At 65.7% G+C, this 905660-nt stretch carries 794 protein-coding genes, 1 tRNA gene, 20 pseudogenes and 2 riboswitches (2 of these 817 only partly in view); of the genes and pseudogenes, 395 read left to right on the top strand and 420 right to left on the bottom strand.

The window, feature by feature from the left end:
* The 4 genes from DFLDMN_RS25890 to DFLDMN_RS25875 all read left to right on the top strand — a co-directional run.
* Window positions 1-261, top strand: partial view of a response regulator transcription factor gene (locus DFLDMN_RS25890; protein ID WP_423198609.1) — the 3' portion only. It extends 126 nt beyond the left edge of the window; only the last 261 of its 387 coding nucleotides appear in the window; the start codon falls outside the window, past its left edge; the stop codon is at window positions 259-261.
* Window positions 262-495: 234 nt separating this feature from the next.
* Window positions 496-2289, top strand: a complete 1794-nt coding sequence (locus DFLDMN_RS25885) for a PAS domain-containing sensor histidine kinase (protein ID WP_423198608.1) — start codon at window positions 496-498, stop codon at window positions 2287-2289.
* Complete coding sequence (locus tag DFLDMN_RS25880) at window positions 2286-2927, top strand: response regulator transcription factor (RefSeq protein WP_423198607.1); 642 nt, start codon at window positions 2286-2288, stop codon at window positions 2925-2927. The genes DFLDMN_RS25885 and DFLDMN_RS25880 overlap by 4 nt, the downstream gene beginning before the upstream one ends.
* A gap of 201 nt (window positions 2928-3128) precedes the next feature.
* On the top strand, window positions 3129-4088 hold the full coding sequence (locus DFLDMN_RS25875) for a helix-turn-helix domain-containing protein (protein WP_423198606.1): 960 nt from the start codon (window positions 3129-3131) through the stop codon (window positions 4086-4088).
* A gap of 168 nt (window positions 4089-4256) precedes the next feature.
* Here the strand turns inward: DFLDMN_RS25875 and DFLDMN_RS25870 are convergent, their stop codons facing one another.
* The 4 genes from DFLDMN_RS25870 to DFLDMN_RS25855 form a co-directional block, all read right to left on the bottom strand.
* Window positions 4257-5609, bottom strand: a complete 1353-nt coding sequence (locus tag DFLDMN_RS25870; protein WP_423198605.1) for a GntP family permease — start codon at window positions 5607-5609, stop codon at window positions 4257-4259.
* Between the two features lie 126 nt (window positions 5610-5735).
* Complete coding sequence (locus DFLDMN_RS25865) at window positions 5736-6122, bottom strand: RidA family protein (protein ID WP_423198604.1); 387 nt, start codon at window positions 6120-6122, stop codon at window positions 5736-5738.
* A 52-nt stretch (window positions 6123-6174) separates the two neighbouring features.
* A complete protein-coding gene (locus DFLDMN_RS25860) occupies window positions 6175-7644 on the bottom strand; it encodes an N-acyl-D-amino-acid deacylase family protein (protein WP_423198603.1) in 1470 nt (489 codons plus the stop codon).
* Window position 7645: 1 nt separating this feature from the next.
* A complete protein-coding gene (locus DFLDMN_RS25855) occupies window positions 7646-8533 on the bottom strand; it encodes a MurR/RpiR family transcriptional regulator (protein ID WP_423198602.1) in 888 nt (295 codons plus the stop codon).
* Window positions 8534-8745: 212 nt separating this feature from the next.
* On the opposite strand from DFLDMN_RS25855, the gene DFLDMN_RS25850 reads away from it, so the two are divergent.
* From DFLDMN_RS25850 to DFLDMN_RS25840, 3 genes are all read left to right on the top strand, one after another.
* Window positions 8746-10050, top strand: coding sequence for an amino acid deaminase (locus DFLDMN_RS25850; protein ID WP_423198601.1), 1305 nt, complete (start codon window positions 8746-8748; stop codon window positions 10048-10050).
* Window positions 10051-10064: 14 nt separating this feature from the next.
* Window positions 10065-11000 carry a sugar kinase gene (locus DFLDMN_RS25845; RefSeq protein WP_423198600.1) on the top strand — a complete coding sequence of 312 codons (936 nt, stop codon included), beginning with the start codon at window positions 10065-10067 and terminating at the stop codon, window positions 10998-11000.
* A 95-nt stretch (window positions 11001-11095) separates the two neighbouring features.
* Entirely contained in the window at window positions 11096-11779 is a 684-nt protein-coding gene (locus DFLDMN_RS25840) for a bifunctional 4-hydroxy-2-oxoglutarate aldolase/2-dehydro-3-deoxy-phosphogluconate aldolase (protein ID WP_423198599.1), read from the top strand.
* Window positions 11780-11954: 175 nt separating this feature from the next.
* On the opposite strand, the gene DFLDMN_RS25835 is transcribed toward DFLDMN_RS25840, so the two are convergent.
* From DFLDMN_RS25835 to DFLDMN_RS25825, 3 genes are all read right to left on the bottom strand, one after another.
* The gene (locus DFLDMN_RS25835) at window positions 11955-12086 is read right to left on the bottom strand and encodes an entericidin A/B family lipoprotein (RefSeq protein ID WP_423198598.1); all 132 of its coding nucleotides are present in this window, start codon (window positions 12084-12086) and stop codon (window positions 11955-11957) included.
* Between the two features lie 112 nt (window positions 12087-12198).
* On the bottom strand, window positions 12199-13530 hold the full coding sequence (locus DFLDMN_RS25830; RefSeq protein WP_423198597.1) for an EAL domain-containing protein: 1332 nt from the start codon (window positions 13528-13530) through the stop codon (window positions 12199-12201).
* Window positions 13531-13921: 391 nt separating this feature from the next.
* The gene (locus DFLDMN_RS25825) at window positions 13922-15238 is read right to left on the bottom strand and encodes a hemolysin family protein (protein ID WP_423198596.1); all 1317 of its coding nucleotides are present in this window, start codon (window positions 15236-15238) and stop codon (window positions 13922-13924) included.
* 157 nt (window positions 15239-15395) lie between these two features.
* On the opposite strand from DFLDMN_RS25825, the gene DFLDMN_RS25820 reads away from it, so the two are divergent.
* The 3 genes from DFLDMN_RS25820 (at window position 15396) to DFLDMN_RS25810 (ending at window position 18351) form a co-directional block, all read left to right on the top strand.
* The gene (locus tag DFLDMN_RS25820) at window positions 15396-16433 is read left to right on the top strand and encodes a helix-turn-helix domain-containing protein (protein ID WP_423198595.1); all 1038 of its coding nucleotides are present in this window, start codon (window positions 15396-15398) and stop codon (window positions 16431-16433) included.
* Between the two features lie 73 nt (window positions 16434-16506).
* Window positions 16507-16692, top strand: a riboswitch (FMN riboswitch).
* 236 nt (window positions 16693-16928) lie between these two features.
* A complete protein-coding gene (gene ribB, locus DFLDMN_RS25815; protein WP_423198594.1) occupies window positions 16929-17639 on the top strand; it encodes a 3,4-dihydroxy-2-butanone-4-phosphate synthase in 711 nt (236 codons plus the stop codon).
* A 133-nt stretch (window positions 17640-17772) separates the two neighbouring features.
* Window positions 17773-18351 (top strand): surface-adhesin E family protein, encoded by a 579-nt coding sequence (locus DFLDMN_RS25810; protein ID WP_423198593.1) that lies wholly within the window; start codon window positions 17773-17775, stop codon window positions 18349-18351.
* A gap of 25 nt (window positions 18352-18376) precedes the next feature.
* Here DFLDMN_RS25810 and DFLDMN_RS25805 read toward each other — a convergent pair whose 3' ends face one another.
* Window positions 18377-18778 (bottom strand): RT0821/Lpp0805 family surface protein, encoded by a 402-nt coding sequence (locus DFLDMN_RS25805; RefSeq protein ID WP_423198592.1) that lies wholly within the window; start codon window positions 18776-18778, stop codon window positions 18377-18379.
* A 611-nt stretch (window positions 18779-19389) separates the two neighbouring features.
* Here DFLDMN_RS25805 and DFLDMN_RS25800 point away from each other — a divergent pair.
* Window positions 19390-21060 (top strand): glucan biosynthesis protein G, encoded by a 1671-nt coding sequence (locus DFLDMN_RS25800; RefSeq protein ID WP_423200574.1) that lies wholly within the window; start codon window positions 19390-19392, stop codon window positions 21058-21060.
* Window positions 21033-23666 (top strand): glucans biosynthesis glucosyltransferase MdoH, encoded by a 2634-nt coding sequence (gene mdoH / locus DFLDMN_RS25795; protein ID WP_423198591.1) that lies wholly within the window; start codon window positions 21033-21035, stop codon window positions 23664-23666. The genes DFLDMN_RS25800 and mdoH overlap by 28 nt, the downstream gene beginning before the upstream one ends.
* Window positions 23667-23872: 206 nt before the next feature.
* Here mdoH and DFLDMN_RS25790 read toward each other — a convergent pair whose 3' ends face one another.
* Window positions 23873-24466 carry a hypothetical protein gene (locus tag DFLDMN_RS25790; RefSeq protein WP_423198590.1) on the bottom strand — a complete coding sequence of 198 codons (594 nt, stop codon included), beginning with the start codon at window positions 24464-24466 and terminating at the stop codon, window positions 23873-23875.
* Between the two features lie 321 nt (window positions 24467-24787).
* On the opposite strand from DFLDMN_RS25790, the gene DFLDMN_RS25785 reads away from it, so the two are divergent.
* Window positions 24788-26014, top strand: coding sequence for a Bcr/CflA family multidrug efflux MFS transporter (locus tag DFLDMN_RS25785; protein WP_423198589.1), 1227 nt, complete (start codon window positions 24788-24790; stop codon window positions 26012-26014).
* 89 nt (window positions 26015-26103) lie between these two features.
* On the opposite strand, the gene DFLDMN_RS25780 is transcribed toward DFLDMN_RS25785, so the two are convergent.
* Entirely contained in the window at window positions 26104-26970 is an 867-nt protein-coding gene (locus DFLDMN_RS25780) for a mechanosensitive ion channel family protein (protein WP_423198588.1), read from the bottom strand.
* A gap of 226 nt (window positions 26971-27196) precedes the next feature.
* Window positions 27197-28399, bottom strand: a complete 1203-nt coding sequence (locus tag DFLDMN_RS25775; protein ID WP_423200573.1) for an ammonium transporter — start codon at window positions 28397-28399, stop codon at window positions 27197-27199.
* 506 nt (window positions 28400-28905) lie between these two features.
* Here DFLDMN_RS25775 and DFLDMN_RS25770 point away from each other — a divergent pair.
* From DFLDMN_RS25770 to DFLDMN_RS25760, 3 genes are all read left to right on the top strand, one after another.
* Complete coding sequence (locus DFLDMN_RS25770) at window positions 28906-29187, top strand: HU family DNA-binding protein (RefSeq protein ID WP_109583182.1); 282 nt, start codon at window positions 28906-28908, stop codon at window positions 29185-29187.
* Between the two features lie 179 nt (window positions 29188-29366).
* Complete coding sequence (locus DFLDMN_RS25765; RefSeq protein ID WP_423198587.1) at window positions 29367-29852, top strand: acyl-CoA thioesterase; 486 nt, start codon at window positions 29367-29369, stop codon at window positions 29850-29852.
* 30 nt (window positions 29853-29882) lie between these two features.
* Window positions 29883-30368, top strand: coding sequence for a CreA family protein (locus DFLDMN_RS25760; protein WP_423198586.1), 486 nt, complete (start codon window positions 29883-29885; stop codon window positions 30366-30368).
* 7 nt (window positions 30369-30375) lie between these two features.
* Here DFLDMN_RS25760 and DFLDMN_RS25755 read toward each other — a convergent pair whose 3' ends face one another.
* From DFLDMN_RS25755 to DFLDMN_RS25745, 3 genes are all read right to left on the bottom strand, one after another.
* A complete protein-coding gene (locus DFLDMN_RS25755) occupies window positions 30376-32118 on the bottom strand; it encodes a class I adenylate-forming enzyme family protein (RefSeq protein ID WP_423198585.1) in 1743 nt (580 codons plus the stop codon).
* Window positions 32119-32264: 146 nt separating this feature from the next.
* Complete coding sequence (locus DFLDMN_RS25750; RefSeq protein WP_423198584.1) at window positions 32265-33029, bottom strand: SDR family oxidoreductase; 765 nt, start codon at window positions 33027-33029, stop codon at window positions 32265-32267.
* 151 nt (window positions 33030-33180) lie between these two features.
* Window positions 33181-34032, bottom strand: coding sequence for an arylamine N-acetyltransferase family protein (locus tag DFLDMN_RS25745; protein ID WP_423198583.1), 852 nt, complete (start codon window positions 34030-34032; stop codon window positions 33181-33183).
* Between the two features lie 296 nt (window positions 34033-34328).
* On the opposite strand from DFLDMN_RS25745, the gene DFLDMN_RS25740 reads away from it, so the two are divergent.
* Together DFLDMN_RS25740 and DFLDMN_RS25735 are read left to right on the top strand one after the other, a co-directional pair.
* Window positions 34329-34826, top strand: coding sequence for a DUF962 domain-containing protein (locus tag DFLDMN_RS25740; RefSeq protein WP_423198582.1), 498 nt, complete (start codon window positions 34329-34331; stop codon window positions 34824-34826).
* Window positions 34827-35113: 287 nt separating this feature from the next.
* On the top strand, window positions 35114-35563 hold the full coding sequence (locus tag DFLDMN_RS25735) for an HU family DNA-binding protein (protein WP_423198581.1): 450 nt from the start codon (window positions 35114-35116) through the stop codon (window positions 35561-35563).
* A 105-nt stretch (window positions 35564-35668) separates the two neighbouring features.
* Here the strand turns inward: DFLDMN_RS25735 and DFLDMN_RS25730 are convergent, their stop codons facing one another.
* Window positions 35669-36634: a GlxA family transcriptional regulator gene (locus DFLDMN_RS25730; RefSeq protein WP_423200572.1), complete on the bottom strand. Its 966-nt coding sequence runs from the start codon at window positions 36632-36634 to the stop codon at window positions 35669-35671.
* A gap of 250 nt (window positions 36635-36884) precedes the next feature.
* Here DFLDMN_RS25730 and DFLDMN_RS25725 point away from each other — a divergent pair, with 250 nt between their 5' ends.
* Window positions 36885-37691, top strand: a complete 807-nt coding sequence (locus DFLDMN_RS25725) for an SDR family NAD(P)-dependent oxidoreductase (protein WP_423198580.1) — start codon at window positions 36885-36887, stop codon at window positions 37689-37691.
* A gap of 140 nt (window positions 37692-37831) precedes the next feature.
* Here DFLDMN_RS25725 and kdgD read toward each other — a convergent pair whose 3' ends face one another.
* Complete coding sequence (gene kdgD / locus DFLDMN_RS25720; RefSeq protein ID WP_423198579.1) at window positions 37832-38746, bottom strand: 5-dehydro-4-deoxyglucarate dehydratase; 915 nt, start codon at window positions 38744-38746, stop codon at window positions 37832-37834.
* A gap of 350 nt (window positions 38747-39096) precedes the next feature.
* Between kdgD and DFLDMN_RS25715 the strand changes: the two genes are divergently transcribed.
* Together DFLDMN_RS25715 and garD are read left to right on the top strand one after the other, a co-directional pair.
* Complete coding sequence (locus tag DFLDMN_RS25715) at window positions 39097-40464, top strand: MFS transporter (RefSeq protein ID WP_423198578.1); 1368 nt, start codon at window positions 39097-39099, stop codon at window positions 40462-40464.
* A gap of 17 nt (window positions 40465-40481) precedes the next feature.
* Window positions 40482-42074: a galactarate dehydratase gene (gene garD / locus DFLDMN_RS25710; protein WP_423198577.1), complete on the top strand. Its 1593-nt coding sequence runs from the start codon at window positions 40482-40484 to the stop codon at window positions 42072-42074.
* A 60-nt stretch (window positions 42075-42134) separates the two neighbouring features.
* Here garD and DFLDMN_RS25705 read toward each other — a convergent pair whose 3' ends face one another.
* From DFLDMN_RS25705 to DFLDMN_RS25690, 4 genes are all read right to left on the bottom strand, one after another.
* Window positions 42135-43652, bottom strand: a complete 1518-nt coding sequence (locus DFLDMN_RS25705; protein ID WP_423198576.1) for a PLP-dependent aminotransferase family protein — start codon at window positions 43650-43652, stop codon at window positions 42135-42137.
* Between the two features lie 120 nt (window positions 43653-43772).
* The gene (gene ggt, locus DFLDMN_RS25700; protein WP_423198575.1) at window positions 43773-45368 is read right to left on the bottom strand and encodes a gamma-glutamyltransferase; all 1596 of its coding nucleotides are present in this window, start codon (window positions 45366-45368) and stop codon (window positions 43773-43775) included.
* 45 nt (window positions 45369-45413) lie between these two features.
* Window positions 45414-46787 carry an aspartate aminotransferase family protein gene (locus tag DFLDMN_RS25695; RefSeq protein ID WP_423198574.1) on the bottom strand — a complete coding sequence of 458 codons (1374 nt, stop codon included), beginning with the start codon at window positions 46785-46787 and terminating at the stop codon, window positions 45414-45416.
* A gap of 38 nt (window positions 46788-46825) precedes the next feature.
* Window positions 46826-47803: a Bug family tripartite tricarboxylate transporter substrate binding protein gene (locus tag DFLDMN_RS25690; protein ID WP_423198573.1), complete on the bottom strand. Its 978-nt coding sequence runs from the start codon at window positions 47801-47803 to the stop codon at window positions 46826-46828.
* A 358-nt stretch (window positions 47804-48161) separates the two neighbouring features.
* Between DFLDMN_RS25690 and DFLDMN_RS25685 the strand changes: the two genes are divergently transcribed.
* Window positions 48162-48842, top strand: a complete 681-nt coding sequence (locus DFLDMN_RS25685; protein ID WP_423198572.1) for a GntR family transcriptional regulator — start codon at window positions 48162-48164, stop codon at window positions 48840-48842.
* A gap of 7 nt (window positions 48843-48849) precedes the next feature.
* Here DFLDMN_RS25685 and DFLDMN_RS25680 read toward each other — a convergent pair whose 3' ends face one another.
* Together DFLDMN_RS25680 and DFLDMN_RS25675 are read right to left on the bottom strand one after the other, a co-directional pair.
* Entirely contained in the window at window positions 48850-49908 is a 1059-nt protein-coding gene (locus DFLDMN_RS25680; RefSeq protein WP_423198571.1) for a bifunctional UDP-4-keto-pentose/UDP-xylose synthase, read from the bottom strand.
* Window positions 49909-50084: 176 nt separating this feature from the next.
* Window positions 50085-50468, bottom strand: coding sequence for a 5-carboxymethyl-2-hydroxymuconate Delta-isomerase (locus DFLDMN_RS25675; protein ID WP_423198570.1), 384 nt, complete (start codon window positions 50466-50468; stop codon window positions 50085-50087).
* Window positions 50469-50635: 167 nt separating this feature from the next.
* Between DFLDMN_RS25675 and DFLDMN_RS25670 the strand changes: the two genes are divergently transcribed.
* Window positions 50636-51229: an MgtC/SapB family protein gene (locus DFLDMN_RS25670; RefSeq protein ID WP_423198569.1), complete on the top strand. Its 594-nt coding sequence runs from the start codon at window positions 50636-50638 to the stop codon at window positions 51227-51229.
* Between the two features lie 14 nt (window positions 51230-51243).
* Here the strand turns inward: DFLDMN_RS25670 and DFLDMN_RS25665 are convergent, their stop codons facing one another.
* The 4 genes from DFLDMN_RS25665 to DFLDMN_RS25650 all read right to left on the bottom strand — a co-directional run bounded on the left by DFLDMN_RS25665 (window position 51244) and on the right by DFLDMN_RS25650 (window position 56932).
* On the bottom strand, window positions 51244-52116 hold the full coding sequence (locus DFLDMN_RS25665; RefSeq protein ID WP_423198568.1) for an IclR family transcriptional regulator: 873 nt from the start codon (window positions 52114-52116) through the stop codon (window positions 51244-51246).
* 21 nt (window positions 52117-52137) lie between these two features.
* On the bottom strand, window positions 52138-53625 hold the full coding sequence (locus tag DFLDMN_RS25660) for a class I adenylate-forming enzyme family protein (protein ID WP_423198567.1): 1488 nt from the start codon (window positions 53623-53625) through the stop codon (window positions 52138-52140).
* 477 nt (window positions 53626-54102) lie between these two features.
* Window positions 54103-54777: an HAD domain-containing protein gene (locus DFLDMN_RS25655; RefSeq protein ID WP_423198566.1), complete on the bottom strand. Its 675-nt coding sequence runs from the start codon at window positions 54775-54777 to the stop codon at window positions 54103-54105.
* Between the two features lie 550 nt (window positions 54778-55327).
* Complete coding sequence (locus DFLDMN_RS25650) at window positions 55328-56932, bottom strand: methyl-accepting chemotaxis protein (RefSeq protein WP_423200571.1); 1605 nt, start codon at window positions 56930-56932, stop codon at window positions 55328-55330.
* A gap of 355 nt (window positions 56933-57287) precedes the next feature.
* On the opposite strand from DFLDMN_RS25650, the gene DFLDMN_RS25645 reads away from it, so the two are divergent.
* Window positions 57288-59096 carry an EAL domain-containing protein gene (locus DFLDMN_RS25645; protein WP_423200570.1) on the top strand — a complete coding sequence of 603 codons (1809 nt, stop codon included), beginning with the start codon at window positions 57288-57290 and terminating at the stop codon, window positions 59094-59096.
* A 289-nt stretch (window positions 59097-59385) separates the two neighbouring features.
* Here DFLDMN_RS25645 and DFLDMN_RS25640 read toward each other — a convergent pair whose 3' ends face one another.
* Window positions 59386-60207, bottom strand: coding sequence for a response regulator transcription factor (locus tag DFLDMN_RS25640; protein WP_423198565.1), 822 nt, complete (start codon window positions 60205-60207; stop codon window positions 59386-59388).
* A gap of 349 nt (window positions 60208-60556) precedes the next feature.
* On the opposite strand from DFLDMN_RS25640, the gene cls reads away from it, so the two are divergent.
* From cls to DFLDMN_RS25625, 3 genes are all read left to right on the top strand, one after another.
* Window positions 60557-61990 carry a cardiolipin synthase gene (cls, locus tag DFLDMN_RS25635; RefSeq protein ID WP_423198564.1) on the top strand — a complete coding sequence of 478 codons (1434 nt, stop codon included), beginning with the start codon at window positions 60557-60559 and terminating at the stop codon, window positions 61988-61990.
* A 161-nt stretch (window positions 61991-62151) separates the two neighbouring features.
* Window positions 62152-62880 carry a TetR/AcrR family transcriptional regulator gene (locus DFLDMN_RS25630; protein WP_423198563.1) on the top strand — a complete coding sequence of 243 codons (729 nt, stop codon included), beginning with the start codon at window positions 62152-62154 and terminating at the stop codon, window positions 62878-62880.
* Window positions 62881-63168: 288 nt separating this feature from the next.
* Complete coding sequence (locus tag DFLDMN_RS25625) at window positions 63169-63768, top strand: hypothetical protein (protein ID WP_423198562.1); 600 nt, start codon at window positions 63169-63171, stop codon at window positions 63766-63768.
* Between the two features lie 83 nt (window positions 63769-63851).
* Here DFLDMN_RS25625 and DFLDMN_RS25620 read toward each other — a convergent pair whose 3' ends face one another.
* The 8 genes from DFLDMN_RS25620 to DFLDMN_RS25585 form a co-directional block, all read right to left on the bottom strand.
* Window positions 63852-64271: a hypothetical protein gene (locus DFLDMN_RS25620; protein WP_423198561.1), complete on the bottom strand. Its 420-nt coding sequence runs from the start codon at window positions 64269-64271 to the stop codon at window positions 63852-63854.
* Window positions 64272-64570: 299 nt separating this feature from the next.
* Window positions 64571-65455: a TlpA family protein disulfide reductase gene (locus DFLDMN_RS25615; RefSeq protein ID WP_423198560.1), complete on the bottom strand. Its 885-nt coding sequence runs from the start codon at window positions 65453-65455 to the stop codon at window positions 64571-64573.
* Window positions 65456-65563: 108 nt separating this feature from the next.
* A complete protein-coding gene (locus DFLDMN_RS25610; RefSeq protein ID WP_423198559.1) occupies window positions 65564-66205 on the bottom strand; it encodes a DUF1109 domain-containing protein in 642 nt (213 codons plus the stop codon).
* Window positions 66202-66753: a sigma-70 family RNA polymerase sigma factor gene (locus DFLDMN_RS25605; RefSeq protein WP_423200569.1), complete on the bottom strand. Its 552-nt coding sequence runs from the start codon at window positions 66751-66753 to the stop codon at window positions 66202-66204. The genes DFLDMN_RS25610 and DFLDMN_RS25605 overlap by 4 nt, the downstream gene beginning before the upstream one ends.
* Before the next feature lie 142 nt (window positions 66754-66895).
* Entirely contained in the window at window positions 66896-67738 is an 843-nt protein-coding gene (locus tag DFLDMN_RS25600) for an endonuclease/exonuclease/phosphatase family protein (RefSeq protein ID WP_423198558.1), read from the bottom strand.
* Window positions 67739-67749: 11 nt separating this feature from the next.
* Window positions 67750-70161, bottom strand: coding sequence for a VTT domain-containing protein (locus DFLDMN_RS25595; protein WP_423198557.1), 2412 nt, complete (start codon window positions 70159-70161; stop codon window positions 67750-67752).
* Window positions 70162-70813: 652 nt separating this feature from the next.
* Window positions 70814-73267: a DUF3772 domain-containing protein gene (locus DFLDMN_RS25590; protein ID WP_423198556.1), complete on the bottom strand. Its 2454-nt coding sequence runs from the start codon at window positions 73265-73267 to the stop codon at window positions 70814-70816.
* A 445-nt stretch (window positions 73268-73712) separates the two neighbouring features.
* Complete coding sequence (locus tag DFLDMN_RS25585; protein ID WP_423198555.1) at window positions 73713-74606, bottom strand: helix-turn-helix transcriptional regulator; 894 nt, start codon at window positions 74604-74606, stop codon at window positions 73713-73715.
* A gap of 276 nt (window positions 74607-74882) precedes the next feature.
* Here DFLDMN_RS25585 and DFLDMN_RS25580 point away from each other — a divergent pair, with 276 nt between their 5' ends.
* Both DFLDMN_RS25580 and DFLDMN_RS25575 read left to right on the top strand, forming a co-directional pair.
* Window positions 74883-75218, top strand: a complete 336-nt coding sequence (locus tag DFLDMN_RS25580; protein WP_423198554.1) for a hypothetical protein — start codon at window positions 74883-74885, stop codon at window positions 75216-75218.
* 11 nt (window positions 75219-75229) lie between these two features.
* Window positions 75230-77380, top strand: coding sequence for a putative bifunctional diguanylate cyclase/phosphodiesterase (locus tag DFLDMN_RS25575; RefSeq protein WP_423198553.1), 2151 nt, complete (start codon window positions 75230-75232; stop codon window positions 77378-77380).
* A 99-nt stretch (window positions 77381-77479) separates the two neighbouring features.
* Here DFLDMN_RS25575 and DFLDMN_RS25570 read toward each other — a convergent pair whose 3' ends face one another.
* Window positions 77480-79525: an alkaline phosphatase D family protein gene (locus DFLDMN_RS25570; RefSeq protein WP_423198552.1), complete on the bottom strand. Its 2046-nt coding sequence runs from the start codon at window positions 79523-79525 to the stop codon at window positions 77480-77482.
* A 239-nt stretch (window positions 79526-79764) separates the two neighbouring features.
* Here DFLDMN_RS25570 and DFLDMN_RS25565 point away from each other — a divergent pair, with 239 nt between their 5' ends.
* A complete protein-coding gene (locus DFLDMN_RS25565; RefSeq protein WP_423198551.1) occupies window positions 79765-80298 on the top strand; it encodes a cupin domain-containing protein in 534 nt (177 codons plus the stop codon).
* On the opposite strand, the gene DFLDMN_RS25560 is transcribed toward DFLDMN_RS25565, so the two are convergent.
* Window positions 80295-81059, bottom strand: a complete 765-nt coding sequence (locus DFLDMN_RS25560) for a GntR family transcriptional regulator (protein WP_423198550.1) — start codon at window positions 81057-81059, stop codon at window positions 80295-80297. The two genes, DFLDMN_RS25565 and DFLDMN_RS25560, sit on opposite strands and share 4 nt — an antisense overlap.
* A 280-nt stretch (window positions 81060-81339) precedes the next feature.
* Here DFLDMN_RS25560 and DFLDMN_RS25555 point away from each other — a divergent pair, with 280 nt between their 5' ends.
* The 7 genes from DFLDMN_RS25555 to DFLDMN_RS25525 all read left to right on the top strand — a co-directional run bounded on the left by DFLDMN_RS25555 (window position 81340) and on the right by DFLDMN_RS25525 (window position 89251).
* Window positions 81340-82320: a Bug family tripartite tricarboxylate transporter substrate binding protein gene (locus tag DFLDMN_RS25555; protein ID WP_423198549.1), complete on the top strand. Its 981-nt coding sequence runs from the start codon at window positions 81340-81342 to the stop codon at window positions 82318-82320.
* A gap of 285 nt (window positions 82321-82605) precedes the next feature.
* Entirely contained in the window at window positions 82606-83778 is a 1173-nt protein-coding gene (locus DFLDMN_RS25550) for an aromatic ring-hydroxylating oxygenase subunit alpha (protein WP_423198548.1), read from the top strand.
* 68 nt (window positions 83779-83846) lie between these two features.
* A complete protein-coding gene (locus DFLDMN_RS25545; protein ID WP_423198547.1) occupies window positions 83847-84863 on the top strand; it encodes an NAD(P)-dependent oxidoreductase in 1017 nt (338 codons plus the stop codon).
* Window positions 84864-84882: 19 nt separating this feature from the next.
* Complete coding sequence (locus DFLDMN_RS25540) at window positions 84883-85866, top strand: PDR/VanB family oxidoreductase (RefSeq protein ID WP_423198546.1); 984 nt, start codon at window positions 84883-84885, stop codon at window positions 85864-85866.
* 22 nt (window positions 85867-85888) lie between these two features.
* Window positions 85889-87055, top strand: coding sequence for a RidA family protein (locus tag DFLDMN_RS25535; protein ID WP_423198545.1), 1167 nt, complete (start codon window positions 85889-85891; stop codon window positions 87053-87055).
* A complete protein-coding gene (locus DFLDMN_RS25530; RefSeq protein ID WP_423198544.1) occupies window positions 87052-88173 on the top strand; it encodes a M20 family metallopeptidase in 1122 nt (373 codons plus the stop codon). The genes DFLDMN_RS25535 and DFLDMN_RS25530 overlap by 4 nt, the downstream gene beginning before the upstream one ends.
* Before the next feature lie 370 nt (window positions 88174-88543).
* A complete protein-coding gene (locus tag DFLDMN_RS25525; RefSeq protein WP_423198543.1) occupies window positions 88544-89251 on the top strand; it encodes a hydrolase in 708 nt (235 codons plus the stop codon).
* A 310-nt stretch (window positions 89252-89561) separates the two neighbouring features.
* Here the strand turns inward: DFLDMN_RS25525 and DFLDMN_RS25520 are convergent, their stop codons facing one another.
* The 4 genes from DFLDMN_RS25520 to DFLDMN_RS25505 form a co-directional block, all read right to left on the bottom strand.
* Window positions 89562-90590, bottom strand: coding sequence for an alpha/beta fold hydrolase (locus tag DFLDMN_RS25520; RefSeq protein ID WP_423198542.1), 1029 nt, complete (start codon window positions 90588-90590; stop codon window positions 89562-89564).
* Window positions 90591-90634: 44 nt separating this feature from the next.
* On the bottom strand, window positions 90635-91516 hold the full coding sequence (locus DFLDMN_RS25515) for an alpha/beta fold hydrolase (protein WP_423198541.1): 882 nt from the start codon (window positions 91514-91516) through the stop codon (window positions 90635-90637).
* A 136-nt stretch (window positions 91517-91652) separates the two neighbouring features.
* Window positions 91653-92633: a cation diffusion facilitator family transporter gene (locus DFLDMN_RS25510; protein WP_423198540.1), complete on the bottom strand. Its 981-nt coding sequence runs from the start codon at window positions 92631-92633 to the stop codon at window positions 91653-91655.
* 104 nt (window positions 92634-92737) lie between these two features.
* Window positions 92738-95161 (bottom strand): membrane-bound PQQ-dependent dehydrogenase, glucose/quinate/shikimate family, encoded by a 2424-nt coding sequence (locus DFLDMN_RS25505; protein WP_423198539.1) that lies wholly within the window; start codon window positions 95159-95161, stop codon window positions 92738-92740.
* 493 nt (window positions 95162-95654) lie between these two features.
* Here DFLDMN_RS25505 and DFLDMN_RS25500 point away from each other — a divergent pair, with 493 nt between their 5' ends.
* The 12 genes from DFLDMN_RS25500 (at window position 95655) to DFLDMN_RS25445 (ending at window position 107930) form a co-directional block, all read left to right on the top strand.
* Window positions 95655-96305: a cytochrome c3 family protein gene (locus tag DFLDMN_RS25500; protein ID WP_423198538.1), complete on the top strand. Its 651-nt coding sequence runs from the start codon at window positions 95655-95657 to the stop codon at window positions 96303-96305.
* Complete coding sequence (locus DFLDMN_RS25495; RefSeq protein ID WP_423198537.1) at window positions 96305-99277, top strand: 4Fe-4S dicluster domain-containing protein; 2973 nt, start codon at window positions 96305-96307, stop codon at window positions 99275-99277. Before DFLDMN_RS25500 ends, DFLDMN_RS25495 begins: the two co-directional genes overlap by 1 nt.
* Window positions 99270-100655, top strand: a complete 1386-nt coding sequence (gene nrfD / locus DFLDMN_RS25490) for an NrfD/PsrC family molybdoenzyme membrane anchor subunit (protein ID WP_423198536.1) — start codon at window positions 99270-99272, stop codon at window positions 100653-100655. Before DFLDMN_RS25495 ends, nrfD begins: the two co-directional genes overlap by 8 nt.
* Window positions 100652-101191 (top strand): DUF3341 domain-containing protein, encoded by a 540-nt coding sequence (locus DFLDMN_RS25485; protein WP_423198535.1) that lies wholly within the window; start codon window positions 100652-100654, stop codon window positions 101189-101191. Before nrfD ends, DFLDMN_RS25485 begins: the two co-directional genes overlap by 4 nt.
* Window positions 101188-101841 carry a c-type cytochrome gene (locus DFLDMN_RS25480; RefSeq protein WP_423198534.1) on the top strand — a complete coding sequence of 218 codons (654 nt, stop codon included), beginning with the start codon at window positions 101188-101190 and terminating at the stop codon, window positions 101839-101841. Before DFLDMN_RS25485 ends, DFLDMN_RS25480 begins: the two co-directional genes overlap by 4 nt.
* Window positions 101838-102941, top strand: a complete 1104-nt coding sequence (locus DFLDMN_RS25475; RefSeq protein ID WP_423198533.1) for a hypothetical protein — start codon at window positions 101838-101840, stop codon at window positions 102939-102941. The genes DFLDMN_RS25480 and DFLDMN_RS25475 overlap by 4 nt, the downstream gene beginning before the upstream one ends.
* Window positions 102934-103524, top strand: a complete 591-nt coding sequence (locus tag DFLDMN_RS25470) for a hypothetical protein (protein WP_423198532.1) — start codon at window positions 102934-102936, stop codon at window positions 103522-103524. The genes DFLDMN_RS25475 and DFLDMN_RS25470 overlap by 8 nt, the downstream gene beginning before the upstream one ends.
* A gap of 7 nt (window positions 103525-103531) precedes the next feature.
* Window positions 103532-104356: an SCO family protein gene (locus DFLDMN_RS25465; protein ID WP_423198531.1), complete on the top strand. Its 825-nt coding sequence runs from the start codon at window positions 103532-103534 to the stop codon at window positions 104354-104356.
* A complete protein-coding gene (gene coxB / locus DFLDMN_RS25460; RefSeq protein WP_423198530.1) occupies window positions 104320-105300 on the top strand; it encodes a cytochrome c oxidase subunit II in 981 nt (326 codons plus the stop codon). Before DFLDMN_RS25465 ends, coxB begins: the two co-directional genes overlap by 37 nt.
* Window positions 105284-106906, top strand: coding sequence for a cytochrome c oxidase subunit I (gene ctaD / locus DFLDMN_RS25455; protein WP_423198529.1), 1623 nt, complete (start codon window positions 105284-105286; stop codon window positions 106904-106906). The genes coxB and ctaD overlap by 17 nt, the downstream gene beginning before the upstream one ends.
* 65 nt (window positions 106907-106971) lie before the next feature.
* Window positions 106972-107622 (top strand): cytochrome c oxidase subunit 3, encoded by a 651-nt coding sequence (locus DFLDMN_RS25450; RefSeq protein ID WP_423198528.1) that lies wholly within the window; start codon window positions 106972-106974, stop codon window positions 107620-107622.
* A complete protein-coding gene (locus tag DFLDMN_RS25445; RefSeq protein ID WP_423198527.1) occupies window positions 107619-107930 on the top strand; it encodes a Caa(3)-type oxidase subunit IV in 312 nt (103 codons plus the stop codon). The genes DFLDMN_RS25450 and DFLDMN_RS25445 overlap by 4 nt, the downstream gene beginning before the upstream one ends.
* 111 nt (window positions 107931-108041) lie before the next feature.
* Here DFLDMN_RS25445 and mctP read toward each other — a convergent pair whose 3' ends face one another.
* From mctP to fdnG, 11 genes are all read right to left on the bottom strand, one after another.
* Window positions 108042-109541 carry a monocarboxylate uptake permease MctP gene (mctP, locus tag DFLDMN_RS25440; protein WP_423198526.1) on the bottom strand — a complete coding sequence of 500 codons (1500 nt, stop codon included), beginning with the start codon at window positions 109539-109541 and terminating at the stop codon, window positions 108042-108044.
* Window positions 109538-109735 carry a DUF3311 domain-containing protein gene (locus DFLDMN_RS25435; RefSeq protein ID WP_423200568.1) on the bottom strand — a complete coding sequence of 66 codons (198 nt, stop codon included), beginning with the start codon at window positions 109733-109735 and terminating at the stop codon, window positions 109538-109540. The genes mctP and DFLDMN_RS25435 overlap by 4 nt, the downstream gene beginning before the upstream one ends.
* Window positions 109736-109954: 219 nt before the next feature.
* Window positions 109955-111016: a selenide, water dikinase SelD gene (selD, locus tag DFLDMN_RS25430; RefSeq protein ID WP_423198525.1), complete on the bottom strand. Its 1062-nt coding sequence runs from the start codon at window positions 111014-111016 to the stop codon at window positions 109955-109957.
* Entirely contained in the window at window positions 111016-112149 is a 1134-nt protein-coding gene (locus DFLDMN_RS25425; RefSeq protein ID WP_423198524.1) for a transglutaminase-like domain-containing protein, read from the bottom strand. The genes selD and DFLDMN_RS25425 overlap by 1 nt, the downstream gene beginning before the upstream one ends.
* Before the next feature lie 120 nt (window positions 112150-112269).
* Window positions 112270-112365 (bottom strand) — tRNA-Sec (locus DFLDMN_RS25420).
* On the bottom strand, window positions 112365-114389 hold the full coding sequence (selB, locus tag DFLDMN_RS25415; RefSeq protein ID WP_423198523.1) for a selenocysteine-specific translation elongation factor: 2025 nt from the start codon (window positions 114387-114389) through the stop codon (window positions 112365-112367). The genes DFLDMN_RS25420 and selB overlap by 1 nt, the downstream gene beginning before the upstream one ends.
* Complete coding sequence (gene selA, locus DFLDMN_RS25410) at window positions 114386-115867, bottom strand: L-seryl-tRNA(Sec) selenium transferase (protein ID WP_423200567.1); 1482 nt, start codon at window positions 115865-115867, stop codon at window positions 114386-114388. The genes selB and selA overlap by 4 nt, the downstream gene beginning before the upstream one ends.
* Window positions 115836-116930: a formate dehydrogenase accessory protein FdhE gene (gene fdhE / locus DFLDMN_RS25405; protein WP_423198522.1), complete on the bottom strand. Its 1095-nt coding sequence runs from the start codon at window positions 116928-116930 to the stop codon at window positions 115836-115838. The genes selA and fdhE overlap by 32 nt, the downstream gene beginning before the upstream one ends.
* Before the next feature lie 174 nt (window positions 116931-117104).
* Complete coding sequence (locus DFLDMN_RS25400; protein WP_423198521.1) at window positions 117105-117755, bottom strand: formate dehydrogenase subunit gamma; 651 nt, start codon at window positions 117753-117755, stop codon at window positions 117105-117107.
* The gene (fdxH, locus tag DFLDMN_RS25395; protein ID WP_423198520.1) at window positions 117739-118716 is read right to left on the bottom strand and encodes a formate dehydrogenase subunit beta; all 978 of its coding nucleotides are present in this window, start codon (window positions 118714-118716) and stop codon (window positions 117739-117741) included. The genes DFLDMN_RS25400 and fdxH overlap by 17 nt, the downstream gene beginning before the upstream one ends.
* Before the next feature lie 10 nt (window positions 118717-118726).
* Window positions 118727-121795 carry a formate dehydrogenase-N subunit alpha gene (gene fdnG, locus DFLDMN_RS25390; RefSeq protein ID WP_423198519.1) on the bottom strand — a complete coding sequence of 1023 codons (3069 nt, stop codon included), beginning with the start codon at window positions 121793-121795 and terminating at the stop codon, window positions 118727-118729.
* Between the two features lie 217 nt (window positions 121796-122012).
* On the opposite strand from fdnG, the gene DFLDMN_RS25385 reads away from it, so the two are divergent.
* Window positions 122013-122468, top strand: a complete 456-nt coding sequence (locus DFLDMN_RS25385) for a group III truncated hemoglobin (protein WP_423198518.1) — start codon at window positions 122013-122015, stop codon at window positions 122466-122468.
* Window positions 122469-122479: 11 nt separating this feature from the next.
* Window positions 122480-123103, top strand: a complete 624-nt coding sequence (locus DFLDMN_RS25380; protein WP_423198517.1) for an AAA family ATPase — start codon at window positions 122480-122482, stop codon at window positions 123101-123103.
* Here DFLDMN_RS25380 and DFLDMN_RS25375 read toward each other — a convergent pair.
* Window positions 123086-124153: an SGNH/GDSL hydrolase family protein gene (locus DFLDMN_RS25375; RefSeq protein WP_423198516.1), complete on the bottom strand. Its 1068-nt coding sequence runs from the start codon at window positions 124151-124153 to the stop codon at window positions 123086-123088. The genes DFLDMN_RS25380 and DFLDMN_RS25375 overlap by 18 nt on opposite strands.
* A gap of 301 nt (window positions 124154-124454) precedes the next feature.
* Between DFLDMN_RS25375 and DFLDMN_RS25370 the strand changes: the two genes are divergently transcribed.
* Entirely contained in the window at window positions 124455-126980 is a 2526-nt protein-coding gene (locus tag DFLDMN_RS25370) for an ATP-binding protein (RefSeq protein WP_423198515.1), read from the top strand.
* Complete coding sequence (locus DFLDMN_RS25365; RefSeq protein WP_423198514.1) at window positions 126940-127377, top strand: response regulator; 438 nt, start codon at window positions 126940-126942, stop codon at window positions 127375-127377. The genes DFLDMN_RS25370 and DFLDMN_RS25365 overlap by 41 nt, the downstream gene beginning before the upstream one ends.
* A gap of 53 nt (window positions 127378-127430) precedes the next feature.
* Here the strand turns inward: DFLDMN_RS25365 and DFLDMN_RS25360 are convergent, their stop codons facing one another.
* From DFLDMN_RS25360 to DFLDMN_RS25345, 4 genes are all read right to left on the bottom strand, one after another.
* Window positions 127431-129083, bottom strand: a complete 1653-nt coding sequence (locus DFLDMN_RS25360; protein ID WP_423198513.1) for a PAS domain-containing sensor histidine kinase — start codon at window positions 129081-129083, stop codon at window positions 127431-127433.
* Window positions 129080-129667: a biliverdin-producing heme oxygenase gene (locus tag DFLDMN_RS25355; RefSeq protein ID WP_423198512.1), complete on the bottom strand. Its 588-nt coding sequence runs from the start codon at window positions 129665-129667 to the stop codon at window positions 129080-129082. Before DFLDMN_RS25355 ends, DFLDMN_RS25360 begins: the two co-directional genes overlap by 4 nt.
* A gap of 297 nt (window positions 129668-129964) precedes the next feature.
* The gene (locus tag DFLDMN_RS25350) at window positions 129965-130603 is read right to left on the bottom strand and encodes a cytochrome P460 family protein (RefSeq protein ID WP_423198511.1); all 639 of its coding nucleotides are present in this window, start codon (window positions 130601-130603) and stop codon (window positions 129965-129967) included.
* 152 nt (window positions 130604-130755) lie between these two features.
* On the bottom strand, window positions 130756-131112 hold the full coding sequence (locus DFLDMN_RS25345; protein ID WP_423198510.1) for a mechanosensitive ion channel protein MscS: 357 nt from the start codon (window positions 131110-131112) through the stop codon (window positions 130756-130758).
* 229 nt (window positions 131113-131341) lie between these two features.
* On the opposite strand from DFLDMN_RS25345, the gene pip reads away from it, so the two are divergent.
* Window positions 131342-132295 (top strand): prolyl aminopeptidase, encoded by a 954-nt coding sequence (gene pip / locus DFLDMN_RS25340; RefSeq protein WP_423198509.1) that lies wholly within the window; start codon window positions 131342-131344, stop codon window positions 132293-132295.
* Here the strand turns inward: pip and DFLDMN_RS25335 are convergent.
* Window positions 132256-133278 carry a LysR substrate-binding domain-containing protein gene (locus tag DFLDMN_RS25335; protein ID WP_423198508.1) on the bottom strand — a complete coding sequence of 341 codons (1023 nt, stop codon included), beginning with the start codon at window positions 133276-133278 and terminating at the stop codon, window positions 132256-132258. The two genes, pip and DFLDMN_RS25335, sit on opposite strands and share 40 nt — an antisense overlap.
* Window positions 133279-133406: 128 nt before the next feature.
* Between DFLDMN_RS25335 and DFLDMN_RS25330 the strand changes: the two genes are divergently transcribed.
* Window positions 133407-133823 carry a tautomerase family protein gene (locus DFLDMN_RS25330; RefSeq protein ID WP_423198507.1) on the top strand — a complete coding sequence of 139 codons (417 nt, stop codon included), beginning with the start codon at window positions 133407-133409 and terminating at the stop codon, window positions 133821-133823.
* 52 nt (window positions 133824-133875) lie between these two features.
* Window positions 133876-134631, top strand: a complete 756-nt coding sequence (locus DFLDMN_RS25325) for an SDR family NAD(P)-dependent oxidoreductase (RefSeq protein WP_423198506.1) — start codon at window positions 133876-133878, stop codon at window positions 134629-134631.
* Window positions 134632-134717: 86 nt separating this feature from the next.
* Here the strand turns inward: DFLDMN_RS25325 and DFLDMN_RS25320 are convergent, their stop codons facing one another.
* The gene (locus DFLDMN_RS25320; protein ID WP_423198505.1) at window positions 134718-135650 is read right to left on the bottom strand and encodes a Bug family tripartite tricarboxylate transporter substrate binding protein; all 933 of its coding nucleotides are present in this window, start codon (window positions 135648-135650) and stop codon (window positions 134718-134720) included.
* Between the two features lie 371 nt (window positions 135651-136021).
* Here DFLDMN_RS25320 and DFLDMN_RS25315 point away from each other — a divergent pair, with 371 nt between their 5' ends.
* The 4 genes from DFLDMN_RS25315 (at window position 136022) to paoC (ending at window position 141341) form a co-directional block, all read left to right on the top strand.
* On the top strand, window positions 136022-137251 hold the full coding sequence (locus DFLDMN_RS25315) for an amidohydrolase family protein (protein ID WP_423198504.1): 1230 nt from the start codon (window positions 136022-136024) through the stop codon (window positions 137249-137251).
* Between the two features lie 269 nt (window positions 137252-137520).
* The gene (gene paoA, locus DFLDMN_RS25310) at window positions 137521-138192 is read left to right on the top strand and encodes an aldehyde dehydrogenase iron-sulfur subunit PaoA (RefSeq protein ID WP_423200566.1); all 672 of its coding nucleotides are present in this window, start codon (window positions 137521-137523) and stop codon (window positions 138190-138192) included.
* On the top strand, window positions 138189-139139 hold the full coding sequence (locus tag DFLDMN_RS25305) for an FAD binding domain-containing protein (RefSeq protein ID WP_423198503.1): 951 nt from the start codon (window positions 138189-138191) through the stop codon (window positions 139137-139139). Before paoA ends, DFLDMN_RS25305 begins: the two co-directional genes overlap by 4 nt.
* 3 nt (window positions 139140-139142) lie before the next feature.
* The gene (gene paoC, locus DFLDMN_RS25300; RefSeq protein WP_423200514.1) at window positions 139143-141341 is read left to right on the top strand and encodes an aldehyde oxidoreductase molybdenum-binding subunit PaoC; all 2199 of its coding nucleotides are present in this window, start codon (window positions 139143-139145) and stop codon (window positions 141339-141341) included.
* A gap of 56 nt (window positions 141342-141397) precedes the next feature.
* Here paoC and DFLDMN_RS25295 read toward each other — a convergent pair whose 3' ends face one another.
* Complete coding sequence (locus DFLDMN_RS25295) at window positions 141398-141910, bottom strand: Lrp/AsnC family transcriptional regulator (protein ID WP_423200513.1); 513 nt, start codon at window positions 141908-141910, stop codon at window positions 141398-141400.
* A 134-nt stretch (window positions 141911-142044) separates the two neighbouring features.
* On the opposite strand from DFLDMN_RS25295, the gene DFLDMN_RS25290 reads away from it, so the two are divergent.
* The gene (locus DFLDMN_RS25290; protein ID WP_423200512.1) at window positions 142045-143061 is read left to right on the top strand and encodes a 1-aminocyclopropane-1-carboxylate deaminase; all 1017 of its coding nucleotides are present in this window, start codon (window positions 142045-142047) and stop codon (window positions 143059-143061) included.
* Between the two features lie 66 nt (window positions 143062-143127).
* Here the strand turns inward: DFLDMN_RS25290 and DFLDMN_RS25285 are convergent, their stop codons facing one another.
* On the bottom strand, window positions 143128-143808 hold the full coding sequence (locus tag DFLDMN_RS25285) for a Crp/Fnr family transcriptional regulator (protein ID WP_423200511.1): 681 nt from the start codon (window positions 143806-143808) through the stop codon (window positions 143128-143130).
* Window positions 143809-144079: 271 nt separating this feature from the next.
* Here DFLDMN_RS25285 and DFLDMN_RS25280 point away from each other — a divergent pair, with 271 nt between their 5' ends.
* Window positions 144080-145717 carry an acyl-CoA synthetase gene (locus DFLDMN_RS25280; RefSeq protein WP_423200510.1) on the top strand — a complete coding sequence of 546 codons (1638 nt, stop codon included), beginning with the start codon at window positions 144080-144082 and terminating at the stop codon, window positions 145715-145717.
* Between the two features lie 101 nt (window positions 145718-145818).
* On the opposite strand, the gene DFLDMN_RS25275 is transcribed toward DFLDMN_RS25280, so the two are convergent.
* Both DFLDMN_RS25275 and DFLDMN_RS25270 read right to left on the bottom strand, forming a co-directional pair.
* The gene (locus tag DFLDMN_RS25275; RefSeq protein WP_423200509.1) at window positions 145819-146787 is read right to left on the bottom strand and encodes a Bug family tripartite tricarboxylate transporter substrate binding protein; all 969 of its coding nucleotides are present in this window, start codon (window positions 146785-146787) and stop codon (window positions 145819-145821) included.
* 54 nt (window positions 146788-146841) lie between these two features.
* Complete coding sequence (locus DFLDMN_RS25270; RefSeq protein WP_423200565.1) at window positions 146842-147984, bottom strand: L-talarate/galactarate dehydratase; 1143 nt, start codon at window positions 147982-147984, stop codon at window positions 146842-146844.
* Between the two features lie 246 nt (window positions 147985-148230).
* On the opposite strand from DFLDMN_RS25270, the gene DFLDMN_RS25265 reads away from it, so the two are divergent.
* Window positions 148231-149226: a LacI family DNA-binding transcriptional regulator gene (locus tag DFLDMN_RS25265; protein WP_423200508.1), complete on the top strand. Its 996-nt coding sequence runs from the start codon at window positions 148231-148233 to the stop codon at window positions 149224-149226.
* A gap of 140 nt (window positions 149227-149366) precedes the next feature.
* Here the strand turns inward: DFLDMN_RS25265 and DFLDMN_RS25260 are convergent, their stop codons facing one another.
* Genes DFLDMN_RS25260 through DFLDMN_RS25250 form a run of 3 tightly spaced genes read right to left on the bottom strand, consistent with a single transcriptional unit; the run spans window position 149367 to window position 151773 of the window.
* Window positions 149367-150047, bottom strand: a complete 681-nt coding sequence (locus DFLDMN_RS25260) for a glycosyltransferase (RefSeq protein ID WP_423200507.1) — start codon at window positions 150045-150047, stop codon at window positions 149367-149369.
* Window positions 150044-150646, bottom strand: coding sequence for a class I SAM-dependent DNA methyltransferase (locus DFLDMN_RS25255; RefSeq protein WP_423200506.1), 603 nt, complete (start codon window positions 150644-150646; stop codon window positions 150044-150046). The genes DFLDMN_RS25260 and DFLDMN_RS25255 overlap by 4 nt, the downstream gene beginning before the upstream one ends.
* Window positions 150643-151773, bottom strand: coding sequence for an acyl-CoA dehydrogenase family protein (locus tag DFLDMN_RS25250; protein ID WP_423200505.1), 1131 nt, complete (start codon window positions 151771-151773; stop codon window positions 150643-150645). Before DFLDMN_RS25250 ends, DFLDMN_RS25255 begins: the two co-directional genes overlap by 4 nt.
* 270 nt (window positions 151774-152043) lie before the next feature.
* On the opposite strand from DFLDMN_RS25250, the gene ampC reads away from it, so the two are divergent.
* The 6 genes from ampC (at window position 152044) to DFLDMN_RS25220 (ending at window position 157730) form a co-directional block, all read left to right on the top strand.
* Complete coding sequence (gene ampC, locus DFLDMN_RS25245; RefSeq protein WP_423200564.1) at window positions 152044-153249, top strand: class C beta-lactamase; 1206 nt, start codon at window positions 152044-152046, stop codon at window positions 153247-153249.
* Between the two features lie 218 nt (window positions 153250-153467).
* Window positions 153468-154019 (top strand): type 1 glutamine amidotransferase domain-containing protein, encoded by a 552-nt coding sequence (locus DFLDMN_RS25240; protein WP_423200504.1) that lies wholly within the window; start codon window positions 153468-153470, stop codon window positions 154017-154019.
* A 204-nt stretch (window positions 154020-154223) separates the two neighbouring features.
* Window positions 154224-154565 (top strand): DUF4148 domain-containing protein, encoded by a 342-nt coding sequence (locus DFLDMN_RS25235; protein ID WP_423200503.1) that lies wholly within the window; start codon window positions 154224-154226, stop codon window positions 154563-154565.
* Window positions 154566-154914: 349 nt separating this feature from the next.
* Window positions 154915-155310, top strand: coding sequence for a hypothetical protein (locus DFLDMN_RS25230; protein WP_423200502.1), 396 nt, complete (start codon window positions 154915-154917; stop codon window positions 155308-155310).
* A gap of 495 nt (window positions 155311-155805) precedes the next feature.
* The gene (locus DFLDMN_RS25225) at window positions 155806-156063 is read left to right on the top strand and encodes a hypothetical protein (RefSeq protein WP_423200501.1); all 258 of its coding nucleotides are present in this window, start codon (window positions 155806-155808) and stop codon (window positions 156061-156063) included.
* 104 nt (window positions 156064-156167) lie between these two features.
* Window positions 156168-157730: a hypothetical protein gene (locus DFLDMN_RS25220; RefSeq protein ID WP_423200500.1), complete on the top strand. Its 1563-nt coding sequence runs from the start codon at window positions 156168-156170 to the stop codon at window positions 157728-157730.
* 17 nt (window positions 157731-157747) lie between these two features.
* Here the strand turns inward: DFLDMN_RS25220 and DFLDMN_RS25215 are convergent, their stop codons facing one another.
* From DFLDMN_RS25215 to catA, 6 genes are all read right to left on the bottom strand, one after another.
* Window positions 157748-158146 carry a cupin domain-containing protein gene (locus DFLDMN_RS25215; protein ID WP_423200499.1) on the bottom strand — a complete coding sequence of 133 codons (399 nt, stop codon included), beginning with the start codon at window positions 158144-158146 and terminating at the stop codon, window positions 157748-157750.
* Window positions 158147-158322: 176 nt separating this feature from the next.
* Window positions 158323-159108 (bottom strand): 1,6-dihydroxycyclohexa-2,4-diene-1-carboxylate dehydrogenase, encoded by a 786-nt coding sequence (locus tag DFLDMN_RS25210; protein WP_423200563.1) that lies wholly within the window; start codon window positions 159106-159108, stop codon window positions 158323-158325.
* Window positions 159108-160127 (bottom strand): benzoate 1,2-dioxygenase electron transfer component BenC, encoded by a 1020-nt coding sequence (gene benC, locus DFLDMN_RS25205; protein ID WP_423200498.1) that lies wholly within the window; start codon window positions 160125-160127, stop codon window positions 159108-159110. The genes DFLDMN_RS25210 and benC overlap by 1 nt, the downstream gene beginning before the upstream one ends.
* A gap of 22 nt (window positions 160128-160149) precedes the next feature.
* Window positions 160150-160665 (bottom strand): benzoate 1,2-dioxygenase small subunit, encoded by a 516-nt coding sequence (gene benB / locus DFLDMN_RS25200; RefSeq protein ID WP_423200562.1) that lies wholly within the window; start codon window positions 160663-160665, stop codon window positions 160150-160152.
* Between the two features lie 8 nt (window positions 160666-160673).
* On the bottom strand, window positions 160674-162137 hold the full coding sequence (gene benA / locus DFLDMN_RS25195; protein WP_423200497.1) for a benzoate 1,2-dioxygenase large subunit: 1464 nt from the start codon (window positions 162135-162137) through the stop codon (window positions 160674-160676).
* 95 nt (window positions 162138-162232) lie between these two features.
* Window positions 162233-163162, bottom strand: a complete 930-nt coding sequence (catA, locus tag DFLDMN_RS25190) for a catechol 1,2-dioxygenase (RefSeq protein WP_423200496.1) — start codon at window positions 163160-163162, stop codon at window positions 162233-162235.
* A gap of 161 nt (window positions 163163-163323) precedes the next feature.
* On the opposite strand from catA, the gene DFLDMN_RS25185 reads away from it, so the two are divergent.
* From DFLDMN_RS25185 to DFLDMN_RS25175, 3 genes are all read left to right on the top strand, one after another.
* Window positions 163324-164241 carry a LysR family transcriptional regulator gene (locus DFLDMN_RS25185; RefSeq protein ID WP_423200495.1) on the top strand — a complete coding sequence of 306 codons (918 nt, stop codon included), beginning with the start codon at window positions 163324-163326 and terminating at the stop codon, window positions 164239-164241.
* A 151-nt stretch (window positions 164242-164392) separates the two neighbouring features.
* Entirely contained in the window at window positions 164393-164854 is a 462-nt protein-coding gene (locus DFLDMN_RS25180) for a tripartite tricarboxylate transporter TctB family protein (protein ID WP_423200494.1), read from the top strand.
* 16 nt (window positions 164855-164870) lie between these two features.
* The gene (locus DFLDMN_RS25175) at window positions 164871-166373 is read left to right on the top strand and encodes a tripartite tricarboxylate transporter permease (RefSeq protein WP_423200493.1); all 1503 of its coding nucleotides are present in this window, start codon (window positions 164871-164873) and stop codon (window positions 166371-166373) included.
* Between the two features lie 93 nt (window positions 166374-166466).
* Here the strand turns inward: DFLDMN_RS25175 and DFLDMN_RS25170 are convergent, their stop codons facing one another.
* The 5 genes from DFLDMN_RS25170 to DFLDMN_RS25150 form a co-directional block, all read right to left on the bottom strand.
* Entirely contained in the window at window positions 166467-167093 is a 627-nt protein-coding gene (locus tag DFLDMN_RS25170; RefSeq protein ID WP_423200492.1) for a glutathione S-transferase family protein, read from the bottom strand.
* A complete protein-coding gene (locus DFLDMN_RS25165; protein WP_423200491.1) occupies window positions 167090-168049 on the bottom strand; it encodes a histone deacetylase family protein in 960 nt (319 codons plus the stop codon). The genes DFLDMN_RS25170 and DFLDMN_RS25165 overlap by 4 nt, the downstream gene beginning before the upstream one ends.
* Window positions 168050-168317: 268 nt before the next feature.
* A complete protein-coding gene (locus DFLDMN_RS25160; RefSeq protein WP_423200490.1) occupies window positions 168318-170012 on the bottom strand; it encodes an FAD-dependent oxidoreductase in 1695 nt (564 codons plus the stop codon).
* Between the two features lie 189 nt (window positions 170013-170201).
* On the bottom strand, window positions 170202-170600 hold the full coding sequence (locus DFLDMN_RS25155; RefSeq protein WP_423200489.1) for a PaaI family thioesterase: 399 nt from the start codon (window positions 170598-170600) through the stop codon (window positions 170202-170204).
* Between the two features lie 109 nt (window positions 170601-170709).
* A complete protein-coding gene (locus DFLDMN_RS25150; RefSeq protein ID WP_423200488.1) occupies window positions 170710-171366 on the bottom strand; it encodes an FMN-dependent NADH-azoreductase in 657 nt (218 codons plus the stop codon).
* Between the two features lie 253 nt (window positions 171367-171619).
* Between DFLDMN_RS25150 and DFLDMN_RS25145 the strand changes: the two genes are divergently transcribed.
* Window positions 171620-172021 carry a DUF1801 domain-containing protein gene (locus DFLDMN_RS25145; protein ID WP_423200561.1) on the top strand — a complete coding sequence of 134 codons (402 nt, stop codon included), beginning with the start codon at window positions 171620-171622 and terminating at the stop codon, window positions 172019-172021.
* Between the two features lie 120 nt (window positions 172022-172141).
* Here the strand turns inward: DFLDMN_RS25145 and DFLDMN_RS25140 are convergent, their stop codons facing one another.
* Window positions 172142-173194, bottom strand: a complete 1053-nt coding sequence (locus DFLDMN_RS25140; protein ID WP_423200487.1) for an alpha/beta fold hydrolase — start codon at window positions 173192-173194, stop codon at window positions 172142-172144.
* 382 nt (window positions 173195-173576) lie between these two features.
* Between DFLDMN_RS25140 and DFLDMN_RS25135 the strand changes: the two genes are divergently transcribed.
* Window positions 173577-175034, top strand: coding sequence for a PQQ-dependent sugar dehydrogenase (locus DFLDMN_RS25135; protein WP_423200486.1), 1458 nt, complete (start codon window positions 173577-173579; stop codon window positions 175032-175034).
* Between the two features lie 120 nt (window positions 175035-175154).
* On the opposite strand, the gene DFLDMN_RS25130 is transcribed toward DFLDMN_RS25135, so the two are convergent.
* The 7 genes from DFLDMN_RS25130 to DFLDMN_RS25100 all read right to left on the bottom strand — a co-directional run bounded on the left by DFLDMN_RS25130 (window position 175155) and on the right by DFLDMN_RS25100 (window position 184173).
* Window positions 175155-178277 (bottom strand): efflux RND transporter permease subunit, encoded by a 3123-nt coding sequence (locus tag DFLDMN_RS25130; RefSeq protein WP_423200485.1) that lies wholly within the window; start codon window positions 178275-178277, stop codon window positions 175155-175157.
* Window positions 178274-179641, bottom strand: coding sequence for an efflux RND transporter periplasmic adaptor subunit (locus DFLDMN_RS25125; protein WP_423200484.1), 1368 nt, complete (start codon window positions 179639-179641; stop codon window positions 178274-178276). Before DFLDMN_RS25125 ends, DFLDMN_RS25130 begins: the two co-directional genes overlap by 4 nt.
* Window positions 179638-180939: a TolC family protein gene (locus DFLDMN_RS25120; protein ID WP_423200483.1), complete on the bottom strand. Its 1302-nt coding sequence runs from the start codon at window positions 180937-180939 to the stop codon at window positions 179638-179640. Before DFLDMN_RS25120 ends, DFLDMN_RS25125 begins: the two co-directional genes overlap by 4 nt.
* Window positions 180940-181013: 74 nt before the next feature.
* The gene (locus DFLDMN_RS25115; protein ID WP_423200482.1) at window positions 181014-181352 is read right to left on the bottom strand and encodes a hypothetical protein; all 339 of its coding nucleotides are present in this window, start codon (window positions 181350-181352) and stop codon (window positions 181014-181016) included.
* A gap of 307 nt (window positions 181353-181659) precedes the next feature.
* On the bottom strand, window positions 181660-182238 hold the full coding sequence (locus DFLDMN_RS25110; protein WP_423200481.1) for a BON domain-containing protein: 579 nt from the start codon (window positions 182236-182238) through the stop codon (window positions 181660-181662).
* 182 nt (window positions 182239-182420) lie between these two features.
* A complete protein-coding gene (gene tehA, locus DFLDMN_RS25105; RefSeq protein ID WP_423200480.1) occupies window positions 182421-183515 on the bottom strand; it encodes a dicarboxylate transporter/tellurite-resistance protein TehA in 1095 nt (364 codons plus the stop codon).
* Between the two features lie 40 nt (window positions 183516-183555).
* Window positions 183556-184173: an isochorismatase family protein gene (locus DFLDMN_RS25100; RefSeq protein WP_423200479.1), complete on the bottom strand. Its 618-nt coding sequence runs from the start codon at window positions 184171-184173 to the stop codon at window positions 183556-183558.
* 155 nt (window positions 184174-184328) lie between these two features.
* On the opposite strand from DFLDMN_RS25100, the gene DFLDMN_RS25095 reads away from it, so the two are divergent.
* The 5 genes from DFLDMN_RS25095 (at window position 184329) to DFLDMN_RS25075 (ending at window position 190530) form a co-directional block, all read left to right on the top strand.
* The gene (locus DFLDMN_RS25095) at window positions 184329-185264 is read left to right on the top strand and encodes a LysR substrate-binding domain-containing protein (protein WP_423200478.1); all 936 of its coding nucleotides are present in this window, start codon (window positions 184329-184331) and stop codon (window positions 185262-185264) included.
* 116 nt (window positions 185265-185380) lie between these two features.
* Window positions 185381-186322, top strand: coding sequence for a pirin family protein (locus DFLDMN_RS25090; protein WP_423200477.1), 942 nt, complete (start codon window positions 185381-185383; stop codon window positions 186320-186322).
* Between the two features lie 144 nt (window positions 186323-186466).
* On the top strand, window positions 186467-187462 hold the full coding sequence (locus tag DFLDMN_RS25085; protein ID WP_423200476.1) for an alpha/beta hydrolase fold domain-containing protein: 996 nt from the start codon (window positions 186467-186469) through the stop codon (window positions 187460-187462).
* Between the two features lie 38 nt (window positions 187463-187500).
* Window positions 187501-189042, top strand: coding sequence for a GMC family oxidoreductase (locus DFLDMN_RS25080; RefSeq protein WP_423200475.1), 1542 nt, complete (start codon window positions 187501-187503; stop codon window positions 189040-189042).
* 264 nt (window positions 189043-189306) lie between these two features.
* Entirely contained in the window at window positions 189307-190530 is a 1224-nt protein-coding gene (locus DFLDMN_RS25075) for an MFS transporter (RefSeq protein ID WP_423200474.1), read from the top strand.
* Between the two features lie 78 nt (window positions 190531-190608).
* On the opposite strand, the gene DFLDMN_RS25070 is transcribed toward DFLDMN_RS25075, so the two are convergent.
* Window positions 190609-191397: an IclR family transcriptional regulator domain-containing protein gene (locus DFLDMN_RS25070; protein WP_423200473.1), complete on the bottom strand. Its 789-nt coding sequence runs from the start codon at window positions 191395-191397 to the stop codon at window positions 190609-190611.
* 216 nt (window positions 191398-191613) lie between these two features.
* Between DFLDMN_RS25070 and DFLDMN_RS25065 the strand changes: the two genes are divergently transcribed.
* The 4 genes from DFLDMN_RS25065 to DFLDMN_RS25050 all read left to right on the top strand — a co-directional run bounded on the left by DFLDMN_RS25065 (window position 191614) and on the right by DFLDMN_RS25050 (window position 195454).
* Window positions 191614-193257, top strand: a complete 1644-nt coding sequence (locus DFLDMN_RS25065) for an acyl CoA:acetate/3-ketoacid CoA transferase (RefSeq protein WP_423200472.1) — start codon at window positions 191614-191616, stop codon at window positions 193255-193257.
* Between the two features lie 66 nt (window positions 193258-193323).
* Window positions 193324-194319 carry a Bug family tripartite tricarboxylate transporter substrate binding protein gene (locus DFLDMN_RS25060; RefSeq protein ID WP_423200471.1) on the top strand — a complete coding sequence of 332 codons (996 nt, stop codon included), beginning with the start codon at window positions 193324-193326 and terminating at the stop codon, window positions 194317-194319.
* Window positions 194320-194548: 229 nt separating this feature from the next.
* Window positions 194549-194992: an Hsp20/alpha crystallin family protein gene (locus DFLDMN_RS25055; protein ID WP_423200470.1), complete on the top strand. Its 444-nt coding sequence runs from the start codon at window positions 194549-194551 to the stop codon at window positions 194990-194992.
* A 51-nt stretch (window positions 194993-195043) separates the two neighbouring features.
* Window positions 195044-195454 carry an Hsp20/alpha crystallin family protein gene (locus DFLDMN_RS25050; protein WP_423200469.1) on the top strand — a complete coding sequence of 137 codons (411 nt, stop codon included), beginning with the start codon at window positions 195044-195046 and terminating at the stop codon, window positions 195452-195454.
* A 28-nt stretch (window positions 195455-195482) separates the two neighbouring features.
* Here DFLDMN_RS25050 and DFLDMN_RS25045 read toward each other — a convergent pair whose 3' ends face one another.
* Both DFLDMN_RS25045 and DFLDMN_RS25040 read right to left on the bottom strand, forming a co-directional pair.
* Entirely contained in the window at window positions 195483-196640 is a 1158-nt protein-coding gene (locus tag DFLDMN_RS25045; protein ID WP_423200468.1) for an alanine racemase, read from the bottom strand.
* 69 nt (window positions 196641-196709) lie between these two features.
* Entirely contained in the window at window positions 196710-197483 is a 774-nt protein-coding gene (locus DFLDMN_RS25040) for an HAD family hydrolase (RefSeq protein WP_423200467.1), read from the bottom strand.
* A gap of 96 nt (window positions 197484-197579) precedes the next feature.
* Between DFLDMN_RS25040 and DFLDMN_RS25035 the strand changes: the two genes are divergently transcribed.
* The 3 genes from DFLDMN_RS25035 (at window position 197580) to DFLDMN_RS25025 (ending at window position 199520) form a co-directional block, all read left to right on the top strand.
* A complete protein-coding gene (locus DFLDMN_RS25035; RefSeq protein ID WP_423200466.1) occupies window positions 197580-198545 on the top strand; it encodes a LysR family transcriptional regulator in 966 nt (321 codons plus the stop codon).
* 149 nt (window positions 198546-198694) lie between these two features.
* The gene (locus DFLDMN_RS25030; RefSeq protein ID WP_423200465.1) at window positions 198695-199117 is read left to right on the top strand and encodes a hypothetical protein; all 423 of its coding nucleotides are present in this window, start codon (window positions 198695-198697) and stop codon (window positions 199115-199117) included.
* The gene (locus DFLDMN_RS25025) at window positions 199077-199520 is read left to right on the top strand and encodes a hypothetical protein (protein ID WP_423200464.1); all 444 of its coding nucleotides are present in this window, start codon (window positions 199077-199079) and stop codon (window positions 199518-199520) included. The genes DFLDMN_RS25030 and DFLDMN_RS25025 overlap by 41 nt, the downstream gene beginning before the upstream one ends.
* A 186-nt stretch (window positions 199521-199706) precedes the next feature.
* Here DFLDMN_RS25025 and DFLDMN_RS25020 read toward each other — a convergent pair whose 3' ends face one another.
* On the bottom strand, window positions 199707-201662 hold the full coding sequence (locus DFLDMN_RS25020; RefSeq protein WP_423200463.1) for a kelch repeat-containing protein: 1956 nt from the start codon (window positions 201660-201662) through the stop codon (window positions 199707-199709).
* A gap of 355 nt (window positions 201663-202017) precedes the next feature.
* Here DFLDMN_RS25020 and DFLDMN_RS25015 point away from each other — a divergent pair, with 355 nt between their 5' ends.
* From DFLDMN_RS25015 to DFLDMN_RS25005, 3 genes are all read left to right on the top strand, one after another.
* Complete coding sequence (locus DFLDMN_RS25015) at window positions 202018-203331, top strand: phospholipase D-like domain-containing protein (protein ID WP_423200462.1); 1314 nt, start codon at window positions 202018-202020, stop codon at window positions 203329-203331.
* A gap of 67 nt (window positions 203332-203398) precedes the next feature.
* Window positions 203399-203968, top strand: a complete 570-nt coding sequence (locus tag DFLDMN_RS25010; protein ID WP_423200461.1) for a lipocalin family protein — start codon at window positions 203399-203401, stop codon at window positions 203966-203968.
* A 178-nt stretch (window positions 203969-204146) separates the two neighbouring features.
* The gene (locus DFLDMN_RS25005) at window positions 204147-206309 is read left to right on the top strand and encodes an FUSC family protein (protein WP_423200460.1); all 2163 of its coding nucleotides are present in this window, start codon (window positions 204147-204149) and stop codon (window positions 206307-206309) included.
* Window positions 206310-206325: 16 nt separating this feature from the next.
* On the opposite strand, the gene DFLDMN_RS25000 is transcribed toward DFLDMN_RS25005, so the two are convergent.
* The 4 genes from DFLDMN_RS25000 to DFLDMN_RS24985 all read right to left on the bottom strand — a co-directional run bounded on the left by DFLDMN_RS25000 (window position 206326) and on the right by DFLDMN_RS24985 (window position 212142).
* The gene (locus DFLDMN_RS25000; RefSeq protein ID WP_423200459.1) at window positions 206326-207003 is read right to left on the bottom strand and encodes a type 1 glutamine amidotransferase domain-containing protein; all 678 of its coding nucleotides are present in this window, start codon (window positions 207001-207003) and stop codon (window positions 206326-206328) included.
* A gap of 233 nt (window positions 207004-207236) precedes the next feature.
* Window positions 207237-208460 (bottom strand): ABC transporter substrate-binding protein, encoded by a 1224-nt coding sequence (locus DFLDMN_RS24995; protein WP_423200458.1) that lies wholly within the window; start codon window positions 208458-208460, stop codon window positions 207237-207239.
* A 23-nt stretch (window positions 208461-208483) separates the two neighbouring features.
* Window positions 208484-210115 carry a hydantoinase B/oxoprolinase family protein gene (locus DFLDMN_RS24990; protein ID WP_423200457.1) on the bottom strand — a complete coding sequence of 544 codons (1632 nt, stop codon included), beginning with the start codon at window positions 210113-210115 and terminating at the stop codon, window positions 208484-208486.
* Window positions 210116-210117: 2 nt separating this feature from the next.
* Window positions 210118-212142 carry a hydantoinase/oxoprolinase family protein gene (locus DFLDMN_RS24985; RefSeq protein ID WP_423200456.1) on the bottom strand — a complete coding sequence of 675 codons (2025 nt, stop codon included), beginning with the start codon at window positions 212140-212142 and terminating at the stop codon, window positions 210118-210120.
* 175 nt (window positions 212143-212317) lie between these two features.
* Here DFLDMN_RS24985 and DFLDMN_RS24980 point away from each other — a divergent pair, with 175 nt between their 5' ends.
* From DFLDMN_RS24980 to DFLDMN_RS24955, 6 genes are all read left to right on the top strand, one after another.
* Window positions 212318-213100 (top strand): IclR family transcriptional regulator, encoded by a 783-nt coding sequence (locus DFLDMN_RS24980; protein ID WP_423200455.1) that lies wholly within the window; start codon window positions 212318-212320, stop codon window positions 213098-213100.
* Between the two features lie 43 nt (window positions 213101-213143).
* On the top strand, window positions 213144-214067 hold the full coding sequence (locus DFLDMN_RS24975) for a LysR family transcriptional regulator (RefSeq protein ID WP_423200454.1): 924 nt from the start codon (window positions 213144-213146) through the stop codon (window positions 214065-214067).
* A gap of 215 nt (window positions 214068-214282) precedes the next feature.
* The gene (locus DFLDMN_RS24970) at window positions 214283-216340 is read left to right on the top strand and encodes a hydantoinase/oxoprolinase family protein (protein WP_423200453.1); all 2058 of its coding nucleotides are present in this window, start codon (window positions 214283-214285) and stop codon (window positions 216338-216340) included.
* A 3-nt stretch (window positions 216341-216343) separates the two neighbouring features.
* Window positions 216344-218329: a hydantoinase B/oxoprolinase family protein gene (locus tag DFLDMN_RS24965; RefSeq protein WP_423200452.1), complete on the top strand. Its 1986-nt coding sequence runs from the start codon at window positions 216344-216346 to the stop codon at window positions 218327-218329.
* A gap of 9 nt (window positions 218330-218338) precedes the next feature.
* Window positions 218339-219331, top strand: coding sequence for a Bug family tripartite tricarboxylate transporter substrate binding protein (locus DFLDMN_RS24960; protein WP_423200451.1), 993 nt, complete (start codon window positions 218339-218341; stop codon window positions 219329-219331).
* A 151-nt stretch (window positions 219332-219482) separates the two neighbouring features.
* Window positions 219483-220466 carry a Bug family tripartite tricarboxylate transporter substrate binding protein gene (locus DFLDMN_RS24955; RefSeq protein ID WP_423200450.1) on the top strand — a complete coding sequence of 328 codons (984 nt, stop codon included), beginning with the start codon at window positions 219483-219485 and terminating at the stop codon, window positions 220464-220466.
* Window positions 220467-220484: 18 nt separating this feature from the next.
* Here DFLDMN_RS24955 and DFLDMN_RS24950 read toward each other — a convergent pair whose 3' ends face one another.
* Window positions 220485-221411, bottom strand: a complete 927-nt coding sequence (locus tag DFLDMN_RS24950) for a LysR family transcriptional regulator (RefSeq protein WP_423200449.1) — start codon at window positions 221409-221411, stop codon at window positions 220485-220487.
* Between the two features lie 103 nt (window positions 221412-221514).
* On the opposite strand from DFLDMN_RS24950, the gene DFLDMN_RS24945 reads away from it, so the two are divergent.
* On the top strand, window positions 221515-222504 hold the full coding sequence (locus DFLDMN_RS24945) for a 3-hydroxyacyl-CoA dehydrogenase family protein (protein ID WP_423200448.1): 990 nt from the start codon (window positions 221515-221517) through the stop codon (window positions 222502-222504).
* A 22-nt stretch (window positions 222505-222526) separates the two neighbouring features.
* A complete protein-coding gene (locus DFLDMN_RS24940) occupies window positions 222527-223366 on the top strand; it encodes a 3-keto-5-aminohexanoate cleavage protein (RefSeq protein ID WP_423200447.1) in 840 nt (279 codons plus the stop codon).
* Between the two features lie 4 nt (window positions 223367-223370).
* On the opposite strand, the gene DFLDMN_RS24935 is transcribed toward DFLDMN_RS24940, so the two are convergent.
* The 3 genes from DFLDMN_RS24935 to DFLDMN_RS24925 all read right to left on the bottom strand — a co-directional run bounded on the left by DFLDMN_RS24935 (window position 223371) and on the right by DFLDMN_RS24925 (window position 227692).
* Window positions 223371-224867, bottom strand: coding sequence for a PepSY-associated TM helix domain-containing protein (locus DFLDMN_RS24935; RefSeq protein WP_423200446.1), 1497 nt, complete (start codon window positions 224865-224867; stop codon window positions 223371-223373).
* 142 nt (window positions 224868-225009) lie between these two features.
* A complete protein-coding gene (locus DFLDMN_RS24930; protein ID WP_423200445.1) occupies window positions 225010-226476 on the bottom strand; it encodes a DUF2252 domain-containing protein in 1467 nt (488 codons plus the stop codon).
* Window positions 226477-226759: 283 nt separating this feature from the next.
* Entirely contained in the window at window positions 226760-227692 is a 933-nt protein-coding gene (locus tag DFLDMN_RS24925; protein WP_423200444.1) for an MBL fold metallo-hydrolase, read from the bottom strand.
* Between the two features lie 458 nt (window positions 227693-228150).
* Between DFLDMN_RS24925 and DFLDMN_RS24920 the strand changes: the two genes are divergently transcribed.
* Window positions 228151-229389: a PKD domain-containing protein gene (locus DFLDMN_RS24920; RefSeq protein WP_423200443.1), complete on the top strand. Its 1239-nt coding sequence runs from the start codon at window positions 228151-228153 to the stop codon at window positions 229387-229389.
* A gap of 52 nt (window positions 229390-229441) precedes the next feature.
* Here DFLDMN_RS24920 and DFLDMN_RS24915 read toward each other — a convergent pair whose 3' ends face one another.
* Entirely contained in the window at window positions 229442-230380 is a 939-nt protein-coding gene (locus tag DFLDMN_RS24915) for a sterol desaturase family protein (protein ID WP_423200442.1), read from the bottom strand.
* A gap of 249 nt (window positions 230381-230629) precedes the next feature.
* Here DFLDMN_RS24915 and DFLDMN_RS24910 point away from each other — a divergent pair, with 249 nt between their 5' ends.
* Window positions 230630-231394: a DUF4410 domain-containing protein gene (locus DFLDMN_RS24910; RefSeq protein ID WP_423200441.1), complete on the top strand. Its 765-nt coding sequence runs from the start codon at window positions 230630-230632 to the stop codon at window positions 231392-231394.
* Between the two features lie 107 nt (window positions 231395-231501).
* Here DFLDMN_RS24910 and DFLDMN_RS24905 read toward each other — a convergent pair whose 3' ends face one another.
* From DFLDMN_RS24905 to DFLDMN_RS24875, 7 genes are all read right to left on the bottom strand, one after another.
* A complete protein-coding gene (locus DFLDMN_RS24905; RefSeq protein ID WP_423200440.1) occupies window positions 231502-232335 on the bottom strand; it encodes a hypothetical protein in 834 nt (277 codons plus the stop codon).
* Window positions 232336-232386: 51 nt separating this feature from the next.
* Window positions 232387-232986, bottom strand: a complete 600-nt coding sequence (locus tag DFLDMN_RS24900; protein ID WP_423200439.1) for a tetratricopeptide repeat protein — start codon at window positions 232984-232986, stop codon at window positions 232387-232389.
* 359 nt (window positions 232987-233345) lie between these two features.
* Window positions 233346-234323 carry a Bug family tripartite tricarboxylate transporter substrate binding protein gene (locus DFLDMN_RS24895; RefSeq protein ID WP_423200438.1) on the bottom strand — a complete coding sequence of 326 codons (978 nt, stop codon included), beginning with the start codon at window positions 234321-234323 and terminating at the stop codon, window positions 233346-233348.
* 137 nt (window positions 234324-234460) lie between these two features.
* Window positions 234461-235933: an FAD-dependent oxidoreductase gene (locus tag DFLDMN_RS24890; RefSeq protein WP_423200437.1), complete on the bottom strand. Its 1473-nt coding sequence runs from the start codon at window positions 235931-235933 to the stop codon at window positions 234461-234463.
* Window positions 235930-236238 (bottom strand): (2Fe-2S)-binding protein, encoded by a 309-nt coding sequence (locus tag DFLDMN_RS24885; protein WP_423200436.1) that lies wholly within the window; start codon window positions 236236-236238, stop codon window positions 235930-235932. Before DFLDMN_RS24885 ends, DFLDMN_RS24890 begins: the two co-directional genes overlap by 4 nt.
* Window positions 236222-237361, bottom strand: coding sequence for an NAD(P)/FAD-dependent oxidoreductase (locus tag DFLDMN_RS24880; RefSeq protein ID WP_423200435.1), 1140 nt, complete (start codon window positions 237359-237361; stop codon window positions 236222-236224). The genes DFLDMN_RS24885 and DFLDMN_RS24880 overlap by 17 nt, the downstream gene beginning before the upstream one ends.
* Window positions 237362-237505: 144 nt before the next feature.
* Window positions 237506-238453: a LysR substrate-binding domain-containing protein gene (locus DFLDMN_RS24875; RefSeq protein ID WP_423200434.1), complete on the bottom strand. Its 948-nt coding sequence runs from the start codon at window positions 238451-238453 to the stop codon at window positions 237506-237508.
* 231 nt (window positions 238454-238684) lie between these two features.
* On the opposite strand from DFLDMN_RS24875, the gene argH reads away from it, so the two are divergent.
* Window positions 238685-240175, top strand: coding sequence for an argininosuccinate lyase (gene argH / locus DFLDMN_RS24870; RefSeq protein WP_423200560.1), 1491 nt, complete (start codon window positions 238685-238687; stop codon window positions 240173-240175).
* A 149-nt stretch (window positions 240176-240324) separates the two neighbouring features.
* On the opposite strand, the gene DFLDMN_RS24865 is transcribed toward argH, so the two are convergent.
* The gene (locus DFLDMN_RS24865; protein WP_423200433.1) at window positions 240325-241191 is read right to left on the bottom strand and encodes a LysR substrate-binding domain-containing protein; all 867 of its coding nucleotides are present in this window, start codon (window positions 241189-241191) and stop codon (window positions 240325-240327) included.
* A 125-nt stretch (window positions 241192-241316) separates the two neighbouring features.
* On the opposite strand from DFLDMN_RS24865, the gene DFLDMN_RS24860 reads away from it, so the two are divergent.
* From DFLDMN_RS24860 to DFLDMN_RS24830, 7 genes are all read left to right on the top strand, one after another.
* Window positions 241317-241904 (top strand): hypothetical protein, encoded by a 588-nt coding sequence (locus DFLDMN_RS24860; protein ID WP_423200432.1) that lies wholly within the window; start codon window positions 241317-241319, stop codon window positions 241902-241904.
* Window positions 241905-242036: 132 nt separating this feature from the next.
* On the top strand, window positions 242037-243674 hold the full coding sequence (locus DFLDMN_RS24855; protein WP_423200431.1) for a rhodanese-like domain-containing protein: 1638 nt from the start codon (window positions 242037-242039) through the stop codon (window positions 243672-243674).
* 71 nt (window positions 243675-243745) lie between these two features.
* Window positions 243746-244768: a Bug family tripartite tricarboxylate transporter substrate binding protein gene (locus DFLDMN_RS24850; protein ID WP_423200430.1), complete on the top strand. Its 1023-nt coding sequence runs from the start codon at window positions 243746-243748 to the stop codon at window positions 244766-244768.
* Window positions 244769-244862: 94 nt separating this feature from the next.
* Window positions 244863-246077 (top strand): trans-sulfuration enzyme family protein, encoded by a 1215-nt coding sequence (gene metC, locus DFLDMN_RS24845; RefSeq protein WP_423200429.1) that lies wholly within the window; start codon window positions 244863-244865, stop codon window positions 246075-246077.
* Window positions 246061-247077 (top strand): M14 family metallopeptidase, encoded by a 1017-nt coding sequence (locus DFLDMN_RS24840; RefSeq protein WP_423200428.1) that lies wholly within the window; start codon window positions 246061-246063, stop codon window positions 247075-247077. Before metC ends, DFLDMN_RS24840 begins: the two co-directional genes overlap by 17 nt.
* Before the next feature lie 146 nt (window positions 247078-247223).
* Window positions 247224-248204: a Bug family tripartite tricarboxylate transporter substrate binding protein gene (locus DFLDMN_RS24835; RefSeq protein WP_423200427.1), complete on the top strand. Its 981-nt coding sequence runs from the start codon at window positions 247224-247226 to the stop codon at window positions 248202-248204.
* A 10-nt stretch (window positions 248205-248214) separates the two neighbouring features.
* On the top strand, window positions 248215-250494 hold the full coding sequence (locus tag DFLDMN_RS24830) for a molybdopterin-dependent oxidoreductase (RefSeq protein ID WP_423200426.1): 2280 nt from the start codon (window positions 248215-248217) through the stop codon (window positions 250492-250494).
* Window positions 250495-250560: 66 nt separating this feature from the next.
* On the opposite strand, the gene DFLDMN_RS24825 is transcribed toward DFLDMN_RS24830, so the two are convergent.
* The 4 genes from DFLDMN_RS24825 to DFLDMN_RS24810 form a co-directional block, all read right to left on the bottom strand.
* The gene (locus tag DFLDMN_RS24825; RefSeq protein WP_423200559.1) at window positions 250561-251511 is read right to left on the bottom strand and encodes a Bug family tripartite tricarboxylate transporter substrate binding protein; all 951 of its coding nucleotides are present in this window, start codon (window positions 251509-251511) and stop codon (window positions 250561-250563) included.
* Window positions 251512-251653: 142 nt separating this feature from the next.
* Window positions 251654-252412 (bottom strand): SDR family oxidoreductase, encoded by a 759-nt coding sequence (locus DFLDMN_RS24820; RefSeq protein ID WP_423200425.1) that lies wholly within the window; start codon window positions 252410-252412, stop codon window positions 251654-251656.
* A 55-nt stretch (window positions 252413-252467) separates the two neighbouring features.
* A complete protein-coding gene (locus DFLDMN_RS24815; protein WP_423200558.1) occupies window positions 252468-253151 on the bottom strand; it encodes a fumarylacetoacetate hydrolase family protein in 684 nt (227 codons plus the stop codon).
* A gap of 76 nt (window positions 253152-253227) precedes the next feature.
* Window positions 253228-254181: a 2-hydroxyacid dehydrogenase gene (locus tag DFLDMN_RS24810; protein ID WP_423200424.1), complete on the bottom strand. Its 954-nt coding sequence runs from the start codon at window positions 254179-254181 to the stop codon at window positions 253228-253230.
* A gap of 148 nt (window positions 254182-254329) precedes the next feature.
* On the opposite strand from DFLDMN_RS24810, the gene DFLDMN_RS24805 reads away from it, so the two are divergent.
* Window positions 254330-255475 (top strand): citrate synthase family protein, encoded by a 1146-nt coding sequence (locus DFLDMN_RS24805; protein WP_423200423.1) that lies wholly within the window; start codon window positions 254330-254332, stop codon window positions 255473-255475.
* 36 nt (window positions 255476-255511) lie between these two features.
* On the opposite strand, the gene DFLDMN_RS24800 is transcribed toward DFLDMN_RS24805, so the two are convergent.
* Window positions 255512-256057: a cytochrome b gene (locus DFLDMN_RS24800; protein ID WP_423200422.1), complete on the bottom strand. Its 546-nt coding sequence runs from the start codon at window positions 256055-256057 to the stop codon at window positions 255512-255514.
* Complete coding sequence (locus DFLDMN_RS24795; RefSeq protein ID WP_423200421.1) at window positions 256054-257118, bottom strand: catalase family peroxidase; 1065 nt, start codon at window positions 257116-257118, stop codon at window positions 256054-256056. Before DFLDMN_RS24795 ends, DFLDMN_RS24800 begins: the two co-directional genes overlap by 4 nt.
* Before the next feature lie 390 nt (window positions 257119-257508).
* Here DFLDMN_RS24795 and DFLDMN_RS24790 point away from each other — a divergent pair, with 390 nt between their 5' ends.
* Complete coding sequence (locus DFLDMN_RS24790) at window positions 257509-258939, top strand: alpha/beta hydrolase family protein (RefSeq protein WP_423200420.1); 1431 nt, start codon at window positions 257509-257511, stop codon at window positions 258937-258939.
* A 201-nt stretch (window positions 258940-259140) separates the two neighbouring features.
* Here the strand turns inward: DFLDMN_RS24790 and DFLDMN_RS24785 are convergent, their stop codons facing one another.
* From DFLDMN_RS24785 to rnk, 5 genes are all read right to left on the bottom strand, one after another.
* On the bottom strand, window positions 259141-259953 hold the full coding sequence (locus DFLDMN_RS24785) for an enoyl-CoA hydratase/isomerase family protein (RefSeq protein WP_423200419.1): 813 nt from the start codon (window positions 259951-259953) through the stop codon (window positions 259141-259143).
* Window positions 259950-261185, bottom strand: a complete 1236-nt coding sequence (locus tag DFLDMN_RS24780; protein ID WP_423200418.1) for a CaiB/BaiF CoA transferase family protein — start codon at window positions 261183-261185, stop codon at window positions 259950-259952. Before DFLDMN_RS24780 ends, DFLDMN_RS24785 begins: the two co-directional genes overlap by 4 nt.
* 76 nt (window positions 261186-261261) lie before the next feature.
* Window positions 261262-262227, bottom strand: a complete 966-nt coding sequence (locus DFLDMN_RS24775) for a Bug family tripartite tricarboxylate transporter substrate binding protein (protein ID WP_423200557.1) — start codon at window positions 262225-262227, stop codon at window positions 261262-261264.
* Window positions 262228-262284: 57 nt separating this feature from the next.
* The gene (locus tag DFLDMN_RS24770) at window positions 262285-263223 is read right to left on the bottom strand and encodes a LysR family transcriptional regulator (RefSeq protein WP_423200417.1); all 939 of its coding nucleotides are present in this window, start codon (window positions 263221-263223) and stop codon (window positions 262285-262287) included.
* A gap of 137 nt (window positions 263224-263360) precedes the next feature.
* Window positions 263361-263777, bottom strand: coding sequence for a nucleoside diphosphate kinase regulator (rnk, locus tag DFLDMN_RS24765; RefSeq protein WP_423200416.1), 417 nt, complete (start codon window positions 263775-263777; stop codon window positions 263361-263363).
* A 527-nt stretch (window positions 263778-264304) separates the two neighbouring features.
* Between rnk and DFLDMN_RS24760 the strand changes: the two genes are divergently transcribed.
* Both DFLDMN_RS24760 and DFLDMN_RS24755 read left to right on the top strand, forming a co-directional pair.
* Complete coding sequence (locus DFLDMN_RS24760; protein WP_423200415.1) at window positions 264305-264706, top strand: cupin domain-containing protein; 402 nt, start codon at window positions 264305-264307, stop codon at window positions 264704-264706.
* Window positions 264707-264793: 87 nt separating this feature from the next.
* Window positions 264794-265693 carry an N-acyl homoserine lactonase family protein gene (locus DFLDMN_RS24755; RefSeq protein ID WP_423200414.1) on the top strand — a complete coding sequence of 300 codons (900 nt, stop codon included), beginning with the start codon at window positions 264794-264796 and terminating at the stop codon, window positions 265691-265693.
* Window positions 265694-265801: 108 nt separating this feature from the next.
* Here DFLDMN_RS24755 and DFLDMN_RS24750 read toward each other — a convergent pair whose 3' ends face one another.
* From DFLDMN_RS24750 to DFLDMN_RS24730, 5 genes are all read right to left on the bottom strand, one after another.
* A complete protein-coding gene (locus tag DFLDMN_RS24750) occupies window positions 265802-266482 on the bottom strand; it encodes a GntR family transcriptional regulator (RefSeq protein WP_423200413.1) in 681 nt (226 codons plus the stop codon).
* A gap of 240 nt (window positions 266483-266722) precedes the next feature.
* Window positions 266723-267652: a 2-dehydropantoate 2-reductase gene (locus tag DFLDMN_RS24745; protein WP_423200412.1), complete on the bottom strand. Its 930-nt coding sequence runs from the start codon at window positions 267650-267652 to the stop codon at window positions 266723-266725.
* Between the two features lie 66 nt (window positions 267653-267718).
* Window positions 267719-269056, bottom strand: coding sequence for an MFS transporter (locus DFLDMN_RS24740; RefSeq protein WP_423200411.1), 1338 nt, complete (start codon window positions 269054-269056; stop codon window positions 267719-267721).
* A gap of 136 nt (window positions 269057-269192) precedes the next feature.
* Window positions 269193-270566 carry a mandelate racemase/muconate lactonizing enzyme family protein gene (locus DFLDMN_RS24735; protein WP_423200410.1) on the bottom strand — a complete coding sequence of 458 codons (1374 nt, stop codon included), beginning with the start codon at window positions 270564-270566 and terminating at the stop codon, window positions 269193-269195.
* A gap of 48 nt (window positions 270567-270614) precedes the next feature.
* Window positions 270615-271268: a nitroreductase gene (locus DFLDMN_RS24730; RefSeq protein ID WP_423200556.1), complete on the bottom strand. Its 654-nt coding sequence runs from the start codon at window positions 271266-271268 to the stop codon at window positions 270615-270617.
* 380 nt (window positions 271269-271648) lie between these two features.
* Between DFLDMN_RS24730 and DFLDMN_RS24725 the strand changes: the two genes are divergently transcribed.
* Genes DFLDMN_RS24725 through DFLDMN_RS24710 form a run of 4 tightly spaced genes read left to right on the top strand, consistent with a single transcriptional unit; the run spans window position 271649 to window position 276135 of the window.
* Window positions 271649-272767, top strand: coding sequence for an iron-containing alcohol dehydrogenase (locus DFLDMN_RS24725; RefSeq protein WP_423200409.1), 1119 nt, complete (start codon window positions 271649-271651; stop codon window positions 272765-272767).
* Window positions 272768-272778: 11 nt separating this feature from the next.
* A complete protein-coding gene (locus tag DFLDMN_RS24720; protein ID WP_423200408.1) occupies window positions 272779-274146 on the top strand; it encodes an amidase in 1368 nt (455 codons plus the stop codon).
* A 25-nt stretch (window positions 274147-274171) separates the two neighbouring features.
* The gene (locus DFLDMN_RS24715; protein WP_423200407.1) at window positions 274172-275092 is read left to right on the top strand and encodes a tryptophan 2,3-dioxygenase; all 921 of its coding nucleotides are present in this window, start codon (window positions 274172-274174) and stop codon (window positions 275090-275092) included.
* Complete coding sequence (locus DFLDMN_RS24710) at window positions 275089-276135, top strand: glutathione S-transferase family protein (RefSeq protein WP_423200406.1); 1047 nt, start codon at window positions 275089-275091, stop codon at window positions 276133-276135. The genes DFLDMN_RS24715 and DFLDMN_RS24710 overlap by 4 nt, the downstream gene beginning before the upstream one ends.
* Window positions 276136-276229: 94 nt before the next feature.
* Here DFLDMN_RS24710 and wrbA read toward each other — a convergent pair whose 3' ends face one another.
* Together wrbA and DFLDMN_RS24700 are read right to left on the bottom strand one after the other, a co-directional pair.
* A complete protein-coding gene (wrbA, locus tag DFLDMN_RS24705; protein ID WP_423200405.1) occupies window positions 276230-276856 on the bottom strand; it encodes an NAD(P)H:quinone oxidoreductase in 627 nt (208 codons plus the stop codon).
* A gap of 92 nt (window positions 276857-276948) precedes the next feature.
* On the bottom strand, window positions 276949-277899 hold the full coding sequence (locus tag DFLDMN_RS24700) for a ring-cleaving dioxygenase (RefSeq protein WP_423200404.1): 951 nt from the start codon (window positions 277897-277899) through the stop codon (window positions 276949-276951).
* Between the two features lie 201 nt (window positions 277900-278100).
* Between DFLDMN_RS24700 and DFLDMN_RS24695 the strand changes: the two genes are divergently transcribed.
* Window positions 278101-279012 (top strand): LysR substrate-binding domain-containing protein, encoded by a 912-nt coding sequence (locus DFLDMN_RS24695; protein WP_423200403.1) that lies wholly within the window; start codon window positions 278101-278103, stop codon window positions 279010-279012.
* Between the two features lie 51 nt (window positions 279013-279063).
* On the opposite strand, the gene DFLDMN_RS24690 is transcribed toward DFLDMN_RS24695, so the two are convergent.
* Window positions 279064-280044 (bottom strand): Bug family tripartite tricarboxylate transporter substrate binding protein, encoded by a 981-nt coding sequence (locus DFLDMN_RS24690; protein WP_423200402.1) that lies wholly within the window; start codon window positions 280042-280044, stop codon window positions 279064-279066.
* 354 nt (window positions 280045-280398) lie between these two features.
* Between DFLDMN_RS24690 and DFLDMN_RS24685 the strand changes: the two genes are divergently transcribed.
* Window positions 280399-281331 carry a LysR family transcriptional regulator gene (locus tag DFLDMN_RS24685; protein WP_423200401.1) on the top strand — a complete coding sequence of 311 codons (933 nt, stop codon included), beginning with the start codon at window positions 280399-280401 and terminating at the stop codon, window positions 281329-281331.
* A gap of 48 nt (window positions 281332-281379) precedes the next feature.
* Here DFLDMN_RS24685 and DFLDMN_RS24680 read toward each other — a convergent pair whose 3' ends face one another.
* The 5 genes from DFLDMN_RS24680 to DFLDMN_RS24660 form a co-directional block, all read right to left on the bottom strand.
* The gene (locus tag DFLDMN_RS24680) at window positions 281380-282051 is read right to left on the bottom strand and encodes a TetR/AcrR family transcriptional regulator (RefSeq protein ID WP_423200400.1); all 672 of its coding nucleotides are present in this window, start codon (window positions 282049-282051) and stop codon (window positions 281380-281382) included.
* A gap of 129 nt (window positions 282052-282180) precedes the next feature.
* Window positions 282181-283818 carry a cation acetate symporter gene (locus DFLDMN_RS24675; RefSeq protein WP_423200399.1) on the bottom strand — a complete coding sequence of 546 codons (1638 nt, stop codon included), beginning with the start codon at window positions 283816-283818 and terminating at the stop codon, window positions 282181-282183.
* On the bottom strand, window positions 283815-284216 hold the full coding sequence (locus DFLDMN_RS24670; protein ID WP_423200398.1) for a DUF485 domain-containing protein: 402 nt from the start codon (window positions 284214-284216) through the stop codon (window positions 283815-283817). The genes DFLDMN_RS24675 and DFLDMN_RS24670 overlap by 4 nt, the downstream gene beginning before the upstream one ends.
* A gap of 36 nt (window positions 284217-284252) precedes the next feature.
* Window positions 284253-285476 (bottom strand): FAD binding domain-containing protein, encoded by a 1224-nt coding sequence (locus DFLDMN_RS24665; protein ID WP_423200397.1) that lies wholly within the window; start codon window positions 285474-285476, stop codon window positions 284253-284255.
* A gap of 13 nt (window positions 285477-285489) precedes the next feature.
* Window positions 285490-285951 carry a VOC family protein gene (locus DFLDMN_RS24660; protein WP_423200396.1) on the bottom strand — a complete coding sequence of 154 codons (462 nt, stop codon included), beginning with the start codon at window positions 285949-285951 and terminating at the stop codon, window positions 285490-285492.
* Between the two features lie 203 nt (window positions 285952-286154).
* Between DFLDMN_RS24660 and DFLDMN_RS24655 the strand changes: the two genes are divergently transcribed.
* Window positions 286155-287069, top strand: a complete 915-nt coding sequence (locus tag DFLDMN_RS24655) for a LysR family transcriptional regulator (RefSeq protein WP_423200395.1) — start codon at window positions 286155-286157, stop codon at window positions 287067-287069.
* A 51-nt stretch (window positions 287070-287120) separates the two neighbouring features.
* Here the strand turns inward: DFLDMN_RS24655 and DFLDMN_RS24650 are convergent, their stop codons facing one another.
* The gene (locus DFLDMN_RS24650; RefSeq protein WP_423200394.1) at window positions 287121-288251 is read right to left on the bottom strand and encodes an alkene reductase; all 1131 of its coding nucleotides are present in this window, start codon (window positions 288249-288251) and stop codon (window positions 287121-287123) included.
* A 144-nt stretch (window positions 288252-288395) separates the two neighbouring features.
* On the bottom strand, window positions 288396-289598 hold the full coding sequence (locus DFLDMN_RS24645; RefSeq protein WP_423200393.1) for an MFS transporter: 1203 nt from the start codon (window positions 289596-289598) through the stop codon (window positions 288396-288398).
* Between the two features lie 340 nt (window positions 289599-289938).
* Here DFLDMN_RS24645 and DFLDMN_RS24640 point away from each other — a divergent pair, with 340 nt between their 5' ends.
* A complete protein-coding gene (locus DFLDMN_RS24640) occupies window positions 289939-290574 on the top strand; it encodes a DUF4397 domain-containing protein (protein ID WP_423200392.1) in 636 nt (211 codons plus the stop codon).
* Window positions 290575-290856: 282 nt separating this feature from the next.
* Complete coding sequence (locus DFLDMN_RS24635; protein WP_423200391.1) at window positions 290857-291912, top strand: aldo/keto reductase; 1056 nt, start codon at window positions 290857-290859, stop codon at window positions 291910-291912.
* 73 nt (window positions 291913-291985) lie between these two features.
* On the opposite strand, the gene DFLDMN_RS24630 is transcribed toward DFLDMN_RS24635, so the two are convergent.
* Window positions 291986-292774 carry a LysR substrate-binding domain-containing protein gene (locus tag DFLDMN_RS24630; RefSeq protein WP_423200390.1) on the bottom strand — a complete coding sequence of 263 codons (789 nt, stop codon included), beginning with the start codon at window positions 292772-292774 and terminating at the stop codon, window positions 291986-291988.
* A gap of 129 nt (window positions 292775-292903) precedes the next feature.
* Here DFLDMN_RS24630 and DFLDMN_RS24625 point away from each other — a divergent pair, with 129 nt between their 5' ends.
* Together DFLDMN_RS24625 and tnpC are read left to right on the top strand one after the other, a co-directional pair.
* Window positions 292904-295903, top strand: a complete 3000-nt coding sequence (locus DFLDMN_RS24625; RefSeq protein ID WP_205182481.1) for a Tn3 family transposase — start codon at window positions 292904-292906, stop codon at window positions 295901-295903.
* Window positions 295896-296240, top strand: a complete 345-nt coding sequence (tnpC, locus tag DFLDMN_RS24620; RefSeq protein WP_205182479.1) for a Tn3 family transposase post-transcriptional regulator TnpC — start codon at window positions 295896-295898, stop codon at window positions 296238-296240. Before DFLDMN_RS24625 ends, tnpC begins: the two co-directional genes overlap by 8 nt.
* Before the next feature lie 103 nt (window positions 296241-296343).
* On the opposite strand, the gene merR is transcribed toward tnpC, so the two are convergent.
* On the bottom strand, window positions 296344-296769 hold the full coding sequence (merR, locus tag DFLDMN_RS24615) for an Hg(II)-responsive transcriptional regulator (RefSeq protein WP_205182477.1): 426 nt from the start codon (window positions 296767-296769) through the stop codon (window positions 296344-296346).
* A gap of 71 nt (window positions 296770-296840) precedes the next feature.
* Here merR and merT point away from each other — a divergent pair, with 71 nt between their 5' ends.
* From merT to merA, 4 genes are read left to right on the top strand one after another with little or no spacing between them, the layout of a single operon-like run.
* Window positions 296841-297191: a mercuric ion transporter MerT gene (merT, locus tag DFLDMN_RS24610; RefSeq protein ID WP_205182475.1), complete on the top strand. Its 351-nt coding sequence runs from the start codon at window positions 296841-296843 to the stop codon at window positions 297189-297191.
* 13 nt (window positions 297192-297204) lie between these two features.
* Entirely contained in the window at window positions 297205-297477 is a 273-nt protein-coding gene (gene merP, locus DFLDMN_RS24605) for a mercury resistance system periplasmic binding protein MerP (RefSeq protein ID WP_205182473.1), read from the top strand.
* A 28-nt stretch (window positions 297478-297505) separates the two neighbouring features.
* Window positions 297506-297925: an organomercurial transporter MerC gene (gene merC, locus DFLDMN_RS24600; RefSeq protein ID WP_205182471.1), complete on the top strand. Its 420-nt coding sequence runs from the start codon at window positions 297506-297508 to the stop codon at window positions 297923-297925.
* Window positions 297926-297965: 40 nt separating this feature from the next.
* Window positions 297966-299651: a mercury(II) reductase gene (merA, locus tag DFLDMN_RS24595; RefSeq protein ID WP_205182463.1), complete on the top strand. Its 1686-nt coding sequence runs from the start codon at window positions 297966-297968 to the stop codon at window positions 299649-299651.
* A gap of 751 nt (window positions 299652-300402) precedes the next feature.
* Here the strand turns inward: merA and DFLDMN_RS24590 are convergent.
* The 6 genes and pseudogenes from DFLDMN_RS24590 to DFLDMN_RS24565 form a co-directional block, all read right to left on the bottom strand.
* The gene (locus DFLDMN_RS24590; protein WP_205182461.1) at window positions 300403-300741 is read right to left on the bottom strand and encodes a copper-binding protein; all 339 of its coding nucleotides are present in this window, start codon (window positions 300739-300741) and stop codon (window positions 300403-300405) included.
* Window positions 300738-303908: an efflux RND transporter permease subunit gene (locus tag DFLDMN_RS24585; protein ID WP_205182459.1), complete on the bottom strand. Its 3171-nt coding sequence runs from the start codon at window positions 303906-303908 to the stop codon at window positions 300738-300740. Before DFLDMN_RS24585 ends, DFLDMN_RS24590 begins: the two co-directional genes overlap by 4 nt.
* A pseudogene (locus tag DFLDMN_RS24580) lies at window positions 303905-305472 on the bottom strand (efflux RND transporter periplasmic adaptor subunit). Before DFLDMN_RS24580 ends, DFLDMN_RS24585 begins: the two are co-directional and overlap by 4 nt.
* Window positions 305469-306488 (bottom strand): TolC family protein, encoded by a 1020-nt coding sequence (locus tag DFLDMN_RS24575; protein ID WP_374105060.1) that lies wholly within the window; start codon window positions 306486-306488, stop codon window positions 305469-305471. Before DFLDMN_RS24575 ends, DFLDMN_RS24580 begins: the two are co-directional and overlap by 4 nt.
* A 139-nt stretch (window positions 306489-306627) precedes the next feature.
* Entirely contained in the window at window positions 306628-306816 is a 189-nt protein-coding gene (locus DFLDMN_RS24570; protein WP_205182457.1) for a hypothetical protein, read from the bottom strand.
* 118 nt (window positions 306817-306934) lie between these two features.
* The gene (locus DFLDMN_RS24565) at window positions 306935-307300 is read right to left on the bottom strand and encodes a hypothetical protein (RefSeq protein WP_205182455.1); all 366 of its coding nucleotides are present in this window, start codon (window positions 307298-307300) and stop codon (window positions 306935-306937) included.
* A gap of 612 nt (window positions 307301-307912) precedes the next feature.
* Between DFLDMN_RS24565 and DFLDMN_RS24560 the strand changes: the two genes are divergently transcribed.
* The 6 genes from DFLDMN_RS24560 to DFLDMN_RS24535 all read left to right on the top strand — a co-directional run bounded on the left by DFLDMN_RS24560 (window position 307913) and on the right by DFLDMN_RS24535 (window position 312882).
* Window positions 307913-308356, top strand: coding sequence for a CzcE family metal-binding protein (locus DFLDMN_RS24560; RefSeq protein ID WP_205182453.1), 444 nt, complete (start codon window positions 307913-307915; stop codon window positions 308354-308356).
* Between the two features lie 162 nt (window positions 308357-308518).
* Window positions 308519-308749: a hypothetical protein gene (locus DFLDMN_RS24555; RefSeq protein ID WP_240202917.1), complete on the top strand. Its 231-nt coding sequence runs from the start codon at window positions 308519-308521 to the stop codon at window positions 308747-308749.
* A gap of 378 nt (window positions 308750-309127) precedes the next feature.
* Window positions 309128-309397 carry a DUF2933 domain-containing protein gene (locus DFLDMN_RS24550; RefSeq protein ID WP_205182442.1) on the top strand — a complete coding sequence of 90 codons (270 nt, stop codon included), beginning with the start codon at window positions 309128-309130 and terminating at the stop codon, window positions 309395-309397.
* 10 nt (window positions 309398-309407) lie between these two features.
* Window positions 309408-311846 carry a heavy metal translocating P-type ATPase gene (locus DFLDMN_RS24545; protein ID WP_275892072.1) on the top strand — a complete coding sequence of 813 codons (2439 nt, stop codon included), beginning with the start codon at window positions 309408-309410 and terminating at the stop codon, window positions 311844-311846.
* A 55-nt stretch (window positions 311847-311901) separates the two neighbouring features.
* Window positions 311902-312318, top strand: coding sequence for a DUF411 domain-containing protein (locus DFLDMN_RS24540; protein ID WP_205182440.1), 417 nt, complete (start codon window positions 311902-311904; stop codon window positions 312316-312318).
* A gap of 36 nt (window positions 312319-312354) precedes the next feature.
* Window positions 312355-312882, top strand: coding sequence for a c-type cytochrome (locus tag DFLDMN_RS24535; protein WP_205182438.1), 528 nt, complete (start codon window positions 312355-312357; stop codon window positions 312880-312882).
* Between the two features lie 33 nt (window positions 312883-312915).
* On the opposite strand, the gene DFLDMN_RS24530 is transcribed toward DFLDMN_RS24535, so the two are convergent.
* From DFLDMN_RS24530 to DFLDMN_RS24510, 5 genes are all read right to left on the bottom strand, one after another.
* A complete protein-coding gene (locus DFLDMN_RS24530; RefSeq protein ID WP_205182436.1) occupies window positions 312916-313392 on the bottom strand; it encodes a cupredoxin domain-containing protein in 477 nt (158 codons plus the stop codon).
* Between the two features lie 68 nt (window positions 313393-313460).
* Entirely contained in the window at window positions 313461-314378 is a 918-nt protein-coding gene (gene copD / locus DFLDMN_RS24525) for a copper homeostasis membrane protein CopD (RefSeq protein ID WP_205182434.1), read from the bottom strand.
* Between the two features lie 7 nt (window positions 314379-314385).
* The gene (copC, locus tag DFLDMN_RS24520; RefSeq protein ID WP_205182432.1) at window positions 314386-314772 is read right to left on the bottom strand and encodes a copper homeostasis periplasmic binding protein CopC; all 387 of its coding nucleotides are present in this window, start codon (window positions 314770-314772) and stop codon (window positions 314386-314388) included.
* 35 nt (window positions 314773-314807) lie between these two features.
* Entirely contained in the window at window positions 314808-315977 is a 1170-nt protein-coding gene (locus tag DFLDMN_RS24515) for a copper resistance protein B (protein ID WP_205182421.1), read from the bottom strand.
* Window positions 315978-316001: 24 nt separating this feature from the next.
* Complete coding sequence (locus tag DFLDMN_RS24510; RefSeq protein ID WP_205182419.1) at window positions 316002-317885, bottom strand: copper resistance system multicopper oxidase; 1884 nt, start codon at window positions 317883-317885, stop codon at window positions 316002-316004.
* A 198-nt stretch (window positions 317886-318083) separates the two neighbouring features.
* Here DFLDMN_RS24510 and DFLDMN_RS24505 point away from each other — a divergent pair, with 198 nt between their 5' ends.
* The 3 genes from DFLDMN_RS24505 to DFLDMN_RS24495 all read left to right on the top strand — a co-directional run bounded on the left by DFLDMN_RS24505 (window position 318084) and on the right by DFLDMN_RS24495 (window position 321487).
* Window positions 318084-318770 carry a heavy metal response regulator transcription factor gene (locus DFLDMN_RS24505; RefSeq protein ID WP_423200389.1) on the top strand — a complete coding sequence of 229 codons (687 nt, stop codon included), beginning with the start codon at window positions 318084-318086 and terminating at the stop codon, window positions 318768-318770.
* Window positions 318767-320149, top strand: coding sequence for a heavy metal sensor histidine kinase (locus DFLDMN_RS24500; RefSeq protein ID WP_205182408.1), 1383 nt, complete (start codon window positions 318767-318769; stop codon window positions 320147-320149). The genes DFLDMN_RS24505 and DFLDMN_RS24500 overlap by 4 nt, the downstream gene beginning before the upstream one ends.
* Before the next feature lie 237 nt (window positions 320150-320386).
* The gene (locus tag DFLDMN_RS24495) at window positions 320387-321487 is read left to right on the top strand and encodes an IS5-like element ISRme1 family transposase (RefSeq protein ID WP_205182406.1); all 1101 of its coding nucleotides are present in this window, start codon (window positions 320387-320389) and stop codon (window positions 321485-321487) included.
* Between the two features lie 147 nt (window positions 321488-321634).
* Here the strand turns inward: DFLDMN_RS24495 and copK are convergent, their stop codons facing one another.
* Complete coding sequence (copK, locus tag DFLDMN_RS24490) at window positions 321635-321919, bottom strand: periplasmic Cu(I)/Cu(II)-binding protein CopK (protein ID WP_205182404.1); 285 nt, start codon at window positions 321917-321919, stop codon at window positions 321635-321637.
* Between the two features lie 274 nt (window positions 321920-322193).
* Window positions 322194-322535 (bottom strand): copper resistance protein B, encoded by a 342-nt coding sequence (locus DFLDMN_RS24485; protein WP_374105059.1) that lies wholly within the window; start codon window positions 322533-322535, stop codon window positions 322194-322196.
* 151 nt (window positions 322536-322686) lie between these two features.
* Here DFLDMN_RS24485 and DFLDMN_RS24480 point away from each other — a divergent pair.
* The 4 genes and pseudogenes from DFLDMN_RS24480 to DFLDMN_RS24465 all read left to right on the top strand — a co-directional run.
* Window positions 322687-322773, top strand: a pseudogene (locus DFLDMN_RS24480) (DNA-binding response regulator); the annotation flags it as partial.
* Between the two features lie 174 nt (window positions 322774-322947).
* Window positions 322948-323091, top strand: a pseudogene (locus DFLDMN_RS24475) (arsenical resistance protein ArsH); the annotation flags it as partial.
* A 21-nt stretch (window positions 323092-323112) separates the two neighbouring features.
* Window positions 323113-324312, top strand: coding sequence for an MFS transporter (locus DFLDMN_RS24470; RefSeq protein ID WP_205182402.1), 1200 nt, complete (start codon window positions 323113-323115; stop codon window positions 324310-324312).
* A 182-nt stretch (window positions 324313-324494) separates the two neighbouring features.
* A complete protein-coding gene (locus DFLDMN_RS24465; protein ID WP_354681679.1) occupies window positions 324495-326186 on the top strand; it encodes a phage integrase family protein in 1692 nt (563 codons plus the stop codon).
* Window positions 326187-326277: 91 nt separating this feature from the next.
* Here the strand turns inward: DFLDMN_RS24465 and DFLDMN_RS24460 are convergent, their stop codons facing one another.
* A complete protein-coding gene (locus DFLDMN_RS24460) occupies window positions 326278-326439 on the bottom strand; it encodes a helix-turn-helix domain-containing protein (RefSeq protein WP_423200388.1) in 162 nt (53 codons plus the stop codon).
* A gap of 164 nt (window positions 326440-326603) precedes the next feature.
* Here DFLDMN_RS24460 and DFLDMN_RS24455 point away from each other — a divergent pair, with 164 nt between their 5' ends.
* Window positions 326604-327323, top strand: coding sequence for an alpha/beta fold hydrolase (locus DFLDMN_RS24455; RefSeq protein WP_423200387.1), 720 nt, complete (start codon window positions 326604-326606; stop codon window positions 327321-327323).
* Between the two features lie 51 nt (window positions 327324-327374).
* Here the strand turns inward: DFLDMN_RS24455 and DFLDMN_RS24450 are convergent, their stop codons facing one another.
* The 9 genes from DFLDMN_RS24450 to DFLDMN_RS24410 form a co-directional block, all read right to left on the bottom strand.
* Window positions 327375-328340, bottom strand: a complete 966-nt coding sequence (locus DFLDMN_RS24450; RefSeq protein ID WP_423200386.1) for a Bug family tripartite tricarboxylate transporter substrate binding protein — start codon at window positions 328338-328340, stop codon at window positions 327375-327377.
* A gap of 173 nt (window positions 328341-328513) precedes the next feature.
* The gene (locus tag DFLDMN_RS24445) at window positions 328514-329416 is read right to left on the bottom strand and encodes a LysR family transcriptional regulator (protein WP_423200385.1); all 903 of its coding nucleotides are present in this window, start codon (window positions 329414-329416) and stop codon (window positions 328514-328516) included.
* Window positions 329417-329482: 66 nt separating this feature from the next.
* Entirely contained in the window at window positions 329483-331150 is a 1668-nt protein-coding gene (locus tag DFLDMN_RS24440) for an MFS transporter (RefSeq protein WP_423200384.1), read from the bottom strand.
* Between the two features lie 195 nt (window positions 331151-331345).
* Window positions 331346-332047, bottom strand: coding sequence for a haloacid dehalogenase type II (locus DFLDMN_RS24435; RefSeq protein ID WP_423200383.1), 702 nt, complete (start codon window positions 332045-332047; stop codon window positions 331346-331348).
* Between the two features lie 165 nt (window positions 332048-332212).
* Window positions 332213-332638 carry a PaaI family thioesterase gene (locus DFLDMN_RS24430; protein ID WP_423200382.1) on the bottom strand — a complete coding sequence of 142 codons (426 nt, stop codon included), beginning with the start codon at window positions 332636-332638 and terminating at the stop codon, window positions 332213-332215.
* A complete protein-coding gene (locus DFLDMN_RS24425; RefSeq protein WP_423200381.1) occupies window positions 332631-333863 on the bottom strand; it encodes a CaiB/BaiF CoA transferase family protein in 1233 nt (410 codons plus the stop codon). Before DFLDMN_RS24425 ends, DFLDMN_RS24430 begins: the two co-directional genes overlap by 8 nt.
* A gap of 159 nt (window positions 333864-334022) precedes the next feature.
* Entirely contained in the window at window positions 334023-334943 is a 921-nt protein-coding gene (locus DFLDMN_RS24420; RefSeq protein ID WP_423200380.1) for a LysR family transcriptional regulator, read from the bottom strand.
* Window positions 334944-334970: 27 nt separating this feature from the next.
* On the bottom strand, window positions 334971-335501 hold the full coding sequence (locus DFLDMN_RS24415; RefSeq protein ID WP_423200379.1) for a hypothetical protein: 531 nt from the start codon (window positions 335499-335501) through the stop codon (window positions 334971-334973).
* A 1-nt stretch (window position 335502) separates the two neighbouring features.
* Window positions 335503-336930 (bottom strand): FAD-binding oxidoreductase, encoded by a 1428-nt coding sequence (locus DFLDMN_RS24410; protein ID WP_423200378.1) that lies wholly within the window; start codon window positions 336928-336930, stop codon window positions 335503-335505.
* Between the two features lie 298 nt (window positions 336931-337228).
* Between DFLDMN_RS24410 and DFLDMN_RS24405 the strand changes: the two genes are divergently transcribed.
* From DFLDMN_RS24405 to DFLDMN_RS24395, 3 genes are read left to right on the top strand one after another with little or no spacing between them, the layout of a single operon-like run.
* The gene (locus DFLDMN_RS24405) at window positions 337229-338710 is read left to right on the top strand and encodes an aldehyde dehydrogenase (protein ID WP_423200377.1); all 1482 of its coding nucleotides are present in this window, start codon (window positions 337229-337231) and stop codon (window positions 338708-338710) included.
* Window positions 338711-338730: 20 nt separating this feature from the next.
* Window positions 338731-339300 (top strand): phosphonopyruvate decarboxylase, encoded by a 570-nt coding sequence (locus tag DFLDMN_RS24400; RefSeq protein ID WP_423200376.1) that lies wholly within the window; start codon window positions 338731-338733, stop codon window positions 339298-339300.
* A 20-nt stretch (window positions 339301-339320) separates the two neighbouring features.
* Window positions 339321-339932, top strand: coding sequence for a thiamine pyrophosphate-dependent enzyme (locus DFLDMN_RS24395; RefSeq protein WP_423200375.1), 612 nt, complete (start codon window positions 339321-339323; stop codon window positions 339930-339932).
* Here the strand turns inward: DFLDMN_RS24395 and hglS are convergent.
* Window positions 339929-341290, bottom strand: a complete 1362-nt coding sequence (gene hglS, locus DFLDMN_RS24390) for a 2-oxoadipate dioxygenase/decarboxylase HglS (RefSeq protein ID WP_423200374.1) — start codon at window positions 341288-341290, stop codon at window positions 339929-339931. The two genes, DFLDMN_RS24395 and hglS, sit on opposite strands and share 4 nt — an antisense overlap.
* 138 nt (window positions 341291-341428) lie before the next feature.
* Here hglS and DFLDMN_RS24385 point away from each other — a divergent pair, with 138 nt between their 5' ends.
* The 4 genes from DFLDMN_RS24385 to DFLDMN_RS24370 all read left to right on the top strand — a co-directional run bounded on the left by DFLDMN_RS24385 (window position 341429) and on the right by DFLDMN_RS24370 (window position 345780).
* Window positions 341429-342328, top strand: coding sequence for a LysR family transcriptional regulator (locus DFLDMN_RS24385; RefSeq protein WP_423200373.1), 900 nt, complete (start codon window positions 341429-341431; stop codon window positions 342326-342328).
* A gap of 200 nt (window positions 342329-342528) precedes the next feature.
* Complete coding sequence (locus DFLDMN_RS24380) at window positions 342529-343293, top strand: SDR family NAD(P)-dependent oxidoreductase (protein ID WP_423200372.1); 765 nt, start codon at window positions 342529-342531, stop codon at window positions 343291-343293.
* A 111-nt stretch (window positions 343294-343404) separates the two neighbouring features.
* On the top strand, window positions 343405-344079 hold the full coding sequence (locus tag DFLDMN_RS24375) for an alpha/beta hydrolase (protein ID WP_423200371.1): 675 nt from the start codon (window positions 343405-343407) through the stop codon (window positions 344077-344079).
* 48 nt (window positions 344080-344127) lie between these two features.
* The gene (locus DFLDMN_RS24370; protein WP_423200370.1) at window positions 344128-345780 is read left to right on the top strand and encodes an AAA family ATPase; all 1653 of its coding nucleotides are present in this window, start codon (window positions 344128-344130) and stop codon (window positions 345778-345780) included.
* Window positions 345781-345794: 14 nt separating this feature from the next.
* Here the strand turns inward: DFLDMN_RS24370 and DFLDMN_RS24365 are convergent, their stop codons facing one another.
* Window positions 345795-346193, bottom strand: a complete 399-nt coding sequence (locus DFLDMN_RS24365) for a hypothetical protein (RefSeq protein WP_423200369.1) — start codon at window positions 346191-346193, stop codon at window positions 345795-345797.
* 229 nt (window positions 346194-346422) lie between these two features.
* On the opposite strand from DFLDMN_RS24365, the gene DFLDMN_RS24360 reads away from it, so the two are divergent.
* From DFLDMN_RS24360 to DFLDMN_RS24350, 3 genes are all read left to right on the top strand, one after another.
* Window positions 346423-346848 (top strand): rubredoxin, encoded by a 426-nt coding sequence (locus tag DFLDMN_RS24360; RefSeq protein WP_423200368.1) that lies wholly within the window; start codon window positions 346423-346425, stop codon window positions 346846-346848.
* 214 nt (window positions 346849-347062) lie between these two features.
* A complete protein-coding gene (locus tag DFLDMN_RS24355) occupies window positions 347063-347857 on the top strand; it encodes a DUF4239 domain-containing protein (protein WP_423200367.1) in 795 nt (264 codons plus the stop codon).
* A gap of 164 nt (window positions 347858-348021) precedes the next feature.
* The gene (locus DFLDMN_RS24350; RefSeq protein WP_423200366.1) at window positions 348022-349566 is read left to right on the top strand and encodes a methyl-accepting chemotaxis protein; all 1545 of its coding nucleotides are present in this window, start codon (window positions 348022-348024) and stop codon (window positions 349564-349566) included.
* Between the two features lie 56 nt (window positions 349567-349622).
* On the opposite strand, the gene DFLDMN_RS24345 is transcribed toward DFLDMN_RS24350, so the two are convergent.
* A complete protein-coding gene (locus DFLDMN_RS24345) occupies window positions 349623-350561 on the bottom strand; it encodes an AraC family transcriptional regulator N-terminal domain-containing protein (RefSeq protein WP_423200555.1) in 939 nt (312 codons plus the stop codon).
* 208 nt (window positions 350562-350769) lie between these two features.
* Between DFLDMN_RS24345 and DFLDMN_RS24340 the strand changes: the two genes are divergently transcribed.
* Complete coding sequence (locus tag DFLDMN_RS24340; protein ID WP_423200365.1) at window positions 350770-351123, top strand: YybH family protein; 354 nt, start codon at window positions 350770-350772, stop codon at window positions 351121-351123.
* Window positions 351124-351147: 24 nt separating this feature from the next.
* On the opposite strand, the gene DFLDMN_RS24335 is transcribed toward DFLDMN_RS24340, so the two are convergent.
* Window positions 351148-352482: a sensor histidine kinase N-terminal domain-containing protein gene (locus DFLDMN_RS24335; protein ID WP_423200364.1), complete on the bottom strand. Its 1335-nt coding sequence runs from the start codon at window positions 352480-352482 to the stop codon at window positions 351148-351150.
* 70 nt (window positions 352483-352552) lie between these two features.
* Entirely contained in the window at window positions 352553-353224 is a 672-nt protein-coding gene (locus DFLDMN_RS24330; RefSeq protein WP_423200363.1) for a response regulator, read from the bottom strand.
* Between the two features lie 95 nt (window positions 353225-353319).
* Between DFLDMN_RS24330 and DFLDMN_RS24325 the strand changes: the two genes are divergently transcribed.
* Both DFLDMN_RS24325 and DFLDMN_RS24320 read left to right on the top strand, forming a co-directional pair.
* Window positions 353320-354345, top strand: coding sequence for a Bug family tripartite tricarboxylate transporter substrate binding protein (locus DFLDMN_RS24325; RefSeq protein ID WP_423200362.1), 1026 nt, complete (start codon window positions 353320-353322; stop codon window positions 354343-354345).
* 84 nt (window positions 354346-354429) lie between these two features.
* On the top strand, window positions 354430-355416 hold the full coding sequence (locus DFLDMN_RS24320; protein WP_423200361.1) for a Bug family tripartite tricarboxylate transporter substrate binding protein: 987 nt from the start codon (window positions 354430-354432) through the stop codon (window positions 355414-355416).
* 86 nt (window positions 355417-355502) lie between these two features.
* On the opposite strand, the gene DFLDMN_RS24315 is transcribed toward DFLDMN_RS24320, so the two are convergent.
* Entirely contained in the window at window positions 355503-356612 is a 1110-nt protein-coding gene (locus DFLDMN_RS24315) for an ATP-binding protein (protein WP_423200360.1), read from the bottom strand.
* A gap of 61 nt (window positions 356613-356673) precedes the next feature.
* The gene (locus DFLDMN_RS24310) at window positions 356674-358548 is read right to left on the bottom strand and encodes a PAS domain-containing hybrid sensor histidine kinase/response regulator (RefSeq protein ID WP_423200359.1); all 1875 of its coding nucleotides are present in this window, start codon (window positions 358546-358548) and stop codon (window positions 356674-356676) included.
* 316 nt (window positions 358549-358864) lie between these two features.
* Between DFLDMN_RS24310 and DFLDMN_RS24305 the strand changes: the two genes are divergently transcribed.
* Window positions 358865-359068 carry a cold-shock protein gene (locus DFLDMN_RS24305; RefSeq protein ID WP_423200358.1) on the top strand — a complete coding sequence of 68 codons (204 nt, stop codon included), beginning with the start codon at window positions 358865-358867 and terminating at the stop codon, window positions 359066-359068.
* Window positions 359069-359208: 140 nt separating this feature from the next.
* Here the strand turns inward: DFLDMN_RS24305 and DFLDMN_RS24300 are convergent, their stop codons facing one another.
* From DFLDMN_RS24300 to DFLDMN_RS24290, 3 genes are all read right to left on the bottom strand, one after another.
* Window positions 359209-359463 carry a translation initiation factor 1 gene (locus tag DFLDMN_RS24300; protein ID WP_423200357.1) on the bottom strand — a complete coding sequence of 85 codons (255 nt, stop codon included), beginning with the start codon at window positions 359461-359463 and terminating at the stop codon, window positions 359209-359211.
* Between the two features lie 81 nt (window positions 359464-359544).
* Window positions 359545-359766 (bottom strand): translation initiation factor IF-1, encoded by a 222-nt coding sequence (gene infA / locus DFLDMN_RS24295; RefSeq protein WP_423200356.1) that lies wholly within the window; start codon window positions 359764-359766, stop codon window positions 359545-359547.
* The gene (locus DFLDMN_RS24290; protein WP_423200355.1) at window positions 359759-359938 is read right to left on the bottom strand and encodes a hypothetical protein; all 180 of its coding nucleotides are present in this window, start codon (window positions 359936-359938) and stop codon (window positions 359759-359761) included. Before DFLDMN_RS24290 ends, infA begins: the two co-directional genes overlap by 8 nt.
* A gap of 585 nt (window positions 359939-360523) precedes the next feature.
* Here DFLDMN_RS24290 and DFLDMN_RS24285 point away from each other — a divergent pair.
* Window positions 360524-360808 carry a hypothetical protein gene (locus DFLDMN_RS24285; RefSeq protein ID WP_423200354.1) on the top strand — a complete coding sequence of 95 codons (285 nt, stop codon included), beginning with the start codon at window positions 360524-360526 and terminating at the stop codon, window positions 360806-360808.
* A 119-nt stretch (window positions 360809-360927) separates the two neighbouring features.
* Here DFLDMN_RS24285 and DFLDMN_RS24280 read toward each other — a convergent pair whose 3' ends face one another.
* On the bottom strand, window positions 360928-361635 hold the full coding sequence (locus tag DFLDMN_RS24280) for a VIT1/CCC1 transporter family protein (protein WP_423200353.1): 708 nt from the start codon (window positions 361633-361635) through the stop codon (window positions 360928-360930).
* Window positions 361636-361943: 308 nt separating this feature from the next.
* Between DFLDMN_RS24280 and DFLDMN_RS24275 the strand changes: the two genes are divergently transcribed.
* The 5 genes from DFLDMN_RS24275 (at window position 361944) to DFLDMN_RS24255 (ending at window position 367219) form a co-directional block, all read left to right on the top strand.
* Window positions 361944-362651, top strand: a complete 708-nt coding sequence (locus DFLDMN_RS24275) for a hydrolase (RefSeq protein WP_423198543.1) — start codon at window positions 361944-361946, stop codon at window positions 362649-362651.
* A gap of 233 nt (window positions 362652-362884) precedes the next feature.
* A complete protein-coding gene (locus tag DFLDMN_RS24270) occupies window positions 362885-364765 on the top strand; it encodes an amidohydrolase (protein WP_423200352.1) in 1881 nt (626 codons plus the stop codon).
* Between the two features lie 100 nt (window positions 364766-364865).
* A complete protein-coding gene (locus DFLDMN_RS24265) occupies window positions 364866-365309 on the top strand; it encodes a DoxX family protein (protein WP_423200351.1) in 444 nt (147 codons plus the stop codon).
* Window positions 365306-366916 (top strand): MFS transporter, encoded by a 1611-nt coding sequence (locus DFLDMN_RS24260; protein WP_423200350.1) that lies wholly within the window; start codon window positions 365306-365308, stop codon window positions 366914-366916. The genes DFLDMN_RS24265 and DFLDMN_RS24260 overlap by 4 nt, the downstream gene beginning before the upstream one ends.
* A gap of 27 nt (window positions 366917-366943) precedes the next feature.
* The gene (locus tag DFLDMN_RS24255) at window positions 366944-367219 is read left to right on the top strand and encodes a XapX domain-containing protein (RefSeq protein ID WP_423200349.1); all 276 of its coding nucleotides are present in this window, start codon (window positions 366944-366946) and stop codon (window positions 367217-367219) included.
* 42 nt (window positions 367220-367261) lie between these two features.
* On the opposite strand, the gene DFLDMN_RS24250 is transcribed toward DFLDMN_RS24255, so the two are convergent.
* Window positions 367262-368239 (bottom strand): LysR family transcriptional regulator, encoded by a 978-nt coding sequence (locus DFLDMN_RS24250; protein ID WP_423200348.1) that lies wholly within the window; start codon window positions 368237-368239, stop codon window positions 367262-367264.
* A gap of 24 nt (window positions 368240-368263) precedes the next feature.
* Here DFLDMN_RS24250 and DFLDMN_RS24245 point away from each other — a divergent pair, with 24 nt between their 5' ends.
* Together DFLDMN_RS24245 and DFLDMN_RS24240 are read left to right on the top strand one after the other, a co-directional pair.
* Window positions 368264-369277 carry an aldo/keto reductase gene (locus DFLDMN_RS24245; RefSeq protein WP_423200347.1) on the top strand — a complete coding sequence of 338 codons (1014 nt, stop codon included), beginning with the start codon at window positions 368264-368266 and terminating at the stop codon, window positions 369275-369277.
* Window positions 369278-369305: 28 nt separating this feature from the next.
* Window positions 369306-370553, top strand: a complete 1248-nt coding sequence (locus DFLDMN_RS24240) for an MFS transporter (RefSeq protein WP_423200346.1) — start codon at window positions 369306-369308, stop codon at window positions 370551-370553.
* 71 nt (window positions 370554-370624) lie between these two features.
* Here the strand turns inward: DFLDMN_RS24240 and DFLDMN_RS24235 are convergent, their stop codons facing one another.
* Window positions 370625-371122 carry a hypothetical protein gene (locus tag DFLDMN_RS24235; RefSeq protein WP_423200345.1) on the bottom strand — a complete coding sequence of 166 codons (498 nt, stop codon included), beginning with the start codon at window positions 371120-371122 and terminating at the stop codon, window positions 370625-370627.
* A 148-nt stretch (window positions 371123-371270) separates the two neighbouring features.
* A complete protein-coding gene (locus tag DFLDMN_RS24230; RefSeq protein WP_423200344.1) occupies window positions 371271-372203 on the bottom strand; it encodes an AraC family transcriptional regulator in 933 nt (310 codons plus the stop codon).
* A gap of 98 nt (window positions 372204-372301) precedes the next feature.
* Here DFLDMN_RS24230 and DFLDMN_RS24225 point away from each other — a divergent pair, with 98 nt between their 5' ends.
* Complete coding sequence (locus tag DFLDMN_RS24225; protein ID WP_423200343.1) at window positions 372302-373045, top strand: SDR family oxidoreductase; 744 nt, start codon at window positions 372302-372304, stop codon at window positions 373043-373045.
* A gap of 306 nt (window positions 373046-373351) precedes the next feature.
* Window positions 373352-374959 carry a DUF2957 domain-containing protein gene (locus DFLDMN_RS24220; RefSeq protein WP_423200554.1) on the top strand — a complete coding sequence of 536 codons (1608 nt, stop codon included), beginning with the start codon at window positions 373352-373354 and terminating at the stop codon, window positions 374957-374959.
* A gap of 25 nt (window positions 374960-374984) precedes the next feature.
* Here the strand turns inward: DFLDMN_RS24220 and DFLDMN_RS24215 are convergent, their stop codons facing one another.
* On the bottom strand, window positions 374985-376073 hold the full coding sequence (locus tag DFLDMN_RS24215; protein WP_423200342.1) for a Gfo/Idh/MocA family protein: 1089 nt from the start codon (window positions 376071-376073) through the stop codon (window positions 374985-374987).
* Window positions 376074-376239: 166 nt separating this feature from the next.
* Here DFLDMN_RS24215 and DFLDMN_RS24210 point away from each other — a divergent pair, with 166 nt between their 5' ends.
* Together DFLDMN_RS24210 and gcvA are read left to right on the top strand one after the other, a co-directional pair.
* Window positions 376240-377229: an AraC family transcriptional regulator gene (locus DFLDMN_RS24210; RefSeq protein WP_423200341.1), complete on the top strand. Its 990-nt coding sequence runs from the start codon at window positions 376240-376242 to the stop codon at window positions 377227-377229.
* 315 nt (window positions 377230-377544) lie between these two features.
* Window positions 377545-378438 (top strand): transcriptional regulator GcvA, encoded by an 894-nt coding sequence (gcvA, locus tag DFLDMN_RS24205; RefSeq protein WP_423200340.1) that lies wholly within the window; start codon window positions 377545-377547, stop codon window positions 378436-378438.
* A gap of 31 nt (window positions 378439-378469) precedes the next feature.
* Here gcvA and DFLDMN_RS24200 read toward each other — a convergent pair whose 3' ends face one another.
* The 10 genes and pseudogenes from DFLDMN_RS24200 to DFLDMN_RS24155 form a co-directional block, all read right to left on the bottom strand.
* Complete coding sequence (locus DFLDMN_RS24200; protein WP_423200339.1) at window positions 378470-379675, bottom strand: CaiB/BaiF CoA transferase family protein; 1206 nt, start codon at window positions 379673-379675, stop codon at window positions 378470-378472.
* The gene (locus DFLDMN_RS24195; RefSeq protein ID WP_423200338.1) at window positions 379669-380067 is read right to left on the bottom strand and encodes a PaaI family thioesterase; all 399 of its coding nucleotides are present in this window, start codon (window positions 380065-380067) and stop codon (window positions 379669-379671) included. Before DFLDMN_RS24195 ends, DFLDMN_RS24200 begins: the two co-directional genes overlap by 7 nt.
* Complete coding sequence (locus tag DFLDMN_RS24190) at window positions 380064-381056, bottom strand: tripartite tricarboxylate transporter substrate binding protein (RefSeq protein WP_423200337.1); 993 nt, start codon at window positions 381054-381056, stop codon at window positions 380064-380066. The genes DFLDMN_RS24195 and DFLDMN_RS24190 overlap by 4 nt, the downstream gene beginning before the upstream one ends.
* A gap of 38 nt (window positions 381057-381094) precedes the next feature.
* On the bottom strand, window positions 381095-381898 hold the full coding sequence (locus DFLDMN_RS24185) for an enoyl-CoA hydratase/isomerase family protein (RefSeq protein WP_423200336.1): 804 nt from the start codon (window positions 381896-381898) through the stop codon (window positions 381095-381097).
* An 8-nt stretch (window positions 381899-381906) separates the two neighbouring features.
* Complete coding sequence (locus tag DFLDMN_RS24180; protein WP_423200335.1) at window positions 381907-382671, bottom strand: SDR family NAD(P)-dependent oxidoreductase; 765 nt, start codon at window positions 382669-382671, stop codon at window positions 381907-381909.
* 1 nt (window position 382672) lies between these two features.
* The gene (locus tag DFLDMN_RS24175; RefSeq protein WP_423200334.1) at window positions 382673-383818 is read right to left on the bottom strand and encodes a thiolase family protein; all 1146 of its coding nucleotides are present in this window, start codon (window positions 383816-383818) and stop codon (window positions 382673-382675) included.
* A gap of 12 nt (window positions 383819-383830) precedes the next feature.
* A complete protein-coding gene (locus DFLDMN_RS24170) occupies window positions 383831-384184 on the bottom strand; it encodes a Zn-ribbon domain-containing OB-fold protein (RefSeq protein WP_423200333.1) in 354 nt (117 codons plus the stop codon).
* A 235-nt stretch (window positions 384185-384419) separates the two neighbouring features.
* Complete coding sequence (locus DFLDMN_RS24165) at window positions 384420-384863, bottom strand: DUF6714 family protein (RefSeq protein WP_423200332.1); 444 nt, start codon at window positions 384861-384863, stop codon at window positions 384420-384422.
* 156 nt (window positions 384864-385019) lie between these two features.
* A pseudogene (locus DFLDMN_RS24160) lies at window positions 385020-386216 on the bottom strand (IS3 family transposase).
* Between the two features lie 227 nt (window positions 386217-386443).
* The gene (locus DFLDMN_RS24155; RefSeq protein ID WP_423200331.1) at window positions 386444-386842 is read right to left on the bottom strand and encodes a hypothetical protein; all 399 of its coding nucleotides are present in this window, start codon (window positions 386840-386842) and stop codon (window positions 386444-386446) included.
* 321 nt (window positions 386843-387163) lie between these two features.
* On the opposite strand from DFLDMN_RS24155, the gene DFLDMN_RS24150 reads away from it, so the two are divergent.
* Window positions 387164-387961 (top strand): restriction endonuclease, encoded by a 798-nt coding sequence (locus tag DFLDMN_RS24150; protein ID WP_423200330.1) that lies wholly within the window; start codon window positions 387164-387166, stop codon window positions 387959-387961.
* 440 nt (window positions 387962-388401) lie between these two features.
* Here the strand turns inward: DFLDMN_RS24150 and DFLDMN_RS24145 are convergent, their stop codons facing one another.
* The gene (locus DFLDMN_RS24145) at window positions 388402-388914 is read right to left on the bottom strand and encodes a DUF2199 domain-containing protein (protein ID WP_423200329.1); all 513 of its coding nucleotides are present in this window, start codon (window positions 388912-388914) and stop codon (window positions 388402-388404) included.
* Between the two features lie 311 nt (window positions 388915-389225).
* Between DFLDMN_RS24145 and DFLDMN_RS24140 the strand changes: the two genes are divergently transcribed.
* Window positions 389226-389714: an HNH endonuclease gene (locus DFLDMN_RS24140; protein WP_423200328.1), complete on the top strand. Its 489-nt coding sequence runs from the start codon at window positions 389226-389228 to the stop codon at window positions 389712-389714.
* A gap of 263 nt (window positions 389715-389977) precedes the next feature.
* Here DFLDMN_RS24140 and DFLDMN_RS24135 read toward each other — a convergent pair whose 3' ends face one another.
* The 4 genes from DFLDMN_RS24135 to ligD all read right to left on the bottom strand — a co-directional run bounded on the left by DFLDMN_RS24135 (window position 389978) and on the right by ligD (window position 393930).
* The gene (locus tag DFLDMN_RS24135; RefSeq protein WP_423200327.1) at window positions 389978-390931 is read right to left on the bottom strand and encodes a DUF4238 domain-containing protein; all 954 of its coding nucleotides are present in this window, start codon (window positions 390929-390931) and stop codon (window positions 389978-389980) included.
* Between the two features lie 115 nt (window positions 390932-391046).
* Window positions 391047-392000: a hypothetical protein gene (locus DFLDMN_RS24130; RefSeq protein ID WP_423200326.1), complete on the bottom strand. Its 954-nt coding sequence runs from the start codon at window positions 391998-392000 to the stop codon at window positions 391047-391049.
* Between the two features lie 240 nt (window positions 392001-392240).
* A complete protein-coding gene (locus tag DFLDMN_RS24125; protein WP_423200325.1) occupies window positions 392241-393020 on the bottom strand; it encodes a GIY-YIG nuclease family protein in 780 nt (259 codons plus the stop codon).
* A 118-nt stretch (window positions 393021-393138) separates the two neighbouring features.
* Window positions 393139-393930 (bottom strand): non-homologous end-joining DNA ligase, encoded by a 792-nt coding sequence (gene ligD / locus DFLDMN_RS24120; RefSeq protein WP_423200553.1) that lies wholly within the window; start codon window positions 393928-393930, stop codon window positions 393139-393141.
* 25 nt (window positions 393931-393955) lie between these two features.
* Between ligD and DFLDMN_RS24115 the strand changes: the two are divergent.
* Window positions 393956-395152: pseudogene (locus DFLDMN_RS24115) on the top strand (IS3 family transposase).
* Here the strand turns inward: DFLDMN_RS24115 and DFLDMN_RS24110 are convergent.
* From DFLDMN_RS24110 to DFLDMN_RS24090, 5 genes and pseudogenes are all read right to left on the bottom strand, one after another.
* The gene (locus tag DFLDMN_RS24110; protein ID WP_423200324.1) at window positions 395144-395941 is read right to left on the bottom strand and encodes a hypothetical protein; all 798 of its coding nucleotides are present in this window, start codon (window positions 395939-395941) and stop codon (window positions 395144-395146) included. The pseudogene DFLDMN_RS24115 and the gene DFLDMN_RS24110 sit on opposite strands and share 9 nt — an antisense overlap.
* A gap of 39 nt (window positions 395942-395980) precedes the next feature.
* The gene (gene istB / locus DFLDMN_RS24105) at window positions 395981-396754 is read right to left on the bottom strand and encodes an IS21-like element ISOcsp1 family helper ATPase IstB (protein ID WP_144817098.1); all 774 of its coding nucleotides are present in this window, start codon (window positions 396752-396754) and stop codon (window positions 395981-395983) included.
* Window positions 396751-397776 carry an IS21-like element ISOcsp1 family transposase gene (gene istA, locus DFLDMN_RS24100; protein ID WP_423195247.1) on the bottom strand — a complete coding sequence of 342 codons (1026 nt, stop codon included), beginning with the start codon at window positions 397774-397776 and terminating at the stop codon, window positions 396751-396753. Before istA ends, istB begins: the two co-directional genes overlap by 4 nt.
* Before the next feature lie 103 nt (window positions 397777-397879).
* Window positions 397880-398917: pseudogene (locus DFLDMN_RS24095) on the bottom strand (DNA polymerase ligase N-terminal domain-containing protein); the annotation flags it as partial.
* 7 nt (window positions 398918-398924) lie between these two features.
* Entirely contained in the window at window positions 398925-399143 is a 219-nt protein-coding gene (locus DFLDMN_RS24090) for a tetratricopeptide repeat protein (RefSeq protein ID WP_423200552.1), read from the bottom strand.
* A gap of 188 nt (window positions 399144-399331) precedes the next feature.
* On the opposite strand from DFLDMN_RS24090, the gene DFLDMN_RS24085 reads away from it, so the two are divergent.
* From DFLDMN_RS24085 to DFLDMN_RS24075, 3 genes are all read left to right on the top strand, one after another.
* Window positions 399332-399730, top strand: a complete 399-nt coding sequence (locus DFLDMN_RS24085) for a hypothetical protein (protein ID WP_423200323.1) — start codon at window positions 399332-399334, stop codon at window positions 399728-399730.
* Between the two features lie 429 nt (window positions 399731-400159).
* Window positions 400160-401248, top strand: coding sequence for a hypothetical protein (locus DFLDMN_RS24080; protein WP_423200322.1), 1089 nt, complete (start codon window positions 400160-400162; stop codon window positions 401246-401248).
* A gap of 285 nt (window positions 401249-401533) precedes the next feature.
* Window positions 401534-402364 carry a hypothetical protein gene (locus tag DFLDMN_RS24075; protein WP_423200321.1) on the top strand — a complete coding sequence of 277 codons (831 nt, stop codon included), beginning with the start codon at window positions 401534-401536 and terminating at the stop codon, window positions 402362-402364.
* A gap of 232 nt (window positions 402365-402596) precedes the next feature.
* On the opposite strand, the pseudogene DFLDMN_RS24070 reads toward DFLDMN_RS24075, so the two are convergent.
* The 3 genes and pseudogenes from DFLDMN_RS24070 to DFLDMN_RS24060 all read right to left on the bottom strand — a co-directional run bounded on the left by DFLDMN_RS24070 (window position 402597) and on the right by DFLDMN_RS24060 (window position 410765).
* Window positions 402597-403664 (bottom strand): annotated as a pseudogene (locus DFLDMN_RS24070) (ISNCY family transposase).
* Window positions 403665-405714: 2050 nt separating this feature from the next.
* Entirely contained in the window at window positions 405715-409713 is a 3999-nt protein-coding gene (locus DFLDMN_RS24065) for a PIN domain-containing protein (protein ID WP_043355224.1), read from the bottom strand.
* Window positions 409714-409829: 116 nt separating this feature from the next.
* Window positions 409830-410765 carry a LysR substrate-binding domain-containing protein gene (locus tag DFLDMN_RS24060; RefSeq protein WP_052495059.1) on the bottom strand — a complete coding sequence of 312 codons (936 nt, stop codon included), beginning with the start codon at window positions 410763-410765 and terminating at the stop codon, window positions 409830-409832.
* A gap of 410 nt (window positions 410766-411175) precedes the next feature.
* Between DFLDMN_RS24060 and DFLDMN_RS24055 the strand changes: the two are divergent.
* Window positions 411176-411802 (top strand): annotated as a pseudogene (locus tag DFLDMN_RS24055) (aspartate/glutamate racemase family protein); the annotation flags it as partial.
* 63 nt (window positions 411803-411865) lie between these two features.
* Window positions 411866-412705: a D-alanyl-D-alanine carboxypeptidase family protein gene (locus DFLDMN_RS24050; RefSeq protein WP_052495066.1), complete on the top strand. Its 840-nt coding sequence runs from the start codon at window positions 411866-411868 to the stop codon at window positions 412703-412705.
* A 72-nt stretch (window positions 412706-412777) separates the two neighbouring features.
* Here the strand turns inward: DFLDMN_RS24050 and DFLDMN_RS24045 are convergent, their stop codons facing one another.
* Together DFLDMN_RS24045 and DFLDMN_RS24040 are read right to left on the bottom strand one after the other, a co-directional pair.
* A complete protein-coding gene (locus DFLDMN_RS24045) occupies window positions 412778-414046 on the bottom strand; it encodes an IS256 family transposase (protein WP_025647994.1) in 1269 nt (422 codons plus the stop codon).
* Between the two features lie 298 nt (window positions 414047-414344).
* Window positions 414345-414725, bottom strand: coding sequence for a winged helix-turn-helix transcriptional regulator (locus tag DFLDMN_RS24040; protein ID WP_043355288.1), 381 nt, complete (start codon window positions 414723-414725; stop codon window positions 414345-414347).
* A gap of 93 nt (window positions 414726-414818) precedes the next feature.
* Between DFLDMN_RS24040 and DFLDMN_RS24035 the strand changes: the two genes are divergently transcribed.
* The 3 genes from DFLDMN_RS24035 to DFLDMN_RS24025 all read left to right on the top strand — a co-directional run bounded on the left by DFLDMN_RS24035 (window position 414819) and on the right by DFLDMN_RS24025 (window position 416704).
* The gene (locus DFLDMN_RS24035; RefSeq protein WP_043355290.1) at window positions 414819-415223 is read left to right on the top strand and encodes a DoxX family protein; all 405 of its coding nucleotides are present in this window, start codon (window positions 414819-414821) and stop codon (window positions 415221-415223) included.
* A gap of 12 nt (window positions 415224-415235) precedes the next feature.
* A complete protein-coding gene (locus tag DFLDMN_RS24030) occupies window positions 415236-415967 on the top strand; it encodes an SDR family NAD(P)-dependent oxidoreductase (RefSeq protein ID WP_043355291.1) in 732 nt (243 codons plus the stop codon).
* A 98-nt stretch (window positions 415968-416065) separates the two neighbouring features.
* On the top strand, window positions 416066-416704 hold the full coding sequence (locus DFLDMN_RS24025; RefSeq protein ID WP_043355292.1) for an NAD(P)-dependent oxidoreductase: 639 nt from the start codon (window positions 416066-416068) through the stop codon (window positions 416702-416704).
* A gap of 258 nt (window positions 416705-416962) precedes the next feature.
* Here the strand turns inward: DFLDMN_RS24025 and DFLDMN_RS24020 are convergent, their stop codons facing one another.
* From DFLDMN_RS24020 to DFLDMN_RS24005, 4 genes are read right to left on the bottom strand one after another with little or no spacing between them, the layout of a single operon-like run.
* Window positions 416963-417694 carry a hypothetical protein gene (locus DFLDMN_RS24020; RefSeq protein ID WP_066735637.1) on the bottom strand — a complete coding sequence of 244 codons (732 nt, stop codon included), beginning with the start codon at window positions 417692-417694 and terminating at the stop codon, window positions 416963-416965.
* Between the two features lie 47 nt (window positions 417695-417741).
* Complete coding sequence (locus DFLDMN_RS24015) at window positions 417742-418377, bottom strand: hypothetical protein (protein WP_043355296.1); 636 nt, start codon at window positions 418375-418377, stop codon at window positions 417742-417744.
* A 29-nt stretch (window positions 418378-418406) separates the two neighbouring features.
* Window positions 418407-418730 (bottom strand): hypothetical protein, encoded by a 324-nt coding sequence (locus DFLDMN_RS24010; protein WP_066735635.1) that lies wholly within the window; start codon window positions 418728-418730, stop codon window positions 418407-418409.
* A gap of 5 nt (window positions 418731-418735) precedes the next feature.
* Entirely contained in the window at window positions 418736-419266 is a 531-nt protein-coding gene (locus DFLDMN_RS24005; protein ID WP_043355300.1) for an HAD domain-containing protein, read from the bottom strand.
* A 330-nt stretch (window positions 419267-419596) separates the two neighbouring features.
* Between DFLDMN_RS24005 and DFLDMN_RS24000 the strand changes: the two genes are divergently transcribed.
* Window positions 419597-419860, top strand: coding sequence for a helix-turn-helix domain-containing protein (locus tag DFLDMN_RS24000; RefSeq protein ID WP_043355301.1), 264 nt, complete (start codon window positions 419597-419599; stop codon window positions 419858-419860).
* A 25-nt stretch (window positions 419861-419885) separates the two neighbouring features.
* Here the strand turns inward: DFLDMN_RS24000 and DFLDMN_RS23995 are convergent, their stop codons facing one another.
* Window positions 419886-420026 (bottom strand): H-NS family nucleoid-associated regulatory protein, encoded by a 141-nt coding sequence (locus tag DFLDMN_RS23995; protein WP_370459387.1) that lies wholly within the window; start codon window positions 420024-420026, stop codon window positions 419886-419888.
* A gap of 120 nt (window positions 420027-420146) precedes the next feature.
* Window positions 420147-421178 carry a DNA-binding protein gene (locus tag DFLDMN_RS23990; RefSeq protein WP_043358190.1) on the bottom strand — a complete coding sequence of 344 codons (1032 nt, stop codon included), beginning with the start codon at window positions 421176-421178 and terminating at the stop codon, window positions 420147-420149.
* 526 nt (window positions 421179-421704) lie between these two features.
* On the opposite strand from DFLDMN_RS23990, the gene DFLDMN_RS23985 reads away from it, so the two are divergent.
* A complete protein-coding gene (locus DFLDMN_RS23985; RefSeq protein ID WP_043355303.1) occupies window positions 421705-422931 on the top strand; it encodes a tyrosine-type recombinase/integrase in 1227 nt (408 codons plus the stop codon).
* Between the two features lie 88 nt (window positions 422932-423019).
* On the opposite strand, the gene DFLDMN_RS23980 is transcribed toward DFLDMN_RS23985, so the two are convergent.
* The 3 genes from DFLDMN_RS23980 to DFLDMN_RS23970 form a co-directional block, all read right to left on the bottom strand.
* Entirely contained in the window at window positions 423020-423355 is a 336-nt protein-coding gene (locus DFLDMN_RS23980; RefSeq protein WP_043355318.1) for a helix-turn-helix domain-containing protein, read from the bottom strand.
* A 461-nt stretch (window positions 423356-423816) separates the two neighbouring features.
* Complete coding sequence (locus tag DFLDMN_RS23975; RefSeq protein WP_043355321.1) at window positions 423817-424224, bottom strand: DUF4345 domain-containing protein; 408 nt, start codon at window positions 424222-424224, stop codon at window positions 423817-423819.
* Window positions 424225-424234: 10 nt separating this feature from the next.
* Window positions 424235-425299, bottom strand: coding sequence for a sterol desaturase family protein (locus tag DFLDMN_RS23970; protein WP_306418434.1), 1065 nt, complete (start codon window positions 425297-425299; stop codon window positions 424235-424237).
* Window positions 425300-425315: 16 nt separating this feature from the next.
* Between DFLDMN_RS23970 and DFLDMN_RS23965 the strand changes: the two genes are divergently transcribed.
* Window positions 425316-426314: an AraC family transcriptional regulator gene (locus DFLDMN_RS23965; protein WP_043355323.1), complete on the top strand. Its 999-nt coding sequence runs from the start codon at window positions 425316-425318 to the stop codon at window positions 426312-426314.
* 230 nt (window positions 426315-426544) lie between these two features.
* Here the strand turns inward: DFLDMN_RS23965 and DFLDMN_RS23960 are convergent, their stop codons facing one another.
* The 3 genes from DFLDMN_RS23960 to DFLDMN_RS23950 form a co-directional block, all read right to left on the bottom strand.
* The gene (locus tag DFLDMN_RS23960) at window positions 426545-426883 is read right to left on the bottom strand and encodes a DUF4286 family protein (protein WP_052495067.1); all 339 of its coding nucleotides are present in this window, start codon (window positions 426881-426883) and stop codon (window positions 426545-426547) included.
* 327 nt (window positions 426884-427210) lie between these two features.
* Window positions 427211-428818, bottom strand: coding sequence for a GMC family oxidoreductase (locus DFLDMN_RS23955; protein ID WP_043358193.1), 1608 nt, complete (start codon window positions 428816-428818; stop codon window positions 427211-427213).
* Between the two features lie 10 nt (window positions 428819-428828).
* Window positions 428829-430205 carry an MFS transporter gene (locus tag DFLDMN_RS23950; protein WP_063778466.1) on the bottom strand — a complete coding sequence of 459 codons (1377 nt, stop codon included), beginning with the start codon at window positions 430203-430205 and terminating at the stop codon, window positions 428829-428831.
* Between the two features lie 1022 nt (window positions 430206-431227).
* Between DFLDMN_RS23950 and DFLDMN_RS23945 the strand changes: the two genes are divergently transcribed.
* From DFLDMN_RS23945 to DFLDMN_RS23925, 5 genes are all read left to right on the top strand, one after another.
* The gene (locus tag DFLDMN_RS23945; RefSeq protein WP_222205867.1) at window positions 431228-432517 is read left to right on the top strand and encodes a cytochrome P450; all 1290 of its coding nucleotides are present in this window, start codon (window positions 431228-431230) and stop codon (window positions 432515-432517) included.
* A gap of 24 nt (window positions 432518-432541) precedes the next feature.
* Window positions 432542-432739, top strand: coding sequence for a ferredoxin (locus DFLDMN_RS23940; protein WP_062802147.1), 198 nt, complete (start codon window positions 432542-432544; stop codon window positions 432737-432739).
* On the top strand, window positions 432736-433935 hold the full coding sequence (locus DFLDMN_RS23935; RefSeq protein WP_082818913.1) for an NAD(P)/FAD-dependent oxidoreductase: 1200 nt from the start codon (window positions 432736-432738) through the stop codon (window positions 433933-433935). Before DFLDMN_RS23940 ends, DFLDMN_RS23935 begins: the two co-directional genes overlap by 4 nt.
* A 31-nt stretch (window positions 433936-433966) precedes the next feature.
* Window positions 433967-434935, top strand: a complete 969-nt coding sequence (locus DFLDMN_RS23930; protein WP_222205864.1) for a Bug family tripartite tricarboxylate transporter substrate binding protein — start codon at window positions 433967-433969, stop codon at window positions 434933-434935.
* Between the two features lie 62 nt (window positions 434936-434997).
* The gene (locus tag DFLDMN_RS23925) at window positions 434998-436425 is read left to right on the top strand and encodes an NAD-dependent succinate-semialdehyde dehydrogenase (RefSeq protein WP_062794397.1); all 1428 of its coding nucleotides are present in this window, start codon (window positions 434998-435000) and stop codon (window positions 436423-436425) included.
* Window positions 436426-436682: 257 nt separating this feature from the next.
* Here the strand turns inward: DFLDMN_RS23925 and DFLDMN_RS23920 are convergent, their stop codons facing one another.
* The 6 genes from DFLDMN_RS23920 to DFLDMN_RS23895 form a co-directional block, all read right to left on the bottom strand.
* Window positions 436683-437048, bottom strand: a complete 366-nt coding sequence (locus DFLDMN_RS23920; RefSeq protein WP_224040759.1) for a MarR family transcriptional regulator — start codon at window positions 437046-437048, stop codon at window positions 436683-436685.
* 387 nt (window positions 437049-437435) lie between these two features.
* On the bottom strand, window positions 437436-437960 hold the full coding sequence (locus DFLDMN_RS23915; RefSeq protein WP_043355330.1) for a gamma carbonic anhydrase family protein: 525 nt from the start codon (window positions 437958-437960) through the stop codon (window positions 437436-437438).
* Window positions 437961-438087: 127 nt separating this feature from the next.
* Complete coding sequence (gene glcF, locus DFLDMN_RS23910; RefSeq protein WP_043358198.1) at window positions 438088-439347, bottom strand: glycolate oxidase subunit GlcF; 1260 nt, start codon at window positions 439345-439347, stop codon at window positions 438088-438090.
* Between the two features lie 10 nt (window positions 439348-439357).
* Window positions 439358-440431: a glycolate oxidase subunit GlcE gene (gene glcE, locus DFLDMN_RS23905; protein WP_062794395.1), complete on the bottom strand. Its 1074-nt coding sequence runs from the start codon at window positions 440429-440431 to the stop codon at window positions 439358-439360.
* Window position 440432: 1 nt separating this feature from the next.
* Window positions 440433-441944, bottom strand: a complete 1512-nt coding sequence (locus DFLDMN_RS23900; RefSeq protein WP_043355338.1) for an FAD-linked oxidase C-terminal domain-containing protein — start codon at window positions 441942-441944, stop codon at window positions 440433-440435.
* A 332-nt stretch (window positions 441945-442276) separates the two neighbouring features.
* Window positions 442277-443158 (bottom strand): LysR substrate-binding domain-containing protein, encoded by an 882-nt coding sequence (locus tag DFLDMN_RS23895; RefSeq protein WP_043355340.1) that lies wholly within the window; start codon window positions 443156-443158, stop codon window positions 442277-442279.
* Window positions 443159-443630: 472 nt separating this feature from the next.
* On the opposite strand from DFLDMN_RS23895, the gene DFLDMN_RS23890 reads away from it, so the two are divergent.
* The 4 genes from DFLDMN_RS23890 to DFLDMN_RS23875 all read left to right on the top strand — a co-directional run bounded on the left by DFLDMN_RS23890 (window position 443631) and on the right by DFLDMN_RS23875 (window position 448687).
* Entirely contained in the window at window positions 443631-445235 is a 1605-nt protein-coding gene (locus tag DFLDMN_RS23890) for an FAD-binding oxidoreductase (protein WP_043355342.1), read from the top strand.
* Between the two features lie 34 nt (window positions 445236-445269).
* A complete protein-coding gene (locus DFLDMN_RS23885) occupies window positions 445270-446493 on the top strand; it encodes a CaiB/BaiF CoA transferase family protein (RefSeq protein WP_043355344.1) in 1224 nt (407 codons plus the stop codon).
* A gap of 58 nt (window positions 446494-446551) precedes the next feature.
* The gene (locus tag DFLDMN_RS23880) at window positions 446552-447538 is read left to right on the top strand and encodes a Bug family tripartite tricarboxylate transporter substrate binding protein (RefSeq protein ID WP_043355346.1); all 987 of its coding nucleotides are present in this window, start codon (window positions 446552-446554) and stop codon (window positions 447536-447538) included.
* A gap of 129 nt (window positions 447539-447667) precedes the next feature.
* Window positions 447668-448687, top strand: a complete 1020-nt coding sequence (locus DFLDMN_RS23875; RefSeq protein WP_043355348.1) for a LacI family DNA-binding transcriptional regulator — start codon at window positions 447668-447670, stop codon at window positions 448685-448687.
* A 357-nt stretch (window positions 448688-449044) separates the two neighbouring features.
* On the opposite strand, the gene DFLDMN_RS23870 is transcribed toward DFLDMN_RS23875, so the two are convergent.
* Complete coding sequence (locus DFLDMN_RS23870; RefSeq protein WP_043355349.1) at window positions 449045-449488, bottom strand: MarR family winged helix-turn-helix transcriptional regulator; 444 nt, start codon at window positions 449486-449488, stop codon at window positions 449045-449047.
* Between the two features lie 151 nt (window positions 449489-449639).
* Between DFLDMN_RS23870 and aceE the strand changes: the two are divergent.
* From aceE to DFLDMN_RS23855, 3 genes and pseudogenes are all read left to right on the top strand, one after another.
* A pseudogene (gene aceE / locus DFLDMN_RS23865) lies at window positions 449640-450002 on the top strand (pyruvate dehydrogenase (acetyl-transferring), homodimeric type); the annotation flags it as partial.
* A gap of 109 nt (window positions 450003-450111) precedes the next feature.
* Window positions 450112-451428 carry a cytochrome P450 gene (locus tag DFLDMN_RS23860; protein ID WP_081201625.1) on the top strand — a complete coding sequence of 439 codons (1317 nt, stop codon included), beginning with the start codon at window positions 450112-450114 and terminating at the stop codon, window positions 451426-451428.
* Between the two features lie 20 nt (window positions 451429-451448).
* A complete protein-coding gene (locus DFLDMN_RS23855; protein WP_196765233.1) occupies window positions 451449-451670 on the top strand; it encodes a ferredoxin in 222 nt (73 codons plus the stop codon).
* A 173-nt stretch (window positions 451671-451843) separates the two neighbouring features.
* Here DFLDMN_RS23855 and DFLDMN_RS23850 read toward each other — a convergent pair whose 3' ends face one another.
* The 9 genes from DFLDMN_RS23850 to DFLDMN_RS23810 form a co-directional block, all read right to left on the bottom strand.
* Window positions 451844-452446 carry a hypothetical protein gene (locus tag DFLDMN_RS23850; RefSeq protein ID WP_124684263.1) on the bottom strand — a complete coding sequence of 201 codons (603 nt, stop codon included), beginning with the start codon at window positions 452444-452446 and terminating at the stop codon, window positions 451844-451846.
* Window positions 452447-452567: 121 nt separating this feature from the next.
* Window positions 452568-453683 carry an acyl-CoA dehydrogenase family protein gene (locus tag DFLDMN_RS23845; protein ID WP_043355352.1) on the bottom strand — a complete coding sequence of 372 codons (1116 nt, stop codon included), beginning with the start codon at window positions 453681-453683 and terminating at the stop codon, window positions 452568-452570.
* Between the two features lie 11 nt (window positions 453684-453694).
* Window positions 453695-454876, bottom strand: coding sequence for an acyl-CoA dehydrogenase family protein (locus tag DFLDMN_RS23840; protein WP_043355354.1), 1182 nt, complete (start codon window positions 454874-454876; stop codon window positions 453695-453697).
* A gap of 29 nt (window positions 454877-454905) precedes the next feature.
* The gene (locus DFLDMN_RS23835; protein ID WP_222205859.1) at window positions 454906-455643 is read right to left on the bottom strand and encodes an enoyl-CoA hydratase/isomerase family protein; all 738 of its coding nucleotides are present in this window, start codon (window positions 455641-455643) and stop codon (window positions 454906-454908) included.
* Between the two features lie 7 nt (window positions 455644-455650).
* Window positions 455651-456391 carry an enoyl-CoA hydratase/isomerase family protein gene (locus DFLDMN_RS23830; protein ID WP_043355358.1) on the bottom strand — a complete coding sequence of 247 codons (741 nt, stop codon included), beginning with the start codon at window positions 456389-456391 and terminating at the stop codon, window positions 455651-455653.
* Window positions 456388-457656: a CaiB/BaiF CoA transferase family protein gene (locus tag DFLDMN_RS23825; RefSeq protein WP_043358200.1), complete on the bottom strand. Its 1269-nt coding sequence runs from the start codon at window positions 457654-457656 to the stop codon at window positions 456388-456390. Before DFLDMN_RS23825 ends, DFLDMN_RS23830 begins: the two co-directional genes overlap by 4 nt.
* Window positions 457657-457669: 13 nt before the next feature.
* Window positions 457670-459085, bottom strand: a complete 1416-nt coding sequence (locus DFLDMN_RS23820) for an aldehyde dehydrogenase family protein (protein ID WP_043355360.1) — start codon at window positions 459083-459085, stop codon at window positions 457670-457672.
* Complete coding sequence (locus tag DFLDMN_RS23815) at window positions 459085-459954, bottom strand: VOC family protein (protein WP_052495072.1); 870 nt, start codon at window positions 459952-459954, stop codon at window positions 459085-459087. Before DFLDMN_RS23815 ends, DFLDMN_RS23820 begins: the two co-directional genes overlap by 1 nt.
* Before the next feature lie 24 nt (window positions 459955-459978).
* Window positions 459979-460962: a Bug family tripartite tricarboxylate transporter substrate binding protein gene (locus tag DFLDMN_RS23810; protein WP_043355363.1), complete on the bottom strand. Its 984-nt coding sequence runs from the start codon at window positions 460960-460962 to the stop codon at window positions 459979-459981.
* A gap of 94 nt (window positions 460963-461056) precedes the next feature.
* On the opposite strand from DFLDMN_RS23810, the gene DFLDMN_RS23805 reads away from it, so the two are divergent.
* The gene (locus tag DFLDMN_RS23805) at window positions 461057-461704 is read left to right on the top strand and encodes an IclR family transcriptional regulator (RefSeq protein WP_043355366.1); all 648 of its coding nucleotides are present in this window, start codon (window positions 461057-461059) and stop codon (window positions 461702-461704) included.
* 259 nt (window positions 461705-461963) lie between these two features.
* Window positions 461964-462302 (top strand): DUF5615 family PIN-like protein, encoded by a 339-nt coding sequence (locus DFLDMN_RS23800; protein ID WP_423200320.1) that lies wholly within the window; start codon window positions 461964-461966, stop codon window positions 462300-462302.
* A 582-nt stretch (window positions 462303-462884) separates the two neighbouring features.
* Here the strand turns inward: DFLDMN_RS23800 and DFLDMN_RS23795 are convergent.
* Window positions 462885-463895: pseudogene (locus tag DFLDMN_RS23795) on the bottom strand (IS110 family transposase).
* 215 nt (window positions 463896-464110) lie between these two features.
* On the opposite strand from DFLDMN_RS23795, the pseudogene DFLDMN_RS23790 reads away from it, so the two are divergent.
* The 5 genes and pseudogenes from DFLDMN_RS23790 to DFLDMN_RS23770 form a co-directional block, all read left to right on the top strand.
* Window positions 464111-464473, top strand: a pseudogene (locus DFLDMN_RS23790) (IS5/IS1182 family transposase); the annotation flags it as partial.
* 28 nt (window positions 464474-464501) lie between these two features.
* The gene (locus DFLDMN_RS23785) at window positions 464502-464963 is read left to right on the top strand and encodes a group II intron maturase-specific domain-containing protein (protein WP_224039293.1); all 462 of its coding nucleotides are present in this window, start codon (window positions 464502-464504) and stop codon (window positions 464961-464963) included.
* A 221-nt stretch (window positions 464964-465184) separates the two neighbouring features.
* Window positions 465185-465627: pseudogene (locus tag DFLDMN_RS23780) on the top strand (transposase); the annotation flags it as partial.
* Between the two features lie 121 nt (window positions 465628-465748).
* Window positions 465749-466381 carry a tripartite tricarboxylate transporter substrate-binding protein gene (locus DFLDMN_RS23775; RefSeq protein WP_231108945.1) on the top strand — a complete coding sequence of 211 codons (633 nt, stop codon included), beginning with the start codon at window positions 465749-465751 and terminating at the stop codon, window positions 466379-466381.
* Between the two features lie 124 nt (window positions 466382-466505).
* Complete coding sequence (locus tag DFLDMN_RS23770; protein WP_043355368.1) at window positions 466506-467528, top strand: LacI family DNA-binding transcriptional regulator; 1023 nt, start codon at window positions 466506-466508, stop codon at window positions 467526-467528.
* 586 nt (window positions 467529-468114) lie between these two features.
* On the opposite strand, the gene DFLDMN_RS23765 is transcribed toward DFLDMN_RS23770, so the two are convergent.
* Window positions 468115-469029, bottom strand: coding sequence for a LysR family transcriptional regulator (locus DFLDMN_RS23765; RefSeq protein WP_043355370.1), 915 nt, complete (start codon window positions 469027-469029; stop codon window positions 468115-468117).
* A gap of 165 nt (window positions 469030-469194) precedes the next feature.
* On the opposite strand from DFLDMN_RS23765, the gene DFLDMN_RS23760 reads away from it, so the two are divergent.
* The 3 genes and pseudogenes from DFLDMN_RS23760 to DFLDMN_RS23750 all read left to right on the top strand — a co-directional run bounded on the left by DFLDMN_RS23760 (window position 469195) and on the right by DFLDMN_RS23750 (window position 472054).
* Window positions 469195-470340 (top strand): sterol desaturase/SRPBCC family protein, encoded by a 1146-nt coding sequence (locus tag DFLDMN_RS23760; protein ID WP_043355372.1) that lies wholly within the window; start codon window positions 469195-469197, stop codon window positions 470338-470340.
* A 42-nt stretch (window positions 470341-470382) separates the two neighbouring features.
* A pseudogene (locus DFLDMN_RS23755) lies at window positions 470383-470505 on the top strand (hypothetical protein); the annotation flags it as partial.
* A gap of 322 nt (window positions 470506-470827) precedes the next feature.
* Window positions 470828-472054, top strand: a complete 1227-nt coding sequence (locus DFLDMN_RS23750) for a hypothetical protein (RefSeq protein WP_043355374.1) — start codon at window positions 470828-470830, stop codon at window positions 472052-472054.
* A 15-nt stretch (window positions 472055-472069) separates the two neighbouring features.
* On the opposite strand, the pseudogene DFLDMN_RS23745 reads toward DFLDMN_RS23750, so the two are convergent.
* Window positions 472070-472288 (bottom strand): annotated as a pseudogene (locus tag DFLDMN_RS23745) (transposase domain-containing protein); the annotation flags it as partial.
* Here DFLDMN_RS23745 and DFLDMN_RS23740 point away from each other — a divergent pair.
* The gene (locus DFLDMN_RS23740) at window positions 472236-473969 is read left to right on the top strand and encodes an SAVED domain-containing protein (protein WP_224039289.1); all 1734 of its coding nucleotides are present in this window, start codon (window positions 472236-472238) and stop codon (window positions 473967-473969) included. The pseudogene DFLDMN_RS23745 and the gene DFLDMN_RS23740 sit on opposite strands and share 53 nt — an antisense overlap.
* Window positions 473970-474876: 907 nt before the next feature.
* On the opposite strand, the gene DFLDMN_RS23735 is transcribed toward DFLDMN_RS23740, so the two are convergent.
* From DFLDMN_RS23735 to DFLDMN_RS23680, 12 genes are all read right to left on the bottom strand, one after another.
* Complete coding sequence (locus tag DFLDMN_RS23735) at window positions 474877-475629, bottom strand: hypothetical protein (protein ID WP_137924358.1); 753 nt, start codon at window positions 475627-475629, stop codon at window positions 474877-474879.
* Between the two features lie 578 nt (window positions 475630-476207).
* A complete protein-coding gene (locus DFLDMN_RS23730) occupies window positions 476208-477215 on the bottom strand; it encodes an ATP-binding protein (RefSeq protein ID WP_124684262.1) in 1008 nt (335 codons plus the stop codon).
* A 24-nt stretch (window positions 477216-477239) separates the two neighbouring features.
* Complete coding sequence (locus tag DFLDMN_RS23725) at window positions 477240-479261, bottom strand: hypothetical protein (protein WP_124684261.1); 2022 nt, start codon at window positions 479259-479261, stop codon at window positions 477240-477242.
* Window positions 479262-480367: 1106 nt separating this feature from the next.
* The gene (locus tag DFLDMN_RS23720; RefSeq protein WP_423200319.1) at window positions 480368-480640 is read right to left on the bottom strand and encodes a hypothetical protein; all 273 of its coding nucleotides are present in this window, start codon (window positions 480638-480640) and stop codon (window positions 480368-480370) included.
* A gap of 235 nt (window positions 480641-480875) precedes the next feature.
* Complete coding sequence (locus tag DFLDMN_RS23715) at window positions 480876-481958, bottom strand: zonular occludens toxin domain-containing protein (protein WP_423200318.1); 1083 nt, start codon at window positions 481956-481958, stop codon at window positions 480876-480878.
* The gene (locus DFLDMN_RS23710) at window positions 481955-482221 is read right to left on the bottom strand and encodes a DUF2523 family protein (protein WP_423200317.1); all 267 of its coding nucleotides are present in this window, start codon (window positions 482219-482221) and stop codon (window positions 481955-481957) included. Before DFLDMN_RS23710 ends, DFLDMN_RS23715 begins: the two co-directional genes overlap by 4 nt.
* Window positions 482221-483549 (bottom strand): virulence factor TspB C-terminal domain-related protein, encoded by a 1329-nt coding sequence (locus DFLDMN_RS23705; RefSeq protein ID WP_423200316.1) that lies wholly within the window; start codon window positions 483547-483549, stop codon window positions 482221-482223. The genes DFLDMN_RS23710 and DFLDMN_RS23705 overlap by 1 nt, the downstream gene beginning before the upstream one ends.
* A 79-nt stretch (window positions 483550-483628) precedes the next feature.
* On the bottom strand, window positions 483629-483958 hold the full coding sequence (locus DFLDMN_RS23700; RefSeq protein WP_423200315.1) for a hypothetical protein: 330 nt from the start codon (window positions 483956-483958) through the stop codon (window positions 483629-483631).
* Between the two features lie 3 nt (window positions 483959-483961).
* A complete protein-coding gene (locus DFLDMN_RS23695) occupies window positions 483962-484150 on the bottom strand; it encodes a major capsid protein (RefSeq protein ID WP_423200314.1) in 189 nt (62 codons plus the stop codon).
* Window positions 484151-484306: 156 nt separating this feature from the next.
* Window positions 484307-484588 (bottom strand): hypothetical protein, encoded by a 282-nt coding sequence (locus DFLDMN_RS23690; RefSeq protein WP_423200313.1) that lies wholly within the window; start codon window positions 484586-484588, stop codon window positions 484307-484309.
* Complete coding sequence (locus tag DFLDMN_RS23685; RefSeq protein ID WP_423200312.1) at window positions 484581-485681, bottom strand: replication initiation factor domain-containing protein; 1101 nt, start codon at window positions 485679-485681, stop codon at window positions 484581-484583. The genes DFLDMN_RS23690 and DFLDMN_RS23685 overlap by 8 nt, the downstream gene beginning before the upstream one ends.
* Window positions 485682-485838: 157 nt before the next feature.
* A complete protein-coding gene (locus DFLDMN_RS23680) occupies window positions 485839-485961 on the bottom strand; it encodes a hypothetical protein (RefSeq protein ID WP_423200311.1) in 123 nt (40 codons plus the stop codon).
* Between the two features lie 118 nt (window positions 485962-486079).
* Here DFLDMN_RS23680 and DFLDMN_RS23675 point away from each other — a divergent pair, with 118 nt between their 5' ends.
* Together DFLDMN_RS23675 and DFLDMN_RS23670 are read left to right on the top strand one after the other, a co-directional pair.
* A complete protein-coding gene (locus tag DFLDMN_RS23675) occupies window positions 486080-486469 on the top strand; it encodes a Cro/Cl family transcriptional regulator (RefSeq protein ID WP_423200310.1) in 390 nt (129 codons plus the stop codon).
* A gap of 85 nt (window positions 486470-486554) precedes the next feature.
* Entirely contained in the window at window positions 486555-487577 is a 1023-nt protein-coding gene (locus DFLDMN_RS23670) for a sensor domain-containing diguanylate cyclase (RefSeq protein WP_423200309.1), read from the top strand.
* 90 nt (window positions 487578-487667) lie between these two features.
* Here the strand turns inward: DFLDMN_RS23670 and DFLDMN_RS23665 are convergent, their stop codons facing one another.
* Window positions 487668-488543, bottom strand: a complete 876-nt coding sequence (locus DFLDMN_RS23665) for a LysR family transcriptional regulator (RefSeq protein WP_423200308.1) — start codon at window positions 488541-488543, stop codon at window positions 487668-487670.
* Window positions 488544-488583: 40 nt separating this feature from the next.
* A complete protein-coding gene (locus tag DFLDMN_RS23660) occupies window positions 488584-488850 on the bottom strand; it encodes a hypothetical protein (protein WP_423200307.1) in 267 nt (88 codons plus the stop codon).
* 189 nt (window positions 488851-489039) lie between these two features.
* On the opposite strand from DFLDMN_RS23660, the gene DFLDMN_RS23655 reads away from it, so the two are divergent.
* Both DFLDMN_RS23655 and DFLDMN_RS23650 read left to right on the top strand, forming a co-directional pair.
* The gene (locus DFLDMN_RS23655; protein ID WP_423200306.1) at window positions 489040-489705 is read left to right on the top strand and encodes a SagB/ThcOx family dehydrogenase; all 666 of its coding nucleotides are present in this window, start codon (window positions 489040-489042) and stop codon (window positions 489703-489705) included.
* 86 nt (window positions 489706-489791) lie between these two features.
* Window positions 489792-490034 (top strand): hypothetical protein, encoded by a 243-nt coding sequence (locus DFLDMN_RS23650; protein WP_423200305.1) that lies wholly within the window; start codon window positions 489792-489794, stop codon window positions 490032-490034.
* Window positions 490035-490159: 125 nt separating this feature from the next.
* Here DFLDMN_RS23650 and DFLDMN_RS23645 read toward each other — a convergent pair whose 3' ends face one another.
* The gene (locus DFLDMN_RS23645) at window positions 490160-490855 is read right to left on the bottom strand and encodes a dienelactone hydrolase family protein (RefSeq protein WP_423200304.1); all 696 of its coding nucleotides are present in this window, start codon (window positions 490853-490855) and stop codon (window positions 490160-490162) included.
* Between the two features lie 133 nt (window positions 490856-490988).
* Window positions 490989-491495 carry a BCAM0308 family protein gene (locus DFLDMN_RS23640; protein ID WP_423200303.1) on the bottom strand — a complete coding sequence of 169 codons (507 nt, stop codon included), beginning with the start codon at window positions 491493-491495 and terminating at the stop codon, window positions 490989-490991.
* 384 nt (window positions 491496-491879) lie between these two features.
* Here DFLDMN_RS23640 and DFLDMN_RS23635 point away from each other — a divergent pair, with 384 nt between their 5' ends.
* The 5 genes from DFLDMN_RS23635 (at window position 491880) to DFLDMN_RS23615 (ending at window position 495905) form a co-directional block, all read left to right on the top strand.
* Window positions 491880-492467: a cytochrome b/b6 domain-containing protein gene (locus DFLDMN_RS23635; RefSeq protein ID WP_423200551.1), complete on the top strand. Its 588-nt coding sequence runs from the start codon at window positions 491880-491882 to the stop codon at window positions 492465-492467.
* A complete protein-coding gene (locus DFLDMN_RS23630) occupies window positions 492464-493237 on the top strand; it encodes a molybdopterin-dependent oxidoreductase (protein WP_423200302.1) in 774 nt (257 codons plus the stop codon). The genes DFLDMN_RS23635 and DFLDMN_RS23630 overlap by 4 nt, the downstream gene beginning before the upstream one ends.
* A 108-nt stretch (window positions 493238-493345) precedes the next feature.
* Window positions 493346-493960 (top strand): hypothetical protein, encoded by a 615-nt coding sequence (locus tag DFLDMN_RS23625; RefSeq protein WP_423200301.1) that lies wholly within the window; start codon window positions 493346-493348, stop codon window positions 493958-493960.
* Window positions 493961-494038: 78 nt separating this feature from the next.
* Window positions 494039-495523 carry an HD domain-containing phosphohydrolase gene (locus DFLDMN_RS23620; RefSeq protein WP_423200300.1) on the top strand — a complete coding sequence of 495 codons (1485 nt, stop codon included), beginning with the start codon at window positions 494039-494041 and terminating at the stop codon, window positions 495521-495523.
* Between the two features lie 52 nt (window positions 495524-495575).
* Window positions 495576-495905, top strand: coding sequence for a cupin domain-containing protein (locus DFLDMN_RS23615; RefSeq protein WP_423200299.1), 330 nt, complete (start codon window positions 495576-495578; stop codon window positions 495903-495905).
* Between the two features lie 15 nt (window positions 495906-495920).
* Here the strand turns inward: DFLDMN_RS23615 and DFLDMN_RS23610 are convergent, their stop codons facing one another.
* The 10 genes from DFLDMN_RS23610 to urtA all read right to left on the bottom strand — a co-directional run bounded on the left by DFLDMN_RS23610 (window position 495921) and on the right by urtA (window position 506136).
* Window positions 495921-496550: an ANTAR domain-containing response regulator gene (locus DFLDMN_RS23610; protein ID WP_423200298.1), complete on the bottom strand. Its 630-nt coding sequence runs from the start codon at window positions 496548-496550 to the stop codon at window positions 495921-495923.
* Window positions 496551-497705 carry a transporter substrate-binding domain-containing protein gene (locus DFLDMN_RS23605; RefSeq protein WP_423200297.1) on the bottom strand — a complete coding sequence of 385 codons (1155 nt, stop codon included), beginning with the start codon at window positions 497703-497705 and terminating at the stop codon, window positions 496551-496553.
* Between the two features lie 75 nt (window positions 497706-497780).
* The gene (locus DFLDMN_RS23600; protein ID WP_423200296.1) at window positions 497781-499469 is read right to left on the bottom strand and encodes a nitric oxide reductase activation protein NorD; all 1689 of its coding nucleotides are present in this window, start codon (window positions 499467-499469) and stop codon (window positions 497781-497783) included.
* Entirely contained in the window at window positions 499466-500272 is an 807-nt protein-coding gene (locus tag DFLDMN_RS23595; protein WP_423200295.1) for a CbbQ/NirQ/NorQ/GpvN family protein, read from the bottom strand. The genes DFLDMN_RS23600 and DFLDMN_RS23595 overlap by 4 nt, the downstream gene beginning before the upstream one ends.
* 87 nt (window positions 500273-500359) lie before the next feature.
* A complete protein-coding gene (locus DFLDMN_RS23590) occupies window positions 500360-501397 on the bottom strand; it encodes an aliphatic amidase (RefSeq protein WP_423200294.1) in 1038 nt (345 codons plus the stop codon).
* A gap of 45 nt (window positions 501398-501442) precedes the next feature.
* Entirely contained in the window at window positions 501443-502132 is a 690-nt protein-coding gene (urtE, locus tag DFLDMN_RS23585; protein ID WP_423200293.1) for an ABC transporter ATP-binding protein, read from the bottom strand.
* Window positions 502133-502140: 8 nt separating this feature from the next.
* Window positions 502141-502875 carry an urea ABC transporter ATP-binding protein UrtD gene (gene urtD / locus DFLDMN_RS23580; RefSeq protein ID WP_423200550.1) on the bottom strand — a complete coding sequence of 245 codons (735 nt, stop codon included), beginning with the start codon at window positions 502873-502875 and terminating at the stop codon, window positions 502141-502143.
* A gap of 89 nt (window positions 502876-502964) precedes the next feature.
* On the bottom strand, window positions 502965-504011 hold the full coding sequence (gene urtC, locus DFLDMN_RS23575) for an urea ABC transporter permease subunit UrtC (RefSeq protein WP_423200292.1): 1047 nt from the start codon (window positions 504009-504011) through the stop codon (window positions 502965-502967).
* A gap of 5 nt (window positions 504012-504016) precedes the next feature.
* A complete protein-coding gene (gene urtB, locus DFLDMN_RS23570) occupies window positions 504017-504919 on the bottom strand; it encodes an urea ABC transporter permease subunit UrtB (protein ID WP_423200291.1) in 903 nt (300 codons plus the stop codon).
* 23 nt (window positions 504920-504942) lie between these two features.
* Window positions 504943-506136 carry an urea ABC transporter substrate-binding protein gene (urtA, locus tag DFLDMN_RS23565; RefSeq protein ID WP_423200290.1) on the bottom strand — a complete coding sequence of 398 codons (1194 nt, stop codon included), beginning with the start codon at window positions 506134-506136 and terminating at the stop codon, window positions 504943-504945.
* Between the two features lie 208 nt (window positions 506137-506344).
* On the opposite strand from urtA, the gene DFLDMN_RS23560 reads away from it, so the two are divergent.
* Window positions 506345-507711, top strand: a protein-coding gene (locus tag DFLDMN_RS23560) for an IS3 family transposase (protein ID WP_423196806.1) whose coding sequence is annotated in 2 segments (ribosomal slippage) — window positions 506345-506822 and window positions 506822-507711 — 1368 coding nt in all. Because the reading frame shifts where the segments join, the coding sequence is not laid out codon by codon here.
* A gap of 347 nt (window positions 507712-508058) precedes the next feature.
* Here DFLDMN_RS23560 and DFLDMN_RS23555 read toward each other — a convergent pair.
* Window positions 508059-508400, bottom strand: a complete 342-nt coding sequence (locus tag DFLDMN_RS23555; RefSeq protein ID WP_423200289.1) for a DUF4148 domain-containing protein — start codon at window positions 508398-508400, stop codon at window positions 508059-508061.
* 132 nt (window positions 508401-508532) lie between these two features.
* On the opposite strand from DFLDMN_RS23555, the gene DFLDMN_RS23550 reads away from it, so the two are divergent.
* Window positions 508533-509219, top strand: a complete 687-nt coding sequence (locus DFLDMN_RS23550) for a uracil-DNA glycosylase family protein (RefSeq protein WP_423200288.1) — start codon at window positions 508533-508535, stop codon at window positions 509217-509219.
* 117 nt (window positions 509220-509336) lie between these two features.
* Here the strand turns inward: DFLDMN_RS23550 and DFLDMN_RS23545 are convergent, their stop codons facing one another.
* Window positions 509337-510113 carry an IclR family transcriptional regulator gene (locus DFLDMN_RS23545; protein ID WP_423200287.1) on the bottom strand — a complete coding sequence of 259 codons (777 nt, stop codon included), beginning with the start codon at window positions 510111-510113 and terminating at the stop codon, window positions 509337-509339.
* Between the two features lie 204 nt (window positions 510114-510317).
* Between DFLDMN_RS23545 and DFLDMN_RS23540 the strand changes: the two genes are divergently transcribed.
* Entirely contained in the window at window positions 510318-511286 is a 969-nt protein-coding gene (locus tag DFLDMN_RS23540) for a Bug family tripartite tricarboxylate transporter substrate binding protein (protein ID WP_423200286.1), read from the top strand.
* A gap of 28 nt (window positions 511287-511314) precedes the next feature.
* Here the strand turns inward: DFLDMN_RS23540 and DFLDMN_RS23535 are convergent, their stop codons facing one another.
* Window positions 511315-511968, bottom strand: a complete 654-nt coding sequence (locus DFLDMN_RS23535) for a hypothetical protein (RefSeq protein ID WP_423200285.1) — start codon at window positions 511966-511968, stop codon at window positions 511315-511317.
* On the opposite strand from DFLDMN_RS23535, the gene DFLDMN_RS23530 reads away from it, so the two are divergent.
* From DFLDMN_RS23530 to DFLDMN_RS23455, 16 genes are all read left to right on the top strand, one after another.
* A complete protein-coding gene (locus DFLDMN_RS23530) occupies window positions 511937-513409 on the top strand; it encodes a flavin-containing monooxygenase (protein ID WP_423200284.1) in 1473 nt (490 codons plus the stop codon). The genes DFLDMN_RS23535 and DFLDMN_RS23530 overlap by 32 nt on opposite strands.
* The gene (locus DFLDMN_RS23525) at window positions 513406-514626 is read left to right on the top strand and encodes a CaiB/BaiF CoA transferase family protein (protein WP_423200283.1); all 1221 of its coding nucleotides are present in this window, start codon (window positions 513406-513408) and stop codon (window positions 514624-514626) included. The genes DFLDMN_RS23530 and DFLDMN_RS23525 overlap by 4 nt, the downstream gene beginning before the upstream one ends.
* On the top strand, window positions 514623-515474 hold the full coding sequence (locus DFLDMN_RS23520; protein WP_423200282.1) for a patatin-like phospholipase family protein: 852 nt from the start codon (window positions 514623-514625) through the stop codon (window positions 515472-515474). Before DFLDMN_RS23525 ends, DFLDMN_RS23520 begins: the two co-directional genes overlap by 4 nt.
* 55 nt (window positions 515475-515529) lie before the next feature.
* A complete protein-coding gene (locus DFLDMN_RS23515) occupies window positions 515530-516504 on the top strand; it encodes a Bug family tripartite tricarboxylate transporter substrate binding protein (protein ID WP_423200281.1) in 975 nt (324 codons plus the stop codon).
* Window positions 516505-516508: 4 nt separating this feature from the next.
* Window positions 516509-517087 carry a nuclear transport factor 2 family protein gene (locus DFLDMN_RS23510; RefSeq protein ID WP_423200280.1) on the top strand — a complete coding sequence of 193 codons (579 nt, stop codon included), beginning with the start codon at window positions 516509-516511 and terminating at the stop codon, window positions 517085-517087.
* Window positions 517088-517594: 507 nt separating this feature from the next.
* Window positions 517595-518773: a methyl-accepting chemotaxis protein gene (locus DFLDMN_RS23505; protein ID WP_423200279.1), complete on the top strand. Its 1179-nt coding sequence runs from the start codon at window positions 517595-517597 to the stop codon at window positions 518771-518773.
* A 13-nt stretch (window positions 518774-518786) separates the two neighbouring features.
* Window positions 518787-519155 carry a response regulator gene (locus tag DFLDMN_RS23500; RefSeq protein ID WP_423200278.1) on the top strand — a complete coding sequence of 123 codons (369 nt, stop codon included), beginning with the start codon at window positions 518787-518789 and terminating at the stop codon, window positions 519153-519155.
* Window positions 519152-519457, top strand: a complete 306-nt coding sequence (locus DFLDMN_RS23495; RefSeq protein WP_423200277.1) for an STAS domain-containing protein — start codon at window positions 519152-519154, stop codon at window positions 519455-519457. The genes DFLDMN_RS23500 and DFLDMN_RS23495 overlap by 4 nt, the downstream gene beginning before the upstream one ends.
* On the top strand, window positions 519454-521475 hold the full coding sequence (locus DFLDMN_RS23490; RefSeq protein WP_423200276.1) for a chemotaxis protein CheA: 2022 nt from the start codon (window positions 519454-519456) through the stop codon (window positions 521473-521475). Before DFLDMN_RS23495 ends, DFLDMN_RS23490 begins: the two co-directional genes overlap by 4 nt.
* A gap of 40 nt (window positions 521476-521515) precedes the next feature.
* Window positions 521516-523153 (top strand): methyl-accepting chemotaxis protein, encoded by a 1638-nt coding sequence (locus DFLDMN_RS23485; RefSeq protein WP_423200275.1) that lies wholly within the window; start codon window positions 521516-521518, stop codon window positions 523151-523153.
* Between the two features lie 18 nt (window positions 523154-523171).
* Window positions 523172-523708, top strand: a complete 537-nt coding sequence (locus DFLDMN_RS23480) for a chemotaxis protein CheW (protein ID WP_423200274.1) — start codon at window positions 523172-523174, stop codon at window positions 523706-523708.
* Between the two features lie 16 nt (window positions 523709-523724).
* Window positions 523725-524531 (top strand): CheR family methyltransferase, encoded by an 807-nt coding sequence (locus tag DFLDMN_RS23475; protein WP_423200273.1) that lies wholly within the window; start codon window positions 523725-523727, stop codon window positions 524529-524531.
* A complete protein-coding gene (locus DFLDMN_RS23470) occupies window positions 524528-525595 on the top strand; it encodes a protein-glutamate methylesterase/protein-glutamine glutaminase (protein ID WP_423200272.1) in 1068 nt (355 codons plus the stop codon). Before DFLDMN_RS23475 ends, DFLDMN_RS23470 begins: the two co-directional genes overlap by 4 nt.
* Window positions 525596-525762: 167 nt before the next feature.
* On the top strand, window positions 525763-527037 hold the full coding sequence (locus DFLDMN_RS23465) for a putative DNA modification/repair radical SAM protein (RefSeq protein WP_423200271.1): 1275 nt from the start codon (window positions 525763-525765) through the stop codon (window positions 527035-527037).
* Window positions 527034-528671, top strand: coding sequence for a UdgX family uracil-DNA binding protein (locus DFLDMN_RS23460; RefSeq protein WP_423200270.1), 1638 nt, complete (start codon window positions 527034-527036; stop codon window positions 528669-528671). Before DFLDMN_RS23465 ends, DFLDMN_RS23460 begins: the two co-directional genes overlap by 4 nt.
* A 253-nt stretch (window positions 528672-528924) precedes the next feature.
* The gene (locus DFLDMN_RS23455; RefSeq protein WP_423200269.1) at window positions 528925-529761 is read left to right on the top strand and encodes a lysostaphin resistance A-like protein; all 837 of its coding nucleotides are present in this window, start codon (window positions 528925-528927) and stop codon (window positions 529759-529761) included.
* A gap of 17 nt (window positions 529762-529778) precedes the next feature.
* Here the strand turns inward: DFLDMN_RS23455 and DFLDMN_RS23450 are convergent, their stop codons facing one another.
* Window positions 529779-530753 (bottom strand): LysR family transcriptional regulator, encoded by a 975-nt coding sequence (locus DFLDMN_RS23450; RefSeq protein ID WP_423200268.1) that lies wholly within the window; start codon window positions 530751-530753, stop codon window positions 529779-529781.
* 104 nt (window positions 530754-530857) lie between these two features.
* On the opposite strand from DFLDMN_RS23450, the gene DFLDMN_RS23445 reads away from it, so the two are divergent.
* From DFLDMN_RS23445 to DFLDMN_RS23420, 6 genes are all read left to right on the top strand, one after another.
* A complete protein-coding gene (locus DFLDMN_RS23445) occupies window positions 530858-531652 on the top strand; it encodes an SDR family NAD(P)-dependent oxidoreductase (protein WP_423200267.1) in 795 nt (264 codons plus the stop codon).
* Between the two features lie 76 nt (window positions 531653-531728).
* Complete coding sequence (locus tag DFLDMN_RS23440; RefSeq protein ID WP_423200266.1) at window positions 531729-532706, top strand: Bug family tripartite tricarboxylate transporter substrate binding protein; 978 nt, start codon at window positions 531729-531731, stop codon at window positions 532704-532706.
* A gap of 55 nt (window positions 532707-532761) precedes the next feature.
* Window positions 532762-533286 (top strand): carboxymuconolactone decarboxylase family protein, encoded by a 525-nt coding sequence (locus tag DFLDMN_RS23435; RefSeq protein WP_423200265.1) that lies wholly within the window; start codon window positions 532762-532764, stop codon window positions 533284-533286.
* 248 nt (window positions 533287-533534) lie between these two features.
* Window positions 533535-533978, top strand: a complete 444-nt coding sequence (locus DFLDMN_RS23430) for a PRC-barrel domain-containing protein (RefSeq protein ID WP_423200264.1) — start codon at window positions 533535-533537, stop codon at window positions 533976-533978.
* A 149-nt stretch (window positions 533979-534127) separates the two neighbouring features.
* Window positions 534128-535645 (top strand): CoA-acylating methylmalonate-semialdehyde dehydrogenase, encoded by a 1518-nt coding sequence (locus DFLDMN_RS23425; RefSeq protein WP_423200263.1) that lies wholly within the window; start codon window positions 534128-534130, stop codon window positions 535643-535645.
* 85 nt (window positions 535646-535730) lie between these two features.
* Window positions 535731-536684: a LysR family transcriptional regulator gene (locus tag DFLDMN_RS23420; protein ID WP_423200262.1), complete on the top strand. Its 954-nt coding sequence runs from the start codon at window positions 535731-535733 to the stop codon at window positions 536682-536684.
* A gap of 18 nt (window positions 536685-536702) precedes the next feature.
* Here DFLDMN_RS23420 and DFLDMN_RS23415 read toward each other — a convergent pair whose 3' ends face one another.
* On the bottom strand, window positions 536703-537248 hold the full coding sequence (locus tag DFLDMN_RS23415; protein ID WP_423200261.1) for a DUF4863 family protein: 546 nt from the start codon (window positions 537246-537248) through the stop codon (window positions 536703-536705).
* Window positions 537249-537425: 177 nt separating this feature from the next.
* Between DFLDMN_RS23415 and DFLDMN_RS23410 the strand changes: the two genes are divergently transcribed.
* Window positions 537426-538340 carry an oxygenase MpaB family protein gene (locus DFLDMN_RS23410; RefSeq protein ID WP_423200260.1) on the top strand — a complete coding sequence of 305 codons (915 nt, stop codon included), beginning with the start codon at window positions 537426-537428 and terminating at the stop codon, window positions 538338-538340.
* A 136-nt stretch (window positions 538341-538476) separates the two neighbouring features.
* Window positions 538477-540180, top strand: coding sequence for an amidohydrolase (locus DFLDMN_RS23405; RefSeq protein ID WP_423200259.1), 1704 nt, complete (start codon window positions 538477-538479; stop codon window positions 540178-540180).
* Window positions 540181-540348: 168 nt separating this feature from the next.
* Here the strand turns inward: DFLDMN_RS23405 and DFLDMN_RS23400 are convergent, their stop codons facing one another.
* The 5 genes from DFLDMN_RS23400 to DFLDMN_RS23380 form a co-directional block, all read right to left on the bottom strand.
* Window positions 540349-541077, bottom strand: coding sequence for a GntR family transcriptional regulator (locus DFLDMN_RS23400; RefSeq protein WP_423200258.1), 729 nt, complete (start codon window positions 541075-541077; stop codon window positions 540349-540351).
* A gap of 92 nt (window positions 541078-541169) precedes the next feature.
* Window positions 541170-542426: an NAD(P)/FAD-dependent oxidoreductase gene (locus tag DFLDMN_RS23395; RefSeq protein WP_423200257.1), complete on the bottom strand. Its 1257-nt coding sequence runs from the start codon at window positions 542424-542426 to the stop codon at window positions 541170-541172.
* 3 nt (window positions 542427-542429) lie between these two features.
* Window positions 542430-542753 (bottom strand): 2Fe-2S iron-sulfur cluster-binding protein, encoded by a 324-nt coding sequence (locus DFLDMN_RS23390; RefSeq protein ID WP_423200256.1) that lies wholly within the window; start codon window positions 542751-542753, stop codon window positions 542430-542432.
* A gap of 35 nt (window positions 542754-542788) precedes the next feature.
* Entirely contained in the window at window positions 542789-544225 is a 1437-nt protein-coding gene (locus DFLDMN_RS23385; protein WP_423200255.1) for a glutamine synthetase family protein, read from the bottom strand.
* Between the two features lie 79 nt (window positions 544226-544304).
* The gene (locus tag DFLDMN_RS23380) at window positions 544305-545621 is read right to left on the bottom strand and encodes a Rieske 2Fe-2S domain-containing protein (RefSeq protein WP_423200254.1); all 1317 of its coding nucleotides are present in this window, start codon (window positions 545619-545621) and stop codon (window positions 544305-544307) included.
* 368 nt (window positions 545622-545989) lie between these two features.
* On the opposite strand from DFLDMN_RS23380, the gene DFLDMN_RS23375 reads away from it, so the two are divergent.
* Window positions 545990-546847: a helix-turn-helix domain-containing protein gene (locus DFLDMN_RS23375; protein ID WP_423200253.1), complete on the top strand. Its 858-nt coding sequence runs from the start codon at window positions 545990-545992 to the stop codon at window positions 546845-546847.
* Between the two features lie 23 nt (window positions 546848-546870).
* Here DFLDMN_RS23375 and DFLDMN_RS23370 read toward each other — a convergent pair whose 3' ends face one another.
* Window positions 546871-547497 (bottom strand): FMN-dependent NADH-azoreductase, encoded by a 627-nt coding sequence (locus tag DFLDMN_RS23370; protein WP_423200252.1) that lies wholly within the window; start codon window positions 547495-547497, stop codon window positions 546871-546873.
* A 142-nt stretch (window positions 547498-547639) separates the two neighbouring features.
* Window positions 547640-549319: a pyridoxamine 5'-phosphate oxidase family protein gene (locus tag DFLDMN_RS23365; RefSeq protein WP_423200251.1), complete on the bottom strand. Its 1680-nt coding sequence runs from the start codon at window positions 549317-549319 to the stop codon at window positions 547640-547642.
* A gap of 333 nt (window positions 549320-549652) precedes the next feature.
* On the opposite strand from DFLDMN_RS23365, the gene DFLDMN_RS23360 reads away from it, so the two are divergent.
* The 4 genes from DFLDMN_RS23360 (at window position 549653) to DFLDMN_RS23345 (ending at window position 554212) form a co-directional block, all read left to right on the top strand.
* Entirely contained in the window at window positions 549653-550876 is a 1224-nt protein-coding gene (locus DFLDMN_RS23360) for a Rieske 2Fe-2S domain-containing protein (protein WP_423200250.1), read from the top strand.
* A gap of 79 nt (window positions 550877-550955) precedes the next feature.
* Window positions 550956-551300, top strand: a complete 345-nt coding sequence (locus DFLDMN_RS23355) for a non-heme iron oxygenase ferredoxin subunit (RefSeq protein WP_423200249.1) — start codon at window positions 550956-550958, stop codon at window positions 551298-551300.
* Window positions 551297-552580, top strand: coding sequence for an NAD(P)/FAD-dependent oxidoreductase (locus DFLDMN_RS23350; RefSeq protein WP_423200248.1), 1284 nt, complete (start codon window positions 551297-551299; stop codon window positions 552578-552580). The genes DFLDMN_RS23355 and DFLDMN_RS23350 overlap by 4 nt, the downstream gene beginning before the upstream one ends.
* Window positions 552581-552598: 18 nt before the next feature.
* A complete protein-coding gene (locus DFLDMN_RS23345) occupies window positions 552599-554212 on the top strand; it encodes a PLP-dependent aminotransferase family protein (protein WP_423200247.1) in 1614 nt (537 codons plus the stop codon).
* Here DFLDMN_RS23345 and DFLDMN_RS23340 read toward each other — a convergent pair.
* From DFLDMN_RS23340 to DFLDMN_RS23310, 7 genes are all read right to left on the bottom strand, one after another.
* Complete coding sequence (locus tag DFLDMN_RS23340) at window positions 554201-555043, bottom strand: SDR family NAD(P)-dependent oxidoreductase (RefSeq protein ID WP_423200246.1); 843 nt, start codon at window positions 555041-555043, stop codon at window positions 554201-554203. The genes DFLDMN_RS23345 and DFLDMN_RS23340 overlap by 12 nt on opposite strands.
* An 89-nt stretch (window positions 555044-555132) precedes the next feature.
* Window positions 555133-556149: a branched-chain amino acid ABC transporter permease gene (locus DFLDMN_RS23335; RefSeq protein WP_423200245.1), complete on the bottom strand. Its 1017-nt coding sequence runs from the start codon at window positions 556147-556149 to the stop codon at window positions 555133-555135.
* A gap of 42 nt (window positions 556150-556191) precedes the next feature.
* A complete protein-coding gene (locus tag DFLDMN_RS23330; RefSeq protein WP_423200244.1) occupies window positions 556192-557064 on the bottom strand; it encodes a branched-chain amino acid ABC transporter permease in 873 nt (290 codons plus the stop codon).
* Window positions 557057-557803, bottom strand: a complete 747-nt coding sequence (locus DFLDMN_RS23325) for an ABC transporter ATP-binding protein (protein ID WP_423200243.1) — start codon at window positions 557801-557803, stop codon at window positions 557057-557059. The genes DFLDMN_RS23330 and DFLDMN_RS23325 overlap by 8 nt, the downstream gene beginning before the upstream one ends.
* Entirely contained in the window at window positions 557800-558690 is an 891-nt protein-coding gene (locus DFLDMN_RS23320; RefSeq protein ID WP_423200242.1) for an ABC transporter ATP-binding protein, read from the bottom strand. The genes DFLDMN_RS23325 and DFLDMN_RS23320 overlap by 4 nt, the downstream gene beginning before the upstream one ends.
* Before the next feature lie 81 nt (window positions 558691-558771).
* Window positions 558772-559950: an ABC transporter substrate-binding protein gene (locus DFLDMN_RS23315; RefSeq protein ID WP_423200241.1), complete on the bottom strand. Its 1179-nt coding sequence runs from the start codon at window positions 559948-559950 to the stop codon at window positions 558772-558774.
* Window positions 559951-560079: 129 nt separating this feature from the next.
* Window positions 560080-560919, bottom strand: coding sequence for a MarR family winged helix-turn-helix transcriptional regulator (locus DFLDMN_RS23310; protein ID WP_423200240.1), 840 nt, complete (start codon window positions 560917-560919; stop codon window positions 560080-560082).
* Between the two features lie 197 nt (window positions 560920-561116).
* Here DFLDMN_RS23310 and DFLDMN_RS23305 point away from each other — a divergent pair, with 197 nt between their 5' ends.
* The 8 genes from DFLDMN_RS23305 to DFLDMN_RS23270 all read left to right on the top strand — a co-directional run bounded on the left by DFLDMN_RS23305 (window position 561117) and on the right by DFLDMN_RS23270 (window position 569425).
* Window positions 561117-562196 carry a porin gene (locus DFLDMN_RS23305; RefSeq protein ID WP_423200239.1) on the top strand — a complete coding sequence of 360 codons (1080 nt, stop codon included), beginning with the start codon at window positions 561117-561119 and terminating at the stop codon, window positions 562194-562196.
* A 281-nt stretch (window positions 562197-562477) separates the two neighbouring features.
* Window positions 562478-563257, top strand: a complete 780-nt coding sequence (locus DFLDMN_RS23300; protein WP_423200238.1) for a gamma-glutamyl-gamma-aminobutyrate hydrolase family protein — start codon at window positions 562478-562480, stop codon at window positions 563255-563257.
* Window positions 563258-563390: 133 nt separating this feature from the next.
* On the top strand, window positions 563391-564338 hold the full coding sequence (locus DFLDMN_RS23295) for a LysR family transcriptional regulator (RefSeq protein ID WP_423200237.1): 948 nt from the start codon (window positions 563391-563393) through the stop codon (window positions 564336-564338).
* Between the two features lie 141 nt (window positions 564339-564479).
* Window positions 564480-565265 carry an alpha/beta hydrolase gene (locus DFLDMN_RS23290; RefSeq protein WP_423200236.1) on the top strand — a complete coding sequence of 262 codons (786 nt, stop codon included), beginning with the start codon at window positions 564480-564482 and terminating at the stop codon, window positions 565263-565265.
* 201 nt (window positions 565266-565466) lie between these two features.
* Window positions 565467-565943: a (2Fe-2S)-binding protein gene (locus DFLDMN_RS23285; RefSeq protein WP_423200235.1), complete on the top strand. Its 477-nt coding sequence runs from the start codon at window positions 565467-565469 to the stop codon at window positions 565941-565943.
* Window positions 565940-568297 carry a molybdopterin cofactor-binding domain-containing protein gene (locus DFLDMN_RS23280; protein WP_423200234.1) on the top strand — a complete coding sequence of 786 codons (2358 nt, stop codon included), beginning with the start codon at window positions 565940-565942 and terminating at the stop codon, window positions 568295-568297. The genes DFLDMN_RS23285 and DFLDMN_RS23280 overlap by 4 nt, the downstream gene beginning before the upstream one ends.
* A gap of 285 nt (window positions 568298-568582) precedes the next feature.
* The gene (locus DFLDMN_RS23275) at window positions 568583-568735 is read left to right on the top strand and encodes a hypothetical protein (protein ID WP_423200233.1); all 153 of its coding nucleotides are present in this window, start codon (window positions 568583-568585) and stop codon (window positions 568733-568735) included.
* A gap of 147 nt (window positions 568736-568882) precedes the next feature.
* Window positions 568883-569425: a thioredoxin family protein gene (locus DFLDMN_RS23270; RefSeq protein ID WP_423200232.1), complete on the top strand. Its 543-nt coding sequence runs from the start codon at window positions 568883-568885 to the stop codon at window positions 569423-569425.
* Here DFLDMN_RS23270 and DFLDMN_RS23265 read toward each other — a convergent pair.
* Together DFLDMN_RS23265 and DFLDMN_RS23260 are read right to left on the bottom strand one after the other, a co-directional pair.
* Window positions 569422-570318, bottom strand: a complete 897-nt coding sequence (locus DFLDMN_RS23265; RefSeq protein ID WP_423200231.1) for a LysR family transcriptional regulator — start codon at window positions 570316-570318, stop codon at window positions 569422-569424. The genes DFLDMN_RS23270 and DFLDMN_RS23265 overlap by 4 nt on opposite strands.
* Window positions 570319-570430: 112 nt before the next feature.
* Window positions 570431-571303, bottom strand: coding sequence for a flagellar brake domain-containing protein (locus tag DFLDMN_RS23260; RefSeq protein ID WP_423200230.1), 873 nt, complete (start codon window positions 571301-571303; stop codon window positions 570431-570433).
* A gap of 301 nt (window positions 571304-571604) precedes the next feature.
* On the opposite strand from DFLDMN_RS23260, the gene DFLDMN_RS23255 reads away from it, so the two are divergent.
* Window positions 571605-572834, top strand: a complete 1230-nt coding sequence (locus DFLDMN_RS23255; RefSeq protein ID WP_423200229.1) for an MFS transporter — start codon at window positions 571605-571607, stop codon at window positions 572832-572834.
* Window positions 572835-572912: 78 nt separating this feature from the next.
* On the opposite strand, the gene DFLDMN_RS23250 is transcribed toward DFLDMN_RS23255, so the two are convergent.
* The 3 genes from DFLDMN_RS23250 to DFLDMN_RS23240 all read right to left on the bottom strand — a co-directional run bounded on the left by DFLDMN_RS23250 (window position 572913) and on the right by DFLDMN_RS23240 (window position 577344).
* Complete coding sequence (locus DFLDMN_RS23250) at window positions 572913-574415, bottom strand: TAXI family TRAP transporter solute-binding subunit (protein WP_423200228.1); 1503 nt, start codon at window positions 574413-574415, stop codon at window positions 572913-572915.
* 2 nt (window positions 574416-574417) lie between these two features.
* The gene (gltS, locus tag DFLDMN_RS23245) at window positions 574418-575605 is read right to left on the bottom strand and encodes a sodium/glutamate symporter (RefSeq protein ID WP_423200227.1); all 1188 of its coding nucleotides are present in this window, start codon (window positions 575603-575605) and stop codon (window positions 574418-574420) included.
* A 173-nt stretch (window positions 575606-575778) separates the two neighbouring features.
* Window positions 575779-577344, bottom strand: coding sequence for a methyl-accepting chemotaxis protein (locus tag DFLDMN_RS23240; RefSeq protein WP_423200226.1), 1566 nt, complete (start codon window positions 577342-577344; stop codon window positions 575779-575781).
* Window positions 577345-577570: 226 nt separating this feature from the next.
* On the opposite strand from DFLDMN_RS23240, the gene DFLDMN_RS23235 reads away from it, so the two are divergent.
* On the top strand, window positions 577571-578482 hold the full coding sequence (locus DFLDMN_RS23235; protein ID WP_423200225.1) for a LysR substrate-binding domain-containing protein: 912 nt from the start codon (window positions 577571-577573) through the stop codon (window positions 578480-578482).
* A gap of 44 nt (window positions 578483-578526) precedes the next feature.
* Here DFLDMN_RS23235 and DFLDMN_RS23230 read toward each other — a convergent pair whose 3' ends face one another.
* Window positions 578527-578985 carry a RidA family protein gene (locus DFLDMN_RS23230; RefSeq protein ID WP_423200224.1) on the bottom strand — a complete coding sequence of 153 codons (459 nt, stop codon included), beginning with the start codon at window positions 578983-578985 and terminating at the stop codon, window positions 578527-578529.
* Between the two features lie 193 nt (window positions 578986-579178).
* On the opposite strand from DFLDMN_RS23230, the gene DFLDMN_RS23225 reads away from it, so the two are divergent.
* The 3 genes from DFLDMN_RS23225 to DFLDMN_RS23215 all read left to right on the top strand — a co-directional run bounded on the left by DFLDMN_RS23225 (window position 579179) and on the right by DFLDMN_RS23215 (window position 582457).
* Window positions 579179-580075, top strand: a complete 897-nt coding sequence (locus DFLDMN_RS23225) for a LysR family transcriptional regulator (protein WP_423200223.1) — start codon at window positions 579179-579181, stop codon at window positions 580073-580075.
* Between the two features lies 1 nt (window position 580076).
* On the top strand, window positions 580077-581255 hold the full coding sequence (locus DFLDMN_RS23220) for a YbfB/YjiJ family MFS transporter (RefSeq protein ID WP_423200549.1): 1179 nt from the start codon (window positions 580077-580079) through the stop codon (window positions 581253-581255).
* A gap of 113 nt (window positions 581256-581368) precedes the next feature.
* A complete protein-coding gene (locus DFLDMN_RS23215; protein WP_423200222.1) occupies window positions 581369-582457 on the top strand; it encodes an NAD(P)H-dependent flavin oxidoreductase in 1089 nt (362 codons plus the stop codon).
* 118 nt (window positions 582458-582575) lie between these two features.
* Here the strand turns inward: DFLDMN_RS23215 and DFLDMN_RS23210 are convergent, their stop codons facing one another.
* Both DFLDMN_RS23210 and DFLDMN_RS23205 read right to left on the bottom strand, forming a co-directional pair.
* The gene (locus tag DFLDMN_RS23210; RefSeq protein WP_423200221.1) at window positions 582576-583553 is read right to left on the bottom strand and encodes a TIGR03571 family LLM class oxidoreductase; all 978 of its coding nucleotides are present in this window, start codon (window positions 583551-583553) and stop codon (window positions 582576-582578) included.
* A gap of 127 nt (window positions 583554-583680) precedes the next feature.
* A complete protein-coding gene (locus DFLDMN_RS23205; protein WP_423200220.1) occupies window positions 583681-585108 on the bottom strand; it encodes a hypothetical protein in 1428 nt (475 codons plus the stop codon).
* Between the two features lie 376 nt (window positions 585109-585484).
* On the opposite strand from DFLDMN_RS23205, the gene DFLDMN_RS23200 reads away from it, so the two are divergent.
* Both DFLDMN_RS23200 and DFLDMN_RS23195 read left to right on the top strand, forming a co-directional pair.
* The gene (locus tag DFLDMN_RS23200; RefSeq protein WP_423200219.1) at window positions 585485-586603 is read left to right on the top strand and encodes a GGDEF domain-containing protein; all 1119 of its coding nucleotides are present in this window, start codon (window positions 585485-585487) and stop codon (window positions 586601-586603) included.
* A 326-nt stretch (window positions 586604-586929) separates the two neighbouring features.
* Window positions 586930-588699 carry an EAL domain-containing protein gene (locus DFLDMN_RS23195; protein ID WP_423200218.1) on the top strand — a complete coding sequence of 590 codons (1770 nt, stop codon included), beginning with the start codon at window positions 586930-586932 and terminating at the stop codon, window positions 588697-588699.
* Between the two features lie 116 nt (window positions 588700-588815).
* On the opposite strand, the gene DFLDMN_RS23190 is transcribed toward DFLDMN_RS23195, so the two are convergent.
* The 8 genes from DFLDMN_RS23190 to DFLDMN_RS23155 form a co-directional block, all read right to left on the bottom strand.
* Complete coding sequence (locus DFLDMN_RS23190) at window positions 588816-591854, bottom strand: HD domain-containing phosphohydrolase (protein ID WP_423200217.1); 3039 nt, start codon at window positions 591852-591854, stop codon at window positions 588816-588818.
* A gap of 430 nt (window positions 591855-592284) precedes the next feature.
* Window positions 592285-593568 carry an MSMEG_0569 family flavin-dependent oxidoreductase gene (locus tag DFLDMN_RS23185; RefSeq protein ID WP_423200216.1) on the bottom strand — a complete coding sequence of 428 codons (1284 nt, stop codon included), beginning with the start codon at window positions 593566-593568 and terminating at the stop codon, window positions 592285-592287.
* Between the two features lie 83 nt (window positions 593569-593651).
* Window positions 593652-593939, bottom strand: coding sequence for an MSMEG_0570 family nitrogen starvation response protein (locus tag DFLDMN_RS23180; protein ID WP_423200215.1), 288 nt, complete (start codon window positions 593937-593939; stop codon window positions 593652-593654).
* A complete protein-coding gene (locus tag DFLDMN_RS23175; protein ID WP_423200214.1) occupies window positions 593930-594949 on the bottom strand; it encodes a sll0787 family AIR synthase-like protein in 1020 nt (339 codons plus the stop codon). Before DFLDMN_RS23175 ends, DFLDMN_RS23180 begins: the two co-directional genes overlap by 10 nt.
* Entirely contained in the window at window positions 594946-595491 is a 546-nt protein-coding gene (locus DFLDMN_RS23170) for an MSMEG_0567/Sll0786 family nitrogen starvation N-acetyltransferase (protein WP_423200213.1), read from the bottom strand. Before DFLDMN_RS23170 ends, DFLDMN_RS23175 begins: the two co-directional genes overlap by 4 nt.
* On the bottom strand, window positions 595488-596609 hold the full coding sequence (locus DFLDMN_RS23165) for an MSMEG_0568 family radical SAM protein (protein ID WP_423200212.1): 1122 nt from the start codon (window positions 596607-596609) through the stop codon (window positions 595488-595490). Before DFLDMN_RS23165 ends, DFLDMN_RS23170 begins: the two co-directional genes overlap by 4 nt.
* Window positions 596560-597576 (bottom strand): Nit6803 family nitrilase, encoded by a 1017-nt coding sequence (locus DFLDMN_RS23160; RefSeq protein ID WP_423200211.1) that lies wholly within the window; start codon window positions 597574-597576, stop codon window positions 596560-596562. Before DFLDMN_RS23160 ends, DFLDMN_RS23165 begins: the two co-directional genes overlap by 50 nt.
* 24 nt (window positions 597577-597600) lie before the next feature.
* Window positions 597601-598083 (bottom strand): MSMEG_0572/Sll0783 family nitrogen starvation response protein, encoded by a 483-nt coding sequence (locus DFLDMN_RS23155; RefSeq protein WP_423200210.1) that lies wholly within the window; start codon window positions 598081-598083, stop codon window positions 597601-597603.
* A gap of 383 nt (window positions 598084-598466) precedes the next feature.
* On the opposite strand from DFLDMN_RS23155, the gene DFLDMN_RS23150 reads away from it, so the two are divergent.
* Together DFLDMN_RS23150 and serA are read left to right on the top strand one after the other, a co-directional pair.
* On the top strand, window positions 598467-599858 hold the full coding sequence (locus DFLDMN_RS23150; protein WP_423200209.1) for a PLP-dependent aminotransferase family protein: 1392 nt from the start codon (window positions 598467-598469) through the stop codon (window positions 599856-599858).
* 146 nt (window positions 599859-600004) lie between these two features.
* Window positions 600005-601207: a phosphoglycerate dehydrogenase gene (serA, locus tag DFLDMN_RS23145; RefSeq protein ID WP_423200208.1), complete on the top strand. Its 1203-nt coding sequence runs from the start codon at window positions 600005-600007 to the stop codon at window positions 601205-601207.
* A gap of 123 nt (window positions 601208-601330) precedes the next feature.
* Here serA and soxR read toward each other — a convergent pair whose 3' ends face one another.
* Window positions 601331-601861 (bottom strand): redox-sensitive transcriptional activator SoxR, encoded by a 531-nt coding sequence (gene soxR / locus DFLDMN_RS23140; RefSeq protein ID WP_423200207.1) that lies wholly within the window; start codon window positions 601859-601861, stop codon window positions 601331-601333.
* 129 nt (window positions 601862-601990) lie between these two features.
* Between soxR and DFLDMN_RS23135 the strand changes: the two genes are divergently transcribed.
* The gene (locus DFLDMN_RS23135) at window positions 601991-602428 is read left to right on the top strand and encodes a RidA family protein (protein ID WP_423200206.1); all 438 of its coding nucleotides are present in this window, start codon (window positions 601991-601993) and stop codon (window positions 602426-602428) included.
* A 113-nt stretch (window positions 602429-602541) separates the two neighbouring features.
* Window positions 602542-605214 carry an alpha-ketoglutarate dehydrogenase gene (gene mdeB / locus DFLDMN_RS23130; protein WP_423200205.1) on the top strand — a complete coding sequence of 891 codons (2673 nt, stop codon included), beginning with the start codon at window positions 602542-602544 and terminating at the stop codon, window positions 605212-605214.
* Here mdeB and DFLDMN_RS23125 read toward each other — a convergent pair whose 3' ends face one another.
* From DFLDMN_RS23125 to DFLDMN_RS23105, 5 genes are all read right to left on the bottom strand, one after another.
* Complete coding sequence (locus DFLDMN_RS23125) at window positions 605215-605913, bottom strand: RraA family protein (protein ID WP_423200204.1); 699 nt, start codon at window positions 605911-605913, stop codon at window positions 605215-605217.
* A 50-nt stretch (window positions 605914-605963) separates the two neighbouring features.
* A complete protein-coding gene (locus DFLDMN_RS23120) occupies window positions 605964-607166 on the bottom strand; it encodes an aminotransferase class I/II-fold pyridoxal phosphate-dependent enzyme (protein ID WP_423200203.1) in 1203 nt (400 codons plus the stop codon).
* A 19-nt stretch (window positions 607167-607185) separates the two neighbouring features.
* Window positions 607186-607761: an alpha-IPM isomerase gene (locus DFLDMN_RS23115; RefSeq protein ID WP_423200202.1), complete on the bottom strand. Its 576-nt coding sequence runs from the start codon at window positions 607759-607761 to the stop codon at window positions 607186-607188.
* A 2-nt stretch (window positions 607762-607763) separates the two neighbouring features.
* Window positions 607764-609074, bottom strand: a complete 1311-nt coding sequence (locus tag DFLDMN_RS23110) for an aconitase/3-isopropylmalate dehydratase large subunit family protein (protein ID WP_423200201.1) — start codon at window positions 609072-609074, stop codon at window positions 607764-607766.
* Between the two features lie 63 nt (window positions 609075-609137).
* The gene (locus tag DFLDMN_RS23105; protein ID WP_423200200.1) at window positions 609138-610112 is read right to left on the bottom strand and encodes a Bug family tripartite tricarboxylate transporter substrate binding protein; all 975 of its coding nucleotides are present in this window, start codon (window positions 610110-610112) and stop codon (window positions 609138-609140) included.
* 174 nt (window positions 610113-610286) lie between these two features.
* Here DFLDMN_RS23105 and DFLDMN_RS23100 point away from each other — a divergent pair, with 174 nt between their 5' ends.
* The 3 genes and pseudogenes from DFLDMN_RS23100 to DFLDMN_RS23090 all read left to right on the top strand — a co-directional run.
* Entirely contained in the window at window positions 610287-611264 is a 978-nt protein-coding gene (locus tag DFLDMN_RS23100; RefSeq protein ID WP_423200199.1) for a LysR family transcriptional regulator, read from the top strand.
* Between the two features lie 88 nt (window positions 611265-611352).
* The gene (locus DFLDMN_RS23095; RefSeq protein WP_423200548.1) at window positions 611353-611778 is read left to right on the top strand and encodes an antitoxin Xre/MbcA/ParS toxin-binding domain-containing protein; all 426 of its coding nucleotides are present in this window, start codon (window positions 611353-611355) and stop codon (window positions 611776-611778) included.
* Window positions 611778-612227 (top strand): annotated as a pseudogene (locus DFLDMN_RS23090) (RES family NAD+ phosphorylase); the annotation flags it as partial. The gene DFLDMN_RS23095 and the pseudogene DFLDMN_RS23090, both read left to right, overlap by 1 nt.
* A gap of 254 nt (window positions 612228-612481) precedes the next feature.
* Here the strand turns inward: DFLDMN_RS23090 and DFLDMN_RS23085 are convergent.
* From DFLDMN_RS23085 to DFLDMN_RS23075, 3 genes are all read right to left on the bottom strand, one after another.
* Window positions 612482-613657 (bottom strand): type IV toxin-antitoxin system AbiEi family antitoxin, encoded by a 1176-nt coding sequence (locus DFLDMN_RS23085; RefSeq protein WP_423200198.1) that lies wholly within the window; start codon window positions 613655-613657, stop codon window positions 612482-612484.
* A 300-nt stretch (window positions 613658-613957) separates the two neighbouring features.
* On the bottom strand, window positions 613958-614416 hold the full coding sequence (locus DFLDMN_RS23080; RefSeq protein WP_423200197.1) for an MEKHLA domain-containing protein: 459 nt from the start codon (window positions 614414-614416) through the stop codon (window positions 613958-613960).
* A gap of 303 nt (window positions 614417-614719) precedes the next feature.
* Complete coding sequence (locus tag DFLDMN_RS23075; protein ID WP_423200196.1) at window positions 614720-616522, bottom strand: pyruvate oxidase; 1803 nt, start codon at window positions 616520-616522, stop codon at window positions 614720-614722.
* A 372-nt stretch (window positions 616523-616894) separates the two neighbouring features.
* Here DFLDMN_RS23075 and DFLDMN_RS23070 point away from each other — a divergent pair, with 372 nt between their 5' ends.
* On the top strand, window positions 616895-617659 hold the full coding sequence (locus tag DFLDMN_RS23070) for an SDR family NAD(P)-dependent oxidoreductase (RefSeq protein ID WP_423200547.1): 765 nt from the start codon (window positions 616895-616897) through the stop codon (window positions 617657-617659).
* A gap of 272 nt (window positions 617660-617931) precedes the next feature.
* Entirely contained in the window at window positions 617932-618141 is a 210-nt protein-coding gene (locus tag DFLDMN_RS23065; RefSeq protein WP_423200195.1) for a DUF2188 domain-containing protein, read from the top strand.
* A 475-nt stretch (window positions 618142-618616) separates the two neighbouring features.
* On the opposite strand, the gene DFLDMN_RS23060 is transcribed toward DFLDMN_RS23065, so the two are convergent.
* Together DFLDMN_RS23060 and DFLDMN_RS23055 are read right to left on the bottom strand one after the other, a co-directional pair.
* Entirely contained in the window at window positions 618617-618877 is a 261-nt protein-coding gene (locus tag DFLDMN_RS23060) for a BON domain-containing protein (RefSeq protein WP_423200194.1), read from the bottom strand.
* Window positions 618878-619029: 152 nt separating this feature from the next.
* Entirely contained in the window at window positions 619030-621000 is a 1971-nt protein-coding gene (locus DFLDMN_RS23055) for a BON domain-containing protein (protein ID WP_423200193.1), read from the bottom strand.
* 378 nt (window positions 621001-621378) lie between these two features.
* Between DFLDMN_RS23055 and DFLDMN_RS23050 the strand changes: the two genes are divergently transcribed.
* The 3 genes from DFLDMN_RS23050 to DFLDMN_RS23040 all read left to right on the top strand — a co-directional run bounded on the left by DFLDMN_RS23050 (window position 621379) and on the right by DFLDMN_RS23040 (window position 622967).
* Window positions 621379-621726 carry a hypothetical protein gene (locus DFLDMN_RS23050; protein WP_423200192.1) on the top strand — a complete coding sequence of 116 codons (348 nt, stop codon included), beginning with the start codon at window positions 621379-621381 and terminating at the stop codon, window positions 621724-621726.
* A 191-nt stretch (window positions 621727-621917) separates the two neighbouring features.
* On the top strand, window positions 621918-622367 hold the full coding sequence (locus DFLDMN_RS23045; protein WP_423200191.1) for a host attachment protein: 450 nt from the start codon (window positions 621918-621920) through the stop codon (window positions 622365-622367).
* Between the two features lie 87 nt (window positions 622368-622454).
* Window positions 622455-622967 (top strand): hypothetical protein, encoded by a 513-nt coding sequence (locus DFLDMN_RS23040; RefSeq protein ID WP_423200190.1) that lies wholly within the window; start codon window positions 622455-622457, stop codon window positions 622965-622967.
* A gap of 153 nt (window positions 622968-623120) precedes the next feature.
* Here DFLDMN_RS23040 and DFLDMN_RS23035 read toward each other — a convergent pair whose 3' ends face one another.
* Window positions 623121-623726 carry a diguanylate cyclase gene (locus DFLDMN_RS23035; protein WP_423200189.1) on the bottom strand — a complete coding sequence of 202 codons (606 nt, stop codon included), beginning with the start codon at window positions 623724-623726 and terminating at the stop codon, window positions 623121-623123.
* A gap of 11 nt (window positions 623727-623737) precedes the next feature.
* Window positions 623738-624289, bottom strand: a complete 552-nt coding sequence (locus tag DFLDMN_RS23030) for a malto-oligosyltrehalose synthase (protein ID WP_423200188.1) — start codon at window positions 624287-624289, stop codon at window positions 623738-623740.
* A 443-nt stretch (window positions 624290-624732) separates the two neighbouring features.
* On the opposite strand from DFLDMN_RS23030, the gene DFLDMN_RS23025 reads away from it, so the two are divergent.
* The gene (locus tag DFLDMN_RS23025; RefSeq protein ID WP_423200187.1) at window positions 624733-625041 is read left to right on the top strand and encodes a hypothetical protein; all 309 of its coding nucleotides are present in this window, start codon (window positions 624733-624735) and stop codon (window positions 625039-625041) included.
* A gap of 188 nt (window positions 625042-625229) precedes the next feature.
* Here the strand turns inward: DFLDMN_RS23025 and DFLDMN_RS23020 are convergent, their stop codons facing one another.
* The 7 genes from DFLDMN_RS23020 to DFLDMN_RS22990 form a co-directional block, all read right to left on the bottom strand.
* Window positions 625230-626102 carry a BON domain-containing protein gene (locus tag DFLDMN_RS23020; protein ID WP_423200186.1) on the bottom strand — a complete coding sequence of 291 codons (873 nt, stop codon included), beginning with the start codon at window positions 626100-626102 and terminating at the stop codon, window positions 625230-625232.
* 314 nt (window positions 626103-626416) lie between these two features.
* Entirely contained in the window at window positions 626417-627781 is a 1365-nt protein-coding gene (locus DFLDMN_RS23015; RefSeq protein WP_423200546.1) for an MFS transporter, read from the bottom strand.
* Between the two features lie 324 nt (window positions 627782-628105).
* Window positions 628106-629032 carry a LysR substrate-binding domain-containing protein gene (locus DFLDMN_RS23010; protein ID WP_423200185.1) on the bottom strand — a complete coding sequence of 309 codons (927 nt, stop codon included), beginning with the start codon at window positions 629030-629032 and terminating at the stop codon, window positions 628106-628108.
* A gap of 119 nt (window positions 629033-629151) precedes the next feature.
* Window positions 629152-629598 (bottom strand): short-chain fatty acid transporter, encoded by a 447-nt coding sequence (locus DFLDMN_RS23005; RefSeq protein WP_423200184.1) that lies wholly within the window; start codon window positions 629596-629598, stop codon window positions 629152-629154.
* Between the two features lie 89 nt (window positions 629599-629687).
* Complete coding sequence (locus DFLDMN_RS23000; protein WP_423200183.1) at window positions 629688-630203, bottom strand: winged helix-turn-helix transcriptional regulator; 516 nt, start codon at window positions 630201-630203, stop codon at window positions 629688-629690.
* A 72-nt stretch (window positions 630204-630275) separates the two neighbouring features.
* A complete protein-coding gene (locus tag DFLDMN_RS22995) occupies window positions 630276-631922 on the bottom strand; it encodes a DHA2 family efflux MFS transporter permease subunit (RefSeq protein ID WP_423200182.1) in 1647 nt (548 codons plus the stop codon).
* On the bottom strand, window positions 631919-633016 hold the full coding sequence (locus DFLDMN_RS22990) for an HlyD family secretion protein (protein WP_423200181.1): 1098 nt from the start codon (window positions 633014-633016) through the stop codon (window positions 631919-631921). The genes DFLDMN_RS22995 and DFLDMN_RS22990 overlap by 4 nt, the downstream gene beginning before the upstream one ends.
* 123 nt (window positions 633017-633139) lie before the next feature.
* Between DFLDMN_RS22990 and DFLDMN_RS22985 the strand changes: the two genes are divergently transcribed.
* Window positions 633140-634666 (top strand): efflux transporter outer membrane subunit, encoded by a 1527-nt coding sequence (locus DFLDMN_RS22985; protein ID WP_423200180.1) that lies wholly within the window; start codon window positions 633140-633142, stop codon window positions 634664-634666.
* Between the two features lie 62 nt (window positions 634667-634728).
* Here the strand turns inward: DFLDMN_RS22985 and uvrA are convergent, their stop codons facing one another.
* Entirely contained in the window at window positions 634729-640605 is a 5877-nt protein-coding gene (uvrA, locus tag DFLDMN_RS22980; RefSeq protein ID WP_423200545.1) for an excinuclease ABC subunit UvrA, read from the bottom strand.
* A 373-nt stretch (window positions 640606-640978) separates the two neighbouring features.
* On the opposite strand from uvrA, the gene DFLDMN_RS22975 reads away from it, so the two are divergent.
* The 4 genes from DFLDMN_RS22975 (at window position 640979) to DFLDMN_RS22960 (ending at window position 648174) form a co-directional block, all read left to right on the top strand.
* A complete protein-coding gene (locus DFLDMN_RS22975) occupies window positions 640979-643462 on the top strand; it encodes a hypothetical protein (RefSeq protein WP_423200179.1) in 2484 nt (827 codons plus the stop codon).
* Window positions 643463-643561: 99 nt separating this feature from the next.
* Window positions 643562-644578 (top strand): Bug family tripartite tricarboxylate transporter substrate binding protein, encoded by a 1017-nt coding sequence (locus DFLDMN_RS22970; RefSeq protein ID WP_423200178.1) that lies wholly within the window; start codon window positions 643562-643564, stop codon window positions 644576-644578.
* A gap of 204 nt (window positions 644579-644782) precedes the next feature.
* The gene (locus DFLDMN_RS22965; protein WP_423200177.1) at window positions 644783-646384 is read left to right on the top strand and encodes a gamma-glutamyltransferase family protein; all 1602 of its coding nucleotides are present in this window, start codon (window positions 644783-644785) and stop codon (window positions 646382-646384) included.
* A gap of 332 nt (window positions 646385-646716) precedes the next feature.
* On the top strand, window positions 646717-648174 hold the full coding sequence (locus DFLDMN_RS22960; RefSeq protein ID WP_423200176.1) for an MFS transporter: 1458 nt from the start codon (window positions 646717-646719) through the stop codon (window positions 648172-648174).
* Between the two features lie 177 nt (window positions 648175-648351).
* Here DFLDMN_RS22960 and DFLDMN_RS22955 read toward each other — a convergent pair whose 3' ends face one another.
* From DFLDMN_RS22955 to DFLDMN_RS22930, 6 genes are all read right to left on the bottom strand, one after another.
* Entirely contained in the window at window positions 648352-649038 is a 687-nt protein-coding gene (locus tag DFLDMN_RS22955) for a hypothetical protein (RefSeq protein ID WP_423200175.1), read from the bottom strand.
* Window positions 649039-649052: 14 nt separating this feature from the next.
* Window positions 649053-651062 carry a hypothetical protein gene (locus DFLDMN_RS22950; protein WP_423200174.1) on the bottom strand — a complete coding sequence of 670 codons (2010 nt, stop codon included), beginning with the start codon at window positions 651060-651062 and terminating at the stop codon, window positions 649053-649055.
* Between the two features lies 1 nt (window position 651063).
* The gene (locus tag DFLDMN_RS22945) at window positions 651064-652704 is read right to left on the bottom strand and encodes a hypothetical protein (protein ID WP_423200173.1); all 1641 of its coding nucleotides are present in this window, start codon (window positions 652702-652704) and stop codon (window positions 651064-651066) included.
* 130 nt (window positions 652705-652834) lie between these two features.
* Complete coding sequence (locus DFLDMN_RS22940) at window positions 652835-653134, bottom strand: hypothetical protein (RefSeq protein WP_423200172.1); 300 nt, start codon at window positions 653132-653134, stop codon at window positions 652835-652837.
* 132 nt (window positions 653135-653266) lie between these two features.
* Window positions 653267-654178 carry an aspartyl/asparaginyl beta-hydroxylase domain-containing protein gene (locus DFLDMN_RS22935; protein ID WP_423200171.1) on the bottom strand — a complete coding sequence of 304 codons (912 nt, stop codon included), beginning with the start codon at window positions 654176-654178 and terminating at the stop codon, window positions 653267-653269.
* A 264-nt stretch (window positions 654179-654442) separates the two neighbouring features.
* Complete coding sequence (locus tag DFLDMN_RS22930) at window positions 654443-654913, bottom strand: Lrp/AsnC family transcriptional regulator (RefSeq protein WP_423200170.1); 471 nt, start codon at window positions 654911-654913, stop codon at window positions 654443-654445.
* A gap of 149 nt (window positions 654914-655062) precedes the next feature.
* Here DFLDMN_RS22930 and DFLDMN_RS22925 point away from each other — a divergent pair, with 149 nt between their 5' ends.
* On the top strand, window positions 655063-655977 hold the full coding sequence (locus tag DFLDMN_RS22925) for a DMT family transporter (RefSeq protein WP_423200169.1): 915 nt from the start codon (window positions 655063-655065) through the stop codon (window positions 655975-655977).
* Window positions 655978-656106: 129 nt separating this feature from the next.
* Here the strand turns inward: DFLDMN_RS22925 and DFLDMN_RS22920 are convergent, their stop codons facing one another.
* The 8 genes from DFLDMN_RS22920 to DFLDMN_RS22885 form a co-directional block, all read right to left on the bottom strand.
* Window positions 656107-657267 carry a thiolase gene (locus tag DFLDMN_RS22920; RefSeq protein ID WP_423200168.1) on the bottom strand — a complete coding sequence of 387 codons (1161 nt, stop codon included), beginning with the start codon at window positions 657265-657267 and terminating at the stop codon, window positions 656107-656109.
* Window positions 657264-657653 carry a Zn-ribbon domain-containing OB-fold protein gene (locus DFLDMN_RS22915; RefSeq protein ID WP_423200167.1) on the bottom strand — a complete coding sequence of 130 codons (390 nt, stop codon included), beginning with the start codon at window positions 657651-657653 and terminating at the stop codon, window positions 657264-657266. The genes DFLDMN_RS22920 and DFLDMN_RS22915 overlap by 4 nt, the downstream gene beginning before the upstream one ends.
* The gene (locus tag DFLDMN_RS22910; RefSeq protein ID WP_423200166.1) at window positions 657650-658111 is read right to left on the bottom strand and encodes a MaoC family dehydratase; all 462 of its coding nucleotides are present in this window, start codon (window positions 658109-658111) and stop codon (window positions 657650-657652) included. Before DFLDMN_RS22910 ends, DFLDMN_RS22915 begins: the two co-directional genes overlap by 4 nt.
* A gap of 29 nt (window positions 658112-658140) precedes the next feature.
* On the bottom strand, window positions 658141-659160 hold the full coding sequence (locus tag DFLDMN_RS22905; protein ID WP_423200165.1) for an NAD(P)H-dependent flavin oxidoreductase: 1020 nt from the start codon (window positions 659158-659160) through the stop codon (window positions 658141-658143).
* A gap of 3 nt (window positions 659161-659163) precedes the next feature.
* Window positions 659164-659850 (bottom strand): 3-oxoacid CoA-transferase subunit B, encoded by a 687-nt coding sequence (locus DFLDMN_RS22900; RefSeq protein ID WP_423200164.1) that lies wholly within the window; start codon window positions 659848-659850, stop codon window positions 659164-659166.
* Window positions 659847-660512, bottom strand: coding sequence for a 3-oxoacid CoA-transferase subunit A (locus DFLDMN_RS22895; RefSeq protein ID WP_423200163.1), 666 nt, complete (start codon window positions 660510-660512; stop codon window positions 659847-659849). The genes DFLDMN_RS22900 and DFLDMN_RS22895 overlap by 4 nt, the downstream gene beginning before the upstream one ends.
* Window positions 660513-660531: 19 nt before the next feature.
* Window positions 660532-661431, bottom strand: coding sequence for an SDR family oxidoreductase (locus tag DFLDMN_RS22890; protein ID WP_423200162.1), 900 nt, complete (start codon window positions 661429-661431; stop codon window positions 660532-660534).
* 83 nt (window positions 661432-661514) lie between these two features.
* Window positions 661515-662354 carry an enoyl-CoA hydratase-related protein gene (locus tag DFLDMN_RS22885; protein ID WP_423200161.1) on the bottom strand — a complete coding sequence of 280 codons (840 nt, stop codon included), beginning with the start codon at window positions 662352-662354 and terminating at the stop codon, window positions 661515-661517.
* A 296-nt stretch (window positions 662355-662650) separates the two neighbouring features.
* Here DFLDMN_RS22885 and DFLDMN_RS22880 point away from each other — a divergent pair, with 296 nt between their 5' ends.
* Entirely contained in the window at window positions 662651-663556 is a 906-nt protein-coding gene (locus tag DFLDMN_RS22880; protein WP_423200160.1) for an IclR family transcriptional regulator, read from the top strand.
* 185 nt (window positions 663557-663741) lie between these two features.
* Window positions 663742-664782, top strand: a complete 1041-nt coding sequence (locus tag DFLDMN_RS22875) for a Bug family tripartite tricarboxylate transporter substrate binding protein (protein ID WP_423200159.1) — start codon at window positions 663742-663744, stop codon at window positions 664780-664782.
* A 59-nt stretch (window positions 664783-664841) separates the two neighbouring features.
* Here DFLDMN_RS22875 and DFLDMN_RS22870 read toward each other — a convergent pair whose 3' ends face one another.
* Entirely contained in the window at window positions 664842-666632 is a 1791-nt protein-coding gene (locus tag DFLDMN_RS22870; protein ID WP_423200158.1) for a phospholipid carrier-dependent glycosyltransferase, read from the bottom strand.
* A 201-nt stretch (window positions 666633-666833) separates the two neighbouring features.
* Between DFLDMN_RS22870 and DFLDMN_RS22865 the strand changes: the two genes are divergently transcribed.
* The 4 genes from DFLDMN_RS22865 to DFLDMN_RS22850 are packed head-to-tail and all read left to right on the top strand — an operon-like array spanning window position 666834 to window position 670786.
* Window positions 666834-667514: a response regulator gene (locus DFLDMN_RS22865; RefSeq protein WP_423200157.1), complete on the top strand. Its 681-nt coding sequence runs from the start codon at window positions 666834-666836 to the stop codon at window positions 667512-667514.
* Window positions 667511-668902 (top strand): ATP-binding protein, encoded by a 1392-nt coding sequence (locus tag DFLDMN_RS22860; protein WP_423200156.1) that lies wholly within the window; start codon window positions 667511-667513, stop codon window positions 668900-668902. Before DFLDMN_RS22865 ends, DFLDMN_RS22860 begins: the two co-directional genes overlap by 4 nt.
* A complete protein-coding gene (gene chrA, locus DFLDMN_RS22855; protein WP_423200155.1) occupies window positions 668899-670101 on the top strand; it encodes a chromate efflux transporter in 1203 nt (400 codons plus the stop codon). The genes DFLDMN_RS22860 and chrA overlap by 4 nt, the downstream gene beginning before the upstream one ends.
* A 10-nt stretch (window positions 670102-670111) precedes the next feature.
* Window positions 670112-670786, top strand: a complete 675-nt coding sequence (locus DFLDMN_RS22850) for a DUF2459 domain-containing protein (protein WP_423200154.1) — start codon at window positions 670112-670114, stop codon at window positions 670784-670786.
* Here DFLDMN_RS22850 and DFLDMN_RS22845 read toward each other — a convergent pair.
* From DFLDMN_RS22845 to DFLDMN_RS22835, 3 genes are all read right to left on the bottom strand, one after another.
* The gene (locus DFLDMN_RS22845) at window positions 670783-670935 is read right to left on the bottom strand and encodes a hypothetical protein (protein WP_423200153.1); all 153 of its coding nucleotides are present in this window, start codon (window positions 670933-670935) and stop codon (window positions 670783-670785) included. The two genes, DFLDMN_RS22850 and DFLDMN_RS22845, sit on opposite strands and share 4 nt — an antisense overlap.
* A gap of 176 nt (window positions 670936-671111) precedes the next feature.
* Entirely contained in the window at window positions 671112-672650 is a 1539-nt protein-coding gene (locus DFLDMN_RS22840; protein ID WP_423200152.1) for a catalase, read from the bottom strand.
* A 452-nt stretch (window positions 672651-673102) separates the two neighbouring features.
* Complete coding sequence (locus tag DFLDMN_RS22835; protein WP_423200151.1) at window positions 673103-674167, bottom strand: porin; 1065 nt, start codon at window positions 674165-674167, stop codon at window positions 673103-673105.
* Window positions 674168-674471: 304 nt separating this feature from the next.
* On the opposite strand from DFLDMN_RS22835, the gene DFLDMN_RS22830 reads away from it, so the two are divergent.
* Entirely contained in the window at window positions 674472-676991 is a 2520-nt protein-coding gene (locus DFLDMN_RS22830) for a penicillin-binding protein 1A (RefSeq protein WP_423200150.1), read from the top strand.
* A 152-nt stretch (window positions 676992-677143) separates the two neighbouring features.
* On the opposite strand, the pseudogene DFLDMN_RS22825 reads toward DFLDMN_RS22830, so the two are convergent.
* The 6 genes and pseudogenes from DFLDMN_RS22825 to DFLDMN_RS22800 form a co-directional block, all read right to left on the bottom strand.
* Window positions 677144-678010: pseudogene (locus tag DFLDMN_RS22825) on the bottom strand (LysR family transcriptional regulator); the annotation flags it as partial.
* 62 nt (window positions 678011-678072) lie between these two features.
* On the bottom strand, window positions 678073-678915 hold the full coding sequence (locus DFLDMN_RS22820; protein ID WP_423200149.1) for an EAL domain-containing protein: 843 nt from the start codon (window positions 678913-678915) through the stop codon (window positions 678073-678075).
* Window positions 678916-679054: 139 nt separating this feature from the next.
* A complete protein-coding gene (locus tag DFLDMN_RS22815) occupies window positions 679055-680389 on the bottom strand; it encodes a hypothetical protein (RefSeq protein WP_423200148.1) in 1335 nt (444 codons plus the stop codon).
* A 1-nt stretch (window position 680390) separates the two neighbouring features.
* Complete coding sequence (locus DFLDMN_RS22810; RefSeq protein WP_423200147.1) at window positions 680391-682130, bottom strand: hypothetical protein; 1740 nt, start codon at window positions 682128-682130, stop codon at window positions 680391-680393.
* Between the two features lie 217 nt (window positions 682131-682347).
* Window positions 682348-683700 carry a DUF1501 domain-containing protein gene (locus tag DFLDMN_RS22805; protein WP_423200146.1) on the bottom strand — a complete coding sequence of 451 codons (1353 nt, stop codon included), beginning with the start codon at window positions 683698-683700 and terminating at the stop codon, window positions 682348-682350.
* 112 nt (window positions 683701-683812) lie between these two features.
* Window positions 683813-685414: a DUF1800 domain-containing protein gene (locus tag DFLDMN_RS22800; protein ID WP_423200544.1), complete on the bottom strand. Its 1602-nt coding sequence runs from the start codon at window positions 685412-685414 to the stop codon at window positions 683813-683815.
* A gap of 403 nt (window positions 685415-685817) precedes the next feature.
* On the opposite strand from DFLDMN_RS22800, the gene DFLDMN_RS22795 reads away from it, so the two are divergent.
* The 10 genes from DFLDMN_RS22795 (at window position 685818) to DFLDMN_RS22750 (ending at window position 696807) form a co-directional block, all read left to right on the top strand.
* Window positions 685818-686912 carry a substrate-binding domain-containing protein gene (locus DFLDMN_RS22795; RefSeq protein WP_423200543.1) on the top strand — a complete coding sequence of 365 codons (1095 nt, stop codon included), beginning with the start codon at window positions 685818-685820 and terminating at the stop codon, window positions 686910-686912.
* A 23-nt stretch (window positions 686913-686935) separates the two neighbouring features.
* Entirely contained in the window at window positions 686936-687961 is a 1026-nt protein-coding gene (locus DFLDMN_RS22790; protein WP_423200145.1) for an ABC transporter substrate-binding protein, read from the top strand.
* Window positions 687962-688102: 141 nt separating this feature from the next.
* The gene (locus tag DFLDMN_RS22785) at window positions 688103-688921 is read left to right on the top strand and encodes an ABC transporter permease (RefSeq protein ID WP_423200144.1); all 819 of its coding nucleotides are present in this window, start codon (window positions 688103-688105) and stop codon (window positions 688919-688921) included.
* 9 nt (window positions 688922-688930) lie between these two features.
* On the top strand, window positions 688931-689827 hold the full coding sequence (locus DFLDMN_RS22780; RefSeq protein ID WP_423200143.1) for an ABC transporter permease: 897 nt from the start codon (window positions 688931-688933) through the stop codon (window positions 689825-689827).
* Window positions 689820-690908 carry an ABC transporter ATP-binding protein gene (locus DFLDMN_RS22775; protein ID WP_423200142.1) on the top strand — a complete coding sequence of 363 codons (1089 nt, stop codon included), beginning with the start codon at window positions 689820-689822 and terminating at the stop codon, window positions 690906-690908. The genes DFLDMN_RS22780 and DFLDMN_RS22775 overlap by 8 nt, the downstream gene beginning before the upstream one ends.
* Entirely contained in the window at window positions 690905-691786 is an 882-nt protein-coding gene (locus DFLDMN_RS22770; protein ID WP_423200141.1) for a phosphodiesterase, read from the top strand. Before DFLDMN_RS22775 ends, DFLDMN_RS22770 begins: the two co-directional genes overlap by 4 nt.
* Before the next feature lie 91 nt (window positions 691787-691877).
* Window positions 691878-692573, top strand: coding sequence for a dipeptidase PepE (gene pepE / locus DFLDMN_RS22765; RefSeq protein WP_423200140.1), 696 nt, complete (start codon window positions 691878-691880; stop codon window positions 692571-692573).
* A 213-nt stretch (window positions 692574-692786) separates the two neighbouring features.
* Complete coding sequence (locus DFLDMN_RS22760; RefSeq protein ID WP_423200139.1) at window positions 692787-693416, top strand: response regulator; 630 nt, start codon at window positions 692787-692789, stop codon at window positions 693414-693416.
* A 26-nt stretch (window positions 693417-693442) separates the two neighbouring features.
* Window positions 693443-695218, top strand: coding sequence for a hybrid sensor histidine kinase/response regulator (locus DFLDMN_RS22755; RefSeq protein ID WP_423200138.1), 1776 nt, complete (start codon window positions 693443-693445; stop codon window positions 695216-695218).
* Window positions 695219-695370: 152 nt separating this feature from the next.
* Entirely contained in the window at window positions 695371-696807 is a 1437-nt protein-coding gene (locus DFLDMN_RS22750) for an aldehyde dehydrogenase family protein (RefSeq protein WP_423200137.1), read from the top strand.
* Window positions 696808-696966: 159 nt separating this feature from the next.
* Here DFLDMN_RS22750 and DFLDMN_RS22745 read toward each other — a convergent pair whose 3' ends face one another.
* The 6 genes from DFLDMN_RS22745 to DFLDMN_RS22720 all read right to left on the bottom strand — a co-directional run bounded on the left by DFLDMN_RS22745 (window position 696967) and on the right by DFLDMN_RS22720 (window position 701841).
* Entirely contained in the window at window positions 696967-697134 is a 168-nt protein-coding gene (locus tag DFLDMN_RS22745) for a hypothetical protein (RefSeq protein WP_423200136.1), read from the bottom strand.
* Window positions 697135-697488: 354 nt separating this feature from the next.
* Window positions 697489-697911, bottom strand: a complete 423-nt coding sequence (locus DFLDMN_RS22740; protein ID WP_423200135.1) for a VOC family protein — start codon at window positions 697909-697911, stop codon at window positions 697489-697491.
* A gap of 52 nt (window positions 697912-697963) precedes the next feature.
* Complete coding sequence (locus DFLDMN_RS22735) at window positions 697964-699079, bottom strand: NADH:flavin oxidoreductase/NADH oxidase (RefSeq protein ID WP_423200134.1); 1116 nt, start codon at window positions 699077-699079, stop codon at window positions 697964-697966.
* Window positions 699080-699266: 187 nt separating this feature from the next.
* On the bottom strand, window positions 699267-700496 hold the full coding sequence (locus DFLDMN_RS22730) for a YbfB/YjiJ family MFS transporter (RefSeq protein ID WP_423200133.1): 1230 nt from the start codon (window positions 700494-700496) through the stop codon (window positions 699267-699269).
* 84 nt (window positions 700497-700580) lie between these two features.
* On the bottom strand, window positions 700581-701180 hold the full coding sequence (locus DFLDMN_RS22725; RefSeq protein WP_423200132.1) for a TetR/AcrR family transcriptional regulator: 600 nt from the start codon (window positions 701178-701180) through the stop codon (window positions 700581-700583).
* A 94-nt stretch (window positions 701181-701274) separates the two neighbouring features.
* Window positions 701275-701841, bottom strand: coding sequence for a cupin domain-containing protein (locus tag DFLDMN_RS22720; RefSeq protein ID WP_423200131.1), 567 nt, complete (start codon window positions 701839-701841; stop codon window positions 701275-701277).
* 246 nt (window positions 701842-702087) lie between these two features.
* On the opposite strand from DFLDMN_RS22720, the gene DFLDMN_RS22715 reads away from it, so the two are divergent.
* Window positions 702088-703440 (top strand): MFS transporter, encoded by a 1353-nt coding sequence (locus DFLDMN_RS22715; protein WP_423200542.1) that lies wholly within the window; start codon window positions 702088-702090, stop codon window positions 703438-703440.
* A 65-nt stretch (window positions 703441-703505) separates the two neighbouring features.
* On the opposite strand, the gene DFLDMN_RS22710 is transcribed toward DFLDMN_RS22715, so the two are convergent.
* From DFLDMN_RS22710 to DFLDMN_RS22675, 8 genes are all read right to left on the bottom strand, one after another.
* Window positions 703506-704138 carry a CDP-alcohol phosphatidyltransferase family protein gene (locus tag DFLDMN_RS22710; RefSeq protein ID WP_423200130.1) on the bottom strand — a complete coding sequence of 211 codons (633 nt, stop codon included), beginning with the start codon at window positions 704136-704138 and terminating at the stop codon, window positions 703506-703508.
* A gap of 9 nt (window positions 704139-704147) precedes the next feature.
* On the bottom strand, window positions 704148-704438 hold the full coding sequence (locus DFLDMN_RS22705; protein WP_423200129.1) for an antibiotic biosynthesis monooxygenase family protein: 291 nt from the start codon (window positions 704436-704438) through the stop codon (window positions 704148-704150).
* A 111-nt stretch (window positions 704439-704549) separates the two neighbouring features.
* Window positions 704550-705011 carry a DUF2127 domain-containing protein gene (locus tag DFLDMN_RS22700; RefSeq protein ID WP_423200128.1) on the bottom strand — a complete coding sequence of 154 codons (462 nt, stop codon included), beginning with the start codon at window positions 705009-705011 and terminating at the stop codon, window positions 704550-704552.
* Between the two features lie 86 nt (window positions 705012-705097).
* Complete coding sequence (locus tag DFLDMN_RS22695) at window positions 705098-705484, bottom strand: hypothetical protein (RefSeq protein WP_423200127.1); 387 nt, start codon at window positions 705482-705484, stop codon at window positions 705098-705100.
* Window positions 705485-705593: 109 nt separating this feature from the next.
* Window positions 705594-707111 carry an efflux transporter outer membrane subunit gene (locus DFLDMN_RS22690; protein WP_423200126.1) on the bottom strand — a complete coding sequence of 506 codons (1518 nt, stop codon included), beginning with the start codon at window positions 707109-707111 and terminating at the stop codon, window positions 705594-705596.
* Window positions 707112-707140: 29 nt separating this feature from the next.
* The gene (locus DFLDMN_RS22685; protein WP_423200125.1) at window positions 707141-710323 is read right to left on the bottom strand and encodes an efflux RND transporter permease subunit; all 3183 of its coding nucleotides are present in this window, start codon (window positions 710321-710323) and stop codon (window positions 707141-707143) included.
* A gap of 102 nt (window positions 710324-710425) precedes the next feature.
* Complete coding sequence (locus DFLDMN_RS22680; protein ID WP_423200124.1) at window positions 710426-711697, bottom strand: efflux RND transporter periplasmic adaptor subunit; 1272 nt, start codon at window positions 711695-711697, stop codon at window positions 710426-710428.
* 187 nt (window positions 711698-711884) lie between these two features.
* Window positions 711885-712799 (bottom strand): alpha/beta hydrolase, encoded by a 915-nt coding sequence (locus DFLDMN_RS22675; protein ID WP_423200123.1) that lies wholly within the window; start codon window positions 712797-712799, stop codon window positions 711885-711887.
* A gap of 461 nt (window positions 712800-713260) precedes the next feature.
* Here DFLDMN_RS22675 and DFLDMN_RS22670 point away from each other — a divergent pair, with 461 nt between their 5' ends.
* Window positions 713261-714220, top strand: a complete 960-nt coding sequence (locus DFLDMN_RS22670; RefSeq protein WP_423200122.1) for a LysR family transcriptional regulator — start codon at window positions 713261-713263, stop codon at window positions 714218-714220.
* A 528-nt stretch (window positions 714221-714748) separates the two neighbouring features.
* On the opposite strand, the gene DFLDMN_RS22665 is transcribed toward DFLDMN_RS22670, so the two are convergent.
* Window positions 714749-715480: a BON domain-containing protein gene (locus tag DFLDMN_RS22665; protein WP_423200121.1), complete on the bottom strand. Its 732-nt coding sequence runs from the start codon at window positions 715478-715480 to the stop codon at window positions 714749-714751.
* Window positions 715481-715818: 338 nt separating this feature from the next.
* On the opposite strand from DFLDMN_RS22665, the gene DFLDMN_RS22660 reads away from it, so the two are divergent.
* The gene (locus tag DFLDMN_RS22660; RefSeq protein ID WP_423200541.1) at window positions 715819-716490 is read left to right on the top strand and encodes an SOS response-associated peptidase; all 672 of its coding nucleotides are present in this window, start codon (window positions 715819-715821) and stop codon (window positions 716488-716490) included.
* A gap of 98 nt (window positions 716491-716588) precedes the next feature.
* Entirely contained in the window at window positions 716589-717671 is a 1083-nt protein-coding gene (locus tag DFLDMN_RS22655; protein WP_423200120.1) for a calcium:proton antiporter, read from the top strand.
* 33 nt (window positions 717672-717704) lie between these two features.
* On the opposite strand, the gene DFLDMN_RS22650 is transcribed toward DFLDMN_RS22655, so the two are convergent.
* The 6 genes from DFLDMN_RS22650 to DFLDMN_RS22625 form a co-directional block, all read right to left on the bottom strand.
* The gene (locus DFLDMN_RS22650; RefSeq protein ID WP_423200119.1) at window positions 717705-718289 is read right to left on the bottom strand and encodes a TetR/AcrR family transcriptional regulator; all 585 of its coding nucleotides are present in this window, start codon (window positions 718287-718289) and stop codon (window positions 717705-717707) included.
* 138 nt (window positions 718290-718427) lie between these two features.
* A complete protein-coding gene (locus tag DFLDMN_RS22645; RefSeq protein WP_423200118.1) occupies window positions 718428-719342 on the bottom strand; it encodes a LysR family transcriptional regulator in 915 nt (304 codons plus the stop codon).
* A gap of 227 nt (window positions 719343-719569) precedes the next feature.
* The gene (locus DFLDMN_RS22640; protein WP_423200117.1) at window positions 719570-721003 is read right to left on the bottom strand and encodes a dihydrolipoyl dehydrogenase; all 1434 of its coding nucleotides are present in this window, start codon (window positions 721001-721003) and stop codon (window positions 719570-719572) included.
* A gap of 107 nt (window positions 721004-721110) precedes the next feature.
* Window positions 721111-721845, bottom strand: a complete 735-nt coding sequence (locus DFLDMN_RS22635; protein ID WP_423200116.1) for a glutathione peroxidase — start codon at window positions 721843-721845, stop codon at window positions 721111-721113.
* Window positions 721846-722132: 287 nt separating this feature from the next.
* The gene (locus tag DFLDMN_RS22630; protein WP_423200115.1) at window positions 722133-722612 is read right to left on the bottom strand and encodes a DUF1348 family protein; all 480 of its coding nucleotides are present in this window, start codon (window positions 722610-722612) and stop codon (window positions 722133-722135) included.
* Window positions 722613-722848: 236 nt separating this feature from the next.
* Window positions 722849-723691, bottom strand: a complete 843-nt coding sequence (locus tag DFLDMN_RS22625; RefSeq protein ID WP_423200114.1) for a class I SAM-dependent methyltransferase — start codon at window positions 723689-723691, stop codon at window positions 722849-722851.
* A gap of 293 nt (window positions 723692-723984) precedes the next feature.
* Window positions 723985-724148, top strand: a riboswitch (glycine riboswitch).
* Between the two features lie 48 nt (window positions 724149-724196).
* On the opposite strand from DFLDMN_RS22625, the gene DFLDMN_RS22620 reads away from it, so the two are divergent.
* On the top strand, window positions 724197-725495 hold the full coding sequence (locus DFLDMN_RS22620; protein ID WP_423200113.1) for a D-amino acid dehydrogenase: 1299 nt from the start codon (window positions 724197-724199) through the stop codon (window positions 725493-725495).
* 45 nt (window positions 725496-725540) lie between these two features.
* Here the strand turns inward: DFLDMN_RS22620 and DFLDMN_RS22615 are convergent, their stop codons facing one another.
* Window positions 725541-726617 (bottom strand): alpha/beta fold hydrolase, encoded by a 1077-nt coding sequence (locus DFLDMN_RS22615; protein ID WP_423200112.1) that lies wholly within the window; start codon window positions 726615-726617, stop codon window positions 725541-725543.
* 243 nt (window positions 726618-726860) lie between these two features.
* Window positions 726861-727238 carry a hypothetical protein gene (locus DFLDMN_RS22610; RefSeq protein ID WP_423200111.1) on the bottom strand — a complete coding sequence of 126 codons (378 nt, stop codon included), beginning with the start codon at window positions 727236-727238 and terminating at the stop codon, window positions 726861-726863.
* A 680-nt stretch (window positions 727239-727918) separates the two neighbouring features.
* Here DFLDMN_RS22610 and DFLDMN_RS22605 point away from each other — a divergent pair.
* Both DFLDMN_RS22605 and DFLDMN_RS22600 read left to right on the top strand, forming a co-directional pair.
* Window positions 727919-728893: a hypothetical protein gene (locus tag DFLDMN_RS22605; RefSeq protein WP_423200110.1), complete on the top strand. Its 975-nt coding sequence runs from the start codon at window positions 727919-727921 to the stop codon at window positions 728891-728893.
* Between the two features lie 210 nt (window positions 728894-729103).
* Window positions 729104-729655: a ferritin-like domain-containing protein gene (locus DFLDMN_RS22600; RefSeq protein ID WP_423200109.1), complete on the top strand. Its 552-nt coding sequence runs from the start codon at window positions 729104-729106 to the stop codon at window positions 729653-729655.
* A 44-nt stretch (window positions 729656-729699) separates the two neighbouring features.
* Here DFLDMN_RS22600 and DFLDMN_RS22595 read toward each other — a convergent pair whose 3' ends face one another.
* From DFLDMN_RS22595 to DFLDMN_RS22585, 3 genes are all read right to left on the bottom strand, one after another.
* Window positions 729700-730680 (bottom strand): tripartite tricarboxylate transporter substrate binding protein, encoded by a 981-nt coding sequence (locus tag DFLDMN_RS22595; protein ID WP_423200108.1) that lies wholly within the window; start codon window positions 730678-730680, stop codon window positions 729700-729702.
* 164 nt (window positions 730681-730844) lie between these two features.
* A complete protein-coding gene (locus DFLDMN_RS22590; RefSeq protein WP_423200107.1) occupies window positions 730845-732641 on the bottom strand; it encodes an FAD-dependent oxidoreductase in 1797 nt (598 codons plus the stop codon).
* Window positions 732642-733428: 787 nt separating this feature from the next.
* Window positions 733429-735123: a methyl-accepting chemotaxis protein gene (locus DFLDMN_RS22585; RefSeq protein ID WP_423200106.1), complete on the bottom strand. Its 1695-nt coding sequence runs from the start codon at window positions 735121-735123 to the stop codon at window positions 733429-733431.
* A gap of 244 nt (window positions 735124-735367) precedes the next feature.
* Between DFLDMN_RS22585 and DFLDMN_RS22580 the strand changes: the two genes are divergently transcribed.
* The 6 genes from DFLDMN_RS22580 to DFLDMN_RS22555 all read left to right on the top strand — a co-directional run bounded on the left by DFLDMN_RS22580 (window position 735368) and on the right by DFLDMN_RS22555 (window position 744083).
* Window positions 735368-735997 (top strand): response regulator, encoded by a 630-nt coding sequence (locus DFLDMN_RS22580; protein WP_423200105.1) that lies wholly within the window; start codon window positions 735368-735370, stop codon window positions 735995-735997.
* A 78-nt stretch (window positions 735998-736075) separates the two neighbouring features.
* Window positions 736076-737974, top strand: a complete 1899-nt coding sequence (locus tag DFLDMN_RS22575) for a PAS domain-containing sensor histidine kinase (RefSeq protein WP_423200104.1) — start codon at window positions 736076-736078, stop codon at window positions 737972-737974.
* Window positions 737975-738142: 168 nt separating this feature from the next.
* Complete coding sequence (locus tag DFLDMN_RS22570) at window positions 738143-739729, top strand: putative bifunctional diguanylate cyclase/phosphodiesterase (RefSeq protein WP_423200103.1); 1587 nt, start codon at window positions 738143-738145, stop codon at window positions 739727-739729.
* Window positions 739730-740111: 382 nt separating this feature from the next.
* Window positions 740112-741317, top strand: a complete 1206-nt coding sequence (gene cfa, locus DFLDMN_RS22565; RefSeq protein WP_423200102.1) for a cyclopropane fatty acyl phospholipid synthase — start codon at window positions 740112-740114, stop codon at window positions 741315-741317.
* Window positions 741318-741497: 180 nt separating this feature from the next.
* Window positions 741498-742475: a patatin-like phospholipase family protein gene (locus DFLDMN_RS22560; RefSeq protein WP_423200101.1), complete on the top strand. Its 978-nt coding sequence runs from the start codon at window positions 741498-741500 to the stop codon at window positions 742473-742475.
* A 255-nt stretch (window positions 742476-742730) separates the two neighbouring features.
* The gene (locus tag DFLDMN_RS22555; protein WP_423200100.1) at window positions 742731-744083 is read left to right on the top strand and encodes a BON domain-containing protein; all 1353 of its coding nucleotides are present in this window, start codon (window positions 742731-742733) and stop codon (window positions 744081-744083) included.
* Window positions 744084-744183: 100 nt separating this feature from the next.
* Here the strand turns inward: DFLDMN_RS22555 and DFLDMN_RS22550 are convergent, their stop codons facing one another.
* Window positions 744184-746160, bottom strand: coding sequence for a methyl-accepting chemotaxis protein (locus DFLDMN_RS22550; protein WP_423200099.1), 1977 nt, complete (start codon window positions 746158-746160; stop codon window positions 744184-744186).
* A gap of 242 nt (window positions 746161-746402) precedes the next feature.
* The gene (locus DFLDMN_RS22545; protein ID WP_423200098.1) at window positions 746403-747167 is read right to left on the bottom strand and encodes an SDR family NAD(P)-dependent oxidoreductase; all 765 of its coding nucleotides are present in this window, start codon (window positions 747165-747167) and stop codon (window positions 746403-746405) included.
* Window positions 747168-747331: 164 nt separating this feature from the next.
* Between DFLDMN_RS22545 and DFLDMN_RS22540 the strand changes: the two genes are divergently transcribed.
* Together DFLDMN_RS22540 and DFLDMN_RS22535 are read left to right on the top strand one after the other, a co-directional pair.
* Window positions 747332-747955 (top strand): TetR/AcrR family transcriptional regulator, encoded by a 624-nt coding sequence (locus tag DFLDMN_RS22540; protein ID WP_423200096.1) that lies wholly within the window; start codon window positions 747332-747334, stop codon window positions 747953-747955.
* Window positions 747956-748106: 151 nt separating this feature from the next.
* The gene (locus DFLDMN_RS22535) at window positions 748107-749408 is read left to right on the top strand and encodes an MFS transporter (RefSeq protein WP_423200095.1); all 1302 of its coding nucleotides are present in this window, start codon (window positions 748107-748109) and stop codon (window positions 749406-749408) included.
* A gap of 6 nt (window positions 749409-749414) precedes the next feature.
* Here DFLDMN_RS22535 and DFLDMN_RS22530 read toward each other — a convergent pair whose 3' ends face one another.
* Window positions 749415-750317, bottom strand: coding sequence for a LysR family transcriptional regulator (locus DFLDMN_RS22530; RefSeq protein ID WP_423200540.1), 903 nt, complete (start codon window positions 750315-750317; stop codon window positions 749415-749417).
* A gap of 113 nt (window positions 750318-750430) precedes the next feature.
* Here DFLDMN_RS22530 and DFLDMN_RS22525 point away from each other — a divergent pair, with 113 nt between their 5' ends.
* From DFLDMN_RS22525 to DFLDMN_RS22510, 4 genes are all read left to right on the top strand, one after another.
* Entirely contained in the window at window positions 750431-750853 is a 423-nt protein-coding gene (locus DFLDMN_RS22525; RefSeq protein WP_423200094.1) for a VOC family protein, read from the top strand.
* A gap of 109 nt (window positions 750854-750962) precedes the next feature.
* On the top strand, window positions 750963-751661 hold the full coding sequence (locus DFLDMN_RS22520) for a fumarylacetoacetate hydrolase family protein (RefSeq protein ID WP_423200093.1): 699 nt from the start codon (window positions 750963-750965) through the stop codon (window positions 751659-751661).
* A 436-nt stretch (window positions 751662-752097) separates the two neighbouring features.
* Window positions 752098-752556: a copper resistance protein CopQ gene (locus tag DFLDMN_RS22515; protein ID WP_423200091.1), complete on the top strand. Its 459-nt coding sequence runs from the start codon at window positions 752098-752100 to the stop codon at window positions 752554-752556.
* A gap of 255 nt (window positions 752557-752811) precedes the next feature.
* On the top strand, window positions 752812-753420 hold the full coding sequence (locus DFLDMN_RS22510; RefSeq protein WP_423200090.1) for a TetR/AcrR family transcriptional regulator: 609 nt from the start codon (window positions 752812-752814) through the stop codon (window positions 753418-753420).
* Between the two features lie 325 nt (window positions 753421-753745).
* On the opposite strand, the pseudogene xth reads toward DFLDMN_RS22510, so the two are convergent.
* Window positions 753746-754534: pseudogene (gene xth, locus DFLDMN_RS22505) on the bottom strand (exodeoxyribonuclease III); the annotation flags it as partial.
* A 139-nt stretch (window positions 754535-754673) separates the two neighbouring features.
* On the opposite strand from xth, the gene DFLDMN_RS22500 reads away from it, so the two are divergent.
* Window positions 754674-757064 (top strand): ATP-dependent DNA helicase, encoded by a 2391-nt coding sequence (locus DFLDMN_RS22500; RefSeq protein ID WP_423200089.1) that lies wholly within the window; start codon window positions 754674-754676, stop codon window positions 757062-757064.
* A 226-nt stretch (window positions 757065-757290) separates the two neighbouring features.
* Window positions 757291-757623, top strand: coding sequence for a thioredoxin family protein (locus tag DFLDMN_RS22495; RefSeq protein ID WP_423200088.1), 333 nt, complete (start codon window positions 757291-757293; stop codon window positions 757621-757623).
* Window positions 757624-757703: 80 nt separating this feature from the next.
* Here the strand turns inward: DFLDMN_RS22495 and DFLDMN_RS22490 are convergent, their stop codons facing one another.
* Entirely contained in the window at window positions 757704-758591 is an 888-nt protein-coding gene (locus DFLDMN_RS22490; RefSeq protein ID WP_423200087.1) for a LysR family transcriptional regulator, read from the bottom strand.
* 119 nt (window positions 758592-758710) lie between these two features.
* Here DFLDMN_RS22490 and DFLDMN_RS22485 point away from each other — a divergent pair, with 119 nt between their 5' ends.
* Entirely contained in the window at window positions 758711-760141 is a 1431-nt protein-coding gene (locus tag DFLDMN_RS22485; protein WP_423200086.1) for an aldehyde dehydrogenase family protein, read from the top strand.
* Window positions 760142-760147: 6 nt separating this feature from the next.
* Here DFLDMN_RS22485 and DFLDMN_RS22480 read toward each other — a convergent pair whose 3' ends face one another.
* Window positions 760148-760621, bottom strand: a complete 474-nt coding sequence (locus tag DFLDMN_RS22480) for an Lrp/AsnC family transcriptional regulator (protein ID WP_423200085.1) — start codon at window positions 760619-760621, stop codon at window positions 760148-760150.
* A gap of 255 nt (window positions 760622-760876) precedes the next feature.
* Between DFLDMN_RS22480 and hppD the strand changes: the two genes are divergently transcribed.
* From hppD to DFLDMN_RS22465, 3 genes are all read left to right on the top strand, one after another.
* Window positions 760877-761974 (top strand): 4-hydroxyphenylpyruvate dioxygenase, encoded by a 1098-nt coding sequence (gene hppD / locus DFLDMN_RS22475; protein WP_423200084.1) that lies wholly within the window; start codon window positions 760877-760879, stop codon window positions 761972-761974.
* 216 nt (window positions 761975-762190) lie between these two features.
* A complete protein-coding gene (locus tag DFLDMN_RS22470) occupies window positions 762191-763582 on the top strand; it encodes an amino acid permease (RefSeq protein ID WP_423200082.1) in 1392 nt (463 codons plus the stop codon).
* Window positions 763583-763672: 90 nt separating this feature from the next.
* The gene (locus tag DFLDMN_RS22465; RefSeq protein WP_423200081.1) at window positions 763673-764869 is read left to right on the top strand and encodes an amino acid aminotransferase; all 1197 of its coding nucleotides are present in this window, start codon (window positions 763673-763675) and stop codon (window positions 764867-764869) included.
* Window positions 764870-764918: 49 nt separating this feature from the next.
* On the opposite strand, the gene DFLDMN_RS22460 is transcribed toward DFLDMN_RS22465, so the two are convergent.
* From DFLDMN_RS22460 to DFLDMN_RS22450, 3 genes are all read right to left on the bottom strand, one after another.
* Window positions 764919-765707, bottom strand: a complete 789-nt coding sequence (locus DFLDMN_RS22460; RefSeq protein ID WP_423200080.1) for a molybdopterin-dependent oxidoreductase — start codon at window positions 765705-765707, stop codon at window positions 764919-764921.
* Entirely contained in the window at window positions 765704-766324 is a 621-nt protein-coding gene (locus tag DFLDMN_RS22455; protein ID WP_423200078.1) for a cytochrome b/b6 domain-containing protein, read from the bottom strand. The genes DFLDMN_RS22460 and DFLDMN_RS22455 overlap by 4 nt, the downstream gene beginning before the upstream one ends.
* Before the next feature lie 72 nt (window positions 766325-766396).
* Entirely contained in the window at window positions 766397-767029 is a 633-nt protein-coding gene (locus DFLDMN_RS22450; RefSeq protein WP_423200077.1) for a DUF5666 domain-containing protein, read from the bottom strand.
* A gap of 217 nt (window positions 767030-767246) precedes the next feature.
* Between DFLDMN_RS22450 and DFLDMN_RS22445 the strand changes: the two genes are divergently transcribed.
* The 3 genes from DFLDMN_RS22445 to DFLDMN_RS22435 all read left to right on the top strand — a co-directional run bounded on the left by DFLDMN_RS22445 (window position 767247) and on the right by DFLDMN_RS22435 (window position 769456).
* Window positions 767247-767954 (top strand): glutathione S-transferase N-terminal domain-containing protein, encoded by a 708-nt coding sequence (locus DFLDMN_RS22445; protein ID WP_423200076.1) that lies wholly within the window; start codon window positions 767247-767249, stop codon window positions 767952-767954.
* Between the two features lie 262 nt (window positions 767955-768216).
* Window positions 768217-769164 carry a Bug family tripartite tricarboxylate transporter substrate binding protein gene (locus DFLDMN_RS22440; RefSeq protein WP_423200539.1) on the top strand — a complete coding sequence of 316 codons (948 nt, stop codon included), beginning with the start codon at window positions 768217-768219 and terminating at the stop codon, window positions 769162-769164.
* Window positions 769165-769318: 154 nt separating this feature from the next.
* On the top strand, window positions 769319-769456 hold the full coding sequence (locus tag DFLDMN_RS22435) for a hypothetical protein (RefSeq protein ID WP_423200075.1): 138 nt from the start codon (window positions 769319-769321) through the stop codon (window positions 769454-769456).
* A 95-nt stretch (window positions 769457-769551) separates the two neighbouring features.
* Here DFLDMN_RS22435 and DFLDMN_RS22430 read toward each other — a convergent pair whose 3' ends face one another.
* The 3 genes and pseudogenes from DFLDMN_RS22430 to imuA all read right to left on the bottom strand — a co-directional run.
* Window positions 769552-772959 (bottom strand): error-prone DNA polymerase, encoded by a 3408-nt coding sequence (locus DFLDMN_RS22430; protein ID WP_423200074.1) that lies wholly within the window; start codon window positions 772957-772959, stop codon window positions 769552-769554.
* Window positions 772959-774555, bottom strand: a pseudogene (locus tag DFLDMN_RS22425) (Y-family DNA polymerase). Before DFLDMN_RS22425 ends, DFLDMN_RS22430 begins: the two are co-directional and overlap by 1 nt.
* Window positions 774461-775456, bottom strand: a pseudogene (gene imuA, locus DFLDMN_RS22420) (translesion DNA synthesis-associated protein ImuA); the annotation flags it as partial. The pseudogenes imuA and DFLDMN_RS22425, both read right to left, overlap by 95 nt.
* A 232-nt stretch (window positions 775457-775688) precedes the next feature.
* On the opposite strand from imuA, the gene DFLDMN_RS22415 reads away from it, so the two are divergent.
* Window positions 775689-776009, top strand: a complete 321-nt coding sequence (locus DFLDMN_RS22415) for a hypothetical protein (protein WP_423200073.1) — start codon at window positions 775689-775691, stop codon at window positions 776007-776009.
* 132 nt (window positions 776010-776141) lie between these two features.
* Here DFLDMN_RS22415 and DFLDMN_RS22410 read toward each other — a convergent pair whose 3' ends face one another.
* Window positions 776142-776636, bottom strand: coding sequence for a DUF1579 domain-containing protein (locus DFLDMN_RS22410; RefSeq protein WP_423200071.1), 495 nt, complete (start codon window positions 776634-776636; stop codon window positions 776142-776144).
* A 319-nt stretch (window positions 776637-776955) separates the two neighbouring features.
* On the opposite strand from DFLDMN_RS22410, the gene DFLDMN_RS22405 reads away from it, so the two are divergent.
* Entirely contained in the window at window positions 776956-778377 is a 1422-nt protein-coding gene (locus DFLDMN_RS22405) for a glycerophosphodiester phosphodiesterase family protein (RefSeq protein WP_423200070.1), read from the top strand.
* Window positions 778378-778476: 99 nt separating this feature from the next.
* On the opposite strand, the gene DFLDMN_RS22400 is transcribed toward DFLDMN_RS22405, so the two are convergent.
* The 9 genes and pseudogenes from DFLDMN_RS22400 to DFLDMN_RS22360 form a co-directional block, all read right to left on the bottom strand.
* Complete coding sequence (locus DFLDMN_RS22400) at window positions 778477-779823, bottom strand: MFS transporter (protein WP_423200069.1); 1347 nt, start codon at window positions 779821-779823, stop codon at window positions 778477-778479.
* Between the two features lie 192 nt (window positions 779824-780015).
* Window positions 780016-781008, bottom strand: a complete 993-nt coding sequence (locus DFLDMN_RS22395) for a hydroxymethylglutaryl-CoA lyase (RefSeq protein ID WP_423200068.1) — start codon at window positions 781006-781008, stop codon at window positions 780016-780018.
* Window positions 781005-782228 (bottom strand): CaiB/BaiF CoA transferase family protein, encoded by a 1224-nt coding sequence (locus tag DFLDMN_RS22390; RefSeq protein ID WP_423200067.1) that lies wholly within the window; start codon window positions 782226-782228, stop codon window positions 781005-781007. Before DFLDMN_RS22390 ends, DFLDMN_RS22395 begins: the two co-directional genes overlap by 4 nt.
* Window positions 782229-782560: 332 nt before the next feature.
* Window positions 782561-783481, bottom strand: a pseudogene (locus tag DFLDMN_RS22385) (LysR substrate-binding domain-containing protein); the annotation flags it as partial.
* Window positions 783478-783840, bottom strand: a complete 363-nt coding sequence (locus DFLDMN_RS22380; RefSeq protein ID WP_423200065.1) for a DUF2880 domain-containing protein — start codon at window positions 783838-783840, stop codon at window positions 783478-783480. The pseudogene DFLDMN_RS22385 and the gene DFLDMN_RS22380, both read right to left, overlap by 4 nt.
* A 135-nt stretch (window positions 783841-783975) precedes the next feature.
* Entirely contained in the window at window positions 783976-787092 is a 3117-nt protein-coding gene (locus DFLDMN_RS22375; protein WP_423200063.1) for an efflux RND transporter permease subunit, read from the bottom strand.
* A gap of 6 nt (window positions 787093-787098) precedes the next feature.
* Window positions 787099-788259, bottom strand: a complete 1161-nt coding sequence (locus DFLDMN_RS22370; RefSeq protein WP_423200062.1) for an efflux RND transporter periplasmic adaptor subunit — start codon at window positions 788257-788259, stop codon at window positions 787099-787101.
* A 2-nt stretch (window positions 788260-788261) separates the two neighbouring features.
* Window positions 788262-789617, bottom strand: coding sequence for a TolC family protein (locus DFLDMN_RS22365; RefSeq protein ID WP_423200061.1), 1356 nt, complete (start codon window positions 789615-789617; stop codon window positions 788262-788264).
* Window positions 789618-789783: 166 nt separating this feature from the next.
* Window positions 789784-790206: an auxiliary protein of the heavy metal cation-transporting efflux system HmyCBA gene (locus DFLDMN_RS22360; protein ID WP_423200060.1), complete on the bottom strand. Its 423-nt coding sequence runs from the start codon at window positions 790204-790206 to the stop codon at window positions 789784-789786.
* 385 nt (window positions 790207-790591) lie between these two features.
* On the opposite strand from DFLDMN_RS22360, the gene DFLDMN_RS22355 reads away from it, so the two are divergent.
* Window positions 790592-790921, top strand: coding sequence for a hypothetical protein (locus DFLDMN_RS22355; RefSeq protein ID WP_423200059.1), 330 nt, complete (start codon window positions 790592-790594; stop codon window positions 790919-790921).
* Window positions 790922-791207: 286 nt separating this feature from the next.
* On the top strand, window positions 791208-791402 hold the full coding sequence (locus DFLDMN_RS22350; protein ID WP_423200058.1) for a hypothetical protein: 195 nt from the start codon (window positions 791208-791210) through the stop codon (window positions 791400-791402).
* Window positions 791403-791423: 21 nt separating this feature from the next.
* Here DFLDMN_RS22350 and DFLDMN_RS22345 read toward each other — a convergent pair whose 3' ends face one another.
* Both DFLDMN_RS22345 and DFLDMN_RS22340 read right to left on the bottom strand, forming a co-directional pair.
* A complete protein-coding gene (locus tag DFLDMN_RS22345; protein ID WP_423200057.1) occupies window positions 791424-792296 on the bottom strand; it encodes a sensor histidine kinase in 873 nt (290 codons plus the stop codon).
* Window positions 792297-792394: 98 nt separating this feature from the next.
* Window positions 792395-793060, bottom strand: a complete 666-nt coding sequence (locus DFLDMN_RS22340) for a response regulator transcription factor (RefSeq protein WP_423200055.1) — start codon at window positions 793058-793060, stop codon at window positions 792395-792397.
* A 204-nt stretch (window positions 793061-793264) separates the two neighbouring features.
* Here DFLDMN_RS22340 and DFLDMN_RS22335 point away from each other — a divergent pair, with 204 nt between their 5' ends.
* The 4 genes from DFLDMN_RS22335 to DFLDMN_RS22320 all read left to right on the top strand — a co-directional run bounded on the left by DFLDMN_RS22335 (window position 793265) and on the right by DFLDMN_RS22320 (window position 796836).
* Complete coding sequence (locus DFLDMN_RS22335) at window positions 793265-793639, top strand: response regulator transcription factor (RefSeq protein ID WP_423200054.1); 375 nt, start codon at window positions 793265-793267, stop codon at window positions 793637-793639.
* A 130-nt stretch (window positions 793640-793769) separates the two neighbouring features.
* Window positions 793770-794249, top strand: a complete 480-nt coding sequence (locus tag DFLDMN_RS22330) for a (2Fe-2S)-binding protein (RefSeq protein ID WP_423200053.1) — start codon at window positions 793770-793772, stop codon at window positions 794247-794249.
* Window positions 794246-796498 (top strand): molybdopterin cofactor-binding domain-containing protein, encoded by a 2253-nt coding sequence (locus DFLDMN_RS22325; RefSeq protein ID WP_423200052.1) that lies wholly within the window; start codon window positions 794246-794248, stop codon window positions 796496-796498. The genes DFLDMN_RS22330 and DFLDMN_RS22325 overlap by 4 nt, the downstream gene beginning before the upstream one ends.
* A 17-nt stretch (window positions 796499-796515) precedes the next feature.
* Window positions 796516-796836: a c-type cytochrome gene (locus tag DFLDMN_RS22320; RefSeq protein WP_423200051.1), complete on the top strand. Its 321-nt coding sequence runs from the start codon at window positions 796516-796518 to the stop codon at window positions 796834-796836.
* 121 nt (window positions 796837-796957) lie between these two features.
* Here DFLDMN_RS22320 and DFLDMN_RS22315 read toward each other — a convergent pair whose 3' ends face one another.
* The 6 genes from DFLDMN_RS22315 to DFLDMN_RS22290 all read right to left on the bottom strand — a co-directional run bounded on the left by DFLDMN_RS22315 (window position 796958) and on the right by DFLDMN_RS22290 (window position 801987).
* Complete coding sequence (locus DFLDMN_RS22315; protein ID WP_423200050.1) at window positions 796958-797668, bottom strand: glutathione binding-like protein; 711 nt, start codon at window positions 797666-797668, stop codon at window positions 796958-796960.
* The gene (locus DFLDMN_RS22310; protein ID WP_423200049.1) at window positions 797665-798279 is read right to left on the bottom strand and encodes a TetR/AcrR family transcriptional regulator; all 615 of its coding nucleotides are present in this window, start codon (window positions 798277-798279) and stop codon (window positions 797665-797667) included. The genes DFLDMN_RS22315 and DFLDMN_RS22310 overlap by 4 nt, the downstream gene beginning before the upstream one ends.
* Window positions 798280-798317: 38 nt before the next feature.
* A complete protein-coding gene (locus DFLDMN_RS22305; protein WP_423200048.1) occupies window positions 798318-799112 on the bottom strand; it encodes an SDR family NAD(P)-dependent oxidoreductase in 795 nt (264 codons plus the stop codon).
* 1 nt (window position 799113) lies between these two features.
* Window positions 799114-799830 (bottom strand): glutathione S-transferase family protein, encoded by a 717-nt coding sequence (locus DFLDMN_RS22300; protein ID WP_423200047.1) that lies wholly within the window; start codon window positions 799828-799830, stop codon window positions 799114-799116.
* Entirely contained in the window at window positions 799827-800813 is a 987-nt protein-coding gene (locus tag DFLDMN_RS22295; RefSeq protein ID WP_423200046.1) for a DMT family transporter, read from the bottom strand. Before DFLDMN_RS22295 ends, DFLDMN_RS22300 begins: the two co-directional genes overlap by 4 nt.
* Window positions 800814-801012: 199 nt before the next feature.
* Window positions 801013-801987, bottom strand: coding sequence for a LysR family transcriptional regulator (locus DFLDMN_RS22290; RefSeq protein WP_423200045.1), 975 nt, complete (start codon window positions 801985-801987; stop codon window positions 801013-801015).
* A gap of 328 nt (window positions 801988-802315) precedes the next feature.
* Between DFLDMN_RS22290 and DFLDMN_RS22285 the strand changes: the two genes are divergently transcribed.
* The 6 genes from DFLDMN_RS22285 (at window position 802316) to DFLDMN_RS22260 (ending at window position 812113) form a co-directional block, all read left to right on the top strand.
* Entirely contained in the window at window positions 802316-803299 is a 984-nt protein-coding gene (locus tag DFLDMN_RS22285) for an HlyD family secretion protein (RefSeq protein WP_423200044.1), read from the top strand.
* A gap of 96 nt (window positions 803300-803395) precedes the next feature.
* A complete protein-coding gene (gene rbbA / locus DFLDMN_RS22280; protein ID WP_423200538.1) occupies window positions 803396-806218 on the top strand; it encodes a ribosome-associated ATPase/putative transporter RbbA in 2823 nt (940 codons plus the stop codon).
* Between the two features lie 2 nt (window positions 806219-806220).
* Window positions 806221-807342, top strand: a complete 1122-nt coding sequence (locus tag DFLDMN_RS22275; protein WP_423200043.1) for an ABC transporter permease — start codon at window positions 806221-806223, stop codon at window positions 807340-807342.
* A gap of 23 nt (window positions 807343-807365) precedes the next feature.
* Window positions 807366-808817: a TolC family protein gene (locus DFLDMN_RS22270; RefSeq protein ID WP_423200042.1), complete on the top strand. Its 1452-nt coding sequence runs from the start codon at window positions 807366-807368 to the stop codon at window positions 808815-808817.
* Between the two features lie 131 nt (window positions 808818-808948).
* On the top strand, window positions 808949-809623 hold the full coding sequence (locus tag DFLDMN_RS22265; protein WP_423200041.1) for a matrixin family metalloprotease: 675 nt from the start codon (window positions 808949-808951) through the stop codon (window positions 809621-809623).
* A gap of 72 nt (window positions 809624-809695) precedes the next feature.
* Window positions 809696-812113 (top strand): caspase family protein, encoded by a 2418-nt coding sequence (locus tag DFLDMN_RS22260; RefSeq protein WP_423200040.1) that lies wholly within the window; start codon window positions 809696-809698, stop codon window positions 812111-812113.
* Between the two features lie 76 nt (window positions 812114-812189).
* Here the strand turns inward: DFLDMN_RS22260 and DFLDMN_RS22255 are convergent, their stop codons facing one another.
* Complete coding sequence (locus DFLDMN_RS22255) at window positions 812190-814070, bottom strand: PhoX family protein (protein ID WP_423200039.1); 1881 nt, start codon at window positions 814068-814070, stop codon at window positions 812190-812192.
* A 263-nt stretch (window positions 814071-814333) separates the two neighbouring features.
* The gene (locus DFLDMN_RS22250) at window positions 814334-814768 is read right to left on the bottom strand and encodes a MarR family winged helix-turn-helix transcriptional regulator (RefSeq protein WP_423200038.1); all 435 of its coding nucleotides are present in this window, start codon (window positions 814766-814768) and stop codon (window positions 814334-814336) included.
* A gap of 181 nt (window positions 814769-814949) precedes the next feature.
* On the opposite strand from DFLDMN_RS22250, the gene DFLDMN_RS22245 reads away from it, so the two are divergent.
* Window positions 814950-815753, top strand: a complete 804-nt coding sequence (locus DFLDMN_RS22245; RefSeq protein WP_423200037.1) for an alpha/beta fold hydrolase — start codon at window positions 814950-814952, stop codon at window positions 815751-815753.
* A gap of 235 nt (window positions 815754-815988) precedes the next feature.
* Here the strand turns inward: DFLDMN_RS22245 and DFLDMN_RS22240 are convergent, their stop codons facing one another.
* On the bottom strand, window positions 815989-816450 hold the full coding sequence (locus tag DFLDMN_RS22240) for an Lrp/AsnC family transcriptional regulator (protein ID WP_423200036.1): 462 nt from the start codon (window positions 816448-816450) through the stop codon (window positions 815989-815991).
* A 602-nt stretch (window positions 816451-817052) separates the two neighbouring features.
* Between DFLDMN_RS22240 and DFLDMN_RS22235 the strand changes: the two genes are divergently transcribed.
* The 5 genes from DFLDMN_RS22235 (at window position 817053) to DFLDMN_RS22215 (ending at window position 823187) form a co-directional block, all read left to right on the top strand.
* Window positions 817053-818480 carry an OFA family MFS transporter gene (locus tag DFLDMN_RS22235; RefSeq protein WP_423200035.1) on the top strand — a complete coding sequence of 476 codons (1428 nt, stop codon included), beginning with the start codon at window positions 817053-817055 and terminating at the stop codon, window positions 818478-818480.
* Between the two features lie 29 nt (window positions 818481-818509).
* Window positions 818510-818629 carry an MFS transporter small subunit gene (locus DFLDMN_RS22230; RefSeq protein ID WP_423200034.1) on the top strand — a complete coding sequence of 40 codons (120 nt, stop codon included), beginning with the start codon at window positions 818510-818512 and terminating at the stop codon, window positions 818627-818629.
* Window positions 818630-818897: 268 nt separating this feature from the next.
* Window positions 818898-821096, top strand: coding sequence for a metallophosphoesterase (locus DFLDMN_RS22225; RefSeq protein WP_423200033.1), 2199 nt, complete (start codon window positions 818898-818900; stop codon window positions 821094-821096).
* Between the two features lie 233 nt (window positions 821097-821329).
* Window positions 821330-822121 (top strand): SDR family NAD(P)-dependent oxidoreductase, encoded by a 792-nt coding sequence (locus DFLDMN_RS22220; RefSeq protein WP_423200032.1) that lies wholly within the window; start codon window positions 821330-821332, stop codon window positions 822119-822121.
* A 238-nt stretch (window positions 822122-822359) separates the two neighbouring features.
* Window positions 822360-823187, top strand: coding sequence for a c-type cytochrome (locus DFLDMN_RS22215; RefSeq protein WP_423200031.1), 828 nt, complete (start codon window positions 822360-822362; stop codon window positions 823185-823187).
* A gap of 142 nt (window positions 823188-823329) precedes the next feature.
* Here DFLDMN_RS22215 and DFLDMN_RS22210 read toward each other — a convergent pair whose 3' ends face one another.
* Window positions 823330-824214 (bottom strand): LysR substrate-binding domain-containing protein, encoded by an 885-nt coding sequence (locus DFLDMN_RS22210; RefSeq protein ID WP_423200030.1) that lies wholly within the window; start codon window positions 824212-824214, stop codon window positions 823330-823332.
* Window positions 824215-824463: 249 nt separating this feature from the next.
* Here DFLDMN_RS22210 and DFLDMN_RS22205 point away from each other — a divergent pair, with 249 nt between their 5' ends.
* From DFLDMN_RS22205 to DFLDMN_RS22170, 8 genes are all read left to right on the top strand, one after another.
* Window positions 824464-825267, top strand: a complete 804-nt coding sequence (locus DFLDMN_RS22205) for an SDR family NAD(P)-dependent oxidoreductase (protein WP_423200029.1) — start codon at window positions 824464-824466, stop codon at window positions 825265-825267.
* Window positions 825258-826250 carry a Bug family tripartite tricarboxylate transporter substrate binding protein gene (locus DFLDMN_RS22200; RefSeq protein WP_423200028.1) on the top strand — a complete coding sequence of 331 codons (993 nt, stop codon included), beginning with the start codon at window positions 825258-825260 and terminating at the stop codon, window positions 826248-826250. Before DFLDMN_RS22205 ends, DFLDMN_RS22200 begins: the two co-directional genes overlap by 10 nt.
* A gap of 110 nt (window positions 826251-826360) precedes the next feature.
* Entirely contained in the window at window positions 826361-827176 is an 816-nt protein-coding gene (locus DFLDMN_RS22195) for an amidohydrolase family protein (RefSeq protein ID WP_423200027.1), read from the top strand.
* A gap of 47 nt (window positions 827177-827223) precedes the next feature.
* On the top strand, window positions 827224-828180 hold the full coding sequence (locus DFLDMN_RS22190; protein WP_423200026.1) for an SMP-30/gluconolactonase/LRE family protein: 957 nt from the start codon (window positions 827224-827226) through the stop codon (window positions 828178-828180).
* Window positions 828181-828251: 71 nt separating this feature from the next.
* A complete protein-coding gene (locus DFLDMN_RS22185; protein ID WP_423200025.1) occupies window positions 828252-829202 on the top strand; it encodes a Bug family tripartite tricarboxylate transporter substrate binding protein in 951 nt (316 codons plus the stop codon).
* A gap of 1 nt (window position 829203) precedes the next feature.
* A complete protein-coding gene (locus DFLDMN_RS22180) occupies window positions 829204-829866 on the top strand; it encodes a glutathione S-transferase family protein (RefSeq protein WP_423200024.1) in 663 nt (220 codons plus the stop codon).
* Window positions 829867-829978: 112 nt separating this feature from the next.
* Window positions 829979-830878 (top strand): LysR family transcriptional regulator, encoded by a 900-nt coding sequence (locus tag DFLDMN_RS22175; RefSeq protein WP_423200023.1) that lies wholly within the window; start codon window positions 829979-829981, stop codon window positions 830876-830878.
* Window positions 830879-831157: 279 nt separating this feature from the next.
* Window positions 831158-831466: an RNA 2'-phosphotransferase gene (locus DFLDMN_RS22170; protein ID WP_423200022.1), complete on the top strand. Its 309-nt coding sequence runs from the start codon at window positions 831158-831160 to the stop codon at window positions 831464-831466.
* A gap of 69 nt (window positions 831467-831535) precedes the next feature.
* Here the strand turns inward: DFLDMN_RS22170 and DFLDMN_RS22165 are convergent, their stop codons facing one another.
* Complete coding sequence (locus DFLDMN_RS22165; RefSeq protein ID WP_423200021.1) at window positions 831536-832225, bottom strand: DUF2968 domain-containing protein; 690 nt, start codon at window positions 832223-832225, stop codon at window positions 831536-831538.
* A 460-nt stretch (window positions 832226-832685) separates the two neighbouring features.
* On the opposite strand from DFLDMN_RS22165, the gene DFLDMN_RS22160 reads away from it, so the two are divergent.
* Window positions 832686-833102, top strand: coding sequence for a CBS domain-containing protein (locus tag DFLDMN_RS22160; RefSeq protein ID WP_423200020.1), 417 nt, complete (start codon window positions 832686-832688; stop codon window positions 833100-833102).
* 150 nt (window positions 833103-833252) lie between these two features.
* On the opposite strand, the gene DFLDMN_RS22155 is transcribed toward DFLDMN_RS22160, so the two are convergent.
* On the bottom strand, window positions 833253-834311 hold the full coding sequence (locus DFLDMN_RS22155; protein ID WP_423200019.1) for an NAD(P)-dependent oxidoreductase: 1059 nt from the start codon (window positions 834309-834311) through the stop codon (window positions 833253-833255).
* Window positions 834312-834337: 26 nt separating this feature from the next.
* Between DFLDMN_RS22155 and DFLDMN_RS22150 the strand changes: the two genes are divergently transcribed.
* Complete coding sequence (locus tag DFLDMN_RS22150) at window positions 834338-836002, top strand: ABC-F family ATP-binding cassette domain-containing protein (RefSeq protein ID WP_423200018.1); 1665 nt, start codon at window positions 834338-834340, stop codon at window positions 836000-836002.
* A 24-nt stretch (window positions 836003-836026) separates the two neighbouring features.
* Here DFLDMN_RS22150 and DFLDMN_RS22145 read toward each other — a convergent pair whose 3' ends face one another.
* Genes DFLDMN_RS22145 through DFLDMN_RS22135 form a run of 3 tightly spaced genes read right to left on the bottom strand, consistent with a single transcriptional unit; the run spans window position 836027 to window position 838712 of the window.
* Window positions 836027-836563 (bottom strand): dihydrofolate reductase family protein, encoded by a 537-nt coding sequence (locus tag DFLDMN_RS22145; RefSeq protein WP_423200017.1) that lies wholly within the window; start codon window positions 836561-836563, stop codon window positions 836027-836029.
* A gap of 56 nt (window positions 836564-836619) precedes the next feature.
* Complete coding sequence (locus DFLDMN_RS22140) at window positions 836620-838026, bottom strand: heavy metal sensor histidine kinase (protein WP_423200537.1); 1407 nt, start codon at window positions 838024-838026, stop codon at window positions 836620-836622.
* The gene (locus tag DFLDMN_RS22135; protein WP_423200016.1) at window positions 838026-838712 is read right to left on the bottom strand and encodes a heavy metal response regulator transcription factor; all 687 of its coding nucleotides are present in this window, start codon (window positions 838710-838712) and stop codon (window positions 838026-838028) included. The genes DFLDMN_RS22140 and DFLDMN_RS22135 overlap by 1 nt, the downstream gene beginning before the upstream one ends.
* Window positions 838713-838923: 211 nt before the next feature.
* Here DFLDMN_RS22135 and DFLDMN_RS22130 point away from each other — a divergent pair, with 211 nt between their 5' ends.
* The 5 genes from DFLDMN_RS22130 (at window position 838924) to DFLDMN_RS22110 (ending at window position 844308) form a co-directional block, all read left to right on the top strand.
* A complete protein-coding gene (locus DFLDMN_RS22130) occupies window positions 838924-840768 on the top strand; it encodes a copper resistance system multicopper oxidase (RefSeq protein ID WP_423200015.1) in 1845 nt (614 codons plus the stop codon).
* Window positions 840768-841814: a copper resistance protein B gene (locus tag DFLDMN_RS22125; RefSeq protein WP_423200014.1), complete on the top strand. Its 1047-nt coding sequence runs from the start codon at window positions 840768-840770 to the stop codon at window positions 841812-841814. Before DFLDMN_RS22130 ends, DFLDMN_RS22125 begins: the two co-directional genes overlap by 1 nt.
* Window positions 841815-841854: 40 nt before the next feature.
* Window positions 841855-842241, top strand: coding sequence for a copper homeostasis periplasmic binding protein CopC (gene copC / locus DFLDMN_RS22120; RefSeq protein WP_423200013.1), 387 nt, complete (start codon window positions 841855-841857; stop codon window positions 842239-842241).
* 4 nt (window positions 842242-842245) lie between these two features.
* Window positions 842246-843202 (top strand): copper homeostasis membrane protein CopD, encoded by a 957-nt coding sequence (copD, locus tag DFLDMN_RS22115; RefSeq protein WP_423200012.1) that lies wholly within the window; start codon window positions 842246-842248, stop codon window positions 843200-843202.
* Window positions 843203-843294: 92 nt separating this feature from the next.
* Entirely contained in the window at window positions 843295-844308 is a 1014-nt protein-coding gene (locus tag DFLDMN_RS22110) for a hypothetical protein (protein ID WP_423200011.1), read from the top strand.
* Window positions 844309-844322: 14 nt separating this feature from the next.
* On the opposite strand, the gene DFLDMN_RS22105 is transcribed toward DFLDMN_RS22110, so the two are convergent.
* Window positions 844323-845312: an AraC family transcriptional regulator gene (locus tag DFLDMN_RS22105; RefSeq protein ID WP_423200010.1), complete on the bottom strand. Its 990-nt coding sequence runs from the start codon at window positions 845310-845312 to the stop codon at window positions 844323-844325.
* Window positions 845313-845429: 117 nt separating this feature from the next.
* Here DFLDMN_RS22105 and DFLDMN_RS22100 point away from each other — a divergent pair, with 117 nt between their 5' ends.
* The 13 genes from DFLDMN_RS22100 (at window position 845430) to DFLDMN_RS22040 (ending at window position 855380) form a co-directional block, all read left to right on the top strand.
* Entirely contained in the window at window positions 845430-846008 is a 579-nt protein-coding gene (locus tag DFLDMN_RS22100) for a cytochrome P460 family protein (protein WP_423200009.1), read from the top strand.
* Between the two features lie 31 nt (window positions 846009-846039).
* Window positions 846040-846666 carry a cytochrome c biogenesis heme-transporting ATPase CcmA gene (ccmA, locus tag DFLDMN_RS22095; protein ID WP_423200008.1) on the top strand — a complete coding sequence of 209 codons (627 nt, stop codon included), beginning with the start codon at window positions 846040-846042 and terminating at the stop codon, window positions 846664-846666.
* Between the two features lie 2 nt (window positions 846667-846668).
* Complete coding sequence (gene ccmB / locus DFLDMN_RS22090) at window positions 846669-847334, top strand: heme exporter protein CcmB (RefSeq protein ID WP_423200007.1); 666 nt, start codon at window positions 846669-846671, stop codon at window positions 847332-847334.
* A 50-nt stretch (window positions 847335-847384) separates the two neighbouring features.
* The gene (locus tag DFLDMN_RS22085) at window positions 847385-848140 is read left to right on the top strand and encodes a heme ABC transporter permease (RefSeq protein ID WP_423200006.1); all 756 of its coding nucleotides are present in this window, start codon (window positions 847385-847387) and stop codon (window positions 848138-848140) included.
* Window positions 848137-848352 (top strand): heme exporter protein CcmD, encoded by a 216-nt coding sequence (gene ccmD / locus DFLDMN_RS22080; protein ID WP_423200005.1) that lies wholly within the window; start codon window positions 848137-848139, stop codon window positions 848350-848352. Before DFLDMN_RS22085 ends, ccmD begins: the two co-directional genes overlap by 4 nt.
* Window positions 848349-848816 (top strand): cytochrome c maturation protein CcmE, encoded by a 468-nt coding sequence (gene ccmE / locus DFLDMN_RS22075; protein ID WP_423200003.1) that lies wholly within the window; start codon window positions 848349-848351, stop codon window positions 848814-848816. Before ccmD ends, ccmE begins: the two co-directional genes overlap by 4 nt.
* The gene (locus tag DFLDMN_RS22070) at window positions 848813-850783 is read left to right on the top strand and encodes a heme lyase CcmF/NrfE family subunit (RefSeq protein WP_423200002.1); all 1971 of its coding nucleotides are present in this window, start codon (window positions 848813-848815) and stop codon (window positions 850781-850783) included. The genes ccmE and DFLDMN_RS22070 overlap by 4 nt, the downstream gene beginning before the upstream one ends.
* The gene (locus DFLDMN_RS22065) at window positions 850780-851319 is read left to right on the top strand and encodes a DsbE family thiol:disulfide interchange protein (RefSeq protein WP_423200001.1); all 540 of its coding nucleotides are present in this window, start codon (window positions 850780-850782) and stop codon (window positions 851317-851319) included. Before DFLDMN_RS22070 ends, DFLDMN_RS22065 begins: the two co-directional genes overlap by 4 nt.
* Before the next feature lie 35 nt (window positions 851320-851354).
* Window positions 851355-851816 (top strand): cytochrome c-type biogenesis protein, encoded by a 462-nt coding sequence (locus DFLDMN_RS22060; protein WP_423200536.1) that lies wholly within the window; start codon window positions 851355-851357, stop codon window positions 851814-851816.
* Entirely contained in the window at window positions 851813-852445 is a 633-nt protein-coding gene (ccmI, locus tag DFLDMN_RS22055) for a c-type cytochrome biogenesis protein CcmI (RefSeq protein WP_423199999.1), read from the top strand. The genes DFLDMN_RS22060 and ccmI overlap by 4 nt, the downstream gene beginning before the upstream one ends.
* A gap of 111 nt (window positions 852446-852556) precedes the next feature.
* Entirely contained in the window at window positions 852557-853900 is a 1344-nt protein-coding gene (locus DFLDMN_RS22050) for a cupin domain-containing protein (protein WP_423199998.1), read from the top strand.
* 48 nt (window positions 853901-853948) lie between these two features.
* Window positions 853949-854398, top strand: coding sequence for a GNAT family N-acetyltransferase (locus DFLDMN_RS22045; protein WP_423199997.1), 450 nt, complete (start codon window positions 853949-853951; stop codon window positions 854396-854398).
* A 25-nt stretch (window positions 854399-854423) separates the two neighbouring features.
* On the top strand, window positions 854424-855380 hold the full coding sequence (locus DFLDMN_RS22040; RefSeq protein ID WP_423199996.1) for a cupin domain-containing protein: 957 nt from the start codon (window positions 854424-854426) through the stop codon (window positions 855378-855380).
* Window positions 855381-855397: 17 nt separating this feature from the next.
* On the opposite strand, the gene DFLDMN_RS22035 is transcribed toward DFLDMN_RS22040, so the two are convergent.
* Window positions 855398-855910: a hypothetical protein gene (locus tag DFLDMN_RS22035; RefSeq protein WP_423199995.1), complete on the bottom strand. Its 513-nt coding sequence runs from the start codon at window positions 855908-855910 to the stop codon at window positions 855398-855400.
* A 184-nt stretch (window positions 855911-856094) separates the two neighbouring features.
* Between DFLDMN_RS22035 and DFLDMN_RS22030 the strand changes: the two genes are divergently transcribed.
* The 6 genes from DFLDMN_RS22030 (at window position 856095) to DFLDMN_RS22005 (ending at window position 860861) form a co-directional block, all read left to right on the top strand.
* Window positions 856095-856691 (top strand): cytochrome P460 family protein, encoded by a 597-nt coding sequence (locus tag DFLDMN_RS22030; protein WP_423199994.1) that lies wholly within the window; start codon window positions 856095-856097, stop codon window positions 856689-856691.
* 87 nt (window positions 856692-856778) lie between these two features.
* A complete protein-coding gene (locus DFLDMN_RS22025) occupies window positions 856779-858416 on the top strand; it encodes a cbb3-type cytochrome c oxidase subunit I (RefSeq protein ID WP_423199993.1) in 1638 nt (545 codons plus the stop codon).
* The gene (locus DFLDMN_RS22020; protein WP_423199992.1) at window positions 858406-858996 is read left to right on the top strand and encodes a cbb3-type cytochrome c oxidase subunit II; all 591 of its coding nucleotides are present in this window, start codon (window positions 858406-858408) and stop codon (window positions 858994-858996) included. Before DFLDMN_RS22025 ends, DFLDMN_RS22020 begins: the two co-directional genes overlap by 11 nt.
* 19 nt (window positions 858997-859015) lie before the next feature.
* Complete coding sequence (locus DFLDMN_RS22015) at window positions 859016-859624, top strand: c-type cytochrome (RefSeq protein WP_423199991.1); 609 nt, start codon at window positions 859016-859018, stop codon at window positions 859622-859624.
* Window positions 859624-860253 carry an SCO family protein gene (locus DFLDMN_RS22010; protein ID WP_423199990.1) on the top strand — a complete coding sequence of 210 codons (630 nt, stop codon included), beginning with the start codon at window positions 859624-859626 and terminating at the stop codon, window positions 860251-860253. The genes DFLDMN_RS22015 and DFLDMN_RS22010 overlap by 1 nt, the downstream gene beginning before the upstream one ends.
* A 113-nt stretch (window positions 860254-860366) precedes the next feature.
* Window positions 860367-860861 carry a hypothetical protein gene (locus DFLDMN_RS22005; RefSeq protein WP_423199989.1) on the top strand — a complete coding sequence of 165 codons (495 nt, stop codon included), beginning with the start codon at window positions 860367-860369 and terminating at the stop codon, window positions 860859-860861.
* A gap of 220 nt (window positions 860862-861081) precedes the next feature.
* Here DFLDMN_RS22005 and DFLDMN_RS22000 read toward each other — a convergent pair whose 3' ends face one another.
* The 3 genes from DFLDMN_RS22000 to nhaR all read right to left on the bottom strand — a co-directional run bounded on the left by DFLDMN_RS22000 (window position 861082) and on the right by nhaR (window position 865197).
* Window positions 861082-862419 (bottom strand): MFS transporter, encoded by a 1338-nt coding sequence (locus DFLDMN_RS22000; RefSeq protein WP_423199988.1) that lies wholly within the window; start codon window positions 862417-862419, stop codon window positions 861082-861084.
* Window positions 862420-862449: 30 nt separating this feature from the next.
* Window positions 862450-863937: an amidase gene (locus tag DFLDMN_RS21995; RefSeq protein WP_423199987.1), complete on the bottom strand. Its 1488-nt coding sequence runs from the start codon at window positions 863935-863937 to the stop codon at window positions 862450-862452.
* A gap of 321 nt (window positions 863938-864258) precedes the next feature.
* A complete protein-coding gene (nhaR, locus tag DFLDMN_RS21990; RefSeq protein WP_423199986.1) occupies window positions 864259-865197 on the bottom strand; it encodes a transcriptional activator NhaR in 939 nt (312 codons plus the stop codon).
* A 233-nt stretch (window positions 865198-865430) separates the two neighbouring features.
* On the opposite strand from nhaR, the gene DFLDMN_RS21985 reads away from it, so the two are divergent.
* The 6 genes from DFLDMN_RS21985 to DFLDMN_RS21960 all read left to right on the top strand — a co-directional run bounded on the left by DFLDMN_RS21985 (window position 865431) and on the right by DFLDMN_RS21960 (window position 872850).
* Entirely contained in the window at window positions 865431-865937 is a 507-nt protein-coding gene (locus DFLDMN_RS21985) for a universal stress protein (RefSeq protein ID WP_423199985.1), read from the top strand.
* Window positions 865938-866023: 86 nt separating this feature from the next.
* Entirely contained in the window at window positions 866024-866995 is a 972-nt protein-coding gene (locus DFLDMN_RS21980; protein WP_423199984.1) for a TerC family protein, read from the top strand.
* A 136-nt stretch (window positions 866996-867131) separates the two neighbouring features.
* Window positions 867132-868088 (top strand): bifunctional helix-turn-helix transcriptional regulator/GNAT family N-acetyltransferase, encoded by a 957-nt coding sequence (locus tag DFLDMN_RS21975; protein WP_423199983.1) that lies wholly within the window; start codon window positions 867132-867134, stop codon window positions 868086-868088.
* A 149-nt stretch (window positions 868089-868237) separates the two neighbouring features.
* Window positions 868238-869179, top strand: a complete 942-nt coding sequence (locus tag DFLDMN_RS21970; protein ID WP_423199982.1) for a polysaccharide deacetylase family protein — start codon at window positions 868238-868240, stop codon at window positions 869177-869179.
* Window positions 869172-870461, top strand: a complete 1290-nt coding sequence (locus tag DFLDMN_RS21965; protein WP_423199981.1) for a putative glycoside hydrolase — start codon at window positions 869172-869174, stop codon at window positions 870459-870461. The genes DFLDMN_RS21970 and DFLDMN_RS21965 overlap by 8 nt, the downstream gene beginning before the upstream one ends.
* 91 nt (window positions 870462-870552) lie before the next feature.
* Window positions 870553-872850 carry an exo-beta-N-acetylmuramidase NamZ domain-containing protein gene (locus DFLDMN_RS21960; protein WP_423199980.1) on the top strand — a complete coding sequence of 766 codons (2298 nt, stop codon included), beginning with the start codon at window positions 870553-870555 and terminating at the stop codon, window positions 872848-872850.
* A gap of 75 nt (window positions 872851-872925) precedes the next feature.
* Here DFLDMN_RS21960 and DFLDMN_RS21955 read toward each other — a convergent pair whose 3' ends face one another.
* The 3 genes from DFLDMN_RS21955 to DFLDMN_RS21945 form a co-directional block, all read right to left on the bottom strand.
* A complete protein-coding gene (locus tag DFLDMN_RS21955; RefSeq protein WP_423199979.1) occupies window positions 872926-873906 on the bottom strand; it encodes a M14 family metallopeptidase in 981 nt (326 codons plus the stop codon).
* Between the two features lie 124 nt (window positions 873907-874030).
* Window positions 874031-875002, bottom strand: coding sequence for a Bug family tripartite tricarboxylate transporter substrate binding protein (locus DFLDMN_RS21950; protein WP_423199978.1), 972 nt, complete (start codon window positions 875000-875002; stop codon window positions 874031-874033).
* A gap of 207 nt (window positions 875003-875209) precedes the next feature.
* Complete coding sequence (locus DFLDMN_RS21945) at window positions 875210-876223, bottom strand: LysR family transcriptional regulator (protein ID WP_423199977.1); 1014 nt, start codon at window positions 876221-876223, stop codon at window positions 875210-875212.
* A gap of 352 nt (window positions 876224-876575) precedes the next feature.
* On the opposite strand from DFLDMN_RS21945, the gene DFLDMN_RS21940 reads away from it, so the two are divergent.
* The gene (locus tag DFLDMN_RS21940) at window positions 876576-879449 is read left to right on the top strand and encodes an EAL domain-containing protein (protein ID WP_423199976.1); all 2874 of its coding nucleotides are present in this window, start codon (window positions 876576-876578) and stop codon (window positions 879447-879449) included.
* 31 nt (window positions 879450-879480) lie between these two features.
* Here the strand turns inward: DFLDMN_RS21940 and DFLDMN_RS21935 are convergent, their stop codons facing one another.
* Both DFLDMN_RS21935 and DFLDMN_RS21930 read right to left on the bottom strand, forming a co-directional pair.
* Entirely contained in the window at window positions 879481-880398 is a 918-nt protein-coding gene (locus tag DFLDMN_RS21935; protein ID WP_423199975.1) for a DUF3626 domain-containing protein, read from the bottom strand.
* A 55-nt stretch (window positions 880399-880453) separates the two neighbouring features.
* On the bottom strand, window positions 880454-881398 hold the full coding sequence (locus tag DFLDMN_RS21930; RefSeq protein ID WP_423199974.1) for a LysR substrate-binding domain-containing protein: 945 nt from the start codon (window positions 881396-881398) through the stop codon (window positions 880454-880456).
* 116 nt (window positions 881399-881514) lie between these two features.
* Here DFLDMN_RS21930 and DFLDMN_RS21925 point away from each other — a divergent pair, with 116 nt between their 5' ends.
* Both DFLDMN_RS21925 and DFLDMN_RS21920 read left to right on the top strand, forming a co-directional pair.
* Window positions 881515-882306, top strand: a complete 792-nt coding sequence (locus DFLDMN_RS21925) for an HpcH/HpaI aldolase family protein (protein ID WP_423199973.1) — start codon at window positions 881515-881517, stop codon at window positions 882304-882306.
* A gap of 132 nt (window positions 882307-882438) precedes the next feature.
* A complete protein-coding gene (locus DFLDMN_RS21920; RefSeq protein WP_423199972.1) occupies window positions 882439-883452 on the top strand; it encodes a Bug family tripartite tricarboxylate transporter substrate binding protein in 1014 nt (337 codons plus the stop codon).
* 152 nt (window positions 883453-883604) lie between these two features.
* On the opposite strand, the gene DFLDMN_RS21915 is transcribed toward DFLDMN_RS21920, so the two are convergent.
* A complete protein-coding gene (locus tag DFLDMN_RS21915) occupies window positions 883605-884444 on the bottom strand; it encodes an IclR family transcriptional regulator (RefSeq protein WP_423199971.1) in 840 nt (279 codons plus the stop codon).
* 96 nt (window positions 884445-884540) lie between these two features.
* On the opposite strand from DFLDMN_RS21915, the gene DFLDMN_RS21910 reads away from it, so the two are divergent.
* The 3 genes from DFLDMN_RS21910 to DFLDMN_RS21900 are packed head-to-tail and all read left to right on the top strand — an operon-like array spanning window position 884541 to window position 887855.
* Window positions 884541-885524 (top strand): Bug family tripartite tricarboxylate transporter substrate binding protein, encoded by a 984-nt coding sequence (locus tag DFLDMN_RS21910; RefSeq protein ID WP_423199970.1) that lies wholly within the window; start codon window positions 884541-884543, stop codon window positions 885522-885524.
* Window positions 885525-885533: 9 nt separating this feature from the next.
* Window positions 885534-887021, top strand: coding sequence for an AMP-binding protein (locus tag DFLDMN_RS21905; protein ID WP_423199969.1), 1488 nt, complete (start codon window positions 885534-885536; stop codon window positions 887019-887021).
* A 12-nt stretch (window positions 887022-887033) separates the two neighbouring features.
* Window positions 887034-887855 carry a citryl-CoA lyase gene (locus DFLDMN_RS21900; RefSeq protein WP_423199968.1) on the top strand — a complete coding sequence of 274 codons (822 nt, stop codon included), beginning with the start codon at window positions 887034-887036 and terminating at the stop codon, window positions 887853-887855.
* Between the two features lie 9 nt (window positions 887856-887864).
* On the opposite strand, the gene DFLDMN_RS21895 is transcribed toward DFLDMN_RS21900, so the two are convergent.
* The gene (locus DFLDMN_RS21895; RefSeq protein ID WP_423199967.1) at window positions 887865-889106 is read right to left on the bottom strand and encodes an NAD(P)/FAD-dependent oxidoreductase; all 1242 of its coding nucleotides are present in this window, start codon (window positions 889104-889106) and stop codon (window positions 887865-887867) included.
* Between the two features lie 129 nt (window positions 889107-889235).
* Window positions 889236-890156, bottom strand: a complete 921-nt coding sequence (locus tag DFLDMN_RS21890) for a LysR family transcriptional regulator (RefSeq protein ID WP_423199966.1) — start codon at window positions 890154-890156, stop codon at window positions 889236-889238.
* A 271-nt stretch (window positions 890157-890427) separates the two neighbouring features.
* Here DFLDMN_RS21890 and DFLDMN_RS21885 point away from each other — a divergent pair, with 271 nt between their 5' ends.
* The 3 genes from DFLDMN_RS21885 to DFLDMN_RS21875 all read left to right on the top strand — a co-directional run bounded on the left by DFLDMN_RS21885 (window position 890428) and on the right by DFLDMN_RS21875 (window position 894400).
* Window positions 890428-891387: a Bug family tripartite tricarboxylate transporter substrate binding protein gene (locus DFLDMN_RS21885; RefSeq protein WP_423199965.1), complete on the top strand. Its 960-nt coding sequence runs from the start codon at window positions 890428-890430 to the stop codon at window positions 891385-891387.
* A gap of 4 nt (window positions 891388-891391) precedes the next feature.
* Window positions 891392-892921: an amidase gene (locus DFLDMN_RS21880; protein ID WP_423199964.1), complete on the top strand. Its 1530-nt coding sequence runs from the start codon at window positions 891392-891394 to the stop codon at window positions 892919-892921.
* Between the two features lie 105 nt (window positions 892922-893026).
* A complete protein-coding gene (locus DFLDMN_RS21875; RefSeq protein ID WP_423200535.1) occupies window positions 893027-894400 on the top strand; it encodes a D-serine ammonia-lyase in 1374 nt (457 codons plus the stop codon).
* A 31-nt stretch (window positions 894401-894431) separates the two neighbouring features.
* On the opposite strand, the gene DFLDMN_RS21870 is transcribed toward DFLDMN_RS21875, so the two are convergent.
* The 6 genes from DFLDMN_RS21870 to DFLDMN_RS21845 all read right to left on the bottom strand — a co-directional run bounded on the left by DFLDMN_RS21870 (window position 894432) and on the right by DFLDMN_RS21845 (window position 901650).
* A complete protein-coding gene (locus DFLDMN_RS21870; protein WP_423199963.1) occupies window positions 894432-895829 on the bottom strand; it encodes a hypothetical protein in 1398 nt (465 codons plus the stop codon).
* 256 nt (window positions 895830-896085) lie between these two features.
* On the bottom strand, window positions 896086-896226 hold the full coding sequence (locus DFLDMN_RS21865) for a hypothetical protein (protein ID WP_423199962.1): 141 nt from the start codon (window positions 896224-896226) through the stop codon (window positions 896086-896088).
* Entirely contained in the window at window positions 896223-897887 is a 1665-nt protein-coding gene (locus tag DFLDMN_RS21860) for a methyl-accepting chemotaxis protein (protein WP_423199961.1), read from the bottom strand. The genes DFLDMN_RS21865 and DFLDMN_RS21860 overlap by 4 nt, the downstream gene beginning before the upstream one ends.
* Before the next feature lie 324 nt (window positions 897888-898211).
* On the bottom strand, window positions 898212-898727 hold the full coding sequence (locus tag DFLDMN_RS21855; RefSeq protein ID WP_423199960.1) for a GAF domain-containing protein: 516 nt from the start codon (window positions 898725-898727) through the stop codon (window positions 898212-898214).
* Between the two features lie 26 nt (window positions 898728-898753).
* The gene (locus DFLDMN_RS21850) at window positions 898754-899731 is read right to left on the bottom strand and encodes a Bug family tripartite tricarboxylate transporter substrate binding protein (RefSeq protein WP_423199959.1); all 978 of its coding nucleotides are present in this window, start codon (window positions 899729-899731) and stop codon (window positions 898754-898756) included.
* A gap of 86 nt (window positions 899732-899817) precedes the next feature.
* Window positions 899818-901650: a gamma-glutamyltransferase family protein gene (locus tag DFLDMN_RS21845; RefSeq protein ID WP_423199958.1), complete on the bottom strand. Its 1833-nt coding sequence runs from the start codon at window positions 901648-901650 to the stop codon at window positions 899818-899820.
* Window positions 901651-901794: 144 nt separating this feature from the next.
* On the opposite strand from DFLDMN_RS21845, the gene DFLDMN_RS21840 reads away from it, so the two are divergent.
* Window positions 901795-902736, top strand: a complete 942-nt coding sequence (locus DFLDMN_RS21840; RefSeq protein WP_423199957.1) for a LysR family transcriptional regulator — start codon at window positions 901795-901797, stop codon at window positions 902734-902736.
* A 91-nt stretch (window positions 902737-902827) separates the two neighbouring features.
* Here the strand turns inward: DFLDMN_RS21840 and DFLDMN_RS21835 are convergent, their stop codons facing one another.
* Window positions 902828-903076, bottom strand: coding sequence for a DUF4148 domain-containing protein (locus tag DFLDMN_RS21835; RefSeq protein ID WP_423199956.1), 249 nt, complete (start codon window positions 903074-903076; stop codon window positions 902828-902830).
* Window positions 903077-903355: 279 nt separating this feature from the next.
* On the opposite strand from DFLDMN_RS21835, the gene DFLDMN_RS21830 reads away from it, so the two are divergent.
* Both DFLDMN_RS21830 and DFLDMN_RS21825 read left to right on the top strand, forming a co-directional pair.
* Window positions 903356-904414 (top strand): 5'-nucleotidase, encoded by a 1059-nt coding sequence (locus tag DFLDMN_RS21830; RefSeq protein ID WP_423199955.1) that lies wholly within the window; start codon window positions 903356-903358, stop codon window positions 904412-904414.
* Window positions 904411-904728: a YnfA family protein gene (locus tag DFLDMN_RS21825; protein WP_423199954.1), complete on the top strand. Its 318-nt coding sequence runs from the start codon at window positions 904411-904413 to the stop codon at window positions 904726-904728. The genes DFLDMN_RS21830 and DFLDMN_RS21825 overlap by 4 nt, the downstream gene beginning before the upstream one ends.
* Here DFLDMN_RS21825 and DFLDMN_RS21820 read toward each other — a convergent pair.
* A protein-coding gene (locus tag DFLDMN_RS21820; protein ID WP_423199953.1) for an alpha-hydroxy-acid oxidizing protein crosses the window boundary here: on the bottom strand, window positions 904716-905660 show its 3' portion. Its footprint extends 369 nt past the window's final position; only the last 945 of its 1314 coding nucleotides appear in the window; its start codon lies beyond the right edge, outside the window; it ends in the stop codon at window positions 904716-904718. The genes DFLDMN_RS21825 and DFLDMN_RS21820 overlap by 13 nt on opposite strands.

Below are 905660 nucleotides of genomic sequence, written 5' to 3'. Positions count from 1 at the left end.
TCCGGCCGGGTCGCGGAGGCGGACTGCGTGATCACCGATTTCCAGATGCCAGGCATGACGGGGCTCGAAATGCAACGGACCTTGACCGAACGGCAGTTTTCGGTGCCGATCATCTTTATCACGGCGTACTGCACCGACGCCGTACGACGACAGGCGCTCGATTCGGGCGCGATGTCGGTATTGCCGAAGCCGGTTGACAGCGCTTCCGTCCAGGCTTGTCTGGAGCGGGTGGCGCTCGACGTCGGTCCGCCATCTCACTAAATCCGGCTGCATGTGCGAGACTTCGCGGCACGGACCGGTATCCCGGCCTCCCGGTGGCGGGCAGGGATATGCGTCCGTTACGCGCGCCATGGCAAAATTCCGGCGCAACCCTGAGGTCTAGAGGTTCGTATGTCTGCGGCGCATCGTCTTCCGCTGTCGTTCCCCCGCTTGCTGGGTCGCGGGCCGGGTCGCGGTAATGGGGGCGGATTGCCACGCCGGGTGTTCGGACCTCCCATGCATCCAAACTCCCGTATGCTGTCGATCATCGCCGGGGTTCTGGCGTTGGCCATTTTCGTGGTCGACGCCCTGACTCCACTGGATATCGCGATCGCGGTGCTCTACGTCGTCGTCGTGCTGCTGGTGGCTTCCACCGGCTCGCGCGCGGCGACGATTACCGCCAGCGCCATCTGCGCCTGCCTGACCGTGCTCGGCTTTTTCATTTCGAGCGTGCCGACCGGTGGCGGGGCGCAGCTCGGCCGCTGCCTGGTGAGCCTGCTCGCCAACAGCACGGCCACGCTGCTGGCGTTACGCGGGCTCGGCAATACGGCGCGATTGCGTGAGCAGATCCAGATGCTGAACCTCACGCACGATGCGATCGTGGTGCACGACATGAACGACATCATCACGTTCTGGAATCGTGGCGCCCACGAGGTCTATGGCTGGACCGCGGCGGAAGCGGTGGGGCAGTCGATCCATGCGCTCACGCGCACCACTTTCCCGATTCCGCTGGAGCATATCCACGACGAACTGCTGCGCACCGGGCGATGGGACGGCGAGGTCCAGCGCGTGCGCAAGGACGGCCAGCTGCTGACCATCTCGAGCCGCTGGGCACTGTGGCGCGACGACCGCGGCAAGCCCGTGGCGATCGTCGCCACCAGCAACGACATTACCGACCGCAAGCGCGCCGAGGCGGCGCTCGCGCGCAGCGAGGCGTTTCTCTCGGAGGCGCAGCGCCTGAGCAAGACGGGCAGCATCGCGTTGCAGCCGCCGTACTCCGAAATGACGTGGTCGCCCGAGGCGTACCGCATCCTCGGCTACGATACCGACGTCACGCCGTCGCCCGAGCTGATCTCGGCGCGCACGCATCCCGACGATCTCGGGCGGGTGAGCGCGGCGCGGCAGATGGCGCGCGAGGGCAAGCCGTATATCGACGTCGAGCACAGGTTGCTGATGCCCGATGGCGCTGTGCGTTATGTCCATTTTGTTGCGCGGCGTACCAACGCCGCACCATTGCTTCCGGAATATGTCGGCGCGCTGATGGATGTGACCGATGCCGCCGTCACGCAGGAAGCGTTGCAGCGCTCGCAGGCGGAACTTGCTCACGTGACGCGCGTCACAACCCTCGGCGAGCTTGCGGCTTCCATCGCCCACGAGGTGAGTCAGCCGCTGGCGGCCATCGTCACCTGCGGCGACTCCGCCGTACGCTGGCTCAACCGCGCGCAACCCGAGGTCGCGGAGGCCCAGCAGTCCATCGGACAGATGATCCGCGATGCGCGCCGCGCCACGGACATCATTCACCAGATCCGTTCGATGGCGAAGAAGCGGGATCCGGTCTACGAGCGCCTCGACATCAACGTGCTCGTCACCGAGGCCGCCAGCCTGGTGCGGCGTGAATTCCAGGCCAACCGGGTGGAGCCCGATATCCGGCTCGCGCCCAGCGCACTGTATGTGTCGGGGGACCGGGTGCAATTGCATCAGGTCCTGATCAATCTTCTGGTCAATGCGGTCCAGGCCATGGCGGGGATCCACGACCGCCGGCGCGACCTGTGGGTGGTGACCGAACGCGTGCAGGGCGTCCGCTTCGCGGCCATCACGGTGCGCGATGCGGGCTGCGGATTTCCGCCAGCCGATGCGGACAAGCTGTTCAATGCTTTTTATTCGACTAAAAAGGACGGCATGGGAATGGGGTTGTCAATCTGCCGCTCGATCGTCGAAGCCCATGGGGGAAGAATATGGGCCGAATCGCCTCCGCAGAGAGGTGCGACGTTGCGGGTGGAACTTCCGATGCATGAGGAGGTACACCAATGAGTCACGGGACGGACGGCGTCGCGGGGAGCGCGATCGTCTATGTCGTCGATGACGACGAATCCATGCGCAACGCGGTGCGCATGCTGTTGCGGTCGGTGGGATTCCGGGTGGAGGTGTTTGCCACCGCCACGGAATTCCTGGAGCACGAACTCGAGGACGCCCCCAGCTGCCTCGTGCTCGATGTACGCCTGAAAGGGCAGAGCGGGCTCGCCGTGCAGCAGCAGATCATGGAGGAACGTGTGCCCATTCCCATCGTCTTCATGACTGCCCACGGCGATATTGCCATGTCGGTCAAGGCGATGAAGGCGGGGGCCATGGACTTTCTTGCCAAGCCGTTTCGCGACCAGGACATGCTCGACGCCGTGGCCAATGCGCTGGCCCGCGACGAGGAGCGGCGCTCGGCCGACCGCTCGCTGTCGGAGCTGCGGCGGCGCTACGACTCGCTCACGCCGCGCGAGCGCGAGGTGATGTCGTTCGTGACCCGCGGGCTCATGAACAAGCAGATCGCGTCCGAGATGAGCCTCAGCGAGATTACCGTCAAGATCCACCGCGGTCAGGCCATGCGCAAGATGGCGGCGCGCTCGCTGGCGGACCTCGTGCTCAAGGCCGAGGCCCTGGGCGTGGCGCCGGCCAGTTGAGGCGGGCGCGGGTGGTTCCGGGCGGGCGATTGCGCAAAAACCGGGCACTACCCTATACCTTGGTATATAGCCGTCAAACCTAATCACGGCCTGCGTAAACGGATGTCTGTCTGGTTGCCCGGTACTTGCTGATATACCTTGAAGGCATCTTGGCAGTGCATGGTCGCACAGCCTTGCCAACCCCCAGACAGCAGGTTTGACATGACCGAATTGACCACTCTCAATCCCGAACTCACCGCACCCGTGCGGCCCGCGTTTCCGGAGTCCCCGATCGGGGAAGAGATGCAATGGCGTGAGCACGCGATCGTCACGGACCCCGCAGCGGGCACCGCCCGGCACGTGCCCGTGTTGCGCTGGATTCGTCCCGATGCCGGCCAGATCGAGGTGGCCCACGACGGTTATGACAACCATCACTGCATCGCGCTGAGCCTGCGCAGCCTGAATGCGACGTTCCTCTCTGCGGGCCGCCTGATCGTGCAGGGGCGCGTCGCCGCCGGGGCGGTGCAGATCACGGCGCCGAAGGTAAAGACCAGCGCGGTGTTCGAATCGGCCAGCGACGTGCTGCACCTGTTTGTGCCGCAGCCGGTGCTTACCGAGTGCCATCGCGACCTGTTCGGCCGCGAGCACAATGGCGACATCGTGCTGTCCGATCCGCGCCTGACCACGGATACCACCATGGAGCGCCTGGGCCAGGCCCTGGCCATGGCGCATACGCAGGACCCGAGCCTGGGCCGCCTGTTCATCGACAGCGTGAGCATGGCCATCGTCTCGCGCCTGGTGAGCAACCATTTCAACCGCGTGGCCGCGCAGACGCGGCACGTCACGGGGCTGCCGGCCTGGCGCCTGCGCCGCGTGGTGGACTATATCGACGCGCACCTGTCGGAAGCGATCGGACTGGCCGATATTGCCGAGAGCGCGGGTCTGACCCGCATGCACTTTGCCGCGCAGTTCCGCCTGGCGACGGGCCTGCGGCCGCACGAATACCTGCTGCGCCGTCGCATCGAGCATGCGCAGGACCTGCTGCGCGACGACAAGGGCAGCGTGCTGGACGTGGCGCTGCGCTGCGGCTTCCGCTCGCAGGCGCACTTCACCACGGTGTTCCGCCGCTTCGTGGGCGACACGCCTTACCGCTGGCGCAGCAAGGTGGCCGTGACGGGCTGAGTGCCCGCCGCCGGGCCATAACCCTGGCCATGGGCATGCCCACGGCAGGGCCATGCCATGCAATGACAACGAGGGCGCGGCCATGACTGCCGCGCCCTCGTTTTGCCACCTGGGGTACCGCGTCGCCGCGGCGGTACCTGGGTTGCGTACCTTGCCGTGCGCGAACGCTCAGATCACCGTCGCGAGTCCCAGCGTCAACAGCAGGGCTACCACCGAAATGATGGTTTCCGCGACCGACCAGGTCTTGAAGGTCTGCGTCACGGTCATGTTGAAGTATTCCTTGACGAGCCAGAAGCCGGCGTCGTTCACGTGCGACAGGATCAGCGAGCCCGCACCGGTGGTCAGCACCAGCAGTTCCGGGCGCGTGCCCGGTACGCTGGCGGCGATCGGCGCCACGATGCCGGCGGCGGTGGTCATGGCCACGGTGGCCGAACCGGTGGCAATGCGGATCAGCACCGCCACCAGCCAGCCCAGCACCAGGACCGAGACATGCGCGCTGGTGGCCACGTCGACGATCGCATTCGAGATGCCCGAGTCGCGCAGCACCCGGCCAAAGCCGCCGCCCGCGCCCACCACGAGCGTGATGATCGCGGTCGGGGCCACGCATTCGTTGGTGAACTTGAGGATGGTCTCGCGGTTGAAGCCGCGCGCCTTGCCGAAGGTGAAAAAGCTCACCAGCGTACCGATCAGCAGGGCCATCACCGAATTGCCGATCAGCTTGAGGAAGTCGTTGGCAAAGGTCTTGGGCGTGGTGAACAGGTCGGCCCAGCTGCCGATCAGCATCAGGATCACGGGCAGCAGGATGGTGAACACGGTAATGCCGAAGCCCGGCAGCGCGTGCCGCTCGGTGGCTTCCTCGGTCAGTTGCTCGGCCAGCGGGTTGATGGCCGGCAGCTTGACGTAGCGGTCCATCAGGCGTGCGAAGACCGGGCCGGCGATGGCCGCGGTGGGAATGCCGACGATCAGCGCATACATGATGGTGCGGCCCATGTCGGCACCGTAGGCGGAGACCGCCAGCAGCGCGGCCGGGTGCGGCGGAATCAGGCCGTGCACCACGGAGAGGCCGGCCACCATCGGAATGCCCACCAGCACCATCGACGTGCCGGTGCGCTTGGCCACGTTGAATGCGATCGGGACCAGCAGCACGAAGCCGACTTCGAAGAACACCGGCAGGCCGACGATAAACGCGATGGTGACCATCGCCCAGTGCACGTTCTTCTCGCCGAAGAAGTCGATCAGGGTCAGCGCCACACGTTCGGCACCGCCCGATTCGGCCATCATCTTGCCGAGCATCGTGCCCAGCCCGATCACCAGCGCGATATGGCCGAGCGTGCCGCCGACGCCGGCCTCGAACGATTTGATGATGTCGCCCATCGGCATGCCCGAGGCAAAGCCCAGCAGCACCGATACCACCACCAGCGTGATGAAGGGGTTGAGCTTGAATCGGGCGATCATGATCACCAGCGCGATCACGGCGATCAGCGCATACACCAAGAGCGTGGTTCCTGTTACGGCACCCATGTTGTCTCCTTTGCGGTGCCACCGTGACGGCGGTCCGCATCCGCTATGAAATAAAAAACCAGGAAGGACGGCTGGCTCGCCGTCGGGGATTGCACTGCTACTGCGTCGCGCGGGGATTGCCGCGCGTCAGACCTTCTTCCACGCGATGCAGTCGATCTCGACCTTGCAGTCGACCACCATCGACGACTGCACGCATGCACGGGCCGGCGGGTTGGCGCCGAAGTATTCCTTGAAGATGCGGTTGAACGAGGCGAAATCGCGCGCGTCGTCGAGCCATACGCCACAGCGCACGACGTGCTCGGGGCCATAGCCGGCCTCGGCGAGGATCGCCAGCACGTTGCGGATGGCCTGGTGCGTCTGCGCGACGATGCCGCCGTCGACCACTTCGCCATCGACCATCGGCACCTGGCCCGACACATACAGCCAGCCATCGGCGCCTGCCGCGCGCGCAAACGGCATGTGCTGGCCACCGGTGCCGGTACCGCCTTCCACGCCGTATCGTTTGATTTCCATAAAGACTCCCAATCGGATTGCTGCAAGCCCTGCCAAGTCGTCCGCACCGCGCTCACGCGTGCGCCGCACGCGGCAGGAAGCGGCCCGCGCGCCGGCCGGTGGCCGCGCGCTCCTGCCATGACAGTTGTCCGTTGACCCAGACCGCGGCAATGCCTTCGGCCGGTGCCACCGGATCGGTAAACGTGGCCACGTCGCGAATCGTGGCGGCGTCGAACAGCACCAGGTCGGCCCAGTAGCCTTCGCGCACAAAGCCGCGCCCGGCCAGGCCGAAGCGCTCGGCCGAGAGGCCGGTCATCTTGTTGACCGCCACCGCGAGCGGAAACAGTTCGCGGTCGCGCGCATAGTGGCCCAGCACGCGCGGAAAGGCGCCCCACAGGCGCGGATGCGGCAGCGGATCGTTGGGCAGGCCGTCCGAGCCGATCACCGTGGCGGGATGACGCAGGATGCGGTCGACGTCGGCATCTTCCATGCCGTGATAGACCGCGCCCGCCGGCTGCAGGCGCCGCGCGGCGGTCAGCAGGTCGACCTCCCATTCGGCGGCGATATCGGCCAGCAGGCGGCCGCCCATCGCGGGCTCGGGTTCGGACCAGGTGACCTGGATATCGAAGTCGCTGGTCACCTGCCCGAGATCGAGCGTCGACGAACTGGCCGTGTAGGGATAGCAGTCGCAGCCGACCAGCTGCCAGCGCTGCGCCAGCTCCAGCGCCTCCAGCACTTCGCCGCTGCGGCCCCAGTTCCGGACGCCCGCGCATTTCAGGTGCGAGATCACCACCGGCACGCGCGCGTGCCGGCCAATGCGGAAGGCCTCGTCCATGGCCTCGAGGATTTCGGCGAATTCGCTGCGCAGGTGGGTCGCGTAGAGGCCGCCCGCGGCCGCGAGCGGTTCGGCCAGGGCCACCACTTCCTCGGTGGGTGCCGCATACGCATTGGCGTAGGCGAGTCCGGTCGACAGGCCGAGCGCGCCGGCGTCGAGCGCCTCCTGCAGCTGCGCGCGCATGGCCGCCACTTCGTGCGCACTGGCGGCGCGATCGAGACGGTCCATATGGTTGCTGCGCAGCGCGGTATGGCCGACCAGCGCCGCCACGTTGACCGCGGGCCGCGCCGCGTTGACGGCCTCGACATAGCTGCGGAAGTCGGGGTAGCGGAAGGCCTCGGCGCGGCCCAGCAGGTTCATCGGGTCGGGCGGCTCGCCGGTCAGCGTGACCGGCGCCGCGCTGATGCCGCAGTTGCCGACGATGACGGTGGTCACGCCTTGCGAGAGCTTGGGCGTCATCGCGGGCTCGCGCACCACGTTGGTGTCGTCGTGCGTGTGGACGTCGATAAAGCCAGGTGCCAGCACCAGGCCGTCGCCCTCGACCATGAGCGCGGCGCTGGCGGGATCGATGCTGTCGGCGTCCTCGATGCGCGCGATGCGGCCGTCGCGCACGGCCACGTCGGCCATGCGCGGCGCGGCGCCGGAGCCGTCGATCAGTTGCACACGGCGCACCAGGGTATCGAACCGGTGTGGAAGCGGGCGGGACATGTCAGTCTCCCAGCGGCTGACGGCTGTCGGCATGCGTGCCGCGGTGGTCGTCCAGCACGTACTTGAGCCGGCGCAGCCGTTCCTGGCTCTGGTCCGGGCGCAACAACGCCACCTGGGTCGCGAGCACATCGAGCACCAGCAGCATGGCGTAGCGAGAGGCCGACGGCTTGAAGATGAAATCGGTCTCGAGCGTGCGCACCGGCAGCAGCACGTCGGCGCGCGTGGCCAGCGGCGAGCCGAGCGCAGTCACCGCGATCAGGCGCGCGCCGTACTCGCGCGCGATATCGCAACTGGCGAGCATCTCCGGCACGTTGCCGCTGGCGGAGAACGCCAGCACCACGTCGTCGCGTACCAGCGTGGCCGCCATCATCTTCTGCAGCAACGCGTCGTGATAACTCGCCACCGGACGCCCCAGCCGCCCGAGCCGGTGGCAGGCCTCGTCGGCCAGCATGGTCGAGGCCCCGCCCATGCCGAAAGCGTAGACCATGCGCGCATCGAGCAACAGGCGCGCGGCGCGCTCCATGCGCTCCGGATCGATCAGCTTGCGGCTGACGTCCAGCGCCGCCACCGCATCGGCATGAACGCGGTCCGCCAGCGTGGCCGGCGCCGCCGGCTCGGGCGCCTGACCCGGCTGCAGGAAGCGCGTGCCGACCGCGGTGGCTTGCGCCAGGCGCAGCTTGAGGTCACGCACGTCGCGGCAGCCGATCGCCTTGGCAAAGCGCGTCACGCTCGCTTCGCTCACGCCCGCCTGGCGCGCGAGGGCGTTGATGCTCGCCGCCGCGGCACCGGCCACGTCTTCGAGAATGACCTGCGCCACTTTCTGCTCGGCCAGGCGCAAGGCCGGGCCGCGCTCGGCGATGCGGGTCAGGATGTCGAAGGGCGCGGTCATGGTGTGCTGTCGGCGTGCTGTGGGTGGGCCGTGGGTGGGCCGTGGGTGGGCCGTGGGTCGGGGGGCGGTCGGTGTCCAGTCGTGGCCGCAAGCGGTCCGGGGCGCTATGTTACTTTATAACAAGAGTGAAATATCGTAATTTCAACGCTATCATTAGGTCAACTTCCAGGGTCTCCCCTTAGGGATAACCCGTAAATCCGTTGCGACACAGCATGCGTGAGACAAAGTACCAAGGCCTGCCCGCGGTGGGCTGGCAATCCGGCCTGATCGATCCGCTGAACAAGGCACTGGGCCGGTTGCCCGCGCCGCTGGCGCCGCACGAGGCCGGGCAGGTAGGCTGGCGGTTGCTCGACGAGGATCTGAGCCTGCCCGCTGCCGTGCTGTACGAGGAGCGCCTGGCGCACAATCTTGACTGGATGCGCCGCTTCATGGGCGCCTACGGCATGCAGTTGGCCCCGCACGGCAAAACCACCATGGCGCCCAAGCTGTTTGCGCGCCAGCTGGCCGAAGGCGCGTGGGGCATGACGCTGGCCACCGCCCACCAGACCGCAGCCGCCCATGCGCATGGCGTGCGTCGCGTGCTGATGGCCAACCAGCTGGTGGGGCGCCGCAACATGGAGATCGTGGCGGACCTGCTGCAGGATCCCGGCTTTGAATTCTTCTGCCTGGTCGACTCGGCCGACCTCGTCGACCAGCTCGGCGCGTTCTTCCGCGCGCGCGGGCAACGGCTGCAGGTACTGATCGAACTGGGCGTGGCAGGTGGCCGCACCGGCGTGCGCGACGGCGCGCAGCAGGCCGCCGTGCTGGCGGCGTTGGCCCGCTGGCCCGACGCGGTGACGCTGGCCGGTGTGGAGATCTACGAAGGCGTGCTGCAACAGGAGGCCGAGGTGCGGCAATTTCTGCGGCGCACGGCGGCGGTCACGCGCGAACTGGCGGCCGCAGGGGCGTTCGGCCGCCAGCCGGTCATCCTGTCGGGCGCGGGCTCGGCCTGGTACGACGTGGTCGCGGAGGAATTCTCGCGCGCGGCTGCCAGCGGCGAGATCGGCGCGCCCGTCGAGATCGTGCTGCGGCCGGGTTGCTATCTCACGCACGACGTCGGCATCTATCGCGCCGCGCAGGCGCGCATTCTCGCCAGCAACCCGGTGGCGCAGAAGATGCGGGAGGGCCTGCTGCCGGCGCTGCAGCTGTGGGCGTATGTGCAATCGGTGCCCGAGGCGACCCGCGCGATCATCGGCATGGGCAAGCGCGACGCTGCCTTCGATGCCGGGCTGCCGCTGCCCGCGCGCCGTTATCGTCCCGGCACCGCGGCGCCGGTCGACGTGCCCGCGCACTGGAAAGTGACGGGCATGATGGATCAGCATGCCTACCTCGAGATTCAGGCTGGCGACGACGTGCGCGTCGGCGATATGATTGCCTTCGACATCTCGCATCCGTGCCTGACGTTCGACAAGTGGCGCCATATTCCGGTGCTCGACCGACAGTATCGCGTCATCGATATCGTGCAGACCTTCTTCTGAGGAGTGACTGCGACATGAGCATCGATATCCTCGCCTACGGCGAGCCGCTGGTCGAATTCAACCAGCAACCCGACGATCCCGGGCGCTATCTGCAGGGTTTTGGCGGCGATACCTCCAATTTCTGCATCGCCGCCGCGCGCCAGGGCGCCACCACGGGCTATATCAGCGCGGTGGGCGCCGACAGCTTTGGCGAACGCCTGCTCGCGCTATGGACGCGCGAATGCGTCGATACGCGCCATGTGAGCATCAATGCGTCGGCGCCGACCGGCGTCTACTTCGTCTCGCACGACGCGCACGGTCATCGTTTCGACTATCTGCGCGATGGCTCGGCGGCCAGCCGTTATCACCACGACCAGCTGCCGCTGGCCGCCATTGCACAGGCGCGCTTCCTGCATCTGTCCGGCATCAGCCTCGCCATCAGCACGCACGCCTGCGACGCCGGCCTGGCCGCGATGGAGCATGCGCGCAAGGCGGGCGTGCGCGTCTCGCTCGACACCAACCTGCGTTTGCGGCTATGGTCGCTGGCCCGCGCGCGCGGCATCATGCACGAGGCGTTCTCGCTGACCGATATCTGCCTGCCGAGCTGGGACGACATCACCGTGCTCACCGGCCTCGACGATCGTGATGCCATCGTCGACCATCTGCTCGCTTGCGGCATTGGGCTGGTGGCGCTCAAACTCGGCGAGGAGGGCAGTTACGTGGCCACGCCCGACGCGCGCACGCTGGTGCCGCCGTATCCGGTGCAACCACTCGATGCCACCGGCGCGGGCGACTGCTTTGGCGGCAGCTTTATCGCACGGCTCGCGGCGGGTGCCGACCCCTTCGCGGCGGCGCGCTATGCCAATGTGGCCGCGGCGCTTTCGACCACCGGCTATGGCGCGGTGGCGCCGATTCCGCGCGCGGACACGGTGCTTGCGCGGCTGGAACAAGGCGTGTCGGTCATTGCATGATGCGCCCCCCGCCGACATTGCCCCGTGCCATGGCTGAACCCCGGGCCTGACGCAGGGTCCATACGCTGAATACACGCTTAACCGGTTTCCACGTCATGTCCAATATGCCTGCTTCCTCTTCCTCTCCCTCTGCCTCTGCCGCTCCCTCTCCGCTGCTCGCGCGCCTGGCCAATGTGCCCGTGATCCCGGTGCTCGAATACCATTCGGTCGAAGAAGCGCTGCACGTCAGCGAGGCGCTTGTCAGCGGCGGTCTGCCGTGGCTCGAGATCACGCTGCGCACTCCCGTCGCGCTCGAGGCCATCCGCGCCGTGGCGGCGGCGTTGCCGCAGGCCGTGGTGGGCGCCGGTACGGTGCTGTCGTCCGACCAGCTGCATGCCGTGCGCGACGCCGGGGCGCAATTCGCGGTCTCCCCTGGCCTGACGCAGAAGCTTGCCGAAGGCGCGCAAGGCGCCGGCATTTCACTGCTGCCGGGCGTGGCGACCGCCAGCGAAGCGATGTTCGCGCTCGAGGCCGGCTATACCTTCCTGAAGTTCTTCCCGGCCGAGGCGGCCGGCGGCGTGCCGATGCTGAAGTCGCTGTACGGGCCGCTCTCCCAGCTCAGGTTCTGTCCTACCGGCGGTATCGACGCGGCCAAGGCGCCAACCTATCTGGCATTGCCGAACGTGGTGTGCGTGGGCGGCTCGTGGGTGGTACCCAAGGATGCGGTGGCCGCACGCGACTGGGCACGCATTCGTGCCCTGGCCGAAGAGGCGGTTCGGCTCGGTGCCGGCCGCAAATAGGAGGGGCAGGGCAGGGGCACCGCAGGCGCAACGCAGGGGGCAATGCAAGGGCCGCCGCGCAAATTCTGCGCGCCATGGTAAAAATGACAAAGCCGGACCGCCTGACGAGTACATCGTGCCATGCGGTCCGGCTTTGCATACTTCAGGTCGAGCTCGCCCGGAGCTCAGGCCGAGCCTACTTTGCCCGTTCCGCCGAGTTCTCCAGCTTCTGTCCACCCTTTTGTACGTCCTGGCCTACGCCAGCCATGGTGTTGCAACCGGCCAGCAGCGTGGCAGCCAGCAGGCACCAGATCCATCCTTTTTTCATCGGTAGGCTCCTTTCAGGGATTGTAAGAAGTGGGCACAGTCGAGGTGTGCCGTGATCCGTATTGCAGGATGCGTGCCAATGATCGGGCGCCCGCGCCGCGCGCGGTCGACGGTCAATCCGTGCCGAGCAGCAACAGCCGCGCGCGTTCGGCAATCGCACCGTGCGTCTGCGGCAACCAATGCGCGGGAAACGGCTGCGCCAGCAGGTAGCCCTGCATGGCATCGCAGCCCCAGCTCCGTACGGTTTCCAGTTGCGCGCGGGTTTCCACCCCCTTGGCGCAGACCAGCGCGCCGGCCGCGCGGGCGCGGCAGCAGGCGGCCTGCAGTCGCGCGGCGGTGTCGGCGCCGCGGCTGGCATGGCCGAGGTGGCGCGCATCGAGCGTGACCACGTCGGGTTGCAGATGTGCGAGCGCGCGCAGGCTGGCGGTCGTGTCGGTGAAATCGCTGAGCGCCAGGTTGACGCCGATCTCGCGCAGTTGCGCGGCCTTGCGGCGGGTGGCCGGATCGTCGGGCACCATGTCCACCGGCACTTCGATGGCAATGCGCCCGGGAGGAATCGCAAACGCTTCCACGCCGCGGCGTAGCAGTTCCATCGTCTCGGAGCCGTGCAGTTGCGCGCTCGATGCCAGCAGCGTGAACTGCAGGGGGGCGATAGCCTCGGTGGCGCGCAGCAGTGGCAGGACCGACTGCAGAATCCAGCGTCCCAGCTCGTGCATCATGCCGAGCGCCTCGGCAGCCGGCAGGAAGTCCTGCGGGGCCACCCGGCCGAGCACCGCATGCTGCCAGCGCAGTCGGACCGAGTATCCCGTCACCGTGCCGCTGGCGATCATCGCGCGCGGCTGCAGATGCAGCGCAAACTCGCCGCGCGCGATGGCGTGGGGCAGGGCGGCCAGCAGCGGCGCCAGGCGTGGCGCCGTCGGCGCGGAGGCGCTGCCGATGCCATCGCCGCCACGACGGCAGACCTGCAGCATGGCATCGAACGCCTGCTGCAGGTTGCGTTCGGTCGAACTCTCGGGATGATCGAGCGCGCCCCCGATGCTCGAGGACAGGAACAGCTCGAAGCCGTCGATCCGGTACGGCTGTCCCAGCGCCGCTGCGATCGCTCCGCTCAGCGTGGCCACGCTCGTGCTGTCGTCGAGCACGCATGCCACGCCAAGATCCGCGGGCCCCAGCCAATGCATGACGGCGGGCATGGCGGCCAGGCCCGCCACGCGCGACTTGACCTGGGCACGCAGCTTGCCGGCGCGCTGCAAGCCGATGGTTTCGCAGACGTGTTGAAAGCGGTCGAGCCGGATGACCAGCACGGCCAGCGAGTGGGCGGTGCCGACGAGCGCGCGGTGCTCGTCGAGCGCGGCGATAAAGGCGGCAGGCTGGACATCGGCCAGGCGCGGCGCGTCGGCGGTATCCACGTACAGGCGCGCGGCGCCTTCGGTGTCAGGATCCATCGGTGGTTCGTGCAGGCGGCAAGGTCTCCGGGGGCGGATGCCGCCCCGTGCGTTCACCGGGCTGCGTACCCGTCTCAAGCTGTGTTCTCGTTGTACGGCGCTGTGTCTGGTGCCGCGCTTCGCGTGTTTCGTCTCGAATACTACGTAGTACTGCGTAGAGGCTGCAAGGCAGAATCATACGGCAGGCTGACACGAATCCAGCATAACAACCGATTGGCGGGGGCACGTCGCTGGCTGTTGTATCCCGCCAATGCGGCAAATGTCTTGACAATGGCCGTCTTGACCAGGGCGGGATCGATAGAAGCGAGGGGGGCGGCAAGGCAGTGGCCCCAGGGGGCAACGGGGGCGCGGACACCGCCAGCACGGTGTCCGCGGGAATGCGGGGGGTGGCTCAGCCAGTCGTATCTAGCGCGTCGGGCCCGTCCTCGGGCGGTTCCCGCATCGCCAGCACCTTGTCGATGCGCTTGCCGTCCATGTCGATGATCTCGAATTTCCAGTCGCCCCAGCGCACCGTATCCGCGGTCTGCGGCAGGCGGCCGAGCAATAGCAGCAGCATGCCCGACAGCGTGTGGTAGCGCTCCTTGTCCTCCTCGGGTACCGCGCGTATGCCGGTACGGTCCTTGAGTTCGGGAATCGGGATCAGGCCGTCGAACAGCCACGAGCCATCCTCGCGCTGCACGGCCCACTCACCGCCGGCGGCATCGGCCTTGAACTCGCCGGTAATGGCCTCGATCAGGTCTTGAAGCGTGACGAGGCCCAGCACTTCGCCGTATTCGTCGATCACGAACGCGATCTGGCCGCCGGACGAACGGAAATTCTCGAGCAGCTCCATGCCGGTCACGCTCTCGGGCACGAACACCGCCGGCTGCAGCACCGCGGTCAGCTCCGCGCGTTCGCCGCGCAGGCGTCGCGCCAGCAGTTGCCGTGCGCTGACCACGCCCAGGATGTCATGCATGCCGCCGCGCACCACCGGAAAACGCGCGTGATCGGATTCCTCGATGCGGCGCAGGTTCTCTTCCTCGGGGGCTTCCACGTCGAGAAACACCACATCGCCACGAGGCACCATCAGCGATGCGAGCTGACGATCGTCGAGGCGGAACACGTTGCGCACCATCGTATGCTCGTGGCGCTCGATGACGCCGGCCTCCGAGCCCTCTACCAGCAGTGCGTGGATTTCCTCTTCGGTCACCGCGGGACCGCGGTCGGATTTGACGCCAAGCGCGCGCAGCACCAGTTGGGTCGAGCCCGACAACAGCTTGACGAACGGCGTGGACGCCACCGCCAGGAACGAGATGGGGCGCGCCACGCGCCGCGCGATCAACTCCGGCGCCAACTGGCCCAGGCGTTTGGGCACCAGTTCGCCGAGCACGATTGAAAAGTAGGTGAGGCCGGCGACCACGATGGCCGTGGCGATATAGCCGGCGGTGGTCGGCGCCAGACCGAATTGCTGCAGCCAGGTGCCGAGCGGCGCCGCCAGCGTCGACTCGCCGACCACGCCGTTGAGCACGCCGATCGAGGTAATGCCGATCTGCACCGTGGAGAGGAAGCGCGTGGGATCCTCGCCCAGCGCCACGGCGGCGATGGCGCCGCGGTCCCCGTTCTCGATCTGGCGCTGCAGCCGGGCCTTGCGCGCGGTGACGAGCGCGATCTCCGACATCGCAAACAGGCCGTTGAGCAAAATCAGCGCCAGCAGTATGGCAATTTCCATCAGGGTGCGCGCCCGATGCGCGCGGGTATTGAAAAGATCAAAGCATACCATCCGCGTGTGACGCGTCACTGCGTTGTGATGGCGGCGTCACCAGGTTATCGCCGCGATTACCTGCGCGGTAGTCGTCGCGCCATGCCGCCCGTGCTGTAATGCGGCCATGGACACGTCTCCTCGCGCGCGGACTTCCGTGCCTGCCTCCGTGCTGACTCCCTTGCCCACGCCCGCTTCCGAGGCCGCGCTCGATTTTCCCGGCCTGCTGCGCTACTGGCGCGGCAGGCGCGGCTACAGTCAGCTTGCGCTGTCGCTCGCGGCCGGCGTTTCGCAGCGCCATATCAGCTTTCTGGAGTCGGGCCGCGCGCGGCCGAGCCGCGCCATGGTGCTGGCGCTGGCGGACCGCCTGGCCGTGCCGCTGCGCCAGCGCAACCGCATGCTGCTCGCCGGCGGCTTTGCCCCGGCCTACACCGAGCATGCGCTGGCCGCGCCGCCGCTGCAGCGGGTGCGCCAGGCCATCGCGCTCATTCTCGCCAAGCAGGAGCCATACCCGGCCGTGGTGCTGGACCGCTACTGGCATGTGGTCGATGCCAATCTGGCCTACCGCTGCCTGCTGGGCCGGCTCCACGGCCTGGAAGGACCGCTCGCGCTGCCGCAGGGCGATGCGCGCATCAACCTGATGCTGGCGGTGTTCGATCCACAGGGCCTGTGGCCCGCGCTCGAGAACGCGCAGCAGGTCGGGCGCTACCTGCTGCGACGCTTCTGGCAAGAGATGCAACAGCAGGCGCCAGACGAGTCGGCGCAGGACCTGCTGGCCCAGGTCGCGGCATGGCATCCGCAACTGTTCGGACCCGATGGCACACCGGGCGAGGGGCCGGGCGAGGGGCGGGGCGAAGGACCGGACGGAGACGGCGAGGACGGCGAGGGCGGCGAGGGCGGCGAGGGCGGCGAGGGCGAGGGCGAGCGCGAGGCGCTGGCACCGGTACTGCCGGTCACGCTGCGGGTCGGCACACGGCGCGTGGCGATGTTCTCGACGCTGACCACGCTTGGCAGTCCACGCGATATCACGCTGCAGGAGGTCCACATCGAATCGTTCTTCCCGGCCGACGATGCCACTCGCGAGATATTCGAGCAGATGGCGCGCGAGCAGATGGCGCGCGAAGCGACGGCAGCCGGCGAGGGGCGCGCGGCGGCCAGGGCGTGAGGCAGCCAGGCGCCGGGCGCGGGGCCGTGTTAGCATCGGCCTGCCGTCGCGGCAGCCATGCCCGGCGGCATCGTTACGTCTTCAGGGCGGGGTGAAAGTCCCCACCGGCGGTATGCCGGCGCAGCCATTGTCATTGCGATTGCCATGGCGATGGACAGCGCGCCGGCGAGCCCGCGAGCGCCTGCATGCGAATGCGGGGTCAGCAGATCTGGTGCGAAGCCAGGGCCGACGGTCATAGTCCGGATGAAAGAAGATGGGGCGGCCTGCCTGTGTCGGTGCCAATGCCGCGTGCCACGGCCACGTATCGATGCCACGTGCTTGATACCCTGTGCTCGTTGCCATGTGCCAGGGCCAGCGATCGTGCCACGCTCGCTGGCGGCACGGGCTTTGACGTGCCATGTCATGCCTCGGCATGCACGGCGTGGTCCCGGCCACCGCAGTTCGCCTCGCCATCCCCTGAAACGCCCTTGGGTCCTTTATTTTTGGAGCGTTTCAATGCTGTCCACCCCCACCGCTAGCCCCGCCGCCGCTCTCGCTGCCACCGATACCGCGGTTTCCTCCCCGTCGCACCTGTTGCCTTCCGCCGCGCCGGCGAGCGCCCCGCTGGCCGAACGCATCGCGCAGGCCCTCCAGGCCATGCGCGAGGGCCGTCCCGTCGTACTGCTCGACGATGACGACCGCGAGAACGAGGCCGACCTCATCCTTGCCGCCGAGTGCCTGACCCCCGCCAACATGGCGATGATGATCCGCGAATGCAGCGGCATCGTCTGCCTGTGCCTGACCGCCGAGCGCGTGCGCCAGCTGGGCCTGCGCCCCATGGTCGAGAACAACCGCAGCCAGTATGGCACCGCGTTCACGGTCTCGATCGAGGCGCGCGAGGGCGTCTCCACCGGCGTCAGCGCGGTCGACCGCATCACCACGATCCGTGCCGCGCTGACGGGCGCGGCCGATGCCATCGTCAGCCCCGGCCACGTTTTCCCGCTGGTGGCGGTCGACGGCGGCGTGCTCGCGCGACGCGGCCATACCGAGGGTTCGGTGGAGCTGGCGCGCCTTGCGGGACTGTCGCCGGCCGCCGTGCTGTGCGAGCTGATGAACCCCGACGGCACCATGGCACGCCGTCCCGAGGCGCTTGCATTTGCAGAGATGTACCAGCTGCCGGTGCTCACGATCGAGGACCTGGTGGCGTGGCGCAGCGCGCAGGCATGAGCGGGGTCGGGTAATTCCCGGTGGAAATCGCGGCAAAAAAGCGCAAAAAGGCGGGGAAGGGGCTACAAGGAGCGCCAAAGGCTATGCGACAATCGGGGCTTGCATTTTTCCCGTCCAGACGAGGGCAGCCCCCATGTTCCATCGAATGCTTGCACGCCTGGCCCTGCTTGCCGGCGCCTGCCTTGCCACCGCGGCCCATGCCGACGATGGCATCATCCCCGTTCCGACCGTCCCCGGCGTTTCCAGCGTATCCAGCGTTTCCAGTGGCCCGGCCAGCCTGTCCACTGGCGAGGTGCGGCCTTACCTTGGTGCCGCCGCCCGCACCAGCACCACGCTGGGTGGCGGCGTCACCGAACCGAGTCCGCTCGATCCCCAGCGCTGGCTGCCGTTGCTTGGCACCAGCGGCATGGTGTCGTATTTCGACCAGAGCGCGGTGCGCCGGCGCGGCGCGGAGGTGGGTGTGGTGCTCATCCATAACGCCCCGGCCGGCGTGATCAAGACCACCGGTGGCGAGACCATCCGTTCGTCGCTGAAGCGCCTGGTGCTCAATTGCGCCACGTCGATGTACGCCGTGGTCGAGCAGACCCTTTACAGCCGACGCTTTGCGCGCGGCGAATCGCTCTACACGATTCGCCTGCCGCAGTATGGCAAGCTGCAGATGGCACAGTCCGGCACCATCGCCGGCGAGCTCATCGGCCGTCTCTGCCGCTGACCCCGACCGGCGCCGCGCGCGCCGCTCAGTCCGAAACCTGCCGCGCTTTCCACTGGCCGTTGGACTGCTTGCAGAACCAGCCCGACCAGCTCTCGGTCGCGCTGCCACGGTTCAGATCCGACTTGAGCCGGCGGCAGGGCTGGCCCTTGTCGGTCTTGCTCTGCACCGGCACGATGGTGCCGTGGATGGCCTGGCGGCGGCCCTCGGCCGGGTAGTTCCATTCCACCGGGGTGTTGTCCGCGGTGTCGACCAGCGCCTGCCGCACCATCTTCTTTAGCGAGGCGGCTTCCTTCTGATTCAGCGTGCCGACGATACTGCCGGACAGGTAGTGGTCGAAGTAGGCCTGCGCGGGTGCACTCGCGATCAGCATCAACGAGGGAACGAGACCCGCGCACAGCGCGGACCGGATCAGCTTGCGTGCATGCATGAGGATTTCCTGAGTAGAAAGCGGGTAACGGGCAGGTGCCCGCGCCATGGGCACGTCGCATGTGGCGCATCGTCATTGTAGGCATGCCCTCCGCCCGGATGGAATGCCCCGTTTACCTTCCTCACGCTCCCCCACAATGTCGGGCATCGCCCGCAAACGCTTGTCTGGAGCGGCTTCCAGCCCACAGGGGTTTCATTTTGTTGCAAACCTTGCCGGTCCGTGACGTGACTTTTTAGGCGCGAATTGTTAAGGTCTGGCCTCGCATGGCAGTAAAGTCAGACATGTGAAGACGGACATTTCCCAATATCCTGCCCGGCATGCCGCAGGGTGGGCGCGGGGCTGGTCCGGCTCTTGCTCGCCTGCAATGCTGCGCTGCCGTATTCCGATGGCATCGGCCGCTGGGCTCCGTGCCGTTGGGGTTGATTTCGCTGATTTCGCTGATTTTTCTGCTTACGCTGCTCGCCGCTTTCGGGGCTTGCCGCTTGCGGCGCTTGCGTCGCTTCCGTAGCTTGCGTAGCTTTCGCCGTTTCCCGTTCGCAACATTCGCCCGGCCTTCAATGACCGCCTCGATGTCATCGCTTCGCCCGACCTGCCCACTGTCCGACTCCGACATGTCGTCGCGCCTCGCCCCTTCCCCGTGCTTGTCGCGTCCGGCACCCTCGCCGCAATCGCTCCCTCTGCCGTCCGTCCCGCAGCCCGCGCGCGCCACCGTGCCCGCCCTGGCACGGCTGGTCGCGTGGGGGCGCCGCGTGCGTGCGCGGTCGCTGGCGCCGGTCTCCTGGTGCGGTGGCCTGCTCGCGGCCGGCACGTTGCTGGTGGCGCTGCCGGCGCAGGCGTTCGACTTCAACACCGTGGCCGCGCGCGCGCGTACGCTCGCCGCCTCGCCCTACAAGCCCGCGCCGCAGAGCCTGCCGCGCGAACTGGCCGAGCTTTCCTACGATCGCTATCGCGAGATCGAATACAAGCCCGAGCGTTTTGCGTGGCGCAATGCGCGTCTGCCGTTCGAGCTGTCGTTCTTCCACGAAGGCATGGTGTTCGATCAGCCGGTGCGCATCAATGAAGTGGTGGGCGGCAGCGTGCGCGAATTCCGATTCGATCCGGGCGCGTTCAACTACGGTCCGCACAAGATCGATCCGGCCAAGCTCAAGGGCCTCGGCTTTGCGGGTTTCCGCCTGATGTACCCGGTCAACCAGGGCAAGCGCAAGGACGAACTCGCCTCGTTCCTCGGCGCCAGCTATTTCCGTGCGCTCGGCCGCGACCAGTGGTATGGCCTGTCGGCGCGTGGACTGGCGGTCGACACCGGTCTCAATTCAGGCGAGGAGTTTCCGCGCTTCGTCGAGTACTGGATCGAGCGCCCGGGCCCCAATGACAAGCAGATCACGCTGTATGCGCTGATGGATTCGCGCCGGCTGTCGGGTGCCTATCGCTTTGTGATCAAGCCCGGCGCCGAGACTGTCATGGAGGTCAAGGCCCGCCTATTCTTGCGAGAGAACGTCACCAAGCTGGGCCTGGCGCCGCTGACCAGCATGTACCTGTTCGGCGAGAACCAGCCCTCCACCACGCTCGATTTCCGGCCCGAGGTGCACGACTCGGATGGCTTGTCGATCCATCTCGGTACGGGCGAATGGATCTGGCGCCCGCTGGTCAATCCCAAGCGCTTGCTGGTGACGTCGTTCTCGACCACCAATCCGCAGGGGTTCGGCCTCATGCAGCGCGACCGCAGTTTCGACAACTACCAGGAGATCGGCGCCTGGTATGAACGCCGCCCGAGCGGCTGGGTCGAGCCCAAGGGCAACTGGGGCGCCGGCCGCGTCGAGCTCGTGCAGATCCCGACGCCGGACGAGACCAACGACAACATCGTGGCCTACTGGATTCCCGATGCGCCGCCCAAGCCGCGCCAGCCGTTCGATTACGAGTATCGCCTGCTCTGGCAGAAGGATACCGGCAACCTGCCGCCGTTATCGTGGGTCACGCAGACCCGTCGCGGCCAGGGCATGACGCGCAAGTCCGACGATACGAGCTTTTCGCTGACGGTGGATTTCGAAGGCCCGGCGTTCAAGAAACTGCCCGACGATGTGCGCCTGGAGCCCGTGATCTCCGCCGATGCCAATGGCGAGCTGCTGAAGTCGTCCGTCACGCGCAACGAGGCGACGGGCGGCTGGCGCATGACGATGTTCCTGCGCCGCAAGGACGAGAACAAGCCGGTTGAGTTGCGCGGCTACCTTCGCAACGGCAATACGACGCTATCCGAGACATGGAGCTACATCTTACCCCCCGGCTAAAGCAGCGCCCGGCCCTGGCGGCAGCATGCGAGCGATATGTCGATCGCCTGCCCGCCTCGCCGGAGTTGCGTAGCGAGCTGCTGGCCGATGCCTGCACGGCCCCGGTGGCCTGCGTGCCCGCCGACGGCACCGAGACGCCTTCCGCCATGATTCAGCTGCAAACGCGCCTGGCGGGGCGCGACCTCGCGCGCGAGTCTGCCCCGGATGGTGGCACCTCCGCGTCGCCCGAGCGCCCCGTACCGGCCACGCCGATGCCGGGTGGCGCCACCTATGCATCGGTGGCGCGCCGTTTCGGCCTGGCCTACGGCAATCCGCAGATCGATGGCGAGCCGCTGCTGCAGCGGCGCGACGACGGCACCGTGCGTGTGAACACGGGTCCGGAACCGGAACGCGCGTCGATGGTGCCGCGCCAGTGGCCGCCCCATGTCGTGAGCGGCTGGGTGCGCAATGCCTGGCGCCGCATGCTGGGCCGGCCGCCCGTGCCGGAGACCTGGGATACGTTGCACGACGGTCCCGATGCCGAGGGCAAATGGCATCCGGCCGGGTCGCATCGCCGCTGGTTCCTGCTGGGACTGGTGGTCGCGCAGACCGCGCTGGCCACGTATTTCATGACCAACGTGTTGCCGTACCACGGCAAGGACGCGTTGGAGATCGCCATCCTCACGCTGTTCGCGGTGCTGTTCTCGTGGGTGTCCGCCGGGTTCTGGACCGCGATGATGGGCTTTCTGGTGCTGGCCAAGGGCGGCGACCGGCATCTCATCTCGCGTTCGGCCGCGTCTGACGCGCCGATCGATCCCGCCGCGCGCACGGCGGTCATCATGCCGATCTGCAACGAGGACGTGACGCGCGTTTTTGCGGGGTTGCGCGCGACCTACGAATCGCTGGAACGGACCGGCGAGATCGCGCCGTTCGATTTCTTCGTGCTGTCCGACAGCGGCAATCCGGATCTGCGCACCGCCGAGCACGATGCGTGGATGGAAGTGTGCCGCGCGGTCGGCGGCTTCGGCCGCATCTTCTATCGGTGGCGGCGCCACCGCGTCAAGCGCAAGACCGGCAATGTGGCCGATTTCTGCCGCCGCTGGGGCAGCAAGTACCGCTACATGATCGTGCTCGACGCCGACAGCGTGATGAGCGGCGACTGCCTTGCCACGCTGCTGCGCCTGATGGAAGCCAATCCCGGCGCCGGCATTATCCAGACCGCGCCGATCGCGGTCGGGCGCGACACGCTCTATGCGCGCGTGCAGCAGTTCTCGACGCGCGTATACGGCCCGCTGTTCACCGCCGGCCTGCATTACTGGCAGCTCGGTGAGTCCCACTACTGGGGCCATAACGCGATCATCCGCATCAAGCCCTTCATGGAGCACTGCGCGCTGGCGCCGCTGCCGGGCAAGGGGCCGCTCTCGGGCGAAATCCTCTCGCACGACTTCGTCGAGGCCGCGCTCATGCGCCGCGCCGGGTGGGGCGTGTGGATCGCCTACGACCTGCCGGGCTCGTTCGAGGAAATGCCGCCGAACCTGCTCGACGAGGTCAAGCGCGATCGCCGCTGGTGCCAGGGCAACCTGATGAATTTCCGGCTGTGGATGAAGCAGGGCTTCCATATGGTCCACCGCGCGGTGTTCCTGACCGGCATCATGGCGTACCTGTCGGCGCCATTGTGGTTCCTGTTCCTGCTGCTGTCGACGGCGATGCTGGCCAAGCACGCGCTGGTGCCGCCCGAGTATTTCACGCAGCCGTACCAGTTGTTCCCGACCTGGCCCGAATGGCATCCGGAGAAGGCGCTCGCGCTGTTCTCGGCCACCGCCACGCTGCTGTTCCTGCCCAAGATCCTGAGCGTGCTGCTGCTGTTGAAGGACGCGCGCAACTATGGCGGTCCGGTCCGGCTGGTGCTGAGCATGCTGATCGAGGTGACGCTGTCCGCGCTGCTGGCGCCGACGCGCATGCTGTTCCATACCAAGTTCGTGGTGGCGGCCTACAGCGGCTGGGGCATTTCGTGGAAATCGCCGCCGCGCGAGGACGCGGAAACCACCTGGGGCGAGGCGATTCGCCGCCATGGCGGCCATACGCTGCTGGGCCTGGTGTGGGGCGGCGGCGTGTATTGGCTGAGCCCCGGTTTTATCTGGTGGCTGCTGCCGATCGTCGGTTCGCTGGCGATGTCGATTCCGCTCTCGGTGTTCCTGTCGCGCGTCTCGCTCGGCCGCGCCGCGCGCCGCGCGGGGCTGTTCATGATTCCCGAGGAAACGCAGGTGCCGCGCGAGGTCGAGGAAACCGTGCGGCATGTGGAATCCACGCACGAGGTGCCGGGGTTCGTCGATGCCGTGGTCGACCCTGTCACCAATGCGCTGATGTGCGCCACCGCCACGGCGCGCCGCGTGCAACCGGCGCCCACGCGCATGCAGCATGCTTCGCTGGTCCAGCATGCGCTGACGCATGGACCGGGCGCATTGTCGGCCACGCAGAAACATATCCTGCTCGGCGATCCGTTTGCATTGTCCAAGCTGCACGAACTCGTGTGGGCGTCGCCGCTGGCCGATGCGGCCTGGAAGGAAACGCGCGTGCTGATGCGGCGCGCGGCCAACGTGCTGCCGTTACGCCCGCGCATGGCTTGAGCGCATTGCTGGAGTGGGTCACCTGAGTGTGTGACCCGCGTGTGTGACCCGCGTATGTGACCCGGGTATGTGACCCGGGCATGTGACCCGGGCATGTGACCCGGGTGTGTGACCCAGGTGCGGGGCGGGGCGGCTGTGCCCGCCGGCCCCGTCCGCTTCATACACGCGTATGCGACGAGGCTACCGCGCGGCAACGCCGCCGCGTGTCACCGCAGCGCCGATACGCAGATCGGCGCGTTGATATATACATCGCCCACGCGGCGCTCGCCGCGGCCGTTGCGCGTCATATAGCGGAACATCATGCTGACCCCGAGCTTGGTCAGGATTTCGACGTCGCGATTGGCGCAGATATTGCGCTGGAGCGGGGCGGCGTAGTTGACCTCGAAACTCGCAAGGTCGAGCATCGGTCCGCGGTAATTGATCAATTCCAGCTGAAACAGGACATGCTTGCCGGGCACCGACTGGCAACGGCGCAGCCGTGTCTCGGCATCGATATCGATCGGCAGGACGTCGTTGAGTTGTCGGCAGGCGCGCGCGAGCACGCTGTCGGGGCGATTGGTATTGCGCAGGAATTCCGGCACGCCGGCGGCACCGGTGTTCTGTCCGGTGGCGGCACCCTTGAGCATGCGCGCGAGCGCATCGGCCTCGTCGACCGGCGGTGCGGCGGCGGCCGGCAGGGCAGCTGTGGGCGTTGGCAGGGCCCCGCGCACCGGCGCCGCCTGCACGGGCAAAGGCGGCAGCCAGGTCGCTAGGGCGGCCAGGCTCAGCAAGGCAATCAACGGCGTGTTTGGTGTCGTCATGCAGAGTAACGTTGCCGGGGACGGTTCCCGTGATCCGTCTCCCGCGGTGCGTCGGGCTGCGCGGTCGCGCACGCCATGCGTGCCGACAGGGACGCATTGTACCCTCCACCCCGCATGCGTGAAAGCCGCGCCACACATGGGATTTGGCGGTTTGGGCCGTTTGCGACAAATTTTCCGTCGGCGGGTATCTCGCCTCTTGACGCCAGCACTGTGGCACGACCGCGGCGTTGGAATCGTGCGTTTATGTAACAATTCCTTCCTGCCGTCCGCCGCGGGCTTCCCCGCATTGCGCCCGGCGTGCTTCTCCACCGCAAGGACCTCATGACGGCTTCTCCACGCCCGGCCTCCGCATCTCCCCGCTTTCCGCTCTGGCTCCTGATCTGCGCGTCGCTGACCGCGCTGGCGCCGCTCTCGATCGACATGTATCTGCCGAGTTTCCCGGCGCTGTCGGCCGACCTCGGCGTCGATATCGGGCGCGTGCAGCTCACGCTCGGCGCGTTCCTGATCGGCCTGGCGCTCGGCCAGGCGTTCTATGGGCCGATCAGCGACCGCTTCGGCCGCAAGCCACCGCTCTATCTCGGCCTCGCGATCTATGCGATCGCCGCCGCCGGCTGCGCGCTCGCGGCGAGCGTGGAAGCGCTGATGCTGTGGCGCTTTCTCGCGGCGCTGGGCGGTTGCGCCGGCCTGGTGGTGTCGCGCGCGGTGATCCGCGACCGGCTCGAGGCCCACGAATCGGCGCGCGCGTTCTCGTCGCTGATGCTGGTGATGGGCCTGGCGCCGATCCTCGCGCCGATCATTGGCGGCGCCGTGCTGGCGGCATTTGGCTGGCGCGCGATTTTCTGGGTGCATGTCGGCGCGGTACTGCTGATCCTGCTGCTGGTCCATACGCGCATGGAGGAATCGCTCGATCCACGCCGCGTGCAGCCACTGCATCCGCTGTCGGTGGCGCGCAGCTACCTGCAACTGCTGCGCGCACGCGAGTTTCTCGGCTATACGCTGGCGGCGGGCTGCGTGCAGGCGGGCATGTTCGCCTATATCGCGGGCTCGCCGTTCGTGCTGATCGAGCTGCATGGCATCGATCCGTCCCACTACGGCTTTGTGTTCGGCGCCAACGCGTTTGGCCTGATCTTCATGGCGCAGGTCAACGCGCGGCTGGTGCGCGGACGCTCGCTCGACAGCGTGCTGCGCATCGCGCTGTTCGCGCCATGCCTTGCGGGCCTGGGACTTGCCGTGGCGGCGCTGGCCGGCTGGGCCACGCTGCCGGTGCTGCTGGTCGGTTTCTTCGTGTTTCTCGCAGGGATGGGCTGCATCCTGCCCAATGCGTCGGCGCTGGCGCTGACACATCAGGGCCATCGCGCCGGTACCGCGTCGGCGCTGATGGGCACGCTGCAGTTCGGACTGGGCACGCTCGCCGGCGCCGCGGTCAGCCTGTGGCACGATGGCACAGCCTTGCCGCTGGCCGTGGTGATGGCGATATGCGGCGGCGCGGCGGCGCTATGGCGCCTGTATGGACGCGGGCAGATGCGGGCCGGCACCGCCCCCGCGTGACGCGCGACGCCATCGGGGCCTGCGCGCCCTGGTCGGTGCCCTGGTTTGCGTCGTGATCCGCAGCCCGAGCGGCGGCGGGTGGCGCCCGGTCAGGCGGCCTGGTTGGCCGGGGCCGCCGGTGCCATCGGCATCGCCGGTGGCGGCTGCATGACGATCATCTGCGCCGGCATCGGCGCGGCAAAACCGGCCTGGCCGAAGCTTTCGCGAATCACGCGGTTGGTGTCGAAGTAGACCTGCCAGTAATGATCGTTATGGCAATACGGGCGCACCGCCAGCACGGGCCCGACCAGTGTGAATTCCAGAATCTCCACGTCGACCGCCGGCTCGGCCAGCACGTTCGGAATCGCGCCGATGCGCTCCCTGAGCAACGTCACCGCCGCGGCCACATCGGTCGAGCCCGCCAGCTGTGCCTTCAGATCGACGCGACGGAAGGCATTGGCCGAATAGTTCTGGATGGTGTCGGTAAAGATCTTGTTGTTGCCGATTACCGTCATCACGTTGTCGGGCGTATCGAGCGTGGTGGCAAACAGGCCCACCTCGGTGACGGTGCCGGTCACGCCGCCGATGGTGACGAAGTCGCCCACCTTGAACGGCCGCAGTACCACGAGAAACGCACCGGCCGCGAAATTCGACATCAGCCCCGACCATGCCATGCCGATGGCCACGCCCGCAGCCGCGATCAGCGCGGCAAAGGTGGTGGTCTGGATGCCGAAGTACCCCAGGATGCCGATAACCAGCACCACGTTGAGCGTGACCGTGACGATCGAACCCACATAGCGCAGCAGCGTGGGGTCGACCCGCTGCTTGCCGAGCGAGTTCTGCACCAGCCGTACCACGAAGTGGATCAGCCAGCGGCCGACGATCCAGAAGGCGAGCGCGGCCAGCACCTTGACGCCGAACACGGTGGCATAGCCGACGATCAGTTCACGAAAACTCTGCAGCGATTGGGCATCCATGGCGTTCTCCAGTTGATGGGGGGCTGGGTACGATGGCCGGGTTGGAACACTGACAGGAAGACGCGCCCGCCGCTCGGGCGGACACCTGCGTGGGCAGACGCATGTGCACTAAGGAGCAAGGCATTATTGGCCCCGCCAGCGCCGAAGTTCAAGAAAATAATTGTGAAGCGCGCATGAAAACGGCCGGAACATGTCCGGCCGTTGCTGGCAAGCGCGCAGAGGTGTCCTACCAGTTGGTTTCGCGTTCCGGCGTGGCGGAAATCCGATGCAGCGTCAGGTCGGCACCATTGAATTCCGCTTCCGGATCGAGCCGGATGCCTACTACCTTCCTGAGCGTGCCGTAAACCACCGTGCCGCCGACCAGCGCGATCACGATGCCGAGCAACGTGCCGATCAGTTGCGCCACCAGCGATACGCCGCCCAGGCCGCCCAGCGCATGCGCGCCAAAAATGCCGGCGGCAATGCCGCCCCACGCACCGCACAGCCCATGCAGCGGCCACACGCCGAGCACATCGTCGATATGCCATTTGTTCTGCGCGAGCGTAAACAGGTAAACAAACAGCACACCCGCCACCGCGCCGGTGATCAGCGCGCCCAGCGGATGCATCAGGTCCGAGCCCGCGCACACCGCCACCAGGCCCGCCAGCGGACCGTTATAGGAAAAGCCCGGGTCGTTGCGGCCGGCCCACCAGGCCGACAGCGTGCCGCCGGCCATCGCCATCAGCGAGTTGATGGCCACCAGGCCGCTGATCTTGTCGACGCTCTGTGCGCTCATGACATTGAAGCCGAACCAGCCCACCGCCAGCACCCACGCGCCGAGCGCGAGAAACGGGATATTCGAGGGCGGGTGCGCGCTAATGCGGCCATCCTTCTGGTAGCGGCCGCGGCGCGCGCCCAGCAGCAGCACCGCCGGCAACGCAATCCAGCCACCCACCGCATGCACCACCACCGAGCCGGCGAAGTCATGGAAGGGCGCGCCCGCGACCGAGGCGATCCAGTCCTGGATGCCGAAGCGATGGTTCCAGGCGATGCCCTCGAAAAACGGGTAGACAAAGCCGACCAGGACAAAGGTCGCGATCAGTTGAGGATTGAAACGGGAGCGTTCCGCAATGCCGCCAGAGATAATTGCGGGAATTGCGGCGGCAAAGGTCGCGAGGAAGAAGAATTTGACCAGTTCATAGCCGTTTTTTTGCGCTAATACCTCGGCGCCCGACATAAATTGCACGCCATATGCGACCGTATATCCGATAAAAAAGTAAGAAATGGTTGAGACCGCAAAATCCACGAGGATTTTTACGAGCGCATTGACCTGGTTTTTCTTGCGGACAGTTCCGAGTTCGAGGAACGCGAATCCGGCATGCATGGCCAGCACCATGATTGCCCCAAGCAGGATGAACAGGGCATCCGTGCCAGTCTTCCAGTTTTCCATTGTGACCTCATGCTCAAAATGGGAGCGCGAGTACGCAAGAAGCATTCCATGATGAGCGAAAACGGGGCGTAATGCGCGCTGTCGCGGTGCGGAGTGCACCGCCGTGGCGTGTGCGCGTAACTGGACCGCTCCGCATCCGTCGGCGGGACAGGGCGATCAGCGGCCGGTGCACCAGAATGCGCGCCTCGAAATGGGGCATGACGCGCCAGGTTGTGCCGCATAACGGTGCATTGCACCATGATCGGGCGCCAGGCATGGGGTCGCCGTACTGTGCGGCCGGCCCCCGCACGGCGGCGTCCGCTGCCCTTGATGGCGTGCCGTCGATCTCTCGAATAGAGGGGTAAAACCCCCGCTAAGTCTTGTCAGGGAAGGATTTGCGGCGTTTTCCGTTGCATTGGTGCCACTGGGGATTGCTCTTGGCGCGAAGGGCAGATTAGACTGCGCCGATCGGTGATTTGCCGCGTGGCAGATACATCGGTGACGACGACCAACAAGGGAAATCAGCCATGAATAAAGGTGAACTGGTATCGGCCATCGCCGCGGATGCAGAACTCAGCAATGCCGCCGCAGAGCGTGCGTTGAACGCAGCGCTGGACAGTATCAAGAAGGCAGTGGCCAAGGGTGATTCGGTAACGCTCGTGGGCTTTGGCAGCTTCAGCTCGGGCAAGCGCGCCGCCCGTACCGGCCGCAATCCCCGCACCGGCGAGACCATCAAGATCCCCGCCGCCAAGACGGTCAAGTTTTCCGCCGGCCAGGGCTTCAAGGACGCCGTGAACAAGAAGAAGTAAGTCGATCGCGTTCGACAAGTCGCAAAGCGGCCTTCAGGGCCGCTTTTCTTTTGCTGCGGCGGGTGCGGGCATCCCGGCCCGCCACAGTCGGGAAAGCTCGAGAAAGCGCCCGCGCCATTTATCATCGCGGCCTGCCGGGTTACACTGCCGCGCGCAAGGCTTGATTCTGGAATACCGCGATGAACGAACTGTCCCACCAGCTTTCCATGACCGTGCTGATGACGCCGGACATGGCCAATTTCTCCGGCAACGTGCACGGGGGCACCATCCTCAAGTACCTGGACATGGTGGCGTACGCCTGCGCCAGCCGCTACGCGGGCCGCTATGTGGTCACGCTGTCGGTGGACCAGGTCATGTTCCGGCAGCCGATTCATGTGGGCGAACTGGTGACGTTCCTGGCATCGGTCAACTACACCGGCCGCAGTTCGATGGAAATCGGCATCAAGGTGATTACCGAGAATATCCGCAGCAAGCTCGTGCGCCATACCAACAGCTGCTACTTCACCATGGTGGCCGTCGACGACAACGGCCAGCCGGCCGAAGTGCCGCCGTTGCAGCCGCGCGACGAGGAAGAGCGCCAGCGCTTTGCCGCCGCGCAGCAGCGCCGGGCGCTGCGCCAGGAAATGGAAAAGCGTCACGACGATATCAAGCGGTCGATGACCTGAACCAACGGAACAAGCTGAACAGGAGCGGGCATGCGGCACAAAGGCGTGTGGCGGGCCGGGCTGGCCATGGTGACCATGGTGGCCATGGCGGGCCCGGCGGCACGGGCGGAAGAAATCGGCAGCGTCAGTACCAATTTCCGCATGACCGGGTCGGACAAGGTCGTGATCGAAGCCTATGACGATCCGCAGGTCGATGGCGTGACCTGCTATGTCTCTCGCGCCCGCACGGGCGGCATCAAGGGAACGCTCGGCATGGCCGAGGATCCGCCCGAGGCGTCGATCGCCTGCCGGCAGGTGGGGACGATCGCGTTCAAGGGGCCACTGCGCGCGCAGGAGGACGTGTTCTCGGAGCGGATGTCGGTCCTGTTCAAGACGCTCCATGTGGTGCGCGCGGTCGACCGCAAGCGCAATACGCTGGTGTACCTCACGTATTCCGATCGCATCATCAGCGGCAGCCCGCAGAACTCGGTCACGGCCGTACCGGTGCCCGCCAGCACCGTGATCCCCGTCAAGTAGCGGCGGCCTACGCCTCGAACAGCCGCCGCAATTCCGCTTTCAGAATCTTGCCATTGGCATTGCGCGGCAGCATGTCCCGCCGCACGGCCACGCGCACCGGTACCTTGAAGGCCGCCAGGCGCGTCCGCACGAAGTCCTGCAATTCCGCTTCGGTGGCATGCATGCCGGGCCGCAGGCTCACCACCGCAGCGGGTTCCTCCCCCAGCGTGCGATGCGGCAGGCCGACCAGCGCGGCATCCATGACCGCGGGATGCTCGTACAGCGCGCTTTCCACCTCGATGCAATAGATGTTCTCGCCGCCGCGGATCAGCATGTCCTTCATGCGATCGACGATATACAGGTAGCCCTCGGCATCGAGCCGCGCGATATCGCCGGTATGCATCCAGCCCTCCACGAAAGTCCTGGCGGTGGCTTCGGGCTTGTTCCAGTAGCCACGGACCACGTTGGCGCCACGCACCATCAGTTCGCCCACCTCGCCGGGAGGCAGTGTACGGCCGCGGCCGTCGACGATCTTCATCTCGCAGATCGGCAGGGCGGGCCCGCAGCTGTCGGGCCGGTGACGATACTCTTCGGCGCTGTGGCTGGTGAACGTGGCCGAGGTCTCGGTCATGCCCCAGCCGATGCCCGGCGCGGAATGCGGCAGCGTGGCGCCGATCCGGCGCACCAGCTCGGGCGACGCGGGCGCGCCGCCGTAATGCATGTTCTCGAGCGACGACAGGTCGAAGTCGCCGCGTTGCGGATGTTCGATCAGTTGCCAGGCGATGGTCGGCACGCCGCCCGCCGAGGTGCAGCGTTCGCGCGCGATCAGCGTCAGCGCGCGGACCGGATCCCAGCGATGGAGCAGCACGAGCCTGGCGCCCGTGGCCAGCGCGCCATTGAGCGTGCTCATGCAACCCGTCACGTGGAAAAGCGGAATGGCGAGCAGGGCGGCCTTCTGCGGTGCCGTCGGGTCGGGTTCCGGCAGCGGCTGGCCACGGCGCAGCAGGTTGCGCATCTGGCTGAACTGCGCAGCCGGGGTCACCGAGGTCGCATTGCGATGGGTCCCCACCGCGCCCTTGGGTTTGCCCGTGGTGCCGGACGTGTAGAAGAGGGTGGCGGCCTCGTCGGCATCGAGCGGTACGGTCGGCAGCGACAGCGATGGCAAGGCCTGCCACTGCGCGGGCTGCCCGATGACGTCGGCGAGCCGTGCCAGGCGCGCATCGTCCGGCACGGTGTCGGTGCGTGCCACGTACACGCGCGCGAGTGCCGGGCATTGGGCCAGATGCGGCAGCACGCGGTCGAGCCGTTCGGGGTCGACGATGGCCACCCGCGCGCCGGCATCGGTCAGTCCGTATTCGAGCTCGGGACCGGTCCACCATGCGTTGAGCGGCGTGACGATCGCGCCGGCCAGCACGGCCGCATAGAACGCCACTGGCCATTCGGGCAGGTTGCGCATGGCCACCGCCACGCGATCGCCCTTGCATACGCCGTCGCGCACGAGTTGGTGCGCCAGTGCCGTGGCGGCACTGGCAAACGCGCGGAACGACACGCGCTCGTCCTCGTAGACGATAAAGGTGCGGTCGCCCCAGGCCGCGCCGGTCAGGAACAGGTCGCGCAAGGTCGCCGGCGCATGCTTCCACACCGTGGTGGGCTGGCCCTGGATGACACGGACCTCGGTCTCGAACGGCGCGCCCGGAGCGGTCAGGCGCGCATGCGCCTCGGCCAGCGAGAGAGCCGGCCACTGGCTCGTCCGGGATTGTGATGACTCCATGAGTTCTCCTCGCATTGCCACGGCGGTGCCGCCACGCGGCAGCGGGCACCATGGCAGGGACGATGGCAGCGGCGGCAGCGACGACAGGGATGACAGTGATGACAGCGGGGGGCGACAGCAGGTGCGACAGCGGGGACGTGGCCGCCTCAGATCGTCACGCCGCCATCCACCACCATCGCCTGCCCGGTCATGAAGGTGCTGGCCGCCGAGGCCAGGAAGCAGGCCGCGCCCGCGATCTCGATGGGCTCGCCGATGCGGCGCAGCGGCGCGCCCTGGGTCGACTGCCGGTAGCGCTCGGGGTCTTCCCACAGCGCGCGCGCGAAATCGGTCTTGATCAGCCCCGGCGCAATGCAGTTGACGCGCACGTTGTGCGGGCCGAATTCCACCGCCAGGTTGCGCGCCATCTGCAGGTCCGCCGCCTTGGAGATGTTGTAGATGCCGATGGTCGGCGAGCCACGCAGGCCGCCGATGGACGACACGATGATGATCGAGCCGTCGCGCCGTTCGATCATCTGCGGCGCCACCATCTGGATCAGCCAGTGGTTCGAGATGACGTTGTTGTCCAGCACCTTGCGGAACTGCTCGTCGCTGACGCCGCCCATGGGCCCGTAATAGGGGTTCGACGCGGCATTGCAGACCAGCACGTCGATCTTGCCGAAGGCACGGTTGGTCTCGTCGACCAGGTGCTGCAGGTCTTCCTTCGACGAGATATTGGCGGGCACGGCAATGGCGGTGCCTTCGCCATGGCGCGCGTTGATGGCCGCGGCCACTTCGTTGCAGGGTTCGGCCTTGCGCGATGAAATCACCACTTTGGCACCCTGCACCGCGAGCTGTTCCGCGATGGCGCGGCCGATGCCGCGCGACGAGCCCGTGATGATGGCCACCTTCCCAGTCAGATCGAACAATGACATGGTGTCTCCTGATATGCCTGATGTTGTAATGGGTACCTGTCAATCGGCGCAGCCATTATGGAGAGCGCGGCGGGCGCCAGTCCACAGGCAAACCGGTGCGACGGTACGCTTATCAGCAAACTTTCTGCGGGCAATTCATGCGGTGCATGGCTTACGGCAGCACGGCCGGCAGGCGCGCGGCAAGCGCCTGCCGCAGCGAATCGTCGAGGGCGATGCCGATTGGCCCGGCCAGCGCGTCGAGGATCTGCGCGGTAGTGGTCAGCACTTGCTGCTGCACGGTGCCATCGGCGGCGCGGATGGTGAAATCCCGATTGGCCAGCGTATAGCGGGTGCCGTCCACCATGCGCGCGCCCTTCAGCGTCTGGACGAAGGCGCTCTCCGGATAGGTACAGACGTACCAGTTGCGGGCCACGTAGTCGATGGTCTGCTGCGGCGTGAGGTCGAAGCGGTAGAGCGTGCGCCAGCTGTCGGCCACGCGCAGCTCCAGCGCCAGCGCGTGGAAGGCGCCGCTGCCGGCAGCGGCATCGGGTACCAGGCGGTGCGTGGAAGCCGCGTCGGCCGGATGGGACAGCGCAAGCGCGCGCGGCATATTGGCGCCGCCAAAGCCGACGTCGGCGATGTATGCCTCATGGTCGATTTCCACGCGCAGCAGCATGTGCGTGAGTCCGGTCGGCACGTCGTCGGGCACTTTCCAGCGCACGCGCGCGGCGAGCGGCACCACGTGGTAGCCGAGCGCGCGCAGGCCCGCCGCGAACAGCGTGTTCTGCTCGAAGCAGTAGCCGCCGCGCCGGCGCGCCACCAGCTTGTCCAGGATCGAGGGCAGGTCGATACGGACTGGCCGGCCCACCAGAGGGTCGAGGTTTTCGAATGGGATATGGGCCTGCTGGGCGGCCATCAGCGCATCGAGTGCCGCGCGCGTGGGCGCGGCCGGGGCCTCGGCGCCGATGCGCGCGAGCCAGGCATCGCGCTGGTCGGGCGTCAGCACCGCGGGGTCGGCGGTCATCGGTCAGTCTCCTGTCTGTCTGTCATCGTGGCACGGGCCGCCGGTCGCGGGCCGACCGCAACGCGGTAGCCCGGGCAGACCCTGCGGCCCGGCAGCGGCCGGCAGCGGCCGGTAGCGGCGCGATGGCCGGTGCGGGACGGTGGCCGACGGTGATGGCCGCTGGCCGTAGCGAGGGAGCGGGAGACCCCCGCGAGCCTTTCGCGACGACGCTGCCGCCACTACTATAAGGCCACCGCGCCATGCCATGGCGCGAGCGCCGTTCCGTTGCATTCGGGTCCACAACCGAGGAGACGCCCGTGAAAACCCTGATCGATCATCTCGCGCACTACGCGGCCTACCATCGCAATCCGCGCAACGTGTTCACCCATTTCATCGGCATTCCCATGATCGTGCTGGCGCTCACCACGCTGCTGGCGCGGCCCGCGCTGCCGCTCGGCGACGGCTCGCTGCATGTTACGCCGGCCATGGTCGTGTACGTGCTCGCGTGCCTGTTCTACCTGCGCCTGGCGTTCGGTTTCGGCGTGGTCATGGCCGCGCTGCTCGCGCTGTTCGTGGCCGCCGGCGCGTGGCTGGCGACGCTGGCGACGGCGATATGGCTCGCCGCCGGCATCGGCCTGTTCGTCGTCGGCTGGGTCGTCCAGTTCATCGGCCACTACTACGAGGGACGCAAGCCGGCCTTCGTCGACGACCTCGCGGGATTGCTGGTCGGACCGCTTTTTCTCGTGGCGGAGACCGCTTTCGCGCTCGGCCTGGCGCGTCGGACGCGCGCCGCGATGGCCGCTCACGCGCACTGAATCGCATCGGTCAGTGGCTGCTTTCGATGCGAAAGTGGGGGGACGTCCCCCACCAACGCACGCTCGCTGACGCAAACCAGCGACAAAACCCGGGGTTTTCACCGGGTTTGCCCTGTCTCATTGACGAAAACTCCTTGACTTGCGGTGGTTTCCGCTATGATTCAGTGCGTACCGGCACAGAGGATCGACAGCGTGTCGAACGTTGCAAGGCAAGCGTTGTACGGAGGCTTTGCAACGGGACGTTGAGATCGATGCCGGCACGCTCTGTTCAACTCTTGTTTATCGATATGGCGACCAAAGCGAAACCGACCGCGAAGACCGCAACCAAGACCGCTGCCAAGAAGGCCGCGGCCCCCAAGACTGCTGCCAAGAAGGCCGCTCCGGCCAAGAAGGCTGCTCCTGCCGCCGCGCCCGTAGCGCGTCCGCTGAAGGACACCTTCAACAAGTCGAGCCTGGTCGCTCACCTGGTGGCTCAGACCCAGCTGGAAGCCAAGGCCGTGAAGACGGTGCTGGCCCATCTGGAAAACACCATCGTTGGCGCGCTGAACAAGAAGGGCGCTGGCGAATTCACGCTGCCGGGCCTGCTCAAGGTGACGGCTCAGCAAGTGCCGGCCAAGAAGAAGCGCTTCGGCAAGGATCCGTTCACTGGCGAAGAGCGCTGGTTCCCGGCCAAGCCGGCCAGCGTGAAGGTCAAGGTTCGTCCGCTGAAGAAGCTGAAGGACGCTGCCGCAGGCTGATGCCTGGATGCCCGACGGGCATCGCAGACCTGAAGGGCCCTCCGCAAGGAGGGCCCTTTTTTGTTGGGCCGACGTCCTGTGCGGCGCGCAAAGCGTGCCCCGCGCTCAGCTATCCTGGGCTGCCGGGTCGAGCGGTGCGGTGCTGCGCGCCATGCGCCGGATCGCCTGCGGCGGCTGTCCGTATGCGCGCAGGAAGGAACGGCGCATGCGCTCCCGATCGCCAAAGCCGGTGTCGCGCGCCACGACATCGATCGAATGCCGGCCCGATTCCATCATCACGCGCGCGGCTTCCACGCGCAGATGCTCGACCGCCTTTGCCGGGGTCTGTCCGGTTTCCTCGCGAAACGCGCGCGCAAACTGGCGCGGGCTCAGGTGCGCGGCCGCGGCGAGCTGATCGACCGAGAGTTCGTCATGCAGATGCGTGCGCGCAAAGTCCAGTGCGGCCTGGATACGATCCGAGCGCGGCTGCAACTCCAGCATCTTCGAATACTGCGACTGACCGCCCGTGCGGCGGTGATAGACCACGAGCTGCTTGGCGACGTCGCGCGCGAGCTCCGCGCCGCAGTCGCGCTCGACCAGTGCCAGCGCAAGGTCGATGCATGAGGTCATGCCCGCCGATGTCCACACCGGCCCGTCGATGATGAAGATGCGGTCTTCTTCCATCTGCACATCGGGAAAGCGCTGCCGGAACATGTCCGCGTGATACCAGTGCGTGGTCGCGCGCCGGCCCTCCAGCACGCCGGCCTCGGCGAGGTTGAAGGCGCCCGTGCAGGTGGCGCCGATGCGACGCGCGGTCCTGGCGGCGCGCCGCAGAAAGTCCACCAGCGCGGGCGGGGTGGGCATGACATCGTTGTCGCCCACTACCAGCACGGTGTCGAAGCGGCGGCGGCCGAACGGTTCGGTGTCCACGCTGAAGCCGCCCGAACACATGACCGGGCCGCCGTGCTCGGACAGCAAATGCATGTCGTAGAGCGGCGCGGGCAGGCCCTTGTTGGCGAATTCGAGCACGGTCGAGACCGCCAGGTTCATCACCTGGAAGCCGGGATAGAGGGCAAGCGCGATCTTCAGCATGGCGGGGTGGGGCGTGGGGTGAACGGGCGGCAGTGCGGTCGGTGTGCGATCGGTGGCGCTATCGGTGGCGCTATCGGTGGCGCTATCGGTGGCACCGGGGATCTGCAAGGTCGATGGCAGAAAAGGTGGTTTCTATGACATTGGTGCCATTGCATTATGGCACTAATCTTTGTCCCAAGCAGCCGGCCCTGCGGGCGACGGACCGGACGCCAAGGCAAATCCCTCATTCAGCAAGATACGGAGCATCGACATGACCACCCAGCAAACTACCGGCAAGGCGCTTGTCACCGGCGCCTCCTCGGGTATCGGCGCCATTTACGCCGACCGTCTGGCCCGCCGCGGTTACGACCTGATCCTGGTCGCACGTAACCGCGCCCGGCTCGAGCAACTCGCCGGTCGCATTCGTACCGAAACCGGCCGCGCGGTCGAGATCGTGCCGGCGGACCTCGGCAAGCTCGAGGACGTCCGGCGCGTGGAGGCGGTGCTGCGCAACGACCCCGCCATCACCCTGCTCGTCAACAATGCCGGCGTGGGCGGTGCGGCGCCGCTGCTGCAATCCGACGTGGACAAGATGCAGGCGATGATCGAACTCAACGTGACCGCGCTGACGCGGCTGACCTACGCCATCGTGCCGGCCTTTGTCGCGCGTGGCGGTGGCACCGTGATCAATATCGCGTCGATCGTGGCGGTGGCGCCGGAAGTGCTCAACGGCGTGTACGGCGGCTCCAAGGCCTTCGTGCTCGCGTTCTCGCAGTCGCTCCATCATGAGCTGGCGAGCAAGGGCGTGCGCGTGCAGGCGGTGCTGCCGGGGGCGACGCGCACGGAGTTCTGGGAGGTGGCCGGCCAGCCGGTGGAACACCTGCCGCAGGAGATCGTCATGAGCGGCGACGATCTGGTCGATGCCGCGCTGGCCGGGTTCGACCAGGGCGAAGTGGTGACGGTGCCGTCGTTGCCGGACGTGGCGGACTGGCAGGCGTTCGAGGCCGCGCGCGCGGCGCTCGGCCCGAACCTGTCGCGCAGCCAGCCCGCGGCACGCTTTGGCGTGGCCCGCGACTGAGACGGATGCACCCCCGCCTGCGGCGCGGCTCGCGTCGCCCTGACGCGGGGGAGGGCACCGGGCGGATAAAAAACGCGGCAGAGGGTCACCCCTCTGCCGCGCTTTTTCTGATGTCCGCGGCGTGTGCCGGCGTTGATCGCTTATTGCGGTCCGAGCTTGCGGATCAGTGCGTCGAGTTGCGCCATTTCGGCTTCGGTCAGGTCGGTCAGCGGTGCGCGTACCGGGCCTGCGTCGTGGCCGACCAGCTTGGCGCCAGCCTTGACGATGCTCACCGCGTAACCCTGGCGGCGATTGCGGATATCGAGGTACGGCAGGAAGAACGAATCGATCAGGCGACCTACGGTCTCGTGGTCATCGGCGGCGATGGCGCGATAGAAGTCCATCGCGGTCTTCGGGATGAAGTTGAACACGGCCGACGAGTAGACCGGCACGCCCAGCGCCTTGTAGGCGGCGGCGTAGACTTCCGCGGTGGGCAGGCCGCCGAGGTAGGCCAGGCGGTCGCCGAGCTTGCGGCGCACACGTACCATCGCCTCGATCTCGCCCACGCCATCCTTGAAGCCGATCAGGTTCGGGCAACGATCCACCACCGATTCCAGCAGGTCCGCGCCGATGCGCGAATTGGCACGGTTGTAGACGATCACGCCGATCTTGACCGCCTTGCAGACTTCCTCGATATGGTTGGCAATGCCTTGCTCGCTGGCTTCCGTCAGGTAGTGGGGCATCAGCAGCACGCCCTTGGCACCCAGGCGCTCGGCTTCCTGCGCATACTGGATCGCCATGCGGGTCGGGCCGCCGGCGCCGGCCAGGATGGGCACCTTGCCCGCGCAGGTGTCGACGGCGGTGCGAATGACCTGGCTATAGTCTTCCGGCGTCAGCGAAAAGAACTCACCGGTGCCGCCGGCCGCGAACAGGGCGGTGGCACCGTACGGGGCCAGCCATTCCAGGCGCTCGATATAGGTGCCCTTGCGGAAGTTGCCTTGCGCATCGAAGTCGGTGACGGGGAACGAGAGCAGGCCCTCGGAGATGATCTGCTTCAGTTCTTGCGGTGTAGTCATGTCGCTATTCCTGATCGCCACATGGCGAATGGTGGGGTGATGACGTCGGTACGTCGAGATAAGTCATCGTACAACTATAGCCGCATGTATGCAAGCGTTCCTCAGGGATCTCAGGGTAAGCCCCAAGCTGAAAAGGCGGACGGCGCCGCAAGCCAAATGAAAGCCGTGCCAATGCCAATAACCCTTGCCGGTGCGTCGATGCATTGCAGCATAGGGTATACGCGCAATGTCGGTGCAGGAACCGGGTCCTTATAATTCATGTCGTACGATGACATATATGTTCACGTACGTTGCACAGGCCGGCCCCACTCGCATTCCGCCATTCGGGCTCCCGGCTGTGAGGAGACCCGATGAGCTTCAACCCCGCATCCCCCACCGCCGCGCACGCCGATAGCGGCGCGCGCCGTACCAATGTCCGTTACTGGATTCTCCTGCTGATCTTCGTGGTGACCACGGTCAACTATGCCGACCGTGCCACGCTGTCCATCACCGGCCCGGCCATGCGCCAGGAGTTCGGCTTCGACGCCGTGCAGATGGGCTTCATCTTTTCCGCGTTCAGCTGGGCCTATGTGCTGGCGCAACTGCCGGGCGGCTGGCTGCTCGACCGCTTTGGCGCGCGCCGCGTCTATGCGGTCAGCATTTTCGCCTGGTCGTTCTTCACGCTGATGCAGGGCTGGCTGGGCCTGTTCGCCACCATCGGTTCGGCCATGACCGTGCTGTTCGTGCTGCGCTTTGCCGTGGGCCTGTCGGAGTCGCCGGCGTTTCCGGCCAACGCCAAGGTCGTGGCGAGCTGGTTCCCGACCGCGGAGCGCGGCACCGCCTCCGCCATCTTCAATGCCGCGCAGTACTTTGCCGCGGTGGTATTCACGCCCCTGATGGCATGGGTCACGCACAGCATGGGCTGGCACCACGTCTACCTGTGGATGGGCATCTTCGGCATGGTGCTGGCGCTGTTGTGGCTCAAGGTCATGCGCAGCCCGGCCACGCATCCGGGCGTCAATCGCGCCGAGCTGGAGCACATCGAGCAGGGTGGTGGCCTGATCCATATGCACGAAGGTGCCGGCCGCGCCGACGGCAAGGTCGCGCCAGCGGGCTGGTTCTATGCGCGCCAGTTGCTGTCCAACCGCATGCTGGCTGGCGTGTATCTGGGCCAGTACTGCATCAACGTCCTCACGTACTTCTTCCTGACGTGGTTTCCGGTGTACCTGGTGCAGGCGCGCGGCATGTCGATTCTCAAGGCGGGCTTCGTGGCATCGCTGCCGGCGATCTGCGGTTTCCTCGGCGGCGTGCTGGGCGGCGTGATCTCGGACGCGCTGCTGCGCCGGGGCTATACGCTCACGGTGGCGCGCAAGGTGCCGATCGTGGCCGGCATGCTGCTCTCGGTCAGCATGATCGCGTGCAACTACGTCGATGCGGAATGGCTGGTGGTCGGCATCATGGCGCTGGCGTTCTTCGGCAAGGGCATCGGCGCGCTCGGCTGGGCCGTGGTGGCCGATACCGCGCCGAAGGAAGTCATCGGCCTGGCCGGCAGCATTTTCAACACGTTCGGCAATATTGCCGGTATCGTGACGCCGATCGTGATCGGCTATATCCTCAACGCCACCGGCTCGTTCAACGGCGCGCTGGTGTTCGTGGGCGTCAACGCGCTGGTTACGGTGCTCAGCTACCTGGTGATCGTCAAGGAGATCCGCCGGGTGGAACTGAAGCATCCCCAATAAGAGAAGGAAGCACTGTCATGTCGGTCACGTCTCCACAGACCAGCACGGCGCAGGCCCCCCAGCTTGCCCCGCTGTATATCCGCATTCATGAAAACGACAACGTGGCCATCGTCGCCAACGACGGCGGCCTGGCCGAAGGCGCGGTGTTCGCCTCGGGGCTGACGCTGCGTGAGCGCGTGCCGCAGGGCCACAAGGTGGCGCTGGTCGACCTGAAGCAGGGCGACGCAGTGATCCGGTATAACGTGGTGATCGGCTACGCGCTCAAGGATCTGCCGCGCGGCAGCTGGGTCAACGAGCGCGTGATCGAGATGCCGGTGGCACCGGGGCTGACCGACTTGCCGATCGGCACGCGCGTGCCGGCGCCGCTGCCGCCGCTCGAAGGCTACACCTTCGAAGGCTTCCGCAATCCGGATGGCTCGGTCGGCACGCGCAATATCCTCGCCATCACCACCACCGTGCAATGCGTCTCGGGCGTGGTGGAACACGCGGTGCGCCGCATCAAGGCCGAGCTGCTGCCGAAGTATCCCAACGTCGATGACGTGATCGGGCTCGAGCATACCTACGGTTGCGGCGTGGCGATCGATGCGCCCGACGCCGTGGTGCCGATCCGCACGCTGCGCAATATCGCGCTGAATCCCAATTTCGGCGGCACCGCGATGATGGTCAGCCTGGGCTGCGAGAAGCTGCAGCCCGAGCGCCTGCTGCCGCCTGGCACCATTCCGATCCAGACCGGCGCCGGCGAGGTGCAGGTGGGCGTGGTGTGCCTGCAGGACGACCAGCACGTCGGCTTTGGCTCGATGATCGAGTCGATCATGACGATGGCCGAGACCCATCTGCAGACGCTCAACCAGCGCCGCCGCGAAACCTGTCCGGTGTCGGACCTCGTGGTCGGCGTGCAGTGCGGCGGCAGCGATGCGTTCTCGGGCGTGACCGCCAATCCGGCGGTGGGCTTTGCCACCGACCTGCTGGTGCGCGCCGGCGCGGCCGTGATGTTCTCGGAAGTGACCGAGGTGCGCGATGGTATCGACCAGCTGACCGCGCGCGCGGCCACCCCGGAAGTGGCCGAGGCGATGATCCGCGAGATGGACTGGTACGACCGCTACCTAGACCGCGGCCGCGTGGACCGCAGCGCCAACACCTCGCCGGGCAACAAGAAGGGCGGGCTATCGAATATCGTCGAGAAGGCGATGGGCTCGATCGTCAAGTCGGGCAGCGCGCCGATCTCGGGCGTGCTGTCGCCGGGAGAGAAGCTGCGGCAGAAGGGCCTGATCTACGCCGCCACCCCGGCCAGCGACTTTATCTGCGGCACGCTGCAACTTGCCGCCGGCATGAACCTGCACGTGTTCACCACCGGACGCGGCACGCCGTACGGCCTGGCCGAAGTGCCGGTGATCAAGGTCGCCACGCGCAACGACCTCGCGCGCCGCTGGCACGACCTGATGGACGTCAACGCCGGCCGCATCGCCACCGGCGAAGCCACCATCGAGGACGTGGGCTGGGAGCTGTTCCACCTGATGATCGACGTGGCCAGCGGCCGCAGGAAGACCTGGGCCGAGCAGCACAAGCTGTACAACTCGCTGGCGCTGTTCAATCCGGCGCCGGTGACCTGAGGGAGGGGGGCGGCCGGTGGGGTGAACCGACGACCGACCGCCATCGGCGCTGGCACGCAGTCAACCGCACCGTCGCCCGATGCTTCGCAACAGCACCTGGAAGGCCGGCCCGATATCTTCCTCCTTGACGCACGCATAGCCGAGCAGCAGGCCGCGTTGCGGTGCGTTGTGCTGGTAATAGCGTGACAGCGGGCGTACCACGACCCCGTCCGCCAGCGCGGACGCCGCGATGGCGACGTCGTCCACATGCGCTGGCAGCGCCACCACCTGATGCATCCCGGCGTTGCTGCTCTTGCCGTGCAAGGCATCGGCGCCGAGGTAGCGCTCGACGAGCGTGGACAGAATCGCGCGCCGCCTGGCGTAAAGCGGGCGCATGCGCCGGATATGCGCGGCGTAGTCGCCGGCGCGCATGAATTCGGCGACCGTGGCCTGGGTCATCAGGTGGCCCGAGCGATAGAGTTCGGCGTGCGCATCCTGGAACAGCTTCGCCACATCGCGCGGCAGCACCATATAGCCCATGCGCAGGCCCGGATACAGCGTCTTGCTGAACGTGCCGATATAGATGACCGGCGCGTCGACCTGCATGCCCTGCAGCGACGGAATCGGCTGCCCCGAGTAGCGGAACTCGCTGTCGTAGTCATCCTCGACGATCCAGCTGCCATGCCGGCGCGCGTACTCGAGCAGTGCGCGACGCCGCTTGAGGCTCATGACGACGCCGAGCGGATACTGGTGCGATGGCGTCACGAAAATGAAGCGGGGCGCCGTGCCCGCTCCGGCTCCATGCGCGCGTTCGCTTGCGGCGGGCAAGGTCAGGCCTTCCTCATCCACGGGCCGCGGGTCCATCTCGATGCCGCCCACCTGTAACAGACCGCGGATGCCCCAGTAGCACGGCTCTTCGACCCAGGCGCGGTCGCCGGGCGAGCCGAGCAGGCGAACCACGAGGTCGATCGCCTGATGGATGCCTTCCGTGATCAGCACCTGATCCGCGTCGCACTGCACCGAGCGGGCAATGCGCAGGTGCGTGGCCACCGCCTCGCGCAGTGCCGGCATGCCGCCGCCATGGCTGTAGCTCAGCCACTCCGGGTCGGGTTGCCGCCAGAGCCTGGCCGAAATCTGCGCGAAGCGCTGGTGCGGAAATCTTGTCAGGTCGGGAACCCCCGGCATGAAGGCGCCCCACTGGATCGGCGATGCCGACGCGTTTGCCAGCAATGCCTGTCCTCGCGGCGAGAGGCGTGCATGGCCGGTTTGCACTGTCCGTCCGCACGGGATGTCCTTGGGCGCCGCGGCGTTGAGGTAGCGCTCGGGCGTAATGTCCGCCACGAACGTACCGCTGCCCGTGCGGGCGCGCAGATACCCTTCCGCCAGCAGTTGCTCGTACGCGAATATCACCGTATTGCGCGACATGCGCAGCTCCGCCGCCAGATCGCGCTGGGGTGGCAGACGGGTTGCCGGGGGCAGGGTTCCGTCGAGAATTGCGCCGCGGATGCTGTCGTACAGCCGCCGGTTCATCGGCGTACTGCACGATGCGGGCGCAGTGCCCAGACGCTGGAGGATGAGATCGCCACAAACGGATTTCATTGGCACCATCAAGAAGAGCGATCGGTCCGTGCGGCGATGGGCCCGTGCGGATCATGCGCCGGCGCCGCGGGCATCGCCCCGGCGTTGTCACGCCAGGGCGGTGCGCCTGCTGCGGTGTGGCTAGTAGCCGAGCGCGCAACCGTCCTTACGATGATCCGAGGCGCCGAACAGGGCGCCGCGTTCCCAGTCGATGCGAATCGCCTGCGCACCGCCGATGGCCGCCTGGCCCGGGCGGGCGAACTCGTACCCACGACTTTCCAGTTCCTGCCTCACGTCCGCGGGAAGCGTCGATTCGCATTCGACGGACTTGGTCCCCGGCACCGGAAAGAGCCGCGGCAGGTCGCTCGCCGCCTGGATATCCATGCCGTAGTCGATGACCTTCGACAGGAAGTGGGCGTGCCCCATGGCCTGATAGTGGCCTCCCATCACGCCGAACACCAGCTCCACCCGGCCGTTGCGTGTGGCCATGCCAGGAATGATGGTGTGCAGCGGGCGCTTGCGCGGGCCGATGCAATTGGCATGGCCGGCTTGCAGCGAAAAGCTCTGGCCGCGGTTATGGAACAGCACGCCCGAGGCGGGGTCGATCAGGCCGGAACCATACGGATGGAAGATCGAGTTGATAAAGCTCGCACAATTCCGGTCCTTGTCGACCACGGCAATATAGACCGTGTCCTTGTGCTCGGCTGCCGTCTGCACCGCATGGTTCGACAGCGCGTCGGCGAGCTTGCCCGCGCGCAACTGGTCGGCAAAATCCTGGGACAGCAGCGTGTCGATATCCATGGCGGCAAAGCGCGGATCCGCCAGCACCTGGTCGCGCACCGCATACGCCATGCGCGTCGCGTCGATTTCCTGCTGCAGGCGTTCGACGGAAAGGGGATCGCTGGTCGGCGCATAGCCCTGCAGGATGTTCAGCAGGAGCAGCGCGATGATGCCTTGCCCGGGGGGCGGGCATTCATGGACTTCGTAGTCCCGGAACCGGTTCTTGATGGGCGTCACGAACTCCCCGCGATAGCTCGCAAAGTCGTCCAGTGTGTGCACGCCGCCCTTGCTCCGCAGGTAGGCGACCATGGACTCGGCAAGTGCGCCCTCGTAGAAGGCCTTGCGACCGCTGGCGGCAATCGCGCGCAGGGTGGCGGCCAGCTTCGGCTGATGATGCGTTTCGCCCACGCGCGGTGCACGCCCGTCGATCAGCATCAGCTCGGCGCCTTCGGCGGTACGCTTGAGCAGCGCCTCCTGCATGGCCCAGTCCGTGGCGACCCGCGGCGACACGACGTAGCCGTCTTCCGCAAAGCGGATGGCAGGCGCGAGGATGTCCGACAGGGGGAGCTTGCCGAAGCGGTCGCGCAGCGCGGTCCACGCATCCACGGCGCCGGGGACGGTAATCGCATGGGGCGACTGGCGCTCGATCTGCTTGCGCGTGCCGCCTTCCGCCAGGGCCTCGGCGGAGATCGCCGCGGGCGCCCAGCCGGCGCCGTTATAGGCGGCGATGTCGCTCGAACCGCGCTCGCTGTACAGCGCAAAGCAATCGCCGCCGATGCCGGTGGAGCCGGGCTCGACGACGCATTGCACGGCACAGGCGGCGATGGCGGCGTCCATCGCGTTGCCGCCGGCCTCCAGGATGCGCACCGCGGCCAATGTCGCCGACGGGTGGGAGGTGGCAACCATGCCGTTCTTCGTCATCACCACGGAACGTCCGGGCCGTTGAAAATCTCGCATTGCTAAGGTCTTCCTGTTGGTTGGTTATCGTTGTTCAGTAGCGGGTCAGCGGCCGTCGGCAACCCAGGCGAGCGTGTCGTCGAGCGCGCCTTCGATGCCGTCGAACAGATCGCCAATCTCGCGCCGGGAGATGATCAGCGGCGGGCACATGTTCACGGTGTCACCGAGCGCGCGCGTGATGACGCCACGCGCGAGCGCATGCGTGCCGGCCCTGGCCGCAACGCCGGCCGTGACCGGGAATGCTTCCTTCGTGGTCTTGTCCGCCACCACTTCGACGGCTCCCACCAGGCCGATGCCGCGCGCTTCGCCGACCAGGGGATGGTCGCCGAGCGACGCCAGCCGGCTCTGGAAGTACGGCATGACTTCGCGCACGTGGTCGAGGATGCGTTCTTCCTGGTAGATATTGAGCGTCTCCAGCGCGACGGCGGCCGCTACCGGGTGTCCCGAATAGGTGAAGCCATGCCCGAAGGTGCCGATCTTGCGGCTCTCGTCGACCATCGCGCGATAGACCTTCTCGTTGATCATCAGGGCCGAGATGGGCATAAAGCCCGCGGACAGCTGCTTGGCGCACGAGATCATGTCGGGCTGCAGGTGGAACGTCTGCGTGCCAAACATCTCGCCGGTGCGGCCGAATCCGCAAATGACTTCGTCGACGACAAAGAGAATGTCGTATCGCTTCAGGATCTTCTGGACCTTGTCGAAGTAGGTCGCGGGCGGCACGATCACGCCGCCGGACACCATGACGGGTTCGGCAAAGAACGCCGCAATCGTGTCCGGCCCCTCGGCAAGGATGAGCTGTTCCAGTGCCTCGGCGCAGCGCGTGGCAAACGCGTCTTCGCTTTCGCCTTCGAGCGCGTGCCGATAGTGGTGCGGACACTCGGTGTGCAGCACGCCGGCGATGGGCAGGTCGAAGTCACGATGATTGTTCGGCAGGCCCGTGAGGCTGGCCGATGCAATCGTGACGCCGTGGTAGGCGCGCTTGCGCGAGATGATCTTCTTCTTCTCGGGCCGGCCGAGCGCGTTGTTGTAGTACCAGGCGAGCTTGATTGCCGTGTCGTTGGCTTCGGAGCCCGAGTTGGCGAAGAACACCTTCGACATCGGTACCGGCGCCATGTCCAGCAGGCGCTCAGCGAGCCGGATGGACGGCTCCGATGCCTTGTGGCCGAACGCATGGTAGAAGGGCAGCTTGCGCATCTGCCGGTCGGCGGCCACGGCGAGACGATGATTGCTGAACCCGAGAGAGGCACAGAACAGGCCTGCCAGCCCCTCCAGGTAGCGCTTGCCGTGCTCGTCGTAGACGTAGACACCTTCGCCGCGGGTAATGACCATGGGGCCCGCGCTTTCATGGGCACTCAGGTTCGTATACGGATGCACCTGGCTGGCGATATCCGCCGCTGCAAGACGCGTTGCCTGTTCCATTCCTGTACTCACATTTGACGTTGTGTGGGGCGCGGAGGTCAGATCGGCTGGACCCCGGCTTCCTTCATGACATCGCGAATTTTCGGGATGTCCGACTTGATCTGATCGACGAACGGGCCGGGGCCGATCTTGCTGGGGGGCAGTTCCTGGCCCAGTACGAACAGACGTTCCTTGTATTCCCTGGACTGCAGGATCTTCGACAGCGCGGCCTGCAGCCTGTCGGTAATTTCCTTCGGCGTGTCCCGGGGCGCGACGATGGAGGCCCACGACGACATGTCGAAGCCCGGAAAGCCTTGCTCCGCCACGGTGGGTACGTCCGGCAGGGTCGCGGTGCGCGTGGGGCTGGTCACGGCCAGCGCCTTCAGGGTGCCGGCCTTGACGTACGAGAGGCTGCTGGAAATCGCGTCGGCATAGATCTGGATCTGATTGCCGATCAGCGCGGGCAGTGCCTCGGCGGCGCCCTTGTAGGGGACGTGGGTCATCTTGACGCCCGAGCGGAGGTCCAGCAGCTCGACGGCCAGGTGCGAATAGGTGCCCGTGCCAAACGAGCCAAAGCTCAACGCATCGGGATGCTTGCGTGCATATTCGATGAGCTCCGTGAGGTTCCTGACCGGGAGCGAGGGGTTGGCCAGCAAGACCATCGGATAGTACGAGATCAGCGAGACCAGTTCGAAGCCGTCCGGGTCGTAGCGCAGCTTCTTGTATTGAAAGCGATTGGAGACGAGCGAGGAGGTGGTCGCCACCAGCAGCGTGTAGCCGTCCGGCCTGGCATTGGCGACCGCCTCGGTGGCAATGAGCGTGGCGGCACCGGGGCGGTTCTCCACCACGAACGACTGGCCCAGCGCGGTGCCCAGCATTTCGGCCAGATAGCGGCTCATGATATCGACGCCGCCGCCCGCGGGAAACGGCACCACCAGGCGTACGGGGCGGGTCGGCCAACTGGCTTGCGCCCATGCCGCCGCGCCGTACACCGCCAGTACCAATGCCAGGCAAATTTGTCTTGGAACGCGCTTCATCATCACTCCAGAAAGGTGGTCCGCATGCAAGGAGGGGTACCTCCTTGCACAGCCTTCTGCCCGGGGCCTGGACCGTATCGTACGCAATCCGCCCCGAATTTGAATACTCGTATACACGAATACGTGTATCCAATCCCAGATGATGAAATAACGGCACGCAAATGGCGTGCCGGGACGCGGCGGCGTGCGGGCGCACCGGGACCGTGCAAATGTGGAGAGGTCGCGCCGCCGCTTGCACGGGAAGCGGGCGTCGGCCCAGCCGTGCCGGCGGGTGGCGCCTCGTGGAGGGGCAAGCCCGTGGCGTGCACCAGAGCGAGAAGTGATCTCTATAATTGCTCCCCATACATCGGGAACCAACATGCTTCAGTCCACGTTCGAGCCTCTGCCAGCCAGTGCGCAAGAGGAGGCTTATCGGCACATCCTTCACGGCATCCGCATGGGCGAGATGCGTCCGGGCGACCGTCTGGTGCCGGAAGACATTGCCGCCGCGCTGGGCATGAGCCGGATGCCGGTACGGGAGGCGTTCAGCCGCCTGGCGACCGAAGGGTTATTGGTGATGCGACCCAATCGCGGGGTGGTGGTGCGCGGACTGACCGAGAAGGAGGTCAGCGAGGTCTTCGAGATGAGAGCGGTATTGGAAGGACTGGCCGCGAGCCGTGCGGCCGAGCGTGTCACGGACGCCGATATCCGCGATCTGGAGCAACTGCTGGCCAGGATGGCGGCGTGTGAGGCGAGCCTGTCGGACTGGATCACCGTGCATCGCCAGTTTCACGAACGCTTCTGCGCCATCGCCGACGCGCCGCGGCTCACGCATCAGATCTCGTCCCTGCATTCCGCGGTCGAGCCACTGATGCGTATCTGGCTCGAGAACTCGCCGTCGTCGGGCAAGGTCCAGGCCGTGCACGAGGCGCTGGTGGCGGCCTTGAAGGCCGGCGACCCGGCCCGGATGGAAGCGCTGATGCGCGCTCACGTGCGCGGCACCACCACCAGCATCACCGAGGCCATGCGGAAGGGCGACGAGGCGCCGGCGACGGCTTAGGCCGGAGTCACGCCACGCCGTTCACCAGCGTGCGCGCTTCCACCACCTTGCCGCGGTACGCCTCGAAGATGCGGCGCAGCGCGTCTTCCATGCTGACCTCGGGCTTCCAGCCGAGCTCGCTGATGGTGTTCTCGATCTTCGGCACGCGGTGCTGCACGTCCTGGTAGCCCTTGCCGTAGAAGTCGCCCGACGAGGTCTCGACGATGCGGGTCTGGCGCGCGTGGTCGGCGTATTCGGGATACTCGGCGGCCATCTTCAGCATCATCTCGGCAAGCTCGCGCACCGAGTGGATATTGGCCGGGTTGCCGATATTGAAGATCTTGCCGCTGGCCACGCCGTCCTTGTTATCGATGATCTGCATCAGCGCGCTGATGCCATCGGAAATATCGGCAAAGGCGCGTTTCTGCGCGCCGCCGTCGACCAGCTTGATCGGCTCGCCGCGCACGATATGGCCGAGGAACTGCGTGACCACGCGCGAGGAGCCTTCCTTCGATTCGAAGATCGAGTCGAGGCCGGCGCCGATCCAGTTGAACGGGCGGAACAGCGTGTAGTTGAGGCCTTCTTCCATGCCGTAGGCATGGATCACGCGGTCCATCAGCTGCTTGGAGCACGCATAGATCCAGCGCGGCTTGTTGATCGGGCCGTACACCAGCGGCGAGGCTTCCGGATCGAATTCGTCGTCGGCGCACATGCCGTAGACCTCGGAGGTCGAGGGGAACACCAGGTGCTTGCGGTACTTCACGGCCGCGCGCACGATCGGCAGGTTGGCCTCGAAGTCGAGTTCGAACACGCGCAGCGGATGGCGCACGTAGGTGGCCGGCGTGGCGATGGCCACCAGCGGCAGTACCACATCGCACTTGCGGATGTTGTACTCGATCCATTCCTTGTTGATGGTGATGTCACCCTCGAAGAAATGCATGCGCGGATGGTTCACCAGGTCGCCCAGGCGGTCCGACGACATATCCATGCCGTAGACCTCCCACTGCGTGGTTTCGAGGATGCGGCGCGTCAGGTGGTGGCCGATGAAGCCATTGACGCCAAGAATCAGGACTCGCTTGTGCTGCATGAAATCGGTAGTGGCGGCCGGAAGGGTCTGCCGGCGCTTGATCTGCGGAATGTCGAGGGGTCGCGGGGCCGAACCCCAGGGCCGAACCCCGGGCGCCGCGTGCGTCGCACGGAGGCGCTGCCGGCCTCGCGGCAACGGAAAAGCCGAGAGATTAAGCTGCTCGCCTTAAGCGCAGATTAAGCGGACCCGATGCGCCCGGCGCCGATCACTTCCTTCGCATAGGTGGCGCGCTCCATTTCCACCACGTTGACACTGACCTGTACGCTCTGGCCGGCGCCCGCGCGCACGGCTTCCGACAGCGCTTCGCATACCACCTGGCCCAGTTGCCGGCGCGTGGCCTGATCGCGGCCACCGAGGATCGAGAGCGTGCCGTGCACGAAGGCACGGTCGGCGGCGTCGGTGCCCTGGCGCCAGACGCCGAGCGTGACGCAGCGCGACTTGATGTCGGCTTCCTCGAACTGTCCCGTGGCCAGCAGCGCGGCATTGGCTTCGTCGAGCAGTTCTTCCTGCGAGCAGTTCAGACGGGTGTTCTCGGTGATTTCGATGACGAGGTGCGGCATGACGGCGGTCCGTGAAAGGTGCAGGAGAGCGCATGATACCTGCGGTAAGCTGATGGCGTGACCGTTTGCGGTGGTTCGGCCGGGCTGGTGCCGGGGCCCGCGCACACGCCCTTTGGCTATGTTCTTTCCTTGCATTCGTATTCAGTGACCCGTTGCTGGGCCCGCTTATGGAATTCCTCTCGCTCGACCTGTTTTTGCGCCTGCTATGCGGACTGCTCGTCGGGGCCCTGATCGGGCTCGACCGCAATCTGCACGGCAAGGCGGCCGGGGTACGCACGCTTGGGCTGGTGTCGCTGGGATCGGCTGCGGCAGTGTGCGTGGTGACGCTGACCGACCATCCGCCCGATGCGATCTCGCGCGTGATCCAGGGCCTGCTGACCGGGATCGGCTTCCTTGGGGTCGGCGTCATCGCGCGCCATGGCGTGCACGATCGCCCGCAGGGGCTCACCACGGCGGCGGCGATCTGGCTGTCGGCCGTGCTGGGCGCGGCGGCCGGGGCGGGTTACTACGCCATCGTCGTGATTGCGCTGGTGCTCGGGCTGCTGCTGATGCGGTTCGGCGGGCAGGCCGAGAATGTCGTGCACCGCTGGCTGGGCAACGAGACGGCGTTACGGACGCCGCCGGCGCGCGGCGACGCAAAGGGGAGGGATGACGGGGATGACGGAGAGCGCGGCGGTGAGGGTGGTGAGGGTGGTGAGAGCGGTGAGGGCGGTGAGGGCGGTGACGGCACCCCCCGCCATCGCCCCCACGTGCGCCGCTAGCGCGCGACGCGGCCTCAGTGCGTGCCCAGTGCCATCTCGATGCGCGTAATGCGGTCGCGTAGCAGCGGCCGCACCTTGTCGAGCAGATGCGCGGGCGGCACGATCGCGTTGGGGCCGCTGCAGCTCAGCGTCATCGGCGGTAGCGAACGTCCGGGGTGGAAGGCCAGCGCGATCGAGTTGATATCGGGCAGCCATTCACCGAACGAGGTGGTGCAGCCAAGCCGCTGGTTCTCTTCGCGCATGCGCGACAGGATGCCCTCGGCGTGCGCCGCGCTGACGCGCTCGTCGCTGCGAAACGCGGCCAGCGCCTGCCGCTGTTCGGCCGGTGGCAAGGCCAGCAGGTAGGCCCGTCCGGCAGCCGTGGCCAGCCCCGAGACGCGGCTGCCGACGTTGACCCGCAGCGTGAGATAGGACTCGGCGTGGCAGTTCTCGTAGATCAGCATGCGGCCACGGTCGCGCACGATCAGCGAGGCCACGCCCTGCGACAGATCGGCCAGTTCCTGCATATATGGCTTGACCACCGCGAGCAGCTCGGCGCCCTGGCGCGTGACCGGCGCGAGACCGAGCGCGGAGCTGCCGAGCCGATAGCGGACCGGATCGGTCAATGCCTGCAGATAGCCCAGCTCGGTCAACGTATGGGTCAGACGCGAAATGGTGGACTTGGGCAGGCCGCAGCGCTGCGCGAGTTCGGCATTGCCAAGCTCGGCGTCGAAGCCGCGGAAGCAGGCCAGCACGTCGAGCCCGCGCGCGAGCGCGGTCACGAAGTGGCGGTCTTCCTTGCGCGTGCCGTCTGCCTTGGCGCCGCTGCCGGCGGGACTGGCGAGACCGGCACCCGCGCGCGGCTCGGCGGGCGGGGCACCGTCATTGGCTGGGTCGAGGGGATCCATGGAGGGCGTGAAGGTCGACAATCAGGCCGTAGGCACGGCGGTTTCGCGCAGCGCCTCGCGCAGGCGGGCCTTGAGAATCTTGCCGGAGGGCGCGGCCGGCAGTTGCGGCACCACGCGGATCTCGGCCGGCATCTTGTAGGGCGACAGGCGCTCGCGCAGGAAGGCACGCAGCGCGGCATCGTCGAGCGTCATGCCGGCCCGCACCTCGACAAACGCGATTACCTCTTCGTTGCCATGCACGGCCCGTCCCACCACGGCCGATTGCAGCACGGCCGGATAGGCGTTGAGCGACTGCTCGACTTCTTCGGGATACACGTTGAAGCCCGAATGGATGATGATTTCCTTCGAGCGGCCGACAATCGATACCGCGCCATCGGCATCGATGCGCGCGAGGTCACCGGTGTGCAGCCAGCCGTCGGCGTCGATGGCCTCGGCCGTCAGATCGGGGCGGCGATAGTAACCCTTCATCACGTTGGGCCCGCGCACCAGCAACTCGCCGCTGCCATCGGGCGCGACGGCGTCCAGGCGAATTTCCACATGGGGTACGGCCGGGCCCACCGAACAGTCGGTGCGCGGCGCGTCCACGCGCGTCTGGCACACGGTCGGCGAAGTCTCCGTCATGCCATAGCCGTTCTGCAGCGGAATACCGAACGCTTCCTCGAACGACGTCTTGAGCGTGGCGGTCAGGGGCGCGCCACCGCACTGCGCGATGCGCAGCGAGGCGGTGCGCAGCGATTGTCCCTGCGCGCGACTCCATTCGATGGCCTTGGCGTACATCGCGGGCACGCCGTGCAGCACGGACAGTTGCTCTTCGCGCAGCGCGCGCGCCAGCAGTTCGGGGCGAAAACGCGGTTCGTAGTAGACCGTCGCGCCATTGGCCATGGGTCCCACCAGCAGCACCGAGAGCCCATAGACGTGCGAGATCGGCAGCACGCCGTAGACCACGTCGCCAGGCTGCACGCGCCGCTGGACGCGGCCGGACTGGCCGACAAAGGTCAGGTTGGCATGGGTGAGCATCACGCCCTTGGACGCGCCCGTGGTGCCGGTGGTGTAGATCAGTGCGGCGACCTGTTCCGCGGCATCTTCCATCACGGGCTCGCGCGCGGCCGCGGCATTGATGGCGCCGACCATCACGCGCCCCACAAAGGGCCATTCGGCCCAGCGTGCGCCGCGCGCGACGCCATGTTCGCGCGCCTCGGGATAGTCGCTGTCCAGATAGAGCGCGAGCCGTGCATCGGCATGTTCGATGATATTGCCGACCTCGCGCGCGGACAGGCGCGCATTGACCGGCACCGCCCACGCATCGAGCAGGCTCAGCGCCAGCAGAATGACCGCGCAACTCGCGCTGTTCTCGGTCACGAGCACCACGCGGTCGCCGCCCTGGACGCCGAGCTCGGTCAGCGCGGCCGCGGTCTGCCGCATCGCCGCGTCGAGCTCACGATAGGACAGCGCGCGGTGCGCGTCCTTGATGGCCACGCGCTCGGGGTCGCTCGCCACCCACGGTGCCATGGCCTCATGCAGGCGGCGGAAAGGCGCCGCGTAGCGAGCCTGGGGATGCGATTGCGAAGCAGGGGACGAGGATGGCCCGACGGGCGAAGCGGTACTGCACATGCAGAAGGTCTCCGAAATTGCTGGTGCCGGCGTGGGTTCGCCAGTCGTTCGATGGTGGGCATCGTCCCATCGATTCGCGCACGATGTCAACTGCATTGTGGAATCATAGTTCTGCAATGCAGAATATAGCGGCGAGGTCGAGCGGCGGCATGAACCCACTTGGCAGTGCGCAGATGCAGACGAGAATTATTTCTGTCGGGCGCGTGACTCAAGGCGTGTGGCGCAACGCGCGTGGAGCAAGGCGCGTGGCGCAAGCCTGGGCAACGGATGGCGCGATGGGGCCAGAGCCCTTCGCCCGAGCGGGGGCCGGCGTCGAATGAGACAGGCGCGAAGGATGGCGTGGGCGGCGAGACCGCCCACGCGCGGCTGACAACCTTAGTGCATGGCGGCCGGCGTGAGGGTCTGGTCGAGGGTCGGGCCGAGGGTCTGGCCGGTCAGTGCGGCGATCCCATCCATCGGCTCGGCGCGGTCCACCAGCGCGTCTTCAGCGGTGGCAGGCAGAAAGCGCGCCGGCGCTTCGCGCGCGAGTTGCTGCAGATGCCGCAGCTTGGCCTTGAGGTCGGCGTCCACGCGCGAATCGGGCGTAACGGTCGAGGGGCAGGCCACGCCCAGGATATCGAGGGCCTGGCGGAAATTCTCGACGGTCAGACCTTCGGCGGGATCGACGCGCACGAGTCGCTCGCGCTGGGCAGCCGAGAATGTCTCGGGCGCCGCGGTCGACAGGATGACCCATGCCGACGGTGCCTCGCGCCCGGCGAACCATGCGTCGATTTCCGTGCCATGGCCGCCGCCGGTGCGCGGCGTCATGCCTTCCACCTGGAGGTCGAGCTGTTGCAGGATCGCGGCGGGCGTGCCGCGCCGCCACGCGTCGGACACCACCACGCGGGCGCCGGCAATACCGAACAGGCGGCGCAGGAACCCGAGTGCGATCGGATCGAAAAACCTGACATCGCGCAGGGTCCCTGTATTCGGGATACCGCCCAGGCGCGCCGCGGAGCGGTCCGAGAACAGGACGCCGGGTACGTCCAGCATGATGAGGCGTTCAGACATGATTTCCCTGTGATGTAGATCGAGTTATCGATGCGTCAAGCGTACCCGGCAATCCCACGTCCAGCGTGCCGTCGCGCGTGCCCAAGTGAAACAGTTGTGTAACTTGGACGCGCAAGACGTAAATCCCGGTTACCTCTCGATGTCATTTGTTTCGCCCCGACACATCTGCATGGCGGGGCCTCTGAATGGGTGCGGATGCCCGCCCAATGCCACTCCCAACGGGCCGGCCCGACTGTCGGTTGACGCGTTGGGCTAAGGGTCTTTACCGATACGAGCCCGCTGCGCCGCCGCAAAAGCAGCCGTGGCAGGCAGCGCGTGGGCGGGCCAACCCCGTCATGACGGCAGTCGGGCGGCAAACTTGAGCGAGGTGCGGACGCGCACAGCGACGTGCGATGGTCAGGCCGGTCGCACGCGTAACGGGATGGCGCGATCGCACGCCTAACCGGATGGCGCGATCGCAGGCACCACGGCGGGCCCGGTCAACGAAGGCGCCGCCGACCGTGGCGCCTCAGTCCCGAACCCGGCAGGGCCAGGGGAAGACGGCCGTGCGCTAGAAGCGGAAGCGCGCCACGCCCGCTTCGAGGGCGGCGGCCTGTCGGTCGAGACGCGCGGCTTCCGCGCTGACGGCTTGCACCAGGGCGCCATTGCGTGCGCCGGTTTCCGCGAGCTGCCGCACGGCCTCGCCCACGGTGTGGATACCGTCGGCCTGTTCGTCGGCCACGCCGCGCAACGCTTCGGCAAGCGCGTGGCTGCGCTGCACCGCGGTCTCGATATGCGCCATGGCTTCGACCACGCGGGCGCTGTAACGCGTGCCGCTTTCGATCTCGCGCGTGGCATCGCCGATGATGCCGCCGATTTCACGCGCGGCGGTGGCGCTGCGCTGCGCGAGCGCGCGGACTTCCTGGGCCACCACGGCAAAGCCGCGCCCGGCCTCGCCGGCGCGCGCGGCTTCCACCGCCGCGTTGAGCGCAAGGATATTGGTCTGAAAGGCGATGCCCTCGATCACCGATACGATGGCGGAGATGCGTTGCGAGTGTTCGTGCACGGCGCCCATGGTGCCGCTCATGTCGCGCACCACGGCCATGCCGGCGGTGGCCGCTTCGTTTGCCGCGCGCGCCATCGCGCTCGATTGCGCGGCCTGGTCGTGAGTCTGGCCCACGAGGTCGGTCAGCCGCGTGACGCTGGCCGACGCCTCGGCCAGCGCGGCTGCCTGCACGCGTGTGCGTTCCGCCAGCGCGTCGTTGCCGCTGGCAATGCCCGCGCTTGCCGCGGAGATCTCGTGGGCGCAGGTCTGGATGCGTTCGAGCACGCCGGCCAGCTGGTCGCGCATGCCGGCCAGGAAGTAGAGCAGGCTGCGGTCGTCGCCGGCGCGCAGCGCGATGCTGGCGGTCAGGTCGCCGCTGGCAATGCGGTCGGCCGCCGCGGCTGCCGCGCGCGGCTCGCCCCCGAGTTCGCCGGTCAGGCTGCGGGCCGCAAACCATGCCAGCGCGGCCGCCGCCGCGAGGCTGGCTACCAGCAACGCGGTCATCGACGAGCGCGCGCGCGTCTGGCTTGTGGCGACATCCGCCACCGTATCGGCGGCCTGGCGTTCAAGCCCGACGCGCGTGGTCTCCACGCGTTTGCCAAGCTGCTGCAACTGGTCGCCGAGAAAGTGCCCGTCGACGGAGACGGCGGCGTCAAACTGCAACGGATCGAGCGGCTGTTTGCGGATCAGCGCGACGTAAGCGGCCATCATGTCCGCCGTGGCGGCGCGCTCGCGCTGCAAGGCCTCGGCATCGCGCGGCGCGGCCTGGCGGACGCCGTCCACCGCGCCCTGCAATGCGCGCTGCGCCGCGTCGATATCGGCCGCCGCGACGTCGCGCTCGGAGGTACTGGTGGCGAGCGTCAGGGCCAGTTGCGCGTGCCCGAGCCTGGCGAGCGCCGCTTGCGCGCGTTCGGCCGCAATCGCGCCGCGCATGTCGCGTTGATAGAGGGTATCGGTCTTCTGCGTGAGCGAGACCAGACTGACGATGCCGGTGAGGCCGACCACCGCACCGAATCCATAGACGAGCATGAACGCCGCGCACAGACGCACGGCTAGCGGCAACCGGGCGAGCTTCTGCCACACGCTCCCGTCATGACGGTGGGGCAGGCCGGGCTTGATGACTTGCAACAACACGAGACTTCACTCCTCCGGGTCCGCAGCCCGGACAATTCCTGACCCTGCGACCGGTGCCGCGCTGTCCGTTCTGTTCTGGGGGGCATGCGCCGTCACTGGCCGGGACCGATGGTCGGCGCGCCGTGTGACGATGCGATGACAGCCCGCGGCCGTCATGGCTGTCATACCGGTGACATATTTCTGTCATGAAATGACGGCCAGCAATCATTTTGCGGGCGCAATGTGGCGCCTGCGCATCCGTCCCCTCGGACAGCCCGCATCAGCCGGCGCCGATTCACAGATGTCTAGCGCCGGACTTCTCATGTCTAACCTCGTTTCCGGGACCGGTGCGGCCGCCGCCGCGAACCCGTTCATGCCGTCGGGCCTGCCGCCCCTGCCACCGCTGCACGCGGTGTTCCAGCCCATCGTGCTGCTCGCCGACGGCTCGGTGTATGGCTACGAAGCGTTGATCCGCGGGCCGCTCGGATCCCCGTTGGAAACACCCGACGCGTTGTTCCGCCTGGCCCGCGATGCCGAGGCGACCATCGCGCTCGAATGCCGCGCGGCCCGCACGGCGCTGGAGGCCTGGGCCGCGCTCGACCTGCCCGGCCGGCTGTTCGTGAACTTCAGCCCGCTGACGCTGCGCCATCTGCTGGCCGGCGGCGGCGAGGCCATGTCCGCGTTGCTGGCGGTCGACGGTGGCGCGATCGCGCCGGCGCGCGTGGTCATCGAGGTCACCGAGCAGACCGCGCTCGGCGATGCGGCGGCGTTTGGCCGCGCCATGACGCTGCTGGCGGAACGCGGCATGCAATACGCGCTCGACGACTTCGGCACCGGGCACGCCAACCTCGATCTGCTGGCCACGCTGACCCCGCAGTTCGTCAAGATCGACAAGTCGCTGGTGTGCGGCATTGCCACGTGCTCGCGACGGTTCGAGATCCTGCGCGCGGTCCTGCGCCTGATGCATGCGTTTGGCGGACGCGTGATCGCCGAGGGCATCGAGAATGCCGACGAACTGGCGGTGGTGCGCGACCTTGGCGTGACCGCCGCGCAGGGCTACTATCTGGGCCGGCCGGTGGCCCGGCCTTCGGGCGAGATCGCAGCAGGGATCCGCCAGGCGCTGGCATCCAAGCAGATCGCCGTATTTCCGCAGACGTTGCGTTCGGGATGGTCGGGCATGACGGCGGGCCGCTTGCTGCGGCCCGCGCCGACGGTGCTGGCCAGCACGCCCAACAACGACGTGCTGGCCATGTTCCACGCCCATCCCGATCTGCACGCGCTCGCGGTGGTGACCGAGCAGGGCCGGCCGCTCGCGCTGATCAACCGGCAGAACTTCATCGACTGCTACGCCATGCCGTTCCATCGCGAGCTCTATGGCAGGAAGGCCTGCATGTCGATGGCCAACCGCGATCCGGCCTGCTTCGATCGCGGCACGAGCCTGGAGACCGTGGCGCAGTGGTTTGCCGGCGAGCAGCGACGCTCGCTGGCCGATGGATTCGTGATCACCGATGGCGGCCGCTATCTCGGCCTGGGCACCAGCGCGGACCTGCTGGGCGCGGTGACGGACATCCGCATGGAGGCGGCGCGCTATGCCAATCCGCTCACATTCCTGCCCGGCAATATCCTGCTGAACCAGCATATCGGCCGGTTGCTGGAAGCGCGCAGCCCGTTTCATGCGTGTTATGTCGACCTGAATCACTTCAAGCCGTTCAACGACCACTATGGTTACTGGAAGGGTGACGAGATGCTCAAGGGCGCGGCCGCGGTGCTGAGCGAGGCGTGCGATGGGGCGCGCGATTTTCTGGGTCATATCGGCGGCGACGACTTCCTGATCCTGTTTCAGGGCGCCGACTGGGAGCCGCGCATCCGCAACGCAATGGCGCGCTTCAACGTGGCGGCGCAGGCCCTGTATGCACCCGACGATCGCGCGGCCGGCGGCATCCAGGGTGAGGATCGCCATGGGCGACCGATGTTCTTTGCGCCGGTGACGATGGCTGCGGGCGTCGTGCGGGTAAGCGGCGATGTCATGGCCGATGCGCGGCAGCTCGCCATCCGCCGGCTCGATATCCACCATATCGCGGCGGCCGCGGCCGCCGCCAAGCATGCGGCCAAGCGCGCGGAACACGGGCTGGCGCTGCTCGACCTGGGCGAGATTGCGGCGCGTGGCGGCCTGGCGGAGTGAGCGATCAGGAGCTGGCGTCGGGAGCCTGATGGGACGTGGCGCGATGCCGGACCGTGCCAGGAGAGCGCCAGGAGAGCGCCAGGAGAGCGCCAGGAGAGCGCCAGGAGAGCGCCAGGAGAGCGCCAGGAGAGCGCCAGGAGAGCGCCAGGAGAGCGCCAGGAGAGCGCCAGGAGAGCGCCAGGAGAGCGCCAGGAGAGCGCCAGGAGAGCGCCAGGAGAGCGCCAGGAGAGCGCCAGGAGAGCGCCAGGAAGGCGCCAGGAAAGCGCCAGGAAAGCGCGGGTGGCAAACCTCAGGCAGAACCCAGTTGCTGCGAATGGTGGACCATGGCCAGCATCGGGTCGCGTGGGACGCGTGCGAGCGCGCTGTCGTCGGGACGGTAGGACTCGAGCACGTCAAGGCGGTAACCTTGCGCATAGACCACGCTGACGGTGACGCCGTTCTCGGGACCCAGGGACAGCGTGCGCCGCATGCGCGAGACCAGCTGTGCCAGCGCACGCGACAGCGGCGAGAGTTCGCGCCCCCACACCACACGTTCGATGCGATCGTTGCTGAGCATGCAGCCCGCGTTGGAGAACATCAGCGTGGCGAGGTCGAACTCCTTCGGTGTCATCGCGATCCGGCGTCCGCGCAGCAGCGCGTAGCGGCCGGTGCTGTTGAGTTGATAAGGCCCCGCGCTGACGCTGAGACCGGCGCGGCTGCCCGCATGCAGGACGCGCCGCCGTAACGCGGCGATGCGCGCAAGCAGCACGCGTTCGGACAGCGGCTGCACCAGGTAGTCGTCGGCGCCGGCATCGAGCGCCTCGACCAGCGCGTCGTCGTCGGACTGCTGCGACAGCATCATGATCGGCACGTCGCGCGCGCGGGCGGCACGGACTGCGCGAATCACGTCGATGGCGGGAATATCGGGGAGCTCGCGGTCGATCAGCAGCATGTCGTAAGTGTCGTGGCTGATACCGTGGATGAGATCGCGGCCCGCGGCAAAAACGCTGCAGTGGAATCCGGCCATCGACAATAGTTGTTCGATTGCCTGGGGACGCGCGGCCCCGCTGGTCAGCAATGCGATATTGGCGGAAGTGGCAAGGGCCGGGGAGGCGGCGGGAGCTGCGGTCATGGAGATCTCTTCAAAGACGGCGACAAACGGAACGCGGGTGAGATAGTTCCGACGCAGAGTAGCCATGGCGCTTGCCTCCAACAATAAGCAAAGTCTGAAAATTCCGAGCACAACCGGAATCCATCGTCGTTAGCTGAATTCGTGGATGCATCGGTGGAGCACCGCCGGTTGCGTTGCCGGGGTGGCGTCCATCGCATTGGCTACGGGGTTGGCGTCCATTCCGGCGCGCGCTGCGGATGGTTGCATCGGGCAGGCCGCCAATGACCGTGCGCATGGCGTGCACCGCCGGCGGGTGGCTGTGCCAGAATAACGTTCATCCCGTTCCGGCCTGCCGTGGCAAAGCCCGCCTATGATGAGTCCCAGTGTCGTTGCCGCGATCGTTCTGACCTTTCATACCGTCGGCCTGCTGGCCGCGCTGCATGCCGTCATGACGGTGCGGACCGCGCCGGGTGCGATCGCATGGGCCGGCTCGCTGGTGATGATGCCGTACCTGGCGCTGGTGCCCTACCTGATCTTCGGCCGCAGCACGTTTGCCGGCTACGTCAATGCGCGTCGCTTCAACAACGACCGCCTGCGCGAGATTCGGCAGGACATGAGCGTGCCCGGCCGCGATGCGCTGGCGGCCTGCGTGGTGCAGACGCCCGCGGCCGCCTGCATGCGCGCGCTGCCGCGCCTCACTGGCATGCCGTGCGTGACGGGCAACGCGGTACGCCTGCTGGTCAACGGCACCGATACCTTCGCGGCGATCTTTGCCGCCATCGAGGCCGCGCGCGAGGTGGTGCTGGTGCAGTTCTTCATCGTCCATGACGACGATCTTGGCCGGGCGCTGCAGCGCCGCCTGTGCGAGCGTGCCGCGGCCGGCGTCAAGGTTTATTTCCTGTACGACAGCATCGGTTGCCACGCGCTCGGGCGCGAGTACGTGCGCACGCTGCAGCAGGCCGGTGTGGAGGCGCGACCGTTTGCCACCCATCCGGGCTTTGTCAACCGGTTCCAGTTGAACTTCCGCAATCATCGCAAGCTTGTGGTGGTCGATGGCGGCTGTGCGTTCGTGGGCGGGCACAATGTCGGCGACGAATACCTGGGCCGCCGCGCGCCGCTGGCGCCTTGGCGCGATACCCATATCGAGCTTCGCGGGCCGGCGGTGCTGGGCCTGCAGATGGCCTTCGCGGAGGACTGGTACTGGGCCGCGCGCGAGGTGCCGCATCTGCTGATGCCGCCCAACCCGACGGCCGGCAACATGGTGTGCCAGGTCGTGCCGAGCGGGCCGGCCGATAACCAGGAAACCTGTTCGCTGTTCTTCGTCGAGGCCATTCAGTCCGCGCGCGAGCGGATCTGGATTACGTCGCCGTACTTCGTCCCGGACGAGGCGGTCTTTGCCATGCTGCGGCTGGCGGTGCTGCGTGGCGTGGACGTGCGCATCATGATGCCGGCGCGGCCCGATCACCTCGTGGTGTTTGCCGCATCCACGCTCTATGCCTACCAGGCCATCTGCGCTGGCGTGAAGATCTACCGCTACCAGCCCGGCTTTCTCCACCAGAAGGTGATTCTGGTCGACGACGAAGCCGCGGCGGTGGGCACCGCCAATCTCGACAATCGCTCGTTTCGTCTGAACTTCGAGATGATGGTCATGACCGCGGACCGCGCGTTTGCCGCCGACGTTGCGCGCATGCTCGAGGCCGACTTTGCACATGCCCGTCCGGTGGGGCGCGCGGAGTTCATGACGGCGCCGGCATGGATGCGCGTGGCCATGCACGTGGCCAAGCTGTTCGCGCCCATTCTGTAGTGCCGCGCGTGCCATGCCGCCGCCCCATGGCGGGCACGACGCCGGGGCACGATACCGCCGCGCCATGCGCCGCGGCCTGTCAGGGGCTGGCAGGATTTGTGTACACTGTCTACTATTAAGTCAACGCCGCCTGCGCGGCGATCAACAAGAGGGTTAGCGCCATGAGCGAGACCGCTGCCATCCCGCCCGCACCGCCCACGTCCCCCCACGTCCCCCCACGTCCCCCCACGTCCCCCACGTCCCCCACGTCCCCCACGTCCCCCGCTCCGACTGCCCGCACCACCTATCGCCATGGCGATCTGCGCCGCGCGCTGCTCCAGGCCGGTATGGACCTGGCCCAGGCCGGCGGCCCGGATGCGATCGTACTGCGCGAGGCCACACGCCGCGCCGGGGTGGTGCCCAATGCCGCCTACCGCCACTTTGCCAATCGGCACGACCTGCTGCAGGCCGTGCGCGCGGCAGCGCTGTCGCGCCTGGCCATGGCGATGGAGGCCGAGCTGGCCACGGTGCCGGCCGAGGCCGAAGCGGCGGCGCGCGCCCGCGCGAGCCTGCGCGCCATCGGACAGGGTTATCTGCGCTTTGCGTTGACCGAAACCGGACTGTTCCGCACGGCATTTTCCGTACGCGACGAGGTCGAGCAGGATGCCGATCCGGCCAAGGCCGGTGCAAGCGGACTCAATCCCTTTCAATTGCTGGCGGCCGCGTTGGACGGACTGGTGACGGCGGGAGTGCTGCCGGCCGAGCGCCGGCCCGGAGCGGAGTACCTGGCGTGGGCGGCGGTCCATGGCCTGGCCATCCTGCTGATCGACGGGCCGCTCTATGGCCGCGCGGCCGAGCAGGCCGGCATGCTTGGACAACGTCTGGTAGAAATGGTCGAGAAGGGGCTTTGAAAGGTGAACGGACGGCGCGTGCACCCTGGCGCGATGGCGTAAAGCGGGAAAAGGCGAAGAAAGCGGGGAAGAGCGCGCAAAAAAACGCCACGCCAGCGGGGACCGGCGTGGCATCCAAGGGGGGAAGTCAAAGGAGGGGTAGACCTTGACTCCATCGGGGCTTCCGCAGGGGGCGGAAGCAGAAGTAATGTAATGAGACGAATCTCATGCGGAAATCGGATTTCTGCGAAACTGCCTGGTCTAAGGGTAGCGTGGGCGCGTGACCCGGCGACGCGAAGCAGGAGACAGATGATGCGGACATGGCGTGGATGGCGACTCGCCGCCACGGCGGGATGTGTGGCGATGCTCGGTGGCTGCGTGGCGTATCCTGGTTACGACGTGGCATATGGTTCGACGTACTATCCGGCGTATTACCAGGCCGATGGCACGCTCTATGCCAGCGGCTACGGGGCCGGCGTCACCTATTCGACCGGTTATCCCTCCGGTTACTACGGCACTTACGGCAGCAGCTACCGTTACTACGGCGGTTACCCCTACGCGCCGTATCCCTACTATCCCTATTACTACGGTCCGCGCTACGGCGCCGTGTATGGCAGCGTCTACTTTGGCAGCGGCTATTACCATGGCTATCGCGGCTACGGCGGCTACGGGCGTCACTATTACGGTGGCTACCGCGGCTGGCATGGCGGCTATCGTGGTGGCTATCACGGTGGCTATGGTGGGGGCTACAGCGGCGGATACCGTGGCGGCTATCGGGGCGGCTATCGGGGCGGCTATGGCGGCGGCTATGGCGGCGGCTATGGCGGCGGCCGCGGCGGTGGTGGCGGCCGTGGTGGCGGCCGTGGTGGCGGTGGCGGTGGCGGTGGCGGTGGCGGTGGCCACCGATAGGCGAGGGTCCGGCGTCCGGGCAGCCGGGCCGCGCCGCGAGCGGGCCCGCTTCTGTCTGGACAGTTACCGAGGCGCGTCGCGGTCTACGGCAATTGTCGCAATTGCCCGATCACCGACATCAGTCGCCCGTGCGCGACGGTCACGGCGGTCTCGTCCTGCAATGCTTCCTGATAGCGTTTGCGGAATGCCGCATCGCCACGCTCGCTGAACAGCTTCTGCGCGGCCCCGGCCACGGCACGGCAGGTGTCGTCGTGATGTGCCTGACCCTCGAGTTCTTCGTCGATCTCGATGATGAGCCGCGACAGCGGGTCGAGCCAGCGGAAGAAGGTCTCTTCCGTGACGAGTTGCACGAATTGCCCGGCGGGAATCGGCCCGTGGAGGCGTTCGTACTGGCTACGGTCGTAGCCAATGACTTCCTTATGCACCTGGAGCAATGCCGCGCGTAGCGCGCGCAGCCCCAACTTGCGGGTTTCCTGGGTGGCAAGGAACTGTTCGCTGGTCATTCCCGTCTCCACTTTCCTGTTGTAGGGCAGGTTTGTCTCGACGTCACCTCCCGGCCACGTCCCCAAACCGCGACGTTGCCTCCTGCCCGTTATCGTTCCTGACGCGCGCATCCGGCCACTCGCGACGCGCACGTTGCATTGGGAGTATAGGCAGCGCGTTCCGGCCGAACAAAGCGCCGCCGCCTAGCGAAATACCCGTATTGCAGCCCGGGGCCTGGCGATGCAGGCGATGTAGGACTTACGTTACCTTGCCCTTCGGTGGTGGCTCAGGTACGCTTCGGGGACGGTTCCGCAGTCGCTCAATGACCGCGCGCGGACGGCGCGTCGGACGCTGTCTGCGCAGTGACATTGCGGACAGTCGGCGTTTGCGACGAGGTTGCCCTCGGGCCCGGCGCAGGGAAGTAGCGCGCGAGCGCATCTTCGAACGTCGCCCGCGAAAAGCCGCCGCGATGCATGCCGACGAGCTTGCCGGTGCCGTCATAGAACAGCGTGGTCGGATACGCGGTGGCATGCACCGCGCGCGCGAACGACAACTGCGGATCGAACAGCGAATTGCGGATCTGCATGCCGGCCTCCTCGAAGAAGTCGAGCACCTGGTCGGGGGCTTCCGCCTGGTTGACGAACACGATCTCGATGCCACGGCGCTGCTGCTGCATGGCCGCGAGCATCGGCATTTCGGCGCGGCAGGGCGGACACCACGTGGCCCACAGGTTGACCACCAGCGGCTTGCCGTTGCCCGGCGAGACCTGGCGCGGCGTGCCGGCGGCATCGTAGACGACCACATCGGGAATGCGGCGGTCCGCGGTGGCGACTTCGACCGCCGCGGTGGTTGCGGTCCAGATGGTCAGGCCAACGCCGGCGGAGACCAGCAGCGGCACGCGCAGGTTGCGACGGCGAACCAGGAACCAGGCCAGCGCGATGGCTCCGGCCACGGCACCGGCGGTGTGGTCGAAGCCGAGATCGCGGATATCGAAGATGCCGGGCCAGTGCTCGCGATAGGCAGGCAGATACTGCAGCACGAAGACGATGCGCGCGACCACCAGCGCGATCACGACTACGATGCCGGCGATATTTTCGATCGCGGCGGGATGGCGGCTGGTGACGCGCCCGGCGATCATCGCCGCGATCAGGCTCACGATCAGGACGAAGGGGGCGATATAGGACGTAATGAACTGCAGGATCATGGCGGCGTGTGGAACAGGGCGATGGAGGAGCGGCAGGTTGCGTGTGTGGCCGATCGAGTGTGTGGGCACGTAAGGTCGACAAGAGAAGCGGTAAGGCAGGGCAGGGTCCTACCAGCGTAGCGCCAGCGGTCCGAGCAAGGCGCCCGCGACGGTCGGGATCGACATGCCCGCGAGATACCAGGTGGCCCAGAACGGGATCTGCATCTCGGGACAATGCAGGCAGTACGCGAGCGCGCCGGTGGCGCCGGCAAACAGCCCGGCCATGGCCCCCGAGAGGCGCAATTGCGTCGGTGCCAGGCCGCGCAGCGCCCACAGCATGAGCGCGAGGCAGGGCAGTGCGAGCATCGCGATATTGAGCGAACAGGTGCGCCAGGTCCGGCCCAGCACCAGGGCTTCGCGCAACTCCGGCGGTGCCGACGCCACCGCGAGCGTAGCGAGCAGCCATGCGACCCCGGCCGGGCCGGCGATGCCGAGCCACAGCCGATGTGGCAATGCGCCGGGGCTGGCCAGGCGCGCACTGATGGCCAGCGCGCTGATCCAGAGCGACAGCGGCAGCGCGAGCTTGAGCCAGAATGCGGGCGTGGCGAACAGCCGGTCGAGGTCCGCGCGCGTGCCGGGAAACAGCACGAGCAGCAGCAGTGCGACGGCGAGGCCGAGCAGCACCGGGGGCACCAGGCGCTTGCGCGCGGCATGCCGGTCGGTCGGCTCCAGGCCGGTGGACAGCATCACGATCAGATCGTCGGTTTTCATGTCTCTTCCTTCCTGCTGGCATGGGCCAGCGCCTTGAGGCCGCGATGAATGCCCACCTTGACGGCGGACGCCGACAATCCGGTCAGCTTTGCCGTCTCCGCCACCGAACGCCCCTCGAGCTTGACGTGGAGGATGGGCAGCCGTTGCTTGTCCGGCAATTGGGCCAGCAGCTTGCCGAGATCGCGACGGGCGTGCGCGGGTTCGTTGTCGCTCGCGGTGAACCATGCCACTTCCTCGTCAAAGGGGTCGTGCAGCGCCTCGCGGCGCGAACGCGCGCGCAGGTAGTCGGCAAGCTTGTAGCGTGCAATCGCCTGCAGCCAGGCCCCGAGCCGCTGTTCGGCGCGATAGGTGTGGCGGCTGTTATGCACGGCAAGCAGTACCTCCTGCACCAGGTCCTCGACGTCGTGCTCCAGGTACCAGAGGCGATGGCGGATCAAAGCCCGCAGATGGCCAGTCAGGATTCGCAGGAATTCACGGTAGGCCGTACCGTCGCCATCGAGCGCACGGCTGAACAGGCCTTCGAGCCGGTCTTCGATGGGCGTTGCCAGGTTGACTCCTGAAGTGGATCATGCGTGTCGCCAGCGTCCTGGCCTCGCCATGTCTATCGACGGCGAGGGGCGCGCGGTTACAGCGTCGGCGAAAAAATTTCCGCGCCGGCCCCCGGCCGCGCGGCGCACGGCGCTCACACGATCATACGTGGGGGTAAGTGCCCCTGCCGGCGGGAGAGGCGCTGGTCGGGCCGGCCGCATGAGGGGCGGCGGCCGCTTCTGCCACCGCTGTCACCCCGGTCGCGCGTGGCGCCGAGGTCAGATGCAGGACTGCGCGCAACGGCAGATGGTCCGAGGCCATGCGCGCGAGCGGGCTGGCATGGCGCGCCACCGACACCAGGTGCGCGCGCGGCGAGGTCCAGATCCGGTCGAGCGCAAGGAATGGCCAGCGCGACGGAAACGTTGCCACATGCGGTGTGCGTTCGAAGTAGGCGTGGAGCCAGCGCAGCGGCCGACCCCACAGGAACCATTCGTTGACATCGCCCAGCAGCAGCGTGGGTTGCGCCGGTGCCTCGGCGAGCGCGGTCAGCAGGCGCTGCACCTGCCAGCGCCGCTCGCTCGGGCGCAGGCCCAGGTGGGTGGCGATCACGCGCAACGTGAAGGTGCCATGTTCGAGGGCGTGGCAGGCCAGCACTGCGTCGATGGCGCCGCGCGGCTCCCGGCCCTTGACGCTGAGGTCGATATGGCGCACGCGCAAGGGGCGGTGGCGCGTCAGCAAGGCATTGCCGTAGTCCCCGTCCTCGCGCACCAGCGTGGGACCTGGCACCGCATGGTGGCCGCCGTGCTCGGACAGGAACCCGAGCATGTCGAAGCCGGTCGCGCGCGTTTCCACTTCCTGCAGCGCGATGATATCGGCCGCGAGTTCGGCCAGCACGCCGGCGATGCGGTTCGGCACGAAATGCCCGTCGATGCCCACACCGCCGTGGATGTTGTAGCTGGCCACCGTGGCCTGCGCATGCAACGGTGCCGCGGCCGGAGGGGGCATGCCGCGGGCGTTCATGTGGTGCGTTGGCGGGGCGCGGGCGTGCGATGCGAACGGGCCGGAACGCTCTCGGCATGGGCCGCCGCGTGCGCTTCGGCCGACGCCTCGCGGCGGACCTCGGTCCGTCCCGCGCATCCGGTACGGGACGTCGCCTCGTGGTGCGATTCGGCCGCGTCGCGGGCCTGGCCTTGCGCCTGCGCGTGCGCCTGGCGGCGCCGCTTGCGTCGGCGCAGCAGCAACAGCACCGAGGCCGGCAGCAGCAGGACCAGCAGGACCAGCGCAAAGGTCATCGGGCCCGGGTTGCGGGCCGCGGCGGCGATGCGGTCGACCAGCGAGGCCGACACCAGGATGCCAGGCGCCATGCCGATGGTGGTGCCGAGCAGGCAGTCGCGCAGGCGGATGCGCGAGGCACCCACCACCAGGTTGACCAGCGTGAACGGTGCCACCGGCACCAGGCGCATGACGACCATTGCGAGGATGCCGTGCTCGCCCAACTGCTGGCTCAGCCGGTTGAGGCGCTGGCCGCCGAAGCGGCGTACCGCATTGCGGCCGATCAGGCGGCCGACGGCATAGCCCGCGGCGGTGCTCAGCACGGTGCCGCATAGCGCGAGCGCGCCGCCATAGAGCGGACCGAATACGACCACGGTGACGACGATCAGCACGGTCACGGGCAGCAACACCAGGCCGCCGACGACATACGCGGCCATCATCGCGAGCGGGGCCAGCGGCATGTCGTCCACGCGCTGGACCATGGCCAGCAGCGCGCGGAAGTCCGTCCATTCGCGCAGCGGCGTATAGCGCCATGCGAACGCCAGCCCGGCCAGCAGCACGAGCAACAGCACCAGCATGCCGACGCGGCCGACGACGCGCGGACGCGCCTCGTGGCTGACGAAGGCTTCCACGATCTGCTCGCTGTCGATCGGCTCGATCGGGTCGAGCAGGTGGGCCGAGGGGGAAATGGCGTCGAGTTCCTCGGGCACCGACGGTTCCATGCGCGCGAGCGTGCGGCCCTGGGCGCGTTGGAGCGAGGTGATCGCCGCGATCAGTCGGCCCGGCGGTCGCGCGGGTGGCAAGGATGGCGCCGCAGGCGGCGCTGCGTCGGCCCCCGATGCCGGTGCCGATGGCGATGGCGATGGCGATGGCGATGGCGATGCTGTTCCTGCAAAAGCCTCATCGAGCTCGCGCGGGGTCACCGCCAGATGTTCGCACAGCAGACGATCGCGCATGGTCCGGATGGCCGCGGCAATGCGCGCGTCGCCGCGCGATTCGAGCACGATGTTGCATTCCGTGTCGAGGCCGAGCGAGCGGTTGTTGAGATTGGCGGAACCGATCGTAAGCAGGCGGTCGTCGACCACCATCACCTTGCTATGTACGTTGACGCATTCGTCGCCGAGACCGGGCACATACGGGCAGTACATGCGAAAGCGCTCGTGGCGGTCGGCCGCGCGCAGCTGGCGATAGAGTCGCGCGCGCAGCACGCCCATGCTGTGTTCCTCGAGCCAGCCGCTTTCGCTCTGGCGCGACACCAGCGCGATATCGGGGCCGTCCGGCTCGTCGAGCCGCGCGGCCAGCGCATCGGCGATCAGCCCGGAGCTGAAGTACTGGTTTTCGAGATAGAGATTGTCGCGCGCCGCGGCGATGGCATCGAGGTGCAGCGCGCGGATTTCGGCGATGCCGGGATCGTCGTCGCACGGCGGTGCGGTACGGCTGATGCCGACGCTGATGTCGGTCAGGTCCGGCGCCACCTGCGGCGGCCATGCATCGCCGACCGGACCGCGCGGCGTGCGCGGCGTGCGCCCGGTGGCATGGAGCCAGCGATGGGCCGCAAGCTCGCCGAGCGCGGCCGCCGCCTCGCCATCGACCATGCACTGCACGTCATGGAACGGGGCATAGGGCTTGCCGTCGGGATCGCGGCGTAACGGCTCGTCGGCCATATGATGGTGGCGGTCCCAGCGTCGGATGGTGAGATCAAGTCCGCCGACAAAGGCGACCTGCTGATCGATCACGACCACCTTCTGGTGATGCGATGCGCCCGGCGGATGGTTGCCGTCGAGCTGGAACGACAGCCGGCGGTGGGTCTGCCAGTGCATGCGCGCGGCCGGCAGCCATTCGCGTTCGAGCGCAAACACCATGGAGAAATCCCAGCTCAGGACGTAGACGCGCAGGCCCGGCTGCCGGCGCGCCAGCTCGTTGAGGAAATCGCGCAGGCCCGGCGGATAGCCGTCGTTGCTGCCGTCCGGCACCAGCGTCATGCGGCTGTCGATATCCCAGCCGAGGATGAAGACGGTATGGCGCGCGCGCTTGAGCGCCTCGCGCAGCGCGGCAAAGTACGCCTCGCCATCGACCAGCATGGCAAAGCGATGGCACGGCGCCACCCGCCAGCAATTGTGGCCGGGCTTGAGGATGGGATCGGACGGGGTATTCATGACAAACACCCGCAGCGCAATTTCCGGACCCGCACCTGAACGCGCATGGCGGCGTCGCGGCAGGTCATCGACGGGGGTGTGCCACGTGTGCGCTTTACCGTCCTTTGTAAAAAGGAAAGTCGGTAGCGGACCGTGTGTAACGGTGGCGCGAGCGGCCTTATCGAAGAGGGCAGTCTGTTGCAAATGGGCAACGGAGGCCGGTCACGGGCATCGGGCCATGTCCGGCGCACGGCGGATGGCCGCGATCCGCGCCGGCTGGGCCCGGGATGGAGTTAGTACCCACCCATGGTGGGGTATCGCACCCCTCGGTCGATGGATTGACGAAGCGAAAAAAACAAAAACGAGAAATCCGTTGAAGTTGCACCCAAGCCTCTCCATAATCGACCCCGGTGCTCACCAGGCCGGCCTCGTAGTGCTGCGAGGTGTCTGGCTGTTCGTCTTCTCTCGCTCTGCGCGGGTGGTGTCCTGATGGTGTCTTGGTGGCGCCTTTCAGGGCCCCCCGCGCGTTTTTTTCCGGCCTTGCCGGCTGTGCCGGCTATGCCGGTTTTGCCGCCGTTACCGGCGCCTTGCGGCAATTTTTGCCGGCGCGCCGGCCAGCTTGCGCAGCGGTAGACCTCACCCGCCACGCGGCCAACATGCGCACCGGTAGACCTCAACCCGCCGCGCGGCCGAGCGGTTCGTTGCCAGGCATCGGGAAGTTTTCCACGCGCAGCGTCTGTGGCATCGATAGCGAGATATCGGCTTCACGCAGGCGCTTGAGGATCTCGAACAGCAGATCGCTCTTGGCGTTGGCCGTCATGCGCGGGCTGCTGACAAAGCCGGTCACGCTCAGCGTGATGCCGTTGGGCGCGAGCTGGTTGAACATGACCGACGGCGCCGGTACATCGAGAATGGCCTCGTTGTCGCGATACGCGGCGAGCAGCAGGTCACGTACCTGTTCCGGATCGGTGTTGAGCGGGAAGGTCAGCTGCAGCGAGGCCACGCCCTGCGTGCTGTTGTTCATGGTGACGTTGCGCACGTTCTGCGAGATCAGCTGCGAGTTCGGCACGATCATGGTGGAGCGGTCGCCGAGCTGGATCTCGGTGGCACGCACATTGATCCGGCGGATATCGCCCTCCACCCCGCCGATGCTGACCATGTCGCCTACCTTGACCGGCCGCTCCGTCAGCAGGATCAGGCCCGAGACGAAGTTCTTGACGATCTCCTGCAGGCCAAAGCCGATACCGACCGACAGCGCGCTGACGATCCATGCGAGGTTGTTCCAGCGCACGCCGAGCAGCGAGAGCGCCAGCAATACCAGCAGCACATAGCCCACATTGCTGAACAGCGTGATCAGCGACGCGCGCAGGCCCGGGTCCATGCCGAGCTTGGGCAACATCTCCGCATCGAGCCAGCGCCGCACCGAACGCAGCAGCCACACGCCCACCGTCAGCGCGACGATGGCGTTGAAGATGCGGTCCGGCATGATGTTGAAGCTGCGCAGGCGCTCGCCGCCAAATACGCGCAGCAGGCTGTCCGCGAGCTCCGCCGGCGTGGTGCCAAAGCCGCCGGTCAGCAGTGCGATGACCGCCACCAGCAGCAACACACTGGCGCCGATGCCGGACAGCACCGTGGAGGTCTGCTCCAGGTGGTGGTCGGCCATGCCGAACAGCTGCTTGATCACGCGTCCGCTCGCATGATTGACCGAGAACACGCTTTCGCAGATATCGCGCGTCAGTTGCGTGAGCAGGTAGAGACTGCACAGCACGATATCGAACCAGACCAGCTCGTAGGTGAGGAAGCGCCCCACCGTGATGTAGCCGATCAGCAGCGCGCCGAGCGAGATCACGATGGTCAGCGTGACCGCGGCGTGGATCAGGCCCGCCAATGTCGCGCGCGCTTCCGGTTGTTCGCCTGCTGCCGCGAGTTCGGTACGCACGCGGTTGGCGCGCAGCAAGGCCGCGCCGATCACCACCACGACCACCAGCGAGACCAGCCCGCGCCCCAGCAGCGTGAACGGCACGCTCGTATCGAGCGTGCGGTTGAGTTGTTCGAGCGTGCCGGCCAGCAGCAGCAAACCGGCCAGAATGGACGGGAAGGGCCGCATGGCGAGCGCGACCGGGTCGGCCAGCGCGGGCAGGCGCCAGCTGGGATGCCCGGTGCACAGCAACGCACGGCCAAGGCCCGCGATCAGCGCGCTGGTCATCATCAGCTTGGCCATCTCGCTGAGCAGGTTTTCGAGGTCGGGCGGCGGCGCGTAATTGCGCGTGAGGGCGACGTAGGCCGCATGCACGGCGATCGCGGTGGTGGCCACCGTGGTGAGCGCCGTGGCCAGCGCCAGCGCACTGCGCCGCAGCCGGGTCTCGGGCAGGCGCGTCAGGCAGAACCATGCGGCGCCGCGTTCGATCACGCGCCGGCCGAGCGTCCACACCGCGAGAGCCAGCAACAGGAGCGCCACGGTGCCGGCGCGGGCGCCCGGCTGCCATGCCAGTGCGCCCATGGGCGCCACCTGGTCCCAGAACGCGTCGAAGCGGCGCTGGTCCTCATCGGTCCGCTTGAACAGCGGCGCCCAGAACTGCGGATTCAGAACGCTGTCCGAACGCAGCGCGAGCTGGTCCTTCAGGCGGCTGCGCTTGAGCTTGGCGAGCTGGTCCTCCAGGTTGGCGATATTGTCCCTGGTCTCGCCGGCCTGCTTGAGCGCGCCTTCGAGCTGGCTCTTGCGGTTGTTGAGGTCGGCGCGGTTGCGCGCCACGGCGGCGGCTTCCGGCGGCGTGGTGCCGGGTGCGGGCGGCGGGCCCAGCACGTCGAGTTGCGCCTGCAGCTGGGCGATCTGCGGCGTCAGTGCCGCGGTCAGTTTGTCGACATCGGTGCCGAGGCCTTGCAGCGCGTCTTCCAGGTCATGCAGCTTGCCCTTGCTGTCGGGGGCGGAGGCGGCCTGCTTGATGCGGTCCTGCTCGGTCTGGAGTCGCTTGAGTTCGGCGAGCGCATCGGCACGGGAGACGGTCGGTATCGCGGGTGCACTGGCATCTGCTTCACCTTCCGCGAGGGCAGACGCGTGGGCGAACGGCGCGAGGTGACACAGTGCAATCAGCACGAGGTTCAGCGCGAACTTGGAGAGTTTGCTCATTGCGGAAACGCGTGGATGATCTGGCGGGCCGGTCATCGGCGGCGCGGATCACCCGTCCGCATCATGGTGCCTCGGGTTCGCGCAGAGGCGAACCACCGAACCATGGGGGGCGGCGGAGCGGGTGGGCCGGATGACCGGGCGAACGTGCCGTCGCAACGACGGCACAGGGCAGGGGGTGCGGCCGCGTCACACGTGCTTTGCGCACGCACAGGGGCGACCGCGGAACGGAAGCGATTATACGCAAAGCGGTTGCGTCACACGGGCTGTGGCGCGCGCTGGAAGCACGGTTGGCGTGTCGCTCGCACGTTGCCGGGACGGTCCCTTGCGGCCTCGGTGACCTGTCGCTCAGGCGTCGTCGATGCCGTCGCTGATCCTGCTTCGTGCGATGCGTATCCGCGTGGCGCGTCGCGGCGCGACACCACCTGTTCGCGCATCGAGCCACGGATCAGAGCCGCGCTCTCGCCGAGCGGGGTGTCCATGGGGAAGTGGCCTGCTTCGAGGATATGGATCCGCGCCACGCGCCCGGTGGCAAGCCAAAGCGGCGGGCAAACGCGCGCGCAAACGTGGTCTGGTCCGGATAGCCAACGCCGAACGCGATCTCCAGCAGCGGCATCTCGCCGGCCATCAGCCATTGCACCGCCTGATCGAGCCGCAGGCGCGTCTGGTAGGCGTGTGGGGTATCGCCGAACGCTTCGCAAAACAACGCATGGAAGCGCCGCGCGCCCCAGCCGAAATGCGCGGCCAGGCGGTCGGCGCGCACCGGCGTGGCAAGATTGGCGCGCAGGTACGCGTCGATGGCCGCCACCGGAAAGCGTGCCGAGCCCGCATCGCCGAGCCGTCCGGCCAGCGCCGTGGCGAGGCGGGCGGCACGTTGCCATGCGTGTTGCAGCGGCAGGCAGCGCGCCGGCGCATTGAGCGCGGTCCCCATCGCCGTCCCCATCGCCGTCCCCATCGCTGACACCTCGGGGGGCGCGGCGAGCTCGCGCACGCACGCGGCTAGCGCCCCGTCGAGCGCGAACGCGCGGGGGCGTGCCATCAGGCCGGCGGGCAGCGCGACCGAGGCCGGCGGAAAGTCGGCGACAAGCTGGAAGTTGCCCACCAGGCCCGCGCAGACGTGATGCGCGCCGGCGGGGATCACGAGCCCGTGCGTCGCATCGACGCGATACGCGTGCCCGTCGACTTCGAGCTCCAGTGCACCGTCGATGCCGAACAGCAGCTGGTGGTAGTCGTGCGCATGGCCGAATGCCGCCGGCGCGTAGCGGCGCGGCTCCACGAGCGGGGAGGCGGGCGGGGAGGCGAGCAGTGGCAGGGGCACGGAGGCCGGTTCGGCGGCGGGCATGGCCGCATATTCTACGCGCCGGACCACCGCGCGGCTCCGGCCGGCATGCTGGCAACACAGTCCGGCGCGGCCCTCCGCGCGCCGGACGCTGACACCCCGAACGCGCCGCCTTATCCGTTTCGTCGAGCTGCATCACGGAACGTCTCACCCTTTTGCAGGGTGGCGAGTTGGCCGCATCCCTGTTAGAAACAGGCCGCGAAGGATGTCATGCAGTTTTGTCTCGTAGCACGGATGCGTCCTTTCCGTTTGGGAATAGTCAGAAAGGAATGCCTCCGGATGGAGAAACGTCGACAAAGCTTGCTCCGCGCCCATATCAAGGAATTTGTCCTGCCGCCGATCAGCGACGGGCTGGTACTCGGCAGGGCGTCGCCGATCGGCCATGTGGCGGTGGGCCGCGCGTTGAGTCTGCTATCGACCACGGCGTTCGAGCATATCGAGATCGACGACGACGTTATTTCGGACATCCTCGTGCGCAAGGCGATTTTGCGCAAGATTCCGCCAAGCCAGCTCAAGGCCTTTGTGCTGGAAGAGGTCAAACCGGCAATGGGGGCGGAGGAAATCATTCACCTGAGCCTGGAAATCGAGTTGTTCCTGGAACAGAAGCTGGGGTAAGCCGGGGTTTCATGCAAACGTTGCAAGTCAGGGATTGTCTCGATCCCTCCGCCCGGCGCGTGGGCGTCGACCAGCGCTATCGGGATCTCGCGGACGACGACATCGAAGGCATACGTGCATTCGCGGTTTTCTCCGAGCATGGCCACTTTGCCGGGCTGGTGACCGACCGCCAGGCCACGCTGTTTCCGGGCCGCATCTTTGCCGACCTGCTGGTACGCCGCCAGCCTGAACCCCTGTTACCCGACGACGATGCCGTGCGCGCGCTCCATCGCATGCGCGAGGAAATGCAGGCCTACCTGCCGGTGGTCGACCGCGACAGCAGCTTCGTGGGCGTGATCTCGATCCAGAGCGTCCTCGCCGAACTGGTGCGCCGTGCGGAGATCTACCGTCAGGAACGCGAGGCGCTGGTCACCCAGCTGCAGGCGGAGCTGGTCAATCGCCGCGTCTCGGCCAATATTCTCGAGTCCACCAGCGATGCCGTAATCGTGCTCGACCGCACGCTGCGCATCCAGTTCGTCAACCGTGCCTTTACTACCGTGATGGGCTATCCCGCCCGCGACGTGGTGGGCCGCCGGCCGGGCTTTCTCCGTTCCACGCGTCACAACAACGCGTTCTACGCCGACATCCTCGGCGCGCTGCGCGCGGACGGGCGCTGGGAAGGCGAGGCCTGGCTGTCGCGCGCCGATGGCTCGATCGCGCCCGACTGGGTGACCGTGAAGACCGTGCTCGACGAGCGCGACGGCGTGGTCAGCTATGTGGTGATGTTCTCCGATATCGCCCAGCGCGAAAGCCTGCGCGCGCAATACCTGCACCTGGCGTACTACGACAGCCTGACCGGGCTGCCCAACCGGCAACTGTTCCAGGACCGCCTCAATCATGCGATCGAGCGCTCGGCGCGGCGCGGCTCGGCGTTTTCGCTGCTGTTCCTGGACCTGAACCGCTTCAAGGACGTCAACGACACGCTTGGCCATTCGTTTGGCGACCGCCTGCTCAAGGTGGTGGGCGAACGCTTCCGGCGGCTGGTGCGCGAGAGCGATCTGGTGGCGCGGCTGGGCGGTGACGAATTCACGTTCATCCTGCACGACACCGACAACCCCGAGCATATCAACGCCACCGCCAAGCGCATCTTCGAGGAACTGACCCAGCCGATCGCGCTGGACGGCATCCAGAGCTATGTATCGGCCAGCATCGGCGTGAGCCGCTATCCGGCCGACGGCACCACCGCCGAGGCGCTGATCATGAATGCCGATGCGGCCATGTACAGCGCCAAGGAGGACGGCATCGGCGCCTGCCATTTCTATTCGCCCAAGCTGCACGACCGCATGCTGAACCGGCTCGATATCTCCAACGCGCTGCACCGCGCGCTGGAGAAGGACGAGTTCTCGCTGGTGTGGCAACCGCAGGTGTCGCTGGCGACCGGTGCCATCGTCGGGGCCGAGGTGCTGCTGCGCTGGAATCGCGATGGCGTCAAGGCGGTCTCGCCCGCGGAATTCGTGCCGGTGGCCGAGGAGACCGGCATGATCGGCGCCATCGGCGACTGGGTGCTGCACGAAACCTGCCGTCATGCGGCGCGGCTCGAAGCGTTGCCGATCGACCCGGACTTTCGCATCGCCGTCAATTTCTCGCCGATGCAACTGCGCTGGCACAAGGAAAAATCCGTGCTGCGCACGATCCACGAGCACGGACTGGACTGCCGCCGTTTCAAGATCGAACTGACCGAAAACTCGCTGTTCCTCAACAAGGAGGGCATGGCCGAATTCGTGCGCGAACTCGGCGCGGCCGGCGTGGCGATCTCGGTCGACGACTTCGGCACCGGCTACAGCAACCTGTCGAGCCTCAAGCATCTGCCCGTGAGCGAACTCAAGATCGACCGCTCGTTTATCCACGACATGCAGGAGTCGCGCAGCGACAAGCAGATCGTGCTGGCCATGATCGGCATGGCGCAGATGCTGGGCTTGCGGGTGGTGGCCGAAGGCGTGGAACACCCCTGGCAGGTGGCGATCCTCAAGGATTTCGGCTGCGATATCGGCCAGGGCTATCTGTTCAGCCGGCCGGTGGCCTTCGACGAACTGGTGCGCCGGCTGGCGGCGGCACCGGTCGATGTACGGGCCTTGCTGTCGGCAGGCTCGCCCGTCCAGTCCGCGCTGGCCGGGGCGGCCTGAGGGCCGCGGCAAGACGTACCGCTCGCGGTACCGTACCCGCGGGCGCGCCGGCCGTTGTGGGCCGGCGCGGCGCGCCCCGGTACCGCGCTCGCGAGCGGGTCAGACCAGCGTGATCGCCGGTGCCACGTCCGCGGCCACTTCCACCGTCTGCGTGCTGGCGGTGGCGGTGACCGGTGCGGCGCCGCTCGCGTCCACGCGCGCCATCTTGTGGAAGGTGCAGCTCAGCTTGGCCGGGGTCAGCGTGACGATGGCATAGCCCTGCGCATCGGTATCGGCGTAGTGGAGCGTGGCCGGGTTGTTCTTCTTCAGCGTGTCGTTGAGCGTATTGACCACGGCGCTCACCGGCGTGGTGTACACCAGCGAACGCACCGCGGCGAACGCCGGGTTGAAGTCGACCACTTCCTTGAGGAAGCTCCAGAACGAATTGCTCGACATGCCGGCCGACACCAGATCCACCATGACGGGCGTCGGCGTGGTCGCATCGTGGTCGTCCATCACCACGCCGGCAAAGAACGAGTGGATGTCGCCGGTCAGCGCCACCACGTTGCCGATGCCTTCGGTCTTGAGGTGGTTCATCAGGTCGTTGCGCTCGGCGTTATAGCCATCCCACATGTCGGCGTTGAGGATGAAATTGTCGAGCAGGTTGACCGCCGGCAGGGCCTTGTCGAGCGCCGGTGCCCATTCCTGGTCGAACTCGTTCTGGTCGAGCGCGCCGAGCACGTTGACCAGCAGGTTGCCGAGATTGGTCCACGCCAGCGTGGGATAGGCCGGGTTGGTCTTGCCCACGGCGAGATCGGCCGTCACGGCGGTCTTGACCAGGCCTTCGAGCGTGGCATTGCCGGTGTTGCCGCCGGCGGCAAGCAGCGAATCGGTGATGCTCTGGATGACGCTGGCGGTGCCGTCGACCTTCATGCGCAGCAGCGAGACTTCATTGCCCCACAGCTTCCACTTGGTGGTGGCGCCGGACATCTGGTCCTTCCACCATTGGCGCTGCGTGTCGCCAAGCATCGAGACCGGCGTGATGGCACCGCCGGCGGCGCTTTGCTTCTGCGCCGCGGCGGCGTCGAGCGTGGCCTTCGCGACAAAGTAGCGGCTGCCGATCTCGCCGCCGGCGGCGGCCTCGGGAATGACGTGGTCGGCGCGGTAGAGGCGCTCGTCGGTCATCACCAGCGTGGCAAGATCGCCGAACTCGAACTTGCGGTAGATCTGGATGTTCTGGAACGACGGGTTGGTCAGGTCGAGGCTGACGTCGGCCGGCATGAATTCGAACCAGGCCTGGTTGGCGCTGCGGCGGCGGCCGACCTGTTCGGTCTGATCGTCGGTGGGCGTGTAGGTCTGGTGGTCCTGCCAGCAGTCGTCGGAGAACTCGTGGTCGTCCCAGATCGAGATGACGGGGAACGCCGCGTGCACGGCCTGCAGGCGCGGATCGGTGCGATAGGTCTTGTACAGGTAGCGGTAGTCGTCCAGCGTGGTGGCGTACACCGAGTTGTCGGCAAGCCGCGTGCCGTTGGGCAGCTTGAGCTGCGGGTGGGCAGCCTCGACCTTGCCGGTCTGGAAGTCCGCGCCGACGGTCTCGTAGATGTAGTCGCCCATATGGACCACGAAATCGAGATCGGGCATGGCGGCGAGCTCGGCCATGCCGGCCCAGTGGTTGACGCTCCAGTCCTGGCACGTCATGAAGGCGAACTTCAGTTGCGACACCGGAGTACCCGCGGCCGGCGCGGTGCGCGTGCGGCCGGTCATGCTGGTGACGCCGTTGACGAGATAGCGGTAGTAGTAGGTGGTAGCCGCGGTCAGATTGCTGACCTTGGTGCGCAGCGTGTAGTCCCAGTCGGGCTGGGCCTGATGCACGTCGTTGACGATCAGGCTGGCAAAGTCCTGCGTGGCCGAGACCTGCAGCGTCACGTCGACCGGCTTGCCGCCGTTATCGCCCTCGACGCGCGTCCACAGCATGACGCTGTCCGGCTTGGGATCGCCGGACGCGACCCCGTGCCTGAACGTGAAGCCCTGCGGCTGTTGCGTGCCTCCGCCGGTATCGGCATTGGTCGGGGGGGCGTCGTCGCTACCGCCGCAGGCGGCCAGGCCGGTGGTGGCGACGGAGACCGTGACAAAACTACCCCATTTGAGAAACTGGCGGCGATCCATTCTGTTATTCCGTAGGTGTGGAGAAAGTCGTGTGTTGTTATGTCTCGCACGGAGCTTTTGCCACGCCCGGCGAAGGCGCCAATTATTAATTTCATGTGTGACCGATTTGTGTCCTACCGCATGACGATACGGACATGTATTACAAGATATTTCAAATGCGGCAAGACATTCGAGTCATGGCCGGTTAAAGTAAATGCCGCCGCTGGTTTAAAGATGCAGACATAGCGAGACATTGATTCATGCCAACGCCATCGAACCGGGATGCCACCGTGGATGACAAAGACCTTGCCGCGCGCTTGATTCGCGAGCTGAAGCTGGTGCCGCACCCTGAAGGCGGCTTTTATCGCGAGACCTGGCGCGACCCGCTACGCGTGACCAGGCCTGACGGTGCAAGCCGCGACGCTTCCACCGGGATTTATTACATGCTGTGCGCCGATAGCTATTCAGCGTGGCACCGGATTCAAGCGAACGAGGCCTGGCATTTTTATGCGGGCACGCCGATCGACGTCCACGTCCTGAGCGGGCGCGACACCGTGATTACGCATCGGCTCGGTAATCCATTGCAATATTCGGAGGCGCAGTTCCAGGTCGTGGTGCCGGCTGGCCATTGGTTTGCGGCGGAACGCGTAGCGGGCGCGCACGGATTTGCGCTGGCCGGTTGTACCGTGGCGCCGGGATTCGAGTTCAGTGAATTCGAGCTGGCCGATGCGGCCGCGCTGGTGCGCGAATATCCGTCGCACCGCGCGTTGATCGAGCGTCTGGCGCCGCGCTAGCCGGCGCCGGTGATGGCCGGCGCGGTGGCCGTGTGCCCCGCGTCCGCATGGTCCGCGGGAGGGTCGGGCCGATCGGCATGCTGGCGGCTGCGGCGGGCCGCGGCGAAGTCGGCCGCATTGCCGATATGCGCGCGCATGCGCTGCGCCGCGAGTTCGGGGTCGCGCGCCTCGAACGCATCGAGGATCGATTCGAGTTCGGCAAACGATTCCTTCATGCGCGGCGGCGGGGAGGGCGTCATCTTCTTGAGCCAGCGCACCTTGTCCAGCAGGTTCAGCAGGCTCTCGGTCATCAGCGCATTGCCGGCGGTGCGATAGATCGTCGAGTGGAACATCGAGTCCAGCTCGTTGAAGTCGTCGAACACGTCCGGGCCGAACTCGGCATCGCCCGGCGGCGCCAGGCGACGGAACGCGGTGCGCAGCCGGCGCAGGGCCTCGTCGGTGAAATGCGTGCAGGCCAGTCGTGTGACGTGGGTTTCCAGCAGCAGCCGGTATTCGAAGATGTCGTGGATCTCCTGCTCGGTCACCGACTTCACATAGGTGCCGCTCTGCGGGCTGACCGCGATCCAGCCATCGTTCTTCAACTGGGCAAACGCCGTACGGATGGGTGAGCGGCCGCAGCCGAGCTCGTCTGCCAGGCGCGCTTCCGACAGCTTTTCGCCAGGCGGATAGTGCAGGCCGATGATGCGCTGCTTGATTTCGTTGTAGACGAGCGTGGCGACCGCGGAGCTCTCCGGGACCTTCAACTCGTTGGCGATTTTCACCTGGGCCTCCCGGTTGGCAAGCCCCTTGCATGGGGCGGGATATCTATCAATGTAGTCGGGTAGTTTATCGCACCGGCAACGATGCGCCAGCGCACGGTCACGCAAGTGCACATTCGGCACGATGTCTTCCAATGCCGCACCCGCCGGGCGCACCAAAATAAGGCGTAGACGCCGCAGGTCGGCCGCGCCGGCCCATCAATGGTGCCATTTAACATTCTAGTTGACTAGTTTGGTAATTGACTCCTACGATGAACATGCCCCCACATTGAGGAGAAACCTCATGTCTTTGCGTCGTGCCCTCCGCTGCCTGGCGCTTGCCGCCGGCCTCCTGTCCGCCGTGGCCCAGGTCCCGTCCGCCCATGCCCAGTACCCTGACAAGCCCATCCGCTTTATCGTTCCGTTCCCGCCCGGGGGCGCGGTGGACGTGCTGGGCCGTGTGTCCGCCAAGATGATCGGCGACGCCACGCATCAGTCCGTGGTGGTCGACAACATCGGCGGCGCCGGCGGTGCCATCGGCTCGAAGATGGCAGCGCAGTCGGCGCCGGACGGCTATACGCTGCTGATGGGCTCGACCAGTTCGCTGTCGATCAATCCGCTCTATCAGAAGGTCGGCTACGACCCCGTCAAGGACTTCACGCCGATCACGCTGGTCGCCTCCGTGCCGCACGTGCTGGTGGTCGATCCGGCCTTGCCGGTGAAGACGCTGCAGGAGTTCATCGCCTATGCCAGGGCGCGCCCCGGCAAGCTCAACTTCGGTTCGTCGGGCCCCGGCACGCCCCATCATGTGGCCGGCGAGATGTTCAACCAGATGGCGGGCGTGGACCTCGTGCACGTCCCGTACAAGGGCACGGCCCCGGCGCTGGTCGATGTCATGAGCGGGCAGGTCAGCCTGATGTCGGTGGAGATCCTGGCCGCCGCACCGCAGGTCCTGGCCGGCAAGGTGCGCGCGTTGAGCATTGCCGCCAACCAGCGCAGTCCGTTGCTGCCCGACGTGCCGACCGCGCGTGAAGCGGGGCTGCCCGGCTTCGAGGTGACCTCGTGGTATGGCGTGGTGGCACCGGCCGGTATTCCGCCCGCGGTGGCGGCCAGGCTGTCGGCCGCCGTGGCCAAGGGCCTGGAGACCCCCGAGGCCATCGAAAAGCTCAAGGCCCTCGGTGCCAATCCCGTGGGCGGTTCGCCAGAACAGTTCCATACGTTTCTGCGCAACGAGAACCTCAAGTGGGGCAAGGTCATGAGCGCCTCGAATATTTCCAACAAATAGCCGGCGAGGCGGGGCGGTGTCAGCCTGCGCGACACCGTCCGCGCATCTCCGGTGTGCCTGCATTCCCAATCCGTATCCGACCGTGCCCGACCTGGACGCGTCCGCAGCTGGCGCCGCCAGATATTTTTTTGGCGCCACTGGTCGACTAGTTTTCCAGATGGCTGACCGTATGCCGCGATACGCCACCACCACGCACCAGCCCACCCTGTAGAGGAGCCCATGACGTCTTCCACCTTTTCCCCGGCACCCACGTTTTCGCCGGCACCCATGTCTGCGTCGGAATCCATGTTTTCGCCCGCGCATTACGCCGCCACGCGCCTGCCATTGCATGAAGCCTCGCCCCTGCCGGGCTGGTGCTACACCTCGCCCGAGTGGTACCAGCGCGAGATCGACACCATGTTCCGCAAGGACTGGCTGTGCGTGGGCCGCGTGGAGCAGGTGCCCGAGCCGGGCAGCTATTTCTCGATCGAGGTCATCGGCCAGCCGCTGATCGTGGTGCGCGACGAGCACGGCGACGTGCGCGTGCATTCCGCGCTGTGCCGCCACCGCGGCGCCATCATCACCGAGGGCGCGGGCAAGTGCCGCGCGTTCACCTGCCCGTATCACAGCTGGACCTATGCACCGAGCGGCAGGCTGATCGGCACGCCGGGTACGCCGCCGCCGATGGCTGGCGTGGCCGGCTTCAACCCGGCCGACCATGGCCTGCGCCCGATCCGCAGCGAGATCTGGGGCGGCTTCATCTTCATCACCTTCAACGCCGGGGCCGAGCCGCTGCTGACGTGGCTGGGCGACCTGCCCGCATTCCTGGCCGGCTACAGGCTCGACGAGATGCAGTGGACCAACCGCGATACGTACGAGGTGGACTGCAACTGGAAGGTGTGGCTGGAGAACGCGTTCGAGAACTACCACGCGTGGACCATCCACCGGAAGCACATGGATCCGAAGCACCCGCAGAACTGGCGTTTCGAGAAAACGCAAGGGCCATGGGAAGCGATGTTCAGCAAGCGCAGCATCGTCGCGTATGCGGGTCTGCCCGAGATCGACGGGCTGGAGGCGGACAAGGCCGCCGGCCTGTTCCACATCTGGGTGCAGCCGAGCCTGCAGATCATCCTGACGTCGTCCTATATGAAGTTCCGTCAGTACCTGCCCGAAGGGCCCGAGAAACTGCGCCTCTACGAGAACTGGACGTTCCCGCGCAGCACCATCGCGCGTCCCGATTTCGGCGACATCGTCGGCCCGGCTTACTACCACAAGTATTCGGAGATCGTCCGTGAAGACCTGGGCATCAATCCCAACGTGCAGAAGGCGATGCGCACTGGTGCCTATGAGCCGGGCCGCTTCTCGCTCGAGGAATACATCGTGCATCGCATTGCCAATCATGTGCTGGACCGCGTGGTCGGCCCCGACGCCGACGCCTCGCGCCAGAAACGCGAAGGCACGGCGCTGCAGGCGGCCTGAAGTTGGCCCGAAGCTGGCCCGAAGCTGGCCCCGATTCCGCTACCCACATGACCAGGGAGACCTCACCCATGCCCGCCACGCGCCCCTATACCGAAGCCGATCCTCTGCACGTGCATATCGAGAACTCGCGCACGATGATGCCGGTGTTCACCGTGCGGCCCGACCAGTATGACGCGGCCCTGCTGCGCCACCCCGATGTGGCCGCGCGCCTCCGTACCACCTGGGGCACCGACCAGGACATCTATCGCGACGCGCTGCAGACCGCCGATGCGATGATCACGTACCGCTTTCCGCATCGAACGCTCGGTGCGGATGCGCGCCGGCTGCGCCTGCTGCAGGTGCTGGGCGCGGGCGTCGACTACCTGCTGCCGCTCGACTGGGTGCCGCCTGGCATCGAGGTGCTGACCAACAGCGGCGCGCACCTGCCCAAGGCCGCGCAGTCGGGCCTGATGGCGCTGCTGATGGTCAACGCGCGCATGCCGGCGCTGATGTGGAATCACCGGCGCCATCGCTGGGACCGGCAGTTCACCTCGGCGCTCAACGGCAAGACCGTGCTGATCGTCGGCGTCGGTACCATCGGCGGCGGCATCGCGGAGCTGGCCAGGCAATTCGGCATGCAGGTGCTCGGCATTCGCCGCAGCGGCGCGCCGCATCCGGCCGTCGACGAGATGCACGGACCCGAGGCCCTGCATGCGCTGCTGCCGCGCGCCGACTTCGTCCTGCTCAATACCGCGCTGACCGAGGAGACGCGTTTCCTGATCGGCGCGGACGAGATCGAGCGCATGCGGACCGGCGCGGGGCTGATCAATATGTCGCGCGGCGGCCTGATCGATCCGGCCGCGCTCGATGCCGCCTTGCGCGCCGGCAAGCTCAGCGGCGCGATGATCGACGTGACGCATCCCGAGCCGCCGACGGAGGACTGGCCGTACTGGGAGACGCCCAATCTCGTGATCACGCCGCATGTGCTGTCCGACGATATCGAACACTACATCCCGCATACGCTCGACCTGTTCTTCAACAATCTCCGGCGCCATCTTCAGGGCGAGCCGCTGACGAACCTCGTCGATCTGTCGCGCAGCTACTGAGCGGGAAACAGGAGGAGACATGAGTCAGGCGACCCAGGCGTTGAGCGGCGAGCTGCGTCTCGTGCGGGTGGTGGCAATGCAGGCGGTTGCCACCGATGTCATGCACTTTGAACTGTGCGCCGCGGACGGGCGACCCTTGCCGCCGTTCGCGGCGGGCGCGCATATCGACGTGCATACGCCGGCCGGCCTGGTGCGGCAGTACTCGTTGTGCGGCGTGCCGGGCGCGACGGAGCGCTATGCCATCGCGGTCAAGTACGAACGCGCGGGTCGCGGCGGCTCGGCCAGTCTGCATGGCGACGTGGAAGTCGGCAGCGCGCTCGGCATCTCCGCGCCGCGCAATCATTTTCCGCTGGCGGACAGCACCGGCCACAGCATTCTCGTGGCGGGCGGCATCGGTATTACGCCGATCCTCGCCATGATCGAGACGCTGCAGGGCGCGGGGCGTTCGTGGGAGTTGCACTACGGCGCGCGCTCGGCCGGGCACGCCGCCTTCCACGCCGACCTTGTCGCGCGCTTTCCGGAGCGCGTACAGGGCTACTTCGGCGAGACGCCGGTGCTGCCGGTGCAGAACATCGTCGATCGCATCGATGTGCTCGGCGACGACACCCATCTCTACTGCTGCGGTCCGGGCGGGCTGATGCGCGCGGTGGCGGCCGCGGCGCGACCCGAAGTGGCCGCGCGCGTGCACTTCGAATGGTTTGCCGCGCCGGCACACGACGCCGCGGAGCAGGCCAGCCAGCCGTTCGAGGTGGAAGTCGCGTCGACCGGCGCGGTGTTGCCGGTGGCGGCCGGGGAAAGCGCGCTCGCGGTGCTGCGCGCGCATGGCATCGACATTCCGAGCAGTTGCGAGGAAGGCGTGTGTGGCACGTGCGAGGTGCGCGTGCTGGCCGGTCATGTCGAGCACCGGGACCTGTTGCTGAGCGAGGCGGAACGGCAGTCGAATCAATGCATGATGGTGTGCGTCTCGCGTGCGCGCAACGAACGCCTCGTGCTCGATCTTTGAGTCTATGGTCTATGGAGACGTCATGGAGAACGAATTTTTTCCTGCGCTGAGGCGGGTGGGTCAGACCGTCTATGTCGGGCTGCAACTTCCGGTGCGGGCGACGCAGCCCGAGCTCGCCGAAGCCACTGCCATTGGCGAGCAGACCGATCACGTTTTTCGCAGCCTGGTCGCATGCCTGGAAGCGGCCGGCGGCAGCATGGCCGACCTGACCAAGCTGCACACCTATTATCTGTTCGATGGCGACGGCGCCGCCGTGACCGATTACTGGGAGCGCATGACCGCGGTGCGCCTGCGGCATCTGGCCAACCCCGGCCCGGCGGCCACCGCGTTGCGCGTGCAGGGCGTCGGCGGCGGCGCGGGTCTGATCGCGGTGGACGGCATTGCCGAACTCGGCGGCGACCGGCAGCGCATCATGCCGGCGCACGCCTGGGACTGGAGCATGCCCACGCCGTTCTCGCAGGGCTGGCGCGTCGGGCATCGGATCTATGTGGGCGGCCAGATCTCGGCCGACCGCCAGGGCCAGGCGCTGGCACCGGGCGAGGTAGAGGCGCAGACGGAGAACACGCTCGAATATATCGAGCATGTGCTGCGCGACGCGCAGGCCGGCTGGCCCGAGGTCACCGCCATCAAGATTGCCTACCAGCATGGCGCCGATGCGGACGCCTCGCGCCGGCTGGGCGCGCAGATCGTGGCCGGCGTGGCGCGGCGCTGCGGCGCACACAAGCCCGCCATCACGATGATCGGCGTCAATCTGCTGTACGAGGGTTTGCTGCTCGAGATCGATGCGATGGCGTCGCGGACGCCGGGCAAGCCGGTCTGGCCCGCGGGCAGCGAGGCCTGGCAACTGGCGCCACAGGGGTTTGCGCCGGGCTGGCTGGCCGGCGCCGAACTGCATGTCGGCGCGCAGGCCGCGCCGGGGCAGGACGGCTTTGCCGCGCAGCTCGATGGCGCGCTGGCACGCGTGGCGGCGGTACTGGCGGCCGCGCACGCCACGCCGCGCGACCTCGTCAAGCTCAACGTGTTCGTGGCGGCGGGCCAACCGCAAGACCTCGCTGACCGCGTGCGGGCCGCGTTGCGCGACTTCCTGGTGGCCGGACGCACCGTGCTCAGCATCGTCGAGGTGGCCGGCTTCATGGCGCCCGGGCAGCGGGTGCAGGTCGATGGACTGGCCATCCTGGGGCAGCCATGATCGATGCCATCGACCTGACGCGCGAGCTGGTCCGCATCCCGTCGCTGAATCCGCCCGGCGACGAGGAACGTTGCGCGCGTTACCTGGCCGGGTTGCTGGCCGATGCGGGCTTCGCGGTCCGGCTCGACACCTTTGGTCCGCGGCGCTTCAACCTGACCGCGAGCTTGGCCGGCAGCAATGGCGGCAAGCCCCCGGGGTTTACCGGCCACCTCGACACGGTGCCGCTCGGTGCCGCGGACTGGCGCCACGATCCGTTTGGCGCCGAGATTGTCGACGGCAAGCTGTTCGGTCGCGGCAGCAGCGATATGAAGGCCGGTATCGCCGCGTTCGTGGTGGCGTGCTGGCAGGCGCGCGACGCGCTGCGCGACGGGCCCGGCGTGCGGCTGCTGCTGACCGGTGGCGAGGAAACCGGCTGCGACGGTGCGCGTGCGATGGCGGCCAGCGGTCAGGCCGAGCCGCTCTCGGTACTGATCGTCGGCGAGCCCACCGGCAACTATCCGTGCATTGGCCACAAAGGCGCGCTCTGGCTGGAAGGCGTGGCCAGCGGCAAGACTGCGCATGGCTCGATGCCCGAGCGCGGCGACAACGCGATCTACAAGGCCACGCGCGCGATCGAGGCCCTGCGCGCGATGCCGCTTGACGCGCACCATGCACTGATGGGGCGGGCTACGCTCAATGTGGGTACCTTCCACGCAGGCCTCAACGTCAATTCGGTGCCCGATCGCGCCACCTTTACCGTCGATATGCGTACCGTGCCGGGCATGCGGCATGAGTGCCTGTGCACGCGCCTGCGCGATCTGCTGGGTGGCGACATCGCGCTTGCGCCGCTGGTCGACGTGCCGCCGCTGCATTCGGATCCCGACGATCCCGTGCTGGGCGCCATCTTCGCGATCTGCGCGCGCTATCACCACCAGCCGCTGGTGCCGCGCGCCGTGCCGTTCTTTACCGATGGCAGCACCTTGCGACCGCTGACCGGCGATCCGCCCACGGTCATCCTCGGTCCGGGCGAACCGGCGATGGCACATCAGACCGATGAGTATTGCCACACTGCGCGCATCGACGAGGCGGTACAGATGTATCGGGCCATTCTCGAGCGGGCAGAGATGTTTGGCGGCTAGGAGGGCATAGGTCCCGTCGGCGGTACGAGGGCCGCCGGCGGCGTCAAAAGATGGACGGCGGCGAGGCCTCCATAAATCAATTAACGGCCTTGCATTGGTTGAATCCACCAGCGCGGCTACCGCCGCAACTACCGGCACGATGAGCGACGCCGTGCGCGGCAAGCCGATATTCAAGAAATTTGAATAACTATGACAGCGATAGCCTTCTTCCGTTCGCCGGGCGATCGCTATAGTTCTGCACATGGACAGCGCGATACGCGGCCAGCAGCCAGCCGGGCGGAAGAGGAAGCCGCCAGGCAAGTCGGCAAGCGAAGCCCGCGCCGCCCCATAAAACCTCAAACTTATTGAATCATCTTTCTGGAGAGCCCCCATGTCGAACGCCAACAATGCCAAGCTGCAAGTCCTGACCCCGCGCAACAGCCAGCTGATCATCATCGACCACCAGCCGCAGATGGCCTTCGGCGTGCAGTCGATGGACCGCCAGACCATGAAGAACAACGTGGTGGGCCTGGCCAAGGCGGCCAGGATCTTCGATGTGCCCACCACCATCACTACCGTGGAAAGCGAGTCGTTCTCCGGCTACACCTATCCCGAACTGCTCGACGTGTTCCCCGGCAAGGAGACGCTCGAACGTACCTCGATGAATTCGTGGGACGACCAGAAGGTGCGCGACGCGCTCAAGGCCAACGGCCGCAGGAAGATCGTCGTGGCCGGCCTGTGGACCGAGGTCTGCAACACGACCTTCGCGCTGAGCGCCATGCTCGAAGGCGATTACGAGATCTACATGGTGGCCGACGCCTCGGGCGGCACCACCAAGGAAGCGCACGACTACGCCATGCAGCGCATGATCCAGGCCGGCGTGGTGCCGGTCACCTGGCAGCAGGTGCTGCTGGAATGGCAACGCGACTGGAAGAACAAGGACACGTACGACGCCGTGACCGGCCTGGCCAAGGAGCACTCGGGCGCCTACGGCATGGGCATCGACTACGCCTACACCATGGTGCACAAGGCCGCCCAGCGCACCCAGGGCGCCCACCCGTCGATCGCGCCGGTTCATGCCCCGGTAACGGAATACTGATCGCGACGGGTGGCGGCGCGGCATCGACGGCCGCGCCGTTCATGCATCGGCACCGCGCAGCACGGGGACCGCAATGACACGCAGGCAGAAACTTGGACGCAGGCTGGAAATGGCCACCGTTGCCTTTGCGACGGGATTCACCACACATGGGCAGACATCTTCGTCGCTCGGGATGTTCGCCGGCACGCTCGCGGTTTGCGCACTCGTCGCCCGTAGCGTAGCGCGCCGGCGCGGCCCGCACGGCGGCCTGGCGCTGCAGCCGCGGGCATGACGGGGCTGCCGGCGTCAGTCCCGGCATCCTTCTTCCGAATTACCTGGCCATGAACGCGTCGATTTCCCGCGCCAGCTCGCGCGGATACTGATACATCATCGCGTGGCCACCGCCACTCACCTCGAGCCAGCGGGAATCCCTGAAGGTCTGCTCCAGCGCGGCGGCGTTGAGCGGGGAGAGCACGAGGTCCGCACTGCCGGACAGGATCAGGGTAGGAATGGCGACTTTGCGCAGCGCTGTCAGGGCCGCCTGATCGCGCGTCCACGCGGCGAGCGCGCGCTCCTGCCGGCCGCTGGCCGCCGGCGGAATCGACGGCGGCGCATAGCCCGCCGGGCGGAACATGTCCTTGACGAAGCAGCGCATGGCGTCTGCCACCAGTGCATCGGGAAACAGCACCGTCATGACCTGGCGGAAGTGATCGGGACCATTGCCGGACAGCGCCTTCATGACCTCGGGCGGCACTGCCTCGCCGGCGGGCCCGGGCGGCAACGTGTTCATCAGTACCAGGCGCCGCACCAGCGTCGGCGCCTGCACCGCCAGCTCCTGCGCTATGGCGCCGCCCATCGACCAGCCCAGCACCGTGACGTCGCGCAGGCCCAGCTGTTCGATCAATGCGGCGGCATCGTGGGCAAAGGCCTGCATGGGATCGCCGCCCGCCCCGGGTGCAGCGGGGAGGTCGCGCGTATCGAGCGTATCGGGCGTATCGAGCGACGCGCCGATGCCACGGTTCTCGAACACGATGACCTCGTGCGAGGCCGCCAGCGCGTTGAGAAACGCGGCGTTCCAGTTGGCCATGCTGGCGCGATAGCCGGTAATCAGCACGATGGGCGTGCCGTGGCCGAAGCGGAAATAGCCGATCTGCCCCTGCGCGGTGGCCAGCGTCTGCTGCTGCACGGCCGGGGGCTGCTCGGCGCCGCAAGGCATATCGGTGGGCCAGTCCACGGTGCCGGCATGACAGGCCCAGGACAGCAGCAGCCATGGCAGGGCACGCAGTGCGGGCCGCACTGTCCTGAGCAGCATCGAGGGCAACATCGAGGGCGGGTTCGTGGGCAAGATCGTGAGCCTCATCGGTCGTTCTTCACGCGGAGCGGAGTGGCCCGGCAGCGCGCCTTTCAGCGCTTGCCGTCGAGAAAGTCGACGATGGCCGCGTTGAAGGCCTGGGGATCCTGGATAAAGGCAAAGTGGCTGGTATTCGGCAGGATCAGCATGCGCGCATGCGGGATGGTGCGCGCGATGTACTCGGTATGCTCGCGCCGGATGCCTTCGTCATGGTCGCCGTCCATCACCAGCACCGGCGAGCGGATCGACCTGAGTTGGGCGTCGGACCAGTTCGGCTCGCTTTCCCACATCTTGCCGATCTGCGTCAGAAAGCCCTCGTAGTCGTCCGGTGTCGGCGACAGCTTCCGGTATTCCGCGCCTGCCCGCTTCATGAATGCGGCGAAGTTGGGGTTCTTGTCGAAATCGGGGATAAGGCCGTCGGTTCTGGTATTGACGCCGAACGCCACGATCTTCCCCACGCGTCGCGGATGCCGGATGGCGATATCGAGCGCCTGGATCGCGCCATCGCTCCAGCCGACGATATCGGCCTGCGGAATCCCGAGCTGGTCCATCAGCGCAATCACGTCGTCGGCCATCAGGTCGTAGCCATAGGGTGTGGTGTCGCGCGAGCTGCGGCCATGCCCGCGCGAGTCCACCACGATGACGCGATGCCGGGCGCGCAGCGCCTGCACCTGGTTCATCAGATAGTCGGAGTTGGCGAGCCCGCCGTGCAACAGGATCACGGGCCGGCCCTGGCCGACTTCCGCGTGGTAAAGCCTGATGCCGCGCAGGTCGGCGTGGCCGGCCCGTGCCCATTGCACCGGGGCAGGGGTAGGTGGCAGCGTCTGCCAGCGCTCGACGGCCATGGCGGCCGGGGCAGCGACATGGCTGGCGACCATCAGCACCACGGCGGCCAGCAGTGACTTCATTGCCTGTGGAATGCGATACCTTGTCATGATCGAGTCCTTCGTGAGCGAAAAACGAGTGGCGCGCCGTTACTCCATGACTCCATTGCGCCATGCCAGCACAGGACTCTAGGGCATCGCCCGGGACCGCGTTTTACTGAGAGCGTAAAACCAGCACGAAAGCACTTTAGCGCACGTGACCGGCGTGTTCCGGATCATGCGTCGGAGCGGGCGGATGGCCTGCGGCGGCCAGCAGCCGTGCCTCGATGTAGATACGGCTGACCGACGGATAGCGGTCACGAATACGCCGTTCCACGCGTTCGACGGTGTGAGCGATGTCGTGTCCGCTGGCGCCGCTGCGAAACTGCACGTCGAGCGTCACCAGCACGTCCTCGGGGCCAAGGTGCATGGTAAGTGGCCGCTCGGCGCGCTCCACGCCTGGGTCGTCGTGGGCCAGGGCCAGGATGCCGTGCGCCATGTCGCGATTGACGCTTTCGCCAACCAGGAGGCTGCGGCTTTCCAGCACCAGCACGGTGGCCACGCCGGCCAGCACCAGGCCGATGGCAAGCGAGGCCGCGCCATCCAGCACCGGCATGTTCCAGCGGTGGCTCGCGTACACGCCGGCAGCCGCGATCACGAGCCCGGCCAGTGCGGCGGCGTCTTCGGCCAGTACGGTGACGATGGTCGGATCCTTGCTGGCGCGCAGGGCCGTCCACAGCGGCACGCCGCTCGTCTCGCGGCGAAACTGGCGCAGGGCGATGGCGAAGCTGGCGCCCTCGAACACCGCGGCACATGCAAGCACGACATAGTTCCAGTGCGCATCGCGCAGCGGCTCGGGATGCATCATATGGAGCACGCCTTCATAGGCCGAAATGCCACCCCCTACGCCAAAGATCAGTACCGCCACGAGCAGGCTCCAGAAGTACAGTTCCTTGCCATAGCCGAACGGATGTCCGGGGTCGGGCGCGCGGCGACTGCGCGACAGGCCCACCAGCAGCAGGACCTCGTTGCCGGTATCGACCGTCGAGTGGATGGCCTCGGAAATCATCGCCGAACTGCCGGTGATGCCGGCGACGACGAACTTCGTCACGGCGATGGCGCAGTTGGCCGCGATGGCGCCATAAATCGCGAGGGGTGACTCCGACGACTGACGCGAACGCGCCGGCATGGCCGGCGCTGGCCCTGTCACCGGCCCTGTAGCTGCTGCTGTTGCCGGCGAGGGGGCCGGTGACGATGTGGGCGGCGCCGGCGCGTTGGCACTGCGGTCTCCGCTCATGATCCGCCTGCGCGCGGCAGGGCATAAGCGATGACCGCATCGCCGCTGCGCGTACGCAACCCGCCGTGACCGCCCGCGCAGATCACCACATACTGCCGCCCGTCCTGCCCGAGGTAGGTCATGGGGGTGGCCTGACCGCCCGCGGGCAGGCGCGCCTTCCACAATTCCTTGCCGGTGGTCACGTCGAACGCCCGCAGGTAATCATCGGCGGTCGCGCCGATGAAGATCAGACCGCCACCCGTGACGATATTGCCGCCGATATTGAAGATGCCGGTGGGCAGCGGCACATTGGTATGCGTGCCGAAGATATTCATGTCGCGCGTGGTGCCGATGGGACGCTCCCAGACGATGCGACGCTCGCGCAGGTCGACTGCCACCAGCTTGCCCCAGGGCGGTGGATTGCACGGTGCCTGCAGCAGGCCAAGCCATGGCTTGACGATCACCGCGTAAGGCGTGCCGTGCTGGGGCCCGACGGAGAAGTCGCGTGGCTTGGGGTAGGGAGCGCGGCTGCCCCAGCCGGCCCACGGTTTCATCAGACCCTGCCGGATGGCCTCTTGCGCGCGCATGGCCTTTACCGTGAAGGGGATGTAGCTCGTATTGGCGATCAGCAGTTGCCGGGCAGGATCGAGCGATGCGCCCTGCCAGTCCACCACGCCATCGAAGGCCGGATAGGCAATGGTGGTACCGAGCATGGGCGGGGTGTAGTCGCCGTGGTAGGTGGCGCGGCGGAACTGGATGCGGCACCACAACTGGTCGACGGGAGTGGCGCCCCACGTGTGACGGGCGTCGAGTTTCGCCGGCGACAACGACGGCATGCCCACGGAATATGGCTGGGTGGCGGCCAGGTGGTCGCCTGGCAGCGCCGGGTCGGTGGGGACCGGGCGCTCCTCCACAGGCGCGAGCGGCTTGCCGGTGCGTCGATCCAGCAGATAGAGCTGGCCCGTCTTGGTGGTTTGCACCAGCGCGGGCACGATCTTGCCGTCGCGCGCGCGCAGGTCCACCAGCGTGGGGCCGATCGGCAGGTCGAAGTCCCACACGTCGTGATGTACCGTCTGGAAGTGCCAGCGTTCCTTGCCGGTCTCGAGATCGAGCGCCACCAGCGCGCTCGAGTATGCCTCGTCGAACGGTCGCCGCAAGCCGCCGAAGTAGTCGGGCGTGGCATTGCCGAGCGGTACATAGACCAGGCCGAGCGCGGGATCGGCGGTGTAGGTGCCCCATCCGTTGGGCGTGCCACGCGTGTACGTTTCGCCCGGCGCCAGCGGGGCCGTGGGGTCCGTGCGACCCAGGTCCCATGCCCAGGCCAGCGCGCCGCTCACGGGGTCGTAGGCACGCACTACGCCGGAAGGCTCGCCGGTAGCCTGGTTGTCGTAGACCCAGCCACCGAGCACGATCCGGTTGCCGGCAACCAGCGGTTGCGAGGTGATGAAGTGGAAGCCGGGCGGCACCGGCCCCATCTGGTCGGTCAGGCTGACAAAACCGTGGTTGCCAAAGCTTGCGCAGGGGCGACCGGTATCGGCGTCGAGCGCAAACAGGCGCGCGTCGGCCGAGGTGCCGATAATGCGCCGCGGGCACGGTTGTCCCGGTGGCGCGGTGAAATAGGCGACCCCGCGGCAGGCCAGGTACTCATTGGCGGAGGTGTTGCCCTGCGGATCGAAGCGCCATAGTTGCTTGCCGGTGGTCGCATCGAGCGCGATGACGTGACGGTGGGGGGTGCACAGGTATAGCCGGTTGTCCACCTGGATGGGCGTGGCCTCGAAGTTGAACTCGCGTCCGGCGCTGGTCTCCTTCGCTGTCGGCAGGTCGCCGGTGTCGTAGCGCCATGCCGGTTTCAGGTCGCCGACGTTGGCCGGCGTAATCTGTGCGAGCGGTGCATAGCGCTCGCCCGCGAGGGTGCGGCCATAGTGGCGCCATTGCGTCGCCGGCCCCGCCTCGGCCGGGGTTGAGACCATCGACGCGGCGGGAGCGGGAGCGGGATTGTGCTGCACGAACCGGAGCTCGGAAGCATGCCAGCCTGCCCACAAGATGCCCGCGATCGCACCGCTGTAGAGGAGAGCGGTGGCGATCGAGAACGCCGCGGCCTGACGGCCCCGGACCAGCGGCCGTACGATCCATGGCATGGCACACCACAGGCCCAGCAGCGCCAGCGCAAACAGGCGCGGCAACAGTTGCCAGCCGTCCAGCCCGACCTCATGGACCGACCACGCGACGGTGCCGACAAAGGTCAGCAGATAGAGCAGCAGGGCGGCCGCATGGCAGCGCACCATCAGTGCGCCCGAGATGGCAAGGGCAATGCCGGCCAGCAGGTAGTACCACGTGCCACCCAGGAATGCGAGCCATGCGCCCAGGCCCAGCAGGAGCAGGCCAAGCAGAACGATCAGCGCGCCCGTGATCGACGGTAGCCAGGAGATGCGTCGCGACATCGGAGTCCAGGAGTGGGGAGGGACTATCGGTCGATGCAATCCCCGTTCCCGTGCATCGACTGTCGTGGCAAGCGTCTGCCTGTATCACTTCCCATACGTTTGCCACGCTCCTATGCTGCGGATTGCGGGACCTGCCTGCAGCACCCACCTGCAGCACCCGCCTGCATCTCGCCGGTGAGCGCGGAGCGGCGCACAACCGCATGCCGCAGGGCATGCGCGCGACTGTAAATTCTTCACCCGTTGGTGCAAATGACAGCCCTTCCCGGGGCGCGGCAGCGCCACCGCCCCACGCGCGCCGCCGTGTGGCATGCACGCAGAGATCGGGGAAGCGGGCCGTGGCGGATGCGGGCGCGGCCGATCGGTCGTGACTGGCATTGCCCTTGCGTCAAGCGCGGCAATAGCCGCCACACCTGCCGTCGGTTCGTCTTCCCACGCAGATGAGGATTCGGCGCAACCTCGCATTGCCCCCGATGGCGCCGGAGTTGTCCCTGACATGGCCCAGGCATTCAGTCGATCCGCGGTGCTTGTCCTGAAGTTGGTGGCGCTCGCACTGGTGATCGCGGTCATCGCCGCGGTGGTGTTGTGGCGTTGGGCCATCGCTCCCGCCGTGGCGCCCCTGGAACCGGCCATGCAACCCATTCCGTTCAGCCACAAGCATCACGTCTCCGATGACGGCATCGACTGCCGCTACTGCCATACCACGGTGGAGACTTCATCGTTTGCCGGCATGCCTTCGACGTCGATCTGTCTGTCCTGTCATTCCCAGCTTTATCGCGACGCGCCGGCGCTGGCGCCGCTGCATGCCAGCGCCCGCGAGAATCGGCCCATCGCATGGACCCGCGTGCACGACCTGCCCGACTTCGTGTACTTCGACCACAGCATTCACGTCAACAAGGGCGTGGGCTGCGTGGAATGTCACGGCCGCGTCGATCGCATGCCCCTGACATGGCGCGTGGCTCCGCTCGATATGGACTGGTGCATTGCCTGCCATCGCGATCCCACGCGGCATATCCGTCCGCTGACGGAGGTGTTCTCGATGGAAGCCACGCGTAAGCTGTCGCAGGACGAGATCCAGTTGCTGCAGCGGCTTTACCATCTGCAGGACAGCCGCCGGCTGACCGACTGCTCGACCTGTCACCGCTGATGCCGCAACGTCCGACCATTCCCGTCGTGCCGATACTGGCGGACGATTTGCCCGCCAGCATGCAGCGGCGCCGCTTCCTGCAACGCATGGCGGCGTCGATGGCGTTGGCCGGCGCGGGTTGCAGCGGACCGCCTCCCGAGTCGATCCTGCCCTATGTGCGCATGCCCGAGACGATGGTGCCGGGCGAGCCGCGCTACTACGCCACCGCACTGACGCGGCGTGGGCTGGCGCTGGGGGTGCTGGTGGAAAGCGAGTCGGGACGTCCGATCAAGGTCGAGGGCAACACGCTACATCCGGCAAGCCTCGGCGCGACCGATACGTTCGCGCAAGCCGCCGTGCTGCAACTGTGGGACCCCGAGCGTTCGGCCATGCCGCGCCGCATGGGCGTGCCGGCGAGCTGGGACGCCTTCCGCGGCGAGCTTGCGCAGCGTCGGCTGGCATGGCAAGACGACGAGGGTGCCGGTCTGCGGATCCTCACGGGCCCGCTTGCCTCGCCGACGCTGCACGCACAGGTGCGGGCGCTGTTGCGGCAGTATCCGCGCGCACGCTGGCATTGCTACGATCCGCTCGACGATGGTGGCACGGCGCGTGCCGCCACGCTGGCCTTCGGTCGGCCGCTCGACGTGGTGCCGCGCGTGGCACGTGCCGCCACCATCGTGTCGTGCGACGCGGACCTGATCGGTGACTGGCCCGGCAGCGTGCGCCATGCACGCGATTTTATGCACGAGCGGCGCGCGAGCGCACCGCGCTTCGAGCGGCGGCTCTATGCGCTCGAGGCCAGCCCGTCGCTGACCGGTGCGGTGGCGGACAATCGTGTGGCGCTGGCACCGTACGACATCGAACGGCTGCTCTGGCGTCTGGCGCGCCGGCTCGGCGTGGCGGGAGTGCCGGCCGACGTGCCCGCGCCGACCGTGGCGCAGGCCGTGCGCTGGGAAGCGGTACTGGCCGACCGGCTGGCGGCCACTCGCGGCGCGTCGCTGCTCGCGGCGGGCGGCAGCCTGTCCGCCCCCACGCGCGCGCTGGTGCACCGGATCAATGCCGAACTCGGCAATTTCGGCGCTACGCTCGACGCCATCGCGCCGGTCCGTGCCGGTATGCAAGAGGAGGCCGGCAGTCTGACGGCGCTGGTCGAGGCGATGCACGCGGGGGCGGTCCACACCCTCCTGATGATCGATTGCAATCCGGTCTACGACGGCGGCGGCGCGATCGATGTTGCACGGGGGCTGGAGCAGGTGCCGTTCACGGTGCACCATGGCCTGTATTGCGACGAAACAGCGCAGGCTTGCCGCTGGCATCTGCCGTTGGCCCATGCGCTGGAGCAATGGAGCGATGCGCGCGCCTACGATGGCACCGCGGCCATCGTGCAGCCCCTGGTCAGGCCGCTATACGGCGGACGCTCCGCGCATGCACTGCTCGCGATGGTGGCTGGCGAGGATGACCGGGACGAGCGGGAGCGTGTGCGGGCGAGCTGGCGCCAGCGGCGCGGCACGCGGGATTTCGAGGCGTGGTGGAGCGAGGTGCTGCAGCGCGGCCTGATCGAGGCAAGCGCCGCGCCGGCGGTCGATCCGGGCCCGGTGGCGTTGCCGGCGCCGCCCGCTTTTGCGGCGCCGCCGCTGGTGGCATGCTTTACCGCCGACGCCGCCGCGGATGTGGGCCAGTTCGCCAACAATGCCTGGCTGCAGGAATTGCCACGTCCCCTGACCGGCATGACCTGGGACAATGCCGCGCTGATCGGGGCCGGCACTGCACGGGCGTTGGGTGTCCGTACGGGCGACATGCTGCGCCTTGCGACAGCGGGCACGGCGCGCACGGTGGAAGCGCCCGTGTGGGTCATGACGCGGCACGCCGACGGTGTGATTACGCTCCCGCTTGGCTACGGCCGCCGCGCGGCAGGTCGCGTCGGCAACGGCGTGGGATTCGACGCCTATCCCCTGAAGACGGTCGACGCCGCGCCCCCGCTGCGGGCGGCGCGGGTAAGCGGCCAGCATGCCTTTGCCGTGATCCAGCACGAGACCGACATGGCGAGCCGGCCGCTGGTGAGAGCAGCCACGGCGGAGACGTTTCGCCGGCATCCGGCCTTTGCCACGGCGGAGAAGCGGGCCCGGACGCCGGAGACGTCGCTTTATCCGCCGTGGCCGCAGGCGAAGGAAGGCGGACACCGCTGGGGCATGGCTATCGACCTGAACGCGTGCATCGGGTGTCATGCCTGCACCGTGGCGTGCCAGGCTGAAAACAATATCCCGGTCGTTGGCAAGGAAGAGGTCGCGCGTGGCCGCGCCATGCACTGGCTGCGCGTGGACCGTTACGAAAGCGGCGTGCCGCTCGCCAAGGAGGACGGTACCGCCGCGCGCGCGGTCTTCCAGCCGGTGCCCTGCATGCACTGCGAGACCGCGCCGTGCGAGGCAGTCTGTCCGGTGGGTGCCACCGTGCACGACAGCGATGGCCTGAATGTGCAGGTGTACAACCGGTGCGTCGGCACCCGCTTCTGCTCCAACAACTGCCCGTACAAGGTCAGGCGGTTCAATTTCCTCTCCTATACCGACACGCCGCTGGACCGTCCGCCGCCAGCGCAGAACCCGGAAGTGACGGTGCGCCGCGGTGGCGTGATGGAGAAGTGCACCTACTGCGTCCAGCGCATCACGCGCGCCCGCATCGCGGCGGAGAAGGATGGCAGGCCGCTGCGCGACGGGGCGGTGGTGACCGCATGCGAGGCCGTCTGTCCGACCGGTGCCATCGTGTTCGGCGATCTCAACGATGCGGGCAGCCGGGTTGCACGCGCCAAGGCATCACCGCTGGACTACGCCATGCTGGCCGAGCTCAATACCCGCCCGCGTACGACGTATGCCGCGCTGGTACTCAATCCCGACGCGGCGCTGCGCATGGGTGAGGGCACGGACGACGAGCCTGCGGAAGGTCCTGTTGCGGGTGGGGGGAGCGACGCCACCGGCGAGCCGGGAGGCGGACATGGCTGACGCGCCGCGCCAGGCCCCGCTGTCACGCGATACCGCCATACTGCGCGCGGGCTGGGGATATGCGAGCGTCTCCGACAAGATCGCCGGCCTCGTACTGGAGCGGCCGCTACGCTGGCCATGGCTTGCGGCGTTTGCTTTTACCTTCGCGGGCACGCTGGGATTCTTCGCCGCCATCGCATGGTTGTTTGCGCATGGCGTCGGCATCTGGGGCGTGAACATGCCCGTGGCATGGGGCTTTGCCATCGGCAACTTCGTGTGGTGGATCGGCATCGGCCACGCCGGCACGTTCATCTCGGCCTTCCTGCTGTTGCTGCGGCAACGCTGGCGGACATCGATCAACCGCTTCGCGGAGGCCATGACGCTGTTTGCGGCCGGCATCGCGGGCCTGTTTCCGATCCTGCACCTGGGACGCCCCTGGTTCTTCTACTGGCTGGTACCGTACCCCGATGCGATGGGCCTGTGGCCGCAATGGCGCTCGCCGCTGGTATGGGACATCTTTGCCATCAGCACCTACCTGATCGTGTCCCTGCTGTTCTGGTATGTCGGGCTCATTCCCGACCTGGCCACCCTGCGCGACCGCGCGTGCCTGCATGGCCAGCGTTTTGCGCGTCATGCCTATGGCCTGCTGGCGTTAGGCTGGCGCGGCGAGGCGCGCCATTGGGCGCGCTACGAGAGCGCCTACCTGCTGCTGGCGGGACTGGCGACGCCGCTGGTGATATCGGTACATTCGATCGTCTCGCTCGATTTTGCCGTGGGCAACACGCCCGGCTATCACTCCACCATCTTTCCGCCGTACTTCGTGGCTGGGGCGTTGTTCTCGGGCTTTGCCATGGTGGTGACGCTGGCGATCCCGCTGCGGCGCGCGTTCGGCCTGCACGACTTCATCACGGACCGCCATCTCGCCAATGCCGCCAAGGTCATGCTCGCCACCAGCCTGATCGTGGCCTATGGCTACGCCGCCGAGATCTTCACGGCGTTCTACAGTGGCGACGAATACGAGGTGTTCATGACGGTCAACCGGTGGTCGGGACCGTATGCGCCGCTCTACTGGGCGATGATGACGTGCAACGTGCTGGTGCCGCAGGCGTTGTGGTGGCGAGCGGTCCGCCACAGCCCGCGGGTGCTCTTTGCGATCTGCCTGGTGGTCAATGTCGGCATGTGGATGGAGCGGTTCCTGATCGTCGTGAGCAGCCTGCATCGCGACTTTACGCCTTCCGCCTGGGGCATGTTCTATCCGACCGCGTGGGACTGGGTCTTCCTGTTCGGCTCCATCGCGCTGTTTGTCTGGTTGTTTCTTCTGTTCGTGCGTTTCCTGCCGGTGATCTCCATGGCGGAGATGCGCGAGCTGGTGCACGACAGCGCCGGGAAAAAGGCATGAGCGCGCCGACCGCCTCCTACGGCATGCTGGCCGAGTTCGCCACCGCCGATGCGCTGCTGGCCGCCGCGCGGCGTGCGCGGCAGGCCGGCTTTGGGCGCATCGAGGCCTACGCGCCTTACCCGGTGGAGGGCCTGGCCGAAGCGGTCGGCATGACCGGCGAGCGCATGCCGCTGCTGGCGGGCCTCGGCGCCATCGTGGGCGCTGCCGGCGGCTATCTGCTGCAATGGTATTCGGCAAGCATCGACTATCCGCTCAATGTCGGCGGGCGGCCGCTGCACAGTTGGCCCGCGTTTATCCCCGCCACGTTCGAGCTGGCCATTCTTGGCGCGGCGGTGGCGACGGTGGTCGGCATGCTGGTGGCCAACGGGCTGCCGCGGCTGCGGCATCCCGTGTTCGATGCGCCTGACTTCGAGCAGGCCACGCGGCATCGGTTTTTCCTGTGCGTGCGCGCGGCGCCCGATGCCGACGAAGCGGAAGCCATCCGCCGGTTCCTGTCGAACCTGGCACCGCTGACGCTGTGCGAGGTACGGTCGTGAGCGCGCATGTCGTCCCGGCGGGTTCACGGGCATGGCCATGGCCGGCGGGCGCGTTGCTCACGCTGTGCATCGTGATCCTGTGCGGATGCGAGCAGGCCAGGCAGGACATGTACGACCAGCCGCGGTACAAGGCGTTTACACGCGGCGAGGTATTTGCCGACGGCAATTCGGCCCAGACGCCGCCGGATGGCACCGAGCCGCGTGCGAGCGGACCCTTTGCCGGCACCTCCAGCGGCCGCCTTGGCGCCGACGAGGTGGCGCGGGCCCGTGTGGCGGCGCGGGCGGATGCGGATCCGGAGCCGCTGACGCTGGCGCGGCTGGCGCGTGGGCGCGAACGGTACCAGATCTATTGCATGCCCTGCCATAGCCCTGTCGGCGATGGCGACGGGCTGGTGGTGCGGCGCGGATTTCCGCAGCCGCCGTCATTCCATATCGAGCGGCTGCGACAGGCCCCGGATCGCCAGTTGTTCGACGTGATCACCGACGGGCATGGTGTGATGCCCTCCTATGCGGGGCAAGTGAGACCCGACGACCGGTGGGCCATCGTCGCGTATCTGCGCGCGCTGCAGTTGAGCCAGCATGTCGTGGCGGGCGAGTTGCCGCCGCGCGCATTGCGGCAGCTGGACACGCAGCCGGGGGAGGGGCCATGACCACGGCCGGGATGGCGCGCGGCGCGGTGGTGCTCGCGCTCCTGCTGGGGGCGGGGCTGGCGGCGGCATGGACGGGCCAGACGCAGGTGCTGGGCGCATGGCTCGCGGCGTGGTGGTTTGCGCTGGGCCTGAGCCTGGGCGCGCTGGTCAATGTGTGGGTGCACAGCCTGACCGGCGGGCGCTGGGGCGAAGCGATCCGGCCTGATGCGCTGCGGCTGGGTGCAGCCGTATGGCCGCTGGCGGTGCTGTTCGTGCCGGTGCTGGCGGGGATGAACGCGCTCTACCCCTGGGCGTCGGACGCGGCGCGCGGGTCAGCGCGATGGGCGGGAGAGCTGGCGTCGCACAGCACCGGATTCAAGAGTCTCTGGCTGACGCCGTGGTGTTTCGTGCTGCGCGGCGTGATGTATCTCGCGCTCTGGTCGCTGCTGGCGCGGCTGACCATGTTGCCGGCCTGTACGCGGTCGCCACGCTTTGCGGCGGTGGCGCTGATCGTTTATGGCGTATCGGTGAGCCTGGCGGCTGTGGACTGGCTGATGTCGCTGATGCCCCTGTGGTATTCGAGCGTGTTCGGCCTGCTGGCCGCGTGCAGCCAGGCGATGTCGGGCCTGGCTGCCGCCGTTGTGCTGTGCGCCCGTCGCGCGGGCGCGGGCGAGGCACAGCGTCTTGGCGATCTGGGCAACCTGCTGCTGATGTACCTGATGACATGGGCGTATCTCTCGTTTACGCAGTACCTCATCATCTGGGGTGCCAATCTGCCACACGAGATTTCCTGGTATGTGGTGCGCCGCGATGGCGGCTGGCTTCCGCTGGCCTGGGCACTGGCGGTGCTTCAGTTTGCGCTGCCGCTGGTGGTGCTCTTGTTCCGCCGTGCCAAGCGCGCGCCGCGCGTGCTGGCGGGCGTTGCAGGTGTGCTGTTGCTGGCCCAACTGCTGGCCGCGTGGTGGTTGGTACTACCGTCGGTGCCGGCTGCGCCGTTGGCATGGTGGTGGTTGGCGCCCGTGGTCGCGCTTGTCTTTGCGGCGGCGGCGCGTACGGCCGTGCCGCGCGGGTGGGCGATGCCAGTGGCGCGGGGCACCGGTAGTGGAGGGCAGCATGACTGAACGTGCCGAGACAGCTGCCGGGCGGGGGGCCAGGGCTGCCGGCGGACCTGCCGGCGGGCACGTCGACAAACGCATCGACAAACACCCCGAGCGGGGCGTGGCTGGCACCGCCCCCCGGCCCACCACCGCCTTGCCCGCGCGTCCCGTGGCGGTGGCGGTGGGCGTGCTGCTCGGCGGCATGGCGCTGGCGCTGACGATGTCACTGCTGGCGTGGCGCTGGCTGGGGGAGCTCCACCAGGCGCCACCCGATGACCGCCTGGTGGCAGGCGCGCGGCGGCAGGAGGTGGCGGACCGGCAAGCCGGCAGCGCCGTGTCGGCGCCGCCGCTGCACGCCACCGGGCCGCGGCTGGAATCCGCGCCGATTGAAAGCCGGCGCGCCTACGTTGCCGAGAAGCAGCGCCAGCTCGAGAGTGCTGGCTGGGTGGATCGCGCACGCGGCATTGCGCATATTCCGATCGGGCAGGCGATGGCGCTGCTCGCCGCGCGGCACGCGCCGGACGCGCGGCTGCCGTCGCAATCCCTGCCACAGGCGCAGCCGCAGCCGCAACCGCAGCCGCAACCGCAACCCTCTGCCAGGCCATGAGGACGCCATGCCAAGACATCTGAAGGCCGCCATGCTCGTCACCGTCATGCTGCTGGCCTCCGGCGGCGTCGCGGGCGGCGCCGCACCGGCAGCTGTGCCGGCGCTCGCCTTGCCGGCGCCACCCGCGGTGGGGCTCGACGCGCCGCCGGGTGCGCGGCTGCCGCTGGCGTTGCGCTTTGTCGCCGATGACGGCCGCGAGCAATCGCTGCGGCGTCTGCTCGACGGCCGCCCGGCCGTGATCGTGCCGGGCTACTATCACTGCCCCCGCCTGTGCAGCACGCTCATGGACGGCGTGCTGGAAGGACTGGCCGCGGTGCGCCTGCCGCCGGACGGCTATCGCGTCATCGGCATCAGCATCGATCCGCGCGAGACCGTTGCCATGGCCGCGCGCAAGAAGGCCAGCTATGGCGCGCTGGTCGCGCATGCGGGCGGCGACCTGCGCCTGCTGACCGGCACCGCGCCGCAGATTGCGACCTTCACCCAAAGCGTAGGCTTGCGCTATGCCCGGGTCGGATCCGACGCGTTCGCGCATCCGGCCGCCTTTATCGTGGTCACGCCGCAGGGGCGTATCTCTCATGTGTTCGACGGCATCCGCTTCGATCCGGATGCCATCCGGCTGGCACTGGTCGATGCCTCGGCGGGCCGCATCGGCACGCTGCAGGACCGTGTGCTGTTGTTGTGCTCGCATTTCGATCCGCATACAGGCCGCTACACGGCATCGGTCATGGCACTGGTGCGTGCCGGTTGCGTGCTGGTGGCGGCCGGCCTGCTGGCGGGCGTACTGGCGGTCCCTTCATGGCGGCGCTTCAGGCGCCGGGGGCGCCGGCAGTGAACGGCACGTTCTGGCTGCAGCCCGGCTCCGCTTCCACCTCCGCGGCGCACTATGACGCGCTCATGCTGGCCGTGACCATCATGCTCGCCATTGCCGCGCTGGCCGTGTTGCTCGCGATCGCATGGATGTCGTGGCGCTATCGCCGTGCCTCCCGTGTCGAGCGCGGCCACGCACCGACCAACGCGGCCCGTCTCGAATGGTCATGGCTGCTGGCGCTGGTGTTGGTCTTCCTGTGCGCATTCGCCTGGGCCGCATACGACTTCGCCAGCCTGTACCGTCCACCCAGGGACGCCATGCCGGTGTTCGTCGTCGCCAGGCAGTGGATGTGGAAGCTCGAACATGCCAACGGTCGGCGCGAGATCGGCGAACTGCATGTTCCGCTTGGCCAGCCGGTGCAGCTGACCATGACGTCGCAGGACGTCATCCACAGCTTCTTCGTGCCGGCGTTCCGTCTCAAGGCCGATGTCGTGCCCGGCCGCTACACCACGTTGTGGTTTACCGCCACCAAGGCCGGCGAATACCGCCTGTTCTGCGCGGAGTACTGCGGCACCGACCATGCCGGCATGCTCGGGCGCATCGTGGTGATGCCGCCAGCCGCGTTCGCGCACTGGCTGGCGCAGGGCGGCCAAGCGCCCGACATGGCCGCGCGGGGCTTCGAGCTGTTCCGGCGCAACGGCTGCAGCGGTTGCCACGATGCGCGCTCGACGGTCCATGCGCCAGACCTGACCGGCCTGCTGGGGCGACAGGTGCACTTGCAGGACGGGCGCACCGTGCTCGCCGATCCGGCCTATCTGCGCGACGCCATGCTGCTGCCGGACAAGGACGTGGTGGCCGGCTACGCCCCCATCATGCCGTCGTTTGCCGGCCAGTTGACGGAGGAGGACATCCTCGCCCTGATCGAATATATCCGCGCGACCGGAGACGCCGATGTCCACACACGTTAGTGCGCATGCTCCCAGCTACCTGGCAGACGGCGACACGCTGCGCTCGTGGCTCACCACGGTGGACCACAAGCGCATCGCCTGGCTCTACATGGTGGCCATCACCGCGTTCTTCTTTGTCGGCGGGTTCGCGGCAACGCTGATCCGCATCGAACTGGCGACGGCGCCTGGCGACCTGGTGGCCGCCGACACCTACAACCGGCTGTTCACCGCGCACGGCGTGATCATGGTCTGGCTGTTCCTGATCCCGTCGATTCCGGCCGTCCTCGGCAACTTCCTGGTGCCGCTGATGATCGGTGCGCGCGACATGGCCTTTCCGCGTCTCAACCTCGCCAGCTGGTACATCTACGTCCTGGGCGGCATGTTCACGCTTGGCGCGCTGTTCCTCGGCGGCGTCGACACCGGATGGACCTTCTATACGCCGTTCTCGACCATGTTCTCCAACAGCAATGTGGTGCTGGCCATCACGGGCGTGTTCATTGTCGGCTTTTCCTCCATTCTTACCGGCCTGAACATTATCGTCACCGTGCACACGATGCGCGCCAGCGGCATGCACTGGTTACGCCTGCCGCTGTTCGTCTGGGCCAACTACGCCACCAGCGTGATCCTGGTGCTGGCCACGCCGGTGCTGGCCATGACACTGCTGCTGCTGGCGGTGGAAAGGCTGGCGCACGTTGGCATCTTCGATCCGGCGCTGGGTGGCGATCCGCTGTTGTTCCAGCATCTGTTCTGGTTCTATTCCCATCCCGCCGTATACATCATGGTGCTGCCGGCCATGGGCGTGGCGAGCGAGATCATTCCGTGCTTCGCCCGCAAGGGCGTGTTCGGCTATCGCGCCATGGCGTATTCGATCCTGGCCATCGCCGCGATCGGCTTTCTGGTGTGGGGCCACCACATGTTCGTCAGCGGCCAGTCGGTCTATGCCAGCATCACGTTCTCGTTGCTGAGCTTTCTGGTCGCGGTACCGTCCGCGATCAAGGTCTTCAACTGGACCGCCACGCTCTACAAGGGACGCATCACGCTCAGCGCGCCGATGCTCTATGCGCTGGGCTTCGTCGGCCTGTTCACCATCGGCGGGCTGACCGGCCTCACGCTGGCATCGCTTGCGCTGGACGTGCATCTGACGGACACCTACTACGTGGTCGCCCATTTCCACTACATCATGGTCGGCGGCGCCGTGATGGCGTACCTCGGCGGCATCCATTTCTGGTGGCCCAAGCTGACCGGCCGACGCTATCCGGAAACCTGGGCACGCATCGCCGCCGTGACCATCTTCGTGGGCTTCAACGTCACCTTCTTTCCGCAGTATCTGCTCGGCTATGCCGGCATGCCGCGTCGTTACCACGCCTACCCACCCGAGTTCCAGGTGCTCAATATCCTGTCGTCGGCGGGCGCGGTCCTGCTGGCGGTGGGTTACCTGATGCCGCTGGTGTATCTGGGCTGGTCGCTGCTGCGCGGCCAGCGCGCTTCTGCGAATCCATGGCATGCAACGGGGGTCGAATGGCAAACGCCATCGCCACCGCCGACGCACAACTTCATCGAGCCGCCGGTGGTGAGGCGCGCACCGTACGCCTACGACCCGGTGAGCGGTAGAGGGAGGCCACAATGAGTGCCGATCGAGCCGGCGCGGCCGTCCCTATGGTCGCGCCATCGGACGCACACGGCGCTGCGTCCATGGGTGCGCACGCGGGTGCGCACCTTGGTGGCCCGCGCCAGCAGGACACCGCCGCCACGCTCGGCATGTGGGTGTTTCTCGGCACCGAGGCCATGTTCTTCGGGCCGCTGTTTCTCGGCTATGGGTATGGCCGTCTGCTGCATCCCGACGGCTTTGCCGCCGCGGCGCGCCATACCGACTTGCTGCTCGGCACCTGCAATACAGCGGTGCTGCTGACCAGCAGCCTGCTGATGGCGGTGGCAGGACTGGCGCGCGGCAGCGGCATGGCGCGGCTTACGGCGCGGCTGCTATGGGCGGTGGCGACGCTTGGCATGCTGTTCCTGATCGTCAAGGGGGTCGAATACCGGCACGAATGGCAGGCACACCTGTTTCCCGCGGCGGGGGCCGGCTTCGAGTTTGCCGACGCGCGGTACGAGCGTGCCGCGCGCCTGTTCTTCGTGCTGTACTTCTGCATGACCGCGCTGCACGCGCTTCATATGATCATCGGCATCGCCATGGTGACGTGGCTGGCGCTGGCGCTCACGCGCGGGGCAGCCCGCCGTGCCAGCCACGCGCGGGTGGAGATCACCGCGCTGTACTGGCACTTCGTGGATATCGTGTGGCTGTTCCTGTATGCGTTGCTCTACCTGTATGGCAGGAGTGGGGCATGACCGCATTGCCGCGCGCGGCGCTGCGGCGCCTGTTGCTGACCTGGGCCGGACTGCTGGCGCTGCTCGGTGCCACGGTCGGTTGTGCGTTGCTGCCGCTCGGCAACTGGAACGGCGTGCTGAGTCTTGCGATTGCGGCCATCAAGGCGATGCTGGTCGTGCTGTGCTTCATGCGGCTGCGCGGCCTGCTGCTGGTGGTGGTGATGGTGGCACCGCTGATTGCGCTGGCCTTGATGTTCGGGCTGACGCATGCCGACTATGCAACGCGCGTGTGGGTCGCCGCGCCGTGGCAGGTGCCCGTGCCGGAATAGCCAGTGGCGCGGTGGCGCTGCGCAGAGGGGAAGCCGGACCGTGCGTCGGCCCTGCGGTGCGGAAGCTGCGAGGGGTGCGGGATGCGCGGCTCGCGCCACGCATCCCGGCAATCAGCGCGTGGCGGCCGACACACCGCCCGCGGTACGCCGGTGCTGCGTGAGCGCGGACACCACGATCGATACCACGATGTTCACGGTCAGCGCGATCAGGCCGATATACGTCGGGTAGGACGCATCGCCCACGTGCAGCGTGTACACCGGCTTGAGGCCCATCGAGATCGCCAGGCCGGTACCGGTCACGATGCCGACCAGCCAGCCCGCGAACAGGCCGGTGGTGGTCAGGCGACGCGTGTACAGCGAGAACACCACGGCCGGGAAGATCTGCAGGATCCAGACGCCACCGAGCAGTTGCAGATCGATCGCGTACTGCGTGGGCAGCACGATGATGAACAGCAGCGCGCCGAACTTGACGACCAGCGAGAACAGCTTGGCGTTCTTGGCTTCCTTCTCGGGGGTCACGTTGGGCGCGATCAGGGGCTTGTACAGGTTGCGCGTGAACAGGTTGGCCGCGCCGATCGACATGATCGCTGCCGGGACCAGCGCGCTGATGGCGATGGCCGCGGCCGCAAAGCCGACGAACCACGACGGAAACAGCGTGAGGAACAGCGTCGGCACCACGTCGGAGGCCGAGGTCACGTGCACATTGGCCGCGATCGCCATGTAGCCGAGCACCGCGATCAGGCCCAGCAGCAGCGTATAGGCGGGCAGCACGATGGCGTTCTTGCGCACGGTATTGGCCGACGAGGACGACAGCACGCCGGTCATGGTATGCGGATACATGAACGCGGCCAGCGCCGAACCGAGCGCAAGGGTGGCATACGCGGTGAACTGCGAAGGCTTGAGGATGATCCCGGTGGCGCCGCCCTTGGCCTGGAAGAACTTGTCCGCCGCCTCGAACAGCATGCCGTAGCCGCCGAGCTTGCTCGGAATGATCGAGACCGCAACGATCACCACGATATAGATCATGATGTCCTTGACGAACGCGATCATCGCCGGCGCGCGCAGGCCGCTCGAGTACGTGTACACCGCGAGGATCGCGAACGCGACGATCAGCGGCAGTTCGCCGGTCACGCCCAGGCTCTTGATCACGACCTGCATGCCCACCAGCTGCAGCGCGATATACGGCAGCGTGGCGACGATGCCGGTGATGGCCACCGCGGCCGGCAGCCATTTGCCGCCGAATTCGCCCTGCACATAGTCGGCCGCCGTGATGTGGTTCTTGCGGTGGCAGACTTCCCACAGCCTGGGCATGACCGCGAACACGAACGGATAGACGATGATCGTATAGGGCAGCGCAAAGAACCCATACGCGCCCACCGAATACACGAGCGCGGGCACGGCGATCACCGTGTAGGCGGTATAGAAGTCGCCGCCGACCAGGAACCAGGAGATCAGCGTGCCAAACTGGCGGCCGCCGAGGCCCCATTCATGCAGCTGGTTGAGATCGCCGCGCTTCCAGCGCGCGGCGATAAAGCCGAGCACGGTGACCAGCGCGAAGAAGAAGATGAAGACCGCCATGGCGGTGCCATTGATCGTGGTCGGCTCGCTCATTTCATGCTCCGATACACGACATACAACAGCACCGAGGTGATGGGTACCCACAGGAACTGGTACCAGTAAAAGAACGGAAAGCCGAGGAATGCCGGCTGCGTGTCGTTATAGAACGGCAGCCACAGCAAGGCGATATAGGGGGCGAGCAGGAGCAGGCGCAGCCAGCCGGCGCCTTCTCCTTTTGGGGTCTCCATCATGTTCTCCTGACTTACAAAACAGAAACAGGCGGCAACGAGCATGCCGCCTGGCGTAGGTCAGGATTCTGGGCCCAAGCGTTGTCTGATATGTGTCGTGTTTCTAGCGCTTTGTATCCGCGCTGCTACAAAGGCGGAGTTGTATCGTCATGCAGTGCCCTCACTGGCTGGCACGCATGACGATACACCGGACTCGTCGGAGCCCCGCGCGTTGCCGGGCTAGACCACGCTTACACGTACCTCACCGGCTTCCATCTGTCCGATGACCGCGGCATGCGCGAAGCCTTCGCGGCGGAACAGGGCAAGCACTTCGTTGACGGCGCCGGGCGCGCAGCTCACCAGCAGTCCGCCGCTGGTTTGCGGATCGGTCAGCAGCGACTGCTGTACCTCGGAGATCGACGGCGACAGCGCCACCTCGTGGCCGTAGCTGGCCCAGTTGCGCCGCGATGCGCCGGTCACCGCGCCGCGCCCGGCCAGTGCGGCCACATCGGGCAGCAGCGGAACGCTTGCCATGTCGATGGTCGCGCCGAGCTGGCTGCCGCGGCACAGTTCCAGCAGATGTCCGAGCAGGCCAAAGCCGGTGACGTCGGTCATCGCATGCACCTCAGCCATGTCGCCAAGACGCTTGCCCGGCGTATTGAGGCGCGTGGTGTTGGCGATCATCTCGCGATAGCCGGGCTCGCCCAGCATGTCCTGCTTGATCGCCGCCGAATACACGCCTACGCCCAGCGGCTTGCCGAGGATCAGCACATCGCCGGCACGCGCGTCCTTGTTGCGCTTGATGCGGTCCGGATGCACCAGCCCCATTACCACGAGACCATAGATCGGTTCCACCGAGTCGATGGTATGGCCACCGCCGATGGCGATGCCGGCTTGCGCGCAGACCGCCTCGCCGCCCTCCAGGATCTTGCCGATGACTTCCGGCGCGAGCTTGTCCACCGGCATGCCGACCAGCGCCAGCGCGAGGATCGGCGTGCCGCCCATCGCGTAGACATCGGAGATGGCATTGGTGGCGGCGATGCGGCCGAAGTCGAACGGATCGTCGACCACGGGCATGAAGAAGTCCGTGGTCGCCACCAGCGCCTGGGTATCGTTGAGCCGGTAGACGGCCGCGTCGTCGCTGGTCTCGATGCCGACCAGCAAGGCCGGCGGCGCGGGGAAATTACGCGCATTGCTCAGGATCCGGGACAACACGGAGGGCGCGATCTTGCAACCGCAGCCACCCCCGTGCGCCAGCGATGTCAGACGAACCTGCCCGTCGCGCATCGTTGCTTCCGCCATTACACCTTCCTCGTTGAAGTGATTCGGTAGCCGAACGCCTCGGGATCGAGGCTGTCCAGCGTACCCGCGGCGGTCCTGCCCTGCGGATACATGAGGAATGGTACAGGAGCCAGTCCGCTGCCAGGCAGCGCAACGTCGTGCCCATGGTTGTACGCGACCCAGTTGCCTTCCCACGCGCCGAACAGCAGCGCACGCGCGGCGCGCACCTTGCTGTCGGTCATGGGCAGGCCGCCGGGGGCTTCCTCGAGCGCGACCTTGCGCACGTCGCCGGGATCGGCGGGAATCCAGCCGTAGCCGGCCGCATAAAATTCCGCGCGGCAATGCTGCGCCTTCGAGATGTCGCCGGCCTTGCCGAGCGAGCGGAAGCCCAGCCCGGAGGTGTCGACGCGCACGCCATAGGCGTCGCGCGCGGGGATGCCGGCGGCACGGGACAGCGCCACGAACAGGCCGTTGATATCGGCACACTTGCCGTTCATCACGCCGCCGGTCCTGAGCATGGCGACCACGTCGCCGGTGCCGCAGCCCCGCACGCTGGCGTCGCGGCAGGTATGGTCGACCACCCACTGGTAGATGGCGCGGGCACGTGTCATGTCGTCGGTCATGCCGGCGGTGATGGCCCGCGCGGTGTCGCGCACGATGCCGTCGGTCGGCATCAACTGCGTGGGCCGCAGGTATTCGCGCAGCACGGCAGCCGATTCGCGCTGCGCGCCGGGCGCGGGATCGGCGCCGAGGTCGACGTCACGGTCGCGAATCGCCACGACGTCGGTGACGGTGGCGGTCAACGGCTGGCCATCGCGCGCTTCCGGCCACGCGATGGCGACCATGCGCACGTCGTAGCCTGGCGCGGACACGGCGCGGGCCTGCCCACCCGGGGCGTGCCATTCGCTCGAGAGCGTGCGCTGATAAGCGCCGATGTGCGGGGCCGCCAACGGCACCCAGACCTGGGCCGGCGCCGCCGCGGCGGGCAGCCGGATGTCGGTGGTCATCTGGTAGACCCGCCAGCCCGCGGCCGGCGCGATCGCGGATGGCACCGCGGAGGAGGTTGAGGTGGCGGCCAGTGCCGGGGCGATGCCCGCTGCGCCAAGAGAAACGGGTACAGCGGCGCCAAGCCGCATAAATGCGCGTCGATCCATGATGTATCCCCTAGTTCGAAACTCGAAACGTGCCCGACCGCTGCTCATGCATAGTAGGACATGAGGGCGGCCGGAAGGGCCCGGACGGGTTGCTGCCGTGCAACATCGCGCCGATATGACTGGCGGAAAGCAGTAGGAGTCGAACCTACCTGGGAACGTCTGACGCCCCCAACCGGATTTGAAGCCCGGCCGCATCACCGGATACGCGTGCCTTCCTATTGATCTCTGGCTTGATCTTTGACCGGATCGCTTGTTTGATCTTTCGTTTGATCGTTCGCTTGATCGTTCGCCTGGTGCTTCACTGCATCGTGCGCGGCGGGAATGCGGTCATCGAGCCGCCATTGGTTGTCCGGGCGCAGCATGCGCCCATTGCCAACGCGCCGAGTGTATCCCGCGCGGTCGAAGAACTCCAGAATCTGGATCGCGCGCTTGCGGCCGAGCCCGACCGCATCGCGAAAATGCACGGCCTCCAGGCGGCCGTGGGTGCGCACCAGCTCGGCGACCTGGGCCGCCAGGGCTTCCACCACGGCTTCCGCATAGAACAGATCGCGCACGATCTGGTAGATCGCTCCCTGGCGCGCGAGCTTGCGCAACAGCTGGCGCATCGGCTCTTCTGGCACGCCGAGCGCGCTGGCATGGTCGCGCACCCACGGCGGATCGTTGCCGCCCTCGGCGATGCGCGGCAGCAGTCGTTGCGCGAGCGCGTGTTCGGCCTCGCCGAGCTGGATCCGATGCGTGGGCAGGCACAGCCAGCCGCCATGGCGTTCCAGTTCGCCGGCGGCCAGCAGGTGATCGAGCAGTGCGGCCCAGAGCGTATCGGGCAGGACCGTGCCGGCCAGCGCGAGGCGCCGTAGCGATCCGGCGTTGAGGCCGGGCTCGTCGGGCAGGCGCGCATGAAACGCGGCGAGCGTCTCGACGACCCGCCGCCGTAGCGCAGCCAGGAACGGCGTCAGGATCAGGCACGGGTCACGTCCCGCGGGCGCCACCACCAGCGCGTCGGCGGGCAACTGCCATTGCTCGCGCGGCAAGCCGGTCAGCCGCACCAGCCGTGCGCAGGCGATGCCGGACGGGGCCTGGGCCAGCAACGGCGCCAGGCCCGCGCCGCCCAGCATGGCTTGCACCGCGCGCAGCCAGGCGAGGCGCGCCGGCGTGCGGCGGTGCCGCTCGGGCGCGACGTTGTCGAGCACCATGCCGCCGCCGATGGTGCGCGTGGCCTGGGCATTGCGCACGATCAGGCGGTCGCCGGCCTGCGCGCATACCGGTGTGGCAAAGACGAGCTGGGCCAGCGCGCTGCCGCCGGCTTCCAGCGCTTCGCCCTCGAGCAGCACCACGTTGGCCAGCCGGTGCGCGGCGCCAAGGTGCACATGCACGGGCGTCCAGTGGCCGATGCGGAGATCGGCACCGGGTTGCAGCGCAAGCATGATGTCGAGCCGGGTAACCGGCGCCAGCAGGGCCGCATCGAGGATCCAGTCGCCGCGCCGTACCGCGTCCTTGTCGATGCCGGCCAGGTTGAGCGCGCAACGCTGCCCGGCCACGCCAGCCTCGGCCGCGCGCTGCTGCGCATGGATGCTGCGCACGCGCACCGGCATGCCTGCCGGGGCCACCTGCATGACGTCGCCCACGCGCACCTGACCGTTGAAGACCGTGCCGGTGACCACCGTGCCGTGGCCGGCGAGCGTAAACACGCGATCGACGGCCAGCCGGAACAGCCCCGGCGCGGTACGCGGCGGCAAGCGTTGCGCGGTCTCGTGCAGGAACGCACGCAGCGCGGCCACGCCGGCCTCGGCGGGATCGGTCGCATTGACGGCAAACAGCGGCGCATCGGCATAGGGCGTCGTACCCAGCAGCGCGGCGATCTGCGCGCGCACCGCGGTCTGTCGCGCGGCGTCGGCACGATCGGTCTTGGTCAGCGCCACCACCGCCTGCCGCACGCCGAGGCGCTCGACGATGGCCAGATGCTCGCGCGTTTGCGGCATGACGCCATCGTCGGCGGCGATCACCAGCAGCGCCAGGTCGATGCCGCTGGCGCCGGCGGCCATGGTGTGGATCAGCTTCTCGTGCCCGGGCACGTCGATATACCCGAGCACGTCGCCATTGGGGAGCGGCGTATAGGCATAGCCGAGCTCGATCGAAATGCCGCGCGCCTTTTCTTCCTTGAGCCGGTCGGTATCGACGCCCGTCAGCGCGTGCACGAGCGTGGTCTTGCCATGGTCGATATGCCCGGCCGTCCCGACGATCATTGCGCCAGCGTCTCCCGCAGATGCGCCCACTGCGCGACGAAGGCGGCCTCGTCGCCGTCTTCGAGGCAGCGCAGATCGAGCCACAGCGCTTGCTCGCCAATGCGGCCGATCACGGGGCGGGGCAGTGCGCGCAGCGCCGCCTCCAGCCGCTGCAGGCGGCGGCCGCCACCGGCGCGCTTGCGGCCGCGCGCCGCCGCATCGTCGGCCGGCACGATCACCAGGCCGTGGCTCGCCAACTGGCCGCCGGGCAGCGCGCCACTGCCGATCTGGCTGATGGTCGGCGCGGCGTCGATGCGGTAGTCCGCGCCTAACGCCGGTTGCAGCAGTGGCACCAGACGCGTGGCCATGCCCGCCATGGCGCCGGCGGGGCGCGTGAGCAGGCGCAGCGTGGGCAGCGTCTGCGCCAGCGTGGCGGGGTCGCGATAGAGCCGCAGCACCGGCTCGAGCGCGGCCAGCGTGAGCTTGCCCACGCGCAGTGCGCGCTTGAGCGGGTTCTTCTTGATCCGCGCGATCAGGTCGGCACGGCCGACGATCAGCCCCGCTTGCGGCCCGCCCAGCAGCTTGTCGCCGCTGAAGGTCACGAGGTCGGCGCCGGCGGCCAGGGTCTCGCGCACCGTGGTCTCGCGCGGCAGGCCCCATTGGGTGAGGTCGCACAACGTGCCGCTGCCCAGATCGACCACCACCGGCACGCCGTGCGGCCGCGCCAGGCGGACCACCTCGTCCACCTCCACGCTGCGCGTAAAGCCGGTAATCTCGTAATTGCTGCAATGGACCTTCATCAGCATGGCCGTGCGCGCGCCGATGGCATTGGCGTAGTCGTGCGGATGGGTGCGGTTGGTGGTGCCCACCTCCACCAGACGGGCGCCGGCCCGCTGCATGATGTCCGGAATGCGGAACGCGCCGCCGATCTCGACCAGCTCGCCGCGCGACACCACCACCTCGCGCCGCTGCGCGAGCGTATTGAGCATCAGCAGCACCGCCGCCGCATTGTTGTTGACCACGGTCGCCGCCTCGGCACCCGTGAGCTCGCACAGCAGGTCGTCGATCAGGTCGTCGCGGTCGCCCCGGCCGCCATCGGCGAGGTCGAATTCGAGGTTGGCCGGCGTGGTCATGGCGCTTACCACGGCCCGCACCGCACTGTCGGGTAGCAGCGCGCGCCCGAGGTTGGTATGGAGCACGGTCCCGGTCAGGTTGAACACCGCGCGCAGGCGTGGTTGCTGCTCGCGCGCGAGCCGGCCTGCCAGCGCCGCGCCCAGCGCGGCGTCGCCGAGCGCCTGGCGTGGTAGCTGGCCAGCCACGGCCTGCGCGCGCAGGCCATCGAGCAGATGGCGCAGCGCCGCCGTGGTCGGCGCGCGCCCATACTGGGCGAGCAGCGGCTGCACGAAGGGCTGGTTCAGCAGGCGGTCGACGGAGGGGATATCGGCGGGGCGCGCCGGCATCGAGACGCTATCGTTCATGGCCGTGATGGGGGCCCGCATGGGTGCCGGGGGCTGGGCCGGCAGCGGCATCGGCGAGGGCGCTTCCATCGTCACCGTCGTCGTCGCCATGCGGCCCACCATGATCGCCATCGCCATCGCCATCGCCATCGCCATCGCCATCGCCATCGCCGAGCCACAGCAGCGGATTGCCGCTGGCGCGGCCATAGCCGGCATCCGCCATCATGACGTCGAGCGCAAGCGAGGCCAGGTCGTCGGCGAGCGGCTCGACCAGCGGATCTTTCTCCATGTAGCAGATCTTGCGATAGTGATGGCACGGGTCGCAGGTCTCGGCCTTGAGCGCGCTGAAGCGCCCCTCCGCCACGCGGCCCTCCACCCCGTGCTCCTCCGCCACGTGATAGCTGATGCCTTCGGTTGACTCGCAGTGGCTGCACTTGACCCGCACCATATGCCACTCGGTCGCGCACAGGCCGCACTGGAGATAGCGCAGGCCCTGGTAACGCCCGCCGATGCGCACGATGCTCGCCACCGGCAGCGTGCCGCAGACCGGACATACGGTGGCCACGTCGAGGCCAGGTACCTCGCGTTCCTCCAGTTGCGATGCCATGACCGTGCGATGCAGTTGCAGCGCCGCCATCAGGAACGGCGCGGTGAGCGCATCGATGGGCCCCTCGCGCAGGCCGAGCAGCGCCTGCGCCTGCGCGGTCAACGCTTCTGCCGAGCCCGCGCGCAGGGCCTGCAGCACCTGTGCCGGCACGGCGCGGCTGCGCCCGAGTTCGTCGAACAGCGCGCGCGCGCCATGGTGCCAGCCGGCGAGCATGTCCTGGTCCATCGCGGCCAGTAGCGGCATGCGATGGTCGCGGGCGCGCGCAATGTCGTCAGGGGCAGGGCGGGGGAAGGAGAGCGTGGGGGCGACCGCGTGCTGGGCTTCGACCACTTCGGCCATCAGCGCCAGGTAGGCCTCCATCGGATGGCCCGCGGCAAGTTGCCGCAGCCGCTGCGCGCGCAGCGCGAAGATCTCGGCGCGCTCGGGTAGCCGCAGGCGCGCAATGGCAACGTGGTCGATCGATTCGATTTCTTCCGGCTGAAGAATGTGTTGCACCATTGCCTCGCACCATTGCGTCAAACCTCGGGCCATATTGGACGTCATAGCGGACGTCATAGCGGACGTCATAGCGGACGTCATAGCGGACGCCGGACATCGGCACCGGACCGCGCCACTACGCCATCGCCCGGCACCATCCGCACGGTGCCATCGCGTCCGTCGATGCGCAGCCGGTCAGGTCTTGTCGCCCGGGCGGAAATTCTCGCGGAACCAGGCGCGATGGTGCTTCCAAGCCCAGCCCGGGGTGACCGTGCCGCGCGTCATCGCCTGCACCGAACCCTTGACCCACACGGCCGCATAGATGTGCACAATGATGCCGCAAATCAGGCCGAAGGCGCAAATCGCGTGCACCACCGCCGCCAGCCGGATCGCCCACAGCGGGAAGAAGGCCGAGAAGTAGCTGCGCCAGATCACGATGCCGCTCAGCAGCAACAGCACCAGGCAGGCCACCATCACGAAAAACAGCACCTTCTGGCCGCCGTTGTAGCGGCCCACGTCGGGCAGCGCTTCCTCGCGGTTGGCCAGCACGTCGTTGGCATGGCGCAGCCATTCGCGGTCGCTCCACGACAGCAGGTTGTGGTGCCAGAAGCGGGCCGCCAGGATCAGGAACGCCACGAACATCAGCACGCCGAGGAATGGATGCAGGATGCGCGTCCACGTGCCGCCGCCAAACAGCGCGCTCAGCCAGTACATCGACGGATGGAACAGCGCGAGGCCGGACAGCGCCAGCAGCACGAACGTGAACGCGACGATCCAGTGGTTGGTCCGCTCCCCCGCGGTATAGCGATGGATCACTGCGGGCTGGCGTCTATCGATGCTCTTCATCGCGGACCTCCTCGGGTGGCGTGGCGCCGGCGGGCATGCCGTGCGGCTTGGGATTGTCACGGCCCCAGCGCACGATCTCGTCCTCGGCCGCGGCTTCGTCCTCGGGACCGGTCTCGTTGGGGCCCACGCGGATGTAGTGGAAGAAGCCGGCCAGTGCGGCGAACGCCATGCCGGCCACCGCGAGCGGCTTGGCGATGCCCTTCCACAGGCTGACCAGCGGGCTGATATGCGGGTCCTCGGGCAGGCTGCTGTAGAGCCCCGGCTGGTCGGCGTGGTGCAGCACGTACATGACGTGGGTGCCGCCGACGCCGGGCGGATCGTAGAGGCCGGCCTTCTCGAAGCCGCGCGACTTGAGGTCGACCACGCGCTCCTCGGCGTGCGCGATCATGTCGGTCTTGGTGCCGAACACGATGGCGCCGGTCGGGCAGGTCTTGACGCACGCCGGTTCCTGGCCCACCGCCACGCGGTCGGAACACAGCGTGCATTTGTATGCCTTGTGGTCGGTCTTGGAGATGCGCGGGATATTGAACGGGCAGCCGGCCACGCAGTAGCCGCAGCCGATGCAGTTTTCCTCGTGGAAGTCGACGATGCCGTTGGCGTACTGCACGATCGCACCCGGGGCAGGGCAGGCCTTCAGGCAGCCTGGGTCCTCGCAGTGCATGCAGCCGTCCTTGCGGATCAGCCATTCGAGGTTGCCGTTGGGGTTCTCGTATTCGGAGAACCGCATCAGCGTCCACGTGTGTTCGTCGAGGTCCGCCGGATTGTCGTAGACGCCGACGTTCACGCCGATGTCGCCGCGCAGGTCGTTCCACTCCATGCAGGCTGCCTGGCAGGCCTTGCAGCCGATGCATTTGGTGGTATCGATCAGCTTGGCCACGCTGCCGGTGACCGGCTGCCGCACGCCCGGCGAGGGCGTGGTGGTAGCCGAGCGGCGTACGATATCGAGAGACTGTAGTGCCATCGCCGTCCCCTTATGCCCTTTCAACCTTGACCATGAACGACTTGAACTCCGGCGTCTGCGTGTTGCCGTCGCCGACGAACGGTGTCAGCGTATTGGTCAGGAAGCCGGGCCTGGTCAGCCCCACGAAACCCCAGTGCAGCGGCACGCCGACCATATGCACGGTCTTGCCGTCGATCACGAACGGCTTGATGCGCTTGGTTACCAGCGCCACCGCCTTGATATAGCCGCGCGTGGACGACACCTTGACCGTATCGCCGGCCTTTACGCCAACCTGCCTGGCGAGGTCCTCGCCGATCTCCACGAACTGCTGCGGCTGCAGCACCGCGTTGATGCGCGCGTGCTTGGTCCAGAAGTGGAAATGCTCGGTCAGGCGGTACGTGGTGGCGATATGGGGGTATGCGTCGGCCTTGCCGAACTGCGCCCAGTCGTCCTTGAACACGCGCGCGGCCGGGTTGCTGACCGCGTTGGGCGCCTTGTCGTTGAGCAGGTTGTAGCCGAGCGGGTTCTCGAACGGCTCGTAGTGCTCGGGGAACGGCCCTTCCACCATGTTGCCGCGCGCGAAGAAGCGGGCCACGCCCTCGGCCTGCATGATGAACGGCCCCATGCCCTTGGCCGGATCCTCGTCGAGCTTGAAGTCGGGCGTATCGAAGCCGGTCCAGCTCTTGCCGTTCCAGGCCACGAGCTTGCGTGCCGGGTTGAACGGCTTGCCGTTCACATCGCACGACGCCCGGTTGTACAGCACGCGCCGGTTGGCCGGCCACGACCACGCCCAGTTGAGGTTCTGGCCGATGCCGGTGGGATCGCTGTTGTCGCGCCTGGCCATCTGGTTGCCGGCCTGCGTCCACGCGCCGCAGTAGATCCAGCAGCCGCTGCTGGTGCTGCCGTCGGCCTGCAGTTCGCCAAAACTGGAGAGCTGCTCGCCGGCCTTGCGCACGATCCTGGTCGGATCCTTCGGGTCGACGAGGTCGGTCAGCGCGCGGCCGTTGTACTCCCTGGCCAGTTCCTCGGCGGTGGGCGAGTGCGGCACCGCATACGGCCACGTCAGGTTGACGATGGGGTCCGGATACTTGCCGCCCTCGGTCTGGTACAGCTTGCGGATGCGCAGGAACAGCGCCGCCATGATCTCGATGTCGCTGCGCGCCTCGCCCGGCGGCTCGGCGCCTTGCCAGTGCCACTGCAGCCAGCGTGACGAGTTGACCAGCGCGCCGTTCTCCTCGGCAAAGCATGTGGTCGGCAGGCGGAACACCTCGGTCTTGATCTGCGCCGTGTCGACGTTGTTGGCCTCCCCGGCATTGCGCCAGAACTCCGAGGTTTCCGTCGCCAGCGGGTCCATCACCACCATGAACTTGAGCTGGGCAAAGCCCTTGTTGAGCTTGGCCTTGTTGGGCGCGGCGGCGAGCGGGTTGAATCCCTGGCAGATGTAGCCGTTGACGCGCCCGGCGTTCATCAGCTCGTACATCTGCAGCATGTCGTAGGGCTTGTCCAGCTTGGGCAGGTAGTCGAACGCCCAGTTGTTGTCGGCCGTGGCCGCGTCGCCCCACCACGACTTCATCAGGCTGACGTGGAACTTGGGGTAGTTCTGCCAGTAGCTGAGCTGGTTGGGCCGCAGCGGCTTGAACGCGCGCGCCTCGATGTACTTCTGGTAGTCCTGTTCGGCCTCGCCCGGCAACGTCAGGTAGCCCGGCAGCAGGTTCGACATCAGCCCGAGGTCGGTCAGCCCCTGGATATTCGAGTGGCCACGCAGCGCGTTCATGCCGCCGCCGGCCACGCCGATGTTGCCGAGCAGGAGCTGCACCATCGCGCCGGTGCGGATCATCTGCGAGCCCACCGAGTGCTGCGTCCAGCCGAGCGCGTACATGATCGTCATGGCGCGCGTCGGCGTGGCCGTGGAGGCCATCATCTCGCACACCTTGAGGAACTTGTCGCGCGGCGTACCGCAGACGCGCTCGACCATCTCGGGCGTATACCGCGCGTAGTGCGCCTTCATCAGGTTGTAGACGCAGCGCGGATGGGTGAGGGTAGGGTCGGTCTTGACGTAGCCGTCCTCGCCGCGCTCGTAGTCCCAGCTGGCCTTGTTGTAGAAGCGCTTCTCGGGGTCGTACCCCGAGAAAATGCCCTTCTCGAACGAGAAGTCCTCGCGCACGATAAACGAGAAATCCGTGTAGTTGTGCACGTACTCCTTCTGGATCTTGTCGTTCGCCAGCAGGTACTGGATCACGCCGCCCAGGAACACGATGTCCGTGCCGGTGCGTATCGGCACGTACAGGTCGGCAACCGAGGCCGAACGCGTAAAGCGCGGGTCGACCACGATCAGCCGGGCCTTGTTGTGGGCCTTGGCTTCCGTGACCCACTTGAAGCCGCACGGGTGCGCTTCGGCGGCATTGCCGCCCATGATCAGGACCACGTCAGCGTTCTTGATGTCGACCCAATGGTTCGTCATCGCGCCACGGCCAAACGTCGGGGCAAGACCTGCCACCGTCGGGCCATGTCAGACACGTGCCTGGTTGTCGAATCCCAGCATGCCAAGACTGCGGACCGTCTTGGCGGTGATATAGCCGACCTCGTTACTGCTGGCGGACGCGGCAAGCATGCCGGTGGTCAGCCAGCGGTTGACGGTCTCTCCCTTCTCGTTCTTCTCGACGAAGTTGGCATCGCGATCGGCCTTCATCAGCTTGGCGATGCGGTCGAGCGCATCGTCCCACGTGATGCGCTGCCACTTGTCCGAACCCGCGGCGCGGTACTCCGGATACTGCAGGCGGTTGGGACTGTGGATGAAGTCGATCAGGCCGGCCCCCTTCGGGCACAGCGTGCCGCGGTTCACGGGGTGGTCGGGGTCGCCCTCGATATGGATGATGGAGGCCTTGGCGTTCTTGGCGCCGTCGCCGAGGCCGTACATCAGCAGCCCGCAGGCTACCGAGCAATAGGGACAGGTATTGCGGGTCTCGGTGGTGCGCGCCAGCTTGTATGCGCGCACCTCGGCCAGCGCGACCTCGGGTGCCACCCCGAGTAACGCCAGGCTCGAACCCGCCAGCGACGCTCCCGTGATTCTTAGGAACTGTCGGCGGCTCATCGTAACCATGAGGAACCTCCTTGCCGGATTGGGGATCCGGTCAATCGCACTTTTATGGGGACAAAGTTGAGTATAGGCAATAGGTGGCGTTTGAGGCAGGAAAACGGCTTGCCCGCGGTAACTTTTTGACCTCGGTGCGTGATGTCGCAGACATTTCGGTGCGCGCGGGACGATAAGGTGTATATTGGCTGCATCTTTATTGCCTGTGTTTGACGGAGCGCGAGTCATGATTGAAGCCCAGCGCATGCTGCCCAGCGAGGAACAGATTGCCGTTTTCGTGGACCGGTTCTACGGCAACGTACGGGCCGATGCGGTGCTCGGTCCGGTGTTCGCGCGCGCCATCGGCGGCGAATGGGATGCGCACCTGGCACGCATGACCGATTTCTGGTCGAGCATCGTGCTCGGCAGCAAGCGCTACCAGGGGCATGTCATGGCGCGGCACATGGAGCTGGCGGGCGTCGAGGGCCGGCATTTCGAGCGCTGGATCGAGCTGTTCGTGGCGACCGCCGACGATGCCTTCCACCCGGACGTGGCCGCCGAGTTCGTGCGCCCCGCGCTGCGGATCGCCAACAGCCTCCAACTGGGCATGTTCGGCTGGGACTACGAGATCCCGGCCGCGCAGCACGCCTTGCTCAAGTCCTACCTGATGCCGCGCCCCAAGCTGCGCACGCGCTCGGCATAGGCCGCCGCGGCATGCACGTGCCGGTTGCGCGCCAGCCCCCTCGGGATCCTCGCGATCCGCGTGACCACGGCGATCCGGTGGAAGACGCCGCCGTCGCGCGTTTCTTCGTGCTCACCGGCGGGCCCGGCTCGGGCAAGAGCACCTTGCTCGGTGCGCTGGCGCGCATCGGCTTCTTCTGTCCGGACGAGGCCGGGCGCGGCGTGATCCAGGACCAGGTGGCGATCGGCGGGCCGGCGCTGCCGTGGCGCGATCCGCTGCGATTCGCCGAACTGATGCTGAGCTGGGATATGCGCTCGTACCGCATGGCGCATGCGCACGCGGGGCCGGTGCTGTTCGATCGCGGCATTCCCGATGTGGTGGGTTACCTGCGCACGGCGGGGGTGCCGGTGCCGGCGCATATCGCGCGGGCGGCGCGTACTTTCCGCTATCACCGCACCGTTTTCATCGCGCCGCCCTGGCCCGAGATCTTTACCCGGGACGAGGAGCGCCGGCAGTCCGCCGACGAGGCCGCGCGTACGCATGCGGCAATGGTCGCCACCTATGCCGGGCTCGGCTACACGCTGGTGGAGCTGCCGCGCGCGTCGGTCGAGGCGCGCGTGCAGTTTATGCTGGCGCGCTTACCGGCCCACCCCTGACGCCGCAATCGCCTGCTCCACGTTGCGCGCGAACAGCGCATGCAGGTGCGTGGTGGGATGCACGAGGTCCGCGAACATGTAAGTCTGGTCGGCCCCGGCTACCGTGAAATTGGGCGGCGAGCAGAACAGCGAGGTCGCATACGCGGACGGGTTGGACTGGAACGGCGCAGGCGGATTCTGCGCCATTGCGGTCAGGTTGCATGCGGTCGCGGTATTGGCGACGGTAAAGCCGTTGGACTGGTAGCTGGCCAGGATATTGTGGAACCAGGTGGCGGCATCGATGAACACGACCTGCCGCATGACACCGTCGTTGATCAACTGGTTCGACAGCGCGGTATTGAAGGTCTGCACCAGGCCGTTGAACAGGCTGGCGCTGGCAGTGGGGTTGGCCGCGAGCATGGTCACCGGCGCCTCGGCCAGGTTGGGCACATTGACCACCACCACGTACCGCGCACCACTGAGCACGGCACTTTGCGCTACCCTGGCCAGCGCCACCCCGGCCGCCTGCACCGTACTCGTGGCCGCGGCGGTATCGAGCGGATTGGCGCCGATGCGGCTGGCGGCCTGGATGACGTCGTTCGCGCCGCCCTGGATCAGCACGAGCTGACGGCTGTTGAACGCGTTGTGCGCGGCCAGATAGTTCTCCAATTGGGTCGCCACCGGTACCGTGAGCGCGCCGGTGCCATTGGGCGCCCATCCGTTGCCTTGTGACGCCGTTACCAGCGCGCCGCCCTGCGCATAGCCGTAGCCGTCGGAGTGGTTGATCACCGGCACCGAATAGCCGCCGGTCTGCGCGGCCGTCAGCGTGTCGCCGTAGTAGGTGGCCACGAGCTGGGTCCAGACCTGGCCCGGGTTGGTGGTGAAGCGGCCGCCGCCGAGCGTGCCGGCGAACGGCGCATAGGTTCCCACGTCGGACAGGCTGTCGCCGAAGGACACCACCTGCAGGCGCACGCCGCCGGGGGTATCGGCGGGAGGCAGGTCGCCATTGTCGTCATCGGTCACGCATCCGGCCAGTACGGCCACGCCCGCGAGGGCGAGTGCCGGCACCATACGGCGCCATCGGCGCAGGTGCGCGCCGAAGTGAGCACTGAAGTGAGCACTGAGGTGAGCGCTGAGCTGAGCGCTGAGCTGAGCGCTGAGGGGGCGTGCGGGCCGGGCTGGCCACGCGAATCTTGGGGGGCGGGATTGCGGATCGGCTGTCATCTTGTGGTCGTAACCCGGACGCTTCGTCGATGGCCGCAGCATAGCCCAACGGCATTGTCCTGTACATTTGGTCACGCACCGATGGCGCATCGACGCGCCTGGCACAAACGCACTGTGAGAGAATTGGCGACGCTTTCACGGAGTGCACATGCCCAGTATGAGCAGCGACAAGCGCGGCGCCACCCACGAAACTTCGGACCAAGCATCGAACGCAGCTTCGGAAGAGGGCGGGCTCGCGGGCGGGCTCGCGGGCGGGCTCGCGGCGGACGCCAGCGAGGCCGCGGTGGCAAGCTGCGCGCGCGAGCCCATTCATATTCCCGGCGGTATCCAGCCACACGGCTTTCTGCTCAGCGTGGATGACGCGGAGCGCGTCGTGCAGGTCAGCGCCAATTTCGCCGCCTTGACCGGTGTGGAGGCCGCCACGCTGCTATGCCGTCCGCTCGAGGCGGTACTGGGCGCCAGCGCGGCGCGCATGGTGCGGCAGGCACTGCACGAGTTCGAAGGCGAGGGCATGCCATTCTATGCAGGCTCGATCGAAGATCCACGGGGCGCCGGCCATTCGCCGCTCGCCATCGTGGTGCATCGCCACGACGGCGTCACGATGGTCGAACTCGAGCCGGCGCACGGCACTGCCGATGTGTTCGCCTCGATGTATCCGCTGGTGCGCACGTTCACCAACAGCCTGCAGCAGGCGCAGAGCGTGGGCGCCCTGGCCGAGCTGGCGGCACGCGAGGTCCAGCGCATTACCGGCTTCGGCCGCACGCTGGTCTATTCGTTCGACGACGAAGGGCACGGCGAGGTGATTGCCGAGGCGTTGTTGCCCGGCTATGACAGCTACCAGGGCCAGCGCTTTCCCGCTGCCGATATTCCGGCGCAGGCGCGTGCGCTGTACCTGCGCAATCGCATCCGCCTGATCGCCGATGCCGACTACGTCGCGGCACCGCTGGTGCCGCCGTTGCACCCCGCCACCGGGCGTCCCACGGACCTGACCTTTGCTTCGCTGCGCAGCATTTCGCCGGTGCATGTGCGCTACATGAAGAACATGGGCACATGGGCCTCGATGTCGATGTCGATCGTGGTGCGCGGGCGCTTGTGGGGGCTGATCTCGTGCCATCACGACCGTGCGCGCGTACCGCCCTTCGAGGTGCGCACGGCCTGCGAGCATATTGCGCAGGTGCTGTCGCTGCAGATCGAGGCCAAGGAAGACCATGCCGAGGCCGACTACCGGCTGGAGCTGCGCCGGCGCCAGGCCCGCCTGCTGGCGGCCATGGCCAATGCCGAGGATTTCATCGACGCCATCGCCGCCGATCCGCGCGACCTGCTGGAACTGCCCGACGCGACCGGGGCCGCGATCGTGTTCGAAGGCCGCGTCGTGCGCATGGGTAATGCACCCGACACGCAGGCGATCGAACGGCTGGTGAACTGGCTCGACACGCAGGGCGAGGACGTCTATGCGACCGATCAGCTGTCGGCGGTGTGGCCCGAGGCCGAGGCGTGGTTGCCCGAGGCGGCTGGCATGCTGGTGGTATCGCTGTCGCGCCTGTTCCGCAATTACGTGATCTGGTTCCGGCGCGAGCTGGTGCGCACCGTGCGCTGGGCCGGCGATCCGCGCGCCAAGCTGTCGGCGCTCGCGCCGGTGCTGTCGCCGCGCGAGAGCTTCGAGGAGTGGACGCAGATCGTGCACGCGCGTTCGGCGCCGTGGCGCCTGGCGGAAATCGAGATTGCCGGAGAATTTCGCGGCGCGCTGCTCAACCTCGTCTTGCGGCGTGCCGAAGAGCTGGCCCAGCTTGCGCTCGAGCTGGGTCGGGCCAACCGCGAGCTGGAAGGATTCTCCTACACGGTGTCGCACGACCTGCGCGCGCCGCTGCGCCATATCGTCGGCTATGCCGACCTGCTGCGCGAGATGGACGGCGAGCGCATGTCCGAGCGCGGCCGCCACTATATCGAGCGCATCATGGCGCAGGCGCGTTTTGGCGGCAAACTGGTCGACGACCTGCTGGCGTTCTCGCAGATGGGGCGGGCGGCACTGCGGCCCCAGTCGATCGACCTGCGCGCGCTGGTGGAACGCGTGGTGGCCGACGAGACGCGCGAACTTGCCGAGCGCCGGATCGACTGGCATATTGGCGCGCTCGGCACAGTCATGGCCGATCCGGTGCTGATGGTGGTCGTATTGCGGAATCTCATCTCCAACGCGATAAAATTCAGCAGCACGCGCACCGGCGCCGACGGCACGCCGGTGGCGCGCATCGAGATCACGCGGCGCGCGGGCGAGGACGACCTCGCGGGCCAGGACATCATCGCGGTGCGCGACAACGGCGTGGGCTTCGATATGCGCTATGCCGACAAGCTGTTTGGCGTATTTCAGCGGCTGCACCGGTTCGAGGAGTTTCCCGGCACCGGTATCGGCCTGGCCAGCGTGCGTCGCATCGTGGAGCGGCATGGCGGCAGGAGCTGGGCCGAGGCGGAGCTCGACAAGGGCGCCACGATCTCGTTTTCGCTGCCGCGGGAATTCGTGCAGGAAGGCATGCCGGTCTTCGAGACCGCGGCCGAAGCTGCCGCCCGCCTGGCGGCGGTATCATCCGGCCAGCCTTACCGGCCGGTTCTGAAGGACCTGAAGAAAGGAGAGGACGATCGTGCTGAGGCCGATTCTGCTGGTGGAAGACAATCCGGATGACATCGAGCTCACGCTGATCGCACTGGAAAAATCGCGGCTGGCGAACCCGGTGGTGTCGCTGCGCGATGGCGCGGAGGCGCTCGACTACCTGCGGCGCGAGGGCACCTGGGCCGGGCGCGCGGAAGAGAATCCGGCGGTCATCCTGCTTGACAAGAAGCTGCCGAAGATCGACGGCCACGAGGTGCTCAAGGCCGTGCGCGCCGATGAGCGCCTGCGGCGCATTCCGGTGGTCATGCTGACGTCGTCGCGCGAGGAACGCGATCTGCTGCGCAGCTACGATCTTGGCGTGAATGCGTATGTGGTGAAGCCGGTGGAGTTTGACGACTTCATGGCGGCGATCAACGATCTCGGGGTGTTCTGGGCCGTGTTGAACGAACCGCCGCCCTATACCAGCTAGCCCTATACCAGCTAAGGCCGCCGGATCCAGGCCGCTGAATCAAGGCCGCTGAATCAAGGCCGATCGATGACGTCGTCCGGGGTCCCGCGGTCGAGCGGCAGCACCACGCGGAATAGCGCGCCCTGGCCGGGGCCGTTGCTATGCGCGGTGACGGTGCCACCGTGCATCTGCACCAGGTTCCGCACCATCCACAGGCCGAGTCCCAGTCCGGTGGCGCGCCCGACGCCCTCGCCGCGGGCCTGCTCGAAGCGTTCGAAGATCCGTTCCAGCGAATCGGATGCGATGCCCACGCCGGTATCGCGCACGGTCAGTTCCGCGTGGCCGTCGGCAGTGCTGACCGACACCTCGATGGCGCCGCGTTCGCAAAATTTCACCGCATTGGTCAGCAGATTCCAGACCACCTGGCGCATCCGGCTCTCGTCCCCCATGATCATGGCCGGCTTGAGGGCGTGCATGCGCAGCACCAGCCCCTTCGACTCGGCCCCCACGCGGATATCCTCGACTACCGAGCTGGCCAGCGCGGTCAGGTCAAGTCGCTGCAGGTCGACCGACAACTTGCCGGTGGCGATGGCGCCGCTGTCGAGCAGGTCGTCCACCATGCGCGCGAGCTGGTAGGTATTGCGCTCGATCACCTCGGTGGCCCGCTCCACGTGGGCGATGTCCTTGGCGCGCTGCAACAGGGTGGTCCACCACAGGATGGCATGCAGCGGCGAGCGCAGCTCGTGGCTGACGGCCGCCACAAAATGGTCCATGGCGCGGACGGCGCGATCGCTATGCTCGCGCGCGCGTTGCTGTTCGGCGGCAAATGCCTGGCTGCGCAGCTCGCTGTTCTTGCGCGCGGTGATATCGATGGTAAAGCCGATCAGCGACTGCGCGGTGCCGTCGCCCAGATAGCGGCCCGCGCCGCGCGACATCAGCCAGCGCACGCTGCCGTCTGCCCAGGTGACGCGATATTCGACTTCGAAGTGGGCACGGTTGTCGATACCGGCATCGATCGCGGCACGCACGCGCTCGCGGTCGTCTGCATGGATCAGCTCGCTGAACAGGCGCGCCTCGTCGAGCGTATCGGCCGGTTGCAGGCCCATATTGGCCTTGCATTGCTCGGTGCAGACCATGAAGCCGGTAGCGAGGTCCAGCTCCCAGGCGCCCACGCGCGCAAAGGCCAGTACTTCGTCGAGACGTGCCTGGTTCTGGCGCAGTTCCTCGTTGGCTTCCTGCACCAGCACCTGGCGCAGTCGCGCCTGCGAGCGCAGCTTGGCGTGTTCGCGCCGGTTCTGCTCGCTCTGCGCCACCTGGCTGGTCACGTCCATGACATTGAGCAGGTAGAGCGATTCTTCCACCAGCGGCGGTTCCATGCGCGAGGCGCGCACCTGCCAGTAGCGCTCGGCGGCCGCGCCGGTCGCGCTCATGTCGTAACGGATCAGCGACGAGAGACGTTCCTCGCCAGGGCCCAGGCCGCGCAAGGTGGCGTCGATCCAGTCGTGCCGCGCCGCGCGTTGCGCATCCGAGCCGGCCTGGTTGATCGCATAGACCGATTTGCCCACCACCTCGGCCAGCGTGCGGCCGGTCATCTCGCGGTACTTGATATTGGCGTGCACGACATGGAAGCCGGCATCGAGAATCAAGTACGCATCGGGCAGCGCATCGAACAGGCGTCCGGTATCGAACGGCACGGTTGACGGTAGCTGGCGCGCGGCGTCGTTCACGACTGCGGTCCCTTCGCGCGCGCGAGCAGGTCGTCGAACGACCGGCGCGCGCCCTCGCAGGCGGCCGCGACCTCGCGCTCCGTGCGCACGTGAGCGCGCAGCGCCGCGAGAAACTGTTGCCAGCGCGGGCCCGGAGGGCGGCTGCCGAGATAGCGCAGCGGATGCGGGGCCAACCGTTCGGCAAGTTGCCGATACATGACCGCGCCGCCCAGTTGCGATCCTTCGATGACGTAGCAGATGCCCCAGCGATAGGCGGGGTCGTCGGGCAGCGAGGTGGTGTCCACCGGTGTCACCTCGGTGCCGCCGCGCGGCATCGCGTCATGCGCGAGATCGTCGTCGAGCACGGGCAACCGCGTAACGGGCGGCAGCACGGCAGGATCCTGCGGGCCATCGCGAAAACGCGCAAGCCAGCTTTCCAGCGGGGCCAGCCATGCGCGCAACAGCAGCAGATGGTCGCGGTAGGCTTGGAGCGAGGGCTCGGGCTGCGCCAGCGGCATGGCGCGGTCGAGCGTGGCATGGCGTGTGGATGTGGCGGCGCGCAGGGCGGCTAGCACATCGTTGTGGTCAACCTGGTCGTCAGTCACGCCGCTTTGCACGAGTTGGTATCGATGCCGTGGAGGACAGACGTCCGGTCTGCGGGGTGGCAGCCGGACGTCGGGATGACCGTATGGTACAGGATGGCTGATCCTTGCGCGCATGCGTCGCGCGCCCACGCGTGCCAATTCTGGCGGGGCGCAGTCACGCGTAACGCGCGCGTGCAAGTCCTGCAAGAAAGCGTCGGAAAAGCGTGCGCGGAATTGAAAAAAATACCGGGCAAAAACTGCCGGCGGGCTGACGCGCCCGGGCGCGCGGCGTGCGCTCACGGCGCCAGCCGCTTACGCTCACGGCGCCAGCCGTGTAAAGACGTAGTCGCGATCCTTCACGCGCGCGGCATGGCAGGCGAAACACGTCTGGTGCTGAGCCAGATCGGCGGGCTTGCCATCGATGAAGCGGCCATAGCCCCAGCCGCCCGAGGCTGCGTACTTCTTCGCATCCTTGACCATCACCTGTACCGTGGTCGCATGCGCCGGCACCAGCGCCGACGCGAAGTCGGCGGAGCGCGTGTACTTCCACGCCAGCTTGACCAGCACGGCGCCGTCAGGGAAAGGCAACTGGCCACGCCGATACGCCTCGATTGCGATCGGATTGCCTACCACGGTGCGCAGTTCGTTGAGCGGTTCGCCCTCGAGCGCGGGTGCCACCAACTGCCATTGGCGGTAGCCCTCGGGCAACGTCACGCCGTAGATCGGCGAGGCATTGGCGGCGGCATGGGCGGCGGCATTGTCAGCGGGGATTGCAGCAGGAACTGCAGCGGGGATTGCAGCGGGATCGGCGTGGGCGGCAGGGGCAGGCTGGCCCCGGGAGGCACCGGCGGCCGGCGGCGCGGAGCGGTCGGCGGCGGCAGCGGTCAGGGCAGACAGCGGCGAGAGCAGTGCGGCCACGGTGGCCAGGGTAAGGGTTGCGGCGTGCGAACGGGTCATGGGCGATCCTCGGAAGAGCGGTTGGCGTGGTGCAGTCGCCATTTCCGCTTTCCGATGTATCGTCGTTATGTCCCGCGCTCTCCGGTCTTGTATCGCAATGTATATGGGCTACCGCCGGTGGCCGTCACCGGCGGCGGCCATCCGCGAGCGCATCAGTACCCGTAGTAGTTGACGGGCGCGGCGGGGCCGCAGGGCACATAGGCGCGGTCATAGCTGCGGTAGCAGTAGCCCGGCGGCACCTGCGGCGCGGCGTAACTGACCGGTTGCGGCGGCAGGTAGACCGGCTCCGGTTGCGGCGCGTAGACCGGGGCAGGGGCGGCCACTACCGGGCCGCTGCTGGCGACCGCCGCGCCGATGGCCAGGCCGGCAATGGCGCCGATGGCCAGCGCCACGGCGCCGTTGTTCGACCCGTGACCACCATGGTAGCGGCCATGGGCCGAGGCCGGCCCCGCGGCGAGCATGGCGGCACTGAGGACGGCGATACCGGTGTAACGAATCGACTTGCGCATGAGAAACTCCTTGTTGTCCAGTCGGTGCAGGGCCCATTGAGGGACATTGAGGGACATTGAGGGACATTGAGGGCCAGCGAGGCTGGCGTGCCTTGTTGCCCGGGAGGCCTGCCCGACGGAGTTCATGATGCACCACCGATCATTACATTGGGTTATGTGATGGTGACCAGATGTAAATGGCCGTAAGAAACGATGTAATCTGGCTGTCCTTCTGGTCCCGGATGCCGCCATGCCCACCTTGCGTTCGCTCTATCCCGCCATCGAACCGTACGAGAGCGGCATGCTCGACGTCGGCGATGGTCATACCATCTACTACGAGCGCGTCGGCACGCCGGGCGCCAAGCCGGCGGTGTTCCTGCACGGCGGGCCCGGCGGCGGCATTGCCGCGGATCATCGGCGGCTGTTCGATCCGGCGCGCTACGACGTGATGCTGTTCGACCAGCGCGGCTGCGGCCGTTCCACCCCGCATGCCGGACTCGAGGCCAATACCACCTGGCACCTGGTCGACGATATCGAACGCCTGCGCCAGCTGGCGGGCGCGGAGCGCTGGCTGGTGTTCGGCGGCTCCTGGGGATCGACGCTGGCGCTCGCGTATGCGCAAAAATTTCCCGAACGTACCAGCGAACTGGTGCTGCGCGGCGTGTATACGGCCTCGCAGGCGGAGCTCGACTGGTATTACCAATACGGCGTGTCCGAGATGTTCCCGGCGCAATGGGAGCGCTTCCAGGCGCCGGTACCCGAGGCCGAGCGCGGCAACATGATGGCGGCCTATCGCAAGCTGCTGACCGGCGACGACCGCGAGAAGCAGGTGGCCGCGGCGCGCGCGTGGAGCGTGTGGGAAGCGGAGACCATCACCCTGCTGCCGGATCCGCAGATCGCCGCCAAGCATGACGATGGCCATTTCGCGCTCGCGTTTGCGCGGCTCGAGAACCATTACTTCACGCATCGCTGCTGGCTCGAGGAAGGGCAACTGCTGCGTGACGCGCATCGCCTGGCCAGCATCCCCGGCGTGATCGTGCATGGCCGCTATGACATGCCGTGTCCGCTGCGCTATGCCTATGCGCTGCACCGGGCGTGGCCGACGGCGGCATTGCACGTGATCGAGGGCGCCGGGCATGCCTGGTCCGAGCCCGGCATTCTCGATCAGCTGATCGCCGCGACGGATCGCTTTGCCGCGGCCTGAGCCACGGGGCCGGGCGGGGCCGTATGGGCGCCGAGCGCCTCGTGAATGGCGTCGAGCACGATCGCGGTCAGGCGGCGTACCGCCGCGCTGGGCTCGGCCTCGGCGCGGTGCAGGGCGAGCGCCGCCTTCGGTAACGGCGGCAGGCCGGTGGCGGCAGGGTCGAGCGCGGTCAGCGTCGCCGGCAGGCTGATGGAGGTGCGCGGCGTAATGCCGAGTCCTGCCTCGGCGGCTGCCCACAGTCCTGACAGGCTCGGGCTGGTAAAGGCGAGCCGCCACGGGATACCGGCCTCGTCGAGCGCGGCGATGCCGGCCGCGCGGAACGTGCAGGGCGGCACGAACGCGATCAACGGCAGCGGGGCGGCGGCGACCGCGGCCCCGGCCGCACCCGCTGCGCTCGCCGCACCCGCCGCATCCGCCGCCGCACGCATCGTATCTGCCGCGCCCTTCGTCAAGCCGGCCCAATCGGGCCGACCCACCCATGCCACCGGTACCTCGGCAATGCGCTCGCCATTGGGCGCGTCGCTGCCGTCGCCCCATACCAGCGCCATATCGAGTTCGCCCTTGAGGGTCTTCTGCGCCAGCGGCACGCTGCGGTCCACCTGGACCTCGACGCGGACTTTCGGATGTGCGCGCGCAAACCGGCCGAGCACCGCGGGCAGCACGCCTTCGGCAAAATCCTGCGGCAGGCCAAGCCGGACCCAGCCTTCGAGATCCGCGCCGCGAATGGTGTCGACCGCTTCGTCGTTGAGATCGAGCAGGCGCCGGGCATAGCTCAGCAACGCCTCGCCCGCGGTGGTCAGCGCAAGATTGCGGCCGGACTTCTGCACGAGTGGCAGGCCGATCTGCTCCTCGAGTTTGCGCAATTGCGTGCTGATGGCCGACTGAGAGCGGCCAAGCCGGTCCGCGGCGCGGGCGAAACTGCCCAGTTCGAAACCCATGACGAACGTGCGCAGCACGTCCATGTCGAGGTTGGTGCGGGCCATGGCGGTCTCCCAAGGGCAGGGCAGGTCTTAATAGTTCGATAACATCGAAGCAACGCTTTCAATGTTTCTGATTTTCAGAATGATTATTGGCGGCTATCGTGATGACGTCAACCTCTGAGGAGCCCACCATGCCGCTCGTTCATATCTCCCTGCTCAAGGGCAAGTCGCCCGCCCATATCCGCGCCATCGCCGACGGCGTCCACCAGGCCCTGGTGGAGACGTTCGCGGTGCCGCCCGCTGACCGCTTCCAGCTGGTCCATCAGCACGATCGCGACGATTTCATCTACGATGCCGACTATCTCGGCGTGCACCGGAGCGACGACGTCGTCTTTATCAGCATCCTCCAGAGCAACTGGCGCGACGTGGCCACCAAGCAGGCGCTGTATCGCGCCGTGGCCGAGCGCCTGGCGGAGAATCCGGGTCTGCGCCGGGAAGACGTCCAGATCCAGCTCGTACCCAACGGGCGCGAGGACTGGTCGTTCGGCAATGGCATCGCGCAGTACGTGCAAGACACCGTGAAGGACGGCGTGAAAAACAGCCACTGACGGGCGCGCCGCGCGATCGTTCAACACCTATCAACAAAGCAGGAATTGGATCATGAATGTATTCGTCACGGGCGCCACGGCGGGTTTTGGTGCAGCAATCGCGCGACGCTTCGTCGCCGCCGGACATCGCGTGATCGCGGCGGGCCGGCGCAAGGAACGGCTCGACGCGCTGGTGGAGGAGCTCGGCCGCGACAAGGTGCTGCCGGTAGTGCTCGACGTGCGCGACCGTGCCGCCGTGGAGGCCGCCGTGGCGGCGCTGCCGCCCGGGTTCGCGGAGATCGACCTGCTGGTGAATAACGCGGGGCTGGCGCTGGGCCTGGAGCTGGCCCAGGACGCGGACCTCGACAAGTGGGAACAGATGGTCGATACCAACATCAAGGGCCTGATGTACATGACGCGCGCGGTGCTGCCGGGCATGGTCGCGCGCAAGCGCGGTCATGTCATCAACATCGGCTCGGTGGCGGGCACCTATCCGTATCCCGGTGGCAATGCCTATGGCGCGACCAAGGCCTTCGTGCGCCAGTTCTCGCTCAACCTGCGCGCCGACGTGGCCGGTACCGGCGTGCGCGTCACCGACGTGGCGCCGGGCCTGGTCGGTGGCACGGAGTTCTCGTCGGTGCGCTTCGACGGCGACCAGGCGCGCGCGGACAAGGTGTACGAGAACACCGAGGCCCTGACCGCGGAAGATATCGCCGAAACGGTGTTCTGGGCCGCCACCCAGCCGGCGCGCGTGAACATCAACGTGGTCGAGATCATGCCGGTGGTGCAGGCGTTCACGGCATTGACGATTCAGCGCCAGGCGCGCTGAGCGGTAGCGCCGGGCGGACGCGGGAATGCGTCCGCCCCCTGGCGCGCGATGCAGGCGGGGGCGTGACGCCGGGGCTGCGGCGCGCGTCAGTCCATATGGAGGTTGGCATCGCGGATGACCTTGCCCCACTTGGCGAGGTCGCTCTTGATCAACGCGGTGACCTGCTCGGGCGAACTCGCTTCCATGATCGCGCCCTGTGCGGCCATCCGCTGCACCATGTCGGGCGCGGCCACGGCCTTGGCGATATGGGCGTTGAGCAGGTTGACGATATCCGGCGGCGTACCCGCCGGCGCCACCACGGCAAACCAGTTGCGGGCCTCGAAGCCGGGCAGCCCGGCTTCCGCGAAGGTCGGAATATCGGGACTCATCGGCAGGCGGGTGGGGCTCACCACCGCGAGCGCGCGCAATTGCCCTTTCTTCACGAACGGCATCGACGACGCCACGCTGTCGAAGAACACGCTGACATTGCCGGCGAGCAGATCGGTCATCGCGTTGCTGCTGCCCTTGTACGGGATATGGGCCATGTCGATGCCGGCGGTGGTCTTCAGCAGTTCGAGTTCCAGATGCGACAGCGTGCCATTGCCCTGCGACGCCGCGCTCAATTGCCCGGGTCGGCTTTTGGCCAGGGCGATCAGTTCCTTGACAGATTTGGCCGGCACCGACGGATTGACCACCAGCACGTGCGGCACGTTGGCCACCAGCGAGATCGGCGTAAAGCTCTTGAGCAGGTCGAAGCCCAGCTTGCGATACAGGTTGGCGGCGATCGGCAGCGAGCCCGTGATGATCAGCAGCGTGTAGCCATCGGGCGGGGCCTTGGCGGCGAAGTCGGCGCCGATGGTGCTGCCCGCGCCCGGGCGGTTTTCGATGACTACCGACTGGCCAAGGCTTGCGGTCAGCTTCTCGGCGAGGGCACGGCTCAGGACATCGGAGGCACCGGCCGCGGGAAAGGGCACCACGAAGCGAATCGGCCTGGACGGATACGTCTCCGCGTGCGCGGGCAGCGCGGCCGTGCATGCCATCGAAAACGCAGTCCAAAGCCCTGCCGCGGCCGCGCGCATCAAATTTTTCATCGTCGGTCCCATTCCATGTGCGTACATTGAAAGCGCCGTTACGCCACGCCTGAGAGCGCTAACGGCGGGTCGCCAGCGAGCAAGTTGCGTGCCGCGCCATGGCGGGGCAAAAACGCATGAACGTTGCGGCAAGCCGCGATGAAATGGTGCGCGCGCGCATGCCGCGTCCCACGGCGTGCATGGGTGTCGGGGCCATCCTGGCGCGTCGTGCACCGTGAACTCGCATGGCGTGCCCGCTGGCATTGGCATGCACATTGCAGCGGCTGCGGCGCCGGTTTCCCCTCGCTTTCACTTCATCTCACCCACTGGATTGTCAAGACATGGACCTCGTCATTCGCCGCGCGCAACTGGTTACCGAGCCTCACGGCAAGCTGCAGGACATCGGGATCGAGGACGGTCGCATCGTGGCGATCGCCCCGCACCTCGACACCGCCGCCGAAGCGTTCGATGCCGGCGGCCGCCTCGCGTGCGGTGGACTGATCGAAACCCATATCCATCTGGACAAGGCGCGCCTGCTCGAGGTCTGTCCGGCGGAGACCACGCGTCAGATCAGTCCGGTGCATTACGTGGCCGGCTTCAAGCCACAGATCACCGAGGAGGACGTCTATCGCCGCGCGGAGATCACGCTACGCGAGGCCATCGCGCATGGCACCACGCGCATGCGCACCCATGTGGAAGTGGATCCCGGCATCGGCATGCGCGGCTTTGACGGCGTGCGCGCGCTGGTCGCGCAATACCGGTGGGCGATCGACCTGCAACTATGCGTGTTTCCGCAGGAAGGGCTGATCAACTATCCGGGCACCGATGCGCTGCTGGTGGAGGCGCTGCGTCGCGGGGCCGACGTCATCGGCGCCGCGCCGCGCTACGACACCGATCATCCCGGGCAGATTCGCCGCATCTTCGAGCTCGCGCGCGAATTCGACGTCGACATCGACATGCACCTCGACGTCGGCAATACGCCGGAAGACATGGATATCCATCTGGTCTGCGACCTGACCGAGCAGTATCGGCTCGGGGGACGCGTCACGGTGGGCCATATGACCAAGCTGTCGCTGCTGCCGCCGGATCGCGTGGCGGCAATTGCGCGCCGGCTTGCGGATGTGGGGGTCAATGTGGCCGTGCTGCCGGCCACCGATCTCTATCTGATGGGCCGGGAACGCGACCACGATGTGCGGCGCGGCGTGGCCGATGCCAACTTTCTGGTCGAACACGGCGTCAATTGCTCGATCTCCAGCAACAACGTGCTGAACCCCGCCACCCCGTATGGCGATTGCTCGCTGATCCGCATGGCCAACCTGCAGGCCAACGTGCTGCAGATCGCGCGGCCCGAGCAGTTGCGTGAATGCTTTGCCATGGTGACCGAGCGCTCGGCGCGCATCCTGAACCTGCGCGACTATGGCATTGCGGTGGGCAATCCGGCCGATGTGGTGATCATCGACGGGACGTCGCCCGAACAGGCGGTATCGGAAATCCGTCATCCGCTGGCCGTCTTCAAGCGCGGCCGCCGCACGGTGACGCGTCCGGCCGCCCGGTTGCACGATCCCGCCTAGCCGCTGCCCGCGCCGGCGCGTCCGCGCCGGCTGTTCCCGCGGCGCGCGCCGTACGCGATGCGTCGCATCGTGCTACGGTTGAAGCCTGTCACCGCCCCGCCGCCGGCGGGGCACGCCGTTTGCCGCGCCGCGGCAAGCCTGCACGCTTTTTGCGTATGCGTGGCGACTGGCATGCCGGCCAGGACCTGTCCACCTGTTTTCTCGCCCCATGGAGTTTGGCATCGCCATCTGTCCGGTCAATCTCCATCCAGGAAGAAGGATACGAACACATGGACGACCTTAGCGACATCAAGATGACGCGGCGCGAGCTCCTGCTCGCCGGAGCCTCCGCCGCCACCGCCGTGGCCATACCTTCCGCGAGCGCCGCTCAGGGCGCCACTCAGGGCGCCGCCAACCCTTCTGCAAGGAGCCAACCCGCCATGTCTCAAGTCACGCTCGAGGTGAACGGCAAACGCGTCACGCTGGACCTCGATACCCGTACCACGCTGCTCGATGCGCTGCGCGAGCACCTGCACCTGACCGGCACCAAGAAAGGCTGCGACCACGGCCAATGTGGCGCCTGCACCGTCCATCTGGACGGCCGTCGCATCAACGCGTGCCTGACCCTGGCGATCATGCACGAAGGCGCAAAAATTACAACCGTGGAAGGTCTTGGCACACCGCAGCAGCCGCATCCGATGCAACGCGCGTTCGTCAAGCACGACGGTTACCAGTGCGGTTACTGCACGCCGGGCCAGATCTGCTCGGCGGTGGCCGTGCTCGACGAGATTCGCGCGGGCATCCCAAGCCATGTCAGCGCAAGCCTGACCGCGCGCCCGCCGCTGAGCGAAGCCGAAATCCGCGAGCGCATGAGCGGCAATATCTGCCGCTGCGGCGCCTATTCCAACATCGTCGAGGCGATCGTCGAGGTCGCGGGCGAACCCGCCGGGAGCCGCGCATGAAAGCCTTTACCTATGAACGCGCGCAGAGCCCGGCCGAAGCCGCCGCCGCCGCGCAGCGCACGCCCGGCGCGCGCTTTATCGCGGGCGGCACCAATCTGCTCGACCTGATGAAGCTGGAGATCGAGCAGCCTGTGCATCTGATCGATGTCAACGGCCTCGCGCTCGACCAGATCGAGGCCCTGCCGCAGGGCGGTCTGCGCATCGGCGCGCTGGTGCGCAATACCGATCTCGCCGCCGACCCGCGCGTGCGGCGCGACTATGGCGTGCTGTCGCGTGCCTTGCTGGCGGGAGCCTCGGGTCAGTTGCGCAATCGCGCGACCACGGCCGGCAATCTGCTGCAGCGCACGCGCTGCCCTTACTTTTACGACACCAACCAGCCGTGCAACAAACGCCAGCCGGGTTCCGGTTGCGGCGCCATCGGCGGCTTCAGCCGCCCGCATGCGGTAATCGGCGGCAGCCAGGCCTGCATCGCCACGCACCCCAGCGATATGGCGGTGGCGATGCGCGTGCTCGATGCCAGTGTCGAGACCGTGCGCGCCGACGGCACGCGCCGCGTGATTCCGATCGTCGACCTGCACCGCCTGCCCGGCGATACGCCGCACATCGAACACAGCCTGGCCGCGGGCGAACTGATCACCGCGGTCACGCTGCCGCCGCCGGTCGGCGGCACCCAGATCTATCGCAAGGTGCGCGACCGTGCGTCCTATGCGTTTGCGCTGGTCTCGGTCGCGGCCATCGTGCAGCGCGACGGCACCGGCCGCGTTGCGCTTGGCGGCGTGGCGCACAAGCCGTGGCGCGTCGAGGCCGCCGAAGCCGACCTGCCGCGTGGCGCCAAGGCCGTGACCGACCGGTTGCTGGCCGATGCCATGCCGACCCAGCAGAACGCGTTCAAGGTAATGCTGGCCCAGCGCACGCTCGGTGCCGTGCTGACGCAAGCGAGGACCTGACCCATGAAATTCGATACCCCCGCGACGGAGAATCCGATCGACCGCCTGCAGGTGGTCGGCCAGCCGCTCGACCGCATCGACGGCCCGCTCAAAACCACCGGCAAGGCGCCGTACGCGTACGAGCGCCACGACGTGGCGGCCCACGCGGCGTACGGCCATGTGGTCGGCGCCGGCATCGCCAAGGGCCGCATCGTCTCGATGGACCTCGCCGAGGCGCGCCGCGCGCCCGGTGTGATCACTATCGTTACGGCCGAGAATGCCGGCAAGCTCGGCAAGGGCGAGCGCAATACCGCCACGCTGCTGGGCGGCCCGGAGATCCAGCACTACCACCAGGCCGTGGCGCTGGTGGTGGCCGAAACCTTCGAGCAGGCGCGCGCCGCCGCGCAGCTGGTACGCGTCCGCTACGAGAGCGCCCCGGGCGCATTCGACCTGCACCATGCGCGCACGACCGCGGTCAAGCCGAAGAGCGGCGATGCCGATTCCGCCGCCGGCAACTTTATCGAGGCGTTTCACAGCGCGCCGGTCAAGCTCGATGCCGTCTACACCACGCCCGACCAGGCCCACGCGATGATGGAGCCGCATGCTTCGCTGGCGGCGTGGGAAGGCGACAAGGTCACGGTATGGACCTCGAACCAGATGGTCGCCTGGGGCCAGCAGGATATGGCGACGACGCTGGGCATCCCCAAGGAGAACGTGCGCATCATCTCGCCGTTTGTCGGAGGCGGCTTCGGCGGCAAGCTGTTCGTGCGCGCCGAGGCCTTGCTCGCGGTGCTCGGCGCCCGTGCCGCCCGACGGCCGGTCAAGGTGGCACTGACGCGGCCGCTGATGTTCAACAACACCACGCATCGGCCCGCCACCATCCAGCGCATTCGCATCGGCACCACGCCCGATGGCAGGATTACCGCGATTGGCCATGAGAGCTGGTCGGGCGATCTGCCCGGGGGCGGCCCCGAGACGGCAGTGCAGCAGACCCGCCTGCTCTATGGCGGGCCCAACCGCATGACCGCGATGCGGCTGGCCACGCTCGACCTGCCCGAGGGTAACGCGATGCGGGCGCCGGGCGAGGCGCCGGGCCTGATGGCGCTGGAGATCGCCATAGACGAGATGGCCGAGCAACTGCGCATGGACCCCATTGCGTTCCGCATTCTCAACGACACCCAGGTCGATCCCGAGCATCCGTCGCGGCCGTTCTCGCAGCGGCGCCTGGTCGAATGCCTGCGCCTTGGCGCGGACAAGTTCGGCTGGAGCGCGCGCCAGGCGCAGCCGGCCTCGGTACGCGACGGCCAATGGCTGGTCGGCATGGGCGTGGCGGCGGCGTTCCGCAATAACCTCGTGATGAAATCGGGAGCGCGCGTCAGGCTCGACCGCACGGGCATGGTGATCGTCGAGACCGATATGACCGATATCGGCACGGGTAGCTATACCATCATCGCCCAGACCGCGGCGGAGATGCTCGGCGTGCCGATCGAGAAGGTGGCGGTGCGGCTCGGTGACTCCAGCTATCCGGAGTCCGCCGGATCCGGTGGGCAGTGGGGCGGCAATAGTGCCACCTCGGGCGTGTATGCGGCCTGCGTCAAGCTGCGCGAGGCGGTGGCAAGGCGTGCCGGCCTCGATCCCGCCGGCGCGGCGTTTGCCGACGGGCAGGTGTCGGCGAACGGTCGCGCCGTGCCGCTGGCATCGATTGCCGCCGATGGCGAACTCGTGGGCGAGGACGTGCTCGAGTTCGGCGATCTCGACAAGAAGTATCAGCAATCGACCTTCGGCGGGCATTTCGTCGAGGTTGGCGTCGATATCGCCACCGGCGAAGTCCGCGTGCGCCGCATGCTGGCGGTCTGCGCCGCCGGCCGGATTCTCAACCCGAAGTCGGCGCGCAGCCAGGTGATCGGCGCGATGACGATGGGCGTGGGGGCCGCGCTGATGGAGGAGCTGGTGGTCGACAAGCGGCAGGGCTTCTTCGTCAACCACGACCTGGCCGGCTACGAGGTGCCCGTGCACGCCGATATTCCCCATCAGGAGGTGATCTTCCTCGACGAAACCGATCCGATCTCGTCGCCGATGAAAGCCAAGGGCGTCGGCGAGCTTGGCATCTGCGGCGTGGGCGCGGCGGTTGCCAATGCGATCTACAACGCGACCGGCGTGCGGGTGCGCGAGTACCCGATCACGCTGGACAAGCTGTTGCCGGGCCTGCCGAAGATGGCTTGACGCCCCCGCACCGGGTCGACACGGCACCGCGCGTGGCCCCACGCGCGGTGCCGCGCCTAGACATTCAGGTGCGTGGTTGACAGGACCTGCTTGAGCACCATGAAGGTACGGATCTGCCGGACGCCGGGCAGGTACAGCAATTGGTCCGCATGCAGGCGGTTGAAGCTGTCGCTGTCGCGCGTGCGGATCATCATGAAGTAGTCGAACTCGCCCGTCACCACGTGGCACTCCATGCAACCCGACACCTTCTGCGCGGCTTTCTCGAACGCGGCGAATGACTCGGGGGTGGAGCGGTCCAGCACCACGCCAATGATCACCAGCATGCCGACGTCGAGGCGGTTGGGGTCCAGCAACGCCACGATGCCACGGATATAGCCCGCCGCCTTGAGCCGCTCCACGCGCCGCAGGCAGGCCGGCGGGCTGAGGTTCACCTTGTTCGCCAGCGCCACGTTGGAGATCGATGCGTCCTTCTGCAGCGCGCGCAGGATCGCCTTGTCGGTACGATCCAGCTGCGGGGCGTCCTCGCTGGCAGGGGCACGAAATTTTGTTTTGCGGGATGGCGGTGGCATGGAATTTTTGAAGCAAGGATGGGGATATCGACCTGCCATGTTGTGTCGGAAGAGAGATTTTTGCAAGCACGTTTCCGCGCGATTTGCCTACCATTTCCTCCACCGCAACCTTCTTCCTCCGACGGAGCATCCCCATGAACCTGCAGCGCTTTCCCCGCCACCCGCTGACCTTCGGGCCGACCCCGATCCAACCGCTCGCGCGCCTGAGCCGGCATCTCGGTGGCAAGGTGGAGCTTTACGCCAAGCGCGAGGACTGCAACAGCGGCCTGGCATTCGGCGGCAACAAGACCCGCAAGCTCGAGTACCTGATTCCCGATGCGCTCGCGCAGGGCGCGGATACGCTGGTTTCCATCGGCGGCATCCAGTCCAACCAGACCCGCCAGGTGGCCGCGGTGGCGGCGCACCTCGGCCTCAAGTGTGTGCTGGTGCAGGAGAACTGGGTCAACTACTCGGACGCGGTCTATGACCGGGTGGGCAATATCCAGATGTCTCGCATGATGGGCGCGGATGTGCGGCTGGTGGCGGACGGCTTCGATATCGGCATTCGTCCGAGCTGGGAAGACGCCATGCAGAGCGTGCGCGATGCGGGCGGCAAGCCCTATCCGATTCCCGCCGGCTGCTCGGAGCATCCGCTAGGTGGCCTTGGTTTTGTCAACTTTGCGGAGGAAGTGCGCGCGCAGGAAAAGGAACTGGGCTTCCAGTTCGACTACATCGTGGTGTGCTCGGTCACGGGCAGTACGCAGGCCGGCATGGTGGTGGGCTTTGCCGCCGACGGCCGCGCCGATCGCGTGATCGGTATCGACGCCTCGGCCAAGCCGGAACAGACCCGTGAGCAGATCCTGCGCATCGCGCGCCATACGGCGGAGCTGGTCGATCTGGGGCGCGCGATCGTCGATGCCGACGTCGTGCTCGATACGCGCTATGGCGGTCCCGAGTATGGCCTGCCGTCGGACGGCACGCTCGAGGCGATTCGGCTGTGCGCGCGCATGGAAGGCGTGATGACCGATCCGGTGTACGAAGGCAAGTCCATGCAGGGCATGATCGACAAGGTGCGCCGCGGCGAATTTCCGGAAGGCTCGCGCGTGCTGTATGCCCACCTCGGTGGCGCGCCAGCGCTCAACGCGTACAGCTTTCTGTTCAAGGACGGCTGAGGCGCGGCTGCAACGGGCGGGGCAGGGCGACCTCGGCGCAGCCGCCCCTCGCCACCCCTTCCGACGCTACAGCTCCGACATGCCGAACCGGCGCAGCGCCTCCAGGTCCGTCACACGGATGGTCTGGTAGGACAGGCCCACCATGCCCTCGGCCTCCAGCCGCCGCAGGGCCTGGTTGACACGCTGTCGCGACAGCCCGGTCAGCAGTCCGATTTCCTCCTGCGAGAGCTCCAGCACCGCGCTGGTCTTGGGATACAGCGCGGGATGAAACAGTTGCGCGATGGCCTGCGCCACGCGCGCATCGGCGCCAAGCAAGCGGTCGTTCTGCACCATGGCAATGAACTGGCCCATGCGCTCGTTGAGCTGGCGCACCACATAGCCGGCAAAGGGCAGACTGTCGGCCAGCAGGGTATTGAACACGGTTTCGGCTACCAGCAGCACGCGTGACTCGCGCACGGCGATCACGTCGTAGCGGCGCGCCTCGCGCTTGATGACGCTGCCTTCGCCGCACCAGCCGCCGGCAGGCACGCCGCAGAACGTGCAGCCGCGTCCGTCCGGCGTGTAGACCGCCAGCTTGATCAGCCCCGCGTCCACCCCGATCCAGTAGCGCGAATACTCGCCGCGCCGCGCGATATAGGCATCGGCGGCGAAGGTGCGCTCCACGGTACCGGATACCGCCAGCGCCTGGTGCGCCGGTGCCAGCGCGCGATACCAGTCGTGTTGTTCGAGTACGGCGTCGAGGTTCATGAGTCGATGGCGCGACAGTGGATGAGCAGGGATACGCGGGGCAGCGCGCGCAAGAACGTGCCGGTGCAGGCGCCAAGCTGACGCCAAACTTACGCCGACGCTGCCTGCACGGGCCGGCGCACGGGCCGGCGCACGGCCCGGCGCACAACCATGTCGCCGCTGCGCCAGCTCTGTCGTCTGGGCGACAGTGTGCGCCGCCGTCGCAATGATAGCGTGCCGCTGACTACACAACATGCATCCACGCAGGATGCTCCGACAGGAGACACCCACCATGCCGACGGACTTCGACACGGGCCTGACCCGTAATGCCGCCAACTTCGTACCGCTGACACCGCTCGATTTTATCGCCCGCGCGGCGGAGGTCTACGGCCACCGCCTGGCCATCGTACACGGCGGGCTGCGGCAGAACTGGCGCGATACCTATACGCGTTGCCGCCGGCTGGCCAGCGCCCTGCAGCGCGCCGGCATCGGCCGGGGCGACACCGTGGCGGCGCTGCTGCCCAATACGCCAGCCATGATCGAGGCGCATTTCGGGGTGCCGATGTCCGGTGCGGTCCTCAACGCGTTGAATATCCGCCTGGACGCCGCCAACCTGGTCTTCATGCTGCGCCATGGCGAGGCGCGCGTGCTGCTGGCCGATACCGAGTTTGCCGCGGTAGCGCGCCAGCTCGCGCGCGAGGTGCAGGGGCTCAAGGTCATTGCCGTTCACGATGTGCTCGGTCCCGCGCCCGATGCGCCGTTTGGCGACATCGACTACGAGAGCTTCCTGGCCAGTGGCGATCCCGACTTCGCGTGGCAGATGCCTGCCGACGAATGGGATGCCATCGCGCTCAACTACACGTCGGGCACGACCGGCGATCCGAAGGGCGTGGTCTATCACCACCGTGGCGCCGCCATGAACGCCGTGTCCAATATCCTCGAATGGGATATGGCCAGACATCCGGTGTACCTGTGGACGCTGCCGCTATTCCACTGCAATGGCTGGTGTTTTGCCTGGACCGTGGCAGCGCGCGCCGGCGTCAACGTCTGCCTGCGCAAGTTCGAGCCGAAGCTGGTCTTCGACCTGATGCGTGCCGAAGGCGTGACGCATTATTGCGCGGCGCCCATCGTGCACAATGCGCTGGTCAGCGCGCCGGCCGAATGGCGCGAAGGCCTGCGTGGTCCCGTGCGCGGCATGGTGGCCGGGGCGCCGCCTCCCGCCGCCGTGCTGGCGCAGATGGAGGAGATGGGCTTTGCGCTATCGCACGTCTACGGCCTGACCGAGGTCTACGGTCCGGCCGCAGCCTGCGCGGAGCAGGATGAATGGCAGACGCTGTCGATCGAGGAACGCGCGGTGCGCAAGTCGCGGCAGGGCGTGCGCTATCACCTGCAAGCCGATGTGGCCGTATTGGACCCCGATACCATGCAACCCGTGCCACGCGATGGCGAGACCATCGGCGAGATCATGTTCCGCGGCAATATCTGCATGAAGGGATACCTCAAGAACGATCGCGCCACGCGCGAGGCCTTCGCGGGCGGCTGGTTCCATACCGGCGACCTTGGCGTCTGCATGCCGGACGGCTACATCAAGATCAAGGACCGCAGCAAGGACATCATCATTTCCGGCGGGGAGAATATCTCGAGCGTCGAGGTCGAGGACGCGATCTACCGCCACCCCGCCGTGATCGCCGCCGCGGTGGTAGCGCAGCCGGACAGCAAGTGGGGCGAGACGCCATGCGCGTTTGTCGAGCTCAAGGAAGGCGCCAGCGTGACCGCCGACGACCTGATTGCGCATTGCCGCGCGCTGCTGGCCGGCTTCAAGGTGCCCAAGGCGGTGTATTTCGGGCCGCTGCCCAAGACGTCGACCGGCAAGATCCAGAAGTTCGAACTGCGACGTCAGTTGCAGTCGGCCGCCGCGATCGATGTCTGAGCCAGGGTGCCGGGGCGAGGTGGGCACCAGGTGCCACGCCTCGTGCCCGGAGCCCTGTAATCGTCGTTGCGCGAAGTATGCCCGGCCTGGTCCGCGGTGACCTAGTCCGCGCTGATTTTGCCCACCTCGATCACCTTCTTCCACCGCGCATACTCGGAGGCCTGGAATGCGGTGAACTGCTCGGGCGTATTGGCCACGATCTCGAAGCCGACCTCGAGCAGCCTGGGCTTGACCGAGGGATCGTTGAGCGCGGCCACCACCGCCTGGTGCAACCTGGCCTTGAGCTCGGGCGGCAGTCCCTTGGGTGCGGCAATGGCCTGCCACGAATAGACGGTCACGCCCTTGATGCCGGCCTCGTCCATGGTCGGCACGTCCGGCAGGATCGGCGAGCGCGCGGTGCTGGTGATCGCCAGCGCGCGCAGCTTGCCGGCCTTGATGTGCGGCACGGCCGTGTTGATGTTCATGAAGGTGGCATCGACCTGTCCGCCGATCAGGTCGTTGAGCGCCGGCGCGCCGCCCTTGTACGGCACGTGAATGCCTTGCGTGCCGGTCTGCTGCCAGAACAGTTCCGCGGTCAGGTGGTCGCTGGTGCCATTGCCGGCGGACGCGAACGTCATCTTGCTGGGATGGGCCTTCTCGTAGGCGATCACGTCCTGGATCGACTTGAACGGCGAATTGACCGGTACCGCGAGCACGTTGGGCGCCTGCACCGCCACGCTGATGTAGTCGAAGTCCTTGAGCGGGTCGTAACCGGCGTTCTTGGTCAGGTGCGGGCCGATCACGAACGGCCCCAGTGAGGATACGAACAGCGTGTAGCCATCGGCCGGCGCGCGCCTGGCCATGCCCGCGCCGATCATGCCAGCCGCGCCTGGACGGTTGTCCACCACGAAGCTGCCGCCGAACTGCGCCTGGAATCTGGCGCTCAGGATGCGGGCGACATTGTCGGTGGAGCCGCCGGGCGGAAACGGCACCAGCAGCGTGACGGGCTTTTCCGGCCAGGCGGCATGGGCGCCTACCATCGATGCGCTCATGGCGACACCGAGGCACAGCGATGCAAGCAGCTTCTTCATGGGTGGTCTCCTTGATATGGAATTGTTTTGTGGCGGGGTAGCGCGGTCGGGCACTCAGGGCTGGGTGCCGAATTCGATCGAGGCGCGCGTCCACGCACGCGCCTGTTCGCTGATGCTGACGCCGAGGCCAGGCCGCGTCGGCACCGTGATGCGGCCCTGGCGGATTTCCAGGCGCTCGTTGAAGAGCGGCTCGAGCCAGTCGAAATGCTCGACCCACGGTTCGCGCGGATACGCGGCGGCCAGGTGAATATGCAGTTCCATGGCGAAATGCGGCGCGATCATCAGGCCGGCGTGGTCGGCCAGGGCCGCCACCTTGAGGAAGGGCGTAATACCGCCCACGCGCGGCGCGTCGGGCATCAGGTAGTCGGCGGCGCGATGGCGGATCAGGTCCCAGTGCTCGGCGGCGCTGGTCAGCATTTCGCCGGTGGCGATGGGCGTGTCGAACTGGCTGGCGAGGGCGGCATGTCCTTCGTGATCGTAGGCATCGAGCGGTTCCTCGATCCACACCAGGTTGAACGACTCGAACGTGCGGCACATGCGCTGGGCGGTGGGGCGATCCCATTGCTGGTTGGCGTCGACCATGATCGGCACCGCATCGCCAAGATGTTCGCGCACGGCCGAAACGCGCCGGATATCGAGCGCGCCGTCGGGCTGCCCGACCTTGAGCTTGATGCCGCCAATGCCGCGCTCCACCGAGGCCGCCGCGTTGACGAGCAACTGGTCGAGCGGCGTATGCAGGAAGCCGCCCGACGTGTTGTAGCAGCGCACCGCGTCGCGGTGCGCCCCCAGCAGCTTGGCAAGCGAGAGTCCCGCGCGCCTGGCCTTGAGGTCCCACAGCGCGACGTCGAACGCGCCGATCGCCTGCGTCGACAGGCCGCTGCGGCCCACCGAGGCGCCAGCCCAGCACAGCTTGTCCCACAGCCGCGCGATATCGCTCGGGTCCTCGCCGATCAGCGCGGGTGCGATCTCGCAGGCGTGCGCGTACTGGCCGGGTCCACCGGCGCGCTTGGAGTAGCTGAAGCCGAGTCCCTCATGGCCGTCGCGCGTGCGGATCTCCGCGAACAGGATGGCCACTTCGGTCATCGGTTTCTGGCGCCCGGTGAGGACCTTGGCATCGCTGATCGGGGTGGCAAGTGGCAGATAGCACGACGAAAGACGGATCGCGGCGATCGGATCGGCAGCAGGCGAGGTGGACATGGCGAGGCGTAATCTCCGGCACGTGGAAGGCAGCACGTCGAAGTGGAAATTCGACATGACAACGTTGTCATTTGCGGGCGCAATGCAATTGGTATAATCGGCGCCAGCCCGCAGAGAACGGGATGCGAACCTTGCCATGGCGGTGCGGCAAGGACGCGATGGAGGCAATGCTAACGTTGTCATTTTGCTGGGTCAACCGCGGTAAGGGCTGCTGGCCCTAGAGAAATACCCTGAGTTCTGGTCTTCATGAGCACAAACAAGGTACGCAAATCCGTGACGCTGCACGATGTGGCGCGCGAGGCAGGCGTGTCACTGATCACGGCGTCCCGCGCACTCGGCAATCCGGGCATGGTGTCGGACAAGACCATCGAGCGCGTGCAGAAGGCGGTCGAGATCACTGGCTACATTCCCAATCTGCTGGCGGGCGGGCTCAAGTCGCGCAAGAGCCTGATGGTCGGAGCGCTGGTGCCGAACATTGCCGTCGCGCAGTTTCTGCCGACCGTGAAAGCCCTGACCGATACGCTCGATGCGGCCGGCTACCAGCTGATCCTCGGCCAGACCGGCTACGACCATGCGCGCGAGGAAGCGCTGCTTGCCACCATGATCAGCCGGCGTCCCGATGGCATCGTGGTGACGGGGCTGATCCATTCGCAACTCGCGCGCGACCAGCTGCGCCGCACCGGCATACCGGTGGTGGAGACGTGGGACCTCAGCGATCGGCCGGTCGATATGGCGGTGGGGTTCTCGCACGTGAAGGTTGGCAGCGCGGTGGCGGGATACTTCCTTGGCAAGGGTTGGCGCCGGCTAGGCATTGCCACCGGTGACGATCAGCGGGCCGCGGTGCGGCGCGAGGGCTTTCTGACCACGGTCGGTCACGACGTTCCGACCGCGGTGGTGCCGGCCCCGAGCAGCCTGGCATTGGGCCGTCGGGCGCTGACGGAACTGCTGGAGAAGGACCCGAAGATCGAGGCCATTTTCTGCAGCTCGGACCAGCTTGCGCAGGGCGTGATGGTGGAAGCGCAGGCGCGCGGGCTACGCATCCCCGACGACCTGGCCATCTGCGGCTTTGGCGATGCGGATTTCGCCGCGCATCTGGAGCCGCCGCTGACATCGGTGCAGGTGGACGGTGCCGGCATCGGCCGGACTGCGGCGCGGCTGTTGCTGGAGCGCTGCCGTGGTGAGACGGTGGCGGAACCGGTGGTCGACGTGGGCTTCAGGATTGTCGAGCGCGGATCGACTTGAAGCGGCAAAACGCGTCAGGTCAAGAACGCCGGACCAAGATGCGTCCCGGCGAAGGCGTGCCAGCGATGTCGCTTGATAGGCAGGGCGCCTGATCGGGGAGGGGCTTGCGCGAAGGCCACAGACAGCCCTCATCGGGGCGATCAGATCGCCCCGAGTGGTCCCATCGGCTCGGTGCGCAACTGACAAAGAAAATCGGCAAAGCCGCCGCGTAGCCGGCCGGCGGCGCGCGCGCTGGTGACCACGCGCGGCGCCGGACTCCAGGCGATCTGTGTGCCGAGCGCCGCCAGCCGTTCCACCAGCGCCACGTCCTCGCTCGCCGCATAGGCGGGAAATCCGCCGGCCCGCTGATACGCGTGCGAGGCCACGCCGAAGTTTGCGCCGTGGATATGGCGGTGACCGCGCACGCGCCGATAGTGCGCGTCGAAGCGATGCGCCACCGCGGGCGAATGCTCGCTCCAGTCGTCGACCTCGATCAGCCCGCACACCGCGTCGGTGCCCTCCGCCAGTTGCGCCACCAGCCAGTCGGGTGCCACGCGGCTGTCCGCATCGGTAAAGGCCAGCCAGCGCGCGTCCGCCGCCAGCAGGTGCATCGCGCCGGTATGGCGGGCCACACCGACATTGCGCGCGGCCACGGTGAGGCAGGTCACGTGCGGATGCCGGCCGGCGATGGCGGCGGACGCGTCATCGCAGGCGTCGAGCACGGCCACCACCATGGCCGGCTCGCCGTTGAGCAGCGGATGGGCGATGGCCACGCGCAGGGCCAGCAGACAGGCTTCCAGGCATGCTTCCTCGTTATGAACCGGCACGACCACGCCAATCATGTCGGTGCCTCCTCACGGCTACGCAGCGGGCGTGCATCGCGCGACCACACTTCCAGCAGAAAATCCGGTTCCAGATGTCGCGCCTGCCGATGCAGGCCGGGCTGCCTGCCGATGCAGCGATGCGCTTCGCGCGGCGACAGCTGGCGGCCGCGAAAGGGCCGGAGCCAGTGGCAGGCGACGATCACGCCTTGGGGGCTCAGCGAGGCCGCCGCGCGCTGTGCGAGGCGTTGCCACGCGGCCAGCGGCAGGTAGTACGCGAATTCGCTTAGCACGATCAGGTCGAAGATGCCGTCAGGCCAGTCGCGCGGCAGCTCACCCACCTCGAGCGAGACGTGCGGATGTGTGGCAAGGCGCGCGCGCGCCAGCTCGATCGCGCGTGGGATCGGGTCCATGGCGACGAGGGCGGTGCAGCGGCGCGCCAGCGCTTCGGTCAGCAGGCCATTGGCGCAGGCTGGCTCGAACACGCGACCGTAGCGGCGGTCCGGCAGCGAGGCGAGGAGGATTTCGCGCTTGCGGGCTTCATACCACAGCGACTCGAATCCCCATGGATCGGGCAAGCGGAAAATCGCCTCGAAGTCGGTATTGTCCGGCGCGCTCATAGTTTCCATTCCTCCGTGGTGCCGGCGCCCAATGCCTCCCCGAGCGCGGCCAGGTCGCGTTCGGCGTGACTCTGCCGCAGGAACACCGGCAGGTCCGCATAGCACGCCGCGAGTCGCCGGTCGCGGCACAAGGGACCGGCGCCGAGCGCGTTGCCCGCGTGGCGCAGGGTGTGCTGCACGGCGGCCTCGACGACCGTGCGCACGCGGATCGCGTGCGGCATGGCATCGGCGACGGGATGCGTATCGATCCACGTGGCGGTCTCGCGCAGCAACGCAGCCGCCGCGCGTAGCTGTCCGTCGATATCCCCTAAATGGGCGGCCCCGTGCGGATCGGGGCGCCGGCGCAATCCGGCATGCAGCGCTTCGGCAAACGGCAGCACCGCGCCATACCAGCACGCGGCAATGCCGGCACCGCCATGCCAGAAGCCCGGGCGACGCAGATAGGCGTCGGCGTCGCCGAGCAGCAACGCGGGCGTATCGGCAAAGCAGACGTCACCGCTGTGGGTGGCGCGCATGCCGACGGCCTCCCAGCCCTCGTCGGTCACCGCGATCCCGGCAGCGCGCATGTCGACCACGGCGAGCCGCCGCGCGCCCTCGGCATCGCGGCATGTCATCAGCGCATGGGTGACCTCGCGGGCGCCGGAGCACCATGCCTTGCGACCGTTGAGGCGGACCGGCGTCAGCCGTGCATGCGCGCGCCCGCCGGTGGTCGCGCTCAGGGCGTCTCTCGACGACGCGCACGCGGCCGCTTCGGAATCCGGTAGTGGCGTGGCATCGACGGCAGCAAAAGGCGGTTCGGCCGCCCACACCGCCCAGCATCCATGCGTGGCATGCGTGGCGCCCCCCATCGCGGGGGCAGGCGAGGCAAGCGACGCTCCGGCGCGATGTGGGGCGGGCGGGGCGGGCGGGACGCCGGCAATTTCGGCGATGATGGCGAGCGCATCCAGATGCGATTCGAACAGCTTGCCCGCCACCGCGCCGTGGTCGTGCGCCACGGTCGCGAGCAGACGCCAGCGCGCAAGCGTATGGCCGGAAGCGGGCAAAGGGGCGCCGTCCGCCGGCACGTAGCGGGCAATCAGGTCACGGAGGCAAAGAGAGCCTGCGGGATCGTCCGCGAGGGTATCCATGGCAATGGGCACAAGATTCTTGTTCTGCTAGCAGCATAGAAGCTGCGGTAGCGCGCCAGCAGCGGTGGCCGGCGCGAATCGTTGTCAGAGGATTCCCACGCGCTGCGCCGTCGCGGGCGCATGGCTGACCCGGGACAAGCGCCTGCGCCGCGTCTTGCTATGCTGGCGGCCCTGGATGACTCCCTGGCGATCCCACCGATGACGATACCCTGCCACGTGCCCTTTCGCGTAGTGCCCCTCCGCGCCCGCGCCGTGCCTCGCCACGCCGTGCTGTGTAGCGCCGTACTCGCTACCGTTGCCGCGCTTGGTGCGCCCACGCTCGCCAGTGCCGCCACCGCGGTTACCACCGCCGTCACCGCCGAGGCCACCACGCAAGCGCGCGCACCAGCCACCGACCATGCCGCCCTCGCTGCCGCCGTCGAGGCCGCCATCGCGCCCGTGATGACCGAGCACAAGATTCCCGGCATGGCAGTGGCCGTCACGGCAGGCGGCAAGGCCTACTACTTCAACTACGGCGTGGCCTCGCTCGATAGCGCGCAGCCGGTCAGCGAAAACACGCTGTTCGAACTCGGCTCCGTCAGCAAGACCTTTACCGCCACGTTGCTGGCCTACGCCCAACAGCAAGGCAGGCTGCAGCTGACCGATGCGGCGAGCCGGCATGAACCCGCGCTGGCGGGCTCGCGCTTCGACCACATCAGCCTGCTGCAACTGGCCACCTATACGGCCGGGGGCCTGCCGCTGCAGTTTCCGGATGCCGTCAATTCGAACGCGGAAGTGTTCGACTATTTCCGTCAATGGCAACCCGGCCATGCGCCCGGTACGCAACGGCTGTATTCGAATCCGAGCATCGGGCTGGCAGGCGATGCCGCCGCGCGCAGCCTCGGCCAGCCGTTCGTGACGTTGATGGAAGCGACGCTGTTGCCGCAACTGGGCCTCGCGCACACGTATATCCACGTCCCGACGGCTCGCATGGGCGCATACGCGCTTGGTTATGACCGGCAAGGCAGGCCCGTGCGCGTCAATCCCGGACCGTTCGACGCACAGACCTATGGCGTGAAATCGACCGCCGTCGACATGATCCGCTTTGTCCAGCTCAACCTTGATGCCGCGCCGTTACCGCCCGACTGGCGCGAGGCCATCACGGCCACGCACACCGGGTACTACCAGGTCGGTGCCATGACGCAAGGGTTGGGATGGGAGATGTACCCTTATCCGACCGCGCTCGCCACGCTGGTCGCCGGCAATAGTCCGGCCATGGCCTTCCAGCCGCACGCGGCGCGCAAGCTGGAACCACCGTCCCGGCCGCGCGCGGACATGCTGCTCAACAAGTCGGGATCGACCAACGGCTTCGGCGCTTATGTGGCCTGTGTGCCCGCACGCCGGATCGGCGTGGTCATGCTCGCCAATCGCAATTTTCCGCTCGACGCGCGCGTCGCCGCCGCCCATCGCATCCTGCAGGCCATCGACGTGCCATAGAGGTGCCATAGAGGTGCCATCGACGCGCCTTGGACGCTGCGGTCGGCTGCCGGCAGCGAGTCTGTAGAAGTTGCCGCGTGGCACCGCCGATATTGCAGGATCGTCGGGACGGGGCGCGGGGGCACGTCATGGCGGCCGTGGCATGGTCGATGCATGGAACCCGGATTCATGACCAACCGGAATCAACCGGTTGAGATCAACCGATCCAGGAGCAGACCATGGCACAACAGGCACTGGCAGGTGTAAAGGTGGCGATCCTTGCCGACGACGGCTTCGAGCAGGTCGAACTGACCGAGCCGCGCAAGGCGCTCGACGACGCTGGCGCGCGCACCAGCGTGGTATCGCCCAGGGACCAGCTGATCAAGGGCTGGAACGTCAAGGAGTGGGGCGATACCGTAGCTGTCGACATACCGCTGGCACAGGCCAGGCCCGATGATTTTGACGCCTTGCTGCTGCCGGGCGGCGTGATCAACCCCGATTCGCTGCGCATGCAGCCCGCGGCAGTCGCGTTCGTCAAGGCGTTCTTCGATGCCGGCAAGCCGGTCGCGGCGATCTGCCACGGCCCGTGGACCGTGATCGAGGCCGGTGCGGCAAAGGGTCGCAAGATCGCTTCGTGGCCATCGCTGAAGACGGACCTGACGAATGCCGGCGCGGAGTGGGTGGACCAGGAGGTAGTGGTGGATGGCAATCTCGTCACGAGCCGCAAGCCCGACGATATTCCGGCCTTCAACCGCGCTATCGGCGAGCAATTCGCGCGTGTACGGCGCTGACGGAAAGTGCCCCCCGGCCGCGTGGTGCCGCGGCCGGGGCGGGGTCCGCGGAACACTGACAATTTTGTAATTCTTCGGTCAGTCTCGGGTCAGCGCCCAGATCCAATACTGCGTACAGCTTTTCATCATTTCGATGAGAGCCGCCCTCCCGGCAACCGGCCATGAGGGCGATGCCATCCACCAAGATAAAGAGAGGTACGCACCATGAAAACGTTGACTCGCACCCTGCTCGTCGCCTGCACGCTGGCTGTTCCCGCACTGTCGTTCGCACAGGGCGTGCAAGGTCCCCTGACCCGCGCCGAAGTTCGCGCCGACCTGATCCGTGTGGAAAAGGCGGGCTTCCATCCCGGCGTTGGCGAAGATGCCAACTATCCGCAGGACATTCAGGCGGCCGAAGCGAAGATCGCCGCCGAGGACGCCGCCAGGACCACCTCGATGAACCAGACGCCGAGCCAGCCGGCCATGGCGGCGCCGATGACGCGCCAGATGGCCAGCATGCACTACCGCATCGACAATGTACGCAGCCCGTTCTACTACGGTGCCTGAGCGTCCGCCGGTATTGGCAACGCTGCCGCGCGGCATGGCCATGCCTGCCCGTTGTCTGTTCTCCCTGGCGCGGCCGCGTGTTGCCACGCGTCCGCGCCACCGGTGGCGCGCGCGACGTCGTGCACAGCGGTACATGCGTCGCTAACGCCGCCATCTTCCCCATCTTCCCATCTTCCCCATCCTCCCTCCGCCCACTTGCCGTGCGTAACCCGCAGCGACGTGCCTGAAGCGGGGCGGCACGCTGGCCGGGCCCAGGCAGGGCAGCCAGGACGCGGCACGCGGTCGGTGCGGCCGCTGGGCTGCGGTGCCACGATGGCATATCATGGCGTCCTCAACAACGGGAGACCTTATGCAGATTCGGGGATGGTTGGCGGCCGCCATCGCGGCACCGTTCGTGGCGGCCTGTGCCAGCGGCGGTACGGGCGCGGTGGAATCGCGCGATGCCAAGGTGTTGCGCTCCAATGCCAGCGTCAGCGATCTGGTGCTGTGCCTCAAGAGTCGGCTCAAGGACGACGCCACGGTCATCGCCTATCCGGAACCCGGTCGCGTCGATATCCGCATCGGCGACGGCAGCCGCGCCGATTCGCACTATTTCCATCTGGTCAGCCTGAGCCAGATCGGTAGCGGGGCCAACGGTGGCGGGACCCGCGTCGAAATCCGCAGTGCCGACGAATGGCACCCATTGCTGAGCGGCAAGCGTGTCGCCGGCATGGTCGAGGACTGCAAGCCCGGCACTGCGCGCTAAGCCCTCGCCTATACCCCTCATACCCCTATCCGTACCCCTGTCCGTACCCCTGTCCGTACCCCTATACGCTGATGGGACGATAGGACGATACCCAGATACGCCGGGCGCGGGGCCCGTGCATGCCTGCCAGCGCATGCCCGACCGCTCTCCATGAAACGGCATCGATCGATAACGGCCGCGAGTTTCGACTCGCGGCCGTTATTTATTTGATGACCGCGATGCAAAAATAACCAATCCCGTTATCGGATTTTTAGCCGGCGTGGTGCGTTGTCGATATCGCACGATGGCGATTGAGCGTATTCGGCCGACACCTGTCGAACACCCATCGTGGACCCAGGACCTCCGCCTGGCGCGGCTGTAGCGATTGGACAGAGCGATGGATGGTGTGTCGAGGATTCACGATTTTTCATTGCCTGCAGGGCTTATATATTCAAGCCAACGCGATAACCGAACGCGTTCATCGAAGGCACTCATCTTTAAAGCAGGAGCTTCATCATGACAAACAGATCTCAATTCCTGAAGCGTGTCGCGGCGGTCCTTGGTGCCGCTGGCATGGCCATCGCGGCGGGCGCCGTCCAGGCTGGCGACGTGCGTGGACCGCGTGACCCGTACACCGATGGTGCGCACGATGTGCGCGCTCCGCGCGATCCCTATACCGATGGCGCCCACGCCATGCGTGTGGCGGCCGATCCGTATGTGCACGCCGCGCGCGATGTGCAGGCCCCGCGCGACCCGTACACCGAGGGCGCCTGACGGTCCAGGCGCTTGCCGCCGTGCGACCGGCCGGCCCGCCTGAGGCTAAAGTCCTGCTCAAAGTTGCCGTTAGCGCACAAGGACAAGTACACAGAGAGGGTCCCATGGTCGCTATTCCCGCGCTCGGCGCGCAGACCGCCGCGCGCTTGCCCAACCTCACTACGCCTGCGGGTGCCGGGAGTGCGGGCGGCGGCCAGCCGCCGGCCACCGGCCAAGCAAGGGCGGCGGTTGCGCTCGGCCAGGCGGCTCGGGACAGTGCCGTCTATACATTGGCTCAGCTGTCGCCGGTTTCGGTCTGGGAGCATACGACCTCCGACGCCGTGACCTCGCGCATGGCCGGCAACGCCTATGCCGCGCGCCTGGCTGACCGCTTCGATGGTCTGGCGGGGGCCTTGCTCGCGCGCTTCAAGACCGATGGCGGCGACTTTTCGCAGTCGGTGGTCCAGTTGCCGGCCGGTAGCGCGGCGTCGAGCGTCAAGGCGTCGCGCTTTCACGGCGAAGCCGGCAACCAGGTGGCACTCACCATCGCCACGCGTTCCGGCGCCACGGTCGCGTTGACGCTGGGCAGCGACGACGATCGGCTTGCCGTGCAGATCGCCGTCACGGGCGGTCAGCTGTCCGATGCCGAGCGCAGCGCGCTGGCCGGGTTATCCGATGCCTTCGAGCAGGCTGTCGACGGCCTGACCGCGGTACCGCCCAAGCTCGCGCTGGGCGATCTGCTGGACTACGATTCGTCCGTGCTGGCGTCGGTCAACCTGCACGCCACCACGGTGGTCGGACCCAACGCGACACGCACCATCGATTTCACCGCCAGCGATGCGCACCGCTCGGTATCGGTCACCGGACCGGATGGCAATGTGAAGGTCGATGTCGACATGAAAAATGCCGGCATTCTCGGCAGTGCCAGCCAGCAGGCCAGCGCAGTGGCGCAGTACCTGAAGCAGTTCGACGAGGCACGCCAGCGCGGGCAGGGCGATGCCGGCCTGATGGGCATGTTCGAGGATGCCTTCAGCGCGCTGCACACCCATACCGACCATGCCGCCACGGCGCCGCACGGCATCGTTTTCAGTGCCGGCGACCACGGCATGATGACGGGTCTCGCCGATTTTTCCGCGTCGGTCACACAGGTGACCAAGGCCAGCAACCCGATGCGCAGCGACGAACGCGATGCGTTCTCGTACCAGGTCTCGCAGCAGACCCAGGTCGGCGGCACCGGACAGCTCGATCGCAGCGTGCGGCAGCACCAGGAGTCGAAGCTCGACGCCAGCTTCCACCGCTCGCTGTTTGCCGATACGGCGCTGATGCTGTCCGATAGCGCGTACTCCCAGAATTACTTCTACGAGCAGATCCACGATACCGCCAGCAGCGACATGGAGCTTGCGTACGACCAGGGCCAGCTCGCACGCGCCACGTTGACGCAGTCCGCCGACCAGTCGCGGCGCGTGCAACGGTACGAGCTCGGCCGGCTCGAGCAGGACACCACCACGCCGTCGTCGCACACGCGCACCACCGATGTGCTGGCGCTGGTCAAGGCCGCTATCTCGAACCATGACGCACGCGGCCGCGCCACATCGCTGCAGGACGCGCTGGCGCGGCAGGAGGAGATCCTGGCGAGCATGCACGACCGCGTGCTGCTCGAGTCGCAGGCCGCGCGACTGGCTGCCTGAGCACGGCGCCCGCGCGCTTACGGGCGCGGCACCACCAGCGGGGCGCCCTTGCGTACGACGTAGGTCGCGAGTTCCGACGCCGTGCCGCTGCCGACGTTCCTGGCCGAGTGTGCCACGCCGTCGGGTATGAACAGCGACTCGCCCGCCTTCAGCGTGACCGGCGCGCGCCCGTCAAGCCGATACTCGAGCGTGCCTGCGAGCACGAACGCCACTTCCTCGCCCGGATGCGCATGGCGCGGTGCCAGCACGCCGGGATCGAAGTCCACGCGGACCTGTACCACTTCATGCCCGCTCGCGCTCAGGTCGTTGCGCACCAGGTCGGTACGGTGGAGCCCGGGCGTCTGCGCGCCGGCCGCGGGCAGCAGTCCGGCACCCAGTACCAGCAGGGCGGCGGCGAGAATTCGGGTGGTCTTCATGATGGCGTCCTTTCCTGTTGAGAGAATGTGAAGCCATTGAAGCGGAGCGCTGTATCGCGCGTGTATGGCGGCGGGGGCGTCTTGTAAGCCAATGTATGCGGCTGTGTCGCGCACACGATGCGATACAAGGGCGCGCGGGCGGCAGCACTGGCGTGTGCCGCCTGCGCGCCCCGCAGTCAGCCTTGATCGCCGCCGCCGACCGGCACCACCGTGCCGGTCATGTACGACGCCTCGTCCGAGGCCAGGAACAGGATGACGCCGACCTGTTCGTCGATGGTGCCGTAGCGGCGCATCAGGCTCGACTGGATGGTCTGGCCGACGATGTCCTGGTACCACGCGGCTTCCTGCTCGGACTGCGGCGCCGCGTTGCGCGGAATGCGCCGCGGCGGGGCTTCGGTGCCGCCGGTGGCGACCGCGTTGACGCGGATGTTGTCGGCGGCATGCTCGAACGCCAGGCTGGCCGTCAGCGCATTGACGCCACCCTTGGCTGCCGCGTACGGCACGCGGTGAATGCTGCGGGTGGCGATCGACGACACATTGACGATCACGCCGGCGCGGCGGGCCAGCATGGCGGGCAGTACCGCGCGGCAGCTCCAAAGCGTGGGAAACAGCGAACGACGGATCTCGGCCTCGATCTGCTCCGGCGCGTAGTGCTCGTACGGTCGGGTCCAGATGGTGCCCCCGACGTTGTTGACGAGAATGTCGATGCGGCCGAACGCCGTCAGCGCGGCCGCCGCCATGGCTTCCGCGCCCGCCCACGTCTCGAGATCGGCGTGCACGGTCTGGGCCTCGTGGCCGGCCATGCCGATCTCCGCCGCCACTTCGTCGACCAGCGGCGAGCGATCGGCCAGTAGCACGCGTGCGCCTTCCGCCGCCGCCGCGATGGCCACGCCGCGACCGATACCTTGCGCGGCGCCAGTCACGATCATGGTGCGGTCGGTGAATCGATGGTGCGCGCGCATCATGCCTCCTGGCTGGCCGCAAACTTCTCGAAGTAGAAGCCCGCGGGGGTCACGCCGTTCTGCTGCAGCCAGCCGCGTACCGCCTCGACCATTGCCACCGGTCCGCACAGATAGATATCGACATCGCCACCATTGAGCCAGGCGGGATCGACATGCGCCGTCACGTACCCTTTGCGCGCGTGCGTGCTGCCGGCATCCGCTACGCAGGTCCGGTACGCGAAGCCATGCACCCTGGCTGCGGCCGTATCGAGCCGGTCGAGCGCGACCAGGTCGACGTCATGGGTGACCCCATAGACCATGCGTACCGGTTGCGTGAGGTCGCTCGCCGCGAGCACGTCCAGCATGGACAGGAACGGCGCGATACCGGTGCCGCCCGCGAGGAACAGGACCGGGCGTGTCACCGGCCGCAGATAGAAGCTGCCATAGGGACCGGAGAAGGCCATGCGCTGGCCCGCGCGCGCCTGGTCCGCGAGATAGCGGCTCATCTTGCCATCCGGCACGTTGCGCACCACGAAAGCCGCGCGCGGCGCGCCGGGCGCGGAGCTGAACGAATACGCACGAGTCTGCCCCGCGCCGGGAATCTCGACGTTGACGTACTGGCCGGGCAGGAAGCTCAGCGCCAGCGGATCGTCGAGATCGATCGAAAAGCCGATGGTGGAAGGCGACAGCGGCGCCACATCGGCAATGGCGCCTTCAAAGCGCGTCACGCCGGTCTTGCAGGCGGTGGACGACGCCGCGACCCGGATCACGCAATCGGAGCGCGGCCGCGTCTGGCAGGCCAGCACATACCCGCTGGCGGCTTCCTCGGCGCTCAGCGCGTCTTCGATATAGCTCGAAGGCGGCAGGTCGTAGCGGCCCGACTCGCACTGGCCGCGGCACGTGCCGCAGGCGCCGTCGCGGCAGTCGAGCGGGATGTTGATCTGCTGCCGATAGGCGGCGTCCGAGAGGGTCTCGTGTTCGCCGCACGCGATGAAGCGGGTGACGCCGTCCTCGAATTGCAGGGCGATCGTATGTTCCATGGCCGGTTTCCTCCTGCCGCGCTCAGATGTGATAGATGTCGATGACCTGATGGATGTAGTCGTTCCTGAGCACGACGTACTTGTTCAGGATGCGGGGGGACTCGCCCGCAAGGTCCAGCACGTAGCGCGACATGCCGAAGTAGCTGTAGTCGGTCTGGTACCGATGGCTCAGCGTGTGCCAGTTGAAACGCACCGTGCAGCGGTCCCCCTCCACGCTTTCCACTTCCACGTTGCTGATGTTGTGGCTGGTGCGCGTATCGGGAATGGTGGCGCTCGACCGCTCGGTCTTGATGCGGAAAATGCGATCCTCCAGCCCCTGCCGGTTGGGGTAATAGATGAGCGAGATCTCGCGCTGCGGGTCGGTGATCAGCTTGCCGTCGTCGTCCCAGCACGGCATCCAGAATTCCGCGTCGGGGTGATAGCAGGTCAGCCACTCGTCCCACTGCTCGTCGTCGAGCAGGCGTGCCTCCCGGTACAGGAAGCGCGTGATGGCGCCGGCATCGATGCGGGCCGATTCGTTGGCGATTACGGTGCGCATAGCCGAGCTCATGCCGCATCCTCCGTACCATGGGTCGTGACACCGCGTGCCGCTACCGCGCGCTTCATGGTTTCGAGCCAGTAGCGGTGCTGCACGGTATAGAGGCCTTCGTCCTCGGTGCGCACACCGCTCATGCGCGGATTGAGGCCGATGCGGCGCGCGGCCTCGTCGGGCCCGTCGACCCAGTGCGTGGCACCACGGCACATGTCGTTCCAGGGCAGCGCCTCGCCGGCGTAGCCTTGCTGGCACGCGCGAAACTCTTCGAGGTCGTCCGGCGTGGCCATGCCGCTCACGTTGAAGAAGTCCTCGTACTGGCGAATGCGGTGTGCTCGCGCTGCGGGCGCCTCGCCGCGCGGCGCGATGCAATAGATGGTGACCTCGGTGCGGTCCACCGAGAGCGGGCGCAGCAGGCGAATCTGGGAGCCGAACTGGTCCATCAGGTAGACGTTGGGGTACAGGCAGAGATTGCGCGAGTTCTGGATCATCCAGTCCGCCGCGTCTTCGCCGCAGCGTTCGGCAAACTCGGCGCGGCGCGCGAAGTTGGGGCGATCTTCGGGATTGGCCCAGCGCGTCCACAGCAGCATATGGCCGTGATCGAAGGCGTAGAAGCCACCGCCCTGGTTGCCCCACTTGCCGGCATCCATGGCGCGGATCTGGTCGGCGCGCGCTTCCTGCTGCTTGCGGTGGCTGGTGGTAGCCGCGTAGTTCCAGTGGACCGCGGAGACGTGATAGCCGTCCGCGCCATTCTCGGCCTGCAGCTTCCAGTTGCCGGCGAAGGTATAGGTCGACGCGCCGCGCAATACCTCCAGTCCGTCCGGCGACTGGTCGACGATCATGTCGATGATGCGGGCCGCCTCGCCGAGGAACTCGCGTAGCGGCAGGACCTCGGCGTTGAGGCTGCCGAACAGGAAGCCGCGATAGTTCTCGAAGCGCGCCACCTTGCGCAGGTCGTGCGATCCCTCCTTGTTGAAGCCCTCGGGATAGCCGGCCTGGTCGGGGTCTTTCACCTTGAGCAGCTTGCCGCTGTTGTTGAAGGTCCAGCCGTGGAACGGACAGGTGTAGGTGGCCTTGTTGCCCCGCTTGTGCCGGCACAGCATCGCGCCGCGATGACTGCACGCATTGATGAACGCATTGAGCTCGCCCTGGCGATTGCGCGCGATCACCACGGGCTGGCGCCCGATATGCGTGGTGTAGTAGTCGTTGTGGCTGGGGATCTGGCTCTCGTGTGCCAGATAGACCCAGTTGCCCTCGAAGATGTGCTTCATCTCGAGTTCGAACAGGGCCTCGTCGGTAAATGCGCGGCGATGGAGGCGATAGTCGCCGGTGTCCTTGTTCTCGATCAGAAAGCAATCGAGCTGGGCGGGGTCGCTGATGGGGCCCTCGATGGCGCCGGCGATGCCGTCAAGGGAAGGGGCATGGGCGGAAGCCGGGCAGGCGTGGCCCGCACCGTTATCCACATGGATCGGAATCATGCTGTCTCCTGCGATGTCACTGGCCGCGTCTGGCGCGCGGCCCGGGGGCGAAGCCCGCGGGCGTTTGCCCGTCGATGCTTCAGGGTGCCGACCGTTCAGGCGGCGGCGCGCTGGCGTGCCACTTCCGCGGCCGGGGCGCCGGCCATGTCGCGATGGAGGCGGAAATCGAAGTCGATCGAGGCGAACGGCCGGTCCACGCCATGCCGGTCCATCCGCGCCGGATCGTCGATGCGCCGGACGGCCGGCACCAGGCCATCGCGGCTGGCAAACGCAAAGTCGTCCCACAGGAACGCATCGCCATCGATATTGATCTGCGTGGTCAGCTTGCGATGTCCGGGGGCCGAGACGAAGAAGTGGATATGCGCGGGGCGGCGGCCATGGCGGGCCAACAGGTCGAGCAGACGCTGCGTAGTGCCTGCGGGCGGACAGCCGTAGCCCATCGGCATGGTGCTGCGGAATTGGTAGCGGCCATTGCTGTCGGTGATGATCGTGCGCCGCAGGTGGAAGGCCGGCTGGGTTTTGTCGAAGAACGAATAGTTGCCGAGCTGGTTGGCATGCCATACCTCCACGCGCGCGCCGGCTAGCGGCGTGCCGTCGGTGCCGCGGACGCTCCCCTGCATGAAGAGCACTTCGCCCTCGGCGCCGCCATCCGCGCCGGCTTCATCGAGGCGCGCAAAGCCGATGCTCTCGGGAGCCCCCGCCACATAGAGCGGACCTTCGATCGTGCGCGGCGTGGCGCCGGTCAGACCGGCGCGCGTGTCCGCTGCATCGGCGCGGATATCCAGAAAGCGTTCGAGCCCGAGCCCTGCGGCAAGCAGGCCGAGTTCGTGCGTGGCACCGGCTTCCGCGAAGTATTCGATGCCGCGCCAGACTTCGTCGGCCGTCAGGTCGAGGTCCTCGATGGCCTTGAACAGGTCCGCGGTCAGCCGCGTGACTACCTGCTGCACGCGCGGATGGGGCGTGCCCCGGGTAGCGGTGTCGACCAGGAATTGCCTCACCAGCGCGTCGATCTCGGTGTGTGTCATATGTCTCGCTCCGTATGTTCTGCGGGGTACTCGAATGGCCGGTGTGACGATACGGTCTGAGTATCGAACTTGATGTCCGGCATGTGAGGGAGCATAGTTGACGCGGTTTTATGGCGTCCAAGACTGATTGAGTATCTGGGCAATACCGGAGAGGTATGAAAGTGGAGCTGAGACATTTACGCTACTTCGTGGCCGTCGCGGAGGAACGGAACTTCACACGGGCGGCCGAACGGCTGCACATCGCGCAGCCGCCGCTGTCGCGCCAGATCCAGCAACTCGAGGAGTTGCTGGGCGTTTCGCTGTTCGAGCGCAACGTGCGTCCGCTCCGGCTTACCGATACCGGGCGCTTTTTCTACACGCATGCGCTGCAGCTGCTGGCGCAGACCGCTGAGCTCGAGGCCATGACGCGACGCGTCAGCAAGATCGAGCACAAGGTGTCGGTCGGCTTTGTCGGCTCCACGCTGTACGGCATGCTGCCCCGGATCATCCGGCGCTTTCGGGCCGCGCATCGGCATATCGAGATGACGCTGCACGAGATGTCGACCATGGACCAGATCAAGGCGCTCAAGGAGGGCCGCATCGATGTGGGCTTTGGGCGCATCCGTCATGACGATCCCGCGGTACGGCGCGTGGTGCTGCGTGAAGAACGGCTGGTCGCCGCGCTGCCGCTAGGCCATCCGCTCGGCGAGGGGCGTGACATGCTGAGTCTCGCCGATCTCGTCGATGAAACGCTGATCATCTTCCCCAAGGCACCCCGGCCGAGCTTTGCCGATCAGGTCCTGGCGTCGTTTCACGATCGCGGTCTGCGGCCCGGCAAGATCCAGGAGGTGCGCGAAGTCCAGATTGCGGTCGGTCTGGTCGCGGCAGGAGAGGGCGTGTCCGTGGTGCCGACCAGCGTGGTCGGCATGAAGCGCGACGATGTGACCTACATGCCCTTCGACGATGCGCGCATTGTCTCGCCGATCATCATGAGCATGCGCATGATGGACGAGTCCGCCTACCTGAACGACATGCTTGCGCTGATCTACGCACTCTACGAGGAAGAGCGCGTCGATCACCTTCAGCGCGCGCCGGATTAGCATGAAAGTGGGAAATTTCTCGGGAATAACCCCTAGTTTCGAGAAAATACATCATAGCGTGATATAAACTCCCGAACTCGAACCGTCGTCCGGACCATTGGGCCGAGATGATGGCGATGTGGTGGAGGAAAACTTCGAGGGGACTACACGCATGCGAGTACGCAGGCAGACCGACCTGTTGTCGGGATTGATGTTCATTGTTGTGGGGCTTGGCTTTTCACTGATTGCACGCGGCTATTCGATGGGTACCGCCGCCAAGATGGGCCCCGGCTATTTCCCGTTCTGGCTTGGCATCGTGCTGGCATTGCTTGGCGCGGTGGTCGCCATTGGCGCCACGTCCGCCAAGGCCGAGGAAGACCGCATGGCGCGCTGGGACTTCAAGACCATGCTGTGGGTGCTGGGCTCGGTGGTGGTATTCGGCCTGGTGCTCAAGCCGCTCGGCATGGTGCTGTCCGTGCTGGTGCTGGTCATCCTGTCGTCCATGGCGAGCCACGAGTTCTCATGGAAGGGCGCAGTGCTGAATGCCATCGTGCTGGTGATCATCAGCACGGTCGCCTTTGTCTACGGCATTAATCTGCAGATGCCGGTGTGGCCTGCATTTCTGACCAACTAAAGGCAAGGGGCCACGGATGGAATTGCTGAGTCATCTCGCGCTGGGATTTTCCACGGCGCTATCGCTGCAGAACATCGCCTATGCGTTTCTCGGTTGCGTACTGGGCACGCTGATCGGCGTGCTGCCGGGGCTGGGGCCGCTCGCGACCATCGCGATGCTGCTGCCGGTCACCTATTCGCTGCCGCCGGTAGCGGCGCTGATCATGCTCGCGGGCATCTACTATGGCGCCCAGTATGGTGGTTCGACCACCGCCATTCTGGTCAACCTGCCGGGCGAGTCCTCGTCGGTGTGTACCACGCTCGACGGCTACCAGATGGCGCGGCGTGGCCGCGCCGGCGTGGCGCTGGCCACTGCGGGCCTGGGCTCGTTCTTTGCCGGCAGCGTGGCCACGCTGATCCTGGCCGCGTTTGCCACGCCGCTCTCCGAGCTCGCGTTCAAGTTCGGTCCCGCCGAGTATTTCTCGCTGATGGTGCTGGGCCTGATCGGCGCCGTGGTGCTGGCCTCGGGTTCGCTGGTGAAGGCGGTGGGGATGATCGTGCTGGGGCTGCTGTTGGGCCTGGTCGGCACCGACGTGAACTCGGGTGCGGCGCGGTTTTCGTTCGACGTGCCGGAGCTCACCGACGGTATCAGCATCACCGCGCTGGCCATGGGTCTGTTCGGTTTTGCCGAGATCATCGCCAACCTGGAGCAGAAGGAAGCGCGCGAGACCTTCACGGATCGCGTGACCAACCTGTTTCCCACCAAGGAAGACTTCAAGCGCATGATCCCGGCCACCTTGCGTGGCACCGCGCTGGGGTCGGCACTCGGTATCCTGCCAGGCGGCGGAGCCTCGCTGGCGTCGTTCGCGGCGTATTCGCTGGAGAAGAAGACGTCGAAGTACTCGCACGAGTTCGGCAAGGGCGCGATCGAAGGCGTGGCCGGACCGGAATCCGCCAACAACGCGGCGGCACAGACCTCGTTTATTCCGCTGCTGACGCTGGGCATTCCGCCCAATGCGGTGATGGCGCTGATGGTCGGTGCCATGACCATCCATAACATCCAGCCGGGTCCGCAGGTGATGACCAGCAACCCGTCGCTGTTCTGGGGGCTGATCGCGTCGATGTGGATCGGCAACCTGATGCTGGTGATCCTCAACCTGCCGCTGATCGGCGTGTGGGTGAAGCTGCTGACGGTGCCGTACCGCTACCTGTACCCGGCCATCCTGGTGTTCTGCAGCATCGGTGTGTACTCGGTCAACAATACGGTGTTCGACGTCTTTATGGCGGCGGCCTGCGGCATGGTGGGATACCTGTTCCACAAGCTGCGCTGCGAACCGGCGCCGTTGCTACTGGGCTTTGTGCTGGGGCCGATGATGGAAGAGAACTTCCGCCGCACGCTGCTGCTGTCGCGCGGGGACTTCTCGGTCTTTATCTCGCGCCCGCTGTCGATGGGCCTGCTGATCGCGGCGGCGGCACTGGTCGCGGTGGTCGCGCTGCCGTCGATCAAGGCAAAACGCGAAGAGGCGTTCCAGGAGGAGTAAGCCGCCGGGTTCGCCAATTCGTTCAGTTTTCAGGGCCGCTTCGCATGCCGCGAAGCGGCCTTTTTGCGTCTGCCGAGCTCCGGTCCCTTAGCGTCAGTCGAGCCTGGCGGCAAAGCCCCGTTGCACGCCCGGCCGCGCCCACAACGCGTCGTACCAGCGCCTGACATTGGGATAGCTGCCGAGCTCCACCTGGTGACGTTCGTGGCGCCAGGCCCAGCCCAGAATGGCGAAGTCGGCCACCGACAGGTCTCCGGCCACGAATTCCGTATCGGCGAGCCGGCGGTCCAGCACGCCATACAGCCGGTGCGTCTCGTCCGAATAGCGCTTGAGGCCGTAGCGTCGATCCACTTCGGACTCGACCGCGCGGAAGTGATGGACCTGGCCGGGGATGGGGCCGAATCCGCCCATTTGCCACATCAGCCATTCCAGTACCGGAATCCGCTCGCGCAAGTCGGCCGGCAGGAATTTTCCGGTCTTCTCGCCGAGATACAGCAGGATCGCGCCGGACTCGAACACGCTCACAGGTTGTCCACCCGGGCCGTCGGGATCGACAATCGCGGGAATCTTGTTATTGGGACTGATGCGCAGGAAGTCTGGCGCGAACTGCTCGCCCTTGGTGATGTCCACCGTGTTGACGGTGTAGGGCAAGTTCATTTCTTCGAGCGCCACGCTGATCTTGCGCCCGTTGGGGGTGTTCCAGGTATGCAGGGTGATGGTCATGGTCCTTCGGGTCCTTCGCGGCTGGCTTGCATCAGCGCGCTGACATGCGCCGCCGTACTGGTAGCCAATGCGTCCAGACTATAACCGCCTTCCAGGATCGACACGATGCGGCCGTCGCAGGTCTGGTCGGCAATCTGCATCAGTTCCCGGGTAATCCAGTCGAAGTCGGTGTCTTCAAGGTTCATCCCGGCGAGCGGATCGAGGCGGTGTGCGTCGAAGCCGGTGGAGAGAATCAGGAGCTCCGGGGCGAATTCCCTGAGCGCGGGAAAGACAAGGGCGGACATCGCGGCACGGAATTGCGCCGAATTGCAGCCGCGGGGCAACGGCACATTGACGATATTGTGGTTGACCCCGGTCTCGGAGCGGGCCCCGGTGCCGGGATAGAACGGCGACTGGTGGCTGGACGCATAGAACAGCTCGGGCCGGTCGAAGAACGCCGCCTGCGTGCCGTTGCCATGATGCACATCGAAATCCACCACCGCGACGCGTTCGAGCTTGTGCACGTCATAGGCATAGGCCGCCGCGATGGCCGCCTGATTGAAAATGCAGAAGCCCATCGCCCGGGCCGGCTCGGCGTGATGACCGCAGGGTCGCGTCGCGCAAAACACGTTGCGCGCCTGGCCGTCCATGACCGCATCAACTCCCGCGCACGCCGCGCCGACGCAGCGCATGACGGCTTCCCACGAACCCGGCGACATGATCGTATCGCCTGCATCCAGCGGCACGTACCCCTGGCTGGGGGCGCTTTGCTCGATCTCGTCGATAAAGCTGGCGTCGTGTATCAGCCGTACCTGCTCGACGGTCCCCATCGGCGCATCGCGCCATTCGAGCCCGGCGAATTCCGGTGCCTGCAAGGCCCGCACGACGGCTTGCAGGCGCTCGGGCGACTCCGGATGGTGCGGACCGGGGCGGTGCTCCAGACACGCGGCGTGGGTATAGATGATCGTAGTAGTCATGATCGGCTGCACTCGGTTTCAACCGGCGACGTACCTGCATCGCAATCGACGATCGGGAGGCGATCGTCACGGGGGCGCTATCAGATATGTAATATATCAGCAAATGCGCGCCGCCAAGGCGCCGTGACCGGGTCGGGCGGATGCCGGTGCCGCCAGTCGTACTGGAGTAGGGGCGTCGAGCTGGACGTACCATTTTCTTGGCGTGTCGGGCCCGCCGACGCGCCGGCGCCGGCTACCAGCGCCGGCGGCGAGAGCGAACCGGAGCGTCCTAGGGATGGGCCGCGAGAAAGCGGTGGAGCTGCGCCACCACGGCCGCGCCTTCGCCGACGGCCGAGGCCACGCGCTTGGTCGAGCCGGAGCGGACGTCGCCGATGGCGAAAACGCCGTGCACGCTGGTCTGCAGCGGCAGTGCGCGTCCGGCCGCTTCGGGGAGGTTGAAATCGGTCAGGACAAAGCCCTTGTCGTCGACCGCCACGCCGCTGCTGCGGAGCCAGCCGGTGTTGGGCGCGGCGCCGATAAAGACGAACAGATGATGCGTGGTGACGCTGCCTTCGATGCCGCCCGCGCCGCGGAAGTGAATGCGTTCCAGGCGGGTGCCGCCCTCGAGCGCGGTCAGCTCGACGCCGGGATGCACGGTGACGTTGGGCAATGCGCGTACGCGCGAGATCAGGTAGCGCGACATGCTGTGGTCGAGGGTGGCGCTGCGGATGAACATGTGCACATGCTCGGCATGCCCGGCCAGGAATACCGCAGCCTGTCCGGCCGAGTTGCCGCCGCCGACCAGCACCACGGGTTCCTTGCGGCAGAGCCGCGCCTCGATCGGCGTGGCCCAGTAATAGACGCCGGAGGACTCGAAGCGGTCGAGGCCGTCGACCGCGGGCCGCCGGTATTCCGCGCCGCTGGCGATCACCACGGTGCGGGCCTGGATAGCCTTGCCGTCCGCCAGCGCGACGACGAGCGGATAGCGCCCGCACTGCAGCGCCGTGACTTCGCACGGAATGCCGATATGCGCGCCGAATTTCTGCGCCTGGACAAAGGCGCGGCTGGCCAGCGCCTGGCCGGTAATGCCGGTGGGAAAGCCCAGGTAGTTTTCGATGCGCGCGCTGGTACCGGCCTGCCCGCCGGGTGCGCGGCAATCGAGCGCGGCCACCGACAAGCCTTCCGACGCGGCATACACCGCGGTGGCCAGCCCGGCCGGTCCGGCGCCGATGATGGCCACATCGTAGACATGCATCGGATCGAACTCCGGCACCAGGCCCAGGCACGAGGCGAGATGCGCTTCGTCGGGGTTGCGCTGCACGCTGCCGTCCGGGCACACCACCAGCGGAAAGTCGTCCGGCAACGGCGTCAGGCGTTCCAGCAGCGCGATGGCGTCAGGGTCTTCCTTGCGGTCGATCGAGGTATATGGAAAGCCATTGCGGCGCAGGAAATTCTGCAACGCCAGCAGCCGCGCATCGCCATGGTCGCCCACCAGCACCACGCCCTGGCCGCGTTCGATCACCAGCACGCGACGCAGGATCAGCGCGCGCATGAAGGTCTCGCCGAGGTCGGCCTCGTTGATCATCATGTCGCTGAGGCCGTCGGGACGCAGCAGGACCGCTTCCACGTCGTCGACGACATAAGCGTCCACCACCGCCGGCTTGCTGGAGAGCTGCGTGACATCGGAGGTGAATTCGCCGCGCAGTGTATAGGTGTGGATATTGCGCTCGTGGCCAAGGCCGTCGCGGCCCACGATGCGCACTTTGCCGGCGAGCAGCACGAATACGCCCGCGCACGGGCTGCCGGCGCGATAGAGGTAGCTTCCGGCCGGGTGATGGGTCAGGGTGCCATAGCGGCGTACGCGCTCGAGTTCCGCGTCGGTCAGGACCGGAAACATCTGGGCGTAGCGTGGATGGTCGCGGACCGAGGCTTCGTCCGGCGGCTCCTCCGCGCGCTCCGGTCCTTGCGTCGACGCTTGACTCATGCCAGTCCTCTCCCAGTCGGCCCACCGGCGCGGACGGGCGCCTTACCGGTCAAATATAGGCGCTTTTGGCAAGGCCAATGCGACGGCGCGGTAAGACTTTCGTCGTACCGTGCCGGGGACTTGCGGGGGTACTGCCAGGGGGCTGCGGTAGTGCCGAGCCTTCACCAGCGCCGTCGGCGCGGGCCGGGGTTATTCCCCTGGGCGGGACCGCGAGCGCTTGAACGTGCCTTGCGCGGTGGCGATCTTTTCGCCGGCCTCGGACAAAAGCTCCGCCGACGAGAAGTAGATGCTGCGGCCGGCGCGCGTCACCGTGGCTTGCGCGCGCACGCGGCCGGCGCTGACCCTGCCGAGGTAGCTGATGGTCAGCATCAGCGTGACCGCATTGCCGAGCGCGCCGTCTTCGCCCTGCAGGCCGGCGTAGCCGCAGGCAGCATCGAGCAGCGTCGCGCTGACCCCGCCTTGCAGCGTGCCCTGGCGGTTCAGATGGCGAGGTTCGACCTCCATTTCGAACGTGCAATGGCCGAGTCCGACCTCGGTGAGACGAATGCCGAGATAGTCGAGCAGCGGGTTATCGGTGGCGGGAGGCACGGTAAGGTCAAGGGGTAGTGGATCGGGAAGCCCTCGATCTTGACCCTTGAGCCTTACGCTGACAAGCGAGTTTTGCTGGCGAGCCGTTGAGTGGTATGCAAGCGAGCCGTCACGGCCGCGCCGCGCTTGCGCTGAAATGCCGGTCCAGGTGGGCGGCCGCGGCGTGGCGGGAGTCGTGCAACGCCTCGGGCCCGCGCGCCGAACGCTGGACCGAGAAGAACGTGATATCGCGAATGCCGATGGTGTTGAGCACCGCCGTGAGATACGGCGTGAGGAAGTCCGGCTGGCGGGACTGGCCGGGCTCGCGCGCATAGCTGCCACCGGCGGATACGGCGATAAAGGTCGGGCGGTCGGCGAGCATGCCTTCCTTGCCATGCGGCGAGGGGCGGAACGTGCGATGGACCCGCACCACGTGGTCGATCCACGCCTTGAGCGCCGACGGCACGGTGTAGTTGTGCATGGGCGTGCCGATCACCAGAATATCGGCGGCCTCCAGCTCGCGGATCAGCGTTTCGGACTCGGCCAGGCTGTTGCGTGGCGAGTCGACGTCGAAGGCGGGACCGGTGTCGGTGGCGGTGGTGCCACCGGTACCGAGTACACGCGCATAGTGGCCGTCGACGTGCGAGATGGTGCCATCGGCGAGCGCGCGCTCCATCAGCTCAGCGTGTGGATGACGCTCCAGAAGGCGGCGCACAATGGCCTCCGACAGGCGGAAACTCTCGGACAATTCCCGGCGCGGGCTGCAGGTCAGACGAAGAATTTTCATGGCGGGTGCGTTTGCAAGAGAAGTTGCACCCATGCTAAAGCCAGCATGGCTTGCCCGAAAGGGCCATGAAATGCAATTTCGACTGGTGCATGATGGACCATGCCTGGCCGCCCTGACCGTGGCTGTCCGTGGCGGTGTCCGGCACGCGATGGTTCATAATCGCCGGCATTCGCCCGAGAGGAGGAGAGACATGTCGCAGAAGGCGGTGCAGAAGGCGGTGCAGAAGGAGGTGCAGAGGGAAGGCGCCGCGCGCATGGGCGCCCACGCCGCCACGGCGGCGGACGCGTCCGCATCGGCATCGATCGACGCGCGTATCCGGGAACTGGACGACTGGCGCGGCGAGATGCTGGCCAGGATCCGCCAGCTGGTGCGCGAGGCGGACCCGGACATCGTCGAGGAATGGAAGTGGCGCGGCGTTCCGGTGTGGTCGCGCCACGGCATCGTCTGCACGGGAGAGACCTACAAGGCGGCCGTGAAGATGACGTTTGCCAAGGGCGCCTCGCTCGAGGACCCGTCGCACCTCTTCAACGCGAGTCTCGACGGCAATACCCGTCGCGCCATCGACTTCCACGAAGGCGATGTCATTCCCGCGAAGGCACTGCAGGCGCTGGTGCGCGCGGCGGTGGCGTTGAACCTGTCAAAGGCCCGCAAGTAACCCGGGCGAGCCGCCCCTCCGCGGCTGCGGAGGGGCGGCAGGCGCTCGGATGGGCCGCGCGAGCTGCTGGCAAGATTGCACACGATTTTCGCGGGCGGCTACCTGCGGGCCAATGCCGCTTTAGAACTTGTCGACGTCGAGCACGGCCTGGGCAAAGGCGGTCGGCGCTTCCTGCGGCAGGTTGTGGCCGATGCCGCCGGTCACGTCGCGATGTTCGTACTTGCCCGTGAACTTGCTGCGATAGGCACTCGGCTGCGGGTGGGGCGCGCCGTTGGCATCGCCTTCCATGGTGATGGTCGGGATGCCGATGGTTGGACCCGCGGCCAGGCGCTTCTCGATCTCGTCGAACCTGGCCTCGCCCGTGGCCAGGCCGAGCCGCCAGCGATAGTTGTGAATCGTGATCTCGACGTGATCGGGGTTATCGAACGCAGCCGCGCTGCGCTCGAAGGTGGCGTCATCGAACTTCCACTTCGGCGAAGCCAGTTGCCAGATCAGGCGGGCAAACCGATGCGTGTACTTCTGGTAGCCCGCGCGGCCGCGGTCGGTCGCGAAGTAGAACTGGTACCACCATTGCAGCTCGGCCTCGGGCGGCAGCGGCTGCTTGCCCGCGGCCTGGCTGCCGATCAGGTAGCCGCTCACCGACACCAGTCCGCGGAAGCGCTCGGGCCACAGCGCGGCCATGATGTCGGCGGTGCGCGCGCCCCAGTCGAAGCCGGCGACCACGGCGGTCTTGATGTTGAGCGCGTCCATCAGCGCGATCATGTCGGTCGCCATCGCCGACGGCTGGCCGTTGCGCATGGTGTCCGGCGACAGAAACGTGGTGGCGCCGTAGCCGCGCAGATACGGCATGATGACGCGATACCCGCGCGCGGCCAGCAGCGGAGCGACGTCGACGAAGGCATAGATGTCATACGGCCAGCCGTGCAGCAGCAGTGCAACCGGACCGTCGGCCGGGCCAGCTTCCGCATAGGCCACATTCAGCACCCCGGCGTTGACGTGCTTGAGCGCGCCAAAGCTCGTATGCGTGCCAGGGGTGGTGGCCGGCAGTGCGGCCGCGCGGGCCAGGCTGCTCTGGGCGTGGGCGGCCTGGGTCAGACCGAACTGGGCGGCCGCCAGCGTCAGCGCGGCGGTGCCAAGAAAGCCACGGCGGGGCAGGTCGATCTTTTCCTTCATCTCATTCTCTCCGGTTGTCCCTGGGCGGGTGGTCATACGTCGATGGATGTGAGTCTGAGGCGGCCCCGCAAGCGGCATGTGTCCGAGATTACCGGTTTTGTATCGTCATGTATTCGGTAGCCGGGGTCACATATACGGATACAAAGCCGCGCCGCGACCGCCCCCCGGCGCCGCCCTCAGGCCGCGGGCGCGCCGCCTTGGCTGCTTCCGGCCCGCTTCTAGCCTGGTTTTTGCTTGAGTTTGCGCTGCCTCGTGGCCATCCTTGTTCTGACCGCTCCGGCTCGCGCCGTACGCTGGCAGGGCCGCGGCCTGGCCGGTCGGGCCCGTGTCATTTCTGCAATGCCCCGCTCCAACATGACAATGAATCCATCAGGAGGCAGCCATGAATTGCACATTCCGGCGGTGGTTGGGGGTGGTCCTCGGGAGTGGCGTACTGGGGCTGGCCGCGTGCGGGGGCGGCGGCGATGCGGGCGGCACGGGCGGAGGCCCCGATGGCCCGGGCCCGGTCAGTAGCCTGGCGCTCACCGTGCAGGGCTTGCCGGACGGGACGCCGGCCAATATCTCGGTCACGGGACCGGAAGGCTTTCAGCAGAACGTGGCCAGGAGCATCACGCTAAGCGGGCTGGCGGCGGGCACCTACACCATCACCGCCGGCAACGTGCTGACCGGTACCTCCGTGTACGCGCCGGGGCAGACCACGCAAACCGCCACGGTGGCGGTGGGGACATCGCCCGCGGTGACCGTCGCCTATGGCGCTCCGCAGACCTTCCGGCTCTCGCTGGCCACGGTGGCGGGCGGCCTGGAGGCGCCGATCTACCTGACCGCGCCCGGCCATGACTCACGGCTGTTCGTGGTGGAGCGCCCGGGGCGGATTCGCGTGATCCGCGATGGCACGCTGGTGGCCACGCCGTTCCTCGATATCAGCGCGCTCACAACCACCGACGGCGAACGCGGCCTGTTGTCGATGGCATTCGATCCGTCCTACGCGAGCAATGGCCGCTTCTACGTCTACTACACCGCCGCGGATGGCGCGATCACGGTGGCACGCTACCAGGTCTCCACCGGCAATCCGGACGTGGCCAACGCCACCGGGACCGTCCTGCTGTCGATCGCGCATGGTGGCGCGTCCAATCACAATGGCGGCCAACTGGCGTTCGGCCCCGACGGCATGCTGTACCTCGCCACCGGCGATGGCGGCGGCGCCAACGATCCGGCCGGCAATGCGCAGAACCCGAATTCGCTGCTCGGCAAGATGCTGCGCATCGATGTGCGCGGCAACAGCTATGCGATACCGCCGGACAATCCGTTCGTGGGCAGCGGTGGCGGCCGCGGCGAAATCTGGGCGCGCGGCCTGCGCAATCCGTGGCGCTTCTCGTTTGATACCTCCGGGCTCGTCTATATCGCCGACGTGGGGCAGAGTGCGCGCGAGGAAGTCAACGTGCAGACGGCGGAGGCCGCCGGGCTCAACTACGGCTGGGCACGCCTCGAAGGCACGCAGTGCGTCGGCGCCGCGCCCTGCGACACCACGGGCATGACGCCGCCCGCGTTCGAATACGACCACGCCAGCGGTGCATGCGCGATCCTGGGCGGCTACGTCTACCGCGGCAGCGCCGTGCCGGAACTGCAGGGGCGATATTTCTACACCGATCTGTGCACGGGCAGGCTGATGAGCTTTGCGTACCGGGACGGCATGGTGGCCGAGCCGGTCGACTGGTCGCTACCGCTGCCCGGCACGGTGTACTCGTTCGGCACCGATGCCGGGCAGGAGCTCTACATACTGGCCGACCCGGGCGGATCGGCTACCAGCGGCCAGGTATTACGGTTGCAGCGCGGCCAGTAACGGCGTCGACCGGGCCGCTGGCGCAGCGATGGCGCCAGCGGCTGTCATGTTTTCTATAGCATTCCATGACACGCACTATCTCGAATAATGCTTGTTATGCCGCGTCCTGTCGCCTTGCTGTCACGCGCGGCGTCTGCGCATCAGAAGATATGCCGCCGGCACCACGAACAGCGAGAGCAGCGGGGCGGTGATCATGCCGCCGATCATCGGTGCCGCGATGCGCTGCATGACCTCGGCGCCGGTGCCGTGCGACCACATGATGGGAAGCAGGCCAGCCAGGATCACCGCCACCGTCATGGCCTTGGGCCGCACGCGCTGCACCGCGCCTTCCTCGATGGCGGACAGCAGTGCGTGCGTATCGTGCTGCCCGCCATCGAGCCGGTGCTGCCAGGCCTGCTTGAGGTACAGCAGCATGATCACACCGAATTCCGCCGCCACGCCGGCGAGCGCGATAAAACCGACCGCGCCTGCCACCGAAAGGTTGAAGCCGAGCAGATAGAGCAGCCAGAAGCCGCCGATCAGCGCCAGCGGCAAGGTCGCCATGATCAGCAGTGCCTCGCCAATGCGCCGGAACACCAGGTACAGCAGCACGAAGATGATCAGCAGCGTGAACGGCACCACGATGCGCAGTCGCTCGCTGGCGCGCTCCAGGTACTCGAACTGACCCGACCAGCTGAGCGAGTATCCCGCCGGCAGCGGTACCGCCTGGCTGACCGCCGCCTGCATGTCGTGGACCGCCGAACTGAGGTCGCGGCCGCGAATATCGACATAGATCCAGCCCGACAGCCGCGCGTTCTCGCTCCGCAGCATGGGCGGACCCTGTACCACCCCGACCCGCGCGACATCCGACAGCACGATCTGCTGGCCGCTGTCGGTAACGATCGGCAACTGCCGCAGCTGTGCCACGGAATCGCGGTAATCGCGCGGGTAGCGCACGTTGATGGGATAGCGCGCGAGGCCGTCCACGACCTCACCAACGGTATCGCCGCCGATCGCGGACGAGACGATGCTCTGGATATCCGCGATATTGAGGCCATAACGGCCCGCGGCCATACGATCGATGTCGACGTCGACATAGCGTCCGCCCGCCTGCCGTTCCGCCAGCGCAGACGTCACGCCGGGAACGGTCTTGACCGCCGCCTCGATGCGCGTGGCAATACGATCGATCTCGCGCAGGTCCGCGCCGGCCACCTTGATGCCGACCGGGCTCTTGATCCCGGTAGCCAGCATGTCGATGCGGTTGCGGATCGGCGGCACCCAGATGTTGGACAGGCCCGGCACCTTTACCACGCGGTCGAGCTCCTCCACCAGCTTGTCCGGCGTCATGCCGGGCCGCCACTGGTCGCGTGGCTTGAACTGGATGGTGGTTTCGAACATCTCCAGCGGCGCCGGATCGGTCGCGGTATCCGCGCGTCCCGCCTTGCCATGCACGGTCGCGACTTCCGGCACCGTGCGGATCAGGCGGTCGGTCTGTTGCAGCAACTGGGCCGCTTTGCCGACGGACAGGCCAGGCAGGGCCGACGGCATATAGAGCAGGTCGCCTTCATCCAGCGGCGGCATGAACTCGCCGCCGATGCGCAGGATCGGCCAGGCCGTGGCCAGCAGGACGATCCCGGCCACAGCGATGGTCAGGCGCGGATAGGCCAGCACCCTGGCCAGCGCCGGGCGATAAAGGCGGATCAGCAGCCGGTTGAGCGGATTGGCGTGCTCGGCCGGAATGCGTCCACGAATGAGATAGCCCATCAGCACCGGCACGAGCGTAATCGATAAACCCGCCGCCGCGGCCATCGCATAAGTCTTGGTAAACGCCAGCGGCGCGAACAGCCGGCCCTCCTGCGCCTCGAGCGTAAAGACCGGTACGAAGGACAGCGTGATGATGAGCAGCGAGACGAACAGCGCCGGTCCGACCTCGATGGCCGCTTCGGCAATCACGCGCCAGCGGCTGGCGTCGTCGGGCGCGGCATGCGGATGGGCCGCATGCCAGCGTTCCAGATGCTTGTGCGCGTTCTCGATCATCACCACGGCCGCGTCGACCATCGCGCCGATGGCGATCGCGATGCCGCCCAGCGACATGATGTTGGCATTGACGCCCTGGTATCGCATGACGAGGAACGCGGCCAGCACACCCAGCGGCAGCGATACGATGGCGACCAGTGCGGAGCGCAGGTGAAACAGGAACAGCACGCATACCAGTGCCACCACGACAAATTCTTCGACCAGCTTGTGCGACAGGTTGTCCACCGAGCGGCGGATCAGGCCGGAGCGATCGTAGGTGGTCACAATTTCCACGCCCTCCGGCAAGCTCTTGCGCAGCGTCGCGAGCCTGGCCTTGACCGCCTCGATGGTGTCGAGCGCGTTCCTGCCGGAGCGCATCACGATGACACCGCCCGCGACTTCGCCGTCGCCATTCAGCTCGGCAATGCCACGCCGTGTCTCCGGTCCGAGCTGGATGATCGCCACATCGCCGAGCCGCACCGGAATGCCGGCCCGGCTGGTTTCGATCGGGATCTGTCGGAAGTCGTCCAGCGTCTTCAGGTAGCCGCTGGCCCGGACCATATACTCCGCTTCGGCCAGTTCCAGCACCGAGCCACCGGCCTCCTGGTTGGCATTGCGGATGGCGGCCAGCACCCTGGCCTGCGACAGGTTGTAGGCGCGCAGGCGGTCCGTCCTCAGTACAACCTGGTATTGCCGCACCATGCCGCCTAGCGACGCCACCTCGGCGACATTCGGCAACGACTTCAGTTCGAAGCGCAGGAACCAGTCCTGCAGCGCGCGCAACTGGCTCAGGTCGTGCCGGCCGCTGCGGTCGACCAGCGCGTATTCGTAGATCCAGCCGACCCCGGTGGCGTCGGGGCCCAGCGCCGGGCGGGCGGCAGCCGGCAGGCGCGCCTGCACCTGGTTGAGATACTCGAGTACGCGCGAGCGAGCCCAGTAGGGATCGGTGCCGTCTTCGAACAGGACATAGACGAACGAGTCGCCAAAGAACGAATAGCCGCGCACGCTCCTGGCCCCCGGCACCGACAGCATGGTGGTGGTGAGCGGATACGTGACCTGGTTCTCCACAAGCTGCGGCGCCTGCCCCGGAAACGGCGTGCGCACGATGACCTGGGTATCGGAGAGATCGGGCAACGCGTCGAGCGGAATGGTGCGCGCCGCCCACAGTCCCCACGCGGCCAGCATGGCGGCGGCCAGCAATACGAGGAAGCGGTTGCGTATCGACGCCTCGATGATGCGCGCGATCATGGTCGCTCTCCTGCCTGCGCGGCGTCGCGCGGTGGGTCGGCGGGGGCCTCCAGTCGGGCCGAGGTGCCACGCAGGCTCGCCTCGGAGTCGACCAGGAACTGGCCGGATGCCACCACCTTCTGTCCGGCCTGCAGGCCGGACAATACCTCGGTCATGCCGGCCGCCTCGCGTCCGGTGTGGATCTCCGTGGCCACGTAGCCGCGTTTGCCGGCATCGACCATGACCACGTTGCGCTGGCCGGTGCGGATAATCGCCTCGCTCGGGACCAGCAGTGCATCGGGGCGATCGGTGCCGGCGAAGCGCACCGTGGCGAACATGCCCGGCAGCAGCCGGTGCTGCCGATTGGGCAGCACGATACGAACCTTGACGGTGCGCGTGGCGGCATCGATGTCCGGCAGGATGGCGTCGACCTTGCCGGCGCTCGGCTGCGACAACGCGCTGGCGGTCACGCTGACGGATTGTCCCGGCGCCACCGCGCCGATCTGCGTCTCCGGCACCTGGGCCACGATCCACACCTGGCCAAGATCGGCAAGACGGAACAGCGGTGTGCCGGGCGTGACGGTCATGCCTTCGCGCACCGCGATTTCCGTTACCACGCCATCGGTGGGACTCACCACCGCCTGGTCGGGCAGCATCCGTCCCGACCGCACCACGGCATCGACCTGCGCGGGGGTCATCCCGGCCAGCAGCATGCGTTGTCGCGCGCCGTTTTCCAGCTCGCCCCGGGCCGCCGCGGGCAGTTGGGCAACGGCGAGGTACTCCTCCTGCGCGGCGACCCAGTCCGGCGCGTAGAGCGTGACCAGTGCCTGGCCACGCCTGACCGGGTCCAGCGTGGCCCGGACCCCGACATGCCGGACAAAGCCCGCCGTGCGCGCCTGCATGACATACACGCTGCGCTCGTCGATGGCGACATTGCCGGGCGTCTCCAGCACGGCGCCAAGCGGGCCGGCTTTCACCTCGACGGTACGGATGCCGAGGTTCTGTGCCACCCGGCCATCGATCACGACGCCGTCGCCACCCCCGTCATCGTCCTGCGCGTAGACGGGCACCAGTTGCATGTCCATGAAAGGCGACTTGCCCGGCTTGTCGAAGCGCTGCCCGGGCACCATCGGGTCGTGCCAGTACAGCACCTTCTTGCCCGTCTGCGGGTCGACGCCGGCCGCCGCCGGCGCGGCATTGGCGGCGGGCCCGTGGTGCGTGCCGGCCATGGTGGCCAAGGCGGACATGGCGGTGCCGGGCGCGGAGGACGCCTGCGGCACCATCGTGGCGCGGTGATCGGTGCGCGCACCGGCAACCCAGCCGACCAGGCCACCGGTCCCCAGCAACAGCAGGCAGGCTGCCGCGATCTTCAGTCGTTGGTTCATTTGTGCTCCTGGGCGGCGGCGGCGGTCTGGGCCGTGGGAAGCGGGACGAGAAAGGCCAGTTCGGCCCAGATGCGCGCGGTGCGCTGCTCCAGCGCGAGACGCTCGACGGCGGTGTCGATGGCGCGATGGCTCGCCTCGGCGACCGCCTGCAACGTGCCCGTACTGGCGCGGTAGGCGGTCAGGGCCGCGTCAACCTGTGCGTTGGCGAGCGGCACGGTGGCGTCGTCATACCGTTGCAGGCGCTCGCGATTGCGACGTAGTTCGGCCAGCCGTGCGCCCACCAGGGCGGCGGTATTGCGTTGCACGACCTCGGCCCTGGCGCGCGCGGCGCTGGCCTGTTCCAGGCGCGCCGCCAACGCACGATCCTGGCGATTGGCGCGATCCCACGGCAGCGGCACGCTGACGTTCAGCGACGCCATGTTCGAATAGGCCGAGCCGCGCTGGCTGTACATCAGTTCGACAGTCACATCCGGCGTACGCGACTCGTCTGCCACGCGCACCTCGCTTTCCGCCAGCGCCACGTCGCGCGCGGCCGCGGCAACTTCAGGCACGCCGTCATAGCGCACCTGGTCCAGTTGCGCCACGCGCGCCGGCATGTCCAGGGCCGGCCGTGCACGCAACGGCCGGTTGGCGTCGGCGCCGATCCAGCGTGCCAGATTGACGGTGGCGGTATCGAGGGCGGCCTGGTTCTCTCCCTCACGGTCGCGCAGCTTCTGGACTTCGAGCTGGGCGGCGAGCACGTCGGCGCGGCTGCCGCGGCCGCTCCGGTAGCTGGCGTTGGCCGCATCGAGTGCCAGCGACAGCGGATGGGAATGATGGCCGAGCAGGGCGGCCAGTTGTTCGGCGTACCAGCGGTCGAGCCACGCGGACACGGCGGCGCGCTGGACGTTGGTCACGTCCACGATGCGCTGCGCGTCGGCGGAAGCCGCCTCGGCCTCGAAGCGGGCGGCGCGGGCACGGCGCTTGTCGCCGCGCGTGAGTTCCTGCGCCACGCTGATGGAACGCATGGTCATGGAGTCGCGGCTTAGCGAGAACTTGTCCGGGCCGTCGGTCGGGACATTGTTCAGCCCGACGCGCAGCACCGGATCGGGGAGCTGACCCGCCGCAACGGCCATCTGCACCGCGGCTTCGATCGCGCCGTGCGTATTCTCGGCGTCCTGCGCATGCGCGGTGGCAAGCGCGGCGGCTTCTTCCAGCGATAACGCGGGGGTGGCATCCGGTGTCGCCGCAAGCGCCACCGACATGCCAAGCGCCGAGGCGCAGCAGAGCGCGCGCCTCAGACAAGAGGAGAAAGACATAAAGCCTCCGGAAACGACAACCACCGCTCCCGGCTATGGCGGGGAGCGACCAGATAGTGGTGCGTTGGCGAAGGCTACGTGCGCAGGCAGCAGTGAAGAATGGCGTGGGGCGGGGGCGGTGCTCGCGGTTGTGCCGCGCCGTCGGTGGCCAGCAGCGCGGCCGATTCCCGCAAGGGCGCCGCGATCACGATACCGACCAGCAACGGCACGAACGCCGGCAATTGCGGCGTGGCGTGATCGGCGTGCTTGGTATCGGCCTGGCAATGGCCCATGCAGAGCGCTGCCTGGTGATCGGACTGGACCGAGGCTGGGGCTGCCGTCGGCGTCCCGGGTTGCGCCGTGGCATGACCAGCCATGTCGGCGCAGTGGGCCATGGTCTCCATCGAGGCCGCCTGTACCGCGGGCGCGAGCATACCGACGCCCGTCGTACAGGCGACGGCGGCCGTTGCCAGTTGCACTGACAGGAAGACCACGAGGAGAAGGCCGGCTATCCAGGGATGCCGGCGTGCCAGAAGCCGCACGGGAAAGGATGATATCCAGGACAGCGCGTAGCATAGCGCCTCGGCGGCGCATGCGCACGGGGTGCGCGGCCGCGGCAAATTGACTCACCCCCGCAGCGGCTTCGATCTCGGGACGTGATCCGACGTGATGGGGACGCGGTCGGGACGCGCTCAGTACGTACTCAGCGGGTCATCCGCAGGTCATCGCCAGGGCGCCCGCTCACGACTTGCCGACATTCTGGCTTGCGCTTTCGCCTGCCTGGCCCAGCTGCCCCGTCAGGCCAGGTTCCGCCGCCTGTTGCGCCCAATCGGTATGCGCGGTGCCGGGCACCACGCGCAACTGGTTGTCGGTGTCCTTGACCCCGAATACCTGGTCGGCAATCTCTTCGACGATGTACTTCTGGCGGCGGTCGGGCACGGAGCCGGTCAACGTGACCACGCCGTCAGCGACGTTGACCTCGACCTCGCGCAGATCGACGCGCGACAGCTCCATCAGGCGCTCGCACACATCCTCGTAGATACGCGTATCCGGGCGCGTATAGCCCTTGGGGCCGGTGCGCCGCGGCGCCGTGCCCTGGCTCTGCCAGCTATCCCCGCCACTCCCTTGTGCGCCACTCCCTTGCGCGCCGCTGCCGCGCGCGCTGCCGTAGCCGCTGCGCCAGCGATGGTCGCCAGGCGTGCCGCCATGGCGATAGGGACCACTGCGATCGTCCCGGTCCCGCAGTTCGGCATAGTGCGCGGCGCGCGAATTGCCGGTGCCGTCGTCGTGATGGTTTTCGTAGGTCTTTTCCTGTGCCATAAGGGTCTCCGGTAGCCATTCCACGTCTGAACATGGGTACCGGGACGCAAATTCCATACCGTCTGCGGGACCGCGCCCGGCACCGCGTGCGCGGCGCATAAGGGCGTCCGTGGACCAGGTACCGTCGTGCGGATTTACAACCGTGTGCAACGGCTGCCGTGCCGGGGGGCACGGCGGTACGGTCAGTGACCGGGCACCTGGGTGCCCGGCCCAACGTCAGCCGGGTCGACCGGGTCGGCGGGGGCCGCCGGGGCCGCCGGGGCGGCAGCTGCGGCGCCAGGGGCAGCGGTAGCCGTCGCCGGCGTGGCAAGGGTCGCAGGCGCCAACAGCCGGCCCTGCAGCAGCAGGCGCAAGGTGCCGACGGCGACGGCGATCACCAGCAGGTTGGCCAGTGCGAACAACACCGGCGCCAGTCCGGCGAACAATCCGTCCGGGGTCTGGATGGCGAATCGCGTGGCGGCGCCGGCCAGGGCCGTCGCGCCGAAGGTGAAGGCCCAGTACGACGCGCTGAACGGCTGCTCGCGAATCCAGCCGATCAGCCGCGTCAGCAGCAACGCCTGCAGCACGGCGTAACCGATCAGCATATGGGCGAACAGATCCGCACTGCCGCCCAGCGCCACGTAGCACCCGGCCGCGACTGCCGGCGGCGCAAGCTGGATGCCGAGCGTGGGACGCAAGGCCGGGGCCAGCGCGGCGGCCGTGTACAAGCGGTGCAGCAGCACCGATTCGATGGCAAGCCATGAGAAGACGCCCGCCCCGAATGCCAGTTCGGCCAGTTCCTTCCAGCCGAGCGCTGCCGCGACGATGCCGGTCACGAAGGAGCCCGCCACGGTCGGCAGGTACAGCACCGGGGTATTGCCAGCGGCATCGCGGCCGCCGCGCCAGAGCACGCCCGTGCGCCAGAGCGCAAACAGCAGCGTGAATCCGGCCCCGAGCACAAACAGTGCAATCGCCAGTGCGCGCGAGTGCGGCAACGCACCCTGCGCCACCAGCATGGTCGCCACGCCGGCCAGGCCGATAAAGCAGCACTGCACCGCATGTTCCGCTTCCTCGCGCGCCGTGGACACGGCGACCACCCATTTCAAGGCAAACAACACCGTGACAACGGTCCAGACGCCGCCTGCTGCCGCATAGATCCATTCGCCGATGGCAGCGGGTAGTCCCCATGCGGCGTGGGCCGCGCGCCAGTCGCTGCCGAGCCCGGCCAGGCCCAGCACGATCCCGAAGAAGGACGATGGCACCAGTGGCAGCGCTGGCGGAGTCGATTGTCTGGACATCCCGGTTCCCTTGCAAGCGTGTGTGGCGGATCCAGCGGTATCAGCGGCGATAGGCCTGCGCGACCTGTCCCACCAGCGTCGCCCACGGCATGTCGAGCGCGGCATAGACCGGTCCCGCCTCAGGCCGGCCATTATCCTTGAGGATTTCGACCATCAACGTAGCGTAGTCGGAAACGACCACACCCGCCGCCTGCATGCGCAACAGGCCCACGTCCCGTTTGGTCTGGCTGAAGGTGCCGGATGCATCCACGGCGACATAGGCATCGAGTCCGCGCGCGACCGCCGTCATGGCCGGGAAGGCGGCGCACACCTCGAGCGAGATGCCCGCGAAGATCAGCTTCTTGCGGCCGGTGGCCTCGATGGCGCGCGCCACGCGCTCGTCGTCGTAGGCATTGACGGACGAGCGGTCGATGATTTCGATGCCGGGCAGCGCCTCGACCAGTTCGGGAAAGGTCGGCCCCCACATGCTGTCGCGCGCCGTGGTGGTGACCACGATCGGCAGCCCCAGCGCCCGCGCCGCCTTGGCCAGCGCGACGACGTTGTGCTTGAGCTCGCCGGTGGAATAGTCGCGGACGCCGGTCATCAGGCCGACCTGGTGATCGACCAGCACGAGGGCAGCGTTGTCGGCGGTGAGCGGTTCGTAGGTACGCGTTGTCATGACATTTCCTTTCAAGGTTACGGTGGTAGTGGCGGGATTCCCGCGGGGGCCGGCGCACGGGAAGCACGTCCGGTGCACGATCGCTCTCGTGTGAGGGGAATGCTAGAGACTGGTCCATCGGCCCAGAAGACGGCAAAATCGCAACTCAATATCTAATGGGTTGGACGATCGGGGGCGGCGTGCTGGATCTCAACGATTTCTTTCTGTTCGTGCAGGTAGTGGATCGCGGTGGCTTTACCGCGGCCGGGCGGACGCTACAGGTTCCCAAATCCACGCTGAGCCATCGCATGCAGCAGCTGGAGGGCAACCTTGGCGTCAGGCTGCTGAATCGCACCTCCCGCCGCTTTGGCATGACCGACGCCGGGCAGGAGTTCTACCGGCACGCCGTGGCAATGCTGCGCGAGGCCGAGCTCGCTGAGACGGCCATCCGCTGCCGGCTCAGCGATCCGACCGGGACGGTGCGCTGCACCGCGGGCGTGGCGACCATGCAGTTCGCCATGTCGGACATCATTACGAGCTTTCTGCAGCAGTTTCCCAAGGTCGATATCGTCGCCCATGCCACGGACCGCACCATCGACCTCGTCGGCGAGAACTATGACGTCGCCGTGCGGGCGCATTCGGACCCGTTACCGGACTCGAACCTGGTGCAGCGAACCCTGGCGCCGGCGCCGTGGTTCCTGTTTGCCGGTGCCGCATACCTGGATACCCATGGCGCGCCCGAAACTCCGCAGGATCTCCAGCGCCATGCCTCGCTGTTCATGATGCGGGGCGGCGTGGCGCCGGTCTGGCGGCTGCGCCACGCCAGCCAGGCCAAGGACGAGACCGTGATTCCGCTGACGCCACGGCTGGTCAGCGACGATATGGTCGGGTTGCAACAGGCGGCCATCCAGGGACTGGGCGTGGTGGCGCTGCCAGGCTATGTCTGCCGCCCGGCGGTGCGGTCGGGTGCGTTGCGGCGCGTACTGCCGCAGTGGATCGCCGGCGATTCGACGATTACCGCCCTGATTCCCTACCGGCAAGGGCTGTTACCGTCGGTCCGGGCCTTTCTCGATCACCTTGCCGCGGAGTTTCCAAAAGCCGTGCTGATGTAGCCTGGCGGTTCATCTTCCAGCTGGTTGGACGTTGCATCTGAATTTCGACGACTTCTCGGCCGACGACGCGCCTCCTAAAGTCCGTTTCACAGCGAACGCCTTTGGGAGTGATGGACATGCGCAAACCCGCAAACGAAACGAAACCTGCCGGTGCTCCGCGCCGGCTCGGCGTGCCGGTCGCCGGCGTTTCCCAGCAGGTCGGCGACGGCTTTACCGCCTGGCATTTCTCGGAAGAGATGTTTGGCGATGCCATGGATCCGCTGCTGATGGTGGATCATTTCGTCATGACGGGGCCGACCTTCGCGCCTCATCTGCACGCCGGCATCTCCGCCGTGACCGTGCTGTTCGAGGACACGCAGGGCCACTTCATCAATCGCGACACGCTCGGCCACAACCTGGCGCTCAAGGCCGGAGACCTCTACTGGTTGGCGGCCGCGGCAGGCGCCGCCCATGAGGAGCGCCCCGAGGAGGGCGCGCGCGTGCACGCGCTGCAGGTGTTCGTCAACCTGCCCGCGGCGCTGCGCCATGCGCCGGCGCGAGCGCTGCATGTGCGCGCCGAGGAGGCCGCGGTGATCCGCGGGCCGGGCCAGCGCATACGCGTGGTGCTGGGGCGCAGTGGCGAAACGCTCGGCGCAGAGGGCACCCCCGAGGAAATGACGTTGCTCGACGGGTTCCTGGAGGCCGGTGCGCGCTTTGCCCATGTGCTGCCACCTGGACGGCAGGCGTGGCTCTATGCCGTGGCCGGCGCGTTGACCGTGCGAGGGGCGGCCGAGACATGCGTCCTCCCGCAAGGACATGCCATGACCATCGCCGCCGGCCCGCAGGCGGAGATCGTGCTCGAGGCGCGCCAGCCAGGTGGCGTGGCGGCCAGCAGGCGCGTCGTTGGCGCGAATGCCCCTGCCCCGAGCAGCAACGCCGTGCATTTCGTTCTGATGGCCGGCCGGCCCGTGCGCGAGGCCATGGTGAGGCACGGCTCGCGCGTGGCGTCGGCCGGGGCCGGGATGCAGCGGACGCTGACCCGCTACGCCAACGACGGCTTCCTCCGCGCGCCAACCTAGATTTCCGCAGTGGTGATTCGCACAGTCCGCGCGCGCCTGCGCCCGCGCGGTGGGGCTTCCTTTTGCCCGCCGCCCGGTTCGCTGTTGCCGGTTTCGCCGCGCCGTCTGCTCTTCTTTTCTGTTGATTGATATTGGAGATTGACCATGGTCGAGGTGAATACCATCACCTTTGGCATCGATGCCGAAGAACAAGCGCGCGAGCAGGCCCTGCGGCAGCACTTTGCCCGCTTCTGGGAAACCGCGCGGGGCGCGCCACGCGCCATCTACGATGCCTTTATCGTCGCTTGCCCCGTGGTGGGCGACGTGACGCTGACGCCGGTAAGCGACGACGCGGTGCAAGGCTGGTGGGTGCGGCCGTCGCAGGCCGAGCCGCGTGCCGCCATGCTGTTTATCCATGGCGGCGGCTTTGTGCAGGGCTCCGCCGCGGCCTACCGCGGGTTTGCCAGCCAGTTGGTGCAACGCACCGGTATCGCGGCGCTGGTCATCGACTATCCGCTGGCGCCGGAGGCGGCAGTGCCGGCGGCGGCGGACGCCGCGCTGGCGGCATGGCAGTGGCTGGTGACGCAGGGGTACGAGCGTATCGCCGTGGTGGGCGACTCGGCCGGCGGGGGCCTGACGCTGGTGACGCTGGCGCGCCTGGCGCAGCGCGCGCGACAGGCCGTCCAGTCGCCGCGGACCGGGCACGCCAGCCCGGTCATGCCAGTGGCCGGTATTGCGTTCTCGCCCTGGACCGATCTCGCCTTCAGCGGCGCCTCGATGACCGATCCGGCCGTGCAGGACCCGCTGATCGGCTTCGAATACCTGCAGCACTGCGCGCGTCAGTACCTGTGCGCCAACGACGCGCGCGATCCCCTCGCCTCGGCGCTCTACAGCGACATGCGCGATCTGCCCCCGCTGCTGATCCAGGTTGGTAGCGACGAACGCCTGCTCGACGACTCGCGCCAATACGCGGCGCGTGCGGCGCAGGCAGGCGTACCGGTGCGCCTCGAGATATGGGAGGGCATGCACCACGTATTCCAGCTCGATGTCCCGCACCTGGAGAGCAGCCGCAAGGCGCTTGACCGCGCGGCCGGTTTCCTCGCCGACGCCTTCCAGCTTGCGCCGCCGCATGAACCCCACCGCATGAACGCCACCGCATAAACCCAATCGCAGCGCATCCGTCACGCAAGGAGAACCTTATGACCATCCAACCTGAAATCGCATTTGGCAAATCGTTCGACGTCGTCATCGTCGGGGGTGGCTCCGCGGGCGCCGTGCTCGCCAACCGCCTGAGTGCCGATGGCAGCCGCGACGTGCTGCTGCTGGAGGCCGGCCGCGCCTACGCACCCGGTGCCTATCCGGACGTCCTGGCCAATGCCAACCGCGTCGGCGGCGACCGTGCGCACGACTGGGGATACCGCACGCAGGACCATATCGGCCTCGGCCATGACGTCACCGCACTCCGCGGCAAAGTGCTCGGAGGCAGCTCGGCGGTGAACGCGGCAGTGGCCATGCGGGCGCGGCGCGCCGACTTCGCGCGCTGGAGTGCCTGCGGTGTGGAAGGCTGGTCCTTCGACGAGGTGCTGCCGGTCTACAAGGCGCTTGAGAACACGCCCACCGGCGACGATGCGTGGCATGGTCGCACGGGGCCGTTCCCCATCCGCCAGCGCACCATGGAGGAAATCACGCCCTCGATGCAGGCGTTCGTGCTGGCGGCGGAGGCCGCGGGATTGCCGCGTGTGAGCGACTTCAATGGCGCCGAGCAGCATGGCGTGTCGCCATACCCGTTGAACGTCGTCGATGGGCGCCGCATCAATACGGGCATGGCGTATCTGTCGGAAGAGGTCCGCCGTCGTCCCAATCTCACCATCGTGGGCGAAGCCGAAGTGGACAGCGTTGCCTTCGAAGGCGGCCGAGTCTGCGGCGTGCGCCTGATCAGTGGCGAGACCATCTCCGCGGGCCAGGTCTTTCTTTCGGCGGGGGCATTCGGCAGTCCGGCCATCCTGATGCGCTCCGGCATCGGTCCCGCCGCGCACCTGAAGGCGCTCGATATTCCCGTGGTGGTCAATGCGGCGGTGGGCGAGCGCCTCAAGGAGCATCCGTTCTACTACAACGTCTACGCACTCAAGCGGCACGCGCGTGCGATGGATCCGGTCGCAGGCGCCATGATCTGGACCCAGTCCAGCGAGGCACGGCTGGGCGAGCTCGACCTGCATATCTCGGGCACGCATATCTTCGATCCGGCGCAGAGCCCGACCGGCGGTGCCATCGTGCTCGCCTGCGCGGTCACGCTGCCCAATTCGATCGGCACGGTGCGGCTGGCCAGCCGCGATCCGCGCGCGATGCCGATCATTCACTACAACTTCTTCAACGACCCGAGCGACTTGCGCCGCATGCTGGAAGCCGTGCGACTGTCGCGACAGATTGGCCGCACGGCGCCGTTCAGCGATACGGTCGAATTCGAAATGACGCCGGGCCGCGAGGTGCAGGACGATGATGCGCTGCGGCAGGCCGTGATCGCGTCGGTCGATGGCTACGCGCACCCAACCTCCACCGTACCGATGGGCGGCGCCGACGATCCGACCGCAGTGGTCGATGCCCAGGGCGCCGTGCGCGGCGTGCAAGGGCTGCATGTGGTGGACGCCTCGATCATGCCGGACATCCCGTCGGTAGCGACCAATGTCACCACCATCATGCTCGCCGAGATGATCAGCCGGCGACTGCTGGAAACAGACGCATAAGCGCAGGAGACCAACGGAGGAGGAGACCGGCCGATGGAGGAGAAGGGCAGCCAATGGAGGAGGCCAGCCAATGGAGGAGGCCAGCCAACGGAGGAGAAGGCCAGCCATTGCGTGCCTGGCGCGGGGCGCCAGGCGGACGCCATTCTGCCTGGCGGCACGCGATGCGTTGTTGTGGCGTAACGCCGCGGAATTTGACAGCAGAGTCGCCCAAACCATGGCAGCATGGCGGTCGATAACAAGAACGATTCCGAGAGACTCCTCCTCATGTCCAGGCTGCACGCCCTGCGTCCCGTCCTGCCGATCCTGATCGGCGCCTCCGTCATGTTGTCCCTCGCCATGGGGCTGCGCCAGAGCCTTGGCATCTTCGTGCCACCGCTGACGCGCGATATCGGCATCTCGATCGGCGACTTCACCATCGCGGTGGCGATCCAGAATCTGACATGGGGCATCCTGCAACCCTTCGCCGGCGCGCTCGCGGTACGGGTGGGGTTTCGGCCGCTGATGGTCGGCGGCTCGCTGCTATATCTCGTGGGGCTGGTATTGCTGGCCACATCGCATTCGCTGTGGGCAGTGATCGTTGGGGCGGGCCTGCTGATCGGCACCGCCATGGCAACCACCGGCACCGCCATGGCGATGGCGACCGCATCGGCCGCGGTGTCGCCACAGGTACGCAGCATGGTGCTCGGCCTGGTGTCCGCATCGGGCTCGCTTGGCGCCATGCTGGCGGCGCCGCTGGGGCAATCGATCGCGCGCGACTGGGGCTGGCGCATGGGTGTCGCCGCCTTCGTGGTGCTCGCGCTCATCATGTTGCCGGCGGCATGGAACGCGGGCCGCGTCGATCGCTCGCGCCCGCCACCGGTGCCAGGGCATGCCGAGCAGAGCGGCACCCATGCGCTGCTGGGGGCCTTGCGGCATCCGCCGTTCGTCGTGATGTCGCTCGCTTATACGGTGTGTGGCATGCAGCTGGTATTCCTGACCACACACCTGCCGGCCTATCTCGATATTTGCGGCATGGACCCGATGCTGTCGGCGCAGGCGCTCGGCTTGATCGGCGGCTTCAACGTGCTGGGCAGCCTGTTTTTCGGCTGGGCCGGTGGCCGCGTCAACAAGCTGTTGCTGCTGGGCAGCATCTATATCCTGCGCTCGCTTGGCTTTATCTGGTTCTTCCATGCCATGCCGTCGCCGGGCAGCACGATGGTATTTGCATCGGTGATGGGCTTTCTATGGCTCGGTGTGTCGCCGCTGGTGCAAGGCTGGATCGCGCAGACGTTTGGCTTGCGCTGGCAGGCGATGATCGCGGGCGTAGCGTTCTTCAGTCACCAGATCGGCAGCTTTATCGGCGCCTTTGGTGGCGGCTGGCTGTACGACCTCACGCATAACTACGCCACCGCGTGGAAGATCGGCGCCACGCTCGGCCTGGTGGTCGGCACCATCCAGATTGGCTTTGCCTTCCTCTCGCGAATCCCGGCGCCGCGGCTGGCCGCATAGCCGCGGCGCTCGCCGTCGCTACCGTGCCGTTCTGCGGGCCCTCCTGCGGGCACTTTAGCGGGCGCTTTAGCGGGCGCTCTACCGGGCCTTGAGAATGGCCTCGATCTCGGTGGCGGCCCGGCGCAGCGGCGGCAGGTAATGCTTCTCCAGGTAGGCGGCGTCGCGGCTGCCGAGCACCATGCTCAGCCCAAGACCCGCCACCACCTTGCCGGTCTGGTCGCGCAGCGGCACGGAAATCCCCGCAAAGCCGTCCGCGAGTTCGCTGATCAGTACGCAGAAACCATCGGTGCGCACCTGTGCGAGCTTGCGCGCGAGCGCACTGCGCGAACTGACGGTGAAGGGCGTGAGCTTGCGCAATTCGGCCGCGGCCAGATAGGCGGCGAGTGCGTCGTCGTCGAGTCCACCCAGCAATACCCGTCCCAGCGAATGCGCATACGCCGGCATGCGCCGCCCGATCGCCATGTCCACGCGCAGCAGCTGGCTGGGTTCCTCGCGTGCGACCAGTACCACCGACTCGCGATCGAGCATGCCGATCGACGCGCTTTCGCCGGCTTCCGCGCATAGCGCCTGCAGATACGGCCGCGCCAGCTGCGGCAGGTTCATCGACGCAAAGAACGCATAGCCGAGGTCCATCACCTTGGGCGTCAGCACAAAGTGGCGGCCATCCTGCGTCAGGTAGCCGTTGTGCATCAACGTCAGCAGCAGCCGGCGCGCGGCCGCGCGCGTGACGTCGAGCTGCTCGGCCACTTCCTGCATGGTCAGGCCGCCGGCACCGGTGGCGTACAGGCGCAACAGCGCGAGGCCCTTGGTCAGGGAGTCGAGCAGTTCCTCCTTCCTGGGATTTTCTAGGGTTTCGCCGCGGGGCATGTTCCGGGATGTCGACAGGTGAAAAGGTCAGTGGAGCGATTGGCAACGGCGCAACGTTAGGGGTCAGCACCGACTTGCTTTCGCGCGGTCGATCCGTATGATAAACGTTTTGCGAACAAATGTTCGCGATTCGCGGGTCGGGGCAAACCATTACCGATGGCGACGCCGGCGGCAGATCGGCAGACCCGCGCCAGAACCAGAATCCAGGAGACATCGATGAAGGTAATCACCACCGCGCAGGCCGCGGCGCTCGTCCAGAGCGGCTGGACCGTCGCCAGCGCGGGGTTCGTCGGGGCCGGGCATGCGGAGGGCGTGACAGAGGCGCTGGAGCAGCGTTTTCTGCGCGACGGGCTGCCGCGCGACCTGACGCTGGTCTATTCGGCCGGGCAGGGGGATCGCGGCGCGCGCGGGGTGAACCACTTCGGCAATGCCGGCATGACGCGCGCCATTGTCGGCGGCCACTGGCGCTCGGCCACACGGCTCGCCACGCTGGCGTTGCAGGAGCAATGCGAGGCCTTCAACCTGCCGCAAGGCGTGCTGACGCACCTGTATCGCGCGATTGCCGGCGGCAAGCCGGGTGTGCTGAGCAAGATCGGCCTGCATACGTTTGTCGATCCGCGGACTGCGCAAGATCCGCGTTATCACGGCGGCGCACTGAACCAGCGCGCGCACGACGCGATTGCCGCCGGCACTGCCAACTGGGTGGAGGCCATCGACTTCCGCGGTGACGAATATCTTTTCTACCCGAGCTTCCGCATCGACTGCGCGCTGATCCGTTGCACCGCGGCCGATACGCGCGGCAACCTGAGCACGCATCGCGAAGCGTTTCACCACGAGCTGCTGGCGATGGCGCAGGCCGCGCATAACTCGGGCGGCATCGTGATCGCGCAGGTCGAGTCGATCGTCGATTATCACGAGAACCTGCAGGCGATCCATGTGCCGGGCATCCTGGTCGACTACGTGGTGGTCAGCGAACAGCCCGCGCATCACCAGATGACATTCGCCGAGGCTTTTAACGAGACGTATGTGCGCCCTTGGCGCGGCGAGGCCGCCGATGCCGCGCACAAGGCGAACGAGGCACAGGCGCTGCCGCCCGCCGCCGCGCCGCTCGATGCGCGCACGATCGTGCAGCGCCGCGCCGTGATGGAGCTTGCCGCGCGCCAGCCGCGCGTGGTCAATCTCGGCGTGGGCATGCCAGCCGCGGTGGGCGCGCTGGCGCATCAGGCCGGGCTCGGCGGTTTTACGCTCACGGTCGAGGCTGGCCCCATCGGCGGGACGCCGGCGGACGGTCTCAGTTTTGGCGCCTCGGCGTATCCGGAAGCCGTGGTCGATCAGCCGGCCCAGTTCGATTTCTATGAAGGTGGCGGCATCGACCTCGCCATCCTGGGCCTGGCCGAACTCGATGGCCACGGCAACGTCAACGTCAGCAAGTTCGGCAGCGGCGACGAGGCGCTGATCGCGGGCGTAGGTGGCTTTATCAACATCACGCAGAGCGCGCGCGTGGTGGTGTTCATGGGCACCATGACCGTGGGTGGACTCGAGATCCGCGCGGAGGATGGTCAGCTCGCCATCGTGAAGGAGGGGCGCGTCAGGAAGATCGTGCCCGAGGTATCGCACCTGAGCTTCAACGGCCCCTATGTGGCGTCGCTCGGCATTCCGGTGCTGTACGTGACCGAGCGTGCCGTATTCGAGATGCGCGCCGATGCGCACGGCGAGCCGCGCCTTACGCTGACCGAGATCGCGCCGGGCGTCGACCTGCAGCGCGACGTGCTCGATCAATGCGCCACGCCGGTGGCCGTGGCGGAAGACTTGCGGCGGATGGACGCACGGCTGTTCCGGCCGGGCGTGATGACGCTCTGACCGTGGGCGTCGCAACAAGAATTAGGAGACGGCCGGCATGACCGGCCACACACTGGAGGAAGCACCATGCAACACCAACGTCGCGCGTTTCTGGCGCGCAACGCGCTCGCCCTGGCGGCCCTGCTGCCAGGCGTTACCACGCTGGCCATCGCGCAGCCGGGTTTCCCCGACAAGCCGATCCGCCTCGTGGTGCCGTTCCCGGCCGGCGGGCCGACCGATACCGCGTCGCGCATCATCGGCCAGAAGATGAGCGAGACGCTCAGGCAGCCGGTCGTGATCGACAACCGCCCGGGCGCATCGGGCACCATCGGTACCGACGCGGTGGCCAAGGCCGCGCCCGATGGCTACACCATCGTCATGCTGGCCACGCCGGCCCTGCTCGGGCCGCACCTGATGCCGCGCAAGCCCTATGACGTAGCCAGGGACTTCGCGCCGATCGGCAACGCGTATGAGCTGCCCATCGTGATGGTGGTGAATCCGCAGGTGCTGCCGGATGTGACGGACCTGCAGCAGTACATCGCCAAGGTCAAGGCCAATCCGGGCAAGATGAACTACACGAGCTCGGGCAATGGCAGCTTCGGTCATCTGTCTACCGAGCTGCTGAAGAACGTCGGTCATTTCGAGGTGCAACACGTCCCTTACAAGGGTAGCGCGCCCGCCATGTCCGATCTGCTGGCGGGGCAGGTGTCCATGATGTTCTCCGACATGATCGCCGCGCTGCCGCATATCAAGGCCGGCAAGCTGCGCCCGATCGCGGTGGGCTCGGCCCGGCGCGTGAGCTTTGCCCCCGAGGTGAAGACCATTGCCGAGCAGGGCTTCCCGGGCTTCGATGCCACCTCGTGGGCAGGGCTGCTGGCGCCGGCCGGTACCCCGAAGGACGTGGTGCAGAAGTTGTCCGATGCGCTGCAGGGCGCGCTGGCCGATCCCACCGTGCAGCAGAAGATGCTGGGCGTCGGCACGGTGGCGTCGTACCTGCCGCCGGACAAGTTTGCGGGACGCATCAAGGATGACTATGTCAAGTGGGGCAAGGTGATCAAGGACAACGGTATCAAGAGCGATTGAGCCGTCGCCGGTGGTTGCGGGGATGACCGGGCCGGGCGCAAATTGTAGCGGGCGCTAAAAATCGCCCGCGCCCGGTGCGGAAACGCCGATGGCCCGGCGCGCGAGCTTGTGCATTCCGGGGTCTTGAAAACCGAAAAGGCGCCAATAATTTAGAGTCGTTCCGGTCGAACCGGACTCCTGGCGAGTGCGAATCCATGCACTCCGATACTTGCTAAATGGGAGCACAGACATGAGCGACTTCTTGTTCGGGAACGACTTCTTCTCTGAGTTCGAGCGCATGCAGCGGCAGGTGGCCAATCTCGTGGGCGGCGGCTTTCCGTCGAGCCTGCGCGCATCGCGTTACGGTGCATTTCCGCAGGTGAATGTGGGGGCCACCGACGACACCGTCGAGATCGTGGCATTTGCCCCGGGCATGCGCGCGGCCGATTTCAACGTCTCGGTCGACAAAGGGTTGCTGACGATCAGTGGCGAACGCAAGACCGCGCACGAGACCGGTGCCGAAGCGACGCGGGCCTATGCCCAGGAGCGCTTTGCGGGGGCCTTCCGCCGGGTGATCGAGCTGCCGCAGAGCGCGGATCCTGACAAGGTCACCGCGAAGTACACCAACGGCTGCCTTGTGATCACGGTCGGCAAGCGCGAAGCCTCGCGCCCGCGCGCCATCACTGTCCAGTAAGCGGCACGCATCCCCTTGTTGCCATCCTTCCATTGTTCCGGAGAGACCATCATGAGCGATACGACTCAACTGACGCCCGTCCAATCGTCGCAGGTCGCCAGCCAGCGGTCGCAAGATCCGCGCGCTCGCGCGACGGCGCTGACGCCGCCGGTCGACATCGTCGAGGACGCACAGGGCGTGACCGTGTGGGCGGACCTGCCTGGCGTGCCGCTGGAGAAACTCGAGGTCAAGGTGCATGACGGCACGCTCTCGATCGAGGCGCAAGCCGAAGTGCCGGTGTCGTCCAATCTGCGCGTGCAGTACGCGGAACTGCAACAGCCGCGCTTCGCGCGCGCGTTTGCCATCAGTCAGGATCTCGATACCGCCAGGATCATGGCCAATCTGCAGGATGGCGTGCTGAAGCTCACCATCCCGCGCCGCGAGGAAGCGCGACCACGAAGGATCGAGGTGACCGGTAACTGAAGCCGGGGCGGCGGCTGGCGCGACGTGCTTACCAGCCGCTGAAGCGCTCCCACCGATCCTCCACCTCGGTGCCGCCTGCCACCACCGTATAGGCGCCATGCTGCGCCGCGGTGGCGCAGGCGTGATTCGGCAGCACGCGCAGCACGGTGCCGATCGGCAGCATCGGCGTGGCGGCGGCATCGGTACGGTGGCGGACGATGCCATGCTCCTGATTGGCGTCGATCATGACGAGGTCCGGCAGCGGCCGGCCTTCGATATCGCACACCAGGCCGTAGCCCTGGTCGACCGGCTGCCTTGCGGTACCGCGGTCGCGCGACATCGCCATCCAGCCCGCATCGGTGATCAGCCAGCCTTTCTCGCGCTGGTGGCCGATCACCGTGCAGAGGACGGACAGCGCGATATCGTCCGTGTCGCACACGCCGATGCCGTGCATGACGAGGTCGAAGAACACGAATACCCCGGCACGCACCTCGGTCACGCCCGCCAGCGAGCGCGCAAAATGCGCGGTCGGGGTGCTGCCGACACTGACGACCGGCGCACGGTGGCCGGCCGCGCGCAGTCGTTCGGCAGCGCGTACGGCGCCGGCACGCTCCTGTTCGGCCAGCGCCTCGATGGCCTCGGGCGAGCGGCAGTTGTACGAGTCGCCCGCATGCGTCAACACGCCGGCTACCCATGCACCGGCATGACCTGTCGGCGCCACCGCGCGATCCGCGACGGGTGCGAGCGCCGCCGCAATGTCGAGGAGGGCAGGGTCCTCCGGCTTGACGCCCGACCGATGGCCGTCGGTATCGATCTCGATCAGCACCGGCACCTCCAGCCCACGCTCGCGCGACCACGCCGCGAGCGCGCGCGCCGCTTCCACGTTATCGAGCAGCAGCGTGAGCCGCGCGCCGCGCCGCAGCAGGTCTTCCACATGCGGCAGCTTGGTCGGCACGATACCGACCGCATAGAGGATGTCTTGCCAGCCGTGCGCGAGAAAGTAATCCGCTTCCTTCAGCGTGGAAACCGTAATGGGCGTGCCGGGCGCACCGATGCGCGCGGTGACCTCGGCCGACTTGTTGGTCTTGACGTGCGGCCGCAGCGTGACGCCGGACGGTGCCAGGCGCTCGCGCAGCCGCGCGATGTTGCGCGCCATCCTGACGCGGTCGAGTACGAGGAGCGGGGTTTCGAGTTGCTGCAGATTCATGGCGGGTAGGCGGACTTCGCGTCGTCGATGGGTGGGCGTTCCGGAGCTGGGCAGGGGGTCTGGCACGGATCAGCCCTGCCGCCGCGCACGGTCACCGCGTGCGCCCAGGAGATCAAGCACCGGCAGCAGTTGCGGATCCTGTTGCAGCGGCGCCGGAGCGCCCGCCGGCAAGGCCAGCCCGACGCGATTGTGCCAGTACGTATCGAGTCCGACCGCCGAGGTGCCGAACAGGTCGAAGCCAGAGCCGGCCACGAACAGGGTGCTGGCCGCGGTGGCGCCGAGTTCGTCCAGGGCTTGCCGGTACGGGCGCGGGTCCGGCTTGTAGAAGCCGGACCGCTCCGATGTCACCACCACATCCATCGGCACGTCGAGGCGCTCGACCGCGAGCCGCCCGAGCCGCTCCGAACAATTGGTGACGACGCCGAGTCCGTGCGTTCCGCGCAGGGTGGCGAGCACCGTGGCGGCGCCGTCCCACAGCGCGAGTTCGCTCCAGCGTTCCTCGAGCGCGTCGGCCAGCGCGGGTGGCAGGCCGGTCTCGGCGGCGGCCTCGCGCACCAGCGTTTCATAGGGACGATAGGCGCCGCACGCATAGGTGCGCTTCAGGTACGCCGCGCGCCACGCCCGGCCCGGCACCTCGCCGCCGGCGACGCTGTTCCACAGCGACCACGAATCCAGCAGCGCGGTCAGCAGATCGAAGAGGACGAAGTCGTAGCGGCGGGCGGAGGGCGCCGCGGCCGGTACAGCGTTGGGCGCGGCGGTGGCCGTGGCGCTGGCCGTGGCGGTGGTAGTGGCGGTGGTAGTGGCGGCGGGCACGCTGGTGCGTACGTCGGAGGCGGATCTCATGGTGATGGGTTCCCGATATCGAGCCGTCAGTGTAGGCAAGCCGTGCGCTCAGGTGGTTAATGCCATAGAATTTGTTAATTCACCTAGAGGTTAATAATGAAGCTCGACGTCGAAGACCTGCGCTTCGTCCTGGCACTGGACCGCCTCGGAAGCCTGGCCGCGCTCGCGCGCGAGGAGAATGTCACGCCGCCAGCGGTAACCAAGCGCCTGAACCAGCTGGAAGCGCGCCTCGGTATCCGCCTCGCCCAGCGCACCACCCGGCGTCTGCAGCTTACGCACGAAGGTCATCTGCTGGCGCAACAGGCCACGGGCGTGCTCGAACAGATGCAGGCGATCGAGGAAGCTTTGCAGCAGCGCAGCCAGACGGTCGCCGGCAAGCTCAAGATCCACGGGCCGTTCGGCTTCGGGCGCCGCTATCTTGGCCCGCTGCTGGCGCAGTTTCACGGCACTCATCCCAATCTCGAGGTGCAGCTCTATCTCTCCGACAACCTGATGCTGCCGCGCCAGCCGGTGCATGGGCGCGATGCGTTCGACGTGCTGGTCAGCATCGGCACCATCCCCGATTCCCGCTGGATTGCCCACCGCCTCGCGCCCAACCGCCGCATCCTGTGTGCGGCGCCGGCGTACCTGGCAAAGGCCACGCCGCTCGACACCCCGGCCGATCTCGCGCGACACGCCTGCCTGGTGCTGCGCGAGAACGAGGAGGACGTGACGCTGTGGCGCTTTGCGGAGAGCCGGGCCAGTGCCCGAAGCGGGGCGCGCGCCGCCCGCGAACACACGGTTCGCGTCCGTCCGGCCATGGAAAGCAACGACGGCGACGTGGTCCGCCAGTGGTGCCTGAGCGGCAAGGGGATCATGGTGCGATCGGAGTGGGACGTCGCCGACGACCTGGCCGCGCGTCGTCTCGTCGCGCTGCTCCCCGCATACCGCCTGCCCGACGCCGACGTGATGGCGCTGGTACCCCAATCGCGCCAGGCCTCCATGCGCACGCGCCTGTTTGTCGAGATGCTGCGCCAGGCGCTGGGCCCCAGACCGCCCTGGCGATCAGCGCGCCAGCCATAGGCGGCCTGCACGCGGTCACATCGGTCTGGCAGGGCGCAGCAAGGAAGGCCGCAACGAGGGCAGCAGGGGAGCAGTGAGATATAACAAAAACGACATGATGGCAATTTTGTCGTTGGGGGATGACAACATACCCCTTCGAGACACACGACATGTCCATCATGGCAATGATAGGTTCTCGCCTGATTTATTCCCTGGCATGCATTCTCTTCCGGGTCCCCATGACAATGACAATCACAAGACGAATGGTAAGGATTCTGTTGTTGGCACTCTGGGCATTGCTGCCCATTCACACGACGCTTGCGGCGGACCCGATGGAGATGTCGCAATCGAAGCGCCATCCACTCACGGATACGGCATTGAGCCGCGCGGAAGCCGATCCACAATTGGCCCAGAGCCCGTCTGTCAGGAAATGGCTCGAAGCCGTGGAGGACGATGTCGAGATTCGGCAGGTATTTTCGACCGAAGAGCTTCAGACCAGATTGCACTGTGGTCACCGCGATGATCTTGCGGTGTCGTACGCAGGGGACGTCGATGGACGGCGAGCCAGTATTCAGCAGTTTGTTCCTCGGTGACACATCCGCGTGGACCAGGATCCAGCAGGATCATTGGTACGGTGCGGCGGAACAGGCGCCGACGGAGTACACGCTGCTGAAGACGCCTGCCAGGCGCCTAATGCCGATCAAGCCGGACTCGCGGACGACATTCACAGTGTTGTCCTGGCAGGGCGCCATGGAAGGGCGCGCGAAAGAACAGTCGGTTTCCTGCCAGAGCGGAGGACGCTATTCGGCAAGCACGATCCGCGCAACGCTGACAGGGATGGCTATCGACGTCAATTGCAGGACCACCGAGCGCGGTGTGGAAATCAGCCGCTACACGTTCTCATATCTGGAGGATCTGCGTATCAATCTCGGCCGGACCTGGGTCTACCCTGAAGGGACATACACCATCACATACAACTCGGTAACGGTCGAATAAGGCGACGCCCCGTTCTTGTCCAGTCCTTGTCCCGTCCGGGGCGCCGGCTGCCGCAACCTCCGGCCGCCTGAGCCTGCCCGGTACATCTCGGACCCGAAGGGAGCGTGGCGGCCGGCGGGGCCCGGAGTGGGCCTCCGCCGCGTGCCACCACGCGGCAGGACGAGCGGAAAGGGCCCGTCGCCGCCTTCAGGGCGCGAACCGTTCCGTGGTGGCAACGTCGTTGTTGTTCGCGTAGCCGCCGATCAGCAGCGCATTGCCGTCGTTGAGCAAGGCTGCCGCACCCGCGCGGCGGCCTTGCGTCAGCGGCGCGCCGGCGGTCCAGGTGTTGAAGTCCGGGTTGTAGATTTCGGTAGTGGCCAGATCGAGGCCGCCGGCGATCAGCGCGCGGCCGTCGGCCAGGGCCACGAAGAACGGCAGGGAGCGCGGACCGTTATAGGTGCTAGTGGTCCAGGTCCCCGTGGCCGGCACATAGCGCCATGCCGTGCTGCCGGTATCGCAGGCCGCCAGCACGCTGGCGTCAGTCAGGGTCACGGACTGGCAGACGTTGGCCTCGATGCCGAGATCGGTTGCCGTGGTGGTGCCGCTATCGTCCACGGGGAAGAACTCCGCTGTCCGCACGTAGCCAGTACGGTTGACGCCGCCGATCAGCAGCACGGTGTTGCCGCCCGGCAGCAACTCGGCGCCGTGCTGGCCGCGCGGTTGACTCAGTTGCGTGGTCATCGGCGTCCAGGTATCGGTGGTCGGATCGTACAGCTCCGCGGTCTGCCAGAACGTGATGCTGCCGGCCGGATCATAGCCGCCGATCACCAGCACCTTGCCGTTGGGCAGCAGCGTGGCGGAATGGCGCACGCGCGCCGTGGACATGCTGGCCGCCGCCTGCCAGGTATTGGTGGCCGGATCGTAGATTTCGGCCGATGCGAGCGCCGTCAGGATATCTTGCTGACCGCCAATGACGAGGACCTTGCCGTTCAGCAGCACCGTCGCGGTGTGGTCGGAACGACCGGCCAGCATCGAGGCGGCGGCCGTCCAGGCATTGGTGGCCGGGTCGAAGATCATCGCGCTGTTGGTGACGCCGGACCCGGCGTAACCGCCCGTGGCCAGCACCTTGCCATTGGGCAGCCTGGTGGCCGCGAAGTAATGCCGGGCGCCGGGAATCGGTGCCACGGCAGCCACGCTGCCGCGCGACGTGATGCCGATCTGGACCTGCGCCTGGGTCGTTCCGGCGAGATTGCTGGCGGTGACGGTGTACGTCGCCAGGCCCTGAATGGCCTGTGCGGTACCGCTAATCACGCCGGTCTGGGTGTTGAGGCTCAGCCCGGCCGGCAGCGCGGGCGCAATCGCGTACGCCGCCGGCGCGCCGCCGGTGGTCTGCACGCCATTCGGCACGATGGCCTCGCCGGTGACATACAGCGCCTTCGGCGTTGCGTACACCACACTGGCCGGCGCCATCAGCGCAGGCTGTACGGTGATGCGCAGCGTGGCGGTGGTCACACCCGCGGCGTTGCTGCCGGAGATCGTGTAGGCCGTATCGGGCGAGGTGGCGGTCGGCGTGCCGCTGATGGTGCCGGTCTGCCCATCCAGGCTGAGGCCGGCGGGAAGGGCCGGCGCGATGGTGTAGGCGCCGATCGGCCCGCCGGTGCTGGTCGGAGTACTGGTCGGAATCGGCGTGCCGACGGTGTAGACCACCGCTGCCGCGCCATAGGTCAGGCCGGCGGGCGCCGCCGTCGCGCTACGCACTTCGATCTGTACGCGGGTGGTGGCACTGCCGCCTGCGTTCCGCGCCGTGACCACATACACGGTGGCGGCGGAGACCGCGGCTGGCGTGCCGGTAATGACGCCGCTGGCGGGGTCGAGGGTCAGGCCGGCCGGCAGCGCCGGCGCTACGCTGTAGCGCTCCACGGGATCGCCGCTGGCACTGGGCCGGTTGGCCACGATCGGCTGGCCTGCTTCATACACCGCCGAGGGCATGTTGTACGCGAGGCCCGCCGGCGCAGTGGTGGAATCCGAGCCGCAGCCGGACAGCGCCGCAAACACGCCCAGCAGCAAGGTCAGGCATAAGAATCGATGCAGCACATGGCTGGCATGGCGCATCCGACGCGGCGCGCCGAAGGTTGCAAAGGTAGCTGCGAAGGTAGCTAGCATGGCCCGTTCCCGTGATTTGTTATGGTGCGACGCTGCCCGGCATTCCCGGACGCGGCGCGTACTTTTTCGGTCGGGACGCCGGTCTTGCCCCGGCCCGACCTTTATTAAATGCGTGCTAAATATAACATCGCACGGCTTGCCGCTGGCCGGAGCCTGTAGCGAGCCTGTAGCGAGCCTGTAGGGGACCTGTACGGGCCTGTACAGGTCCCTGTACCGCGCGTGTAGGAGGCGCACCGATGGTGTGCGGATTGGGCCCGTGGGAAGATGGCCGCGGCCTGTTACCCCGCGCGGGCGCCGGGTACTTTTCGGCACTGGATGCGCGAGACCGGAAGCCGCAACATCGAACAAGAACGACATGACCCGCCGATATGCCGCCGGACGAATCTTTCCGCGTACCGCGATCTCTTTCGTCGCGCTGGTGGCGCTTGTCGTACTGTCGGCGGTGTGTGGCGCCATCTTCTGGAGCTTCGGCGGCGGCGACAAGCAGATCGAGCGGCGGGTCGACCGGGTCTACAGCATCGAGGACCCCCAGTTTGCCCACGAACTCGGCGTGTTACTGGGCCCCCCGGTGGTGGGCGGCAACCGCTACCGCGTGCTGCGCAATGGCGACGAAATTTTTCCCGCCATGCTCGATGCCATCCGGCGCGCGCGGAAGACCATCAATTTCGAGTCCTATATCTACTGGTCCGGCGATATCGGCCGGGCCTTTGCCGAAGCGCTGGCCGAGAGGGCGCGCCAGGGCGTGAAGGTGCACGTGCTGCTGGACGCGGTAGGCAGCTCCAAGGTCGAGCAGTCCGTGCTCGATATCATGACCAACGCCGGCGCGGAAGTCCGCAAGTTCCACCCGGTGCGCTGGTATACGCTAAGCAAGCTCAATAACCGCACGCACCGCAAGCTGCTGATCGTGGATGGCGTGCTCGGTTTTACCGGCGGGGTCGGGATCGCGCCCGAGTGGACCGGCAATGCCCAGGACCCCGACCATTGGCGTGACACGCACTTCGAGGTGGAAGGGCCCGTGGTCGGCCAGATGCAGGCGGTGTTCGTCGACAACTGGATCAAGGTGTCCGGCACGGTGCCCCACGGCGAGGCCTATTTCCCAATCATGCAGCCCGTTGGCGACGGCCACGCGCAGATGTTCAGCAGCTCCCCCACCGGCGGCAGCGAGAGCATGGCGCTGATGTACCAGCTGGCAATCACGGCGGCCAGGACGTCGATCGATCTGTCGGCGTCCTACTTCGTGCCGGATGCCGTCACGGAAAAGGCCCTGCTGGCCGCCGTGGCGCGCGGCGTGCGGTTGCGCATCATCGTGCCGGGCGAGCATATCGACGCGGAAACCGTACGGTCGGCCTCGCGCCAGCGCTGGGGCAATCTGCTGAAGGCCGGCGCGCTGATCGCCGAATACCAGCCGACCATGTACCACTGCAAGGTCATGATCGTGGATGGGCTGCTGGTGTCGGTCGGTTCCACCAACTTCGACAACCGCTCGTTCCGGCTCAACGACGAGGCCACGCTCAATATCCTGGATGCCGGCTTTGCCGCGCAGCAGACCGCGATCTTCGAACAGGATCTCACGCAGTCGCGCGTCATTACCTACGATGCGTGGCGCCACCGGCCGTGGCGGCAGAAGATGGCCGATGCGGTGTCGTCCCTGATCGGATCGCAGCTGTGAGGGGCCAATGGTCTGCGGGTGCCCACAACCGTATTCGCGCGCAGCCTGGTGCGCAAGGAGAGAATCGATGCAACGATCGCTGGTACGTATTTCCACGGTGGCCGCGTTTGCTGCGGCCTTGCTTGGCACGACGCTGCTGCTGCAGGCGTGCGGTTCTTTCGCCGGCGGCAAGCGCGGCAACGCGGCGGTGCCGGAGCCGGCCAGGCCGGTCGACCTGGAGCGCTATCTCGGCAAGTGGTACGAGTACGCGCGCTACGAGAACCGCTTCGAGCGGGGTTGCGATCGCGTGACCGCCGAGTATGGCAAGCGCGACGACGGGCTGATTTCGGTGCGCAATACCTGCGGCGCCCGTGCCGACGGTGAGCCCCGCACCTCCGATGGCCGCGCGCGGGTGGTGCCGGGCAGCGGCAACGCCAAGCTCGAGGTGTCGTTCTTCGGGCCGTTCTACGTGGGCGACTACTGGGTCCTCGACCATGCCGACGACTACACGTGGTCCATCGTGGGCGAGCCGTCGGGTCGCTTCCTGTGGATCCTGACCAGAGACCCACGGCCATCCATGGCACAGGGCGAAGCGCTGGTGGCGCGGGCGCGTGCCCTCGGGTACGACACCTCGATGCTGCGCATGACGGCACAGTAGCCGTCTGCGCGCGGCGTGCGCGCGGTTCGCCAACGCGGGAAGTTGCTTAGAATGGGTTAGCGGCCATCGCGCGCGGAGGCCGGCGCGCGCGTCGGGTCGGGCCGGGGCGGTGGTCTGCGGGGCGCGGCCTGTGCGCGTCGCGCGTCAATCCATTTTGCACCGCGGAGGTGCCATGCCCATGATCGGCAAGCTCGTATCCCTGGTCAGCCGTCGTACCCTGCGTGCGGAGGGGCATGTGTTTGCGATCACGCCCGAGCGGATCGCGCTCGCCGAAGGGATGCACGCGGCGCTCGCCATGGCGCCGATGCTCTGTGCGGCGGCGCTGCTCGCGCGGCCGGAGATCGCGTTTGGCGCGGTCGCGGCGTTCTGGACCTGTCTGTGCGATCCGCAAGGGCCCCAGCCCCAGCGTCTGAAGACCATGGCCGTCTTTATCGCGCTGGGCGTGCTGGTGCTGCCGTTGGCCGCCTACGGTGCGCATTGGGGCTACGCGGCCAGCGTGGTGACCTTGTTCGGGCTGGTGTTCCTGTGCGGACTGACGCGCTCCTACCAGCCCGCGCTCGGGCCCGGGCCGGCGCAGGCCGGACTGATCGCCTCGCTGGCGGTAGTGATCGGCATTGCGTCGCCGGCGCCGCTGGGCGGCGCCCTGGCCCTTGCCGGCTATTTTCTGATGGGGTCGGTGTGGACCGTCGTCTTTTGCGTCTACCTCTGGCCCATCCCGTTTCCCCAGTCGGCATGCCTGACGTTGGCCACCATCTTCGGCAGGCTGGAAGGCATGGCGGAACGCCTGGTCGCGCTGGATGCCCGCGCCGACCTGGATGCGTCGGGCTGGGCGGAGTTCGATACGGTCTACCGGCGCGCGGTGCGCATGTCGATCGAGCGCGGGCGCGCCCTGGCCGCGCACGATGTGCGCCATCATCCGGTCCTGGGCCAGGGCATCGATGTGGCGGGCAGGGTCTTCTCGGCGCTGATCGCGCTGGGGCATTGCCGCCGCCATGGGTTGTTGCCAGAGGATGAACATACGCAGAGCATGCTCGAGGCACTGCGCGCGTTGCTGCACAGCGTGACCGCGCAGGTACAGAAGATGCGGCAAGTGCGGCAAGTGCGGCAAGTGCGGCAGGTGCGGCAGGTGCGGCAGGTGCAGCAGGGTGGTGCGGCGCTGATGGAGCAAGCGGCGGCGCTGTTGCAGTGTACGGCCGGGCGCGACGATCCCGCGGCACGCGCGGTCGCCTTCGCCGCGCTGGCCATCGGCCACCTGGGCGAGCGCACGCAGCCGATGGCGGCGGGTTCGTCCGCGCCGCCCCGGCTCCCTGCCGTGCCCGCCGTGCCTGCCACGCCTGCCACGCCTGTCACGCCTGTCGCACCAGCCTCGGCATCGCCCGCTGCCGGCGCGTTCCGCATCGACACAGTGGTCTGGCGCCATGCGCTGCGGGTTGCCGTGGCGGCCGTGCTGGCTTATGGGGTGGGCACCTGGCTGAGCGTGACGTTCGCCTATTGGGCCGCCATCGCCGCCATTGTGGTGACCCAGCCGGTCTCGGCCAATACCTGGCTGCGCATCGCGGAGCGCACCTGCGGCAGCCTGGTCGGCGGCGCCATTGCCGCGGTGCTGCTGACCAGTCTGTCCGGGCCGCTCGCCATGACCCTGGCGATCCTGCCGCTTGCGGTGGTGACGGTGGCACTGCGACTGGTGAACTACGGCCTGTTTGTCGTGTTTCTGACGCCGATGTTCATGATGCTGTCGGACTTCATCCATCCCGCGCAGGGACTCGTGCTGGCGCGCCTGGTCAATGAATGCGTCGGCGCCTGCGTCGGCGTGGCGGTAAGCTTTCTGCTATGGCCGGCGACGGGGCACAACGCGGTCACGGCCGCCATCTCCAGCGCGATTGCCGCCAATCTGGCGTTTGCCTCGGCGGCGCTGCGGATGGAGGGGCTTGCGGGCGCCGCGCTCGACCGCCTCCAGCGCGAGGCCGGGCTGGCCAGCACGCGGCTGGAAGTGGCACGCGAGCGCATGCTGCTCGAAGGCCATCGGCACTCGGCCCGGATGGCGCATCTGTGGGAACTGGTCGTGGCGCTGCGGTCGGTGTGCGGTGCCGCCGCGGTGATCGAGGTGTTGCGCAACGGCCCGTCCGTTGCCAACGAGCGCCAGCGCGCCGATCGCTACGACGCGCTGGCGGCGGACATGCTGCAAGCGTTGAAGACGGGTACACCGGCGCCGACGCTGGCCGCTGCCGCGGCGCCGGCCGACGACCTGGAACAGGCGGTCCGGCATTGCGTGGCGGTACTCGACCGCTATCTGGCCGACCCGCCTGCGCATCGACCCACCCTTGATGCGCGCGCGCCGTAGCGAGGCGCGGCGTGCTTTATTTGACGCCCTGGAGCGCGGCGACCAGTGCTTCGCCAACCGCGGTTCCCGACGCCGGATTCTGGCCCGTGATCAGCCGCCCATCGACCACCAGCTTCGACTGCCATGGAGCGGCCGACGAGTACTCGGCGCCAGCTTCGCGCAGCGCATCTTCCAGCATGAACGGCACATCGGCCATGGCATAGCCTTCTTCCTCGGCGCGGGAGAAGGAGGTCAGGCGGCGACCCTTGACCAGCGGGGTGCCGTCATCCAGATTGACGCCGAGGAACGCGACCGGCCCATGGCATACGGCTGACACGATCTTGCCGCCATTCCACGCGCGCAGCACCGCGCGCTTGACGTCGGGGTCGTTGGCGATGTCGACCATCGGCCCGAGCCCGCCCGGAAAGAAAATCGCATCGTAGTCGAGCACATCCACTTCCGACAGTTTGCGGCTGTGCGCCATGCGCCGGACGGCCTGACTCTGGCTGAATGCGCGTTGCACGGGATCGTGGTCGTCATAGCCGTCGAAAGGCGGGTTGCCGCCGCGCGGTGACGCGTATTCGATGGCGACGCCGGCACGGTCGAGCACCTCGAACGGATGGGCGACCTCCGGATAGAAGTAGCCCGTCGGGCGCTTGTTGGGTCCGATCTCGGCGGCATTGGTCAATACGAACAGCACATGCTTGACGGTCATGATGGGCTCCTTCCGGGTTGAACGCCCCCGGGGCGACCGGGGGGCAAGGACAGCGCTGCCTATACCTCGTGCATCGGTGCATCCCTCGTGCATCGGTGCATCGCGCATCGTTCCATCCCTGTCTCGACATCGCGAATCGCGCCGCCTGTCGAGCAGGCTATACCATGGCACGCCGGCCGCAATCTCCAGATGCGGCTAACCATGCCATGGCCTCGGCGGCATCGGCGCGGCCGTCAGTTGGACGGGTTCTTGAACACGCGGCACTGGCTCTGCGCCACCGGCAGGAACACTTCATCGCCGGGCAGCGTGCGCTCCAGCGCATAGAGGTCCCATTCGCTTTTGGACTCCTGGGGCGTCTTGACGCGGAAGTAATAGTAGTCGTGCACCATGCGGCCGTCGGGGCGCAGCTTGGGGTTGCGCACCACGTCGTCCTGGATCGGCAGCTCGTGCATCTTGCGGACCGCCGTACGCGCATCGTCCGAGCCGGAAGCCGCCACCGCCTTCAGGTAGTGATAGACCGACGAGTACACCCCCGCGTGGGTGAGCGAGGGCGGTCCCTTCTTGTAGCGTTCCATGAAGCGCTTGCTGAAGCGCCGCGTGCCGTCGTCGATATCCCAGTAGAAGCTCTCGGGAAAGCGCAGCCCCTTGGCCTGCTCCAGGCCAATCCCCTTGATCTCGTAGATGGTGGGGAAGAACGCGGCCTGCAGCTTTCTGGCGGACAGCTTGAACTCGCTGGCGGACTTGATGGCGTTGGCGGCATCGGCGCCGGAGTTGGCAAAGGCCACCACATCGGCCTTGGACTGCAGCGCGGCGATGATCTGCGACGACATGTCGCTGCTGTTGAGCGGATGCTTGGATTCGCCGACGGTGCGTGCGCCAATCGCGTCGAGCTGCTTGCGCGCCTCGGCCACGGCGGCATTGCCATAGGCGTAGTCAACGGTGACGAAGAACCAGCCTTGCCCCGGCCTGGCGAGCCCCTTGATGGCCGCCGCGGTCTGGGAATAGGTGTCCCACATCCATTGCACCGTGTAGTCGGGCTGGCAATCCTCGCTCGAGATGCGCACCGGGCCGCCCGCAAACAGCGCCGCCTTGCCTTTCTGCACGGCCAGGTTGGACATCGCCAGCGCCACCGCGGAATTGACCATGTCGGCGTAGGCGTCCACCTTGTTGACGTCGGCCCACTCGCGCGCCTTGGCCAGCGCGATATCGGTCTTGTTCTGGTGATCCGCGGTCAGCAGTTCGATCTTGAGGCCCTTGCACTCCCTGGCCAGGCAGTCGTCGATCGCCATCTGCGCCGCGACCACCGAGCCATGGCCCGAGAATTGCGAAAAGGCGCCGCTCATATCGGTCAGCAGACCGATCCGGACTACACCGTCAGAGATCTCCGCGTGCGCGGCGGAGGCGGCCAGTGCCGCCGTGAAGGCCAGGCCGGCAGTCTTCCATGAAGCTCGTTTCATGATGTTCGCTCCCCAATGTCAGTCTATTGCGCCAGGGCCATGCCGTTGGCACGGTCGGCCTCGATCAACGCCGCGTCGCGCTCGGCGGGGTTGCCGTAGCCGCCGCCGCCGCCCATGAACACCTTGACGCGATCGCCGCGGTTGAGCGTGACCATCGACTTCGATGCCAGCCGCTCCGTCACCCCATGGCGCGTGAGCTCGCAGTAGCCGCGCTGGCCTTCCTCGCCGCCGAACAGCCCCTGGGGCGCGTAGCGATAGCGGTCGGCGTAGATTGCAAAGACCACGCCATCCTTGAGTACCGAGTACTCGCGGCTGAATCCCGCACCGCCGCGGTGCCTGCCCTGGCCGAAGGAATCGGCTTCCAGCGCATAGCGCTCCAGGCGGAAGAAGTCGTACTCCATATCCAGCGCTTCGGCCGGCGTATTGGCGCAGTTGGAGAGCGGCGAGTCCATCGCATCGCAGCCGTCGCCATGTTGCGAGCCGCCATAGCCACCGCCAAAGATCTCCAGGTAGACGCTATAGCCTTCGCCGCGCTGCAGCGAGAAGCATGCCGCGGTGAGGGTGTCGAAGCCGGTGGCGATGACCTTGTCCGGCGCCACCGGCGCCAGCGCGCGCATGATCGCGTTATAGATGCGGTAATTGGCTTCCAGCCGCGCACGCACGGGCGAGGGCGGTGCCGGGTTGAGGATCGACCCATACGGCGCGCTGATGCGCATGGCGCGCAGAATGCCGTCGTTGAACGGAATATCGGGCGAGGTCAGGATCGATTTCACGCAGGTCACCGCGGCCGAAACCGTGCACGAGAACGGCGAGTTCAGATTGCGGCGCACCTGCGGACTGCTGCCGGTAAAGTCGATCGCGACGCTGTCGCCGGCCACTTCGACCCTGACCTTGATCGCCAGCGGCTCGTCGCTGGTGCCATCGTCGTCGATCACGTCTTCGCCATGGTAGACACCGTCGGGCAACTGCGCGATGGCGGCGCGGAAGCGCCGTTCCGAGTAGTTGGCCATCTCGGCCATCACCTCGGTCACCATCGTGTCGCCGTATTTCTCGCAGAGCTGGGCGATACGCGCGGCGGCAATCGCATTGGCCGCGAACATCGCATTCATGTCGCCGATGGTCAGGTCGGGCACACGGATATTGGCACGCACCAGCTGTTCGAGCGGGCCGCCGTTCCAGTCACGGCTGATCGACCAGCGCGTAAGCGGCAGGCGCAGCCCCTCCTGGTAGATATCCGTGGCACCGGGATCGAGCCCCGGCGCGCCGCCGCCGAAGTCGATCTGGTGCGCCACGCTCGCCGAAAAGCCGACCAGGCGCCCGCGGAAGAAGATCGGGCAGAAGATATAGACGTCGGGCAAGTGCTGGCCGCCCGAATACGGATCGTTGGTGATCATGAAGTCGTCCGGCCCGATCGTCTCGGCCGGAAAGCGCTGCAGGCACTGCTTGAGCGTCATGCCGATCGGCCCGAGCTGGATCGGGATCAGTTCCGCCTGGGCGATCACGTCGCCATTGACGTCGGCAATCGCGGCCGAGCCATCGCTGGCTTCGCGCAGGATGGTCGAGTACGCCGAGCGGATCAGCTTGATGCCCATTTCACGGGCGGCCGCCAGGATGCTCTGGCTGATGATGGCGTTGTCGAACGGATTCACGGTCATGCTCAGGCCTCCTTGGCGAGGATCAGGTTGGAGTGGGCGTCCACCGCGGCGGTCCAGCCCAGCGGCACGAGTACGGTCGTGGTGTAGTCCTCCAGCACGGCGGGGCCGGCCAGGCGTTCGCCCCCGGGCGGCAGCGCGGCCACCGGCTCGCGCCGGCAGGGCGTCCAGCTTTTGCCGTCGTAGAGGGCCTGCTCGCCACGCCGGCCCGCATTGACATGGACGCTCTCGCTGCTCACCGCCGGGAGGTGCCCGGTGGGCACGGTGGCGCCCACCCGCAGCGCCACCACCTCGATCGGCCGGCCGGTCTTGTCGCTATGGAAATAGATGCGGTGGTGCGCATCGATAAAGCCGGCCTCCAGCGCGCGCCGATCGAGTGCCGCCAGCGCCTTGCCGTCCAGTTCGAGCGGCACTTCAAAGGCCTGTCCGACGTAGCGCATTTCCAGCGTAAAGCTGAAGTCGAGCGTCTGGTCGAATGCCATGCGCGTGAACTGGGCCTGCAACTGCTGCCGCATCGCCGCAAAGCGTTCGCGCAACGCATCGCAGGTGTGGTCGTCCACCTGCACGCGATGGGTCATGGTCTCGTACTTGATAAAGTCCGACGCCAGCAGACCATGCGCGGACGTCACGCCGGGGTTGGGCGGCGCCACTACCAGCGAGATGCCCAGTTCCTCGGCGATCTGTGCGGCCTGCATCGGGCCCGCGCCGCCAAACGGCACCAGCACGTAATCGCGCGGGTCGCGCCCGCGTTGGGTGGAGACCAGCTGGATGGCGCGCACGATATTGGCGTTGGCGAGGCGCACCGCGTTGTAGGCCACGGCTTCGACCGGCAGGCCGAAGTGCGCGGCCAGCCGATCGAAGGCCCGGTGCGCCGCCGCCACGTCGAGCGCCATATCGCCGCCGAGAAACGCCTCCGGCCGGACCGTGCCCAGCACCACGTGGGCGTCGGTGATGGTGGGCAGCGTGCCGCCCCGCCCATAGCAGGCCGGCCCGGGTTGCGCGCCCGCGCTCTCGGGGCCCACGCGCAACATGCCGCCATCGTCGATCCAGATCAGGCTGCCGCCGCCGGCGCCGACCGAGACGATATCGAGTACCGGCGTGCGCACCGGCAGGCCATCGATCTCGGTCTCGGGCGCCAGCGTCGGCTTGCCGTCCTGTACCAGGCAGACGTCGGAGCTGGTGCCGCCCATGTCGAAGGTGATGATGTCCTTGTAGCCGGACAGGATCACCTGCCGCACGGCACCGACCACGCCGGCCGCGGGGCCCGAGAACAGCGCGCTGATGGCGTTGTCGCGCATCGCGTCGGCGGGCAGGCGGCCGCCATTGGATTGCATCACCGAGAAGCGACCGCGAAAACCGTCGCGCGTCAGCGCCGCCGTCAGCCGCTGCAGGTAGCCGGCGATCACCGGTTGCACGAAGGCCGACAACGTCGCGGTGCTGGCGCGCTCGTATTCGCGGAATTCGCACGCGACCTGGTGCGAGCAGGTAACGGAGATCGCCGGCAGGGCGGCGCGGATCCATGCGGCCAGCTGCTGTTCGTGCTCGGGATTGCGATAGGCGTTGAGCAGGCAGATGGCGACCGCATCGAAGCCGCCGGCTTCCAGCCGGGGCAGGACCTCCGCGCGAAAGCGCGCTTCGTCCAGCGCCGTGGCCACCGAGCCATCCGCCAGCACGCGCTCGTGGGCCTCGAAGCAATCGCTGCGGCGCACCGGCGGGGCAGGCTTGCGGTAGAACAGGTCATAGATCTGCTTGCGGTCGTGACGCTGCAGAAACAGGATGTCGCGGAAGCCCTCGGTGGCCACGAATGCAACCTTGCCACCCTTGCGTTCAAGCACCGCGTTGGTGGCTACCGTCGAACCATGTGCGAAATCCTCGATCTGCGAGACATCGATGCGCGCGGCGCGCAAGGCGTCGAGCACCCCGATATCGGGCGATGCCGGTGTGCTCGGCACCTTGATGACCTGAATCCCTCCCGCCTGATGTGCCACCAGATCGGTGAAGGTGCCCCCTACCTCGACGCCAACTCTCATGGATTTGTCCCCGTACGGTCGTGAACCATTGCTCGAAGTGCTTCTCTGTTTAATCGCTATGCGATACACTGAATACGCATACCGATGAAGATGAGTCTATAAACGTTGTGATCATCGGTAAACGGATATTTGCAATCGCATATCGATGAAGTTGTAACGAACCCGGGGGAGCACGATGGATAACGCCAGCAGACAATCGCCGATGTTCAACCAGTCGGTGGAGAAGGGCCTTGCGATCCTTGCCGCGTTCGGGGCGCGCAACCGGCTGATGAGCCTGGGGCAGATTGCCGAGACGGTCGGCATCACGCGCAGCTCGGCGCAGCGGATCGTCTTTACGCTCGAGGCACTCGGCTATGTCGCCAAGGATCCCCATACCCGCCGCTACGAACTCGCGACCAAGGTCATGGAGATCGGCTGCAACTATGTGGCAGCCAACACGCTGATCGAGAGCGCCAACCCGTTCCTGTCGGCAATGAACAGCAATTGCGACGAGACGGTATCCCTGACCGAGCCGTGCGGCACCAATATGGTGTACGTGGCCTCGTTCACGAGTCGCAAGCCGATCGTCGCGCATATGGCCATCGGCAGTCGCATGCCGATGTATTGCACCGCGGCGGGGCGGGCGTACCTGAGCGGCCTGCCCGACCAGGAGGTGCGCGCACTGCTGGCGGCGGCGCCGCTCACGCCGATTACCGCCTATACCGTGACGGACGCGGACGCGATCCTGACCCAGGTGCGCGAAAGCCGCGCGCGGGGCTTCTCGACCAACTTCGAGGAATACTGGGTCGGCCATCTGAACGTGGGCGCTCCCGTGTACAACAAGGACGGGCGCGCGGTGGCGGCCGTGCATGTGGTGGCGCCAAGCAGCCGCTGGACGCAGGAGGACGTGGTGGGCAAGCTGGGTCCGATGGTGCGAGAATGCGCGGGGGCAATTACCAATGCCGTGCGCGCGCACTGACGTGGCGTCGGCGATGGATCCCGATGACACTCGATAAGCCGCGATGAAACGTATCGGCCGGCGCCACCTGCCGGCAATTTCGAACCTGCTGGCGTTCGCCACGGCGTCGCGCCTCGGCAGCATCACGCTCGCGGCGCGCGAGATGTCGCTGACGCAGAGCGCGGTCAGCAAGCAGCTGTCCGAGCTGGAGCAGTTTGTCGGGCTCAAGCTGCTGGAAAGAACCACCAATGGCATCGTGCCGACGGTGGCCGGCAAGGAGTACCTGCGGCGCATTACGCGCATCATCGACGACCTCGATGACGCCACCGCCGACCTGATGGCGACGCGTGGCGAAAGTGGCAGCCTCAACCTCTCCGTGGTGCCGTCGTTCGCCTCGTTCTGGCTGTTGCCGCGCCTGCCCGATTTCGCCAAGGCGCATCCGGACATCACGCTCAATATCACCACGCGTACCGGCGTGCCCGATCTCAACGAGGAGGGGCTCGATGTCGCGATCGTCACCAACGCCAATCCGCCCACGCGCTATGGCAACGACCTCGTCATGGGCATCGAAGCTTACCCGGTGTGTGCGCCATCGCTGCTGGCGGACCGCGGCCTGACACCGGCCACCACGTCGCTCGCGGAGGTGGCGCAACTGCCGCTGCTGCATCAATCGCTGTTTCCCCATGCATGGACCGAGTTCCTGCGGACGCAGGGCATCGACGGGGGCGCCGCGTCGGCCGGACCCCGCTACTCGATCCTGTCGCTCGGCTTCCAGGCCGCCGTGAGCGGATTGGGCTGCGCATTGCTGCCCGACTACCTCACCGCTCAGGCGCTCGAGCAAGGCAAGCTCGTCAAGCTGTCGGGTACGTACTACCGGCCGGAACAGTGCTACTACCTGCTGTATTCCCCCGACCGTATCGCGGCGCCCGGCATCTCGGCGTTCCGGCGCTGGCTGCTCGATGCGATCGGGCAGCCGCTGCCGGCCTAGTTTTCCACGGGCCGCCATGCCCTTCGCCGCGCTCTGAAATTCTGGAATGACCCTCTGAAAAAGGATCAGTTGTTCGTCATCGGCACGACAACTACATTCCCAACCACAGCGCGGCCTCAACCGTCCCGCGGACGCAAACCAGGCGTCGCGCTGTGGCGACCGTCCAGGGTTGGGACGGGTCCCGCCAACGGCAATCAACGTGTTGGGACATTCTTATGGGTTATCGAATTGGTGTGGATATCGGTGGCTCGTTCACCGATTTTGCGGTACTGAACGAGGAAACGCTCCAGGTCCAGGCGCTCAAGGTTTTCTCGCGGCCCGACGAGCCCGGTGCGGAGGTCATTACCGGCATCCGGACGCTTGGCGAGCGCTACGGCATCGATCCAGCGGACGTGACGTACTTCACGCACGGGACCACGGTCGGCGTGAACGCCGTGATCCAGCGCAAGGGCCTCAAGCTCGCGCTGTTCGTCACGGAAGGGTTCTGCGACGTGCTGGAACTGGGCCGCCTGAAGTTGCCCAGCATGTTCAACCTGCTGTCCAAGCGTCCGGCCCCGCTGGTACCGCGCGAGATGGTGTTCGGCGTGCGCGAGCGGCTGTTTCGCGATGGCTCGGTGGACGAGCCGCTCGATCTCGACAGCGTGGCAGCGGCTGTGGCGCTGGCCCGGAAGGCCGGTGCGCAGGGCATCGTGGTCTCGTTCCTCCATGCCTACCGCAATGCGGCGCACGAGCAGGCCGCGTGCGACATGATCCGCAGCCTCGCGCCGGAGCTGGCCGTGTTCAGCTCGGCACGGATCTGGCCGATCGTGCGCGAGTTCGAGCGCACCACTACCGCGGTCATCAACGGCTACGTGCAGCCACGCGTGGAGCACTACCTGAGCGCGTTCCAGCGCGCGCTCAAGCAGGCCGGCGTGCAGCCCGAGCCGCGCGTGACCAAGTCCAACGGCGGGGTCATGACGGCCGAGCAGGCCAAGCGCGAATGCGTGCAGATGATTCTCTCCGGCACGGCGTCGGGCGTGATCGGCGCGGCGTTCGTGGCCAAGGAGTGCGACGTGCCCGAATGCATGAGCCTCGATATCGGCGGCACCAGCGCGGACGTGGCGCTGATCGTCAACGGTGCGCCGCAGTACGGGATCGGCGAGTATATCGGCGAGCATCAGATCTTCATTCCCTCGGTGTCCGTGACCTCGATCGGCGACGGTGGCGGCTCGATCGCGTGGGTCGATTCGCTGGGCGTGCTCAAGGTGGGGCCGGACAGCGCCGGCTCCAGCCCGGGCCCGGCCTGCTTTGGCCGTGGGGGCGAGCGTCCGACCATCACCGACGCGTTTGCCGTATGCGGCATCGTGGGGCAGGGCGAGATCGGCTTCAACGCGGTCAAGGTCGACCTGGCACGCGCGCGCGCCGCGGTCGGCACCCTGGCCACGGTGCTGGGCCAGAGCGTGGAAGAGACCGCCGAGGCCATTATCAACATCGCGATCTCGGGCATGTTTGCCAAGGTCAGCGGCCTGGTCACGCGCTTTGGCGTGGATCCGCGCTCGATGGCCATGCTGCCGTTCGGCGGCGCGGGTCCCATGATGGGCTGCCTGCTGGCGCGCGAGCTGGAGATGACCGAAATCATCGTTCCGCTGGTCCCTGGCGTGCTGAGCGCGATGGGCGGCCTGATCGCCGATCTCAAGAACGATTTCATCAAGACGGTCTATGAAGACCTGGAGCCTGACACCGTGCCGCTCCTGCAGGAGGAGTTCCGCCGCCTGCATCGCACCGCGGTCAACTGGCTGCGCGAGGAGCAGGACTATCGCGGCGAGGCGCAACTGGTCTACTCCGCCGACATGCGTTATCGCGGCCAGTCCTACGAGATCGAGGCAGTGCTCGCCGAGCATGCGATCGAGGCGGGTGACTTCGCGGCGCTGCGCCAGGCCTTTCACGACGCGCACGAGAAGCTCTATGGCCATAGCGACCCCGATGCGGCGATCCAGATCGTCAGCCTGCGCCTGGTGGTAAGCGGCAAGACACCGCAGCCGCGGATGCCGCGCATTGCGGAGGGCAGCGGCAGCCCGACCCCGGCCGCGGTGGTCGAGGTGTGGTCCGACGCCAGCTGGCGCAAGACCCCGGTGTACCGGCGTGCCCAGTTGCTGGCGACGCAGACGTTCGCGGGGCCGGCCATCGTCACCCAGGACGACACCACCACCTTTGTACCGCAGCACATGCAGGTCCGGGTGGATGCCTTCGGCAACCTGCGCATTTCCGCCCAGCAGTCGTCCCAACAGGATTAACCGATGAAACTCAATCGCGCAACGCTACAGATTCTGGCCGACTACTGCGCGGCCGCGACCGAGGTGATGGCCTATACGGTCATGCGTACCGCCCATTCGTCGTTCGTCAAGGAAACCGAGGACTTCACCACGCAACTGGTAACGCCGCAGGGCGCCACCTTCGCCTCGCCCAAAGGGCTCGGCGCCACGTGGTACACCGGCATCGACTACTCGGGCGTGCTGCCGCTGGTGCAGGACTACCGCGAGGGCGACATCTGCATCACCAACGATCCGTACAGTGGCTACGTGGCCACGCATACGCCCGATATCCATATGTGGAAGCCGGTCTTCCACGCGGGCGAACTGGTCTGTTTTGTCGCGGGCCACGTCCATAACACCGACGTCGGCGGCGCGGTGCCCGCCTCGCTGTCGCGCTCGCTCAACGAAGTGCACCAGGAAGGCATTCGCATTCCGCCCGTCAAGCTGGTCCAGGGCGGCGCCTTCAACGACGATGTGCTCAATATCCTGCTGCTCAACGTGCGCACGCCGGACCAGAACTGGGGCGATCTCAAGGCGCATATCGCGGCCATGAACTCGGGCGAGCGCCGCATCCAGGAAATCATCCGGCGTTTCGGCATCGACGTCTTCAAGGCCGCGCAACAGGAACTGCTCGACTATGCGGAGCGGCAGGCGCGCGAAGTCGTGCGCGCCATCCCCGATGGCGAGTACTTCTTTGCCGACTATGCCGACGAGGATTCGGTCAATGGCTATCCGTGTCGCGTGGCCTGCACGCTGCGGGTCAGCGGCGACGCGCTGGTCATGGACTTTACCGGCAGCGATCCGCAACTGGCCTCGTCGCTGAACATGCCTACCGGTGGCCACGAGCGGCATGCGCTGGTGACACCCGCGCTGATCTATGTGCTGGCCACGCTCAATCCGCACCTCGTGCTCAATGCCGGCACCTCGCGGGTGGCGCGCGCCATTCTGCCCAAGGGCACCGTGATGAACGCCGAGGCGCCGGCCGCCTGCGGCATGCGCAGCCTGACCGTGGCGGTGTCGCAGCTGGCCGTGCTGGGCGCATTCCAGCAGGCGCTGCCGACCCAGCTGGCGGCGGCGCCGGCGGGCAGCGCCTCGCTGATGAACGTCAAGACCCACGATCGCCGGGGCCGGCTGATCATGGCGTCGATCGGTCCGATCAGCGGCGGTGGCGGGGGTTCGGTCTCCGACGACGGCGCCGAGGGCAGCGGCGGCAACCGCTCGTTCCTGAAGAACACGCCGGTGGAGATGATCGAGACCGAGGTGCCGATCAAGGTCATGAAGTACGGCCTCGTGCGCGACTCCGGCGGCGCCGGCAAGTATCGCGGCGGGCTTGGCATGGTGATGGAGTTCAAGGTTTTCTCGCCGAACTCGGTGGTGACCGCGCGTAATCGCAATCGCACGCGCTTCAGCACGTGGGGCGTGCTGGGCGGCAGGGCCGGCGGCAATTCGCAGTTCTTGCGCAATCCAGGCCAGGACAACGAGATCGATCTCGTCAACTCGGACGTGGTGCACTGCAATCCGGGCGACGTGCTACGCATCATCGGCCCGGGTGGCGGCGGCTATGGCGATCCGTTCGAGCGTTGCGCGCAACAGGTGGCACGCGATGTGGCGGCGGGCTTTGTCAGCCGCGCGGCGGCGCGCGAGGTGTACGGCGTGGCGCTGTCGGACGAAGGCGAGGTCGACCGGCGGGCCACCGAGGCATTGCGTAGCGCGCGCCCGTTGTGGCGCGATGGTCCGCACTTCAGCTACGGCGACCGGCGCGAGGCATTCGAAGCCGTGTGGTCGCGCCCCCGCTACGACGCCCTTACCACGATCCTGGCGCAGGTGCCCGTGACATGGCGCCACTACGTCAAGAACTCGATCTTCGCGGCGCTGGGCGATACCGTGGGAGATGGCAGTGCCGACGCGGTCCATGCGGCCTACCGCGAGCTGGCGGGCCGGCATGCCGACCTCCCGGTCGTGGCCTGGTAGGAGCCTGCCGTGAGTCAGCAACGTCGACATTTCATCCAGCAGCTCATGGGGCTGGGCGCGGCAGCCGCGCTTCCGCGCCAGGTTTGGGCCGAGAAGCCGTCGGCGTACCCGGCCGAGCCCGTGAGCGTCGTCATTCCCTTTACCGCGGGCGGCAGTACCGACTATATGGGCCGCCTGATCATGGCCGACGTCGGTTCCCGCTTCGGCGGCAAGTTCGTTCCCGAGAACAAGCCGGGTGCGAGCGGCAGCATCGGCACGGCGGGGGTCCTGCGGGCGCGGCCGGACGGCCATACGCTGCTGTACAGCACGGCCACGTTCCTGACCAACGTGCTGCTGTACAAGAACCTGCCGTACGATCCGCTCGCCGACTTCGTGCCGGTCGCACGCACCGTGCAATTGCCGCTGGTGCTGACGGTGAGCAAGGATATCGGCGTGCGGAGCCTGCCCGGGCTGGTGGACTACCTCAGGCGCAATCCCCAGTCGGCCAGCTATGGCAGCTATGGTATCGGCACCTCGTCGCACGTGGCGGCATCGATCTTCCTGAAGAAGATCGGCCTGCCGGCGGTGGTCCATGTACCGTACAAGGACAACCGCATTACCAGCGATCTCGTGGTCGGGCGGCTGGCGTTCATGTTCGAGGCGTGGTCGGTGGCGGCGCCGATGGTGCAGGCCGGGCGCGCGATGGTACTCGGCGTCACCAGCGACCAGCCGCTGCCGTTTGCGCCGCAGTTGCCAACCATCGCCAGCTTTATCCGCGAGAAGTACGACGTGGTGTCGTGGCATGCGCTGTTCGCCCGCAAGGGGACGCCCGAGGACATCCTCAACCTGCTCAATCGGGAGATCAACCAGTCGATCGCCAAGGACCGTATCCAGAAGTCGGTCAGCGATATGGGCTTTCTGCAGTTCGCCCCGTCGCCACGCACGGCAATGGCGGCGTTCCTGCAGGATGAGCTGATCCGGTGGAAGGCACTGATGATGGCGGCGGACGTGCCGCTGGCCTGACCCGGGGGGCCATGGACCGCTCCTGCCGTCCATGGGCACCCCGGGCGTTGATCGGCGGTGCAGATCAATCAATCGAAAAATGCAGATTCCGAAATGAATGCGTGACCCCTATACTCCCCCACACTACAAGCAGAAGAGGGTGGAGACATTTATGAAGATCAACGCTGGACTCGCCGTAGCCGGCGTACTGATGGCCTCCGCGCCGGGCGCGGTCGGCCTGGCGGCGGCCGCGGACGCTTATCCTTCCAGACCGATTCACTTCATCGTGCCGTACCCGCCGGGCGGTCCCACCGATCTCATGGCGCGGCTGCTGCAGGCCAGCATGCAACAGCGGCTGGGCGTACCCGTGGTGGTGGAGAACCGCGCCGGTGCGGGCGGCAATATCGGCACCGGCGCGGTGGCCAAGGCCACGCCGGATGGCTATACGATCCTGCTCGCCGCGAGCGGCCCGATGGCGGTCAATTCGACGCTATATAAGCATCTGTCGTACAACCCCCAGACGGAATTAACGCCGATCATCCAGATTTCCGCGTTTCCGCTGGTACTGGAGGTGAATCCGGGCATGCCGGCGACGGATGTGAAGTCGTTCATCGCGGCCGTCAAGAGCAAGCCAGGCGAGTACAGCTTTGCCTCGGCGGGCAACGGCACGCCGCAACACCTGGCCGGCGAGTTGTTCAATACGGCGGTGGGTACGAAGATGCAGCACGTTGCCTACAAGGGCGCCGGCCCCGCGCTCAACGACGTGCTCGGCGGGCAGGTACCGGTCATGTTCGATATCCTGGCAAGCTCGCTGACCTATATCAAGGCGGGCAAGCTGCGTCCGCTGGCAGTCACCACCAGAACGCGGTCGCCGGCGTTGCCGGATGTGCCGACGCTGGCAGAAGCCGGCGTACCCGGTTTCGAGTTTGTCGCGTGGCACGGCATTGCCGCCCCGGCGGGAACCCCACAGGCGATCGTCCTCAAGCTCAACGGCGTGATCAACGAGATCTTCAAGGAACCCGAGTTCCGCTCGCGATGGGAGGCCATCGGTACGCCCGTGGTTGGCGGTACGCCCGATGCGTTTGGGGCACTGATTCGCAGCGAGTCCAGGCGGCTTGGCAAGATCGTGAAGGATACGGGCGCGACGGTCGACTGACGCAGGTGTGCAAGCGTCTCAGCGCGACCTGGTGGTGTGGTCGCGGCGCTCGGCCAGATGCGCGCGCAGGATGCCGAGCAACGCGGCGGCGGCCGGCGAAAGGGTCCGGTTGCGCGCCGTGACCAGGCCGATCGAGCGCCTGGTGACCGGTGCCGTCAGCAATCGCTCGACGATGCCCGGATGGGCCACCGTGCTGGCGGCAATTTCGGGCAGTGCCGCCACGCCGAAACCGCATTCGACCATGGCGGCGATGGTCTGCAGCCGCTCCGCCTCGAACAGCGGCTGGAAGCGGATGCGGTTCTGCAGGAAAGCCCATTCCGAATACTGCCGTACGCTGCTTGGATGCGTCATCGAGATGTGGGACAGATGGACGGTGTCGGCCCACCGGATCGGCCCTTTGCCTCGGGCGAGGGCATGTGACTTCGGTATCAGCAGGACGAAGCGATCGGACATCATGGCTTCGTATTGCAGGTCGACCTGCTCGGGATCGGCCGCGGTCAGCGCAAAGTCGACCTCGCCGGCACGCACCAGGTCGAAGGCCGGGCCCGACAGCGTGTCGAAGACCTTGAAGGTGACTGCCGGATGGGCGCGTTGAAACGCCATCAGCACACGCGGCAGCAGCTTGGCCGCGAGCGAAGGCATGGCCGCCACGGCGACGTGGCCGCGCTCGGCATGGGCAATCCCGCTGACCGCATCGACGGCTTCGCGAAAGGCTGCCTGCACGTAGGCGGACTGCCTGACGAAGACTTCGCCGGCCGCCGTGAGCCGCACCGTGCGTGTGGTGCGCTCGAACAGCCGCACACCGAGGGCTTCCTCGATACGCAGGATTTGCGCGGACAAGGCGGATTGGGACAGATGCAATTGCGCAGCCGCCTGGCGGAAGTTGAGCACGCGTCCGAGCAGGAGCACGGTCTCCATGTCGCGCATGGACAGATTGACTTTCATGGCATTGATCCATTTTTGGGATCATTTTATCCAATTGTCCGATGCGATCGATCACGGTCATGATCGGCGCCGCATCGGCTCTCGCGTCAGACAGGATGGAAGCATGCAGGATACGAACGCAAATCAACCGCAGGACGTAGCGCAACCGAACCTCGCCGGTCCGGGCGCGTCGCATGCCGTCGTGGTCGGTGGCGGCACCATGGGCGCGGACGTCGCCGTGGTGCTTGCCCGCGCACTGTGCCGCACCACCATTGTCGAGCCCGATGCCGCGAAGGCAGGTGCCCTGCCGGCGCGGATCGGCACCAACCTCGCAGCCATCGGCCGGCAGGACGGTGCGTCTCGCGTGGGGGTGGTGGCCGATCTGGATGCCATCGACTGGGCGTCGGTCGACCTTGTCATCGAGTGTGTGCCGGAGCGACTGGACGTGAAGCAGGCGCTGTTTGCGCGCCTGGTGGATGTGGCCCGGCCCAACGCCATCCTGGCCAGCAACAGTTCGAGCTTTCCCATCAGCGCCATCGGCAGCGGACTATCGACACGTGAACGCTTGCTCGGCCTGCATTTCTTCATGCCGGCGCATCTGGTGCCGCTGGTGGAGGTGGTGCTGGGAGAGGCCAGCAGCATGGCTGCCGCCGATGCCCTGATGGCATTCATGCGCCGCTGCGGCATGGTGCCGGTCAAGGTCAGGCAGGATCTCCCCGGTTTCCTGGCCAACCGGCTGCAGCATGCCCTCTCGCGCGAGGCGTTCGACCTGATCGATCGCGGGATTGCCTCGCCGGAAGATGTCGATGCCGCGGTACGGTTCGGCTTCGGATTTCGTTTCCTCGCTGCCGGACCCGTCATGCAGCGCGATCACGCCGGCATCGACGTGCATGCGGCCGCGGCCGCGACCATGTATCCCACCTTCTGCAATGCCGACCTGCCCGCGCAGTGCCTGCGCGAGCGGGCGGCCGACGGTCGTCACGGCATGAAAGCGGGCGAAGGCTTCTATCGCTGGACGCCGGAGGCGATGCAAGCGGAGCGCGCCCGGTACGACCGTCTGCTGCGCGCGGGGCTCGGCCTGATTGCCGCGGAACTCCCCGAGATTCAACCCTGAGGCGTTCTCACGCCCATTGCTCATGGAAAATATGTTGCTTGCCGATGCGCCACTGGTGATCACCGTTGCCCCCAACGGGGCCTACAAGACCCCTGGCGATCATCCCGCCGTACCCGTGACGCCGGCGGCGCTGGCGGCGGAGGCACGTGCCTGCCTGGATGCCGGCGCGGCGATGATGCATATGCACGTGCGGCGCCCGGATGGCCGCCATTCGCTGGACGTGGAGGATTATCGCGTGGCGCTCGCTGCCGTGCGGCAAGCGGTGGGCGACGCCTTGCCGGTGCAGGTCACCAGCGAGGCGGCCGGCGTCTATCGGGCGGCGGAACAGATGGCCATGGTGCGCGAATTGCGCCCCGAGGCGGTGTCCATCGGGCTGCGCGAGATTGCCGTGCCGGAAGTACCGGAGCATGAGCTGGCCGGCTTTCTGCAATGGCTCGCCGCAGAGCGCGTGATGACGCAGATCATTCTCTACGACGTCGCCGATCTGCAACGGCTGCAAGCGCTGCGCGCGCGCGGCTTGATGCCTGCCGGCGCCTGGTCGGTGCTGTTCGTGCTGGGGCGCTATACCGCCGGACAAACGTCGTCGCCGCGCGACCTGCTGCCATTCCTGCAAGCTTTCGATCAGGCGCTGCCGTGGGCGATGTGCGCCTTCGGCCGGGAGGAGCACGCCTGCGCCATCGCCGCCGCCGCCATGGGTGGCCATGTTCGGGTCGGCTTTGAAAACAACCTCAAGCTGCGCGATGGCACCACCGCGCCCGGCAATGCGGCACTGGTCGCGCAGGCGGCGGAGGGTGGCCGGGTCCTGGGCCGGCCGCTGGCGAACGCCGCGCAGGCCCGGACCCTGTACGGCGCGGTACGCTGAGTCTTCATGCCAGCCGCTGGCCCGAGGGCGCCGGCGGCACGCCACGGCCACGCGCGACCAGCTTGTCGAGCAGCCACACGGCGAGCATGGTCAGTCCCATCATCGGGAAGATCGTGCCTAGCAAGCCCAGGCCGATCACCCAGGCACGCATCGGCGGCAGCGTGGCCGGGTACGCGGGCGCGCCGAGCGCGCGCGCGGGCCTGCGCCGCAGCCACATGATGAAGCCGGTGGTGGCAAGCGCCATCAGTCCGAGCGAAACGGCCGCGCAGACAATCTGGTTGGCCACGCCGAAATAGCGCCCCATATGCAGCGCCGTGCCGTACGAGACGGCCTTGGCCACGGCGCCGTAGTCGGCAAAGCGGAGGTCCCGGATCACGTCGCCACGATGCTGGTCGATATGCAATGTCCGCTCGCCCTGCGGGTCGCTCGGGAAGCACGAGACCGTGTAGACGGCGTCCGTCGTGGCGGGCAACGCGACCTGGCAGCCGGTGGCCGCGCCGCGCGCCGTGGCGATCGCGACCACGCGTTCGAGGCCGAGCGGCACGCCGCTCCCGGATCCGGTGGGTACGCGGGTTTTGCCGGTTGCCCAGGGCAGCTCGGACAAGGGAAGATCCTCCATGGTGCGGCCGGCATGTCCCGCATGTCCCGTATGTCCCTCATGTCCCTCGTGTCCCTCATGTCCCTCATGTCCCTCGTGTCCGGCGCCGGGTGTCGCAGGCGGTTGCGCGCCCGGGCCGCCTGCGGGACGTCCCAGATTCGCCGCCGTGGCGAGAGCCTTGAACTGCTGGCCCCACGACGCCGTCCACGGCAATCCGGACAGCACAAAGGCCAGCGCGCCGAGCGCCAGCCAGGCGCCCAGCACCAGATGGAGTTCTTTCCACCACCCCCGCTTGCCCGCGGCCGGGGCCCGGACCCATGCGCGCAGGCCCGAGGCACGCAGGCGCGGCCACCACATGGCCAGGCCGGTCGCGATCATGACCAGCGTCCAGCATCCCGCCAGTTCCATCAGCAATTCGCCCGGCTTGCCGGCGAGCAGGGCGCGATGAATCATGCGCACCTGTTTCATCAGGCGGTTTTCCACGCTGAGGCTGCCAAGGATCTCGCCCGAGTACGGATCGAGATAGACGCTGTCGCTATGGCCGGAAGGCAGCCTGAAGACGAATTCGGTGCTGGCGTCGGGCCGTGCCGGAATCGCATAGGTCGTCGCCACCGCGCCGTCCGGGGCCGCGGCGCGCGCACGCTGCAGCAGGGCGTCCGCTCCCAACGGCTGTCCGGCCGGTTTCACCCGCAGCAGATGGGGATAGAGCAGGGGCTCGATCTGCGGCTGGAAGCAGTAGATCGTTCCTGTCACGGCGAGTACGATCAGGAACGGCATGACGAACAGGCCGGCGTAAAAGTGCCAGCGCCACAGCATGCGATAGGCGGCCGCGGTGGCGGGCACGGAGCGAGGCGGTGGCAGGGGAGGCAGCGAGGGAGGCAGCGAGGGAGGCGTGGGGGTCATCGGCGGTACGAAATGCGGAGCATCGCTTCGTGCCGAAGGATACCCCGCGTGGCCAGGCGTATTGTGCGACCAAATGCCGCGTCGGCCCGCATGCGACCGCAGGTCGGGCCGCGTGGGGCTGCGTCGGCGGCCTGGTGTCGCGCTAGATGTCTTCGATCGTGGCCGGAATGCGTCCCTCCCGGATGGCCGTGACATAGGCACGGAAGTCGCTGCGGTTCTGCGAGGCGTATTCGGTGGCGAATTCGCAGATCGCGTCGTCGAAGGTCTGTCCGGAGCCCATGTAGCCCGCCATCATTGCCGCATCGCCGGTGCGCGCATGCGCGCGGGCCAATGCATGGGCACACATCCTGCCGTACTGCCGCAAGGTGGCGCTATCCCAGTCCTCGATCAGCGCGGACAGCTTCATGTCGCGCAGTTGGCGGATATAGAAGTCCTTGCCGTTCTGGCCGCGGGTCCAGCCCAGGAACACGTCGCTGGCCGCCTGCATCAGCCGTTGCCCGACGATGACGCGCTGGCCGTTGTTGCCATACACGCTCTTGCCGGCATAGGGCTCCAGTACCGAGGCCCGTGCCTCCTTGACCTGCAGGAACAGCGGATCGTTGTCCGCCGCCATGAACAGGCAGACCGCGCACATCGTGCCGACGCTGCCCACGCCGACCACCTTGGCGGCGAGGTCGAAGAAGTGGAAGCGGTCGAACAGGACGCGCGTATGGTCCGGCAGACTTTCGCGATAGCCCGCGATCGCGTCTTCGTAGCCCGAGGTCAGACCGGGCGCAAGCGCCTCGCTGGGATGGAAGATCAACGGCGGCTCATCCTTGATGCGTGGCCGCGCACCGGCCTCGACGACCAGCTTCGGGTAGAGATGATCCGGTACGGACTTACGCCGTTCCGCCTCGATCCGTTCGGCCAGCCGCTTGCGCGTCGCTTCGACCATCCTGGGATCCCCGGCACGGTCTTCGTACTTCTGCAGGTCGATACGGTCATACCAGACTTCGAGTGCGCGCATGCCGGCGTAGTCGTGCATGCGCTCGCGATATTCGCGCACGGTATCGGTGGTCACGCGGGCGGCGTCGCTGCGCGGCAGCGCCAGATGGTCTGCCGCGATCACGATGCTGGCCGTCAGCCGCTTCAGATCCCATTCGAACGGTGCCGGAAGCGTTTCGTCGAGATCGTTGATATCGAAGATGATATTGCGTTCCGGCGTGGCGAAGCCGCCGAAGTTCATCAGGTGGGCGTCGCCGCAGGCCTGGACGCGAATGCCGCTGGAAGGCGTGGTCGCCAGATCGGCCGCCATGATCGCGGCCGCTCCGCGGTAGAAGGCAAACGGCGAGGCCGACATGCGGCCAAAGCGGATGGGGATGAGATCGAGCATGCGGCCCGCGTTCGAGGCTTCCAGCAACACTAACGGGTCGGCGCGATCGGGCGCCGGCTTCCAGCCCGACTGGGAGACACGGGGCACCGCATCGCGCAGCGCGCGGCCTTTGGCGGCACGTTCGTCGGCGGTCAGGTATGCCGTCGAAGCGCCCTTGCCGGACGAAGCGGAAGATGGCTCGGAAGCGCGCTTCAGCGCCGGCTTCGTTGCGCCGGGCTTGTTCTTTTCCCTAACCATGTGATCCCCCGTCGTCAATGAGAGCGCCTGTTCTAGGTTAGATGGAATCTGACCAAACGGGCCCGGCCGCGATTTGTTTAAGCGCGCCTCGCTAAAAGATTCAACTCACCGCGCAATGACGACAGTGAATGTTTCGATGCCGTCATCCCGCGCGTCTCTGGCGGCATGCTGACGATCAGTAAAAAAACCGCCGCGGATCTCGTGAACCCGCGGCGGCGTCTCCTGGAGGAGGAGAGAGCTGGTCAGGGCGAGCGGGCCGGATCCGGCCGATCGCCCGCATCCATCAGTAATCCCACTGCACCGGCACGAAGCGGTAGCCCTTGCCGTTCTTTGCAATATGGCCGATCGAGGGGAACGCGATATGGGCGGCTGCCAGCATGCCGCCGCTTTCCGCGGCTTCGTCGAGCAAGGCGATACGCACCTTGGTGGCCACTTCCGGCTCGTGCTCGAAGCCGTTCTGCCATTCCGGATTCTCGAAACCCACTTCGAAGATCGCGTCGCCGACGAAGGTCAGCTTTTCGCCCTTCGATGCCACGTCCACCACGCAGTGGCCCGGCGTGTGGCCGCCCGTCACGCGTGCCGTTACGCCGGGCGCAACTTCCACGGTCTGGCCAAACTGCACGATGTTTTCGCCATAGAGCTCGACGAACTTCGCCGCTGCCTTGCGCAGTGCGGGCGGCACCGTTTCCGGCATCACCGTCTTGCTGAAGTCCGGGTTCTTCCAGAACTCGACTTCCGCCGCGGCCACGTGAATGCGCACGGCCGGGTTCAGCTTCGCCTTGACGCCATCGACGTTCAGTCCGCCGACGTGGTCCATGTGCATATGGGTGATCACGATATCGGTGATCGCCCCGAGGTCGATCCCGGCCGTTTCCAGGCGCATCACCGACCGGCCCGCACGCGTGAAGTACTCGAAGCCGTCACCCACGCCCGAGTCGACCAGGATCAGACGGTCGCCGCTGCGGATCAGGGCGATATTGAGCGCCCAGTCGAACATGTCGCGCTGCAGGAAGCGGTTGTCGAACCATTCGTTGCGGTCGGCCTCGCTGACATTGGTGGACATGGTGGTGGTGGGCAGCGGCAGAATGCCATCGCTGATCAGTACGACGTCGACATCGCCCACGCGCACGGCATAGCGGGAAGATACGAGTTCGCCCGAACCCTCCTTGCCAAGCGGGGCGGTCACGGGCTGCACATTGCGGGTTGTTTCGCTCATCTTCGTCATTCCTGTCAACTTTGGGGTGAGCCGCCAAGGCGGCGGATGCGGTCCGCGTCGTGGTGCGGACATCGTCCTCGACCGCTGCACGGCTGGTGCAACCATCGTTGCGACGGATTGTAGGTATCGGAGACGAACGGCAGTAGGCTCGCAAAGGCCTTCAGTATGTTGTCCGGGCGACAACAATGGCTGGTCCGGCCAGGTAGTGCCAGGTCATGGCGGTGTGCCCCGCCACAAACGCCGGATTGAAGAAAATACACGGCACCCGACAGTGCCGGTGTTATTTGCAATGCCCCCGCGCAAGTAGTTTCAATTGCAAATAATTGTGGCGGAAGCGGCCCAGGGACTGGGTTTCCGCTCATGTTCTGGCGCGGCTCGCCGATAGGCTGGTGGTGTGCGTGCGAATTCAAAAAATAAAACGTGTCACGACAAATCCCAACCTCTACGCGAGTCAATCAATGTTCTTCCTGCTCAGCCGCCGCGCCACGGTAGCGGCCTCCCTTCTCATGGTCCTCGGCGCCTGCGGCGGTGGTTCCGGGGAGGCGCCTGCGCCGGCGCCGTCCGCACCCACCAATGCCATGCCGCTCGCCAGCGCGGGCAGCGCGCAAAGCGTCTTCGTGGGCAAGACTGTCACCCTCGATGGCAGCCGCAGCACGGATGCGGATGCCGATCCGCTCACCTACGCCTGGCAACTGGTATCCAGGCCCGCGGGCAGCACCGCGGCACTGATCGATGCCGCCGGAGTAAAGCCGACCTTCACCGCCGATATGGCCGGCGACTATGTGTTCCGTCTGGTCGTCAATGACGGCAAGGCCACCAGCGAGCCGGCCATGGTGACGGTCTCCGCCGCGATCGAGAACCTCGCTCCGGTGGCTGACGCAGGCACCGCGCAGAATGTCTTTACCGGCAGCGTGGTTTCGCTCGATGGCACCGCCAGCACCGATGCCAACGGCGATCCGCTGACCTACGCATGGGTGCTGACCACCCCGCCCGGCAGCACGGCCGCCCTCGACAGCGACGTTAGCGCCGCGCCGCATTTCACTCCGGATATCGCCGGCACGTATGTGGCAACGCTGATGGTCAGCGATGGCAGGCTGCAGAGCAGTGCGGCGACGGTGACGATTACCGCGACCGTTGCCAACGTGGCGCCGGTGGCCAATGCCGGTACGCCGCAGACTGTGGCAGAGGGGAGCACGGTCACGCTCGACGGCAGCAGCAGCACCGATGCCAATGGCGATGCGCTGACGTACCTGTGGTCGTTCACCACCAGGCCGGGTGGCAGCGCCGCGGTGTTGTCGTCGACCACGGCCGCCGGGCCCACCTTCACGGCCGATGTGGCCGGCACCTATGTGCTGCAGCTCATCGTCAATGACGGCCAGGTGAGCAGCACGCCGGGCACGGTAACGATCACGGTCTACGGGCCGCCGACCGCCAATGCCGGCGCGGACGTCAGCAGTCCGGCCTTCAGCTGGACCACTCTGGACGGTTCCGCCAGTACTCCCGCGGCCGGCGTGGTGACGCCGCTGACGTATCTGTGGTCGTTTGTCTCGACCAATACCAGCTACGGCTATGTGCCGCCGATGAACGGACCGACGCTGCAGGTGGAAAACACCGGACCGGGCGTTACGGTCTGGCAGTTGAGGGTGTGCCAGGGTGCCCTGTGCTCCACCGATCAGGTCAACGTGATCACGCCGTAACGGCAAACGGGCAGCGCCGGCTGCCCGTTTTTCATTCCAGCGCGCCACGCCGTTATCTGGCGCCAATCGTTACCGCTGGTTCCACCGCCTGGGTGCCGGCAGATGCCGCCGTCCGTTGCCGGCGCAGTGCTTCCGTGGTCGTGCCCTGGCCATTCGGCGCCCAGCCCGGTGGCATGATCAGGTAGCCCATCGCGGTCAGCACATTGCCGGATCGCAGCATGTCCTTGCCCAGGCTGACCCAGTGCTCGAACTGGTTGACCAGGGGGTTGTGCGTGGTGGTCGGGTGAACCAGGCCAAACCGGCACGGTTCGTCTTCGCGTTCCTCCACATAGGTGCCGAAGAGGCGATCGAAGATAATCAGCACGCCGCCGTAGTTGGCATCGAGGTAATCGACATTCGAGGCATGGTGCACACGGTGTGCCGACGGCGTGTTGAACACATACTCGAGCCAGCCGAGCTTTGGGATCCACGTGGTGTGCAGCCAGAACTGGTAGAGCAGGTTCAGGCTCAGTGTCGCCAGCACCACTTCCGGCCGGATGCCGAGGAATACCAGCGGCGCGAAGAAGAGCGACGTCCCCGTGATCTTGCCGGTCCAGCCCAGGCGATAGGCGGTGCCGAGCGTCAGTTCATTGGGCGAGTGATGCACGGCGTGCGTGGCCCAGAAAAAGCGGATGCGGTGCGAGGCGCGGTGATACCAGTAGTAGCAGAACTCGAGACCGACGAAGAGCATCAGCACGGCCAGGACGTTGTTGATATCGACGGTGAACAGGCGGTGATGCCAGGCAAAGGCAAAGATCGGCGTGGCCAGCGACAGCGGCAGCAGGGCGAGCACCTTGCGCCCGGCCATGTCGGCAATGGACAGGCCCATCTCGTGCCACGGATAGGCCTTGCCTTGATGGCGTGCCTTGCGCGCCAGAAACCAGGCCTCTACCAGCGATACCGCCACGACCAGGACCGTGGCGAAGCGTGCAATCTTGTGAAGGTGTTCCATGATCGTTTCCTGTGCTGAGCGTTGGGGGATGACGTCGTTGCGTCGGTGAGCCAACTGTAGGAGCCGATCGTGGCGGGCGCCATGCGGTAATTATGTCGACGCATGTCATGCGGCGGGACCGTCGAGCGCGCATTCCGGTGCGGTGACATCGGGCGAAATATTTGTTCCCTGGCGGATGACGCCGCGGTTTTCCATACTCGGATCACCGCGCCGCAGCGCACCACCCAACCAGACCGCAGGGGACTTGCCATGAACACCAACATCCAGACCATCGCCACCAGGACCAGGCGCCTGACCATCGCCACGTTCGCCACCGCCGCCATGCTGACCGCCGGATATGCCAGCGCCGCCACCATCACCGATATCCGGCAACCGGGTCTGCTGCAGACCGTGCAGGCCGACGTCATCTACGTCCACACGTTCGATGCCGCGCCCGACCAGGTGCAGGTGGACGGTGGCCTGATGCAACGCGTGAAGTCGATGGCCACGGGCAGCTCGGCTGCCGGCGCCCAATCGCAGGACGCCTTCGAGGCACGCGAACAGGTTGCCGACGAAATCGTGCGTACGCTGCGCGCTCAGGGTCTCAACGCGGTGCGTTGGGACGGTCCAGCTCCCGCCAACGCCAACGCCCTGATCGTCGACGGCGATTTGCGCAAGATCGATGAAGGCAGCCGCCGCCGTCGGATGCTGATCGGGCTGGGCGCCGGCAAGAGCGAGGTCGATGCCCAGGTCCGCATCGCCTACCAGCCGGCCCACGGCGCCACGGTGCCGCTGCAGAGCTTTGCCGCCAATGCCGACAGCGGCCATATCCCGGGCGTGGCCGAAACCGCCGGCGTCGGCGCTGTCGCCGGACACGTGGCGGTCTCCGCCGCGGCCGGCACCGCGGCGCATGGCGTCTCGGAGGCAAGGCACGACACGATCCATGCCGACGCCACGCGCCTCGGCGACGACATCGGCAGGCAGGTTGTGGCCGCCAGCATGGAAGAGGGATGGGCCGTACGCCCGGCGATCTGAGGGGAGGCGCTCAGGTGGTCATGGGATGGGATCGGGGCCCGGCACGGCAGGCAGGGTGAGGCACGGGCCGGCTCGCCGAGAGCCGGCCGCGGATACCGCGGGGAAGGTTACGAACCTACCTTGAGCTGACCGCCGCGTCCCAGGCCGCCCTTGACTTCCTGTGCCTTGTAGTTGCGCAGCGAAATCACCATGTTGTTGTACGCGTCCATGAAGGCCGCCACCGTGGCCTTGCCTTCCGGCGTGCGCGAGAAGCCGCCGAGGCCGCCGCCAGCACCGCCGCCGAAGGCGCCCAGCGCGGCGCCGAAGTTGGTCGCCGTGGCGTTGCCTTCCGAGATGGACAGTTGCACGCCCGAGCGGATGTCGAACATGGTAATGGTCACGACCGAGGCCTTGCTCTGCATGGCGCCGCCGACCAGCGCGCCCACGCCGCCGAGCAGGCTGCCCACGCCGGCCGCCATCTGGCCCGTGGCATCGTTGTCGATGATGATGGCCGGTTCCATGTAGTAATCGGCCGCGACGCGTTGACCCTTATGCTGCTTCGAACCGGCGCGGAACTCGCCCGAATTGCGCTGCTTGTCGGTAATCGACGACAGCTTGCTTTCCGTGCGGTTGTTGCCGACCGAGGTAATCACGAAGCAGTTGGACTGCTGCACGGCCAGGCGGATCAGCGGTTCGATGGACGTGACCTTGGTGGCGGCGCCAAAGCTTGCATACCATTCCTTGCCCCGGCCATCGTCCACGGCGATGGTGCCCAGCGGCGCATCGCAGTGCTCCAGCGACTTGTTGGCATTCACGCTCGTGGCACCGCCGGCCGCGCCGGTGGCTGCCGTGGGCGCGGTGCCCGTGCTGATCGAGCCGCCACCGAGGTTGGCACAACCCGCGAGAACCATGGACGCGACCAAAGCGGCCAGACGCAGCGAAGTCTTCTTGTTCTTGGACATGGAATAGCTTCCTGTTAACGGAATTGAAGGAAAAAGCCGGAGACTGGAGCGTTAACGCTGATACCAGCCGGAGGCGCCCCACACCCAGAAGTACGGGGCGCTGCTGTACCAACCGGACCAGGATGTGCGATAGGCCTCGCGGACCCGATAGAGGCTCTGCTCGTCTTTCTTGGCGGCCTGCGCCTGGGGCAGCAGATCGCGTGCTTCCTTGCTGCCCTTGGCGGCAGCAAGCGAAAGCCAGGACTCGGCCTGCGCCGGGTCCGGCCCCATTTCTTCAAGTCCCATCAGGTAGATGCGCCCAAGCGCGAGCTGTGCCTGCAAGTGTCCGTTCTCGCCGGCCTTGCGCAACCATTCGATGGCTTGATAGCTGTTGCGCTCGATGCCATCGCCGCGCATCAGGCGCAGGCCGAGGTCATAGGCGGCATTGGGATTGCGCTCTGCCACTTCCGCCAGCGCCTGCATGCGGCGTTCGGCATCGGTCGGTTGCGTGCCGGGCAGGTTCGATATGCGCCGGTCCTGCTCGGTGCAGGTATTGCCCTGACATAACCGCACAGTCTGGGAGCGCGGTGCCAGTTGAGATTCCGGCGTCTGTGCCGCGCATCCCGCGAGACCCAGCACAGCCACGGCACCGCAACGAACGAGAAATTGCATGGATGACCCCCCGCTCCGGGATGACACGGTGTCTCCCGGAAATGCTTTTTTTAACGAAACGGGCAGATTGTAGCAGCGTCATTTGTCATCTATGCATCTCAAAAATGACAGTAATGCGCATTGTTGCGCGCATGGCACGCTCGGCTTTAAGTCTTTTACGATACCTGCTTGTCATAAAGTGACGAGCACTCCGCAAGGCGGGACGCGCCGAGAGTGCTCGTTTCAGGCAGCGTCGAAGGCAGCGTCGAAGGCGGTGTCGAAGGCGGTGTCGAAGGCGGCGCGAGGCCTTCGCGGCACGGGCCCCGCCCGTCGGCGGCCGCGGCTTCCCCCCGCACCGCGAAGACGGGCAGGACGCGCGCTCAGTCGAGCTTGATGCCGACGTTCTTGACCACCTTGTCCCATTTCTGGGCGTCGCGGTTCACCAGTTGCGCGAACTCCGTGGGGTTCAGCGCGGCGGGTTCCATGCCTTGCTTGGCAATGGCATCGCGCACCGAAGGCTGCGCCACCGCGGCGGCAATTTCCTGGGAGAGGCGATTGACCGTCGGCATCGGTGTGCCACCCGTGGTGAACACGCCGTACCACGACACCACCTCGTAGCCCGGTACACCGGACTCGGCAATGGTCGGCACGTTCGGCATGGTCTCGACGCGCCTGGTGCTGGTCACCGCGATGATGCGCACCTTGCCCGAATCCGCGCCGGCCTTGGCCGACGGCAGGCTGGCAAACGTCATCTGCGCCTGGCCGGCCATCACGTCCTGCATGGCGGGGGCATCGCCGCGGTAGGGGATATGCGTGATCGAGACGCCGGCCATGCTCTTGAACAGCTCGGCCGACAGGTGCGAGATGGTGCCGTTGCCCGGCGATGCCACGTTGAGCTTGCCGGGATTTGCCTTGGCATAGGCGAGCAGTTCCTGCACATTCCTGACCGGCAGATCGTTGTTGACGACCAGCGCATTGGCGGACCTGGCCACCAGCGACACCGGCTGCACGCCCTTGACCGGATCGTACGGCAGCTTGCTGTAGATCGACGGCGCGATGGCCTGGCCGCCGACGGAGCCGAGCAGCAGCACCGAGCCGTCGGGCCTGGACCGTGCCATTTCCGCGGTAGCCAGTGTGCTGCCGCCACCGGGCTTGTTCTCGACCACCACCGTGGTCTTGGTATTGAGCTGGAGCTGCGTGGAGACAATGCGCGCGATGACGTCGTTGCCGCCACCGGGCGCAAAGCCGACCAGCATGCGGATGGGGCCCGGGGGCAGGTCTTGCGCCATGGCCGGAGCCATGCCCTGGGCTGCGGCCAGTGCGAACGCGAGAGCGGGGACGATCTTGGAAAACGCCATGATGAATTCTCGATAGTTAGGGGAAGGATTGCTCTCAGGATGTCGTCGCTGTACTGGTCCAACTGGCGGGACCGGCGTACCGGTTCCCGCTCTTTATCGATGTTGCTGCTTCGTGGTGCGTTACCGCGGGTGATGCGTTACTTCTTGAAGCGCACGACGGCCTCGCGCGAAGCCTGCGTCTGCGGCAGCGTCGCGATTTCGCCGAGCGTCACCGGCTTGGTGGGAAAGCGCAGCCGGTAGTAGCCGACGTCGCGCGGATGGCGCTGCTGTTCGTCGGCCATCAGTTCGGTCACGGTCAGGCCGCAGAATCGACCCTGGCAGGGGCCCATGCCGCAGCGCAGGAATGCCTTCAGCTGGTTGGGACCCTGGCAGCCGATGCGCGCGGCGTGGCGCACCTGTTCGGCGGTGACTTCCTCGCAGCGGCACACGATGGTGTCGCCGACCGGGCGGCGGAATTGCGGCAGCGGGCGGTACAACACCTCGAAGAATTCGCGGCCGCGCGTGGCGCGCGCCAGCGCGGCGAAGTGCCTGGCGGCAACGGTGTCGCGCGTGGCCGTATCGATGCGTCCCAAGGCCGCCGCCGCGTGCGCCGCCGCGATCCGGCCGCGATGCTCGGCAGCCATCGCGCCCGCAATGCCGGCGCCATCGCCGGCGATGCTGACGTGCGGCACCGACGTCGCGCCCCAGGCGTCGACCTGCGGCTCCCAGCAATCCTGGCGCTCGTTCCACACATGCTCGGCACCGACCGCGCGCGACAGGTTGGTGTTGGGCACCACTCCCTGATGCAGCAGCAGTTGATCGACCGCCATGGTGTGGCGCGCACCGGCCGCTTGGTATTGCACGTGCGCGACCTGGCCGTTAGCGCCGGCGATGGCGGCAAGCGCGGTGACATCGCCGATGATCGGCACCGCCTTGCGCACCGCGCGCAGCAGCTTGAGGCCCTTGCCCAGGTACGGCGAGCGGAGGAAGCCCCACGCATGCGGCAACGCCTGCCGCCATTGCGCACGGGCTGTGGTTTCCAGAATCGCGTCGAGCTTTACGCCGGCGTTCAGGTACTGGTAGGCGAGCAGATAGAGCAGGGGCCCGCCGCCGGCCAGCACGGTGCGACCCGCAGGCACTACGCCCGAGGTCTTGAGCAGGATCTGCGCGGCACCGGCGGTGATCACGCCCGGCAGGGTCCAGCCCGGAATCGGGAACGGCCGCTCCTGCGCACCCGTGGCCAGGATGATATGGCGGCAGTGCAGCAGCGCGGCCTGCGGCTCTTCGCCGGGCCGGGCCAGCGAATACGCGACCTCGTAGCCGGCCGGCGTCTGGTTGACATCGGCCGCGCGCGCATTGATCGACCACACCGTGGCGGATGCCAGATGCCGTGCGCCGCTCGCGGCAAATGGCGCCAGCAGGTCCAGCCCATGCCAGTAATCGGGCCCGAGAATGTCGCGCTGCTGCACGGGCGTGGTGGTGATCGCACGATAGATCTGGCCGCCCGGGGCGGGTTGCTCGTCGATCAGTACCGTCGCCAGCCCGAGCTGGGCCGCCTGCGTGGCGGCGGCCAGGCCAGCGGGGCCGGCACCGATGACGAGCACGTCGCAAGTCTCGATCGCGGCGCTCATGCGGCCACCTCGCGCGCGCCGAGCTGGCGCTCCACGGTCATGCCGTCGCGCACGCGCGTCATGCACGCCTGCTGGTTGGGCCGGCCATCGATGCGCACCAGGCAGTCGTAGCAGACGCCCATCATGCAATAGGGCCCGCGCGCGGCGCCGGAAACGGCGGTGTCGCGGCAGGCCAGTACATTGGCGGCAAACAAGGCCGCGGCGACGCTGTCGCTCTCGCGGCATTCGAGCACGGCGCCATCCACGCTGACCCGTACCTTGCGTTCCGTCGCCTGCAGCGCGGCCGCCTCAATTCTTCTGAACATGAAATCTCCGGGTCGAGAAAATACCCATGTCGGACGGCAGTGCGCCGGCCGCGATCATCGGGGCAAGATGCATCGCATGCGTGGCGGCCAGCGTCACGCCGCTATGGCAGGTGACAATGAATGCGCCGGGATGGGTCGCCGATTGTTCGTAGACCGGAAAGCCGTCCTTCGCGCGCACGCGCAGCGCGGACCAGGCGCGCACCGTGCGCACGTCGCGCAGCGCCGGCAGCGTGCGCACCGCGCGCTCGGCCAGCGTGGCCAGCACGGGCAGCGTGGTGACCTGGTCGGCGTAGCCGGCATCTTCCTGCGAGTCGCCCACCAGCCAGCTCCCTTCGTCGTTCTGGCGCAGCGTGACCATCGGCGTATCGAGCAGCCGGCGCGTGCGTTCCAGCACGAGGATCTGGCCGCGCTGCGGCGCCATCGGCAGGTCGATGCCGACCATGCGGCCGAGGTCGCCATTGCGCAGACCGCCGGCCAGCACGATCTTGCGGGCGCGGATCGCGCCGTTGGGCGTGGTCAGTACGAAGTCGCCGCCGGGCGCCTGCGCGATATCCGTGACGCCATGGTGCGGCAGGTAATCGACGCCACTGGTGCTGAACGCGGTATGAAAGGCGCGCAGCAGCTTGAGCGGGTTGACGATGCCGTCGTGCGGGGTCCAGATCGCGCCGGTCACGTCGGGGCCGAGACCCGGCACCAGCGCGGCGGCCTGATGGTGGTCGAGCAACTGCCATTCATAGGGTTCCACGCCGGGCTGCGACATCAGCGTATGGACCCAGGCCAGCCGCGCCTCGACTTCATAGTCGCCCATCAGCGGCGTGAGGCCGCCTTTCTGCTCGAGCGCGACGTCGATACCGGTTTCCTTGAGCAGGTCGGCGGCGAGCGTCGGCCACAGGCGCGTGGAGTTCAGCGTCCAGCGGCTGTATGCGCCCATGCCGTAACCCTTGCTTTGCAGCCAGACCAGGCCAAAATTGCCGCGCGAGGCACGCAGGGCGATATCGCCTTCGTCGAGCACGGCGATCGTGCCCACGCTGTTGCGCAGGCCGTAGGCGATGGCGGAGCCGACCAGGCCGCCGCCGATCACGGCGACGTCGAAGGTGGGAAAGCGTGAGGCGGCCGCGCACATCAGCGGAGCCTCCGGTGGGGCTGGTGCGGGCCCTGGGCCCTGCGTGAATTCATGTCGGGGTACTCGCAAGAATCGTGACGGCACAGGGCTGTCAGTGTCGAGCGAGTATGCGGAGCGGCCGCCGCGCGCGCAAATACGAGTCTGTCAGGCGCCCATGCAAAAACCTGATGGGCCCGTGCCGGCCAGCGTGGCCAGCTCGGTGGGCAGCGACGCGGTTTCTGCCGCGACGACCTCGATCATGCGCGCGTTGAAGCGGTCCACGAGCACATTGGCCGGCCGGTTGCGGGCCAGCAGCAGGTAGCTGACAAACGGGATGCGCGGCAGGAACGGGCGCACCACGAGCTCGGCGGTATGCATGCGCGCCACCAGCGGATTGACGATACCGACGCCCAGGCCCAGCGCCACCATGCGGCAGATGGTGGCGCCGTACGGCGTCTCGAAATGCATCACGCGCCGGTCGTCGCCGGCAAAGGCGGCATCGACGGCGGCGCGCAGGCCATCGCCATGGCTCATCGAGATAAACGATTCGCCCGCCAGATCGGCGGGGGTAATGACATCCCGTGCGGCCAGCCGGTGGCCCGGCGGCAGCACGCAGCAGCCCGCCAGCTCCGCGACCGGCTGGGCTTCGGTGACGGCCGCGGGTGGCAGGAACGAAACCAGGCCGAGGTCGCAGTAGCGCGCGCCGACGCGGTCCGCCACGAGCTGTGTGCTACCGGTTTCCATCGCCACGTTGACGTCGGGATAGTCGGCATGAAAGCGCTGCAGGACGAGCGGCAGCACCGTCATCGCCAGCGACGGCACGGTGGCGATGCGCAACCGGCCCTTGCCGAACTGGCGGATATTGCGGGCAGCGTCCTTGAGCGCATCGATACCGACGAACGCCCGGTCCACTTCGCGCAGAAAGGCCAGGCCTTCCTCGGTCGGGGTCAGCCGTCCGGCATTGCGGGTGAACAGCGTCAGGCCAGTGGAGTATTCGAGCTGGGCGATCAGCCGGCTCACGTTGGGCTGCGAGGTATAGAGCTCGGTGGCGGCGGCCGTCATCGAGCCCGAGCGCATCACGGCCTGGAAGGCGGCGATTTCCTTGAATTTCATGCCGGGGGTCCTGGTTCTGCAATGCGTGCAGGTCGGGTGCGATGGTATATCAAATCCGTATGTGGACCCCCGTAAAACTGATTTGACGGTATGGGCGTGCGATTTTCATACTGGTTGGCATCGAACCAGGACCACCCAGAGAGACACCACGACATGCACGCGACATCTATCGACCGGAATGCCGGAGCGCCGCCGGCCACGCACGCGGGGCCGGAAGCGTCCGCCGCATCCATGGTCAGCCGTCGCCTGACCCAGGCCACGGCCCCCGAAGTCTGCACCCATATCTATGCGCCACGCCTGCGCGACTTCGGTCCCGGCTTTCCCTATCTCACCGAGATCAACGCCGCGCATCTGCTGATGCTGCACGGCACCGGCCTGATTCCCGCCGGCACGTCGGCCACGCTGGCGCAGGCATTGCTGCGCATGGAGGAGGAGGGCGCGGCCGCGGTGCCGCTCGACCCGCAGCGCGAGGACGCCTATTTCAACTACGAGGCACGACTGATGGACGTGGCCGGTGCCGACGCCGGCGGGCGCCTTCACGTGGCCCGCAGCCGCAACGATATTCTCGCCACGCAGGACCGGCTGCGCGCACGCGATGCGGTGCTCGCCTTGCTCGATGCGCTCGGCGAGGCGCGCGCGGTGGTGCTGCACAACGCCGCCGCGCATGTCGAGACCGTGATGCCGGGCTATACGCATCTGCAGGCCGCGCAGCCGATCACCTATGGCTACTACCTGGCCGGCGTGGCACAGGCGATGCAGCGCGATATGACGCGCCTGCGTCATGCGCTCGATACGCTCGACGCCTGTCCGCTTGGCGCCGGCGCGCTGGCCGGCACGGCCTTTCCGATCGACCGCGCGGCCACCGCGCAATGGCTGGGCTTTTCCACCCATGCGCCCAATTCGCTCGATGCGGTGGCCTCGCGCGACTTTGCCTGGGAGATCCTGGCCGCGGTGACCATCGCCACGCTCACGTGGGGACGCGTGGCGCAGGACCTGTTCGTATGGGCCACGCCGGAGTTCGGGCTGATCGACTTTCCGGACAGCGTGGCGGGCACGTCGAGCATCATGCCGCAGAAGAAGAATCCGGTCGCGCTCGAATACCTGAAAGGCAAGGGCGGCCATATGCTCGGCCTGCTGACGGCGTCGCTGGCGGCGCTCAAGGGGACCCATTTCACCCATACCGGCGACGGCAACCGCGAGACCATGCGCGGCTTCTGGGAGGCGATGGACGAGGCGCTGCGCTGCGTCGACCTGCTGCGGCTGGTGCTGGCCTATGCCACGCCGCAGCCCGCCACCATGTTGCAGCGCGCGCGTCGCGATTTCTCGTCGGCGACGGACCTGGCCGACCTGCTCGTCCGCGACGCAGGCATGTCGTTCCGCGAGGCGCATCACGTGGTGGGGGCGGTGGTGCGCGAGGCGCTCGATCGCCAGTTGCCGGCGTGCGAGATCGACAGCGCGCTGGTCGATCGCGCGGCATTGGCGCATACGGGCCGCGCGTTGCATCTCGATCCGCAGGAGGTGGCCGCCTGCCTCGACCCGGTACACGGCGTAGCCGCCCGCCTCGCGCCAGGCGGTCCCGCGCCGTCGCTGGTGCGCGCGCAGGTGGAGGCCCAACTGGCGGCCTTGGCGGAGGATCGTGCGGCAATCGCGCGCCGGCGCGATGCGGTGGCGGTGCGGCGCGCCATGCTCAAGCGCGCGGTGGCGGCACTCGCAGGCGCGTAATCAATACGCCGCGGAGGCCCGCCACGGGCCCCGCGCGCGCCTCGTCACGTCATATATCGATAGCCAATCTTCTTCGTTGGCAGCGCCCCCGCCCGCTCTTACGATAGGGCCTTGCCCTGCCGGGACTCGCCCGGCGGCGCGGGCCGTCGTCATGCACTGACCAGGCCGCGCTGCAGGGCGGTTTTGAGCATCGAGAAGACATGGCGCGCGACGGGATTGACGGCATTGGGACGGGCCCAGAGGTAGTAGGTGACATCGGGCAGCCGTGGCAGGCCGTCGTTCTCGCCCAGAATGCGCATATCGGCCGCGAGCAGGTCGATGCTGCGCGCCGTGATGCCAAGGCCGCCACGCAGGGCGGCCTTGATGCCGATCAGGCTCGGTGCCAGGTACGCGATACGCCACGGCACGCCTGCCTGCGTCAGCGAGTCGAGCGAGAGCTTGCGGAACAGGCTCGGCTCGTCGGCCAGGATCAACGGCACCGGGGTGCCGCGCTCATACACAAAATCCGCGGAGCAGACCCAGATCGTCGGCGTGGTACGCAGCACGATGCCTTCGAGCGTGTTGTCCTCGCGCGTGGAGACGGTCAGGTCGATCTCGCCACGGCGCAGAGAGTCCATCAGGAACGGACTGCGACCCACATGGATCTCCAGCCGCAGTGCCGGCGAGGACCTGGCGATATGCGACAGCAGCACCGGCAGGATCGTGTCGGCGACGTCGTGCGGCGCGCCGATGCGCAGCGACCCGGTCAGGTCGCCCTCGCGCAGCATGCGCAGCGCCTCGTCGTTGATGGTCAGCAACTGGCGCGCATACTCCAGCAGCTTCTTGCCGTGCCGCGTGAGCTGCTTGCCACGCCCCTGGCGCTCGAACAGCGTCAGGCCGAGTTGCTCCTCCAGCCGCTGCATCTGCTGGGTCACGGCCGATTGCGTGCGCTGGACGGTTTCCGCGGCGGCGCCGAAGGTGTCGTGGTCGGCAATGGCCACCAGCGTGCGGAGCAGGTCCAGATCCAGATTGCGCATTCATTAGCCCTTCTAATGAGTTTTCGTCCCGCATTAAGTAGTTTTCAGCGCAGGTGTTCAGTACAGTGAAACCTGAAACGCCGTTCTACCCCTCAAAAATAGAGATTGCAAGGATTGATCGCAACATGTCCATCGCACAACAGCGCCAGGCCGCCGTCGGAGACACCATCGAATCCATTAGGAATATCGTAGCCAAGGGTGGCGTCACGCGCGCCAGCCTGGCGGACGTGCTGGCGCGGGTGGAAGGCCTGGCCGCGCAGACCGAGCTCTGGAGCGAAACCGACTTCCCGCCGCCCGAAGCCGACGAGCGCCAGGCGCGCTACCTGATTTCCGAGGACGCGGACAAGAGCTATGCGCTCTATCTGAACGTGCTGCGCCCAGGCAAACGTATTCCGCCGCATAACCACACCACATGGGCCTGCGTGGCCGGCGTCTCGGGTGTGGAATTCAACGACGTGTATACGCGCACCGACGATGGCAGCCAGCCAGGCGTCGGCACGCTGGAGCACTCGCATACGGTGGAAGTCGGCCCCGGCAATGGCATCGCGCTGCTGCCCGACGACATTCATTCGGTGGAAATCCGCGGCGACGCGATCATCCGCCACCTGCATATGTACGGTCGCGCGCTGGAAACGCTGACCGACCGCCTGACGTTCGACCTCGAGACCGGGCGCTGCCAGATCATGACCGTGGGCGTACAGACGCGCCGCTGATGCCAGCCTGACCGGAGCGCCTGGGCCTGTCAGGGCCATCGCCACGCCACCCCGGCGCGTCCGACTCCCGATATACCGCACGCCGCAATTTCCCCTGCTCGCAGGGGGCGGCCCCCTTTTGCCCGAATTTTCATGAGCCACCCCGCTTATACCGCCGTCGACGCCGTGACCCTGAAAGGTTGGCTGCATGATGCCGACGAAATCGCCTTGTTCGACGTGCGCGAACATGGCCAGTACGGCGAAGGCCATCCGTTCTACGCCGTGCCGCTGCCCTATAGCCGGCTCGAACTCGATATCGGGCGCCTGGCGCCGCGTCATGACGTCCGCATCGTGCTGGCCGACGACGGCGACGGCGTGGCGCAGGCCGCCGCGACGGCGTTGGCCCGGCTTGGCTATACGCGGCTCTTCGTGCTCGACGGCGGCATGCCCGCATGGCGTGCCGCCGGCTATACGCTGTTTGCCGGCGTCAACGTGCCGTCGAAGACGTTTGGCGAACTGGCCGAGCACCACTACAACACGCCGCGCATCTCCGCGCAGGAACTTGCCGCGATGCAGGCTGGCCCCAATGCCCCCGTGGTGCTCGATGGCCGTCCGCCCAGCGAATTCCGCAAGATGAACATCCCGGGCGCGGTGTGCTGCCCCAATGGCGAACTGGCCTATCGCATCCGCGACCTGGTGCCCGATGCTTCCACACCCGTCGTGATCAACTGCGCCGGCCGCACGCGCAGCATCATCGGCGCGCAATCGCTGATCAATTTCGGCATCGCCAATCCGGTCTATGCGCTGGAGAACGGTACGCAGGGCTGGTACCTCAACGACTTCAAGCTGGAGCACGGCGGCACCGCACGCTATCCGGACAACCCGTCGCCGCGCGACCTCGACGCCGCGCGCGAGGCTGCCAACGCGCTGGCGGCGCGCTTCGAGGTGCCGCATATCGATGCGGCCACCGCGCTTGCCTGGCTCGCCGAAACCACGCGCACCACGTTCCTGTGCGACGTACGGACGGCCGAGGAATACGCCGCGCAATCCCTGCCCGGTGCGCAACACACGCCGGGCGGCCAGTTGATGCAGGCCACCGACCAGTACGTGGGCGTGCGGCGCGCGCGGCTGGTGCTGTTCGACGCGGACGGCGTGCGCGCGACCGTGGTGGCGAGCTGGCTGCGGCAGATGGGCCACGACGCGGTGGTGCTGGCGGGCGGCCTGCAGGCCGGCAGCGCGGCCGGTGTGGCCGCCAGGCCTGCCGCGGCGCACGGCGCGCTCGCGGTGCCCATGGTGGATGCCGCACAACTGGCCGCGGGCCTGGCCGACAGGTCGATGCTCGCGCTCGACCTGCGCGGCAGCATGGCCTACCGCGCCGGCCATATTGTCGGCCCGATTGCCGGCGTTCGTGCCCGCAGCCTGTGGAGCACGCGGGCACGGCTGGCGCAAGACCTGCATGGCGTGCCGCATGACACCACGCTGGTGCTGGTGGGGGACGCCGACCGCGACGATCCGGCCGACCTCGCCATCGCCGACCTGCAGGCGCTCGGCTATCGCGACGTGCGACGCCTGCGCGGAGGCGTTGCCGCATGGCGCGAGGCGGGAGGTCCGGTGGGTGAGGGCGCCGACACGCTGCCCGATGCGCGCTGCATCGATTTCCTGTTCTTCGTCCATGACCGCCACGACGGCAACAAGGCCGCCGCGCGCCAGTATCTGGCGTGGGAAACGGGCCTGATCGCGCAACTCGACGCGCAGGAGCTCGCCACGTTCCGCTTTCCGTCGCATTCCTGATTTCGCTGTCCGTATCACCCACAAAAACACCTGCCCCGATGTTTTTTACGCCCATACCACGAGGTCGCCCCATGACACGTCCGCTATCTTCCCGGCTCAGGCATTACCTGGTCGCCGCCGTTGCCACCGTTGCCACCGTTGCCACCGTTGCCCTGACAAATGGTGCGTCGGCGCAGCCGCTGACACCCGTCAACGGCTTTCCGGCGCAACCGCTGCGCATCGTCTCGCCATTTCCCGCCGGCGGCGGCAACGATGCCGTGACGCGCGTGGTGGCCACGCGGCTGTCGCAGGTACTTGGCCAGAGCGCGGTCACCGACAACCGGGGCGGCGCGGGCGGCAATATCGGCACGCGCTACGTGGCGGAGTCCAAGGCGGACGGCTACACGTTGCTGACGTCGCAGGTCTCGATCATGGCGGTGAACCCTACGCTCTACCGCGCGCCGGGCTTCGATCCGGTGCGGCAGTTCATTCCGGTCACGCAGATCAATGCGGCGCCGCTGGCCATCGTGGTTGCCGCCAATGCCCCGTGGAAAACCTTCGAGGAGCTGGCCACGCAGGCCAAGGCGCAGCCGCAGAAGCTCACGTTTGCCACGCCCGGCAACGGCACGCTGTCGCACCTGGTCGGCGTGGTGCTCGACAAGGACAGTCATATCTCGCTGCAGCACGTGCCGTACAAGGGTGCGGGTCCCGCCATCAACGACCTGCTCGGCGGGCAGGTCGATGTGCTGATCACCTCGACGTCGTCGGTGGCCGGCTTTATCCAGACCGGCCGCATGCGCGCCCTGGCCGTGACCAGCCCGCGTCGTCTCGGGGTCTTCGCCAAGGTGCCGACGCTCGAGGAACTCGGCTATCGCAATGCGCGCTTCGAGGACTGGTACGGCGTGTTCGTGCCGGCTGGCACCCCGCCCGAACGCGTGGCGCTGCTCAATCGCGCCATCGTGCAGGTGCTGCAGATGCCCGAAGTGGTGAAGACCATCAACGACGGCGGCAGCGATGTGGTGGCGAACTCGTCGGAGGCGTTTGCCACGCAGCTCAGGCAGGACATCTCGCGCTGGTCGCAGATCGTCAAGCTGTCCGGCGCGCACCTCGACTGAAGCTGACGGGTCAATGCGGATGCCGGCGCGACGATCACAAGGCACGGTCCTTGCGCCGCCACTCCCCACGACAAGCCAACCCCACAGGTCAACCATGACGCCATCGCTCTCTACCCGCCTTGCGCATGCCGGACGCACAGCCGACGTGCAGGGTGGCCAGCCCGTGAACCCACCCGTGGTGCGCGCCAGCACCGTGCTGTTCGACTCCGTGGCACAGCAGCGCGAGATGCGCACGCGCCGCGACAGCGAGCGACTGTTTACCTACGGCGCACGCGGCAATCCCACCAACTTCGCGCTCGAAGACATGGTCACGGCGCTCGAAGGCGGCTACCGCACGCGCCTGTTTCCGTCGGGACTGGCCGCTGCTGCCATGACGATCCTGGCCTATGTCCGACCGGGACAGCATGTGCTGCTGCCCGATTGCGTGTACGAGCCGGTGCGCAACCTCGCCAACGGCTTCCTGCGCCAGCACGGCATTGCCACCGATTTCTACGCGGCCGACGGCGCCGATCTGCAGGCGAGGCTGCGCGCCGACACGCGCCTCGTATATGTGGAAGCGCCCGGCTCGCTCGCGTACGAGATCTGCGACCTGCCCGCGGTGGCCGCCATGGCGCACGCGCATGGAGCGCTGGTCGCGGCCGACAACACCTGGGGCTCCGGCGTGCTGTATCGCCCGCTCGAACTCGGCGCCGATATTTCACTGATGGCCGCCACCAAGTATCTCGGTGGCCATTCCGACGTGATGATGGGCACGGTCTGCACCACCGAGGCCGCATGGCCGGAACTGGCGGCGATGACCGACGCCTTCGGCATGACGGTGAGCCCCGACGACGCCTACCTGGTGCAGCGTGGCATCCGCTCGCTTGGCGCGCGGCTGGCCCAGCATCAACAGAGCGCGCTGACCGTGGCGCGCTGGCTGCGCGATCGTCCGGAGGTGGCCGACGTACTGTGTCCCGCGCTGCCCGGTGACCCCAATCACGCGCTCTGGCAACGCGACTGCCATGGCACCAATGGCCTGCTGTCGTTCACGTTGCGCACGCGCGCGCCGGTAGCCCCTGAGCGTTTTGTCGACAGCCTCGGGCTGTTCGGTATCGGCGCATCGTGGGGCGGCTTCGAAAGCCTGGCCGTGCTGGCCGACATGCGCCGCGCGCGCAGCGTCACCGACTGGTCGGGCCACGGCGTCGTGATTCGCCTGCATATCGGGCTCGAAGCCGTGGACGACCTGTTGGCCGACCTGGCCCAGGCGTTCGATGCCATTGCCGATCTCGCTTCCACTGAACAGGAGTCTTCCCATGTCGATCATCGGTGACTGGCTGCGCCAATCGTCCGCCCCGGCCCGCACCAGCGGGCACCTCCCCGTCGGCTCGATGGCCTCGGGCATGGCCGTCACGCTGCCTTACGTCGCGGTGCGGGGCGCCCGTCCCGGCCGCACGCTATGGTTGCATGGCCAGGTGCATGGCGACGAAATCAACGGCATGGTGGCGGCGCTGCGCTTTGCGCGCAGTCTCGATCCGGCCACCATGCGCGGCAACGTGGTGGTCACGCCGACCGGCAATCCGCACGCGCTGGACGCACGCCGCAAGCGTAATCCGTACGACGAGCTCGACCTCGACCAGACCTATCCGGGCCATGCCGGCGGGCTGATTTCGGAGCGGCTGGCGCACGCGCTGATCAGTGAAGTGCGCGGCGTGGCCGATGTCCTGATCAACCTGCATACGATGAACCCGCTGTTCGATGCACGCCCGTACACGGTCTACAAGGTGCATCCGCAAAGCGGCGTGACCGAGGCCGAGGTGCTGGCCGCGATGGCGCCGTTCCATCCGCATGTGGCCTGCCAGCAGGATGTGGGCGGGAAGGGCGAGCTGCCCGGCAATATCGCGGGCGCACTCGACTACCAGTGCCTGGCCGCCGGCATTTGCGCGTTCATGCTGGAACTCGGGAGCGGCAGCCGCTTCGAGCCCGACAATATCGCCGTGGCCGAGACCGGCTTCCAGGGGCTGGCCGTGCAGATGGGCATCCTCGCAGCGCCCGCGGCCAGACCCGCCGCCACGCAACTGCGTCGCGTCACGCGGCGCGGCTGGATCACGGCCGACGAAGGCGGGCTGTTTATTCCCGCGGCGCGCGCCGGCGACCTCGTGCCGGAAGGCGCCTCCATCGGCGACACGCTCAGGCTGGACGCTTCGCTCACGGCGGTCAGGCCGCTGTCGCGCGACGGCGTCCTGATCGGCCTGCGCAGCGATCCTGTGGTCCACACCGGCGAACGCCTGGCGTTCGTGGCGTGGGAATGGGACACGGTGGCTGTCGCCTGAGCGTCGACCGAAGGTCACGCGCGCAAGTACGCCGCATGCACGACGTACACCGCCAATACAACAACACCAACGCTCGGCCAGCACGACAACGTTCCCCCAACTTCCCAGTTGCCACGAAGTCCAGATTGATTCGCCGGAGTCTTACCATGCTTACCCGTAGCGCCCTGCGCCAGATGATTCCCTGCCTCGCCATGATCGGCACGCTTGCCGCGCCCGCCGCCCATGCCGCCTGGCCCGATCCGAACAAGCCGATCCGTGTGGTGGTCGGCTTTCCACCCGGTGGCGGCGCCGATGCGCTGGCGCGCGCCGTGGCTCCGGCCCTGGCCACGCAACTGAAGGCCAACGTCATCATCGACAATCGCCCCGGTGCGGGCGGGCTGATCGCCACCGACATGGTGGCGAAAGCCGCGCCGGACGGCTATACGCTCTACGTGGCCACGCCCGGTTCGTTCACCATCTGGCCGAACCTGCGCAAGCTGCCGTACGACCCGCAGAAGGACTTTGCGCCGATCAGCGTGCTGGTGACCATGCCCAACGTACTGGTCACGGGTGCCGACTCGCCTTACAAGGACGTCCACGCGTTGCTCGCCGCCGTGCGCAGCGCCAATGGCAAATTCTCGTATGCGTCCGGCGGCAACGGCACGATCGGCCAGATCGCGGCGGAGCAGCTCAAGATGCTGACGGGCCTGCAGATGCAGCACGTGCCGTACAAGGGCACCACGCCGGCGCTGACCGACGTGATGGGCGGCATCGTGCCGATCACGTTCTCCGACCCGTCGGCCAAGCCGCTGATCGCGTCGGGCAAGCTGCGTGTGCTCGCCGTGACGACCGCGCAGCGTTCGGCGCAGTTTCCGGGCGTGCCGACGGTGGCCGAATCCGGTGTGCCCGGCTACGACGTCACCAACTGGTACGGCCTGGTAGCACCGGCCGGCACGCCCGCCGATGTGATCGCGCAACTGAACCGGGCACTGGTCAAGGTCATGGCCGATCCCGATATCCGGCAGCGCCTGGCCGTATCGGGCATGGACGCCACCGCCGACACGCCGCAGCAGTTTGCCAGGCTGCTGGCGTCCGAACGCGCCAAATGGGGCGACCTGATCCGCAAGGCCGGCATCCAGGGCGATTGAGATTGCTATCGTGACCGTTCGCCGCTACCCGCAACTGGCGCACTGGGGCGCCTTTACCGCCGTGGTCGACGATGGCCGGCTGATTCGCTGCGAGCCCTTCGCGGCGGACCCAAATCCATCGCCGTTGCTCGACGCCATCGTGCCCATGGTGTATTCCCCCACGCGCATCCGCACGCCGATGGTGCGGCGCGGGTGGCTGGAGCGGCGCGAGGCGTCGGACGGCGCCGCGCGCGGCCGCGATACGTTTGTCGAAGTGTCGTGGGAGGCGGCGCTCGACCTGGTCGCCGGCGAGATCGCGCGCGTGCGTGCCAGGCACGGACCGTCGGGCGTGTTCGGCGGTTCATACGGCTGGTCGTCGGCGGGGCGCCTCCATCATGCGCGTTCGCTGATCCGGCGCTTCCACTTTGCCGGCGGCGGTTGCGTGGATCAGGTTGGCAACTACAGCTGGGGGACCGCCCAGTTCCTGTTGCCACATGTGATCGGCACGGACCGGCCGCTGACCGGGCGCGTGACCGCGTGGCCCAGCCTGCTCGCGCATACCGAGGTCTTTCTCGCCTTTGGCGGACTCGCGCTCAAGAACGGTCAGGTCTCGTCCGGCGGTGCGGCCGAACATACGCAGGAAGGCTGGCTGCGCAAGCTGGCGGCTAGCGGCGCCACGGTCATCAACGTGAGTCCCACGCGCGACGATTGTCCCGATTTTCTCGGCGCCGAGTGGATTCCGATCCGACCGAACACCGATGTGGCGCTGATGCTCGCGCTGGCGTACGAGGTCCGGCGCCTGGAGGCGCACGATGCGGCGTTCCTGCGGTCGCACTGCAGCGGCTGGGACCAGCTCGAGGCCTACCTGCTTGGCCATGGCGACGGCATCGCCAAGACGCCGGCCTGGGCTTCGGCCATCACAGGCATTCCCGCCGACCGCATCGCGCAACTAGCTGTCCAGCTCGCGCGCCAGCGCAGCTACATCACGTGCAGCTTTGCCGTGCAACGTCAGCATCGCGGGGAGCAACCGTACTGGATGGCCATCGCGCTGGCCGCCATGCTGGGCCACATCGGCCTGCCGGGCGGTGGCTTTGGCTTCGGTCACGGCTCGATGAACGGCGTGGGCAATCCGCGCGTGGCAACGCCCGGCCCCGAGATGCCCGTGGGCCGCAATCCGGCCAACCTCGATATTCCGTGCGCCCGGCTGTCGGACATGCTGCTGCATCCGGGCAGCGCATATCGTTTTCGCGGTGAGACGCGCCACTATCCCGACGTCAGGCTGGTCCACTGGGCCGGCGGCAATCCGTTCCATCATCACCAGCAACTGTCGCGCCTGCGCGAGGCCTGGGCCCGGCCGCAGACGGTGATCGTGCAGGACATCTGCTGGACCGCCACGGCACGCCACGCCGATATCGTGCTGCCGGTCACCACCGCGCTGGAACGCAACGACATCGGCGGATCGTCGCGCGACCGCTACGTACTGGCGATGCACCAGGCTATCGCGCCGCTGCATCAGGCGCGCAGCGACTTCGATATCTTTTCCGAACTGTCGGAGCGGCTCGGTTATCGCGACACATTCACCGAACAGCGCGACGAACGCAGCTGGATTCGTACGATCTACGCGCGTTGCCGCGATGCCCAGGCGCGTGCCGGCATCGAGCTGCCCGAGTTCGACGCCTTCTGGCGGACCGGGTATGCGGCGCTGCCGGCGCCCGCTCAGGACTTCGTGCTGTTCGACGATTTCCGCCGCGATCCGCACGCGCATCCACTACGCACGCCGAGCGGCCGGATCGAACTGGCGAGTGCCGCGCTGGGCGAGCTGTCCGCCGATTGCGGCACGCATCCCCATTGGCAGCCGCCGATCGAATGGCTCGGCGCACCGGAAGCGCGCCAGCATCCGCTACATCTGGTGTCGGTCCAACCCGCCGACCGGCTGCACAGCCAGCTCGATCCCGCACCGCTCGCACAAGCCGGCAAGATTGCCGGCGCGGAACGCATCACGCTGCATCCCGCCGATGCCGCCGCCCGCGGCTTGCAGCCCGGCATGCGCGTGCGCGTGTACAACGCCCGCGGCACCATCGCCGCAGGACTGGCCGTCAGCGACGGCGTTGCCCCCGGCGTCGCCGTGATGGCCACCGGCGCCTGGTACGACCCCGACGCCGACGGCATGGACCGCGCGGGTGCCGCCAACACCCTGACACTCGATATCGGCACCTCGGACCTGACGCAGGGACCGAATGCGATGAGCTGTCTGGTGCAGGTATCGCGCTTCATGGCGGATATGCCCACGCAGGATATGCCTCATGGATAAGGGCTCTGGTACGACTGGCAGAGCGACCCGTTCGGCCCGGGTCGCCTCCGTCGGCCGCGCGAAAGATTACTCGGCCTGGATCCCCGCCTCCTTGATGACCTTGCCCCATTTGACCAGGTCCGACTGGATCACCGCGGCGTAGTCCTGCGGCGTACCGCCCTGCACGTCGATGCCGGCGGCTTCCAGCTTGGCGCGCACCTCCGGCAGTTTCAGGATGGCGTTGATCTCGACGTTGAGCTTGTTGACGATGTCCTTGGGCGTGCCCGCGGGCGCGAGGAAGCCGCCATTGGTGTTGGCATCGTAGCCCTTGAGTCCTTGCTCTTCGGCGGTGGGCACATTGGGCAGCGCCTTCGAACGCTTGCGCGTGGATACGGCGAGGGCATGCAGATTGCCGGACTTTACCTGCTCCTGAACCGCGCTGATGGTGTCGATGAACAGTACGGTACGACCCGCGATCAGATCGGGATGCGCGGCCGACGAGCCCTTGTAAGGCACCAGCAGGATTGGCGCGCCGGTCACCATGCGGAACATTTCGGCGGCCATTTCCTGGGCACTGCCGCGCCCGGAGGTGGCGACCTTGGCCTCGGCCGGATTGGCCTTCATCCAGCTCACCAGTTCCGGCACGGTCTTGGCCGGCAGCTTGGGATAGACGGCAAACACGAGCGGAATCTCGTGCGTATAGACGATCGGCTCGAAGCTCTTCTGCGGATCCCAGCCCAGATTCTTGAACAGGAACTTGTTGATATTGTGGCTGCCGCCCACGATGCCGATGGTGTAGCCGTCCGGCCGCGCGTTGGCCAGGACCGCGGTGCCCAGGTTGTTCGACGCGCCTGGCCTGTTCTCGACGATAAACGGCTGGCCGAGCTTGACCGACAGCTTCTCGCCGACCACGCGGGCGATCAGGTCGATGCCGCCGCCGGCGGGCGCCGGCACGATGATGGTGACCGGACGGGTGGGATAGGTGCCCTGGGCGGATGCCATGCCGGGCGCCATCATCATGGCGGCACAGCCGGTCATCGCGCCGAGGAAGGTCCTGAGCGTTTGTGCAGAGGTTCGCATGGGTGGTCTCCTGTTGTCGAATGCTGGTTAACTTGTGTCAACTCTGTGGCGCGCTGCCACGGATGCGAAGCCGTGCCAGCGCGGGAAACTGGTCGCGGTGTCAGCCGCGGCCGACAAACGGCATGGCGCTCGCCATGACGGTCATGTTCAGGACGTTGGCGTCGAGCGGCAGCGATGCCATATGGCGCACCGCATCGGCTACGTGGCGCGCGTCCATCATCGGCTCCGGCGCCGTGGTGCCGTTGGCCTGCAGCACGCCGCGCGTCATGCGTTCGGACAGTTCGGTCAGCGCATTGCCGATATCGACCTGGCCCGCCGCGATATGGAAGGCCCGGCCGTCGAGCGCCAGCGCCTTGGTCAGGCCCGTGACGGCGTGCTTGCTGGCGGTGTACGGTGCCGTGAACGGACGTGGCGTATGGGCCGAGATCGAGCCATTGTTGATGATGCGGCCGCCTTGCGGCGACTGGCGTCGCATCAGGCCGAACGCGGCTCGCGCGCACAGGAAGACGCCGGTGATATTGGTGTCGATGACGCTGAACCACTTGTCCAGCGGCAATTCGTCCATCGGCACGGCCGGCGCATTCACGCCCGCGTTGTTGAACAGCAGGTCGAGTCTGCCGAATTCCTGCTCGATGGTGTCGAACAGGGCCTGCACGCTGGCCGGATTGGTCACGTCGGTCGGCACGGCCAGCGCGGTCTGCCCACGTGCGCCGGCTTCCGCCACCAGCGTCTGCAAGGGATCGGCACGGCGGCCGGCCAGCACGACCGTCCAGCCGTCGTCGAGCAGGGCCAGGGCGGTAACACGGCCGACGCCGCTGCCGGCACCGGTCACCAGGGCGATCTTTGGGGAAGCGTTCAAGGGGTCTCCAGACAGGTTGTGGTCGTTGTAAGCCAGGGCGGCGCGGCGACGGCGGTCATCCGCCGACGGTCAGGGTGAGCTCGCCCACGCCCGCTACCCCGGCGTGGATCACGTCGCCGCGCTGCACGGGTGCGACCCCTGCCGGGGTGCCGGTAAAAATGAGATCGCCTGGCTGCAAGGCAACCGAGCGGGACAGCATGGCGACGAGGTCGGGCACCGGCCACAGCAGCCCGGCCAGGTCGGCACGCTGACGCTCGACGCCGTTGACGGACAGGTGGATCGCGCCTTCGCGCGGGTGTCCGCAGCGCGATACCGGCATGATCGGTGTGACCGGTGCCGAATGATCGAACGCCTTTGACGGCTCCCATGGCGCGCCAGTGCGCCTGGCATGCTGTTGCAGATCGCGGCGCGTCATGTCGAGACCCGCCGCATAGCCCCACACATGATCGAACGCGGCATGCGTGGCGATGTCGCGTCCGCCATGGCCGATGGCCACCACGAGTTCCACCTCCGGACAGAATGCCGCGGTGCCGGGCGGGTAGGGCAGGGGTTCACCGGCCAGCTCGACGGCGCTGGCTGGCTTCATGAACCAGCCGGGCATATCGCGCGGTGCCGCTTCGTCCGGCGTCCAGCGGTAGTTGCGGCCGATGCAGAAGACGCGCGCAATCGCAAAGTACGCGGTGCTATCGGCGACGGGAACGGCGCGCGGCAATGGCGGCGACAGAACGAAGTCCATGATGGCGTGGCTTTCCGGCAGGGCTGGCTCAGGTGGTCGGGCTCGGGCGTCAGGCTCAGGGGCAGGCTCAGGGGCAGGCTCAGGTGGTCAGGCTCATGGTGGGGCGCTTGCCGGCCAGCGCCTCCGCCACGCTGTCCAGCACCATGCGGGCCATGGCCGCGCGCGTCTCCCACGTGGCGCTGGCGCGGTGGGCCTGCAAGGTGGTGCGGTCGGACTGGCGCAGCGTCAGCGGCACGCGCGGCTCGTCGACAAAGACATCGAGCCCCGCGCCGGCGATGCTGCCGGCCGCAATCGCCTGCGCGAGATCCGCTTCGTTGACCAGGCGGCCGCGTGCCACGTTGACGAGAAAGCCGCGTGGGCCCAGCGCATCGAGTACCGCGGCATTGACAATGCCTTCGGCCTTGTCCGCGGCCGCGCATAGCACCAGCGCATCGCTGTCGCGCGCCAGTTCGGTCAGATCGGCCACGAAGGGGTACGGCACATCATCCATCGCGCGCAGGTCCGTATAACGGATCGGGCAGCCAAACGCCGCCGCACGCGTGGCCACCGCGCGTCCCACGCGGCCCATGCCGACGATACCGACGCGCATGCCGCTGAACCGGCGTGCGAGCGGAATCGCGGACGGTGAGGGATGCAGTTCCCACTGGCCGTCGCGGACGAAGCGGTCGCCCGCGCAGATATTGCGGCAGGCCGCGATCAGCAGGCCGATGGCCAGGTCGGCCACGTCCTCGGTCAATGCGCCCAGCGTGGCCGTGACGGGCAGGCCGCGCGCACGGCAATAGGCGAGGTCCACGGCATCGGTGCCGACGCCGTTGACGGCCACCACCTTCAGCGCCGGCAGTTGTTCCAGCATCGCGCGGGAAATCCCGGTGTGGCCACCGGTCACGACGGCTTGCATCGATGCGCCATGCTGCTGCAACCACGCGGCCTGGTCGGCTATTTCGAAAAACTTGTGCACCTGGTAGCGCTCGGCAAGCTCCTGGTTGGCGGCGGGAATCAGGATGGGATTCAGTTGCAGGATGTTGGGCTTCATGTGCGGTGGTGAGGTCCGGCGTGAGAGTGGATGCATCGTAGGCAATAGTTGATTGTTGACGCAATCTTGATATATAAAATCAACATAATTTGAGGCGAATGCATGACCCATGTCGGGAAAGCAGGGGGAAAAGCAGGTGGGGAAAACGATGGGTTCCTGGATATCGATGGACGAGGCGTGCAAGCGTCTGAAGGTGCGGCCGCAGACGGTCTATGCGTATGTCAGCCGCGGCAAGATCGAAGTGACGTCCGATCCGGCGGACACGCGCCGCAGCCTGTACCGGGCCGAGGACATCGCGACGTTGGCGCGGCGCAAGCAGGCCGGCCGCAAGTTCGAGACGCTGGCCACCAACACGCTGTTTGGCGCGGAGCCCAGCATTCCCACCGCGATTTCCACCTTCGTGCGGGAGCGTTTGTATTTCCGTGGACAGGATGCGGTGGCGCTGGCCCGATCGGCGACCCTGGAGGAGGCCGCGCATCTGCTGTGGGATGCGGAGCAGCCCGTCGATTTTTCCTCTTCGGCGCGGGTGGGCCAGCCCGGCCGCGTGGCCGCGTTCAAGGCGCTCGCCGAACTGGCGGCCACCGGCCATTCCACCCACGGGCGCATGGCGCGCGTGCTCCATGGGGAGAGCCAGACACTGGTGGGATTACTGGCGAACGCCTTCGGCGCGCAACCGGGTCAGTTGCCGCTGCATATGCGGCTGACACGCGGCTGGAAGCAACCCGCGCAAACGGGCGAGCTGTTGCGCACGGCGATGGTGCTGCTGCTCGATCATGAGCTGACGAGCTCCGCGTTTGCGGCACGCATCGCGGCATCCAATGGCGCCTCGCTGCCCGCCTGCCTGCTGTCCGGCCTCACCACGCTGTCGGGGCCGTTGCACGGCGATGCGTCGGGACGGGTGCGGGCGCTCTTCAGCGAGGTGGAGCGATGCGGCGAGGACGACATCGTTGCGCACTACCTGTCGACCGGGCTGCCGCTGCCCGGGTTCGGCCACCACCTCTATCCGGAGGGCGACCCGCGCGCCATGGCGCTGCTGGCATTGTTCGACCCGCCGCCGGTGATCGCGCGCTTTATCGACAAGGCCACGCACCTGACCGGGCTGCATCCCAATATCGATGTCGCGCTGGCCGCCCTCGTCACGCACTGCGGCCTGCCCGACGACGCCGCATTCGCCATGTTCGCCACGGCGCGCAGCGTGGGGCTGCTTGCGCATAGCCTGGAACAGCTTGCGGTCGGGCAGGTCATCCGTCCGCGCGGGCGTTATGTAGGCCCCGCCATCGACCTGCAACGGTAGGGCCTTGGGCGGGTGCAGCGATGGCGACGACGGCGGTCAGGAACGCTCGCCGCGCGCCGACGTCATCGCTTCGAACACGCCATCGCGCCGGATCCAGGCATGGAACAGCGCCGCGGCGAGGTGCACGAGGATCAGCGCGAAAAAGCAGAACGCCAGCGTACGGTGCGCATTCCAGAGTACGCTATGCAAGGTCGCGTCCGGTGCCACGATGGGCGGCAGGCGCATGCCCGCGACCATCACCGGGTAGTCCGCCGCCGACAGCATCGACCATCCCAGCAGCGGCATCGCGATCATCAGGGCATAGAACGCGTAATGCGACAGCCTGGCCGCCAGCTTCATCGGCGCGGGCATGCTCGCCGGCAGCGGTGGTGTACCGCTATGCCACCGCACATAAAGCCGGATCAGCGCCAGCAGCAGGATGGCAATGCCAAGCGGCTTGTGGATATCGACCAGCGTCAGGTACTTGGGGGTGACGGTGGACACCATGCCGACGCCGATAAACAGCATGGCAAGGATGCAGAGCGCCATGATCCAATGCAGCGCGCGCTGCCACGGCGTGAAGTGGGAACGGACCTGGCTCATGGCTGCTCCTGCGGGGTATGCGGATAGTCTTTCTCTTCGGCGGTACGGCGGTTGTAGGACACCGAGTACGCAGCCGAGCGGGCAGCGGGGAAGGGATCGTCCGAGGTGCGCATGCCTGACGGCAGCACGGTCGGGTCGAAGTTGAGATCGCGGCATGGGCCGTCGGGTTCCGGCTCGATCCTGCTGACCACGAGCTTGCCGACTTCGACCTTGCGGCGATCGTCGGGCCAAGCCTGGCTGGGATCGGCGGTGGGATCCCCGGGCTGGGCCACCGTCATCACCAGCGTCCACGTCTGCGGGGCGCTGGCCACCCGTTGGGTGATCTCCTCGAACAGGAAATTGGGGGCGCGCGTCTTGAGCGCTTCCGGGGCAATCGGCACCGGCGTCGCGGTGGGGATGAATGACCAGCGCACGGTACTGTCCTGGCCTTGCGCATTGGTCAGAACAGAGCTGTTGAGGCTGTTGTAGCGATCTTCGGCGTAGGACTCGGTAAACGGCGCGCTGCTGGCCCAGGCCCCGAACGCAGCCACCGACGGATGGGTGGCCGCGAATCGCTTGAGTACCGACGGATCGCCCTTGTTGGCACTGGCCAGTTGCAACGCATAGAAGTCGTCCGGCCGCGCCACCGGAAAGAACGGCGGGTCGATCATGGCGGTACGCCATTCGTCCCCGTCCGGCGTCTGGATGCGCAGGCCCAGGCCGCGCACCCGACCGGCGCTATCCGCCATGGTCGGCACGGGCCCGGCCAGGTTGAAGCGTCCGGTCACCGGATAAGACCCGGTCTGAAACACGGTCGCGCGCGACAGGCTGGTGCCGGCCCCGTTGGACTCGAACGTACCCGTAAAGCAGATGCCCTTGGCATGATTGCGCCGGTAGCCTTTTACCGCCCCGCCGGGCGGGGCCAGCGAATCGACGATTTTGGCGGGGGTCAGGCGTGCTGGCGACAGCCAGCCTCCGGTATAGGCGAATGCGACCGCAATGACGGCTACGCACAGGCCGATGGCGGCAAGGCGGGGCGCATGGGAAGCCGTGGACGACGGCGTCTTCTGTGTATTGTTCATCACACTCTCGGCAGGGTCGGTACAGTCTTGCGGGGGCGGACGTGTGCCATGGCGATGGTCCGTACAAACCCCAACATTCTAGGACATGCGTCCGCCCGCGGCATCGCCAGATGCAAGGAGGCGCGTGCAGTACCGGTGTCTGACGAAATGACAGTGCGAATTTCGCTGCGCGGAATCATTCGCTCTTTTTATTTGGAAACTGCCGGGATTTGATTAAAGTCGCTTTGCCTTTATTTTGATGGATCTGGAAATTCTGACGCACGGAAGATAATCGAGGTAAAGGTATAGGTATAGGTAAAGATATAGGTAAAGATATAGGTAAAGGTATAGGTAATCGATATTTCGTCCCGCGAAATATAAACAACGCTCAATAAAACCATGGGAGACATCATGAGGAGCCGTACATTTATCGGAATCGCGTGCGCGAGCCTGCTGGCGCTAGGCGGCTGCGGCGGTGGCGACGACACTGTCGCGCAACAACCGGCCGCACCTGGTGGCGGTTCATCGCAGCCCGATCCGCCGGTGGTGCAGCCGGAAGAGGTTCGCGCACAGGATAGTCGTGTGTTCACTGTCAACGAGGCATCGCTGCCCTTTGCCGCACTGGCTGCCACACCCGATACCGACCGCTGGTGGGGCGTGCTTGAGGGCGCGGGTTATCGCATCGAAGTCCCGCGCAACTGGAATGGCATGCTGGTGATGTACGCGCATGGCTATGCCGGCACGGGCGCGGCGCTCACGGGTGCCAGCCCGACCATTCGGGCGCATCTGGTCGCACAGGGGTATGCGTGGGCGGCGTCGAGCTTTTCCCGCAACTACTATGACGTGCGCGCGGGCGTCGAGGACACCAATGCCCTGGCCCTGGCGTTTGTCGATATCGCGCGCCAGAATGGCCGCGTGCTGTCCGCGCCGTCCAGGACCTATATCGTCGGCACCTCGATGGGCGGGCACGTTGCGGCGGCCGCGGTCGATGCGGAAACGCTGGAGACCGCCAATCACAAGGTCAGGTACAACGGCGCCGTGCCGATGTGCGGCGTGCTCGGTGATACGGAGCTCTACGATTATTTCGGGGCATACCAGATCGCGGCACAACAGCTGGCTGGACTGCCCGTGACGAGCTGGCCCGCGGCCAACTGGGCGCAGATCGCGCCGACGGTCCAGGCCGCGCTGTTCACGAGCTTTCCGACCGCGACGACGCCGCAAGGCGACAAGCTCAAGGCCATCGTCAAGCATCTCACCGGCGGCGAGCGCCCGATGTTCGACGAAGGCTTTGCGGGCAGCATGACGGCGACCGCATGGGGCACGTTTGGTCGCGACGGTACCATCAACGGGATCCTCAACCGGGACGGCTACGATACGCGCCACATCGTCTATCAGTTCGACAGCGACCCTGCGCTGTCGCCGGTGGAACAGGTCTTCAACGATGCGGCCTATCGGCTGACGCCCGACCCCGAGGCCAATCGTCTGCGCCGCGACGGCTTGCGCTGGTTCCCCAAGACCAATGCCCGCATCGGCGTTCCGGTGGTCACCCTGCACACGCTCGGCGACATGTACGTGCCGTTCAGCATGGAGCAGATCTACAAGCGCCGCGCGCTGGCGGCCGGGACGTCGCAGTGGCTGGTGCAACGTGCCATTCGCGGCGTCAGCCATTGCGACTTCACCGACGCGGAGCAGGTGGATGCGTTCCAGGCCATGGTCAACTGGGAGCAGAACGGCATCAAGCCCGACGGCGACGATGTCCTCGACGCGGCGGCCGTCGCCCAGCCGACTTTCGGCTGCCGGTTCTCGAGTACGCCGCGCACAGGCACCTGCCCGGCCATCTGAGCCATGGTGCCGCCGGGTGGTGCCAATGGCAGTCGTCACCCGGCGTCGGCCTCAAACTTCGCCGCGGCGAGACCGATGATGGCATTGGAGGGGCTGCGCTTGCAGGCCGGCCCGGGTTGGCGGTGACGCCACCGCGCAGGTCCGGCGCAGGTCCGGCGTTGTCCGGCGCCGGACGCCGACGCAGCGCAGGCACGCTCGTGGCTAGCGTCCCTTCCACACCGGCGGGCGCCGGTTCACGAACGCATCGACCCCTTCGCGAAAGTCCTCGCTGGCGTAGCAGTCCCGCACCAGATCGTCGGTGTCCGCCACCGCCGCCACGGTCTGGCGGCGCAGGGCTTCCTTGGCCACGCGCTGCGTGACCGGGGCCAGCGCCCCAAGCTGGTCGCACAAGGCGGCCACCTGCGCGTCGAGGGCTTCCGGTTCGTACACGCCATGCAGAAAACCGCAGGCCAGCGCCGTGCCGGCATCGAGAATCTGCGCCAGCAACAGCATGCGCCGGACCGGTTGCAGGCCCCAGGCGGCGCGCAGCTTGGCCAGGTTCTCGGCCGACAGCGTATTGCCGAGCGTTTTGGCGATCGGCACCCCGAAGCGGGCCCTGGGCGTGGCGATGCGAAAGTCGCAGGCGGTGGCGATGGCCAGGCCACCGCCGACGGCCCAGCCATCCACCACGGCCACGGTCGGCATCGGCAACTGTTCGAGCAGCCGGATGCCTTCATCGATACGTGCCTCGTAGGCAATGCCATCGTCGCCGCCCGCGAACTGCTGAAACTGCGCGATGTCGCTGCCGGCGACAAAGGCTTCCCCGCCGGCGCCACGCACCACCACTACCCGCGGGAGGTCGGGGAGGGCGGACGGGTCGGCGGCTGCGGCCCCCAGCGCGCGGCAATGCGCGGCAAGTTGCTCGTACATGCCCCATGTCATCGCGTTGCGTGCCGCCGGGCGGTCGATCGTGATAAAGGCGACCGCCCCTTGCCGCGAGAGGACGACTTGTCCTGGTGCCGATGGTTCTGTCATTCGCCAAATGCGCCGGCATGGGCCAGCGACTCCTGTTCGTCTTTCGAGAGTCCGAGTTCGTCCAGTACCTCGCCGGTATGCTCGCCCAGCAGCGGCGGGTGTCGCCGTACCTGTTGCGGGGTACCGCCCATTTTGACGGCGAAGCCGATGTTCGGCACCTTGCCTTCGATCGGGTGATCGATCTCGATGCGCATCTGACGGTGCCGGCCGTGCTCGCTGTCGAAAGCCTGAGGATACGTCAGGATCGGCCCGGCCGGAATGCCGGCCTCCAGCAGGCGTTCGATCCAGCGGTCGCAGGTATCCGCGGCAAAGCTCTGCTCGAGCGCCGAGATCAGTTCGTCGCGGTTGGCCAGGCGCAGGGCCACGGTGCTGAAGCGCTCGTCGTCGAGCAGGTCCGGCCGCGCGAGCGTGTTGCACAGCAGCTGCCAGAGCTTCTGGTTGGTCGCGCCCATCACGAAGTAGCCGTCGGCTGCCTTGACCGCCTGATAGGGCGCGCTCATGCGATTGGAGGTGCCCAGCGGCTCGGGCTCGCGCCCGGTGCCCCAGTATTCCGAAGTGTCCCAGATCGAGAACGCGAGCGCGGAGTCGAACAGCGACGCATCGACGTACTGGCCCTTGCCGGTTGCCTTGGCACCGATATAGGCCGACAGCATGCCGTAGGTTGCAAACAGCGCGCAGCCGATATCGGCGACCGGGACCCCGGCTTTCACCGGCGCGCCGCCTGGATAGCCGGTCACGCTCATCACGCCCGACATGGCCTGGGCCATCAGGTCGAAACCCGGGCGCGTGGCCCATGGGCCGGACTGGCCAAAGCCGGAGATGCTGCAATAGACCAGCTTCGGGTTGATCTCCCGCAGCGTGTCGTAGTCGATCCCCAGCCGCTTCATCACGCCCGGGCGATAGTTCTCGACGAGGATGTCCGCGGTCTTTACCAGCCGCAGGAACACCTCGCGCGCCGCATCCGTCTTGAGATCGAGCGTGATGCTGCGCTTGTTGCGATTCATATTGAGAAAGCCCATGCTGTCCGGGCCCTTCATCTTGAACCCCATCGCGCCACGGGTCTGGTCGCCGCCCTTGGGCGGCTCGATCTTGATCACGTCGGCGCCGAGGTCGGCCAGCAGCATGCAGGCGTAGGGTCCCGCCATGACCTGGGTCACATCCAGGACGCGTACGCCAGCCAGAGGCAAAGGGGTGGCACTGCGCTGTGCCTGGGAGTCGCGCGCTTCGCTCATTGTCTTGTCCTGCGGGAGTATCGGATCGCTGTGGTGGTTGGCGCCCTGGTGTCCGGCGCCAGGATGGTCGCGGGGGTCAGCCTTCCGCCTTCACGTTGGCATCCTTCACGACCTTGCCCCATTTGGTGGACTCCGAGGCGATAAAGTCGCCGAACTGCTGGCTGGAGCCACCGGAATCTTCCGCGCCAAAGCCCTTGAGGCGTTCGACCACATCGGGCATCGCCAGCACGCGGTTGACGTCGGCGTTCATGCGCTGCACCAGCGCGGGCGACATGCCCTTGGGGCCGACCAGACCATACCAGGAGGCCGCGTCGAGCCCCGGGAAGCCCGATTCCGCCAGCGTCGGCACGTTCGGGTATGCCACCGCGCGCTTCAGGCGCGTTTGCGCGATGGCGATGACCTTGTCCTGCTGGATAAACGGCGTGGCCGCGGTCATGGTGTCGAACGCGTAGTCGATCTGTCCGCCCAGCAGGTCGGCCACGAGCGGACCCGATCCCTTGTAGGGCACGTGCACCACGTCGATCCTGGCCTGCATGCGGAACAGTTCGAGCGCCAGATGCTGCGAGGAGCCGATGCCCGACGAGCCGAACGAGATCTTGCCCGGGCGCTGGCGGCACAGCGCCACCACGTCCGCGACCGTCCTGACCTTCTGCTCGGCGCGGCAGGTCAGCATATTGGGCGTGACGCCGACCATCGCGATGGGCGAGAAGTCCGCGCGCGGGTTGTACTTGACGTCGAGCATCGCCGGGGCGATGGCATGGCTGTTGACGTGCGCCATCAGCAGGGTGGTGCCGTCGGGCGGCTGCTTGGCGACGTAGGCGGCAGCGATCGAGCCCGAGGCGCCCGGCTTGTTCTCGACCACCACGCTGGTGTTCCACATCTGGGTGAGCTTGTTGCCGAGCACGCGGGCCAGCACGTCGGTGCCGCCGCCGGGCGCAAAGCCGACCAGGATCCGGACCGGGCCCGCCATCTCGGCAGCGCGTAGCAGGCCCGGCATCGCCAGCCCGGCTACCGCACCCAGCATAAAGTGTCTGCGTTGCATCATTGTCTCCGTAGTCCTTGTTATGGAGACCATGATGTGCAAAGCGCCTGTGGAAGGCTATCGCTGTTTGGGTAAGTCTGGTTTCGCCTTTTGCGCAAGCACCCGCAGAACCGCGTGGGCGGCCGAGGACAGCTCGCCGTGCGGGCGGTGGCACAGGACGAAGCGCCGCTCCGCCCACGGCTCGCCGATCGCGATGCGAACGTAGCGGGAGCCCGCCGCCACCTTCCTGGCGATCGCCTCCGGCATGACGCCCGCGCCCAGATTCTCGGCGACCAGCGCCGCGATGCTGTCGAAGCCCTCGACCCGCATGCGCATGCGCAACGTCCGTCCGGCTTCGGCCGCCAGCCGCTCCAGCATGATGGAGATGGCCGAACTCGCACTGAGCGCGATCAGGTCGCAGTCGAACACGTCCTCCAGCGCTACCTGCTTGCGGCGCGCCAAGGCATGGTTGCCGGCCACCACCAGCACGAGCCGGTCCGACCGGTAAGGCGCCGTCGGCAGATCGACCACGCCCAGGCCACCGTCGTAGATGCCCAGGTCGGCCATGCCACGGCGCAGCGATTGCTGGACCTCTTCGCTGTTCATTTCCTGCAGATCGATGCGAATGCCCGGACATTCGGCCGCGCAGCGCTGGATATCCGCCGGCAGAAACTGGATGACCGCGGACTTGGGCGCGGCAATCCGGACCACGCCCAGCACGCCGCCGACATACGAGGCCGCATCGTCCTGCATGCGCTGCACGGTGTGGCTGATGCCGCGCGCGTGCGCCAGCAGCGCGCCGCCGGCCTCGGTGACCGCCATGCCATGCGGCAGCCGCTCGAACAGCGAGACCCCCAGCTGCGATTCCAGTTCCAGTATGCGCCGCGATGCCGCCGCCGGCGCCAGATGCAGGCGCTCCGCGCCGCGCGTAATGCTGCCCATGTCGGCCACGGCAATAAAGAGTTGCACCGTGGTCAGGTCGAAATGAAGCCGCGAGGCGCGTTGGTTCGATGACATCGCAATGGGTGACGTGCGCGTGAGAGGGATATCGTCCAGGATCGGAAGCCGCGCAATTTTACCGCGCGTCTTCAGTCAGGCCAGGGCAATGACTCCCATGAGGACTCCCATGAGCGCCTGGGGCGCCGGGCGCTCGCTCAGAGCGTGAATTGCCCATGTGCTTCGGGCTGGTAGGTGATCTCCTTGACCGCGATCTGTTGGGCGCGGCCGTCCGGTTGCTGGAACTGCACGGTCTGACCCGCATGCACGCCCAGCAGCGAGCTGCCGGCGGGTGACAGCACCGAGATGCAGCCGGCATCGTAGTCGGCGGCGTCGGGATAGACGAGGGTCCACTCGCGCGGCGCGGCCTCGCCTTCCAGCAGGCAGGTGAAGCGCGAATTCATGGTGACGATATCGCGGGGAATCTCGCGCGGTTCGACGATGGTGGCGCGCGCCAGCAGGTCGTCGAGCAGTTCGAGCATATGAGGAACGCCGCCACGGCTGGCGAGGCGTTCCAGGCGGGTAACGTCCAGCTCCGTCAGATAGAGCGTGGGTGCGGTCGGGGTGGTCGACATGGGTATCTCCTGCGGACAAGCGCATGGCGCCGCGCGCGGACATCGAGGTCCGGCGTTGCAAAGACTCAAGATAAGCGGCCGGCATTTCGGCGCGGAACTGCCGGGAAGAACTGCCGTAAAGAATTACCGGGAAGAATTACCGGGAAGATTGCTGACGAGTGCCCGGTCCGGTCTGCACCCCTAGGCGGGGCCAATCATGTCCGGGACCGGGCTGGGGCAAGCGGAGCCTTGACCCGCAGGCGTGCGGCAGCCTCGGCACGGCCGCATGCCGCCCACGTTCGCACAAGGCGAGCGGCGGAGTTCGGCAGCGGTTGGCGAGCGCACATGAGCGAATGGCGGTGATGGAAACAGGGTAGCGGCCATGCTAGCACAGTCGGCGCACCGGTATCGCAACGCGCGCCAAGCGTGGTTCGCGGCATATCAAGAAAAGTGATTGCAGATATCTTGATAATTCAGTTCACGCGATAGCGGATTGGCCATAGCCTTGAGCCATCGGCAAGAAAAAACTTTACCAAGGAGAAGACAGGATGAAGCGCACGACCCGAGTTCTGACATGGCTGTCCCCCGTCGCGATGCTGCTGGCCACAGCGGTCACCGCGGTCACGCCAGCCACGGCGCAGACGCGGATGCCCTTGCAGACCATCGATTTTCCGGCGGGCTACCAGACCGTGGCCGTGATCGCCGAACTCGAGCCGGGGCAATGCACGGCGCGCCATGCGCATCCCGGTATCGAGAGCGCCTATGTACTCGAGGGCGAGGCGGTGGCCAAGTTCGACGGCAAGCCGGATCTGCCGCTCGGCGCGGGCAAGCCGCTGCACTTCGGGCCGGAGGAAATGCATGTCGTCTGTAACACCGGCACGGGGCGGTTCAAGGCCATCGCCCACTATGTTGTTCGCAAGGACAAGCCACTGGTACTGCGTGCGCCTTGATATCAGGGCGGTGACTGCTGGATGCCGCCGCCTGCGCGACGCGTGCGGCGGCAATGGTTGTTCGGCTTTTCAAAAGGAGAAGTGTCAATGTTGAGGCATACCAAGGTGGCGGTGACGTCGGTCGCGATGTCGCTCCTGTTTCTGCTGGACGGTGCGGCGCATGCACATGCGGGCGCCGGGCTGCCGGACCCCGCCAGGGCCGGTGTGGCCGACAAGCTGTACCGCGTGGACTGCGGCCGCTCGGTGGCTAACGACGAGTCGGTGTGGACGCCGGGGCAGAACGTCGGCAAGCGCATCGAGTTCTCCTCGACCTGCTGGCTGGTGAAGCATGGCAACCAATGGTTGCTGTGGGATACCGGTGTCCCCGAGTCGGCCCACAACGACCCCAAGGGCTGGTCGACGCTGCCGAGACTGATCGTCTATCACCTGGACAAGACCCTGACCGGGCAGCTTGGCGAACTCGGCCTCAAGCCGGACGATATCGGTCGCGTGGCGCTTTCCCATACCCATGGCGACCATATCGGCAATGTGAGCCTTTTCCCGCATGCCAGGATTCTGATGCAGCGCGCCGAGTATCAATGGATCCATTCTCCCGACGGCAAGAACGAGAACGTCAACCAGCTCATGGCGCTAGCGCGCAAGCTCATGGGTACGCCCAAGGGCCTGCAGCTCGTGGATGGCGATACCGATGTCTTTGGTGACGGCAGCGTGACGCTGGTGGCCACGCCGGGACACACCCCGGGCAGCCAGTCGCTGCTCGTGCATCTCAAGCACACCGGTTATGTCATCCTGTCCGGCGACGTCGCCCACCTGGAAGAGAACTTCGAGAACGGCATCGTGCCGTCCCTGAATACGGACAGCACGGCGTCGGTGCAGTCGATGGAGAAGGTCAGGCAACTGATGAAGACCTACAAGGCCATCTTCTTTATCAATCATGACAAGCATCAGACCGACGCGCTGAAGCTGCTCCCCGCGTACTACGATTGAACCGTGCCTGCCCGGGCCCCAGCTGGCCTGGGCGGCGCGCCAGCGTGATCGAGTCGTGCAGACGCGGCATTCCCCCTCGCCGCGCCCTCCGTCCGATCCGGGCCCGGCTCACACCGCCTGCGCCTCGCCTTGCGTCCGCAGCACCTTGACCAGTCGCTCGCCATGCATCTGCGCATAGTCGTGGGCAAGCTTCTCGGCCTCGGCCGTATCGCCCTGCAGGATGGCTGCCGCCATATGCTCGTGCTCGGCATAGATGGCGTCGGAGTACGCCATCAGTTTGGTCGTCATGAGGATGTACAGCATGACCGGATCGCTGATCAGCCCGTACTGGACGATCAGTCGGCGATGGCCGGACAGCGCAACCACAGTCTTGTGAAAGGCAAGGTCGGCCTCGGCGATGCGGCGCCGGTCCATATCCGCGATCGCGGCTTTGAGCTCCGCCAATGCCGCGCGCAGGCGCTGGCGCCCGGCATCGTCAATATTGGCGGCAGCCAGGCGTGCCGCCATGCCTTCCAGATTGCTGCGCAGCGTATAGAGCTCCCACGCGTCTTCCGCGGAAAGCGAGACGACTTCCCATCCGGTATAGGCGTGCTGGATCAGGAGACCTTCACTCGCCAGCCGTTGCATGCCCGCGCGAACCGTCGAGCGTGACAGGCCGATCTGCCTGGCGAGCGCAATCTCGGTAAGTCGGGAGCCAGGCGCGAGGTCGCCGGAGAAAATGGCGTCCCGGATCCAGTCCGCGGCCTGCCGGTCCAGACTGCGTTTGTCGATTTCGATGCGAGTACTCATATTGGCGTAGCCGCGGACGGGCGCGCCGCCGGAAGGGGAGGCGGGGGCCGCGTCTGCTGCCGAAACGGGGTCGGATGCCTGGCATGATACCGCTCCTGCCGGCATTGATAATGGTGAGGCGTTAACGAATAGCCGCTGCACGACCCACGGCGTGCCTTCCCCAAGAATGCCCGCGCCTGGTCGGTCCTGACCGGATGCAACGCGAAAGGCAAAAGAAGCAGGGAACCAGGAAACGCAACCCTAGAGTCGTCCCGCCGCGCGCCGCACCTCGTAGGCCTGCAGGCCGAGCCAGCACAACCGGTGGACGGTGTCGTCGAGCCCATGCGCACGGATGCGGGCGAGCATATATCCGACGATGTGTTCGCCCTCGATCGCCGACTTCCGCTCCAGGTCACGCAGAATCGACGGGACATAGGCCGATGCCCGGTTGGCGAACAACTGGCGATATTCGGCCAGGAACGCGTCGCTCATCGGATAGCCTTCGCGCGCGGCCACCTCGGCGTGGAGCGCGAGCACATGTTGGAAGAGCTCGGTGCCGCCCGGCACCTGGGCGATTTCACCGACGCTGGCGCGCAGGAGCGTCGTGACGGTAGCCACCGTCGCCAGATGGACGAACTTCTCCCAGAGGTTATGCATGATGTCGGGCACGGCACTCGCGACCACGCTCCGGGCCGGAAAGGCCCGCTGCAACGCCAGCACCCGCTCGCTCGTCACGCCCGACTGTTCGCCAAACTTGATATAGCACCAGTCGTTCAGATGGTCGACCGTGCCGTCCGGGCCGAGCGTGACGATGATCTTCGCCAGGCCGCCGAGCACCCGCCCGGCACCGAACGTTGCGTTGAGCTTGTCGAGATGGGCAAGGCCATTGAGCAGCGGCAACACCGCGGTATCGGGGCCCACCGCCGGGCGAATCGCCTCGATGGCGGCGTCCAGGTCATAGGCCTTGCTGGTCAGCAGCACGATGTCCCATTGGCCCGCCAGTTCCGCCTGCGTCACGGTCTTTACCGGCGCATGGTAATCGCCGTACTGGCTGCGGATATGCAAGCCGTCGCGTTCGAGTACGGCACGCCGGCCGGCGCGCACGAGAAAGGTCACGTCTGCCCCTTGCTCGGCCAGCCGGCCCCCATAGTAGCCGCCGATCGCGCCGGCGCCCAGAACCAGAATTCGCATGATGTCTCCATGAAGTGAGTGCGCCCGGCACATGAACCCCGGGCGCTTTTGCCAGCCTCGCCGGTCTCAATGGCGCGGGTTTCCTTGCAGCAACCGGCGCGGCATGGCCGCAAGCAGCAGGATTGCACCCAGCACCAGCGCCAGCGCAAACGTGTACAAGCCGTTATCGAGCGAACCCGTGGTGACCTTGACCCAGCCCAGCACGGAAGGGCTGGCAAAACCGCCAATCAGTCCGATACTGTTGATGACGGCGATGCCACCCGCCGCGCCGGACGAGGAAAGATAGGAGGTGGGGATGGTCCAGAACAGCGGCATGGCGGTCAGGATCCCGACCGTGGTGATCGAAAACACCAACAGGGCGACCACCAGGCTGCCATGGACAAACGTCACGGCGACCAGGCCCAGGGCGGCAACGATCATGCCGAGCGCCACATGCCAGCGGCGCTCGCCGGTCTTGTCCGAATGCTTGCCGACGAGCACCATGCCGACGCAGGCGACCACGTAGGGAATGGCGGTCAGGACGCCAATCCGGAACGGGTCGGTCACGTGAAAGCCGCGCACCATCTCAGGCAGCCAGAAGCTGATGATGTACAGACCGGCGGCAATCGTGAAGTAGATCATCGACAGCGCGTACAGGCGCGGGTCGCGCAGTGTCTGCATAAAGGAATGGCCATGACCGTGCGCGGCAATGCCGCCCACTTCGTGAACCACGAGCGCTTTCTCCCGGGCGGTGAGCCAGCGCGCATCGGCGGGTTTGTCCGAGAGGACGAACATGACGAGCACGCCCAGGATGATCGAGGGCACCGCCTCGATGAGAAATAGCCATTGCCACCCAGCCAGGCCGGAGGCGCCGCTCAGGTGCGCCATGATCCAGCCCGACAGCGGCCCGCCAATTACCCCCGATACCGCAATGGCCGACATGAACAACGTAATGATCTTGCCGCGCATCGCTGGCGGATACCAGTACGTCAGGTACAGCACGATGCCGGGAAAGAAGCCCGCTTCGAAGGCGCCGAGCAGAAAGCGGGCAACGTAGAACTGCATGGGCGTGGTGATCACCGCGAAGCTCGCCGAGATGCAGCCCCACACCACCATGATCCGCATCAGCGTCTTGCGCGCGCCGATCTTTTCCAGCAGGAGGTTGCTGGGTACTTCGAACAGGAAGTAACCGAGAAAGAAGATGCCGGCGCCCAGACCGTAGACCGCATCCGAAAACGAGAGATCCTGCTTCATCTGCAGCGCGGCAAAGCCGATGTTGACGCGGTCCAGGTAGGCGAACACGTAGCAGATAAAGAGGAACGGGATAATGCGCAGTGTGACCTTGGCGTAGGTACGCCGAACTTCGTCTCCCGCGTGCGAGGGCACGGCGCGCTGCCGTGCGTCGGGAGTGGAAACTGTCGTCATGATGCGGCTCCAGCCAGGGAATGATGGCAATAGGTATGGCTCCCGGAAGGCGTCCGGTCGCGCGCGGGCGACGGTCTCGGCCTCTCCCGGAAGCAGGTGGAAGTGGGGTGCGGGGACTGTGCTCCAGGCCTGTCGCCTACAGGCCGAGATGGCTGCGACGAACCTGCGGGGGGTGCGCGCGCAACGCCGCCTCGATGGGCTCGCAGCCCCAGCCGGGTGCATCCGGCACGAGGATGCCGCCGCGCTCGATCTGCGGTGTGCGGGTAAACAGTTCGTCGTCCCAGGCCAGGCGGTCGACATCCACTTCCATCACGCGCAGGTTGGGTACCGCCGCCGCGAAATGGACATTCATCATCGTCGACAGGTGGCTGTAGAAATTATGTGGCGCGATATTGACGTCGAACGCATCGGCGACGTTGGCGATCTTCATTGCCTGCCAAACACCGTTCCACACCGCATCGACAATCGCCACATCCATCGACTGTGCCTGGAAATAGGGCAGGAACTGACGCACGCCGAACAGCGTTTCGCACGCGGCGATTGGCGCGTGGCTGCGCTGGCGGATATACGCCATGGCGGCCGGATTGTAGATGTCGAGCTCGACCCAGAACAGACCGAAGTCCTTGATCGCGTTGATCAGCGACAGGTATCCCTCGGTGCGCGCGTTGAAGTTCAGGTCCACCAGGATATCGACATCGGGACCGGCCCCATCGCGCAGCGCCTCCAGGTGCGCACGCAGGTTGCGCAGCAGCGCCTTGTCCACGTTGAGCGATGGCGCGTACGGTGAGCCGAAGCCGGCCATCCACTGACGCGGCTTGCCGCGTTCATTGATAAACAGATTGGTCTTGAGCGCGGCGATGCCGGACTTGCGCGCGTCCTCGCCCGCTTGCCTGACGCCATCGAGATCGACGATCGCCGGGGGATAGAGCTGCGGATGGCTGATGCGCCAGGTGGCGCAGTGAGACCAGTAGATCGGCACGCTGTCCCGGTGCTTGCCGCCGAGCAACTGATAGACCGGTAGCCCGAGCGACTTGGCCTTGGCATCGAGCAGGGCATTCTCGATGGCGCCGATCGCCTCGGCGCTGAGTCCGTAGGGCGCCGGGCGCAGCGAAGCCGCGAGCCGCCCATAAGCTTCTTCGTGGTCGTACACCGACTTGCCGATCAGGCGCGCGCCCAGTTGCTCGATCACCGCCGTCAGCCCGGGCGGCCCGAAGGATTCGTCGTACTCGCTCCAGCCGACGGTGCCGTCCGACGTGACGACCTTCAGAAAGTAGTAATTCCGCCATCCCGCGTCGCAGGAGATGGTCTCAAAGTGCTCAATACGCATGTTTCCTCGCCAGACTTGTTGCCGAATCGCGCTTCTGCTGTGTGATAACAATTGATTGTTAACAATTAACAAGAAATTTATGCGGCCGTTCAGGCCGGGGCAACTCAGGTAAACCCGAGGGTGGCAGGCGAGGGGGAGCGCCGACTCGGGGAGGGGCGCGAGCGGGCCGGGCGCGTCGCTCACGCCCCCGGCGCGGATCGCACGAGGGCGTTGTGGCCCGGCGAGGTACGGCTACGCGTCGATAAACGACACGAATTCGTCCAGCTCGAGCTTGGCAAGCGACATGTTGTTCTCCGGTACGCGGTTGTCGGCATGGCCGAGCGACATCCCCGCGATCACCATCTCGCCGTCGGGGATACCGAGCTCGCCATGGAGCACCGCGGCCTGCAGCCACCAGATCTGCTGCGGGCAGGTGTCCAGGCCCTCGGCCTTCGCCGCCAGCATGATGTTCTGGAGGAAGCAGCCGTAGCAGAGAAAGCTCGCCCATTCGAGGCGGCGATCCATCGTGAAGATCAGGCCGACCGGCGCATCGAAGAAGCGGAACTGGCGCTCGACGTCGCGCCGGCGTCCGACGATATCGCTGCGCTCGACCCCCTGCGCATCGCCAAGCATGCCGCGGAACGTATGGAAGCGTGTCTTGAAGGGTGCCGGCAGGTCCTTGGGAAAGAACGGGTATTGCAGCGGCAGCGTTTCGGGGTTCGCGCGATAGGCGGCGACCGCGGCGTCGGTGATGCGTTGCCGCGCCTCACCGGTGACCACGTAGCAGCGCCAGGGCTGCGTATTGCTCGAACTCGGCGCATGGCTTGCCGCCGAGAGGATGCGGCGCACCGTGGCCATCGGCACGGGCGTGTTCAGAAACGCGCGCTTGCTGCGCCGCTCGCGCATGGTGGCCGCCACCAGTGCCGCCGCCTCGCGTTCAGGCGCGCCCCCATTGGTTTGCATCGTTGTCTGCGCATGCGTTGTCTCCATTTCCATCTCCAGCATCTCCATGGCACCGCTCTCCGGTTGTGGTTGTGATTGTGCGTCTGGAGAAAAATCATAGACACATGACGCGCGCTGAACAGGTGGCAATGCTTGCATCCTGCGTCCCATTTCCATGAACGATGCACCGGGCAGGTGCGCCGCGACGGCGGTGCGGCCGGTGTCCAGATTCATGAACGGTACGTTCGGAAAAGGGGTGCGCACGGCCACGGCGGGATGCCCTATCTTCTCCTTCGAGATAAAGGGCATCGCCATGCCGATGCCATCATCAGGAGACCGCCGAGATGGACCAGTTGAAATGCTTGCCGCAGGATCACGTCGTGTGGGGACACGACATCCTGCAGCCCGTTGCCGCCTCGCTCGGGGACTACGGCATCCGCCGCCCGATCGTCTTTACCGTGGAGTTTCTCGAGGCATTGCATCGGGATGTCCTCGCGCCTGGCATTGCCGATGGCGTCGGCATCTTCACCGCGCTGCCGCCCCATGTGCCCGACGTGGCGGTGCAGGCAGGATTGCAGGCTTGCCTCGATGCTCGCGCGCAATCGATCGTCGCGCTTGGCGGTGGCTCCGTACTGGACGCGGCCAAGGCCGTCTCGGCCTGCCATTTCGAGGAAACCGGACGATACCTGCCGATCGCCGCGTTTCCGACCACATTGTCCGGGTCCGAGTTCTCGCACTATTTTGGCGTGACGGAGACCGCCGGCGCGCGCAAGTTCAAGCGCAGTTACGCCGTGCGCGACACCGTGCCGAAACTGGTGGCGATCGACCCGCGCCTGATCGTCGATACGCCGCGCGAACTGCTGTTGAGTTCCGCCATCAAGGGCATCGATCATGCGGTGGAAGGCATGCGCCGCGTGGGCGCGGAGCATCCGCATGCGATCCTGGCCGCGCGCGGCGTGGAACGGTTCTTCAGTGTGCTGGAGCGGTGGCCGCAACGCGGCGACACGCGCGCGGCCCTGGAGGCCGGCGCCGTGTCGATGGCAGACCTGCTGCAGCTGCAACTGGGTGCGTGGCAGTGCTACTTCTATCCGGCCTCGGTCATCTACGGCCTCAGCCATCGTATCGGCCATATCCTGGGCGGCACGTTCGGGCTGCCGCATAGCGTGACCTCATGCATCACGCTCGCGCCGGTGATTCGCGCGTGCGCGGAGGCTTATGGCGGCAAGCTCGATATCTTCCGCACATCCGCCGGCGCCGGGACCACGGCGGTCTGGCTGGCCGACCGCATCGCGCGTCTGGTCGATACGCTGGCACTGCCGGGTCGCCTGCGCGATCTCGATTTCCAGCGCGCCACACTGAGCGAGGTAGCGGCGATGCTGCAGGAATACTATCCGGCGGAAGTGGGCGACCTGGGCCACGATGCCCCGCGCAAGCTGGAGACGCTGCTGGAGGGACTGTGGTGATGAACGCGGACATGGCACGCCCTTACCTGAGCGCCGGGCTGCGCGGCCTGCGCCATGCGCTGGTCACGCGCGAGATCACGGCGCTGGCCCTGACGGAATGCACGCTCCAGGCCGCGGAGGCGAGCCGCCAGGCCGTCAACGCCTTTGCCACCATCGACTGGGACCGCGCGCTACGGGCCGCCGCGGAAAGCGACCGGCGCTATGCCAACGGCACCGCGCGCGCACTGGAAGGCTTGCCCGTGGCGATCAAGGACCTGATCGACACCAAGGGCATCGACACCGCCTATGGATCGCCTGCGTACCTGAGGCATCGGCCTGCAGCCGACGCCGACATCGTGCATTCGCTGGTCGAGCGCGGGGCCATCGTCGTGGGCAAAACCACCACGCACGAGTTTGCATGGGGTGTCACCACGTCGAGCGCGCATTTTGGCGACACCCGCAATCCGCTTGACCCCTCCCGCATTCCCGGCGGGTCGAGCGGCGGTGCCGCGGCGGCCATCGCGCATGGCGCGGTGCCGGTGGGGGTAGGCACCGATACCGGTGGGTCGGTACGCATACCCGCGGCGCTGTGCGGCGTGGTTGGCTTCAAGCCTACGCGCGACGTCCTGTCGACGCGCGGCGTGTTTCCGCTCGCGCCCACATGCGATCACGTCGGCTTGCTGGGCCGGCAGGTCGACGATGTGTTCTGGCTTGCCAATGCGCTGCATATCGACGTGCCCGAAAGCGACGCATGGCTGTCCGCGCGCATCGGCGTGCTGCCTCAAATCGCTCCGGTACCGCTGGCCGACGAAGTGGCGGGTGCGTTCGATGCCGCCGTGCAGCGGCTGGCGCGCACCTTTGCGTGCATCGACGTCGGGCCGCCACGTGGCACCGGCGGGCTGTTCGAGGGCGTATTCGGTGCGTTCGCGGCGATCGTGCTGGTGGAGGGCGGCATCGAGCATTTCCGTCGCAATGGCTGGGATCGGATTACGGCGCATTACGGCACCGAAACCGTCGACCGGCTGCGCCGCGCGGAAGGCATGGACCTGCGCGCGTACGCTGCCGCGCAGGAAACCCGGCGGTGCTTTACCGCGCGGTTGCGCGACATGATGGCCGAGGTGGACTACCTGGTCCTGCCGACCTGTCCATGTACCGCGCCGCCTCTCGGCGCCAGCGAGATGCAGATCGGCGCATGGCACGGCACCGTGCGCGAAGCCCTGATGACGTATACCGCGCCGTTCAATATCGCGGGCTTCCCCGCGCTCTCCCTTCCTTTGCCGGCGGCGCCCGGCACCTTGCCCGCCGGCCTGCAGATCGTGGCGCGCCCGGGCGACGACGGCGCGCTGCTCCAGATCGCACAGCAGATCGAGACACTGCTCGCCGAAGATAGTGCCGCATGACCCATCCCCACCAGAGGAGACCACGATGAGCGAACAAGCAACGACCCCGCCCGGCATCGTCCCCGGGATTACCCCGCCGGGCCAGACACCGTATAGCGCCTGGATCCAGACCGACGTCCTGCATACGCTGCAGACGCCCGTGAGCGACCATCCCGGCGAACACGCATGGATTGCCTCGGTGCAGGTGTCCGAACTCTACTGGATGCTGATCATCCGCGAGATCCAGACGGCCCAGCGACAACTGCGCGAGGATCGTCTGCCTGAAGCCATCCAGACCTTGCAGCGCATCGTGGCGCACCACGAGCCACTTAACGCCACCTGGAAGTCGATTGCGTGGATGACGCCGACCGACCTGCTGTCGATCCTGTCGCGCGCCGTGGCCAAGTACGGCAAGGATACGGCGCTGCAGGGCTGGACCTATCGCCAGATGGTGTACCTGTTCGGCATCCGCCAGGCCGAACACCTCCAGCACTTTGAACCGCAGCCGGAGCGCTGGCGGCAACTGAACCAGGTACTCGACGCACCGAGCCTCTATGACGACGTGTTGCGATGCCTCGATCGCGCGGGCTTTGCCATTCCGGCGGCGGTGCGCGAGCGCGACTATCGCCAGCCGTATGCACCGGACCGGGAGGTGGAACGTGCCTGGCGCGACGTTTATACGAGCGGGGAGGGCGGGAACGACAGGCGCGCGGACCAGCCGGCGTTGCGTCTGCTCGGCGAAACGCTGGCGGATATCGCCGAGGGCTTCCTGGCGTGGAAGCACCTCCATCTGATGGCGACGCGCCGCACGTTTGGTCATCGGCCGGCGTACTTCGGCACCGAGGGTATCGCGTGGCTGCGGCCGACCATGGACGAGCTGCCTTTTCCCGAACTGTGGACCGCACGCGGGGTGATCGGCGATCCGCCGGCAGGCTGCCCGATGCACAAGTCAGGGAGCGCCGCATGAACACCGCCGACCTGAAGACACTGGCCGCGGGGGCGCGTGCCGCCATGGCCGATCCGCAGCGATCCTTCCTCGTGGGAACCGACGGCACGCCGCGCTTCGAGCTGTTTCACGCGGCCAGTTCGCTGTGTTCGCAGAAGGTGCGCACGGTGCTGGCCGAGAAGGCGCTGCCGTACCGCTCCAACGATATGCTGATCCTGAGCGCGATCCAGGGCGATCGCGTGGTACCGGCCGAGCATTATTCGCCGTCGTATGTGCGGCTGCGGCTGCATGCGCACCGCGAAATCGGCAGCGCGTTTGTCGACGGCTACAGCGGTCGTACCTCGGTAGAGACCGAGGGCTTCGATCCGTGCGTCGTGCCCTTGCTGGTGGACTACGAAGCCGGCCGCGTGATTGCCGATTCGATGCGTATCTGCTGCTACCTCGATGCGGTGTCGCCCGCGCCGGTGCAGTTGGTACCGGAGGACGACGGCGCCCGCGCGGCTGTGTTACGGCAGGCCGGCATCGTCGACCGCATCCCCAACGGCACGCTGCTGTATGGCTTTCATCCGGATGCCGACCGTCGACCCGAGGCGCTGCGCGCCGTGATGGAGACCGTCTACGATGCCAAGGTGCTGGCGCTGGAAGCAATGATCGATGCCAACGCGGGCGACGCCGCGCTGGTTGCCGCGTATCGCGCCAAGATCGTCAAGGAGCGCGGCGGCAAGGCAGTGTGCCACGATGCAAACTTCCAGCGCGAGTCGCGTCGGCACGTCGCCACGCTGCTGCGCGATCTCGATCGCACGCTGACCGCGCTCGGTACGCCGTGGGTGGCCGGTACGGCGTTCTCGCTCGGCGATGTGTTCTGGGGCGTCAACCTGACGCGCCTGGCCTATCTGGGACTGGCGTCGATGTGGGACGATCTGCCCGCCGTGGCGCGCTATGTCGGGGCGCTGATTCAGCGGCCGTCGATCAGCGAGGAGGTGGTGCAGGCGACCATCGAGTCGATGCCGCCATCCGCCTTTATGGAAGCGTTGACGGGTGGCGCGCGTTTGACGCTGGCTTGAGTGCTGGCGGCATAAAGCCGGGACCACAACCAGGGCAACAAGCAGGACAAAAAAATGGGCGCCGTGCGGCGCCCATTCTTGCTGCTGCGCAGGGTCAGGCCGCCACGGCCTCCGGCTCGCCATGCAGCGCGCGTGCGACGTCGGTGACGCGCCGGCCCTGGAAGCGTGCCACGGCCAGCTGGTCTGCCTCGGGCTTCACGGCGTCCTGACGCGATACGTGGGTCGCGCCATAGGGCGTGCCGGCCTTGAACATCGCCGCATCGGCATAGCCGAGCGGCACGATGATCAGGCCCAGGTGGGCCATGGGCGCGTAGATCGACAGCAGCGTCGCCTCGTTGCCGCCATGCATCGACGAGGTCGAGCCGAACACCGATCCCACCTTGCCGTTGAGCTTGCCCTGGAACCACAGGCCGCCAAGCCCGTCGATAAATGCCTTCAGCTCCGACGAGATCGAGCCGAAGCGCGTGGGCGTGCCGAACACGATGGCATCGGCCCACTCGACATCGGCCTCGGTGGGGGCTTCGTACCTGGCGTTCATCTCGGTGGCGTTTTCGAGCCAGCCCGGCACCTGGCGCATGACTTCGGGGCCCACGAGTTCGCGCACACGGCGCAGGCGGACTTCCGCACCGGCTGCCAGTGCGCCCTCGGCGACAGCCTTGGCCAGTGCTTCCGTCGAGTGGTTGCGCGAGTAGAACGGAATCAGTATTTTTGTCTTCGACATATGGGTTTCCTGCGGACGATAAAAAACGGAAAGGGAGGAAGCGGGGCCTGGACGAGCCCGAGCGGGCGGGCCCGACCAGGCGGCAGCGGGCGTTATACGGCGATCGGTTCCAGGCGAGCCAGCAGCTCGTCCTTGCGATCGGCCAGCCACGGTGGCAACTGGAATTCCTCGCCAAAGTGACCGGGCTCCTCGTCGATGGCGAAGCCGATGTCGGTGGTGGCGGCTTCGAAGATCACGCCGCCGGGCATCTTGAAGTACATCGAGCGGAAGTAGTTGCGGTTGACGGACTCGGAGGTGTCGATGTACCCCAGACCCATGAACTTGTCCTTGAGCGTCATCTGCTGCTCCATGCTGTCGACGGCAAACGCGACATGGTGGATCGTGCCTTCGCCATAGACGGAAGAACCCTGCAGACGCTCCGGCTCGTGAAAGAACTCCACTACCATGCCGGGGCCACCGGTATGGGTTTCGAAGCGGTAATACGGGCCGGTCTGGCCGACCAGGCGGAAACCAATCGCTTCGCTCATGAAGCGCACCGATTCTGCCACCTCGCGCAACGACAGCGTGATGCTGTGCACGCCGCGCACCGCGTATGCCTCCGGCACGTTGTTCTCGACGCAGGGGGGGCGCTGGTCCAGGTCGGTCTCCACCAGGTCGAATTCGATGCCGCACGGGTGATAGAAGCGCTGGCGGCGTTCGTCGAAGCGTTCGACGAGATCGGCGTCGTAGCGGATGTCCATGGCATCGAAGCGCTCGCGCCAGAAGTCGAGCGAACCGCGTGGCACCGAGTAGTTGATCACGCGCACCTGACCGGATCCGGGGCGCGCCATCACGCCGCGCTGGCGGAACGGAAACGAGGTCACCAGCGTACCGGGGTCGCCGTTGGCGTTGCCGTAATAGAGGTGATAGATCGGGTCCTCGCCATCGAGCAGCACGGTCTTCTTCACCAGGCTCTGGCCGAGCAGCTTCACGTAGAAATCCACGTCTTCCTGCGCGTGCCGGACGCCCGCGGTCAGATGATGGAATCCCTTGATCATCGACATTGTCTTCTCCACATTGAATACGTTGCACAGAGGCAGCCCACTGGCTTGCTCCTGTGCAACAGCTTAAGCACTGCCGTGTATTTGGGAAGCACGGGAACATGTACACACGGTTCGGGAAAATCGAACGATCGACCAAGGTTTGTCCCGATGCGCCGGCGTCGCGCGTGGAGTAACATCGCCTCACTTAGCCCCCAACATCCCATGCTGGATCTGAAAGACGTCTACTTCTTCGTGCAGGTGGTCGACCGCGGCGGATTCACCTCGGCCGGCGAGGTGCTGCGCCTGCCCAAGTCGACGCTCAGTCATCGTGTCAAGGAACTCGAGGCATCGCTCGGCGTGCGGCTGATCAACCGGACCTCGCGCCAGTTTGCGATGACCGAGGTGGGCATGGAGTTCTACCAGTACGCGATGGCGCTGCTGCGCAGCGCGGAGGTCGCCGAGGAAGCGATGCGGCAGCGGCTCGCCGAACCGAGCGGTGTGATTCGCGTGACGACGGCCGCGGAAATCGCGCAGTTTGCGCTGCGCCACGTGCTGCCCACGTTCCTGTCGGACCATCCCAAGGTCAAGATCGTCGAGACCGCGACCGACCGCGTGCTCGATATCGTCGGCGACGGCTTCGACCTCGCCATTCGTGGCCACAATGGCCAGCTCCAGGACTCCAACCTGGTGCAGCATCCGCTGGCGCGCGCGCCGTGGTGCCTGTTCGCGGGGGCCGAATATCTGCAACGCATGCCGGCGCCAAATACGCCGGAGGAGCTGTCCGGGCATTCGATCATCGCGTTGTCGGGCCGCACCGCGCAGCAATGGAACCTGCTGGGACCCGACAGGCGCACGGTGTCCATTGCCGTGGATCCCCGCTTCCAGAGCAACAGCCTGATCTCGCTGAAAGAGGCCGCGTGCGCCAATATCGGCGTGGCGGCCTTGCCAGGCTATATCTGCCAGGCCGAACTCAAGGCCGGCGAGTTGCGTCAGATCCTGCCGGACTGGATCGCCGCCGACGCCCGCATCACCGCGCTGATTCCGTACCGCACCGGGTTGCTGCCCGCGGTCCGCACGCTGGTGGACTATCTGGCCGTGGTATTGCCGAAGGTGACCGCGTTCGACCACGGGTGATGGCGTCCGGCGCCGAGGCCGCCGCCGGACGTGGCGACACCTCGGCCGTGCTCAGTCCGCCTTGATATTGGCGGCCTCGGCAATCTTCCTGAGCCGGGGGATCTCGCTGTTGACGCGCTTGACGTAGTCGGCGGCGGTTCCGTACTCGGCCTCGTAGCCGTTGGTGGTCATGCTCTTGCGCATGTCGGCATCTTTCATGACGGTGGCCAGCGCGCCTTCCAGCTTCTGGCGGACCGGCGCCGCCAGCCCCTTGGGGCCGACCACCGCAAACCACGTTGTCAGGTTGATATCGGGATAGCCGCTTTCCGCCGCGGTCGGCACGTCGGGCAGCAGGGCGGAGCGGGTGGACGACGCCAGCGCGAGGACCTTGACCTTGCCGGCCTTGACCATGGGCGCCGCCGCGACCACGGTATCCACGGTCAGCGGGATCTGGTTGCCGATCAGGTCGCTCATGGCAGGCGCGCTGCCCTTGTAGGGCACGTGCATCATGTGCATGCCGGTGGCCGCATTGATCATCTCGCCCACGAAGTGCGCGGTCGTGCCGGCACCGTACGAACCGAACGCGAACGCTTGTCCTTGCCTGGACGCGGCCACCAGCTCCTTGAGCGTATTCGCCTTGACCGACGTGTTGGCCACCAGCCCGAGCGTGGTGGTACCGACCAGGCCAATCGCATCGAAGCTCTTCAGCGGATCGTACGGCAGCTTCGCATAGGTGACCGGATTGATCGTGAACGTCGTGGCGGCGCTCAGCAGCAGCGTGTAGCCGTCTGGCGTCGACTTGGCCACGTAGTCCGCCCCGACGATGGTGCCCGCGCCGGCGCGGTTCTCCACCACCACCGAGGCGTTGAGCGTCTCGCTCAGCTTTCTGGCCAGCAGGCGGCCCAGTACGTCGGTCGAGCCCCCTGGTGGAAACGGCACCACCAGCTTGATGGGCTTGTCCGGAAACGTGTCGGCCAGCGCCGGTGCGGCGGCCACGCATGCGGCGGCGAGCAGGCAGGCCCGACCCCAGCGGTTCGTCGATCTTCCCAACATGCTTCTCCTTTCAGTGACGTAGTGAGACAGGATGCAATGCAAGGTCAACGATACCGCCCGCATGGGCCGCGTGGCACGTCTGCCCCGCGGCATGATGTCCGGAACATGACAACGTGTGTCATGCGAACGCCGAGATTGCGGCACTGGAATGGCGCGCGACTCGCCATCATTTGCTCGGCGCAGGTGCAACGGCGGCACAAGCTGCCGGCTGCAGGACCGCTACGACGCCAGGCCGGCACCGCAAGCGGGCGTGCCAGCCAGAACGGACCTTTCTAAAATTGGCAACGCGAATGGTGCGCTGGACGTATGATGTGGAAAGCAGAATTCCGTGGAAACCCGACCCCCGGCCTCGCCATGAAACTCACTTCCATCCATGCCGTGCCGCTTGCCTACTTCCTTGAAGTGGCGCAGACGGGATCGCTGACGGCCGCGTCCAGGACGCTGCATGTGGCGGTATCGGCCATCAGCCGCCAGATTGCCCGCCTGGAGGAAGAACTGGGCGTGGCACTGTTCGACCGCGAGCCGCGCGGGATGCGCCTGACCGATGCCGGCCGCGTGGTGCAGCAATACGGAAGGCGCGCCTTTCTTGATGCGGAAACGCTGCAGGCCGACCTTCAGGGCCTGTTGAGCCTGACGCACAGTACCGTGCGCGTGGCTTGCACCGAAGGCTTCGCGCGGGAATACGTGCCGACGCTGATCGCATCGTTCCAGCGGCGCCATCCTGGCGTGGCGTTCTCGGTGGAGGTGGTGACCTCGGCCGAAGCCACGCGGCTTGTGCGTGAAGGCGATGTCGATCTCGCGCTGACCTTCGCCATTGCCGATCAGGCTGGCATCGCGGTGGAGTATTCGGAAGTCGCGCCAGTGTTTGCGTGCGTCAGCCGCAGCCACCCGATTGCCGGCATGACCCGCGTGCCGCTGCGCGAACTGGTCACGCATCCGCTGGTACTGCCCAGCAAGGTGCATACGATACGGCAACTGTTCGACCTGGCCTGCAGTCTGGAAGGTCTGCGTCCCCAGGTGCCGCTCACCAGCAACTCGCTCGCTGCACTGGTGGCATACCAGAATCAGGTCGACGTGGTGTACCTGACCGGATCGCTCGCGGTGCGCAATACGCTGCGCGCCGACCGCCGCGTGCTGGTGCCCATCGTCGGCCGTGCGATGCAGCAGCGCGCGCTGCAGATCCAGACCATGGCGGGCCGACACCTGCCACCGGCGGTGCGGGCCTTCACCGAGGCGCTGAAACTGGATGCCGGCAAGCGGCGGCGGGGAGCCAGGGCCGCGGCGTAGCCAGGAGGTGCCTCTGGCTCTCCCTCAGCTCGCCCCTCTGTTCGCCCCTCAGCCCGCCCGGGTACGCAGCGCGCGGATGGCAGCCGGCGCGCCGTTCAGGAAGGTATCGACCTGACGCCGGATCACGGCGTCCAGGTCGTTTGGCACCTTGAGTCCATAGATCCATTTGCGCACGCCGATATAGAAGATGGCCGCGTGCAGGCCCCAGATCAGTTCGATCTCGGCGTCGGTTTCCGCCGCATCGCGCGGGGCGGGGATGTCGAACTCCGCCCGCACCTCGGCCAGTACCGGCAGGAACACCTTGGTGCGCAGCTTGCTGAGGTACTTCTTGTTGATGCCCTCGTGCGTCAGCCCGGCAAAGATAAACAGCCGGATCCATTCCTCGCGCAGGATGACGGACGAATAGTCGAGGTAGAAGGCGTGCAACCGTTCCGTCAGCGGCAGCGAGCGATCGGCGATCTGCCCCTCCCAACCCGCGCGCCATTGGAAGACTTCATTGTAGACGCGCTCGATCAGCGCTTCCTTGCTTTCGAAATAGCGGTAGAGCAACGGCTGCGTGACGCCGATCTGCCGGGCCAGCTCGCGCGTACTGCCGCCAAACCCGTTGCGCGTAAAGTGCTCGATGGCCTTTGCCACGATCTGTTGCTCGCGTGCTTCGGGCAGCAGCCGCCTGGGTGTCTTGATGCCCTCGTCCCCGGGCGGTGCAGTGCTGGTCTCCATGACGTTTTTCTCGCGGTGATGATGCGGCCAAAGTCCGGATTCTACCAATCGGGCGATAAATGAGAAGGCCGCGAGGAAAGCGGGCGCGCGACTGGATGGCGCGCGCCCGTGCCGCATCGGGCAAGAAAACTAGTGGCCGGCCTTGCTGCCGATGCCCAGTTCACAATCCACCCGCTGGTTCTGATAGGCCGCGCGCTCCCATGCCCCGCGCGCGGAGCGGTCTGTGACCGAGAACAGGTAGATGCCCGAGAACGCCACCAGCATCGAGAACAGCGCCGGATACTCGTAGGGATAGATCGCCGACGCGTGTCCCAGCACCTGCACCCATACGGTCGGACTCAGAATCGTCAGGACCACCGCGGTCACCAGGCCCAGCATCCCGCCGACCACCGCGCCCCGCGTGGTCAGGCCGCGCCAGTAGATCGACAGCAGCAGTACGGGGAAATTGGAGCTTGCCGCGATCGAGAACGTCAGGCTGACGATAAAGGCGATGGTCTGCTTCTCGAACAGGATGCCGAGCAGGATCGACAGGATGCCGAGCACCAGCGTGGTCATGCGTGAGACGCGCAGCTCGTCCCGGTCCGATGCCTGCCCCTTGCGCAGGACGGTCGCATACAGGTCATGCGAGATCGCGGAGGAACCGGCCAGCGTCAGGCCCGCCACCACGGCCAGGATGGTCGAGAACGCCACCGCGCAGATAAATCCGAGGAATACGTTGCCGCCCACCGCGTGCGCAAGGTGCACGGCCACCATGTTGACACCGCCGATCACCGCGCCGGCGCCGTCGTGGTACAGCGGGTCCTGTGCCACCAGCGCGATGGTGCCAAAGCCGATCACGATGATCATGGCATAGCCGGCGCCGACGATGCCGGTGGCATAGAGCACGCTCTTGCGCGCGGCCTTGACATCGCCCACGGTAAAGAAGCGCATCAGGATATGCGGCAGTCCGGCCGTACCGAAGATCAACGCCAGCCCCAACGACACCGCGGACACCGGATCGGACACCAGACCACCGGGACGCATGATCGCATCGTGCTTGCCGTGCGCGGCAATCGCGTGTTCGAACAGGCTGTTGAGGCTGAAGCCAAAGCGGCTCAGTACCATGTATGCCATGAAGGCACAACCGGCCAGCAGCATCACCGCCTTGATGATCTGGATCCACGTGGTGGCGAGCATGCCGCCGAAGAACACATAGACCACCATCAGCACGCCGACCAGCACCACCGCCGAGGTGTAGTTGAAGCCGAACAGCAGCTCCACCAGCTTGCCGGCGCCTACCATCTGCGAGACCAGGTACAGCAGCACGATCACGATCGAACTCGCCGCCGAGAAGCCGCGGATAGGGCGCTGGCGCAGGCGGTAGGACAACACGTCGGCCAACGTATAGCGTCCGAGATTGCGTAAGGGTTCGGCAATCAGGAACAGGATGATCGGCCAGCTCGCGAGGAATCCGGTCGAGTAGATCAGCCCGTCGTAGCCACTGGAAAAGACCAGCGCCGAGATGCCGAGCAGCGATGCCGCGGACATGTAGTCGCCGGCGATGGCCCAGCCGTTCTGCATGGCCGTGATCTTGCCGCCCGCGGCGTAATGATCGGCCACGCTGTGGTTGCGCCGCGCGGCCCAGCGTGTGACGCCCAGGGTGGCCACGACAAACACGACGAACATGCCGATGGCGATCGGGTTCAGGCCCTGGCCGACCGGCGGCGTTGCCGCCCATGCGGGTGTGGTTGCGGCGAGCGCGGCAACCATGGTCAGGATGCGTGTCATGACTGGGCTCCCGTGCGGATGTCCTCGATCATCTTGTCGTAGACCGTGTTGCTGCGATAGACGTAGATGGCCACCAGGCCGAACGTAAACGCGAACATGCCGAACCCGACGGGGATGCCGACGCTCATCGGCTGTCCCGGCGTCAAGGGCAGGGCAAGCAGGTCCGGACGGAAGGCCAGGGTGAGGATAAAGCCGAAGTAGACCGCCAGCATGGCCGCGGTCAGCCACCAGGAAAAGCGGCGTCGCGTGCGGTGCAGATGCGCGAAGGCGGGCTCGCTCAACATCGGGTGGGGCACGACCGGCGCGTCGGGTGCGGGCAGGCCGGCAGCGGCTGGAAAAGGTGTTGCTGGATAAGTTGTCGCTCGATAAGGGGTCGAGTCCGGGGCGGCTTGGGGCATGTCTTGTCTCCTGCTGTGATAGATGTCCGGGGCGGATCAGAAGCGGCGCGACACCGCCGTCTCACGCATCACCGCTTCGGGCGTGCGATAGCGTTCGGCCATTACCCGGTCCTGCTCGCTTTTGAGTTGCGCCTGCATGTAGGCGCCCAGATGGCGCGCATGCTCGACCACGGCCTGTCCCACCTGGACGCGCTCCACGCCATACGCTGCCAGCGCCGCCTCGACAGTGGCATGGCCGGCGAGCGCGCGGACGAGCGCGATGGCATCTCCCGCCGCCTTGGTGACACCCATGCCGCAATGCGGGCGCGCCACGAACGCGGCATCGCCAAGCAGCGCAACCCGGCCAAATGCCATGCGCGATACCGTCAGGTCGAAGATCGGCTGAAACAACGGCTGCGCGGCCTTGCACACGATCTCCGTGAATTGCGGCGCCAGCAGCTCGGCGGCGGCGCTTTCCATCTCGGCCAGCACCTCGGGGCGGATCAGACCGGGCGGAATGCCGTGGTGCCAGACCTTGCCGGTGGCATCGGTCAGCAGGTCTGGCAGTTGGTCATGCTCGCGCGTGGCGCGATACCAGACAAAGTTGTAGCGGCGCTGCCCCGGCGCGGTACGATTGTCGTCGCCGGCCACCGGGTAGCCGAGGATCTGTTCGCTCGGCGGCAGGCAGAAGGCGAACTTGTCGAAGATCGCCGCGTGCGTCGCGGCGGAAACACGCGCTTCATCCACCAGGCCGCGCCACGCGATATAGCCGGCGTACTCAAGGCTGGCCGCAGGCAGCAGACGCTGGCGCACGCCCGAACGAAAGCCATCGGCGGCGATCACGAGGTCGGCGCGATGCACGGCGCCATCCGCCAGCGCGATCTCCGCATGGTCGGCGCGCGAATCGACGTCCGTCACCACCGCGCCGGTCCGATAGCTCCCGCTGAAGGCCTTGCGCAGTACGTCGTACATCTTGCCCCATGCCGTCAAGGTCTGTGGCATGGCGCGCTCGGACACCACGGCACCGTCGCGTGCCAACGTGACGCGGGTATCCACGCGCACCCCGATGCCGTCATCCACTAACACGCCGGCCGCGGTCAGCGCTTCGAACAGTTCCGGATGCGTGACGATGCCCGCACCGCGTCCGCTCAATGCCTCGGGGGTGCGCTCGAAGATCTCGACGTCCCAGCCATGGCGTTCCAGCATGCAGGCGGCAAACAGCCCGCCGAGCGAGCCGCCCACGATGATGGCCTTCGGTTGTTGCTTCACTACCTTGTTCATGCCATGACTCCGTTCACGCCTGGGCCGCCGCGGGCGGTTCCACGCCGGCCACTTCGGCGGCCGGGTAGTTCAGTTCGATCGTCACACCGGACGGGTCCTCGATAAACACCTGGTGCAGACCCAGGCTCGGTACCGTGCGATCGCGCCAGGGGATGCCTTCCGCGCGCAGCGTGGCCCACATCTGCCGGACGCCCGTGGCGAGAAACGCGATGTGGTCGAGCATGCCAGTGCCGGACGCGGCCGTGGCCTTGTCGCCGAGGTAGGCGGACAGGCCGCCGGTGTTGTCGGGATCGATGCCGATGATGTGCACGGTGCCGTAGTCGCTCTCGTCGTTGCCCATGTAGAGCCATGCGCCGGGAAAGTCGAACGGCGGCCGGTATCCGCGCCGCAAGCCGAGGATGCGTTCGTAGAACGCGCAGGTCCGCTCCACGTCGGTGGTGCGGATGGAAAAATGTGCCAGCTTGGTCAACGCCATCGCTGTCTCCTTAAATTATCGATCGATCAGTGATCGTGTGATAAATAATAGGGTGGATTGAAGATAAGGCCAAGGGGCTCGACGCTCGGTATTAACCCTGATGCCGAAGCGCCGGTTGCGGGCCATTGCGAGCGCTCTCGCGATAACATGTCCGTCACGCCGGGGCGAACCGGCACGCCCCGTTCACAAGGATTACGGCCAGGATGGACAAACTGCTTGCGTTGAAGATGTTTGTGGAAACCGTGGACGCCAAGGGCTTCTCGGCCGCGGCGCGACGCCTGGATCTGGCGACGTCGTCCGTGACCCGCGCGCTCGACGGCCTCGAGACATCGCTCGGTGCCGTGCTGCTGAACCGCTCCACACGGTCGATCACGGTGACCGAGGCCGGCGCGGCCTACTATCAGCGCGCCCGCGGGATCCTGGATGCGGTAGAGGAGGCCGACGCACTGATCGCCGATCGCGGCGAGGAACCGGTGGGGCAGTTGCGTGTGTCGTTGCCGGTCGCTTTTGGACGGCGCTGCATCGCCCCCTATCTGGGCGGCTGGCTGGCCAGATATCCGCGGCTCGAGGTCGACGTGACGCTGACCGACGATATCGTCGACCTGCTCGGCGAGCGCATCGACCTGTCCGTGCGGCTCGGCAGTCCCGCTTCGTACGACACCGTCGTGGCGCGCGAGATCGGGCGCTTTCGCCGGCGCGTGGCAGCGAGTCCCGCCTATCTCGAACAGCACGGCAGTCCCGAGGAGCCCGCCGATCTGGTCAATCATCGCTGCCTCCGGTTCAGCTACGGCACGCGTGACCAGGTCTGGACCTTCCGCCAGGGCGAGCGCGAGACCAAGGTGCCGGTCAACGGACACTTCCGCTGCAATAACGCCGAGGTCCTGCGCGAAGTCGCGCTGGCGGGCGGTGGGATCTGCCTGCTGCCGGACTGGCTGGCCGATGACGATATCGAAAGCCAGCGGCTGGTGCCGCTGTTCGATGAATGGTCGGTCAACCCGGATCAGGCCAGCTCGGCGATCTCCGCGCTGTATCTGCCGAACCAGCGCGGTTCGCGGCGGATTGCGGCCTTCCTCGATTTTCTGGCAGCGCTCCCGGGGCCCACCCGACATCGCGACTGAGCGCACGCGCCGGCGGCCTGTTATTGCCACCGGTATTGCCGCCAGGCGCGCTCAGGCGGCCTTGGGATAGTCGGTATAGCCCACTGCGGTGCCACCGAAGAACGTGGCCGGGTCGGGCGTATTGAGCGCGGCCGATGTCCTGAGCCGCCAGGGCAGGTCGGGATTGGCGATAAACGGGCGGCCAAACGCGATGATGTCCGCACGCCCGTCCGCGATCGCTTTTTCCGCGCTCCGTGCGTCGTAGCCGCCTGCCAGCATCACCACGCCGTGGTAGGTGGCGCGCATGTCGAGAATCAATGCATCCCAGCGTGGATCGACGATGTCGTCCTTGACCGTGCCGACCATCGCCGGCTCCACCAGGTGCAGGTATGCCAGTGGCCAGTCGTTGAGGCGGCGTGCGATATAGCCGAAGGTTGCTGCGGGCGTGGCGTCGCCCATGCCCATGAAACGGCCCATGGGCGTCAGGCGTACGCCGACCCGTCCCGGCCCGACTTCCGCCGTAATGGCATCGACCACTTCCAGCAACAGGCGTGCGCGGTTCTCGATGCTGCCGCCGTAGGCGTCGGTGCGATGGTTGCTCGCCGAGTTGATGAACTGGTCCAGCAGATAGCCATTGCCGGCGTGGATCTCCACGCCATCCACGCCCGCCGCCATGGCATTGCGCGCGGCCTGGCGGTAGTCCCGCACGATTTCCGCGATGCCCGCGGTCGTCAGTGCCTGCGGCGTCGGCACGTCGGCCCAGACGCCCTTGCCGCTGGCGTCCACCACGAATGTCTTGCCGGGCGCCGGCAAGGCACTCGGGGCCACCGGTAGCGCACCACCGGGCTGGAAGGAGGGATGGGACACGCGGCCGACGTGCCAGAGCTGCAGGAAGATGCGGCCGCCTTCGGCATGCACGGCCGCCGCCACGGCACGCCAGCCTTCGATCTGCTCGGGCGTGTGGATGCCCGGCGTCCATGCATAGCCCTGGCCCTGCTGCGAAATCTGCGTGGCCTCGCTGATGATCAACGCCGCCGACGCGCGCTGCCGATAGTATTCGACGTTCATGGCGTCAGGCACGTTGCCGGGCTGCCCGGCACGCGATCGGGTCAGCGGCGCCATGGCGACCCGGTGGTTCAGTTTCAGGGGGCCGATCTCGATCGGTGCAAACAGGTGTGAGGTCGTGAGCAAAGGGTAGGTCATGACAACGACTCCGGGGGTCAGGTTGGAACAGGGCGCGACCAGGGCGCAACAAGGCAGCAACAAAGCAGCAACAAGGCAGCAACAAGGCAGCGGTAGAGCCGCGATAAGGAGAAGAAGCGATGGCGGGGCGATCACGCGTGGATCTCAGCGACGCGACGCCATCGCCAGCGCCGCCAGCGCGAGCGTGGCCAGCCCGCTGCCCGCGGCAACCACGCCGGCCCAACCGAGATGCGTGTACAGCGTGCTGGCCATTGCCGAACCCACGGCGCCGCCGGCAAAGATGGCCGTCATGTAAAGCGCATTCAGGCGGCCGCGGCTGGCGGCATCGAGCGCATAGATCGCACGCTGGCCCAGCACCATGTTCATCTGCACGGCAAAGTCCAGCACGACGCCGGTAAGCGCCAGCCAGTACAGGCTACTCGCGCCGCCGGCGAGGCCCGGCACAAAGCTGACAGCCGCCGCGACCATCGCAATGTACGACGCCATGCGGGTATGGCCAGCGTCGGCGAGTCGTCCGGCAATGGGCGCCGCTACGGCACCGAGCGCACCGACCAGGGCGAACACGCCGATTTGCGACTGCGAGAGCGCGAAGCGGCCGGCGAGCTCGAGCGGGACGGCGGTCCAGAACAGGCTGAAGGCCGCAAACAACAGGGCCTGGTACAGCGCACGCTGGCGCAGCACGGCATAGCGCGTGAACAGATGCCACAGCGATACCAGCAGCTCCCGATAGCTGGCCCGATGCTGAGGCGTGCGGCGCGGCAGGGTGGTGGCGATGATGCCTACCGTCACCAGCGTCATCGCGGCGGCGATATAGAACACCGCACGCCAGCCGAAATACTGCGCGAGCAGGCTCGACAGCGGCCGGGACAGAAGAATGCCGGACAGCAGGCCGCCCATGATGGTGCCGACCGTACGTCCGCGCAGTGCTTCCGGCGCGAGGTGCGCGGCCAGCGGAATCAGGATCTGCACGCTGACCGAGCTGAGGCCCAGCAGCAGCGACACCAGCAGAAACATGCTCGGGTGCGATGCGGTGGCGGCGCCGACCAGGCTGATTGCCGCGGCCACCCCGCTGATGGTCAGCAGGCGCCGGTTCTCGTGCAGATCGGCCAGCGGCACCAGGAAGAAAAGGCCGACCGCATAGCCAATCTGCGTCAGCGACACGATCACGCTGGCACTTTGCGCGGACAGCCCTACCGCGGGCGCAATCAGCTCGATGATGGGCTGGGCGTAGTAGAGGTTGGCGACCAGCACGCCGGCGCACAGGGCAAACAGCGCGACCAGCACGCCGGACATCGGTGCCGCCGCGTGACCGGCGGTATCCAGGGCAGGGGAGGTGGTGGTTTTCATGGCTCGGACGATTCGTTGCAGTACCCCGAGCTTACGAAGCAGCAAGCGCAATTTGAATCACAACGCCGAGCAAGTCAGCGTTGCGTTGCGCGCAAAGACCACGGCGTGCGCTGACCGAAGGGCCACGTGGCCCGCCAGCAGGGCGGTGGATCGTCCTCTTGCACTTCGCTACTTGTTCGTATAAAACGCTACCAAATGGTAGCGAGGGCGCGTTCGATGAAGTCCGGTGAGCCGTCGACCATTTCCAGGCATCTGTGCGTCGAAGCACGTCGATGCCACCAGGCACGAGTGAGAGACCCACTGAAGGAGCCCAACCATGCGCAGTCTTCTGCCGAAACTCATGGCTGTTGTTCTCGTATCCATCGTGGCCGGATGCGGGGGCGACGATCCGGACCCCACTGCGCGCCTGCGCGTCCTGCACGCGTCGCCGGATGCACCGAATGTCGATGTGCTGGTCGATGGCAACAAGGTGCTTTCCAATGTTCCCTATTCGGCGGTGTCCAGCTACCTGACCCTGACCGCCGGCACGCATCGCATCACGGTCAATGCGGCGGGCACCGCCACCACGGTCATCGACGTATCGCCGACGCTCGCCGCGGACGGTGCGTACACGGCCATCGCCGCGAACTTCGTCGCCAGTATCCAGCCGCTGCTCGCCACCGATCAGACCCAGGCGCCCGCGACAGGACAGTCGCGCCTGCGCGTGATCCATGCCGCGCCCGATGCCGGGCCGGTGGATATCCTGGTCAATGGCCAGGTGGTGTTGTCCAACGTGGCGTTCGGCGCGATCAGCAGCTATCTTCCGCTCGCGGCCGGCAACTACAACGTCCAGGTGAACGTGGCGGGGACGGCGACCACCGCCATCCAGGCCACGGTCTCGCTCGGCTCCGGCGTCAACTACAGCGCCGTCGCGATCGGTTCGGTGAAGACCGCGGCGAGCAATCCGCTTGGGCTGAAGGTGCTGACGGACGGTTGACTGTCCTCGATACCCCGGTCCGCGCCCGCGTCCGGATCCGTATCCCACCTCCACCTCCACCTCCACATCCACATCCACATCCGCGCGGGCGTGACCTGCGACCCGGCCATCCCTCCCGCTCGCGGGATGCGCCGGGCTGCGCGATTATCAATCGTCGCTTCAAAAACCTTCAAGCATCCAACCCTGTTTCCTCCTGGCCCGGCAGCCTACATTGGCGTGAAAGCGAAACCTCCATGCGCGCTTCGGTAAAAGACATGGAGCCAACTCCAGCCTTCTACAGCCATGAAATACAAGCAGCTTGGCAATACCGGAATCCTCGTGTCGCAGCTCTGCCTGGGAACCATGACGTTCAGCAGCGGGCAAGGTATCTATCAGCATATCGGCAACGTGGGTCAGGACACGGCCGACCAACTCGTCAAGGCCAGCCTGGATGCGGGCATCAATTTCTTCGATACGGCGGACGTCTATTCCGCTGGCGAAAGCGAGTCGACGCTCGGCAACGCCTTCAGGAATCTGGGCGTGCCGCGCACGGATTTTGTGCTGGCCACCAAGGGCTACAGTCGCATGGGCCCGGGCCGCAACGATGTCGGTGCCTCGCGCGGCCATCTGATGGACGCGGTTCACGCCAGCCTGCGACGCCTGCACACCGACCATATCGACCTGTACCAGATCCACGCCACCGACACGGTGACGCCGATCGAGGAAACCCTGCGGGCACTGGATGACCTGATCACGCAGGGCAAGGTCCGCTACATCGGCGTGTCCAACTGGGCCGCCTGGCGCATCGCCACGGCCCTGGGCATCTCGAATGCCAGGCACTATGCAAGATTCGCCACGGTCCAGGCGTACTACTCGGTCGCGGGCCGCGATCTGGAGCGCGAACTCGTGCCGCTGATGCAGCACGAGAAGCTCGGCCTGATGGTGTGGAGTCCGCTGGCAGGCGGGTTGCTGTCCGGTCGCTTCAGCCGGCACAACCAGAACCCGGCGGGCTCGCGCCGCTCCGCATTCGATTTCCCGATCGTCGACAAGGCGCGCGCCTGGGACGTACTGGACGTGATGGCGCCAATTGCCGCGCGGCACGGATGCAGTGTGGCGCGGATCGCCCTGGCGTGGCTGCTCTCGCGCGAGGTGGTGACCAGCGTGATCGTGGGGGCGAAGCGACTCGATCAGTTGACCGACAACATCGAGGCGGCAAAGATCGAACTCACGCGCGACGAGCTCGCGGCGATCGACGCGGCCAGCACGCTGCCCCCGGAATACCCGGGCTGGATGCTCGAGACCCAGGGCGCGGATCGTCTGGGTCCGGTGGATCTGTGGGCCGGCAAGACGACCAGTTGATCCGCTGATCCGTCGGTCCGCTGCCCGGCTGGTCCGCGGGCCGGGGGCAAGGTGCCCGCCGCGCCGGCCGAGGCTACTTCGGGAAATGGGTGACCAGAAAATCGATCAGGCTCGCCAGCTTGCGCGTCATCTGTCTGTCCTGCAGATAGACGATGTGCAGCGGCCGGTCGGGCGCGCCGAATTCCTCCAGCAGCGGGATCAGGCGTCCGGCGCCGATATCGGCATCGGCCAGATCGCGCGGCAGCATGGCAATGCCAAGCCCGGCCAGGGTCGCCGCTCTCAGCGCCGGCATATTGTTGGTACTGAACCGGCCCTTGATGGCGACGGCGGTAGACTCGCGGCGACGGCCGAACTTCCAGTTCCATTGCGCGACGGTATTGTGAAATGCCAGGCAGGTATGTGCGCCCAGATCGCCGAGGGACCTGGGCACGCCGTGCGCCGCCAGGTAGGAGGGCGCCGCGCATGCGACCAGGTGCGTCCTGCCCAGCTCGCGCGCCACCAGTCCGCTGTCCGGCAGTTCCCCATAACGGATGCCGGCATCGAAGCCGCCCTCGATCAGGTCAACCACCTTGTCGCTGAAGATCAGCTCGACCTCGACTTCGGGGTAGGTCTCGACGTACCGGGCGAGCAACGGTACGAGCGTGTGGGAGCTCAGGCTGACCACGGCGCTGATCCGCAGCATGCCCTTGGGATTGGACCGCTGCTCGCGCGCGCTGGTCTCGGCCTGCTCGATGCGCGCGAGGATATCCACGCACTGCTCGTAGTAGGCGCGGCCGATATCGGTCAGGCTCTGCCTGCGCGTGGTCCGGTGCAACAGCCTGGCGCCGAGCCGCTCCTCGGGGGCATGCCAAGATAAGGACAATCGGCTATCATAAGCCTTGTGGTTATATAGGCAAGCAAAAACATTCCATTCAGTTATAACGCTGGTCTGGAATTTTGCCACCATCCTCGGCTAGACTGGCTGGCCCTTCAGAGATTGCCGAGATCCTGTATGGCCACCGTCGAGCGTACCGCCTACCCGCGTTTCCCGAAGGTTTTCTCCACCAAGGAGCTACAGGCGTGCTACACGCCGGGTGCTGAGGAACTGGAGTGGTCCACCCGCTCAACCCGTGGACAAGGTCCGCGACTTGGCTTGCTGGTACTGCTGAAGGTCTTCCAGCAACTGCATTACTTCCCCAACCTGGACAGCATTCCCGTCGTCGTGATCGACCATGTGCGCGCCAGCGCTGGTCTGGCGCAAGATGCCGCGTTTGGCTATGACCGCAAGCTGTCCCCTACGCTATACCGGCATTACACGGCGGTGCGCGAATTTCTCGGCGTCCAGCCCTATATTGGCACCGATGCCAACGAGGTCACGATCCGGGCCGCGCGCGAAGCCGCGGAAACGATGGACCAGCAGGTGGACATCATCAACGCCACCATAGATGCGCTGATCCTGCACCAGGTCGAGCTGCCAGCGTTCTCCACCCTAGACAACATTGCCGAACAGATTCACACCCGCACGCAGACCGCGCTGTTTCGACGCGTCGCAAGGCGCTTGTCGGATGAGGAACGGCAACGGCTGGACCAGCTTCTCATCCGGGAGTTCACCAACCGCCTGACCGCCTACAACAACATCAAGCGCCACGCGCGCCGTCCATCACGCAAGCATCTCAACCTACTCATAGAACACCTGACCTTACTTGATGGTCTTGGCGATTTCTCTGGCGCAATCGCAGGCGTGCCCGCCTCGAAGCTGCGCTCGCTGGCCGGACAGGCCATGAGCCTGGACGCGGCCAATTTACGGGAGATCCTGCCTGAGAAGCGCTACACGCTGATCGTTGCCTTGCTCAACCATATGCGCGTGCGCACCCGCGACGATCTCGCGGAGATGTTCATCCGGCGCATGGGCGCCATCCACAAGCGGGCGCGCGACGAGATGGAGCGCATCCAGTCTCATCAGCGCGCGCAGATGGAGAAGCTGGTCACCTTGCTCGACGGCGTGGTGGATATCGTCGCCGACGGCCAGGACGACGCGCTGATCGGCCGGCAGGTGCGCTGCTTCCTTGCGCCGTCCGGCGATCTGGAGCCGCTGCGCGAGAGCTGCGCCGAGGTGCGGGCCTTCAGCGGCAACAACTACTTGCCGCTGCTATGGCGGCATTTCCGCGCGCACCGCTCCGTGATGCTGCGCCTGGCGCAGGTGCTGGAATGGGAGTCGACCAGCCAGTCGCGCACGCTGCTGGCGGCACTTGCGGTGGTGCTGGAGAACGAATCCCTGCATCGCGAATGGATCGCCGCCGACGTCGATGTGAGCTTCGCCTCGGAACGGTGGCGAAAGCTGGTGCGCCGCCCCCACGACCAGGGCGCCCCCACCAATCGGCGCTACCTGGAACTCTGCGTGCTCTCGCATATGGTCAACGAGCTACGCTCCGGCGACCTGTGCGTGGTGGGGTCGGATGCCTTTGCCGATTACCGTGCGCACCTACTGCCCTGGCGGGAATGCGAACGGCGCCTGCCCGAATACTGCGCCAAGCTGGACATGCCGGCCAACGCGCAGGACTTCGTGGCGCATCTACGCCAGTGGCTGACCGACACGGCGCGTACGCTGGATGCCAGTTTTCCCGACAAGCGCCAGCACGTCACCATCGGCCAGGACGGCGAACCCGTGCTCAAGCGGACGATCGCCAGGGAGATCCCGGCCAGCGCGGTGGCCCTGCAACAGGCGCTGATCCGGCGCATGCCCACGCGCAATCTGCTGGACGTGCTGGCCAACATCGAGCACTGGACCCACTTCACGCGGCACTTCGGCCCGCTCTCCGGCAGCGACCCCAAGATCCGCAATGCCGCCGAGCGCTACCTGCTGACTATCTTCGCCATGGGCTGCAACCTGGGGCCCACCCAGGCCGCCCGCCATATGGGGGATCGGGTCACGCCGCACATGATGTCGTTCGTCAACCGCCGGCATCTGAGCCTGGAGCGTCTCGAAACCGCGCAGCGGGAATTGATCGAACTGTATCTGCGGCTCGACCTGCCCAAGCACTGGGGGGATGGCAAGACCGTCGCGGCTGACGGCACTCAGTACGACTTCTACGACAACAACCTGCTGGCCGGCTACCACTTCCGCTACCGCAAGATGGGCGCGGTGGCCTACCGGCACGTGGCCGACAACTACATCGCGGTGTTCCGGCATTTCATTCCGCCCGGCGTGTGGGAAGCCATCTACGTGATCGAGGGTCTGCTCAAGGCCGGCTTGAGTGTCGAGGCCGATACCGTGCACGCCGACACCCAGGGCCAGTCGGCCGCGGTGTTCGCCTTCACGCATCTGCTGGGCATCAACCTGATGCCGCGCATCCGCAACTGGCAGGATCTGAAGCTTTACCGAGCCGATGCCAACACCAAATACAAGCACATCGACCGGCTGTTCTCGGACATCGTGGACTGGGACCTGATCGCCTTCCACTGGCAGGACCTGATGCAGGTAGCGCTATCGATTCAGGCCGGAACAATCTCCTCGCCGCTCCTGCTGCGCCGGTTCGGCTCGGAAAGCCGCCGCAACCGCCTGTTTCTGGCGGCGCAGGAACTCGGCAAGGTCGTGCGCACGGCGTTCCTGCTCGAATGGATCGGCAGCCGCGAGTTGCGCCAGGAGATCACCGCGACCACCAACAAGATCGAGTCCTACAATGGCTTTGCCAAATGGTTCTCGTTCGGCGGTGACGTGCTGGCCGAAAACGACCCCGACGAACAGCAGAAGCGCCTGCGCTACAACGACCTGATCGCCTCGGCCGTGATTCTTCAGAACACGGCGGATATGATGCAGGCCCTGCGCGCGATGGTGAAGGAAGGGATCAAGGTCGACGTGGCCGACATCGGCTTCCTGAGTCCCTACCTCACCAGCAACATCAAGCGCTTCGGCGACTATAAACTCAATTTGGAGCGGTTGCCGGAAGCCTGGATTCGCGACAGCCTCTTTGCCGGCCCCGCCCATTCCGTCCGCAAACCGCGTCATGCCTGACACCGATACCCCTTACGGCAGGGTCGACGCCGAGGCGTTGCAAGCGCTTCGGGACACGTTCGACACGACCACCATCCTGCGCGTGGTGGAACAACTCGATGCGATCCGCGCGCGTTGCTGTGAGCCAGCCGGGCTGCGCGACGATCTGCTGTGCTTGCACGGCATGGCACATACTCTGATCAACGGCGCCGCATTGTCGTATCCAACCACTGGTCCGACCCTCGTGGACCAAGCCGAGGCCATCATAGAAGAACTGGACGACTGGATCGTGCTGCTCAAGCGCGCCGTGCATGCGCTGCGCCCACTAGAGCCGCTGCGCCCCCGCGACGATGTCTGACTCGGCCAGGTCGCTTGCCCGTCGAGACGGCACATGTGAGGCCGGCTGCGACGAAGCGGCAGAGCAAAAGCCGGAACGAGCTGGAGCAGCGTAGCCGCATCCACTACGCCCTTTGGCGAACTTTTCCCGCTTGCAGCGACGCGATCAGCGGGCAGGATACGTTGCCCTGTCGGGCATGGCAGGCGCACACCAGATCGGACAGCACAGCCTCCATGCGTCTCAGGTCAGCCAGCTTTGCGCGCACGTCGTTGAGCTTGCGCTCGGCCAGACTGCTGGCTTCCTCGCAATGGGTGCCGTCCTCCAGGCGAAGCAGTTCGCCAATTTCTTCCAGACTGAATCCCAGCCGCTGGGCCGCTTTCACGAACCTCACGCGCGTCACATCCGCTTCGCCATAGCGGCGGATGCTGCCATAAGGCTTGTCCGGCTCCGGCAGCAGCCCCTTGCGCTGGTAGAACCGAATGGTTTCCACATTGATCTCGGCCGCCTTGGCGAAGGCGCCAATGGTCAAATTCTCCAAGTTGCGCTCCATCCCGCTTGACTCCGTACAAAACTACGGAAGTAAGCTTACGTTATCCCTTCCCGATTCGAAAGACCAAGCGCATGTCGAAACCGCAACACGGGCGCAGTGCACTCTTTGCCGGCGGGCTGGCCGCCATCCTCGCCTCCACCTGCTGCCTGGGGCCGTTGGTCCTGGTCGCGCTCGGTTTCAGCGGGGCCTGGATCGGTAACCTGACCGCGCTGGAGCCATATCGGCCCCTGTTTATCGGCACGGCGCTGGTGGCACTGTTGTTCGGCTGGCGGCGCATTTTCCGCCCGGCGCAAATCTGCAAGCCGGGCGAGGCCTGCGCTATCCCGCAGGTACGCGCCACCTACAAGCTCATTTTCTGGGCCGTCGCCCTGCTGGTTCTGGTTGCGCTCGGATTTCCCTACGTGATGCCATTTTTCTACTGATCAGGAGTTCGCCATGAAGAAGCTGTTTGCCGCCCTCGCGCTCGCCGCCGTCGCTCCCGCGTGGGCCGCCATGCAAACCGTCACGCTGTCCGTGCCGGGCATGACTTGCGAAACCTGCCCGATCACGGTCAAAAAGGCGCTCTCCAAGGTCGACGGCGTGAGCAAGACCGACGTGAGCTTCGAGAAGCGCCAGGCCGTCGTCACCTTTGACAATGCCAAGACCAGCGTGCAGAAACTGACCAAGGCGACCGAGGACGCGGGCTATCCGTCCAGCGTCAAGCGGTAAGCCCCGCAGCGAACGCGGGAGCAAGATCATGGGACTGATCACGCGCGTGGCCAACAAGGCAGGGGCGCTCGGCGGCATCGTCTCGGCGATGGGTTGCGCAAGTTGCTTTCCCGCCATCGCCGGCCTGGGCGCGGCCATTGGCCTGGGCTTCCTGAGCCAGTACGAAGGGCTGTTCATAAGCGTCCTGCTGCCAGGGTTCGCTGGCATCGCGCTGCTCGCCAATGCGACCGCCTGGCTTAACCATCGGCAGTGGCAACGGACTGCGCTCGGCGTGATCGGCCCCCTCCTGGTGCTGGCCGCGGTGTATTTGACGGTTGGCTGGCGCAGCGAGGCGCTGCTCTATGTCGGCCTGGCCTTCATGGTCGTGGTATCGATCTGGGACTTCGTCTCGCCGGCAAAGTGCTGCGGGGCACCGAACGCCTGTGAACCCCCGGCCAAGCGCGGCTGACCGCGTTGGCCGCTGCCGAAGTGAACATAGGAACTGTAGTATGACCCAATTGAAGATCACTGGCATGACCTGCGACTCGTGCGCCGTCCACGTTAAGGATGCCTTGGAGAAGGTGCCGGGCGTGCGGTCTGCGGTCGTGTCCTATCCGAAGGGGACGGCGCAACTCGCTACCGACCCCGGCACGTCGCCGGATTCGTTGACCGCTGCCGTGGCCGGCCTCGGCTACCGGGTCATGCTCGCCGAGGCCCCGCCGGCGGAAAAGCGCGGCAGCCTGCTCGACAAGGCGTTGGGCTGGCTGAGCGGCGGTGACAAGTCCGGGGACGAAGCCGGCAGCCTGCATATCGCCATCATCGGCAGCGGCGGCGCCGCGATGGCGGCGGCGCTCAAGTCCGTCGAGCAAGGTGCGCAGGTCACCCTGATCGAGCGCGGCACCATTGGTGGCACCTGTGTCAACGTTGGCTGCGTGCCGTCCAAGATTATGATCCGCGCGGCCCACATTGCCCACCTGCGCCGCGAAAGCCCATTCGACGGCGGCATCCCGGCCACACCGCCGGCGATCTCGCGCGAACGCCTGCTGGCCCAGCAGCAGGGGCGCGTCGATGAGCTGCGCCACGCCAAGTACGAGGGCATCCTGGCAAGCACCCCGGCCATCACGGTGCTGCGCGGCGAGGCCCACTTCCAGAACGAGCATGCCCTGATCGTGCGCCTGGCCGAGGGCGGCGAGCGCGAGGTGGCATTTGACCGCTGCCTGATCGCCACTGGCGCCAGCGCGGCCGTGCCGCCGATCCCCGGCCTGCAGGACACCCCCTACTGGACCTCGAACGAGGCGCTGGCCAGCGACTCCCTGCCCAAGCGGCTGGCCGTGATCGGCTCGTCGGTGGTGGCCGTGGAGCTGGCGCAGGCCTTCGCCCGGCTCGGCAGCAAGGCCACGATCCTGGCGCGCAGCACGCTGTTTTTCCGGGAAGATCCGGCCATCGGCGAGGCCGTGGCAGGCGCCTTCCGTGCCGACGGCATCACGGTGCTGGAACACACGCAGGCCAGCCAGGTGGCCTACGCGAACGGCGAATTCGTGCTCACCACTGGGCACAGCGAAATTCGCGCCGACCAGTTGCTGGTCGCCACCGGCCGCGCGCCCAACACGCGTGAGCTGGCACTGGAGGCGGCGGGGGTGACGGTCAACTCGCAGGGTGCGATCGTCATCGACCATGGCATGCGCACCACGGCGCCGCATATCTACGCCGCCGGCGACTGCACCGACCAGCCGCAATTCGTCTACGTGGCGGCGGCAGCCGGCACTCGCGCCGCGATCAACATGACCGGAGGCGATGCTGCGCTCGATCTGAGCACGATGCCGGCGGTCGTGTTTACCGACCCGCAGGTCGCCACCGTGGGCTACAGCGAAGCGGAAGCGCACCATGACGGCATCGAGACCAATAGCCGGCTGCTGACGCTCGACAACGTGCCGCGCGCGCTCGCCAATTTCGACACGCGTGGCTTCATCAAGCTGGTCGCTGAGGCAGGATCGGACCGCTTGATCGGCGTGCAAGCGGTGGCGCCGGAAGCAGGTGAAATGATCCAGACGGCAGCATTGGCGATCCGGGCGCGGATGACCGTGCAGGAGCTGGCAAACCAGTTGTTCCCATACCTGACAATGGTCGAGGGACTCAAACTGGCCGCGCAGACCTTCTCCAGGGATGTGGCGCAACTATCCTGCTGTGCAGGCTGAGGAACAACCGCGCTCATTTCAGCCGCCTCAGTGCCGATGCCTGTCGCATTCAGGTCCATTGGGTAGCCAGCTCGCTCGCGCGTCTGCGGCATCGTTCTTGTTGCTGAGGTTAAATGCCGTGACGAACTTTGCCGGCATCAGCTAGGCGTTAGGAGAGACAAAGCGTGAACAAATCGTCAATTTGGAAAGTCATCTTGATTGTGTGCGCTGCCATCGGCGTGATTGCCATTCTTGGTGTGGTAGGCATGCTTTTGATGCATCAGCGCATGATGGGTGGCCTGAGCTGTTGCTAGCCCGGATGCAAGCAAAGTAGCGGCGGCGCCTGGGCGTCGCCCGTACCATGATGATTCAATGGAAGCCCAGCCGTGCGCGCCATTGCAAGGAGATAACCAGTGGACGACCCCTTTCCGACCGCTATTTACGCCGTCTCGTCGGCCTCCTGGTGCGCTTGCGCGAGACCGTGCCATGTTGGTTGCGGGTTCGCCGGCGAGAGCCGTGCCGTCGCCGCAGATACCAAGCAAACAGTCCGAGCATACAAAGGATGATTGCCAGTGAGCTCAGGACGACAACAAGCACATCGTGTGGCAGATCAAAAGGGGAGCGGCGCACGATAGAAATTCGATTTGGATCCGGTCAGCCGGGCCCCTTGCGCAACGGCGACCCGAAAGCAGGCGGCTTGACATTGTCAGGCCTGATGGAAGGTCAAGGCGCGCACGGCCGTTGGCAGCAAGCCGTACGCGCATGGCGCGGATTATTTGCGCTGCATGTCCACGACCGTCGGCGCGCCATCCACCTTGTCGAAGGTCACCGACACGGCATCGCCTTCCTTGAACTTGCTAAGCGAGGCGCGATCCTTGACCGGAAACGCCATGGTCATGCCTGGCATACCCAAGTTCTCAATCGGGCCGTGCTTGAGCGTAACCTTGCCGGTCTGCGCATCGATCTTCTTGGTTTCTGCGGACACCGGCCGAGGCGCTTGTTGTGAGGCAGCGGGTGCCTTCATGTCCATGCCGTCCATCGAACCCGCGGCGAACACGGCCGGCGCGGTAATCAGGGCCAGGGCGGCGGCGAGGGTCTTGAGGTGTTTCATTGCGATTCCTCCTGAGGTGTGAGGTTGGGGGAAAGGGAAGTCTGCTTGATCTGACGGCGGCGTAGCAGCAAATACACCGCCGGGACCACAAACATGGACAGCAGCGGCGCCGTCACCATGCCGCCGACCATCGGTGCAGCGATGCGCTGCATCACTTCTGAGCCGGTGCCGTGCGACCACATGATGGGAAGCAGGCCGGCCAGAATCACCGCCACGGTCATCGCCTTCGGGCGCACACGCAGCACGGCGCCTTCCTGGATGGCATCGTGCAGAGCCGCGAGATTGATTTGCCCATCCTCGAGCCGTTCCTGCCAGGCATGTTTCAGGTAGAGCAGCATGATGACGCCGAATTCGGCAGCGACCCCAGCGAGAGCGATGAAGCCGACAATCCCGGCCACGGACAGGTTGTACCCTAGCAGATAGAGTAGCCAGAAGCCGCCGATCAAGGCCAGCGGCAGGGTCCCCATGATGAGCAGCGCCTCATCCAGCCGTCCGAACACCAGGTACAGCAAGACGAAGATGATCAGCAGGGTGAACGGGACCACCACCTTCAGCTTGGCGGTGGCGCGCTCGAGATACTCGAACTGCCCCGACCAGCTCAACGAGTACCCGGCTGGCATCGGGACGGCTTTGGCGACCGCCGTCTGCATGTCCTGCACCGCCGAACGCAGGTCTCTGCCGCGAATGTCGACGTAGATCCACCCTGAAAGTCGCGCGTTTTCACTGCGCAGCATGGGCGGCCCTTGCACGACCTGGATGCGCGCAACGTCGGCCAGCGTGATTTGCAGCCCCTTGTCGGTCACGATCGGCAGACTGCGCAGTTGCTCGATGGAGTCCCGATAGTCGCGGGGATACCGGACATTGATCGGAAAGCGCGCGAGCCCGTCGACCACTTCGCCGACGTTTTCGCCACCGATGGCCGATGAGACGATCGCCTGAACGTCTTCAATGTTCAGGCCGTACCGACCCGCAGCGCCCCGATCGATATCGACGTCGATGTACCGGCCGCCCGTGAGCCGTTCGGCCAGCGCGGAGGTGACGCCGGGAACCGTCTTGACGGCCTCCTCGATGCGCGTGGCCAGGCGATCAATTTCCTTCAGATCCGTACCGGCGACCTTGATCCCCACCGGACTTTTGATGCCGGTGGCGAGCATGTCGATGCGGTTGCGGATCGGCGGCACCCAGATGTTGGATAGCCCTGGCACCTTGACGACGCGATCGAGCTCCTCCACCAGCTTGTCGGTGGTCATGCCGGCACGCCATTGGTCCTTCGGCTTGAACTGGATGGTGGTCTCGAACATCTCTATCGGCGCCGGATCGGTTGCGGTATCGGCGCGGCCCGCCTTGCCGTACACCGTCGCGACCTCCGGCACGGTCTTGATCAGTCGATCGGTCTGCTGCAGGAGCTGGGAGGCTTTGCCTGCGGAGAGACCTGGCAACGCCGAGGGCATATAGAGCAGATCCCCTTCATCCAGGGGCGGCATGAATTCCCCACCAATGCGCATAATTGGCCACGCGGTAGCGATGAGCAGCACGGCGGCAATCGCCAGCGTGGTCTTCGGATACGTGAGCACCTTGCCGAGCAGCGGCTGGTAGCCGCGAATAAGCCAACGGTTGAGCGGATTGGCCTGCTCCGACGGAATCTTGCCGCGGATCATATAACCCATCAAAACCGGTACCAAGGTGACGGACAATCCCGCCGCGGCCGCCATGGAATAGGTCTTGGTAAAGGCGAGCGGCGAGAAAAGCCGGCCCTCCTGCGCCTCCAGCGTGAACACCGGAATAAACGACAGCGTGATGATCAGTAGCGAGAAGAACAGGGCCGGCCCGACCTCGGCCGCCGACTCGCCAATGACGCGCCAGCGCTCATGCTCGCTGAGTTCGCGCTGCGGGTTGTCGGCATGCCAGTGCTCGAGATGCTTGTGCGCGTTCTCGATCATGACCACCGCGGCATCGACCATTGCACCGATGGCGATGGCAATGCCCCCCAGTGACATGATGTTGGCATTCACGCCCTGGTAGCGCATCACCAGGAGGGCGGCCAGCACGCCCAGCGGCAGCGAGACGATGGCCACCAGCGCCGAGCGCAAGTGAAAGAGAAACACCAGGCAGACCAGTGCCACGACCGCAAATTCCTCGATCAGCTTGGTGGTGAGGTTGTCCACCGCTCGCTTGATCAGCGCCGAGCGGTCGTATGTCGTGACGATCTCAACGCCATTTGGCAGGCTCGTTTGCAAGGTGGCGAGCTTGGTCTTGACCGCTTCAATGGTCTCCAGGGCATTCTTGCCTGACCGCAGCACGATGACGCCGCCGGCAACTTCGCCCTGGCCATTCAGTTCGGCAATGCCACGCCGCATTTCGGGGCCGAGCTGCACGGTGGCAACGTCGCCCAGCCGTACCGGGATGCCCGCCTCGCTGGTGACCAGCGGAATCTGGCGAAAGTCGTCCAGCGTTTTCAGGTAACCGGACGCCCGGACCATGTACTCCGCTTCGCCCAACTCCAGCACCGAGCCGCCGGTTTCCTGGTTGGCGCCCTTGAGCGCTGCCAGCACCTTGGCTTGCGACAGGTTATAGGCGCGCAGCCGATCCGGCATCAGCACGATCTGGTATTGCTTGACCATGCCGCCGAGCGAGGCCACTTCGGCGACGTTGGGGAGGGACTTGAGCTCGAAGCGCAGGAACCAGTCCTGTAGCGCCCGTAGCTGGCTGAGGTCATGCTGGCCGGTCTTGTCAACCAAGGCATACTCATAGATCCAGCCGACGCCGGTGGCATCGGGGCCGAGCGCGGGCTTGGCTGCTGCCGGCAGCCGCGATTGCACCTGGTTCAGGTACTCCAGCACGCGCGAGCGCGCCCAGTACAGGTCGGTCCCGTCCTCGAATAGCACGTAGACATAGGAATCGCCGAAGAACGAATAGCCGCGCACGGTCTTGGCGCCGGGCACGGACAGCATCGTCGTGGTCAGGGGATAGGTGACCTGGTTTTCTACGATCTGGGGCGCCTGGCCGGGGAATGGCGTGCGGACGATCACCTGCACGTCGGACAGGTCCGGCAGTGCATCGAGCGGTGTACTGCGCACGGCCCACGAGCCCCAGGCGGTAAGCATGGCAGTTGCCAGCAGCACCAGGAAGCGATTGCGGATGGAAGTAAGGATAAGCCGGACGATCATGGTTTGGCTCCCTGCGCAGAGGTGGCGGGCTCAACCGATGACAGGGTCGCCGCGCCTTCGTTGTTCAGGTGGAAGCGGAACCGGATGCGATCACCCGGCTTGAACCCCTTCGGCATGCCTGACGGCGGCGCAGCAAAGTCCATGGTCATGGCGCCCCACTGTGCCGACGGGATCGGGCCGTGGGAAATCGTCATGCCTGCAGCGCTCACCGCCTCCACACGCCCGACGCCTTCGTGCTCCGGCCCTGCAGCCGCGGCGGCTGGTGCCGAAGCGGCTGGCGCTGCCGTCATGCGCTGCGCGGTACCGCGCAGGCTGGCTTCGGAGTCGATCAGAAACTGCCCGGAGACCACGACCTTCTGCCCAGCCTTGAGGCCTTCGATCACCTCGGTCTGCCCGCCAGCGGCGGCACCCGTCTTGACCTCGACGGGGCTGAAGCCATCCTGGCCGGTTTCCACCATGGCGATCGTGCGCGTCCCGGTGCGGATCAGCGACTCGGTCGGGACAAGCAGGCGGTCGGGACAAGCAGGCGGTCGGGTCCAGGTGAGGCACCAAAGCGGGCAGTCACGAACATGCCTGGCAACAACTGACGGCCCTTGTTCTGCAACTCGATCCGCACCTTGATAGTTCGGGTGCCTGTGTTGATGTCTGGAAGGATGGCGTTGACCTTGCCGGTCAGCGTTTGTCCGGGCAGGGCTGCCGCGACTGCCGACACGTTTTGTCCGGGCCGTAGCTGCGCGGCCTGGCTCTCCGGCACTTCGGCCAGCACCCATACCGTTGCCAAGCTGGCAATGCGAAACAGCGTCGTGCCGGGAGACACCGTCATGCCGTCACGCGCGCCGATCTCAGTGACGATGCCGTCTACCGAACTCGTGACGGTGAGCCGCGGCTGTAGCTTGCCGGTGTTCTGCACCAGGCGGATGTGGCTCTCGGTCATGCCAGCCTGCCGCATGCGGGCAATGGCGGCTTCGCGCAAATCGCTCTGTAGGCTGCCGCCCATGCGGGCCACGGCGAGGTATTCCTCTTGCGCGGCGACCCATTCAGGCGAGTAGATCTGCGCCAGCGGCTGGCCTTTACGGACCGGATCCAGCGTCGTCCTGGCATACGCGTGCTCGACGAATCCAGTCGTACGGGCCTGCAGCACTTCGATACCGCGTTCGTTGATCGCGACATTCCCTGGAACTTCCAGTGCCGCTTCCAGCCGGCCCGCCTTGACCTCGGCCGTCCGGATACCAAGGTTCTGGGTCACGCGGCTGTCGATGGTGACGGCCGCGCCGCCAGCGGCCTCCTCGTACACAGGCGACAACGCCATATCCATGAAGGGCGACTTGCCCGATTTGTCAAAGCGCTGGCCCGGCACCATCGGATCATGCCAATAGAGGATGCGCTTGCCCGTCCTGGGATCGATATCCCCGGCCTTGAGGCTCGCATCACCGGAGCCGCCCGCGGGCGTCGTTGACGAGGCCGTATGCTGGCGTCCCTGTTGTTGGCCGAGGAAATAGGCACCGCCGACGCTCGCCACCACAACGAGGGCCGCCACCGTCCGTGCAATCGTGGTCCTTTTCATTGTTGGGCTCCTTGCGGCGACATGGGTTGTGCGGCTGTCGGTAACGGCATCAGGAAAGTGAGCTCGGCCCAGAGCCTGGCGGTCGCTGCCTCCAGCTTGAGCCGTTCGAGGGAGATGTTGAGCGCTTTGCGGCTGGCGTCAGCCACCGCTGTCAGACTGCCGGCGCCGGCGCGATAGGCAGTCAGGGCCGCCTCGGTTTGCGCCTTCGCCAGTGGCAAGGTGGTATTTCGATAGCGCTCCAGGCGTGACTGGCTGAGTTGCAATTCGGCCTGCTTGCCGCGGAGTTGTCCGATCAGGCCACGGCGTACCGATTCGGCTTGCGCCCGTGCAGCGTTGGCCTGCGCGAGCTTGGAGGCCAGCTCGCGATCCTGGCGATTCTTTTGGTCCCAGGGCACCGGCAGCGAAACGTTCAGCGACACCATGTTCGAGTAGGCGGGGCCGCGCTGGCTGTACATCAGCTCGACGCTGACGTCAGGAACCTTGTTCTCGCGCGCGACGCGGCTATCCGCCTCGGCCACGCTAACCTGGGCCTCCGCGGCCGCGACGTCTGGCAGTTGCGTGGCGCCGGCAGAATCGAGAGTATCGAGCCAGGCCGGCGCATCGAGCGCGGGGCGCTCGGTCAGTGGCAGCTCCGCAACGTCGCCGACCCACCGGCGCAGCATCGCCCGGGACGAGGCGACCGCGGCGCGGGCTTCGTCTTCGCGATCCTGCAGTTGCTGCAATTCAAGCTCGGCCGCCAGGATATCGGCGCGAGAACCGCGGTTGCCGCGATAGGCAGCCCGTGCCGCATCCACCATCAGCTTGATAGACTTCGCCTGTTCGGTGAGCACGCCGTACGCGCGTTCGGCATACCAGCGGTCAAGCCATGCCGTAGCGGTGCCGCGCTGCACGGTGGCCAGCGCCACCGTGCGCTGGGCCTCGGCCGAAGACGCCTCGGCCTCGAAACGCTCGGCGCGGGCCTGGCGCTTCGCCGAGCGAGTGAATTCCTGCATGAGGCTGATCGACCTCATGGTCATCGAGTCCGTGCCAAGCGAGAACCTGTCTGGGCCATTCGGCACGATAGCAGGCGTTGCGTCGGAGGCTACGTTCGGAAACAGCAGTTGAGGATGGGGAGCAAGCGTGGCGGCCCGCGCGGAATCGCGTCGCGGGGAACCGCTACGCGATGTGCCAGACCTTGGGTTGAGACACTGATTTGTGCGCTTCTGCCTGCTTGGAGGCACGCGCCTTTTCGATCACATAAAAGTCTGGGCCTGCCACGGCGGCCAAGGATACGGAAGTGGCGATGGCGCCGACCATAGTAAACAAGATGGTCTTCATGATTTCCCCGTTGACTGCGAGCAGCATGGTGCTGTCGATGCCGGAAACGGCGGGCGGCAGTCGCTGCTGCTTGTGCCGGACAGGCGCTCGCAGGCTGGGCGCGTTAGCGCACGCCATGGACCAGCGCTGTCCGCGTTCGGATACCTCAGGAGACTATCGCCTGAGGTGGCCGCTCAAGGGGCGGCGACACAACGGAGAAATAAGGGAGCTCCGGATGAGCGAACAGGATAGATTCCCAAAGGCTCGCAGCGCTCCCTGCCATCGCCGGCGTGACGGCGGCGGCGGCACAGGTTGCAGTGCACATCGAGTGAGCGGTGTTGCCGGACGGCGCGCCTGCGGCACAGAGGCCTGGCGTATCGCAGCCATCGCCAGTCCCCTCAACGTCGGTCTGGGCAGCGTACGCCTGAACAGCGCCGAACGTGCAGCAGCGCTCCGCAGACATGGCAAGGGTGCGCAACGGGAACGCCACAGCGAGCGTCACCAGCAGGATGACTCGCCAGAGTTGCTTCATTTTCTCACGCCCTCGTGCCAGACGTACGACCTGAAGCAGGTGCCGTCTGTCCTTGCATGCCTTCAGTATAGGAGGCGCTTATCTGTAGGGCCGGGGCGCTATCCGACGCAGCGCAGCGGCTTGCGGGCGCGCAGCAGTGCGCCACCACAAGATACGCCTCGTCCAGTTGCCGGCTGTCCTCGTCTTGACCAGCCATGGCTTCGAGGGCGCTCAGGAGAAGATCGGCGACTGCATATTGTTCTTGCTCGCATGCCCGCCTGAACACTGCAAGGACATCGTCATTCAAGGTCTGTGTAGCGGCAGTCATGGCGTCACCTCCGCGCGAAAAGGGCTCGCTCCCTGGCTGGGGCCCCCTGTTCGACGGACGTTGCAGTCCGTCTACCGTAACTATGGACCTTCCCATAGGAGGAAGGTCAAGCAACGTCGGCTGTTCTTCAGTGCGATTTTGAATGCCTGCCTTCTGACGTGCATCCGTGAATGGCATCGCCGACTCGACAGACTAGTGGCACTACAGCTTACCGGGATGTAATGGCTGCGTAACGCCCTGGTGAGAGACGGCCTCATACCATTGATTCAAGAGGTCGATGCCTCGAAACTTCAATGGAGTGCACCATGAAAACCAACAAGTCCGTGGCCGCCGCGCTAGTTCTTTCGGCGTTGTCCATCTCCTCTGCATGGAGCACCGACAAGTCGAGGACCAACGCAGGTGATGACGTGGCGCAGCACGTTCAGCGCCAGGCCGCAGATCCCGCTGCAGCTCCGGCAACAGGGCAGGTAAGTGCAACGCGTGTCGGTTCGCAGGCCGCCATTTTTGGCAGCCAGGTACCTGCGGGAACAGCCTCTCGCACAGTGACAGTGACCCCCGGCATGAAGTACGTCAACGTTGCGTCCGGCGACACCGTGACATTTCGGAGTGGGGAGCAGGAGGCAACGTGGAAGTTCGCTGAGTCGATTCGCGGAACGACCGTAGACCTGGGCATCCTCTTGCCGGGCATGCCGAATGCTCAAGGTGTACGCGTCTATATCGAACGTAGTCGGCTCTTTACCGGCGGCTGACCTCGGTACCCGCTCGGACCGAATCTGACCTACCCATCGGGCTACCCGAGATGACCGCTTTGTCATGTGGGTGTCACGGCTCGGTGGGGTACCGCTTTCTACACTGTGTTGGCAGGCTCATGGAGCCAATTATCGAAAAGGAGAAGCAAAATGCGTACGTGTATGTTGAAGAAGACTGCTCTTGTCGCACTGACTGTTGCAACCCTCGGCGGCGTGGCCGGCATAGCAAATGCCGGCGTGACCTCGCCGCGCGATTCCTTCACTGATGGCGCCCATGCGATGGGTACGCGCGATCCGTTCAGCGACGGCAGCCACGCGATGGGTACGCGCGACCCGTTCAGTGACGGCAGCCACGCCGTTGGAACGCGCGACACCTTTACGGACGGCGCCTGATTCACGCATCTCACTGCAGGCGCAGCCATCCAGCTACGGACGTCTTGCAGGCATCCTACCGTGGGCCGCGAAAAGAGCGGCCCAGGGGACACGACTGCTTCGGCGGCGGTGTCGTCTTCCCTGATACGAAGCACAAGGCCGCAGCTCGGCTAGCGGCAGTCCCGTGCTCAGCACTTCGTCATTCTAAAGGCGCCTTCTCATTGGCGGCCAACCCATACTGGACCCAAGCGCGGTTAGCCTTTGAGAACAGTCCTGCCACCGGCGCACCCTCCTTGCGCTTGACCTTACAACGATGGGAACGTCTAAGCTGGCGTCATCAGGCGTGACACGGAAGTGCCGCACCTCCGATGCCCGTCATCTTCGTGTAAGGAACGTGTCATGAAGAACTGCAGCCCCCAATCGTCGGCCTCCGGCAGGGCGGCCCATGGATTCATGCGTTTTCGCGGCTTCTCTTGGGTTACGGTAGCCGGCGGTGCGGCGATTGCGCTTGGCGTCCGGGACTGGAGCCACGTTGCCTCCTGGCTATCCTTTGCGCTAGTGTTGCTGTGTCCGCTGATGCATTTCTTCCACGGCAGCCACGGGGGCCACGGCAAGGCCGCAGTAACAGGCAAGTCGGATGACTCAGTGGATGCCCGGCCCAACAACTAAGGGAGCCAGGATGAACAGGACAAGCAACGAACGCGATGCAACGGAGCCTGGCCGCCACGGCGCCGGTGCACATACCCCGGCTCAGGACCAGTCCGATCATGGCCATCATCACGAGCATGCGCATCACCATGACCATGTTCATGAGCAGGCTGCCACTGGCACCGGGGCGGGGGAGGCCCTCAAGGATCCGGTCTGCGGGATGACCGTCTCGGCCGATTCCAGATTCCAGGCCGAGCATGCCGGGGCTCGCTATTATTTTTGCAGCGCGTCCTGCCAGCAGAAATTCCAGGCCGATCCGGGCAAATACACGATCCCGTCTGAGCCGCCCTCGGCGGAGCCTGCCGCCGAGGGCACGATCTATACCTGTCCCATGCACCCGGAGATCCGCCAGGATCACCCGGGCAACTGCCCGAAGTGCGGCATGGCGCTGGAACCGTTGTTGCCGGAGCTGGATGAAGGCGAGAATCCCGAGCTGGTGGATTTCCGCCACCGCTTCTGGTGGACGCTACCGCTCACTGGCGTGGTGTTCGTGCTGGCCATGTTCGGGCATCGCCTTGGGTGGATGCAGGTGCCGACCCAGAGCTGGGTCGAGCTTGCACTGGCGACGCCTGTCGTACTGTGGGCGGGCTGGCCGTTCTTCGTGCGATGTTTCCAGTCGATCATCAACCGCAGCCCGAACATGTGGACGCTGATCGGAATCGGCACTGGCGCGGCCTATGTCTACAGCGTCATTGCGACCGTCATGCCAGGCGTATTTCCGCAGGCGTTCGCCGAGCATGGCCGCATCGGTGTGTACTTCGAGGCCGCGGCGGTGATCATCTCCCTCACTCTGCTGGGTCAGTTGCTTGAGCTCAAGGCCCGCTCCCAGACTTCCGCCGCCATCAAGTCGCTGCTGGGACTGGCGCCCAAGACGGCGAGGCGTATCGGTCCTGACGGTGTCGAGGAAGACGTACCGCTCACCCATGTCCACGTAGGTGACCTGCTGCGCGTGCGGCCCGGCGAGAAGGTGCCGGTCGATGGTGTGGTAACGGAAGGCACCAGCGCGGTCGACGAATCGATGATAACCGGCGAGCCCATTCCGACCACCAAGCGTGCCGGCGACCGCGTCATTGGTGCCACGATGAACACGTCGGGCAGCCTCGTCATCCAATCAGAAAAGGTCGGCTCCCAGACCGTCCTGTCCCAGATTGTCCAGATGGTGGCGCAAGCGCAGCGATCGAAGGCGCCGATGCAGCGGATGGCGGACAAGGTTGCCGGCGTCTTCGTCCTCGGTGTCATCGGCATTGCAGTGCTGACCTTTGTCGCGTGGGGACTCTTCGGCCCCGAGCCGAGATGGGTGTTCGGCCTGATCAATGCCGTCGCGGTGCTGATCATCGCATGTCCGTGCGCTCTGGGTCTGGCCACGCCGATGTCCATCATGGTCGCAAGCGGGAAGGGCGCTTCCAACGGCGTGCTGTTCCGCGATGCCGCTGCAATTGAAAACCTGCGCAAGGTCGATACCCTGATTGTCGACAAGACCGGGACGCTCACCGAGGGTCGGCCGGTTTTTGAGCGCGCGATCGGCACAAATGGTTATACCGAGGAGGACGTGCTGCGGTTAGCCGCCAGCTTGGATCAGGGCAGCGAACATCCTCTGGCTGCCTCGATTGTTGAAGCAGCCCGTGAGCGCGGCCTGCAGTTGGAAAAGCCGGAGGGCTTCGAGTCGAGCTCCGGGATCGGGGTAAGAGGCGAGCTGGGCGGCAGGAAGGTCGCGATCGGAAACACTGTGCTCATGGAAGCCGAAGGAGTTCCCATCGATCCGCTCGTGACACAGGCCGACGAGCTGCGTGCGCAAGGCGCCAGCGTCATGTATCTCGCTGTCGAAGGCGAGCTTGCTGGCCTGCTCGCCGTCTCGGACCCCGTCAAGGCCACCACGCCCGAAGCGCTGGCGCTACTGAGGGAAGAAGGTATCCGTGTCGTGATGGCGACCGGCGACGGGATTGCAACGGCCAAGGCGGTGGCCGGGAAACTCGGCGTTGACGAGTTCCACGGCGAGGTGAAGCCGGCGGACAAGCTTGAACTTGTCAGTTCCCTGCAACAGGCAGGCGCCGTGGTAGCCATGGCGGGCGACGGCATCAATGATGCGCCGGCGCTGGCGAAAGCCGATGTGGGCATTGCCATGGGAACCGGCACTGATGTCGCGATGAACAGCGCTCAGGTCACGCTGGTCAAAGGGGATTTGCGCGGGATTGCCCGTGCCCGGCAACTCTCGCGAGCGACCATTCGAAACATGAAGCAGAACCTCGGCTTTGCGTTCATCTATAACGCCTTGGGCGTTCCGCTGGCCGCGGGCGTTCTGTATCCAATGACAGGCCTGTTGTTGTCGCCGATGATTGCGGCGCTGGCGATGAGCCTGAGTTCTGCTTCGGTCATTACCAATGCGTTGCGGCTCAGGAAGGCTGCTACCTGAGGCTCGTGCCGGCAGATCCGTGGCGACCCTATTCATTTCTCAGGAGTCAGATTTAATGACGAAGCTTCTTTTCACCGCGGCATTGCTGGCGATCGGCGTCACGGCGCATGCGGCGTCACCGTCTATGGTGGTGTACAAGGATCCAAATTGCGGCTGCTGCGAGGCCTGGGTCCAGCATCTGAACGAGGCCGGCATCCGCACCAAGATCGTCAATGCGAGCGATGTCTCCGCCATCAAGGCGAAGCTGGGAGTTCCGACACAATTGAGCTCGTGCCATACCGCGGTGTTGGAAGGTACCGGCCAGATCGTGGAGGGGCACGTGCCCGCGGCAGCGGTCAGGAAACTGGCCGCGAGCCCCGCCGTGAAAGGCGTGGCAGTGCCTGGCATGCCGGCAAACTCCCCCGGCATGGGCAAGATGGACGGTAATCTTGTGACGGTTGATCTTGGCGGCAAGCCGTTCTCAAAGAACTAAGGTCGGCAAGGATAGACCACCAGGTCAGGTGCCAACATGGAAGATTCGAGCAAGCCACGCTGGCGGACCGCCGGGCTGATTGCTCTCGGCGCGGCGGCTGCGGCCGCCGTTGCCCTGCAAACTAAGCGGTATCTCGAGGCGCCCGTCGATGCCGGGAAAGCGGGCGATGCGCGGCAGCTTCGCATCGATGCCGCCGATCCGGTACGGGTTGCGCAGGGTCGGAAGATCTACGCGCAGCAGTGTGGGGCGTGCCATGGCGCCAATCTGGAGGGCCAGCCCGACTGGCGCCAGCGGCTGCCGAACGGCCGGATGCCGGCGCCTCCGCATGACGCTTCCGGCCACACATGGCATCATCCCGACGCCGTGCTGTTTGCTATTACCAGGAACGGCCTGGTCTCGGGCGTTACCGCACCGGCTGGCTATGTGAGCGACATGCCAGCATTCGGACCGTCGCTGTCCGATGAAGACATCATCGCCGTGCTGGCGTATATCAAGAGTACCTGGCCACAGAAAATCGCAGCCGCTCAGGGGGAGGTCACGGAACAGTACGCGGCGCGCAAGTAGCGCGCCGTGCCGGATCCGGTGAGAATTTCGCTGCTATTTCACCGTTACCTTGCCCACCATGCCTGCTTCGTAATGCCCGGGCATTAGGCAGGCGAAATCAACGGTTCCCGGCCGATCGAACTTCCAGATCAGCACGCCTTGCTGACCCGGCGCGAGCGATACCTGGTTGGCCTCGGCATGCCGGGCCATTGGCATGTTGCGCATCAGGTGCGCATGCTCCCTCAATTCGCTGCTGGTCCCGATGACCATCTCGTGTTCCACCTTGCCGGTATTCCGGACAACGAAGCGCACGGTATCACCGGCCTTGACCGAGATCTTGTCCGGTGTGAAACGCATCGTGTCATGCATGGCCACCTTGACGGTGCGGGTCACGCTGGCCGGGTCCCCAGGCTTGCCAGCGTTCTGGCTGGCGGTCTGACCGTGGCCGTCCCGGCCCCTCATGTTTCCCGCTGCGAGCGCCACCAATGGAACGATGGCCATAGCCAGCAATAGTTGCTTGGTCGGATTCATGCGGGCCTCCTTGGCAAGTTGCTGTGGTGGCCGGTTGCGAGGGGATACCCTTGCGAGTTACTGGCCGATTACATCCCGGTCGGCGAAAGGACGCCGAGCGATGCCACCAGAGCCAAAATCAGCGTTACGGCGGTGGTCTCGAACATCAGGCTGCGGCGCAACATACGTACGGCCCCATCGTGATCCCCCGTCTTTCCTGCCTGTTCGAGTTGTGGGGCGAGCCTAAAGCGGTTCGCTGCAGCCAGTGCCAGCATGGTGCCAAACAGCGTGAGCTTGACAATCAGCAGACCGCCATACGATGTGAGAGAGAGATCGTCCGGCAGCGTCGGGCCGACAATCATCCAGTAGTTCATCGCGCCCGTGACCGTCAATGTTGCGACCACGATCGTGCCCACCTGTGCAAATCCGTTGGACGTACGGCTGAGCAAGGCGGCCGTTGCCGGCGACGACGGCCTTGACAGCATCACCAACGCGACAAGCGCGCCGACCCAGGCACCTGCGGCCATCAAATGGGTGATATCGGAGACGAGATGGAGATACCGGCGCCCGCCGTCATCCATGGCGCCATGCCCGGCCCACGCGAGCGTCGAAAGGGCAACGCCGGCGGTGGCGGCGAGAGCGCCGAACTGGAATGGCGGCGACCGGCCGGCAAACAATGCAAGCAACAAGCAGAGGAGCAGGGCAACCAGGCGCACCGTCCAGGCGGTGCCGAAATCGGTGCCCATCACAATCATTTCGAAGATGTGGCTCTGCAGCTCCGAGTACTCGGATGCGCCGGTCATGCCCTTGGCCATCACTGCCATATTCGCAAGCGACAGGAGGATGCCGAGCGCTGCGATCACCGCAGTGACCGTCACATGGCGCGAGCCGATGCGCGACGACATCTCTTCGCGGCGAAGCGCGTAGAGTCCGAACAGCGGGAGCCCGAACAGCGTCGTCAGGTCGAAATAGAGTGCAAAGCGCACCGAAACGGTTACCCAGTCCATATGCGGATTACTTGACCGTGAAGGCGATATTCCCGTTGATCGGATGGGTATCGGACGACACGGCGCGCCAGTCCACGCGATAGTTGCCGGGCACCAGCGGCTGAGCCGGGGTGACGACCATGGTCTTCGGATCATCGCTGCCGGAAACGTTGGCGGCGACCTTCATCGGCACATGGTCGGCCATGCCCGGCATGCCGGTCATAACGAGGTTGGCGCCGGAGAACTTGGTCATCAGGTTTTCCGAGAACTTCAGTTCGATCTTTTGCGGCGCAGAAACCTCGGCCTTGTCAGCCGGCGTGGACGAAACCAGCTTCGGGTGTGCGAAAGCCACGGAACTGGCCAACGCGGCGGCGATTGCCAACGTGGCTTGCAGGAAGGAGCGGGGCGCTTGCATGATGAACTCCGGATAGATAAGGGTTAAATACGCTGTCAAAACCACATGCGAACACCCGCCACAAAGCGAGTTTCGCCACTACGGCCGCCGGACGCACGAACCATGTCGGCGGTATTGCCAAAGGTCTGGTAACGCTCGACACCGATATACGGTGCGAACTGACGACTTATCTCATATCGCAGGCGCAGGCCTACGGCGCCATTCGCCAGGCCGCTGCCGATACCGACGGCGGGGTCGTTCTTGCCGTAGAAATTGGCCTCGATCCTGGGCTGTAGGATCAGACGCTGCGTAATCAGCAGTTCATATTCGGCGGACAAGCGAAGGGCGGTCCGGCCTTCGGTCCCGAGGTATCCGGTCGCGTCCACCTCGAACCAGTACGGCGCCAGGCCTTGCACACCGAAGGCCAGCCAGTTGCGGGCAGGACGCCCATAGCCGGCGTCGTTCCGAATACCTAGCTGGGTATCCCAATAGGTGGCAATCGCATGGCCCCACAGCAATTCCGTGCGGGCCTCATGCACCTTGCCCTTCTCTGCCTCGCCTTCAGCCTTGATCACGAACTTGTTGTAGGTGCTGCCGAACCAGGCCTGGGCCTCATAGGCGGCGGCATTGCTGTCGTTGCCTTTGACCCATTCCAGTCGGTCCACCAGGACGGAAGCAAACAGATGTTCGTCCGCCATATGCAGCGATCGGGTCGGTCCAAGGGCGTATTGGCCAACACCAAGTTGGTAGCCGCCCGAATAGGCGTGCGGATCGCGGGCATCCGGCGGGGCGCTCCCGCCTTGCATGTTCATGTCGCCATGGTCCATGCCCTGCATCGAGCTATGGTCCATGCCCTGCATTGCACCCTGGTCCATGGTTTGCTTCGAGCCCTGGTCCATGGTCTGTATCGCGCCCTGGTCCATGGTCTGCATCGACCCGTGGTTCATGCCCTGCATCGAGCCGTGGTCCATGCCCTGCATCGAACCGTGGTCCATGCCTTGCATCGAGCCGTGGTCCATGCCCTGCATTGAGCCGTGGTCCATGCCTTGCATACTGCCGGCTTGGCTCGGGGACTTCGGTTGCGAGGCGGCCTTGGCCTTTTCCGTTGTACCAGAGGACGTTGATTCGGCCTGGCCGTCTGGCGTGTGGGAGTGCTGCGCCCATGCGACGCTCATGCCCGCGGAAGCGAGCACGGCGGCGACGACTGTTCTTGTGTGCTTGTACATGGCGTATGCGTATTCAGTTAGAAGTCAGGCCACCAACACTTCGCGGAACATCCCCGCATCCATGTGCATCATCAGGTGGCAATGCCACGCCCAGCGGCCCAGGGCGTCCGCGGTGACCAGGAAACTGATGCGCTGTGCCGGCTGTACCGGAATCGTGTGCCGGCGCGCCTGGAACGTGCCGTCCGGAGCCTCCAGCTCGCTCCACATCCCGTGCATATGCATGGGGTGGGTCATCATCGTGTCGTTGTGGAGGATGACGCGCAGCCGCTCGCCATGCTTGAAATAGACAGGCGTCGATTTCCCGAACTCAACGCCGTCGAATGACCAGGTGTAGCGCTCCATGTTGCCGGTCAGGTGCAGCTCCACCTCACGTCCCGGGCCACGCGCATCCAGGGGGCCGCCGATGGTGTGCTGGTCGGCCAGCGTGAGTACCTTTCGGCCATTGTTGCGCAGGCCGATGCCGGCATCGTCCAGGTTGGTGCGGGCCATGTCCACGCGCATATCCGTGCTGGCGCCGTACTCGGTCTTCGCATGGCGCGCCTTGGTGCTTGGAACCTTGAGCGAATTGTCCGCCGCCATGCCGGCCATGGCGTGCTGGCTGTGGTCCATCGGCATCGTCCCGTGGTTCATGCCGGACATGGCCATGCCCCCGTGGTTCATCCCGCCATGGTCCATCGCTTGCATGTTCATGCCCCCGTGATCCATGCCTTGCATGGACATGCCCCCATGGTTCATGCCGCCCATATCGCCCATCATGTCCGCCATGGTGAGCCATTCTGGCTTGTCGACTGCCGGAACTGGTGCGCTCAGGCCTTCGCGGACGGCGAGCGTGCCACGGGCGTAGCCCGTCCTGTCCATGGCTTGGGAGAAGATGGTGTAGGCATCGTCCCGGGGCTCCACCACCACGTCGCAGGTTTCGCCGGGGCCGAACCGGAATTCGTCTACCGTGATGGGCTCGAGATCCTGTCCGTCGACCTGCACCACCTTCAGTTTCAGGCCCGGAATGCGCACGTCGTAGAACGTGTTGCCGGCACCGTTGATAAAGCGCAGCCGCACTTTCTCGCCGGGCTTGAACAGGCCTGTCCAGTTGCCGGCTGGCGTGACGCCATTGGTCAGATAGGTCAGCGTTGCAGCCGAGAGGTCCGCGAGGTCGGTCGGATTCATGCGCATTTCGTTCCACATCTTCCGCTTGGCGAGTGCGCTCTTCATCCCCTCGCTGGAGACGTCGCGGAAGAAGTCGATGACCGTCGGCTGGTTGTAGTTGTAATAGTCGCCCTGGACTTTCAGTTTCGAGAGGACCCGCATCGGATCCTCATCGGTCCAGTCGGACAGCAATACCGTGTAGTCGCGATCGGCCTGGATCGGGTCCTTGCCGGAAGCAGGATCGATCACGATGCCGCCGTATACGCCGGTCATCTCCTGGAAGCCGGAGTGCGAGTGATACCAATAGCTGCCGGTCTGGCCGACCTTGAAGCGATAGGTGAAGGTCTGGCCGGGGGCAATGCCGGCGAAGCTGATGCCCGGCACGCCATCCATCTGGAACGGCAGGATGATGCCGTGCCAGTGGATCGAAGTGGGCTCGCGCAGGCGATTCGTGACCCGAATAGTCACGGTGTCCCCTTCGCGCCAGCGCAGCGTCGGACCGGGCAGCATGCCGTTGATGGTGGTTGCCACACCAGGCTTGCCGGTGAAGTTGACCGCCGATTCGGCGATTACCAGGTCAAATTCCGTCCCGCGCAGGACCGGGGCGGTGCCGTATCCAGCACGCTGAGGGGCGTCTGCCTGCGCCCAAGCGCTGCCGTCAAGGCCGGCCAAGCCCGCCATTACGCCGCCTGCCGCCAGGCCTTGCACGAAACGGCGGCGCGGAAGGTTGGGCAGAACAATGCCAGACGGTCGATCGCGTCGCATGAAATTAATCCTCTTTTGCTGGAATGGCCGCGTCGTAAGGCGGCATGTTGAGAGTAACGAGAGGGAGGCTACCGGCAACTTACCCCAACATTACATTCTGGTAATGTCCCGGTCACTTAGGCGGCGTCTGGTTAGACTAGCCGCAGGAAGAGCAGGGTTGGCACGCTTGCTCGCAGTGCAAATATCGGGAGGCTAGCAATGAAGCTGCTGGTGGTAGAGGACGAATCGAAGACCGGCGAGTATCTTCGCCAGGGCTTGACTGAGGCGGGCTTCGTCGTCGATTTGGCTACCAACGGGATCGACGGCCAGCACCTGGCAAATAATGAGTCCTACGACCTCATCATCCTCGACGTGATGCTGCCGGATGTTGACGGCTGGCGCATCCAGCAGACCATCCGTGCCGCTGAAAACGCCGTCCCTGTTTTGTTTCTGACGGCTCGCGACAGCGTGGCTGACCGGGTCAAGGGCCTTGAACTGGGCGCCGACGACTATCTGGTCAAGCCCTTTGCATTTTCAGAGTTGCTGGCCCGGGTGCGAACCTTGTTGCGTCGCGGTACCGTACAACTGGCAATGGACCGCATCCAGGTCGGAGACCTGGTGCTCGACCTGGCGCGGCGGCGGGCTTCGCGCGCCGGTCGCCGGATTCCCCTGACCAGCAAAGAATTTGCCTTGCTCGAACTGCTGGCCCGCCGCCGCGGCGAGGTCCTGCCGAGGTCATTGATTGCCTCCCAGGTCTGGGACATGAATTTCGACAGCGACAGCAACGTCATCGATGTCGCCATTCGCCGCCTGCGGGCGAAGATTGATGACGATTTCGAGCCCAAGCTCATCCAGACTGTCCGCGGGATGGGCTACGTACTGGAAATGCCGGAGGGCGAGGAATGAGGCAGCGTCTGTCGCTGACAATGCGGTTGACGATCCTGTTCTCACTGTCATCCGCGGTCGTGTTGCTGGGTCTCGGGATATTGATCTGGCTGGCGATGGACTATCATTTTGCCAACGAGGACTATGTGGTCCTGGGCGACAACATTCGCCTGATCCAGAAGATAGCCGGGGAACAACCGGTCGAAGGCCTTCCGACCCGCTTGAGAGAAATGGTGGAGCACCATCCGGGATTCGTGGCGCATGTCCGAACCGCTCAGGGTCAGGGTGTGTATGCGACCGCTGGCTTTGATTTCGGTACGGCGTTGGAGACGGTCGCCCGGCTGCGGCCGGGCGAAGACTCTTTTGTCTGGGAGCAGAACGGCCAGGAGTATCGTGGAATGCGCGCACTGGCCAGTGCTGCGGAGGGGAAAAGCGGCCCGTTGACGGTCGTGGTCGCCATGGACACGGAAATCCATGCCCATTTCATGCACGCCTTCCGCAAATCCCTGGCGTTCTATATCACGCTGGCCGCGGTCGCGAGCGGCCTGTTCGGTTGGTGGGCCGCCCGGCGCGGTCTCGCGCCGTTACGGATGATGGCCTCACGCGCCAGCGGCGTCAATGCGCACAGGCTAGATGCGCGCATGCCCGTGGAAGCCGTGCCGGTGGAAATGGCGGACCTGGCGGCCACCCTGAACGCCATGCTGGAGCGCCTGCAGGATGACTTTCGTCGTCTCTCTGAGTTTTCGTCCGATCTCGCGCATGAGCTACGTACGCCGATCACTAACCTGATGACCCAGACGCACGTCGTACTGTCCCAGCCACGCGACGCCGCAAAATACCGCGACGTGCTCGCCTCCAATGCGGAAGAGCTGCAGCGTCTGGGCCGCATGGTCTCCGACATGCTCTATCTCGCAAAGATGGAACACGGCATCACGCTGCCGAACGAGGAGGCCATCAATGTCATTGACGAGGTGCGTGCGCTGTTCGAGTTCTATGACGCGCTTGCGGAAGACAAAGGCGTGCACCTGCGCCTTCAAGGCCAAGCGAGGATTGTCGGCGACCGCCTGATGGTGCGCCGGGCCCTGAGTAACCTGCTGTCGAACGCGCTGCGCTACACGCCTAAAGGCAAGGGGATTCTGGTCGAGGCCAGGGAACAGCCTGGCAATGTAACCATCGTCGTGGAGAACGAGGGCGCGGAGATCAGCCCGGAACTGTTGCCGTCCATCTTTGATCGGTTCTTTCGCGCCGACAAGTCAAGGACCCGAGCGGAGTCCGAGAGCGTGGGCCTGGGCCTTTCTATCACGCAGGCGATCATGGCCGCGCACGGCGGCAAGATATCGGCCGAGTCGTCAGCAGGCAAGACCCGCTTTATCCTGACGTTTCCGCGGCTGGCAAAGTGATCGGCGCTTTGTCACCCGTACAGAAATCCTAGTCATGCTTGTCATAAAAATAGCCACTGCACGCGGCCGTGGCTAAGGGCCCTTCGAGAAAGAGCCCTTCAACGATCATACTTCCGGCGCCATGTAAGAAGACCGCCGGAGAATGACGCCTAGCAGGCTGCTGAAATACCGGCAGCGGATGTCCGCGCGACGACTAGCTGAAGCGTTAATCTGAGGACTCCATACAACCCCACATTCATGCGCGGCGCTGACACCTTCACCGAAAGTTTGTTCACCATGCGGCGGCTGGAAGATTTCGTGCCGAAGTCCCACCCCTTGCGCCCGATCCGCACCATGGCGAACCAGGCGCTGGCGAAGATGGATCGGCTGTTCGCGCAAATGTACGAGGCCGATATCAAGGGTGGCCGGCCCAGCATCGCGCCGGAGAAGTTGCTGCGGGCCATGCTGCTGCAGGTGCTCTACAGCGTCCGGTCGGAGCGCCAGCTCATGGAACAGACGCACTACAACTTGCTGTATCGCTGGTTCATTGGCCTGGCGATGGATGATGTGGTCTGGGTGCCCAGCGTCTTCAGCAAGAACCGGGAACGGCTGATCAAGCACGATGCCGTGATCGACTTCTTCAACGAAGTGCTGGCCATCGCGCAGAAGAAGGACTGGCTGTCGGGCGAGCACTTCAGCGTCGACGGCACGTTGATTAAGGCGTGGGCTGGCCACAAGAGCTTTGTACGCAAGGATGGCGACGACAAAGACGATAACGACGGTGCTGACTTCAAGGGTGAAAAGCGCAGCAACGAGACGCACGAGTCCAAAACCGATCCCGATGCCAGGCTGTATCGCAAGGGCAAAACCGCCAGTGAACTGCGCTACATGGGTCATACCTTGAGCGACAACCGCCACGGCCTGGTGGTCAGCGCCATGGTGACCAATGCGGACGGACACGCCGAGCGCGAGGCCGCGAAGGTCATGCTTAACGATGCCAGGCAGGTGATTGAGGACCTGAATGTGGAAGTCACCGTGGGTGCGGACAAGGGCTACGACGCGCACGAGTTCATTCAAGCCTGCCTGGAGATGAAGGTGACGCCGCACGTCGCACAAAACACCTCCGGCCGGCGCTCGGCCGTTCCCGACGCCATTGCAGGCACCAAGGGTTATGCCATCTCACAGCAAAAGCGCAAGCTGATTGAACAAGGCTTTGGATGGGCCAAGACCGTTGGGCGCATGCGCCAGGTAATGGTGCGCGGTCGAAAGAAGGTCGACCAAATGTTTGTGCTGAGTATGGCCGCCTACAACCTCGTGCGCATGCGCTCGCTGGGACAAATCCGCCCACAGTTGCAGTAATCGTGGTGATGAGGCCCGAAACGGTCGTCAAATCAACGAAAAAGTCGGTGAAGTGACGCCGCGCTTCCGGATTGTGAAAAATAGCGAGCCCCTCAGGCTTGTAGAGGGAAGCTTCGCTTTTTACGCGGCTAGTACTTCAGCAGCCTGCTAGCCGCCTTCGCGATGCCCCTTGATCAGGGCGTCGTCGAGGCGGAAGACCTCATTGCCTTTCATGAGGATCTTGCTACCGTCCTTGGTCTCCATGACTTTGCCCTCATGCATGCTCACAGCCTTTCCATATTTGTTCTCCATGGCCATCTTGCCGTCCTTGAAGATGTGCAGCTTGGATCCGTCCTTGAGTTCGTAAGACTTGACGACATTGCTCGTGTCGACTGCAAGGACGTTAAGCGACATTGCAGCGATAAACGTGGCAAAGGCTAGCTTGCTTTTCATCGTAGGGCCTCCGTAGTTGTAGCTCACGGTGCAGTGTGGGTCTGCAGCGCAATGCGCCTGTCCAACCGAGGAATCGCCATAGCTCAATGGGTTGCGTCGAATATCTGTTGGATCAGTTGTTCCCGACCGCCCATGCGCGGACCCCATGCGAATCTATCGAAGCCCACCTGGCTGCTCCATCCACCCTTGTCATTCTATTCGCGCGATAGCCTGCCTGCGTCCTTGATACGAAATGTAATGCCCCGGAAAGCAAGAAGTAATCTGGCAGACAGGATCAGAACCAGATGCGCACGCTCGCTACGATCTGTTTATCGACGGTACGTTCGCCGGCGGCGCGGGCGAGTCCAGCGGTCCAGCTTCTTTCCCCAGACGAGGCCGATGTATGGGGCGAACTCACGCCGAATCTCATACCTGAGTCGCAGACCATTGTTGTATCCGTAATCCCACTGCCAATCCTGCGCGCCTCGTCGGTCTTGCTATAAGCATTCGTCTGCAACTCGGGGGTGAGAAGAAAACGTTGAGAAAGGCGGATATCGTAGGTGGCGCGCAGACGCGCTGCAGCGCGCCCCGAAGACCCCACATAGGCTGTCGCTTCCACGTCAAACCAATACGGCACAAAGCCCTACACCCCAAACGCGCCCCAAGTCCGAGGACAGTGACAGCAACCGTTTTGGGGGCGCCGGCTTACTGGCTCGTTCGCACAACTAAAGTTGTAACCCATTCCCCCGATTCGTCGGCACACGTCGGCCGCCAACAAAGTGGATCGCATGACCAGCAAGGAATTTGCCTTGCTTGAACTCCTCGCCCGACGCCGGGGAGAAGTCCTACCGCGGGCCCTGATTGCTTTCCAGGTGAATTTCTGTGTCCGCCCAGAGGAATGGGCAGTATTCAGATCTTCCGAGGAGCGGCAGCCGTATTTCCAGGCCACGCGTCATGATATGGAAAAGGTACGCGATATCCGGCACCCAGCCCCTACGGTTTGGCAGAAAGAAGAGCCGCTCCTAGCAGACCGATAATTGACTCCGACGCGTGATCGTTCTGACTACCTGACGGATCGGTACAGCGAGCGCAAAGAGGCTGAGCCGCAGGTCGCTTCAACACTTGCTTCCGCCGCTATGGGCCATGAACAAAACGCCAAGGTTGACGATACCGACGACGGTGAAGTCGAATAAGAGCCAAGACATGGGGCGGGTATGGCGATCGAGCCAAGCGGCAGCGTGATTGCACGGCTGGGCGTTGCCCAGACGCTGGCGTGGGGGTCGACGTACTATCTGCCGGCAATGCTGGCCACGTCGATGGCGCGCGACCTCAGCATTTCGACACCGACGGTCTTCGCCGCGTTCAGTGCTGCGCTCATTGTCTCGGCTATTCTCGGACCTTCGGCCGGCCGCTTGATCGACCGCACGGGTGGCAGGCCAGTGCTGGTCGGCACGAGCCTGATCTTCACGATCGGGCTGGCTGCCCTTGGGATGGCACAAGGTGTAGTCGGGATGTTCGTCGCGTGGGTGATCATTGGCATCGGCATGGGTAGCGGGCTGTACGAAGCCGCCTTCGCAACGCTGGTTGTGCTCTATGGCAATCGCTCGCGCAATGCCATTACCGGCATCACGCTGATTGCCGGCTTCGCGAGCACAGTCGGCTGGCCGCTGTCGACGTTTATGGAGTCGCACATTGGATGGCGCGGTGCCTGCCTGAGCTGGGCAGCCCTCCATCTGACTCTCGGACTCGCGCTGAACCTGAGCATGCCGGGCGGCTCATTTGGCGGCGCGAGCTTGAAGCCGACTAATAAGCCTCAAGCAATTGATGTTCCTGCTGCGAGCGACTTGGCGTCGCAGCGTTTCGCATCGTTCGCGCTGGCTTTCGTCTTCGCCGCCACGTGGTTCATCAGCACGGCCATGGCGGCGCATTTGCCGCGGCTGCTGCAAGCCGGTGGCACCACACTGGCCACGGCCGTGATGATCGGTGCTCTCATCGGCCCTGCCCAGGTCGCCGCCCGGATACTCGAGTTCGGCTTGCTACGTAAAGTCCATCCGCTGCTTTCGGCCCGCATTGCCGCGGCACTTCATCCAGCAGGCGCGCTTGCATTTGGCATCGCCGGCGCGCCCGCAGCGGCATTGTTTGGCGTGCTGCATGGCGCGGGCAACGGCATCCTGACGATCGCCAAGGGCACCTTGCCCCTGGTCATTTTCGGTCCCAGCGGATACGGGCATCGTCAGGGTGTGCTGATGGTACCGGCGCGTGTTGCGCAAGCGCTGGCGCCATGGCTCTTTGGTGTGTGCCTGGATGTGTTTGGCGCCAAGGCCCTGTGGCTGTCGTCCAGCCTCGGCGTAGGCGCGATCTTGATGCTGATGGCCATTCGGCAAGTCGATGAAAAAAGGGCCAACCCTGCCTGAGGACTCGTGGCTCTTCCTGCAGTGGAGGGGATTGACCAGGTTCCTGCTGGCTCTTCCGTCCGTTCACGGCTACGGACCTTAGTTCGATCGTTCGATCGGCTGGAGAGCGCGCCAGTACACTATTGAGATAACTTTTCTTATCGCAATAGATTCATCGATGCACTAAACTGGTAGACATGAAAATGCTGCCGGCCAACCCCCAGACCCATCAGGCGCCGCCTGACTTCCCCGATGCGGCGTCGCTGGCCGCGCTACGCGCCTGGTACGAAGGGCTGTCGGCCCGCGACGCGGTGGCGCGCTACCTGGGCGAGCGCAAGGCCAGCGGCCAGTCCGCGCGCGGCATCCTCGGCCACATCCGGCGACAGTTGGCCGATTTCGCGCGCCGCCGGCAGCGCCAGGATGTAGCCGCCTTGTTCGAGCACGGCGCAGCCGAGCGGGTCGGGCGGGCTAAGGCCATCAGCCAAGCGGTCGACTTGCTGCGCCGCTTGCCCCCGCCGCAGCCGCAGGTCGGCGACGACATCGGCCAGTGGCTGCCATCTCGTGCCGTGCAGGCGCTGCGCGCGCACGGCATCGAGACGCTGGCGGACCTGACGGTGCGCATTCCGCGCCGGCGTCGCTGGTGGACGGCGGTGCCCGGCCTAGGTCCGGCGAGCGCCCGACGTATCGAGGCCTTCTTCGCCGAGCACCCGCAACTCACCGAGCGCGCCCGGGCGCTGATCACCGTGGCGGACCGCGGGGTGATCGTGCCATGGGAGCACCTGCGCCTGCCCCACGAGGTCGATGGCTCGTCGGGGACTTTCCGCGCCCCGTGGCAAACCTGCACCCTTGGCGCGTCGAACGACTACCAGGCCGTCCAGGCCTGGTTGGCGCTGCACGAATCGCCGGCCACCCAGCGGGCCTATCGCAAGGAAGCCGAGCGCCTGATCCTGTGGGCGATCGTCGAGCGCGAACGCCCGCTGTCGTCGCTCACCACTGAGGACGCGATTGCCTATCGCACTTTCCTGCGTCGGCCGACGCCACACAAGCGTTGGGTGGGACCACCTCGACCACGCACCTCGAGCGAATGGCGCCCGTTTGCGCAGGCCCTATCTCCGCGTTCAACGGCCTATGCCTTGTCGGTGCTCGGGGCCATGTTCCGTTGGCTGATCCAACAACGCTATGTGCTGGCGAATCCGTTCGCGGGCATCAAGGTGCGCGGCGGCACGCGTGCCGTGCCGCTGGATACGTCGCACGTGTTCACCGAGGGGGAATGGATGTTGGTGCGCACGCTCGCTAACGGACTGGAGTGGTCCTATGGCTGGGATGCCTCCGCGGCCCAGCGCCTGCGCTTTATCCTGGATTTCGCCTATGCGACCGGCCTGCGCGCCAGCGAACTCGTCAGCGCAACCCTTCGTGGCATCGAAATCGATGCCCATGGCGACCACTGGCTCAGCCTGGTCGGCAAGGGGGCCAAGGCGGGCAAGGTAGCGCTGCCGCCGTTGGCGCGCGTGACACTCGACCGGTATTTGGTCGAGCGCGGCCTGCCAGTCACGCGGGCACGCTGGGACCCGAATACCCCGTTGATCGGCGGCCTTGGCCAGGACCCGGCCGGCGGCATCACGGGCACGCGACTGTGGGCCGTGTTGCGACGGTTCTTCGTGCAAGCGGCGAAGTTGATCCAGGCCGACCACCCGGTTGCCGCCGAGAAGCTGCGGCAGGCCAGCCCGCACTGGATGCGGCACACGCATGCGTCCCATGCGCTGGCACGCGGCGCGGAACTGACGACGGTCCGGGACAATCTGCGGCACGCGTCGATTTCGACCACCTCGATCTACCTGCACGCTGACGAGATGAAACGGGCACGCCAAATCGGGGTGGCGTTCTCCGCTTCCTAGCGACTTGCCGTGCGAGCCAAATGGGCAGCCAGAGGAATTCCCACTTATATCGAAATGAAGCGATTCGTCTCTTTCTATATAACCGCAAGGCTTATGATAGCGAATCGGCCGTATCTTGGCATGACCCCTCCTCCAGTCCACGAATATGGTTGCTGACCATCGTCGTGGAAATACCCAGCTGGTCGGCGGCCGTGGTGAAGTTCTCGCAGCCGACGACACGGACGAAGACAGTCATGCTGTTCAGCAGGTCCATTGCATATCCTCGATTCAGCGAGCCAGAACAGGATCCGGGAAGTCAGAACCCGAAAAGATACAAGAAAAATCTCGCCGCGCTCATAAAGTCGCGCAGTGGCGTCATGCCCGGCACTACAATGCGTGGTCCCCCAGCAATCGCGTGATGGAATGCCTGAGACGTCCTTGGAATGCCCCCGATCGTTGCAGTTTTTCCTGTTGCCCGGATACATGGCCGATGCCGCCCTGTGGGCGGAGGTGGTGCCGCAACTGAGTGCGATCGGCACGGTCTCGTACGGTGACATCAACGAAGGCACGACACTGGAGCAGCTCGCGACGCGGACCCTGCGGAATGCGCCCCAACGCTTTGTGCTGGTGGGCTTCTCCATGGGCGGCTATGTGGCGCGGACCATCGCGCAGCTTGCACCGGAGCGTGTGGCCGCGTTGATTCTCGTCGCCACGTCCAGTCGCCCCGATACGCCCCGGCAGGTTGCCGCCCGCCAGGCGGCGGTGGAGGCGGCACGGCGTACAGGCGCATTTCGCGGGCTCAGCATGGCCGCGATCAAGGCGTCGGTGCATCCCGACCGGGCCGGCGACCTCGCGCTGCTCGCGGCGGTTCGCGAGATGGGCGTCAGACTGGGCCCGGAAGTGTTCGCGACGCAGTCTTCCGTGGTGCGCCCCGATACGGCCGGCACGCTGGGGCGCATTGCTTGTCCGACCCTGGTGGTTGCCGCCGACGCGGATCAGCTGCGTAGCCGCGAGGAGTCGAACGAGCTGGTCGCGGGCATCCCCGATGCGGAGCTCGTGGTGATCGCCAACTCGGGGCATATGGTGCCGATGGAGCAGCCGCGCCAGCTTGGCGAGGCGATCCATGGATGGCTGCGGAAACGGGGGCTGGTGCCGTAGTGCCCGCGCGGTGCCGGCAAGTGGCGGCGACTTGCCGGTGGTGTGGTGTCTTCAGTCGATCTTGATGCCGGCGGACTGATTCACCTTGGTCCAGCGGACAATCTCCTGGCGGCCGAACGACTGAAGTTGATCCGCGGGCAGCCTGGACAGGTCCGCACCTTGCGCCTTCCATGTGTCCTTGACCATCTGCGAGTCCAGCGCGCGGCTGACCTCGTGACGCATCTTCCGGACGATCTCGGGCGGTGTCCCCGCCGGAGCCCACAGCCCGTACCAGGTGCCGGCATCCATCGGTGGGCCGCCTGCTTCCTGCATGGTCGGTATGGCGGGAAATTCGGTCGACCGCTTCGTCGTTGTCACGGCCAGTGGGCGCAGCTTTGCGGCGTTGATCTGCTGCGCCGAGGTGCCCATGCCGTCGAACATCATGTCGCACTGACCGCCCAGCAGCGACGTCATGGCCGCGGCGGTCCCGCGGTGGGGAATATGCAGCAAGGACACATGCGTCGCCATCTTGAACATCTCCGCGATGATGTGTTGCGACGTGCCGTTGCCGGAGGAGCAGTAGGTGAGCTTGTCGGGATTGGCCCTGGCGTAGGCAATCAGCTCGCCGACGTCCTTGAACGGTACCTTGGGGTTGACGACCAGGACGTTGGGCACGATCGCGGTAATGGCAACGAGCGTGAAATCCTTGTCCATGTCATAGCCGCGATTGGTATAGAGGCTCTCGGCCATCATCTGGTGCACGCCGCCGGCAAGGAAGGTATAGCCGTCCGGCCTGGACCGGGCGGCGGCATTGACGCCGATCGTGCCGCCCGCGCCGGGCCGATTGTCAACGACGAACTGCTGCCCCAACTGCATGGAGAGACTCGTCGCGATCGGACGGGTGAATGAATCCACGCCACCGCCCGGGCCGTACGGCACGATGATCCTTGCGTATTTGGCAGGCCATGTCTCGGCGAGCGAGGGTCCCGAGAAGAGCGTTCCAACGATAAAACCCAACGGCAGCAGTCGCGCTTTCACTTGCAGTCTCCATGATGTCGATTTCTATTTTTTTGTGAGAGCGAAGCAGCAGGCTGTTCTCACTCGACATCATGGTATAGGGCGAGCTCCGATAAGTTTAATGGATTATTGGTATGCGAGTATTCGTTCGGTGAATGTGGCCGCCGCGGACGCGACGCCGAGCACGGCAGCGTTCAGATTCCCGCGCAGGCCCGCTTCACCTGCGCTCTCAGCCAGGTATGCGCGTGGCTGCGGTCGTAGCGTCGGTGCCAGTACATGTTCCAGTGGAACTGCGGCGTATCGAATGGCAAACGGGCCAATACCAGCCGGTCGTCCAGGAAGTGCCGCGCCAGCTTTTCCGACGTTACCGCCAGGAGATCGGTGCTTTCCAGGATCTTGGGCACCAGCAGCCAGTGTGGCACGTTCAGCACGACCCGGCGTTGCAGGCCTTGCGCGGCAAGAATGTTGTCGACGAAACGGATGTCCGTGGGGCTCATCGAGACACGCAGGTGGCCGGCCGACAGAAAGCGCCGCAGGGTCATCGGCTTGCTCGCGGCCGGATTCTTCGCCCGCATGATGCAGACCATCCGGTCCTGGAACAGCGGCTCGGCGCGAATGGACGACGAGTGATTCAACTCCATGCTCAGGCCCAGATCGAGTTGATCCGATTCGAGCGACTTCAAGGTTCGCTCGGGGGCCATGTGGAGAATGTTGAGCGACACGCCCGGAGCGTCGTTGGTCAGGACCTCGGAGATGCGCGGCAGCGTCAGGTAGCCGACCAGATCGGACATGCGGACGGTGAACTCGCGATCGGAGGTCGCCGGGTCGAACTCCACGTCGCTCGACAGCAGGCGCTCGGTCTGGCGCAGGATCTGCTGGACCGCTTCGCCCAGTTCCAGCGCTCTCGGCGTCGGCTCCATGCCGCCCGCACCGCGGATAAACAGCTCGTCCTTGAAGATATGACGCAGGCGGGCCAGCGCATTGCTCATGGCGGGCTGGCTCATGGCGATCTTGTTGGCCGCCCGGGTGACGTGCCGCTCCGACATCAGGGCATCGAAGATGACCAGAAGATTCAGGTCCAATGCGCGGAGGTTCATGGAGTGGGTACCGTCCTTCGGGGGCTGTCGTGCCGCGTTTATAACACATGCGGCAGCGCCCCCGCGTCAGGCTTGCCGATCGATATCGGTGCCTCTCGTCTCGCGCACGAAGACCAGTCCGATAACGAAACTGAACGCCGCGACGCCCACCGGATACCAGAGCCCCGAGTAGATGCCACCGAAATGGGCCACCAGCGCAAAGCAGATGGTGGGCAGCAGACCGCCGAAGTAGCCGTTGCCAAGGTGATAGGGCAGCGACATTGCCGTATAACGTATGCGGGTCGGAAACATCTCCACCAGGATGGCGGCGATCGGACCCAGGGTCATGGCGCCGAACGTCATGAGGCAAACCAGGAGCAACAGGATCGCGGGCGCGTTGACCTTGCCCGGATCGGCCTGTTTCGGATAGCCAGCATCGTGCAATGCCCCGGCAAGCGTGGACCGGAACCGGTCCTCGGCCTCCCTGGCCTCCTGTTTCCGGAGGCCGGACAAGGACGGCACGAGCAGCGCGTGGTTGCCCACCATGACATAGGTCTGTGCACGATCGGTGTTCAGGGTTTCGTAATGCGCGGATTGACTGGCAAGCACCTGCCTGGCAAGGTCGCACGACTTGCTGAACGTCGCCGTACCGGTGGGATTGAACTGAAAGGTGCATCCGTCCCGGCTCGCCAGCACCGAAATCGGCGCGGCGGCCTGCGCGCGCGCCAGGTCGGGATTACCGAAATGCGTCAGGCCATGGAAAATCGGGGAGATCGTGACGGCCGCGAGCAGGCATCCCGCCAGAATGATCGGCTTGCGGCCAATCCGGTCGGACAGCTTGCCGAACACGACATAGAGCGGGGTGCTGATGACCAGTGCGGCGGCCAGCAGCAGATTGGCCGTATTGCCATCGATCTTCAACGTCTGCGTGAGAAAGAACAGCGAGTAGAAGAGCGCGGTGAACCAGACCACTGCCTGGCCCGCCAGTAGCCCGAAGAGCGCCTGGAGTACCAGTCTCAGGTTTCGCCACTGCCCGAAGGCTTCCGACAGCGGGGCCTTCGAGATCCGGCCTTCGGTCTTGATCTTCTGGAAAGCCGGCGATTCGTGCATGGATCGGCGCACATAGGTCGAGATCGCGAGCAGCACGATCGAGAGGAGAAACGGCAGGCGCCAACCCCATGCGTCGAACTGGTCGCCGCTCACCTGGCGCGCGACAACGATAACGATCAGGGACAGCAGCAGACCGACGGTCGAAGTGGTCTGGATCCACGCCGTATAGCGGCCCCGTTCTGCCGGCGGGGCATGCTCGGCAACGTACGTGGCCGCCGCGCCGTATTCTCCGCCGAGTGCGAGCCCCTGCAGCATGCGAAGCAGGATCAGGATCATCGGCGCGGCCACGCCGATGGTGGCATAGCCAGGCAGCAGCCCGACCAGGAAGGTGGATCCGCCCATGATGAGCAGCGTCAGCATGAAGGTGTACTTGCGGCCGATCATGTCGCCGAGGCGCCCGAACACCAGTGCGCCCAGCGGGCGCACGATAAAGCCGGCGGCGAAGGCAAGCAGCGCGAAGATGAACGCTGAGGTCTGGTCAAGCGCGGTGAAGAACTGCCGGGCGATGACCGCGGCAAGCGCGCCATAGAGAAAGAAGTCATACCACTCGAATACGGCGCCGAGCGAAGCCGCGACCACGACTTTGCGCTCCTCCACGGTCATGCTGCGTGACGACTGGTGGCCGTCAAGCACATCGGTTTTCATGGGTGTCTCCGGGTTTACTGGTATCGGGCGGATCGGCCGGCATCGGGATGGGGCTGCTGCGCTCGCAAACGAGAGTGCGAGCGCGTGTGCAGGGGTGCCCGGAAGGGTCACCGTGGCACTGGGGCATCGGGGCACCGGGGCACCGGGGCACCGGGGCGCCGCCAGGGCGGCGCCCGTCCGGCTGCGACGCGTGGCCTACACCATCACATCCGCCAGGTCCTTCATGCTGTCGACCCACAGGTCGGGCTGGTGCGGCGTGCCGCCGAAGGGACGCTTGCGGCGATCGATAAAGGCACTGTGCATGCCGGCCGCCTTGGCGCCCAGGCAGTCGAACGCGTGGTTGGCCACGAACAGTACCTCGTCCATGGCAACCTGCTCGATTTCCGCCGCCTTGGTATAGGTGGCCACGTGCGGCTTGAACGCGTTCGATTCGGCCACGGAGATCACGTTGTTGAACGGGATCTGGTGGTACTGCTTCGCGGTCTCGAGCATGTCGCGGTCGCCGTTGGACAGCACCACGATGCGGTACCGGGTCTGCAGGCGTGCCAGCGCCTCCGGCACGTCGGGGAAGGGCTTGAGCTGCTCGATGCAGCTCACCAGGTAGCGCACCTCGTCCTGCGTGTGCGCGATGCCCGCGCGCTCCAGGGTATAGGAGACGGCCCGGTGGCCGATCTCGCGATACGGCGTGTGTTCCTTGTGGAGCAACGCGTCGATCATCGAGTTCTCGAAATGCGTACGACGCCACCAGGTGACGAACGAATTCGGGTTGCCGGTCCAGCCCTTGTCCTTGAGGAACGGCGTCGCGACTTCCACCAGCCCCTTCTGCATATCGACCACGGTGCCGTACTGGTCGAACATGACAACCTTGATTTTCTTCTTCAGATCCACTGCTTCCATTTGATGCCTCATCTAGCGGTTGGTATTTGCCGTTGGGTGAACTGCAGGTCCACTGTAAGAGCCGCCGGGCTATTCATCAAATGGATAGAATGTATGTCGATATTTTTCGTATGAATAGTGACAGCCCAGGTCGGCGCTGTGGGCCGACCGCCGCCACGCCGCGGTTCAGGGGGTCTTCAATCGCTTCCAGGTCGAGGTGGCATACGCGACGATGTCCCCGGTATCGTCGACCAGGGTCGACTGCAGAAACGAGATACCGTGGCCCTGGCGGATGAACTGCCCCGTGCACGTCATGCGCCCTTGCCGCACCGCCTTCAGATACTGCGTCTTCATCTCCAGCGTCGCGCCGGGACCCTGGCAGCGCCTGAGCAGATGGCCCATCGAGATATCCATCACCGTCGCAACGATGCCGCCGTGCAGCGAGCCCTGGGGATTGAACAGGAAATCCTTCAACTCGAAGGAGACGATGCAACGATCGTCTGTATAGTCGAACTCGAGGCCCAGCAGCTGCGCCAGGAAAAACTGCCCGAACGCTGGCTGATGCCGTGCGAGCGCGCGCTCGAACGCTACCGTCGCGGCTGCCTTATCCATGCGCGGTCTCCGCCTGGTGACAACGAATGACCCCAAGCGCTTCGAGCGCCCGCACTTCGTAGGGACCGATATCGAGGTGCTCGGCCAGGACCGCGGCCGTGTGCTCGCCCAGCAAAGGCGCCGCGAGATGCCGCGCCGCATCGCCATCACCGCCATCATCGCCGCCGAAGCGGAACGGGCTGAGGATATTCTTGACGGTGCCCGCGGTGGGGTGCGCCATCTCGACGATCATGCCACGCCCGGTGAGCTGCTCGGCCTCGCAAACCTCTGCGACGGACCGGATATCCCCGCACGGAACACCGGCCCTGGTCAGGGCGGCAATCCAGTATCGACGCGGCTGGGCGGCAATGATGTCGGCGATGATCGGCACCAGTTCGCCGCGTCGCGAGACTCGCTCGCTCGCCCGCGCATAACGCGGGTCGGCGCCGAGGTCGGGGCGTTCTAGCACCTGGCAAAACAGCTGCCAGAACTTGTCGTTGGCCACGCCGATATTGAGCCAGCCGTCCGCGGCCCTGAACGTCTCGTACGGCGCGATCGTCGGATGGGCATTACCGCGTCGTTTGGGGCTCTGGCCGGTGGTGAAGTAGATGCCGGCATTGAACGTGAGCAACGAGGCCATGCAGTCGAGCATCGCGATATCCACGTGCTTGCCCTGTCCGGTCCGTGCGCGCTCGACCAGCGCGGCGAGGATGGCCTGCGACGCGAACTGGCCCGTCACCAGATCCGCGATGGAGGTCCCGATCTTGGTGGGCAGACCGTGCGGATCCCCCGTGATATCCATGATGCCCGATTCACCCTGGATAATGAGGTCGTAGCCGGGCCGGTTGGCATCGACGCCTTCGGCCCCGAAGCCCGTAATCGCGCAACTGATCAGCGCCGGGTTGTCTCGCCGGAGATCGGCGTAGGCGAGGCCCAGCCGATCCGTCGTGCCAGGGCGGAAATTGTCGATGACGACATCGCAGCGCATGGCCAGCTTGCGCACCAGCTCGACGCCTTGCGGCTTCTTGAGGTTGATCGCGCAGCTCCGCTTGTTGCGATTGACCGAAAGAAAATAGGCGCTCTCTCCCCCGGTGAAGGGCGGGCCGAAGGCGCGGCTGTCATCGCCGTGCTCCGGCTCCTCGATCTTGATGATCTCGGCACCCAGATCGCCGAGCAGCATGGTGCAGAACGGACCCGACACGACGCGTGTCAGGTCGAGAACTCGAATTCCAGCAAGGGGTCGCATATCGCTACATCGCAGTGAATGAAGACTACAGGACAGGACGCGCACGCCCGGTCCGGGCGCGAGCCGTGCGCACAAGGCTAGGGCTGGCGACCCCATCGGTCCAATGGATATTTGCGATAGCGAAATAGATCTGCTGAATGATCCCGTTACGACTGCCGTCTAGCGAGTTTCCCGCGTATCGGGGCGTTCACGCCTGGCCTGTGCCGCGAGCCAGGTCATGAACGTTTCCAGGGCCTCGGCTGGTTTGACCTTGGCGGGATACGCGACGAAATAGGACTGCTCGATGTCGAGCGAGCGATCCGCTGCGATCACCAGACTGCCATGGCGCAGTTCGGACTCGATCAGGATGCGGGGTAACAGACCGATGCCGAGCCCCGCGCTGGCGGCCATCGCCGTCATGGTGTGCATGTCGTACCGCGGGCCGCGCGAGGCTGCCACGGGATACTCCCAGCCTTGCGCCTCGTACCAGTCCCGCCACGTGTTCGGCCGCGTGCTCAGGTGAAGATGGCGTGCCTCGCTAAAGCCGGCCTCGGATGAGAGATCGTGTTGATCGGCATAGCGCCGACTGCAGACGGGCACCATCTCGCCTTCGGACATCAGCCGTATGCCGCGCGTGTCCGGCCAGAGCTTGTCGCCCGAATGGATCGCGGCATCGAACGGCTGGTCCTCGAACGAGAATGCCGAAGCGCGCGACGACAGGTTGACCGTAATGCCGGGATAATCGCGCGCGAAGTCGGCGAGCCGCGGGATCAGCCATTGCGTGGCAAAGGTCGGAATCACGGCGATATTCAGGACATGGCCCATGCTCCGGCCGGCGCTGAGCTCCTGGGTATCGCGCTGGAGCATCTCCAGATGCCGGCGAATTCTCCCCGAGTACTCCCGGCCGACCTCGGTCAGTACCAGCCGGCGGCGTACGCGGGTGAACAGCTGGATGCCGAGCCGTTGTTCAAGCGCCGCCACCTGACGGCTGACGGCGCTTTGGGTCAACGCCAGCTCATCGCCCGCGCGCGCAAAGCTGCCAAGCCGTGCCGACGCTTCAAACGCCTGGAGCGCCCCGAGGTTGGGTATGTTTTTTCTCATGATCGATGAACGTGTCAGCGACCATTATCATGAGCAAGCCGCCTGCGGGCAAGTTGGCGACGGGCACGCCGGGGACGGGCAAGTTGCGGACGGCAGGTTTCCTGCCTCCTCGAGCGCCACGGCAAAGCGATGGCTGCGACGTCCCGCCTTGCTGCTGCGATGACGCACCGCCCAGACCACACCGCGCAGGGTCCGGTGGCCGCCGGCATCGACCGCCGCGGTGCATGCCTCCAGCACCTCCGGGTCGGGAAACATCATCAGTTCGGCGGCGCTCCCCAGGGCGATGGCGATCTCCATCGGTGAGCGCGTCACCAGGGCCGTGCCCAGCAGGCGCGACAGCGCGCGCTCTACCGCGTGATCCGCCGCGTGATCCGCCGCGTGGTTCACCGCGTGGTCCACCGCGTGCGTCCCGCGCGGAGTGCCCGCTTCTCGCAGAATCCGTTTCACCGAGGCCCGAATGAAATGCAGCATATCAGCCGGCGTCACGGGTTCCGCCTCGGCGATGTCCTCGCGCGGTCTCCGGCGGGGCGAGCGCAGCGAAGAGGTCGCCGCGGTCACGTTACTCGGCCTTGCCCAGCCAGGTTCTGCCGAGGGTCATCCTCGGGTCGAACTGGGACTGCATGCCGCCCATATGCGCCAGCACGGCCGGCGCGGTGAACGCTTGATAGTACGCGGCGTTGTAGGGGCCAATGCCGTGCTCGGCGCTATAGCTGCCGGAGAATTCCCGCACCGTCAGTGCATAGATATCCGAGCGCAGTCGTTCGACCACGTCGCTGTCGTAGCGTGGCGCGTCGCTGTCGGGCCAGACCATGTTGAGATGGATGCCGCCGTCGCCGAGGTGACCGAAATCGAAGACTCGCATCCATGGGTACTTCTCCGCGACCAGCCGGGTGGCGACGGTCCGGAACGTCGCGATGCGGGAGCGCGGCACCGACAGGTCGAAGGCAACGATGCTCCCCAGCCCGCGGATCGACTCGGTGATGGCGTGGCGCAGTTTCCACAGCATCTCCGCCTTGCCGACGATGGCATTGCCGATCACGGTGCCAAAGTGCGCCTCCAGGAAAGCCAGCATGAGCGCATCCAGATCCGGATATCCATTCCCGGCGGGGCGGGCGGCGGTCAGTTCCACCAGCACCGCATAGTCCGCATCTGCCATCGCTTCGAATGGATTCTCGACCCCCTCGATATGGCTGACGACGGCCTCCGCCGCGGCGCGCGAGATGCCCTCGCAGGAGGTCAGGTAGTTGGCGAACTCGATGTCCAGCAGTCTGATCAGCGTGTTCACCGCGTCTCCGGTGCCGGGAATGATCAACGCGCACGAGGTCTGTTGCGGCAGCGGGTGCACTTGCAGGGCGGCGGCCGTGACGATGCCGAAGGCGCCGCCGGTGCCCACAAAGAGCTGCTTGAAATCGAAGCCGACGTTGTTCTTGCGCAAGGGCTGCAGCAGATCCAGCACCTCCCCGGCCGGCTCCGCCAGCACCGCTTCCACGCCCAGCAGGTTGTGCCGTACGTCGCCATACTTCAGCAGGCGTGCGCCGCCGGTATTCGCGGCGATCATGCCGCCGATGGTGGGATCGGCGCCAAGGTCGATGGGAAAGAAGAGCCCATGTTCCGCGAGGCGCTGGTTGAGCTCGCTCAGGCGCGTCCCCGCCGGTACCGTGACCGAGCGGTTGATCACGTCGATCTCGATCGCCCCCTTCAGACGCTCCGTGCTGAGCACCACCTGCGTTCCGCTGGCGTCCGGACTGGAGCCGCCCACGAGCCCGGTGTTGGCGCCTTGAGCGACCAGGCGCACGCCATGGGCCTGTGCAGCCCTGGCGAGGGCCTGGACCTCGCTGGTCGAGGCCGGCCGGACCACCGCGGCGGCGGATCCGCGGCCATACCGGGCGCCCGTTTCGTAGGCGGCGGTGTCCGACGGCGTGGTCAGCACGTCGATCGACGCATGTTCGCGCGCCAGAAAATCCAGCAATGCTTGCGTCCGGGTCATGGTCGTCTCCTTTCAGGGTTGCCGCTCTCAACTGGGCCCGCGGTTGCCACGGGCAAGGTCCGGGGATCGTACGGAATCCGCGCGATGCCAGGCAAACGCTTCTTTGGAACGACGTCATGCGTTTGAGGAAGGAAGTGCGGGGCCCGCCGGCGCGCATTGGGGGCATGAATATCGGCATCACAACATCGAATTTCCCGCCGCTATGACCGCTGGGTAGGATGGCTGCCACATCGGACGGCCCCACCTGTCACAGGTGTTGCCGCTTGCCGGTCCCAACCTGCCCACGCGGAGTTCACACATGCAGCGCTTCGACAACCTCATTGCGGGAATAAAGACTCCACCCGCATCAGGCCAATGGATCCCCAGCCTGGATCCCTATCGCAACGAAAACTGGTGCGAGATTCCGGACAGCAACGGCGCGGATGTGGACGCCGCGGTTGCGGCGGCCAGGAGCGCCTTCACGGGACCGGCCTGGCGAGGGCTCTCCGCCACCGCCAGGGGCGCCTTGCTGCGGCGCCTGGGCGGTCTTGTGGCGGACAACGCGCAGCGGCTGGCCGAGATCGAAGTGCGTGACAACGGCAAGCTCCTGAGCGAGATGCTGGCCCAGTTGCGCCATATTCCGCAGTGGTTCTACTACTACGGTGGCCTGGCGGACAAGATCGAGGGCGCGGTGCTGCCGATCGATCAGCCCGACCATTTTGTCTACACGACGTGGGAGCCGCTCGGCGTGGTGGCGGCGATTACCGCCTGGAACTCACCGCTGCTGCTGTTGACGTGGAAGCTCGCGCCAGGACTGGCAGCCGGCAATACCTTCGTGGTCAAGCCAAGCGAGTTCTCGAGCGCGTCGACGCTTGCCTTTGCCGAGCTGTTTCAGGACGCGGGTTTTCCGCCTGGCGTGATCAACGTGGTGTGCGGTACGGGACAGGGCGTGGGCGCCCCGCTGGTCGCGCATCGCGACGTTGCCAAGGTGGCGTTTACCGGTTCGGATGCCACCGGGCGCGCCATCAACCGCACTGTTGCCGGCGATCTGAAGCATGTCACGCTCGAACTTGGCGGCAAGTCACCGAACATTGTGTTCGCGGACGCGGATCTCGACGCCGCCGCGGCCGGGGTGGCATCGGGCATCTTTGCGGCAGCCGGCCAGACCTGCATGGCCGGCTCGCGGCTGCTGGTCCAGCGCGAGATCCATGACGCGTTCCTGGACAAGATATGTGCGCTGGCCAGTACGATCAGATTGGGAGATCCGTCTGCGCCCGATACCCAGATGGGGCCGCTGGCCAACGCGCCCCAGTACAGCAAGGTGCTCGGCTGCATCGACGATGCCGTGAACGAGGGCGCGACGCTGGCCTGTGGCGGCCGGGCTCATCACGATGCCAGCGGCGGCCTGTTCGTGCAGCCGACCATCTTCCGCGATGTGGACCACGCCTCGCGGCTCGCGCAACGAGAGATATTCGGCCCGGTGCTCGCGGTCATTCCGTTCGACACCGACGACGAGGCGCTGGCCCTGGCAAACGGCACCGACTATGGCCTCGGCGCCGGTCTGTGGACCCGGGACATGGCCCGTGTATTCCGGTTCACGCAAGGGCTGCAAGCCGGAACTGTCTGGGTAAATACCTATCGTGCGTTGGGCTTCATGGCGCCCTTTGGCGGCATGAAGGCCAGCGGCCTGGGACGCGAAAGCGGCCAGGAGATGATCAAGCTCTATCTGCAATCGAAGACGGTGTGGATCAACAACGCCACGCAGCCGCCCGGAAATCCGTTTGTCATGCGCCTTGGCTGAGTCAGGCGCATCCAGGGTTCATGACCTTTACTCCCGAATCATCTTCCCCTTCCATGACAGCAGATCTCGACCAGACCATACGCCCGTGGCAGAAGGACATCCATGCGGCATTCCAATCCTGCCATATCGGGCACGTCGCCTATGTACCGGACGGCGGCCATCGCGGGCTGATCCATCTTTGTGCCCAGGACCCATCGATCGACACCACCGTACTGACCACCGAGGAGGAGGGCGTGGGCCTGGCCGCGGGGCTGCACCTGGGCGGTGTCCGCAGCGTTCTGCTGATGCAGTCGTCCGGCGTCGGCAACTGCCTGAACCTCTTCACGCTCGCCGAGAACTGCCGCATGCCGCTGGTGCTCCTCGTCACGATGCGCGGGGAGTTTGCCGAATACATTCCCTGGCAGATCCCGATGGGCAAGCGCGCGGGCGCGGCGCTCGAACTGATGGGCTTCGACGTGTTCCGGGCCGAGTCCGCCGATACCGTCGGCGAGCTGTGCGCCGGCGCGATGGACCAGGCCTTCCATTCCAGGCGATGCGTCGCCGTCATGCTTTCGCAACGCCTGATTGGTCGCAAGAACTGGTCCAAATAACCTCAACGATCGAGACTGCCATGACAACACTGATCCCGCGCCGTGCCGCTGTCGCTCAACTCCTTCGGGATCGCCACGACATGCTGGTCGTGGCCGGCCTCGGCTCGCCCGTCTACGATGTCTTTGCCGCTGGCGACCACGCCCTGAATTTCTATGACTGGGGCGCGATGGGTTCGGCGGCGATGGTCGGGCTCGGCCTCGCGCTGGCGCAGCCCGGGAGGCCGGTCGTCGTGTTCACCGGCGACGGCGAGATGCTGATGGGGCTGGGCGCGTTCTCGACGATCGCCCAACACCGGCCGCCGAACCTGTCGATCGTCGTGCTCGATAACGAGCAATACGCCGAGACGGGCATGCAGCAAACCGCCACCGGGTTCGGTACCGATCTCGCCGGCGTGGCGCGCGCATGCGGACTGGCGAGGGCCGAAACCTGTTGCTCCGCTGACGACATTCCCGGCCTGCGCGACCGCTTGCACGCGTGCGATGGCACGCTCGTCGCCGTTCTGAAGATCGAACCGGGCGACCAGCCGCGGACCGTACCGGAGCGGGACGGCGCGGTCATCACCGATCGCTTCATGCAGTCGCTCCACGGCCGGGCCGCCCCGGCCGCCCCAGCCGTCGGACGGCGCAACTAGCGCGCCGCCATGGCGGCGTCGAACTTCGCCTTCAGCTCGCGCACGGACTCGCCTTGCATGGCCTCGTAGAGGGCCAGTTCGTCGAGCACCGGCGCCTGCAGATCGGCTTCGAAGCTCGCTTGCGAGGCAGATGCCGAATAGTGCTTCTGCGCCGTGCCACCGAGATTCGACTGGAAGATGCCGGCCGCGCTCACGGGCAGGAAGTCTTCGTACGTGATCGGGGTGAGCGCGACGATGCCACGCCGGACCCAGCCATGCAGGTCCCATTCGGTCTCTTTGGCGAAGGCGGCCGGGTCGGCGACGTGATACTGGAAGTAGGCGAGTTCCTGCGCATGGATGGTCAGCAGATCGTCCGGAAACGCCGTAAACGCTTCGCGCAGGCTCTTGCCGTAGTTCGCGCCGGCGGCCTGTGCCTCGCGTGCCGAGAACAGCAGGCGGTCGTAGAGCGCGCGGCCCGTCTTCGTCAGTGCCATGCCGCGCTGTTCGATCTCGCCAAAGCGCGCCGTGTGCGTGCCGGCGGTCGCTTCGTTGAGAAAGACCACCGATTCCTCGAGCGCCTTGAAGCTGGTCTGCCGGAGTAGAATCGGGTGCTTTCGTTGCGGCGGGCCTTCGATCACGTCCTTGGCGTTGAGGCCCCGCCGGAGCATCGCTTCCTGCGCGGCGTCGATGTCGAGGGTGCGCGGGGTCAGGTGATTGATGTGTGTGCTCTTGAAGCAGACGACATCCGCGATCAGGCGGTGCGCATCGTGCAGCTTGTGGTAGGTCTCGGCGGTGACCGTCGCATGGCTGTGCCAGCGGAAGGTTTCGAGCACTTCGGCGACAAACGCCTGCGCTTCGTCCCGCGTCAGGCCGCCCTGGTCTTCGCAGCGTGCCACCAGCTCCAGCGCACGCGCGGTAAAGATGCTGCGGCTGGCCAGAATGCGCCGGGCCTCTTCGCGCAGCGCCGCGTCGTCGATGAGTTCGAGCCGCAGCAGCGAGGTGAAGACCCGGAAAGGGTTCTTCTGCAGCGCCGAGAACTCGGTCGGACGGAACGCCGTGGAATGGACGGGCACGCCCGCCACCGCCAGATCGTAGTAGCCAACGGGCTTCATGCCCATCACGGCAAAGATGCGGCGCAGGGTGGCCAGTTCTTGCGGCGTACCGACACGAATGGCACCGTGACGTTCCACCGCCAGGCGTCCCGAATCGGCGGCCGCGAGGTCGCTCCGGTCGGGATTGGCCTGCAGCGTACGCTGGTTGACCTCGGCAACGAGATCGAGCAAGGCGCTATATTGGGGCACTTCGGCACGGTACATCTCGGACATCGCGGCCGAGAACTGCGCCCGGATGTCATCGGCGTCGACAAACGTAGGAATCATGGGTAGAGGAAGGATGTACGAAAACGTCCCGCGCGATGAGCGCGCGTGTGCGCATGCTAAGTTGTGGTCCCCGGTGACACAAACGATCTTTTGGTCACGGGTCATTCCGTTTTTGCATGACCTATGTTTGCATGACCTATGATTCTGCCCCGTCGATTCCTGCCCTCCATGGGGCAGCTCTGCGCGTTTGAGGCTTCCGCCCGGCTGGGCAGTTTTACGCTGGCGGCAACCGAGCTGAGCCTGACGCAGAGCGCGGTCAGCCGGCAAATTCGGGCGCTGGAGGAGATGCTGGGTGCCGAGCTGTTCATGCGCGATCGTCAGACGGTCCGGCTGACGGAACGGGGCGAAGCCTATGCGCACGAAGTACGCGGCTCGCTGCAGCGCCTCGCGGCGGCCACGCTTGGTTGCCGCGCCAATCCACAGGGCGGCGAACTGAACGTGGCGATCCTGCCGACCTTCGGCACACGCTGGCTGGCCCCGCGCTTGCCCAGGTTCCTGGCGCAGAATCCGGGCGTCACCATCAACCTGATGACGCGGCTCGAGCCGTTCGACTTCAAGCTGGACGCGGTCGATGCCGCGATCCACTACGGGACGACCGATTGGCCCGGGGCGGAGCTGGATTACCTGATGCCGGAAACGGTGGTGCCGGCTTGCAGCCGCAAGCTGCGGGAGCAGTACGGCCTCGCGGAACCGGAAGACCTGCTCCGGGCGCCGCTCTTGCACCTGGCCTCGCGGCCGCAGGGCTGGCGGCGCTGGTTCGAATCGTTCGGCATTCGCACAGCCCCCGAGCCGGGCATGTATGTCGACCAGTTCGCGGTTGCCGTCCAGGCCGCAATCGCCGATATCGGGGTGGTGTTACTGCCGCGCTTCCTGTTCGAAGCCGAGTTCCAGCGCGGAGATCTCGTCGAGGCGGTGAACGGCGGCCAGCGTTCCGCCGAAGCCTATTTCCTGGCTTACGCCCGGGACCGGGCTACCTACCCGCCGCTGGAGGCCTTCAGAAAGTGGCTGCGGGAAGAAGCGGCGACGGCCAAGCCGTAGGGCCCTCTGTTAATAACGGTACGGTCGATGACCTCCTGACCCGGGGAAACCAGGTATAGGTTTATCCTTTCATTTATGAAACGTTAATTTTTTATTGATTCTATTTTGAAAATACCGCGCCATCGCTATTCTCCTCTCACCGCAGCGCGTTACCGCCGACTCTGGCCAACGCCCGCAACCCTAACGACAGGAGCAATACCATGGCACGCCAACTGGACAACAAGATCGCACTCGTCACCGGCGCCACCAGCGGCATCGGTCTGGCCACCGCCCAACGCTTCGCCGCCGAAGGCGCGCATGTTTATCTCACGGGCCGCCGTCAGGCCGAGCTGGACGCCGCCGTAAAGCGCATTCGCGACGCCGGCGGCAAGGCGACTGGCGTACGTTCGGATTCCACGCGGCTCGCCGACCTCGACGGGCTGTATGCGCAGATCAAGGAGGAGCAGGGCCATCTCGACGTGCTGTTCGTGAACGCCGGTGGCGGTTCGATGGTGCCGCTTGGCAACATCACCGAAGCGCACTTCGACGACACCTTCAACCGCAATGTGAAGGGCGTGCTGTTCACCGTGCAGAAGGCACTGCCGCTCCTCGCCGAAGGCGCCTCGGTGATTCTCACCGGCTCGACGGCCGGTAGCGCGGGGACAGCGGCGTTCAGCGTGTATTCGGCCTCGAAGGCGGCGGTGCGCGCCTTCGCACGTAGCTGGATTCTTGATCTCAAGGACCGCCGCGTCCGCGTGAATACCATCAGCCCGGGCGCGACCCGCACGCCGGGTCTGCTCGACCTCGCCGGTGACGATGCCGCGCAGCGCCAGGGTCTGGCCGACTACCTGGCGGCGCAGATCCCGATGGGGCGCCTGGGCGAGCCTGGCGAAATCGCAGCCGCGGCGCTGTTCCTGGCGTCGGACGATGCGAGCTTCGTCAATGGCATCGAACTGTTCGTCGACGGCGGCCAGCAACAGATCTGAGCTTTGGCGGGGCGGCGGGGTGGCGGGGTGGCGGCGGGGTGGCGCTATAGGCCACACGCACTAGAATGGTGATATATTACATATCACCATCTCGATGCATCGCCTCCGCCAATGTTCGATCCTTCCCTGCTAGGCCGGATGAGCTTTACGCACGCCGAGCCGTCACAGCCGGTCCTGCCACCGGGGCGTCACCGGCTCGGTATCGCCGCCGAGCGCGATGCGGTCCTGTACGTACCGCCAGGACTTGGCCCCGCACCCGTGCCGTTGCTGGTCATGTTTCACGGTGCCGGCGGCTTTCCGGAAAAAGTACTGCCCTTTATCGAGCCGCACGCGGATGCGCACGGCTTTCTGGTACTGGCGCCGCATTCGACGTTTCCCACCTGGGACATCGTGATCGGCGGCAACGGGCCCGATCTGCAGGGTCTGCAAAAGGCGCTGGCCGCCGTCTCGGCGCGCTACCTGATCCAGCGTGACCGGCTGGCCTTCGCCGGCTTTTCGGATGGCGCCAGCTACGCCCTTTCCATCGGGATTACCAACGGCGACATCGCCAGCCACGTCATCGCGTTCTCCGGCGGATTCATGTCCGTATTCACCCAGGAAGGCGCCCCCAAGGTTTTTATCGCCCATGGACTGGTCGACGAGCAACTGCCCGTGCAGACCAGCGGCCGCACCAATGCCGCCAAGCTGCAGGCGGCCGGCTACGATGTCGAGTATGTCGAGTTCAATGGCAAGCATGCGATCCAGCCGCCGATCGTAGCCGAGGCCATCCGCTTTTTCCTGGCATGACGCTCCGTCATGTGAGCCCTTGGATCCGCCGCTAACGGAGTGCACCCCATGAATTTCGAGATTCCGCAGTCTCTGATTCTTCCGCTGCTCGCCATGATCAATGCCGAGTCCCCGTTGGCCCGGCAGCTCCAGGCGCACGGCATCTGCCATGGCAGCATGTCCGTGTCGGCGCGCCTGTTCGACGCGCAGTCGCTGAATTCGCTCTACGCGCTGAGCAAGGCGCAGAACGAGCGCGAGCTGCTGTTCCAGATGCTTGCGCTGGATAACATCTACAACGCGCCGCAGGCACGCACCATTCCCGGCCTCGAATTGCTGGTGGCAGGACTGGTCGCCTATCTGTCGCGCGATGTCATCGATGGCTGGCTGTATCAGCGCAGCCGCGATGGCGTACTGCTGCCCTGGCTGGTCCAGCGCATTCGCCACGTGGAGCCCGAGCAGGGCATGCCCTACGTGGCGCTCGACCTGCTGGCAAACACCATGCTGTCCGCCAACTCGGAGCTGACCGACCCGGCACGGCGCAGGGCGGGAATGACGACCTCGATCATCGTCACACGCGACGAGATCGTCGACCGCACCATCCCGCAACTGCTTGCCGAGTTTGGTTTCTTCAAGGAGTGCGCCGAATTCCGGCAGGAATATGAACGGCATGCTGAACTCTTTGTGCGCTATCAGCGCAGCTTTGGCGCACAGTACATCGCGACGGGCGCCGCCTTCACGGTCGAAGGGAAGGGCACCGTCGCGCTGGCGCGGCTGGGGGACGGTGTGGCGGCGCGCTGCATCAACGACGAGGAACGGCTCGAACGCCGTTTTGAAGTGACATGCGACGCCGAGTTCTGGCGCCGGGCGGGCGTTGCCACCGGCTTTGAAAAGATGCCGCTACATGGCTACGTGCATCTGTTTCATCTGGAATGGCATCGGAACATCTGGGTGCACGTCAACCACCTCGCCGAATATCGCTACCGGCCGGAACTGCGCGACAAGCTGGTGCTGCCGGACCAGCATCGCGATCTGATCGACATTCTGACCTCGCATATGGACGTCCTGGTCCAGGACTTCGTGCCCGGCAAATCGGGCGGCACGACCATCCTCTGCCAGGGTGCGCCCGGCCTGGGCAAGACGCTGACCGCGGAAGTGTATGCGGAAGTCGTCGGCAAGCCGCTCTACCGCGTGCATTCGGGACAACTGGGTACCACGGCCGCCTCGGTGGGCGCCAGCCTCATGGAGATCCTGCGCCGGGCCATGCGCTGGAACGCGGTACTGTTGCTGGACGAGGCCGACGTCTATATCCGCCGCCGCGACAACGACCTGGAGCACAACGCGATCGTTGCCGAGTTTCTGCGCACGCTGGAGTATTTCAGCGGATTGCTGTTCATGACCACCAACCGTACCGGCGATGTCGACGATGCCATCCTGTCGCGCTGCATTGCCACGATCCACTACGAAACGCCAGGCCGGGCCGATGCGGCACGCCTGTGGCGCCTGCAGGCCGGGCAGTGCGGCGCCGAGCTGGACGACGGGCTGGTCGATGCCCTGACCGCGGCCTATCCGAAGGCGAGCGGGCGCGATATCAAGGAGTTGATGAAGCTTGCCACCCGCTATGGCAAGGCGAAGCAGATCCCGCTGTCGGAAGAGGTGTTCCGGCTGTGTGCGCAGTTCCGCGCGATCGAGCCCGCAGGATGCCGCGTGGGCGCCGGCGCTTGAGCGGCCGGTTGCGATCAGTCCCTGCAGTAGCCTTCGCCCTTGCGGACCGTCAGGCAGTGTTTCTTGTCGGCGAGCCATTTCATGCCGGTCTCGGCACCAGTGGTGGCGCGGATGATCTCGGGGGTGCCGTCGCGTTCGAACGCGATGCCTCCATCGACGTACCGGCCCTCGAACTTGCGCGGGCCATCGAGGTTCTGCACGGTCACTTCGTACCTGCCATGACCGCCGGCCAGTTCGAGGAAGGTGCCTTCCGGACCCGTCCACTTGCCGAGCCATTCGTCAGTGCGCGGCGCACTGGCGGCAGCGGGGGGGCTTTCCGCATTCTTCCGGGACGCGTTGCCGCGCTCCGAACATCCGGCCACGGACACGAGGGCAATCAGCAAGGCGGCGAGGGAGCAACGGGATGTCTTCATCAGTCGGTTGACATGGCAATGCATGGGACGGATTTTCGCACGGCCGTCGGGTTTGGGCGGAAGAGAACGCCCGTTTGGGGCAGCTCGGGCAGCCGTGCCGAGACGTCCGTTCGTGACGCGGACAGAACCCTCTTGCGGCGCGGACGGCACCCTTTTGCCGGCGCGCACCCTTGAAGCATCACAGACTGTCGCCATCTACGCGGCTGTTTATGATCGCTTCCGTCCCCGCATGTACAAGAAAGGCACGTCCGTCGAGATCCAGTTTTCCCCGCAGCGCCTCAACGATGGCGCCGGCGACCCGTACTGGGTCGACCTGACGCGCGACGAGGCGCAGGCATTGCTGGAGCGGCTGCAGTCGCATTTGTCGCAAGCCACGCAAGGCACCGACGCGCCGCTGGTATTCAGCCTGGAAGGGCCCCCCGACGAGCGGTCCGCCAACACCGCGGCGCCGGCTCCGCAGTCCGACGCCACCGTACCCGCCGAAGCCGAGTTCAAGCAATGGGTCTGCATCATCTGCGGCTGGGTCTACGACGAAGCCGCGGGCTGGCCCGAGGACGGCATCGCGCCCGGCACGCGCTGGGCCGACATCCCCGACGACTGGCGTTGCCCGGAATGCGATGTCGGCAAGGAAGACTTTGCGATGGTCGAGTTTTAACGCCCATGACGCCGGCTCCCAAGCCCGAAACGTAACGGCTACCAATCGGTAGCATGTGGTGCGTGACAGCAGTGAGCGACAAGCCGCACGCGCCGGACTGGACCTTGGCCCAATAGACGCGACGCTTTCCTGCGCGCTGAATGAACAGGCTGCTTCCGTCATCGGACAGCCTGCGCGTTGGAGTGGGAAGTCGTCCCACGACTGGGAGGCGGATATGGGATCGTTCCTTTATGGTTCCGGCGTGTTCGGCGCCATTACCTTATCGGTCGGGCTGTTCGCCAGCATCCTGGCCGCCATGGAAATGGGCCGGCTGGTGTGGCGATGGCAGGTCAACGCGGGCCGCGAGCCGGAGAGTACGGGGGTCGGGGCGGTCACGAGCGCCATCTTCGCGCTGCTCGGTCTGCTGATTGCGTTCACCTTTTCCGGGGCGGCGGCCAGGTTCGAGGCGCGGCGCACGTTGATCGTCAAGGAGGCCAACGACATCGGGACTGCCTACCTGCGCCTCGACCTGCTGCCCACGCCCGCCCGCGAGGAACTGCGCGATACGTTCCGGCAATACCTGGATGCGCGACTCCAGGCGTATCGGGCCGTCCCCGATCGCGAGCGCGTGGCTCAGTCCCTCGCGCGCGCCGATGCGATGCGCGACCGCTTGTGGCAACGAGCGGTCGCGGAGAGTCCACGTGCTGGTAACCCGGCGGCGACCATGCTCCTGCTGCCGGCGCTCAACGCCGCATTCGATACCGCGTCGAGCCGGCTGGCGTCGACCCGGGAGCATCCGCCCGGCGTGATCTACGTCCTGCTGCTCGCGCTCAGCTGGATCGGGGCGCTCTTTGCCGGCTACGGCATGGCAAGGCGGGGGCCGCGCAACTGGCTCCATACTGCGCTCTTCGCGGCGACGCTGGCCGCCACCCTGTACGTCATCGTCGATCTCGAGTATCCGCGTCTGGGCCTGATCCGCGTCGACGATTTCGACCAGGTGCTGCGGGACGTGCGCGACAGCATGAAATGACACAGGCACACCGCCGGGCCACCGCACACGGCTGGTGAACCGACTGCTGCGCAAGGCGCGGGCCCGTTAAAGATTCGCACGATTGCACCGTTAACGTGCTCAATCGGCGTGCAGCAGGTTTGGTGCTGCCAGTCGCGTCTACTGTGCTGAAAGGGCTTACGTTCTTGCGAAACAATCAACCTGTCACCCAGCGTGAATTCGATCTTCCCGACAACGCGACGTTGATGTCGACGACTGACACGCAGAGCCACATCACGTATGCCAACAGCGCCTTTGTCGAGGTGAGCGGCTTCAGCGCCGAGGAGCTCCAGGGCCAGCCGCACAATATCGTGCGCCACCCCGATATGCCCAGGGAGGCCTTCGCCGACATGTGGGCCACGCTCAAAGGCGGCGAACCGTGGACCGCGCTGGTCAAGAACCGGCGCAAGAATGGCGACCACTACTGGGTACGCGCCAACGCGACCCCGGTGATACGAGATGGCCGGCCGGTCGGCTACATGTCGGTACGTACGAAGGCGACCCGCGAGGAGATTGCCGGCGCCGAGGCCCTCTATCGCAATTTCCGCGAAGGTCGGGCCGGCAGCCAGCGTTTCCACAAAGGCCTGATCGTACGTACGGGTCTGGCAAGCTGGACTTCGGCGCTGCAGACCATGAGCGTGCGCTGGCGCATCCGGTCGGCGCTGATGGCCCTTGTGCCGTCGATCGTGATCGGGGCATGGGCCCTCGGGGTCTCGCATGGCGCGCTCGCGGGTCTGGCCGGCGTCACCGCCATCTGCTCGCTGCTGGTCTCCTTGTGGCTGGATGCGCAGATCTCGCGGCCGCTGGAGCAGATGCGGGAACAGGCGCTGCGCGTGGCATCGGGAGAAAGCCAGAAGGTCGAACCCACCGACCGTGTCGACGAGATCGGTATGACGCTGCGCACGATCGGTCAGCTGGGCCTGATGTTCCGCTGGCTGATCGACGACGTCAGCGGACAGGTGTTCAATGTGCAGACCGCCAGCAACGAGATTGCGCAGGGCAACAACGATCTCAGCGCGCGCACCGAGCAGGCGGCGACGAATGTGCAGGACACCGCGGCATCGATGACGCAGATGACGGCCACCGTGCAAAGCAATGCCGAAACCGCGACCCAGGCCACCGAACTCTCGGGTTCGGCCAGCGCCGCGGCGGCCAGGGGCGGGCAGGCCATGTCCGAAGTGGTGACCACGATGCAGGAAATTACCGCGAGCTCCAAGAAGATCGCCGACATCATCTCGGTCATCGACGGCATCGCATTCCAGACCAACATCCTGGCCTTGAACGCCGCGGTCGAGGCCGCGCGCGCGGGCGAACAGGGGCGCGGCTTTGCGGTCGTCGCCGCCGAGGTGCGTTCGCTGGCGCAGCGGAGTGCCAGCGCGGCCAAGGAGATCAACACGCTGATCAGTACCAGCGTCGGCAAGATCGAATCGGGTGCCACGCTGGTCAATGACGCCGGCAAGACCATGGACGATATCGTCGTCCAGGTAAAGCGCGTCTCGGACCTGATCGCGGACATCAGCTCGGCGACCATCGAGCAGAGCAGCGGCATTACCCAGGTCGGCCAGGCGGTCAGCGAACTCGACAACATCACGCAACAGAACGCGGCGCTGGTGGAGCAGAGCGCCGCAGCGGCGGAAAGCCTCAAGCAGCAGGCGACGCGACTGGTCGAGGCGGTCAGCGTGTTTCGCTGACGCAGCCTGGTCGACGGGCAACGGAGACCGGGGCCGTGATGCCTGTCATCACGGCTTCATGGTGTCTCGCGACAGCCCCGCCTGAGCAGGTTGCGCGATGCATCCCTGGCGGGCGACAGTCCGAACGCCCGCGAATACTCGCGGCTGAACTGCGTGGGACTTTCATAGCCGACCTCCGACGCGACTGACGATACCGTGCTGCCTCCGCCGAGCAGTAGCGTGCGGGCCCGCAACAGGCGAAGCTGCTTCTGGTACTGCAATGGGCTGAGCGCCGTGACGGCCTTGAAGTGTCGATGAAATGCCGACACGCTCATCGCCGCCTCGTCGGCAAGCCTCTCCACGCGTAGCGGCTCGGCAAAATGCCGCCGGATCCGTTGCACGGCGCCATGGATCCGTGCCAGCGCCGTTTCGGGCATGGCGATGTCTCGCAGCATCCGACCGTGCGGTCCCTGGAGGACCAGGAACAGGATCTCGCGTTCGTACGCAGGCGCCAGGCCGGCGATGTCGCCTGGCCGCTTTATCAGCCGCAGCATTCGCACCCACGCATCCATCAACGCTGGCGTCACCGACGCTACCGAAAACCCTGCGTCCTCGCCCGAGTTGCCGCCGGCAGCGGGCCGGCCGAAGTCCGGCAGATCGTGCAGCAATTGCGCGATCACGGCCGGCTCAAGGGTCAGGCTGATGGCCAGATAAGGCGTGCCATCCGATTCAGGATAGACCCGGCCCATGGCGGGCAAGTCGATCGACATGACGAAGTAGGTCGCAGGGTCGTAGCGCAGGGTCCGGTCGCCCACCGTCATGGTCTTGCTTCCGCGCAGGATCATGTTGATCATGGGGTCGTACACGGCGGCAAGTTCGTGCTCGGGGATGGCCCCTTGAACCATCGCCACGCGAGGTATCCCGGTCTCCGTGCGTCGGTTCTCCGCGTGAGCGGCCAGCGTCCGGAGCTCGTCGAGAGGACTTTGGCCGTCCGGCGTGGCGCTAGGGGCGTGCATGGACACACCGCGCTGGCGGGAAGAAGAGAAATAGGCAGGTCTCCGCGATAAACGGGCAGGACGGCGACGCCTGGGGTCGATAATCTCTCGGCATCGAATTCAGGAAGATTTGCATGCGTATCGTTTACATTGCCGGCGCTAGCCGGGAGACTGGAGCAGGGGCCGGCATCGAACGTGTGGGGCGTGGAAGGGCGTGGACGGTGACGCGATGAACCCTCAGCAGAAACCTGGCCAATTGCGTCAGACGGCCGAAGCGCTGATCGCCGCTGTCAACGCGTTCGACGTGGAACGCACGCTGCGATTGTTTACACCGGATGCCGTGATCGACGATCCCTCCACCGGCCATCGTTTCGACGGTCATGCCGGCGTGCGCAAGTATATCGAGGAGTATTTCATCGGTTATCAAACCGTGACGCGCCTGCTGTCGCTCAGACGACTGACAAGTGATATTGCGCGTGTGCGCGTCAGCTTTACGGGCACTTTCGGTCACGAAACCGGGTTGCTTGAAATATCGGTCGATAGCGGCGGGCTGATCACGCGTATCGATGCGACGCTCGAATGACGCGGCGGCAGTGCCGTTGGCCGGCTAGTCATTCGCCGGCTGCTTGCGCGCCGGCAAGCGGATGCATACGAGCAATCCCGAGCGCGAGCCGGTCATCAGGCTGATGGCGCCGCCGTGGGCCTCGCAGATTTGACGGACGATCGCCAGACCCAGGCCGCTGCCGGGGATACTCGCGTCGGATAGTCGTGCGAAGCGCTCGAACACGTATTCGCGACATGCGGGCTCGATGCCGGGGCCGGTGTCTTCGACAGTGATCAGATGCGACTCCCCACCAGTCTCGACATTCACGGTAACCGTGCCGCCGACAGGCGTGTAGCGTACGGCATTGTCGAGCACGTTCGACAACATCTCGCGCAGCATGCCTTCGTCACCCCATATCCATGCGGTTGCGTCGCTCTCTCCGAAACCCAGATCCTGGCCTTTGTCCCGTGCGGCCAGATACCATTCTGCGCATAGATCCCTGCACAGCGAGTGCAGTTCGATAAGACGCACGTCACGTTGCTGCGCGGCGTGCGAGTCGGAATCGCCCGTGCGAGCCAGGGCCAGCAACTGATTGGTGAGGCGTATGGTTTTGTCGATGGCGGAACGGACTTCGACGAGCTCGCCTCCGCCGCTCCTGATACGGTGGTCAACCTGTCCACGAACCAGGGACAGCGACGTACGCAGCTGATGCGATGCTTCGTCAATAAATCGCTTCTGTCCGTCGATGAGAAGGCGGAGCCGTGCCAGATACTGATTGAGGGTCTGGAGCAACGGCTGAATTTCAACCGGCAGGTTGTCGTCGGGTATGGGCGCCAGGCTACCCGCGCTACGCCCGTCGATGCGGTCTTGCACGCGCTTGAGAGGACGGAGCGTGGCAGAGACCGTCAAGATCAGGAGGACAAGGGATACGCCGATGGTCGCCGCCTGCTGCCAGAGGGTTGCGACCAGCAGGCGGCGTGCCATGTCGTCGCGCATTTCGAGCGTTTCTCCGACCTGAACCATTGCGACGCCACTCTCGCCGCCCGCCGTCACCGGCTGCCAGAGACCTGCCACGCGAAGCGGTATGCCTCGATAGCGCTCGTCGTAGAAATGTACGAGTGCGGGATAGTCCTGACTGCGTGGCACATTCGATGGCATGGCCGGAAAATCGCTTTCGCCGGACACGAAACGGCCGTGCTGGTCGAGCACCCTGTAAAAGATCCTGCCACGCGTGTCGATCTGGAACGTGTCAAGCGCAACGTACGGAACGTCGACGATCATGCGACCGTTTGCGATGTCGATGCGCTCCGCAATCGCGCGCGCGGATGCGAGAAGGGTCCTGTCGTGCGCGGAGTTGGCTTCCGCCAACGCGGTTCGATAGGCGGCTACGGCGGACACTACACCTATCGCGGAAAGCGCGAGGGCGAGCCGCCAGAGAAGTGCTCTCCGCAGACTTCTGGAGCGCATGCTAGGACCCGGTGCGTTGTTCGAGGAGATAGCCCACACCTCGCACGGCGGTGATGACGAGGCTCGACCCCTTGAGCTTCTTCCTGACTCTGGATACGTACAGTTCGATCGCCTCGGGGCTGACTTCGTCATCCATGGAGAAGACCCGTTGAAACAGGACATCACGGGTGGCAACACGGCCCGCACGGAGAAATAGCGCCTCGAGAACCGCGAGTTCCCGGCGTGCAAGTACCAGTGGGGAACCGTTGCAGTAGAACTGACGTTCCACCGAGTCGAACGTCAGTTCGCCGAACGAGGTCGTGGGCTGCCCGCCCTGGCGTCGTCGGAGCTGGGCCTTGATCCTCGCCTCCAGTTCGCCAAGGTCGAATGGCTTGGCGATATAGTCGTCCGCGCCGAGGTCGAGGCCGAGAATCCGGTCGGAGATTTCGCTTCTGGCGGTCAGGATCAGGATGGGGGTGGTCAGGTTCCGGCTGCGCGCCGACTTCAGGACTTGAAGCCCGTCGATCCTGCCCAGTGACAGGTCGAGCAGGATCAGGTCGTACGAGCTGGTCGCCATCATCAGGAGCGCCGTCTCGCCATCGGGCGCATGATCAAGCATGAAGCCGCTTTGCCCCAGCGATTGGATGACGAGCGCAGCAAGCTCGGGGTGGTCTTCGACGAGAAGAAGTCGCACGAGAAATAGGGGTTTACGTTGAACGCGCGGCGCTTCCTGCGACAGCTTCGCGACAGGGTGACGCCGTAAGATTGTGGCAATGTCAGATGATAGACATGCCCGAGCTCCCGGTGGCGAGCGAAGGAGAAAAAACCAGGAGGCAGAACGTGCGTCGGTTCCTTTGTGGCGCCTTCTTGTTGGCGTGCTGCGCGCTGTGGCAGGGAGTCGCCCAGGCGGACGAAGGGGCGGCAACATGCATCGCCCCGGCCAAGCCCGAGGGCGGTTATGACATCACCTGCCGCATCGCCCGGAAGCTCTGGCAAGACACCGCGCCCTCGGGAAAGGCGCTGAAGATCGTCTATATGCCCGGCGGCATCGGCGCCGTGGCGTTCAATGCCATCGTGGCGCAACGGCCTGCCGAAGCGAACACGATCGTCGCCTTTTCGAGCGGATCGCTGCTGAATATCGCGACGGGGAAATTCAGCCTGTTTGGCGCGGACAGCGTGAAATGGCTGGCGTCCGTGGGCATTGACCACGGGATGATTGCGGTCAGGACCGATTCGCCGTACCAGAGCCTGAACGACCTGGCGGTAGCGATGAAGAAGGAGCCGGGCAAGGTCCTGTTTGGCGCGGGCGGCTCGATCGGCAGCCAGGACTGGATGAAAGCGGCATTGTTTGCCCGCAAGGTCGGGGTGTCCCACACGGCGATGCGATATGTCGCCTTCGAGGGCGGCGGCGAGGCCTTTGCCGCGCTGCTTTCGGGACATGTCCAGGCGGTGCCGGGCGATATCGCCGAAGCGGCCGGGCTGGTCGCCAGCAAGAAGATTCGCATCCTGGCCGTCCTTTCGGCGGAGCGGCTACCGGGGAAACTGGCCACGATCCCCACCGCGCGCGAACAGGGCTTCGACATCGACTGGCCGACATTGCGCGGCTTCTACATGGGGCCAAAGGTGTCGCAATCCGACCTGATGCGTTGGGAAGCATCGTTCCGGCAGATGGCCGCATCGCCCGGTTATGCGCGCGCCATCGAAGCTTACGGTTTGACGCCGGACAGCAAGGTCGGGGCGGAACTCGACTCGCATGTGCAACAGGAAGTGCGCCGGTACAAGGAGCTGGCCCGGCAGTTTGACCTCGTCAGGTAAATCCGCTTGAGGCGCGGAGGCCGGCATGCATCGCTGCCAGTCTTCGTACCATCCATTAAAAATCTACTCGGTTCAGGAGACTTCATGACCAACATTGACGCCACGCGCCGTCGAGTGCTGCAGGCGGTGGGAGCTTTGGGGGCGGCAGCCGTGGTTCCGGCCGCGCGCGCCCAATCCTGGCCTGCCAAAACGATCCGCTTCGTCGTGCCATTTGCGCCGGGCGGCAGCTCGGAGATTGTCGCCCGTACGCTGGCGGCGGAACTGACCAATAGTCTTGGCGTCTCCGTGTTCGTGGAAAACAAGCCAGGCGGGGCCGGCAATGTGGCGATGGGGGAGGTGGCTCGCGCCGACGACCAGCACACCATCATCCTCGGCCACATCGGGACGCTGGCCGTGAACCCCTATATCTTCGAGAAGCTGCCGTACGACGTGAACAAGGATTTCAAGCCAGTCTCGTTGTCGACAAAGGTGCCGAGTCTGTACGTCGTCAATCCCGACGTTCCCGCCAGAAACCTGAAGGAGTTTGTGGCACTGGCAAAGAGCAAGCCGGGCAAGCTGAACTACGGATCGGCCGGCAACGGCAGTGCTGGCCACCTGGCATTCGAGTATCTGAAGATTGCCACGGGCACGTTCATCCTTCATGTTCCGTATCGAGGCAGCGGGCCGCAGATCACCGATCTGCTTTCCGGACGTCTGGATGCGGCGGCGGTGGGGGCGCCGGCCATTCTTCCGTTTATCAAATCAGGAAAATTGCGGTGCATCGCAACGGGTTCGTCGCAGCGCATCCCGCAACTGCCGGACGTTGGCACCGTGGCGGAGCAGGGCTACCCCGGATTCGAGATGACGCAATGGTATGGGGTGCTGGCCCCTTCGACCATGGCGCCCGCGGCGATTGACAAGCTTGCCGCCGCGAGTGCCAGGGCAATGCAGTCCCCCAAGTCGACGGAGCGTCTGCGCGGCGACGCGGCCATCATTGTGGGAAGCAATCAAAATGACTTCGCCAGGTTCATCCTGGCCGAGCAGCAACGCTGGAAGCCGATTATCGCCAGGGCTGGCATCAAGCCGGATTGATGCCGGGCGAGGCAGATCGCAAGAGAGGAAGCCAACGTGGGCCCCATGGCCATGGGGCCGCCGGTGGCGTGCTGCCGGGAGATCCGCTAGCGCGGCAGCCGGACTTCAAAGACGGTCCCTTCGTCATCCGAGCGCGCGGAGATCAGCCCTCGGTGCGCCGTAGCGATTTCGCTCGCTATGAAGAGACCCAGCCCGAGTCCAGCGGGATTCTGGCGAGACGGATCCGATCCTCTCTTTAGTGGATCGAAAATGTGGTCCAGCGTCGCCTGGTCAATTGCCGGCCCCTGATTCTGCACCGCGAGGCTTACCTCTGCCTGCTCGGACGAGAGCAAGACGTGAACTGGCAAATCTTGAGCCCCGTATGCCAGTGCATTGTTCACCAGATTCGAGAGCAGTTGCTGCAGGCGCATGCCATCCCAACGACCCCGAACGTCGCCGCGCACCTCGAAGTTGATCGTGCGGCCCGGGTTGGCCGCCCGGAGTTGATCCACGGCGTCTCCGAACACCCGCACCAGATCGACGTCAGTGGCCGTGATGTTGAGCCCTAGCCCGAGTTTCGTCCGGTTGAAATCGCACAGGTCCTCAAGGAGGGCATTCATTCGCGCCCCGCTGCGAATCAATCTTGCCGCGGCGTCCGAGACGCGATCTCCCGCGTTCAGCGCGGCCAGGTAGGCTGCGGTCGCCTGGATCGTCTGCAGCGGGCTCCGCATATCGTGGCCGAGCATGCCGAGGAGCAGGTTTCGCGCCTGCTCTACCTGTGCGTCGAAGAATTCCACGGACTCTGCCACGGCCTGGTCGATCGCTTCGTTGAATCGAATCATGTCGTCGTAGTCCGGCGCGCTCGGATGACATTCATCCAGCCACAGGCGAAGCACACTGGCACGAAGCGCCCGATATTCGCCGACCAGCTGGTTAATGTCGAAACCATGCCGCGCTCGCAACAGGGCGTGAGTCTGTGCGGCCGTCTCCGGGGCACCCGGCGACCTGGGTGCCCGCCCGAGGGACTTTTCCTTTTGCTCATGGCGGCTCTGGGGAGTGGACAGATCCTTGGTGACGGCTTGCAGGATCTGTTCGGCGTGGTCGCGCAGGCCTGCGGCATCGAGGTGATTGGCCGCGGGGGACAATGTGACGGCGTAAGCCTCCCACTCTCTCAGGATACGTTCCTTCTCTCGCGAGATGAACTGCGCAAGTCTCATTCCGCTTCCCCTGTGCGTTGTTCGCATTGTAGATCCTGGTTTGAGGCCCGTGCGCCGATCCTCAGCCGTGTCTCGGCTCAACGATTTCCTGCAACAGCGCGTCGATGTCGACCGGTTTGATTAAATGCCCATCGAAACCGACCTGACGCGCCTGAGTCGTGTTTTCGCTAAAGCCTGTGAGTGCATAAATGCGCGTCTTGCCGAGATGCGAATAATTTCGCAACTCCTGCAAAAGCTCAATGCCGTCCATATCCGGCATCGCCAGGTCAATGAATGCGACGTCGGGAGCAAAAGTACTCACCTTCTGCAGCGCCATGACACCGCCGTATGCAATCTCGACGGCGTGCCCTGACATCTGCAGCAGCAGGCCCAGCGAATCGGCCGCATCCCGGTTGTCATCCACCACTAGAATCCGGCGGCTCTCTCCCGTGGAGACGGCCGGGGCGGCCTTGCCGGTCGGGATTTCGTTCACGGCGGGTAATCGGACCGTAAATGTACTGCCTGAGCCGACCCCGGCACTCGACGCCACCACCGAGCCACCGTGCAGTTCAACGATAGACCGACACAAGGACAGCCCGATGCCCAGGCCGCCGGCCGTCGTCTGCCCCGGGCGCTCAGCCTGTACGAACAGGTCGAAGATGCGGGTCAGCAGATCGGCAGGTATGCCGCAGCCATGATCGGCCACACGAATCCGCCCCATTTTGCCGGCCAGTTCGACGGTGATCGTAATGGGAGCGTCATCCGGCGAGAACTTCGAGGCATTGAGCAACAGGTTCGTCATGACCTGTGCCAGGCGGGTAAGGTCGCCATAAACGAAGAAATCCGGCTGATCCTCGCCGAGCACGACTCGCTGACGTTTTTCCTCGAGCAGTGGCCGACTGGCTTCAATGCCAGCCGCAATGACGTCGCGAATCGGGATCACGGCGCGCCGCAGGACGAATCTACCGGCGGAGATCCGTCCTACGTCCAGCAAGTCATCGACCAGATGGGTCAGGTGGCGTAGTTGCCTGGTGACGATGCCAACATGCGCCCGCACCAACTGGGCATCGTCGGGCGCCCGCGCCAGGATCGACATGGCACTCGATATGGGAGCGAGCGGATTGCGAAGTTCATGGGCCAGCACGGCGAGAAATTCGTTCATGCGTCTAGCGGACGATTCAATATCCTCCAGTCGTTTTCGCTCCGTCAAATCGCGCGTCACCTTGGCAAAGCCGCGCAGATCGCGATGCTGGTCATATACGGCTGTGAGAGTCACTTCCGCCCAGAAAAGCGACTGGTCCTTGCGCACCCGCCATCCTTCTTCCTGGACGCGTCCCTCGGTGCGTGCTATCCGCAGCAGTCGGGCCGGCTTGCCATTGGCAATATCCTCGGGCGGATAGAAGGCGCTGAAGTGCCTTCCGACGATTTCATCGCTGCGGTACCCGTTGATGGTTGCCGCACCTTCGTTCCAGCTGCCGACGTGCCCCTCCGTGTCGAGCATGATGATGGCGTAGTCCTTCACGTTTTGCACAAGAAGGCGGAACGTCTGCTCGCTCTGGTGAAGCTTCTCGACCTGACGCATGGCATCCGTCGTATCGCGGATGATCTTTGCGAACCCGATGATCTCGTCGCCGGCTTGCAGGCTCGTGATGACGACACTGGCCCAGAATCGGGACCCATCCCGCCGGACGCGCCAGCCCTCGTCTTCCATCCGTCCGTGACGGGTCGCCAGTTCTAACGCTTTCTGTGGCCATTGCTGACTGACGGCCTCTTCGGTAAAAAGGCGCGAGACATGCGAGCCGATGATCTCGGCGGGCTCGTGACCGATGATATGTTGGCCACCACGGTTCCAGCTCGTCACGACGCCGTTCCGATCCAGCAAAAGAATCGCGTAGTCGGACAGGTTCTCGACGAGATTGCGAAAGACATCTTGCCTGGGTGGAGCCGCTTGTGGCATGTGGGGGATGGCTATGGAGGGCGGGCGGAGGGGCCACTAATAGTGGCCCATCGTCGCCGCTCCGGCTGTCCGTTGTCGTCCTACGCATCGAGCCGGGGAACCCTTGTCGCCATGACCACATGCTCGACCTGCTAGATTCTCTTTGACAAAGACAGCTAACGCCTGTAAAAGGGTTCCCGCAGGATATTCAAGCAGTAACTTCGAAGCACTTGGTGCTCGCCTTCCCCGGGGCCACTTACTCTCCATGTTTCTTCCTTGATAGTCATGCCTCGCCAGCATTTTCGGCCAGCGAGAATCCTCTAAAAGGCATCCGTACATGGAAACCGGTACTGTAAAGTGGTTCAACGACTCCAAGGGTTTTGGCTTCATCACGCCTGACGCAGGTGGAAACGACCTGTTCGCGCACTTTTCTGAAATTCAGGGCAGTGGCTTCAAGTCGCTGCAAGAAGGCCAGAAGGTGCGCTTCACGGCTGGCGTTGGCCAGAAGGGCCCGGCCGCCACGAAGATCGAAGCGATCTGATCCGGTCGGCGTAAGGCAAAAAACTCCGCGTTCGCGGAGTTTTTTTTCGCCCATTGCGCGCCGGTATTTCCAGGCCGGGCCACCGGACAGTGTCTCGCGGACCGGGTCGATGGCGTGCCGGGCGGGGGCACAATGCCTGGCTAGATGCTGAATTCCGGATTGCCGTAACGCGCCAGCAGCGATTCGATCAGGGCCATATCCTGCGTTTGCGGCGTGCGGTCTTCGACAGCGCGCGACGGGCCGCAGTAAGTCGTGGTGACGTGGCGGCGCACCGTGAGGACATCGCTCTCCGGCGGGGCCGTCTCAACCTTGGGCCACGGGGTGCGCCGGTAGCTGCCGGCAATCCACCCGGCCGGGGTCAGATGCAGTACTTCCCACTCTTCACTGTTTGACATGGGTTGCTCTCCTGTATTGGGATTGGGTGACACGCCGCAGCAGGTGTCTGTCTGCGGCATGCGAGGCAAAGCCGCAACCGGTCAGTTCTTGTGACGATAGTTGATGCGGCCCTTGGTGAGATCGTATGGCGACATCTCGAGCGTGACGCGGTCGCCGGCAAGAACACGGATACGGTTCTTCTTCAGGCGTCCCGACGAATAGGCCCAGACTTCGAAGCCGTTTTCCAGGACGACCCGGAAGCGGTTGTCGGGCAGAACTTCCGAGACCTTGCCGCCAAATTCCACCAGTTCTTCTTTAGCCAAGATTGCTTCCCTTCGTCGCCAGGTTGCTGCGCGACAAGATGATTCGATTGAGTGCCATGCCCGGCTGCTGCAGCCGCATGTTGACCGCGATGCTCGCAAAGGTGCGGTAACTGGATTGGCCGGCCGCGGTAGGGTCCACCGAAACGGTGGACGACGTGATGCCCGGATTCATTGTTCCTGTTCAGATGCACCACGGGCGGCCCCACGCGCTATGTGCGGGCGTACTGAGAGCGCCACCGGTGGTTATTCGAAAAACAGAGTCGCATCTCGCGCGCATGCGGAGACGGAAACTGGCGTGAGAGGGACCTTGCTTTCGCGCGCCGATGCCCGGGAACATGCACGGCGGTGACGGAGCGGACGTGCCGCAGGTCGGATAGGGTTGAGGGCGCTTGGCACCCCGAAAGGATCGCGTGAACGCCAGAGGCGATGCTAAGGCACCAGAGGCGTCGCCTAGGCTCTTCTGCCGATGATCGTGCCCATGACTGTGCCGATGACTGTGCCGATGATCGTGCCGATGATTGCGATCCGCGCCTTGGCGTCGAGAGGCGTCGACGCCTGGCAAGGCGTTCGATGATACCACTACTACCGTTTGGCCGTTTGGCACGTTGGCGGCGGGCGAAGCGCAGCGCCGCCGTTCGGAGCCGGCAATCGAGGCAGGCATCGGCGGATGGGCCGCAGATTTCGCCGATCGGAAAATAAAGTCGCGAACGCGCAAGGAACAGGCGTACAGTGACTGGATTCTGGAAGGAGAGCAAACATGGACAATTTTCCCGCATCCCACGCGAACGGCTTCGACATCTATCCGCTCGTCTACAGGTACGATCCGCCCCGTCAATGGAACGAACGTAGACCGGATCGTGCTTACAGCGCCTCGGTGGTGATCTGCCGCGAGGGCCAGCAACCATCGGGGGAAAACGGCCGGGTGTTTCGCCTGCCCGAGGCCCAGTGGGAAAGCGTTGGTGTCGCCAAGCGCGCCGCCGTGCAGCGCGGGCTCGATATCATCGGTGGGCTGGTAGCCGGAGAATCCACCGCCGGCCTTTGACCTGCGGGTTGCCTGGGTGACGCCGGTCGGACTGAACCGCGCCGAGCCTATGCCGCGGCTCCGAATTATGCGGTGGCTCCAAATTACGCAGGGGTTCCAAACTACGCAGCGGTTCCAAACTACGCAGGGGCTCCAAACGCGGCGCCCACGCCTGCCGTCACGCCCATTGCAAATGTCCCCCAGAACGCTACGCGCAACGCGCTTCTAAGTAGCGGTGTTCCGCCCACGGCAGCCGCCGCCGCGCCGAGCAGGGCCAGGAAAATAATCGCGGTCGCCACCACCCAGTAGAGGAGGTTCTGCTCGGGTGCCAGCAGAACCACGGCCAGCGGCATGGCCGCGCCGACGGCGAAACTGCCGGCGGATGCCATTGCCGCCTGCACGGGGCGTGCGCTCAACGATTCCGAGATACCCAGTTCATCGCGCGCGTGCGCGGCCAGCGCGTTATGCGCCATCAACTGTGCCGCGACCTTGTCCGCGAGCTCGTGATCGAGGCCCCGTTTCACATAAATGGCGCTCAGTTCCCTGTGCTCTGCCTCGGGGCTGGCGTTCAGTTCTTCCTTTTCCCGCGCCAGGTCGGCCGTCTCGGTGTCGGCCTGCGAATAGACCGATACGAATTCGCCGGCGGCCATGGACATGGCACCCGCCACCAAGCCCGCCACGGCCGTGGTGATGATGCTGGCGTGGCTGGCATGGGCCGCCGCCACGCCGGCGACCAGGCTCGCGGTCGAAATGATGCCGTCATTGGCGCCCAGGACAGCGGCGCGCAGCCACCCCACATGTTCGGTGCGGTGATGCTCGGGATGGGCGCGAAAGTGAAATTTTGTCATCGGAGGGTCGCGGAGATCGGACGCCCTGACAGTAAGTCATCGCCGGCGGGTCTATCAAGGGTCGCGTCGGGGGTGACACAAGGGCGCCACGAGGGCGCGCACGAGAATTCAATAAATTTGAATAACTATGACAGCGATAGCCTTCTTCCGTTCGCCGGGCGATCGCTATAGTTCTGCACATGGACAGCGCGATACGCGGCTAGCAGCCAGCCGGGCGGAAGAGGAAGCCGCCAGGCAAGTCGGCAAGCGAAGCCCGCGCCGCCCCATAAGACCTCAAACTTATTGAATCATCTTTCTGGAGAGCCCCCATGTCGAACGCCAACAATGCCAAGCTGCAAGTCCTGACCCCGCGCAACAGCCAGCTGATCATCATCGACCACCAGCCGCAGATGGCCTTCGGCGTGCAGTCGATGGACCGCCAGACCATGAAGAACAACGTGGTGGGCCTGGCCAAGGCGGCCAGGATCTTCGATGTGCCCACCACCATCACTACCGTGGAAAGCGAGTCGTTCTCCGGCTACACCTATCCCGAACTGCTCGACGTGTTCCCCGGCAAGGAGACGCTCGAACGTACCTCGATGAATTCGTGGGACGACCAGAAGGTGCGCGACGCGCTCAAGGCCAACGGCCGCAGGAAGATCGTCGTGGCCGGCCTGTGGACCGAGGTCTGCAACACGACCTTCGCGCTGAGCGCCATGCTCGAAGGCGATTACGAGATCTACATGGTGGCCGACGCCTCGGGCGGCACCACCAAGGAAGCGCACGACTACGCCATGCAGCGCATGATCCAGGCTGGCGTGGTGCCCGTCACCTGGCAGCAGGTGCTGCTGGAATGGCAACGCGACTGGAAGAACAAGGACACGTACGACGCCGTGACCGGCCTGGCCAAGGAGCACTCGGGCGCCTACGGCATGGGCATCGACTACGCCTACACCATGGTGCACAAGGCCGCCCAGCGCACCCAGGGCGCCCACCCGTCGATCGCGCCGGTTCATGCCCCGGTAACGGAATACTGAGCGGGCGCTCCAGCCCCCCCAAGGCCGGTAGTTTCCAACGGCCTCACCTGACCATCGGGCCTGCTCGCATGCGGCCCGGTAGTGGGCTCCTCGATCGGGCTCCACCATCGGGCAGCACGATCGGCCTCCACGATGCGTCTTGCCCGATCGACCCCACGTGCCCGTTTCCCGCCGGCAAATCATTGACTCGGCTGCCACGCCTTGCGCGGCAGCGCCATCGGAGTTTTCTTGCGATGTCACCGACCCAGACGCCTGACCTCATTCCTGATCTCATCCTCCTCAACGGCAAGTTCACCACACTGGACAAGTCCAACCCTCAGGCCGACGCGGTCGCCATCCAGAATGGCCGCTTCGTCAGCGTTGGCACGCGGGACGAGATCATGAAGCTTGCCGCCACGACGACGAAGATCGTGGACCTGAATGGCCGGCGAGCCATCCCGGGGCTGATCGACAGCCATATGCACATCATTCGCGGTGGCCTGAACTACAACATGGAGCTGCGTTGGGATGGCGTGCGATCGCTGGCCGACGCCATGCGCATGCTGAAAGAGCAGGTCGCGCGCACGCCCGCTCCGCAATGGGTGCGCGTGGTGGGCGGCTTCACCGAACACCAGTTTGTGGAAAAGCGTCTGCCGACGATCGAGGAACTGAACGCCGTGGCACCCGATACGCCCGTGTTCATTCTGCATCTGTACGACCGGGCCATCCTGAACGGCGCCGCGCTCCGTGCGGTGGGCTACAACAAGGACACGCCCAATCCGCCTGGCGGCGAGATCCTGCGCGATGCGCGCGGCAATCCCACCGGTCTGCTGCTGGCCAAGCCCAACGCGACCATCCTGTACGCCACGCTGGCCAAGGGGCCGAAGCTGCCGCCCGAGTACCAGAAGAACTCGACGCGCCATTTCATGCGCGAGGTCAACCGCCTGGGTGTGACAGGCGTGATCGATGCCGGCGGCGGGTATCAGAACTACCCTGAGGACTACAACATCATCGAGGAACTGCACAGGGATGGCCAGCTCACCGTGCGCCTGGCCTACAACCTGTTCACGCAGAAACCCAAGGAGGAACTGGCCGACTTCAAGACCTGGACGTCGACGGTCAAGCCGGGGCAGGGCGACGATCTCTACCGCCACAATGGCGCGGGCGAGATGCTGGTCTACACGGCGGCGGACTTCGAGGATTTCCGCGTCGAGCGGCCGGAGATGCCGCCCTCGATGGAAAGCGATCTCGAGCCCGTGATCCGCCTGCTGGCCGAGAAGCGCTGGCCATGGCGCCTGCATGCCACCTACGACGAGACGATCTCCCGCGCGCTCGACGTCTACGAGAAGGTCGCCAGCGACGTCCCCTTCAATGGCCTGAACTGGTTTTTCGACCACGCCGAGACCATCAGCGACCGCAATATCGACCGCATTGCCGCACTGGGCGGTGGTATCGCCGTCCAGCACCGCATGGCCTATCAGGGCGAATACTTCGTCGAGCGCTACGGCGCGCGCGCTGCCGAAGCCACGCCGCCGGTCAAGAAAATGCTCGAGAAGGGCGTGAAGGTAGGCGCCGGCACCGACGCCACGCGCGTGGCCTCATACAACCCCTGGGTGTCGTTGTACTGGCTGACCACCGGCAAGACCGTGGGCGGCATGTCGATGTATCCGCAAGCCAATCTGCTCGACCGCGAAACCGCGCTGCGCCTGTGGACCGAGGCCAATACCTGGTTCTCGTCGGAAGAGGGCAAGAAGGGCCAGATCAAGGCCGGACAGCTTGCCGATCTCGCCGTGCTGTCCGCCGACTACTTTGCCGTGCCGGGCGACGAGATCCAGGACATCACGTCGGTGATGACCGTGTTGGGCGGCAAGGTGGTCTATGGCGATCACGAATTCGACCAGCTCGCGCCGCAGCTTCCGCCCGCCATGCCCGACTGGTCGCCGGCCCGCCACGGCAGCCGCTACCAGCCGCGCCCTACGGCGCAGGCCAGGATGGCCCTGAGCACCGCCTGCGGCTGCGCCAGTTCCTGCGGCGTCCACGGCCATGCCCATGCGCGGGCATGGACCGCCAGCGCGCCGACTTCGGACGAGAGCACGTTCTGGGGCGCGCTCGGGTGTTCCTGCTGGGCCTTCTGACGTCTATCCACCGGCTGGCTCCACGCCGTTCCCGCTCGCGGGAGCGGCGTGCGATAAGCCCTTTATCTCACCGCTACCTGCCTGTTCCCGGAGACACGCCATGTCGTCATCCTCAACGCCGCTGGCTACGCCCGGCGATCGCACGTCCTTCATGCACCGCTGGCCCCGCGGGCTCCACCGGCTGGCCCTGCTGCTGCTCTGCGCGGCATACCTGCAAGGCGGACTGGTCAAAATGTTCGACTTCTCCGGCGCCGTGGCCGAGATGCAGCACTTCGGGCTTGCGCCCGCCGTGCCGCTGGCTGCCGCGACGATCGCGCTCGAACTGGTGGCTCCGGCCATGATCGTGCTCGGCATGTTCCGTTGGCTCGGCGCGCTCGCGCTCGCGGCCTTCACGCTGGGCGCGATGTTTCTTGCCAACCGTTTCTGGGATGCGCCGCCCGAAGCGCAGTTCATGATGGCCAATGCGTTCTTCGAACACCTGGGCCTGGTGGGCGGATTCCTCCTCGTCGCGTGGCATGACCTGTACCAGCGGAGGTCGGCATGACGCAGGCTGCTACCACCGCAAAGTCAGCGGGTTCGTTCGCGCCTCTGGCGCAACCGACGTTCGCCGTGTTGTGGGTTGCCACCGTGCTTGGCAACGTCGGCAGCTTCATGCGCGACGTGGCCAGCGCATGGCTGGCCACCGATCTCTCGTCGTCGCCCGCGGCCGTCGCAACGATACAGGCCGCTGCCACGCTGCCGGTCTTCCTGCTGGCCATTCCCGCCGGCGTGCTGTCCGATATTCTCGACCGCCGCCGCTTCCTGATCGCCATCCAGTTCCTGCTGGCCGCCGTCAGCGGCACGCTGGCACTGCTGTCATGGCAGAACGGCCTGACCATCGAACTGCTGATCGGCCTCGCGTTCGTCGGCGGTATCGGTGCCGCGATGATGGGCCCGACGTGGCAGTCGATCGTGCCGGAACTGGTGCCGGCCAACACGCTGCGCCAGGCTGTGGCGCTGAACGCGCTCGGCGTCAACATCGCACGCGCCATCGGTCCTGCTGCAGGCGGCCTGCTACTGGCCGGATTCGGCGCGGCTGCCACCTACGGCGCCGATCTCGTCAGCTATATCTTCGTGATTGGCGCACTGGTCTGGTGGAAGCGCTCGCCGCGCGCCAGCGACCCCTTGCGCGAACATTTCTTCAGCGCCTTCCGCGCCGGTCTGCGCTTTACGCGCGCCCACAGCAAGCTGCATATCGTGCTGCTGCGCGCGGCCGTGCATTTTGCCTTCGGTAGCAGCGTGTGGGCGCTGTTGCCGCTCGTCGCGAAGCAACTGCTGCATGGCGGCGCCGGACTGTACGGTGTGCTGCTGGGCGCGGTGGGCGCCGGGGCCGTGGCCGGCGCACTGACCATGCCGGCGTTGCAGAAGAAACTCGACAGCGATGGCGTGGTGCTCGTCTCCGCGCTTGCCACCGCCGGTGTAATGGCTGCACTGTCCCTCGCGCCGCCGGTGTGGATCGCGCTGCCGCTGCTACTGGTACTCGGGGCTGCCTGGATCATGGCCTTGACCACACTGGGCGGGGCGGCGCAGGCGATCCTGCCGAACTGGGTGCGGGGTCGCGCGCTCGCGGTCTACCAGATGGTGTTCAACGGCGCACTGGCCGCCGGTAGCCTGGTATGGGGTTTCGTCGCGCAGGCGGCGGGCACCCCGAACGCGCTGCTGATTGCCGGTGTCGGCCTGGTGGCGGCGGCATTGCTGCTGCATCGCATTCGCCTGCCGCGCGGCGAGGATGACCTCGCGCCGGCCAACCACTGGACCGCCCCCGAGATGGCCGAAGCGATCGCGCATGATCGCGGCCCCGTCATGATCCTGATCGAATACCGTGTGGCCGCCGAGAGCCGGGACGATTTTCTGCGCGCCGTGCACGGTCTGTCCGAGGAACGACTGCGCGATGGCGCGTTCAACTGGGGCGTGATGGAGGACCCGGCCGCGCCTGAACTACTGACCGAGTGGTTCCTCGTGGAATCGTGGGCCGAGCATATGCGCCAGCATCGCCGCGTGCCGAACGCCGATGCCGACCTGCAACGCGGCGTGACGAGTTTCCACATCGGCACCGAACCGCCGCGCGTACGTCATCTGCTTGGCGTGGGGCGGCCGCCGGTATCTCGCTGAATCTCAACTATCGACTGGAGTATCACCATGAAAATCTATCTCGTTTCCCTCGGTGCAGGCGTGCTCGTCGGCGTCATCTATGCCCTGATGCAGGTACGCTCGCCCGCGCCGCCCGCCGTGGCGCTGCTTGGTCTGCTGGGCATGCTGATCGGCGAACAGGTCGTGCCGCCCATCAAGCGCATGATCGCGGGCGAACCTGTCACCATCTCCTGGTTCCATTCGGAGTGCATGCCGCAGATCACGGGCACGCCCGCGCCGCTGGTGGCTACCCATGACAACAAGCACGACGACGCGGCACATTGAGCGCCAGCAGAGACGCAGGGCGTCGATGTCGGGCGGGCGCCATCAAAGCGCACGCGCCACGTCTGCGACCAGGGCGCGAAGCCAGATGTGTGCCGGATCCTGTCGATAGCGCACGTGCCATGCCATGTGCAGTGGAAAGGTTCCGAGGTCGACCGGCGTGGGCAGTACCTTCACGCGCGCGTCGTGGGACAAGCGCCGGCAGATGAGCTGGGGGAGCGTGGCGCAGTAGTCGGTGGCAGCGACGATCTCCGGGATCGAAGCGAAGTGGCTGACCGACGCCACCACCTCCCGCTTGAGCCCCTGGCGGTCCAGGGCCTGGAAGAGTCCGGCGCGCAGACGGCCCGGGGGCAGTACATTGACGTGCTTCAGTCGTTCGTACTGGGTCTTGGTGATGCGGTTGCCGATCGTCGGATGATCGGCACGCACTACGCAGGCCAGGCCGTCGTCGGCAATGTGCTGCACGACAAGGTTGTCCGGCGCATCGTCGAGCCGGCCCAGCACCATCGCGGTGGTGCCTGAGGTCACGCCGGTTTCGGCCAGATCGGTACCGAAGGGCAGGGTGCGCAGTTTGATGCCCGGCGCGCGTTCGCTTAGGCGGGCCACCAGCGCCGGCACCAGCACGAACTCCACATAGCTGTTGGGCGCGATCGTGACGACCTGCTCTGCGCGGGAAGGGTCGAAGTCGCGCTGGCCGAGCACCACGGTATCCATGGCAGCCAGCGCCTCGGTCAGCGCGGGGGCGAGCTGCTCGGCCTTCGCGGTGGGCCGCATGCCATAGCGTTCACGGATGAAGAGGGGGTCCTGCAGCACGGTGCGCAGGCGCGACAGCGCGTTCGACAGCGCCGCCTGCGTCATGCCCAGGCGTTCGGCCGCCCGGGTCACGCTGCGCTCCTCCATCAGCGCCACGAAGATCGGCAGCAGGTTCAGGTCGTATCGCATCGAGACATATTGCTGGCAATAAAACAGAATTATAGGAAATAAATTGGCTGAATGACTCTCCGGCGCCCAATATTCGGTCATACCAACACCGAACGGAGAGCAACCATGTCCCTCAAGACCCTCATTCCCGGCCGCCTGGGCTTTGGCACCGCCCCGCTGGGCAACATGTTCCGCGCCATTCCCGAAGCCGAGGCGCAGGCAACCGTCGATGCCGCGTGGCAGGACGGCATCCGGTTCTTCGACACCGCGCCGTTCTACGGTGCCGGTCTGGCGGAAGCCCGCCTGGGCGACGCGTTGGCCGGTCACGACCGCGACAGCGTGGTGCTGGCGACGAAAGTCGGCCGCCTGGTCCTGGACGAGGTGGAGGATGTTACCGCGCGCGATCTGGGCGAGAAGGGCGATGTGTTCCGCCACGGCCGCGCCAACCGGATCGTCAACGATTATTCCGAAGCGGCAACGCTGCGCTCGATCGAGGACAGCCTGCAGCGCCTGAAGACCGATCGGCTCGACATCGTGTGGGTGCACGACGTCGCGCAGGACTTCTACGGTGACGAATGGCTCGCCGTGTTCGAGACCGCACGCAAGGGGGCCTTCAAGGTGCTGGACCGCCTGCGCGACGAAGGCGTGATCCGTGCCTGGGGTCTAGGCGTGAACCGGGTCGAGCCGATCGAGTTGCTGCTCGATCTGCAGGGCCCGCGGCCGGATGGCTTTCTGCTGGCAGGCCGCTACACGCTGCTGGATCATTCGCGGGCACTGCAGCGGGTGATGCCGCAGGTGGCATCGCGCGGCCTGGGCATCGTCGTCGGCGGGCCCTACAGTTCCGGCGCGCTGGTGGGCGGCCCCAACTTCGAGTACGCCCCGGCGACGCCGGCGATTCTGCAGCGGGTGCAGGCGATCAAGACGATCGCCGATCGGCACGGCGTGAGCATGAAGGCCGCGGGCCTGCAGTTCTCGCTGGCCCATCCTGCGGTGGCGGCCGTCATCCCTGGCGCCAGCCGGCCGGAACGCATCGCCGAAGACCGCGCTGCCCTGGAGGCGCAGGTACCTGACGACTTCTGGCGCGAGCTGCGTCACGCCGGACTGGTGCATGCCGACGCCCCTCTGCCGCACGGCATCTAAGACAAGTCTGGCCCCCACGGAGAACGTCATGCCCGACCACGCCTACCAAACCCCGCACGCATCGACCGAGACCCGCGGCACCGGCCGCCGCCAGTTCAGCCGCAGAACGTTGACGCTGCTGGCATTGGCGCTTGGCACCTTCGCGATCGGCACGTCCGAGTTTGCCAGCATGGGCCTGCTGCAGCAGTTTGCGGCAGACCTGGAACTCGATCTGACCACTGCCTCGCACGCCATCGAAGCCTACGCCCTGGGCGTGGTGCTTGGAGGTCCCGCGGTCACGATCCTCGCCGCGAAGCTGAACCGCAAGCACCTGTTGTTGGCCTTGATGGCGGTCTTCGTGGCCGGCAATGTGTTGTCGTCGCTGGCGACCGGCCTGGTCAGCCTGACGCTGGCCCGCTTCCTCAGCGGCATACCGCAAGGGGCCTACTTTGGCGCCGGCGCCGTGGTGGCCACCTATATCGTCGGCCCGGGGCAGGGGGGCAGGGCGTTTGCGCTGGTGATGACGGGCCTGACCGTCGCCACCATCGTGGGGTCGCCGCTGGCCACGTTGATGGGGCAGACGCTCGGCTGGCGCAATGCCTATCTGGCCGTGTCGGCGCTCGGATTGTTATCGCTGCTCGCGGTATGGGCCTGGGTGCCACGCTCCAGCGCGCTGGATGGCGGGCCGGTGCGGCAAGAGCTGCGGGCCCTCAACCGTCCGGCTGTCTGGTCGACGATGGCCGTGGCCGCACTCGGCGTGGCCAGCATCTTCGCCGTCTACACCTACGTCGGGCCTCTCGTCACCGATGGCGCGCGGCTCGGCGAGCGGTGGATTCCGCTTGCGCTCGGCATCTTCGGCATCGGGATGACAGCGGGCAACGTCCTCGGCGGCTGGCTGGCCGACCGTCACCCCACGCGGGGCCTGGTGGCCGGTTTCGGCAGCGCGTTGGTCGCGCTGGCCCTGCTGGCGACGGGCGGGCAGCACGCCGGTGTGCTGATGGTCGGTCTGTTCGCGGTGGGTGCAACGATGATGGCCGCGATCCCGACCATCCAGGTCCGGCTGACGCAGACAGCGCCGGATGCACCGACGTTGATGGGCGCGATGAACCTGGCCGCCCTGAACGTGGCCAACGCGATCGGCGCATGGGCCGGCGGGCAGGCCATCGCGCAGGGCCACGGCCTGTTGTCCGCGGCGTGGGCCGGGTTCGCGCTGACGCTGGCCGGGCTCGTGCTGTTCCTGCATCTGTCGCGCAAGCCCGCAACCGCTGGCAGGACGAGTGAGGCTTGCGCGGTGTGAGGCCGGTAAAGCCATAAGAAGCAGGTCCAACAATTGTGAACGGAAATTGCTGTCGATTTCGGCTATCCGCGTTATTGCCGGATCTGACCGAAGCCGCCGTCTGCCCATTTTGCCGCGCTTTCCGCGGTCAAACGAAAATCCGCCTGCACGGTAACGCTCGCTAGCACGTCCCCATATGGATCGATTGCTGTCAGCGTGCCGAAGGGTTCGAATTCGTCCGGCGTGATCGCCAGCTTGACGTTCACGATCTGCGATTCGATCGCAATGAAAACTTCCTTATTGAGTTGGGCATGCAACTGCTGCTCGTGCCGGCGGATGACTTCCGACGCTGTTTTCACCAGGGTCTGGTGCGCGACGGCGTCCAGCGGCTTCGGATCGACCTTGTTTCGGCCCATTGTCCACGGGCCGACGAGGGCAGGCTCGGCGCTACCGTCACGAATCATCTCAACGGCCCATCCTTCGCCGTCTTCGTTCTTGATTACCCTTGCCGTCCAGCCTTTGTCCCGCCAAAGCCGGGGTTCATGGACAGGAGCTTCATCTTCCAGGAAAGCGGTGTCGTTCTGGGACATAACAATGGTGGTTCAGTATTAAGAGGCCGTCAGCCGTTGCAGGGTGACAGATAGCGGAGCGGGAATACTGTATAAACATACAGTATTCCCGCGGCAGAGTAAATGGCCGGCGCCATCACAAGTCGCCGCCGTCAGCGCTCGCCGCTGGTTACTCGGGAAACATTGGGGGCGGATCCCTCTGGGCGCCATTGACGCTTTGGCTGTAGCGGATCGGCGGCTGGCCCACATGCCGAGCGAAGGCAACGCCGAACGTGCTGGCCGAGCTGTAGCCGACACGTTCGGCGATCTGATCGAGGCTCAATTGTCGTTCGCGCAACCAGCGCCGGGCCAAGGCCATTCGCCAGGCGAGCAGATAGGCCATCGGCTTCATTCCCACGACGCGTTGGAACCGTGCGAAGAAGGCCGAGCGCGACAGGGCTGCCCGGGCGGCGAGCTTCTGGACGGTCCACGGCTGGGCGGGATCGGCGTGCAATGCGCGCAAGGCAACGCTCACGCGCTCGTCGGCCAGGCCCCTGGCCAGACCCGGCGCAGCTGTCAGGCTTGTGCCGCCCCGCAGGGCCTCGATCAGCAGGAGTTCCAGTAAGCGATCGAGCATGAGTTCACGCGCGGGGCGCTGTTCGCGGGTTTCTTCTCCGACCCATTGCACCAGTGCCGTCAAGCGGGCCTGGCCGCGGACCAGAACGACTTCGGGTAATAGCGGTATCAGCAAATCCGCATCGGAGGAAGTGAAACTGCAATGACCGACGCGCAGACGCAGTTCGGGCGGTCCTTCCTGCCGCCCGACCCGAAAGTGTCCTTCGCCCACGCGTCTGGGAGGTGTTTCGCGTCCGCCCGCATCTGCCCCCACATTGGTATGCACCAGTTTGCGCATGGCTGGCACCAGGACGAAGTCGCCGGCGTGCAGCACTACCGGCGCGTGATCGTCCACGCCGAGGCAGCACTGGCCTTCAAGCACCGCACAGTAGAACGGTTCGCCCGCGATGGGTGGCAGGACGCGCCATAAACCGGCGGCTTCCACGAGTTTGGAGCCACGTGCCGAGGGTTGCAGCAGGGCGACCATCTCGGCCAAAGGATCATTCAAACAGGACTCTCGCAAGTTAAACAGCGACTGCCGATTGTATTGGATCCTGTTGCGCCGGCCTATTATCCACACCCATCAAAACCTGACAGGAGTATTCAATGCCCACGGTTCTCATTACTGGTTGTTCGTCGGGATTCGGACTGGAGACGGCCCATCTGTTCCTCGACCAGGGTTGGAAGGTGGTGGCCGGTATGCGCAAGCCTGACCCGGGAGTCCTGCCTCGTTCAGAGCGCTTGTGCGTATTGCCGCTGGATGTCACGGACCCAGGCAGCGTCACCCGCGCCATCGCCCAAGCCGGGGATATCGACGTGTTGGTCAACAACGCAGGCTTTGGCGCGCCGTCGCCGCTCGAACTGACTTCCCTGCAGACGGCACGGTCGCTGTTCGAGACCAATACCCTGGGTGCTTTCACGTTGATCCAGGCGGTGCTGCCGCAGTTTCGCCAGCGTGGCGCGGGTGTGGTAATCAACGTTTCGTCGTCCGTCACGCTCAAGGCGCTTCCGGTCATTGGCATGTACCGGGCCAGCAAGGCGGCAGTCAACGCGTTGACCGAATCGCTGGCCCTGGAAGTCGCACCATTCGGCGTACGGGTCCATCTGGTTCTGCCGGGACGCTCGCCGGAGACCAGGTTCGGCGAGCATGCTCGGGTTCATATGCAGGGACTGGACCATCCTGACTATGCCCCGCTGGTTCAAGGCTTTATCTCCAGTGCGCGCAGCGACGCCGGCCTTGTCACTTACGCATCGGATGTGGCTGCAGCGGTCTGGCGTGCGGCAACTGATCCGACTTGCCCAGCGCGCATTCCTGCCGGCGCCGATGCGGAGCAGTGGATGGCTGAATAGCGGTGGACCGGCATGCCCCTCCAATGTCCGGGGCGCCTGAAATGTCCACAGCTACGCGCGACGAGTTGCTGCGAATGGTGCTTCGCGGCGGCGCCAAGACACCACTGCTCATCGAACGTGGGCGCCGTTTCCCGTGGGAATAGGGCAGATCTTTACCCTTTTGTGGGGGTTCAGGCGTGGAACCTCAATGTTACAGTTGTGAAGGCCTCGCCATATCAAAAAACAAAACGATCGGTGCGTCATAGCACCAGGGGAACGGGTAAACAATTGAAAAAGAACTCGCAAGGGCGTCATACGGGTATTGCCGTGCCCAGGCACGCGGCTCTGGCAACCGTGTTGTTCGCACTGTTGAGCGGATGCGGAGGCGATGACGCACCGTCGCAGACAGGTACCGCGGGATGCAGCGGCGCGAGTTGCAGCACGCCGATCGTCGATCCGACGCCGCCCGCGCCTCCGCCATCCACCGATACGCCCGCGCCGGTGACGCGACTGTGTCCGACCGAGCTCGACTACAACACGACCTATACCGGCGGCTCTGCCGGGGGCGAGTACATCAAGGTCAGCTTCGATACGACGTCGCAGCGATATCGCATGACGTTCGTGGCGTCGGCGGTGCCCACTGCCGTGGGACAGATCAACAACACGCGCGCTGGCCTGACCATCGAAGGGGATTTCACGCATCCGACCACGCTGCCTTCCGCCGAACAGAACCGCTGCGCGTTCGTCCTCCAGAACGGCAAGACGCAGGATGGCAGCTATACCGTGACGATCAATCCGGCAGACCCACCCGTGCTCTTCTCCGGATTTGGCCTGGTAACGGGGGGCGTACCGGGGGCTTCCATGCAATTCGACGGTGTGACCCTGCTGGGCAATCTGGGAGCGGTGCCCGCGCGTACGTTCGACAGCTTTCCGTTCATCGGCTTTGCCGAGACGGAAACCGACCTCTCGCAAGTGGCCGGCCGATTCCATGTCGTAGGCATGTATGTCACCCCCCAGGGCTCCAGCTACCAGACCGCCAGCCCGCAAGGCTGGGAGCCGTACCCGGCGAACTGGACCGAGACCCTCAACGCCGATGGATCCTGCTCGCCGGAAGGCACCGGCTATTCCTGCGCGACGACCGGAACGCCGTGGGCGCTCCGTCAAAATCTGGACAGCTCCGCGGACAACGTTTTTGTCAGCCGAAGCGTATCGGCGAGCTCGCCGTACACGCCGGTGGGCACATCGCAACCTATCGTCCTGCTGGCGCCCTCATCGGCGCAAGGCATCATGATCGTCGGCAAGGTGGGAAACCAGCGAATTCCCGTCATCGTCCGGGTTGGCGCATCCAACGTCCCGCTCAACGCAGGCGACTTGTTGAATACCGTGATCGACGGCCAGGTCGGCTTGGCCTTGCTGACGCCTGCTACCGCCTTGCAAGCAGATGCCTTCGACGGGAAATTCGTCGGTGTGTCGTCAGCAGCGATCTGCGGAAAGGTGGATTTCAATGGATCGAGCGGTGCGCCCGCGGTATCGACCGGCGTATTCGACGCCAGCGTGGACCATCCCGATCTTCCCGGCCACTATAGCGGCACGTTCTTCACGCCCGATGCGGGCAACTGCCTGGACGGGACAAGTACGTCGTCGCCCGGGGCCATTTATGTGGGCAACGCGTTCAACGGAGCCAGCGGTGTGCAGGCAGGCGCCACCGCGACCTCGATGGTGCCGTCGCTCTCGCTGGACTACGCGCAAACCATACCTGGCAAGGTCAATGTCAGCGCGTTGCAGGCATTCAACACACAGGATGGATCGGGCGATGTCGCGCTATTCAACGCCGGCGACGCGGGCGTGATGGTGAAGAACGGACCTGTCTATGCGCTCATCATGAATCCGAACACATACCACCCGTTTGTTCAGTTCGGCATGGCGTTGCCCTGACCAGGCTTCTCAGCGCTTCATCGTCTCAGGCATGTCGCACCTTCTCAGCCGCGCGCAGAACCTGGTCCACCAGACGATGCAACTGCACAGCATCGTCGAACGTCGGCGCGAGGTGCGTTCCTTCGCGAAGGTCAGACGCGAGCCGCCGATACGCAATCGCCATGCTTTGCGTGAGCCCTTCCGCAAAGCCCAGCGTGTATGCGTCGGGAATCGGCAGATCGCGCAGCGCCTCGCCATGGCGCGCCGCCTGAATCCTGAAGCCGCCCATGCCCGTATAGCCTATCGGCGACGTCACCACGATATCGCCATCGGTGCCATTGATCTCCCAATGAAAATTGCTCGCCGCTGACAATCCGCCGCGAAAATGCACGTTTACGAACGCGCCGTTGTCCAGCAGACCCGAAACCGCCAGTTGATCCGGCACGGTCATTGGCACAACCTCGCCGGTCTCGTCGATACGCGTCGTCTTGCGCACCGTGGCAGTCTTCGCGATGAGGTCGACGAATCGTGCGTCCAGTGCATACAGCACCGCGTCGATCGAATGCCCGAACGTCACGGAGATCATGTTCGATCCGTTCGCCGGATCGAGCGTATGCATATGGGCCTGCGGCAACGAGTTGCCCCAGATGATGCCCGAGCCGATCAAGGTAGACGAAACCACGCGCCCGGCTTGCCCTTCAGCAATCAGGGCACGCACAAAGTTGATCGCAGGCGCGGCACGCGTCTGCAGTCCGATCGACGCATGCACGCCCTTGGCCCTGGCGCGATCGCGCATCGCGATCGCCTGGTCGAGATCGAGCGCGAGCGGCCATTCGCACAGCACTGCCTTGCCGGCGTTCAGGGCTGCTTCGATCAGCTCGCGGTGGCGCTTCACTTTTACCGAGATGAGCACAAGGTCCACCTCGGGGTGACTGACCAGCTCTTCGGTCGTCGCCACCGCATGCGCAATGCCGTACTTGCTGGCGGCCGCCCGGGCCATTTCCAGTTGGTGATGGCTGACCACGGTCACCTGGTACTCGGGTAACTGCGCAAGCGCGGGAATATGCGCAAGCCCCGCCCAGCCCAGTTGCGGATGAACACCGATGATGCCGATACGAATTGCCTTGGTTTCCATTGCGACGTTCCTTGATCGATGTCGATGCGTTGCAGCGTTAGCTCGCTGCGCTCGCTGATGTGCTGCGATTGACAGTGAAATCAGGCTACCGTATGTTTGAGCACAAAAGGTACGAAGTTATTGTTCATTCGTACAGGATCGACCGAGCATTGGACGCAACAACAACATGGACCCGCTTTCCGAAATCTGCGCGTCGCTGCATGTGCAGGATGCGATGTACACCCGCGTCGAGGCCACCGCTCCCTGGGGACTTGCCGCGCCCGGTGAGCGCGGCGTCAAGTTCGTGCTGCTGGTGCGCGGCTCGTGCATCCTGACCATGCCGACGCTCGATGCGCCGGTCGCGCTGCGTGGCGGAGATGTATTCATCACGCTGGACGACACGCCGTACGAGATCTACGACGAGCCGAGCTCGGTGTTGCTCGATTGTGCGGAGGTGATGGCGGCGATGGTCGACAACACCATCGTGATCGGCGGCAACGGGGCGCCGTCCACGTTCATCAGCGGCGTATTCAAACTCGATACGGCTTACGCAGCGCCGCTGCTTTCCGTATTGCCGTCGTTCCTGTGGCTGCCGGCGGGCGAGGATCGTAGCAGCGCGTTCGAGGCAATTCTCGGCATGCTGGCGCGGGAAACCAGCCGGCGCGCAATCGGTTTCGAATCGATGATCGGCCGGCTCTTTGAGATTCTGTTTATCCACGCGGTACGCGCGTATTGCGAACAGCAGCAAGCGCAGGTCACGGGCTGGCTCGCGGTGGTCGCCGATCCAAACCTCGGCAACGCGGCGCGCGCGATGCACGACGACCTTGGCAAAGACTGGACGCTGGAGGCGCTCGCGAGAATCGCCGGCATGTCGCGTACGGCTTTCGCGGCGCGCTTCAAGGAAAAGGCAGGCAAGACGGCATTGGATTACCTCACGTACTGGCGCATGTTCAAAGCCGCCAAATTGATCCAGCAAGGCACTCGCTCGCTGGCGCAGATTGCGACAGACGTGGGGTACCAGTCGGAGGCCGCATTCAACCGGATGTTTGCGCGGGAGATCGGTATTACGCCCGGACGCTTCAGGAAGTCGCCGGAGCTTGCCGCAAGAGGAGGACTAAGGAATCCGTGGAGCTCGCCACGCTCGAATGGGGATCCTGGTTCGACAATCACCGGCTGAAGCTTGCCAGTGGTCACGCGGAGCTTCAACTACCAGTTGTCCGGCAAGCTGCGCCAACCGTCCGGGGCGTCAGGATCTAGCCCTGTTGGTGACCCGTTCAACAGTATGGGGCCGAAGCAGGGCTACGCGGTTTGTGGAATTAGCTGCTTGCCCCGCCCGCGCCTTTTCGATCGCCCGTAGCGTTCCCGGATGTACCGACGCATTGTAGGAAGCGTCGCCTTGAAAGCTTGGGGTCGAGGCAGGCCGGCACAGGGCCCGAAGTTACCGTCTGGCTTCTCGATTGAGTAATTCTCAAGCACGTGCCAGAATCCTGCCATGGATCGCCTTCCTCCACTCAATGCCATTCGCGCCTTCGAAGTCGCGGCACGTCGCCTGAGTATCACGATTGCCGCCAGAGAGTTGCACGTAACGCCGGGCGCTATCAGCCGCCAGATCCGAACGCTTGAAGATGCGCTCGGGTTGCCGCTGTTCGTGCGGGGCCACCGGGAGATATCGCTCACGCGAGCAGGAGAGGAGTACTACCGCGCCGTCACCAGTTCGATGGACATCCTGCGCGAAGCGACGGGCCGGCTTAAACGTCGCACACGCCGCACTCAACTGAAGGTTCGGGCGTACACCACTTTTGCCATGCGCTGGCTTATTCCACGCCTGTCGAGCTTTCATGCGGCGAACAAGGGCATCGAGGTTTTGCTCACTGCCTCGCTCGATCCGGTCGACTTCAGGCGCGAGGACATCGACGGGGCAATCCGCCTGGGCGATGGGAAATGGAATGGCGCGAATGCCTATCGGCTGGTCGCGAATATCCTGGTGCCGGTGTGCAGCCCGGCCTTAGCGAGGAAGGTTCGCAGTCCGTGCGACCTGCAACGGCAGGTGCTGCTGCACTCGATTGCGCGGCCCGACGACTGGGCCTGCTGGCTGGCCGCGGCCAAGGTCGATGCGCAAGTGGATGCGCGCAGTGGCATGACCTACCAGAGTTCGGCCATGGCCTATGCCGCCGCGCTGGAAGGCCAAGGCTTCGCCATCGCCCAACGCTTCCTGGTGGAGGACGACCTGGCGTCGGGCAAGCTCGTGGCACCGTTCCGCAAGGTCGTGGACATGGGTGAGTTCACCTATTACCTCGTAACACCTGCCGATCGCACTGAGAGCGCCAGCATGGCAACGTTCCGCAAGTGGCTGCTCGCGCAGTTCAAGGGAGCTGCGGCAACGTAGGCAAAGGAATACCCTTCGGGTCGCTACGGCGCTACGGCGCTGCGGCGCAGTGGATTGCCCCGCTCGCGGCCAATGCGGCAATCTGGCCTTCGTCATAGCCGACGGACCGCAGCACCGAAGCCGTATGCTCCCCGCATGCCGGCGCCGGTCGCACCGGCGCGGCGTTGACATCCAAGCTGCATACCGGAAAGCCTGGCATGCGGATGGCTCCCAATGCGGGATGCAAGGCTGTCGCGATCATGCCGTTGGCCGCCACCTGCGGATGGTCGGCCACATCGGCATAGGTGGCCACCCTCGCGCAGAGGATGTCCGCGTCGCGCAGCACCGGCAGCCACTGCGCGGTGGTACGCGTGACGAAGACGTGCGTCAGCGCATCAACCATGGCGTCGCGATTGGCCACGCGCAGCGGCGACGTCGTGAAGCGGGGATCGTCGATCAGCGCGGGCAGGCCCAGTGTCTGGCACAGCCGGCGCCAGCGGTCCGGCATGTATGCAGCCACCATGATCCAGCCGTCGGCGGTGCGGAATGCCTGGTTCGGAGCCGAATAGGGCGCCGCGCTGCCCGAGCGCACTGGCAATTGGCCATCGGCCAGGTACCCGGTCAGCGCCGACTGCTGCAGTGCCAGCGCGGCGTTGAGCAGGTTCACGTCGAGATGACCGCCCCGGCCATCGCGCTGCCGCTGTGCCAGCCTGGCAAGGATGCCCATGACCGCCACGTATCCGGTCATCACGTCCACCACAGGCGACTGCACCTTGCAGGGCTCGCCATCGGCCGTGCCGATCAGGCTCATCAGGCCGGAATCGGCTTGCAGAATGCCGTCGACGCCCGCGCGGTCGGCATAGGGGCCGCTCTGCCCGTAGGCCGAGATCGAGCAGTAGATCAGCGCCGGATGGGCGGCCAGCAACTGTGCATGGCCAAGCCCCAGCCGGTCCATCACGCCCGGTCGCATGCTTTCCACCACGATATCGGCGCTGGCGATCAGCCGGCGTGCGACCGTCACACCCTCCGGCGTCTTTAGGTCCAGCGCGATGCCGTCCTTGTTGCGGTTGAAAGCGTGGAACAACGCGCTGTCGCCGCCGATCCAGCCCGGCCCCAGGGCGCGCCCCAGTTCGCCGCCGGGCGGCTCTACCTTGATCACGCGTGCGCCCATGTCGGCCAGCAGCATGGTCGAGATCGGCCCGGCGGCGATCTGCGTGAAGTCGATAACGGTCAGGCCGTCCAGTGCGTGGTTCAGCATGATGAGGTCTCCTGCGCACGCTGAAACGTGCCCTGCGCGGTGGCGATGCACTCGCCCGTATCGCTGACCAGCTCGGCCGACGAGAAATAGATGCGGCGCCCTGCGCGCGTGACCGTAGCCGTGGCCCGCACGCGGCCCGCGCTGACCTTGCCCAGGTAGCAGATCGAAAGCATCAGGGTCACCGCGTTGCCGGGCGCGCCGTTGTCCTGCTGCAGGCCGGCGTAGCCGCATGCGGCGTCCAGCAGCGTCGCGCTGAGCCCGCCTTGCAGCGTGCGCTGCCGGTTCAGGTGGCGCGGCTCGACATCGAGTTCGACGGTGCAAGTACCGGGGGCGACATGAATGAGCCGGACGCCCAGCGATTCAAGCAGCGGGTTGTCGAGAGACGTGGTCACATCGCCACCTTGATGTTGTTCTCCGTGATGACGCGCTGCCAGCGCGCCAGCTCGCGGCCGATATAGGCCTTCAGTTCATCGGGCGTGGAGCCCTTGACCTCAAAACCCTGCTTTGTGAACTGGTCCGCAAGGTCTGGCGATTTGAGTGCGGCCAGCAGCGCGCCGTTGAGCTTATCGACCACCGCTCGCGGCGTCTTGGCCGGCGCCAGCAGGCTGTACCAGAGTTCGACGTCATAGGACTTGAGCCCGACTTCGGCGAACGACGGCAGGTCCGGCATCAGCGTGGTGCGACGCTGGCCGGCGATGCCGAGCGCGCGCAGCTTGCCAGCACGCACGTACTGGATGGCCGACGCGAACGTGGCGAACGATACTTGCACCTGGTTGCCCATCAGGTCGGAAATCGACGGACCCGTGCCGCGATAGGGCACGTGCAGCAGTTCGGTCTTGTTGAGCTTGGCGAACACTTCCCCGGCCAGGTGCTGCGGCGTGCCCGGGCCGGGGCTGCTGTAGCTCACCTTGCCGGGATTGGCGCGCGTATAGTCAACGAATTCCTTCAGGGTCTTGTACGGCTGCTCGGTATTCGACACCAGCATCAGCGGCACCGAGCCGATCCGGCCCACCGGCTCGAAGTCGCGCTCGATGTTGAACGGCACCTTCATGCCCAGGTAGGGGTTCATGGTGATCTGGCTGGAAGCGATCACCAGCGTGTAGCCATCTGGCGCGGCGTGAGCCACGTAGTCGGCCCCGAGGTTGCCTCCTGCGCCAGGCTTGTTCTCGATCACGATGGGCTGGCCAAGCTGCGCACTCATCTTCGGCGCGATCAGCCGTGCCAGGATGTCGTTGCCGCCGCCGGGCGCGAACGGGACGACCAACGTTATCGGTTTCGACGGAAAGAGCGCCTGCGCGGCGGCAGGCACTGCGGCAACGGCCGCGCACGCGGCGATGGCAGTGCAGGCCATAGTGTGGGCCAGGCGGGGAAGGTTGGTCATGGTTGTCTCCTGATTATCGGTACGTGGTGTAGGGTGACCTATTGGCCCGTGAACCGTGGCGGCCGCTTCTCGCCGAATGCCGCGCGGCCCTCGATGCGGTCGGCCGTGTCGCGCAGCACGCCCCAATAGAGCTCGGTCAGGGCCTGGGCATCGGGCTCGCTCAGGTGGGCAGTCTGACGCGACAGCTTCTTGACGGCCTGTACGGCCAAAGGCGCGTTGCTGCCGATCTTGTGCGCCAGCCCAAGCGCCCGATCCCGCAGGGTGGCCGGCGCCACCGCTTCGGAAACCAGGCCGATGCGCGCGGCTTCGACCGCGTCGATGCGCTCGCCCGTGAGCACCATCTGCATGGCCAGCGCGGACGGCACGGCCTTGAGCAGCCTGTGCAGACCGGACACCGCGGGAATCGATCCGACCCGCACTTCGGGCAATCCGAAACTGGCCTCGGTCGACGCCACGCGCATGTCGCACTGCAGCGCGATCTCCAGCCCGGCGCCCAGGCAATGACCGTTGATGGCCGCGATCAGCGGCTTGTGGCATTGCAGGTCGGTCAAGTCCATTAGGCGGATATACAGTCCCAGGTTGGCGGCGACGTCGGGCGCCTGGAACAGGGCTTCGGCATAGCTGGCCGGAGACGTCCGAGTGCCCTTCAGGTCGGCGCCGGCGCAGAACGCGCGGGAGCCGCTGCCCGTCAGCACGCCCACGCGGACGTCGGGCCGGTCGCGAATTTCCACCAGGTGCGCCCGCAGGGCGCGCAGCGCCTCGACGTCGAGGGCGTTGAGTGCCTCGGGGCGGTCGATCGTGATCAACGCCACGCCCGCATCGATTTCGAAATGCACAGTCATGGCGGGCCTCACACGCTGGGCGACGACAGGCTGCGCCCGCCGCATACATAGAGCGTCTGTCCGGTCACGTACGAGGCTTCCGGGCTGACGAAGAAGCTGACCGCGCTGGCGATGTCGTCGGCGGTGCCGATGCGCTGCGCCGGCACGGACTTCTGCAGCCGCGCCTGCAGCTCGGGCGCGAAATTGCGGAACAGCGGCGTATCGACGATTCCCGGCGCCACCGCGTTGACCGTGATTCCCTGGGCCGCGAATTCGATCGCCAGCGAACGGGTCAGGCTGACCACACCACCCTTGGCCGCCGAATAGTTCGCCTGTCCGAAGCCGCCCAGCCATGCCCGCGACGAGATATTGACGATGCGGCCATGGCGCTGTTCCACCATGCCCGGCAGGGCCGCCCGGCAGCACAGGAACTGCGAGCGCAGGTTGGTATCGACGACCAGGTCCCAATCTTCGTCGCCCATCTTCAGGAAGCGCATGTCGCGCACCACGCCGGCGTTGTTCACCAGGCAGTCGACCCGGCCCATTGTGGTGGCCACGTGTTCGAAAGCCGCGTTGACGGCCGTGGAATCGGTCAGATCGACGGTCACGCCCATGGCTCGGTGCTCGGCCTGAATCAGGCCAGCCACGGCCTCGGACAGCGCCGTGGCGTCGCGGTCGAGCAGCGCCACGGCCATGCCTTGCCGTGCCAACCGCGTTGCGATGCCAAGGCCGATGCCGCGCGCCGCGCCAGTGATGACGGCCACCTGCCGTTCGTCGAGGGAAGGGGCGCTCATGTCAGACTCCGAGGATATGGACAGATGACGCGGCGTGATCCACGCCGGCGATGCCGCCGCCCGTGCATTGGGTCAGGCCGATGCGGGCGCCGGCCACTTGGCGGCCGCCGGCACGGTCCTGCAGGTGCCACATGATTTCGACCATCTGAGCGATGCCGGTGGCCCCGAGCGGATGCCCCTTGGCCAGCAGGCCCCCGCTGGGATTGACCGGAACGCGGCCACCCAGACGCGTGGCGCCCGAGCGCAGCAGCGGCACGGCGTCGCCGTGCGCGGCCAGGCCGAGCGCCTCGTAGTAGAGCAGTTCGGCAATCGTGAAGGCATCATGCAGTTCCACCACGTTGACGTCCTGCGGGCCAAGTCCGGCCTGCTCGTACGCTTGGCGCGCCGCGCGGGCCGTGATCTCGGCGTCGAGGATGTCGTCGTCGGCCTGCTCGCGGATGCCCGAGACCACGACCGAGGACAGCACGTGGACCGGCTTCGTCTGCGTGGGACGGCGCGACGTCATGACCACGGCGGCGGCGCCATCGACCTGCGACGGGCAGCACTGCAGCAGGGTCAGCGGGTCGGCGATCATGCGCGAGGCCAGCACTTCTTGCACTGACGTCTCGGTGCGCTGCTGTGCGTATTCGTTGAGCGACCCGTTGTGGCGATTCTTGACCGCCACCGCCGCCAGGTCCTCGGGCCGGGCATCGCGCTCGTGCAGGAAGCGGGTGCCGCGCATGGCATAGACGGCCGGCAGCACCATGCCGGCCGCGGCGTAGAGGTCGGTCTTGAGATCATTGCGCTGCATCGGGATGGTGCCACCGCCCAGCGCGGTGAGCTGCTCGATGCCGAACACGAGCACCGTCGAATACTGCCCGGCCAACAGCGCATGGCGCGCCAGATGGACCCCGGTGGCGCCGCTGGCGCAGGCGTTCTCGACGTTGTAGACCGGGATGCCGCGCAGTCCCAGGTCGCGCACGACCAGTTGCCCGAGTATCATTCCGCCCAGTACGTTGGCGCAGTAGACCGCCTCGATGTCCTCCAGCGTCACGCCGGCATCGTCCACGGCCTTGAGGATGGCCTGCTGGGCCAATTCCGGCGCCATTACGCCCGTGTGCCGGGCAAAGGGCGTCATCGCGCCGCCGGAGATGTAGATTTGTTGCATGATCGTGTTGCCTCAGTCCTGGAGCGCGTGGAAGACGTAGCCGAAGGTGTTGTCGGGCCGCGCCACATAGCGGTCACCGATGGCCGGGCGATCCTTGCCTTCGAGCCGGCCGAACAGCCGCACTGGGCCTTCAAAGTCGACATAGCCCAGCGCATAGGGCGGCTGGCCAGTCTTCGGTGCCGGATGGATGACCGTGAAGCTGTAGACGGTGCCCGCGCCTTGCACCGGGACGGTGGCGTGGCGCGATGCCAGTGGCGAGTGTTCGGGCAGCGCCGGGAACAGCCACTCGCCGGTGTTGTGATGACGCGATGCCAGCAGCGCCGGCGGCTTTTCCGCGCTCCACAGGCTGGATGGATCGATGGGCACGAAAGTCTCCTTTGTCGGTATTGGTCAATGGCATGCACGGTGCTCGTGCGTTGACTCGATATTGGTCGCCAGACAGCAAGCCGACAAACGAGTTTTTCGGAGTTTTCGATTGCGATTTCCTCAAACGAGGGCGAGAACCCGCTCGCCCCCATGCCGCAGTATTCCGCGCCGCATCAAGAAGCGCATTTTTGCTGGACCCTTCGAATTTGAGGGAGAGAAGGGACTTTGCTAGGGATCAGAGACGTCCGCGCCACTGTAGCGATGCTGCGGCCACCGAATCTACCTGTCGCTTGGTCAGCGGTGCGAACTTGTGCGTCGCACTGTCCCAAGCCGTAAGTTCTCCATACCTTCGCGGATTGACGAGCTTGTTCCGCTCACCGTTCGTCAAGCCATACGTGAGCATGAAAGCCAAATGGTTCTGCTGAAATTCGTGGCCTTCAAGCTCTCGAATCAAATAGGCAGGTAGATAGTATCGAAACGCCTCTGCAGAAAAGAAGGCAAGTGCAGGATCGCGATCGAGCTCTTCATCAGTAAGCTCGTTCCACAGCTTCCCGGCGAAAGTCTTTTCTACCAAAGCGGGCTCGTGACCCTCCCTACTGCTCACAATGGACCACGACGGCGGTGGCTCAACTTCGCCGAAAGCCTCGATGATAGTGGTGGCTATTTTTGGGGTGTCCATTCAAAACTCAAATTGCGGTTGCGCCAAATACGAATCGCGCCGGGCAACGGCAGCGACCATATCCTAGGCCCGAAATTTAGCGTAATCATGTCGCCGGCTGACCGAACCGAGGTGTTCCTTGGAGTTGCCCCTGTACCTCAGGACACGCAGACACCGCTAGGTTGATGACACTGCAGTCCGTCTGAACTCGCGCGGTGAGCGATATTTCAGGGCTTTGTGCGGGTGGCGCTCATTGTAGTGTTCAAACGCAATGGCCAGGCGAGAGAGTGCCGTTGGCACGTCGGCCTTGTCCATATAGGCGACGTAGTTGTGCTTCATGGTCTTCACGAACGATTCGGCCATGCCATTGCTCTGCGGTGAACGTACCGGCGTAGTCAGCGGCTCCAGGCCCAGTTCGCGAGCGAAGCTGCGCGTGCGGTGGTCGATGTAGGCCGAGCCGTTGTCCGTAAGCCATTCGATGGGCTGCGGGGCATGCGTGGTGCCGAAGCGCTGTTCGACGGCAGCCAGCATGACGTCGCGCACCACGTCCCCGCTATGGCCGCCAGTCGTTGCCGCCCAGCTAATCGCTTCTCGGTCGCAGCAATCCAGTGCGAAGGTCACGCGCAGCGGCGTGCCGTCGTCGCACCGGAACTCGAATCCGTCGGAGCACCAGCGGCTATTGCTCCTGTCCACGGCCACGCGGCCGTCGTGCCGCCGAGTGTCTCGGCGCACGCCGGGACGGCGCAGCAACAAATGATGCTCGCGCATGACCCGATACACGCGCTTGTGGTTGGTGCGCGGTGCGCCGACCAGCTCGCGAGTGCGGCGCAGCAGCGCCCAGATGCGCTGGTAGCCGTAGCTTGGCAGGTGTGCGACGTGAGCCTGGATTTCTTCGACCAGTTCCGTGTCGTCAGTCACTCTAGCGCTGCGACCATCTTGCCAATCGGACGGACGAACCCGTTTCACCGCCACACCGGAGCGCTACGCCGAGAACTTCGCAGACCGTTTTCAATGGTCGTCCCCCGGCAGCAAGGGCGAGCGCGCAATCAGGTTTTTTGAGCGGCCCCACTCAACAGCCTCCTTCAGGATCTCGACTTCCATCGTCTTCTTCCCAAGCAGGCGCTGCAGTTCCTTGATTTCCTTGATCGCGGCGGCCAGCTCCGATGCCGGGACTACAGTTTCGCCAGCTTGCACCGCTGCCAGACTGCCTTCCTGGTATTGCTTGCGCCAGCCGAACACCTGGTTCGGATTCACGCCATGCCGCCGGGCCACGGCAGACACCGAGGCGCCAGGGGCCAGCGTCTCCTGCACGATAGCGACTTTTTCCTGCGCCGTGCGCCGACGACGGCGCTCCGGCTCGGTCAGAATTTCGATGGGTTCCACGTAATGACTAGCCTTACTGATAGGCACAAGACTATCCCTTATTTTAAGAGAGTCCTTGTGTCCTCAGATACGTGGGGCCGCTCCACGAGGGACCCGGCAATTCCTCGTGTCTCGGGAGGGCCTACCGTGAGCGCCGAACGGCCGGAACGCGGCGCTGATACGCCATTGAGGGCGAAAAGAGCAGTGGCTGTTGATGGCCGATCACCGCCTGCTTGCTCTTATTCTCCGTCGGGGGCGTGTTCCTTGAGCGTTGCCAGTGCGTCCATCAGTCGTTTGGCATTTGCTTCATCCTCGACATAAATCTGCGCCAGTGTTCGCCCGCCGGACGACCGGGGCTCGACGACAAACCAGCTACGTTTGCCGAACAGAAGTGTCTCAGCAATCGATCGGTAGTAAAGCCTGGTACCTTTGCGAATTGAAGTGGTGGTCACGGAGTTCATACCGGGAGTAGACACTGCCGTGGCGCCGCGTCCGAACTCGACATAGCGTTCCGTGACGTGGACCGATTCCGGTCGCCTCTTGTCCGGCTGCTCGTAGAGCACGCGTTCTACGATCGCTTGGGCGTTGTTGATGGCGGACGGTTGGTAGTCGATGCGCGTAGCGCAGCCTGCCAACATTAGGCTCGGGAGGAGGAGTAAATAGGCTCTCATGACAGCGAGTGGAAATTTGTCTCAGCTCTGACGGTTTCGCTCTCGGTTGAGTGGCTGACCGGGACTCTTGCAGCATTCGGAAGTGCCCAACGAGCATCGAACAATGGAGCGGACTTGCGGCTATCGCCAGGTCATGGCTGTCCCAGTCCTACCGGTGCCGTGCACCTAGCCATGTCGTAATCCTTCCATTTGTAATCGCACTTTCCGGTCAGATCGTCCACGCACAATATCAGAAGTGGCAGATACGCAACTACCCCCACGGGTTGGGTATGGACGCCGGACTGCACGATGCTATTTTGGGTGCGATCCACGCTGGCGGCCACACGCTGCTTCAGGCGGCACCGGCAAAGAGGAACAACGCTGAAAGACAACATGGGACAGGGGAAAATTTTGCTGCAGCGTGCCATCGATGCCGCAGCTGCAATGTTGGAAGCAGGCAAGGCCCTACAAGAAAATCAGGAAAATGAAGCCGTTGCCGAGAGGCAGCACGCCGAAGCGCTGCTTGCGCAGTTTGATCGTCCGAAAATTTCAACCGACGACTTTTCCACGGAATTGCTACTGGCACTGTCCTGGAACAGGTTCGAGGCTTTGTGCGGCGCATACTTTGCCGCGCATGGATTCCGTGCCGAACAGCGCAGTCATGGGGCTGATGGTGGCATCGATATTTCGCTGTATTTCAGGGACATTCCGACGCCCGTCAAGCTCATTCAATGCAAGGGATGGCGCAAGAGGCGGGTGGATGTGGAGCCGATCCGAGCGCTTCTGGGTGTCATGACGAGAGATGGCGTGAAGGAGGGCGTATTCCTCACCATGTCTTCGTTCACTCGGCCTGCAATTGAGGAAGCTGCTGCCGCACGTATCATGACGATCGACGGCACGGAAATGGTCAATCGCCTTCGGACGCTGGACAGCACACGTAAGGCAGCACTGCTTCAGATCGCTACCGAGGGCCAGTATTGGCGCCCCAATTGCGCCCGATGCGGAGGACTGATGAAACCTGTCACTAACGTCGCACGTCCTTTCTGGGGCTGCTCCAATTACGGCCGATTGAAGTGTCGTTCAAAAATTGAACTGTTGCGCGCATAGCGGACCGGCTCTGACTACCAGAGGGCGCTGCCTGAGGCGCTGACAAACCATGTCAACGCGCTCGACGATTAATGTCCGTTTCCTATTCCGAAGCGGTCATCCCACGTGTGCGTCCTGGATGACTGCAACCGGCAAGCGCCCGCTCGTCGGCCATAAACAGTCACACCTCGGTTTGCTCCGCCATCTCAAGCGCGTCGTCGACCTCGATGCCGTCGTAGGGGTCCGGTCGTGGCCGCGAAGTTCGACAGCGTGATGCCGACCAGCCTAATGTCTTTCGGCGGCGAGTAGACCGAACTGATCAACGCGAGGCTCGCCCCCTGGCACCCCGCCCGTGGATGTCTCACATCGGCCAGAAGCGGTCATCGAACACCAGCCACCGCAAACGGCCACCCGGCCCTCGTTGGAGTAAATAGCGTTGGCTCGGCCCATTTGCCCCCCGATTACACGGATCCTTCTGGATGCACCAATTCGCGGAAAATTTGCGCCACGCGATCCGGCGAAATGCCAACGCCTTGCTCCAATGCGAGCGGGTGGTCGGTGCGCTCGAGCTCGACATATGGGCGAATACCATTGTCGCGCAAATGCACCATCGTCTTCAGATTGAGGGTCTCTGGATAGCCGTGTAACCGGGTGTTCAGCCATCCGAAGAAAGGGCCCACATGCGATCGCTGTACAGCGTCGAAAGTCCTTACCCACTCACGATAGCTAGACTCGCTCAGCGAGAGCCATACGCCCCACGAAAGCGGCTCTTCGTAGCCATGCACCGGTATTTCGAGGCACCCTCGAACAAAGAACTGACGCTCGTCGATGACACAGTCGTCGCTCCCCAACGAACAACGGCGCACCAAATCCTGCGCCGGTATCTGGTAGTAGCTGAACGGAGCTTCGGCACCGAAACTCGGCATCCCATGGTGGAGTTCGTTGCAGGTTGCGCACAGGAAAGAGAATGTCATCGCGTCGCCGGGGCAGCTCTGGTAATACAAGCACTGTCGCACGGAATCGTGCGATTCACCACCGTAGCGTGGAGGGGCACTCCGAAGCTCGCATTGTTCCTCATTCGCTCAAGGCGAAGAAGAATGTCGGGCGCCTCCGATCGGCCATCAGCGGTCATCCGTGGCGTGGCACTGAAAGCGGCCGCTCCCCCCTCGTCAGGATGGAAGCTCCCCCTTGTATTTACGGGGACAGCGGGGCTAAACTCTTTCCCGTCAGTCTCCGCTAGGAGCTGAAGTGGTGCCAGCACGAGCTACTTGGCTGGTTCCCGTGTATGCCTTCTACGGGCGAGCGGGGTTTCGAAGTTACCGAAATCTTCCTGGACTCAGGATCGCTCATGCCCTCGACTCTCGCGCGTCGGCGCGCCCGCGCCTTTCAACTTCAATCCGGTCGTTGCTTCTATTGCCGATGCCCCATGTGGGAGCAATCTATGAAAGTTTTCGCCGCGACCTTCCATCTCTCCACCCGACAGGCTCGACACCTTCAATGTACGGCCGAGCATCTGCATGCTCGAGCCGATGGCGGCGGTGACTCGCAAAGCAATATCGTGGCCGCTTGCCGGTTCTGTAACACCCAGCGTCACCGTCGAAAAGCGGCGCGGGACGCAGCACATCACAAAGGACACGTTGAGCGCCTCATGGCTCGGAAACGATGGCATGCATCCTGGGTCTTCGAGAAGCTGATGCAGGCAGGCGGATCTAATACGCCGTCATCCAAGGCGCCTCCCCGATGCCGCGCGGGAGGTTACACTGAGTTGGCATGAGCCACTGCATTGCCTATGGTAGGCCGAGTGGCTGCGGTGGGTTGCATCGACCAGTTGAATCCACGGTCGTTAGTGGGTCGGCTTCGGCACCGACAAGCCCCTGCCCAAGTAGACCGAGGGCCGAGGCCGGCCAGGAAAGGACAATGGCAGTGCGTTGTAGACTCTCCTTTGAGTGACTCATGTTCGCCCGGAAGGCGCTTTTGACTAGGCGAGTCGAGTGGCCCGGCAGCTAATTATCTTTGCTGTCTTTGATAGTCACAAGACTACGAATCTGCTGCTCTGACGTCCGCCTCGTCCACACCAAATACGCAACGATGCTTCCTACTCCAGATAACTCTGTTTAGCGCGCGGATTACATCCGGATCATCTTCAATGCGATGATTCAAGAAATATCGATGCGTGCCTTTTCCACTGAGCATCTCTTTCTTAATTGCGGCAGCCTGATCGTGGGGGAAATTGGTAGGATTAACCAGTACGGCACGGTATGGGGTGATTGGCCAATACATTTCAATGGTTTTATCTTTCTCAGATTTTAGGTTAACAACTGGCCAGTCACCGGTAATGAATCGCACACTTGTATTATTTTCTATAACTGTAATTCTGTAGAGCTGCTCCATCACCGCAATAACCAATTGCTCCGCCAGAATAATCGATGAAAACATGTTATACGCGTCGAAGCCTATGCCTTTCTCTTCGAGAATATGGCCAATCTCTTCACGAATTTTGTGTCGCGATCCCTCACTACGGGTAAGTTGATTGAACAGAAACCGAAGAACATTTTCGTACTCGAAGATATTTATCTTATTATATTCACCATCTGCAAGAAAATCATAGGCATCTTGGACGACGTCCTCGGTCAAACTATAGACGTTTTCGATGACGTTAGATTTGAAAATATCGACGTCGACTTTTCCAATCTTCCCATCAAGGGGCGTTTCGTCTCTGAGTTGTGCGCATTTCTCGATTAATGTGCGCAACAACGAAGCCATGGGCGATTTGACCTTATCCAATTCTGCTAACAGCAACTTCTCTTGTTCTTGACTTAATCCCTCGACTCGGTATGTGTCCTTCGATACAGCGACCTGCTCAAACTTGGGTCCAAACACATGGGTGTCATCCCGCGCCACAACATGCGTATCGTTTTCTGACCATGCCTTTAGATAAAAACGGCTTACGAAATGCTGCCGAATTTTTTTATATTCAAATCCTGTCGACATTTATTATCCTTATCGCCTCGCCGATGTAGTACGCCCGTTACTGCGTCCCATCGGCCGTCCTTGTTACCGAGTTCGAGTGCGGACTAGCGCGTTGGCGGCCGTTGATTCAAACGACCTAGCCCTCCATGCCGGATCCGTGTCTAATATCGGAATGACTCGTAACGCTGGAATCCAGGCTTTGATGTTGACATTCTTCCGCGAGAATTTCATCGAGATATAGATCTGGCAGGTACTTGTGAATCAGACCAAAGTGCACGCCTAAGCGAGTACCAACGATAGCCGGGAAAATCTTATCTCTCACCCCCATTCGGCGCTCAATCAATATGGCAGCAAGCTTTGCCCGAGGCGTTCTTCTGTTTTCCGCTGCATGAGTGGCGTGAATACCATCGATGCGAAATATGGCTCCGCCGCTAAGACCCCGAATTGACGGAGCCTTCTGCCATTTCATGTTGAGTAGCATCTCATCTTCGGACGCGAGTAGTAAGTGCCGGTTTCTATCTAGTTCCCAATGCTCATAATGATCAGTATTTAACTCCACCGTTGGATACCCATCGAGAGTCGCCATGTGCCCTTTAGCGGTGCTCTTAGACTGACTATTCCGGTAGCCCGTGGCAACAAAAAAATCTTTTTCACGGTCGGAAGGCAAAATGTCTAAGTCGTCTATCGCTAACGCGGAGTCACGTATTTCGTCGGGGATCGCGGCAGTGATGTGGAATACCGACGCATCCACCGGATCGTCCCTATGTGTTCCAGACGGTCCCGGTGAAGAACTGAATCTGTCACCAGGAAGCGGATGAAGTTGCGCGCCACATCCGATGAGAGGGCGATATGCGCCGACAGCGTCAAATACATGTGACGCCGATAGAGCGAACACCTGGTCAGCGATGGCCAAAAGCACGCACGAGCCAACTTGCTCAACTCGGTCTGTACGAGCGTTAAGTGCATATATTGGTCGTACAGCGGCGTCCTTGCTAGCAGCGACTTGTGCTGCAACACTGGCCCTATTTCCGTAGAGTTCGATTGCAAATTTTACGCTTGGATCCGAAAGATCAATTTTGGATTTCGCCATATAGTTATATTTCTATTCGCTAGAGATAGATTGCTTGTGAATCGCTTGATATCGCTCTTGAGCGGCAAATTCTAGCGGAATAGCCGGCGCGTGCTAGACACATTTACCGAACGTCCGTTGTAACTCCGGAATCTGTCCTCGACGGTGAGCGGAAGCGACGGTCTGCTGCGGGTCGGAGTCTGCCTCTGACGCAGGCAAGCCGCTCCCAGGTGGGTGGAGCACCGAAATAGACGAAATAGATTACATGCGCCCAATCTCTATCGCCGATGATCCGAGTACAGTCACCGTGATCGATTGCATGGATTCATAGTTTCGCTGGAACCAGTCGCGGAGCGGCGCGAAGCCATGGACCCTGGGAGTGCGGTTGGAGTTTGCCGTGCGATCGAAGCGACCTTTGACTAGATACCGTTCGGGGCCGCAATAGATATCGAGACTGCCGGGTTCCTGGGGGAAGAGGTGCTGGTTCTCCACCGTGACGTTGAAGAAACCTGATTTCAAGTATGTAGGCTGTAACACGAACTGGAAAGTGGGAGCACATGCCGACAGCGTGTCACCGATTTGGGCGATCTTGGGATTGTCTTCCAGCTCCTCATCCGCCGCGTCATCTTCCTCGGTCCCGCCCGTCTTACGCCTCTTGCCGTTCCAAGGGGGCGCGAGCGTCTGGATGATGCTGTCCTCGAGCGCGGCGGCGTAGTTGATCCGGAATTCACCGAGACGATGAAGCCCTAGGTCTGGCAGCGCGAGGATCTCGACGGGCTTGCCTGCCCTAAGCAATTCTATGATTGCGGCGTTGTTCCGGATGTTCGTACTCTGAGTAGTGTTACCGGGCTTCAGGTAGCTCGCCATCCGGCGGCGAAGCGTTTTGGTGGTCTTTCCGACGTACAACACGTCATCATCGCTGATGAAGGCATAGAGAACATTGCTGTGCTCAATCATGTTGGTCAACTCTAGGCGAAGGACATCGCCCTCCAGCCGCCAGTAGCCTGCTGGGGCAATTCCGATCTCGAACAAGCGTTTCATGAGGGGCGCCTTGGCACATAACGGCACCATTATCACCGACTCGCACTCGTGTGTTCCTTCCGAGGAAAAGGCTCTTTGCTCGCGGTCCATTTCGTAGTCCCGTAGTCCGAGAGCGAGATCAAGCTAAGCCTAACTTTTTCGAAGGCCGTGATAGCGTTTGCCGCACAGACCAGTAATCTTTCCATGGATCCCCGGATTGGAAGCTCAGGTACTCTCTTGCTGTGCGGATGGTCCAGGCGTCTCCGCTCTTTACGTAGGACAACTCGTCCCACGTGATAGGCATCGACACGCCGAGCCCCGCCCGTGATCTGGCAGAGAAGGCGGCCGCTGTTGTTTGCGCATGACCATTGCGCAGATAGTCCACGAAGATCTTGCCAACACGATTTGCAGGTCCTGAGCGTGATGTGAACCGGTCTGGCAACGTGGCCGCGAGGTGCTGTGTCACGGCCCGCGAGAAGTCCTTTACTACCTCGTAGGTCTGTCGGCCGGAGAGCGGCACGACCACATGCAGGCCTTTGCCCCCGCTCGTTTTCAGCCACGATCGCAAGCCAAGCTCATCAAGAAGCGTCCTCACCAGCAGCGCTGCCTCTTGCATGCGCTGCCACGGCAAGCCTTCGCCGGGGTCCAGGTCCAGAATGAACCTGTCGGGAATGTCGATCTTCTTCGCCACCGAGTTCCACGTGTGAAACTCGATGACATTCATCTGCGCTGCCGCGACAATCGCGTCGGCCGAGTTCGCGGCGAGCAATGCGGAGTGGCCTGGCCACAGGACCGGGTCGAGCTCTGTCAGGCCGGGCATCGCCGTATCAGCATGCTTCTGGAAGAAGGTTGTCTTGGCAACTGGAGCGGCCCCACGTATCTGAGGACACAAGGACTCTCTTAAAATAAGGGATAGTCTTGTGCCTATCAGTAAGCCTAGTCATTACGTGGAACCCATCGAAATTCTGACTGAGCCGGAGCGCCGTCGTCGGCGCACGGCGCAGGAAAAAGTCGCTATCGTGCAGGAGACGCTGGCCCCTGGCGCCTCGGTGTCTGCCGTGGCCCGGCGGCATGGCGTGAATCCGAACCAGGTGTTCGGCTGGCGCAAGCAATATCAGGAAGGCAGTCTGGCAGCGGTGCAAGCTGGCGAAACTGTAGTCCCGGCATCGGAGCTGGCCGCCGCGATCAAGGAAATCAAGGAACTGCAGCGCCTGCTTGGGAAGAAGACGATGGAAGTCGAGATCCTGAAGGAGGCTGTTGAGTGGGGCCGCTCAAAAAACCTGATTGCGCGCTCGCCCTTGCTGCCGGGGGACGACCATTGAAAACGGTCTGCGAAGTTCTCGGCGTAGCGCTCCGGTGTGGCGGTGAAACGGGTTCGTCCGTCCGATTGGCAAGATGGTCGCAGCGCTAGAGTGACTGACGACACGGAACTGGTCGAAGAAATCCAGGCTCACGTCGCACACCTGCCAAGCTACGGCTACCAGCGCATCTGGGCGCTGCTGCGCCGCACTCGCGAGCTGGTCGGCGCACCGCGCACCAACCACAAGCGCGTGTATCGGGTCATGCGCGAGCATCATTTGTTGCTGCGCCGTCCCGGCGTGCGCCGAGACACTCGGCGGCACGACGGCCGCGTGGCCGTGGACAGGAGCAATAGCCGCTGGTGCTCCGACGGATTCGAGTTCCGGTGCGACGACGGCACGCCGCTGCGCGTGACCTTCGCACTGGATTGCTGCGACCGAGAAGCGATTAGCTGGGCGGCAACGACTGGCGGCCATAGCGGGGACGTGGTGCGCGACGTCATGCTGGCTGCCGTCGAACAGCGCTTCGGCACCACGCATGCCCCGCAGCCCATCGAATGGCTTACGGACAACGGCTCGGCCTACATCGACCACCGCACGCGCAGCTTCGCTCGCGAACTGGGCCTGGAGCCGCTGACTACGCCGGTACGTTCACCGCAGAGCAATGGCATGGCCGAATCGTTCGTGAAGACCATGAAGCACAACTACGTCGCCTATATGGACAAGGCCGACGTGCCAACGGCACTCTCTCGCCTGGCCATTGCGTTTGAACACTACAATGAGCGCCACCCGCACAAAGCCCTGAAATATCGCTCACCGCGCGAGTTCAGACGGACTGCAGTGTCATCAACCTAGCGGTGTCTGCGTGTCCTGAGGTACAGGGGCAACTCCAGCAACGCCGTCGGGCGCCCTTACTAGCGAGAGGGGCCTGTTCTTGAGATGAGGCAGCATCCGATCCGCGATGCTTTCGTAGTACCGCACGAGCTCAAGCTTGGTGATGCCTGTGCTTGGGTCGATGACCCGCTCCGGATTGGTCACCTTCACGCTCGTGACGCCTTGCGGCGCCACAACGGTTTGCACTGCTTCTTGACGCACACTGGATGCGGCGATATCGGTCCGGACGCCTTTAAACGAGGCATGTCGCACATGTCCCTCCGGCGTCCACTCTGAGAACTCGACCTCCACCACCATTCTCGGTTGGACCCAGTGCACAGGGCCATCGCTGCCGCGGCCCCAACGCTTGGCTTTCGTATAGATATCGAAGGGCATGTCGTCAATCTGATGGCCAACGAGCTGCCGGCGCAGCTGGGCCGCCGTTGCGCTGTCCCAGCCTGTTCCGACCCCACCGACATAACGAAGCTTTTGGCCTTCGTAGACACCGAGGTATAGCTTGCCGACCTCATTGCCGGCGCCGCCGCGCTCCGCATAGCCTCCGACCGCGAATTCCTGCCGGAGCTTGCATTTGGCCTTTAGCCACGTCGCTGTGCGGGCAGAAGTGTAGGGCGCATCGGCGCGCTTGAACATGAGGCCTTCGAGCTTCAGGTCGCAGGCGGCCTTGAAGAGCTGCGGCGCTGGTGCATCGAAGGCATCACTGAAGCGAAGGCGGTCGGCGCTACTGTCAAGCGCAGCCCAAATCTGAGCCACTTCGCGCGCCCGCGCGCAAAGTAAATGTGAACCAGTTGATTAGTTCTTCGTGGCGGGCACGTGGCCGGCCTTGCGTTGCTGTTTCAGCCGATAACTATCTCCTTTGATTTGGACGATGTGCGCGTGATGCAGTATCCGGTCCAACATTGCCGCAGTCAGCGTGGTATTGCCGCCGAAGGTCTGATCCCATTGGGTGAAGGGAAGATTGCTGGTGAGGATCATGGAGCCGCGTTCATATCGCTTGGCGACGATCTGGAAGAAGTGGCTGGCTTGGTCGCCGGACAGGGGTAAGTAGCCGATCTCGTCAACGATTAGCAGGCGTGGGCCGAGGATGTTGTGTCGCAGGACGGCGTCGTATCGCTCCTGACGCCTGGCGGCCTCGAGTTGCAGCATGAGGTCGGCGGCGGTGATGAACTTGGTCTTGATCCCGGCTTGTGTGGCGGCGTATCCGATGGCAATCGCCAGATGAGTCTTGCCGACGCCGGAGGGACCAAGCAACACGGCGTTCTGACTGCGTTCGATGAACCGCAGCGTCGCCAGTTCGTCGATCAACTTCCGAGGCGCTCCCACAGCAAAGCCGTAGTCGTACTCGTCCAGCGTCTTGACCGCTGGGAACCCGGCCATGCGAACCAGCGTCTGGCGTGAGCGGACTTGGCGGGTATCACGCTCATGTTCCAGCACGTGCTCCAGATAGTCCATGAAGCTCCAGTCCTTGTTCACCGCGTCACTGGCCATTGCGCGGTATGCCTGCATCAAGCCCTCGAGCTTGAGCGTCTGGCAATGGGCATCAATTCGCTCCTGTTGCAGGTTCACGCTCGTACCTCAGTCAAAAGTTGCTGATAGACCGACAGGGGGTGTTGCAGCGTGGCGTCCAGCGACGGAGCAGCTTGTGTGACCTTCGTGAGCTGGGAGGGCTGGGAGAATGCTGGCAGCTCACGCAAGAACGCGCGCTCTCGCTGAGTGAACAACTCCGCTGGCGCGTATCCGGTTACCGGATGCACACGCTGGTTCGCCACGTCGCGCAGCCACTTGCCGACTTCGGCGTTAGCTGTATCGACGTCCAGCACCAGGCCCGACTGCTTCAACCAACTGGTCAACGGCACGTAGAAGTTGCCACGCAGGTACCGATGGAAGCGTTCGACTTTGCCTTTGGTTTGGGCACGATACGGACGACAGAGGCGGGGAATGAATCCATAACGCTTGGCAAGGTCCAGGAGGCCGGGATGCCAGCGGTGATGGCCCTCTGCGTAAGCATCGCGCGACGCGACGATAGTCTTGGCGTTGTCGTACAGGATCTCCCGCGGAACCCCGCCCAACGTCTCGAACAGTGCGTGATGGCAGGTCATCAGCGTTTCCGCCCGCTCGTTCGTGGTGAATCTGGCCCAGCGCCAGCGACTGAACCCCAGAGTCGCGGTAAAAGCGTAAAGCGGGTCAGCGCCACGGCGAAAGACGACGAAGTCGCATTGCATCTGATGACCCGGCGCGGTCTCGAACCGCACGATCGGATCAGCCGCTTGCAAAGGCTTATGCGCGTGCATGAAGGCTTGGAGACTGCGCAGCTGTCCCTGATAGCCTCGCGCTCTTAGCTCGCGCAATAGCGCGGGCGCCGCGATCCAATCCGGAAAGGCAGCTTGCATGCGCTCGCGGATGTAATCGTGAAACGGGTCGAGCTTGGTCGGGCGAGCCTCACGCTGCTTGTAACGGGGGACATCGTCCGCAGCCAAGTAGCGAGTTACGGTATTACGAGAGACGCCCAGCCGTCGCGCGATCTCGCGCAGCGACAGCCCTTGGGCCTTGAGCACATGGATCTGCATCCACTGTTCCTTCAAAAGCATCGTCGGCCTTCGCGCGGAAAAGGCAGACTGTACGGAAAAGTGGTTCAGATTTACCTTGCGCGAAGTGGCCCAGTTTTACTCTGCGCGCAACACTACCCTCCAACAGCGACGCAAGGTGCACGCGTCGAGCGTCCAGACGAAGGCTCCGGAGGTCGCGGCCGTTCCAATAGGGGATGTCGAACAGGAAGTAAACGATCTCGTCGTTTCGATGGGCCGATATCGCGTTCTGCAACGCGTTGAAGTCGGGAAGGTCGTCACGCAGCACGACAATCTCTCCATCAAGCCAGGCCTCATCGACGTCCAGCTGTACGAGCTGCTGCGCAAGCGTTCGAAACTTGCTCGTCCAGTCGTGGCCATTTCGGGTGAACAGTTTCACGGCCCCCTTCTGTATGCGCGCGAGGAGCCGATAGCCATCGAACTTCGTCTCGATGATCCAGTCAGGGCCGATCGGCACGGTCGGCGAGAGGGTGGCAAGCTGAGGTGAGAGCTTAGGCGGCAGGCTTGCTTTCGGCGCTTCTTCCACAGCAACGCTCTGCTGGCGACCTTCATCAGAATGATCATGCTTGGCGACGGTCTCCGGTTCCCCGGAAACACTGTCAGGCATCGCAGTCAGGACGTCAAACTCGGACAATGGTCGCGCCCATGCGTCACGCTTTTTGAACAGGATCCACTGTTCGGATCGATCCCCCGGCCTCGCGATGCGAACCAATTCCCACCGGCCTGCGAGCTTACGACCTTGCAGGTCGAAGAGGATCTTCCCGCTGGCCAGGCCTTCACGGGGGTCGCCTACCGGCGTCCAAGTGCCTCGGTCCCAGACGATCACGGAGCCAGCTCCGTAATTGCCTTTTGGTATTTCGCCCTCGAAACCGGCGTAGTCCAACGGGTGGTCCTCGACATGGACCGCTATCCGTTTCTCGGCTGGGTCAAAGCTTGGTCCTTTGGGGACGGCCCAGCTGACAAGGACGCCGTCGAGTTCGAGCCGAAAATCATAATGAAGCCGGCGGGCCCAGTGCTTCTGAATCACGAAGGACAGCGCCTTCGGGCTTCGGCGCGCACGTTTGGCACGGCCGGATGGCTCGGGCGTCGCCGTGAAATCGCGCTTCGCATCGTAGCGCTCGAGGGAAGCCGTGCGCGATGCCATGTGGTCGTTAGCTGGTAATCATCCGGTACTGGTTGTAGTGCCTCAGAGCGTCCTGCGCCCGACCCGCACAATCGAACAGGCGTCCCAGATTGAAATGAGCGTCAGCGTTCAGAGGATCCAGTGCTATGCAGTCCTGATACGCCCGCTGCGCGCCGATGCAGTCACCTACATCCTCGAAGGCGAGAGCCTGATTAAAGAGCAGGGCCGTGCTCTCTGGGAACCGCAGCCGTGCCTCAGCCAGGATGCGCAGTGCTTCACCACAATCGCCGCGGTCACAAAGGAGGGCGCTCAGAAACGCACCGTCGGCACGCTTTGAACTATCGGCGTGACTCCCCCTACGTTCGCAACATCGAGCGAGCTATCTACCGCGCGTCCGAGCCAAGCGAGGACCAAAAACGTGCATTCTGGTCATCGGTGGCTTACCACAACCTGGTGTTGCAACCGCTTAAGTCCATCAAGGAGCGGCCGACCTACCCCCAATATCTGAAAGGCTGGCAGGAATTCTTCGACCTATCGCACCTAATGGCGATCGACCAAGCCATTGTTTATGGGCTCGAAGCCAAGAAAGTCGACGCGCTAGTCGAAGCCATCAAGCTCCGCGGAGCATCCTTCAAGCAGAACCGCTTGCCAGCGAAGGTCGGACGCACGCGGCCACGCTTGATTACTATTTCTGACGACGGGCGCGTGCTAAAGCTACTCTTCATTCGTCACCCGAGCGCCTTCTTCAATTGGCGCCAGTGGGCTCAGGTTATTCGCGAACATTTTCCTTCGCAATTTGATGCCGCCTGCAGCGCGCCGGCGGTGACTGCGTGACTTGGATTAGTGCCCACATAGACGCACCGTCAAAGTTGAGGCGGTTACGTGGTCCGGATCGCGTTCCATGGATGGCTTTGCCAGTCTTCGGGCTATTCACTGTCAAGGGCCGGTCTCGGGAAGCTGAAGGTGCGCAGTACGTCGACTTGGGAATCCGGTCCGGACGCCAGGCGTCGCGGTTGGTAGACTTCCGGGTCCGGCCATGAACGGCCGTTTGCCGAGGATGGCGATCGGTCATTGTAACGACTGATCAGGGTCAGTACGCAGTCGCCATAGCGGGAACTCAACGCCCGCCGAGTCAAAGCAGGCGAGGTGAAAGGTTTGGACCTGCGTCACACCGATTGTGCATGCCGGTTCTGACATAATTCTTCCGTTCGAATGGCGAAATGCCAGTTACGGGTATTTATGTAGTCCTCGACGGGAGCGGATATGGCAGGAGAGTTTGAAGAAATTGGACATTCCGGAGGAACAATTACGTTCGACATTCGGGCAGATGGACGCTACTCGATTCAGTACCGCAGTGACCGGCCTGTACCTGTCAGCCTCATAGGGTTTTGGATCGCTCTACCTCAGATGGTCGCTATCGCTCCCTACAACATGGCCATGGGCGGGCAAGACGCGCCGGGGTTGCCAGGATGCTTCCCCGTCATCATCAGCTCTGATAGCGAAGGCAAGCACGGGCATCAGTGCGAGGCTTGCCACGGATATTGGCGTAGTGGTCCCGCTCCAACTCGTTGCCCTTATTGCGGAAGCCGAGCACCCTACTTCCACCTCCTTTCGGAAGCGCAGCGCCGCTTTACAGAACATTACTGCAATCTGCTGGCAAACGGCTTGGACCAGCAAGCAGACGTCTCCGTAGTGATCAACATGGACGAAGTTGCGGACGCCGTGAAAGCAAGCGGCGAAAAAAAACCTGCATTCTACGTCTCCGAGGAAAGCCAACAGCACAAGTTCAATTGCTCCGGGTGTGGCGAATTCAACGACATTCTCGGGCGCTTTGGGTACTGTTCGCTTTGTGGTGAACGGAACGACCTAGTTGAGTTCGAGGCTGAGGTGAGAACGTTGCGCGAGCGCGTGAACACAGATGTACCTTCGCACGAACCGATCTGCGATGCTGTCGGGAAGTTTGATTCGTTCGTTGCTCAATACGCCAAACAACTTGCCGTCAAAGTTCCAATGGTGGAGCGCCGTCGCAAACGCTTGTTGGAACTACGTTTTCACGACCTTGGCAGGACCGCCGACGAGTTCAGGAGCTGGTTTGGAATTGACTTGAGCGATGGCGTCGACGCCGATGATCAGGCTCTAGCAGAAAGGCTTTTTCACCGCCGTCACGTCTATGAGCACAACGGCGGCGAAGTCGATCAGAAGTATATTGACAACAGCGGCGACCAGACCGTTAGAGTGAAGCAGCACATCAGAGAAACGCGCGAGGATGCTCACAAGCTTCTAAATATCTTAAGCCGAGCAGCGAAGAACCTGCATCATGGCTTCCATTCCATCTTCCCGCCGAAGCGATAGAACCATGCCTCATACATCCTATCTTCGCGCAGCAGCCTTTTGGCTTTTCTGGGCGGCCCTTTGCTATTGGCTAGCTGATTCGTTTGAAGCTCTGCGCATCCTTGTAGCCATCATCGTGTTCTTTGTGCTGTGCAACGACAAAGGTATCGTAACTCGTGACGACGTTGTTCTAGTCACTGAGGCACAGGCAGACGTCAACTCTGAAGCTAGAAGAGCGCATCCGCAGCTTGCAGAGCGATCTGGAAGATCTGCAGGACGAGCGCATGCAGCTTGCAGAGCACGCAGATGAATAGTCGCTTTTGGCTCAAAAAAGCGCTTCAACGAGCGGGCGCAAGGCGAGCACCTAATCGCATCCCCATGTCAGAGCCAGGAGTTAACGAGCGCGACTACTACTCCGTTACGCTCGATGCTGACAAGGAAGACAGCTATCTATTTGAAGGCATCAACGGCGATACGGTGATTGCTCGAAAGTGGAATGGTCACGTCTACGACGACGAGAGGCTTAATATCCCTATCGACCACTTTGTGGGGTCAGCTATTGAGATTCGTTACTACCTTCGACAATATGAATTTGTTCTGAAGGATGCGCGCGAGTTTGAGTTAGGTTCCTACTATAAGAAGTTTCAGTTCGCGGAAAAATATGGCAATGTGCTTCAAGCGATCTACAATAAGAAGTCTCTCGTACTGAGACAGCGGTACGAGCTTCTTAAATTGTTGGTGAACACATCGCTAGAAGACCGTGCCGCTAAATTTTCTGCGTACTCGGTCATTGTGAAGATTTATGGTAGGAGTGTAGGGCGTCGAGAAGATGCCGTCCGCGTGCTGAATCACTATCGGTATCTCTTGGAAGCATTGGCTGACGAGGGTTTACTTTGCAAGCATAGAGACGCGGATGAGTACCAGATCAATCCCAAGGCTATTACAACGCTAAACACGTATGAAGACGAAGAGCGTCGTCATGAGGACAGTCAAAAAACGCAGCGGAGCGTGAAGCGCATCACCTACGTTGCCGCTCTCGCAACCGTGGTACAGGGACTGGCTGCGTGGGATCAGATGCAGGCCACAGTTATGCACCTCAAAGTCTGGGTGGTTGCTGCTCTAGGCCTCGCTAGTTAGCGCAGATGCTTGACGCTGTTGCCGAGCAGGCGCTCTCGACAAGGCTTGCCGACGCGCGTAGTTACCCGAAAGCGCAGATCATCCTCTGCCACTTGGCCTCCTTCGGCACGATGCGACGGCGCACAGCGCGGGAGACTGATGACGCATACGTTCTTCACGTTCGGCCGTATCACAAGAGCGGCCATTCCCATCAGTGCCTTGCGAAGGGCTGTTCAGGGTCGGAAGCCGACGGTCATTCGACATGAGGTGCGACCTGAGGCGGGTCATCGTCCGACACCGTGGCCAACGGACTTTGCCGCATCGCACGCTCCAGATCGAGGCGGTTGATTCGTCGCTGGCGCCGCGCCCCCGGTGTGACAGGCTGAGGGTCTGGCGGCACGCCTGACATGGTGCGCGAGGGCCCTTCGTAGTGCCGGTTGTCTCGTAGCGCCTGCACCTTCTGCGCAATCCCCAGTACATGGCCCAACCGCTTGTTCTCGACGATCGCGGCTTGGTCGACGTCTGGATAACGATAGTGAGTGGTGTAGGGCAGGGAGGTGTCGTCGGCCCATAGCTCGATTGCGCCATCCGGATACTCAGCGACCTCGATGTAGCGGTGGATCAGTTGCCGGTGCTCCGGAAGATCCTCGAGCAGGTACAACGTCTTGTCGTACTGGAGGCTCAGGCTGTGAGTGACCTTGCGCCATTCGCGCCAGCAAAAGGTGCGCCGTAAGTCCTCGTGGTTGTGTATCGGCCGATGGGCGTTGAAATCGCTGCGTGGAACCTTGCCGAACCGGGGGGTGAAATCGGCGATGAAGGCGGGCGCATACGCGTTGGCGTCGGCCATCGAGCTGAGGCCGCGCAGGCGCAGCTCCTTTACCAGCCGGTCCTGCAGCGTGCCATTCATCCGTTCGACACGGCCCTTGGCCTGGCTCGTATTGGCGCACAGGATGTCGATGTTGAGCTCGAACAGCGCACGGCCGAACTGCGTACAGCCGCGGCCCTCGGGCGTCTGCTGGCGGTTTGCGCGGAAGATGCAAGCCTTGTCGCTGTAGAACGCCAGCGGCTTGCCGTGGCGCTCGATATAGGCGCGTAGCGGCGGAATATGCGAGCGTCGACTCGGTCGGCGCGAACAGCAGCTGCATCAGCTGGCCAGTCGCGTCATCGGCCAGCGATCAACGAGCCGGCGAACCTGCCGGGTCGTGAGGTTCAGACGCTCTGCGGCACGCCACTGCGCCAGCAGACCCTCGGCCGTGGCCTGAATGACCTTGAAGCGGTCAGCCTCGCGCAGACTCATGGTGATCCATCCTCGATCGTTCATGGCGGCGCTCCGGTTCCAGCTCAGGCGCAACTAGTATAGGTCCGGGAAGCGGACATTCTGATTTGGCCCTAACACCCACAGAGCTGCATAATCCATCTTATGTCAAATTCGGCGCAGGCTACAGAAGGCGCTGCGAGCAGTCCAAACAGGCTCGAAGTCGAAAGACGCAAAACTATGTTTGATCGCGACGTAAATACGTGTCCGAATGCTCTTCGGCTCATACGCGCCAAAACAAACATACTTTTTCATTTGCATCCCTTACTGCCCACAGTTTTGTTATCGGCCGAATGCCTTCGACCCGTGCGATGATGTCCAACGCATACGTGCCGCAGGAGTTTACATGGCCGCTCAAGAAGATGGGCTAAGCATCTCACCGTTTCCTTCTTCCCTGAGGGATCTCCGAACTCTATGCCAACCAGGGCATCCTTGCGATCCCGTCGATCGCGCTTTACATGATGGCGCGTATCAGGAGCTGGGGACTGTACTGCAGTGGCTGTCTGGATTTGCTACCCATGCTACGGAGCGTGCCTATGAGAAGGAAGTCCATAGGTTTTACTGCTGGGCGCTCTTCATCGATCGAAAGCTGTTGGCCGAAATCACCCCGTCAGACCTAGACTTCTATGATGCATTTCTCCGGGATCCTCCAGACTCCTGGTGCGGAATGCGCAATCGGCGTCGTACTGCCGGAGATTGGCGGCCGTTCGAGGGAGCTTTGTCGGACGCGAGCTGCTCATTCGCATTTCGCGTCTTGGAAAGTTTATTTTCGTTTCTGGTCGATTTCCGGCACATCCAATATAACCTCTTCCGCGAGCGACGAATCCGTCGGAAGAAAAGTGCCATGGGATCCACAAAGCCCTCGAGATCCCTGCCCCTTTTGTCGTTTGTTCGATTACTCCGAGAGCTCGAGTTAGAGTGCGAGAAGTTTCCAGTCGGACATCCAGCGCATGACGAGGCCGAGCGGATGCTCTTCGTAATTCGGTTCATGGGAAACACTGGCATCCGCGGGGAGGAGTTGGCCTGTATCCGCCTGTCCGATTTGTTTTGCTACAAGTCACCAAGCTCCGGAGATGAAACGTGGTCGCTTTCTTTAAGGAACGCGAGCGGGCAGCAGGCAAGGAAGATTGTCCTGAATCCTTCGGCCAAGTATGCCATTTACAGATACTTGGCGGCACGTGGTATCCACATTCCTCCTCCTCCGTCAGCAACGCCCTTGGTATCCCGGCTCCACGGAGACGAGCAAGCTGTTCCTTTAGGCCGGGACTCAATCTATGGAATAGTAAAAAACGCCGTGAACCTCGTTGCCGACAGGATCGAACACAAAAATCCGGATGAAGCTGCCCGTTTTAGGAAGGCAACTCCCCATTGGTTGAGGGTCACGTATCGTCGAATGAACGTAGATTCTCGGCAAAATGTCTACGCAATCCCAAGGATGAGTGCTTAGCTTACGGCATATCGGCACCGCTGCACCCGCCCAGGGCACCACCATTCGGCATATGGATACGCGAATAGTCTCGGCATCGTTGTCACTGGCTGGGTTACCGGCTATACGAGCCTGTGGAGTGTTGTGCCGCCGCCAACTAGCGCTGAATCTGAAAATCCTCTAACTGCTATTTCTCGTTCACACATCGCGCCACGCTCGAGTGCTCAGGTTCGCCTTCAGCGCAATTCTGAGCCATAGAGACGAACAAAAGCCCGCTTGCGCGGGCTTTTGGCGGCCACCAATGAGACATTGGGGTGGCCTCGTAGGCTAGGCCTGCTTCCATTATGCCATCGCGAAGCAGGGCTTCATCTATCTCGCAGACGGGGGCAGATTCCAACTGCCGCCGATAGCCTGAAGATGGGCCGCACTGCCAAGGCAGCCAATTGCCTGGCGGTCACGGCAAAGCGTCGGTGGACGCGAGCAGAACGCTTATGATTGACTACTAGCCACGCATTGCTGCCACGATATCAGCGGATTGCCAAATGCACGTGCGTCATTCATGCGCAACGTATAGGTGATGCGACGAAAGCTGGCCTGCCCTGCCCTACGCGTTGACCCGTCGCCGTCCTATTAGCTTGCCGTTGCCGGTGACACCGTGACGTTTGTGAGCGCTTTCGCATTTGGCTGATGAACGACGAAGCCGGTTCTGCAATAGAGCGCTCCGATCGCGGGCGGCTCTATCGCGCCGCCCTCCCCGGCCAATGCAATTCCCGTTTCTAAGCCATGCTCCAGCACGTTGAGAAATTCAGCCTTGTCTTCCCTGGGAATCTCTCGTGTAGCGGGATACGGCGAGGTATAAGCAAACAACATGTCCGCTACTTGCCGCAACCATCGGGCAAAGCCCTCGCGCATTCCTGTGACGTTATCCTTTCTGCGAAACAAGCCATTGGCGATAAATTTCACGAACTCTACAACTGCGCCGTACTGCATGGACACGTTTGGCATTCCTTGAATCAGGTCGCGCGCTAGGCCGATCGCGTACCGGCGATTGAGCGCGGTTGCGAGGTGGGTGGCAACAAATTCAAGCGTCCGCGCCGCCATCTGCGGCTGCTGGAGTCCCCAAAAGACGTCATCTGCATGAAGGGCGAAAACGGTGCGATTGTGCAGCGCCGAGTTGAGGGCGAACTCTGCGTGATCACCACGTGAGATCTTGCCGTCCTGCAAGCCCTTCATCGCCACGAGATAGGGGAACACACCCTTGATACCAAACACTCCATAGACCCAGTTCCTAAGGCGTTCATCCACCGAGAACAAGGCTGCCCCCTTTTCGAGGCACAACGCGAGCGCGTCATAGGTATCTGTATCGAGAAGATCCTTTAGAAGGATGAGTTCGTGAGGCATTTGCTCCGGCCCATACACCGGGCAAACTTCGCAGTGTTCGTCCATTAGCCTCAATGCTTCGGTATATTGGCTTGCCTTCCACTTGCGAGCCTCTTCCGTGATAGGCAAGAATGCGAACTGCCCATCTATATCGGCCGCATGTCCCTCTGCGCGAGAATCCAACGCCTCGACTTCCGCTTGTTTGAATCGATCGTAGGTCCCCCGGCAAACATACACCCGTGGCAACACTGAGAGAAGATCACCCTGTCCAAAGCGGACAAGTTCAGCCAGCGTGAGCGCGTCCATCACAACGGGGAACGATTGGTCGAGCAACAATGCACTTGCGGCCTCAAGCTCTGGCGCTGTGGTGACACCACTTGCGAGCGGAGGGTTGCGCTGGTCCCAACTGAAGACCATTTGCATGCCGTCGGCGCCGAGCATTTGCGCACACAAGCCAAGCGGAAGCTTGCTCTCGGCGTATTGCTCCATTACCGATTTGCTACGTTGCGTTTGCGCCTTGAGTCGGTCATGGATGGGCGAGACATCCAGGTTCCCATCCTCTTTCTCGGTCAGGCTGAAGAGCTGCAGACCAGGCGCGGGTTCTAGCGATTTCGACAAGAGTTCGTGCGCGTACTCGCCCAGTCCTTGATGAGCATCACTGATCTCACGAATCGTGAAATTGCGAACATCGAACGTTCCCTCGATGTCAACGGTGTCGCCGCATGCCAGTCCTAGCATCGTTTTCGCCAGCGGGCTGTCCGCAGCAAGGAATCTCGCAGATTTCGGCAGATCCGTCATGCCTGCAGGATCGATCACGATTTTTACGATGCTCCTGTCCGCGCCCTCAAGCGTCACCATGGAGCCAGGCCTCACCTCCGGAAAGTGTGTTCTACCGTGTCTGGCTCGGTGACCGATCAAAACTCCCATTAGATAGGAGGAGGCGGCACTGACGTCGTCCATGTTCGAGCGGAACATGCGATAAAGCCGCGCGTACCCGACCTCTGGCTTGCCATACTGCAACTCTGCCGCCGCCAAGTGCGCGATCTGCTTCAGGGTCCCCGTAAGACGCTCGGGCGCCTCGCTGAAGGCGTTTCGGATTTGTGCGGGTGGTCTGGTATGAAGAACAACTTGGTACCAAAAGACCCATGCTTCCGCCCGCTCTGGATGGGCCTCGCGATGCAGTCTCGCAAGCAGTTCGAGCTGGCTCCAGTCATTGGCTTCTTGTGCGACGCCCATCGCTAGGCGGCGGAAGGCGTCATCTGAAAGCCATTCGGGTGGCACTTTTTCCAGGAGGTCTTTTGACTTTCGCCGGTACCCACCAAACAATAGGGCACGCAGTCGTCGCGTCTGAATTGGTAGGCTGCGGCCGCTGGGGTCCACCGACTCCAAGAGGCCGACGGCGTCGGAGAACTGATCGGCGCGAATCAAAATATCCGCGACGATCAGACGCTCGCGCGAACTCGAATGGGTGGAGACTCGCTTCTTTATGACCTCGACAAACCGGAGCGCTTCGCTGTCACGGCCGGCATTGAGCATCAGCCCCGCAAAGGCGCTGAGTGTAATCAGATCAAGGCCATCAGCGGGCGTCTCACTGACTTCCTTGACCACCTTTTCGGATTGGCCGGAGTTGCACGCGCACACCATTTCAAGCAGCTTGACAACCGGTTTCTCGTCCGGCGCATGCTCGCGCAATGCGTGAGTGATGCGAGCAAATGCCTCGGACTCGCCTCGGTTTGCGGCCGTTTCGGCCGCAAGGAGCAATCCGTCTTCGTCCAGCGCATTGAGGTGGGCTATGGAAAATTTAACAAGATCCTCGTGCCGGCGGAGGAAGAGCAAGGATCCGATGTGTAGGGCGGCCACGTTATCGGCATACTCAGGAATTTCCGTTTCGATTCGCTCGCATATGGCGAGCGCCACGCCAGGCTTGCCGGTTAGCATGTGGGCAAGCGCCACGTGCGAGGCAGCTTCGGCCCTGTGCTGGCTATTTTCGATCCGCCATAGTTCTGTTGCCGCAGGCTCGAACGCGGCGATTACCTCATCGAGACCCTCACGCAAATCTTCGGCGTAGGCGTCGAAGTCCGCGGAAATCCCGTCCTTTCCTGCGACGCTAACGATGATGCCTGCGGCCCCTTTGCGGGTGAAAAGGCCTGCATCCTTTGCGCGTAAAGCTCGCCGTGCGTAGGTTACCGCCAAGTCGCTCTGTTGCCGATAAAAGGCGTAGGCCATCATTTGCAGCGCATCTGCTTCTTCTCTGAAGCGCGCCGGCAATTCGGCTTCCGTCAAGTCCTCGTTCTCGCAGATTCGAGCATTGGTAGCCGCTAGCCAAACATGGAGCGAAAGCGGGAATAGGCCTAGCAGGCGTGCCCCTTCAGCGTTGGCAAGCTTGAGGTCTCCCTGGATGATATGCGCTCGGATTTTGTTAGCGGCGATGCGCTCGTCATCCCAAAACAGGTCATAGGCACGTAGAAACCACTCAGCAGCGACCTCCTCACGATTCTGTTGCCAGTGTGCAATGCCATTCTGAAGAGTCCAGCGCGCCTTCTGATGTCTGTCGAAGCTCGCGATCTCGGTTTCGAGAGTGGCAAGCAACTCCTGCGCAGCCTGAAATTTCAGGCCGCGCAGCAGGTCGTTCACCTTGTCAAGCTGCCTCGTCACAAGCCCATTCGGTGAATCTGTCCGACCTGTAGGCAACATCTGCAATAGTGCCGCCTTGAATGTTGCTTCCATCGTCGCAGGCATGGCAGCGATCTGCGCCCCAGTCCTTTCTCCCTGCTCACGTAGCACCGCAATGGCACCGCCCGCGCTGTTTGGGGAGTATTTCGGATGCAATGCGTCGTATCGTTGGATGTGGTTGCATATCTCGGTCCACGATTCCACTTCGACCAAGAATTGGCCATTGGCCTGCCGAAGGTCGCTGACTTCCTGTGCGTGCTTGACGAGCGCCGTGTCGCTTGCAGCTGTCGTGGCAATTATGAGGCGGACAATCTTCCAACCCGCCGCGTCGGCCGCGGCAACCTCATCATCAATTGTCTTGGTGGTCACCCCGCCATCGACATACCGCTTGCACTGGATGCCAATTCGACCGGCTCTTGATGTAACGAAAATGTCTACACCGCCCTGCTTCTGCCCTGATCTGCCGTTCCTCTTTGGAGTCGGATCGTCGAACACGACACCGTAGACATCCGTGCACATGTTTTCGAAGCTGTCAGCATTCGTTGGCTTTGAGATCTCGATCTCGAACGCGCGCATTCTGTAGGCCTTTCTAGTTCTGTGTCGACGGATGACCCTTGCAACCATTCCGCGGTCATTGCTTCCCCGCATTCTGCCAACAGGTCCCAGCGACTCCCCTTCCCTTCGCCGCTTGTTCAGACTGGAGCATCATCTTCGACGTGTTCACACGATGAAGTATTGTCCAATGACTGCCACAGGTCTTGCAGCGTAGGGTTGGCGTTGGCAATCGCCCGGTAGCACCTGATTTCCAATTGAGCAGTCCAGGTGTCGTGGCCCGCCTGGACGAGGCGTCCCGCTGCGATCTCCTCCGCAACCGCGCTTACCGGTAACCACGCAACGCCGTATCGCTCGACCACCATCTTCATCAGCAACATCGCCATGTCCGCCTCGTAGCAGCTACGCAGATGGTACGGTGCGTCGGCGCTGTTCAAGATCATATCGACAACGCGTCCCATGAATGTCGTGGCCGTGTACGCGAGGTACGGGAGCGGAGCGTCGGTCGTGCCCGGCAGCGAAAAGATCGGTTTGCCGCGGTCGTCTGGCGCAGATACAGGGATGAAATCCTCATGGCCTAACGTGATGCCGGCGAACTTGTCGCGGTCGAGCAGGATCGGCACGAGTGGATGGTGATAGCCGATCATCAAGTCGCAACTGCCTTCAGCCAATGCGACGACGGCATCGTGAACGTTCGCTGCGACGACTCGCGCATTGAAATCACCGGTTTGTTGGTGGAACTGCTTCAACCACCTTGGCAAGAACGTCAACGAGAGCGTATGGCCGGCGGCGATCTGGATGGAACGGCCTGGCATCTTTGCCTCCTGGCGCAGTTCCGAACGCAGTTCCGTAATGGCACCGACGGATTCTTTGCTTTGCTCGCAGAACCTGCGGCCAGCAGGCGTCAATTCGACCGGGTAGGTGCCTCGGTCTACCAATTCGACGCCAACCCAATCTTCCAGCGACTTTACGCGTCGAGAAAGTGCTGATTGCGTAACAAATCGGAGCTCTGAGGCCCGGGAGAAGCTGTGCGTCTGTTCGATCGCCAAAAGATCTTCGATCCACTTCAGTTGCATTTGGCACCTCTTTGCCGCTGAGGGTCACACGTACCCAAGTGGGCAGCCGAACGCCCACGTAAACCCCATGTATGGACCGAAAACGCAAGAAATAAGCGAATCCTGATCATCAAAGTACAGCATAAAGTGCGCTATGTGGCGCTCCAAGCAAAACTATTCTGGTATGGAATAGTTTCAATTTACATCCTCATAAAGTGGATTCCATTGCGCTCCTAGAATCCGGTTGGCAAACAAGGCGCACTGATGAGGAATGCGATGGCTATTCAACAAGATTTCAAGGGAACGCGGCGCGAGCATGACTTGCTTGGCTACCGCGAGGTGCCGGCAGACGCGTACTACGGCATTCATACGCTGAGGGCACTGGAGAACTTCCCGATCACTGGCGACCCAATCTCGCGTCCAAGGACCAGGATCACATTAAGATGGTCGTGGAGCAGAATCCGCAAATCCCGGATCGCACGGCAAATCTGCTGCGCCACGAAGCGGACCCGACAGTTGCACTCTACGCAACCTGCAAACGTCTGGAATCTGAGGGGGCAAACGCCATTGCGATCCCCTGCAATACCGCCCATGCGTATGTTGAGCGGATTCAGCCGCATCTCTCGATTCCGATCGTCAACATGCTGACGGAAACCATCGGACACATCGTCGGCAAGTATGGAAAGGGAACGAAAGTTGGACTTCTTGCGACGTCGGGCACGGTGGAGAGTCGGGTATATCACGATGCTGCCGCAGGGCAGCTAGAACTGATCACACCGTCGCCCGACTTCCAGGCGATGGTGATGGAGGCAATCTATGGCCCGACAGGCGTGAAGGCTGGCTACACGCAGGGGCACTGTGCAGCGTCGCTTCGGGCAGCCATCGAGCACCTCCAAAATAAGGGTGCGCAAGTCCAGATCCTCGGCTGCACCGAACTCCCGCTCGTTTTCTCGCAGACCGACAGCTTCCCGGTCGGAAGCGCGAGCGTCGCACTAGTGGACCCAACTGATGTCCTTGCAAAACGGTGCGTCCAGCTAGCGTCCTCCGCCCAGGCGTAGTCACCTACACAATGCTCTCCTCGAGGCGGCCTCACGCCTCGGCCCACGCACGACAGTTCATTGATGCCTTTTTTGCGCTTCACTCGTTTTCTTGCCGCCTCGGCATTTGCTTTCGGCGCCCTCCCCCTCCCCGCAACGGCCGCGCAGGCTCCACAGATTGCAGCACGCTCTTACATTTTGCTCGACAGCGGCTCGCATCGCGTCATGCTCGAGAAGAATGCTGACGAGCGTCTACAGCCCGCGTCGCTAACTAAAATGATGACAGCCTACGTCGTGCTTGACGCCCTGAAGGCGAGCACGATCAAGTGGGAACAGTTGGTGCGTGTGGAGGCCAGCGACCTTGCTCATGTGGGCGGCGACGAGGCAACCATGCGCCTCCAGGCCGGCCAGATCATCAGCATTCAGGACCTACTGACGGGTCTCATTGTTGTCTCAGCAAACGATGCGGCAATGGTCCTGGCCCGTACGGTCGCCGGGTCGGAGGACGCATTTCTAGGGAAAATGAACGATTACGCCAATCGTCTAGGGCTGAGTGCCAGTCACTTCGCCACCCCTTCCGGCATTACCACGCCAAACCACTACTCGACTGCCCGAGACATTGCCCACCTGTCGGTGCGCTTGACGGAGGATTTTCCGGTCTACCTGGCCTTCTCCGCTCAGCGGGATTTCAGCTATGGCAGCTTCACCAGACACAACAAGAATCGGCTGCTGGACGATCCAACTATCGATGGCCTGAAGACGGGCCATACTGCCAAGGCAGGCTATTGCCTGGCGGTCACGGCAAAGCGCTCGGTGGCCAAGGGCAAAGCGATGCGACGTGTTTTCGCTGTGGTTCTCGGCGCACCCTCCAACGATGGGCGCTTCGTCGCGGGCAGGCAACTGATCGATTACGGCTTTCATTGAGCCCGCTGCGGCTCTGAGCCGCTCGTCGCGGACGTGTCAGGAATTTCGTGTGCTGAGGTCGGTTAAAAGATCTCAGCTGATGGCGGCGGTGAATCGCTCGCCGAACAGAATGGCGAACTGATTGACTGCTTGCCGCCAGGTGATAGGCGGCATCTTCCAATCCTTTTCGATGTTGCGCAAGGCCAGAAACAGCAGTTTGCTGGCGGCTTCGTCGCTCGGGAAGTGGCCGCGGTTCTTGACGATCTTGCGCAACTGCATGTGCATGCTCTCGATGGCGTTCGTCGTATATACGATTCGACGCACCTCGGGCGGATAGGCGAAGAAGGGGATCACCTGTTCCCATTGGCGCTGCCACATGGCCGCGACGGTAGGGAATTTGCGCCCCCACTCGCTCTGCGCAAAGGCGTCGAGCGCCGCTGCCGCCGCCTCGGCCGTGGCGGCCTGATAGATCGGCTTGATCGCGGCAGCCAGCGACTTGCGGTCCTTCCAGCTCGCCAGATTCAGCGAATTGCGGATCAGATGCACGATGCAGGTCTGGATTTGGGCGGCCGGATAGACCGCCTCGATCGCTTCGGGGAAGCCGCGCAAACCATCGACCACCGCGATCAGGATGTCGTGCAAGCCGCGGTTCTTCAACTCGTTGAAGACCTTCAGCCAGAACTTGGCGCCTTCCGTTTGCTCGATCCACAAACCCAGCACTTCCTTGCGGCCGTCGGCGCGGATGCCCAACGCCAGATAGACCGCCTTGTTCTTGACCGTGCCTTCGTCGCGGATCTTCAGCCGCAGCGCGTCAAAGTACACGATCGGATACATGGCCTCGAGCGGGCGTTGCTGCCATTGCTCGACGTCGGCCAGCACCTCGTCGGTGACCGTGGAAATCAGATCGGGCGACACCTGCAGCCCGTACAGTTCCAGCAGATGGCCCTGAATCTCGCGCACGCTCATGCCGCGCGCATACATGCTGATGACGTGGTCGTCGAAGCCCGGCAGCCGGCGTTGATACTTGCCGACCAACTGCGGCTCGAACGTCGCCTGCCGATCGCGTGGAATATCCAGCGTCAGTTCGCCGTTGGGCGTGAGGACCGTCTTGCGGCTTGTGCCGTTGCGGTGGTTGCCCGCCTTGCCTTGCTCGGCCTCGGTTTCCAGATGGTGGCTCAACTCGGCCGCGAGCATGCGCTCGGCCAGTTGCTTCTTGAGCTGGCCGGCCAAGCCCGATTCGCCCAGGATCGACTCGGCATCCTTGCTCTGCACCTGGGCAAGCAGTTGATCGATCAGCTCATCGGGGAACAGCTTCGGCGCCTTCGGGTTCTTGCTCTTCTTGGTCACGGTTGCATCGGTCATAGGACGTTATTTCCGTTATCGTCTCATGGCCTCGGCACACTAAAAATCTGACAGGCCCCTCGTCGCTGGGGATGGTCAACGGCAAGCAGCGGTATAGCCCTCTGACTGCATGTTGTGCCGGCGTATGGGGGCGCGCAATGCGAAGCACGAGAACTCCAGGTCGCCGTTGACGGGAGTTTGTGTAATTCCTGGCACGTTAAGACTCTCCCTCACTAGCGGGTTGACGATGCTCACCCCTGCGCTTGGCGAGCGTGATGCGAACCGGTGCCGGGGCAAACGCAGTCTCATGCCGGATGCGCTAACTCCCCTTTGCCCTGCGCCCGCGCGACGTCGGCTTCGCCGGCACACTTCTCCCATACTCATTCCACCACGCTGTCAGCGCCTCCATCGTGGCCCCCAAGCCGCGCGCCTTTGCCGTGATCTCGTACTCGACGCGCGGCGGCACCTCAGCAAACACCGTGCGCGATATTAGGCCATCCGCCTCCAATTCACGAAGCTGTGCCGTCAACATGTGCTGAGTGATCCCCGGTATGGCCTTGCGCAGTTCCCCAAAGCGATAGATCCGCTGGTTGAGCAGCCACATGATTTCCAGCTTCCACTTTCCCGACAGTAGCGCAAATGCCCGGCGCATTTCCTCGTGCATGTTGATCTCATCGCCGCCATTAGTCTTCTTTTCCATACTAACCACCAGTTTTTCATCCTACTTGCTGACTTTTAGCTTAGACGACATTCTGTTGCGTGTCGATGCAATCCCCCAGCTTTAGGAAACCTCATGACTCAAAGTTACGTGTACTGGATCAGCACGGCGCTGCTCTCCTTGCTCTATCTCGCTTCCGCGACGATGTATTTAGCCAAACGGGCTTGGGTTGTCCAGGCACTTACAGACCTTGGCTATCCCGGCTATCTCGTACCGTTTCTCACTGCGGTAAAGCTCCTGGGCGTGGCCGCCATTTTGGCGCGCGTCAGCGCGCCGCTAAGCGACCTGGCCTACGCCGGCATGTTTTATCACCTGCTGCTGTCTGGTTTGGCTCACCTTGGCGTCCGTGAACTGAGAGGTGCGCTGCCTGCGGTAGTCGGCGTTGTGCTGCTCGTTTCGTCGTTCGCAACACAGAACATCGCTCGCGAGACCCCGTCCCCCTACGCTCCATTTGCGGAGCGCCAAACATCCCTCAACTAACGGAGATCAACCATGGCTCGACTCAACGGAAAAGTCGCGATCATCACTGGTGCCAGCCGCGGCATCGCAAAACTGTTTGCCGCAGAAGGCGCCAAAGTGGCCGTTCTTTCGCGCACCCTGGCCAATGTGGATGCGGTCGTTGCCGACATTCGCGCTGATGGCGGAACGGCAATCGGCGCGCTTTGCGACATCGCCAATGCCGGCGAGATTAAGGCAGCGGTGGATAAAGTCGTCGCTACCTATGGCGGGATCGACATCCTCGTCAACAATGCCTTCGACTCATCCGCGCCGTTCTCTTCCATTACCGATCTGTCGACGGAACAGTTGCAGCGCAATTTCGAGATGGGACCGATTGCGTATCTGCGGACGATGCAGGCGGCGTACCCCTACCTCAAGGCGAGCGGTGAAGGACGTGTCATCAACTTCGGCTCAATGGCTGGTGTCCTGGGCTTGGTGGGATATGGTCCGTACAACATGGCCAAAGAGGCAGTGCGCGCTCTCACCCGCACCGCTGCCCGTGAGTGGGGCCCCGACAAGATCACGGTGAATAATGTACTGCCGGTGGCCGAGACATGGGGTCCGGAAACCAACGTCCCTCCGCCGACCAACCCGCTCGGCCGCTATGGTTCGCCGGAAGACGATATTGCGCCTGTCGTCCTGTTCTTGGCGAGTAAGGATGCCCAGTTTTTGACCGGATACAGCCTTACCCCCGACGGCGGCTCGATCATCGACAGCGCTCGATAGCTCGGAGCAACTGTCCGTGGTTCGAACACGTATGCAATGCTATCAAATTTGATCGGGCCACTAGCACCTGAGGCTGTGAAGCGGCAATTGAGAGAGAGATGAAAGTTACCCTTTTCGGAGCGACCGGGAAAACCGGGCCATCCCTTGTAAACGAGGGCCTGCAGCGCGGCTTCGAACTCACCGTCTTTGCACGTTCCAGCAGTAAGTTTGAGAACGCCAATGTGCAGATTGTCCGAGGCGAGTTTACCGATATTGACTTGTTGCGAGACGCAATCCGTGGATCAGATGCGGTGCTTTCGGCGCTGGGCCCTGCCAGGCAGCCACACCCGAAAGGTATGCCAATCACTACGGCGACCCGGGCAATCATCTCAGCGATGGAACGCGAGCAGGTGAAGCGGTTCATCGCGGTCTCGACCGGGACAGCCGCTGATCCTGGCGATGATTTCGACCTCAAGATCTGGCTGCCTGCCGCAATCATCAAGTTCGCGATGCCAAGTGCTTACGAAGATATGATCGGACTTGCAAGAGCGATCCGTATCTCGTCGCTTGATTGGACAATGGTTCGAGCGGCTGTATTGAAGAATCGCCACGCCGCGGAGCAACTCAACGTCGGCTTGTATGGTCACGCCAAGCATTCGCTGACGGTCGCCCGTGAAGACTTGGCCAAATTCATGTTTGATCAAATTGCGAACCACGATTTCGTTCGCCGGGCTCCCGGAATCAGCACCCGACAATGACTTCGGGGAGGAGACCGCTAAGCGCTTAACTGCCCGGCCCAGTGTTCATGAACGCTGATTTTCCGTCCTGCTTACAAAGCGGTAAAACACATCGATTTCCGGGACTGTTGGGAGTTGCACCGCCTTTCAGTCACGAACTGGACTCTCGGCGCATGAATGATGAGCGACCAAGAGTGTCGTACGGGACGGCGGCATTTGACGTCGGTGAAGGGCGCCTCCTACGGCCGTTCTCGTCAGTCCACAGCGCTGCCTCGAACTCTAATGGATGGCCTCGGCACGCAGCAGCTTCCACGTGCCAATTTGGTGGTCGAATACGGCCCCATCGGGAGCCACCGCAGATCGCACATCCCAAAATTGATACCGGTCTGCCTTCCCGCCGATGGCGATAGTTTGTCCGCGGGCAATGCTCGCGCCCTTCACCAACAAATGCCGGGTAATGATTCCGACAACATTCGCACAGTTTGGGATTTCGGCCGGGGCACTGACTTCCTTCATCCCAAAATTATGCATACCGCAACTATAGGCACCGCTGCCGGCCCCATCGACCGTCACGACAAACGCCCGAAGAATCCCATCGACGCCCTCGCTCGCGAAGTCCAGCCATTTTTGCGGCGTATGGGCAATGCCGACGTGCTCGACGAGCACACCCAGCGCCCCAGCTTGAACCACAGCGCTTGCCGCAGCCATCAGATGCATCATCCGATGCAAACTGCCCCCCGCGCCCTTGATAATGACGCACGACGCGTGCTGCCTCACTGCACGCATCTCGCTGGTGTCGTGCCAGTGCAGACCAAAACACCAAAAATCCAGCACGGTATTCCTACGACGTCCTTTCCGAAACTCGATGAGGACGCTCTCCCCCGTGTGCAAATCCGTGAGCATGCCGTCAACAAGACGATACTTTGGCGCTTGAGAACTTAGCGCGGATAGAAATTCGGCACGGGAGACCCACGCGCCCGGAAGGGAAAGAACAACGAGAGAGTTTTGCATCGGACGGCTACATGAAAGTTGTCGAAGCGGCGGCGGAGCGATGCTCGTCACATACCAACTTCGATTTGATCTAATCGACAAAGCAAGGCGTCGGTTAGCCAGGACAGGAAAGCGCACCATCCGCCGTGTGAGAGACCCTGGCCGTCAGGCGTATCGATCAGCCACCCCGACGACTGGCCCGGCGCGCAATCGAGTTGCCACCGTAGCCATCGACGGAGAGGCACCGTGAACTCCGACGGCACGTCGTCAAGGCGGATGTATTCTTCGGGTTCAGATTTGATGGTTTGCAGTCCGCCCGGCAACCAATTCGCCAATGCGCAGTGTCGTTGCGCTGGTGTCGACGTTCGTTCCTCCCTCGGAGGATCTTCGTAACCTACGGTCACCGCCGTCACGCAATCTTCGCAACTGAGCGCACCATCATTCTTTGCGCGTTGGATGTTGCGCAGAATCTCCTGCGTGCGAAGAAACTGGCGCTCGGAAATCTCCCGGGTCGCCCGGAGCCGGCGATTCGCCCGGTACAACGTTTCCAGCGGGTAGCGTTGGGCGAGTTGGACCACATCAAACAGGGTCGGACGCGCGAGGATGATAGGGATTTCCGCCGGGGTGCCGCGCAGTTTGGGGTTGGACCATAGGTGTGCACCCGCGCGAAACGCCAGGTCTCGGAATACAAATTTTTCAGCCATGGTACCCCTCCCAGCAACTCGAAACCGTCTTAGATCGACTCGCGCGATAGCACGGTGCCCTGCGGCACGTCCTCCGAACGATGCATCGTGCGCTTAACCGGTGCCACGACGCTAAGCGCCATGCCGACCAATTGCATTGGGCGAACGAGGTCCCGTTCCACATTGTCTAGCGATGCGATGGTCCGGAACGTTGTGCGCGGCCCCGGGCCCCGCGCATCGAACTCGTCCATGACGATTCGGTAGGCACCGGTCACCAGCGAATCGCCCGCGATGTTCTCGATCTCAAGCTGCCCAAGTGTTCGGCGGCAGTCTTCCTGTCCGTCTGGAATGAGTTCCACGGTCACGCGTAGCATGGTGTTCACTTCCCGCTGAGCGTGCTTGCGGCCATCCCCTGCAGTCGCTGGGTCAGGTCGCACCGTGTCGACGCGCTCGCAAGCCCCAGCGCCCCATCCGTCTCGACCAAGTGGTCGCGCAGCGCGACGGGCCAGCCCTCGCTGTCGTCGTCGATGGCCAGCCAATGTTCGGCCCGCAGCCCAGATCGCGCAACGTATCGCGCGATCTGGGCATACCGCGTGAGTTCGCTGAACCAGCTCGCGTCGATGCGGTGCGCACCCTCATGGTGTCGCGCCATGGCCGAATGCCAAGTAGCGCCGATCACGCGCGCCTGCAACGCAGCGGGCAGATAGGCTTGGGTTCGGCTGAAGCTCTTGAGCACGCGCACCCACGACGTGGAGAGAACAATCTGGACCTGGGGATAGGGGGCGAGAGCTTCCACGAGAATCGGCGCCCACATGAACAGCGAGCCTGCCGCACGCAATTGAGGCCGGCCATTGACCAGATAGGCCGCATCGGGGTGCAGAACACCGTCGTAGTCCAGAAACAAAATCATCGTGCATCGTGTCGTTGCGCTGACGCAGGGCAATGCGTAGCCGCTCGTGCCTGCCGCCCCAGATCCGCCGTTCGGCGGCAGGCCCTCTCGGTGCTATGCGCGCGGGGCGGCGATCGGTGTGCGCAGCAGTGTGACGCCGCGCGAAGCCCTTGGTTAAGGGCCGCTGCAAAGGCGGCATTGTGTCTCAACGACTACAGAATGAGAAGACCTTGACGCAAGAATATGTTCGGAAAGCCTTGTCTTTCATGGAAACGGCGAGCTTATATAGCAGGAAAATATTGTGACTCAACGACCACTGACAGATAAGGGAACGGTCCGCAATATGGACGCATGTCCCGTGTCCATCAGCCCTCCGCTCGTGAATTGCTCGCCCTGAATATTCGGCGACTGCGCGCGGCCTATGCATGGACGCAGGAAGATCTGGCCTGGCAAGCGGACATGGACCGTTCGTTTCTGGCACACGTCGAAAGGGCGGCCCGCAATTTGTCGATCGACGTCATTGAACGGCTGGCGCTCGCCCTGGAAGTCCCGGTCGCGGAACTGTTTCGCGTGCCAGACGTGACGCCCCCGCGCAAGCGCGCCCCGCGTCATTGAGCCAGGGGCGTTTGGCGCAGATTCCTCAGTCGATCTGAAAGAATTCCGGCTGCTGTCCGGCGTTGATGGCCCGCTGAAACCAGTCGGGACGCTCCCCTCGCCCATCCCAGGTTTGCCCCTCGGCATTTTGCGGTAGCGTGGCCGTGCCGCTGTGGGCGCGAAACAGCCGGCCGCCAATAAATCGGCCAGTGTCAGGCCCGATTGCGCCATCTTGATACGCACCCAGCGAATGGCGTCGGCGCGGGCAATCTCATGGGGCGCGTGCATGGGCGGTGGCTCGAAGCGGTTAGGCGGCGGCCTTGCGCCGTGCCCCGGATCGCACCTTGGCGCCGTCGCGCCAATTGCCCAGCAACTCGCGCGACAGGTCCCGTTCAGTCTCGGCACGCTCGGCCCGCCGGGTCATTTCTGCCAAGGCCTCCTGGGCGGCACCCAGTTGTTGCTGTCCGCTCTCCTGCGCGTCCTGCAGCGCCGCGCAACGTACCTGCGCCGCCTGCGCCTGGGCTTGCCAACTACCCAGCGCTTCGGCCGCGGCCACCGCTTCCTGCCGCTGCATGTCGCGCAAGCGATCCACCTCCACCCGCGCCGCATCGAGTCCCCGGTCACTCTGGCGCCGCGCCGTGCGTTCCTGGTCCAATTCCAGTTGGGCACGCCGCACGGCAGCGTCCCCGCGCGCCTCCATCGCTTCGAGTTGCTCGCGCATGCGCTCCAGCTCCGCCAGGAAATCACTGCGCGCGGCGCCCGCCTGCTCGCGCGCCGCCAGCAGTTCGCTCTGCAAGGCCTCCCGGTGCGTCGATGCGGCTGCTTCGGCGCCGCGCGCCTGCGCCACCTGCTCCTGCAACTGGCGGCATTCAGCCCGCAACGCCTCGCGCTCGCGCTCGAGCGCGGTGAGCGCGGCTTGAGCGTCGGCGAAAGCCATCTGCGCGGCATCCCGCTCGGCCGCGACGACTTGCTCCTGCGCCTCTATGTCTTGGCGCGTCGCGGCGAGTTCGGCCAAGACGGCTTCGCCGGCGGCGCGCCAGATGGTCTGGACGGCGTCGGCAGCCACCTGCTTCAGGCTGTCGGGGAGATCGGGATGGTCAATCGTGACCCGCGAACGGGCGCGCAGGTCTTGCCAGAACTGCTGCAGCGCCTGGGCCGGCGTGCCCATGCTGCCCTTGCGCACCAGTTGATAGAGCTTGTTGGTGGTGGGCGTGATGCCGTAGCGAAAGAACAGCAGCCCGCACACCTCGCGGTAGAGCGTGCGCGTGTCGGCGTGAAGGTGCCGCAACTGCTCGACCTCGGCTTCGAGGCGAAGGGGATCTACAGCGTCTGGCGTCATGGTCGAGCACCTTTTTGGACATTCAGAGTTAAATATTACTACGTAATACGTAGTGGATAACAAGATTCGTGTAAAAGTTTAGACATAAGTACGCTTATGTCTATAATATTGGCTCGAATCGCCTCCCCACGCTGCCCCTGTCGGTATGCATAAATTTGTGCCCTCTTTTTGCAGAATTTTGTTCCCGACCCCCATGGGCATGCCTGGCTGGCGCGCTGGAGCGCACGCACCGGCGGCAGGCGCGGCGTGACTCGGCTAGCTTGCGTGGCACGCCTGACGGCGAACGTCATCGCTTTGCGCAGCTGAATCCCGTCCATCGGATCGCCCCGCGCCGTCGGCGGGGTGAAGGCTGACGACGGACCGATGCGTTGGGGGAAGGTACAAAATTGCTTCAAGTGTCGGCTGGGGGAACAATTTCTTGCAGCGTTTCTCGACGCAATATTGTTACCATCGCCCTGCAATCGGCTTGCTGGCGTGCGACCAGCGGGAACAAATTTGTGCAAACCGACGCTTAGGCCGATACACCATGGAACTGCTCCCGATTAAACCTTTGGATGGCCTGGCCGCCCCGCTTCCCACCCCGCTGGAGCGCCTGCGCCTGACCCCGGCGCTGTCCGGCGCGGCCGGCAGCAACCGCGCGCCCGCCAGCGCCACGCGGATCGCCGCGGCCGACGACCTGGCCGCCGTCACCGCCTGGCTCGCGCGCTATGCCGACAGCACCGCGACGCTCACCACTTATCGCCGCGAGGTGGAGCGGCTGATCCTGTGGACCGTGCTCCAGGTGGGCAAGCCCTTGTCCTCGCTGACGCACGAAGACCTGCTCGCCTACGAGCGCTTCCTCGCCGATCCGCAACCCGCCGCGCGCTGGGTGCTGGCCGGCAGCAAGAAGCTTGCACGCGGCCACCCCGACTGGCGCCCGTTTGCCGGGCCGCTGTCGCCGTCCAGCGTGCGCCACGCGATGGTGATCCTGAACGCGCTGTTCGCCTGGCTGACCGAGGCGGGCTACCTGGCCGGCAACCCGCTTGCCCTCGCCCGCCGCCGGCGCGCCCCCACCCGAGCGCGCATCACCCGCTATCTGAGCCACGACCTGTGGGAAACGGTCAAAGACACCGTCGCGGCCATGCCGACCGAGACCGCGCGGGAACGCCGGCACGCCGCGCGCTGCCGGTGGGTGCTGACCGTGCTCTATCTGGGCGGCCTGCGCGCCTCCGAGCTGACGGCGACCCCCATGGGCGCGTTCTTCTGCCGGCGCGATGGCCAGGGCATCGAGCGCTGGTGGCTCGAGGTGACCGGCAAAGGCAACAAGACCCGGCTGGTGCCGGCGACCGACGAACTGATTGCCGAACTCGCGCGCTACCGTCGCGCCCACGACCTGCCGCCTACCCCGCAGTTCGGGGAGACGCGGCCACTGGTGCTGCCGGTGATTGGCAGAGAGGGTGGCGAGAAACCCCTGTCACGCGGCGCGCTGCACCTGATCCTGAAAGAGGTGTTTGGCATGGCCGCGGAGCGCCTGCGGGCGCGCGGGCCCGAGTGGGGGGCGCAGGCCGCGGTGCTGGCCAGCGCCTCGGCCCACTGGCTGCGCCACACCGCCGGCTCGCATATGACCGACCAGCAGGTCGACCTGCGTTATGTGCGCGACAACTTTGGGCACAGCTCGCTGTCGACGACGAGCGGCTATCTGCACAGCGAAGAGGATGCGCGGCACGAGGCCACGCAGGAGCGGCACCGCATCGGATGGATCAGGAAAGCATAAGGCGCGTCAGCACACCAAGCGAAGTGCATTTCCGCACCGATCTGGGATCGCATCAGAGATTGATGCCCAGCCTGATCGCAGGCCTCTACTACTCTTCCAGCCAGGCGTGCTGTCGCCTGGCCGCGTCCTCGCCGATCTTGGCCGTATGGGCCGCTGCCTGTTCAAGCCAAGGCGCATGCGCCCTGGGAACGACCAGCATCGCCAAACCCAGTCCGTCCAACGCACGCAGGGCGTGCTCGAGATTGACGCCCTTGCCGTTCTCGAGCTTGGACAGCATGCCGACCGAGACCCCGCAATGTCTTGCCGCCTGGTCAATGGGCATCCTTTTCCCTGCCCGCGTTGCTCGAATGCGGTCGCCCAGTTGGTGAATGGTGCGAATCGTCGCACGCGACGGTGGCTTCGGATCAGGTAGTGGTCGTGGCATGGAGGTCGTTCTTGCAAAAGGAACACCAGCGTGGAGAGCGGTTTTCTGTGTTGTTTCACTATCGTGAAATTATACTCTCACAATGGCGGCCGGATGCCGGCAAAGATCTGCGCCTGCTAATAAGCACTTCGCAGAGGGTGGCAATTGCAGACACGGCATCGAAAGACCCCAGAAGAGACCGAACACTACGGTCCTGGACGCAACCTCCGTAGTCTCTACTGGGGCCAGGCCCCAACACCTTGACTGCTCTCGGGAGAGCTAGCGTTCTCTTCGCTGCGTCGGACCCGTCGCGATGAAAGGATGCTTAGAAAGCGGTGAAGCCCGTCAACGCGGATATCTCGCGCGTTGTCCGCAAGACCGGTATCAGGACAGGTGGAGGTTGATCGGTGCGAGTTTAACTTGATAGGACTGGGTGAACGATGACCTCATGTCCACGCGTCGCGGGCGCTCAAAGTGAGCGCTCATCTCATGGAAGAGCGCGCATCATGTTTGTTGAGGAAGCACAACAGCGCTAGGCCGGTGAATGCCGCTGCTGCTTCGATTCCAAGCAACATTCGAACGAGATCATTTGGCCACCCGTCAGCGGAAATGCTGACCAGCCGCCCGAGCACCAGGCCGCTGGTGAACACGACGTTGATCCACATCGAGGGCTTTCGCCACGCCTTCGAGAGTAGACCCAGGGCCAGCAACAGACTGATACCGAGATGCATGCCACCGTAGTTGGCACGGATCTCATTGAAGGCATTCACCGAATGGGGTTGCATATCGAGGCCCGCCATTGCCGTAGCGGGGTCGTGAAACGTATGCAAGCCAATTAGCAGGAAAGCCAGTGCCGAAACGGCCAGGTATATTTGAGAGAGGCGATGCATGAGTTGGCTCTCAGGTAGCGGACGTTGACGGAGTGGGTGTCGACTCACTGCCGGTCGGCTCGTTCCTGTCCACCGTCCATGTGTGGATGGGTTCATGACCACGGCGCACCCATTCCGGCGGCCGCCACAGGTGTTGCAGTCGCTGCCACACGGGCCCCGGTGACATCACGTCACGCCACATGTCGACAAACTCGTGGAGATTCAGCACCAGGATATTGTAGGACTTAATCTGTTGGGTGATGCCGTATTGCACCGTCTCCCGTTCTTCTTCGAAAGTGCCAAACATGCGATCGAAAATGATCAACATGCCACCGTAGTTCTTGTCGATATATTGGTCGTTTCGGCCATGATGGGCACGGTGATGGGACGGTGTATTGAAGATGTACTCAATCCAGCCAGGAAGGCGGCGGATCAGTTCGGTATGAATGAAATACTGATAGGACAGATTCACGGCCAGGATGAGTGCGACTGCGGCCGGCGGCACACCGAGGAGCACGGGAGGAAGGAAAAAGATGAAACTCCCAGCGACCACATTGAGCATCGATTGTCGTGCCGCCGTAGTGAAGTTCATGTTCTCGCCGGTATGATGAACGACGTGCGCCGCCCAAAACCAGCGGATTCGATGGCTGGCGCGATGAAACCAGTAGTAGCAGAACTCGACCGACAGAATGATTGGGAGAATGGTCCAACCGTCCACCGGGATATCAAACAAACGTTTTGAATATACCCACGCATAGATGGATCCTGTCACAAGAGCCACTCCCAGGGGCTCCATGATCTGGTAAGTGGTGCCCAATGCGATGTTCGCCCACACCTCTTTCCAGTTCAGTGTCGATTCGGCTCTACGCCTTCGATTGATCAGGGTCTCGAGACTGAATGCAATGATGAAGAGAGGAACCATGCTGAGCATGAACGCCTGCTTCCAATCCACGGACTTCCCAAATATGGAATGCAGCCAGTTCATCATATCGGACGGCAATTTAGACTCCTGTTCGCTTGGCTTGCCGACAGTTTGATCAAACTGGTGACCCTCCGCATTGACAGTCCTCGACACTTTCTTGACACTTCGCGACATTGTTCATTGTCATCCCATGTCCGCGCCCACCGCTTACTACGCCAGCACCTACGTGAACCTGCTTTTCGACTACTTGCAGGACCAAGGGCTGGATGCCGTGCATGTGCTGGGGGAATCCAGCCCTAATTGCCAGGAAGTGCGACTCTACGCGCTCGATCACTGGCGGCGTTTGCTTGAGCGTGCCGCCGAGGTTTGCAATGATCCGCTCCTCGGATTGCACGTTGGCCAGCGCATTGCGCCTGCGCATCTCGGCGTGCTTGGATACGCACTTGGGGCTTGCCCTGACGTCGGGGCTGTCTTGCAACGCTGGCAACAGTACGACCGTGTGGTTGCAAACGTTACGCCGGCGGAGCTAAGAACCGAAGGTAAGTCCGTCGTGATGACGTGGCCCCGTTCGACGGAACCAACGGGGCCGCTCGTTGACGAAACGGCCTTGGCTGCGATGACCCGTTTCACGCGAGCCATGACAGATGGTGATGTGAGGCTGGAGGAGGTGTGCTTTGTTAACGCAACACCTCAAGACACCACCCCTTATCTTGCATACTTCGGCTGCCCGGTGAAGTTCGACCAACCGGAGACGAGTCTGCGCTTCCCCGTCGACCTTTTGCAGGCGCCTCTGCGTCAACCTGATGAAGCGCTACTGCGAATCATGGAGCTTCAGGTACAGGCTCTGCTGGGTGCCATGCCGAAGATGGATGACATGGAACATGCCATCAGGCAAGCGGTAGCCGGGCTCGCGCGTCAAGGCGAAGTGAGCCTTGAAACAGTGGCTTCCTCCATGCACATGACCCCCCGCACGTTGCAGCGGCGACTCGACAAACTGGGTCTGAAATTTCGCGAGCTACGTGACGACACGAGACGCCGGATTGCAGAGAATTACCTAAAAGATCCACGGCTTTCGCTCGCTGAGGTGGCCTGGATACTTGGGTACTCGGAGCACAGTGCATTTACTCGCGCATTCCGGAGATGGACATCGCAGAGCCCGCAAGCCTGGCGCCGCGAAATGGATGCGTGATCCGCTACGGGCAACAGCGCAGTCGCCCATGTGATTGCAGCGCTGAAGGTTTTAGGCTGGCCTCCTCGGCCCAAGTCCCAAGCTCTCGCACCGGGTTGCATGGCCTTCCATCGCCGCTACGGCGGAGTAAGCGACCCGCCCTGGCCCGTCGCCTCACGTGGCGGAGAAGCTGTTGAGCTTCTACCCGACTCATCTTTGAGACGACGGGAAAGCAGGTACTTCCATGCCGTCTACTTACTGCGAATCACCTCGGTGATTGGCTCGAAATAGCAACCATATTTGACATCGCCCACCGTGTCACTCATTTGCATCTCCGCTGTGTTGACGCGAGCCTGGATCCCATCTGTGACGACCTGCGGGTCAGCGGCCTCGCAGTTATAGAGTGCCAGGTACTGCCACGGATGAGGCCCCGCTTTTCGCTGCTGCTCCGTGCGACTGAAGCGCTGTGCGCTCACCACGCCCGGTACGCGCAACACGTCTGGAAGGTGCTGCTCGGTATACCAGCGATTGAACTCTTCTTCACGCCCCGGAACCGCGTTCGTGAGTACCAGATAGGTGAACTTGACCATTCTTATCTCCTTAAGGTTATTGAAGTACAGGGAATGTCCAGCGGCCGATGCCCTGTGACGCGCCCGTGATGGGTATGTGTTGACTGGCGAGTCCCTTGTTCACGTGGTCCTCTTTGCTGGAACCCGCGCTTTGGCATTCCGGCGGTTTCGGCGCTTGAGAGAAAGGGTGTGGCCCAACGCTTCCATCAAACGACGCAAGCCCGTAGACGTTCCCATTCGATGCTGGGAAATCTATGCTGCAACCTTTCGTCCCCGTGTAAGGGGACAACCGGGAAGAAGGCGACGGAGCAAGCTCGAAACGCCAGTGAACAGAGTTCTCCGAAAACTTCAACGAGCGGATGTGCGTGAATTTCGTATCAAGTCTGCGGCCTTCTCTGCCATGGCCATAATGGGAAGGTTCGTGTTCCCACTGATGATCGTTGGCATCACAGATCCATCAATTACTCTCAAGTTCTCAACCCCGCGCACTTTCAACTCCTCGTCAACAACAGCGTTGTCGTCGACTCCCATGCGACACGTGCCAACCGGGTGATAGATGGTTTCCGCATGCGAGCGTATCCATGCCTTACGGGCTGCACCGGTGGAGAAAGCATCGATGTCGAGCCTTCGTTTGATGTACTTCCGGAGCGCCGGCTGGTCGACAATCTCGCACGTGCGTTCCACGCCGCGCACCAAACTCTCCAGGTCAGACTCGTCTGAGAGGAAGCGAGGGTCGATTCGGGGAGAATCGGACGGATCTGAAGAACGCAGTCGCAGCACGCCTCTACTTTTTGGACGCAGCTGGCATACGCGGACTGCAAATCCGTGGGGAACTTTTTCGTTAGGCGGTGGATTGCGCAGCGCAATGATCAGATGGGCCTGCCACTCAGGCAGATCCGGATTTCTGTCGGAGTTGTAAAATGCTCCTGCCTCAACGCCTTGAGAGGAAGCCGGCCCGCCTCCTGAAAGAAGATAGCGAGCTCCTGCCATTCCGCCTCTTACCAGGCCGATATAGGGCGTGAGCGTATTGGGCTGCGACGCTTCTAAGCGAATCGCGCAATCAAGATGGTCCTGAAGGTTCTCACCGACGCCTTGCAGATCGACCACGGGAGCGATACCAATCGACTGCAGATGTTTGGCCGGTCCGATCCCCGAAAGCATCAGGAGTTGCGGTGAGGCAATGGCCCCTGCTGTCAGAATCACTTCGCGGTCCGCGCGAAGCTCCACCTCCTCCCATCCATCCTCAATCACTACGCCTTGCGCTCGCTTTCCGGCAAGGAGAATCCTGCGGACTTTACAGTTCGCCATCAATGTCAGATTGGATCGGTTACCTGCTCGATCCAGGTAACGATAAGCACCGGATCGCTTTCCCTCGGCAATCGTAAGCTCGTAGAATCCTGCGCCTACCTGCGACGCCCCATTGAATCCGTTGTTCTCCGGCATACCGGCCGATACTGCGCTCTCTATGAACGCAGTCGATATGGCGTTTTGCTGCGTGCCGTATGACAGGCGAATCGGACCCGCGTACCCGCGATCGTCATTCCTCGCCTTCGTTACCAGTGATGCATCCTCAATCTTTCGAAAGTACGGACGAAGGGATTCATAGTCCCAGCCCGACAGGCCCTGAGATGCCCAGTTGTCGTAATCGGATCGGTTCCCCCGGATAGCAATCATGGAATTGATCGAGGATGAACCGCCCACCACCTTGCCCCGGGGTATATAAATATTCCGATTGTCCAGTTGTGTCTGGGGCTCCGTCCAATAGCGCCAGTTGAATTTTTGGCTCTTATAGAGAACCCGGATCCCTGCCGGCATCTGAACAAAGATGGATGACGCGGGAGCGCCCGCCTCTATCAGCAGTACCTTGACGCTGGGATCTTCACTCAGCCGAGAAGCGAGAACACACCCTGCCGAGCCGGCGCCGATAACAATGTAGTCGTATGTAGCGGTTTTCATAATCAGGAGATCACTCAACGCGAGCCGATGCCTTGAGCGCCATGCGCACGCGGCGAATGTGCTCGTCCGACTGTCCGAGCTCATCAATCGGTACTCGTGACGTTTCAGGAGACGCCAAGATGGCAAAAATAGACAACACTGCGCCCCCCATCATGAAATAGGCGGGTGATGAAGGGTTTCCGGTCAGCTTCGTCAGAGAAGCGCTGATTAAAGGAGCGGTGCCGCCAAATAGCACCATGGCCACGTTGTAGCCTACCGACATGGCGCTGTAGCGTGTGCGTGTCGGAAACAACTCCGTCATCATGCAGAACGGCGCGCTGCCATACATCCCCATCAATACCCCGACGCTAGCCATCGTGGCAATTACCACCTCTGGTGTCGAGCCCACGACGATCCGGAACAAAGGAAGCGCAACGACGAGGTATGCCAATGCCGCCGTAAAGGCGACGGGTCGTCGACCCACGCGGTCGGATAGCGCTGCAGCGAATGGGATCACAATCACTGAACCCAGAAAGGCCAGGCCGGACGCCGCTAGAGCTTGCCCGCTACTCAACCGTCCAGTTGACACGAGATAAGACGGGAGATACGCCAGGATCAAGTAGTAAGGGATGCCGTGTGAGATCGCTACGCCAAGACATTTGACAATGCTTCGCCAGTCGTCACGAAGGGCTTCGCGCAATGGTGCTTGTGCCGCGCCCTCGCGTTCCAAGTGCAACCGGAATGCCGGTGTTTCCTCGATGCGCAGCCGCAGCCAGAACGCACCCAACCCAATCGGACCAGCGATCAGGAAGGGCAATCGCCAGGCCCATGCCTCAACTGCCGTCTGACCAAAAATGCTGGTGATCGCCAGAACAAGACCGGATCCGCTCAACGCACCAATTCCAGCCGACATACCGAAGAACCCGATCACAACGCCACGCCGGCGTGTCGGGGCGTACTCGGCAAGGAATGCGAGTGCTCCACCTGCTTCGCCTCCCGCGGAAAATCCCTGAATCATGCGTAGGGCTACCAGCAGCAAAGGAGCGGCGATGCCAATCGCCTCGTATCCCGGTAGGACACCGACCAACCCCGTCGAAACGCTGATCAAACCAACGACAATCGCGAGCGTATCGCGCCGTCCAAGCCGGTCTCCCAGCGATCCAAAAAACAGAGCGCCGAGTGGTCGGGTAACGAATGCGACGGAGAATGCCGCGAAAGCCGCTATCAGGCTAACGATCGGGTCGCTGCTTGGGAAGAACACCTTCGCCAGGGTGGCGGAAAGATAGCCATACAACGAGTAGTCAAACCACTCCAGCATGTTTCCCACGGCGGCACCGGAGATCGGCTTGAGAACATCCCGGACCCGCTGGGGGGTGGGGGTCGAACCTCTTCGGGGATGATGTTGCATTGATTTTGTCTCCCCTTCTATAAGCAATGTTTGAAAAACCGAAGCGCGCTTACTCTTATTTGTGGTAAATATTAGGTAGCCTACCTATTACAATCAAATAGGCGTTTACCCTCCCATCAACGAAGTCAGGTGGCTGATTTTGAGCCGCAAATGACACTTTTACGCTTTATCTTGACAGACCATCGTGGCGACCTACGCTCTATGTAATCGATTGCATCGTGGAATGGGCTATGCGCCGATGCGAACGAGTGTTGAAAGACCTGCTTTTTTCTTGCGGTGGCCCCCCTAACTAAAGTCGATCACCCCGGAGGTAGCTATGTCACTGATGGCAGCGGTACGCGAGGCGTTCAATCAATGGGAGCGCTTTCGATTCATGTCGATGTTCGAGTACCTCAGTGCCGAGTTAGGGGAGAGCTGGAGCCTATTTATTTGATTTGTAGGCTGCCAAAGCGAGGTCGCTTCGGCTTTCTCGCTTGCCTTCTTGCACCGGCTTCACTGTCCCCCCGCGCCTCTTTAACAACGCGTCGTGAGGCTGCCCCCTTGGTCAGCGAGTGGTGGCGATCGCGCACTTCTAACCCCACGTCCATGCGGGTGTTTTTTCACGCCTATGCATAGGTAAGAACCGAAGCCCTGCGATCCCGACCTTACGGAAGGTCCCGGCGTCAAAGGTGGCCTCCAGCGGGCCAAGCGGGCCTCCGGCCGCGCCTCACTCGGTACCGACGTCTGTCGTCAGCCAGCCCGCATATCTACCCTGCTAGCTATAACAACCAGAAGGCAAACAGTCCTCGCGCGTACCCCGTTGGTCACCGGCGGAATATCTTGACCACTGAAAGCGGCGGTCGCCCGCCTTCAGGCCAACTGGGCTCTCCCAGTCTAGCCACGCCCTTCTCTCCCACCCCTGGTCCCGCTCGAGATTTGTGACGCGAGGTCAAACCTCCGCACCGATTAGGGTAAACCCCCTTTTGCAGATAGTAGGTAGCCTACCTATTATATAGCCATAACTTCCCCTCGGAGAGATATTCATGACCGCCCCGTTAACCCCCACGCAGTCGACTGGCTGCCCGTTTCACGCGGCCTCACCTGCCCAGTCCGCGTGTCCAATGCACGCTGGCGGGGACAGCGGCATCCCCGACTTTCCGCCCGAACGGGTCGATCCTTTGTCGCCGCCGCCGGTGTACTTCCAGATGCAGCAAGGAAGCGGCTTGGGGCAAGCTAGGCTCTGGGACGGAAAGATCGCCTGGCTGATTACGCGCTATGACGACGTCCGCTCGGTCCTGTCTGACCCTCGCTTTAGTTCTGACATTACGAATCCCGGCTATCCCACTGTCAGTGCTGCAATGAAAGTTGCCCGGGGTAGTAACAGGACCTTCATCACCATGGATGCTCCCAAGCATGCAGAGCATCGGCGCATGCTGACAGGTGAATTCTCGATCCGCAAAATCGAGGCCCTACGCCCACGGATTCAGGCGATCGTAGACAAGCTGCTGGACAACTTCGCAACAAAGCCTCAACCCTCCGACCTGGTTAGCGCCTTTACGTTGGCCACGCCGGCATTGGCGATCTCAGAATTGCTTGGCGTTCCGTACGAAGACCATGACTTCTTTCAGGAACTGGCGATGGTCCTGACGTCGAGTAGTGCGACGCTTGAGGAGGCCATCGCTGCAAATCATGAGTTGTGCGAGGTGTACCTGAAGGACCTGGTGGCGAAGAGATCGGAGAACCCCGGGGAAGATATCCTCAGCCGCCTCATCGTCAATCACGTACGAAAGGGCGATATCACCGAAACGGACGTTGTTTCCCTTGCAAGGCTCTTGCTGATCGCCGGCCACGAGACCACGGCGAATACGACCGCAATGGGAGTGCTTTTCCTCCTGCAACGACCGGATATCTGGAATGAGCTTCGACAAGACACAAGCCTCGTTCCAAACGCGGTGGAAGAAATTCTGCGCTATCTGGATGTCACACATTCAGGAAAGCGTCGTGTCGCCACCGAGGACATTGTCGTGAACGGACAAATGATCCAGGCGGGCGACCCCGTTGTAGTACTGAGTGTCTCGGCCAATCGCGACAGCTCGAAATTTGAAGATCCGAATGTGTTCGACCTTCGCCGAGATTCAAGGACGCAGGTCTCGTTCGGATACGGCCCGCATCAGTGCATCGGTCAACCCCTCGCACGGCTCGAAATGCAGATCATGTTCACCGCCTTGCTGGAGCGGTTTCCGAACCTCGAGCTTGCTGTTCCCGTGGAAAACCTTGATTTCAAGGGCGATTCACTCATGTATGGCGTCAAGGAACTCCCTGTTCGCTGGTAATCCACCACTTAAATGATACGCATCATGAAAATCACGATCTACCCCGAAAAGTGCTGCGGTTCTGGTCAATGTGTCGTCAACGCGCCGGATCTGTTCGACCAAAAGGAGGATGGCATCGTCATTCTCTTGAACGCAGAGCCGTCGGCTGACCAATTCGAATCAGCACGCTTGGCTGCTGGCATCTGCCCAGCGCTCGCCATCGAGATTCACGAGGATCAATGATGAACTCCCCCGAGCACATCGTCGTTGTCGGCGCGTCGGCCGCCGGCATCACGGCAGCACGAGCGCTGCGCGCACAGGGCTGGGGAGGGCGGCTCACGCTGATCGGAAAGGAAGGCGGCATGCCTTATGACCGCCCTCCTCTTTCAAAGAGGCTGATGGCAGGAGAATGTCCGGTAGAGGCGCTCAACTTTGTGTCCGAGGACGGCATGAAGGCGCTGAACCTGCACTACCTGGACGGGACATCGGCCACCGCCCTCGATACGAACGCCAGTTCGCTGCAACTCAGCAACGGCTCTACACTTCAATATGATCGCTTGCTGATCGCCACGGGCGCGGACGCTCGAGTGATTCCCAACCTCAACCAGGCGGCGAACTGCTACAGCCTGCGCAACTTAAACGACGCGCTGGCGATTCGGGAGCATCTGACTGCCGGAAAGCGAGTGCTAGTAGTCGGCGCGGGCTTCATCGGCACAGAGTTAGCGGCGATTGCAAAGACCAGCGGCTGTGAGGTGACCGTCATCGACAAGTCGAAAGTTCCTCTCGGGGCGAGAGTCGGGGATATCGTTGGGAAGCGGATCGAAAAAATCCATGAAGCCAACGGCGTGGTTTTCCACAACGACTGCGAACTCAGGGAGGTGAAATGGCGTGACCGCACCATTACCGAAGTCCGCTTGGACACTGGGGCTGTGATCACTTGCGACGTAATTGTTGTGGCTATCGGCGCAGTTCCCAGCGTGCAGTGGTGCAGCGGATTAAACATCCGCAGCGGCGTAGTCTGCAATGAATACTGTGAAGCAGCCCCGAACGTGTATGCCGCCGGCGATGCTGCAGAGTGGTTTCACAAAGGCTACGGCGAGCACATGCGCATTGAACACCGGACGAATGCAAGCGAACAGGCGATGGCCGCGGCAAAGAACATGCTCGGCTCTCGCGTTGAATACGCTCCGCTTCCGTTTTTCTGGTCGGATCAGTACCAGGTCCAAATCCAAAGCTACGGACGCATCGGCCCGCAATACACCGTTGAAGTTGTCGAAGGGGATCCACTGAAAGACGACTCCTGCATCTTTCGCTACTACAAGGGAGACGTTTTGATGGGCGTTCTTAGTTGGAACGCCAGTAGAAAAGCGCGTGAGTACATCAAGCCGTTGAAGGAGGAGTGGACGAAGAACCACGCTCCAGCTGCGGTAGCAGGTTGAGACTGTATTTGATAATAAATGAGGAGACAACATGACAAAACCCGCTTCGGCTATCCGCAGAGCAGTCCTACTCTGCTCCCTGGCCCTGCCCTCCATCCTGTACGGCCAGCAACCTGACCGGTTGCCGGTCCGGCTCTTTGTTGGCTACGGACCGGGCGGTGGCACCGACGTAGTTGCACGCGCAGTTGGCGAAGAGCTGGCGAAAATCTGGAATCGGCCTGTAATCGTCGAAAATCGGCCCGGCGCAAACGGGGCGATCGCCAGCAAGGCTGTCGCGCGAGCTGAACCGGACGGTTCGACCTTTCTGGTCATGCCCCCGACAACGTTGATCATCGACGCATACTTGCGCCCCACTGTTGCTGTCGATCCCACCAAGGAACTCACTCTTGTGAGCGGGCTGGCCGCAACCCCACTCGTTGTGGTGACCCCGGCTTCCGCGCCATACAACAACCTCGCTGACCTCATTAAGGCAGCTCGTGCGGCCAACGGGAAGTTCACGTACGGATGGGCCAACTTGGGCATGCGTGTCGGTATGGAGGAATTCGCGCAAAAGACCGGAATAAAGATGACCCCAGTCGGCTACAAGAGTGCTGGGCAAAGTGTCCCCGCTATCGTTTCAGGCGAGATCGATATGCTCATGATCGATATGGCACCGATCGCGCAACTCGTTAAGGCTGGAAAAGTGAAGGCCTTTGCCGTGTCGACGCCAGAACGCTCGCCTATGCTGCCAAACGTCCCTACATTCAAGGAAGCGGGGATTGACGTCCAGCTTACGGGAACCATCGCCCTGTATGCGCCTGCCAAGATGCCCCAGAACGCAATCAAAAAAATGCAGAGCGATGTCGCTACGATTTTGAAGAACGGCGAGCTTCGCACGCGGATGCAAGGCACTGGAATGGAAGTCATTACGCAGTCCCCGGAGGATTTCGAGGGCTACCTTAAGCAGCGCAAGAAGAGCATTGATGCAGTAATTAAGGTCGGTGATTTTAAGCTCGAATAGATCGACCTCCGTCACAAGCACAGAATTTCGTAGCTAACCTCTTAGTCATTGGAGTACACGCTGTGTATCCAGAATTATCCCTTTACATCAATGGCGAATTTCTCGGCATTGAAGGCCGGCGACACCAGGACGTAGTCAATCCTGCGACGGAGGAGGTCGTTGGGCGACTGCCGCTCGCCACCCGCGAGGACCTCGACACCGCCGTCGAGGCGGCTCATCGAGCTTTCCTGACGTGGCGCGACTCATCGCCTTTGGAACGCAGTGCAATCTTGCGTAAAGTTGCGGAGCTCGCCCGTCAAAGGGCGCCGGAAATCGGCCGCAACATGACCATTGACCAGGGGAAGCCTCTGCACGAAGCCGTGGGCGAAGTAACGGTTTGTGCAGAGCATGCGGACTGGCATGCAGAAGAGGCTCGGCGGATCTACGGCCGCGTGATCCCCAGCCGCAACCCTAACGTCCGCCAGCTCGTGCTACGTCAGCCGGTCGGAGTCTGCGCAGCCTTCACCCCTTGGAATTTTCCCTTCAATCAGGCGATCCGGAAAATCTCTGCCGCGCTTGGCGCAGGCTGTACGATCATTCTGAAGGGACCAGAAGAGACACCGAGTGCCGTGCTGGCGATCGCTCAACTGTTCCATGATGCGGGCCTTCCTCCTGGTTGCTTAAACATTGTATTTGGCGTCCCGGCGGAGGTGTCAGCACACCTCATTGCATCTCCGCTGGTCCAGAAGATCTCCTTTACGGGGTCCACTGCTGTTGGCAAACAACTAGCAGCTCTAGCAGGATCCCATATGAAGCGAATCACTATGGAGCTTGGTGGTCACTCCCCTGCAATCGTCTTCGACGATGCGGATGTCCATACCGCCGCCGAGATGCTTGCAAACTACAAGCTGCGAAACGCTGGTCAGGTATGCGTCTCGCCCTCCCGCTTCTTCGTCCAGCGCGGGGCTTACGATAGGTTCCTCAGGCGTTTTACGGACGTCATTGGCGCAGTGCGGGTCGGCAACGGTATAGACAGCTCGACACAGATGGGACCGCTCGCAAACCAACGCCGTGTTGCTGCAATGGAAGGGTTGATTGCCGACTCCAAAGCGCGCGGCGGAAAGGTTGTCGTGGGAGGGACCAGGTGCAGCGACACAGGACATTTCTTCGCGCCCAGCGTCGTTATAGACATTTCAGACGACTCCATGCTCATGACTTGCGAGCCATTCGGCCCTGTCGCCCCGGTTGTAGCGTTCGACGATCTGGATGAGGTGCTGGCACGGGCGAACAAACTGACTTACGGCCTGTCGTCTTACGTGTTTACCGAGTCAGCGAAGACAGCGCATGCTGTCTCTACCCGCCTTGAGGCCGGCATGGTCAACATCAACCACTTTGGAAGCGCTCTCGCCGAAACACCGTTTGGAGGCATTAAAGATAGCGGTATCGGGAGTGAGGGTGGGACCGAGACGTTCGACGGCTATCTCGTCACGAAATTTGTAACTCAAGTGTAGATCGGGGGCCGCAAAGGGCGATACGTCGCCCTTTCCCCCGAAGCTACGTTCCCAGTCAGGTTTTGGCGCCTAAGTGAGTGTTAGGCGCCTTTTTTATTAGCGTATAGGTCGCGGCAGTGCGCCCCATATTGGGCGATGCGGTTGCTCTCGGCGACTCTGACAACTCCCTGCATGGCTCCGCAGTTGCAGCGCAAGCGCGGCCGGCTAGCGATAAGCCTTCTCGAATCGTGTCGTCTTCCAGGAAGATTTCGTTGGTATTACTCGTGGTCCAGCCACGGTTCTCTTTTGAACATCTTATCGATGATGGGGAACATCGCGATCACCGTCTGCAACTCCTCGGGCGTCAATCCCTCCATGCGCTTGCCCAGTGCCGCCGTCCGCTGTGCGGCCAATTTGCCGGCCACAGCCCGGCCTTCATCAGTAATCTGAATCATGTTGTTGTACGAGCCGACGGGTGCGGAGCGCGCGATTAACTCGGCGTCGACCATCCGCCCGACAATCTGCGTCATCGTAGGCAATCTGACGCCTTCATTCCTGGCCAGATCGCTAACTCGCATCGGCCCTCTTACGAGCAATGCACTAAGAACAGCGCTCTGCGCGGGGGGCACGTGCGCCGCTCTCATTTCCCGCCGCAGCGCTACAACGATCCGCATCAAGCGGGGTCTAAGTTCGTCCGCAAGCATTTCAACCGTAGGTTCTGTCATGTCTACAAAAAGGGGGCAATCACTGAGCAGATGATATAACGATTCAGTGAAGAATGATCGCGCGAAGTACCTGGAGGCACCGAGTCGATATGGTCCGACTGGTGAGGGTAGCGACCACGCAGACAGCGGCGGCGCGTGAAGGGGTTCTGTGCCTGTGGCCGGGTAGCAACTCAAGGCCGGGCCTTGTCGCGTTCGTTCGCGATGGCCGGAGCACCAATCTTGATGGAGAGGGATGACGAGACGAGGCGCTGGCTGGCGCTCTCGTCTCAAGGCGTCGACGCTTGATCCGCCGACGCGCGGAGCTTGCTAACTCAGCTTGACCAGGTCCTTCTTGTACGTCTTCGCCTTGTTAATGTAGTCGTCAGCGTTCTTCTCGATCGCAGCTTTGACTTCCTCCGTTAGTTCACGTACCTGCTTTGCAGGTGTGCCCATGACCAAGCCTCCTGCCGGGAAGTTCTTGCGCTCGCCGATCAAGGATCCGGCCCCCACGAGGCATTGTTGTCCGAGTTCGGATCCATTCAGGATCACAGCCTGAATGCCGACCAGACTACGTGCTCCGACCTTGCAACCGTGAAGCATCGCCTGGTGTCCAATGGAGACCATCTCGCCTACCTCGACGGGAAAGCCAGGATCGGTGTGCAACACAGCCCCCTCCTGGACGTTCACGCCTCGCCTAATCGTGATCTTTTCATTGTCGCCGCGGATCACAGCGCCGGGCCAGATGGACACGTCTTCGGCGATTTCCACGTCGCCGATGATTACCGCATGCTCGGATACATACGAGCTCGGATGAATTGTCGGTTCTTTCTCTCCAATTCGATAGATCGCCACAAAATGCTCCTCTTATCTTGATGTGACTAACTTTTCGCCGACCGCGTTACTTGCAGGAGGCGAAACACTACTGCATGGGCCGCTCTCGCAGCCCGTGCCGACTTCGACGCCGTTTCTTGCCCTGCCGCTAGATAAATACTTGTTCCTCTGGTTGGACTGCCGGCTCGATTGCATCATCCAGTACCTCGATCCAGTGCTTTACTGGCGTGGGCGTTCCACTTTGCAAATGCTGGATGCAACCGATGTTCGCGGACACGATGCAGTCAGGTTGCTTCTCGCTCAGATGCTCGATCTTGCGGTCTCTGAGCTGGAGTGAAATTTCGGGCTGCAGAACGGAGTAGGTGCCGGCTGAGCCGCAACAAAGGTGACTCTCCACGCTGGCACGATGAACGGAAAAGCCCAACTGTCCCAGATGCTCCTCCACCACTCCCCGCAGCTTCTGGCCGTGTTGCAGCGTGCACGGCGGATGGAACGCCAAGGCCGGCTTGTCGCACGCTTTGACTTTGCCGCGCAGTCTTGGCAGAAGTTCAGGAAGCAATTCGCTCAGGTCGCGGGTCAACTCGCTAACCCGAGCTGCCTTCTCGGCGTACTCCGCGTCATGCTTTAGCAAGTCGGCGTAGTCCTTCACGGTCGCGCCGCAGCCGGACGCGTTCATGACAATTGCCTCGACTTCACCGCTGGAAATCGCCGGCCACCAGGCGTCGATGTTTCTGCGCATATCATCGAGGCCGCCCTTGTGATCTCCGGTGTGCAGCCGGATCGCGCCACAGCAACCGGCTCGAGGAACACTTACAACCTGAAAGTCGGCTGCATCGAGTACCCGCGCGGTCGCAGAATTGATGTTCGGCATCATCGCCGGCTGCACACAACCTTCGAGCATGAGCACTTTCCTGGCGTGGCGGCGCGTTGGGCGCTGACCCGCAGGTCTGCTCGGCGTAAGCTTGTTGGCGAGCTTGGAAGGAAGTAGCGGCCGAACCATTCGGCCAATCTTCATGGCCGGCAAGAACAATGGCGAAGTTAGCCCCTCACGCAGCAGCCAACGCACCGCGCGGTCTTTTGGCGGACGAGGAATTCGCTCATCGACTAGCTTCCGCCCAATGTGAACTAGCTTGCCGTACTCGACACCGCTGGGACAGGTGCTTTCACAGTTCCGGCACGTCAAGCAGCGGTCTAGATTCTGTTGGGTGCTTGCTGTGACCTCTTCCCCCTCAAGCAACTGCTTCATCAAGTAGATGCGTCCCCGGGGTCCGTTACGTTCATCGCCCAGAAGCAGGTAAGTCGGACACGTTGCCGTACAAAAGCCGCAATGCACGCACTTGCGCAGAATCTCTTCGGCCTCCGCCCCTTCTGGAGTGTTGGCAAACTCATGACTTAGTTTTGTCTGCATATGGAGCCCCTTACAGGCCGGGGTAGAGTCGACCAACATTGAAGATGCCATCGGGATCAAACGCTTGCTTGAGATTGCGATGAATCTCGAAGAGCGCATCGCTCGGTGGCGTGAACACGCCGCTCCTATGATGCGGATCCCTGAACAGCGTGGCGTGACCACCAAGCGATGACGCCATTTCCCGAACGTCCTCGATGGGATCGTCGGTGTATAGCCATCTCAATGCACCACCCCATTCAATAAGCTGATTCGCGGCCAAGAAGGGTTGGGAGACTGCCGGAACGGAAACACGCCAGAGAGGCGCGTCGCTCTGTGAAAAGAAGTCGTGGCGGTGGTCGCGGACGGCATCCCACCAGGACAACGCTTCGTCTGGTTCCAGCTCAGTCCCGCCCAAACGCTTTCTGGCTTCCGTGACAGCAGAGGCTGCACCACTCAGTCGGAGGAACAGCTTTCCGTCGTGCCAGGCACTCGCATTGACTGGCAATGCTTGCCGAGTCAGCCCGTTTAAGAGAGACAACGCCCCTGCTTCGTCGCGTTCAATGAACAGGGTGATCCTCGATGAATGAATGGGCAGAACCTTCAGCGAGACCTCACAGATAACACCGAGTGTTCCCATTGAGCCCGCCAGGAGACGCGAAACGTCATAACCGGCAACGTTCTTCATCACTTGCCCGCCGAATGTCAGAAGCTCGCCTTTGCCGTTAATCATGGTCGCGCCGAGAACGAAGTCCCGAATGGACCCTACCCCGACGCGTGCTGGCCCGCTCAGACCTGCCGCGACCGCTCCTCCGACAGTACTTCCTTTAGCAAAGCGTGGCGGCTCAAAGGCAAGGTACTGATTGTGCTCGGCCAGCACGGCCTCAAGTTCTTCTAGCGGTGTGCCTGCACGAGCGGTGACAACCAGCTCAGACGGTTCATAGCTGCAAATTCCGCTGAGGCGCCGGACATCACACGGTTCACCCGACGGCTCTTCACCGTAGAAGCATTTCGTACCGCCGCCAACGATGTTGAGAGAGGTCTTCGTTTTTCTTGCATGCAGGACTGTCTCAATCAGATGAGACACTTCCGTGGGGATCGTCGTCATTCTAGAACCTCGGGATTTCTGGATGCGGCAGCATCCCACGCCGAACAGTCATGCGACCATATTCGGCACATCGATGCAGCGTCGGAATTACCTTCCCAGGATTCAAGAGCGATTGCGGATCGAATGCACGTTTCAGCGCAAACATTTGTTCTCGCTCTGCGCCTGAGAACTGAACGCACATTGAGTTCAGCTTCTCCACGCCCACACCGTGCTCTCCGGTCACCGTCCCGCCAAGCGTGACGCTTGTTTCCAGAATCTCAGCGCCGAATTGCTCCGCCTGGTGCAGTTCTTCGGGATTGTTGGCGTCGAAAAGGATCAGCGGATGTAGATTCCCGTCGCCGGCGTGGAACACGTTCACGCAGCGAAGCCCATAGCGCACCTCCATCTCGCTGATTGCTCGAAGGATCGCAGCGAGACTCTTGCGAGGAATCGTGGAATCCATGCACAGGTAATCCGGGCTCATGCGCCCCGTCGCGGGAAATGCATTCTTTCGCCCGCTCCAGAAACGAAGACGCTGCGCCTCGTCCTGACTTGCTTCAAGACGAGTGGCCCCGCTGGCGGTGAGGACGGCATTCATCTTCACAATCTCGTCCTCGACCTCCAACGCCGTCCCATCACTCTCGCACAATAGGATTGCGGCCGCGTCCAGGTCATAGCCAGCATGCACGAAGTCCTCTACGGCGGCGGTCATCGGCTTGTCCATCAGTTCCAGGCCGGCTGGGATGATGCCGGCCGCGATGACGTTGGCTACGGCGTCACCAGCGGCTTCGACGGTGTCGAAGCTTGCAACGATGCATCGCGCAAGTTCTGGCTTAGGAATTAACTTGACGGTGACTTCCAATGTCACTGCGAGCATCCCTTCACTGCCTACAACGACGCCGAGCAAATCGAGCCCAGGGACATCAAGGGCTTCCGATCCAAACTCTATCGCCTCGCCCTGAATGGTGTATCCCCGTACTTTCATTACGTTCTGCAACGTGAGTCCGTACTTGAGGCAATGGACGCCTCCGGAATTCTCGGCCACGTTTCCACCGATCGTGCAGGCAATCTGGCTGGACGGATCGGGGGCGTAGTACAGCCCATACGTAGCGGCTGCCTCACTGATTGCGGCGTTGCGTACACCGCATTGGACCACTGCGGTACAACTCACAGGATCTACCCTGACGATCCGGTTAAAACGAGCGAGCGAAAGGAGCACGCCCATCTCATGTGGGAGCGCACCGCCTGACAATCCCGTGCCTGCGCCCCGAGCCACGACGGGCGCACCGAGCGTCTTGCACGTTCGCAGAATGGCAACAACCTGCTCTTCTGTTTCGGGAAGCACCACGACGAGCGGCTGCGCCCGATAGGCCGTAAGGCCATCGCATTCAAATGGCTGGGTGTCCTCGCGCTGCGACAGGATAAGGTCCCTAGGCAGCACGCCTTCTAGCGCGGAAACCACTTCCGCACGCCGGGCTTCCCTCCGCTCAGCGTCAGTAGGATGTGCCAACCAGCCGTCACGCGTCGCATTCATGACTTTGCCCTCCTGGTGCGATGAAGCTGCGTCGTGCTGTGCCGGTCTATTGGATAATCAGTGCGGAGCGACGGCGCGACCGTAGCGAGCCGGCGAACCGCGCAATCAGCCTGGACGGATGCTGCAGCTCCAAGGCGGAGCGTTGCTTCCGGGCGCTGAGGCTCAAACGTTGAGCGATGAATGCGATGCATTGTGTGGGGAGGTTCTAATACACTTCTGTCAAAGGCGTCGACGAGACGCCATGACTTGACTGTAGACAATCACGCGATATAGCAGGTTGAGAGTTATTTGCGGTTGAGTTGCAGAAAACTTGATTGCCGTGTTTGGGCCGCTCAACTTAGCGAGTCGGTGAGCCACTCCATAAAGGCGGCGCACTCCCATCTCTCCAGGGCCCCAGGTTCCCAGCATAAGTAGTGCGCCATCGGTGAAGGCACGGATCGATCCGATATGCGGATGAGTCGCCCCCCCTCTAGCCATGACTGCGCCATACGGGTCCTCACTAGTGCCACGCCGAACCCGCACGCGGCTGCGTCATAGAGAAGCCCTAGATCGTTGAATTGAGCGCCCACATGCGGCTCCGTTCTCGTCAATCCACATGAGGAGAACCATGTCGTCCAAGGCTCAAGCGGGCTACGTATCAGACGCGCCTGGTCGATTTCACCCGCCATTTCGAAGCCTTCGAAGGGGCCGAACTCGTTGAGATAGGTAGGGCTGCAAGCCGGCGCCACCTCCTCCGAGAGAACGACGCGATGATCGACGTCCGCATATCCGCCGGCGCCGTACCGGATTTCCAAATCGGATGGCTCGGCTGTGACGTCCAGGAATGGGATGGAGACCTGCAAGATAAGGTCGATGTCCGGATACTTGTTGCGGAACAGTTCCAGTTTGGGCATCAGGAACTGCCTGGAGAAAGTTGGGGTCACCGCGACCCGCAGTCGCGTGGAAGAGGCTTTTCCATTTTTGACCGGCATCTGCTGTAGCGCAGCGAGGCCGCTTCGGACATTCGCCAGGTACGCTGCACCATGTGCAGAAAGCGTGAAGTCACTCCGCCCGAAGAGTTCAACACCGAGGTGAGATTCAAGCTGGCGGATTCGATGACTCACGGCGCTGGTTGTTACACACAACTCGTCGGCGGCACGTGTGGCGCTCCGAAGCCTTGCAACCGTCTCGAAGGTGACAAGACATTGAATGGGCGGGATGTGTTGCAGGGCCATATCTTCTCTCCGTTTGGTGGGCTACCCAGGGCGGATATGCCGCATGTCATCGCTTGAGGCCTAGGGAGCGGCCACACTTCTTGCTGCTCTGTCGCTCGAGCACCATGCCAACGCTGCAACGAGCAAGCGCCCCCAGATTGCTTGCTCAGGATCGACTCACTGGGTCCTCAGGCAAGGACGTACGTGACGCCCTGCAAGGGAAGACCACCAAGTAAGTCGCTCTCCAACCCACAGTGACCTCGCCGCGGGAAGGTCTCTTAGCGATCCGATCTCTTCGTCGACTCCTGCTCCAACCCATGGCCGCGACTGCGTTAACTGCTTGACATTATGCCGCACCAATCTAAACTTATGTAATCGATTGCACGCAGTGCTGTTTTCGCCTCATCACCGTACTGGCATTGGTTATTTACAGTCTCTGATGCAGGTTACCGTAACGTATGTAATCGATTACCACATCACACAGGAGGCAACAATGCAGGAACGTCGTCGTAAGTTTTACGGGTGGGGCTATGAGGGTGACACCGTCACGCCGGACGAAATCCGGGAGTTCGAGGCAGCGTGGACACGCTTGCTGGGTGTCGAGCACTTCGAAGCGACACCTTTTCCGACGCCCGAAGAAATTTCGCTGCGCAAACCTCGCGTACAGCTGCCCGCGTCGCTTCGCGAAATCTGCACAAGCGATCATTACGACCGCCTGTATCACACCTACGGCGCGGGCACCATGGATGTTGCGCGCGCAATGCGCCGGGAATTTTCCAACCCGCCGGACGTCATCGCCTACCCGCGCACTGAGCAGGACATCGTGGACCTGTTCGACTGGTGCGGGCGCCAGAACGTTGCTGCAGTTCCGTACGGCGGCGGCACCAGCGTCGTGGCCGGCGTGAATCCGCCCGAGCACGATCGTTACCGTGGCGTGGTGTCCATCGACATGAAGCACTTCAACAAAGTGCTGGAGGTAGACCAAACATCGCAGGCCGCGCGCATTCAAGCGGGCGTCCTTGGCCCGGAGCTGGAACGACAGCTCAAGCCCACCGGCCTGACCATGCGATTCTTCCTGCAAGCGTGGGAGTTCTCGTCACTGGGGGGTTGGATCGCAACGCGAGCAGCAGGCCACTTTGCGACCGCGTTCACTCAGATCGACGACCACGTCGAGAGCATGCGAGTGGTAACGCCCCAGGGTGCCATTGAATCCCGACGTTTCCCGGTATCGGGTTCGGGACCCAATCCGGATCGACTTTTCCTCGGCTCCGAAGGCGCACTGGGCATCATTACCGAGGCGTGGGTCAAGCTTCACCGCCGGCCGGTCTTCCGCAAGCAGGTGACCGTACGTTTCCGTGACTATGCGCGCGCTGTCGAGGCCACACGGGTACTGTCTCAATCTGGACTGAACCCTGCCAATGCCCGCCTTGTGGAACGCGAAGAAGCCTTGTACACGGGTTCGAGCGACGGCAGCTATGACATTCTCGTGCTGGGATTCGAGTCCGCCGACCACCCGGTCGAGGCACGCCTGAAGCGAGCACTGGAAATTTGCGCGGAGTGCGGCGGCGAATGGGACGATGATCCGGTCAGCGGAAACCAAGGTGGTGCGGACGCTGCGACATCGAGCTGGCGAAACAAGTTCCTGCGCGGCCCATACCTGCGCGAGTACGCCATTGCTCGCGGCGTCATGCGCGAGACCATGGAAACCGCGTGCACGTGGGACAAGTTCGCCGCTCTTCACGCGCACGTCAAGGCAGAAACGCATCGGGCCATTCGCGAAGTTACCGGCCGCCCGGGTTCGGTGACTTGCCGCTTTACCCACCTCTACCCTGATGGCCCTGCGCCATATTTCACGTGGTTTGCCTATGGCGATAAGGCTCGATTGCCCGAGCAGTTCCAAGCGATCAAACGCATTGGAGAGCAAGCCATGGTGGACGCAGGCGGTACGGTGACCCACCACCATGCGCTTGGTCGGGACCATCGCCCTTGGTACGACAAGGAACGGCCGGAGCTGTTCTGCACCGCGCTAAAGGCCGCCAAGCAGGCCTTTGATCCGCACCAGGTCTTGAACCCTGGCGTGCTGTTCGACCCGAGCTAATTAGTTAGAAACTCAAAAAAGAGGAGTAGGAGATATGGCAGGCCCCCTTGCAGGTATCAAGGTCCTAGACTTGAGCCGGATCCTTGCTGGACCCTGGAGCACGCAACTATTGTCCGACCTGGGCGCTGACGTGATGAAGGTTGAGCGTCCCGGCACCGGCGATGACACGCGAGCTTGGGGCCCGCCGTTCCTTACTCGTGAGGATGGCACGACGACGGAAGAGTCGGCGTACTTCCTTTGCGCCAATCGCGGGAAGCGTTCGATCACTCTGGATGTCAGCAGCAAGGTCGGTCAGGATTTGCTGCACGAGCTAGTCAAAGATTGCGACGTCTTCGTTGAGAACTACAAGTTCGGCGATATGCAACGTTACGGGTTGGACTTCAAGACCCTGAGTGAGATCAATCCTCGGCTCGTCTACTGCTCCATCACCGGCTTCGGGCAGACGGGCCCATACCGCAAGCGGGCTGGATACGATTTCGTGGTGCAAGCCATGGGCGGGCTGATGAGCATCACAGGCGAGCGCGACGGCGTCCCCGGTGGCGGCCCGCAAAAATGCGGGGTGCCCATATCGGACTTGATGACTGGCATGTATGCAAGCGTTGCAATTGTCAGCGCGCTATTTGAGCGAGTCGGCAGTGGCCGCGGGCAGTACATCGATATGAGCCTGCTGGATACGCAGGTGGCGTGGCTGGCAAACCAGGCCTCGAACTATTTGGTGGGCGGGAGCCACCCGCGTCGTTGGGGCAACGCGCACCCCAATCTCGCACCTTATCAGTCATTCCCTGCAAGCGATGGCTCTCTGATCGTAGCAGTCGGTAATGACCGGCAGTTCCGAGCCATGTGCGAAGCGCTGGGTTTAATCAATCTTCCGGATGATGACCGCTATCGACGCAATGCGGATCGTCTAAAGAACCGTGAAAGTCTTGTGGAGGTGCTCTCGGCTCGCTTTGAAGAAGAAGAGAGAGACACGTGGCTCAAACTGCTGGAATCGGTCGGCGTACCTTGTGGCCCGATCCAGAGCATTCCAGAAGCACTGGAGGATCCCCATATCCGGGCGCGTGAAATGGTTTTCTCTTTGCCCCACAGCAGCGGTGCAAGCGCGCCCCAGGTTGCGAACCCTATCAAGTTCTCTCGCAGCAGTATCGACTACCTTCGCGCGCCCCCAGCGCTGGGCGAACACACTGAAACCATCCTGAAAAATGAGCTCGGGAAGTCTGTGGAGCAAATTGAGGCAATGCGCCGCGATGGGACGATCTGACGTGTAATCCGCCCGACCACAGTGATCACCATAAAGATCACGTTCAAAGGAGACAGACATGCATCGATTGCTACGAATTGCGGGGGCATTAGCCGTTTGCGGAGTGACACTGACCATCGGTCTGGCCGCCGCCCACGCTAAGGAATGGCCGGTCCAGCCGATTCGGGTCGTTCTTCCATATCCCCCTGGCGGCGCCTCAGACGTGACCGCCAGGCTCCTAAGCGCTAAGCTTAGCCAGGCATGGGGAGAGTCTGTTGTTGTGGAGAACCGGCCTGGCGCAAACGGCATCATCGCTAATGAAGCCGTTGCGAAGGCGCAGCCTGACGGCTACACCGTGCTGATGGCCAACCTTGGGCCGAATGCCATCAACCCGGCCGTATACGGGAGACTTCCTTATGACACGCTGAAAGACTTTACGCCAGTTGTCTTGGTGACAAAGGTGCCGCTCATTATCGTCACGGCAGCAAATTCGCCGGTGAAGGACCTGCGCCAACTGGTCTCATTAGCAAAGGCCAAGCCAGGACAGATTACCTTTGGATCTGCAGGCAACGGTTCGGGCAGCCATCTGGCCGGGGAACTCCTTAGTACCATGGCTGGCGTCAAGATGAACCACGTTCCCTATAAGGGAGACGCGCCTTCGCTCACAGACGTGCTCGGTCAGCAGATCAATGTTGCCCTTCCCACCGCGCTTGCTGGAATGCCACATGTCAAGAGTGGAAAACTCAGGGCTCTTGCGGTCACGAGCAAGACTCGATTGCCGGCACTGCCCGATGTGCCGACGGTAGATGAAGCGCTCGGGATAAGCGGATACGAAGCCGTTTCTTGGGGTGGATTTATGGTGCCGACCGGGACCTCACCAGCCATCGTTGCTAAGATGAACAGCCAGTTCAACAAAGCCCTTCAGGATCCGGAGGTCCGCGACAAGCTGATGGCTCAAGGCGCGCAGATCGCAGGCGGCACCCCGGAAGCATTCGATGCGTTTCTGCGCACCGAAGTTACGAAATGGAAGCGCGTGGCTGATTCAGCAAAGGTCCGGCTCGACTAGCCCTCACCGGGAATGCCGGTCCGTCGTCGGGATACCCCCCGACGACGGAAACTGCCTGTGGACTACCAAGGTCGTTACAATGACGGCAGTCGGCCGATATCCCAGGCTGAAGATAACCGCTGATCCGATATGGTGAATGTCAAGCAAGTCGCCCTCCTCGCCGGCGTTTCCTCGGCAACAGTCTCCCGTGCACTGACATCGCCGGATCGGCTGCGACCTGACACGCTGGAGCGCGTGCAGAACGCCATCGCAAGCCTCAACTACGTCCCGTCTTCCTCGGCTCGGGACCTGCGTCAAGGGCGCACGCGATCGGTCGGCATCATTGCGCCGACACTGATGAACGAGCTTTACGCGAAAGCGGTCGATACCTTAGAGGCGCAGCTCGATCGGCTCGGATACACCGTTTTATTGACGTGCCACCGGGACGACAGTGAGACAGAACTACGCTGCGCGCGCGCGCTTTTGGAGCGCAGAGTCGACGGAATCGCCATTATCGGGTCACAGCATCACCCTGACGTCTTCTCGCTAATCCACAAGCATGCCATTCCGTATGTCCTAATGTGGGCCGTCGATCGTGAGGGTATGCATCCCACGGTGGGATATGACAATCGCTTGGCGATGCGCAGGTTGACGAGCTATTTGGTCAAACAGGGACATCGAAAGTTTGCCGTCCTCCCAGGGCCACTAGAGACTCAATTTCTCTCCTCTCAACGACTTCTGGGCATCCAAGACGTCCTCAGTGAGAACGGCATTTCGATACCCGACGACCGCATTCTCCCGACACCGTACGAAGCATCTGCCGTCCGGCAAGCGGTTCGGACCTGTCTCGAGCGTAATGACTCGCTGCCGCATCAGGAACAGCCGACTGCCCTGATATGCATCAATGACTTCGTTGCTGTGGCAGCGATCGCGGAGTGCCGCACATTGGGACTATCGGTTCCGAGCGACATCTCAGTTACAGGCTTCGGCGACTGGCAGATGGCGGAACTGATGACGCCCGCACTCACGACCGTACACTCGAATCCCGTTCTGATTGGCGAACTTACTTCTCGTAACCTGGTTGATCAGATTGAAGGCGGGTCCAAACGCATTCAGACCGAGTTCGAGCCTGACCTTGTAGTTCGCGAAAGTACGGCGCCGCCCCAATAGTTGGTGAGCCAAACTACGTTTTGTCGCTACGGACGGAACTCAGCCGTCGCTCTAGCTAGGCCCTCACCGGGCACAAAGCGGTCGAAGCATACGTTGTCCAGCTATTAAATGAAGCGTTGCAGACAACGTTCTGAGGGAATTCTTCAGTCATGCGGGGCGCCTAATGGATATCAGTCTCTGCTCCATCCTGATGTCCGCTTAGGGTGGGCCGGTAAGCGCCGGTCATGCCACTGACCTTTGATTGAGGCGTCAGGGTACCGCCGTTGCCAACTAAGTCGAACGTGTCCCAAAAAGCGGACACATTCGTCCCCTCCGGCGCGAGCCAGAAGCGTCACCGCACGAAAAGGGAGTTCGAACCTATTTCGGCCACCCCGCTTTGGCTGCCGCCGCATCCAGCGCACGAGAAAATCGCCCGATGTCTTCCGGCCGGAACTCGGCCAGAAACAGTTCTTTGACCGCCGCCTCGTAGATGCCCCACATCTTCTTGCGCAAGGCCTTACCTTGCCGTGTGACGGACACGAACGCGGCGCGGCCGTCTTCCTCTGACCGGATACGGGTCACCAGCTCTTCACGCTCCAGCCGGTCAATCAGGCGAGTCAGGTTGTACCGCTCGATGGCAAGCACATCGGCCAGCTCATGCATCCGGCGGCTTTCCTCCGGCCCGCTTTCAATCCCCCACAGCACGTCGTACCACGCGTAGACAGGCAGTCCAGCCTCGGCAAGACGCCGATCCACCTCACGTATCAAGGCCCGGTGCGACCGTACAAACGAAAACCACAAATCCGGCTTCTCAGTCGACATGGTATCTCCAATAGTTGCAGTTGCAATTATGCCGCAGAGCGCTCACAATGCCCAGACGATTGCAACTGCAATTTATTTGAAGCGCAATGGCCACGCCTATCCGACCGGGCCTGATGCGAACCGAAGCCCCGTCAATCCCATGGAGACAGAGATGAATGCCCCGGTGTTGCCGCTACACGTATTGCCGCTGGATGTGGACCCGCAGGAAACCCAGGAATGGATTGAGGCCCTGGCCGCCGTGACCGAAGTGGAAGGCCGCGAACGCGCCCACTACCTGATCGGCCGCCTGCATGAATCGGACGCGGCCCGACACGGGGATTTCCATGGCGCAATCACGACGCCCTACGTCAATACGATTGCCGAATCGGGCGAGCAGCCGTACCCAGGCGACACCTCGATCGAGCGCCGACTGGCCGCCATGGCGCGCTGGAATGCCATGGCGATGGTGTTGCGGGCGGGCAAGCACTCCAACGTCGGCGGGCATATCGCCACATATGGGTTCTCCGCTTTCTTCTGATGTCTACGGGTCGACCTTCGATTCTGTTGTTGAGGGTAAACCCCCCTTTGCGCCACATAGGTAGGCTACCTAACATTAGCCACCAATCGCCCTCGGAGATATTTCCATGACGGAGTCGCCTGCTCCCACCCCTTCCTCCAACCCATCTTCCGCGGTAGAAGGGCGCTGTCCTTTTGATGCGGCTGCGAACGAGCCGAAATCAGCGTGTCCTTTTCACGCTGAGGGCGACAGCGGCGGAATCCCAGATTTCCCCCCTAAGCGCGTAGATCCCTTGGCGCCGCCGCCGGTGTTCTTCCAGATGCAACAGAAGGGCGAATTGGCACAAGGTAAGCTTTGGGACGGAAAGATCGCTTGGCTTGTCACGCGTTATGACGATGTTCGCGCTGTCTTGTCGGACTCTCGCTTTAGCTCCGACGTCTCACATCCGGGATTTCCCTCTTCCAGCGCCGCAGTAAAGGTTGTTCGGAGTAGTAACCGGACCTTCATTACCATGGATGAACCCAAGCATTCAGAGCAACGGCGGATGCTGACCAGCGAATTCACGATCCGAAAGATCGAGAATCTGCGGCCGCGACTTCAGGCCATCGTGGACAAGCTCTTGGAAGATTTTGCGATGGGGCCGCAGCCTTCTGACCTGGTTAGCGCCTTTACATTGGCGACACCAGCATTGGCTATCTCAGAGTTGCTTGGTGTTCCATACGACGATCACGACTTCTTCCAAGAACAGGCGATGATCATGACGTCGAGCACCGCGACGAGGGAAGAGGCTAGCGCCGCGAATCAAGCGTTGTGCGAATACCTGCGTGAACTGGTGGCGAAGAGATCCGAAAGCCCCGGGGAGGACATCCTCAGTCGCCTTATCGTTAATCATGTACGGAAGGGCGATATCACTGAAACAGACGTGGTCTCGCTTGGAAGGCTTCTGCTGATTGCCGGGCACGAGACGACGGCAAATACGACGTCGATGGGGGTGCTCTTCCTACTTCAGAGGCCGGACATCTGGGAAGAGCTTCGCCAGAATCCAAGCCTCGTTCCAAACGCGGTGGAGGAGATGCTACGCTTCCTGGATGTCATACAGTCCGGGACGCGACGTGTCGCACTGGAGGACGTTGTCGTGAATGGGCAATTGATCCGAGCCGGTGATCCCGTTGTCGTGCTTAGTATTTCCGCAAATCGCGACCAGGAGCAGTTCAAAGATCCCCACGTCTTTGACCTCCGCCGTGATGCCCGGACACAGATCGCATTCGGATACGGCCCGCATCAGTGCATGGGACAAGTTCTCGCCAGAGTCGAAATGCAGATCATGTTCACCGCCCTACTGAAGCGCCTGCCGAATCTTCGGCTGGCCGTGCCCATCGAGAGCCTCGCGTTCAAGAGCGATTCGCTCATGTATGGTGTTAGGGCACTGCCCGTTAGCTGGTAAATCCACTACGGCGAATCACGATGAAAATCACAATCTATCCCGAAAAATGCTGCGGTTCCGGCCAATGCGTCGTCAATGCGCCGGATCTGTTCGACCAAAAGGATGACGGAATCGTCATTCTTTTGAATGCCGATCCGTCGGCCGATCAATACAAAATCTGCACGCTTGGCTGCTGGGATCTGTCCGGCGTTGGCAATCGAGATTCACGAGGCTCTCTGATGATTCCCCTAAGCAAATCGTAGTCATCGGGGCAACGGCCGCCGGCATCACGGCGGCACGAGCAGCCTGCGCGCGCGAGGCTGGGGCGGATGGTACTTCCATCGCAAAAGAGGGCGGCCTGCCCAACGGCCGCCCATCTCTTTCGAAGCGGTTGATGGCTGGCAAACGTTCAGTAGAGCTCCTCTAAATAGATCGCCTAGCGGGCATAAAATTTCATTCCGCAAATAACATCTGCCGAAACTTTAAATCTATTATAGAAAGATGACTCAAAGTCATAGGATTGGCTCCACCCAATTCTGTTCGAAATATCCGGTATAGATCTTTCCAGTCCTGCCAATTCGAACAGCGAACGCATAAGCCGCTGCGTGTTACATATTTCCGTGAAGCAATTGCCCTGGCTGAAGAGGGTCCGCCTGACTCTCGAGGATGTTGTCTGCAAACTATCCGCTATATCTGCAATATTCCAAGCTTCCTTTGGATTCATAAACACCGACAATGAAATTGCCTCCCAAAGCGGCCTGGAATCCCACAGATCGTGCATTGGTTGATCACGCACCACAGAATAACTAGTTACATCCAGATCGAAGCTGCAATGCGAGCTCTTAAAAATAGAGCCGCCCAAGAACAGACTCGCAGGAGAAAAAGCGGGGAGCTTCACGAACTTCCCCTCTTTAATTACGCGTGAATAGCCTTGTCGGATGATTATCTGCTCGCCACTCAACGAAGTCACTTTCATTGGAATTGGAAGAAAAATATCATGGATCCCGACTTGGCTTCGTGACTGAAGTTGCGTCTGCATCAATTACGCTACTATCCCGGTCCGATACTATGAGCAGCGCGAGGATGTACCACCGCGCTGCCGGAAACGATGAGGGTCACCCGCCATCGCAATTCATCGAGCACTTACTCTTCGCGGCGCCTTAGGCAGCCTTGTCAAGCTCGGGATGCATGGAGTCCGACATCTGCGCCAGATGATGCAGCGTATCTCCGAACACCGATTCCATTTGGGTAAGGCGTCTAAAATAGTGGCTGACGATATACTCATCCGTCATTCCAATCCCACCGTGCAATTGCACGGCCTGCTGGCCGACGAATCGCATCGACCCGCCCAACTGATATTTCGCTTGTGCCATGGCGCGACGTCTCTGGTTCGCCGGCGCGTTGACGTTGAGCGAGGCGTAGTAGCTCATAGACCTCGCGAGCTCTAGACTCATCTTCATATCTGCGACGCGGTGACGCAACGCTTGGAAGCTCGCGATAGCGACGCCGAACTGCTTGCGCGTCTTCATGTAATCCACCAGAGCCTCCAGGGTTACGTCCATCACGCCCACGGCCTCTGCACACGTCATTGCAATGCCAAGATCCACGGCATACGACAGGCAATCCTGGCCTTCGCGGGTGACTAGCGTGCCCGGCGCCTTCGACAACGTCAGCTCCGCGGCGCGCGAGCCGTCGACAGTTTGATAAGGGTGTACCAATACACCTGGGGCGGAGCGCTCCACAAGGAACGCTCCGAGAGTGTCAGCAATCATGGCGGGTACAATGTACGCAGCAGCATGATCGCCAACCGGCACGAGGCTCTTACTCCCAGTAAGCTCCCAACCTTCCGCCGTCTCGACTGCTCGCGTCTCGCACGTATCGATGCGATAACGATTCGCGCGCTCCTGCTGGGCCAGTACGACCAGACTTTCTCCAGAAGCGATCGTAGGCAGCCACGCCGCACGTACGCTTGCTTCGGCGTAGTTCGACAGCACTGCACCCGCAAGTAGAACTTGCGCCAGCGGTTCGAGTACGATGCCCCGCCCCAGTTCCTCCATAACCACCATAACGTCGACCGGCCCCATACCGACGCCGCCATACTCTTCTGGGACGTAAAGTCCAGTCAGCCCAAGCTCCGCAAGCTCCGAATACGCGTCCGGGGAAAATCCGCCGCTGCTCTCGGAACTGCGACGGTGCTCAAACGTATAGCTACGCTTTACCCACTTTCTTACTGCATCTCGCAGTTGGTCCTGGTCGTCAGTGAATTCGAAATCCATGCTCTACTCCTTTATCCGAGGACCACTTGCGAAACAATGTTACGCTGCACTTCATTGGAGCCACCGTAGATAGTGGTTTTCCGCAGATTAAAATATGTCGCGGCAAGCGGAGCGTTCCGTCGCTCTCCACCTGGGAACTCGCCATCCCACTCCGTCAACATAGCGTCTTGAATAAATGGGAGGCTATAGGGACCTGCAGCCAGCATCATCAATTCACTGTAGCGCTGTTGAATCTCACTGCCTCGGATTTTCAGTAGGCCTGCGATATCCAATGGATTCTTCCCGGATTTTTCTGCCGAGATAACGCGAAGAACCAGCATTTCGAGCGCGATAATATCTACCTCGAGCTTCGAAACCTCGTCTTTGAAACGAGGGTCGTCCATCATGCCTTCTGCAGCCGCGATTCGCTTCAGGCGTCGGAGCTCACGCTTGGCACGCCCGACTTCTGCAATGTTCGAGCGTTCGTGACTGAGAAGGTGTTTGGCATAGGTCCAGCCCTTATTTTCTTCGCCAATCAGGTTCTCAACGGGGACCTCAACATTGTCGAACCAGACCTCATTGACCTCGCACTCGCCGTCCAGCAGCTTAATGGGCCGAACCGTGACGCCAGGCGAACGCATGTCAATGAGCAGGAAACTGATCCCTGCCTGCGGCTTCCCTTCTGTATTGGTCCGGACGAGACAGAAAATCCACTCCCCGTACTGAGCCAACGTGGTCCAGATCTTTTGACCATTGACTATGTACTTGTCTCCCTTTCGCTCCGCTCGTGTCTTGAGCGAAGCCAGGTCGGAACCCGATCCCGGCTCGCTGTAACCCTGGCTCCACCAAACATCGCCCGTCACAATGCCGGGCAAGAAGCGCGCCTGTTGCTCAGCGTTACCAAATGCCATGATGACTGGTGCCACCATGACAGGCCCATAGGGCACGAGTCGCGGTGCTCCTGCCAACGCGCACTCTTCCTCGAATATGTGCCGCTGCACTGGTGTCCAGCCCGTGCCGCCGAACTCGACTGGCCACTTATACGTCAGCCAACCCTTTTTCCCCAGAATTTGGTGCCAACGCTGCATATCGGTGCGGGATAGCTGCAGTCCGTTGTGCACCTTGTGCGAGATCTCCTTCGGCAAATGGGCGTCGATCCACGCATGTACCTCTTTTCTAAATTCCTGCTCTTCTTCTGTGAAATTCAGATCCATTTCTCAGTCCCCTACTGTGTTAGTTAGTCCTAGCGGCCCACGAAAACGGGAGCGCGACGCTCCTTGGCCGCCAACGCCCCTTCCCGGGCGTCTTCACTCCTGGCCAGCATCTGAGCTTGGCACTGGGCGCTATAGCCTGCCTCAACCAGTCCTACCGGAATCGAGTGTCTCGCCGCCTGTTTGAGGAAACGCAGTACCAGCGGCGCTGCGCTCGCAATCTGACGCGCTGTCACTAGAGCTGCCTCTGTTTCGCTTCCTGGTTCACAGAGTTCGTTTACGAATCCGACTTCATAGGCCCGTTGGGCGGATACCGGGCGCCCGGTCAACATGAGCTCCATCGCGATCTTGTGGGGAATCCGACCGACCAGCGAGCTAATCAAGCCGGCTGCCATGCCTAGGCGACCTTCGGGATAAACGAAGGTCGTTGCCGAAGTCGCTACACAAAGATCGCAGAATGCAAGCATCGATACGCCCGCCGCTATCACGGGGCCATTAACCGCTGCAATAACCGGCTTTCCAATGTCAAATGCGACATTGGGAATGGCATGCCAAAAGGAATCCGGTGGATCGTTCGTGTCGAGGCCTGCCGTAAACACCGACCCCTCTGCACGTAGCAGGGCAACGCGATCCTCTGAGCCCGCGAAGTCTTGCCACGCGTCGTGCAACGCGTCGCACATTTCCGAGTTCAGCGCGTTTCTCTTATCCGGCCGATTCATCGTAATGACCCGGACGAAATTTTCTGATTCGATTTTTATCAACTCGGCCATGGCGTTCTTAACGCTTCTTGTTCAGGAAGGATTTGAAGATTTCCTGAGTGGCTTCGGTATTCAAGAGTTCGGCGAACATCTTCACTTCCAGGTCGAGCGCAGAACCCACAGCGGCACGATTCTCGTGGTTCAACATCCGCTTTGTCGCGCGTACCGAAGCCTTGGGAAGCTTTGCCAGTTCGGCAGCCGTTTCGCGCGCCCGTGCAAGGGCTTCCCCGTCCTGCGTCAGCGACGTCAGAAGCCCGGCATCGAAAGCTTCTTCTGCATCAAAGAACTTTCCAAGCATCAACCACTCACGTGCCTTCCGGACACCTACCAGCGATTCGAGCAGGTAGCTGGATGCGCCCTCGGGGCACAGACCCAGCGATACGAACGGCATGCGGAAGCGCGCATCTTGGGATGCGTAGGCAAAATCGACGTGTTGCAGCATCGTGGCGCCGATTCCAATCGCCAGTCCCTCGACTGCTGCGATTAGCGGCACATCGATCGCGGCCATCTTCCGGAGAAGCGTGACAGCAGGGGAATCTTCATTACCCCGCCGGGTCTGGAAATCATTGATATCGGCACCGACAGTGAAGTGTCCGCCCGCACCATGCACGATGACTGCGGCACATTCCTTGTCCGCGTTGGCCTCATCCAGAAGACGGGTCAGTTCCTGGTACATCGCGGCGCTGATCGCATTGCGCTTTTCTGGACGCGCAATGCAAATCTCCAGGACGTTTCCGACATTATTAGCTTGGATGCTCATGATTGCTCCTGAAGTGTCTTTTTTGACGTTTGGCAACTAATCACCCCACGTTCTTCGAGACCGGCGATGTGGTCCGCGGAAAGTTCTAGCAAGTCGGAAAGCACGTCTTCTGTGTGCTGACCGAGTTTCGCGGGCGCCCGAACGTAGTGCACCGGCGTTTTACTGAATTTGATGGGATTGGCGATGCCCCGTACCGAGCCGATACCTTTGTCAACCGGCACGTCGATCGCCATCTGACGGTGGATGACCTGTGGGTGAGCAAAGGCTTCCTTGTAGGTATTGATACGACCGTGCGGGATATCCGCTGCGGAGAACGCGGCAAGCCAATGCTCGGTTTGGCGCGCCGCAAGAACCGACGACACCTGCGCAATTAGCGCCTCTCGATTCCGAATGCGTCCGGATGCGGAATAGAACGTCGAATCCCGGGCCAGTTCTTTGGCGTCGATCGCTTGGCAAAAGCGTTGCCACTGGGAATCGTTCCCCACAGCAACTACCACCTTACCGTCTGCCGTATCAAAGACTTGATACGGTACGAGAGACGGATGCGCGTTCCCCCACCGGTGCGGTTCGGCGCCATTGATCAGGCACGACAATCCCTGATTCGACGACAAGCCAACCAGACAATCGAGCAGTGCCAAATCGATGTGCTGACCTTCTCCCGTGACATTCCTGTGGTTCAACGCGGCGAGGATCGCGACCGTCGCATACAGTCCCGTCGTCAGATCAGCAATGGCGATCCCGACCTTCTGTGGCCCACCACCAGGCTCGTCATCACGCTCGCCCGTTATGCTCATCAGCCCGCTTTCCCCCTGGAAAACGAAGTCGTAGCCGGGGCGGTCAGCGTACGGCCCGGATTGGCCGTACCCGGTGATAGAGCAATAGATCAGGCGCGGATTGATCTTTTTCAGACTGTCGTAGTCAAGCCCTCGACGAGCCAGATCACCAACCTTAAAGTTCTCTACAAAGATGTCGCACTCAAGAACGAGCTTACGGATCAGATCCGCACCGTCTGGGTTGGCGATGTCCACGCCAACCGATCGTTTGTTCCGATTTGCGGAAGCGAAGTAGGTGGAATCCTCAAGCACTTCCGCTTCACTCGTCATCGCATACGGCGGCCCCCACTGCCGCGTATCATCCCCTCGCGATGGGTGCTCAATCTTGATGACATCGGCTCCCATGTCGCCCAGCATCTGGGTACACCATGGCCCTGCGAGCACTCGCGTCATATCCAATACGCGAATGTTCCCTAGAGCTTGTTTCTGCATAAGAGACATCCCGTCATCCCTCGTTCATTTGGATAGATTTGTACTCGAGGAACTCATCCAAACCGACGTGACCCGCCTCCCGGCCAACACCGCTTTGTTTGAAGCCGCCGAAGGGCGCTACGGGGTTGAATCGGGCGCCGTTAATATCGACCTGTCCTGCACGAATCTTCTTAGCGGCGTCGAGTGCGAGGTCAGGATCGCCCCAAACGGCCGCCGCCAGGCCATACACCGTTGCGTTGGCGATGCGGATGCCGTCGTCGATTTCGTCGTAGGGAATCACGCAGAGCACGGGGCCAAACACCTCTTCCTTGGCCAGATAGTTATGTTGATCTGTGAGAAACACCTTCGGGCTGACGAAGAATCCTGCAGGCGGAACATCCTGGCCTGACGCGATGAGCGTGGCGCCCTCCGCTACCCCTTTTTCCGCTAGTTCCTGCACGCGGTCACGCTGCTTGCCAGAAATGAGCGGGCCGATCCGATGGCCTTCGACGAGGCTGGATCCGACAGAGAACTTGGCGAGTTCTTGCTTCACCAGGGCTTCGACGGCCGACACATCACGCGAGTGAACAATCAACCTGGTCAGCGCGCTGCAAGTCTGACCGTTGTTGAGGAAGCAGGAAGCGAGCGTTCCCTTGACGGCCACAGTCAGGTCCGCACCCGGCAATACCAAGGAAGGCGACTTGCCGCCCAATTCCAGCGTCACCTTCTTAATGGTCGACGCGGCCAAGCAAGACACTGCACGACCCGCTTCCGTGGATCCTGTGAAGCTAACCATGTCCACGCCGTCAGCTCGCGCCAACGCTGCGCCCACTACCGCACCCAAGCCGTTCACAACGTTCACCACGCCCGAAGGAAAGCCTGCGTCATTGATGGCATCGCAGATAAGGCGCGTTGTTCGGGGCGTCAATTCACTTGGTTTGAGCACGACTGTGTTCCCGGCCAGAAGCGCGGGCACCACCTTCAGAATGATCTGATGAAGCGGGAAATTCCATGGCGTGATACATGCCACGACGCCGAATGGCTCCCGGACGATGACAGATGGGCCCGTTCGCGATTGCCATGGAAATCCTTCCGCCAGCTTTACGAAGTTCCCAATGTTCCGAATGGGCGAGTCGACTTGAACGATGCGTGAGATCTTCAAGGGCGTGCCAACCTCAGCCGCGATAGCATCGGCCAACGACTCCTGCCGATTTGTGAGTTGGTCTTTTAGGCGATTAAGAATTGCGCATTTGTCCGACACGGATGTTGCGGACCAGCTGGCCAATGCGTTCTGCGCGGCACCCAAGGCGAGACCGACGTCCTCCTCGGTACCTGGAAGAATTTGGGCCGATACCAGGCCAGTATTCGGGTCCTCTACGTCGATGAGCTGTGTGCCAGAAGCACGGCGCCACGATCCCCCGATGTATTGCTGATCGAAGATCTCCGGCATCACGACTGCACCTCTGAAATCTCTTCGACTTTCTCGGGGCTACCGGACCATCCCCACGCCAACGAGGTTCGGGATACACCAAGTAGGACGCCATTCAGCGCGCTCGGATGGATCCAGAGGCCGTCCTGCTCGGGCTTGCCCGTGTCGGTCCTTCGGGTCCACTTTGCGTTGCGCGATTCGAGTCGCCTGATTACGTCCGCCAAATCATGCGTTTCGATGTAGCACATGTAAAGTGCGTCACCTCGCTTGCCCGAAAACCTGCCCATGGCAAAGGCGGGATCATGCGCTTCAGCCAATTCGATGCGATCGAGACGATCCGGCGCGAACATCAGCAGCGTGCCTTCATAGCCAAATCGCGCGAACGTGATGTCTACTGCCTTGTCGCGCTGCAGGCCCAGTTTTCGCGCGTAGCAATCCGCGACTTCTCGCCAGTCGGTGCTGAGAACCATGGTGAGCTCGTACAGAAACGACACAGGACCATTCGCTCGAACCCGCGCTGCCGCTTCGCTGACAACGAGTGGCATGCCATAGAGGCCGCCCGCGTTCAAATAGAGACGGCCGTCGGCTTCAGCAAATCGGATACCTTGCTCGGCAAGGAACCTCTGGCATTCAGCCAGGCTAGCTGTCGAGACCCCTCCAAAGAAGAGGCCTTCCCCGAAGCTATCAAGATGATCACTTACGACCCCTGCTCCCCGCGGGGTCCAAAGTTCGACCGTGCTTTCGCCGATTACCAGGCTACGGCCACGGGCATTCAGATGGTCGCTTGCAAGCTCATCAAGATACTGCGCCCCAAGTACTTCCCTGTAGTTCTGCTCTGCTTGATCGAGGTCGCGCACCGCAACGAGGATTCTGTCAACCGAGTTCAACATTGCTTCTTCCTTAAAGTAACTGACCTACTGCACGGTGATGTGCGCGGTACGAATGAGCTTTTGCCATTTCGCCGACTCCTGCTGGATGAATCGGCCGAACTCATCTCGTCCTGCGCCAGAGATGATTCCGCCGATGTCGCCAATCTTGCTGCGGACGTCAGGCATCTTGAGTACAGCTTGAATTTCGGCATCCAAACGGGTGACGATCGGCTTCGGCGTTGCGGCAGGTACCAAGACGCCGAACCAACCAGTGATCTGATAGTTGCTCAGACCAGCTTCAGTCATCGTTGGGACGTCCGGCAGCAACGGGGAACGGACAGCACTCGTGATGGCGAGTGCGCGAACCTTTCCGCCTTTTACGAGATTCAATGCCGAAGGCATGTTGTCAAACATGATCGGTACATGGCCTGCCATCGTGTCGTTCAGGCCGGGGCCGCTACCGCGGTATGGCACATGAACCATGCGCAGGCCCGCTGTCGAAGCGAACAGTTCACCCGCCAAGTGCAAAGATGTTCCGTTGCCAGGCGTTGCGTACGACAAGGGATTGGGCTGTTGCTTCGCGTACTGAACGAGTTCCTTCACCGATTTGACCGGCAGTTGCGGGTTGACCACCAGCAGGTTGGGAACCTCCGCCAGGAGCGTCACCGGCGCGAGATCTCGCGTGGGAGAAAAGCGAGCGTCGGGAGTAAGCGTGGGGTTGATGGCAATAGGACCAATATTGCCCATAACGATGGTGTATCCATCAGCGGGCTGTTTCGCAACATAGGCCGTGCCAACATCGCCCCCAGCGCCTGGCTTGTTCTCGATCACCACGGGCTGCCCGAGTCGTTCAGAGAGCTTGGCACCGACGATACGTGCCAGCATGTCAGTGGTGCCGCCCGGCGGATACGGCACGACCCACTTGATCGGGCGACTCGGCCAGGACTCGCTGGCGTTCGCAACAGATTGACCGGTCGCTGCCCAGCACCCCACCACAGCGGCGCTAAAGCCCAATATCCATCGTTTCATTCGTTGTCTCCTGACCTCAAGAAGCAGGTTGCATCTCAAGGGCACCTGGTTTATGATGTTCACTAGGTGAACTAGCGGTACACAGGGTGTACGAATGAAGAATAATAGATCGATCCAACGCTGTCTAGCGGTGCTGCGCGCTTTCCGAGAGAACGGGCGACCTACGTTGGCGGAGTTGTCGCGTGCCGTAGACCTGCCGCACCCGACCGTTCTGCGCTTTCTATTGACTTTGGAGGAGGAGGGATATGTCGCGCGCGAGGGCAACCAATGGCGCTTGACTACCCGAGTCTTCGAAATCGGCTTTGCTGCTTTGGAAAGTTTGGGAGTGACAGACTCGGTTCAGCAGATGCTCCAGCAACTGGCTGACACGTACGCAGGAACATCCAACCTGGGTGAAGCGAACCCCGACGGGGTGATCATTATTGGAAGGGCGATGGCACTCGCGGAACGCCGTCGCCTCGTGGTGATGAATCTCCGGGTTGGAAGCATCCTGCCTCCAAGTAGCGCGCTCACACAGGCGTTGACCCTCGGGGTCGGTGAATGGGCGATGGTCGAGTATCCAGAGAGCAATCAGATCTCAGTTGCAGTCCCGCTTGCTCGGGTTGGCAACCGCCAGCTGGCTATCGGGATTTCCACATCGCCAGCCGAGGCGACACCCGAAAGGATCGAGAATGAAATCATTCCAACACTTCAGAATGCCGCAGCGATGGTCTCAAGGCTTGTTGGGATGGGGCCAGCGTAGGGAGTTCGCTCATCGCCCCGGGTGCGGAACCGTCGACTGATCAACACGAATCTGCCCGCTTGGCCGCTGGGATCTGTCCGGCGCTTGCAATCGAGGTTCACGAGGATCTCTGATGATTTCCCGTGAGCACATCGTAGTCGTCGGGACACCCGCCGCCGGCATCACGGCATCACGGCATCACGGCGGCACGAGCGCTGCGGGCGCAAGGGCTGGCCCGGACGCCTTACTCTCATCGGAAAAGTAGGCGGCTTACCCTAGCATGGCGCTCATTGGACACGCCGACGAGGCCAGTTTCGCGACGGCTTGTGAAACGCGACGCATCATACTGACGCACGATTCTGATTTCTTGGATAATCAGCGCTTCCCATTTCACCGTAACCCAGGCGTGGTCGTTCTACTAGCTGCAACTGGCAATGGGACGCTGGAAATCGCATTAGCAGATCACTTGCGCATACTAACGCCCCGTACGGCAACGCCCATGTTGGCGCCAATATCTTCGCAACAGACGATCGAGAATGGACCGTCCGCAGGCATACTCGCGCCGAAGGAACGCACGTTGAAACCCGCATCAAGCTGCATCCAGGAGATGACGCCCTAATTTGGGAGTAGCGGAGGCGTACCTAGCTACGCAGACGATTCTGCGACATGAAAGTTGCCGGGCAGGATCAATCTTCGAAGCTGTTCTGATGCGTGGTGTCTGCGACACTGCCGCTTTGGCTGGCGGTCAACGTAAAGGCATTGAGATCTGGGGCCGCTCAGTAGCCAGTACTTTGAGCCCGCATCCGATACTCCAGATCAATGCGGCCACCTTGGTTGTCAGCGTGCTCGTACTGATGATGGCGCGACAACCCGGTGTTCTGGCGATGCACAACTGTCATAGTTGCTGCGGCGCGATCCGTCACTAGGGAATCGCCTTATGTGGACGCCTCCCGGATTGCAAGCCGATTGACATGGTGGTCGACAGGTGAAGGCAGCACGCCTATGTCCGGCCCTTTTGTGCAGGCCGCTCAGCCTGCTGGCCCATATGGAATTCGCTGGCGAGGTCCTCATCTGATCATCGAGCGTTGCTGCTCACATTCCCTATCGGGTTTTCCTCGCCCCGGTCCAACCTGTTAGCCATCATGCGATCAATGCTTGCGCTCCTTGAGAAGAAGTCAGTTCAGGCGGGCCACGCACCTGGCTATGCAGCCATGGCGGGTGCCGTGTATCTCGTATCCCTTGCTAGCACCGCCCAGATGGTCCGGGCGAGTTTGTTGGCTACGGCAGCCACCACTACATTGAAAGGACGTCGCTGAAGCAATCCGTCGAGCCAGGCGGTTCATGCGCCTTTGATGATCACCGATCTGGCGCCGTGTATGAGTAGGGTGCGCAGGTAGGTGTCACCTCGCTTGCTAATGCCAAGCTGGCGCACGTGACCACCGGTGCCCGTTTGTTTCGGTACCAAGCCTAACCAGGCAGCGAACTCACGCCCGGAGCGAAACGTTTTGGCATCGCCGATCGCAGCCACCGCAGCCGTGGCGGTTAGCAGCCCCACGCCAGGAATTTCAGCGATCTTCTGGCATTCCTGATTGTCGCAAAGCGCAACCTTGAGCCGACGTTCCAGCACAGCGATTTCCTTGTCGGTTGCCTGCACGCGTGCCCATTGCTCTCGTAGGCTGTCGATCAGTATGGCTGGCAAGCGATTCGCGATCTTGGCAAGCGCACCAGAAATTTTTTCGGCAAATTCCCGAGATCCTTCCGGAAGGACTTCACCAAACTCATAGAGTAAGCCGCGCAATGCGTTCGTCTGCATGATCCGGAACTTCATCAGTTGAGCCCGGATGCGGTGCAGCGCCAGAATGGTCTGTTGCTGCTCGCTCTTGATCGCAACAAACCGCGCCTCGGGCTGCTGGACTGCTGTCCAGATAGCTCTGGCATCGGCAGCGTCGGTTTTATTACGCAACACAAAGGGACGAACCGATCGCACAGAGATGAGCTTCACTTCGTGGCCGAGCTTCTGCAGTTCTCGTGCCCAACGGTGGGCGCTGCCGCAAGCTTCGATGGCAATGAGTGAACGCTCCCGCTGAGCAAGGAAGTCGGTGACCTGGCTCCGCTTCAACTTGATGCGCTCGATTTCACCGGTGTTGGCATTCACCGCATGAAGTTGGAAGACATGCTTGGCAATATCCATGCCGATGACGGTAAGCTTCATTTTGGATCGTCCCGATCAGGGTCGTTTGCAATCGACACCTCCACTTTGGCATAGGGATGCCATGGCAGCGAGGACCCTTACAGTTACTCTTGCAGGTAAGCGGCGCCCCGTTGCCGGGGGGAGGCGTCCATACCATCTGATTAAATCAGTGCGCGAGTCATCGAGGCATTGGGTGAGCGCGTTGTCATGAGCGTGTCCATGATTCAGGTCCTGTGATGAAGCGACAGATCAGTTTTGCGGAAGCGGAAAGTCACGGCAAGAAGCGTGTGACGCGCCGCCAGCGCTTCCTGTCGGAGATGGAGAGCGTGGTGCCGTGGGCGCGCCTGATTGCGGCGGTCGAGCCGTACTACCCCAAGGGCAAACGTGGCCGGCCGCCGATCGGCCTTGAGCGGATGCTGCGCATTTACTTCCTCCTGCAGTGGTACGGGCTGTCGGACGAGGCACTGGAAGACGCGCTGTACGACAGCATGGCGATGCGGGCGTTTGCCGGGATCGACCTGGCAGTCGAGGCGGTGCCAGACGCGACCACGCTGCTGAAGTTTCGCCGCCTGCTCGTCGAGCATGAACTGACGCGAAAGCCGACGGCTTCGGGAAGAGTTTGCCAAGTTGCAGGTCGAGGTCAATGAAGAGAAGAGTCGCACGGTGGATTTGGACTGCGGTGAGAGCTTTGGCTTTCTGGGATTCGACTTCCGTCGATTGCGCAGCATAAAGAGACAGGTGTGGCGAGCGCACTATACGCCCAAGTTGAAGAAACGCACGGCGTTGCTGCGCAAACTCAAGGAGGTGTTCAGGCGATACCAGTCGCAGCCGGTGGATCGGGTGGTGCAACTGATAAATCCGGTGCTACGTGGCTGGGTGAACTACTTCGCGGTCGGACACTCCAGTGAGTGCTTCAGCTTCATCCAGGACTGGGTGGAAAAGAAGGTCAGGCGCCATCTGGAGCGCTCCCGGAATCGTCGGGGCTTCGGCTGGAAGACGTGGAGTAGGCGGTGGCTCTATGACGAACTGAAGCTGTTCAACGGCTATCGGGTTCGTCGTCGACCATCGACGAAAGCGGCCCCGGCATGATAGGTCCCATATACCTTGACATGAAGCAAACAGGAAAGCGTAGTGCGGGAAAACCGCATGCTGCGTTTGACGTGGCGGGAGTTGGAAACGTGACTATGGTCGCCGGATTGCGGGCCATCGCGAAAGCGGTGGAATCACCACCGGCACCTGAAGGTGCGCGCGCCAGTTCTCGACCCTACCTTAGGGGGCAGTGGCGCAGAAATGCGCCGCTGCTACCCGACGTCGGCGTGGATGCGGCCTCTGGGCTGGTGCATAGCGTGGTGGGCACAGCGGCCAAGAGTCGGACGTGTCGCAGGCCCATGCCTTGCTGCATGGCCACGAGGAGCATGCGTTTGGCGACGCGGGCTACACGGGCGTGGACAAGCGCGAGGAGATGCAAGGCAAGACCGTGAAGTGGCAGGTGGCCGTCAAGCGCGGCAAGATCAAGGCGATGTGTGACGGAGCCGTCAAGGACTTGCTGATCGCCGTCGAGCGGGTCAAGGCACAGATTCGGTCGCGGGTTGAGCATCCGTTCCACGTTATCAAGAATCTGTTTGGTCATCGCAAGGTTCGCTACAAGGGCCTGTTCAAGAACACGGCGCAGTTGTTCAGCCTGTTTGGTTTGGCGAATCTGGTGTTCGCCAGGAGGCTGTTGTTGTCCTTAGAGGGGAGCAATCCGTCCTGAGCGCGCAAAAGCGCGACCAGGAAAGGTGCGAAACGCGAGAAAGACGGCTTGAATCGGCCCATCTCTCCCGGATTGCGAAAGCTGAAGTCCTTGGCTTGTGCAACATCAAGCGCAAACCTCATTGATCAGCAATTCCTTAGTGACAACGGTGCCGCTCATTATCGTCACAGCAGCAAATTCGCCAATAAAGGACCTGCGCCAACTAGTCTCGATGGCAAAGGCTAGGCCAGGGCAGATCACCTTTGGATGCGCCGGCAATGGTTCGGGCAGCCATCTGGCCGGGGAACTCCTTAGTACCATGGCTGGCGTCAAGATGAACCACGTTCCCTATAAGGGAGACGCGCCTTCGCTCACAGACGTGCTCGGTCAGCAGATCAATGTTGCCCTTCCCACCTCGCTCGCGGGAATGCCGCAAGTCAAGAGTGGAAAGCTCAGGGCGCTCGCGGTCACGAGCAAGACTCGATTACCGTCACTGCCCGATGTGCCCACGGTAGATGAAGCACTCGGGATAAACGGCTACGAAGCCGTTTCCTGGGGCGGGTTCATGGTCCCGAGCGGGACATCACAGGCCATCATTGCTAAGATGAACAGCGAGTTCAACAAAGCCCTTCAGGATCCGGAGGTCCGCGACAAGCTGATGGCTCAAGGAGCGCAGATCGCAGGCGGCACGCCTGAGGCGTTCAATGCGTTGCTTCGCGCCGAAGTTTCGAAGTGGAAGCGAGTGGCAGATTCAGCAAAGGTCCGGCTCGACTAGCCTCACCAGGGATGTCGATCCGTCTTCGGGAACCCTCCAACGACGGGAACTGCTTTCGACTACCAATCGTTACAATGGATGGCAGACGGCCGTCATTCCGGCTGAAGATAACATCTGACCCGATATGGTGAATGTCAAGCAAGTCGCCCTCCTCGCCGGCGTTTCCTCGGCAACAGTCTCCCGTGCACTGACATCGCCGGATAGGCTGCGACCTGACACGCTGGAGCGAGTGCAGAACGCTATTGCAAGCCTCAACTACGTTCCCTTCTCGGCGGCTCGCGAACTACGTCAGGGGCGCACGCGATCGGTGGGCATAATTGCGCCGACACTGATGAATGAACTTTACGCCAAAGCAGTAGATACCTTGGAGGCCCAGCTCGACCGGCTTGGATATACCGTTCTGTTGACTTGCCATCGGGACGACAGTGAGACCGAATTGCGCTGCGCCCGCGCCCTATTGGAGCGTAGAGTGGACGGGATCGCAATAATCGGTTCACAACATCATCCCGAAGTCTTCTCGCTGATACACAAGCACGCTATCCCGTATGTACTAATGTGGGCCGTGGACCGCGAAGGGATGCATCCGACGGTGGGGTATGACAACCGCTTGGCTATGCGCAGGCTAACCACCTACTTAGTCAAACAAGGACACCGGCAGTTTGCAGTGCTCCCAGGTCCTCTCGAAACTCAGTTTCTATCGTCTCAACGGCTTCTGGGGATCCGAGACGTCCTCAGCGAGAACGACATTTCCTTACCCGATAACCGCATTTTTCCGACCCCTTACGATGCATCTGCTGTGCGACAAGCGGTGCGCGTCTGCCTGCAGCGCAAGGACTTGCTGTTGCATCGGGAACAGCCGACCGCCCTGATATGCATCAATGACTTCATTGCTGTGGCGGCGATCGCGGAGTGCCGCACATTGGGACTTTCGGTTCCGAGCGACATCTCTGTCACAGGCTTCGGCGACTGGCAGATGGCGGAACTGGTAACACCCGCGCTAACGACAGTGCACTCGAATCCCGTTCTGATTGGCGAGCTTACTTCGCGCAACTTGATTGAGCAGATCGAAGGAGGAGCCAAAAACATCCAGACCGAGTTCGAGCCTGACCTAGTAATTCGCGAAAGTACTGCGCCACCTCGACAATAAATGGCGGCCTCAAATCAAAAGTGCAACACCTTGCCATCATGCATTACTGTCCTGATCGTCCCAAGGCTTCCCATAGCCGCATGATTTCGCGAGCCTTGGTCTGACGGTCGATGACGTTGAACGGTCTTCCATCGAGGCCCATCGCCTCACGAGGGAATTCCGCACATCCTGCTGGTGCAAGTTGGACGATCGAGATGCCCTTTCAAAACGGCATAAAGCTGCCTTGCGGCAGCGACGCATTCTTGTGGCGTTGTTGCTTGTGACACGACCCCGGTCCCCTTTGATGCAGTGGGTAGGATTTTATCGCGCGAGACCTATGTGCCACACGAGCAAATGGGGCACGAAGCAACTGTAGGCGCAGGCAGGACATGGTTCCAGATGGATCGCGGCGATCCAATCGGGTTACATGGCGGTTACATAGACCGCAAAATGCACAAGGGTTTACAGGAAAACCCCTGTAAACCCTTGATTTTATTGGTGCGGCTGCAGGGCTCGAACGCGCCGCCCGATTTCCCGACACAGCGCAGGCAGCGCCACTATGGATTCAAAGATCCATCGCGCAGGCAGCCCAATGAGGCCCGCCACATCAGCTCGATTCGGTCTGTGCAACTTGCGCAATTTGCTCCTTCAGCCATTGCAGACCAGACATGTGTTGTTGTTGACGGTGCCATATCAAGCTGACCTGCACCGCAGGCGTTTCGAAAGGAAGCTCCGCGAGCTGCAAGCCATAGTTGTGCACGAAATGCCTGGCCAAGTGCCAGGGCACGGTACCCAGCAAATCGGTGCTGGCGACGATGGCTGGAATGGTCAGGTAGTGCGGAACTTGCAACTGCACATGGCGCTGCACTTTGGCCGAGCCCAGGACGATCTCGAGCGGACTGCCGCGGCCGGCTCGCGGCAAGAGCGAGACGTGCTGTGCGGCCAGATACGCCGTCTTGTCGAGGCCTTCCCTGAATGCAGGGTGGCCCGGTCGGCCGATAACTGCGAGGCGCTCTTCGTGAATCGGTTGGTAGAGCAAATCGGCGTCGTCGAAGTACAGGTAATCAATCGCCAAGTCCAGATCTCCGCTGGCCAGTCGCTGCGGGATCAGGGCACCTTCGTCCGACAGTACCTGCAGCTTCACCTGCGGCGCCAGCGCCATCAGCCGGGTCATCAGGCTCGGTAACAGCCGTAGCTGCCCATAGTCATTCATCGACAGTCGGAAGGTTCGCTCCGTGTCCGGCTGAAAACTCTCTTGAACGGCAAGCCCTGCCTGCAGCAAGCGCAGGGCTTGCCGTACCGGCACGTGCAGCGTCATCGCCCCGGCAGTGGGCTCGAGTCCCTTAGCGGTACGGCGGAAAAGAGGTTGCCCCAGTTGCTCGCGCAGACGACTGAGCGCATTGCTCACCGCCGGCTGGCTCTTGTGCAGTCGCTCGGCCGCGCGTGACAGGTTGCGCTCCTGCATCAGCATGTCGAACACGAAGAGGAGATTGAGATCAATCTGCTGCAAATTCTGATTCATCAATAATTCTCATCATCAATATCCATTGGAATGAAAATGATCGCACCAATAGACTACAACACCAAGCGACCTACTGGCGCCAGACGTCAGAAAGGTCCGCGGGGGCTTGGCGGAACTGGCCACGTATCGCGAGCCCGACAGCGCAACAGTCTTTGAGAGCCGATCATGTCTTTTGATACCCAAACCTTCCGGAAGAAATACCGGGCGAACATTTCGCCTTACTACAACCCCTGGCTGCATGCTGGCTTCGTTCTTGTTTTCGGCGTGACCTTGATCCTCTTCTTGCTGAACAAGTTGGACCACGTCAGCGCGGTGGAGTGGCTAACTGTGCCGGCCACCTTAATTTTCTACAGCAGTGGCGAGTACCGCACCCATAAGGGTCTCGGGCACAACAAGAAGCGATTCGCGAAGGCGTTCTACCAGCGCCACACGGGCGACCATCATAGTTTTTTCGCAGATGACCAGATGCGCTACGAGTTCGCCAAGGACTGGCGGGTGATTCTGTTCCCGGCATGGCTGATCGTTGTCTACAGCATTGGCGCGCTGCTCGCTTGGTCGATCATCGGCCTGGTCAATGCGAACGTCGCTGCGCTGTTTGCCGCCACGCTACTGGGCGGCTATCTCAGCTACGAGATCTTTCATGCCTGCGAGCACCTCCCGCCGCAGAATCCGATCTGTCGCCTGCCGTGGATTCGCCACATGCGGCGGTTGCATGAGTTGCATCACCGCCGTGACCTGATGCAGACCAAGAACTTCGCCGTAGTGTTTCCACTGTGGGACTGGATCTATGGAACCCTTCATTGGGAGCCCGAAGAAGCAAGCGAGAGCCTGGTCCCCACCGTCAAGATGCAGCATTCCATTGATATCGCCCGGACGCCAAGCCAGGTACTGGCCTACGTGAGTACTCCGCTTCGTTGGCACGAGTGGCATCCTTACCACGTAGCGATCACCGGGCAGGGAGGGTCGCTGCCGGTTGGGAGCCACTTTGCGTACGTCGGCGGCCGTGCAGGCAAGTTGCAGTGGGAAGTCGTGGAAAGTCTTCCGGATCGGCTCTGGCGAACCCGGGCCCGTGGCAACCGGGGTCTTGAGATGTTCGTCACGTATGAGTGCATCGGCACAGCCACTGGCACGCGCTTCGTGCGGACGCTGGAGTATCGGTTTTCCAGTGTGGTGGCCCGCATGGCTGATCGGCTGGTTTTGCGTAAGCGAATTGAGCGCGACTCTGTTGCCTTGCTTCACAAGCTGCGCAGCGTCTCCGAGAGTGTTCTTCCCGCGGCAGAAACGGATTGTGCTTCCAAACAGGCGACATGAAGGGCATGGGGGCATGCAGGCTCCACCGCGCGTGTCAGGCTGCAATGGAGCAATGGCCAGACGGAGGGTCATGTCAACAGGCTCAAGCTCCTCAAGCGCCAAATGTATGGCCGCGCCAATATCGAGCTTCTGCGGCTGCGGGTTGTTACGTCCCGCGCAATCTGAGGTTTGGGGAGGGCCGTTTATCCCGCGAACGGCTGGGGCGATTTTCTGAACATCTCCGCAATCAGCGCGAGACGCAACGGACATAAGGAAGGCCAGTACTGCTCTGATATCGTGCGATGTTTTCCAGGCGCCACACGACAACCAGAACAGACTGGCCTATGCATCGCATTGTATTTGCGTTTCTCACGCTCGAACAACATCTTCTCGCTATCCGTTGGAGAGCGTGCAAAGGTTGGGGAGGACACCAAGAAAGTGCCGCTTAGGCACCGCGCCGGTTGTATGTGAACTAGGCTGATCGGTATCGCAACGGTGGGAGCAAGCCATGCGGTTGATCATCGAAGCCAGGTTGGCGGACGAGGGCAGCGATATTGGCCATGCCGGTGAGGGCGTTTTGGCAGTGATCGAGCGCCGTGACGGTAGTCTTGCGGATCTGGGCCTGACCCTCGCGGAGGGCCGCTCGCTGTTGGCCAAGGTTCAGACCGAGCTGGTTTCGAAACAAGTCGCGGGATGGCTTTCGGGCCAGACTCATTGCAGGAGTTGCGGGGCGGCTTTGAGCCACAAGGACCAGCGCTCGACGGTGGTGCGCACGGTGTATGGCAAGGTGATGGTGAACAGTCCGAGGCTGTGGTCGTGTGCTTGCCAACGGACTGTGCCGACGCCACGATCCGTGATCCATCCCTTGTCTAAAGCGCTGACTAATCGCGCCACGCCAGAGCTGGAATACCTCCAGGCGAAGTGGGCAAGCCATCTGCCATATCGGCAGGCCACGGCGATGCTGAAGGAAATACTGCCTCTGGACAAGGGCATTTCGTTCAGCGGCACTCGAAATCGGATTCGTGCTATCGGAAAGCAACTCGACGCTGACATCGAGCGTGATATTGCGAAGCTGCCCCCTTTCGACGGAGGCGTCCAGGTTCGCGAATCCAGCCATGTCGCGACCGTGAGCGTTGACTCGGCGTGGTTGCGGCATTGCGACTCGGTGAGGGGCCTTGGCCGACATGTCAACCTCATCGCTGGACGAGCGACGTTCACCGACAGGCCGCCAAAGTTCTATGCCTATGTGCACCGGGAAGTTACCTCGGCAGTAGCGCGGCTGGATCAATTTCTCACTCGAAACGGTGTGGCGACCGACGAGCGCGTTACCGTGATCAGCGACGACGCCGGTGAATTTGAGAAGACCATCCGGGGCAGTCAGCTCGCACGCGGCAGGATTCTCGATTGGTTCCACATCGCTATGAAGTTCAAAGCGGCGCAGCGTTCCGTGTTCGGCAGTAAGGTTATCGATTCACTGGAACGAGAGTCGATAGAGACCGAAATCACGCACGCCAAGTGGCTCGCGTGGCATGGCAAGGGCCGCAAAGCGTTGGAGCGCATCAAGGCATTGGACGCGCAGCTCCTGACCAGAGCGGGGTATGAATTCAGTACGCTGTGGTGGAATCTAGATAAGGTCTGCGGGTACCTGCGGAGCAACGCGTCTACGTTGGTCAACTATGGCGCCCGGCATCGAAAGGGCTTGCCCATCGTAAGCGCCAGTTTCGGCACACCTTGAGTGCGACGAGCGTATTCAGGCAGGATGCGGCGGGGCGGCTTTCGGCGGGGCGAAGCTGAACGGCAACAGGTCGCTGATGTCGGCGTCTGGCGTTCGCTGTGGCAACTCTGTGAGCACGTGGAGCAGATAGGCATATGGCTCGACGTCACAGGCCCGGCACGTCAGCATCAGGCTATAGATCATGGCGCTTGCCTTGGCGCCGGCCACGGTGTCTGCGAAGAGCCATGCCTTTCGATTATGGAAGCCCTTCCATAATCGAAATTATCGTAAGTTCGCAATTATGGAAGCTTCGCGGGAGCTATATCGAACGAACACGCGTCGATCCATGCCGCGGCCCTGCATTTGCTGGGCTACGGCATCGATGCGGATGCATGTCCCGCCGCGCGTCAGCTATCGACTGCCGATAACTAAAGCGCCTGTGCGTCGGGACGGCGACAACTTCCAGGCCCGGATTTTCTGGCGCAAGGCCGTTTGCCTGCTTGACCCTAACAGCCCCGTCATTCGCGTGGGTTTCGAATCCGGTCCCAAAGGCTTCGACGACGTATGGGTGGAATATGACCCCAGCCGTGCACCAAATGACCCAGAAGGAAAACCAATCCTGCGGGAGTACACGCAATGCAAGTGGCACGTTTCGGTAAGCGACTTCGGACATAGCGACCTCATAGATCCCGAGTGGATCAACGCCAATCGTTTTTCCTTTCTTCAGCGGGCCCGAAATGCTCAGCACGCCCACGCGAAAGACGGGATCGGGGTCCGATTCAAATTGCTAACCAACTGGCGGATCGCGCAGACCGACCCGCTCCGACCCCTTATCCATCAGCGTCACAAAGCCATTCGCCTGGAGCAGTTGTTTGGCACGAAGACCGATGCGTCGGCGACAGGCCGGATCCGGAAACTGTGGCGGGAACATCTGGGCATCGACGATGCCGAATTGCGTCTACTGGCCCGCACGCTTTCGCTCGACACCGACTCCACATCGCTGGATGACCTCCGCGAACTGTTGGACATGCACTTCGAGAACCGGGGACTGCTTCGCATACCGCTGAACGAGAGTAGCTTCCGGTATGACGACATCGTCTTCCAATGGCTCGCCCAGGGTCGCCTCGAGTTCACGCGGGACACCTTTCGGGACGCCTGCCAGCGCGAGAATCTGTTTGCGAAAAGGAACTCTCCAAGGACACTAGTGGGTGTCAAGTCGTTCGAGCACGCGTTCGACCGACTAGAGGAACGATGCAGCACCGTCCTGGACTTGATACCGTATTTCAACGATCGGGCCATTCGCGACCAGCAAGATTGGACCGGCAACCTGTACCCCGCGCTCAAGCGCTTTCTCATTGACGCGGCGCGCGAACCGCAACCGTTACTCCTGGCGCTAGACGCCCACTTGACGCTGGCGTTTGCCGCTGGGTCCGTCGTCAACATCAAGTCTGGACGGCACGTGGAAATCGAGCAGCGTACGATCGACCGGCAAAGCTGGAGCGCGACGGACACTTTCACCAATCCAGACTGGCCGACGTGGAACTTTGAAGTGGAAGACTTGACGTCAGAGTCAGGAGAGATGGCCGTGGCTGTTGCGCTCACCCACGATATTCCCGACGCGGTGCGCGGCTATATTGCCACCGCCTTGCCTGGCGTCAGCAAGCTATTAGTCGCGAAACCGTCGTGCGGATCGGGAGCGCAGTCGGTCGCAAGCGGCAGGCACGCTTTCGAACTCGCCGAAGCCTTGGTTCAGCGCATCAATATGGAGCGGAAGGACGTGAAACCTCCAATGCATATTTTTATTGCGGCGCCCAACGCCTTTACGTTCTTCCTGGGCCAGCGTCAGCCGGGTATGGGACGAACAACCTTGTATGAGTATGACTTCGAGGGCGCGTTTGGCGGCGGCTATCAAGCCTCCCTGACGCTCCCGACCTAGCACGCGCGTCAGGCATTGCCGAATGACTGGGCCGATGTGGCTTTGGTGTGGGACATATCTGGCGAAAGTGATGGCAAAAAGCTACCGAACGGTGAGCCACGTCGATGGCTGGACTGGCCTCCCGCAATACGAGATTCGCGACAACAAGGTCTACCGGGCGGTGTCCCATGTTAGCGGTTGAACTGGCCTGCCTCAGTATGAGATCCGTGGCGATAAGGTGTACCGTACCGTGTCGCATGCAGACAGCTGGAGCGCAGTTCCTCAATATGAAATCCGAGGCAACAAGTTGTATCGCACGTGCTCCCATGCACAGGGTTGGACCGGCTCTGCACAATACGAATTACGCTAGCGCAACCAGCGCGTACGCGGAGTGGCTCACGTCGCATGTACCGTCAGCTTTCTTAGAATCACTCGTATTGGAGCGTGCGGCGGCGTTCCAGCCATTGAAAGCGCCGATCAATGTCCAACGTTGGGTCAGTTGCCGAGAGTTGATCGGGCACTCGGCCTACTGGTCGGTATGCCCTGGAGAAGCTGGCCCGCACAGAATCCATAACAGTTCGAGGCAAGACATCGCTGCCGATCGGGTGACATTCGCTACCTCCGGAACTAGTTTTCGTTCCAGCCTGCCTCCAACGAAAACAAAGTGATGGCGGATACCCGCCAAGGAAGCTCGAAACGCTGCAGCGGCACTGACGCAAAGCCCGGCGAGTTCATGAGAAACGGCCGGACGTCTAAACTGTGCTTCCTTCGGCCACACAGCCTCAAATATCGGCCCGTTGAAGGTCCGACCACGCCCTCTCGGGATCATAAGGGGCGTGCTGGCTTTCCCGCTTTCAAGGTGCTTTCGCTGCTGGCGAGTTGGCGCATGACTCCGACCACCACCGTGCGATGCCCGATTTCAGATTTCTTACGCAGAAATGCGGGGAAGATTCGGCAAAGGCCGAAACGGAGCCAAAGGCATTCCCACGGGCATCCGGAATACTACGACTCCCCGCTCGACAGTCTCCGAGTATTGATGGGCCATGACGACACCTTGTACCAGTTCGATCAGACGATCCCATTTCACAAATCCGGAGGTCGCTGCTTCTCGAATCGCACGATGCATTGTCGCATACGCCAATAGAATTCCTGCTCGGGTCGATGCTCTCGAGTTCTCGTCCCTGGAGAGAAACCATCCCAAATCTCTACTTGGCGACACCTGTTCTACTGCTGAATCAAGCGCGATAACACTATTGGCAGGTTGTTCCACAAAATAGCGTAGCAGCAGGTAGGCCTGTACTCGTGCATCCCCTGTGCTGACTTGTATTCCGTCGCCCTTCCTGAAGACGACAAATTGCTTCAGCGGAACCCTCCCGGAGCTCGCAATACCCGCAGCATAAGAACGCAGAAGCCGCAAAGTGCAGCAATAGACAACGCGTATAAGCTCGTCTTCGCGCCGTCTAATAGTAAACAAAGGCACGAATGACATATTTCCCGCCAAATGTCGTTGCCAGAACAGGGCTACGCCGTTGCATGATGGCCGTTCCAATATCTCCGGAGGCTTTGCCAGCGCACATGCAATCGCAAAGGCACATTCCGCATCCGCGGCCCATATTTCGACGTTGGAGTAGGCGATCCAACTGTCACCGCGAGCGGAGACATCCTCTACCCACTCATTCAACGTAGAGAATGCTTGTCGATATATTTTTACGTGGGTTCGATGTTCGTGGAGGTAGCTTTCGACAAAAACTCCTGGACTAAGGGGCGCCCCCGATAATGCACAGTGACATACCGGACAATGAAGCGCCTCTCTGAAGTTTTCCAAAATACCTATATCGGAGAGAAGGCTACTACACTTCATGCAACGATCATGTATATCAACATTGTGAATCGGGCATCGCGCTAACTTGCTACACTGAAACCAGATCGAGTGATATCCGGACTCCAAACAAACGGGACAAAATCTAAGGCGACTAGTAAAAATGGCGCCCAACAAATTTGAAACCTCCCCAGCCACCAGCGAACGCTCCTCTGGAAACCTAGTACTATTGAAGTTAACTCGCTCTATGACATGGCGGATTCGTTTCAGCTTGCCGAAAAAAGTCTGCGTGCGCGTGGGAAAATTCGGAGCATCGAGTAACCTCATTGCGGCTTGCATGCCAACTGCATTCAGCCAACACAACCGATGAAAATACCCGAATGAAGACTCATTTGGTATCGAATCTAATCCACCACCGCACCAGTGAGCGTCTTTCATGCCTAAGCTTGAGAGCAGTCTGGTCTATCCGTGGCATCCGGTTTTTCATCCCAGGCCGATTTAGCTGCAAACTTAGCGGCACTCTGCCAATCTTCCTTTGGAAACTCGAAGTTTGGGCAATCTTTATCCATACCCTTAAACGCTAAAAACCCAAGAGCATCGAAAATACGCCTCGAAAGCAATTTTCCATTTTGACTTGGTTCTGATATTTTATCGTCTCTTATAAGATGTACCTCCTTCATTGCCTGCCAAAATAAACTGGCTTGATTAGCTAGGCGAAAGCCAGAGGCATATCCGAGTGGAAAACAAAATTCTGTCCATGTTGGTCCAAAATCCGTCGGCCATCTTTTCACGTCGATCACCTCAAGCAGATCTTGCAGCTCTTCCAATCCATATCCGCTGAGTCTCAGCCGATGCCTAAAATACCGATCCAGGCAGCCTATTTGCTGCTCACTGGATAAGGTTCTGAATAATTCACGAATTTTTGGAGACTCGCCACAACAAATCACGACGAAATCAATCCTCACCTCTTCTAATTCATTATGCAGATCTTTGATAAAACCGAAATCTATAGGACGAAGGGCCTGCGCTTCGTCAACCAGCATCACAATTAGCTTCCAATTAGTCTCCAGTGCAGAAGCCACAATGTCATTAATCAATCTCCGACTTAATTCGTATGAATTTCCATCAAGAGCAGCATGATTAACCGTATAAAGCAAATCCCTCACAAATCCACCATGAGAAAATATTTCCCTATTTAAGCCTCTATAAGAGAGTACGTGAATTTCGCTGAGATCTCTTGGTAACCGCTCACGAAGGACATTCATCATGATGGTTTTTCCCTCGCCAGCGATCTCTTCTATGAAAAAACTTTGCCTGAGAAACAATAAAGTTCTGGCGTTGTCATAAAAATTCGATATCGGGAGTGTCCATAATGGTGATTCCGCTCTGCTCTTCTTGGATATAATCGGGTGCTGCAGCATTAATGCTCGAAGATGACCCTCATCCATTTCTTTCTCCACGATCGCACGCAATCATTTCTTATTCCCCGAATCCAGCTTGAATATTCCGCGCGGATTTATATTTGGAAGCAGATCGTTATCACTCCCAACATTATTATTGTGGTTATCTTCTTCGGCCGGCTTTAGGGATGCTGATTTCGAACCAGTAAAGCTATCCCGAGCTACTTTCGCTATCGCAAGCGCAGTTTTTTTTCCGATATTTTCGCCGCTATTTTCGCTCGTTACAAACTCATAATCTACTTTTCCGGATCTAGCATAAATATCGGGGCTCCGGCCTCGGGGCCGTCCCTTTGCTTTTGCGCCTACCAGTTCTCTGACCCGCAATGCACATCGCCAGTTTTCCCATTTTTCCTCACCGTATAGCTTGCCCAAATTCTCGCCAGTTTCCGCGTCACTTGCCCATGCCTCTCTCGCATCGAGACGATTGATGTAGACAAACACTTTTCTTCCTATCATAGAAAAATCAGAAGCGATACGAGGATTTGTATATCGGCAGTATGCCGTATTAATGTACGGCCTACGCGTATGGACGCCCCATTCTCCCCTAACCTCCACCTTTCGTCGGTGCATAAGGAGTCGATCATTTGAATTGATAGATCTTGGTAGAGGCTGTGGAACCCATAGAAGCTCATGCTTATCTACGAATCTTTGCAGAACATTAATTACAGTTGCACCATTAAGTCGATCACCGGTTGAGATAGTATTATGTTCACGGACAACGGCATTCAACATATCGACCACAAAATCAAGGTCGATTCCGTCATTTAAACCGAGCTGTTCGACATCGGGGGGCCGGCGAACATCGTCGGGGCCCGACGCGTATGTGGCCTTCAGGCGATGCTCTCCGCGTTCTTTTGAAACCCCAATGATCCTTTCGACTAACGACCTTCCCCACCAGGCACGTGGGGGGCCGAACTCAATGGCACAACCAAATACATCAATAACGTTATTTACAAAATCATTTGCAATATTGCACCAACCGTTATCCACCCTAAGCAAACTGAATGCTTGCCCTGCCAACTGCGGTATCAACGAGCATATCAAGGTGGGGCCGCGTGCAACAAAATCCATATTGGTGCTACGTACCTCAATGCGAACGTCACCAGAATTCCGTGCGTCTAACACGACAGGCACACTGCTCAACATCGTCTGCAACGCACAATCGGCGCTCGGGTTAACTTCCAGAGAGATATGTGCGCCCAAAATTGCGCTTGTTTTTACCTCGACCAGCAACCCTAGATACCAACGAGATATAGGTATCAAATGCCCTGTACCGTTGGGATCAATCACCCTAACATGAGTGGGAATATCAATAACTGTGTAATCAAGCTCTACGACTGCAAACGGGAGAAGTGGCGATATGAGAGCATTAGGACCCATACCATGTCCTAGATTGTTAGTCGCCTCAGCACCCATTCTGGCTTTTACCGCACGCTCTGATCTTTCATTCTTCAAAGAATGAAGGAAGCGCAAAAGGGATCGTCTACCCTTGTCTTCCGTCAGGAAGGGCCATTCATTCTCTCCAACCCCTTTTGTCCGTAATTCAGAAAGAAACTCGCCATGTATTTCAATATAAGGCTGCGGCCCTAACTGCGGCGAACGGCTATTTTTTGACTTCTTTTGTTTATCCGGCTGCAGAAAGAATTTTTGTATTAAATCTTTCTTGACATCAGGAAACTTTTCGAATAACTGCGCCAGCGCGCCAGCGTAACCACTAGAGCGTTGATCGGCCAATGGATGCTTCGCAATAATGGGTTTCGTTCTGAAGTAAGGCTTAATGCGAAAACTCGGAAGCAACGCATAAAATCCTACAATACACCCCTCCCCTGCTGATGCCACGCATCGTCGGAGCAAGCGCCTCACTTCGTTTGGCGAGAATTTTGTCTGTTCTTGAATCTCACCGTAGGGAATATCGGCAGCATATAACTCAACGGCAAGCTTTCGATTCAGAAACGTTCGACGAGTCGCATCGTCAAGAACGGTGATATCGGGATGGGGCCAGTCGACAAGCTCACCGTGATATTGTTGAATCAACGATCTCCGCGCGCCCCCGCCCATTATTCAACCCGTTCTAGAAGGGAACGTCGGTGAAATGCGCTAGTACGAAGTTCGGTTTTAAGTTTCCCGTTTGCCAAGTAGCGCGCCACACTAGCAAGTAAGTGTGCGGGATCACAATCTTCTAGTGCGAGAACCTCCTGGAGCGTGAAGCTACTTCTGGCGCTAATTAATCCTGGGAGGGCCCTGGGATTCGGGTCTATAGCTCCTCTAACGCGTGTTCGATAGGAACATAGCAACATCCAATTATGGGGCAGCCATTGCGCCATTCGGATTTCGCCTTCGGTCTTGGTTATCCTATTCTTGTGTCGCGTGGGTTCCCCGTTCCTAGAGTGATTGAAGTGCCAACACTCCGTCTTGCCAGACTGATATAAAACATCAACTGTTTGTTTGTATTTTTTTTCAGATTTTTCTTTTGGTGGCCTGGATGGAAGATACGACAGTATTTCAGGATTTCCTTCGGCTAGCAATAAATGCGAAAATGCAACCACGCCGAAAATGCCAAAGCGACGATCATTTTTTGGGGAATCAAAAAAATAGACCGACGCGTGGCCGCGATTTGGATTTCTAACAAATTCAGCCGGGCTCAATCTGTGCTGGTCTGCGGCGTGATACATGATGAGTCACAACGGCGAGTCTTGGAGAATATATGGTAGAAAATTTTGTGAGTAGATAACGGTATCAGTAACCCTATGAAACTGGTTGCATAGTGCGCATAATTTTAATATTTTTTATTATCAGAAAATCGCAAAATTCGCATTTAAACCCAAGGACTTTCCCCAAAAAAATACTTTCGGTTGCGGGGACAATGTGTGGAGTGGAGCGGAATGAACTCCATGAACTGCAGGCGATTACTAGGAGCTCTGAGACAAGAGCGCAGAACCAAGGCTTTCGCCGTTTGCCTGCAAGCTCAAGGGAGGTAGGGGCGGGTAGGCGGCGCTCACACGCCAGCGGAGACATAGGCAGCATGACAACGGCTGCGGTCGCTCCCGAAAAAGACACACAATTACATCTTCGGCGTAGAACCGATAGAATATTTCATCCCCAAAAAAGACGAAAATATGTGTTGAATGCAGCGACAAAGTCTACGTAAGTAGATAATTCTTATCAGATTTTACCCCATCACTTTTCTCGTCGTCTGACTCTCGAAACTGGCACCGTCCTGAGCGGCAACACGCCAGCAAGTCCAGCACCTCTCGCTTTGAAACGCCTGCCTCGTGCAGGCGTTTTTTTTGGGCAGCGATCAGTCTGTAATAGCGAAGCCTTGGAGCATCGCTGACGCCGCGGCGAAGGGTTCGAATGAAGAAGTACAGGTGGCGAATCTCGCGCGCCACAGCGCTCAGATCATCATCGGTCATGCGGAAGGTCTACGGTCGAGTGCACGCGATCCTAGATGCAGCATCGGTGGGATTGACGCCGTAGCTGGCTTGCATGGAGGGAGCGTTCTTGAGACGGACCTGCGCCTATCGATGGACGATATCGCGAGACCCGCTACTCGGTCAGCGGAGTGCCCTTAGAGGGCGGAACCGATACGAGCACAGGCTATTGCAGTCGCGCTCTATCGTGCGGACAAGCGCGCTGACACTCCTGACGCTAGACGCCCTCGGATTTGCCCCCTGAAGACGCTACAGCGCCTTCGGGCGCCCTTCCTGAGCCCTCAGGTTCGCGGTATGGATCGAAGCGAGGATTCTGCAGCCATGTCCGGCACTGCCCGTTGTCTAAGCCCGCATCGGTGCCCTGCTGGGTGTAGCACTTGCATCGCGTCGCGTTGCACGCCCCACCGACAATGATCGGCATCGTTTTGACCTGGCGCAGTCCCGCGTAGGCCGGCGCGGATTCCGGCATGCCCGGCGCGGCAGGCACGAAGGCAGCGAGGTATTCAGCCCCATCAAGCGACTGCGCGCTAGGCGCTGGCGGCGCGGCAGCTTTCACCGCCGGCGGCAGATCCGGCGAAGATGCCCCCGGCGACGACATCTGCGCCGTCGCCGTAGCCGTCGCCGGCGCGACCTTCGCGGCGATGGCCGAATACACACGCCAGCCCGCCACAGCGGCGAGCAGGATACAGGCGAGGAAAATCAGCATCACAGGCGGCACCGAATACCGGCGCTTGATATGCAGGCTCGATGACTTGTACAGCCCGAAGCTTGACTTCGGTAGCGACCATTTCTTCTTGATCGGTGCGGTGTTAAACGTCTCTGGGTTCGCGCACTCCGGCCATTCGTAATACCAGCGCCCGAGCAGCCCCGCGTCACGCAGGTGCACATGCTGCCCCACCAGCTTGCGGATATGCGAGTCAAGAAACGCCGGGTTTTGCGTGATAAGGATGAACGTCACGCCGGTATGCCGCACCGTCTCAAATGCCGCCACCTGGTCGGGCACCTTCGCCCCGTTGGGCCGCACCCGAAACACCCGTTGCGCCTCGTCCAGAACGATCAACGAGTTTTCCGGGAAGGTGAAGTACGGCATTTGAAGACCGGGGTTCTCCGGATCCTCTCGCAGCTCGGTCCACTCCGCCACCGGCGGCGTGGGGATGTACGGCAGCTTCAACTCAGGGATGCCCATCACGAACAACGGGCGCCCCTTGTCCACCGCTTCTTTCATCAACTGCACCGCCAGTGCAGTCTTGCCACCGCCCGGCGTGGCGGTGATCAGCGTAATCGGTTGCGTTGCGCTCATACGACCCGTCCCATGCGTTTAAGAACCATCATCGACATGCGCGCGGTGATGCCACCGGCAACGATCGACATGGCCGTGAAAATGCCGCCACGCGCGAGGATCGCAGCGACCGAGGCGGGCATCTGTCCAAGGCTCGACTTCGCCGCAGCGAGCGCGCCGGAGACGGCTGTATCGAGCCCGACATACGTGATTAGCCCGATGCCGAGCGACACGAGCACCTGGCGCGCCAGCGGCGCAGCCAGCGCCATCAGGAATGCACCCATCAATCCCCCTTCCGCCCGACACCGAGCGCGATCAGCACAGCAGCCACCCACGCCATACCGATGATCACAGGCCGGAACATGTCCGCCCCATCGCACACCGGCTTGAAAGAGAAGGCCAACGCCACACCGCCGGTGCGCGTCACCGTTGTCAGGTCGGCCGGACACGCCATCGAATCAGCGCCCCACCCCGTGTCAGGTGTAATCGAAATCGTCTTCTGGCTATCTTCGAGATTCGGCCCCTGCGGCGGATCATCCAACTTCATACAGCCGAGCCGATCCTCATGTCCCACGCAAGGGTCTTTCTGCTCGACAGGAGCAACAGCTACGCCAGAGGCATCCGTAGCAGGCTTGCCCTCAGCATCCACCTCCTGCTTTCCAACCTGCACATCAGCAGTCTTGCCGTCGGCATTGGGCGTGACATAGGCCACGTCCTGATAACGCTTGCCAGTCACCGGGTCGATATACGGGTCAGACATGGGCACCGTCTGACGTGCGGTATTGATGGAGGGCGACACATCCAGAAACACCCCGTCGCGGGCGAGGTTGTTAAGCACAGCATCAGGCAGCGTGGACGGCTGCACCCTTGACCAATCAGCATCGACAGCAGGCCGCGATTCCCCCGCAGGCACGTACCCGGCAGGGATGCACATACCTGTCGACACGCTCAACGAATCGCCGGCCTTACAGCCAGCATGCACATTCACGTTGAACGCGGCATCACGGACGACAGAACCGTTCACGTAATTGCAACCTGCAACCACGTTATTCCTAAAGGTGCCAGGAGTACCGATAGCTGTAGAAGGGTTCGCACCAATTGCGGCCGCAAACATAGGCGCCGCCTTAGCACAGGCCTCAGCCCAACCGCCAGCAGTCCCGCCCGCGTAATTGCCGTTGCCCAAGTTGAACGCCCAATCGAACCAGCCATCAGACGCAGGATAGGGCTTCCCGTTAGGCGCCTGTTCCTCCTGAGGCGACGTACACCATAGCCCGCCCTGCGCGCACTTCTGGATGCCATAGTCGAGCAACCAACTGAGCGCCACGCTCGCAGCAAGCCCCGCAGGATTGGACCGTACAGCCGCCACAGCAACTTGACCGGCATTAGCAGCCATCCTCCACGACGCCGGCACCGTCACCGCGCGACCACCAACAGACGCGGTCATGGCCGAGTTATAGGCCGCGCCAGCCCAAGACGTAGCGGAGGCCGTCGTAACGTAGGACGTGCTGGATACAGCCGAGCGCGCCACAGCCGCACCCACCTGCATCGGCACCGGCGCAGCATGAACCACGCCAGCAAGGAGGGACAGCAGCACTAGCACGAGCGCGCGCATCACAGCACCCTGAAAATGATTACTGCCGGCATCACCGGCAGCAGGAACCCGGCCCAAAGCCAGAATTCAGTAGCGAGCATCAAATGCCCCTTCGAAGCGCGACGATGGCCCACGCGACCGCCATAGCAGCCACGACGCCCCACCCCATCGTCATCCCGTCTTTGAAATCGCCCGCAGGATCGCAGGCAGGAAATGACAGCGCCGGCGCCGTGGCGTCGGTCAGCATCGCAACGTCACCGTTGCTCGCCACCTGATACCGCCGTAGCTTCCACACGCCAGAAACCTTCACAAACTCCGAGAGGTACGAGATACCCCCCGGAGCCTGCGCCGGGGCCGCTGCGCTGTAATACGCATCAGCAGCAGCGTCCTGGCTGGCGTAGCAACGCCCGCCGACCAGTGCCCCGTCCATGCGTCAGACGCCCCGGCGCATGTACTTGAAGGCGGCGATGCCGATGATGACAATCAGCGCCAGACCGGCCACCGTCAAAGCGTCCGCCTTCGCGTCGGTCAGCGCGGTGCTGACATCCGCCGGCACAGCAGCCATGGCGGAACCCATCGAAACAGCCGGCAGAGCGGCCAGAGCAGCAAGCTTCTTCTTCATGAACGTTCCCCTTGTAGTGAGGGTTGAGAAACCGAGGCGGGTTGTTCAGGCCCACCCCGGGAGAAATCGTTGCGAATCCCCATCAGGAGCCGCAGACACCCACAGCCGTGTCGGGGAGGCGCGCGTGGCGCGCCCACCCCCGCCCCCGGCACGCCATCACTGCACAGCGCGCAGCGTGTTGGTGTACTTGACCCACACGCCCTTGTTGCCGTTAATCCGCTGCCGGAAGCCGCGAAGATCGACCAGTTGCTGCACCGTCTCACCCTTCTGACCGATGCGCTTGTCCGAGTAGACATGCATGAAAGACGGCGACGAATACTGATCCGGAGCCGGCAGTGCGATGGCCGTGTCAAAGCCCCCGTTTTCCAGCGCGGTGACTTCCTCCACGCGACCCATAATCAGCGCCTGATTAGCGCCCACCTTGATACCGTCAGCCATGCTTTAACTCCTCGAAAAACCCACTGGGAAAGAAGGTGCCCGGCCCGTCTAGCACGAATGGCACCATGCGCTTAGGTGCGCCCTCTCGGCGCAACACAGAAACAATGTCGTCGGCAGACAGCTTCGCCATCACCAACTGGTTGACGAAACGCCCGTAGGCATCCCGTGCGTGGCCGGCAAGCTTTCGCGCAACGATGGCCGCGCCCTTAGAAATCGTCTTGACCATGCGCGGGATAGAAGCCAAGACAGTGGAAAAAAAAGGCGCTGCGCCAGCGAAGTACTCATCGGTGTCCACCAGCGCGTCATAAGGAATCACGCGGTCACGGTTACCCCACTGGACTTCCATACGCAGCCAGGGCGATTCGCGATCACCAAGCTGCTTGCCCTTTTCGTAGCAGCGGATCAGCTTGCCATTCTTGGCCTTGCCGATGTAGAGCGTGCGGCCCCTGCCCTGATGCTCTAACCAGTCGCCAGCCTGATCGTACGAAGGCCGTGCGCTTTGACGCTGGAACATGCCGCTTTGGTAGGCATCCCAGCAGTCGAGCACCCCGATTGCCTCCGTGTCGAAGGCGATATCGAGCCGCGTGATGGTGGCTTCAATCGAGCGCAAGACGGTACGCAGGTTTTCCCGGTCAAGGCGGTCATCGTTGAGATGCAGCGCGTTGCAGCCGGTGCCAGTGACCTGCAAGAAGCCCATGTTGGCCTGCCTGCCAAGGCCGCCCCACGCGATCACCGCAACGCGTTGCAGTTCGCCGCCGACCGGGTACATGATGTCTTCCGACTCCGCGAAACCGAATAGCCCCTTGCCATCGCGGCGGATGAACCGAAACGCCGGGTCGGTGAAAAGCATGTCGCGCACCCAAACCGGATCGCCCTCGGCGCCCTTCATCTCCCACGAGGCATGCAACCAATCGATCTTGGTTTTAACCCCCTCGATACCCTCGGCAAGATCAAGTTCCCCCCGTGTTACAGGACGGGGGGATGGGCCGGCGGTCGGCTCAAGGCCCAACGACCGACCCACAGCTTCTGCGAGCGATACGCCAACAGCGCCGCCAAGAACCTCTCCGGTTTCAGGATCGACACGAATTGCCATCACTTCACCTGGTAGACGCGGACATCGCCGGACACATGACGGCGCGCGGCACGACGTGCCATTACCTCGCGCTCCGCGCGAAGCTGCACCAACCATGCAGGGAGGGGCCGCTGCTCAAGCGGCAAGACATGAACGCGAACAGAACCGAGCTTGACCATCAGGCGCCCCACACATCGCCAAGGATCGCGCCGGCGAGCATGTCGGCCATCCAGCGGCCCACAGGCACGGCGATCAGTGCCGGCACTGCTACCCCCACCACCACGCCCACAAATGCGGCCATCGTTTACCCCTCGCGGTTTACCGGATATGCTTCGGTTACGGTTATGCCCGTAACCGGTTATGGCCGTAACCTAAGTTATGACCGTAACCAAGTCAATTACTACTTGCGAGGGGTAGACATGCGAAGCGCACAATACCTAGACGCCGTGATCGAGCGACACGGCCTAAAGAATGATGCAGAGCTAGCGAGCCACCTGGGCTTAGTGAAGAGCGCAATCAGCCATTACAGGACTGGCCGCAATTTCATGAACAACGAGGTTTGCCTGAAGGTCGCGCAAGCGCTGGATATGGACAATCCGCTGCCGATCATCATGGCCGCCGATATGGACCGCGCCGAGCGCGCTGGCCAGCGGTCCTTGTGGGAGGTTTTTTCCCGGAGGATGGCGGGTAGCGCGACGCCGGCCAGCCTCGCCGTCCTAATCGCGCTTGCCACAAATTTTGTATCACCCACTCCCGCGCAAGCCAGCGCCCGCGCCACGAGCAGCGCCGAGCACTCCATCTTATGTTAAATAAAAGATATCCAACCACAACTCAAGATTTCACCCGCGAGTCCGTTGATTTGGAGGTTTGCCTTCCCACCGACCGCACTTGAACTTGAACCAAGGCCCCCTTCCATTTACGCCCGACTCATCCGCCGAGGTCGACCTCTGTTCCGGTCCGGCAGACCACGGAACGCTGGAATGGCTGCTTCATGACGACCAGGTCATGCGGGAATGCTTTCGACACGCCACGGCGATTTTGAAGAGCGCCACCGGGGCATCCATTGCAACAGTATTGCTGCTCGATGCCGAGCATCAGCACTTCCGGGCTGAGGTCGGCCTGTCCGTGCCGCCCGTCCTGCGCCGGCAGTCCCTGTGCAACTACGCGGTCAACTCCGACGATCTGTTCATCGTCGAGGACGCTCGCTCCGACAGCCGGTTTCTTCACTGCACGCTGGTCAACTCGGTGCCGTTTGTCCGCTCGTATGCCGCGCTGCGGCTACGCGGGCCTGACGGCAGCATCGTAGGCGCGCTTTGCGCCATGGACGCCATGCCGGATCGCCTCTCGCACCGGCATGCGGACGTGTTCCATCATTTGCGGGCCATGATCGAGAACGATCTGCGGTTGCGGACCGCCACCGCCATTGATCCGCTCACCCGTCTGTTCAACCGGCGCCACATGCTGGACAGCATCCGCCGGACGTGGGACGCTGCCGCGGACGGAGTCGAGATGGGTGCCGCAATGGTAGACGTCGACTGGTTCAAGCAGTACAACGACACTTATGGCCATCAGGCTGGCGACAAGTGCCTGCGGCAGGTGGCGAGCGTGCTGCAGGGCGTGGCCGACGAATACCGCATGATCGCGGGACGTCTGGGTGGCGACGAATTCGGCGTTTCCCATTGCGGCCTGCAGCGCAAGACATTCGAATCCGCGCTGGAAGGACTGCGCGCAGGCGTGCTGGATCTGGCGATCGCGCACGCGCACTCCCCCACCGGCGTCGTCACCGTCAGCATCGGGGCCGCGGTGACACAACGCGCCGGCAGCTCGGACCTGACGCGCCAGGTCACCTTTGCAACCGCCGATCGTGCGCTCTATCGCGCCAAGGCCGCTGGACGAAACCGGGTGGTGGTGCTGTAGATGGAAGCGCTATAGCGGGGCACGCTGTAGGCGGCGGCGTCCGGCCACGCCGCGCGGACCCTGAATCAAGCGGCGGCCCGCGTCCGCGCGCTATGCAAGCGGATTTCCGAGACTGACCGCTACGCGTCGCGTCAATAGCGCCATCAGCGCCTCCTTTTCGGGACGATTGGGCGTGCGCCCGTTTGCCACGGTCAGCGCCAGCGACGGGAGGTCTGGCAGATTCTCGTCGCGGCCAAGGATCCGAAGATCACCGCCCACGGAGTGCACAGGAATTGCCGCGACCGCTCTTCCGGTTTGCACGCAAGCCAGTATTCCCGCGGTGTCTGGGCTCGCATAGACACAGCGATAAGGTATGCCCGCCGTGCCGAGCGCTTCGGCCACCAGCGATCGTGGCACCGATCCGATCTCGAACAGCGCAAGCGGGATCGGCCGCTGTGCGGCCAGGCCGATGGCAGAACCAAGTGCAACCCATACGAATGCCTCGTGGAAGATCGGTGGGCCGGGAAACTGCGGACAGCAGGTGCCGACCGCAAGGTCCAGCGCCCCGCTTTCGAGCCGGCGCCCCAGTTCAAGCGTCGGGACACAAACAATGTCGACACGCACCTTCGGGAACTGTTCGGTGAGCGCCCGCAGTGCGCCGGGGAGTATCAGCCTCGCATACGCATCCGGCGTGCCTACCCGCAGTATGTTTTCGCTGGACTCGCATGCCAGCTCTTCCCACGCCTGCTCGTGCAGCTCGAGGATCCGCTGGGCATATGTCCTCAAGGTCTCGCCGGCGGGGGTCAACGTGAGCGAGCCCGGCGTGCGCGCAAACAGCTTTACCGAAGCCTCCGTCTCCAGTTGACGAAGTTGCGCACTGACCGCGGCCTGGGTGAGATGCAGAACCTGTGCTGCCCGGGTGAAGCTGCGCAGTTGCGCGACTACCAGGAAAGTGCGGAGCTGTTCGGATTTGAAGTGCTTTTTCATGTGCTGCGTGTTCGGCGCCGGTTCCCTCCCGGGCGCGGCATCAAGCGGCCTTGATGTGTCGCTCATGATACTGGGCCTCGGTTTCCGAGCTCCCGGATTCCGCCATCAAAAATATTTCTACCGCCATAAAAAAGGTTTTCTTGTGGCGCAACGGCTCGCGCGAGACACTCTCCGACGCCGGGAAATGAGCTGCCCAGGAGATTCGCCACGTCACAAAAAGCGAATCGGTGTCAGACGCCATTCTTGCGCACCAGTCCTTACGCAGAACTGACGAAGCCCATTTTTCGAAATGGGCTTCATTTTTCATAGCCATGGCCACCGGCCTGGCCCTCCGCCGATTGAGGAGATCTCGTGCAGACACTATACGTAGGCCTGCACCCGATGGCCGCGCTTTGACGAAGCGCAATGCATGACTGGGGAGAGCACCTACATTCGTCCATGCAGGCGCGACGGACTTCCCGCCAGCGCCGCTCCCCGCAACAACTGTGAGCATCTCATGGACGAACTGAAGCGCATCTCCTATCAACCCATCAAGGACCTGCTGCCGCGCCCTGCCACCGGTGCAAGCGAGCGGGTGATCGCCCTGCCGCAGCCTGACCGCACCAACGGCCTGCCGTTGATGGGGGCGCTATGGCAGCGCATGAGCACCCGTGAGTTTGGCGAGGAGCCCCTGCCGCTGCAGCGCCTGAGCGAACTGCTGTGGGCGGCGGCAGGCGTGAACCGCGCGCAGGCAGGTGGCCGTACCGCGCCATCACCGCACGGCGCGGTGGTGATCGATGTCTACGCCGCGTTACCCTCCGGCCTCTATCGCTATGACCCGCTGCACCATTGCCTCACGTTGAAGCGCGCGGCGGACCTGCGCAGCATGACGGGGTATCAGGACTTCGTCGGCATGGCGCCGCTGGACCTGATCTTCGTGGCCAACCACGGGCGCATGCAGGACATGCCGGCCACCTTGCGCGACACCTTTGCGGCGGCCGCGGCGGGTGCCATGGTGCAGAACGTGTATCTCTACTGCGCCTCGGCCGGGCTGGGTGCCGTTGTGCGCGGCTGGCTCAACCGGCGTCTGCTGGCCGAGCACATGGCGTTGAACGAGGACGAGGAGCCGATCCTGTCGCAGACGGTCGGCTACCCGCTGAGTCCCAATGGGTCCACGGTCTAGCGCATCCAGCAAGGGAGCCCGGCAAGGGAGCCAGAAAGGGACGCGCATATGGCGTCCGGCGCTTTATTCCACAAGGAGACATCATCATGATCAAGCATCTTGGCAGTGCGGAGGAAATCCGCAATGAAATCCTGCGGCGCCTGCAGGAGAATGCCGACCTCCGCGACGCCTTCCGCGACTGCGATGTGCCGTTGCCGCAGCGCGTGGACGCGGGTGCCAACAATGGCTGTAACTGGACCATCGAGTCGTTTCCAGCGGTTCCGCCGGCATGTCTGGCGACCGTCAAGGCGGTCACCAGTGAAATGAAGCGCGAGTACGAGTTGCGATAGTCGTCGCCGGTTTCAGCGGTTTCGACCGTGTTGCAGCGGTCCCGGCATGCGTCGGGACCTGACCTGGACCTGCCACCGTGGAAGACGTGGAAGACGTGGAAGGCGAAAAAAACGCGGAAGCGGAACTAGCGTGCGTGTTCGTGCGGATCGTGCGGATGCCGGGCCGCCGCCGCGGCAAAGTGCTCACAAAACCAGTGTCCCGCTAGTTTGCCCACCTGGTCCAGGGCACCCGCCTCCTCGAACAGGTGCGTGGCGCCGGGGATCACCTCGAGCCGCTTCTCGCCTGACATCCATTCCCACGCACGCGCGGTGAGCCTGAGTACTTCCTCGTCGGCCTCGCCCACGATCACCAGCGTCGGCGACCGCAGGCGGCACAAGGCGTCATGCCCCGCCAGATCGACGCGGCCGCCGCGCGATACCACCGCATCGATGCGCATATGCGGCGGCGGTGCCGCGGCGGCCCGGATGGCGGCAGCCGCGCCCGTGCTGGCGCCGAAGTAGCCGAGCCGCAGATGCCGCGTGCGCGCCAGGTGTGCCACCGATGCGGTGGCCGCAGTGAGGCGCTCGCCCAGCAGCGCGATGTCGAAGCGACTCGACATGCCAAGGTCTTCCTCGGGCGTCAGCAGGTCGAACAGCAGTGTGCCCAGGCCCATCCGGTTCAGCCTCGCTGCTACCTCGCGGTTGCGTATGCTAAGGCGCGAGCTGCCGCTGCCATGCGCAAACAGCACCAGGCCCGATGCGGCTTCCGGCAGCGCAAGGTCGCCGGGCAGCACGATATCGGCGATATGTATCTGGACCTGTTCGATCGTGATGTGTGCCATGACAGCCCCCTTGCACCCCTTCCTGTCCTTCCTGTCTTTCCTTGCCGCATGCACGCGGCAAGGGCCCCACGCGGTGGGCCGCCGCGGTCCCTAACCGCCGTTGCCCTCGGCCTGGCCGCCATCCGCCGTGGAGTCATCCTTCACGGTGCCAGTGCACATGCAGCTCGGTCTCGGCATTGCCGTAGTCGATGGTCAGCGTACCGCGAAAGGCATGGTGAATGGCATTGCCGATATCGCGCGCGAGGTGCAATCCGGTGGTGGTGATCACCGTGCCCTGCTCTCCCGATTCAATGCCCATCAGTCGCTCCATCGGATGCTGGGCCCGTAGCTGGGCTTCGCGGTGCCGGACCAGGGCCAGCATCTCGGTCCGATGCGCTGCCTCGAACGGGCCGCCCAGCATCACGGTCCCGGCAGGTGCCTTGTCGGCGATGCGCTGGCATGCCGAGCAGACCAGGGAGGCCGCGCCGGGCGGCACCGGGCGCCATTGCCAGTGCCCGCGCATGTACACGGCATGGCAGGCCGGGCAGCTCGCCAGTGCCGGGGAGGCGGCGGGCTGCTTGTAGCGGTCGGGCATATGCTCGACGGGGAACGGGTTCCAGCGGACCGGCCGGACCTTCATGGATTGTGCGCGGACTTTCATCGATGCCTCTCTCGTCTTTCTCGGGTCATGGATACGCGCGCCTGCGGCGTCTGAGCGACATGTGCCTCGCGGCAACGTAGCCCGCCAGGCGGCGCCTGCCATTAACCATATGCGTCCGGGCAGAGGCCGACTTGGGTTGGATCAAACATTGGCAAGACATCCGGGCCAGACCTCCGGGCGGGGGCGGTCGCGGTACCGCATGGCGCCACCACTGACGGGCGCAATCTCCGTATCGGTCATTTGACCGGTGCCGTTGCACCGGCCTTGCCTGCGATAGTTGTCGCGCACCTGGCGTCACGGGGATACGCGCGATGTTGCGCCTTCCCCCAACACCCGACAGGGGCGCATGACTGTCGAACAACGAGGTTGCCTTTGACTTGCCGGATTTCCCACCCCGCCTGGGTACGTATGTTTCACTGGATCAACGCAGTGGCCGCAATCGCCATGTGCATGAGCGGCTGGCAGGTGTACGAAGCATCGCCAATTTTCGACGCCGTCCGCTTTCCCGCGTCGATCACGCTCGGCGGCTGGCTGGGAGGCGCCCTGCTCTGGCACTTTGCCTTTATGTGGGTGCTGGTGGGCAACCTGGCGCTCTACCTGGCGTTGAGCCTGTCCACCGGCCGGCTGCGCAAGGCACTGTTCCCCGGCTCCATCGGCGCGATCGCGACCGACCTCGCCGCCGCGCTCCGCGGCAGACTCCATCATCACGATGTGACGAAGTACAACGCGGTGCAGAAGCTCGCTTACCTGATCGTGATACTCGATCTCGCGCTGTTGATCTGGTCGGGCCTGGCGATCTGGAAGCCGGTTCAACTGCCGCTGCTGCGCGTGACGATGGGCGGCTTCGACAACGCCCGCATCGTGCACTTCGGTGCGATGAGCGTGCTGGTCGGCTTCTTCGCGGTCCATATCGTCATGGTGGCACTGGTCCCGCGCTCTCTTCTCACCATGCTCCGAGGCAAGGCATCATGACTTCGCGCCGATCTCCGTGGACGCCGGACGCCGCGTCCATCCTCAAGGACGCGCACGGCGAGCTGGCCTCGTCCTCGCGCCGCCGGTTTGGCCGACGCATCCTGAGCCTGGGCGGCCTGGCTCTGCTGTCGGGCTGCGACTTGATCAACGACGAGTCGGTAAACACGATGCTGCGCAGGATCTCGGCATTCAACGACCGTGCCCAGGGGCTGCTGTTCGACCCCCGCCGGCTGGCGCCGACGTATCCGGAGTCGATGATGACCCGCCCGTTCCCGTTCAACGCGTTCTATGACATCGACCAGGTGCCGGAAGTGGACGCAGCGGGCTTTCGGCTCGAACTCGGCGGTCTGGTCAAGGGCAAACGCCTGTGGACGCTCGATGAACTACACGCCCTGCCCCAGCAGAGCCAGGTCACGCGCCATATCTGCATCGAAGGCTGGAGCGCCATCGGCAAGTGGGGCGGCGTGCGTTTCTCCGACTTTCTGCAACGCGCGGGCGCCGATATCACCGCCAAGTATGTGGCACTGCATTGCGCGGACAATTACTGGACCAGTATCGACATGCCAACCGCGCTCCATGCGCAGACACAGCTGACATTGACCTACGACGGCAAGGTATTGCCACCGAAGTATGGCTTTCCGCTCAAGCTGCGCATGCCGACCAAGCTCGGCTACAAGAATGCCAAGCATATCGTCAGCATGACGGTGACCAACGCTTTCCCGGGCGGCTATTGGGAAAACCAGGGCTACAACTGGTTCGGCGGATCTTAAGGCCTCCTGGGCCCTCTTAGGCGCTCTTAAGTCCTCTCAGGCCCTCTCAGGCCTTTTCGAACCGCAAGCCGCCACTCTCCTCCTCAACGCCTGACTCACGGAGTATTCATGTCCATCCATTTCAAGCTCGCCACGTCCATTGCCGCTCTGACCATCGCTGGCACGGTGCTCGCGCAGCCGCCGGCCGGCAAGCCCGAGCGCATTCGTGGCGAAATCGTATCGGTGTCCGGCACCACGCTCAAGGTGCATCGTCGCAGCGGCGATACCGTGACCATTGCGATGAACGACAAGTCGCGTGTCAACGCCGTCAAGGCGATCCAGCTGGCGGACATCAAGCCGGGCTCGTATGTCGGCGCTGCCGCGATGCCCGGACCTGACGGCAAGCTCACCGCGAAGGAAGTCGTGGTGTTTCCGGAAGCCGCCCGCGGCACCGGCGAAGGGCACTATGCGTGGGATCTCGGTGCAAACTCCACCATGACCAATGCCAATGTCGATACGGTGGTGGAAAGCACCAACGGCCGCGATCTCAAGCTCTCCTTCAAGGGCGGTAACAACACCATCAATGTGCCGACCAATGTCCCGGTCGTGACGCTGATTCCGGCCACGCCGGCCGAGCTCACCACGGGCAAGAAGGTGTTCGTGGTGGCCACGCCCGCCAGCACGGGCAGTTACGATGGCCAGATCGTGGTGGTCGAGAAGGATGGCGTGGTGCCGCCGATGTAAAGACTGCCGTCGCCCGAGGCCTGGCTCGACCTGGTGGCGTATAGTGATCGATCCCCTCCCCCCTTCCCCCTTGAATCGATGACCGGTAACGAAGCCAGTCCCTCCCCGCTGCGCGTGTTCGATGTGGTGAAAGCGCTTGCCTTTATCGGCGACCTGAGCATGGGACAGCCGACCGACCATTCGCTGCGCACCGCCTGGCTCGCCGCGAAAATCGCGCAGGCCGCGCGGCTCGACACCGCCACGTGCGATGCCGTGCGCGAGACCTCGTTGCTGCGCTGGTCCGGTTGTACGGCGAATGCCGCCGGCTTTGCCGATGTCTTTGGCGACGATATCCAGGTGCGCAACGCCATGGTGGAAGGCCGCGGGGATTGGGTGGGCCCGCTCGAAGCGCTCGGTGGCCCGGGCGCGGTGCTCACCCCGCTCGCGCAAATCCACTGCGAGGTGTCGGGCGAAATCGCGCGCATGCTGGGCCTGGGGTCCGGCACCGAGGCGGCACTGTGCCGCATCTTCGAAAACTGGGATGGCAGCGGCCTGCCGGCCCAGCTGGCGCGCGAGGCGGTACCCATTGCGGTATGCGTGGTGTCGCTGGCCGGGGACGTGGAAGCGTTCAGCCGGACCTACGGCGTGGAACAGGCGCAGAAGCTGGTCGCCCAACGCGCCGACGCGCGTTATCCGGGCTGGCTGGTCGACGCCGCCATGCCGCAGGTAGCGGACTGGCTGGCGGCATTGCAACGCATGCCGCTCGCCGAGCTTGGCGCCGCGCTGATTACGCGCGACATGGAGCAGACCACCACGGCCGAGCTGATTGCCGATGTGGTCGACCTCAAGCTGCCTTGGATGACGGGCTTCTCGCGCGCGGTCGCGGCAACCGCGGCCGATGGTTGTGCGCGCCTTACGCCCGACAAGGGGACGCATGCACGCGTCTATCTGGCCGGGCTGATTCACGGCATCGGCCGCGCGGCAGTGCCCAACGGCATCTGGAACATGGCCACCCCGCTGCCCGATAGCGCATGGGAGAAGGTCCGGCTGGTACCGTACTGGACCGCGCGCGCGGGCAAGCAGGCCGGCACGCTGGGCGATGCGGCCGAACTCGCCTCGTATGCCTATGAGCGGCTCGACGGATCGGGTTACTTCCGCGGTGCGAGCGGCCAGGCCCTGACGCTCGAGGCGCGCGTGCTGGCGGCTGCGGTGGCATGGGTTGCCTTGCGTTCGGCGCGGCCATGGCGCCCCGCGCTGTCTGCCGAGGCCGCCGCGCAACAGCTGCGCGACGACGTCGCCGATGGCCGGCTATGCGGCGATGCGGTCGAGGCCGTGCTGGCGGACGGTGCGGCCGGCATCCGGCAGAAGCGCAGAACCCCGGCCGTCGGCACCCTGTTGTCGGCACGCGAGACGGACGTGTTGCGGGCCATTTCGCGTGGCGCGACCAACAAGGAGGTCGCGCGCGAGCTTGCACTGAGCCCGAGCACGATACGGACACATGTTGAAAGCGTGTTCCGCAAACTCGAATGCTCGACGCGCGCGGCCGCTACGCTCAAGGCGTCCGCGCTGGGATTGCTCGGATGAGCGTGATGTGATCGACGTTGCAAACAGACCGCGGAAACCGAAGGAGCCGAACGTGGAAGACAAGGATATCCCCCTCGCCAATGACGGGGTGCTATACAGGACGCTGCTGACGGATGACGACTATGCCGTCTCCCGCACGACGGTCCTGCCCGGTGGAGAAACGCAGTGGCACCACCATACCCGCGTGCGTGACCGGTTCATGGTCGTCCAGGGCGTGCTGACGGTCGAGACCAGGACGGGCGACCGGATCGAACGGACGCAGGTACACGATCACTACACGGTGGAGCCCGGCGTGGTCCACCACGTCCGCAACGAGACGTCGACCGAAGTGGTGTACATCAATGTGCAGTCGGGCGGCGCGCGCGATATCGTGCTTGCCTGACGCCGCAGCGCGGACTCAGCCGCCGCGGCCTGTCAGCACCTCGTTGGCGTTGATGATGGCCGTGGCGATCTCTTCGGTGGTCACGCGCTTGCTCATGGCCTGATCGCGAATCAGGTCGTAGGCCGCCCCGTCGCTGATCTGCCGCGTTCGCATCAGGATGCTCTTGGCCTCGGCAATCTGCCGTACGCCTATGAGCTTGCTCTCCAGCTTGCGGATCTTGCGCGTGGCGTTGGTCTTGTCGCCATGCAACTGCCGCGCCACCACCAGCGCCGACAACAAGCCGAACGAGCGCACCGGCGAGGGCAACACCGCCTGGGCGCCGATATGGAGCACGGTCTCGACAATGGTCGGGTTCTCGTAGGTGACCACCGCGATCAGCGTCGGCACCACATCCTCGCGCAGCCACTCGAATCCCAGCTCGATGCAGTCGGGGCGTACCGCCAGGAAGATGGCATCCACCTTCTCTGGCAGGGCCGGCAGCGGCGGCCAGAACGCCTGGACCTGGCAGCCGATCCGTTGCAACTGCCCGGTCAGCTGTTTGCCATCGGCATCGTCCGGATGAAACACGAGCACGCGCAGCGTGCGCAGGTCCTTGAGGATCTGCGGCGTCGCGCGGATCGTGCGTCGCTGCCCTTCGCTACCCATCTATAGCTCCAGCGACGTCAACGTCGTGGTCCAATCCCCGAGCGAATGGGTGACCAGATACGGATCGGGATGCACGGGGCGGGTGGCTTCCCGCACGATCGTGAACTGTCCCTTGGAATTGGCAACGCCGATGCGTGGGTACAGGCAGGTATGGTGGTTGGACGGCTCGATCTGCACGCGCCCCTGCGGTGCGTCGAACTCGCTGCCGAGCAGGTGCGGCAGGATGTTGGTGATTTCGTCGTCGCCGGATTGGCGGAACGCGTTGGCGAACATATGCATCTGGAAGTACGCGGCCTCCCAGCACAGGTTCGGCACCGAATCCTGGCCGAAGCGGCGGCGCAACCGTTCCAGGCAACGGAGGTTGTCCGGGCGCTGGATCGACTGGAAGTACGGCGCGGCCGTGATATGCCCGGTGGCGACATCCGCGCCCATTTGCGAGATTTCCGCCTCGGACGTGGTCAGGCTGGCGATCGGCATGGTACGGGGGTCGAGCCCCGCTTCCGCATAGGCGCGATAGAACGCCGCGGTGGAATTGCCGACCACCGTCGAAAAAATGAAATCGGGACGCTTGTTGACGATATCGTCGACGATGGGCCGGAAATCGGCCTCGGTGGCGTCGAGCGGCACATAGCGCTCCCCCACCTTCTCGCTGCCCTGCCGCTGCAGCACGAGTTCGCCCATGATGCGATTGGACTCGTACGGATAGATATAGTCGGAGCCGACCAAGTACACGCGCGCACCGAAATTCGCGGTCATGAACTCGGCCAGCTGCACGCTGTTCTGGTTTGGTGCCGCACCGGTATAGATGATGTTGTTCGAGAACTCGAAGCCCTCGTAGAGCGTGGGGTAGAACAGCAGCCGGTTCCACCGCTCCACCACGGGCAGCACGGCCTTGCGGCTGCTGGACATATAGCAGCCAAACAGCACGTTGACCTTGTCCTGCACGATCAGCCGCTCGGCCATGCGCGCATAAACCGCTGGCGAAGACTGCGCATCGTAGACCACGGGCACCAGTTCCCGCCCGTCGAGGCCGCCGGCTTCGTTGATCTCCTCGATGGCGAGCAGCGAGCCCTGCAGCTGCGAATGGCCGATGGTCGACGTCGCGCCGGTCTCGGAGAACAGCACCCCAACGCGTACCGGATCAAGATTGGCCATGGCAACCACCTTCCAATGTTGCTGCGTCGAACCGGGGCACCCGCTGCGCCACATCCATGCTTTCCTCGATCTTTCCTAATTGGCAACGATTCGAGCATATATCGCGCTCAAGCGCACAGGCAAGACCTGCGACGAATCGGCAATGCAGTAGTTTCCATGACCGAAGATCGTGCGCGCGTAGCCGGCGGCCCCGCTGTCGACCACCACGCCCGAGGTGTGGATGCCCTGCCGCCGCGCGGACCGCACCGCCTGACGCGCGTCCTCGGGCAGGTAACGGGCGTCGTGGACGTCGATGTCGGCCGGTGCGCCGTCGGTCACCACCAGGATTGCCCGATGCGGGCAGGCCTCGGCCAGCAGGAAGGATGCGGCGTGGCGCATGGCCGCACCGAGGCGCGTCGAGTATGCCCCGCGCATCGACAGGACCGCGCGTTCCGCCACGGCATCGAGCGGCTGGCCAAAGTCGAGTAGCCGGAAGTAATTGACGCACGCGCGTGTATCGGAGGAAAACCCGTGGATAGCCACCCGGTGCCCACAAGCGAGCGCGGCCCGGGCCAGCAGCAGCGTCGCGGTCTTCTCCGTATCGAGTACCGACAGCGTCGCGCCCGGAGCGACGTCGTTGGTCGACCGGGACATATCGACCAGCAGCAGCAGGCTCAGCGGCCGCATGCCGCGTCCCGGCCGGATAAACAGACGCGGCTCGGGGCGCAGGCCGCGGCGGCGTTCCACCAGCATCGCGATGGCGGCATCGAGGTCGAGCGTCTCGCCTTCCAGTTGCCCGCGCAAGCGCCCGTCGCGCGACAGTTCCGCGCGGGTCTTGAGGGCGACGCGGCCCACCGCCGCCTGTATGGGCGGGGGCGCCGACGTCGACGCGTGCGACGCCTGCAGCGCACAGGGTTGTTCGACCACCGTGCACCAGTCGTCGCGATATCGTTCCAGCCGGTGGTCCCATTCCGGATATCGCGTGCTGCGCTCGGCCTCGGTGGCCTCGGTAGCCGGCGGTGCGGCAGCCGGTGGTGGCGGCGGGCGCTCCGAGGCCAGTTCCAGCGGCGCCTCGTCCTGGCCGGACTCGCTCGCGCCGAATTCCCATAGATAGCTGTTGTCGTCGCGGTAGGCGGCCGGCACCACGTAGCTGTTCAGGTCGAAGCGCACGCGCATCTGGCCGAGGTCGTTGGCCAGCACCGATGCGGCCTGCCGGAACGCAGCATAGTCGTCGAGGCGGTCATGCAGTGCGCGGAAGCGCTCGCGCGCCTTGTTAACCCAATGATTGTCGTCCTGCCAGGCGTCGTCGAGCAGTGCCACGCTCATACGCGCGATCAGGGCGCCGAACGACAGCCCGTCGCGCTGCACGGTCGCACGCAGCGTGGGCAGCAGCCAGGCGCGCAGTCCCGGATAGCGACGCATCATCAGACTGTCGACGCGGGCGTCTTCCACGGCGGAGATCACTGCCACGCTCATCGGCTTCAACCCGGTCGGGCGCAGCCCGGCGGGCGAGAACAGCAGATGGCCGGCGGCATGGGCGACCGCGGCCCGACGCACGGCGTAGACGGGATCAGGGGGCGGCAACCCGTCGCCGTGCGGCAGCAACAGATGCGCGGGACGCAAGACCGGCCGCCGGATGCGCGCCGACGTACTTACCGCGGCGCCGGTGCCGCACAACGCGGTCAGCAGCCATGCCAGGGCCGGCGACAGTCCCGATGCCGATGCCGACGCCGGCGCCGGTGGAAGCGGTTGCGATGCGGTCGCGAGCGGCAGTGCGCCCATCATGCAAAGGTCGCGTCGACCATCTCGCGAATCGCCAGGGCCATGTCCGGATCGTCGGTCAGCGCATGCGTCATGGTCATGTCGCAGCTGTCGCGCGGACTGACGCCCGAGCGCACCAGCGTGCCCGCGTAGATCAGCATGCGCGTGGAGGCACCCTCGTCCAGGCCGCGATCCTTGAGGGCGCGCGTGCCGTGCGCCAGCGCTACGAGTTGTGCAGCCAACGCCGGCGGGATGCGGGCCTCGGCAGCGACGATCGCGGCTTCGGTGGCGGCATCGGGGTAGTCGAACGACATCGCCACGAAGCGTTGGCGCGTCGATGGCTTCATGTCCTTGGTCCGGCTCTGGTAGCCCGGGTTGAACGACACCACCAGCTGGAAATCGGCATGTGCGTGCACGAGTTCGCCTTTTTTCTCCAGCGGCAGCAGGCGGCGGGCATCGGTGAGGGGATGGATGATGACCGTGGTGTCCTGCCGCGCCTCGACCACCTCGTCGAGGTAGCAGATAGCCCCGGCGCGGACCGCCGTGGTCAGCGGGCCGTCATGCCAGGCGGTGCCGTGGGCGTCCAGCAGATAGCGTCCCACCAGGTCCGAGGTGGTCATGTCCTCATGGCAGGCCACCGTGATCAGCGGCTTGCGCAGCTTCCACGCCATGTACTCGATAAACCGGGTCTTGCCACAGCCGGTCGGCCCCTTCAGTACGGTGGGCAGCCGGTGCGCATAGGCGTGCATGAACCACGCCACCTCGCTGCCGGTGGGGCGGTAAAACGGTTCCTGTTCGATGCAGTACTCGGCGATGGTGCTGGACATGGGAGATGACATTGCCTGGTTGTCATGCGTGGTGCGTGCGGGGTCCGCGCATGGCATCCGCCCCGCGCGGATGCCATGCGGCGGCGATCAGCGATGCTCGGCCGGCTCGTGGGGAATGCCCTCGATCGGGCATTCGGGCGTGCCGATGGTGGAGCGCGTCAGCGACTCGACCATCTTGCGCGTGCCTTCGGGATCGTTGACCCACTTGCCGTAGAACTCGAACGGACACGCGGCCACGCCCTGCGCGCCTTCGCCGGAGTTGAGCTTGCCGGTGTAGCCACGATGCAGCAGCTTGAACAGGTGGTTGTTCGACTGCTGGTTCTTGCGCGCGTCGCGAATCAGGCTCAGCGAGAACTCGCCGTACTGGATGCCCATTTCTTCGGCTCCGCATTCGCCCAGCGTGCGGCCGTCAAAGCCGATCAGCGACGAGCCGCCGAAGTACGAGTACACGCCGTCGAAGCCGGTGGCATTGGCCACTGCTACATAGCAGTTGTTCATCCACGCCATGGTGCGCGCCACCATCATCTGCTGGTCGCGGGCGGGATACATGTAGCCCTGGCAACGCACCACCAGTTCGGCGCCGCGCATCACGCAATCGCGCCAGATCTCGGGGTAGTTGCCGTCGTCGCAGATGATCAGGCTGAGCTTGAGCCCCTTGGGGCCTTCCGAGACGTACGTGCAATTGCCCGGATACCAGCCCTCGATCGGGGCCCACGGCATGATCTTGCGATACTTCTGCACGATCTCGCCGTGGTTGTTCATCAGGATCAGCGTGTTGTACGGCGCCTTGTTGGGATGCTCCTCGTGCCGCTCGCCGGTCAGCGAGAACACGCCCCAGACGTTGGCCTTGCGGCAGGCCGCGGCGAAGATCTCGGTCTCCGCGCCGGGAATCTCGGAGGCCGTGTCGTACATCTCCTTGGCGTCATACATGATGCCGTGAGTGGAGTACTCGGGAAACACCACCAGATCCATGCCGGGCAGGCCCTGCTTCATGCCGACCAGCATCTCGCCGATCTTGCGCGCGTTGTCGATCACCTCGGCCCGGGTATGGAGCCGCGGCATCTTGTAGTTGACCACTGCCACGCCCACGGTGTCTTTCGAGCTGCCAATATCGCCATGTCTCATCTCACTGCTCCTTGTCGGGAAAAAGCCGTCAAACGGGGGAAACCATCAAACGGTCAGGAATGACCGGATCTTGTCCGGGTCCAGGGTGTCGCGTTCCGCCTCATGCACCAGGCGGCCACCGTCGATCACCAGAAAGCGGTCCGCCAGGTCGAGCGCAAAGCTCAGCACCTGCTCGGACACGACAATCGAAAAGCCGCGCTCCTGGCGCAGCGTGTTGAGCGTGCGGGCAATCTCCTTGATGATGGAGGGCTGGATCCCCTCGGTCGGTTCGTCGAGAATCAATACCTTGGGGTCGGACACCAGTGCGCGCGCGATCGCGAGCATCTGCTGCTGGCCGCCGCTGAGATTGCCGCCACGCCGGTGGCGCATTTCCTGCAGCACCGGAAAGCAGCGGTAGATATAGGACGGCACGGCGCGATAGCCCGAGGTCTCGGTGCCGGTCAGGATGTTCTGCTCTACCGTCAGCATCGGAAAGATCATGCGGCCCTGCGGCACGAAGGCGAGGCCCTGCCGCACGCGCGCATGGCCGCGCAGGCCGGCGAGCTCCGCCCCATTGAGCCGGATGCTGCCCGATCGCGCCGGCAGCATGCCGATCAGGGCCTTGAGCAACGTGGTCTTGCCCATGCCGTTGCGTCCCATGATGGCCACGGCCTCGCGTTCGCGCACCGCGAACGAGACATCGCGGATAACCTGCGATTCGCGATAGGCGACATTGAGTTGACTGACTTCCAGCATGTGCGCTCCTAGTGCCCAAGATAGACGTCGATCACGCGCTGGTCGGCCTGCACCTGCGCGACCGTGCCTTCGCTGAGCAGCTTGCCCTGGTGCAGCACGGTCACCTTGCGCGCGATGCGGCGCACAAAGTCCATGTCGTGCTCGATCACGATCACCGACTTGCCCTGCGCGATGCGGTTCAGCAGATCGGCCGTGAGCTCGCGTTCGCGCGGGCTCATGCCAGCCACCGGCTCGTCGAGCAGCAGCAGCTTGGGCTCCTGCATCAGCAACATGCCGATCTCGAGCCACTGCTTCTGGCCATGGCTCAGGCGCCCAGCCTTGTCGTCGAGGTGGTCGCGCAGGAAGACCGTGTCCGCTACCTCATGGATGCGCGCCACGATGTCCGCCCTGCGGCGGAAGAACACCGAGCGCAGGATGCCCTGGGCATGCGGTAGCGAGATCTCGAAGTTCTCGAACACCGTGAGGTCCTCGTACACCGACGGCGTCTGGAACTTGCGGCCGACGCCGGTCCGTACGATTTCGTGCTCGGACATCGCCGACAGCTCGTGCCCGTCGAACACGACCTTGCCGGCCGAGGGGCGCGTCTTGCCGCAGATCATGTCGAGCAGCGTGGTCTTGCCGGCACCGTTGGGGCCGATGATCACGCGCAATTCGCATGGCTCCACGCGCAGGCGCAGGTTGTCCACGGCGCGGAAGCCGTCGAACGAGACCGTCAGCCCCTCCACCTCCAGGCAGCCGGGCATGCTGCCGGTGACCGGATCCGCCATGCCAGGGATGGCAGCCATGTCTTCCATGTTGATCTCGACGTTCATATCTGCACTGAGGTTCGCGTTCATCGGCCGCTCCTCGCCGGCGCGGCCGCGCGACGCGGCCGCTCGATCCATCCCGCCAGTCCGTTGGGCATGGCCACCACCACGAGAATGAAGATGGCGCCGAGAAAGTAGAGCCAGATTTCCGGGAATGCCTCGGATAGCCACGATTTGAGGAATCCCACCAGCAGCGCGCCGATCACCGCGCCGGGTACCGACAGTCGCCCGCCCACCGCGGCAAAGATGACCATTTCCACCGAGGTGACCACGCCCACTACATTCGGCGAGATCAGCCCCACCTGCAGCGTGTAGAAGGCGCCGCCGATGGCGCTCAGGATGGCCGCAAGCATGAACACGAAGGCCTTGAAATGCGCCGTGTTGTAGCCGCTGAAGCGCACCCGGTCCTCGCTGTCGCGAATCGCGATCAGTACCTTGCCAAAGCGGCTGCGCAGCAGCGCCACGGCCAGTGCCATCAGCACCGATACGGTCGCTGCCTCGATCCAGTACAGCGTGCGACGCGCCGCGTCACCGACGATGTCCATGCCCAGCAGCGTGCGGAAATCGGTCATGCCATTGGCACCACCGGTATCGCCCTGCTGGCCGATGATCAGCACGGTCAGCGTGGTGGCCAGGCACAGCGTGATGATGGCGAAGTAGACGCCGCTGACACGCCGCTTGAACACCGCATACGACAGTCCGTAGGCCAGCACCGCCGGCAGCACGAGGATCAGCACCACGGTGGCCGCCAGGCTGTGGAACGGCTCCCACCAGAGCGGCAGCTTCTCCACGCTGCTCCAGACCATGAAGTCGGGCAGGTCGGGCGCGGACGCCTCGAGCTTGAGGAACATCGCCATCATGTAGCCGCCCAGGCCGAAGAAGATACCCTGGCCAAGACTCAGGATGCCGCCGTAGCCCCAGGTGATGACGATGCCGATGGCGACGAAGGCAAAGGCCAGATACTTGCCGACGAGGTTGAGGCGGAAGTCGTCGAGCGCCAACGGCAGCAACAGCAGCAGTGCGATGACGAAGGCGAGCGTCGCGAGGTCGGTCTTGCGCAGGAAGGTGGTCATGGCGGTCACCGGCGCGCTTTGCGGGCGAACAGCCCGTTGGGACGGAAGTACAGCGCGGTGATGACCAGCAGCAGGATCGTCACCTTGGCCATCGATCCGCTCATCAGGTACTCGAGCGTGGTCTGCGACTGTGCAATCGAGAAGCCCGACAAGGCGGTGCCGATCAGGCTCTGCACGCCGCCGAACACCACCACGATGAACGAGTCGACGATATAGAGCTGTCCGGTGCCCGGGTTGGTCGAGCCGATCATCGTGAAGACGCAGCCGGCAATGCCTGCCAGGCCCGATCCCAGCGCGAACGTGGCGGCATCGACGCGGTCCGTGTTGATGCCCACCGCATCGCTCATGGCGCGGTTCTGCGTGACGGCACGCACGCGCAGGCCCCACCGTGTGCGATACAGCAGCAGGTACACGCCCACCGCCACCACCGCGGTGAGCCCGATCACGAAGATGCGGGTCAGCGGCAACTGGATATCGGGCACCGGCTCCCAGGCGCCGGCCAGCCATGACGCCAGCGGCACGCTGACTTCCTGCGGGCCGAACACCGAGCGATAGGTCTGCTGCAGGATCAGGCTCAGGCCCCAGGTGGCCAGCAACGTGTCGAGCGGACGATCGTAGAAGAAGCGGATAAAGCCGCGCTCCAGCACATAGCCGGCCGCAAAGGTGGTGAGGAAGGCCACGGGAATGGCCACGAACAGGTAACCATCCATCCATTGCGGGGCGTGCAGTTCAAAGGCCCGCGCGGTCAGGTACGTCATGTAGGCCCCGAGCGCCATCAGTTCGCCGTGCGCCATGTTGATGACGCCCATCAGCCCGAATACGATGGCCAGCCCGATCGCCATCAGGAACAGGATGGTGAACAGGCTGAAGCCGTTGAAGACCTGCATCGCGATGATGTCGATATTCATGCTGCGTCTCCGTTCGCAATGCGTCAGACCTTGGGGAACGGATTGGGCTCGATCAGGCTGGGCGACTCCCACACGATGTCGAACTGCCCGTCGGCGCGCGCGCGGCCCACGCGCACCTTCTTCCAGACATGGTGATTGGTGGCATGCACACGCACCTCGCCTTCGGGTGCGTCGATGGTTACGCCGCCGGCGGCGGCCAGCACCTTGTCCGGCTCGAAGGACCTGGCCTTCTCCACCGCCAGTTTCCACAGGTAGACGCTGTTGTAAGCGACTTCCATCGGGTCACCGATCACGCGCTCCTGCCCGTACCTGGCCTTGAAGGCCTTGACGAAGCGCTCGTTGGCGGGGTTCTTGAGACTCTGGAAGTAACCCATGCAGGCGTAGTAGCCGACCGCGTTGTCCTTGCCGATGCCTTCGATCTCGTTCTCCGAGACCACGGTCGAGAGCAGCGTGATCTTGCTGCCGTCAAGGCCTGCGGCGCGCAACTGCTTGTAGAACGCCACGTTGGAGCCGCCCACCACGGTGCTGTAGATGCAGTCTGGCCTGGCGGCCTTGATCTTGTTGATGATCGACGAGAACTCGGTGTGGCCGAGCGGCGCATATTCCTCGCCGGCGACCTTGCCGCCCTGACGCGCGATGGCGGCCTTGGCGATCTTGTTACAGGTGCGCGGATAGATGTAGTCAGAGCCCACCAGGAAGATGGACTTGCCCTTCTCGCGCGCCATCCAGTCGATGGCGGCGATGACCGATTGCGTGGCTTCCTGCGAGGGGTAGATGACGTGCTTGTCCTGCTCCTGGCCTTCGTAGTAGGTCGGGTAGAACAGCAGGCCGTTGGCGCGCGCCAGCGCGGGCAGTACCGCCTTGCGCGAGGCCGACGTATAGCAGCCGATGATTGCCGCGCACTTGTCGCGCTCCAGCAGCTTGCGCGCCTTCTCGGCAAAGATCGGGTTCTCGCTGGCACCGTCTTCCACCACTACCTCGATCTTGCGGCCCATCACGCCGCCGGCGCCGTTGATCTGATCGACCGCGAGCTTCTCTGCATCGACCAGCGATGCCTCCGCGATGGCGATCGTGCCGGACAGCGAATGCAGCAGGCCCAGCTTCACCACCTCCTGCGCACGCGCCATGCGCGGCAGGACCAGTCCTCCCGAGGCGGCACTGAGTGCCACCAGCGAACCTGCTGTCTTGACAAAACGGCGACGATCGAAGCGGCTCATTTCACTCTCCTAAGGCCAGGAATAGGTGTTGTCGGTCTTCTTGCCGCGTGGGCTGGCCTTGTTTCAGGCAAGGCTCCGCCCTGGTTGCCGCGGCATCCATCTGCAAAACATGCTGCAAGGTGAGAAAACAAAAAAAGCCCGAGCCGGTAGCAACCGGTGAACTGCACCCCAAGAGTTGGACACTGATCCAACCCTTGGGGTGTTTTTCATGGCGAAGCACGACGAGCAATTGAAGCTCAGAGTAGTAAAGCGATATCTGGCCGGAGGTATAGGCTTTAGGGAGCTAGCGCGGGAGTATGGGGTGGGCCGTACGCTGGCCCGCGAGTGGGTTGCGCTGCATGAGCTTCACGGTCGACGCGGGTTACGACGCAAGGGGCACAGCAAGTACAGCGCGGAATTCAAGCTGGCGGTGCTTGAAGGCATCCAGCGGGACAACCTGTCGCAATCTGAGGCGCGAGCGATCTGGGGGATTCGTGATCCGGGTGCCATCAGCCGTTGGGAGCGCCAGTATCATGAGGGTGGTCTGCCTGCACTATTGCCTCGTCCCAAGGGACGTCCCCGGAAGATGCCGAACTCATCACCACCCGAACCCATTGCGCCGGAATCCGAACAGGACCAGCGTACCCGTGAGCAGTTGCTCAAGGAGAACGAATACCTGCGCGCGGAGGTGGCGTACCTAAAAAAACTCGATGCCTTGATTCGAGCGGAGCAGCGTCAGGCGCCGCGCGCAAAGCGCAAGTAGTACTCGAATTGAGGCAGCATCATCCATTGGCCGTTCTGCTGGCGGTGGCAGGACTGGCGCGCAGCACCTTCTACTATCAGCAGAAGGCCCTGCTGGCAGGAGACCGTTACGCTGAACTCAAGCAGCGCATTCGAGCGATCTATGAGCGCCATCGAGGCCGATATGGCTATCGGCGCATTACTGCGGCAATTCGGCAGGACGGCGAGGTAGTCAATCACAAGTTGGTCCGGCGCCTGATGCTGCAGTTGGGCCTGAAGTCGCTGGTACGACCGAAGAAATACCGCTCTTACCGGGGAGGGCTCGGACTGGCAGCTCCGAACCTGCTCAACCGACAGTTCGCCGCACAACGGCCTAACGAGAAATGGGTAACGGACGTAACCGAGTTCAACGTGAAGGGGCAGAAGTTGTACCTGTCGCCGGTCATGGATCTGTACAACGGCGAGATCGTCGCGTGGCAGAGTTCCACACGGCCCACGTTCGATCTGGTCAGCGGCATGCTGAAGAAAGCGATCTCACGCCTCAAGCGTAGTGAGCGGCCATTGTTGCATTCGGATCAGGGCTGGCAATATCGGATGCCCGCCTATCGACGGCTCCTGGGCAAAAAGGTCCGTCAGAGTATGTCCCGTAAGGGAAATTGCCTCGACAATGCCGCGATGGAAAGCTTCTTCGGAACGCTCAAGTCGGAGTTCTTCTACCTGAACGAGTTCGACAGCGTGAAGCAGTTGCAAAGTGGGATCCGACAATACATCCACTACTACAACAACGAACGTATCCGACTGAAGCTAAAAGGGCTGAGTCCCGTGCAGTACAGGACCCAGCCCTTGCAAGCCTAGTCTTCTTGAACCGTCCAACTTCTGGGGTTCAGTTCACGGTTCGGGCTTTTTTGCCTTGCGCTCCGCTGGCGATATTGGCAGCTAGCGCTTCAAGTTCATTGTCGACTTCGCGTCGACGTGAGATTTATAGCATATGGATTCTTGCGCGGTGTAGGGATTTTCACCGAGGCATGCAATTTCACCGTGGCGGGGCGCACGTGCGCTGATATGGCGCGAACCTGGCGCAAGTTCGCACACGCATGGCACATTGCGGCGCATGACGTGCGTGTTCGGTGCAGCCGCCGGGCCATCTTCCGGTGATTCCGGCACAGCCGCCTCCCGTGCGCAGCGCGATGAAAGGTCTTGCCTCACCGCACCGGCGATGGCGATGGCGATGACGGCGGGACGGACTCACCCGCGCGCAGCCGCTGGTATTCCGCCAGGCGCCGCTGCACATCCGGGTCGAAAAACGCCGGGCCGCCATCGCCGCGATACTTGTCGCGCAGGCCGGCACGTTCCCATGCCTCGAGGTCCTTGCGGACTTCCTCGCGTGTCAGGCCAGCGGGTGCGCTTGCGTCCGCGGCACGCGCTACGGGCGTCATGGCGAGGATGGCGATGGCAGCGGCGAATGCCACGCGGGGCACGGGCGTCAAACGTGTCGAAGGGATCATGGCATCGGTGGGGCGCACGGCATGGCTGCGATCCGCCATGCCGTGCGCCGGTGCGGGGGGCGATGCTCCGATCGTAGTGCACGGAACCGGTTTGCGACAGGACCGCATCGCATGCCATGCGTCACCACCCTGCCTCGCCACCCTCGGGCGCCACCGGCCACCGCAAGTCCGATGGAGGGATTGCCGCGGCCAGGGCGCCGCGTCGCCGCACGGGGTACCATACGAGCCCCGCCAGAGGATCGAACCGAATTGCCCGACGCCGTGACGTCACCTCGCCACATACACCGCATCGTCCCCGCCCTGCAACGCGAGATTGCCGCCTGCGCCCACTGTGCCGACCTGCCGGCCGGGCCCCGGCCGGTGACGCAGTTCAGCGCCACCGCGCGCATCGTGGTGATCGGCCAGGCGCCGGGGGCGCGCGTGCATGCCAGCGGCGTGCCGTTCGACGACGCCAGTGGCGACCGCCTGCGTGACTGGATGGGCGTCAGCAAGGACGAGTTCTACGACGCCGCGCGCATTGCGCTCGTGCCGATGGGGTTTTGCTATCCCGGCAAGGGCAAGAGCGGGGATCTGCCGCCGCGGCGCGAGTGCGCGCCACGCTGGCATGCGCGCGTGATGGCGTGCCTGCCGGATGACCGGCTGACGCTGCTGGTCGGCAGCCATGCCCAGGCCGCGTATCTGCCACGGCAGCCGAAGCTGTCAATGACCGACGCGGTGGCCGGCTTCGAGCGCTTCGGGTCCAACCTGATGCCGTTGCCGCATCCTTCCTGGCGGGTGGTGCTCTGGATGCGCCAGCATCCGTGGTTCGAGGCAAGCGTGCTGCCCGCGCTGCAGGCCGCGGTGCGGGCCCGGCTGTAGGGTCCGGGCTGTAGGGTCCGGGCTGTAGGGTCCGGGCTGTAGAGCCCGGCTGTAGAGCCCAAACGCAGGGCACAAAAACGCGGTCCCCAAAAATACGGGCCGCAAGGCGGGCACGCCTCAGGCCGGCATCAGCGCCCATCCGCCGGCCTGCAATTCCTCTCTCATCAGGCCCGCAATCCATTTGCGGCGCTCCTCGTCCATGCGGCTGCGGATCGCGCCCACGCTGATGGCGGCGTAAGTGCCGGGAGTGACCTGGAACGACATGCCGACCCCGCTCACGCCGGTCGCCACCAGATTGTCCGTGCATGCATAGCCCTGCTGACGAATCTGCCCCGCCTGGCGGCGCAGGTGCGACAGCGCGCTACGTTCCGGCGGCAACTCGCCCGCGTGGCGCGCGTGAAAGCTTTCGAGCTCTGCATCGGAGAGCGTCGCCATCAGCGCCGTACCCGCCGAGCCGACCCCAAGCAGGCGCAGCCCGCCCACCTGCAACACCAGCGCCTTGATGGGAAAAGCGCCCTGCTCGTAATGGACGCAATGCGCATAGTCCCCGTTGCGCACCACGAGGTAGACGGTATCCTCGGTACGGCGCGCGATGCGGATCATGGTGGGACGGCAGCGCTCCATGATCGGCACGCGGCTCATGGTGGCCAATCCCAGTTGCATGGCTTCCAGCCCGAGCCGGTACAGCTTGCCGTCGTCACGCGCAACCATGCCGCCCTGCACCAGCGAGGTCAGCAGCCGGTACGCGGTGGCGCGGTCCAGCCCGGTCGCGGCCACCAGCGAAGCCAGCGAAATGCCGCGCTCATGATTGAGGCCGACCAGCTTGAGGAGGTCGATCGCGCGGAACACCGCCTGGGCGCCGCGCATGCGTTCGTTAGGGTTTTCACTATTCACAATGTGAACTCCTGCGGAAGGACGAGAGCGTCTACTAGACAACATATCGGCTGAAATCGCCATGAAACGGCGCCTCATCCGCAATACGCGTGTATTCGATATTCACATCGTGAACGAATTCGCATGCGACGTTTTACCATGCGGGCGTCTGCTGTGGATACTGTGCATGCAGTCATAACGATACGAGAGAGACCAGGAGACACGATGAGACGCGCACAGTTCATTGCCGCAGCCTGCCTTGCGCTGCTGGCACCGGGGATCGCAGTGGCCCAGCCAGACGCCTATCCGTCACGGCCGGTGAAGCTGCTGGTGGGATATCCGCCCGGCGGCGCCTCCGACACCATCAGCCGCATCGTGGGCCAGGAGATGTCCAGGCTCACCGGCCAGTCGTTCGTCATCGAAAACCGTCCCGGCGTGGGCGGCATGCTGGCCATGGGCATGGTGGCCAAGGCACCCGCCGATGGCTATACCCTGGGCCTGGCGGTGAGCGGCACGCTGACCATGGGCCCTCATCTGCAGAATGCAAAGCTCTACGATCCGCTCAACGACTTTGCGCCGATCGGCATGGTGGCCAAGGCACCCATGGTGCTGCTGGCGGGACCGGCCAGCGGCTATGAGAGTGTCGACGCCGTGGTGCGCGACGCCAGGCAGAAGCCCGGTCAGCTGATGTTCGCGTCGGGCGCGCAGGCGTTCGAGCTGGCGCTGCAGCTGTTCAAGTCCAAGGCGGACGTCGACATCACGACGGTGTCGTATCAGGGCGGCGCACCAGCCTCGATCGACGTCATGTCCGGCCGCGCGCAGCTGATGGTGGACACCATTGGCGCGCAGCAGGAGAACATCAAGGCGGGCAAGCTCAAGGCGCTGGCAGTGCTCGACAGCACGCGCTCGCCGCTCGCGCCCAATGTGCCGACCATGATCGAAGCGGGCGTCAAGGGCTATGAGGCGCTCGGCTGGACCGCGCTGGTCGCGCCCAAGGGCACGCCCCCCGCGGTGGTCCAGAAGCTCAACACGATGCTCCAGGAGGTGCTGAAGATGCCGCAGGTCAAGCAGAAGCTGGACGCGCTTGCCTTTGAGCCGTGGCCGGGCACGCCGCAGTTCATGCAGAAGACCGTCGCCGCCGAATACGCCAAATGGGGCGAGGTGGTCCGCACCTCGGGCATGAAAGCCAAGTAACTCCTTTTTCCTTCCTCCTCCCCGTCTGTCAACCGGTCCGGCAGCCACCGAGGTGGCCTGCCGCGGCCCTCCCTTTGTCCGGAACATGCTGATGAACCACGCCGACAACAAGACCCAAGACCACCACGACCGCAGCTTTCCGAGCACCGACGGGCCCGCTCTCGCCGCCGCGCATGGCGACTGGATACGCGAGCTCGACGCGGCGCTGCCCAGCGCCAATGTGCCGACGCTGCTGATGGTGCTGGTGCATCTGACCGGCGACCGGCGCTGGCTGTCCGAGCGCTACCAGTGCACCCATATCCGCGGCATCGACGATCACGACACCGGTGGCTTGCCCGACGACGTGCAGCAGGAAGTCCGCGCCGCGGCACGCGACGCGCTGCTTGCGTGGAAGGCGGGCCGCCCCGCCGCCCTGCCCGCCCCCGAGATCGACGAGCTGGTGGATATGATGCGGCGTAGCGTCGGCGAAGAGGTGCCGGCATCGTACGGGCCGATGGTCGGCGCGTGGCTGGGTCTCGACCGCGAGTTCCGCATCGACCAGCGCGACGCCTATCGCGTGCCCGACAACTTCCACGTGATCGTGATCGGCGCGGGCGTGGCCGGCCTCTGCGCATCGATCCGCCTGCGCGGCGCGGGCATTCCCCCACACCGTGATCGAGAAGAACGGCGAGGTCGGCGGCACCTGGTACGAGAATCGCTATCCGGGCGCCGGGGTCGATACGCCCAATCATATCTATTCTTACTCGTTCGCCAAGGCCGACTGGACGCGCTACTTTGCCCTGCGCGAGGAAATCCAGGCGTACTTCGTCGACGTTGCCAACCGCTTTGGCGTGCGTCCGCACGTGCGCTTTCATACCAAGGTGGAATCGGCGGTCTACAACGAGAGCGCGATGGACTGGACCGTGCGCGTGACCGATGGCGAAGGCAATGCCGACGTGCTGCGGGCCAACGTGGTGATCAGCGCGGTCGGCCTGCTCAACGTGCCGAAGATGCCGGACATCCCGGGTCTCGACGGCTTCCAGGGACCCTGCTTCCATAGCGCACGGTGGCCCGAAGGGCTCGACGTGACTGGCAAGCGCGTGGCCGTGATCGGCAATGGTGCCAGCGCGATGCAGATCGTGCCGGCGATCGCGCCGAAGGTGGCGCAGGTGACCGTATTCCAGCGTTCCCGGCAATGGGCCGCGCCGTTCGAGCGCTTCCAGAAACCGGTGCCCGCGGCCGCGCGCTTCCTGCTGAAGGAGGTGCCCTACTACCAGCCGTGGTATCGCCAGCGGCTGGCCTGGATCTTCAATGATCGCATCCATGCCTCGCTGCAGATCGACCCGGCCTGGCCACATCCGGAACGCTCGATCAATCGCCGCAATGACAAGCATCGCGAGTACTTTGTCGACTACGTCAAGCAGGAACTCGGCGCACGCCAGGAGCTGTTGCCGCACGTCTTGCCCGACTACCCCCCGTTCGGCAAGCGCATGCTGATGGATAACGGCTGGTTCCGCACCGCCACGCGCGACAACGTGCGCATCGTCAACGACGGCATCGCGCGCGTCGACGGCCATGCCGTGGTCACCGCGAATGGCGAGCGGCACGAGGCCGACATCCTGGTGGTCTGCACCGGCTTCGACGCGGTCAATCTGCTGTCGTCGTTCCGGCTGCAGGGGCGCGGCGGCCGCAACGTGCGCGAGCACTGGGACGCGCAGGGCGCGCAGGCCTACCTCGGCGTCGCGACCCCGGGCTTCCCGAACTTCTTCATGCTGGCGGGCCCCAATACGGCGCTGGGCCATGGCGGCAGCGTGGTGGCCCTGCTCGAGACGCAGGTGCAATACGTGATGTCGTTGCTGAAGGCGGCGCTGAACAGCCATGAGGGCGGCTTCGAGATCGAGGTACGGCAGGACGTGCACGACGCCTACAACGAGCGCGTGCAGGAGGCGCATGCACGCATGATCTGGACGCACAAGGGCATGTCCAACTGGTATCGCAACGCCAAGGGTCGCGTGGTGGCGCCCACGCCGTTCCGCAACGACGACTACTGGCATATGACGCGCAATTCGGGGCTGGCCGACTACGTGGTGCGCGCCGCCCGCCAGGCCGAAGGCGCGCGCCAGCCGATGGAAGGCACCGCATGATGGCCACCGACCCGACCCGCCCGGGCCCGCACCTGCTGAGCGGACTGCGCATTCTCGACCTCGGCACGATGGTGGCGGGACCCGTCGCGGCCACGCTGTTCGGTGACTTTGGCGCCGAAGTCATCAAGGTGGAAGTGCCGCGTCGCGGCGATACCGTGCGCGACCTCGGCCCCTTCGTCGATGGCCGCTGCCTGTACTGGAGCGTGGAGAACCGCAACAAGAAGTCGATCACGCTCGACCTGCGCAAGCCCGAAGGCCGCGACCTGTTGCTGCGGCTGGTGGAGGAGGCCGATGCCGTGGTCGAGAACTTCCGCCCCGGCACGCTGGAAAAATGGGGGCTCGGCTGGGACGCGCTCAAGGCGCGCAATCCGCGCCTGATCATGCTGCGGATCTCTGGCTTTGGCCAGACCGGCCCCTATCGCGAGCGCGCGGGATATGACCGCATTGCGCTCGCGTTTGGCGGGCTGATGGGTATCACGGGATTTCCGGACCGGCCGCCGGTACGCATCGGCACCTCGATTGCCGATTACCAGTCGGCCATTCTGGGTGCCTTTGCGCTGATGATGGCGATCTATCACCGCGACCTGCATGGTGGCGAAGGCCAGCAGATCGACCTCGCGATGTACGAGTCGATCATCCGCTTCACCGAGGTCCTGGTACCCGCGTACGACCGGCTTGGCACCGTGCGCGAGCGTCGCGGCAACAAGCATTTCGCGGCGGCACCCGGCGAGCATTTCCGCACCGCCGACGGGCGCTACATGATCCTGACGGTGTCCGCGGATGCCGGCTTCCAGCGCCTGGCACAGGCCATGGGCCGTACGGAATGGCTCGAGGATGCGCGCTTTGCCACCCACGAGCAGCGCTGGCAGCATGTGGACGAACTCAATGCGGCGCTGGCCGCGTGGATCGAGGGCCAGCCGGTGGAGACGCTGTGCGCCAGACTCGACGAGGCCAGGCTGGCCTACTCGTTCATCTACAGCATCGAGGACATCATGAACGACCCGCACTACCAGGCGCGCGGGACCATCGCCTCGGTGCCCGACCCGCATATCGGTCCGGTGAAGATGGCCGGCGTGGTGCCGAAGTTTCCGGATCGCGAGGAGAAGCCGATCGAGCCGGCCCCGGACCTGGGCCAGCACAACACCGACATCTACGGCGGGCTGCTGGGCCTGACGCCGCAACAGCTGGAGGCCCTGACCGAAGCAGGGGTGATATGAGGCGCGCGGTGGTGTTGGGCGGCGGGGGCGTGGCCGGCATCGCGTGGGCCACCGGCGTGGCGGCGGGCATGGCCCGCCTTGGCCTCGATATCGCGCGCGCGGATGCGTTTGTGGGCACCTCCGCGGGCTCCGTGGTGGGCGCGCAGCTGGCCGCGGGTATCGGCGTGGAGGCGTTGCTGACGCAGCAACTGACGCCGGCCATGTCGCGCGAGCAGGCGCGTCCGTATTCCCAGGCGGAGGCAGACGCCCGCAACCGGCAATTGATGGACAAGGTCAATGGCGACCTGACGGCGGCGCGCCGCCGTATCGGTGCGTATGCGCTGCGCAGCGAGACCGTGCCGCTCCACGTGCGCCGCGAGATCGTCGCGGCCCGGCTGCCGCAATCCAGCTGGCCGCAACCACCGTTGCACGTGGTGGCGGTCGACACCGCCACCGGCGAGCACGTCGTGTTCGACCGCCACAGCGGCGTCGCGCTCGTCGATGCCATCGCCGCCAGTTGCGCGGTGCCGGGGGCCTGGCCCGCGGTGCCGATCGACGGACGCACCTACATGGACGGTGGCATCCGTTCGCTGACCAATGCGGACCTGGCGCCGGACGCCGATTGCGCGGTCGTGATCGCCCCGCTCGGCTATGCGGACGGCAATCCCGTAAGCGGGCATCTGCGCGCGGAAGTCGCCGCCTTGCGCGCCCGCCAGATGCGGGTGGCGGTAATCGTGCCCGATGCCGCCGCGCTCGACGCCATGACCGACAACGTACTCGATCCCGCGCGCTGTGTACCGAGCGCGCGGGCCGGCCTCGCCCAGGGGCTGGCCATGGTGCCGGAGATCGCGCCGCTCTGGTTCGCCTGAGCGCCGGTCGCTGGCGCCGCCGGTACGCATAACGACATCAAGGAGGAGACACGCCATGCAATCGACCCGACGACGCATCGTCGCCGCAGGTATCGCCCTGCCCCTGCTAGCGCTGACGCGCCTTGCCCGCGCCGAGGCGTGGCCGACGCAGCCGGTCAGGGTGATGGTGCCCTTTCCGCCCGGCGGCTCGACCGACATCCTCGGCCGAATGGTCGCCGAGCATCTGCAGAAGACGCTCGGCAAGCCGGTCATGGTGGAGAACCTGCCGGGCGCCACCGGTACGATCGGCGTGGCCGCCGTGGCGCGTGCCGCGCCGGACGGCCATACGTTGCTGATGGGTTCCGTCGGCACCATGGTGACCAACCATTTCGCCTACGAGAAGCTGCCGTTCAAGATCGATTCGATCGCGCCGGTGATCACGCTGGCGGAGATGCCGAACGTGCTGATGGTGCGGCCGACGCTGGACGTGGACTCTCCGGCCGCGCTGATCTCACGGATGAAGGCGAAGGACGCCAGGTTCCAGTACGGCAGCTCGGGCGTGGCATCGAGCGCGCATATCAGTTGCGAACTATTCAAGCAACGCGCCGGCGTGCCCGCCATGCACGTGCCGTACAAGGGCGGCTCGCAGATGCTCACCGACCTGATCGCGGGCAATATCGATTTCACGATCGACCAGATCTCGTCCGCGCTCAAGCTGATCCAGGCCGGCCGCATCAAGGCGCTCGCGGTCACGTCGGCGCGCCGCTCGCCGCTGCTGCCCGATGTACCCACGCTGGCCGAGACCATGCCCGGCTTCGTGATGTCGCCGTGGTTCTGCGTGGGCGCGCCGGCCGGTACGCCCGCACCGATCGTCGACAAGCTGAACGCCATGCTCAACGGCATGCTGGCCGACCAGGCCACGGTCGCGAAGATGGCCTCCTACGGCATCGTCCCCGTGGGCGGGACGCCAGCCGACCTGGCGGCGCTGGTGCGCAAGGAGGCGTCGCAGATGCAGGAACTCTCCACCCGTGTCCAACTCCGAGCCGCCTGACGCCATGACGACATCCCAATACACGCCGCAGCGCATCGCCGACCGCATGGCCATCCAGGACGTGATGTATCGCTGGTGCCGCGCGGTGGACCGCCTCGACCGGCAAGGCATGCTCGAGGTGTTCTGGCCCGGCGCGATCGATAGCCATGGTCCGTATATCGGCCCCGTGGAAGGGCTGGTGGAATGGATCCTGGTGCGGCATCGGCCCATCGCCACGTCGAGCCATTTCGTCGGCAACCAGCTGATCGAGTTTGCCAGCGATGAGGTGGCGCTGGTGGAAACCTATGTGCGCACGATCCAGCAATATCCGCCGGAGGCCAAACAGCAGCTCGCGCAATTGACAGGTGGGGCCGCCGGCGATCCACACGCCGCGATGGATATGTTCACGTCGTCACGCTACCTCGATCGCATGGAGCGGCGCGCTGGCGAATGGCGAATTGCGCATCGCGACCTGATCCAGGACTGGAAACAGATCGTGGACGTCAAGTACCCGGCGCTGGTGCCCGCACCGGGCTGGATCATCGGCCGCCGCGATGGCGAGGATCAGGTGCAGACGGAACGGCGCAGGCTCGGCCTGGCGTAATCCCTTTGCCAAGCCCATCGGGCCTTGCGGGGTTCGTGGGCTTGGCACTTACCTTAATGGCACGTGCGCGCGGGTTGCGCACGTGCCGTCGATCCGTTCGATCTCATCCCTCACAGACGCCGGTTCCCACACTGCGTCTCCGGCCTCGTCTCCGCAGCCATGGTCGCGCGCGCGTGGCCATGCCAGCGTTCGCGGCGCGTTTGTGCCCCTGCGTTTGTGCCACCCGTTTGTACCCCTCTTTCGTCGGCCTCTATCGCGCGTGCGATTTGACGTGGCGCTGCACGTACCTTCGCACGTGCCGTTGCACCGCGTGATGCTCTCGCCGCGACGCCATCGTCCTTACATGGCAATACGCGTCTTCTCCGATTTTTCTTTCGAATCATTCTTCAAAAAAAGAAAGACAGCGCCGTTATGTAGGTGACTACTTCAGAGCCCGTGCGCCACTGCTCAGGCTCGCGTCGCGCGGCGCGTGCGCGTTGCCGTGTTTCCCGAATTGTTGAGAGACCCATGTTGAAGAATGCCCTTCCTTTGCGGCAGGCCCTCGCTCACCCTGCGCTTGGCCTGCTCGGCGCCACCGCGACGATTGCCGTGTCCGGCGGTACGCTCGCCGGTGTGCTGTGTGCGGCCGGGCTACTCGCCGCCGGCGGACTGGCCGGCTGGACGGCGCATCGCACGCGCCGCGCGCACGAGCAGGCCCTCGACGAATACCTCGCGGCACAGGGCATCTTCTCCGCCGAACTCGCACCCGTATGGTCGGCGCATATCGAGTCTTCGCGCGCGCAAATGGAAGATGCGATCGGCGCCCTGAGCGGACGCTTTGCCAGTATCGTCACGCGCCTCACGCAGACGCTCCATCACTCCGACGGACAGTCGGGCGGCAGCGGGCATGGCGATGCCACCGCCGTCTATGCCGCCAGCCAGCAGCAGCTCCAGACGGTGATCGATTCGCTGCGCGACGCCATGGAAGGCAAGGCGCGCATGCTGGCCAAGATTCAGGACCTGCAGGGCTTTATCGGCGAACTGCAGGATATGGCCGACGGCGTCTCGCGCATCGCGCACCAGACCAACCTGCTGGCCATCAACGCCACCATCGAGGCCGCGCATGCCGGCGAGCTCGGCAAAGGCTTCAGCCAGGTAGCGCAGGAGGTGCGCGCGTTGTCGAAGATGTCCGGCGAGACCGGCCGCCAGATCGCGGAGAAGATCGGGCTGATCCACGCCGCCATCGAGGAGACCCGCCGCGCCGCCGATGCCTCGCGCGCGCAGGAAGGTCACGTCATGACCGATTCCGAACATCGCATCCACGATGTGCTGACGCGCTTCGACGGACTGGCGCAAGCGCTGGCGCAGTCGGCGGATTACCTGCGCGAGGAAAGCCGCGGCATCCAGCAGGAGGTCAACGAGGCCATCGTGCAGCTTCAGTTCCAGGACCGCGTGAGCCAGATCCTTGCGCACGTGCGCGACAACATCGGGCGTCTGCCCGCGGTGGTGCAGGCGCATGTGGCCGAGGATGCCGCCAGCCTGACGCCGCTGCGCGCCGATGGCTTGCTGAAGGAGCTCGAGTCCACCTACGCGATGGCGAGCGAGCGCACGATCCACCGCCACGCGGGCGCGGCGGCACCTGCCGCCACTAACGCCAAGGCGCCGGCAGCGGCTGCCGCGCAGACCGACGACATTACTTTCTTCTGAAGGACTCCACACCATGGCAAAGACCATTCTGATCGTCGATGACTCTTCCTCCGTACGCCAGGTCGTTGGCATCGCGCTGAAAGGCGCCGGCTATACCGTGATCGAAGGTACCGACGGGCGCGATGCGCTGACCAAGCTTACCGGCCAGAAAGTGCACCTGATCATCAGCGACGTGAACATGCCCAATATGGACGGGATCGCCTTCCTCAAGGCGGTCAAGGCGTTGCCGGCCTATCGCTTCACGCCGGTGATCATGCTGACCACCGAGAGCCAGGAGGCCAAGAAGCGCGAAGGCCAGCTGGCCGGCGCCAAGGCGTGGGTGGTCAAGCCGTTCCAGCCGCCCACGCTGCTGGCGGCGGTCGAGAAGCTGGTGCTGCCATGAGCGAGGCCCGGCGGCTCGCCATCGCGGGCGAATTCACCATCTATCGCGCGGCCGAGCTGCGCGACGCATTGCTGGCCGTCATGGCGCCGGGCGCGTCGGACGTCACCATCGACCTGCATGAGGTCAGCGATATCGACAGCGCGGGCGTGCAACTGCTGATGGCGGCCCGCTGCACCGCGCTGGCCAGCGGCACGGCGCTGACGCTGGCCGAGGCCAGCGAGCCCGTGCGCAATGTGCTGCAACTGTTCGACCTGGCGGCGTTCTTCGGTGACGCGCTGCCTCCTGCCGGAGCCCTGGCATGAACATGGATCAGGCCCTGCAGGCCTTTATCGTGGAGAGCCGCGAGCTGCTCGAGGACATGGAGTCCGCGCTGCTACGCGTGCTGCGCGAGGACGACCCCGCCGATTCGATCAACGAGATTTTCCGTGCCGCCCACACCATCAAGGGCTCGGCCGGCTTGTTCGGACTCGACTTCATCGTCAACTTTGCGCATATCGCCGAGAGCGTGCTCGACAAGGTGCGTGCCGGCGACCTCGCCGTCAACGAAGCCGTGGTGTCCCTGCTGCTGGCCTGCGGCGACCATATCGCACGACTGGTCGATGTGGCCGCGGCCGGGCAGACCCAGATCGATCAGGAACTCGACGACGCGGCCGGCCCCCTGGTGGCGCGTCTCCATGCATACCTGGAGCAATCGCCGGCACCGGACGCGGTGACCGCCGACGCCGCGCCGGCGCACCAGACCGATGCCGCTGCGGGCATGCAGGACTGGCGGATTGCCTTGCGCTTTGGCCGCGACGTGCTGCGCAACGGCATGGATCCACTGTCCTTCCTGCGCTACCTCGGCAAGCTCGGCACCATCACGCGCATCGTGACGCGGTCCGATGCGCTGCCCCCGCTCGAAGAAATGGATGCCGAGTCCTGCTATCTCGGCTGCCAGATCGATTTCCGCAGCGATGCCGGTCTGGCCGCGATCGAGGGCGCCTTCGAATTCGTGCGTGACGATTGCGAGATCGGCATCGAGCCGATGATCGATCACGGGGCCACCACCATGCCCGGCCCCGGCACGCCAGCCCTGCCCGCACCGGAAGCGCCGGCAGAAGTGCGCAAGGCCGGCAAGGAAGGCAAGCCTGCCGAAGGGCAATCGGTGCGCGTCGACGCGGACAAGCTCGACCGTCTCGTCGATCTGGTGGGCGAGCTGATTACGGCGTCGGCCACGGCCATGCAGGCCGGCCGTGGGCTGCACAACACCGCGCTGCAGGAAGCGCATTCCACGCTCTACGGCCTGGTGCAGGAGGTCCGCGACAGCGCGCTGCAGTTGCGCATGGTCAAGATCGGCGGCACCTTCAACCGCTTCCAGCGTGTGGTGCACGACGTGTCGCGCGAGATCGGCAAGGACATTGCGCTGGTGATCAGCGGCGAGGAGACCGAACTCGACAAGACCGTGATCGAGAAGATCGGCGATCCGTTGACGCATCTGGTGCGCAACAGCATGGATCACGGTATCGAGCCAGCCGACGTGCGCATCGCCCGCGGCAAGCCCGCGCATGGCCGGGTGCGGCTCAATGCGTACCACGACTCGGGCAGCATCGTGATCGAGGTGGGCGACGACGGTGGCGGCCTCTCGCGCGACCGGATCCTCGCCAAGGCCATCGAGCGCGGACTGGTCGAGCCCGGCAAGGTGCTGTCCGATGCGGAGATCTATGCGCTGATCTTCGAACCTGGCTTCTCCACGGCCGAGCAGATCACCAACCTGTCGGGCCGCGGCGTCGGCATGGATGTGGTCAAGCGCAATATCACGGCGCTGCGCGGCACGGTCTCGATCGACAGCCAGCCCGAGGTCGGCACCACGGTGGCAATCCGGCTGCCGCTGACGCTGGCCATCATCAACGGCTTCCAGGTCTCCGTGGGCCGCTCCGTGTTCGTCCTGCCGCTGGAGGCGGTGGAGGAATGCGTGGAGTTCCGCGAGGACAGCGGCCACGACTTCATGGAACTGCGCGGCCAGGTGCTGCCGTTTATCCGCCTGCGCACGATGTTCGAGGTTCCCGAGGCGGCAACGGCGCGCCAGAGCGTGGTGGTGGTACGGCATGCCGGGCAGTGTTTCGGCATCATCGTCGACCGCCTGCTCGGCGAAGCGCAGACCGTCATCAAGCCGCTGGCGCGGATGTTCGCGCATCTGCAGGGCATCAGCGGCTCGAGCATTCTCGGCAGCGGAGAAGTCGCGCTCATCCTCGACGTCTCCGCGCTGGCCAGCCGCGCAATTGCCGGCCACCGCGCCGACCTGTCGGGGCCGGAAAACGCCACGCTCGCCCTGCCCGCCTGACTCTCACCCAACCGTTTACATCGTCTGAAAAGGAAAGACCATGTTTCGCAACATGAAGCTCGCGACCAAGCTGTTCGGGTCGTTCGTCATCGTGCTGACCCTGATGGTGGGGATCGGCATCTATGCCATCGCGCAGATGGCAACCGTCAACCACTCCACGGTGGACCTCGCCACCAACTGGATGCCCAGCGTCAAGCATATTCTCACCACGCGCTCCAACCTGCACCGCGTGCGCGTGCTGGAGCTGCGCTCGATCATGTCGCTCGATGCCAACGAGATTCGCGAATCGATTGCCGAGGCCAACGACCGCATCGGCGCGATGCGCAAGACGTGGGAGGAGTACGGCAAGCTGATCTCGTCGCCCGAGGAGAAGCACCTCTACGACACCATGAAGACCGATATGGACGGCTTTTTTGCCGAGCACGAGAAGCTGGTGGCCCTGAGCAGCCAGAACAAGAACGATGAAGCCAAGGTCATTCTCGACGGCGTTGGGCTCAAGCGCTACAACGCCGTGCGCGCCAGCAGCGACAAGCTGTCGGAACTGAACATCGCCGGCGGCGAACAGGCCTCGCGCGAAGCGGGCCGCATCTATGCCGCGGCGCGTAGCTGGGTGGTCGGCATCCTGATCGGCTGCAGCGTGCTGGCGCTCGGCATGGCGTTCGTGATTACGCGTTCGCTGGTGCGCCAGCTCGGCGGCGAACCGGGTTACGTGGCCGATATCGCCAACAGCGTGGCCAACGGCGATCTTACGCTCTCGATCCAGAGCCGTCAGGGCGATACCAGCAGCGTGCTGGCCGCCATGAAGCACATGGTGACGCGTCTCTCGCAGATCGTGACCGAAGTCAACGGCGGCGCGGAAGCCCTCGCCGGCGCGTCCGAGGAAGTCAGCGCCACGGCGCAGTCGCTGAGCCAGGCGTCGAGCGAGCAGGCATCGGGCGTGGAGGAAACCAGCGCCTCGGTCGAGCAGATGACGGCCTCGATTTCGCAGAACACCGAGAACTCGAAGGTGACCGACAGCATTGCCACCAAGGCCGCCACGGAAGCGTCGGAAGGCGGCGATGCGGTCAAGGCCACGGTCAGCGCGATGAAGCAGATCGCACAGAAGATCGGCATCATCGACGATATCGCCTACCAGACCAACCTGCTGGCGCTCAACGCGGCGATCGAGGCGGCCCGTGCCGGCGAACATGGCAAGGGCTTTGCGGTGGTGGCGGCCGAAGTGCGCAAGCTGGCCGAGCGCAGCCAGGTGGCGGCGCAGGAGATCGGCGACGTGGCCGGCTCCAGCGTGGAACTGGCCGAGCGTGCCGGCAAGCTGCTCGACGAGATGGTGCCGAATATCCGCAAGACCTCCGATCTGGTGCAGGAGATCACGGCGGCATCGGAGGAGCAGTCGTCGGGTGTCAGCCAGATCAACGCGGCCATGACGCAGCTGAGCCAGACCACGCAGCAGAACGCCTCGAACTCGGAGGAGCTGGCTGCCACCGCCGAGGAAATGAGCAGCCAGGCAGAGCAACTGCGCAACACCATGAGCTTCTTCCGCCTGGCCGGTGCCAGCACGCATGCCAACGCACCGGCGCGCAAGCCGGCGCGTGCCGCGGTGCGCAAGCCCGCGCCCAAGCTCGACCTGGCGCTCGCCGATGGCGAACTGGTCGACGAATCGCAGTTCGCGCGCTATTGACTGGAACGGGAGACAGCGATGGACAGTGTGGTTTCTGGCGCCACCGCGGGTACTCACGCGGACGCCGCCCAATACCTGACATTCCAGCTCGGCGGCGAGATGTTTGCCATCGGCATTCTCGCCATCAAGGAGATCATCGAGTACGGCACGCCGACCGTGGTGCCGATGATGCCGGCCACCGTGCGCGGCGTGATCAACCTGCGCGGCGCGGTGGTGCCGGTGATGGACCTGCAGGCCCGCTTTGGCCAGCGGCCGAGTCCGGTGGGCAAGCGCACCTGCATCGTCATCGTCGAGGTGCCCAACGGCGACGAGTGCCAGGTGGTGGGGGTGGTGGTCGATGCGGTGAACGAGGTCGTGGATATCGGTGCTGCCGATATCGAGCCGACGCCCTCGTTTGGCGCGCGCATCCGGTCCGACTTCATCGACGGCATGGGCAAGGTCAAGGGACGCTTTGTGATCCTGCTGAACCTCGAGCGCGTGCTGTCGCTCGAGGACATGGCATCGTTCGTGCAGATGTCGGCCGAGGCCCCGTCGATGGATGGCGCCACGGCGTGAGCATGCGGGGGCCAACGTGCGTCAATTGACCCTGACCGACCAGGAGTTCGGCAATTTCCAGCGCTTTATCTACGAGGCAGCCGGCATTACGCTGTCCTCGGCCAAGAAGGCGCTGGTCTGCGGCCGCCTGGCCAAGCGCGTGCACGCGCGGCAGCTCGATGGCTATGCGGCCTATTTCGAGCTGCTGCGCAGCCGGCGCGATACGGCCGAGGTGCAGATCGCGGTGGACCTGCTGACCACCAACGAGACGTATTTCTTCCGCGAACCGAAGCACTTCGAGCTGTTGCGCAGGCTCGCGCTCGCGCATCCCGGCGGGCGCCCGTTCCGCATCTGGAGCGCGGCATGCTCCAGCGGCGAGGAGCCGTACAGCATGGCGATGGTGCTCAGCGACTGCATGCAGGACCGTCCGTTCGAGGTACTCGGCACCGATATCAGCACGCGCATGCTGGCGCGGGCCCGCACCGGCCACTATCCGGACCAGCGCGCGCGCCTGATTCCGCCGCCCTATCTGAAACGCTTCTGCCTGCGCGGCCAGGGCGAGCAGGAAGGCACCATGCTGGTCGACCGCATCGTACGCAACAAGGTGCGCTTCGCCCAGGCCAACCTCAATGCCGCCCTGCCCGATGTGGGCCTGTTCGACACGATCTTCCTGCGCAACGTGATGATCTATTTCAATGGCCATACCAAACGCCAGGTGGTGGCGCGCGTGCTCGCGCAGCTGCGGCCAGGCGGCTATTTTTGCATCGGTCATTCGGAGAGCCTCAACGACGTGACCGATGCCGTCGAACAGCTGGCGCCGTCCGTATTCCGCAAGCCGGCATGACGACAATCAAGGTACTCGTGGTCGACGATTCGGCCGTGGTCCGGCAGGTGCTGGTCAACCTGCTCTCGGCGGCACCGGGCGTGGAGGTACTGCATGCGGTGGCCGACCCGCTGCTGGCGATGGAGCGCATGCGTACGCAATGGCCCGACGTGATCGTGCTCGATGTGGAAATGCCGCGCATGGACGGCATCACGTTCCTGCGCAAGATCATGACGGAGCGGCCCACCCCGGTGGTGATCTGCTCGACGCTGACCGAGAAAGGCGCCCGCACGACCATGGAAGCCATGGCCGCCGGTGCGGTGTCGATCGTCACCAAACCCCGCCTGGGCCTCAAGCAGTTCCTGCAGGAGGCCGCGGACGAACTGGTCGGCACGGTCAAGGCGGCAGCGCGCGCCAATGTGCGGCGGCTGGCGCCGCGCCCGGCCGCACCGCCGGCGCCGACGGCCAGGCATACGGCCGACGTCATCCTGCCGCCGGGGGCGCCGCGCGCCATGATCAAGACAACCGAGCGTGTGGTCGCCATCGGTACCTCGACCGGCGGCACGCAGGCGCTCGAAGCCGTGCTGACCGCCTTGCCGCGGGTGTCGCCCGGGCTGGTCATCGTGCAGCATATGCCGGAGAAATTCACCGCGGCCTTTGCCGCGCGGCTCGACTCACTGTGCGCGATCTCGGTCAAGGAGGCACAGACCGGCGACCGCGTGGTGCCCGGCCGTGCGCTGATCGCGCCCGGCGGCCGCCACATGCTGCTACGCCGCAGCGGCGCGCAGTATCACGTCGACGTGGTGGACGGGCCGCTGGTCAACCGCCACCGGCCGTCGGTCGATGTGCTGTTCCGCTCGGTGGCCAAATGCGCGGGAGCCAATGCGCTCGGCATCATCATGACCGGGATGGGCGACGATGGCGCCGCCGGCATGCTCGAAATGCGCACGGCCGGCGCGCGCACCGTGGCCCAGGACGAGCAGAGTTGCGTGGTGTTTGGCATGCCGCGCGAGGCGTTGCGGCGCGGCGGCGTCGAGCGCACGGTGGCGTTGGCCGAGATCTGGCGCGAGATCGGTAGCGCGTAGTTGCGGCAGCGGTGAGGATGGCAACGGCGATACGGCTGCCCCGGCTTCGGTTGTGCCGTACGGACCATACCGCACGGGCACATCCCACGCACAGTCCGCGCACAGGCGGCGCGCCTTGCGCTTGGCCAGCCGTTGCGTAGAATACTGTATAAATATACAGTATCGCGATGGAACTGCTCACCAAACTGGAAATCCTCGCCGACGCGGCCAAGTACGATGCTTCCTGCGCCAGCAGCGGTGCGCCCAAACGGGATTCCCTGGGCGGCACCGGCCTCGGGGCCACCACCGGCGCCGGCATCTGCCATAGCTTCACGCCCGACGGCCGCTGCGTGTCGCTGCTCAAGATCCTGCTGACAAATTTCTGCCAGTACGACTGCCAGTATTGCGTGAACCGCCGCTCGAGCAACGTGCCGCGCGCACGCTTTACGCCTGAGGAAGTCGTCACCCTGACGCTCGACTTCTACCGGCGCAACTACATCGACGGCCTGTTCCTGAGCTCCGGCATCATCCGCAGCGCCGACTACACCATGGAACAGCTGGTCGAGGTCGCCCGTGCCCTGCGCGACACCCATCAGTTCCGCGGCTATCTCCATCTGAAGACCATTCCGGATGCCGATCCGCGCCTGATTGCGGACGCCGGCCGGTATGCCGACCGTCTCAGCGTCAACATCGAGTTGCCGACCGATGGCGGGCTCGCCCGGCTCGCGCCCGAGAAGAACGCCGGCACCATCCGGCGTGCGATGGGCGCGATCCGGCTTGCGCAGGAGGAGGCGGAAGACGATCTGCGCATCGGATCCGGCGGCCGGGTTGGGGCGCGGGTGGGTGGGCCGTCTGTGCACGGCGATTCGCCGTCGCAGCGCGCGCCCGCGGGGCAAAGTACGCAGATGATCGTCGGCGCCGACGATGCCGACGACCGTACGATCCTGGAGACGGCGCAGACCTTATACGGCGCCTACAGGCTCAAGCGTGTCTACTACTCCGCCTTCAGTCCGATTCCCGACAGTCCGGCGGCCGTGCCGGCGACGGCGCCGCCGCTGCTGCGCGAGCATCGGCTGTACCAGGCCGACTTCCTGCTGCGCGGCTATGGTTTCCGGGCCGAGGAACTGTTTGCCGGCGGCGGCGCCCTGCCGCTCGATATCGATCCCAAGCTGGCCTGGGCGCTCGCGCACCGCGAGTCGTTTCCGGTCGATCTCAACCGTGCGCCACCGCGCCTGATCGCGCGCGTACCGGGCATCGGCATGCGCAACGCCAAGCGGCTGACCGCACTGCGGCGTGAGCGTGCCATCCGCTACCAGGACCTCGTGCGCCTGCGCTGTGCCATGGATACCGTCAGGCCGTTCGTGGTGGTGCAGGATTACCGGCCGGCGCTGGCCGAGCCCAGCTCCGAGCAGTTACGGCGCGCGCTGGCACCCGCGCCGCAGCGGCAGCTTTCGTTGTTATGACGCACGCGCACCCGCCCGTGCTGGTGGTGGACGGCGGCTATGGCAGCTGGCGCGCCCAGGCCCTGCGCGCGCTCGGTGCCGGCTGGCGGCCCGAGGCCCTGACCTGGGTCGAACGCGGGCCGGCATCGGCTGCGGGCATGGATGCCAACGCGCAGATGATGCTGGCACTGCCGGCTGGCGCCCCGCAGGCGACCGGTGCCACAGCCGCGGGCGACGGACGGGCCGGCATGGCCGCTACGCCAGGCGATGCGCCTGCGAACCCTCCCTCTACCTTGGGTAACGCGCCAGCGAGCGCATCGTGCGCCCCACCACCCGCCGTGCCGACGTCCCCGCGCGTACGCGTATCGAAGGAACTCTCCACGCTGCTGCAGGATGCCGCGCAATATCGCGCGCCAGAGCGCTGGAGTTTCCTGTATCGCGTGCTGTGGCGCTGGTGCCAGGGCGACCGGGCGGTAGCGTCCGCCGCCGATGAAGACGGCGCGCGCCTGCATGGGATGGCCAAGGCGGTACGGCGCGCCCGCCACGACATGATCGCGTACGTGCGCTTCCACCGGCGTGACGACGGCGACTTGCCGCCGGCGGCGATGCACGCTCCTGCAGCCGCAACTACCGCGGCCGGCTTCCCCGAGTTCCTGGCCTGGTACGAACCCGATCACGACGTGCTGCCCTACGCCGCCGAACATTTCGCGCGTCGCATGGGCCCATCGTCATGGTGGATTGCCACGCCGCACGGCACCGCCCTGTGGGATGGGAAGGAACTGCAGTATTCGTATGCGCCCGTCGATGCCAGCGCATTCCGCGCCGGCACGGGTGCCGACCAGGTGGAGTCGCTGTGGCTGGCCTATTACCGCAACATCTTCAATCCGGCCCGCCTCAACGAAGCTGCCTTGCAACAGCATATGCCGGTGCGTTTCTGGAAGGGCCTGCCGGAGGGCCCGCTGATACCGGCGATGATTGCCAAGGCGCGCAACGGCGCGCGACGGGTCGGACAGGCACAGGCCGTCGGCATGATGCCCGGCAAGGCGGTGGCGATGGATGCGCGCCAGGCACTGCCGGCGCGGCCGGCGCCGTCGTCGCTCGACCAGTGCCGCCGGTGCGACCTGTGGCGCCATGCCACCCAGGCCGTGCCAGGCATGGGCCCCGACAATGCGCGCATCATGCTGATCGGCGAGCAGCCGGGCGACCACGAAGACCTGGCCGGGCGCGCGTTTGTCGGTCCGGCCGGCCAGATCCTGGACGATGCCTTGCGCCGCGCCGGACTGCCCCGCGAGACGGTTTTCCTGACCAACGCGGTCAAGCATTTCAAATGGGTCGCGCGCGGCAAGCGGCGCCTGCACCAGACGCCAGGTCAACAGGAAGTGGAAGCCTGCGCGCACTGGCTCGAAGCGGAACTCGCGCGCGTGCGCCCGGCGGTGATCGTCACGCTCGGCGCCACCGCACTGGGCGCGGTGCTCGGCCACAAGGCCAATATGCACGACTATCTCGACCGGCCGGTGCGGCTGGGCGAGGCGTGGCTGGTGGCGACGTGGCATCCGTCCTATGCGCTGCGTGTGGACGATAGCGAGACACGTGTCGGGGTGATCGGGCAGATCAGCGCCGCGTTGGCGCGGGCACGCGAGTTGAGCGCAAGTTGAGCGCAAGTTGAGCAGGAGTTGAGCGCGGAGTTTGGCACCAGTCGAGCGCGAACTGCGCGCGCCCGACCTTCCGCTGGCCACGCCGTCCCGCAATTTTCGCTCCGCCCCGCCGCGCCGCCATTCGCACGGCGCGGACGCCCCGCGCCGGTCCACACCGGCCTGCCACCCGCGACCGTGCAGTATCCTGCTGCCTGTCGATTTGCGCGCCCTTTTTTCTCACCCTTTCTCTCCCTTTATCTTTGGAGGAGCCTGGATGCTCACGCTGCCGTGGGTCGCGATCTTTCTTGCCGCGCCGGCCACCTGGCTGGCGGCGCTGCGTTGGCTCGGCCTGGCGTTACTGGTGGCGGGCTATGGCACGGCCCTGATCAATGGCCAGCTCGGCGTGGCGGCGCTGATCCCGATCGCGCTGCTGGCCGCGGCCGCATGGTGGGTCGCCCCGCCGCGCCCCGCGTGGCTGCGCTGCATCGGACACCTGCTATTTGTCGTGCTGGCAATCGCGCTACTGATGCACTGGCTGCCCGGCTTCCATAACTGGCGTGTCATCGACGGCGTGCGCACCACGCCGGACGCGCAGCCGTTCACGATGTACCTCAACTTCGACAAGCCGCTCGTGGGCTTCTGGCTGCTGCTCGTGCTGCCGTGGATCCGCCCGCGCCGCAGCGCGCGCGCCTCGCTGCCGGCAGGTCTGGCCGGCATGCTGCTGACCGCGGCGGTATGCCTGGCGGCGGCGGCGGCGCTGGGCAAGGTCCATTGGGCGCCAAAATGGCCCGCCTTCGCCTGGCTGTTCCTCGCCAATAACCTGCTGCTGGTAACGCTGACCGAGGAAGCCCTGTTTCGCGGCTACCTGCAAGGCGGGCTCGAGCGTTGGCTGGCGCCACGGTGGTACGGCAATGCGCTGGCGCTTGCCCTTGCCTCGGTGCTGTTCGGCCTCGCGCATGCCGCGGGCGGATGGCAATGGATGGTACTGGGCACGATCGCGGGCTGCGGCTATGGACTGGCGTACCGGCATGGCGGTCTGCAAGCGGCCGTGCTCGCGCACTTCGGGCTCAACCTGCTGCACTTCACCTTGTTTACCTACCCGTCCCTATAATCGGTCAGGTTGCCCGGTCAGGTTGCTCGGTCAGGCCGGACGCCGCGCACGGCCGTCGGCGCTGTTCCGGGCGGCAGGATCCACTCCGGCATCTGCCGCTTGAGCGCATCGGATACCACCCTTACCTGCTCCACCGCCTCGGCCGCAATGGCCGATAACGGCGACGCCTTGCGGCGCACGATGCCGACCGAACGGACCGGCCCGTCGACGATCTCCGCGACGCGCATGCCCCTGAGCGACAGCAAGGGCAGGATGCCCAGGTACGGCAACACCGCTATGCCAAGCCCCTGCTTGACGAAGCCCGCGATGGTACCGATCTGGTCGAGCTGCAGCTTGGGCTGGAACATCACGCCACGCTGCAGGAATGCCGCGCTCATGTATTTCTTGGCGGTGCTGGCATCGGTCATGCTGATCAGCGGCAGGTCGGTCAACTCTTCCATGCGCATCTGCTTGCGCACGCGCCGGTGCCAGGCCGCGGGAGCCAGCAGCACGAAGCGATCGCGCAGAATCTCCTCGAATTGCAGTTCCGCATGCGACGGTGACGCCGACGCCAACGCAAAGTCGACCTGGTAGCCGATCACACGCTGCACGGCGGCGCCGTCGGCACAGTCCACGATCGACATCTGCGCATGCGGAAACCGCTGCTCCAGCGCCCCGCACACACCCGGCAATATCACGTTGGCCAGCGAGGGCAACGCGGCCATGGCAATGCGATGCGCCTCGTGTTCCGCGCGGCCTTGCATCTGCCGCAGGCCCGTGTCGTATTCCCCGATCACGCGCCGCGCCATCGGTACCAGTTGGTCTCCGGCCGGTGTAAGCCGCACGCTGCGGGTGGAACGCTCGAACAGCGCGACCCCGAGTTCCGACTCGAGGTCCTTGACTGCCTTGCTGAGCGAGGGCTGCGTAATGAAGAACTGCTGCGCGGTGCGGCTGAAATTGAGCGACTCGGCAAGTGCGAGAAAGATGCGAAGCTGGCGCGGTGCGATATTCATTCCCTGGACCGATCAACATATAGATATTTTGAATTTCAGCAAAAAATGTATCACTAACTAGAATGTGCGCCACACGGGGGCAACCCCGACACTACGGAGACAAGATGCTGAACCTGCAAGGCAAGGTCGCACTGATCATGGGCTGCGGCGCGGTCGCCAGCGGCTGGGGCAATGGCCGCGCCACCGCGGTACTGATGGCGCGCCAGGGTGCGCGCGTGTTCGGGACCGATCTCGTGCTCGACCACGCGCTGGAAACGCGGCGCATCATCGCCGCCGAAGGCTTCGAGGCCGAGGTGGTCGCGTGCGACAGCACCAGCGCGGAACAGGTCCGACGCACCGTCGATGCGTGCATGGCACGCCATGGCCGCATCGATATCCTCGTGAACAACGTCGGCCTGTCGCAACCGGGCGGCCCGATCGATATGGACGAGGCCGTGTGGGATGCGCAGATGCAGGTCAACCTCAAGGGTGCCTTTCTGACCTGCAAGTACGTGTTGCCGATCATGAAGGCACAGGGCGGCGGTGCGGTGGTCAATGTATCGTCGGTGGCGGGCCTGCGCTATGTGGGCAAGCCGCAGGTGGCCTATGCCGCCGCCAAGGCCGGCCTGATGCATTTCACCCGAACCACGGCGGTCATCCATGCCCCCGACAATATCCGCCTGAATTGCGTCGTGCCTGGCCTCATGCATACCCCGCTGCTGCAAGGACTGGCCAGCAAGTATGCCAAGGGCGATACGCAGGGCTTTATCGACCATCGCAACAACCAGGTGCCGATGAAGCATATGGGCGATGGCTGGGATACCGCGCATGCGGCGCTGTTCCTCGCCGCCGATGAGAGCCGCTACGTCACCGGGACGGAAATCGTGGTCGATGGCGGCCTGGTTGCCGCCACGCGCTGACCCCCGAGATCCGCCAGTCGCGCCAAAACCATAAAGCCGGGCGCAACGACGCCGGCTACCACCACCAGGAGACCATATGCCTCGCCTTACCCGACGCCTGCCCGGCGTCGCGGCACTTGCCACCCTCGTCATGGGCACCACCGCGACCCCCGCATGGGCCCAGAGCTATCCCAGCCAGCCGATCCGGCTGATCGTGCCCTTCGCTCCCGGCGGTGCGGTGGATCAGACCGCGCGCACCATCTCCACCGCGCTGGGCAAACAGATGAACCAGCCCATCGTGATCGAGAACAAGCCCGGCGCCAGCGGCTCGCTCGGCGCCGCGGACCTCGCGCGGGCAAAGCCGGACGGCTATACGCTCATGCTCGCGCTCGACTCGCAGGCGGTGAACCACTACACGGTCAGGAACCTGCCGTACGACACCTTCAAGTCGTTCGACTACCTGAGCCTGCTGGTCACCACGCCGCAGGTGCTGGTCACCAACAACAGCGTGCCGGCAAAGGATCTCACCGAGCTCGTGAGCTATCTCAAGGCACATCCGGACAGCTCGTATGGCTCCGCCGGCACCGCCTCCGCGGGGCACGTCAACAGCGCGCAGCTCTCGCTCGCGCGCCAGCTCGCCACCACGCATATTCCGTACAAGGGTGCCGCGCCGTTGCTGACCGACCTGCTCGGCGGGCATATCCAGTATGCGTTTGCGGGGTTGTCGGTGATGCTGCCGCAGATCCAGTCGGGCAAGGTGCGCGCGCTGGCGGTCAGCTCGCCCCGGCGCTCGGCCATGTTGCCGAACGTGCCCGCCATGAACGAAACGATTCCAGGCTTCGAGTATCCGACCTGGATCGGGCTGGTCGCGCCCAAGGGCCTGGCGCCCGATGTGCGCGAGAAGATTCTCGCGGCCACGCATGCCGTGATGCATGATCCCGACGTGGCCAGGCGGTTTGCCGACAATGCGTTCGATATCGTCAACAGTACGCCCGATGCGTTTGCCGCCCGCGTGAAAAAGGACTCCGACGTGATGGCCGACCTGGTGCGCCGCAAGGTGATTGTCTCCGAGTAAACTGCGCCACTCCAAGTAATCCGCGGCGCTCCCGCCGTCTTACCCCTATCGATCCATGGCAAACGTACCCTACGCCGACCTTTCCGATCCCGACATCAAGCCGCTGGCCGATCGCATCGTCGCCGAGCGCGGCAGCGTGCTGCACCTGTACCAGATGCTGCTGCACTCGCCGCCCGTGGCGGAGGGCTGGCTGACCTACCTGACCGCGATCCGCCAGACATCCACGCTGCCGGGCAAGCTGCGCGAGATGGTGATCATGCGCGTGGCCATTATCAATGGCGCACCATACGAGGCCGACCAGCACGCGCCGATCGCGCTCCAGGAAGGCATGACGCAGGCCCAGCTCGACGAACTGGAAGGGTGGCGCGACAGCACCCTGTTCGACGAAACCGAGTGCGCCGTGCTGGCGTACACCGACGCCATGACGCGTAACGTGCAGGTCGAACCGGAGGTCTTCGCGGCCGTGCAGCAGCGTTTTTCGCCGCGTCACCTGATCGAGCTGACCGCGACCGTGGCGGCCTACAACATGGTGTCGCGCTTCCTGGAAGCGCTGCAGGTGCATTCGCACGACGCCCGCTAGGCCACTTCATCCCCCGCTCCTGCTCGCTTGTGCCCCCCGCTCGCTGCTGCGGCGGGGCGCGGCGCGCTTCGGTACGGCGCCCTTGTACTCCCTCACCGACGGGGTTACCGCCCGTTGTAGTTTCTGACGCGGCCGCCAACTGCGGCCCCCACTGCGGCGCCCACCGCTGCGCCCGCCCCTCGGCGCGCGGCGGCGTTCGGCACGTTCATTGCACGGCTCCGGGTTCCACGTCCCAACAGGAGACCGCAATGAACCCAACCGATCCAACCCTGACGCGCGACCAAGGTGCCGGCATCGTCGGTTCCGGCACGGGCGAAGGCCCGGGCCCGGAAGTCATGGCCGCGTCCAGCATCGAGGACACCAACGTCTACAGCTCGGACGGCGAACATGTCGGCGAGATCAAGGAGGTCATGATCGACGTGCCGCGCGGCCGCGTAGCGTACGCGGTGCTGACCACGGGCGGCTTTCTCGGCATCGGCGACACGCTGCACGCCATTCCCTGGAGTGCGCTGGTGATGGACACCGACGCCAAGTGTTTCCGCCTGGGGCTGACCGCGGAGCGCATCAAGGACGCGCCGGGTTTCAACAAGGACAGCTGGCCGAGCATGGCCGATCCGCAGTGGGCGACCTCGGTGCACCAGTACTACGAGCGCGATCCGTACTGGACGCGTGGTGACAACATGGTGCTCTGAGTGCAGGAAAGGGGCCGTCATCGCGCCCGATGACGGCCCGCCGCCATCTCGATTGTCAAGTTTGCTGAACAATGTTTGAAGCTGACTGGCATTGAATGGACCGGTATCGGGCTCTTACACTTGGCTCCAGATTCCCAAGGAGACCGAGCATGAGCACCGCGCCGTATCGAGACAACAACCAGGTTGGCCACTACATCAATGGCGAGCACGCCGCCGGCACCAGCGGCCGCGCGCAGGACGTGTTCAACCCCGCCACCGGCGAGGTGGCGCGCACCGTGGTGCTGGGCACCACGACCGAAGTCGACGCCGCCGTGGCCGCCGCCGCCGCCGCGTTTCCGGGCTGGTCCGAGACGCCGCCGATCCGCCGCGCGCGCGTCATGCAGCGCTTTCTGCAACTGATGAACGAGAACCGCGACCAGCTCGCCGCGATCATCACTGCGGAGCACGGCAAGGTGTTCTCCGATGCGCAGGGCGAAGTGGTGCGCGGCATCGAGGTCATCGAATTCGCATGCGGCATTCCGCAACTGCTCAAGGGCGACTACACCGAGCAGGTCAGCACCGGCATCGACAACTGGACCATGCGCCAGCCGCTGGGCGTGGTGGCGGGCATCACGCCGTTCAACTTCCCGTGCATGGTGCCGTGCTGGATGTTCCCGGTTGCCATCGCCACCGGCAACACCTTCGTGCTCAAGCCCAGCGAGCGCGATCCGAGCGCCAGCCTCTTCATGGCCGACCTGCTCACGCGGGCGGGCCTGCCCAAGGGCGTGTTCAATGTGGTCCAGGGCGACAAGGTAGCCGTCGACGCGCTGCTCGACCACCCGGAAGTGCGGGCAATCAGCTTTGTGGGCTCCACCCCGATCGCGCAATACATCAGCGAGCGCGCCGCGGCGCGCGGCAAGCGCGTACAGGCGCTGGGCGGCGCCAAGAACCATCTGGTGGTGATGCCCGACGCCGATATCGAACGCACGGTCGATGCGCTGATCGGGGCCGCCTACGGTTCCGCCGGCGAGCGCTGCATGGCGGTTTCGGTGGCGGTACTGGTCGGCGAGGTGGCCGACCGCATCCTGCCGGTACTGGCAGAACGTACGCGCCAGCTGGTGATCGGCAATGGCATGGACGACAAGTCCGAGATGGGCCCGGTGGTCACCCGCCAGGCCAAGGAGCGCATCGAGGGCTATATCGGCCTCGGCGTCGAGGAAGGCGCGGAACTCGTGGTGGACGGCCGCAACCTGGAAATCCCCGGCCATGCGGGCGGCTATTTTGTCGGCGGGACGCTGTTCGACCGCGTCACGCCCGGCATGCGCATCTACCAGGAGGAGATCTTCGGTCCGGTGCTCGGCTGCGTGCGGGTGAAGGATCTGGGTGAAGCGATCGACCTGGTCAACGCGCACGAGTTCGGCAACGGTGTGTCGTGCTACACCAGCGATGGCGGCGTGGCGCGCGAGTTTGCGCGGCGCATCCAGGTCGGCATGGTCGGCATCAACGTGCCCATCCCGGTGCCGATGGCGTGGCACGGCTTTGGCGGCTGGAAGCGCAGCCTGTTTGGCGATACGCATGCCTACGGCGAGGAAGGCGTGCGCTTCTACACCAAGCAGAAGTCCGTCATGCAGCGCTGGCCGCAGAGCATCGACAAGGGCGCGGAATTCGCCATGCCGACGGCGAAGTAGGCACGCCAGGCAAGCTCGCCATCGGCCCGGCGCGGTTTGCGGTTTGCAACTTGACGCACTGTGCGTTAAAGCAAACAATCCGCGCATGGCAAACGATCACAAGGAAGCCCGCGACGGCGGGGAAACCCGCTGGGCGCACCTCCACTCGCTGGTGGTGCTGGGCGAGCTCGGCAGCTATACGGCCGCGGCGGCGCGCCTCGGCCTCAGCAAAAGTGCGCTGAGCCAGCGCATCGCGGAACTGGAACGGGCCGCGGGCGTCGCGCTGGTGCGGCGCACCACGCGCAGCATGCGGCTGACCGAAGCCGGCCAGCAACTGGCCGATAGCACGCGCGCCTCGTTCGAAGATATCGAGCGCAGCTTTGCCGGCGTGCGCGACCTGGTCGGCGCCCCGCGCGGCCTGCTACGCGTGACGGCGCCGGTGGCATTGGGCCGCCAGCAGATCGTGCCGCGCATTCCGGACTTCCTCAAGACCTATCCCGACGTCAGGATCGAGCTCGAACTCTCGGACAAGCTGTCCTCGCTGGTCCAGGAGGGCTTCGATCTCGCCATCCGCCATACCGCCGCCGCGCCCGACACGCACGTCGCATGGACGCTGTGCCGCACGCATGCGGTACTGGTGGCGGCGCGCAGCTACCTCGATCGCCACGGCATGCCGGCCACGCCCGAAGAACTCTCGACCCACAGCTGCCTGCACTACTTCCGCCGCGGCGAGTCGCCGGCCTGGAGCTTCGAGCCGATCCGCGGTGGCGGCGGCCGGCGCAACGTGGCGATTCGCGGCAACTTTGCCGCCAACAATAGCGAGGCCTTGCGCGAAGCCGCGCTCAAGGGGCTCGGCATCGCACTGCTGCCGGACTTCTCCGCACAGGCGGAACTGCAGAGCGGCAAGCTGGTGAAAGTGCTGCCCAACTGGCGCTCGGCCGGGGCGTTCGGCAACCACCTGTTCGCCATCCGCCCCTACAGTCCCTACGTGCCGCTCTCGGTCAAGGTCTTCGTCGACTACCTGCGGCAACAGTTGAAGGACGGCTTTCGCACCGGTTGATGCGCGCCGCCCGCGGGCTTACTTGCCGTTGTAGGTAATTTCCCCGTTCGGCAGGAAGTACAACATGATGGCGCGTCCGCCCGAGACTTCCGGAAAGTGCTCGCTGGCCGGATCCGGCGCGGTCCAGCCGGCGCCCTGCCCGCAGAACTTCGCGCCCGGATCCAGCGGCACGATCATGTTGATCTCGCCATTCGGATGCGCGTGGTACTGGCCGATCAGGTTGTCCATGTACACGCTGTTGATGCTGAAGCCGAAGGTCTCGTCGCTGGCCGCATAGACCGGGCTGCGGCGGTACTCGGGCCCGGTGATCTCGATATTGCAGGCCCAGCCTTCCTGCTCGCCGGCGCGGATCAGGGCGGCCAGGCTTTCGTAAAGTTCGCTGCCGGGCGGATAGGTGCGATTGAGCCAGACTTCGGTCTCGGCGCCGAGCGGGCGGTCCTTTACCGTGGCGAGCAGGCGGATGGCCTCGCGCTTGAGTTGTTCGCGCGTGCTGCTGCCGACTGCCGCATCGCGGGCAGCGGCAGTGGGGGTGGGGGTGGCGGGCTTCGGGTGGGGCTGGTTCATGACGTGTCTCTCCGGTATGGATGTCGGGTTCGCAGGGCCAGTGTAGAAACGCGCCACCGGAATCCTTTGTACGAGACCCGCGCGTTTTTTCCCGGACTTGCGCCACCGCGCGCACAGGCGACCACCCGGCCCGGCACGCTCGTAGAATCCGGCGCACGCATCGCTCCACGCCCCTTCATGCCAGCTCCCCTCGACCTGCTCCGCCGCCGCATCGAACAACGCGTATGGGCGGCCACGCGGCCTGACACAGGTTTCGCGCTCGACCTTTCCCATCCGCCCGGCGATCCGGGCCTGTTCGGTCCCGCTGCGGTGTGCTGGACCATTCACGACGACTTTCCGGCAATGATGATCGGCGGCATTCGTGCATTGATCCTGCAGGCGCTGCATCCGCTCGCGCTGACCGGCGTGCTCCAGCATTCGATCTTCATGCAGGACATGCGCGGCCGCCTCGCGCGCACCGCGCAGTTCATTACGGGCACCACCTTCGGCAGCGTGCGCGACGCCAGCGGGCTGATCGACCGTGTCAATCGCATCCATCGCGATATCGCCGGCGTGGCGCCCGACGGGCGGCCGTATGCGGCGCGCGACCCCGATCTGCTGAGGTGGGTGCATGTCGCCGAAGTGTCGAGCTTTCTTGCGGCGTACCTCGCGTATGCGGATGCCGGACTCTCCGGTGCCGATCAGGACCGTTATCTCGCCGAGACCGCGACGATTGCACGCCGGCTCGGCGCGACCGACGTGCCCGAAAACCGCGCGGCAGTCGACGCGTGCATCGACGCATGCCGCCCGCAGTGGGTCGCCAGCGCAAGCATGCACACCGCCATCGGGCAGTTGCTGACCCACCGCGATGCGTCGCGTGCCGACCGCCACGCCATGCGGTTGTTCGTCGCGGCCGCGGTACAGCTGCTGCCGCCAGCGGCACGCACCCTCATGACCGGTGCCCTGGGCCGCCGCCACGGGCTGGTGGTACCCGCCACGCGCGTCGCTTGCCGGGTCCTGCGCTGGGCGATCCGACAGACCGCGGGACAACGCGCGCGGGCGCGGGTGGCTGCGGTTGTATGCAACATGTCATCCGAACCGCGAAAAATCTAGGTATTAACCCGTGCTTTCGGGAAAAAACAAGACGATCAGGCGAATGCGGCGTATATGATTGCACTGCACTGTATGCAGCAAAGTGCAATTGTGATCCGCATCCTGTTTTTTACGCCCACCCGAAAGAGAGTCGAGAATGATCCGCCGCACGCCCCTGAACGTCCTGCTACTCCCCTCCCTGTGCGCCGCGCTGGTCGCCTGTGCCAGCGGCACCGGCACCGGCGGCAGCGCCGATACGGTCTACCTGAACGGCAAGATCGTGACGGTCGACCCCGCGTTTTCGATCGCGCAGGCGGTCGCAGTCAAGGACGGCAAGTTCATCGGCGTGGGTTCGTCCGAGGACATGCGCAAGCTGGCCGGCACCACCACGCGTGTGGTGGACCTCAAGGGGCAGACCGTCATTCCGGGCATGATGGACAGCCATAGCCATATGATTGGCGCCGGTACGGCCGAGACCACGGCCCAGGTCATCCACGCGAAAAGCGTGGCCGAGGCCCAGCAGATCATCACCGCGTTCATCGCGCGCAAGCAGGTGCCGGCCGGCGCATGGGTCAAGTCCGGGCGCTGGCATCCGCCCTCGCAGCTGCAGGAGCACCGTTACCTGACGCGCCAGGAACTCGATGCGGCGGCGCCGCACAACCCGCTGTTCGTGCAGACCGTGGGGCATTTCGCCATGGCCAATACCAAGGCGCTCGCGTTGGCCGGCATCACGCGCGACACCCGGGACCCCGTGGGCGGCAAGATCTATCGCGATGCCAATGGGGATGCCACCGGCTTGCTCGAAGAGACCGCGATCGAACTGGTCGAGCGTGTGATTCCGCGCCCCACCTTCGCGCAGCTCGTCGATCAACTGGTCGCCGCGCAGCACGTCTATAACGAGTCCGGCATTACCAGCACCATCGATGCGGCGTTGACCGAGGAAGAGATCCGCGCCTATTTTGCGGTGGCCGAGCAGCATCGGTCCACCGTACGCACCGGGGTCATGTGGAAGCCCGTGGCGAGCACGGCCGCCGAATTCGAGACGCGGCTCAAGGCGGTCAAGCTCAAGGACAACACCGGCGACGACTGGGTGCGCACGGCCGGTATCAAGATCGTGTCGGATGGCGGCATGACGCTGAAGTCGGCCTATATCCGCGAAGCCTACGCCGACGATCCGCATAACCATGGCACGCTGGCGCTGGACCCGGCGGCATACAGGCAGAGCGTGATCCTGGCCAACCGCTACGGTTGGCGCGTGGGGACGCATGCGGTGGGCGACGCGGCGGTGGACCTCGTGCTCGACGCCTACGCCGGCGCCGACCGCGACAAGTCGATTCGCGACCGCCGCTTTGTGCTGATCCATGGCAGCCTGATGACGCGCGAGCAGATCCTGCGCGCCAGGCAGCTGGGCGTGCGTGTGGATGCGCAGAACATCTTCATGTGGGACAAGGCCGCCACGGTCGAGAAGTACATGGGCACGGCGCTCGCCAACCGCGCGGTGCCGAGCCGCTGGCTGGTCGATATTCTCGGCGTGGGCGGCACCGCGGCCGGTACCGATAATCAGGTCAATATCCTCAACCCGTTTGTCGGCCTGTATGTGATGGTCACGCGCAAGGATCCGCGCGGCAAGGTGTATGGCGCCGAGCAGGCACTGACGCGCGAGGAAGCGTTGCGGCTCTATACGAACGCGGGACCGTATTACACCTTCGAAGAGAAGCGCAAGGGTTCGATCGAGGTCGGCAAGTTTGCCGACATGGTGGTCCTCTCGGCCGACTACACCACGGTGCCTGACGCGGCCATCAAGGATATTCGCCCGGTGCAGACCATCGTCGGCGACAAGGTGGTGTACCAGGCGAAGTAGTCGCCAGGGCACGCGGCCAGCAACACCGCCGCGGCGCCAAAGTGCAAAGCCCCGCGCCGGCACCGGCCGCGGGGCTTGATGCCGCCAGGCGATTCCATGGGGCGCGCCACGCCGTGCCCCCCCCTACGCCACCGCCTACGCCACCCCTATGCCACCCTGTACCCCCCCCTAAGCCGCGCTGACGAACAGCCGCATGGCCGGCATCACCTGCGACGCCTGCTCGGGCCGGTCCAACGCATTTTCGAGGTTCATGCGCGCGACATTGACATGCTCGCAAGCCAGCGCCTGGGCACGCGCGCCCTCGCCGCGCTTCATGGCATCGAACAGGCTGTGGTGCTGCTGGTGCGCATAGCGCAGCCACTGGTGCCCCTCCGCCACCGCCGATTGCATCGGCAGCATGGCGCTGGCGGCGGCAAACGGCAGGCGGTTGTTGAGCTCGATCGCACGGGCCAGCGCGCTGTTGCCGCTGCCTTCCACGATCAGCGCGTGGAAGCGGTCGTTCATATTGCTGTAGGCCACGTAGTCGTCGTAGTCGAGCTGATCCTTGACCAGCGCGCGATCGCCTTCACGCAGGCATTCCTGGAGGTCCAGCGAGAGCTGGCGCGACAAGCCGTGCTCGGCCACCAGGCGGGCCGCCATGCCTTCGAGGTGACCGCGCACCGCGATGGCGTCCTGGATTTCGCGCGGCGTAAAACGCCGCATCATGTAGCCGCTGCTCGGCGACGGCTCGATCAGTCCTTCCTGTTCGAGCGAGGCCAGCGCGAGCCGCACCGGCGTACGGGACACGCCGAGTTTCTCCGCGAGCGGGATTTCGGCCAGGCGCGCGCCGGGCTCGAATTCGCCCTTCAGGATCAGGTCGCGCAGCTGGACCAATACACGGGTCTGGTGGGATTCCATCGATACCTCACATCGTGGGTGGTGCCACCGGGCTGCATACGATGCAGACCCGGTTGCATGCAATGGCGGTATGGTACACCACGCCCGTGCGGTCAAGCGGGCAGCAACGCTTTCAGGGCAACGGTTTCGTCGCTCAAGGCCGCCGCACCGGGTCGTACCGTGGCCGCCACCAGGCGCCGCGCGGCCATGTGGTCCTGCGGGCGGTTGACTGAATCGGCGCCGATCATCACGCCATTGCGCAGGTAGACCGCGGTGAACTTGCCCGCGGCCACTTCGCCGCGCACGATGACCTCGTCATGCCCGTGCGAGCAGCCCGCCATCTGCAGCTTGTAGCCGTATTGATCGGACCAGAACCAGGGCACCGCGTCGTAGGGGGCTGGCTGCCCCACGATGGTTGCGGCGGCCACCCGGGCCAGGTCGTTGGCGCTCTGGATCGACTCGACGCGCACGGGCCGCACGGCGGCTTCACCGGGTGCATGAAAGGTGCCGTTGAGCCATGGATTCGGGTATGCCGCGCAGTCGCCAGCCGCCACGATGCGCGGATCGCTGGTGCGGGCAAAGCGGTCCACCACGATGCCGTTGTCGACCGCCAGCCCGCATTGCTCGGCCAGTTCCACATTGGGTACCACGCCGAGACCGGCCACCACCAGCGTGGCCGGCAGGATCTCGCCGTTGTCGAGCTCCACGCCGCTGACGTCTCCGCCGGCATCCCCATGCAGGCGGCGCACGCCGATGCCCAGATGGAAACGCACGCCCTGCGCCTCGTGCGCGCCGCGCAGGAAGTCCGAAATCAGTGCCGGCACGGCCCGTTGCAGGAGGCGGTGCTGCAACTCCACGACCGCCACCTCCAGCCCCTGCGCGCGCAGCGACGCCGCCACCTCGAGCCCGATAAAGCCGCCACCGATCACCACGGCCCGCTTCGCCTGGGCCGCGCCGGCCTTGATCGCGCGCGCGTCCGCCAGGCTGCGCAGGTAATACACATGCCGGAACTCCGCGCCCGGGCACGCCAGCCGCCGACAACGCGCGCCAGTGGTCAAGGCCAGATGGTCGTAGCGGGCGCGCATGCCATCGGACAGCAGGACGGTCTGCGCGGCCCGGTCGATACCGAGCGCCGCGATGCCGGTCCTCAGTTCGATGCGTTCCTCGGCAAAGCGCTCGGGCGACTGCAACTGCAGGCTCGCCGCCTCGATATCCTCGCGCAGGAACGCCTTGGACAGGGGCGGCCGCTGGTACGGCGCCACGGTCTCGTCGCCGATCATGGTGATGCCGCCCGCGAAGCCGCCGGCGCGCGCGGCCAGGGCCAGCTGCGTGCCGGCGTATGAGGCGCCAATAATGACGAGCTCGGCCATGGTCTACCCCTGCGTCGGCGGCACGCGCACGATCAGGCCGTCCAGCGCATCGCTGATGACGATCTGGCAGCTCAGACGGCTGGTGGGCGCGCGCTCGGCGGCCACGCCATCGAGCAGTTCGCACTCCATCTCGTCTGGCGCGGGCAGCCGCTCGGCCCACGCTTCGTCCACATAGACATGGCAGGTCGCGCACGAACAGCAGCCGCCGCACTCGGCATCGATGCCGCGCACGTTGCTGGCGATCGCCACTTCCATCAGCGTCTTTCCACTGGCCGAAGCCACCTGTTTCTCAGTGCCGTCCTTCAGGACATAGGTAATCGTCGGCATGACATCCTCTCTACTTGACGCCCGGAACGTATCGCTCAGAACGTATCGAAATATTCGCGCTGCTCCCAGTCGCTCACTTCGAGGTTGAAGCGTGCGATCTCGGCTTCCTTGATATGGCAGAAGTAATCGACAAAGCCATCGCCCATGCCCTCGCGCAGCACCTCGTCGCCGCGCAGGCAGGCCAGCGCGTCCTCGAGCGTTTTCGGCAGGCACGGCGCGGGGGTCTCATACGGCGAGTCGGCCGAGGGGCCCGGATCGAGCTCGCGCCGGATGCCGTCGAGACCGGACACCGCCTGCGAGGCGAGGTACAGGTACGGATTGGCCGCCGGCTCGCCCACGCGGTTCTCGATGCGGGTGGCGGCGTCGCCGGCGCCACCCAGCACGCGCAGCATCGCGCCCCGGTTGTCGCGTGCCCAGATGGCGCGATCCGGCGCCAGCGAATAGGCGCGATAGCGCTTGTAGCCGTTGATGGTCGGCGTGGAGAACGCGGTGGCGGCGCAGGCATGCTGCAGCAGGCCGCCCAGGTAATGGCGGCCGAGCGGCGACAGGTCTTCGCCGGCGCGGTCCGGCACCATGGCGTTGCCGCCATCGTCCAGGCGGCGCAGCGACTGGTGCAGATGCCAGCCGCTCGACACCACGTTGCGGATCTTGGGACGGCACATGAACGTGGCGTGGTACCCGTGCCGCTTGCAGATCTGCTTGACCGCGCTGCGGAACAGCACCATCGCATCGGCCGTGGCCACCGGTGTGGCGGGCGCAAAAGTGAATTCGAACTGGCTGGGCCCGAACTCGATTTCGAGCGAACGCACGGGCAGGCCCAGCGGCTGCACGTTCTTGCGGATCAGTTCGATCACGGCTTCGGTGGCGTCGTAGCGCAGCTCGGTCAGGAACTGATAGCCATGCGACAGCAGCTCGACCTCGGGCGGCTCGCCGGGCTGGCCGGCATCGTCCGGGGCCATATGCTCGCTGACCTGGCGGAACACGTGGAACTCGACCTCGAGACCGGTAATCAGCTCGTAGCCCGCGGCGGCCAGCCGCTCCTCGGCGTTGCGCAGGATGCGGCGCGTGGCAAACGGCACGCAGCGGCCATCCTGGAAGTACGGATCGCACAGGATCCAGCCGGTGTTGGGCGACCACGGCAATACCTTGAACGTGGTCGGGTCGGGAATCAGCGTGACGTCCGCCCCGCCCTGCATGCCGGGAATATCGAAGCCACCGCCACTGCTGAAGACCGGAAACACGGTGCGATGCGAAGTGTCCTTGGCGAACAGCGTGGTGGTGACGTTGATCCCGCTGCGCAGCGCCTTGATGGCCTCCGACGCGACCAAGGTCTTGCCGCGCAGCACGCCGTGCTGGTCCGGAAACGAAAAGCGGACGACATCGATGTCTCCCGCGGACAGCCGCTGCACCACCTCGTTGGCGGCGAGCGTCTGCGTATCGGTCCAGACGCCGAATTTTTCTACGAATGCCATATGGGTCCGGCTGGCCGCGTCCCGGGGGAGACGCGGCCGCACCGCCTGTTGATGTGAGGGAAAATCGTGCGGAACCGGCTCAGGCGCGGGAGGCCCACTCGGAATCGGCGCGGCGCTTGGCGTCGGCGCCGCGCCAGTAGTCTTCCGCGTCAGTGTGGCCGGTGCTCACGCCATCGATGGACGGCGGGCCCGTAAGCTTGCTGGCCTGCCCGGCATCGACCATCATCAGTGCCCGCTCGCCACGCTCGTTAGCCTCGATGGCGGCGACCAGCTGCTTGCGGAACGCGATGATGCCCTTGTCGGTGGTGCCCAGGTGCTCGCGCGTGCGGTCCTGGATCAGGCCCTGCGACTCCACCGCCCACTGGTCATGCACGTTGATGTCGTGGCCCATGCCGGTATACGTCCTGGTGCGTTGCTCGTACGGGTTGAAACCGTAGTTGTTGCGCTTGTGCACGCGCGGCCGGTAATCGGGCAGTTCATACAGCGCCAGGCGCTGTTCGCGCATCTGCTGCTTGTTCACTGGCTCGGTGAAGCTGGTGAAGATGGCGTACCAGTAGCAGCTATGGTCGTCGATGGGGACGTGCCATTGCGCGATCGTCATCTCCGCGCTCATCGGGATGATGAACGCCTGCGGGAACACCACGTTGGTAACGCGCACATGCTGCTGGCCCTCGCCGAGGTCGCGCAGCGCGGTCAGGCGCATGCCGTAGTCGGTGGTGGCAATGCCGATGTCCGGGCATTCGAATTCGCGCAGCACCTTGGTGATTGGCATGGACGAATCCGCCGAGGCGCCGCGGAACTGCTTGCCGTAGCTCTCGGCGGTGTCCTCGTCCTCGAAGAAGCGGTGCAGGAACGACGCGTGCGCGGGGTCGATGCCGACTTCGAGCGCCTGGAGCCAGTTGCACTCCAGCAGGCCCTTGAAGGCAAAGGTGTACTGGTCCGGCGCGACAAAACAGTCGAATGCCGGAAAGGCCGGCGGCTCGCCCTCGCCGATATAGGCAAACAGCATGCCGCTGCGCTCGACCACCGGATAGGCGCGCTGCCTGATGCGCGTGCACAGCTTGCTGCCGGCGGGTTCCGCCGGCGTCTGCAGGCAGGTGCCGTTGCGGTCGAACAGCCAGCCATGGAACGGGCAGCGCAGGCCGCCGTCTTCCAGGCGCCCGAAGCTGAGATCGGCGCCGCGGTGCGGACAGTCGCGGTCGAGCATGCCGTACTGACCGTCCTCGCCCCGGAAGACGACGAAGTCCTGGCCCATCAGGCGCACCGCGCGCACCGGGCGCTCCCCCTGGAATTCGTCGACCAGCGCGACCGGTTGCCAGTACTGGCGCAACAGGCGGCCGGCCGGCGCGTTGGCGCCGACGCGCGTGATCAGGTCGTTCTGTTCCTGAGACATCATGATGGGGATCTCCTGCGTGGTGGATTCAAAGGGTGCAGCTGCTGCATGCAGTCTTGCTGTATGCAGGATAGTAAGCAGTGCATACAGCAAAGACAAGTTGAATTCCGGTTGGCACGGCTGATGCCGCCTGCCCGCCTCGAGAAATCACATGCATATAAATACGTATTTAGTTGTTTTTAAAGTATTTTATTGATAAAAACCGAGTCGGAACGAGCGACTAAGTGTTTACCCTCCCACAGCCCGTGGAACACGCTGACTGCATACGACAAACAAATTACTGCACCACTTTGCATTCATACTGCATACAATGAACGTCAGCCTGGCCGCACCGCGCGGCCATGTCACAAATTCCCGCCGGAGCGCATGCCATGGTCCAGATCGTCAGCAATACCCCGCAGCGCCGCGCCGTCAGCACATGGGCCGACAGTGAGGTGGAGGTCATCGAATTTGGCGAACTCGCCGACACCGCGCGGCCGCTCGGTTCGCCGCGGGTCAGCCTGCGCGCGGCGCTACGTGAGACCGGTGGCCACATCGACGCGCGCCATGCCCCCGGGCGTCCGTTGCCGGATGCGTATCGCGGCAGCGACCATCTGAGCCTGATCGCCCGCGAGGGCGAAGCGTATGGCCATACCGAGTTCATTCGCAGCTTTCGTTGCGTGGTGGTGCACTTTGCCGACGAGCTGCTGCGGCACGCCTGCGAAGGCGCGCCCCGCGGGCCGCGCTTTGCCTCACGGCTGATGTTCGAAAACAAGACGATCTGGACGCTGACCGAGCGGCTTGCGCTCGAATGCGTGACGCCGCGCGCCGGCCGCCAGCTCTATTGCGAGAGCCTGGTCGGCATGCTGGCGGTGGAGCTGGCGCGGCTGCAGGCCGGCGCGCAGCCGCCCACGCCCAAGGGCGGACTGGCGCCATTCCGATTGCGTCGGGTACTCGACTACATCGACACGCACCTGGGCGAAGACATGGCGCTGGCCGAGCTGGCTGCGCTGGCGGAACTGAGCCTGCCCCATTTCATGCGAGCGTTCCGCGTGTCGACCGGGCACGCCCCGCTGCGCTTCATCATGCTGCAGCGGGTCGCGCGGGCCACCGCGTTGCTACTCGGCAGCGATACCCCGCTGATCAAGATTGCCCATGACTGCGGGTTTGCCGACCAGGCCCATATGACCACCAGCTTCCGGCGGCTGGCGGGCAATACGCCCGCGCGGATCCGGCGCGAGCGTAACTGAGCGCGCGCGCTTCCGGGGACCGGTTACAGCTGCCGCGCGATCTCCACCGCGCGCCGCAGCGCCTGGTCGCGCATCGCCGGCATGGCCGGCGCATCGGGATGGGTCGGCCCGAACGCAATGGTGCGGATGTCGTCGACACCGATGATGCGCAACCAGTCCTCAAGATACGACTTCTGGTGATCGAGACGTGCCAGCGGCGAACCGTGTCCGTAGTCGAACGAACTCGCGTACACCACTACCGCACGCCGGCCCAGTACCAGGCCCTCATAGCCGCGTTCCGGCGTCCACTTGAAGGTCAGGCCCGGTTGGGTCACCACGTCGATATAGTGCTTGAGCCGGTAGGGCAGGCTCCAGTTCCACATCGGCGTGCTGATCAGGAACACGTCGTAGGCCAGCAGACGGGCCACTTCGGCCTGCACCGTGGCCCACGCCGCGGCCTGCGCGGGGGTGTGCTCGCGCCGGCCGAGGATCGCGTACTTCGCGTTGAGCACGTCCTCGCGCATTTCCGGCAGCGCCAGGTCCCACAGGTTGAGTTCATCCACGCGCGCGCCGGCGTGGGTTTCGATATAGGTGCCGACCAACGCATCGGCAACGAGCCGCGACTGGCTGGCCTCGCGTGGCGAGCAGACGATATGGAGAATGTTTGGCACGTGCGGTTCCGGTTGGCGTATCGGGTTGGCGTATCGGGTTGGCGTATCGGGTTGGCGTATCGGGTTGGCATGTCGGGTTGGCGTATGCATATGGCATGCGGGATGGGCGCACGGATGGCGGTCCAGCCAGGATGCCCGCGGCTCAGAGATCGACTTCCATCGACTCGGCCTCGGCCCAGCACACACAGACGCATGCCATGCCTGCCTCGTTTCGCTGCGATTCGGTCAGGAAGCGGTCGCGATGCGAGACCTGGCTGGCACAGCGCACCGTGGTCGCACACAGCCCGCACTCGCCGCGCTTGCAGCTATGCGGCACCGGGATGCCGATCGAGAGCGCCGCGTCGAGAATCGACGTGCCGGGCTCCACACGCAGCTCGCGTTGCGAGCGGGCAAACTTGACCGTGAGCGGCTTGTCCGTGGCGAGCGGTGCCGGCGCCTTGAACAGCTCGTGATGGACGCATGACGATGGCAGGCCAGCGCGCGCGGCCGCCTCGACCACCGCATCGATCAGGCTCGCGGGTCCGCAGGTATACGTGTGCGTGCCGGCCACGCGTTCCGCCAGCACTGCGTCCAGACGCATGCGGCCGGCTGCGCCGTGCGCGGTGTCGTACAGATGCAGCGCATCGCCGCACAGCGCGCGCAGCGTGTCGACGAAGGCGGCGTCGGCGAGCCCGCGCGCGCTGTAGTGCACCTCGAACGGCGTGCCGATACGCCGCAGTTCGCGCGCCATCGCCACGATCGGCGTCACGCCGATGCCACCGGCGATCAGGATGGCGTGGCGCGTGGCGGGATCGAGCGGAAACTCGTTGGGCGGCACCTCGATCTCGAGCCGGCTGCCAGCCCCCACTTCGTCGTGCAGGTAGCGCGAACCGCCGCGCCCGGCATCTTCACGCAGCACCGCGATCTCGCACCAGCTACCGTCGGCGGCGGCATCGACCACCGTGTACTGACGATCTTCGCGCGTGCGGTCGTTGAGCACGGTCCCGACCCGTACATGGCTTCCCGCCGCGATCGGCGGCAGCGCCGCGCCTGTGTCCACGGCCAGGCGGATGCGTTTGATGTCGTGTCCGACCATTTCGGTTTCCTGCACGGTCACCACCTGGCGGCCATCGGGCACGCTGACGTCGGCAGGCGTCTGGCAATGCGCCCGCGCGGCAAAGTGCGTGACATAGTCCGGCGTGGTCACCGACTCGTGCAGCCGTCGCGCGGGGCGGCCCGGCAAGGCCACGGTGGCCAGCGGAATTTCGCCGGCCCAGCATTGCTGCGCAAACAGCGCCTCGCCGCCAAAGATCGCCAGCCCGTCGGCCGGCGGCCCCGCGCGCCGCTTGGCCGAACCTTCGTCGATGCGCATGCGGACCATGATGATGCTGTGCAGTTCCGCCTCCGACGGCTGCCGCACCTCGTCCCAGCGCCCCGGAAAATAGCGCGACAGGAAGTGCCGCAGCTGCGCGCGGCGCTCGGCCGGATCGGTCACGGGCTCGGGCCGGCCGAACACCATGACCGAACGGTAGTTCAGCGTATGCGCCGAGGCCAGGCGCGACAGCACATAGCCATCGAGCAGCGTGAAGTTGACGCAGACCGGCACGCCCTGCGACACCTGCCTGAGCATGCGGCTGCCGGCCGAGCCATGCCAGTAGAGGTCATCGCCATGGCGCCACACCATGGTGGGCGTGGCGTACGGCTGATCCTCCAGCTGCCACGACACCACGCCATAGAGCGCGGCGTCGATGATGTCGTGAATCGCCGCCTTGTCGTTGGAGCCGCGTCCGCCGAACAGGCGCACGCGCGACCGGTCCGTGACCGGGTAGCCGAGATCGTTCATTCCCTATCCTTTTTGCACGCTTTGCGTGCCACATGGCACTGGTCGGGTCATGCTGCGGGCGCATTGGTCCTGGCGAAAGGGCCAATCGCGCCGACATGGCCATACCAATGCACCATCGGGTACTCTCCGCGCACCTGCGCCGCCGCTCGTCCCGACGCCGATTTCCCCAACGATTTCTTACCCAACTCATTAGGGATAACCCCCAACCTTACGCACTTTAATGGACACCGTACCGCGATGTCGCTAATTTACCCTTATGCATTTATCTTCTTAGGAAGACATATGTGAAACAACCCCGGATATGCCGGGGCCCCACTTCATGGAGATCGAGGAATGACGACCGCAGCAGAGAATGAATTGCTAACCCGCGTGGAGAACGGCGCGCCGATGGGCCGCATGCTCAGGCAGCTGTACTGGCTGCCCGCGGTGCTGTCGTCGCGGCTGGTGGCGGACGGCGCGCCCGTCAAGGTGCGCCTGTTCGGCGAGAACTTCGTGGCCTTCCGGGCCACCGATGGCCGCGTCGGCTTTCTTGACGAGGCCTGTCCGCACCGCGGCGTGTCGCTCGCGCTGGGCCGCAACGAAGACTGCGCGATCCGTTGCATCTTCCACGGCTGGAAGATCAGCGTGACGGGCGAGGTGCTGGAAGTCCCCAACGAGGCGTCCAACCCCGAATGCTTCCGCGGCACCGTCAAGGTCAGGCACTTTCCGACCTGCGAAGGCGCCGGCATCGTGTGGGTCTGGCTCGGTGAAGGCGAGGCGCCGCCGGCGCCGAACTTCGAATTCATGGGGCTGCCGCCCGAGCAGGCCTACGCCTGCGGCATCGAACTGAACGCCAACTGGCTGCAGGGCGTGGAAGCGACCATCGATTCCTCGCATATCGCCCTGCTCCACCAGAGCCACCTGGCCGCCTCGCCCACCGACATGGCGGCCACGCGCGTCAATTCGGCGGTGCGCTACCAGTTCGAGAACACCGACTACGGTATCCGCGCGGCCGCGCTGCGCGAAGCGCCCGACGGTTCATGCGTGGCCCGCGTGACCGAGTTCGTCATGCCCTACTACGGCCTGATTCCGCCCATCGGCATCGGGCCCGCGCAGGACCGCACCGTGATCATCGCGGTACCGATCGACGATACGCACCTGATCCAGTGGTACATCTACTACAACACCGAGCGCCCGGTCGACTCGATGAAGCGTACGCAGCGCGCCAATACGTGGCCGATGGCCGGCGGCCTGCCCGGTCCCGCCGCCGACAACTGGGGCCAGAACCGCGGCCTCATGCAGCACGGCAACCATACCGGCTTCCATGAAATCGTGGTGGAGGACTTCGTCACGCAGGTGAGCATGGGCGCGATCGTGGACCGCACCAAGGAGTACCTGTGCTCGGCCGACCAGGCCATCATCCGCGTGCGCCGCCAGTTGCTGGAGGCGGTCAAGCGCTTCAGCGCGGGCGAGTTGCCCCCGAGCGCGCTGCCGGCGGGCCGAGCGCACGCCAGTATCCGCGCCACCGGCGCGCGCATGGCGTCGGTCGGGGACGACTGGCGCACGCTGCCGCGCTGACGCCCGTACGCCATGGCCGGGCATGGCCGTGCCACGCCCGGCCGCTGCCCTTGTTCTTACCTCGTTCTAACCAGCCGACATGGAAACTCTCACCAATCACGACCACTGGGTCCGCGCGTGCGCGGCCGCTGACGTGCGCGCCGGCACGCCCAAGGGACTCAAGCTGCGCGGCATTCCGATCGCGCTCTACCGGCTCCCGGAAGGCGTGTTTGCCACGCACGATGTCTGCACGCATGCGTTTGCGCTGCTGTCGGAAGGCTTCATCGACGACCACGTGGTCGAATGCCCGCTGCACGGCGCCAAGTACGACGTGCGCTCCGGCAAGTGCCTGGCCGTCGCGGACTGCGATGTGCGCACGTATCCGGTCCGGATCGATGCCGACCACGTGTTCGTTGCCGTGCCGGCAGAGGACACACCGTCATGAGCGCGCGGGCTCCCGCACGCATCGTCATTGTCGGCGGCGGCCAGGGCGCCGGTGCCGCGCTGCGCAACCTGCGCGCGCTCGGCTATCCCGGCATGACCACGGTGGTCTGTGCCGAGCCACATCATCCCTACGAGCGACCACCGTTGTCCAAGCAGTTCCTGCAGGGCACGGTCGGCCTGGCCGACCTGACACTGTGCCGGCCCGGTGACCCGCATCGGACCGATCATCCCGACCACGCGCGGGAGACTTTTTTGCTAGGCGACGCGGCCGAGCGCATCGATGTGACTGCGCGGCAGGTGGTACTGCGCAGCGGCGCCACGCTGCCCTACGACCGGTTGCTGATCGCCACCGGCGGCGAGGCACGCCGCCTCACGGTGCCGGGCGCGCAGCTCGATAACGTGTGCTATCTGCGCACCGCCGCCGATGCGGAGCGTCTGCGCGCCGCGCTGCAAGCCTGCCAGGCCGCGCGGGCGCCGGTGCTGATCGTCGGCGGTGGCTGGATCGGCCTGGAAATCGCCGCCGCGGCACGGCAGCTTGGCCTCGCCACGACCGTGGTCGAGGCCGGCACGCAATTGTGCGGCCGCTCGTTGCCGGCCGCGGTGGCGGCACAGTTGCTCCAGATGCATCGCGCGCGTGGCGTCGATGTCCGGCTCCAGTGCGGCGTCGCCGCGCTGCATGGCGTACAGGGCGTCGCGGCGGCCACGCTCGCGGACGGCAGTACGCTGCCGGCCGGACTGGTCGTGGCGGGCGTCGGCCTCGTGCCCAACACCACCCTGGCCGCCACGGCCGGCATCGCCGTGGCCAACGGCATCGTGGTCGACCGCGATGGTCGTACCTCGCATCCCGATATCTTCGCGGTCGGCGATGTCGCCGCCGCGCCGTGCCGCTGGCACGGCGCCACGGTGCGCATGGAAACGTGGAACAACGCGACGGTCCAGGCCATCCGCGCGACCACGGCGATGCTGCGCGATACCGGGCCCGACGGCGTGGCCGGGCCTGAAGCCGAGGCCGTGCCCTGGTTCTGGTCCGATCAGTTCGACCTCAACCTGCAGATCCTTGGCGCGCCGCTCGCGGCCGACCGCTCGATGGTCGCCACCGACGGCGACGGTACGTTGCATCTGTATGCGCGGCGGGACCGCCTGATCGGTGCCATCGGCATCAATCGCGGGCGCGACATCCGCACGCTCAAGCGCGCGCTGGAGCGCACGAGCGAGCCCGATGGCACCCTGCCCTACCAGCGCGTGCTGGACTGCGCCTCGAACCTGCGCGCGCTGCTTTGACCCACAGGAGCCCCCACCATGACCTCGATGCTCGACACCCTCGCATGGTGTGCGCAACTCGACCGGAGCGCGGCCACCCCGCTGTACCAGCAGCTCTGCGACAGCCTGCGCACCGCCATCCTGGCCGGCCGCATCGAGCCCGGCGTGCGCCTGCCGTCGACACGCGATCTTGCCGATGAACTCAATATCTCGCGCAATACCGTGGTGGTGGCGTATGACCAGTTGCAGGCCGAGGGCTTCCTCGACGCGCTGGTCGGTCACGGCACGGTGGTCTCGCGCCAGTTGTCCAACCGGCTGCGGCGGCCGCCGGCCGGCGACCACGCCGAGGCGCCGCTGCGGCTGGCCGCGCGTGCGGCGCAGGTCCAGCGCCTGGCCGCACGCGGCCAGGCGGCGGCGCCCGCGCCGATACCGCACCGCGCCGCCACGCTGTTTCGCGTCGGCGTGCCCGCGCTCGACGAGTTTCCGATGAAGACGTGGGGCCGCATCGTGTCGCGCCGCGCGCATCGCCTGAGCGCGGATCATCTCGATTACCAGGGCGCGGCCGGCCATGCGCCGTTGCGACGCGCCATTGCCGCCTACCTCGGCGTGTCGCGCGGCATTACGTGCGATGCCGACGAGGTCCTGATCGTGGCCGGTGCGCAGGGCGGCATGTCGCTCGCGGCCCAGGTACTGCTCGATCCCGGCGAGACGGCATGGGTGGAGGATCCGGGCTATCGGAACGCGCTCGGCGCGCTCGTGGGCGCCGGTGTGCGCGCCCAGCCGGTACCCGTGGATAGCGAGGGCATCGACGTGACCATGGGTCGCCGCCTGGCCCCGGCGGCGCGGCTCGCATGCGTGACGCCGTCGCACCAGTTTCCGCTCGGCATCACCATGAGCCTGTCGCGGCGGCTGGATCTGCTGGCGTGGGCGCGCCAGGCCGGCGCATGGATCATGGAGGACGATTACGACAGCGAGTTCCATTACGCGGGTCACACCGTGCGCGCCTTGCGCGGCCTCGACTGTGGCGCGGACCAGGTAATCTACGTAGGCAGCTTCAGCAAGATCATGTTTCCCGGCCTGCGCCTGGGCTACCTGGTGGTCCCGGGCGCCCACGCGCGCGCGTTCCAGGCGGCGCTGCGCTTTACCCAGTTGCAGGTGCCGCTGCTGGAGCAGGCCGCCACCGCCGACTTTATTCTCGAGGGCCACCTGGCCCGTCATATCGGCCGCATGCGCAGTATCTATGCCGAGCGGCAAGCCGCGCTGGTGTCGTCCCTGCGGCGCCATTTCGGCGGGCCCGCCGGTCTGCCCGCGGGCGGCATGCATCTGGTGCTGCCGCTCGGTGACGGGTGCAATGACGTCGCGATTGCCGCGCTGGCCGCGCGGCAGGGTCTCGGGGTACAGGCCCTGAGCCAGCACTGTGCGGAATCTGGCGCAATCACCGGTGCAGATACGGGCGCTGGCCATCCGTCCCGGCGCGGTCTGCTGATCGGCTTCGCCAATACCCCGGTGGAACGCATGGAGCGCGGTGTGGCGACACTTGCGGCCATTGTCGACCAGGTTGGGCACGGCGCGCCCATGCCACCAGCGCCGGGTCTGCGCCGCGACCTCCCCGAGCGGGCTGCCGCGACGCTTGGCGCCTGCCTACACGCGTGACGGGGCCGCCGGCACGCGGCCGTCCACATCCGTAAAGCCATACTCCGCCGCCAGTTCGGCGGCCAGCAGCAACTGTCCCGACTTGCGCATGCGGGCGGGATCGGCCGCCAGTGCCGCGACGGCGCGCCCGGCAAACTGCGCGGTCTCCCCGTGCTCCATGATGCGCCGGGTCAGTTCCGGCGGCAGCCGATCCGGCTGTGCCAATACCTTCTCGCTCTTGATGAAGCCGGGCCAGATCGTCACCGCGGCCACGTTGTGCGCGCGCAGGTCGTGCGCCATGTCTTTCGCCATCTTGTCCACGCCCGCCTTCTGCACGCCGAACGGCACGTTGAAGGTGTAGCGCACCGCGCCACCGGACGAGGTATTGACGATCAGGCCCTGCTTGCGCGGGACCATCATCGGTGCGGCAAAGCGGGCCGCGATGTAGTGCGAGCGCAGGCCCACGCGCATCAGCATGTCCCACAGGTCGTCCGGCAGCTCCCAGAACGGTACGTTGGTGGGCATGCGATCGGGGGCACCGAACACGTTGTTGACGAGGATATCGAGCTGGCCTGCTTCGTCGCCGACGCGCTCGAACAGCGCCTTGACGCTGGCGTCGTCGGCGTGGTCGCAGGCGACCGCGATGCCCACGCCGCCCAGGCGCGTCACCTCGGCCGCGGTCTCCTCCAGGCTGCCGGGCCAGATCGAGCCGCCGGCGCGCAGCGTGCGCCCGGTGACATAGACCGTGGCGCCGGCCTCGCCGAGCCCGAGCGCCATGCCCTTGCCCACGCCGCGCGTACCACCCGTGACCACTGCGATCTTGCCCGCGAGAGGCTTCTGTTGATCCATCATGCTGTCCTGGTTCTCCAAAGTTGCATTGAATGCGCCGATACCGGCGGCGCGGCCGCGTTTCCGTTCCGTGTGCGCGACGCGGTGCGGCATCACGGTTGTGCCGACGCCCGCGCGCGCCGGCGCCGCAGCCAGTCCGCGCACCGCGACAGTACGCCGGCGAGTCCGTGCGGAGCGATGAACACGCAGCCGAGCATGAGCGCGCCGTAGACCAGCCCCGTGGCCGCCTTCGAGATGTTCTCTGCCATGCCGGGCACGAACACCAGGAACATGGCCCCGATCACCGGCCCCAGCCCATGACCGGTGCCGCCCACCACCACGCCCGCAACGAAGCCGAGCGACAGCAGTACGGTGAAGGCGTCGGGGGAGACGAAATGGGTGAGCAGCGCCTGCATCGCGCCCGCCATGGCGACCACGGCCGCGCTGATGGCAAACGCCTGGGCGCGCCAGCGCCGCACCGGAATGCCGGCGGCGAGCGCGGCGGCCGGCTGGTCGCGCAACGCGCGTAGCGCGATCCCGGTGGGGCCGGCCGCCAGGCGACGCAGCATCAGATGGATCAGTACCGCCGCGAGCGCCACCACGGCCAGCATCCACTGGTCGCCATCGAGTGGCACGCTGAATGGCGGCAGCGGCGTGTCGAGGTTGATGCCGGCCACCCCACCCGTGAACGACTCGAGCGCAGGATGCTTGAGGACCTGCGGCAACGCCAGCGCAAGGGCAAAGGTGGCGAGCGCCAGGTAAGGGCCCGCCAGGCGCACCGCGGGCAGCCCGAACAGCAGCCCGCCGACGTAGCCGACCACGCCCGCGACCGGAATGGTCAACCAGTAAGGCGCCCAGCCCCGATCGACGCACAACGCGGCCGCATAGGCGCCGACCGCGAAGAAGGCGCCGTGCCCAAGCGAAATCTGCCCGCTGGTACCGATCAAAAACTGCACCCCCATCAGTGCCACCACGCTGGCGATGACGGTGGCCAGCTGGAACGCGGTATAGCCGCGCGCCGCATACAGCACGAGCCAGGCCGCGCCAACCAGCAGTGCGACGGTAAGAATCCGCGGCCACGGCAGGCCTGCGGCGCCGGCGCGCGGCGAGTGCCGCCGGGCGGCTTGCATCGGAAAATCAGTCATGGTTCAGGAGAAGTTTGGCCCGCGGGCCTATGAACGTTGGGCCGCGCGGCTGCCGAGCAGCCCTTGCGGCCGGATCACCAGCACGGCGATCATCGCCACCAGCGCGAGCGTCAGCTTGAGCTCGGTGCCCACCAGGTAGGCACCGGCGAGGTTTTCGAGCACGCCGAGCAGGATGCCGCCGAGGACCGCGCCGACCGGGCTGTCGATGCCGCCCACCACGGCCGCCGCGAAGGCGTAGATCATGATGCCGCTCATCATGTGCGGGTCGAGGAAGACGATCGGGGCCGCCAGCATGCCGGCGACCGCCCCGACCGCGCCCGCGATGCCCCAGCTGAGCATCAGCAACCGGTTCACGCGAATGCCCACCAGCTGGCTCGACAATGGCTGTACCGCCACGGCCCGCATGGCCAGCCCCAGCCGCGTAAAACGGAAGAACGCCGTCATCGCCGCCAGCACGCCGACGGTGGTCATCAGGATGCCGATCTCGTGGCCCGAGGCCAGTCCACCGCCCAGGGCGCCCAGGCCTTCGAATGGCGATGGAAAGCTCTGCGTGTCGTAGCCGAAGGCAAGTCCGGCGGCGCTCTCGATGATCACGTAGAGCGCGACGAACACCGTCACTACCGACAGCATCGGCGCGTGGTGCAACGGGCGCAGCGCCACGCGTTCGACCAGCGCGCCCGAGACGAAGGCAAAGACGAGGCAGGCCGCGAAAGCCAGCACGTACGGCACGCCGGCATCGAGCAGCATCGCCGCGACGTAGGTGCTGAACATCGCCATCTCGCCCTGCGCAAAGTTGACATGGTTGGTGGAGCGGTACACGACCACCAGCGCCAGCGCCAGCATCGCGTAGATGCAGCCGTTGACCACGCCGGCCGACAATTGATGGAGAAATTCAGGCATGACTTACCTCCTCGCCATGGCCGAGATACGCGCGCCGCACGCGCGCGTCGCCGCGCAATGCCGCCGCGCTGCCGCTGATGGTGACGCGGCCGGACTCCAGTACGTACGCATTGGTGGCCACCTCCAGCGCGAGGCTGGCGTTCTGCTCGACCAGCAGGATGCTCAGTTGCCGCTCCGCGTTGATCTGTTGCAGGATGCCAAAGATCTGGCGCACGATCATCGGCGCAAGGCCGAACGATGGCTCGTCGAGCATCAGCAGCCGGGGCGACAGCATGAGAGCCCGTGCAATCGCCAGCATCTGCTGCTCGCCGCCGCTCATCAGCCCGGCCGCCTTGCGGCGATAGGCATGCAGGCGCGGAAAATAGTCGTACATGCGTGTCAGGTCGCGCATCCATGCCTGCCGGTCGCGCCGCGAGATGGCACCGAGGCAAAGGTTCTCCTCGACCGTGAGTTGGGCAAACGTGCCGCGACCGTCGGGAACATGGGCAATACCCGCGCGGGCGATCGCATCGCAAGCCGTGCCGTCGATACGACGACCGTCGAAATGGATCTCGCCACGCGTGCGCACCATGACGTTGCTGATGGCGCGCAGCAGCGTGGTCTTGCCGGCACCGTTGGCGCCGAGCAGCGTGGTGATGCCGCCGTGCGGCACCTCAAGGGCAACATCGTGCAGGACTTCCATCGCACGATACGCGGCCGAGAGGCCGCGCACGGACAACATGGCATGTTGATCGCTCATGGCCGGTCTCCGCCCTGATTTTTCCCCTGATTCTTCCCCTGATCTCCGCCCTGATCTCCCAGGTAGGCACGGATCACCTCGGGATGGCTGGCCACCTGCCGCGGCGTGCCGTCGGCGATGACGCGGCCGAATTCGAGCCCGATCACCTGGTCGGAGACGCGCATGACCAGGTTCATATGGTGTTCGATCAGCAGCACCGCCACACCGAGTTCGCGACAGATCAGGCGAATCCAGCTCTCGAGCTCGCCAACCTCCTCGAAGTTGAGCCCGGCGGCCGGCTCGTCGAGCAACAGCAGCCGCGGAGCCATGGCCAGCGCACGGGCCAGCTCGACGCGCTTACGCGTACCGAACGACAGATCGGCCACCACGGTGTCGGCGATCTCCGCCAGGCGCGTGCGCGCCAGCAACGCCTCGACGTTGTCCCGCACGCGCCGTACCGCGGCGCGCGCCGAAGGCAGGCCCAGCATGTGTGCGAGCGTCCTGCCATGCAGTTGCCGGTAGCAACCGGCTTCCACATTGGCGCGCACGGTCTGGCGGTCGAACAGCGCCACGTTCTGGAACGTGCGCGCGATGCCGACCCGCGCGACGTGCTCGGGCGGGATATGGGTGATATCGCGCCCGCCAAAGGCGATGGTGCCGCCGTGGGGCGTGCACAGCCGGCTCAGGCAATTGAACAGCGTGGTCTTGCCGGCGCCATTGGGACCGATGATGCCGCACACGGTGCGCGGTTGCATGGTGAAGCTGACGGCGTCGAGCGCGCACGTGCCGCCAAACCGGACGGACAGGTTGGCGACGCGCAAGAGCGCCTCTTCGGCATGAAGCCGCGGCGGTGGGCCGGGCGAGCGGGTATGCGGCGGGGGGCCGCTGTCGGTGCGGGCAATCAGCATGCGAATGAATTCCGTGGTGACGGTGGAGCGAAGTAGGATGTCGGGTGACCTGGCGGCAAGGCGGAGCGGTAAAGCCCGCCGTTACGCCATCCGCACCCAGCGCGTGCCGTCGAAGCGCTGCAACCGTAGCTGGCGAATGATCCGGTAGTCCTGCGGCGAGGTACTGACAGTGATGCCCGGAATCAGCCCGGGCAGGGCGACGTCCTGCAGGGTCGTGGCCTGGCGCAGCAGGCGCGCCGGGGTCAGGTCGTCGCCGCAATCGCGCAGCACCTTTTCCATCAGGACGGCAATGTTGTAGCCCGTGAGATTCAGCTGTTCGGTGACATCGCCTTCCGGGTAATAGCGCTGCATGAAGGCGAGCCAGTCGCGATAGCCGGCATCGTCTTGCCATTCGGCGTCGCCCACCGCCTTGGCCGGGGTCGCGGAGATCAGTCCCTCGCAACGGTCCAGGCCCGCCGGCTTGAGCACCGTGGCAATGAAGTTGCTGGTGATGGGCACGAACTGCAACGGCTTCCAGCCGAGGTCGTGGGCCTTGCGAATCGCCTGGATGGTGAACTTGGGCGAGGTGATATTGAGAAAGACATCGGCCCGCGAGGCTGCCAGCGAGATCACCTGCGAGTCGACGGTCGGCGTGGTGACCTCGTAGGTGAGCGCCATGTCCACCCGCACCGCGCTCTTCGTCTCCTGCAGGCGCCGGCGGAATGCGGCCAGGTATTCCTTGCCGAAATCGTCGTTCTGGTAGAGCACCACCACCTTCGCGCCCGGCTTTACGCGATGAATGTAGTCCGCGTAGATCGCCGCCTCGGTCGGGAAGGTTGTCATGCCCGGCAGCGTCCACGGATACTGCGCGGGATCGGCAAAGCGCCCGCTGCCCGCATAGACGAACAGCTGCGGGACCTTCCTGCCGTTCAGGTACTTCTGCACGGCGGCGTTCTGCGCGGTGCCCATGCTCGCGAACATCGCCAGCACGCGCTCCTGCTCGACGAGCTTGCGGGTCTGCTCCACGGCCCTGGCCGGGTTGTAGCCATCGTCGAGCGAAAGCAGCACCACCTCGCGGCCATGGATGCCGCCGCGCTCGTTGACCATGCGGAAATACCGCGCCTGCACCTTGCCCAGCGCGCTCAGCGCCGACGCCGGACCGCTGTATGGCATGGTCTGCCCCAACCGGATCTGGCCGCGGAAGGTCGGTTGCGCAACCGCGGGCATCAGCGGCGACGCCAGCCAGGCACCACCCAGCCATGCCCCACCCCAACGCAGCATGTTTCGTCGACTCGTGTTGTTGCCCGCCATCGCTTCCCCTTAAATATCTTCCTAGTAAGATTTAATGCTAGCCGCTATCCCACCCGGCCGCATCAGGGAAAACGCCGAGACCGCGTCTGGTGCAGCGTGCTACATGGTGGCGACGAGCTTGCGGAAGCAGGCATCCACCGCGGCCAGCTCGGTGGGCGTGACACCGCTCGCGGCCACGATGGCGGCGAGGTTGCGATTGATGCGCGAGATCGCGCCGTCGGCGACGGCCGCACCTCGACGGGTCAGCCGCACCAGTTCGGAGCGTCTGTCGTCGGGGTCCGCGAGGCGCTCCACCAGGGCCTGCTGCGCCAGCCGGTCAATGCGCTTGGTGATGGCGCCGGAGGTGACCAGCAGCGTGCGAAACAGGTCGGTCGGGCGCAGCGCGTAACCCGGCCCGCTGCGGCGCAGCGCCAGCAGCACATGGAGGTCGCCGATATTGACGCCGACCGCGCGCGAGATGTCGGCCAGTCGTCTTTCGTGCAGGTAATGCGCGTGCTCGATGCGCAGGAAGAAACCGGTCAGGCGGAAATCGATATCGGGCCGTTCCTTCGCCCATGCGTCCGAGATGGCATCGAGGCGATCGGACTTGAGGCGGTCGAGCGGGCCTTCCTGCGCGCCGCGGGCGCGGGCCGGCGCTGCCGTCTTCTGCGCGGCCGGCATGCCGCCAAACCATGCCTCGGCGGCCGCCAGGGCCTCGCCATACGTCAGCGCCTGGGCGACCGGCAACACGCTTTCGTCGTTGCAGCGGCCCAGCCGGGCTTCCTCATAGCGCCCTTCCCCAACGAACTTGCGCACATGCCACGTGGCCGAGCGTACGCCCCGGTAATAACCGAGGTGGCGTCCCGGCGCCACGATCTGCCAATACGGCTTGCGGCGCGGGGCCAGGCGCGCGCGGCTCTCGGGCGTCTGCAGGTCGAAGTCGTCGGCGGTGGCGCTCATGGGCATGCGGTCTCGAATCGTTTGTACCCAACCATTTTACCCAACAAATCCGGGTGCGCAAGACGTTGCGCGAACGCCGATTGGCATGGTGTGGCGGACGCGATTGGATCTTCTGGCGTGCGCGGGTCGCGCATAGCGTCTGCTTCAGGGCGAATCTGCAAGGCGACACCAACAAGCCCTGTCATCACGGAGAGCATATGAAAAGGTGGATGGGAGCAGTCTGTGGGGCCGCGCTGGCAGGCGCGGTGCAGGCCCAGACCAGCGTCACGCTGTATGGGGTAGCCGACGTCAACGTCGAATATTCGACGCATCACGCGGTGGGTAACGGGGGGAGCGGGTCACGCTTCGCCGAGCAGTCCGGCGGTCTGGCCGGCTCGCGCTTCGGCTTGCGCGGTACGGAGGACCTGGGCGGGGGATGGCGGTCCGTGTTCGCGCTGGAAAGCGCGATTGCCATGGATACCGGCACGTTGCAGCAAGGGGGCCGACTGTGGGGGCGCCAGGCCTTCGTCGGACTTGGCACGCCCTATGGGCAGATCACGATGGGACGCCAGTACACGTCGCTGTTCGACGTCAACGCAAGTTTTTCCCCAACTGCGTATGCCACGCAGTACGAACCGGTGGTCTTCATGCTCGGCACCTCGCTGCGCGAGGACAACATGATCAAGTACACCGGCAACTTCGGCCCCGCTACCTTCGAAACGCACTGGGCATTTGGCGAGCAGCCCGGCAGCATGGCCGGCAGTTCGGCCTGGGGAGCCGGCGCGGTCTACCGGTTTGGCCGTGGCGGCGTCAGCCTCGCCTACGACCAGGTCGACGGGGTCCGCACCGCGGCGACCTATCCCAAGGCGCAGAAGGTCGGCGTCTCCGGCCGCTACGCGTTCGATATCCCCGGAGGGCCGCTCATCGTGTTCGCCGGCTACCGCTTCGGCAAGAACGACAACACTGCGGCGCGCACGGTCGCACTGGACAACTTCTGGTGGCTCGGTGCCGTGTACCGGCGCGGCCAGGCGTCCTTCACGCTGGCCTACTACTACGACGACCTGCGCAAGTACCGCCCCACCGCGAGCGCTTCCGCCAATCCCGACAATCCGCAGCAATGGCTGTTCGTGATCGACTATGACCTGTCGAAACGCACCGATATCTACCTTTCCACAGCGTTCGCGCGCAATACCGCGCTCAACTTCGACACCTACAACGGTCCGGCGGCCAGCTACGTGAAGGCCGAGGGCAAGTCCACGCAATTCGGCGCGGCGCTTGGCATCCGTCATCGCTTCTGAGCCCGCGCGCCATCAGCCTCCGCCCCGGGACGGGTACTCCGGGGCTTTGAGCGCCCCGTTTCGGGGCGTCTTTTTTTGACGTGTTTGGCCTGAATTGTATGCAACACACCGCAATATTGCGCAATCTACGCGCATGAATGCCTACTTTTCAGATCGGCGTTGCAGCATCTGCATACAATGAAATATCATCCGCATACACTTACGCTGTTACGCATGGGGAGTTTCACTTGCAGTCCTCCGTACCCGCTTCACCGGGTTCACCCGTCTCACCCGCTTCAGCCGTGTCCCAAGCCGGTGCCCGCCCCGTGGTCGGCATCGTGTGCGACCGGTTCTTCGTTGGCGATCACGACCTCCATAGCGTCAAGGAAAGCTACCGGCGCGCGCTGGCCCAGGTCGCGCAAGTCGCACCCGTATTGATTCCGGCCGCCGAGGATATCGACGATCTGTTGCCCTACCTGGGTGCGATCTCCGGCCTGCTGCTTCCCGGGGCCGCCTCGAACGTGGCGCCGCGCCACTACGGCGGCGCGGAGCCGGCCGCGTTCCTGCTCGACCCGGCGCGCGATAGCGTCTCGCTGCGGCTGATCCGGCGCGCGACGGACCTCGGCATGCCGCTGCTGGCGATCTGCCGCGGCTTTCAGGAACTGAACGTGGCCTTTGGCGGCACGCTGTATCCCGATATCTACGATGCGGGCCACTCCACCGATCACCGCGAGGACCTCTCCGAAGCGCTGGACGAACGCTATCGCTACAAGCATACCGTCGCGTTGGCCAGCGACGGCGTGCTCGGCCGCTGGATCGGCCAGTCCCAGGCCAGCGTCAATTCGCTCCATACGCAAGGCGTGCGCACGCTGGGCCCGGGTCTGGTGCAGGAGGCCAGCGCCGGCGACGGACTGACCGAAGCCATCCGCGTGCGCGCGGCGGATTTCGCCATCGGCGTGCAATGGCATCCGGAGGTGACCGCCGCGTCGGATCCGCTCTCGCGCGCGCTGTTCTCGCATTTCGGGGATGCCTGCCGCCGCTATGCGGCGCGCACGCAAGCGGCCCGGGCCCGACCCGGCTGAAGGCCCCGGAGACAGCAGCACCGGGATATGGCACCGGCACACGGCAGCGCACCGGTGTCCGGGCAAGCGCGCAAGTATCAAAGCAGCGGGAGGCGCAAGAAGCGCGGTGGGGAGAGAAAGAGAGAGAGAAGCAATGGAGCAGTTTGGATTGATCGGCGTGTTCGTGAAGACGGTCGAGCTCAGCAGTTTTACCAAAAGCGCGTCGGCGCTCGGCATGTCCACCTCATCGGTGAGCAAGTCGATCGCGCGACTGGAAAGCGATCTCGGCGTCAAGCTGCTGGAACGCACCACGCGCAATGTCGGCATCACCCCCGACGGCCTGACCTTCTACCGGCGCTGCAAGCTGATCCTGCAGGAGCTCGAAGCAGCGCGCAACGAACTGACCACCACCCACGACAGCCCGCGCGGCACGCTGCGGGTGCTGCTGCCGGTGAGCTATGGCAAGTTCTGGATCATGCCGATCCTCAACACCATCGCCAAGCGTTTCCCGGACCTGACCATCAGCACGCACCTGTGCGACCGCGCGCCCGAGGGCAATGAGGAAGGCTTCGACGTGGCCATCGTGATCGGCGATCCGCCCGATACCCGGCTGGTGGCGCGCAGGCTGCACGAGACACGCATCGTCACCGCCGCCGGGCCTGGCTACCTCGACGAGTGGGGGACGCCGCGCACGCCCGAGGACCTGGCGCAGCATAACTGCCTGATGTACGTGCGGCCCGGCCGCCGCACGCGCTGGACCTGGACCTTCCGGCGCGTGGACGAGGTCACCGACCACGGCTTCGTCAAGGGCAACATGCTGATCGACAATGGCGAGGCGCTGCTCGATGCCGCGGTGCAGGGCGTTGGCATCGTGCAGGCACCCGACTACATTGCCTTGCCGTACCTCAGGCGCGGCCAGCTGGTGGAGATCCTCGAAGCCTACCGCCCGCCCGGTCCGCCCGCGTGGCTGTTGTACCCGCCCAGCCGCCACCATGCCAGCCGCGTCCGCACCTTTATCGAGGCGTTGTTCGAGAGCCTCGAGACCCTGCCCGGGCAGGTGACCGCGCCGATGGCATGCGTTGCCGAGGGGGCTTCCATATAGCGCCCGGCTTGCCCCGTTTTTTTCTTCACCGCGGCGGGAATAAGACCACCGGCCGTTCGTCCTACTGGAGAACAGCGCGCAATGGCTGCGCAACGACTAGCTGCTCGCAGATTGCCGATCTCTCTCTCGAAAGGACTGAACATGAACTTCCAACGCCCGTTCCTGGCCGCCATGGCCGCCGCCGTCACCCTGGGTGCCGCCACCTTCTCGCAAGGCGCACTGGCGCAGGACCCGCCCACCCAGCCGATCAGGAATGTGGTGCTCGTGCACGGCCTGTATGCCGACGGCTCCAGCTGGGAAAAGGTCATTCCGCTGCTGCAGGCGCGTGGCCTGCATGTGACCTCCGTGCAGAATCCCACCACCTCGCTCGACGCCGACGTCGACGCGGTCAAGCGCGCGCTGGCCGAGCAGGATGGCCCCACCGTGCTGGTCGCGCACTCGTACGGCGGCATGGTCATCAGCCAGGCCGGCGTGGACCCGAAAGTGGCTTCGCTGGTCTATATCGCCGCGCGTGCACCGGATGCGGGCGAGGACTATCCCGCGCTGACGAAGAAATTCCCGGCGGCACCGGCCTCGGCAGGGCTGCAATGGTCGGGCGACTACGCCAAGCTGTCCGAGCAGGCATTCGTCAAGGACTTCGCGGGCGACCTGCCACCGGACCAGGCGCGCGCGTACTACGCCGTGCAGCAGCCGATGGGCCGCGCCATCACGATGGCCAAGACCACGGTGGCGGCCTGGCGGCAGAAGCCGTCGTGGTATGCGGTGTCCACGGAAGACCGCACCATCAATCCCGACCTGGAGCGCTTTATGGCCAAGCGCATGGGCGCCCATACCATCGAGCTGCCGTCCAGCCACGTGTCGCTGATCTCGCATCCGCAGGAAGTCGCCAACCTGATCCTGCAGGCCGCCGGACAGCCGGCCAGGTAAGCAGCGCGGAATCCCGGCCCGCTCCCCGCCCCACTGGCGGTGCGGGCCGGGGGTGGTCGGGGGCCGGATGGCGCAGGCGGGGGCAAGCCATTCTTAAATGATATTCATAAGCCTATTCAATCTTGCTAACTTCACAGGCGAGTGACCTTCTCGTAGGATGCGGAGGCCAATATGGCCCATCCCCTCCCTGCAAGAGGCACCATGACGACCACCACACTAAAAATTAACGGTCAGGTCCATGACGTGGACCTTTCCCCCGATACGCCCCTTCTCTGGACCCTGCGCGACGCCCTCGGCTTTACCGGTACCAAGTTCGGCTGCGGCATGGCGCTGTGCGGTGCCTGTACCGTGCATGTCGACGGTCAGCCCACGCGCTCGTGCGTGACGCCGATCTCCGGCGTGGCCGGCAAGTCGGTCAGCACCATCGAAGCCATGGCCGGCGACCGCGTCGGCAAGGCCGTGCAGGATGCCTGGGTGGAACTCGGCGTGGCCCAGTGCGGCTACTGCCAGGCCGGCCAGATCATGTCCGCCACGGCACTGCTCAAGAGCAATCCCAAACCCACCGAGCAACAGATCGTCTCCGCCATGAGCGGCAATATCTGCCGCTGCGGCACCTATACGCGCATCAACGCCGCGATCCAGCGCGCCGCCGCCACGCTGAACGGGAGGGCCGCATGACCCATCTCATCGATACCACAGCGGCCGGGACCGAGGCGCCCGCCAGGCCGGCGCGCCGCCAGTTCCTGCAGGCGGGTGCGGCCCTCACGCTCGCGGTCCATCTGGGCGGCCTGATCTCCAAGGCCGAAGCGGCCGAACCGAAGAAATACGGCGGCGACGCGATGCCGGGCGGCACCGTCGACAATCCGCAGGTGTTCGTCTCGATCGCGCGCGACGGCACCGTGACCATCGTCGCGCATCGCGTGGAAATGGGTACCGGCGTGCGGACCAGCCTGCCGATGGTCGTGGCCGACGAACTCGAGGCCGACTGGAACCGCGTGCGCATTGTTCAGGCCGATGCCAACGAGGCGCGCTACGGCAGCCAGAACGTCGACGGGTCGCGCAGCATGCGCCATTTTCTGGCGCCGATGCGTCGCGTCGGCGCGGCCGCGCGGCAGATGCTGGAGACCGCCGCCGCCACGCGCTGGAGCGTGCCGGCCAGCGAGGTGCAGGCACGTAACCACGAGGTCGTTCACGTGCCGAGCGGCCGCCGCTTGGGATATGGGGAGCTGGCCGAGGACGCCGCGCGCCTGCCCGTGCCCGCGGCCAGCACGCTGCGGCTCAAGCAGCCCGAGCAGTTCCGCTATATCGGCAAGGGCCGCATCATGCCGATCGACAGCCGGGATATCGCCACCGGCCATGCCACCTATGGCATCGACGTACGCCTGCCCGGTATGGTGTATGCGGTGATGGCGCGCCCGCCGGTCTATGGCGGCAAGGTACGCAGCTACGATGCCAGCGAGACGCTCAAGGTGCCCGGCGTGGTGCGCGTGGTCGAGCTCAAGGGCTATGACGGTCCGCCGCTGTTCAACCCCGTCGGCGGCATCGCGGTGGTAGCCAGCAACACCTGGGCCGCCATGCAGGGCCGCGCCAAGCTCAAGATCGAGTGGGATAACGGCGCCACCCCCAACGCGGGCTACGACTCGGCGGCGTTCCGCACCGCGCTGCAGGCGGCGGCCAGCAAGCCGGGCAAGGCGCTGCGCAACGACGGCGACGCGCTCGCCACGCTGGCAGCGGCACCGGCGCGCAAGGCCGGCGCCAGAAGCGACCCGGCCGGCAAGGTCACGGCCGAGTACTACATTCCCCATCTGGCGCACGCCTCGATGGAGACGCCGGTGGCCACCGCGCGCTTCGTCGACGGCAAGTGCGAGATCTGGGCACCGTCGCAGGCGCCGCAGGGCGCGCTGGAAAGCGTGGCCAAGCATGTGGGACTCGAGCCGAAGGATGTCACGGTCCACCTGACGCTGCTCGGCGGCGGCTTTGGCCGCAAATCGATGGCCGACTACATCTCCGAGGCCGCGCTGGTCTCGAAGGCGCTCGGCGGCACCCCGGTCAAGCTGCAATGGACGCGCGACGACGATATCCAGCACGACTATTACCATACGGTTTCGGTCGAGCGGCTGGAAGCCGCGCTCGACCATGGCGGCAAGCCGACCGCGTGGCTGCACCGCTCGGCGGCGCCCACCATCCGCTCGACCTTTGCGGTAGGCGCCGAGGGCAAGGCCGATTTCGAAGCCGCCATGACCGCCATCAACATTCCGTACGTGATCCCCGGCATCCGTCTGGAGTCGGCGGATGTGCCCGCCCATACGCGCATCGGCTGGTTCCGCTCGGTCTCGAATATTCCGCACGCCTTCGCGGTGCAGAGTTTTGTCTCCGAACTCGCGTACCAGGCCGGGCGCGATCCCAAGGACTACCTGCTCGAGCTGATCGGACCGCCACGCCGGATCGACCCGACCACGCTGTCGGACAAGTGGAACTACAACGAGTCGCCCGAGGTGTATCCGCTCGACACTGGCCGTATGCGCCGCGTGATCGAGGAAGCCGCGCGCCGTGCCAACTGGGGCCGCAAGCTGCCCAAGGGGCATGGCCTCGGCATCGCCATGGCCTACAGCTTCGTGACCTACGTGGCCACGGTGGTGGAAGTGGCGGTCAATGCCAAGGGCGAGCTCACCATCCCGCGCGTGGACATGGCGATCGACTGCGGGCCGCAGGTCAATCCGGAACGGATTCGCTCGCAGGTGGAAGGCGGTTGCGTGATGGGCGTGGGCCTGGCCATGCTGGGCGAGGTTTCGTTCAAGGACGGCCGCGTGCAGCAAAGCAACTTCCACGACTTCGAGGTGCTGCGCTCCCATATGGCGCCGCGCGCGATCCACACCTGGCTGGTAGGTGGCGACGACTTCGGCGTCCCGCCCGGGGGCGTGGGCGAACCACCCGTGCCGCCGATCGCCCCCGCGCTGTGCAACGCGATCTTTGCCGCCACGGGCAAGCGTATCCGTTCGCTGCCGATCCGCGATCAACTGGTCACGGCCTGATGGTGGGCCCGGAGCGCCTGAGCGCCTGAGCGCCTGAGCGCCTGAGCGCCTGGGCGCCTGAGCGCCTGAGCGTCTGGGCGCCTGGGCACCGGCGCACCGGCGCAGCAACGGAGCGGGGCCCTGCCCCGCCCGCCCCGGGACCGATCACGCTTCGGCCCCGGGGCGGCGCGCCCTTCGTTTGCAAGCTTTCCTGTCTACGGCCGCCGCCGATACAAAGCGACATATCGCGCGCGCCGGCCGCTCGCATAATGCCCTCGCCATGCATCGACACTTGTGAGGGACGATATGAAACGCACGCTGATTCTCGCCAGCATGATCCTGTCCGCGTTGGGCGCGGAACTGCGCGCCAGCGCGGTCTGCCGCTGGGTGCCATGGCAGGACGCCGTGGTGCGCAAACGCCGTGACGACGGGGCGGCCCCCACCGGCCGGCGCACGTGAGTGCCGGCGCCGCTTTGTATCGCCATGTATCGCCACGCCCGCACGACATGTGGCGATGCAAAGCCGGCGACGCACGAAACAGCGGCGATACGCGGCCACGTTGCAATACAACCATCCCATCGATTGCAACGTAAAGGAATCCAGATCATGCGTAACGCCATCCGTGTTTCACTCGCCGTGGTCGCCATTGCCGCACTCTACATCGTGGGCGCGGGCGCCAGCGTCACCCAACCCAAGGTGGGAGACCAGGGCCAGGCCCCGGAGTTTGCCGGCATCGACAAGTGGCTGAATGCCGCGCCGCTGACCATGGCCGATCTGCGCGGCAAGGTCGTGCTGGTCGACTTCTGGACGTACTCGTGCATCAATTGCGTCAATACGCTGCCCTACGTCAAGCAGTGGTACGACAAATATCGCGACCAGGGGCTGGTCGTGGTCGGTGTGCATACGCCGGAATTCCCGTTCGAAAAATCGACGAGCAATGTGCAGGCGGCGCTCAAGCGCTTCGACATCCGCTATCCGGTAGCGCAGGACAATGCCTACGCCACCTGGTCCGCGTACAACAACCAGTACTGGCCGGCCACGTACCTGATCGATGCCGAAGGCAAGATCGTCTACCGCCACTACGGCGAAGGCCAGTATGCCGAGACGGAAGCGCAGATCCAGAAGCTGCTGGCGCAAGCCAGACACTAACTCACCGTGTGGCGGCTGAATTCCTGCGCCGCCCAGTCGAGGAATGCGCGCACGCGCGGCGACAGCTGGCGCGAGCGCGCATAAACCAGCGAGACCGGCGCCATCGGCGGCGGATGATCGGGCAGGATCTGCACCAGCGCCCCGCGCCGCAGGTCGTCCTCGATATGGAAGCGTGGCACCTGCGCCATGCCCAGGCCCAGACGGATACCGGCCAGATAGCTCTCGGTGCCGGTCACGGACAGCACGCACGGCAATGACACGGCGCGGAGCCGGTCCTTCTCAACGAATTCGAGCGGGGTGACGTTGCCCGTGGTGATCGCGCGGATGCCGACCATCCGGTGGCCTGCCAGCGCATCGAGGTCGGCCGGCATGCCGAATCTGTCGAGATAGGCCGGCGTGGCGCACGTCAAGCGCTCCAGCATGGCCACCTGGCGCGCCACCAGTTCGCTATCGGGCAGCGTGCCATAGCGCAGCACGCAGTCGACGCCTTCCTGCACGAGGTCGACCCAGCGGTCGCTCTCGCTCATCGCCATCTGGATGTCGGGATACCTGGCCAGGAAGTCGGGCAAACCGGGCATCAGGAAATGCCGGGCCAGCGTGCCCTGCACCTCGATGCGCAGCGTGCCCCTGGGCATGGCGCCGCTGAACGCGCCTTCGGCATCCTCGATATCCTCCAGGATATCGAGGCAGCGCCGGTAATACGCCTCGCCGTCGAGGGTGGGCCGCACCACGCGCGTGGTCCGGTGCAGCAGACGTACGCCAAGCCGCGCCTCCAGGCTGCTGATGACCTTGGTCACGGTGGAGCGCGGGACTTCCATATCGTTGGCGGCAAGCGTAAAGCTGCGCCGCTCCACGACGCGCGTGTAAAGCCGCATGGCATCGAATCGGTCCACCCGTGGCCCCCATTGTTTCCAGGAAAGAAGCAGTGGAGCGAGTCTAGCCAGATTATTGGTGCGTTACCACCATCGAACACGGCGGCTGCGGGGAACCTGCCGGCGCGGCGCGTTACTCGCCGGCGGCGGTGCCGGCCCGCATGGTGGCGCTTTCGAGCAGTTTCTCGTGGACGAAGGCATGGAGCAGAATCGCCTCGCGTTCGCCGCAACCATCAAACGCCACCCCGACGCAGTGGAACGGCGGCTCCGTGGTGGCATCGCTGTCGTCGCGCGTCCAGCCGCCAATCGCAAAGCGCGCCTTCATGCCGGCGGCCCGCAGCGTGAACTCCAGGCGAACCTGCCGTCCCGGCGTGGCCAGCGCATCGAGGGCGGTGCTGATCGATGCGCCGCCGAGACTGAGGTCGGTGATCAGGACGGTCTGCGGCGGATAGCTGCCGTCCTCCACGCTGAGCTTGCCGACCACGCGCACCGGCACGCGTATGCTGCCGCGCATTTCGCGCGTGTCGACATTGACGATATCGCTGAGCATCCAGTACGGGAACGGCGTGCGCGAGGTGGCATGCACGCGTGCGGTAAAGCTCTGGATGCTGGTGCCGCTGAAGCCGCGGAACAGCACCAGTTCGCCATCCTGGATCTCCATCGGCTTGCCGTTCAGCGTGGGCCAGGCGATAAATGCGGAGCTCTCGTGAAAGCCGGTCAGGCGGCTGACCGCCGCGCGATGGGCATCGCCTGGCCGCTTGACGTGAAGCAGCGTGCCGACCGGCAAGCCGTAGCGGTCGTGCCAGGGCGACGCCGGTTCATCGGCACCCAGGGGCGCCATGTCGTCGGCCCAGAAGCAGCGTCCGCCCTGCAGCACGAGCTGGCGCTCCTGGTCCGATTGAAAGACCGTACCCTCGTCGGCGACGGGAAAGCCCAGCTCATCCACCAGCGCGGACTTCAGCGGCTTGCCCAGCTCGATATCGATTGCCTGCACTTCTTTTCGCATGGCTGCTATCCCTTCAGCACTTCAGTGCTTTGCCGCTACTCTAGCAAATCGGCCATGGGATTGGCTTTCCCGGCGACCGGTCCGCCCGCGCGCGCGCCGGCACACGCGCACGGCAACACCGGGCGTCCGGAATCGACGGATGCATGACCTTGGCGAGCACGCCGATCTGCCGCACATTGGCGCCAGGCTGGCGCCTCGGCCCCGGACCCCGTGGCCCCTGGTCTTCTGGTCTTCCGGTCTTCCGGGTCCTTGCGCGCCTCGCGCACCAACCCTCCAACGCTCCCCAGGCAGGAATACTCCCGTGTCCACCCATCCCCGCGCGGCCGCGCCGGACCTCGCCGCCGTCGCCGATGCCGGCCCCGGCGCCAACTCCCTCGTGCCGGCCGCCTTCCTGGCGCTCGGCACGTTTGCGATCGGTACCGAAGGGTTCATGATCGCGCCGCTGCTCGCCACCATGGCCGCCGATTTCGGCATGACGGTGCCCCATGTCGCGCTGCTGGTCGTGGTGTTCACGCTGACCATGGCGGTCAGCTCGCCGGTGGCGACGGTGCTGACGGCCCGGCTGCGGCGACGCAGTGTGCTGCTGCTCGCCATGACCGTCTTTACCGCCGGCAACCTGCTGGCGGCCTGGTCACCGAGCTTCGCGATACTGATGACCGCCCGCATCATGATGGCGGTGGCCTCGGGCCTCTACGTACCGAATGCCAATGCCCTGGCCGGCGCGATCGCGCCCGCCGGCAAGCGCGGCCGGGCCCTGGCGATCGTCAGCGGCGGCATGACGCTCGCCATTGCACTGGGCCTGCCACTGGGCGGCGTGGTTGGCCATGCGTTCGGCTGGCGTGCGACCTTCCTGGCGGTCGGCGCCCTGAGCGTGATCGCGATCGCCGGCATTCTGGCGGGCATCGTGCGCGACGCAGGCGCCGGCATTCCGGTGGCCACGCTGTCGCAACGTCTGGCTGTGACCCGGCAGCCGGCCATCCTGCGGCTGCTGGCCGTCAGCCTGTTCTGGTCCGCCGGTGCCTACGCGGCGTATCCCTATATTGCGCCTTATCTGGCGCAGGTGCTCGGTCTGGGTCCCGTCGGCATCAATGCCACGGTGTCGATGTGGGGCCTCGCCGCCGCGTTCGGCGTGATGACCGGCGGCACGCTGAACGACCGGTTCGGCTCGCATCGCGTGGCCGGTCTCTCGCTGCTGGTGCTGGCACTCGCCTTCTGGGGGCTCGGCCTGTCGGCACTCGGTCTGTCGCCCCATGCGGCCATGGTGCCGGTGCTCGCCGCGGTGGCGGCATGGGGCTTTTCGGTGTGGTCGTTCTTTCCCGCGCAGATGGCGCGGCTGATGGCGGCGGGAAGCGCGTCCCAGGCCTCGCTCGCGCTGGCGCTCAATACTTCGACCATGTACCTGGGTTTCTCGCTTGGCAGCGCACTGGGCGCGGCCATCCTCGGCACCGGCGCGATCTGGGGCATCGGCCTGTTTGCCGGCGCCTGCGAGATAGTGGCGCTGGCGTTGAACCGGCGCGCCACCCGCGCCTGAGCGCGTCGCCCGCCCTCTCGCCATCCTCCGCGCCCGTTGGCCGCCGTCAGTCATCCCGCCGCGGTGATCTGGCTGCCGTCATGGTTTGCCATTGCCCCCCTGGCGGCCAGACATCTCGTCCAGCACCCTGGCCGCGGCCAGATGCTGCGGCACCGGCAGGCCCTGGCGTGCATTGCCCGGCGCGATCTGTGCGCCTTGCGCGCTGCCGCGCGCGGCAAAGTCGTTGCCCTTGCCGAACAATTCGCGCGTGACCGCGCCGATCTCGGTATCGGACAACGTGGGCCCCGCCAGCAAGATCGCCGCGGTAGCCACCGTGGCCACCGGCTGCGCCTGGCCCGAGTACGTGCCCGGCACGATCGTATAGGGGAAGTAGCCACGCCGGCTGCCACCGAGCGCCGCGATGCCGGCCGCGCTCAGCGGCAACAGTCGCACCTGCCCTTCCGCAACCAGGTCGCGCACGCTGTCGGCCGGCACGCCAATGATCTGGATCACCGCATCGACCCGATGGCCGCGCAGCGCCACCAGCGCGTCGCCAATGCCGTATTCGCTCGCCACGATATCCGGCTCCGCGAGCCCGTGCGCCTTCAGCACGCGCAAGGCGGTCGTGCGCGACGCCGAACCCGGCGCGCCGATGGCCACGCGCTTGCCGCGCAGGTCGGCCATGGCGCGAACCGGGCCGGCGGCCGCGACGAGCACGTGTACCGCTTCGGGATACAGGCTGCCGATCGCGCGCAGGGCGCTGAACGGGCCGCTGTCCGCAAAGGGGCCCTGCCCTTCGTAGGCGTCGAGCGCCGCATCGCCCTGCGCCATCGCCAGCGAGACCCTGCCATCGCGCAGCAGGCGCAGGTTCTCTTCGCCGCCATGGGTGACCAGCGGCACCGTCCGTACCCTGGCGCTGTCCGCCATGGCACGGGCCAGGCGCAGGTACTGGCCATGCTCGGCGCCGGCGGCAATGGCGTATCCCGCCTCGGCCCGCGTGAGCCGGGACTGGATGGTGGCGTACGCGGCCTGCAGCTCCTGCTGGATGACGGCCTGCTCGGCCGGCGAGGCCGATTGCTGGGCGGCATCGACGACCTTGCGCATCGCCTCCAGGATCGCGGCCGCCCCCGGCGCGGTACTGGTGGCATACGCCGGCGCCTGGGCAGGCTGGTAGCCACCCGCCGCTACCGGCACCCATCGCTCCCCCTCCTTGCGGTACAGCGCCGTGCCGTGCGCGCGGATGGTATCGCCGGCCTTGTTGCCGCCGCCGGTAATGCCGCTCACACCCTTGGGTCCCGCACCGAGCGCGGACACCAGTCCGGCCACGCCGGGCGCGTCCCAGGCGCCGAAATCGAAGTCGCGGCGGAGCTTCAGATCGACGTCGTAATACACCACGCGTCGCGTCTCGCCCGAGGGCGCCTTGGTATCGGCCTGCGAGCCACGCCGCGCGAACTCGCTGACTTCCACCGTGTCGGGCGGCAAGGCCTGCGCCAGCCGCTGGTCCACGCCGGCGCGCAGCGCGTCGACGTCGGGGCCGCCGCCGCACGCGGCCAGCAGGACCGTGCAGGACATCAGCGGCGCAAGCCACGAGCGCATGCGCATGGTTACCCTCCCATGAAGGGCAAGGCGAGCATCACCGTCAGCACGAACGCGTTCATCAGGTCGACGAAGAACGCGCCCGCCAGCGGCGCGATCAGGTAGCTGCTCGGCGCGGGTCCGTGCCGCGCCGTGATGGCCGCCATATTGGCCATGGCGGTGGCGGTCGAGCCCATGTTGAAGCCGATGAACGCGGCCGAGGTGACGGCCGCCTCGTAGTCCTTGCCCATGAAGCGGAAGCAGACGAAAACGACGTACAGCACGATAAAGACGACCTGCATGGCGATGATCAGCAGGAAGGGCCCGGCGGAACGGCCCACCTCGATCACGTCGAGCGCCATCATGGTCATGACGAGGAACAGCGACAGGCACGTGCTGGAAATCAGGTCGGCCGCGCGGTCGTCCCAACGCACGCCGACAAACGGCAGCAGGTTGCGCAGCGCGATGCCGGCCATCATGCACCACAGGAACGAGGGAATGGTGATGGCCCCGCCCGAGAGCCGCTCCGCGAGCCAGCGGCTGGCTACCACGGCCGCCAGGATGCCGGCCAGCGCGCCCACCACCGCGATCGTGGAGATCGGCGCGGCCGCTTCGCGCTCGGATGCCACCGCGGCATCGTCGGCGGCCGAGCGCAGGTTGTACTTGCCGATCAGGTATTGCGCGACCGGCCCGGCGATGATGCCGCCGACGATCAGGCCGACGGTGGCCACGGTCATCGACAGTTCCATTACCGACTGCAGGTTGTTGATCTCGGCGAAACGCTCGGCATAGGCGGCGCCGGTGCCATGCCCGCCCACCAGGGTGATGGAGCCGCTCACCAGCCCGAAGATCGGATGCAGGTCGAGCAGGCGTGCCATCGACACGCCGACCAGGTTCTGCAGCAGGATGTACGGCAACAGGATGACGAGGAAAATGACCAGCGCGCGGCCGCCGCGGCGCAGCATGCGCAGGTCGGCAGTCAGGCCGACCCCGCCAAAGAACATCAGCAGCAGCGTGGGCTTGATGCTCTGCTCCATCGTCACCTGGAAGCCGCTGGTGGCCAGCACAAGCGACGCGACCACGGCAAACAGCAGGCCGCCGGTGATGGGATCGGGAATGTTGTAGCGGGACAGGATGCCGACGCGCCGGTTGATCAGCGCGCCGATCAGCAACATGACAAGTGCGGCCAGCAGACTGGCGACGGGTTCGAGCTTCATCGGGAAATCTCCCTTCTGCTTGTTGGTTCTCGAACTTCGGGCTTGCAACCGGCGTGCCTGCGCTCCTGCTTTCGCTGCTTCCCTGACCAACATGCCCCTGCCGCGGGGCGCGCCGCCCTTTGACCATAGGGCGGCGCCGGCGTTATTGCAACCCGTATGCCGGCAGGGCGGGGTTACACCACGACGAGTGCCGTGCCCGGCAGGCGGAACGAGGCCACCGTCGCGCGCAACACGCCGGCCTGTTCCTCGAGCGCCTGGGCGGCGGAGGCCGCCTCTTCCACCAGCGCCGCGTTCTGCTGCGTGGCCTGGTCCATCTGGTTCACCGCCTGGCTCACCTGCTCGATGCCGGCCGACTGCTCGGTGGAGGCGGCGCTGATCTCGCCCATGATGTCCGTCACCCGGCGCACGGCCTGCACCACGTCGCCGATGGTCGTGCCGGCCTGATCCACCTGACGGGTGCCGGCCTCCACGCGGCTGACGGTGTCCTGGATCAGCGTGACGATCTCCTTGGCGGCCGAGGCCGAACGCTGTGCCAGTGCCCGTACCTCCCCAGCCACCACGGCAAAGCCGCGTCCCTGTTCGCCCGCGCGGGCCGCTTCCACCGCGGCGTTGAGCGCCAGGATATTGGTCTGGAAGGCGATGCCCTCGATCACGCTGGTGATGTCGCCGATTTTCTTGGACGCGGTATCGATCTCGCCCATGGTATCCACCACGCGGCGTACGGCCTCGCCACCGCGCGCGGCGGTATCCGACGCCTCCTGCGCGAGCGCATTGGCCTGCCTGGCGTTGTCGGCGTTCTGCTTCACGATCGACGTCAGTTCCTCCATGCTCGACGCGGTCTGCTGCAATGCGCTGGCCTGCTCCTCGGTCCGTTGCGACAGGTCGAGGTTGCCGGCCGCGATCTGCTGGGTGGCGGAGGCAATCGCCTCGCTGCCGCCGCGCATGGTCTGGATGGCGCCGATCAGCCCGCGCTGCATCTCCCCCAGCCCGCGCGTGAGCGCGCCCATTTCATCCTGGCTGGTAATGCGAATCGATTCGGTCAGGTTGCCGCGCGCGATTTCCTCGAAGTTGCCCAGCATGCGCGTCAGTGGCACCGAGATCGCGCGCTGCAGGCCGATCGCGCAGGCCAGCGCGGCCAGCACGCCCACGCCGATAGCGGCCACCACCAGCCACGTAAAGCGCGCCGTGCGGGCGGTCGCGGCGGTGTACAGGGCCTCGGCCTGTTCGCGCTGGTTGCGCTCCAGCACGTCCATCGCGCCGGACAGCGCGGTGTTGCGCGGCGGCATGGTGACCATCACGATGGTGTCGGCGGCGGCCGCATCGCGCGCGCGCAAGGCCGCGAACAGCGGATCGATGGCCTCCTTGAAGTAAGCGCCGCGCAGGCCTTCCACCTTGTCGGCGAGGGCTTTTTCCTCGGCGGTCTTGGGCAGCGCGAGATAAGCCTTCCACGCATCGTCGGACCTGGCGCGATAGCCGGCCGCCTTGTCGATCGTGGCGAGCACGTCGGGCGCATCGGGGTGCAGCATGGCGCGGTCGAGCGTGGTGCGCACCACGGTCATGTTGAACTGCGACTTGGCCACGTGCGACATCGCCGCGAGTTCCTTGCCGTAGATTTCCTTGATATCGCCGTCGGCGGACTGCATGCCGACCGCGCCAATGATGCCGACAGCGGTCAGCAGCACCGCAAGCAGCAGGAGCGCGGCGTTGAGCCGAAGCCGGATGGTCAGTTTATTGAACATGTTTCGCACCGATGACGTGGAGATAGCCTGCGTAACGGCGCGAATTGCACAGCACTTTAGAACAAAGTCTGTAATGTCTTATTTTTCCAACGGTAGGCCAGCCGATCGGTGGCAGGCACGGTGGTCCCTGGCCGAACCGGCGCGCGCGTTACTTCCGGCCGCCAATTGAGTACGATGGCGGGCATCGTGCCAGCCGGTATGACCCCACTCCTGCCCGATTCCATCCATGAAGCGCCAATTCGACGACCTGCAGCTCGGCAGTATCGAACTGTTCAACCTTGCGGCGGAGCTCAGCAGTTTTTCCGCGGCGGCCGTGGCCGCCGGCGTCACGCCCGCGGCGGTCAGCCGCAGCGTCTCGCGGCTCGAAGAGCGGCTGGGCGTCCGCCTGTTCGTGCGCACCACGCGCCAGATCCGCCTCACCGACGAGGGCCGCCTCTATTTTGAGCAGGCGCGTGGCGCCCTCGCCCAGCTGGTCGATGCCGAGCGGCAGGTCAGCGGTCAGCATGGCAGCCCCGCCGGCCGCTTGCGTATCAGCCTGCCAACGCCGTACGCGCATTACCGCGTGCTGCCCGCGTTGCCGGAATTCCGCGCGCGCTATCCCGAAGTCGAGATCGATGTCCATATCAGCAATCGCAATGTGGACTTTGCCGACGACACCTACGACCTGTCGGTGCGTGGCCGCGCCCCCGAGGATTCGACGCTGATCGCACGCAAGCTGGAGGATGCCGAGATGGTGGTGGTGGCCGCGCCGGCCTACCTGCGCCGTGCGGGCAGCCCGGCATCGCTCGACGCACTGCTCGCGCACGAGTGCATCCAGTTCGAGATGCCGAGCAGCGGGCGCCGCCTGCCATGGATCTTCCGGCAGGATGGCGAGACCGTCGAGATCATGACCAACGGCACCTATCGCACCTCGGAAGACGCGCTCGGCGGTGCCACGCTCGCGCGTGCCGGGGCGGGCATGTTCCAGACCTACCGCTTTGTGGTGGAGCAGGACCTGCGCGACGGCACGCTGGTCGAGATATTGCCGCAGTTTGGCGGCAGTACGCGGCCATTCGTGCTGCTCTACCCGCATGCGCGCCATGTTTCCAGCCGCGTGCGCGCGCTGGTCGACTTTCTGGTCGACAAGTTCTCGGCCTGAGCCCTGGCCCGCCCCGCCCGGCCCCTCTCATCCCTCTCCCCGCGTCAGCGCAGCGCCGCCACCACGACCAGGATCACGGCCGCATTGCCGGGCTGCTGCGCCTGCGAGAACGCGGCGCGCGCATGTCCGGCCTTGTCGCCGAGCACATCGGCAAACAGCTCCGAGGCACCGTCGAGGACCGCGGGCTGCTCGAACATGCCCGGCGCGCTGGCGATGTAGCCATCCACACGCACGAGATGGTCAAGCCGGTCGAAGCCGCCCAGATGCGCATCGATCTGCGCAAGCACATTGAGGGCGGCCAGTTCGGCGGCCTCCCGCCCCTGCGCCACGGTCAGCTCGCGGCCAACCTGCCCCTGGTAGACCACCTTGCCCTCGCGCAGCGGCAACTGTCCGGAGATATACAACAGGTTGCCGGCCTGGCTGACCGCGGTATAGCGGCCCAGCGGTCGCGGCGGCGCCGGCAGCGCGAGGCCACGGGCGGCGAGTGCTTCGATGACGGACATGGTCTTTTCCTTTCCTGGTGCGGCGGCAGCCGATCTGCCTTGCCGTCACTATAGGAGCCGGCCCGGCGCCGGTACATGGTGCCGGCGGCATTTGACTTGATACCTGACGGAACAGGTGGCACCTTGACTAATCCATCTCAATATACGAATATGATTCGCATATCATTCTTATTTCGTGATTAAAAAAGCTGTCATGGATCTGACCGAACTCGAGATCTTCCGGGCCGTGGCGCAGGAGCAGAGCGTCACGCGAGCCGCCGCCGTGCTGGAGCGCGCGCAGTCGAACGTGACCACGCGGGTCAAGCAACTGGAAGAATCGCTCGGGGTGGCGCTGTTCCTGCGCGACAGCAAGCGCATGGTGCTGACCCCGGAAGGCCAGCGTTTTCTTGCCTACGCCAACCGGCTGCTTGCCCTGGCCGAGGAAGCCCGTCAAGCGATGCAGCAGGCGGTGCCGAGCGGACGCCTGCGCATCGGCACCATGGAAGCCGCCGCCGCCAGCCGGCTGCCGCGGCCGCTCGCGCGTTTTCACGCGCAATGGCCCGATGTCGAGATGGTGTTGCAGACCGGCACCACCCAATCGCTGGCCGAGGCGGTCGCGGCCCACCGGCTCGACTGCGCCATCGTTGCCCATCCGGATCGCGATGCACCGCGCGCCGCGAGCGCAGTCGCCATGCCGGAACTTGGTGCCGGTCTCGAAGGCACCTATCTTTTCACCGAGGAGCTGGTGCTGGTGCTGCCCGCCAGCCACAAGCGCGTGCGGCGCGCCGAGGACCTGCAGATCCGCAGCCTGGCCGCGTTTGCGCGCGGCTGCACGTACCGGCAATGCGCGCTGGACTGGCTGGGCGGCGATGCCGAGCGCGCGCAGCGCGACATCCAGGTCATCGAAATGCCCTCCTATCACGCGATGCTGGCCTGTGCGGCGGCCGGCGCCGCGGTGGCCATCGTGCCGAAGTCGCTGCTGGAACAGCATCGTCATGCGCTCGATGTACAGACCGTCAACGTGCGCAAGGTCCACTCGTACCTGGTTCGCCGCCAGGCGTTCAGCACCGTGGCGTACACCGCTTTCCTCGAGGAGTTGCAACGTGTCTAGCATGCCTTCGACCGCGCCGGGCGCGCGCGCGGCCAGCGCTCAGCACCTTGGCGCCACGCTGGCGGCCATGCTCGTGCTGGCGGTGGCCATGGGGTTCGGACGCTTCGCCTTTACCGGCATGTACCCGATCATGGTGCGCGAGCAGGTATTGACCCTCGATGGCGGCTCCCTGGCCGCGTCGGGCAATTACGCGGGCTACCTGATCGGCGCGCTGCTGGCGGCACGCCTGCCCACGCACCGCGCGGCGTGGCTGAGCCGCGTGTCGCTGGTCGGCACCGTGCTGGCGATGCTCGCGCTCGCGCTGCCGGCACCGGCGTCGGCGGTGATCGCCATCCGCCTGGTGGCCGGCGTGCTCAGCGCGTTCTCGATGGTGTCGGCCGCGGTCTGGCTGTTTTCGGTGGTCGGCAATCACCATGGCGCGCCGCTGCTGTTTGCCGGCGTCGGGCTTGGCATCCTGGCCTCGGCGGAACTGATTGCCGGCGGCAATCTGGCCGGCTGGTCGAGCGCGGCCCTGTGGCTGGTCTTGTCGGCCGCGGCGGCGGTGATGACGCTGCTGGCCTGGCCGGCATTCGGCCGCGACTACGCCGGTGCCGGCGCCGCTGCCGATGCGGCCAGCGGGGCTACCGACGCGGCGCCGCAGGCGACGCCCGCCGGACTGGTCGGACCCTGGCCGCTGATCGCCGCATACGGCCTTGCGGGCTTCGGCTACATCATCACGGCCACCTATCTGCCGCTGTTTATCCGCGACGCGCTCGGCCAGGTCGACCCGATCCATATCTGGGCCGCGTTCGGACTCGGCGCCGCGCCGTCGTGCTTTTTCTGGCACGCGTTCCATCAGCGGGTCGGCACCCGCCGCGCACTGGCCATCAACCTCGTGGTGCAGGCCGTCGGCGTGCTGCTGCCGGTCCTGCTGCCATCCGCCGCCGGTTACCTGGGCAGCGCGGTACTGGTCGGCGGCACCTTCGTCGGCACGGTGACCATCGTAATGCCGGCCGCGCGCCATGTGGCGCACCGCGTGCGCTTCAACATCGTTGCCGTGCTCACCGCGGCCTACGGGATCGGCCAGATCGCCGGCCCGCTGATGTCGAGCGCGCTGATGGGCCGTGCCCACAGCTTCACGGGCCCGCTGCTGAGCGCGGCCGTGGCGCTGGTCGTGGCGGCCGTGCTTTGCTGGTTGTGAGGGACGCCGGCTGACGGTCCGCCGACACCTGCCAGCTCGACGCCCCGCACCGATTCGTCTGTCCAACCGTTCCTGACGTACCGCAATCCTGTTCGACCGTTCCTGAGTCCATCATGTCCGTATCCATTCGCAATCCGCTCCTGTCCCGCCTCGGCATCGCGCTGCCGATCATCCAGGCCCCCATGGCCGGCGTCAGTACGCCCGCCATGGCAGCCGCCGTCTCCAATGCCGGCGGCCTCGGTTCGCTTGGCGTGGGCGCCACCAATGCCGACGGCGCGCGCAAGGTCATACGGGATACACGCGCCCTGACCGACAGGCCGTTCAACATCAACCTGTTCTGCCATCCCCCGGCAGTGGCCGATGGCGCGCGCGAGCAGGCGTGGCTCGAATACCTGGCGGCGGACTTCGCGCGCTGGGGCGCGGAGCCGCCGACGCAGCTCAGCGAGATCTACAGAAGCTTTGTGGTCGACGAAGCGATGCTGGCAATGCTGCTGGAAGAAAAACCGGCCGTGGTCAGCCTGCACTTCGGCCTGCCGCGCCGCGAATGGATCGACCGCCTGCGTGCGGCCGGCATCTACGTGATGGCGAGCGCGACCAACCTCGACGAAGCGCGGCGCATTGCCGAAGCCGGCGTCGACGCGATCGTCGCGCAAGGCGTGGAAGCAGGCGGTCATCGCGGCATGTTCGACACAAGTGCGGCCGATGAGGGACTCGGCACGATGGCGCTGGTGCGGCTGATCGTGCGCCACACCACGCTGCCGGTGATCGCGGCCGGGGGCATCATGGACGGCGCCGGCATTGCCGCCGCGCTCGCGCTCGGTGCGCAGGCCGCGCAGCTCGGTACCGCCTTCGTGCCGACCACCGAGTCGGCGGCCGATGCCGCCTATCGCAACGCGCTGCTGTCGGGCCTGCCGTTCCGCACCGCCTTCACCAGCGCGATCTCGGGCCGCCCCGCGCGCGGTATTCACAACCGCCTGATGGCGCTGGGCGAGGCACTCGACCATCCGCCCGTGCCCGACTATCCGATCGCGTACGACGCCGGCAAGGCGCTCCATGCGGCCGCCAAGGCCAAGGGGTCCGCCGACTATGCGGCGCAGTGGGCGGGTCAGGCGGCGCCACTGTCCCGTGGCATGGCGGCGGGGGATCTGGTGACATTGCTAGCCAGCGAGCTGGCGGACACGCTGCGCGCGCTGCGCGCGTAACGCGTCCGGCGACCGGGGCGGGCCTGCGGCATGCGTCCATGGCCGCCCGGTCTCCACGGCATCCATGGCCTCGACAGTGGCCATGGCGGCGCGGGGCCGGCGCCCCGCGTGTCAGCGCCTAGTCGCCATGAAACACGGGCAGCACCTCGCGCGCCAGTTCTTCCATGACCTCGCGCGGTGGCCGCCGCGAGTCCGTAATATTGAACGCGACGTGATGGGTGCCCGCATCGCGCATGGCCGCCAGCAGGTCGACCAGGGCGCGTGCGCCGGTGCGGTAGCCGAGCGCGATCGGCACGGGTGACTCGTCGCGGCGGTCGCAGAGCTCCAGGCGCGTCGCCACGCCAAATGCGCGGAACTGGCCCCCCGCGACACGCTCGGCGGCCTGGCGCCACATGCGGTAGCGGTCGCGTTGCGCGTCGGGATCGCGGTGGTAGGTCATCCAGCCAATGGCATGGCGCGCGATCCAGTCCACGCTCTGCCCGCCCGAACCCACCGCCAGCATCGGCACCGGTGCCTGCAGGCGCGGCAGCAGGTAGAACGCGCCCGCCGGTTCGCCCCCCGGCTCCGGCGGGCGCTCGGGCACGACCCGCGACGGCAGCAGCAAGGCCGCGCTCACGGTATTCCAGTGATCGCGAAACAGATCGCGCCGCGCCGCGGTGTCCTGGCCAAAGGCCGCATACTCGGGTGGCCGGTCGCCCGACCCCAGACCCAGGATAAAACGGCCACCCGACAGGTCGCTGACCGAGACCGCGCCCTTGGCGATATGGAGCGGATGGCGCAGCGTCAGCACCACGGCGCCGCTGACCAGTGCCATACGCTGCGTGCGCGCGGCCAGCGCTCCCAGCAATACCCAGGGATCGAGGTGCCCGACCGGATCGGGATACGCATCGCTGTTGAGCGGCACGTCGCGCACCCACAGCGCGCGAAAACCGAGTGCCTCGGCATGCGCGGCCAGCATGAGCTGCTGAGCAAAATCCGCGACGACCTCGCCGGCGCCAAGCATCGGCAGCACCAGCCCGATCGATAACGCCTGCGGCTGGAACAGCTGTGCCGCCACGGCGGGCAGGTCGGGGGCGCGGTCGACTGGCATGGGCATCTCCTGGCGGCGGTGGGCGGCAGCTGGTGACTGAGGTGACTGAGGTGACTGAGGTAGCCGAGGTAGCGGGTGGTGGCGGCCGGCTTCGGTGACCGCCCCGGGTGGCCAGCGCTACCTCCTGGCTAGCCTATACCACGATATCCGTTCCCAGGTATTCCCAATGCTCGTTGCCGGCGGCGTCCGGCGGCAATTGCGGCGCCTTGCCCTCGGCGCCGGTCTGCTTCAGCCGGAAGAACTCGACCGCACCGCGCACCGGATGCATGCGCACGAAGATATCGCCGGCCTTGCCGTCGTTACGGCCCTCCTGCCACGCGTGGATCGGCGTCGTCACTTCGCGCGCCTCGGGCAGTTCGGTGCCGAGGTATTGCCAGTGCTCGGTGTGCTTGCGGCTGTTGGGAAAGTAACCGTAGCGTCCGTGCCGGTCGAGCCCGATCAGGCGGAAGAATTCGATCTCGCGCGTGTAGGGATTGTCGTACAGGTAGATATCGCCGATCGCGCCCTGGCGATCGTTATCGCCCCAGCTGCCCGTGCCCAGCACCGCGCGTGCCAGTTGCCTGGCCTCGCCGAGCATGCCGTGCTTCACGAGAATGCCGAAGACCCAGGGCCACAGCTCGCTATGGCGGACCTGCATGTGGGCCCCCATCACGCTGCCAGCCAGCCATTCGCGGCCACCGGCGTCGAGGTAGAACACGCCGCCGCCGCGCTGTGCCGGCGGGATCGGCGAGACGATCTGCTCGTGGCGGTCCGCGTCGATGCCCGCGGTCAGGATCAGCGCATCGTTGAGCGCGGCGTCGCCCACACCGAACGGCGTGCGCGACGAGCGCCGGTTGCGAGACGAATAGAACAGGCGCATCAGCGTGGGACTGAACAGCTGGTTGGGACTGCGTCCATTGAGCCGCTGCGGCTCGAAGCCGCGATACCCCGCCACCGACCGATAGACCAGCGGGCGCACCGGTTGCGCTTCGTCGCCGGGACGCCCGCCCTTGCGCAGGTACCCGCTCCAGCGGCGCGGCGCGCCCACCGGGCGGCGCTGGACCGCATCGTTGGTATAGGCGACGAGCCTCGTGCCTTCGGTCAGCGCGGCATTGCCGTCGGTCAATGCGATCTGTTCCTGGCGATAACTCGGAATGGCCGCCATACCGCCCGCGCTTCGCCCGACATATGGCCGGTCCAGCAACACCACGCCGAGATCGCCGATGGGTCCCACGCGCGCGCGATTGCGCATGCTCCTGGCGGCGGTGGGCACACCATCGATGCGCAGGAAATACCGGTCGCGCGAGCGGCGGCGCAGGCATTCGCCGGCGGTCAGCATGACGCGCGGCATGATCAGGGTGCCCGCGCAGTGGGGATGGTACGGCGACCAGTACGTGACCTGTCCATGCGTACCTGGAGCCGATGCGGTTGCCGGTGCCGGTGCGGTCGCGGGCAACGGCCCGGGCGCTGGAGCGGGCACGGGGTCGCCCGCGCTCATCGCCGCGGCCGGAACGCCGGCCAATGCAGCCGCCGTACTGGCGGCCAGGACCACCCATCCCACCCGGTGTCGCGTTGTCGTCATGACGTCTTCCTTCCGTCGTTGAGTAAGCGGACAAGTGGGGGACCAGACGTTGTTATGGCTGCCTGCGTGCTGGCGATGCGCGGCTGCACGCAGTCTGGCATCGGCAAAAAGCACGCTGGCTGACCAAGATCAAGGCGCGGCCGCACGCACGCCCCTACTTCGGGTGGGTATACATTCGGTGCATGCAATCGACCGCGTTGTAGGACGGAGCCCGCCGGTCCGCGCTGGCGATGCCGCGATGCGGCCGGCACCTGGCGGTGCCGGCCGCGCAAAACAGTGCGATGGCGCCTCGGCCCGTGCAACCGTCAAACGGGTGTGCGCGGGCGCCACGCTACAATACGCGCCCTACTTCGACCGATCGCAAGGACAAACCGGAATGTCGCTGTCCAATCCGGAAAGCTGGCGTGGCAAGGCGCTGTTCGGTGACTACCAGGATCAGCCCGAGAAAGAGCAAGCCACGCTGCGCATTGCCCTTGGGGCGGTCGCCCTGCTGCTCTACGTCTTCTATGCGCTGATCCATCCGTCGGCGGCCGGCTTCGCCACCCTGGCGATGGTGGCGCTCTACGTCGTGTTCGGCGTGGCCAGCTATGTCCTGCTGCTGGTACAGAAGCGCCGTTCGGTCTGGCGCCTCGCCATGACCACCTGCGTCGACCAGGGCATGGTGGTCGCGGCCCTGCTGATCGGCGGGCGCTCCGCGCTGCCGCTGCTATTCGTGGTGTTCTGGTTCCTGGTCGGGGCGGGCTGCCGCTACGGCAAGGGCCCGCTCGCGCTGTCCTGTGCGGTGTCGGTGTTCGGCATGTCGGCCCTGATGGGCGTGGAACCGTGGTGGATCGCCAACCGTCCGGCCGGTATCGGGCTCGTGCTGGGCGTGGTGGCCACCTCGTTCTATCTCTATGTGCTGGTGGACCGCATCGAGCGCCGCGCGGCCACCGATGCGCTGACGGGCTTGTGGAACCGCGCCAGTCTCGATCGCGCCATCGAGCGCGCCATCACCTCCCTCAAGCTGCAGGGTGGCCAGGCCGCGCTGCTGCTGATCGACCTCGATGGCTTCAAGGACGTCAACGACACTTTCGGTCATGCGGTGGGCGACGAACTGCTGCTGCAGTTTGCACGCGAGCTGGTGCGGCAGGCACGGCGCGGCGATACCATCGCGCGGCTGGGTGGCGACGAATTCGTGGTGCTGTCGCTGGCCGCGCAGACGCGTGTCCAGGCCCGTGCGCTGGCGAGTGCGATCCATGCCTACCTCGACACCTTGCACCAGATCGGCGGGCACGAGGTGTCCATCTCCGCGAGTATCGGCATCTGCATGCTCGAGGCGGGCCGCGCCGGCGAGGAGCCCGACGTGCGCAGCGTGATGAAGCAGGCCGACCGCGCCATGTACCTCGCCAAGGAACTCGGCAAGAAGCGCACCGCGTTTGCCGACGATCTGGCGCGCAACGACGCCAGCATCGGCACCCCGCGCGCCCGCACCGCGGTCCTGCGCCAGCGCCGCTGAGCGCCGGCGCGGACCGGGAGTCTTCCCGCGCCCTCGTTGCGCGCCCTCGTTGCGCGCCGTGGTTGTCCCCTGCGCCAACCCATGCGCGCACCGCTTTTGCCAATCCGCACGCGATTTTTTCCAGTACGCACGCCGCAGTCGCGGCGGGTGTCGCTGCAGGCTTGCGATAAGCGCTCGGAAAGCATCTCATTCAGGATTTGCCGACGCGCAGATCGGCCCGCGCCGACACGGGCTTGCTGCGGCGCCCTGCCATCATCCGCCGCTCTACGCCCGTCTGCCTTTGCGTTTGCGCCCGACGCCCCTGCCGGTCACCCGGCCTCACGACGATGTCCGCGAACCCGACTCCCTTTGCCGTCCACGTATCCGACGCCGCCTCGCCGGACGAGTTGCGTGCCATGCGGCGCCAGCTCGTCAACCAGCATGCGCGCCTGCACGTCACGCTGCAGGCGATCGGCGAGGGGGTGATCACGACCGACGCGGAAGGCCGGGTCGAATACCTCAATCCGATTGCCGAGCAGTTGACGGGCTGGAGCCACGCCGCGGCGCGCGGCCGCCCGAGCGAGGTGGTCTTCCGCCTGCTCGACGAGAACACCCGGCTCAGCGTGCGCAATCCGGTGCGCCGCGGCCTGGCGGCAGGCGTGGCGCGCCAGCCGCTCGGCCGCGCCATCCTGTTGAGCCGCGCCTGTGCCGAACATCATGTCGAGGCCACCGTCTCGCCGATCCACGATGCGCGCGGCGCGCCGATCGGTGCCGTACTGGTGTTCCGCGACATGTCGGAGCAGTACCGCCTGGGCCGCGAGATGGAATACCGCGCCACCCACGACACGCTGACCGGCATCATCAATCGCGACGAATTCGATCGCCGGCTCAATGCGATCCTGGCCGAGGCCACCGAATCGCCCGTGCAGCATGCGCTGATGTTTATCGACCTCGACCAGTTCAAGCTCGTCAACGACGCGGTGGGCCACGCCGCCGGCGACGAACTGCTGCGGCAGATCGTGCGCGTGATCAAGCGCTCGGTGCGGCCCACCGACGTGGTGGCCCGGCTCGGCGGCGATGAATTCGGCGTGGTGTTCCGCCACTGCTCGATCGAGTCGGCGCAACGTATCGCCGAGACCATCTGCCGCCATATCGACCAGTTCCGCTTCCAGTACGGCGGCCAGCGTTTCCACGTCGGCGCGAGTGCCGGCCTGGTGCCGGTGGACGACCGCTGGACCACCTCGGCCGCGCTGCGGCAGGCCGCCGACAGCGCCTGCTACGCCGCCAAGGCCGAGGGCCGCAACCGTGTCCATACCTACCTGCCGGCCGACGAGATCATCGAGGCGCACCGCGAGGACATGCAGTGGGCGCGCCGGCTCGAACAGGCGCTCGACAAGGACCAGTTCGTGCTGTACTGGCAGCGCATCATGCCGCTGCAGATGGAGAAGTGCGGCGTCCATGCCGAACTGCTGCTGCGCATGGTCGACGACAACGGCAACCTGATCAATCCGGGCGCGTTCCTGTCGGTGGCCGAACGCTTTCACCTCGCGGCACGGATCGACCGCTGGGTGGTGCGCACGGTCTTTCGCTGGATGCACGCGCATCGCGACGAGCTGGCGCATGTCGGTACCGTGGCCATCAACCTGTCGGGGCTCTCGATCGGCGATCGCGATTTTCATCGCTTCGTGGCCGAGCTGCTGCGGGACATCCCGTTCGACCATCACAAGGTCTGCTTCGAGATCACCGAGACCGCGGCCATCATGAACCTGGCCGAGGCGTCGTCGTTCCTGGACAGCATGCGCGTGCACGGCGTGCGGTTCGCGCTTGACGACTTCGGCAGCGGCGCGGCCTCCTTCAGCTACCTGCGCAACCTCGATGTCGACTATCTCAAGATCGACGGGCAGTTTATCCGCGACCTGACCAGCGACCGCGTCAACCAGGCCACGGTGCGCTGCATCCGCGACGTGGCCAATATCACCGGCCAGCTCACGGTGGCCGAGTTCGTCGAGAGCGAAGCCGTGGAACGGCTGCTGCGCGAGATCGGCATCGACTATGCGCAGGGCTACCTGCGCCACCGGCCGGCGCCGCTGGCGGAGATCTTCACGGTCAAGCCGTAGGCGGCCGGGCGCGGCACAGCGCCAACCGCGGGCAGGCCTCGCGCAGTGCCGGGCACCGCGAGCCAGTCGCCGTTGCGGCCCGGTTCGGCGTTTTGCCCCCGGGCGTGACGCCCGCTTCAGTGGAGATAGGCCGCGATGTCGACCTCGTCGATCTGCTCCCGCGCGAGGAACATCTCCGCATAGCGCCGGTATACGCCGGAGGTGAGGAACAGTTCGAACAGGTCGCCGTCGATATGCCCGCGCGCGCGGAAGCCCGCCAGCAGCCGCACCGCCTCGGACAGCGGCTTGGCACGCTTGTAGGGCCGGTCCGCCGCGGTCAGCGCCTCGAAGATATCGGCGATGGCCATGATGCGCGACGGCACCGACAGGTCGCGCGCGACCAGGCCACGCGGGTAGCCGGTGCCCGTCAGCGTCTCGTGGTGGGTCGACGCATACTCGGGCACGCGCCGCAGGTCGGGCGGCCACGGCAACTGGTCCAGCATCACCACGGTCTGGATGATGTGCTCGTTGATCTTGTAGCGCTCCTCGGGCGTGAGCGTGCCGCGGCTCACGCACAGGTTGTGCAGCTCGCCATAGTGGTACAGGTGTTCGGGCGTCGACATCGAGAAGCCATGGCGCGCGTCGTAGCCGGCGTCCGCCGCGCGCGGCACGATATGCTCGGGCCGGTCCGCCAGCAGGCGTTCCGCCACCGGCAGGTCCGGCGCGGGCCGGCCCGCGAAGCGCGCTTCCTCGATATGCGAGAGGCCGAGGCGATCGTCGAAATGACGCATCCAGGTCTGCGCCCCGATCGCGCGTATGCGTGCGGCATCGGCGGCCGGCATCGATTCGCCGCCGACATTGCAACGCGCGACGAACGCGAAGTCGTCGGTCAGCGTGGCGCGGCGGCGCTCGAACACCGCATCGGCCCGCGCGCGCTCGCCGCCGGCCAGCAGCATGCGGAGCCGGTCGATCTCGGCATCGCGCAGCAGCACCTCGAAGCGCGTGCGAATCTCGTGGATGCGGTTCCAGATGGTCTCCAGCTTGGTGGCCTTGTCCACCACGGACTCGGGCGTGGTGATCTTGCCGCAGTCGTGCAGCCAGGCGCCGATGCGGAATTCGCGCCATTCGGCTTCGCTGCGGAAGGCAAAGCCGGCCAGCGGGCCGGTGTCCACCGCGCACGCGGCCTCCGCCAGCATGCCGGCCAGTTCCGGCACGCGCGCGCAATGCGCGCCCGTGTAGGCGCTCTTGGCATCGATGGCGCCGGCCAGCAGCTGCACCATCGATTCCATCAACGCGCGCTGCTCGTCGACCAGCGCAAGGTGGTCGAGCGTGGTCCCCGCCAGCGTGGCCAGCACCTCGATATGGCGCACCACGCCGTCCTCGTGCACAGGGGTGCCGGCGAGCACCAGCACACCGGCCGGGCGCTTGCCGCGGCAGCGTACCGGTACCGCCAGCACAGGCACCGCCCCGTCGACCCCGTCGCCATGCCCGGGCGCGCGCGGCCGGACGGTATCGTCCTGCGCGAGCGCCGCCGCGCATGCGCGCGCGACGTCGGCGGCGGACAGGTCGGGGCCGAGCGCCCCCAGGCACTTGAGTTCGTCACGCCGCCCGGCCAGCCAGAACTGCGCGGTGGTGCGTTGGGCCGCGGTGGAGGTGGAGGTGGAGGTGGAGGTGGCGGTGGGCAGTCCATCCTGCACCGCGGTCCGGGCCACGTCTTCCGCCCCGGCTTGCGCCGCCAGGTCCCGCATGCACGACAGCGCGATGGCAATCATCGATGCGCGCTCGGTGCACGCCGACAGGCGCGTACTGCCCGCCACCAGCGCTTCGAGCCGCGCCAGCGCGGTATCGAGCGCCGCGGTGCGCGCGCGGATGGCCTCCTGCATGGTCTGCTGCGCGGCGCCCAGCATATCCACTTCATAGACCCCCGAGCGCGGTACGGCGTCGCCGGTAAAGTCGAGCCGGCGAATGCGCTCGGCCGCCGCCGTCGCGCTCCGCAGCGCGCGCGTGACATGGCGCCCGATCAGGGTCGACAGCGTCAGCACGATCAGCAGCACCACGACCGCGATCAGCACGATGCCGTCGCGCGCGGCTTCGATCGGTCCCGTATAAAGCCGCGCCGGTGCGAACGACATCACATGCAGGGCCTCGCGCGCGGTCATCGGCACCGAGCGGCGGAAGAACACGAACGACTCGCCATTGACGTCGCGCACAAAGCCGCCGTCGTGGTCCGCGATGCTGCCGGCGACGGCAAATAACGGACTGGCGGCCGCATCGATCGGCTGCAGCGGCGTGGGTGCGGCCTGGTTGATGCGCGGCGCGGCATGGCCGGCCAGCACCTCGCCGCGGCTGGTGGTCACGAGAATGCCGCCTTCGCGATGACGCAGCAATTCCGTCACCTGCTGGTCGATACCGTCGAGCGAGATATCGAGGCCGAACACGCCGCCGCCGCCCGGCAACGCACGTGACAGCGTCAGGCCGAGATCGCGCAGCGATTCGAACATGTACGGCGTGGGGGTGACCTCGACCCCGGCAGACGCCATCGCGCCCAGGTACCAGTTCCGTTCGCTCGGCACATAGACGCTGGCATGCGCCAGCGCGTCGATTTCGTGCTCGTCCGCGCCAAGATAGCGCCAGGTCTCGGTACTGCCGCCTCCGCGCACGGCCGGCCCGATCGCGCGCACGGCGTACCAGGTATCGGCTGGCGCCCGCACCGCGGCCGCCACCTCGGCGCTGCCGCGCACCGCGATCACCTGGAGAAAGGCCCCATCGGCCAGGCCGTAATAGACGCTGTAGATGCGCTCGTTGGCGCGCAGCGTGGCCAGCAGGCCCGGCAGCAGCGAGGCCTCGTCGAGCTGTCCCCCCGCCAGCACGCGCTCGGGCGCGAGCAAGGCATGGCCGTTGACCGCCGTCACCGCGCCGGCCAGCGTCGTCCGCAACTGATCGGCGCTGCGCTCGGCTACCAGCGAGAACTCGGTGCGGGCGCGCTCGACCGCCAGCGTATGGAAGCGCGACACCGGCGCGACGATGGCCACGGCCACGAAGGCGGCCGCGAACGTCAGCACCAGCGCCCCGATCAGGACGTGCAGGCTTACCGTGGCGCGCCGGCCCCAGCGTCCGCCGGACAGCCAGAAACCCAATACCCCGAAAACGCGCAATACCCGGAAAACGCGGAACATCCGCAAGGCCTGCAAGACCCGTTGGCGGGGTCGCAGGAAGGTGGCCGACGGCATGGCGGAACTCTTTTTTTGACGTTATTGGCTTCCGATGCCGAACGCTGCCTGCCTCCATACCGGCGCGCCCGGCCTCCCCCGTTGCGGACGCATGCCCGCCTGTGGAGTGCCATATTCGCCGATGGCCGTTTCACCCACAAGTCAAGGCGCCGCGGCGATGGTGGCACGCGGGTCATCCGAGGGTGATCCGAGGGTGATCCGAGGGTGATCCGCTGGCGGCCAGCGCTGGCCGCGCGCCGCCTGGCGTGTGGCCGTCCCCCGTGCGAGGGGCAACCGGCGCGGACGGCAGGCTGCCAATGACTGTTGGCACGACGCGACAACCATGCCGGTTACATGATGCCGCGCCGGCCGTGCCTTGCGCGCCCAGCGCGGTGCCTTACGCAGCCAGCGCGGTGCCTTCGTGCGCCGTGCGTGCGCGGTGCGCGACCACGTGTTCGGCCAGATAGGCGGCATCGCGCGCCACGCCCGAGAAGCGCCCCGAGCCCCACGTATGGAGCCAGGGCAGCCCGAGGAAATACAGCCCCTCCACCGGCGTCACGCCGCGCTGATGGCCGGGATAGCCCTTGCCGTTGAAGACCGGCGCATCGAGCCAGCCGAAATCCGGGCGGAAGCCGACGCACCAGACGATCGAGCCGATGTCCGCGCGGGCCAGGTCGAGCGCGGTGCGCTCTTCCGCCGGCGTCCACACCGGCTCGTACACGCTCGCGGGCGGCGCCGCGATGTCATGGCGCGCAATGTACCTGTCGATGCCGGCATTGATGCGGTTGTACGTGGCATCGGCATCGTCGAGGTTCTCACGCAGGTTTGGCACAAAGCGCAGCATGCCGTCCCGGTAGTCGTCGAGCGCGCCGTAGAGCTCCATGCCTTCGGTGGCGAACTTGCGCAGGTCGATATCGCGCCCGCCATCGCGGCCGGTGACATAGTGGTTGGTGTTGTCGCGCACGCCTTCGCGCAGCGGATGCTCGCCCACCGGCATATCGTAGTACTGCATGTCCGCGAGCCAGTCCACCACATCGCGCCCGCGATAGAAACGCGCGCAGCGTGGGGCCTGCCCCACCGCGAGGTAAACCTTGCGCCCGGCCAGATGCAGATCCTCGGCGATCTGCGCGCCCGACTGGCCCGAACCGACCACCAGCACGGCGCCGTCGGGCAGCGCCCGCGGATTGCGGTAGTCGGCCGATTGCACCTGCAGGATGCCGGCCGGCAGGCGCTCCGCCATGCGCGGCACGATCGGCGTGCGGTAGCCGCCCGATGCCACCACCACCTGGTCGGCGGTAAGATCGCCGGCACTCGTGCTGACGTGGAAGCCGCCGCCGTCCTGCTGGCCGCGCGGTCTGACGCGCAGCACCTCGGTATGCTCGCGCACCGGGGCATCGACCATGCGCACAAAGCCGTCGAGATAGGCAATGATCTCGTCCTTCTTCATAAAGCCATGCGGATCGTTGCCGGCATACGGATGCCCCGGCAGCGCGCATTGCCAGTTCGGCGTGACCAGGCAGAACGCGTCCCAGCGCTGCTCGCGCCAGGTATGCGTGACCGTCTTCGCTTCGAGCACGAGATGGTCGATGCCCGCGCGCGACAGGTAGTAACTCATCGACAGTCCGGCCTGACCGCCGCCGACGATGATGACGCTGTAGTGTTCGATACTGTTGGCAGACATGGCCGTTCCTTTTTCTGTAATGCGGTGGAGTCGTCCGATGAGGTCGTCCGATGAGGTCGTCCGATGAGGTCGTCGGGCGGCGTTCAGCGGCCAAAGCCGACAAAGCGCACGGTGGCGTCCGGTTGCGCGGTAAAGCGGGCCGCGGTGGTCTCGATCTGCGCAAGCTGGTCCAGCGCCGACGAGCAGGCATAGCCGTAGCGCTGACGCACCCGCTCGGACGCGGCGCCCAGCGCGGTGCGGGCGCGCGCGAGGAAGTCGTCGAGCGGGTAGACGGTATCGGCCGCAAAGTGCTGTTCGACGATGGTCGACGGCGAGTAACAGGTCGCTTCGGTATGATCCGGCCATACGATGCGGAAGTAGGTCACTGGCATGGGGTACTCTCAGGCGTGGATGATGCGGTGGCTGATGGAGCGGGTGGCACGATGAACGGCTCGCGCGCGAAGTCCCACAGCAAGGCCTGCGCAGTCTCGTCGCGCACCGTCACGCGGCGCGTGTCGTCGATCGTGCCGATGTCCTCGCAGGCCAGGCCGCGCGCGCGAAAACGCGCCGCGACAGCCTCCACCTGGGCGCCGGGCACCGCCAGCACAAAGCCGAAACTGGGAAACGCCGACAGCCAGCGCGCCAGCGGCACGCCCGGCGGCAGCGGAATGCGCGCGAGATCGATGGTGGCGCCCGCGCGCGAGCATTCGAGCAACATCAGCGCGGTACCCAGCGTGCCGGCCATGCTGATGTCCTTGGCCGCCGCGCACAGGCCTTCCTCGGCCAATGCCGGCAACAGTTCCAGATCGCCGCGCAGGCGCGCCGCCGGCGCCGTGGTCGAGGCATTCCAGTACGCATACGGTTCGGCAAACGCGCCGCGCAGGTCGACCGCCATCAGCAGATGATCGCCGGGCCGGGCGGCAAAGCTCGACAGCAGCCGGCGCGCGCGCCCGAGAATCGCCACGGCAAGCTGGCCGTCGCCGCTGCGCGCATTGGTATGGCCGCCCACGATCGGCACGCCATAGGCGGCCGAGGCCGCCGCCATGCCGGCCAGAACCTCGCCGGCACCGGCCACGCCTTCGCTCCAGATCGCGTCGACCACGGCGAGCGGCCGTCCGCCCATGGCATAGACATCGCTCGCATTGACCATCACCGCGCTGTAGCCCGCGAACCATGGCATGGTGCGGATGAAATCGCCGACCATGCCTTCGATCGCGAACAACAGGTAGCCATCGCCATCGGCAATGGCCGCGCAGTCGTCGCCAACCGCGACGGCCTGGCCAAGATCGGCCAGCCCGCCCGGCAGCGCACCGCTCAGCGACGCCAGCAGGCCCGCGATGTCGGTCTTGTGCGCAAAGCCACGGCTGGCGCGCAAGTCGGCCACGATCCGTGCGACGCTCATGCGCGGCTCCCGCCCGGCGCGGTAAAGCCGACATGCGGTGTGGTGCACGGCGGATAGTGGTGCAGGTCGGCTTCCATGCGGTGATGGGGCCGGCCCAGCAGCGTCTCTTCGCCGAGCGAGCGCCAGTGCAGGCGCCGGAACAGCGGCTCGTTCTGGCTCTGCACATGGGCCAGGAAGCGGCGGCAGCCGAGCGCGTGGGCGCTGCTGACGGCGAGCCGGATCAGCGTGGCGCCGATCTTGCCGTGATTGCGCCAGGCCGCGGCCACCGCCAGGCGCGAGCCATACCAGACGCCCGGCTCGCTTTCATGAATGCGCACGGTACCGACCACCTCGTCGTTGGCGCCCGCCTCGCTTCTAACCGCCACCAGCAGTTGCGCGATATCGTCGATCTCGTCGCGGTCGTCGCCGTCGAAGAGACCCTGCTCCGTGCAGAACACGGCGCGGCGCAACTGCATGGCGGCACTGACCTCCCATGGCGCGGTGGCCCAGCGGATGCGATAGACGGTGGAGAGCGGGACCTCCACGCACAGATCATCGGTCATGCTGCCATCTCCTCGTAGGACGAAAGCGACGAACACGCGCCGCACTTGCCGCAGCCGGCCTTGATATCGGCCGCACGCATGCCACCCGCGCGCACCATGGCGCCGAGCGGCTGCAGGATCGACTGCATGAACGCGGGTGTGGGCGCCGGATGATCTTCCAGCGGCGTGCCGCTGATCGGCACGAACGGCACCACGAACGGATAGACGCCGAGCGCGATCAGCTCGCGCGAGATGTCCAGGATGGCCTCGGCACTGTCGCCCAGGCCGGCGAGGATATAGGTGCTGACCTGACCGCGGCCGAACACCGCCACGGCGGCGCGAAATGCCTCCATATAGCGGCTCACGGGCACGCTGGCCTTGCCCGGCATCACGCGCGCGCGCACCTGCGGGGTCACCACTTCGAGGTGCATGCCGAGCGTATCGATGCCGGCGGCCTTCATGCGCGCAAACCACGCGTCGTCGTCGGGGGGCTCGCATTGCGCCTGGATCGGCAGGTCCACTGCCGCCTTGATCGCAAATGCGCTCTCGCACAGGATGGCGGCACCGCGGTCCGGCGTGGGCGGGGTGCCGGTGGTCAGCACCATGTGTTTGACGCCATCGAGCAGTACCGCCGCACGCGCCACCTCGGCCAGCTGTTGCGGCGTCTTGCGTGCCACGGTGCGGCCGGCCGCGAGCGACTGGCCGATCGCGCAGAACTTGCACGTCTTGCGCCGGCTCTCGAAGCGGATGCAGGTCTGCAGCACCGTGGTGGCCAGCACATCGGCGCCGTGCAGCGTGGCGATATGCGAGTACGGCACGCCGTCGAGCGTCTGCAGCCGGGCAAAGCGTGGCGCGCGCGGAAAGCTGATACTGGCGATCGGGATGGTGCCGCGCAGCAGCGCCGACTGGCCCTCGGCATCGGGCGCGCTGGCCACGAATGGCGAGTTCCACGCGGTACTGGTATGCACGGGCACCATGATGGTCACGCCATCGATGGTCACCGCCTTGTGATCGGACGGCCCCGCGCCGCCACGCCGGCTGGCGGCACCGGCCTGCGGGTCCACCAGGCGCAATCCTGACGACTGCAGCTCAGTCATCAACTGCCGGCTCGAGGCAGGCATCGTCTCGCTGGACTTCATCGTGGTGACTCCCGTGGAAGTTGTCGAATGCCGCCGCCATCGGCATGGCGGTGGCGGCAGGCCGGTCGTTGATGGCCAGGCTCAGCAGCTCGGGCCGCGCGTAGTGCCCGACCGAGTCCATCATGCGTTTGCGTTTGGTGATCAGCGAGAGATCGAGGTCCGCCACCACCATGCCCTCGCCTTCCGTGAGCGGCGCGGCCAGGTGCTGCCCCTCGGGCGACACGATGGCGGTGTTGCAGCCCCCGCGCAGTGCTTTCTGCAAGCCCGGGTCGGTGGTCACCGAGGCGATCTGCGCATCGGTCAGCCAGCCCGTGGCATTGACCACGAAGCAACCCGACTCCAGCGCATGATGGCGGATCGTGACTTCGATCTGGTCGGCAAAGATCGGACCTACCAGCGAGCCCGGAAACTGGCTGCAGTGGATCTCCTCGTGCTGCGTCATCAGCGCATAGCGCGCCAGCGGGTTGTAGTGCTCCCAGCAGGCCAGCGCGCCCACGCGACCGACCGCGGTACGCGCCACCTTGAGGCCGGCGGCATCGCCCTGTCCCCAGATCATGCGTTCGTGGAAAGTCGGGGTGAGTTTGCGGCGCTTCAGCACCAGGCGGCCGTCCGCGTCGAACATGAGCTGCGTGTTGTAGAGGCTGCCGTGATCGCGCTCGTTGACGCCGAGCACGATCACCATGCCATGGCGGCGCGCGCGCTCGGCCATGGCATCGGTCACCGGCCCGGGTACCACCACGGCCTGCTCGTACAGCCGCATGTGCTCTGCGCCGGACTGCACCGGCGGGCGCACGAACGAAAAGTAGGGGTAGTACGGCACGAACGTCTCCGGAAAGACGATCAGCTCCACCCCCTCCAGCGCCGCGCGGTCGATCGCCTCGCAGACCTTGCCGACGGTGTTCTCGCCGCGTTCGAGGTCCGGCGCGATCTGTACCGCGGCCGCGCGCACAATGCGTTGACGTGACATGATGGTCCTCGTGACGCCGCGCGCTCAGACCGTCCAGGTATCGACGATCACCGCGCCGGCCTTGTGGTGCAGCAGCTTGAGGTCGAGCACGTCGAGCGGATTGATCGGACGGATGCCTTCGATCAGCGACGGTTCGCCATGGCCATAGAGCGCCTGCAGCGCAAAGCGGCACGCGTAAACCTTGCCGCCTTCGGCCATGAACTTCATGAGCTGGTTGTTGAAGTTCATATGGCCGGGAAAGGCCTCGTCGCCGAGCGTCGGAAAGCCGCGCTGCACGCCGAGCGTCACGCCCGGGCCGTACAGCAGGATCGAGGTCTCGAAGCCCTTGCGCTGCAGGCGCGTGGCCTGGAGCATGTTGACGAAGCCGATCGAACCTTCGAACGCGACGGTGTGGAACGTCACGAGTGCCTTCTGGCCCGGTTCGGCCTTCACGTCCTCGAAGACCTTCTCTTCGTAGTCGACAAAGAAATCGCCTTTGCGATGAAGCGGGGCGCTGACTGCGGGCATGGTGCTCTCCTCTGGAAAGTGGATCGGATCGATGATCGGCCCTGGTTGCGCCAGGACGCCGATGCCATGCCATTTCGCAACGCCCGTGCCATCGCCGGCCCGCGCGCATGCGATCAAGACCCGATCGATGGCGGCAGCCGTCATTGATTGCATCGGTGATTTTTCACGTCGCGGAATCGTGCCGACACGATCCATACAAGCGGTGCCGGGCGGCCCTGCACCACGGTGGAAGCCGTGCGCGACAGCGGGGCATGCGTGCGCGCCGCAACGGTCCTTCACGCACCATCATCGAGCCGATCAAGATACGATCAAGGCGCGCCCGGATGGCGATCCTGCGGGCACGAAACCTGCTGCGGAGCTGGCATCCGAATGAGGAGTCCATCGTGTCGAGTCTTGCCAGCCACTGGCTCAAGCGCCTTGCCGAAAGCGACCGGCCTGCCTACCTGACCATCCCCGACATGATCGAGGAGGACCTCGCCAGCGGCCGTCTGCGCGCACGCGACCGCCTGCCCGCGCTACGCGACCTGGCCGAGGCGCTGCGGCTGAACTACACCACGGTCGCGCGGGCCTATGCCGAAGCGCGCAAGCGTGGGCTGATCGATGCCAAGGCCGGGGCCGGTACCTTCGTGCGCGGACGCCCGCCATCGTTGCCGCTGCAGGCCGGCACCGGCGCGGAGATGAGCATGAACATGCCACCCGAGCCCGCCGCGATGACGGTGCGCCTGCGCGAATCCGCGGCGCGCCTGCTCGGCAACGCCGATCCGTATACGCTGCTGCGCTACCAGGACTTCGGCGGCACGCCGGCCGACCGCGCCGTGGCCACGGCCTGGCTGCGGCGCCGCCTGCCCGACTGCCGTGCCGACACCGTGCTGATCTGCCCGGGCATCCATAGCGCGCTGGTGGCGCTGGTGTCGCAGCTGGTGCGCCCGGGCCAGGCGATCTGCCTCGATACCCTGGCCTATCCGGGCATCAAGGCCATCGCCGCGCAGCTCGGCGTGCGCCTGCAGGCGTTACCGGCCGACGACGAAGGTCCGTTGGGTCCGGCCTTCGAGGCGCTGTGCCGCACGCAGTTGCCGAGCGCGCTCTATGTCAATCCGACGCTGCAGAATCCGAGCACGCGCACCATGCCGCAGGGGCGGCGCGAGATACTTGCCGATATCGCGCTGCGCTATAACGTACCGATCATCGAGGACGATGCGTACGGCATGCTGCCGCGCGAGACGCCCGAACCGATGGCACGGCTGGCGCCCGAGCTTACGTATTACCTGACCGGCATGTCCAAGACCTTCGGCGCCGGCCTGCGCATCGCCTTCCTGTCCGCGCCCACGCCGCGCCAGGCACAACGGCTGGCCGGCACGCTGCGGGCGACCACGGTCATGGCGAGTCCGTTCAACACGCTGCTGGCCACGGCGTGGATCCAGGATGGCACCGCGGACGACATGATCGCGGCGATCCGCGCCGACAGCATGACCCGCCAGGCGCGCGCGCGCGAAGTGCTGGCCGGGCACGCCTACGATGCCGACCCCGAGGGCTTCCACCTGTGGCTGCCGATTCCGCCCGCCGCGGGCTGGCGCCCATCGGAGCTGGCGCTGCATCTGCGCTCGCGCGGCATCGGCGTGGTGTCGAGCGCGGCCTTCTCGACCGACGGCAATCCGCCCGACGCGGTCCGCATCTGCCTGGGCGGGCCCGGCGATGCCGAGGAAGTCGAGGAATCGCTGCAGATCGTGATCGACACGCTCGACGATCCGCATCATCTGCATAGCGCCATGCTGTAGCGGCACGGTGTGGCGGGCGCCGGCAATGCGCGCCGGCCGCCCGGCACCTGCATGGCCGGCGTAATCCCCTGGTCCCGACACGGACTCTGGTCGATGGTATGTTCTGTCAGGCGCCCCTTCTTTCCTGACTGATTTCCCGGACCCTCATGACCAGCGCCCTGCTTCTCGAAAACATCCACGCCAGCGCCCAGCAGGCCCTGGCCCACGCCAGGCTGCAGGTTGCCACGCAACCCAAGGCCCTCGCGGGCGACATGCTCGTCCAGGCCGTGCAACCGCATGAACTGCTCGGCATCCGCTCGGCCACCACCCTGACGGCCGATACCTTTGCCCAGGCGCGGCACCTGCTGTCGGTCGGCTGTTTCTGTATCGGCACCTCGCAGGTCGACCTGCCCGCGGCCGCCCATGCCGGCATTCCGGTCTTCAACGCGCCGTTCTCCAATACCCGCTCGGTGGCGGAACTGGTGATCGGGCAGACCATCATGCTGATGCGGCGCATCCCCGAGAAGAGCCGCGCCGCGCACCAGGGACAGTGGCAGAAGTCGGCCAAGGGCTCGTTCGAGATCCGCGGCAAGACGCTGGCGGTGATCGGCTACGGCAATATCGGCGCGCAGGTCGGCATCCTGGCCGAGGCCATGGGCATGCGCGTGGTGTTCTACGACATCCGGCCGCGCCTGTCGCTGGGCTCGGCGGTGCCGGTCGCATCGCTCGACGATGCGCTGGCGCAGGCCGACGTGGTCACGCTGCACGTGCCGGCCACGCCGCAGACACGCCTGCTGCTCGACCGGGCCGCGATCGGCCGCATCCGGCGCGGCGGCATCCTGATCAACGCCTCGCGCGGCACCGTGGTCGATATCCCGGCGCTGGCCGCGGCGCTCGACGAGGGCCATCTCGCCGGCGCCGCCATCGACGTGTTTCCCGAAGAGCCGCGCAGCAACACCGATCCGTTCCTGTCGCCGCTGCAGGGCAAGCCCAATGTCATCCTCACGCCGCACGTCGGTGGCAGCACCGAGGAGGCACAGGAGAATATCGGCGTCGAGGTGGCCAGCAAGCTGATCGGCTTCCTGCAGACCGGGGCCACCATCGGCGCGGTCAACCTGCCGGAGATCCAGCCGGCGCCGTTGCAGGCGCCCGCGCGCATCCTCAACATCCATTACAACCGGCCCGGTGCGCTGTCGCATTTCAACCAGGCGGTGGCCGATATCGGCGCCAATATCGTCGCGCAGCAATTGCAGACGGAAGGCGATATCGGCTACGCCATCACCGATATCAACGTCGTGCCGCCGACCGGATGGGTCCAGCAGCTGATGGAGGATCCGACGGTGATCCGCACCCGCACGATCACGGCGTAGCACGGCTCCACGAGCGATAACCGAGTAGCGATAACCGGCCGCTACCCGGCCGCTACCCGGCCGCTATGCGACCGACACCGGGCCGGTACCTGCCGGACCGCCCGGCGCCGCCACGCGGGCATCTTACGCGCGCGTCCTGGGCGGGCATTCCACATGCGCGCCCGGCCCCGCCTGCCCCAGCACATCCTGCGGATTGCGCAGCGGGCACGCGCGCAGCGACAGGCAGCCGCAACCGATGCAGCCGTCGAGCTGGTCGCGCAGCATGGTCAGGGTCCGGATGCGCGCATCGAGATCCTCCCGCCATGCCGCCGACAGTTTGCGCCAGTCCGCCACGGTCGGCGCCTTGGACTTCGGCAGTGTCTCGAACGCCTGCGCGATCACGGCGAGCGGCAACCCCATGCGCTGCGCCACGCGAATCACCGCCAGCCGGCGCAGCACCCCGCGCGGATAGCGGCGCTGGTTGCCGGCGCTGCGCGTACTCGCAATCAAGCCCCTGGCTTCATAGAAATGCAGTGCCGACACGGCCACACCGCTGCGTGCCGCGACCTCGCCCACGGTGAGGGGATCGCGTGCGCGCAGTTTGCGGGGGGCGGCGGAAGGTGGGACCGCGGGCGGGATGGAAGGCGGGGCGGACGACGATGGGCGGGAAGGCATGGCTGACGGGGAAACGGTATCCGGGGCAAGCCATCATGCTAGCGGCGGCGGCGCTTGACCTCAAGCGTACTTGAGGTTTGATACTGCGCCATCGTCCCATCGCCCCATGTCCCATCGTCGCCCTCGCCCATGAACGCGCCCTTTGCCTTTCCGCCTGCCTTTATCGACTTTATCAATCCCCCCGAGCTGTACGATCCACGCCCCAACGGCTATACGCATACGGTGGTCGCGCACTTGCCCGCACGCATCGTCTATGCCGCCGGCCAGGGCGGCGAGGATGCCGATGGCCAGCTCGCGCCGGACTTCGCGGTGCAGGTGCAGCAGGCGCTGGCCAATCTGCGGCACGCGTTGCAGGCCGCCGACGCCGATATCGCCGATGTGGTCAAGATCACCGCGCTGGTGGTCGACCACAGCTCGGAACGCCTGCGGATCTTCACGGCGGCGTGGCGGGCACTGCTCGGCGACTGGCCGCCTCCGGCGTGCACGCTGATTCCGGTGCCGCGGCTGGCACTCGACGGCATGCTGTTCGAGATCGACGCGATAGCCGTGCTGCCGCCGACCGCATAGCCGGCACGATATGCTGCGGTTCCTGCGACAGCGCGGAACAATACGCAGCTTCTGCTGCCCCCTCGCGCCTAGAATCTTTTGCAGACCTTCAGTTCTGCAACGGAGACACGGCAATGGGACACTCGGACAAGCTGGCCATGCGCATCGACGGCGGCCTCGATATCGATCCGCTCGAAACACAGGAATGGACCGACGCGCTGACCGGCGTGGTCGAGCATGCGGGGCCGCAACGCGCCGGCTTTCTGCTCGAGCGGCTTGGCGAGCATGCATGCCACCTGGGCCTCGACGCCCGCGCCCATCCGTACTCCGCCTACCAGAATACGATTGCCGCCACCGCGCAGCCCCCCTACCCCGGCGACCGTGCCATCGAGGAACGGCTGACCGCCATCCTGCGCTGGAACGCGCTGGCCATGGTGGTGCGTGCCAACAAGGCGTACGGCGAACTGGGCGGGCACCTGGCCAGCTACGCGTCCGCCGCCGAGATCTTCGAGGTCGGCTTCCACCATTTCTTCCGCGCCGATGGCGTGGCCCCCGATGGCAGCCGCCAGGGCGACCTGGTGTTCTTCCAGCCCCATTCCGCACCCGGCGTCTATGCGCGCGCGTTTCTCGAAGGCCGGCTGTCGGCGGAACAGCTTGGACGCTACCGGCAGGAAGTCGACGGCGGTGGCCTGTGCTCCTATCCCCATCCGTGGCTGATGCCCGACTTCTGGCAGTTTCCGACCGGCTCGATGGGTATCGGTCCGATCAGCGCCATCTACCAGGCGCGTTTTCTGCGTTACCTGCAGGACCGCGGCCTTGCGCGCACCACGGGCCGCCGCGTCTGGGGCGTATTCGGCGACGGCGAGATGGATGAACCGGAATCGCTCGCGGCGCTGTCCCTCGCCGCGCGCGAACAGCTCGACAACCTGACCTTTGTCATCAACTGCAACCTGCAGCGCCTGGACGGCCCGGTGCGCGGCAACGGCCAGGTCATCAACGAACTGGAGGCGCTGTTCGCGGGTGCGGGCTGGAACGTCGTCAAGGTGATCTGGGGCTCGGAGTGGGACCCGCTGTTCGCGCGCGACACCCGCCATGCGCTGCTCAGGCGTTTTGCCGCGATGGTCGATGGCGAATACCAGAACCTCGGCGCCAAGGATGGCGACTACAACCTCTCGCACTTTTTCCACCAGGACCCCGAGCTGAAGGCGCTCGTGGCCGGCATGAGCGCGGCCGATATCGACGGCCTGCGTCGCGGCGGCCATGACTTGCGCAAGCTCCACGCGGCCTTCCATGCGGCCGTGCATCACACGGGTCGCCCTACCGTGATCCTCGCCAAGACCAAGAAGGGTTACGGCATGGGCAATGCCGGCGAGTCGCGCATGACGGCCCACCAGCAGAAAAAGCTCGATCTCGATGCCCTGCGCGCGTTCCGCCAGCGCTTTGCGCTCCCGCTCGACGACGCGGCCCTCGAATCGATGGCGTTCTACAAGCCCGCCGAAGACAGCCCCGAGATGGTCTACCTGCGCGAGCGGCGCGCGGCACTGGGCGGCTACCTGCCGCGCCGCACCGCCACCGCGCCGAAGGTGCCGGTGCCGCCGCTGGACAGCTACGCCAGCTTTGCGTTTGCGCCGGACGGCCGCGAGGTGTCGACCACCACGGGCGTGGTGCGGCTGTTCTCCAACCTGATCAAGGACAAGACCCTCGGCCCGCGCATCGTGCCGATCGTCGCCGATGAAGCGCGAACCTTCGGCATGGCCAACCTGTTCCGGCAGATCGGCATCTATTCGCCGGTGGGCCAGCTGTACGAGCCGGAAGACGCCGGATCGATGCTCTACTACAAGGAGAGCAAGGACGGCCAGCTGCTCGAGGAAGGCATCACCGAAGCTGGCGCGATGGCGTCGTGGACCGCCGCGGCGACCTCGTACAGCGTGAACGGCGAACCGATGCTGCCGTTCTATATCTATTACTCGATGTTCGGCTTCCAGCGCGTCGGCGACATGATCTGGGCAGCCGCGGACCAGCGTGCGCGCGGCTTCCTGATCGGTGCCACGGCAGGCCGCACCACGCTGTCCGGCGAGGGCCTGCAGCACCAGGATGGCAGCAGCCAGCTGGTGGCCGCCACCGTGCCCAACTGCCGCGCCTACGACCCGGCCTTTGTCGGCGAAGCCGCCGTCATCATCGATCACGGTGCGCGCGCCATGCTCGAACACCAGCGCGACGAGTTCTACTACATCACCGTCAACAACGAGAACTATGCGCAGGCGCCGCTGCCGGCCACGGCCCATGCCGACGTGATCCGCGGCATGTACCGCTTCGATACGCGCGGCGAGGGCACCCCGCGCGTGCGCCTGCTCGGCTCGGGCCCGATCCTGCGCGAGGTCATTGCCGCCGCAGCCCTGCTGGCGGACGAGTGGCAGGTGGCGAGCGAGATCTGGAGCGTGACCAGCTTTCCGGAACTGGCGCGCGATGCGCGCGAGTGCGAGCGGCGCCAGCTGTTCGGCGGCGAGACCGAGGCGCGCAGCCATGTGGCGCAATGCCTGGCCGGCGACGCGCCGGTGGTGGCCGCCACCGACTATGTGCGGGCGTACGCGCAACTGATCGCGCCGTATGTGCCGGCGCGCTATATCGCGCTCGGTACCGACGGCTTTGGCCGCAGCGATACCCGCGGCGCCCTGCGGCGCTTCTTCGAGATCGATCGCCACCATATCGTCGCCAGCGCGCTGCAGGCGCTCGATCCTGCGCTGCATGCGCAGGCACTGGCGCGATACGGCCTGCGCGCGGACGCGCAGGCTCCCTGGCAGCGCTGATCAGACCGGCAGGCCCTTGGCGCGCAGTACCGCATCGAACCGCTCGGGATCGGCGGTGCCGGTGCGGTTGGTCTCGCGGATTTTCGCCTCGCGCTCAAGGTGCGCGTGCGTGCGGCGCAGCACGTCTTCGGCTTCCGCCGCCGGGACCGCGATCACGCCGTCGGCATCGCCGACGATCAGGTCGCCCGGCATCACCGCCATGCCCGCGCAGGAAATCGGCACATTGATCTCGCCGGGACCGTCCTTGCTCGGGCCGCGATGGGTATGGCCGCGCGCAAAGATCGGCATGCCGTCCTCGGCCCATTCGAGCCGGTCGCGCACGGCACCGTCGATGACCAGACCAGCGAGCCGCCGGGCGATGCAGGTGGTACGCATCAGGCCGCCGACCAGGGCCTGCGTCACATCGGCGCCGCCGTCGATCACCAGCACGTCGCCGGGCTCGACCATCATCAGCGCCTTGTGGATCATGAGGTTGTCGCCCGGGCGCACCCGCACGGTCACGGCCGGGCCGCACAGCACGGTGTCGAGCCGTGCGTGGTATTGGCGCAGGCCGTAGGTGCCGACGTTGCGGCTCATGGCATCGCCGATGGCGGCTACCGGCATGGTGCGGAACGCGGCGACGAGCCCGGGCGCGGGACCGGCCGCGCGCGGGTTGATGCGGTAGCCCGCGGGCCACTGGATGGATGGGGTGGAGGTCATGGGAGATCCCTGGGCGTCGGTGAGTGTCGGTCGATCGGTGCGTGCGCGCGTTACCTCAACACCTCGCAGGCCATGCGCAGGCGCGCCAGTCCGGCATCCAGCTTCGCCATCGAGGTCGCGAACGAAATGCGGAAGAACGGCGACACACCATACGCGCCGCCTTGCAGTACCGCAAGATTCTGCGCTTCCAGCAGGTACAGCACGAAGTCCTCGTCGGTCTCGATGCGTTGCCCGCCCGGCGTGACCTTGCCGATCACGTCGGCGCACGACGGAAACACGTAGAACGCGCCTTCGGGCACGTGGCAACGGATGCCCGGCACGCGGTTGAGCTCGCTCACCACCGCGTCGCGCCGCGCCTGGAAGATCGCGGTGCGCTCGGCGATAAAGTCCTGTGGCCCGCTCAGTGCCGCCAGCGCCGCGGCCTGGCTGATCGAGGACGGGTTCGAGGTGCTCTGCGACTGCAGCTTGACCATGGCCTTGACCAGCGTCGCCGGCGCACCGCCGTAGCCGATGCGCCAGCCCGTCATGGCATACGCCTTGGACACGCCGTTGATGGTCAGCGTGCGCGCCTTGAGCGCGGGTTCCACCTGCGCGATGGTGGCGAACTTGCGGCCGTCGTAGAGGATGTGCTCGTAGATATCGTCGGTCATCACCCACACGTGCGGATGGCGCATCAGCACCTCGGCCAGGCCCTTCAACTCGTCGTGCGAGTACGCCGCGCCGCTCGGATTGTTGGGCGCGTTCAGCACCAGCCAGCGCGTGCGCGGCGTGATGGCGCGCTCAAGGTCTTCCGGCGTCAGCTTGAAGCCGTTGGCCGGCAGGCAGTCGACGAACACCGGCTTGCCTTCGGCCAGCAGCACGATGTCCGGATACGAGACCCAGTACGGCGTGGGCACGATCACCTCGTCGCCGGCTTCCACCGTGCACATGAAGGCGTTGAAGATGATCTGCTTGCCACCGGTGCCGACGATCAGTTCGTTGGGCGCGTAGTCGAGCTGGTTGTCGCGGCGGAACTTGTCGGCGATGGCCGCGCGCAACTCGGGTGTGCCGCCCACGTCGGTGTACTTGGTCTGCGACTTCGACATCGCGCGCGTGGCCGCTTCGCAGACATGCGCGGGCGTGTCGAAGTCCGGCTCGCCGGAGGTCAGGCCGATGATGTCGCGGCCGGCGGCACGCAGTTCGCGGGCACGCTGGCCGGCCATGGAACTCGGCGACGGTTTGATGCGATTCAGGCGGGCGGCAATGAGGCTCATGATGGTCGTTAGCGAGTGTTCAGGGGGTGGGTTGCCCGGTGGGCGAAACGAATGTACGGTGGCGGCGCAGGTACGGCACCAGCCCGCCCGCCTCACGGATGGTCAGCACGATGTCGGGCACCGGCTCGCACGGGACCACGCGGGCGCCGTCGGGGCCCACGCGCAGCTCGGCATGCGAGCCCATCAGGTGCAGCGCCACGATCTCGCCCTCGCGGATATCGCCGGTGTCGGCGGTGATCAGCAGCAGGCCGTTGTTGACCGCATTGCGCCAGTATGTGCGCGCAAAGCTGGGGGCCACCACCACGCGGATACCGGCGGCGAGCACCACGGTGACCGCCACCTCCATCGCCGAGCCGCAGCCGAAGTTGTGGCCCGCGACCAGGATGTCGCCCTCACGCACGGTGGCGGCAAAACCGGGATCGAGATCTTCGAGCAGGTACTGGCGCAGCACGTCGGGGTCGACGCTGTCTTTCTTGCGGCTCGACGAGATGATGTAGTCGGTGTTGATATCGTCGCCGAGGCGGCGCGCACGGCCGGGAATGACGGTCAGGCCGACGGCCGGCGTGACATGAGATCCGGCGGGGGTGGAAGCCATGGTTATCGTGTGTGCTCGCGTGGATCGGTCAGCTGGCCGGTCACGGCCGCCGCGGCGCATGCGCGTGGCGAGGCCAGGAAGATCTGGGCCTGCCGGTTGCCCATGCGGCCCTTGAAATTGCGGTTGGCGGTGGAGAGCACGCGCTCGCCGTCGGCCGGCACCGTGCCGCAGGTCCCGCAGCACGAGCCGCAGCCAGGCGGTTGCAGCTCCGCGCCCAGCGCGTAGAACTCGGCAAGCATGCCGGACCTCTCCATCTCGGCCTGGACCTCGGCCGAGGCCGGCGTGACCACCAGCCGCACGCCGGGCGCCACACCGCCGCCCGCGCGCAGTACGTCGAGCGCTTCGCGATAGTCCTTGGTGCGTCCGCCGGTACAGGTCCCGAGGTAGACCATGTCGATGCGCGTCGCGCCGGCGGCATCGAGATCCACCACGTTATCGACGCGATGCGGCAATGCCACCTGCGGCACGATGGCACCGAGGTCGAAGCGCAGGGTGCGCGCATAGACCGCGTCGGCATCGGCGGCCGCCGGCGCGAACGGGGCGTCGCTGCGCGCCGCGAGCCACGCGCCGGTACAGCTGTCGTACGGAAACAGGCCGGCCTTGGCACCCATCTCCACTGACATGTTGGCCAGCACGATGCGGTCGTCCATATCGAGCGCGGCCACGCCGGGCCCGGCGAATTCGAGTGCAAGATAATTGGCGCCGCCGGCGCCGAGCGTGCGCGCCATGGTCAGCGCAAGGTCCTTGGCCGAGGCATGCGGCGGCAGCGCGCCGGTCAGTACCACGCGGATCGAGCCCGGCACCTTGAGCCAGATCTGCCCGCATTGCAGGATGCCGGCAAAGTCCGACGAGCCGATGCCGGTGCCGAAGGCGTTGAGCGCGCCGTACGACACCGCATGCGAATCCGCGCCGACCGCCAGTTGACCGGGCAGCACGCGGCCGCGCTCCAGCATCAGCTGGTGGCCAATGCCCTCGCCCACCTCGAACACGCCGATGCCATGTGCCACCGCATAGTCGCGCGCCCGCGCCTGCAGCGCCTGCGCGCGGGCGCCCGACACCGCGCCGTAGTGGTCGAGCGCAAACACCAGCCGCTCGGGTCGCGCCGGCGCGGGCAGCCGGTCCTCCGCCGCGTTCTCCTGCATGGCATGGAAATAGTCGAGGGCCATCGGGATGGAGCCGTCGGTGCCCATCGCGGCGTCGGGCTCGCAGATCGCGAGGTCGCCCGCGTACAGCGTCATGCCGGCGGCACGCGACAGCAGCTTCTCGGCAAGGGTCTGGCCACGCCTGGCGCCGGCCTGCAGCTCGTTGGACATGCGGAGATCGGTTGCGAAGGATCGGTTGCGAAGGATCGGGAGTGCGGAAACGGTGGAGCGGATTCAGTTCAGCTTGATATTGGCGGTCTGGATGACCTTGCCCCACTTGTCGTGCTCGCTCTGGATCTGGCGCGCGAAGTCTTCGGGCGTGCCGCCCACGGGCTCCACGCCGAGCTGCACCAGGCGCGCCTTGACGTCCTCGGACTTGAGAATCTGGTCGATGGCGCGATTGAGCTTCATCACGATCGGGCGCGGCGTCGCGGCCGGCGCCACGACACCGCTCCACGACAGCGACTCGTAGCCCTTGATGCCCGCTTCATCGAGCGTCGGCACATTGGGCAGGCCCGGAATGCGCTTGCGGCTGGTCACGGCGAGCGCGCGCAGCTTGCCTTGCTGGACAAAGCCGATCGACGACGGCGCGTTGTCGAACAGCATCGAGACATTGCCGCCCAGCAGGTCGGTCAGCGCGGCCGAGCTGCCCTTGTACGGCACGTGAAGCAGGTTCACGCCGGCCATTGCCTTGAACAGTTCGCCCGAGAGGTGGGTGGAACTGCCGGGCCCCGACGAGGCAAAGCTCAGCGTACCCGGCTTGGCCTTGGCCAGCGAGACCAGCGATGCCAGGTCGGTGACCGGCAGGCCCGGCGCCACCACGAGGATGTTGGCGTTCTCGGTGGCGTAGGCCACCGGCACGAAGTCCTTCTGCGCGTTGTAGTTGAGCTTGCCGTACAGATGGTCGTTGATCGACAGGATGCCGGTGGCGCCCATCAGCAGCGTGTAGCCGTCGGCGGGCGACTTGGCCACCAGTTCGGCACCGATATTGCCGCTGGCGCCGGCGCGGTTGTCCACCACGAAGGGTTGCTTGAACTGGGCCTGCAGCTTCTCGGCCAGGATGCGCGCCACGACGTCGGTCGAGCCGCCGGCCGCGAACGGCACGACGATGCGGACGGCCTTCTCGGGATAGGTGTCCTCCGGGCCGGCATGGGCAATCAGCGGCAGGGAGGCAACGAGCACAGCGGCAATACCGGTCAGCGTCTTCATGAGGGTCCTGGGCAAGAGGTGAAGGGGTTTTGGCGTGCGCCCCGGCGATGGCAGACCGGCGCGGTGAACACAGTCTAGGGACGGCCATTTGTCTGGACAAACGAATTTTTTCCGCCGACTATTACGAAATTACGATAAATCGGTCGCGGCCTGTCCCGTCCCGCCACCCTGCCCATGCGCCCCACGCTCGCCCGCCACAACGTCACCCTCAAGCAGTTGCGCTGCTTTCTCGCCGTGGCCGAGACCGGCTCGTTCACCACGGCGGCCAACCGCTTGTGCATGACGCAGTCCGCCTTGACCGCGACCATCCAGCAGATGGAGGAGTCGGTGGGACTGCGGATGTTCGATCGCACCACGCGCCGCGTGATGCTGACCGACCACGCCGCGCGCTTCATGGCCGAGGCCGAGCGCGTGATCAACGGCTTCGACAGCGCGGTGTCGGACCTGGTGGCGCTGGCCCAGGGCGAGCGCGGCCATATCCGCATCGGCGCCGCGTCGTCGGTGATCAGCCAGTTCCTGGTGCCGGCGCTGCCGCGCTTTCGCGAGGCGTATCCGGGCATCACGCTGTCACTGCGCAACCCCGCGGCGCAGGAGACCGAACGCCTGGTGCTGGAAGGCGAAGTCGACTTCGCCATCGATAGCCGGTACCGCGGCCACGCGGCCCTCGACTACACGCCCCTGGTGCGCGACTGCTACGGCGTGGTGTGTCATCGCGACTCGCCGCTGGCGGGATTGAAGCGCCCGATCACCTGGGCCGACCTTACCGACGCGCCCCCCGGGTCCGCGGGCGCACACCGGTATATCGGTTTCTCGGCCGACACCGGCATCGGCCATTTCCTGCGTAATCACGCCGCGCACTGGCCGGTCCTGGGCGGCGAGCACGACGAGGTGGAAAGCACCACGTACCTGTTTGCGATGCTGGCGCGCGGCAACTACTACTCGGTGCTGCCGGCGCTGGCCTACCAGCGCAACGAGTTCGCCAGCCTGGTATTCCGCGAGCTGCACGCGCCGCAACTGTCGCGCGAACTGTGCGTGATCACGCGGCCATTGCGCTCGCTTTCGCCCAGCGCGCAGCGGCTGCTGGACCTGTTGCGCGACACCCTGAGCCAGCAGGACATGCCGGATGGCGTGATGCTGTGGGGAGCGAATTGATCGTGGTCAAGAAGGCACAAAAAAGGTATGACAGAACGCATCAGTTGACGTACGATCAGGCATCACTTGATGCCAACGAGGCTTGACCATGGTCGTTCCTCCGCAATACATCAGCGCCGTGATGGCGCTCATCCCGGTGCCGCAATCGCTTGCCGAACTCGATGCCGCGGTCCGTGAAGGCCTGCCCAAATCGGCCCTGCGCGAGAGCGTGCAGCACGTTGCGCGCACCCCCGAGGAGCGCCGCTCGCTGATGTTCCGCATTGTTCCCGAAGCCACCTACAAGCGTCGCCGCGATCGCCTTACGCCCGACGAATCGGAACGCACCGAGCGGTTAGCCCGCGTCTTCGCCAGCGCCAATTTCGTATGGGACGATGAAAACGACGCCCGCGAATTTCTCAATACGGCGCATCCGTTGCTCGAGGGACGCACGCCGCTCGAAGTTTCGTTGACCGAACTCGGCGCCCGTCGCGTGGAAGAGCTCCTCTGGAAACTGTTCTATGGAATTCCGAGCTGATGCAGATTTTCCGAATCGCGGACATCCGCCATCCCGTCTGGGACGGGACCGGTGCGATGCTGATCGGTGGCCGCTTCAACAGTCCAGGCCGGCCGGTCATTTACGGCGCGCGCAGCTATGCCGGCGCCATGCTGGAAGTGCTGGTGCATGCGCGTATCGGCAAGCTGCCGCGCCATCAGGTCTGTGTGGTGGCCACCGTTCCTGACGACATCGCCGTGGAACTCGCAAGTCTCGCGGTCCTGCCGCCAGGCTGGGACACGCTGGACGAGCCGGTGGTCTCGCGTGCCTTTGGCGACAAGTGGTTAGCCGAAGCCCGCACCGCGGTGCTGATGGTGCCGTCGGTGATCGCGCGCGTCGAATGGAATGTGCTGGTCAATCCAGCGCATCCGGATGCCGCCCGCATTGTCGTTAGCGAGCCCGAGGCGGTGCTGTGGGACGAGCGCCTGTTCCGCAAGCAGGCGGTACCGCGGCGGCGCGCCGGTGTGCGCTGGCAGCCGGTGGATGCACCGGCGCCGCGCCACGCCATGCTGGCGCGGGCAGTGCCGGCCATGCATTCGCAGGGCCCCATGCACCGGCACGGCCGGTTGGCAAGCGCGGCGGCGTCAGCGTCCTCAGCCCACCGTCTCGGCTCCGTGGGCGCCTCCGTGGGCGCCTCCGTGGGCGCCTCCGTGGGCACTATCCGCCGGCCCGGCTCGGCGCCGATTCAAAACTGATCGAGTCCATCCTTGAGCGCGCCCCGGCGCAGTTCGGCCGCAGTCTCGAGGCTGCTGGTCTGCAGCGTGGCCATCAGGTCCGCGTAGATTAGCAGCGGTGGCACCAGGCCGGGCCGCGCGGGGTCGTCGATCGAGGCATCCCAGAACGACTCGAGAATTTCGATCGGGCCGTTCGCATTTGGCTTAAGCCGATGACGCTGCGTCAGAACCTGGATGGTTTGCGCCATACGCGACGGCACCACATAGAGCGTCTGTGATGGCGTCTGCGATGGCTGTGAGGGCGTCTGTGATGGCTGCGAGGGCGGCTGCGAAGGCTGCAAGAGCATTTGCGAAGGCTGCGAGGACATCTGCGTTGCCGGCCGCGCGGGTCGCGCATGGTCTTGCCACCACCACGCCGCCACCTCTCCGCCCCAGTATCCATCGAGCGCGGCCAGGTCGGCCGGCGTCAGGGCCTGCCACCAGTCCGGCGCCGAGGCGGCATAGCGGCGCGGCTGCAGGCGCGGGCGCAGGATGGTCGGGAAGTTGGCCACCCACTCGTCTAGCAGGCGCTCCGGCGCGGTGAGCCGCCGGCGTTCTTCCGCATGGGTCTCCAGCAGCCAGCCGCGCGAGGCCAGCCCGTTGAAGACCGCGCCGACCGAACCCAGTGCAATGCCGCTGACGCGCGCGATCTCGCGATAGGTGGCCTGTAGCAATGCGGGCTTGCACAGCAGGGCAAAGACCATCCGCTGCGAGCTGGGGTTGCCCGTCGTACGGACCGGCGGGCGCACCAGACTATCCGGCGGCGTCTGCCCGCACACGAACACGAACATGCCGGCCACATCGAGATAGGCGTTGCCGGCTGTATCGATAAACTGCAGGCCCATCTCACGGCATTGCAGTGCCAGCGACGGGGTCAGGTAAGTGGTGATCAGCAGGCCTGGATCGCGCGAGCCGAGTTGGGCGCGCACGACCGAAAGGTCGGCCCCGGTGCGCGCGGTGCGACGGCATTCGGCTGCCAGCCGGTGCGATATGGTGCCCCGGCGCAGGCTGATTGCCGCCACCGGGGAAGCTGGATCCCCGCCGCGCCGCGCGCGCCCTACCCGCACGCGCGCGTGGATGCCGGTCATGCGATGAAGCGCCGCGAGCGCGGCTTCCACCCAGTCGATATCGCCCGTCTTCTGCTCCATGGCCGCCTCGCCCCCGCATTGCCGTTGTGGCATTGCCGTTATTGCATTGGCTGGTTTGTCGATCCCCGCACACACAGACACTGTCGATGCGGCAAATCATGGCGGAAACTGGCGTTCTGTTCAACTTTTGGGCGTGTTCATACTTTGTGAACAGCGCCCAAAGCTGAACAGGCAAGGCTTGGGAGGGGGCTGGCGCGAAAGCCCCTCAGACGCGCAGGGGCATGTACTGGCAAACGCGTGGGAATACAAGCAGGCAAGCCGGCAAGCGAGGCGCCAACGAGCGGGCCGCGGCCCCTGCGCCTAGTCGATCTCGGCCGTGCGCGGGATGATCACCGCCTGCCCGTGCACGGTGCCGTGCTCGTCCTCAAGCTGCCACAAGGTCGCTTCCTCGATCATGAAACGGCGTCCCGACCGGGTAATCCGCACGCCCTGGTAGCCGCTCTCGAAGCCGAAGGTCCTGACGCGCTCCAGAAAACGCTGGCGCTCCTCGCGGTTGGGCGCCTCGGCCGACAGCCGCGACGGCAGCCGTGTGATTTCGTCCCAGTCGTACTCGAAACGGCGCTGGGCGGCCTTGTTGCCATAGATAAAGACGGGATCGGCCGCGGTGTTATGGGCAAGGATGGCGTAGGGCGCGTCCTCGTAGAGCCACGTGGCGGCTTCCGCCTCGCTCAAATGTTCGGGGGCCAGCGCTTTGCCGAGCAGACGGGCATAGCTTGAGGCCAGCAGGCGGTAAAAATGGGGATCGTTGTAAAGCGGCATGATCAGCGGCAAATTCGGCGCGACGATGTGCCAGCACGGGGCACGGGATGACTACCTTATCAAATCCTCGTGCCACCGGCGCCGCACGGGCCCCGCCTGGCCGTGCAAACGAGCAATCATCCGGGCGTCGCGAGCGCTCCGGGGGCGCCTCGACAGTGCATCGACAGCGCCCCGCCCGGGCTCACGCACGCATCCGCATCCGCATCCGCATCCGCATCCGCATCCGCGCCCGCCACCGCCGACCCGCCGACCCGCCGACCCGCCGCGCTGCCAGCCGCCAGCCGCCAGCCGCCAGCGCCAGCGCTAGCCTAGCGGCCGCGAGGCCGGAAACACCTCGGCCCACATTTCCCTGGCGGTGGCGCGCAACACCGCGGCGCTGTCGGCATCGCCGGACACCAATGCCTTGAGGTAGTTGCGGACCGACGCGGCCGGCACATGCGGCGGCACAGGCGGTACGTTGCGATCGGTCAATACATCGAGGACGACCGGCCGCCCTGCCTGCAACGCGTGCTCCCACATCGGTCCGAGCATGTCGGGCCGGTCCACGCGGATGCCTTCCAGGCCGAGCATGGTGGCATACGCCGCATAGTCGAACGGCGGCACATTCTGCGATACCGGAAAGCGCGGATCGCCGCCGAGCGCGCGCTCTTCCCAGGTGACCTGGCTCAGGTCGCCATTGTTGAGCACCATCACGATCAGCCGCGGATCGGTCCATTCGCGCCAGTGCGCGGCAATCGTGATCAGCTCGTTGATGCCGTTCATCTGCATCGCGCCGTCGCCCTCCAGCGCAATCGCCACACGCTGCGGGTGACAGAACTTGGCGGCGATCGCGTACGGCACCGCCGGCGCCATGGTGGCGAGCCCGCCCGAGAGGCTGCCCATCATGCCGCGCCGCATGCGGATATCGCGCGCATACCAGTTGGCCGCGGTACCGGAGTCCGCGCACAGGATGGCGCCTTCGGGCAGGCGCGACGACAGCTCCCAGAACGCGCGCTGCGGATTGATCGGAACCGCGTCGTCGAGCGCGCGCTTCTCCAGCACGCGCCACCAGCGCTCGACGTTGTCCTCGATCGACTGCCGCCACGCGCGGTCCTCGCGCGGGTGCAGCAACGGCAGGAGCGCGGCCAGCGTCTCGCGCGCATCGCCGACCATCGGTACCTCCATCGGATAGCGCAGGCTCAGGTTGCGGCCGTCGATATCGATCTGCACGCCGCGCGCCTGCCCTTCCTGCGGCAGGAACTCCGAATACGGAAACGAGGATCCCACCATCAGCAGCGTGTCGCATTCGCTCATCATCTGCCAGCTTGGACGCGTGCCGAGCAGCCCGATCGCACCGGTCACATAAGGCAGGTCGTCGGGCAGCACCGCCTTGCCGAGCAGCGCCTTGGCCACGCCGGCGCCAAGCCGCTCGGCCACCGCCATTACCTCGTCGGTGGCCCCCAGCGCGCCCGCTCCAACCAGCATCGCCACCTTCTTGCCGGCATTGAGCACGTCGGCGGCGCGCTGCAGCGTGCGTGGGTCGGGCACGATGCGCGGCGGCACATAGCCGACGCCGCTATGCACGGTGCCATGCTCGGCGGGCGGCACGGGCACGGCTTCCATCTCCTGGATATCGTTGGGCAGGATGACACAGGTGACGCTGCGCCGCGCCAGCGCGATGCGTGCCGCGCGGTCGATCAGATGCCGTACCTGTCCGGGCGTGACCGCCATCTGCACGTACTCGTGCGCGACGTCCTTGAACAGCGCGGCAAGGTCGACTTCCTGCTGGTAGTCGCCGCCGAGCGCGGCACGCCGCTGCTGGCCGACGATGCACAGCACCGGCTGATGGTCGGCCTTGGCGTCGTAGAGGCCATTGAGCAGGTGGATGGCCCCCGGGCCCGAGGTGGCCAGGCAGACGCCAAGCGTGCCGGTGAACTTGGCATGGGCACAGGCCATCATGGCGGCGCTTTCCTCGTGCCGCACCTGGATCAGGCGCGGTCCCTGCTCGCTGGCGCGGTCGAGCGCACCGAGCATGCCGTTGATGCCGTCGCCGGGATAGCCGTAGATGCGCTCGACGCCCCAGGCGCGGAGCCGTTCGAGAATGAAATCGGAAACGGTGGTAGCCATCGCAATGTCCTTGGATCTGTCGTGCGGGGTGAGCAAAATCTGCAGCGCCCGGTAAATCGGCGCGCGCCGGCGTACGCATGGGATGCGCGTCGCCACGGAATACGCGCCCGTCGCGCCCGTTTCGTACGGGGCACGCGCCGCCACGCGCGGCGCTGGCCGCGGCGTGGATGGTCTGCAGCCTGTGCGCGTCACGCGAAAGCCGTGCCACACCGCTGGCAGGAAACTTGCGCGGCCGGAAGGTTCGATATCGACGACAAGGAGCACGCCATGGGGCAACCTACCGACCGCGGCACCGACGGCAGCCCGGACAGCGGCACCGCCAGCACCACTGCCAGCACCAACACCAGCACCAGCACCGCCGACCCGGCGCCGATGATGAGATTCGTGAACAAGGTGGTGATCGTGACCGGTGCCGGCTCGGGTATCGGCGCCGGCACGGCACGGCGCTTTGCGCAGGAAGGTGCCTGCGTGGTACTGGCCGGCCGTACGCGCGACAAGCTCGACCGCGTGGCAGCGGACCTGCCGGCTGCACGGCGCCTGGTGCAGGTGACCGACGTCTCGAAGCTCGCGCAGGTGGAAGCGCTCGTGGCAGCGGCCGTCAATCGCTTCGGCCGGCTCGACGTCATGGTGAACAATGCGGGCGTGGCACCCGAGGGCCGTGCCACCGAGGCGAGCGTCGAGGACTGGCGCGAGGTCATGTCGATTGACCTCGACGGCGTCTTTCACGGCTGCCGCGCGGCCCTGCCCGAGCTGATCAAGACCCGCGGCTGCATCGTCAACACCTCGTCGGTGTCGGGCCTCGGCGGCGACTGGAAGCTGAGCTTCTACAACGCGGCCAAGGGCGGCGTGAGCAATCTCACGCGCGCGCTCGCGCTCGACTATGGGCGCGACGGCGTGCGCATCAACGCGGTATGCCCGTCGCTGACGCGCACCGACCTGACCGCCGGGATGTTCGAGGACGACGCATTGGTAGACGCCTTCCGCCAGCGCATTGCGCTCGGTCGTACCGCCGAACCGGAAGACATCGCCGCGGTCATCGCCTTTCTTGCCAGCGACGATGCCCGCTTTGTGACCGGGGTGAACCTGCCGGTCGATGGCGGCTTGATGGCGTCGAACGGGCAGCCGTACCAGGGCTAGTCACCAGAGGGCTAACACCAGCGCGCCATAGTGAGCGGCGCGTCGCCAGGCCGCGCACAGGATCGACCAGCATGACCAGGAACATGGCCGACCAATGTGAGCGACCAAAGTGAGCGACCAAAGTGAGCGACCAATGTGACTGACCAGTATGACCGGCGAACGGCCGCCAACGCGCCGCGCGCTGACGGCCGTGTCAGACAAATTCCGATTCCACCGGCCCGTCCGGTTGCCTAAAAATCCTGTATGGACCCGATGCCCCAGGAGTAGATTTCATGGCGAGGAATTTTCAGATCGTGTTCAATGACGGCTATTGGGATCTCCGCGTGGACGGCGTGCCACGTGCCATTAGCCGCCATAAATCGCGGGACGAAGCCATTCGCGTCGGCACAGCCGCCGCGCAACGGCTCGAAGTGGCGTTGACGGTCGAGGCCGAAGACGACGGTGACGGACAAGCACGAACGTCGGCGCTGGCGCCGGCGTGACCGTTGCCGGGCAACCGACCGCAGCGAGGCCGCACCACCACCGTACGAAGATCGCGCGAACGGCTGCGCGCGCATTGCCTTGATGGCGCCGGCGGTATGACAAACTTCATGTTGGCCCATGTCCTCCCGGACATGGGCTTTTTTTCGTCAAGGCCTTTCCCTGGTCCCGCCCCTGGTCCCGACCCTGGTCCCGACGTTCGTCAGGACGCCTCCTTGTCGCCGGCGGGTGCATCCGGCTCGCGTGCATCGCCACGTCCTGGTTCGCCCTGACCGTTGCCGGCCGCCGCCCCATCGTCACGGCGCTCGGCATACGCCTTGCCGTCCGCGGGTTGACCCGCGGCATTCTTCTGTAGTTCGTCATGCGCGCGACGACGGTCACGATTCCGCCGACGGCGGGTTCCGGCATATGCAAATGGCATGCTTCCTCCTTGGCAAACGTGTTGCGGTTATTGTCGGCGCGCCATGCGCGCCGCCTTCAGCGCATACCGGTGCGGTCCGGCGCCACGCGAATGCGGTTCTCCACGCCTTGTACCCCCGGCACCCGCTCGATGGAGTCCGCGATCGCGCGCCGGGCGGCGCGCGAGCCGACCGCACCGTCGAGCGTGACATGCGCTTCGCGCACGGCAAGCGAGACTTCGCTGACGTCCATGCCGCTACGCCACAGGCGCTCGCAGAGCAGGTCCTGCAGCGAGGGATCGGACAGGATGCGGGTAGCGGGAAGGGATGCGGTAGGCATGGTGGTGTCGGAGAATCCGTGAGGGTCGGGAATCCAGGGTTCGGCGGGGCCGGTGTGATACCGGCCCCGCCCGCTCATCCAGGCGCCGGGTGTCGCTCGCTTGTGGCGCCAGCTTGAGTGACTGCGATGTCGCGCGCCGATGATCACCCGCCTCAGGTCGCCGAGCGCGTCGGCGTGGTGGTGCCCTGGTGCGGATCGGTGCCGGCAGCTGGCTTGTCACCGCTCTTGCCAGCCTCCATGCCGGCGCCGTAGCTGCTGGCCGTGGTACCGGTGGCACTACCCGAACTGCTGAGGCCGCTGACACGCTGTTGCAAGGATTCACCCGACGCTTCGTTCGAGGACTGGCGCGCAGATTCCCGTTGCACGCGCAACTGGTTCTGCACGTCCTTGACGCCGAACACATCCTCGGCAATATCCTCGATGCGGAATTTTTGCTGGCGGTCCTGCACGGTGCCGCTCAGCGTGACCACACCGCTTGCCACGCTGACCTCGACATCGCGCACGTTGAGGCGTCCGCTGTGCGTCAGACGTTCGCACAGGTCCTCGCGAATGCGCTCGTCGGAGCGTTGATAGCCCTTCGGCGCCACGCGCTGGGCGCGTGCCGCGGCCGAGCCGCCCGCGCCACCGTAGCCGCGGTTCAGGCCGCTGCGCTCGTTGGCGCCGGTGAACTGCTCGTAGGCGCGGTCGTCATCGCGGCCGCCACCCATGCCACCGCCCCAACCCCCACGGGCGTCGCCGCGCATGTCGCGCTCGTAGTCGAACACGCCGTAGCTGCCGGTGTAATGCGTCCGCATATCGGGATTGTGCATATCACCGCGCGACATGCCGGACTCGCCCGTCGTATGCCACGGCGCCTCGTCACGCGCGCGCTCCTGCCAGGCTTCAGCACGCCCGGCCCGGTTGCCCTGGCCGACACGGCGTTCCCAGCCACCCTGGCGGCTGCCGGGCTGGTCCCACATGCTGTCGCGCCCGCCTTCGTCCCAACGGCCCTGGCCCCATTCGTCGCGCAGGCTGCCTTGCTGGCTGCTCCACTCGCTGCCACGATTGGCGTGTCCATAGCCCTGGCGCGACTGGCCGTAGCTGGAGCCGCGCCCGCTGCCATAGCGGTCGTCACGTCCCCCTTCATACCCGCCGCGATAGCCTTCCTGCCCACTGCGCTCATAGCGCTCATAGCCCTCATAGCCGCCATAGCCGCCCTCCGGTCGGCCCTGGTACCCACCGCGGTTGCCGCCCTGATCGCTACCCGGATAGCCGCCCGGATAGCCGCCCGGATGGCCGCCCGGATAGCCGCGCTGATCGTCCTGATAGCGCCCCAGATAGCGCCCCTGATAGCCGCTCCGCTCGCCGCGCTGGTAGCCTCCCTGTCCGCCACCCTGATGCCAGTCGCCCCACCGCTCGCGTTCCGCGCCCTGGCGTCCCTGGCCCTGCCCGCTGCCGTAGCGGGACTCGCTGGCGCGCCAGTCGCCACGATTGCGTCCGCCCCGGCCTTCGTCATACTGCCCGTAGCGGCCTTCCCCATAGCCCTGGCCGGATCCGCCCTGAGCGCCGCCGCGTTCCGCGCCGTATCCCTGCGCGAAACGCTCGCCATACCGGCTCTCATACCGGCTCTCGCTGCTGGCTTCGCCGGCGCGGTTGCCGCCGTAGCGCTGACGTTCCATCTGCACGCGATCGCCCCCGTAGCCGGGGTCGGTGCCATAGGGCTGCGCCATCTCGCTGCCGTGGCGCGACAACTCGTCCTCGTAGCGGCTGGTTGATGCGCTGCCGCTGTCGTTGCCGATGCCTTGCATGCCGCTGCCGCTCATGCCACCGCTCATGGCGCCACCGCTGGTGCTGGCACCGCCGATGCCGCCCTGCTGGCTGCCTTGCCAGTCGCTGCCGCCACCCTGCTGCTGGGCCGCCGCGCCCTGCCAGTCGTTGCCGCTGCCAGGCTGCCGGTGTGCGAGCCAGCCGCTGCTGTCGGCCTGCTGCTGGCGTTGCCAGTGGTTGCCCCCCTGCTGCTGCCAGCCTTCGCGACGTGAGCCTCGCTGGTCGTCTGCGCCCTGATGGTCCGCGCCCTGATGGTCCGAATAGCGGTCGTCGTCGCGGTCGCTGCCGTAACCGCCCCTGCTGCCGTTCTGGTTCATGTGAGTCTCCGGTTGCCTGTGGTTGCCGCTGGCCCGATGCGCCGCGCCGGACCCGGCATGCGAATGCGCAAGTACGTCGTGCAAGCGTCGGAGGACGCAAGTTCCATACCCCCGGACAGGCGCGGAAGCGTGGCGTCTCACGGGCAGCCACCGGCCCGCTTTTTTACATGGGCCGTATAAATCCTGCATGGACACCGCGCCGGGTGGCCGCAGGCACGCACGCAGGCACGCGGACCCCCAGGAGCGCCGCCACGGAGACACGTAGTCGGCGTCCTACAGGCGATTCAGGCATCGCCCTCATGAGACCTGAACGGGGAGCACATATCGTGGAATCACTGCCACTTCGAAAATTTGCCGACTCACTTGGAGACTGCCATCATGAAACGCAAGCTAGCCTCTACCGCCATCGCCCTGAGCGCACTGTTGTGCCTGCCGGCCATTGCCCAGCAAGCGCCGGTCACCCCGACCGCGCCCAACCCGAGCAATCCGCCGATCGAAGGCCCCAACGCCAATCGCGGCCAGACTTCCGGCACCATGGGCGCCGGCAGCAGCATGAACTCGGGCACCATGAGCCACGACTCGACCATGCAGCAGGACAAGACGCACAAGAAGAGCGGCTCGCGCGCCAAGAAGCCGCGCGAGCAGAATGCGCCGGCGCTGCCGACCGCCGATGCGCCGTCGGGCCCCAAGGGCGATTCGCCGGATCCGGCCCCCAAGAATCGCTGAGGGCACTGAAGTCGCCCGAGGTGCACGAGGTCAACCAGGTCGCCGACGCACGCATGCGTGCGTCGGCCCCCCGGCCCAGCGCCCGTCGCCCGCTCCATGCGGGCGATTTTTTTTGGGTGCGGTCCGGCATTCGGCACACGAATTGCTCGTGTCTGCCTGCTGCCGGATGTCCGGCACTCGATGGAGTGACCATGAAGACCACCTGGATCCTCGTCGCGGACGAGGCCATCGCCCGCATTCTCGTGTATGGAAAGTCCCGCCGACTTGAACCGGTGGAAGAAATTACCGATCCCGACGCCCACGCCGATAACGCCGAAATGCGCCGCGATGCTTACGGCCGGCGCGCGGCCGGTGGCACTTCGGGCCACGCCCCGGCCAGCGTGACCGCATCGGCCGGCGAAGATCCGTTGCACCAGCATGCCGAGGTGTTTGCGCGCCATGTGGCCGAGGTCATCGCCCAGGCGCAGCAGCACGGGCGCTTCGATAGCCTGATGGTGGTGGCGCCGCCGCGCTTTTTGGGGCTGTTGCGCAAGGCCTTTGCCAAGCCCGTGAGCGAGGCGATCCAGTTCGAACTCGACAAGGATTTCGTGCATTTCACCAACGAGGACATTCAGGAACGTCTTGGCACCAATCTGCGATAAATAAGAAATCGCATGCGCACCTCATCTTTTCGCCTGTTTTGGCCGTTGCGTCACCTACAGTAGAAGTACGGGAACACGGAGACTTCCATGGAAGCACTGACCACCTCGCTGGCCAGACTTAGCCGTCACGCCCAGGCGTGCGCGGAATCGTTGTCCGCCGCCGCCGCCGCCGCGGCCGATCCGCAAGTGCGCGCGGTCCTTGCGCATCGCGCCAATATGCAGCGCTGCGCTGCCGGCGAACTCGGGAGCCGCGCATGCCGGGGCGCCGAACATGCTGGCGGCAAGGCCAGCGCGAGCACCGCGCCAGCTTCGATGCCCTCGTCCGCCGAACACCGGCGCCGCGATCCGGGCCTGACGCCTCCCGCGGACGCCAGCGAGCTGGCCTTGCTGCGCCACGCCGCCCAGCAGGCCGCGCGCGCCGCGGCAGCGCTGGGTGCGATCCTGCGCGAGCCGTTGGCCGATCCGGAGCTGCGGCTGCTGCTGGCGCACTACTATCGCGGCGCGACCGAATTGCAGCGCATGCTCGAAGCCCGGGTGGCCGAGTCCATGCCCGTGCGTCAGCCACGCGCCGGCATGCAACGCGGCATGAGCGCACACTGAGCGGTTGGACAACTGAACGAGTCGATGTTCCGCTGACCCACCGGTCCCTACCGGACCGCGCGCGTTTCCGTTTCTCCGTTCCTGCGCTCCTCGATGCGCCGCCCTGGTATTGCATGCGCCCTGGCGGTTCGCTCCCCTGATCTCATGTGCCCGCTAGGTACCCGTGCGAACCCGCGCATCGCCGGTCCGGGTCTGACCCGTGCGACGGCGCGTACGCAGGCAGCGCACCAGCTCTTCGCCATACGGCAACACGCCGAACACCGCCGCCCCCGCCAGCACCGCCACCTGCGCGATACCCGGCAGCGGTTCGCGCTTGACCTCCAGCCTGAAGCGCGCTGCCTCGGGCCCCACGCCAAACAGTGACAGGAACGGGTCCCAGTACGCCATCGCCAGCAGCGCGATTGCCGTCAGCGGCAATACTTCCAGCAGGCTGTGCATATGCTGCTCGAGCGGCGCGATCTCGCGGCGCGTGCTCGCATACTGCACGTCGACCCATGCCGTCACCGCATGAATCACCAGAATCGCGAGCATGACCGCAAACAGCGCCGCGTTGACTTCGAAAAACAGCACCAGCAGCAGCGGCAGGCCAATTTCCGCGAGCATCATGGCATGCAGCGCCGATTCGAGCGGGCCCGCGTTGCACTCGATATGGGCACGCCGGTGACACCACCAGTCGCCCACGCCGGCGGCGAGCCACAGCGGCACCAGCACAAGCAGCAGGATCAGGCGGACGGGCTCCATCGTCGACAATGCACTCATACGTAAATCCTTCACGTGTGGGACGGAACCGGCGCGCCGATATTGCGCAGCCGCGCCTGCAACGGCGCGGTGAGTTCCCGGTGCGGAGCATAGGGACGAATCACCAGCGCCACATAATCGTCGTCGGTGGGCGCCACCACCAGGTACACCAGGCCCGACATCACGAGCGCGACCTGGTCGAGCTGCGCGGCAATCCGTGCCGCGATAAAGCGTTGCAACAGCGCCGCATCGGCGCTTTCGTCGAGGGCGCGCGCCGTCATCGAGATGGTGGCGAGGCAATGCTCGACCGCGCGGCAGACCACCACCACCTCGCTGAGCGCATGCCCGCCCTCGGCCGCGCGCACCAGCACCGAAACGCCGTCGCTGGTGGACGCGCGGTGCCAGCCAGGCTTGATGCGGAAATCGGGAAGCGTCAGGCCCGAGCCGTCCCGATGGGCCACCGCATTGAACTGGTGAGCGAAATCGCGCGGACTGATCGACAGCAGCTGTTTTGCCACCGGCGTGGAGGAAACGGCGACCGACGAGGCCAGACTCAATGTGACCAGGATGCTGGATAGGTTCATCGTTTGCTCCGATACCGGCGCGCCGGCCTGCCCTGGACCATCGCCCTGGTCCATCGCCATGCGCGCGCGGCGATGCCGTAACGCGCTGAGCACGGCATTGGCACGCACTCAGCACGCACTCAGCAATTGCCGTTCCAGCTCCCACCCAGGCGGCTGCCGGGCGGCTGTCCTGCGGCAATCCGATGACCTGCTCCCGCCACGCCGCCGCCATGCCGATGGCGCGATATCGCCGGTCTCGATGTCGAACGCGTGTCCGGACCGCCGTTTCGATGATAGGCCTCGCCTCGCATAAGTGAAAACCCGCAGGCGTGAACGATGGCGACATCCGGCCGTGGGACATGCGGCCGCGGTGATAGCGCGGGGCGCGCGTGGCACGCAATTTGCCGCATTCGCTTCCGGGACCTGTTTATTAGCATTCCATTGTCGTCACCAAGGAGCCGATCATGACCAAGACCACCCGTCATGCCACGCCAGCCGACCAGACTGGCAAGAGCGATCCCGAAAGCATTCCCAGCACGCTCGATCCCAACCTCGACCCCGATGCCACCGACCTCGAACGCGAGCTCGCCGAGCACGAGCGCGAGGAACACGATCCTGTGGAGCAGGACAACCCGGAAGAGGAGATCTATGGCGACGTCCAGCGCGCGGCCGAGAGCCTGCCCGCCGACGTCCCCGTGGACCGGGCCGACCAGACCGACAAGCGCATGGAGAATCCGCCGGCGCGCGTCGATATCGAGCGCGACGCGGGCTAAAGGCGGTCAGCGAAGGACCGGCGGTAAGCGAAGCACCGGCGGTAAGCGAAGAACGGCGCAGCGGCGGCCGTGGTCAGGCCACCGCCGACGCGCCATGCTTGCCGCAAGTGCCGGCCGCAAACGGGTCGCAGGAAGCCGCAAGCGCGGCGCAAGAGCGCCGCAACAGGGCTCGCGGCACGCGACCCCGCTTACTCGGAAGCCAGGATGCCGTACGGACGTACATGCAGGCGGTTGATGACGTCGTTGACCCCAAAGGTGTCGTCGGCAACGTCCTCGATCTCGTACTTCATGCGACGGTTCTCGACCGTGCCTTCGAGCGTGACCACGCCGGACAGCACCGTGACCGTTACTTCGCTCACGTCGAGGTGATCGCAGTGCGCGAGGCGCTCGCAAACCTCTTCGCGCAGCCGTTCGTCGCTGCGCACATAATTCTTCGGTCCCATGCGCCGCTGCGGGCTGCCGGCGCGGATGCCGGTCGGTGAGCCGGTCGATACGCCTGTCTGGGCACCGATCTGCGTGCCCATCGCCGGGTGATAGGCTGGGCTGCGGCGGCCGCCATAGCCCTCACCATAGCCCTCACCATAACCCTCACCATAGCGCCCATGGTGGCGCTCACCCAACCGGTCGCCAGACCGGTCGCCAAACCGGCCACCGTAGCGGTCTCCGGGCTGGCCGCCATATCCGCCCGAGGACGATGTGCCAGCGCCGCGCGGCATCTCGTGCGACGAGCGCGACCCGGCGTGATAGCCATCTTCATAGCCGTTGCTATAGGCACTGACGTAACCCGGCGCATGCGGCGATTCCTGCTGCCGATAGTCGCTCTCGCGGCGGCCGGGATAGTAAACCGTGGCGTGACGGCCATCGTCGCGCCGGTCATTGCGCCACGTCGGGCCCTCGGCCTCGTACGGCGCACGCTCCTGGGTATTGCCATAGCGCCCGCCGGAGAGGTCGCGCCGGCGCCATTCGCGCTCGCCACCGGGTACGTTGCCATACCCTTCCTCATAACCGCCGTATTGATGCTCGGCGCGGCGCCGCCGGCCGTAATCGTCGAATCGGTTCATGGCCTTGCTCCTCCTGTACGTGGATGAACAACGTCCTTACCGGCAAGTTTCATACCGGTATGCAAGGCGCCACGAGCAGGACAAGCGGGGGTCGGGCGAAGGGCCACGCGGGGCCCCGGAGAAGACGACCAGGGGACGGCCAGAGGACGACCAGAAGACGACCGGAAGACGACCGGAAGACGAGGAGCGGGTCAAGCGAGGCGCAAGAGAGCAGCTCATGAGGGCGGCACACGGGCCGCCCGGTGCGTGCAGTTTCTACATGGTATGCGCGTTTTGGCGCACTGCCCGCAGTCACTTGCTGCGTCGGTCCGCCCCTACTTGCTGGCCGTCTGCATGGCGCCGCCACCCTCGTCGGGCGAAATCAGCCGCAGTCCGCTCGCGATCGCCGCCGCGCCGGCAAAGGCGGCGCCGAGGCCCAGCGCCAGGGTCGGGCCATGTTCGCCGGCCAGCCCGAAGGACAGCGCCACCAGCCCGGCACCGGTCGCCTGCCCCAGCAACCGCGCCGTGGCGATCACCCCACTGGCGCCGCCGGCGCGTTCACGCGGCGCACTCGACATCAACGCCTTGAGATTGGGCGACTGGAAGAAGCCGAAGCCCGCGCCGCAGATCGACATGCGGATACCGATATCGAGCACGCTCGCGTCCGCCGGCATCAGCGCGAGCGACGCCATGCCAGCCGACAGTACAGCCAGGCCGACACCGCCAAGCAGGCCCGGCGGATAGCGGTCGGACATGCGGCCCGCGATCGGGCCCATCAGGGCCACCACGGCAGACCACGGCGTCATCAGAAAGCCGGTCTCGACCGGATTGCGGCCAAGCACGTGCTCGAAGTAAAACGGCAGCGAGACGAACGCCAGCCCCTGCGCCGCGAACGAGCAGATCGCCGTGACCGTCGACAGCGCAAACATGCGGCGGCGGAACAGGTCGACCGGCAGCATCGGGGCTGGATGTCCGCGCTCGCGGCGCAGCAGCAGCGTCAGCGCAATCACGAACACCAGGGCGGCGATCACCACGTGCTCGGTCGGCGCGCGCTGGACGCCCTCGCCGAGCGCAAAGATCAGCGACGCAAACGTGATCACGTTGAGCACGGCCGCCACCGGATCGAAGCCATGGCCACTGCGCGGCGTCTGCGGCAATGCGTTCCAGGCAATCGTCAGCGCCAGCAGGCCGATCGGCAGGTTCACCGCGAACAGCCACTGCCACGGCCCGAACGAGAGAATGATGGAAGCCACGGTCGGACCCACCGCGAACGAGACCCCCACGATCAACGCATTGAGCCCGAGCCCGCGACCCATGCGATGCGGTGGAAAGATGGCGCCGATCAGCGCCGCATTGACGCTCATGATGGCGGCCGCGCCGATCCCCTGCAGCGCGCGCGCCGCGGCTAGCGACGGCAGCGACCAGGCCATCGCACACACCACCGACGACAGGATGAACACCACCAGTCCCGCCATGTAGACACGCCGATGGCCCAGCTTGCCGCCGAGCGCCGCGAATGGCAGCAGCGTGGCCACCATCGCCAACTGATACGCATTGATGATCCACACCGATGCCGCGGGCGTGGCATGCAGGTCCGCCGCAATGGCCGGCAACGCGGTATTGGCGATGGCCGTATCCAGCGTCGCCAGCGATACCGCGATCATGATGGCCGCCATGCCGCGCTTTTCGCGCGCGGTCATCGGACGGTCTTCAGCGGGAGCGGCGTGGCCCGCCGCTGAGGCCAGGGTGGCACGCGGTGCGGTGGGCGGTGGGTCGTGCGGTGGGTCGGACAGCGTGGGATCGGAGGGCGCGGGATCGGAGGGCGCGGTTTGGGGCTTCTGCACGATAGGGTACCGGAGAGGGGCGATGGGGGCTCTGGAGCCGGCGATCGGGAACAGCCGGAAAATCCGTTGTCGAATCAACGATTGCCAGACCCGAACGATACGACAAAACGTCGCGCCTTGCAGAACGGCCCATTGGGTGGCCACCGCGAGCCGCCGATGGCCTCCCTGGAAGGGCGCCGGTCAACCAGCCTCGGGGATATCAGGCAATGCGGTGTCGCCGGCTTTTGTCGCGAACTCGCGCGTAACCCAGTCCAAAAACACGCGTACGCGCGGTGACAGCTGGCGACTGCGCGGATACAGCAACGACACCGGCAGCGCCGGCGGCTGCCATTGCGGCAGCAGTTCCACCAGCGTGCCCTGGGCCAGATCCTCGGCCAGCCGATAGCGCGGAACCTGGATGATGCCGAGCCCGAGCCGGCACGCGGTGGCAAAGCTGTCTGAACCGCTCATCGACACCTGTGCCGGCAGCACGACGTTGCGTACCACCCCGTCCTGCACGAATTCGAGCGGTAGCAGCCCTCCGGTCAGGCTCGAGCGGAAGCCGATCATGCGATGGCCGGCTAGTTCCTCCAGCGTGCGTGGCAAGCCGTACTGCGCCACGTAGGCGGCCGAAGCACAAGTCACCTGCCCCAGCCGCGCCACCCGGCGCGCCACCATGTCGCTGTCCTGCGGCTCACCCACGCGCAGCACGCAGTCGAAGCCCTCGCGCACCAGGTCGACCAGGCGGTCGCCTTCGCTGATCTGCAGTTCGAGCTCGGGGTATCTGGCCAGGAAGACCGGCAGCGCCGGCATCAGGAAATGCCGCGCAAGCTGTCCATGGACATCGACGCGCAACACGCCCTTGGGCTGGGCGCCGGCAAAGCTCGACTCGGCTTCCTCGAAATCGGCCAGCAACCGCCGGCAGCGCTGGAAATAGGCTTCCCCGTCGAGAGTCGGGCTGACATGGCGCGTAGTCCGCTGCAACAGCCGGACGCCCACGCGGGCCTCCAGCTGCTTGACCGCGTCGGTCACGGAGGAGCGCGGCAGGTCGAGGTCCTGCGCGGCAGCGGTAAAGCTGCGGCGCTCCACGATGCGGACGAAGACCCGCATGGTGTCGATACGATCCATGGTGAACGCGAGCGCGGATTATCCGGCCCGATGAATGGCGACGCCCGAATATGCCTGTTTATCTGGCCGAGCGAAAGATGCGCAGACGGACTGCCACGGCACCGTGCACCGCGCGCACGTCAATAACGCATTTGCACGTCGTCCACGCGATGGGTGCGCGTGTTGTACAGGCACGTATAGCGGAACGACATGGCCTGGTCGCTTGAATCGGGTTCGAACGTGCCTTCGCCATTGATGCCGGTCTGTGTGGTCGACTGCTGGTACACGCGCTCGCGGTCCGGCATCAGCATGACGCTGCCGGGTTGCGGGTAGCGCGTCTTGACCGCATTGGCGACCACCTTCTCGCAGGCATTGGCGGCGGCTTCCATGGTGGCCCGGCTGATGCCGCCGTAGGCGCCGGGCTGGGTGATGGTTGTCCCTGGCGCACCCGCAGGTGGCAAGGACGAGGGTGGCAAAGACGAGGGCGCGCCCGGCGCAGGCGGCAGCCGTTGCGCGGGAGGCGGTGGTGTCGTCGTGCAGGCAGCCAGCGCGAACGCCGCGGCCAGGATCGAAAGGTGGCGAGACATCGGGTCGTTTCCAGGATCGGACGGACTATCCAACCCTTGGACTCTATGTCAGGAATGCCTTTCGAGCAACCTGGAAACGGCCGTTTGCATCACATCCGCGGGCTTCCCCCATCCTCCATATGCGAGGCGGCCGACGCCAGCCGCGCCCGGGTCCGCTCGCTCGCGGCCGGACCCGGCGCCACCACATGGCGGCCCGCCTGCAACTGCTCGCCACTCGCCGCATCGACCAGGATCGGGTCGACCGGCTTGCCGGTGGCACGGTCCACCAGCTGCACGCTGACACCTTCCGGCGCGAAATACCGGTTGCCCCAGGCCAGCATGGCCAGCAGCACCGGGCGGAAATCGCGGCCGCATTGCGTCAGCACATACTCGTAGCGCGGCGGCCGCTGCGAGTACTGCCGCTTCTCCAGCAGTCCCTCTTCCACCAGCGCGTTGAGGCGGCGCGTCAGCATGTTCGGCGCGATATCGAGGTTGCGCTGGAACTCGTCGAAGCGGGTGGTGCCGTAGAACGCGTCGCGCAGGATCAGGATGCTCCACCATTCGCCCACGCGCTCAAGGCTGCGGGCGATGGGACACTGCATGTTCCGGAAGGTCTTGCGTTGCATGATTTGCGCTCCCGCGCGCGGACGTTGGCCGCGCGTGCCAGAAAAAATAATTCCCCCGATGATACCTGCCAGTCAATGGGCATCGGCCGACGGCGTTTTCGGCGGCGCCACACGTTTCATCAAGGGCACGACCGCAAGTGCCGCCACAAAGCACAGCATGATCACAAAGAACGCATCGCTGAAGGTCTGCGTCAACGCCTCGCGCAAGGTCAGCGCCGCCAGTTGCCGCAGCGCCGCCGCATGCGCGGCGACCGCATCGTAGCCCGCCGCGAGAAAATGGCGCGTCACGCCATCGACCAGCGTCTCCATCGCTTCGTTGGTACTGTTCAGATGCTCCGCCAGCCGGAAGTAATGGAGGTTGGTGCGATCGTTGATCACAGTCGCGCAGGCCGCGATGCCGATCGCGCCCCCAAGGTTGCGCATCAGGTTGAACAGGCCGGAGGCAAGCTTGAGCCGCTCGGGCGGAATGCTGCCAAGCGTCAGCGTCACGATCGGGGCGACGGCGAACTGCTGCGCCATGCCGCGCAGCGCCTGCGGCAGTATCAACTCGCGCCAGCCCCACTCGTGCGTGATCGGCGTGAAGAACCACATCGACAGCCCGAACAGGCCGAGCCCGACCACCAGCAGAATGCGCAGGTCGACCCGGTTGCCCAGGTAGGTATAGAACGGAATCGACGCCACCTGGAACAGCCCGGTGGAAAAGATCGCCAGCCCGATCTCCAGTGCGCTGAAGCCCCGCACGCGGCCGAGAAACAGCGGCGTCAGGTAGATCGTGGCAAAAATGCCGATGCCGGTGACAAACGACAACAGGCAGCCGATGGCGAAGGTGCGATCCTTGAGCGCGCGCAGGTCGACCACGGGCTGGGCATAGGTGAGCGTACGCGCGATAAACGCCACCCCCGCCAGGCCGGCCAGCCACGCGGTGGCCAGGATGGTGTCGTCGCCGAACCAGTCCCAGCGCGGCCCCTCCTCCAGCGTGTATTCGAGGCAACCGAGAAATATCGCGAGCAGGACCATGCCCAGATAGTCGGCGCCCCGCAGCAGCTTGAGATTCGGCTTGTCGATCTTGACGAACAGCGGCACCGCCACGGTGACGAAGATGCCCGGCAGCAGGTTGATGAAGAACAGCCAGTGCCACGAATAATTGTCGGTGATCCAGCCGCCGATGGTCGGTCCCAGCGTCGGCGCGAGCGAGGACAGGCCCCCCACGGTGGCAGCGGCGATCACGCGCTGCGGCCCGGCGAAGAAGACGAATGCGGTGGTGAACACCATCGGGATCATCGAGCCGCCAAGAAAGCCCTGCAGCGCGCGAAACGCGATCATGCTCTGGATATTCCAGGCCAGACCGCACAACATCGAGGCGACGGTAAAGCCCGCGGCCGACGCCGCGAACAGCCAGCGCGTCGACATCACGCGCGCGAGCCAGCCGGAGAGCGGGATCACCACGATCTCGGCAATCAGGTATGCGGTCTGGACCCACACCGTTTCGTCGGTGCCGGCGGACAGGCCGCCGCCGATATCGCGCAGCGACGCCGACACGATCTGGATATCGAGCAGCGCGATGAACATGCCTACGCACATGGTGGCAAAGGCAAAAATCTTGGCGCCGGTCGACAGTCCGCTGACGGCCCCCGCGCCCTGCAGCGGTGCCAGCGGCGGCGGCACCGCGGACGCGGGGGCAGCGGTAGCGACGTCGGCGGTGGCCGTGGCCGCGCTCATGACTTCACCTTGGTATCGACCTCGGCGGTCACCGACAGGCCCGGGCGCAGCAGTCCCAGGCGCGCGTCGGCATCGTCGAGCAACACCCGCACCGGCACACGCTGCACGATCTTGGTGAAGTTGCCGGTGGCGTTTTCGGGCGGCAGTACGCTGAACTGGGCCCCCGTGGCGGGTGCCAGACTGCCCAGGCGACCGTGGAACACGCGGCCCGGCAGCACGTCCGCGACGATGGCCACGCGCATGCCGGGCTGCATGCGGGCAAGCTGGCTTTCCTTGAAATTGGCGTCGATCCACAGGCCGTTGGCCGGCACCACCGACATCAGTTGCGCGCCGCTGGCCGCGTAGGCCCCCACGCGCGCGCGCCGGTTACCGACGGTGCCGTCCACGGGCGCGCGCACTTCCGTATAGCCAACGTTGAGCCGGGCCAGATCGCGCTCGGCGATCGCCTGCGCGAGCGCCGCCTGCGCCTGCAACTTCTGCGTGCCGATCACGTCGAGCTGCCGTTGCGCCGCGGTCAGCGCAGCCTGGGCCTTCTGCCCGTTGGCGAGCGATTGCCTGAAGTCCGCCTCGGCTTTCTCGGAACTCTGCGTCGACACCGCCTGCTTGAGCACCAGGCTCGCATAGCGGCGCTGGTCGTCGCGCGCGCGCACGGTCTCCGCATCGGTGGCGGCCACGCCCGCCCGCGCCTGCGCGATCACCGCCTCCTGCAGACGCTGGGTGGCGTCGAGGTTGGCCAGCAGCGCCTGCTGCGCGGCCACCGCGCCTTCGGCACGGGCCAGCACGGCGCGATAGTCGCGATCGTCGATGCGCGCGAGCAGGTCGCCGGCATGGACCGCCTGATTGTCGGTGACCGCCACTTCGGTGAGATAGCCGGACACCTTCGAGCCAATCACGGTGACGTCGCCGCCCACATAGGCATCGTCGGTCTCCTCGACATAGCGCCCGGTGGTCCACCAATGCGCGCCGAACGCCAGCAACCCGGCGCCCACCACCACAATGGCCGCCGCAATGGCAAGCCGGCGGGTATTCCGACCGGGTTGGGTCACGGACACGGCGTCTGGATGCGCGCGCTCGGCGGCAGTACTGGTGCTCATGGGAAAAATCCTTGTGGGCGTGGCCTGGGGCCGGAACGGAAGGGATGCGGAAAATTACGTTGCTATCAACTTGCAAGTTAGTATAGAGTCGTTACTAGCGATATGCAAGTTACTAGACAGCCCATGACCGTCCGCCCTGCCCACCCCAGCGCCTACTCTCGTTCCCGCTCCCGCCATCCTTCCGGCTTCGGTGCCGCGCGTGCCGTGCCACGGGGCGGACTTCGGCTGCCGCTGCGGCTGGCCAGCACACTCGGCGCACTCGCGCTCGCCGCCTGTGCGGCGGTCGGCCCCGACTACCGCCAGCCCGAGCTGCCCACCCCGGCCGCCTATCCGCACGCCGGGGCCCTGGCTGGCCGCGCCACCAGCGCCCCCGCGCCGGCACTCGACACCTGGTGGCGGGGCTTCGACGATCCGGCGCTGACCGCCATCGTGCAGCGCGCGCTCGACCAGAACCTCGACCTCGAAGCCTCGCTTGCGCGCGTGGCGCAGGCCCGCGCGATCGCCCAGGAGGCGGGCGCGGCACTGCTGCCCGAAGGCAGCTTTGGCGCCAGCGTGGTCAAGCAGCGCCAGTCGCTGGTCAATCCGATCGGCAAGATCAGCAATGCGCTGCAGGGCGACCGGCGCAGCATCGCGCTTTACGACGTGGGGGCGGCGGCAACATGGGAGATCGATCTGGCCGGCGGTCTGCGGCGCGGCGCCGAGGCAGCCAGTGCCGAAGCGCAGGCGGCCGAGGCCGAACACCTCGGGGTGCGCGTGACGGTGGCGGCAGAGGCCGCCGACGCCTACTTCCGTGTGCGTGGCGCGCAACGGCGTATTGCCATTGCCGAGGACCAGATCGAGACCAATGGCCGGCTGCTGGATCTGGTGCGCCTGCGCCAGCAGGACGGGCTCGCTTCCACGCGTGAAGTGGCGCAGGCGGAGGCGCTGGTGGCGCAGGCGCGCACCACGGTGCCGCCGCTGCGCATCGAATTGCAGACCCAGTTGAACCGGCTCGATGTCCTGATGGGGGCGCCACCGGGCACTTATGCGCAGGACCTCGCCGCGCCGGCAAAGCTCACCGTCGTGCCGGCCATCGCCGCGACCGCGGGGCCGGCCGACCTGCTGCGCCGCCGCCCCGACGTGCTGGCCGCGGAACGGCGTCTGGCCGCCGCGAATGCACGCATTGGCGTGGCCACCGCCGAGTACTACCCCAAGGTTTCGCTATCCGCGTTGCTGGGCTTCGAAAGCCTGCAGGCCAATACGCTGTTCACGGCCAGGGCATTCCAGCCGACCGCGGCCGCCGGCCTGCGCTGGCGCCTGTTCGACTTTGGCCGCGTCGATGCCGAGGTCAGGCAGGCCCAGGGCGCCAATGCCGAAGCGCTGGTCGACTACCGGCGCGCCATGCTGCGCGCGACCGAGGATGTGGAAAACGCCATCGTCACGCTGACCGAACTGGAGAGCCAGTCCGCCGCGTTAGGCACCGAGGTGGCCGCGCATGTACGGGCGCGCGACGCCTCGGAAGAGGCCTACAAGGGCGGCGCGGTGAGCCTGTACGAAGTGCTCGACGAAGACCGGCAACTTCTGACCGCACGCGATGCGCAGGCGCGCGTGCTCGCCGACAACGCGCGCGCGGCGGTGGCCACCTTTCGCGCGCTCGGCGGGGGATGGTGAAACGCCGCGGTCCGCTTGCCGTCGGCCCGCCCCGGCGCGGGCACGCTTAGGGCACGCGGCCGCTAGACCACCGCGCGCGCGTCGCCCGGCGCCACGCGCGCCAGCACCGGTACCAGCGCCGCACCGGTATGGCTGGCGGCATTGCGCGCCAGCGCTTCCGGATCCGCCGCGCCGACGATGGTGCCGCCACCGGCGCCCCCCTCCGGTCCCAGGTCGATAATCCAGTCGGCCTCGGCGATCACGTCGAGATCGTGTTCGATCACCACCACGCTATGGCCGCCATCGGTCAGGCGATGCAGCACGCGAATCAGCCGCGCCACGTCCGCCATATGCAGTCCCACGGTCGGTTCGTCAAGCACGTAGAGCGTATGCGGCGCCTTCTGTCCGCGCCGCGTGATGTCGTCGCGCACCTTCGACAGTTCCGTGACCAGCTTGATGCGCTGCGCCTCGCCGCCCGAGAGCGTCGGCGACGGCTGGCCCAGCGTCAGGTAGCCCAGGCCCACGTCCTTCATCAGTTGCAGCGGATGCGCGATCTGCGTCATCGAGGCGAAGAACTCGACTGCCTCGTCGATCTCCATGGTCAGCACGTCGCCGATATTCTTGCCGCGCCATGTCACCGCCAGCGTCTCCGGATTGAAGCGCTGGCCATGGCACACATCGCACGGCACCTTCACATCGGGCAGAAAGCTCATGCCGATGGTGCGCACGCCCTGCCCTTCGCAGGCCGGGCAGCGCCCCGCGCCGGTGTTGAACGAGAAGCGCGAGGCGCCATAACCGCGCGCCTTGGCTTCGAGCGTCTCGGCAAACAGCTTGCGGATCGCGTCCCACACGCCGATATAGGTAGCGGGACACGAGCGCGGGGTCTTGCCGATCGGGGTCTGGTCGACCTCCAGCACGCGGTCGATGCTCTCCCAGCCCGTGATCGACCTGCAGCCATACCAGTCATGCTCGACGTCGAGCGCGCGCGTGGCGGTCGGCTTGCCGGCCTTTTCCGCCGTGGCACGGGCGCGGCGCGTGGCCGGCGACGACAGCACCGAACGCCCCACCGCGTCGAGCAGGTTGGTCATCAGCACATCGCGCGCCAGCGTGGACTTGCCCGAGCCCGAGACGCCGGTGATCGCCACCAGACGCGACAGCGGCAGCCGTGCCGTCACGTCCTTGAGGTTGTGCAGGTGCGCACCCTGCACGGTCAGCCAGGCGGCTGGCTCGGCGCTCTTGCCGGCGCGCGCCGGCGCCACCGCACGGCGCGCCTGCAACGGATGCACCATCGGCCGCGCGAGGAACTGACCCGTGGTCGAGTCCGCCGCCGCGGCGAGCGCCTTGACGCCGCCCTGCGCCACCAGCTTGCCGCCGCGTTTGCCGGCGCCGGGACCGATATCGATGATGTGGTCGGCGCGCCGGATGGTGTCCTCGTCGTGCTCCACCACCACCAGCGTGTTGCCCTTGTCGCCAAGCTTGCGCAGCGCATCGAGCAGGATCTGGTTGTCGCGGGGATGCAGGCCGATGGTCGGCTCGTCGAGCACGTAGCACACGCCCTGCAGGTTGCTGCCGAGTTGCGCGGCCAGGCGGATACGTTGCGCTTCGCCGCCCGAGAGGCTCGGCGCCGCGCGATCGAGGCTCAGGTAGCCGAGCCCGACTTCTTCCAGGAACTGCAGCCGGCTGCCGATCTCGCTGACCACGTCGCGCGCGATCCCGGCATCGCGACCCACCAGCCGCAGGCCGTCGATCCAGCGCCGCGTATCGGACACGGTCCACTGCGCGACATCGGTAATCGCCTGCGTATCGAACGTGACCGCGCGCGCCACCGGGTTGAGTCGCGTGCCGCCGCACGCGCCGCACGGCACATCGCCCACGCCTTCCGGTTCCTGCTCTTCCGACGGCAGACTCTGCTCGCGGCCGCGCTCGTCGTTGCCGCCCAGCACGGTGTCGTCGAACGCGGCCAGCTGCTCGCGTGTGAGCGCGAGACCGGTCCCCACGCAACTCGTGCACCAGCCATGCTTGCTGTTGTACGAGAACATGCGCGGATCGAGCTCCGGATAGCTGGTGCCGCATACCGGACACGCGCGCTTGACCGAGAACACCTTGGTCGCGCCGACGTGACGCGTGCCGTTGCCGCCGTGCATGGCGTCATGCAGCCCGTCGAGCGGCGCCAGCAGATGCATCACGCCCTTGCCCAGTTCCAGCGCCTGGCTCAGCAGCGCGCGCAGGCCCGCCTCGTCCTCCGGCGACACCACGATATCGCCCACCGGCAATTCGATCGTATGTTCGCGGAAGCGATCGAGGCGCGGCCACGGATCCACCGGCAGGAATTCGCCATCCACGCGCAGGTGCGTGTTGCCGCGCGCCTTGGCCCATTTGGCGAGATCCGTATAGACGCCCTTGCGGTTGACCACCAGCGGCGCCAGCAAACCCACATGCTGGCCGCGATAGTCGCGCAGCAGCTGGGCGGCGATCGACGCCGGGCTCTGGGAAGTCACCGGCGCGCCGTCGTGCACGCAATGCTGGATGCCGAGCTTGACGTAGAGCAGGCGCAGGAAGTGCCAGACCTCGGAGGTGGTCGCGACGGTACTCTTGCGGCCGCCGCGCGACAGCCGCTGCTCGATCGCCACGGTCGGCGGAATGCCATAGACCGCATCGACCTCGGGCCGGCCCGCCGGCTGCACGATCGAACGCGCATAGGCGTTGAGCGACTCCAGGTAGCGGCGCTGCCCTTCATGGAACAGGATGTCGAACGCGAGCGTCGATTTGCCGGAACCCGACACGCCGGTAATCACGTTGAACTTGCCGTGCGGAATATCGACGTTGAGCGCCTTGAGGTTGTGCTCGTGCGCATTGACGATGCGCACCACGCCTTCGCCCTCCACCGCGCGGCGCGCGCGCGCCGCCTGTAGCGACGCCTGCAGCGGCATGCCATGCGCGCCGATCTCGGCCTGCTCTGCCGCCAGCGTACCGGACTCGCCCAGCGCGCCGTCGTACTGGATCAGCGCCTGCCCCGTATGCGAGGCCGCGCAGCGCCTGACGTCCTCGGGCGTACCCACGCACACCACCTCGCCGCCGGCATCGCCGCCTTCGGGGCCGAGGTCGATCAGCCAGTCGGCCGCGCGGATCACGTCGAGGTTATGTTCGATCACGATCAGCGAATGGCCGCCGTCGAGCAGCTTGCCGAAGGCGCGCATCAGCTTGGCGATATCGTCGAAGTGCAGGCCCGTGGTCGGCTCGTCGAACATGAACAGCCGCTTCGGCACGACCGGTGCCTTGGTCACGCGCCCGCCGCGACCGGCCGGTGCCGCCTGCGCGGTTTCCGCGAGGAAGCCGGCCAGCTTGAGGCGCTGCGCCTCGCCGCCCGACAGCGTCGGCACCGGCTGGCCCAGCTTCACGTATTCCAGCCCGACGTCGGCAATCGGCTGCAGCACGCGCAGCACCGCCGGATCGCCGGCAAACAGCGCGGTGGCCTCGCTGACGGTCAGCTCAAGCACGTCCGCCACGTTAAGCGCGCGCGCCGGCTGGCCCGGCATGGCACGCTCGATCTTCACTTCCAGCACCTCGGCGCGATAGCGCGTGCCGTCGCAATCGGGGCACCGCAGGTAAACGTCGCTAAGGAACTGCATCTCGACGTGCTCGAAACCCGAGCCGCCGCAGGTCGGGCAACGTCCGTCGCCCGAGTTGAAACTGAAGGTACCGGCGGTATAGCCGCGCTGGAGCGCCATCGGCGCCTTCGCAAACAGCTTGCGGATTTCGTCGAACGCGCCCACGTAGCTGGCCGGGTTCGAGCGCGCGGTCTTGCCGATCGGCGACTGGTCGACGAACACCACGTCGTCGACCAGTTCGGCGCCGCTCAGGCCACGGTGCGCGCCGGGGGACTCGGTGGCCTTGCCGAAATGGCGCGCCATGGCGGGGTACAGCACATCCTGCAGCAGCGTCGACTTGCCCGAGCCCGAGACGCCGGTCACGCACACCAGGCGCTGCAGCGGAATCTCGACCGTGACATCACGCAGGTTGTGTTCGGTGGCGCCTTCCAGCACGATGCGCGGCGTCTGCGCGTCCACGGCGCGGGGCTGCCAGTGCGAGGCGTCGGCCACGCGCCGGCGACCCCCGAGATAGTCGCCGGTCAGCGTGCGTTCCTGGCGGATGCGACCAGGCGTGCCGTCGAAGATGATCGAGCCGCCGCGCTCGCCGGGGCCGGGCCCCATGTCGATCAGGCGATCCGCGGCCAGCATCACGGACGGGTCGTGCTCCACCACCACCAGCGTATTGCCGGCGTCGCGCAGGCGGTGCATGGCCTCGACGATCCGGTTCAGGTCGCGCGGATGCAGGCCGATGCTCGGCTCGTCGAGCACGAATAGCGTATTGACCAGCGAGGTGCCGAGCGCGGTGGTCAGGTTGATCCGCTGGACTTCGCCACCCGACAGCGTGCGGCTCTGGCGATCGAGCGTCAGGTAGCCGAGGCCCACGTCGCACAGATACTTCAGGCGCGTGCGCACCTCGGCCAGCAGCAGCTTGAGCGCGTCGTCGAGCAACGCGCTCGGCAGCGTCAGATCGTCGAAGAAGCGCCGGATCCGTGCGATCGGCATCAGCATCAGGTCGTGCACGGTCAGGCCCGGCAGCGCCTCCAGCTGGCTGCGGTCCCAGTCGACGCCGCGCGGCAGAAAGCGCTCCCGCGGCGGCAGCACGGCGTCGGCGTTGGCCCTGGAGCCCAGACGCCACAGCAGCGAATCGGTCTTCAGGCGCGCGCCGCCGCAGGTATCGCACGGCGTGTAGCTGCGGTATTTCGACAAGAGCACGCGGATGTGCATCTTGTAGGCCTTCGACTCGAGGTAGTTGAAGAACCGCATCACGCCGTACCACTGCTTGTTCCACTGGCCGTTCCAGTCGGGCGAGCCATGGACGACCCAGTGCTGCTCGGCCTCCGACAACTGGTGCCACGGCAGGTCACGCGGAATGCCGGCGCGCGCGGCGTAGCGCATCAGGTCGTCCTGGCATTCCTTCCATGCGGGTGTCTGCATCGGTTTGATAGCGCCGTCGCGCAGCGATTTGCGTACGTCCGGAATCACCAGCCCGAGATCGACCCCGATCACGCGGCCAAAACCGCGGCAGGTCTCGCACGCACCGTAGGCCGAGTTGAACGAGAACAACGCCGGCTGCGGGTCGGCATAGCGGATATCGCTTTCCGGGCAGTGCAGGCCGGTGGAGAAGCGCCACACCGGCCCGTCGCCCTCGTCCGTCACCACCTGCACGCTGACCCGGCCGCTGCCGCGCTTGAGCGAGGCTTCAATGGCTTCCAGCGCACGGGCGCGCTCGACATTGCCGATGCGGAAGCGGTCGGCCACCACGTCGAGCACCTTGCGCGCGCCGGTCGGCGACTGCACCACACGCTGGCCATGCACACGCGTATAGCCGCTGACCGACAGCCATTGCTGGACTTCCTCGTCGCTGGCGGACTCGGGCAGCTCCACCGGGAACGTCACCACCAGGCGCGCATCGTGGAACGGCTGGCCCGCGGCGGTGCGCGCGACCAGTTCGGCATAGATGGTCTCGGGCGAGTCGTGCTGCACCGGCAGCGCGGTCTGCCGGTCGAACAGCTCGGCCGCGCGCGCGTAGAGCAGCTTGAGATGGTCGTTGAGCTCGGTCATGGTGCCGACTGTCGAGCGCGAACTCCGCACCGGGTTGGTCTGGTCGATCGCGATCGCGGGCGGCACGCCGTCCACCTTGTCCACCTGCGGCCGATCCATGCGGTCGAGGAACTGGCGCGCATAGGCACTGAAGGTCTCGACATAGCGCCGCTGCCCTTCGGCGTAGAGCGTGTCGAACACCAGACTCGACTTGCCCGAGCCCGATGGCCCGGTGACCACGGTCATCTGGCCGGTGTGGAGGTCGAGGTCGACGTTCTTAAGATTATGCTGACGTGCGCCGCGAATGCGGATCGTGCCGGAGTCTGACAATTTATCCACCAATTCAATTGGTTAAGATCTATTTTTAAAGCAAAATCTACGTGGCCCGGGGGCGGGCGCTGCGCAGACCGCTACTATACTGTATGTTCATACAGTATGCTGCCAGCGACGGTTGACCCTACTGACAGGGGCTGTCAGCAGGGTTCGCCGGGCATCCCGGGGCGTCCCCAGGCGTCCCCAGGCGTCCTTCCACAGGCTGCCGCGATCGCGCCCCTGTTTCGCATAGGCGCATAGATGGCGCTATTCCGATGTCGAGCGTGAGACCGGTACGCTAGGCTGCAAGCGACATTCCACTGCGCTCATCAACGTCGCACACCGAAGTCGCCACCCCCGGCGCCTGGGCGCGGCCAACCATCCGCCTGCCATGCGTTTCCCGATCGCCTGCCGACAGCATTGCGCCGCGGCGCCGCGCGCCCTTCCCTTGCTTGCCACCCACGCCTTGCTATGCGCGCTGCTGGTGCTCGTCTGCAACCCCGCTACAGCCGCGCGGGCATGCCTGACGCTGGACCGGCTCGATCCGCTCTCGCCTGACGGGCGGGTGCCGATGTCGGTCTGCATGGAGGCGGGCGTCAGCCGGAGCCTGTCCCTGGACGGATCGCCGGCGCGCAGGCTGCCCGTGGCTAGCATGCAGATCGATCCAGGCCTCGTGCTGATAGGTACCAGCAACGTCGAATTCACGGGCCGCCAATGGCGCGTGAGCGGCACCCAGGGCCGTGCCGACCTGCAGGCCATGGGCATTCACCCGACCATGCTGGCCTCCGTGGCAACGCTACCCGCGGCCTGCTTTCACGAACATGCGGGGTTTCAGGGGCGGCAACTGTGCGTGGAACCGGGGCACCGGGTCGACCAGCTGGACGGCCTGCGGCGCCAGATCTCGTCGCTGCGGGTCCCACCCGACGTGAGCGTGCGCACGTTCACCGGTCCCCACGGCACCGGCACCGCCGCGCGCTTCGTGGCCGATGCCGATATCGGCGAGCTGAGCCAGCTCGGCATGCAGGACGCCATCGAGTCGGTACAGGTGGCACACACGCGCATACCCTGCCGCCGCGATTGCTTCCTGCCGGCGGGCGAAGCCTATGATCTGCCCGCGATCTTCGGCACCGGCTGGCGCGCCGACGCGCGCATGCGCGTGCTGCTGACCTTCGACATCGACGGCGCGCGCTACTTCAGTATCAACGTCGGCCCTGTGCGGATCCGCTTTACCCCCGGGCAGGTGGCATGGTCCGCGGATGGACGCCGCGCCGCCACGCGCCGCGCCGGCACGCATCTCTATGACGCGCGCACCCGTTACGTTGCCCTCGCACTCGAGATTCGTCCGCGCCGGGCGCTGGCATGGCAGCTCGCGGAATTCGACGGTGCGCGCCAGTATGTCGGCGTGGTCGCCGCGCCCCGCATCTTTCCCGCCGGCGGCGGTAGCGCCGACATTCTTTCCATCCGCAACGAACGTCCCGGCGCACCGGGCGGCGCGGCGCCGAAGCTGGTGGAGGCCATCTTTGCAGGCGCGCGCGGCGGGCATCGCACGCCGCGCGGCGCAAACTGCGACCGGCTGCCCACCGTGCTGACCGTGCTTAGCCACGCGTTGGGCTTATGCCAGCCGCCGCCCTACGACGCGCGCGCCCTCCAGGCCAGCACCCGCGGCGTCGGCATGTCGCCAACCCGCACGCTCGGCAACGGGCACAATCCGATGGCCGTGCACGCGGCGGCGCGCCTCTGCAGGCGTGCGCCGGAATCGATGCTGAATCCACGCATGCGGCGCGGCGGCGCTTCCGCCAGCGACTGCATCTACCGTACGGCCACCATCATCTCGCTCTATCAGGCGCTGTTCGGCGGCCTCTGGGACATCGGCCACTTTACGACCATCATCGGCAATATCCTGCGTGACGGCACCACCGGCTATGCGGTCGCCGACGCGGCACGCGAACGCGAACTCATCGCGGCGGTCCTGCGCCGGGACGAAGACGCGCGGCAGCAGCGGGATCGCGCGCTGCACGCATTTCACGCCGCCAACGCGCTCTATGGTGTCTCGCTCGCGGGCGCCATCGACCTGGAGATTCCCGCGCTGGAGGCCGCCATGGCACCGCCCCGGCCCGCCGCCAGCTGCAGTGCGGCAGGCTCCGCCGGCGACGCGTGGTGGGACCGAACGGCACCGCCGTCGTCGCCCCCCGCGCAGCGTGCGCAACCTTGGCAGCGGCCACAGCTGGCGCCACCGTCGCCTACGGCCCTGGCCGCCGCGATGCACGGCGCGCTCGGCATCTATGAACTGGACCTGACCACCTACACGCCGCGCACCGTCACGCCGCGGGTCATGCACGGCGGACGCGCGGAGGCGGTCCAGGAGCCGTTTACCGTGGAAATCGTCGCGGCCGACGACGGCCCGGCGCTGCGCAGGCTGGGCGCCCTCATGGGCGAATGGGAGCTGCAGTACAGCGATGTCAGGGACAGCGACGAGGAGGAGAGCCCATCGTGCGGAGCGGTCGACGCGTACTTTCTGGCGGCCACCGGCCAGTCGCTGGCGATGACCATCCAGGAGACCGCGCGCACCGGCCCGCAACCGGGGACCGTCCTGCTCGTCGTCAGCCTCAAGGGGCGTCCGATGGCAGTGCTGGAAGGCGTGATACCGCTCGACGGCAGCGATGCCGCCTCGGTCGATGCGGTGCTGAGCGCCCCCGCCAACGTCCTGCGCCCATCCGCGAACGGCGCCGTGCGCGGCGCGGGCAGCTTTGCCCTGCACCGCTTTCTGGAGATGGCGCACGCACGCGGTGTGCGCACGGTCCGGACCGATGCCATTACGCACCCTTCCGCGCTGGTCAAGGCGCGCGCGGGCTTCCGCTTTGTCGAGGAACTGTGAGCGGGCCGGCGCTTCCGCGCGCGATCGCGTCGCGCGCCGCTGGCACGTCCCTTGCAATGTCTCTGATGCAAGACAACTATTTCCGGAGTCCGTGTCATCATGTCCAAGCAGTCGTCGTTCCTCCGCACCGTCTCGGCGCGCAGCCGCACCATTTTGAACCTGGTGCTCGCCGCCGCCGGTATTTCGGGTGCGCTCGCCGCGCCCGCCGCCCTTGCGGAGTATCCGGAGCGCCCGATCCAGCTGGTGCTGTCGTTTCCGCCTGCCGGCGCCACCGACGTGCTGGCGCGTGCCGTGGGCCAGCGCCTGTCGCAGGTACTGCACCAGCCGGTGGTGGTCGAGAACCGTCCCGGTGCGGGCGGCGCCATCGGCATGAGCTATGCGGCCAAGGCCGCGCCGGACGGCTACACGCTGTATCTGGCGGCCGTCAGCAATGCGGCGATTGCCGCCGCCACCTATACCAACCAGCCGGCCAACCTCGGCCGCGACTTCGTGCCCATCGCCGGCATCGGCAACGTGCCGCATATCCTCGTGGTACCGGCCACGGTGCCGGTGAAGACCGTGCCGGAACTGGTCAAGTACCTCAAGGCCGCGCCGGGCCAGTACAACTTTGCCTCGCAGGGTTCGGGCACGCTCTCGCATCTGGAGTCGGAACTGTTCCGCCTGCGTACCGGCGTCGACGTGTTGCATGTCCCTTACAAGGGCAGCTCGTTTGCGCTGCCGGACCTGATGGCGGGCCGCTCGGCCATGATGTTCGACAGCATTCCGTCGGCACTGCCGCACGTGAAGTCGGGCAAGCTGCGACTGCTCGCGGTGGCTTCGGACCAGCGCGTGAAATCGCTGCCGGACGCGCCGACCATGACCGAGGCCGGCATCCGCGATTTCCGCGCCAACAACCTGTTCGGCCTGGTCGCGCCCAAGGGCACGCCGCCGGCGATCGTCGAGAAGCTGGCCGCCGCCACCAAGACCGTGCTGGCCATGCCGGATCTGGTCGATACGATGGATGCGCAGGGTGTGCAGATCGTCTATACGCCGTCCGACAAGTTCGGCCGCATGATCAACGAGGAACTGCGCGACTGGAGCAAGGTGGCACAGGCCGCCCATGTGAAGGTGGACTGATGGGCGTATGATCGGGCGCTTGCCGGTGATCGTTGCCGGGCGCCCGTCTTTTGCGCCGGTCGTACAGGCCGTCCTGGAGCCCGGCCCGCCGATGGCCTGCCGATGGCCCTCCGTTCGCCCTCCGTTCGCCTTCAGCTCGCCTTCCGTTCGTCTCTCGCTTGTCTCTCGCTTGTCTCTCGCTTGTCTCTCGCTCGCCTCTCGCTCATGACCGCTTTCTGGGACTTCCCCTATCCTTCGCGCCGCGTGCCGGTGCTGGCCGACAACGTCGTTTCCACTTCGCAGCCGCTCGCCGCGGCGGCCGGCCTGCGCATGCTCGCGCGCGGCGGCAATGCCGTCGACGCGGCGCTGGCCACCGCCATCGCGCTGAGCGTGGTGGAGCCGTGCATGAACGGGATCGGCGGCGATGCCTTTGCGCTGATCTGGGATGGCACCAGGCTGCACGGACTCAATGCCTCGGGCCGCGCGCCGCGGGCGTGGACACCCGCATCGTTCTCGCACTACGACGCCATGCCGTTTAACGGCTGGGACACCGTGACGGTGCCCGGCGCGGTGTCCGGCTGGCGCACCACGTGGGAACGCTTCGGCTCGCTGCCGTTCGAGGACCTGTTCGAGCCGGCGCTCGAATATGCGCGCAATGGCTATATCGTGTCGCATACCGTGCATCGCCAGTGGCAGGCACAGGTGCCGGTACTGCAGCATCAGCCCGGCTTTGCCGAGTCTTTCGCGCCGCGCGGGCGCGCGCCGCTGCCCGGCGAACGCTTTATCTGCCCGGGCCAGGCCGAGACGCTGGAGCGTATCGCGCGCACCGGTGGCGATGACTTCTATCATGGCGAACTGGCCAGGAAGATTGCCGACCATGCGCGCGCCACCGGCGGCCGCATCGACGAAGCCGACCTTGCCGCGCACCGCGCGGACTGGGTCGAGCCGATCCAGGTCCGCTATCGCGACCTCACGCTGCACGAGATCGGACCCAACGGCCAGGGCATTGGTGCGCTGATGGCACTTGGCATGCTGGAGCACTGGGATGTGCAGGCGTCCGGACTGGACAGCACGCGCACCATGCATCTGCAGATCGAAGCCATGAAGCTCGCGTTTGCCGACCTGCACGCGTATGTCGGCGATGTCGACGCCATGCGCGTGCCGGGCCGCGTCACGCCCGAGATGCTGCTCGATCCGGCCTACCTGGCCGAGCGCGCGCGGGCCATCGATCCCGCCAGGGCTTCCTGCCCAGGCCCCGGCAAACCCCATTCGGGCGGCACCGTGTACCTGACCACCGCGGACCGCAACGGCATGATGGTGTCGTATATCCAGTCCAACTTCAAAGGCTTCGGCTCGGGCGTGGTGGTGCCCGGCACCGGCATCGCGCTGCACAACCGTGGCTGGGGTTTCAACCTCAAGGCGGGCCATCCGAACCAGGTGGCACCGGGCAAGCGGCCGTTCCATACCATCATCCCGGGCTTTCTGATGCGCAATGGCGCACCGCTGGCCTCGTTCGGCGTGATGGGCGGCTCGATGCAGGCCCAGGGGCATGTCCAGATGACCAGCCGCATCGCCGATTTCGGCCAGAACCCGCAAGCCGCCAACGACGCGCCGCGCTGGCGCGTGCTGGACGACAACGTCGGCGTCGCGGTGGAAGCGCACTGCCCGCCCGCCACGCTCGAAGGCCTGCGTGCGCTGGGCCATGCGGTGGAACAATCGCCGCGTGACAGCCTCGAGTTCGGCGGCGCGCAAATGGCGATGAAAATGGAGCACGGCTACGCCGCGGCTTCCGACTATCGCAAGGATGGCTACCCGGTCGGCTTCTGAGCGCGGGCCAGCGTCGCACATGGCGAGGTGACTGCGAGGTGACTGCGAGGTGGTGGCGCGGCGGGAGCCGCGCGGTGGGGCCCGCGAGGTAGGGGCCGGCCGTCAGCACGGCGCCCGGCATTGTCGACAGGAATGAGATAGACCGTCTCGACGGACGCGCATAATGCCGGCCGCGGGACCGGCTACCATGGGCGGCTCAGCGCCTTGCGCCTGCGATGCCGCAGTGATGCCGCAGTGATGACGGACATCGACATCGTGCCGCGCAAGGGTCCGCCTCCGTTGGCACCACCCGTTGGCGCCATCCGTTCGCTCCGCCCTCTTTTTCCGCCCCCATGCAAACCAGGCGCCCGCTTGTCATTGCCGCGATCATGGCCTCGTTTGCCATGGTCGCGCTGGAAGCGACCATCGTTTCCACCGCCATGCCGCAGATCGTCAGCCGGCTCGGCGGCCTCAACCTCTATACCTGGGTCTTCGCCACCTTCCTGCTGACCCAGACCGCCATGACGGTCGTGTTCGGCAAGCTGGCCGATATCTACGGCCGCAAGCCGATGGTGCTGGCCGGCGTGGCGATCTTCCTGCTCGGCTCGGTACTCGCCGGGTTTGCCCATTCGATGCCGGCCATGCTCGTGTACCGGCTGATCCAGGGCGTCGGGGCCGGCGCCATCATGCCGGTGGCGATGACCATCGTCGGCGATCTCTATCCCGCCCACGAACGCGGCAAGATCCAGGGCTACCTGGCCAGCGTATGGGCCACCTCGGCGGTATTCGGCCCGATGGCGGGCAGCCTGATCATCAGCGTGACGTCGTGGTCGTGGATCTTCTGGATCAACGTGCCGATCGGGCTGCTCGCGGCAGCCGGCTTTGTGCTGTATCTGCACGAGGACGTGGCGCCCCGGCGGCCCGCGATCGATTACGCGGGCGCGGCGCTGTTCACCGTCGCCATTGCCGCGCTGATGATGGCGCTGACCGACGCCGAGGGTGGCCATCATGCGCGCGTCGGCGTCGAGGTGGCGGTGCTGGTCGTGAGCGCCGTGCTGTTCGTGTTCCAGGAGCGGCGCGCCGCCGACCCGATGGTGTCGTTCGCGCTCTGGTCGCGGCGGCCGATCGCGGTCTGCAATGCCGCCGCGTTGTTCTCGGGCATGGCGATGATGGGCCTCACCGCATTTGTGCCGATGTATGTGCAGATCGTGCTGGGTCGCACGCCCGTGGTGGCCGGCCTGGCGCTGACCATGATGATGGTGGGCTGGCCGTCGGGCGCGACCATCGCGGCCAAGGCATACCAGCGCATCGGCCTGCGCCGCATGCTGGTGGCCGGCAGCGCGTTCGTGCCGCTGGGCGCCGCGGTGTTCGTATGGCTCACGCCGGCGAGTCATCCCATGTGGGCCGGCGCGGGTTCGCTGGTGCTCGGTTTCGGCATGGGGCTGATCAGCGTCGGCTCGCTGATCGTGATCCAGGACAGCGTGGTGCTGGCGGAACGCGGCAGCGCCACCGCCTCCAACCTGTTCTCGCGCAACCTCGGCAATACGCTCGGCGCCTCGTTGCTCGGTGCGATCCAGGCCTATACGCTGGCACGCTCCGGCAACGTGACCGCCGACCAGTTGCGGCACCTGCTCGACGCCCCCGCGGCCATGCCGGGGGCCGCCGGCGAGGCCGTGCGGTACGCGTTGCAGCATTCGCTGCACGCGACCTTTCTGGTCATGCTGGTGATCGCGCTCGGGGTGGTGGCGGCGATGCTGTTGCTGCCGCCGGTACAGGTGAGCGGCAAGCATGAAACCGCGATGATCGAGTAAGGCCCTGCGGGCACTGCCGCTGCCATACTGTGCGCGGGTGGAGCCTGGTGGACCCTGGCGGACCCTGAGGGCATCCTGCTGCCACGCCGCCACCGCCCCAACGCCACCGGTCGCGCGACCTCCCCTCGCCTCCCGCACTTCCGACGTTCGCGCGGGAGGTGGCGTACGCAGTCGGCGTCAGATGCTGTCGACGGCCTTCGGTGCCTCGGAGGCCGACGTCGGCAGTGCCGAAATCTTGCCCGCCTTGGCCAGCTTGATCAGGCCTTCGCCGATCTTGGCGGTATTGGACAGCTGCGAGGTCACCGACGACGCGGCATCCTTGAGCGCGCCCAGGCGCGGCAACAGGGCCGGATTCGACGCCACGCCGGACACCAGCGCGCTGCTGCCTTCCGCCAGTTGCTTGTCCTTGAGCACGCCGAGCATGAACGTGAAGGCCGCGTTGCCGAACGAAGCGAGCTGCTGCTTGTTCATCGCGTTGAGCCGGTTCTCGGCATCGGCGCTGTTGAGCGACTTCTGCGCGATGGTCGCCTTGTCGCTTTCGATCTTGCTGATCTCGGCGGCCTTCTCGGCCGGGTCCGCGATAGTGTTGGCGGCGGCCAGGCGCGCTTCCACCGCGGCGATGTCTTCCTTGCTGGCCAGCGCCTTGAAGATATGCGTCGACGACGTGCTGATCAGCAGGTTGGCATCGTTGGCGGTCTTGATAAAGCCGTCGATATCGCCGGCGGACACCGCGGCGCCCGAGGTGCCGCCCACGCCCGGAATGGCGGAAGTGATATTGCCCAGGCCGAACGCCATGGCGGACGGTGCCGAGGTCAGCAGCAGGCCGCCGGCGATGGCGGCGGCGATGGCGGAGATCTGTTTCATATCGTGGTTCCTTGTCAGTTGGATTTGAGTAGTTGCTTCATCACGTCGTCGAGACTCTTGCGCGTGTCGAGGTCCAGATCGATGCGCTGCAGCGCATCGACGTCGGCGGCGGACGCAGTGGCCGGATAGCCGCTGGAGGTAAATGCATGCTCGAGAATGGCCTGCCCCGCCGGATTGCCGCCGGCGCGCTGACGGTAGGCCAGGCGCGCGGTGTAGCCCTGCGTGCATGAACCGTCCTCGCATTTGCGGTCTTTCGCATCGATCCGGTAGAGCGCCTCCAGGCAGCGGTCGTAGCTGCCCGGACGCAGCATCAGCTCGCTGCCGAAACCGGACTGGCCGCCGATCTTGCCCTTGACCAGGTCGGCCAGCTTCGGATTGATCATGACGTTGGCGGCCGCTGCCGCACCGGCATAGGCGAGCAGGTCGAAGCGATCGAGCGCGACCGACCCTACCTGGCTCCTGGTGGCGGGACAGAACGCCACACGCTGACCGCCGCCGGCGCGCGCCACGCTATCGAGCAGGATCACGTCGCCGCTGTCCGGCCGGGGCGGCTGGCCGGCCACCGGCAGGATCGGGTTGGCCTGCACGCGCGCGCCGTCACGGCTCACCACGGTGGCGTCCCAGGTCGGCACCATGGCTTCCTCGCTCAGGCCGCCGGGCTTGCCGACGCCGTGATACACGCGGATGGTGTCGCCGATCTGCAGGTCCAGGCCGGGATCGTCGATCTGGAAGCCCTCCGCGGAGGCCGCACCGACCTTGAGCGTGAGCGGCTTGAAGCGGATCTCGCGCGCAAAGCGGTCCGCCAGGTCGTTGAGCGCGTTCTTGAGCGCGACCTCGCGCCGGTCCGCTGGATTGAAGCCGGCCTGGTCGGTCACGGTGTCGTCGATGCGCTGGTCGCCATCGGCCGCATACAGCACGCGGCCATCGCGCGACAGCAGCTCGGCAAAGGCCCATGCCTGCGTGCGCTGCTGCGTCTTGTAGGCAAGGTTGGTCGGCAACGCATACTGGCGCGCGGGCGGCACCACCAGGCGAATAAAGTAATCGGGCAGCGCGCGCTTGCCGCTCACCTCGTGGCCGATGCGCGTATTGCTGTCGACCGACGCCTGCACCTGGCTGAAATTGGCATTGAGCGGCAGCGTGGCAAACGGCGCGCTACTGCCCAGCTTGTCCGTGAACAGCTGCGTGCTGACCACATCGGTCAGGTCGGTGTTGCCATCGCTGACCAGCGCCATCACGCGCGGCTTCTTGACGTCGGACAACGCCATCGCGCTGGCGCGGCTGAAGGTAGCGCCATCCCTCGGTGTACCGAGCACCGGCACCGCCACCGCATGACGCGCGCCAGCCGCTTCCACGCGGATTTCCGCGCTGTCGCTGTTCAGCACGTCGCCCTTGCCGATACCGTCCTGGTAACCCTTGTCCAGGATGACAAAGCCCTTCCAGGTATCGGCCACGCGCGTCTCCACCACATAGGGCTTGAACTGGCGCGCGGCCGCGGCCAGCGCGCTGTCCAGCACCGCGGCAAAGCCGCCGCGGTAGGCGTCGGCGATCCTGGCGTCGATCGCCGCCTGCCCCTGCGCCCGCGTCACCGTCATCACTTCGTAGCGCGTCTGGCTGAACGACTGCAGCACCTCGCCCGTCATCGGATTGGTGAAGTACAGGCTCAGCGTGATCGGCAGATAGATATCGGTGGTGCCGTCGGCCTTGTCGATCCGGTAACGCGACACCCGCGTGACCTGCGCGGACAGTGCCAGCGTGCGCAGACGGTTCCGGCCGTCGATGGTGGCCGCCAGATCCGGGAAGTGCGCCTGCGCGCGCTGCTGCAGCAGTGCCACCGCTTGCCGGATATCGACCGCCGGGCGAAAGCCCGCGTCGATCTTGCTGCTGCCAGAACTCTCGTCGAAGAAGATGCCGGGGACCACATACAGGCCCACGCCGCCCGCCGCCATGGCAGCCGGCGCGGACGCTGTCGCCAGCACCAGGGCAGCGGTAACCCGCGCGGCGGAAGTCAGGGAGACCGGCGGCATCTCAGCGCGCCGCCTTCGGCTGCGTGCAGCCGTTCATGCACAACGTGACCACGTTGCCGTCCACCATCGAGTCCAGCGTGGCGAACTGCGGATTGCCGGCCAGGGCCATGGCGACGGCCTGGTCGAGCGGATCGGTGCCGCGATAGGTGGCCATCATCTCGACCTGGTTGGCGGCGGCCTGGCGCTGCACCACCTTCTCGAGCCCCGGCACGTTCTTCAGGCCCTGGCTGAAGGCGGTGCGACTCATCAGCGAGAGGGTGCCGCCCGTCAGCCGGATCACGTACTCGGCGCCGTACATGGTGCGGCGCTTGACGAAGTCCTGGATCCGCTTGCCGACCTGATTGCCGAGGCTGGCCGCCAGCTTGCCGGCGAGCTTGCCGCGGCAGTCGTCGGGCGAGATGCCGATGGCCGCCTCCGATTGCGTGGCGGAGCCGATGTCCTCGCCGGTCCTGGTGGAGAAGGTCTTGGTACTGGCCACGCCGGTGCACGCCGGCTGGCCCGAGTTGCGGTCCACACCCACGTCATAGATGACCGACGAGCCGATCATCAGATAGTCGGCAGTGGCGTCCTTGCGGGCGAAATCCACATACCTGGCGAGCTCCGCGCTGTTTTCCAGCTGGTCGAGCGTGATCGCGCGGTTGCCAAAATACTTGCTCTTGAAGAGCGCATTGTCGATGACCTTGATATCGAGGTCGCCCAGTTGTCCCTTCAGTTCGTTGTACGTGTAGTTCTTGCTGTCCGGACCGGTATTCTGCGGCTGATACTTGACCAGCTTGCGGAAGTACGTGTTGTTGTGGTCCTCGGCATTGACGCTATGGGCGTACGCCGACTGCGCGGCCGATGACGAAGCCACGCTGCTGCTGCTGGCCGCGGCCACCTGGCGCGACGCCGCCCCGGCGGCCTGACGGCTGCTGGCGCTTGCGGCGTCGTAGCGCGCGCGCTCGCGCCCGGCCACGGCCGCTTCGCCGCCTTCGCCATCGCGCGCGGCACCGGCCACCTGCGTGTCGCGCGCCGCGCTCACACGCCCGGCGCGATCTTCCCTGACCGCGAAGGCGGCCTGCTCCTTCGATGCATAGGCGGCATTGCTGCTGGCCGCATACGCGGCGCGCCGCGAACTCGACGCAGCTTCCTTCTCGTTGTAGTGCGACCCTTCCTCGTGGCGGAACTCGGTCAGTTCCTCGAGCGGCGCGCGCAGGTTGGTCGGCGTGGTGAAGAACTCGTCCATCATCACCAGGATCGGCTGGCTGCGCGTGGCGGTGGTGTTCATCGCCAGACCGAGGTCGCTGATCTGCGTGCGCAACGCCTTGTCGTCCATGCGGAACGTCACGCTGACCTGATACTGGCCGTCGGCCGAGCTCGGCACCGGGCTATAGAACGACTCTTCGCCGACCTGGACCACGAGTTCGTCGAGCCTGGCCTGCACTTCGGGCAGCTTGCTGGTGCCCGCGCCGACCACCTTGTCGAGCGCGGCCAGCACCGCGTTGCGCTTGGCCTGACGCAGCGCCGTGGTGCGCACCGCATTGAGATCGTCGGTAATCCGGGCGGTGCCCACACCGCGCGCTTCGATATCCATCGCATAGGCGGAGGGCAGCAGCAGCATGGCGGCAATCGCGCCCGGCAGGGTTTTGCGGAGTAGTTTCATGGCGTCATTCATCGGAAAGAGAATCGGGGACGCGCGCAGGCCTGCCAGCATGGCTGACGTGCGCGAGGTATTCACGGGCGCGGCCGTCGCGAACTCAGGGCGCGGCGACCGGTGCGGCTAGCGCGGACAGCTATCGCGGGCAGCTATCGGAGTGGATATCGGAGTGGATATCGGAGTGGATATCGGCGTTGAATGGCGTACCGCACGACGGCGGCGACAAATCGCGGCACCCGATGGTGCCGGCGATGGCGTCGCTCGTCATGCCTTCCCCGGCGCAGACGAAAGCGACGCGGCCGGGCGTCCGTAGCGGCGCCGGCAATACCCCTGAAACTGTCACGGCTGATCCGATCTTCTGGTTATTCTTGATCGATCGCGCATGCAGGGCGGTATCGGCCTGCTCTCCCCCACGCGATCCGTTCTTGTATGGCAATGCCAGCTTGCCTGTTATCGATACCGGGGGAAATGATAAATCTATCGCCCTGAAACGGCGATGACGAAATCGCCCCTCTTGAGAGGGGCGCAGAACTTCCGTGCGCTGCCGATAGCAGCCGGTTCGGGCAGATCAGTGGAAATGTGTCGGCCAGAAAATCACCATTACCACACCCAGCATCAGCGCCCATTTGAGGCTGTAGTAGACGTTGCGATTCCACGCCTTGACGCGCTTGCCGACGCTGCGCACCGCATAGATGTACTTGAACATGCGATTGAGCGGGCCGGTGGTGTCGCCGACGCCGTTGGGCGACGCCGCCGCACGCATGAGCGTGTCGCTGATGGCACGGTTGACACGTTGCGCCCAGGCGAAGCGCAGCGGCCGCTCGATATCGCAGAACAGGATGATGCGATCGTGCGTGGTGCCGTTCCTCGCATGGTGAAGAAAGGTTTCGTCGAACACCACGTCCTCGCCATCGCGCCACGAATACGTTTCGTTGTCGACCGTGATCGAGCACTGGTCATCGTTCGGCGTGACCAGCCCGAGGTGATAGCGTAACGAGCCCGCGTAGGGATCGCGATGCGGAAACAGCTTCGCGCCAGGTGGCAGCCGCGCAAACATCGCCGCCTTGACCGACGGCAGGCTGCCGAGGATCTCCAGCGTGCGCGGGCAGCTTGCCAGCGCCGACGGGTGCGGTGTGCCGTACCACTTCAGGTAGAAGCGCTTCCAGCCCTGGCGGAAGAAGGAATTAAAACCGATATCGGTATAGCCGTCCGCCGCCTGCAGCCGCTGCGCCTCCGCCAGCGCGAGCGCCTCCTGGCGAATGGTCTGCCATTCGCGGCGGATGACATCGAGTTCGGGAAAATGCTCGCGCGCGATAAACGGCGTGCGGGGCACGCGCGAGAACGCATACGGGAATGCGTTCAGCGGCGCAAGAAAGGTCGAGTGGTCGAATAACTGCCGGAAAAACCCATGGCGCGCCTTGCCGCGGAAATGGGTATATAGCGCACTGACAATGAAAATCGACAGGACGATCCAACGCATCGCGTACCTCTACTACGTAATTCTGCTGTTCTTGGTCTTGAGCTTGCTGACCGCAAGAAGGCCCCAAAGGCAGCCTCTTACGGCACAGATTCATCAAAAGATAATAATCCGTGTTGGCAGAACTCGCAGAATACGTGTAGCGCAATAACGCGAAGATGACAACTAAAGCACGACGTATCGAGATGATCGACGATTGTTGAAGAAATTGAACCTAAGAGTTTCACTGCAATGCACAATCGTCGCGGCAACACCACGCGGCATGCCCTATCCCAGGGGCAGCGCCGTGCTGTAGAGCACCTGCTTGAGCGCGAAGCTCGAACGGATATTGGATACGCCCGGGATCTTTGTGATCTGGTCGACAATCAGCCGCTCCAGTGCCTCGACGTCCTGCACGATCACGCGCAGCAGGTAGTCGGCATCGCCCGACATCAGATAGCACTCCATGACCTGCGGCAGCGCCGCGATGCGGCGCTCGAAGGTATCGAGCGTTTCCCGGCGCTGCTTGTCCAGCGAGATCTGGATGAACACCACCACCTTCAGGCCCAGCCGGCGCGCATCGAGCAGCGTCACGCGGCGCGAGATCACGCCCTGCTTCTCGAGGTTCTTGACGCGCGCCAGGCATGGCGAGGGCGAGAGATTGACGCGGCTGGCCAGTTCCACGTTGGTGAGACTGGCGTCGCGCTGGAGTTCGCTGAGGATGCGGAGGTCGGTGGCGTCGAGATCGAGGTCCAGCATGTTGCGCTCTCAAAGTGGTGGTGTCCGGCATTCTATGCTGGAATATATCGTTCGCGCAGCGAAATGCGGTCAATGCTGCGGTGCAGCGGCCACTAGACTTTCAGGTAAGCGAGCGGCCGTTCCGCCCGCACCTCAACCGTCACCGCATCATGTCCGCGCATCCCACGTCCGCCGCCGCCGGCGCCGGCATCCGCAAGTTCCTCCCGTTGATCGGGGCCGTTGCCATCTGGGGTGGCAACTGGCCCTTGATGAAATTCGGCCTCGCCCACGTCAGTCCGTTGTGGTTCGCGGCGATGCGCTTCGGTTCGTCGGCGGTGCTCAGCATCGTGGTGCTGGCGCTGCTGGGACGCCTGCGCTGGCCAAATCGCCAGGAGTGGCCGCTGGTGATCGGGGTGGGCCTGCTGCAGATGGCCGCGTTCACCGCGCTCGCCCTGTGGGCGCTGCAGTACGTCGCGCCCGGCCGCGCCTCGGTGGTCGCCTATGCCACCGCCATCTGGGTCATTCCACTGGCGTCGCTGGTGCTCGGCGAACGCCCGTCGCGGCTGCAATGGCTCGCCACGGCGTTCAGCTATGCCGGGATCGCCGTGATCGTGCTGCCCGCCGTGAGCCAGTGGGAACTGCATACCGTGGTCGGCCTGGCCATGCTGCTGGGCGCGTCGCTGGCCTGGGCGATCAGCATCATCCAGCTGCGGGCCCATCGCACGGTGCGTCTCGGCGCCGAGATGATTCCCTGGGAATGCGCCATTGCCACCGCGCCGCTGGTGCTGCTCGCCGTGCTGCGCGATGGCGCGCCCGATGTGGCCGCGTTCGCCGAGATCTGGCCGGCCATCGCCTACACCGGCCCGCTGGCCACCGCGCTGACCTTTATCGTGGTGCTCAATGTTACGCAGTCACTGCCGCCGGCCGCGACATCCATCGCCATGCTGGGCGTGCCGGTGATCGGGCTGATCGTGTCGGCAGTGGCCTGGCACGAGCGCATCTCGGCCGACCTGTCGGTGGGCCTCGCGCTGATCGGCATCGGCGTCATCACCGCGGCCCTGGCGCCGCGGCGTGAAGTGGCGTGACGCCGCATGAGGTCGCATGAGGTCGCATGAGGTCGCATGAGGTCGCATGAGGTCGCATGAGGTCGCATGAGGTCGCATGAGGTCGCATGAGGTCGCATGAAACGGCGGGGGGCGGGGCCCCGCCGCCGCTCAGAGCGTCTGCGCGCCGCCGAGGATCACCGTGCTCTGCGACGACAGTACACCGCCGTTGCCATGCGCGATGGCGATGTTCGCGTCCTTGACCTGGCGCGCGCCGCATTCGCCGCGCAACTGGCGCACCGCCTCGATCAGCAGGAACAGGCCGTACATGCCCGGATGGCAATACGAGAGCCCGCCGCCGTTGGTATTGACCGGCACCGCGCCGCCCGGGGCGATACGGCCACCGCTGACGAACGCGCCGCCCTCGCCCTTGGCGCAGAAGCCGAGGTCCTCCAGGAACAGGATGGTATTGATGGTGAACGCATCGTAGACCTCGATCACATCCACGTCCCGCGCTGCGATGCCGGCCTGCGCATAGGCCATCTGGCCCGAGCGGATCGCGCCGGTGCGCACCAGGTCCGGCATGCTGGAGATGGTCTGGTGCGTGGTGACGTGCCCCGCGCCGAGCAGATAGACCGGTGGCTTGCGCAGCGATCTGGCACGCTCGGCCGCGGTCACGACAATGGCGCCGCCGCCGTCCGTCACCAGACAGCAGTCGCGGATCGTCAGCGGATAGCTGACCATGCGCGCGGCCAGCACCTCGGCCACGGACAGCGGCTGCTTCTCCCATGCGACCGGATTCAGCAGCGCCCACTGGCGCGCGGCTACCGCCACCTCGGCCAGCTGCTCGCGCGTGGTACCGAACTCGTGCATATGGCGGGCCGCCGCCAATGCATACGCGGACGGCGGCAGGAACGGCTTGTAGGGCGACTCGTACGGATTGCGTTCCGGTACGCTGGTGTTCTTGCGGCCGCCCGCGGAGCGCTGGGTACTGCCGTAGGCGATCACTGCCACCTGGCACACGCCGGCCTCGATCGCGCGCTGTGCCTGCGCGAGGTGCGTCATGAAGGACGACCCGCCGGTCGAGCTCGATTCCAGGTAAGCCTCGGGCCGCCCGAGATACTCGGCCAGCGCCAGACCGGCCAGGCGGCTCTGCGACGTGGCGCAGAACAGGCCATCGACATCGCGCATCGACAGGCCGCAATCGTCGAGCGCGCGGCGCACGCCCTGCGCCATCAGGTCGATCGGCGAAAAGCCGGGACCGACCTCGCCGAGATCGGATTCCGCCGCGCCGACGATGGCCGCGGCGCCGCGCTTGAATGTATGGGTCATGGTGCGGTAGCGGTAGCGGGTACGAACACGGGATAGGGATCGTCGTCGGCGGGTGTATGGACCCGGAAGCGGACGCGCAGGCCGATGGTCACGTCACGGGCCGGCAGGCCCTCCACGCGCGACATCATGCGAAAGCCCTCGTCGCAGTCGATCATGGCCACGTTATAGGGCTCGCCGCCGCGCGGATACACCGCCGTGGTGCTGTAGACGGTGCCAAGCCCGTCGCTGATGCGCCATTCGAGGCAATCCTCACCCGAGAACGGGCAGATCTCGCGCGGAAAGAACACCGCACGGCCGGCCACGGGGCTGAACTGATAGGCCAGTTGTCCCTTCCGCAGATGTTCCAGATAGACGGCGTACGGAGACGGTCGGTTGGCGGGCATCATGCCTCCCTGGCATACATCACCGAAATGGTCTCGGCCACCAGCGCGGGACGCTCGACGCCCTCGATCTCCATGGTGTTGCCGAAAGTCAGTCGCACGCCGCCCTCGATCGGCTCGTACTTCTCGAGCGAGCGATGCAGGCGGATACGGGCACCGCAGTACACCGGCGCGGTGAAGCGGACCTTGTTGGAACCGTAGTTGATGCCGCGCGAGCGCTCGCGCACGCGGCAGATTTCGGTGCCGAGATGCGTGAGCAGCGAAAACGTCAGCATGCCGTGCGCCATGGTGCGGCCGCCAGGCAGTTCGCGCCGGGCACGGTCCACGTCGACGTGGATCCAGTTGTCGTCGCCCGACACGCGCGCGAAATCGTCGATCCGTTGCTGGTCGATCGTCAGCCACTCGCTGGTGCCGAGCTTCTTGCCGACGTAGGCTTCCAGGTCGTAGGGGGTCTGCACTTCCATCGATGCGCTCCTCTGTAGCAGGTAGGGATTCAGGCCGCCAGCGTGGTGGACTGAGGGGACGGGGTGGCGGGAACGGTACCCGCCGCGGTAAAGCTGGCCAGGCGCCCGTCGATCAGGCGCCGTGCGTCCTCGACGATGCGGTGCACCAGCTCGGCACAGCTCGGAATGTCGTCGATCAGCGCCTGTACCAGACCGGCGGTCCAGATGCCGCCCTCCACGTCGCCCTGCTCGTACACGCCGCGCCCCTTGGCGCCGGCCACAATCGGGCCGATTTCGTCGATTCCCTTGCCGGCGCGCTCCATCGCGATCACGGTCTCGGCCAGCGCGGTGCGCGCCACGCGGCTGCTGTTGCGCAGACTGCGCAGGATCAGGCAGGTATCGCGCTCGGTGTTGGCGACGATGGTGCGCTTGACGTTCTCGTGCACCGGCGACTCCTTCGTGCACATGAAGCGCGTGCCCATGTTGATGCCTTCCGCGCCGAGCGCGAGCGCCGCCACCAGGCCGCGGCCATCGCCAAAGCCGCCGGAGGCGATCACCGGAATCCTTACCCTGGCCACCGTGGCGGGAATCAGGATCAGCGCGGGAATATCGTCCTCGCCCACGTGGCCCGCGCACTCAAAGCCGTCGATGCTGACAATGTCCACGCCAATCTGCTCGGCCTTGAGCGCATGGCGCGGGCTCGTGCACTTGTGGATCACCTTGATGCCGGCTTCCTTGAAGGCCGGCATATGCGCCTGCGGATTATTGCCGGCGGTCTCGACGATCTTCACGCCCGAGTCGATGATCGCATCGCGATACGCATCGTAGGGCACCGGTTTGAGCGTGGGCAGCATGGTCAGGTTGACCGCGAACGGCCGGTCCGTCAGCGAGCGCGTGCGTGCAATCTCGTCACGCAGCGCTTCCGGCGAGGGCTGGGTCAACGCGGTCAGCACGCCCAGCGCGCCCGCGTTGGACACCGCCGCCACCAGTTCGGCGCGGCCCACCCATTGCATGCCACCCTGGACGATCGGATGCTCGATCCCCAGCAGTCGGGTAATGGCGGTCTGCATCGGTCATGCTCCTTGTACGGTCACCGAGGGCCGATACGGACGGCACTCGGGATGCAGGATCAACTGGGCGCCAGTCATGCCCTGCAGGGTCTCGAAATCGATGCCTTCCGCGAGCCGGTCGACCACGAAGCCGGCCGACGTCACGCTGATCATCGCGAAGTTGGTATAGATGCGGTCCACGCAGCGCGCGCCCGTCAGCGGATAGGTGCAGCGCTCCAGCAGGCGCGGCGCGCCGTCCTTCTGGCAGTGCTCCATCAGCACCCACACGTTGGCCGCGCCGGCCGCGAGGTCCATGGCCCCGCCCACGCCGGGAATCTGGTCGGGCGCGTCGGTGGTCCAGTTGGCGAGGTCGCCGTTGGCCGCCACCTGGAAAGCGCCCAGGCAGGCGATATCGATATGGCCGCCGCGCACCATCAGGAACGAATCGCTGTGGCTGAACACCGAGGCCCCGGGCAGCAATGTGACCGGCGTCTTGCCCGCGTTGAGCACGTCGAGGTCCTCCTCGCCCGGCGGCGCCTTGGGCCCAAGCCCGAGCAGGCCCTGCTCGCTGTGCAGCAGCAGTTCGCGTCCGGCCGGCACGTAGTCGGCGATCATGGTCGGCAGCCCGATGCCGAGGTTCACGCAGCTGCCGTCCGGAATGTCGGCGGCCGCCACGCGCGCGATGTCCTCGCGGCTCAGTCCCTTGTTCATTTCACCTCCACGAGTCTGTCGATGAACACCGCCGGCGTGACGATGTGCTCCGGGTCGAGCGCGCCCAGCGGCACGATCTCCGCGACCTGCGCCACCACGAGCTTTGCCGCGCCGGCCATCACGGGATTGTTGATGCGCGCGCCACGGTGATAGACGAGGTTGCCCCAGCGGTCGCCGCGCAGCGCCTTGATCAATGCCACGTCGCCGGTCAGCGGTTCTTCCAGCACGTATTCCTCGCCGCGGATCATGCGTGTCTCCTTGCCCTCGGCCAGCCGCGTACCGGCCGCGGTGCGCGTGTAGAAGCCACCGATACCGGCCGCCCCGGCGCGGATGCGTTCGGCCAGCGTGCCCTGCGGCACCAGTTCGAGCTCGATCTTGCCGGCAGCATAGAGTTCGTCGAAGACGGTCTTGCCCTGCAGGCCGCGTGGAAACGAGCACACCATCTTGCGGATGCGCCCCGCGCGCATCAGGTCGCCCACGATATCCGGCCCGATGGTGGCGTTGTTGGCGACGATGGTCAGGTCCCGCGCACCGAGTTCCAGCACGCCGGCGAGCAGCTCCGCGGGCCGGCCCGAGGTGCCGAAGCCGCCCACCAGCAGTACATCGCCATCCTTGATACCCGCGACCGCGTCGGCCACGGTGTTGACGCGTTTGTCGATCATGGTTGGTCGCCTGCTCCGGTCAGTCGAGGTCGTTGCCCTTCATGTCCGCATTGCGGCGGGCACGGCGTGCGAGGTCCTCCAGGACCGGACCGATCGCATGCGGATCGTCGACCGGCGCCGCCTCGGGCCCCCGGTGCCAGCCTTCCAGCGCGGCCAGGATGCCACCGCCCACCTCGAATACGCGCCCGCTCACCTCACCGCTGTGTGCGCTGGCGAGCCATACCACCACGGGGGAAATCCAGCGCGGATGGCGCGCGGCGATCTCCTCCGGGGTCCGTTCGCGCAGACTTTCGGTCATGCGCGTCTGCGCATGCGGGCAGATCGCGTTGACGGTCACACCATAGCGCCTGAGCTCGCGCGCCGAGATGATGGTCATGGCGGCGATGCCGGCCTTGGCCGCGCCGTAGTTGTTCTGCCCGATATTGCCGAACAGGCCCGACGACGACGTGGTGTTGATGATGCGCCCGCCCACCGGGTCTCCGGTCTCGCGATGCAACGCGCGCCAGTAGGCGGCGGCATGGCGCGACGGCGCGAACGTACCCTTCATATGCACGTTGACCACCGCGTCCCACTCGTGCTCCTCCATATTGACGAGCGTGCGGTCGCGCAGGATGCCGGCATTGTTGACCAGGCCATGCAGCGCGCCGTAGTGCTCGACGGTGCTGTCGATCAGGTGCCTGGCGCCGTTCCAGTCGGCGATATCGTCGCCGTTGGCAATGGCCTCGCCCCCCGCGGCGCGGATCTCGTCCACCACGGCCTGGGCCGCGCTCAGGTCGCGCCCTTCGCCGTCGCGCGCCACGCCCAGGTCGTTGACCACCACGCGCGCGCCTTCGGCCGCCAGGTGGAGTGCATATTCGCGGCCGATGCCGCGGGCGGCGCCGGTCACGATCACGACACGGCCTGCGCAGAGTTTGTTCATGTCAGAGCTTCCTTCGCAAAGAAATAGTGGGTTCGGGTGCGGCTTGTCAGGTGCCGGCTTCCAGGTGCCGGCAGTGCCGCGCATCAGGTGCCGTCGCGCGCGGCAATGGCACGGTCCACGCCGAACGACGGGGTCCGCTTCTCCACATAGGCGCGCGTGGCCTCGCGGTGATCTTCGGTCTCGGTGCAGCGCACATGCCGCCACGCCTCGGCATCGAGCACCTGCGGCAGCGTGGCATGCAGCGCGTCGTTGAGATTGCGCTTCATGTAGCCGATGGCGGTACGCGGGCCGTGCGCCAGCGAGGTGGCCAGCCCGATGGTGGCCGCCGCGAGCGCATCGGCCTCGACCACACGCGTCAGCAGGCCCAGCGCGAGCGCGCTCTGCGCATCGAGCCTGGGCGAGGTGAGATAGAGTTCGCGCGCCTTGGCCATGCCCACCAGCCGCGGCAGGAAATAATGCGCGCCAAAATCCCCAGGCACCGCGACGTTGAGAAAGCCGGTGCGCAGCAACGCGGTCGGGTCGGCAAAGCGCATGTCGCAGGCGAGCGCCAGCGAGAGTCCCGCGCCGACCGCGGCACCGCGGATCATGGCGAGGGTGGGCTTGGGCATCGTATGCAGCAGCTCGGTAATGCCCGCGCGATGCCGCAGGCGCGCCACGCGCTGCTCGAAAGACAGCGCCTCCTGGCTCGCACCCGCCATGCGGGCGACGTCGCCGCCCGCGCAGAACGCGCCGCCCGCGCCGGTCAGCACCACCGCGCCCACGTCGGGGTCGGTGGCGGCCGTGCGCAAGGCCTCCAGCAGTTCCTCATAAAGCTCGGGACTCAGCGCATTGCGCCGCTCGGGGCGATTGAGGGTCAATACGAGTACCCCGTCGCGCGAATCCCGGATCAACTGAGGCGATTCGGCTCGATTGTCGGTCTGCACCGCTGTCTCCTGTCTTGTCGCGCCGCAAAAAACCACGCGGCGGTGGGTGGGTGCGACAGTCCGGGGCGATCGCCGCCGCTCTCGTCCGCCGCTTTTTTTCATGCTAAGGGAATCGCCGCATAGGGAGTACCCGCGGACGCCAATTAAACGTCCACATAGCGAGAAACGACCGGCGTAATCCCTGATCCGGCCGGGCCCGGGCGTGTTCAGCGCGGAGGTCCACGATATAGAATTCCTGTCATCGCAACCCGATATGCGATCGACATGCACAGCGCATGTGAGATACGGAGATGGAGATGAGTCCTGCACGTTCCGCCGCGTCGTCGAGCGCGGCCAGCGCCGCCGCCGGCACGCAGGCGCTGCACCGCGCCGTCGCACTGCTGCGGCTGATTACCGCGCATAACCGCACCGGCAGCCGCCTGGTCGACCTCTACCGGCGCAGCGGTCTCGAACGCCCGACCGCGCATCGCATCCTGCAGGGGATGATCGCCGAGCAGCTGATCCGCCAGGACAGCCAGACCAAGCGCTACTACCTCGGCCCCCTGCTCTACGAGATGGGACTGGCGGCCGCGCCCAAGCTCGCGCTGCGCGATATCTGCCACCCCTACCTGCAGGCCGTGGCGGAACATACCGGCGACACCGTCTTCATGACCGTGCGCTCGGGTTTCGACGGGGTATGCGTGGCGCGTGCCGATGGCTGCTTTCCGATCAAGGCGCACGTGCTCGATGTCGGGCGCCATCGTCCGCTCAATGTCGGCGCCGGCGGCCTGGCACTGCTCAGCGCGCTGCCCGACGAGGACGTGGCGCGCATCTGCCGCATCAATGTCGAACGCACGCAGCGCAAGAACCCGCGCTATTCCGAGGCCACGCTGCGCGCCGATCTCGCTGCCGCGCGACGCCGCGGCTATGCGGTGAACAAGGTCATGGACATGCCGCCGGTGCTGTCGGTCGGCATGGTAGTCCGCTATCCGGACGGCACGCCCGCGGCAGGCATCAGCGTCTCCACGCTGGCGTCACGGCTCGGCAAGGATCGCATCGACATGGTGGTGAGCTGCCTGCGCGATGCGGTGGCGTCGATCGAGGGCGAGCTCGCCCAGCTCGCGCAGCGCGACTGGAGCGAGCCAATCGACCACGGCGTGCCCCGTCTTGCCGAGCCCGATGCGAACCACCCGCACGATGCGGAGGCCGCGGAAGCCGGGTGAGGGCATCGCCGCCGTCATCAGCGTGCCGCGTGTGTGCAGCGCGGAAGTCCAAGTTATGGACCTGAATCTTCCATTTGCGCCGCCGCGGGTGTCCAAATCCGCGGCGTGACTGCGTAGACTTTCTCCATGCGGACCAGACGCCGCGTTCAAAAAATGGCGCGCCCCAAGGGCGACGGAGGAAGACGATGGAAGACAAGACGAAAGCCACCACGGCAGTGCTGACGCAAGCGGCCGCACCAACCACGACGATTGGCAGGCTTCGGGCCGCCCTGCGCGGCCTTGCCACCGGCGCGCTGCTGCTGGTGTGTGCCGGCACCGCCAACGCGGCATTTCCCGACAAGCCCATGACCGCCGTTTCGCCGTACGCGGCCGGCGGCGCCAACGACTTTCTGACGCGTCTGATGGCCCAGCGCATGGGCGACGTGCTCAAGACCAGCATCGTGGTCGACAATCGCGCCGGCGCCAACGGCATCGTCGGTGCGAGTTTCGTCGCCAAGTCCGCGCCCGACGGCTACACCATGCTGATGGGCAACAGCGCGACGCACGGCACCAATCCGACGCTCTACAAATCACTGCCATACGATCCCGAGAAGGATTTCGCGCCGGTCGGCATGGTCGGATCCGTGCCGATCGTGCTTGCCGTCAACGCCGCGCTCGGCGTGAACTCGGTGGCGGAACTGATCGCCTACGGCAAGGCCCATCCCGGCAAGCTCTCGTTCGGCAGCAGCGGCCTGGGCGGGACCGGCCACCTGTGCGGCGAGGCCTTCAAGGCCGCCACGCACCTGGACATGGTGCACGTGCCTTACAAGGGCGATGCGCCGGCGGCAACGGACGCGATGGGCGGCCAGGTGTCGATGGCCTTCGTCGGCGTGGCATCGGCGGCACCGCTGGTGTCGTCAGGCAAGATCAAGATCCTGGCGGTGGCAAGCGCGAAGCGCTCGGGGTCGCTGCCCGATGTACCGACCATGGCCGAGGCCGGCTTCAAGGACATCCAGTTCGCGCAGTGGTACGCGCTGTTCGTGCGCGCGGGCACGCCCAAGGCCACCATCGATACGCTCAACCACGCGACCAGGGTAGTGCTGACGCGCGACGACGTAAGGAAGAGCATGGCTACGCAGGGCGCCGATCCGACCTACATGACGCCGGACGAACTGAGCAAGTTCTACAAGTCCGAGATCAAGCGCTTCGCCACCATCATCCAGAGCCTCAACATCAAGGCCGAATAATCCGCGGACGACAGGGAGGCGCCGGGCGCCCCCACGGCACAGCCGTGGCGCGGCAGCCTCTAGCGCGCCGTCACGTCCGTGCCGGCCGGCCGCGCGGCGGCGCTGACCGGATAGTTGGCCACCACCACGCGCCGGTAGTCGCGTGCCACCACATACATCGGCAGCTTGCCGGCCAACGACTGGTAGGTATCGGGCGACATCACCGCCAGCGCGTGTCCATCGTGGCGCCAGAGCTGCGCGAAGGTGTCGAGGTCCGGCACCCAGCGCGATGGCTCGGCGGCCGTGCCAAAGCTCAGTTCGTCGGCCTCTCCCACCATCACCAGCGGATGCCGCACGTAAAACGGCAGCGTATGGTCGAGCATGCGCACGCCGTACAGGCGCATGCCCGGCGTCAGCACGCGCGCGACGGCCGGCGCGATATCGGCGCCCGACAGCGGCCGCGCCACCGTCTCGTAGCCGAGCAGCGCCACCGTGAACGCAAGGTACATGCCAAGGCCATATGCCGCGATGCTGAGGCTCAGGTGCCGCCGCGCGGCAATCCAGCGCGCCAGGGCGACCGAGAGCACCATCAGCGCGAAGGCCGCGGCAACCCAGATCGCATAGCTGCGATAGAAATGGTTCGGGATATGGTTGGCGCTCAGCGTGCCGACGATGGGGCTTGCCATCAGGCCCACCGCCGCAACCACGCCGGCCCCGGTGAGCTGGCGCGCCCAGCGCCGGGCGTCGAGGCGGTCGAGCACCACCGCGGCCACGATCGCGAGCGCCGGCACCACGGGCAGGATGTAGCCCGGCAGCTTGGAGTGCGACAGACTGAAGAAGATGAAGATCGCGATGGCCCACACGCCGGCCATCAGCACAGGCCGGAAACCGGCGGAGGCGGCACGCGACGCACGGACCTCGGCCCACATGCGCGGGAACAGTCCGACCCACGGCAGGAAGCCACCGACGATCAGCGGCACGAAGTACCACAGCGGACCCGAACGCGAGTGGATGTTCGAGGTATAGCGCTGCCAGTGCTCGTGAATAAAGAAGAAGTGCAGGAATTCGGGATTGCGCCGTGCGATCAGCCAGAACCACGGCACCGTCACCGCCAGCAGGATCGCCAGGCCCGCGCCCCAGTGCAGGCGCCGCCAGAGCGAGCCATCGCGGGCCACCAGCGAATACACCACCAGCACCAGTCCCGGCAGGGCCACGCCGACCAGGCCCTTGGTCAGCACCGCCACGCCCATTGCCGCCCAGCACGCGTACATCCATCTGCGGCGCGTGGCCGGCGTGGCGTCGGGATGCTGGGCCAGCAGCATGGTGGCAAGCACGCATGCCATCGCGCCGGCCAGCGTCATGTCGAGCGTGTTGAAGTGCGCGGCCGTGCTCCACATCGGCGCGGCCAGCAGCACCACCCCCGCAAGCCAGGCAGCACGCAGACCGAACCAGCGCCACGTGGCCAGCATCGTCATGCCGATACCGAGCAGGCCGGACAGCGCCACGCATAAGCGGGCCTGCCATTCGCCCACGCCGAACACCACATACGACAGCGCCGTCACCCACATGTGGAACGGCGGCTTCTCGAAGTACTTGAGCGCGTTGTAGCGGATCGTGACCCAGTCCCCCGTGGCCAGCATCTCGCGCGAGATCTCGGCGTAGCGTCCCTCGTCGGGACCGATCAGATGCCGCATGGCCAGCGTGCCGAACCACACCAGCAGCACTGCCGCCACGGTCAGGGCCAGCCACCACGTGGCGCGCGCGCCGAGGGCGGTCAGCCACGGTTCGCGCCGCGGCAGGTCGAGCGGTACCTCGGCGGCGACATGTGCGACATGTGCGGCGTGGGTGGCGTGAAGCGGGGATTCTGACATGGGGATGCGTGTGACCGCAGTTGAGCGCCGCGCACGCAATCCCGACCGCTATAGACTCTCGCCTGGATGGACCGCCGCGCGCGTTGCCGATGGCAAACTGCGCGCAGGTTAGGTGCCGAACCTTAGGCGTACATTAATTTGGATCAAACTGTTACGCTTGCGCCCTGCCCTCATCACAATTTGTTTGAAATCCTGGCTGAAATGAGAATCCTTATCGTCGAAGACGACCCCTTGCTTGGCGACGGACTGCAGCGGGGGCTCAAACTGATGGGGCATATCGTGGACTGGTTCGACAATGCCCCGGCAGCGGACCATGCGGCGCAGGTCATGCAGTACGACGCGGTGGTGCTCGACCTGGGCCTGCACGAGCACGACGGCGAGGCCATGCTGGCGCGCTGGCGCGCGCAGGGGCTGACCACCCCGGTGCTGGTGCTGACCGCGCGCGATGCGCTGCCGAGCCGCATCAGCGTGCTCGACGCCGGTGCCGACGACTATCTGGTCAAGCCCATCGCCATCGACGAACTGGCGGCGCGCCTGCGCGCCGTCACGCGCCGCGCCGTCGGCATGCCGGAGCCGGTATGGCGGCATGGCGCGCTCGAATTCCAGCCCGCCTCGCGCCAGGCGCGCTGGCAAGGCAGGCCGGTGGAGCTGACCAGCCGGGAGGCAGTGCTGCTCGAGTTGCTGCTGACCCATCCCAACCGCGTGCTGACGCGCGACTTTCTGCGCGACAAGCTCTATGCGTGGGACAAGTCGGCCGAGAGCAATACGCTCGAGGTGCATATCCACCATCTGCGCCGCAAGATTCATCCAGGCATCGTGCGCACGCTGCGTGGTGCCGGTTATGCGCTGGGCACACTGGAAGCGATCGGGGCCGATGCATGACGCTGCAACGTCGCGTGATCCTGGCGGTGCTGCTGGCCGCCGCGCTTGCCTGGACACTGACCAGCGCCATCATCTACATCAACGCACGCGAGGAAATCAACGAGCTTTACGACACCGCCATGGTCCGCATGGCCCAGCAGATGCAGGCCGTGCTGCCGGCGGTCGACGTCGGCAAGCTGCCGCGGCCGTCCACGGGTACGCCCGAGCCCGGCGATGAGGACCTCGGCGACCTCGGCGATGCGGATCTCGGCGACCTCGCCATCGCGGCCTGGCGCCCCGACGGCGCCCCGCTCCATATCGATCCCGATGGCGACCGCCTGCCGCGCGCGCCCCATGTGAGCGGCTTTGCCGAAACCGCTATCGACGGCGTGCCCTGGCGGCTCTACTACCTCAACGACCGCAGCGCAGGCTGGCGCGTATGCGTGGGCCAGTTGCTGGCCGAGCGCGAGGAACTGATCTATTCCTATATCCAGGCCCAGGTGCTGCCCTGGATCCTCGGGCTGCCGTTGCTGACCGCCTTGCTGATATGGGCGGTCGGGCGTGCGCTGCTGCCGGTGCGCACCCTGTCCGCCCAGATCGCCGCGCGCGCGCCGGACGACCCCACCCCGCTCGCCATGTCTGCCGTACCCGGTGAACTGGTGCCGCTGGTCGGCGCGATGAATCAGCTGCTGTCACGCGTGGCCGCGCTGCTCGAACACGAACGCCGGCTGACCGCCGACGCCGCCCATGAACTGCGCACCCCGCTGGCGGCCCTCAAGGCCCAGTGGGAAGTCGCGCGGCGCTCGCTCGACGAGGCGGAACGCGCGCAGGCCGGCGCGCGCGTGGAAGCCGGGATCGACCGCCTGAGCCGCCTCGTCAACCAACTGCTGACGCTGAGCCGCCTCGAACAGAATCTGGCCCCTCAGTCGGCGGTGCCCGCTGACTGGACCAGCATTGCCAACGAGGCGCTGTCCGATTGCCTGCCACTGGCGGAACGGCGCCATGTCGACGTCGAATTGCTGTGGCCGCCGGAGCGCGCCGTGCCGCTGCCGTTGCAGGGCGACCCCGCCCTGCTGGCCATCATGCTGCGTAATCTGCTTGACAACGCCATCCGCTATAGTCCGGCCCACACGCTGGTGACCATCTCGTTCATGCCCGACCGCATCGTCGTGACCGATCATGGCCCGGGCGTGCCCCCACAGATATTGCCGCGGCTGGGCGACCGCTTCTTCCGGGAAGCGGGGCGGCGCGAGCATGGCACCGGCCTCGGCATCTCGATCGCCCGGCGCGTGGCCAGCCTGCATGGCTTGCGCATCGACTTCGCCAATCGCACCGGGGTTGGCGAGAGCGGGCTGACGGCAACCATCCGATTCCTCAACGACGTTTCCTCCATAGCGGCCCACACATGACGACGGCAACAACGCAACACGAACGGCAGAGCGCCTGGACCGTTTTCCTGGTGTTCCTGCGCCTGGGCCTCACTTCCTTCGGCGGTCCGGTCGCGCACCTTGGCTACTTTCGCCAGGCCTTTGTGCAGCAGCGGCGCTGGCTTAGCGAACACGCCTATTCCGATATCGTCGCGCTCTGCCAGTTCCTGCCCGGCCCCGCCAGCAGCCAGGTGGGCATGGTGATCGGGCTCGCGCGCGCCGGCTACCGCGGTGCGCTGGCGGCATGGCTCGGCTTTACCCTGCCCTCGGCGCTGGCCCTGATCGTGTTTGCATTGAGCCTGTCGTCGTACGGCGCCGCCGTGCCGGCCGGCCTGCTGCACGGACTCAAGGTCGCGGCCGTGGCGGTGGTGGCGCAAGCGGTGTGGGGCATGGGCCGGGCGCTCTGCACCGATGGCGCGCGTCTGTCCGTGATGGCGGCGGCGGCAGTGGTGGCGTTGCTGGCGGCGTCGCCATGGATGCAGATCGGCGTGATTGCCGTGGCCGGGCTGATCGGCGCACGCTGGTTCCGCCATGCGCCGGCCGCCCCCCATGAACCCTTGCCGATCCGGGTCGGCCATCGCGCCGGCGTGGTGTTTCTGGTGCTGTTCTTTGCGCTGCTAGGTGGGCTGCCGCTGCTGGCGGAACTGTCGGGCAACGCCGCGCTGGCCATGGTGGAGGCGTTCTATCGCGCCGGCTCGCTGGTGTTTGGCGGCGGCCATGTGGTGCTGCCGCTGTTGCAGGCGTCGGTGGTGCCGACCGGCTGGGTCGACAACGACACCTTCCTGGCCGGCTACGGTGCCGCGCAGGCCGTGCCGGGGCCGCTGTTTACGTTTGCCGCGTTCCTCGGCGCCTCGATGCATATCGCACCGTCGGGATGGGCCGGCGGACTGCTTTGCGTGGTGGCGATATTCCTGCCGTCGTTCCTGCTCGTATTTGGCGCGCTGCCGTTCTGGGAACGTCTGCGCCGCAGCGTCGGCGCGCGCGCGGCGCTGGCCGGCGTCAATGCCGCCGTGGTCGGCCTGCTGCTGGCGGCGCTCTACGATCCGGTGTGGACCAGCGCGATCCATGCGCGCACCGACGTCGCGCTGGCCCTGCTTGCCTGGGTTGCGCTCACGGTATGGCGCGTGCCGCCGTGGCTGGTGGTGGCCGCGTGCGGTATCGCGGGGTGGTTGCTGGTCTGATAGCGACCGCGTGAACCACCGCACCGGCGATTCTCTTCGTCATGGCCGTCGCATCATTGCGGCGGCCGCTGCCGCGCTCGCCGTGGCCGGCTGTGCCGCCGCACCTGCGGCCGCGCCGCGGGGACCGGTGACCACCACCATCGATGTGGTCGAACGGGACTGGCATACGGACATCTGCGTGCGCACCACCGATGCGGGACCGGCGGTCTCCGCGTTTGCCGCGGGCTACCCGGGCTCGCACTTCCTGTGCTTCGGCTTTGGCGATCGTCACTATGTGCTGGCGCGCGAACGTAATGCGTGGACGCTGATCTCCGCGCTGCTGCCCGGGGATGGCGCCATCCTGCTGACGGTATTGCGCGATACGCCGGCCGCCGCGTTCGGCGCCGGCAATGTGGTTCGACTCGGCATCAGCGAAGCGGGCCTCGAGAACTTGCGCGCATTCCTGGTCAAGGCCGTGCAGACCGATGCCGCCGGCGCTGTCGTCAGGCTCGGCGAAGGGCCTTACGAAGGGGGGTTGTTCCTGGGCGCGACAGCCACCTACGCGGGCTTCTATACGTGCAATACGTGGACCGCGGAGGGCTTGCGCATGGCCGGCATTCCGCTGTCCGGGCCGGTACTGTTTGCGGGCGATGTCATGCGCCAGGTGCGCAAGCTCGACGGCGGCAGCTTGCCCCACCGCCCCTAGCACGGGCCCGGGGCGCAGATCGTGGTGGCACCCGGTGCCGGTGTCACCACCGTGGTGCGGTTAGGGGGATTCGGATCGCTGCTGCTGAACGAAACGCAGCCGGCAAGGGCCGCAGGCACCAGCAATAACAACAGAAGGCGGGTCGACATGACAGATCTCCCAAGTCGCGCTCGTGTGGGCCGGACACCGACCAGACGCCGACGCCGGACCACCCGCAGCCGCTCTTGAAAGAAGTATTGCAGGCGGGCCGGGCGCCCGCCATCGGCCCTTCTCCTACAAGCCCATGCCCGCCCTGCACTGCCGGCGTGCCGCCGGCTCCATACCGTCAGTCCACCAGCTGGCTTGCGCGCCGCTCGGCGTCCGCCGCGTCGCCCTTGACCGCGACCGCGAGGCGCTTGCCGTAGTCGGCGTCGGCCCGGTAGAAATGACTCAGCATGATCTGCCGGATCTCCGCGTTGCGTACCTGGCCCAGGTCCGCGGCGAGGTTGCCGATCAGGTTCTCCTGCTGCTGCGCCGACAGCGCGCGGTAGTAGTCGCCGGCCTGGCGGAAGTTCGCGGTCTTGCGGATGCGCTCCTGCTGGGTGCTGCCGACCAGCGGCGTACGCAACGCGCGGTAACGGTTGTCGTCGTGGAACGCACCGGCGGCGCGCGATGGCTGATAGTTGATATCGCCATGCGACCTGCCCATGTTGCCCGCGCCGTCCTGGTTGTAGTTGTTCACCTTCACGTGCGGCCGGTTGACCGGCATGCTCAGGTAGTTTGCGCCCAGGCGATAGATCTGCGTATCGGCATACGAGAACAGCCGGCCTTGCAGCATGCGGTCCTCCGACGGCTCGATGCCCGGCACCAGGTTGGACGGCGCAAAGGCCGACAGCTCGGTGGTTTCGAAGAAGTTGTCGGGCACCTTGTTCAACGTCATGGTCCCGAGCTTGCGGCTCGGCACGTCGGGCCAGACCTTGGTCGAATCGAGCGGGTCGAAATCGAAGCGGTCCAGCTCGGACGGCTTGAGGATCTGCGCGTAGAGGTCCCAGCGCGGATGGTCGCCGCGCGCGATCGCCTCATAGAGATCGCGCGTCAGGTTGTTGTTCTCGCGGCTCTGGATCTGGGCGGCCTCGGCCCGCGTCAGATACTTCTCGCCCTGGTGCGAACGCCATTCGAACTTGGCGTAGTGCACCTCCCCCCGCGCGTTGACCAGCTTGAAGGCGTGCACGCCGTTGCCGGGCATCATGCGATACGAGGCCGGAATACCGAAGTCCGAATAGAGCCGCGTCAGCATGTGCGTGCTTTCCGGAACATGGCTGAAGAAGTCGAAGAAGCGGTTCGGATCCTGCAGGTTCGTCACCGGCGACGGCTTCAGTGAATGGATCATGTCGGGGAACTTGATGGCATCCCGGATGAAGAAGATCGGCGTATGGTTGGCGACGAGGTCCCAGTTGCCCTCCTCCGTATAGAACTTGGTGGCAAAGCCGCGCGGATCGCGCACGGTCTCGGGCGAGCCCGACGGATGGACCACGGTGGAGAAGCGCACCACCACGGGCGTACGCTTGCCCGGCGCGGACAGGACCTTGGCCGCGGTCAGATCGGAGAAGTCGCCGGCGGCAACGAAATCGCCCTCGGCGGCGGTACCACGTGCATGCACCACACGCTCGGGAATGCGTTCGCGACCGAAGCGCTGCAGCTTCTCGATCAACTGCACGTCCTGCAACAGGGTCGGGCCGGACGGACCCGCGGTCTGAGAGTTCTGGTTATCGCCCACCGGCGCGCCATTGTCGCGCGTCAGGGTCCGGGCGGTGACGGGAAGCGACAGGCTGGCGGCCACGGCCAGCACGGTCATGCGGTAACGAAATGCGGATTGCTGCTTCATGGGGGATCCTCAACTGCGTCGCGTTCTGCGACCAACGAGGGGGCGCGCCGTGCATCTTAGTGTTGGCGCCTGCGCGCAGGCCATTAGATTGTTGCAATACCCGGCATGGCCCGCGACTATGGTGACAAGCCGCTTGCGTTGTCACAAATAAATAGAGCCGTCCCAAAGACGGCTCAGATCCCCGCGCAAGCAAAAAGGCGCTACCGCCCATTCCCCGGCAACCTCTGCGGGCCGCCATGGAAACCTGCCGGAACAGTAGCGAAGTCAGGCCGCGGCAACCCCTCCGGTTGTCCCATGTCGTTCCGACTTATCGGGCACAGCCTGACCATGCATGCGATTGTGACAACGAAATGTTTCATGCCCATGAAGGCGCCGTGACGTAAAACGCCCCACCCGAATCCGGGTGGGGCGCTGCGCGTTTTCCGCCAGGCGCGCGCATGGCGCGCGGCCGCTCAGAAGCGGTGACGCACGCCGAGCAGCACGCCGGTCTGATTGGCGCCGGCCACCGCGGTGCCGGCACCCGACAGCCCCAGGTTCGAGCCGTCCTTGTTGCGGGTGTAGCCGACGTTGAGGTAGGCATCGGTACGCTTGGAGAACGCGTAGTCGGCCGACAGCACGAACATCCACGGATCGGCACCGCTGTTATGGGTGTCCGTGTAGTACGCGGCGCCGGTGAGCGACAGCGCCGGCGTGAAGCGGTACAGGCCGCCCAGCCAGTAGACGTTATTGCGCACGGTGGCAGCGGTGGCCGAAGCCGTACCGTCGTCACGCATCCAGCGATAGCCCGCGAATACCTTGGCCACGGTGAAATCGTACGAACCGCCGACCGCGAGGCGCTTGGCCGAGCGATCGTCCAGTGCCGCGGTGGCGCCCTGGAACTGGTCGTAGGCAACGCCCACCGACACCGGGCCGGTGGCATACGACACACCGCCGCCGAAATTGCGCGCGGCCTTGGCATCGCCCGGGATTTCGCCGTTGTTGTCGCGGCCGGTGCTGTAGAACGCGGTGCCGGTCAAACCGCCGAACTTGCCGGTGTACTTGATGGCGTTGTCGGCACGGCCATTGAACAGCGAGTCGACCGCGTTCAGCGAGTAGCGCGTACTCACGGCCATCGGATCGTAGGCACCGAACAGGTCGTACAGCGCGTTCTGCTGACGACCCAGCGTCACCCCGCCGAAGTTGCCCTGCAGGCCGACAAAGGCCTGGCGGCCGAACAGGCGGCTGCCCTGGCCGGACAGGCCGGTGTCGATATCGAAGCCCGACTCGAGGGTAAAGATGGCCTTGAGACCGCCGCCGAGATCTTCCGCGCCGCGCAGGCCCCAACGCGAACCCGACATGTTGCCGGAGGTCACGCGTGCCACGGTGCCACCGTTGCCACCCGGCACGTGCGTCGCGACTTCGACGCCGGCATCGACGATGCCATACAGCGTCACGCTGGTGGCGGATTGCGCGAACGCGCCGCCGGAGACGACGCAGGCACCCGCTGCCGCCGTCAAAGCTAGGAGAGCTTTCTTCACTTGTGTTCTCTTTTTGTTGATACGAGGAGATACGCCCCCCGCCCCGGCTCCGGTGCGCGATGGTGGCCCCCCGTCCAGCGCGCGCCAGGACCGGGTCGTCCTGGGGCGCGTCGAATTGTTGCGAATCAATGTGTAACTGGTATGTCGCCGCCAGCCCGCGATACCCCTCGCTGGGGGCATATGACGCGAACACAGCGGCGCGCCACGCGGTCCGGGCCGTGCGATTTGGTACGATGCGGGGTTTTCGTTTTGATGGCGTGCGACCCCGGCGGCGGATGTGACCCGGCGTGGGCATGCCAGCGTCATGCGCCTGGATCCGCTCAAGACTTTCGCCTCTCACCTCGCCGCGCGCGTGCCTGCCGCTACTGCCGCACGTCTGGTCGCCCGCCTTGCCCCGCACCTGCAGCGCCTGCGCCACCCGACCCGCCGTGGCGTGCTGCTGGCCGTGGCCGCCATACCCGTTGCGTTCCTGATCTATGTGCTGCTCCTGATTCCCTTCACGCCGGGCATCAGCGATATCCGCAAGGCAAAATCGGAGCAACCCGCGCAGGTGCTGTCGGCCGATGGCAAGCCGCTTGCGGTCTACCGCTGGGCCAACCGGGACTGGGTCGGGCTGGCGGACATCTCGCCGCACGTGGTCGATGCCCTGATCGCCACCGAGGATCATCGCTTCTATCGGCACCACGGCATCGACTGGCGGCGCACGGCATCTGCCGCGCTGCACACGTTCTCGGGCGATCGCCAGGGCGGCTCGACCATCACCCAGCAGCTCGCGCGCAACCGCTACCCCGACGAGATTGGACGGGCCCCGACGCTGACGCGCAAGCTCAAGGAAGCCATTACCGCGTTCAAGATCGAGGCGCTCTATTCCAAGGACGAGATCCTGGAGACGTACCTCAACACGGTACCGTTTCTCTACAACGCGTTCGGCATCGAGATGGCCGCGCGCACCTACTTCGACAAATCCGCCGACAAGCTCGACGTGCTGGAAGCCGCCACGCTGATCGGCATGCTCAAGGGCAACAGCTACTACAACCCGGTGCTCAATCCCGAGCGCGCGCTGGAGCGGCGCAATATCGTGCTGGCCCAGATGGTCAAGCGCGGCCGGCTCGATGCATCCAGGCTGGCGGCACTCAAGCGCCGGCCGTTGCGCATCGACTTCGAGCGCCAGGTGGAAGCGCCTGGCCCGGCTCCGCATTTCGCCCGGCAACTACGCAAATGGCTGATCGCGTGGGCCGACCGTCACGACTACAACCTCTACACCGATGGTCTGGTGGTGCGCACCACCATCGATTCGCGCCTGCAGGCCATGGCCAACCAGGCCGTCACACGCCAGGGCAATCAACTGCAATCGATCGCCAATGCGGCATGGGCGCCGCGCGCGGGCTGGGGCGAGAATCGCGCGCTGGTGCAGGCCTTCGTGCGCGAGAGCGCGGAATTCCGCGCGGCGGTAGCGGGCGGCGAGGCCGAAGACGCGGCGCTCAAGCGGCTGCTCGCCGACAGCAAGTTCATGCAGGCACTGCGCCAGTCCAAGACGCGCGTGCAGGCCGGCTTTCTTGCGCTCGACCCCGGCACCGGCGAGGTTCGCGCATGGGTGGGCAGTCGCGACTTTATCGACGACGCGTTCGATCACGTGCAACAGGCGCGCCGCCAGCCGGGCTCGACGTTCAAGCCGTTTGTCTATGGGGCCGCGTTTGCGGCGGGCGAGACCCCCGACGATACCTTCGTCGACCAGCCCGTGGAGATGGTGCTGGCCGGCGGCGAGATCTGGCGCCCGACCGACGAATCGCCAGCCACCGGCCGGCCGATGACCCTGCGCGACGGGCTGGTCTATTCGAAGAACACCATCACCGCGCAACTGGTGCAGCGGGTCGGCGTCGACCGCGTGGCACGGCTCGCCCGCGCGATGGGCGTACGCGACAGCCATCTGGAAGCCGTGCCCTCGCTTGCGCTCGGCACCAGCCCGGTCACGCTGAAGGAGATGGTCAGCGCATACGGCACCATCGCCAACGGCGGACGCTATCTCGCGCCGCTCATGGTCTCGCGTATCGAGGATCGCGCCGGCAATGTGCTGGCGGAATTTCATCCCGCGCGTCCGGAGCGCGCGCTGGCGGCGGCCGCCAACCACACGCTGCTCGACGTGATGCGCGATGTGATCGACCGCGGCACCGCCACCGCGATCCGCACCCGCTATGGCATTCGCGCGGACGTGGCCGGCAAGACCGGCACCACGCAGGACAACACCGATGGCTGGTTCATCCTCATGCATCCGCAACTGGTGGCCGGGGCCTGGGTCGGCTTCAATGACAACCGTGTAACACTGCGCAGCGACTACTGGGGCCAGGGAGCGCACAGCGCGTTGCCGATGGTCGGCGACTTCTACCAGCGCGCGCTGCGTGCGCGTGCCATCGACGGGCGCGCGCGTTTTGCCGAGAACGACGACAAGGGCTGGTTCTCCGCCATGACGGGGCACGTGCACGGCTGGTTCCAGACGCTGTTTGCGGCGTCGAGCCCCCGCGACGATACGCCGGCGGCACCGCGGCCCAGCCCGCGCCGGCCGGTGCTGCCCGATACGGAGGCCGAGGCGATGCCGCCGCCGGCAGCCTCCGCGCCGGCGCCCGATCCCAACTACGCGCTCGATGCGGGTGAGGTCGTCGAGGCGGTACCGGCGTCGGAAGCGCCCGCCAGCGCGCCGCCAGCGCCAGCCGGCCCGACCCCGGTGCCCGCGCTGCCCGCGACCCCATCCTCGCCATCGCCGCCGCCGTCCGATGCGGGCCCCTCCGCCGGCGACACCGCGCCGGCGCCCTCGGCGCCCACCCAATAAGCCTGGCGCCGGCCCCGCGCGCGGTCGCGGCGCGGGCCTCCGGCAGGCTCCGCTACCCCCTTGGCGCGCTTGCGCGCGCCCGCTCGCGGCACGGCCGGCGTGGGGTCGGGCCGGTAGGGATAGCGCGCCTCCAGCGCCGCGAATTTTTCCTGCAGGAACGCGATCATGCGCCGTTGCCGCAGCGACGGATAACGGCTCTGCAGAAATACCAGCTGCACCGGCATCGGGTCGTGCGTCCAGTCCTGGAACAGGTGCACGAGCCGGCCGGCCTCGACATCGGCGGCGACGTCGAACCAGCTCTTGTACGCAATGCCGTGGCCGGCCAGCGCCCAGTCGCGCACGATGCCGCCATCGTCGCTCATGCGCCGGCTGCTGATTTCCACCTCGAGCAGGGTTTCGCCGGAGCGGAACGGCCAGCGCACCCGCGTCTGCCCGCCGGGACTCAGGCAGATCACCTCGTGCCGCTCCAGTTCGCTCGGATGGGTGGGTGTGCCGGCGCGCGCGAGATAGGCCGGCGCGGCCACCGCGACCCGGCGCAGCGTGGTCAGTTGCCGGCGCACCAGGCGCGAGTCCTCCAGCCAGCCAACGCGTACCGCAAGGTCGATATTGCTGCGATAGAGGTCCGTCATCGAATCGGATATCGCCAGCTCCAGCGAGACCTGCGGATGGAGGGCCAGGAATTCGTCGAGCCACGCGCGCAGCCACGAGCGGCCCATATCCGAAGGGGCCGATACGCGCAGCGGCCCGGCCAGCACCTCGCGATGCTCGGCCAGCGCGCCTTCGCCCTCCTCCAGCGCCGCCAGCGCGCGGCGCGCCGCCTCCAGGAAGACGCGCCCTTCCTCGGTCAGGCGCATGCGGCGGGTGGTCCGCGCGAACAGGCGCGCGTTGAGCCGTTGTTCGAGCCGGATCAGTGCGGCACTGGCGGTCGCGGCGGTACGGTCGAGTTCGCGCGCGGCGGCGGACAGGTTCTCCAGTTCCGCGGTACGCACAAACAGCCGGAGATCGTCGAGGGAATACATGGAATGGGCATACGCCAGCCGGAAACCGGCAGCCATTATCCCCGATCCGCGCGTGCGTGCCGTCAGCCGCCGGCGCTGGCCCGGCAGGGCGTGGAGGGTTCGGCGACGGCGTCGCCGGGCAATACCGCGATCGGTCCCGAACGCAGCGCCTGCAGCGATGCCTCGGACAGCGTCAGCGGGGGCTCGGCGGTGGGCCGCGCCAGCAGGTAGCCCTGCGCATAGTGGAAGCCGATATCGCGGCAAACCAGCAGGTCCGCTTCGCGCTCGATGCCCTCGGCGATCAACCCGGTCTTGCTGATGCTGCCCAGCTTGCACAGCGCGCGGAGCGCTTCCAGCTGGAACGGCGACTCGGCCACGCCGTCCACCACCTCGCGCGCCACCTTCACGTAATCGGGCTGCAGCTTGATCCATTGGCCAAGATTGGCATGGCCGGTGCCATAGTCGTCGAGGGCAAACTGCGCGCCGCGGCTGCGAATGCCGGCGATGGCCTCGGCCAGCGTCTCCAGCGAGCCCAACGGGGCCTGCTCGGTCAATTCGATCACGATGCGGGTCGATGGCATGCCCTGGCTTTCCAGGAATGCGCGCACCTCATGGCGGCTGTCGTCGATTTCGCGAATCGAGTCGGCGCTGTAGTTGATGAACAGCTTGCCCGGCAGCCGGGCGCGCATGAACGCGGCAATCGCGATGCGCGAGGCCAGCCGCTCGAGCCGCACGAGGCAACCCACGCGCGCGGCTTCCGTAAACAGCGCGACCGGATTCTCGAGCGCCGTGCCCGTGGGACCGCGTATCAGCGCTTCATAGCCAAGCACCTCGCCATTCGCGAGCGACCCGATCGGCTGGAACACCGGCCGCAGGCGTTGTTGTTCGAGGCATTCAGCAATGGTGGGCGTAGGGGATCGCGACAAGGCATGCACTCATACTGGCTGTGGATCGTGCTGTGGGCAAATGCCACTCCCACATGATGCTATCGGTCTTTGCGGGGGCCGTCTTGATATCCCACCGCCGTGGGGTAGACGTCACACGGCACCGCGGCCTTCGATTTGCCTAGAACTGGAAGCGGGTGATCGAGCAAAGCGCCCCTGCGCCGATCTCGCGCGTATCGTGCAGTTCCGATTCCTTGCCGAGGGCATCGAGCAGTGTCTGGCGCGGGACTTCGGTGTGGCGATCCTCGCTCCCGTGTACGTGATCCAGGGTGGAAAGCACCGTGATCAGCCGTCCTTTCATTGATTTTCCGCCGCGGGCGGCAAAGCCGTTCCACAGCGTCCGGGGGGTCGCGTTGCGGCTGCCGTGATGGCCAACCTTGTAGAGGCTGACATCCGCCAGACGCGCCACGGTGTTCGGATCCGACAACGCATACTGCCAGTTTTCGATCTGCGCGTCCCCCGGAAACAGCACGAATTTGCCCTTCACCTCAAATAGCAGGATCACGCTCGTGTTGTTCATCTGACCATCGAGGATGCGAACCACCGACAACAGGTTTTCGGCCTGCTCCCGTTGCGCCTGATACCGGTACCAGCGCATGTCCCACGGATGGCGGCTTTCCACGTATGCGGGAAACAACGCGGTCGTGGCTGCCTGTCCGGCGCGGGCAATGCGCCCGCGCCTGGCCCAGAAATCCGCGCGCGCCCCCATGAGTTGCCAGAACTCGTCGGCGTTGGTCTGGCTCTGCTTGCGTATGGCGGCGTGCTGCGTCAGGGTCGGCGGGCCCAGCACATGGGTCTTGACCCCCGGCAGGATCTTCTCCAGTCCCGACTTCTCGCCGGCATGGACATACCGGCTCGTGCGCCCCATGGTGCGCAGATTCTCCACCGCGTCGCGATTGGGCAGATCGTTGTCGTCGCCGAGGAACGCCAGTTGCGCCCGGATCGCATCGAGATGCGTGCCGCGCAGGCGCGCGCTCGCGGCTTTCACGTAACCGGCAAACCGGTTCATGTCGTCGAGCATGACCAGATGCGCGCGCGTCGCCTGGCGCGGCCGGTTCCGCGTCGCGCCGGTGGGCGCCGTCGCATCGGCCCGGGCGTCCGGATCCTCGGTCCACGGCTGGACCACGAGATCGGGCCGCAGCTCCCGGATGATTTGCCCCGGCCCTTTTCCGCCCGCGCGCGCGAAGCCGCTGATGTGGTCCTTGTGCCGGTGCGTCGCCACCACCGCGTCCAGCTTGCCCCCACACGCTTCCCCGATCGACCGGGCGATCTCGAGCAGGTGTTTTGCCATGTCCTTGCCCGCGGGCGCCCGCGTGGTACCGAAGTCGATCAGGATGTGCCTGACTTCCTGCGCATAGTGGAACGTCAGCAGGAAGCAGTCGCCGAAGCCCACGTTATAGCTGCGCAAGGTCAACCCGCTCGGGCCTGGCTTCGCGCCGGCATGCTTCGAGGTCATGCTACCAGCCTCCCTTCGCCGGAAATGCCGGCCGCAGTTCGCGATCGCGATGCATCGCCGCGATGCGCGCGGTGACGGATTGCGGTTGTTCGAAATGACCGTGATCCCACAGGCTTTGCAGCCGCTCGGTCTGCTTCGCGCTCGTCACCCCAGTGCCGACGTGAAACTTCAATAGTCCATACTCGTTGAAGACCAGGGTGCCGCCGCCGAACAGATGGATCAGCCTGGCGGTCGGCATGTCGGCGGGCCTCCTGATGCCGAGCGCGGCCAGCTCGCTCGCATAGACCGTCAATTGCTGGATATATTCGACCACCGTTTCCCGCAGGATCGTGTCGTCGTTGCCGACCCGTACCACCGGCCGCACCGATGTGACCCGCGTAAAGGCGTCCGGATGTATGCCCAGCGCCCGCTTGTTCTCCCACACGAAGCGGAACACCTCGACGGCGTCGCGCTGCATGCGCTCGAAATGCGTGCCCAGCAGGCTAAATTCGCTCGCGCGCGGCGGCTGCCACGCGCCATCGGTCCGGGTGTTGCTGGCGGGACCGACACCGAACGCTTCGAACGACGCGCGCAGCGTCTCGCGGTAGCGGTATTTGCCGTCGTTCGGGTGGAGTTGCATGTCCGCGGTCAGGACACCGCTGAGATAATCGCCGAAGGTCAGGTCGACGGGCGGCATATAGTCCAACGCGCGAATCAGTATGCGCAACAGATGCCTCGCCGCCGTGACGCCCTCCTCCACCACCACCGAGCGCGCCACCCCGCCCGGGCTCGTCCTGACGATCGGCCGCAGCCGGCTGACCCACACATCGAAGAACGCGTGCAGGACGATCGCAACCAGCAGCTCGCCGCGGTCATGCGCCTCCTGGAAGCGCTCGCTCCGATAGAGCGACGGGTCCGGCCTGATCTTGAGCGACGCGCGCAATGCGGATCCTGGCACGCCGCTGAGGGCCGCTCCCATCTGCTCCGCCAGCGTGGCGAAACGCGCGCCGCTCAGTTTCCTGGCGGTAAGATTCGCCACGGGGATCAAGCCGCCGGCCGCTGCCAGCGGCTCGAGCAGCCAGTCGATGATGGCATCGCGCTTGAAGACCGACAGCAGCGCGACGATATCCGAGTAGCCCTCGTGAAACGCCGCCTGGTCCGGCGACGATGGCAGCAGGTAATAGGGCCGCAGTCCATCGAGGAGCGCGTGCGTGGTTTCGTGAACGACGATGTCGTGCGACAGGCACGTGTAGACGGGATTGCCGCCGGCGTCGGGGAAATAGCCAAAGTTCAGGCTCTCGGACTCGCGCGAATAATAGGCGTTGGCGTCGGCAAACGCGTGCGGCGCCACCTTGATCTGGTGGCTCGGCATATCGAACCCCCAGGGCACCGTGCGTCCGAGCGCGCCTTCGAAGGTCTGCAGCGTCGCCATGGTAATGGCATAGACATTCTGCTGATGAAAATGCGGGTTGTTCACCAGCTTGTCGATGTCGGTCACGTCGACGAAGGGATCGGTGTCGAGGTCCTTGTCGCGGGACCGATAGAACGTGTCGCTGGAGGCGTCGTAATCGATCACATGGACGCGAAACCCCTTGGGCCCCCGCTCCATGCGTTCCGCCGGCAAGCTGACCGTGGTCGTCAGGGCCTTGCCGCCGGGGCCGAGGATGGCGGGATCCTGCGCCAATATGGTCCATTCCCGCATGGGGACGTCGTGCCTGACGACGTCATGCGCGCTACCGCTGGCGGATCGTGGCGACACCATTTGCGCTCCTCCCACTTATCCCGTTTGATCTGGTCAGGCGGCTGGGACTCGCTGTCGATGGCCTGCCGGCATGGTCGGGCGCGAGCGATGGCGACTACGGGCCAATTCAATCAGTTTTTGGCTATTCAAACAGTAAGGCAAGATCCGCACGGAGGTATCCCCCGGAAGTGGGGCCAGGGCCGACGCCGGGCCCCGGGGCGCGACCTTGGGCAAGTTGCTAGACCAGCCCCAGATCGCGTGGCCGCGTGCCTGGGAATACCTGCGCCAGCCGGCCTGCGTCGAGCCCGTACAGGCGCTGGAAGATCCCGCCCAGCAGCGCGCGGTAGTCGTTCAGCACGGGCCAGTCGCGGTCCTGGTTGAGGGTCGCGCGCGTGACCGCGACCTGTTCTCCGGCCAGGCGGCCGCCGCGTACGGTGCCGCCGGCGACCCAGTAGACCGTGCCATGGCCATGGTCGGTGCCGCGCGTGCCGTTCTCGCGAAAGGTACGGCCGAACTCGGAGATGGCCACCACGGTGGTCTGTCCCCACCTTGGACCCATTTCCTCGGCAAAGCCGGCCACGCCGCGGCCGAGGTTGTCGAGCAGGTTGGCCAGCTGGCCTTGCGCGCCGCCTTCGTTGACGTGCGTATCCCAACCGCCGACGTCGATGAAGCCGACATTGAAGCGGTCACGCATCAGGCCGGCCATGCGCCGCGCCTCCTGCTCGAAGCCGCGCGCGGATAACGAGCGGCGGTTGGCCGCCTGCATCTCCTCCATGCGGGCCGCCATCGCGTCCTTGCCGTCCTCGCCGTGCATGCCGCCCGTGGGGACCATGCCACCGCTGCCGGCCATCGCGGCCGGCCCGCGTCGCATCGCCTCGGCACGGTCGGCCACGGCCTGACGCAGCTCGAACCCTTCCGCGATCACGGACTCGAACCGTGTCCCCTCGTACATGCTGGCCAGCAGCCGCGTCTGGCGCGCATCGAAGGGCGTGCGTCCGGTACCCTTGAGCGAGACGTTGGGCACGTTGGCGGCGCCGCTCAGCACCATCGGCAGGCCATCGGTAAACGCCACCGGCGCGGCCTGCCCGCCCATCGCCTGTGCCAGACGGTTGAGAAAGCCGCTGCCGTGCGCGAGCGCCGCGGATGCGGGCGGCTGGCCCTGCGTTGCATCGGCAGGCGGCACGCCCGCTTCGATGCCGTCCTGCGTCTCGAAATGGCTGCGCGACAGATCATCGGTGCCGGCAAACGGCACAAAGGCGAGCTGGCCACGCTGCCACAGCGGCAGCATGGTCGCGCCGAGCGCGGGGTGCAACGCCCAGCCATCGGTGCCGAGCGACAATGCGGCCGCCGGATCGGCGGCATCGGCGGACGCCACCGGGCGGCGGATCGCGATATGGGGTCGGGCCGCATAGTAGAACTCGCTGCCCGCCGGCACCAGCACGTTGGCGGCGTCATAGCCGCCGCGCAGGAAGATCAGCAGAAAGCGTGCGTCGGCCTGCGCGGGCAACGCATACACGCGCGATGCCACGCCCGGTAGCGCCAGTGCGAGGCCGATGCCGCCCGCACGCTTCAGCCAGTCACGTCGTTGCATGGACTTGTCTCCTGCCATGATGGTGGTCCCTTCGCCGCTGCCCTTCGCTGTCGCCGCGCATCGCTTCCCCCTCGCCCGCGCCCCCCACCGCCGCCCCCCCAACGCCACCCCCTCACCGCTGCATCCACTCGGGCGAGCTCAGCAAGATGGCGTTCCATTCCGCGGGCGAACTCGCCTGTGCCAATGCCGCGCGCGTCGCCGGACCCAGCGTGGCCTCGATCCACGCGTGGAACAGCCGCTGGTCGGCCAACGGCTTCTCGCGCCGCGCCGCCGATCTGCCGTCCTCGCCGACGAACCATCGCGCCGGACTCGCGCCGAGCGCGCGCGCGATCTCGAAGCGCCGCATCATCTGCCCCGAACTGGACCACGCGCTCTCGGCAAGCGGATAGCCGTCCGGCGCCACGTGGCCATAGAGCGGCTGGCCAAGCTGGTTGAGCCAGTTCATGACCGGCCGCAGATTGCCGAGCATATGGCCGTCGTCAGCCAACCGCAGCGACGACAGCACGAACACCGTCGGGTCCTTGAACTTGCGCGCCGGCGAGCGCAGCACGGCGTCGAACTCGGGCGCCAGGAACATCGTGGTCAGGACCGCGCCAATATCGCCATCGCTACGCGTAAAGGTGGCGGCCATGCGATCGAGCAGCGCCGGCGGCGGATGGTCGGAGACGAAGTAGGCGGCCAGCCGGGCCGAGACAAAGCGCGCCGTGGCCGGGTCGCGGCACAGCATGGTCACCGCCTGCTCCACCTCGGCAAAGCCGGCCGGCGCGATGCGCTGCCCCAGCAGCGTCTTGGCACCGAAGTCATGACGATTCGGATTGAACTCGAACGCCCCGTCGGTCCGGTACCACGCCGCCCGCTGCGTCGCGAGGCGCGGCGGCTCGCCGCGTACGTTCACGCCCACACCGGTCAGCACGCGCGCGAGCTCCTGCACGTCCTGCTGCGAATAGCGCGAGCCGCTCGGGCCGCCGGCAACGCCGAGCGTATGGCGTTCCATCAGCTCGCGCGCATAGTTCTCGTTGATGCGGTTGACCGCGCTTTGCGCGTTATCGAGGTAGACCAGCATCGCCGGCGACGTGACCGTGGCCATCACGAGATCGCGGAATTTTCCCAGTGCATGGGGCCGGATGGCCCGCTCCTCATACTCGGGCAGCAGCCAGCGCACCTGCCCCTTGCCGGCATATACGTTGAAGTGATTGAGCCAGAACCACGTCATCTGCTCGCGCAACTGCGCCGGCGAATACAGCGCGCGTAGCAGATGACGCTCGGCCGTCGCGCGTTCCAGTTCGCGTCCCTGCCGGTTCAGGGCCTGGCGTGCCTGCTGCTTTTCGTCGGCATCGGTCAGCGCGGCGATGCGCTGCCGCTCGGCGCGCACCGCCTGGATGCGTTGCGCCCCGTCCTGTTGCCAGTCCGGCAGCGCGGCAAGCGCGGCCGCGAGTGCCGGCGGATCGGCCAGTGGCATGTCCAGTTGCGCCGCGAGATAGCGTTCGCGGCCGATTTGCTGCAACCGGGCGAGGCTGGCCTGGTCGGCGCCATAGCTGACGGTATTGAGCCAATGGAGATCGGCGGCGCGTTCGGCCGGGTCGGCTGGCGTGGCAACCTGGGCGCACGCCGCCAGCAACCCCGCGCCGAACAGTGACACCCACTGTGCCACCCGCAGCGACACCCGCGGCGGCCCCCACGCGCGCGCGCATGCCAACCGGTGCGCCGCCAGCATGACGCCAGGTATGGCGCGCCGCAAGACACCGGGCCTGGATAACCTGGACACCTGGGGTGACCGTGGGCCCGGCGCGGACCGTGTCGGGGAAAACCCTTGCCCGGAGCTTGCCATGCGGAATCCTTGTGCGCGGTTGGCATGCGTGCTTTGACGGCCGAGATCCCGATTGGTTGACCGGCGACGGCAGCCACGATGTTACGGATCGTTTCATCGACGCGCGTCGTGGCCGCGAAACAAACGTCAGCTAGCCCCTCGCGCCGTCACGGGCTTGTCACACAGCCGGCTCACAATTCGTTTCATACAGGCGCAAGACCTCGCACGACGAAGGAAAAACCTTGACGCCTGATTTTTAGGTACCAGAATGAAAACGATTTCATTCGGACCGCCACCCCCGCCAAGGAGCCTGCCGGTGAGTCGTCGCTCTTCGTCTCCGTCGTCGCGCATTGCCTCTGCCGAGCCTGGTCATGGCGTCACGCTGGCCGACGTCGCCCTGGCCGCCCACGTCTCGCTGGCCACCGCCTCGCGCGTCTTCAGCCATCCGCAACTGGTGCGCGAGGCTACCGCACAGCGCGTGCACGAGGCCGCGCAGCGCCTCAATTTCCGCCCCAACCTGCTCGGTGCCAAGCTGCGCGCGCAGCAGACGCGCATTCTCGGCGTCATGTTGCCCACGCTGGAGAACGCCGTGTTTGCCGAGTGCTGGCGCGGCATCGAGGAAGCCGCGCTGGCGGCCGGGTATTCCCTGATGCTGGTGACCAGCAACTACGACCCGGCCCGTGAGCGCGAACGCGTCGAATACCTGCTGCGCCATCGCGTCGACGGCATGGTGCTGACCGTGGCCGATGCCACCAGCAGTGCCGTGCTCGACCAGCTCGACCGCGAGAACGTGCCGTACGTGCTGGCGTACAACCAGGCCACGCCCGACGGTCAGCGCCATTCCGTGTCCGTCGACAACCGCACCAGCGCGTGCGAAGGGGTACAGGGGCTGATCGCCGCCGGACACCGGCGGATCGCGGTGGTGTCCGGTGCGTTCATGGCATCCGATCGCGCGCGTCAGCGTTTTGCCGGCTATGAGGATGCGATGCGCGCCCACGGCCTGACGCCGCTGCCGCCCGTCAACCTGCCGTCGCATACCGCCAGCAATATCGACCAGATCAACACCTTGATGCGGCGCGGCAAGGCGCCCACCGCGTTCTTCTGCACCAATGACCTGCTCGCCATCGGCGTGATCTCCGATCTCAAGCGCCTTGGCCTGCGCGTGCCACGCGATGTCTCCGTGCTCGGCTACGACGGCATCGCACTGGGCGCGCTGGTCGAGCCGCCGCTCGCCACCGTGGTCCAGCCCAATACCGATATCGGCATGCAGGCCGTCACCCAGCTGGTGACGCGCCTGCATACGCCGGACTCGCATGCGCGTGCGCACGTCACGCTGCTGCCGCATGGCCTGCGCGTCAGCGGCACCGTGGCCGCGCCGCCCGCCTCCATCCCAGTCGTGCCATAACCCATCCAACGAGGGAGCTTTCCATGTCTACCAACTTCTCCTGGCACCGTCCGCTGCGCTGGCTGGCCGCGGCGCTTGCCACCGCCGCCTTCAGCCACGGTGTGGCCGCGCAGACCGCCATCTGCTACAACTGCCCGCCCGAATGGGCCGACTGGGCAGCGCAGATCCGCGCCATCAAGGAAAAGACCGGCGTGACCGTGCCGCTCGACAACAAGAACTCGGGCCAGTCGCTGGCCCAGCTGGTGGCCGAGAAGGCCAGCCCGGTAGCCGACGTGACCTATCTCGGCGTGACCTTCGGCATCCAGGCCAAGGCCGCCGGCGTGACCGCGCCGTACAAACCCGCGCACTGGAACGAAATTCCCGATGGCCTCAAGGATCCGCAGGGCAACTGGTTTGCCATCCACTCGGGCACGCTCGGCTTCATGGTCAACGTGGATGCACTGCGCGGCAAGCCGGTGCCGCAGTCGTGGGCGGACCTGCTCAAGCCCGACTACAAGGGCCTGATCGGCTATCTCGACCCGGCCAGCGCCTTCGTCGGTTATGTGGGCGCGGTGGCCGTGAATCAGGCCATGGGCGGCACGCTCGACAACTTCGGTCCGGCCTTCAAGTACTTCAAGGACCTGCAGAAGAACCAGCCGATCGTGCCCAAGCAGACCGCCTACGCGCGCGTACTCTCCGGCGAGATCCCGATCCTGCTCGACTACGACTTCAACGCCTATCGCGCGAAGTACAAGGACCGTGCCAACGTGGCCTTCGTGATTCCCAAGGAAGGTTCGATCGTGGTGCCGTACGTGATGAGCCTGGTCAACAAGGCACCGCATGAAGCCGAAGGCAAGAAGGTGCTGGACTTCGTGCTGTCCGACGAGGGCCAGGCCCTGTGGGCCAATGCCTATCTGCGTCCGGTACGCGCCAGCGCGGCGATTCCGAAGGAAGTGCAGGCGCGTTTTCTGCCCGCCAGCGACTATGCACGCGCCAGGCCGGTGGACTTCGGCAAGATGGCCGACGTGCAGAAGGGCTTCAGCGAACAGTACCTGAAGGAAGTGCGCTAAGCCGGCGGCATGCGGCCGCGGCGCGTCTCCCGTGCGACGGGACACGCGCCGCGCGCCGGCCGTATGGTTGCGCCCGCCACGTTGCGCCATGGACGCTGTGCAACGGAAGCCTGTCCACCACCGTCCGCTCATGTCACTGCCATGACCCAGCGATCCCCCACACTCTTCCTGTTCGCGCTGCCGGCCCTCGTGGTCTTCGTCGCGTTCTTCTGCCTGCCGATGGCACGGCTGATCGAAGTCAGCCTTACCGGCCAGGAGGGCGCCGCGGTCTACTGGATCGTGCTGAGCAGCCCGCGCTACCTGCATAGCCTGATGGTGACGGTGCTGCTGTCCGCCACCGTGACCCTTGCCACCCTGGCGATCGCGGGGGTGGCCGGTACCTTCCTGCAGCGGCACGCGGTGCCCGGCAAAGCGGTGATCGTGGCCATGCTGACGTTTCCGCTGGCATTTCCCGGTGTCGTGATCGGCTTCATGGTGATCATGCTCGGTGGCCGCAATGGCCTGCTGGCAATGGCCGGCGATGCCGTGGCCGGCGAGCGCTGGACCTTTGCCTATGGCCTGGCCGGCCTCTTTGTCGGTTATCTGTATTTTTCGATTCCACGCGTGATCCTCACCGTGATGGCGGCAGTGGAGAAGCTCGACCCGTCGCTCGAGGAAGCCGCGCGCTCGCTCGGCGCCGGACCCTGGCGCGTGGTGCGCGACGTCATGCTGCCGGCGCTGATGCCAGCCATGCTGTCGAGCGGCGCGATCTGCTTTGCCACCAGCATGGGTGCGTTCGGCACGGCCTTTACGCTGGCCACGCAGCTCGATGTGCTGCCGCTGACCATCTACAACGAGTTCACCAACTACGCCAATTTCGGCATGGCCGCCGCGCTGTCGATCGTACTGGGCGCGGTCACCTGGGCCATGCTCGCGGTGGCGCGCTGGTTCTCGGGCGACGCCGTCGCCGCCACGGCCTAGGAGCAAGACATGGCAACTTCCCGTCGCGGTACGCAATACTGGATGCAGTTCGCGCTGACCCTGGCGCTCTGCCTCTTCATGACCGTGCCGGTCGTGCTGTCGGTGCTGGCCGGCCTGACCAACAACATCTTTGTCGGCCTCTCCAGCGGGCTTACCACGCGCTGGCTGCTCGAAGTCTGGTCGCTCTATCGCGGCACCATCTTTCTTTCGCTCGGCATCGCGCTCGCGTGCCTGGCCTGCACGCTGGTCATCGGCGTGCCAGCCGCCTACTACATGGCACTGCGCCGCAATCGCATGACGCGCGTGATCGAAGAGTTGCTGATGCTGCCGGTGGCGGTGCCGGGCCTGGCCACCGCGCTGGGACTGATCCTGCTGTACGGCGGCTGGCAGGCGCTGCGCACGAGCTGGGTGTTTATCCTGATCGGCCACGTGCTGTTCACGCTGCCGTTCATGGTGCGCTCCGTGCTGGCGATTCTCGCGGCCATCGATATCCGCACGCTCGAAGACGCCGCCGCCAGCCTCGGTGCCACGCGCCTGCAGCGCTTCTTCACGGTGGTGCTGCCCAACTGCAGGCAGGGCATCCTGGCCGGCGCGCTGATGGTCGTCACGCTGTCCGTCGGCGAGTTCAACCTGACCTGGATGCTGCATACGCCCACCACGCAGACGCTGCCGGTGGGCCTGGCCGACAGCTACGCCTCGATGCGGCTCGAGATCGGCTCCGCCTACACCATCGTCTTTTTCGTCATGATCATTCCATTGCTCGTTGCCATGCAGCTGATGTCCGCCGCCAGCGCCCGCGCGCGCCGCCACGCCGCCGCATCCGTCGCCGACGCGGACGAACCCGCCCTGCCGCTTGCGGCGGCTGCCTCGCACGCCCCCACTGCCGCGGAGACCCGCCATGCATGAGCCGACCACGATCCGCCTGCGCCACTGCGCCAAGACCTTTGCCGATGGCACGCGTGCGCTGGAGCCGCTCGACCTCGATATCGCCGCGGGCGAAACCGTGGTCCTGCTGGGCCCGTCGGGCTGCGGCAAGACCACCACGCTGCGCATCATCGCGGGGCTCGAGGCACCCGATGCCGGCGGCGAGGTCTGGTTCGGCGAGCACCGCGTGACCGACCTGCCGATCGAACGACGCGGCGTCGGCATGGTGTTCCAGAGCTATGCGCTGTTTCCCAACATGACCGTCGCCGAGAACATCGGCTATGGCCTGCGCGTGCGCAAGGTCGATGCCGCCACGCGCAAACGCCGCATCGACGACATGCTGGCGATGATGCATCTGGGGCCGTTTGCCGACCGCCGCGTCGACCAGTTGTCCGGCGGCCAGCGCCAGCGCGTGGCGCTGGCGCGCGCGATTGCCGTGCAGCCGCGCGTACTGCTGCTGGACGAGCCGCTGACCGCGCTCGACGCCAAGCTGCGCGACGCCCTGCGCGCCGACATCAACCAGCTGCTGCGCAGCCTCCATATCACCGCGATCTACGTTACCCACGACCAGGCCGAGGCGATGGCGCTGGGCGACCGCATCATCGTCATGGACCGGGGCCGCATCGCGCAGGCCGGCACGCCCCACCAGATCTACCGCGCGCCGGCCAATGCCTTCGTCGCCGACTTTATCGGCACCATGAACCATCTGCCCGCCACGGCGGAAGCCGGCCAGTGGCGCGTGCCGGGCGGCAGCGTGCCGATGGGGCCGCCGACCGACCAGACGGTCAGCGCGGACGCGCGCCTGATGTTCCGTCCCGAGGATGTCGCGCTCGCGTCGCCAGAACACGCCCATGTGGAAGGGACCGTGGTGACCGCGCTTTTCCTCGGCAATCACACCCGCGTACTGGTGGACGTGGGGGCGCCCGCGCCCCTGATTGTCGACACCACGCGCCGCGATGGCTGGCGCGCGGGCGACCGCGTCGGCCTGCGTATCGATACCGATCACCTGATCGCGCTGTCCGCTTCCTCCGCTTCTTCCGCTTCTTCCGCGCAGGCCGCATGATGCATTCCTCCGACACCCCCTACCTGCTCGCGCAGCTCACCGACCTGCATATCAAGGCCAACGGCAAGCTGTCGTATCGCATGGTCGATACGGCGGGCGCACTGCATCGCTGCATCGACGCCCTGCTCGACGCGCCGCAACGGCCCGACGGCGTGATCGTCACCGGCGATCTGGTCGACTTCGGCAGCGCGGACGAGTATCAATACCTGCGCACGATCCTGCAGCGTCTGCCGATGCCGGTCTGGCTGCTGCCGGGCAACCACGATCATCGCGCCACACTGCGCCGCGTGTTTGCCGACCACACGTATCTGCAGGGTACGCCGCTGCTGCCCGGCGTCGCGGGCCACGCCGATCCCGATGCGCCGATGCACTACGTGGCCGATGCCGGGCCGCTGCGCCTGGTCGCGTTCGACTGCACCGTGCCCTACAAACCGCACGGCCGCGTGCTGGCGGAAGGGGCCGCGTGGCTGGACCGGACCCTCGCCGAGGCTCCCGACCGGCCCACGCTGGTCATGCTGCACCACCCGCCGTTTCATACGGGCATCGGCCATATGGACGCGCAGGGGCTGGAAAACAGCAGCGCGCTGGAAGCGGTGATCGCGCGCCATGCGCAGGTGGAGCGCGTGGTCTGCGGCCATCTGCACCGCCATATCGTCAGGCGCTTCGGCGGCACCATCGCGGTCACGGCGCCGGGCCCGGCCCATCAGGTCGCGCTCGACCTCGCTCCCGATGCGGCCTCGCGCTTTCGCATGGAGCCGCCCGGCTATCTGCTGCACTGGTGGCATCCGGCGCACGGGCTGGTGACCCATGCGGCGGCCAGCGGCGACTACGGCGCCGCGCACCCGTTCTTCGACGCCGACGGCAAGCTGATCGACTGAGGCGCGCTCCGAAGCTGATACCATCGCGCCCTTGTCCCGAACTTAGTCTTGGACCCGCGTTCCGCTCATCGGAACGCGGCCCGCCTGCCTCATGGAACTCCTGCTGCTCAGCAATTCGACCTCCGACGACGGATACCTGGTCCACGCCATGGACGCCATCCTGGAACTGGCCGACGGCCGCCGCGACGCGCTGTTTGTCCCCTATGCCGGCGTGACGCGCGGCTGGGACGACTACACCGCGCAGGTGCGCGAGGCCCTTGCGCCGGCCGGCATCGCCGTGCGTGGCCTGCATCGGGAGGCCGCCCCGCTGGCCGCGATCGAAGGCGCCGAATGGCTGGTAGTCGGCGGCGGCAACACGTTCCGCCTGCTGCAGTGCCTGCGCCAGCAGCAGTTGCTGGCGCCGATCGCCGCGCGCGCGCGCAGCGGCGCCATGCGCTACGTCGGCTGGAGTGCCGGCTCGGTACTGACCTCGCCGACCATTCGCACCACCAACGACATGCCGATCGTCGATCCGGGCGGCCTCGATGCGCTCGGGCTGGTGCCGTTCCAGTTCAACTGTCACTACTTCAACCTGGTGGTGCCCGGCTTCCGTGGCGAAACACGCGACCAGCGTCTGGCCGAATTCACGGTGCTGTCGCCCGAGATGCCGGTGCTCGGCCTGCCGGAAGGCGACTGGGTGCGGGTCTCGGGTGACACGATGGCGCTGCATGGGCCACATGGCGCGCGCTGGTTCCGCGGCGCGCAGACCTGGGATACCGCAGCGGGGACGCTGGCATTGCCGGCCTGAGGGATCGGCCCGGCGCGCGCACAAAAAAAATACCCACAGCCGGGTGGAGTGGGTATTGGAAGTGGTATGGACAAGTCGCGGAATTCGTCCACGTCGGCATCGTGGCATGCGCTCCGGCAATCGCCAATAATCTTTCCGGACTACCCCGTAAAGTTGCATGGACATTCCACCGGGAATCTAGTCAAATCTGGTGTCAGTCTCTCTGCACTTCCCATGCCGCCCGCCCGCATCCTCCTGATCGATGACCACACGCTGTTCCGTACGGGACTGCGGCTGCTGCTGGCCGACAGCCCCAACGTGGCTTCGATCCACGAGTCGGGCGCCGTGATGGACGCGGTCCAGCAGCATGCCGACAAGGACGTCGACATCGTGCTGCTCGACATCCAGATGCCCGGCATCAACGGCATCGAAGGCGTCAAGGTATTGCGCCGCCATTTTGTCTCGGCGCGCATCGTCATCGTCTCGGGCACCTCGGGGCTCGATGCGATTCCGCCGGAAGCGCGCAGGGACATCGCGGGCTTCCTGTCCAAATCGGCCGACGCGCGCGAGATCGAGGAAGCCATCGTCTGCTGCATGTCCGGCGGCACGCATTTCTGCCCGAGCGGCTGCGCCACGACGGAAGCCGCGGTCTACCAGGCCAGCTCGCTCACGCCACGCCAGCTGGAGGTCCTGAGCCAGTTGAACCTCGGCCGGTCCAACAAGGTCATCGCCCATCATCTCGGTCTCTCCGAGAACACCGTCCGCGTGCACGTCGCAGCGATCCTCGATCATCTCGGCGTAGTCAGCCGCGTCGAAGCCATCCTCGAAGCGCAGCGCCGGGGGCTGGTGCAGGCGCAGCGCTAGCGGTCCGCGCCCCTTCTCCCGGCCGCATGTCGATCCCCGTCCTGCCGCGTTTCGACGAACCCCGCCTGCTGGCGGCGCAGATGGAGCTGATCGACCAGAGCTTCGGCATTGCCATGCTCGGCTGCTCGCTGGCGGCCATCTTCCTGGCCAGCGGCCTCACCATCACCGGCGGTCATCCCGGCGCGTTGCCCTGGGCCGCGGCCATGGTCGGGCTCTGCACGATCGCCTATTTCGGCCGCTATCTCATTCCCGAGCGCCTCAGCGAGGCCAACGCCGGCCGCTACGCGCGCGGCATGACGGCGATGCTGACCATGATAGGCAGCCTGTGGGGTCTGGTCGCCTGGCTCTATCTGGACGTGCGGGCGCCGGCGGTGGTGATCTGCGTCCTGTCGCTGATCGCCGGCATGAGCGCGGCGGCGCTGGCCGTGTTCTCGGCCTGCCTGCCGGTGGCGATGGGCTTCTTTATCCCGGCCATCCTGCCGGTATGGATCGTCTTTCTGTTGACGGGGGACCTCGCCTATCTGCCGATGTTTCTCGGCACGCCGCTGTACCTGGTGGTGCTGATCATCTTCGCGCGCAACTATGCGCGCGTGGCGCGGCATGCCATTGCGCTGCGCTTCGAGAACGTCGAGCTGATCTCGCAGTTGCGCCAGCAGACCGCGCGCGCCGGGCAGGCCCAGCGCGAGGCCGAGGAAGCCAGCCGCGCCAAATCCGTGTTCCTCGCCTCGGCCAGTCACGACCTGCGCCAGCCGCTGCATGCGCTCGGGCTGTTCCTGATCTCGCTGGGACGCACCAATCTCGACGATCGCCAGCGCCAACTGCTCGCGCATATCGAAGCGTCGTCCGGGGCCGCGCGCGAGATGCTCAATACACTGCTGGATTTCTCCAAGCTCGAGGCCGGCGTGGTCACGGCGCGACCGCGGCCGTTCCGCCTGCAGCCGCTGCTGCACAAGCTCGAGAACGAATTTGCGCCGCAGGCCAATGAACGCGGCCTGGTGTACCGCACCCGCGATACCACCGCCACGCTGTTTGGCGATCCCACGCTGGTGGAGCTGATCCTGCGCAACCTGATCGCCAATGCCATCCGCTACACCCGCAGCGGCGGCGTGCTGGTGGCATGCCGGCCGCGGCGCTTCCATGTGTCGATCGAGGTCTGGGATACCGGCATCGGCATTCCACCCACGCACCACGCCGAGATCTTTCGCGAGTTCCACCAGCTGGGCAATCCCGAGCGCGACCAGCGCAAGGGGCTCGGACTCGGGCTGGCCATTGTCGAAGGGCTGGCACGCACGATGCAGACCCGCGTCTCGCTGGCATCGCGCCCTCACCGTGGCTCCGTATTCCGCCTGCGCCTGCCGCTCGCCTGGATTGCCGCGGAGGAAACCCAGCTGCCACGGTCGGCGATGCGGCTGGACGGCCTGCGCGTGCTGGTCATCGACGACGATGCCGCCATCCGCGAGGCGATGTCCGGCTTGCTCGGCGTCTGGCATTGCGTGTGCCAGACCGCCGAGTCGGAGGAAGAAGCGCTGGCCGCGCTCGACCACTTCACGCCCGACCTGATCCTCGCGGATTACCGGCTGCGCGGCCATCGCACCGGGCAAGAAGCGCTTGCCGCCATCCGCGAACGCGTGCGCCACGACTTGCCGGCGATCATCATTACCGGTGACACCGCAGCAGACCGGTTACGTCATGCCCATGCCGGCGGTACCGCCCTGCTCCACAAGCCGGTGGTCCCCGGCGAACTCCATGCGGCCATGAGCGCGCTGCTGCGGGATGCGGAATGGATCGGCGCGGAACAATAAGCCCGACCCGCACTCATGCACCGAAAGCATGAATCGATCATTCCTATTAATTGGACTTAGGTAGGTCACAGACCCACACTGCAAGCAAAGCGGGCAGCTAACCGGCCAACGCTCGCGTCATTATGTTCATGACTTGCAGCGAGGAGACGACGATGGATCTGCCGACGCATGACTTGCTGATCGACGGCAAGCGCCTGCCACCGACAGGTGGCAACTACTCGACCGACATCAATCCCGCCGACGAAGCGCCGCTGGCCCGGGTGGCCCAGGGCACGGCAGCAGACGTCGATCTCGCCGTGCAGGCCGCGCGGCGTGCGCTCAAGGTCTGGAACGGCATGCGCGCGGCCGAACGCGCGCGCATCCTGAACCGTTTTGCCGATCTGCTCGAAGCCAATGCCGAGGAACTGATCACGCTGGAAAGCCTCGATGGCGGCAAGCCGCTGGCCAGCGTACGGCGTCAGGATGTGCCGGCCGTGATCGACACCGTGCGCTACTACGCCGGGTGGTGCGACAAGATCCATGGCAGCGTGATTCCCGCGCGCACCGATGCGCTGACCTACACCGTGCGGGAGCCGGTCGGCGTGGTGGCCGCCATCGTGCCGTGGAATTTTCCGCTCATGATCGGCATGTGGAAGATGGCACCGGCCCTGGCCTGCGGCTGCACGCTGATCGTCAAGCCGGCCGAGATCACGCCGCTGACCGCACTGCGCGTGGCCGAACTGGCGCTTGAGGCGGGCCTTCCACCCGGGGTGCTCAATATCGTCACGGGCAAGGGCAGCGTGGTGGGCAATGCGCTGGTCGCGCATCCGGGTATCGACAAGGTGACCTTTACCGGCTCGCCAGGCGTGGGGCGCGGCATCATGCAAGGCGCGGCCGCCAACTTCAAGCGCGTGACGCTGGAGCTCGGCGGCAAGTCGGCCAACGTGATCTTTGCCGATGCCGACGTGGATGCCGCCGCGCGTGCCGCGGCCTCGGGCATTTTCTTCAACGCGGGCCAGGTGTGTTCCGCAGGCTCGCGCATCCTCGCGCAGCGGCAGATCTACGACGAGGTGGTCGAGCGGCTGGCGGCGCGTGCCAGTGCGATTCGCGTGGGCGATCCGGCGGCGCCGGACACCACCATGGGTCCGGTGGTATCGGCGGCGCAGATGAAGACCGTGCTCGACTACGTGGAGATTGGCAAGCGCGAAGGGGCCAGCGCGGTGGTGGGCGGCACGCGCGTGGGCGAACGCGGCTTCTATGTGGCGCCGACCGTGTTCGCCAATGTCGAGCACGAGATGCGCATTTCGCAGGAAGAGATCTTCGGCCCGGTGGCCAGCGTGATTCCGTTTGACGATGAGGACGACGCGATCCGCATGGCCAACGGCACCGCGTTCAGCCTGGCCGCGGGGGTCTGGAGCGCCGATATCGCGCGCGTGCACAAGGTGGCCGGCGCGCTGCGCGCGGGTACCGTATGGATCAATACGTACGGCTATACGGACGTGCGGCTGCCCTGGGGCGGTGCCGGCGATTCGGGCCTGGGGCGCGAACACGGCGATGCCGCCATCGAGAACTTTACGGAACCGAAGGCGATCTGGCTCGCGCTACGCTAGACGGCAGCGCCAGCGGCAAGGCTGGCCGGCGGGCTCGCGCCGGCCTTGGGCCCTGCTTCAGGATCCCGCTTCAGGATCCCGCTTCAAGGTCCCGCTTCAGGGTCCCGCTTCAGGATTCTGCTTCAGGGCTCTGCTTCAGGGCTCTGCTTCCGCCCGCCCTCAGCCGATCATGCGCATCGGCAGCAGCGCATACACGATCGTCAGCACGCCCACGATCGCCGGCGAGGCGTATTTGAGTGCGGCGCACTGAGCCTGCACGCCCAGATAGGCGTACATGCAGACCAGCACCATGGCACAGGCAAAAACAAGGCCGTCATAGACTTGCATGGATGTCTCCCAGAGTTCGTTCTTACGACTACTTCTGTGATGCTTGCGGGCTTGCAGGGGCGCCCGTCTAACTGCCAACGCGATGTCTATGCGACAAATGGTCGCGGACTCATGAATCCAAAACAATCATGGAAATCCCTTCATAAGTTGACATTTGCGCCATGCTGCAACGCGGCACCGATGCCGTTTGTTGCAGAGCAAGGGACCGCCTTGCACGACGCGCAAAGTCAAGGAATAAAAGTACCGCGAGGATGCATCAATGCCCATGCGGCGCCGCGCCATGGCGGCGCAGGGGAATGCAGGAAAAAGGTGGAACGCGCGGGCGAAAGCGCTGGGGAAAAAGCGTGGACCGGCTCAGTCCCGCGGCAGGAGCGCGGGATTCCAGGCCACTTCCCACAGATGCGCATCGGGGTCCTGGAAATAGCCGGCATAGCCGCCGTAGAAGGTATCGTGCGCGGCCTTCACGATGGTCGCGCCGGCGGCGCTGGCCTGGGCCATGACCGCATCGACTTCCGCGCGCGTATGCACGTTATGCGCAAGCGTCAGGTCGGTCGGCGCGGCCGGAGATACCGGCAGGCCCGTATCGTGCGCGAGGCTCGCGCGTGGCCACAACGCCAGCTTGAGACCTGGCTGCAAGGCGAAGAAGGCCACGGCACCGTGCTCGAACTCCTTGCCGACGATGCCGTCCGTATGGAGTCCGAGCCCGTCGCGATAGAAGCGCACCGCGCGCTCCAGATCGTCGACACCCAGAGTAATCAGCGTGACATGTGGCTTCATGCGGGTCTCCCTGGTGTCGGCCGCGACGGCAAGGTGTGCGAGGTCTCGACGATTATCGCTGGCCGAAGTGCGCGTCCTTGAACAGGTGTTCCAGGCCGCGCGGCTGCGAGCGCCAGTACTGCCTGGGCGCGTCGACCGATGCGCCCAGCCTGGCGGCGGCGTGCCACGGCCAGCGCGGGTCGTACAGCATCGCGCGCGCGATCGAGATCACGTCGGCTTCGTCGTTGGCGATGATCGCCTCGGCCTGCTCCGGCTCGGTGATCAGGCCCACGGCAATCGTCGGCAGGCCCACCTCGGCCTTGACGCGCTGGGCATACGGCACCTGGTAGCCGGGGCCGAGCTTGATCGCCTGTTGCGGCGACACGCCCCCGGTGCTCACGTGCACGGCGGCGCAACCGCGCGCCTTCAGGGCATGCGAGAACGCGATGGTGCCATCGATATCCCAGCCGTTCGGCACCCAGTCGGTCGCCGAGACGCGCACCCAGACCGGCCTGTCGGCCGGATACACCGCGCGCACCGCATCGAACACTTCGAGCGGAAAGCGCATGCGGTTTTCCAGGCTGCCGCCGTATTCGTCGGTCCGCTTGTTGGCGAGCGGCGAGAGGAACTGGTGCAGCAGGTAACCGTGCGCGGCGTGAATCTCGATACCGTCGATGCCGAGACGCGCGGCGCGCACGGCGGCTGCGACAAAGTCCTCGCGAATCTTGTCCATGCCGGCGCGATCGAGTGCTGCCGGCGGTACCTCGCCTTCGGCATGGGGTACCGCCGAGGGTGCCACGGTCTGCCAGCCGCGCGGCTGGTCCGGGCGGATCTGTGCGCCGCCTTCCCACGGGGCCTGGCTCGATGCCTTGCGGCCCGCGTGCGCGAGCTGCATCGAGATGGCCATCGGGGAATGCTGCCGGATCGCCTTCAGCACGCGCGCGAGCGCGGCTTCGTTCGCGTCGCTGTAGAGGCCGAGATCATCGGGCGTGATGCGCGCTTCCGGCGAGACCGCGGTCGCTTCGATGATCATCAGACCCGCACCGGACAGTGCCAGATGGCCCAGATGGATCATGTGCCAATCGGTGGCCGATCCTTCATCGGCCGAGTACTGACACATCGGCGCGATGGCGATGCGGTTGGCAAGCTTGAGGTTGCCAATCGCGTAGGGATCGAAAAGATGACTCATGGGGTTCCTTCAGATGTCGTTGCACCATGCGGGGGCACCATCGCCACCCGGCACGAGGTGGAATCGGGGCGGGAATCGCCTCGCCGCCGATTGTAGTAGCGCACGGAGATATCCGCTTTCCCCTACCCACGTCTGGGACATCCACGCCGATTTCGGCCATCCGGTTCGTGACCAAACCAGCGAAGGCTTATCGATGGCCCGCATCCCGCACCAGGAAATCGGCCGCGAAGGCGATCGCCAGCGCCACCGTGCCGCAGGCGAAGATCAGCGCGTAGTTTTCGTGCGTATGGGCAAACAGGTACGAGTAGCCGTATCCGCCCAACGCCTGGAACAGCGCGAAAGCCGTGGTCGTGCGGCTCCAGGCCACCCGCTGGGCGGCAGGATCGTGCGGCATCATCGACTGAATGCGGCCCAGCACGATGGGTACGATGCCAGGCGTCAGCGCGCCCAGGACCACCGTCGCCACGATCAGTGCGACCGTGCTGCCCGAGAGCGCGAGCCAGCCGATCGCCAGCGCCTGCAGCGCCAGCGACAGCCGATAGCCGCGCCGATATCCCATGCGTTGGGCGAGCGGTGCGCTGAGCAGCGGCCCGGCGATGGCAGCCACGCCGTAGAGCACCCAGTATTGCGCGCCAACATCGGTGCCCTGGCCGAGGCCACGCGCCACATAGTCGACCAGCAGCACCATCACCGGCACCAGCCCGAGCGCGTTGGCCGCGTACTGCACCGCGAGAATGCGCAGCGCGGGCCGGTGCGAGCGCAAGGTCGACGCAGTGGCCGCGGGGTCGGCATGATGCACCGTGCCGGCCGGCGCATCGGTGGCGGGCCAGCCGAACCAGCTCCCTGCCGTCAGCAACAGCGACAGCGCGCCGAGCCCGAACCACGTCTGCTGCAGCCCGAACTTCAGCAACTGCGGCACCACCGTGCCGGAGGCAGCGATGCCGAGCCCGAGACCGAGGAAGATCATGCCGCTTACCAGCCCGCGACGCGCCGGTGCCACGTGCGGCAGGATCGCCGTCGCCACCAGCACCATGATCGCGCCACCGGCGAGGCCCGACAGAAAGCGCCAGACAAAGTACCAGCTGACCGACAGCGGAAAGGCGCAGGCAAAGAACGCCGCGGTCGCCATCAGCATCAGCCATCGCAACGCATGACGATTGCCGAACCGCGCCGCGATGGCGCGGCCATAAATCGCACCGGCCAGATAGCCGGCGAAGTTGGCCGCGCCGAGCGTGACCGTGTCAGACGCCGAAAACCAGTGCTCATGGATCAGCGTGGGAATGAGCGGCGTATAGGCAAAGCGCGCCAGGCCAATGGCAACGAGACTGGCGCATAGCCCCGCCAGCGCGGCATACAGTGTGCGCGCGTCGAGCGGCGCCGGTCGCGCGGCCGCCATCGCGGTGGCTTCTTGTGACATGGGAAGACTCCTGGGCATGCAAGCTGCCTCGCCCGGGCACGAAGCATCGTGCAGGCGGCCAGCAATCAGTTGGAAAAAGGGAAATCAGTCGGTGGGCAGGGTCAGCCCCAGCATCGCCAGTGCGGGTCGGGCAACGGCTTCCAGCACGGCGCGCTCGGGCTTGACCCGGGCCAGCACGCGGACGCCGATCTGCGTCGCAAGCAGGCTGGTAGCGGCATCTTCGGGCGACGACGTGGTCACCACCTCACCCGAGGCGAGGCCCGCGCGAATGCATCGCTCGAAGAACGCGCGCAACTGATCGAGCTCGGCCGCGATCAACTGCTGGAATTCCGGATCGTCGCTGGTGGCTTCCAGCGCGGCGTTGATCAACATGCAGCCGCGATGCTCGGGATCGGCCATCGACCGGTCGATGGTTTCCGCGACGTAGCCCGCGATCGCCCGGCCAGGAGATTCCGTGGCTTCATGGCGCCGGATCCGCTCGCGCATGCTGCTGTCGAGATAATCGTCGAGCGTGCGCAGGAACAACGAGCGCTTGTCGCCAAACGCGTTGTAAAGGCTCGGCTGCGTCAGCCCCATGGTTTGGGTCAGCTCACGCGTGGAAGTCGCCTGATAGCCCTTGGCCCAGAACAGGTCCCGCGCGGCGGTAAGTGCTGCGTGCTCGTCGAATTGGCGTGGTCTGGCCATGGCAACCCCTGCGTTTTGTATCACTCTGTATAGAACAAGGTGGATTATAGAGCGACTGATACAAAACGCAAGGAAATCTGCAAACCGGCCGGGGCTATAGCGACAGCGACATCAGCACCAGGGCCGCCGAGGACGGCCGGACCCGCAGCAGCCGCATGAGTCGCGGCGACGCGGCGCGCCCACGCAGCCACCGCCGCAGGCGCCCATCCAGATTGATCCGGGCGAGGACCCGGGTTGCCAGCCGCAGCCCGAACGGCACCTCACGCCGCAGGAACGCGACCTTCCGCACGTAACGATCGACCTCCCAGAACCAGGTGGAATGCGCGGGAAAATAACCAATCGAGCCTGCCGTCAGCGTGTGGGTCTGCCCAAGTGCATCGGTAACCCTGACCTCGCCTTCCAGGATGTAGACGGTCTCGTCCATCGTGTAATGCCACTCGAACGTGCTGCGCGTGCAGTCCCAGACCGCGGTACACGCGAAACTGTCGAGCGCGGTGGAATGATCGCCGCACCGCGTTACCGGCTTGCCACTGCGGATCCACGCCGGTCTGATGGGGCTGGGCCGCATCGGCACGGCATCGGTCCGGTCGAACGCACCCGCGTCGCGCAGGCTCGGCGGGACTTCGCCGGCAGGGTCGGCAGACGGATGTTGAGCGCTCATTGGCGTGACTCCTCTCTGTTTCACTGACCAGAGAGGTTAGTGACTGCAAACCCGCAATTCCGTGCGCAAGCGGACAAAGTGACGCCGGCAAGGGTGGGCTGGGACACGTTGCGCGCGCCGCTTCCCCGGTTTTCCCGCGAGCACATGGCGCCCCGCTCGACGACAGTGCCGGCTAAGATGTCGCGAGGAGCCATTCCATCCATGTCCATCCCCCCACCCATTGCCGTCGCAGGCACGCACCCCCTCATGGGCGACCGTTCCGACCTCACCACCTTGCGCCCCCCTTCTCCCGCCCCGGTTTCGCTGGAAAATGCCCTCCAGGCGGCCGGGGTCGGCAAGTTTCAGTACCGCCTCTTCGTGATCTTCGGCCTGGTATGGCTGGCCGATGCGATGCAGGTGCTATCGATCGGCTTCAGCGCGCCGTCCATCGCCAGGACTTTCGGCATCACGGTGCCGCAGGCGCTGCAGACCGGCACCTTCTTTTTTGTCGGCATGCTGATCGGGGCCTTCGTGTTCGGCCGCCTGGCCGACCGCATCGGCCGGCGGCCCGTGCTGATGATGGCGGTGATCATCGATGCGCTGTCCGGCATTGCCTCCGCCTTTGCGCCGGACATGGCCTGGCTGCTGGCGCTGCGCTTCCTGACCGGAATCGGCGTCGGCGGCACGCTGCCGGTCGACTACACCATGATGGCGGAATTCCTGCCGAGCAACCGGCGCGGGCGCTGGCTGGTTCTGCTGGAATCGTTCTGGGCCCTCGGCACCATCTGCCTCGCCCTGCTTGCACTGGCGGCGCTCGCATACGGCGACCAGGCCTGGCGCGTGATCTTCCTGGCGACGGGCATCCCCGCACTGATCGGCGTGGTCCTGCGCTTCCATATCCCCGAGTCGCCGATGTTCCTCAACCGCAGCGGCAAGTCCGACGCAGCTCGCAAGGTGCTGGAGCGGGTGGCCCGGACGAATGGCAGGACAGTCGGGATCCCGCCGCTGCAGGCCGATACGGTCGAGCCGAAGTCGGTCTTCGCGCTGTTCTCGGGCAGCTTCCGCCGCCGTAGCATTGCGCTGCTGGCGGCCTGGGCGCTGATCTCAATCGCCTACTACGGGGTGTTCGTCTACCTGCCGATCCGGCTCGGCGCCGAAGGCTTCGCGTTCATGCGCGGACAGGTGTTCCTGGTGGTGCTGGCAGTCGTCCAGTTGCCTGGCTTCGCCCTGTCGGCGTATGGCGTCGAACGCTGGGGCCGCAAGCCCACGCTGGTCGGCTTCCTGCTGCTGAGCGCGGCCGGCTGCATGCTCTACAGCCTGGGCAGCACGCCCACGGTGGTGGTCGGCTCCACCCTGCTGATGAGCTTTTCGCTGCTGGGCACGTGGGGCGCGCTGTACGCGTTCACCCCCGAGGTCTACCCGACCGACCTGCGCGCCACGGGCATGGGTACGGCGGGTGCGGTGGCCCGCTTCGGCGGGCTGTTTGCGCCCGCCATCATTGCACCGGTGATGGCCACGCATTTCACGCTGGCGCTGGCGATGATCTCGGGCATGCTGCTGGCGGGCGCCTTTGCCATCGGCGCGGTCAATGTCGAGTCGAGAAACCGTGCGCTGGACTGAGCGCGCGTGCCCTCCCGCCGCCGGGCGCCCGGTCCCATGCGGGGGGCCGGGGCGGGCGCGCCCGGTCAGAACTTCGGGATCCGCAGCGTCTTGCTGATCATCAGCGAGCCGGACAGGACGAACAGCAGCGCCAGCGGATGCAGCACCGCCGGGCCGAGCTGCCAGGCGCCGCCGTAGAGCGCGTCCCCGAGGCGCCCGTGCGCGGCGCACCATGCCAGCACGCCCGTCAGCACCACGCTGGTCGGAATCGGCGTGCCCTCGAAGTACCTGACCTTGGCACTGCCCGCCGACAGCGTTTCGGCGGTGACGTTGAAGCGCGCGAGGCGGCTGACCCCGCAGCAGACGAAGTAGATCAACGCCGCAAGGTCCCATCCCCCGCGCATGCCGGCGGCAAACGCCAGCGTGGCGGGGCCCACGCCAAACGAGATCACGTCGGACAGGGAGTCCAGTTCGCGGCCGAGCGCCGAATGCGCATGGCGCCAGCGCGCGATGCGGCCGTCGAGCACGTCAAAGACAAACGCCGCCGGTGCGAGCGCGGCGGCGATATAGAAATGGCGCAACGAAGGCTCGGCCACGAAGAACATGGCAAAGAACACCGAACCCATGCCGCATGCAGCGTTGGCCAGCGTGAAGAAGTCGGCCAGCTGCAAGTCACGCAACATCGAGAAATGTCGTGGTCTCTCCCGCGGCGTCGTCATTGTTCCTTGTTACAGCACCGTGTTGACATGATGCACTTGCGGCGGCGCGGCAAAGCTGTCGCCGACCAGCTTGCGCCAGGTCTGGAAATCGTCCGATTCGCGGAAGTGCACCATATGGTCTTCCACGGTTTCCCACGCCACTACCAGCGTGTACTGCTGCGGCTGCTCGATCGAGCGTTGCAGGTTCACGCCATGGCAGCCGCGGGCACGCTGGAACAGGGGCTTGGCCTGGGCCACGCCGGCCTCGAACTGCGCCTCCATGCCGGGCTTGACAGTGATCTGGGCAATTTCGTGAATCATGATGGTCTCGTAATGGAATGGTCGAACGCCATGCAAGCGGCGTGCCGTCTACCTTAGCAGATTTGTCTTCCCGCGGTGATGGCCGGGGCAAGGCGGTGGCGCAACGCCGCTTCAGCGACTTTTGTGCCGCGCGAGGCCCGCCACGAGGTAGATGACCACCAGCGCGTTGGCAATGGCCAGGCTGACGTGGAGCCACGTCGGGTGGCGCACCGCCTCATAAATTTCAACCGGGATGTAAATTCCGCCCGACCACACGCCGATCCAGTTGCCCCACGCGAGCCCGCGCCACAGCCCATAGGCTTCGGCAAACCGCATCAGCGCATACACCGCGGCCGAGCCGCCGATGGCCCACAGCCGGCCATCGGTCGGATGGGCGAGCAGCGACAGGAAGATGGTCGGATAGTGGCTGGCCGGGTTGATATGAAAGCGGCTGACGATGGCTTCGGCCAGTGCCTGGGCATCGCGATGCAGCAGCGCGACCAGGCCGATACCGGCCAGTATCACCAGCGCGCCTTTGGCCGCTTCGAACAGCGCGATGCTTTTGAGACCCAGTTGCGAAGAGCCGTGTGCCATGGTTGCCAGGGAGACAAAGTCGAACAAAGTCGACATTGTGCAACAGGGCACATGCATTGCCCAAGCCACTGGGGCAAGGCGCCCGCCTATCGCCGGCTCTCGCGCTCCACCATGGGCCCGTCCGCATCGATCTCGCCGCCCGATTCGAGCGCGCCGGTAACGGTGATGGGCCCATCCACATAAAGGTCGCCATGCACGACCATCGTGCCGTGGACGGTCAGCGGGCCCTTGAAGTCCCGCATCAGCGCGCCGCCCGGGGCGCGCGGATAGCCGGCACCCGTGGTGGCGAACCACGCGGCCGTGATCGGCCCCTTGGCGTGGACGTTGCCGTCGACGCTGAGGGTGCCGGTGACGGTCACCGGACCCTGCACGTGGGCAGAGCCCCCTACGGCAATCGAGCCGACGGTTTGCTGGGCAAAGGCAGCGGGGAGCGCAGCCACGCTCAGCGCGGCCAGGACGATGGCAAGCTTCATGTTCCTCCTTCGCGCCGCCGTGCAACCTGCGGTCCAAAAGAAAACTGGCGCGATGCTCCCAGTCTAGTGCCCTGGAAACATCGCGCCAGCGTGGCGAGGGGAGCGCGTATCAGTTCGCCCTGGTCTTCTGCATGCCGTCGGCAGCCGCGACCGATTCCTCCGCCGGCTGCACCGGACCCCAGCCACCGCCGAGGCTACGGACCAGTGACACCGTGGCCGCGGCGCGCAGCCCTGCCACCGTGTTGGCATCGCGCTGCGACTGCAGCACCGTGCGGTCGGCATCGATCACCGTCAGGTAATCGACCGCGCCCGCATCGTAACGGCTGCGCGAGATGCGCTGCGCACGCCGGGCACCCGCGATCGCGCTGTCGAGCGCCGTGCTCTGCTGGCTCAGCCAGCGCACGTCGGCCAGGCTGTCCTCGACCTCGCGGAACGCGGTCAGCACGGTCTGCCGATAGGTGGCTACCGACTCTTCATGCGCGGCGCGTGCGCCGGCCAGGTTGGCGCTGTTGCGGCCACCGTCGAATACCGTCTGCGCCAGCGTCGAGCCCACCAGCGGACCGATCGCCCACGCGCGCGACGAGTACTTGAACAGGTCGCCAAAGTTCGACGACTCGAAGCCGAAGAACGCCGACAGCGAGATGCGCGGGAAGAACGCCGCGCGTGCCACGCCGATGCGCGCATTGGCTGCCGCCATCTGGCGCTCGGCCTGCGCGATGTCGGGACGACGCTCGAGCAGCTCGGACGGCATGCCGGCCGGAATCGACAGCGGCGTCAGTTCCAGCGGTTTGGGCGCCATGGTGAAGGCCGCCGGCGGCAACCCGGTCAGCACCGCCAGCGCGTGCTCCTGGTTGGCACGGCGACGCTCGGTCGCGGCCAGGTCGGAGCGCGCGGTACCGAGTTCGGCCTCGGCCCGGGCCGGATCGAGGTCGGTGGTCTCGCCCGCCTCGTAGCGCTTGCGCAGCAGCGACAGCGCATCCTCGCGCAACTTGATGCTGGCATTGAGGATGTCGCGATCGCTGTCGAGCGTGCGCAGGTTGAAATACGCCTGCGCCACGTCCGCCTGCAAGGCCAGCTGTACCGAGCGGAACAGGTCCGCCGCGGCCTGGTCGTCGGCCCGCGCGGCATTGACACTGCTGGCGACGCGCCCGAACAGGTCGAGCTCGTAGCTGGCAATCGCGCGCGCCCGCACCAGCGTCTGCACCGGCGGCATGGTGCCGCCGAGGTACGACACCGACGCGCTCGAATACTGCGTGCGGGTCGGGTCCACGCCGAGGCTCAGCTGCGGATAGAGGTCCGCCTCGGTGGCGCCGGTAAAGGCGCGCGCCTGCTTGACGCGGGCCGCCGCGGCGGCGAGGTCCTGGTTGTTGGCGTTGGCGGCGTCCATCAGCTTGTCGAGCTGCGCGTCGCCAAACACCTTCCACCATTCGCCGCGCGCCTGGCCGTCGGCCGGCGTCGCGGTCTTCCACTGCACGCCTTCGGCCTGAGCCGCCTCGGCCTCCTTGAAGGCCGGCGTGGTGGCCGTCTCCGGCACCTTGTAGGTCGGCGCCAGCGAGCAGCCCGCCAGCACCAGCGCTGCGGCCAGGGTGGCCAGGCGTGGCAACGGGTTGTTCAGTTGGGCAATCATGATCGTCTTCCCGTATCGATTCTTATCCATCATTCCGCCGACGCAACCGCCTGCGACTCCAGACGCCTGGCTTCGCGGCGCTGACCACGCGTGGCCAGCAGGCGCAGTGCCACGTAGAACACCGGTGTCAGGAACAGGCCAAAGAACGTCACCCCGAGCATCCCGGCAAACACGGCCACACCCATGGCATGACGCATTTCCGCGCCGGCGCCGGTGGACACCACCAGCGGCACCACGCCCATGATGAACGCGAACGACGTCATCAGGATCGGGCGCAGGCGCAGATGGCTCGCTTCGATTGCCGCCTGCACGATGGTACGGCCCTGGTGCTCGAGCTCGCGGGCAAATTCCACGATCAGGATCGCGTTCTTCGCCGACAAGCCCACCAGCACGATGAAGCCGATCTGCGTGAAGATGTTGTTATCTCCATGCGTGAGCCACACGCCGGTCATGGCGGCCAGCAGGCTCATCGGCACGATCAGGATGATCGCCAGCGGCAGCGTCAGGCTCTCGTACTGGGCAGCAAGCACCAGGAACACGAGCAGCACGCACAGCGGGAAGATCAGCACCCCGGCGTTGCCGGCCAGGATGTCCTGGTACGTCAGGTCCGTCCATTCGAACGCGATCCCCTTCGGCAGCGTTTCCGCGGCAATCCGTTCCACCGCGGCCTGCGCCTGGCCCGACGAGAAACCGGGAGCCGGACCGCCGTTGATATCGGCGGCGGTAAAGGCGTTGTAGCGCACCACGCTGTCCGGACCGTAACCCTGCTTGACGCGCACCAGCGACGACAGCGGCACCATCTCGCCCGACGTATTGCGCACCTTCAGCTGCAGGATGTCGTCGGCATGCTGGCGGAACTGCGCATCGGCCTGGACCTTGACCTGATACGTGCGGCCGAACTTGTTGAAGTCGTTCGCATAGGTCGAGCCGAGGTACGTCTGCAGCGTGTCGAACACTTCCGTCACCGGCACGCCAAGCTGCTTGGCCTTCACGCGGTCGAGATCGACGTTCAGCTGCGGCACGTTGATCTGGTAGTTCGAGAACACACCGGCCAGTTCAGGCGTGGCGCGCGCCTTGGCCATGAAGGCGTTGGTGGCGTCGAACAGCGCGTCGTAGCCGAGCGCGGCGCGGTCCTCGATCATCATCTTGAAACCGCCGATGGTCCCGAGGCCCTGCACCGGCGGCGCCGGGAACACCGCGATAAAGGCGTCCTGGATCGCACCGTACTTCTGGTTGAGCGCGGCCGCGATGGCATCGCCCGACAGGTCCTTGCTCTTGCGCTCGTCAAACGGCTTGAGCGTGGCAAACACGATCCCCTGGCTCGGGCTGTTGACGAAGCCGTTGATCGACAGGCCCGGGAAGGCCACCGCCGACTCCACGCCCGGCTGCTTGAGCGTGATGTCCGACATGCGGCGGATCACGTCCTCGGTGCGGTCCAGCGTGGCGCCGTCAGGCAGCTTGGCAAAGCCCACCAGGTACTGCTTGTCCTGCGCCGGCACAAAGCCCTTCGGCACCATCTGGAAGATGCCGTAGGTCGCCACCAGCATCACCGCATAGACACCGAACACCGCCGACTTGCGCGAGATGATGCCCTTCACGCCGTTGCCGTAAGCCTCGCCACTGCGATGGAAGAAGCGGTTGAAGCGCTGGAAGAACTTGCCCAGCACGCGATCCATCGCGCGGGTCAGCCAATCCTTCGGCGCATCGTGGCCGCGCAGCAGCAGCGCGGACAGGGCCGGCGACAGCGTCAGCGAGTTGAACGCCGAGATGATCGTCGAGATCGAGATCGTCAGCGCGAACTGCTTGTAGAACTGGCCGGTCAGGCCGGTCATGAAGCCCAGCGGCACGAACACGGCAATCAGGGTCAGCGCGATGGCGATGATCGGGCCGCTCACTTCGCGCATGGCCTTGTAGGTGGCTTCCTTGGGCGGCAGGCCTTCCTCGATGTTGCGCTCGACGTTTTCCACCACCACGATCGCATCGTCCACCACGATACCGATGGCCAGCACCAGGCCGAACAGCGACAGCGCGTTGATCGAGAAGCCGAATGCGTGCATCAGGCCGAACGTACCGACGATCGACACCGGCACCGCCAGCAGCGGAATGATCGACGCGCGCCACGTCTGCAGGAACAGGATCACCACCAGCACCACCAGGGCGATGGCCTCGAACAGCGTATGGACCACGGCCTCGATACTGTGGCGCACGAACTGCGTCGGGTCATACACGATGCTGTAGTCCACGCCGTCGGGGAAGTTCTGCTTGAGCTCTTCCATGGTCTTGCGGACCTGGTTCGAGATCTCGATCGCATTGGAACCCGGCGACTGGAAGATCGGCAGCGCCACCGCGGACTTGTTGTCCAGCAGCGAACGCAGCGCGTATTCCGAGGCACCGAGTTCGATACGGGCGATATCGCGCAGATAGGTCACCGCGCCGTCGGGCGAGCTCTTGACGACGATGTCGCCAAACTCCTCGACGGTCTGCAGGCGGCCCTGGGCGTTGACCGACAGTTGCAGGTCGGTACCCGGCAGCGACGGCGACTGGCCGATCACACCGGCCGCCACCTGGATGTTCTGCTCGCGGATGGCGCGCACCACATCGGAGGCGGAAAGCTGGCGCTCGGCGATCTTCTCGGGGTTGAGCCATACGCGCATCGAGTAGTCACCCGAGCCGAACATCTGCACCTGGCCTACGCCCTGGATCCGGGCGAGGCGGTCCTTGACGTTGATCAGCGCGTAGTTGCGCAGGTACGTCATGTCGTAGCGATCGTTCGGCGACACCAGGTGGACCACCATGGTGAGGTCGGGCGAGCTCTTGACGGTGGTGATACCGAGACGGCGCACGTCCTCGGGCAGGCGCGGTTCCGCTTGCGAGACGCGGTTCTGCACCAGCACCTGGGCCTTGTCCGGATCGGTACCGAGCTTGAAGGTCACGGTCAGCGTGAGCGAACCGTCGCTGTTGGCCTGCGAGTTCATGTACAGCATGTCCTCGACGCCGTTGATCTGCTCTTCCAGCGGCGTGGCCACCGTCTCGGCGATCACCTTCGGGTTGGCGCCCGGGAACTGCGCGCGCACCACCACCGACGGCGGTACCACTTCCGGGTACTCCGAGATCGGTAACTTGAACATCGAGATGGCACCGATCAGGAAGATCAGCACCGACAACACGCCCGCAAAGATCGGGCGATCGATAAAGAATTTCGAGAGATTCATCTTGGTCTCGGCGAAAAGCGCTTCCCTGGCGGTCCGCCTGAGGCGGACGCCATGACTGCACGGGAAATATCTGGTCTACGTGGGCTCTGGCTGGAAAAGCGCTCAGCTCACCGGTTTTGCCGCGGGTTTCTCGTTGTCGCCGACAACCTGATCGGCAGGCTTGTCGCCCTGCTGGTCAGCCTGTTTGGTGGCCCCCTTGCGCGGCTCGAGTTCGCTGCGGAAGGCCATGTCCACCATCTTCGGTGCCACCGCGTCGCCCGGACGCACGCGCAGCAGGCCGTTCACGACGATGTTCTCGCCCGGCTTCAGGCCCTTGCGGATCACCCGCAGGCCGTCGAACGTCGAGCCCAGCTCCACTTCGCGGTACTGCGCCTTGTTGGCCTTGTCGACCACCAGCACGAACTTCTTGCCCTGGTCGGTACCGATCGCCCGGTCGTTGATCAGCACGGCCGGATGCGGCGTGCCGCCGCCCATCTTGATCTTGGCGTACAGACCCGGCAGCAGGCGGCCATCGGCGTTGTCGAACACCGCGCGCATGCGGATGGTGCCGCTACGCGTATCCAGCCGGTTGTCGACCCAGAACACCTTGCCCTCGTGCGGATTGCCGTCCTCGTTGGCCAGCCCCAGGAACACCGGCAGGTCCTTCCTGGCACCGCCCGCGCCCGGCGCGGTAAAGCGCAGGTAGCTCTGCTCGTCCACGTCGAAGCTCGCGTAGATCGGCGACACCGACACCACCGTGGTCAGCGCCGGCGAGGCCGCACCCGCGGCCACGAGATTGCCCACCGTGATCTCGGCCTTGGAGACGCGGCCCGCCACCGGCGAGACGATGCGCGTGTAGCTCAGGTTCAGGCGCGCCGACTCCAGCGCCGCCTGCGCGCCGCGCACGTCGGCGCTGGTCTCGCTGGCGGTGTTGATGCGCTCGTCGTATTCGCGCCTGGAGATGGCGTTGTCGTCCAGCAGGCGCTGGGCGCGGGCCTTCTCGGTCTGCGCATGCGAGGCACGGACCTGCGCCGCCGCGAGCGCCGCTTCCGCGCGCGCCACCTCGGCCGCGTACGGACGCGGGTCGATGGTGAACAGCGGGTCGCCCTTCTTCACCATGGCACCCTCACGGAAGTGCACGGTATCGATGGTGCCGGACACGCGCGGACGGATCTCCACCCGGTCGACGGCTTCCATGCGGCCGGAAAACTCATCCCATTCGGTAATGGTCTTGCCGACCACTGCCGCCACTTCCACGGCAGCCGCCGGCGGCGGCGCGGTGTTGGCCTGCGCTTCGCCCCCATGCCACGGACGCAGGACCGAGGTTGTCACGCCAATACCGAGAACCGCCACGATGGCAACGGCAATCAGCGTGCGTCGAGACTGGTGATTCATGTTTTCTTCACTCCGTGTTTCTGTCGGGTTTTCTTCAACTGAAAGCAAAAAAGGCCGAACGCTGCCCCGCCGGTCCGAGGGCCGGAAAAAATGGGCGACACCGTGGTATGCCCGGCCTGACGGCCGCGGCTATGCCGTTACGGCAACTACCAGCATGAAAGCCTGCTGGTGCGAAAATCCGGCTGCTCTATGCTCCGGACCGGCGTTCGGGCCGGGATGAGGCGTCGTCGACCTGCTCGAAACACGAGCGCAAGAATCGCGCGCCTTCGTTGACCCACGCCTGGCAACTATCGTGGGACTGTTCCACCCCGTCGCCGCAGGCGCCGGGCATGATCATGGTCTCGGCCGGTACACCGGCCTTGCGCAGGCGCTCGGCGAATGCTTCGCCCTCCGCCCGCAATGCATCCAGCTCGGCCACCTGGACCAGCGCCGGTGGCAGCCCGGCCAGCCGCGAGGCCATCGCCGGCGCGGCATACGGATGCACGGTGTCGGCTGGCCTGGGGAGGTAGTCCCGATAATTGCACGCGAGTCGCCTGAGCATTTCCATCGGCACACGGCCGGCACCGGCCGTGCACGATGCATGCTGGAGGCAGGGATCGGTCACCGGACGGATCAGCCATTGACCGGCCGGCTGCGGCAGGCCGCGGTCGCGCAGCATCTGGCCGAGCGCGATCGCGAGGTTGCCCCCCGCTTCCTCTCCCACCACGGCAAACCTCAGCTTGTCCACCTTCAGGCGGCGCGCGTGCTTGAGCACCCATGCCACCGTATTCACCGCATCCTCCGGCGCCGCCGGAAACGGATGGTCGGGCGCCAGCGAGTAGCCGGGCGTCACCACCACCGCCGGAATCGAATCGGAAAGATCCGACGCCAGTTCGCACGCCGCCTCGCTATCGCCCTGGACAAAGCCACCCGCATGCAGGTACACCAGCCATGGCAACAGTTCGCTGCTGGCCTGCGCGCCGCCCGGGGCATAGCCGGGCGGGTAGCTCACCCACACCGGGATGGTCCGGTCCTCGCTCACCACTTCATGCTGCGTCACGCGCGGCATCGCGCCTTTGGCCGGTTTGGCTTCGGACACGCGCTGGCTGGTCGTCTTAGGCATCTGGGGAGGGCGGCGCGCCGTACGCACGGGCGTCGATACTGTGTTGCGATGCAACGGATTATGGTGATTGAGCGGGATGGGATAAAGCGAGAGATTGCCAACGCACTGTTTCTGCGGTGGAATAATCGCTGGCCGGAAACCCTGCGCTTGGCAAGGACACGGAAAATGTGATTCACTCCCGTGCTTTCGGCGGTTATCGATTTGTCAGCAGGTGTGCGGGTGGCTTGGGGAAGCCCCCTGTGCACCGCCCCCGGCCGAGATTGGAACCGAAGGCTTCAAGCCGCCCATCCACGACCCTCCCCGCTCCGGCCGCCACTGGCGGACCGCCGGCAGCTCACCCAGCCGCGCACTTGACATGCCGCGGCGCGATCCCGCCAGACACCCACCCCTGCCCCCCCATCCGGGCCAGCGACAGGGACCCCTTCGGAACGTAGCTGCACCCTTCTTTCGGAAGCAAGACCATGGATCGTTTAGTTTCAATGCAGGCATTCACACGGGTGGTGGATGTCGGCAGCTTTGCCCGCGCAGCCGAATCGCTCGACCTGCCCAAGGCCACCCTGACCCGGCTGATCCAGAACCTGGAGACGCATCTCGGCGTCAAGCTGCTGCACCGGACCACGCGCCGTATCAGCGTGACCACCGATGGCGCGGCCTATTACGAGCGCTGCGTGCGGATTCTGGCCGACGTGGAAGAAGCCGAGCAATCCCTGACGCGCCAGAATAATTCGCCGCGCGGCACGCTGTGCGTGGACACGGTGGCCGGCCTCGCCCAGCAGGTGCTGATTCCCAATCTGCACGATTTTTTCGCGACTTATCCGGAGCTGAAGGTGGAGCTGACCATCAACGGCAAGCCGATCGATCTGCTCAAGGAAGGCGTCGACGTGGTGCTGCGCGTCGGCAATCACCTCGACGAGACGATGGTGGCGCGCCGCATCGGCCTGCTCAAGCTCGCGATGTACGCCTCGCCCATCTACCTGCGCCAGGCCGGGACGCCGACCAATCTGACCGAGCTCGCCCAGCACAAGGCGGTAAATTACCTGTCCAACCGCACCGGGCGCGAATTGCCGTGGCCGCTCACGCGCGGCGACCAGCACAGCGAGATCCTGCTGCCGTCGGCGATCTCGACCAACGATGCCGAGGTGTACCTGGGGTGCACGCTGGAGGGTCACGGCATCGCCCGCATCTCGCGCGCGATGGCCGAGCCTTACGTCAATAGCGGCAGGCTGGTGGAGGTGATGCCCGACTGGCAGACCGAGGAATTGCCGATTTCCGCGATGTATCCGCAGAACCGCCACCTGTCGGCGAAGGTGCGGGTGTTCGTTAACTGGGCCGCGGATCTGTTCTCACGCCATCCGCATTTCGGCGCCTCGCAACAGCCGTCGGCGCGCGACGCCATTCGCGCGCTGGCGGCGGCGGGCTGAAGGTCGGGCGGCGCGGTCAGCCCCGGCGCGGGAGCGTCGGATGGCGGCACGCCGTCGCGCTCGCGCCGGTGGTCCGCGCTATGGTCCGCGCTATGGTCCGCGCTATGGTCGGCACCGTGTTCCGCGCCATGGTCCGCGCCGTGGTCAGTACGATGGCCGGTGCTGTGGTCCGTATCGTCGCCCTCGTCGCCCTCGCCGCCCTCGCCGCCCTCGCCGCAACGCGGTGCCGACGATTTCTCATGCGAGCACTTCGGGCAGCAAACGTCGATGTCGTTGGTCACGCTGACCACCGACACGGGTATGAGAAACAAGTAGGGGGATAGCTTCGAGGAGAGCCTGAGCGATATCTTGAGGGATAGCTTGAACAGGTTGGCAGCGAGTGTGAGGAGAGTTTTCATTTAATAGTAGTAAGAACGATCTAAGCCATTCCCGATGGAATTGGCAGATCTCATTCTTCTCGCTCACCCCCCGCCTGTGAATCAGAAAACTCTGAATGTCATTTCTTTGACACGAGGCGGTCGTGCCGGCTCAACTCCGTAGCGCGATACGGTTGACCACGTCCTCCACGCCGTACACGTACCACGCATCGCGCTCGATCTGCCGGCGCGTGCCATCGCTCGCCACATAGCCGTCGAGCGTGACCACACGATTCTCCGTGCGCACGCCGACCTGGCTGGCATCGACAAACGGATCGGTCTCGAGCACGAGCCGCAGTGCTTCGGTGATTTCGTCGTCGCGATCGGTTTCCGCGGGCGCCACCACCAGTTCGTTGATCACGCAGCGGCAGCCGCGCGACCACCACGCGAGCACGCCCGCCAGGCGCATATGCGAGAGGCTGATCACCTGGCCCCTGAGCGTGACCACGCCGTCGCTGGCCATGACTTCGATCCAGCCGCTGCGTTCGCCCACGGCCTCGCGCATCGGCTCGGTGCGACCTTTCACCTGTGCGCAGATCCTGCAATTGCGGAAATCGATCGTGGCAAGCAGCCGTTCGCACACCGCGTCGCGCAATTCGCCATCACCGACCGGCATGCCACCGTCGGCAATGCGCAGATGGTCGATCACGGCCGTCACGCCGTCCACCTTGCGCAGTTGTGCCGCAGCCCGCGTCTTGTCGACGATATCGGCGACTTCGCCCTCCAGGATGAGCGCGCCGTCGGAGAGGCGCAGATGTATGGTCGGTTGAAGATGGTGCCCCTGATACGGTACATGGGCGAGCGCCGCGCGCGCCTGGGTCAACACCGCTTCGTGACTCTGCATGATGCCCTCCAGCTGGACCTCTCCCACGCGCATGGGCCGCGGGAGCGAAAGAACTGATCCATTATAGGAACGCGATCCGCGCGCTCTCGCGCCGTCGTTTCAAACGTTCGACCGGGGCCGGGCCCCGCATAGCGCGACCGCTACCGTGACGAGCGAATCCGGCACCACGTGCCTCCGTCATCATGGCTCCCTACCGGCGCCCCCTGTGCCCGCCCGCATTGAAGCGCGCGCCGGGCGGTGGCACGATGCGCTCATGCGTGGCCCTGGGGCGACCGGCGGACCAGGGCCACTGGGGCAACACGGGCAACACGGGCAACACGGGACGGGAGGCCACGACGATGTGCACCAACTATGCACCGGTCCAGCGCCGGATCCTGCGCGAGATCTTTGGCGTGGAACCGCCGGCCGACCCGTATCGCGCCGAAACCTACCCCGACTATCCCGCGCCGATCGTGCGCATGACCGCCGATGGCATGCGGCAGGGGCTGCTGGCGACCTTCGGCATGGTGCCGCGCAAGCGCACACCCGCCGGGGGCCGGCGCTACGACACCACCAATGCGCGCAGCGAAACCGTGGGCGAGCGGCCCGCGTTCTCGCGCGCATGGCGGCAGGGCCAGCGCTGCCTGGTGCCGCTGTCGGCGTTCTATGAATTCGCCTACCCGGAAAGCGGCACACCCGCGGCGCCGGGCAAGCCGGTGCGATGGCGCGTATGGCTGCCCGATGCCGAAGCGTTCGCGGTGGCCGGCCTGTGGCGCGACTGGCCGGATGGCCTGTGCTCGTTCACCATGCTCACGATCCATGCCGGCGACCACGCCGTGCTCTCGCGCTTTCACAAACCCGGCGACGAGAAGCGCGGCCTCGTGATCGTGCCGCGCGACCAGTGGGACGACTGGCTCGGCTGCCGCGACCCCGAGATGGCCCGCACCTTCCTGCGGCTCTACCCGGCCGATGCCATGGCCGCTGCGCCCGCCCCCAAGATCCAGGGCGCGCCCATTCCGTTCTCGGATTGAACCTGCCCTACCCGCCCATGGTCATCTATTGCACAATGCGGTATGGCCGGTGCAAGGCACAGCCGCCTCGGATGACACCAGAACAAGGAAAACAACGCATGGCGACTTCGAACAAACTGCCGCACTGGACGATCTGGTGCCCCCTCGCCGCCTGGATCGCGTTCGGTCTCGGCATTGCCATGCCGGGCCAGGGCTGGATCATCGCGCTCATGGCACTGGCGCTCGCCGGTGCCGTGTTTGCCGGCGTGCATCACGCCGAGGTGGTCGCGCACAAGGTCGGCGAACCGTTCGGGACGCTGGTGCTGGCGATTGCGGTCACGGTGATCGAGGTCGCGCTGATCGTCTCGGTGATGCTGTCGGCCGGCCCGGAAAAAGCGGGGCTGGCACGCGATACGGTGTTCGCCGCCGTCATGATCATCTGCAATGGCATTGTCGGCCTCTGCCTGTTCGTCGGCGCGCTCCATCATCGTGAGCAGGCCTTCCAGGCGCCGGGCGCCAATGCCGCCATGGCGGTGCTGGTGGCGCTGCTGGTGCTGACCATGGTGCTGCCCAATTTCACCAGCACCACGCCGGGCCCGGTCCTGTCGTCGTCGCAACTGGCGTTTTCCGGCGCCATGTCGCTGGTGCTGTATGGCTGCTTTGTCTTCGTGCAGACCGTGCGCCACCGCGACTATTTTCTGGTGGAAGGCACCACCGACGAGAACGAGCACGCGCCGCCGCCGCCGGGACGGGTGGCCGCGGCCAGCGGCGTCCTGCTGATCGTCGCGCTGGTGGCGGTGGTGGCGCTGGCCAAGCTGCTGTCCCCTTCGGTGGAGGCGGCGGTCCTCAACGCGGGCATGCCGGTGGCCGTGGTCGGCGTGGTCATCGCCGCGCTGGTGCTGTTGCCGGAAGGACTGGCCGCCCTGCGCGCGGCCCGCACCGACCGGCTGCAGACCAGCCTCAACCTGGCACTGGGTTCCGCGCTGGCCAGTATCGGCCTCACGATTCCGACCGTCGCGGCCGTGTTCATCACGATCGGCCGGCCGCTCGAACTCGGGCTCGGGCCCAAGGAGATGGTGCTGCTGTTCCTGACCGTGATCGTGGCGTCGCTGACGCTCGGCATGGGACGCACCACCATCCTGCAGGGCGTGGTCCATCTCGTGATATTCGCGGCCTACCTGTTCCTCACGATCGTGCCCTGAGCTCGGCTTGCCCTGACGTGCCCGAGCCTCGGGCTAGTGCGCCGCGCCACGCGCGGCATCGGCATGCAGGCGGCCGAGCAGGCGCCGCCCGGCCGCGATGACCTCCGGGTCGGCGTGCATCTGGTAGCGCACGATCATTCCCTCCACGCACAGCATGGCTTCGGCAGCGACCGCCTGCGGCGCGGCCAGGCCGAGATCGCGCGCCAGCTGCGTCAGGAAGTCTTCCAGCGACGCCTTGTGCGACACCGCGTGCTCGACCAGCCGCGGATCGTCGCCCGCGCCGCCGCCCGCTTCGGCCACCACATTGATAAACGAGCAGCCGCGGTAGTCGTCGCTGGTAAACCATTCCGCCAGCGCATCGGCCAGCACGTCGAGGTTGCGGCGCTGTTCGAGCTGGCGCCGGACCGCGCCCTCGAACCAGTGCATCCAGAAGTCGTGCCGGCGCTCCAGGTAGGCGGCGATCAGGTCGTTCTTGGACGGGAAATGCCGGTACAGCGACATCTTGGCCACGCCCGACTCGGCGATGATCCTGTCAACCCCGGTGGCGCGATAACCATCGCGGTAGAACAGACGGGCGGCGGTGTCGAGAATACGGTCTCGTGCCGAAAGCGTGGCCATGGCAGTGCTCGGTATACGGTAGATAATCGCCATTATAGGAGACAGATCTGTCTACCAATCAATCCGGTTCCGCGCTGTCCGTCCGCGCGTTGTCCGTCCGCCTTGTGAGTCGGCTTTGTGCGTCGGCTTTGTCCGCCCTCATGGCCATTGCCAGGCGGGACGGTTCAGGTGCTCGGCAAAGAAGTCGGACAGCGCACGGATCTTGGCGGGTCGGGCGCGCGCCGACGGTGTCACGAAATACAGGCCACCGCGCGCCATGTGCCACTGCGGCAGGATGCGCTCCAGGCGGCCATCGACGAGGTATTCGCTGGCAATGAACTCGGGCAGCTCCGAGATGGCCAGCCCCTCCAGCAGCACGGGAATCATCGCTTCCGAGTTGGTCACGCGCAGCGGACCGCGCGGCAGCACGCTTTCCTGGGTGCCATCGTCGTGGGTAAATTTCCATTCCTGGGTGCGGGCGCGATAGGCGTAGCTCAGGCACGCGCGGTCAGCCAGCTCGCGCGGGTGCTGCGGGCGTCCGTGCCGCGCCAGATAGGCCGGGGACGCGACGAGGTACTGCGTGACCGAGCACAGCTGCCGCGCGACCAGCGACGAATCGGGCAGAACGGCAATGCGCAAGGCGGCGTCGAAACCGTCCGCAATCAGGTCGACGGTCGCATCCGAGAGATGCAGGTCGACCGACAGTTCCGGGTAGCGCACGAACAGCTTGGGCAGCAGCGGCGCGACCCAGCGCATGCCGAACGCCATCGGCACCGCTAGTCGCACGAGGCCGCGCGGGCTGACCGACAGCTCCATCGCCTCGCTCTCCAGTTCTTCAGCCTGGCGGAAGATCTCGCCCGCCTTGTTGGCAACGCTGGCGCCAAACTCGGTCAGCGACAACTGGCGCGAGGTGCGATTGAGCAAGCGCCCGCCGAGCCGCTCCTCCAGCCGCGCCACCGCCCGCGACACGGTCGGCACCGATACGCCCATGGTGCGCGCGGCGGCGGCAAACGAGCCTTCCTCCGCCACCTTGGCGAACATCGCGATGCCTTCGAAATCCGGAAACTTGCTCATTTCATTTTTGCAACGAAGCGTTTCCGGGAATTCTATTTTGAATGCATCAACGCTGTCGATGAAGGCGGCAAGATTCTGGAAAGCACCGGCGGAAACCTGCCGCCCTCCAGAAGCTGACCGCCGACCGGACCTTCTCCCCATAAAAAAAAAGAAGGCCGGACGCGCCTACGACAGCTGTGCGCCCGGCCTCCACCAGACCCCTGGTGACAGAGGAACAACAAGGAAAATCAGGCGGCCAGCTTGACCTCGCCGCGTGCCGCGCGGGCCTCGGCCAGCCGGGTCTCGGCATCGCGCAGCGCAGTGCGCAGGCCTTCTTCCACCACCGGGTGGTAGAACGGCATGGCCAGCATCTGGGCGATCGTCAGGCCTTGCTGATACGACCATGCCAGCAGGTGCGCGATATTCTCGGCGCGCGGGCCGGTCCATTCGGCGCCGAGGAAGCGGCCCGAATCGATATCCGCATAGACATGCATCAGGCCCCGGTTCTTCAGCATGACGCGGCTGCGGCCCTGGTCCTCGAAGCTGACCGCGCCGGTGACGAAGGTGCCGGTGTCGAGATCGGCGTGGCGCTTGCCGACCATCGCGATCTGCGGATCGGAGAACACCACGGCCAGCGGCGCACGGCGCGACAGCGACTTGAGGTTGGGCCACGCCGCCGCGTTTTCGCCGGCCAGACGGCCCTCATCGGCGGCCTCGTGCAGCAGCGGCAGGATATTGTTGGCGTCCCCGGCGATAAACACGGGGGCATCACCGCATTGCAGGGTTTCCGCATCGAACACCGGCACGCCGCGCATGTCGAGCCGCAGGCTGGTGTTCTCGAGCCCGAGCCGGGCCACGTTGGGGCGGCGGCCGGTGGCGGCCAGCACGTATGCAAAGCGCTCCGTCACGGTATCGCCGCTCGCGGCATCGACAAAGGTGAGGACCGCTTCGTCGCCCTCGCGGCGCATGTCCAGCACCTTGGCATCGGTATCGAGCGGGAATTCGGCATTGAAGGTCTGCGCGGCATAGGCACGGATGGCCGGATCCGAGAGCGGTCCCACCGCGCCGCCGAGGCCGAATACGCGTACCCGCACGCCGAGGCGATGCAACGCCTGGCCGAGTTCGAGGCCGATCACGCCCGGGCCGAACACGGCCACGCTGGCAGGCAGGTCCTCCCATGCAAACACATCGTCGTTGACGATCAGGCGATCGCCGAAGGCGGTCAGGGCCGGCGGCACCGCCGGCGTGGAGCCGGTAGCGATCACCACGCGGCTGGCCTGCACGATGGTGTCGTCGCCCACGCCCAGCGTGGTGTCGTCGATAAATGTGGCATACCCGCGCAGGCGATCCGCGGCCGGAATCGACTCCACACCGCGCACCACAAAACCGACAAAGCGGTCGCGCTCGCCGCGCACCCGGGCCATCACCTCGCGGCCCTCGATGCGCACCGCACCATCCACATGCACGCCGAAGGCGGCGGTATGGCGCGCTTCATGGGCGGCCTCGGCGGCGGCAATCAGCAGCTTGGACGGCATGCAGCCCACGCGGGCGCAGGTGGTGCCATAGGGGCCGCCTTCGATGATCACGGCGCGCATGCCGGCCGCAATCGCGGCGCGGTATGCAGCGAGGCCCGCGGTGCCGGCGCCGATCACGGCGACGTCGGTTTGAATGGTGGTCTGCATGACGATTCCTGGTGATTGCGTTTTTTTGGGCAAGCCGGTGCCAACGGGTCCGGCAAGTGCCGGACCGCGCAGGCGGTAACTGCGGTTTCAGGAAGGAACGGGGCCGGTCAGGCGGCCTTGAGGTACTGCTCGACGGCTTCGGCGCCGCCGATCAGCTTGCCGTTGATGAAGACCTGCGGTGCGGTCATGTTGCCGGAGATGGCGCCCAGCACCTTGCCCCGGACCTTGTGCTCCAGCGGCACGTCGATGTACTCGTAGCCGTGGTCCGACAGCAGTTGCTTGGCCTTGGCACAGAACGAGCAGCCCACCTTGGAGAACACCACCACCTGGTCCGGCTTGCGGGCGTCCGGGGCGATGTAGGCCAGCATCGTGTCGGCATCGGACACCTTGAACGGGTCGCCCGGCTCTTCCGGCTCGATGAACATCTTGTCGACCACGCCATCCTTGACCAGCATCGAATAGCGCCAGCTGCGCTTGCCGAAGCCAAGGTCGGCCTTGTCGACCAGCATGCCCATGCCATCGGTGAACTCGCCGTTGCCGTCAGGGATCATCACGATGTTTTCGGACTCCTGGTCCTTGGCCCATTCGTTCATCACGAAGGTGTCGTTCACCGATACGCACAGGATCGCGTCCACGCCGTGCTTGGCAAACACCGGGGCCAGCTCGTTATAGCGCGGCAGGTGGGTGGACGAGCAGGTCGGCGTAAAGGCGCCCGGCAGCGAGAACAGGGCCACGGTCTTGCCAGCGAACAGCTCGCTCGTGGTCACGTCCTTCCATTCGTTGTTCTCGCGAACACGGAACGTCACGTTGGGTACGCGTTGGCCTTCACGGGATTGCAGCATCGGTATGACTCCAGAAATAAACAGTAAGTAAGGTAAGGCAGTTCAGAGCGTCGGGTTATCTTGTCGCCACGTCCTGCAGCGAAGGCCTCATTCTGTCGGCGCCAGGCACGTCTGTACAATTCATCGTTTCAAAGCGACCGATTGATAGTTCCTATATCGGCCCGATAACCCGGGATCGCCGCCACCAACGAAAAAGGGACGGCCGCAGCCGTCCCTCCATGCTGCCACGCCGACGCCCGACGTGGCCAATTGCGTGTCCTGTGGGCGTGTCCCGTGGGCGCGTTCCCTTACAGGCCGAGGTCGCTCAGCCCCGGATGATCGTCGGGACGCCGGCCCAGCGGCCAATGGAACTTGCGCTCCGATTCCTTGATCGGCATATCGTTAATGCAGGCAAAGCGGCGCTGCATCAGACCGTTCTCGTCGAACTCCCAGTTCTCGTTGCCATAGGAGCGGAACCAGTGGCCAGAGTCGTCATGCCATTCGTAGGCGTAGCGCACCGCGATGCGATTGCCTTCGTACGCCCACAGCTCCTTGATCAGGCGGTAGTCGAGTTCCTTGTTCCATTTGCGCGTGAGGAATTCCACGATCTGCGGACGACCGTTGACGAACTCGGCCCGATTGCGCCACGCGCTGTCGACGGTATAGGCCAGCGATACGCGCTGCGGATCGCGGCTGTTCCAGCCATCCTCCGCGCCGCGTACCTTGGCGATAGCGCTTTCACGGGTAAACGGCGGGACCGGCGGACGGACTTCGGGGGAATTCGACATGACAGGGCTCCTCAAGGATGGGTCAGGGAAATCGGATCTGGAACAAATTGCACGACAACCACGATCTGCACCGGCGGCCACATCCGGCCAAAATGATACAGATCTGTCTACTAGTCTGGAGTAGACAGATCTGTATGTCAAGCGCGCTTTGCAAGAAGGCTCCGGGCACGGGGCGGAAGCGCGGGCGGAGGTGCGGGCAAAGCGCGGCGCCGCCCGCCCCGCGCGCCCGACCGCAGCTAGTGCCGGGTGATGACCACCTCCAGGTATTCGCTGGGCACCACCATGGCCTCGCTGCCGGCCACGTTGAGGCTGTCGAGGAGATCGGTGAGGTCGCGCGTGAGCGCATCGGCACGGTCGGGTGGCAACGCGGCGAAGGCCTTGTGCACGGGGCCGTACCAGGTGCGGAATACCTCGATGAAATGCGCGGGCGACCGGTAGCGGAAGCGGAACATGCGAGGCGTGACCGCGATAGTCACGCCATGAGGATCGAACAGTGTGTGCAGATGTTCCTCCACGCCCCACCTGGACGGTGGCGCGACGTCGGGCGGCGGTGGCACATACGCACCGAGCGCCTTGAACATCTGCCCGACGAATCCCTGCGGCGTCCAGTTGGCCAGGCCGATGCGGCCGCCGGGTCGGCACACGCGCGCCATTTCCGCCGCGCATTGCTTCTGGTCGGGCGCGAACATCACGCCAAAGGTGGATAGCACGGCGTCGAAGCTGCCATCGTCGAATGGCAGGGCCTCGGCATCCGCCTGCCGGAAGGTCACGTCGAAGCGTTCCGCGCGGGCACGCTCGGCGCCACGCTCGAGCAAGGTGCCCACGTAATCGGTCGAGGTCACCTTGCAGCCGCGGCGAGCGGCCGCCAGCGTGGCGTTGCCGTTGCCGGCGGCCACGTCCAGTACCGCTTCGTCCCAGCGCAGATCGCAGGCTTCCGCCAGTTGCTCGCCCACGAGTTGCAGCGTGGTGCCGATCACCGCATAGTCGCCGCTGGCCCATGCGGCCTGCTGGCGGCCCTTGAGCGCGGTGAGATCGGTGGGCGCCGGGTTGGCGGACGCCGGGGTGGTAGATGAGGCCATGGGAAGTCCTTTCCGTCCGACGCGATCGCAGTCGCCGTGCAGGCATCGTGTCGGGCGTGGCAAGAGGGGGCGCGTGCACCGGTTGCCCGCGCACTACCCAGCGTAGTCCATCGGGACGCGGGCACCGGCATGCCGCGCCCGTGCCTTGCGGAATGCCATGCACGCGTGTTACTGTCGCGCCATCCAGGAGAACGGTGCGCCCTTGCGGCGACCGTACCGAAGGCGTAACCCTCGGAACGCTCAGGTGCACGGGTGCCAGACACCCCATGTGCGAAGACTGGATCGACGGACTAGACCGACAAACTGGAGAGCGTTGCACGCGTGGGCACGCCGGCAGATCAACAGGCCGGCATCACCCGGCGAGGCAGCCGCCGAAGGGGCAAGCCAGCGCCGGTCCGCGCATGCAACGCGCGGCTGGCATGGCGAATCTCTCAGGCAAAAGGACAGTGGGGGCAGGCGGATCATGATGATCCGCCTGCCCCCTTTACTTTCCGGAGCCTGAGAAATGAAAGTCATCGTTATGGGGGCGGGCGTGATCGGCGTCGCCTCGGCGTGGTACCTGGCCAAGGCCGGGCATGAAGTCACGGTCCTCGAGCGCAACAACGGCGCGGCGCGCGAGACCAGTTTCGGCAACGGCGGACAGATCTCCGTCAGCCACGCCGAACCCTGGGCCAATCCGGCCGCGCCGTGGAAGCTCCTGCGCTGGCTCGGCCGCGAGGATGCGCCGTTGCTGTTCCGCCTGCGCGCCGATCCGGCACAGTGGTCGTGGGGCCTCAAGTTCCTGCGCGAATGCGCGGCGCGCCGCTCCACGCACAACATGATCCAGATCCTCAACCTGGGCACCTATAGCCGCGCCAGCCTGCAGGCATTGCGGCAGGAGACCGGCATCGAGTACGACCAGCTCACGCGCGGCATCCTGCATTTCTATACCAGCCAGAAGGAATTCGATGCCGCCATCGAGCCGGCGCGCATCATGCGCGAACTCGGTTGCGAGCGGCGCGTGGTCGGCCCGGACGAAGTGGTCCGGCTCGAACCCGCCCTGGCCTCGATCGCGCCGCGCCTGGCCGGCGCCACCTACACGAGCCAGGACGAGTCCGGCGATGTGCACCGCTTTACCACGCGGCTTGCGGCCTTGTGCGAGGCCCATGGCGTGCGCTTCCGCTATGGCGTACGCGTGCAGAAGCTGCATGCCGAAGGCGGCCGCATGCGCGGCGTGGAGTTTGCCGACGAAACCGGCGGCTACCAGATTGCGCGCGCCGATGCCTACGTGCTCGCGCTCGGCAGCTTCAGTCCGATGCTTGCCCGTCCGCTCGGCGTCAAGCTCGATATCTATCCGGCCAAGGGTTACTCGGCCACGCTGCCGGTGCTCGACCCCGCGCGCGCGCCGACGGTCAGCCTGACCGACGACGAGTACAAACTGGTGTTCTCGCGCTTTGGCGACCGCCTGCGCATTGCGGGCACGGCGGAGCTGAACGGCTATGGCATGGCGCTCAATCCGGTGCGTTGCGAAGCCATCGTCCGCCGCACGCTCGACATCTTTCCAGGCATGAGCCGGCCCGAGCTCGCCAGCTACTGGACCGGCCTGCGGCCCGCCACGCCGGGCAATGTGCCGTACATCGGCGCGAGCGGCGTGGACGGGCTCTGGCTCAACACGGGCCACGGCACGCTGGGATGGACGCACGGGTGCGGATCGGGACGTGCCATTGCCGAACTGATCAGCGGGCGTGTGCCCGAAGTGGACTTCGCGTTCAGCGGTGCCCTGCCCGCGCCGGTCACGCCGACGGCATGGCGGCACGCGGCCTGAGCTCGCGTCGGTGACCCGGGACGCCGAGGCAAACGTGCCCGTGCGTCACGCGCGGGGCCGGTCGAAACCGGCCTCGCGCGCGAGCACGATCGCCTGCGAACGGTTCTCCACTTCGAGCTTGGAGAAGATGCTCGTGATGTGATTGCGCACGGTCTTCTCGCACAGCCCCAGGTGCGCGGCGATCTGCGCGTTGTCGCGCCCTTGCGCGATCAGCACCACGATATCGCGTTCGCGCCGCGTCAGCGTGGTGAAGGCCGGGTCCGCCACCGGCTGCGACGCCGGCAGGAACGCGCGCACCTCCTCGAGCCAGCGGTCCCACGCGGGCTCGTCTTCGAGCAGCAGATGGTTGCCGCTCTCCAGCGGCACGAAATGCGCGCGCGGGATCATGCTCGCGATCAGGCGGCCCTCGTCGAACGGCACGCGCGCATCGGCAACCGCATGCAGCACCAGCGTCGGGCAGGCGACCTGCGGCAGCAGGTCCACCACGTCGATATCGTTGAAGACGCGCATAAAGCGCGCCGCGTTCTTTGGCGAGGTGGAAACCCGTTCCAGCTCGTTGAACCAGCGATGCTGCGCGGCGGTGCCGCCGGGAATGAACTGGGAGGTGAAGAACTGGCGGAAGGCCGGATTCTCCTGCCCCCAGCCCAGCTCGGCAAGGCGCGCCATCAGTTCCGCTTCCTCGCGCTTCTCGGGCGTGGGGTTGCGCTTGAGCCGGCCGCGCGCATAGCCGCCATGCACGATCAGATGCGTCACACGCTCGGGGTGCCTGACCGCGTACGCCACCGCGATCGACGCGCCCTGCGAGATGCCGAGCAACGGAAAGCGGTCCACGCCGGTGGCATCGACGATGGTTTCCAGGTCGCGCAGCCATGCGGCGAACGAGAGGTCCTCAACATGACGGTCCGACAGACCGCAGCCGCGTTCGTCATAGCGCACGAAAGTGTGATCCTCCGACAGCGCGCACATCATATGGCTCCACACCGGACTGGCCACATCGAATTCAAGATGGCTCATCCAGTTGGCCGCCTTGACCAGCGGCGGCCCGCGGCCGGAGATGGCATACGCCAGCCGCACGCCATCGAGGCTGGTGCACAGGCGTATCTGTTGCTTGAGCGTCGGCATGGGCGACTTCCGCGGGCAGGTTGCGGGCGCGAGCCAGGCGGCGCACGGCACGCGCACGGCACCATCGGCTCGCCGTGTCCGGACAGGACGGGTGATTCCATCAGATTAGCAAAGGATATCTGGCGCGTCGGCCAAGAGAGGGCCCGCCGGCCGTATGCGATGCACCGGCCGGGGAAAAACATAGCGCGTGCGCCGCATGGGCGCCTTATCTATCTGCTCTGCGCAACATCGGTTTCCGTCTGGTCATGCCTGGCGATACAGGCAGTCGCTACCGGCCGTGGTGATACGGCCGCCGCCTTCCGTGTAGGGATCACGCGTACCGTTGTGCGCCCCGTTGCCGTAGGGGTCGGTACGGTCCGTGGCCATCCCGTCCGTGTACGGATCGAAGCCACCCGCCTTGCACACCGACCTGCCCGCCGGCGCGGCGACAGCCAGCATGGCGGCCTCCGCCGACGGCATGCGCGCGCCGTCGGTAAAGGGGTCGCGCGGGCCGGTGTGAGCCACCGCGAGCGGTAACGACGATGACGATGGCGCCGCGCCACGGTCGGCATGAGCGAGGCCGGACAGGCCGGCGGCCATGGCAAAAGCGGCAAGCAGGGTCTTGGCATGATTCGTACGCATATCTAACTCCAACTCCAACGGAGGACCGCATGGCATCGTGCCGACGCGGCAGGGTCCTCGTGCGGGCGATCGCGCTTGGGTGTGACTGGCCGCACGGGATCGCCCTTGCCGTGGCTGCCTGGTCTTGACGCATCTCAGGGCCCGCAAGTCGCGCGGGCCTGCACGCATCCGACGCATGGATCTGTTGATGGCCGTACCGATGGATTCGTTGGCGTGGAGTTTGGGTAAAACCCGCGTGTCCGACATGAGGCCGAGGTCCCGCCCCGGGGCCGCGCATGCGCGACATTCGGCCAGCATGGCGGCGCCATTACGGGTCAACCATTAGGACCGTGGTCCCGGGTTGCGGGTTATTACGGAGGGCACGCCGTACCGGGCCCGGGGCGGCAGCGCCATCGCGCCATGCCGCGCCGATGTCCCGGCATGGCGAGGTGGATCGCGGCTACCAGCCGATACAGCGCTGTCGTGCGATTGCCCGCACCATCCATCGCGCCGTGAAAGCCCGCGCGCGCGCCGTGTCTAAGATCGTTTTCAGGCCGACCGGGACCGTGGTCCCGGCTCACGGGCTGTCCTGGCCGCGTGCCCGCGCGCATTCCGGGACGTGGGCCTCAGGTCCGGGCCGAGCCTCGCTGGAATCATTGCCAGACGTCCGCAACGGACGGAAACAACGACAGGAGTCCCGCATGCAAGCCGCAACCATCGACACCCAACGCTACGCCCGCTGCATCGCCACCTCACGGCGTATCCGCTGGGATATCGACCAGGACGTGATCCGCCAGCGCAAGTTCGACCTCTCCCACAAGTTCCTGCCCGACGGGCTGTCGCTCGCCAACGAGCTGCCCTTCCTTGGCGAGTCGGAGCAGCGCTTCCTGAGCCAGGTACAGGGTCGCACCTACGCCAACATGTTCCGGCTCGTGGAGCGATTCATCGGCGCCAAGATCCTCGAGATCTCGCGCGATCACTGGCTCGGCGACCAGGTCGCGCTGGAAGCCCTGGTGCGCTTTACCGACGAGGAACTGAAGCACCAGGAACTGTTCCGTCGCGTCGAGCAACTGGCCGCCGAAGGCATGCCCGACGGCTACCGGTTCACACCCGATGCCAACGACGTGGCGAGCTTCGTGCTGGGCAAGCGCACCTGGGCCGTGCTCGGCCTCACCTGCCATGTCGAGCTGATCTCGCAGTCGCACTATCGCGCCAGCATCGGTACCGCGCCGGGATTGTCCGACCTGTACAAGGACATCTTCATGTTCCACTGGCGCGAGGAATCGCAGCATGCCATCCTCGACGAAATGGAATGGATGCGCGAGCACGGCAAGCTCGACGCCGCCGAACGCGATGCCGCCGTGGCCGACATGATCGAAATCGTCGGCGCGCTCGACCAGATCCTGCAGCACCAGGCCGAAGCCGATACGGCTTACTTCATGCGGTCGATGCGCGGCATGGCCGGCGAAGCCCCGCGCGCGCATGCGGTCGAGGCCGTGATACTCAAGGCCTACCGCTGGACCTTTATCGTCTCCGGGATGTTGGAGCCGCGCTTTATCAAGCTGATGGACGCGATGACCACCGAGGCGCAACGCGCGCGCATCGAGGCCGCGCTGGCGCCGCTGATGTATGCCATGCCGGCCGCGGGCGTGCCGGTGCCGGCCATGGCCGCGTGACACGCGCAGGGCCTGCGCACGCCGCCGCGCGCGGCGGCGGAGGCCCGTTGCGTCACGTGTAAGAACGAAAGCCGTGCAAGGTGGTGAATGTAAAAACGGCATCCGCCCCGCGCGCCCCCTTGATATATCGAGGAAAATTTACTGGCACACATTCTGCGTTCGTCCGGGGATACCCGATTTCCCACAACGACAGGACGACAAGGAGCTGCCATGTCCGACCAACCTTTCCTGACGGATATCAAAACCCTGCGCGAGCGCGCCCGCCAGCACATCGACGATGGCGCGGTGACGGCCGGCTACGATGCGGCGCGCGATACGGTGATCAAGCTGCTCAACGATGCGCTGGCGACCGAGATCGTCTGCACGCTGCGCTATCGCCGCCACTACTTCATGGCCAAGGGCCCCACCTCCAAGAGCGTGGCGGCGGAATTCCTTGCGCACTCCAACGAAGAACAGGGTCACGCCGATCAGATTGCCGAGCGCATCGTGCAACTGGGCGGCGAACCGGACTTCTCGCCCGATGGGCTGACCACGCGCAGCCATGCGGAGTACGTCGAGGGCGACTCGCTCAGCGACATGATCAAGGAGAACCTCGTGGCCGAGCGCATCGCGATCGACACCTATCGCGAGATCGTGCAATACCTGGGCGACAAGGACCCGACCTCGCGCCGGCTGATGGAGGAGATCCTCGCGGTGGAAGAGGAACACGCGGACGACATGGCGGACCTGCTGGCCGCCACCGGCAATGCGTCGAAGTCATGACGCGCAACAAGCCTGGCCCGCAATAAGCTATCCCACGCAATAGGCTATTCCGGCTGGATCCCGGCCTGCCTGATTTGCGCCGACCAGCGCGTCATTTCCTTGCGCAGCATCTGGTCGGCCTGGGCCGGGCTCATCGTGAGCGGCTCGAAGCCTTCCTTGATCAGGCGCGCCTTCAGTTCGGGTTCGGCCAGCGCCGCGTTGAGGGTCTGATTCAGGCGGTTCAGCACGTCCCTGGGCGTTCCCGCCGGCGCACTGACGATAAACCAGGTTTCGAACGAATAGTGCGGCAGTCCGGCTTCCGCCATGGTGGGCACGTCGGGCATCAGCGGCGAACGTCGGGGGCCCGTCACGGCGAGCGCACGCAGCTTGCCGGCCTGCACCTGCGGCATGGCCGCCGACAGGACCGGAAAGCTCATCTGCACCTGTCCCGCGATAGTGTCGACCATGGCCGGGCCGCCACCCTTGTACGGCACGTGCAGGATCTGCGTGCCCGATTCGGACTTGAACAACTCCGCCGCCATATGGAAGGTACTACCGGTCCCGGCCGAGCCGAAGCTCAGCTTGCCCGGCTGCGACCTGGCGAGTGCGATCAGTTCCCTGACGTTCTTCACGGGCAGGCTGTTGGTTACCACCAGCACATGTTGCGAGGTACCCATGGTGCCGACCGAGGCAAAGTCCCTGGCAGTGTCGAACGGCAACCTGGCGAACAGGAACGGATTGACGGCGAGCGCGACATTGTTGATGGCCAGCGTATAGCCATCGGGCCTGGCCTTGGCCAACTGGTCCATGCCGATATTGCCCGACGCGCCGGCACGATTGTCGGCGACCACCGGCTGGCCGAGCTGCTTGCCCCACGCATCGGTAATCAGGCGGCCCGCGATGTCGACGCTGCCGCCTGGCGCGAAGGGCACGATCAGGCGAATCGGACGGGCAGGGAAGGTTTCGGCGACGGCTTGCGAGCCGGCCGCGAACGCGGCAACGGCGCAGACAGCTTGCACGGCAAGGCGAGCGAACGCGCGTGTCATGGGTAGTCTCCTGTTGGACGCCGGGATCGGGCCCGGTCGAATATCGGCCCCGCCAGTCGACCTCGGTCGAGCTGGCAGGCCTGCAGTGTACCCATGCACCGGGAGGCCCGGATGTCGCGTTCAGACTGACATTGATGCCTGCATTTCACGAATTGCCGGCGAGGTCAGGCCACCGGCGCGCTGACCGCAGGCGCGGCCCTGCCCTCCTGGTTTTGCAGTTCGGCCAGGTAGCTGTGGATCTGCGCGACCACCGCCGCGCCCTCGCCCACCGCCGCCGCGACGCGCTTGGTGGAGCCCGAACGCACATCGCCAATCGCGAACACGCCGGGCACGCTGGTCTCGAGCGTATAGGCACCGCCGTCTTCACCCATCTGACACTTCTTGCGGGCGGCGGCACCGGTCAGCACAAAGCCCTTCTCGTCGGTCTTGACGTTGCAGGCACGCAGCCATTCGGTGTTGGGGGCGGCACCGATAAACAGGAACACGTGGCGCATCGGCACGGCGATCGGCGCGTCGCCCAGGGCACGCTCGCGATAGCGCACCGATTCCAGCCAGCCCTCGCCGTCCATGCCGGTGATCTGCGCATGCGTGTGCAGGTGCACGTTCGGCAGGCTGCGCAGACGATCGATCAGGTAGCGCGACATGGTGGCCTCGAGTCCCGCGCCGCGTACGAGAATATGCACCTCGGCCGCGTGCGAGGCCAGGTACACCGCCGCCTGGCCCGCCGAGTTGCCGCCGCCGATCAGCATCGCGTGCTCGTCCTTGCAGAGCTTGGCCTCGACCGGCGACGCCCAGTAGTAGACGCCACGCCCCTCGTACTGTTCGAGCGCGTCGATCTCCGCGCGCCGGTATTGCGCACCGCTGGCGATCACCACCGTGCGTGCCGGTACCTTGCGGCCGTCCTTCAGTTCGATATGGATCGGATGGTCGCCGCAATGGAGCGCCTTGACTTCGAGCGGAATCGCCACGTGCGCGCCAAACTTCTGCGCCTGCACGAAGGCGCGGCCGGCCAGCGCCTGCCCCGAAATACCGGTGGGAAAGCCCAGGTAGTTTTCGATGCGCGCGCTCGCGCCTGCCTGGCCGCCGGGCGAGCGGCAGTCGATCACGGCCACCGAGAGCCCTTCGGATGCCGCATACACGGCAGTGGCCAGCCCCGCCGGACCCGCGCCTACCACGATGACGTCATAGACGTGGCCCGGTTCGAACTCAGGCACGATGCCGAGGCACGATGCCAGCTGCCCCTCATCCGGTGCGCGCAGCACGCTGCCGTCGGGGCAGATCACCATCGGGAAATCGCTCTGCGGCGCGTTGCTGACATCGAGCAGGCTGGTGGCTTCGTGATCGGTTTCGATGTCGACCACCTTGTGCGGATAGGCATTGCGGCGCAGGAACGCCTGCAGCGAGAGCAGCAACGGCTCGGTGCCACGGCCCACCAGGACCGGGCCGCCACCGCGCTCGATCAGCCCGACCCGGCGCAGGATCAGCGCGCGCATGATGCGCTCGCCGAGCTCCGCTTCCGCCACCAGCAGCGCGCGCAGGCGCGGAGGCGGCACCACCAGCGCGGTGGTGTCTTCCAGCGCAATGGCGTCGACCAGCGCCGGGCGGCCGCTCAGTTGGCCGGTTTCCGCCAGGAACTGTCCGGGACCTTCCTCGTTGATGATGTGGTGGCGGCCCAGGCCATCGCGCTGCAGGATCTGCACCTTGCCGCGCAGGATCACATGCATGCCCGGTCCGCGATCGCCGATCCTGAACATGGTTTCGCCGCCGCGCCACGAGCGCTCCGTGCCAAACCGACGAATCCGTTCGATTTCGACAGGCGTCAGCGTGGGGTACATCTGGTGACGGCGTGACGTCAGCACGGAGAACGGTGCTTCGAGTCCCACCACCGGTTCTGGCTCGGTACGCGGCACGTCCGCCACTTCCGGTTGTTCGATCGCATCCCGCTCGGCCTGCGTTGCCATGCTTTCCCCTTCCACGTTATGTCACTCGTTATGCCACGCGTTGCGCTACGGATACGCGCGCCAGTCGATGCCGGCGTCGCGGACACCGAGATGGGCATCAATGATGTCGCGCCGCCACGACGCCGATGGCGCAACGCATCGATAGTAGCCCGCCTCGCCTCGAATGGCACATGAAGTTTTGCCGAGCCCGCGCACGCGTGCCGCCGCACCAGACCGGCGCCCGGCGCCGTCGATGATGGCCTCTCCCCCGCCCGCTCTGCATGCCGCCCTTCCGCGCGTGGAGGTCGGCGCAGCGCGATGGCACCGATACGGACGTCGCGAATGCCAGGCCGTTAATTGCGACTTACGCGATCGACGTCCGCCCCGTTGTGACATCAGATTGTCCCCGCAGCGATTGCCCGACCTCGTGTGGACGTGATATCGGTAAGGATTTTCTTACATGCAAAGCCGGATATCCCGATATGGGCCGTCATTGTCGTCGTGTGAAAATCGCGCGTTCAAATTGCGCGAATTCTGGCTGAAGCGATAGACGCCGGGCGGTGCCGCGGCGGCCTGATATGGCATGCGGCGGAAGCGATAATTGGCAATGCACGATCCATGCATAAGGCATGGATCAGGCATGGATAAGACATCGACAGGGCATCGACAGGGCATGTTCCGCCGATGCATGGCGTACCGTTTTTTTATCTATCCGTCTCCCCGTTGGGTAGATGCTGCCACGCCCAGGTAGTCCTGGCGGGCGTGGCAATCTTTTCATGCCGCCGCGCGGTGCGGGCTTACCGCACCGTCAGCGCACCGTCAGCGCACCGGCACCCCCGGTGCGTCCCGGCCGGTACCTGCCTGCACCGGCGGCGCCTCCGGGCTCGCCCTCGTCACGCACATCACGCACATCACGCATATCACGCACATCGCGCATATCACGCTCGTCACGCTCGTCGACCTCGAAGACCGATACCATCGCGCGCAGTTGCTCGGCTTGCCGGGCCAGCGCGTTGGTGGCGCCGGTAGCTTCCTCCACCAGCGCGGCGTTCTGCTGCGTCACGCCGTCGATCTGCAGGATGGCGGCATTGACCTGTTCCACGCCGGCAGCCTGTTGCACGCCGGCCGCCGAGATTTCCTCGACGATCACCGCAAGCTGGCCGAACGATGTCATGGCTTCCTCCATGGTGTGACCGGCATGCGCGGCACGCCCGGCGCCCGCCTCGACGTTGTCGCGCGACTGCGCGACCAGCGCACGGATCTCCCTGGCGGCCGTGGCGCTACGCTGCGCCAGCACCCGGACCTCGCCCGCCACCACGGCAAAGCCGCGGCCCTTCTCGCCCGCGCGCGCGGCCTCGACCGCCGCGTTGAGCGCGAGGATATTGGTCTGGAAGGCGATGCCCTCGATCGTCTCGATAATGCCCGACACGCGCGACGCGCTCTCGGCAATCACGTCCATGGTTGTCACGACCTCCCTGACCGCGGCGCGCGCACGGCCGGCGCTCTCGGTGGCGGACGCCGACATCGCCAGCGCCCGTGTGGCGCCCGCGGCGTTTTGCCGCACCGTCACGGTCAGTTCCTCGATCGTGGCCGCCGTCTGCTCCAGGGCGGACGCCTGCGTTTCCGTGCGATCCGACAATTCCGAGGTACCGTCGGCGATCTCGCCGGCCGCCAGGGACACCGCTTCGCTTGTATGCTTGATGCCGCTGACGATGCCGCCGAGCTGCGCCGCCATCGCGCGGATCGCATGCAGCATGCTCGAGGTATCGCCCGCCTGCAGGCGCACTTCGCGCGACAGCTTGCCGGCCGCGATATCGGCGACTACCGCCGCCGCATATGCCGGCTCGCCGCCCAGTTGCCGCACCAGGCCGCGCGCGACCGCGAAGGCCAGCGCAATACCGAGGAGCGCGGCGAGGATTTCGGCGACGGCCACGCTGGTACGCGCCACCTCGTGGATATGCGCCGCCGCCACGCTCGCCGCATCCGCGCCATCCGTGTTGAGTTCGCCCAGCTTCTGCAGATGCGCATCGACGGCCTGGCGCAGGCGCACCGAATCCGCGCGCACCACGCGCAACGCCTCCTCGGTCTGGCCGGCGCGCGCCAGGGAGAGCACCTTCCGGTTGACCTCGAGGTACTGCGCGAAGGTGGCCTCCACCGAGGCAAACACGTCGCGCTCGGCCGCGCCGGCAATCAGCGGACGATAACGATCGGCCGCCTTGCGCATGCGCCGGAGCGCCTGTTGCATATTGTCTTCATAGCGATCGCGCTCCTGGTCGTTCGTCGACAACAGGAACTGGAGCTCGCTGATGCGGAAGTCACGCAGGTCGCTGCGCATGTCGAGCGCCGCCTGCACGCTCGGCAGCCAGCGTTGCGTGATGTCGTGAGTGCGTCCGTTCACATTGGCAAGTTGCACAATGGCAAACACGCAAACCGCGGCGGAAAGCAGAATAATGGCAAACAATGCCAAGGTGATACGTTGGAATACCGTTAAATTTCTGAACATTTAGAGTACCTGTTGCCTTGAAGGCCGAGGAGATTTTTCTTAAACGCCCGGTACCGGCCGATGGCGAAATTCGCGTCGCGACCCGCAAAGATCACATAGTTTTTTTATATCGGTGCGATAGAAAATGGCCGTTGTCTGTGTGACAGGGCTCTGCGAAAATTCGCAAGCGCCCGCGGCGATATCTTCGCCATGGCGGGGACCGTGCGGTGGGCCGCCGCCGCGTCCCTGGAATATCGAGACTCCCATGATCAAGATCCTGATTGCCGACGACCACGCCATCGTGCGCAGCGGGTTGCGGCAGATTGTTGCCACCACCTCCGATATCGTCGTCCAGGCCGAAGCCGCCGACGGGCAGGAGGTTCTGGCGCGCCTGCGCGAGGCGGTACCCGATGTGCTGCTGCTCGACCTGTCGATGCCTGGGATTTCCGGCACCGACCTGATCCGCCGCATCCGCTCGGAACACGAGCATCTGGCCATCCTCGTGCTGACCATGCACAACGAGGGGCAGTTCGCCTCGCGCGCGCTGCGCGCGGGCGCCACCGGCTATATGACCAAGGACAGCGATCCCGGCGTGCTGCTGGCCGGCATCCGCAAGGTGCATGCGGGCGGCAAGTTCATCGATCCGTCGCTGGTGGACGCCATGATCTTCCACGCCAACGGCGACGACGCCCCGCCCCACCGCCTGCTGTCCGACCGCGAATTCCAGGTGCTGCAGCAACTGGCCGGCGGCCGCACCATCAACGAGATTGCCGATGCGTACGCGCTCAGCGCCAAGACCATCAGTACCCACAAGATGCGCCTGATGAAGAAGCTCGGCATCAGCAACAACTCCGAGCTGGTCCGCTATGCGGTCAACCACGGGCTGGTCCGGTAGCGGGACCGACGCCCCGCCCGCCAGTTGCCCACCGACCCCGCCCCCCAGCGCCGCGCTCCGCCGCGGCTGCCTACCGTCATGACGTCCTCGCTGCCTGTCAACTTCCCCATACCGCCCGCCCGTGAGGTCCCGCGCGCGTTTGCGCTGGCAGCCGCGTCGGTCGCCACCGCCCTGACGCTGCTGGCGGCGATCACCACGCGCGCCGAGCCCCCGGCCGCCTCGCTGCTGCTGCTGTCGGTGCTGTTCGCCGCGTGGTACGGCGGCACGCTGGCGGGGTTGTTCGGGCTGGCGCTGTCGGTGGCCGCGTTCGACTACTTCTACGTCGCGCACATGCATGTCGGTGCCATGACGCTGGCCGAACTGCCGCGGCTGGTGGCGTACCTGGCCGCCGCCGGCTGCGTGATCAGGCTGTGCGCGTCCCACCATCGCGCCGTCAGCAACTTCAAGACGGTCAACGAGAGCCTGGTGGCGACCAACGAATGCCTGACCCAGGCCAACGAGGCGCTGGAGCGCCGCAATGCCCAGCGCGAGATGCTCAACGAGCGTTTGCGCTGGAGCGAGGCGTTCCTGCGCGAGGCGCAGAAAATCAGCCGCACCGGCAGCTGGCGCTGGAGCCTGCCGGACGGCAAGCTGACCTGGTCCGACGAGCATTTCCGCATCTTCGGCTTCTATCCGGGCTTCGAGACCCCGGCACGCGATGCCATCGTCGAGCGCATCCACGAGGACGACCTCGACCGCCTGCGCGACGTGGTGCGGCGCGCGGTACAGGCCCACCGCGGCTTTGAATGCGAATACCGCATCCGTCTGCCCAACCAGACCATCCGCTACGTGCGCGGCGTGGGCCGGCCAATCCAGTGGGAAGCCGGCCGCCCGGTCGAATACATCGGCACTACCGTCGATATCACGCGCCAGCGCCAGACCGAGGAGCTGCTGCGCAAGAGCGAGACCGAGTTCCGCTCGCTCGCGGAGAATTCGCCCGACGGCGTGATCCGCTACGACAAGAACTGCAACCGCGTCTACGTCAACCCCGCCTATGCACGGCACAGCGGCATTCCGGTCGACTCCGCCATCCGCATGCCACTCGACCACGGCTGGCGCGCCGATATTCCGGCCCACGAGTACAAGGCCATGATCTTCGACGTGATGCGCACCGGCACGCCGCGCCAGATCATCGGCTGCTGGACCGCGACGGACGGCCACCTGGTCCACTTTGCCGTGCACGTGGTACCCGAGCGCAACGCCGAGGGCGCGGTGGTGGGCGCGCTGGCCATCAGCCGCAATATCACGGCGATCAAGGAGACCGAGCGGCAACTGGAAGAATCGCGCCAGTTGCTGCGGCGCCTGACCGACCGCAACGAGACCGTGCGCGAGGAGGAGCGCAAGCATCTCGCGCGCGAACTGCACGACGACCTCGCACAGTACCTGCTGGCCATCCGCATGAACCTGTCCGTGCTCGGCTCCGAGTACGGCGGCCAGATCCCCACCCTGCCTGCCCGTACCGCAGCCATGATCGCGTCGGTGGATTCCGCCATCAAATCGGTGCGCAACGTCATTTCCTCGCTGCGCCCGGCCGTGCTCGACATGGGCGTGCTGCCCGGCCTGGAATGGCTGGTGTCCGACTTTCTCGTGCGCAGCCACACCTGGTGCGAGCTCGATATCCGCGTGCCGGACGTCAAGCTCGGCGACAAGGCGGAAATGACCTTCTTCCGCGTGGCCCAGGAGTCGTTGCGCAATGTGGCTCGCCACGCCCAGGCCACGCATGTGCGGGTGGTGTTCAGCCGCAACGCCGATACCTACGTGCTGGAGGTGCAGGACAACGGCGTCGGCTTCGACCCGTCGGTACAGCGCCCCAAGTCGTTCGGCCTGGTCGGTATCCAGGAACGCGTGCTGATGATGGGCGGCACGCTGGACATTGCTTCGGCGCACGGCATGGGTACCACCATCCGCGCGACCATTCCCTATCCCATGCATGACTAACACGAGCGTCAGCATCGGCTTACGGCGAATTCCGGATCTCCCGATATCCGGGGTGCCCGTGCGCGCTTTAGGATACTGAACTCCGGTGGTGTCATGCGAATCCTCCCACGCCCGCGCCCACGCCCCCGCGCCCAGTCCTTCCCATCCCCGATCGTGCGCCCCTCCGATATGCGTTCACGCGTAGCCCCTGACCTGTCACAGCGCTTTTCCCGCAAGCTGAGCATCGAAGCAAAGCTGTTCGGGCGCTATGACCGCGTCATCGTCTACGCCGTGCTGATCGGCCTGGTGCTGTCCGGCGCCCTGCTGCTGTTCCGCCTGGAGGCGGAGGCGCGCGAACTGCTGCTGGGCCCCGACGGCGACGCCACCGCGCGGCTGGCATCCATCACGCGCCAGTTCCACGTCTATATCGTCGGCACGTTCCTGACCGGGCTGTTCATGCTGCACCACGTGCGGGCACGCTTCCGCCTGGAAGCGCGGCTCGTGCACCAGGCCGATCACGATCCGCTCACCGGCCTGCCCAACCGCCGCTCGTTCGACGCCGCCATCCATGCCGTGCGGCATGCCGACTACAGCGTGGTGCTGGCCTCGATCGACCGCTTCGAGCGCGTGGCTACCGAGCTCGGGCTCGCCACCGCGGACCAGCTCATCGCGCTGTGCGCGGAGCGCATCGCGCATGCGGCCCAGCGCCATCGCGGACGCGCTTTCCGGCTGGACGGCGTCAAGCTCGGCATGCTGTTCACGGGCAAGGACGCCCACCAGGACCTGGCCGCCGCCATCTTTACGCTGCAGGCGGCGATGACCGACCCGTTCATGCTCAACCGGCGCGAGATCTTCCTGAATCTGAGCATCGGCAGCGCGGAGGCGCCGGCGGACGCCACCAGCCCCGGCGAGCTGCTGCGCAACGCCGGCACCGCGCTGCAGGCGGCGCAGGCCTTCGGCGGCGATACCCATCTGCGCTACAGCCCCGACCTGCAGTCGATCCGCTCGGAGAAGCTGTGGATGGAAGCCGCACTCAACCACGCCGTGGAACGCGGCGAGATGTCGCTCTATTACCAGCCCCAGCAACGGCTGCGCGATGGCCGCCTGTCGGGCTTCGAGGCGCTGCTGCGCTGGCACCACGACGGCCGGTCGATCTCGCCGTCGGACTTCATCCCTCTGGCCGAGGAGTCGGGGCAGATCATCGCGCTCGGCGACTGGGTCCTGCGCGAGGCGTGCACGCAGGCGCGCGCATGGCGGCAGAAATACCGCTGCCCGATCATCGTGGCGATCAACATTTCGCCACGCCAGTTCCAGCATCCCGCCTTTCTCGCGCGCGTGCGCAAGATCATCGAGGAGACCGGCGTATCGCCGTCCGATATCGAGCTCGAGATCACCGAAGGCATGATGATCGAGCGCGCCGACAAGGTCATCGCGCTGCTCAACGAGCTGCGCGGGCTGGGCCTGCGCATCGCCATCGACGACTTTGGCACGGGATACTCCAGCCTCTCGTACCTGACGCGCCTGCCGATCGACCGGCTCAAGATCGACCGTGCCTTCATCCAGGGCATTGCGCACGATCCGCGCAACGCCAGCGTGGTGCAGGCCGCCATCAGCCTGGGGCACAACCTGGGCCTGTCGGTACTGGCCGAGGGCGTGGAATCGGCCGCGCAGCGCGAGTGGCTGGCCGCGCTCTCGTGCGACGAGATCCAGGGCTTCGTATATGGCCGTCCCGTGCCGGCGTCCGCCGCCGAGAGCTTTCTGCGGCATCGCTGCTGAGGCGCGCATGATCTGTCCGATTATCGTTGTGTGCGTTGCAGCGGGTACGGGCCTGCGACATGTTCCTGAAACATGTTCGAGACACGTTCGCGTGCTAACGACCGGACGGCGCCGCCGTGTAGTCAGAAAATCCTGAAGTTGATGTCTTCCGAGTCTTACCCGAAACTAGTTGGGTCACACGATGCGGCGGCAACTTGGGTCACGCGGCTGGGGCTTGACCAGGCGGGTCAGGCGGCCCGCAAGTGGCCATGGCAGCGGCTATGGCCCCGATGGGCGCAATCAATTCGACAGGGAGCACCGGGTATTTGCAGAATGCGTGGCTGGCACGATCGAGCCGACGGCCACGTCGTCGTCGAAGTTTCCATTCAGGAGGGAAGTTCCGATGCAACACGGACAAGCAGACATGCATCCGGCCACCGCGCCGGCGACGGTTTCCGCCCCACCGCGGCCCGGCGCGGGGTCAAGACCGCCGCGCGTGCTCGTCGACCTGCTGGCGCACGCCGACGTCCAGATCAATGGCAACCGTCCGTGGGACATCCTCGTCCACCATCCTCGTCTGTACCACCGCGTGCTGAGCAGCTGGTCGCTCGGCTTCGGCGAGGCCTATGTGGATGGCGACTGGGATTGCGACGACCTCGACGGGTTGTTCACGCGGCTCCTGAGTAGCGGGATCGAAACCGCCGCCACCGGCATCGCGCGCGCGCGGCTGGCCTTCGAGCACCTGCGCCACCAGCTGATCAACCTGCAATCGAAGGACCGGGCGTTCCAGGTGGGTGAGCAGCACTACGATGCCGGCAACGACATCTTCGAGGCCATGCTCGACTCGCGCATGATCTATTCCTGCGCTTACTGGGAACACGCCAGCACGCTGGAAGAGGCGCAGTACGCCAAGCTGGACATGATCTGCCGCAAGCTGCGACTGCAAGCGGGCGAGACCCTGCTCGACATCGGCTGCGGCTGGGGCGGCCTCGCGCGCTTTGCCGCCGAGAATTATGGCGTGCATGTGACGGGCGTGACGGTGTCGAAGGAGCAGCTTGCGCTGGCGCAGGCCCGCTGCGCCGGTCTCTCCGTGGATCTGCGGCTGCAGGACTATCGCGACCTCCAGGGCCGCTTCGACAAGATCGTCTCGGTCGGCATGTTCGAGCACGTGGGCCCGAAGAACTACCCGCTCTATTTCGATACCGCCAGGCGGCTGCTCGCGCCGGAAGGCCTGTTCCTGCTCCATACGATCGGCATCGACGCGCAGAGCGCGGGCACCGATCCGTGGATCGACAAGTATGTGTTCCGCAACGGCAAGCTGCCCGCGGCCACCGAGATCAGCGCCGCGGTCGAGAAGCGCTTCCTGATCGAGGACTGGCACAACTTCGGGCGCGACTACGATCGCACGCTGATGGCATGGTGGGAAAACTTCGTGCGGGCGTGGCCAGCGCTGCAGGACCGCTACGGCGAACGCTTCTACCGCATGTGGAAGTATTACCTGCTGTGCTCCGCGGCGTTCTTCCGCTCGCGCCAGGGCCAGCTCTGGCAATTGGTGCTGACGCACCGCGGTCGCCAGCAACAGTACCGCTCGGTGCGTTTGACGAGGTAGCGGCGAGCGGCAGGCCTCCCCGGTGGGACGTGCCGCGGCGCCGCGGTCGTGGGCTTTCCGCCCACCTGGCTTTTCCCCCTCTTGGGCTTTTCCCTCTTTTGGCCGAGGCCGAAGTGGCCTATGCTCTCGCTCACGATAACTACATAGCGCCAGCGGGCGATGTTGCACCGCAACAATTCCATGGAAAAGACCGCATTCGTATTTGCCGGAGGTGGCAGCCTTGGCGCCATCGAGGTCGGCATGCTGCGCGAACTGGTGAACTGGGGCCTCATGCCCGACATGGTGATCGGCGCCTCGGCCGGCGCGATCAATGGCGCCTATTTCGCCTGCAACCCGCATATGGAGGGCACCTCGCGGCTGGAGGGCCTGTGGCGCGGCATTCGCCGCGCCGAGGTGCTGCCGTGGTCGTGGCGCAGCATGTTCGGCATGCTCGGCGGCAAGCGCGGCCACCTGGTGGAGTCTTTTGGCCTGCAGCGGCTGCTGTCGCGCCATTTTGGCGAGGCGCGGGTCGAGCAGGCGTCGGTGCCGCTGCATGTGGTGGCCACCGACATGCATTCGGGCGCGGAGGTGGTACTGTCGTCGGGCAGCATCGTCGACGCGGTGCTGGCCAGCGCGGCCATTCCAGGCGTCTTTCCGCCCGTGCATGTCGATGGCCGCGCGCTGATCGACGGCGGGGTTGCCAACAATACGCCGGTTTCCACCGCCGTGCGCCTGGGGGCCACGCGCATCATCGTGTTACCTGCCGGCTTTGCCTGTGCGGAACGGCGTCCGCCGCGCAGCGCCGTGGAGCACGCGTTCAACGCGCTGTCGCTGCTGGTGGCGCGCCAGTTGGTGCACGATCTGGAGCGCTGGCGCGACCAGGCCCATATCGCGGTGGTGCCGCCGCTGTGCCCGCTCGACGTATCGCCGTACGACTACACGCGCTGCGGAGAGCTGATCGATCGCGCGGCCGCGGCCACACTGGCATGGCTGCGCGCGGACGGGCTCTCGAGCTGTCGCGTGCCGGGCGCCCTGGAGCCCCACGAGCACGACGAGTCGTCGCCGAGTTGCAGTGCCGACATTACCGGGGTATCGGCACCCTCGGCACCCTCGGCCAGCGGCCAGCCGCCGCACTCCCACTCTCACCCCCACTCGCATTCCCATCCGCATACGCACTGACGGCGCCAGCGGTGCCCTTGGCGGCGCTCCGGGCCAATGCAGTCTTTACAAGCCAGGCGGCAACCGTTGCACGGTGCGCGCCCCGGGCGGGGCTCTCGCAGCGGCGTGTCATGCACGTCCGCCCGGTTTTTTGCGCGTGTTTCGCGCATATGCCGCGCAGTGCCGCGGGATTGCGCGGGCAGCGCTTGCGGGCGTGAATCTTGCCGCGCCTTCCCGTTGCCAGCATATGGCTGACGCAAACTTCAGGAGATGGCAATGGGCATGCACGATACCGGGCGCTACCGCCAGGGCCGGGAGGATACCTGGCGGGCCTATGAGAATATCCGTGACGAACGTAGTCATGACCGCGCGGAGCGCTGGGACGCGCCACGCCGCCAGCGTTCCGGCAGTGACCTGCGCTATGGCTTGAACGGCGGAAACGGGCAGGAGACCTGGGCGGACGATAGCGTCGCGTGGCAGGACGAGCCGTCGTATGAGCCGTCGTATGAGCCGTCGTATGAGCCGTCGTATGGCAGGGGTAGCGGCCATGGTGGAAGCGGCTATGGTGGAGGTTATGGCCCCGATTATGGTGGCGGCGAGGGCAGCGGCTACGGCAGCGCCGACCAGGAATGGCTGCGCCGCGCTGAGCAGGCACGCGAGCCGCTTTACGCCGGCCAGCACCGTGGCGGACGCCATGATGCCTACTTCAACGAACTGCGCAGCGACCTCCGCTACTGGAGCGAGGGGCCCGAGGACAACCGGCGTGGCGATGCCGCTCGCCATGACCACGGTGGCGCATGGCGCGACGATGCGGACCGGCGCGACCGGGGCAACCGTGCGAGCGACGAGCGCGGGAATGAGCGCAGCCGGTATGCCGGTAGCCAGGACCGTATGTCAGGCAGCGGCTACGGTGGCAGCTACGGCGACAGCTACGGGCACGGCTATGGGGGCGACTACCGGAGCGACTACCGGAGCGACTACCGCGGCGACCAGGGCAGCGCCGGCTACGATCGCGACGATGGTGCCGACGAGTATGGCACCGATGAGGGCACCGCGTACGGGCGCGACTATGGCAGCCTGCTGGCCAGCGAGTATGGCCTCGACGAAGGCCGCCGCGACGACTTCCGCGCCGCACCGCATGGCCGCGCACGCGCCGCCTGGACCGATACCGGCGGCGACAGTTGGCGCGATGGCGGACGCTCGGCGCGCCGCTTCGAGGATGACGACCGCGCCCGCGACGTCGGCGAGGAACACGGCATGCTCTACAACCTCGGCCATCGCATCGGCGAAGCGCTCGGCGAGTGGTTCGGTCCCGCGTCCGACGAGCGTACGCAACGCGTCGGTCCGCGCAACTACCAGCGCACCGACGACCGTATCCGCGACGAGATCTGCGAACATCTCACCTTTGCCAACGGCGTGGACGTGCGCGACGTCAGCGTCGAGGTCAAGGGTGGCATCGTCACACTCGACGGCACGGTGCGGCACCGGAGCCAGAAATACGATATCGAGGACATTGCCGACAACACCTTCGGCGTGACCGAGGTCGACAACCGCATCCGCGTGGCCCGGCCGTCCACCGACACCCGTTCGACCACCGGTACCACCGGTACCACCGGCATCGCCGACTGACGGCGCTGGCGACGGCCGGTAACGGCCGTCGCCCCGCGCTCCGGTGGTGTGTTCGGCTGGCCTGCCCGGGTGTCCCGCTCGGACGGCGCTCAGGCGACCCTCATGCGGCCAGCGCCGGCCGGGGCGGCACCGCCTCGGGCGCGAGGCGGAACACCGCAACCGAACGCTCCATCCGCAATGCCTGCTCCTGCAGCGCCTGGGCCGCGGCCGCGGCCTGCTCGACCAGCGCGGCGTTCTGCTGCGTGACCTGATCCATCTGGTTCACGGCCTGGTTGACCTGCGCAATCCCGCCGCTCTGCTCCTGCGACGCGGTGCTGATCTCGTCCATCATCATGGTCACGCGCTTTACCGCCGCGACGATATCGTTCATGGTGGTGGCCGCTTCGCCGGCAAGCGCGGTACCCGCCGCCACGCGCTCCACCGACTGCGAGATCAGCGTACGGATTTCGCGCGCCGAGGTGGCCGCGCGCTGCGCCAGGCTGCGCACCTCGCTCGCCACCACCGAGAAGCCACGACCGTATTCGCCGGCGCGGGCGGCTTCCACCGCCGCGTTGAGCGCCAGGATATTGGTCTGGAAAGCTATGCCGTCGATGACCGCGATGATCTCCTCGATGCGGCGCGAATCCGTCTCGATATGACCCATGGTGTCGCGCATGCGCGCCACCGAATCGCCGCCGGCGACGGCGATGCGCGATGCCTCGCTGGCCAGCGCGCTGGCCTGGTGCGCATTGCCGGCGTTCTGCTGCACGATCGACGTCAGCTGTTCCATGCTGGCGGCGGTCTGCTCGAGCGACGACGCCTGCTCCTCGGTACGTTGCGACAGATCGGTATTGCCCTGTGCAATCTCGCTGGCAGCGCTGAGGACATGTTGGGCACCCTCCTTGGTGTCGCCGATCAGCGTGCGCCAGGTCTCGACCATCGACATCAGGTGCCGCTTGACCGCGCTGAGCTCATCGCGGCCATACGCGGTCACGCCCACGGAAAGATCACCGGCGTTGATGCGCTCCACAAACTGCGCGACGTCGCCGACATCCCGGCGCATGCCATGGCTGAACCCCGCAAACAGATAGCAGGCCGCGCCCACCGTCAGCAGCGCGAGTGCGCCGAGCAGCGCCAATTGCCGCGCTTCCGCCTCGATGCGCCGGCCGAGCATGTCGCGCGTGAGCACGGTGAATTCGCCGTTGAGGCCCGACACCGCCTCGATCGCCGCGGTGCCTTCGGCGAAGTATGCCTTGGCATCGATCGTGATCCCGCTCGACCCCAGCATGCTCACCCTGAGCGTGCGGTAGAAGTTGTCCATTGCGGCCAGCTTCCGCGCGGCCGTCTCCACCCGCTCGCGATAATCGGGCGCGCCGCGGCCAACGCGGACCACATCGCGGCGCACGGCTTCGAGGCCATCCTGGATCTGCTCGGCCAGCGTGGCCAGCTCGGCCTGCTGGGCGGCATCGGCAAACCCGCCACGCGCGATGATGCCGGCACCGCGTCCGCGCGCCAGCGCGCTCAATTCGGCCAGGCGCGGCATCGGCCCCACCATCAGGTTGATCAGGTAATACGAACCCGCGTCGGGGTCGAGGGCCAGCGACGAACGGTCCGCCACGTCGCCGACGAACAGACGCGCCTGCTTGACCAGCGTGGTGTGCCGGTCAAACAGCGGCGGCGCCGGCGTATCGAGCCCGAGCCCGCGAATCTGCTGCCACCCTTCCTCAAGCTTGCGCGCGTCGTCGGCAAGGCCAAGCGCGGGCGCCGCCGCCACATCCTTCAACAATGCAGCCAGGTGACCGGCGGCCTTGCCGTCCGCCGCCTCGAACATGGGCTTGAAGCCGTCATTGCCGGACAGCACGCCATTGGCCGCGCCGCGCCGCACCTGCGTCTCGCGCATGAAGTCGAGCGCGCGCTCGACGATCGCCAGTCCGCGCAGTTCATCGCGCGTGGACTGGATCGACCGCACCGACTGCGCCAGCACGGCAAACATCGCCCCGCACAGCGGAATCAGGAACAGCACCGTCAGCAACAGCAACTTGCGGTGGATGGGCAAACGCGCCATCAGGCGCACGGCGGGAGAGAGAATTGCAGCCACGAGACTCCTTGCAAACGAGCGGACGGGACAGGTCCTTGCCACCTGTATCGGCCGTGAAAGCGAGGATTGAAGCGAGTTTCGGGGCTATTTTCGCCACTGCACGGCGGTGGTGCAGCGGTTCACGCGAAGGGTGCGCAATGCACGGGAATGGGGCCGATAGCGGAGCGCACCATGCCGCGCGGCTATCGTCTCGCCGCGCGGCATGGGTGTGGCCCCCGGGGTCTCGTCTCAGCGATGCCGCATCACGCGGTCGCGCCGCCATCGAGGCCGATCGACTGCCCGCTGATATAGCGGCCCGCCGGCGATGCCAGCAGCACGGCCAGGCCGGCTACGTCTTCCGCTTCCGCGATACGGCGCATCGGAATGCCAGCGCTCAGCATCTTCTCGCGCTCGGGGTCGCCCCACAGCGCATCGCGCGAGAAGTCGGTACGCACCGGTCCCGGATTGATGCTGTTCACATTGATGTTGTGCGGGCCGAGCGTTTGCGCAAAGTTGCGCATCATCATGTCGACGGCCGCCTTCGAGACCGAATAGAGCGCCAGCATCGGCGAGGCGCGCCGCGCCGCGATGCTCGACATGAAAATGATGGCGCCGTCGCGGCGTTCGATCATATTCGGCGCCAGCGCATTCACCAGTTCGAGGTTGCCGCGCACATTGCCGGCCATCACGTCGTCGAAGTGGCTGCCACCCTGCTCCACGATCTGGCCGACCACGCCGCTCGCGGCCGCATTGAGCACCAGCGTGTCGACGCGGCCATAGGCAGCCAGCGCCTTCTCGGCAAATGCGCGCACGCTGTCGGGATCGGCAATATCGCAGGCGATGCCGGTCGCGGTAATGCCCTCGGCCTGCAAGGAAGCCGCCACCTTCTCCGCCACGCCGCCGTCGCGGCCCGACACCACCACCTTGGCACCGGCCTGGCCGAGCGCACGCGCCATCGCCAGGCCCATGCCCTTGGTGGAACCCGTCAACACCGCCACGCGGCCGGAAAGGTCAAACAGTCGAGACATTGCACTTCTCCTCAGAACAGGACCAAACGGTCAATAAACAGGGAATCAAGAATGCCGGCCGTACGTCCGCCACAACATCCATTTGCATGACGACCAACATCTATTGAATAAAGTATGTTCATCATCTAAGATGCGGTCAAGATAAATTTTCAAGCGAGTTCGACATGGCACGCGCATCACGGGCAGACGCCGAACGGCACCGCGCCAGCATCGAAGCGGCGTCCGCACGCCTGTTTCTGGAACACGGCCGCCAGGCGGTGACGGTGGCGCGTGTGATGGCGGACGCGGGACTGACGCACGGCGGGTTCTATGGACATTTCGCCTCCAAGGACGAGTTGCTCGCGGTGGCATGCCAGCGCTCCTTCGAAGAGACCGCCAGGCGCTGGGCGGAGCGGCTCGCCAGCGCCGATGGCGACTTCAGCCAGATCCGCCATGCCCTGCTGGCGCCCTACCTCACCACGGCGCACCGCGACGACGCCCGCGAGGGTTGCGCGGCCGCCGCACTGACCGGCGATGTGGCGCGCGAGGCCGAGGGCAAACCGGTGCGCGCCGCCTATGTGGCTGGCGTGCGCGAGATGGTGGAGACCTGGCGCTCGGTCCAGCCGGACCCCGACAATCCCGCCACCGCGCAGCGTGCCCTGGCGGAAGTGGCCATGCTGATCGGTGCCATCTCCATGGCGCGTGCCACCAGCGGCGACCCGCTCTCCGATGCGGTCATCGAGGCGGTGCGCCACCAGTTGCTCGACACCGGGTCAGGCCCGGCCTCGCCCGCGCCCGACTCGGCGTGATGCCACCCGGCTCCGCGTGATGCCGCCGGCCCGGCAGGTCGAGCCGGCCCGGCCGAGCGTCGCGCGCTCAGCCGCTGCCTCGTTTATTACCGGACGTTTCGCCCGTTTTTTCCACCTTTTTTTTATCCTTTCTACCGCTTCGGGGAGCTTCATGTTTGCGCACGCACTATCCCGCCGGCTCGACCGGCACGGCATCCACTACGCGTGGCTGGTCGCACTCGTCACGTTCTGCGTGATGCTGACCACCGCCGCCGCGCTGGGCTTACCCGGCGCATTCCTGAAACCCCTGACCCGGGAGATGGGCTGGAATACCGACCAGATCTCGTCGATCCTGGCCTTCCGCTTTGCACTGTTCGGCCTGATGGCACCGTTCTCCGCCGTGCTGATGGAACGCTTTGGCGTGCGCAATACCGTCTGCGCCGCACTCGCGCTGATTGCCGGCGGCATGGCGCTGGCCACGGTCGCCACCACGCTGTGGGAACTGTTTATTGCGTGGGGCCTGATGCTCGGCATTGGTTCGGGAATGACCGCGCTGGTGCTCGCCGCGGTGGTGGCCAACCGCTGGTTCAGCGCGCGGCGCGGCCTCGTGATCGGGCTGCTGACCGCCAGTTCGGCCACCGGCCAGCTGGCGTTCCTGCCGGTCGCGGCCTGGCTGATCGAGCATATGGGATGGCGCGTGGCCGTACTGCCCGTGCTGTGCGCGTGCGCCGTGCTGGCCCTGCTGGTATTCGCGGTGATGCGCAACCGGCCCTCCGATCTCGGTCGCCTGCCGTTCGGCGAGAGCCAGACGACGGCCGCGGCGGCGGCCGCACCGGCGGCAGCGCCGGCACCGCTCACGCTGCGCGGGCCGTTCGTGGTGCTCGCCGACGCCATGCGCAACCGGATGTTCTGGGTGCTGGCCGGTACCTTCTTTATCTGCGGGCTGTCGACCAACGGCCTGATCCAGACCCATTTCATCGCATTGTGCGGCGACTATGGCATGGGTCCGGTGCCGGCGGCATCGGCGCTGGCGATGATGGGCGCCTTCGACTTCGTCGGCACCATCCTGTCGGGCTGGCTGTCGGACCGCTACGACAGCCGCAAGCTGCTGTTCTGGTATTACGCGCTGCGCGGCCTGTCGCTGTTCTGGCTGCCGCACTCGACCTTCACGCTGTATGGGCTGTCCATTTTCGCCATGTTCTACGGCCTGGACTGGATTGCCACCGTGCCACCCACGGTCAAGCTGGCCGCCAGCGCCTTTGGCCGCGAGCGTGCGCCGATGGTGTTCGGCTGGGTCTTTGCCGCGCATCAGATCGGCGCCGCCACCGCGGCCTTTGGCGCAGGCTTGTCGCGCACGCTGCTGCTGACCTACGCGCCCGCGCTGTACGTGGCCGGCGGTGCATGCCTGATCGCCGCGCTGCTGGCCCTGGGCGCACGCCGTATCGGTGCCGCCCCGCAGGCCGCCAAGGCATAACGCGACTCAGGCCGGGTCGCGCGCCGGCTTTCGCCAGCGCGCGCTCTCGGCCTCCAGCGCCGCGATCAGCGCGGCCACCGACTCCCGCTTGAGCGCCGTCTGCCGCACCAGCACGCCGATTTCGCGCGAGAGCGGCGGTCCCGGCATCGCGATCTGCGCGATGCGGCCACTGTCGATGGCTTGCGCGAGCGGCACCAGCGCCGCCGGAATGATGGCGCAGCCCAGGCCCTCCACCACCATCTGCAGGATGACGGCAGGCTCGTCGAGCTCCATGCCTTCGCGCACCCACAGGCGCTGCCGCTTCAGATAACGATCCACCAGCTGGCCGCCGGTGGAATGGCGGTTGTAGCGAATGAACGGCACCGACGCCAGCAAGGTCCCGAGCTCGGCGGGCGCACCGGCGGGCGCAATGGCCACGAACGGCTCCTGCAGCAACGGCAGCCATTTGAGCTCGGGCGGAAAGCCGAGCCGCGGTTTGACCAGCACCGCGATATCGAGCTCGCGCGCATCCACCTGCGTCAGCAGCTGGGTCGACATGCCAGGCACGATATTGACGTGGGTATTGGGAAAGGCCTCGCGAAAGCGCTGCATCGCCTTGGGCAGCAGCGAGGCCTGCACGGTAGAGACCGCACCCAGGTCGAGCGGTGCGACATCGGGTTGCGCGCGTGCCCGCCCTTTCATCTGTTCGTAGAGCGCCACGAAGCGCGTGACATCGTCGAGCAGGCGGCGGCCATCCTCGCTGAGCGCCACCGCCTTGCCGGAGCGGTCGAACAACTGGCAGCCGAGCTCCTCCTCGAGCCGGCGGATCTGCATGCTGACGGCCGACTGGGTCAGCCCGAGACGCGCCCCGGCGGCGGAAAAGGAAGCCGTTTCGGCGGCCACCAGAAAGGTCTGGAAATAGCGAATCAAGCGGCTACGCAAGCATCAATTTTCTTGATGCTCAGATCAATAATCATTCGTTTTATATTACGAGTTCTTCTGATTACAATCAATGCGGTTTTCCCCACCCAAAGACATTCGAGATGAGCGCCATTCCGCTGTTTCACCTTGCCTTTCCCGTTCACGACCTGGCTGCCGCGCGCAGTTTTTATGGCGATCTGCTGGGCTGCCCCGAGGGTCGCAGCTCCGACGCGTGGGTCGATTTCGACTTCTACGGCCACCAGGTAGTGGCGCACCTGTCGCCGGACGAATGCGGTCACCGCAGCACCAGCGCGGTTGACGGCGACGATGTGCCGGTACGCCATTTCGGCGCGATCCTGCCGATGGAACAGTGGGAACAACTGGCCGACAAGCTGCGCGCGGCCAATACGAAGTTCGTGATCGAGCCGCACGTGCGCTTCAAGGGCCAGGTTGGCGAGCAGGCGACGATGTTCTTCCTCGATCCGTCGGGCAATGCGCTCGAGTTCAAGGCCTTCGGTGACCTGAGTCAGGTCTTCGCCAAATAAGGGTCTCCACCGCGCTTTGCCCCGAGACTAGCGATTTCACGCGCATGGACGCGGCCGGTCACCGCCGGCCGCCCCGTGCCGCAGCCTTCCGTCCTTTGCGAGATTCCACATGACCGAATTCGTCATCCAGCCGGCCCCGCAGGCCAGCATCGCCGTGGCCGACAGCACGGCCCGCTTTCCGATCCGCCGCGTGTTCTGCGTCGGCCGCAACTACGCCGCGCACGCGCGCGAAATGGGCAAGGATCCGGATCGCGAGCCGCCGTTCTTCTTTACCAAGCCGGCCGACGCCGTGGTGCCGGCCGAAGGGACCGTCGCCTACCCGCCGCAGACCGACAACCTGCACCATGAGATCGAACTCGTGGTCGTGCTCGGCAAGGGCGGCAAGAACGTCAGCGCCGCCCAGGCGCTCGACCTCGTGTGGGGCTACGGCGTGGGCGTGGACCTGACTCGCCGCGATCTGCAGGACGTGGCCAAGAAGATGAGCCGTCCGTGGGACTGGTCGAAAGGCTTCGATGCTTCGGGTCCGTGCGGCCCGCTGCAGCCCGCCGCCAGGATCGGCCACCCGACCAAGGGTGCGATCTGGCTCAAGGTCAACGGCGAGACGCGCCAGGCCGGCGACCTCGATGAGCTGATCTGGCCGGTGGCGGACGTCATCGCCTATATCTCGGAGAGCATGGAACTGGCCCCGGGCGACGTGATCTTCACCGGCACGCCCGCTGGCGTCGGCGCGCTCCAGCCTGGCGACATGGTCACGGCGGGCGTCGACGGTGTCGGCGAGATCGCTTTCACGATGGGACCGCGCCCCTGATTCCCGTGCGGATGCGGGACCGTGCCGACCTTGTCTGACGGCTGGATGGCGTCAGCGCGGCGTCGGCAAGCGACGGCAAGGCGTCGGCGGCAATTCGCCACCGACGCCATTTTTTCTTTCATTTCAACGAGTTATTAATTTTTACGGATGGATTAGAGGCGCCGTTCGACATTTCCTTAAAGAAACCGCTTGCGTGTCTATCTAGTAGTAGATAATATTCGAGCCATGGACACCGCTGCAGTCAGGCAGTCAGCAACGGGGTCCCGCAGCACAAGCGTTTGTCAGTACCGGGAGGCGGTCTTTTTTTTAACCCCGAAATTCTATCTACCAATAGATAGCAGACACTGGGAACCAAAGCCGCCTGACATGCAGCACAGACCTCGGCCAGCGACTCGCCAACGACGCGACACCGGCCGGAACAACAAAGGAGCAGATCATGAATGCCAAGTCCCTTATCGCCGCCGCCGCCGTTGCCACCGCACTTGCTTCCGCCTTCGTGGCCGGCCCCGTCCAGGCCCAAGGCCCGCAGGACAGCACGCACGCCGGCGACCGCTATGGCTACAACTTCCGCGCCGGCAGCCGCGATGTGTTCCTCGACGGTGCCCGCATCAGCAATCGTGACGGCTACACCGACGGTGCCCGCATCAGCAACCGCGATGGCTACACCGACGGCGCCCGCGTGACCAACCGCGACGGCCTGGTGGCCGGCCTGGATACCAAGGGCGTATCGGCGACCCCGGCCCGTTCGACCGATCCGTACCTGGACGGTGCCCGCAATGGTCAGCGCGACGTCTTTACGGATGGCGCGCGCACGCTAGCCGGCCTGGACCGCACCGGCGTGTCGGCCGAACCGTCGCGCAGCGCCGATGTGTACACCGACGGCGCGCTCGCGTAACGGGTCAATGGGCGTGAATGGGCGTCGATGGTCGCCAATGTCTGAACCAGACCCCGGCCGGTCGCGGCAGACCGGCCGGCTGCAGTGTGCATCAGGAGTTTCCAATGAGTTGGCGTGACAGTGCCCTGATTCTGGGCGGATGGGTGGCGCTTTGCCTTGGTAGCGGGGCGCTGCTGTCGTTGCTCGCTCGCACGCTGTCGGCATGACCGGCGGCACAGCACAACAGGAGGGTCTATCCCCGGATAGACAGTCGTCATGAAAACGCAATCCGTACGCGAACAACTGCTTGCCCATGCACTGGAGCTGATCCAGCGGCGCGGGTACAACGGGTTCAGCTATCGCGATCTGGCGGAACTCGTGGGCGTCAAGACCTCCAGCATTCACTACTACTTCCCGTCGAAGGATGACCTCGTACTGGAAGCGGTGCGGCAGTACAGCGCCCAGGCGTCGGAGCGCATTCATGCGATCGACACCTCGCTGCCGCTACCGGAACAGGCGCGTCGGTATCTCGATCCGCTGCACGACAAGATCGAGCGCGGCCAGGCCTGCCTGTGTGAAATGCTGTCGGCCGAGGTGGTCAACGTCTCCGACGATGTCCGCACGCAATTGCAGGCCCACTTCCGCATGAACGAGGGATGGATCGCGCGCCTGCTGGAACGGGCGGAAGCCGAACGTGGTCGGCCGTTTCCGGTGCCCGCGCAAGCGCTGGCGAAGGTCGTCTATGGCGCCGTGCAGAATGGCGTGGTGACGGCCCGCATGTCGGGCTCGACCGATCGCTTCGATGCGGCGGCCGATCTGCTGGTAGGCGCGGTCACCGAGGCCTCGCCCCTCTATACGTGCGATGAGGTGGCGGTGGCCGGTTGATACGCCAGTATCGGCGCAGGCCAGTCGCAAGCGCTGCGCAAGCCCGTCGCAGTGCGGACGTCGTGCAAGCTTCCCGCGCGGAGTGCGCCGGCACTTAACCGCTGGAGCGCTTGCGGGCGGCCGTCCTGGCGGCCGCCTTCGTGCCGGTTGCAATGTTTGCCTTCGTGCCGGTCCGGGCGCCGGGTTTCGCGGTGGTTCTGGCGCCCGTCGTAGCCCCCATCTTAGTGGCCGTTTTAGTCGCCGTCTTAGTGGCCGTTTTAGCGCCCGTTTTAGCCCCCGCCCTGGTGGCTTTGACGCTGGCCTGCGCGGTCGCTCGCCCCGCCCCGCCGTCCCCCATCTCGAGCTCCACCCACACCGGCGCATGATCGCTCGCATGCGGCTCGCCCCTGACCCATTTGTCGACGCCGGCGTCGCGCATGCGCGCGGCGAGGCTGGCGCTGAGCAGCAGATGATCGATGCGCAGGCCCGAGTTGGTCTGCCAGTGCTGGCGGAAGTAATCCCAGAACGTATAGATGCGCTCGTCCGGATAGCGCTTGCGCAGCGCGTCGGTCCAGCCCTGCGCCAGCAGGCGCCGGTAGCACTCGCGCGACTCCGGCTGCAGCAGCGCGTCCTTGAGCCACGAGCGCGGGTTGTAGATATCCTCGTCGGTCGGCACCACGTTGAAGTCGCCCGCCAGCACCACCGGATGCCCGCTCGCATAGAGCGCTGCCGCATGCTGGATCAGGCGTTCGAACCACGCGAGCTTGTAGTCGAACTTGGGTCCCGGTTGCGGATTGCCGTTGGGCAGGTACAGGCAGGCCACCAGCACGCCATTCACGGCGGCCTCGAGGTAGCGGCTATGCGTATCGTCCACACCGCCGGGCAAGCCGCGCCGGGCCTCGATCGGGTCCGTGCCCCTGGCCAGGATGGCGACGCCGTTCCATGACTTCTGGCCATGCCAGACCGCGCCGTAGCCGGCGGCGCGGATCTCGTCGATCGGAAAGCCCTCGTCGACGGTCTTGAGTTCCTGGAGGCAGGCCACGTCGGGCGACGCGCGCGCGAGCCAGTCGAGCAGCGCGGGCAGCCGCGAGCGGATGCCGTTGATATTGAAGCTGGCGATCTTGAGCGTGTGCATGGGCTAACCGTAGGCTGGATTCGTCGCTTTTTCCATGTGCGCAGCAAGAATCCTTCCCGCGCACTTCCAGCCCACCGCATGGCACTGTATATTCGTACAGTCCCAACACCCCCAAGCCGTGCCTCAGCCTGTCCCTGCCGTGCCCGATCCCGCCCCGTCCGGTCTTCCCTCATCTTGCGAGCCCGCCTCGCCGCGCTACACCATCGCGGTGCGCACGCTGTGCGAATTCACAGCCAAGGCGGGTGACCTCGACCTGCGCTTTACCCCCTCGCCCACGGCCCAGGAAGGCGTGGCGGGGCACGGCGTGGTGACGCGGCGGCGCGGCGCGGGCTATCAGGCGGAAGTGGCATTGTGCGGCGACTATGTGGACGCCGGTGGCGGGGGTAGCCTGCGCGTGCGGGGCCGTGCCGACGGTTACGACCGCGCCGCCAACCGGCTGGAAGAGATCAAGACCGTGCGCGGCGAGGCGACGGTCGTGCCGGACAATCATCGCGCGCTGCACTGGGCCCAGATCCGGACCTACGGCTGGCTGCTGTGCCAGCAGGAAAATCTTGCAGAGATTGAACTGGCGCTGGTCTATTTCGACATCCTGAGCCAGCGCGAGCGCGTGGAAGTGGAGCGCGCCGACGCCGCCACGCTCCGCGCGGCCTTCGAGGCGAGTTGCCGGCGCTTTCTGGCATGGGCCGCACGCGAGCTCGCGCATCGCGCCGCGCGCGATGCGGCGCTGGCCGTGCTGGCCTTTCCGCACGCCGACTTCCGGCCCGGCCAGCGCACCCTCGCGGAGTCCGTGTACAAGGCCAATGTGGCGGGCCGCACGCTGCTGACGCAGGCGCCCACCGGGATCGGCAAATCGATCGGTACCGTGTTTCCGGCGCTGAAGGCCATGCCCGGGCAGCAACTCGACAAGGTGCTGTTTCTGTCCGCGCGTTCCACCGGACGCGCCGTGGCGCTGCATGCGGCCGCGCAGTTGCGGCGGCAGTCGGCAACCCCGTTGCGGGTGCTGGAACTGGTGGCGCGCGACAAGGCGTGCGAGCATCCCGAGCTGGCCTGCCATGGTGCCTCCTGTCCGCTCGCGCGCGGCTTCTACGATCGCCTGCCGGCCGCGCGCGAACAGGCCAGCGCCGAGCCCGTGCTCGACCGCGACACGCTGCGGGCGGTGGCACGCCGGCATGACGTCTGCCCGTATTTCCTCGCGCAGGAAATGGCGCGCTGGAGCGACCTCGTGGTGGCCGATTACAACTACTACTTCGACCGCAACGGCATGCTGTTCATGCTCGCCGCCCTCAATGGCTGGCGCATCAGCGTGCTGGTGGACGAGGCCCACAACCTCGTGGAGCGCGGCCGCGCGATGTATAGCGGCGAGCTCGACCCGGTGGCGTTCCGCGTCCTGCGCAAGACCGTGCCGAAGGCGCTGGCGCGGCCCTTCGAGCGCGTGCAGCGCCAGTGGCGCGCGCTCGCCAGCCAGGGCAGCACGCCGCACGAGGCCATGGCCACGGCACCCGCCACCTTTGTGGAGGCGCTCGCGCAGTGTTGCGCGGCCATCCTCGAACACCTGAGCGAGGCGGCGCCGGGACAGGCGCACGAGCGCGAGCTCGAACGGTTCTACTTCGATGCGCTGCACTTCCTGCGCCTGGCCGAACAGCTCGGCGAGCATGGCGGCATGCATTCGGTGTTCGATATCACGCGCGTACCAAGCCAGGCGCGACGCGCCGCACCGGGCAGCATGGACGCGCGACTGTGCGTACGCAACCTGCTGCCCGCGCCGTTCCTGCGCGCGCGCTTTGCCATGGCGCATTCGACCACGCTGTTCTCGGCCACCTTGCAGCCGGTGGATTACTACGCCGACCTGCTGGGGCTGCCCGCGCGCACCGCGTGGATCGATGTGCCCTCGCCGTTCCGCGCCGAGCAGCTTGACGTCCGGATTGCCACGCGCATTTCCACGCGTTACCGGCAGCGCGACCGTACGCTGCCGGACCTCGTGCGCCTGATGGGCGAACAGTACGCGGCGCGGCCCGGCAACTATCTCGCGTTCTTCAGCAGTCACGACTACCTGCAGCGCGCGGCCACGCAATTCATGGCGGCGTATCCCGGGATTCCGTGCCGGCTGCAGGCGCGCGGCATGGACGAGGCCGGCCAGGCGGCGTTTCTCGAGGGCTTTGTCGCCGGCGGCCGCGGCATCGGCTTTGCCGTGCTTGGCGGCAGTTTTGCCGAAGGCGTGGACCTGCCCGGCGACCGCCTGATCGGCGCGTTCGTGGCCACGCTGGGGCTGCCGCAGGTCAATCCCGTCAACGAGCAATTGCGCGCGCGGCTGGAGCAGATGTTCGGGCGCGGCTATGCGTACGCGTATCTCTATCCCGGCCTGCGCAAGGTGGTGCAGGCCGCCGGCCGCGTCATCCGCACGCGGGAAGATCGCGGTGTCGTGTGGCTGATCGACGATCGCTTTGCCGACGCCGAGGTGCGGGCGCTGTTGCCGGCGTGGTGGGAGATCGCATCGTCGTCGCACACGCCGCATGCAATCGCGGCAGAATAAGGGGCGTCGCGCTTGGGCACCGGCATCCGGGCCGCGACATCCGACATGAGGCGGCGCGGCTGGCCGGCATTTTGCTTGGCTTGATGTGCCTTGCCTTGATATGCCTTGCCTTGATGTGCCAGGCCTCGATGTGCGTGGCCTCGATGGCAGCCGCGATCGGCCCGGCCAGGTTGGTCTGACCGATTTGCGAACCGCTGCACCGGGTCCCACCAGGAGACTTCCACCGATGAGCATGAACAAGACCTTCGCCGCCACCGAACCGGCCCGGGCCGAGATCGACGCCCTGCCCGGCGCCACGCTGCTCGAATTCGGCGCGCCGTGGTGTGGTTTCTGCATGCGTGCGCAACCCTTGATCGAAGCCGCGTTCGCGGCGCATCCGTCGATCCGCCACCTCAAGATCGAGGATGCAAGCGGCCGGCCGCTCGGCCGCTCGTTCCGCGTCAAGCTCTGGCCGACGCTGGTCTTTCTGCGCGATGGCCAGGAAGTGGCGCGGCTGGTGCGGCCCGCCGACGCCGACGAGATCGCGCGGGCCATGGCGGGAATCGACGGCGCAGCCTGAGCGCGCCACCCTCGGCCTCCCTCAGCGCCCCACTAGCGTCAACCTCGGCGCCACCCTTAGCGGGACCCTCAGCGTGACCCTCAGCGCCACTCGCGCATCATCTCCACCAGCGCGCGCAAACCCGCTGGCAGATGACGCCGGCTCGGGTAATACAGGCACAGGCGGCCAAACGACGGCGACCAGTCGTCGAGCACGCCTATCAGGGTCCCGGCCGCGAGGTCGGCGGCCACGTTGAATTCGGTGAGGAAGGCGAGGCCGGCGCCGGCACGGGCGGCATCGAGCATCAGCGAGGCATCGTCGAGCGTGATGGTGCCCGGCACGTCGACCTCCGTCGGCTCGCCATGCCGCGCAAACTCCCAGCGATACAGCACGCCGCTCGGCATGCGTGCGCGAATGCAGCGATGCTCCAGCAGATCCAACGGCGTGCGCGGCACCGGGTGCCGCTCGAAGTAGGCCGGACTGCCGACCACCACCATGCGCTGCGCCGGCCCGAACGGAATCGCCACCATGTCCTGCGGTACCGCATCGGCCAGCCGGATGCCGGCGTCGAAGCCCGCCACCACGATATCGATCAGCTTGCCCTCGGTGACCACATCGAGATGCATCTCCGGATAGCGGCGCAGATATTCGAGGAACAGCGGCATGGTCTGACGGGCGGCGCCAAGCGAGGTATTGAGGCGCAGTGTCCCGCGCGGCGTGGCGCCATAGCTACCCGCCTGGGTCAGCGCGTCGCGGATCGACGCCAGCGCCGGCGAGACCGAGGCCACGAACTGGGAGCCGGCCTCCGATAGCGCCACGCTGCGCGTCGTGCGATTGAACAGGCGTACGCTGATGCGCGCTTCGAGTGCCGCCACGGCATGCGAGAGCGCCGAGGTCGACATGCCCAGTTCTGCCGCCGCCGCGCGAAAGCTCCGGTGCCGGGCAACCGCCAGCACCGCTTCCAGTTCCTGCAGTCCCGTGGTGTGCATGATGGAGATTATCCTCATTCATTCAACGATACATCCCGCATTGTATGGCTAGACGGGCCAATGATCGAACCCTACATTGGACGTGAAGGGGCCACGCCTCACCACCTCAAGGATGTCTCATGCACCAAATCGACCAGATCTATCTCGACGGCGCCTTCGTCACCCCGCACGGCGACGAATGGTTCGATCTCTTCAACCCCGCCACCGAGCAGACCATCGGCCGCGTGCGCCTGGCCGACGTCGAGGATGCGCGCCGCGCCATCGCCGCCGCCAGCGCGGCCCGCACACGCGTGGCCAATGCCAGCCGCGCCGAGCGCCTGGACTGGCTGGCCCGCATGGAAGCCGCCGTGCGCGCCCGCAAGGACGACCTCTTCGCCGCGGTCATTGCCGAATATGGCGCGCCGGCCAGCCGCGCGCGCTGGATGGTGGACTATGCCGCCGATGTCATCGGCCACACCGCCGAGGTGCTGCGCGAGTACGACTTCACGCGCCGTGCCGGCAGCGCCGAGATCACCATGCAGCCGCTCGGCGTGGCTGGCCTGATCACGCCGTGGAATGCCAATGCGAGCTTTATTACCGGCAAGCTCGCCGCCGCGCTGGCGGCCGGTTGCCCCGCCGTGATCAAGCCGAGCGAGATGAGTGCCCTGCAGACACGCATCGTGACCGAGGCCCTGCACGCTGCCGGCCTGCCGGCGGGCGCGTTCAATATCGTGACGGGTCGCGGCGAGGTGGTGGGGGCGGAGATCGCCGCGCATGCCGATGTCGCCAAGATCTCGTTTACCGGTTCCACGGCGGTCGGCAAATCGATCCTGCGCACGGGCGCGGATACGCTCAAGCGCGTCACGCTGGAACTGGGCGGCAAGTCGCCGACGATCGTGCTCGACGATGCCGACTTTGCCAGCGCCGTGCCGCTCGCGCTGCAGGCCGGCTTCATGAACAGCGGACAGGCCTGCATCGCCGGTACCCGCATCTTTGTGCCGGCCGCGCGCCAGGCCGAATTCGAGGCGCATGTGCGCGACGCGATCGGACAGTTTCCGGTCGGCGACCCGGCCGATCCCGCCACCGCCATCGGTCCGATGGTGAGCCACCGGCAATGGACACGCGTACAGCACTATATCGAGGTGGGCGTGCAGGAAGGCGCCCGGCTCGTGACCGGCGGCGCGGGGCGGCCCGCTGGCCTGGCGCGCGGCTGGTTCGTGCGGCCTACGGTATTTGCCGACGTGCGCAACGACATGACCATCGCGCGCGAGGAAATCTTCGGGCCGGTCCTGGCCATCGTGCCGTACCGTAGCGAGGACGAAGCGGTGGCCATGGCCAACGATACCCGCTACGGCCTGCAGGCTTACGTGATCGGAAGCAACCCGGACGGCTCCGCCCAGGAGCGGGCACGCCGCGTGGGCGCGCGCATCGAGGCGGGTCGCGTGCTGATCAACACGCTGACGCACGAGCCCAAGGCACCGTTCGGCGGCTTCAAGCAGTCGGGCATCGGCCGCGAGTATGGTACCTACGGGCTCGACGCCTTCCTCGAACCCAAGGCCATGCTGATGTGACGGGCGTCAGTTCTCGAGCGGCATCGCGCTCGTGCATTTGATCTCGTCGAGGCAGACGCTCGACTTCACGCCGCTGACGCCGGGAATGCGCATCAGCGTGTCGAGCAAAAAGTCCGACAGCGACTTGAGATCCCTGGCGACCACCTTGAGCACGTAGTCGATGTCGCCCGTCACGGAAAAGCATTCCTGGATCTGCGCGAGTTCCGCCACCAGTCCCTTGAACTTCGACAGGTCGCGGATATGCCCGCGCTCCATCGTGACGTGGATAAACGCGGTCACGCCAAAGCCGAGCGCGTGGCTGTCGAGCCGCGCCTCGTAACGCTTGATGACGCCCGCCTCCTCCAGGCGGCGATGCCGGCGCAGCGTCTGCGCCGGCGACAGGCTGATGGCCTCCGCCAGCTCCAGGTTGGAGGCCCTGCCGTGTTCCTGCAGCACTCCCAGCAAGCGGCGATCCGTACGGTCCAGCTCAGGATTCTGCACTTCGGTTGCTCCCTATCGTAGTTTTACGAAATTTCCTTGCGCAATTTAGGGTTTCCCTTGGTCCGTTACGAAATCCTATTTAGCGGGCCGGAATATACACTCATTTCCATCGCGACTGGCATGGAAAGCATGGGCGAGTGCAAACATCGCATCTTTCCGCCGCCACCGGCAACGGCCCTGCAATATTCGGACCCGTCAGATGCCGGCATTGTCGCCTATCGTTGAAATATTATTTCTCCCCGCATCGCAACGACCATGTCCGCCAACCGTTCCGCCCCCAGCACCGATCTGTTCGACAACCCCATGCAGTTGATGGGCTTCGAGTTCGTCGAATTCGCGTCTCCCCTGCCCAATGTGCTCGAACCGCTGTTCGAGAAAATGGGCTTTACGCTGGTGGCGCGCCATCGGTCCAAGGACGTGCTGCTGTATCGCCAGGGCGACATCAACTTCATCGTCAATCGCGAACCCAACAGCCACGCTGCCTACTTTGCCGCCGAACATGGCCCGAGCGCCTGCGGCATGGCGTTCCGCGTCAAGGATTCGCACAAGGCCTATGCGCGCGCGCTGGAACTGGGCGCGCAGCCGGTGGAGATCCCTACCGGCCCGATGGAGTTGCGCCTGCCCGCGATCAAGGGCATCGGCGGCGCGCCGCTCTACCTGATCGACCGCTTCGAGGATGGCAAGTCGATCTATGACATCGACTTCGAGTTCGTCGAGGGCGTGGACCGCCACCCCGAGGGCCATGGCCTGCGCGTGATCGATCACCTGACGCACAACGTCTACCGGGGTCGCATGGCGTACTGGGCCAACTTCTACGAGCGCCTGTTCAACTTCCGCGAGATCCGCTACTTCGACATCCAGGGCGAGTACACCGGCCTGACCTCGAAGGCGATGACCGCGCCCGACGGCAAGATCCGCATTCCGCTCAACGAGGAATCGTCGAAGGGCAGCGGCCAGATCGAGGAATTCCTGATGGCCTTCAACGGCGAAGGCATCCAGCACATCGCGTTCCTGACCGACAACCTGATCGAAGTCATCGACAACCTGCAACTGGCCGGCGTTGAGCTGATGACGGCGCCCAACGACTACTACTACCAGGCGCTGGAGACGCGCCTGCCGGGCCATGGCCAGCCGGTGGACCAGCTGAAGGCGCGCGGCATCCTGCTCGACGGCACTACCGCGGGCGGCAAGCCCCGGCTGCTGCTGCAGATCTTCTCGAAGACCGTGCTCGGCCCGGTGTTCTTCGAGTACATCCAGCGCCAGGGCGACGACGGCTTTGGCGAAGGCAACTTCAAGGCCCTGTTCGAATCGCTCGAACGCGACCAGATCGAACGCGGCACGCTGAAGGTCTGACCCTCCGCTTATCGACGTCGGCGATCGTGGCCGCCGATGGTGGCCGACCGTGGCCACCCGAAGCGCGCCCGCTTTTCCAGGATTGGCACGGTCTGGACGGAGACCCGTGCCGGTCGACCCCGCCGCCGGCGCTACCCGCGCCGGCGGATTTTTTCAAGCGCCCGCCCCCCCAACAGAGGCGCCAGACATTCCACAAGAATGGGTAGAGGAAGACAGATGGTTTCACACGCTGCACCAGACAACGGCGCGCTCAAGCGCGGCCTCAAGAACCGGCATATCCAGCTGATCGCGCTTGGCGGCGCGATCGGCACCGGGCTGTTCCTGGGCATTGCCCAGACCATCAGGATGGCGGGCCCGTCGGTCCTGCTCGGCTACGCGGTGGCCGGCATCGTCGCGTTCTTCATCATGCGCCAGCTCGGCGAGATGGTGGTGGACGAACCGGTGGCCGGCTCGTTCAGCTACTTCGCCAACAAGTACTGCGGCCACTTTGCCGGCTTCCTGTCGGGCTGGAACTACTGGGTGCTCTATATCCTCGTGAGCATGGCCGAGCTGTCGGCGGTGGGCATCTATGTCCAGTACTGGTGGCCCGGCATTCCCACATGGGTGTCGGCGCTCGTATTCTTCCTGGCCATCAACGCCATCAACCTGAGCAGCGTGAAGTCGTTCGGCGAGATGGAGTTCTGGTTCTCGATCATCAAGGTGGCGGCCATCGTCGGCATGATCGGCTTTGGCGGCTACCTGCTGGCCTCCGGCCAGGCCGGGCCCGAAGCCAGCGTGGCCAACCTGTGGCAGCACGGCGGGTTCTTCCCCAATGGCCTGGGTGGCCTGGTGATGGCGATGGCCGTGATCATGTTCTCGTTCGGCGGGCTCGAACTGGTGGGCATTACCGCCGCCGAGGCGGACGACCCGCACAAGAGCATTCCCAAGGCCACCAACCAGGTGATCTACCGCATCCTGATCTTCTATGTGGGCGCGCTGGGTGTACTGCTCTCGCTCTATCCCTGGGGCAAGGTGGTGACCGGCGGCAGCCCGTTCGTGCTGATCTTCCATGCGCTCAACAGCGAGATCGTGGCCACCGTGCTCAACGTGGTGGTGCTGACGGCGGCGCTATCGGTCTACAACAGCGGCGTCTACTGCAACAGCCGCATGCTGTTCGGCCTCGCCCAGCAGGGCAACGCGCCCAGGGCGCTGCTCAAGGTCAACCGCCGCGGCATTCCGCTCGCCGCGCTCGGCGTCTCGGCGCTGGCCACGGCCGGCTGCGTGGTGATCAACTACCTTCTGCCCGAGCGCGCGTTCGAGCTGCTGATGGGACTGGTGGTGTCGGCGCTCATCATCAACTGGGCAATGATCAGCCTGATCCATCTGAAGTTCCGCCGCGCCAAGCGCCTGGCCGGCCAGACCACGCGCTTCCGCAGCCTCGGCTATCCGCTCACCAATTACCTGAGCCTGGCGTTCCTGGCCGGCATCCTGTACGTGATGTATCTGACGCCCGGCCTGCGCATCTCGGTGTACCTGATTCCGGCATGGCTGGCCATTCTTGGCGTAAGCTATCGCCTTCGGCAAAAACATGCCGGGGCAACCCTGCCTGCCAGCGTTCCCGCACGATGAGAACGTAGCGGCCCGCGGGCCGCTGCCCTCGATCGTCTCAATAACGCTTTCCGCAGAACTTTTTTGCAGAACAATCCGGCAGATCATTCCATGTTCGAACATATCGAGGCCTACCCGGGCGACCCGATCCTCTCGCTCAACGAGGATTTCCAGCAGGACCCCCGCACCAGCAAGGTCAACCTGAGCATCGGCATCTATTTTGACGATGACGGCCGCCTGCCCGTGATGAAGGCGGTAGCCGAGGCCGAAGCGGCGCTGCTGTCCGACATGGGCCCGCGCCCCTACCTGCCGATGTCCGGCATGGCCGCATACCGCCAGGCCGTGCAGGCGCTGGTCTTCGGCGAAGACAACCCGGCCCGCGTGGAAGGCCGCATCGCCACGCTGCAGACGCTGGGCGGCTCCGGCGCGCTGCGCGTAGGCGCCGATTTCCTCAAGCGCTATTTCCCCGCTACCGAACTCTGGCTCAGCGACCCGAGCTGGGAGAACCACCGCGTGGTGTTCGAGCGCGCCGGCTTCAAGGTCAACAGCTATCCGTACTACGACCCGGCCACCGGCGGCCTGAAGTTCGACGAGATGCTGGCCGCGCTCAAGCAGATCCCGCCAGGCGGCATCGTGCTGTTGCATGCGTGCTGCCACAACCCGACCGGCGTGGACCTGGACGCGCAGCAATGGCTGCAGGTGATCGACGTGCTCAAGCAGCGCAAGCTGCTGCCGTTCGTCGACATGGCGTACCAGGGCTTCGGTACCGGCCTCGACGACGACGCCTTCGTGGTGCGCGAGATGGCGCGCCAGGGCCTGTCGGCGCTGGTGGCCAATTCGTTCTCGAAAAATTTCTCGCTATACGGCGAGCGTTGTGGCGGCCTCAGCGTGGTATGCCAGAGCGCCGAGGAAGCCGGCCGCGTGCTCGGCCAGCTGACCGGCGCCGTGCGCGCCAACTACAGCAACCCGCCCACGCACGGCGCACGCGTGGTGGCGCGCGTGCTGACCACGCCGGAGCTGCGTGCCAGCTGGGAAAAGGAACTCGCCGAGATGTGCCAGCGCATCGCGCGCATGCGCCAGGCGATTCACGACCAGCTGCGCGCGCATGTGTCGGGTGAGAAGCTGTCGCGCTATATCAAGCAGCGTGGCATGTTCACCTACACGGGCCTGTCGGCGGAGCAGGTGGACCGCCTCAAGAACGAGCATGGCGTTTACCTGCTGCGCTCGGGCCGCATGTGCGTGGCCGGCCTGAACGAGCGCAACGTTGGCGTGGTGGCCAACGCGATCGGGCAGGTGCTGAAGGGCTGAAGGGCTCACGGGCCGATGGCGGCGGGCGGCGGCATGCCGTGCGCTGCCGCTACAACCCGCTGAACCAGTTGTAGCCCTGGTCTTCCCAATACCCGCCCGGGTAATCGTTCGTGACGAACAGCGCCATCACATGTTTGGGGCTCTTGAACCCGAGCTTGGTCGGCACCCTGACCTTGAGCGGATAGCCGTAGTCGGCCGGCAGCGGCGACGTGCCGTAGTCGAGCGCCAGAATGGTCTGCGGATGCAGCGCGCTCGCCATGTCGAGGCTCGAGTAATACCGGTCCGCGCATTTGAAGCCGACGTAGCGCGCATTGAGGTCCGCGCCGACATGCCGCAGAAACGTCCGTAGCGGCACGCCGCTCCATTCGCCGATGGCGCTCCACCCCTCGATGCACACATGCCGCGTGATCTGCGCCGCCTGCGGCAACCGGCGCAGGTCCGCCAGCGACCATGCGCGCTTGTCCGCCACGCGGCCAGAGACTTCGAGGCGGTAGGTGTCGCCGTCGATATCGGGCACGTCGTACTCGGGATAGAACGCGTTGAACGGAAACGGGTTGGTGATCTGCGCGCGCGTGTAGGTGGGGGCGAGCCGGTGGGGGTCGAACAGCCACCCTTGCACGCGGTCGTTCCAGCGCGACATGGCCCATAGCACCTTGTCCACGCTGTCGCCATCCTGCATGGTGCAGCCCGACAGCAGCGCGACCGCCCCGAGCGACAGCGATTGCCGCAGGAACAGGCGCCGCTCCAGCTTGCGCAACTGCGGACGAAAATCCTTCTCGTCGACGTCCTCCGGCAATTGACGGCCCGGCGCCTGACGATCTGGCAACTTGCGGCTCATGTGCGGTTTCCCTTCATGCGGCTTCCCTGCATACGTGTGTCCATCGACCCCACCACCATGCCGACCAGCGTGCGCGGAAACAGCAGCACGAGGACCAGGTGCACGGCGACAAACCCCACCACGGTGGCCATGGCGCAGAAATGCACGACGCGCGCACGGTCGAAGCCACCCATCAACGCGGTCAGCCATTGGCACTGCACGGGCTTCCAGATTGCCAGCCCCGACAGCACCAGCACCACCCCGGCCAGCAGCACCACCACATAGAGCAGCCGCTGCACCGCGTTGTACTCGCCGCTGTCGTGCGACAGGCGCAGGCGCAGCGCCGCCCACGCATCGCGCACGATGGCGCGGGGCCGCAGCGGCAGCAGCGCGCGGCGCAGGTGCCCGCTCGCCAGCGCGCAGACCAGATAGACCAGGCCGTTGGCAACCAGCACCCACATCACGGCGAAGTGCCATGCGATGGCGCCTCCAAGCCAGCCGCCCAGCGTGACCCGGGCGGGAAACGTAAACGGAAAGATCGGCGACGCGTTATAGATGGCCCAACCGCTCATCACCATGCAGACGATGGCGATGGCGTTGATCCAGTGCGTGATGCGGACAAAGCGCGGATGGGTCATGGTGGCATCCCGGGGCGGGTGGCATGCGCTGGTGTGCGGGTGGCTCGGTGCCTGGTGCTCGGCGCTTCGTGCTTACATCGGCGGGACCACGCCGTTCCTGCCCGCCGAAATGGCGCGCGCGGTCAGCTTGCCATCGGGCTGCCTGCTGGCAAACAGCACCACGTTGGTCCCGGCCTTGAGCAGCGAGCGGTCACCGGGCTCCAGCTTGACGATAGGCACATCGGGCGGCACCACGATCTTCTTCTCGCCGTCCTTGTACTTGACCGTGATGGTGCGGCCGTTGCTGATCACGAGGTTGCCGACCGTGCCGTTGGTCATGGTGCTGTTGTTGCCGAGATCCCAGGGACGGTGGCCGTCGCCGGTGCCGGCCATGCTCGGCGGAAAGACGTGTACCTCGAGTGCCTTGAGGGTGCCATCGGCCTGCGGAATCGCCGCCGTGCCCACATAACTGCCCTGTGCAATGTCCTTGGGCTCGGCATTCTCCACGGCGCGGATCGCGGTGTCGGGCGCGAGCGCCACCTCGACGTCCTTGCCGTTGCGTGTATGCACCTTGAGCTCGTCGCCGCTGAGCGCGGTGATCTTGCCGCGCAGCGCGACAGGCGCGGCGGCCGGCTGGGCGAATGCCGGCACCGCGGTCAGCGATGCGGCAGCCATGCTCGTGGCCATCGCGGCCGCGAGAAGCAGGGATCGGGGGGACAGTGACATGAGAACACTCCGTGGAGAGAGAAAGGATGGGGCACGGGGACATCGCCCGCACCGCCGCGCAAGAGGTTAGACCGCGTTTGCAAAATCTGCTCCCGCCTTTTGCGCGCGTTTGTGTCACCGTTTATTACTTTCAATTGACTTACGACACGCCCCTCGGCAAGCCCGCGCGGAAGCGTTTACCATCACGCCATTCCTGATAAATTCGCACGGAGATTCCATGGCTAACGATGCAGCCCCGCACCCAATCCAGCGCAAATGGCCCGCCCGGCATCCCGAGCGCCTGCAGCTGTATTCGTTGCCCACGCCGAATGGCATCAAGGTATCGCTGATGCTCGAGGAAACCGGTCTGCCGTATGAGCCGCACGCGGTGCGCTTCGACAGCAACGACCAGATGTCGCCCGAGTTTCTCTCGCTCAATCCCAACAACAAGATCCCGGCCATCCTCGACCCCGCTGGCCCCGGCGGCAAGCCGCTGGCGCTGTTCGAGTCGGGCGCCATCCTGATCTACCTGGCCGAGAAGACCGGCAAGTTCATGGCGGCCGATCCGGCCACGCGCTACGAGACCATCCAGTGGGTCATGTTCCAGATGGGCGGCATCGGGCCGATGTTCGGACAGGTGGGCTTCTTCCACAAGTTCGCCGGCAAGGAGTACGAGGACAAGCGCCCGCGCGACCGCTACGTGGCGGAATCGCGCCGTCTGCTCAACGTGCTCAACGAACGCCTCAAGGGCCGCGCGTGGATCATGGGCGATGACTACACCATCGCCGATATGGCGACCTTCCCGTGGGTGCGCAACCTGGTGGGCTTCTACGAGGCCGGCGAGCTGGTGGGCATCGGTGATTTCCCCGAGGTGTCGCGTGTGCTCGACGCCTTTGTGGCGCGCCCTGCCGTGCAGCGCGCGGTGAACATCCCCAAGCGCGACTGAATGGTTTAGGATGGGGCGCCATGAGGGCTGGCCAACGAGCCAGCCCCGCTACCAGGAGACGCCCGTCATGACGCCCGGCCTTGCCAGTCTTGGCTTCCTTCGCTTCCTTCGCTTCCTTCGCAGCCTTCCCGTCCTTCCCGTCCTTCGCAGTCTCCCCGTCCTTCGCAGTCTCCCCGGCCTTCGCAGTCTCCCCGGCCTTCGCACTGTTGGCTGGACCGGCCCTGCCCTCGCCTCCGGCGCGGCGCGGCCTTCCCTCGCTACCCTGCTTGCGCTCCCGGCCGCGCTGCTGAGCGCGCCGCCAGCGTTCGCCGACAGCTTCCCCGCCAAGCCGATTCGCTGGATCGTGCCCTATGCCGCCGGCGGCGGTTCCGACTTCCTCGCGCGCACCGTGGCCCAGGGCCTCTCGGCGAAGGTCGGCCAGCCCGTGGTGGTCGACAACAAGCCCGGCGGCAATACGGCCATCGGCGCCGCGGAAACCGCGCGCGCGTCCGCCGACGGCTACACGGTGCTCTCCGCCGACAACGGCACCATGGTGTTCAACCCGGCGCTCTACAAGACGCTGTCATACCAGCCCAGGGATCTTGCGCCGGTCACGCTGATCGGCCGCTTTCCGATGATTCTCGTAGTGGGCCCCGGCACGCGCGCCACGTCCGCGCAGGCGTTTATCGCGGAGGTCAAGGCCACACCGGGCGGCATCAATTACGCGTCGGCGGGTGCCGGCAGTCCGCATCATCTGGCGATGGAACTGTTCAAGGTCGAGGCCGGCCTGACCCTGACACACGCGCCCTATCGCGGCGCGGCCCCGGCGCTCGCCGATGTGGCGGCGGGACAGGTGCCGGCGATGATGGTCGACTATGCCGCCGGCGCGGGCTTTATCAAGGGGGGCAAGGTGCGCCCGCTGGCCGTGGCCAATGCCACGCGGCTGCCGCAACTGCCCGATGTGCCGACCTTCGCGGAACTCGGCTATCGCAACGTGGAAGCCGCCGCGCTCAATGGCATGGTGGTGCCGGCCGCCACGCCGCCCGAGGTAATCGCGACCCTCAACCGCCAGGTGGTGGCGGTCATGCGAGACCCCACCGTGCATCAGCGCCTGGTCGATTTCGGCGTCGAGCCCGTCGGTAATACGCCGGCGCAATTCGGCGAGCTGCTGCGGACGGAAACCGCGCGCTGGACCCGGCTGATTCGCGACCTGAAAATCAGTCTCGACTAGGCGCGCCGGATCAGGTTCGGGACCGGCATCCGCCAGGCGCTGGCCGCACCCGACGGGCGCGGGCGGAAGCCTGCTGTAGGACTACGCCTCAATGGCACGCATCGTGCACCGCCCAGGGTTCCGGACATGTCGTCCACACGTTGACGGAGGCCCTATGCTGCATGGCGATGCGCAGGACAAACGCAAGAAAATGGCACGGCTCAACGGCCGTCGCCAGCCCATCTGGATGCATCCGCTCTTTCTGGGCGCGATCGGGCTGCTGCTGGTAGCGTATATCTCCACGTACTGGTAGCGGCGTAGCGAGTCACGCGCGAACGGGCGGGAACGGGGCGCAGGTGGCAACAATTGCAAGCCGTGTATCAAAGACAGTGCAGACGACCGCGGACCTCAATGAAAATCGCGGCTATCCGCCATCAGCCGCCCGAGCAGCGGACTCAGGTCGACCAGTTCCCTGGCCACGAGGTGCTTCACCTCGCCCTGCCGCTGCCAGGTCCCGATCACGCCCAGTAGCCGCGCGCCCAGCACCTCCTTGCGCTGCCGCTCGACCAGGTCCGGCCAGACGATCACGTTGACCGGGCCGGTCTCGTCCTCGATCGAGATAAAGATGGTGCCGCTCGCCGTGGCGGGCCGCTGGCGCACCGTGACGATGCCGCAGGCGCGCACCATGCGGCCATTGGCCAGGCGGCCGAGCTGGCTGGCGGTGATGTATTTGAGCCGGCCCAGACGCTCGCGCAGCAGCGTAAGCGGATGGCATTTGAGCGACATGCCGAGGCTGGCGTAATCGGCGATGACATCCTCGCCCAGGCGCGGTGCCGGGAGCTCCAGCGCGGCCTCGTCCGGCGCCGCCGCGTGCAGCAGGTCGCGATGGGCGCTCTGCAGGGCCGCCGCGCGTGCCTGCCAGCGGGCCTGGTGGCGATGGCCGGCCAGCCTCGCGAGCGCATCGGCGGCGGCCAGCACATCGATATCGTGGCGATCGAGCGCGGCGCGCAGCGCGAGGTCTTCCACGCTGGCGAACGGGCGTTGCCGGCGCGCGTCTTCGATGCGGTGCGCGGCATCCTCGCGCATGCCCTTGACGCGATCGAGTCCGAGCCGCACATCGCGATACGGCCGCCCCGGCCGCCGCGCTTCGAGCGTGCTTTGCCACGCGCTGAGGGTCACGTCGGCGGGCAGCGTGAGCACGCCATGGCGCCTGGCGTCCTGCACCAGTTGCGAAGGGGAGTAGAAGCCCATCGGCTGACTGTTCAGCAGCGCGCACAGGAAGGCATCGGGATGATGGCACTTGATCCATGCGCTCACATAGACCAGCTTGGCAAAACTGGCGGCATGGCTTTCCGGAAAACCGTATTCGCCAAACCCCTCGATCTGCTTGCAGATGGCCAGCGCGAACGACTCCGGATAGCCGCGCGAGGTCAGCGCCCGCACCAGCGCGTCCTGGTGCTTGCGCAGATCGCCACGGCGCCGCCACGCGGCCATCGAGCGGCGCAGCTGGTCGGCTTGCCCGGGCGTGAAGCCGGCCGCATCGATGGCGAGCTGCATGACCTGCTCCTGGAAGATCGGCACGCCCAGCGTGCGGCCCAGCACGCGCCGGATTACGTCGTTGAAGTAGGTCGGCGGCTCCTGCCGCTCGCGCAGCGCCTCGCGCCGCTTGAGATACGGATGCACCATGCCGCCCTGGATCGGGCCCGGCCGCACGATCGCCACCTCCACCACAAGGTCGTAGTACTGGCGCGGCTGCAGGCGCGGCAGCATCGACTGCTGCGCGCGCGACTCGATCTGGAACACGCCAACGGTATCGGCCTTGCAGATCATGTCGTAAGTCTGCGGATCCTCGTCGGGCAGGTCCTCCATGCGGCATGGCAGATCCGGCCGGTCGGGATGCGGGATCATGGCCAGCGCGCGGCGGATGGCCGTCAGCATGCCGAGCGCCAGCACATCGACCTTGAGCAGCCCCAGCGACTCGAGGTCGTCCTTGTCCCACTGGATCACGCTGCGATCCGCCATGGCCGCGTTCTCGATCGGCACCAGCCGCGACAGCTTGTGCCGCGCGATCACGAAGCCGCCCACATGCTGCGACAGATGGCGCGGAAAGCCGCGCAGCTGGTCGCTCAGGCTGGCCCACTGCTGCACGGCCGGGGCCTCGGGGTCGAGCCCGTAGCGCGTCAGCCGCTGCACGAATTCCTTGCCGCTGTCCCACCAGGCCTGGCCCTTGACCACCTGCTCGACCACGCTCGCATCGATGCCGAGCGCGCGGCCCACGTCGCGCAACGCGCTGCGCGCGCGATAGCTGATCAGGGACGCCGCCAGCGCGGCACGATGGCGGCCATATTTGCGGTAGATGTACTGGATGACTTCCTCGCGCCGCTGATGCTCGAAGTCCACGTCGATATCGGGCGGTTCGTCGCGCTCGCGCGAGAGAAAGCGGCCAAACAGCAGGTTGGCCTGCGCCGGACTGACCTCGGTGATATGCAGGCAGTAGCAGACCAGTGAATTCGCGGCCGAGCCGCGCCCCTGGCACAGGATGCCTTCGCCGCGCGCGAAGCGCACGATATCGTGCACGGTCAGGAAGAACGGCTCGTAGTGCTTTTCCTCGATCAGAGCGAGTTCGTCCGCGAGTTGCTGTTCCCATGCCGGCTCCAGCCCGGCGGGAAAACGTTCGCGCTTGCCGGCTTCCACTTCCTGGCGCAGATATTCGATCGGCGTCAGGCCATCCGGCACCAGTTCCTCGGGATATTCGTAACGCAGCGTGCCAAGCGAGAAATCGCACTGATGGGCAATCGTCAGCGTGCGTGCCAGCGCCTCGCGCGGATACAGCCGCGACAGCACCTGGCGCATGCGCAGGTGTGCCTCGGCATTGGGCGCGAGCGCATGACCGCACGCCGGCAAAGGCTGGCCCAGGCGGATCGCGGTCAGCACATCGGCCAGCGGCTTGCGCGAACGCACGTGCATGGTGACGGCGCCGGTGGCTACCAGCGGCACGCCGGTCTCGTCCGCCACCGCCTGCAGGCGCGCGCGATGCACGGCATCGGCGTGGCCCTGCAGCAGTTCGAGCGCGAGCGAGACGCGCGTCCCGAAGGTGTCGCGGCACCAGCGTGCCTGCGCGCGCAGCACATCGGGATCGGCGCAATAGTCGGGCAGCAGCAGCACGAGGCAATCGGGCATGCCGCGCAGATGGGCCTGGGCGGGATCGGGATCACTGAAATCCGACGGATACAGCAGATAGCTGCCCTTCTCCGCGCGGCGGCGGCCCAGCGTGATCATCTCGCTGAGATTGCCGAAGCCCTCGCGGTTGCGCGCGAGCACGACCAGGCGGGGTGGCGGCAGCGCGTTTGCCTCGCGCCCCGTCCCTTGCTCCGTCCCTTGCCCCTTGTCTTGCTCCGCGTGGCGCGCCGGGCCGCTCAGCGTAAAGCGGCTGCCGACGATCAGGTTGAAGGCATCGGCCGCGGCCGCGCGCGCGTGCAGCCATTGGCGATGGCTTTCGCGCGCGTCTTCATCGTCGCTGCCGTCGCTGCCGTCGCGGTCTTCGTCATCTTCATGGTCTTCATTCGCTTCGTGGCGCACCACGGCTTCGCGCATTTCCTCGCGCAGCACCTTCAGCGCATGATGCGCGCGCGCGGTGCCGGCCACCGAGCATTCGTCGGTCAGCGCCAGGCCGCCGTAGCCAAGCTGGAAGGCGCGCTCGATCAGCTCGGCCGGATGCGAAGCCCCGGTCAGGAACGTGAAGTTGGAAATGCAGTGCAGCTCCACGTAGTCTGGCAGCGAGGCGGACAACGAGCGCAGCAGCGAAAACGTCGACATCAGGCAAACAATCCATGCAGGAACCAGCGATACTCGCCGCCCGCGTCCTGTCCGTCGCGCGCGGGATGCCCCGGCCGCTCGCGATACAGCCAGCAGCGCAGGCCATCGGCACGCTCGGCAATAAAGTAGTCACGCGTGGCCAGGCCACCGTCCCACCAGCCGGCCTCGATGCGCTCGGCCCGGGTCAGCACGACCAGCGGGCCTTCATGGACGGGACGATGGCGTTCCACGCGCAAGGCCAGCGGCGCCTCCAGCAGCCATAGCGGCCGTTCGGGCACGACGCCGGCTGACGGCGCATGGCCGCGCGCGGGGGCCTCGTCGACCGGACACCAGCGATTGGCGCGCTCGGGGCGATGGTCGGCCAGCGGCTGCGGCTGCAGCACGTTGTCGCGGCCCAGCCGCGCCGTCAGCGTGTCGAGCAGGCGCGCCAGTTCGGCCGGCTCGGCGGCGGGATCCGGAAACAGCGTCTGGCTGCGCGGCAGGCACGCCGTCATGGTCTCCACGGTCAGCGTCAGGCCGCCCACGGGCGCATGGAAGCGGATCTTGTCGAGCTTCTCGCGCAGCAGCCGCGACAGATGCACGGGATCGCGGCTCGGCTGCGCCAGCGCCAGCGGCACCGGCGTGCAATCCATCTCCGTGCCCAGCCGGTAGCGCTCGTGCTCGAGCATCAGCACGCAACGCGTGACGCCAGCCTGCAATGCCGCCAGCCAGCCTGACAGCGCCAGCAGCAGGCGCTGCGCACCGGCCAGGACGCCCTCGGCCGATTCGATGCGGCCCGGCAGCTCCATGCGCTGCGTAAACGTGGGCGGCGCCTCGAACCATGCAAAGCCCGACGGCGCATCGCCATAGGCCTGGTCGAGCCGCGCCAGCAGCGCCGGGCCCAGCCGCCGCGAGAGCCCCGCGCGCGGCAGGCGGCGCACCTGCGCAAGCGTGCGGCAGCCAATGCCGTCGAGCCACTCGGGATCGACCAGGCTCTGCAGGCATTCCACCGGCAGGCGGTCCAGCAGGCGCTTCATGCGGGCCGCCTGCAGCGCGCGCCGCGCGGGCCGCACGATGCCGCGCGCGGTACGTCGCAACGGCTGGCGCGCGAGCCAGGCGGCCCCTTGCGCGGTGGTGCCGGTACCGATCTGCGCGATGGTGCCCAGTTGCCGCACGCGTGCGCGCACCGCGCGGCACAGCGCGCGATGGCCGCCGAACAGGCGCAGGCTCGCGGTCACCTCGAGCATCACGGTGGCCGCCTCGGGTTCTTCGTCGACGGTCACGGCCGGCGTGAAATGCAGCAAGGTCAGCGCCACCGAGGTCATCAGCCCCGCTTCGGCCACGACATCGCGCTCCAGCTGCACCACCTCCGCCGAGAGCGCCTGCACGCCGCCGCGCCGCATGCCGTGACGCACGCCGAGGGCCATCGCGCGTTCATTGGCCAGCACCACGCACTCGTGCTCGAACACCGCCACCGGCAAGGTGTGGTGGAGCGTGCCGGCGGACTCAGGCCAGTTGGGGGCGCAGTGCGTCCAGCGGCAGGCGCGGCAGGTGCACGGCGATCCAATGGACCGGCAGCAGGGTCGGCAAGGGCGGGGTCAATTTGGGCTGCGGCATGAACAGGGCCTGGCTCGCCGGCGGACATGGCAGCGGGGGCCACCGCAGGAGTGGGACGCCCCGGGGCATGCGCCATGCCGGTCAGCGGCAACAGCAGCGGCGTGTCCCGCACGGGACCGCGCCGCTTATGAAAAACGATCGACAGGACATTGCCCGGCAAGGGCGTCAGCGCCAGCCGCAGCACGGCCGGGGACGATTCGTGCAGCGACTTGCGCGAACGCAGCGCCCACACGGCGGTATCGCCCGCCTGCGCCAGCACCTGGAGCCGGCGCAGCGCCTCGGGCCGGGCGCCGGCCAGCCACACCAGGACCGCGCCAAAGGCCTGGCTGCGCAGCATCTGCTCGGCGGCCCACAGCATGTCGGCGCGGCGCGAGGCCTGGGTGGCACCCGCCGGCGCGCGCACCCAGAACACCTGGCGCGCCGGCAGGTGGCCGGCCAGCGCCATCGCGTTGGGCAGATAAGGCGGATTGACGAAGCCGATGCGGCGGCCCGTGGCCGCGAGCGCGCGCAAGGCCGGCATCAGCAGGCGCAGCTCGCCCGCGCCATCCTGGCTCAGCAGCAGTTCGGTCACGGCACCCGCGGGCCAGCCGCCACCCGGCAACTCGGCGGCAAGCGCGTCGTAACCGGTCGGCCATACCGCCTGGCGCCCGGCATGACCGAGCTGCCCGGCTCGCCACAGGCCCGGATAGCGTTGTTCGAGGTCCGCCACGGCTGCGCGCTTATCTGCCGCGGATGCGGGCACCGGTGTGTCGGGTGCCGCGGACGGATCGGCAGACCCGCCGGCCACGGTCGACAACGTGGACGCCGGAGACGCCGGAGACGCCAGGGACGCAGGGGATGAAGCGAATAAGGGCGGCAGATCCTCCGCCTGGGGCGGGGCTGCGTTCGGTTGCGCAGTCATTGTGCTGAAGACACCTCATCCGGAGCGGACGGGCATCGAATTTCTCTCAATAACTGTATATTTATACAGTATCGAGGCCGGTGCAAGCCCGGCGTGCGACAAGTGGAACCGGCTTCGCCTGGCAGGCATCCGCGCGCGCGTGCCATGTAACCGTTCGGGCGGCCAGATTCCGAATGCAAACAAATGTCACGCAGGATTGGCTTCCGGCGCGCAGTGGGGAACAATGCCCGCCATGAAACGGAATACGCGCGAATGCGTACATCTCCTGGTGGCCGGCCTGCAGCGTCAGGGGCCGCTGCGACGCGACCAACTCGCCGAGGCCAGCGGCCTGACGGCGGAGGAAACCACGCGCGCGCTCAAGGCCGCACGGCAGATGTGCGTGGTCGACCATGTCCCGCACGCACCGGACGCGCTGCCGGACGGGGTCTACTACAACCTGACCGGCCGCCCCCTGCCGCCGGCACGCCGCAGCACGCGCGTGCCCCCCGCCCCTGCCGACCGCTTCCAGGCCCTGCTCGACGCCTGGAACCGCGTGCCCGCCTGCGATAGCTAATCCTGCCGCCGCGCGGCCACGCCCGGGATGCGCGGGCCCGCGCCGGGCCGCCCGACCTCCCCGGGGCATTCCCCTTCAAGGGTTCACGGCTCGCGGCCCGCAGCCCGCAGTTCACGGTTCACGGTACACCGTTCACGTACGCCGATATTCGGCCTGCATGATCTGCGTCCATTCGCCGTCGTCGCCCTGCATGAACGACGTCAGCGTGCGATGGTTGTCGTCGCGGAAGGCGATGACGTCGCGGTATTTCGCCATCTTTCCTTCGACAACCTTGCCATCCGGCGAGAACGCGGGACCATCCGCGCGCAGCGTCAGCGTACGCCCGTCGGCTTCGAGGTCCCCTTCGTAGACCCACATATGGGTCATCATCGAGCCGATAAAGGTGCCCACGAAATGCTTGCGGGCCGGATCGTAGCCCAGCGTCATCATGGTGACGCCATGCCCGCACCCCGGCATCTCGCCCTCCGCACGGCCCTGCACCCAGACGTCGCCGATCGCGTTAACCTGCTCGGGCATCTGCCATTTCTGCGGCGGCGCATCGGGTTCCATGCGGACCTCGCCTTCCGCTATCCAGTTTCCTACCAGCTTTGCCAGCCAACGGTGTTCAGGGGTCGCTTCGGTCTTCATCGCAGCCATCTCCTTGGTTGTGTACAGCGTACACAATCTTAGGAAACCGATCGGCTGCTGTCCAGCGACATGACGCAATTGTCATCCTGGGCGCTTCGTCAACAGTGCCGTCCTATCGTGTCCTTCTAATTCGACGGCAGCGTCTCGGCCATACATCACCCATCCATCACCCATCCCGCCCGGCCCGCATCCATGGTCCCGCTTCACGTCGCTGACATAAAGCGCCCCGACCATGCGGCCGAAGCGCGGGAGGCGGCGAAGGGCCGTGCGGCAATCGCTCGCGCTGGTCTTCCCTCCAACAAGTCAGTGAGCGACCCACATGATTCGAACCAGAAAAAATGTCCCTCAACCTGCGCGGCTCCTGCTCGCCTTGGCCGGTGCGCTGGCGCTGGCCGCGTGCGGCGGCGACGGCGACCCGCAAAACCCCGCCTCGCCCGTCACCACGCCGAGCGCGCTGAAGACGCTCGACGGCAACCCGCCGCTGGTGATCGGCCATCGCGGCCTGCCCGGCCTGTTTCCGGAAGAAACCGAGGTGTCGTACGAAGGCGCCGCCAATGCCGGTGCCGACTCCCTCGAGGAAGACCTCCACCTGAGCAGGGACTGCGTGCTCGTGGTGCGCCACAACCCCTGGCTCAGCGACAACACCAACGTGGCCGAAGTGGCACAGCGCAACCCGGCCGTGGCTGCGCGCCAGCGCACCGTGCCCGGCGTGATGGTCAATGTGTCGTGGACCACCGGCCCCGGCACGGGCCCGTCGCAATACCTGAGCGACCTGACCGATCCGGCCGATCCGACCTCGGTACTGAAGTCGCTCGTGGTCGATGGCGAGGACCACACCAACGACTGGTCGATCACGGACTTCACCGTGGCCGAACTCAAGCAGTGGATCCGCGGCACCACGTACGACGCCAAAGACGTGCGGCCGTCCGCGTTGAACGGCCAGTTTCCGGCGCTGACCATGCAGGAGGTCTACGATCTCGCGCGCGCCAAGTCCGCCGTGACGGGGCGCCAGTTCACCGTTTATCCGGAAGCCAAGAACCCGTACTGGAACAATGCGCAGGCGCGCGCCAACGGTTGCGACACGGCCGGCACCGGCCATCCGTTCGAGGACGCGATCATCAGGTTCCTCAACGACAACGGCCTCAACAGCAAGGCCGCGCCGATCTTCCTGCAGAGCTTCGATCCGGCCAGCCTCAAGTACATGCGCGCAAAGGGCGTGGCCACGCGCATGGTGCAACTGATCGACGGTAACGCCGTCAACTACAGGACCGGCGAGATGATCTACGAGACCAGCGACGCCTACGCGTTCGTCGACGGCCGTCCGTACAGCTGGACCGTCGCCGGCGATCCGCGCTGGTTCGGCGAGATGCTGACCCCCGCCGGGCTGGCCGAGATCAAGACCTATGCCGATGGCATCGGTCCGTGGAAACCGCAGGTGTTCGCGTGGAAGGTCACGCCATGGAAGGACACCAATGCCGACGGCACGCCGTACACGGGAGCCCTCGGCGACGTGAACTCGGTCGAGCCGACCCGCCTGATCGCCGATGCGCACCAGGCCGGCCTGTTCGTGCATCCGTACACGTTCCGCAACGAGGCCCGCTACCTGCCCGGCAAGTACAAGGGCGACCCGGTCGGCGAATACCTCGACGCGTTCCGCGCGGGCGTGGATGGCGTGTTCACCGACTTCAGCAATACCGCGGTGCAGGCGCGCGCGCAGTACCTGAAGGAAACCGGGCGCTGACGGCCTCACGCACGCATCGACCGGCCCGGCGCCGCCGGGCCGGTCTGCTTGTCGCGCCGGCTTTTCCAGCCGATTTTCTGGCGCGCTATTTCCGGCCCGTTACTGGCCAACCTCGTCGCGCCGGCGCAGTTGCTCCGGCAAGGCCCACAGCAGCAGTCCCGCGCAGATCAGCGAGAGCGCGCCGATCACGTACAGCGCCGGCGTGGTGCTGCCCGTCACGTCCTTGATGCGGCCCACCATCACCGGGCTCACGATGCCGCCGAGCTGCCCCAGCGTATTGATCAGCGCAATCCCGCCCGCCGCGCCGGCACCGGTCACCAGCTTCGGCGGCAAGGCCCAGAACGCGGGAATCGAGGCCACCACGCCCGCGCCCATCACCGCCAGCGCCACCACCAGCAGCACGGTCTGCTGGTCGAACACCCCGGCGGCAAAGAAGCCGGCGGCTGCCGCCACCAGCAGCGCGGCCACGAACTTGCGGCGTTCGCCGGTGGCATCGGACAGGCGCCCCACCACCACCATGCAGAGCGCGCCACAGATATACGGCACCGCCGTCAGCAGGCCGATGGTGGTCGGGTTGGTCGTGCCCGCGGTGCGGATCAGGTGCGGGGCCCAGAAGTTGAGGCCATACGATGCCACCTGGATCAGGAAATAGATCAACCCGAGCTTGAGGAATCCCGGCGTGCGAATCGCGCCAAGAAACGAATGGCTGCCGATATGCCGGTTCTGGTGTGCGATCTGACCGTTGAGCCAGGTCTTCTCCGCCGGCGACAACCATGGTGCATCCTCGATGCGGTCCTTGAGCACCCTGAGCACGAGCAAACCCAGCGCCACGCACGGCAGGCCGCCCAGCACGAACAGCCAGTGCCAGCCGCGCACGTCCAGCACGCCGTCCATATGGCTGAGCACAAAGCCGGACACCGGCGCGCCGAACAGGCCTGCAAACGCGGAGGCGAGGAACAGCATCGACGTGATGCGGCCACGCCGCGCCGCCGGGAACCACAGTGTCAGGTAATAGAGCACGCCCGGGGCAAAGCCGGCCTCCATCGCGCCGATCAGGAAGCGCAGCCCATAGAATTGCCATTCGTTCTGCACGAACACCATCAGCGCGGTGGCAAGGCCCCACGAGATCATGATGCGCGCTATCCAGCGCCGCGCGCCCACCTTGTACAGCATCAGGTTGCCCGGCACCTCGAACAAGACGTAGCCGATCACGAACAGGCTGGCGCCGAGACCGTACGCGGTATCGCTGAGACCAAGATCGCCCTGCAGCTGGAACTTGGCAAAACTGATATTGATGCGGTCGAAGAACGCAAACAGATAGCAGATCATGATCAGCGGCATGATCCGCCAGGCCACGCGGCGCATCGTGGCGCGAGGATCCACCGCGCCGGCGGCGCGATCGGACGTGGGAATAGCGTCGGACGCGGTAAGCGTACGGTCCATCATCGTCTCCTGAAGCTGGGCCCCTGTTGTTCCTCCAGGGGTCGTCGTGCCGCGCGGACGGCACGTCAAACGTTGCACAATTAGTCAGTCAGATCGGCTACACCAGATCGGGCACATCGGATCGGCACATCGGACAGGTCGCACCCGGTCGTCGCATCCGGTCGTCGCACCCGGTCGTCGCATCCGGTCGTTGCGTCAGATCGTGGCGACATAAGCGGGAGCCGCATGCAGGTCGGCGTTGCGGCCGGCCTTGGCCACCTGCCCCGGCACGTCGTGGCCCAGCAGCACCGGCAGCGTGCGCGACAGTGCGATGGCGCCCACCAGATCGATGCCGGTGGCGACACCGCTCTCCTCGCACAGGTTCACGAGGTCCTCGGTGCAGATATTTCCCGACGCGCCCGGCGCAAACGGACAGCCGCCCAGGCCACCGAGCGAGGCGTCGAAGCGCCGTGCGCCGGCCGCCGCAGCGGCAAGCACATTGGCCAGCCCAAGGCCTCGCGTATCGTGGAAATGCAGTGTCAGCGCGCCCACCGGTACCTTCATCAGCACCTTGCCGACCAGCCGCTCCACCTGGCGCGGATGCGCCATGCCGGTGGTATCGGCCAGCGTAATGCCGTCGAAGCCGAGATCGAGATAGCGGTCGACAAGGTCGAGTACGCGGCCTTCGTCGATGCGGCCCTCGAACGGACAGCCGAACGCCGTGGCCACGGTGCCGTTGAGCGTCGGGCCGTCGCCGCCGGGCAAGGCACGCACGAGGCGGACGATATCGCCAAAGCCCTGCAGCGAGCTCGCGCAACTCATGCGCATATTGGCGCGGTTATGCGTCTCGCTCGCCGACATCACGAGGTTCAGTTCGTCGGCCGCCGCATCGATGGCGCGCTCGGCGCCACGCACATTGGGCACCAGCGCCACATAGACCACGCCCGGCACCCGCCGCATCCCCTTGAACACGGCCTCGCCATCGCGCAGCGCCGGCACCGCCTTGGGCGACACGAACGAGCCGGCCTCGATGCGCGTAAAGCCAAGCGCGGACAGGCGATCGATCAGCGCGATCTTGTCTTCGGTGGAGACCCAGCTCGGTTCGATCTGCAGGCCGTCGCGCGGCGACACTTCCTGCACCACGAGGGCATCGGGCCATGCCGCGCCCGTCAGCGGCAGCGTTGGCGTGGGCAGCGTACGCGCGTTCATTGCACGGCTCCCATGGCACGCAGCGCGGCCACGTCGCCCGCGGCAAAGCCGAGCTCGGCCAGCACTTCGCCGGTATGCTCGCCGAGCGCCGGGCCCTGCCAGCGCACTTCGCCCGGGGTCTCGGACAACTTTGGCACGATGCCGGGCATCTTGACCGCGGTGCCGCCGGGCAAGGTCGCATCGAGCAGCATCCCGCGCGCCGCATAGTGGGGATCGGCCACGATATCGGCCACCGAGTAGATGCGACCGGCGGGAATCTCCGCGGCTTCGAGCGCGGCGAGCGCGCTGTCCATGGTGTGCTGCGCGGTCCAGGCCCCGATGGCCTGGTCGAGCATGGCGTTCTGCGCGACCCGGCCGTCATTCCTGGCGAGCGCCGGATCGTCGGCCAGCCCGGGGCGGCCGATCACATGCATCAGGCGGCGGAAAATCGGATCGCTGTTGCCGGCGATCACCACATAGCCGCCGTCCCGCGTGCGATACGTGTTTGACGGCGCGATGCCCGGCAACGATCCGCCGCTGCGCTCGCGCACATGGCCGAGCAGGTCGTACTCGGGCACCAGGCTTTCCATCAGGTTGAATACGCTCTCGACCAGCGAGACATCGACCACCTGCCCGTCGCCCTTGCCGGTCTTGACGCGCAGCACCGACATCAATGCGCCAATCACGCCATGCAGCGACGCCAGCGAATCGCCGAGGCTGATGCCCGCGCGGGCCGGCACGCCGTCCGCTTCCCCGGTGGTATAGCGAATGCCGCCCATCGCTTCGCCGATGGCGCCAAAACCGGGGCGATCGCGATACGGGCCCGACTGGCCATAGCCGGAAATCCGCACCATGGTCAGCCTGGGATTGCACTCATGCAGCACATCCCAGCCGAGGCCAAGCTTCTCGAGCGCGCCGGGGCGCATGTTCTCGATCAGGATATCCGCGCGCCCGGCGAGTTCACGCACGATCGCGATGCCTTCGGGCGACTTGAGGTTGACGCAGACGGACTTCTTGTTGCGCGCCTGCAGGTACCACCACAGCGACGTGCCGTCATGCAGCTTGCGCCATTTGCGCAGCGGATCGCCATCGTTGGGGGCTTCGATCTTGATGACTTCGGCGCCGAATTCGGCCAGCATGCGGGCCGCGAAGGGTGCGGCGACAAGGGTGCCGATCTCGAGCACGCGAATACCGGCAAGCGGTCCGCGCGCGGCGGCCGTGGGGAGGGAATTCCCGCTCATGAATCTGTCTCCGGACTTGTTTTGGTAACTGTCCGGCACAGGTTAGCGGCGGCCCCGCGGCACTGTCCAACCGCAATTCGGGGACAGGCGTTCGCCAAACGCGAACGCCCGGAAAGCTTTCGGAAAGGTTCGGCGGCGCATGCGTGCAGACCGCCCGGCGGCGCTCAGGAACGCGAACGCATGGCCTTGCTCCGCAAGGTCTCCGGCTTTGGTGCTGGCTTTGGCGCCGGCTTTCGTGCTGCCTTTGCAGCGGGCATTGGAGCGGGCGGCGGCGGCGATGCTGGCGTGCGCTCCGATACCGGCACATCGGTGCTTCCGGTCACCGGCGGCGGCGCCGCCACGGCCTGCTCGACGCTGCCGAGATAGTCGTACAACAGGCGTGCCACCGGTGACAGCGCGGCAAGGTCGCGCACCACCATGCGCAGCTCGCGCGCGGCCCATGCATCGGTCAGCGTGACCGCCACCAGGCCGAGCGGCTTGCCCAGCGCCTCGTACACCGCGAGCGGAATCACGCCCACGCCCATGCCCGCCTGCACCATGCGGCAGACCGCATCGAAGCCCGGCACATGGATGCGCATGCGCAATGGCTTGCCAGCCTGGCGGGCCGCGGCATGAAAGCGTGCATTGATGGAGCTGGCCGTATGGAGGCCAACAAATTCGCTGTCGAGTGCATCGGAAAAGCGCATCGCCTTGCGGCGCGCCAGCGGATGATCGGCGCGTGCCACCAGCACGATCGAGTCGCGCCGGTAGAGCACATGCCGCAGGCCGCGCATGTCGGTCTCGCCGGCGCAGATGCCGATATCGACCAGGCTGTCCGCCACCGCCTGCACGATGCCGCCGCTCGGCCGCTCCTCCAGCTCGATACGAATGCCCTCGTGCAGCTGCATGAACCGGCGCAAGTCCTCCGGCAGGAATTCGACGATGGCCGACAGGTTGGCCATCATGCGCACATGGCCGCGAATGCCCTGCGCATGCTCGGCCAGTTCGATGCCGATCTTCTCGACATCGAGCAGCACGCGCCGCGCGTGATGGAGCAGCGCCTCGCCCGCCGCGGTCAGCGTCATGCCGCTGGCCTTGCGCACGAACAGATCGAGTCCGAGCGTCTCCTCGAGCTCGAGCAGCCGCTTGCTCGCCGCCGACACCGCGATCGCTTCGCGTTGCGCCGCGCGCGTCAGCGTGCCCTCCTCATGCACCGCGAGAAACAGCTGCAGCGTTGTGAGGTCGAGGCGGCGGATCAGCTGGCCGATATTCATTGCGGCAGGCGCACCTTCGGCACGATGAAGGTGTTACCCGGCGCGCGCATGACGTCGCACTGCGCCTCGCCCTTGCGGGGCGCGCCGTCGGCCGGGACGAACTCCACCGCGCCGACCACGCTGTACGCGTCCTCCGCCACGCGGCGTGTGGTGCTGCCGAGCCAGCGGAAACGCTCGGGGTTGGGCAGCCTGGCCTGCACCGCGCGCATGCAGGCCACTGGCGCTTCGGGCGCCTCGGGCTTGCCGCCGCGCTGGCCGAGTTCGATATTGACAGGTGCGTCCGCGGCAAACGCCGCGGCCGGCACGCTCGCGGCGGCAAGCACCAGCAAGCGGGTCAGCCGCCGGGCCAGCGATGTCATGTGGGATCTCCCATGAAAAAAGGCCGGCAACAAGGCCGGCCCGTGACAGATTGGATGGAAACAGGTTCGGGGCCGTCGGAGGGCATTTTACGTCCTTGCCCTCCAACGTGCTCCGGGCCCGCCGGTGCGCGAGTCTTACACCGACATATCCCTTGCCTCCGGCTTGCGGTCGTCGAACCAGCGGTACAGCACCGGCACCGTCACCAGCGTGAGCAGCGTCGAGGTGATGAGCCCGCCGATCACCACCACCGCGAGCGGGCGCTGCACTTCCGAGCCCGGACCGTTCGAGAACAGGAACGGCACCAGGCCCAGCATGGCGATGGTCGCGGTCATCATCACCGGACGGAAACGCTGCGTGGCGCCCCGCACCACGCTATTGCGCAGCGACATGCCCGACTCGCGCAGCGAGCGGATATACGACACCAGCACCACGCCGTTGAGCACCGCAATGCCCCACAGCGCGATAAAGCCCACCGAGGCCGGCACCGACAGGTATTCGCCGGTGACGAACAGCCCGATGATCCCGCCGATCGATGCAAACGGCAGCACCAGGATGATCAGCGTGGCATAGCGCAGCGAGTTGAACAGCAGGAACAGCAGGAAGAAGATCGCGGCGATGGTCAGCGGCACGATGATCTGCAGATGGCCCATGGCGCGTTCCATGTTCTGGAACTGGCCGCCCCATTCGAGGTAGTAGCCCTCGGGCAGCTTGACCTTGGCGGCGGTCGCGCCCTGCAGTTCGGCCACAAAGCCGCCGAGGTCGCGATCCTTCACGTTGATCATCACCACCACGCGGCGCTTGGCCATTTCGCGGCTGATCTGCGCCGGGCCGTCGCTGACCTCGATCTTCGCCACGCTCTGCAGCGGCACCTGCACGCCGTCCGCGGCCGGCACCAGCAACTGGCGGATGGCCTGCACGTTGTCGCGGAATTCCTCGGGCAGGCGCACGGCCGCGGCAAAGCGGCGCTCGCCCTCGAAGATGTCCGTGGCGCGCTTGCCGCCGATGGCGATCTCGATGATGTCGTGGATGTCCGAGACATTGAGCCCATAGCGCGCAATCGCCTGCCGGTCGATCTCGATCGACAGGTATTGCTGGCCGGAAATGCGCTCGATGCGGATATCCTGCGAGCCCTGGATGCCGCCCGCCACGCGCGCGACTTCGCCGGCCAGATCGCGCAGCTTGTCGAGATCGTCACCGAAGATCTTGACCGCCACGTCCGAACGCACGCCGCTCACCATTTCGTCGACGCGATCCGAGATCGGCTGCGCCATCACGATCTGCACACCCGGAATCGCCTTGAGCTTGTCGCGGATGGCATTGGCGATATCGTCCTGCGTCCACCCGTCGGGCCACTCGTCACGGTCCTTGAGGCTGGCGATCGGCGTGGATTCGTTCTGGCCCTGCGGGTCGGCCGGGCTTTCGCCACGACCCACGCCGGAGACCACGCCCTTCACGCCGGGCACCGACAGCACCAGCTGGTTGGCCTGCTTCTCGAGCTTGATCGACTCTTCCAGCGAGATGTTGGGCACGCGGTCGATGGCCGGCACGATCGAACCTTCCTTCATCTCGGGGATAAAGGACGTGCCGAGCAGCGGCACGATCGCGAGCGTGGCAAGGAACGCCACCACGGCGCCGATCACGGTCTTCCTGCTGTTGGTCAGGGACCAGTGCAGCAGGCGCAGGTAGGCGCGCTTCATCACCGCGATGACCTTGGTCTCGTGGTCCGCGCCGCCCTTGAGCAGGTACGACGACAGCACCGGCGACAGCGTCAGCGACAGCACCAGCGAGATCGCCAGCGCGATCGAGATGGTGAAGGCGAGCGGCGCGAACATCTTGCCTTCCATGCCGGACAGGGTCATCAACGGCAGGAACACCAGGATGATGATGCCCACCCCGACGATCACGGGCGTGGCCACCTCCTTGACCGCGCCGACCAGGATCTCGGTCCTGGTCAGCCCGCTCTCCCTGGCGTGCCCCAGCCGCTCGAACGCGTTCTCCACCACCACCACCGAGCCGTCCACCATCAGGCCGATCGCGATGGCCAGCCCGCCCAGCGACATCAGGTTGGCCGACAGGCCGATGCGGTTCATCACCATGAAGGTCAGCAATGGCGTGAGCACCAGCGTGGCCAGCACGATGATCGACGAACGCACGTCGCCGAGAAACAGGAACAGGATGATGACCACCAGCACCACGCCTTCGAGCAGCACCTTGGTCACGGTCCACAAGGCCGCGTCCACCAGTTCGCTACGGTCGTAGTACGGCACGATCTGGAGCTTGCCCGGCAGCATGCCGCGCTCGTTGATCTCGGCCACGCGCGCCTTGACGCGACTCACCACCTCCTTCGCGTTACCGCCGCGCATCATCATGACGATGCCGCCCACGGCCTCGGTCTGGCCGTTCTTGACCAGCGCGCCCTGCCGCACCTCGTGCCCGATCGTGACTTCCGCCACATCGCGCAGGTAGACCGGCGTGCCGTTCACCTCCTTCATCACGATGCTCTGGATGTCCTCGACACCGCGCGCCAGACCGACGCCGCGGATCAGGTACTGCTCGGCGTAGTGCGGCAGCACGCCGCCGCCCGAGTTGGCGTTGTTGCGTGCCAGCGCCTCGTAGACCTGCTGGATGCTGATGTGGTAGTGGCGCATGCGCTCGGGATTGACCAGTGCCTGATACTGCCGCACGTAGCCGCCCTGCGAATTGATTTCCGCCACGCCGGGGATCGACCGCAACAGCGGACGCACCACCCAGTCCTGCACGATGCGGCGCTCCGCGAGTTCTTCCTGCGACAGCTCTCTGGTGCCGTCGTCGGCACGGTCGAGCGTGTACTGGTAGACCTCGCCAAGGCCGGTCGAGACGGGACCGAGCACCGGTGTCACGCCCTCCGGCATGCGCCCGGTCACTTCGATCAGCCGCTCCATCACGAGCTGGCGCGCAAAGTAGACGTCGGTCTTGTCGGTGAACACGAGCGTGATCAGCGACAGACCCGCCTTGTTCAGCGAACGCATTTCCTCGAGCCCGGGCAGGCCCGTCATCGCCATCTCGATCGGCACCGTGACAAAGCGCTCGACTTCTTCCGGCGAGCGGCCCGTGGCCTCGGTAGCGATCTGCACCTGCACGTTGGTCACGTCCGGGAACGCATCCACCGACAGCTTGCCGGCGGCGCGCAGCCCGAAAAAGAACAGCACCACCGCGATGACGCAGACCACCAGCCGCTGCTTGATGGCGGCTTCAACTAGGGATGTCACCATGGCTGCTTACCCCTGTTCCAGGCGCTTGCGCTCGTTGTCCAGGTGGAAGGCGCCCTCGACCACCACACGGTCGCCTGCCTTCACTCCGCCCAGGACCACGCGCATGCCGTCGCTCTCGCTGCCCAGCTTGACCTTGGTCAGGCGGAACTGGTGATTGGGCATCTCCACGTAGACCGACTCGTCGTTGCCGTCGCGCACCACCGCGGACTCGGGCACCACCAGCTGCTCCACGGCCTTGCTGGCGATCAGCATGCTGGCCAGCATGGCGGGCTTGAGGCGCCCGTCGCGGTTTTCCAGCTCGGTACGCACGAGCACCGTGCGCGACTGCGGATTGACGGTACGGCCCACATAGATCAGCTTGCCCATGATCTGGCCGGCCCCCGGGCCATTGCCAAGCGAGGGCACCTCGATATTGACGCTCTGCCCTTCCGCAACCTGCGCGGCCTGCTGCTCGGGCACTTCCGCCACCACCCATACGCGCGACAGGTCGGCCACCGTATAGAGCGCATCGGCGGGCTGCACCACCTGGCCCTGCGCCACATTGCGCTCCACCACGGTGCCGCTGATGCTCGAATACACAGGCGAGTACGAATCGATGCTGCCGCTCCTGGCCAGTGTGGCAATCGCGGCTGGCGACATGCCCAGCACGCGTAGCTGGTCGCGATAGGCGCGCATTTCCGCCGAGGCGATGGCGTATTCGCTTTCGCGGCGCTGCAGTTCGCCACGGCCGATCACGTCGGCCGCAAACAGCTGGCGCGCGCGCTCGGCGTTGCGGGCCTGCAGGTCGCTCTGCGCCTCGGCCTTGAGAAAGGACATCTGCACCGCGCCGAGCTCGCTGCTATGCAGCCGCGCCAGCACCTGGCCGGCCTTCACTTCCTGGCCCAGTACGGCGTAGAGGTCGGTGACGCGACCGGTCACGCTGGCGCCGATGCGCGATACGCGTTGCTCGTCGAAGTCGATGCGGCCGGCCACGCGCAGCATCTCGCTGAACGGAGACGTGGCGACCGGCGCCACCTTGAGGGTGGCCAGCAGGTTGGCTTCCGGCTGTACCAGTCCCGGCGGCAGCCTGGCGGGAGCGGGCGCGGTCTCGGCCTCGCGCGAACAACCGCTCAGCGCCAGCACCAGGGCCGCGGCAGCCGTGAAGGAATAAAGGAAATTGGGACGCATGATCAGTTGGAAATCCGGGGAGTGGGCGACGACGGCATCGGTCCGGTAGCACTACCGGGCGCCGTGGACAAGAGCTTTTCGATCTGGATGGCGGCCACCTGCATGTCGTACTGGGCGGCGATCAGTTCGTTGCGCGCGTTGCGCAGCACGCGCTGCGCGTCGATAAAGTCGAGAATGCCGCGCTCACCGAAGCGATACGCCGCCTCGGCCACGCCCAGCGCCGATTCGGCCTCGCGCACGATGCCCGATTCGAGGGCGGTGACCTGCGCCTGCGTGATCTCGTACTGCCGATAGGCGGTATCGAGTTCCTGCAGGAGTTCGAACTCGCGCGCCTCCAGCGCGGTCTGCGCCTGGGTGGCCTGCGCGGTGGCTTCTCCCACCGGACCGCTGCGGCGATCCCACAGCGGAATGGTCAGCACCAGCCCGATCTGCGACACGGTGTTGTCGGGCTGGCGGTCGGTCTGCGCGCGCACCGCGACCTCGGGCCAGCGCAGCGAGCGCTGATAGTCCACGCCCAGGCGTGCCCGCTCGAGCTCCATGCGGCGTTGCGTCAGTTCCGCGTTGTTGCTGGTCATGGTGTCGCGCAGGATCTGCAGCGTCGGCACGTCGGGCCCGTTGCCAAGCGTGCCGGCCACGTCGAAGCGCGCCGGCATGGCCCCGCCCACCTGCTGGCGCAGGCTGGCCTTGGCCTGGTCCACGCGCAGCTCGGCCGTCTGCAGCGTCTTCTGCGCCGCCAGCAGTTCGGTCTCGGCCTTGATCAGTTCATAGCGCGGGGCCTCGCCCACCTCCACGCGCAGGCGCGCGCGGGAATGGATCTGGCGCATCATTTCCAGGTCTTCGCGGGCCGCGTTGAGTTCGGATTCGCGGCGCAGCACCTGGTAGAACGAGGTCTTGACGCGCGCGGCGAGCTCGGAGCGAAACGCCTGCCGCTGGGCCTGCGAGGCCTCCAGGCCGCGCCCGGCCATGGCCTCGCGCAGGCTGCGCTGCTGCGGGTAGTCGAACTTCTGCACCACGGCATAGGTGGGCGCGCTGCCGCTCGGCACGCCGGCCTCGCGGCCATGCAGGCGGCCGTACATCAGCTCCACCTGCGGGTTCGGATAGGCGCGCGCGGTGGAGATGGCGGCGCTGGCGGCGTCCACATTGGCCTGTGCGGCCTCCACGCCTTTGTTGGTGGACTGCGCCAGGGAAAGCAACTGCGTCAGGTCGAAAATCGTGACACCGGGTGCCACGTAGGCCGGTGGTGTCTGGACCGGTGCGGGCGTGGTAGCCGGCGCGGCGGGTTGCGTGGGCTGCGCCCATGCGGTGCCCGCGACCAGCGACAACGACGCCGCCCAGGTCAGCGTTATGTTGGTCTTCATGTCGGAAGCAATCGAGCAAAACGGCTGCCCGGCGCTCACCCACGACGGATACCACCCGGCGTGCCAGGGGCACTACGGGCGCAAGCGACACATGGGGGCGCGGCAGGCAATGATGCGATCCACCGCGACGCCGGACGAGCGGCGCGCGGCGGATGCCAGGAGCATCTCAGGCGCGGGGATTGGGTGGCCTGAGCAGGCCTTCGGGTCGGCTGGCCAGGCGCCCGCCGACTGTTGCCACGTAAGGGGCTTCGGGAAACTCGACAGGCGGGATCACCGGCAGCACGAACAGCGCGCTGGACTCCTCGATCTCGTCGAGCAGGTCCAGCGGGTCAAGCAGGTCGGCCGACCAGATATTGCAGTAGCCGGGCGGCGGCGCGTTGTCGAAGTAGGTCGCTTCGGCCTCGAGCGGATCGTCGCCGGGCAGTTCCACCGCGTCGATCACGCCTTCGTCGAAGGCCGCATCCATGACGTCGCCCGCCGACATGCTGGCCGCGATTCCCGGTGCCGCGTCGGCGCGCGTGTCCGCCGCTGCCGAAAAGGACAGCGCGGACAGGCACAGGGCAGTCAGCAGGAAAACGACAAAACGCATGAACGGGGGCGGCGTGGTGCGTATGGGGTGATCGATGGGGCGACGTATCGGACGATGTTTCGGACGATGTTTCGGACGATGTTTCGGACGATGTTTCGGACGATGTACCGGCCGAGGTACCGACCAAGGCACCGACCGAGGTACTGACCGATGTACCGACCGATGTACCGACCGGATAGGACCGGTGCCCGGTTACGGAGCGTGCGCCACCGCATTGCTGCGGCACAGCATTGTAACCGAACGCAACAATTGACCCTGCAGCATCGCAGGAGTTCCTTGGCGTCACCTCCGGTACACTCGCGACTATTGCCGCTCCCGGCAGCCGCGGCGTGCACGCGCTGCCCAGATTTTGATCACAATGCCCCGGTTTCTCCGTTTTTCCCTGATGGCGGCTGTCTTTGCCGTCGTGACGCCCGTCGTGCACGCACAGGTCGCGCAAGGGATCGATATCACCTGCGACCCCAATTCCCATACCGCCGGCAACAGCGCGGAGCGCCTGATCTGCGACCACGCACTGCTCTCCATGGGCTATCGCCGCATATTTACCGATCAACAACGGCTATTACGCGAGCAGAAAATCGGCGAGGCCGATATTGCCGCCTTCCGCAGGCAACGCGATGCCTGCACTACGCTCGACTGCCTGGACACGGTGTTTTCCGAATGGAAGCAGAGCACCGCCGGCATCAAACCTAGCCGGGCCGTGGTCCGGCCCTGACCGCCCCTGCGGCCGCACGGCGGCGCAGCAAAATGACGTGGCCGCACGATGGTGGCCTCCGGCGACCGGGCTCGGCCGCGGACGATCTTCCCTCGACCGGCAAATCCGATATTCCGACCCCGCGGACGGAAAGCGCGCGCGCGTAACCCGGTTATCGTGACGCCCGGTGCACCCGCAAACTATTGGTACCCCCTATCGCTGGCATTCGAAATCGGTCTTGGACCCAATAGCAGAACGGGTCCATGCTGTAGCCATCGGTTTCGTCCCACCTGTCATGGAGTTAAAAATGAAGCGCTCGCTTCTCAGTATCGTCGGCGTCGCCACCCTGCTTGCTTCTGTCTCGGCGTTCGCCGGTCCCGACTGGACCGTCATCGAGCGTGCGCGCGCCGAAGCGCGCCGCCAGCAGACGGCACAGGCCCAGATGCAGAAGCAGGTTCAGGAAGCCCAGCGCGTGCTGGGTTCGCAGGGCAAGGCGGGCTAAGCGCCGGCTCGGCGCTACCGCTCACGCCAGCGCTGGCGTTTGCCCTGCCGCCGCGACCGGCGGCAGGGCAAACGCCACGGTAGTCCACCCCAGCGTCGAGCGCGCCGTCATGGTGCCGCCGTGGGCCTCGATAATGCCGCGGCAGATCGCGAGCCCCATGCCCATGCCGTCGGCACGCGTGGTGAAAAACGGATCGAACACGCGCGGCAGGTGCTGCGGATCGATGCCGGCCCCGTTGTCGCGCAACTCGAACCACACCGCGCCGTCCGCCGTCCGTCCGCCGACATGCACCAGCCCGGGACGGTCCGCCGTGCCGGGCAGCGCCTGCAGGGCATTGGTCAGCAGATTGAGCATCACCTGCTGAATCTGCACGCGGTCTCCCAGCACTTCCGGCAGCGCGGCCGGCACGTCGACCTCGATGTGCGCCGCGCGCGCCAGCAACGCCGCCGGCACCAGCGGCAACATCTCCTCCCACGCGGACCGCAGCGATAGCGACGCGATCCGGCGCCCTTCCCGTCGGCTCAGCGCCCGCAACCCGCGCACCACGCGCTCCGCGCGCTCGGCTTCGCCGCGCACGCGTTCGAGCGACTCGGATACCTCTTTCAGGTCGACCGCATCGCGCGCCAGCCAGCGCAGCGACGCGTCCGTTTCCAGCGATATCGCCGCCAGCGGCTGGCGGATCTCGTGCGCGATGGCAGCGGCCATTTCGCCGAGCGTGGCCACGCGCCCGGCATGCGCAAGCATGTCCTGCAGGCGCGCGCAGGCCGCGCGCTGCTGCCGCATGCCGCGCCGCGCCGCACGCAACTGCCACGCCAGCCATGCGGCTGCCAGCGCCAGCGCGCCTGCCATGACGCTCGTCACCACGGTCATCGCCACATGCATTGTCACAGTCATCGCCATCGTCATCGCCACAATCGGCGCCACAATCGGCGCCACAGCCAGCGCCACAGCCAGCGCCACAATCGGCGCCGAGATGCCGGCCAGCAGCGGCGCTATGCCAGACAGGCCGAGGCGCGCCGCACGCACAGCGCATCGGCCATCGTGACCAGCTCGGCAAACGACGCCGCCTGCATCTTGCGCATCACCTGCCCGCGATGGATCTTGACCGTCGCCTCGGTAATGCCGATCACGCTCGCCACCTGCTTGTTGAGCAACCCCGCGGTGGCCAGCGACATCACCTCCTGCTCGCGCGGCGTCAGCTGGTCGAAGCGCCCGCGCAGTGCCCGCACGCGCGCTTCCGCCACGCGCCGCTGGCGGTCGCTCGCCAGCGCGTGATGCACGGCATCGAGCAGCTCCTGGTCACGAAACGGCTTGGCGATGAAATCCGAGGCGCCGCCCTTCATCGCGGCCACACCCATGGCGAAGTCCGCATAGCCGGAAATGAACACGATGGGCACCGGATGCTGCCGCTGGCGCAGCCGCGCCTGGATCTCGAGCCCGCTCATGCCGCGCAGCCGCACGTCGAGGACCAGGCAGGTCGGGACCTCGGGCGGCGTCATCGCCAGCAGTTCCTCGGCTGTGGAGAGTGCCTCGTAACGCAGGCCCACCGAGCGGAACAGGTTGGCCAGGGCCTTGCGCATGGCGGAGTCGTCGTCGACTACCAGCACGAGTCCGTCACCGGCCGGGCCGGGTTCACTTGCTGCGGCATGGAAAGTCACGGTTCCCCCTTCGTGTCACGGACAGATGACCGGATATTGTTTTCAGCAGACTGTGAAGAAAATGTATGACGCCGGAACGCCGCCCGCCACAAAAAGCGTAGCGCGCCTTCACCTTGGTGGTAGTGCGCGCGCACCGTGGTGGTAGCGGCGCACGGCGCGCGAGCGCATACATTGGCGACATGGCCTTGCGCTCCCGGATATCCCATGCTGGCTTTGCCGCGCCTGATCTCGGTAGTGGATGACGACGCTGGCGTCAGGGCCGCCCTTGGCAACCTGATTCGCTCGCTCGGCCTGACCGCGGCACTGTTCGCCACGCCGGAAGCGTTCCTGCAGTCGCCGCTGCTGGCCCATACCGCGTGCCTCATCTCCGATGTCGAGCTGCCCAACATGTCCGGCTTTGCCTTGTACGAGTCGCTGCGGGCGGCCGGCCACGAGATGCCGGTGATCTTCATGACCGCCGCGTCGGACGAAGGCTTTCGCGAGCGCGCGGCCCAGATGGGCGCGGCCGCGCTATTCGAGAAGCCGTTCCTGCCCGACGCGATGATCGGCTCGATCGCACATGCTCTGCTAACGCCTTGAGCTTGATCAACCACCCCCAAAGGAGAGACTGCATCCACCGAAAGTTGCGAATCGCCGCGACACATCTGCCCTACCATCGGCTCACGCCGGCGCCCACCGGCATCCATCCCCATCAGAAGAGGCTGCCCCCATGCGTTACACCCTGAAGATCAACGGCACCAGCCGGACCGTCGACGTGGACGGCGATACCCCCCTGCTCTGGGTAATCCGCGACGTCCTGCACATGACCGGCACCAAGTTCGGTTGCGGCATGGCGCTATGCGGCGCCTGCACCGTGCACCAGAATGGACAACCGATCCGCTCGTGCGTGACTCCGGTACAGTCGGTGGGCACGGCCGAGATCACCACCATCGAGGCGATCGGCAAGACCCCGGCGGGCGCGCGCATCCAGGCCGCATGGCTGGCCCACGACGTGCCGCAATGCGGCTACTGCCAGTCCGGCCAGATCATGTCGGCCACCGCGCTGCTCAAATCGAACCCGCATCCGAGCGACGCCGATATCGACGCCGCCATGTCCGGCAACATCTGCCGCTGCGGCACCTATGCCCGCATCAAGGCCGCCATCAAGGAGGCGGCGACGGGCAACACAACCGCGAAGGTGGCAGCATGACGACCAGCCTTCCTTCCCATGCGCCGACCGACGGCCCAACCGACGGCCCAACCGACGGCCCCACCGGCGTGCCGAGCGATGCCCGGCCCGATGCGCCCGCATCGTCCGCGCGGCGCCTGTTCCTCGTCGCCAGCGCGGCCGCCGGCGGCGGTCTGATGATCGCCGCCCATCTGCCAATGTTCGTGCCGGATGCCGCGGCCGCCACGCCGGCGGCCGCACCGGTGTTCAAGCCCAACGCCTTCGTCACCATCGCGCGCGATGGCAAGGTCACGGTGACGGTGCCCTATACCGAAATGGGCCAGGGCACGTACACCTCGATCCCGATGCTGGTGGCCGAGGAACTCGAGGTGCGTCCCGAAACCATCGCCGTGGTCCCCGCGCCGCCCGACGAGCAGGTCTACGGCCACCCGCTCTACAAGCTGCAGGTGACCGGCGGCTCGGCCTCGGTGCGCGCCGCGTGGCCGCAGATGCGCGCCGCCGGCGCCACCGCGCGCGTCATGCTGATCCAGGCCGCGGCGCAACGCTGGAACGTGTCGCCCGATACGTGCCGGGCCGAGAACGGCCAGGTCATCCATGTCCCGACCGGCCGCAAGCTGGGCTATGGCGCGCTGGTCGACGCCGCCGCGAAGGTGCCGGTGCCGCACGACGTGGCGCTCAAGCCGCCGTCGCAATACCGGGTCATCGGCAAGTCGGTGCATCGGCTCGATGCCAGGGGCAAGGTCGATGGCAGCGCGAAGTTCGGCATCGACGCCGTGGTGCCCGGCATGAAGGTGGCGGCCGTGGCGGCCTGCCCCGTGTTCGGCGGCAAGCTGAAGAGCGTGGACGACAGCAAGGCGCTCGCCGTCAAGGGCGTGCGCCAGGTGGTCAGGCTCGACGACGCGGTGGCGGTGGTGGCCGATCACAACGGCGCCGCCAAGAAGGGACTGGCCGCGCTCGCGATCCAGTGGGACGAGGGCCCCAACGCGGCCTTCTCCAACGCGGCGTGGGCCAGCCAGCTCGAACAGGCGCTCAAGAGCAAAGGCCAGGTCGCGCACAACACCGGCGATTTCAGCAAGGCGGTCGGCCTCGGCGCCCGGCGCGTCGATGCGGTCTACCTGGCGCCGCCGCTGGCGCATACCACGATGGAGCCGATCAACTGTACCGTGCATGTGCACGACGGCCGCTGCGAGATCTGGGTGGGCAGCCAGGCGCCGGCACGCGCGCAGCAGTTTGCGGCGCGCGCCACCGGCCTGCCGGTGGAGAAGGTTACCGTCAACAATTTCCTGATCGGCGGCGGCTTTGGCCGCCGGCTGGAAGCAGACTACGTCGAGCAGGCGGCGAAGATCGGCACGCAGGTGAAGCACCCGGTCAAGGTGATCTGGAGCCGCGAGGAGGATATCCAGCACGACATGTACCGGCCGTTCTTCCGCGACGAAATGTCCGCCGTGCTCGACAAGAGCGGCCGCGTGATGGCGCTCAGCCATCGCTTTGCGGGTTCGGCGGTGATCACGCGCTATGCGCCGGTGTGGGTCAAGGACATCGATGGCGATGCCATCGAGGCCAGCGAAACGCCCTACGACATCCCGACCAAGTATGTGGAGTTTGTGCGGGCGGAACCGCCCGCTGGCCTTGGCACCGGCAACTGGCGCGGCGTCGGCCCCACCCACAACGTGTTCGTGACCGAGGGCTTTATCGACGAACTGGCCAATGCGGCGGGGCAGGATCCGGTGGCATACCGGCGCGCCATGCTGGCCAGACAGCCGCGTGCGCTGGCGGTACTCGACCTCGCGGCGCAGAAGGCCGGCTGGGGTAACAAGCTGCCCGCCGGCAGCGGCATGGGCGTGTGCGTGGCGGACGCCTGGGGCAGCTACGCGGCAGCGGTGGTCGAGGTGGCGGTCAGCAAGGAAGGCCAGCTTGCGGTCAGGCGCATCGTCACGGCGGTGGACTGCGGGCAGGCCATCCATCCCGATGGCGTGATCGCGCAGACCCAGAGCGGCCTGGTCTACGGCCTCACGGCCGCCCTGTACGGCAAGCTCACCATCGAGAACGGCCGCGTGATGCAGAGCAATTTCCACGACTACCAGGCCCTGCGCATCAACGAGATGCCCGTCATGGATGTGCACCTCGTGGCCAGCGAGGCCACGCCGGGCGGTATGGGCGAACTCAGCACGGTGGTGGTCGCACCGGCCCTGCTCAATGCCGTGCATGCCGCCACGGGCAAGCGTTTCCGCACCTATCCGCTGCCCGCCGACGCCCTCAAGACCACCTGACGACGGAGCCCCCACCGATGAACAAGAAGATCGTTGTCCCGCTTGCCCTGTGCGCGACCATGCTGGCCGGCCCTGGTCAGCACGCGCTCGCCAGCGAAGCGCTGGCGCAGAAGTACGCATGCATCGGCTGTCACCAGGCCGACAAACGCCTGGTCGGACCGTCGTGGAAGGAGATCGCCGCCAGGTACAAGGACGGCTCGAAGAACGCCCAGCAACTCGCCGCGAGCATCAAGGCCGGCGGCAGCGGCAAGTGGGGGGCGGTGCCGATGCCCCCGCAGACGCAGGTGCCGGACGCCGACCTGGCGGCGCTGGCAGGCTGGATCCTGTCGCAGAAGTAACTACGCGGCCCTCGGGTACCCGCGGCCCTGATTGGCGGCTGATGGGCGGCTGATGGGCGGCTGATGGGCGACTGATGGGCCGCCGGGCGGCGGCAGCGCGCCATCGATGCCGCCGCCCCCCTCAGGCGGCCGATTGCCGCGGACCCGCGGCCGTCTGTCCGAACAGGATCTTCTTGCCTTCCTCGGTGACCGCGGGCCGCGCCGAGTAGGGCTCGCCGCGCGCGTACGCCCGCACCGTGGCGGGACGCTCCCGGATGGCGTCGAACCAGCGCCGCAGATGCGGAAAGGCATCGAGGTCCTGCTGTTGCCGCTTCCAGGGCACCACCCACGGGTACGCGGCCATATCGGCGATCGAGTATGCATCGCCACCCAGGAAGGCGTGCGTGGCCAGGCGTCGGTCCATCACGCCGTACAGGCGGTTGGTCTCGTTCACATAGCGCGCGATGGCATAGGGCAGCTTCTCCGGCGCGTAGATGCCGAAGTGATGATTCTGTCCGGCCATCGGCCCCAGGCCGCCCACCTGCCAGAACAGCCATTCGAGCACGGTCTTGCGGAGGCGCAGTTCGCTCGGCAGGAATCGTCCGGTCTTCTCCGCCAGATAGACCAGGATCGCACCCGACTCGAACACGGTCACCGGCTCGCCGCCGTCGGCTGGCCGACGGTCGATGATGGCGGGCATGCGGTTGTTCGGCGAGAAGGCCAGGAACTCCGGCCGGAACTGATCGCCGGCGCTGATATCGATGGGGTGGATCTCGTAGTCGAGCCCGACCTCCTCCAGAAACATGGTGATCTTGTGGCCATTGGGCGTAGGCCAGTAATAGAGTTCAATCAATGGTGACTCCTTGGTCGGGTGGGGCGGGATCCTTCCAGCATGGCCAGCGCCGGCCGCAGCAGTCCGCGCAGCAGTTCGGGCTCCGGGCGCGAACGTGCCAGCACGCGCAATCCCATCAACAGGCCCAGCAGCATGCGGGCCAGATCGTCCGCCGGCTGCTGCGAAGCGATTTCGCCGCTGGCCTGGCCGGCGGTAACGCAGCGCAGGAAGAACGCTTCCATATCGCGCAGGACGTCCTGCAACGCGTCGCGAAACTCCGGATCGTGCGGGGCCAGTTCCAGCGCCGAGTTCACGATCATGCAGCCCTTGTGCTGCGCGTCGGTCAGCGAGAGCGCAATGATCTCGTCGAAGAACGCTTCGATGGCCGCGCGCGGCGAGAGCTGCGCCTCGAAGCGCCTGACCCGTTCGCAGAAGCCGCGCTGGATGTAGTGGTCGAGCGCCTTGCGGTACAGCATGCGCTTGTCACCGAAGGCGTTGTAGAGACTCGGGCCGGAAATGGACATGGCCTCGGCCAGGTCGCGCATCGAGGTCGCTTCGTACCCGCGCGACCAGAAGCACTGGATCGCAATGTCCAGCGCGGCGGCTTCGTCGAACGCCTTCGGGCGTGCCATGTCCGTACCTCGTTACGTCGTTGGTCGATACCGACGCATCATAGCGCGCTGTGATCCCTGACCGCGGCTTCCAGCGCGGGCTTGAGGCCCAGAAAGCGCGCATCCACCGCGGCGGGATCGGTGCGGTTGAGCGCGATCATCTGGGCGCGCGCCTCGCCACCGCGAATCACCTCGAAGGCGTTCGTCTCGATGCCCTCGACAATGGCCGCCGCCACCGCTGCGGCCGGCTCGCGCGAAAAGCCCAGCTCGGGGCCCGCGCGATTGGAGCGCATCATCGGCGTATCGGTGGCACCGGGGTAAACCGTCAGCACATGAATGCCCTCGCCCTTCAGCTCGCGCCGCAGCGACTCGCCAAAGCGTGCCAGACCGGCCTTGACCGCGGCATAGGTCGCATAGAACGGTGCGCCCACCAGCGCAATGCCCGAGGCAACGTTGACCACCATGCCATCGCCGCTGGCCCGCAACGCGCCGAGCGCGGCCTGCGTGAGCAGGATTGGCGCAAGCAGGTCCACGGTCACCATCTGTTCGATATCGGCGGCGGCGGTCTGCTCCAGTCGGCCGGCCCGCACGCCACCCGCGTTGTTGACGAGGATGTCCAGACCGCCCAGCCATGCGGTGGCCGCCTCGATCGTGGTGGCGCGCCCTTCCGCCGTGCCGACGTCAGCACAGGTGCCGCCGGCCGCGGGCAGGCGCTGCAAGGCGTCGTCGAGCGCAGCCTGGCGCCGGCCCGTGATAAACACTCTGGCCCCGCGCGCAAGCAGCGCTTCTGCCAGGGCAAAGCCGATGCCGCTGGAGCCGCCGGTGATCAGCACACGTTTGTTCTGCCATTGCATGTCAGGCTCCTTGTGCCGCGTCCAGCGGATAGTTGGAGGGAAACAGCGCGCGTCGGGTCTCTTCGTCGTTGACCGTCTTGAACACATGGCTCCTGGCCAGCGCCCGGGCCCGCGCGACGGCCGGGCGGGCGTCGATGCCGGCGAACCAGCGCCGGAGTTCGGGGAACGGTGCGAGCGGATCCTCGGCGCCCTTGCGCACGCGCGCGGCCCGATCGATCCAGCCCCAGGCCGACATATCGGCGATGGTGTACTGGTCGCCGACGATAAACGCGCGGCCCGCCAGATGGTCGTTGAGGACCTGGTAATGGCGATCGACCTCGCGGCGGTAGCGGTTGACCGCATAGTCCAGTCCATCGGGCGCGGCATGCTGGAAATGCACCGCCTGCCCCGAGAACGGCCCCAGGCCCGAGGCGATAAACAGCAGCCAGGACAGCAGTTCGGGACGATCCTCGGCGGTACCGAGGAACTGTCCGTCCTTCTCGGCCAGGTAGATCAGGATCGCCGTCGAGTCGAACACCCGGGCCTCCCGACCGCCGGGGCCCTCGGTGTCGACGATGGCCGGTACCTTGCCGTTGGGATTGATGGCGCGAAACGCCGGCGCATGCTGCTCGCCCTTGCTGGTGTCGACCGGGATGGCCTCGTAGCGCATGCCTGTTTCTTCGAGCAGCAGCGCGACCTTGGCCGGGTTCGGGGTCGGATGGAAATAGAAACGGATCATGAGGGCAGTGTCGTCGTGGGGGAAGTCGATAGGGTCGCGGGTCGGGCCGATGCGCCCGTGGCCAGTAGCACGCCAAGCACGACCGCCGCGATGGCGATGGTTTCCGTCCCGCTGGGATGTTCACCCAGTACCGGGATGGCGGCCAGCGCCGCCGCGCCCGGAATCAGCGCAATGATCGCGGTGGACGTCGACGGCCCCAGCAACGCGACGGAACGGTTGAAGGCGACGATCGCCACACCGCTCATCAGCAGCCCCTGATAGGTCGCCTGCAGCGCGATTTCGCCGGTCGATGCCAGGGCCAGGCGGCTCAGGCCGCCCAGGATATAGACGGGCAGGAACAGCAGCGCCGACCAGAAGCAGATCAATGCGGCGGACTGGACCGGCGTCAGGCTGCTGCGTCGAAACAGCAAGGTGTAGACCGCCCACATCGCCGCGGCAAGGAACAGGGCACCGATGCCGAGCGGATGCACGCCGCCTTCCGCGGCCACCCCCGTGGCCACCAGGCACGTCAGGCCGCCGACGATGGCGGCAAACCCGCACCAGCGCCGCGCACCCTGGTGCTCGCGCCAGACCAGCCAGGCGATGACACCAGCGAAGACCGGCATCATCGCCGGCGTAATGGCGGCCGCGCGCCGGGCCGAGGTGATCTGCAGGCCGAAGGCCACCGCCAGCACGAACGGGATGCCCCACAGGCACGCATAGAGCAGGCCTTCGGCCCACTGCCGCGGCGCCAGGCGGCGCCGGCCCGCGAGCAACACCGGCAACAGGACCACCGCACCGATGCCGAAGCGCAGCGCCGCGACATCCCACACGCGCAACTCGCGCGTCACGCTCAGGCGCGTCACCACAAACCAGCCGGCAAAGATGGTGAGGCTCAGTCCGGCCCAGCAGAGACCCCGCCACGTACGCCCCGGCGTGGGCGCGTGCCGCGTCATGCCGCCGGGGCGGCGCGTGGGCTCGACTTCGGGTTCGCCTGTTGTCATCGATGGGCCTGTCGCGGCGCGCGCCGCTGTCTCCGGCTGCCTGCCAGGTGGCATCGACCCAGGGCAGCAAACGCTGTTGGCCCGATTCTATAACGTTCGTTCTAAAACTGACAAGACCCATGTCCGGTCGCCGGTGGCGGCACGCCGGCGAGCGCCATGCCACCCGGGACCTCGCCGGCGTCCCGCTCCCCGCTCCCCGCTATGCGCGGCCTGCCTTGCGCCGCCTTGCCGGCATGGGCGCGGCAGCGATCGAGGTGCCGGCCAGACCGAGCAGCGAGTGCTCCGAGCCACGGCTCGCCGCCGCCACGAAATCGATAAAGCGCCGCACCCGCACCGGGATGTGCGTGCGATGCGGGTAGTACATGTAGAGACCGACGTTGTTGCTGCTGTACTGCGGCAGAATCGACACCAGGCGGCCCGCCTTGAGGTCGTCATGAATCATGTAGGCCGACAACTGCCCGATGCCCATGCCCGCGCGCACCGCCTGAATTTCGGTTTCCACGTCGTTGAACGCGGCCACGGCCGGCACTTCGAGGTAGACCAGGTCCTCGTCGATCATCAGTTCCCATGGCACCAGGCGTCCCGTGGCGGGCCGGCGGAAGCCCGTGCACGGGTGCCGCAACAGGTCGTCCGCATCCTTTGGTTCGCCGTGCTTCGCCAGGTATTCGGGCGAGGCGCAGATCAGCAGCGGCAGATCGCACAGCTTGCGCGCGACCAGGTTCTGCCCGGGACTGGTGCCAGCGCGAAAGCCCACATCGATTCTGGACTCGACCAGATCGGTAAACAGATCGCTGACCACCACATCGAACGTGATGCCGGGATACTGCGTCCGAAACCCGTGGATCAGCGGCACCAGGACGCGTGCCGCCACCGAGTGCGGCGCCGTCAGGCGCACCATGCCGTCGTCCTCGCTCTTGCTGCTGCGCACCTGTTCGAGCGCTTCGTCGAGCTGCCGCATGCCGGGGTCCGCCAGCTCGAACAGCCGCGCGCCCTCGGTGGTCAGGCTCAGCTTGCGCGTGGTCCGATGCAGCAGCCGTACGCCGAGTTCATCCTCCAGCGTGCGCACCGCCTTGCTGACCGCCTGCGGCGTCACGCCGGCCTCCACCGCCGCCTGCGCAAAACTTCTGGCGCGTACCACGCCAAGGAACATCGTCAGCACCCGGGCCTTGTCCATATTTGCAACCGATGGTTGGGAATCGAGCGGAAATGGTACGCCAGGTCATGGCAATCCCGCCACGCGCGGGTCACTTGCGAGGGTCACTTGCGAGGGTCACTTGGGAGGGTCACTTGGGAGGGGTCACTTGGGAGGGTCAAGGGGCGGGTGGTCCGATTGGGGCCGATCGGGGGGCCGGTCGGGGCGCCGATCAGGGCCGAGCGGCGGCCGATGGGGCCAAGCGCAGGCGATGGGCGGGCGGCCCGGGCGCCACGCCGCCCGACCTCCAATGCGTGCTGCCTTGAGACGGATCAAGGGAAGCGCGTACGCGAGTGCTACGCTGCCTGCAATGCATAACAAGCTCCGTTGGGCCCTCCTGGCCTCGCTCATCGTCCTGCTCGCCGCGACGACCCTGTGGTGGTGGAAATTCGGCCAGGGAGAGCGGTGGCCGGCTACGGTCGTCCACGCCAACGGTCGCCTCGAAATGGCGCGGGTCGACGTGGCCGTCAAGTACGGCGGCCGCGTGGTCGAGTTGCCCGTGCGCGAAGGCGATGTGCTGGCCGCCGGGGCAATGGTGGCCCGCCAGGACGATGCGGAGCTGCGCGCCCAGATGGCGGCCGCCAGGGCGGCGCGCACCCGCGCGGCCGACGCCGCCCAGCGGGCCCGCGCCGAGACCGATGCCCGCATCGCCCGCCAGCGCCTGGCCACCCTCGAGTGGTCCGAGACCGTCAAGCTGTTCGGCGACGGGCAGGTATCCGCAGTGGAGCGCGATCGCCGGCGGCTCGCCGTGGAGGGCGAACGCGCGGGCGTGGACGGCGCGCGCGCGGCACTGGGCGAGGCGCAAGCCGCCATCGCCGAAGCGGACGCCCAGGTTGCGCGCCTGCATGCCATGCTGGCGGAAACCACGGTGGTGGCGCCGGTGGCGGGCCGCGTCGAATATCGCGTGGTGGAGGTCGGCACGGTGTTGCCGGCGGGCGGACGCGTGGCCTCGCTGCTGAATCCGGACGACATCTACTTCACCATCTTCCTGCCCGGTCCGCAGGCGGGCCAGCTGGCTATCGGCGCGCCGGCCCGTATCGTGCTGGACGCGTTTCCCCACGAAGCCATTCCCGCCCGCATCGGCTATATCGCCGGCGCGGCGCAGTTCACGCCCAAGTACGTCGAGACCGAGACCGAGCGCGCGCGGCTGATGTACCGCGTCAAGCTGCAGTTGACGCCTGAGACCGCGCGCAAGCTGGCGCCGCGTCTGAAGGCCGGGATGACCGGCGACGGCTATGTCCGGCTCGATCCGGGTACGCCGTGGCCGGCGGCGCTGGCGGTGCACGGAGAATAGCGCGTGAGCACGGACCCGGACCGCGGCGACGCGAGCGGCACGAGCAGCGACTCGAGCGGGAGCACGCGCGGCAACGCGGCGCCCGACGCCATCCGCGTGGCAGGCCTGGCGCACCGGTACGGTGCCACGCGCGCGCTGGAGGATATCTCGCTGCAGTTGCCGGGCGGTAGCACGATTGGCCTGATCGGTCCCGACGGCGTCGGCAAATCGACGCTGCTGGCCGTGATCGCCGGTGTCAAGCACATCCAGCAGGGACACGCGCGGGTACTCGGCGCCGACCTGCGGGATCGCATCCAGCGCGAGTCGATCCTGCCGCGCGTGGCATACATGCCGCAAGGGCTCGGGCGCAATCTCTATCCCACCCTGTCGGTATACGAGAACGTCGATTTCTTCGCGCGCCTGTTCGGCCTCGCCGCGCGCGAGCGCGCGGCGCGCATTCGCCGGCTGCTCGATGCCACCGGCCTCGCGCCCTTCCCCGACCGCCCGGCCGGCAAACTGTCGGGCGGCATGAAGCAGAAGCTTGGCCTGTGCTGCGCGCTGGTACGCAACCCGGACCTGCTCATCCTCGATGAACCCACGACCGGCGTCGACCCGTTGTCGCGCCGGCAGTTCTGGACGCTGGTCGACGAACTGCGCGCCGAGCAGCACGGCATGAGCGTGATCGTGGCCACCGCCTACATGGAAGAAGCGCAGCGCTTCGCGCACGTGGTGGCGATGGACCAGGGCCGGGTCCTGGTCAGCGACAGCACGGCCGCCGTCTTGCGGCGCGCGGGCACCGACGACCTCGAACAGGCCTATGTCTCGCTGCTGCCGGCGGCGCGGCGCGGCGACGCCGCCGGCCTGGTCATGCCGCCGCGCGCACCCACGGACGGTGCGCCAGCCATCGAGGCGGAAGGGCTGACGCGGCGCTTCGGCGACTTTGTCGCGGTCGACCACGTCAGCTTCCGCATCGAGCGCGGCGAGATCTTCGGCTTTCTCGGCTCCAACGGCTGCGGCAAGACCACCACCATGAAGATGCTGACCGGCCTGCTCGACGTCACCAGCGGCAGCGCCCGGCTGCTGGGCCAGTCGATCGATGCCCGCGACATGCGCACGCGCATGCGCGTCGGCTATATGTCGCAGTCGTTCTCGCTGTACGAGGAACTGACGGTGCGCCAGAACCTCGACCTGCATGCGCGGCTGTATCACATGGAGGGCGCGCGTGCGCGCGCCGCGGTCACGCAGGCCCTGGCGCAATTCGACCTCGCGCCCTGCGCCAGCGAGCGTCCGGCCGCGCTCTCGCTCGGCATCCGCCAGCGGCTACAGCTGGCCGCGGCCTGCCTGCACGGTCCGGAAGTGCTGATCCTGGACGAGCCGACCTCCGGCGTCGACCCCGGCGCGCGCGACATGTTCTGGCGTCATCTTGTGAAGCTGTCGCGCGAGCAGCGGGTGACCATCTTCGTCTCCACGCACTTCATGAACGAGGCGGCTCGTTGCGACCGCATCTCCTTCATGCACCGGGGCCGCGTGCTCGCGGTGGGCACGCCCGAAGAACTGCGCGCACGGCGCCAGGCGCAGACGCTGGAAGACGCCTTCGTGGCGTACCTGGAAGACGCCGAACCGCCGGCCAAGTCACCCCCTCCTTCGGCCCTCCCGTCGGCCCTCCCTTCGGCCCTCCCGTCGGCCCCTCCTTCCGCCACGCCCCCTGCCCTCGCCCCGGCACCGCCGCATGCCGCGCGCATGCCGGCGCACGATCAGGATCACGAGCGCGACCGCGCCCACGGCCGTCAATCCGTGCCACCCGCCCGCACCGCCGCGGCCGCGCTGGCACGTATCTGGGCCTTTGCCCGACGCGAATCCATCGAGCTCGCGCGCGACCGGCTGCGGCTTGCCTTTGCCATCGTCGGCCCCGTGGTGCTGCTGCTGGCCGCGGCCTGGAGCGTATCGTTCGACGTGGAAAACGTACGCTTTGCCGTGCTCGATCGCGACCGGAGCCTGGCCAGCCGCGAACTGCTTGAACAGTTCGCCGGCTCGCGCTATTTCGTCGCGGCGGGCAGCGTGCACGACGACGCGCAGGCAAGGCATACGCTGCGCGCCGCCGACGCCTCGCTCGTGGTGGAGATCCCGCCCGATTTCGGCCGCGACCTGCTGGCGGGGCGCCGTCCGGAAATCGCGTTCCATATCGACGGCTCGAGCCCATTCCCGGGCGCCACGGTGCGCAGCTATGTCAATGCCGCGCTGCTTGGCTATGCCCAGGCGCGCATCGGCGCGCTGCCCGTGTCCGCACCCGCGCTGCCGGTCGGAGTGGAAACGCGCTTTGTCTACAACGAGCAGTTCCGCAGCATCTACGCCATCACGCCGGGCATCATCATGCTCGCCCTGATCCTGATTCCGACCATGCTGACGGCGCTCGGCGTGGTACGCGAAAAGGAGATGGGCTCCATTACCAATCTCTATGCCTCGCCCGCCAGCGTCGGCGAATATCTGGTGGGCAAGCAGTTACCTTACGTGGGGCTGGCCATGCTGGCCTACCTGGTGCTGGTGGCACTGACCGTCACCTTGCTGCAGGTACCGCTCAAGGGCTCCTTCCTGGCGTTGTCGCTCGGCGCGCTGCTGTTCATCCTGGCCGCGACCGGTCTGGGCTTGCTGATGTCGACCTTCGTGCGCTCGCAGGTGGCCGCGATTTTCGGCACCGCCATCGTGTGCCTGATTCCGTCGGTCAACTTCTGCGGCCTGCTCTATCCGGTCTCCACGCTGACTGGCAGCGGCTATTGGGTGGGGCTGGGATTTCCGTCGTCGTGGTTCCAGCTCATCAGCCTGGGCACCTTCACCAAGGGGCTGGGTGCGGACGGCTTCAGTGCCATGTACCTGGCGCTGGGCGGCTTTGCCCTGGTCTACCTGGTCGGGGCGCGCTGCCTGTTGCGCAAGCAGGAGGCGTAGCGATGGTGCAATGGCTCAAGAATGTGGCCCGGCTCAGCCGCAAGGAGATCTTCAGCCTGTTCAGCGATGCCACGCTGATGCTTCTGATCGTGTTTGCGTTCACCCTCGCGATCGATTCGGTGGCCAAGGGCATCAAGGCCGAGGTCTCGAATGCCTCCGTCGCCATTGTCGATGGCGATCATTCGGCACTGTCGCGCCGCCTGCGCGATGCCATCCAGCCGCCGTACTTCAAGCCGCCCGTGGATGTGGCGCGTGGCCAGGTCGACGCCGCGCTCGACCGTGGCAGCTACATCTTCGCGCTCGAAATCCCGCCACGCTTCGAGGCCGACGTCCTGGCCGGCCGTGCGCCGGCGCTCCAGCTGCTGGTGGACGCCACCGCGATGACGCAGGCCGGGCTGGGCAGCGCCTACCTGCAGGAGATCCTGACCAGCGAGACGCTGGCCTTCCTGCGCGCGCGCGACATCGAGGCGCAATTGCCTGCGACCGCCGTGGCGCGCGTGCTGTTCAACCCCAATACCGAGTCCTACTGGTTCACCTCGACCATGCAGATCGTGGTCAACATCACGGTGCTGTCCATCATCCTGGTGGGCGCCGCGGTGATCCGCGAGCGCGAGCACGGCACCATCGAACACCTGCTGGTCATGCCGGTACGCGCCAGCGAGATCGCGGCCGCCAAGATCGTCGCCAATGGCACCGTCATCATCGTCGTCGCGCTGTTGTCGCTATGGCTGGTGGTGAACCTGTGGCTCGGGGTGCCACTGCGGGGATCGATGGCGTTGTTCGCGCTCAGCACAGCGCTGTATCTGTTCTCGGCAACGGCGCTGGGAATGTGGCTGGCGACGCTGGCGCCGGCCATGCCGCAGTTTGGCTTGCTGGCCGTGCCCACCTACGCCGTGGCCTATCTGCTCTCGGGCGCGGCCACGCCGGTTGAGAGCATGCCTGCCGCCATGCAACCGGTGGTGCAATGGCTGCCCACCACGCAGTTCGTCACGCTGACGCAGGCCATCCTGTTTCGCGGCGCGGGCGTCGACGTGGTATGGCCGCAATTGCTCGGCATCACGGCGGCCGGCGCGCTCTTCCTGGCACTGGCCCTCACGCGCTTTCGCGCCATGCTGGCGCAATAGCGCTGCGCCAACGGAACACACCGATGAATCGGCATGCACAGGTGAAGATCGCCACATTACCGCGGTGCGCCGCGGCGCTCGCGGCCGGCGCGGTGATGGTCGCGGCCTGCACCACGGTACACGTCGACGTGCCGCCTGCCGCGTCGCCGCCGGCAGCTTTCGAGATGGTGCCGCCGCCGGACAGCGCACAGGTCGAGCTCGCGCGCTGGTGGGAGGTGTGGGAGGACGCCGAACTCAGCCGCCGCATCGACGCGGCGCTGCACGCCAACACGGACCTGCGCGTGGCGCGGGCGCGCGTGCTGGAAGCCCGCGCGATGGCGGCGATCGTCAATTCCGCGCGATATCCGACGGCGGCGGCGGTCGCCGGCGCCGCGCGTGGGGAAGGCAACTTGCGCAGCCCGTCGCCGGCACCCGATGGCTCCCCCGCGCTGGAAGCCTATGCCATCGGCCTGAGCGCGACCTGGGAGGTCGACCTCTTTGGCGGGCGCGCAAGCGATGCCGCCGCGGCGGCGGCGTTGGCGCAGGCCAGCGAGGCGCAATGGCACGGCGTGCGCCTGGCCATCGTCGCCGAGGTTGCGCAGACCTATCTGGAAGCGCAGGGGCTGCAGCGACGCCTCGCCCTGCTCGACCGCAGCCTGGTCACGCTCGCGGCCTTGCAGCGCTATGCGGAGGCCCGCTTCCATGCCGGCCAAGGGCTCGCCTACGATGTGGAGCGCGTGCGCGAACAGCGCACCGCGCGCGCGTCGGCGCGGCCGCTGCTGACCAGCCAGATCGCGGTGCGCCAGCGCCGGCTGGCGGTACTGGCGGGCATGGCGGCGCAATCCGCGCCACCGCTGCCCGCGCCGTCCTCGTTCCAGGTGCCGCCGGTGCCCGCGGGTGCGTTGCCGTCGAGCGTGCTCGAGCGCCGCCCGGACGTGCGCGCCACCGCCGCCCTGCTGCGCGCCCAGGCGGCCCGGCTCGGCAGCGCCCAGGCCGATCTGCTGCCGCGCTTCTATCTGAACTTTATCGGCCTCGACGGCCGCATCCGCATCGAGGGCCTGCCTGCGCTCAGCGGGACCGCGGGCCTGCTGGGCGCCGGTGTCGACCTGCCGCTGTTCAACGCCGGCCGCATTCGCGCCAATATCGCGGCCAACGATGCGCGGCTGCAAGCGGCCCTGGCCGAGCACGACAAGACCGTGCTGCGCACCCTCGAAGAGGTGGACAGCGCCTACGGGGTACGCCAGGGGCTCGACCAGAGGCGCCAGCAACTGGAAGGGAGCGTGGCGCTGGCACGCCGCAATGCGGCGCAGGCGCAGCGGCTGTATGAAGGCGGGCGGCGCACGCTGGAGGACGTACTCGACGCCCGCCTCGGCGCGCTCCGGCGCGAAGATGAACTGCTGCAGGCACAGACCGGGCTGGCCATCGCCACGGTCCAGCTCTACCGGGCGCTGGGCGGCGGCTGGGCGGCGTCCGACACCATCGAACCTGCTTCCTGATATGCGCCGCGCGGGCAGACCCACACCATGCCGCGTTCGGCTCGCTCGGTTCGCTGGCGCACATAAAACTATCGACTTTGTTACTTCTATCAACTATCCCTTACTGAAACTCTGCCGCCCAGGAGTTCATCATGGCTGACAACACGCACTTCTGCGCATCGTTTCCCAGGACGTCGGGCGTGCCCGGCAAGATGGCGATGCTCAAGGGCAAACGCTGGGATCCGGGCACCACCCTCACCATCCGTTTCATGAGCGGGTCCACCGCGCTGCAGGATCGCGTGGTCGCCGCGGCCAATACGTGGCTGCAGTTTGCCAACCTGCATTTCGATTTCCGCGACAGCGGCCCCGCGGATATCCGCATCGCGTTCATCGAAGGCAATGGCTCCTGGTCGTTCATCGGCACCGATGCGCGCTCGATCGACCCCTCGCGGCCGACCATGAACTACGGCTGGCTCAAGGACGACACGGCGGACGACGAAGTCATGCGTGTGGTGCTGCATGAGTTCGGCCATGCGATCGGACTGATTCATGAACACCAGAATCCGCTCGGCTCCATCCAGTGGAACCGGGACGCGGTCATTCGCGACCTGTCCGGACCGCCCAATAACTGGGATCTGCAGACCATCGAGAACAACATGTTTGCGCCGGTCGATCCCGAGGATGTGGCGGGTACGTCGGTCGATGTCGCTTCGATCATGATGTATCCGATACCGGCGGCGTGGACCCAGGACGGAAAATCGGCGGGCCTGAACCAGTCCTTGTCGGCCACCGACAAGGACTTCATCAGCCAGGCCTATCCACACTAGCCGCAGCCACCGCCTCCACCGCCTCCACCGCCTCCACCGCATCAGCCATACCCGCCGCGCGAGGGAGCGGCCATGAATGCAGACGACCATGCCATCCTGATCGGGATCAACGACTATCCCGCGCTCGGCGAAGACGGTGTCGATGCCAGCCTTCACGGGCCCGCCAACGACGTGGATGCGGTCAAGGCATGGCTGCTCGACAGCGCCGGTGGAAACTTCGCGAGCGAAGAGAATATCCAGGTGCTCAAGTCGCGGGTGACCGCCAGCGATGGCCTTGCGCACCCCACGGCCGATGAAATCGAGGTCACGTTCGGCCGTCTCAACGCATTGGCCCGCGAGAACCAGAGCAAGCGGCGCGGACTGCGCGTCGGGCGCCGGCTCTACATCTTTGTCTCCGGGCACGGATTTTCGCCGGGCCGGCAACGCGGCTGCCTGTTTGCCGCCAATGCCAGCGCCACGCTCGGCACCTTCAATGTGCACGCCACGGGTTGGCTGAACTGGTTGCAGGATGCCGGCTATTTTCGCGAGTACGTGCTGTGGATGGACTGCTGCATGAACCGCGTGTCGTTCCTGCAGCCGCGCGATCCGGCGCTGACGCCGGTCAATGCCACCGACCCGCCGGCCGCGAGCTTTATCGCACTTGCGGCGCAACGGCCGCTGAAGGCCGTCGAGATCGCCATTGCCGAGGACGGCAGCAAGATCCACGGCGCCTTTACCTGGGCCCTGCTGGAAGGATTGCGCGGCGCCGCCGCCGACGTGAACGGCCGCGTCACCGGCCGCAGCCTCGGCGACTGGATTCGCAATGCCATGTGCGCACGCATGACCGACCTCCAGCGCCAGGACGGCGATGTGGCGAAGGAACCGGAAGTGGTCCAGGAAGACTCGAGCCTGATTTTCGCGCGCGGCGTCAGGCGGCCGAGCTTTCCCGTCACGCTGACGCTGCCGCCCGAGGCCAGCGGCAAGCTGCTGCGGATCTGGTCAGGCATTCCCCCGCGCGCGCAGGAACTGTCGGCGGCCGCCGTGCTGAACCTGCAGTTGCCGCCCGGCCTGTATGTGGTAGAGGTGCCCGCTGCCGGTCTGCGCCAGGGCTTCGATCTCACCAGCGCCGCGACCGTCGACGTCACCGAAGCGGGAGACCCGGTGGCGGCGCCGGCCGACGATGCCACGGTCTTCGCGCTCGACATCGACCCGAACGATGCCGCCGCCGAAATCTTCGTGATCGACAGCCGCTTCTCGCTGGTGGACGGCGGTGCCGCCAGGCTGCTGACACCGCTGCCGTTCGGCCTGTTCAAGATCAAGACCCGCATCGGCCGCAGCCTCACGCAGCGCGTCATCCTGCTCGACCGCGACCGGCCCGTGCTGCTGCCGACCGAGATTGCCCGGCCGGTGGCGTCGGTCATGCCGCTCTCCGGCACGCCGCGGAACCAGAACCAGGAAGCGGGCCGGCGCGCGGCGCTGGCTGCCTCCATGCAGCTGCGCGGCGCGGATGCCGGTCACCCGTCCACGCTCATGGTGATGGCACGCACGGCCGACAGCCAGGACGTACCACAGGACAACACGGCGCCGTGGCGGGGCGTCAGCGTGGTCGATGCCGACGGCCGGCCTGTCATCACCATGGCAACCGATGGCCAGCGCGACAGCGAGCAGGCGTCCCACGCGTGGGCCGTGCGCGGACTACCGGCAGGGGTCTACTTCCTGCGGCAGCAGCTCGACCAGGGGCCGACGATCGAGCAAAGCCTGATCGTCGGCGCATCCTGGTGTCTGGAGGTCTATATATTGCGCCGGCTCCTGCCCGGCACCACCGCCCCCAATGTGCGGCCACGCGTATCGGTGATGATGCGCCGCCCAGGCCAGGAACCGGATGCGGCGCTGGAAAAGATCATCGAGACCGCAAGGCTCGCGCTGGCGGATGAGCGCCGCATTCTCAATGCCGAGCTGGAAGACATCCTGCTCCGGCATTGCGCCAACCCGGTCGCCGGCATGATCGGCGGGCATCTGCTGCTGGTCGAGCGCGATCGTGATCCTGGCCGCGACATGACGTTGCTCGACGTCGTCGTCGGCCGGTTGCGCGAGATGCTCGGCGACAGCCACCCCGATGTGGCGGCGCTGGGCCAGCAATGCGCGGCGCCGGCACTGCGGCGCTTTGGCCCACTGACGGGGCCGCCCATGTTCCAGCGAAGCTGGAAGCTGCTGGCCGAAGCGGCGCAACGGCGTCCCGCCTGCATCCCGCCAGGCATGTGGGAACGCACCATCGCGCAAACGGCGCTGCCCCCCTTCCTGGTATGGGCCGTCGACGACGCCGTGCGGAAGGCCGCGCGCACCAGCCTGGCGCAAGCGCTGTTCGGCCCCGCGTCCGGCGCAGCTGGCGCGTCGGGCGTGGCTGCCGCGCGCAATGCGCGCATGCGCGCGGCCCGGCTCCAGGTGCCACCGGCCGGCCTGCAGGCATTGCTGGCCGAACGCGCCGGCCAGGGGTCCGGGCCCCGGTCATAAAAAAACGCCGCGGAAGCCCGCGGCGTATCAATTTGCCGATCCGGGCGGCACCCACATGCCGCCCTTGCACCGCACATCAGGCTCCGATCGGCTTGCCTTCCTTATGGCGGATCACGACCGTCGAGGAACGCGACGGCAGCACCGGATCCGGCCAGTTTCCATTGGGCTGACCCGTTCCCGTCGGATGCTGGATGTTGACGAAGAACGTGGTCAGGTCCGGCGTGTACGCAATGCCGGTGATTTCGCAACCCACCGGGCCGACCAGGAAGCGCTTCACTTCGCGCGTGACCTGGTCGACGTAGTGCATCGAGTTGGCACCGAAGATGCTGGTGACGCTCGTACCGGTACCGGCATCGGTCTGCACCCACAGGCGGCCCTTCGGATCGACGCGAATGCCATCCGGGCTCGAGAAGGTCGAACCCTTCATGTCGCCCTTCAGGTTGGCCGCGGCGATCGACGGATCGCCCGCCAGCAATAGCAGTTCCCAGGTGAAGGTGGTGGCCAGCGGCGAGTCGCCCTGCTCGTGCCAGCGCACGATATGGCCGTGCGAATTGTTCACGCGCGGGTTGGCGGCATCGGTAACCTGGCGGCCACCGTTGTTGGTCAGCGTGCAGTAGACCGTCTTGTCGAGGCCCACCGTGATCCATTCGGGGCGGTCCATCAGCGTGCCGCCGGCCACGCGCGCGGCGGCCTTGGTGTTGATCAGCACATCGGCCTGCGTGTTGAAGTCGATGTTGACCGGCGTCTGCGGGCCCTGGGTGGTGTTGCCCGGATCCACCGCGCCCGCCACCAGGCCGTTCATGCCTTGCGTCAGCTCGATCCAGTCGCCGGTACCGTTGGCATTGAAGCGCGCCACATACAGCTTGCCGTTATCGAGCAGGTTGGCGTTGTTGAGACGATTGGTCGCATCGAACGCGCTGTTCGGAATGAACTTGTAGATGCAGCCCGGCGTGCCATCGTCGCCCATGTAGAACGCCACGCGATTGCTGGCATCGGTCATGAACGCGGTGTTTTCGTGGTCGAAGCGGCCCATCGCGGTGCGCTTGACCGGCACGCCCGGCAATTCCTGGAACGGATCGATTTCCACCACCCAACCGTAGCCGTTGTCGGGCTGGGTCGGGTCGAGGTAGTTGTCGGTCGTTTCCTCGCAGGTCAGGTACGTGCCCCACGGCGTATAGCCGCTGGAGCAGTTATTCAGCGTACCGGTCACGACGCCGCCGACCGTCGCCGCGGCCGGGCCGGACACACGGTATTGCGTATTGCCGGTATAGCGCTTGTTGTACAGCGAGTTCTTCTTGACCTGCCACTTGTCGGCGACCAGTTCGATTTCGATCACCGATACGCCCACCGCCGACAGCGCAATGCGCTTCTGTTCCGGCGTGGCGGTGCCTGCGTTGTACGTGCCGCCCGGGAACAGGATCAGGTTGTCCATGGCCTCGTGGTTCATCACGAGCAGGCCGCCCTTCTGCGGATCGACACCGGGGATGGTGAAGTAATGCATGCCGTCGTGATTGCCGCCGGCCTGCTGCTCGGTTTCCATCGAGGTCTGGAACGCGCCCTGGTAGCCAAGCGAACCCGCGACCACGGGGTCGCCGGCGGAGAACAGCACGTCCACGGTGTAGGTGCCCGGCACCAGCACGGTGTTGGGCGTCAGCTTGGACTCGAGCGGCGTGAAGTTGACGCTGTAGTCGAGCGGCTGCACGGGCGTCGGCGCCGGAGCCGGGGCGGGCGCCGGAGCGGGTGCCGGGGCCGGCGCGGGATCGTCATCGCCACCGCAGGCGGCGAGCAGGCTGCCGCCGGTGAAGGCCGACAGCAGGGAGATGCCCAGACCGCCACGCAGCACCGTGCGGCGCGCCGGATTGGCGGCCACGATGTCTTCGAGAGTCTGGCCAGGAACGGTGACGACGCCTTGTGCATCGCGACGCGGCGCGCGCAGCTTGTCGGTGATGTACGACATGAATTCCTCCTTATGTGGGTTGGCCCACCGCATCTGGTGCCGGTGGCTCTTGCCGGGGCCAGATAGTAGAGAGATCACATGTCGGTTTCGTTACACAATGACGCTTTGCGCGAACAATTAGACGGCAGATGGATGAGCAACATTGACGCGTGGAGGCATGGCACCCCGACCGCGCCGACGCGCGGCCACGGGCGCTCGCCCGTGGGCCGTGCGAAAGAACCGAACGGAGAACAACAGCGAACAACAGAGAGCAGAAGGGAGTGTCAGTCCGCCAGATGACGGCGCAATGTCGAAATGCCTGCCAGCAATTGCTCGACCTGCGTATCGTCGAGATCGCACGCGGCCGCAAAGGCGGCATCGACCTTGCGCGCCTTCTCCTTCATGGCCTGGCCGGCCGGCGTGAGGCGCAGCGACAGGCTGCGCTCATCGTCGGGGTCGCGCTGGCGCGTGACCAGGCCGGCGGCCTCCAGCCGCTTGAGCAATGGCGTCATCGAACCCGAATCCTGCCCAAGGCGGGTCGCGAGTTCCTTGACCGTAATGCCGTCCTGCTCCCATAGCACCACCATGGCAAGGTACTGCGGATAGGTCAGACCGATCTCCTCCAGCAACGGCTTGTACGTCTGCGTCATGGCGAGCGACGTCGAGTAGATGAGGAAGCAGAGGCGCTGGTCGACCGGGCGGAGCTTCTTGGCAGACATGGACGGAAGGCGGGAACGGTGCTTCATCATAGGTCAGGCAAATATCTTGCGCAATCACTATTGACGCGCTAATCGTTAGTGCACTAAGCTTCGTCCGTCGTCAGCGACTTACATCGATGTGCGCAGCGGCGACACCGCATTGCCTCCCCTACCCTCACCGCTCTGTCAAAGGATTGATGTCATGAACGTAACCAACCTCTATCGTGGCACCACGATCGCGCTGACCGCCGCCGTCGCGGTGACGGCCGCCATGCTCGTGCACCCCGCTCCGGTCCATGCCGCCGAAGCCGCCGCAGCCAGCAAGGCCGCGCCCACGACCATTGTGCTGGTCCATGGCGCCTTTGCCGATGGTTCGGGCTGGAACAAGGTCATCCCGACGCTGCAGAAGCAGGGCTACAAGGTGGTGGCCGTACAGAATCCGCTGACGTCGCTCGCTGACGACGTGGCCGCCACCCGGCGCGTGATCGAAGCCCAGCAAGGCGAGGTGGTGCTGGTCGGCCATTCGTGGGGCGGCGTCGTCATCACGGAAGCCGGCAACGATCCCAAGGTCAAGTCGCTGGTCTACGTGGCCGCCTTCGCGCCGGAAGCGGGCCAGTCCGTCGCCGACGCCTCCAGGTCCTATGCCCCCGCGCCGGGCCTGAAGAAGCTGGTGGCGGATAGCGGCGGCTTCCTGACCCTGACGCCGGCCGATTTCCGCACCTACTTCGCGCCGGACGTGGCGCCGGCCGAGGCCAACCTGATGGCCGTGACCCAGGGCCCGGTGCAATCGAAGGTATTCGAGGAAAAGGTCGGCGCCGCGGCCGCGTGGCAGCACAAGCCGTCGTGGTTCGTGGTGGCGACCAACGACCAGATGATTCCGCCGGTGCAGCAGTCCGACGACGCGAAGAAAATCGGCGCCACCGTGATCAAGGTGGCCACCAGCCACGTGCCGATGGTGTCGCAGCCGAACGCGGTGGCCAAGGCGATTCTTGCCGCCGCCAGGTAAGCCGGTCGCACAGCCGGCCTCGGGCGGACGTGCTGCCCGAGCGCAATCCGCGCCGCAACGCCTGGCGGCAGGGTCGGACACGGCCAACGCTGCATGGCTTTGCGTGCGCGGCTGTCGGCGCAGCGGTGCCGGGCACCGCACCGCACGGAACGACGCGCCTCGCCGGGCGCTTTGCGGCAGCATCCGGTGCCCGTTGCAACCGGATGGGCGGCATCCCCTCGTGACCCCCGCAAGCTCAGAGCAGTGGCAGCCCGCTATGACGCTTGACCTCCCGCAGGCTCAGGACCGACTCCACCGCCGTCACGCCGGGCAGGGTCCGCAGCACGTCGCGCACGAATACCCCATAGTCGTCCAGGTCGCGCGCCACCACGGTCAGCATGTAGTCGGCACTGCCGGTCACGTTGTGGCAGGCCACGATGCGCGGATTGGCCTGAACTTCGCGTTCGAAGCGATCCGAGAGTTCGCGGTCATGCGCGCCGAAGCGGATCTGTGTAAATGCCATCAGACCGAGCTGCAGCCGCTGGCGCGACAGCGTGGCCCGATACCCCTCGATAAATCCGTCCGCCTCCAGCCGCTTGAGGCGACGGGCGCACGGTGTCTCGCTCAGGCCGACGGATTCGGCCAGGCTCGCGTTGGTCACGCGCCCGTCCGCCTGCACGGCCATCAGGATTTCCCGATCTATCCGGTCAAGGTCCATCTTGTTATTACCCCCGTAAATGTATTGGCCGCAAGCGTAGCGCATCGCACCCGCGCCGCCATGCCATATGCATATGGCAGACCCGTCTTTTTAATATGACCGTCGCCGGCCTGTTGCAGAAACCCGACGTAATGCCCCGCCCCGGGTCAGCGCTAACCCTGATGAAAGCAGGACATTGAGGTGAAATGGGAATATGTCATTCTTAGCCTATTGAAGTCACCAATGCCTGCGGCTAAGGTTCTGCGAATAATATTTTCCAAGGTGATATATGTAAATCAAAGCATATATCACACGACCCGAACGGGAAGACAATGAAACATCCAGCTCCCGGCCAGCGCGCCCCCGCGCCGGCCCGCCGCACCCATCATCCGCCGCCGGCACGCCTGGCGCGCACAGCGCAGCAGACTCTCGCAGCTTTCTCTTTGTAGCAAACGTCGACGCGCGCCGCTTGCGGTTCTGCCGCGGCCGGCGCGTGCCGACACATTTGGGCAGTACGACCACGGCGTGACGGGGTCAACCGGCCAGGGTGCCTCAGACCACCCGGCCGGACACGCCAGGTCTTGGTCGTCCTGTCCCGGACCCCTGTCTGGAGACATTACATCATGAGCAGTGTCATGAATGATGGCGGCAGCGCGGCTTACGGCCGCGTACCGTTTTTTTCGAAAGAGGCGACCTACGCCAAGCCGGGGTTTTCCCGCTGGATGGTACCGCCGGCCGCCCTCGCCGTGCACCTGTGTATCGGCCAGGCTTATGCCTTCTCGGTTTTCAACGGACCGCTGTCGAAGGCCATCGGCATTACGCAGCCGGCCCCCGATGACTGGAAACTGACCACGCTTGGCTGGATTTTCTCGCTGGCGATTTTCTTCCTGGGTATTTCCGCCGCATTTGCCGGCAAGTGGCTCGAGCGCGTGGGCCCGCGCATGACGATGTTCACGGCAGCCTGCTGTTTCGGCAGCGGCTTCCTGATCTCGTCGCTCGGCGTCTACCTCCACCAGATCGCCCTGCTGTACATCGGCTACGGCGTGCTGGGCGGGATTGGCCTGGGTCTCGGCTACGTATCGCCGGTGTCGACGCTGATCCGCTGGTTCCCGGACCGTCGCGGCATGGCGACCGGCATGGCCATCATGGGCTTTGGCGGCGGCGCGATGATCGCCGCCCCGCTGTCCGTCGCGCTGATGAACCACTTCAAGAGCGCGACCTCGGTCGGCGTGGCCCAGACCTTCCTGGTGCTGGGCGTGGCCTACTTCATCTCGATGACGATCGGCTCGCTGGCCATCCGCGTCCCGCCCCCTGGCTGGAAGCCGGAAGGCTGGACCCCGCCGGCAACCGTCAACAAGATGGTGACGCGTAACCACGTGCATATCGACGAAGCACTCAAGACTCCGCAGTTCTACCTGCTGTGGCTGGTGCTGTTCCTCAACGTGACCGCCGGCATCGGCATCCTGGGCCAGGCTTCGCTGATGATCCAGGAAAGCTTCAAGTCGACCGTGAACGCCGCCTCCGCCGCCGGCTTCGTGGGCCTGCTGTCGCTGTTCAACATGGGCGGCCGCTTCGCGTGGGCCTCGTCGTCCGACTTCCTGGGCCGCAAGAACACCTACTTCGTGTTCTTCGTGCTCGGCGCCATCCTGTACTGGCTGGTCCCGCAACTGGGCGCTTCGGGCAACATCGTGATGTTCGTGCTGGCCTACTGCGTGATCATGTCGATGTATGGCGGCGGCTTTGCCACCATCCCGGCTTACCTCGCGGACATGTTCGGCACCGCGTACGTCGGCGGCATCCACGGCCGTCTGCTGACCGCGTGGGCCGCCGCCGGCATCGCCGGTCCGGTGATCGTGAACTACGTGCGCGAGTACCAGGTGTCGCAAGGCGTGCCGGCTTCGCAGGCGTACACGATGACCGTTCACATCATGGCCGGCGTGCTGGTGCTCGGCTTTATCTGCAACCTGCTGGTGTCGCGCGTCAATGAAAAGCACCACATGAGCGAGGCCGACGTCGCCCGCCTCGGTGGCGCCACGGGTGCCGCTCATTAATCCGCGCTAACCGAATCGGGAGCATCGATATGGAAAAGAAGACCGAAACCAACAAGGGCCTGATGGTGCTGTTCTGGCTCTATGTGCTGGTGCCGCTGGTCTGGGGCGTGTCCAACACGATCGCCCAGGCAGCCAAGCTGTTCCAGTAATACTGGTCCAGCCCCGCAAAACAGCCGGCCATGCGCCGGCTGTTTTGTTTTGACGCTGCCGTCGATCCGTCGATCCGTCGCGCCGTCGCTCCGGCCGGCCGCGGTCGATGCACCGGACGTCCGGCACCCGCATCGCGTGCATTTTCATCCATACATCAAGTCACGATCGCGTCACTCTCGCTCACTACCATCGCCCGGTTTTTCCGAGCCCCTGCCCCTTGCGCCGAGATGCGGGGCGCAGGCCACAAGATGTGAACGAGAGAGTCGTATGACCCAGAAAACCATGATCCACCGCACGCTGGCCTCGGTTGCCACGGCGGTGCTGCTGCTCGCCGCGTGCGGCAGCGACGACAACCAGAGCACGGCGACGCCCCCGGCCGCCGGCAATCCGCCCCCGCCCGAGCAGCCGGCCGCGGTACCGACGACGCAGATCGCGTTCATGCCGGACATCCATTTCCACGACGTGTACGCCACGTTCCAGGATGGCTCGTTCCCCGGCGTGCCCAACACCCGCTCCGGACGCAATGCCACCATCCGCCTGATGCAGGCGCAGATGACGTCCACCCGCCTGTTCAACGAGAACTACTTTGCCTTTCTGGCCGCGCTGGACGATGCCGTTGCGCGCGGCGTCAAGCTGATCGCCCTGCCGGGCGACTTCTCCGACGACGGCCAGCCCGTGCATATGCGTGGCCTCAAGAAGATCCTGGACCAGTACAGCGAACGCCATGGCATCCAGTTCTTCGCCGCGCCTGGCAACCACGATCCCAACCGTCCGCTGGCGCGCGCGGCTGGCAAGAGCGACTTCCTCGGTATCGACCCCAACAACGGCCGTGTGGGCTTTCCGCAGCCGATTTTCAGCCGTGGCGGCAACGCCGACTGCTCGACCGGCTATACGGGTCCGTGGGCCAAGGTCAACAACAGCTATTGCACCGAGGAAATCCAGGAAGGCGGCTATGCGACGATCATGAACGCGATCGAGCAGCACGGCCCCATGCCGAAGGCGTCTTACCGGTACTTTGAAACACCCTACAGCGCCTATACCCCGGCCACATACTCGCTCGCCACCGCGCAGCAGCAGGCAGACTGGTCGCGCCGCCAGTACGAAATCTGCAAGGAAGGTACAGGCGGCCCTTACAAGCAGCCGGGCTACACGCTGTGCAAGATGGTGACCGACACCACTTACCTGGTGGAACCGGTCGACGGCATCTGGCTGATCGGTATCGATGCCAACGTGTATGTGCCCACCGGCCCGGGCCAGAACGACTTCAACGGCTCGGGCGATGCCGGCTACAACATGATGCTGACGCACAAGCAGCATGTCATTGCCTGGCTGAAGGACGTGGTAGCACGTGGCAGGGCCGCCGGCAAGCAGGTGGTGGCCTTCAGCCATTTCCCGATGAGCGAGTTCTTCAACGGTGCTTCCGACGACATCATCGCGCTGCTGGGCGCGGGCAAGATGCAGATGGTGCGCCGGCCCAGGGAAGACGTCACGCGTGCCCTCGCCGACACGGGGCTGCAGGTGCATGTGGGCGGCCATATGCACTTCAACGACACCGGCGTGCGCAACTATGACGGCGCGCATGCGCTGGTCAATATCCAGGCTCCGTCGATGGCCGCGTATGTGCCCGCGTACAAGGTGCTGACCATCGGGCGCAATGACCTGATCGATGTGCAGACCGTGCGCCTGGACAATGTGCCGCGCTATGACGAGCTGTTCGAGCACTATCGCGAGGAACACCGCTACTTCACCGATTTTCCGGCCATGATCCCGGGCGGCGGCGAACTGTGGGATGCCTCCATCCTCGACGCCACCAGCTATGCCGATTTCAATACGCGCTACATGTCGGAGCTGGTACGGCTGCGCCTGCTCAAGGACGACTGGCGCTGCGAAATGCGCGAACTGGTGAAGAGCCCCCTGGCCGGCTCCGAACTGCTCGTGCTGTCCCAGCTGCAGACCAACGTGACGTTGAAGGAGTTGGCCAGTACCGGCACGCACAACGACCTCTCGACCGCGTTCTTCGCCTGCCTGCAGGATATGGGCGGCGCGGGTGCCGCCAATCCCGCCTACAGCGCCGACTATGCCGCCGCGCAAGCCCGGGCGCGCGCGCTGGCGCAGGCCAATGGCATGCAGCTCGAGGACTTCGACCAGTGGAAGGCGCTGGACCTGGCGGGGGATTTCGTGCGCCTGGCCAATGCTGGCGACCTTGCCTTCGCCGACATCCCCGAGGCGCGCGCGCGTCAGTACAAGCTGATCGCGCAAGCGCTGCAGGCCACCTCCGCAACGCTCACGCTGAGCGGTGACAAGGTCAACAACGACAATACGCTGGCAGCGTTGTACCAGGCCCGCTTCAAGCCGTTGATGGCCATCATGCTGAAGCTCGCCAACGGCGCGCCCACGCGGCACTTCACCATCGACCTGAAGACCAGCACGCTGAAAGACCTGACCACCGAGCCCTCGAAGTTCTGAGTCGCCGGGCTGCCGGTGGTCGCATGCCGGTGGTAGGAATGCCGGCGGTCCGGGCGCAGGTCCCGGGCTGCCGGCGTGCGCTGATCGTTGATCCACACGCAGCAAAACCATCCCATTGTTGATACGCCGTCAAAAGACCTTTCCCGCACTCGCCTTGTAGATTGCCGGCAAATCCCTACACTGCATCGGTCGCCCTCGGAACTTCAGGGCAAACTCGAAAAACGGAGCAGTGCATGAAAATCGATCTGTCGGGCAAGACTGCCCTGGTAACCGGCTCCACCGCGGGCATCGGCCTCGGCACGGCCAGGGGGCTGGCCGCCGCCGGCGCACGGGTGATCGTCAACGGCCGCAGCGCCGCCAGCGTGGACAAGGCGCTGCAATCGCTCAAGGCCGCCGTACCCGACGCCCAGGCGGTCGGTTTTGCCGGCGATCTGTCGGACCCCGCGGTGTGCCAGAAGCTCGTGGCCGAACACCCCCATGTCGACATCCTGATCAACAACCTCGGCTTCTTCGAGCTGCACGACTTCTTCGATGTCACCGACGACCAGTGGGAAACCTTCTTCCAGGTCAACGTCATGAGCGGCGTGCGGCTGTCGCGTGCCTATGCTCCCGGCATGGTCGACAAAAAATGGGGCCGCATCGTCTTTATCGCCTCCGAATCGGCCATCAATATCCCGGTGGACATGATTCCCTACGGCTTCACCAAGACCGCCCAGCTGGCGATCTCGCGTGGCCTGGCCAAGCGCATGGCCGGCACCGGCGTTACCGTGAATGCGGTACTGCCCGGCCCGACGCTGACCGAAGGCGTGGCCGAGATGCTCAAGGACGATATCGCCCGCACCGGCAAGACCCTGGAGCAGGCCGGCGCGGACTTCGTGGTCGCGCACCGCAGCGGCTCCCTGATCCGCCGCGCGGCGCAGGTGGACGAGATCGCCAATATGGTGGTGTATGTGAGCTCGCCGCAAGCGTCGGCAACGACGGGCGCATCGCTTAGGGTAGACGGCGGCATCGTCGATATGCTTTGAGCCCCGGCCTGGGTCGTCACCCGGGTTGTCACCCCCGGCCGTCACCCTCGGTCTTCCGCCTTGCGGCGGATGCCGGAGGCGGCCGTGAAGCCCGCTCGCGCATGCCCGCTGGCGCGAGATCGTGGCGTCATGCCGAGGCGTATCCGCAAGAATCGCCCACCCGGGTGCTTGCCTGCGTGGGCAGCTTGACGCAGAATCGGCCGCTTCCGAAGCACAAGGCCGTTCGCGGCTCGACGATATGTCTACTCTCGCTCGCCTGTCTGGCCTTCTGCTCGCGCTTGCCGGCGCGCTGGCGATGCAACTCGCCGCCGCCGCCGAGCTCCAGCTTGAGGTTGGCGGCAAGACCACGCTGACGACCGGGCAGCTGCTGGCACGACCGGATGCGAAGCGTATCGAGGTACCCGGCGACGTGTCTTACCGGCGCGCCATGACGTATCGGGCGGTACCGCTGCGCGACCTGCCGGGCATGGCCCGGCTGGGCGATGACGAGGACCTGCAGATCGTGGCCAGCGATGGCTTCGTGACCAACTTGCCGAAGTCGCTGGTGCTGCCCGCCGCTGGCACGGGCGCGCAGGCGTGGCTCGCGATCGAGCCGGGCGACCGGCCTTGGCCGCGTACGGCCAGCGGCGAGGTGGCGGGGCCGTTCTACCTGGTCTGGCTGCATCCGGAAGCGTCCGGTGTGCGCAGCGAGCAATGGCCCTATCAGATTGCCGCCATGCGCGCGGTGCCCACGCGCGCGGGCAAGTGGCCGCAGATCGAGGTGGGCAGCGAAGTGCCGGCCGATTCGGCACTGCGTCGTGGTCAGACGGTCGTGTCCACGCAATGCATGGCTTGCCACAGGCTCAATGGCGCGGGGGACGCGACGCTGGCCCCGGATCTCAACATGCCGCATGGGCCGACCGAATATTTCCAGCCGTGGGCGCTGCGGCAGTTCATCCGCGATCCGCGCTCGATCCGCGCCTGGCCCGACATGAAGATGCCGCCTTTCCCGCCATCCAGCCTGAGCGATGCCGACCTCGATGCGGCCATCGCCTACCTGTCGTATATGGCGTCGAAGCGCAAGTAAGGGACAGCGTCGTAGGGATCGGGCCCACATAAGGGATCGGACCCACATAAGGGGTCGGGCCCACATAAGGGGTCGGGCCCACATAAGGGGTCGGGCCCACATAAGGGATCACGCCCACATGGGGGTCGGGTTCCCATCAGGGTCAGGCCGCGGTGCGCGCGCCCAGCAGTGTCAGCGCGCGGGCCAGTACCGGCGACGGGTTGTCCGGATGCCAGATCACCGAGTATTGCGCGTTCGCCGGCGCCCCCGACAACGGCTTGAGCACCACGCCGGGCACCGCCGCACGGCCCAGCGTGCGCGGCACCAGCGCGATGCCGCGCCCCAGCGCCACCAGGCTGATCACCGAGAGCAGGTGCCGCGCATAGTGGCGCAGGTTCGGGCTGAAGCCCGCCTGCAGGCACGTCGATACGGTCAGGTCGAAATATCCCGGGGCGCTCTCGCGCGGAATCACGATAAACGGCTCGGCCGCCAGCGCCGCGAGATCGATACGGGCCTTGTCCGCGAGCGGATGGCTGGCCGGCAGCGCGGCCACGAGCGGGATCTTGGCCACCAGGTGCGCCGCCATTTCCCCCACCCCCATCGGCACCTGCGCAAACCCGAGGTCGATGCGGTCGCGCCGCAGCGCATCCACCTGCTCGGACGAGCCCATCTCTTCCCACACGGTTTCCACGCCGGCCAGCGCGCGGTCGAGCCGGGCCAGCAGCTTCTCGATGCCGATATAGATCACGGCCGCCACAAAGCCGACGCGTAGCGTGCCGGTCTCGCCCTGCTCCGCTCGCTGCACCACCTGCATGGCCACTTCCGCCTGGTTGAGGATGCGGCGCGCCTCCTGCACCAGCGCGGCGCCCGCCGGCGTCAGCCGCACACTGCGCTTGTTGCGGTCGAACAGCATCACGCCGAGGCGTTCTTCGAGTTGCTGGATATGCTTGGTCAGCGGCGGCTGCGAAATGCGCAGCCGGGCCGCGGCGCGGCCGAAATGGAGTTCCTCGGCAAGAGCCAGGAACATGCGCAGGTCTCGAATTTCCATGGAAGTCGGGGGAGCGTGAGCAACAGCGCAGTCATTCTAGTTTGGAATGAGTCTGTTCCAAAAAATATATTGGACGTTGCCAAGCGCCCCTCCGCACAATGCATGCATTCGCCCCGCACCCCATATGTTGCGGCGCATCGGGAGCCCTGCTCCCGAACCTATAAAAAACGGAGACCACACCAGATTCCCGCGCCCGGCCGCCACGGCCGGCCGCGCATCCTGTTTCGCCAATCCAGAGGAAATCCATTCATGTCGTCGAAGAGACTCGAAGGTAAGGTCGCGATCATTACCGGCGCCGGTTGCGTCGGCCCCGGCTGGGGCAATGGCCGCGCCGCGGTGGTACGTTTTGCCGAAGCCGGCGCCAAGGTGTTCGCGGTCGACATCAGCGCCGCCGCCATGGAAGAAACGCTCGAGCGGGCCCGCGCCGTCGATGGCGAGGTCGAGCCGTACACCTGCGACGTGACCGATGCCGACAGCGTGGCCGCGATGGTCGCCGCGTGCATCGCGCGCTTCGGCCGCGTCGATATCCTCGTCAACAATGTCGGCGGCTCCGCCAAGGGCGGTGCGGTGGAGCTGAGCGAGGAAAAATGGGATGCGCAGCTCGACTTCAACCTCAAGAGCGTATTCCTGACCTGCAAGTACGTGCTGCCGCATATGGCCGCGCAGGGCGGCGGCGCCATCGTCAACACGGCCTCGACCTCGGGCATCCGCTGGACCGGTTCCGCCCAGGTCGGCTACGCCTCGGCCAAGGCCGGCGTGATCCAGTTCTCGCGCGTGACCGCCGTGGAATACGCCAAGAAGAATATTCGCGTCAATACCGTGGTGCCGGGCCAGATGCATACGCCGATGGTCGAGGTCCGCCTCGCGGGCCAGCGCGCCGGCGGCGACGTGGACGCGCTGCTTGCCCAGCGCCAGGCCCGCATCCCGCTCGGCTTTATGGGCGATGGCCGCGATACGGCCAATGCCGCCCTGTTCCTGGCCTCCGACGAAGCGCGCTTCATCACCGGCACGGAGATCATGGTCGATGGCGGCATGAGCGTGCGATGCGACTGAACCGGCGTGCCCTGCTGCTGGCACCAGTCGCGTGGGCGGCCGCCGCCCTCGCCGGCCCCGCCCACGGCCAGGAACCCGCCCAGGCCTGGCCGACCAGGCCGATCCGCATGGTGGTGGCATTTTCGCCGGGCGGGCCAACCGACATCATCGCGCGTGTGATCGCGCGCAAGCTCGGCGACCGCCTCGGCCAGCAGGTCGTCATTGAGAACCGCCCGGGCGCCGGCGGCAATATCGCCGCCGACATGGTGGCCAAGTCGGCCGCGGACGGCTACACGCTGCTGTACAACAGCTCGTCGATCGCGATCTCGCCCGCGCTATTCCGTAAGCCCGATCTCAATCCCGGCGAAATCTTTACGCCGGTGGCCTACGTGGCCACGGTACCGCTGGTCGTGATCGTCAATGCGTCGCTGCCGGTCAGGACGCCGCAGGAGTTTCTCGATCTGCTCCGGCGCAAACCCGGACAACTGAGCTTTGGCTCGTCCGGCAACGGCACCATCGATCATCTGACCAGCGTGCTGTTTGCCAATCGCACCGCCACGCAGTTCAACCACATTCCGTACAAGGGCAACGCGGCCGCGGTGCCGGACCTGCTGTCCGGCCGGCTCGACTTCATGATGTCCGGCAGCCTCAACGCCGTGCTGCCGTTTATCCAGAGCGGCAAGCTGCGCGCCATCGCGGCCACCACCGGGCGGCGCGTCTCCGTGCTGCCGGGAACGCCGACGTTGTCCGAAACCATCGCGCCCGGCTTTGATTCGGGGACGTGGCAGGGCATCGTCGGTCCGCGCGGACTGCCGGCGCCAATCGTTACGCGTCTCAATCATGAGATCGCCGCGGTGCTGAAGGATGCCGACACGCTGGCCGCCTTGCGCGCGCAGGGTGCCGAAGCCACCGGCGGCACGGCGGACGCCTATGGCACGCTGATCCGCACCGAATATGCGCGCTGGACACGCGTGGTCAAGGAAACCGGCGCACGCTCGGACTGAACCGGCCGCCCGCCGCGCGCCCGCGACGCGACCACCACGCAGCGACACCGCCACTACAGCGCCACTACAGCCCCACTACAGCGACGGCAACAACTTCGACCGCAACCGACATGGACACCCCTACCGCTCTCTGGGATTGTCATACCCATATCTTCGGCCCGTACAGCGCGCATCCGCTGCCGCCCGCCCCGATCTATACGCCGCCGGAGGCACCGTTCCCGGCGCTGCTCGCCTTGCACGCCAGGCTCGGCATCACGCACGGCGTGCTGGTCCAGGGCGCATGCTATGGCCATGATCACGGCGCCGTGCTCGCCGCGCTCGACAGCACCGGTGGCAGATATCGCGGCGTGGCCGTCATCGAACCCGAGATCGCCGAGACCACGCTCGCGGACATGCATGCGCGCGGCATCCGCGGCATCCGCCTGGGCCTGATGTCCCACCTCGGCGGCCCGGCCGATCCCGCGCGCATGCTGGCGATTCTCGACCGCATCCGGCCGTACGGCTGGCACGCGCTTGTGCACGGCAAGCTCGCCGACGTGGTGAGCGCGCTGCATCATCTGGTGCCGGCCGGCGTGCCGCTGGTCATCGACCATATGGCACGCGTGCAGGCTTCCGACGGCATCGACTACCCGCTGTTTCATGCGCTCGAAGCCTTTCTGGCCGCGCCGCACGTCTGGATCAAGGTCTCCGGGCCGGACCGCATTACCGATGGCCTGACACCGTTCGCCGCCGCCGTGCCGGTCGCGCGGCGGCTGCTCGCACGGGCGCCCGACCGCGCCATCTGGGGTACCGACTGGCCGCATCCCAACATCGCCTATCCGCGCCCGGACGAAGCCGACCTGCTGGCGTGGATCCGCATGGTCTGCGACGACGCCGAGCTCGCCGCCGCGGTGCTGAGCCACAACCCGACCCGCCTGTATGGCTGATGCCCGGCCACACCCCCGGCAGATGCCGGCCGCTCAAGGAGCCCCCGATGGAAATCAATGACAGCACGCGGATGCCGATGGTCCGCTATCCGGACCCGGCGGTGCAGGTACTGCAACCCGCGTTCGAACAGTACCGCCTTGCGCTGGCCGCGGTCGAGCGCATCGCCACGGGCTCGCGCTGGGCGGAAGGCCCGGTATGGTTCGGCGACGGCCGCTATCTGCTCTGGAGCGATATCCCCAACGACCGCATGCTGAAATGGGAAGAAGCGACAGGCGCGGTCAGCGTCTTTCGCGGCCCGTCCAATCACGCCAACGGCAATACGCGCGACCGCCAGGGCCGGCTGATCACCTGCGAGCATGGCGGCCGCCGCGTCACGCGTACGGAATACGACGGCAGCATCACCGTGCTGATCGACCGCTTCGACGGCAAGCGCCTCAACTCGCCCAACGATGTGGTGGTGCATGCCGACGGCTCGATCTGGTTCACCGATCCGCCGTTCGGCATCGCCGGCTATTACCAGGGCGAGCGCGCCGAGCCGGAACTGCCCGAGCGGGTCTACCGGCTCGATCCCGACACCGGCGTGGCCACCGTCGTCGCCGAGGACATCAAGGGGCCCAACGGGCTCGCCTTCTCGCCGGACCAACGCACGCTGTACGTGATCGAGTCGCGCGCGCACCCGCGCCGCATTCGTGCGCTGCAGCTCGATGCCGCGGGCACGCGCGTGCTGGACTCGCGCGTCCTGATCGATGCTGGCCCGGGCACGCCCGATGGCTTCCGCGTGGATGTGGACGGCAACCTGTGGTGCGGCTGGGGCATGGGCGCGCCGGAACTGGACGGCGTGCGGGTGTTCTCGCCGCACGGCGAAGCCATCGGCCATATCTCGCTGCCCGAGCGCTGCGCCAATCTCTGCTTTGGCGGGCGCCATCGCAACCGCCTGTTCATGGCGTCCTGCACCTCGATCTATTCGCTATACGTCAATACGCAGGGTGCCCCCGGCGGCTAAGCCGGCGCCACGGCCCCCCGACCCAAAGCCCGCCGAGCCCGCGCCCCCCTGTCAGACTTCGGAGACCTCTCTTGTACGCTCGCTACCTGCTTCCCGCGCTGTGCCTGACATTCAGCGCGCTTGCCCCGGCCGCGCCCATCACCCGTCTGGTCGTGGCCTTTCCCGCCGGCGGCCCGGCCGACTCGCTGGCGCGCGTCATCTCGCGCCAGCTCGAGACCGAACTCAAGCAGACCGTGGTCATCGACAACCGCCCCGGCGCCAATGGCGCCATCGCGGCCAGCCTGGTGGCCAAGTCGCCGCCGGACGGCTCCGTCCTGTTCCTGACCAGCGCCGGCGCCATCGCCATCAATCCGTCGCTCTATGCGAGCCTGCCCTACCACCCGCAGAAGGACCTCGCGCCAATCTCGCTGGTGGTGCATACGCCCGAGGTGCTGGTGGTCAGGCCCGACTCGCCGGCCAACGATGCAGCCGCCTTCGTCAGGCAGGCACGGTCGGCCGCCAGTCCGCCCAGCCTGGCGTCGTCGGGCGTCGGCAGCATGCCGCACGTGACCATCGAGCTGTTCAAGGCCGCCACCCATGTCAACTTCCTGCACGTGGCCTACAAGGGCGCGGCGCCGGCCATTACCGATACCATCGGGGGCCAGGTCGATGGCTTCTTCGGGGACGCCTCGGGCCTGATGACGTTTGTCGCCAGCAAGCGGCTCAAGCCGATCGGGGTGGCGGCGCCCAGGCGCCTGCCCTTCCTGCCGGAGGTGCCAACGCTGGCGGAACTCGGCATTCCGAATGTCGAGGCCAGCAACTGGTACGGCCTGATGGCGCCCGCGGCCACGCCGCCGGACGTGATTCAGCGCCTCAACGAGGCGCTGCGTCGTACACTGTCGACCCCGGAGGTTCGCAAGAACCTCGACCAGCTCGGCCTCGTGCCTGCCGCCGGCAGTGCCGACGAGTTTGCCGCCCTGATTCGCGCGGACACCGCCAAGTGGGGCCGCGTGGTCAAGGAACACCATATTCATGGAGAGTGAGATGACGCCAATGACGCCCCCGTCGACATCGCTGACGCCTGTCCCGGGCCGCATCAATCTGTTCTGGTCGCCGCGTTCGCCATTCGTGCGGCGCGTGCTGGTCACCGCGCACGAACTTGGCATCGCCGACCGCGTGCACCGCATCGATACGTCGGTGTCCATGACCGGTTGCAACGACGAACTCATGCGCCTCAATCCGCTCAACAAGATTCCGACGCTGGTGTTCGAGGACGGCAGCACGCTCTGCGACTCGGCCATGATCTGCGACTACCTGGCCGATACGGTGCCCGCATCCACGCTGGTACCGGCCGATGCCGCGGGCAAGCGGCAATCCGCGCAGTGGCATGCGCTCGGCCATGGGCTGACCGACCTGCTGGTGCTGTGGGTCAATGAACTGCGCCGGCCCGAGTCGCTGCGTTCGGCGCAGATCATGGCAGCCTGGAATGCCAAGGCGGCCGCCACGCTGAAACGACTCGACCAGGACGCCGCGGCGCTGACGCAGGCGCCGCTGACGCCGGGCCATATCGCCATCGCCTGTGCGCTCGGCTATCTCGACTTTCGCTTTGCCGAGCGGCCGTGGCGCCAGGAGGCCCCGGCGCTGGCCCGCTGGTTCGAGACCTTCGACCAGCGCGCGTCGATGCGGGAGACGGCACCGCCGGCCTGAGGCGGGTCACCCGGTCCGGTCCGACCGTGTCACCGGCGCTGCGTGCAGACCGGTGACACGCGCATGGCATGCCCCGATATACTCGCGCCATCGCATCAGCGGAGCACAGGACGTGGATCGGCTGCAAGCCATGAAAACCTTCGTCGCGGTGGTGGAGTCCGGCGGCTTCACCGCGGCTGCGCGCAAGCTCGACGTATCGCTGTCGGTGGTCAGCCGCGTGATCACCGAGCTGGAAGCGCACCTCGGCGTGCGGTTGCTGACACGCACCACACGCGTGGTGCGCCCGACCGATACCGGGGCCGCGTACTTCGAGAACTGCCGCCGCATTCTCGGCGAGATCGAGGAGGCCGAGCTGTCGGCCGCCGGCACCCATGCCGCGCCACGCGGGCACCTGGTGCTGACCGCGCCGGTCCTGTTTGGCGCGCGCTATGTCATGCCGATCGTGGTCGAATACCTGCAGCGCTATCCGGAAGTCGACGTCAGTACCCTGCTGCTGGACCGCAACGTCAATTTTGTCGATGAAGGAGTGGATGTGGCGGTGCGTATCGGCGAGCTGCCCAGTTCGTCGCTGCAGGCCGTGCCGGTGGGCCGCGTGCGTCGCGTGGTCTGCGCTTCGCCGGCCTACCTGGAAGCGCATGGCACCCCGCAGACGCCGGACGACCTCATCCACCATACCTTGATCCAGACTACCGGTATCGCCGCCACGCCGGAATGGCGCTTCGTGCATGATGGCGAGCCGCTGGCGGTACGCTTCCGTCCCCGCCTGGCCACCACCACCAACGACTCGGCGGTGGCAGCCGCGATCCGCGGGCTGGGCCTCGCGCGCCTGCTGTCCTATCAGGTCGCAGACGAACTGTGGGATGGCAAGCTGCGCGTGGTGCTGGCCGGCTACGAACCGCCGCCGCAGCCCATCCACGTGATTCACCGCGAGGGCCGCCATGCGATGCAGAAGGTCCGCGCCTTCCTCGACCTCGCCATCGACCGGCTGCGCGCGGACAAGTCGATCAATTGAGCGGCCCGCCACGCTGGCGTGCTGCGCGGTGGCGTGATGAGGAATGGATCAGGGAGTCAGAGAGGGCAGAGGTCGGATGGTCGGATGGTCGGATGGTCGGATGACCGGACCGTCGAGCGACGGGCGGCGCCGATGGGTGGACCGCGGTCGCGGTGAGCCGTATGGCAGTTCGTTGATTTGGCTCGCAACCTGAACCGGATTTGATTTAGGTTGTCTTTTGACATCGCCACGCAACGCTAAGATGCTCGATCCAAGTCTTTACGGGACAAGACACCGTCGATGAACATTGAACCATCCAAAGCGGTGCCGCGTGCCAGACAACCGGTCACGCCACCGCCCATGCTGTTTCACGGTACCGCGACGCAATTCCTGCCTGCCATCCTGACCCAGGGCCTGCTGCCTGGCGCACGCGCCCATGTCCACCTGGCCCAACACCCGCAGACCGCCGCCGTGGTCGGCCAGCGCTACGGGTCGGGCGTGGTGCTGACCATCCATGCCTTACGCATGTACGACCAGGGCTTCGAGTTCTATCAGGAAGAGAACGGATTCTGGCTGACCGCACGCGTGCCAGCCGGGTTTATCCGCTAAGCGACCCCGCGACCCTGCGACCCCGCGACCCTGCGGCCCTGCGACCCCGCGATGCCGCAACCCCGAGGGTCAGCGCGAGCGGGCCACCGAGCTGCTGCGTTTCTCCTGCCGCTGCAGCTTGGCGATACGGCTCAGCGTTTCCTTCAGTTCGGCCTGCGCCGCTTCCTGCTGGGCCTGCAGATCCTGCACCTGGCTGCGTTCATCCTGGCTGCGCTCGGCCGCCAGCTTTGCCTGTTCCTGGGCGACTTCCAGATCGGCTTCCAGCCGGCGCTCGGTTTCGCGCGCGGCGATCAGACGCTGCACCACCTGGGTTTTCTGGGTTTCCGTACGGGCGCGCAGCATTTCCACGTCGGAGAGCCGCTCGGTCTGGCGCACGAACGCGGCATACGTTGCCGTGGCGCGCGTTTCGTCGTTGGTCTTGACCACGCGCCAGACATTCTGCTGCTGGAGAAGCGTGACGAAGAAGGTGCCGGTCTGGCGGTCGAACAGATACTGCGCCTCGTAGCTACCGTTCATGGTCTTGCGCAGTGCCATGATCGAACCGGCCTGCGCGCGCGCCTGGAGGTCACGGACGGTACCGGCGGCGGCGGCATCCACGGCCGGCGTCGCGGTCGCAGCCGCCGCCGCAGCCCCAGCCACAGCCACAGCCGGCGCGTCCTGAGCCGGTTGACTCTGCGCGAAAGCCTGCCCGGCAGCCATGCACTGCACGGCCGCGGCGACGATCAACGCGCCCCGCAGCGTACCCATGAACTTCGTCATATCCCGACCCCCCGTTATTTTGGAAATTGCCAATCTTAGCGCAGTGGAAGCCACATACAAACTAGGACTCGGAGTGTTAACGGTTACCAACACTCAAGGCTTGAGGGGGATTTCCACCGATGTTTCCCTAAATGCCGGATACCGACGCCCTTACCCCGCTGTTGGTGATTTCTCCCTGTCAGAACGATTTTCGGAGCGGATATTAAATGCTGCAGTCTCCACCACGAGCGGATAGCGCTGCGCGGCGGCATGGGTCCGCCTGGCTTTTCGCGCTTGTCCGGATGGGCGTTGCCGGAGAGGCGACGGCAAGCCGACGACCGCAGCCGGGGAAGCAGCCTTGCAACCACGCGCGCCGCGCCAAAGACCGGATTCAGTTTTGCCGAATGTTGCCGATATAGGGGACGGCTATAACACCCGAAAGGCCGCCCCGATGGAGCAAACAGTGAACGTAGAAAGCATCATGTCCAGGCGCCTCGCCACGGTGGGGTTCGACGATACGTTGAGTACGGTCAAGGAGATCTTCGACGAGGCGGGTTTCCACCATTTGCTGGTGGTCGAGGATGGCAAGCTGCGCGGCGTCGTGTCGGATCGGGACCTGCTGCGCGCCATGAGCCCCTTTATCGGTAGCAATGTGGAGAACGCCCGGGATCTCGCCACGCTGAACAAACGCGTGCACCAGATCATGTCGCGCCAGCCGCTGACGCTGGGCCCGGAAGCCACGATTGCCGATGCCATGACGCTATTCCTCGCGCACAACATCTCCTGCATTCCGGTCGTCACGCCAGCCTTCGAGCCAGTGGGGATCGTCAGCTGGCGCGACATCCTGCGGGCCCTGCTCGAGCGCGACAGCGCCAACGCCGATCCGGCCCGGCCGTAACCGGCGCGCGATGACGCATGCCCCGGGCGAATCCTGAACCAGATGGCATACCTCGCCGGCAGGAACACGCGTGTCAGGATCGTCCCGGCCAGCGTACCGCCGATCAGCGCAGTCAACTCGACCGGCGAGTGAAGAACGGCCCGGCGCGTATCAGGGCATGGGTGGCACCTGCCGGGCAAGCTCGGCGGTGCGCTGCGCGATGGCCTGGATCACCGCCACCATATCGAGCGCGCCGTGCCCGAGCGACTCGGTTTCGCCGTAGAGCGCGTGACATACGTCGAGCAGCGGTGAGGCAATGCCGATACCGCGCGCCGCCTCGGCCACCAGGCGGCTATTTTTCAGCACGTCGGTGATGGCCGCCTGCACGGAAAAATCCTGCGTGACCAGCTTGTCGAGCTTGACCCGCGAGACGTCGCTGGACATCGGGCCTGCATTCAAGACCCGGGCAAACTGCGCCAGATCGATGCCATGGCGCTCCGCAAAATGCGTGGCCTCGGTCAGGCCCGTGACCATGGTGATCAGGAACAGGTTGACCGCAAGCTTCATGGTCAACGCGCCCGGCACGTCGCCGCAGGCCAGACTCTCGCGGCTCATCGGCCGCACCAGCTCGCGGACTGCCTCGACGTCCTGCGGCAAGCCCGCCAGCATGACCACCAGCTGCCCCGCCTCGGCGGGCTTGCGCGAGCCCGACACGGGTGCCTCGACGTAACGTCCCCCGCTGGCGCGAATCTCATCGGCCAACAATCGGGAATAGCCGGGAGCGGTGGTACTCATGTTCACGATCAGCCGCTGCGACACCCTGCGCCCGAACCGCGGCGTACGCCGGCCGAGCACTTCGTCGATGGCCGTTTGGTGGGCCAGCATCAGCACCACGGTCTCGCAGGTGGATAGCAGCGCGTCCACGCTGCCGGCGACGGCGGCGCCTGCGCTACGCAGCGTGTCGTAGTGGGTGTCGGACCGGCTCCAGACGGTGAGCGGCACGCCGCTGCGCACAAGGTTAAGCGCCATCGGCGTGCCCATCACGCCCAGGCCGATAAATCCGATCGAAGTCTTCATGAGGCGGGAGCTCCTGCGGGAGTTGGAATGCGTCAGCGCGATATCGCGTGCGGCTATTGTTCCAGATGACGCGCGCCGCCGGGTGCCGCCAAGCTGTTCGCGGTGCTCTTGTCCGGTGCTCCGAGACGCGCCCCCACGCCAGTCGGCTATCATGCGGATCCCCTCCGAAGTTGCTCCCTATGATTTCCGTTCGTAATGTCACGCTGCGTCGTGGCGTCAATGTGGTGCTTGACCGCGCGTCCGCCACTTTCAACCCTGGCGAGAAGATTGGTCTTGTTGGCCGCAACGGCGCAGGAAAATCGTCCTTCTTCGGCCTTCTGAACGGCACGTTGCACGAAGACAGCGGCGAATTCTCGCTTCCGGCCGCGTGGAGAATGGGCCAGGTCGCACAGGAAATGCCCGAGACCGAGCAGAGCGCGACCGATTTCGTCGTGGAGGGGGACACCGTGCTGCTGGCTGCGCAGGCCGAAGTTGCCGCTGCCGAGGCCAGCGACGATGGTATGCGCATGGCGGAGGCCTATATGGCCCTGCACGATGCGGGCGCGCACGATGCCCCGGCACGGGCGCAGGCGCTGATCCTGGGACTGGGCTTCACCACCGCGCAGCTTGGTCAGCCCGTCAACAGCTTCTCCGGTGGCTGGCGCATGCGGCTGCAACTGGCGCGCGCGCTGATGTGTCCGTCGGACCTGTTACTGCTTGACGAACCGACCAACCACCTGGACCTCGATGCCTTGGTCTGGCTGGAAGCATGGCTCAAGCGCTATCAGGGCACCCTGGTCGTCATCAGCCACGATCGCGAATTCCTCGATGCGGTAACGCAGGTGACGGTGCACGTCGACAACGCCAAGCTCGTGCGTTACGGCGGCAACTACAGCAAATTCGAAGACATGCGCGCCGAGCAGCTCGTCTTGCAGCAGGCCGCGGTGGCCAGGCAGGCCGAGAAGATCGCCCACCTGCAGAAATTTATCGACCGCTTCAAGGCCAAGGCGTCGAAGGCGAAGCAGGCGCAGAGCCGGGTCAAGGCACTCGAACGCATGGAGAAGATTGCGCCGGTGCTGGCCGAGGCGGAGTTCAACTTCGAGTTCAAGGAGCCGCTCAACGTCCCGAACCCGTTGTTATCGATGCTGGACGCGAGCTTCGGTTATCCGGCGCCGGAGGACGCACCGGCGGGCACCCTACCCACGGTGATCGTGCGGGGTATCAACCGCTCCGTGCTGGCCGGGCAGCGCATCGGCATTCTCGGCGCCAACGGCCAAGGCAAGTCCACCCTGGTGAAGACCGTGGCGCACGCGCTGGCGCCGATTGCCGGCGAGATCAGCGAAGGCAAGGGGCTGAATATCGGCTACTTCGCCCAGCAGGAACTCGACGTGCTGCGCCTGCAGGACACACCGATGGAACATATGATCCGTCTTGCCCGGGACACCCCGCCGCATATGCGCGCGCCGGGCCAGAGCGGCACCGAACAATCGCTTCGCACGTTCCTCGGTACCTTCAACTTCAGCGGCGATATGGTGCATCAGCAGGTCAGCACGATGAGCGGCGGAGAGAAGGCGCGGCTCGTGCTGTGCATGATCGTGTGGCAGCGCCCCAACCTGCTGCTGCTCGATGAACCGACCAACCACCTCGACCTGGCCACCCGTGAGGCGCTGGGCGTGGCGCTCAACGAGTTCGAAGGCACGGTGATGCTGGTCAGTCACGACCGGGCGCTGCTGCGCGCGGTATGCGACGAGTTCTGGCTGGTCACCAAGGGGGGTGTGGAACCCTTCGACGGCGATCTGGACGATTACCAGCAGTTCCTGCGTGACGAAGCCCGCCGCATGCGCGAGGAAGCGGCTGCGGCGTAGCGCCGGCCAGCGCTCACGGGCGCTTCAGCGCAGCACGCGGTAAGTCGACTGCACCAGTCCCGAGGGAAAATTGCGGCTCGACACCAGTGCCAGACTGATATCCGCCGGCAGCGCGCCGAACAATGGCCGACCGGCTCCGATCAGCACGGGCACCGTGGTGATCACCAGGTCGGCGATCCATCCCTCGCGCAGAAAGGACTGGACCAGTTGGCCGCCGTCGACATAGACGCGCTTGACGCCTTCGGCCGCCAGCCGGGTCATGGTTTCCTCTGGCGTGCAGTCCCAGAAACGCACCTTGCCCGCCAGCGGCTCCGGTACCGGCTTGCCGGCGAGCTGGCGGGACAGCACCACCACCGGCCGGGTGTAATGCCAGTCGCCCATGGTGAGGATCTTCTCAAAGCTGCCCCGGCCCATGACGATCGCGCCTTTGTCCGCGATGAAATCGGTATAGCCGTGATCCTCCGCAGGATCGTCGCGCGCCAGAAGCCATTCAATGTCTCCGTCGGGACGGGCGATAAAGCCGTCCAGGCTGGTGGCAATAAAGACGTGTCCTGTAATCATCCGTTCTCCCTGGTGAATTGTCGCCGCACCGCGCGCCGACCGCTTGCCGACACGCGTCAGGCCTCGTGGGCGCGTCGCGGAAAAACCATTGTAAAGCGCGTCTTGCCATTGGCCGAGCTCACGGAGATATCGCCGCCGTGGGCTGCCATGATGGCGCGCGTGATCGGCAGCCCGAGGCCGCTGCTGTCGGATTCCGGTCGCACGCGCGACTTGTCACCCCGAAAGAACCGGTCGAACAGCGATGCGTGCAGCTCGGGCGGGATCTCCTCGCCGTCGTTCTCGACACTGATGCTCACGTTGTCCTTGCCGGCCTTCGTCACCACCACGACCTTGCCGTGAACCGGCGTGTGGCGCAACGCATTGGACAGCAGGTTGCTTAGCGCACGGCGGAGCATGAGGCGATCGCCCTCGATCGTGCCATGCCCCTGCCATTCGAGTGCGACGCCATGGTCTTCGGCCAATGCCTCATAGAAGTCGAACAGCGCGGATACCTCGCTGTCGACCGAGACGACTTCCTTGTTCGGCAGATCGAGCCCATGCTCCATCTTGGCCAGGTAAAGCATGTCGGAAACCATGCGCGCGAGCCGTTGCAGCTCCTCGGCATTCGACGCCAGGATCTCGCGATACTTGACCGCGTCGCGGGGTTGCGAGAGCGCGACCTGCGTCTGGGTCATCAGGTTCGTCAAAGGCGTGCGCAGGTCATGCGCGAGATCGGTCGAGAAATCCGAGAGTCGACGAAAATCGTCCTGCAAACGGTCGAGCATGGCGTTCAGGTCGGAAGCCAGATCCGCCATTTCCACCGGCACGGCCTCGACCGGCATTCTTTCGGACAACCTGTCGGCCGTGACGGCCTGCGCGCGCGATGCCATGGTCCGCAGCGGCAACAGGCCGCGCCGTGCCGCCCACCAGCCGAAGACACCGCTGGCCAGTGCCGCCAGCGCAATATAGAAGACCAACGACCTGCGGAACACGCGCATGAAATTCTCGTGGATCTCGGTGTCCATGGCGAGAATCACTTCCACCGGATGCCCGCCCTGCGCGTCCATGGTGGCGCGCAGGGCGCGGTATTCCTTGCCAGCAGCTTCCCAGTGGAAGTAGTCGCCCCGGTCATCGTGCTGCCGCTTCATCGCAGCGAGCGCGAGCGCGGTATCGAACCCGGGCGAAACATAGTGCGCCTGGCCCTGGGCATCCCGCACGTACACCAGCAGTCCGGCATGATGCTGGTATGCCTCAGTCAGGCGGCCAGGCAATGTCGTGGCCGGACCGAGCGCGATGGTGCGTTCCACCAGATGCATGTTGTCACGCAGCATGGTGTAGTCCTCGTCGGCAAAATGACGGCTCATGGTCGTGTCGATCAGCAGGCCAAGCCCCAGCAGCACGCACGTCGAAGACAGCGAGAACAATGCCGTCAGGCGCGTCGTGAGTGAATACCTGCGCGAGTATCTGCGCCAGTCTCTGCGCATCACGCCTCGTCCTCGGGTTCTTCGAGCACATAGCCCATGCCACGCACGGTCTGGATCAGCTTGGTCTCGAACTCGTCGTCAATCTTGGCGCGCAGGCGGCGGATGGCGACGTCGATCACATTGCTGTCGCTATCGAAATTCATGTCCCAGATCTGCGACGCGATCAGCGAGCGGGGCAGCACCTCGCCCCGGCGTCTGGCCAGCAGTTCCAGCAGCGCAAACTCCTTGCTGGTGAGCACGATCCGGCGGCCGGCCCGCGTGGCGCGCCGGCGCGCCAGGTCCAGCACCAGGTCGCCGACCTGGATGCGGTCGACCGGCTGGCTTCCCGCGCTGCGCCGCAGCAGCGTCCTGACCCGCGCGAGCAGCTCGGCAAAGGCGAACGGCTTGACCAGATAGTCATCGGCGCCGAGTTCCAGCCCCTTCACCCGATCGGCCACGCCGTCGCGCGCCGTGAGGAAGAGGACCGGCACGGGATTATCGGCAGCACGCAGGCGCTGCAAGACCCGCCAGCCGTCCAGGTCAGGCAGCATGACATCGAGGATCAACAGATCGTATTGCCCCGTCGACGCCATATGCAGGCCGTCCAGGCCATTGCGCACGAGGTCCACCACAAAACCGGCCTCCGAGAGACCGAGCCTCAGATACTCCCCGGTCTTCGCTTCATCCTCGACCACCAGCAACTTCATCGCTTCTCCCGTGAAACCTGCCCCAGGCCCGCCAGACCCGGCCAGTGCCGCCCGCCGCCGCACCGCCCGTCAGTTTACGGGCACGCCCGAACATGACGCCAACCTTACAGGAATGTAATTTTCGGGTCATTCCGAGGTTAGTCCGGGCCCTCTAACCTGTGCTCGCCGCGCCATTCCCGGGCGCCACAGACAGTATGAGAGGAATCACTGCATGCGTTCGAAGCCTTCGGCGGGTTTTATCCTGCCCAAGCCGCCTGGCATCTCCAGGCGCCGGTTCGTCCAGGGATTGGCGGCCGGTGGCGTGCTCGGAGCCCTGGGCGGATTGCCGGGCGGGGCCTGGTCGCAGCCGGACGCCACCCCGCCGCGCGCGGGCAGCGGCACCGCACCGGCCCTGCATGGCACCGAATTCGACCTCGTGGTGGAAGACGCCGCGGTCAACTTCACCGGCAAGCCGGGTGTTGCACAGACCATCAACGGGACGCTCCCCGGCCCCACCCTGCACTGGAGGAAGGGCGATACGGTCACCATCCGCGTGACCAACCGCTTGCGCGAGCCGACTTCGATCCACTGGCACGGCATCATCCTGCCATTCCAGATGGATGGCGTGCCAGGCATCAGTTTTCCCGGCATTGCGCCGGGCGAAACGTTTACGTATCGATTCAAGGTCGAGCAGGCCGGCAGCTACTGGTACCACTCCCACTCGGGATTCCAGGAAATGACGGGGGTCTATGGAAGCCTGATCATCCACGACGACCACGATCCGGTTCGCGCCGACCGCGACTACGCCGTGCTGCTGTCCGACTGGACGGACGAGGATCCCATGCGGGTACTCTCCAAGCTCAAGGTCCAGAGCGATTACTACAACTACCACCAGCCCACCGTTCTGGACTTCTTCCGTGATGTTTCGCACGACGGCATCAAGGCCGCGCTGGACAAGCGGAAGATGTGGAACCAGATGCGGATGAGCCCGACCGACCTGGCCGACCTGTCGAGCGCGACCCTCACCTACCTCATGAACGGCGTCACGCCGGCTGGCAACTGGACCGGGCTGTTCCGGCCCGGCGAAACGGTGCGGCTGCGCTTTGTCAACGGCGCCGGCAATACGTTCTACGACGTGCGCATTCCCGGCCTCAAGCTCAAGGTCGTGCAGGTCGACGGACAAAACATCGACCCGGTCACGGTCGACGAATTTCGCTTCGGCCCCGGCGAGACGTGCGACGTACTGGTGGAGCCGGTGGACGATGCCCACACGATCTTCGCGCAGTCGATGGACCGCACCGGCTATGCGCGCGGCACGCTCGCCATGAAGGAAGGCCTCGAGTCAGCCGTACCGGCGCTGGACCGGGCCGAATGGCTGACCATGGCCGACATGATGGGCAGCATGGACCATGCAGCAATGGGCCACGGCGCGATGAACCACAGTGCCATGCAGATGGACCATGGGCAGCACGGTGGCATGACGATGGATCACAGCCAGCACAACATGGCCGGCATGCCGGGCATGGCCGCCGCGGATCCGCTCAAGGTGCCGAGCACCAGGGCCAGGCATGCCAGGACCGAGTACGGCGCCAGTACCGACATGCGCGTCGACATGGCCCGCACCAATCTCGACGATCCCGGAATTGGCCTGCGCAACAACGGTCGGCGCGTCCTGACGCTGGCGGACCAGCACACCATTGGGGGCGCCATGGACGCGCGCGGACCGGGGCGCGAAGTGGAACTGCACCTGACCGGCAACATGGAGCGCTACACCTGGTCGTTCGATGGCGTGGAATTCGGCAAGTCGACACCCGTGTTCTTCAAGTATGGCGAGCGGCTGCGCGTGATCCTGCACAACGATACGATGATGACGCACCCGATGCATCTGCATGGCATGTGGAGCGAGCTCGAAGCGCCCGACGGCGCTTTCCAGGCGCGGCGGCACACCATCCCCGTACAGCCGGCGCAACGCATCAGCTTTCTTGTCACGGCCGACGCACTGGGCCGCTGGGCATGGCATTGCCACCTCATGATGCATATGGATGCGGGCATGTTCCGTGAAGTGGTGGTGGCCTGATGCGTACGCTTCCGCTGATTAATCGCGCTGGCCTGTCCAACGCCACATGCCTGGCGGCACTGATCGCGGCTTCCACGATGGCGCCGGCGTGGGCGCAGCATTCCCACGGCGAGCATGCCCCGTCGACGTCGATGGAGGCCATGGACGGCAACACCATGTCGACCATGGATGGCGGCGACATGCAGAGCATGGACGGCGGGGCGATCCAGACCATGGACGGCGCCGCCCCGCCACCGCAAACGCCACCGCAAACGCCACCGCAAACGCCGGCGCCGATGGACCATGGCGACATGAAAATGCAGGGCGGCAGCGCGCCACCCGATGCGCGCGATCCGGATGCCTATTCGGGCGGATACCAGCTCGGCGTGGGCAAATATGCCCTCGGCCAGCATCGGCAGCTGCATATGGCGGACGAGCACCTGTTTGCATCGGTGCTGGTCGACCGGCTCGAGTGGACCCACGGCAGCGACAGCAATGCCGTGGCCTACGACGCGCAAGCCTGGTTTGGCGGTACCTACAACAAGCTGGTGATCAAGGCCGAGGGCGAAGCCGAGCGCGGCAAGTTCCATGACGCGCGCACCGAGCTGCTGTGGAGCCATGCCATTGGTACCTACTGGGACACGCAGCTCGGGTTCCGTAACGACGCCGGCCATGGGCGGCCGGGACGCAACTGGGTCGCCTTCGGCGTGCAAGGCCTGGCGCCGTACTGGTTCGAGGTGGATGCCACCGGGTACGTCGGTACCGAGGGCCGTACCGCGCTGCGGCTGTCCGCGGAATACGAGTTGCTGATCACACAGCGGCTCATCCTGCAGCCGCGCCTCGAGGCCAATCTGTATGGCAAGAACGACCCCGCCACCGGCACGGGAAGCGGTCTTTCCAACGGCGCGATCGGGATCCGGTTGCGCTATGAATTCAGCCGGCAGTTCGCCCCGTACATCGGGGTCGAGCGCTACCAGACGTTCGGCAATACGGCGGACATGGTGCGCGCCTCCGGCGGCCGCAGCGGCGAGACCCGCTTTGTCGCCGGCGTGCGGCTCTGGTTCTGATTCTCACATCACCATGTTGCAAGGAAGGAAAGGAATCGTCATGACATCGTCGACCTCGGCGGCCAGGCCGCTGTTTGCCGTAGCGGCCCTGCTTGTCAGCGCTACCGTGCTGGCACACCCCAAGCTCGTCAGTACCTCGCCCGCCGCGGACGCGGAAGGTCCCCCGCCGCAGAAGATCGAACTCCAGTTTTCCGAGAACCTGGTCAAACAGTTCTCGGGCGCCAATCTCGTGATGACCGGCATGCCGGGGATGAGCGACCACCCCCCCATGAAGATCCCCGCCACCATCTCGGGCAGCGACGACCCCAGGACCATGGTCATTACGCCAAAGACGCCCCTCGTACCGGGATCCTATCGCGTGGACTGGCGCGCCGTATCGTCGGATACGCATCCCGTCACCGGCGCCGTCAACTTCAAGGTGAAGTGAGCGGATGCAGGTGGAATGGCCGATCGTCGTGGTGCGCTTTGCGCTCTACCTTGACCTGATGCTGGTGTTTGGCCTGCCACTGTTCGGGTGGTATGCGTTGCACGGCGCGGAACGGACGTCTTCGCTCGCGCGCCAGTACCTTCGGTGGACGATGGTGGCAGGCGTGACCGGCGTGCTGCTGTCGATGCTCGGCATGGTCGCGATGGCCAAGGCCATGAGCGGCGCGTCCAGCTACGCGGACCTGGACGCCGGGATACTCGAGGCAATGGTGACCGGCACCGGCTTCGGTGCCGCGTGGAGCGCGCGGCAGGCGGCGTTGCTCGTCGGCGTCCTGATCGCGCTCACGCCGCCGGGACGATCCATGCTCCGGTTTCCCCTGCTGGCCCTGGTGGGGGCGCTGGCATTGTCCACGCTGGCCTGGGCCGGCCACGGCGCGATGGACGACGACGGCGTTCGGCATGCGAGCCATCTGCTGGTCGACATCGCGCATCTGCTCGCGGCAGGCGCATGGGTCGGGGCACTGGCCGCCTTCGTCCTGCTTGGCAACGCGGCGCGGCGCGAGACGGCGCAACTACGTGTGCTGGCCCGCACCGCGGAGCGCTTTGCCACGCCCGGGACCATGATGGTGGCGACGCTGGTCGTAACCGGCGGCGCCAACTACTGGTTTATCGCCGGCATGCCCTCGATATCCGCCATGGCGACGCCGTACGGCAAGCTGCTACTTGTCAAGCTCACCCTGTTCGCGCTCATGCTTGGCATGGCGGCGACCAACCGGTATCGCCTGACGCCGAAGCTCGTCGCCGCGGTACAGACCGGCAACACGCAGGACGCGAGCCGGGCCCTGCGCAGAAGCTTGCTGTGCGAGATGGCGACGGCAACCGCGGTGCTCATGACGGTGGCGGTCCTCGGAGTCGCGTCGCCGGACGCGCAAGCCAACGCCCCTGCTGCCAGCAGCCGATAAACCATCCGTTACCGTTCGTACATAGCGGCCAACCTGGCGCCGACCTGCGCTGCTAGCATGGTTCATCCCTGATCCTGGCCGTGGGCCTTGCCATGTCCTCCCCACTTTCCACCGCATCGCGGCGACGTCTGTGCATCCCTGCCCTGCTGCTGAGCGCGGCAGCATGGACCGCACCGGTACGCGCGCAGGAAGCGCTTGTACTGGGCGGCTTGCAACGCACGGACACGGGGGGAGAAACCAGCTACGGCTATACCTACAGCTACCAGCACAACCTTGCCGAAAACTGGTATGCCTCGTTCTCGTATCTGAACGAAGGGCATGTACCGAATCATCATCGGGACGGCCACAGCATCCAGCTATGGTGGCGCTATCCGCTGGCGGGCCGCAACTTCAACCTGGCCCTCGGCGCTGGCCCCTATCGATACTTCGATACGACCGACCGCGACGACAATGGCAGCTCCGACAACCACCATGGCTGGGGCGTGCTGGCGAGCGTCGCGGCCACCTGGTACATCAACGGCGGCCCCTGGATGCTGCAAGCCCGCTACAACCGCGCGCAGACGCCCACGAGCATCAAGACCAATACCCTGTTGGTCGGCGTGGGCTACCAGCTAGACCGTGCGGACCGCGGCGGTCCGGTGGTCCCGCCGCCGACGCGCACCGACAAGGTCACGCAGAACGAGATCACGGCCTTTGTCGGCCAGACCATCGTCAATACGTTCGACTCGGAGTCATCGTTCGCCAGGGCGGTCGAGTATCGCCGCGGGCTGGCCCGCTATGCAGCGGGCACCATCAGCTACATCAACGAAGGCAAGAGCTCTGCATTGCGGCGCAACGGGGTTGCCGCGCAACTTTGGCTGGAACGGGCATTCTTTCGCGATGCATTCACGCTGGGGCTCGGCGCCGGGCCGTACTACGCGATCGATCTCAGCGAACGCGGCCGCACTGCGTCCGGAGATCCATCGCGCTGGTCGGGCCTGCTGACCATATCGGCGAGCTATCGCATCAGCTCGCACTGGCTCGGGCGCGTGTCATGGAACAGGACGGTGACCGGCTATGACCGCGACACCGATGTGTTTCTGGCCGGGGTCGGATATCGATTCTGACCGCCGGACCTCGCCTAGCCGCCCAACCCCTGCGAACGGCGATACCGGCTCGGGTCCACGCCATGAACCTGGGCAAACGCCAGCGAGAAATTGCTTCGGCTCGAATACCCCACGCGCTTGGCGATCTCTGCCACCGGCAGGGCCGTCGTGCTCAATAGCTCCTTGGCCCGCCGCAACCGCACCAGCTTGACCAGGCTCATCGGCGGCTGGCCGAAAGCGCGCTGGAACGCGTAGGCGAAGGCGGAGCGGCTCATGCCGGCGGTCACGGCGAGACTGTCGACAGTATGCGCGACGGCGGGTTGCTCGAAGATCGCGCGCAGCGCGCGGTTCAGCCTGACATCCGACATTGCGGCCAGCCACGGCAGTGGCATGGGGTCACACTCGATCCAGCGCCGCAGCGCCAGGACGAGGCACTGCTTGAGCAGTGCCTCGGTCAGAACGCGCGAGCCCACACCCGGCTGGGCCGACTCGGCCAGCAACATCGAGAACTGGTCACGCAGCCCATCCGTGCCACGAAAGCGCACCACCAGCGGTCGACCCAGCGTGACGAACGGATCCGAACCGTCCGCCAATCCGACGCGCAATGCACCGCATGCCGTTTCCACGGCGCGCTGACCCTGGCCAGCCGTCAGCGTTCTTACGGCATCCTGTGCCGGCGCGCTGCCCGGGCAAGACGCGCGCTCCATGTGCACCGGTACCGTGGAGCAGCTCTCAATACAGTATGTGATTCCCGGAGGTACGAGGACAAAGCTGTGCGGTTCAAGCTGAACCGGGGACGCGCCACGCACAGTGAGCACGCCCGTGCCCGCGAGGCAGTAATGCAGGTTTGCCGTATCGCAAGAATCGAAACGCATTCCCCAACCGATACGTATGTCGCAAACCGTGAAATGGCTTACTCCGATATCAAGTACAGCCAGCAAATGATCGAGGATCACGTGCGCAGATAAGGACGTTTCGAACATGCCGGCGATTATGGCGTCAACTTGCGCGGCGTGGGAGTCCATCGGATATTTGGACGATTCAGAACACTTTCGAGACCCCGACGTACGAGTGGAACGCTACGATTGACGCCGAATTCATCAATGCACGTTACCGATTTACCCACAGGAGGAGGCAGTGCCATGACAATCATCGGGGCATTGAGCGTTGCGCTGACCGGCGCGATGATGATGGTCGCCATCCCTGCTGACGCGCAGACCAAAGCGCGCACGCAGTACGACGGAGCCGCCGCGGCCATCGTCGATGGCAAGGGCAATATGCACGTGCCCGCCGCGTATCGCACCACCTTCCAGATGCTTGGCACCTGGGCCGTTGCCGCGGACAGCGGTGCGGGCTCGAAGGAGATGCACACCGTCTATGCCTCGCCGGGGACGATTGCGGCCTACCGGAAAGCCGGACGCTTTCCCGACGGCACCGTGCTGGTGAAGGAAGTGTTCAAGGCCACCACCAAGCCCATGACGACGGGAACGGTCAGCAGCGCCGGCACGCTGGCCGGATGGTTTGTCATGGTGAAGGATGACCTCGGTCGCTTCCCCGACAACAAGCTATGGGGCAAGGGCTGGGGCTGGGCCTGGTTCGATGCGGCAACCCCGGGCAAGACCACCTCGACCGACTATACGAAGGACTGTCAGTCGTGCCACGTACCGGCACAGGCGTCGGACTGGATCTACATCGACGGCTACCCACCGCTGCGCCGCTAGCAGACGACAGCGCATGCAGACGTCCTCTCCCGTGATCGAGGCCGTGTCGGTCGGCTGCGAACGAGACCAGCGCCAGTTGTTCGAGGGGGTGAGCTTCCGGCTGTGCGCGGGCCACATGCTGCGCGTCCGCGGTCCGAATGGTTGCGGGAAAAGCAGCCTGCTGCGCCTGCTCTGTGGCCTGGCGCAGCCGGCCGCCGGCCATGTCGAAGTGGGCGGTCAACCGCTGGCCGCGCAGCGCGGTACGCTGGCGTCCCGCTTGCTGTGGATCGGCCATGCCACCGGCATCAAGGGCCTCTTGAGCGCCGCGGAGAACCTCGCATGGCTGGGCGCACTGCACGCGCGCGCCGATTGCGCGGCCATCCCGCAGGCATTGGCGGCGATGGGCTTGCGAGGCTTCGAGGATACGCCCTGTCACACGCTATCCGCGGGACAGCAACGGCGCGTCGCGTTGGCGCGACTGTTTCTACCCGATCCGCCCGCGCTGTGGCTCCTCGATGAACCGTTCACGGCGCTGGATACCGTGGGCGCGGCGCGGCTCGAAGCGCGCATGGCGGCGCACTGCGCAGGCGGCGGCACGGTCGTCTTTACCACCCATCATGAGCTGGGCTGCCGCGCGCCAATCTATGCGGACCTCGATCTGGCGCAGTACGGAGTGTGAGCATGGTGTTTGTCCCGTTATTGCGCAGTGAGCTACGTCTGCTATGCCGCCGCCCCGGGGAGGTCGCCAATCCGCTGGTGTTCTTTGCGGTCGTCGTGGCGCTGTTTCCGCTTGCGCTGGGGCCGCAGTCCCGGCTGCTGCGGGAGGCGGCACCGGGCCTGCTGTGGATCGCCGCGCTGCTTGCCGTGCTGCTCTCGCTGGATGGTCTGTTTCGCACGGACTTCGAGGATGGGTCGCTGGAACAATGGATGCTGTCATCGCATACGCCCGCCGTGCTCGTGCTCGCCAAGGTATCGGCGCATTGGGCGTGCAGCGGGCTGGCGCTGGTGGTGCTGGCCCCCTGCCTCGCGCTGATGCTGGGCCTGCCGGCACATTGCATCCCCGCGCTGATGCTGTCCCTGCTGCTGGGCACCCCGGTGCTGAGCCTGGTCGGCGCGATCGGCGCGGCACTCACGGTGGGCTTGCGGCATGGCGGGCTATTGCTCGCCCTGTTGTGCCTGCCACTGTATATCCCGGTGCTGATTCTCGGCAGCGGTGCCTTGCAGGCAGCCATGCAGGCGCTGCCCGTGACGGGCTACCTGCTCTGGCTTGGCTGTCTCGCCATGCTGGCCGTTGCACTGGCGCCGTTCGCGATCGCCGCCGGACTCTTGCTCGGCATCGCCGAATGACGCGCCATTCCCCACGCATCGGCGGCGCCGATTGATCAGGAGCGACTCGAATGAAATGGAACTGGTTGCATAAATGGAGTTCGCCCAAATGGTTCTACGACATGAGCGGGACCTGCCTGCCGTGGCTGACGGTCGCCAGCGGCCTGCTGCTCATCATCGGACTGACATGGGGACTGGCATTCGCTCCGCCGGACTATCAGCAGGGCGACAGCTTTCGCATCATCTACATCCACGTGCCGGCGGCGCTGCTGGCGCAATCGATCTACGTCATGCTGGCGGTGGCTGGCGCGATTGGCCTGATCTGGAAGGTCAAGCTTGCCGATGTCACCCTGCGGCAGGCCGCTCCGGTCGGCGCGTGGATGACCGTCATTGCCCTGCTCACCGGCGCGGTATGGGGCAAGCCGACCTGGGGCGCCTACTGGGTATGGGATGCACGACTGACTTCCATGCTGGTCCTGCTGTTTCTCTACCTTGGGATCATCGCACTGGGTCAGGCACTGAGGCAGCGCGACAGCGCGGCGCGCGGTTGCGCGGTGCTGGCCCTGGTGGGCGTGGTCAACATCCCGATCATCAAGTACTCGGTCGAGTGGTGGAACACCTTGCACCAGCCGGCCACTTTCTCGCTCACGCACAGGGCCGCCATGCCCGCGCAGATGTGGCTGCCGCTGGTGTTCGCCGCGCTGGGCTTCTACTGTTTCTTCGCGGCGGTACTGTTTGCGCGCATGCGCCTGGAACTGCTGCGGCGCGAAGCCGGCAGCCGCTGGGTGCAAGCGGAGCTCGCGCGCCTGACCGGAGACCGCTCATGACCACGTTTGCCTGGCTTGCTTCGTTTGCCGCGTTCGCATCGTTTGACGACTGGGTCGAGATGGGCGGCCACGGTGCCTACGTGTGGAGCGCGTATGGGGCGTGCCTGCTCCTGCTGGCATGCAACGCCGTGGTGCCCGTGCTGGCGCGCCGCCGCTATCTGCGCGACGTGGTGCACCGCCGGCGTGGTCAGCATCGCCGGGGGTTGCCATGACCCCGGCGCGCAAGACACGCATGTACTGGATCCTGGCCATGGTGGGCTGCGCCGGCGCCGTCGCGGCATTGGCGCTGGCCGCCCTGCGGGAGAACATCAACCTCTTCTATACCCCGAGCCAGATCGTCGCCGGCGAGGCACCGCATGGTGCCCGCATCCGCGCCGGAGGGCTGGTCGAAGCGGGCTCGCTCGCGCGCACCGGGGACTCGCTCGCGCTGCGCTTCAACGTGACCGACGGCGTCCGCAGCATCGTGGTGCGCTATCGGGGCATCCTGCCGGACCTGTTTCGCGAAGGACAGGGCATCGTCGCGCTCGGACGGCTGGATGAGAACGGCATGCTGCAGGCCGACGAGGTGCTGGCCAAGCACGACGAGAAGTACATGCCCCCCGAAGCCATGCATGCGCTACGCCAGGCCGGCCGCGCCGGCCGTCGCGCGCCGGGCCAGCAGGAGGCCGCGCGATGATTCCGGAACTCGGACTGCTGGCGTTGATCCTGGCACTATGCCTTGCCCTGGTTCAGGCCAGCGTTCCCCTCGTCGGCGCCTGGCGCGGCGACCGGCGCTGGATGGCCCTGGCGGGGCCGGTGGCATGGGGCCAGTTCACCTTCCTGGCGTTCTCGTTCGCCTGCCTGGCCTGGGCATTCCTGAGCGACGATTTTTCCGTGGCATACGTCGCGCTGAACGCCAACAGCACGCTGCCCTGGTACTACAAGTTCAGCGCCATCTGGGGCTCGCACGAGGGGTCGCTGCTGTTGTGGGTCCTGATACTCGGCGGCTGGACCTGCGCGGTGTCGCTGCGCGGCGGTCAACTGCCGATGGCGATGCAAGCTCGCGTCATTGCCGTGATGGGCGCCATCAGCGCCGGCTTCCTGCTGTTCCTGATCGGTGCCTCCAACCCGTTCTCCCGCCTGTTGCCGAATGTGCCCATGGATGGGCGCGACCTCAATCCGCTGCTGCAGGACGTTGGCCTGATCGTTCACCCGCCCATCCTCTACATGGGCTACGTCGGCTTTTCCGTGGCATTCGCGTTTGCCATTGCGGCGCTGCTCGACGGCAGGCTCGACGCGGCGTGGGCACGCTGGTCGCGGCCATGGACTACCGCCGCCTGGTCGTTCCTCGGGGTCGGCATCGCGCTGGGCTCATGGTGGGCGTATGCGGAACTCGGCTGGGGCAGCTGGTGGTTCTGGGATCCGGTCGAGAATGCTTCGTTCATGCCGTGGCTGGTCGGCGCGGCGCTGATCCATTCGCTGGCCGCGACCGAGAAGCGCGGAGTATTCAAGGGCTGGACCGTGCTGCTGGCCATCGCCGCGTTCTCGCTGAGCCTGCTGGGCACATTCCTGGTCCGTTCGGGCGTGCTCACCTCGGTGCACGCGTTTGCCACCGATCCCGCGCGCGGGGTGTTCGTACTGGCCTTCCTGCTGGCGGTGGTGGGCGGTTCGCTGGCATTGTTCGCGCTGCGCGTGCCGATGGTCAGGAGCCATGCCAGCTTCGGGGTCTGGTCGCGCGAGACGCTGCTGCTGGTGAACAACCTGTTGCTGTCGGTGTCGGCGGCCATGATCCTGCTGGGCACGCTCTACCCGTTGATCCTCGATGCCCTGACGGGGGCAAAGCTGTCGGTCGGCCCGCCCTACTTCAATGCCATGTTCGTGCCGCTGATGGCCCTGTTGATGATCACCGCCGCCATTGGCATGCTCACGCGCTGGAAAGGCACGCCGGTACGCTGGCTGGCCCGCATGCTGGCTCCGGTCGTGGCGGGCGGCCTGCTGGTCGCGGTGGCGGCGCTAGCCCTCCATGACCGCTCGCGATGGACGCTGGCGGCGGGCTATCTGCTGGCTGCCTGGATCGTGTTGGCCGGGCTGCGCGATCTCGTCGACAAGACGCGCCACCAAGGGCTGCTGGCCGGTCTGCCGGCGTTGGGGCGCAGCTATTGGGGCATGCAGCTGGCTCACCTCGGCTTTGCCGTATGCGCGCTGGGTGTGGTGCTGACCAGCACCGGCAGTGTGGAGCGAGAGGTGCGAATGGCGCCGGGCGACGGTGCCGAACTGGCCGGCTACCGATTCGTCTTCCTCGGCACGGCACGCGTGCAAGGCCCCAACTACGTGAGCGAGCGCGGCCGCGTACGCGTCACGCGCGAGGGTCGGCCGGTGGCCGTACTGCATCCGGAGAAACGTACTTATCGGGTCCAGCAGGCCACCATGACCGAAGCGGGTATCCAGGGCGGGTTCACGCGCGACCTGTTCGTGGCGTTGGGCGAGCCGCTTGCCGGCGGCGCGTGGGCGCTGCGGGTACAGGTCAAGCCGTTTGTGCGCTGGATCTGGTTGGGCGCGCTGATGATGGCGCTGGGCGGCGGGCTGGCGGCGGCAGACCGTCGATATCGCCGCCAGGCGGCACTACGCTCGACGGCAATGGGCCTCGGCGGAGCGCGTCCATGAGACGCCTGCTATTGCTGGTGCCGCTGGCGCTGTTCGTGCTCGTCGCGATCGTGCTGTATCGCGGCCTGTTCCTGGATCCGACCCGCCTGCCGTCTGCGCTGATCGGCAAGCATTTTCCCGGCTTCTCGCTGCCCGCGTTGGAGCAGCCGTCGCGCATACTGACGCGCCAGGACCTTACGGGTCAGCCGGCGCTGGTCAATGTATGGGCGACCTGGTGCCCATCGTGCCGCCAGGAGCATGCGATGCTGACCCGGCTGGCCGACCAGGGTGTGGTGATCTACGGCGTCAACTACAAGGATGATCGCAACGCGGCGCAGGCGTGGCTGCGCACCCTGCGCAATCCCTACCGGCTGACCATCGAGGATGCGTCGGGCACGCTGGGGCTCGACCTCGGCGTATACGGCGCGCCTGAAACCTATCTGGTCGATGCGCGTGGTGTCATCCGGCAGAAGTTCATCGGTCCGATCGACGCGCGAGCCTGGCGCGAGGAGCTGGGTCCGACCTACCATGCGCTGCGCCAGGAGGCCACGCCGTGAAGCACACGCTCGTCCGCCTTCTGATCGCCTTGGCCATGGCCGTCGGACTGGCCAGCCAGGGCCGAACCGCCATCGATGCGCGCGAATTTGCCAACGCCGGCGAGCGTCAGCGCTACGAGACGCTCACCTCGACCCTGCGTTGCCCCAAATGCCAGAACCAGAGCCTGGCGGAATCGACGGCGCCAATCGCCCGCGATCTGCGCGGGGAGATCTATCGCATGCTGGAAGCTGGCTACAGCAACCAGCAGATCGTCGACTTCCTGGTCGCACGCTACGGCGACTTCGTGCGATACGACCCGGCGCTGACGTGGGGCACGGCGCTGCTATGGTTCGGCCCGCTCGCGCTGTTGCTGGCGGGCGGAGGGGCCATCGCGCTTATCGTGCGGCGCCGGCGGGGCTCGCGTCCGACTGTGGAACACGGACTTTCGGACCAGGAGCGGCATCGGCTCGCCGGCATTCTGCGCGGCGTGGAACCCTCCATCAGGCACGAACCATGACCCTGTTCTGGCTGTATGCGACATTGCTATGCGCGGCTGCCGTGGCTTTCGTCCTGTGGCCGCTGCTCCGGCGCGACCGTGCCGCCGCCGAGGCGGTGCCCCATCACCTCAACGTGGGGATCTATCACGAGCGGTTGAACGAACTGACGGCGGAACGCGATACTGGCAGGCTCGATGCGATCCAGTTCGAGGCAGAGTGCGCCGAGCTGACCCGTCAGTTGCTGGCCGACGCGCCGGCCACCGGGCACGCCGCCACCGGGCCAACAGCCGCCCTTCCCCGTCGGATCCCGCTGGTCGTGACGCTGTCGATGCCGCTGCTGGCGCTGACGTTGTACCAACATTGGGGCGCCCTGGACCAGGTCATGCTGGCACGCCAGTCGTTCGCGCACGCGCCGCCCGAGCGGGTCGAGGTCGATATCGCCGATGTCGCGACACGACTCGAAGCGCTGCTGGCCGAAACACCGGATTCCGCGGAAGGCTGGTCCCTGCTGGCTCGTGCCTATCGCAAGCAAGGTCGCGAAGCCGACGCCGCGCGCGCATCGGCGCGCGCCAGCACGCTGGCGGGACTGCCAGTGGCAGACAATATCGCGCGCGCCCGTGCGCCCGCTTCCGCCGCCGCTGCAAGATAAGCCCATCGGGAACGACCGGCGCGGGCCGACGCGCCGATGGGGGGTCATCGCGCCATACCGTGCCATACCGCGCCGGGACCGCGCTGGCGCCGCGCCGGGACCTTAGTACACATGACGACGGTCATTCTTGGCTCTTCAAGTTCTACCGGCCGCGGTACAGAATTCGAGCTCCACAATGGAGGTATCGACCATGAGCATGCGTCTGATGTTGAGAACCCTCGGTGTGGCAGCGCTGGTCTCCACCAGCGCCGTCGCGGCCGCGCACGGCGCGGGCGACGACAAGAAACTTACCACTCCCGTCAGGCAGCAGCCCACCGCACATTAGCAAGCCGTGCGCCGCGCGGCAGCGCGACCGGCGCGCGACGCGAATCGACCCCGCCAATGTTCGAATCTTCCTCATCCTCGCACGGCATTCTCGATCACCTGCTCGCCGTGCTGGATATCGGCGTGACCCATTTCTCCGTCTGCGACATCCGCAGTGGCTGGGGGGTTCACTTCGACACCTGCAAGACGGCGAGCCTGCATTACTGCCTCGCGGGCGCGGGTGCACTGGTGGTTTCCGGCTCCCCGCCCATTCGCCTTCAGCGGCATAGTTTCGTGCTGTTGCCGCCTGGCGTGCCCTATCGGCTCGAAACGGCGTCGTCGAAGCCAGTGCGTCTGGAGCACCGCGCGCGCGTGCGTGGCGTTCCCTCGCAGGAGTCCGTGCCGAGGCTGATTGCGGGCGAAGGCAGGCCGGGGCTGGAGACCGCTTGCGGTGAACTGCGCGCCGGTCTGGTCGACGGGTCGGATCTCTTTACCTCGCTCGAACGCGCCCTGGTGGTCCACTTCGACGATACAGACGGCTTGCAGGGCCAGTTCGTGCGGCTGTTGTCCGAAACCGCAAAACCTGGCATGGGTTCACGCGCACTGACGGAGGCATTGCTCAAGCAATGCCTGGTCCTGGCGTTGCGCCGCTGGATCGAGCGGGATCCGTCGCCATTGCCGTGGCTCGCCGCCATGGCCGACACGAGGCTGTGCCGCGCGCTGGTCGCCATCTTCGAAGAGCCCGCCGCCACGTACACGGTAGACAGCCTTGCACTGATGGCCGGCATGAGCCGGTCGGCCTTTGCCGCGGCATTCCGCAGCGCCTTTGGTCATTCGCCGATGAATCTCGTCAAGCTGGTGCGATTGCGGCGTGCCAGCGAGCTTCTGATCACGACCACGCTTACCGTGCGCGATATCGCCGAGCGGGTTGGATTCTCGAGTCGGACCAACTTCTCGCTCGCCTTTCACCAGCTCCACGGCATGGAACCGAGTCGGTTTCGTCGCACGTTCTCGCTGGCCGAAGCGAATCTCCAGTCCACCGGTGCCGATGCCAATGCCGGCGCCGCGGACGACGCGCCACGCGCCGCCTCCGGGGTGACACCGGTCAATGCGACCGGAAGCGCGGTCGCGCCTTGGAAGGAAACATCATGAGCCAGCCACGGAAGGCTGTGATCATCACCTGACCCTTGGGAGCGGCCGATGTCATTGATCCAGATCCGGACTGTCCAGGTCCACGACTTCGATGCCTGGCATGCATTGTGGCTAGGCTACCTGCACTTCTATGAAGTGGAGATCGACGAGCGGGTCACGCTGGCCAGTTGGGGACGCTTTCTGGACCCGGCCGAGCCGATGCATGCGGCGCTGGCGACGATGGCGGGACGCGCGGTGGGACTGGTGCATTCGATCTACCACCGCTCGGCCTGGACCATCGGGGACTACTGCTATTTGCAGGACCTGTTCGTTGCCGACGATGCGCGCGGCAGCGGCGTCGGGCGCGCGCTGATCGAGCATGTGTACGCCGAAGCCGAACGCAGCGGCGCGTGCCGCGTGTACTGGACCACGCACGAGTCCAACCACGGTGCGATGCAGCTCTATGACCGTATCGCCACGCGCGCGCCCTTTGTTCAATATCGCAAGCGACTGGCCTGACACGGCGGCCAGGCCGGAGGGTTCCATGTCCGAGATAGACTGGCTGAGTCATCTGCTGCAGATCATCACCGTCACCGGGCAGATCGAGGTGCGCTGTGTGTACGCGGCGCCATGGCGCACGGAATGGCCACAGGCGGCCGCGCGCCAGATCCCCTACCACGTGGTGCTGAAGGGCCGCGCCATGATCGAAGAGCCGGGGACAGGGATGTCCCGGGAACTGGCCGCGGGCGACATCGTGCTGTTCCCGCATGGCTCTCCTCACGTGCTGCACGACGGCAGCGGCCAGGCCCCGGCGCGCACCTCGCATCGGCGCGGCGCGGCGGGATGGCTGCTGAGCGAGAATGCCGGCCCCGGCGAACAGATGGATCTGCTGTGCGGCAGGTTCTTTATCCAGGCCCCCCACGACAGGTTGATTCGCGATTACTTCCCGTCCACGCTGGTGGTCGGCGCCTTGGGCAGTTGCGCCGATGCCGGCGCCACACCCGCTACCAATCCGCTGGCGGACCTGGTGGCGCTCATGCGCGTGGAGACCGCCGCGGACCAGCCCGGCGCTTGCGAGATGCTCAATGCACTGAGCACGGCGTTATTCACGCTGGTCTTGCGCGCGGCGACCAAGTCCGCACGAGCCGAGACAGGGCTGCTCGCGCTTGCCGGCCATCCACGGCTTGCACCGGCAGTCGCGGCCATGTTCGCCCGGCCGGCGCACCCCTGGAACCTGCATGATCTGGCCGCGCTCTGCGGCATTACGCGCGCCACGCTGATACGTGATTTCCAGGCCAGGCTGGATCGCCCGGCCCTGGATCTGCTGACGGATATCCGCATGAGCGTGGCCGCCAATGCGCTGACCAGGCCCGACCTCACCACCGGGGCGGTGGCGCGATCGGTCGGATATCTTTCCGTGCCGGCCTTTCGTCGTGCGTTTGCCCATACGATGGGGATAACACCGGCGCAATGGCGCCGGCTCGCACGCGAGCGCCAATAGCCGGCGGGCGCCACGCCCTAGCGAGCGCGGCGGATTGGTACCAACTGGCTATCGAATGCGGGACGGAACACGATGTCGAAGCGGTCGCCGAGTTCGGCCAGCCGCGGTAACAGCGCGCGCTCGACCACCACCACGTGCAGGTCGTCGGTCAGGCCTTCCGGATATTCGAGCAATTCGTATCCGCGGCGATGGCATGCCGTCTCCGCCCACGACAGATATTCGTGCAGGAAAGTCACCCATGCGGGCACCGGCGGAAACAGGTCTCCAAACCGCAGGCAAAGCTTGCCGTGCGCGTCCTGCCAGCGCCCGAACGTCGCGATACAGTTCTGCCGCGACAGGGCCAGAAAGATGCCGTACATCAACCGCAGCGACGGCACGCCACCCCGACAGCCGATGCCGTCGAGCCAGTCCTGCTCGCCATCGATGTTCTCGTACATGGCCATCACCTGCGCCACGGTCGCATCGAGCGCCATGTCCTTGAGCATGCCGCCGCTCAATAACTGCAGCAGCGCCTTGATATCGTCGTTCATCGCCATCTCGATTGGTTCCCGGATCCCATACCGACGCAATATGCGAACGATTATGACGTCGCGACGAACCGCATGAAGAAGCCACCCGAACATTTGGACGAATCGGAACCGATTCCGGACCTCGCAGTACACCGCCGAAGCTAACATCAAATCCCACCCATCATGGAAAAGTAGGAGGTGAAAAATGCGTATCCCTTTATTGCTGTCCACCGCGCTATGCAGCGCGCTCGTCGCGACCGCCGCGTTCGCCAAATCGCCCGCCGCTGACAACAGTGGACAGGCAAGGCAGCGCTATCTGCCGGAATACACGGAGTCGGGCGATCTGATCCTGCCCAAGAACTTCCATGAATGGGTGTACGTGGGCTCGCCGCTCACGCCCAATGCGCTCAATGGCGGCAAGGCCAACTTCCCCGAGTTTCACAATGTCTACATCGAACCGGGCTCGTACGAAATCTACAAGAAGACCGGCAAGTTCCCCGAAGGCACCATCTTCTTCAAGGAACTGCAACTGGTACTGCCCGGGCAGAATCCGGATGGATCGCGCACCGAGGCATCGGGCCGTGGCTATTTCCCCGGCAAGTGGAACGGCGCCGACGTGACGGTGAAGGACTCCAAGCGCTTCGCCGCCACCGGTGGCTGGGGCTACTTCAACTTCAATCACCACGAGCCCAAGGCGGCGACCGCGAAGGTCAAGCCCAATGAGGAATGCGCGTTCTGCCATCGTGCAAGCGCCAAGAAAGACGACGTCTGGACGCAGTTCTATCCGCTGCTCGACAACTGAAGTCGTCAACGCGCGTGACCGGTCGCCCATGATCCGGGTGAACCGGTCACGCGTCCGACACTGCGATACATGACGCATGGAGGCACGATGGATAGCGCAATACTGAGCCTGCTGGGTGCCTTCCTGCTCTCGCTCATCGGCTTGTTTGTCTTTATCTGGTCCTTGCGCAAGGGGCTGCTGGTGCAAGACGCCGCTGCCGCGTCCGTCGTATTCGCGCCGGGAGAATCCGGAACCGTCGACGACCCCGTGCTGAACCCGCGCGCCCGGCAGACCATGCAGGAAGCAGCCTACGGTGCGGCCTCCGCATCGCACGCGACCGAGGTCGATGCGCATATCGAGGCCGACCGCTCCAGCGCCTTCCCGGTCTTCCTGTTCGTGGCCTTCGCCTGCGTCTGGCTGCTGGTGGGATCGCTGGCGGGCCTGATCTCGTCCATCAAACTTCATGCTCCTGACTGGCTCACCGAGGCGGCGTGGCTAGGGTTCGGTCGCTTGCGCACGGTGCACCTGACCGCCGTAATCTATGGATGGTCGACCAATGCCGCGCTCGGCGTGGTCTTGTGGGTATTGCCACGTCTGCTGCGCGTGCGCCTGTGCGGCGCGGTATGGGCCATGCTCGGCGGCGCCTTGCTCAATGCCGGCGTTGCCGCCGGCGTCGGCGCGATCGCCGCCGGCTGGACCGACGGCATGGAGTTTCTCGAGATTCCATGGCAGATCGATATCTTCATTTTCGCCGGGCTGGCGCTGGTGATCGTGACCGCCCTGTTCACGCTGGTCAATCGACGCGTCGAACATCTGTATGTGAGCGTCTGGTACATGATTGCCGCCCTGCTGTGGATCGCCGTGCTGTTCGGCGTGGCCAACCTGCCCGGCGTCCATACCGGCGTGCAGCAGGCAACCACCAACTGGTGGTACGGTCATAACGCCCTGGGCTTGTGGTTCACGCCGGTCAGCGTCGGTGCCATTTACTACTTCCTGCCCAAGATCATCGGCCGGCCGGTGGTGTCGTACAACCTGTCGCTGCTGGGCTTCTGGACCCTCGCGTTCTTCTACGGACAGGTTGGCGGGCACCATCTCATCGGCGGCCCCATACCGGGCTGGCTCACCACATTGTCCATCGCGCAAAGCATCATGATGATCATCCCGGTGGCCGCCTTTGCCATCAACATGAAGCGCACCCTGCGCGGGCAGATGCACCTTGCCATCTACTCGCCCACGCTGCGGTTCATGATGTTCGGCGGGCTGATGTACCTGGCGTCGTCGCTGGAGGGCACGCTGGAGGCGCTGCGCGGCATCAACGCCGTCACCCACTTCACGCACTTCACCGTCGCGCACGCGCACCTCGGCATGTACGCCTTTGTCTCCATGGTCATGTTCGGCGCCATCTACTTCATGATGCCGCGCGTACTGGCATGGGAATGGCCCTACCCCTGGCTGATCCAGGCACATTTCTGGCTGGTCGGCATTGGTATTCTGGTCTATGTCGTCGGCCTGTCCATCGGCGGCTGGCTGCAAGGCGTGGCGATGCTGGACGCGAGCCGCAGCTTCAACGACTCGATCGTGGTGACCATCCCGTGGCTCAAGTCGCGCAGCGTCGGTGGGACCCTGATCACCGCCGGCCACCTGATATTCGTGGGCCATTTCTTCGCCATGGCGCTGCGGTTGGGAAGCCGTCGCCACAGCGCCGCCCTCTTCTGGCAACCACGCGGGGCCGCCGATGGAAAATGAGATCAAGCTGGCAGCGGGCGCGATGGTTGCGCTTGCCGTTGCCACCGGCGCACTGGTGGTCATGCCGTATATGCAGGTCAGCGACATCCGTGCTCCACAGGCGCTCAAGCCCTACACGGATCAGCAATTGCGCGGACGGGAAGTCTATGTCGCCAACGGGTGCGTGTATTGCCATAGCCAGCAGCCGCGCGATCGCTCGCTCGGCCCGGACTATGCGCGCGGCTGGGGACGTCCGTCGGTTCCCGCCGATTATGTGTACGACCGCCCCCACCTGCTCGGCACCATGCGTACCGGCCCCGATCTGTTCAACATCGGGGCGCGGCAATCCAGCCAGGACTGGCATCTCGGCCACCTCTACCAGCCACGCGCATATGCGCCCGATTCCATCATGCCCGGCTATCCGTTTCTGTTCCGGATCATGGACACCGCCAATGCGGGCGATGTCGTGGTGAAACTGCCGTCGGGCTACGCGCCGCCCGGCAAGGTGGTGGTCGCCACGCAGGACGCGCTCGATCTCGTGACGTATCTGCGGGGACTCGACCACACCTACCCCGTGCTGCCGGCGCCGGCGACCCCTTGAGATGGAGCGCAATACGCCCATGAACGCCAATTCCACTCGCCCCCATGAGGCGCAGGCGCGCGAGCCTGCCGATCCTTATGAAGCCACCCAGCCGATGCCACGGCGCGCCGCGCTCGTGACCGCGGCGGTGATTGCCGTCGGCGTGTCCTATGTATTCTTCTCCGATCCATTCGGCAGCTATATGCTCGGCGATCGCCGCACCGTTGCCGATCTCGCCGCCAGGCCTGCGACCGTCGCCGGAGGCGAGCGCGCGGACGGCAAGTCGATCTTCGGCGCCAACTGCGCGGCCTGTCACCAGGCGACCGGGATGGGCGTACCCGGCGTTTTCCCGCCCTTGGACGGATCCGAATGGGTCAATGCGGACCACCGCATCGTGATCAATATCCTGCTGCATGGCATCGATGGCGAGATCAAGGTCAAGGACACCGTCTACAAGGGCACGATGCCCTCCTTCGCCAGGCTGTCGGATGCGGAAGTCGCCGCCGTCGCAACCTATGTTCGTGCGCAGTGGTCCAACCATGCCAGCGCGGTGGATGCCGGACAGGTCGCGGCCGAGCGCCAGGGCATGATTCGCACGGCGCCGTTCGCCAGCGGCGACGAACTGCGTGCGCTGGTGGCAAAGCCGTAATGTGGCGCACCACGACAGTCACCCTCGCGGTGTGCATGATGGCCTATCTGGCAGGCGCCTGGCTGACCATGGACTTTCGCATCTGGACCGCCGAGGGTGCCAGACGGCTTGCGGTCGTGCAATCGCCGGTTGCCGCACCCGAGGTATCCGTGCATGGGCCAGGCCTCGATGCCAGCCCGATGCCAGCCCTGCTATCCGCCGGCGCGGGTGCCACCATCATGGACTTCATCTACACACGCTGCGTGACGGTCTGCTCGCAGCTGGGCGGAACATTCTCGCGTTTGCAGGCTGCCATGCAAGCCGACAGCGGCCATCGTGGTGCGCGCGTACAACTGCTCTCGGTCAGTTTTGATCTGACGCACGACCGTGCCGAGGTTCTGAAAGCATATGGCGCCGGACTGCACGCCGATCCGAGGATCTGGCGGTTTGTGGTGCCGACGCAGGCAGCGGGACTGCATGCCCTGCTCGAGCGCTACGGCGTGGTCGTCATACCGGATGGACTGGGCGGCTACGCGCATAACGCGGCGCTGCTGGTGCTCGATCGGAGCGGGCGCCTGATCCAGATCTACGATTACGAGCGATACGGCGATGCCCTCGCGCTGGCTCGTCAGCTGGCGGCGAAGCGTTAGCAGCCATGCGCAGCCTGGAACGATATGCCAGCGCACGGCGTGAAGGGATGGCCGCGGTCGTGCTGTTCTGCGCCGTGCTGCCACCCCCCATGCGTCATGCATTGGAGACGAGCATGGCGCTGCATATGCTGGTGCAGTTCCCGGTGCTGGTCCTGGCCGGCAGTCTGCTGGCCGGCCCGATGCCGCAAGCCTGGCGCAGCGGGCTGGCGCGCTGGAATGCACATGGTGTGGCCGGTCTCGCGCTGGTCACGCTGAACGCCGCACTGGGCATGGTGCCGCGCCTGCTGGACCTTGCGCCCGCCGATAGCGGTGTCGAGGTGCTGAAATGCCTCATGCTGGCGCTGTGCGGCATCGCGCTGCGCCTGTCATGGCGGCCGGCTACCATCGTGGTACAGGCGTTCTTCCTCGGCAACCTGCTCCCCATGATGGCGATCGTCGGCTCCCTGTATGTCGACGCGCCCGTGCGCCTGTGCAATCGCTATCGCCTGGACGAGCAGCTCGCGGTCGGCCACTGCCTCATCTGGCTCGCCGCAGGCACGGGCGCGCTCTGGCTCGCGCACGCGGTGCGACATCTGAGCCGCGAGGACAAGGCGTTCTTTCACGTGTAGCTGACGCATCCGCCTTGCCGCGGCATTCTGGCACGCGCTCGACATCTCTTGCGCACGGACGGGCCCTATTGCCGCACGAGGTTATACATATCGTGGCTCCGGGTGAATGACGTACCTGATGGAGCCGATATGTTTGCCGTTCGCATCGACCGCTCTGGTCCGTCCGATGTCCTGAACCGGGTCGAGGTGCCGACGCCGGACGACGGCGGCGCCGGCCAGCTCAGGCGGGCTTGCCCGCGGACGTGGCCGGAACCGCGACGGACGACATGCCCGCGGCCTGCACGGCCGCGTCTGCCTCATGCTCGTCGTCGCCGCCGGCCTGCCCCAGGTCGATCCCGGAGGTCTCGGGCAACAGCGCGGCCGACACCATCACCAGCGCGTAGCCCACGCCGGCCACCATGGCGATGCCCAATGCCAGCGTCGTGCGTCCGCTGTTGAGCCAACCCACGGCCAGCGGGAAGAACGAGCCGATCACCCGGCCCAGGTTATACGACACCCCGTAGCCCGTGGCACGCACGCTGCTCGGATACGACTCGGAGATGGTCGCACCGATGCCCGAGAACACGCCCTGCATCAGCACGCCGAGGGGGAAGCCGAGGAACAGCATCGACGTATTGGAGACCGGGATCACCATGTAGATCATGGCCATCACGAACGCGCCCGCCGCGAATGCGATATAGGTCAGGCGGCGGCCCCAGCGGTCGGTCGCATAAGCGCCTGCCACGTAGCCGACCAGCGACCCGAGGATGGTGACGGCCAGGTAGGAACTGGTGCCGAACACCGACAGCCCGCGCTCGGTCTTGAGGAACGTCGGCAGCCAGGTGGCGATGGCGTAGTAGGCCCCGAGCATGCCGCCGGACAGCAGGCTGCACAGCACCGTCTTGCGCAGCAGCGGCTTGCGGAACACGCGCGCCAGGTCCGCGCCCGGCGAAACCGTGCCACGTTCCGCACGGCTCTTGAGGAACACTTCGGGCTCCTGCAGATTGCGGCGCAGATACACCACCACCAGCGCGGGCAGAATGCCCAGGAAGAAGCAGACGCGCCACGCGACCTCGGGCTCGAACAGGTTGAACGTGATGGCGTACGCAATGGCTGCCCCGCCCCAGCCAAACGAATAGCTGCTGGCGGTAAAGCCCGAGTATTTGCCGCGATGCGCAGGGTTGCGGATCAGCTCGGTCACGAGCACCATGCACAGCGACGACTCGCCGCCGAAGCCCAGCCCTTGCAGCATGCGGAACGCCATCAGTTGCTCCGGCGAATTGGCGATGCCGCACAGAAAGCACGACACGGCAAACACGAGGATGGTCCAGCGCAGCACGCGCACCCGCCCGAAGCGATCCGCCAGCAGGCCGGCTCCGACCGCACCCACCAGCGACGACACCAGCGTCCAGGTCACGATGGCGCCCGCCATCGATTTGCTCATGCCCCACTGCGCAAGCAGCGTCGATATCAGGAACGAATAGATCATGAAGTCGAACACGTCGACCGCATGCCCGAGGAACGCCCCGTAGAATCCCTTGCGCTCGGCGCGCGACAACTCCCTGAACCAGTCCAGCATGTTCACCCTCCCCTTTTTTTGCGATATGCGTCAGATGCCTGGCGCCCGGAACGCGTAGCCCGCGTCTTCCAGCAACTGCGCAAAGCGCAGCGACGTCAGGTCGCGATAGCGGCCGGCAACGATCTGCACGCCCACGGGCAGGCCATCGCTGGCCGGGCCGATCGGCGCGACGGTCGACGGCAGCCCGCACAGGCCCGAGTGGCCCGCCCAGAACAATTGCGACGTCAGCGGCCAGGCGCGGCCGTTGACCGTGATGGAGCGCTGCCACGGCTCGCCCGCTTCGTCGAGCGGAAATGCCGTGGTGGATGCGGCCGGGCACAGCAGCACGTCATAGGTGCCAAAGAAGCGCTGCCACGCCTGCGCGAAGGATTCGCGCGCCTGCTGCAGCAGCAGCCAGTGGCGATGGCTCAGTGCCGCGCCCGTGAATTGCAGCGTGGCGTAGTCGGCGTCTTCGCTATCGGGATGGCCGGCACGCGCAACGGTCTCGGCAAACGCCGCGTCGTCCATATACAGCGATGTGGTGGCACGCAGCAGCAGAACATAGACGCGCCAGAGCTGGGCGGCGTCGAAATCGGGCCGCGCATCCCAGGCGACCTGTGCACCGGCCTGCTCCAGCCAGTGGCCGAGCCGCTCGATGGCGCCGCTGACGGTGGCATCGGTCTCGGCCAGCGGATGGCTCGGCAGCACCGCGACACGAAAGCGCTCCAGCCGCGCGAGGTCGCACGCCGGCAGATCGAGCCGCCAGGCGGCGCCTACGTCGGTGTCCGGCCCGGCGATGGCGCGCAGCACCAGTTCCAGATCGCGCGCACTGCGGGCCACGGGGCCGGCAACGTTGATGTCTTGCGCGGCAAAGCCAGGCCTGGCATTGCCATGACCGCGCAGCGGCACGATGCCGTGGCTGCTCTTGTGCGAGAACACGCCGCAGTAGTGGGCGGGGTTGCGCAGCGACGAGCCGATATCCGAACCGATATCGAAAAAGCTCATGCCGGCGCAGACGGCGGCGGCGCTGCCGCCCGAGGAACCACCCGGCGTGCGCGACAGGTCGTGCGGATTGCGCGTGGTGCCGTAGATGGCGTTGTAGGTCTGCCAGTCGCGCAGGCCCAGCGGTACGTTGGTCTTGCCGAGCAGCACGGCACCTTGCGCGCGCAGACGCTCGACCACGGCGGCATCGGCCGTGGCGCGATGCGTGCGACGCGCGGGCGCGCCGCACGTGGTCGGCCAGCCCGCCACGTCGAACGACTCCTTGACCGAAAACGGAATGCCGTCGAGCCGGCCACGCGAACGCCCGGCCTGCCGCCGCGCATCGCTCTGGGCCGCGGCATCCCGCGCGGCCTCGAAGTCGGCCAACACCATCGCGTTGACCTGGCCATGGTGGGCCTGCCATGCCGCTTGACACGCGTCCACCAGTGCCAGCGCCGTGGTGTCGCCACGCGCCAGCTGTTCAGCGGCGGCGTGCGCGGGCATCCAGCGGCAATCGGGCCAGGATGAATCGGCGGACGGCAGGTCGGGCAGCGTCAATTGGGGGCTCCAGCTTATAGGTGGTCCAACCGGCGGGCACGCCGGCTGGTTTTCGTGGTTTGGTATACTATATTCAGATTCGCGGAATTCACAAGGCAGTATTTATGCCAAGGCGAACCGGCGGGACGCCGGGGCCAGGCCGCCGAATTAGCCTCCCACGAGCGTCCCCGAGCGTCTCCGAGCCACCCCAAGCCTCCCCGAGCCGCCCAACCGCGCCATCCGGGGACCCTGCCGGGGCCATGCTGCGCCGCATTGGAGCATGGCGAGCGCACCAATATCGGCAAAACTGTATACCGTTTGGTGCATTGCGGGGTGCAATCCTCACGCGCGCGAGACCCCACGGGTCTTGCCGCGTCGAGTGGCCGCCGGGGCGAAAAGCGCGTTGCGGGCCGACTCGGTGATCGCCGTCACGCACGGATGCGTGATGCGCCGTTCGACCGAGATGGCGAAGAACTCCTCCGAGACTTCCGGCGTCGCGCCCAGCGCGCGTACATCGAATTGCTTTTCGATGTCCTTCTCCAGGACCGTGGGTCCGATAAAGATGCCGAGTCCCCGCCGCCCGAATTCCTTGGCGAGCGCACTGTCGTCGCACTCACCGACGACGCGCGGCGTCAGGGAGCGCGCCTGCAGCCAATGGCGCAGACGCTGACCCACGGCGGACTCCTCGGCCGGCATCAGCATCGGTGCGCCATCGAGGCAAGCGGGAAAGGGCTTTCGGCAGAATTCACGCAGGCGGGGCGCGGCAAAAAAGCTGATGCCGCTGCCGCCCAGCCGATGGTTGAAGGCGCGCACGCTGACGTCGGATGGTATGGGCGCATCCGCGATCACGAGGTCGAGGCGGTGCAGTGCCAGCTCGGCCAGCAGCAGGTCCAGCTTCCACTCGCGACAGACGATGCGAACAGGCTCCGGCAACTGCGTCGCGGGCTCGATCAGCCGGCAGGCGATGGTCTTTGGCACGGCGTCGGCCACGCCCACGCGAAAGTCCAGCGGTTTGCCCCGGCGCGGCGACTCGCGCACGGCCACCTCGAGTTCCGCGCCGATCGAGAAAATCGCTTCGGCGTACTCGAACACCATGCGCCCGCTATCGGTAAGCGCCAGGCCGCGACCACTCTTGGCAAACAGCGGCGTGCCAAGCGCGGCCTCGAGCGACTGAATCTGGCCACTGATGGTTTGCGGCGACAGATGCAGACGCTCGCTGGCCCGATTGACGCCACCGAGCCGAGCCACCTGATAGAAGTAGTGCAGATGCTTGTAGTTCATGAGGACCGGCCCTGATCGGTGCCTGACGTTGCAGGCGAAATCCTCCCGTTTTTTCGAACGATGGTATCCGAACAATCTGCTTTTCGCGCGCAGGTTTACCCCCTAGATTGCAGTTGTCATACGCCAGACGCCGCCAGCGCAAGGGCGAAGGCCCGGCGCGTCTTGTCCGGTCAACGGACTCGCCGAAGCGCCGCCGCCTGCGTATCCCACTCATCCACTCAGGAGACCTGCATATGGCCACGCTTCTTCTGCCTTGCGACGGATCGCCCGGCGCGTTGCTGGCGGTGCGGCATGCCATCACTCAATTCCGCCGCGGCGAGGTTCGGCGCGTCCATCTGTTGAACGTGCAGCCGCCCTTCTCCCCTTACGTGAATCGCCATGTCGACCGCGGCCTGCGCGCCGAATTCCAGCGCGAACGGTCCGACCACGAGCTTGCCGAGGCACGGCGCCTGCTGGCCGCAGCCGGCGTGCCGCATGTCGCGCACCGCGAAGTCGGCGACAAGGCGGACCGCATCGCGGAGATGGCGCGGCAACTGCACTGCGATAGGGTGCTGATCGGCACGACGCGCAAGAGCGCGCTGGTGCGTGCGGTGGAACACTCGCTTACCAGTCAGTTGCTCGAAAATTGCCCCGTACCGGTCGAGGTGATCGGCGGTGCGCCGGCCCCGCTGATCGAGCGCGTCGGTATTCCGGCCGGCGTGGGGGCCGGCCTTGCCCTGCTGCTGGCGAGCCACGCGTGAAGCCTTGCGCGCGGTCCAGTGCGCGCACGTGTCGTCAACCCGCGCCCTGCTGAGCGGCGGGCGCACCATCGGATTCTGCTCTCACCATGCTCGTTGATTCCTTCGCGACCGGCCCGATGTGGGCAGGCTTTATCGTCTTTGTGCTGGCGATGCTGGCGCTGGACCTGTTCGTATTCGGCGGCAACAAGGCGCACCGCGTGTCGGTCAGGGAGGCGGGCGCATGGGTGATCGCATGGGTCACGATGGCATGCGCCTTCGCTGGCCTGCTCTGGTGGTATCTCGACGTAAATGCCGGCCGCGAGATCGCCAACAACAAGGCGCTGGAGTTCATCACCGGCTACCTGATCGAACAGTCGCTGTCGATCGACAACATGTTCATCTTCGTGATGATCTTCACCTACTTCGCCGTGCCGCCGGAACTGCAGCGGCGCGTGCTGCTGTACGGCGTGCTGGGTGCCATCGTCATGCGTGCCGGCATGATCCTGGCCGGCGTATGGCTCGTGAGCGAGTTCGCCTGGATCCTGTACGTGTTCGGAGCCTTCCTGATGGTGACCGGCGTCAAGATGCTGATCTTCGCCGACAGGCAGCCCGACCTGGAAAAGAATCCGTTGTTGCGCTGGCTGCGCGGGCATATACGCATCACGCCGGGATTCCACGGCGAGAAGTTCTTCGTGCGGATCGACGGCCTGCGCTGGGCCACACCGATGTTCCTGGTGCTGATGATGATCGAAGCCAGCGACCTCGTCTTCGCCGTCGACAGCATTCCGGCCATCTTCGCCGTGACCACCGACCCGTTTATCGTCTTTACGTCCAATATCTTCGCGATCATGGGCCTGCGCGCGCTCTACTTCCTGCTTGCCGACATGTCCGAGCGCTTTCACCTGCTCAAGTACGGGCTGGCACTGGTGCTGATCTTCATTGGCGGCAAGATGCTGGCGGCGCCCTGGTTCCATATGCCCGTGCAGTGGTCGCTGGCCATCGTCGGCTCGGTGATCCTGCTGTCGGTCCTGCTGAGCCTCAGGTTCTCCGGACGCAAACTGCGCGAACGCGCGACCTGACGGCCGGCGGATCCCCGCGCCGTCCGTCAGGGCAACAGGGCCGGCGGGGCCGGATGAACTGGAGGGCCGGGCCGGGGACTTGATTTATTGCCTGAGGCAAACAATAATTTGCCTCAGGCAACTATCAGGACCCGCCATGTCCGCCAGGCCCTCCCCCCTCGACTCGCCCCAGCCCACCCTCGACGCGCTCTCCACCCGCGCCGAGTCCGTCCGGCGCTTCAATCGCTTCTACACCCGCCAGATCGGACTCCTGCATGAGCATCTGCTGGAGAGCGACTATTCGCTGACCGAGGCGCGCATTCTCTACGAGCTCGCGCATCGCGACGGGCTGACGAGCTCCGACCTGTGCCGGGAACTCGGGCTGAATGCCGGCTACGTGAGCCGCGTCATCGCCGGCTTCGAAAAGCGCGGCCTGATCGTCAAGAAGCGGTCGGAAGCGGATGCCCGTGTGAGCGAACTCGCACTCACCGCGTCTGGCCGCAAGACCTTCAAGCCGTTGAACCAGGCCTCGCGCAAGGAAGTCATGGCGCTGCTCGGTCAACTGACGGAAGACCAGCAGCGGCAACTGGTGGACGCCATGGCGCAGATCACCGGGCTGCTGGGCGAATCGACGCCAAGCTATGTCCTGCGATATCCGCGGCCAGGCGATATGGGTTGGATCGTCTGCAAGCAGGCGGAACTGTATGCGCACGAGTACGGGTGGAATACGGAGTTTGAAGCACTGGTCGCGGAGATCGTGGCGAAGTACCTGCGCGAGCACGACCCCGCATCGGAGCGATGCTGGATCGCGGAAAAGGACGGCAGACCGGTGGGGTCGATCTTCGTCGTGCGACACGATGCGGAGACCGCCCAGCTCCGCCTGCTCTATGTCGACGCCAGCGCGCGCGGCATGGGCATCGGCCACCGGCTGGTCGACGAATGCCTGCGTTTTGCGCGCTCCGTCGGCTACCAGCGCATGATGCTGTGGACCAACAGCGTGCTGGCCGACGCGCGGCGCATCTATGAGAAAGCCGGCTTCCGGCTGGTGGAAGAGGAAGCGCATCACAGCTTCGGCAAGGACCTGATCGGTCAGATCTGGGCCCGCGAGTTGTGAGTGCACGCTGCAGCGCTGTGTTGAAGGACTTGAGACGAGTTCCTGTCTTCCACGAGACCAACGAGCCGATGGCGCCACCTTGATTTGGCGCAAGGGCGTGCCGACGCAAGCGGACACAATGCATCAAAGTGTCCCCGGAAGCCTCCGCCATGCAGCGCATCCACTTTCTCACGCGGTTCCGTCGCGCCTGCGTCATATTGGCCCTGGGCGCCCTGGTCGCGCAGGCCGCGCTGACGGCGAGCGCGCGCCCGCCGCATACGCTGGATACGCCGCATCCGCTGGACACGCCGCACACGTCGCACACGTCGCACACGTCGCACACGTCGCACACGTCGCACACGTCGGATACACCGGATACGCCCGACAAGCCGCCCCCCGCCAGGGCGATCCCGATCCTTGTCTACCATCGTTTTGCGGCGACGGCGAAAGATGCCATGACGGTGCGCACGGCAACCTTCGAGGGGCACTTGCGGACCATCGCGCAGGCTGGCTTTGAGGTGGTGCCGCTGGCGGCGGCCCTGACCTGGTACGCCGGCGACGACGCCGCGGTGCCCGCGCATGCGGTGGCGATCTGCGTGGACGATGGCCATCGCTCCGTCCACGACGTGCTGCAGCCGCTGCTGCGCGCCCGTACCACGCCGCTGCCCGTCACCCTGTTTATCTACCCGTCGGCGATTTCCAATGCGTCGTATGCCATGACGTGGGATCAGTTGCGGGCGCTCAGGCAGGACGGCGCGTACGCGATCGAGTCCCACACCTACTGGCATCCCAATTTCCATACCGAACGTGCGCATCGCGATGCCGCCGGCTATCGCGCCTTCGTGCTGGCGCAGCTGGAAAAGGCGCGCGCGCGCATCCATGCGGAGACCGGTTCGCCCGCCACGCTGCTGGCATGGCCATTCGGCATCCACGATCGGCAGCTGGAAGCGTTTGCGGCCGAGGCCGGCCATACCGCCGCGTTTAGCCTCGATGCGCGCCCCCTCACGCGCGCCGCGCCCGTCATGGCGCTGCCGCGCTACCTGATCACGGACGCATGCGGGAACGCGTGCATGCAGCAGATCCTTCACCGCGCGGAGCGCAACGATGACTGACCGGACCCGCCGCCGCTGGCACCTCTGCGCATGGCTGGCACTGTACGGCGCGTTTGCCGTGGCCCAGCCCGGTAGCCCGCAGGCGACCGGTAACGTCGTCAGCGCCGTCGATGGTCGTCCGGTAGCGGGCGCCATCGTGACGCGCGGCGGGCGCGAGGTACGCACCGATGCCCATGGATACTTCGTGCTGCCCAGGCGCAACGATTGCGCCGACAGCACCATCCATGTGCGGGCACCAGGCTTTGGGCGCGCCGCCCTGACGCCGGGCTGCGATGCCATCGAGGTGCCGCCGGTGGCGCTGCCTCCCGTCCGGCCGAAGGCGGTCTATCTGTCCGTGTACGGCATTTCCAGCCAGACGCTGCGCGACGACGCCCTCGCGCTGCAGCACGTCACGGCGATCAATGCGCTGGTGATCGACCTCAAGGGCGACCGCGGCCTGACGCCCTATCCGAGCGCCGCACGCCACGCGGCGGGTGCCGACGGCGGCGCTATCAAGCCGCCGCCGCGCGTGCAGAATTTTGCGGCGCTGGTGAGCCAGTTGCATGCGCGCGGCCTCTACCTGATCGCCCGCATCGTGGTCTTCAAGGACGACCCGCTGGCCACGGCGCATCCGGAGTGGGCCGTGCGCGACGCGCGCGGCAACCCATGGCGCGACCGCGAGAACCTGCGGTGGATCGACCCGACCATCCGCGCGGCATGGCCGCACCAGCTCGATATCGCCGAAGAGGCGGCCCGGCTCGGCTTCGACGAAGTGCAGTTCGACTATCTGCGCTTTCCCGATGCCAGCGGGTTGCGCTTCAGCGATCCCAACACCGAAGCAAACCGCGTCGCCGCGATTACCGGCTTCCTGCAGGCGGCGCGCGAGCGGCTGCGTCCGTACAACGTGTTCCTGTCGGCCGATATCTTCGGCTATGTGTGCTGGAACCATGACGACACCGCCATCGGCCAGCAGATCGAGACGCTTGGCGCGGCGGTCGACTACATCTCTCCGATGCTCTATCCGTCAGGGTTCACCTGGGGACTGCCTGGCTGCAACCGTCCCACCGAGCATCCGGGCGAGATCGTCGGGCGTTCGCTCGCCGAAGCCAGGCGGCGTACCGGCCTGCCCGGGGTCAGGTTCCGCCCATGGCTGCAGGCGTTCCGCGACTATGCGTTCGACCGCAAGCCGTTCGAGGCCGCCGAGATTCGCGAGCAGGTGGAGGCCGCCGACGGTGCGGGCACGGACGGATGGATGCTGTGGAACCCGCGCAATCGCTATGATCCGGACGCGCTGCCTCGCTGAACGAGGCCTGTCACGCGATGGGCGGGGCGGGCACGCTTTCGTGCCGGCGCTGGGCATTGCACTGCTGCTCCTGTGCGTGGCGTGGGTGGATATGTCCACGGCCGCGGCGCTGACGCCGCGCGCCATCCGCACGCTCGACGCCGTGATCGATACGGAGATTGCCGCGGGTCACGTGCCGGGCGCGGTAATCCTGATCGGCGATGCGGACAACGTGCTGTACCGGCGCGCCGCCGGCGAGCGGGTAAGCGGTGCGCGCGCGGAAGCCATGACTCTCGACACGGTGTTCGACCTGGCTTCGCTGACCAAGCCGGTGGCGACCACCACCGCGATCCTGCAACTGGTCGAACGCGGCAGGCTGGCGCTCGACGCGCCGGCGAGCAGCGTATGGCCCGCGTTCGGGCAGCACGGCAAAGAGGCCATCACGGTGCGGCAGCTTCTGACCCACACGTCCGGCCTGCAGGCCGGCGTCTCCTCGGCGCGCGCGCTGAGGGGCGGGGCAGCCGCGCGGGCGGCGGTGCTGCGCGACGTGGTCGCCATGGCACCGCGTGCCGCTCCCGGCAGCGAGGTGATCTACAGCGATATCAACTTTGTCGTGCTCGGCGAACTGGTCGCGCGCGTGAGTGGCATGGCACTCGACGCATGGAGCGAAGCCAATATCTTCGCGCCATTGCAGATGCGTCGTACCGGCTTTCATTCCGTGGCCGCTGACACGGCGCCGACCGTCGACCAGGGCGATCCGGTGGTGCGCGGGACCGTGCAGGACCCCATCGCCGCCGCGCTGGGCGGCGTCTCCGGCAACGCCGGACTGTTCGCCACGGCGGCCGATCTGGCGATATTCGCGCGCATGCTGCTGCGGGAAGGCGCCGGCCCGGACCCGGCCGCGCCGATCCTGTCGCGCGACAGCGTGCAGCAAATGATCACACCCGCCACGCTGGAAGCGACCGGCCCCTTGCGTTCGCTCGGGTGGAGCATCGAACCGCCGCTGGTCGCCAACCGGTACCGGGGCGCGCAGGCCGGCATGATTGCGCATCTCGGCTACACCGGCACGGGACTATGGATCGATCTGGCGACGCGCCGCTACGTCATCGTCCTCAGCAGCCGCCTGTATGCCGGCGCGCATGGCGATGCGTCGCCGCTGCGCGCCAATGTTCTGGGCGCGCTCGCCAGCGACGCCGCGCCTCTGACCGCCCGCCAGGTCGCCGTGGCGGTGCCGACGATGGCGCCAGCGATCGCGCGCCAGGCCCGGTTGCCCGTAGCGCGCGGTCCCGTGCTCAGCGGCATCGACGTGCTGGCGTCCATGGACTTTGCGCCGCTGGCAGGCAAACGCATTGCCCTGGTGACCAACCGGAGCGGCTTCGACCGCTATGGGCGGCGCACCATCGACGTGCTTGCCCAGGCGCCCGGCGTGGGGCTCGTGAGAATCTTTGCGCCGGAGCATGGCCTCGATACCGACCTGGATACGCGTTTTGGCGATACGGTCGACGGGCGTACCGGCCTGCCGGTGCGCAGCCTGTACCGTGGGGAATGGGGAATTCCCAAGGGGGACCTGGCCGACGTGGACGCCCTCGTGTTCGATATCCAGGATGCCGGCGTCCGCTTCTTTACCTACATCGCGATGCTGGGCCAGGCCATGGAATCCGCCGCGGCGGCCGGCATACCGCTGTTCGTGCTCGATCGGCCGAACCCGCTCGGCGCGCGCGACGCCAGCGGACCGGTTTCCGATGCCGGGCCGCCTGCGCTGACGGCCTATCATCCGCTCGCGCTGACCCACGGCATGACCGTCGGCGAACTGGCCCGCATGTTCAATGCCGAGCGCAGTATCGGCGCGGATGTGCGCGTGATACGCATGCGCGGATACCAACGGAACATGTCGTTCGAGGACACTGGCCTGGGATGGATACCGCCCTCGCCGAATCTCCCCGATACACGCGCGCTGGCATGGTATCCCGATGTCGCACTGGTGGAAGGGGCGGCCGTCAGCGTCGGGCGCGGAACGCGGACGCCGTTTGCCGTCGTGGGCGCGCCATGGATACGGCCCGAGCCGCTGGCGTCCCTGCTGCAGTATCTCCACCCGCTGGTGACCTATACGCCGGTCCACTTTGTGCCGACCGAAGGCACGTATGCGGGCGAGCTATGCGCGGGCGTGCGGTTAGCCGAAGCGAGCCCCGCTCTCCCCCGCAAGCCAGGTCAGCTCGGTCTTGCGCTCGTGCTGGCGTTGCAGGCGCTGGATCCGGTGCGGTTTCGCATCGATGCCGTACGGGTGAGCGTGGGCTCCGATGCGGTCTGGCAAATGCTGCGCGGCCAGCGCCCGCTCGCGCAGATCCAGGCGCTGGCGGATGCGCAGGCAGCGGACTTCGCACGGCGGCGGGCGGCCTATCTGCTCTACTAAGCGCGCCGCGGGGACTGCGGCAAGGCAACGTGCCTGCCGCCGTCGCGGCTGACAGTCGTGGCGCGGTCGCCCCGGTCAGCCAGCACGGCGGTCGAGCTGTCCAAGCCGCACCACCGTCACCCCTGGCCGCAACTGGCGGAGCGAGGGCATCACCAGTACGCAGTCGTCGTACGGCGTGACCACCGGCTGGCCGTCGCGCCAGGCGATGACCTCGCCGGCCTTTGCAAAGGTTTCGAGCCCCGTATATGGCCCGGCAAAGCGAAAATCCATGCTCGCCGCGACCACCGGTTCCGTGACGCGGATCACGCGCTGCGCCGCCGGCGACGGCCGCAGCCAGCCGGCGGGCAAATCGGCGGCATCGACGATGCCGGCCTGGCGGAGGAAGCGTGCGGTGGTGTCGCGCGCAACCTCGACGGAAGCCGTCTCCCAGTGCTGGCCGCATTCGACCAGCATCGCGTTACGTGCGCTGACGGGATCGCCGAAGTCCGCGTAGTCGCGCATGCGCCGGCCTTCGGGGTGGCCTTCATCGACCACGATATCGGCCGGCGCGCCCACCGCATGAGCGAGCGCAATGCCCTTGTCGAGCGGCCCGGATACGATCAGCGGCCGGCTCTTCTCGTGCATCGAGTGCAGGTCCAGCAGCAGATCGACGGTATCGATGACAGGACGCATGGCGCGCGCCCGGCGCAATTCGGAGGAGTCGCGCGCGGCGTCGTCGAGTACGGCGGTCGTCCATACACGGTTGAAGTCCTGGTCGACAAAGCGCGACGCGTCGGGTTGCGTGGCATCGAAGCGGGCATACGCCTCGACGTTGGCGAACGACAGCGTCAGGCGGCCGCGGCGCGGACGCAGGCCGTGCGCGAGCAGGCCCGCCACGGTGATCGCGCCGCATACCTCGTTGCCGTGCGTCAAGGCGTTGACCATCACGTGCGGTCCCGGCGCGCCGCTGTCGAACGTATGCACGTACGGCACGCCGGTATTGCCTTGCGCATAGGGGCGGATATCGGGAAACTCCACCTCTACGGGGTAGGCCTCGAACGCTTGCGATGATGTCATGGGTAAATCCTGTCCTATCCTGGCTGATGACTTGATGACTTGATGACTTGATGACTTGATGACTTGATGACTTGATGACTGGGCCGATGGCGATGTCGGCGCGCGCGGCAGCGCCGATGCGCGGTTATTCGCGAATATTGGCCGCCTGCACGATGGTGCGATAGCGCCCCGTTTCCCGCTGCACGAACGCGGCAAACTCGCCCGGCGTACCCGGGCTGACATTGACACCGGCCTCGGTGAGCTTGCGGCGCACATCAGGCATGGCGAGCACCGCCTGCATCTCGGTGTTCAGGCGGTCGATCACCGCCTTCGGCGTATTGGCCGGCGCCATCAGGCCAAACCATACGCCCATGTCCACGCCCTTGAGCGCAGGGGTTTCGGCCAGTGCGGGCACGTTGGGCGCCGCGCTCGAACGCTTTGCTTCGGTCACGCCATAGGCGCGTACGCGCCCGGCCTGGATATGCGGCAGCGCCGACGACAACACCATCACCGCGAGGTCGATCTGGCCGCCGAGCAGGTCGGTCGACATGGCCGATGCGCCCTTGTACGGCACGTGCGTAATCTGGATGCCGCCCTGCTGCTTGATCAGCTCGCCGGCCAGGTTCAGCGGCGTGCCGACGCCGGAAGACGCATACGACAGCTGTCCGGGCTGCTTCTGCGCAAGCGCGATCAACGCCTTCGCATCCTTGGCGGGCAACTGCAGTTTGCCGACCAGCACCATCGGCTGGGTGCCGACGAACGTGATGGGCGCCAGGTCCTTCTCGCCGTCATAGCGTACGGCCGGGTTGGTCAGGCGCGCGATGGACACTTCGCTGCCGGAGCCGAGCAGCAGCGTGTAGCCGTCCGGGTTGGCCTTGACCACCTTCTGCGCGCCGATGGTACCGCCAGCGCCGCCGAGGTTCTCGATCACCACGCTCTGGCCAAGCCGTTTGCCGAGTTCGGGCGCGATCGACCGTGCCACCAGATCGACGCTGCCGCCGGCGGTATAGCCAACGACCAGGGAGATCGGCTTGGCGGGATAGGCATCGGCCGCGATGGCGGCGCAAGTGGTGCAGCCCAGGGTGGCGATGAATGCGGCGCGCAGCAGTGTCTTCATGATTTCTCCGGCAGGGATATTGTCGTGGTGATGCACGCCGCATGGTAGTAAGCATCATGGGCACCGGCATGCGACTTTGGCAATGGCACTTGCAGATTCGGCAATGAGACGGGATGGTGCATCGCAGGGTGGTCGCGCCATGGGCGCACCGCCGTGCCCGGACGGCATGGCACGGCGGACCTTGCCGGCCGGACCGGTGCCACTTGCCTATGCTGCGGTAGCGGCGCGCCAGAAGGCTTCCGCCAGCGGGCGCATCGGCGCGCGCGGCCGGTACAACCGGATATCGAGCGCAAGATCGGCCGAATTGCCGCCATGGCTGTCCGCTCGCACCAGGCGGCCGGCATGGAGGTCGTCGGCGACGAGCCGCGCCGGCAGCCAGGCAAGGCCCATATGCTGCCGCACCATTTCATGCACCGATTCGGCGAAATCGCTGACGGCCACGGTGTCCAGCTGGCTCGCAAGCTTGCGACGGACAATCTCCTGATTGACCATGCGGCCCATGGTCAGCGTCTCGGCGTACGCGATAAACGGGACCGGCGCCACCGCCTTGCCTCCGGCGCCTGTCCCACTGCCGCCCTTGGCGCCTTTGGCGGCGCCTGCCACCATGGTCGCGACGCCAGCCTTCGACGCGCGCGGACCATGCAGCCGGAATGCTGCCCGGCCGTTGCCATCGGCGGCGGACACGCACACGAGCCGTTCGACGCCAACGGCGTGGAACACGTAGCTCGCATCGTCGAGCCTTACCGGCATATCGTGCGGGCTATAGCACAGCAGGAAATCCGCCTGCCCCTCCGTGAATCGTTCGAGCGCGTCGTGCGTGGCATGGGTCGAGAGGCGCGTGCGAAAGCCGTCGCCGACCGGATCGCCACGCAGGGCTTTTTGCAGTCCCGCGAGCCACGCCGGCACCATCGAGCGCGCGAGCGTCTTGCCGGTGGCGATGGTGAGCGTGCTGGCGTCGGCACGATGGGCGGCGCGCAGCGCCAGCCGCGTTTCGTCGAGCGTGCGGACTGCGGTCTCGGCCGCTTCCAGAAACTGCCGGCCTTCGGCAGTCAGGCGCACGGGATAGGCGCTGCGGTCGATCAGCGGCGCCCCGGCCCAGACCTCCAGCGCCTGAATGCGCCGCCCGAACGCGGGCGGCGTCACATTGCGCAATTCGGCGGCGCGCGCGAGGCTGCCGGCCTGGGCAAGGCAGATAAAGTCTTCCAGCCAGCGGGTATGCATAGGGGATCGCGAGCGGCATTGAACGAGCTGAGAACGCGATCATAGACGAACCCGCCAGGGTGTCGCCGCCGGCACCTGGCAAGACGAGCCGAGCGGTCGGGACGGTAGCGCCGCCGGCCGACTCAAATGCGCGTTTGAACACCGCAAATCGCCACGGCGGTTGCAACCGGATAGCTTGGCGCTAGCATTACTTAACGATGACGAACAGGCGTGACAAAGATGCTAAAAAAGCGCGTCAGTCCGCCGATAGCTCATCTGCCACGGATGCGCGCGCCAGCGTAATAATTACCTGCCCCACGCCGGACACTGAACTTTCTATAATCGCCCCCACGCGCCTCGACAGCGGATCACGGTGAACACCGACACCATCTACCCTACCTCCATCCACACCACCCACGGCGCCGTGCTGCCCACGCTGCTCGCCGAAACCCTGAAGCAGCTGCCCGACCCCCTGTTGCTCAAGGACCATACGCATCGCTGGGTCTTCGTCAACGACGCCATGTGCCACCTCATGCAGGCGTCACCCGAGCAGCTGCTCGGCCATACCGATCGCGCCCTGATGGCAGCGGACCAGGCCGACGGCTATCTCGCCGCGGATCGTCAACTCCTCGCCGACGGACAGCCGCAGGCAATCAGGGAGACGTTCCAGTTCAATGGCGAGACGCGCGTGCTCCAGACCTACAAGCGGCTCATCCGCATGCCGGCGAGCGCGCACCCCTTTATCCTGGTCTGGACGCGCGACATCACCGCCGCCCAGGATATGGAAGCCGCGTTGAAGGAGAGCCTCGAGCATTATCGGTACGCGGTCGAGCTGAGCCCCCAGATACCATGGATTGCCGATCGGGACGGCCGCATCACCGAAGCGGGCCCACGCTGGATGCAGTTGACCGGCACGGAGGCAGGCAGCGCGTTGGGCGAGGGCTGGCAAGCGCAGGTACATCCTGAAGACCTGCCGCGCATCCAGGCGGCATGGGCACGGGCGCTTGCTCACGCCGAACACCTGGACGAGGAATATCGAATCCGGGTGGTGGACGGCTCGTATCGATGGTTCCGCGGCCGCGCCGCGCCCCGCTTTGACGACGCGGGCCGCGCGCAGCGCTGGTATGGCACGCTGGAAGATATCGACGACCGCAAGCTTGCCACGCTGGCCCTGGAGGAAAGCGAACGCTTTGCGCACAGCGTGCTGGAAAATAGCCCCGACAGCATTCGCGTGCTGGATTGCGCGGGCCGTCTGCAGTACATGAACGCGACCGCGGTGCGGGTGCTGCAACTGGACGACCCAGAAGGCGCCCTGGGCCGCTACTGGCCGGAGTTTCTTCCTCCCGAGTCGCGCGCCATGGCCGAGCGGACCCTGATCGACGTCAAGGCAGGCAAGACGGCACGCTTCTCGCATTCGCGCCAGCGGCGCGACGGTTCCACGCAATGGCTCGACTCGGTGGCGGTGAGCGTGCCCGGGGGCAAGGACCGGCCGCCAAAGATCCTGATCATTTCCGCCGATGTGACGGAAGCCACGGTCGCGCGGCAGCAGGCCGAGGCGGCGCAACGCAGCGTCGAGGAACTTGTGAGCCGGCTCTCCGCCGTACTGGAGAGCACCACCGACTGCGTGGTCCAGCTGGACCACGAATGGCGTCTCACCTATTTCAACCGGAATGCGGCACACGCCCTGCCCGACCGGCAGCTCGGCCTGGGACGTTTTATCTGGGACATCTTTCCGGAAGAGCGGCATGGTGTGTTCGCCCGGCACTATGAACGCGCGGTGGCCACGCGCAGCCCGGTGGTCTTCGAGCATTTCCTGAAGACGCTGCGCGCGTGGTACGAAGTCCACGTCTATCCGACCACCGACGGCCTGTCGATTTTCCTGCGCGATATCACGGCACGGAAGAGCGCCGAAGCGCAAGTGCTGGCCAACCAGGATGCGCTCTTCCACGCCGCGCGGCATGACCCGCTCACCGGTCTGGCCAACCGCATACTCTGGCGCGAACGCATCGCGCTGACCATCGCACGGTCTCAGACAACGTGGCGCGACACGGCCTCGGCCGTGCTCTACATCGACCTCGATGGCTTCAAGGAGGTGAACGACGCCTTCGGCCACCACGCCGGCGACCGGCTGCTGGGGCAGGTGGCGGACCGGCTGCTGAGCACGGTCCCGGACCATGACACCGTGGCGCGCCTCGGGGGCGACGAGTTTGTCGTGATCGTGGAGCGCGTGCCGGACGTCGAAGCCATCGCCGAGGTGGCGGCGCGCATCATCGCGCAGATGGCCACGCCGTTCTCGCTCGACCGCGAGGACGTCGCGCTGGCGGGCTGCTGCATCGGCATCGCGCGGATACCGGGAGATGGCGTCACGCCCGAAGAACTGCTGCGTGCGGCGGATATGGCGCTGCTCAGGGCCAAGGCCGCCGGGCCCGGTTCGTTCCGCTTTTATGAAGCCGAGGACGGCAACCGGGGCAGGCTGCGGCAGGAGCGCAAGCGGGCCCTGCACGGCGCGCTGGCGGGCGACCAGTTCGAATTGCATTACCAGCCTATCTATGACCTGGGCTCCGGCACCATCGCCGGTTTCGAGGCGCTGCTGCGCTGGCACCATCCCGTCCACGGCATGATCGGCCCGGCCGATTTTATTCCGCTCGCGGAGGAAACGGGGCTGATCATCCCGATCGGCGCCTGGGCGCTGCGCGCGGCCTGTCAACAGCTGGCACGGCTGCCGGACCCGCTGCGCGTCGGCGTCAACCTTTCCGCCATACAGTTCCGCGGCGGCCGGCTGGTAGAGGCGGTCCAGCAGGCCGTGACGGAAGCGGGCATCGACCCATCGCGTCTGGAGCTCGAGATTACCGAATCCGTGCTGCTCTCCAACGAGAGCGCCAACCTCGATATCCTGCGTCAGCTGCGCGCGATGGGCACCCGTATCGTCATGGATGACTTCGGCACGGGCTACTCCTCGCTCACGTATCTGCGCAGTTTCTCGTTCGACAAGATCAAGCTGGACCGCTCCTTCGTATCGGATCTGGGCAACAGCCAGGAAGCGCGGGCCATTGTGCGCGCGGTGCGCAGCCTCGGCGAGGCGTTCCGCGTGAGGACCACCGCGGAGGGGATCGAGACGGTCGAACAGTTCGACGTCGTGCGCGACGAGGGCTACGACGAAGGCCAGGGCTACCTCTTCGGCATGCCGCTATCGGCGGACGAGGCCAATGCCCTCGTGACACCGGGGCGGCGTCACGACAAGGGCTGAGGCGTGCTTGCGTGGCTGCCTGGGTTGCGGGTCAGGGCTGCGCGCGATCCCCGTAGCGCGCAAGGTAGTGCCAGACCTTCTTGAGCGCCTCCGCCTCGTGGGCGTGCTTGGCTGCCGTCGCGGCGGCGCCGATGCAGGCGGGGTCCAGCCAGCCGTCGCGGGCGATCCGCCGGGCGAGGTCGACGTAGCCGCTGCCGCGATAGCCGGGATACTGCGCCAGCGTGTCGACCGCCGCGCGAAAACCCGGATGCCATTCGAGCGCGCACGGCAGCCGTTGTGCTTGCGCGGCGATCGGCGTACCTCGATAGCAAGGATCGAGGACCAGTGCTTCCACGTCGTCGGCGAGGCGAATCGGGCCGTGGACATGTGCCTCGATGTAATCGTCCAGACGGTCGCTGCCGGGGTCGCTATCGGTGTCGCTATCGGTGTCGCTATCGGTGTCGCTATCGCTGCCGCCGCTGACCTCCCACGCTCGGGCGATCAGCGACATGCGCGCTGACACGCCGAAGTGTTCCGGCGCGAAGACGCTGTCCGGGTAGCAGAACGTACAACGCGCGAGCACCTCGGGCCGCAGACGCAGATGGGCGGAGCCGAAGCGCGGTGCGGCGCCGGTTGCGCGCCGGCGATAGTTCAGCGCGCCGTACTTGGGACGCGCTTCCGCCGGCACGCCGTCATAGGCCCCGCCGAAGATCCGGCTCTCCCACACCCACCGGTCGCCACCGGGATAGGCCGTCAGGCCGCCATTGCTGGTGCCTGTTTCGAACTGCGAGCGATAGACCCCATGCGCCGCCAGCGCCTGCAGAATGGGTACGCCCCCCACCATCCGGTCCGGATGGAAGTTAAGTGTCACCGGCAGGTCGGACGCCAGCGGCGGCCCCACGCTACGGGCGGCGACATGCGCGATCGCGCGTTGCTGCGGCGATGCTGGAGGCGGCAACCAGCTTGACATGGTATCTCCGGCGCGAGTCATTGGGCACGATTGTAGCGATGGCCAGGATGTCCGCCTATGACCGGGGCGGGCGGGCGAAGCAGGCGTCCTTCACCTTGCAGGCAGCGGCGCTCGCCACGGCCTGCGCGACGAATGGCAGTGTCATCGGGTTGCCGATCTCCTTGTGAAAAGCCACCCACAGTTCCAGCGATGGCACCTCGCGGTCCGACAGGCGCCGGTAGACGACGCCCCGGATGGGCTGCGCGGCGGCCGAAGCAGGGATCAGCGATACGGCGATACCGGCGGCGACCATCGCCATCATGGCATGATGGCGCGCGCCGTCGTGCGTGCGCGCGGGCACCACGTTGTGTTCGGCAAGCCAGGTCATGATCAGGTCGTGCGCATATTGCCCGTGGCGCCGTTCCAGCGTCGCCAGGCTCTGACCATCGAGATCGCGCACGTGCACCCTGGGCTTGGTGGCCAGTGGATGACGGGTCGGCACGGCGAGCACATATGGCTCGGACATCAGGCGCCTCGCCTGGAGCCGCGGATCGGTGACCGGTGGGCGCAGGATGGCGACATCGAGCTCATTGCGCAGCAGCGACTGCAGCATGGCTTCGGAACTGTTCTCGCGCAGCGAATAGAGTACGCCGGGCACGCGCGCCGAGAAGCGGCGCAACATGTCGGGTACCAGCTCGATGGCCGAGATTGCCGTCAGCCCGATCGCCAGATGCCCAACGTCCTCGCCGCGCCCGGCCTGAGCGGCCATCTGCCGGGCGCGGTGCTCGATATCGAACAGCTTTTCGGCTTCCGCGCGCAGGACCTGCCCGGCCGGCGTCAGCCGCACGCTGCGCTTGTTCCGCTCGAACAGTTGCGCGCCGATCTGGGCCTCGAGCTGCTTGATCTGCAAGCTCAACGGGGGTTGCGTCATGTTGAGCCGGCGCGCCGCGCGCGTGAAGTTGAGCTCGTCGGCAAGCACCAGGAAAGACGTCAGGACACGGAGTTCGAGCGGAGTATACATATACAGATCCTGTATAAGTCAGATACAGAAGTAATATTGGCAATATAACTCGCGCACCCACAGAATGTCTGCATCCGGCCACCGCAGCGCCGCGATCCACGACAACCACGCGAGACATGAACCTCCAGCATCCGCTCGACGACCGCCTGCCGGCCCTGCTCCGCAGCGGCCAGCCCCTGCGCGGCATCTTTACCGCATTGCCCAGCCCGGCCATCGTCGAGATGTGCGCGTATGCCGGCTTTACGTTTGCCATCATCGACAACGAGCACGGCGCCGCCGATCTGGAAACCACCGAACACATGCTGCGCGCGGCGCGTGCCAGCGGCATCATCCCGGTGGTGCGCTGCTTCCTCGAGGACATTCCGCGCGTGCTCGACATGGGCGCCAGCGGCGTCCAGGTGCCGATGATCGAAACCGCCGACGACGCCCGCGACCTCGTGCAACGCGTGCGCTATCCCGCGGCGGGAAGGCGTGGCAGCGCCTTCAGCGGCCGGGCCGCTGGCTACGGCGCGTTTCCCGGCGCGTCGCATACCACGCGCAGCAACGCGGGTGTGGCGCTGATCGCGATGATCGAGACGCCCGCGGGCGTGGCCAATGCCGCGGAAATTGCGGCGGTGGATGGCATCGACGCGGTGTTCGTCGGCCCCAACGATCTTGCCCATGCCATGGGTCATGGCAACGACTGGAAGGCGCCTGCCGTGGCGTCCGCCATCGAGCAGACGCTGCGCGCGGTCGAGGCCGCGGGCAAGTGCGGCGGGATCATTGCGCTGACCCCCGAGGATGAACGGCGTTATGGCGCGTTTGGCGCCCGCTACTTTGCCACCGTCGCCACCAGCGTGATCACGCAGGCGTTACGTCAGGCGGCGCAGGCTGGCGACGACAAGTCCGCCGCGAGCTTGCGCTACTAGCGACCGCATTACCACCACGGTGCCGGCGGCGGCGGGGCGACGCGCTTCGCCCGCGGCGCAGCCATCACCGTCGACGGCGGACTCCGCTGTCCCGATCGCGCAACCCTGACGACAATAATCTGGAGACACAGCATGCATTCCCCCTACCGCCGTACCCTGTGCGCCGCGCTTGCCATGGCGGGCCTGTCGCTGGCAGCCATGGCGCCGGCCGCCCACGCCGAGTCCGGCGCCCAGGCGGCTGCCGGTCACTGGCCGAACAAGCCGATCAAGTATGTGGTGCCGTTCTCGCCGGGCGGCGTGTCGGACGCCACCGCCCGTATCGTGGCCGAGGGGCTGGCGCAGCGGCTGGGCCAGCCCGTGGTCATCGACAACAAGCCGGGCGTATCGGGCATCATCGGCACCCAGTTTGTCGCGCGCGCCGAACCCGACGGCTACACGATCATGGGCGGCACCATCACCACGCACGCGGTCAACCCCTTCTTCTACAAGAAGCTGGGCTATGACCCGGTCAAGGATTTCGTGCCCGTGAACCTGGTGGGCACCGTCAGCAACGTGCTGGTGGTGGCCAACGACAGCCAGTACAAGTCGGTGGACCAGATCATTGCCGCGCTCAAGGCCAAACCCGGTTCCCTCACGTTCGGCACGGCCGGTCCCGGCAGTTCGCAGCAGTTGTCGGGCCAGCTGTTCCAGAGCATTACCGGCACGCAATTGCAGCAGATCTCGTACAAGGGCGGCGCGGCGGCGATGACCGACCTTATCGGCGGGCAGATCGACCTCGTGTTCGAGACGGTGGCCGCGGCCAAGCCGATGCTCGACGGCAAGCGTGTGCGCGCGATCGGTGTAACGTCGCGTCATGCGCTGCCAAGCCTCCCCGGCGTACCGCCGTTGGCCGACCTGGGGCTGAAGGGATTCGAGATGCAATCGTGGCAAGGCATCTTTGCGCCGGCAGGCACGCCCAGGCCGATTGTGGACCGGCTCGCCAGCGAGATTGCCGCGGTGGTGGCCACGCCCGCGGTGCAGCAACGCCTGCGTGCACTCGGCGTGGAGCCCGAAGGCAAGACCTCGGCGGACTTCTCCGCATTCCAGCGCGCCGAGGTGTCGAAGTGGGGCAAGATCATCCGCGCGGCAGGGGTGGTACCGGACTGACAGAATGTCGGCATGACGCGCTGCGGCGCGGGCCCGCATCGGCCATCGGCACGGATACGCTCCGTCGCGATGGGCGCCCGGCTCGGCGTACGCTACAAGTGGTAATGCCGCGCTGAACGCCGCGCGACACTGGCCGCCGAACGCTACCCGGCCTACAGGCCGCGCGGTAGCAGCGCCTGCACCGATTCGCGCATCACGCGCGCGATCAGTTGCTGGCGCTCGCGCGGCATGCGGGCCAGCGTGGTGGCCACGCTGATCCCCGCCACGGGATCGCCCTCGGCGTTGCGCACCGCCATCCCTACCGCCAGCGCGCCGCGCGTGGCGTGGTTGCCGATCACGGACCAGCCGCGCTCGCGCGTGGCGCGCACCAGGATGCGCATGCGGTCCGGCGTCATGCCGCCGTACTGCGCGAGCGTCGCCATATTGGCGGCGACGATTTCCGCCACGTTCTCGTCGGGCAGCGCCGCCAGCAAGGCCAGTCCCGCCGCGCCGACCCCAAGCGGCTGGCGCGTCCCCACCTGGATCACCAGTACCTGGACCGGATGCGTGCCGACATGGCGCGCCACGCACAGCGATAACGGTCCATCGCGCACGATCGCGAACGACGCATCGCCGCAGGCCGCACTGATGCGTGCCAGCACCGGCGCGATGCGCTGCGCCACCTCGGTCGACGCATGGCGCTGCGGCATGGCAGCCAGGCGCGGCCCGGTGACATAGCGAAAACGGCCGCGTTGTGCCACATAGCCCGCCTCCATCAGCGTGCCGAGCAGCCGGTACACCGTGGGGCGGCCAAGTCCGGCCACGCGGCACAGATCGACCACGCGCAAGCCGTCGCGGCCGCCGGCCAGGATCGCGTCGAGCAACGTCAGTCCCCGGCGCAAGGCCCGCACATTGTCGTCGCCGGCGTCATTGCCGGAGCCGGGGGCGGGGTCCGAGTCCGGCGTAGAAACGTCCGCCTGGCGGACGCTTCGGCTGGCAGTGCGAGAGCCCATGGGATGAGAATTTCCGTGTCGACGAGAGAGTCCGCAGTATGCCTGAGAGCCGCCAGACGGACGCCGCGACCGCAGAAAAACAGACCGGAGACAACCATGACCTTTACATCCACGCGCCGCCACCTGCTGGCGCTGTCAGCCATCGTGGCGTGCAGCCTGGCGCTGCCCGCCCTGGCCGAACCTGCCTGGCCCGCCCGCCCGGTCAAGCTGGTGGTCGGCTATGCCGCGGGTGGTGCCACCGACGTGCTGGCCCGGCTGGTGGCGGTGCGCCTGGGCGAACAGCTCGGCCAGCCGTTCGTGGTGGACAACCGCGCCGGTGCCAACAGCAACGTCGGCGCCGAGGTGGTCGCCAAGGCGCCGCCCGATGGCTACACGCTCTACGTCTACACGATCGCCAATACGATCAACGCCACGCTGTACGACAAGCTCGGCTACGACCCCGTCAAGGACTTCGAGCCGGTCGGCATGATCGCCAAGATCCCCAACGTGCTGGTGGTCAATCCGCGCCTGCCGGTCAAGACCGTGGCCGACTACATCCGCTTTGCCAAGGAGTCTTCCAGCGGCGTCACCTTTGCGTCGTCGGGGGCGGGTTCGTCGATTCACCTGTCGGGCGAGCTGTTCCGCATGCGCAGCGGCAGCAATATGCTGCACGTACCCTACCGCGGCAGCGCGCCGGCGATTACCGACCTGCTCGGCGGCCAGGTGCAGTCGATGTTCGACAACACGCCGTCCGCCCTTCCGCACGTGAAGGCTGGCCGCCTGCGCGCGATCGCCGTGACCAGCGCGCGCCGCCTGCCGTCGCTGCCCGATGTGCCGACCATCGCCGAATCGGGTTTCCCCGGCTTCGACGTGCAGTCGTGGTTTGCCATCGCGGCACCGGCCGGCACCCCGCGTGCAGTGGTGGAAAAACTCAACGCGGCACTCAACAAGGCACTTGCCGCGCCCGACGTGCGCCAGCGCATGGAGGATCTGGCCGCCACGCCGGAACCCGGTACGCCCGAGCAGCTGCGTGCCTTCATGCTGGCCGAGATCAGGCGCTGGCATGACGTGGTGCAGCAATCCGGCGTACGCGCCAACTGAAGGAGGCTCATGTTTCCCATCGATTTCTTCTGGCGCGCGGCGGACCGCTGGCCCGATCGCGTCGCCATCGACGCCCCCGACGGTACCGTCACCTATCAGGTGCTGGCCCAACGCGTGGCCGCGCTGGCGGCGCTGCTGCAGGCGCTCGACCCTACCGTGCAATCGCGCGTCGGCATCTGCGCGGGCAACTCGGCGGCGCATCTGACCGCCCTGCTTGCCGTGCTGGCGAGCGGCAAGATCTGGGTGCCGCTCAATCCCAAGAGCACGCATCCCGAATTGCGCCGCATCGTCGATGCCACCACGCCGTCGATCCTCGTGCACGACGAGGCATGCGCGCCGCTGCTCGACGGCGCGCCTGGCGCGCGTCTGCCGACCGGGCAACTGGCGGTCGCGATGGCTCCGCACATGGGCGCGTCGCGGCCCCGGCTCACGCTCGACCGCGAGGACACGCAGGCAATCAAGTTCACGGGCGGCACCACGGGCGCGCCCAAGGGCGTCATGCAGCCCTATCGTGCGTGGATCGCCAATATCGTCAACCAGATCGATGCCTGGGGTTTCGATACCGAAGACCGCTATGTGGTGGCGGCGCCGGTCACGCATGGCACCTCTACCTACGTGATGCCGATCCTGGCCCAGGGCGGTTGCCACGTGATCCTGCCCGGCAGCGGCGCCGAGGCCGTGCGCACGGCCTTTCGCGAACGTGGTGGCACGGTGGCGTTCATGCCGCCGACGCTGATCTACATGCTGATGGCGCTGCCCGACAGCTCGCGCGACGACTACCCGCATCTGCGCCGCCTCATCTATGGCGGCGCGCCGATGCCGGCCGACAAGATTCGCCAGGCCCGGGCGTTTTTCGGCCCCGTGATCGGCACCACCTATGGCCAGACCGAGGCGCCGCAACTGCTGACCGTGATGCGGCCTGAGGATTTCGACGAGCCCGCCAACCTGGCTTCGGTGGGCCGCACGACCCGGTTCAGCGAGGTCGCGATCATGGCCCCGGACGGCACCCTGCTACCCAACGGCGAGGTGGGAGAAGTGGTGGCGCGCGGGGACCTCCTGATGACCGGCTACTGGCGGTTGCCGGAACTGACCGCGCAGACCATCGTCGACGGCTGGCTCCATACCGGCGACCGCGGGCTGATCGATGCGCGCGGCTACCTGTACCTCAAGGACCGGTTGCGCGACGTGGTCATTACCGGGGGCTTCAACGTCTATCCGATCGACGTCGAGAACGCGCTCGGCCAGCATCCGTCGGTACATGAATGCACGGTGTTCGGCGTGCCGGACGACAAATGGGGCGAGGCGGTACAGGCCGCGGTGCAATTGCGCGCGGGCAGCACCGCCACCGAGCAAGAGCTGATCGCGTTCGTCCGCACGCGCCTCGGGCCGGTGCAGACGCCCAAACGTATCCATTTTCACGAGGATCTGCCGCGCTCGAATGTCGGCAAGGTGCTCAAGTCGGCCGTGCGCGAACGCGCGCTCGGCAATGCCTGCTGAAGGAGACCGCCAATGACGTCGCCACAACATCATGCCCAGCCTGCCGCCACGCGCGCCGACCGCACGCCGGTCACGCGCCTGTGCACCCATACGCTGACCAGCCTGCACTATCGCGATGCCGACCTGGTCGAAGACCTGATGGGCAAGAAGACCTTTACCGAGGTCATGCTGATGCAGATCCTCGGCCGCGAGGTGCGCCCCGTCGACATGCGCATCGCGGATGTGGTGCTGATCGTGCTGATGGAGCATGGCCTCACGCCGAGCGCGATTGCCACACGCCTGATCTACATGAGCGCTCCCGAGAACTTGCAGGGCGCGGTATCGGCCGGACTGCTGGCGGTGGGCAGTTCGTTTGTCGGCACCATGGAGAACTGCGCGCAATTGCTCGATCGCGTGCTCGCCGCGGACGATCCCGACGCCGAAGCGCTGGCGATCGCGCGGCATCACAAGGCGCTCAAAAGCCCGGTGCCGGGCTTCGGCCACCATCTGCACAAGCCCGTCGATCCACGCGCCTACAAGCTGCTGGAGATGGCACGGGCCGAGCCGGAATTGCGCGGCGAGCGGCTCGACGCGCTCGCGCGCCTGTCGGCGGCGGTCGACGCAGTGGCCGGGCGGCCGATCACCATCAACGCCACCGGCGCGGTCGCGGCCGTGCTCGGCGAGATTGGCGTGCCCACCGCGGTGATGCGTGGCTTTGCGGTGATCTCGCGCGCGGCGGGGCTGGTCGCGCATATCGTCGAGGAGCAGCAGAGCCCGTCGGGTCGCTATATCTGGGATACCGTGGAGCAGGCGATTCCTTACGTGGGCAACGCCGGCGGCGCCGCGCACGACTGACGGCCCCCTTCAGCGCGCGAACCTTGCCGGGTCGTACGGCGCCGGGTCGAGGTACGGCGTGGTGCCGTCGATCAGGTCGGCCAGCAGGCGCGCGGTCACCGGGCCGAGCGTAAAGCCCTGGTGGCCATGGCCGAAATGGAACCAGAGCCCGCGATGGCGCGGCGCGCGTCCGACCACCGGCCGCATATCGGCCACGCACGGCCGCGCGCCCATCCAGGGCTGCGGCTCGACCGGCGCGCCGAGGTCGAGCAGCGCACCCGCGTCATGTGCGGCGATCTCCAGTTGCCTGGGCGTCGGCCGCGCCTCGTGGCGGGCGAATTCCGCGCCGGTGGTCACGCGCAGGCCACGCTGCATCGGTGCCAGCACAAAGCCGCGTTCGGCCACCAGCATCGGGCGCGTCGGCATACGGGGCGCCGCATAGTGGCGGTGATATCCGCGCTTGATGAACAGCGGCATGCGGTAGCCGAGCGTGGCGGTCAGCGTCGACGCCCAGGGGCCCAGCGCGATCACGGCCTGCCCGGCGCGCAAGACGCCGTCGTCGGTACCGACGCACCAGCCGTTGCCGTCGGCGCGCAACGTGGCGGCATCGCCGCGGTGCAGGCTGCCGCCCTGACGCGCGAACAGCGACGCATAGCGCTGCACCACTTCACCGGGGTCGCTCACGGTCCACGGATCGCGCCAATGCAATGCGCCCGCGAGCGGGCCGTGGACTGCCGGTTCTTCCGCGCGGAGTGCCGCGCTGTCCAGCGTCGTCAGCGCCAGTCCATGTGCGCCGGCCACCGCCGTGGCGCGTTGCACCGCGGCCTCGAACGCCGCCTGGCTGTGATACGCCTCGAGCCAGCCGCGCTGGCTGACGAGGTCGTCGGCACCCGCCGCGGCCAGCAGCCGCTGGTGCTCGCTCAGGCAATGGGCGATCAGCGCCGCGTACGCCGTCACCGTTGCCGCGTACCGGGCGGGCGCGGACTCGCGCCAGTACCGCGTCAGCACCGGCAATAGCCGCAGCATCGCGGCGGGGTGATAGTGCACGTCGTTGCCGCGCCGGCCGATCACGCGCAGCACGCTCTTCCAGTCGCGCGGAAACGCATAAGGCTGCACCGCCTCGCGCTGGATAAAACCCGCATTGCCATAGGACGTCTCGCGGCCCGGGGCCTGGCGATCGACCAGCGCGACCTGATAGCCGCGCTCGCGCAGTGCCAGCGCCGTGGACACGCCGACCATGCCGGCGCCAAGAACGAGGATTTCACGGGACATCTGTCTGCCGGGCCAATGTTGCGATGTCTTATTCTGCCCGGATGTCGCGATGGCGGATAGATGCGATGCCCGCAATCTTTCGGATGTTGCGTTGCGATTTCAGCAATCGTCCTTTTCCGCGCCGTGCGCTCAGCCGTAGTGAGACACCGTAATGGCTTGCCGTAGCCGCTGCACAAAGGCGCGCGCCGCGGGCGGCAATTTGCGGTTGGCCAGCGTCTGCACCTCGATCTGGCGCTCGTTCATTTCCCGGTCGCGCAGCGGCACCGCCACCAGGCTGCCGGCTTCGAGCCGCCCCCGCACCGACAGTTCGCCGTAGAAGCAGAGCGCGCCGCCACCCGCGGCGGCAAAGCTGACCAGCGCATCGAGGTGGTTGCTGGAAAAGACCGTGCGGTAACGCAGATCCTGGCGGCTGCACGCGGTATCCAGCAGCTGCCGCACCGAACTGTCCTTCGGCGGCAGCGCCAGCGGATAGGCCGTGGCCTGCGCCAGCGAGAGCTGCCGTTGCGCGGCGAGCGGATGATCGGGCGCCATGATGGCCAGAATCGGCGCCGGATGGCGCAGTTCCACATGGATATCGCGCTCGGGCAGCCACGACAGCGTGACGCCGATATCGGCGTCGCCGTCGCGGATGCGGCGCGCGATCTCGCCCTGGGGACACACTTCCAGCTCGAAGTGGATACCTTCATGGCTGGCGCGGAATTCGGCGGCAAGTGCCGGCAGGAACTCGTGGGCGATGCCCTCCACGCTGGCCAGCCGCACGCGCCCGGCGCGCAGGCCGCGCAGCGCCTGGATATCGCCGGTCACACGCTCGATATCCTGTTGCGAGCGCTTGGCAAAGGCAGCCAGCAACTCGCCGGCGGCATTGGGTACGAGTCCACGCGCGCGCCGGTCGAACAGCAGGGTGTCGAGGTCGCTCTCCAGCTTGGCGATCTGGCGGCTGACCGCGGAGGGCGCCACATTGAGCTTGGCGGCGGCGTCCTTGACCGAGCCGGTGCGCACGACTTCGAGAAAATAGCGTACGGCGGTTTCCTGCAACGCCCGGTAGGACATGTCGACTCCCCAAGGAACAGCTGACCCGCGCCTGCGATGGCGAAGTCGGCCGTGATGATGGCCATCGGCGCGGACGGCATCCCTCACGGCACGCCAGTCGACCAGCTTGATTGCCGTTTTGGCAATCGAATGTTCTAAACATTGCTGCAATTCTATGCCAGTTTTGGTCGTAGCATGGGTTGTCCCCCCGGCGCGCGGCACGCGACGTCGGCCAGCGATGTTCCATTACCACCAAGTCATGCGAATTCCTGCCCTTCCCCTCCGTTCCCTGATGACCGCTGCCAGCCTGGCCGCGGTCGCCATGGCCCCGTCGATGGCCACGGCGCAAGACACCTTCCCGAGCAAGCCAATCCAGCTCGTGCTGCCGTTCCCGCCGGGCGGCGCCACCGACGCGGTGGGACGCATCGTGGCGCAGACACTGGGCGAGAAGCTTGGCAAGACCATCGTGATCGACAACCGGCCCGGTGCCGGCACCATCGTCGGCGCCAGCTATGTGGCCAAGGCCGCACCGGACGGCTATACGCTGATCGCCACCTCGGGCACCACGTTCACCGTCAATCCGGCGGTGTATCCCAAGCTGCCCTACGATCCGCAGAAGAATTTCGAGCCGATCGGCATGGTCGGTTCCACCGGCCTGATCCTGCTCGCCAACACCCAGGTGCCCATCAACAACCTCAAGGAACTCGTGAGCGCCGCCAAGGCCGCGCCGGGCAAGTACTCGTACGGGTCGTTCGGCGCCGGCACCACCGCGCACTTTGCCGGCGAAGAGCTGTTCCACCTGACCGGCATCAAGCTGCTGCACGTGCCGTACAAGGGCAGTTCGCCGGCCATGACCGACCTGATCGGCGGCCAGATTCCGTTCACGATCGACACCGTGGCGGCCGCCATTCCGCAGGTGCGCGGCGGCAAGGTCAAGGCCATCGCCGTGACCACGGCCAAGCGCTCGGCGCTGCTGCCGAACGTGCCGACCGTCGCCGAAAGCGGCTATCCGGGCATGGACGCCAGCACGTGGATCGCGGTGGCCGCGCCGCGCGGCCTGCCGCCCGAGGTGCACGCCAGGCTCGAGAAGGCGCTGGCCGAGACGGTGGCCGATCCCGCCGTGCGCAAGAAACTCAACGATGCCGGCATCGAGCCCTCGTTTGCGAGCGGCAAGCAGGTCAGCGCGATGATCGAGAAGGAAATTCCGCAGATGCGCGCGATTGCCCAGCGCGCCAATATCAAGCTCGACTGATCTCATGCCCACATCCGTACCAGACAACCTGACAGGCCTGTCCGCCGTCGAACTGCGCCGCCTGATCGGCACGCGCCAGGTTTCGCCGGTGGAATTGCTGGAAGCCTGCATCGCCCGCATCGAACGCTACAACCCGCTGATCAACGCGGTGACGGCCACCTGCTACGCGCGTGCGCGCGACGAAGCCAAGGCGGCCGAACAGGCCGTGATGCGCGGCGAGCCGCTGGGCCTGCTGCATGGCCTGCCGCTCGGCGTGAAGGACCTCGAGGCCACGGCCGGCCTGCTGACCACCTATGGCTCGCCGCTCTACCGCGGCAATGTGCCCACGCAGGACAACGTGCTGGTGAGCCGCCTGCGCCAGGCCGGGGCGGTGGTGGTCGGCAAGACCAATATTCCCGAGATGGGCGCGGGCGCCAATTCGCGCAATGCGGTGTGGGGCGCCACCGGCAATCCTTTCAACCCGAATCTCAACGCGGGCGGCTCGTCCGGTGGCTCGGCGGCGGCGCTTGCCGCCGATTTCCTGCCCGTGTGCACGGGCTCGGACACCGGTGGCTCGCTGCGTATTCCCGCCGCCAAGTGCGGCGTGGTGGGTTTTCGCCCGTCGCCGGGCCTGGTGCCGAACTCGCGCAAGCTGCTCGGCTGGACGCCGATCTCGGTGGTGGGGCCGATGGGCCGTACCGTAGCCGATGCCTGCCTGCAACTGGCGGCCAGCGCCGGTGAGTCGGCCAGCGATCCGCTCAGCTATGCGGTGGATGCGCGCGCGTTCCTGCAACCGATGCCGGTGGACCTGTCCAACCTGCGCGTGGGCTGGACCGACGACTTCGGCGCGTGCGCCGTGGACCCCGACATCCGCCGCGTGTTTCGCGCACGCATGGCTGCCATGCGGCATCTGTTCAAGCGCTGCGACGAAGTGCGCTTCGATCTCGGCGACGTGCACCGCTGCTTCGACGTACTGCGCGCGGAGAGCTTTGTCGCCTCGCTGCATGGCGCGTATCAGAACGATCCGGAAGCCCTCGGTCCCAATACGCGCGCCAACTACGAGCTGGGCGCGCGCATGTCGCTGGTGGACAGTGCCTGGGCGCAGGCCGAACAGAGCCGCATTCTGCAGCGCTTCCAGCAGGCGTACCAGGAATACGACGTGATCCTGTCGCCCACCACACCGGTCTCGCCGTTTCCGTGGACACGGCTCTATGCCGATGTGATCGACGGCCAGGCGCAGGAGAACTACTATCGGTGGCTGGCGCTGACCTATGTGGTCACGCTGACCACGCATCCGGCGCTGTCGTTGCCGTGTGGCGTCGACGAAGCCGGCATGCCGTTCGGCCTGCAGATCACGGGACCGTTCCGCGGCGATGCGCTGACGCTGGGCGTGGCGCAGGCCATGGAGTCCGCGTTTGCCGCCATGCCGAGGCTGGCGCGTCCGGTTCCGGCGCTCGATACGCTGGCGGCGGCCGAGCCGGCGCTACGTTCGATCGTGACCGCGCCGCCCGCTCTGTCGGGCATGAGCGCGGCGGGCGAAGTGTCTGCGGTATGAGCCCGGTATGAGCCCGGTATGAGCACGGTATGAGCACGATAAGCGCGCGGTCCCGGCACGGCATCGCGACGCTACAGGAAGTACACATCGCAATGCGGAGACATGATGATTGCAGGTAAGTCCGTCGAACAATGGGCGGCAAGCCATCCGTTGATCGAGCCCTTGATCGCGCTGGAGGAAGCCGCGTGGTTCAATCCGGCCGTGCGCCCGGTGGCCGAAGCGTTGCCCGACGTCGGCCTCACGCAGGCCGACGTGGCCGATGCCAGCGCGCGCCTCGCGCGCTTTGCGCCGTATCTCGCGCGCGTATTTCCCCAGACCGCGCCGACCGGCGGCATCATCGAGTCGCCGGTGCGTGCGGTCCCGCGTCTCCAGGCCGCGCTGGCCGCACGCTATGGCAATGCGCTGCCGGGGCAACTCTGGCTCAAGCTCGACAGCCACCTGCCGATCTCGGGCTCGATCAAGGCGCGCGGCGGCATCTATGAAGTCCTCAAGCACGCGGAAGACCTCGCGCTCGCGGCCGGCTGGCTTACGCCGGAAGATGACTACGCCAGACTCGACAGCGACACCGCGCGGGCGTTCTTCCGCAAGTACAGCATTGCGGTAGGCTCCACCGGCAATCTCGGCCTGTCGATCGGCATCATGAGCGCCACGCTCGGCTTTCGCGTGACGGTGCATATGTCGGCGGACGCGCGCCAATGGAAGAAGGATCGCCTGCGCGCGCACGGCGTGACCGTGGTCGAGTACGACGCCGACTACAGCGCGGCGGTGGCCGAGGGCCGGCGCCAGGCCGAGCAGGATGCCAGTTGCCACTTTATCGACGACGAAAACTCAAGGAACCTGTTCCTCGGCTACGCGGTGGCGGCGGAACGGCTGGCCACGCAGTTGCGCGACGCGGGGGTCGTGGTCGATGCCGCGCATCCGCTGTTCGTCCACCTGCCCTGCGGCGTGGGCGGCGGACCTGGCGGGGTCGCGTTTGGCCTCAAGCTGGCCTTTGGCGATGCCGTCCATTGCCTGTTTGCCGAGCCCACGCATTCGCCATGCATGCTGCTGGGCGTCTATACGGGCCTGCATGACGAGATCTCGGTGCAGGACTTCGGCATCGACAACGTGACCGCCGCGGACGGCCTGGCGGTCGGCCGCCCGTCGGGCTTTGTCGGCAAGGCCATGCAGCGCCTGATCGATGGCTACTACACCGTCAGCGATGAAGAACTCTACGCGCTGCTCGCCCTGACCGCGCAGGAAGAGGACATCCTGCTGGAGCCATCCGCGCTCGCCGGCGTGCCGGGCATGGCGCGCGTGCTGGCGCCGCAGTATGCCGACTATCGCGCGCGCATCGGCCTGGATGCCGCACTGGCCGCGCAGGCGACCCATATTGCGTGGGCGACGGGCGGCAGCATGGTGCCGGACGAGGAAATGGCGGCATACCTGGCGCGTGGCCAGCGCGTCCTCAGCGCAAACGACGGCGCGCCCGGCCGCTAGCGACAGGCCGCACGCCCCCGGCGTCCTCGCATCACGGTTGTTGTTCGGGCGGTATGTCGGCGTCTTGCGACTTCGCCGCCGTGTTCGGTCCCGCGCCGGTGCCGAATGGATCGACGGTGTTCCATAGCGAGCCGCCTGCCGGTTGCGTGTTCGCTGGTGTAGCCGGCGGCGCTTCGCCGGTCCCCCTGCGGGAACCGCCCCGGCCCGCGGTGCCGAACGTGAAGTTGCTGTCCGGCAGCAGGCCGGGCACGGAACCCTGGCGCGACACCGTGGGCGTGGTCGTCGGCGTGCTCGCGGGCGAGGCCCAGCTGCCCTTCAGCCTCGCCCCGCTGCTGGCATAGAACGTTTCCAGTTCGGCCTCGGTCCTGATGATGCGCCATACGCCCCCGTCGCACATCGCCACCGGCAGCAACGCGCGGGTCAGGCCGGGATCGGCGCCCCCCGGATTGGCGAGGCTGAGGTGTGCATGGAAGTTGTGCTGCGGGCCATGCTGGACCACCCATCGATCGCGATCGGCAAACGGTCGCAACGGATCGATCTCGCCGATGGCAAAGTTGAAGGCTTCGATATAGCTGTCCTCGATACCATGAGGCACGGGACCACGATTGCCGGACTTGTTCACAAGGTCGCCCATGTCACCGTCGCCGCAGACGCCGGATTGGCCACTGGCGAGTCGCTCCCGGAAGGCGCGCACCCCCTCCTCCAGATTCTGGTCGTCGACGTCGACCACCGAGAATTTCGTGTCCGCATTTTCGCTGTGCGGATCGAAGACGTACAAGCCGGTCAGGTGGCCGCCTTCCTCCTCGTCCGGATAGTGCCAGCGGCCTACCAGGCCATCGATATCGAGGGCCCGGGCCTGATGGAGACGCTGCGCTCCGTCCTTGCCGTAGGCCTGGTTCAGGCTGCTCGGCTTGATCGATTTGTCCTTGATCATGGCGGGCTTGGGAATCGCGCCCTCCTTCAATCGCTTGAGGGTTTCCGCGCCCGCTTCGCGGAAACTCACGGCGACATTCATGATCCGCGCCGCCTCGCCAATGGCACGCACATGGTCGGGCAGAAGATAGGTCAGGGCCACGGTCTGCTCGATGGCGGTCAAGGGGCGCGTGCGCGGATTGCCGGCGGAGTCGGCACGATCCTCCGCCAGCGCAAGGCTGATGAGCTTGCGCCTGCTCTCGCTCAGGCCCGGCGCGAGCGACGGTCGGCGTGAGCCCGCCGGCGATGCGAATGGCGTCGTCAAAGGCGACGCCACCAGCGAACCGCTGAACGGCAGCGATGCCTTGCGCCGCGTCGCGACGGACGGCAGCGTCGGCACGGACCCCCGGCGCAGCGCGCCCAGGGCATCCGGCACCGTGACATCGGCCGGCCTCGACGGCCCGCCTCCGCGCGGCACTTCACGAATCGGCTCCTGCGCGGGCCCACGCGTACCCACGCGGGTGGGCAGCTCATGAAGCGTTGAATCGACAGAGCGCCGCCGCTGCTGGCCGGCGGGGCCTGGTGACGGCTGCGACGCGTCCGCCTGAAGAGCGTGATCGACTACCGGCAAACTGTCGGACCTGCCAGGTCCGGAACGCTGAATTGGCATGAGGCTGCTACTCGCAAACGTGTGTGCATGCCGATTATCGCGATCCTGGCCCGGCGCGAACTCGCCGGCGCGAAACCATCGCGCCGCGCCCGAAGCGGAGCCGCTACTTCCGCCTGGCGACGACCGGCGTCATCGCCGGCAGCCGCCTGACGAACGCAGTGTCCTGCGCAGGGAAGGCATAGCGGTCGTCTGCCATGCCGCCGGGCACGTAGACAGGGCCGGTCATCTTGCCGAATGCTTTCATGCCCGGCTACGGCGATAAAGCAGCGCGGGTGTCGTCATTCCAGGGTGTCGGCCTTTGGCGTGGTCCGGGTGCGAGGCGCGTGGCGGCCCGTCGGTACCCGGTCCGTGCGATTCGAGCCTGAACACGCTGACGGCCTGCGCCAGCGTACTGGCCTGTTCGCGCATGGACTGCGCGGCCGCCGACGCCTCTTCCACCAGGGCGGCGTTCTGCTGGGTGACCTCGTCGATCTGCGCCACCGCCTGGTTGATCTGCTCGATGCCCGAGAACTGCTCCTCCGTGGCCGCCGTGATCTCGCCCATCAGGTCCGTTACGCGCCTGACGCCAGCTACCACCTCGCCCATCGTGGTGCCGGCCTCGCCGACCAGCCGGTTGCCATGATCGACCTTGGCCACCGAGTCGTCGATCAACACCTTGATCTCCTTCGCCGCCGCCGCGGAACGCTGGGCCAGTCCGCGCACCTCGCCCGCCACGACGGCAAAGCCGCGCCCCTGCTCGCCGGCGCGCGCGGCTTCCACCGCCGCGTTCAGGGCCAGGATATTGGTCTGGAACGCAATGCTCTCGATCACGCCGATGATGTCGGTTACCTTGCGCGAGGATGCGTTGATCGATCCCATGGTCTCGACCACCTGCGAGACCACGTCGCCGCCGCGCACCGCCACGGCCGACGCGCTCTGCGCCAGCTGATTGGCCTGTCTGGCGTTCTCCGCGTTCTGGCGAATCGTGCTGGTGAGCTCCTCGATCGACGCCGCCGTCTGCTCCAGCGCGGCGGCCTGCTCCTCGGCCCGCGACGAGAGTTCCAGATTGCCCGCGGCAATCTGGTTCGAGGCGGTGGCGATGGTGTCGGTACCGCCGCGCACATCGCCGACGATCTGAACCAGGCTTCCCTGCATGGCCGCCATCGCATTCAGCAGGCTTTCCTCGGCGGCGCCGCCCGCTGCCTGGATGGTGCTGGTGAGGTCGCCAGCCGCGATGCGATGCGCCACCTCGACCGCATACGCCGGCTCGCCGCCAAGTTGCCGCCTGATACTGCGGGAAATGACAAACGCCATGGCGAGGCCCAGCAGTATCGCCAGTCCGCCGAGGATCAGCACCTGCTTCTGCGCCTGCCGCGACAGACGCAGAATGTCCGCGCTCATGCTGGCGCTGCGCGCCGAATGATAGGCGGTCATCTTGCCGATGGTGGCCACATAATCGTCCAGGGCCGGCTCCAGCCCCGCATGCATCAGCTCGCGGACATGCGCCTCGTTGACGGCCTTTTCCTTGAATACGCGATCGCGCGCGCCCAGATAAGCGCCGCGCCTGGCCGCGATCATGGCAAAGAATTCGCGTTCCTCCCGGCTTTCGGCCATCGATTCCAGGGTCTTCTGAATCTCGCTGATTCTGGCACTGGTCTGCTTGATCTGTCCCTGGACCTGCTTTTCCCGCACGGGGTCCGTGGTCTCCACCAGAATCATGGTACGCGCACCATTGGCATTGGTGCTGGCCGCCCATTCCGAAGCCAGGCGCTCCTTCACGAGCACGTCGTTCATCATCGTGGCAATGACCTCCGAGCTGGCCTGCAGGCGCCACCAGGCGATGCCGACGATGAGCGCCAGCAGCACGAGCACAAAAAAGAATCCCGCCACCAGCCGTGTACCGACCCGTGTATCCGCCAACCTCATCAGATGCTCCTCACTATTTATCCGCTCATGTCGCACGAGCGGCAGCCCGCTGCTACCCGACCACAGATAGCCGATCACGGATTGCCGATCACGACAGCTTTGTTTTTCGAGAGACTTGGCTTTTTTTATACGCAGTAAAACTAGACCGTTTCGGGCATACCCCGGTCAATAGTTGTTTGCACGGATCAATTTTCGCGGCGCGCGGCCGTGCGCGGTCCGGGCATGGCCCGGACCGTCTGGCGTCAAGCGTGGAGAACAGAGAAAAGCGCCTTGGTCGACGCTTCGGGCGCGGATGCCGCAGGGCGGCCATCGCGCCGGCAGGATTTACGCCGTGGTGGCCAGTGCCGCCACCGCCGGTAGCGCCAGTTGTCCGAGCAGCCGCAGCGCGGTGATTTCCGCGCCGGACCAGGCTTCGATATCGGCCAGGTAGTTGAAGGTGCCGATCACGCGGCCGCCCTGGCACAGCGGCACATTGACGATGCCGCGCAGGCCCAGCCTGCGGATCACGGCGATGTCGTCGAAGACCGCGGCAAGGGCCTCGTCGCCCTCGCCGACGAACACCTCGCCGCGCTGGAGCAACTGGCGCGTCCACGGCGTATCGCCCTTCTGCTTGGTGCCGCCGACCGGATAGGAGCTCGGGTCCGACGACCACAGGCGCACGATGGTCGCGGTGTCGGCATGCCAGGCGTTGATGGTCAGCAGGCCGGGGCCGAGCACCTCGAGCGTGGCCTGCCCTACCGCATCGAAGATGGCGGCAGGGCTGTCGGCCAGCCGCAGCGCGTCGCACAGCCGGTCGACATGCGCCACCATCAGCGCGGGATTGGCGATTTCAGTGGTCACGCTACAAGTTCCGTCATGCAGTCCCGTCATTCGGCCTGGATACCCAGTTCCTTGATCAGCTTGCCGTAGCGGTCCGCATCGCGGCGCAGGATCTTGCCGAACTCGGCCGGCGTGGACGTGGAGGTTTCCACGCCGATCTTGTCCATCTGGGCCTTGACCTCGGGCAGCGTCATGACCTTGTTGATCTCGGCATTGAGGCGCTTGACCAGATCCGGCGACATGCCCTTGGGACCGAACGCGCCGTACCACACCGACAGCTCATAGCCAGGCAGCGTTTCCGCCACGGTCGGCACGTTCGGCAGCAGCGGCGAGCGCTTGGCTTCCGTCACCGCCAGCAGGCGCAGCTTGCCGGCGTTCACGTGCGGCAGCGTTTGTGTGCCGGCCGAGAACAGCAGCTGGGTCTGGCCCGCCACGAGGTCGACCACGGCCGGCGCACCGCCCTTGTAAGGCACGTGCAGCATATCCACACCGGCCATCTTGGCAAACAGCACCGCGCTCAGATGGTTGGTCGAGCCCGAACCGGCGCTGGCATAGGCGATCTTGCCCGGGTTGGCCTTGGCATAGGCGATCAGCTCCTTCACGCTGTGCACCGGTACCGATGGGTGCACCACCATCGTGTTGGTGACGTAGGCGAGCAGGCCCAGCGGCGTGAAGTCGTCCACCCCCTTGAACGGCATCTTGGGCATCAGCGCCGGGTTCATCGCGTGCGTGCTCATCGAGCCGATCAGCAACGTATAGCCATCGGGCTGCGAACGCGCGACATACGCGGAGCCGATATTGCCCGAAGCACCGGGACGGTTATCGACGATGACCGGCTGACCGAGCTGTTTGGTCAGGTGCTCGGACAGCACGCGGGCGAGGATGTCCGTGGAACCGCCTGCCGCCCAGGGCACGATCAGCGTGATCGGCTTGCTCGGATACGCGTCCGCCGCACCGGCGGCGGTGGCGACACACATGGCCAGCGCGGCGGCGCCGCGCAGCAGGCATTTGAATACGGACTTCATGATGCAACTCCCTCGTTTTCGTGCGGAACACCCCGTGCGTCCCGTCGGTTTTTGAATGAACACCCCGTTCGTTAGCGCGGCAAACCTCAGCGGCCCACCGCGTACCCCTGCATGCCGCGCGCATTGGCGCCGGCACGTAACACCAGCCGGCCGCGGCCGTCGCGCTCGCGCGTGGCGGCGGACATGCGGCCTTCCGACCAGTCCTCGCCCACGCGCACTTCATGGCCGCGTGCGCGCAGACCGTCGAGCGTGGCGGCCGGAAAACGACCCTCCACGCTGATGCGATTGAGCACGGTCTGGCGCGGCCAGAACGAGCCCGGAAAATGGTCGATATGCCAGGCCGGCGCATCGATCGCTTCCTGCAGGTTCATGCCATGCACCGCATGACGCAGGAAGAATGCCAGCGACCACTGGTCCTGCTGGTCGCCGCCCGGCGTGCCGAACGCCATATACGGCTCGCCGTCGCGCAGCGCCATCGACGGCGACAGCGTGGTGCACGGACGCTTGCCCGGTGCCAGCGAATTGGGCAGCCCCGGCTCCAGCCAGGTCATCTGCAGGCGCGTGTTGAGCGCAAACCCGAGCGACGGAATGGTCGGGCTCGACGACAGCCAGCCGCCCGACGGCGTGGCCGCCACCATGTTGCCGTGGCGGTCGATCACGTCGATATGGCAGGTATCGCCGACGAACAGTTCGCGCTCGGCCCATTCGGTCACCGGCGGCAGCGAGGCAAAGGTGGGTTCGCCCACGCCAAAACGCGTATCGGCGCTGCGCAACGTGCGCTCGGCCACGCCGAGGTCCGGCAGGCGCGGTGCCATGCCGTTGCGCAGCGTACCGGCATCGATCGCGGTGGCCGCGCGCGCGCCGATGCGCAGGGCCCGCGCGGCGAGGTACTCGGGATCGAGCAGCGCGGCCAGCTGCGACGGCACGAAGGCCGGATCGCCATACCATGCCATGCGGTCGGCCATGGCCAGCTTGGCGGCCTCGGCGATGCGGTGCACGAATTCGGTCGAGGTCGGCGCATGCGCTTCCAGCCCCGCATGCCGCAGCATGCCGAGCTGCTGCAGGAAGACCGGGCCCTGGCTCCAGATATCGCACTTGGCCACGGTATAGCGCCCGAAGTCCATCGTCACCGGCGCTTCCACGGTAGGCGCCCAGCCGGACATGTCCTCATAGCGCAGCAGGCCGGTGTGCTTTTCGCCGGTGGTATCGCGCACGTGTTCGGTGCGGCAATACGCATCGATGTCCCGCGCGACAAAGCCGCGATACCAGCAGTCGAGCGCGGCATCGATCTGCGCTTCGCGTGTATGGCCAACAGCCTGCGCAGTCTCGACGATGCGGGTATAGGTATCGGCCAGCACCGGCAGCGTGTGCAGGCTGCCGGGACGCGGCACCTTGCCGTCGGGCAGCCACGTGGCGGCCGAGCTGTGCCATTCGTCGCGGAACAGCGACTGCACCGCGAGGATGGCCTGCGATACGCGCGGCACCAGCGGAAAGCCTTCGCGCGCGTACTGGATGGCGGGCGCCAGCACCTCGGCCAGCGTCCAGGTGCCCTGGTCGCGCAGCATGGTCAGCCACGCGCCGAACGCGCCGGGCACCGTGGCGGGCATCAGGCCGATGCCGGGCATCATCTCGAGGCCCATGGCGCGCAACGCCTCCGGGTCTGCCAGCGCGGGCGCCGGGCCCTGTCCGCACACCGAGCGCATGGCGCGCTCGCGCTCGCTCCAGAACAGGATCGGTACCTCGCCGCCCGGGCCATTCAGGTGCGGCTCCACGACCTGCAGCACAAAGCCGCCGGCCACCGCCGCGTCGAAGGCGTTGCCGCCGCGCTCCAGCACGCTCATGGCGGTCTGGGTGGCCAGCCAGTGGGTGGAAGCGGCCACGCCGAACGTGCCGACGATTTCCGGGCGAGTGGTGAACATGGGCAAGAAGAAGGCGCTGTTGCAATCGCGTCAGTATAGGATTGCGCAATAACCGGCTCTCGCGATTTTCTTATCGTGGCATTACCATCTGGTTATAGTTATGCCCTCGCGCCAGCCTTTATCTGCCCCCCTTCCCGGACCACCATGCCCCTCTCGTCCGACAAACTGCTGCACAACGTGGTCTCGCGCCTGCGGCTGCGCCATCTGCCCCTGCTGCTCGCGCTGGAACGGCAACGCTCGGTGTCGCGGGTGGCGGCCGAGCTGAACCTGTCCCAGCCCGCCGTGACCAAGGCGCTGCGCGAGATCGAGGACATCTTCATGGCGCCGCTGTTCGAACGCACACGGCGCGGGCTGGAGCCTACCGCCACCGGCGTGGCCGTGCTCAATCATGCCCGCGTGGCGCTGGCGGAAGCCGAGTCGCTGGGCCGGGAGCTGACCGTGATCGACGCCGGCCTGCGCGGCCGGCTGCGTCTGGGCGTGATTCCGTACGTGTCGCGGCCCGTGCTCGACGCCGCCTGCGCCTATGGCCTGGGCCAGCAGCCGCGCGTGTCGGTACTGGTGCGCGAAGGCACCACCGATGAGCTGGTGAACGCGCTGCGCCTGCACGAACTCGACTGCGTGATCGTGCGCTCGTTCTACGTGCCGGGCGAGGATATCGTGCAGCAGCCGCTCTATCGCGAAGAGCCCGTGCTGGTGGTGCCGGCCGCCGCGGCGGCGCGGCTGTCGCGCGGAGAACTCGACTGGAAGCGCCTGGCGGAACTGGACTGGATCCTGCCGCCGCCGCATACGCCGGTGCGCCGGACCATCAATACGATGTTCGCCATCGCGGGCGTGGCGCCGCCGCTGCCGACTGTCGAGACCTATTCGATCAAGACCACGGCCACGCTGCTGCGCAGCCAGCCGGACACCATCGCCATCGTGCCCAAGTCGGTCGCGGCCGAGCTCGTCGATGGCGGCGGCGCGGCGGTCCTGCCCTATACGTTGAGCTGGGACCTGCCGCCGGTGGGCATCATGTGGCGCCGCCAGGCCGAGCAGAACGAACTGGTGGCGGCGCTGGTGGCCGAACTGCGCCGCGTGGCCGCCTGAGCGTGTCAGGACGATGCCGTCGCGGCGCCGGTTGACCGGTACCTCCCGGTCGTCCCCCAGGCGGGCCGGCGTGGACGGGGGCTACCGCGGTTTAATTCATGGTCAGCGGGTTGCCCTGCCGCAGCGCCTGCAGACGTTGTTCGGCAGCCTGCAGGTCGGCTGGATAATCGGCGTTATCGCGATGCGGATCGTAGCCGGCGGCCTCGAGCCGCGCCAGCTCGTTCTGGACCTCGGCGCGCGTAAGCGGATGGTTGCCGCCGATGTCCTGCGCGTGCGCCATGGCGCCACCGACGGCGAGCATGGTAGCGGCAAACATGCGGAAAAGCGAAGGGATCTGCATGAGGGACTCCTGGAGTGGATCGTTGGTAAAGGACAGCGTCTTGCGCCGGGCCGCGACTACCGCGCGCCGGCTGCGGGGCGCCTTGGGTCGAGCGCCTTGGGTCGAGCGCCTAGGGTCTAGCGCCATCTACGTTGCCATCTGCGCCGCATACGGCCGCCGCATACCCGGTATACGCCGCCGCCCGCGCATCTATTCCCAGCATGGCAAACCCTCGCCGCCTGACTTGCGGCCGCGCACGGCGATTGCGCCGGTGCCGGTTCAGTCGCCTTATACTTGCGCATGGCCTACGACCTCACCGACAAGCTCGTGATCGGCATTTCCTCGCGGGCGCTGTTCGACCTGGAACTGGAGAACGGCATCTACCGCAACGAGGGAGTCGCCGCCTATTCGGCGTACCAGCGCGCGCACGAAGACGAACCGCTGCGACCGGGCACCGCCTACCCGCTGGTACGCGCGCTGCTGGAACTCAACGACACCATTCCGGGCCGGCGCCTGGTCGAGGTGGTGGTGATCTCGCGCAATTCGCCCGATACCGGCCTGCGCGCCTTCAATGCCATCGAGGCCAGCAAGCTCGATATCACGCGCGCGGCGTTCACCGGCGGCGAAGCCATCGCGCGCTACCTGCAAGCCTTCAAGGTGGACCTGTTTCTCTCGCGCGATGCCTCCGATGTGCAGGCCGCGATCGACGGCGGCGTGGCCGCCGCGCAGCTCTATGACGTGCCGCCCGACTACCAGGCCCCGGCGGGACAGATCCGCATTGCCTTCGATGGCGATGCCGTGCTGTTTTCCGCGGAGTCGGAACGCATCTACAAGCAGAAGGGACTCGAGGCGTTTATCCGGCATGAGCAGCGCCATCGGCACAAGGCCATGACCGAGGGCCCGTTCGCCAAGCTGCTGCTGCGGCTGGCGGAGATCCAGCAGCATTTTGCGCCGGGCGCGTGCCCGGTGCGCATCGCCATCGTGACCGCGCGCAACAGTCCCGCGCATACGCGCGTCATCCATACGCTGCGCGCGTGGAACGTGGCCATCGACGAGGCGTTCTTCCTCGGCGGCCTGGCCAAGGACCAGGTGCTGCGCGCCTTCGGCGCGCATATGTTCTTCGACGACCAGGAATTTCACGTGCAAAGCGCGGCCGTGGTGGTACCGTCGGGGCATGTCCCCTACAAGGGCGGACCGTTGCTGAAGGCGGTGAAGACCCCCGCCGCGCGCAAGCGCCCGGCCGTGCCCCGCGTCGACGGCAACGCCAAGGTGGCCACGGTTGCAAGGGGGGCCAAAGGAGCGGACAAGGTCGTGGGCAAGGTCGTGGGCAGGGACGGCAAGGTGGGCGAGAGCGCATGAAGCCGGTCGCGCTCTATCTGCTGACCGCGCTCGCGGAAATCGTCGGCTGCTACCTGCCCTACCTGTGGCTACGCCAGGGCGCCGGCGCCTGGGTACTGGTGCCGGGCGCGGCCTCGCTCGCGGTATTCGCGTGGCTGCTCACCCTGCATCCGGACGCCTCGGGCCGCGTCTATGCCGCGTACGGTGGCGTCTATATCGCAGTGGCGATCTGCTGGCTGTGGCTGGTCGATGGCGTGCGGCCGACGCCGTGGGATCTTGCCGGCGTAGCGGTAGCGCTGGCCGGCATGGCCGTCATCGTGTTTCAGCCGCGCTGAGCGGCGAGCGCCCTGGCGGCGAGGTCCCGCGCGCCGGGCCGTCCGTGGCCCGCCACCGCTCCCGGTCCGCCCGATTCACCCGGGACGCCCGACTCCCCACGGCCAGCCGATTCCCCACGGCTACCCGATTCACCAGGGCTACCCGATTCACCACAGCCGCCCGGTGCGCCCGCGCCCCACAGCAAGCCGCGGTCGACCTCGGCGAGCGACGTCACCCCCAGCATCGCCATATTGCGCGAGATCTCCTGCTTCATCAGCACGATCGCCTGCCGCACTCCCGGCAGGCCGGATACGGCCGCGGCATAGCAGAACGGCCGCCCGACAAAGACAAAACGTGCGCCGAGCGCCAGCGCCTTGAGCGCATCGGTACCGCGGCGCACCCCGCTGTCGAGCATCACCGGTACCTCGGGACACGCCGCCACGATCCGCGGCAGCACGTGCAGCGGCGCCACCGCGCCGTCGAGCTGGCGGCCGCCATGGTTGGACACGATGACACCGTCGGCGCCGGCGTCCACCGCGATGCGTGCATCGCGCGCATCGAGAATGCCCTTGATCACCAGCGTGCCGGGCCACAGTGCGCGGATCTGGGCAAAGTGGCGCCAGTTCAGGTGACCGCGATCGGAAAAATCGCGCTGCACGTTGGGCGACAGGATCGGCGCGCCCCGGCGCGCGTAGTTGTTCTCGAAATGCGGCATGCCGTGCCGCAGCAGCGTGCGCAGGAACGTGCCGAACAGCCAGCGCGGATGGGTCAGCCCCTCCCAGGCCAGCCGCACGCTCGGCCGCAGCGGTGCCGAGAAGCCGGCGCGCGCATAGTTCTCGCGATTGGGCGGCACCGGGGTGTCGACAGTGATTACCAGCGTGCGATAGCCGGCCTGCTTCACGCGCTCGATCAGCGCGACGATATTGGCTTCGTCGCCGGGCAGATAGGCCTG

Origin of the sequence: Cupriavidus sp. H19C3 (genome assembly GCF_049393815.1) — a bacterium.
Lineage (GTDB): Bacteria > Pseudomonadota > Gammaproteobacteria > Burkholderiales > Burkholderiaceae > Cupriavidus.
The sequence above is the reverse complement of the archived record's forward strand: the minus strand, read 5'-3'. Positions and strand labels throughout refer to the sequence as shown.

What these genes read in the sequence shown, in the direction of transcription:
- DFLDMN_RS25885 (WP_423198608.1), top strand. Translation starts at nt 496, where the DNA reads ATGCATCCAAACTCCCGTATGCTGTCGATCATCGCCGGGGTTCTGGCG.
- DFLDMN_RS25880 (WP_423198607.1), top strand. Translation starts at nt 2,286, where the DNA reads ATGAGTCACGGGACGGACGGCGTCGCGGGGAGCGCGATCGTCTATGTC.
- DFLDMN_RS25875 (WP_423198606.1), top strand. Translation starts at nt 3,129, where the DNA reads ATGACCGAATTGACCACTCTCAATCCCGAACTCACCGCACCCGTGCGG.
- DFLDMN_RS25870 (WP_423198605.1), bottom strand. Translation starts at nt 5,609, where the DNA reads ATGGGTGCCGTAACAGGAACCACGCTCTTGGTGTATGCGCTGATCGCC.
- DFLDMN_RS25865 (WP_423198604.1), bottom strand. Translation starts at nt 6,122, where the DNA reads ATGGAAATCAAACGATACGGCGTGGAAGGCGGTACCGGCACCGGTGGC.
- DFLDMN_RS25860 (WP_423198603.1), bottom strand. Translation starts at nt 7,644, where the DNA reads ATGTCCCGCCCGCTTCCACACCGGTTCGATACCCTGGTGCGCCGTGTG.
- DFLDMN_RS25855 (WP_423198602.1), bottom strand. Translation starts at nt 8,533, where the DNA reads ATGACCGCGCCCTTCGACATCCTGACCCGCATCGCCGAGCGCGGCCCG.
- DFLDMN_RS25850 (WP_423198601.1), top strand. Translation starts at nt 8,746, where the DNA reads ATGCGTGAGACAAAGTACCAAGGCCTGCCCGCGGTGGGCTGGCAATCC.
- DFLDMN_RS25845 (WP_423198600.1), top strand. Translation starts at nt 10,065, where the DNA reads ATGAGCATCGATATCCTCGCCTACGGCGAGCCGCTGGTCGAATTCAAC.
- DFLDMN_RS25840 (WP_423198599.1), top strand. Translation starts at nt 11,096, where the DNA reads ATGTCCAATATGCCTGCTTCCTCTTCCTCTCCCTCTGCCTCTGCCGCT.
- DFLDMN_RS25835 (WP_423198598.1), bottom strand. Translation starts at nt 12,086, where the DNA reads ATGAAAAAAGGATGGATCTGGTGCCTGCTGGCTGCCACGCTGCTGGCC.
- DFLDMN_RS25830 (WP_423198597.1), bottom strand. Translation starts at nt 13,530, where the DNA reads ATGGATCCTGACACCGAAGGCGCCGCGCGCCTGTACGTGGATACCGCC.
- DFLDMN_RS25825 (WP_423198596.1), bottom strand. Translation starts at nt 15,238, where the DNA reads ATGGAAATTGCCATACTGCTGGCGCTGATTTTGCTCAACGGCCTGTTT.
- DFLDMN_RS25820 (WP_423198595.1), top strand. Translation starts at nt 15,396, where the DNA reads ATGGACACGTCTCCTCGCGCGCGGACTTCCGTGCCTGCCTCCGTGCTG.
- ribB (WP_423198594.1), top strand. Translation starts at nt 16,929, where the DNA reads ATGCTGTCCACCCCCACCGCTAGCCCCGCCGCCGCTCTCGCTGCCACC.
- DFLDMN_RS25810 (WP_423198593.1), top strand. Translation starts at nt 17,773, where the DNA reads ATGTTCCATCGAATGCTTGCACGCCTGGCCCTGCTTGCCGGCGCCTGC.
- DFLDMN_RS25805 (WP_423198592.1), bottom strand. Translation starts at nt 18,778, where the DNA reads ATGCATGCACGCAAGCTGATCCGGTCCGCGCTGTGCGCGGGTCTCGTT.
- DFLDMN_RS25800 (WP_423200574.1), top strand. Translation starts at nt 19,390, where the DNA reads ATGTCGTCGCGCCTCGCCCCTTCCCCGTGCTTGTCGCGTCCGGCACCC.
- mdoH (WP_423198591.1), top strand. Translation starts at nt 21,033, where the DNA reads ATGGAGCTACATCTTACCCCCCGGCTAAAGCAGCGCCCGGCCCTGGCG.
- DFLDMN_RS25790 (WP_423198590.1), bottom strand. Translation starts at nt 24,466, where the DNA reads ATGACGACACCAAACACGCCGTTGATTGCCTTGCTGAGCCTGGCCGCC.
- DFLDMN_RS25785 (WP_423198589.1), top strand. Translation starts at nt 24,788, where the DNA reads ATGACGGCTTCTCCACGCCCGGCCTCCGCATCTCCCCGCTTTCCGCTC.
- DFLDMN_RS25780 (WP_423198588.1), bottom strand. Translation starts at nt 26,970, where the DNA reads ATGGATGCCCAATCGCTGCAGAGTTTTCGTGAACTGATCGTCGGCTAT.
- DFLDMN_RS25775 (WP_423200573.1), bottom strand. Translation starts at nt 28,399, where the DNA reads ATGGAAAACTGGAAGACTGGCACGGATGCCCTGTTCATCCTGCTTGGG.
- DFLDMN_RS25770 (WP_109583182.1), top strand. Translation starts at nt 28,906, where the DNA reads ATGAATAAAGGTGAACTGGTATCGGCCATCGCCGCGGATGCAGAACTC.
- DFLDMN_RS25765 (WP_423198587.1), top strand. Translation starts at nt 29,367, where the DNA reads ATGAACGAACTGTCCCACCAGCTTTCCATGACCGTGCTGATGACGCCG.
- DFLDMN_RS25760 (WP_423198586.1), top strand. Translation starts at nt 29,883, where the DNA reads ATGCGGCACAAAGGCGTGTGGCGGGCCGGGCTGGCCATGGTGACCATG.
- DFLDMN_RS25755 (WP_423198585.1), bottom strand. Translation starts at nt 32,118, where the DNA reads ATGGAGTCATCACAATCCCGGACGAGCCAGTGGCCGGCTCTCTCGCTG.
- DFLDMN_RS25750 (WP_423198584.1), bottom strand. Translation starts at nt 33,029, where the DNA reads ATGTCATTGTTCGATCTGACTGGGAAGGTGGCCATCATCACGGGCTCG.
- DFLDMN_RS25745 (WP_423198583.1), bottom strand. Translation starts at nt 34,032, where the DNA reads ATGACCGCCGACCCCGCGGTGCTGACGCCCGACCAGCGCGATGCCTGG.
- DFLDMN_RS25735 (WP_423198581.1), top strand. Translation starts at nt 35,114, where the DNA reads ATGGCGACCAAAGCGAAACCGACCGCGAAGACCGCAACCAAGACCGCT.
- DFLDMN_RS25730 (WP_423200572.1), bottom strand. Translation starts at nt 36,634, where the DNA reads ATGCTGAAGATCGCGCTTGCCCTCTATCCCGGCTTCCAGGTGATGAAC.
- DFLDMN_RS25725 (WP_423198580.1), top strand. Translation starts at nt 36,885, where the DNA reads ATGACCACCCAGCAAACTACCGGCAAGGCGCTTGTCACCGGCGCCTCC.
- kdgD (WP_423198579.1), bottom strand. Translation starts at nt 38,746, where the DNA reads ATGACTACACCGCAAGAACTGAAGCAGATCATCTCCGAGGGCCTGCTC.
- DFLDMN_RS25715 (WP_423198578.1), top strand. Translation starts at nt 39,097, where the DNA reads ATGAGCTTCAACCCCGCATCCCCCACCGCCGCGCACGCCGATAGCGGC.
- garD (WP_423198577.1), top strand. Translation starts at nt 40,482, where the DNA reads ATGTCGGTCACGTCTCCACAGACCAGCACGGCGCAGGCCCCCCAGCTT.
- DFLDMN_RS25705 (WP_423198576.1), bottom strand. Translation starts at nt 43,652, where the DNA reads ATGAAATCCGTTTGTGGCGATCTCATCCTCCAGCGTCTGGGCACTGCG.
- ggt (WP_423198575.1), bottom strand. Translation starts at nt 45,368, where the DNA reads ATGCGAGATTTTCAACGGCCCGGACGTTCCGTGGTGATGACGAAGAAC.
- DFLDMN_RS25695 (WP_423198574.1), bottom strand. Translation starts at nt 46,787, where the DNA reads ATGGAACAGGCAACGCGTCTTGCAGCGGCGGATATCGCCAGCCAGGTG.
- DFLDMN_RS25690 (WP_423198573.1), bottom strand. Translation starts at nt 47,803, where the DNA reads ATGAAGCGCGTTCCAAGACAAATTTGCCTGGCATTGGTACTGGCGGTG.
- DFLDMN_RS25685 (WP_423198572.1), top strand. Translation starts at nt 48,162, where the DNA reads ATGCTTCAGTCCACGTTCGAGCCTCTGCCAGCCAGTGCGCAAGAGGAG.
- DFLDMN_RS25680 (WP_423198571.1), bottom strand. Translation starts at nt 49,908, where the DNA reads ATGCAGCACAAGCGAGTCCTGATTCTTGGCGTCAATGGCTTCATCGGC.
- DFLDMN_RS25675 (WP_423198570.1), bottom strand. Translation starts at nt 50,468, where the DNA reads ATGCCGCACCTCGTCATCGAAATCACCGAGAACACCCGTCTGAACTGC.
- DFLDMN_RS25670 (WP_423198569.1), top strand. Translation starts at nt 50,636, where the DNA reads ATGGAATTCCTCTCGCTCGACCTGTTTTTGCGCCTGCTATGCGGACTG.
- DFLDMN_RS25665 (WP_423198568.1), bottom strand. Translation starts at nt 52,116, where the DNA reads ATGGATCCCCTCGACCCAGCCAATGACGGTGCCCCGCCCGCCGAGCCG.
- DFLDMN_RS25660 (WP_423198567.1), bottom strand. Translation starts at nt 53,625, where the DNA reads ATGGCACCGTGGGTGGCGAGCGACCCCGAGCGCGTGGCCATCAAGGAC.
- DFLDMN_RS25655 (WP_423198566.1), bottom strand. Translation starts at nt 54,777, where the DNA reads ATGTCTGAACGCCTCATCATGCTGGACGTACCCGGCGTCCTGTTCTCG.
- DFLDMN_RS25645 (WP_423200570.1), top strand. Translation starts at nt 57,288, where the DNA reads ATGCCGTCGGGCCTGCCGCCCCTGCCACCGCTGCACGCGGTGTTCCAG.
- DFLDMN_RS25640 (WP_423198565.1), bottom strand. Translation starts at nt 60,207, where the DNA reads ATGACCGCAGCTCCCGCCGCCTCCCCGGCCCTTGCCACTTCCGCCAAT.
- cls (WP_423198564.1), top strand. Translation starts at nt 60,557, where the DNA reads ATGATGAGTCCCAGTGTCGTTGCCGCGATCGTTCTGACCTTTCATACC.
- DFLDMN_RS25630 (WP_423198563.1), top strand. Translation starts at nt 62,152, where the DNA reads ATGAGCGAGACCGCTGCCATCCCGCCCGCACCGCCCACGTCCCCCCAC.
- DFLDMN_RS25625 (WP_423198562.1), top strand. Translation starts at nt 63,169, where the DNA reads ATGATGCGGACATGGCGTGGATGGCGACTCGCCGCCACGGCGGGATGT.
- DFLDMN_RS25620 (WP_423198561.1), bottom strand. Translation starts at nt 64,271, where the DNA reads ATGACCAGCGAACAGTTCCTTGCCACCCAGGAAACCCGCAAGTTGGGG.
- DFLDMN_RS25615 (WP_423198560.1), bottom strand. Translation starts at nt 65,455, where the DNA reads ATGATCCTGCAGTTCATTACGTCCTATATCGCCCCCTTCGTCCTGATC.
- DFLDMN_RS25610 (WP_423198559.1), bottom strand. Translation starts at nt 66,205, where the DNA reads ATGAAAACCGACGATCTGATCGTGATGCTGTCCACCGGCCTGGAGCCG.
- DFLDMN_RS25600 (WP_423198558.1), bottom strand. Translation starts at nt 67,738, where the DNA reads ATGCCCCCTCCGGCCGCGGCACCGTTGCATGCGCAGGCCACGGTGGCC.
- DFLDMN_RS25595 (WP_423198557.1), bottom strand. Translation starts at nt 70,161, where the DNA reads ATGAATACCCCGTCCGATCCCATCCTCAAGCCCGGCCACAATTGCTGG.
- DFLDMN_RS25590 (WP_423198556.1), bottom strand. Translation starts at nt 73,267, where the DNA reads ATGAGCAAACTCTCCAAGTTCGCGCTGAACCTCGTGCTGATTGCACTG.
- DFLDMN_RS25585 (WP_423198555.1), bottom strand. Translation starts at nt 74,606, where the DNA reads ATGCCCGCCGCCGAACCGGCCTCCGTGCCCCTGCCACTGCTCGCCTCC.
- DFLDMN_RS25580 (WP_423198554.1), top strand. Translation starts at nt 74,883, where the DNA reads ATGGAGAAACGTCGACAAAGCTTGCTCCGCGCCCATATCAAGGAATTT.
- DFLDMN_RS25575 (WP_423198553.1), top strand. Translation starts at nt 75,230, where the DNA reads ATGCAAACGTTGCAAGTCAGGGATTGTCTCGATCCCTCCGCCCGGCGC.
- DFLDMN_RS25570 (WP_423198552.1), bottom strand. Translation starts at nt 79,525, where the DNA reads ATGGATCGCCGCCAGTTTCTCAAATGGGGTAGTTTTGTCACGGTCTCC.
- DFLDMN_RS25565 (WP_423198551.1), top strand. Translation starts at nt 79,765, where the DNA reads ATGCCAACGCCATCGAACCGGGATGCCACCGTGGATGACAAAGACCTT.
- DFLDMN_RS25555 (WP_423198549.1), top strand. Translation starts at nt 81,340, where the DNA reads ATGTCTTTGCGTCGTGCCCTCCGCTGCCTGGCGCTTGCCGCCGGCCTC.
- DFLDMN_RS25550 (WP_423198548.1), top strand. Translation starts at nt 82,606, where the DNA reads ATGTTTTCGCCCGCGCATTACGCCGCCACGCGCCTGCCATTGCATGAA.
- DFLDMN_RS25545 (WP_423198547.1), top strand. Translation starts at nt 83,847, where the DNA reads ATGCCCGCCACGCGCCCCTATACCGAAGCCGATCCTCTGCACGTGCAT.
- DFLDMN_RS25540 (WP_423198546.1), top strand. Translation starts at nt 84,883, where the DNA reads ATGAGTCAGGCGACCCAGGCGTTGAGCGGCGAGCTGCGTCTCGTGCGG.
- DFLDMN_RS25535 (WP_423198545.1), top strand. Translation starts at nt 85,889, where the DNA reads ATGGAGAACGAATTTTTTCCTGCGCTGAGGCGGGTGGGTCAGACCGTC.
- DFLDMN_RS25530 (WP_423198544.1), top strand. Translation starts at nt 87,052, where the DNA reads ATGATCGATGCCATCGACCTGACGCGCGAGCTGGTCCGCATCCCGTCG.
- DFLDMN_RS25525 (WP_423198543.1), top strand. Translation starts at nt 88,544, where the DNA reads ATGTCGAACGCCAACAATGCCAAGCTGCAAGTCCTGACCCCGCGCAAC.
- DFLDMN_RS25520 (WP_423198542.1), bottom strand. Translation starts at nt 90,590, where the DNA reads ATGAGGCTCACGATCTTGCCCACGAACCCGCCCTCGATGTTGCCCTCG.
- DFLDMN_RS25515 (WP_423198541.1), bottom strand. Translation starts at nt 91,516, where the DNA reads ATGACAAGGTATCGCATTCCACAGGCAATGAAGTCACTGCTGGCCGCC.
- DFLDMN_RS25510 (WP_423198540.1), bottom strand. Translation starts at nt 92,633, where the DNA reads ATGCCGGCGCGTTCGCGTCAGTCGTCGGAGTCACCCCTCGCGATTTAT.
- DFLDMN_RS25505 (WP_423198539.1), bottom strand. Translation starts at nt 95,161, where the DNA reads ATGTCGCGACGCATCTCCTGGCTACCGTCGATCACGGGCGCGCTGATC.
- DFLDMN_RS25500 (WP_423198538.1), top strand. Translation starts at nt 95,655, where the DNA reads ATGGCCCAGGCATTCAGTCGATCCGCGGTGCTTGTCCTGAAGTTGGTG.
- DFLDMN_RS25495 (WP_423198537.1), top strand. Translation starts at nt 96,305, where the DNA reads ATGCCGCAACGTCCGACCATTCCCGTCGTGCCGATACTGGCGGACGAT.
- nrfD (WP_423198536.1), top strand. Translation starts at nt 99,270, where the DNA reads ATGGCTGACGCGCCGCGCCAGGCCCCGCTGTCACGCGATACCGCCATA.
- DFLDMN_RS25485 (WP_423198535.1), top strand. Translation starts at nt 100,652, where the DNA reads ATGAGCGCGCCGACCGCCTCCTACGGCATGCTGGCCGAGTTCGCCACC.
- DFLDMN_RS25475 (WP_423198533.1), top strand. Translation starts at nt 101,838, where the DNA reads ATGACCACGGCCGGGATGGCGCGCGGCGCGGTGGTGCTCGCGCTCCTG.
- DFLDMN_RS25470 (WP_423198532.1), top strand. Translation starts at nt 102,934, where the DNA reads ATGACTGAACGTGCCGAGACAGCTGCCGGGCGGGGGGCCAGGGCTGCC.
- DFLDMN_RS25465 (WP_423198531.1), top strand. Translation starts at nt 103,532, where the DNA reads ATGCCAAGACATCTGAAGGCCGCCATGCTCGTCACCGTCATGCTGCTG.
- coxB (WP_423198530.1), top strand. Translation starts at nt 104,320, where the DNA reads ATGGCGGCGCTTCAGGCGCCGGGGGCGCCGGCAGTGAACGGCACGTTC.
- ctaD (WP_423198529.1), top strand. Translation starts at nt 105,284, where the DNA reads ATGTCCACACACGTTAGTGCGCATGCTCCCAGCTACCTGGCAGACGGC.
- DFLDMN_RS25450 (WP_423198528.1), top strand. Translation starts at nt 106,972, where the DNA reads ATGGGTGCGCACGCGGGTGCGCACCTTGGTGGCCCGCGCCAGCAGGAC.
- DFLDMN_RS25445 (WP_423198527.1), top strand. Translation starts at nt 107,619, where the DNA reads ATGACCGCATTGCCGCGCGCGGCGCTGCGGCGCCTGTTGCTGACCTGG.
- mctP (WP_423198526.1), bottom strand. Translation starts at nt 109,541, where the DNA reads ATGAGCGAGCCGACCACGATCAATGGCACCGCCATGGCGGTCTTCATC.
- DFLDMN_RS25435 (WP_423200568.1), bottom strand. Translation starts at nt 109,735, where the DNA reads ATGGAGACCCCAAAAGGAGAAGGCGCCGGCTGGCTGCGCCTGCTCCTG.
- selD (WP_423198525.1), bottom strand. Translation starts at nt 111,016, where the DNA reads ATGGCGGAAGCAACGATGCGCGACGGGCAGGTTCGTCTGACATCGCTG.
- DFLDMN_RS25425 (WP_423198524.1), bottom strand. Translation starts at nt 112,149, where the DNA reads ATGGATCGACGCGCATTTATGCGGCTTGGCGCCGCTGTACCCGTTTCT.
- selB (WP_423198523.1), bottom strand. Translation starts at nt 114,389, where the DNA reads ATGATCGTCGGGACGGCCGGGCATATCGACCATGGCAAGACCACGCTC.
- selA (WP_423200567.1), bottom strand. Translation starts at nt 115,867, where the DNA reads ATGCGGGCCCCCATCACGGCCATGAACGATAGCGTCTCGATGCCGGCG.
- fdhE (WP_423198522.1), bottom strand. Translation starts at nt 116,930, where the DNA reads ATGGTGCAACACATTCTTCAGCCGGAAGAAATCGAATCGATCGACCAC.
- DFLDMN_RS25400 (WP_423198521.1), bottom strand. Translation starts at nt 117,755, where the DNA reads ATGAAGAGCATCGATAGACGCCAGCCCGCAGTGATCCATCGCTATACC.
- fdxH (WP_423198520.1), bottom strand. Translation starts at nt 118,716, where the DNA reads ATGGCACTACAGTCTCTCGATATCGTACGCCGCTCGGCTACCACCACG.
- DFLDMN_RS25385 (WP_423198518.1), top strand. Translation starts at nt 122,013, where the DNA reads ATGATTGAAGCCCAGCGCATGCTGCCCAGCGAGGAACAGATTGCCGTT.
- DFLDMN_RS25380 (WP_423198517.1), top strand. Translation starts at nt 122,480, where the DNA reads ATGCACGTGCCGGTTGCGCGCCAGCCCCCTCGGGATCCTCGCGATCCG.
- DFLDMN_RS25375 (WP_423198516.1), bottom strand. Translation starts at nt 124,153, where the DNA reads ATGGTGCCGGCACTCGCCCTCGCGGGCGTGGCCGTACTGGCCGGATGC.
- DFLDMN_RS25370 (WP_423198515.1), top strand. Translation starts at nt 124,455, where the DNA reads ATGCCCAGTATGAGCAGCGACAAGCGCGGCGCCACCCACGAAACTTCG.
- DFLDMN_RS25350 (WP_423198511.1), bottom strand. Translation starts at nt 130,603, where the DNA reads ATGACCCGTTCGCACGCCGCAACCCTTACCCTGGCCACCGTGGCCGCA.
- DFLDMN_RS25345 (WP_423198510.1), bottom strand. Translation starts at nt 131,112, where the DNA reads ATGCGCAAGTCGATTCGTTACACCGGTATCGCCGTCCTCAGTGCCGCC.
- pip (WP_423198509.1), top strand. Translation starts at nt 131,342, where the DNA reads ATGCCCACCTTGCGTTCGCTCTATCCCGCCATCGAACCGTACGAGAGC.
- DFLDMN_RS25335 (WP_423198508.1), bottom strand. Translation starts at nt 133,278, where the DNA reads ATGGCCCGCACCAACCTCGACATGGACGTGCTGCGCACGTTCGTCATG.
- DFLDMN_RS25330 (WP_423198507.1), top strand. Translation starts at nt 133,407, where the DNA reads ATGCCGCTCGTTCATATCTCCCTGCTCAAGGGCAAGTCGCCCGCCCAT.
- DFLDMN_RS25325 (WP_423198506.1), top strand. Translation starts at nt 133,876, where the DNA reads ATGAATGTATTCGTCACGGGCGCCACGGCGGGTTTTGGTGCAGCAATC.
- DFLDMN_RS25320 (WP_423198505.1), bottom strand. Translation starts at nt 135,650, where the DNA reads ATGGCATGCACGGCCGCGCTGCCCGCGCACGCGGAGACGTATCCGTCC.
- DFLDMN_RS25315 (WP_423198504.1), top strand. Translation starts at nt 136,022, where the DNA reads ATGGACCTCGTCATTCGCCGCGCGCAACTGGTTACCGAGCCTCACGGC.
- paoA (WP_423200566.1), top strand. Translation starts at nt 137,521, where the DNA reads ATGGACGACCTTAGCGACATCAAGATGACGCGGCGCGAGCTCCTGCTC.
- DFLDMN_RS25305 (WP_423198503.1), top strand. Translation starts at nt 138,189, where the DNA reads ATGAAAGCCTTTACCTATGAACGCGCGCAGAGCCCGGCCGAAGCCGCC.
- paoC (WP_423200514.1), top strand. Translation starts at nt 139,143, where the DNA reads ATGAAATTCGATACCCCCGCGACGGAGAATCCGATCGACCGCCTGCAG.
- DFLDMN_RS25295 (WP_423200513.1), bottom strand. Translation starts at nt 141,910, where the DNA reads ATGCCACCGCCATCCCGCAAAACAAAATTTCGTGCCCCTGCCAGCGAG.
- DFLDMN_RS25290 (WP_423200512.1), top strand. Translation starts at nt 142,045, where the DNA reads ATGAACCTGCAGCGCTTTCCCCGCCACCCGCTGACCTTCGGGCCGACC.
- DFLDMN_RS25285 (WP_423200511.1), bottom strand. Translation starts at nt 143,808, where the DNA reads ATGAACCTCGACGCCGTACTCGAACAACACGACTGGTATCGCGCGCTG.
- DFLDMN_RS25280 (WP_423200510.1), top strand. Translation starts at nt 144,080, where the DNA reads ATGCCGACGGACTTCGACACGGGCCTGACCCGTAATGCCGCCAACTTC.
- DFLDMN_RS25275 (WP_423200509.1), bottom strand. Translation starts at nt 146,787, where the DNA reads ATGAAGAAGCTGCTTGCATCGCTGTGCCTCGGTGTCGCCATGAGCGCA.
- DFLDMN_RS25270 (WP_423200565.1), bottom strand. Translation starts at nt 147,984, where the DNA reads ATGTCCACCTCGCCTGCTGCCGATCCGATCGCCGCGATCCGTCTTTCG.
- DFLDMN_RS25265 (WP_423200508.1), top strand. Translation starts at nt 148,231, where the DNA reads ATGAGCACAAACAAGGTACGCAAATCCGTGACGCTGCACGATGTGGCG.
- DFLDMN_RS25260 (WP_423200507.1), bottom strand. Translation starts at nt 150,047, where the DNA reads ATGATTGGCGTGGTCGTGCCGGTTCATAACGAGGAAGCATGCCTGGAA.
- DFLDMN_RS25255 (WP_423200506.1), bottom strand. Translation starts at nt 150,646, where the DNA reads ATGAGCGCGCCGGACAATACCGACTTCGAGGCGATTTTCCGCTTGCCC.
- DFLDMN_RS25250 (WP_423200505.1), bottom strand. Translation starts at nt 151,773, where the DNA reads ATGGATACCCTCGCGGACGATCCCGCAGGCTCTCTTTGCCTCCGTGAC.
- DFLDMN_RS25240 (WP_423200504.1), top strand. Translation starts at nt 153,468, where the DNA reads ATGGCACAACAGGCACTGGCAGGTGTAAAGGTGGCGATCCTTGCCGAC.
- DFLDMN_RS25235 (WP_423200503.1), top strand. Translation starts at nt 154,224, where the DNA reads ATGAAAACGTTGACTCGCACCCTGCTCGTCGCCTGCACGCTGGCTGTT.
- DFLDMN_RS25230 (WP_423200502.1), top strand. Translation starts at nt 154,915, where the DNA reads ATGCAGATTCGGGGATGGTTGGCGGCCGCCATCGCGGCACCGTTCGTG.
- DFLDMN_RS25225 (WP_423200501.1), top strand. Translation starts at nt 155,806, where the DNA reads ATGACAAACAGATCTCAATTCCTGAAGCGTGTCGCGGCGGTCCTTGGT.
- DFLDMN_RS25220 (WP_423200500.1), top strand. Translation starts at nt 156,168, where the DNA reads ATGGTCGCTATTCCCGCGCTCGGCGCGCAGACCGCCGCGCGCTTGCCC.
- DFLDMN_RS25215 (WP_423200499.1), bottom strand. Translation starts at nt 158,146, where the DNA reads ATGAAGACCACCCGAATTCTCGCCGCCGCCCTGCTGGTACTGGGTGCC.
- DFLDMN_RS25210 (WP_423200563.1), bottom strand. Translation starts at nt 159,108, where the DNA reads ATGCGCGCGCACCATCGATTCACCGACCGCACCATGATCGTGACTGGC.
- benC (WP_423200498.1), bottom strand. Translation starts at nt 160,127, where the DNA reads ATGGAACATACGATCGCCCTGCAATTCGAGGACGGCGTCACCCGCTTC.
- benB (WP_423200562.1), bottom strand. Translation starts at nt 160,665, where the DNA reads ATGCGCACCGTAATCGCCAACGAATCGGCCCGCATCGATGCCGGCGCC.
- benA (WP_423200497.1), bottom strand. Translation starts at nt 162,137, where the DNA reads ATGATTCCGATCCATGTGGATAACGGTGCGGGCCACGCCTGCCCGGCT.
- catA (WP_423200496.1), bottom strand. Translation starts at nt 163,162, where the DNA reads ATGACACACACCGAGATCGACGCGCTGGTGAGGCAATTCCTGGTCGAC.
- DFLDMN_RS25180 (WP_423200494.1), top strand. Translation starts at nt 164,393, where the DNA reads ATGCGAGTACGCAGGCAGACCGACCTGTTGTCGGGATTGATGTTCATT.
- DFLDMN_RS25175 (WP_423200493.1), top strand. Translation starts at nt 164,871, where the DNA reads ATGGAATTGCTGAGTCATCTCGCGCTGGGATTTTCCACGGCGCTATCG.
- DFLDMN_RS25170 (WP_423200492.1), bottom strand. Translation starts at nt 167,093, where the DNA reads ATGACCATCACCCTGCATACCTGGAACACCCCCAACGGGCGCAAGATC.
- DFLDMN_RS25165 (WP_423200491.1), bottom strand. Translation starts at nt 168,049, where the DNA reads ATGACTACTACGATCATCTATACCCACGCCGCGTGTCTGGAGCACCGC.
- DFLDMN_RS25160 (WP_423200490.1), bottom strand. Translation starts at nt 170,012, where the DNA reads ATGAGTCAAGCGTCGACGCAAGGACCGGAGCGCGCGGAGGAGCCGCCG.
- DFLDMN_RS25150 (WP_423200488.1), bottom strand. Translation starts at nt 171,366, where the DNA reads ATGAAAATTCTTCGTCTGACCTGCAGCCCGCGCCGGGAATTGTCCGAG.
- DFLDMN_RS25145 (WP_423200561.1), top strand. Translation starts at nt 171,620, where the DNA reads ATGGGCGCCCACGCCGCCACGGCGGCGGACGCGTCCGCATCGGCATCG.
- DFLDMN_RS25140 (WP_423200487.1), bottom strand. Translation starts at nt 173,194, where the DNA reads ATGAAGGAAAAGATCGACCTGCCCCGCCGTGGCTTTCTTGGCACCGCC.
- DFLDMN_RS25135 (WP_423200486.1), top strand. Translation starts at nt 173,577, where the DNA reads ATGAATTGCACATTCCGGCGGTGGTTGGGGGTGGTCCTCGGGAGTGGC.
- DFLDMN_RS25130 (WP_423200485.1), bottom strand. Translation starts at nt 178,277, where the DNA reads ATGATCGCGCGCATCATCGAGGCGTCGATACGCAACCGCTTCCTCGTA.
- DFLDMN_RS25125 (WP_423200484.1), bottom strand. Translation starts at nt 179,641, where the DNA reads ATGAACCAACGACTGAAGATCGCGGCAGCCTGCCTGCTGTTGCTGGGG.
- DFLDMN_RS25120 (WP_423200483.1), bottom strand. Translation starts at nt 180,939, where the DNA reads ATGTCTTTCTCCTCTTGTCTGAGGCGCGCGCTCTGCTGCGCCTCGGCG.
- DFLDMN_RS25115 (WP_423200482.1), bottom strand. Translation starts at nt 181,352, where the DNA reads ATGCTCGCGCCCGCGGTACAGGCGGCCTCGATGGAGACCATGGCCCAC.
- DFLDMN_RS25110 (WP_423200481.1), bottom strand. Translation starts at nt 182,238, where the DNA reads ATGGCACAGGAAAAGACCTACGAAAACCATCACGACGACGGCACCGGC.
- tehA (WP_423200480.1), bottom strand. Translation starts at nt 183,515, where the DNA reads ATGTCCAGACAATCGACTCCGCCAGCGCTGCCACTGGTGCCATCGTCC.
- DFLDMN_RS25100 (WP_423200479.1), bottom strand. Translation starts at nt 184,173, where the DNA reads ATGACAACGCGTACCTACGAACCGCTCACCGCCGACAACGCTGCCCTC.
- DFLDMN_RS25095 (WP_423200478.1), top strand. Translation starts at nt 184,329, where the DNA reads ATGGGTTGGACGATCGGGGGCGGCGTGCTGGATCTCAACGATTTCTTT.
- DFLDMN_RS25090 (WP_423200477.1), top strand. Translation starts at nt 185,381, where the DNA reads ATGCGCAAACCCGCAAACGAAACGAAACCTGCCGGTGCTCCGCGCCGG.
- DFLDMN_RS25085 (WP_423200476.1), top strand. Translation starts at nt 186,467, where the DNA reads ATGGTCGAGGTGAATACCATCACCTTTGGCATCGATGCCGAAGAACAA.
- DFLDMN_RS25080 (WP_423200475.1), top strand. Translation starts at nt 187,501, where the DNA reads ATGACCATCCAACCTGAAATCGCATTTGGCAAATCGTTCGACGTCGTC.
- DFLDMN_RS25075 (WP_423200474.1), top strand. Translation starts at nt 189,307, where the DNA reads ATGTCCAGGCTGCACGCCCTGCGTCCCGTCCTGCCGATCCTGATCGGC.
- DFLDMN_RS25070 (WP_423200473.1), bottom strand. Translation starts at nt 191,397, where the DNA reads ATGCCCCGCGGCGAAACCCTAGAAAATCCCAGGAAGGAGGAACTGCTC.
- DFLDMN_RS25065 (WP_423200472.1), top strand. Translation starts at nt 191,614, where the DNA reads ATGAAGGTAATCACCACCGCGCAGGCCGCGGCGCTCGTCCAGAGCGGC.
- DFLDMN_RS25060 (WP_423200471.1), top strand. Translation starts at nt 193,324, where the DNA reads ATGCAACACCAACGTCGCGCGTTTCTGGCGCGCAACGCGCTCGCCCTG.
- DFLDMN_RS25055 (WP_423200470.1), top strand. Translation starts at nt 194,549, where the DNA reads ATGAGCGACTTCTTGTTCGGGAACGACTTCTTCTCTGAGTTCGAGCGC.
- DFLDMN_RS25050 (WP_423200469.1), top strand. Translation starts at nt 195,044, where the DNA reads ATGAGCGATACGACTCAACTGACGCCCGTCCAATCGTCGCAGGTCGCC.
- DFLDMN_RS25045 (WP_423200468.1), bottom strand. Translation starts at nt 196,640, where the DNA reads ATGAATCTGCAGCAACTCGAAACCCCGCTCCTCGTACTCGACCGCGTC.
- DFLDMN_RS25040 (WP_423200467.1), bottom strand. Translation starts at nt 197,483, where the DNA reads ATGAGATCCGCCTCCGACGTACGCACCAGCGTGCCCGCCGCCACTACC.
- DFLDMN_RS25035 (WP_423200466.1), top strand. Translation starts at nt 197,580, where the DNA reads ATGAAGCTCGACGTCGAAGACCTGCGCTTCGTCCTGGCACTGGACCGC.
- DFLDMN_RS25030 (WP_423200465.1), top strand. Translation starts at nt 198,695, where the DNA reads ATGTCCATCATGGCAATGATAGGTTCTCGCCTGATTTATTCCCTGGCA.
- DFLDMN_RS25025 (WP_423200464.1), top strand. Translation starts at nt 199,077, where the DNA reads ATGGACGGCGAGCCAGTATTCAGCAGTTTGTTCCTCGGTGACACATCC.
- DFLDMN_RS25020 (WP_423200463.1), bottom strand. Translation starts at nt 201,662, where the DNA reads ATGCTAGCTACCTTCGCAGCTACCTTTGCAACCTTCGGCGCGCCGCGT.
- DFLDMN_RS25015 (WP_423200462.1), top strand. Translation starts at nt 202,018, where the DNA reads ATGACCCGCCGATATGCCGCCGGACGAATCTTTCCGCGTACCGCGATC.
- DFLDMN_RS25010 (WP_423200461.1), top strand. Translation starts at nt 203,399, where the DNA reads ATGCAACGATCGCTGGTACGTATTTCCACGGTGGCCGCGTTTGCTGCG.
- DFLDMN_RS25005 (WP_423200460.1), top strand. Translation starts at nt 204,147, where the DNA reads ATGATCGGCAAGCTCGTATCCCTGGTCAGCCGTCGTACCCTGCGTGCG.
- DFLDMN_RS25000 (WP_423200459.1), bottom strand. Translation starts at nt 207,003, where the DNA reads ATGACCGTCAAGCATGTGCTGTTCGTATTGACCAATGCCGCCGAGATC.
- DFLDMN_RS24995 (WP_423200458.1), bottom strand. Translation starts at nt 208,460, where the DNA reads ATGAAACGAGCTTCATGGAAGACTGCCGGCCTGGCCTTCACGGCGGCA.
- DFLDMN_RS24990 (WP_423200457.1), bottom strand. Translation starts at nt 210,115, where the DNA reads ATGACCGTGAATCCGTTCGACAACGCCATCATCAGCCAGAGCATCCTG.
- DFLDMN_RS24985 (WP_423200456.1), bottom strand. Translation starts at nt 212,142, where the DNA reads ATGAGAGTTGGCGTCGAGGTAGGGGGCACCTTCACCGATCTGGTGGCA.
- DFLDMN_RS24980 (WP_423200455.1), top strand. Translation starts at nt 212,318, where the DNA reads ATGGATAACGCCAGCAGACAATCGCCGATGTTCAACCAGTCGGTGGAG.
- DFLDMN_RS24975 (WP_423200454.1), top strand. Translation starts at nt 213,144, where the DNA reads ATGAAACGTATCGGCCGGCGCCACCTGCCGGCAATTTCGAACCTGCTG.
- DFLDMN_RS24970 (WP_423200453.1), top strand. Translation starts at nt 214,283, where the DNA reads ATGGGTTATCGAATTGGTGTGGATATCGGTGGCTCGTTCACCGATTTT.
- DFLDMN_RS24965 (WP_423200452.1), top strand. Translation starts at nt 216,344, where the DNA reads ATGAAACTCAATCGCGCAACGCTACAGATTCTGGCCGACTACTGCGCG.
- DFLDMN_RS24955 (WP_423200450.1), top strand. Translation starts at nt 219,483, where the DNA reads ATGAAGATCAACGCTGGACTCGCCGTAGCCGGCGTACTGATGGCCTCC.
- DFLDMN_RS24950 (WP_423200449.1), bottom strand. Translation starts at nt 221,411, where the DNA reads ATGAAAGTCAATCTGTCCATGCGCGACATGGAGACCGTGCTCCTGCTC.
- DFLDMN_RS24945 (WP_423200448.1), top strand. Translation starts at nt 221,515, where the DNA reads ATGCAGGATACGAACGCAAATCAACCGCAGGACGTAGCGCAACCGAAC.
- DFLDMN_RS24940 (WP_423200447.1), top strand. Translation starts at nt 222,527, where the DNA reads ATGGAAAATATGTTGCTTGCCGATGCGCCACTGGTGATCACCGTTGCC.
- DFLDMN_RS24935 (WP_423200446.1), bottom strand. Translation starts at nt 224,867, where the DNA reads ATGACCCCCACGCCTCCCTCGCTGCCTCCCTCGCTGCCTCCCCTGCCA.
- DFLDMN_RS24930 (WP_423200445.1), bottom strand. Translation starts at nt 226,476, where the DNA reads ATGGTTAGGGAAAAGAACAAGCCCGGCGCAACGAAGCCGGCGCTGAAG.
- DFLDMN_RS24925 (WP_423200444.1), bottom strand. Translation starts at nt 227,692, where the DNA reads ATGAGCGAAACAACCCGCAATGTGCAGCCCGTGACCGCCCCGCTTGGC.
- DFLDMN_RS24920 (WP_423200443.1), top strand. Translation starts at nt 228,151, where the DNA reads ATGTTCTTCCTGCTCAGCCGCCGCGCCACGGTAGCGGCCTCCCTTCTC.
- DFLDMN_RS24915 (WP_423200442.1), bottom strand. Translation starts at nt 230,380, where the DNA reads ATGGAACACCTTCACAAGATTGCACGCTTCGCCACGGTCCTGGTCGTG.
- DFLDMN_RS24910 (WP_423200441.1), top strand. Translation starts at nt 230,630, where the DNA reads ATGAACACCAACATCCAGACCATCGCCACCAGGACCAGGCGCCTGACC.
- DFLDMN_RS24905 (WP_423200440.1), bottom strand. Translation starts at nt 232,335, where the DNA reads ATGTCCAAGAACAAGAAGACTTCGCTGCGTCTGGCCGCTTTGGTCGCG.
- DFLDMN_RS24900 (WP_423200439.1), bottom strand. Translation starts at nt 232,986, where the DNA reads ATGCAATTTCTCGTTCGTTGCGGTGCCGTGGCTGTGCTGGGTCTCGCG.
- DFLDMN_RS24895 (WP_423200438.1), bottom strand. Translation starts at nt 234,323, where the DNA reads ATGGCGTTTTCCAAGATCGTCCCCGCTCTCGCGTTCGCACTGGCCGCA.
- DFLDMN_RS24890 (WP_423200437.1), bottom strand. Translation starts at nt 235,933, where the DNA reads ATGAGCGCCGCGATCGAGACTTGCGACGTGCTCGTCATCGGTGCCGGC.
- DFLDMN_RS24885 (WP_423200436.1), bottom strand. Translation starts at nt 236,238, where the DNA reads ATGTTCAGAAGAATTGAGGCGGCCGCGCTGCAGGCGACGGAACGCAAG.
- DFLDMN_RS24880 (WP_423200435.1), bottom strand. Translation starts at nt 237,361, where the DNA reads ATGTGCGCGGCCGCCTCACGCTTTCCCACCTTCGACGTCGCCGTGATC.
- DFLDMN_RS24875 (WP_423200434.1), bottom strand. Translation starts at nt 238,453, where the DNA reads ATGAAATTCAAGGAAATCGCCGCCTTCCAGGCCGTGATGCGCTCGGGC.
- argH (WP_423200560.1), top strand. Translation starts at nt 238,685, where the DNA reads ATGGTCAGCCGTCGCCTGACCCAGGCCACGGCCCCCGAAGTCTGCACC.
- DFLDMN_RS24865 (WP_423200433.1), bottom strand. Translation starts at nt 241,191, where the DNA reads ATGCGCAATCTGGATCTGGACCTGCTCCGCACGCTGGTGGCCATTGCC.
- DFLDMN_RS24860 (WP_423200432.1), top strand. Translation starts at nt 241,317, where the DNA reads ATGTCCATCGCACAACAGCGCCAGGCCGCCGTCGGAGACACCATCGAA.
- DFLDMN_RS24855 (WP_423200431.1), top strand. Translation starts at nt 242,037, where the DNA reads ATGAGCCACCCCGCTTATACCGCCGTCGACGCCGTGACCCTGAAAGGT.
- DFLDMN_RS24850 (WP_423200430.1), top strand. Translation starts at nt 243,746, where the DNA reads ATGACACGTCCGCTATCTTCCCGGCTCAGGCATTACCTGGTCGCCGCC.
- metC (WP_423200429.1), top strand. Translation starts at nt 244,863, where the DNA reads ATGACGCCATCGCTCTCTACCCGCCTTGCGCATGCCGGACGCACAGCC.
- DFLDMN_RS24840 (WP_423200428.1), top strand. Translation starts at nt 246,061, where the DNA reads ATGTCGATCATCGGTGACTGGCTGCGCCAATCGTCCGCCCCGGCCCGC.
- DFLDMN_RS24835 (WP_423200427.1), top strand. Translation starts at nt 247,224, where the DNA reads ATGCTTACCCGTAGCGCCCTGCGCCAGATGATTCCCTGCCTCGCCATG.
- DFLDMN_RS24825 (WP_423200559.1), bottom strand. Translation starts at nt 251,511, where the DNA reads ATGACCGGCTGTGCCGCCATGATGATGGCGCCCGGCATGGCATCCGCC.
- DFLDMN_RS24810 (WP_423200424.1), bottom strand. Translation starts at nt 254,181, where the DNA reads ATGAAGCCCAACATCCTGCAACTGAATCCCATCCTGATTCCCGCCGCC.
- DFLDMN_RS24805 (WP_423200423.1), top strand. Translation starts at nt 254,330, where the DNA reads ATGGGTTCCTGGATATCGATGGACGAGGCGTGCAAGCGTCTGAAGGTG.
- DFLDMN_RS24800 (WP_423200422.1), bottom strand. Translation starts at nt 256,057, where the DNA reads ATGAGCCAGGTCCGTTCCCACTTCACGCCGTGGCAGCGCGCGCTGCAT.
- DFLDMN_RS24795 (WP_423200421.1), bottom strand. Translation starts at nt 257,118, where the DNA reads ATGAACAATACACAGAAGACGCCGTCGTCCACGGCTTCCCATGCGCCC.
- DFLDMN_RS24790 (WP_423200420.1), top strand. Translation starts at nt 257,509, where the DNA reads ATGAGGAGCCGTACATTTATCGGAATCGCGTGCGCGAGCCTGCTGGCG.
- DFLDMN_RS24785 (WP_423200419.1), bottom strand. Translation starts at nt 259,953, where the DNA reads ATGACAGAACCATCGGCACCAGGACAAGTCGTCCTCTCGCGGCAAGGG.
- DFLDMN_RS24780 (WP_423200418.1), bottom strand. Translation starts at nt 261,185, where the DNA reads ATGAGCGAAGCGCGCGACTCCCAGGCACAGCGCAGTGCCACCCCTTTG.
- DFLDMN_RS24775 (WP_423200557.1), bottom strand. Translation starts at nt 262,227, where the DNA reads ATGCAACGCAGACACTTTATGCTGGGTGCGGTAGCCGGGCTGGCGATG.
- DFLDMN_RS24770 (WP_423200417.1), bottom strand. Translation starts at nt 263,223, where the DNA reads ATGTCATCGAACCAACGCGCCTCGCGGCTTCATTTCGACCTGACCACG.
- rnk (WP_423200416.1), bottom strand. Translation starts at nt 263,777, where the DNA reads ATGTCGACCACCCCGACCGCACCCACGCTCTATCTGACGGAGCTGGAC.
- DFLDMN_RS24760 (WP_423200415.1), top strand. Translation starts at nt 264,305, where the DNA reads ATGAAGCGCACGACCCGAGTTCTGACATGGCTGTCCCCCGTCGCGATG.
- DFLDMN_RS24755 (WP_423200414.1), top strand. Translation starts at nt 264,794, where the DNA reads ATGTTGAGGCATACCAAGGTGGCGGTGACGTCGGTCGCGATGTCGCTC.
- DFLDMN_RS24750 (WP_423200413.1), bottom strand. Translation starts at nt 266,482, where the DNA reads ATGAGTACTCGCATCGAAATCGACAAACGCAGTCTGGACCGGCAGGCC.
- DFLDMN_RS24745 (WP_423200412.1), bottom strand. Translation starts at nt 267,652, where the DNA reads ATGCGAATTCTGGTTCTGGGCGCCGGCGCGATCGGCGGCTACTATGGG.
- DFLDMN_RS24740 (WP_423200411.1), bottom strand. Translation starts at nt 269,056, where the DNA reads ATGACGACAGTTTCCACTCCCGACGCACGGCAGCGCGCCGTGCCCTCG.
- DFLDMN_RS24730 (WP_423200556.1), bottom strand. Translation starts at nt 271,268, where the DNA reads ATGCGCGAGCGGCGCAGCAAGCGCGCGTTTCTGAACACGCCCGTGCCG.
- DFLDMN_RS24725 (WP_423200409.1), top strand. Translation starts at nt 271,649, where the DNA reads ATGGACCAGTTGAAATGCTTGCCGCAGGATCACGTCGTGTGGGGACAC.
- DFLDMN_RS24720 (WP_423200408.1), top strand. Translation starts at nt 272,779, where the DNA reads ATGGCACGCCCTTACCTGAGCGCCGGGCTGCGCGGCCTGCGCCATGCG.
- DFLDMN_RS24715 (WP_423200407.1), top strand. Translation starts at nt 274,172, where the DNA reads ATGAGCGAACAAGCAACGACCCCGCCCGGCATCGTCCCCGGGATTACC.
- DFLDMN_RS24710 (WP_423200406.1), top strand. Translation starts at nt 275,089, where the DNA reads ATGAACACCGCCGACCTGAAGACACTGGCCGCGGGGGCGCGTGCCGCC.
- wrbA (WP_423200405.1), bottom strand. Translation starts at nt 276,856, where the DNA reads ATGTCGAAGACAAAAATACTGATTCCGTTCTACTCGCGCAACCACTCG.
- DFLDMN_RS24700 (WP_423200404.1), bottom strand. Translation starts at nt 277,899, where the DNA reads ATGTCGATGATCAAGGGATTCCATCATCTGACCGCGGGCGTCCGGCAC.
- DFLDMN_RS24695 (WP_423200403.1), top strand. Translation starts at nt 278,101, where the DNA reads ATGCTGGATCTGAAAGACGTCTACTTCTTCGTGCAGGTGGTCGACCGC.
- DFLDMN_RS24690 (WP_423200402.1), bottom strand. Translation starts at nt 280,044, where the DNA reads ATGTTGGGAAGATCGACGAACCGCTGGGGTCGGGCCTGCCTGCTCGCC.
- DFLDMN_RS24685 (WP_423200401.1), top strand. Translation starts at nt 280,399, where the DNA reads ATGAAACTCACTTCCATCCATGCCGTGCCGCTTGCCTACTTCCTTGAA.
- DFLDMN_RS24680 (WP_423200400.1), bottom strand. Translation starts at nt 282,051, where the DNA reads ATGGAGACCAGCACTGCACCGCCCGGGGACGAGGGCATCAAGACACCC.
- DFLDMN_RS24675 (WP_423200399.1), bottom strand. Translation starts at nt 283,818, where the DNA reads ATGACACGCATCCTGACCATGGTTGCCGCGCTCGCCGCAACCACACCC.
- DFLDMN_RS24670 (WP_423200398.1), bottom strand. Translation starts at nt 284,216, where the DNA reads ATGCCCCAAGCCGCCCCGGACTCGACCCCTTATCGAGCGACAACTTAT.
- DFLDMN_RS24665 (WP_423200397.1), bottom strand. Translation starts at nt 285,476, where the DNA reads ATGAACAAGGTAGTGAAGCAACAACCGAAGGCCATCATCGTGGGCGGC.
- DFLDMN_RS24660 (WP_423200396.1), bottom strand. Translation starts at nt 285,951, where the DNA reads ATGGCGTTGACCAAGCTGGCACATTTTTCCATCCGCACCACCGACGTG.
- DFLDMN_RS24655 (WP_423200395.1), top strand. Translation starts at nt 286,155, where the DNA reads ATGGACAAACTGCTTGCGTTGAAGATGTTTGTGGAAACCGTGGACGCC.
- DFLDMN_RS24650 (WP_423200394.1), bottom strand. Translation starts at nt 288,251, where the DNA reads ATGACCTACCCTTTGCTCACGACCTCACACCTGTTTGCACCGATCGAG.
- DFLDMN_RS24645 (WP_423200393.1), bottom strand. Translation starts at nt 289,598, where the DNA reads ATGAAAACCACCACCTCCCCTGCCCTGGATACCGCCGGTCACGCGGCG.
- DFLDMN_RS24640 (WP_423200392.1), top strand. Translation starts at nt 289,939, where the DNA reads ATGGCTGTTGTTCTCGTATCCATCGTGGCCGGATGCGGGGGCGACGAT.
- DFLDMN_RS24635 (WP_423200391.1), top strand. Translation starts at nt 290,857, where the DNA reads ATGAAATACAAGCAGCTTGGCAATACCGGAATCCTCGTGTCGCAGCTC.
- DFLDMN_RS24625 (WP_205182481.1), top strand. Translation starts at nt 292,904, where the DNA reads ATGGCCACCGTCGAGCGTACCGCCTACCCGCGTTTCCCGAAGGTTTTC.
- tnpC (WP_205182479.1), top strand. Translation starts at nt 295,896, where the DNA reads ATGCCTGACACCGATACCCCTTACGGCAGGGTCGACGCCGAGGCGTTG.
- merR (WP_205182477.1), bottom strand. Translation starts at nt 296,769, where the DNA reads ATGGAGCGCAACTTGGAGAATTTGACCATTGGCGCCTTCGCCAAGGCG.
- merT (WP_205182475.1), top strand. Translation starts at nt 296,841, where the DNA reads ATGTCGAAACCGCAACACGGGCGCAGTGCACTCTTTGCCGGCGGGCTG.
- merP (WP_205182473.1), top strand. Translation starts at nt 297,205, where the DNA reads ATGAAGAAGCTGTTTGCCGCCCTCGCGCTCGCCGCCGTCGCTCCCGCG.
- merC (WP_205182471.1), top strand. Translation starts at nt 297,506, where the DNA reads ATGGGACTGATCACGCGCGTGGCCAACAAGGCAGGGGCGCTCGGCGGC.
- merA (WP_205182463.1), top strand. Translation starts at nt 297,966, where the DNA reads ATGACCCAATTGAAGATCACTGGCATGACCTGCGACTCGTGCGCCGTC.
- DFLDMN_RS24590 (WP_205182461.1), bottom strand. Translation starts at nt 300,741, where the DNA reads ATGAAACACCTCAAGACCCTCGCCGCCGCCCTGGCCCTGATTACCGCG.
- DFLDMN_RS24585 (WP_205182459.1), bottom strand. Translation starts at nt 303,908, where the DNA reads ATGATCGTCCGGCTTATCCTTACTTCCATCCGCAATCGCTTCCTGGTG.
- DFLDMN_RS24575 (WP_374105060.1), bottom strand. Translation starts at nt 306,488, where the DNA reads ATGACCATGAGGTCGATCAGCCTCATGCAGGAATTCACTCGCTCGGCG.
- DFLDMN_RS24570 (WP_205182457.1), bottom strand. Translation starts at nt 306,816, where the DNA reads ATGCTGCTCGCAGTCAACGGGGAAATCATGAAGACCATCTTGTTTACT.
- DFLDMN_RS24565 (WP_205182455.1), bottom strand. Translation starts at nt 307,300, where the DNA reads ATGAAGCAACTCTGGCGAGTCATCCTGCTGGTGACGCTCGCTGTGGCG.
- DFLDMN_RS24560 (WP_205182453.1), top strand. Translation starts at nt 307,913, where the DNA reads ATGAAAACCAACAAGTCCGTGGCCGCCGCGCTAGTTCTTTCGGCGTTG.
- DFLDMN_RS24555 (WP_240202917.1), top strand. Translation starts at nt 308,519, where the DNA reads ATGTTGAAGAAGACTGCTCTTGTCGCACTGACTGTTGCAACCCTCGGC.
- DFLDMN_RS24550 (WP_205182442.1), top strand. Translation starts at nt 309,128, where the DNA reads ATGAAGAACTGCAGCCCCCAATCGTCGGCCTCCGGCAGGGCGGCCCAT.
- DFLDMN_RS24545 (WP_275892072.1), top strand. Translation starts at nt 309,408, where the DNA reads ATGAACAGGACAAGCAACGAACGCGATGCAACGGAGCCTGGCCGCCAC.
- DFLDMN_RS24540 (WP_205182440.1), top strand. Translation starts at nt 311,902, where the DNA reads ATGACGAAGCTTCTTTTCACCGCGGCATTGCTGGCGATCGGCGTCACG.
- DFLDMN_RS24535 (WP_205182438.1), top strand. Translation starts at nt 312,355, where the DNA reads ATGGAAGATTCGAGCAAGCCACGCTGGCGGACCGCCGGGCTGATTGCT.
- DFLDMN_RS24530 (WP_205182436.1), bottom strand. Translation starts at nt 313,392, where the DNA reads ATGAATCCGACCAAGCAACTATTGCTGGCTATGGCCATCGTTCCATTG.
- copD (WP_205182434.1), bottom strand. Translation starts at nt 314,378, where the DNA reads ATGGACTGGGTAACCGTTTCGGTGCGCTTTGCACTCTATTTCGACCTG.
- copC (WP_205182432.1), bottom strand. Translation starts at nt 314,772, where the DNA reads ATGCAAGCGCCCCGCTCCTTCCTGCAAGCCACGTTGGCAATCGCCGCC.
- DFLDMN_RS24515 (WP_205182421.1), bottom strand. Translation starts at nt 315,977, where the DNA reads ATGTACAAGCACACAAGAACAGTCGTCGCCGCCGTGCTCGCTTCCGCG.
- DFLDMN_RS24510 (WP_205182419.1), bottom strand. Translation starts at nt 317,885, where the DNA reads ATGCGACGCGATCGACCGTCTGGCATTGTTCTGCCCAACCTTCCGCGC.
- DFLDMN_RS24505 (WP_423200389.1), top strand. Translation starts at nt 318,084, where the DNA reads ATGAAGCTGCTGGTGGTAGAGGACGAATCGAAGACCGGCGAGTATCTT.
- DFLDMN_RS24500 (WP_205182408.1), top strand. Translation starts at nt 318,767, where the DNA reads ATGAGGCAGCGTCTGTCGCTGACAATGCGGTTGACGATCCTGTTCTCA.
- DFLDMN_RS24495 (WP_205182406.1), top strand. Translation starts at nt 320,387, where the DNA reads ATGCGCGGCGCTGACACCTTCACCGAAAGTTTGTTCACCATGCGGCGG.
- copK (WP_205182404.1), bottom strand. Translation starts at nt 321,919, where the DNA reads ATGAAAAGCAAGCTAGCCTTTGCCACGTTTATCGCTGCAATGTCGCTT.
- DFLDMN_RS24470 (WP_205182402.1), top strand. Translation starts at nt 323,113, where the DNA reads ATGGCGATCGAGCCAAGCGGCAGCGTGATTGCACGGCTGGGCGTTGCC.
- DFLDMN_RS24465 (WP_354681679.1), top strand. Translation starts at nt 324,495, where the DNA reads ATGCTGCCGGCCAACCCCCAGACCCATCAGGCGCCGCCTGACTTCCCC.
- DFLDMN_RS24460 (WP_423200388.1), bottom strand. Translation starts at nt 326,439, where the DNA reads ATGGACCTGCTGAACAGCATGACTGTCTTCGTCCGTGTCGTCGGCTGC.
- DFLDMN_RS24445 (WP_423200385.1), bottom strand. Translation starts at nt 329,416, where the DNA reads ATGAACCTCCGCGCATTGGACCTGAATCTTCTGGTCATCTTCGATGCC.
- DFLDMN_RS24440 (WP_423200384.1), bottom strand. Translation starts at nt 331,150, where the DNA reads ATGAAAACCGATGTGCTTGACGGCCACCAGTCGTCACGCAGCATGACC.
- DFLDMN_RS24435 (WP_423200383.1), bottom strand. Translation starts at nt 332,047, where the DNA reads ATGGAAGCAGTGGATCTGAAGAAGAAAATCAAGGTTGTCATGTTCGAC.
- DFLDMN_RS24430 (WP_423200382.1), bottom strand. Translation starts at nt 332,638, where the DNA reads ATGGATAAGGCAGCCGCGACGGTAGCGTTCGAGCGCGCGCTCGCACGG.
- DFLDMN_RS24425 (WP_423200381.1), bottom strand. Translation starts at nt 333,863, where the DNA reads ATGCGACCCCTTGCTGGAATTCGAGTTCTCGACCTGACACGCGTCGTG.
- DFLDMN_RS24420 (WP_423200380.1), bottom strand. Translation starts at nt 334,943, where the DNA reads ATGAGAAAAAACATACCCAACCTCGGGGCGCTCCAGGCGTTTGAAGCG.
- DFLDMN_RS24410 (WP_423200378.1), bottom strand. Translation starts at nt 336,930, where the DNA reads ATGACCCGGACGCAAGCATTGCTGGATTTTCTGGCGCGCGAACATGCG.
- DFLDMN_RS24405 (WP_423200377.1), top strand. Translation starts at nt 337,229, where the DNA reads ATGCAGCGCTTCGACAACCTCATTGCGGGAATAAAGACTCCACCCGCA.
- DFLDMN_RS24400 (WP_423200376.1), top strand. Translation starts at nt 338,731, where the DNA reads ATGACCTTTACTCCCGAATCATCTTCCCCTTCCATGACAGCAGATCTC.
- DFLDMN_RS24395 (WP_423200375.1), top strand. Translation starts at nt 339,321, where the DNA reads ATGACAACACTGATCCCGCGCCGTGCCGCTGTCGCTCAACTCCTTCGG.
- hglS (WP_423200374.1), bottom strand. Translation starts at nt 341,290, where the DNA reads ATGATTCCTACGTTTGTCGACGCCGATGACATCCGGGCGCAGTTCTCG.
- DFLDMN_RS24385 (WP_423200373.1), top strand. Translation starts at nt 341,429, where the DNA reads ATGATTCTGCCCCGTCGATTCCTGCCCTCCATGGGGCAGCTCTGCGCG.
- DFLDMN_RS24380 (WP_423200372.1), top strand. Translation starts at nt 342,529, where the DNA reads ATGGCACGCCAACTGGACAACAAGATCGCACTCGTCACCGGCGCCACC.
- DFLDMN_RS24375 (WP_423200371.1), top strand. Translation starts at nt 343,405, where the DNA reads ATGTTCGATCCTTCCCTGCTAGGCCGGATGAGCTTTACGCACGCCGAG.
- DFLDMN_RS24370 (WP_423200370.1), top strand. Translation starts at nt 344,128, where the DNA reads ATGAATTTCGAGATTCCGCAGTCTCTGATTCTTCCGCTGCTCGCCATG.
- DFLDMN_RS24365 (WP_423200369.1), bottom strand. Translation starts at nt 346,193, where the DNA reads ATGAAGACATCCCGTTGCTCCCTCGCCGCCTTGCTGATTGCCCTCGTG.
- DFLDMN_RS24360 (WP_423200368.1), top strand. Translation starts at nt 346,423, where the DNA reads ATGTACAAGAAAGGCACGTCCGTCGAGATCCAGTTTTCCCCGCAGCGC.
- DFLDMN_RS24355 (WP_423200367.1), top strand. Translation starts at nt 347,063, where the DNA reads ATGGGATCGTTCCTTTATGGTTCCGGCGTGTTCGGCGCCATTACCTTA.
- DFLDMN_RS24345 (WP_423200555.1), bottom strand. Translation starts at nt 350,561, where the DNA reads ATGCACGCCCCTAGCGCCACGCCGGACGGCCAAAGTCCTCTCGACGAG.
- DFLDMN_RS24340 (WP_423200365.1), top strand. Translation starts at nt 350,770, where the DNA reads ATGAACCCTCAGCAGAAACCTGGCCAATTGCGTCAGACGGCCGAAGCG.
- DFLDMN_RS24325 (WP_423200362.1), top strand. Translation starts at nt 353,320, where the DNA reads ATGCCCGAGCTCCCGGTGGCGAGCGAAGGAGAAAAAACCAGGAGGCAG.
- DFLDMN_RS24320 (WP_423200361.1), top strand. Translation starts at nt 354,430, where the DNA reads ATGACCAACATTGACGCCACGCGCCGTCGAGTGCTGCAGGCGGTGGGA.
- DFLDMN_RS24315 (WP_423200360.1), bottom strand. Translation starts at nt 356,612, where the DNA reads ATGAGACTTGCGCAGTTCATCTCGCGAGAGAAGGAACGTATCCTGAGA.
- DFLDMN_RS24310 (WP_423200359.1), bottom strand. Translation starts at nt 358,548, where the DNA reads ATGCCACAAGCGGCTCCACCCAGGCAAGATGTCTTTCGCAATCTCGTC.
- DFLDMN_RS24305 (WP_423200358.1), top strand. Translation starts at nt 358,865, where the DNA reads ATGGAAACCGGTACTGTAAAGTGGTTCAACGACTCCAAGGGTTTTGGC.
- DFLDMN_RS24300 (WP_423200357.1), bottom strand. Translation starts at nt 359,463, where the DNA reads ATGTCAAACAGTGAAGAGTGGGAAGTACTGCATCTGACCCCGGCCGGG.
- DFLDMN_RS24290 (WP_423200355.1), bottom strand. Translation starts at nt 359,938, where the DNA reads ATGAATCCGGGCATCACGTCGTCCACCGTTTCGGTGGACCCTACCGCG.
- DFLDMN_RS24285 (WP_423200354.1), top strand. Translation starts at nt 360,524, where the DNA reads ATGGACAATTTTCCCGCATCCCACGCGAACGGCTTCGACATCTATCCG.
- DFLDMN_RS24280 (WP_423200353.1), bottom strand. Translation starts at nt 361,635, where the DNA reads ATGACAAAATTTCACTTTCGCGCCCATCCCGAGCATCACCGCACCGAA.
- DFLDMN_RS24275 (WP_423198543.1), top strand. Translation starts at nt 361,944, where the DNA reads ATGTCGAACGCCAACAATGCCAAGCTGCAAGTCCTGACCCCGCGCAAC.
- DFLDMN_RS24270 (WP_423200352.1), top strand. Translation starts at nt 362,885, where the DNA reads ATGTCACCGACCCAGACGCCTGACCTCATTCCTGATCTCATCCTCCTC.
- DFLDMN_RS24265 (WP_423200351.1), top strand. Translation starts at nt 364,866, where the DNA reads ATGTCGTCATCCTCAACGCCGCTGGCTACGCCCGGCGATCGCACGTCC.
- DFLDMN_RS24260 (WP_423200350.1), top strand. Translation starts at nt 365,306, where the DNA reads ATGACGCAGGCTGCTACCACCGCAAAGTCAGCGGGTTCGTTCGCGCCT.
- DFLDMN_RS24255 (WP_423200349.1), top strand. Translation starts at nt 366,944, where the DNA reads ATGAAAATCTATCTCGTTTCCCTCGGTGCAGGCGTGCTCGTCGGCGTC.
- DFLDMN_RS24250 (WP_423200348.1), bottom strand. Translation starts at nt 368,239, where the DNA reads ATGACCGAATATTGGGCGCCGGAGAGTCATTCAGCCAATTTATTTCCT.
- DFLDMN_RS24245 (WP_423200347.1), top strand. Translation starts at nt 368,264, where the DNA reads ATGTCCCTCAAGACCCTCATTCCCGGCCGCCTGGGCTTTGGCACCGCC.
- DFLDMN_RS24240 (WP_423200346.1), top strand. Translation starts at nt 369,306, where the DNA reads ATGCCCGACCACGCCTACCAAACCCCGCACGCATCGACCGAGACCCGC.
- DFLDMN_RS24235 (WP_423200345.1), bottom strand. Translation starts at nt 371,122, where the DNA reads ATGTCCCAGAACGACACCGCTTTCCTGGAAGATGAAGCTCCTGTCCAT.
- DFLDMN_RS24225 (WP_423200343.1), top strand. Translation starts at nt 372,302, where the DNA reads ATGCCCACGGTTCTCATTACTGGTTGTTCGTCGGGATTCGGACTGGAG.
- DFLDMN_RS24215 (WP_423200342.1), bottom strand. Translation starts at nt 376,073, where the DNA reads ATGGAAACCAAGGCAATTCGTATCGGCATCATCGGTGTTCATCCGCAA.
- DFLDMN_RS24210 (WP_423200341.1), top strand. Translation starts at nt 376,240, where the DNA reads ATGGACCCGCTTTCCGAAATCTGCGCGTCGCTGCATGTGCAGGATGCG.
- gcvA (WP_423200340.1), top strand. Translation starts at nt 377,545, where the DNA reads ATGGATCGCCTTCCTCCACTCAATGCCATTCGCGCCTTCGAAGTCGCG.
- DFLDMN_RS24200 (WP_423200339.1), bottom strand. Translation starts at nt 379,675, where the DNA reads ATGCTGAACCACGCACTGGACGGCCTGACCGTTATCGACTTCACGCAG.
- DFLDMN_RS24190 (WP_423200337.1), bottom strand. Translation starts at nt 381,056, where the DNA reads ATGACCAACCTTCCCCGCCTGGCCCACACTATGGCCTGCACTGCCATC.
- DFLDMN_RS24185 (WP_423200336.1), bottom strand. Translation starts at nt 381,898, where the DNA reads ATGACTGTGCATTTCGAAATCGATGCGGGCGTGGCGTTGATCACGATC.
- DFLDMN_RS24180 (WP_423200335.1), bottom strand. Translation starts at nt 382,671, where the DNA reads ATGAGCGCCCCTTCCCTCGACGAACGGCAGGTGGCCGTCATCACTGGC.
- DFLDMN_RS24175 (WP_423200334.1), bottom strand. Translation starts at nt 383,818, where the DNA reads ATGCAACAAATCTACATCTCCGGCGGCGCGATGACGCCCTTTGCCCGG.
- DFLDMN_RS24165 (WP_423200332.1), bottom strand. Translation starts at nt 384,863, where the DNA reads ATGGACACCCCAAAAATAGCCACCACTATCATCGAGGCTTTCGGCGAA.
- DFLDMN_RS24155 (WP_423200331.1), bottom strand. Translation starts at nt 386,842, where the DNA reads ATGTTGGCAGGCTGCGCTACGCGCATCGACTACCAACCGTCCGCCATC.
- DFLDMN_RS24150 (WP_423200330.1), top strand. Translation starts at nt 387,164, where the DNA reads ATGCTATTTTGGGTGCGATCCACGCTGGCGGCCACACGCTGCTTCAGG.
- DFLDMN_RS24145 (WP_423200329.1), bottom strand. Translation starts at nt 388,914, where the DNA reads ATGACATTCTCTTTCCTGTGCGCAACCTGCAACGAACTCCACCATGGG.
- DFLDMN_RS24140 (WP_423200328.1), top strand. Translation starts at nt 389,226, where the DNA reads ATGCCTTCTACGGGCGAGCGGGGTTTCGAAGTTACCGAAATCTTCCTG.
- DFLDMN_RS24135 (WP_423200327.1), bottom strand. Translation starts at nt 390,931, where the DNA reads ATGTCGACAGGATTTGAATATAAAAAAATTCGGCAGCATTTCGTAAGC.
- DFLDMN_RS24130 (WP_423200326.1), bottom strand. Translation starts at nt 392,000, where the DNA reads ATGGCGAAATCCAAAATTGATCTTTCGGATCCAAGCGTAAAATTTGCA.
- DFLDMN_RS24125 (WP_423200325.1), bottom strand. Translation starts at nt 393,020, where the DNA reads ATGAAACGCTTGTTCGAGATCGGAATTGCCCCAGCAGGCTACTGGCGG.
- istA (WP_423195247.1), bottom strand. Translation starts at nt 397,776, where the DNA reads ATGCTTTTGAAGGAACAGTGGATGCAGATCCATGTGCTCAAGGCCCAA.
- DFLDMN_RS24080 (WP_423200322.1), top strand. Translation starts at nt 400,160, where the DNA reads ATGGCAGGAGAGTTTGAAGAAATTGGACATTCCGGAGGAACAATTACG.
- DFLDMN_RS24075 (WP_423200321.1), top strand. Translation starts at nt 401,534, where the DNA reads ATGAATAGTCGCTTTTGGCTCAAAAAAGCGCTTCAACGAGCGGGCGCA.
- DFLDMN_RS24065 (WP_043355224.1), bottom strand. Translation starts at nt 409,713, where the DNA reads ATGCGCGCGTTCGAGATCGAGATCTCAAAGCCAACGAATGCTGACAGC.
- DFLDMN_RS24060 (WP_052495059.1), bottom strand. Translation starts at nt 410,765, where the DNA reads ATGCAACTGAAGTGGATCGAAGATCTTTTGGCGATCGAACAGACGCAC.
- DFLDMN_RS24050 (WP_052495066.1), top strand. Translation starts at nt 411,866, where the DNA reads ATGCCTTTTTTGCGCTTCACTCGTTTTCTTGCCGCCTCGGCATTTGCT.
- DFLDMN_RS24045 (WP_025647994.1), bottom strand. Translation starts at nt 414,046, where the DNA reads ATGACCGATGCAACCGTGACCAAGAAGAGCAAGAACCCGAAGGCGCCG.
- DFLDMN_RS24040 (WP_043355288.1), bottom strand. Translation starts at nt 414,725, where the DNA reads ATGGAAAAGAAGACTAATGGCGGCGATGAGATCAACATGCACGAGGAA.
- DFLDMN_RS24035 (WP_043355290.1), top strand. Translation starts at nt 414,819, where the DNA reads ATGACTCAAAGTTACGTGTACTGGATCAGCACGGCGCTGCTCTCCTTG.
- DFLDMN_RS24030 (WP_043355291.1), top strand. Translation starts at nt 415,236, where the DNA reads ATGGCTCGACTCAACGGAAAAGTCGCGATCATCACTGGTGCCAGCCGC.
- DFLDMN_RS24025 (WP_043355292.1), top strand. Translation starts at nt 416,066, where the DNA reads ATGAAAGTTACCCTTTTCGGAGCGACCGGGAAAACCGGGCCATCCCTT.
- DFLDMN_RS24020 (WP_066735637.1), bottom strand. Translation starts at nt 417,694, where the DNA reads ATGCAAAACTCTCTCGTTGTTCTTTCCCTTCCGGGCGCGTGGGTCTCC.
- DFLDMN_RS24015 (WP_043355296.1), bottom strand. Translation starts at nt 418,377, where the DNA reads ATGGCTGAAAAATTTGTATTCCGAGACCTGGCGTTTCGCGCGGGTGCA.
- DFLDMN_RS24010 (WP_066735635.1), bottom strand. Translation starts at nt 418,730, where the DNA reads ATGCTACGCGTGACCGTGGAACTCATTCCAGACGGACAGGAAGACTGC.
- DFLDMN_RS24005 (WP_043355300.1), bottom strand. Translation starts at nt 419,266, where the DNA reads ATGATTTTGTTTCTGGACTACGACGGTGTTCTGCACCCCGATGCGGCC.
- DFLDMN_RS24000 (WP_043355301.1), top strand. Translation starts at nt 419,597, where the DNA reads ATGTCCCGTGTCCATCAGCCCTCCGCTCGTGAATTGCTCGCCCTGAAT.
- DFLDMN_RS23990 (WP_043358190.1), bottom strand. Translation starts at nt 421,178, where the DNA reads ATGACGCCAGACGCTGTAGATCCCCTTCGCCTCGAAGCCGAGGTCGAG.
- DFLDMN_RS23985 (WP_043355303.1), top strand. Translation starts at nt 421,705, where the DNA reads ATGGAACTGCTCCCGATTAAACCTTTGGATGGCCTGGCCGCCCCGCTT.
- DFLDMN_RS23980 (WP_043355318.1), bottom strand. Translation starts at nt 423,355, where the DNA reads ATGCCACGACCACTACCTGATCCGAAGCCACCGTCGCGTGCGACGATT.
- DFLDMN_RS23975 (WP_043355321.1), bottom strand. Translation starts at nt 424,224, where the DNA reads ATGCATCGCCTCTCTCAAATATACCTGGCCGTTTCGGCACTGGCTTTC.
- DFLDMN_RS23970 (WP_306418434.1), bottom strand. Translation starts at nt 425,299, where the DNA reads ATGTCGCGAAGTGTCAAGAAAGTGTCGAGGACTGTCAATGCGGAGGGT.
- DFLDMN_RS23965 (WP_043355323.1), top strand. Translation starts at nt 425,316, where the DNA reads ATGTCCGCGCCCACCGCTTACTACGCCAGCACCTACGTGAACCTGCTT.
- DFLDMN_RS23960 (WP_052495067.1), bottom strand. Translation starts at nt 426,883, where the DNA reads ATGGTCAAGTTCACCTATCTGGTACTCACGAACGCGGTTCCGGGGCGT.
- DFLDMN_RS23955 (WP_043358193.1), bottom strand. Translation starts at nt 428,818, where the DNA reads ATGAAAACCGCTACATACGACTACATTGTTATCGGCGCCGGCTCGGCA.
- DFLDMN_RS23950 (WP_063778466.1), bottom strand. Translation starts at nt 430,205, where the DNA reads ATGCAACATCATCCCCGAAGAGGTTCGACCCCCACCCCCCAGCGGGTC.
- DFLDMN_RS23945 (WP_222205867.1), top strand. Translation starts at nt 431,228, where the DNA reads ATGACCGCCCCGTTAACCCCCACGCAGTCGACTGGCTGCCCGTTTCAC.
- DFLDMN_RS23940 (WP_062802147.1), top strand. Translation starts at nt 432,542, where the DNA reads ATGAAAATCACGATCTACCCCGAAAAGTGCTGCGGTTCTGGTCAATGT.
- DFLDMN_RS23935 (WP_082818913.1), top strand. Translation starts at nt 432,736, where the DNA reads ATGATGAACTCCCCCGAGCACATCGTCGTTGTCGGCGCGTCGGCCGCC.
- DFLDMN_RS23930 (WP_222205864.1), top strand. Translation starts at nt 433,967, where the DNA reads ATGACAAAACCCGCTTCGGCTATCCGCAGAGCAGTCCTACTCTGCTCC.
- DFLDMN_RS23920 (WP_224040759.1), bottom strand. Translation starts at nt 437,048, where the DNA reads ATGAGAGCGGCGCACGTGCCCCCCGCGCAGAGCGCTGTTCTTAGTGCA.
- glcF (WP_043358198.1), bottom strand. Translation starts at nt 439,347, where the DNA reads ATGCAGACAAAACTAAGTCATGAGTTTGCCAACACTCCAGAAGGGGCG.
- glcE (WP_062794395.1), bottom strand. Translation starts at nt 440,431, where the DNA reads ATGACGACGATCCCCACGGAAGTGTCTCATCTGATTGAGACAGTCCTG.
- DFLDMN_RS23900 (WP_043355338.1), bottom strand. Translation starts at nt 441,944, where the DNA reads ATGAATGCGACGCGTGACGGCTGGTTGGCACATCCTACTGACGCTGAG.
- DFLDMN_RS23895 (WP_043355340.1), bottom strand. Translation starts at nt 443,158, where the DNA reads ATGGCCCTGCAACACATCCCGCCCATTCAATGTCTTGTCACCTTCGAG.
- DFLDMN_RS23890 (WP_043355342.1), top strand. Translation starts at nt 443,631, where the DNA reads ATGCAGGAACGTCGTCGTAAGTTTTACGGGTGGGGCTATGAGGGTGAC.
- DFLDMN_RS23885 (WP_043355344.1), top strand. Translation starts at nt 445,270, where the DNA reads ATGGCAGGCCCCCTTGCAGGTATCAAGGTCCTAGACTTGAGCCGGATC.
- DFLDMN_RS23880 (WP_043355346.1), top strand. Translation starts at nt 446,552, where the DNA reads ATGCATCGATTGCTACGAATTGCGGGGGCATTAGCCGTTTGCGGAGTG.
- DFLDMN_RS23875 (WP_043355348.1), top strand. Translation starts at nt 447,668, where the DNA reads ATGGTGAATGTCAAGCAAGTCGCCCTCCTCGCCGGCGTTTCCTCGGCA.
- DFLDMN_RS23870 (WP_043355349.1), bottom strand. Translation starts at nt 449,488, where the DNA reads ATGTCGACTGAGAAGCCGGATTTGTGGTTTTCGTTTGTACGGTCGCAC.
- DFLDMN_RS23860 (WP_081201625.1), top strand. Translation starts at nt 450,112, where the DNA reads ATGACGGAGTCGCCTGCTCCCACCCCTTCCTCCAACCCATCTTCCGCG.
- DFLDMN_RS23855 (WP_196765233.1), top strand. Translation starts at nt 451,449, where the DNA reads ATGAAAATCACAATCTATCCCGAAAAATGCTGCGGTTCCGGCCAATGC.
- DFLDMN_RS23850 (WP_124684263.1), bottom strand. Translation starts at nt 452,446, where the DNA reads ATGCAGACGCAACTTCAGTCACGAAGCCAAGTCGGGATCCATGATATT.
- DFLDMN_RS23845 (WP_043355352.1), bottom strand. Translation starts at nt 453,683, where the DNA reads ATGGATTTCGAATTCACTGACGACCAGGACCAACTGCGAGATGCAGTA.
- DFLDMN_RS23840 (WP_043355354.1), bottom strand. Translation starts at nt 454,876, where the DNA reads ATGGATCTGAATTTCACAGAAGAAGAGCAGGAATTTAGAAAAGAGGTA.
- DFLDMN_RS23835 (WP_222205859.1), bottom strand. Translation starts at nt 455,643, where the DNA reads ATGGCCGAGTTGATAAAAATCGAATCAGAAAATTTCGTCCGGGTCATT.
- DFLDMN_RS23830 (WP_043355358.1), bottom strand. Translation starts at nt 456,391, where the DNA reads ATGAGCATCCAAGCTAATAATGTCGGAAACGTCCTGGAGATTTGCATT.
- DFLDMN_RS23825 (WP_043358200.1), bottom strand. Translation starts at nt 457,656, where the DNA reads ATGCAGAAACAAGCTCTAGGGAACATTCGCGTATTGGATATGACGCGA.
- DFLDMN_RS23820 (WP_043355360.1), bottom strand. Translation starts at nt 459,085, where the DNA reads ATGCCGGAGATCTTCGATCAGCAATACATCGGGGGATCGTGGCGCCGT.
- DFLDMN_RS23815 (WP_052495072.1), bottom strand. Translation starts at nt 459,954, where the DNA reads ATGTTGAACTCGGTTGACAGAATCCTCGTTGCGGTGCGCGACCTCGAT.
- DFLDMN_RS23810 (WP_043355363.1), bottom strand. Translation starts at nt 460,962, where the DNA reads ATGAAACGATGGATATTGGGCTTTAGCGCCGCTGTGGTGGGGTGCTGG.
- DFLDMN_RS23805 (WP_043355366.1), top strand. Translation starts at nt 461,057, where the DNA reads ATGAAGAATAATAGATCGATCCAACGCTGTCTAGCGGTGCTGCGCGCT.
- DFLDMN_RS23800 (WP_423200320.1), top strand. Translation starts at nt 461,964, where the DNA reads ATGGCGCTCATTGGACACGCCGACGAGGCCAGTTTCGCGACGGCTTGT.
- DFLDMN_RS23770 (WP_043355368.1), top strand. Translation starts at nt 466,506, where the DNA reads ATGGTGAATGTCAAGCAAGTCGCCCTCCTCGCCGGCGTTTCCTCGGCA.
- DFLDMN_RS23765 (WP_043355370.1), bottom strand. Translation starts at nt 469,029, where the DNA reads ATGAATCAGAATTTGCAGCAGATTGATCTCAATCTCCTCTTCGTGTTC.
- DFLDMN_RS23760 (WP_043355372.1), top strand. Translation starts at nt 469,195, where the DNA reads ATGTCTTTTGATACCCAAACCTTCCGGAAGAAATACCGGGCGAACATT.
- DFLDMN_RS23750 (WP_043355374.1), top strand. Translation starts at nt 470,828, where the DNA reads ATGCGGTTGATCATCGAAGCCAGGTTGGCGGACGAGGGCAGCGATATT.
- DFLDMN_RS23740 (WP_224039289.1), top strand. Translation starts at nt 472,236, where the DNA reads ATGGCGCTTGCCTTGGCGCCGGCCACGGTGTCTGCGAAGAGCCATGCC.
- DFLDMN_RS23730 (WP_124684262.1), bottom strand. Translation starts at nt 477,215, where the DNA reads ATGGATGAGGGTCATCTTCGAGCATTAATGCTGCAGCACCCGATTATA.
- DFLDMN_RS23720 (WP_423200319.1), bottom strand. Translation starts at nt 480,640, where the DNA reads ATGACCGATGATGATCTGAGCGCTGTGGCGCGCGAGATTCGCCACCTG.
- DFLDMN_RS23715 (WP_423200318.1), bottom strand. Translation starts at nt 481,958, where the DNA reads ATGAGCGCAACGCAACCGATTACGCTGATCACCGCCACGCCGGGCGGT.
- DFLDMN_RS23710 (WP_423200317.1), bottom strand. Translation starts at nt 482,221, where the DNA reads ATGGGTGCATTCCTGATGGCGCTGGCTGCGCCGCTGGCGCGCCAGGTG.
- DFLDMN_RS23705 (WP_423200316.1), bottom strand. Translation starts at nt 483,549, where the DNA reads ATGCGCGCGCTCGTGCTAGTGCTGCTGTCCCTCCTTGCTGGCGTGGTT.
- DFLDMN_RS23700 (WP_423200315.1), bottom strand. Translation starts at nt 483,958, where the DNA reads ATGGACGGGGCACTGGTCGGCGGGCGTTGCTACGCCAGCCAGGACGCT.
- DFLDMN_RS23695 (WP_423200314.1), bottom strand. Translation starts at nt 484,150, where the DNA reads ATGAAGAAGAAGCTTGCTGCTCTGGCCGCTCTGCCGGCTGTTTCGATG.
- DFLDMN_RS23690 (WP_423200313.1), bottom strand. Translation starts at nt 484,588, where the DNA reads ATGGCTGACGGTATCAAGGTGGGCGCTAATCAGGCGCTGATTATGGGT.
- DFLDMN_RS23685 (WP_423200312.1), bottom strand. Translation starts at nt 485,681, where the DNA reads ATGGCAATTCGTGTCGATCCTGAAACCGGAGAGGTTCTTGGCGGCGCT.
- DFLDMN_RS23680 (WP_423200311.1), bottom strand. Translation starts at nt 485,961, where the DNA reads ATGGCCGCATTTGTGGGCGTGGTGGTGGGGGTAGCAGTGCCGGCACTG.
- DFLDMN_RS23675 (WP_423200310.1), top strand. Translation starts at nt 486,080, where the DNA reads ATGCGAAGCGCACAATACCTAGACGCCGTGATCGAGCGACACGGCCTA.
- DFLDMN_RS23665 (WP_423200308.1), bottom strand. Translation starts at nt 488,543, where the DNA reads ATGAAAAAGCACTTCAAATCCGAACAGCTCCGCACTTTCCTGGTAGTC.
- DFLDMN_RS23660 (WP_423200307.1), bottom strand. Translation starts at nt 488,850, where the DNA reads ATGAAAAATGAAGCCCATTTCGAAAAATGGGCTTCGTCAGTTCTGCGT.
- DFLDMN_RS23655 (WP_423200306.1), top strand. Translation starts at nt 489,040, where the DNA reads ATGGACGAACTGAAGCGCATCTCCTATCAACCCATCAAGGACCTGCTG.
- DFLDMN_RS23650 (WP_423200305.1), top strand. Translation starts at nt 489,792, where the DNA reads ATGATCAAGCATCTTGGCAGTGCGGAGGAAATCCGCAATGAAATCCTG.
- DFLDMN_RS23645 (WP_423200304.1), bottom strand. Translation starts at nt 490,855, where the DNA reads ATGGCACACATCACGATCGAACAGGTCCAGATACATATCGCCGATATC.
- DFLDMN_RS23640 (WP_423200303.1), bottom strand. Translation starts at nt 491,495, where the DNA reads ATGAAAGTCCGCGCACAATCCATGAAGGTCCGGCCGGTCCGCTGGAAC.
- DFLDMN_RS23630 (WP_423200302.1), top strand. Translation starts at nt 492,464, where the DNA reads ATGACTTCGCGCCGATCTCCGTGGACGCCGGACGCCGCGTCCATCCTC.
- DFLDMN_RS23625 (WP_423200301.1), top strand. Translation starts at nt 493,346, where the DNA reads ATGTCCATCCATTTCAAGCTCGCCACGTCCATTGCCGCTCTGACCATC.
- DFLDMN_RS23620 (WP_423200300.1), top strand. Translation starts at nt 494,039, where the DNA reads ATGACCGGTAACGAAGCCAGTCCCTCCCCGCTGCGCGTGTTCGATGTG.
- DFLDMN_RS23610 (WP_423200298.1), bottom strand. Translation starts at nt 496,550, where the DNA reads ATGGGTAGCGAAGGGCAGCGACGCACGATCCGCGCGACGCCGCAGATC.
- DFLDMN_RS23605 (WP_423200297.1), bottom strand. Translation starts at nt 497,705, where the DNA reads ATGGCCAATCTTGATCCGGTACGCGTTGGGGTGCTGTTCTCCGAGACC.
- DFLDMN_RS23600 (WP_423200296.1), bottom strand. Translation starts at nt 499,469, where the DNA reads ATGATGGGCGCACTGCCGCTCGCGACCGCATCGCAACCGCTTCCACCG.
- DFLDMN_RS23595 (WP_423200295.1), bottom strand. Translation starts at nt 500,272, where the DNA reads ATGTCCAGCACCATCGCCGAGTACTGCATCGAACAGGAACCGTTTTAC.
- DFLDMN_RS23590 (WP_423200294.1), bottom strand. Translation starts at nt 501,397, where the DNA reads ATGAGACATGGCGATATTGGCAGCTCGAAAGACACCGTGGGCGTGGCA.
- urtE (WP_423200293.1), bottom strand. Translation starts at nt 502,132, where the DNA reads ATGCTGGAAGTCAGTCAACTCAATGTCGCCTATCGCGAATCGCAGGTT.
- urtD (WP_423200550.1), bottom strand. Translation starts at nt 502,875, where the DNA reads ATGCCCGGCTGCCTGGAGGTGGAGGGGCTGACGGTCTCGTTCGACGGC.
- urtC (WP_423200292.1), bottom strand. Translation starts at nt 504,011, where the DNA reads ATGACCACCTTCCTGCGCAAGACCGACCTCGCGACGCTCGCCTTCGTC.
- urtB (WP_423200291.1), bottom strand. Translation starts at nt 504,919, where the DNA reads ATGAATATCGACATCATCGCGATGCAGGTCTTCAACGGCTTCAGCCTG.
- urtA (WP_423200290.1), bottom strand. Translation starts at nt 506,136, where the DNA reads ATGAGCCGCTTCGATCGTCGCCGTTTTGTCAAGACAGCAGGTTCGCTG.
- DFLDMN_RS23555 (WP_423200289.1), bottom strand. Translation starts at nt 508,400, where the DNA reads ATGGCGGATCGCAGCCATGCCGTGCGCCCCACCGATGCCATGATCCCT.
- DFLDMN_RS23550 (WP_423200288.1), top strand. Translation starts at nt 508,533, where the DNA reads ATGGAGGGATTGCCGCGGCCAGGGCGCCGCGTCGCCGCACGGGGTACC.
- DFLDMN_RS23540 (WP_423200286.1), top strand. Translation starts at nt 510,318, where the DNA reads ATGAGACGCGCACAGTTCATTGCCGCAGCCTGCCTTGCGCTGCTGGCA.
- DFLDMN_RS23525 (WP_423200283.1), top strand. Translation starts at nt 513,406, where the DNA reads ATGATGGCCACCGACCCGACCCGCCCGGGCCCGCACCTGCTGAGCGGA.
- DFLDMN_RS23520 (WP_423200282.1), top strand. Translation starts at nt 514,623, where the DNA reads ATGAGGCGCGCGGTGGTGTTGGGCGGCGGGGGCGTGGCCGGCATCGCG.
- DFLDMN_RS23515 (WP_423200281.1), top strand. Translation starts at nt 515,530, where the DNA reads ATGCAATCGACCCGACGACGCATCGTCGCCGCAGGTATCGCCCTGCCC.
- DFLDMN_RS23510 (WP_423200280.1), top strand. Translation starts at nt 516,509, where the DNA reads ATGACGACATCCCAATACACGCCGCAGCGCATCGCCGACCGCATGGCC.
- DFLDMN_RS23505 (WP_423200279.1), top strand. Translation starts at nt 517,595, where the DNA reads ATGTTGAAGAATGCCCTTCCTTTGCGGCAGGCCCTCGCTCACCCTGCG.
- DFLDMN_RS23500 (WP_423200278.1), top strand. Translation starts at nt 518,787, where the DNA reads ATGGCAAAGACCATTCTGATCGTCGATGACTCTTCCTCCGTACGCCAG.
- DFLDMN_RS23495 (WP_423200277.1), top strand. Translation starts at nt 519,152, where the DNA reads ATGAGCGAGGCCCGGCGGCTCGCCATCGCGGGCGAATTCACCATCTAT.
- DFLDMN_RS23490 (WP_423200276.1), top strand. Translation starts at nt 519,454, where the DNA reads ATGAACATGGATCAGGCCCTGCAGGCCTTTATCGTGGAGAGCCGCGAG.
- DFLDMN_RS23485 (WP_423200275.1), top strand. Translation starts at nt 521,516, where the DNA reads ATGTTTCGCAACATGAAGCTCGCGACCAAGCTGTTCGGGTCGTTCGTC.
- DFLDMN_RS23480 (WP_423200274.1), top strand. Translation starts at nt 523,172, where the DNA reads ATGGACAGTGTGGTTTCTGGCGCCACCGCGGGTACTCACGCGGACGCC.
- DFLDMN_RS23470 (WP_423200272.1), top strand. Translation starts at nt 524,528, where the DNA reads ATGACGACAATCAAGGTACTCGTGGTCGACGATTCGGCCGTGGTCCGG.
- DFLDMN_RS23465 (WP_423200271.1), top strand. Translation starts at nt 525,763, where the DNA reads ATGGAACTGCTCACCAAACTGGAAATCCTCGCCGACGCGGCCAAGTAC.
- DFLDMN_RS23460 (WP_423200270.1), top strand. Translation starts at nt 527,034, where the DNA reads ATGACGCACGCGCACCCGCCCGTGCTGGTGGTGGACGGCGGCTATGGC.
- DFLDMN_RS23455 (WP_423200269.1), top strand. Translation starts at nt 528,925, where the DNA reads ATGCTCACGCTGCCGTGGGTCGCGATCTTTCTTGCCGCGCCGGCCACC.
- DFLDMN_RS23450 (WP_423200268.1), bottom strand. Translation starts at nt 530,753, where the DNA reads ATGAATATCGCACCGCGCCAGCTTCGCATCTTTCTCGCACTTGCCGAG.
- DFLDMN_RS23445 (WP_423200267.1), top strand. Translation starts at nt 530,858, where the DNA reads ATGCTGAACCTGCAAGGCAAGGTCGCACTGATCATGGGCTGCGGCGCG.
- DFLDMN_RS23440 (WP_423200266.1), top strand. Translation starts at nt 531,729, where the DNA reads ATGCCTCGCCTTACCCGACGCCTGCCCGGCGTCGCGGCACTTGCCACC.
- DFLDMN_RS23435 (WP_423200265.1), top strand. Translation starts at nt 532,762, where the DNA reads ATGGCAAACGTACCCTACGCCGACCTTTCCGATCCCGACATCAAGCCG.
- DFLDMN_RS23430 (WP_423200264.1), top strand. Translation starts at nt 533,535, where the DNA reads ATGAACCCAACCGATCCAACCCTGACGCGCGACCAAGGTGCCGGCATC.
- DFLDMN_RS23425 (WP_423200263.1), top strand. Translation starts at nt 534,128, where the DNA reads ATGAGCACCGCGCCGTATCGAGACAACAACCAGGTTGGCCACTACATC.
- DFLDMN_RS23420 (WP_423200262.1), top strand. Translation starts at nt 535,731, where the DNA reads ATGGCAAACGATCACAAGGAAGCCCGCGACGGCGGGGAAACCCGCTGG.
- DFLDMN_RS23415 (WP_423200261.1), bottom strand. Translation starts at nt 537,248, where the DNA reads ATGAACCAGCCCCACCCGAAGCCCGCCACCCCCACCCCCACTGCCGCT.
- DFLDMN_RS23410 (WP_423200260.1), top strand. Translation starts at nt 537,426, where the DNA reads ATGCCAGCTCCCCTCGACCTGCTCCGCCGCCGCATCGAACAACGCGTA.
- DFLDMN_RS23405 (WP_423200259.1), top strand. Translation starts at nt 538,477, where the DNA reads ATGATCCGCCGCACGCCCCTGAACGTCCTGCTACTCCCCTCCCTGTGC.
- DFLDMN_RS23400 (WP_423200258.1), bottom strand. Translation starts at nt 541,077, where the DNA reads ATGGAATCCCACCAGACCCGTGTATTGGTCCAGCTGCGCGACCTGATC.
- DFLDMN_RS23395 (WP_423200257.1), bottom strand. Translation starts at nt 542,426, where the DNA reads ATGGCCGAGCTCGTCATTATTGGCGCCTCATACGCCGGCACGCAGCTG.
- DFLDMN_RS23390 (WP_423200256.1), bottom strand. Translation starts at nt 542,753, where the DNA reads ATGCCGACGATTACCTATGTCCTGAAGGACGGCACTGAGAAACAGGTG.
- DFLDMN_RS23385 (WP_423200255.1), bottom strand. Translation starts at nt 544,225, where the DNA reads ATGGCATTCGTAGAAAAATTCGGCGTCTGGACCGATACGCAGACGCTC.
- DFLDMN_RS23380 (WP_423200254.1), bottom strand. Translation starts at nt 545,621, where the DNA reads ATGATGTCTCAGGAACAGAACGACCTGATCACGCGCGTCGGCGCCAAC.
- DFLDMN_RS23375 (WP_423200253.1), top strand. Translation starts at nt 545,990, where the DNA reads ATGGTCCAGATCGTCAGCAATACCCCGCAGCGCCGCGCCGTCAGCACA.
- DFLDMN_RS23365 (WP_423200251.1), bottom strand. Translation starts at nt 549,319, where the DNA reads ATGAACGATCTCGGCTACCCGGTCACGGACCGGTCGCGCGTGCGCCTG.
- DFLDMN_RS23360 (WP_423200250.1), top strand. Translation starts at nt 549,653, where the DNA reads ATGACGACCGCAGCAGAGAATGAATTGCTAACCCGCGTGGAGAACGGC.
- DFLDMN_RS23355 (WP_423200249.1), top strand. Translation starts at nt 550,956, where the DNA reads ATGGAAACTCTCACCAATCACGACCACTGGGTCCGCGCGTGCGCGGCC.
- DFLDMN_RS23350 (WP_423200248.1), top strand. Translation starts at nt 551,297, where the DNA reads ATGAGCGCGCGGGCTCCCGCACGCATCGTCATTGTCGGCGGCGGCCAG.
- DFLDMN_RS23345 (WP_423200247.1), top strand. Translation starts at nt 552,599, where the DNA reads ATGACCTCGATGCTCGACACCCTCGCATGGTGTGCGCAACTCGACCGG.
- DFLDMN_RS23340 (WP_423200246.1), bottom strand. Translation starts at nt 555,043, where the DNA reads ATGATGGATCAACAGAAGCCTCTCGCGGGCAAGATCGCAGTGGTCACG.
- DFLDMN_RS23335 (WP_423200245.1), bottom strand. Translation starts at nt 556,149, where the DNA reads ATGCAAGCCGCCCGGCGGCACTCGCCGCGCGCCGGCGCCGCAGGCCTG.
- DFLDMN_RS23330 (WP_423200244.1), bottom strand. Translation starts at nt 557,064, where the DNA reads ATGCCTGAATTTCTCCATCAATTGTCGGCCGGCGTGGTCAACGGCTGC.
- DFLDMN_RS23325 (WP_423200243.1), bottom strand. Translation starts at nt 557,803, where the DNA reads ATGAGCGATCAACATGCCATGTTGTCCGTGCGCGGCCTCTCGGCCGCG.
- DFLDMN_RS23320 (WP_423200242.1), bottom strand. Translation starts at nt 558,690, where the DNA reads ATGCTGATTGCCCGCACCGACAGCGGCCCCCCGCCGCATACCCGCTCG.
- DFLDMN_RS23315 (WP_423200241.1), bottom strand. Translation starts at nt 559,950, where the DNA reads ATGCTGCGTTGGGGTGGGGCATGGCTGGGTGGTGCCTGGCTGGCGTCG.
- DFLDMN_RS23310 (WP_423200240.1), bottom strand. Translation starts at nt 560,919, where the DNA reads ATGAGCGCCACCGCCGACGACTTCGACCTGCAGACGCCCGAGAGCCGC.
- DFLDMN_RS23305 (WP_423200239.1), top strand. Translation starts at nt 561,117, where the DNA reads ATGAAAAGGTGGATGGGAGCAGTCTGTGGGGCCGCGCTGGCAGGCGCG.
- DFLDMN_RS23295 (WP_423200237.1), top strand. Translation starts at nt 563,391, where the DNA reads ATGGAGCAGTTTGGATTGATCGGCGTGTTCGTGAAGACGGTCGAGCTC.
- DFLDMN_RS23290 (WP_423200236.1), top strand. Translation starts at nt 564,480, where the DNA reads ATGAACTTCCAACGCCCGTTCCTGGCCGCCATGGCCGCCGCCGTCACC.
- DFLDMN_RS23285 (WP_423200235.1), top strand. Translation starts at nt 565,467, where the DNA reads ATGACGACCACCACACTAAAAATTAACGGTCAGGTCCATGACGTGGAC.
- DFLDMN_RS23280 (WP_423200234.1), top strand. Translation starts at nt 565,940, where the DNA reads ATGACCCATCTCATCGATACCACAGCGGCCGGGACCGAGGCGCCCGCC.
- DFLDMN_RS23275 (WP_423200233.1), top strand. Translation starts at nt 568,583, where the DNA reads ATGAAACGCACGCTGATTCTCGCCAGCATGATCCTGTCCGCGTTGGGC.
- DFLDMN_RS23270 (WP_423200232.1), top strand. Translation starts at nt 568,883, where the DNA reads ATGCGTAACGCCATCCGTGTTTCACTCGCCGTGGTCGCCATTGCCGCA.
- DFLDMN_RS23260 (WP_423200230.1), bottom strand. Translation starts at nt 571,303, where the DNA reads ATGCGAAAAGAAGTGCAGGCAATCGATATCGAGCTGGGCAAGCCGCTG.
- DFLDMN_RS23250 (WP_423200228.1), bottom strand. Translation starts at nt 574,415, where the DNA reads ATGCGCATGCGCTCGTGGCTTGCGCCGCTGATGTCCTGCACGGTCCTG.
- gltS (WP_423200227.1), bottom strand. Translation starts at nt 575,605, where the DNA reads ATGAAGCTCGAACCCGTCGCCAGTCTGCTGGCCGCACTTGTCATGTTG.
- DFLDMN_RS23240 (WP_423200226.1), bottom strand. Translation starts at nt 577,344, where the DNA reads ATGTTCAATAAACTGACCATCCGGCTTCGGCTCAACGCCGCGCTCCTG.
- DFLDMN_RS23235 (WP_423200225.1), top strand. Translation starts at nt 577,571, where the DNA reads ATGAAGCGCCAATTCGACGACCTGCAGCTCGGCAGTATCGAACTGTTC.
- DFLDMN_RS23230 (WP_423200224.1), bottom strand. Translation starts at nt 578,985, where the DNA reads ATGTCCGTCATCGAAGCACTCGCCGCCCGTGGCCTCGCGCTGCCGGCG.
- DFLDMN_RS23225 (WP_423200223.1), top strand. Translation starts at nt 579,179, where the DNA reads ATGGATCTGACCGAACTCGAGATCTTCCGGGCCGTGGCGCAGGAGCAG.
- DFLDMN_RS23220 (WP_423200549.1), top strand. Translation starts at nt 580,077, where the DNA reads ATGCCTTCGACCGCGCCGGGCGCGCGCGCGGCCAGCGCTCAGCACCTT.
- DFLDMN_RS23215 (WP_423200222.1), top strand. Translation starts at nt 581,369, where the DNA reads ATGTCCGTATCCATTCGCAATCCGCTCCTGTCCCGCCTCGGCATCGCG.
- DFLDMN_RS23210 (WP_423200221.1), bottom strand. Translation starts at nt 583,553, where the DNA reads ATGCCCATGCCAGTCGACCGCGCCCCCGACCTGCCCGCCGTGGCGGCA.
- DFLDMN_RS23205 (WP_423200220.1), bottom strand. Translation starts at nt 585,108, where the DNA reads ATGACGACAACGCGACACCGGGTGGGATGGGTGGTCCTGGCCGCCAGT.
- DFLDMN_RS23200 (WP_423200219.1), top strand. Translation starts at nt 585,485, where the DNA reads ATGTCGCTGTCCAATCCGGAAAGCTGGCGTGGCAAGGCGCTGTTCGGT.
- DFLDMN_RS23195 (WP_423200218.1), top strand. Translation starts at nt 586,930, where the DNA reads ATGTCCGCGAACCCGACTCCCTTTGCCGTCCACGTATCCGACGCCGCC.
- DFLDMN_RS23190 (WP_423200217.1), bottom strand. Translation starts at nt 591,854, where the DNA reads ATGTTCCGCGTTTTCCGGGTATTGCGCGTTTTCGGGGTATTGGGTTTC.
- DFLDMN_RS23185 (WP_423200216.1), bottom strand. Translation starts at nt 593,568, where the DNA reads ATGTCTGCCAACAGTATCGAACACTACAGCGTCATCATCGTCGGCGGC.
- DFLDMN_RS23180 (WP_423200215.1), bottom strand. Translation starts at nt 593,939, where the DNA reads ATGCCAGTGACCTACTTCCGCATCGTATGGCCGGATCATACCGAAGCG.
- DFLDMN_RS23175 (WP_423200214.1), bottom strand. Translation starts at nt 594,949, where the DNA reads ATGAGCGTCGCACGGATCGTGGCCGACTTGCGCGCCAGCCGTGGCTTT.
- DFLDMN_RS23170 (WP_423200213.1), bottom strand. Translation starts at nt 595,491, where the DNA reads ATGACCGATGATCTGTGCGTGGAGGTCCCGCTCTCCACCGTCTATCGC.
- DFLDMN_RS23165 (WP_423200212.1), bottom strand. Translation starts at nt 596,609, where the DNA reads ATGAAGTCCAGCGAGACGATGCCTGCCTCGAGCCGGCAGTTGATGACT.
- DFLDMN_RS23160 (WP_423200211.1), bottom strand. Translation starts at nt 597,576, where the DNA reads ATGTCACGTCAACGCATTGTGCGCGCGGCCGCGGTACAGATCGCGCCG.
- DFLDMN_RS23155 (WP_423200210.1), bottom strand. Translation starts at nt 598,083, where the DNA reads ATGCCCGCAGTCAGCGCCCCGCTTCATCGCAAAGGCGATTTCTTTGTC.
- serA (WP_423200208.1), top strand. Translation starts at nt 600,005, where the DNA reads ATGACCAGCGCCCTGCTTCTCGAAAACATCCACGCCAGCGCCCAGCAG.
- soxR (WP_423200207.1), bottom strand. Translation starts at nt 601,861, where the DNA reads ATGCCTTCCCGCCCATCGTCGTCCGCCCCGCCTTCCATCCCGCCCGCG.
- DFLDMN_RS23135 (WP_423200206.1), top strand. Translation starts at nt 601,991, where the DNA reads ATGAACGCGCCCTTTGCCTTTCCGCCTGCCTTTATCGACTTTATCAAT.
- mdeB (WP_423200205.1), top strand. Translation starts at nt 602,542, where the DNA reads ATGGGACACTCGGACAAGCTGGCCATGCGCATCGACGGCGGCCTCGAT.
- DFLDMN_RS23125 (WP_423200204.1), bottom strand. Translation starts at nt 605,913, where the DNA reads ATGACCTCCACCCCATCCATCCAGTGGCCCGCGGGCTACCGCATCAAC.
- DFLDMN_RS23120 (WP_423200203.1), bottom strand. Translation starts at nt 607,166, where the DNA reads ATGAGCCTCATTGCCGCCCGCCTGAATCGCATCAAACCGTCGCCGAGT.
- DFLDMN_RS23115 (WP_423200202.1), bottom strand. Translation starts at nt 607,761, where the DNA reads ATGGCTTCCACCCCCGCCGGATCTCATGTCACGCCGGCCGTCGGCCTG.
- DFLDMN_RS23110 (WP_423200201.1), bottom strand. Translation starts at nt 609,074, where the DNA reads ATGTCCAACGAGCTGCAGGCCGGCGCCAGGCGTGGCCAGACCCTTGCC.
- DFLDMN_RS23105 (WP_423200200.1), bottom strand. Translation starts at nt 610,112, where the DNA reads ATGAAGACGCTGACCGGTATTGCCGCTGTGCTCGTTGCCTCCCTGCCG.
- DFLDMN_RS23100 (WP_423200199.1), top strand. Translation starts at nt 610,287, where the DNA reads ATGCGCCCCACGCTCGCCCGCCACAACGTCACCCTCAAGCAGTTGCGC.
- DFLDMN_RS23095 (WP_423200548.1), top strand. Translation starts at nt 611,353, where the DNA reads ATGGTCGTTCCTCCGCAATACATCAGCGCCGTGATGGCGCTCATCCCG.
- DFLDMN_RS23085 (WP_423200198.1), bottom strand. Translation starts at nt 613,657, where the DNA reads ATGGAGCAGAAGACGGGCGATATCGACTGGGTGGAAGCCGCGCTCGCG.
- DFLDMN_RS23080 (WP_423200197.1), bottom strand. Translation starts at nt 614,416, where the DNA reads ATGCCGCTTTACAACGATCCCCATTTTTACCGCCTGCTGGCCTCAAGC.
- DFLDMN_RS23075 (WP_423200196.1), bottom strand. Translation starts at nt 616,522, where the DNA reads ATGGCTACCACCGTTTCCGATTTCATTCTCGAACGGCTCCGCGCCTGG.
- DFLDMN_RS23070 (WP_423200547.1), top strand. Translation starts at nt 616,895, where the DNA reads ATGATGAGATTCGTGAACAAGGTGGTGATCGTGACCGGTGCCGGCTCG.
- DFLDMN_RS23065 (WP_423200195.1), top strand. Translation starts at nt 617,932, where the DNA reads ATGGCGAGGAATTTTCAGATCGTGTTCAATGACGGCTATTGGGATCTC.
- DFLDMN_RS23060 (WP_423200194.1), bottom strand. Translation starts at nt 618,877, where the DNA reads ATGCCTACCGCATCCCTTCCCGCTACCCGCATCCTGTCCGATCCCTCG.
- DFLDMN_RS23055 (WP_423200193.1), bottom strand. Translation starts at nt 621,000, where the DNA reads ATGAACCAGAACGGCAGCAGGGGCGGTTACGGCAGCGACCGCGACGAC.
- DFLDMN_RS23050 (WP_423200192.1), top strand. Translation starts at nt 621,379, where the DNA reads ATGAAACGCAAGCTAGCCTCTACCGCCATCGCCCTGAGCGCACTGTTG.
- DFLDMN_RS23045 (WP_423200191.1), top strand. Translation starts at nt 621,918, where the DNA reads ATGAAGACCACCTGGATCCTCGTCGCGGACGAGGCCATCGCCCGCATT.
- DFLDMN_RS23040 (WP_423200190.1), top strand. Translation starts at nt 622,455, where the DNA reads ATGGAAGCACTGACCACCTCGCTGGCCAGACTTAGCCGTCACGCCCAG.
- DFLDMN_RS23035 (WP_423200189.1), bottom strand. Translation starts at nt 623,726, where the DNA reads ATGAGTGCATTGTCGACGATGGAGCCCGTCCGCCTGATCCTGCTGCTT.
- DFLDMN_RS23030 (WP_423200188.1), bottom strand. Translation starts at nt 624,289, where the DNA reads ATGAACCTATCCAGCATCCTGGTCACATTGAGTCTGGCCTCGTCGGTC.
- DFLDMN_RS23025 (WP_423200187.1), top strand. Translation starts at nt 624,733, where the DNA reads ATGACCAAGACCACCCGTCATGCCACGCCAGCCGACCAGACTGGCAAG.
- DFLDMN_RS23020 (WP_423200186.1), bottom strand. Translation starts at nt 626,102, where the DNA reads ATGAACCGATTCGACGATTACGGCCGGCGGCGCCGCGCCGAGCATCAA.
- DFLDMN_RS23015 (WP_423200546.1), bottom strand. Translation starts at nt 627,781, where the DNA reads ATGACCGCGCGCGAAAAGCGCGGCATGGCGGCCATCATGATCGCGGTA.
- DFLDMN_RS23010 (WP_423200185.1), bottom strand. Translation starts at nt 629,032, where the DNA reads ATGGATCGTATCGACACCATGCGGGTCTTCGTCCGCATCGTGGAGCGC.
- DFLDMN_RS23005 (WP_423200184.1), bottom strand. Translation starts at nt 629,598, where the DNA reads ATGTCTCGCCACCTTTCGATCCTGGCCGCGGCGTTCGCGCTGGCTGCC.
- DFLDMN_RS23000 (WP_423200183.1), bottom strand. Translation starts at nt 630,203, where the DNA reads ATGCAACGCAAGACCTTCCGGAACATGCAGTGTCCCATCGCCCGCAGC.
- DFLDMN_RS22995 (WP_423200182.1), bottom strand. Translation starts at nt 631,922, where the DNA reads ATGAGCGCGGCCACGGCCACCGCCGACGTCGCTACCGCTGCCCCCGCG.
- DFLDMN_RS22990 (WP_423200181.1), bottom strand. Translation starts at nt 633,016, where the DNA reads ATGAGCACCAGTACTGCCGCCGAGCGCGCGCATCCAGACGCCGTGTCC.
- DFLDMN_RS22985 (WP_423200180.1), top strand. Translation starts at nt 633,140, where the DNA reads ATGACCGTCCGCCCTGCCCACCCCAGCGCCTACTCTCGTTCCCGCTCC.
- DFLDMN_RS22975 (WP_423200179.1), top strand. Translation starts at nt 640,979, where the DNA reads ATGCGTTTCCCGATCGCCTGCCGACAGCATTGCGCCGCGGCGCCGCGC.
- DFLDMN_RS22970 (WP_423200178.1), top strand. Translation starts at nt 643,562, where the DNA reads ATGTCCAAGCAGTCGTCGTTCCTCCGCACCGTCTCGGCGCGCAGCCGC.
- DFLDMN_RS22965 (WP_423200177.1), top strand. Translation starts at nt 644,783, where the DNA reads ATGACCGCTTTCTGGGACTTCCCCTATCCTTCGCGCCGCGTGCCGGTG.
- DFLDMN_RS22960 (WP_423200176.1), top strand. Translation starts at nt 646,717, where the DNA reads ATGCAAACCAGGCGCCCGCTTGTCATTGCCGCGATCATGGCCTCGTTT.
- DFLDMN_RS22955 (WP_423200175.1), bottom strand. Translation starts at nt 649,038, where the DNA reads ATGAAACAGATCTCCGCCATCGCCGCCGCCATCGCCGGCGGCCTGCTG.
- DFLDMN_RS22950 (WP_423200174.1), bottom strand. Translation starts at nt 651,062, where the DNA reads ATGCCGCCGGTCTCCCTGACTTCCGCCGCGCGGGTTACCGCTGCCCTG.
- DFLDMN_RS22945 (WP_423200173.1), bottom strand. Translation starts at nt 652,704, where the DNA reads ATGAAACTACTCCGCAAAACCCTGCCGGGCGCGATTGCCGCCATGCTG.
- DFLDMN_RS22935 (WP_423200171.1), bottom strand. Translation starts at nt 654,178, where the DNA reads ATGCGTTGGATCGTCCTGTCGATTTTCATTGTCAGTGCGCTATATACC.
- DFLDMN_RS22930 (WP_423200170.1), bottom strand. Translation starts at nt 654,913, where the DNA reads ATGCTGGACCTCGATCTCGACGCCACCGACCTCCGCATCCTCAGCGAA.
- DFLDMN_RS22925 (WP_423200169.1), top strand. Translation starts at nt 655,063, where the DNA reads ATGTCCGCGCATCCCACGTCCGCCGCCGCCGGCGCCGGCATCCGCAAG.
- DFLDMN_RS22920 (WP_423200168.1), bottom strand. Translation starts at nt 657,267, where the DNA reads ATGACCCATACATTCAAGCGCGGCGCCGCGGCCATCGTCGGCGCGGCG.
- DFLDMN_RS22915 (WP_423200167.1), bottom strand. Translation starts at nt 657,653, where the DNA reads ATGATGCCCGCCAACCGACCGTCTCCGTACGCCGTCTATCTGGAACAT.
- DFLDMN_RS22910 (WP_423200166.1), bottom strand. Translation starts at nt 658,111, where the DNA reads ATGGAAGTGCAGACCCCCTACGACCTGGAAGCCTACGTCGGCAAGAAG.
- DFLDMN_RS22905 (WP_423200165.1), bottom strand. Translation starts at nt 659,160, where the DNA reads ATGCAGACCGCCATTACCCGACTGCTGGGGATCGAGCATCCGATCGTC.
- DFLDMN_RS22900 (WP_423200164.1), bottom strand. Translation starts at nt 659,850, where the DNA reads ATGAACAAGGGACTGAGCCGCGAGGACATCGCGCGCGTGGCGGCCGCC.
- DFLDMN_RS22895 (WP_423200163.1), bottom strand. Translation starts at nt 660,512, where the DNA reads ATGATCGACAAACGCGTCAACACCGTGGCCGACGCGGTCGCGGGTATC.
- DFLDMN_RS22890 (WP_423200162.1), bottom strand. Translation starts at nt 661,431, where the DNA reads ATGAACAAACTCTGCGCAGGCCGTGTCGTGATCGTGACCGGCGCCGCC.
- DFLDMN_RS22880 (WP_423200160.1), top strand. Translation starts at nt 662,651, where the DNA reads ATGAGTCCTGCACGTTCCGCCGCGTCGTCGAGCGCGGCCAGCGCCGCC.
- DFLDMN_RS22875 (WP_423200159.1), top strand. Translation starts at nt 663,742, where the DNA reads ATGGAAGACAAGACGAAAGCCACCACGGCAGTGCTGACGCAAGCGGCC.
- DFLDMN_RS22870 (WP_423200158.1), bottom strand. Translation starts at nt 666,632, where the DNA reads ATGTCAGAATCCCCGCTTCACGCCACCCACGCCGCACATGTCGCACAT.
- DFLDMN_RS22865 (WP_423200157.1), top strand. Translation starts at nt 666,834, where the DNA reads ATGAGAATCCTTATCGTCGAAGACGACCCCTTGCTTGGCGACGGACTG.
- DFLDMN_RS22860 (WP_423200156.1), top strand. Translation starts at nt 667,511, where the DNA reads ATGACGCTGCAACGTCGCGTGATCCTGGCGGTGCTGCTGGCCGCCGCG.
- chrA (WP_423200155.1), top strand. Translation starts at nt 668,899, where the DNA reads ATGACGACGGCAACAACGCAACACGAACGGCAGAGCGCCTGGACCGTT.
- DFLDMN_RS22845 (WP_423200153.1), bottom strand. Translation starts at nt 670,935, where the DNA reads ATGTCGACCCGCCTTCTGTTGTTATTGCTGGTGCCTGCGGCCCTTGCC.
- DFLDMN_RS22840 (WP_423200152.1), bottom strand. Translation starts at nt 672,650, where the DNA reads ATGAAGCAGCAATCCGCATTTCGTTACCGCATGACCGTGCTGGCCGTG.
- DFLDMN_RS22830 (WP_423200150.1), top strand. Translation starts at nt 674,472, where the DNA reads ATGCGCCTGGATCCGCTCAAGACTTTCGCCTCTCACCTCGCCGCGCGC.
- DFLDMN_RS22815 (WP_423200148.1), bottom strand. Translation starts at nt 680,389, where the DNA reads ATGACCTCGAAGCATGCCGGCGCGAAGCCAGGCCCGAGCGGGTTGACC.
- DFLDMN_RS22810 (WP_423200147.1), bottom strand. Translation starts at nt 682,130, where the DNA reads ATGGTGTCGCCACGATCCGCCAGCGGTAGCGCGCATGACGTCGTCAGG.
- DFLDMN_RS22805 (WP_423200146.1), bottom strand. Translation starts at nt 683,700, where the DNA reads ATGCAACGACGTGACTGGCTGAAGCGTGCGGGCGGCATCGGCCTCGCA.
- DFLDMN_RS22800 (WP_423200544.1), bottom strand. Translation starts at nt 685,414, where the DNA reads ATGCTGGCGGCGCACCGGTTGGCATGCGCGCGCGCGTGGGGGCCGCCG.
- DFLDMN_RS22790 (WP_423200145.1), top strand. Translation starts at nt 686,936, where the DNA reads ATGTCTACCAACTTCTCCTGGCACCGTCCGCTGCGCTGGCTGGCCGCG.
- DFLDMN_RS22785 (WP_423200144.1), top strand. Translation starts at nt 688,103, where the DNA reads ATGACCCAGCGATCCCCCACACTCTTCCTGTTCGCGCTGCCGGCCCTC.
- DFLDMN_RS22780 (WP_423200143.1), top strand. Translation starts at nt 688,931, where the DNA reads ATGGCAACTTCCCGTCGCGGTACGCAATACTGGATGCAGTTCGCGCTG.
- DFLDMN_RS22775 (WP_423200142.1), top strand. Translation starts at nt 689,820, where the DNA reads ATGCATGAGCCGACCACGATCCGCCTGCGCCACTGCGCCAAGACCTTT.
- DFLDMN_RS22770 (WP_423200141.1), top strand. Translation starts at nt 690,905, where the DNA reads ATGATGCATTCCTCCGACACCCCCTACCTGCTCGCGCAGCTCACCGAC.
- pepE (WP_423200140.1), top strand. Translation starts at nt 691,878, where the DNA reads ATGGAACTCCTGCTGCTCAGCAATTCGACCTCCGACGACGGATACCTG.
- DFLDMN_RS22760 (WP_423200139.1), top strand. Translation starts at nt 692,787, where the DNA reads ATGCCGCCCGCCCGCATCCTCCTGATCGATGACCACACGCTGTTCCGT.
- DFLDMN_RS22755 (WP_423200138.1), top strand. Translation starts at nt 693,443, where the DNA reads ATGTCGATCCCCGTCCTGCCGCGTTTCGACGAACCCCGCCTGCTGGCG.
- DFLDMN_RS22750 (WP_423200137.1), top strand. Translation starts at nt 695,371, where the DNA reads ATGGATCTGCCGACGCATGACTTGCTGATCGACGGCAAGCGCCTGCCA.
- DFLDMN_RS22745 (WP_423200136.1), bottom strand. Translation starts at nt 697,134, where the DNA reads ATGCAAGTCTATGACGGCCTTGTTTTTGCCTGTGCCATGGTGCTGGTC.
- DFLDMN_RS22740 (WP_423200135.1), bottom strand. Translation starts at nt 697,911, where the DNA reads ATGAAGCCACATGTCACGCTGATTACTCTGGGTGTCGACGATCTGGAG.
- DFLDMN_RS22735 (WP_423200134.1), bottom strand. Translation starts at nt 699,079, where the DNA reads ATGAGTCATCTTTTCGATCCCTACGCGATTGGCAACCTCAAGCTTGCC.
- DFLDMN_RS22730 (WP_423200133.1), bottom strand. Translation starts at nt 700,496, where the DNA reads ATGTCACAAGAAGCCACCGCGATGGCGGCCGCGCGACCGGCGCCGCTC.
- DFLDMN_RS22725 (WP_423200132.1), bottom strand. Translation starts at nt 701,180, where the DNA reads ATGGCCAGACCACGCCAATTCGACGAGCACGCAGCACTTACCGCCGCG.
- DFLDMN_RS22720 (WP_423200131.1), bottom strand. Translation starts at nt 701,841, where the DNA reads ATGAGCGCTCAACATCCGTCTGCCGACCCTGCCGGCGAAGTCCCGCCG.
- DFLDMN_RS22715 (WP_423200542.1), top strand. Translation starts at nt 702,088, where the DNA reads ATGGGCGACCGTTCCGACCTCACCACCTTGCGCCCCCCTTCTCCCGCC.
- DFLDMN_RS22710 (WP_423200130.1), bottom strand. Translation starts at nt 704,138, where the DNA reads ATGACGACGCCGCGGGAGAGACCACGACATTTCTCGATGTTGCGTGAC.
- DFLDMN_RS22705 (WP_423200129.1), bottom strand. Translation starts at nt 704,438, where the DNA reads ATGATTCACGAAATTGCCCAGATCACTGTCAAGCCCGGCATGGAGGCG.
- DFLDMN_RS22700 (WP_423200128.1), bottom strand. Translation starts at nt 705,011, where the DNA reads ATGGCACACGGCTCTTCGCAACTGGGTCTCAAAAGCATCGCGCTGTTC.
- DFLDMN_RS22695 (WP_423200127.1), bottom strand. Translation starts at nt 705,484, where the DNA reads ATGAAGCTTGCCATCGTCCTGGCCGCGCTGAGCGTGGCTGCGCTCCCC.
- DFLDMN_RS22690 (WP_423200126.1), bottom strand. Translation starts at nt 707,111, where the DNA reads ATGATTGCCCAACTGAACAACCCGTTGCCACGCCTGGCCACCCTGGCC.
- DFLDMN_RS22685 (WP_423200125.1), bottom strand. Translation starts at nt 710,323, where the DNA reads ATGAATCTCTCGAAATTCTTTATCGATCGCCCGATCTTTGCGGGCGTG.
- DFLDMN_RS22680 (WP_423200124.1), bottom strand. Translation starts at nt 711,697, where the DNA reads ATGAATCACCAGTCTCGACGCACGCTGATTGCCGTTGCCATCGTGGCG.
- DFLDMN_RS22675 (WP_423200123.1), bottom strand. Translation starts at nt 712,799, where the DNA reads ATGCCTAAGACGACCAGCCAGCGCGTGTCCGAAGCCAAACCGGCCAAA.
- DFLDMN_RS22670 (WP_423200122.1), top strand. Translation starts at nt 713,261, where the DNA reads ATGGATCGTTTAGTTTCAATGCAGGCATTCACACGGGTGGTGGATGTC.
- DFLDMN_RS22665 (WP_423200121.1), bottom strand. Translation starts at nt 715,480, where the DNA reads ATGCAGAGTCACGAAGCGGTGTTGACCCAGGCGCGCGCGGCGCTCGCC.
- DFLDMN_RS22660 (WP_423200541.1), top strand. Translation starts at nt 715,819, where the DNA reads ATGTGCACCAACTATGCACCGGTCCAGCGCCGGATCCTGCGCGAGATC.
- DFLDMN_RS22655 (WP_423200120.1), top strand. Translation starts at nt 716,589, where the DNA reads ATGGCGACTTCGAACAAACTGCCGCACTGGACGATCTGGTGCCCCCTC.
- DFLDMN_RS22650 (WP_423200119.1), bottom strand. Translation starts at nt 718,289, where the DNA reads ATGGCCACGCTTTCGGCACGAGACCGTATTCTCGACACCGCCGCCCGT.
- DFLDMN_RS22645 (WP_423200118.1), bottom strand. Translation starts at nt 719,342, where the DNA reads ATGAGCAAGTTTCCGGATTTCGAAGGCATCGCGATGTTCGCCAAGGTG.
- DFLDMN_RS22640 (WP_423200117.1), bottom strand. Translation starts at nt 721,003, where the DNA reads ATGCAGACCACCATTCAAACCGACGTCGCCGTGATCGGCGCCGGCACC.
- DFLDMN_RS22635 (WP_423200116.1), bottom strand. Translation starts at nt 721,845, where the DNA reads ATGCTGCAATCCCGTGAAGGCCAACGCGTACCCAACGTGACGTTCCGT.
- DFLDMN_RS22630 (WP_423200115.1), bottom strand. Translation starts at nt 722,612, where the DNA reads ATGTCGAATTCCCCCGAAGTCCGTCCGCCGGTCCCGCCGTTTACCCGT.
- DFLDMN_RS22625 (WP_423200114.1), bottom strand. Translation starts at nt 723,691, where the DNA reads ATGGCCTCATCTACCACCCCGGCGTCCGCCAACCCGGCGCCCACCGAT.
- DFLDMN_RS22620 (WP_423200113.1), top strand. Translation starts at nt 724,197, where the DNA reads ATGAAAGTCATCGTTATGGGGGCGGGCGTGATCGGCGTCGCCTCGGCG.
- DFLDMN_RS22615 (WP_423200112.1), bottom strand. Translation starts at nt 726,617, where the DNA reads ATGCCGACGCTCAAGCAACAGATACGCCTGTGCACCAGCCTCGATGGC.
- DFLDMN_RS22610 (WP_423200111.1), bottom strand. Translation starts at nt 727,238, where the DNA reads ATGCGTACGAATCATGCCAAGACCCTGCTTGCCGCTTTTGCCATGGCC.
- DFLDMN_RS22605 (WP_423200110.1), top strand. Translation starts at nt 727,919, where the DNA reads ATGCAAGCCGCAACCATCGACACCCAACGCTACGCCCGCTGCATCGCC.
- DFLDMN_RS22600 (WP_423200109.1), top strand. Translation starts at nt 729,104, where the DNA reads ATGTCCGACCAACCTTTCCTGACGGATATCAAAACCCTGCGCGAGCGC.
- DFLDMN_RS22595 (WP_423200108.1), bottom strand. Translation starts at nt 730,680, where the DNA reads ATGACACGCGCGTTCGCTCGCCTTGCCGTGCAAGCTGTCTGCGCCGTT.
- DFLDMN_RS22590 (WP_423200107.1), bottom strand. Translation starts at nt 732,641, where the DNA reads ATGGCAACGCAGGCCGAGCGGGATGCGATCGAACAACCGGAAGTGGCG.
- DFLDMN_RS22585 (WP_423200106.1), bottom strand. Translation starts at nt 735,123, where the DNA reads ATGTTCAGAAATTTAACGGTATTCCAACGTATCACCTTGGCATTGTTT.
- DFLDMN_RS22580 (WP_423200105.1), top strand. Translation starts at nt 735,368, where the DNA reads ATGATCAAGATCCTGATTGCCGACGACCACGCCATCGTGCGCAGCGGG.
- DFLDMN_RS22575 (WP_423200104.1), top strand. Translation starts at nt 736,076, where the DNA reads ATGACGTCCTCGCTGCCTGTCAACTTCCCCATACCGCCCGCCCGTGAG.
- DFLDMN_RS22570 (WP_423200103.1), top strand. Translation starts at nt 738,143, where the DNA reads ATGCGTTCACGCGTAGCCCCTGACCTGTCACAGCGCTTTTCCCGCAAG.
- cfa (WP_423200102.1), top strand. Translation starts at nt 740,112, where the DNA reads ATGCAACACGGACAAGCAGACATGCATCCGGCCACCGCGCCGGCGACG.
- DFLDMN_RS22560 (WP_423200101.1), top strand. Translation starts at nt 741,498, where the DNA reads ATGGAAAAGACCGCATTCGTATTTGCCGGAGGTGGCAGCCTTGGCGCC.
- DFLDMN_RS22555 (WP_423200100.1), top strand. Translation starts at nt 742,731, where the DNA reads ATGGGCATGCACGATACCGGGCGCTACCGCCAGGGCCGGGAGGATACC.
- DFLDMN_RS22545 (WP_423200098.1), bottom strand. Translation starts at nt 747,167, where the DNA reads ATGTCTCGACTGTTTGACCTTTCCGGCCGCGTGGCGGTGTTGACGGGT.
- DFLDMN_RS22540 (WP_423200096.1), top strand. Translation starts at nt 747,332, where the DNA reads ATGGCACGCGCATCACGGGCAGACGCCGAACGGCACCGCGCCAGCATC.
- DFLDMN_RS22535 (WP_423200095.1), top strand. Translation starts at nt 748,107, where the DNA reads ATGTTTGCGCACGCACTATCCCGCCGGCTCGACCGGCACGGCATCCAC.
- DFLDMN_RS22525 (WP_423200094.1), top strand. Translation starts at nt 750,431, where the DNA reads ATGAGCGCCATTCCGCTGTTTCACCTTGCCTTTCCCGTTCACGACCTG.
- DFLDMN_RS22520 (WP_423200093.1), top strand. Translation starts at nt 750,963, where the DNA reads ATGACCGAATTCGTCATCCAGCCGGCCCCGCAGGCCAGCATCGCCGTG.
- DFLDMN_RS22515 (WP_423200091.1), top strand. Translation starts at nt 752,098, where the DNA reads ATGAATGCCAAGTCCCTTATCGCCGCCGCCGCCGTTGCCACCGCACTT.
- DFLDMN_RS22510 (WP_423200090.1), top strand. Translation starts at nt 752,812, where the DNA reads ATGAAAACGCAATCCGTACGCGAACAACTGCTTGCCCATGCACTGGAG.
- DFLDMN_RS22495 (WP_423200088.1), top strand. Translation starts at nt 757,291, where the DNA reads ATGAGCATGAACAAGACCTTCGCCGCCACCGAACCGGCCCGGGCCGAG.
- DFLDMN_RS22490 (WP_423200087.1), bottom strand. Translation starts at nt 758,591, where the DNA reads ATGCACACCACGGGACTGCAGGAACTGGAAGCGGTGCTGGCGGTTGCC.
- DFLDMN_RS22485 (WP_423200086.1), top strand. Translation starts at nt 758,711, where the DNA reads ATGCACCAAATCGACCAGATCTATCTCGACGGCGCCTTCGTCACCCCG.
- hppD (WP_423200084.1), top strand. Translation starts at nt 760,877, where the DNA reads ATGTCCGCCAACCGTTCCGCCCCCAGCACCGATCTGTTCGACAACCCC.
- DFLDMN_RS22470 (WP_423200082.1), top strand. Translation starts at nt 762,191, where the DNA reads ATGGTTTCACACGCTGCACCAGACAACGGCGCGCTCAAGCGCGGCCTC.
- DFLDMN_RS22465 (WP_423200081.1), top strand. Translation starts at nt 763,673, where the DNA reads ATGTTCGAACATATCGAGGCCTACCCGGGCGACCCGATCCTCTCGCTC.
- DFLDMN_RS22460 (WP_423200080.1), bottom strand. Translation starts at nt 765,707, where the DNA reads ATGAGCCGCAAGTTGCCAGATCGTCAGGCGCCGGGCCGTCAATTGCCG.
- DFLDMN_RS22455 (WP_423200078.1), bottom strand. Translation starts at nt 766,324, where the DNA reads ATGACCCATCCGCGCTTTGTCCGCATCACGCACTGGATCAACGCCATC.
- DFLDMN_RS22450 (WP_423200077.1), bottom strand. Translation starts at nt 767,029, where the DNA reads ATGTCACTGTCCCCCCGATCCCTGCTTCTCGCGGCCGCGATGGCCACG.
- DFLDMN_RS22445 (WP_423200076.1), top strand. Translation starts at nt 767,247, where the DNA reads ATGGCTAACGATGCAGCCCCGCACCCAATCCAGCGCAAATGGCCCGCC.
- DFLDMN_RS22435 (WP_423200075.1), top strand. Translation starts at nt 769,319, where the DNA reads ATGCTGCATGGCGATGCGCAGGACAAACGCAAGAAAATGGCACGGCTC.
- DFLDMN_RS22430 (WP_423200074.1), bottom strand. Translation starts at nt 772,959, where the DNA reads ATGTCGACGTTTTCGCTGCTGCGCTCGTTGTCCGCCTCGCTGCCAGAC.
- DFLDMN_RS22415 (WP_423200073.1), top strand. Translation starts at nt 775,689, where the DNA reads ATGAAACGGAATACGCGCGAATGCGTACATCTCCTGGTGGCCGGCCTG.
- DFLDMN_RS22410 (WP_423200071.1), bottom strand. Translation starts at nt 776,636, where the DNA reads ATGAAGACCGAAGCGACCCCTGAACACCGTTGGCTGGCAAAGCTGGTA.
- DFLDMN_RS22405 (WP_423200070.1), top strand. Translation starts at nt 776,956, where the DNA reads ATGATTCGAACCAGAAAAAATGTCCCTCAACCTGCGCGGCTCCTGCTC.
- DFLDMN_RS22400 (WP_423200069.1), bottom strand. Translation starts at nt 779,823, where the DNA reads ATGATGGACCGTACGCTTACCGCGTCCGACGCTATTCCCACGTCCGAT.
- DFLDMN_RS22395 (WP_423200068.1), bottom strand. Translation starts at nt 781,008, where the DNA reads ATGAACGCGCGTACGCTGCCCACGCCAACGCTGCCGCTGACGGGCGCG.
- DFLDMN_RS22390 (WP_423200067.1), bottom strand. Translation starts at nt 782,228, where the DNA reads ATGAGCGGGAATTCCCTCCCCACGGCCGCCGCGCGCGGACCGCTTGCC.
- DFLDMN_RS22380 (WP_423200065.1), bottom strand. Translation starts at nt 783,840, where the DNA reads ATGACATCGCTGGCCCGGCGGCTGACCCGCTTGCTGGTGCTTGCCGCC.
- DFLDMN_RS22375 (WP_423200063.1), bottom strand. Translation starts at nt 787,092, where the DNA reads ATGGTGACATCCCTAGTTGAAGCCGCCATCAAGCAGCGGCTGGTGGTC.
- DFLDMN_RS22370 (WP_423200062.1), bottom strand. Translation starts at nt 788,259, where the DNA reads ATGCGTCCCAATTTCCTTTATTCCTTCACGGCTGCCGCGGCCCTGGTG.
- DFLDMN_RS22365 (WP_423200061.1), bottom strand. Translation starts at nt 789,617, where the DNA reads ATGAAGACCAACATAACGCTGACCTGGGCGGCGTCGTTGTCGCTGGTC.
- DFLDMN_RS22360 (WP_423200060.1), bottom strand. Translation starts at nt 790,206, where the DNA reads ATGCGTTTTGTCGTTTTCCTGCTGACTGCCCTGTGCCTGTCCGCGCTG.
- DFLDMN_RS22355 (WP_423200059.1), top strand. Translation starts at nt 790,592, where the DNA reads ATGGCGGCTGTCTTTGCCGTCGTGACGCCCGTCGTGCACGCACAGGTC.
- DFLDMN_RS22350 (WP_423200058.1), top strand. Translation starts at nt 791,208, where the DNA reads ATGAAGCGCTCGCTTCTCAGTATCGTCGGCGTCGCCACCCTGCTTGCT.
- DFLDMN_RS22345 (WP_423200057.1), bottom strand. Translation starts at nt 792,296, where the DNA reads ATGACTGTGACAATGCATGTGGCGATGACCGTGGTGACGAGCGTCATG.
- DFLDMN_RS22335 (WP_423200054.1), top strand. Translation starts at nt 793,265, where the DNA reads ATGCTGGCTTTGCCGCGCCTGATCTCGGTAGTGGATGACGACGCTGGC.
- DFLDMN_RS22330 (WP_423200053.1), top strand. Translation starts at nt 793,770, where the DNA reads ATGCGTTACACCCTGAAGATCAACGGCACCAGCCGGACCGTCGACGTG.
- DFLDMN_RS22325 (WP_423200052.1), top strand. Translation starts at nt 794,246, where the DNA reads ATGACGACCAGCCTTCCTTCCCATGCGCCGACCGACGGCCCAACCGAC.
- DFLDMN_RS22320 (WP_423200051.1), top strand. Translation starts at nt 796,516, where the DNA reads ATGAACAAGAAGATCGTTGTCCCGCTTGCCCTGTGCGCGACCATGCTG.
- DFLDMN_RS22310 (WP_423200049.1), bottom strand. Translation starts at nt 798,279, where the DNA reads ATGGCACGCCCGAAGGCGTTCGACGAAGCCGCCGCGCTGGACATTGCG.
- DFLDMN_RS22305 (WP_423200048.1), bottom strand. Translation starts at nt 799,112, where the DNA reads ATGCAATGGCAGAACAAACGTGTGCTGATCACCGGCGGCTCCAGCGGC.
- DFLDMN_RS22300 (WP_423200047.1), bottom strand. Translation starts at nt 799,830, where the DNA reads ATGATCCGTTTCTATTTCCATCCGACCCCGAACCCGGCCAAGGTCGCG.
- DFLDMN_RS22295 (WP_423200046.1), bottom strand. Translation starts at nt 800,813, where the DNA reads ATGACAACAGGCGAACCCGAAGTCGAGCCCACGCGCCGCCCCGGCGGC.
- DFLDMN_RS22290 (WP_423200045.1), bottom strand. Translation starts at nt 801,987, where the DNA reads ATGGACAAGGCCCGGGTGCTGACGATGTTCCTTGGCGTGGTACGCGCC.
- DFLDMN_RS22285 (WP_423200044.1), top strand. Translation starts at nt 802,316, where the DNA reads ATGCATAACAAGCTCCGTTGGGCCCTCCTGGCCTCGCTCATCGTCCTG.
- DFLDMN_RS22275 (WP_423200043.1), top strand. Translation starts at nt 806,221, where the DNA reads ATGGTGCAATGGCTCAAGAATGTGGCCCGGCTCAGCCGCAAGGAGATC.
- DFLDMN_RS22270 (WP_423200042.1), top strand. Translation starts at nt 807,366, where the DNA reads ATGAATCGGCATGCACAGGTGAAGATCGCCACATTACCGCGGTGCGCC.
- DFLDMN_RS22265 (WP_423200041.1), top strand. Translation starts at nt 808,949, where the DNA reads ATGGCTGACAACACGCACTTCTGCGCATCGTTTCCCAGGACGTCGGGC.
- DFLDMN_RS22260 (WP_423200040.1), top strand. Translation starts at nt 809,696, where the DNA reads ATGAATGCAGACGACCATGCCATCCTGATCGGGATCAACGACTATCCC.
- DFLDMN_RS22255 (WP_423200039.1), bottom strand. Translation starts at nt 814,070, where the DNA reads ATGTCGTACATCACCGACAAGCTGCGCGCGCCGCGTCGCGATGCACAA.
- DFLDMN_RS22250 (WP_423200038.1), bottom strand. Translation starts at nt 814,768, where the DNA reads ATGTCTGCCAAGAAGCTCCGCCCGGTCGACCAGCGCCTCTGCTTCCTC.
- DFLDMN_RS22245 (WP_423200037.1), top strand. Translation starts at nt 814,950, where the DNA reads ATGAACGTAACCAACCTCTATCGTGGCACCACGATCGCGCTGACCGCC.
- DFLDMN_RS22240 (WP_423200036.1), bottom strand. Translation starts at nt 816,450, where the DNA reads ATGGACCTTGACCGGATAGATCGGGAAATCCTGATGGCCGTGCAGGCG.
- DFLDMN_RS22235 (WP_423200035.1), top strand. Translation starts at nt 817,053, where the DNA reads ATGAGCAGTGTCATGAATGATGGCGGCAGCGCGGCTTACGGCCGCGTA.
- DFLDMN_RS22230 (WP_423200034.1), top strand. Translation starts at nt 818,510, where the DNA reads ATGGAAAAGAAGACCGAAACCAACAAGGGCCTGATGGTGCTGTTCTGG.
- DFLDMN_RS22225 (WP_423200033.1), top strand. Translation starts at nt 818,898, where the DNA reads ATGACCCAGAAAACCATGATCCACCGCACGCTGGCCTCGGTTGCCACG.
- DFLDMN_RS22220 (WP_423200032.1), top strand. Translation starts at nt 821,330, where the DNA reads ATGAAAATCGATCTGTCGGGCAAGACTGCCCTGGTAACCGGCTCCACC.
- DFLDMN_RS22215 (WP_423200031.1), top strand. Translation starts at nt 822,360, where the DNA reads ATGTCTACTCTCGCTCGCCTGTCTGGCCTTCTGCTCGCGCTTGCCGGC.
- DFLDMN_RS22210 (WP_423200030.1), bottom strand. Translation starts at nt 824,214, where the DNA reads ATGGAAATTCGAGACCTGCGCATGTTCCTGGCTCTTGCCGAGGAACTC.
- DFLDMN_RS22205 (WP_423200029.1), top strand. Translation starts at nt 824,464, where the DNA reads ATGTCGTCGAAGAGACTCGAAGGTAAGGTCGCGATCATTACCGGCGCC.
- DFLDMN_RS22200 (WP_423200028.1), top strand. Translation starts at nt 825,258, where the DNA reads ATGCGACTGAACCGGCGTGCCCTGCTGCTGGCACCAGTCGCGTGGGCG.
- DFLDMN_RS22195 (WP_423200027.1), top strand. Translation starts at nt 826,361, where the DNA reads ATGGACACCCCTACCGCTCTCTGGGATTGTCATACCCATATCTTCGGC.
- DFLDMN_RS22190 (WP_423200026.1), top strand. Translation starts at nt 827,224, where the DNA reads ATGGAAATCAATGACAGCACGCGGATGCCGATGGTCCGCTATCCGGAC.
- DFLDMN_RS22180 (WP_423200024.1), top strand. Translation starts at nt 829,204, where the DNA reads ATGACGCCAATGACGCCCCCGTCGACATCGCTGACGCCTGTCCCGGGC.
- DFLDMN_RS22170 (WP_423200022.1), top strand. Translation starts at nt 831,158, where the DNA reads ATGAACATTGAACCATCCAAAGCGGTGCCGCGTGCCAGACAACCGGTC.
- DFLDMN_RS22165 (WP_423200021.1), bottom strand. Translation starts at nt 832,225, where the DNA reads ATGACGAAGTTCATGGGTACGCTGCGGGGCGCGTTGATCGTCGCCGCG.
- DFLDMN_RS22160 (WP_423200020.1), top strand. Translation starts at nt 832,686, where the DNA reads ATGTCCAGGCGCCTCGCCACGGTGGGGTTCGACGATACGTTGAGTACG.
- DFLDMN_RS22155 (WP_423200019.1), bottom strand. Translation starts at nt 834,311, where the DNA reads ATGATAGCCGACTGGCGTGGGGGCGCGTCTCGGAGCACCGGACAAGAG.
- DFLDMN_RS22150 (WP_423200018.1), top strand. Translation starts at nt 834,338, where the DNA reads ATGATTTCCGTTCGTAATGTCACGCTGCGTCGTGGCGTCAATGTGGTG.
- DFLDMN_RS22145 (WP_423200017.1), bottom strand. Translation starts at nt 836,563, where the DNA reads ATGATTACAGGACACGTCTTTATTGCCACCAGCCTGGACGGCTTTATC.
- DFLDMN_RS22140 (WP_423200537.1), bottom strand. Translation starts at nt 838,026, where the DNA reads ATGCGCAGAGACTGGCGCAGATACTCGCGCAGGTATTCACTCACGACG.
- DFLDMN_RS22135 (WP_423200016.1), bottom strand. Translation starts at nt 838,712, where the DNA reads ATGAAGTTGCTGGTGGTCGAGGATGAAGCGAAGACCGGGGAGTATCTG.
- DFLDMN_RS22130 (WP_423200015.1), top strand. Translation starts at nt 838,924, where the DNA reads ATGCGTTCGAAGCCTTCGGCGGGTTTTATCCTGCCCAAGCCGCCTGGC.
- DFLDMN_RS22125 (WP_423200014.1), top strand. Translation starts at nt 840,768, where the DNA reads ATGCGTACGCTTCCGCTGATTAATCGCGCTGGCCTGTCCAACGCCACA.
- copC (WP_423200013.1), top strand. Translation starts at nt 841,855, where the DNA reads ATGACATCGTCGACCTCGGCGGCCAGGCCGCTGTTTGCCGTAGCGGCC.
- copD (WP_423200012.1), top strand. Translation starts at nt 842,246, where the DNA reads ATGCAGGTGGAATGGCCGATCGTCGTGGTGCGCTTTGCGCTCTACCTT.
- DFLDMN_RS22110 (WP_423200011.1), top strand. Translation starts at nt 843,295, where the DNA reads ATGTCCTCCCCACTTTCCACCGCATCGCGGCGACGTCTGTGCATCCCT.
- DFLDMN_RS22105 (WP_423200010.1), bottom strand. Translation starts at nt 845,312, where the DNA reads ATGGACTCCCACGCCGCGCAAGTTGACGCCATAATCGCCGGCATGTTC.
- DFLDMN_RS22100 (WP_423200009.1), top strand. Translation starts at nt 845,430, where the DNA reads ATGACAATCATCGGGGCATTGAGCGTTGCGCTGACCGGCGCGATGATG.
- ccmB (WP_423200007.1), top strand. Translation starts at nt 846,669, where the DNA reads ATGGTGTTTGTCCCGTTATTGCGCAGTGAGCTACGTCTGCTATGCCGC.
- DFLDMN_RS22085 (WP_423200006.1), top strand. Translation starts at nt 847,385, where the DNA reads ATGAAATGGAACTGGTTGCATAAATGGAGTTCGCCCAAATGGTTCTAC.
- ccmD (WP_423200005.1), top strand. Translation starts at nt 848,137, where the DNA reads ATGACCACGTTTGCCTGGCTTGCTTCGTTTGCCGCGTTCGCATCGTTT.
- ccmE (WP_423200003.1), top strand. Translation starts at nt 848,349, where the DNA reads ATGACCCCGGCGCGCAAGACACGCATGTACTGGATCCTGGCCATGGTG.
- DFLDMN_RS22070 (WP_423200002.1), top strand. Translation starts at nt 848,813, where the DNA reads ATGATTCCGGAACTCGGACTGCTGGCGTTGATCCTGGCACTATGCCTT.
- DFLDMN_RS22065 (WP_423200001.1), top strand. Translation starts at nt 850,780, where the DNA reads ATGAGACGCCTGCTATTGCTGGTGCCGCTGGCGCTGTTCGTGCTCGTC.
- DFLDMN_RS22060 (WP_423200536.1), top strand. Translation starts at nt 851,355, where the DNA reads ATGGCCGTCGGACTGGCCAGCCAGGGCCGAACCGCCATCGATGCGCGC.
- ccmI (WP_423199999.1), top strand. Translation starts at nt 851,813, where the DNA reads ATGACCCTGTTCTGGCTGTATGCGACATTGCTATGCGCGGCTGCCGTG.
- DFLDMN_RS22050 (WP_423199998.1), top strand. Translation starts at nt 852,557, where the DNA reads ATGACGACGGTCATTCTTGGCTCTTCAAGTTCTACCGGCCGCGGTACA.
- DFLDMN_RS22045 (WP_423199997.1), top strand. Translation starts at nt 853,949, where the DNA reads ATGTCATTGATCCAGATCCGGACTGTCCAGGTCCACGACTTCGATGCC.
- DFLDMN_RS22040 (WP_423199996.1), top strand. Translation starts at nt 854,424, where the DNA reads ATGTCCGAGATAGACTGGCTGAGTCATCTGCTGCAGATCATCACCGTC.
- DFLDMN_RS22035 (WP_423199995.1), bottom strand. Translation starts at nt 855,910, where the DNA reads ATGAACGACGATATCAAGGCGCTGCTGCAGTTATTGAGCGGCGGCATG.
- DFLDMN_RS22030 (WP_423199994.1), top strand. Translation starts at nt 856,095, where the DNA reads ATGCGTATCCCTTTATTGCTGTCCACCGCGCTATGCAGCGCGCTCGTC.
- DFLDMN_RS22025 (WP_423199993.1), top strand. Translation starts at nt 856,779, where the DNA reads ATGGATAGCGCAATACTGAGCCTGCTGGGTGCCTTCCTGCTCTCGCTC.
- DFLDMN_RS22020 (WP_423199992.1), top strand. Translation starts at nt 858,406, where the DNA reads ATGGAAAATGAGATCAAGCTGGCAGCGGGCGCGATGGTTGCGCTTGCC.
- DFLDMN_RS22015 (WP_423199991.1), top strand. Translation starts at nt 859,016, where the DNA reads ATGAACGCCAATTCCACTCGCCCCCATGAGGCGCAGGCGCGCGAGCCT.
- DFLDMN_RS22010 (WP_423199990.1), top strand. Translation starts at nt 859,624, where the DNA reads ATGTGGCGCACCACGACAGTCACCCTCGCGGTGTGCATGATGGCCTAT.
- DFLDMN_RS22005 (WP_423199989.1), top strand. Translation starts at nt 860,367, where the DNA reads ATGGCGCTGCATATGCTGGTGCAGTTCCCGGTGCTGGTCCTGGCCGGC.
- DFLDMN_RS22000 (WP_423199988.1), bottom strand. Translation starts at nt 862,419, where the DNA reads ATGCTGGACTGGTTCAGGGAGTTGTCGCGCGCCGAGCGCAAGGGATTC.
- nhaR (WP_423199986.1), bottom strand. Translation starts at nt 865,197, where the DNA reads ATGAACTACAAGCATCTGCACTACTTCTATCAGGTGGCTCGGCTCGGT.
- DFLDMN_RS21985 (WP_423199985.1), top strand. Translation starts at nt 865,431, where the DNA reads ATGGCCACGCTTCTTCTGCCTTGCGACGGATCGCCCGGCGCGTTGCTG.
- DFLDMN_RS21980 (WP_423199984.1), top strand. Translation starts at nt 866,024, where the DNA reads ATGCTCGTTGATTCCTTCGCGACCGGCCCGATGTGGGCAGGCTTTATC.
- DFLDMN_RS21975 (WP_423199983.1), top strand. Translation starts at nt 867,132, where the DNA reads ATGTCCGCCAGGCCCTCCCCCCTCGACTCGCCCCAGCCCACCCTCGAC.
- DFLDMN_RS21970 (WP_423199982.1), top strand. Translation starts at nt 868,238, where the DNA reads ATGCAGCGCATCCACTTTCTCACGCGGTTCCGTCGCGCCTGCGTCATA.
- DFLDMN_RS21965 (WP_423199981.1), top strand. Translation starts at nt 869,172, where the DNA reads ATGACTGACCGGACCCGCCGCCGCTGGCACCTCTGCGCATGGCTGGCA.
- DFLDMN_RS21960 (WP_423199980.1), top strand. Translation starts at nt 870,553, where the DNA reads ATGTCCACGGCCGCGGCGCTGACGCCGCGCGCCATCCGCACGCTCGAC.
- DFLDMN_RS21955 (WP_423199979.1), bottom strand. Translation starts at nt 873,906, where the DNA reads ATGACATCATCGCAAGCGTTCGAGGCCTACCCCGTAGAGGTGGAGTTT.
- DFLDMN_RS21950 (WP_423199978.1), bottom strand. Translation starts at nt 875,002, where the DNA reads ATGAAGACACTGCTGCGCGCCGCATTCATCGCCACCCTGGGCTGCACC.
- DFLDMN_RS21945 (WP_423199977.1), bottom strand. Translation starts at nt 876,223, where the DNA reads ATGCATACCCGCTGGCTGGAAGACTTTATCTGCCTTGCCCAGGCCGGC.
- DFLDMN_RS21935 (WP_423199975.1), bottom strand. Translation starts at nt 880,398, where the DNA reads ATGTCAAGCTGGTTGCCGCCTCCAGCATCGCCGCAGCAACGCGCGATC.
- DFLDMN_RS21930 (WP_423199974.1), bottom strand. Translation starts at nt 881,398, where the DNA reads ATGTATACTCCGCTCGAACTCCGTGTCCTGACGTCTTTCCTGGTGCTT.
- DFLDMN_RS21925 (WP_423199973.1), top strand. Translation starts at nt 881,515, where the DNA reads ATGAACCTCCAGCATCCGCTCGACGACCGCCTGCCGGCCCTGCTCCGC.
- DFLDMN_RS21920 (WP_423199972.1), top strand. Translation starts at nt 882,439, where the DNA reads ATGCATTCCCCCTACCGCCGTACCCTGTGCGCCGCGCTTGCCATGGCG.
- DFLDMN_RS21915 (WP_423199971.1), bottom strand. Translation starts at nt 884,444, where the DNA reads ATGGGCTCTCGCACTGCCAGCCGAAGCGTCCGCCAGGCGGACGTTTCT.
- DFLDMN_RS21910 (WP_423199970.1), top strand. Translation starts at nt 884,541, where the DNA reads ATGACCTTTACATCCACGCGCCGCCACCTGCTGGCGCTGTCAGCCATC.
- DFLDMN_RS21905 (WP_423199969.1), top strand. Translation starts at nt 885,534, where the DNA reads ATGTTTCCCATCGATTTCTTCTGGCGCGCGGCGGACCGCTGGCCCGAT.
- DFLDMN_RS21900 (WP_423199968.1), top strand. Translation starts at nt 887,034, where the DNA reads ATGACGTCGCCACAACATCATGCCCAGCCTGCCGCCACGCGCGCCGAC.
- DFLDMN_RS21895 (WP_423199967.1), bottom strand. Translation starts at nt 889,106, where the DNA reads ATGTCCCGTGAAATCCTCGTTCTTGGCGCCGGCATGGTCGGCGTGTCC.
- DFLDMN_RS21890 (WP_423199966.1), bottom strand. Translation starts at nt 890,156, where the DNA reads ATGTCCTACCGGGCGTTGCAGGAAACCGCCGTACGCTATTTTCTCGAA.
- DFLDMN_RS21885 (WP_423199965.1), top strand. Translation starts at nt 890,428, where the DNA reads ATGACCGCTGCCAGCCTGGCCGCGGTCGCCATGGCCCCGTCGATGGCC.
- DFLDMN_RS21880 (WP_423199964.1), top strand. Translation starts at nt 891,392, where the DNA reads ATGCCCACATCCGTACCAGACAACCTGACAGGCCTGTCCGCCGTCGAA.
- DFLDMN_RS21875 (WP_423200535.1), top strand. Translation starts at nt 893,027, where the DNA reads ATGATTGCAGGTAAGTCCGTCGAACAATGGGCGGCAAGCCATCCGTTG.
- DFLDMN_RS21865 (WP_423199962.1), bottom strand. Translation starts at nt 896,226, where the DNA reads ATGAAAGCATTCGGCAAGATGACCGGCCCTGTCTACGTGCCCGGCGGC.
- DFLDMN_RS21860 (WP_423199961.1), bottom strand. Translation starts at nt 897,887, where the DNA reads ATGAGGTTGGCGGATACACGGGTCGGTACACGGCTGGTGGCGGGATTC.
- DFLDMN_RS21850 (WP_423199959.1), bottom strand. Translation starts at nt 899,731, where the DNA reads ATGAAGTCCGTATTCAAATGCCTGCTGCGCGGCGCCGCCGCGCTGGCC.
- DFLDMN_RS21845 (WP_423199958.1), bottom strand. Translation starts at nt 901,650, where the DNA reads ATGTTCACCACTCGCCCGGAAATCGTCGGCACGTTCGGCGTGGCCGCT.
- DFLDMN_RS21840 (WP_423199957.1), top strand. Translation starts at nt 901,795, where the DNA reads ATGCCCCTCTCGTCCGACAAACTGCTGCACAACGTGGTCTCGCGCCTG.
- DFLDMN_RS21835 (WP_423199956.1), bottom strand. Translation starts at nt 903,076, where the DNA reads ATGCAGATCCCTTCGCTTTTCCGCATGTTTGCCGCTACCATGCTCGCC.
- DFLDMN_RS21830 (WP_423199955.1), top strand. Translation starts at nt 903,356, where the DNA reads ATGGCCTACGACCTCACCGACAAGCTCGTGATCGGCATTTCCTCGCGG.
- DFLDMN_RS21825 (WP_423199954.1), top strand. Translation starts at nt 904,411, where the DNA reads ATGAAGCCGGTCGCGCTCTATCTGCTGACCGCGCTCGCGGAAATCGTC.